This is a genomic window from Desulfotomaculum defluvii (assembly GCF_054657375.1).
In genome coordinates this window covers 576,716-1,499,461 of record NZ_BAAHYV010000007.1, presented here as the reverse complement: position 1 = coordinate 1,499,461, position 922,746 = coordinate 576,716, and the positions used below count along the sequence as shown (strand labels likewise).

At 40.0% G+C, this 922,746-nt stretch carries 876 protein-coding genes, 4 tRNA genes, 19 pseudogenes, 1 CRISPR repeat array, 6 riboswitches and 5 other annotated features (1 of these 911 running past the window's edge); of the genes and pseudogenes, 519 read left to right on the top strand and 380 right to left on the bottom strand.

What is annotated here, in order from left to right; translation table 11 throughout:
• From ACYQ03_RS14400 to ACYQ03_RS14390, 3 genes are all read left to right on the top strand, one after another.
• A protein-coding gene (locus ACYQ03_RS14400; protein ID WP_459910614.1) for a hypothetical protein crosses the window boundary here: on the top strand, positions 1-480 show its 3' portion. It extends 234 nt beyond the left edge of the window; the window shows 480 of its 714 coding nt (coding positions 235-714); its start codon lies off the left edge, out of view; it ends in the stop codon at positions 478-480.
• Positions 481-782: 302 nt separating this feature from the next.
• Positions 783-1,751, top strand: a complete 969-nt coding sequence (gene uvsE / locus ACYQ03_RS14395; protein ID WP_459910613.1) for a UV DNA damage repair endonuclease UvsE — start codon at positions 783-785, stop codon at positions 1,749-1,751.
• A gap of 149 nt (positions 1,752-1,900) precedes the next feature.
• Positions 1,901-3,223 carry a replication-associated recombination protein A gene (locus ACYQ03_RS14390; RefSeq protein WP_459910612.1) on the top strand — a complete coding sequence of 441 codons (1,323 nt, stop codon included), beginning with the start codon at positions 1,901-1,903 and terminating at the stop codon, positions 3,221-3,223.
• A gap of 126 nt (positions 3,224-3,349) precedes the next feature.
• Here ACYQ03_RS14390 and ACYQ03_RS14385 read toward each other — a convergent pair whose 3' ends face one another.
• The 3 genes from ACYQ03_RS14385 to ACYQ03_RS14375 all read right to left on the bottom strand — a co-directional run bounded on the left by ACYQ03_RS14385 (position 3,350) and on the right by ACYQ03_RS14375 (position 6,335).
• Positions 3,350-3,649 carry a hypothetical protein gene (locus ACYQ03_RS14385; protein ID WP_459910611.1) on the bottom strand — a complete coding sequence of 100 codons (300 nt, stop codon included), beginning with the start codon at positions 3,647-3,649 and terminating at the stop codon, positions 3,350-3,352.
• 132 nt (positions 3,650-3,781) lie between these two features.
• Complete coding sequence (locus ACYQ03_RS14380; RefSeq protein ID WP_459910610.1) at positions 3,782-5,695, bottom strand: ABC-F family ATP-binding cassette domain-containing protein; 1,914 nt, start codon at positions 5,693-5,695, stop codon at positions 3,782-3,784.
• A gap of 136 nt (positions 5,696-5,831) precedes the next feature.
• On the bottom strand, positions 5,832-6,335 hold the full coding sequence (locus ACYQ03_RS14375; protein WP_459910609.1) for a hydrogenase maturation protease: 504 nt from the start codon (positions 6,333-6,335) through the stop codon (positions 5,832-5,834).
• An 18-nt stretch (positions 6,336-6,353) separates the two neighbouring features.
• Here ACYQ03_RS14375 and ACYQ03_RS14370 point away from each other — a divergent pair, with 18 nt between their 5' ends.
• The 9 genes from ACYQ03_RS14370 to ACYQ03_RS14330 all read left to right on the top strand — a co-directional run bounded on the left by ACYQ03_RS14370 (position 6,354) and on the right by ACYQ03_RS14330 (position 15,239).
• On the top strand, positions 6,354-7,307 hold the full coding sequence (locus ACYQ03_RS14370; RefSeq protein ID WP_459910821.1) for a hydrogenase small subunit: 954 nt from the start codon (positions 6,354-6,356) through the stop codon (positions 7,305-7,307).
• Positions 7,308-7,338: 31 nt separating this feature from the next.
• Positions 7,339-8,733 (top strand): nickel-dependent hydrogenase large subunit, encoded by a 1,395-nt coding sequence (locus ACYQ03_RS14365; RefSeq protein ID WP_459910608.1) that lies wholly within the window; start codon positions 7,339-7,341, stop codon positions 8,731-8,733.
• 12 nt (positions 8,734-8,745) lie between these two features.
• Positions 8,746-8,991 carry a hydrogenase maturation nickel metallochaperone HypA/HybF gene (locus ACYQ03_RS14360; protein WP_459910607.1) on the top strand — a complete coding sequence of 82 codons (246 nt, stop codon included), beginning with the start codon at positions 8,746-8,748 and terminating at the stop codon, positions 8,989-8,991.
• A gap of 18 nt (positions 8,992-9,009) precedes the next feature.
• Complete coding sequence (gene hypB / locus ACYQ03_RS14355) at positions 9,010-9,648, top strand: hydrogenase nickel incorporation protein HypB (protein WP_459910606.1); 639 nt, start codon at positions 9,010-9,012, stop codon at positions 9,646-9,648.
• Between the two features lie 25 nt (positions 9,649-9,673).
• Positions 9,674-9,892 (top strand): HypC/HybG/HupF family hydrogenase formation chaperone, encoded by a 219-nt coding sequence (locus ACYQ03_RS14350; protein WP_459910605.1) that lies wholly within the window; start codon positions 9,674-9,676, stop codon positions 9,890-9,892.
• Positions 9,889-10,992, top strand: coding sequence for a hydrogenase formation protein HypD (gene hypD / locus ACYQ03_RS14345; RefSeq protein WP_459910604.1), 1,104 nt, complete (start codon positions 9,889-9,891; stop codon positions 10,990-10,992). Before ACYQ03_RS14350 ends, hypD begins: the two co-directional genes overlap by 4 nt.
• A 15-nt stretch (positions 10,993-11,007) precedes the next feature.
• Positions 11,008-12,024 carry a hydrogenase expression/formation protein HypE gene (hypE, locus tag ACYQ03_RS14340; protein WP_459910603.1) on the top strand — a complete coding sequence of 339 codons (1,017 nt, stop codon included), beginning with the start codon at positions 11,008-11,010 and terminating at the stop codon, positions 12,022-12,024.
• An 18-nt stretch (positions 12,025-12,042) separates the two neighbouring features.
• A complete protein-coding gene (gene hypF / locus ACYQ03_RS14335; protein ID WP_459910602.1) occupies positions 12,043-14,328 on the top strand; it encodes a carbamoyltransferase HypF in 2,286 nt (761 codons plus the stop codon).
• A gap of 74 nt (positions 14,329-14,402) precedes the next feature.
• On the top strand, positions 14,403-15,239 hold the full coding sequence (locus tag ACYQ03_RS14330; protein WP_459910601.1) for an MBL fold metallo-hydrolase: 837 nt from the start codon (positions 14,403-14,405) through the stop codon (positions 15,237-15,239).
• Here ACYQ03_RS14330 and ACYQ03_RS14325 read toward each other — a convergent pair.
• On the bottom strand, positions 15,236-15,502 hold the full coding sequence (locus ACYQ03_RS14325) for a GIY-YIG nuclease family protein (protein ID WP_459910600.1): 267 nt from the start codon (positions 15,500-15,502) through the stop codon (positions 15,236-15,238). The two genes, ACYQ03_RS14330 and ACYQ03_RS14325, sit on opposite strands and share 4 nt — an antisense overlap.
• A gap of 114 nt (positions 15,503-15,616) precedes the next feature.
• The gene (locus ACYQ03_RS14320; RefSeq protein WP_459910599.1) at positions 15,617-15,787 is read right to left on the bottom strand and encodes a hypothetical protein; all 171 of its coding nucleotides are present in this window, start codon (positions 15,785-15,787) and stop codon (positions 15,617-15,619) included.
• A gap of 379 nt (positions 15,788-16,166) precedes the next feature.
• Between ACYQ03_RS14320 and ACYQ03_RS14315 the strand changes: the two genes are divergently transcribed.
• On the top strand, positions 16,167-17,780 hold the full coding sequence (locus ACYQ03_RS14315; protein ID WP_459910598.1) for an NAD(P)/FAD-dependent oxidoreductase: 1,614 nt from the start codon (positions 16,167-16,169) through the stop codon (positions 17,778-17,780).
• Positions 17,773-19,014, top strand: coding sequence for a BaiN/RdsA family NAD(P)/FAD-dependent oxidoreductase (locus tag ACYQ03_RS14310; RefSeq protein WP_459910597.1), 1,242 nt, complete (start codon positions 17,773-17,775; stop codon positions 19,012-19,014). Before ACYQ03_RS14315 ends, ACYQ03_RS14310 begins: the two co-directional genes overlap by 8 nt.
• Before the next feature lie 4 nt (positions 19,015-19,018).
• On the opposite strand, the gene ACYQ03_RS14305 is transcribed toward ACYQ03_RS14310, so the two are convergent.
• Entirely contained in the window at positions 19,019-19,477 is a 459-nt protein-coding gene (locus ACYQ03_RS14305; protein WP_459910596.1) for a hypothetical protein, read from the bottom strand.
• Positions 19,478-19,653: 176 nt separating this feature from the next.
• Between ACYQ03_RS14305 and ACYQ03_RS14300 the strand changes: the two genes are divergently transcribed.
• From ACYQ03_RS14300 to ACYQ03_RS14290, 3 genes are all read left to right on the top strand, one after another.
• Positions 19,654-20,799, top strand: a complete 1,146-nt coding sequence (locus tag ACYQ03_RS14300) for an FUSC family protein (RefSeq protein WP_459910595.1) — start codon at positions 19,654-19,656, stop codon at positions 20,797-20,799.
• A 56-nt stretch (positions 20,800-20,855) separates the two neighbouring features.
• A complete protein-coding gene (locus ACYQ03_RS14295) occupies positions 20,856-21,251 on the top strand; it encodes a hypothetical protein (RefSeq protein WP_459910594.1) in 396 nt (131 codons plus the stop codon).
• A gap of 211 nt (positions 21,252-21,462) precedes the next feature.
• Positions 21,463-22,743, top strand: a complete 1,281-nt coding sequence (locus ACYQ03_RS14290) for a [Fe-Fe] hydrogenase large subunit C-terminal domain-containing protein (RefSeq protein ID WP_459910593.1) — start codon at positions 21,463-21,465, stop codon at positions 22,741-22,743.
• A gap of 256 nt (positions 22,744-22,999) precedes the next feature.
• Here the strand turns inward: ACYQ03_RS14290 and ACYQ03_RS14285 are convergent, their stop codons facing one another.
• A complete protein-coding gene (locus ACYQ03_RS14285; protein WP_459910592.1) occupies positions 23,000-23,242 on the bottom strand; it encodes a hypothetical protein in 243 nt (80 codons plus the stop codon).
• Between the two features lie 186 nt (positions 23,243-23,428).
• On the opposite strand from ACYQ03_RS14285, the gene ACYQ03_RS14280 reads away from it, so the two are divergent.
• On the top strand, positions 23,429-24,235 hold the full coding sequence (locus ACYQ03_RS14280) for a YkgJ family cysteine cluster protein (RefSeq protein ID WP_459910591.1): 807 nt from the start codon (positions 23,429-23,431) through the stop codon (positions 24,233-24,235).
• Positions 24,236-24,289: 54 nt separating this feature from the next.
• Here ACYQ03_RS14280 and ACYQ03_RS14275 read toward each other — a convergent pair whose 3' ends face one another.
• The gene (locus ACYQ03_RS14275; RefSeq protein ID WP_459910590.1) at positions 24,290-25,204 is read right to left on the bottom strand and encodes a LysR substrate-binding domain-containing protein; all 915 of its coding nucleotides are present in this window, start codon (positions 25,202-25,204) and stop codon (positions 24,290-24,292) included.
• Positions 25,205-25,408: 204 nt separating this feature from the next.
• Between ACYQ03_RS14275 and ACYQ03_RS14270 the strand changes: the two genes are divergently transcribed.
• The 3 genes from ACYQ03_RS14270 to ACYQ03_RS14260 all read left to right on the top strand — a co-directional run bounded on the left by ACYQ03_RS14270 (position 25,409) and on the right by ACYQ03_RS14260 (position 28,923).
• Positions 25,409-26,056 (top strand): O-methyltransferase, encoded by a 648-nt coding sequence (locus tag ACYQ03_RS14270; protein WP_459910589.1) that lies wholly within the window; start codon positions 25,409-25,411, stop codon positions 26,054-26,056.
• Between the two features lie 296 nt (positions 26,057-26,352).
• Positions 26,353-27,261, top strand: a complete 909-nt coding sequence (locus tag ACYQ03_RS14265; RefSeq protein WP_459910588.1) for a respiratory nitrate reductase subunit gamma — start codon at positions 26,353-26,355, stop codon at positions 27,259-27,261.
• A gap of 33 nt (positions 27,262-27,294) precedes the next feature.
• Positions 27,295-28,923, top strand: coding sequence for a (Fe-S)-binding protein (locus tag ACYQ03_RS14260; protein WP_459910587.1), 1,629 nt, complete (start codon positions 27,295-27,297; stop codon positions 28,921-28,923).
• Between the two features lie 42 nt (positions 28,924-28,965).
• On the opposite strand, the gene ACYQ03_RS14255 is transcribed toward ACYQ03_RS14260, so the two are convergent.
• Both ACYQ03_RS14255 and uppS (ACYQ03_RS14250) read right to left on the bottom strand, forming a co-directional pair.
• Positions 28,966-30,156 carry a DUF4365 domain-containing protein gene (locus tag ACYQ03_RS14255; RefSeq protein ID WP_459910586.1) on the bottom strand — a complete coding sequence of 397 codons (1,191 nt, stop codon included), beginning with the start codon at positions 30,154-30,156 and terminating at the stop codon, positions 28,966-28,968.
• A 149-nt stretch (positions 30,157-30,305) separates the two neighbouring features.
• On the bottom strand, positions 30,306-30,965 hold the full coding sequence (gene uppS, locus ACYQ03_RS14250; RefSeq protein WP_459910585.1) for a polyprenyl diphosphate synthase: 660 nt from the start codon (positions 30,963-30,965) through the stop codon (positions 30,306-30,308).
• Positions 30,966-31,256: 291 nt separating this feature from the next.
• Here uppS (ACYQ03_RS14250) and ACYQ03_RS14245 point away from each other — a divergent pair, with 291 nt between their 5' ends.
• The 8 genes from ACYQ03_RS14245 (at position 31,257) to malQ (ending at position 42,810) form a co-directional block, all read left to right on the top strand.
• Complete coding sequence (locus tag ACYQ03_RS14245; RefSeq protein WP_459910584.1) at positions 31,257-32,753, top strand: putative sulfate exporter family transporter; 1,497 nt, start codon at positions 31,257-31,259, stop codon at positions 32,751-32,753.
• Between the two features lie 30 nt (positions 32,754-32,783).
• Positions 32,784-32,960, top strand: coding sequence for a hypothetical protein (locus tag ACYQ03_RS14240; RefSeq protein ID WP_459910583.1), 177 nt, complete (start codon positions 32,784-32,786; stop codon positions 32,958-32,960).
• Positions 32,961-33,204: 244 nt separating this feature from the next.
• The gene (gene glgB / locus ACYQ03_RS14235; protein ID WP_459910582.1) at positions 33,205-35,091 is read left to right on the top strand and encodes a 1,4-alpha-glucan branching protein GlgB; all 1,887 of its coding nucleotides are present in this window, start codon (positions 33,205-33,207) and stop codon (positions 35,089-35,091) included.
• 31 nt (positions 35,092-35,122) lie between these two features.
• The gene (locus ACYQ03_RS14230) at positions 35,123-36,331 is read left to right on the top strand and encodes a glucose-1-phosphate adenylyltransferase (protein WP_459910581.1); all 1,209 of its coding nucleotides are present in this window, start codon (positions 35,123-35,125) and stop codon (positions 36,329-36,331) included.
• Positions 36,332-36,518: 187 nt separating this feature from the next.
• Positions 36,519-37,634, top strand: a complete 1,116-nt coding sequence (gene glgD, locus ACYQ03_RS14225) for a glucose-1-phosphate adenylyltransferase subunit GlgD (protein ID WP_459910580.1) — start codon at positions 36,519-36,521, stop codon at positions 37,632-37,634.
• Between the two features lie 88 nt (positions 37,635-37,722).
• Positions 37,723-39,156, top strand: coding sequence for a glycogen synthase GlgA (glgA, locus tag ACYQ03_RS14220; protein ID WP_459910579.1), 1,434 nt, complete (start codon positions 37,723-37,725; stop codon positions 39,154-39,156).
• Positions 39,157-39,176: 20 nt separating this feature from the next.
• Positions 39,177-41,129: a glycoside hydrolase family 13 protein gene (locus ACYQ03_RS14215; protein ID WP_459910578.1), complete on the top strand. Its 1,953-nt coding sequence runs from the start codon at positions 39,177-39,179 to the stop codon at positions 41,127-41,129.
• Positions 41,130-41,325: 196 nt separating this feature from the next.
• Positions 41,326-42,810, top strand: coding sequence for a 4-alpha-glucanotransferase (gene malQ / locus ACYQ03_RS14210; protein ID WP_459910577.1), 1,485 nt, complete (start codon positions 41,326-41,328; stop codon positions 42,808-42,810).
• A 47-nt stretch (positions 42,811-42,857) separates the two neighbouring features.
• Here malQ and ACYQ03_RS14205 read toward each other — a convergent pair whose 3' ends face one another.
• From ACYQ03_RS14205 to ACYQ03_RS14160, 10 genes are all read right to left on the bottom strand, one after another.
• The gene (locus ACYQ03_RS14205) at positions 42,858-43,118 is read right to left on the bottom strand and encodes a hypothetical protein (protein ID WP_459910576.1); all 261 of its coding nucleotides are present in this window, start codon (positions 43,116-43,118) and stop codon (positions 42,858-42,860) included.
• A 103-nt stretch (positions 43,119-43,221) separates the two neighbouring features.
• Positions 43,222-45,129, bottom strand: a complete 1,908-nt coding sequence (nadE, locus tag ACYQ03_RS14200) for an NAD(+) synthase (RefSeq protein WP_459910575.1) — start codon at positions 45,127-45,129, stop codon at positions 43,222-43,224.
• A gap of 108 nt (positions 45,130-45,237) precedes the next feature.
• Complete coding sequence (locus tag ACYQ03_RS14195; RefSeq protein WP_459910574.1) at positions 45,238-45,762, bottom strand: BglII/BstYI family type II restriction endonuclease; 525 nt, start codon at positions 45,760-45,762, stop codon at positions 45,238-45,240.
• A gap of 265 nt (positions 45,763-46,027) precedes the next feature.
• Complete coding sequence (locus ACYQ03_RS14190) at positions 46,028-46,471, bottom strand: YhcN/YlaJ family sporulation lipoprotein (RefSeq protein WP_459910573.1); 444 nt, start codon at positions 46,469-46,471, stop codon at positions 46,028-46,030.
• A gap of 18 nt (positions 46,472-46,489) precedes the next feature.
• Positions 46,490-46,843, bottom strand: coding sequence for a stage V sporulation protein AE (gene spoVAE / locus ACYQ03_RS14185; RefSeq protein WP_459910572.1), 354 nt, complete (start codon positions 46,841-46,843; stop codon positions 46,490-46,492).
• 12 nt (positions 46,844-46,855) lie between these two features.
• Positions 46,856-47,863 carry a stage V sporulation protein AD gene (gene spoVAD / locus ACYQ03_RS14180; RefSeq protein ID WP_459910571.1) on the bottom strand — a complete coding sequence of 336 codons (1,008 nt, stop codon included), beginning with the start codon at positions 47,861-47,863 and terminating at the stop codon, positions 46,856-46,858.
• Complete coding sequence (spoVAC, locus tag ACYQ03_RS14175; protein ID WP_459910570.1) at positions 47,863-48,342, bottom strand: stage V sporulation protein AC; 480 nt, start codon at positions 48,340-48,342, stop codon at positions 47,863-47,865. Before spoVAC ends, spoVAD begins: the two co-directional genes overlap by 1 nt.
• A gap of 11 nt (positions 48,343-48,353) precedes the next feature.
• Positions 48,354-49,214 carry a DUF421 domain-containing protein gene (locus ACYQ03_RS14170; protein WP_459910569.1) on the bottom strand — a complete coding sequence of 287 codons (861 nt, stop codon included), beginning with the start codon at positions 49,212-49,214 and terminating at the stop codon, positions 48,354-48,356.
• Positions 49,215-49,238: 24 nt separating this feature from the next.
• Positions 49,239-49,445 carry a DUF1657 domain-containing protein gene (locus ACYQ03_RS14165; RefSeq protein WP_459910568.1) on the bottom strand — a complete coding sequence of 69 codons (207 nt, stop codon included), beginning with the start codon at positions 49,443-49,445 and terminating at the stop codon, positions 49,239-49,241.
• 80 nt (positions 49,446-49,525) lie between these two features.
• Positions 49,526-49,732, bottom strand: coding sequence for a DUF1657 domain-containing protein (locus ACYQ03_RS14160; RefSeq protein WP_459910567.1), 207 nt, complete (start codon positions 49,730-49,732; stop codon positions 49,526-49,528).
• A 182-nt stretch (positions 49,733-49,914) separates the two neighbouring features.
• Between ACYQ03_RS14160 and ACYQ03_RS14155 the strand changes: the two genes are divergently transcribed.
• The 3 genes from ACYQ03_RS14155 (at position 49,915) to htpG (ending at position 53,141) form a co-directional block, all read left to right on the top strand.
• Positions 49,915-50,595, top strand: a complete 681-nt coding sequence (locus ACYQ03_RS14155; protein ID WP_459910566.1) for a DUF421 domain-containing protein — start codon at positions 49,915-49,917, stop codon at positions 50,593-50,595.
• 23 nt (positions 50,596-50,618) lie between these two features.
• Positions 50,619-50,999, top strand: coding sequence for a DUF4363 family protein (locus ACYQ03_RS14150; protein WP_459910565.1), 381 nt, complete (start codon positions 50,619-50,621; stop codon positions 50,997-50,999).
• A 294-nt stretch (positions 51,000-51,293) separates the two neighbouring features.
• The gene (gene htpG / locus ACYQ03_RS14145) at positions 51,294-53,141 is read left to right on the top strand and encodes a molecular chaperone HtpG (RefSeq protein ID WP_459910564.1); all 1,848 of its coding nucleotides are present in this window, start codon (positions 51,294-51,296) and stop codon (positions 53,139-53,141) included.
• A gap of 176 nt (positions 53,142-53,317) precedes the next feature.
• On the opposite strand, the gene ACYQ03_RS14140 is transcribed toward htpG, so the two are convergent.
• Positions 53,318-54,643 (bottom strand): sugar ABC transporter substrate-binding protein, encoded by a 1,326-nt coding sequence (locus ACYQ03_RS14140; RefSeq protein WP_459910563.1) that lies wholly within the window; start codon positions 54,641-54,643, stop codon positions 53,318-53,320.
• A gap of 459 nt (positions 54,644-55,102) precedes the next feature.
• On the opposite strand from ACYQ03_RS14140, the gene ACYQ03_RS14135 reads away from it, so the two are divergent.
• The 14 genes from ACYQ03_RS14135 to speD all read left to right on the top strand — a co-directional run bounded on the left by ACYQ03_RS14135 (position 55,103) and on the right by speD (position 72,298).
• A complete protein-coding gene (locus ACYQ03_RS14135) occupies positions 55,103-56,812 on the top strand; it encodes a sensor histidine kinase (RefSeq protein ID WP_459910562.1) in 1,710 nt (569 codons plus the stop codon).
• Positions 56,813-57,080: 268 nt separating this feature from the next.
• Entirely contained in the window at positions 57,081-57,512 is a 432-nt protein-coding gene (locus ACYQ03_RS14130) for a response regulator (protein WP_459910561.1), read from the top strand.
• 17 nt (positions 57,513-57,529) lie between these two features.
• Positions 57,530-60,262 (top strand): PAS domain S-box protein, encoded by a 2,733-nt coding sequence (locus tag ACYQ03_RS14125; protein WP_459910560.1) that lies wholly within the window; start codon positions 57,530-57,532, stop codon positions 60,260-60,262.
• 27 nt (positions 60,263-60,289) lie between these two features.
• The gene (locus ACYQ03_RS14120; protein WP_459910559.1) at positions 60,290-61,738 is read left to right on the top strand and encodes a sigma-54-dependent transcriptional regulator; all 1,449 of its coding nucleotides are present in this window, start codon (positions 60,290-60,292) and stop codon (positions 61,736-61,738) included.
• 182 nt (positions 61,739-61,920) lie between these two features.
• Positions 61,921-63,507: an HD-GYP domain-containing protein gene (locus tag ACYQ03_RS14115; protein WP_459910558.1), complete on the top strand. Its 1,587-nt coding sequence runs from the start codon at positions 61,921-61,923 to the stop codon at positions 63,505-63,507.
• A 17-nt stretch (positions 63,508-63,524) separates the two neighbouring features.
• Positions 63,525-65,666 (top strand): chemotaxis protein CheA, encoded by a 2,142-nt coding sequence (locus tag ACYQ03_RS14110; RefSeq protein ID WP_459910557.1) that lies wholly within the window; start codon positions 63,525-63,527, stop codon positions 65,664-65,666.
• A 16-nt stretch (positions 65,667-65,682) separates the two neighbouring features.
• Positions 65,683-66,171: a chemotaxis protein CheW gene (locus ACYQ03_RS14105; RefSeq protein WP_459910556.1), complete on the top strand. Its 489-nt coding sequence runs from the start codon at positions 65,683-65,685 to the stop codon at positions 66,169-66,171.
• An 18-nt stretch (positions 66,172-66,189) separates the two neighbouring features.
• A complete protein-coding gene (locus ACYQ03_RS14100; RefSeq protein ID WP_459910555.1) occupies positions 66,190-68,307 on the top strand; it encodes a HAMP domain-containing methyl-accepting chemotaxis protein in 2,118 nt (705 codons plus the stop codon).
• 54 nt (positions 68,308-68,361) lie between these two features.
• Positions 68,362-69,186, top strand: coding sequence for a CheR family methyltransferase (locus tag ACYQ03_RS14095; protein ID WP_459910554.1), 825 nt, complete (start codon positions 68,362-68,364; stop codon positions 69,184-69,186).
• A 5-nt stretch (positions 69,187-69,191) separates the two neighbouring features.
• The gene (locus ACYQ03_RS14090; RefSeq protein WP_459910553.1) at positions 69,192-70,256 is read left to right on the top strand and encodes a protein-glutamate methylesterase/protein-glutamine glutaminase; all 1,065 of its coding nucleotides are present in this window, start codon (positions 69,192-69,194) and stop codon (positions 70,254-70,256) included.
• A 76-nt stretch (positions 70,257-70,332) separates the two neighbouring features.
• Positions 70,333-70,698 (top strand): response regulator, encoded by a 366-nt coding sequence (locus tag ACYQ03_RS14085; protein ID WP_459910552.1) that lies wholly within the window; start codon positions 70,333-70,335, stop codon positions 70,696-70,698.
• 11 nt (positions 70,699-70,709) lie between these two features.
• Positions 70,710-71,180 carry a chemotaxis protein CheX gene (locus ACYQ03_RS14080; RefSeq protein WP_459910551.1) on the top strand — a complete coding sequence of 157 codons (471 nt, stop codon included), beginning with the start codon at positions 70,710-70,712 and terminating at the stop codon, positions 71,178-71,180.
• Position 71,181: 1 nt separating this feature from the next.
• The gene (locus ACYQ03_RS14075; RefSeq protein ID WP_459910550.1) at positions 71,182-71,643 is read left to right on the top strand and encodes a chemotaxis protein CheX; all 462 of its coding nucleotides are present in this window, start codon (positions 71,182-71,184) and stop codon (positions 71,641-71,643) included.
• A gap of 265 nt (positions 71,644-71,908) precedes the next feature.
• A complete protein-coding gene (gene speD, locus ACYQ03_RS14070; RefSeq protein ID WP_459910549.1) occupies positions 71,909-72,298 on the top strand; it encodes an adenosylmethionine decarboxylase in 390 nt (129 codons plus the stop codon).
• A 188-nt stretch (positions 72,299-72,486) separates the two neighbouring features.
• Here speD and ACYQ03_RS14065 read toward each other — a convergent pair whose 3' ends face one another.
• Entirely contained in the window at positions 72,487-72,816 is a 330-nt protein-coding gene (locus ACYQ03_RS14065) for a DUF1904 domain-containing protein (RefSeq protein ID WP_459910548.1), read from the bottom strand.
• A 45-nt stretch (positions 72,817-72,861) separates the two neighbouring features.
• Positions 72,862-73,149 (bottom strand): hypothetical protein, encoded by a 288-nt coding sequence (locus ACYQ03_RS14060; protein WP_459910547.1) that lies wholly within the window; start codon positions 73,147-73,149, stop codon positions 72,862-72,864.
• Positions 73,150-73,298: 149 nt separating this feature from the next.
• On the opposite strand from ACYQ03_RS14060, the gene ACYQ03_RS14055 reads away from it, so the two are divergent.
• A complete protein-coding gene (locus tag ACYQ03_RS14055) occupies positions 73,299-73,481 on the top strand; it encodes a hypothetical protein (protein WP_459910546.1) in 183 nt (60 codons plus the stop codon).
• A 14-nt stretch (positions 73,482-73,495) separates the two neighbouring features.
• Here ACYQ03_RS14055 and ACYQ03_RS14050 read toward each other — a convergent pair whose 3' ends face one another.
• Both ACYQ03_RS14050 and panB (ACYQ03_RS14045) read right to left on the bottom strand, forming a co-directional pair.
• A complete protein-coding gene (locus ACYQ03_RS14050; protein ID WP_459910545.1) occupies positions 73,496-73,978 on the bottom strand; it encodes a hypothetical protein in 483 nt (160 codons plus the stop codon).
• Between the two features lie 590 nt (positions 73,979-74,568).
• Positions 74,569-75,435 carry a 3-methyl-2-oxobutanoate hydroxymethyltransferase gene (gene panB, locus ACYQ03_RS14045; RefSeq protein WP_459910544.1) on the bottom strand — a complete coding sequence of 289 codons (867 nt, stop codon included), beginning with the start codon at positions 75,433-75,435 and terminating at the stop codon, positions 74,569-74,571.
• A gap of 130 nt (positions 75,436-75,565) precedes the next feature.
• Here panB (ACYQ03_RS14045) and ACYQ03_RS14040 point away from each other — a divergent pair, with 130 nt between their 5' ends.
• Positions 75,566-77,011 carry an aminotransferase-like domain-containing protein gene (locus ACYQ03_RS14040; protein ID WP_459910543.1) on the top strand — a complete coding sequence of 482 codons (1,446 nt, stop codon included), beginning with the start codon at positions 75,566-75,568 and terminating at the stop codon, positions 77,009-77,011.
• Positions 77,012-77,118: 107 nt separating this feature from the next.
• Positions 77,119-78,399 (top strand): alkyl sulfatase dimerization domain-containing protein, encoded by a 1,281-nt coding sequence (locus tag ACYQ03_RS14035; protein WP_459910542.1) that lies wholly within the window; start codon positions 77,119-77,121, stop codon positions 78,397-78,399.
• 149 nt (positions 78,400-78,548) lie between these two features.
• Here ACYQ03_RS14035 and ACYQ03_RS14030 read toward each other — a convergent pair whose 3' ends face one another.
• Entirely contained in the window at positions 78,549-78,887 is a 339-nt protein-coding gene (locus ACYQ03_RS14030) for a winged helix-turn-helix transcriptional regulator (protein ID WP_459910541.1), read from the bottom strand.
• A 137-nt stretch (positions 78,888-79,024) separates the two neighbouring features.
• Between ACYQ03_RS14030 and ACYQ03_RS14025 the strand changes: the two genes are divergently transcribed.
• The 9 genes from ACYQ03_RS14025 to ACYQ03_RS13985 all read left to right on the top strand — a co-directional run bounded on the left by ACYQ03_RS14025 (position 79,025) and on the right by ACYQ03_RS13985 (position 86,362).
• Positions 79,025-79,219 carry a hypothetical protein gene (locus ACYQ03_RS14025; protein ID WP_459910540.1) on the top strand — a complete coding sequence of 65 codons (195 nt, stop codon included), beginning with the start codon at positions 79,025-79,027 and terminating at the stop codon, positions 79,217-79,219.
• Between the two features lie 128 nt (positions 79,220-79,347).
• The gene (gene acgM, locus ACYQ03_RS14020) at positions 79,348-80,382 is read left to right on the top strand and encodes a radical SAM/SPASM domain protein, ACGX system (RefSeq protein ID WP_459910539.1); all 1,035 of its coding nucleotides are present in this window, start codon (positions 79,348-79,350) and stop codon (positions 80,380-80,382) included.
• Complete coding sequence (locus ACYQ03_RS14015) at positions 80,379-81,353, top strand: zinc-binding alcohol dehydrogenase family protein (protein ID WP_459910538.1); 975 nt, start codon at positions 80,379-80,381, stop codon at positions 81,351-81,353. Before acgM ends, ACYQ03_RS14015 begins: the two co-directional genes overlap by 4 nt.
• 31 nt (positions 81,354-81,384) lie before the next feature.
• Positions 81,385-81,948, top strand: coding sequence for an SIR2 family NAD-dependent protein deacylase (locus tag ACYQ03_RS14010; RefSeq protein ID WP_459910537.1), 564 nt, complete (start codon positions 81,385-81,387; stop codon positions 81,946-81,948).
• The gene (locus ACYQ03_RS14005) at positions 81,945-82,874 is read left to right on the top strand and encodes a DUF1848 domain-containing protein (protein WP_459910536.1); all 930 of its coding nucleotides are present in this window, start codon (positions 81,945-81,947) and stop codon (positions 82,872-82,874) included. The genes ACYQ03_RS14010 and ACYQ03_RS14005 overlap by 4 nt, the downstream gene beginning before the upstream one ends.
• Positions 82,875-82,892: 18 nt before the next feature.
• Positions 82,893-83,462 carry a macro domain-containing protein gene (locus ACYQ03_RS14000; protein WP_459910535.1) on the top strand — a complete coding sequence of 190 codons (570 nt, stop codon included), beginning with the start codon at positions 82,893-82,895 and terminating at the stop codon, positions 83,460-83,462.
• 278 nt (positions 83,463-83,740) lie between these two features.
• Positions 83,741-83,971: a transposase gene (locus tag ACYQ03_RS13995; RefSeq protein ID WP_459910534.1), complete on the top strand. Its 231-nt coding sequence runs from the start codon at positions 83,741-83,743 to the stop codon at positions 83,969-83,971.
• A 638-nt stretch (positions 83,972-84,609) separates the two neighbouring features.
• Positions 84,610-85,722 carry a YeiH family protein gene (locus ACYQ03_RS13990; protein ID WP_459910533.1) on the top strand — a complete coding sequence of 371 codons (1,113 nt, stop codon included), beginning with the start codon at positions 84,610-84,612 and terminating at the stop codon, positions 85,720-85,722.
• Between the two features lie 178 nt (positions 85,723-85,900).
• On the top strand, positions 85,901-86,362 hold the full coding sequence (locus ACYQ03_RS13985) for a universal stress protein (RefSeq protein WP_459910532.1): 462 nt from the start codon (positions 85,901-85,903) through the stop codon (positions 86,360-86,362).
• Between the two features lie 162 nt (positions 86,363-86,524).
• On the opposite strand, the gene ACYQ03_RS13980 is transcribed toward ACYQ03_RS13985, so the two are convergent.
• Positions 86,525-87,241 carry a GGDEF domain-containing protein gene (locus ACYQ03_RS13980; protein WP_459910531.1) on the bottom strand — a complete coding sequence of 239 codons (717 nt, stop codon included), beginning with the start codon at positions 87,239-87,241 and terminating at the stop codon, positions 86,525-86,527.
• A 717-nt stretch (positions 87,242-87,958) separates the two neighbouring features.
• Here ACYQ03_RS13980 and ACYQ03_RS13975 point away from each other — a divergent pair.
• The 6 genes from ACYQ03_RS13975 to ACYQ03_RS13950 all read left to right on the top strand — a co-directional run bounded on the left by ACYQ03_RS13975 (position 87,959) and on the right by ACYQ03_RS13950 (position 96,565).
• Positions 87,959-88,636, top strand: a complete 678-nt coding sequence (locus tag ACYQ03_RS13975) for a TerC family protein (RefSeq protein WP_459910530.1) — start codon at positions 87,959-87,961, stop codon at positions 88,634-88,636.
• 227 nt (positions 88,637-88,863) lie between these two features.
• On the top strand, positions 88,864-90,483 hold the full coding sequence (locus tag ACYQ03_RS13970) for an ABC-F family ATP-binding cassette domain-containing protein (RefSeq protein ID WP_459910529.1): 1,620 nt from the start codon (positions 88,864-88,866) through the stop codon (positions 90,481-90,483).
• A gap of 133 nt (positions 90,484-90,616) precedes the next feature.
• Positions 90,617-91,222, top strand: coding sequence for a hypothetical protein (locus ACYQ03_RS13965; protein WP_459910528.1), 606 nt, complete (start codon positions 90,617-90,619; stop codon positions 91,220-91,222).
• Between the two features lie 208 nt (positions 91,223-91,430).
• Positions 91,431-94,172, top strand: coding sequence for a response regulator (locus tag ACYQ03_RS13960; protein ID WP_459910527.1), 2,742 nt, complete (start codon positions 91,431-91,433; stop codon positions 94,170-94,172).
• Positions 94,173-94,239: 67 nt separating this feature from the next.
• Positions 94,240-95,025: a CheR family methyltransferase gene (locus ACYQ03_RS13955; RefSeq protein WP_459910526.1), complete on the top strand. Its 786-nt coding sequence runs from the start codon at positions 94,240-94,242 to the stop codon at positions 95,023-95,025.
• A gap of 16 nt (positions 95,026-95,041) precedes the next feature.
• The gene (locus ACYQ03_RS13950; protein WP_459910525.1) at positions 95,042-96,565 is read left to right on the top strand and encodes a response regulator; all 1,524 of its coding nucleotides are present in this window, start codon (positions 95,042-95,044) and stop codon (positions 96,563-96,565) included.
• 147 nt (positions 96,566-96,712) lie between these two features.
• On the opposite strand, the gene ACYQ03_RS13945 is transcribed toward ACYQ03_RS13950, so the two are convergent.
• From ACYQ03_RS13945 to pdxK, 7 genes are all read right to left on the bottom strand, one after another.
• On the bottom strand, positions 96,713-98,056 hold the full coding sequence (locus ACYQ03_RS13945) for an acetyl-CoA hydrolase/transferase family protein (RefSeq protein ID WP_459910524.1): 1,344 nt from the start codon (positions 98,054-98,056) through the stop codon (positions 96,713-96,715).
• Between the two features lie 30 nt (positions 98,057-98,086).
• A complete protein-coding gene (locus ACYQ03_RS13940) occupies positions 98,087-99,223 on the bottom strand; it encodes an acyl-CoA dehydrogenase family protein (protein ID WP_459910523.1) in 1,137 nt (378 codons plus the stop codon).
• Between the two features lie 21 nt (positions 99,224-99,244).
• Positions 99,245-100,426 (bottom strand): thiolase family protein, encoded by a 1,182-nt coding sequence (locus ACYQ03_RS13935; protein WP_459910522.1) that lies wholly within the window; start codon positions 100,424-100,426, stop codon positions 99,245-99,247.
• A gap of 25 nt (positions 100,427-100,451) precedes the next feature.
• On the bottom strand, positions 100,452-101,231 hold the full coding sequence (locus ACYQ03_RS13930; RefSeq protein WP_459910521.1) for an enoyl-CoA hydratase-related protein: 780 nt from the start codon (positions 101,229-101,231) through the stop codon (positions 100,452-100,454).
• A gap of 13 nt (positions 101,232-101,244) precedes the next feature.
• On the bottom strand, positions 101,245-102,099 hold the full coding sequence (locus ACYQ03_RS13925; RefSeq protein ID WP_459910520.1) for a 3-hydroxyacyl-CoA dehydrogenase family protein: 855 nt from the start codon (positions 102,097-102,099) through the stop codon (positions 101,245-101,247).
• 285 nt (positions 102,100-102,384) lie between these two features.
• A complete protein-coding gene (locus tag ACYQ03_RS13920) occupies positions 102,385-103,797 on the bottom strand; it encodes a sigma-54 interaction domain-containing protein (protein ID WP_459910519.1) in 1,413 nt (470 codons plus the stop codon).
• 191 nt (positions 103,798-103,988) lie between these two features.
• Positions 103,989-104,798: a pyridoxine/pyridoxal/pyridoxamine kinase gene (gene pdxK, locus ACYQ03_RS13915; protein WP_459910518.1), complete on the bottom strand. Its 810-nt coding sequence runs from the start codon at positions 104,796-104,798 to the stop codon at positions 103,989-103,991.
• A gap of 278 nt (positions 104,799-105,076) precedes the next feature.
• Between pdxK and ACYQ03_RS13910 the strand changes: the two genes are divergently transcribed.
• Positions 105,077-105,340 (top strand): TIGR04076 family protein, encoded by a 264-nt coding sequence (locus tag ACYQ03_RS13910; RefSeq protein WP_459910517.1) that lies wholly within the window; start codon positions 105,077-105,079, stop codon positions 105,338-105,340.
• A gap of 41 nt (positions 105,341-105,381) precedes the next feature.
• Here the strand turns inward: ACYQ03_RS13910 and ACYQ03_RS13905 are convergent, their stop codons facing one another.
• The 3 genes from ACYQ03_RS13905 to ACYQ03_RS13895 form a co-directional block, all read right to left on the bottom strand.
• Positions 105,382-105,570 (bottom strand): aspartyl-phosphate phosphatase Spo0E family protein, encoded by a 189-nt coding sequence (locus tag ACYQ03_RS13905; RefSeq protein WP_459910516.1) that lies wholly within the window; start codon positions 105,568-105,570, stop codon positions 105,382-105,384.
• 139 nt (positions 105,571-105,709) lie between these two features.
• Positions 105,710-106,627, bottom strand: a complete 918-nt coding sequence (locus ACYQ03_RS13900; protein WP_459910515.1) for a DMT family transporter — start codon at positions 106,625-106,627, stop codon at positions 105,710-105,712.
• Positions 106,628-107,061: 434 nt separating this feature from the next.
• The gene (locus tag ACYQ03_RS13895; RefSeq protein ID WP_459910514.1) at positions 107,062-107,223 is read right to left on the bottom strand and encodes a hypothetical protein; all 162 of its coding nucleotides are present in this window, start codon (positions 107,221-107,223) and stop codon (positions 107,062-107,064) included.
• 253 nt (positions 107,224-107,476) lie between these two features.
• On the opposite strand from ACYQ03_RS13895, the gene ACYQ03_RS13890 reads away from it, so the two are divergent.
• Both ACYQ03_RS13890 and ACYQ03_RS13885 read left to right on the top strand, forming a co-directional pair.
• A complete protein-coding gene (locus ACYQ03_RS13890; RefSeq protein ID WP_459910513.1) occupies positions 107,477-107,983 on the top strand; it encodes a hypothetical protein in 507 nt (168 codons plus the stop codon).
• Between the two features lie 193 nt (positions 107,984-108,176).
• Complete coding sequence (locus ACYQ03_RS13885) at positions 108,177-110,060, top strand: sensor histidine kinase (protein WP_459910512.1); 1,884 nt, start codon at positions 108,177-108,179, stop codon at positions 110,058-110,060.
• A 74-nt stretch (positions 110,061-110,134) separates the two neighbouring features.
• Here ACYQ03_RS13885 and ACYQ03_RS13880 read toward each other — a convergent pair whose 3' ends face one another.
• A complete protein-coding gene (locus tag ACYQ03_RS13880; RefSeq protein WP_459910511.1) occupies positions 110,135-111,700 on the bottom strand; it encodes a DHA2 family efflux MFS transporter permease subunit in 1,566 nt (521 codons plus the stop codon).
• A gap of 150 nt (positions 111,701-111,850) precedes the next feature.
• Here ACYQ03_RS13880 and ACYQ03_RS13875 point away from each other — a divergent pair, with 150 nt between their 5' ends.
• From ACYQ03_RS13875 to ACYQ03_RS13830, 10 genes are all read left to right on the top strand, one after another.
• A complete protein-coding gene (locus tag ACYQ03_RS13875) occupies positions 111,851-113,161 on the top strand; it encodes a TrkH family potassium uptake protein (protein WP_459910510.1) in 1,311 nt (436 codons plus the stop codon).
• A 15-nt stretch (positions 113,162-113,176) separates the two neighbouring features.
• Entirely contained in the window at positions 113,177-113,836 is a 660-nt protein-coding gene (locus ACYQ03_RS13870) for a potassium channel family protein (protein ID WP_459910509.1), read from the top strand.
• A 216-nt stretch (positions 113,837-114,052) separates the two neighbouring features.
• A complete protein-coding gene (locus ACYQ03_RS13865; protein ID WP_459910508.1) occupies positions 114,053-114,247 on the top strand; it encodes a hypothetical protein in 195 nt (64 codons plus the stop codon).
• A gap of 240 nt (positions 114,248-114,487) precedes the next feature.
• Positions 114,488-115,234 carry a GntR family transcriptional regulator gene (locus ACYQ03_RS13860; protein WP_459910820.1) on the top strand — a complete coding sequence of 249 codons (747 nt, stop codon included), beginning with the start codon at positions 114,488-114,490 and terminating at the stop codon, positions 115,232-115,234.
• A 13-nt stretch (positions 115,235-115,247) separates the two neighbouring features.
• Positions 115,248-116,102 (top strand): class II fructose-bisphosphate aldolase, encoded by an 855-nt coding sequence (locus tag ACYQ03_RS13855; protein WP_459910507.1) that lies wholly within the window; start codon positions 115,248-115,250, stop codon positions 116,100-116,102.
• A gap of 30 nt (positions 116,103-116,132) precedes the next feature.
• Positions 116,133-117,356, top strand: a complete 1,224-nt coding sequence (locus ACYQ03_RS13850; RefSeq protein WP_459910506.1) for a diphosphate--fructose-6-phosphate 1-phosphotransferase — start codon at positions 116,133-116,135, stop codon at positions 117,354-117,356.
• A gap of 57 nt (positions 117,357-117,413) precedes the next feature.
• Positions 117,414-118,472: a TRAP transporter substrate-binding protein gene (locus ACYQ03_RS13845; protein WP_459910505.1), complete on the top strand. Its 1,059-nt coding sequence runs from the start codon at positions 117,414-117,416 to the stop codon at positions 118,470-118,472.
• A 74-nt stretch (positions 118,473-118,546) separates the two neighbouring features.
• Entirely contained in the window at positions 118,547-119,035 is a 489-nt protein-coding gene (locus ACYQ03_RS13840) for a TRAP transporter small permease (protein WP_459910504.1), read from the top strand.
• A gap of 10 nt (positions 119,036-119,045) precedes the next feature.
• Entirely contained in the window at positions 119,046-120,338 is a 1,293-nt protein-coding gene (locus ACYQ03_RS13835) for a TRAP transporter large permease (protein WP_459910503.1), read from the top strand.
• A 21-nt stretch (positions 120,339-120,359) separates the two neighbouring features.
• On the top strand, positions 120,360-121,364 hold the full coding sequence (locus ACYQ03_RS13830) for a zinc-dependent alcohol dehydrogenase (protein WP_459910502.1): 1,005 nt from the start codon (positions 120,360-120,362) through the stop codon (positions 121,362-121,364).
• A 41-nt stretch (positions 121,365-121,405) separates the two neighbouring features.
• Here ACYQ03_RS13830 and ACYQ03_RS13825 read toward each other — a convergent pair whose 3' ends face one another.
• Positions 121,406-122,704 carry a hemolysin family protein gene (locus ACYQ03_RS13825; protein ID WP_459910501.1) on the bottom strand — a complete coding sequence of 433 codons (1,299 nt, stop codon included), beginning with the start codon at positions 122,702-122,704 and terminating at the stop codon, positions 121,406-121,408.
• Positions 122,705-122,916: 212 nt separating this feature from the next.
• On the opposite strand from ACYQ03_RS13825, the gene ACYQ03_RS13820 reads away from it, so the two are divergent.
• The 5 genes from ACYQ03_RS13820 to ACYQ03_RS13800 all read left to right on the top strand — a co-directional run bounded on the left by ACYQ03_RS13820 (position 122,917) and on the right by ACYQ03_RS13800 (position 130,021).
• Entirely contained in the window at positions 122,917-124,644 is a 1,728-nt protein-coding gene (locus ACYQ03_RS13820; protein ID WP_459910500.1) for an ABC transporter ATP-binding protein, read from the top strand.
• Entirely contained in the window at positions 124,641-126,518 is a 1,878-nt protein-coding gene (locus tag ACYQ03_RS13815) for an ABC transporter ATP-binding protein (protein WP_459910499.1), read from the top strand. The genes ACYQ03_RS13820 and ACYQ03_RS13815 overlap by 4 nt, the downstream gene beginning before the upstream one ends.
• Positions 126,519-126,897: 379 nt before the next feature.
• The gene (locus tag ACYQ03_RS13810; RefSeq protein ID WP_459910498.1) at positions 126,898-128,214 is read left to right on the top strand and encodes an MFS transporter; all 1,317 of its coding nucleotides are present in this window, start codon (positions 126,898-126,900) and stop codon (positions 128,212-128,214) included.
• A 232-nt stretch (positions 128,215-128,446) separates the two neighbouring features.
• A complete protein-coding gene (locus ACYQ03_RS13805; protein ID WP_459910497.1) occupies positions 128,447-128,884 on the top strand; it encodes a response regulator in 438 nt (145 codons plus the stop codon).
• Between the two features lie 54 nt (positions 128,885-128,938).
• A complete protein-coding gene (locus ACYQ03_RS13800; RefSeq protein ID WP_459910496.1) occupies positions 128,939-130,021 on the top strand; it encodes an ATP-binding protein in 1,083 nt (360 codons plus the stop codon).
• 26 nt (positions 130,022-130,047) lie between these two features.
• Here the strand turns inward: ACYQ03_RS13800 and ACYQ03_RS13795 are convergent, their stop codons facing one another.
• The 5 genes from ACYQ03_RS13795 to ACYQ03_RS13775 form a co-directional block, all read right to left on the bottom strand.
• Entirely contained in the window at positions 130,048-131,361 is a 1,314-nt protein-coding gene (locus ACYQ03_RS13795; RefSeq protein WP_459910495.1) for a methylhydantoinase, read from the bottom strand.
• A gap of 3 nt (positions 131,362-131,364) precedes the next feature.
• Complete coding sequence (locus ACYQ03_RS13790) at positions 131,365-132,483, bottom strand: DUF917 domain-containing protein (protein WP_459910494.1); 1,119 nt, start codon at positions 132,481-132,483, stop codon at positions 131,365-131,367.
• Positions 132,484-132,489: 6 nt separating this feature from the next.
• Entirely contained in the window at positions 132,490-133,707 is a 1,218-nt protein-coding gene (locus ACYQ03_RS13785) for a sigma-54 interaction domain-containing protein (protein ID WP_459910493.1), read from the bottom strand.
• A 93-nt stretch (positions 133,708-133,800) separates the two neighbouring features.
• Entirely contained in the window at positions 133,801-135,129 is a 1,329-nt protein-coding gene (locus tag ACYQ03_RS13780) for an IS3 family transposase (protein ID WP_459909281.1), read from the bottom strand.
• On the bottom strand, positions 135,126-135,662 hold the full coding sequence (locus tag ACYQ03_RS13775) for a hypothetical protein (protein WP_459910492.1): 537 nt from the start codon (positions 135,660-135,662) through the stop codon (positions 135,126-135,128). The genes ACYQ03_RS13780 and ACYQ03_RS13775 overlap by 4 nt, the downstream gene beginning before the upstream one ends.
• 396 nt (positions 135,663-136,058) lie before the next feature.
• On the opposite strand from ACYQ03_RS13775, the gene ACYQ03_RS13770 reads away from it, so the two are divergent.
• The 16 genes from ACYQ03_RS13770 (at position 136,059) to cas4a (ending at position 154,538) form a co-directional block, all read left to right on the top strand.
• Positions 136,059-137,384, top strand: a complete 1,326-nt coding sequence (locus ACYQ03_RS13770; protein WP_459910491.1) for a purine-cytosine permease family protein — start codon at positions 136,059-136,061, stop codon at positions 137,382-137,384.
• A 26-nt stretch (positions 137,385-137,410) separates the two neighbouring features.
• The gene (locus ACYQ03_RS13765) at positions 137,411-138,520 is read left to right on the top strand and encodes an S-methyl thiohydantoin desulfurase family protein (RefSeq protein WP_459910490.1); all 1,110 of its coding nucleotides are present in this window, start codon (positions 137,411-137,413) and stop codon (positions 138,518-138,520) included.
• Positions 138,510-140,057 carry a hydantoinase/oxoprolinase N-terminal domain-containing protein gene (locus ACYQ03_RS13760; RefSeq protein ID WP_459910489.1) on the top strand — a complete coding sequence of 516 codons (1,548 nt, stop codon included), beginning with the start codon at positions 138,510-138,512 and terminating at the stop codon, positions 140,055-140,057. The genes ACYQ03_RS13765 and ACYQ03_RS13760 overlap by 11 nt, the downstream gene beginning before the upstream one ends.
• 11 nt (positions 140,058-140,068) lie before the next feature.
• Positions 140,069-140,890 carry a nitrilase-related carbon-nitrogen hydrolase gene (locus ACYQ03_RS13755; RefSeq protein WP_459910488.1) on the top strand — a complete coding sequence of 274 codons (822 nt, stop codon included), beginning with the start codon at positions 140,069-140,071 and terminating at the stop codon, positions 140,888-140,890.
• A gap of 13 nt (positions 140,891-140,903) precedes the next feature.
• Positions 140,904-141,839, top strand: coding sequence for a DUF1177 domain-containing protein (locus ACYQ03_RS13750; protein ID WP_459910487.1), 936 nt, complete (start codon positions 140,904-140,906; stop codon positions 141,837-141,839).
• A gap of 275 nt (positions 141,840-142,114) precedes the next feature.
• Positions 142,115-143,248: a hypothetical protein gene (locus ACYQ03_RS13745; RefSeq protein WP_459910486.1), complete on the top strand. Its 1,134-nt coding sequence runs from the start codon at positions 142,115-142,117 to the stop codon at positions 143,246-143,248.
• 124 nt (positions 143,249-143,372) lie between these two features.
• The gene (locus ACYQ03_RS13740) at positions 143,373-144,623 is read left to right on the top strand and encodes a DUF4825 domain-containing protein (RefSeq protein ID WP_459910485.1); all 1,251 of its coding nucleotides are present in this window, start codon (positions 143,373-143,375) and stop codon (positions 144,621-144,623) included.
• A 454-nt stretch (positions 144,624-145,077) separates the two neighbouring features.
• The gene (gene cas6 / locus ACYQ03_RS13735; protein ID WP_459910484.1) at positions 145,078-146,070 is read left to right on the top strand and encodes a CRISPR system precrRNA processing endoribonuclease RAMP protein Cas6; all 993 of its coding nucleotides are present in this window, start codon (positions 145,078-145,080) and stop codon (positions 146,068-146,070) included.
• Positions 146,071-146,104: 34 nt separating this feature from the next.
• Positions 146,105-147,493 carry a hypothetical protein gene (locus tag ACYQ03_RS13730; RefSeq protein ID WP_459910483.1) on the top strand — a complete coding sequence of 463 codons (1,389 nt, stop codon included), beginning with the start codon at positions 146,105-146,107 and terminating at the stop codon, positions 147,491-147,493.
• Positions 147,494-147,507: 14 nt separating this feature from the next.
• On the top strand, positions 147,508-148,605 hold the full coding sequence (locus tag ACYQ03_RS13725; protein ID WP_459910482.1) for a DevR family CRISPR-associated autoregulator: 1,098 nt from the start codon (positions 147,508-147,510) through the stop codon (positions 148,603-148,605).
• A complete protein-coding gene (gene cas5 / locus ACYQ03_RS13720) occupies positions 148,593-149,384 on the top strand; it encodes a CRISPR-associated protein Cas5 (protein ID WP_459910481.1) in 792 nt (263 codons plus the stop codon). The genes ACYQ03_RS13725 and cas5 overlap by 13 nt, the downstream gene beginning before the upstream one ends.
• Entirely contained in the window at positions 149,375-151,711 is a 2,337-nt protein-coding gene (gene cas3 / locus ACYQ03_RS13715; RefSeq protein WP_459910480.1) for a CRISPR-associated helicase Cas3', read from the top strand. The genes cas5 and cas3 overlap by 10 nt, the downstream gene beginning before the upstream one ends.
• 52 nt (positions 151,712-151,763) lie before the next feature.
• The gene (gene cas1, locus ACYQ03_RS13710; RefSeq protein WP_459910479.1) at positions 151,764-152,786 is read left to right on the top strand and encodes a CRISPR-associated endonuclease Cas1; all 1,023 of its coding nucleotides are present in this window, start codon (positions 151,764-151,766) and stop codon (positions 152,784-152,786) included.
• Entirely contained in the window at positions 152,780-153,055 is a 276-nt protein-coding gene (gene cas2, locus ACYQ03_RS13705; RefSeq protein WP_459910478.1) for a CRISPR-associated endonuclease Cas2, read from the top strand. Before cas1 ends, cas2 begins: the two co-directional genes overlap by 7 nt.
• Positions 153,048-153,623 (top strand): CRISPR-associated protein Cas4, encoded by a 576-nt coding sequence (cas4, locus tag ACYQ03_RS13700; RefSeq protein WP_459910477.1) that lies wholly within the window; start codon positions 153,048-153,050, stop codon positions 153,621-153,623. Before cas2 ends, cas4 begins: the two co-directional genes overlap by 8 nt.
• A gap of 3 nt (positions 153,624-153,626) precedes the next feature.
• Positions 153,627-154,538, top strand: a complete 912-nt coding sequence (gene cas4a / locus ACYQ03_RS13695; protein ID WP_459910476.1) for a type I-A CRISPR-associated protein Cas4/Csa1 — start codon at positions 153,627-153,629, stop codon at positions 154,536-154,538.
• Positions 154,539-154,731: 193 nt separating this feature from the next.
• Positions 154,732-156,109: direct repeats of the CRISPR family, unit length 37 nt; unit sequence GTTACAATTACCACCCGATTATCAAGGGGACTGAAAC.
• A 318-nt stretch (positions 156,110-156,427) separates the two neighbouring features.
• Here cas4a and ACYQ03_RS13690 read toward each other — a convergent pair.
• Positions 156,428-156,700, bottom strand: a complete 273-nt coding sequence (locus ACYQ03_RS13690; RefSeq protein WP_459910475.1) for a hypothetical protein — start codon at positions 156,698-156,700, stop codon at positions 156,428-156,430.
• A gap of 503 nt (positions 156,701-157,203) precedes the next feature.
• Between ACYQ03_RS13690 and ACYQ03_RS13685 the strand changes: the two genes are divergently transcribed.
• The 4 genes from ACYQ03_RS13685 to ACYQ03_RS13670 all read left to right on the top strand — a co-directional run bounded on the left by ACYQ03_RS13685 (position 157,204) and on the right by ACYQ03_RS13670 (position 161,976).
• Positions 157,204-158,679 carry a restriction endonuclease subunit S gene (locus ACYQ03_RS13685; protein WP_459910474.1) on the top strand — a complete coding sequence of 492 codons (1,476 nt, stop codon included), beginning with the start codon at positions 157,204-157,206 and terminating at the stop codon, positions 158,677-158,679.
• A gap of 199 nt (positions 158,680-158,878) precedes the next feature.
• The gene (locus tag ACYQ03_RS13680; protein WP_459910473.1) at positions 158,879-159,196 is read left to right on the top strand and encodes a hypothetical protein; all 318 of its coding nucleotides are present in this window, start codon (positions 158,879-158,881) and stop codon (positions 159,194-159,196) included.
• Between the two features lie 292 nt (positions 159,197-159,488).
• The gene (locus ACYQ03_RS13675; protein WP_459910472.1) at positions 159,489-161,057 is read left to right on the top strand and encodes a methyl-accepting chemotaxis protein; all 1,569 of its coding nucleotides are present in this window, start codon (positions 159,489-159,491) and stop codon (positions 161,055-161,057) included.
• A 178-nt stretch (positions 161,058-161,235) separates the two neighbouring features.
• The gene (locus tag ACYQ03_RS13670) at positions 161,236-161,976 is read left to right on the top strand and encodes an SIMPL domain-containing protein (protein ID WP_459910471.1); all 741 of its coding nucleotides are present in this window, start codon (positions 161,236-161,238) and stop codon (positions 161,974-161,976) included.
• A 128-nt stretch (positions 161,977-162,104) separates the two neighbouring features.
• On the opposite strand, the gene ACYQ03_RS13665 is transcribed toward ACYQ03_RS13670, so the two are convergent.
• Positions 162,105-162,968: a hypothetical protein gene (locus tag ACYQ03_RS13665; protein WP_459910470.1), complete on the bottom strand. Its 864-nt coding sequence runs from the start codon at positions 162,966-162,968 to the stop codon at positions 162,105-162,107.
• A gap of 211 nt (positions 162,969-163,179) precedes the next feature.
• Here ACYQ03_RS13665 and ACYQ03_RS13660 point away from each other — a divergent pair, with 211 nt between their 5' ends.
• The 5 genes from ACYQ03_RS13660 (at position 163,180) to ACYQ03_RS13640 (ending at position 168,061) form a co-directional block, all read left to right on the top strand.
• On the top strand, positions 163,180-163,863 hold the full coding sequence (locus tag ACYQ03_RS13660; protein ID WP_459910469.1) for an NUDIX hydrolase: 684 nt from the start codon (positions 163,180-163,182) through the stop codon (positions 163,861-163,863).
• Positions 163,864-164,103: 240 nt separating this feature from the next.
• Positions 164,104-165,090 carry an ABC transporter substrate binding protein gene (locus ACYQ03_RS13655; RefSeq protein ID WP_459910468.1) on the top strand — a complete coding sequence of 329 codons (987 nt, stop codon included), beginning with the start codon at positions 164,104-164,106 and terminating at the stop codon, positions 165,088-165,090.
• Between the two features lie 10 nt (positions 165,091-165,100).
• On the top strand, positions 165,101-166,024 hold the full coding sequence (locus ACYQ03_RS13650; protein WP_459910467.1) for an ABC transporter permease: 924 nt from the start codon (positions 165,101-165,103) through the stop codon (positions 166,022-166,024).
• The gene (locus ACYQ03_RS13645) at positions 166,002-166,799 is read left to right on the top strand and encodes an ABC transporter ATP-binding protein (RefSeq protein WP_459910466.1); all 798 of its coding nucleotides are present in this window, start codon (positions 166,002-166,004) and stop codon (positions 166,797-166,799) included. Before ACYQ03_RS13650 ends, ACYQ03_RS13645 begins: the two co-directional genes overlap by 23 nt.
• Before the next feature lie 266 nt (positions 166,800-167,065).
• Complete coding sequence (locus ACYQ03_RS13640; protein WP_459910465.1) at positions 167,066-168,061, top strand: asparaginase; 996 nt, start codon at positions 167,066-167,068, stop codon at positions 168,059-168,061.
• Between the two features lie 85 nt (positions 168,062-168,146).
• Here ACYQ03_RS13640 and ACYQ03_RS13635 read toward each other — a convergent pair whose 3' ends face one another.
• Positions 168,147-168,977: a methyl-accepting chemotaxis protein gene (locus ACYQ03_RS13635; RefSeq protein WP_459910464.1), complete on the bottom strand. Its 831-nt coding sequence runs from the start codon at positions 168,975-168,977 to the stop codon at positions 168,147-168,149.
• Positions 168,978-169,090: 113 nt separating this feature from the next.
• A complete protein-coding gene (locus ACYQ03_RS13630) occupies positions 169,091-169,570 on the bottom strand; it encodes a hypothetical protein (protein WP_459910463.1) in 480 nt (159 codons plus the stop codon).
• A gap of 250 nt (positions 169,571-169,820) precedes the next feature.
• Here ACYQ03_RS13630 and ACYQ03_RS13625 point away from each other — a divergent pair, with 250 nt between their 5' ends.
• Positions 169,821-172,064, top strand: coding sequence for a HelD family protein (locus tag ACYQ03_RS13625; RefSeq protein ID WP_459910462.1), 2,244 nt, complete (start codon positions 169,821-169,823; stop codon positions 172,062-172,064).
• Between the two features lie 121 nt (positions 172,065-172,185).
• On the opposite strand, the gene ACYQ03_RS13620 is transcribed toward ACYQ03_RS13625, so the two are convergent.
• The 3 genes from ACYQ03_RS13620 to ACYQ03_RS13610 all read right to left on the bottom strand — a co-directional run bounded on the left by ACYQ03_RS13620 (position 172,186) and on the right by ACYQ03_RS13610 (position 174,862).
• A complete protein-coding gene (locus ACYQ03_RS13620) occupies positions 172,186-173,421 on the bottom strand; it encodes a cation:proton antiporter (protein WP_459910461.1) in 1,236 nt (411 codons plus the stop codon).
• Positions 173,422-173,424: 3 nt separating this feature from the next.
• Positions 173,425-173,919, bottom strand: coding sequence for a cation:proton antiporter regulatory subunit (locus ACYQ03_RS13615; protein ID WP_459910460.1), 495 nt, complete (start codon positions 173,917-173,919; stop codon positions 173,425-173,427).
• Between the two features lie 199 nt (positions 173,920-174,118).
• Positions 174,119-174,862, bottom strand: coding sequence for a hypothetical protein (locus ACYQ03_RS13610; RefSeq protein ID WP_459910459.1), 744 nt, complete (start codon positions 174,860-174,862; stop codon positions 174,119-174,121).
• Positions 174,863-175,154: 292 nt separating this feature from the next.
• On the opposite strand from ACYQ03_RS13610, the gene ACYQ03_RS13605 reads away from it, so the two are divergent.
• From ACYQ03_RS13605 to hydA, 11 genes are all read left to right on the top strand, one after another.
• Entirely contained in the window at positions 175,155-175,751 is a 597-nt protein-coding gene (locus ACYQ03_RS13605; RefSeq protein WP_459910458.1) for an FMN-dependent NADH-azoreductase, read from the top strand.
• Positions 175,752-175,835: 84 nt separating this feature from the next.
• Positions 175,836-177,290, top strand: coding sequence for a putative bifunctional diguanylate cyclase/phosphodiesterase (locus tag ACYQ03_RS13600; protein ID WP_459910457.1), 1,455 nt, complete (start codon positions 175,836-175,838; stop codon positions 177,288-177,290).
• Positions 177,291-177,463: 173 nt separating this feature from the next.
• A complete protein-coding gene (gene yqeC, locus ACYQ03_RS13595; RefSeq protein WP_459910456.1) occupies positions 177,464-178,204 on the top strand; it encodes a selenium cofactor biosynthesis protein YqeC in 741 nt (246 codons plus the stop codon).
• Position 178,205: 1 nt separating this feature from the next.
• Positions 178,206-178,826, top strand: a complete 621-nt coding sequence (locus tag ACYQ03_RS13590; RefSeq protein WP_459910455.1) for a nucleotidyltransferase family protein — start codon at positions 178,206-178,208, stop codon at positions 178,824-178,826.
• A 228-nt stretch (positions 178,827-179,054) separates the two neighbouring features.
• A complete protein-coding gene (gene dpaL, locus ACYQ03_RS13585) occupies positions 179,055-180,266 on the top strand; it encodes a diaminopropionate ammonia-lyase (protein WP_459910454.1) in 1,212 nt (403 codons plus the stop codon).
• 27 nt (positions 180,267-180,293) lie between these two features.
• Entirely contained in the window at positions 180,294-181,478 is a 1,185-nt protein-coding gene (locus ACYQ03_RS13580) for a YgeY family selenium metabolism-linked hydrolase (RefSeq protein ID WP_459910453.1), read from the top strand.
• 9 nt (positions 181,479-181,487) lie between these two features.
• A complete protein-coding gene (locus tag ACYQ03_RS13575; protein ID WP_459910452.1) occupies positions 181,488-183,080 on the top strand; it encodes an N-acyl-D-amino-acid deacylase family protein in 1,593 nt (530 codons plus the stop codon).
• Positions 183,081-183,092: 12 nt separating this feature from the next.
• Positions 183,093-184,421, top strand: coding sequence for a putative aminohydrolase SsnA (ssnA, locus tag ACYQ03_RS13570; RefSeq protein ID WP_459910451.1), 1,329 nt, complete (start codon positions 183,093-183,095; stop codon positions 184,419-184,421).
• Between the two features lie 44 nt (positions 184,422-184,465).
• Positions 184,466-185,815: a nucleobase:cation symporter-2 family protein gene (locus ACYQ03_RS13565; RefSeq protein ID WP_459910450.1), complete on the top strand. Its 1,350-nt coding sequence runs from the start codon at positions 184,466-184,468 to the stop codon at positions 185,813-185,815.
• 30 nt (positions 185,816-185,845) lie between these two features.
• Positions 185,846-186,928 (top strand): 4Fe-4S binding protein, encoded by a 1,083-nt coding sequence (locus tag ACYQ03_RS13560; protein WP_459910449.1) that lies wholly within the window; start codon positions 185,846-185,848, stop codon positions 186,926-186,928.
• Positions 186,929-186,953: 25 nt separating this feature from the next.
• Complete coding sequence (hydA, locus tag ACYQ03_RS13555) at positions 186,954-188,348, top strand: dihydropyrimidinase (RefSeq protein ID WP_459910448.1); 1,395 nt, start codon at positions 186,954-186,956, stop codon at positions 188,346-188,348.
• A 127-nt stretch (positions 188,349-188,475) separates the two neighbouring features.
• On the opposite strand, the gene ACYQ03_RS13550 is transcribed toward hydA, so the two are convergent.
• Together ACYQ03_RS13550 and ACYQ03_RS13545 are read right to left on the bottom strand one after the other, a co-directional pair.
• Positions 188,476-189,981 (bottom strand): hypothetical protein, encoded by a 1,506-nt coding sequence (locus ACYQ03_RS13550; protein WP_459910447.1) that lies wholly within the window; start codon positions 189,979-189,981, stop codon positions 188,476-188,478.
• A gap of 251 nt (positions 189,982-190,232) precedes the next feature.
• The gene (locus ACYQ03_RS13545; protein ID WP_459910819.1) at positions 190,233-190,781 is read right to left on the bottom strand and encodes a DsbA family oxidoreductase; all 549 of its coding nucleotides are present in this window, start codon (positions 190,779-190,781) and stop codon (positions 190,233-190,235) included.
• A gap of 332 nt (positions 190,782-191,113) precedes the next feature.
• On the opposite strand from ACYQ03_RS13545, the gene xdh (ACYQ03_RS13540) reads away from it, so the two are divergent.
• The 9 genes from xdh (ACYQ03_RS13540) (at position 191,114) to ACYQ03_RS13500 (ending at position 201,721) form a co-directional block, all read left to right on the top strand.
• Complete coding sequence (gene xdh / locus ACYQ03_RS13540; RefSeq protein ID WP_459910446.1) at positions 191,114-193,678, top strand: selenium-dependent xanthine dehydrogenase; 2,565 nt, start codon at positions 191,114-191,116, stop codon at positions 193,676-193,678.
• Between the two features lie 274 nt (positions 193,679-193,952).
• Positions 193,953-194,501, top strand: coding sequence for a SiaB family protein kinase (locus ACYQ03_RS13535; RefSeq protein WP_459910445.1), 549 nt, complete (start codon positions 193,953-193,955; stop codon positions 194,499-194,501).
• Positions 194,502-194,513: 12 nt separating this feature from the next.
• The gene (locus ACYQ03_RS13530; protein WP_459910444.1) at positions 194,514-194,903 is read left to right on the top strand and encodes a DUF1987 domain-containing protein; all 390 of its coding nucleotides are present in this window, start codon (positions 194,514-194,516) and stop codon (positions 194,901-194,903) included.
• 42 nt (positions 194,904-194,945) lie between these two features.
• Positions 194,946-196,766: a SpoIIE family protein phosphatase gene (locus ACYQ03_RS13525; RefSeq protein ID WP_459910443.1), complete on the top strand. Its 1,821-nt coding sequence runs from the start codon at positions 194,946-194,948 to the stop codon at positions 196,764-196,766.
• A 26-nt stretch (positions 196,767-196,792) separates the two neighbouring features.
• The gene (locus tag ACYQ03_RS13520) at positions 196,793-197,194 is read left to right on the top strand and encodes a hypothetical protein (protein WP_459910442.1); all 402 of its coding nucleotides are present in this window, start codon (positions 196,793-196,795) and stop codon (positions 197,192-197,194) included.
• Entirely contained in the window at positions 197,110-198,414 is a 1,305-nt protein-coding gene (locus ACYQ03_RS13515) for a bifunctional diguanylate cyclase/phosphohydrolase (RefSeq protein WP_459910818.1), read from the top strand. Before ACYQ03_RS13520 ends, ACYQ03_RS13515 begins: the two co-directional genes overlap by 85 nt.
• Before the next feature lie 139 nt (positions 198,415-198,553).
• The gene (locus ACYQ03_RS13510; RefSeq protein ID WP_459910441.1) at positions 198,554-199,441 is read left to right on the top strand and encodes a DMT family transporter; all 888 of its coding nucleotides are present in this window, start codon (positions 198,554-198,556) and stop codon (positions 199,439-199,441) included.
• Positions 199,442-199,768: 327 nt separating this feature from the next.
• Positions 199,769-201,220, top strand: a complete 1,452-nt coding sequence (gene hydG, locus ACYQ03_RS13505) for a [FeFe] hydrogenase H-cluster radical SAM maturase HydG (RefSeq protein WP_459910440.1) — start codon at positions 199,769-199,771, stop codon at positions 201,218-201,220.
• Positions 201,221-201,376: 156 nt separating this feature from the next.
• Positions 201,377-201,721, top strand: coding sequence for a DUF3796 domain-containing protein (locus ACYQ03_RS13500; protein ID WP_459910439.1), 345 nt, complete (start codon positions 201,377-201,379; stop codon positions 201,719-201,721).
• A gap of 15 nt (positions 201,722-201,736) precedes the next feature.
• Here ACYQ03_RS13500 and ACYQ03_RS13495 read toward each other — a convergent pair whose 3' ends face one another.
• On the bottom strand, positions 201,737-202,591 hold the full coding sequence (locus ACYQ03_RS13495; RefSeq protein ID WP_459910438.1) for an amidohydrolase family protein: 855 nt from the start codon (positions 202,589-202,591) through the stop codon (positions 201,737-201,739).
• A 251-nt stretch (positions 202,592-202,842) separates the two neighbouring features.
• Between ACYQ03_RS13495 and ACYQ03_RS13490 the strand changes: the two genes are divergently transcribed.
• Positions 202,843-204,312 (top strand): protein adenylyltransferase SelO, encoded by a 1,470-nt coding sequence (locus tag ACYQ03_RS13490; protein ID WP_459910437.1) that lies wholly within the window; start codon positions 202,843-202,845, stop codon positions 204,310-204,312.
• A gap of 37 nt (positions 204,313-204,349) precedes the next feature.
• Here the strand turns inward: ACYQ03_RS13490 and ACYQ03_RS13485 are convergent, their stop codons facing one another.
• Entirely contained in the window at positions 204,350-204,718 is a 369-nt protein-coding gene (locus tag ACYQ03_RS13485; RefSeq protein ID WP_459910436.1) for a DUF2325 domain-containing protein, read from the bottom strand.
• 314 nt (positions 204,719-205,032) lie between these two features.
• Here ACYQ03_RS13485 and ACYQ03_RS13480 point away from each other — a divergent pair, with 314 nt between their 5' ends.
• The 6 genes from ACYQ03_RS13480 (at position 205,033) to ACYQ03_RS13455 (ending at position 212,805) form a co-directional block, all read left to right on the top strand.
• Positions 205,033-207,126 carry a sigma 54-interacting transcriptional regulator gene (locus tag ACYQ03_RS13480; RefSeq protein ID WP_459910435.1) on the top strand — a complete coding sequence of 698 codons (2,094 nt, stop codon included), beginning with the start codon at positions 205,033-205,035 and terminating at the stop codon, positions 207,124-207,126.
• A gap of 612 nt (positions 207,127-207,738) precedes the next feature.
• On the top strand, positions 207,739-208,917 hold the full coding sequence (locus tag ACYQ03_RS13475; protein ID WP_459910434.1) for an acetyl-CoA C-acetyltransferase: 1,179 nt from the start codon (positions 207,739-207,741) through the stop codon (positions 208,915-208,917).
• Between the two features lie 35 nt (positions 208,918-208,952).
• Entirely contained in the window at positions 208,953-209,735 is a 783-nt protein-coding gene (locus tag ACYQ03_RS13470) for a short-chain-enoyl-CoA hydratase (RefSeq protein ID WP_459910433.1), read from the top strand.
• Positions 209,736-209,825: 90 nt separating this feature from the next.
• Positions 209,826-210,968 carry an acyl-CoA dehydrogenase gene (locus tag ACYQ03_RS13465; protein WP_459910432.1) on the top strand — a complete coding sequence of 381 codons (1,143 nt, stop codon included), beginning with the start codon at positions 209,826-209,828 and terminating at the stop codon, positions 210,966-210,968.
• Between the two features lie 68 nt (positions 210,969-211,036).
• Positions 211,037-211,996, top strand: a complete 960-nt coding sequence (locus tag ACYQ03_RS13460; RefSeq protein ID WP_459910817.1) for a CoA transferase subunit A — start codon at positions 211,037-211,039, stop codon at positions 211,994-211,996.
• The gene (locus ACYQ03_RS13455) at positions 211,996-212,805 is read left to right on the top strand and encodes a CoA-transferase subunit beta (RefSeq protein ID WP_459910431.1); all 810 of its coding nucleotides are present in this window, start codon (positions 211,996-211,998) and stop codon (positions 212,803-212,805) included. Before ACYQ03_RS13460 ends, ACYQ03_RS13455 begins: the two co-directional genes overlap by 1 nt.
• 110 nt (positions 212,806-212,915) lie before the next feature.
• Here ACYQ03_RS13455 and ACYQ03_RS13450 read toward each other — a convergent pair whose 3' ends face one another.
• Positions 212,916-213,848, bottom strand: coding sequence for a LysR family transcriptional regulator (locus ACYQ03_RS13450; protein WP_459910430.1), 933 nt, complete (start codon positions 213,846-213,848; stop codon positions 212,916-212,918).
• A gap of 355 nt (positions 213,849-214,203) precedes the next feature.
• On the opposite strand from ACYQ03_RS13450, the gene ACYQ03_RS13445 reads away from it, so the two are divergent.
• From ACYQ03_RS13445 to ACYQ03_RS13420, 6 genes are all read left to right on the top strand, one after another.
• Positions 214,204-215,658 (top strand): aryl-sulfate sulfotransferase, encoded by a 1,455-nt coding sequence (locus ACYQ03_RS13445; protein WP_459910429.1) that lies wholly within the window; start codon positions 214,204-214,206, stop codon positions 215,656-215,658.
• A gap of 89 nt (positions 215,659-215,747) precedes the next feature.
• On the top strand, positions 215,748-217,160 hold the full coding sequence (locus ACYQ03_RS13440) for an SLC13 family permease (protein WP_459910428.1): 1,413 nt from the start codon (positions 215,748-215,750) through the stop codon (positions 217,158-217,160).
• A 49-nt stretch (positions 217,161-217,209) separates the two neighbouring features.
• Positions 217,210-217,608, top strand: a complete 399-nt coding sequence (gene gcvH, locus ACYQ03_RS13435; protein ID WP_459910427.1) for a glycine cleavage system protein GcvH — start codon at positions 217,210-217,212, stop codon at positions 217,606-217,608.
• A gap of 35 nt (positions 217,609-217,643) precedes the next feature.
• Positions 217,644-218,492, top strand: coding sequence for a hypothetical protein (locus ACYQ03_RS13430; RefSeq protein ID WP_459910426.1), 849 nt, complete (start codon positions 217,644-217,646; stop codon positions 218,490-218,492).
• A gap of 101 nt (positions 218,493-218,593) precedes the next feature.
• Positions 218,594-219,970 (top strand): dihydrolipoyl dehydrogenase, encoded by a 1,377-nt coding sequence (lpdA, locus tag ACYQ03_RS13425; RefSeq protein WP_459910425.1) that lies wholly within the window; start codon positions 218,594-218,596, stop codon positions 219,968-219,970.
• 91 nt (positions 219,971-220,061) lie between these two features.
• On the top strand, positions 220,062-220,946 hold the full coding sequence (locus ACYQ03_RS13420; protein WP_459910424.1) for an EamA family transporter: 885 nt from the start codon (positions 220,062-220,064) through the stop codon (positions 220,944-220,946).
• Positions 220,947-221,054: 108 nt separating this feature from the next.
• Here the strand turns inward: ACYQ03_RS13420 and ACYQ03_RS13415 are convergent.
• Positions 221,055-221,262: pseudogene (locus ACYQ03_RS13415) on the bottom strand (alkaline phosphatase family protein); the annotation flags it as partial.
• 381 nt (positions 221,263-221,643) lie between these two features.
• Here ACYQ03_RS13415 and ACYQ03_RS13410 point away from each other — a divergent pair.
• Together ACYQ03_RS13410 and ACYQ03_RS13405 are read left to right on the top strand one after the other, a co-directional pair.
• Positions 221,644-223,245, top strand: coding sequence for a BCCT family transporter (locus ACYQ03_RS13410; RefSeq protein ID WP_459910423.1), 1,602 nt, complete (start codon positions 221,644-221,646; stop codon positions 223,243-223,245).
• Between the two features lie 112 nt (positions 223,246-223,357).
• The gene (locus ACYQ03_RS13405) at positions 223,358-224,260 is read left to right on the top strand and encodes a DMT family transporter (protein ID WP_459910422.1); all 903 of its coding nucleotides are present in this window, start codon (positions 223,358-223,360) and stop codon (positions 224,258-224,260) included.
• Between the two features lie 99 nt (positions 224,261-224,359).
• On the opposite strand, the gene ACYQ03_RS13400 is transcribed toward ACYQ03_RS13405, so the two are convergent.
• A complete protein-coding gene (locus ACYQ03_RS13400; RefSeq protein ID WP_459910421.1) occupies positions 224,360-225,253 on the bottom strand; it encodes a LysR family transcriptional regulator in 894 nt (297 codons plus the stop codon).
• Positions 225,254-225,566: 313 nt separating this feature from the next.
• Between ACYQ03_RS13400 and ACYQ03_RS13395 the strand changes: the two genes are divergently transcribed.
• From ACYQ03_RS13395 to ACYQ03_RS13370, 6 genes and pseudogenes are all read left to right on the top strand, one after another.
• Positions 225,567-227,615 carry an alkaline phosphatase family protein gene (locus tag ACYQ03_RS13395; RefSeq protein WP_459910420.1) on the top strand — a complete coding sequence of 683 codons (2,049 nt, stop codon included), beginning with the start codon at positions 225,567-225,569 and terminating at the stop codon, positions 227,613-227,615.
• Positions 227,616-227,670: 55 nt separating this feature from the next.
• Positions 227,671-227,865, top strand: a pseudogene (locus ACYQ03_RS13390) (EamA family transporter); the annotation flags it as partial.
• Positions 227,866-227,928: 63 nt separating this feature from the next.
• Positions 227,929-228,255, top strand: a complete 327-nt coding sequence (locus ACYQ03_RS13385; protein WP_459910419.1) for a thioredoxin family protein — start codon at positions 227,929-227,931, stop codon at positions 228,253-228,255.
• A gap of 26 nt (positions 228,256-228,281) precedes the next feature.
• Positions 228,282-229,496, top strand: a complete 1,215-nt coding sequence (trxB, locus tag ACYQ03_RS13380; RefSeq protein ID WP_459910418.1) for a thioredoxin-disulfide reductase — start codon at positions 228,282-228,284, stop codon at positions 229,494-229,496.
• A 15-nt stretch (positions 229,497-229,511) separates the two neighbouring features.
• On the top strand, positions 229,512-229,646 hold the full coding sequence (locus tag ACYQ03_RS13375; RefSeq protein WP_459910417.1) for a hypothetical protein: 135 nt from the start codon (positions 229,512-229,514) through the stop codon (positions 229,644-229,646).
• 58 nt (positions 229,647-229,704) lie between these two features.
• A pseudogene (locus ACYQ03_RS13370) lies at positions 229,705-230,025 on the top strand (DMT family transporter); the annotation flags it as partial.
• Positions 230,026-230,154: 129 nt separating this feature from the next.
• On the opposite strand, the gene ACYQ03_RS13365 reads toward ACYQ03_RS13370, so the two are convergent.
• On the bottom strand, positions 230,155-231,069 hold the full coding sequence (locus ACYQ03_RS13365; RefSeq protein ID WP_459910416.1) for a phosphotransferase: 915 nt from the start codon (positions 231,067-231,069) through the stop codon (positions 230,155-230,157).
• Positions 231,070-231,455: 386 nt separating this feature from the next.
• On the opposite strand from ACYQ03_RS13365, the gene ACYQ03_RS13360 reads away from it, so the two are divergent.
• The 21 genes from ACYQ03_RS13360 to eutM all read left to right on the top strand — a co-directional run bounded on the left by ACYQ03_RS13360 (position 231,456) and on the right by eutM (position 248,733).
• On the top strand, positions 231,456-232,544 hold the full coding sequence (locus ACYQ03_RS13360; RefSeq protein ID WP_459910415.1) for a hypothetical protein: 1,089 nt from the start codon (positions 231,456-231,458) through the stop codon (positions 232,542-232,544).
• 4 nt (positions 232,545-232,548) lie between these two features.
• Entirely contained in the window at positions 232,549-232,815 is a 267-nt protein-coding gene (locus ACYQ03_RS13355) for a hypothetical protein (RefSeq protein ID WP_459910414.1), read from the top strand.
• Between the two features lie 141 nt (positions 232,816-232,956).
• Complete coding sequence (locus ACYQ03_RS13350) at positions 232,957-233,256, top strand: BMC domain-containing protein (protein ID WP_459910413.1); 300 nt, start codon at positions 232,957-232,959, stop codon at positions 233,254-233,256.
• Between the two features lie 30 nt (positions 233,257-233,286).
• The gene (locus ACYQ03_RS13345; RefSeq protein WP_459910412.1) at positions 233,287-233,577 is read left to right on the top strand and encodes a BMC domain-containing protein; all 291 of its coding nucleotides are present in this window, start codon (positions 233,287-233,289) and stop codon (positions 233,575-233,577) included.
• A 53-nt stretch (positions 233,578-233,630) separates the two neighbouring features.
• Positions 233,631-235,124: an acetaldehyde dehydrogenase (acetylating) gene (locus ACYQ03_RS13340; RefSeq protein ID WP_459910411.1), complete on the top strand. Its 1,494-nt coding sequence runs from the start codon at positions 233,631-233,633 to the stop codon at positions 235,122-235,124.
• A gap of 24 nt (positions 235,125-235,148) precedes the next feature.
• The gene (locus ACYQ03_RS13335) at positions 235,149-236,285 is read left to right on the top strand and encodes a 1-propanol dehydrogenase PduQ (protein ID WP_459910410.1); all 1,137 of its coding nucleotides are present in this window, start codon (positions 235,149-235,151) and stop codon (positions 236,283-236,285) included.
• Between the two features lie 51 nt (positions 236,286-236,336).
• Positions 236,337-238,880: a choline trimethylamine-lyase gene (cutC, locus tag ACYQ03_RS13330; protein WP_459910409.1), complete on the top strand. Its 2,544-nt coding sequence runs from the start codon at positions 236,337-236,339 to the stop codon at positions 238,878-238,880.
• A 120-nt stretch (positions 238,881-239,000) separates the two neighbouring features.
• Positions 239,001-239,957, top strand: coding sequence for a choline TMA-lyase-activating enzyme (cutD, locus tag ACYQ03_RS13325; protein WP_459910408.1), 957 nt, complete (start codon positions 239,001-239,003; stop codon positions 239,955-239,957).
• 24 nt (positions 239,958-239,981) lie between these two features.
• A complete protein-coding gene (gene eutS, locus ACYQ03_RS13320) occupies positions 239,982-240,335 on the top strand; it encodes an ethanolamine utilization microcompartment protein EutS (RefSeq protein ID WP_459910407.1) in 354 nt (117 codons plus the stop codon).
• A complete protein-coding gene (locus ACYQ03_RS13315) occupies positions 240,332-240,787 on the top strand; it encodes a EutP/PduV family microcompartment system protein (RefSeq protein WP_459910406.1) in 456 nt (151 codons plus the stop codon). Before eutS ends, ACYQ03_RS13315 begins: the two co-directional genes overlap by 4 nt.
• Before the next feature lie 99 nt (positions 240,788-240,886).
• The gene (locus ACYQ03_RS13310) at positions 240,887-241,552 is read left to right on the top strand and encodes a cobalamin adenosyltransferase (RefSeq protein ID WP_459910405.1); all 666 of its coding nucleotides are present in this window, start codon (positions 240,887-240,889) and stop codon (positions 241,550-241,552) included.
• Entirely contained in the window at positions 241,540-242,382 is an 843-nt protein-coding gene (gene eutJ, locus ACYQ03_RS13305) for an ethanolamine utilization protein EutJ (protein WP_459910404.1), read from the top strand. Before ACYQ03_RS13310 ends, eutJ begins: the two co-directional genes overlap by 13 nt.
• Before the next feature lie 19 nt (positions 242,383-242,401).
• Positions 242,402-242,713: a BMC domain-containing protein gene (locus ACYQ03_RS13300; RefSeq protein ID WP_459910403.1), complete on the top strand. Its 312-nt coding sequence runs from the start codon at positions 242,402-242,404 to the stop codon at positions 242,711-242,713.
• On the top strand, positions 242,710-242,970 hold the full coding sequence (locus ACYQ03_RS13295; protein WP_459910402.1) for a EutN/CcmL family microcompartment protein: 261 nt from the start codon (positions 242,710-242,712) through the stop codon (positions 242,968-242,970). Before ACYQ03_RS13300 ends, ACYQ03_RS13295 begins: the two co-directional genes overlap by 4 nt.
• A gap of 20 nt (positions 242,971-242,990) precedes the next feature.
• Positions 242,991-244,316: a 4Fe-4S dicluster domain-containing protein gene (locus ACYQ03_RS13290; RefSeq protein ID WP_459910401.1), complete on the top strand. Its 1,326-nt coding sequence runs from the start codon at positions 242,991-242,993 to the stop codon at positions 244,314-244,316.
• Position 244,317: 1 nt separating this feature from the next.
• Entirely contained in the window at positions 244,318-244,866 is a 549-nt protein-coding gene (locus ACYQ03_RS13285; protein WP_459910400.1) for a BMC domain-containing protein, read from the top strand.
• Positions 244,867-244,919: 53 nt separating this feature from the next.
• Positions 244,920-245,594, top strand: a complete 675-nt coding sequence (locus ACYQ03_RS13280) for a cupin domain-containing protein (protein WP_459910399.1) — start codon at positions 244,920-244,922, stop codon at positions 245,592-245,594.
• Between the two features lie 14 nt (positions 245,595-245,608).
• A complete protein-coding gene (locus ACYQ03_RS13275) occupies positions 245,609-246,244 on the top strand; it encodes a BMC-T shell protein (RefSeq protein WP_459910398.1) in 636 nt (211 codons plus the stop codon).
• Positions 246,245-246,283: 39 nt separating this feature from the next.
• Entirely contained in the window at positions 246,284-247,768 is a 1,485-nt protein-coding gene (locus ACYQ03_RS13270; RefSeq protein ID WP_459910397.1) for an acetaldehyde dehydrogenase (acetylating), read from the top strand.
• Positions 247,769-248,422, top strand: a complete 654-nt coding sequence (locus tag ACYQ03_RS13265) for a phosphate propanoyltransferase (RefSeq protein ID WP_459910396.1) — start codon at positions 247,769-247,771, stop codon at positions 248,420-248,422.
• Between the two features lie 20 nt (positions 248,423-248,442).
• On the top strand, positions 248,443-248,733 hold the full coding sequence (eutM, locus tag ACYQ03_RS13260) for an ethanolamine utilization microcompartment protein EutM (protein WP_459910395.1): 291 nt from the start codon (positions 248,443-248,445) through the stop codon (positions 248,731-248,733).
• A 254-nt stretch (positions 248,734-248,987) separates the two neighbouring features.
• Here eutM and ACYQ03_RS13255 read toward each other — a convergent pair whose 3' ends face one another.
• From ACYQ03_RS13255 to ACYQ03_RS13245, 3 genes are all read right to left on the bottom strand, one after another.
• Entirely contained in the window at positions 248,988-249,788 is an 801-nt protein-coding gene (locus ACYQ03_RS13255) for an ExeA family protein (protein WP_459907552.1), read from the bottom strand.
• Entirely contained in the window at positions 249,788-251,170 is a 1,383-nt protein-coding gene (locus ACYQ03_RS13250) for a DDE-type integrase/transposase/recombinase (RefSeq protein WP_459907551.1), read from the bottom strand. Before ACYQ03_RS13250 ends, ACYQ03_RS13255 begins: the two co-directional genes overlap by 1 nt.
• 165 nt (positions 251,171-251,335) lie before the next feature.
• Positions 251,336-251,917 carry a DUF6431 domain-containing protein gene (locus ACYQ03_RS13245; protein ID WP_459907550.1) on the bottom strand — a complete coding sequence of 194 codons (582 nt, stop codon included), beginning with the start codon at positions 251,915-251,917 and terminating at the stop codon, positions 251,336-251,338.
• Between the two features lie 328 nt (positions 251,918-252,245).
• Here ACYQ03_RS13245 and ACYQ03_RS13240 point away from each other — a divergent pair, with 328 nt between their 5' ends.
• The 5 genes from ACYQ03_RS13240 (at position 252,246) to nhaB (ending at position 258,269) form a co-directional block, all read left to right on the top strand.
• The gene (locus ACYQ03_RS13240; RefSeq protein WP_459910394.1) at positions 252,246-253,439 is read left to right on the top strand and encodes a histidine kinase; all 1,194 of its coding nucleotides are present in this window, start codon (positions 252,246-252,248) and stop codon (positions 253,437-253,439) included.
• 2 nt (positions 253,440-253,441) lie between these two features.
• On the top strand, positions 253,442-254,206 hold the full coding sequence (locus tag ACYQ03_RS13235; RefSeq protein ID WP_459910816.1) for a response regulator transcription factor: 765 nt from the start codon (positions 253,442-253,444) through the stop codon (positions 254,204-254,206).
• 224 nt (positions 254,207-254,430) lie between these two features.
• Positions 254,431-254,859 (top strand): MarR family winged helix-turn-helix transcriptional regulator, encoded by a 429-nt coding sequence (locus ACYQ03_RS13230; protein ID WP_459910393.1) that lies wholly within the window; start codon positions 254,431-254,433, stop codon positions 254,857-254,859.
• A gap of 260 nt (positions 254,860-255,119) precedes the next feature.
• Entirely contained in the window at positions 255,120-256,268 is a 1,149-nt protein-coding gene (locus tag ACYQ03_RS13225; protein ID WP_459910392.1) for an MFS transporter, read from the top strand.
• Between the two features lie 471 nt (positions 256,269-256,739).
• On the top strand, positions 256,740-258,269 hold the full coding sequence (nhaB, locus tag ACYQ03_RS13220; protein WP_459910391.1) for a sodium/proton antiporter NhaB: 1,530 nt from the start codon (positions 256,740-256,742) through the stop codon (positions 258,267-258,269).
• 123 nt (positions 258,270-258,392) lie between these two features.
• On the opposite strand, the gene ACYQ03_RS13215 is transcribed toward nhaB, so the two are convergent.
• A complete protein-coding gene (locus ACYQ03_RS13215) occupies positions 258,393-258,701 on the bottom strand; it encodes a DUF5316 family protein (RefSeq protein WP_459910390.1) in 309 nt (102 codons plus the stop codon).
• Positions 258,702-258,714: 13 nt separating this feature from the next.
• Positions 258,715-258,879 (bottom strand): hypothetical protein, encoded by a 165-nt coding sequence (locus ACYQ03_RS13210; protein WP_459910389.1) that lies wholly within the window; start codon positions 258,877-258,879, stop codon positions 258,715-258,717.
• Between the two features lie 191 nt (positions 258,880-259,070).
• Positions 259,071-259,166, top strand: a riboswitch (guanidine-I (ykkC/yxkD leader).
• 62 nt (positions 259,167-259,228) lie between these two features.
• On the opposite strand from ACYQ03_RS13210, the gene ACYQ03_RS13205 reads away from it, so the two are divergent.
• A complete protein-coding gene (locus ACYQ03_RS13205) occupies positions 259,229-259,549 on the top strand; it encodes a DMT family transporter (RefSeq protein WP_459910388.1) in 321 nt (106 codons plus the stop codon).
• A 177-nt stretch (positions 259,550-259,726) separates the two neighbouring features.
• Here ACYQ03_RS13205 and ACYQ03_RS13200 read toward each other — a convergent pair whose 3' ends face one another.
• Entirely contained in the window at positions 259,727-259,939 is a 213-nt protein-coding gene (locus ACYQ03_RS13200) for a sulfurtransferase TusA family protein (protein ID WP_459910387.1), read from the bottom strand.
• On the bottom strand, positions 259,899-261,005 hold the full coding sequence (gene yedE / locus ACYQ03_RS13195; protein ID WP_459910386.1) for a YedE family putative selenium transporter: 1,107 nt from the start codon (positions 261,003-261,005) through the stop codon (positions 259,899-259,901). The genes ACYQ03_RS13200 and yedE overlap by 41 nt, the downstream gene beginning before the upstream one ends.
• Before the next feature lie 249 nt (positions 261,006-261,254).
• Here yedE and phnD point away from each other — a divergent pair, with 249 nt between their 5' ends.
• The 5 genes from phnD (at position 261,255) to ACYQ03_RS13170 (ending at position 264,351) form a co-directional block, all read left to right on the top strand.
• Complete coding sequence (phnD, locus tag ACYQ03_RS13190) at positions 261,255-262,166, top strand: phosphate/phosphite/phosphonate ABC transporter substrate-binding protein (protein ID WP_459910385.1); 912 nt, start codon at positions 261,255-261,257, stop codon at positions 262,164-262,166.
• 11 nt (positions 262,167-262,177) lie between these two features.
• Entirely contained in the window at positions 262,178-262,930 is a 753-nt protein-coding gene (locus ACYQ03_RS13185) for a phosphonate ABC transporter ATP-binding protein (protein WP_459910384.1), read from the top strand.
• Positions 262,920-263,816, top strand: coding sequence for a phosphonate ABC transporter, permease protein PhnE (gene phnE, locus ACYQ03_RS13180; RefSeq protein ID WP_459910383.1), 897 nt, complete (start codon positions 262,920-262,922; stop codon positions 263,814-263,816). Before ACYQ03_RS13185 ends, phnE begins: the two co-directional genes overlap by 11 nt.
• 149 nt (positions 263,817-263,965) lie before the next feature.
• Positions 263,966-264,148, top strand: coding sequence for a hypothetical protein (locus ACYQ03_RS13175; protein ID WP_459910382.1), 183 nt, complete (start codon positions 263,966-263,968; stop codon positions 264,146-264,148).
• 20 nt (positions 264,149-264,168) lie between these two features.
• Positions 264,169-264,351: a hypothetical protein gene (locus tag ACYQ03_RS13170; RefSeq protein ID WP_459910381.1), complete on the top strand. Its 183-nt coding sequence runs from the start codon at positions 264,169-264,171 to the stop codon at positions 264,349-264,351.
• 174 nt (positions 264,352-264,525) lie between these two features.
• Here the strand turns inward: ACYQ03_RS13170 and ACYQ03_RS13165 are convergent, their stop codons facing one another.
• The gene (locus ACYQ03_RS13165; RefSeq protein ID WP_459910380.1) at positions 264,526-264,759 is read right to left on the bottom strand and encodes an SHOCT domain-containing protein; all 234 of its coding nucleotides are present in this window, start codon (positions 264,757-264,759) and stop codon (positions 264,526-264,528) included.
• Between the two features lie 447 nt (positions 264,760-265,206).
• A riboswitch (FMN riboswitch) is annotated at positions 265,207-265,353 on the top strand.
• A gap of 111 nt (positions 265,354-265,464) precedes the next feature.
• On the opposite strand from ACYQ03_RS13165, the gene ribB reads away from it, so the two are divergent.
• On the top strand, positions 265,465-266,118 hold the full coding sequence (gene ribB / locus ACYQ03_RS13160; protein ID WP_459910379.1) for a 3,4-dihydroxy-2-butanone-4-phosphate synthase: 654 nt from the start codon (positions 265,465-265,467) through the stop codon (positions 266,116-266,118).
• 88 nt (positions 266,119-266,206) lie between these two features.
• On the opposite strand, the gene ACYQ03_RS13155 is transcribed toward ribB, so the two are convergent.
• Both ACYQ03_RS13155 and ppsA read right to left on the bottom strand, forming a co-directional pair.
• On the bottom strand, positions 266,207-266,497 hold the full coding sequence (locus ACYQ03_RS13155; protein WP_459910378.1) for a peptide-methionine (S)-S-oxide reductase: 291 nt from the start codon (positions 266,495-266,497) through the stop codon (positions 266,207-266,209).
• A complete protein-coding gene (gene ppsA, locus ACYQ03_RS13150; RefSeq protein ID WP_459910377.1) occupies positions 266,467-269,136 on the bottom strand; it encodes a phosphoenolpyruvate synthase in 2,670 nt (889 codons plus the stop codon). Before ppsA ends, ACYQ03_RS13155 begins: the two co-directional genes overlap by 31 nt.
• Positions 269,137-269,432: 296 nt before the next feature.
• On the opposite strand from ppsA, the gene ACYQ03_RS13145 reads away from it, so the two are divergent.
• Positions 269,433-269,609, top strand: coding sequence for a hypothetical protein (locus ACYQ03_RS13145; RefSeq protein ID WP_459910376.1), 177 nt, complete (start codon positions 269,433-269,435; stop codon positions 269,607-269,609).
• Positions 269,610-269,850: 241 nt separating this feature from the next.
• A complete protein-coding gene (locus tag ACYQ03_RS13140; RefSeq protein WP_459910375.1) occupies positions 269,851-270,600 on the top strand; it encodes a YetF domain-containing protein in 750 nt (249 codons plus the stop codon).
• A 103-nt stretch (positions 270,601-270,703) separates the two neighbouring features.
• Here the strand turns inward: ACYQ03_RS13140 and ACYQ03_RS13135 are convergent.
• From ACYQ03_RS13135 to ACYQ03_RS13125, 3 genes and pseudogenes are all read right to left on the bottom strand, one after another.
• Positions 270,704-271,090: pseudogene (locus tag ACYQ03_RS13135) on the bottom strand (PEP-utilizing enzyme); the annotation flags it as partial.
• 59 nt (positions 271,091-271,149) lie between these two features.
• A complete protein-coding gene (locus tag ACYQ03_RS13130; RefSeq protein ID WP_459910374.1) occupies positions 271,150-271,752 on the bottom strand; it encodes a PEP/pyruvate-binding domain-containing protein in 603 nt (200 codons plus the stop codon).
• 50 nt (positions 271,753-271,802) lie between these two features.
• Positions 271,803-272,324, bottom strand: a pseudogene (locus ACYQ03_RS13125) (TetR/AcrR family transcriptional regulator); the annotation flags it as partial.
• Between the two features lie 1,176 nt (positions 272,325-273,500).
• Between ACYQ03_RS13125 and ACYQ03_RS13120 the strand changes: the two are divergent.
• Complete coding sequence (locus ACYQ03_RS13120) at positions 273,501-274,094, top strand: hypothetical protein (protein ID WP_459910373.1); 594 nt, start codon at positions 273,501-273,503, stop codon at positions 274,092-274,094.
• A 105-nt stretch (positions 274,095-274,199) separates the two neighbouring features.
• Here the strand turns inward: ACYQ03_RS13120 and ACYQ03_RS13115 are convergent, their stop codons facing one another.
• The gene (locus tag ACYQ03_RS13115; protein WP_459910372.1) at positions 274,200-274,955 is read right to left on the bottom strand and encodes a class I SAM-dependent DNA methyltransferase; all 756 of its coding nucleotides are present in this window, start codon (positions 274,953-274,955) and stop codon (positions 274,200-274,202) included.
• Positions 274,942-275,454, bottom strand: coding sequence for a GNAT family N-acetyltransferase (locus ACYQ03_RS13110; protein WP_459910371.1), 513 nt, complete (start codon positions 275,452-275,454; stop codon positions 274,942-274,944). Before ACYQ03_RS13110 ends, ACYQ03_RS13115 begins: the two co-directional genes overlap by 14 nt.
• A 78-nt stretch (positions 275,455-275,532) precedes the next feature.
• On the opposite strand from ACYQ03_RS13110, the gene ACYQ03_RS13105 reads away from it, so the two are divergent.
• The 9 genes from ACYQ03_RS13105 (at position 275,533) to ACYQ03_RS13065 (ending at position 283,975) form a co-directional block, all read left to right on the top strand.
• On the top strand, positions 275,533-277,041 hold the full coding sequence (locus ACYQ03_RS13105) for an aminotransferase-like domain-containing protein (RefSeq protein ID WP_459910815.1): 1,509 nt from the start codon (positions 275,533-275,535) through the stop codon (positions 277,039-277,041).
• A gap of 54 nt (positions 277,042-277,095) precedes the next feature.
• Complete coding sequence (locus tag ACYQ03_RS13100; RefSeq protein ID WP_459910370.1) at positions 277,096-277,251, top strand: CNNM domain-containing protein; 156 nt, start codon at positions 277,096-277,098, stop codon at positions 277,249-277,251.
• Between the two features lie 53 nt (positions 277,252-277,304).
• A complete protein-coding gene (locus ACYQ03_RS13095) occupies positions 277,305-277,595 on the top strand; it encodes a hypothetical protein (protein ID WP_459910369.1) in 291 nt (96 codons plus the stop codon).
• A 569-nt stretch (positions 277,596-278,164) separates the two neighbouring features.
• Positions 278,165-278,716 (top strand): DUF2062 domain-containing protein, encoded by a 552-nt coding sequence (locus ACYQ03_RS13090; RefSeq protein ID WP_459910368.1) that lies wholly within the window; start codon positions 278,165-278,167, stop codon positions 278,714-278,716.
• A 568-nt stretch (positions 278,717-279,284) separates the two neighbouring features.
• The gene (locus tag ACYQ03_RS13085; RefSeq protein ID WP_459910367.1) at positions 279,285-280,130 is read left to right on the top strand and encodes a Sir2 family NAD-dependent protein deacetylase; all 846 of its coding nucleotides are present in this window, start codon (positions 279,285-279,287) and stop codon (positions 280,128-280,130) included.
• Between the two features lie 36 nt (positions 280,131-280,166).
• Positions 280,167-280,763: an HD domain-containing protein gene (locus tag ACYQ03_RS13080; RefSeq protein ID WP_459910366.1), complete on the top strand. Its 597-nt coding sequence runs from the start codon at positions 280,167-280,169 to the stop codon at positions 280,761-280,763.
• Positions 280,764-281,017: 254 nt separating this feature from the next.
• Positions 281,018-281,923 carry an SIR2 family NAD-dependent protein deacylase gene (locus ACYQ03_RS13075; RefSeq protein WP_459910365.1) on the top strand — a complete coding sequence of 302 codons (906 nt, stop codon included), beginning with the start codon at positions 281,018-281,020 and terminating at the stop codon, positions 281,921-281,923.
• Positions 281,924-282,000: 77 nt separating this feature from the next.
• Positions 282,001-282,537, top strand: coding sequence for a cysteine hydrolase family protein (locus tag ACYQ03_RS13070; RefSeq protein ID WP_459910364.1), 537 nt, complete (start codon positions 282,001-282,003; stop codon positions 282,535-282,537).
• Positions 282,524-283,975: a nicotinate phosphoribosyltransferase gene (locus tag ACYQ03_RS13065; RefSeq protein WP_459910363.1), complete on the top strand. Its 1,452-nt coding sequence runs from the start codon at positions 282,524-282,526 to the stop codon at positions 283,973-283,975. The genes ACYQ03_RS13070 and ACYQ03_RS13065 overlap by 14 nt, the downstream gene beginning before the upstream one ends.
• Positions 283,976-284,227: 252 nt before the next feature.
• Here the strand turns inward: ACYQ03_RS13065 and ACYQ03_RS13060 are convergent, their stop codons facing one another.
• Positions 284,228-285,247 carry an HYR domain-containing protein gene (locus ACYQ03_RS13060; RefSeq protein WP_459910362.1) on the bottom strand — a complete coding sequence of 340 codons (1,020 nt, stop codon included), beginning with the start codon at positions 285,245-285,247 and terminating at the stop codon, positions 284,228-284,230.
• Between the two features lie 415 nt (positions 285,248-285,662).
• Positions 285,663-286,436, bottom strand: a complete 774-nt coding sequence (locus ACYQ03_RS13055; RefSeq protein WP_459910361.1) for a hypothetical protein — start codon at positions 286,434-286,436, stop codon at positions 285,663-285,665.
• A 536-nt stretch (positions 286,437-286,972) separates the two neighbouring features.
• On the opposite strand from ACYQ03_RS13055, the pseudogene ACYQ03_RS13050 reads away from it, so the two are divergent.
• Positions 286,973-287,229 (top strand): annotated as a pseudogene (locus ACYQ03_RS13050) (P-type ATPase actuator domain-containing protein); the annotation flags it as partial.
• Here the strand turns inward: ACYQ03_RS13050 and ACYQ03_RS13045 are convergent.
• Positions 287,192-287,545, bottom strand: coding sequence for a TetR/AcrR family transcriptional regulator (locus tag ACYQ03_RS13045; RefSeq protein ID WP_459910360.1), 354 nt, complete (start codon positions 287,543-287,545; stop codon positions 287,192-287,194). The pseudogene ACYQ03_RS13050 and the gene ACYQ03_RS13045 sit on opposite strands and share 38 nt — an antisense overlap.
• Positions 287,546-287,806: 261 nt before the next feature.
• On the opposite strand from ACYQ03_RS13045, the gene ACYQ03_RS13040 reads away from it, so the two are divergent.
• The 7 genes and pseudogenes from ACYQ03_RS13040 to ACYQ03_RS13010 all read left to right on the top strand — a co-directional run bounded on the left by ACYQ03_RS13040 (position 287,807) and on the right by ACYQ03_RS13010 (position 292,862).
• The gene (locus tag ACYQ03_RS13040) at positions 287,807-288,178 is read left to right on the top strand and encodes an ArsR/SmtB family transcription factor (RefSeq protein WP_459910359.1); all 372 of its coding nucleotides are present in this window, start codon (positions 287,807-287,809) and stop codon (positions 288,176-288,178) included.
• A 167-nt stretch (positions 288,179-288,345) separates the two neighbouring features.
• Positions 288,346-288,567: a cation transporter gene (locus ACYQ03_RS13035; protein WP_459910358.1), complete on the top strand. Its 222-nt coding sequence runs from the start codon at positions 288,346-288,348 to the stop codon at positions 288,565-288,567.
• Positions 288,568-288,689: 122 nt separating this feature from the next.
• On the top strand, positions 288,690-290,534 hold the full coding sequence (locus tag ACYQ03_RS13030) for a heavy metal translocating P-type ATPase (protein WP_459910357.1): 1,845 nt from the start codon (positions 288,690-288,692) through the stop codon (positions 290,532-290,534).
• Positions 290,535-290,705: 171 nt separating this feature from the next.
• Entirely contained in the window at positions 290,706-291,590 is an 885-nt protein-coding gene (locus ACYQ03_RS13025) for a phosphatidylserine decarboxylase (RefSeq protein WP_459910356.1), read from the top strand.
• Positions 291,577-291,872, top strand: a pseudogene (locus tag ACYQ03_RS13020) (response regulator transcription factor); the annotation flags it as partial. The gene ACYQ03_RS13025 and the pseudogene ACYQ03_RS13020, both read left to right, overlap by 14 nt.
• A 7-nt stretch (positions 291,873-291,879) precedes the next feature.
• Positions 291,880-291,957, top strand: a pseudogene (locus ACYQ03_RS13015) (hypothetical protein); the annotation flags it as partial.
• Entirely contained in the window at positions 291,954-292,862 is a 909-nt protein-coding gene (locus tag ACYQ03_RS13010) for a CsxC family protein (RefSeq protein WP_459910814.1), read from the top strand. The pseudogene ACYQ03_RS13015 and the gene ACYQ03_RS13010, both read left to right, overlap by 4 nt.
• Positions 292,863-293,127: 265 nt before the next feature.
• Here ACYQ03_RS13010 and ACYQ03_RS13005 read toward each other — a convergent pair whose 3' ends face one another.
• Positions 293,128-294,393 (bottom strand): HYR domain-containing protein, encoded by a 1,266-nt coding sequence (locus ACYQ03_RS13005; RefSeq protein ID WP_459910355.1) that lies wholly within the window; start codon positions 294,391-294,393, stop codon positions 293,128-293,130.
• Positions 294,394-294,945: 552 nt separating this feature from the next.
• On the opposite strand from ACYQ03_RS13005, the pseudogene ACYQ03_RS13000 reads away from it, so the two are divergent.
• The 11 genes and pseudogenes from ACYQ03_RS13000 to ACYQ03_RS12950 all read left to right on the top strand — a co-directional run.
• Positions 294,946-295,216 (top strand): annotated as a pseudogene (locus ACYQ03_RS13000) (transposase); the annotation flags it as partial.
• A 214-nt stretch (positions 295,217-295,430) separates the two neighbouring features.
• Positions 295,431-296,450, top strand: a complete 1,020-nt coding sequence (locus ACYQ03_RS12995; protein WP_459910354.1) for a helix-turn-helix transcriptional regulator — start codon at positions 295,431-295,433, stop codon at positions 296,448-296,450.
• Positions 296,451-296,496: 46 nt separating this feature from the next.
• On the top strand, positions 296,497-297,255 hold the full coding sequence (locus ACYQ03_RS12990) for a hypothetical protein (RefSeq protein ID WP_459910353.1): 759 nt from the start codon (positions 296,497-296,499) through the stop codon (positions 297,253-297,255).
• 318 nt (positions 297,256-297,573) lie between these two features.
• The gene (locus tag ACYQ03_RS12985; protein ID WP_459910352.1) at positions 297,574-297,771 is read left to right on the top strand and encodes a hypothetical protein; all 198 of its coding nucleotides are present in this window, start codon (positions 297,574-297,576) and stop codon (positions 297,769-297,771) included.
• A gap of 105 nt (positions 297,772-297,876) precedes the next feature.
• On the top strand, positions 297,877-298,980 hold the full coding sequence (locus tag ACYQ03_RS12980; RefSeq protein WP_459910351.1) for an ankyrin repeat domain-containing protein: 1,104 nt from the start codon (positions 297,877-297,879) through the stop codon (positions 298,978-298,980).
• 63 nt (positions 298,981-299,043) lie between these two features.
• A complete protein-coding gene (locus tag ACYQ03_RS12975; protein ID WP_459910350.1) occupies positions 299,044-299,250 on the top strand; it encodes a 5'-nucleotidase in 207 nt (68 codons plus the stop codon).
• Between the two features lie 3 nt (positions 299,251-299,253).
• Complete coding sequence (locus tag ACYQ03_RS12970; protein ID WP_459910349.1) at positions 299,254-300,573, top strand: NAD-dependent protein deacylase; 1,320 nt, start codon at positions 299,254-299,256, stop codon at positions 300,571-300,573.
• 58 nt (positions 300,574-300,631) lie between these two features.
• On the top strand, positions 300,632-301,042 hold the full coding sequence (locus ACYQ03_RS12965; RefSeq protein ID WP_459910348.1) for a hypothetical protein: 411 nt from the start codon (positions 300,632-300,634) through the stop codon (positions 301,040-301,042).
• A 551-nt stretch (positions 301,043-301,593) separates the two neighbouring features.
• Positions 301,594-302,193: a glycosyltransferase family protein gene (locus tag ACYQ03_RS12960; protein ID WP_459910347.1), complete on the top strand. Its 600-nt coding sequence runs from the start codon at positions 301,594-301,596 to the stop codon at positions 302,191-302,193.
• Positions 302,172-302,792, top strand: a complete 621-nt coding sequence (locus ACYQ03_RS12955; protein ID WP_459910346.1) for a UvrD-helicase domain-containing protein — start codon at positions 302,172-302,174, stop codon at positions 302,790-302,792. The genes ACYQ03_RS12960 and ACYQ03_RS12955 overlap by 22 nt, the downstream gene beginning before the upstream one ends.
• 675 nt (positions 302,793-303,467) lie before the next feature.
• Entirely contained in the window at positions 303,468-304,235 is a 768-nt protein-coding gene (locus tag ACYQ03_RS12950) for a DUF7973 family transport facilitator (RefSeq protein ID WP_459910345.1), read from the top strand.
• A 94-nt stretch (positions 304,236-304,329) separates the two neighbouring features.
• Here the strand turns inward: ACYQ03_RS12950 and ACYQ03_RS12945 are convergent, their stop codons facing one another.
• Positions 304,330-305,337, bottom strand: coding sequence for a permease (locus ACYQ03_RS12945; RefSeq protein WP_459910813.1), 1,008 nt, complete (start codon positions 305,335-305,337; stop codon positions 304,330-304,332).
• A gap of 155 nt (positions 305,338-305,492) precedes the next feature.
• Between ACYQ03_RS12945 and ACYQ03_RS12940 the strand changes: the two are divergent.
• Positions 305,493-305,561 (top strand): annotated as a pseudogene (locus ACYQ03_RS12940) ((2Fe-2S)-binding protein); the annotation flags it as partial.
• 33 nt (positions 305,562-305,594) lie between these two features.
• On the opposite strand, the gene arsB reads toward ACYQ03_RS12940, so the two are convergent.
• The 4 genes from arsB to ACYQ03_RS12920 all read right to left on the bottom strand — a co-directional run bounded on the left by arsB (position 305,595) and on the right by ACYQ03_RS12920 (position 309,572).
• Positions 305,595-306,647, bottom strand: a complete 1,053-nt coding sequence (gene arsB / locus ACYQ03_RS12935) for an ACR3 family arsenite efflux transporter (RefSeq protein WP_459910344.1) — start codon at positions 306,645-306,647, stop codon at positions 305,595-305,597.
• 16 nt (positions 306,648-306,663) lie between these two features.
• Positions 306,664-307,035, bottom strand: a complete 372-nt coding sequence (locus ACYQ03_RS12930) for an ArsR/SmtB family transcription factor (protein WP_459910343.1) — start codon at positions 307,033-307,035, stop codon at positions 306,664-306,666.
• A 528-nt stretch (positions 307,036-307,563) separates the two neighbouring features.
• The gene (locus tag ACYQ03_RS12925; RefSeq protein ID WP_459910342.1) at positions 307,564-308,835 is read right to left on the bottom strand and encodes a sensor histidine kinase; all 1,272 of its coding nucleotides are present in this window, start codon (positions 308,833-308,835) and stop codon (positions 307,564-307,566) included.
• Between the two features lie 5 nt (positions 308,836-308,840).
• Entirely contained in the window at positions 308,841-309,572 is a 732-nt protein-coding gene (locus ACYQ03_RS12920) for a LytR/AlgR family response regulator transcription factor (protein ID WP_459910341.1), read from the bottom strand.
• A gap of 174 nt (positions 309,573-309,746) precedes the next feature.
• Here ACYQ03_RS12920 and ACYQ03_RS12915 point away from each other — a divergent pair, with 174 nt between their 5' ends.
• From ACYQ03_RS12915 to ACYQ03_RS12875, 9 genes are all read left to right on the top strand, one after another.
• The gene (locus ACYQ03_RS12915; protein WP_459910340.1) at positions 309,747-310,970 is read left to right on the top strand and encodes a hypothetical protein; all 1,224 of its coding nucleotides are present in this window, start codon (positions 309,747-309,749) and stop codon (positions 310,968-310,970) included.
• Between the two features lie 33 nt (positions 310,971-311,003).
• The gene (locus tag ACYQ03_RS12910; protein WP_459910339.1) at positions 311,004-311,282 is read left to right on the top strand and encodes a hypothetical protein; all 279 of its coding nucleotides are present in this window, start codon (positions 311,004-311,006) and stop codon (positions 311,280-311,282) included.
• Positions 311,283-311,497: 215 nt separating this feature from the next.
• Positions 311,498-312,052 carry a LemA family protein gene (locus ACYQ03_RS12905; RefSeq protein WP_459910338.1) on the top strand — a complete coding sequence of 185 codons (555 nt, stop codon included), beginning with the start codon at positions 311,498-311,500 and terminating at the stop codon, positions 312,050-312,052.
• Positions 312,053-312,060: 8 nt separating this feature from the next.
• Complete coding sequence (locus tag ACYQ03_RS12900) at positions 312,061-312,675, top strand: SHOCT domain-containing protein (RefSeq protein ID WP_459910337.1); 615 nt, start codon at positions 312,061-312,063, stop codon at positions 312,673-312,675.
• 36 nt (positions 312,676-312,711) lie between these two features.
• Positions 312,712-312,888 carry a hypothetical protein gene (locus tag ACYQ03_RS12895; RefSeq protein WP_459910336.1) on the top strand — a complete coding sequence of 59 codons (177 nt, stop codon included), beginning with the start codon at positions 312,712-312,714 and terminating at the stop codon, positions 312,886-312,888.
• 811 nt (positions 312,889-313,699) lie between these two features.
• Entirely contained in the window at positions 313,700-313,933 is a 234-nt protein-coding gene (locus ACYQ03_RS12890) for a site-specific integrase (RefSeq protein WP_459910812.1), read from the top strand.
• Entirely contained in the window at positions 313,905-314,528 is a 624-nt protein-coding gene (locus ACYQ03_RS12885; RefSeq protein ID WP_459910335.1) for a tyrosine-type recombinase/integrase, read from the top strand. The genes ACYQ03_RS12890 and ACYQ03_RS12885 overlap by 29 nt, the downstream gene beginning before the upstream one ends.
• Before the next feature lie 74 nt (positions 314,529-314,602).
• Complete coding sequence (locus ACYQ03_RS12880; protein WP_459910334.1) at positions 314,603-314,821, top strand: hypothetical protein; 219 nt, start codon at positions 314,603-314,605, stop codon at positions 314,819-314,821.
• A 1-nt stretch (position 314,822) separates the two neighbouring features.
• Positions 314,823-315,131, top strand: a complete 309-nt coding sequence (locus tag ACYQ03_RS12875) for a spore coat protein (protein WP_459910333.1) — start codon at positions 314,823-314,825, stop codon at positions 315,129-315,131.
• Positions 315,132-315,893: 762 nt separating this feature from the next.
• Here the strand turns inward: ACYQ03_RS12875 and ACYQ03_RS12870 are convergent.
• Both ACYQ03_RS12870 and ACYQ03_RS12865 read right to left on the bottom strand, forming a co-directional pair.
• Positions 315,894-316,430 carry a tyrosine-type recombinase/integrase gene (locus tag ACYQ03_RS12870; RefSeq protein WP_459910332.1) on the bottom strand — a complete coding sequence of 179 codons (537 nt, stop codon included), beginning with the start codon at positions 316,428-316,430 and terminating at the stop codon, positions 315,894-315,896.
• Positions 316,431-316,587: 157 nt separating this feature from the next.
• Positions 316,588-316,672: transfer RNA gene (locus ACYQ03_RS12865), tRNA-Leu, on the bottom strand.
• Positions 316,673-316,872: 200 nt separating this feature from the next.
• On the opposite strand from ACYQ03_RS12865, the gene ACYQ03_RS12860 reads away from it, so the two are divergent.
• Together ACYQ03_RS12860 and ACYQ03_RS12855 are read left to right on the top strand one after the other, a co-directional pair.
• Positions 316,873-317,265, top strand: coding sequence for a hypothetical protein (locus ACYQ03_RS12860; RefSeq protein ID WP_459910331.1), 393 nt, complete (start codon positions 316,873-316,875; stop codon positions 317,263-317,265).
• Between the two features lie 140 nt (positions 317,266-317,405).
• Positions 317,406-318,839 carry an NAD(P)/FAD-dependent oxidoreductase gene (locus ACYQ03_RS12855; protein ID WP_459910330.1) on the top strand — a complete coding sequence of 478 codons (1,434 nt, stop codon included), beginning with the start codon at positions 317,406-317,408 and terminating at the stop codon, positions 318,837-318,839.
• A gap of 50 nt (positions 318,840-318,889) precedes the next feature.
• On the opposite strand, the gene ACYQ03_RS12850 is transcribed toward ACYQ03_RS12855, so the two are convergent.
• A complete protein-coding gene (locus ACYQ03_RS12850; RefSeq protein WP_459910329.1) occupies positions 318,890-320,041 on the bottom strand; it encodes a SpoIIE family protein phosphatase in 1,152 nt (383 codons plus the stop codon).
• Between the two features lie 15 nt (positions 320,042-320,056).
• Positions 320,057-321,778, bottom strand: a complete 1,722-nt coding sequence (locus tag ACYQ03_RS12845; protein WP_459910328.1) for a [Fe-Fe] hydrogenase large subunit C-terminal domain-containing protein — start codon at positions 321,776-321,778, stop codon at positions 320,057-320,059.
• 299 nt (positions 321,779-322,077) lie between these two features.
• Between ACYQ03_RS12845 and ACYQ03_RS12840 the strand changes: the two genes are divergently transcribed.
• The 5 genes from ACYQ03_RS12840 to ACYQ03_RS12820 are packed head-to-tail and all read left to right on the top strand — an operon-like array spanning position 322,078 to position 326,589.
• The gene (locus ACYQ03_RS12840; RefSeq protein WP_459910327.1) at positions 322,078-323,052 is read left to right on the top strand and encodes an HlyD family secretion protein; all 975 of its coding nucleotides are present in this window, start codon (positions 322,078-322,080) and stop codon (positions 323,050-323,052) included.
• 12 nt (positions 323,053-323,064) lie between these two features.
• Complete coding sequence (locus tag ACYQ03_RS12835) at positions 323,065-323,961, top strand: ABC transporter ATP-binding protein (protein WP_459910326.1); 897 nt, start codon at positions 323,065-323,067, stop codon at positions 323,959-323,961.
• Positions 323,961-324,884, top strand: coding sequence for an ABC transporter ATP-binding protein (locus ACYQ03_RS12830; protein WP_459910325.1), 924 nt, complete (start codon positions 323,961-323,963; stop codon positions 324,882-324,884). The genes ACYQ03_RS12835 and ACYQ03_RS12830 overlap by 1 nt, the downstream gene beginning before the upstream one ends.
• Entirely contained in the window at positions 324,877-325,986 is a 1,110-nt protein-coding gene (locus tag ACYQ03_RS12825; protein ID WP_459910324.1) for an ABC transporter permease, read from the top strand. Before ACYQ03_RS12830 ends, ACYQ03_RS12825 begins: the two co-directional genes overlap by 8 nt.
• Before the next feature lie 18 nt (positions 325,987-326,004).
• Positions 326,005-326,589 (top strand): TetR/AcrR family transcriptional regulator, encoded by a 585-nt coding sequence (locus ACYQ03_RS12820; RefSeq protein ID WP_459910323.1) that lies wholly within the window; start codon positions 326,005-326,007, stop codon positions 326,587-326,589.
• 167 nt (positions 326,590-326,756) lie between these two features.
• Here ACYQ03_RS12820 and ACYQ03_RS12815 read toward each other — a convergent pair.
• The 6 genes from ACYQ03_RS12815 to polA all read right to left on the bottom strand — a co-directional run bounded on the left by ACYQ03_RS12815 (position 326,757) and on the right by polA (position 332,712).
• A tRNA-Pro gene (locus ACYQ03_RS12815) sits at positions 326,757-326,833 on the bottom strand.
• A 195-nt stretch (positions 326,834-327,028) separates the two neighbouring features.
• Positions 327,029-327,604: a lytic transglycosylase domain-containing protein gene (locus ACYQ03_RS12810; RefSeq protein WP_459910322.1), complete on the bottom strand. Its 576-nt coding sequence runs from the start codon at positions 327,602-327,604 to the stop codon at positions 327,029-327,031.
• Positions 327,605-327,856: 252 nt separating this feature from the next.
• Positions 327,857-328,459 (bottom strand): dephospho-CoA kinase, encoded by a 603-nt coding sequence (gene coaE / locus ACYQ03_RS12805; protein ID WP_459910321.1) that lies wholly within the window; start codon positions 328,457-328,459, stop codon positions 327,857-327,859.
• Between the two features lie 28 nt (positions 328,460-328,487).
• Positions 328,488-329,132 carry a sporulation membrane protein YtaF gene (gene ytaF, locus ACYQ03_RS12800; protein WP_459910320.1) on the bottom strand — a complete coding sequence of 215 codons (645 nt, stop codon included), beginning with the start codon at positions 329,130-329,132 and terminating at the stop codon, positions 328,488-328,490.
• A 67-nt stretch (positions 329,133-329,199) separates the two neighbouring features.
• Positions 329,200-330,033: a bifunctional DNA-formamidopyrimidine glycosylase/DNA-(apurinic or apyrimidinic site) lyase gene (gene mutM / locus ACYQ03_RS12795; protein WP_459910319.1), complete on the bottom strand. Its 834-nt coding sequence runs from the start codon at positions 330,031-330,033 to the stop codon at positions 329,200-329,202.
• 27 nt (positions 330,034-330,060) lie between these two features.
• Positions 330,061-332,712: a DNA polymerase I gene (gene polA / locus ACYQ03_RS12790; protein WP_459910318.1), complete on the bottom strand. Its 2,652-nt coding sequence runs from the start codon at positions 332,710-332,712 to the stop codon at positions 330,061-330,063.
• Positions 332,713-332,872: 160 nt separating this feature from the next.
• Between polA and ACYQ03_RS12785 the strand changes: the two genes are divergently transcribed.
• Complete coding sequence (locus ACYQ03_RS12785; RefSeq protein ID WP_459910317.1) at positions 332,873-334,321, top strand: S41 family peptidase; 1,449 nt, start codon at positions 332,873-332,875, stop codon at positions 334,319-334,321.
• A gap of 95 nt (positions 334,322-334,416) precedes the next feature.
• Complete coding sequence (locus ACYQ03_RS12780; RefSeq protein ID WP_459910316.1) at positions 334,417-335,025, top strand: DedA family protein; 609 nt, start codon at positions 334,417-334,419, stop codon at positions 335,023-335,025.
• Between the two features lie 19 nt (positions 335,026-335,044).
• Here ACYQ03_RS12780 and ACYQ03_RS12775 read toward each other — a convergent pair whose 3' ends face one another.
• From ACYQ03_RS12775 to pdaB, 4 genes are all read right to left on the bottom strand, one after another.
• Positions 335,045-335,770 (bottom strand): TVP38/TMEM64 family protein, encoded by a 726-nt coding sequence (locus ACYQ03_RS12775; RefSeq protein ID WP_459910315.1) that lies wholly within the window; start codon positions 335,768-335,770, stop codon positions 335,045-335,047.
• A 152-nt stretch (positions 335,771-335,922) separates the two neighbouring features.
• A complete protein-coding gene (locus tag ACYQ03_RS12770) occupies positions 335,923-336,267 on the bottom strand; it encodes a cupin domain-containing protein (protein ID WP_459910314.1) in 345 nt (114 codons plus the stop codon).
• A gap of 12 nt (positions 336,268-336,279) precedes the next feature.
• The gene (locus ACYQ03_RS12765; RefSeq protein WP_459910313.1) at positions 336,280-336,507 is read right to left on the bottom strand and encodes a DUF1858 domain-containing protein; all 228 of its coding nucleotides are present in this window, start codon (positions 336,505-336,507) and stop codon (positions 336,280-336,282) included.
• Positions 336,508-336,597: 90 nt separating this feature from the next.
• On the bottom strand, positions 336,598-337,344 hold the full coding sequence (gene pdaB / locus ACYQ03_RS12760; protein ID WP_459910312.1) for a polysaccharide deacetylase family sporulation protein PdaB: 747 nt from the start codon (positions 337,342-337,344) through the stop codon (positions 336,598-336,600).
• Positions 337,345-337,488: 144 nt separating this feature from the next.
• Here pdaB and ACYQ03_RS12755 point away from each other — a divergent pair, with 144 nt between their 5' ends.
• The 4 genes from ACYQ03_RS12755 to ACYQ03_RS12740 all read left to right on the top strand — a co-directional run bounded on the left by ACYQ03_RS12755 (position 337,489) and on the right by ACYQ03_RS12740 (position 341,352).
• Positions 337,489-338,661, top strand: a complete 1,173-nt coding sequence (locus ACYQ03_RS12755; protein WP_459910311.1) for a D-alanyl-D-alanine carboxypeptidase family protein — start codon at positions 337,489-337,491, stop codon at positions 338,659-338,661.
• 166 nt (positions 338,662-338,827) lie between these two features.
• Positions 338,828-338,904, top strand: a tRNA-Val gene (locus tag ACYQ03_RS12750).
• Positions 338,905-339,060: 156 nt separating this feature from the next.
• Complete coding sequence (locus tag ACYQ03_RS12745; protein ID WP_459910310.1) at positions 339,061-339,567, top strand: CBS domain-containing protein; 507 nt, start codon at positions 339,061-339,063, stop codon at positions 339,565-339,567.
• A 204-nt stretch (positions 339,568-339,771) separates the two neighbouring features.
• Positions 339,772-339,868: riboswitch (glycine riboswitch) on the top strand.
• Between the two features lie 113 nt (positions 339,869-339,981).
• Positions 339,982-341,352: an alanine/glycine:cation symporter family protein gene (locus ACYQ03_RS12740; RefSeq protein ID WP_459910309.1), complete on the top strand. Its 1,371-nt coding sequence runs from the start codon at positions 339,982-339,984 to the stop codon at positions 341,350-341,352.
• A gap of 582 nt (positions 341,353-341,934) precedes the next feature.
• Here ACYQ03_RS12740 and ACYQ03_RS12735 read toward each other — a convergent pair.
• On the bottom strand, positions 341,935-342,195 hold the full coding sequence (locus ACYQ03_RS12735) for a hypothetical protein (protein WP_459910308.1): 261 nt from the start codon (positions 342,193-342,195) through the stop codon (positions 341,935-341,937).
• A gap of 168 nt (positions 342,196-342,363) precedes the next feature.
• Between ACYQ03_RS12735 and ACYQ03_RS12730 the strand changes: the two genes are divergently transcribed.
• From ACYQ03_RS12730 to ACYQ03_RS12625, 22 genes are all read left to right on the top strand, one after another.
• On the top strand, positions 342,364-343,221 hold the full coding sequence (locus ACYQ03_RS12730) for a hypothetical protein (RefSeq protein WP_459910307.1): 858 nt from the start codon (positions 342,364-342,366) through the stop codon (positions 343,219-343,221).
• 193 nt (positions 343,222-343,414) lie between these two features.
• A complete protein-coding gene (ytxC, locus tag ACYQ03_RS12725; RefSeq protein WP_459910306.1) occupies positions 343,415-344,308 on the top strand; it encodes a putative sporulation protein YtxC in 894 nt (297 codons plus the stop codon).
• A gap of 209 nt (positions 344,309-344,517) precedes the next feature.
• Positions 344,518-345,120, top strand: a complete 603-nt coding sequence (locus ACYQ03_RS12720; RefSeq protein WP_459910305.1) for a DUF445 domain-containing protein — start codon at positions 344,518-344,520, stop codon at positions 345,118-345,120.
• A 36-nt stretch (positions 345,121-345,156) separates the two neighbouring features.
• Positions 345,157-345,371: a binding site (T-box leader), on the top strand.
• A 144-nt stretch (positions 345,372-345,515) separates the two neighbouring features.
• A complete protein-coding gene (thrS, locus tag ACYQ03_RS12715; RefSeq protein ID WP_459910304.1) occupies positions 345,516-347,426 on the top strand; it encodes a threonine--tRNA ligase in 1,911 nt (636 codons plus the stop codon).
• Between the two features lie 66 nt (positions 347,427-347,492).
• Positions 347,493-347,615 (top strand) — a sequence feature (ribosomal protein L20 leader region).
• A gap of 23 nt (positions 347,616-347,638) precedes the next feature.
• Complete coding sequence (gene infC, locus ACYQ03_RS12710; protein ID WP_459910811.1) at positions 347,639-348,169, top strand: translation initiation factor IF-3; 531 nt, start codon at positions 347,639-347,641, stop codon at positions 348,167-348,169.
• Positions 348,170-348,185: 16 nt separating this feature from the next.
• Complete coding sequence (gene rpmI / locus ACYQ03_RS12705) at positions 348,186-348,380, top strand: 50S ribosomal protein L35 (RefSeq protein WP_459910303.1); 195 nt, start codon at positions 348,186-348,188, stop codon at positions 348,378-348,380.
• A 35-nt stretch (positions 348,381-348,415) separates the two neighbouring features.
• Positions 348,416-348,772, top strand: a complete 357-nt coding sequence (gene rplT / locus ACYQ03_RS12700; RefSeq protein ID WP_459910302.1) for a 50S ribosomal protein L20 — start codon at positions 348,416-348,418, stop codon at positions 348,770-348,772.
• 219 nt (positions 348,773-348,991) lie between these two features.
• Positions 348,992-349,795, top strand: a complete 804-nt coding sequence (locus ACYQ03_RS12695) for a TrmH family RNA methyltransferase (RefSeq protein ID WP_459910301.1) — start codon at positions 348,992-348,994, stop codon at positions 349,793-349,795.
• Between the two features lie 176 nt (positions 349,796-349,971).
• Positions 349,972-350,221 (top strand) — a binding site (T-box leader).
• Between the two features lie 51 nt (positions 350,222-350,272).
• Positions 350,273-351,295: a phenylalanine--tRNA ligase subunit alpha gene (gene pheS / locus ACYQ03_RS12690; protein WP_459910300.1), complete on the top strand. Its 1,023-nt coding sequence runs from the start codon at positions 350,273-350,275 to the stop codon at positions 351,293-351,295.
• A 23-nt stretch (positions 351,296-351,318) separates the two neighbouring features.
• The gene (gene pheT, locus ACYQ03_RS12685) at positions 351,319-353,739 is read left to right on the top strand and encodes a phenylalanine--tRNA ligase subunit beta (RefSeq protein WP_459910299.1); all 2,421 of its coding nucleotides are present in this window, start codon (positions 351,319-351,321) and stop codon (positions 353,737-353,739) included.
• A 314-nt stretch (positions 353,740-354,053) separates the two neighbouring features.
• A complete protein-coding gene (gene zapA / locus ACYQ03_RS12680; RefSeq protein ID WP_459910298.1) occupies positions 354,054-354,326 on the top strand; it encodes a cell division protein ZapA in 273 nt (90 codons plus the stop codon).
• Between the two features lie 119 nt (positions 354,327-354,445).
• Positions 354,446-356,155 carry a DNA polymerase/3'-5' exonuclease PolX gene (polX, locus tag ACYQ03_RS12675; protein ID WP_459910297.1) on the top strand — a complete coding sequence of 570 codons (1,710 nt, stop codon included), beginning with the start codon at positions 354,446-354,448 and terminating at the stop codon, positions 356,153-356,155.
• Positions 356,156-356,728, top strand: coding sequence for a DNA-3-methyladenine glycosylase (locus ACYQ03_RS12670; protein ID WP_459910296.1), 573 nt, complete (start codon positions 356,156-356,158; stop codon positions 356,726-356,728).
• Between the two features lie 287 nt (positions 356,729-357,015).
• Positions 357,016-357,969: an NGG1p interacting factor NIF3 gene (locus ACYQ03_RS12665; RefSeq protein WP_459910295.1), complete on the top strand. Its 954-nt coding sequence runs from the start codon at positions 357,016-357,018 to the stop codon at positions 357,967-357,969.
• A 202-nt stretch (positions 357,970-358,171) separates the two neighbouring features.
• Positions 358,172-360,715 carry a U32 family peptidase gene (locus tag ACYQ03_RS12660; protein ID WP_459910294.1) on the top strand — a complete coding sequence of 848 codons (2,544 nt, stop codon included), beginning with the start codon at positions 358,172-358,174 and terminating at the stop codon, positions 360,713-360,715.
• A gap of 143 nt (positions 360,716-360,858) precedes the next feature.
• A complete protein-coding gene (locus ACYQ03_RS12655; RefSeq protein ID WP_459910293.1) occupies positions 360,859-363,207 on the top strand; it encodes an endonuclease MutS2 in 2,349 nt (782 codons plus the stop codon).
• A 271-nt stretch (positions 363,208-363,478) separates the two neighbouring features.
• Positions 363,479-364,864 (top strand): cytochrome ubiquinol oxidase subunit I, encoded by a 1,386-nt coding sequence (locus ACYQ03_RS12650; protein ID WP_459910292.1) that lies wholly within the window; start codon positions 363,479-363,481, stop codon positions 364,862-364,864.
• Entirely contained in the window at positions 364,855-365,859 is a 1,005-nt protein-coding gene (cydB, locus tag ACYQ03_RS12645; RefSeq protein WP_459910291.1) for a cytochrome d ubiquinol oxidase subunit II, read from the top strand. The genes ACYQ03_RS12650 and cydB overlap by 10 nt, the downstream gene beginning before the upstream one ends.
• A 121-nt stretch (positions 365,860-365,980) precedes the next feature.
• Positions 365,981-367,708, top strand: coding sequence for a thiol reductant ABC exporter subunit CydD (cydD, locus tag ACYQ03_RS12640; protein ID WP_459910290.1), 1,728 nt, complete (start codon positions 365,981-365,983; stop codon positions 367,706-367,708).
• Positions 367,705-369,426, top strand: a complete 1,722-nt coding sequence (gene cydC / locus ACYQ03_RS12635) for a thiol reductant ABC exporter subunit CydC (RefSeq protein WP_459910289.1) — start codon at positions 367,705-367,707, stop codon at positions 369,424-369,426. Before cydD ends, cydC begins: the two co-directional genes overlap by 4 nt.
• A 391-nt stretch (positions 369,427-369,817) precedes the next feature.
• Entirely contained in the window at positions 369,818-371,596 is a 1,779-nt protein-coding gene (locus ACYQ03_RS12630; protein WP_459910288.1) for a SulP family inorganic anion transporter, read from the top strand.
• Between the two features lie 227 nt (positions 371,597-371,823).
• The gene (locus tag ACYQ03_RS12625; RefSeq protein ID WP_459910287.1) at positions 371,824-373,110 is read left to right on the top strand and encodes a stalk domain-containing protein; all 1,287 of its coding nucleotides are present in this window, start codon (positions 371,824-371,826) and stop codon (positions 373,108-373,110) included.
• A gap of 79 nt (positions 373,111-373,189) precedes the next feature.
• Here the strand turns inward: ACYQ03_RS12625 and ACYQ03_RS12620 are convergent, their stop codons facing one another.
• On the bottom strand, positions 373,190-375,655 hold the full coding sequence (locus tag ACYQ03_RS12620; RefSeq protein ID WP_459910286.1) for a transglycosylase domain-containing protein: 2,466 nt from the start codon (positions 375,653-375,655) through the stop codon (positions 373,190-373,192).
• Between the two features lie 283 nt (positions 375,656-375,938).
• On the opposite strand from ACYQ03_RS12620, the pseudogene ACYQ03_RS12615 reads away from it, so the two are divergent.
• The 4 genes and pseudogenes from ACYQ03_RS12615 to ACYQ03_RS12600 all read left to right on the top strand — a co-directional run.
• Positions 375,939-376,079, top strand: a pseudogene (locus ACYQ03_RS12615) (S4 domain-containing protein); the annotation flags it as partial.
• A 73-nt stretch (positions 376,080-376,152) separates the two neighbouring features.
• Positions 376,153-376,797 (top strand): sporulation protein YunB, encoded by a 645-nt coding sequence (gene yunB / locus ACYQ03_RS12610; RefSeq protein ID WP_459910285.1) that lies wholly within the window; start codon positions 376,153-376,155, stop codon positions 376,795-376,797.
• A 123-nt stretch (positions 376,798-376,920) separates the two neighbouring features.
• Positions 376,921-377,811: a DMT family transporter gene (locus tag ACYQ03_RS12605; protein ID WP_459910284.1), complete on the top strand. Its 891-nt coding sequence runs from the start codon at positions 376,921-376,923 to the stop codon at positions 377,809-377,811.
• Between the two features lie 102 nt (positions 377,812-377,913).
• Complete coding sequence (locus ACYQ03_RS12600; RefSeq protein WP_459910283.1) at positions 377,914-378,627, top strand: YkgJ family cysteine cluster protein; 714 nt, start codon at positions 377,914-377,916, stop codon at positions 378,625-378,627.
• A gap of 321 nt (positions 378,628-378,948) precedes the next feature.
• Here ACYQ03_RS12600 and ACYQ03_RS12595 read toward each other — a convergent pair whose 3' ends face one another.
• The 7 genes from ACYQ03_RS12595 to nuoE (ACYQ03_RS12565) form a co-directional block, all read right to left on the bottom strand.
• Positions 378,949-380,730: an NADH-dependent [FeFe] hydrogenase, group A6 gene (locus tag ACYQ03_RS12595; RefSeq protein ID WP_459910282.1), complete on the bottom strand. Its 1,782-nt coding sequence runs from the start codon at positions 380,728-380,730 to the stop codon at positions 378,949-378,951.
• A 19-nt stretch (positions 380,731-380,749) separates the two neighbouring features.
• Positions 380,750-382,459 carry an NADH-ubiquinone oxidoreductase-F iron-sulfur binding region domain-containing protein gene (locus tag ACYQ03_RS12590; protein ID WP_459910281.1) on the bottom strand — a complete coding sequence of 570 codons (1,710 nt, stop codon included), beginning with the start codon at positions 382,457-382,459 and terminating at the stop codon, positions 380,750-380,752.
• 22 nt (positions 382,460-382,481) lie between these two features.
• Positions 382,482-382,961, bottom strand: a complete 480-nt coding sequence (gene nuoE / locus ACYQ03_RS12585) for an NADH-quinone oxidoreductase subunit NuoE (RefSeq protein ID WP_459910280.1) — start codon at positions 382,959-382,961, stop codon at positions 382,482-382,484.
• Positions 382,962-383,257: 296 nt separating this feature from the next.
• The gene (locus tag ACYQ03_RS12580; RefSeq protein WP_459910279.1) at positions 383,258-383,458 is read right to left on the bottom strand and encodes a hypothetical protein; all 201 of its coding nucleotides are present in this window, start codon (positions 383,456-383,458) and stop codon (positions 383,258-383,260) included.
• 334 nt (positions 383,459-383,792) lie between these two features.
• Positions 383,793-385,742: a [FeFe] hydrogenase, group A gene (locus tag ACYQ03_RS12575; protein WP_459910278.1), complete on the bottom strand. Its 1,950-nt coding sequence runs from the start codon at positions 385,740-385,742 to the stop codon at positions 383,793-383,795.
• 29 nt (positions 385,743-385,771) lie between these two features.
• Positions 385,772-387,655 carry an NADH-ubiquinone oxidoreductase-F iron-sulfur binding region domain-containing protein gene (locus ACYQ03_RS12570; RefSeq protein ID WP_459910277.1) on the bottom strand — a complete coding sequence of 628 codons (1,884 nt, stop codon included), beginning with the start codon at positions 387,653-387,655 and terminating at the stop codon, positions 385,772-385,774.
• A gap of 13 nt (positions 387,656-387,668) precedes the next feature.
• Positions 387,669-388,157, bottom strand: coding sequence for an NADH-quinone oxidoreductase subunit NuoE (gene nuoE / locus ACYQ03_RS12565; RefSeq protein ID WP_459910276.1), 489 nt, complete (start codon positions 388,155-388,157; stop codon positions 387,669-387,671).
• Between the two features lie 567 nt (positions 388,158-388,724).
• Between nuoE (ACYQ03_RS12565) and nadE (ACYQ03_RS12560) the strand changes: the two genes are divergently transcribed.
• The 18 genes from nadE (ACYQ03_RS12560) (at position 388,725) to ACYQ03_RS12475 (ending at position 403,470) form a co-directional block, all read left to right on the top strand.
• The gene (gene nadE / locus ACYQ03_RS12560; RefSeq protein WP_459910810.1) at positions 388,725-389,453 is read left to right on the top strand and encodes an NAD(+) synthase; all 729 of its coding nucleotides are present in this window, start codon (positions 388,725-388,727) and stop codon (positions 389,451-389,453) included.
• 89 nt (positions 389,454-389,542) lie between these two features.
• The gene (locus ACYQ03_RS12555) at positions 389,543-390,274 is read left to right on the top strand and encodes a YebC/PmpR family DNA-binding transcriptional regulator (protein ID WP_459910275.1); all 732 of its coding nucleotides are present in this window, start codon (positions 389,543-389,545) and stop codon (positions 390,272-390,274) included.
• A 66-nt stretch (positions 390,275-390,340) separates the two neighbouring features.
• Complete coding sequence (locus ACYQ03_RS12550) at positions 390,341-390,967, top strand: hypothetical protein (protein ID WP_459910274.1); 627 nt, start codon at positions 390,341-390,343, stop codon at positions 390,965-390,967.
• 177 nt (positions 390,968-391,144) lie between these two features.
• Complete coding sequence (gene ruvC, locus ACYQ03_RS12545; protein WP_459910809.1) at positions 391,145-391,636, top strand: crossover junction endodeoxyribonuclease RuvC; 492 nt, start codon at positions 391,145-391,147, stop codon at positions 391,634-391,636.
• Positions 391,633-392,232, top strand: a complete 600-nt coding sequence (gene ruvA / locus ACYQ03_RS12540) for a Holliday junction branch migration protein RuvA (protein ID WP_459910273.1) — start codon at positions 391,633-391,635, stop codon at positions 392,230-392,232. Before ruvC ends, ruvA begins: the two co-directional genes overlap by 4 nt.
• A 14-nt stretch (positions 392,233-392,246) precedes the next feature.
• Positions 392,247-393,281 (top strand): Holliday junction branch migration DNA helicase RuvB, encoded by a 1,035-nt coding sequence (ruvB, locus tag ACYQ03_RS12535; protein WP_459910272.1) that lies wholly within the window; start codon positions 392,247-392,249, stop codon positions 393,279-393,281.
• Between the two features lie 332 nt (positions 393,282-393,613).
• Positions 393,614-394,168: an epoxyqueuosine reductase QueH gene (locus ACYQ03_RS12530; protein WP_459910271.1), complete on the top strand. Its 555-nt coding sequence runs from the start codon at positions 393,614-393,616 to the stop codon at positions 394,166-394,168.
• The gene (locus ACYQ03_RS12525) at positions 394,169-394,393 is read left to right on the top strand and encodes a DUF2905 domain-containing protein (RefSeq protein WP_459910270.1); all 225 of its coding nucleotides are present in this window, start codon (positions 394,169-394,171) and stop codon (positions 394,391-394,393) included.
• Positions 394,394-394,542: 149 nt separating this feature from the next.
• The gene (gene queA, locus ACYQ03_RS12520; RefSeq protein WP_459910269.1) at positions 394,543-395,568 is read left to right on the top strand and encodes a tRNA preQ1(34) S-adenosylmethionine ribosyltransferase-isomerase QueA; all 1,026 of its coding nucleotides are present in this window, start codon (positions 394,543-394,545) and stop codon (positions 395,566-395,568) included.
• A gap of 8 nt (positions 395,569-395,576) precedes the next feature.
• A complete protein-coding gene (gene tgt, locus ACYQ03_RS12515; protein ID WP_459910268.1) occupies positions 395,577-396,689 on the top strand; it encodes a tRNA guanosine(34) transglycosylase Tgt in 1,113 nt (370 codons plus the stop codon).
• A gap of 72 nt (positions 396,690-396,761) precedes the next feature.
• Positions 396,762-397,034, top strand: a complete 273-nt coding sequence (yajC, locus tag ACYQ03_RS12510; protein WP_459910808.1) for a preprotein translocase subunit YajC — start codon at positions 396,762-396,764, stop codon at positions 397,032-397,034.
• Between the two features lie 165 nt (positions 397,035-397,199).
• Complete coding sequence (locus tag ACYQ03_RS12505) at positions 397,200-397,862, top strand: HD domain-containing protein (protein ID WP_459910267.1); 663 nt, start codon at positions 397,200-397,202, stop codon at positions 397,860-397,862.
• Positions 397,863-397,949: 87 nt separating this feature from the next.
• The gene (gene secD / locus ACYQ03_RS12500) at positions 397,950-399,182 is read left to right on the top strand and encodes a protein translocase subunit SecD (protein ID WP_459910266.1); all 1,233 of its coding nucleotides are present in this window, start codon (positions 397,950-397,952) and stop codon (positions 399,180-399,182) included.
• Between the two features lie 13 nt (positions 399,183-399,195).
• Positions 399,196-400,074: a protein translocase subunit SecF gene (gene secF / locus ACYQ03_RS12495; RefSeq protein WP_459910265.1), complete on the top strand. Its 879-nt coding sequence runs from the start codon at positions 399,196-399,198 to the stop codon at positions 400,072-400,074.
• 115 nt (positions 400,075-400,189) lie between these two features.
• Positions 400,190-400,492 carry an ACT domain-containing protein gene (locus ACYQ03_RS12490; protein WP_459910264.1) on the top strand — a complete coding sequence of 101 codons (303 nt, stop codon included), beginning with the start codon at positions 400,190-400,192 and terminating at the stop codon, positions 400,490-400,492.
• Between the two features lie 25 nt (positions 400,493-400,517).
• Complete coding sequence (locus tag ACYQ03_RS12485) at positions 400,518-401,876, top strand: PFL family protein (RefSeq protein WP_459910263.1); 1,359 nt, start codon at positions 400,518-400,520, stop codon at positions 401,874-401,876.
• Positions 401,877-401,991: 115 nt separating this feature from the next.
• Positions 401,992-402,912 carry an RluA family pseudouridine synthase gene (locus ACYQ03_RS12480; RefSeq protein WP_459910262.1) on the top strand — a complete coding sequence of 307 codons (921 nt, stop codon included), beginning with the start codon at positions 401,992-401,994 and terminating at the stop codon, positions 402,910-402,912.
• Positions 402,913-403,176: 264 nt separating this feature from the next.
• Complete coding sequence (locus ACYQ03_RS12475) at positions 403,177-403,470, top strand: DUF5665 domain-containing protein (protein ID WP_459910261.1); 294 nt, start codon at positions 403,177-403,179, stop codon at positions 403,468-403,470.
• 3 nt (positions 403,471-403,473) lie between these two features.
• Here the strand turns inward: ACYQ03_RS12475 and ACYQ03_RS12470 are convergent, their stop codons facing one another.
• The 3 genes from ACYQ03_RS12470 to ACYQ03_RS12460 all read right to left on the bottom strand — a co-directional run bounded on the left by ACYQ03_RS12470 (position 403,474) and on the right by ACYQ03_RS12460 (position 406,376).
• The gene (locus tag ACYQ03_RS12470; RefSeq protein WP_459910260.1) at positions 403,474-403,929 is read right to left on the bottom strand and encodes a DUF441 domain-containing protein; all 456 of its coding nucleotides are present in this window, start codon (positions 403,927-403,929) and stop codon (positions 403,474-403,476) included.
• Between the two features lie 76 nt (positions 403,930-404,005).
• Positions 404,006-404,830 (bottom strand): phosphosulfolactate synthase, encoded by an 825-nt coding sequence (gene comA, locus ACYQ03_RS12465; protein ID WP_459910259.1) that lies wholly within the window; start codon positions 404,828-404,830, stop codon positions 404,006-404,008.
• Between the two features lie 118 nt (positions 404,831-404,948).
• Positions 404,949-406,376, bottom strand: a complete 1,428-nt coding sequence (locus ACYQ03_RS12460; RefSeq protein WP_459910258.1) for an MFS transporter — start codon at positions 406,374-406,376, stop codon at positions 404,949-404,951.
• A 124-nt stretch (positions 406,377-406,500) separates the two neighbouring features.
• Between ACYQ03_RS12460 and ACYQ03_RS12455 the strand changes: the two genes are divergently transcribed.
• The 11 genes from ACYQ03_RS12455 (at position 406,501) to pyrE (ending at position 418,128) form a co-directional block, all read left to right on the top strand.
• Complete coding sequence (locus ACYQ03_RS12455; protein ID WP_459910257.1) at positions 406,501-406,776, top strand: YqhV family protein; 276 nt, start codon at positions 406,501-406,503, stop codon at positions 406,774-406,776.
• Between the two features lie 277 nt (positions 406,777-407,053).
• Positions 407,054-407,608, top strand: coding sequence for a bifunctional pyr operon transcriptional regulator/uracil phosphoribosyltransferase PyrR (gene pyrR, locus ACYQ03_RS12450; RefSeq protein ID WP_459910256.1), 555 nt, complete (start codon positions 407,054-407,056; stop codon positions 407,606-407,608).
• 170 nt (positions 407,609-407,778) lie between these two features.
• Positions 407,779-408,717: an aspartate carbamoyltransferase catalytic subunit gene (locus tag ACYQ03_RS12445; protein WP_459910255.1), complete on the top strand. Its 939-nt coding sequence runs from the start codon at positions 407,779-407,781 to the stop codon at positions 408,715-408,717.
• A complete protein-coding gene (locus ACYQ03_RS12440; protein ID WP_459910254.1) occupies positions 408,701-409,981 on the top strand; it encodes a dihydroorotase in 1,281 nt (426 codons plus the stop codon). Before ACYQ03_RS12445 ends, ACYQ03_RS12440 begins: the two co-directional genes overlap by 17 nt.
• Positions 409,982-410,066: 85 nt before the next feature.
• Positions 410,067-411,143, top strand: a complete 1,077-nt coding sequence (gene carA / locus ACYQ03_RS12435) for a glutamine-hydrolyzing carbamoyl-phosphate synthase small subunit (protein WP_459910253.1) — start codon at positions 410,067-410,069, stop codon at positions 411,141-411,143.
• Positions 411,144-411,158: 15 nt separating this feature from the next.
• Positions 411,159-414,380 carry a carbamoyl-phosphate synthase large subunit gene (gene carB, locus ACYQ03_RS12430; protein WP_459910252.1) on the top strand — a complete coding sequence of 1,074 codons (3,222 nt, stop codon included), beginning with the start codon at positions 411,159-411,161 and terminating at the stop codon, positions 414,378-414,380.
• A 248-nt stretch (positions 414,381-414,628) separates the two neighbouring features.
• Positions 414,629-415,417 carry a dihydroorotate dehydrogenase electron transfer subunit gene (locus ACYQ03_RS12425; RefSeq protein WP_459910251.1) on the top strand — a complete coding sequence of 263 codons (789 nt, stop codon included), beginning with the start codon at positions 414,629-414,631 and terminating at the stop codon, positions 415,415-415,417.
• Positions 415,414-416,328 carry a dihydroorotate dehydrogenase gene (locus ACYQ03_RS12420; RefSeq protein ID WP_459910250.1) on the top strand — a complete coding sequence of 305 codons (915 nt, stop codon included), beginning with the start codon at positions 415,414-415,416 and terminating at the stop codon, positions 416,326-416,328. The genes ACYQ03_RS12425 and ACYQ03_RS12420 overlap by 4 nt, the downstream gene beginning before the upstream one ends.
• A gap of 25 nt (positions 416,329-416,353) precedes the next feature.
• Positions 416,354-417,091 carry an orotidine-5'-phosphate decarboxylase gene (pyrF, locus tag ACYQ03_RS12415; RefSeq protein ID WP_459910249.1) on the top strand — a complete coding sequence of 246 codons (738 nt, stop codon included), beginning with the start codon at positions 416,354-416,356 and terminating at the stop codon, positions 417,089-417,091.
• 2 nt (positions 417,092-417,093) lie between these two features.
• Positions 417,094-417,552: a signal peptidase II gene (gene lspA / locus ACYQ03_RS12410; RefSeq protein ID WP_459910248.1), complete on the top strand. Its 459-nt coding sequence runs from the start codon at positions 417,094-417,096 to the stop codon at positions 417,550-417,552.
• Entirely contained in the window at positions 417,553-418,128 is a 576-nt protein-coding gene (pyrE, locus tag ACYQ03_RS12405) for an orotate phosphoribosyltransferase (protein ID WP_459910247.1), read from the top strand.
• Between the two features lie 194 nt (positions 418,129-418,322).
• Here pyrE and ACYQ03_RS12400 read toward each other — a convergent pair whose 3' ends face one another.
• The gene (locus ACYQ03_RS12400) at positions 418,323-420,101 is read right to left on the bottom strand and encodes an Rqc2 family fibronectin-binding protein (RefSeq protein ID WP_459910246.1); all 1,779 of its coding nucleotides are present in this window, start codon (positions 420,099-420,101) and stop codon (positions 418,323-418,325) included.
• A gap of 177 nt (positions 420,102-420,278) precedes the next feature.
• On the opposite strand from ACYQ03_RS12400, the gene ACYQ03_RS12395 reads away from it, so the two are divergent.
• Entirely contained in the window at positions 420,279-423,029 is a 2,751-nt protein-coding gene (locus ACYQ03_RS12395; protein WP_459910245.1) for a calcium-transporting P-type ATPase, PMR1-type, read from the top strand.
• Between the two features lie 395 nt (positions 423,030-423,424).
• Here ACYQ03_RS12395 and ACYQ03_RS12390 read toward each other — a convergent pair whose 3' ends face one another.
• Complete coding sequence (locus tag ACYQ03_RS12390; RefSeq protein ID WP_459910244.1) at positions 423,425-425,221, bottom strand: methyl-accepting chemotaxis protein; 1,797 nt, start codon at positions 425,219-425,221, stop codon at positions 423,425-423,427.
• A 395-nt stretch (positions 425,222-425,616) separates the two neighbouring features.
• Here ACYQ03_RS12390 and dapF point away from each other — a divergent pair, with 395 nt between their 5' ends.
• The 23 genes from dapF to rpe all read left to right on the top strand — a co-directional run bounded on the left by dapF (position 425,617) and on the right by rpe (position 448,633).
• Positions 425,617-426,471 carry a diaminopimelate epimerase gene (gene dapF, locus ACYQ03_RS12385; protein WP_459910243.1) on the top strand — a complete coding sequence of 285 codons (855 nt, stop codon included), beginning with the start codon at positions 425,617-425,619 and terminating at the stop codon, positions 426,469-426,471.
• A 58-nt stretch (positions 426,472-426,529) separates the two neighbouring features.
• Positions 426,530-427,708 (top strand): LL-diaminopimelate aminotransferase, encoded by a 1,179-nt coding sequence (locus tag ACYQ03_RS12380; RefSeq protein WP_459910242.1) that lies wholly within the window; start codon positions 426,530-426,532, stop codon positions 427,706-427,708.
• Positions 427,709-427,744: 36 nt separating this feature from the next.
• A complete protein-coding gene (locus ACYQ03_RS12375) occupies positions 427,745-428,938 on the top strand; it encodes a pyridoxal phosphate-dependent aminotransferase (protein ID WP_459910241.1) in 1,194 nt (397 codons plus the stop codon).
• A gap of 166 nt (positions 428,939-429,104) precedes the next feature.
• Complete coding sequence (locus ACYQ03_RS12370; protein ID WP_459910240.1) at positions 429,105-429,806, top strand: TraR/DksA C4-type zinc finger protein; 702 nt, start codon at positions 429,105-429,107, stop codon at positions 429,804-429,806.
• A gap of 285 nt (positions 429,807-430,091) precedes the next feature.
• Complete coding sequence (locus ACYQ03_RS12365) at positions 430,092-430,970, top strand: YicC/YloC family endoribonuclease (RefSeq protein ID WP_459910239.1); 879 nt, start codon at positions 430,092-430,094, stop codon at positions 430,968-430,970.
• 22 nt (positions 430,971-430,992) lie between these two features.
• On the top strand, positions 430,993-431,265 hold the full coding sequence (remA, locus tag ACYQ03_RS12360) for an extracellular matrix/biofilm regulator RemA (protein WP_333530872.1): 273 nt from the start codon (positions 430,993-430,995) through the stop codon (positions 431,263-431,265).
• A gap of 8 nt (positions 431,266-431,273) precedes the next feature.
• Positions 431,274-431,876, top strand: coding sequence for a guanylate kinase (gene gmk, locus ACYQ03_RS12355; RefSeq protein ID WP_459910238.1), 603 nt, complete (start codon positions 431,274-431,276; stop codon positions 431,874-431,876).
• 24 nt (positions 431,877-431,900) lie between these two features.
• Positions 431,901-432,110, top strand: coding sequence for a DNA-directed RNA polymerase subunit omega (gene rpoZ, locus ACYQ03_RS12350; RefSeq protein ID WP_459910237.1), 210 nt, complete (start codon positions 431,901-431,903; stop codon positions 432,108-432,110).
• A gap of 14 nt (positions 432,111-432,124) precedes the next feature.
• Entirely contained in the window at positions 432,125-433,336 is a 1,212-nt protein-coding gene (coaBC, locus tag ACYQ03_RS12345; RefSeq protein ID WP_459910236.1) for a bifunctional phosphopantothenoylcysteine decarboxylase/phosphopantothenate--cysteine ligase CoaBC, read from the top strand.
• Positions 433,337-435,538 (top strand): primosomal protein N', encoded by a 2,202-nt coding sequence (priA, locus tag ACYQ03_RS12340; protein WP_459910235.1) that lies wholly within the window; start codon positions 433,337-433,339, stop codon positions 435,536-435,538. It abuts the gene before it with no gap.
• A gap of 109 nt (positions 435,539-435,647) precedes the next feature.
• Complete coding sequence (gene def / locus ACYQ03_RS12335) at positions 435,648-436,106, top strand: peptide deformylase (RefSeq protein WP_459910234.1); 459 nt, start codon at positions 435,648-435,650, stop codon at positions 436,104-436,106.
• A gap of 17 nt (positions 436,107-436,123) precedes the next feature.
• Positions 436,124-437,074, top strand: a complete 951-nt coding sequence (gene fmt, locus ACYQ03_RS12330; protein ID WP_459910233.1) for a methionyl-tRNA formyltransferase — start codon at positions 436,124-436,126, stop codon at positions 437,072-437,074.
• Positions 437,061-437,915, top strand: a complete 855-nt coding sequence (locus ACYQ03_RS12325; RefSeq protein WP_459910232.1) for a DUF116 domain-containing protein — start codon at positions 437,061-437,063, stop codon at positions 437,913-437,915. The genes fmt and ACYQ03_RS12325 overlap by 14 nt, the downstream gene beginning before the upstream one ends.
• Positions 437,875-439,236, top strand: a complete 1,362-nt coding sequence (rsmB, locus tag ACYQ03_RS12320; protein WP_459910231.1) for a 16S rRNA (cytosine(967)-C(5))-methyltransferase RsmB — start codon at positions 437,875-437,877, stop codon at positions 439,234-439,236. The genes ACYQ03_RS12325 and rsmB overlap by 41 nt, the downstream gene beginning before the upstream one ends.
• 2 nt (positions 439,237-439,238) lie before the next feature.
• Positions 439,239-440,306, top strand: a complete 1,068-nt coding sequence (gene rlmN / locus ACYQ03_RS12315; protein ID WP_459910230.1) for a dual-specificity RNA methyltransferase RlmN — start codon at positions 439,239-439,241, stop codon at positions 440,304-440,306.
• Between the two features lie 111 nt (positions 440,307-440,417).
• Entirely contained in the window at positions 440,418-441,203 is a 786-nt protein-coding gene (locus tag ACYQ03_RS12310) for an FHA domain-containing protein (RefSeq protein WP_459910229.1), read from the top strand.
• A gap of 2 nt (positions 441,204-441,205) precedes the next feature.
• Positions 441,206-441,709, top strand: a complete 504-nt coding sequence (locus ACYQ03_RS12305) for an FHA domain-containing protein (RefSeq protein WP_459910228.1) — start codon at positions 441,206-441,208, stop codon at positions 441,707-441,709.
• Positions 441,690-442,406, top strand: a complete 717-nt coding sequence (locus ACYQ03_RS12300; protein WP_459910227.1) for a Stp1/IreP family PP2C-type Ser/Thr phosphatase — start codon at positions 441,690-441,692, stop codon at positions 442,404-442,406. Before ACYQ03_RS12305 ends, ACYQ03_RS12300 begins: the two co-directional genes overlap by 20 nt.
• Before the next feature lie 18 nt (positions 442,407-442,424).
• On the top strand, positions 442,425-443,750 hold the full coding sequence (locus ACYQ03_RS12295) for an FtsW/RodA/SpoVE family cell cycle protein (protein WP_459910226.1): 1,326 nt from the start codon (positions 442,425-442,427) through the stop codon (positions 443,748-443,750).
• Entirely contained in the window at positions 443,734-445,143 is a 1,410-nt protein-coding gene (locus ACYQ03_RS12290; protein WP_459910225.1) for a peptidoglycan D,D-transpeptidase FtsI family protein, read from the top strand. The genes ACYQ03_RS12295 and ACYQ03_RS12290 overlap by 17 nt, the downstream gene beginning before the upstream one ends.
• A 41-nt stretch (positions 445,144-445,184) precedes the next feature.
• Positions 445,185-447,068, top strand: coding sequence for a Stk1 family PASTA domain-containing Ser/Thr kinase (pknB, locus tag ACYQ03_RS12285; RefSeq protein ID WP_459910224.1), 1,884 nt, complete (start codon positions 445,185-445,187; stop codon positions 447,066-447,068).
• A 28-nt stretch (positions 447,069-447,096) separates the two neighbouring features.
• Positions 447,097-447,975 carry a ribosome small subunit-dependent GTPase A gene (rsgA, locus tag ACYQ03_RS12280; RefSeq protein WP_459910223.1) on the top strand — a complete coding sequence of 293 codons (879 nt, stop codon included), beginning with the start codon at positions 447,097-447,099 and terminating at the stop codon, positions 447,973-447,975.
• Between the two features lies 1 nt (position 447,976).
• On the top strand, positions 447,977-448,633 hold the full coding sequence (gene rpe / locus ACYQ03_RS12275) for a ribulose-phosphate 3-epimerase (protein WP_459910222.1): 657 nt from the start codon (positions 447,977-447,979) through the stop codon (positions 448,631-448,633).
• A 166-nt stretch (positions 448,634-448,799) separates the two neighbouring features.
• Here the strand turns inward: rpe and ACYQ03_RS12270 are convergent, their stop codons facing one another.
• Complete coding sequence (locus ACYQ03_RS12270; RefSeq protein ID WP_459910221.1) at positions 448,800-449,033, bottom strand: hypothetical protein; 234 nt, start codon at positions 449,031-449,033, stop codon at positions 448,800-448,802.
• 201 nt (positions 449,034-449,234) lie between these two features.
• On the opposite strand from ACYQ03_RS12270, the gene ACYQ03_RS12265 reads away from it, so the two are divergent.
• The 28 genes from ACYQ03_RS12265 (at position 449,235) to ACYQ03_RS12130 (ending at position 478,885) form a co-directional block, all read left to right on the top strand.
• Positions 449,235-449,876 carry an adenylate kinase gene (locus ACYQ03_RS12265; RefSeq protein ID WP_459910220.1) on the top strand — a complete coding sequence of 214 codons (642 nt, stop codon included), beginning with the start codon at positions 449,235-449,237 and terminating at the stop codon, positions 449,874-449,876.
• Positions 449,877-450,177: 301 nt separating this feature from the next.
• Positions 450,178-451,359, top strand: a complete 1,182-nt coding sequence (locus tag ACYQ03_RS12260) for an ABC transporter substrate-binding protein (RefSeq protein WP_459910219.1) — start codon at positions 450,178-450,180, stop codon at positions 451,357-451,359.
• An 84-nt stretch (positions 451,360-451,443) separates the two neighbouring features.
• A complete protein-coding gene (locus tag ACYQ03_RS12255; RefSeq protein WP_459910218.1) occupies positions 451,444-452,325 on the top strand; it encodes a branched-chain amino acid ABC transporter permease in 882 nt (293 codons plus the stop codon).
• Positions 452,326-452,329: 4 nt separating this feature from the next.
• Positions 452,330-453,310 (top strand): branched-chain amino acid ABC transporter permease, encoded by a 981-nt coding sequence (locus tag ACYQ03_RS12250; protein WP_459910217.1) that lies wholly within the window; start codon positions 452,330-452,332, stop codon positions 453,308-453,310.
• On the top strand, positions 453,288-454,055 hold the full coding sequence (locus ACYQ03_RS12245; RefSeq protein WP_459910216.1) for an ABC transporter ATP-binding protein: 768 nt from the start codon (positions 453,288-453,290) through the stop codon (positions 454,053-454,055). The genes ACYQ03_RS12250 and ACYQ03_RS12245 overlap by 23 nt, the downstream gene beginning before the upstream one ends.
• Entirely contained in the window at positions 454,055-454,759 is a 705-nt protein-coding gene (locus ACYQ03_RS12240; RefSeq protein ID WP_459910215.1) for an ABC transporter ATP-binding protein, read from the top strand. Before ACYQ03_RS12245 ends, ACYQ03_RS12240 begins: the two co-directional genes overlap by 1 nt.
• 172 nt (positions 454,760-454,931) lie before the next feature.
• On the top strand, positions 454,932-456,677 hold the full coding sequence (locus ACYQ03_RS12235; RefSeq protein ID WP_459910214.1) for a sigma-54 interaction domain-containing protein: 1,746 nt from the start codon (positions 454,932-454,934) through the stop codon (positions 456,675-456,677).
• A gap of 216 nt (positions 456,678-456,893) precedes the next feature.
• A complete protein-coding gene (locus tag ACYQ03_RS12230) occupies positions 456,894-458,087 on the top strand; it encodes an ABC transporter substrate-binding protein (RefSeq protein ID WP_459910213.1) in 1,194 nt (397 codons plus the stop codon).
• Between the two features lie 101 nt (positions 458,088-458,188).
• Positions 458,189-459,061, top strand: a complete 873-nt coding sequence (locus tag ACYQ03_RS12225; protein ID WP_459910212.1) for a branched-chain amino acid ABC transporter permease — start codon at positions 458,189-458,191, stop codon at positions 459,059-459,061.
• Positions 459,062-459,071: 10 nt separating this feature from the next.
• Entirely contained in the window at positions 459,072-459,971 is a 900-nt protein-coding gene (locus ACYQ03_RS12220) for a branched-chain amino acid ABC transporter permease (protein WP_459910211.1), read from the top strand.
• A gap of 15 nt (positions 459,972-459,986) precedes the next feature.
• A complete protein-coding gene (locus ACYQ03_RS12215) occupies positions 459,987-460,757 on the top strand; it encodes an ABC transporter ATP-binding protein (protein ID WP_459910210.1) in 771 nt (256 codons plus the stop codon).
• A gap of 3 nt (positions 460,758-460,760) precedes the next feature.
• Positions 460,761-461,468, top strand: a complete 708-nt coding sequence (locus ACYQ03_RS12210) for an ABC transporter ATP-binding protein (RefSeq protein WP_459910209.1) — start codon at positions 460,761-460,763, stop codon at positions 461,466-461,468.
• Between the two features lie 224 nt (positions 461,469-461,692).
• On the top strand, positions 461,693-463,420 hold the full coding sequence (locus ACYQ03_RS12205) for a sigma 54-interacting transcriptional regulator (RefSeq protein ID WP_459910208.1): 1,728 nt from the start codon (positions 461,693-461,695) through the stop codon (positions 463,418-463,420).
• A 260-nt stretch (positions 463,421-463,680) separates the two neighbouring features.
• Entirely contained in the window at positions 463,681-463,986 is a 306-nt protein-coding gene (locus ACYQ03_RS12200; RefSeq protein WP_459910207.1) for a (2Fe-2S)-binding protein, read from the top strand.
• The gene (locus ACYQ03_RS12195; protein WP_459910206.1) at positions 463,983-465,059 is read left to right on the top strand and encodes an NAD(P)/FAD-dependent oxidoreductase; all 1,077 of its coding nucleotides are present in this window, start codon (positions 463,983-463,985) and stop codon (positions 465,057-465,059) included. The genes ACYQ03_RS12200 and ACYQ03_RS12195 overlap by 4 nt, the downstream gene beginning before the upstream one ends.
• 72 nt (positions 465,060-465,131) lie before the next feature.
• Positions 465,132-465,626 (top strand): 4Fe-4S binding protein, encoded by a 495-nt coding sequence (locus tag ACYQ03_RS12190; RefSeq protein WP_459910205.1) that lies wholly within the window; start codon positions 465,132-465,134, stop codon positions 465,624-465,626.
• Positions 465,627-465,917, top strand: a complete 291-nt coding sequence (locus tag ACYQ03_RS12185) for a (2Fe-2S)-binding protein (RefSeq protein ID WP_459910204.1) — start codon at positions 465,627-465,629, stop codon at positions 465,915-465,917.
• A complete protein-coding gene (locus ACYQ03_RS12180) occupies positions 465,910-467,058 on the top strand; it encodes an NAD(P)/FAD-dependent oxidoreductase (RefSeq protein WP_459910203.1) in 1,149 nt (382 codons plus the stop codon). The genes ACYQ03_RS12185 and ACYQ03_RS12180 overlap by 8 nt, the downstream gene beginning before the upstream one ends.
• A 52-nt stretch (positions 467,059-467,110) precedes the next feature.
• Positions 467,111-468,655: an L-glutamate gamma-semialdehyde dehydrogenase gene (gene pruA / locus ACYQ03_RS12175; protein WP_459910202.1), complete on the top strand. Its 1,545-nt coding sequence runs from the start codon at positions 467,111-467,113 to the stop codon at positions 468,653-468,655.
• Positions 468,656-468,800: 145 nt separating this feature from the next.
• Positions 468,801-470,687, top strand: coding sequence for a spore germination protein (locus tag ACYQ03_RS12170; RefSeq protein ID WP_459910201.1), 1,887 nt, complete (start codon positions 468,801-468,803; stop codon positions 470,685-470,687).
• A gap of 195 nt (positions 470,688-470,882) precedes the next feature.
• The gene (locus ACYQ03_RS12165; RefSeq protein WP_459910200.1) at positions 470,883-471,992 is read left to right on the top strand and encodes a GerAB/ArcD/ProY family transporter; all 1,110 of its coding nucleotides are present in this window, start codon (positions 470,883-470,885) and stop codon (positions 471,990-471,992) included.
• Between the two features lie 66 nt (positions 471,993-472,058).
• The gene (locus ACYQ03_RS12160; protein ID WP_459910199.1) at positions 472,059-473,309 is read left to right on the top strand and encodes a Ger(x)C family spore germination protein; all 1,251 of its coding nucleotides are present in this window, start codon (positions 472,059-472,061) and stop codon (positions 473,307-473,309) included.
• Between the two features lie 5 nt (positions 473,310-473,314).
• Positions 473,315-473,485, top strand: a complete 171-nt coding sequence (locus ACYQ03_RS12155) for a hypothetical protein (protein WP_459910198.1) — start codon at positions 473,315-473,317, stop codon at positions 473,483-473,485.
• Positions 473,486-473,654: 169 nt separating this feature from the next.
• On the top strand, positions 473,655-475,115 hold the full coding sequence (locus ACYQ03_RS12150; protein WP_459910197.1) for a HEAT repeat domain-containing protein: 1,461 nt from the start codon (positions 473,655-473,657) through the stop codon (positions 475,113-475,115).
• Between the two features lie 97 nt (positions 475,116-475,212).
• On the top strand, positions 475,213-476,136 hold the full coding sequence (gene trxB, locus ACYQ03_RS12145) for a thioredoxin-disulfide reductase (RefSeq protein ID WP_459910196.1): 924 nt from the start codon (positions 475,213-475,215) through the stop codon (positions 476,134-476,136).
• A 353-nt stretch (positions 476,137-476,489) separates the two neighbouring features.
• Positions 476,490-477,341 (top strand): flavodoxin family protein, encoded by an 852-nt coding sequence (locus tag ACYQ03_RS12140; protein WP_459910195.1) that lies wholly within the window; start codon positions 476,490-476,492, stop codon positions 477,339-477,341.
• A 193-nt stretch (positions 477,342-477,534) separates the two neighbouring features.
• Entirely contained in the window at positions 477,535-478,080 is a 546-nt protein-coding gene (locus ACYQ03_RS12135) for a hypothetical protein (protein WP_459910194.1), read from the top strand.
• A 118-nt stretch (positions 478,081-478,198) separates the two neighbouring features.
• The gene (locus ACYQ03_RS12130; protein ID WP_459910193.1) at positions 478,199-478,885 is read left to right on the top strand and encodes a metal-dependent hydrolase; all 687 of its coding nucleotides are present in this window, start codon (positions 478,199-478,201) and stop codon (positions 478,883-478,885) included.
• A gap of 321 nt (positions 478,886-479,206) precedes the next feature.
• Here ACYQ03_RS12130 and ACYQ03_RS12125 read toward each other — a convergent pair whose 3' ends face one another.
• The 9 genes and pseudogenes from ACYQ03_RS12125 to ACYQ03_RS12085 form a co-directional block, all read right to left on the bottom strand.
• Positions 479,207-480,457 (bottom strand): hypothetical protein, encoded by a 1,251-nt coding sequence (locus ACYQ03_RS12125; RefSeq protein ID WP_459910192.1) that lies wholly within the window; start codon positions 480,455-480,457, stop codon positions 479,207-479,209.
• Positions 480,458-480,497: 40 nt separating this feature from the next.
• On the bottom strand, positions 480,498-481,055 hold the full coding sequence (locus ACYQ03_RS12120) for a CBO0543 family protein (protein WP_459910191.1): 558 nt from the start codon (positions 481,053-481,055) through the stop codon (positions 480,498-480,500).
• 249 nt (positions 481,056-481,304) lie between these two features.
• Positions 481,305-481,478 (bottom strand): peptidylprolyl isomerase, encoded by a 174-nt coding sequence (locus ACYQ03_RS12115; protein WP_459910190.1) that lies wholly within the window; start codon positions 481,476-481,478, stop codon positions 481,305-481,307.
• A 70-nt stretch (positions 481,479-481,548) separates the two neighbouring features.
• Positions 481,549-482,451 carry an anti-sigma-V factor RsiV gene (gene rsiV, locus ACYQ03_RS12110; RefSeq protein ID WP_459910189.1) on the bottom strand — a complete coding sequence of 301 codons (903 nt, stop codon included), beginning with the start codon at positions 482,449-482,451 and terminating at the stop codon, positions 481,549-481,551.
• Complete coding sequence (sigV, locus tag ACYQ03_RS12105) at positions 482,448-482,954, bottom strand: RNA polymerase sigma factor SigV (protein ID WP_459910188.1); 507 nt, start codon at positions 482,952-482,954, stop codon at positions 482,448-482,450. Before sigV ends, rsiV begins: the two co-directional genes overlap by 4 nt.
• Positions 482,955-483,413: 459 nt before the next feature.
• Positions 483,414-484,178, bottom strand: coding sequence for an alpha/beta fold hydrolase (locus ACYQ03_RS12100; RefSeq protein ID WP_459910187.1), 765 nt, complete (start codon positions 484,176-484,178; stop codon positions 483,414-483,416).
• 209 nt (positions 484,179-484,387) lie between these two features.
• Positions 484,388-484,656: pseudogene (locus ACYQ03_RS12095) on the bottom strand (peptidylprolyl isomerase); the annotation flags it as partial.
• Between the two features lie 83 nt (positions 484,657-484,739).
• Positions 484,740-485,582, bottom strand: a complete 843-nt coding sequence (locus ACYQ03_RS12090) for a methyltransferase domain-containing protein (RefSeq protein ID WP_459910186.1) — start codon at positions 485,580-485,582, stop codon at positions 484,740-484,742.
• A gap of 230 nt (positions 485,583-485,812) precedes the next feature.
• A pseudogene (locus ACYQ03_RS12085) lies at positions 485,813-486,084 on the bottom strand (peptidylprolyl isomerase); the annotation flags it as partial.
• A 149-nt stretch (positions 486,085-486,233) separates the two neighbouring features.
• On the opposite strand from ACYQ03_RS12085, the gene ACYQ03_RS12080 reads away from it, so the two are divergent.
• Entirely contained in the window at positions 486,234-486,482 is a 249-nt protein-coding gene (locus ACYQ03_RS12080; protein ID WP_459910185.1) for a hypothetical protein, read from the top strand.
• Positions 486,483-486,546: 64 nt separating this feature from the next.
• Here ACYQ03_RS12080 and ACYQ03_RS12075 read toward each other — a convergent pair whose 3' ends face one another.
• A complete protein-coding gene (locus ACYQ03_RS12075) occupies positions 486,547-486,981 on the bottom strand; it encodes a peptidylprolyl isomerase (protein ID WP_459910184.1) in 435 nt (144 codons plus the stop codon).
• A gap of 219 nt (positions 486,982-487,200) precedes the next feature.
• Positions 487,201-487,557, bottom strand: coding sequence for a hypothetical protein (locus tag ACYQ03_RS12070; RefSeq protein WP_459910183.1), 357 nt, complete (start codon positions 487,555-487,557; stop codon positions 487,201-487,203).
• A gap of 146 nt (positions 487,558-487,703) precedes the next feature.
• On the opposite strand from ACYQ03_RS12070, the gene ACYQ03_RS12065 reads away from it, so the two are divergent.
• The 3 genes from ACYQ03_RS12065 (at position 487,704) to ACYQ03_RS12055 (ending at position 492,726) form a co-directional block, all read left to right on the top strand.
• Positions 487,704-490,493: a helicase C-terminal domain-containing protein gene (locus ACYQ03_RS12065; RefSeq protein WP_459910182.1), complete on the top strand. Its 2,790-nt coding sequence runs from the start codon at positions 487,704-487,706 to the stop codon at positions 490,491-490,493.
• A gap of 90 nt (positions 490,494-490,583) precedes the next feature.
• On the top strand, positions 490,584-491,087 hold the full coding sequence (gene pssA, locus ACYQ03_RS12060; protein ID WP_459910181.1) for a CDP-diacylglycerol--serine O-phosphatidyltransferase: 504 nt from the start codon (positions 490,584-490,586) through the stop codon (positions 491,085-491,087).
• A gap of 535 nt (positions 491,088-491,622) precedes the next feature.
• Positions 491,623-492,726, top strand: coding sequence for a two-component system sensor histidine kinase NtrB (locus ACYQ03_RS12055; protein WP_459910180.1), 1,104 nt, complete (start codon positions 491,623-491,625; stop codon positions 492,724-492,726).
• Positions 492,727-492,770: 44 nt separating this feature from the next.
• Here the strand turns inward: ACYQ03_RS12055 and ACYQ03_RS12050 are convergent, their stop codons facing one another.
• A complete protein-coding gene (locus ACYQ03_RS12050; RefSeq protein WP_459910179.1) occupies positions 492,771-493,172 on the bottom strand; it encodes a TIGR04086 family membrane protein in 402 nt (133 codons plus the stop codon).
• Between the two features lie 81 nt (positions 493,173-493,253).
• On the opposite strand from ACYQ03_RS12050, the gene ACYQ03_RS12045 reads away from it, so the two are divergent.
• Positions 493,254-493,850 carry a TatD family nuclease-associated radical SAM protein gene (locus ACYQ03_RS12045; RefSeq protein WP_459910178.1) on the top strand — a complete coding sequence of 199 codons (597 nt, stop codon included), beginning with the start codon at positions 493,254-493,256 and terminating at the stop codon, positions 493,848-493,850.
• 73 nt (positions 493,851-493,923) lie between these two features.
• Here ACYQ03_RS12045 and ACYQ03_RS12040 read toward each other — a convergent pair whose 3' ends face one another.
• The gene (locus ACYQ03_RS12040; RefSeq protein WP_459910177.1) at positions 493,924-494,118 is read right to left on the bottom strand and encodes an LAS seventeen-binding protein 3; all 195 of its coding nucleotides are present in this window, start codon (positions 494,116-494,118) and stop codon (positions 493,924-493,926) included.
• A gap of 126 nt (positions 494,119-494,244) precedes the next feature.
• On the opposite strand from ACYQ03_RS12040, the gene ACYQ03_RS12035 reads away from it, so the two are divergent.
• Positions 494,245-495,186 carry an NAD(P)/FAD-dependent oxidoreductase gene (locus ACYQ03_RS12035; protein ID WP_459910176.1) on the top strand — a complete coding sequence of 314 codons (942 nt, stop codon included), beginning with the start codon at positions 494,245-494,247 and terminating at the stop codon, positions 495,184-495,186.
• 58 nt (positions 495,187-495,244) lie between these two features.
• On the opposite strand, the gene ACYQ03_RS12030 is transcribed toward ACYQ03_RS12035, so the two are convergent.
• A complete protein-coding gene (locus ACYQ03_RS12030; protein ID WP_459910175.1) occupies positions 495,245-495,697 on the bottom strand; it encodes a GNAT family protein in 453 nt (150 codons plus the stop codon).
• 200 nt (positions 495,698-495,897) lie between these two features.
• On the opposite strand from ACYQ03_RS12030, the gene ACYQ03_RS12025 reads away from it, so the two are divergent.
• The 8 genes from ACYQ03_RS12025 to surE all read left to right on the top strand — a co-directional run bounded on the left by ACYQ03_RS12025 (position 495,898) and on the right by surE (position 501,156).
• Entirely contained in the window at positions 495,898-496,986 is a 1,089-nt protein-coding gene (locus ACYQ03_RS12025; RefSeq protein WP_459910174.1) for a tetratricopeptide repeat protein, read from the top strand.
• 145 nt (positions 496,987-497,131) lie between these two features.
• Positions 497,132-497,518: a 6-carboxytetrahydropterin synthase QueD gene (gene queD / locus ACYQ03_RS12020; RefSeq protein ID WP_459910173.1), complete on the top strand. Its 387-nt coding sequence runs from the start codon at positions 497,132-497,134 to the stop codon at positions 497,516-497,518.
• Positions 497,519-498,217, top strand: coding sequence for a 7-cyano-7-deazaguanine synthase QueC (queC, locus tag ACYQ03_RS12015; RefSeq protein WP_459910172.1), 699 nt, complete (start codon positions 497,519-497,521; stop codon positions 498,215-498,217). It abuts the gene before it with no gap.
• A gap of 1 nt (position 498,218) precedes the next feature.
• The gene (locus tag ACYQ03_RS12010) at positions 498,219-498,782 is read left to right on the top strand and encodes a DUF366 family protein (RefSeq protein ID WP_459910171.1); all 564 of its coding nucleotides are present in this window, start codon (positions 498,219-498,221) and stop codon (positions 498,780-498,782) included.
• Positions 498,783-499,517 carry a 7-carboxy-7-deazaguanine synthase QueE gene (locus tag ACYQ03_RS12005; protein ID WP_459910170.1) on the top strand — a complete coding sequence of 245 codons (735 nt, stop codon included), beginning with the start codon at positions 498,783-498,785 and terminating at the stop codon, positions 499,515-499,517.
• A gap of 12 nt (positions 499,518-499,529) precedes the next feature.
• The gene (gene folE / locus ACYQ03_RS12000) at positions 499,530-500,093 is read left to right on the top strand and encodes a GTP cyclohydrolase I FolE (protein ID WP_459910169.1); all 564 of its coding nucleotides are present in this window, start codon (positions 499,530-499,532) and stop codon (positions 500,091-500,093) included.
• A 110-nt stretch (positions 500,094-500,203) separates the two neighbouring features.
• Entirely contained in the window at positions 500,204-500,386 is a 183-nt protein-coding gene (locus tag ACYQ03_RS11995) for a YpmA family protein (RefSeq protein WP_459910168.1), read from the top strand.
• An 11-nt stretch (positions 500,387-500,397) separates the two neighbouring features.
• Complete coding sequence (gene surE, locus ACYQ03_RS11990; RefSeq protein WP_459910167.1) at positions 500,398-501,156, top strand: 5'/3'-nucleotidase SurE; 759 nt, start codon at positions 500,398-500,400, stop codon at positions 501,154-501,156.
• A gap of 31 nt (positions 501,157-501,187) precedes the next feature.
• On the opposite strand, the gene ACYQ03_RS11985 is transcribed toward surE, so the two are convergent.
• Together ACYQ03_RS11985 and spoVB are read right to left on the bottom strand one after the other, a co-directional pair.
• Positions 501,188-501,355, bottom strand: a complete 168-nt coding sequence (locus ACYQ03_RS11985) for a small, acid-soluble spore protein, alpha/beta type (RefSeq protein ID WP_459910166.1) — start codon at positions 501,353-501,355, stop codon at positions 501,188-501,190.
• Positions 501,356-501,632: 277 nt separating this feature from the next.
• Positions 501,633-503,180 (bottom strand): stage V sporulation protein B, encoded by a 1,548-nt coding sequence (gene spoVB / locus ACYQ03_RS11980; RefSeq protein WP_459910165.1) that lies wholly within the window; start codon positions 503,178-503,180, stop codon positions 501,633-501,635.
• Between the two features lie 274 nt (positions 503,181-503,454).
• On the opposite strand from spoVB, the gene fusA reads away from it, so the two are divergent.
• From fusA to ACYQ03_RS11885, 19 genes are all read left to right on the top strand, one after another.
• The gene (gene fusA, locus ACYQ03_RS11975) at positions 503,455-505,458 is read left to right on the top strand and encodes an elongation factor G (protein WP_459910164.1); all 2,004 of its coding nucleotides are present in this window, start codon (positions 503,455-503,457) and stop codon (positions 505,456-505,458) included.
• 162 nt (positions 505,459-505,620) lie between these two features.
• On the top strand, positions 505,621-507,705 hold the full coding sequence (locus ACYQ03_RS11970; RefSeq protein ID WP_459910163.1) for a sigma 54-interacting transcriptional regulator: 2,085 nt from the start codon (positions 505,621-505,623) through the stop codon (positions 507,703-507,705).
• 428 nt (positions 507,706-508,133) lie between these two features.
• Positions 508,134-510,173 carry a (Fe-S)-binding protein gene (locus tag ACYQ03_RS11965; RefSeq protein WP_459910162.1) on the top strand — a complete coding sequence of 680 codons (2,040 nt, stop codon included), beginning with the start codon at positions 508,134-508,136 and terminating at the stop codon, positions 510,171-510,173.
• 536 nt (positions 510,174-510,709) lie between these two features.
• Complete coding sequence (locus tag ACYQ03_RS11960) at positions 510,710-511,477, top strand: electron transfer flavoprotein subunit beta/FixA family protein (protein WP_459910161.1); 768 nt, start codon at positions 510,710-510,712, stop codon at positions 511,475-511,477.
• A 15-nt stretch (positions 511,478-511,492) separates the two neighbouring features.
• Positions 511,493-512,470: an electron transfer flavoprotein subunit alpha/FixB family protein gene (locus ACYQ03_RS11955; protein ID WP_459910160.1), complete on the top strand. Its 978-nt coding sequence runs from the start codon at positions 511,493-511,495 to the stop codon at positions 512,468-512,470.
• A gap of 85 nt (positions 512,471-512,555) precedes the next feature.
• Positions 512,556-512,729, top strand: a complete 174-nt coding sequence (locus tag ACYQ03_RS11950; protein WP_459910159.1) for a Com family DNA-binding transcriptional regulator — start codon at positions 512,556-512,558, stop codon at positions 512,727-512,729.
• 119 nt (positions 512,730-512,848) lie between these two features.
• Entirely contained in the window at positions 512,849-514,027 is a 1,179-nt protein-coding gene (locus ACYQ03_RS11945) for an acetyl-CoA C-acetyltransferase (protein ID WP_459910158.1), read from the top strand.
• Positions 514,028-514,067: 40 nt separating this feature from the next.
• Entirely contained in the window at positions 514,068-514,922 is an 855-nt protein-coding gene (locus tag ACYQ03_RS11940; protein WP_459910157.1) for a 3-hydroxybutyryl-CoA dehydrogenase, read from the top strand.
• A gap of 17 nt (positions 514,923-514,939) precedes the next feature.
• A complete protein-coding gene (locus ACYQ03_RS11935) occupies positions 514,940-515,722 on the top strand; it encodes a short-chain-enoyl-CoA hydratase (RefSeq protein ID WP_459910156.1) in 783 nt (260 codons plus the stop codon).
• Between the two features lie 151 nt (positions 515,723-515,873).
• On the top strand, positions 515,874-517,013 hold the full coding sequence (locus ACYQ03_RS11930; RefSeq protein WP_459910155.1) for an acyl-CoA dehydrogenase: 1,140 nt from the start codon (positions 515,874-515,876) through the stop codon (positions 517,011-517,013).
• A gap of 404 nt (positions 517,014-517,417) precedes the next feature.
• Positions 517,418-518,575, top strand: coding sequence for a (Fe-S)-binding protein (locus ACYQ03_RS11925; protein WP_459910154.1), 1,158 nt, complete (start codon positions 517,418-517,420; stop codon positions 518,573-518,575).
• Between the two features lie 265 nt (positions 518,576-518,840).
• Complete coding sequence (locus ACYQ03_RS11920) at positions 518,841-520,022, top strand: acetyl-CoA C-acetyltransferase (protein ID WP_459910153.1); 1,182 nt, start codon at positions 518,841-518,843, stop codon at positions 520,020-520,022.
• Positions 520,023-520,192: 170 nt separating this feature from the next.
• The gene (locus tag ACYQ03_RS11915) at positions 520,193-521,533 is read left to right on the top strand and encodes an acetyl-CoA hydrolase/transferase family protein (protein ID WP_459910152.1); all 1,341 of its coding nucleotides are present in this window, start codon (positions 520,193-520,195) and stop codon (positions 521,531-521,533) included.
• Between the two features lie 184 nt (positions 521,534-521,717).
• Complete coding sequence (locus tag ACYQ03_RS11910; RefSeq protein ID WP_459910151.1) at positions 521,718-522,335, top strand: acetate uptake transporter family protein; 618 nt, start codon at positions 521,718-521,720, stop codon at positions 522,333-522,335.
• Between the two features lie 717 nt (positions 522,336-523,052).
• Positions 523,053-524,030 carry a Rossmann-like and DUF2520 domain-containing protein gene (locus tag ACYQ03_RS11905; protein ID WP_459910150.1) on the top strand — a complete coding sequence of 326 codons (978 nt, stop codon included), beginning with the start codon at positions 523,053-523,055 and terminating at the stop codon, positions 524,028-524,030.
• On the top strand, positions 523,936-524,769 hold the full coding sequence (gene panB / locus ACYQ03_RS11900; protein ID WP_459910149.1) for a 3-methyl-2-oxobutanoate hydroxymethyltransferase: 834 nt from the start codon (positions 523,936-523,938) through the stop codon (positions 524,767-524,769). Before ACYQ03_RS11905 ends, panB (ACYQ03_RS11900) begins: the two co-directional genes overlap by 95 nt.
• Before the next feature lie 60 nt (positions 524,770-524,829).
• Positions 524,830-525,675 carry a pantoate--beta-alanine ligase gene (panC, locus tag ACYQ03_RS11895; protein WP_459910148.1) on the top strand — a complete coding sequence of 282 codons (846 nt, stop codon included), beginning with the start codon at positions 524,830-524,832 and terminating at the stop codon, positions 525,673-525,675.
• 3 nt (positions 525,676-525,678) lie between these two features.
• Positions 525,679-526,059, top strand: a complete 381-nt coding sequence (panD, locus tag ACYQ03_RS11890; RefSeq protein WP_459910147.1) for an aspartate 1-decarboxylase — start codon at positions 525,679-525,681, stop codon at positions 526,057-526,059.
• Positions 526,060-526,114: 55 nt separating this feature from the next.
• Positions 526,115-526,972 (top strand): type III pantothenate kinase, encoded by an 858-nt coding sequence (locus tag ACYQ03_RS11885; RefSeq protein WP_459910146.1) that lies wholly within the window; start codon positions 526,115-526,117, stop codon positions 526,970-526,972.
• A 67-nt stretch (positions 526,973-527,039) separates the two neighbouring features.
• Here the strand turns inward: ACYQ03_RS11885 and ACYQ03_RS11880 are convergent, their stop codons facing one another.
• Together ACYQ03_RS11880 and tlp are read right to left on the bottom strand one after the other, a co-directional pair.
• A complete protein-coding gene (locus tag ACYQ03_RS11880; protein ID WP_459910145.1) occupies positions 527,040-527,201 on the bottom strand; it encodes a hypothetical protein in 162 nt (53 codons plus the stop codon).
• A gap of 45 nt (positions 527,202-527,246) precedes the next feature.
• Complete coding sequence (gene tlp / locus ACYQ03_RS11875) at positions 527,247-527,462, bottom strand: small acid-soluble spore protein Tlp (RefSeq protein ID WP_459910144.1); 216 nt, start codon at positions 527,460-527,462, stop codon at positions 527,247-527,249.
• Positions 527,463-527,685: 223 nt separating this feature from the next.
• Between tlp and ACYQ03_RS11870 the strand changes: the two genes are divergently transcribed.
• Positions 527,686-527,761: transfer RNA gene (locus ACYQ03_RS11870), tRNA-Trp, on the top strand.
• A gap of 188 nt (positions 527,762-527,949) precedes the next feature.
• On the opposite strand, the pseudogene ACYQ03_RS11865 reads toward ACYQ03_RS11870, so the two are convergent.
• Positions 527,950-528,831, bottom strand: a pseudogene (locus ACYQ03_RS11865) (IS3 family transposase); the annotation flags it as partial.
• Between the two features lie 152 nt (positions 528,832-528,983).
• Between ACYQ03_RS11865 and ACYQ03_RS11860 the strand changes: the two are divergent.
• From ACYQ03_RS11860 to ACYQ03_RS11850, 3 genes are all read left to right on the top strand, one after another.
• Positions 528,984-529,565 carry a DUF6431 domain-containing protein gene (locus ACYQ03_RS11860; RefSeq protein ID WP_459907550.1) on the top strand — a complete coding sequence of 194 codons (582 nt, stop codon included), beginning with the start codon at positions 528,984-528,986 and terminating at the stop codon, positions 529,563-529,565.
• 165 nt (positions 529,566-529,730) lie between these two features.
• Positions 529,731-531,113: a DDE-type integrase/transposase/recombinase gene (locus tag ACYQ03_RS11855; protein ID WP_459907551.1), complete on the top strand. Its 1,383-nt coding sequence runs from the start codon at positions 529,731-529,733 to the stop codon at positions 531,111-531,113.
• Positions 531,113-531,913, top strand: coding sequence for an ExeA family protein (locus tag ACYQ03_RS11850; RefSeq protein WP_459907552.1), 801 nt, complete (start codon positions 531,113-531,115; stop codon positions 531,911-531,913). The genes ACYQ03_RS11855 and ACYQ03_RS11850 overlap by 1 nt, the downstream gene beginning before the upstream one ends.
• Before the next feature lie 158 nt (positions 531,914-532,071).
• Here the strand turns inward: ACYQ03_RS11850 and ACYQ03_RS11845 are convergent, their stop codons facing one another.
• Complete coding sequence (locus ACYQ03_RS11845) at positions 532,072-532,536, bottom strand: HTH domain-containing protein (RefSeq protein ID WP_459910143.1); 465 nt, start codon at positions 532,534-532,536, stop codon at positions 532,072-532,074.
• A gap of 312 nt (positions 532,537-532,848) precedes the next feature.
• Here ACYQ03_RS11845 and ACYQ03_RS11840 point away from each other — a divergent pair, with 312 nt between their 5' ends.
• From ACYQ03_RS11840 to ACYQ03_RS11805, 8 genes are all read left to right on the top strand, one after another.
• A complete protein-coding gene (locus ACYQ03_RS11840; protein WP_459910142.1) occupies positions 532,849-533,235 on the top strand; it encodes a helix-turn-helix transcriptional regulator in 387 nt (128 codons plus the stop codon).
• Between the two features lie 201 nt (positions 533,236-533,436).
• The gene (locus ACYQ03_RS11835) at positions 533,437-534,459 is read left to right on the top strand and encodes an FtsK/SpoIIIE domain-containing protein (RefSeq protein WP_459910141.1); all 1,023 of its coding nucleotides are present in this window, start codon (positions 533,437-533,439) and stop codon (positions 534,457-534,459) included.
• Positions 534,425-535,075, top strand: coding sequence for a replication-relaxation family protein (locus ACYQ03_RS11830; protein ID WP_459910140.1), 651 nt, complete (start codon positions 534,425-534,427; stop codon positions 535,073-535,075). Before ACYQ03_RS11835 ends, ACYQ03_RS11830 begins: the two co-directional genes overlap by 35 nt.
• A complete protein-coding gene (locus ACYQ03_RS11825; protein WP_459910139.1) occupies positions 535,066-535,455 on the top strand; it encodes a hypothetical protein in 390 nt (129 codons plus the stop codon). Before ACYQ03_RS11830 ends, ACYQ03_RS11825 begins: the two co-directional genes overlap by 10 nt.
• A gap of 426 nt (positions 535,456-535,881) precedes the next feature.
• A complete protein-coding gene (gene nrdD, locus ACYQ03_RS11820; RefSeq protein WP_459910138.1) occupies positions 535,882-536,142 on the top strand; it encodes an anaerobic ribonucleoside-triphosphate reductase in 261 nt (86 codons plus the stop codon).
• Between the two features lie 128 nt (positions 536,143-536,270).
• Positions 536,271-536,561: a DUF3467 domain-containing protein gene (locus ACYQ03_RS11815; protein ID WP_459910137.1), complete on the top strand. Its 291-nt coding sequence runs from the start codon at positions 536,271-536,273 to the stop codon at positions 536,559-536,561.
• Positions 536,562-536,566: 5 nt separating this feature from the next.
• On the top strand, positions 536,567-536,911 hold the full coding sequence (locus ACYQ03_RS11810; RefSeq protein ID WP_459910136.1) for a hypothetical protein: 345 nt from the start codon (positions 536,567-536,569) through the stop codon (positions 536,909-536,911).
• The gene (locus tag ACYQ03_RS11805) at positions 536,898-537,149 is read left to right on the top strand and encodes a hypothetical protein (RefSeq protein ID WP_459910135.1); all 252 of its coding nucleotides are present in this window, start codon (positions 536,898-536,900) and stop codon (positions 537,147-537,149) included. The genes ACYQ03_RS11810 and ACYQ03_RS11805 overlap by 14 nt, the downstream gene beginning before the upstream one ends.
• 639 nt (positions 537,150-537,788) lie before the next feature.
• Here ACYQ03_RS11805 and ACYQ03_RS11800 read toward each other — a convergent pair.
• Positions 537,789-538,298, bottom strand: a complete 510-nt coding sequence (locus ACYQ03_RS11800) for a hypothetical protein (protein ID WP_459910134.1) — start codon at positions 538,296-538,298, stop codon at positions 537,789-537,791.
• Between the two features lie 556 nt (positions 538,299-538,854).
• Here ACYQ03_RS11800 and ACYQ03_RS11795 point away from each other — a divergent pair.
• The 6 genes from ACYQ03_RS11795 (at position 538,855) to ACYQ03_RS11770 (ending at position 545,847) form a co-directional block, all read left to right on the top strand.
• Entirely contained in the window at positions 538,855-539,787 is a 933-nt protein-coding gene (locus tag ACYQ03_RS11795; RefSeq protein WP_459910133.1) for a D-alanine--D-alanine ligase, read from the top strand.
• Between the two features lie 248 nt (positions 539,788-540,035).
• The gene (locus tag ACYQ03_RS11790) at positions 540,036-540,236 is read left to right on the top strand and encodes a hypothetical protein (RefSeq protein WP_459910132.1); all 201 of its coding nucleotides are present in this window, start codon (positions 540,036-540,038) and stop codon (positions 540,234-540,236) included.
• Positions 540,237-540,266: 30 nt separating this feature from the next.
• Positions 540,267-543,068, top strand: coding sequence for a UPF0182 family membrane protein (locus tag ACYQ03_RS11785; protein WP_459910131.1), 2,802 nt, complete (start codon positions 540,267-540,269; stop codon positions 543,066-543,068).
• Between the two features lie 171 nt (positions 543,069-543,239).
• On the top strand, positions 543,240-544,316 hold the full coding sequence (locus tag ACYQ03_RS11780) for a 6-phosphofructokinase (RefSeq protein WP_459910130.1): 1,077 nt from the start codon (positions 543,240-543,242) through the stop codon (positions 544,314-544,316).
• Between the two features lie 18 nt (positions 544,317-544,334).
• Positions 544,335-544,607 (top strand): late competence development ComFB family protein, encoded by a 273-nt coding sequence (locus ACYQ03_RS11775; protein WP_459910129.1) that lies wholly within the window; start codon positions 544,335-544,337, stop codon positions 544,605-544,607.
• Between the two features lie 76 nt (positions 544,608-544,683).
• Positions 544,684-545,847 (top strand): glycosyltransferase family 4 protein, encoded by a 1,164-nt coding sequence (locus ACYQ03_RS11770; RefSeq protein ID WP_459910128.1) that lies wholly within the window; start codon positions 544,684-544,686, stop codon positions 545,845-545,847.
• A gap of 30 nt (positions 545,848-545,877) precedes the next feature.
• Here ACYQ03_RS11770 and ACYQ03_RS11765 read toward each other — a convergent pair whose 3' ends face one another.
• The gene (locus tag ACYQ03_RS11765) at positions 545,878-546,507 is read right to left on the bottom strand and encodes a hypothetical protein (protein ID WP_459910127.1); all 630 of its coding nucleotides are present in this window, start codon (positions 546,505-546,507) and stop codon (positions 545,878-545,880) included.
• A gap of 143 nt (positions 546,508-546,650) precedes the next feature.
• On the opposite strand from ACYQ03_RS11765, the gene ACYQ03_RS11760 reads away from it, so the two are divergent.
• The 3 genes from ACYQ03_RS11760 to ACYQ03_RS11750 all read left to right on the top strand — a co-directional run bounded on the left by ACYQ03_RS11760 (position 546,651) and on the right by ACYQ03_RS11750 (position 549,856).
• The gene (locus ACYQ03_RS11760; protein ID WP_459910126.1) at positions 546,651-546,938 is read left to right on the top strand and encodes a DVU0772 family protein; all 288 of its coding nucleotides are present in this window, start codon (positions 546,651-546,653) and stop codon (positions 546,936-546,938) included.
• Between the two features lie 299 nt (positions 546,939-547,237).
• Entirely contained in the window at positions 547,238-549,349 is a 2,112-nt protein-coding gene (locus ACYQ03_RS11755; protein ID WP_459910125.1) for a transglycosylase domain-containing protein, read from the top strand.
• A 60-nt stretch (positions 549,350-549,409) separates the two neighbouring features.
• Complete coding sequence (locus ACYQ03_RS11750) at positions 549,410-549,856, top strand: GatB/YqeY domain-containing protein (protein ID WP_459910124.1); 447 nt, start codon at positions 549,410-549,412, stop codon at positions 549,854-549,856.
• Positions 549,857-549,986: 130 nt separating this feature from the next.
• On the opposite strand, the gene ACYQ03_RS11745 is transcribed toward ACYQ03_RS11750, so the two are convergent.
• Positions 549,987-550,313: a hypothetical protein gene (locus ACYQ03_RS11745; RefSeq protein ID WP_459910123.1), complete on the bottom strand. Its 327-nt coding sequence runs from the start codon at positions 550,311-550,313 to the stop codon at positions 549,987-549,989.
• A 252-nt stretch (positions 550,314-550,565) separates the two neighbouring features.
• Here ACYQ03_RS11745 and ACYQ03_RS11740 point away from each other — a divergent pair, with 252 nt between their 5' ends.
• Both ACYQ03_RS11740 and ACYQ03_RS11735 read left to right on the top strand, forming a co-directional pair.
• Positions 550,566-550,814, top strand: coding sequence for a YgiT-type zinc finger protein (locus ACYQ03_RS11740; protein ID WP_459910122.1), 249 nt, complete (start codon positions 550,566-550,568; stop codon positions 550,812-550,814).
• A 234-nt stretch (positions 550,815-551,048) separates the two neighbouring features.
• Positions 551,049-551,417 (top strand): hypothetical protein, encoded by a 369-nt coding sequence (locus ACYQ03_RS11735; protein ID WP_459910121.1) that lies wholly within the window; start codon positions 551,049-551,051, stop codon positions 551,415-551,417.
• Between the two features lie 9 nt (positions 551,418-551,426).
• Here ACYQ03_RS11735 and ACYQ03_RS11730 read toward each other — a convergent pair whose 3' ends face one another.
• The gene (locus ACYQ03_RS11730; protein WP_459910120.1) at positions 551,427-552,743 is read right to left on the bottom strand and encodes a hexokinase family protein; all 1,317 of its coding nucleotides are present in this window, start codon (positions 552,741-552,743) and stop codon (positions 551,427-551,429) included.
• Between the two features lie 363 nt (positions 552,744-553,106).
• Here ACYQ03_RS11730 and ACYQ03_RS11725 point away from each other — a divergent pair, with 363 nt between their 5' ends.
• From ACYQ03_RS11725 to ACYQ03_RS11715, 3 genes are all read left to right on the top strand, one after another.
• Positions 553,107-554,663 carry an ABC-F family ATP-binding cassette domain-containing protein gene (locus tag ACYQ03_RS11725; protein WP_459910119.1) on the top strand — a complete coding sequence of 519 codons (1,557 nt, stop codon included), beginning with the start codon at positions 553,107-553,109 and terminating at the stop codon, positions 554,661-554,663.
• Positions 554,664-554,758: 95 nt separating this feature from the next.
• Positions 554,759-555,025 carry a hypothetical protein gene (locus tag ACYQ03_RS11720; RefSeq protein WP_459910118.1) on the top strand — a complete coding sequence of 89 codons (267 nt, stop codon included), beginning with the start codon at positions 554,759-554,761 and terminating at the stop codon, positions 555,023-555,025.
• Between the two features lie 26 nt (positions 555,026-555,051).
• The gene (locus tag ACYQ03_RS11715; RefSeq protein WP_459910117.1) at positions 555,052-555,255 is read left to right on the top strand and encodes a hypothetical protein; all 204 of its coding nucleotides are present in this window, start codon (positions 555,052-555,054) and stop codon (positions 555,253-555,255) included.
• A 49-nt stretch (positions 555,256-555,304) separates the two neighbouring features.
• On the opposite strand, the gene cobI is transcribed toward ACYQ03_RS11715, so the two are convergent.
• From cobI to ACYQ03_RS11685, 6 genes are all read right to left on the bottom strand, one after another.
• Entirely contained in the window at positions 555,305-556,015 is a 711-nt protein-coding gene (gene cobI / locus ACYQ03_RS11710) for a precorrin-2 C(20)-methyltransferase (protein WP_459910116.1), read from the bottom strand.
• Positions 556,016-556,030: 15 nt separating this feature from the next.
• Complete coding sequence (locus ACYQ03_RS11705; protein WP_459910115.1) at positions 556,031-556,885, bottom strand: energy-coupling factor ABC transporter ATP-binding protein; 855 nt, start codon at positions 556,883-556,885, stop codon at positions 556,031-556,033.
• Positions 556,885-557,661: a cobalt ECF transporter T component CbiQ gene (gene cbiQ / locus ACYQ03_RS11700; protein ID WP_459910114.1), complete on the bottom strand. Its 777-nt coding sequence runs from the start codon at positions 557,659-557,661 to the stop codon at positions 556,885-556,887. The genes ACYQ03_RS11705 and cbiQ overlap by 1 nt, the downstream gene beginning before the upstream one ends.
• Position 557,662: 1 nt before the next feature.
• The gene (locus tag ACYQ03_RS11695; RefSeq protein WP_459910113.1) at positions 557,663-557,974 is read right to left on the bottom strand and encodes an energy-coupling factor ABC transporter substrate-binding protein; all 312 of its coding nucleotides are present in this window, start codon (positions 557,972-557,974) and stop codon (positions 557,663-557,665) included.
• The gene (locus ACYQ03_RS11690) at positions 557,958-558,710 is read right to left on the bottom strand and encodes an energy-coupling factor ABC transporter permease (RefSeq protein WP_459910112.1); all 753 of its coding nucleotides are present in this window, start codon (positions 558,708-558,710) and stop codon (positions 557,958-557,960) included. Before ACYQ03_RS11690 ends, ACYQ03_RS11695 begins: the two co-directional genes overlap by 17 nt.
• Positions 558,711-558,786: 76 nt before the next feature.
• Positions 558,787-559,614 (bottom strand): sirohydrochlorin cobaltochelatase, encoded by an 828-nt coding sequence (locus tag ACYQ03_RS11685; protein WP_459910111.1) that lies wholly within the window; start codon positions 559,612-559,614, stop codon positions 558,787-558,789.
• Between the two features lie 100 nt (positions 559,615-559,714).
• Positions 559,715-559,893: riboswitch (cobalamin riboswitch) on the bottom strand.
• A 176-nt stretch (positions 559,894-560,069) separates the two neighbouring features.
• Positions 560,070-560,248: riboswitch (cobalamin riboswitch) on the top strand.
• 88 nt (positions 560,249-560,336) lie between these two features.
• Here ACYQ03_RS11685 and cobT point away from each other — a divergent pair.
• From cobT to ACYQ03_RS11595, 18 genes are all read left to right on the top strand, one after another.
• Positions 560,337-561,392 (top strand): nicotinate-nucleotide--dimethylbenzimidazole phosphoribosyltransferase, encoded by a 1,056-nt coding sequence (gene cobT, locus ACYQ03_RS11680; protein ID WP_459910110.1) that lies wholly within the window; start codon positions 560,337-560,339, stop codon positions 561,390-561,392.
• 117 nt (positions 561,393-561,509) lie between these two features.
• The gene (locus tag ACYQ03_RS11675; RefSeq protein ID WP_459910109.1) at positions 561,510-562,907 is read left to right on the top strand and encodes a cobyrinic acid a,c-diamide synthase CobB; all 1,398 of its coding nucleotides are present in this window, start codon (positions 561,510-561,512) and stop codon (positions 562,905-562,907) included.
• Entirely contained in the window at positions 562,894-564,006 is a 1,113-nt protein-coding gene (gene cbiD, locus ACYQ03_RS11670) for a cobalt-precorrin-5B (C(1))-methyltransferase CbiD (RefSeq protein WP_459910108.1), read from the top strand. Before ACYQ03_RS11675 ends, cbiD begins: the two co-directional genes overlap by 14 nt.
• Positions 563,985-564,611, top strand: coding sequence for a precorrin-6y C5,15-methyltransferase (decarboxylating) subunit CbiE (gene cbiE, locus ACYQ03_RS11665; RefSeq protein WP_459910107.1), 627 nt, complete (start codon positions 563,985-563,987; stop codon positions 564,609-564,611). Before cbiD ends, cbiE begins: the two co-directional genes overlap by 22 nt.
• Positions 564,604-565,215 (top strand): precorrin-6Y C5,15-methyltransferase (decarboxylating) subunit CbiT, encoded by a 612-nt coding sequence (gene cbiT / locus ACYQ03_RS11660; protein WP_459910106.1) that lies wholly within the window; start codon positions 564,604-564,606, stop codon positions 565,213-565,215. Before cbiE ends, cbiT begins: the two co-directional genes overlap by 8 nt.
• Before the next feature lie 205 nt (positions 565,216-565,420).
• Positions 565,421-566,167, top strand: coding sequence for a precorrin-4 C(11)-methyltransferase (gene cobM / locus ACYQ03_RS11655; RefSeq protein ID WP_459910105.1), 747 nt, complete (start codon positions 565,421-565,423; stop codon positions 566,165-566,167).
• Positions 566,145-567,206 (top strand): cobalt-precorrin 5A hydrolase, encoded by a 1,062-nt coding sequence (locus ACYQ03_RS11650; protein WP_459910104.1) that lies wholly within the window; start codon positions 566,145-566,147, stop codon positions 567,204-567,206. The genes cobM and ACYQ03_RS11650 overlap by 23 nt, the downstream gene beginning before the upstream one ends.
• Entirely contained in the window at positions 567,092-567,901 is an 810-nt protein-coding gene (cobJ, locus tag ACYQ03_RS11645) for a precorrin-3B C(17)-methyltransferase (protein WP_459910103.1), read from the top strand. Before ACYQ03_RS11650 ends, cobJ begins: the two co-directional genes overlap by 115 nt.
• Positions 567,898-568,665, top strand: a complete 768-nt coding sequence (gene cobK, locus ACYQ03_RS11640) for a precorrin-6A reductase (RefSeq protein ID WP_459910102.1) — start codon at positions 567,898-567,900, stop codon at positions 568,663-568,665. Before cobJ ends, cobK begins: the two co-directional genes overlap by 4 nt.
• Positions 568,666-568,686: 21 nt before the next feature.
• Positions 568,687-569,310 (top strand): precorrin-8X methylmutase, encoded by a 624-nt coding sequence (locus ACYQ03_RS11635; protein WP_459910101.1) that lies wholly within the window; start codon positions 568,687-568,689, stop codon positions 569,308-569,310.
• A 13-nt stretch (positions 569,311-569,323) separates the two neighbouring features.
• A complete protein-coding gene (locus ACYQ03_RS11630; RefSeq protein ID WP_459910100.1) occupies positions 569,324-570,862 on the top strand; it encodes a cobyric acid synthase in 1,539 nt (512 codons plus the stop codon).
• On the top strand, positions 570,859-571,806 hold the full coding sequence (gene cbiB / locus ACYQ03_RS11625) for an adenosylcobinamide-phosphate synthase CbiB (protein ID WP_459910099.1): 948 nt from the start codon (positions 570,859-570,861) through the stop codon (positions 571,804-571,806). The genes ACYQ03_RS11630 and cbiB overlap by 4 nt, the downstream gene beginning before the upstream one ends.
• Before the next feature lie 18 nt (positions 571,807-571,824).
• Positions 571,825-572,574: an adenosylcobinamide-GDP ribazoletransferase gene (gene cobS, locus ACYQ03_RS11620; protein WP_459910098.1), complete on the top strand. Its 750-nt coding sequence runs from the start codon at positions 571,825-571,827 to the stop codon at positions 572,572-572,574.
• Positions 572,526-573,428 carry a GHMP family kinase ATP-binding protein gene (locus tag ACYQ03_RS11615; protein WP_459910097.1) on the top strand — a complete coding sequence of 301 codons (903 nt, stop codon included), beginning with the start codon at positions 572,526-572,528 and terminating at the stop codon, positions 573,426-573,428. Before cobS ends, ACYQ03_RS11615 begins: the two co-directional genes overlap by 49 nt.
• A gap of 13 nt (positions 573,429-573,441) precedes the next feature.
• On the top strand, positions 573,442-574,521 hold the full coding sequence (gene cobD, locus ACYQ03_RS11610) for a threonine-phosphate decarboxylase CobD (RefSeq protein WP_459910096.1): 1,080 nt from the start codon (positions 573,442-573,444) through the stop codon (positions 574,519-574,521).
• A gap of 4 nt (positions 574,522-574,525) precedes the next feature.
• Positions 574,526-575,107, top strand: coding sequence for a bifunctional adenosylcobinamide kinase/adenosylcobinamide-phosphate guanylyltransferase (gene cobU / locus ACYQ03_RS11605; RefSeq protein WP_459910095.1), 582 nt, complete (start codon positions 574,526-574,528; stop codon positions 575,105-575,107).
• 61 nt (positions 575,108-575,168) lie between these two features.
• Positions 575,169-575,717, top strand: a complete 549-nt coding sequence (gene cobO, locus ACYQ03_RS11600) for a cob(I)yrinic acid a,c-diamide adenosyltransferase (protein ID WP_459910807.1) — start codon at positions 575,169-575,171, stop codon at positions 575,715-575,717.
• 232 nt (positions 575,718-575,949) lie between these two features.
• Positions 575,950-576,759: a class I SAM-dependent methyltransferase gene (locus ACYQ03_RS11595; RefSeq protein ID WP_459910094.1), complete on the top strand. Its 810-nt coding sequence runs from the start codon at positions 575,950-575,952 to the stop codon at positions 576,757-576,759.
• Positions 576,760-577,005: 246 nt separating this feature from the next.
• Here the strand turns inward: ACYQ03_RS11595 and ACYQ03_RS11590 are convergent.
• The 4 genes and pseudogenes from ACYQ03_RS11590 to ACYQ03_RS11575 form a co-directional block, all read right to left on the bottom strand.
• A pseudogene (locus tag ACYQ03_RS11590) lies at positions 577,006-577,574 on the bottom strand (lipid II flippase family protein); the annotation flags it as partial.
• A 77-nt stretch (positions 577,575-577,651) separates the two neighbouring features.
• Positions 577,652-578,041: pseudogene (locus ACYQ03_RS11585) on the bottom strand (DUF3231 family protein); the annotation flags it as partial.
• Positions 578,042-578,234: 193 nt separating this feature from the next.
• Positions 578,235-578,672: a hypothetical protein gene (locus tag ACYQ03_RS11580; RefSeq protein WP_459910093.1), complete on the bottom strand. Its 438-nt coding sequence runs from the start codon at positions 578,670-578,672 to the stop codon at positions 578,235-578,237.
• A gap of 185 nt (positions 578,673-578,857) precedes the next feature.
• Positions 578,858-579,190, bottom strand: coding sequence for a GNAT family N-acetyltransferase (locus ACYQ03_RS11575; protein WP_459910092.1), 333 nt, complete (start codon positions 579,188-579,190; stop codon positions 578,858-578,860).
• 84 nt (positions 579,191-579,274) lie between these two features.
• Between ACYQ03_RS11575 and ACYQ03_RS11570 the strand changes: the two genes are divergently transcribed.
• Both ACYQ03_RS11570 and ACYQ03_RS11565 read left to right on the top strand, forming a co-directional pair.
• Complete coding sequence (locus ACYQ03_RS11570) at positions 579,275-579,979, top strand: formate dehydrogenase subunit gamma (RefSeq protein WP_459910091.1); 705 nt, start codon at positions 579,275-579,277, stop codon at positions 579,977-579,979.
• 256 nt (positions 579,980-580,235) lie between these two features.
• Positions 580,236-580,643, top strand: a complete 408-nt coding sequence (locus tag ACYQ03_RS11565) for a hypothetical protein (RefSeq protein ID WP_459910090.1) — start codon at positions 580,236-580,238, stop codon at positions 580,641-580,643.
• A 32-nt stretch (positions 580,644-580,675) separates the two neighbouring features.
• On the opposite strand, the gene ACYQ03_RS11560 is transcribed toward ACYQ03_RS11565, so the two are convergent.
• On the bottom strand, positions 580,676-581,017 hold the full coding sequence (locus tag ACYQ03_RS11560; protein WP_459910806.1) for a type 1 glutamine amidotransferase family protein: 342 nt from the start codon (positions 581,015-581,017) through the stop codon (positions 580,676-580,678).
• Between the two features lie 310 nt (positions 581,018-581,327).
• Between ACYQ03_RS11560 and ACYQ03_RS11555 the strand changes: the two genes are divergently transcribed.
• From ACYQ03_RS11555 to ACYQ03_RS11505, 11 genes and pseudogenes are all read left to right on the top strand, one after another.
• On the top strand, positions 581,328-581,930 hold the full coding sequence (locus tag ACYQ03_RS11555) for a TetR/AcrR family transcriptional regulator (RefSeq protein WP_459910089.1): 603 nt from the start codon (positions 581,328-581,330) through the stop codon (positions 581,928-581,930).
• 18 nt (positions 581,931-581,948) lie between these two features.
• A complete protein-coding gene (locus tag ACYQ03_RS11550) occupies positions 581,949-584,555 on the top strand; it encodes a PEP/pyruvate-binding domain-containing protein (RefSeq protein ID WP_459910088.1) in 2,607 nt (868 codons plus the stop codon).
• A gap of 75 nt (positions 584,556-584,630) precedes the next feature.
• Positions 584,631-584,945, top strand: a pseudogene (locus tag ACYQ03_RS11545) (YbaK/EbsC family protein); the annotation flags it as partial.
• Positions 584,946-585,056: 111 nt separating this feature from the next.
• On the top strand, positions 585,057-585,470 hold the full coding sequence (locus tag ACYQ03_RS11540; protein ID WP_459910087.1) for a hypothetical protein: 414 nt from the start codon (positions 585,057-585,059) through the stop codon (positions 585,468-585,470).
• Between the two features lie 32 nt (positions 585,471-585,502).
• The gene (locus ACYQ03_RS11535) at positions 585,503-585,817 is read left to right on the top strand and encodes a GNAT family N-acetyltransferase (protein ID WP_459910086.1); all 315 of its coding nucleotides are present in this window, start codon (positions 585,503-585,505) and stop codon (positions 585,815-585,817) included.
• Positions 585,818-585,983: 166 nt separating this feature from the next.
• The gene (locus ACYQ03_RS11530) at positions 585,984-586,556 is read left to right on the top strand and encodes a class I SAM-dependent methyltransferase (protein ID WP_459910085.1); all 573 of its coding nucleotides are present in this window, start codon (positions 585,984-585,986) and stop codon (positions 586,554-586,556) included.
• Positions 586,557-586,625: 69 nt separating this feature from the next.
• The gene (locus ACYQ03_RS11525; RefSeq protein ID WP_459910084.1) at positions 586,626-586,817 is read left to right on the top strand and encodes a hypothetical protein; all 192 of its coding nucleotides are present in this window, start codon (positions 586,626-586,628) and stop codon (positions 586,815-586,817) included.
• A 130-nt stretch (positions 586,818-586,947) separates the two neighbouring features.
• A complete protein-coding gene (locus ACYQ03_RS11520; RefSeq protein ID WP_459910083.1) occupies positions 586,948-587,391 on the top strand; it encodes a GNAT family N-acetyltransferase in 444 nt (147 codons plus the stop codon).
• Positions 587,392-587,671: 280 nt separating this feature from the next.
• Positions 587,672-588,604, top strand: a complete 933-nt coding sequence (locus ACYQ03_RS11515; RefSeq protein ID WP_459910082.1) for a copper amine oxidase N-terminal domain-containing protein — start codon at positions 587,672-587,674, stop codon at positions 588,602-588,604.
• Between the two features lie 50 nt (positions 588,605-588,654).
• On the top strand, positions 588,655-589,281 hold the full coding sequence (locus ACYQ03_RS11510) for a hypothetical protein (RefSeq protein WP_459910081.1): 627 nt from the start codon (positions 588,655-588,657) through the stop codon (positions 589,279-589,281).
• A gap of 664 nt (positions 589,282-589,945) precedes the next feature.
• Positions 589,946-590,575: a CatA-like O-acetyltransferase gene (locus ACYQ03_RS11505; protein ID WP_459910080.1), complete on the top strand. Its 630-nt coding sequence runs from the start codon at positions 589,946-589,948 to the stop codon at positions 590,573-590,575.
• A 324-nt stretch (positions 590,576-590,899) separates the two neighbouring features.
• On the opposite strand, the gene ACYQ03_RS11500 is transcribed toward ACYQ03_RS11505, so the two are convergent.
• The 4 genes from ACYQ03_RS11500 to ACYQ03_RS11485 form a co-directional block, all read right to left on the bottom strand.
• Positions 590,900-592,114, bottom strand: coding sequence for an IS256 family transposase (locus ACYQ03_RS11500; protein WP_459908590.1), 1,215 nt, complete (start codon positions 592,112-592,114; stop codon positions 590,900-590,902).
• A 187-nt stretch (positions 592,115-592,301) separates the two neighbouring features.
• Positions 592,302-593,234, bottom strand: a complete 933-nt coding sequence (locus ACYQ03_RS11495) for a lanthionine synthetase LanC family protein (protein WP_459910805.1) — start codon at positions 593,232-593,234, stop codon at positions 592,302-592,304.
• A 3-nt stretch (positions 593,235-593,237) separates the two neighbouring features.
• On the bottom strand, positions 593,238-595,460 hold the full coding sequence (lanM, locus tag ACYQ03_RS11490) for a type 2 lanthipeptide synthetase LanM (protein WP_459910079.1): 2,223 nt from the start codon (positions 595,458-595,460) through the stop codon (positions 593,238-593,240).
• A gap of 77 nt (positions 595,461-595,537) precedes the next feature.
• On the bottom strand, positions 595,538-595,792 hold the full coding sequence (locus tag ACYQ03_RS11485) for a hypothetical protein (protein ID WP_459910078.1): 255 nt from the start codon (positions 595,790-595,792) through the stop codon (positions 595,538-595,540).
• 646 nt (positions 595,793-596,438) lie between these two features.
• Between ACYQ03_RS11485 and ACYQ03_RS11480 the strand changes: the two genes are divergently transcribed.
• Both ACYQ03_RS11480 and ACYQ03_RS11475 read left to right on the top strand, forming a co-directional pair.
• Positions 596,439-596,900 carry a GNAT family N-acetyltransferase gene (locus ACYQ03_RS11480; protein WP_459910077.1) on the top strand — a complete coding sequence of 154 codons (462 nt, stop codon included), beginning with the start codon at positions 596,439-596,441 and terminating at the stop codon, positions 596,898-596,900.
• Between the two features lie 57 nt (positions 596,901-596,957).
• On the top strand, positions 596,958-597,527 hold the full coding sequence (locus ACYQ03_RS11475) for a flavodoxin family protein (protein WP_459910076.1): 570 nt from the start codon (positions 596,958-596,960) through the stop codon (positions 597,525-597,527).
• Between the two features lie 247 nt (positions 597,528-597,774).
• Here ACYQ03_RS11475 and ACYQ03_RS11470 read toward each other — a convergent pair whose 3' ends face one another.
• The 3 genes from ACYQ03_RS11470 to ACYQ03_RS11460 are packed head-to-tail and all read right to left on the bottom strand — an operon-like array spanning position 597,775 to position 601,197.
• Complete coding sequence (locus ACYQ03_RS11470; RefSeq protein ID WP_459910075.1) at positions 597,775-598,437, bottom strand: ABC transporter ATP-binding protein; 663 nt, start codon at positions 598,435-598,437, stop codon at positions 597,775-597,777.
• The gene (locus ACYQ03_RS11465; RefSeq protein ID WP_459910074.1) at positions 598,437-600,074 is read right to left on the bottom strand and encodes an ABC transporter permease; all 1,638 of its coding nucleotides are present in this window, start codon (positions 600,072-600,074) and stop codon (positions 598,437-598,439) included. The genes ACYQ03_RS11470 and ACYQ03_RS11465 overlap by 1 nt, the downstream gene beginning before the upstream one ends.
• Before the next feature lie 52 nt (positions 600,075-600,126).
• Complete coding sequence (locus ACYQ03_RS11460; RefSeq protein WP_459910073.1) at positions 600,127-601,197, bottom strand: Fe(3+) ABC transporter substrate-binding protein; 1,071 nt, start codon at positions 601,195-601,197, stop codon at positions 600,127-600,129.
• A gap of 651 nt (positions 601,198-601,848) precedes the next feature.
• Between ACYQ03_RS11460 and ACYQ03_RS11455 the strand changes: the two genes are divergently transcribed.
• From ACYQ03_RS11455 to ACYQ03_RS11445, 3 genes are read left to right on the top strand one after another with little or no spacing between them, the layout of a single operon-like run.
• The gene (locus ACYQ03_RS11455) at positions 601,849-609,402 is read left to right on the top strand and encodes an RHS repeat-associated core domain-containing protein (protein WP_459910072.1); all 7,554 of its coding nucleotides are present in this window, start codon (positions 601,849-601,851) and stop codon (positions 609,400-609,402) included.
• Between the two features lie 17 nt (positions 609,403-609,419).
• Positions 609,420-610,133 (top strand): hypothetical protein, encoded by a 714-nt coding sequence (locus ACYQ03_RS11450; protein WP_459910071.1) that lies wholly within the window; start codon positions 609,420-609,422, stop codon positions 610,131-610,133.
• 27 nt (positions 610,134-610,160) lie between these two features.
• Positions 610,161-611,816: a Hint domain-containing protein gene (locus ACYQ03_RS11445; protein ID WP_459910070.1), complete on the top strand. Its 1,656-nt coding sequence runs from the start codon at positions 610,161-610,163 to the stop codon at positions 611,814-611,816.
• 188 nt (positions 611,817-612,004) lie between these two features.
• On the opposite strand, the gene ACYQ03_RS11440 is transcribed toward ACYQ03_RS11445, so the two are convergent.
• Positions 612,005-612,895, bottom strand: coding sequence for a DMT family transporter (locus ACYQ03_RS11440; RefSeq protein WP_459910069.1), 891 nt, complete (start codon positions 612,893-612,895; stop codon positions 612,005-612,007).
• Between the two features lie 382 nt (positions 612,896-613,277).
• Between ACYQ03_RS11440 and ACYQ03_RS11435 the strand changes: the two genes are divergently transcribed.
• Together ACYQ03_RS11435 and ACYQ03_RS11430 are read left to right on the top strand one after the other, a co-directional pair.
• Positions 613,278-613,832, top strand: a complete 555-nt coding sequence (locus tag ACYQ03_RS11435; protein WP_459910068.1) for a GNAT family N-acetyltransferase — start codon at positions 613,278-613,280, stop codon at positions 613,830-613,832.
• A gap of 263 nt (positions 613,833-614,095) precedes the next feature.
• A complete protein-coding gene (locus tag ACYQ03_RS11430) occupies positions 614,096-616,012 on the top strand; it encodes an ABC-F family ATP-binding cassette domain-containing protein (protein WP_459910067.1) in 1,917 nt (638 codons plus the stop codon).
• A gap of 121 nt (positions 616,013-616,133) precedes the next feature.
• On the opposite strand, the gene asnB is transcribed toward ACYQ03_RS11430, so the two are convergent.
• Positions 616,134-617,978: an asparagine synthase (glutamine-hydrolyzing) gene (gene asnB / locus ACYQ03_RS11425; protein WP_459910066.1), complete on the bottom strand. Its 1,845-nt coding sequence runs from the start codon at positions 617,976-617,978 to the stop codon at positions 616,134-616,136.
• Between the two features lie 444 nt (positions 617,979-618,422).
• On the opposite strand from asnB, the gene ACYQ03_RS11420 reads away from it, so the two are divergent.
• The 4 genes from ACYQ03_RS11420 (at position 618,423) to ACYQ03_RS11405 (ending at position 626,829) form a co-directional block, all read left to right on the top strand.
• Positions 618,423-619,007, top strand: coding sequence for an ANTAR domain-containing response regulator (locus tag ACYQ03_RS11420; RefSeq protein ID WP_459910065.1), 585 nt, complete (start codon positions 618,423-618,425; stop codon positions 619,005-619,007).
• Between the two features lie 133 nt (positions 619,008-619,140).
• Positions 619,141-620,475 carry a type I glutamate--ammonia ligase gene (gene glnA, locus ACYQ03_RS11415; RefSeq protein WP_459910064.1) on the top strand — a complete coding sequence of 445 codons (1,335 nt, stop codon included), beginning with the start codon at positions 619,141-619,143 and terminating at the stop codon, positions 620,473-620,475.
• Positions 620,476-620,725: 250 nt separating this feature from the next.
• Positions 620,726-625,246 (top strand): glutamate synthase large subunit, encoded by a 4,521-nt coding sequence (gltB, locus tag ACYQ03_RS11410; RefSeq protein WP_459910063.1) that lies wholly within the window; start codon positions 620,726-620,728, stop codon positions 625,244-625,246.
• A gap of 98 nt (positions 625,247-625,344) precedes the next feature.
• Positions 625,345-626,829 (top strand): glutamate synthase subunit beta, encoded by a 1,485-nt coding sequence (locus ACYQ03_RS11405; protein ID WP_459910062.1) that lies wholly within the window; start codon positions 625,345-625,347, stop codon positions 626,827-626,829.
• A 74-nt stretch (positions 626,830-626,903) separates the two neighbouring features.
• On the opposite strand, the gene ACYQ03_RS11400 is transcribed toward ACYQ03_RS11405, so the two are convergent.
• The gene (locus ACYQ03_RS11400) at positions 626,904-627,689 is read right to left on the bottom strand and encodes a respiratory nitrate reductase subunit gamma (RefSeq protein ID WP_459910061.1); all 786 of its coding nucleotides are present in this window, start codon (positions 627,687-627,689) and stop codon (positions 626,904-626,906) included.
• Positions 627,690-628,022: 333 nt separating this feature from the next.
• Here ACYQ03_RS11400 and ACYQ03_RS11395 point away from each other — a divergent pair, with 333 nt between their 5' ends.
• The 5 genes from ACYQ03_RS11395 (at position 628,023) to ACYQ03_RS11375 (ending at position 634,538) form a co-directional block, all read left to right on the top strand.
• The gene (locus ACYQ03_RS11395) at positions 628,023-629,921 is read left to right on the top strand and encodes an aldehyde ferredoxin oxidoreductase family protein (protein WP_459910060.1); all 1,899 of its coding nucleotides are present in this window, start codon (positions 628,023-628,025) and stop codon (positions 629,919-629,921) included.
• A gap of 19 nt (positions 629,922-629,940) precedes the next feature.
• On the top strand, positions 629,941-630,348 hold the full coding sequence (locus ACYQ03_RS11390) for a 4Fe-4S dicluster domain-containing protein (protein ID WP_459910059.1): 408 nt from the start codon (positions 629,941-629,943) through the stop codon (positions 630,346-630,348).
• A gap of 136 nt (positions 630,349-630,484) precedes the next feature.
• Positions 630,485-631,255, top strand: coding sequence for an NRDE family protein (locus tag ACYQ03_RS11385; RefSeq protein ID WP_459910058.1), 771 nt, complete (start codon positions 630,485-630,487; stop codon positions 631,253-631,255).
• A 130-nt stretch (positions 631,256-631,385) separates the two neighbouring features.
• Positions 631,386-632,342, top strand: coding sequence for an NAD(P)-dependent oxidoreductase (locus tag ACYQ03_RS11380; protein WP_459910804.1), 957 nt, complete (start codon positions 631,386-631,388; stop codon positions 632,340-632,342).
• Positions 632,343-632,450: 108 nt separating this feature from the next.
• Complete coding sequence (locus ACYQ03_RS11375) at positions 632,451-634,538, top strand: DNA topoisomerase III (protein ID WP_459910057.1); 2,088 nt, start codon at positions 632,451-632,453, stop codon at positions 634,536-634,538.
• Positions 634,539-634,608: 70 nt separating this feature from the next.
• Here the strand turns inward: ACYQ03_RS11375 and ACYQ03_RS11370 are convergent, their stop codons facing one another.
• On the bottom strand, positions 634,609-635,199 hold the full coding sequence (locus ACYQ03_RS11370; protein ID WP_459910056.1) for an HD domain-containing protein: 591 nt from the start codon (positions 635,197-635,199) through the stop codon (positions 634,609-634,611).
• 214 nt (positions 635,200-635,413) lie between these two features.
• Between ACYQ03_RS11370 and ACYQ03_RS11365 the strand changes: the two genes are divergently transcribed.
• From ACYQ03_RS11365 to ACYQ03_RS11285, 17 genes are all read left to right on the top strand, one after another.
• Positions 635,414-636,283 carry a phosphate ABC transporter substrate-binding protein gene (locus tag ACYQ03_RS11365; RefSeq protein ID WP_459910055.1) on the top strand — a complete coding sequence of 290 codons (870 nt, stop codon included), beginning with the start codon at positions 635,414-635,416 and terminating at the stop codon, positions 636,281-636,283.
• 185 nt (positions 636,284-636,468) lie between these two features.
• Positions 636,469-637,404 (top strand): phosphate ABC transporter permease subunit PstC, encoded by a 936-nt coding sequence (pstC, locus tag ACYQ03_RS11360; protein ID WP_459910054.1) that lies wholly within the window; start codon positions 636,469-636,471, stop codon positions 637,402-637,404.
• A complete protein-coding gene (gene pstA, locus ACYQ03_RS11355; protein WP_459910053.1) occupies positions 637,401-638,285 on the top strand; it encodes a phosphate ABC transporter permease PstA in 885 nt (294 codons plus the stop codon). Before pstC ends, pstA begins: the two co-directional genes overlap by 4 nt.
• Before the next feature lie 19 nt (positions 638,286-638,304).
• On the top strand, positions 638,305-639,063 hold the full coding sequence (gene pstB / locus ACYQ03_RS11350; protein ID WP_459910052.1) for a phosphate ABC transporter ATP-binding protein PstB: 759 nt from the start codon (positions 638,305-638,307) through the stop codon (positions 639,061-639,063).
• Positions 639,064-639,079: 16 nt separating this feature from the next.
• Positions 639,080-639,736, top strand: coding sequence for a phosphate signaling complex protein PhoU (gene phoU / locus ACYQ03_RS11345; protein ID WP_459910051.1), 657 nt, complete (start codon positions 639,080-639,082; stop codon positions 639,734-639,736).
• Between the two features lie 199 nt (positions 639,737-639,935).
• Positions 639,936-640,589 (top strand): ABC transporter ATP-binding protein, encoded by a 654-nt coding sequence (locus ACYQ03_RS11340; protein WP_459910050.1) that lies wholly within the window; start codon positions 639,936-639,938, stop codon positions 640,587-640,589.
• Position 640,590: 1 nt separating this feature from the next.
• Positions 640,591-641,391 (top strand): ABC transporter permease, encoded by an 801-nt coding sequence (locus ACYQ03_RS11335; protein ID WP_459910049.1) that lies wholly within the window; start codon positions 640,591-640,593, stop codon positions 641,389-641,391.
• Positions 641,392-641,514: 123 nt separating this feature from the next.
• A complete protein-coding gene (locus tag ACYQ03_RS11330; protein WP_459910048.1) occupies positions 641,515-642,195 on the top strand; it encodes a TVP38/TMEM64 family protein in 681 nt (226 codons plus the stop codon).
• Positions 642,196-642,246: 51 nt separating this feature from the next.
• Positions 642,247-642,499: a binding site (T-box leader), on the top strand.
• Positions 642,500-642,629: 130 nt separating this feature from the next.
• Positions 642,630-643,655 carry a 3-deoxy-7-phosphoheptulonate synthase gene (aroF, locus tag ACYQ03_RS11325; RefSeq protein WP_459910047.1) on the top strand — a complete coding sequence of 342 codons (1,026 nt, stop codon included), beginning with the start codon at positions 642,630-642,632 and terminating at the stop codon, positions 643,653-643,655.
• A gap of 22 nt (positions 643,656-643,677) precedes the next feature.
• Positions 643,678-643,925: a binding site (T-box leader), on the top strand.
• Positions 643,926-643,972: 47 nt separating this feature from the next.
• Complete coding sequence (trpE, locus tag ACYQ03_RS11320) at positions 643,973-645,439, top strand: anthranilate synthase component I (protein ID WP_459910046.1); 1,467 nt, start codon at positions 643,973-643,975, stop codon at positions 645,437-645,439.
• Positions 645,439-646,020: an anthranilate synthase component II gene (locus ACYQ03_RS11315; protein ID WP_459910045.1), complete on the top strand. Its 582-nt coding sequence runs from the start codon at positions 645,439-645,441 to the stop codon at positions 646,018-646,020. The genes trpE and ACYQ03_RS11315 overlap by 1 nt, the downstream gene beginning before the upstream one ends.
• Positions 646,017-647,030, top strand: coding sequence for an anthranilate phosphoribosyltransferase (trpD, locus tag ACYQ03_RS11310; protein WP_459910044.1), 1,014 nt, complete (start codon positions 646,017-646,019; stop codon positions 647,028-647,030). The genes ACYQ03_RS11315 and trpD overlap by 4 nt, the downstream gene beginning before the upstream one ends.
• The gene (gene trpC / locus ACYQ03_RS11305) at positions 647,030-647,833 is read left to right on the top strand and encodes an indole-3-glycerol phosphate synthase TrpC (protein ID WP_459910803.1); all 804 of its coding nucleotides are present in this window, start codon (positions 647,030-647,032) and stop codon (positions 647,831-647,833) included. Before trpD ends, trpC begins: the two co-directional genes overlap by 1 nt.
• The gene (locus ACYQ03_RS11300; RefSeq protein ID WP_459910043.1) at positions 647,820-648,443 is read left to right on the top strand and encodes a phosphoribosylanthranilate isomerase; all 624 of its coding nucleotides are present in this window, start codon (positions 647,820-647,822) and stop codon (positions 648,441-648,443) included. Before trpC ends, ACYQ03_RS11300 begins: the two co-directional genes overlap by 14 nt.
• 163 nt (positions 648,444-648,606) lie before the next feature.
• Complete coding sequence (locus ACYQ03_RS11295) at positions 648,607-649,080, top strand: HD domain-containing protein (protein ID WP_459910042.1); 474 nt, start codon at positions 648,607-648,609, stop codon at positions 649,078-649,080.
• A gap of 160 nt (positions 649,081-649,240) precedes the next feature.
• Positions 649,241-649,966, top strand: coding sequence for a D-alanyl-D-alanine dipeptidase (ddpX, locus tag ACYQ03_RS11290; protein WP_459910041.1), 726 nt, complete (start codon positions 649,241-649,243; stop codon positions 649,964-649,966).
• 109 nt (positions 649,967-650,075) lie between these two features.
• Positions 650,076-650,978 carry a radical SAM protein gene (locus ACYQ03_RS11285; protein ID WP_459910040.1) on the top strand — a complete coding sequence of 301 codons (903 nt, stop codon included), beginning with the start codon at positions 650,076-650,078 and terminating at the stop codon, positions 650,976-650,978.
• A 97-nt stretch (positions 650,979-651,075) separates the two neighbouring features.
• Here the strand turns inward: ACYQ03_RS11285 and ACYQ03_RS11280 are convergent, their stop codons facing one another.
• The 5 genes from ACYQ03_RS11280 to ACYQ03_RS11260 form a co-directional block, all read right to left on the bottom strand.
• Positions 651,076-651,795 (bottom strand): diadenylate cyclase, encoded by a 720-nt coding sequence (locus ACYQ03_RS11280; protein ID WP_459910039.1) that lies wholly within the window; start codon positions 651,793-651,795, stop codon positions 651,076-651,078.
• 184 nt (positions 651,796-651,979) lie between these two features.
• Positions 651,980-652,303 (bottom strand): AzlD domain-containing protein, encoded by a 324-nt coding sequence (locus tag ACYQ03_RS11275; RefSeq protein WP_459910038.1) that lies wholly within the window; start codon positions 652,301-652,303, stop codon positions 651,980-651,982.
• Positions 652,290-652,982 (bottom strand): AzlC family ABC transporter permease, encoded by a 693-nt coding sequence (locus tag ACYQ03_RS11270; RefSeq protein WP_459910037.1) that lies wholly within the window; start codon positions 652,980-652,982, stop codon positions 652,290-652,292. Before ACYQ03_RS11270 ends, ACYQ03_RS11275 begins: the two co-directional genes overlap by 14 nt.
• Positions 652,983-653,025: 43 nt before the next feature.
• Positions 653,026-653,445 (bottom strand): EamA family transporter, encoded by a 420-nt coding sequence (locus ACYQ03_RS11265; protein ID WP_459910036.1) that lies wholly within the window; start codon positions 653,443-653,445, stop codon positions 653,026-653,028.
• Positions 653,446-653,607: 162 nt separating this feature from the next.
• Complete coding sequence (locus ACYQ03_RS11260; RefSeq protein WP_459910035.1) at positions 653,608-654,105, bottom strand: DoxX family protein; 498 nt, start codon at positions 654,103-654,105, stop codon at positions 653,608-653,610.
• Positions 654,106-654,310: 205 nt separating this feature from the next.
• Between ACYQ03_RS11260 and ACYQ03_RS11255 the strand changes: the two genes are divergently transcribed.
• The 6 genes from ACYQ03_RS11255 (at position 654,311) to ACYQ03_RS11230 (ending at position 658,646) form a co-directional block, all read left to right on the top strand.
• Positions 654,311-655,078, top strand: coding sequence for a L,D-transpeptidase (locus ACYQ03_RS11255; RefSeq protein ID WP_459910034.1), 768 nt, complete (start codon positions 654,311-654,313; stop codon positions 655,076-655,078).
• A 244-nt stretch (positions 655,079-655,322) separates the two neighbouring features.
• Complete coding sequence (locus ACYQ03_RS11250) at positions 655,323-655,535, top strand: hypothetical protein (RefSeq protein ID WP_459910033.1); 213 nt, start codon at positions 655,323-655,325, stop codon at positions 655,533-655,535.
• 187 nt (positions 655,536-655,722) lie between these two features.
• Positions 655,723-656,079, top strand: a complete 357-nt coding sequence (locus ACYQ03_RS11245; protein ID WP_459910032.1) for a PadR family transcriptional regulator — start codon at positions 655,723-655,725, stop codon at positions 656,077-656,079.
• A 20-nt stretch (positions 656,080-656,099) separates the two neighbouring features.
• The gene (locus ACYQ03_RS11240) at positions 656,100-656,924 is read left to right on the top strand and encodes an extracellular solute-binding protein (protein WP_459910031.1); all 825 of its coding nucleotides are present in this window, start codon (positions 656,100-656,102) and stop codon (positions 656,922-656,924) included.
• A 110-nt stretch (positions 656,925-657,034) separates the two neighbouring features.
• A riboswitch (molybdenum cofactor riboswitch) is annotated at positions 657,035-657,156 on the top strand.
• A 45-nt stretch (positions 657,157-657,201) separates the two neighbouring features.
• Positions 657,202-657,894, top strand: a complete 693-nt coding sequence (locus tag ACYQ03_RS11235) for an ABC transporter permease (protein WP_459910030.1) — start codon at positions 657,202-657,204, stop codon at positions 657,892-657,894.
• Between the two features lie 5 nt (positions 657,895-657,899).
• Entirely contained in the window at positions 657,900-658,646 is a 747-nt protein-coding gene (locus ACYQ03_RS11230) for an ATP-binding cassette domain-containing protein (RefSeq protein WP_459910029.1), read from the top strand.
• A 56-nt stretch (positions 658,647-658,702) separates the two neighbouring features.
• On the opposite strand, the gene ACYQ03_RS11225 is transcribed toward ACYQ03_RS11230, so the two are convergent.
• The 3 genes from ACYQ03_RS11225 to ACYQ03_RS11215 all read right to left on the bottom strand — a co-directional run bounded on the left by ACYQ03_RS11225 (position 658,703) and on the right by ACYQ03_RS11215 (position 661,098).
• Positions 658,703-659,140 carry a DUF2892 domain-containing protein gene (locus tag ACYQ03_RS11225; protein WP_459910028.1) on the bottom strand — a complete coding sequence of 146 codons (438 nt, stop codon included), beginning with the start codon at positions 659,138-659,140 and terminating at the stop codon, positions 658,703-658,705.
• Between the two features lie 176 nt (positions 659,141-659,316).
• Positions 659,317-659,808 (bottom strand): GNAT family N-acetyltransferase, encoded by a 492-nt coding sequence (locus tag ACYQ03_RS11220; protein ID WP_459910027.1) that lies wholly within the window; start codon positions 659,806-659,808, stop codon positions 659,317-659,319.
• A gap of 105 nt (positions 659,809-659,913) precedes the next feature.
• Positions 659,914-661,098: a tungsten cofactor oxidoreductase radical SAM maturase gene (locus tag ACYQ03_RS11215; protein ID WP_459910026.1), complete on the bottom strand. Its 1,185-nt coding sequence runs from the start codon at positions 661,096-661,098 to the stop codon at positions 659,914-659,916.
• Positions 661,099-661,287: 189 nt separating this feature from the next.
• Between ACYQ03_RS11215 and ACYQ03_RS11210 the strand changes: the two genes are divergently transcribed.
• Positions 661,288-661,767 (top strand): 2-thiouracil desulfurase family protein, encoded by a 480-nt coding sequence (locus ACYQ03_RS11210; RefSeq protein ID WP_459910025.1) that lies wholly within the window; start codon positions 661,288-661,290, stop codon positions 661,765-661,767.
• 161 nt (positions 661,768-661,928) lie between these two features.
• On the opposite strand, the gene ACYQ03_RS11205 is transcribed toward ACYQ03_RS11210, so the two are convergent.
• The gene (locus ACYQ03_RS11205; RefSeq protein ID WP_459910024.1) at positions 661,929-662,060 is read right to left on the bottom strand and encodes a hypothetical protein; all 132 of its coding nucleotides are present in this window, start codon (positions 662,058-662,060) and stop codon (positions 661,929-661,931) included.
• A 158-nt stretch (positions 662,061-662,218) separates the two neighbouring features.
• Positions 662,219-662,350: a hypothetical protein gene (locus ACYQ03_RS11200; protein ID WP_459910023.1), complete on the bottom strand. Its 132-nt coding sequence runs from the start codon at positions 662,348-662,350 to the stop codon at positions 662,219-662,221.
• A 631-nt stretch (positions 662,351-662,981) separates the two neighbouring features.
• On the opposite strand from ACYQ03_RS11200, the gene ACYQ03_RS11195 reads away from it, so the two are divergent.
• The 3 genes from ACYQ03_RS11195 (at position 662,982) to ACYQ03_RS11185 (ending at position 665,241) form a co-directional block, all read left to right on the top strand.
• Positions 662,982-664,214 (top strand): (Fe-S)-binding protein, encoded by a 1,233-nt coding sequence (locus ACYQ03_RS11195; RefSeq protein WP_459910022.1) that lies wholly within the window; start codon positions 662,982-662,984, stop codon positions 664,212-664,214.
• Between the two features lie 31 nt (positions 664,215-664,245).
• A complete protein-coding gene (locus ACYQ03_RS11190) occupies positions 664,246-664,641 on the top strand; it encodes an iron-sulfur cluster assembly scaffold protein (protein ID WP_459910021.1) in 396 nt (131 codons plus the stop codon).
• Between the two features lie 114 nt (positions 664,642-664,755).
• On the top strand, positions 664,756-665,241 hold the full coding sequence (locus tag ACYQ03_RS11185; RefSeq protein ID WP_459910020.1) for an iron-sulfur cluster assembly scaffold protein: 486 nt from the start codon (positions 664,756-664,758) through the stop codon (positions 665,239-665,241).
• A gap of 134 nt (positions 665,242-665,375) precedes the next feature.
• Here the strand turns inward: ACYQ03_RS11185 and ACYQ03_RS11180 are convergent, their stop codons facing one another.
• Positions 665,376-665,795, bottom strand: coding sequence for an MOSC domain-containing protein (locus ACYQ03_RS11180; protein WP_459910019.1), 420 nt, complete (start codon positions 665,793-665,795; stop codon positions 665,376-665,378).
• A gap of 234 nt (positions 665,796-666,029) precedes the next feature.
• On the opposite strand from ACYQ03_RS11180, the gene ACYQ03_RS11175 reads away from it, so the two are divergent.
• Positions 666,030-666,200 carry a GmrSD restriction endonuclease domain-containing protein gene (locus ACYQ03_RS11175; RefSeq protein ID WP_459910018.1) on the top strand — a complete coding sequence of 57 codons (171 nt, stop codon included), beginning with the start codon at positions 666,030-666,032 and terminating at the stop codon, positions 666,198-666,200.
• A gap of 511 nt (positions 666,201-666,711) precedes the next feature.
• On the opposite strand, the gene ACYQ03_RS11170 is transcribed toward ACYQ03_RS11175, so the two are convergent.
• Positions 666,712-667,059 (bottom strand): four-helix bundle copper-binding protein, encoded by a 348-nt coding sequence (locus ACYQ03_RS11170; protein ID WP_459910017.1) that lies wholly within the window; start codon positions 667,057-667,059, stop codon positions 666,712-666,714.
• Positions 667,060-667,252: 193 nt separating this feature from the next.
• On the opposite strand from ACYQ03_RS11170, the gene ACYQ03_RS11165 reads away from it, so the two are divergent.
• Positions 667,253-668,170, top strand: a complete 918-nt coding sequence (locus ACYQ03_RS11165; protein WP_459910016.1) for a tyrosine-type recombinase/integrase — start codon at positions 667,253-667,255, stop codon at positions 668,168-668,170.
• A 149-nt stretch (positions 668,171-668,319) separates the two neighbouring features.
• Here the strand turns inward: ACYQ03_RS11165 and ACYQ03_RS11160 are convergent, their stop codons facing one another.
• On the bottom strand, positions 668,320-670,737 hold the full coding sequence (locus ACYQ03_RS11160; protein WP_459910015.1) for a heavy metal translocating P-type ATPase: 2,418 nt from the start codon (positions 670,735-670,737) through the stop codon (positions 668,320-668,322).
• Between the two features lie 360 nt (positions 670,738-671,097).
• On the opposite strand from ACYQ03_RS11160, the gene ACYQ03_RS11155 reads away from it, so the two are divergent.
• The 6 genes from ACYQ03_RS11155 (at position 671,098) to ACYQ03_RS11130 (ending at position 676,969) form a co-directional block, all read left to right on the top strand.
• Positions 671,098-671,787, top strand: coding sequence for a response regulator transcription factor (locus ACYQ03_RS11155; RefSeq protein ID WP_459910014.1), 690 nt, complete (start codon positions 671,098-671,100; stop codon positions 671,785-671,787).
• Positions 671,784-673,247: a sensor histidine kinase gene (locus ACYQ03_RS11150; RefSeq protein WP_459910013.1), complete on the top strand. Its 1,464-nt coding sequence runs from the start codon at positions 671,784-671,786 to the stop codon at positions 673,245-673,247. Before ACYQ03_RS11155 ends, ACYQ03_RS11150 begins: the two co-directional genes overlap by 4 nt.
• A gap of 99 nt (positions 673,248-673,346) precedes the next feature.
• Positions 673,347-673,577 (top strand): SHOCT domain-containing protein, encoded by a 231-nt coding sequence (locus ACYQ03_RS11145; protein WP_459910012.1) that lies wholly within the window; start codon positions 673,347-673,349, stop codon positions 673,575-673,577.
• Between the two features lie 136 nt (positions 673,578-673,713).
• Positions 673,714-674,175: a hypothetical protein gene (locus ACYQ03_RS11140; protein WP_459910011.1), complete on the top strand. Its 462-nt coding sequence runs from the start codon at positions 673,714-673,716 to the stop codon at positions 674,173-674,175.
• A 15-nt stretch (positions 674,176-674,190) separates the two neighbouring features.
• Positions 674,191-675,528 (top strand): 4Fe-4S binding protein, encoded by a 1,338-nt coding sequence (locus ACYQ03_RS11135; protein WP_459910010.1) that lies wholly within the window; start codon positions 674,191-674,193, stop codon positions 675,526-675,528.
• Positions 675,529-675,862: 334 nt separating this feature from the next.
• Positions 675,863-676,969: a DUF362 domain-containing protein gene (locus tag ACYQ03_RS11130; RefSeq protein WP_459910009.1), complete on the top strand. Its 1,107-nt coding sequence runs from the start codon at positions 675,863-675,865 to the stop codon at positions 676,967-676,969.
• Between the two features lie 251 nt (positions 676,970-677,220).
• Here the strand turns inward: ACYQ03_RS11130 and ACYQ03_RS11125 are convergent, their stop codons facing one another.
• Positions 677,221-677,556: a winged helix-turn-helix transcriptional regulator gene (locus ACYQ03_RS11125; protein ID WP_459910008.1), complete on the bottom strand. Its 336-nt coding sequence runs from the start codon at positions 677,554-677,556 to the stop codon at positions 677,221-677,223.
• Positions 677,557-678,033: 477 nt separating this feature from the next.
• Between ACYQ03_RS11125 and nadE (ACYQ03_RS11120) the strand changes: the two genes are divergently transcribed.
• Positions 678,034-678,852 carry an NAD(+) synthase gene (gene nadE / locus ACYQ03_RS11120; RefSeq protein ID WP_459910007.1) on the top strand — a complete coding sequence of 273 codons (819 nt, stop codon included), beginning with the start codon at positions 678,034-678,036 and terminating at the stop codon, positions 678,850-678,852.
• Positions 678,853-679,196: 344 nt separating this feature from the next.
• On the opposite strand, the gene ACYQ03_RS11115 is transcribed toward nadE (ACYQ03_RS11120), so the two are convergent.
• The gene (locus tag ACYQ03_RS11115) at positions 679,197-680,963 is read right to left on the bottom strand and encodes an HYR domain-containing protein (protein ID WP_459910006.1); all 1,767 of its coding nucleotides are present in this window, start codon (positions 680,961-680,963) and stop codon (positions 679,197-679,199) included.
• 1,064 nt (positions 680,964-682,027) lie between these two features.
• On the opposite strand from ACYQ03_RS11115, the pseudogene ACYQ03_RS11110 reads away from it, so the two are divergent.
• A pseudogene (locus ACYQ03_RS11110) lies at positions 682,028-682,123 on the top strand (carboxymuconolactone decarboxylase family protein); the annotation flags it as partial.
• 915 nt (positions 682,124-683,038) lie between these two features.
• On the opposite strand, the gene ACYQ03_RS11105 reads toward ACYQ03_RS11110, so the two are convergent.
• The 4 genes and pseudogenes from ACYQ03_RS11105 to ACYQ03_RS11090 all read right to left on the bottom strand — a co-directional run bounded on the left by ACYQ03_RS11105 (position 683,039) and on the right by ACYQ03_RS11090 (position 685,434).
• A complete protein-coding gene (locus ACYQ03_RS11105) occupies positions 683,039-683,689 on the bottom strand; it encodes a tyrosine-type recombinase/integrase (protein WP_459910005.1) in 651 nt (216 codons plus the stop codon).
• Positions 683,690-683,795: 106 nt separating this feature from the next.
• Positions 683,796-684,078: pseudogene (locus tag ACYQ03_RS11100) on the bottom strand (Tn3 family transposase); the annotation flags it as partial.
• 71 nt (positions 684,079-684,149) lie between these two features.
• Positions 684,150-684,650, bottom strand: coding sequence for a hypothetical protein (locus ACYQ03_RS11095; protein WP_459910004.1), 501 nt, complete (start codon positions 684,648-684,650; stop codon positions 684,150-684,152).
• Between the two features lie 19 nt (positions 684,651-684,669).
• Complete coding sequence (locus ACYQ03_RS11090) at positions 684,670-685,434, bottom strand: hypothetical protein (RefSeq protein WP_459910003.1); 765 nt, start codon at positions 685,432-685,434, stop codon at positions 684,670-684,672.
• Between the two features lie 228 nt (positions 685,435-685,662).
• Between ACYQ03_RS11090 and ACYQ03_RS11085 the strand changes: the two genes are divergently transcribed.
• Together ACYQ03_RS11085 and ACYQ03_RS11080 are read left to right on the top strand one after the other, a co-directional pair.
• Positions 685,663-686,238 carry an RNA polymerase sigma factor gene (locus ACYQ03_RS11085; protein WP_459910002.1) on the top strand — a complete coding sequence of 192 codons (576 nt, stop codon included), beginning with the start codon at positions 685,663-685,665 and terminating at the stop codon, positions 686,236-686,238.
• Positions 686,231-686,962, top strand: coding sequence for a DUF4367 domain-containing protein (locus ACYQ03_RS11080; protein WP_459910001.1), 732 nt, complete (start codon positions 686,231-686,233; stop codon positions 686,960-686,962). Before ACYQ03_RS11085 ends, ACYQ03_RS11080 begins: the two co-directional genes overlap by 8 nt.
• On the opposite strand, the gene ACYQ03_RS11075 is transcribed toward ACYQ03_RS11080, so the two are convergent.
• The 5 genes from ACYQ03_RS11075 to ACYQ03_RS11055 all read right to left on the bottom strand — a co-directional run bounded on the left by ACYQ03_RS11075 (position 686,949) and on the right by ACYQ03_RS11055 (position 689,738).
• Complete coding sequence (locus ACYQ03_RS11075) at positions 686,949-687,383, bottom strand: hypothetical protein (RefSeq protein WP_459910000.1); 435 nt, start codon at positions 687,381-687,383, stop codon at positions 686,949-686,951. The genes ACYQ03_RS11080 and ACYQ03_RS11075 overlap by 14 nt on opposite strands.
• Positions 687,384-687,838: 455 nt before the next feature.
• Positions 687,839-688,510 carry a cytochrome c biogenesis CcdA family protein gene (locus tag ACYQ03_RS11070; RefSeq protein ID WP_459909999.1) on the bottom strand — a complete coding sequence of 224 codons (672 nt, stop codon included), beginning with the start codon at positions 688,508-688,510 and terminating at the stop codon, positions 687,839-687,841.
• Entirely contained in the window at positions 688,511-688,744 is a 234-nt protein-coding gene (locus ACYQ03_RS11065; protein WP_459909998.1) for a YbbN family protein, read from the bottom strand.
• A 36-nt stretch (positions 688,745-688,780) separates the two neighbouring features.
• Entirely contained in the window at positions 688,781-689,110 is a 330-nt protein-coding gene (locus ACYQ03_RS11060; RefSeq protein ID WP_459909997.1) for a hypothetical protein, read from the bottom strand.
• Between the two features lie 241 nt (positions 689,111-689,351).
• Entirely contained in the window at positions 689,352-689,738 is a 387-nt protein-coding gene (locus ACYQ03_RS11055) for a winged helix-turn-helix transcriptional regulator (RefSeq protein ID WP_459909996.1), read from the bottom strand.
• Between the two features lie 179 nt (positions 689,739-689,917).
• Between ACYQ03_RS11055 and ACYQ03_RS11050 the strand changes: the two genes are divergently transcribed.
• Positions 689,918-690,208, top strand: a complete 291-nt coding sequence (locus tag ACYQ03_RS11050) for a hypothetical protein (protein ID WP_459909995.1) — start codon at positions 689,918-689,920, stop codon at positions 690,206-690,208.
• 301 nt (positions 690,209-690,509) lie between these two features.
• Entirely contained in the window at positions 690,510-691,457 is a 948-nt protein-coding gene (locus ACYQ03_RS11045; RefSeq protein ID WP_459909994.1) for an SLAC1 anion channel family protein, read from the top strand.
• 468 nt (positions 691,458-691,925) lie between these two features.
• Here the strand turns inward: ACYQ03_RS11045 and ACYQ03_RS11040 are convergent, their stop codons facing one another.
• The 17 genes from ACYQ03_RS11040 to ACYQ03_RS10960 all read right to left on the bottom strand — a co-directional run bounded on the left by ACYQ03_RS11040 (position 691,926) and on the right by ACYQ03_RS10960 (position 710,331).
• On the bottom strand, positions 691,926-692,186 hold the full coding sequence (locus tag ACYQ03_RS11040; RefSeq protein ID WP_459909993.1) for a carboxymuconolactone decarboxylase family protein: 261 nt from the start codon (positions 692,184-692,186) through the stop codon (positions 691,926-691,928).
• A gap of 23 nt (positions 692,187-692,209) precedes the next feature.
• Positions 692,210-692,449 carry a thioredoxin family protein gene (locus tag ACYQ03_RS11035; protein ID WP_459909992.1) on the bottom strand — a complete coding sequence of 80 codons (240 nt, stop codon included), beginning with the start codon at positions 692,447-692,449 and terminating at the stop codon, positions 692,210-692,212.
• 205 nt (positions 692,450-692,654) lie between these two features.
• On the bottom strand, positions 692,655-693,623 hold the full coding sequence (glpX, locus tag ACYQ03_RS11030) for a class II fructose-bisphosphatase (RefSeq protein ID WP_459909991.1): 969 nt from the start codon (positions 693,621-693,623) through the stop codon (positions 692,655-692,657).
• 156 nt (positions 693,624-693,779) lie between these two features.
• Positions 693,780-694,121, bottom strand: coding sequence for a PadR family transcriptional regulator (locus ACYQ03_RS11025; RefSeq protein WP_459909990.1), 342 nt, complete (start codon positions 694,119-694,121; stop codon positions 693,780-693,782).
• A gap of 620 nt (positions 694,122-694,741) precedes the next feature.
• Positions 694,742-697,297, bottom strand: a complete 2,556-nt coding sequence (gene xdh / locus ACYQ03_RS11020) for a selenium-dependent xanthine dehydrogenase (protein ID WP_459909989.1) — start codon at positions 697,295-697,297, stop codon at positions 694,742-694,744.
• An 84-nt stretch (positions 697,298-697,381) separates the two neighbouring features.
• Positions 697,382-698,461, bottom strand: coding sequence for a 4Fe-4S binding protein (locus ACYQ03_RS11015; RefSeq protein WP_459909988.1), 1,080 nt, complete (start codon positions 698,459-698,461; stop codon positions 697,382-697,384).
• Between the two features lie 78 nt (positions 698,462-698,539).
• Positions 698,540-699,883 (bottom strand): nucleobase:cation symporter-2 family protein, encoded by a 1,344-nt coding sequence (locus ACYQ03_RS11010; protein ID WP_459909987.1) that lies wholly within the window; start codon positions 699,881-699,883, stop codon positions 698,540-698,542.
• Between the two features lie 183 nt (positions 699,884-700,066).
• Entirely contained in the window at positions 700,067-701,659 is a 1,593-nt protein-coding gene (locus ACYQ03_RS11005; RefSeq protein ID WP_459909986.1) for an N-acyl-D-amino-acid deacylase family protein, read from the bottom strand.
• A 10-nt stretch (positions 701,660-701,669) separates the two neighbouring features.
• Positions 701,670-702,854, bottom strand: a complete 1,185-nt coding sequence (locus tag ACYQ03_RS11000) for a YgeY family selenium metabolism-linked hydrolase (RefSeq protein WP_459909985.1) — start codon at positions 702,852-702,854, stop codon at positions 701,670-701,672.
• Positions 702,855-702,951: 97 nt separating this feature from the next.
• Positions 702,952-704,163, bottom strand: a complete 1,212-nt coding sequence (gene dpaL, locus ACYQ03_RS10995) for a diaminopropionate ammonia-lyase (RefSeq protein WP_459909984.1) — start codon at positions 704,161-704,163, stop codon at positions 702,952-702,954.
• Between the two features lie 332 nt (positions 704,164-704,495).
• Complete coding sequence (locus ACYQ03_RS10990) at positions 704,496-706,271, bottom strand: sigma-54-dependent Fis family transcriptional regulator (RefSeq protein ID WP_459909983.1); 1,776 nt, start codon at positions 706,269-706,271, stop codon at positions 704,496-704,498.
• Positions 706,272-706,286: 15 nt separating this feature from the next.
• Positions 706,287-707,312, bottom strand: a complete 1,026-nt coding sequence (locus ACYQ03_RS10985; protein WP_459909982.1) for a molybdopterin-binding protein — start codon at positions 707,310-707,312, stop codon at positions 706,287-706,289.
• Positions 707,302-707,634: an XdhC family protein gene (locus ACYQ03_RS10980; RefSeq protein WP_459909981.1), complete on the bottom strand. Its 333-nt coding sequence runs from the start codon at positions 707,632-707,634 to the stop codon at positions 707,302-707,304. The genes ACYQ03_RS10985 and ACYQ03_RS10980 overlap by 11 nt, the downstream gene beginning before the upstream one ends.
• Positions 707,627-708,403, bottom strand: a complete 777-nt coding sequence (locus tag ACYQ03_RS10975) for an XdhC family protein (RefSeq protein ID WP_459909980.1) — start codon at positions 708,401-708,403, stop codon at positions 707,627-707,629. The genes ACYQ03_RS10980 and ACYQ03_RS10975 overlap by 8 nt, the downstream gene beginning before the upstream one ends.
• A 15-nt stretch (positions 708,404-708,418) precedes the next feature.
• Positions 708,419-709,210, bottom strand: a complete 792-nt coding sequence (yqeB, locus tag ACYQ03_RS10970) for a selenium-dependent molybdenum cofactor biosynthesis protein YqeB (protein WP_459909979.1) — start codon at positions 709,208-709,210, stop codon at positions 708,419-708,421.
• 278 nt (positions 709,211-709,488) lie between these two features.
• Positions 709,489-709,668 (bottom strand): YgaP family membrane protein, encoded by a 180-nt coding sequence (locus ACYQ03_RS10965; RefSeq protein WP_459909978.1) that lies wholly within the window; start codon positions 709,666-709,668, stop codon positions 709,489-709,491.
• A 120-nt stretch (positions 709,669-709,788) separates the two neighbouring features.
• Entirely contained in the window at positions 709,789-710,331 is a 543-nt protein-coding gene (locus tag ACYQ03_RS10960) for a nitroreductase family protein (protein WP_459909977.1), read from the bottom strand.
• 494 nt (positions 710,332-710,825) lie between these two features.
• Between ACYQ03_RS10960 and ACYQ03_RS10955 the strand changes: the two genes are divergently transcribed.
• Positions 710,826-710,972 carry a hypothetical protein gene (locus tag ACYQ03_RS10955; protein ID WP_459909976.1) on the top strand — a complete coding sequence of 49 codons (147 nt, stop codon included), beginning with the start codon at positions 710,826-710,828 and terminating at the stop codon, positions 710,970-710,972.
• Between the two features lie 194 nt (positions 710,973-711,166).
• Here the strand turns inward: ACYQ03_RS10955 and ACYQ03_RS10950 are convergent, their stop codons facing one another.
• The 5 genes from ACYQ03_RS10950 to ACYQ03_RS10930 all read right to left on the bottom strand — a co-directional run bounded on the left by ACYQ03_RS10950 (position 711,167) and on the right by ACYQ03_RS10930 (position 715,703).
• Positions 711,167-712,615: a tryptophanase gene (locus ACYQ03_RS10950; RefSeq protein ID WP_459909975.1), complete on the bottom strand. Its 1,449-nt coding sequence runs from the start codon at positions 712,613-712,615 to the stop codon at positions 711,167-711,169.
• 765 nt (positions 712,616-713,380) lie between these two features.
• Positions 713,381-713,824 carry a universal stress protein gene (locus tag ACYQ03_RS10945; RefSeq protein WP_459909974.1) on the bottom strand — a complete coding sequence of 148 codons (444 nt, stop codon included), beginning with the start codon at positions 713,822-713,824 and terminating at the stop codon, positions 713,381-713,383.
• A gap of 91 nt (positions 713,825-713,915) precedes the next feature.
• Positions 713,916-714,041, bottom strand: coding sequence for a hypothetical protein (locus ACYQ03_RS10940; protein WP_459909973.1), 126 nt, complete (start codon positions 714,039-714,041; stop codon positions 713,916-713,918).
• A 36-nt stretch (positions 714,042-714,077) separates the two neighbouring features.
• Entirely contained in the window at positions 714,078-715,151 is a 1,074-nt protein-coding gene (locus tag ACYQ03_RS10935) for a YeiH family protein (protein ID WP_459909972.1), read from the bottom strand.
• An 87-nt stretch (positions 715,152-715,238) separates the two neighbouring features.
• Positions 715,239-715,703, bottom strand: a complete 465-nt coding sequence (locus ACYQ03_RS10930) for a hypothetical protein (RefSeq protein ID WP_459909971.1) — start codon at positions 715,701-715,703, stop codon at positions 715,239-715,241.
• Between the two features lie 338 nt (positions 715,704-716,041).
• On the opposite strand from ACYQ03_RS10930, the gene ACYQ03_RS10925 reads away from it, so the two are divergent.
• From ACYQ03_RS10925 to ACYQ03_RS10915, 3 genes are read left to right on the top strand one after another with little or no spacing between them, the layout of a single operon-like run.
• Positions 716,042-717,670: a sensor histidine kinase gene (locus ACYQ03_RS10925; RefSeq protein WP_459909970.1), complete on the top strand. Its 1,629-nt coding sequence runs from the start codon at positions 716,042-716,044 to the stop codon at positions 717,668-717,670.
• Entirely contained in the window at positions 717,657-718,271 is a 615-nt protein-coding gene (locus ACYQ03_RS10920) for a response regulator transcription factor (RefSeq protein WP_459909969.1), read from the top strand. The genes ACYQ03_RS10925 and ACYQ03_RS10920 overlap by 14 nt, the downstream gene beginning before the upstream one ends.
• A 20-nt stretch (positions 718,272-718,291) precedes the next feature.
• Positions 718,292-719,767 carry a PAS domain-containing protein gene (locus ACYQ03_RS10915; RefSeq protein ID WP_459909968.1) on the top strand — a complete coding sequence of 492 codons (1,476 nt, stop codon included), beginning with the start codon at positions 718,292-718,294 and terminating at the stop codon, positions 719,765-719,767.
• 42 nt (positions 719,768-719,809) lie between these two features.
• On the opposite strand, the gene ACYQ03_RS10910 is transcribed toward ACYQ03_RS10915, so the two are convergent.
• The 8 genes from ACYQ03_RS10910 to ACYQ03_RS10875 all read right to left on the bottom strand — a co-directional run bounded on the left by ACYQ03_RS10910 (position 719,810) and on the right by ACYQ03_RS10875 (position 727,219).
• Positions 719,810-719,953, bottom strand: coding sequence for a hypothetical protein (locus ACYQ03_RS10910; RefSeq protein WP_459909967.1), 144 nt, complete (start codon positions 719,951-719,953; stop codon positions 719,810-719,812).
• A 13-nt stretch (positions 719,954-719,966) separates the two neighbouring features.
• Positions 719,967-721,082, bottom strand: a complete 1,116-nt coding sequence (locus tag ACYQ03_RS10905) for a YeiH family protein (protein WP_459909966.1) — start codon at positions 721,080-721,082, stop codon at positions 719,967-719,969.
• A gap of 237 nt (positions 721,083-721,319) precedes the next feature.
• A complete protein-coding gene (mdh, locus tag ACYQ03_RS10900; RefSeq protein WP_459909965.1) occupies positions 721,320-722,246 on the bottom strand; it encodes a malate dehydrogenase in 927 nt (308 codons plus the stop codon).
• A gap of 241 nt (positions 722,247-722,487) precedes the next feature.
• Positions 722,488-723,234, bottom strand: a complete 747-nt coding sequence (gene sdhB / locus ACYQ03_RS10895; RefSeq protein WP_459909964.1) for a succinate dehydrogenase iron-sulfur subunit — start codon at positions 723,232-723,234, stop codon at positions 722,488-722,490.
• Positions 723,231-724,988: a succinate dehydrogenase flavoprotein subunit gene (sdhA, locus tag ACYQ03_RS10890; protein ID WP_459909963.1), complete on the bottom strand. Its 1,758-nt coding sequence runs from the start codon at positions 724,986-724,988 to the stop codon at positions 723,231-723,233. Before sdhA ends, sdhB begins: the two co-directional genes overlap by 4 nt.
• Positions 724,989-725,004: 16 nt before the next feature.
• Positions 725,005-725,619: a succinate dehydrogenase cytochrome b558 subunit gene (locus ACYQ03_RS10885; RefSeq protein ID WP_459909962.1), complete on the bottom strand. Its 615-nt coding sequence runs from the start codon at positions 725,617-725,619 to the stop codon at positions 725,005-725,007.
• Between the two features lie 154 nt (positions 725,620-725,773).
• Entirely contained in the window at positions 725,774-726,328 is a 555-nt protein-coding gene (locus tag ACYQ03_RS10880) for a Fe-S-containing hydro-lyase (protein ID WP_459909961.1), read from the bottom strand.
• Positions 726,329-726,340: 12 nt separating this feature from the next.
• Positions 726,341-727,219 carry a fumarate hydratase gene (locus ACYQ03_RS10875; RefSeq protein WP_459910802.1) on the bottom strand — a complete coding sequence of 293 codons (879 nt, stop codon included), beginning with the start codon at positions 727,217-727,219 and terminating at the stop codon, positions 726,341-726,343.
• Between the two features lie 216 nt (positions 727,220-727,435).
• Between ACYQ03_RS10875 and lexA the strand changes: the two genes are divergently transcribed.
• Positions 727,436-728,074 carry a transcriptional repressor LexA gene (gene lexA / locus ACYQ03_RS10870; RefSeq protein WP_459909960.1) on the top strand — a complete coding sequence of 213 codons (639 nt, stop codon included), beginning with the start codon at positions 727,436-727,438 and terminating at the stop codon, positions 728,072-728,074.
• 38 nt (positions 728,075-728,112) lie between these two features.
• Here the strand turns inward: lexA and ACYQ03_RS10865 are convergent, their stop codons facing one another.
• The 14 genes from ACYQ03_RS10865 to miaB all read right to left on the bottom strand — a co-directional run bounded on the left by ACYQ03_RS10865 (position 728,113) and on the right by miaB (position 744,898).
• A complete protein-coding gene (locus ACYQ03_RS10865) occupies positions 728,113-728,517 on the bottom strand; it encodes a MerR family transcriptional regulator (RefSeq protein WP_459909959.1) in 405 nt (134 codons plus the stop codon).
• Positions 728,518-728,696: 179 nt separating this feature from the next.
• Entirely contained in the window at positions 728,697-729,017 is a 321-nt protein-coding gene (locus ACYQ03_RS10860; RefSeq protein WP_459909958.1) for a DUF4387 domain-containing protein, read from the bottom strand.
• Positions 729,017-730,384, bottom strand: a complete 1,368-nt coding sequence (locus ACYQ03_RS10855) for an acyclic terpene utilization AtuA family protein (RefSeq protein ID WP_459909957.1) — start codon at positions 730,382-730,384, stop codon at positions 729,017-729,019. The genes ACYQ03_RS10860 and ACYQ03_RS10855 overlap by 1 nt, the downstream gene beginning before the upstream one ends.
• A gap of 409 nt (positions 730,385-730,793) precedes the next feature.
• A complete protein-coding gene (locus ACYQ03_RS10850) occupies positions 730,794-732,035 on the bottom strand; it encodes a methionine gamma-lyase family protein (RefSeq protein ID WP_459909956.1) in 1,242 nt (413 codons plus the stop codon).
• Between the two features lie 39 nt (positions 732,036-732,074).
• Positions 732,075-733,025, bottom strand: coding sequence for an AAA family ATPase (locus ACYQ03_RS10845; RefSeq protein WP_459909955.1), 951 nt, complete (start codon positions 733,023-733,025; stop codon positions 732,075-732,077).
• Positions 733,026-733,249: 224 nt separating this feature from the next.
• The gene (hfq, locus tag ACYQ03_RS10840) at positions 733,250-733,489 is read right to left on the bottom strand and encodes an RNA chaperone Hfq (protein WP_459909954.1); all 240 of its coding nucleotides are present in this window, start codon (positions 733,487-733,489) and stop codon (positions 733,250-733,252) included.
• A 54-nt stretch (positions 733,490-733,543) separates the two neighbouring features.
• On the bottom strand, positions 733,544-734,491 hold the full coding sequence (miaA, locus tag ACYQ03_RS10835) for a tRNA (adenosine(37)-N6)-dimethylallyltransferase MiaA (RefSeq protein ID WP_459910801.1): 948 nt from the start codon (positions 734,489-734,491) through the stop codon (positions 733,544-733,546).
• A 1-nt stretch (position 734,492) separates the two neighbouring features.
• Entirely contained in the window at positions 734,493-735,287 is a 795-nt protein-coding gene (locus tag ACYQ03_RS10830; protein ID WP_459909953.1) for a class I SAM-dependent methyltransferase, read from the bottom strand.
• Entirely contained in the window at positions 735,284-737,194 is a 1,911-nt protein-coding gene (gene mutL / locus ACYQ03_RS10825; RefSeq protein ID WP_459909952.1) for a DNA mismatch repair endonuclease MutL, read from the bottom strand. The genes ACYQ03_RS10830 and mutL overlap by 4 nt, the downstream gene beginning before the upstream one ends.
• Before the next feature lie 10 nt (positions 737,195-737,204).
• A complete protein-coding gene (locus ACYQ03_RS10820; protein ID WP_459909951.1) occupies positions 737,205-738,560 on the bottom strand; it encodes a histone deacetylase family protein in 1,356 nt (451 codons plus the stop codon).
• Positions 738,553-740,238, bottom strand: a complete 1,686-nt coding sequence (locus ACYQ03_RS10815; RefSeq protein WP_459909950.1) for a hydantoinase/oxoprolinase family protein — start codon at positions 740,236-740,238, stop codon at positions 738,553-738,555. The genes ACYQ03_RS10820 and ACYQ03_RS10815 overlap by 8 nt, the downstream gene beginning before the upstream one ends.
• A gap of 127 nt (positions 740,239-740,365) precedes the next feature.
• Positions 740,366-742,957, bottom strand: coding sequence for a DNA mismatch repair protein MutS (gene mutS / locus ACYQ03_RS10810; protein WP_459910800.1), 2,592 nt, complete (start codon positions 742,955-742,957; stop codon positions 740,366-740,368).
• A 147-nt stretch (positions 742,958-743,104) separates the two neighbouring features.
• Complete coding sequence (locus ACYQ03_RS10805) at positions 743,105-743,482, bottom strand: YlbF/YmcA family competence regulator (protein ID WP_459909949.1); 378 nt, start codon at positions 743,480-743,482, stop codon at positions 743,105-743,107.
• Positions 743,483-743,518: 36 nt separating this feature from the next.
• Complete coding sequence (gene miaB / locus ACYQ03_RS10800) at positions 743,519-744,898, bottom strand: tRNA (N6-isopentenyl adenosine(37)-C2)-methylthiotransferase MiaB (protein ID WP_459909948.1); 1,380 nt, start codon at positions 744,896-744,898, stop codon at positions 743,519-743,521.
• A gap of 283 nt (positions 744,899-745,181) precedes the next feature.
• Here miaB and ACYQ03_RS10795 point away from each other — a divergent pair, with 283 nt between their 5' ends.
• The 4 genes from ACYQ03_RS10795 (at position 745,182) to ACYQ03_RS10780 (ending at position 748,663) form a co-directional block, all read left to right on the top strand.
• Positions 745,182-746,162 (top strand): hypothetical protein, encoded by a 981-nt coding sequence (locus ACYQ03_RS10795; protein WP_459909947.1) that lies wholly within the window; start codon positions 745,182-745,184, stop codon positions 746,160-746,162.
• A gap of 96 nt (positions 746,163-746,258) precedes the next feature.
• Positions 746,259-746,642: a MerR family transcriptional regulator gene (locus ACYQ03_RS10790; RefSeq protein ID WP_459909946.1), complete on the top strand. Its 384-nt coding sequence runs from the start codon at positions 746,259-746,261 to the stop codon at positions 746,640-746,642.
• 198 nt (positions 746,643-746,840) lie between these two features.
• Entirely contained in the window at positions 746,841-747,746 is a 906-nt protein-coding gene (locus ACYQ03_RS10785) for a DUF2156 domain-containing protein (protein WP_459909945.1), read from the top strand.
• A 29-nt stretch (positions 747,747-747,775) separates the two neighbouring features.
• Complete coding sequence (locus tag ACYQ03_RS10780) at positions 747,776-748,663, top strand: GNAT family N-acetyltransferase (protein ID WP_459909944.1); 888 nt, start codon at positions 747,776-747,778, stop codon at positions 748,661-748,663.
• Between the two features lie 50 nt (positions 748,664-748,713).
• Here the strand turns inward: ACYQ03_RS10780 and ACYQ03_RS10775 are convergent, their stop codons facing one another.
• The 6 genes from ACYQ03_RS10775 to ACYQ03_RS10750 form a co-directional block, all read right to left on the bottom strand.
• The gene (locus ACYQ03_RS10775) at positions 748,714-748,839 is read right to left on the bottom strand and encodes a hypothetical protein (protein ID WP_459909942.1); all 126 of its coding nucleotides are present in this window, start codon (positions 748,837-748,839) and stop codon (positions 748,714-748,716) included.
• A gap of 298 nt (positions 748,840-749,137) precedes the next feature.
• The gene (locus ACYQ03_RS10770) at positions 749,138-750,748 is read right to left on the bottom strand and encodes a thiamine pyrophosphate-binding protein (protein ID WP_459909940.1); all 1,611 of its coding nucleotides are present in this window, start codon (positions 750,746-750,748) and stop codon (positions 749,138-749,140) included.
• Between the two features lie 326 nt (positions 750,749-751,074).
• On the bottom strand, positions 751,075-751,989 hold the full coding sequence (locus tag ACYQ03_RS10765) for an NAD-dependent epimerase/dehydratase family protein (RefSeq protein ID WP_459909938.1): 915 nt from the start codon (positions 751,987-751,989) through the stop codon (positions 751,075-751,077).
• A 108-nt stretch (positions 751,990-752,097) separates the two neighbouring features.
• Positions 752,098-753,084 (bottom strand): GDP-mannose 4,6-dehydratase, encoded by a 987-nt coding sequence (locus tag ACYQ03_RS10760; protein WP_459910799.1) that lies wholly within the window; start codon positions 753,082-753,084, stop codon positions 752,098-752,100.
• On the bottom strand, positions 753,065-753,862 hold the full coding sequence (rfbF, locus tag ACYQ03_RS10755) for a glucose-1-phosphate cytidylyltransferase (RefSeq protein WP_459909936.1): 798 nt from the start codon (positions 753,860-753,862) through the stop codon (positions 753,065-753,067). The genes ACYQ03_RS10760 and rfbF overlap by 20 nt, the downstream gene beginning before the upstream one ends.
• Positions 753,819-754,565 (bottom strand): glycosyltransferase family 2 protein, encoded by a 747-nt coding sequence (locus tag ACYQ03_RS10750; RefSeq protein WP_459909934.1) that lies wholly within the window; start codon positions 754,563-754,565, stop codon positions 753,819-753,821. Before ACYQ03_RS10750 ends, rfbF begins: the two co-directional genes overlap by 44 nt.
• A gap of 108 nt (positions 754,566-754,673) precedes the next feature.
• On the opposite strand from ACYQ03_RS10750, the gene ACYQ03_RS10745 reads away from it, so the two are divergent.
• Positions 754,674-756,101 carry an MptA/MptB family glycosyltransferase gene (locus ACYQ03_RS10745; protein ID WP_459909932.1) on the top strand — a complete coding sequence of 476 codons (1,428 nt, stop codon included), beginning with the start codon at positions 754,674-754,676 and terminating at the stop codon, positions 756,099-756,101.
• Between the two features lie 103 nt (positions 756,102-756,204).
• Complete coding sequence (minC, locus tag ACYQ03_RS10740) at positions 756,205-756,879, top strand: septum site-determining protein MinC (protein ID WP_459909930.1); 675 nt, start codon at positions 756,205-756,207, stop codon at positions 756,877-756,879.
• Positions 756,880-756,997: 118 nt separating this feature from the next.
• On the opposite strand, the gene ACYQ03_RS10735 is transcribed toward minC, so the two are convergent.
• The 6 genes from ACYQ03_RS10735 to cobC form a co-directional block, all read right to left on the bottom strand.
• Positions 756,998-757,537: an NUDIX domain-containing protein gene (locus ACYQ03_RS10735; RefSeq protein ID WP_459909928.1), complete on the bottom strand. Its 540-nt coding sequence runs from the start codon at positions 757,535-757,537 to the stop codon at positions 756,998-757,000.
• A gap of 129 nt (positions 757,538-757,666) precedes the next feature.
• Entirely contained in the window at positions 757,667-759,043 is a 1,377-nt protein-coding gene (locus ACYQ03_RS10730) for a phage-shock protein (protein ID WP_459909927.1), read from the bottom strand.
• A 250-nt stretch (positions 759,044-759,293) separates the two neighbouring features.
• Complete coding sequence (gene guaB / locus ACYQ03_RS10725; protein ID WP_459909925.1) at positions 759,294-760,748, bottom strand: IMP dehydrogenase; 1,455 nt, start codon at positions 760,746-760,748, stop codon at positions 759,294-759,296.
• A 90-nt stretch (positions 760,749-760,838) separates the two neighbouring features.
• Positions 760,839-761,228 carry an FxsA family protein gene (locus tag ACYQ03_RS10720; RefSeq protein ID WP_459909923.1) on the bottom strand — a complete coding sequence of 130 codons (390 nt, stop codon included), beginning with the start codon at positions 761,226-761,228 and terminating at the stop codon, positions 760,839-760,841.
• 175 nt (positions 761,229-761,403) lie between these two features.
• Positions 761,404-761,628 carry a helix-turn-helix domain-containing protein gene (locus tag ACYQ03_RS10715; protein WP_459909921.1) on the bottom strand — a complete coding sequence of 75 codons (225 nt, stop codon included), beginning with the start codon at positions 761,626-761,628 and terminating at the stop codon, positions 761,404-761,406.
• 101 nt (positions 761,629-761,729) lie between these two features.
• Positions 761,730-762,344 carry an alpha-ribazole phosphatase gene (cobC, locus tag ACYQ03_RS10710; RefSeq protein ID WP_459909919.1) on the bottom strand — a complete coding sequence of 205 codons (615 nt, stop codon included), beginning with the start codon at positions 762,342-762,344 and terminating at the stop codon, positions 761,730-761,732.
• 172 nt (positions 762,345-762,516) lie between these two features.
• Between cobC and ACYQ03_RS10705 the strand changes: the two genes are divergently transcribed.
• Entirely contained in the window at positions 762,517-763,041 is a 525-nt protein-coding gene (locus ACYQ03_RS10705; protein ID WP_459909917.1) for an HD domain-containing protein, read from the top strand.
• An 86-nt stretch (positions 763,042-763,127) separates the two neighbouring features.
• On the opposite strand, the gene ACYQ03_RS10700 is transcribed toward ACYQ03_RS10705, so the two are convergent.
• The 16 genes from ACYQ03_RS10700 to ACYQ03_RS10625 all read right to left on the bottom strand — a co-directional run bounded on the left by ACYQ03_RS10700 (position 763,128) and on the right by ACYQ03_RS10625 (position 779,372).
• A complete protein-coding gene (locus tag ACYQ03_RS10700; protein ID WP_459909915.1) occupies positions 763,128-763,394 on the bottom strand; it encodes a translation initiation factor 2 in 267 nt (88 codons plus the stop codon).
• Between the two features lie 60 nt (positions 763,395-763,454).
• A complete protein-coding gene (locus ACYQ03_RS10695; RefSeq protein WP_459909913.1) occupies positions 763,455-764,624 on the bottom strand; it encodes an LL-diaminopimelate aminotransferase in 1,170 nt (389 codons plus the stop codon).
• 29 nt (positions 764,625-764,653) lie between these two features.
• Positions 764,654-765,475, bottom strand: a complete 822-nt coding sequence (locus ACYQ03_RS10690) for a PHP domain-containing protein (protein WP_459909911.1) — start codon at positions 765,473-765,475, stop codon at positions 764,654-764,656.
• 61 nt (positions 765,476-765,536) lie between these two features.
• On the bottom strand, positions 765,537-766,478 hold the full coding sequence (locus ACYQ03_RS10685; RefSeq protein WP_459909909.1) for a dipeptidase: 942 nt from the start codon (positions 766,476-766,478) through the stop codon (positions 765,537-765,539).
• 112 nt (positions 766,479-766,590) lie between these two features.
• The gene (locus ACYQ03_RS10680; RefSeq protein ID WP_008413380.1) at positions 766,591-766,851 is read right to left on the bottom strand and encodes a stage V sporulation protein S; all 261 of its coding nucleotides are present in this window, start codon (positions 766,849-766,851) and stop codon (positions 766,591-766,593) included.
• 127 nt (positions 766,852-766,978) lie between these two features.
• Positions 766,979-767,758 carry a TIGR00282 family metallophosphoesterase gene (locus ACYQ03_RS10675; RefSeq protein WP_459909907.1) on the bottom strand — a complete coding sequence of 260 codons (780 nt, stop codon included), beginning with the start codon at positions 767,756-767,758 and terminating at the stop codon, positions 766,979-766,981.
• A 16-nt stretch (positions 767,759-767,774) separates the two neighbouring features.
• Positions 767,775-768,293 (bottom strand): hypothetical protein, encoded by a 519-nt coding sequence (locus ACYQ03_RS10670; protein WP_459909905.1) that lies wholly within the window; start codon positions 768,291-768,293, stop codon positions 767,775-767,777.
• A 150-nt stretch (positions 768,294-768,443) separates the two neighbouring features.
• A complete protein-coding gene (rny, locus tag ACYQ03_RS10665) occupies positions 768,444-769,982 on the bottom strand; it encodes a ribonuclease Y (protein ID WP_459909903.1) in 1,539 nt (512 codons plus the stop codon).
• Positions 769,983-770,488: 506 nt separating this feature from the next.
• Positions 770,489-771,535: a recombinase RecA gene (gene recA, locus ACYQ03_RS10660; protein WP_459909901.1), complete on the bottom strand. Its 1,047-nt coding sequence runs from the start codon at positions 771,533-771,535 to the stop codon at positions 770,489-770,491.
• A gap of 230 nt (positions 771,536-771,765) precedes the next feature.
• Complete coding sequence (locus tag ACYQ03_RS10655; protein ID WP_459909899.1) at positions 771,766-773,364, bottom strand: DEAD/DEAH box helicase; 1,599 nt, start codon at positions 773,362-773,364, stop codon at positions 771,766-771,768.
• Between the two features lie 28 nt (positions 773,365-773,392).
• Positions 773,393-774,637 carry a competence/damage-inducible protein A gene (locus ACYQ03_RS10650; RefSeq protein WP_459909897.1) on the bottom strand — a complete coding sequence of 415 codons (1,245 nt, stop codon included), beginning with the start codon at positions 774,635-774,637 and terminating at the stop codon, positions 773,393-773,395.
• A gap of 128 nt (positions 774,638-774,765) precedes the next feature.
• Positions 774,766-776,250 (bottom strand): AAA family ATPase, encoded by a 1,485-nt coding sequence (locus ACYQ03_RS10645; RefSeq protein WP_459909895.1) that lies wholly within the window; start codon positions 776,248-776,250, stop codon positions 774,766-774,768.
• Positions 776,234-776,803, bottom strand: a complete 570-nt coding sequence (locus ACYQ03_RS10640) for a hypothetical protein (protein WP_459909893.1) — start codon at positions 776,801-776,803, stop codon at positions 776,234-776,236. Before ACYQ03_RS10640 ends, ACYQ03_RS10645 begins: the two co-directional genes overlap by 17 nt.
• 126 nt (positions 776,804-776,929) lie before the next feature.
• Entirely contained in the window at positions 776,930-777,466 is a 537-nt protein-coding gene (gene pgsA / locus ACYQ03_RS10635; RefSeq protein ID WP_459909891.1) for a CDP-diacylglycerol--glycerol-3-phosphate 3-phosphatidyltransferase, read from the bottom strand.
• On the bottom strand, positions 777,463-778,797 hold the full coding sequence (gene rimO / locus ACYQ03_RS10630; RefSeq protein ID WP_459909889.1) for a 30S ribosomal protein S12 methylthiotransferase RimO: 1,335 nt from the start codon (positions 778,795-778,797) through the stop codon (positions 777,463-777,465). Before rimO ends, pgsA begins: the two co-directional genes overlap by 4 nt.
• A 74-nt stretch (positions 778,798-778,871) precedes the next feature.
• Positions 778,872-779,372 carry a YajQ family cyclic di-GMP-binding protein gene (locus tag ACYQ03_RS10625; RefSeq protein ID WP_459909887.1) on the bottom strand — a complete coding sequence of 167 codons (501 nt, stop codon included), beginning with the start codon at positions 779,370-779,372 and terminating at the stop codon, positions 778,872-778,874.
• Between the two features lie 114 nt (positions 779,373-779,486).
• On the opposite strand from ACYQ03_RS10625, the gene ACYQ03_RS10620 reads away from it, so the two are divergent.
• The 4 genes from ACYQ03_RS10620 to ACYQ03_RS10605 all read left to right on the top strand — a co-directional run bounded on the left by ACYQ03_RS10620 (position 779,487) and on the right by ACYQ03_RS10605 (position 781,320).
• Positions 779,487-780,065 carry a DNA-processing protein DprA gene (locus tag ACYQ03_RS10620; protein WP_459909885.1) on the top strand — a complete coding sequence of 193 codons (579 nt, stop codon included), beginning with the start codon at positions 779,487-779,489 and terminating at the stop codon, positions 780,063-780,065.
• 158 nt (positions 780,066-780,223) lie between these two features.
• Positions 780,224-780,484 carry a hypothetical protein gene (locus ACYQ03_RS10615; protein WP_459909883.1) on the top strand — a complete coding sequence of 87 codons (261 nt, stop codon included), beginning with the start codon at positions 780,224-780,226 and terminating at the stop codon, positions 780,482-780,484.
• A gap of 303 nt (positions 780,485-780,787) precedes the next feature.
• Complete coding sequence (locus tag ACYQ03_RS10610; protein ID WP_459909881.1) at positions 780,788-780,961, top strand: hypothetical protein; 174 nt, start codon at positions 780,788-780,790, stop codon at positions 780,959-780,961.
• Positions 780,962-781,131: 170 nt separating this feature from the next.
• Complete coding sequence (locus tag ACYQ03_RS10605; protein ID WP_459909879.1) at positions 781,132-781,320, top strand: hypothetical protein; 189 nt, start codon at positions 781,132-781,134, stop codon at positions 781,318-781,320.
• Positions 781,321-781,717: 397 nt separating this feature from the next.
• Here the strand turns inward: ACYQ03_RS10605 and ACYQ03_RS10600 are convergent, their stop codons facing one another.
• The 3 genes from ACYQ03_RS10600 to ACYQ03_RS10590 all read right to left on the bottom strand — a co-directional run bounded on the left by ACYQ03_RS10600 (position 781,718) and on the right by ACYQ03_RS10590 (position 786,067).
• A complete protein-coding gene (locus ACYQ03_RS10600; RefSeq protein ID WP_459909877.1) occupies positions 781,718-782,479 on the bottom strand; it encodes a helix-turn-helix domain-containing protein in 762 nt (253 codons plus the stop codon).
• Entirely contained in the window at positions 782,448-783,545 is a 1,098-nt protein-coding gene (gene mnmH, locus ACYQ03_RS10595) for a tRNA 2-selenouridine(34) synthase MnmH (protein ID WP_459909875.1), read from the bottom strand. The genes ACYQ03_RS10600 and mnmH overlap by 32 nt, the downstream gene beginning before the upstream one ends.
• A 257-nt stretch (positions 783,546-783,802) precedes the next feature.
• Positions 783,803-786,067 (bottom strand): FtsK/SpoIIIE family DNA translocase, encoded by a 2,265-nt coding sequence (locus ACYQ03_RS10590; RefSeq protein ID WP_459909873.1) that lies wholly within the window; start codon positions 786,065-786,067, stop codon positions 783,803-783,805.
• A 137-nt stretch (positions 786,068-786,204) separates the two neighbouring features.
• Between ACYQ03_RS10590 and ACYQ03_RS10585 the strand changes: the two genes are divergently transcribed.
• Together ACYQ03_RS10585 and ACYQ03_RS10580 are read left to right on the top strand one after the other, a co-directional pair.
• Positions 786,205-786,417 carry a hypothetical protein gene (locus ACYQ03_RS10585; protein ID WP_459909871.1) on the top strand — a complete coding sequence of 71 codons (213 nt, stop codon included), beginning with the start codon at positions 786,205-786,207 and terminating at the stop codon, positions 786,415-786,417.
• A 19-nt stretch (positions 786,418-786,436) separates the two neighbouring features.
• The gene (locus tag ACYQ03_RS10580) at positions 786,437-786,886 is read left to right on the top strand and encodes a spore coat protein (protein ID WP_459909869.1); all 450 of its coding nucleotides are present in this window, start codon (positions 786,437-786,439) and stop codon (positions 786,884-786,886) included.
• A 253-nt stretch (positions 786,887-787,139) separates the two neighbouring features.
• Here ACYQ03_RS10580 and ACYQ03_RS10575 read toward each other — a convergent pair whose 3' ends face one another.
• The 29 genes from ACYQ03_RS10575 to ACYQ03_RS10435 form a co-directional block, all read right to left on the bottom strand.
• Entirely contained in the window at positions 787,140-787,349 is a 210-nt protein-coding gene (locus tag ACYQ03_RS10575) for a YlzJ-like family protein (RefSeq protein WP_459909867.1), read from the bottom strand.
• Positions 787,346-788,185: a ClpP family protease gene (locus tag ACYQ03_RS10570; RefSeq protein WP_459909865.1), complete on the bottom strand. Its 840-nt coding sequence runs from the start codon at positions 788,183-788,185 to the stop codon at positions 787,346-787,348. The genes ACYQ03_RS10575 and ACYQ03_RS10570 overlap by 4 nt, the downstream gene beginning before the upstream one ends.
• Positions 788,186-788,521: 336 nt before the next feature.
• Positions 788,522-790,186: a ribonuclease J gene (locus ACYQ03_RS10565; protein WP_459909863.1), complete on the bottom strand. Its 1,665-nt coding sequence runs from the start codon at positions 790,184-790,186 to the stop codon at positions 788,522-788,524.
• Positions 790,187-790,424: 238 nt separating this feature from the next.
• Complete coding sequence (gene dapA, locus ACYQ03_RS10560) at positions 790,425-791,315, bottom strand: 4-hydroxy-tetrahydrodipicolinate synthase (RefSeq protein ID WP_459909861.1); 891 nt, start codon at positions 791,313-791,315, stop codon at positions 790,425-790,427.
• 20 nt (positions 791,316-791,335) lie between these two features.
• A complete protein-coding gene (gene dapG / locus ACYQ03_RS10555) occupies positions 791,336-792,568 on the bottom strand; it encodes an aspartate kinase (RefSeq protein WP_459909859.1) in 1,233 nt (410 codons plus the stop codon).
• A gap of 2 nt (positions 792,569-792,570) precedes the next feature.
• Positions 792,571-793,593 (bottom strand): aspartate-semialdehyde dehydrogenase, encoded by a 1,023-nt coding sequence (locus ACYQ03_RS10550; protein ID WP_459909857.1) that lies wholly within the window; start codon positions 793,591-793,593, stop codon positions 792,571-792,573.
• A 41-nt stretch (positions 793,594-793,634) separates the two neighbouring features.
• Positions 793,635-794,219: a dipicolinate synthase subunit B gene (locus ACYQ03_RS10545; protein ID WP_459909855.1), complete on the bottom strand. Its 585-nt coding sequence runs from the start codon at positions 794,217-794,219 to the stop codon at positions 793,635-793,637.
• Between the two features lie 24 nt (positions 794,220-794,243).
• Positions 794,244-795,146: a dipicolinate synthase subunit DpsA gene (gene dpsA / locus ACYQ03_RS10540; RefSeq protein WP_459909853.1), complete on the bottom strand. Its 903-nt coding sequence runs from the start codon at positions 795,144-795,146 to the stop codon at positions 794,244-794,246.
• A gap of 109 nt (positions 795,147-795,255) precedes the next feature.
• Positions 795,256-796,053 carry a 4-hydroxy-tetrahydrodipicolinate reductase gene (gene dapB / locus ACYQ03_RS10535; protein WP_459909851.1) on the bottom strand — a complete coding sequence of 266 codons (798 nt, stop codon included), beginning with the start codon at positions 796,051-796,053 and terminating at the stop codon, positions 795,256-795,258.
• A 466-nt stretch (positions 796,054-796,519) separates the two neighbouring features.
• Positions 796,520-796,789, bottom strand: coding sequence for a YlmC/YmxH family sporulation protein (locus tag ACYQ03_RS10530; RefSeq protein WP_459909849.1), 270 nt, complete (start codon positions 796,787-796,789; stop codon positions 796,520-796,522).
• A 13-nt stretch (positions 796,790-796,802) separates the two neighbouring features.
• Complete coding sequence (locus ACYQ03_RS10525) at positions 796,803-797,144, bottom strand: hypothetical protein (RefSeq protein ID WP_459909847.1); 342 nt, start codon at positions 797,142-797,144, stop codon at positions 796,803-796,805.
• 148 nt (positions 797,145-797,292) lie between these two features.
• Positions 797,293-798,561 (bottom strand): M16 family metallopeptidase, encoded by a 1,269-nt coding sequence (locus tag ACYQ03_RS10520; protein ID WP_459909845.1) that lies wholly within the window; start codon positions 798,559-798,561, stop codon positions 797,293-797,295.
• A 129-nt stretch (positions 798,562-798,690) separates the two neighbouring features.
• Positions 798,691-799,443 (bottom strand): polysaccharide deacetylase family protein, encoded by a 753-nt coding sequence (locus ACYQ03_RS10515; RefSeq protein WP_459909843.1) that lies wholly within the window; start codon positions 799,441-799,443, stop codon positions 798,691-798,693.
• Between the two features lie 270 nt (positions 799,444-799,713).
• A complete protein-coding gene (gene sleB, locus ACYQ03_RS10510) occupies positions 799,714-800,430 on the bottom strand; it encodes a spore cortex-lytic enzyme (protein WP_459909841.1) in 717 nt (238 codons plus the stop codon).
• A gap of 205 nt (positions 800,431-800,635) precedes the next feature.
• Complete coding sequence (locus tag ACYQ03_RS10505) at positions 800,636-802,858, bottom strand: polyribonucleotide nucleotidyltransferase (protein WP_459909839.1); 2,223 nt, start codon at positions 802,856-802,858, stop codon at positions 800,636-800,638.
• A gap of 247 nt (positions 802,859-803,105) precedes the next feature.
• Entirely contained in the window at positions 803,106-803,375 is a 270-nt protein-coding gene (rpsO, locus tag ACYQ03_RS10500; protein ID WP_459909837.1) for a 30S ribosomal protein S15, read from the bottom strand.
• An 89-nt stretch (positions 803,376-803,464) separates the two neighbouring features.
• On the bottom strand, positions 803,465-803,686 hold the full coding sequence (locus ACYQ03_RS10495) for a hypothetical protein (protein ID WP_459909835.1): 222 nt from the start codon (positions 803,684-803,686) through the stop codon (positions 803,465-803,467).
• Positions 803,687-803,698: 12 nt separating this feature from the next.
• Complete coding sequence (locus ACYQ03_RS10490) at positions 803,699-803,929, bottom strand: hypothetical protein (RefSeq protein ID WP_459909833.1); 231 nt, start codon at positions 803,927-803,929, stop codon at positions 803,699-803,701.
• Between the two features lie 123 nt (positions 803,930-804,052).
• Entirely contained in the window at positions 804,053-804,985 is a 933-nt protein-coding gene (locus tag ACYQ03_RS10485) for a bifunctional riboflavin kinase/FAD synthetase (protein WP_459909831.1), read from the bottom strand.
• Between the two features lie 87 nt (positions 804,986-805,072).
• Positions 805,073-806,014, bottom strand: a complete 942-nt coding sequence (gene truB, locus ACYQ03_RS10480) for a tRNA pseudouridine(55) synthase TruB (protein WP_459909829.1) — start codon at positions 806,012-806,014, stop codon at positions 805,073-805,075.
• A 1-nt stretch (position 806,015) separates the two neighbouring features.
• Positions 806,016-806,987, bottom strand: a complete 972-nt coding sequence (locus ACYQ03_RS10475) for a DHH family phosphoesterase (RefSeq protein WP_459909827.1) — start codon at positions 806,985-806,987, stop codon at positions 806,016-806,018.
• On the bottom strand, positions 806,980-807,342 hold the full coding sequence (rbfA, locus tag ACYQ03_RS10470; RefSeq protein WP_459909825.1) for a 30S ribosome-binding factor RbfA: 363 nt from the start codon (positions 807,340-807,342) through the stop codon (positions 806,980-806,982). The genes ACYQ03_RS10475 and rbfA overlap by 8 nt, the downstream gene beginning before the upstream one ends.
• 40 nt (positions 807,343-807,382) lie before the next feature.
• Positions 807,383-810,403 carry a translation initiation factor IF-2 gene (infB, locus tag ACYQ03_RS10465; RefSeq protein ID WP_459909823.1) on the bottom strand — a complete coding sequence of 1,007 codons (3,021 nt, stop codon included), beginning with the start codon at positions 810,401-810,403 and terminating at the stop codon, positions 807,383-807,385.
• A gap of 8 nt (positions 810,404-810,411) precedes the next feature.
• Complete coding sequence (locus ACYQ03_RS10460) at positions 810,412-810,723, bottom strand: L7Ae/L30e/S12e/Gadd45 family ribosomal protein (protein ID WP_459909821.1); 312 nt, start codon at positions 810,721-810,723, stop codon at positions 810,412-810,414.
• Entirely contained in the window at positions 810,724-810,990 is a 267-nt protein-coding gene (rnpM, locus tag ACYQ03_RS10455) for an RNase P modulator RnpM (RefSeq protein ID WP_459909819.1), read from the bottom strand.
• Positions 810,991-811,002: 12 nt separating this feature from the next.
• Positions 811,003-812,169 (bottom strand): transcription termination factor NusA, encoded by a 1,167-nt coding sequence (nusA, locus tag ACYQ03_RS10450; RefSeq protein ID WP_459909817.1) that lies wholly within the window; start codon positions 812,167-812,169, stop codon positions 811,003-811,005.
• A 20-nt stretch (positions 812,170-812,189) separates the two neighbouring features.
• On the bottom strand, positions 812,190-812,651 hold the full coding sequence (gene rimP / locus ACYQ03_RS10445; RefSeq protein WP_459909815.1) for a ribosome maturation factor RimP: 462 nt from the start codon (positions 812,649-812,651) through the stop codon (positions 812,190-812,192).
• Positions 812,652-812,982: 331 nt separating this feature from the next.
• The gene (locus ACYQ03_RS10440; protein ID WP_459909813.1) at positions 812,983-814,035 is read right to left on the bottom strand and encodes a CehA/McbA family metallohydrolase domain-containing protein; all 1,053 of its coding nucleotides are present in this window, start codon (positions 814,033-814,035) and stop codon (positions 812,983-812,985) included.
• A 192-nt stretch (positions 814,036-814,227) separates the two neighbouring features.
• Positions 814,228-815,205 (bottom strand): polysaccharide deacetylase family protein, encoded by a 978-nt coding sequence (locus ACYQ03_RS10435; RefSeq protein WP_459909811.1) that lies wholly within the window; start codon positions 815,203-815,205, stop codon positions 814,228-814,230.
• A 248-nt stretch (positions 815,206-815,453) separates the two neighbouring features.
• On the opposite strand from ACYQ03_RS10435, the gene ACYQ03_RS10430 reads away from it, so the two are divergent.
• Entirely contained in the window at positions 815,454-816,743 is a 1,290-nt protein-coding gene (locus ACYQ03_RS10430) for a hypothetical protein (RefSeq protein ID WP_459909809.1), read from the top strand.
• A gap of 195 nt (positions 816,744-816,938) precedes the next feature.
• On the opposite strand, the gene ACYQ03_RS10425 is transcribed toward ACYQ03_RS10430, so the two are convergent.
• The 37 genes from ACYQ03_RS10425 to ACYQ03_RS10245 form a co-directional block, all read right to left on the bottom strand.
• Positions 816,939-821,222 carry a PolC-type DNA polymerase III gene (locus tag ACYQ03_RS10425; protein ID WP_459909807.1) on the bottom strand — a complete coding sequence of 1,428 codons (4,284 nt, stop codon included), beginning with the start codon at positions 821,220-821,222 and terminating at the stop codon, positions 816,939-816,941.
• Positions 821,223-821,326: 104 nt separating this feature from the next.
• Positions 821,327-822,460 (bottom strand): MGDG synthase family glycosyltransferase, encoded by a 1,134-nt coding sequence (locus ACYQ03_RS10420; protein WP_459909805.1) that lies wholly within the window; start codon positions 822,458-822,460, stop codon positions 821,327-821,329.
• 11 nt (positions 822,461-822,471) lie between these two features.
• A complete protein-coding gene (locus tag ACYQ03_RS10415) occupies positions 822,472-824,181 on the bottom strand; it encodes a proline--tRNA ligase (RefSeq protein WP_459909803.1) in 1,710 nt (569 codons plus the stop codon).
• Positions 824,182-824,236: 55 nt separating this feature from the next.
• The gene (gene ispG, locus ACYQ03_RS10410; protein WP_459909801.1) at positions 824,237-825,286 is read right to left on the bottom strand and encodes a flavodoxin-dependent (E)-4-hydroxy-3-methylbut-2-enyl-diphosphate synthase; all 1,050 of its coding nucleotides are present in this window, start codon (positions 825,284-825,286) and stop codon (positions 824,237-824,239) included.
• Positions 825,287-825,298: 12 nt separating this feature from the next.
• Positions 825,299-826,342 (bottom strand): RIP metalloprotease RseP, encoded by a 1,044-nt coding sequence (rseP, locus tag ACYQ03_RS10405; protein ID WP_459909799.1) that lies wholly within the window; start codon positions 826,340-826,342, stop codon positions 825,299-825,301.
• 21 nt (positions 826,343-826,363) lie between these two features.
• A complete protein-coding gene (locus tag ACYQ03_RS10400; RefSeq protein ID WP_459909797.1) occupies positions 826,364-827,515 on the bottom strand; it encodes a 1-deoxy-D-xylulose-5-phosphate reductoisomerase in 1,152 nt (383 codons plus the stop codon).
• Between the two features lie 191 nt (positions 827,516-827,706).
• A complete protein-coding gene (ytvI, locus tag ACYQ03_RS10395; protein WP_459909795.1) occupies positions 827,707-828,798 on the bottom strand; it encodes a sporulation integral membrane protein YtvI in 1,092 nt (363 codons plus the stop codon).
• A 24-nt stretch (positions 828,799-828,822) separates the two neighbouring features.
• Positions 828,823-829,617, bottom strand: a complete 795-nt coding sequence (locus ACYQ03_RS10390; protein ID WP_459909793.1) for a phosphatidate cytidylyltransferase — start codon at positions 829,615-829,617, stop codon at positions 828,823-828,825.
• Between the two features lie 4 nt (positions 829,618-829,621).
• Positions 829,622-830,407: an undecaprenyl pyrophosphate synthase gene (gene uppS, locus ACYQ03_RS10385; protein ID WP_459909791.1), complete on the bottom strand. Its 786-nt coding sequence runs from the start codon at positions 830,405-830,407 to the stop codon at positions 829,622-829,624.
• A gap of 55 nt (positions 830,408-830,462) precedes the next feature.
• A complete protein-coding gene (locus tag ACYQ03_RS10380; protein WP_459909789.1) occupies positions 830,463-830,627 on the bottom strand; it encodes a 4Fe-4S binding protein in 165 nt (54 codons plus the stop codon).
• Positions 830,617-830,826 carry a PASTA domain-containing protein gene (locus tag ACYQ03_RS10375; RefSeq protein WP_459909787.1) on the bottom strand — a complete coding sequence of 70 codons (210 nt, stop codon included), beginning with the start codon at positions 830,824-830,826 and terminating at the stop codon, positions 830,617-830,619. The genes ACYQ03_RS10380 and ACYQ03_RS10375 overlap by 11 nt, the downstream gene beginning before the upstream one ends.
• A gap of 1 nt (position 830,827) precedes the next feature.
• On the bottom strand, positions 830,828-831,382 hold the full coding sequence (gene frr / locus ACYQ03_RS10370) for a ribosome recycling factor (protein WP_459909785.1): 555 nt from the start codon (positions 831,380-831,382) through the stop codon (positions 830,828-830,830).
• A 4-nt stretch (positions 831,383-831,386) separates the two neighbouring features.
• Positions 831,387-832,103, bottom strand: coding sequence for a UMP kinase (gene pyrH / locus ACYQ03_RS10365; RefSeq protein ID WP_459909783.1), 717 nt, complete (start codon positions 832,101-832,103; stop codon positions 831,387-831,389).
• A gap of 81 nt (positions 832,104-832,184) precedes the next feature.
• Positions 832,185-832,838 (bottom strand): translation elongation factor Ts, encoded by a 654-nt coding sequence (tsf, locus tag ACYQ03_RS10360; protein WP_459909781.1) that lies wholly within the window; start codon positions 832,836-832,838, stop codon positions 832,185-832,187.
• A gap of 260 nt (positions 832,839-833,098) precedes the next feature.
• Positions 833,099-833,797, bottom strand: coding sequence for a 30S ribosomal protein S2 (rpsB, locus tag ACYQ03_RS10355; protein ID WP_459909779.1), 699 nt, complete (start codon positions 833,795-833,797; stop codon positions 833,099-833,101).
• A gap of 255 nt (positions 833,798-834,052) precedes the next feature.
• Positions 834,053-834,838, bottom strand: coding sequence for a GTP-sensing pleiotropic transcriptional regulator CodY (codY, locus tag ACYQ03_RS10350; RefSeq protein ID WP_459909777.1), 786 nt, complete (start codon positions 834,836-834,838; stop codon positions 834,053-834,055).
• 20 nt (positions 834,839-834,858) lie between these two features.
• Positions 834,859-836,259 (bottom strand): ATP-dependent protease ATPase subunit HslU, encoded by a 1,401-nt coding sequence (hslU, locus tag ACYQ03_RS10345; protein ID WP_459909775.1) that lies wholly within the window; start codon positions 836,257-836,259, stop codon positions 834,859-834,861.
• Between the two features lie 26 nt (positions 836,260-836,285).
• Positions 836,286-836,816: an ATP-dependent protease subunit HslV gene (gene hslV / locus ACYQ03_RS10340; RefSeq protein WP_459909773.1), complete on the bottom strand. Its 531-nt coding sequence runs from the start codon at positions 836,814-836,816 to the stop codon at positions 836,286-836,288.
• 24 nt (positions 836,817-836,840) lie between these two features.
• Complete coding sequence (gene xerC, locus ACYQ03_RS10335; protein ID WP_459909771.1) at positions 836,841-837,737, bottom strand: tyrosine recombinase XerC; 897 nt, start codon at positions 837,735-837,737, stop codon at positions 836,841-836,843.
• A 125-nt stretch (positions 837,738-837,862) separates the two neighbouring features.
• Complete coding sequence (gene trmFO, locus ACYQ03_RS10330) at positions 837,863-839,188, bottom strand: methylenetetrahydrofolate--tRNA-(uracil(54)-C(5))-methyltransferase (FADH(2)-oxidizing) TrmFO (protein WP_459909769.1); 1,326 nt, start codon at positions 839,186-839,188, stop codon at positions 837,863-837,865.
• 74 nt (positions 839,189-839,262) lie between these two features.
• On the bottom strand, positions 839,263-841,392 hold the full coding sequence (gene topA / locus ACYQ03_RS10325) for a type I DNA topoisomerase (RefSeq protein ID WP_459909767.1): 2,130 nt from the start codon (positions 841,390-841,392) through the stop codon (positions 839,263-839,265).
• Positions 841,393-841,503: 111 nt separating this feature from the next.
• On the bottom strand, positions 841,504-842,607 hold the full coding sequence (dprA, locus tag ACYQ03_RS10320; protein ID WP_459910798.1) for a DNA-processing protein DprA: 1,104 nt from the start codon (positions 842,605-842,607) through the stop codon (positions 841,504-841,506).
• Between the two features lie 207 nt (positions 842,608-842,814).
• Entirely contained in the window at positions 842,815-843,723 is a 909-nt protein-coding gene (gene ligD, locus ACYQ03_RS10315) for a non-homologous end-joining DNA ligase (protein WP_459909765.1), read from the bottom strand.
• 78 nt (positions 843,724-843,801) lie between these two features.
• Positions 843,802-845,085 carry an ArsB/NhaD family transporter gene (locus ACYQ03_RS10310; RefSeq protein ID WP_459909763.1) on the bottom strand — a complete coding sequence of 428 codons (1,284 nt, stop codon included), beginning with the start codon at positions 845,083-845,085 and terminating at the stop codon, positions 843,802-843,804.
• Between the two features lie 152 nt (positions 845,086-845,237).
• Positions 845,238-846,686 carry an SLC13 family permease gene (locus ACYQ03_RS10305; RefSeq protein ID WP_459909761.1) on the bottom strand — a complete coding sequence of 483 codons (1,449 nt, stop codon included), beginning with the start codon at positions 846,684-846,686 and terminating at the stop codon, positions 845,238-845,240.
• 295 nt (positions 846,687-846,981) lie between these two features.
• Positions 846,982-847,341, bottom strand: coding sequence for a Na-translocating system protein MpsC family protein (locus ACYQ03_RS10300; RefSeq protein WP_459909759.1), 360 nt, complete (start codon positions 847,339-847,341; stop codon positions 846,982-846,984).
• Positions 847,342-847,743: 402 nt separating this feature from the next.
• Positions 847,744-848,082 carry a hypothetical protein gene (locus ACYQ03_RS10295; protein ID WP_459909757.1) on the bottom strand — a complete coding sequence of 113 codons (339 nt, stop codon included), beginning with the start codon at positions 848,080-848,082 and terminating at the stop codon, positions 847,744-847,746.
• A gap of 147 nt (positions 848,083-848,229) precedes the next feature.
• A complete protein-coding gene (locus tag ACYQ03_RS10290) occupies positions 848,230-849,513 on the bottom strand; it encodes an ArsB/NhaD family transporter (RefSeq protein WP_459909755.1) in 1,284 nt (427 codons plus the stop codon).
• 121 nt (positions 849,514-849,634) lie between these two features.
• A complete protein-coding gene (locus tag ACYQ03_RS10285; RefSeq protein WP_459909753.1) occupies positions 849,635-851,086 on the bottom strand; it encodes a DASS family sodium-coupled anion symporter in 1,452 nt (483 codons plus the stop codon).
• A gap of 244 nt (positions 851,087-851,330) precedes the next feature.
• Positions 851,331-851,702: a Na-translocating system protein MpsC family protein gene (locus ACYQ03_RS10280; RefSeq protein WP_459909751.1), complete on the bottom strand. Its 372-nt coding sequence runs from the start codon at positions 851,700-851,702 to the stop codon at positions 851,331-851,333.
• 391 nt (positions 851,703-852,093) lie between these two features.
• Positions 852,094-852,369: a hypothetical protein gene (locus ACYQ03_RS10275; protein ID WP_459909749.1), complete on the bottom strand. Its 276-nt coding sequence runs from the start codon at positions 852,367-852,369 to the stop codon at positions 852,094-852,096.
• A gap of 461 nt (positions 852,370-852,830) precedes the next feature.
• On the bottom strand, positions 852,831-854,552 hold the full coding sequence (locus ACYQ03_RS10270; protein WP_459909747.1) for a SulP family inorganic anion transporter: 1,722 nt from the start codon (positions 854,550-854,552) through the stop codon (positions 852,831-852,833).
• 128 nt (positions 854,553-854,680) lie between these two features.
• The gene (locus ACYQ03_RS10265; protein WP_459909745.1) at positions 854,681-855,217 is read right to left on the bottom strand and encodes a CBS domain-containing protein; all 537 of its coding nucleotides are present in this window, start codon (positions 855,215-855,217) and stop codon (positions 854,681-854,683) included.
• Positions 855,218-855,236: 19 nt separating this feature from the next.
• Positions 855,237-856,034 carry a WCX domain-containing protein gene (locus ACYQ03_RS10260; RefSeq protein WP_459910797.1) on the bottom strand — a complete coding sequence of 266 codons (798 nt, stop codon included), beginning with the start codon at positions 856,032-856,034 and terminating at the stop codon, positions 855,237-855,239.
• Positions 856,035-856,047: 13 nt separating this feature from the next.
• Positions 856,048-856,413: a hypothetical protein gene (locus ACYQ03_RS10255; protein WP_459909743.1), complete on the bottom strand. Its 366-nt coding sequence runs from the start codon at positions 856,411-856,413 to the stop codon at positions 856,048-856,050.
• A gap of 56 nt (positions 856,414-856,469) precedes the next feature.
• The gene (locus ACYQ03_RS10250) at positions 856,470-856,964 is read right to left on the bottom strand and encodes a CBS domain-containing protein (protein WP_459909741.1); all 495 of its coding nucleotides are present in this window, start codon (positions 856,962-856,964) and stop codon (positions 856,470-856,472) included.
• 27 nt (positions 856,965-856,991) lie between these two features.
• On the bottom strand, positions 856,992-857,150 hold the full coding sequence (locus ACYQ03_RS10245) for a hypothetical protein (RefSeq protein WP_459909739.1): 159 nt from the start codon (positions 857,148-857,150) through the stop codon (positions 856,992-856,994).
• Between the two features lie 468 nt (positions 857,151-857,618).
• On the opposite strand from ACYQ03_RS10245, the gene ACYQ03_RS10240 reads away from it, so the two are divergent.
• Entirely contained in the window at positions 857,619-859,151 is a 1,533-nt protein-coding gene (locus ACYQ03_RS10240) for an ATP-binding protein (protein ID WP_459910796.1), read from the top strand.
• Positions 859,144-860,499 carry a sigma-54-dependent transcriptional regulator gene (locus ACYQ03_RS10235; RefSeq protein WP_459909737.1) on the top strand — a complete coding sequence of 452 codons (1,356 nt, stop codon included), beginning with the start codon at positions 859,144-859,146 and terminating at the stop codon, positions 860,497-860,499. The genes ACYQ03_RS10240 and ACYQ03_RS10235 overlap by 8 nt, the downstream gene beginning before the upstream one ends.
• A gap of 319 nt (positions 860,500-860,818) precedes the next feature.
• Here the strand turns inward: ACYQ03_RS10235 and ligD (ACYQ03_RS10230) are convergent, their stop codons facing one another.
• The 8 genes from ligD (ACYQ03_RS10230) to ACYQ03_RS10195 form a co-directional block, all read right to left on the bottom strand.
• Positions 860,819-861,775, bottom strand: coding sequence for a non-homologous end-joining DNA ligase (gene ligD / locus ACYQ03_RS10230; RefSeq protein ID WP_459909735.1), 957 nt, complete (start codon positions 861,773-861,775; stop codon positions 860,819-860,821).
• Positions 861,776-861,792: 17 nt separating this feature from the next.
• Positions 861,793-862,635 (bottom strand): non-homologous end joining protein Ku, encoded by an 843-nt coding sequence (ku, locus tag ACYQ03_RS10225; protein ID WP_459909733.1) that lies wholly within the window; start codon positions 862,633-862,635, stop codon positions 861,793-861,795.
• Between the two features lie 222 nt (positions 862,636-862,857).
• Positions 862,858-864,267 carry a SpoVR family protein gene (locus ACYQ03_RS10220; RefSeq protein WP_459909731.1) on the bottom strand — a complete coding sequence of 470 codons (1,410 nt, stop codon included), beginning with the start codon at positions 864,265-864,267 and terminating at the stop codon, positions 862,858-862,860.
• A gap of 4 nt (positions 864,268-864,271) precedes the next feature.
• Complete coding sequence (gene yhbH / locus ACYQ03_RS10215; protein ID WP_459909729.1) at positions 864,272-865,420, bottom strand: sporulation protein YhbH; 1,149 nt, start codon at positions 865,418-865,420, stop codon at positions 864,272-864,274.
• 11 nt (positions 865,421-865,431) lie between these two features.
• A complete protein-coding gene (locus tag ACYQ03_RS10210) occupies positions 865,432-867,327 on the bottom strand; it encodes a PrkA family serine protein kinase (RefSeq protein ID WP_459909727.1) in 1,896 nt (631 codons plus the stop codon).
• 285 nt (positions 867,328-867,612) lie between these two features.
• Positions 867,613-867,771 carry a hypothetical protein gene (locus ACYQ03_RS10205; RefSeq protein ID WP_459909725.1) on the bottom strand — a complete coding sequence of 53 codons (159 nt, stop codon included), beginning with the start codon at positions 867,769-867,771 and terminating at the stop codon, positions 867,613-867,615.
• 98 nt (positions 867,772-867,869) lie between these two features.
• Positions 867,870-868,595: a type 1 glutamine amidotransferase gene (locus tag ACYQ03_RS10200; protein WP_459909723.1), complete on the bottom strand. Its 726-nt coding sequence runs from the start codon at positions 868,593-868,595 to the stop codon at positions 867,870-867,872.
• The gene (locus ACYQ03_RS10195; RefSeq protein ID WP_459909721.1) at positions 868,567-869,967 is read right to left on the bottom strand and encodes a MurT ligase domain-containing protein; all 1,401 of its coding nucleotides are present in this window, start codon (positions 869,965-869,967) and stop codon (positions 868,567-868,569) included. Before ACYQ03_RS10195 ends, ACYQ03_RS10200 begins: the two co-directional genes overlap by 29 nt.
• A gap of 304 nt (positions 869,968-870,271) precedes the next feature.
• Here ACYQ03_RS10195 and ACYQ03_RS10190 point away from each other — a divergent pair, with 304 nt between their 5' ends.
• Positions 870,272-870,751 carry a DUF456 domain-containing protein gene (locus ACYQ03_RS10190; protein ID WP_459909719.1) on the top strand — a complete coding sequence of 160 codons (480 nt, stop codon included), beginning with the start codon at positions 870,272-870,274 and terminating at the stop codon, positions 870,749-870,751.
• 99 nt (positions 870,752-870,850) lie between these two features.
• Here the strand turns inward: ACYQ03_RS10190 and ytpR are convergent, their stop codons facing one another.
• Positions 870,851-871,234 carry a YtpR family tRNA-binding protein gene (ytpR, locus tag ACYQ03_RS10185; RefSeq protein WP_459909717.1) on the bottom strand — a complete coding sequence of 128 codons (384 nt, stop codon included), beginning with the start codon at positions 871,232-871,234 and terminating at the stop codon, positions 870,851-870,853.
• 720 nt (positions 871,235-871,954) lie between these two features.
• Between ytpR and ACYQ03_RS10180 the strand changes: the two genes are divergently transcribed.
• Together ACYQ03_RS10180 and ACYQ03_RS10175 are read left to right on the top strand one after the other, a co-directional pair.
• Positions 871,955-872,137, top strand: coding sequence for a hypothetical protein (locus ACYQ03_RS10180; protein WP_459909715.1), 183 nt, complete (start codon positions 871,955-871,957; stop codon positions 872,135-872,137).
• Positions 872,138-872,229: 92 nt separating this feature from the next.
• Complete coding sequence (locus ACYQ03_RS10175; protein ID WP_459909713.1) at positions 872,230-872,991, top strand: TatD family hydrolase; 762 nt, start codon at positions 872,230-872,232, stop codon at positions 872,989-872,991.
• Between the two features lie 177 nt (positions 872,992-873,168).
• On the opposite strand, the gene ACYQ03_RS10170 is transcribed toward ACYQ03_RS10175, so the two are convergent.
• The 4 genes from ACYQ03_RS10170 to ACYQ03_RS10155 all read right to left on the bottom strand — a co-directional run bounded on the left by ACYQ03_RS10170 (position 873,169) and on the right by ACYQ03_RS10155 (position 877,653).
• Positions 873,169-873,741 carry a hypothetical protein gene (locus ACYQ03_RS10170; RefSeq protein WP_459909711.1) on the bottom strand — a complete coding sequence of 191 codons (573 nt, stop codon included), beginning with the start codon at positions 873,739-873,741 and terminating at the stop codon, positions 873,169-873,171.
• A 492-nt stretch (positions 873,742-874,233) separates the two neighbouring features.
• Entirely contained in the window at positions 874,234-875,544 is a 1,311-nt protein-coding gene (gene brnQ / locus ACYQ03_RS10165; protein WP_459909709.1) for a branched-chain amino acid transport system II carrier protein, read from the bottom strand.
• Positions 875,545-875,759: 215 nt separating this feature from the next.
• Positions 875,760-876,983 (bottom strand): GGDEF domain-containing protein, encoded by a 1,224-nt coding sequence (locus ACYQ03_RS10160; RefSeq protein ID WP_459909707.1) that lies wholly within the window; start codon positions 876,981-876,983, stop codon positions 875,760-875,762.
• Between the two features lie 127 nt (positions 876,984-877,110).
• A complete protein-coding gene (locus ACYQ03_RS10155; protein WP_459909705.1) occupies positions 877,111-877,653 on the bottom strand; it encodes an O-acetyl-ADP-ribose deacetylase in 543 nt (180 codons plus the stop codon).
• A 239-nt stretch (positions 877,654-877,892) separates the two neighbouring features.
• On the opposite strand from ACYQ03_RS10155, the gene ACYQ03_RS10150 reads away from it, so the two are divergent.
• The gene (locus ACYQ03_RS10150; protein ID WP_459909703.1) at positions 877,893-878,264 is read left to right on the top strand and encodes a DnaJ family domain-containing protein; all 372 of its coding nucleotides are present in this window, start codon (positions 877,893-877,895) and stop codon (positions 878,262-878,264) included.
• 70 nt (positions 878,265-878,334) lie between these two features.
• Here the strand turns inward: ACYQ03_RS10150 and ACYQ03_RS10145 are convergent, their stop codons facing one another.
• Positions 878,335-878,784: a CBS domain-containing protein gene (locus ACYQ03_RS10145; protein WP_459909701.1), complete on the bottom strand. Its 450-nt coding sequence runs from the start codon at positions 878,782-878,784 to the stop codon at positions 878,335-878,337.
• Positions 878,785-878,820: 36 nt separating this feature from the next.
• Positions 878,821-880,350 (bottom strand): YifB family Mg chelatase-like AAA ATPase, encoded by a 1,530-nt coding sequence (locus tag ACYQ03_RS10140; RefSeq protein ID WP_459909699.1) that lies wholly within the window; start codon positions 880,348-880,350, stop codon positions 878,821-878,823.
• Between the two features lie 507 nt (positions 880,351-880,857).
• On the opposite strand from ACYQ03_RS10140, the gene ACYQ03_RS10135 reads away from it, so the two are divergent.
• Positions 880,858-881,622: an SIR2 family NAD-dependent protein deacylase gene (locus ACYQ03_RS10135; protein WP_459909697.1), complete on the top strand. Its 765-nt coding sequence runs from the start codon at positions 880,858-880,860 to the stop codon at positions 881,620-881,622.
• Between the two features lie 389 nt (positions 881,623-882,011).
• Positions 882,012-882,266: a hypothetical protein gene (locus ACYQ03_RS10130; RefSeq protein WP_459909695.1), complete on the top strand. Its 255-nt coding sequence runs from the start codon at positions 882,012-882,014 to the stop codon at positions 882,264-882,266.
• An 80-nt stretch (positions 882,267-882,346) separates the two neighbouring features.
• On the opposite strand, the gene ACYQ03_RS10125 is transcribed toward ACYQ03_RS10130, so the two are convergent.
• The 23 genes from ACYQ03_RS10125 to ylxM form a co-directional block, all read right to left on the bottom strand.
• Positions 882,347-882,715 carry a YraN family protein gene (locus tag ACYQ03_RS10125; protein ID WP_459909693.1) on the bottom strand — a complete coding sequence of 123 codons (369 nt, stop codon included), beginning with the start codon at positions 882,713-882,715 and terminating at the stop codon, positions 882,347-882,349.
• 356 nt (positions 882,716-883,071) lie between these two features.
• A complete protein-coding gene (locus tag ACYQ03_RS10120) occupies positions 883,072-884,502 on the bottom strand; it encodes an NADH-quinone oxidoreductase subunit N (protein ID WP_459909691.1) in 1,431 nt (476 codons plus the stop codon).
• A 3-nt stretch (positions 884,503-884,505) separates the two neighbouring features.
• The gene (locus ACYQ03_RS10115) at positions 884,506-886,020 is read right to left on the bottom strand and encodes a complex I subunit 4 family protein (RefSeq protein WP_459909689.1); all 1,515 of its coding nucleotides are present in this window, start codon (positions 886,018-886,020) and stop codon (positions 884,506-884,508) included.
• Entirely contained in the window at positions 886,020-887,954 is a 1,935-nt protein-coding gene (gene nuoL, locus ACYQ03_RS10110; RefSeq protein WP_459909687.1) for an NADH-quinone oxidoreductase subunit L, read from the bottom strand. Before nuoL ends, ACYQ03_RS10115 begins: the two co-directional genes overlap by 1 nt.
• A gap of 30 nt (positions 887,955-887,984) precedes the next feature.
• Complete coding sequence (nuoK, locus tag ACYQ03_RS10105; protein ID WP_459909685.1) at positions 887,985-888,302, bottom strand: NADH-quinone oxidoreductase subunit NuoK; 318 nt, start codon at positions 888,300-888,302, stop codon at positions 887,985-887,987.
• Positions 888,286-888,804 (bottom strand): NADH-quinone oxidoreductase subunit J family protein, encoded by a 519-nt coding sequence (locus tag ACYQ03_RS10100; RefSeq protein ID WP_459909683.1) that lies wholly within the window; start codon positions 888,802-888,804, stop codon positions 888,286-888,288. The genes nuoK and ACYQ03_RS10100 overlap by 17 nt, the downstream gene beginning before the upstream one ends.
• Positions 888,804-889,301, bottom strand: coding sequence for a NuoI/complex I 23 kDa subunit family protein (locus tag ACYQ03_RS10095; RefSeq protein WP_459909681.1), 498 nt, complete (start codon positions 889,299-889,301; stop codon positions 888,804-888,806). The genes ACYQ03_RS10100 and ACYQ03_RS10095 overlap by 1 nt, the downstream gene beginning before the upstream one ends.
• Positions 889,302-889,306: 5 nt before the next feature.
• On the bottom strand, positions 889,307-890,356 hold the full coding sequence (gene nuoH / locus ACYQ03_RS10090) for an NADH-quinone oxidoreductase subunit NuoH (RefSeq protein WP_459909679.1): 1,050 nt from the start codon (positions 890,354-890,356) through the stop codon (positions 889,307-889,309).
• A 20-nt stretch (positions 890,357-890,376) separates the two neighbouring features.
• Positions 890,377-891,477: an NADH-quinone oxidoreductase subunit D gene (locus ACYQ03_RS10085; protein WP_459909677.1), complete on the bottom strand. Its 1,101-nt coding sequence runs from the start codon at positions 891,475-891,477 to the stop codon at positions 890,377-890,379.
• Positions 891,478-891,500: 23 nt separating this feature from the next.
• Positions 891,501-891,944, bottom strand: a complete 444-nt coding sequence (locus ACYQ03_RS10080; protein ID WP_459910795.1) for an NADH-quinone oxidoreductase subunit C — start codon at positions 891,942-891,944, stop codon at positions 891,501-891,503.
• Positions 891,934-892,473 carry an NADH-quinone oxidoreductase subunit B gene (locus ACYQ03_RS10075; RefSeq protein WP_459910794.1) on the bottom strand — a complete coding sequence of 180 codons (540 nt, stop codon included), beginning with the start codon at positions 892,471-892,473 and terminating at the stop codon, positions 891,934-891,936. Before ACYQ03_RS10075 ends, ACYQ03_RS10080 begins: the two co-directional genes overlap by 11 nt.
• Before the next feature lie 41 nt (positions 892,474-892,514).
• Positions 892,515-892,868 (bottom strand): NADH-quinone oxidoreductase subunit A, encoded by a 354-nt coding sequence (locus ACYQ03_RS10070; RefSeq protein ID WP_459909675.1) that lies wholly within the window; start codon positions 892,866-892,868, stop codon positions 892,515-892,517.
• A gap of 360 nt (positions 892,869-893,228) precedes the next feature.
• Positions 893,229-893,879: a ribonuclease HII gene (rnhB, locus tag ACYQ03_RS10065; RefSeq protein ID WP_459909673.1), complete on the bottom strand. Its 651-nt coding sequence runs from the start codon at positions 893,877-893,879 to the stop codon at positions 893,229-893,231.
• A gap of 75 nt (positions 893,880-893,954) precedes the next feature.
• Positions 893,955-894,815, bottom strand: coding sequence for a ribosome biogenesis GTPase YlqF (ylqF, locus tag ACYQ03_RS10060; protein WP_459909671.1), 861 nt, complete (start codon positions 894,813-894,815; stop codon positions 893,955-893,957).
• 80 nt (positions 894,816-894,895) lie between these two features.
• Positions 894,896-895,453: a signal peptidase I gene (gene lepB / locus ACYQ03_RS10055; RefSeq protein WP_459909669.1), complete on the bottom strand. Its 558-nt coding sequence runs from the start codon at positions 895,451-895,453 to the stop codon at positions 894,896-894,898.
• Positions 895,454-895,583: 130 nt separating this feature from the next.
• Positions 895,584-895,931 carry a 50S ribosomal protein L19 gene (rplS, locus tag ACYQ03_RS10050; protein WP_459909667.1) on the bottom strand — a complete coding sequence of 116 codons (348 nt, stop codon included), beginning with the start codon at positions 895,929-895,931 and terminating at the stop codon, positions 895,584-895,586.
• 115 nt (positions 895,932-896,046) lie between these two features.
• Complete coding sequence (gene trmD, locus ACYQ03_RS10045) at positions 896,047-896,811, bottom strand: tRNA (guanosine(37)-N1)-methyltransferase TrmD (protein WP_459909665.1); 765 nt, start codon at positions 896,809-896,811, stop codon at positions 896,047-896,049.
• A gap of 13 nt (positions 896,812-896,824) precedes the next feature.
• Positions 896,825-897,334 carry a ribosome maturation factor RimM gene (gene rimM, locus ACYQ03_RS10040; RefSeq protein WP_459909663.1) on the bottom strand — a complete coding sequence of 170 codons (510 nt, stop codon included), beginning with the start codon at positions 897,332-897,334 and terminating at the stop codon, positions 896,825-896,827.
• A gap of 3 nt (positions 897,335-897,337) precedes the next feature.
• Positions 897,338-897,751, bottom strand: coding sequence for a YlqD family protein (locus tag ACYQ03_RS10035; RefSeq protein WP_459909661.1), 414 nt, complete (start codon positions 897,749-897,751; stop codon positions 897,338-897,340).
• 68 nt (positions 897,752-897,819) lie between these two features.
• Positions 897,820-898,047: a KH domain-containing protein gene (locus tag ACYQ03_RS10030; protein WP_011878377.1), complete on the bottom strand. Its 228-nt coding sequence runs from the start codon at positions 898,045-898,047 to the stop codon at positions 897,820-897,822.
• A 24-nt stretch (positions 898,048-898,071) separates the two neighbouring features.
• The gene (gene rpsP, locus ACYQ03_RS10025) at positions 898,072-898,341 is read right to left on the bottom strand and encodes a 30S ribosomal protein S16 (protein ID WP_459909658.1); all 270 of its coding nucleotides are present in this window, start codon (positions 898,339-898,341) and stop codon (positions 898,072-898,074) included.
• Between the two features lie 35 nt (positions 898,342-898,376).
• Positions 898,377-899,717 (bottom strand): signal recognition particle protein, encoded by a 1,341-nt coding sequence (ffh, locus tag ACYQ03_RS10020; protein WP_459909656.1) that lies wholly within the window; start codon positions 899,715-899,717, stop codon positions 898,377-898,379.
• A gap of 118 nt (positions 899,718-899,835) precedes the next feature.
• Positions 899,836-900,189: a YlxM family DNA-binding protein gene (gene ylxM / locus ACYQ03_RS10015; RefSeq protein ID WP_459909654.1), complete on the bottom strand. Its 354-nt coding sequence runs from the start codon at positions 900,187-900,189 to the stop codon at positions 899,836-899,838.
• A 326-nt stretch (positions 900,190-900,515) separates the two neighbouring features.
• On the opposite strand from ylxM, the gene ACYQ03_RS10010 reads away from it, so the two are divergent.
• Positions 900,516-901,871 carry an aspartate aminotransferase family protein gene (locus tag ACYQ03_RS10010; protein ID WP_459910793.1) on the top strand — a complete coding sequence of 452 codons (1,356 nt, stop codon included), beginning with the start codon at positions 900,516-900,518 and terminating at the stop codon, positions 901,869-901,871.
• A 339-nt stretch (positions 901,872-902,210) separates the two neighbouring features.
• Positions 902,211-903,383, top strand: coding sequence for an AlbA family DNA-binding domain-containing protein (locus ACYQ03_RS10005; protein ID WP_459909652.1), 1,173 nt, complete (start codon positions 902,211-902,213; stop codon positions 903,381-903,383).
• 269 nt (positions 903,384-903,652) lie between these two features.
• On the opposite strand, the gene ACYQ03_RS10000 is transcribed toward ACYQ03_RS10005, so the two are convergent.
• The 19 genes from ACYQ03_RS10000 to ACYQ03_RS09910 all read right to left on the bottom strand — a co-directional run bounded on the left by ACYQ03_RS10000 (position 903,653) and on the right by ACYQ03_RS09910 (position 922,648).
• On the bottom strand, positions 903,653-904,954 hold the full coding sequence (locus ACYQ03_RS10000; protein ID WP_459909650.1) for an amidohydrolase: 1,302 nt from the start codon (positions 904,952-904,954) through the stop codon (positions 903,653-903,655).
• A gap of 40 nt (positions 904,955-904,994) precedes the next feature.
• The gene (locus tag ACYQ03_RS09995) at positions 904,995-905,654 is read right to left on the bottom strand and encodes a class II aldolase/adducin family protein (protein ID WP_459909648.1); all 660 of its coding nucleotides are present in this window, start codon (positions 905,652-905,654) and stop codon (positions 904,995-904,997) included.
• Positions 905,655-905,667: 13 nt separating this feature from the next.
• Positions 905,668-906,924: an adenosylhomocysteinase gene (locus ACYQ03_RS09990; protein ID WP_459909646.1), complete on the bottom strand. Its 1,257-nt coding sequence runs from the start codon at positions 906,922-906,924 to the stop codon at positions 905,668-905,670.
• A gap of 1 nt (position 906,925) precedes the next feature.
• Positions 906,926-907,972 (bottom strand): S-methyl-5-thioribose-1-phosphate isomerase, encoded by a 1,047-nt coding sequence (gene mtnA, locus ACYQ03_RS09985; RefSeq protein WP_459909644.1) that lies wholly within the window; start codon positions 907,970-907,972, stop codon positions 906,926-906,928.
• Between the two features lie 7 nt (positions 907,973-907,979).
• Complete coding sequence (mtnP, locus tag ACYQ03_RS09980; RefSeq protein ID WP_459909642.1) at positions 907,980-908,771, bottom strand: S-methyl-5'-thioadenosine phosphorylase; 792 nt, start codon at positions 908,769-908,771, stop codon at positions 907,980-907,982.
• A gap of 335 nt (positions 908,772-909,106) precedes the next feature.
• Entirely contained in the window at positions 909,107-909,307 is a 201-nt protein-coding gene (locus ACYQ03_RS09975) for a DUF1540 domain-containing protein (protein ID WP_459909640.1), read from the bottom strand.
• 51 nt (positions 909,308-909,358) lie between these two features.
• Positions 909,359-910,288, bottom strand: a complete 930-nt coding sequence (gene ftsY / locus ACYQ03_RS09970) for a signal recognition particle-docking protein FtsY (protein WP_459909638.1) — start codon at positions 910,286-910,288, stop codon at positions 909,359-909,361.
• A gap of 110 nt (positions 910,289-910,398) precedes the next feature.
• Positions 910,399-913,959: a chromosome segregation protein SMC gene (gene smc, locus ACYQ03_RS09965; protein WP_459909636.1), complete on the bottom strand. Its 3,561-nt coding sequence runs from the start codon at positions 913,957-913,959 to the stop codon at positions 910,399-910,401.
• A 28-nt stretch (positions 913,960-913,987) separates the two neighbouring features.
• On the bottom strand, positions 913,988-914,728 hold the full coding sequence (gene rnc, locus ACYQ03_RS09960; RefSeq protein WP_459909634.1) for a ribonuclease III: 741 nt from the start codon (positions 914,726-914,728) through the stop codon (positions 913,988-913,990).
• A gap of 17 nt (positions 914,729-914,745) precedes the next feature.
• A complete protein-coding gene (gene fabF, locus ACYQ03_RS09955) occupies positions 914,746-915,987 on the bottom strand; it encodes a beta-ketoacyl-ACP synthase II (RefSeq protein ID WP_459909632.1) in 1,242 nt (413 codons plus the stop codon).
• A 271-nt stretch (positions 915,988-916,258) separates the two neighbouring features.
• Complete coding sequence (acpP, locus tag ACYQ03_RS09950) at positions 916,259-916,483, bottom strand: acyl carrier protein (RefSeq protein ID WP_459909630.1); 225 nt, start codon at positions 916,481-916,483, stop codon at positions 916,259-916,261.
• 74 nt (positions 916,484-916,557) lie between these two features.
• Complete coding sequence (gene fabG, locus ACYQ03_RS09945) at positions 916,558-917,301, bottom strand: 3-oxoacyl-[acyl-carrier-protein] reductase (RefSeq protein ID WP_459909628.1); 744 nt, start codon at positions 917,299-917,301, stop codon at positions 916,558-916,560.
• 1 nt (position 917,302) lies between these two features.
• A complete protein-coding gene (gene fabD / locus ACYQ03_RS09940; RefSeq protein WP_459909627.1) occupies positions 917,303-918,247 on the bottom strand; it encodes an ACP S-malonyltransferase in 945 nt (314 codons plus the stop codon).
• Positions 918,248-918,249: 2 nt separating this feature from the next.
• Positions 918,250-919,197, bottom strand: a complete 948-nt coding sequence (fabK, locus tag ACYQ03_RS09935) for an enoyl-[acyl-carrier-protein] reductase FabK (RefSeq protein ID WP_459909625.1) — start codon at positions 919,195-919,197, stop codon at positions 918,250-918,252.
• 9 nt (positions 919,198-919,206) lie between these two features.
• Complete coding sequence (locus ACYQ03_RS09930; protein WP_459909623.1) at positions 919,207-920,208, bottom strand: beta-ketoacyl-ACP synthase III; 1,002 nt, start codon at positions 920,206-920,208, stop codon at positions 919,207-919,209.
• Between the two features lies 1 nt (position 920,209).
• A complete protein-coding gene (gene plsX / locus ACYQ03_RS09925) occupies positions 920,210-921,208 on the bottom strand; it encodes a phosphate acyltransferase PlsX (RefSeq protein WP_459910792.1) in 999 nt (332 codons plus the stop codon).
• Positions 921,208-921,780 carry a transcription factor FapR gene (gene fapR / locus ACYQ03_RS09920; RefSeq protein ID WP_459909621.1) on the bottom strand — a complete coding sequence of 191 codons (573 nt, stop codon included), beginning with the start codon at positions 921,778-921,780 and terminating at the stop codon, positions 921,208-921,210. The genes plsX and fapR overlap by 1 nt, the downstream gene beginning before the upstream one ends.
• Before the next feature lie 154 nt (positions 921,781-921,934).
• Positions 921,935-922,117 carry a 50S ribosomal protein L32 gene (gene rpmF / locus ACYQ03_RS09915; protein ID WP_011878401.1) on the bottom strand — a complete coding sequence of 61 codons (183 nt, stop codon included), beginning with the start codon at positions 922,115-922,117 and terminating at the stop codon, positions 921,935-921,937.
• Between the two features lie 33 nt (positions 922,118-922,150).
• Complete coding sequence (locus ACYQ03_RS09910; RefSeq protein ID WP_459909619.1) at positions 922,151-922,648, bottom strand: YceD family protein; 498 nt, start codon at positions 922,646-922,648, stop codon at positions 922,151-922,153.
• Positions 922,649-922,746: the final 98 nt, after the last annotated feature.

Sequence of the window (922,746 nt, the reverse complement as noted above, 5' to 3'; positions counted from 1 at the left end):
GATGAAAATCAGGCCGCAAGATGGTCCGATGCCTTGCAAAAGGTAGATGGCACAGTAGTTACGGTGGATAAAGAAAAACTTTCTTTAAAAACTGATTTGGGGAAACTGTTGGCTAACATTTCTGAAGACTGCTTAGCAATGTATGATAACAAAGGTGATGTTGTGCAGCAGAAATACAATACTGATCCTAGGGATGCAACTAACCGTTGGTACAGTATTAGTAAAGCCATTGCCAAGGAGCTTGAAAAACAGGAGAATTTCAAAGAATCTATTTACCTGCAAACCTACCAGAAGAAAGTTATCGAACCTGCTTATAACTACTATGGGGTAGAAACCAAATTTGTTAAAGATAATAAAGGTGTTATGACCTTCATGTTAATCTTCTATATGATTTATACCATCTGGTATGGTTTTGCAATCTACTACATCTGTGGCGGCTTTGGCATTACAATGACCAAGAGTGCCAAAAAAGAAGCGTAACCATGAAAACACCCTGCCTGCCAGGGTGTTTTTTTTATTTTGCATATTAACCCCCTATGACCCAGTCACAAACCATTGATGAAAATATAGCGATCCATAGGTGATAGTGCATCAGTGGGGGGATAATGATAGCACTTGCTAATTCTTAAGGTTAGTGCCCTAATAAGCCCAAGGCCCATGGCCTTTTCCAAGGTATTAAACTGAAGGCTGACGGCTGTTTCATACTAGCAATAAATCTTAGATGTTTAACTTCCAAGGAGTCTGATAAAGCTAAAACAGATTATTATTTAGGAGTGGTCTTGGTGATCGTTCGCTTTGGTTATGTAGCTATGTCAATGGAACTGGAAAACTGTTCACCTTCGAAAACAGTCACTTTAAAGAATTTTACCCAACTGGCAGCGGTGGATAGGGAAGTAGCCAAAGCCAAGTTAACCAAGGTTTCTCAACAAAACCTCCGAAATACTTTGAGATTACTTAAAAATAACAAAGCAAATAAGGTAATGATTTACCGTTTTTCCAGTAAGTTAATACCGTTGGCTACTCACCCCGATTTAAGTGATTGGGATTATCTTGTGAATTTGGATAGTTATTTTAAAGAAATAGGGGATTATGTAAGGCAAAACCATTTTCGAGTATCCTTCCATCCAGATCATTATACATTAATTAATTCGCCTAAAGCAGAAGTGGTGGAGGCTTCATTGATCGACCTGAATCATCATCATAACATGCTGAGTCAAATGGGATTGGGGAATCAAGCAAAACTTGTTACCCATGTAGGAGGTGCCTATGGAGAGAAGAAACTATCTTTACGCAGGTTTGTGGAGAACTGGACTAAGGTTTCTAAGGCCATACGAGATAGAATAACAGTCGAAAATGATGATAAAACCTACACGGTTTCAGAGGTGTTGGAACTATGCGAGGAACTATCTTTGCCAATGGTACTGGATTTGCACCACTTTATATGCAATCATGAACCAGAGGAAGACATTATTCTGTTATTCCCACGCATTAGTGCAACTTGGCAGGGAACTGGATTAAATCCTAAAATTCATATTTCCAGTCCAAAGAGTGAAAAAGACTTCCGCAGCCATCATGATTATGTCAACCCTGATGACATCAGGCTTTTTTTGTTGGGAATAAAGGATCTAACTTCGCACTTAGATGTTATGGTGGAGGCTAAACAAAAGGATAAAGCTATGCTTAAACTAGTCGAAGATTTGGGCACCTTTGCTGGGATAAGAAAGTTAAATGCTAGCTCCGTTGAGGTGTAGTTGGTAGAGCTGAGTCAAAAGGCTGATGTTTTCTGTTGAATAATGATCTGATAAAATAAATGTGACTAATCGTTAATTATATACTCCGCCGAAATGGTACCTCACAATCATGAATGGTTATTAGTAACGTAAGTTAAGAAGGTGATTATATGGATTTATTTAGTTCATCCAGAAGTAGCTTACAGGCTGCTCCTTTGGCAGAAAGAATGCGTCCACGGAACCTGGATGACTTTATTGGTCAGGAACATATAGTAGGCAAGGGTAAGTTGTTACGTCGTGCCATTGAAGCTGATAAACTGGGTTCCATAATATTATATGGTCCTCCAGGAAGCGGCAAAACAACACTTGCATCTATTGTCTCAGAAATGACAAAAGCCAACTTTGTTAAAATAAATGCCGTATCTGCAGGGGTGGCTGAAATTCGGACAGAAATAAAAAAAGCCAGAGATAATTTAAATTTTTATGGCAAGCGATCTATTTTTTTTATTGACGAGATACATTCGTTAAAAAGAGGGGCACAACAGGATTGCCTACTGGAAGCAGTGGAAAAAGGGGAAGTTATTCTGATCGGAGCAACCACAGAGAATCCTTATTTTGAGATTAATAGTGCTTTGTTAAGTCGTTCAAGGATATTTGAATTTGCGGAGCATACTGAAGATGATTTAAAAAAACTTGTATTTCGGGCCCTTAAGGATGAAGAACATGGCCTGGGTTTATACAAAGTGAAACTTACCGAAGAAGCCATAACACACTTCATTGAGATGTCTGGTGGCGATGCTAGAAATGTATTAAATGCCTTGGAATTAGCAGTATTATCCACAGCACCAGCCAATGATAACTATCGCCATATCACCCTTGAGGCGGCCGAGGATTCCACACAACAGCGTTATATTCGCTATGACAAGTCAGGTGATAACCACTATGATGTGATTTCTGCCTTTATTAAGAGTATTCGAGGCTCAGCACCAGATGCGGCCCTGCACTATTATGCAAGAATGACAGCAGCAGGAGAAGACCAGCGGTTCATTGTTCGTCGCTTAATTGTCCATGCCTCAGAAGATATCGGTATGGCTGATCCCCAGGCGATGTTAATGGCTCACGCAGCATGGAATGCGCTGGAAACCGTGGGCATGCCCGAGGCCCGCATTCCCATTGCCCAATGTATTATTTATTTAGCTACGGCACCCAAAAGCAATAGTGTCATAGCAGCCATTGATGAAGCTATGAAGGATATTAAGAATAAGGCAGTTGGCAGAGTGCCACTTCACTTAAGGGATACCCACTATAGAGGAGCTGAGGAACTGGGGAATAGGGGATATAAATACCCCCATAGCTACCCTGGTCATTATGTGGAACAGCAGTATATGCCAGATGTTTTACAGGGAGCAAGCTATTACAGGCCCACTGAGCAGGGCCGAGAAGTAATAATAAAAAGGCGGCTGTCCCTAAAAAAACAAAATAAAGACATATAATAAAGGGAACGACACGGGGGTCGTTCCCTTACAATCTGATCATTGCGTTATATCTGTTAAATTTGAATGTCAAGAAGTGTCGCAGCTACTAAAAAGTAGTTTTGCGACACCTCCATGGGTTGGTTATTATTTTACAAACTCCACAGAACCACCGGCGCTGCGGATGGCGTCAAACATATCCTTCAAGGAATTGTTTTTATGTTTACCCAGAATGGGTAGACGCACGATTAAGCAAATACCAGAAGGAGAAGCTACCTCAATTAGATTAAGGAGATTAATGACTGCTCCTGCAGGAATATTAATACGGATCAGTGTACCTGGTAATTGGGGGCATCCATCAACTGGTGGAAAAGTCTTTCTGTCTTCAAAGAAATCTTCATGGTCAAAGAAATCGGGCTTTTTAACATCATACTTTCTGTCACTCATAAAAAATCCCTCCATTTACTTTTTATACCACATAATATGATTTGGATGGGATAGTGTGACAATATATCCAATTTTTATATAAAATTTGAAACTTGTGTAAAAAATGAAAAAGAATAACCACCCCTTGGGTGGTTATTCTGCACTTTCAGTTAGTGCCATCCATTCTTCAAGTAGATTATCAATTGTAGTTTTTTTTCGGTTGAGATCTTCGCTTAACTCCAGGCAGGCTGTATAATCCTTGGCGATTCCAGGGTCTGCTAATTTTGCTTCAATTTGTGCAATGTCTGCCTCATTTTGTGCAATTAACTGTTCCAATTCCTCAATTCTTTTTAACCTTTTTCTTTCAACCCGTTGCAATTCCTTGCTTTCTAAATAACTTTGCTTACTAGCCGGGGTTTTAACAGATATAACCTTGTTATCCTGAACTGTAACCCTTTCAGCTTTTTTTTCAAGATAATAATCATAATTACCTAAAAAACTTTCAACTCCAGTGGGGGTTAACTCGACAATTCGGCTGGCCATTTTATTTAGAAAATAGCGGTCGTGGGAAACAAATAAAATGGTTCCAGGATAGTCTATAAGGGCACTTTCCAGGACTTCACGACTTAATATATCAAGGTGGTTAGTGGGTTCATCTAGGATCAATAGGTTTGCTTTTTCCAACATTAATTTGGCCAAAGAAAGCCTAGCCTTTTCACCGCCACTGAGGTCACCTACATTTTTATAAACATCATCCTCCCGAAAGAGAAAATTACCGAGAACGGTTCTTACGTCCTTTTCATCCATGAGCTTATAATCATCCCATAATTCATCAAGCACTGTCTTATCTGGGCGGAGTTTTTCCTGCTGTTGAGCATAATAACCAATACTTACATGGGTACCTATTTGAATAGTTCCTTCCTTAGGGGTGAGTTGACCTATGATGGTTTTCAACAAAGTAGATTTGCCGATGCCGTTAGGCCCTAGAAGGGCAACACTTTCACCGCGTTCTAAAGAAAAATTAATATTCTTAGCCAATTGGCTGTTAGGGTAACCAATGCCTAAATTAGAAACAGACAAGACATTTTTGCCACTGGGACGCTTAATCTCAAAGGAAAAATAAACTTGCTTTTGTTTACTTATGGGAGCTTCAATAAGCTCCATTTTGTCTAGTAACTTTAAGCGGCTCTGGGCCCTTCGGGTGGTGGATGCCCTTACCATATTACGCTGGATGAAGTCCTTTGCTTTGGCGATTACTTCCTGTTGATGTTCAAATTGTTTAAGTTGTGTTTCCTGTTGCTGAGCCTTAAGATCAATAAAACCGGAATAATTTGTATGATATGTGGTGGCATTTCCATACTCCAACTCAATAATCCGGTTTACCACTTTATCTAGAAAATAACGGTCGTGGGAAACAACCAATACAGCCCCGTCATAGGTTTGTAAATGCTGTTCCAACCAGGATAAGGTCTGAATATCAAGATAGTTTGTGGGTTCATCCAGAATTAGTAAATTTGGTTTAGATAAGAGATTTTTCGCCAAAGCTAACCGGGTTTTTTGACCACCACTTAATAACGATATTGGCGCATTATAGTCTATATCAGAAAAATTAAGTCCTTGTAAAACACCACGAATTAATGAGTGATAACTGTAACCCCCTAAATCACGGAAAGCATCCGAGAGGTGGGCATACTCTTCCATAATTTGTTGATAGGTTATAGAGTTATTATTCTGGTCCTGACCCATTTTCTCTTCCAGTTGCCGAAGTTGTTGCTCCATAGCTATAAGATTCTGGAAGGCCAATAGCATTTCATCATAGATAGATCTTTGAGAGTTTAGACCGCTATCCTGGGCTAAGTAGCCAATGGTTAAATTGGATTGTTTGAAAACCTCTCCACTATCGGGAGTTAGTTGAGAGGTTAAAATTTTTAACAGAGTTGATTTTCCAGCACCATTTATACCTACTAGCCCAAGTTTCTCATTGTCCTGAATGGAGACAGTTATGTCTTTGAGGACTTGTTTTACACCAAAGTATTTAGAAACATTATTTGTCTGTAGTAGAATCATTTTATATTCCTCCAGTATAAAAGTTTATCCTAACTGGAGGGGTGTGACAAGAAGAGTATTCACTCTTCTTGTGAAGAGAAAGGTTTTTTTCTGTTATATCATTAAAAGATTCTGGATGAGAATTTACCTTAGTTATCTAGCTTCGAAATGTTGAATCTATGTTTCTTATCAGCCTTTGAACCTCAGTTTTAATCTCGGTAATGATTTTTGGCATTGTGTTTTTAACCACCATTGATAATTCCTTGCCAAAATCTAACTGTTCAGGCTCCACCCCGTAAATAGTTATTCCTTCTGGTAACCCGGTAATACCTCTAGTCCACTTAATAATGGTTGGTAGTGACATGTCGTGAGCATCCTGGTTAGGATAATCCATAACATCTTCCATATCCAGTCGGTAAACACATCCCGGAGGGCCCCCTGCCCCAAGGGCGTCAATGATTATAACTTGCCTGGCTTGACTAATTTCCCAAAGGTAATTGATAATTGACGTTCCCACGTCAATTATCCGTACATCGTGAGGCCACTCCATTTTTTCTAATTCCTCTACCACAAAAATGCCAATTCCGTCATCGCCCATGAAGGGGTTACCCAATCCCAGTATTAGGATTTGATAAGTTAGGTTCTTTTGAATGTTATTCATAATACATATATATAAGGGATTATTAATTTTAGGAGTAGAATTATGCAAAAAGAAGATTTTATAAAGGGCTGTCGGGAATTGACTGCAGGACCAAGCTATCAGCTATCTGAATATGTACTTGCCGCAGTTAAAGATCATAGAACGAGTAAAACCAACAAGAAATTACCTGTGATTTGGCTTGAAACCAACGACAGCGGTGATAATAACATAGCCTTCATGAACACAACTTACCCTTATTTGGGGCAAGTTTTTACAGACCTAATCGATCTTTTATATAGTAATACATTTATGGCAGCTCAGGGAAAGGATGCCCTTAATATTCTGGAGCAAACTGCTGTTAAACTCCAAGGTAAATTTACTCTAGTTGTGGAAGGTGCGGTTCCCCTAAAGGATAATGGTCTTTACACAATTATTGCCTGTACAGATGACCGCAAACTTACAGCACTTGACGTAGTGACTTGGTTAGGCCCACTGGCGGAGCACGTAATTGCTTTAGGAACCTGCGCCAGTTTTGGTGGTGTTTCAGCTGCCAGGCCTAATATCACAGGCAGTGTAGGAGTTCGTAAGGTTTTAAATAGAGAGGTTATTAATGTCAGTGGGTGTCCTATTAACCCCGATTGGTTCGTGGGCACTTTGGCCCATCTGCTGTTATTTGGTAAACCAGAATTAGATGACTTAGGGCGTCCAACACTTTTCTATGGGTTTACGGTACACCGTCATTGCCAGCGACGTTCCTACTTTGACCAAGATCAATTTGCCAAGAAATTGGGGGATATTGAATGTATGTTTTCCCAAGGGTGCGTAGGGCCTAAGACTGGTGCTGATTGTCCTTACCGGCTATGGACAAATCATGTAAATTGGCCTGTTAAGGCTAATACCCCCTGCATTGGTTGTACTAATGAAGATTTTCCAGATGGTTCCACTCCTTTTTTTACCCCTCTACCGAAGAAAAATAAGAATAAAGAAGAGTAAGTAACTCCTCGGGTACCGGAAGGAGATAAAAATGACTAAAAAGAGAATCATGTTTAGTCCTGTAACCAGATTAAGTGGTTTGTTATCTGTTGAGATAGTGATGGATCGGGGCAGGGTGTCGAATGCCAATGCCAGTGGAACAATGTATAGGGGCATTGAGTATGTAATGAAGGACCGGCATGTGACCGATGCAGTATACATGACCCAGAGGGTTTGTGGCATTTGCTCACTGGCCCACGGTGCAGTGGCCAGTTACCTGCTTGATGAGCTTTATGACAATGAGCTTTCAGAGAATGCTCAATATTTAAGAAATATCATGCTGGCAGCAGATTTTTTACAAAACCATATTCGCCACTTTTATTTTTTTAGTTTACCTGATTATGCAAAAATGCCAGACCAGCCGCCTTTTCAGGGTCAGAACTTAAAGGATGGACGCTTATCTGTTCAAGATAATGCCCGCCTGGTGGAACATTACTTTCGCTCTGTGTTAGCTTCCCAGGAATGTCATCAATTACTAACGTTATTTGGTGGCAAGGCACCAAATCAACATAGCTTTGTTCACGGTGGAGTGGCAGTTGCCCCTACTGCCGATAAAATTAATCAAGCAATGGCTTTAATAGGAAATGTGCATCGCTTTGTTAAAGAATGTATCATACCGGATACTGAGTTGATTTCCAGGGTCTATAGCGACTACTTCAAACTAGGGCAGACACCAAAAAGATTGCTATCCTTTGGTATGTTTCGTTTGGGTTCAAAAAACCAGCAAAATCTTTGGCAGGGAGGTGTATTAACAGGCAATCAGATTAGTATACCTAATCTTCAATTAATTAGTGAGGATGTTACTAATTCCTGGTATCTTCCGGTAGATGGAGAAACACTACCTGCTCCCCACAAGCCCGGAGCTTATACCTATATTAAAGCTATGCAGTATGCAGGACAGCCCATTGAAGTGGGTCCTCTGGCCAGAATGTTGATTAACGGCTTCTACCGTGGGGGAACCTCAACTATGGATCGTATTAATGCCCGCTCCCTTGAAACACTCCTTATTACAGAGTTGGTAATTGAGTGGTTAGGGAAATTGGTTTCCGGTCCACCACCTATCCAGCAAAAAGAGAGGCTTGTAAGGGAACAAGCTGTGGCGGCCACAGACGTTATGCGTGGTACCCTGCTACATGGAGTTAACTTGAGGGGTGAAAATGTGGAGAAATACAAAATTATCACACCCAGTAACTGGAACTTTTCTCCCAAGGATAATAAAGGACAACTGGGGCCTGTTGAAGCTGCCTTGATTGGCACAGTAATTCCGAATCCTGATTTAGTTAATACAGTATTGGGAAGAATAATTCGTTCCTTTGATCCCTGCATCAATTGTGGCACCCATGTTATGAATGCAAAGGGTGACGTAACCCATAAGATTATTATTTGAGGTTGTTAAAAAATGCATGAAGTTTCTCTTATCCATGGTTTGATTGAGCTAATTACAACCAGTGCCTCAGAACATGGTATCAAACAAATATCCCTAATTAGGTTGGTTGTAGGAGAGTGTCATGGAGCCTTACCGAAGGCATTGGATTTTGCCTTCCAAGCTTTAACCCGTGATACAATTTGTCAGGGAGCGATCTTGGAACTGGAGATAACTCCAGGTTGGGAGTTATATGTAGATTATTATGAAGGAGAATGTTGAGATAAGGAGTGGACTCCCATGAAAGTTATTTTAGCTAAATCCTTACTAAAAGCTAATAGTGATGTGGCTAAATTAAATAAAGATAGGCTAGATGGATGTAAAGTAAAGGCCATAAACCTTATCAGTTCCCCGGGCACCGGCAAAACCACACTACTCGAAAAGGTTTTAGAATTGTACCCAGGGAAAATGTCGGTAGGGGTTATAGAAGGGGATATTGCCACTATTCGGGATGCCGAAAGAATTGCTACCAAGGGAGTGCCAGTTGTCCAAATTAATACCCAGGGCATCTGCCACTTAGATGCCAGGATGATAGAGAAAGCACTGGGAGAATTACCACTGGATCAATTGGAGCTAGTGATTATAGAAAATGTAGGCAATCTTGTTTGTCCTGCAGCCTTTGACTTAGGTGAACATGAAAAAATAGCACTCTTAAGTGTTACTGAAGGGGATGATAAGGCTGCTAAATACCCCCGTGTTTTTGAAGCAGCAACAGCAGTAATAATAACCAAAGCAGATTTACTTCCCTATATAGATTTTGACCTTAATGCCTGCCTTAAGGAACTGCTTCAAATAAACCCTCGGCTTAAAATATTTGTTACCTCAGCAAAAACAGGCTCGGGTTTAGCTGAATTTGTGAGCTGGCTTTTTGACGAATAAAGAGTTAATAATGGGGGATTAACATATGTGCCTAGCAGTACCGGGAAGGGTGGTTAAAGTTAGAATTGGAGAACCTTGGGCCGTGATCGAGGCCTTCGGGGTAAAACAAAAAGTTGGTACGCAGCTAGTTGGTGAAGTGGCTGAGGGTGATTATTTAATGATTCATGCAGGTTATGCCATTGAAAAACTTGATATGGAGATAGCCCAAGAGCAAATTCGCTTTTTGAAGGAACTATTGAGATGAAAATTGAGTATATAAACAATCTGGATATTGCAAGGCAGTTGGTCCAACGTGTTATTTTTTTGGGACAAGAACTTAGGGAACTACTGGGCAGGCCTCCTATACTGATGGAAGTCTGTGGTACACATACAGAGGCATTTTCACGTTTCGGACTTCGTAGTCTACTAAAGGATGTCCTAGAACTGAGAAGTGGCCCAGGCTGCCCGGTTTGTGTAACTGCTCAGGAAGATATAGATTTTATACTCGCCCTTACTAAAATCCCAGGGGTAACAGTAGCTGTATTCGGAGATATGATGAGAGTACCAGGCAGTTTTTCAAGTTTAGAGCAGGAACGGGCCTGTGGTGCCCAGGTGAAGATTATTTTTTCACCTAGGGAAGCTTTAAAACTAGCTCGGGTAAATCCCGGGAGGCAGGTGATTTTAATAGCAGTTGGCTTTGAGACTACTGCCCCCCTAATATCACTAACCCTTGAGGAAGCTTCTGTTGAAGGGTTCACTAATTTTAGTATTTTATCTCTACATAAGTCAGTGGAACCAGTATTACACATATTATTAAATGATGCTGAACTTGCAATAGACGGATTTCTATTACCTGGCCATGTGGCTGCCATTACAGGTAGCCAAGTTTTTAATTTTTTAGCAGAACAATATGATAAGCCAGCAGTGGTAGCAGGTTTTGAAATACTGGATATCTTGGGGGGTGTCTACAGCCTGCTTAATATGTTGCGGTCAAGCAGTCCGAGAGTCGTCAATGATTATGCTAGGGTGGTACGTGATCAGGGAAATCTTAAGGCTCAGGGTTTCATTAATAAGTACTTCTATTTAGAAACTGCAATTTGGAGGGGCTTTGGCAGTATTCCTGCCAGCGGCCTGCATTTACGTCGCAATTATGAACAGTTCGATGCCAGAAAGAAATTTAAGTTAAACCCAGTACATTCAGTGATCAGGAATACCTGCCGCTGCGGCGAAATATTAAAAGGTAAAATAATGCCTAGTGAATGCTCATTGTTTGCCAAAGACTGTACACCTACTGCTCCAGTAGGGCCATGTATGGTTTCCTCAGAGGGCACCTGTGCTAATTACTATCGTTATGAACGGTTATAAATATGGAGTGATGTTATGAATCAAACAACTTCGGAGGTAATTTTATTATCCCACGGCGATGGTGGTGCCCTTACAGCAAAACTCATAGATCAGCTCTTCCATAAATATTTTACCAGTACAACCTTGAAGAACCAGGGGGATGCAGCGATTGTAGCAGGGAAACAGGGGCGTCTAGCCATAACCACCGATTCCTTTGTAGTGACTCCGGTTTTCTTTCCCGGTGGAGATTTAGGTAAGCTTTCTGTCTATGGAACTATCAATGATTTGGCGGTCAGCGGTGCTAAACCCAAGTACCTAACTGCCGCCTTTGTTTTAGAAGAAGGTTTACCAATGGCTACCCTGGAAAGAATAATATCCTCAATGGCTGAAGCTTGTTGTGAATGTGGTGTGGAGATTATTGCTGGGGATACAAAAGTTGTTGAACGTGGTCAGGTTGATAAAATATTTATTACAACAACAGGTGTTGGCTGGATTAATGAGAGTACCAACTTAGGTTATCACCGTGTTGCTCCGGGTGACTCGATAATTGTTAACGGTACCCTAGGAGACCATGGTATAGCAATCCTTACGCAAAGACTTGATTTAAATCTTGAGAATCAAATATTCAGCGATTGTGCGCCTTTAGAGGGTGTCGTTGGTGAACTATTACAAGCTTTCTCCGGTATCAAAATTATGAGGGATCTAACTAGAGGAGGTTTGGCCACTGGACTTAAGGAAATTGCTTTAGCCTGTGGTGTAGATGTTTGGCTGGAAGAAGGTAAAATACCTATTTCAACCCAAACGCAAGGAATTTCTAACTTCCTAGGTCTCAACCCGCTTTATATAGCTAACGAAGGTAAATTTACCATGTTCGTTGCTTCTGGTCAAGCGAATTCAGCACTCAAGCTATTACAGCAACATCCTTTGGGAAAGGGTGCCAGCATAATAGGTGAGGTAAAGGCTGGTAAAGGTAATGTATATCTAAAAACAATCCTGGGTGGAACCAAAGTTCTTGATTTAATGGCTGGTACCCCTTTGCCAAGAATCTGTTGATAGAGAAAAGGTGATTTTGTGCACCAGTTACAAAGGTACAAAATAAGAGTTAGCGGCATTGTCCAAGGTGTTGGTTTTAGGCCCTTCGTGTATAGACTTGCAACCAAGTACGGTTTGTCAGGAACGGTTAATAACGATAAGATTGGTGTAGTTATAGAGGTAGAGGGGGAACTTAAAGAAATAGATAGATTCTTAAATGATTTAAAAATGAACCCTCCATTTCTAGCCAGGATTGAAAATATAACAAAAGAAACCTTAGCACCTAGGTATGATCATGAATTTATTATAAATAAAAGTCAGACAGGAAAAACTGAAAAATTAATGGTACCACCGGATATGGCAACCTGTAAGGATTGTATGCATGAAATCTTAAACCCCGATGACCGTCATTATCGGTATGCCTTTACTAATTGTACAAACTGTGGTCCTAGGTTTACAATCTTGTTCAAACAACCCTATGATCGTAAAGTAACCTCCATGAAAGTTTTTCCTATGTGTTACCATTGTTCTAAGGAATATGCTAATCCCTTGGATCGTCGTTTTCATGCCCAACCGGTGGCTTGTCCAAACTGCGGGCCGCAAATGAAATTGGTTGATAGCTTTGGTAATGCTGTTGAAGGTGATTGGCTGGAGGTTTCCTGCGAGTTACTTAGACTAGGTAATATCCTAGCTATTAAAGGCTTAGGAGGCTTTCATCTTGCCTGCAATGCTCAAAATGAAAAAGCAATTAGGGAACTGCGCCTGCGTAAAAATAGACCAGCTAAACCCTTTGCTGTTATGTGCAGGGACCTTGAAACTATAAAGAAATATTGTTATGTTAGTGAACAGGAAGCAAAGATATTAACATCGCCATCAGCACCTATCGTACTCCTAAGAAAAAAAGATAAAGTTCTGCCATATTCTTTGGCCCCTGGGCTTACTAACCTTGGATGTATGTTGCCCTATACCCCCTTACATTATCTTTTACTACAAAATGGACCTGCACTACTGGTGATGACCAGTGGCAATAGTTCTAATTTACCTCAAGTTATTGATAACCAGTTTGCTTTTGAAGAACTAATCGATATAGCAGATTTTTTTCTCTTCCATGATCGGGAAATTCTTAACCGCTGCGATGATTCCGTAATCCAAGTAGTGAATAAAAAAATTCAGTTTATACGACGTTCTCGTGGTTATGTACCTAGTCCCATTAATTTGTCTATGAACACAAAACGCACAGTTCTAGCTATGGGTGGAGAAAAGAAGAACACCTTTTGTTTACTTCACCAAGGAAAGGCCTACCTTAGTCCACACATTGGGGATATCAGCACGTTGGAGGGTATGGAAAACCTTAAAATAGCTATTAAAAAATACTGTGATTTATTAGATGTTAAACCGCAAGTTGTTGCGATAGACATTCATCCTAACTATCATTCATCTAGTATAGGTAAAGATATCGTCAGGGATATGGGCCTAGACCAATATATAAAAATCCAACACCACCATGCTCATCTGGCCTCTTGTCTTGCAGAAAACAACATCAATGAAGAAGTGATAGGCATTATACTGGACGGCACTGGTTATGGTGCTGACGGTCATCTCTGGGGATTTGAAGTTTTAAGAGGGAGTTATCTTGATTTTAACAGGGAATATTATCTAGATTATGTACCCTTACCCGGTGGGGAACAAGCTATTAGTAATCCCTGGTTAACAGCCAGTGCTTATTTGATAACCTTTCTAGGTGAGAAAGGGGCTAAAATAGCAATGGGTCTTTTTCCGAACTACCAGGTGGAGATAGAAATGGCAAAGCAGATGCTTGATAAGGGTTTTAATGTTCCCCTATCCTCCAGTTGCGGGCGGATATTTGATGCTGTGGCTGCCCTTACGGGAGTCTGCTACAAGAATACCTACGAGGGGGAAGCAGCGGTAAGGCTTGGTAATATGATGTCTAAGGAGACCTACTATGATTTAGAGTCCTACCCATATTACAATCACGGGAAAGTAATAGATCCTACCCTGGTTTTGGAACAAGTTATTAGAGATGTTACAGCTAAGGTTCCAAGAAGAGTGATTGTGAGAAGATTTCATCATACTATAATAGATATTGTAATAAATTCAGCTCTAAAAGTAAGAGAGCAAGCTGGACTTTCAACAGTCGCCCTCAGCGGAGGCTCTTGGCAAAACCATTATTTATTAACTCTAACCTATCAATTACTTCAAGAAAGAGGCTTTAAGGTGTTAACGCAGAATCAAGTTCCTCCCAATGATGGGGGGATATCCTTGGGGCAGGCCATAATTGCTTCCTTAGGGAAGCAAATACGGTAACTAATTTTTTTTTACTGCTACGAATACAGAATGTATTTCTGCTTTTGTTCTATTCATACAAGCGAGGTGTTATTATGGAAAAAGAGTTAAGAGTTACAGTTGTATCCGAAAATTCCGCAAACAAAAAGAATTTAATGGCAGAACACGGATTATCACTATTGGTAGAGACCTCTGACTATTCATTACTTTTTGATACAGGACAAGGTCTTACCATTGAATCTAATGTACGAGCATTGCAAATGGATCTTAGACAAATAAATGCCATAGCCTTGAGTCATGGTCACTATGATCATACAGGTGGAATTAAAAGGGCATTGGCCTTAAGTGGATCTAAACCCGTGTACGCTCACCCTGGTATCTTTGATGAAAAGTTTTCCAGAAACAAAGAGGGTGAGTATCATGGAGTAGGTATTCCTTTTAACAAAGATGAATTAGAAAAGGCTGGAGCTCAGTTTCATCTAGAAACGGAACCGATCTTTTTAAGCAGCAATATTATCCTATCTGGTCAGATTCCCAGGGTTACTGATTTTGAGGTGGCAAATCCTCACTTTTCAATAAAAAAAGGGGGGGAATATATTCATGACCCCTTACTGGATGATCAAGCACTTTTTGTAAAGACTTCCAAGGGGATTGTTGTCATAGTTGGCTGTAGTCACTCTGGTATCGTTAATATATTACGTTATGCCAGGCAAGTAATCGGCGAGGAGGATATTTATGCTGTGGTGGGTGGCACACATTTAATTGAAGCAAATGAAGAAAGGCTACTACAAACCATTGAGGTATTAAAAGAGATGAAAGTAGAAAAGTTAGCAGTCTCCCATTGTACTGGTTTTCATGCTCAAATGAAACTAAAAGAAGTATGGAAAGATGGTTTTATCTTAAACAATGTCGGTCATAGTATTAATATTTAGATATTATTTTCTTCTGCATGTTTGATTAACAGTATTTTTTGGGGACGGCTTAATTTTTTAATTTCATTCTCCCTTGAAAGAGCCTTACCTTTAGTGTAGACACCTTCTACATAGGCCAATTGCACTGGTAACCGACAACGGGTATATTTACTGGCTTTTCCATGCCCATGTCTTATTAATCTCTTGTATAAATCGTTGGTTATTCCGGTGTATAAAGTATCATCAGAACATTTTAATATATAAACCACATAGCAATCCAACATTTGTACCCTCTTCTTTTCATGTGTTATCTATTTATTATAGTTAAGGAAACAAAGAAAAGGTAGTATTTAGATAGTAAACGGGCTGTAGCGTATTAATAGCTACAGCCCGTAGTGTTATTCTTTATCTTTAATAAGTTCTTCTAATCTGGGACAAGCGCCTTTACATTTGCGGTAGTAATTATAGCAGGTGAAGAATAACCAACCAACTTGTTTCTCTTTGTTCTCATAATCCATTTTAGGTTCAATAGTAACGACTTCATTTACTTTTGTGCAGAATTTTTCCAAGACTATCTCCTCCCTATTAAATAACTAACTATATATGAATTATATTCCAAATTTACCTATAAAACAACCATGAGTCACGAAAGGTTTTGGTTTAGAAAATAAATAGATATTCATGAAGATCAAAGGTAAATATATGCTTTGAGGTTACGATTTAATATCAACCTCGCAGATATAATTTAATTAGCAAACGGAGGTCGATAGCCCTAAAGGGTACTTGAGATGAGCTTTAAAGAATGGCTTTTGCCCAAGCATATCTAAAAATACTGCCTAAAATGCAGGAACAAGGCATTTATTCAAGAAAATATTAACTAGGAGGAATTGGATTTTAGGTTTTCGTGTAAAATTATGGTAGTATGCCACGGGAGGAAGGAAGAGCATCATGATAAGAGTTTCCGGTATAAAGTTGGCCTTGGATCAAGATGAAGCTGATATTAAAAAAGGGTTATTGTCAAAACTCAGAATCAAGGAAAAAGATTTGATTGATTATAGTATTTTTAAACGTTCCGTAGATGCAAGAAAAAAAGATCAGATCTTTTTTATTTATACCGTGGATGCAGTGATTGCCCATGAAGATAAAATCTTAAAGAAATTTGCAGAGGACAAAGATGTAACTTCCTCTCCCAATCTGGAATATGAATATGCCAGTCCTGGCGTAATTCCCTTGAAAAATAGACCAGTTATTATTGGTACTGGCCCTGCGGGTTTGTTTGCTGGATTAATCTTAGCTGTTATGGGTTATAGGCCTTTGTTACTGGAAAGGGGAGCAGATGTTGATACAAGAACCGAGGCAGTAAAATTCTTTTGGAAAACAGGCAAATTGGACACTGAATGCAATGTTCAATTTGGAGAAGGCGGGGCAGGAACTTTTTCCGATGGCAAGCTAACAACCCTAATCCGTGATCTTCGCTGTCGTAAAGTTTTGGAAGAAATGGTTTCAGCTGGAGCTCCAGCTGAGATACTATATTCTCACAAGCCCCATGTGGGAACCGATATTCTAAGGAATGTGGTTAAAAATGTTCGCCATCGAATCATTAGTCTGGGCGGGGAAGTATGTTTTAATGCTAAAATAACAGATATAAAAATAGAACGAGGTATGGTAACTGGAGTAGTGGTGAATGGTGAAGAATCCATCGATACAGAAGTAGTTATGTTAGCCATTGGCCATAGTGCCCGAGATACCTTTAAAATGCTATATGACAAGGGTATTAAGATTACACCAAAATCTTTTTCAATAGGTGTTAGGATTGAGCATCCTCAAGAATTAATTAACCGGGCGCAATATAAGAAGTTTGCCCATCATTCAAAGTTAGGTGCTGCCGAATATAAATTATCCTATCACTCATCCAGTGGACGTTCGGCATACACCTTTTGTATGTGCCCCGGGGGTGTTGTTGTGGCTGCTGCATCCGAAGAGGGTGGCGTTGTGACTAACGGTATGAGTGAACATGCCCGTAGTGCTGATAATGCCAATAGTGCGTTATTAGTGGGAGTTACACCTGCGGATTTCAGTAGTGGCCATCCCTTGGCTGGTGTAGAGTTTCAACGTCAATGGGAAAGAAAGGCCTTTGAGTTAGCTGGAGGAAATTATCATGCACCAGCTCAATTAGTGGGAGATTTTCTAGCAGATAGACCTTCACAAAATATTCGTCGGGTTGAACCTTCATACCCTAGAGGTGTAACCTTGGCGGAGCTTAAGCACTGCCTGCCAACCTATGTGGTGGAAACTTTAAAGGAAGCTATCGTAGAATTTGATAAAAAATTAAGGGGCTTTGCCTTACCTGAAGCAATACTTACCGGTGTAGAAACTCGAAGTTCTTCACCAGTTCGAATCGAGCGTGACGATCAGAGGCAATCTAACATAATTGGGCTTTACCCGGCAGGTGAAGGGGCTGGATATGCGGGGGGAATTGTTTCGGCTGCAGTTGATGGTATCCGTGTGGCTGAGGCTATTATTGAAAAGTATAAGCCCCTAGGAGATGGGACCTATGTCTAAAGTAAAAAATGAAATAATAGTTATTGGTGGGGGAGCCGCCGGCTTATTTGCAGCCATTGTGGCTGGGAGATCTGGTGCTCATGTTACAATTTTGGAAAGAAATCAAAGGGTTGGTAAAAAAATTTTAGCAACTGGCAATGGTAGATGCAATTTAACCAATATGGATATGAATCCTCAGCATTTTCATGGTTCTTCACCCAAATTTGCTTTGGCTGCTTTACATCGTTTTGATAATTACCGAACCATCGAATTTTTTGAGCAATTGGGTATATCCCATAAAGTAGAAGATAGGGGAAAGGTCTTTCCTTTTTCTAATCAAGCCTCCAGTGTACTAGATGTATTAAGGCATGAATTGGAACACTTAGGGGTAGAAATCGTAGTAGATGCAGAGGTTAAGGAAATAAAAAAAGTTAAAAATGGCTTCGACATTACCATAAAAAATGGACAAAGGTATTTTGCCCCTAAAATAATCTTAGCCACAGGAGGAAAAGCTGCTCCTAATTTGGGCTCTACTGGAAGTGGTTATCAGTTAGCGGAAAAATTGGGGCATAGGTTTATTGAAACTTATCCAGCCCTAGTACAACTGAAGCTGGCTGAACCATTTTTAAAACAGATTAAAGGCATTAAATTCGACGGGGTAGCAGAAATTATTGTAGATAAAAAAGTACAAGCTAAGGCCCAGGGAGAAATTCTCTTTACAGAGTATGGCATATCGGGGCCACCTATTTTTGACCTTAGTCGTACTGCAGCCCAAGGCCTACATAAAAATAAGCGGGTGTTGCTTAGGATAAGTCTAATAACCCATCTCTCCAGGGAGGATTTGGCTCAATATATTAAGAAACGTTTTTCGGACAATCCTACCAAAAATCTATCCTTTAGTTTTGTCGGTTTTATTAATAAACAACTTATACCTGTGTTATTAAAACAAGCCGGTATCGGGGATATCAACAAAAAAGTAGCTGAGGTTACGTCGGCTGAACGAGATAAAATCATTGATATTTTACTAGACTGGCAATTTGAAGTTATCGGGACCAATACCTGGACTGCAGCCCAGGTAACGGCCGGAGGTGTTGATGTGCGGGATATTAATCCCCAAACAATGGAATCAAAGATTGTTTCAGGCTTATATTTTGCTGGAGAAATAATGGATATAGATGGTGACTGTGGTGGATATAACTTACAATGGGCCTGGTCCTCTGGTTACGTAGCGGGAAAAAGTGCTGCATTAGCATAGGTTCTCAGTCTTCCTCCTCTACAGTCCATTCTTCGGGCCAGTTCATAATCTTACTAATTTTGTGTGAGTTGCCATTGATGAAGCGAGTGGCGAAACGGTCAGCATCCTGTTCGGATTTTTCATCGTTGTTGGTTAAAAAATCACGCACATATTGAAATCTGTGTCTTAGCTCGTGAACAAGGGCGTGCAGGGAATAGAGTTGTTTACTCTGTAGGTCATCACCATCATCGGTTTGTACAAAGATAAAAATGGTAGCAGTGTCAGAGGCTTGATCATAGGTCCCTTCCAGATCACCCCTGAATTCTTCCATGGAAAAATTCAGGCAGCGGGGAAAAAATTTAATAATGTCTAGTCTGGTTTCATAGACCACCAAGGTTTTAGGTTGGTAGTCTCTACCCAACAATTTCACCAATTGCTCTATTTGTTCATTGGTGATGATATTCTGGTTATTTATTATTTTCATTGGGTCACCTACTTTTTCTTATACTATACCCGAGTCTCATTTTTTGCACCAGCTAATTTAATCTGGCCTGAGCTAAGACCCCTAAAGCAAAACATTAACAAAAAGCCCAAGGCCCATGGCTCATGGAGTGCATGGCCCAAGGCACTCTACTAAGAATGTTAATAGAGAGAGGTTCAATGCCAAAATTAAGTTTATTAAAATTGAGAATGCCCTTTGGGGCTAGAATGATTAAAACTGCCCTTGCAGTGATGATATCATTTTATTTAGCCAGTATATTTGAGTTGAATGCCGTCGTGGCTGCAGTAACAGCAATTATTAATGTGCAGCCTACTTTAAGCAGATCTCTAAAAAATGCCTTAGAACAGATTATTGTTCATATTGTTGGCTTAGTTATAGGTTTGACCATAGGGTTCCTTTGGGCCCCTGGTCCCTTGGCCATGGGTGTTGCTACACCACTGGTTATTTGGTCTGCCTTAAAATTAGGATATGGGGAAGCTGCAATGGCACTTGTGCCAATGGTCATTATATTGAGTTCACCAGAAGAAGCCTTTTTATCCGAGGCCCTTTATAGAAGCCTGGTCATATTTATAGGTTTAGGTGTAGGAATGGCTGTTAATGGATTGATTGCACCACCACATTACCGAGACCGGTTACTGACAAGTTTGCAAAAACTTAATAGGGTAACGGTCGATTTTTTCGGTGATATGACCAAAGATTTTCTCATACCTCAATTACAGCCCATTGAAGATTACGAAGAAAAACGTCAAGAAGTTAAAACACTATTAAAAGAATGCCGCTTGTATCTAGAGTTATGGCGAGAGCAATTGGGCCAGAACAGAACTCCTTTTCCCTGGCAGGATCAGTTACTTGAACGGTATATTGATTTTAATTCTAACCTTTACCACAAAAGTAAAGATATTTATGAAAATACCAGTGAACGTATAGCATGGCGAGAACACATGGGAAACCCAGCCATTTCGCCGGAATTTGAGGCGATCCTAGCTATGCTGCAGCATGGCCTAGGGGATTTTTTGCGTTTAAATGAGCAATTAAGAGGGGCTATTTTTGAAGGTAAGCCTGCTCAAAACTATCCTGTGGATGATCAGTTTTGGCAAGAAATGAGTGATTATGTAGATATGTGGCACGAGAAATTAACGGGGGCCTATTATATGCATGCTTTGCTTTTTTTAGCAGTGGTTGCTAATAACTTGAAGTACGGGAACCGTTCGGCCAAGGAATTTTTAAACATTATCCACCAGAACCAGGGTATTAAAAGTAACGATAAAAGGAAGAAGTTTGTTTCAAGTATGTCCAAAATATAATTGGGTATCAAACCATATGCTATAATGGAAAAATCATGAAGCCTGGGGGTGAAGAAATGAGTACTTTGGTAGAAGACATCCAGAAAAAAAGAAGAATATTTACCCTGCTTTTTGTTACCTTTACAGCAATTTATGGCCTTATTTCATGGCAAGGAGAGACTAGATTAACGGATCAGCAGTTTCAGTATGTTATCTTAGGCTGGAGAATATCCTTAGCAGCTCTCTCCCTATGGTTTGGCTATGCCATAGGGATTAATAAACAAACCACATGGTTTGTCAGTTTATTAGCTATTTTGCCCATTGTATCCTGGATTGGAGTTCTTTACCTACTGTTTAAAAGTGGATCCCTGTTATTGCAAGCTAAGAAGGAAATCCAAAGGGGTGGTAAAGCCCAGGTAGCTGCAAAGGGACAAAAGTCAAAGGAAGGGAAGAGTAGGAAAACAAAAAGGTGATTAATCGCCTTGGGCTTTATCTGTATTTGTTTTGCTTTGGGTCTTAGCTCATGACTCACGGCACAGGGCTCATTGCCGATTAAGCAAAGAATAAAAACTGATGTTAGCACCCCTACTTTGGTAGATAAATTTAACCACTAGAGATTATGTTTTATTCATAGTCTCTTAGTATTATGGGCAAAATAGGTAAAACATTAACTTGGAGGACAACGTGACAAATTTAACCTATGATGATATATTTAAAAATCTTGTCAAGTCAGCCTATGACGGAGATTTAGAGCAAGAAATTGAAAAAATTAAAAATCAAGGAGGTAACCATGCCGAGGCATACATTCAATATGCCACTGGGGGTGGGGATCCTGATAAGGTTGTATTTAAGGTAAAGGACTGTGACATGAATTGTGGTTGTAATGATCAAGGCTGTCAAGTTTCCTGCCTGATGAATGCCATTGATCGTGATGAGAAAGGTAACGTAGTTATTAGGACTGGTGATTGTAATGACTGCGGAGACTGTGTGAATCTCTGTGAGCATGACTGCTTGGTGGATAAAAAAGAATTCATCCCTCTGGTGGAGGTATTAAAGGACCGAAAAGTTCCGGTATATGCCATTATTGCCCCTGCCTTTATCGGCCAATTCGGATCTGAGGTTACACCGGGAAAAATGAGAGCAGCTTTAAAAAGACTAGGTTTTTACGGCATGGTGGAAGTGGCTCTTTTTGCTGATATATTAACCTTCCGGGAGGCTTTAGAATTTGATGCCCACGTACGTAAAGAGGGTGATTTTGTTCTTACCAGTATGTGTTGTCCCATGTGGGTTTCAATGGTGAAAAAAGTATATAAACAATTGGCTCCCCACATAACTCCCTCAGTATCACCTATGGTAGCCTGTGGCAGAGGTGTTAAAAAAATGCACCCCGATGCCAAGGTAGTATTTATTGGCCCCTGTATAGCTAAAAAGGCTGAGGCAAAGGAACCAGACGTAAAGGATGCAGTGGATGTAGTAATCACCTTTAAAGAACTAAAACAGATTTTTGAAGCAGTGGGTATTAACCCTGCTGAGGTAGAAGAGGATGAAAAAGAACACTCTTCCACAGGTGGCAGGATCTATGCACGCACTGGAGGAGTAAGTAAGGCTGTTGCTGATACTCTAAAAAGGATAAGACCGGATAAACCGATTCAGATAAAAGCTGTTCAAGCTCACGGGGTAAAAGAATGCCGTAAAATGCTGCAAGATGCCCTAGAAGGAAAATTAATAGCTAACTTCTATGAGGGAATGGGTTGTATAGGAGGATGTGTTGGAGGACCCCACGTATTAATTGACCCGGCACAGGGAACTAAATTGGTAAATGACTATGGAGAGGAGGCAAATAGCCTCACACCGGCAGATAATAAATATGTTTTGACTTTGTTAAAAAGCTTGGGCTTTGATGAGATAGAGGATTTGTTTGATGAAGAAAAAGCTAAAATTTTTAGCAGAACCTTTAATATATAAGGTTTAATCTTTAGTCATCAGCCTTAAGCTTTAGGGTAGCCCTGGGAGAGGCAGTGTGACATGAGCCTGGGGCTTTATTTACATGTTCTGCCGAGGAGTCTTTAGCTCATGGCCGGTTAATAGGAAAATAAAAAGGAAGTGTCGCAAAACTACTTTTAGTAGCTAACGACACTTCTTTTTTTACACTCAAATTTACAGAATACGTAAGGGCCAGATGTAGGGAAAGATAATTATTAAGTAACTGTCCTCTGATAATTTAGGCCTGCTTTTCTTTTAAGTATGTTAAAATTTTACAAAACTGCATATTAACTAACTCTTCAACTGGTACACCAGTTTCTTCTGAACGTCTTTCTATTACATGGAGTTGATTACGTAAGAATTCATAGATAATATACTCTGCCACATCTTCTGGAGTGGTACCTTTAAGTGTGGCATACTCTTCTAACATCTTTATTGTTTCTTCTGACAGATTAAGTTGTAACTCTTTGTTTTCTTCCATTTGCTGCACCCTCCATTGTTTGGTTTGTTATTAGATAGTTATTCTATGCACAATCCCCAGTCCCTGCTAAGTAATTGAAATAAATAATTTGCCATCACCTGTAATGCAGCAAAATAAAAAATTTCACAAGGATATCTAAGGATTTAGTCGAATTATCTTTATATATAGAAGGAAGGGAGTTAGCTTATGTCTTACAGCTATAAACAGGAACTAATGGAGCAGTTGGAAAAGGGATCACTGCCAGAAATGAAACTAAAGGATTGCTTCACCTTTGAGTGCAAGGACCAGTGTATGGGTAGATGCTGCAATTCTATAACCATCCTTTTAGATCCTTGGGATGTTGAGATTATGGCTCGACACCTAGGTATGTCGGGTCAGAATTTTTTGACAGAATACTGTAAATATGATTTCAGTCATCAGCTAAAGTGGTCCTATGTTAGACTCAAGCATGCCGAAGATGGCCCCTGTATTTTTATGCTGGAAGACGGAAAATGTAAGATATATCCAGTGCGATCAAGGAATTGTAGAACTTATCCCATTGGCAGAGCAGTGCGTTTTGAACAGGATAACACAAAAACAGAACGAATCTTTATAGTTGAAAAAATGGATTTTTGTCTAGGGCATAAATCAGAAAAAAAGTGGACTGTTGAAGAGTGGTTTGCAGATGCCCAGTGCGAAAAATTTTATCAATTATCTGATATGTATTTAGAAGTTATCAATTATGCGGCCAGTCAACTAAACAGTCAGGATTGGATGAATGAAAATATTGCAAGAATGATGTTACCTTTACTATATGGACCGGACGTACTCAGGGTAAAACTAGGTATTTCAGAAGAAACAGTGAGTCATGAAGAATTCTACCGTCGTAGAATGAAAGCAATGAAAGTTGTTTTAACGGATATTGCGGCGGGTTTTGGCTTTGGACCTAAGGCTGGAGAAGTATTTTCAGGTAGTTTAATGGAGCGAATGAAGGGAATTTTGCTGACTGGATAGAAGGGAAAATATTATGGGCGTACCGTGGGGTACGCCCATAATATTTCAAGCCCTTTACGAATTACTAAACATTTTTTTTGTTTCCTCAGTAGTAATAAAGTCTAGGAAGGTCTCTACTATGGATGACAAAGGTTTCTTCTTGTTTACAATAATAGAAAAATTCCGAAAAATGTTTACGTTTGCAATTCGACAAGTCTTTACAGTTTTTAATTGTATTTCTTTGCTAACTGCTAATCCTGACAATATAGTAGCACCTAATCCAGCTTCCACTGCGCCTATAACAGCCTGTGTATTCCCTAGCTCCATAACCATATTTAGGTTGTTAGGATCCAGTCCAGCTTTTTTTAAAGTAACTTCCATTACAACACGTGTGCCCGAGCCTTTTTCCCTTAGTACAAAGGGAAGAGTCGCTACTTCTTTCAAAGTAAGGTTCTTTTTCACTGTAAGAGGGTGATTAGAGGGTAAAACAACCAAAAGTTCGTCTTTCATGAAGGGCTTGGAAATAATGTTTTCATGGGTTACGGGACCTTCTATAAGTCCCAAATCTAATTTGTTTTCCAAAATATGATCAACAATGTGTTGTGTGTTGGTAACCTCTAGGTGTATAGTAACTTCCGGGTAATCATGACTAAACATACCCATGATTTTAGGTAAAACATTTTCAGCAATGGTATGACTAGCACCAAGATTTAAATTTCCATTTAATTCTCCAATTAAGTCATGAATATGTTGTTCAGAGCGCTCAACTAGATCAAGTATTTGATTTACGTATTTAAGTAATACTTCCCCAAATCGAGTTAATTTTAGTTTTTTACTAGACCGATCAAATAATTTTGCACCGTAATGCTGTTCTAAAAGATAAATATTATGATTGATGGTGGGTTGTGATAATTCCAGTAACTTACTGACTTTAGTTATGTTTAATGTCTCGGCAAGGGTTTTAAAAACCTTAAAATGGGACAAGTTCATGGTATCACCTACTGTCTTAGCCTAACTAGGCTTAATATCCCCTAATTATATTATTAATAACAGTAAAGTGTCTGCCGGATTGCTGACAAAAACTATTAGCTTTTGCATTAGTTGTTAAGAGGTCTGACTACTATGTGGAATGACTCAAAAGACTCAAAAGAACCGTCCCCTTGAGTCAGGTAGGTAAATAAGGAGGAGTTTAATATGGATTATCTGATACATGAAGAAGTTCAAAATTATATTCGATCACTATTGCCAGAGAAAGATAAGATATTTCATGAAATGGAAGAAGAAGCTAAGGAGAAAATAGTTCCTATTGTTGAGCCTGAGATGGGTCAACTTTTATACTGGTTGGCATTTACCAAAAAGAGTAAAAGAGTATTAGAGGTAGGGACGGCAATAGGTTACTCGACCCTTTGGTTAGCAAAGGCGGTGCTACCCTTGGGAGGGAAAATAACAACCATGGAGATCAATGGACCAAGGGCAGAATCAGCCAATAAATATTTTAAAAAGGCTGGGGTAGAAGGACAAATTAAACTGGTATTTGGGGATGCCAGAGAGATGCTTTTTACATTAAAGGGGCCCTATGATTTTATTTTTTTAGATGCTGCAAAAGGAAAATATATAGAGTTTTTGGATAAATGTATTGAGCTGTTAGAACCGGGTGGTTTGTTGGTAGCGGAAGATATTTTTATGCGGGGTATGGTTATTTCTGGGGAAATAGATAAAAGGAGGAATAAAACTGCAGTTTCCCGTCTTAGAACATTCCTGGAATTGGTATCGGGTCATCAACAATTGGAAACAATTATCTTACCCGTAGGGGATGGTGTGGCTATCAGTACAAAAAAGTAACAAATCAGAAATTAAGTTCGTATAGGAAATTTCCCTAGGTCCATGGTATAATTATCTCATCATTAGACGTAAATCAACAAAATATGTAAAATAGTCTGCTTATTGATTATTGCTAACAGCAGTAAGTTGTTCTATAATACTATTGATTTGTCGAAAAAAGTAAAAAATCAAGGGTTTTTGTATCTTTCCTCTTTGTATTATATCTGGTTGTCAAACTTGAGCGGTTGTGTAATGTTAACCAGTTAAATAGTTAGGAAAGGTGCTAAAAAATTAAATCATCAAGGAGGTATGTTCACTTGTTGCTAACGGTATTTGCTTATTTTTCAATTTTGGCATTCATCGGTTTATCTTTGTACAAGGCTTACCAGTTTGCCAAGATGCCCATGCATGGTCGCTGGGAACTTTACCCTGTGCCTAAAGAACCAGGTGAAAAAGGTCATTATGGAGGTTCATACTACGAGGATTTAGAGTATTGGAATAAACCCAGGGAAGTTTCTCATAGCGGTGAACTCATAGACATGTTAAAAGAAATGCTGTTTATTAAGAACTTGTTTATTAACCAAAAACGCCAATGGTGGTTATCTTATGCCTTGCATTTAGGTATTTATCTTTTAGGTTTATGGACCGTGTTGCTAGCTATTGGTGCTATTATGAATATGTCTGGTGTACCAATAACTACTTCTGAAGGAGTAAGCACCAATGTACTCGCTTCCCTTATTTACTATGTAACCTTAGTTGCTGGCGCTGTGGGTGCAATTTTATTAGCCTTTGGTTCCTTAAGCTTATTTTTGAAGCGAATTGTCAATAATACCTTTGCTAAGTACACCACACCTCAAGAATATTTCAACTTGTTTTTCTTATTTGCCGTTGTAGCTTCCGGTTTAGTTGTTTGGATTGGTGACCCTGGCTTTAATTATGGTCGGCAAATTTTTGAAGCAATGTTCACATTCAAGCCTATCCAAGCCGATACTGCTTTAACTGTTCATATTTTATTATTGGGTGCTGTAATGATTTACATCCCCCAAACCAAAATGAGTCACTATGTGGGCAAATACTTTGCTTTCCACAAAGTTCTCTGGGATAATGAACCGAACCTCAGAAACTCTCAAATGGAAAACGTTGTTAAAGAGGCCATTAGTTATAAACCCAAAGCCTCCTGGTCCGCACCTCATATCAACCCTGCAGCTAAGCAGGACAAGAAGTAAGTTAAACATACAAAGATAGGAGGTAAATAATAAATGGGCGATATCAGACCCCAGGATATGGGTAAGCAGACTGGTCAGTTAGCTAAACTTGAAAATCTCATGCCCTTACCGGCACCCTATGACAAGCCTGGTATGGAGCCTCAATTTAAGGAAATTAAAGATAATTGGAAAGAAGATTATTGTACCACTTTAGACGGCTTTGTGGGCAATGAGACATTAGTTAGACCAAAGACCAAGGAAGAAGAAGAAGCATTAGTTAAAGGTTTCTTAAATGGCTTAGAAAAGCTATTTTCTAATGAAACCAACAGAAACTATTTACAGCCGTTCTTATTATCCTTTGAGTATTGCGCTAAGTGTAATACCTGTTCAGAGGCCTGTCATGTATTTAAGGCCAGTGGTGAACAAGAAGTTTATAGACCTATTTTCCGTTCTGAAGTTTTTCGCAAGATTGCCAAGAAGCATTTCCAAGGCAGCAGCTTCTGGAGTAAATTTAATGGTGGAGATATTGATATCAATGCCGAAACTATCCTACGACTGGGTGAATTAGCCTACCGATGCAACCTTTGTCGCCGTTGTGCCCAGACCTGTCCTTTAGGATTAGATAACGGTTTGTTGGCAAGGGAAATACGAAAAGTATTCAGTATGGAACTGGGAATCGCACCAAAACCCTTACATGAAAAAGGGTCCATGTTGCAACTGAAAACTGGTTCCAGTACAGGTATTACAAGGGAAGCCTTCCTAGATATGATTGAATTTCTAGAAGATGACCTTTATGAAAGAACTGGCAAAAAATACAAAATCCCTGTTGATAAAAAGGGTGCAGATATTCTTTTAACACATAATGCCGGTGAATATATGGCTTGGCCTGAGAACCCAGCTGCCTTTGTTATTCTTTTTGAAGAAGCTGGTTTGGATTGGACCCTAAGCAGTGATATGATTGGGTATGACAACGTAAACTATGGTCTATTTTATGATGATGCTCAGTCAAGAAAAATTGGTCTGGCTCAGGTAAAGGCAGGTAAGGATTTAGGTGTACGCAGAATTGTTATCGGTGAATGTGGACATGCCCACAAGGCTGCCATGGTATCTATCGACCGTGCCATGGTAGGTGCTGATAACATACCCAGAGAGAGCTTCTTGCCCTTGCTGCAAGATTTAGTAAAAAAAGGTGTATACAAGCTCGATCCTGCCCGGAACGACTTCCCAGTAACTATGCATGATCCTTGTAACGTTGCTCGGATGATGGGGATTATTCAGCCCCAGCGTGATATTATCAATGCTGTATGCCCGCAATTTAGGGAAATGTACCCTCATGGTGCCAAGAACTTCTGCTGTGGTGGTGGAAGTGGCTTTGCTATCATGAAGTCCTTTAACTTCCCTGAATTTAGAAATAAAGTGTCAAGTCGCATGAAGTTTAAGCAGATTCTTGAAGCATTCCAAGGTGTAATGGAAGATGATGCTCCTAAGTATGTTTGTGCACCTTGTTCCAACTGTAAAGGTGCTATCCGTGATATTCTTGAGTATTATCAAGCCACTGCTAAATTCAATGTCCATTACGGCGGCTTAGTCGAGTTGGTTGTTAACGCTATGGTTCAATTCGATAGACCATTCTTAGAGTTCTTGGACGAAGAAGAGTGGATTGCCAAACACGTTAAAAAATAAACCCTTTTTTAAGCAATCTGGCTCTAGGGCTGGGTTGCTTTTTTATTGCAAAATATTTGTTGGAGATTCCATCAAGGAAGCCATCTCGTGGGACATTAATAATAAACTTTGGGCATAGTCCATCAATGGAGCAGTCATATCTTGTCCTAAATATCTCATTAAATAAGGAATAGTAAATAAATATGTATCTGCCAGTCTAATTATTAATAAGCTTGAGGCGATGATCTCACCTTCATTGATAGCAACTTTAATTATATTAGTTAGTTCCAGTAAGGCAGTAAAATACCGTTTGTGATCCTCGGGATGTACCGATAGAAGATTTGTTTTTGAAGTTAATGAGTCATAGGTGTTCATAAAGTGTAATAAGTAATCATAAAAAGCCATTTCGCCCAGGGCTGTATATCGAATTCTAGCAGATGACCTGAGTCCATATATGTCCAGTGCATTACTGATGCAGTAATAGGCTGTACGATTATCTTTTGGATCTAAAACCTTCATACTTTGGGCTTGCTCTAAACTTGATTGTATTATTTGATCAGCTTGTAAAACAAGTTCAGTCAAGGGATCTGTACTTTTACAGGAAGTACAAGATTGATTATTTTTTAAATGTTTATTACAGGATTGTCCCGAGATTAAGTGTGCTGCTTCTATCTCAAAAGCCCGTTTGATTTCATCAGGAGAATCAAGGAATTTTACAATGTGATTGTTAATATCATTATAAAAATAGTAAAACTTCTTTATGTATAACAGCTCAAACCCATAATAAACAGCTTTAATGAATTTGTCTCTTGAGCTGGATAATTCATGATCAACAGGAATATCGATTGTAATGTACTGTTGGGTACGCCAATGGGGATTATTTTCTTCCAATATGCCCTGGATATAATCTTGAAGCAGCAACCAAAATACAACATCCTTTTGTGGGTTAAGAGTTACTAAAAAAACAGGTTTATCAGCTTCATCCATAACCCATTTAAGATCTTTAGTGGCAAAGTTTAACCTAAGGGACGGCGAAGAAACAATCCTCAGTGAAAAATTGAAACCATTTATGCCATCTCCATTTGAGATTTCAATATCATAGTGCAAGTAGTTGTTTTCACTTTTATTAATAACCCAGGAAGCAGGAAAAGTCCTAAGCAGAATTTCATAGAGTCTTTGAGAAGAAGTACTATCTGCATTGGAGGAGGGAATGGGATTAGGGGTTTTTTCTAACCAATTGACTGAATCAAACATGTTTTTACCTCCTTAAATCCTAGGTTAAAAATTAGCATGAATGGGTAAAGACTATGTTTTTATTTCGCTTATATTAATGTTAGCATGTAATGGTATTAATTTCAATATTATTGTGAAAATAAATAAATCTTAATGTATTTTGATAGTTTCTATCCCCCTAGGGTAATATCTTGACTTTGATACCAATCTAGAGCATCAAAAAAATGTTGTGCTTGAAAATCTGGCCACATGTCATCCACTACAAAAAAATCCGCGTAAATTGATTGAACAGGTAGAAAACCACTTAATCTTCTCCTGCCACCCCAACGGATAATTAAATCTATTCTAGATATATCCTTAGAAGCAATTTTTTCCTGGAGCAAGGACGATTCTATGTCATTATTATTCATGGCATGACTTAAATCCCATTTCCAACCGTAATTAACCAGAAAGTTTATTTTGATGAGATCTCTGCCAAAGGTTTTGCGGCTGATATAGGGTAATAATTCTTTAGGGAACTGTGGTGACTTGTGGTTACCAATTACTAACAAGGAGGCATCACGATTGGCCAATATATTAACTGCATCCACACAGGCTTTTTGAAAAGCCTGTTTTTGTTGGGCAGGTCGCTTGGTATTATCAACTGTAAAACCATAAAATGTAATTTCTGGAACTCCTAATTCCATACAAAGTTCGTATAAAGCAAATCCGGGATTAATACCATGGTTGTACCCATCCTCCTTAGATAAACCTTGGTTTACAGCCCATCTTCTGTTGCCATCTGGAATGATACCGATATGTTTAGGGAGACGTTTGAATTTTGGAATCATATTACACCTCTATGTTTTGGCATATTATTTCGAGGTTAATATGGATGGTTTTCAGCTATTCTATACAAAAACTCAGGCAAATGTAGAGAAGACTTTGAAAGTTTTAATTTTAATTGTCATTTGCCTGTTAAAAAATTACAGAATTTTCCCAAATTGTGGTTGACTTTTCATTTAAAAAGGCATATTTATATGTTAGCTGCACCAAAACAGATGTAGTTACTTCAAAAAGAATGGTGGTGATTAGTTCGGTACAGTCTAGTTAATTGTTAAAAAGGGATTAGGAGGGATAGTATGATTCACACCGACACAAATGCTTCTGTCAGCGGGAAGGTGCCAATGTCAAAGAATGAAGACTGGTGGGCAGTCTGGTTGGGTTTGTTTATCTTTGCCCTAGGATTGGGGCCGATCTTTGGAGCTGACTTATTAGGTTGGGGTGTAAAATTTTCCACCTGGACAGATTTGTCAAAATCCTTCGGCCCAATGTCAAAGGCCTACAAAGAAACAATGTCTGGTCCTACTTCACTCTTCCTTACTTATCTGTTTATGCTGGTATTAACTACCATCGGTGCTAAAGTAATGGGTGCCAGTGTTAAAAGGTTTATCATTGGTTTTACCACTATATTTGTTATTACTATGCTTTGTATGGTTATTGGACAAAATGCTTATATTGCTGCGACCCCCGATAAACAAGAAAGTCTGGGAATCGGCTGGTCCTTGGGTCTAGGTGAAATGGGATTTATTATTGCCATGATAGTGGGATTAATCATTGGTAATTTCTTTCCCAGTACGGCCCGGTATTTAGAAGAGGCAGCCAAGCCTGAATGGTTCATTAAGACAGGTATTGTTATTTTAGGTGCAGCTATTGGTGTTAAGACGCTAGGTGCACTTGGCCTAGCCAGTACCGTAATTGTACGGGGTCTCTGTGCTGTGGTAGAAGCTTATTTAATTTATTGGCCTGTGGTATATTTTATATCTAGAAAATACTTTAAATTTACTCCTGAATGGGCGGCACCCCTTGCTTCAGGTATATCCATTTGTGGTGTATCTGCAGCCATTGCCACTGGTGGAGCAATCCGTTCTCGTCCCATTGTGCCTGTAATTCTTTCAGCGGTAATTATCGTTTTTGTAGCTGTAGAAATGTTAATATTACCTTGGTTTGGTCAAACCTTTTTATACGATGAGCCTATGGTTGCCGGGGCTTGGATGGGCTTAGCTGTAAAAAGTGATGGTGGTGCGGTGGCCAGTGGAGCTATTACTGACTCCTTGATACGAGCGAAGGCTTTAAAAGAAACTGGTGTTAATTACGAAGAAGGCTGGATGTTAATGGCAGCCACAACGACTAAGGTGTTTATTGATGTCTTCATCGGTGTTTGGGCCTTTATTTTGGCTATTATCTGGTCTGTGTTTAAACTTAACGAACGGGGTCAGGGGTCTTCTGGTACCAGGGGTAAAGTATCTGCGGCAGAGATTTGGGATCGCTTCCCCAAATTCGTTATAGGGTTTGTCTTTACCTTTGTTCTTCTTTTAATTTGGGGCTACAATGATCCAGCTATTATGGACGGAGCTAAGGCAGGAACAGATCAAGCTAACGGATTTAGAACACTATTCTTTGCTTTATGCTTTTTCTCCATTGGTCTAATTACCAATGTACGCAAACTCTGGGATGCTGGCATGGGACGCATTGTGGCGGTATATACCGTATGCTTGTTTGGTTTTATTCTCTGGGTAGGTTTAATTATCTCCTGGATTTTCTACCACGGTATCATGCCACCAATTGTTGGCGGTTAAACAACCGGGAAGTAAAAGGGAGGTATTTATATGGCAGAAGTTAAAATTAGGGATGTTAACCAACCTAAAATTACTACACAACAACTTGATTATGAGGATGAATGGTTTGAACTGCAACCCATTGAGAAAAAACTAATATCCTATTCCTTAATTCTTGGTTTAGGTCTGTTGGTTATCTTTATTTTTGTTTTCAAACCATTCCATTAGAATTTAGTTTGCCTAAATCTGGTTATTAATTAACTAAATATAACAAAATTATAAAAACCGCTGGTATTAACAGCGGTTTTTATAATTTTGTTATAAAAACATATTGAATTAATTGGTAATTAGTGGTACCTTGTCGCTAAATATAAAGATAATTTTGTTAAAAAAATATATGGTAAAAAAAGGAAATCAATTATTCGTATCGTATAGAATTTAATAATAAAACACTGACAAAAGGTGGGACAAAATGAATAATTTACCTGACGATTTAAATTTATATTTGTTTCATGAAGGGTCTCATATGAGAAGCTATCAGATACTCGGGGCACATATTTTGAAACAGGATGATATTGAAGGAGTAAGATTTGCCCTGTGGGCCCCCCATGCAGTGGAGGTTCGGGTTGTGGGCGATTTTAATAATTGGCAGGGCCATCTGCATAGAATGCATAGGGTAAAGGATAATCAAATTTGGGTTCTTTTTGTTCCTGGTTTACCACTAAATACTATATATAAATACGAAATATACACTGGTTATGGGGAAGTGTTATTAAAATCAGATCCCTATGCTTTTTTTTCTGAAGTAAGATCGGCTACAGCTTCTCAGGTGGTTAACTTAGCTCAGTATCAATGGGGAGACGCGGCATATCTAGAGGAAAAAAGCAAGCATATTTTGTTTGAAAGACCTGTAAACATTTATGAGGTTCATTTAGGTTCTTGGAAAAAATACGAGCAAGGTTTTTTAAATTATCGAGAATTAGCTGATCAATTAGTTGAATACATAGCTGAGACGGGGTATACGCATATTGAGCTTTTACCTATTATGGAATATCCCTTGGACCGTTCCTGGGGATATCAGCTTACGGGATATTTTTCTGTAAATAGTCGTCACGGCACACCCCAGGATTTTATGTATTTTGTAGACCAATGCCATCAAAAAGGAATTGGCGTTATTTTGGATTGGGTACCAGCCCACTTTTGTAAAGATCAACATGGACTAGGACGTTTTGATGGATTACCTCTTTACGAATCGGATAACCCGATACTGGCTGAAAATTGTCAGTGGGACACTTTGAATTTTGATTATGCAAAACCCGAAGTTAAGAGTTTTCTAATTTCCAGTGCAGTATTTTGGTTGGATGTTTATCATATCGATGGCCTTAGGGTGGATGCAGTGGCCTATATGCTTTATTTGGATTATGGCAAGCAACATGGGGATTGGATACCAAATAGATTTGGTGGTAAGGAAAATTTAGATGCCATTTCCTTTATGAAAAAATTAAATAAATTAATCTTTGAATATTATCCCAATACCTTAATGATTGCTGAAGAATCTACAGCTTGGCCGATGGTTACCAGGCCAACATTTTTGGGAGGTTTAGGTTATAACTACAAATGGAACATGGGATGGATGAATGACATACTTCGATACATGCAACTTGATCCGATTCATAGAAAATGGCATCATAATTTATTAACCTTTTCCTTTATGTATACCTTTTCGGAAAACTATATTTTACCCTTATCCCATGATGAGGTTGTACATGGAAAAAAATCTTTAATTAATCGTATGCCCGGTGATTATTGGCAGAAATTTGCTAACTTAAGGCTTCTCTTTGGTTATATGATGGCCCATCCTGGCAAAAAACATCTCTTTATGGGGGGCGAGTTTGCCCAGTTTATTGAATGGGACGACAATAAAAGTCTTGATTGGCACCTATTAAACTTTGATATGCATAAAAAAATGCAAAACTATGTCAAATCCCTTAATCATTTTTATCAAGGGGAAAAGGCTCTCTGGCAGTTAGATCATTGCGAAAGAGGTTTCCAATGGATTGACCCCCATGACTATACCCAAAGTGTAATTACTTTTATGCGATTGGCTAAAAACCCAGAGAATTTTTTGATAATTGTATGTAATTTTACACCAGTGGTTCGGGAAGATTATCGGATTGGTGTACCCTGCCTGGGAGAATACTATGAAGTATTTAACAGTGATTTGGAAATTTTCGGTGGTTCTGGACAAATAAACAGTCAATTAGTTGCAGAGGATACACCCTGGCATAATCAAAAATTTTCTTTACCTATTAAATTACCTCCCTTAGCGGTAGTTTATTTGAAGTATAAACGAGACTGAATATAGATTCTGTATAAGAAGGAGGGGTTATATGCAGAGAAAAGAGTGTGTAGCCATGCTTTTAGCTGGAGGACAAGGTAGCCGTCTGGGGGTGTTAACCAAAAAATTAGCTAAGCCTGCTGTTCCCTTCGGTGGTCGCTATAGAATTATTGATTTTACCCTAAGCAATTGCAATAACTCAGGTTTTGATACCATTGGTGTATTAACACAGTATCAGCCCTTGGCTTTAAATACCTATATCGGTATTGGCAGTCACTGGGATCTGGATCGAAAAAATGGCGGTGTTACTGTACTTCCTCCCTTTGTGAAAGAAATGGGAGGGGAATGGTATAAAGGAACTGCCAATGCCATTTATCAAAATATTGAATTTGTTGATCAATACAACCCAAAATATTTATTAGTTTTATCTGGTGATCACATTTATAAGATGGATTATTCATTGATGTTGGATTTCCATAAAGAAAAGCAAGCAGATGCCACCATTGCGGTTATTGAGGTACCCTGGCAGGAAGCAGGTGGGTTTGGCATTATGAATACGGCCAAGGATGCTAAAATTTTAGAATTTGAGGAGAAACCCAAAGTTCCCAAAAGTAACCTTGCATCCATGGGGGTTTATATTTTTGACTGGCAAGTATTAAAGGGATACCTGGAAGAAGATGAAAAAAACCCTCGTTCCAGTAATGATTTTGGCAAAAATATTATACCAATGATGCTTGAAGCAGGTCAGCGACTTTATGCCTATCCCTTTAAAGGATATTGGCGTGATGTGGGGACCATAGAAAGTCTGTGGCAAGCTAATATGGATTTATTATTAGAAAAACCCTTATTAAACCTAAACGACCAAAAATGGAGGATTTATTCGGTCACTCCCCATCATCCACCACAATATATTGCGCCGGATGCCCAAGTTAGTGGTTCGTTAATCAACGAGGGAAGTATGGTATATGGAAATGTACATCACAGTATTCTGTTTCCGGGTGTTTATATAGGAAAGGGGTCTATTATAAAGGACTCGGTTATAATGAGCAATGTAAAAATTGGTGAAAACGTGAAAGTAGAAAAGGCCATTGTTGGGGTAGATACTGTCATAGAAGACCAATGCCAAATTGGTTGCCTGGCTGAATTCTGCCAAAATTGTAGAGAGGTATGTTCTCGAATTACTGTGGTGGAAGGAAATATCCTAGTATCAGGGGGCCAGAAAATAAAGAAAAGCTGTAAATTTGATACTAAAGTTGTATAAAAAGCCATCAGCCGTCTGCCATCAGCTATAAATACTACAAATAGACGAGTTCCATGAGATAGACCTTTAAGCAAAACATGCACAAAAAGCCCAAGGCTCATGGCCCAAGACCTTAACTATCTATAAGCAAAGCTGATGCCTTATGTTTGATTGCTGACGGCTAATTTGAACATAAAGGGGTGAAAAAATGAAGGATGTTATGGGGATTATCAATTTAATGGAGAATGAAGATTTCTTAAAGGAACTAAGTTATCACCGTCCAGTGGCGGCAGTACCCTTTGGTGGACGTTACAGGATGATAGATTTTGTCCTTTCCAATATGGTCAATTCTGGTATTCGCAATGTAGGAATTCTTGTTCAACATAAATACCGTGCCCTGATGGATCATCTGGGGAGAGGAAAAGAATGGGATTTAGATCGCAAAAGGGATGGATTATTCTTTTTGCCACCTGGCCAGTATATTAACCAAGGAATTTACCAATGGGATTTACGCCACTTTTATAATCATATAGATTATATTAGTTATAGCCGTCATAAGTATGTTCTTGTTTCCGGTGCTAATGTGCTCTGTAATATAAACTACCAAGATGCGTTTAAATTTCACCAAGCCATGAATGCTGACATCACGATAATTTATAAGAATATGGTCAGTGATATAGAGGATTTGAACTACAGCCATTTTGTAGATACAGCAGAGGATGGGAGAATTATTGGCATTGAAATATCTCCAACCAAAGTAACCAGTAGTAAAATGTCCATGGAAATGTTCATTATGAAGAAATCTTTGTTAGTAGATTTAATCACCAGCTGTTATTCCCGGGGAGAGTGTGATTTAGTCAGAGACGGATTTATTAAAAATTTGCATCGGTTAAGAATGTTTGGTTTCCCCTATCAGGGTTATTTAGCCACCATTGACAGTGTGCTAAGTTACTACAAACATAGTATGGATCTATTGAAACCTGACATATGGCGAAAACTCTTTTTTGATCATGGACGTATTTTTACCAAAACAAAGGATGGAGCACCTACTAAATATAATGAAGGAGCCAAGGTCAGCAATGCTCTGGTGGCAAATGACTGTATTATTGATGGGGTCGTTGAAAATAGCGTTGTCTTTAGAGGTGTAAAAATTGGTAAAGGCGCCCAAGTCAAGGGCAGCATTATTATGCAAAAGTGTAAAATAGAGGAAGGTGCTACCATAGAAAACGTTATTGCCGATAAAGAAGTCATTATTACAAAGGGAAAACACCTAAGGGGTCAAGAACATTACCCCCTAGTTATAAAGAAGAAGACAGTAATCTAGAGCTGTTAGCAGTTAGCCATCAGTCATTTGTCGTTAGTCTTTAGTCGAAGACTAAAGCTAAAGCTAAAAGAAGGTGGAAAAGTAGCCTATGAAAGTATTATTTGTCGCCTCCGAGGGAGTACCCTTTATAAAAACTGGTGGTTTGGCTGATGTTATTGGTTCCTTACCTCGAGAATTAATTAAACAAGGAATTGATGCAAGAGTTATTCTACCAAAGTATGGTGATATTCCAAAATACTTTAAGAAACAGATGATACACTTGAATCATTTTATGATTTCTCTGGGTTGGCGGAATGTTTACTGTGGCATTGAAAAATTAGAGTATGCAGGTGTGACTTTTTATTTTGTAGACAATGAATACTATTTTAAAAGACAGGGTTTATATGGCTTTGGAGATGAAGCTGAACGTTTTGCCTTTTTCTCCCGTGCAATATTGGAAGCCCTGCCACGACTGGATTTTCATCCTGATATTATCCACTGCCATGATTGGCATACTGGTATACTAAGTGTATTTCTTAAGTCCCATTATCAAAGAGATTCCTTCTATAAAAACATCAGAACAGTTTTTACCATCCATAATTTACAATACCAGGGGGTTTTTCCAAGTTCTATTCTAGGAAACGTATTAGAATTAGGCAGTGAACATTTCACTCTGGATGGAATTGAGTTCTACGGACAGATCAGTTTTATCAAAGGAGGAATAAACTATTCAGACCTCATAACAACTGTCAGTGAAACCTATGCTGAAGAAATTAAGCGACCTGAATACGGTGAGAGGTTGGATGGACTCTTTAGGTACAAAAAAAAGAATTTATATGGAATTCTAAATGGTATAGATATAGAATTTTATAATCCCGCCAGTGATTCATTTATCTCCAAAAACTATACCCATCAATCCATCGAGGACAAAATATATAACAAGGAAAGCCTGCAAAGAAATTTAGGTTTACCGGTACGATTGGATATTCCTGTGTTAGGTATGGTTTCAAGACTGGTCAGTCAAAAGGGCATCCAGCTTATTGCAGAGATATTGGATGATATTTTAAATCTGGATATTCAACTGATAGTGCTAGGAACTGGTGATAAAAATTATGAAAGTATGTTTCTGGCCGCGGCTCAGAAATGTCCTGCTAAGATTTCTACGAATATAATGTTTGGTACCACACTGGCTCACCAAATTTATGCGGGATCAGATATTTATCTAATGCCCTCTGCCTTTGAACCCTGTGGATTAAGCCAAATAATAGCCCTACGCTATGGTTCTATCCCTGTAGTTAGAGAAACTGGAGGTCTGAAAGATACCATTAAACCTTATAACGAATATACTGGAGAAGGTAATGGATTTAGTTTTACTCAGATGAATGGACAGGATTTTCTTTATACTTTAAAGAGAGCTATTAATCTTTATCAGCAAAAGAATATTTGGACGAAAATAATGGCTTCAGCCATGCAATGTGATTATAGTTGGTATAAATCGGCTCAAAAGTATCAAGACTTGTATAATAAGTTAATGTTTAATTGAGAGATAGGAAGATGATGCCAATGACTGATTGGATTTATCATAATTCCCAAGATGTTTTTTATCGCAGCCCCTTCGGGGCTGTTCCTTGTAATGAGAAGGTAACATTGGCTCTAGTACTATCTACAGTGGATGTGGAAGCTGTTTTCCTACGCCTGTGGAAGTATGGACGGGAAGAAGAAAAACTAACCATGCAGCTAGATGAAAACAAAGATAATAAAAAAGTTTTCCGGGCTGAAATAAAAGTACCCTCTTTACAGGGGTTGTTATGGTATTACTTTATTGTTGTGGTTAACAATAGAGTCTATTACTATGGGAACAATCCTGAGCAATTGGGAGGGGTGGGGAAAATTTATGATCATGAACCACCGTCTTACCAAATTACCGTCCATAGAAGAGATTTGGCGACTCCCCATTGGTTTAAAGATGTTGTCATGTATCAAATATTTGTGGATCGCTTTTATAATGGAGCGGGGGAAATTTTAAACCCGAAAACCCATTGTATGATATATCCATCATGGGATGCCACACCCCAATATGGAAAAGACCCAGCCACCGGGAAAACTGTTTGTTTTGATTTTTTTGGTGGTAATTTACTGGGAGTGATAAAAAAACTACCTTATTTAAGGGACCTGGGTATTGGTGTGATTTATTTAAACCCTATTTTTGAGGCAGCCAGTAGTCACAAATATGATACAGGTGATTACAAAAAAATAGATCCTATGTTTGGTGACAACAAGACATTTCAAGAATTGTGTACTAAAGCAGAGCAAATGGGGATTGCCGTCATTTTGGATGGGGTATTCAGTCATACGGGCAGTGATAGCCTGTATTTTAATAAAGAAGGCCGTTATCCAGAGCTAGGAGCCTACCAGTCTAAGGATTCACCCTATTACTCCTGGTATCGGTTCATCAATTTTCCCGATAAGTACGATTGTTGGTGGGGTATTGATACACTACCCAATGTTAATGAACTGGACACTTCCTATCAAGAGTTTATCATTACCGGGGAAGATAGTGTGGTTAAGCATTGGTTAAGGCTGGGGGCCAAGGGGTGGCGCTTAGATGTGGTGGATGAATTACCCCCAGAGTTTGTTAAGAAAATCCGCACAGCCATGAAAAATATCAAAGCTGATTCGGTATTAATTGGTGAAGTATGGGAAGATGCTTCCAATAAAGTTAGTTACAATGAGATAAGAGAATATCTATTGGGTGAAGAATTGGATTCAGTCATGAATTATCCCTTTCGCAATATTTGGTTAGATTTTTTATTAGGCAAAGAAGATGCTTCCCGCACCCATTTTCGCTTGATGAGTTTGTACGAAAATTACCCCTTAGAACATTTTTTCTCAACTATGAATTTAATTGGTACCCATGATGTTTCCCGGGCGTTAACTATACTTAGTGATGCGCCGCCAGAGGAAACTTTGTCACGGGAAGAACAAGAAAAAGTAAAGCTTACGAAAGAACAATTAATGCTGGGTATAGCTCGACTAAAAATACTAACTCTGCTGCAAATGACCTTTCCTGGTGTTCCTTGTATTTACTATGGAGATGAAGTGGGGATGGTTGGCTACCGGGACCCATTAAACAGAGGAACTTACCCTTGGGGTAAGGAAAACCTAGAACTATTGGCCTGGTATAAGAAGTTAATAAATTTAAGGAATAATTATCAGGCTTTACGAACTGGTCAATGGCTACCTATATACATGCAAGGGCAGGTATATGGTTATCTAAGGGTGACCCAAAATGGGAAGGATGTTTTTAGCAGATCCACTTCAAATGAGACATTTTTAATATTGGTTAACGCCGATACTAATACCTCAATGAATATAGCCATTGATTTGAAAGAGTGGGGCAGCGGTTTTCTGATTGATTTATTACAAGATAATAAAGGGTATCCAATCCTAGATGGATTATTACATCTAACACTACAGCCGCTTCAAGGAGTTTTGTTGGCATATCAGAAAGAATAAAACCTTCCTATGCATAGCGGCAAAATAAGTAAGGTTTGCCATAACCTTAAGGGACGTAAGATATGACGATATGACGTCAACAAAGTTTTTCTAACACTTTCAAAGACTATAAAATCTCTATGGTTGAAAGTATAAGAAAAACTAAGGTTGACACAAAAACATGACCTCAACCAAGTTTTTCTAACAGGAGATTGCTATGACAAAAATAAGAACCAGTGGTATTCTGCTGCACATAACCTCTTTACCCTCTAAATATGGAATTGGAGACTTGGGAAAGGAAGCCTATGAATTTGTAAATTTCTTGTCCAGAAGTAAGCAAAAACTTTGGCAAGTACTTCCTTTCAATCCGGTCGGCTACGGAGAGTCACCTTTTCAAAGTTATTCTGCCTTTGCAGGGAATCCTTTGCTAATCAGCATTGATCTACTGGTGGAAGACCAGTTGTTAGGCTGGGGAGATGTTGAGAATATACCTTCATTTAATCAAGAGCGAGTAGAATTTGCAAGGGTACGCTCATACAAGGAAGTTCTACTGAAAAAAGCCTTTGTAAACTTCCAAAAGAAACTACCAGCTGATTACAGTAAATTCACTACCGGCAACAAATGGTTAGCCGATTATGCTTTGTTTATGGCCTTAAAGAGTTATTTTGATGATCAACCGTGGAACTGCTGGGACAAACCCATTGCCCAAAGGGAAGTTAAGTCCCTAGAAATCTTTCAGAATTTGTTAAAGGAAGAGATCCAGTACCACTATTTCCTGCAATATATCTTTGATCGTCAGTGGACCCGTATAAAAAAATACGCCAACAACTTGGGTATAAAAATTATTGGAGACTTACCTATTTTTGTTTCCTATGATAGCAGTGATGCTTGGTCTATGCCTCATTTATTTGAGTTAGACGATGCTGGAAATCCGGTAAAGGTTTCTGGTGTTCCACCGGATTATTTTAGTACTACGGGTCAACTCTGGGGCAATCCCCATTACCGCTGGTCTGAAATGGAGAAAGATGATTACCAATGGTGGCGGGATCGGTTTTCCAGCCTACTGAAAATGGTAGATATTATTCGCATAGATCATTTTAGGGGCTTTGAATCCTACTGGGAAATCCCTTACGGTGAAAAAACAGCTATCAAGGGTAAATGGATAAAAGGGCCAGGGGAAAAGTTTTTTACAATAATCACCAAATACCTAGGAGAAATACCAGTTATTGCCGAGGATTTAGGTATTATTACACCGGAAGTAGTGGAGTTAAAAGAAAAATTTGACTTACCAGGTATGAAAATATTACACTTTAACCTACATGCTAATGAAAAGGAAGAATTTTTGCCTCACCAATACGAAAAGAATTCAGTAGTTTATACAGGCACCCATGATAATGATACTACCTTGGGGTGGTACACCAAACTATTACCTGGGGATCAGGAATTTCTCAGGAAATATTTGAAGTGGGAGCCGCAACAAGAAAGTATCTGCTGGAGACTTATTGACTTAGCCTTCCAAAGTAAGTCTAATATTACCATTATCCCCTTGCAAGATATTCTTTGTTTGAACAGCGAGGCCAGAATGAATTACCCTGGAACCGTCGGTGGAAGTAACTGGGCTTGGCGTTTTCGTCCCGGCTCACTGACGAAGGATATTGAGGAAAGACTTAGGACTATTACAGAAGCTAGTGGACGGGTTTAGTCCATAAATATGCGACAGCGGGGACGGTTCTCGCTGTCGCATTGTTTTTACTTTTGACATGGTTTGCGACAGCAAGAACCGTCCCCGCTGTCGCATATTTTTTCCTTAATTATATTAATTTCTTCTATAATCATTATTGTGCAAACTATGACAGTAAATATTAGTGAAACTAAAATTGCATGTGTTGCAGCATGATATGAACCTTCAACAGAACTGTATCCAATATTTGAAATTATTGGAGCAATTACCATTAAAGAAAAAAAGAATATAAATACTGTAGCAAATAAAGCCCAACCGATTGTTTTCATATATAAATCCTCCTGCGACAGCGGGGACGGTTCTTGCTGTCGCATGGTTTTTTACTTTTGGCATGGTTTGCGACAGCAAGAACCGTCCCCGCTGTCGCAAAAGCTACTGGTTAATTAACTCTTCCTTTAACCGCCGATACCTCTTCGTAAAATACACCCCATTTTGCGCTTCCCGATGATCAAAGCCGAAGGCCCTGGGACTTATGGCCAGGATAGGAGGGGCCTGAATACGTTTTGCTACACCGATACCGGTAAATTGCTTCCACCAGCGTTCTAAATCGAAAATAAATTCCTTTGCTGTGGGAAATAACTCTTTAATCAGCCCGGTACTGCAGCCTAGTTTTTCCTCCAGGACTCCTGTGGCATAGCAGCCAAGAATATCCTCCGGTGTAGCCTTGTCCCACCACTGAACAAAGGACCGGAAGAGATAATCATGATATGGGTAAATAATGGGATCTCCTTTGCCTTCATCCACTGCCTGATCAAAGCTTAATTCAGCACTGGGTACAATGTCGATAATGCCTTGGGGTATTACTTCGCGCTGATATACCTCCTGATTTAGGTAACGGGCAAGTTCGTATACCTGATACTTCCAGAGATCTGCTATAGCTGCCAGAAAACCAGCCTGATCTCCATAGAGGGTGGAGTAGCCTACAGTAGTTTCAGCCTTGTTGGCATTACAGGTAAAACCACCTCCGAAGGCAGCTGATACTGCTGCCAAAACCCGTGCTGATCGATCTCTGGCCTGAATGTTTTCAGCCATAAAGGAACTTATTTTTAAATAAGTGGTATTCCCTGAATTAGGATTGATGATAGGTGTACTTTCCAGTTGGGAAATAGTATAGTCTACGGATTCTTGGATGGTGATTACTGTGTAATTGCAATTTAAGTTTTTTGCCAATTCAGCAGCAAGGTTTTTAGTCGTTTTAGAGTTGAATTTACTGGGCATATTTACTAGCAACAAATTTTCTGGTCCAATGGCATCTGCATAGAGGGCCGCCGAGACAGCAGAATCGATACCGCCGGAAATTCCGATAACAACTTTTTTCATACCAATGGAAGCTAGGAATTTTTGTATGCCATATCTTAGGGACTGATAAATAGTAATTTCCTCACGATTATCCACAATTTGCTTATTATTTGACAAAATTGCACTGGAGTCTAGGTCTATTTCAAAAATTTCTGTACTTTGGCGAAAGGACTGGGGACAACAGAATATATTACCGTTTTTGTCATAGATGGTGCTGGAACCATCAAAGGTATAGATGGTTTTACCATTGTTTTGGATTCCTACGTTATTGACATAAATAAATGGAACTTCAGTCTGCCGGGCTAGACGGGAAAAAATTTTGTTTCGTTTATTATTTTTTCCTAGGGTAAAGGGAGAACAAGAAATATTAATGAACAGGTCAATAGAGTGTTTTTCCTCCAGAGCAGCAACAGGTTTTATGGCATAAAAATCTTCACTCCACCCATCCTCACAAAGAATACACCCCAAGGCAAGTTTTTGGCCCTTCATGCTGAGGTAGACAGGTTTCAGTAATTCTTCTGGGGTTTTGTTGAATTCCTGAGCTAATTTACGAAGGCTATAAAAATGTCGTTCATCATCAAATTCTCGGTAGTTAGGTTGTAGGGTTTTTATGCGAAAGGGGTAGGGAAAGTTCTCTCCACCAAGAAGTTTGCCGTTTTGAGCAACAAAAAATGCATTATACTTACGAACCCTGCCGTCGTCACCTTTTTTATCCCAGTCCATTGCCACATTGCCAAAAAGCACAGTTATACCCTGGGAAGCGGAGATCACCTCTTGACCATAGTCCTCACAATCCCGTAGAAAGGCTTGTTGTTCCCAGGTATCACCTAGTAAGTAACCGGAAATACACATTTCCGGCAAGATTACCATATCGACCTTGGATTCCCGGGCTTCATCGATAATTTTTAGTATGGTTATTGTATTTAGGTCCGGACGTCCAGGTATAACCTCTATCTGTCCGATCATAATTTTTAGCTTCATACCATCGCCTCTTTTTCTATTTTCCACCTATATAGTTTGTCTTAAAACACAAAGAATGCCCGGTACATGCTGGTACGGGCATCTCTATTCTGCCAAATTTATTACCGTTTAGGCAGCATCAATTCCAATTAATAAAATAGGTATTTGTATAGTGGTTTTAAAGTTTCGTAAATACCGATCTGTTTTTTCAAAGGTCATTGCTCCGGTCCAGTTTTGTCCAAAAGCCCTTTTCATTTGTTTTTGAAAGTTTTGAGTAGTAACTACAAAAATGCCCAAATCAATTTTATCGGAATTATGTAAGGGAGACAACTGAAATTTTAACAGATTATGGCCAGTTAATGAAGCATGGCGAAAGCCAATTTCCAGGCCGATATGATTTTTGCGTAGCTCGATTTTATCAAAGGGGTTGATGGGCTCGTGAAAAAGCGAGGCGTTATTTTGCCAACCATTATTTTTAAATATTTGCCTTAATAGATGGTTATAGTGAGAGCGAGATAAAGAAGCAATATCAATGGTTGGTTCCAACAAGAGATTATCTAGCTCTTCTACAATATCTAACGTAATGATTTCCTGGGCCGACCGGTAAAAATGCTTTTGTAAAGCAATTTTCATCTCCCTCACGACCTTTTCCATAAAGTTTTACCCTATAAGTTCTGTAAATTTTCTCTTTTTCCTGCCAATAGCGTAAAAAAAGTATAGTTAAATAATAAGCCTTCGGCCCTCAGCCCTCAGCCGTCAGCCTTTTTTCATGTTTTCCTTTGGGTTCGGCATGTGAAGACCCCGAAGGATGACATAGAAAAAAGCCCATGGCTCACGGCCACGAAGAATCTGAACAACCTCTAAAAACCAACAACTCGAAAGCTGAGGACTGAAGGCTGATGGCTGACGGCTGGCGCGTCTACCCCTTCATATCCTCATTGATCCCTTCAACCTTTTTATTTAATTTAGTGGTGCTTCGTAGGTTATTTTTTTTGATGCTTTTTTCAATATCTTGCAGTTCCTTAAACAGTTTTTTATCAGAAGTTACATGAACTTCATATTCATCTTGAAGTTTGGATACCTTGTCATGGACTTCTTTTTTAATGGAGTCAAGCCTGAGTCGTTCAAACCCGCTTACTTTTATGCCTGTGGAGATATTTTTATCAATAACCACGGCCGTAGAGGACTCCACACCCTTGACGGTTAAAGCAGTTTCTTTAACTTTTTCCGCAAGTTCTGGTTCAATTTGCACGGGATTTTCTTTTTTTGACTGTTGTGGTTCTGGTTTTTTAGTGGCTTGCATCTGACAGCCTAGGGAGAAGATAAACATCCCCAGTAAAATGAAAGTAAATATCTTTCTCATAAGATCACCTTTTCTATCTTATCCTTTAGGTTTTACTATAAGTGCCGCCATGAAACCAAAAATGATGGCTGCAGATATACCTGCACTGGTCACTTCAAATATGCCTGTAATAATACCAACTATACCAGTGGACTCAGCTTCAGCCATTGCTCCATGTACCAATGAGTTACCAAAACTTGTAATAGGAACTGTAGCACCGGCACCGGCAAAGTCAATTAACGGCTCATAGAGTCCAAAACCATCCAAAATAGCACCTGCCACCACCAAAAGACTCATGGTGTGGGCAGGAGTTAACTTGCCAACATCCATTAATAACTGACCGATGACACAAATCAATCCACCCACAATAAAGGCCCAAAGATATCCTTCCATATAAAATCCTCCCTAAACATTCATCTCCAGTGAAACAGCATGGGCTATACAAGGAATGCTTTCCTTTTGCTGGTATGACAATGGCGAAAGCAAGGCACCAGTGGCAACAATTAATACTTTCCTTAATTCACCCTTTTTCATTCGCTTGAGAATATGACCATAGGTGACAACAGCAGAACAACCACAGCCACTCCCACCAGCTATTACTGGCTGATTTTTATCGTAAATCAGTAAACCACAATCTGTAAAAATTTCTTCTGGCATTTTAATATCATGTTTAGCAAACAAATCCCTAGCAATGGTATGACCGACCCGTCCTAGATCTCCTGTAGCAATCAGGTCGTATTCCTGAGCAGTTATACCTAGATCCCTAAAATGAGCCGTAATAGTATCCACCGCTGCGGGTGCCATTGCTCCCCCCATATTAAAGGGATCACTTAAACCCATATCGACAACTTTTCCGATGGTAGCAGAAGTAACCCTAGGGCCAATACCTTGATGACCCAATACCGCAACTCCAGCCCCTGTAACAGTCCATTGGGCTGTGGGAGGTTTTTGACTTCCATATTCCGTAGGGTAGCGAAATTGTTTTTCCACTGCTGCGTTATGGCTGGCAGTACCACATAGCAAAAAATTGGCTGAATTGCTATCCAAGAGCAAAGAACCCAGGGCTAGTCCCTCCATTGCAGTAGAGCAGGCACCAAATAAACCTATGTAGGGTATTGCCAGACTCCGGGCAGCAAAGCTGCAAGAAATAATTTGGTTAAGCAAATCACCCCCAAGAAAAAACTGAATATCCTGCTTTTGTAGTCCGGATTTTTTTATGGCTATTTCACAGGCCTCTTCCATCATTTTCTTTTCAGCCTTTTCATAGCTGTCCTGTCCTACCCACAAGTCTCCGTGAATAAGATCATAATCGTTAGCCAGTGGACCCTTACCTTCAAAAGGGCCGACCACAGTACCAGTGGCCAGTATTGTCGGTTTACTAGGAAATACCCAAGTTTGATGGCCCTTTAGCATTAGCCCACCCCCAATGCTTTCAATGAGGTTTTTATTAGGGCCACCACAAAGGCTGCAAAAACACCGAAAACAATAACGGAACCAGCTAATTTAAACATGTTTCCCCCCACACCAAGGACATATCCCTCTGTACGATGCTCTATGGCAGCGGAGGCAATGGAATTGGCAAAACCAGTTACTGGAACTGCAGTGCCTGCCCCGGCCCATTGGGCGATATGATCATAGACCCCCAAAGAGGTAAGGACAACCGAGGTAAATATTAAAACAGCAGCGGTAGGGCTTCCGGCAGTCTTCTCCGTAAAATCAAAATTCCAAATAAAGAAATCTTGGATTCCCTGCCCAATTAAACAGATTACTCCCCCTACCAGAAAGGCCCGCAATACGTTACTCAACACCGGACGTTTTGGTTCCCTGGCCTTGGCAAAGGCCTGATATTCCTGTTGGGTGGGGGTTAGCTTTTTCTTTTTTTTGTTTGACATATTTTCACCCCTTACCTTTTAAGCAAAGGCTTTAATTCCATAATAACTTGATCCAGATCTGTGGCACATTGACTGTAAAGTTTTTTGGCAGAGGGTTTTCTGGTACCTAAGGCATAAATTTCACAGTCTGCCTGACACTTTTTAATTGTTGCATAAACTAAGTCCTTGGTTTTCGGTTGTGGGACCTGGGCAGTGTCATCAAAGAGATCCAGGTATAGTTGTCCCAAGGAGTCCACCTGAGCGATAAATACATTTTCCGGTGCAACCCCGGCTTTTTCTAGTTCAGTATGTAGCCAACTTCTATTTAGGCCCATTGCTGAAAGGGGTTCATCCATGACAACTCCGTCTAACATGACAGTTTGAGGTACACTTTCATGATTGACTTGTAGACCAATGGTGGTGGCGGTAACTGGTTGGTTCCCCTTTTTCAAAAGCACACTGACATCTCCACTGGGTTCAAGCATGGCAAACTCTACATCGGCAAATTTGAAGGCATTTTTCCTACGCAGATGACTAAGTAAATCTTCCGGGGTAAAACGAACTTCTTTAAGTTTATCTTCCAATACCTTACCGTGGTTTATCAGGACTGTTTCTTTACCCATAAGAATATCTCGGACTGTTTTATATTTAAGAGCCAACCAAAAAAGAAAAATCGGCAACAGTATCCACACTGTCAGTGCTGCTAGACCATTTAGCAGTCCATCGGTAAGGTTAAGGGAGGTCGTGGCAGCAATTACACCAATGACAATGGCTATTATTAAATCAAAAAATGTAAGATGAGATGTTTGCCGCTTGCCCATTACTCGAACGGCTAGCAGAGTTAAGGCAAAGACTCCCAAAGAGCGAAGTCCTATCGTTAACCAATCTGGCATAATTCAGTTCCCCTTACAGAATTTTTATAAACCTTTGTATTGTGGTTCTTCAAATTCCAGCGTTTTTACTCTGTGTTCTAGGCGGTTAATAACTTCTTGGATACGCTGAGAATTGGTTTGAAGTAATTGTTTATTTACTCCGTCTGATTCAATACTATGAAAAGTCTCTAAGGTTGCCTGAGTTCCCTTCAAACTGGCAATGGTTTGTTTTACTTGAGCAGCTACGGTCACTAAATCACCTCATCAGAATATTTTTCGTTAATAAGGCAGTTTATATACAAAAACCGGATCCAGGACCCGGTTTTTGTATATTAAAAGCCTTTGTATTGGGGTTCTTCTTGCTCAATTTGTTGTACTCTTGGTTCCAGGGTATCAATAATGGACTGGGTTTGCTGGGCAGCTTGGGTGTACATATCTTTGGCCTGTTGATTTTGCGTACTCAGAGCAAAGGCCTCAAAACTGGATTGAGCACTCTTCAGGCTAGATAAGGTTTGTTTTACTTGGGAAGCAACAGTCATGTTAAATTCCTCCTTTCAGTATTATGTCGATAACATTCCCTGTGAAAAATACTTATATGCCAGCAAATTTAAAAATTATAGTTATGGAGTGATATATTTTGATAAAATCTTATAGCTAATTGTATAAATAAATTAATTACAGGGATAATTTAAGAGGATCATGTGTAAAATGGGGTGTTTTTATGATTCTTGTTATGATACGAACAATAATTTTATTTATTTTAGTAGTAATTGCTTTACGCATTATGGGTAAAAGACAAATCGGCAAGCTCCAGCCCTATGAATTGGTTATTATCATAATGTTGGCGGAACTGGCTTCTTTACCGATGGCTGATAACAGATTTCCCTTGGTAATCGGTGTAGTAGCCATTATTACTTTAGCCTTTGTGGAGGTTTTTATTTCCTATACTGCCTTAAAGAGTCAGCATTTACGTGAGTTTATTTGCGGTTCACCCAGCATCTTAATTGAAAATGGCAAAATACTTGAACAGGAACTAACTCGACTGCGTTACAACGTTAATGACTTGTTGGAACAATTAAGAACGAAAAACTTTCCCGATATTGCTGATGTGGAATATGCCATTTTGGAAACCAGTGGTGAAATTAGTGTTATACCAAAATCCCAGAAAAGACCCCTAAGCCCAGCAGATCTTCATATTCCAACGGAGTACGAAGGGTTGCCCATAACGTTAGTCATTGATGGTTTTGTATTTGTAAATAATCTCCAAAAAATAAATCTTTCTGAACAATGGCTAAGCAGTGAACTTAGTAAATTTGGCATTCATGATTTAAAACAGGTTCTGTTGGCTACCTTGGATACCCAGGGCAACTTGTTTTACCAGCTTAAGACTCAAAAGGCTTAGATTTTAGGGGAGTGAGGTAGAAAATGAAACAATTAATCTTGTTATTTATTGCAGTTATTTTAATGATTAGTTTGGGGTTATGGGTTAACCATTCACTGGATGTTGCATCTAAGGATCTAAACCAGAGCATAAAATTAATAACAAAGGAAGTTGAAGAGGGTAATTGGCAGGAGGCCAAGGGAAAAATAGAACAATTGGAGAAACAGTGGCAGGTAATTGGGAGCTGGTGGCCAGTGGTTCTGGACCATCAAGAAATTGACAATATTGAATTCTCTTTAGCTAAGGTAAAGGAATATGTTGCAGCAAAAAATAAGGCCTTATCCATGGGAGGCCTTTCAGAGCTTAAACTAATGATTTTACATTTGCCAGAGAAGGAAACAGTTAATCTAAAAAATATCCTGTAAAGTAAAATAACCGGGAAAAACCCGGTTATTTTACTTAGGTTATCTTAGAGGGCATAGTACCAGAAAATGGTGATGATGACGCAAGACAGGAGTATTATTGTAGAGAAAGCCACGGGGCGTTCGCTCATTCAATGTAATAATTACTGTCCAGTCAGGCACCCGGTGCTGGGGATCACAAAAATAAACCAATAAAGAATGTTAGGTATTTATCCATAATATTGACAAAAGTATTGAGTCTAACTATATTATTTATTGGGAATATTTCCCCCTAAAATCAGTGAAGGAGGTTGTAAAATGACACAATCAAGAAACAATGAAGTACACGAATTTCAGGCCGAGGTAAAGCAGCTTCTCAATATTGTCATTCATTCCCTTTATACTGATAGGGAGATTTTTCTACGAGAACTTATTTCCAATGCTGCGGATGCACTGGAAAAAATTCGTTACCGTAGATTAACAGATAAGGAAGTACGGGACGGGGACCTGCCCCTGGAAATATCCATTAATTTAGATGATCAAGAGCACACTTTATCCATATTAGATAATGGAGTTGGTATGACTCGGCAGGAATTAATTGAAAACCTTGGAACCATCGCCCATTCTGGCTCAAAGGCCTTCATCAAATACCTCTCCGAAGGGGAACAAAGAGATGTAAATTTGATCGGACAGTTTGGGGTAGGTTTCTATGCAGCCTTTATGGTGGCAGATCGGGTTACAGTAGAGACCCTTTCTTATCAACCCGATGCAGAGGGCTGTACTTGGGAATCTGAAGGAATTGGTAATTATACAATTGGCATCAATGATACTATGCAACGAGGTACTAAGATTACCCTGCACCTAAAGGAAGATGCCCAGGAATTTGCCAATGAGTCCACCATCAAAAGGATAATCAAACAATACTCTGGGTTTGTTCCCTTTCCTATTAAAGTAAACGGTGAAAGGGTCAACACTGTTCAGGCCATCTGGACAAAGAATAAAAGTGAAGTTAAAGAAGAGGAGTATACCGAGTTTTACAAATATGTGGCCAATGCCTATGATGAACCTTTGATGAAACTGCATTTTTCAGTGGATGCCCCCCTGACAATTAATAGCCTATTGTTTATACCAAAAGATAATTTTGAACGATTTGGCTTTGGGCGTATAGAACCAGGAGTTCATCTATATTGCAGGAAAGTACTTATTCAACAACAAGCAAAGGATATTTTACCGGAATGGTTACGTTTTGTAAAAGGAGTGGTAGATAGCGAAGAACTTCCCTTAAATATTTCCCGGGAAACCATGCAGGATAGTGCTCTTATGGCAAAATTGCGGAAGGTTATTACTGGTCGCCTAATCAAATTTTTCAATGAGCAGGCTAAAACCGAGCCTGAAAAATACAAAGAGTTTTGGCAAAACTTTGGTATGTTTATCCGGGAAGGAGCAGCCACCGACTTTGTTCATCGCAAAGAATTAGCTAATCTTTTAAGGTTTAGTTCCTCCAAAGCAGAGGAGGGGCAACTGGTTTCATTGAAGGATTATCTGGAGCGCATGAAAGAAGACCAAAAGGTCATCTACTTTCTCAACGGTCCCACTAAGGATGTTATTGAAACTAGCCCATACCTGGAAGCTTTCCGCCACCAAGATATTGAAGTCCTTTATACCCATGAACCGGTGGAGGACTATGTATTAAGTCAGTTGGGTGAATATGAAGGCAAGAAGCTTAGTTCTATCGATCAGGCGGACCTGGATTTACCACAAACTGAGCAGCAGCAGGGGGAAACACTTTCTGGGGAACAAATTGAGGATTTGACCAAGTGGCTGAAGGAAGTATTAGGGGATAAGGTAAGTGAAGTCAAAGAGTCTAAACGTCTCCTAGATAGTCCCGCCCTTGTATTAAATGCCGATCAAATGACCAGCAGCATGCAGAGGATGATGCAGGTGGTCAACAAAGATTTGCATACTATTGGACCTAAGGTTTTGGAGATTAATCCATATCATATGATGATCAGAAGATTAAGCAGTCTAAAACAACAAGACGACGATTTTGCTAAGATGGCTGCAGAACAAATCTTTGATAACGCCTTGATCTCAGCTGGATTAATTGTAGACCCTAGGGGTATCGTACAGAGAATGAATAAAATATTAGAAAGAGCATTAAAGTAATGTTTAAACCCCTGTAGGTGAGTAAATCCTACAGGGGTTTAGTTAAATTATGAGAGTCGGTTGCATTTCACTTAGCCATCAGCCGTCAGCCCTTAGCCTTCAGTTAGCCTACGGCCCCAATAGACCCCTAAGAAGAACATGCACAAAAAGCTGATGACTGAAGGCTGAGGGCAATTCTACTGTCCCCCACCGCCTTGGGAGCCCTGACCTTGTTGGCCCTGGCCTTCCTGGCCTTGTTGACCGCCGGAGTCCTGTTCAATTTTTTGTATTTCTCCATCAACCTCAACTTCCATTACTTTTCCGTCCTGGGTAACAATTTTCAATTTGGATTTCTTGCTTTTTTCACCTTGGCTGCCACCTTGACTGCCGCTACCTTGACCGCCACTTTGACCCGATTCTTCTCCAGATGAGCCCTGTTGCTGCTCCTGTCCTTGTTGTTGACCCGACTGACCCTCTTGGGGTTTCTCCTCTTCTTTTTTAAGATTGCCCCAACGGGCCTCTAAAAGATGGGATTGTTCTTTATCTATTAACCGTACTGGTATAATTTTTGCTGGTATATCGAAATTTCCATTTTGAATGATGGTATCATTGTTCCAATTTCCCTTTTGAGCTAGGTCCAATGCTGCATCCAAAGCAAAGTTGGCTAACTGTTCCGGCATAATATCAATTTCAGCATCATGATCGCCCTTGACCAGAGCCTCAGATGTTTTTTGATCAGCACCCACGCCAATTGTTAGAACCATTTTATCCTTATTCTCAGATTTCAGTGCCTTAAAAGCAGACTCTGCCATGCGATCATCAGTGGCGATGATTGCATCTATAGAACCTTCTTGCAAAGTATTCATTACTGTCATTTGGGCCATTTCAGGATCACCCTCTGGATGTTCCTTGACAGTAATTTGTTCTATTTTTTTGCTTTGTTCCAGAACCTGCCGTGCACCATCTATGATCATTTGGGAAACCGGATCCATTGGATCTCCCTTTAACATTAAAATTTTAAAGCTTTGCTTTGCCTGTTCGGAAGTTTTGTTGATCTCGTTAAGAATAAATTGCCCTTGTAATTCTCCAGCCCGAATATGATCTGCAGCTACGTAGCCATCCAGTGGAGCATTATAGGGGAGGGTCTCCAAACCGATTACTTTGATTTTAGCCTGTACAATCTTATCCACCAACTGTGTGCCTTCCTTAGGGTCAACTGTTTGGAGGATGATTGCTTGAACCTTTTCTTGAATCAATTTATCAATGTCTTTTTCTTGCTGAGAGGAATCCATTTTAGCATCCATCCAGGTTAAAGAAACCTTTTCCTTTTTTGCCCGTTCTTGCATAAATTTTTTTATTGTTTTATTTCCATCAAACTCCATTGAAGCTAAACTTATACCAATCTTTATCTTTTGTTGGGGTTCAGGCTTTGGTTGGGCTTCCTGGCCGGGGCAACCAGAAATAAAAACAAAGGATAGTATGACCAATAATAAGATTAATTGTTTAAATTTCTTATCCTTCATTGCAGCACCTCTGCTTGTACATTCTTACATCTATTATTACTTATAAGGAAAGAAATATTAGTTAGATGTTGTAAATCTAAATAAGAATTTTTTAGCTAAATATTACAGGAATATTCTAATATACCATTATTTGTGAGATATAGATTAAGCTTTGAAATTACTTTCTTTTCAATTGATTTATGACAAACGATATTTTATAGTTTATGGGAATTTACTATTTAGTAAAATCATAAAACCAAACTGCTCAGTCCCCTGCTAAATATAATATAAATTGGCAGGGGATTTTTGTAGTATTAACAGTACGTGAAATAACAAGAACAAATTTAAAATTTTAATATATTTTTAAAGAAAGATGTAATTTTTAGAAGGGAAAGGGATGTGAAATCAAGAACATACATCATTAATATAGGACTTAAGTCATAATGTTATTGTATATAGGTCTGCATTAGGAGGATAATTATGGACTGGATGGCGCCCTCTGCATTGGCCGGATTATTATCTACCTTAGTTTTGGTGGCCTTGTACTGGTATATCTATTCCCAGGAGAAGCAGAAATATCTAGCCATCTGGGCCACTGCCTGGACCATTTATTTGTTTAGCTTAATCTACGATCTTTATGTTACCTATGCTAATATACCCCACTACTTTCTCCAGGGGGATCAACTCCCCTGTCTCTTAAGTGCCCTTTGTTTACTTTGGGGTACCTATTCTCTCGAGAACCAACCAATGAAAAAAGGCTGGGTTTTTGCGTCTGCTATTTTTAGCTTTTGGCTGGTCTTCGGTCTTGTTATTCAAATTCCAGTATATTTGGTGGTTATACCAACTTTCACATTCATAGCTTTTTTATATCTTTGGAATGGCTTTCTTTTCCTAGAGATGCGGTTACCCAGCGGAGCAGGTAATACCATTGTGGGATGGGCGTTAGTTATTTGGGCCCTCCACAAAACGTCTTATCCCTTAGTTCAATCCATAATTCCCTACACCTACTGGAGATATTTCTTGGCTTCAATACTAGAAATCACTGTGGCCATGGGTCTGTTAATGATTTATTACCAAAAAATAAGATATACCTTAAGAGTTAGCGAGGAAAGATTTAGACTTTTAGCAGAAAATGCCCAAGACATTATTTTTCGCTTACATCCAGGTCCTTCTCTGGTATTCGATTATGTTAGCCCATCTAGTAGCCATATCACAGGTTATACTCCCGAGGAGTATTACGCTAAGCCAGATTTAGCCTTTGAGATAATCCTTCCAGAGGATAAGGATTTGTTTAAAGATTTTCTAGAAAATCCTATATTTACAAAACCACTGCTGTTACGTTTCAGGCACAAGAATGGTCATGTTATTTGGTTAGAACAACGCAATGTACCTGTTTATGATTCTAAGGGCAGTTTAATATGCATTGAAGGTATTGGTAGGGATATTACGGAGCTCAAACAAGCAGAAAATCGCCTTAGGGAAAAACGCCAGGAAATACAGAGGTATGCTTGGGGACTGGAAAAAAGCAACCAGGAACTGGAACAGTTTGCCTATGTAGTTTCCCATGATTTGAAGGCGCCCTTACGGGGCATTGCCAATCTATCAGAGTGGCTTGAAGAAGAGCTTGGTTCTGGTCTGCAAGGGGAATCCCGCAGGATGATGGACTTATTACGAAATCGAGTGCAGCGTATGGAGGCCCTAATTGATGGTATTTTGAAGTACTCCAGAGCTGGCCGCATCAAGGGTGAAATAGCAGAGGTGGATTTAAAACATCTCCTGGTTGAAATAATTGACATGTTACATCCCCCGCCAGATTTTATCGTAGCAGTGGCTGACAATTTACCTACCATAAAAACAGACCGTACAAGATTAATACAGGTCCTTGCAAACCTAATCGGTAACGCGATTAAGCACCATGACCGTTCCAAGGGCAAGGTTATTGTTTCGGTAGAAGATACAGGGGAATTTTATCAATTTACAGTGGCTGATGATGGACCTGGCATTGCACCGGAATATCACAGCAAGGTTTTTGAACTTTTTCAAACCCTGCGCCCTAAGGACGAGGTAGAAAATACAGGGGTTGGTCTTTCCATTGTGAAAAAGATTGTTGAGAGCCAAGAGGGGGAATTGCTACTGAAATCCGAGGGAGATCGTGGTACGATATTCCAGTTTACTTGGCCGAAAAAATAATAGCCTTTAGCTTTAGAAGCCTTGTTGGAGGGCCTCGGGTCATGAGCCATAGACATTGGGTTTGATTGCAAGTTTTCTTAGGGTCATGGCAAGGGACCCATGGACGGCTGTATTGGAGCTCATAGCTGGTTAATATGTCATGGCTTTGGATGACAGGGTGTTTATAATGACTTAAGCCTAGGGCTACAAGACCCCAAAGCTAACATGCAAAAAGCTGATGGCTGACGGCTGAAGGCTGATGGCTATCAATATTGAGGTGAAGTAGTTGATGAGAGATAAAAACGTGCATATCTTAGTTGTAGAAGATGATGATGTAGACATCATGGCTATACAACGGGCCTTTGAAAAGCAAAACATTACAAATCCCCTGTACATAGCCCGCAATGGTCTGGAAGCCCTAGCAATACTTAGGGACGGGAATATACCCTTACCCAGCATCATATTGTTGGATATTAACATGCCCAAAATGAACGGTATAGAATTCTTACGTGAGATAAGAAAGGATAGGCAACTGAGGTCTATTCCAGTTGTTGTATTAACTACTTCAGATGAAGAAAGGGATATTAATGATGCCTTTAAATATAATACAGCAGGGTATATCGTAAAACCCCTTTCCTTGCCAAAGTTTGAGGACGCCATCTCTGTCCTTAATTTGTACTGGACCCTAAGTGAATTACCTCCTATGAATAAAGTAATTTAAATATAAGGAAGGATTATATGGGTGAGCAAATAAAAATCCTTGTCATTGACGACGATCAAGTGGACCGTATGGCCATAAAACGTATGTTGAGGTCGTCAGAATTTAATGTGGAGGTTACCGAGGCTGGTGATGGGGAAGCAGCCCTTACTTCTCTCAAGGGGGAAGATTATGATTGTATCTTTATCGACTATCGATTACCCGGAGAAAATGGGTTGCAGGTTTTGCAACAAATCAAGGCTGTCGATTCTAGTATTCCTGTGGTCATGCTGACAGGGTATGGCGATGAAGAAACAGCGGTGGAAATCATGAAGGCTGGTGCCTCAGACTATTTGATAAAGGGCAAGATTTCCCCAGAGTCCCTTCAACAAAGTTTGCGTTATACTCTCCGTGTTCGTAAGGCTGAGGAGCAAGCCAGAATGGCTGAGGAAGCCATGTGTCAAAATGAAGCTCGGATGAGAGCTATTTTTGAAGGTTCCTTTGATGCCATCATTACCTTTGATAAACAGGGGGAAATTAGAACTTTAAACCCTGCTGCGGAAGCAATGTTTGGTTATTCTCGAGAAGAGATACTTTATCAATCCATTTATTTGCTCATAGGATATATATCATTAAGTAAACTTAATAACCTGGAAAAGGGTATTATTACCGAGACAACTGGTCGAAGAAAAGATGGCAGTTATTTTATGGCAGAGTTATCTTTAAATAAAATCTCCACTGAACCTACAAAAGAAAGGTTTGTTTGTGTAGTTCGTGACATTACCATAAGAAAATGGATTGAATTTCAGGATCTTTTGTTGTACCAAATGGCCATGATGGTTTTGGAAGAAAAACCCCTGGATTATATCCTCAATTTTATCTCGGATCAACTGGCCCGTTTACTAGATGTCAAGTTAGTTTGGATTGCCTTAAAGGAACTAGACGGTTCTGTTAGTATCGGTTCTCGAGCTGGTGCCTTGGAATCAGCCTTTGATGAACAATTTTTCACTTGGGAGTATCAATTAGAAAGCGGTGGACCCTGTGTGCCAGCCATTAAATACGGCCTAACTCAGATCTTGATAGCAGAAGAACTCAAGGGTAGATGGCAGGGACAGGTCAATTCCTATGGTATTCGTACGGTGGCTGCCTTTCCACTAATTGTAGGTGGAAAAGTTATAGGTGCCCTTAGTATTTATAGTGATCAAGTTAACTTTTTTAATAAAGAACGTAAGCATTCCTTTGAAAACATTGCAGGGCAGTTGGCCATTGCCATGCAAGATGCCTCATCTCGACAGCAGTTAAAACTTTTAACCAAAGTAATGGAAGCTGCTGCCAATGCCATTGTCATTACCGACCCGGCTGGCGATATCCAGTGGGTCAATCCTGCCTTTTGTGATCTTACGGGTTATTCTCAGTGGGAGGTATTGGGAAAAAACCCACGTCTCTTAAAATCAGGACAGCATGACCTCACTTTTTATCAAGAATTATGGGAACATATAATCAATGGCTATGTATGGCAGGGGCAAATGGTGAATCGGCGCAAGAATGGTACTTTTTACGCTGAGGAAATGACCATTACTCCGGTACGGGATGATCAGGGGAAGATTGCTCATTTTATAGCCATCAAGCAAGATATTTCTGTTCGTAAAAAGGCCGAAGAAGTGTTGCAGCGCTATCATCTCTTGTTTAAGAGTGTGAACGATATCATTTTGATGATGGATACAGACGGGAAAATTCTTGAAGCAAACCTAGCGGCAGAAAAATCCTACGGCTACACCAGAGAAGAACTACTATCCCTAAACATTGTTAATTTACGAGCAGAAGAAGAAGTGAAAAAATTTTATAATCAGTTCTCCAAAGTCCATAGTGGTGAGATTTTATTTGAGACCATACACCTGCGGAGGGATGGTACTAGTTTTCCTGTTGAAGTAAGTTCACTGGGAGTCACCCAGGTTTTGGGTAGCCCCATCATACTAAGTGTTATTCGTGATATCACAGTGAGAAAAAAAGCTGAGGCGGATATGCTGGAGACCCAGGAAAGGTTGGCCAGGGTAGAAAAGCTAGCTTCCCTTGGTACAATGGCAGCGGGTATTGCCCATGAGATCAACCAGCCCCTTAATTCTCTTAAAGTTATAGCAGATGGCATGCTTTATTGGCATGACAGAGGACGCTTTATTGATGTTGAAAGAATCATGGGAAATATTAGAAAGATCTCTGCCCAGGCCAGACGTATTGATGATATTATCAAACACATGCGTTCCTTTGTGCGAAGTGAAAAACTCAAAAGTGTAGCACCATGTAATTTAAATGAAGCGGTGGACGATGCCTTATCTATGATTGGCAAGCAACTATCTGCCCATGGCATTCAAGTGGTAAAGAAGCTGCAACTGGACCTTCCTCCCATACTAGGGCAGAAAACAAGATTAGAAGAAATTGTAATTAATTTACTAATTAACTCCATGCAATCCTTGGATACATTGAAACAAAATAATAAGGAAATCCTCTGTGCCACCTGGGCAGAAGATAAGGTAATCCTAGAGATCAGTGATAACGGGCCTGGCATCAAAGATGAGGATAGAAAAAGGATCTTTGACCCTTTCTTTACCACCAAACCCGTGGGAGTAGGTATGGGATTGGGGTTATCAATTGTTCATACTATAGTGACTTCTTTGGGCGGACAGGTTTATTGTAAGGAACATACGGGGGCGGGTGCCGTCTTTCGAGTGGAGTTTCCTTTTCTTAGTGATGGACCTAAGTGCAGTTGGAGACCCTGAAATTAGACTAAGATGGGGGGTGGTTAAATGAATATTCTCCTTGTTGATGATGACCTGGATAGCCGGGCTGGAGTTGGTGATTTTCTTCGTGAAATGGGCCATCATGTAACGGAATGCAGCAACGGAGAAGAAGCCCTCAGGATATTTACCAATGGTCATTTCCCAATGATTTTATCCGACATAAAAATGCCGAAGATGTCCGGACTAGAGTTTCTAAAAAAAATTTCTCTGCTTCCTGATAAAAAATGTGTAGACGTGGTACTTTTTACCGGACACGGAGATATGGAAACCGCCATCTTAGCTCTCAGGGCAGGAGCTTATGATTATTTACTTAAGCCAATCAATGTAGAGGAATTGGCTGCCATAACTGAACGCATAGCAGAGCACCAAGCCCTCATTAAAGAAAACACTCTGCTAACCAAACATTTTCGCGAAAAACTTCAAGATGAGACAGAGGAAACCCGTAGGGAATTAATGAAATTAAAAAAGACCTTGGCCCAGTCAATAGGTCTGGACAGTGTTGGTTTTTTCTCCCAGGAAATGATCCAGTTGATGGAACAGGCTCATAAATATCATTCGGATCGTACCATTCCCGTGCTCATCCAAGGAGAAACTGGCAGCGGCAAAGAAATCATAGCTAGGATTATACATTATGGCGGTCTTAAGGAAATGCTGCCCTTTGTGGATATCAACTGTGCGGCCCTAACGCCAAGTTTGTTTGAAAGTGAATTGTTTGGCTATGAGGCAGGGGCCTTTACCGGTGGCCTAGCCAAGGGACAAAAGGGGAGACTTGATCTAGCCCAAGGGGGGACAATATTTTTAGATGAAGTAGCCGAAATTCCTCTTGAACTACAGAGTAAATTACTTCGTGTCATGCAGGAAAAGGAGTATTATCGGGTAGGGGGCCTCAAAAAAATCAAGATAGATGTACGAGTAATCTGTGCCACCAATGTTGATCTGAGAAGAAGGGTGGAAGAGGGGAAATTTAGAGAGGACCTATATTATCGTTTGAAAATCGGTCATATCTACATTCCCCCATTAAGGGAAAGGGTAGCCGATATCATACCATTGGCTGAGCTCTTTTTGGATAAATTTTCTCAGGAAAAAGGTAAGAGATTTAGGAATATAGGTACTACAGCGGCTAATCTCTTACAGTGTTATCATTGGCCTGGAAACGTTCGTGAATTACGAAATGCCATTGAGTGGGCAGTTTTTATGCATAATGACGAAACGCTACAATCATCTCATCTGGGTATACTGTCTTCAGTAAGTACAACAACACCGTTAAAAACAAGTATTGAGTATCAACTAAACCCCAACGAATTTACCCTGCCAAGGGAATCTTTCTCTCTGGAGGAGTATATCAATAGAATCATTATTAAAGCATTGGAAATGCATGGAGGTAATAAAACTAAAACAGCCCGCTATCTAGATATATCCCGTCGTATGCTCTATGGCCGAATACAGAAACTATAAGTCGCACTCTTTAGTGCAAATGAACCCTTTGGTGTACCAAAAGGTTCATTTTTTTTTTTGCCATTAGTCCTTAGCTTTAACCTAATAGCAAATAGCTAACAGCTAAAGGCTAAAAGCCAAATATGGCATGGTTTTTGCTTTTGGTTAGATAAACAGCGATAACAGATAAGGGATGTGAGGCAGTGACAAAGGAAATTCACCATATCTTAAAACCCTATCACCTTAGTTTAGATATCAACGATACCTCTCCTTTGGATCTATTTAATCGGCAAGGCCAACTGGTATTGTTGAAAGGGGAAAAAGTTACTTCAGAAATCAAGGATATGTTTCAGAATAAAGAGTTATACGTGCTGCATGGTGAATGGAAGGAATTTCAGAGTAAAGTTTGTCATCTACCCTATATAAAACAGGGAATGGACTATGAAGATACCCCAGAAAACTTGCTGGCAAGTTCTGCTCAGCGGATGAGAGACCTTTACTGGGAAGCAAAATTGGTCAACCGGCAGCACTTAGAGGATGCCAACAATGTGGTTGATGATGTAAGGGGATGCATTAGAAGTCACCCTAAATTACGTATGTATTTCGATATGTTGCATGAACATGACCCTTATACCTATGTGCATTCAATAAATGTGGCCTTACTAAGTGTTCTTGTTGGCTTGGAAATGGGGTATAACAGGCAGGGCCTAGCTGATCTAGCTACCGGTGCTTTGCTGCATGACCTAGGCAAACTACTGATACCCAAGGATATCCTAAATAAACCAGGGAGCCTTACCCCAAGGGAGTTTACCATTATCAAGAATCATCCGTTAATTGGGATGAATATTATTATGCCTTTGGTTGATTCAAGGGAGTTTGTAACTACCGTTCGTCAGCATCATGAAAGATGGGATGGCAAAGGTTACCCTGATGGGATAAAAGGAGATGAGATTCACCCCAATGCCCAAATAATAGCTGTTGCCGATGTTTTTGATGCTTTAACCACCGATCGGCCCTATAGACCCGGCTTTCCACCTTATCATGCAGTGGAGATTATTATGAAAGGTGAAGGTCAAGAGTTTTCACCTCGGGTGGTGCAGGCATTTTTAAAAACAGTAGTCTTATATCCAGAGAATACCAGGGTTACCTTAAACACCGGGGAAGTGGGGATGGTGGTGGGAGTACCCACACGTTCCCCTACCCGACCTCGGATAAAGGTTATTTACTCGCCCTATGAGCAGAATTCAGAATATGAACAAATAATTGATTTACAACAAAATAATGGTTGTATTGTGAGTACAGTTAAGTACGGAGGGGTAAGAATGAAATTTATGTTAATAGATGATGACCGTGACTGTTTGGATGGTTTGGTCAGTGCTCTGGAACCAACAGGTCATGAGTTAAATGTATTTACTGTACCGGAGGAAGCTGTTAAAGCTTACTTGGGAAATTCCTATGATGTTGTGATCACTGATATGAAAATGCCAGGAATGACTGGCATCGAAGTACTAAAAGCTATTCGAAAGTTAGATCAGAATGCTAAAGTCATCTTGATCACGGGTTATGGCGATGTTGAAACAGCTATAGCTGCGGTTAATAACGGTGCCTATGCTTTTTTTGGTAAACCTGTGGTGATTGAGGAACTATTGGAAACTATAGAAAAAATCAGTGATGAAGCGGAAATAAGAAAACAAACCAAAGAAGAACAAGAGCGCATGGCTAAGGAATATAGCAAACTTAAAAGGGCCTATGAGGAATTGCAAGAATTGCTCCGGGAAAAAGATGTGTGAGAAAGGGGTAGGCGGAGATGGGTGAAGACCAGGAACGCATTGAGATGATTGGTGATTTTATAACTGAGAGCAGAGAACTGCTGGAGGAAATAGAACCACAGATCATCGCCATGGAAGAACATGTTTCTAATGCGGGAATGGTAGATGATGAGATTTTAAATAGTATCTTTAGGCTTTTTCATTCGATTAAGGGTATGGCCTCTTTCTTAGACTTACAAACGGTTATTAATGTAACCCATGAAGCAGAAACCCTGCTGGATATTTTCCGCAAGGGGAAAGCAAATTTGGCACCTAAGCATATTGAACTCCTTTATAAAACCGGAGATTTTATAAAGGGTTTATTGGATACCATTGAGCAGCAGCTCTCAGACGGGGGTCTGGAAAATGAAGCCATGGGCATAATTGGAGAGATTCAAAGGACTATCGAAGGTATAGCCAATATAGAAAATAAACAAGAAGAACAATCTCCCTCCAATGACGAGGAGTGGGTTTTCACCATAACGCCAGAGGTTATAAAACGATTTAAAGAGGATGGTTTGGAAATTCTTGAAGAAGCAGAAACGTCATTATTGCAGTTGGAAAGTAACCCCAATCGTTGTTCACTGGTGGAGCAGATCTTCCGATCTTTCCATAGCTTTAAAGGTAATGCCGGCTTCCTAGGCTTTGCTGAGTTAGAGCAAGTTAGCCACCAGGCAGAGAGTATGCTTAACGAAATATTGCAAAGTCAAGCAGAGGTAAATAATGAGACCATCTCAGTACTGTTAAAGACCGTAGACAATCTGAAGGAGAGCTTGGGCAGAGTTGGTGCCTCTAGTGGGGAGCAATTAACCATAGAGGATGATTTGGTAGAGAAACAGGATCAATTAATAACACCAGTGGCTAGTTCGCAGGTACAGGAGGACCCAGAAAACCAGCCAGTCATTAAAAATGATGCTGGTAACAGCGAACAAAGCAAGAATGCTAATAGTGCTGTTCAGCAGGCCATTCGGGTAGATGTAGAAAAACTGGATACATTGCTGGATCTGGTGGGGGAAATGGTTATATCTGTGGCCATGGTTTCCCATCATCCAGATCTCCAAGGACTTCAGCTAGACCGGTTTGAAAAGGCCATTAGCCATCTTAATAAAATCACACGGGATATTCAAGACGTATCCATGAATTTGCGAATGGTGCCCTTAGCAGGTATTTTTCGCAAAATGATCCGAGTAGTAAGAGATGTTTCCTATAAGATCAATAAAAAAGTAACATTAGAAATCATAGGTGAAGAGACAGAGGTTGATAAAACAATTATCGAGCAAATTTCAGACCCTCTGGTGCATATCATGCGCAATGCAGTGGACCACGGCATTGAATCCCCTGAACAACGCCGAGCTGTGGGGAAACCTGAAACTGGGCGAATTATCCTGGAAGCAAGGCATACTGGTGGTGAGGTGTGGATTCTTATCAGGGACGACGGCAAAGGATTAAATCGAGAACAAATTTTATCCAAAGCTAGAGACAGAGGTTTGCTTCAAAATAAAAAAAGAGATTTAAAGGATGAAGAGGTTTGGAAGCTCATTTTTGAACCAGGCTTGAGTACAGCGGGAACGGTATCAGCTATTTCTGGCCGGGGTGTAGGTATGGATGTAGTAAAACAGAACATTGAAAAGCTACGGGGACGCATCGAAATACGTAGTACACCAGACCAGGGAACTCTGTTCATTATTCGCATACCCCTAACCTTAGCAATTATTGAGGGTATGGTGGTACGGGTGGGGAGAGCCAGATATACCCTCCCCATTGCATCTATTAAGGAGTGTTTTCAACCTAAGGAAAGTCAAATTGTAGTCAATCCCGATGGCTTAGAGGTGGTAAATATCCGGGGGGAGCTACTTCCGGTTATTAGACTGCATCAGCTTTATAAAGTTCAGCCAGCCTTTGACCAATTGACCGAGGGGATATTAATTGTCATGGAAAGTGAAGATCAGAAATGTTGCTTATTTGTGGATGAACTAGTAGGTCAACAACAAATTGTCATTAAACCCCTACCACCGGCCTTAGGGAAGATAAGAGGGGTCTCTGGTCTAGCGATACTGGGGGATGGGGAAGTCAGTATGATTTTAGATATCGCCCATTTAATAGTTTCTGCTGAAGATCTCCTAGGGAACAAACTATATTAAGAAAGAAGGTGGCAGGATGAGTACAAGGGATGGATTTGAATTGGAGTTATTACAGGAAGAGGAAGAAGATGATCTGGAAGATACTCAAGAGGGCAAATACCTTACCTTCTTACTGATTAACGAAGAATTTGGTTTAGAAATTCAATATGTAACAGAAATTATTGGCATACAAAGAATAACAGAAGTTCCAGATGTACCTGACTATATCAAAGGGGTCATCAATCTGCGGGGCAAAGTGATTCCCGTGATGGATGTACGCCTGCGCTTCGGTGCAGTGGCCAGGGAATATGATGAACGAACTTGTATTATAGTTATTCAAGTTAAAGGTCAGCCAATGGGGCTAATTGTCGACCGAGTATCAGAAGTACTGGACATACCAAAGAGGGATATAGAACCAGCTCCCAGTGTGCGCAGGAGCAGAGAAAACAGGTATATTCAGGGTATGGGCAAAGTTGGAGATAGGGTCAAATTACTGCTAGATGTAGAGAAACTCCTGGAAGAATAAATATAGGAGGCCTGACAAATGAAGTGGTTTTATAACCTGAAAATTGCAACCAAATTAACCATTGCCTTTATCGTAGTGGCTATTATTTCAGTTATTATCGGTTATGTAGGCATTAGTGACATTAAAGATATTGAAGAAGCTGACACCAATATGTATGAAAAAATGGTAGAACCAACAGGGCATTTAGCAGAAATGGTCAATGCTTTTCAACGGATCCGTGTGAATTCCCGAGATATTATTCTAGCCAATTCCCCGGCTGAAATCCAAGATCGTAATAATAGGATTGAGGAGTATTTTGTTACCATCGACAAAAATGTTTTAGAAATTGAGAAAACAATGTTAACTGAGGAAGGTAAAGAATTATTTAGGAGATTTCATGAGGTAAATCAGGTCTTTCGTACTGAAACCGAAAGGGTAATTCAGTTGGCCAAGTCTGATCAGGACGCAGAAGCACTGGCGATAATTAGCGAAGAAGGAGCCCAGGGGAAAGCGGCCAGAGAAGAATTGGATATTATTAATAGAATTATAGAAATTAAAATTGAAATGGCCAAGAAGACCTCTGATGAAAACAGCAATATTGCCTCCAGTGCCACAACCACTATGATGATTATTATTCTAGTGGGTGTACTTCTATCCATCGGTTTGGGTTTATTCATAGCTCGGATGGTTAGTCGTCCGGTAAATGAATTGGCTGCAGCTGCAGATAAACTGGCCCTGGGGGATGTCAATGTTGATATTGAAGCCACAACCAAAGATGAAATAGGTAAGTTAGCAACTTCCTTTAAGACAATGGCAGAAAATATGAGAGACCATGCCTTGGCTGCAGAAAAAGTGGCTGAGGGGGATTTAGCAGTAAACGTAAAAGTAAACTCCGAACATGATATTTTAGGAAAGAATCTTGAATTGATGGTCAACACCATTAGGGAATTAGTAGATGAAACCAATGAATTGGTGCAAGCTGCCGTGGAGGGAAATTTGCAGTCTAGGGGCCATGCAACTAAATTTAAGGGCGGTTATTATGAAATTGTCAAGGGGATTAATGATACATTGGATGCTATCCTTAGGCCCATCAATGAGGCAGTTGTTTGCCTACAGGAAATGGCCAGGGGTAACCTTGATACCAGTGTGAAAGGGGAATATAGGGGTGACCATGCCCTGATCAAAGAAGCCCTCAACAGCACCATAAGTTCTATTAACGAAATTCTAAGTCAGGTGACAGTGGCAGTGGATCAGGTGGCTGCTGGGTCCCGTCAGATTTCAGAAGCCAGCCAAGCACTGTCCCAGGGTGCCACTGAATCTGCCAGTGCAGTTGAACAAATCTCTTCCTCTATGCAGGAAATGGCATCACAAACTAGCCAAAATGCCGAAAATGCTATTCAGGCTAACCAACTGGCCATTCAGGCCAAGGACAATGCTGAAGATGGTAATCAAAAGATGCAGCAAATGGTTAAAGCCATGGAGAATATAAATGAATCAGCCAATGACATATCCAAAATTATCAAGGTGATAGATGAGATTGCTTTCCAAACAAATTTATTGGCTTTGAATGCTGCAGTTGAAGCTGCCAGAGCTGGTAAACATGGTAAAGGCTTTACGGTGGTGGCAGAGGAAGTACGTAATTTAGCCCAACGTAGTGCCAAGGCTGCCAAGGAAACCACAGAGATGATTGAAGACTCTATCAAGAAATCCGAGGTGGGAACACAAATTGCACAGGATACTTCAAAATCATTAGAGGATATAGTTATTGGTGCCACCAAGGTAACAGATTTGATCAGTGAGATTGCTGCAGCTTCCAAGGAACAGGCCCAGGGTATCGGTCAAATAAATGCTGGTCTTAGCCAGGTAGATCAAGTTACACAACAAAATACCGCCAGTTCAGAACAATCCGCCGCTGCCGGAGAAGAATTATCTGGTCAAGCAACGAACCTGAAGGAAATGTTAGGGCACTTTAAGCTAAGCAGACAGAGTCTTGGTATGACTACTTTCAACGGAACGTCTACTAACTCAATATCAAGAGTTCATAATAACAGGATAACTGGAAGAGATGTCAAGGGCCAAAATGTACAGGGGAAAAATAACCTGGTAAGGCCCCAAGATATTATCTCGTTGGATGATAGCGATTTTGGTAAGTTTTAAAAAAATTGTATCAGTGATGCTTGTGGGTTTCTAAGACCGGAAGGGGCTAAAGGGATGAAAGACCTTCGATTAACAGATGAGGAGTTTCGACTCCTAAGTCAATTGGTATATAAAAAGTTTGGTATCCATATCACTGAGCAAAAAAGGTCATTATTCATGGATCGCCTATTAAGGACAGTTTATGAAGGTGGCTTCGCTAGTTTTAAAGCCTACTATGAATATGTGATTAAGGAGCCCTCGGGTCAAGCCCTTTTGCATCTGGCAGATAAATTATCCACTAATTATACTTACTTTTTTAGGGAGTTTGAACACTTTCAATTTTTACAGGAAGTGGTGCTTCCTAGGCTTATGGAGAAAAACCGCCATAGTAAAAAAATCAGAATTTGGTCAGCTGGTTGTTCTTCCGGGGAAGAACCCTATACCTTGGCTATGATTTTGCGTGAATTTTTAGGGTGGCAATTAAATAACTGGGATATTGGTATTTTGGCAACAGATATTTCTACCAGTGCCTTGGCAAAGGCCACTGCTGGAATTTATAGCGGGGCACAGCTGGAGCATGTGCCCCCCATGTACCGCATCCGTTATTTTAAACCACACTCAGAGGGAAATTGGCTAATCAGTCCGGATCTAAGAGAGTTAATATTGTTCCGTCGTCTTAATCTGACCAATGAGATATATCCCTTTAAAGGGCTCTTTAATGTTATCTTCTGTCGAAATGTAATGATTTATTTTGATAACAGTACCCGAGGGTCTATTATCGAGAGGTTTTATCGTTATACAGAGCCCGAAGGATATTTATTTATCAGTCATTCAGAATCCTTAGGTCAGTCCAATACCCTCTATCGCTTTGTTCAACCAGCCATATATCAAAGGAGATGAACAGAATGGGGATTGCTGTGAAGACCATTAAGGTTCTGGTGGTGGATGATTCAGCTCTCGTTAGGGAGATCCTTGCCCAGGGTCTAGCAATGGATCCAGAAATTGAAGTGGTTGGAGTTGCCTCTAACCCCTATGTGGCCAGGGATAAGATTGTCCGACTTAGGCCTGATGTATTAACTTTAGATGTTGAAATGCCCAAAATGGACGGGGTGGAATTTTTAAAGCGTTTAATGCCTCAGTATCCATTGCCAGTTGTGATGGTCAGTGCACTGGCTAAAAAAGGAGCAAAGATTACCCTGGAAGCACTGGCGGCTGGAGCAGTTGATTTTGTTACCAAGCCCAGTACAGATATCGCTAGGGGTCTTAATGCCATGCTGGGGGAATTGCGTCAGAAAATAAAAATTGCTGCCACAGCCAATGTTCAGGCTTGGAAAGAAAAAAGACCCTCTGCACTTCCCGGAAGATTCCTGAAAGTGGCCCTAGCCGAATCCACAGACAAGGTTATTGCCATCGGGGCATCTACCGGAGGTACCGAAGCAATTCGAAGAATAATCAGAGCCTTTCCTGCCTCCACGCCAGGTATTGTTATTGTTCAGCATATGCCACCAGGGTTTACCAAGCATTTTGCCCAGGGATTAAATGAGATCTGTGAAATGGAAGTGTTGGAGGCTAGGACCAATGACCGGGTTATGCCAGGAAGAGTTCTTATTGCTCCTGGAGGTAAGCATATGACAGTACGACGGTCCGGCGGTATGTATTTGGTAACCTGTGAGGAGGGGGCCAATGTGAATGGGCATTGCCCCTCGGTGGATGTTCTATTTAACTCCGTTGCTAGGCACGTGGGTAGTAATGCAGTTGGGGTTATTTTAACTGGTATGGGTCATGACGGGGCAGCAGGAATGCTGGCCATGCGGCAAGCTGGTGCAAAGACTTTGGCCCAGGATGAGCACAGTTCTGTGGTTTTTGGTATGCCTAAAGTGGCCTTTGAAAAAGGAGGAGCCGAAGCACTATTTCCTCTAAGTGCTATTCCTAATGCTATTGCCTTAGCTCTGCATGGCCGTTGCCGTTAGCTATTAGCCATTAGCTACAAAAGTTAATGGTCAAAGGCTAAAGACTAAAAGCTAAAAAGGAAGGAGAGTGTAGTGGATGGCAAAGTTACGTTTGTTAATTGTAGATGACTCACCCTTTATTCATAAAAATATTAAAAAGGCCTTGCCAGCAGATAAATTTGATATTTGCGGAGTAGCCCAAAATGGTAAAGAAGGATTGGAATTATTTTTCTCCCTTAATCCCGATGTGGTTACTATGGATATTACCATGCCAGTTATGGATGGTCTGGAGGCAGCAGAAGCAATTCTAGCTCGGGATAAAAGAGCCAGGATTATTATGTTAAGTGCCATGGGAGATGAAGAACTTATTGAAAAAGCAAAGGCCATTGGAGTTCGAGCCTTTCTCCAAAAACCCTTTAAAGCAGATGAAATGATGACTGCCATAAAAAGAGTATTTGTGTAAGGAATGATATTATGAGTAATAAAAACTATGTAGATTTCTTTGCTACTTCCCTTATGGATAACCTTTGGCAGATGGCCCAGTTAAAATGTGATATTAGTGAGTCACAGCTACAAGGACAGACTTTTTTCTCCGAAGGTATGGCAGTTATTTTGGGAATTACGGGAAAAAGACCAGGACGGATCATTATTGATACCAGTAAAACTACTGCTATTAAACTAAGTCAATTGATCAATGGCGAAGAGGATTTGAACGAAGAAGAAGTAATGGATACAATGGCTGAGTTTGGCAATATCATTTCCGGCCATACAGTTACCCATGCTAATAATGCCATCCGGGGTATGAATCTTATGCTGACTCCACCAAGTATTTTTTGTGGGGAAGATATTTCTATAACCAGTCCAAATATTCAAGCGGAAGTAGTACGTGCTGTAACCACTGTGGGAAATCTAGTCATCAGTATCGGTTTCGAAGGGGGAATGTAGCATGGATGCTAAGAAATTTGCACCCTTTGTAGACGCTTGTGCTGAAATATTGCCCCAATTAGGATTTCAACAAATAAAAAGAGGAAATCTAGCATTTAAGGAAAAACATATGGCTACCCAGGAGGTTACAGCCATTGTTGGATTAACTAAAAAAATCCGGGGCAACGTTGCCTATGGTATGGCAAAAGATACTGCAAAAAATATCGCATCTGTTATGATGGGTGGTATGCCAGTGGAAAATTTTGATGAAATGGCCCAGAGTGCCATTAGTGAATTGGCCAACATGGTTACGGCAAATGCAGCTATCACCCTTGAGAATATCGGACTGGAAACTAATATTTCACCGCCTACCCTAATAGTTGGAAAGAACATTACTGCTAGAATCAGTCAGGTCAAAAGCCTCATGGTTGAAATGCTGACAGAGGCTGGATCCATTGAGATCAATATTGGTTTAGAAGTGTAGGCTAGCTGTTAATCATTTGTTTTTATTCTCGCAAAAATAGCAACCTAGGTGCCTGGCTCTTGCCGTAGAAAAAATATTTCAAACCAAGCCATCTCTACAAGCGAGCAAGTGCCTGGTACCGTCGAACATAAAACAACCTGCAGTCCTCCATCTGACTGTAGGTTTTAAATTACATACGGGGACAACCACCGGTTATAATTGTACAAATATTTTATAGCTTCTTTGGGAAACTAAAATATATATTGTTGCAAAGGAGATCTTATTAATGAGTATTTTAGGACAGCCCCTAGGTGTACAATTAATGGCCGAAGTATGGGAATGTGATCCTGAGAAATTAAATAATCTTAAGACAGTTGAAGAAATAATGGTGGGTGCAGCCAGAAAAGCAAATGCAGAAATAAGGGAGGTTGTATTTCATCGATTTGAGCCCCAAGGAGTCAGTGGGGTGGTAGTTATATCAGAATCTCATCTCACCATCCATACTTGGCCAGAATTGGCCTATGCTGCGGTTGATATTTTTACTTGTGGTGAGCATGTGGATCCTTGGATTGCCTTAGAGAACATCACCCAAGAATTTAATGCCGAAGAAATTAATGTGATGGAAATAACCAGGGGTATGAAAAACCTTAAGAGGCTACGAAAGAATAAGCAGTAGTAAATATGAAAATAGCCATCAATCGTCAGCCATCAGCTTTAAAACCTTGGAAGGGGCCATGGGCGGTTAGTAAAAATTTGCCGGCAGCTTAAAAACTTTGGAAAAACGCGGCCAATATACCGGGGATGAAGCTCCCCGGTAATTATGTACTTATCGAATTAAGGGATAACAGATTTTTTGGCGATGACTCAACCAAAATGCTGACCATTCTCGTAATACTTGATTTTTTCAAGGGTAGTAAACATAATATCAATATTAGAATAACCTGCCCTTTGTATATGGGCAGTTATTTCTTTTGCCACCTGATCTTGGACTGTTTGGCCTCGGTCAAACCAAGCAACTTCCACAAAGGGATAACCTTTGTCTAGGGCACCATTTTTAACAAAAGTAGAAGTGTTACATTCTAGGGTCAGGTCATCCAGAGGGCAACCGATGATCCTATGTAAGCCCATAAGTAGATCTATACTCATGGTCTTTACTATTTCTAGCTCTATACCTCGGATGATGATTTGGGGCATGCAAGATCACCTCGTAGATTTACGGCTTATTTTAACATCTTAGTATTATTTTAATACTTCAAGATCCACGTATTCGGTATTTGCATACCCTTCCTGATCACACTGAAAGGTATAGCAAATGAAATCTTCTACATTGTCAAATAGTTTTTGATCCTTCTTACGGATAATGGATTTTTGATGACCATTATAATGAAATTCTTCAGGTGTACCGGATATGGGGAAAACTCTAAAGTGAAGTTCTCCGTCTTCTACGTTTTTCAGGTATTGACCCATCTCATCGATATTTGTTAGACGAATAAAGTTGTCGGCCTGTACATTCAGTCTATTACTCATTAAATAGCCTCCTTGTATGATAACTTCTAAAAGAATTTTAGCCAGCCCGACCTTAAAAAATACGAGACTTTTCTAAATTCAGGTTTAGAGTGAAAGACCCATTGGCAGGATAAAATAAAGTTCACAGATCTAAAAAAGGAGGCACAGGGATGGATAAGTTTGTTATTTTAAAAAAAGATAAAGAGGGTCACGTGGTTCAATCTACAGTACCCCTTCCCAAGGATTATATTGAGGAACTGGTTCCGCCTTTTCCTATTGATAATAATATAGTTATTGAACCTTTTAAAGAAAAGGTAAAAGAAGAAAAGGATAATGCTCCGATACTCGGATAAATATCAGCAATAAATTAATAATGGGCTGTCAAAGATTTAATTATGCCATAGGGAATAAAGCTAATAAAGGGCAACAGAAACAAATGAATAAATAAAGAAATGCTTAAGGGCCAGATGCCAAATTGAATTGCAAAACTCTTTACTAAATTTAAATAAGTAGGTGCCTCGGACAATGGTTGAAAAGCTATTAGAACAAGTAATACGATGTATAAATAAGTACCAAAATTAATAAATACCTTATTTGAATCCAGATAAGCTAGGAAGCGACTGGCATGATAAAAGACAAAAATAATTCCGCCTGCTAAGACTGTATAAGTTAACATTTGGCTATGGAAGGTGTTTTCGATAAAGAGCTGATTATTGATTGGCAGACAAGAAATCAAAAGTGTTTGCAGCAGGAAGTTAATCTCCAGGGCACTTTTTATACTTAGTGCTGGTAAACGAATAACATAAACAAGTACTATTAGATTCAGGCAAACAGGAATCCAAGTATGCATTCCCCAAAATTTTGTTATACCCATTTGGTTAAGGGAATTTGATAATGAAAATAAAAAACTTACAAAGAGACCAGATATAATGTAATAATAAGTAAGGTGAGGGGAGTTTATTTTCTTTCCCAAATAGATTGTAGGAATGATAGTACCTAAAGTACTCAGGCAAAGGAATGATTCAAAAAAGGTTAAAAAATTCATAGGTATCAACCCTTTTTATTAATAAATATATAGAATAAGGGAAATATATTCTATTACCTAATTTCCCCAATAATTAAGATTTATAACAAATATGATCTACAAGTTATCTCACGCGGTGTATATTCCGGCGCAAAATGAGCCGCAGTTCCGGATAGTGAGAGACATCTCCAGTCAAATAGAGCCATCGTTCCATTCAGAGAGCCAGGGATAAACGGCACGGTGTCTCTATTTTAACTTCATGTTAGGGTGTTTTAATTTATGTAATACGATTCTTCTTTAATTATTTTACCGTTAGTTGTAAAGTAAAAGAAGAACGCCTAATCAGTAAATGACAGAGCGTTCTTAACAACAAGTTTCTTCTGAATATTATCCCAAGAAGTTCATTTTGTTTTTACTTACAATATACCCTCTTTCTGCAATTCAGCTTGTAGCTGTTCCACTAAATCCTGGGACATATTAAAAGAATGCTCTTTATCGGGGAATACGCCATCACGAACTTCTCTGGCATAGGTGTTTAACGCATTCTGCATATCTTGACCTAGATTGGCATAACGTTTGACAAACTTGGGGGTAAACCTGTCAAATAGTCCTAAAAGGTCGTGGATAACCAGTACCTGGCCATCGCAGTTATTTCCAGCACCAATGCCGATTGTGGGCACCTGGACAGTCTCAGTGATGATTTTTGCCACTGGGCTAGGTATGGCTTCCAGAGTAATCGCAAATGCACCCGCCCTTTCCAAAGCCAGTGCATCTTTGACTATTTGTTTGGCACTCTCTATGCTTTTACCCTGCACTTTAAAACCACCCAACTGTGCGGCACTTTGGGGTGTTAAACCGATATGGCCCATCACAGGTATACCGGACCTGACTAATGCGGCCACTGTACCCGCTATACGTTCCCCACCTTCCAGCTTAAGGGCATCCATGCGACCTTCTCTAATAATACGAGCTGCATTAATCATAGCTTTCTCCGGTCCTATTTCATATGTCATAAAGGGCATGTCCGCTACCATGAAAGTGTGTTTACCGGCGTTAGCAACCGCCTTGCAAAAAACCAGCATTGTCTCCAGGTCGATTTGAACGGTTGTTTCATAGCCCATCATTGTCATAGCACCCGAATCGCCTACCAGTATCATATCTATGTCACTTTTATCTACCTGGGACATCATGGCGAAATCATATGCTGTGACCATAGTAATCTTTTTCCCCTGCCGTTTCATTTCTTTAAACTTTAAAATATCAGCTTTTTGTTTTTGCACCATATTCACTCCTTTGACGCATTATCAGCACATTTCTTGCAGTAGCTTCTTATATGTATTTCATTATATCAAGTGTAGCAAAATGCACACAATGATATAATTGTATGCAAAACAATTTAACGGAGATATAAAAATGCCTGTCAATTCCTTTGATGACTATCCTATGAACTGGAAGCCAGATCCTACCAAACTTAAGACTCCACTTTATACTTCAATTGCTGAAATGTTGGAAAAAGATATTAAGAATGGCGTATTGTCGCCCGGTACCAAATTGCCGCCGCAACGGGAATTGGCCGATTATTTAAATGTAAATCTAAGTACCATTTCAAGAGCATTTAAACTATGTGCACAAAAGGGACTTATTTGTGCGACGATTGGCAACGGCACTTTTGTATCATCAGATGCAGGCTCAAATACTTTTCTTTTACAGGAATACAGTTCTCCCCAAATTATCGAAATGGGTTCTGTATTTCCTCAACCTACGTCATATGTTGAACTAACAGAACAGATCAAAAAGATGCTGGCAGAACCCGGTTTCAGAAATCTATTTAATTATGGGAGACCGGAGGGCACATTTTGGCAGAAAGAGACGGCTGCTAAACTTATAAAAAAAGCTGGTTATGATGCTGAACCACAAAATATTTTATTAGCAAACGGTGGACAAAATACAATTGCAGCTATTCTAGCTAGTTTATTTAAACCTGGTGATCGAATCGGAACAGACCCCGTGACCTATCCTGGTATTAAAACTGCAGCTAATATGCTTGGTATTCAACTAATTCCTATTAAACAGGGGCACTATGAAATCACAAGGGCTGGATTACTGTATGCTTGTAAAAATGAGAATATAAAAGGATTATTTGTGATCCCCGATTATCACAATCCAACTACACATACAATGTCCAACGATACAAGAAAGATGATTGCTAATGTAGCGATGAGTAACAATTTAATTGTCATAGAGGATGCTACCCTTAGTCTTATGGCTGAAAATCTACATGCTCCCATCGTATCGTACGCACCAGAAAATACACTTTACATTTCTAGTCTCTCCAAGGTAATAGCTCCCGGTTTAAGACTTGCCTATGTAGTAACGCCAGATATTTTTAGAAAGAAATTATCTGAAGCCCTTTATAATATCAATATTTCTGTGTCCCCGATGATGGCTGAACTTGCATCAAGGCTAATTACTGCTGGAATTACCGATAAAATTATTGAAAAGCATCGTATTTACACGAGGGAGCAAAATAAAATTGTAAATGACTATCTTAACGGCTACTCTGTTCTCGGAGAACTTGAATGTATTTTCAGATGGTTGATATTACCGGAAAGATTTACAGGGGAAGATTTTGAATCGAAGGCTTATCGTGCCGGAGTACGTGTTTATGCAGCTGAAAGATTCACAGTAGGAAAAACCAAACCGTTGCGAGCAGTTAGATTAGCTGTTACTGCTCCGGGAAGTAATTCGGAATTAAAGAAAGCAATGAAAATTATTAAAAATTTATTGGAAAATGATGAAGAATATGATCGCATTCCTCCAATAGTTATAAAAAGGTGCCTACTTTTCAAAATGATGTAACATAACTATCATAATATCAGAGTTGTAAAAACTGAGCTTGTAATATAAGGCGAACCAACTCAAAATCGAATTACTGCAAAGATACAACAAACAAAGAGGTGTGACCAATGTTACGATCAGATGGAGAACAATCATTAAAAGATTTTTCATTCACAGCATACCCACGTCGAGTGGCAGAAATCATTCCCGGTGTTATCTATCATGTAATGGGTTATGGCCACAGCAATGCCAGCTTTATCATTGGAGAAACTTCGGTTATTCTAATAGATACCCTTGATACTGACTATCGTGCAGAAGCCCTCAAGTCCATTATCGCCGGGCATACCAACAAGCCAGTGAAGACCATCATCTACACCCATAGCCATCCAGATCACCTTGGTGGAGCAGGAGTTTTTATGGATAGTGATCCAGAAATTATTGCCTTTGCTCCTTGCAAGCCAGTCCTCGGTCGAATCAATGCCCTGCAGGACGTGCTCAATAAGCGCGGCATAAGGCAACATGGCTACGAGCTCAGCGACGAGGAAGCCATTTGTCAAGGTATCGGTATTCGTGAAGGTATGGTTAAGGACGAAGGTAAAAGAGCTTTTGTACCACCTACCACTGTTTATAATGAAGAAAAAATCATACGCAGTATTGATGGCGTTACTTTAGAACTTGCTGCTGCTCCAGGCGAAACTGATGATCAGCTCCTGGTCTGGTTTCCAGTTTACAAGGTACTTTGCTGTGGTTATAATTATTACGGTTGCTGGCCCAACCTATATGCTATACGTGGCAGTCAGTATCGGGATATAAGCACCTGGGTGGAGACCTTGGATAAGCTGATTGGTTATCAGGCTAAATACCTCCTCCCTGGACATACACAACCCATAATTGGAGGAACTGCTGTTGCAGAAACCTTAACAAACTTCCGTGATGCTATTGATTATATACTTAAAGAAACCCTTAAAGGCATGAATCAGGCCATGACAATGGACGAGGTGGTAGAAGCAGTTAAGTTACCTGAAAAGTGGGCCAGCCTTCCCTATCTGGGCGAATTTTATGGTACTGTGGCCTGGTCTGTTCGTGGTATATATGCTGGCTATGTAGGTTGGTTTGACGGAAACCCAACCAATCTCAATCCTTTGCCAAATCGGATCCGTGCCCAAAAAACCATCGCTCTCATGGGTGGCGTAGAGTCGGTACTTTCTGCTATCAGTCAAGCCCTGGAGAGCGAAGAAGCCCAATGGGCTATTGAGCTTGCAGATGTCCTTATAGCTGCGGATAGTGCAAATAAGCAGGCGAAAAGATACAAAGCCCAAGGCCTTCTCAACCTCGGGCGTCTGGAAACAAGCGCAAATGGCCGCCACTACTACCTTGCCTGTGCTAAGGAGCTTCTTTCTAATTTGTAATACTATCAAAATACAGCAACGAAACCGCTTGTACCTTGGTTCAGGCGGTTTTCCTTTTATTGACAATTTTTGCAATTACCCCAGAAACCAAAAGTGCCCCAATAATAATACTTGGGTGGGTGTAATTTTCTCTATGGACATATGGATTGCTAATTGGATGAATTTTTCATTACTTTCTGGTAACCCAACCCCCATGATTCCATAGCTGCAATAATGGGACGCATGGTGTCACCCAATTCACTTAACTTATACTCCACACGCGGGGGCACTTCCGCAAAAACTGTTCGAATAATGATCCCGTCTTCTTCCATTGATCTAAGATTGTCAGTTAAAACTTTCTGACTGATGCCAGGAATGGTTTTCCTAAGTTCGCCAAAACGATTTGGTCCAGCCAAAAGATTTCTTAGAATCAATAATCTCCACTTGTTTCCAATCAAACCAACCGTTGTTGCAACGGGGCATGCCGGTAATTCTTTCTTCGTCAACATATCGCATTCCTCCAATAGTTATAATAAGGTTACTATATAATAAAAAGGTGCCTACTTTTCAAAATGATATAACACAACTAACATAATATCAGAGGCAAAAAAAATCAAGCCCAAATACAAACAAGGAGTGTTTTGAGATGAATAAGCTTGGAATGTTTGATACTTGGAAAGAAAATCGTAAATTTTTCGCAAGAAGAAGTGCTCAAAGCTACTTCGGAACAAAACAAGCGGCTATGGCTCACAGCGGTTGTGGTTCTGCTTGTGGAGCCGGTGACGACGGTAAACCCAAATCAACTGCTTTTGGTTCCGCCTGCGGTGCCGGTGACAAGTAATAACGTCTAGGAAAGTCCCCGGTTTTTACTGAACCGGGGTATTTCTTTTTAAAATAAATATTGTTTTTATGCCAATGGCTGACTTCATAAATTTATTAACTAATTCTTAGCAAGGAGAGTGTACTACTATGGATCAATTCTTTGCCTTTCAATGGCATATTACCGATAGTTGCGATCAGCGGTGTCAGCATTGTTATATCTTTTCAGAAAATCAAAACCTCCCCGTGAAGGAGATGTCCTATCAAGATATACAGTCTGTGCTTAATAATTGCGTGGAGATGTGCAGAAAACTGAATCGTATACCCTACTTCTATATAACCGGAGGGGATCCGATTTTACACAAAGACTTTTGGCATGTGTTGGAACTGCTGAAATCGCAGAACATTGCTTTTAGTATCCTGGGAAATCCTTTTCATCTTGATGATGAGGTGTGCAGAAGGTTAAAATACTATGGCTGTGAGAGATATCAGCTCTCAATTGATGGGCTGAGGGATACACATGACTTTATCCGAAAGCCTGGTTCTTTTGACACTACCCTTGAGAAAATTCGCTGCCTTCGTGAAGCGGGAATTCGAGCTGTTATCATGACAACGGTGTCAAATACTAATATTAAGGAAATTCCCGAAATCATTGATCTTGTGGTAGAAAAACAAGCTGATGTTTTCGCTTTTGCTAGGTACTGCCCTACGAGTTTTGACAAAAGCACTCACATAGCACCAGAAGAATACAAAGAGTTCTTGGAAGTCTGCTGGAAAAAGTTCGAATATTATAAGGACTCGGGAACGACTTTTAACCTAAAGGATCACCTATGGACGTTATTCCTATATGAAAAAGGATTGTTTACAATACCCGAAGGCTTGGATGATGCCACTATATATGATGGTTGTAACTGCGGCAATTGTCACATAACCATTTTGCCAAACGGTGACATTTATGCTTGTCGGCGATTTGAGAGCCTGATTGGCAATGCCTTAACTGACCAATTGTATAATATTTTTCTGGGGGAGAAAATGGATCAATACCGGGAATACAGCAATTTTGAGAAGTGTTCCAAATGCGAATTACTGCGGTTCTGCCGTGGCTGTCCTGCTGTGACCTATGGCTATACCCACAACTTTTACGGAACTGACCCCCAATGTTGGAAAGAAGTATATACCATATGAGAGCAATAGTGCTTGAAAGAACTTGTAAAGCTAACGAACTAACCGTAACAAATGTGCCTGTCCCCAAAGTGAAACCGGGCTGGGTACTAGTAAAGGTAAAAGCCTTTGGCATTAACCGCTCCGAGATCATAACCAGAAGCTATGAAGGTGATGCTCCCTATATTCAATTGCCGAGAATCCTTGGTATAGAGTGCGTAGGCGAAATAGCCGATTCTTCTAACAGCAATTTTAAAAAAGGGCAGCGTGTTGTGGCTTTGATGGGGGGAATGGGACGCAGCTTTGACGGTGGTTACGCGGAATATGCACTGCTGCCAATTAGCCAGGTCTTTGCCGCAGATATTGACCTCAGCTGGGAGGAACTGGCCGCAATCCCAGAAACTTATTTTACAGCGTACGGTTCCTTGTTTGATTGCCTACAGCTAAAGTCTAACGATACATTATTGATTAGAGGAGCAACAAGTGCGCTAGGACTGGTGACCCTACAACTGGCAAAAAGTATAGGAAGCACTGTTTTAGCCACGACTCGAAGTTTAAATAAAATGAACTTGCTTAAAAAGCACGGGGCAGACTTTGTATTGCTTGATGATGGAACATTATCAAAACAATTGTATTCTCTTTATACTGATGGCGTGAGCAAAATTTTGGAATTAGTAGGCCCTGCCACATTGGAACAGTCAATGAAATTTCTTTCCCATCACGGCATCATATGTTCAACGGGGATTTTGGGCAATAAAGGAACCCTTGAAAATTTTGACCCCATCAAGGGTATTCCAAACGGAGTTTATTTGTGTTCTTTTTTCAGTAATTACCCGACGCAGGAGCAGATGAACAAGATTTTCAATCATATTCGCCAATATCGCTTAAAGCCACCTATAAGCAAGATTTTTTCAATGGATGAGATAGCCGATGCGCATCTCTTGATGGAAAGCAATATGGCAAATGGAAAGATTGTAGTTACAACTACAGAATAAATGAAAACCTATGGTATAGGAGTGTGCACTTATGGATTTTATTGATATTTCCAAAATGCGTATCACAGTTCGGAAGTATAGCCAAAAGAAAGTGGAGCATCAGTTCTATAAGGCTGGTTTTCCTGCCGAAAAGGTTTTTGCTGTACAGGGTGACTACGGTTTTTTTCAATGTTCCAAAGGCTGTCACAACAAGCTCTACTACAACGAAAGCCTTGTAAAGGATATGCTGGCGCAAACAGTAAACTGCAAAATCCCTGCGGAGCTCGTTCCCCTCTGCCCTATATGCGGAGGCCCGATGGATGTTAATCTCCGCAAAGACAAATATTTTGTAGAGGATGAAGCCTGGGATGTCGCCAATGAACGCTACACTGAATTTGTTGAAGAGGCTTTCGGAAAACGGATTGTTTATCTAGAACTTGGTGTAGGCTTCAATACACCAAGTATCATCCGTTATCCTTTTGAAAGGATGACTTATTTGAACCCCAATGCTACCCTGATCCGTGTGAACACCCATCATCCCCAGGGGGCAAAAGAAAACATATATAAAACCATCTCTTTCACAGAGGATATGACGAAGGTGGTCAAGTCGTTATGATTATTAATACCGGTGCGCGGACGGATATTCCGGCGTTTTTTAGCACTTGGTTTTTAAACCGCATTAAAGAAGGTTTTGTCTATGTGCGCAACCCCTATTACCAAGAACAAGTCACACGATATAAATTGACACCGGATGTTGTGGATTGCCTAATCTTCTGTACGAAGAACCCACGTCCCATCCTGTCACGGATTCATGAGCTTGATTCCTTTGCCAGTTATTGGTTTGTAACGATCACACCTTACGGACGGGACATCGAACCAAATGTGCCTCCTGTGGAGCAGGTCATCCACGATGTCAAATTCTTGTCCAAAGGGCTTGGCAATCATCGGGTATGCTGGCGCTATGACCCTATCTTCATTGATAAACACTATACAGTGGAGTATCACATAGAAGCATTCGGCAAGATGGCCAAAGCACTTTCCGGCTATGTGGATGAGTGTGTGATTAGCTTTATTGATTTGTACGAGAAAACAAAGCGTAACTTCACCGGTATTCGGGGAGTAAACATTGAGGAACAAATCCGGCTTGTCAAGAGCTTTTCCCATCTTGGTAACCTTTACAATATTTCAGTCAAGACCTGCGCCGAGGCCGCCGCTCTGCGTCAATATGGCATTAAACCTTCTGGCTGCATCACACAGGCTGTTATTGAAAAAGTCATTGGCATGAAACTAAAAAAACTTCGCAGGAAACCAAGTCGTTCTAACTGCGGCTGTATTCCCAACAGAGATATCGGTGCCTATAACACCTGTCCGCATGGCTGTAAATACTGCTATGCAAACGACAATCAGGAAACTGTAAAACGCAACCTAAAATTGCATGATCCGAAATCACCGCTATTGATCGGGCGACTCGGCAAAGATGATATTGTCCATGATGCTGTACAGGAAAGCGATGCGGATTGGCAGCAGTCATTACTATTCTAAGGAAAGTGATGTGTTTCCGTGCAACGGAGAGAATTAATTAGACGATTAAATGAGCTGCTCTTAAAAGAGCTTCCTCAATACAAAGAACAAGCTAAAGCCTTTTCACGAGACCTTAATTCAGAGCGGCGATTGCTTCGTAGTCTGATGAACGTAAGACCGCCAATGCCTATTAGTGAGGATTTCCTTGTTTTGCAGGACACGTTGCTCTCACAAGAGCGCGAGGAAAAGGGCGTAGTAGATATAAATGCACTACAAACCACGGAAAACCCTCGCATTGTATTGTGGCAAGGTGACATTACCAGGCTTAAAGTAGATGCTATTGTCAATGCCGCAAATAGTGCGATGCTTGGTTGTTTTGCGCCTTGCCACGGCTGCATCGACAATGCCATCCATTCGGCGGCGGGCTTACAGTTGCGTCAGGAATGTCACGAGCTGATGGAGCAACAAGGATTTGATGAACCAACAGGACAAGCAAAAATCACAAAAGCATACACCCTACCATGCAAATATGTACTTCACACAGTTGGACCTATTATCAATGGACCTTTGACGCAAAAGAACCGTGACAATGTCGCGCCAGAGAGATAACCTATAATCCATGTTCTGTGTGAATTCTGTGTGAATATTGTAAAGTGAATTAAAGACAACTGCGACACTAACAGTTGTCCTTAATTAGGATTAATAATCACTTAAACTTGATACTGTACCACGCTTATAGGCATTGTTAACCTCCTGCTATTGGTGGTAACATTAAGAATTCATCTTCTGATTTCAATATCGTGTCTAAACCATCTAAAGCAAATATTGCAGTTCCCCCGGTTTGATGTACAAAGAGTTAAGAGTGTATAGTAATAATCGGGGGTGTTGTGTTACTGGGGGAAAACAGGCGTGTATATAATGAAGAATTTAAACGAGAAGCTGTTGATTTATTAATAACTAGTGGAAAGAAAGCTGCTGAAATTGCAAGAGACCTGGGCATAAGTGATAACTTGTTAAGACGTTGGCGAAAAGAGCTTGAAGAATCAGGTTCAAACAGTTTTCCTAGTCAGGGCAACCGTAAACTAGGTACCCCAGAAGAGGAAAAAATTCGCCGTTAAATCTAGAATTAGAGCTTGTTAAAGAAGAACGCGAATATTAAAAAAAGCAGTGGCCATCTTCTAAAAAACATCCATAGGGTAGAATTAGACTAACGAAATACAAAAAGCAAAGCTCCACTGCCCAAAAGGGTAGAAGGGCTTTGCCTTACTCGTAAGATATTTGGAGTATTCGATTAGTGGTATTTATTAAAGATGGCTCTCATAACGGAACTGTGGCTCATTTACACCGGAGGTGGCTCACACTTTCCGGAATAGGTGGTTCTGAGATGCCGGAATATACACGCGGAGATATTTAGAATTCTAAGCACTGACACAAATGTGTCAACAAGTGATACATAATGATCAAGTTGTCGGTACAACATCGTCTTAACGGTGGTGAAAAAACTTACAAAAGAAAGTGAAAACATGAACAACCTAAATTAGACTCAGTGTGACAAAAAATAATGTCACACTGAGTCTAATTTTTTTGTCAGTTATACGACAAATATATTGTCTTGCCAATGATATAAATATACTTGAGCTCAGAAAAATTAAAGTTTAATTAGTTGGTATTTAAAATACCTAACAATCCTTCTTGTAAACCCGGGTGCAAGAGAAATTCCAAACCATTCAGTTAAACAAAAAGGGGAGGTATTTTTGTGAGCGAAGGCACAACTAGCAAATGGATTAAAGCATTACCAGGAATTTTATTTATGTTTTTCATTGCTTTGCTAGCAATGGGCACAAAATCCTTCGGTGGAGAGTGGAGCGGTATCGAAGGCTGGATCAAAGCCAACTCCAATTTCCTAGGCAAGGTATTAAAAATCAATCACGTTATCATTGTTATTATCATCGGTATGGTAATTCGAAACACCATCGGGATTCCCTCCTGGGCCCAGATGGGTGTAAAAACATCCCGTGTATTTATCAAAATGGGGGTAATTCTGTTAGGTTCTCTTTACAGCTTAGCTGAATTAGCAAAGTTGGGTTCAACTTCTATCTTTTTAATTGCTACCTTTATGTTTGGTACAATTATTTTCACCATGTGGTTGGGTAAAAAATACAAGATGCATCCCGGTTCCTCCGCTTGTCTTGCTGCTGGTGCCGGTGTATGTGGTGTATCTGCCATCGTTGCAGTTGCTCCGGCTGTTAAAGCTAGAGGTGAAGATATTGCCTACTCCATTGCCACTATTCTATCTTTCGGTATCGTTTGTTTATTTACCTTCCCTATCTTAGGGCATCTATTGGGACTGACTCCTGAGCAATTCGGTATGTGGGCTGGTACAGGTATCCTAAACTCTGGACAAGTATTAGCAGCAGCCCTTGCCTTTGATCCAGGTACCCCTGAAGTTCCTTCTGTTAGCTTAAAAGTAGGTGAAATCTACAACTTAACCCGTGTTGTATTCCTGCCTTTGGTAGTTTTGCTGATCACAATTCTGTATGCTCGTATGTCTGATGACAAAACTGTAGATTCAGCTGCTACTGCTAAGAAAACCTTCTTTAGCAAGTTTCCCTTATTCGTACTTGGTTTTATCGCCACTGTTGCTTTAACTTCCTTTGGTGCCTTTGGTCCCACTGAGCCTGCTTCTCCTGATCTGGTGGCCTTCCGTGAAATATATAGCTGGTTCTTCTCTATTGGTCTTACTGGCTTAGGTTTGCAAATATCCTTTGCGGAAATGAGAAAAGCTGGAGGAACTCCGCTGGTTATAGGTTCTGTTGCTGGTTTCATGAAGGCTGCACTTTCCTTAGTTGTTGTTCTCCTGCTCTTTTAATTACAGTTCCTAACGAAGGGTAATATAAGGGAGGTAAATATATGTCTGAGAAAAAAGACGAACGTCAATTGTCTCTATTTAGTAATGAAAAATCTGAGGACTTAGCTGCTATTATTGGTGCGGCTCTGGTAATGTTAATAGTTATAATACTATAAGATCATAGAAAGAGGGTTTCCAAATGAACGGTCAAATTCTATTTATAACAGATGGTTCACCTTCAGCAGATGCAGCCGGTCAAATGGCAACCGAAATGTCTCTGGCTTTGAAGCTACCTTTAAGGGCAGTATTCATTTTGGATGAAGGGTGGAAAAATTTATTAGGGGATGAATGGATTAACACTTCCTCAACTCGTATGAGATTTTTTCACTGGTTTGAAGATGGCCTTCATAAACACTCCAATGAAGTACTAGCTGAGGTTGCAGAAAAGGTCAAAGAAAAAGGTGGCCAGGTGGAGACCGAGATAAAGATCGGTAAAACAGAAAAGGTCATTACTGAACTGACCGTTGAAAAGGAAACAGCCTTTTTGGTTTTGCCAAATCCCCATGCAACTGCTCCGGCTGCCGCTGCTGGCCTTAGGTTTAATCTTAATTCCTTAGCCAAAAAAGTAAACTGCCCAATTTACATTGGGCCCAGATCATAAAAAGTTTATTGTATGCACAATGAACAAAGTAGTTTAATGAAATGTACCTCGTCAATATAGACATTTCAATAAAGTAAAATATTTAAACAGCCTTAGTTCTGATTTCTATCGAACTGAGGCTGTTTAATTTCTATGATTGTAGCAGGGTGACAATTATTATTTTTATTTTGTTTTGGCAAGTCTCTTATTTTTATACATTCTTTCATCTGCAAGGTTCAGTAATTGTTCAAAGTCTTTACTGTCATTGGGAAATACTGAAATACCTCCACTGATACTAACTTTTATTTTACTTGTGGTATCAACAAGGGATATATTTTGCTTAAGTCTGTCTAATAAAGCCTTTGCTCCCTCATATGTAGTTTGAGGCATTAATATTACGAATTCATCGCCCCCGTATCTGACGGGAATATCTATGGTTCGTACGTTCTTTTTTATGCATTTTGCTACTTTAATTAATATAAGATCGCCGATTTTATGACCCATTGTATCATTTATTTTTTTAAAGTTATCTAAATCAATGAATATTATAGAAAATGTTTGATTAAATCTCTTATAACGTTCAACCTCAAATAAGGTTGCTCTCAACAAATAGCTTTTATTATACAAACCGGTCATAGGATCAAGACATAACTTTTTTTCCATATCATTTATTTTATTGATTTGTAATATAAAATAAAAAGTTGTGGGCATAAAAATTAACAGACTATAAATTAAACAATTTGCTGAAATAACTATATTTACGATCTTCGTATCATAAATCATATTAATTCCATGTACATTTAAATAAATTTGAATTGAAAACAGAGTAATGATAAACAGCTCGAACATGCTAATAATAATTATTGCATTTCTGAAATATCTTTCTCTTTCTTCTTGCATATTAATTGGCCTTTCTTAATAATAGGTATTAAAAATAACAGAAGTATATGTGGTATTCCTGTTAACCACCAATTAATGTAACCGCCTATGCTCTGTAAATATTTTTGAACAAAAGCTCCTGATATCATTTCAACTGAATAAGTTATTAGCATACTCAAAAATGAAAATACAACAATATTTAAATTGAATTTTCTCAAAATAACCCATGTGATTAGAATACCAAATAAAACACTTGATAACGTTATAATAAATATGTTCTCGATGAAGGTTTTTCTTATGATTAATGTTAGAAATAAACGCAAAGTAGTTATTTGAAGTAAAGAATAAATAGGATAGTTAATGTTTGACATTTCCAAAATGAAAAAAGATAAAGCAAAGAATTCAATAAATCCAAATATGATTACAAAATAAAAGGGAATCTCGTTAATAAAAATCATCCTTTCATACTTTACCAATATTTAAAAAATTCTATATATTATTTAATTTCCCTTTAATAATTCTAATACAGTAAAACAAAAAGATAACTTGTGTTTTACAACGTGTCTGAGCAAAGATAACCAAAAAAGTCTTTTCCAATGTAAAATTTTCAGTAATCCACTTAGGGCAGTAAGTATCTACTAAGTTGTTTCCTAATCCATATCAAAAATAAATTCTCCCTCAAGTTTTTTGGATTTAGGGAAACAATAAAAGATTATAAGGAGAGGGAGGGTGCAAAGGATGGAGCTTTTTTCTGCAGAGTTTTTTTCTGCATTATTAGCTATTGTTCTAATTGACTTAGTATTAGCTGGAGATAATGCCATAGTTATTGGACTTGCGGCAAGAAACCTGCCCGTGGATCAACAAAGGAAGGTTATTGTATGGGGAACAGTAGGGGCCATTGGTATTCGTGCCTTGGCCACGCTAGTTGTTGTTTGGCTTCTAAAGATACCTGGATTATTATTGGTTGGTGGTTTACTACTAATCTGGATTGCCTACAAATTATTAGTGGAGGAAAAATCCCATGATGTAGATGCTGGCCAAAGCAGCTGGGAGGCCATTCGAACTATTATTATTGCTGATGCAGTGATGGGGCTTGATAATGTGTTAGCTGTGGCAGGTACCGCCCATGGCAGCTTTTTATTAGTTATATTGGGCCTTCTAATTAGCATTCCCATTGTGGTTTGGGGAAGCACAATTGTTATAAAGTGGATTGAAAGGTTCCCGGTAATTATTTATTTAGGGGCAGGTGTAATTGCAATCACTGCTGGAAAAATGATTATAGATGAGCCTTTAATAAAGGATTACTTTGCAGCAAACACGAACTTACAATATGCCTTAATTGTAATAATAACCATTGGGGTACTAGTAGCTGGCATAACAAAAAATAAACAGAAAAAATTAGCTGATAGAAGCTGATTGAGGATAGAAAGGGTTTGTATTTGATTATTTCAAAGGTGCTGAAAACTTATCTCAGCACCTTTCTGCCTTTTAGCAGTATTACTCTGATATTTATGTCCTTCTAGTTCATAAATGTGATATAATAAAGTCTTGGTATGTTAAAAGCATTAACTTTCCGACATACCAAGTCGCCTAAGCTTTACTAATTGAACTAGATTATATATAGAAAGATGGTATGTGATAAAATGCTTAGTACAAATGGATTAGCACTTCGGTTTGGTAAGCGCGCCTTATTTGAGGATGTTCATATAAAATTCACACCAGGAAACTGTTATGGGCTCATAGGAGCCAATGGAGCGGGAAAATCAACTTTTTTAAAAATATTAGCTGGTGAAATTGAACCAAGTGCTGGAGAAGTTAGCATTACACCTGGTGAACGTTTGGCAGTTTTGAAACAGGATCATTTTGAATATGATAGTTTTGAAGTTTTAAAAATTGTAATGATGGGTCATGACAGACTTTATGCCATCATGGAAGAAAAAGAAGCACTCTATGCAAAGGCTGATTTTTCTGAAGCTGATGGTATTAGGGCTTCTGAGTTGGAATGTGAATTTGCTGAACTCAATGGCTGGGAGGCAGAATCGGAGGCAGCTCGCTTACTTAATGGCCTAGGCATCCATGAAGAGCTTCATAGCAAAAAAATGAAAGAATTAGATGGGGTAGAGAAAGTAAAAGTTTTATTAGCCCGTGCTTTATTTGGCAATCCGGATATCTTATTACTGGACGAGCCCACCAACCACTTGGATGTAGAGGCCATAACCTGGCTGGAAGATTTCTTATACAATTTTAATAACACCGTAATTGTGGTTTCACACGACCGTCATTTTTTAAATAAAGTTTGTACCCATATTGCAGATATAGATTTTAGTAACATTCAATTGTATGTGGGTAATTATGATTTTTGGTTAGAATCCAGTCAACTGGCCTTGCAGTTAGCCAAAGAATCCAATAAGAAAAAAGAAGAAAAAATTAAGGATCTGCAGCGGTTTATTGAAAGATTTAGTTCCAATGCATCTAAGGCTAAGCAGGCAACTTCCCGGAAAAGGCAGTTGGAGAAATTGACACTGGAAGATATTAAACCCTCTTCCCGTAAATATCCTTTTATTGAATTTAAGCCTGATCGAGAAGCTGGAAAACAATTATTAGATGTGGAAAACTTAAGTGTTAATGTTGATGGAGAACAAGTAATCAAAAATATTAGTTTTACCGTTAACAAAGGGGATAAGATTGCCTTTGTGGGTCCTGATAGTCTAGTGAAAACCACTTTGTTTAAGGTATTAATGGGTGAGCTTGCCGCCAATGATGAAAACAGTTATAGGTGGGGAGTGTCCACATCTCGGGCCTATTTTCCAAAGGATAATGCTGAATTCTTTAATGTGGATTTAAATCTGGTAGATTGGCTGCGCCAGTATTCCAGAGACCAAGAGGAATCCTATGTGCGTGGTTTCTTGGGCAGAATGCTTTTTTCAGGGGAAGAAACCCAAAAGAGTGCCCAAGTGCTTTCGGGGGGAGAGAAGGTCCGTTGCATGCTGTCCAGAATGATGCTTAGTGGAGCCAATGTATTGATCCTAGATGAACCAACCAATCACTTAGATTTAGAATCCATCACAGCCCTAAATAATGGACTTATTAAGTTCGATGGAACTATTTTATTTGTTTCCCAAGACCACCAATTTATCCAGACCATTGCCAATCGTATAATAGAAATAACTCCTAAGGGTCTCATAGATCGACAGATGACCTATGATGAATATTTAACAAACGAAGAAATAAAAAATCTGCGTAGTAAGCTTTATCAAAATTAGTTTATGACTTAAAAATGGGTTTCTCCCGCTGGGGAAACCCATTTTTACACATTAATAAGGTCAAATATAAAAAATATAATTGTTAAGGTTGGCATTGTGTGGTAAATGATTTACAATAGGTTTAAGCGAAATAGTGAAAATTAATGATAGTAACAACGTAATAAAGGGAGAGGGTGATTCTATTAAGGCCAAATATTGGATGATGATGTTTTTAAGTATTCTAACTATCTATGGAATAGCCCAAATGTTTGAGGAGACCAATCTTTACAAAAATTTAGTTTTGGTCACAGGTTTCTTCCTACCAGGAATTCTTTTGTTTCATTATTTTTTTATTTGGTTTCCCCGCGCACTGGCAAAAAGCCGGTCACTTTCCTACCTTGTCAAAATAATCTTTGTAGCAGTAAACGAATGTATTTTAGATCAAGAAATAAGATCCGAGATTATTAAAAAAATTAATGATCTTTTAAAAAGCCTAGGTTTTTTATTAGATCAAAGACTAATAATCATAAATAATGTAACCATAAAAAGAGATAAAGAAACATCGTTGGATCGAATTTGGTGCATGTTTTTTTTAGAGGCATTTATTACTATCGAACAGGAAATAAAGGATGAGACTATTCGTAACTGGACCTTTAATAAGATAAAAAACTACCTTAACAAAGATGCCAACGCTCGTTATGCTAAGGGCGTTTTAAGGAAATTTATCCACAACAGTAAATATGAATTTTTAGTATCCTAATATTTAAGGATTTCAGCCTGCATTGAAAGCAGGCTTTTTTGTTTATATCCTAGAGTAATTTAAAAACTTAATAGTCCCAGTTTTGACAAAAGTTTGAATTAAAAGAAGGTTTTGCAGATTTCGCAAAGAATAATGTAGGAAATATTTACAATTATTAGAAACATGCTAAAAAACAATAGAATAATAAAGTAAGAAGGGAAATATGGGTATGGGTCTAAGAACAAAACTTTTTTTAGGGTTGGGTGGTCTTTTTGCAATATTAATTTTGATTTCAGGTACTGCCATATACGAGATGAATAAATTAAACAATACCATTGAAGAAATTGTAAAACTTCGTTTTCAAAAGGTGAAGCTTGTATCGAACATGCAGTTTGAAATTAATAATGCCAGTCGTTATTTAAGGGATTTGATATTAGAAGGAAATAATCAAAATACAGATCAAGATCCGTATCACAGGTTGGAAGCAGCTAACACAGAGATATTGGCCACCATCTCAACCTTAGAAGAATTGGTTCAAACTGATGGATCAAAAAATTTAGTTGCCGATGTTAAAACTATATTCGATGATTACCTCATAATTGAAAAGAGAATTTATGAATCGATCCAATCGGGCAGAGGAGATGAGGCTAAAAGTATCCTTTATCAAGATGCTTCTGTACAGACACGTTTAAGACTAGTTCAACTGTTGGAAGAAATAAACACATTTCAGCAAGAACAGATGGAGCTTGCTATGGCTCAGTCTAATGAAGTTTATCATAACGTTGTTGTATTCTTCGCTTTATTGGTATTAGCAAGTATGATTCTGTGTGGCGGCATTGTTATGTGGTTGGTATGGAACATAATAGGCAATCTTCGTCAAGTCACAACAGCTATGAGGCGTGTTTCTACTCATGAGGATAAAACATCTTTACCCCGTCTTGATATTGTTTCTCGGGATGAAATAGGAGAGATCTCCGAAGTTTTTAATGCTATGGTGGAAGCCCTAGAAAAACACGCTCGCCAAGAAAAAGAAACAAAGCTTGCCATCCAAGAACAGCATTGGCTGAAATCAAAGTCCGGAGAAATAAGTGCTTTATTTCAGGGAGTCCAGGAAATCAAAGATTTTGCACAGTTAGTGATTTCACGAATACCACCAATGGTGGGTGCAAGTTATGGTGTATTTTATGTCTCTGTAGGTGAGGGTAGAGAACAAAGACTTGTAAAAATGGCATCCTATGCCAGTGATGGTCAGGAGATCGGAACATCTAGTTTTGGTGCCGGGGAAGGTCTGGTGGGGCAGTGTTTTCTGGAGAATAAGACAATTTTTCTTAATGATATTCCTGATCAATACATTAAAGTAACCTCTGGACTTGGTACAGCACCTGCCAAGTATATTAACTTAGTGCCAGTGGAATTTGAAAATAAGGTTATTGCCGTTATGGAACTTGCCTCCTTCACAGGATTTAGCACCCTGCAACAGGAATTACTGGAACAGGTTCGCTGGAATATTAGCATTGCATTAAATCGCGTTACCCATTATATGCAAGTTCAACAACTGCTGGCAGAATCTCAGGCCTTAGCAGAAGAAATGCAAACTCAGTCTGAGGAACTGCAAATGCAACAAGAAGAATTGAAAACCTTTAACGAAAAACTTGAAAATCAATATAAAGTCTCAGAGCAAAAAGCCCTTGAATTACAAAAAGCTAAGGCTGCAGTGGAAGAACAAGCCCATCAATTGGCCCTAAGTTCGCAGTATAAATCTGAGTTTTTATCCAATATGTCCCACGAATTAAGAACGCCATTAAATAGCCTTTTAATACTAGCTGGCCTATTGGTGGAGAACAAGGAAGGTAATCTTACTCCAAAACAAATTGAATATGGTGAAACAATCCTGTCAGCAGGAAATGATCTACTAATTTTAATTAATGATATTCTTGATCTAGCAAGGATAGAGGCGGGCAAAATAAACATTAAACCAGAGATGATATCCATTGATGAATTTATTAATAACCTAAGTAGGCAGTTTCAGCCAGTGGCTTTACAGAAAAGCCTGGAGTTTGCAATTCAGATGGAGAATAATCTACCAAAAACCTTTTTTACTGATGGACATAAGTTAATGCAGATCTTAAAAAATCTGTTATCCAATGCCTTTAAATTTACTGAGAAGGGTTTTGTACATCTCCATGTCAAAGGGATAAGCGAATCAGTACTAGTCTTCTCTGTCTTAGATACCGGAATTGGCATTGAAAGGGATAAGCAAGGTCTTATTTTTCAGCCATTTCAACAGGGAGATGGCACAACTAGTCGTAAATTTGGTGGAACAGGTTTGGGTTTGTCCATTTGTCGTGAACTTATCAGTCTATTAGGGGGTAATATTGAACTGCAAAGTGATATAGGAAAAGGAAGTACCTTTACAATTTATTTACCAACATATGGTCATGTAATCCACAATTTTGAACCAGCTAAGAGTGAAGTGGCCGCAGGCTTTGAAGTTATTGTCAAAAATGGTTCTGAACTCAGCAAAAGGATAGAACCGAGTGGCGACAATGCTAGCCAAGGTCAGAGTTACTCCTTAGGAGATAAACCCTTAAAGGGACATAAAGTACTTGTGGTGGATGATGATATGCGGAATGTTTTTGCGATTACGGCTGCCCTGGAAGATCAGGGTATTGATGTTCTTTTTGCGTTAAATGGGCGGGAAGCGCAAGAAGTACTACTGAATAATCAAAACATCGACCTAGTGCTAATGGATATCATGATGCCAGAGATGGATGGTTTTGAGGCAATGCACTCCATCAGGCAAATGCACGAATACGAGGAACTACCTATAATAGCTTTAACAGCTAAGGCCATGAAAGATGATCGGAATAAATGTTTGCAAGCCGGTGCATCCGATTACATCAGTAAGCCACTGGATACTAATCAACTACTTTCTTTAATGCGAGTGTGGCTCTATAGGAAGGTGGAATAACATATTTAAAACAAAGGAAGAGCGGGAAAATGACATCAATCAACTGGAACAAATTGAAATCCAGCTTTTGTTAGAAGGAATAAACAAGCTTTACGGTTATGATTTTAGGGATTATGTTTTTTCTTCTATTCGCCGTCGAATTTGGCATCGGGTTCATGCAGAGAGATTGACAACCATCTCTGCACTGCAGGAAAAAGTTCTTCATCATCCTGATTATCTACAGAGGCTACTTTCAGATTTTTCTATTCAGGTTACAGAAATGTTCAGGAACCCAGACTTTTTTAAGGTTTTTAGAGAAAAAGTGATCCCTTGTCTTAGGGAATACCCCTTTATACGTATCTGGCATGCAGGTTGCTCTACAGGAGAAGAAGTTTATTCATTGGCCATTCTACTGCATGAGGAAGGTTTATATGAAAAAAGTATCCTTTATGCCACAGACATGAACGAAGATGCGTTGAAAAAAGCGACGTTAGGTGCCTTTCCACTGGAAAAAATGAAAACCTATACAGGTAACTACATACTTGCTGGAGGAAGACAAGCCTTTTCCAAATACTATACATCTTATGATGATTGTGTTGTCTTTGCTAATTTTCTCAAAAAGAATCTTGTTTTTGCCCAACATAATCTGGTGACCGATGGTTCCTTTAATGAATTCCATGTAATTATCTGTAGAAATGTCCTTATCTATTTTAATAAAAGATTACAGAACCGGGTGCAACAATTATTTTGTGATAGCCTGAGTTCTTCTGGTTATTTGGTTCTTGGAAAAAAAGAGAGTATCCAGTTCAGCGATTTTGCAGACCAATATCAAGAATTAAATGGTGAACAAAGAATTTACCAAAAGATTCGCTAGGGGGGGATATAAAACAATGGAACGTGTGATAAAAATATTGATGGTGGATGATCGGATGGAAAATCTGCTGGCACTGGAGGGTATCTTGGATTCTCCCATGTACCGATTAGTCACAGCAAGCTCCGGCGAGGAGGCTCTAAGACAAGTTCTCAAGGAAGACTTTGCTGTAATTTTGCTAGATGTGCGGATGCCAGGAATAGATGGTTATGAAACTGCAAGGATTATTCGATCCAGAGGAAAATCCCGTCAAACACCCATTATTTTTATTACTGCCAACCACCAAAATACAGAGGAAATTATTGAGGGCTATGCCTTGGGGGCCATTGATTATATCTTTAAACCTATAGATCCTGAGACCCTAAGATATAAGATTGCAGGCTTTGTAAATCTGTATAAGCATCGGGAACAACTGGAGATTATGGTACAGCAACGAACTAAAGAACTAGTACTTGCTAATCAACGACTGCAAAGGGAGATAGAACAACATCGTAAAACTGAGGAAGAACTACGTAAAAGTGATTGGCGATTCCGCACCTTTTTTGAAAAATCCCTAATTGGTATAGTCTTGTTAGATGCGGAGGGAAAGATTATCGAAAGCAATCCAGCCTTCCAAAAGATGCTTGGCTATACTGACGATGAGTTAAACAAAATGGTATTTACTGAATTTACCGATACAGAGGGATATTTTGATGATTTATTAAATGGAAAAATTAATTATTATGAGATGCAAAAGCGTTATAAACGAAAAAACGGTAAATTTATGTGGGGACACCTAAATCTATTTTCAGCACGGGATAATAATGCAAGTATTGAACTTATTATTGCCTTTGTCCAAGATATAACAGAGAAAAAAATCTTGGAAGAACAGATGGTTCGGTTAGATCGGCTAAATTTGATTGGGGAGATGGCTGCTGGAATCAGTCATGAGGTAAGAAACCCCATGACCACTGTGCGGGGATTCCTACAGATGTTGCAAGGAAAAGAGCATTGTTCTTTATATAAGGACTACTTTGATTTGATGATTCAAGAGCTCGATAGAGCCAATTCCATTATTAACGAGTTTCTTTCTATAGGTAGGAATAAGCCTTCTAATCTAGAAAAACAAAATTTAAATTTAATTGTAAAATCCCTTGAACCGTTAATACAAGCAGACGCAATTGGACAAGGTAAATATTTACAGGTGGAAATCAATGAAATTCCGGATCTACTGCTAAACAGTAAGGAGATACGACAAGTAATTTTAAATCTTTGTCGCAATGGCCTAGAGGCTATGCCCAGTGGTTGTTGCCTTACCATAAGAACCTATATGAAAGATAGTATGGTCGTACTTACGGTACAGGATGAAGGAGAGGGTATCAACCCCGAGATAATGAATAAATTGGGTACTCCTTTTTTTACAACTAAAAACAATGGGACTGGGTTGGGTTTAAGTATTTGCTATAGCATTGCTGCTCGACATAATGCTGTTATCAATATTGATACCAGTGCCAGTGGAACAACTTTTTATGTTATATTTAATTCCCTAAGCCATGAGCCATGACTTGGGGTTTTTAATACCCTTGCGCTAACGTTATATCTATAAATTTGAATTATAAAAAGGGAGAGCCGCTTGCTACTTAAAAGTTTGAGGCTCTCCCTTGGCTGTGTTATATAGAAAATTTATATGCCGACGGCTGGTGGCTAAAAGCTATTTTCTATTGCTTCTCCGCCAGATACCCATATCCTGTGCTGACTTAATCAAATCATCCCTAAAATCTGGATGGGAGATAGAAATAAGGGCTTCGGCACGTTCCCAGGTAGACTTGCCTTTTAAAACAGCCTTTCCGTATTCTGTAATAACATATTCAACAGCAGTTCTAGTGGCAGTTACTACAGTTCCAGGTCCTAAAATAGGTCTGATTCTGGAAAAACTCTTACCACTTTTGTCTTTATAGGTTGATGTCAAACAGATGAAACTTTTGCCACCCCTGGATTCATAAGCTCCAGTAATAAAATCCACTTGGCCGCCTGTTCCACTGATCTGACGCATGCCGGAGGTTTCCGAATTTACCTGACTAAATAAGTCTATTTCCACAGCATTGTTGATGGACATTACTTTGTCATTTTGTTTAATTGTATTAATTGCATTGGTGTAATTTACTGGATATGCGGCACATAGTGGATTGTTATTAATAAAATTATATAACTTTTGCGTTCCCAGTGCAAAGGTATAAACCATTTTATGCTGGTCAATATTTTTCTTTTTCCCAGTTAACACACCAGATTCATACATATCTACATAAGCATCAACAAGCATCTCGGTGTGACAACCTAGATCTTTTAAATCTGATTCAGCTAACAATTTTCCTACTACATTAGGCATTGCGCCAATACCTAACTGAATGCAAGATCCATCTTCAATTTCTTCCAAAACATATTGTGCTATTTTCCGGTCGGCATCAGTGGCAGCGGCTGCAGGAATTTGTGGCAGAGGGGGGTTTTCCCCTTCTACCACATAATCTACTTCTGAAATATGGATGACCTCGTTATAGCCACCTAGAGCTCGGGGCATGTTTTTGTTTACTTCAAGGATAATGATTTTTGCTTTATCAACAATAGCTCGGGCATGGGATACCTGTATTCCAACGTTAAAGAAACCATTTTCATCCATTGGACAGACTTGCAGCATTGCAACATCAACATGTACGTTTTGCTGATAATACTTGATAACTTCTCGGTAAAGTACCGGTGCATACCAACAAACTCCTTGGTCTGCTAACTTACGATCAAGACCACCGAAATGCCAGTTATTGTAAGTGAAGTGTTCTGCTTCAGGATCGACCTTAACAACTTCCGGCAACCCAAAAAGGGTGCATGTTGACCGTATTTTTACATCAACTAATTCATCTTTTCTTTGGGCTAGTGCTCTGTCTAATATAACGGGGCGACCGTTGAACGAATTATAATCCACCCAATCTCCGGATTTTACTACGCTGACTGCTTTTTCAGGTGTTGTTAGTTTACTTTTATACAAATCAGCATAATTTGCCAACAAACTTCCCCCTTTCTTTTTTAGACAGAACTATCTCAACATATTCCCAGCAATAACAACCCGCTGAACCTGGCTGGTCCCTTCGTAAATCTGCATAATTTTGGCATCACGCATATATTTCTCAACTGGGTACTCTTTGATATAACCATAACCACCTAACACTTGCACCGCATCGGTAGTTACCTTCATACACATATCTCCGGCAAAGCCTTTGGATAGAGACGAAAGGACGCTGTAGGGTAATCCAGCATCTTTTTGCCAGCAGGCCTTATGCACTAAGAGGCGGGCTGCTTCGATTTGCATAGCCATCTCGGCCAGCATAAACTGAATACCTTGTAAAACGGCGATGGGTTTGCCAAAGGCAATTCTTTCTTTGGCATATTTGGTTGCGTATTCCATAGCGGCCTGAGCTACTCCTACTGCTAGAGCAGCAACCATAGGACGAGACATATCTAAGGCTTGCATGGCAATTTTAAAGCCGTCACCCTCTTTACCCAGAAGGTTTTCCTTTGGAATACGAACGTTCTCAAAGATTACATCGGTGGTACTGGAGGAGCGGATACCCAGCTTGTTTTCCTTCTTACCCACAGAAACACCGGGGCGATTCTTCTCCACAATAAAGAAGCATAGGCCCTTGTGTCCCTTGCTGCGGTCTACCGAAGCACAGACCGTGAAGATATCGGCTACACCACCGTTGGTAATAAAGCATTTAGAACCGTTGATGACATACTCATCACCCTCGAGGGTAGCGGTAGTTTTTAGTGAGGCAACATCAGAACCAGCACCTGGCTCTGTAAGACAAAAGGCAGCTAGTTTTCCTTCATTAAGGACATCAAAGAAGCGTTGTTTTTGTTCGTGATTTCCGGCAATTACAACTGGGTCAGCGGCTAATAGACAGGATGCAGCGACCGTTGTGGCCACAGCAGCACAGCCTCTGGACAATTCTTCCATCACCACTGCTTGGCCAACTGTGTCAATGCCTGGTCCGCCGTATTCTTCCGGGACTCCAACAGTTAGCAGACCAGCTTCAAATAGCTTGGGAATTAACTCTGCATGAAACTCATTTTTTTCATCATACTCCAGTGCCACGGGCATAATTTCCTGCTCAGCAAACTTTCTAGCCACTTGCCTCATAGTTTCTTGTTCATCAGTTAATAAAAAATTCATAGTTTAGCCTCCTTGTTTTTTCTAATCAATATTTTCAATTACTGTAGCAATACCAGGACCACCGCCGCAGCATAAAGATGCTACTCCTATGCGAGATCCCTGATGCTTCATTCCATAAAGAAGACTTACGATTATTCGTACACCAGTTGCACCCACAGGGTGTCCTAGGGAAATACCAGAACCATTTAGATTGACCTTATCCATAGGGATTTTAAGTTCACGGTTACAAGCCAAAAACTGACCGGCAAAGGCTTCATTTAATTCAAATAAATCAACATCCTCTAATTTTAAATTGATAAAGTTTAATGCCTTAGGTATGGCATAGGCTGGTCCAATGCCCATGATCGATGGATCCACACCGAAGGAAGCGGTGTTTAAAATTTTGGCTAAGGGTTTTATCCCAAGTTCCTTTGCTTTATCCTCTGCCATCAATACCATGGCAGCTGCGCCATCATTGATACCAGAGGCGTTACCAGCAGTAACTGTGCCATCCTTTTTAAAGGCGGGCTTTAGCTTCGAAAGTTTCTCCATGGAGATATCCGCCCGGGGATGTTCATCTGTGTCGACTATTTTGGTGCCCTTTTTGGTGTTAATCTCCACAGGAATTATTTCTTCCTTAAATTTACCTGTTTCAATTGCAGCGATAGCTCGATGGTGACTCAAAACAGCTAATTCATCCTGTTCTTGGCGGGAGATGTTGTACTTGGCCACAAGATTTTCTGTTGTAATTCCCATATGGTAACCGTAAAGTGCATCATTTAAGCCGTCATAGGTCAATGCATCATAGAGCTTACCGTCTCCCATACGAAAGCCTTCTCGCCCCTTAAGCATATAGTAGGGTGCATTAGACATGCTTTCGATGCCACCAGCCACAATTACATCCTCTTTACCAAGCATGATTTGTTGGGATGCGATTTCCAAGGCCCTCATGGCAGAACCACACTGTTGATTAATGGTAGCTGCCGGAGCCTCCACAGGAATTTTTGAATAAATTTGTACTTGGCGGGCGGGATTACCCTTGGCAGCACCCTGCATACACATACCTATTAATACTTCATTTACCTGTTCTGGCTTTAATCCCGCTTTATTTAAAGCACCAGTTACGGCTGTGACACCTAAATCAACCGCTGTGACATCTTTGAGAGAACCTAAATAATCCCCAATGGGTGTCCTGGCTGCACCTACAATAACTACATTTCTCAAATCTGTTACCTCCTTAAAAGTTTGCTTAATTCCCTTTGAATTGGGCTTTGCGTTTTTCTAAGAAGGCATTCATACCTTCTTTTTGATCCTGAGTGGAGAATAGTAAAGCAAAACATTGTCTTTCAAAACAATTTCCAGTATATTTATCAACTTCAATACCGTAGTTGATGGCCTTTTTGGCTGCAGCTAGGGCTACTGGGCCCTTTGAGGCTAAACCTTTCGCTAACTTTTTAGCCTTGGCTAGTAAATCCTCATTAGAAACAATTTCATTAACTAATCCATAGGAAAGTGCGGTTTGTGCATCAATTATTTTTCCGGTATAAATCAGATCCTTTGACCGTGCCACTCCAATCAAACGAGATAGTCGTTGAGTCCCGCCGGCACCGGGAATAACACCTAGGTTGATTTCTGGTTGCCCAAACTTAGCATCCTCAGTAGCCAAACGTAAATCACAGGCCAGGGAAAGTTCGCAGCCACCACCTAGGGCAAAACCTGCTATGGCAGCGATAACAGGTTTATCTAACGACTCAATACGATCAAAGGTGGCGTGAAAAGCAGTTGCTAACTTTTCAGCTTCAGTGGGAGTAAGTCCCAGCATAAAAGGAATATCAGCCCCGGCTGCAAATACCTTTTCTCCTCCGGTAATAATGACAGCCTTTACTTCCTCATCCATAGCCACTTCATCCAGAAGATTATGTAGTTCAGTAATAATCTCCAGATTTAGGGCATTTAGAACCTTTGGTCTGTTCAAGGTGATGAGAGCAATATTCTCTTCCTTGCTATAAAGTAAATTTTTATATTCCATAGTTTCACCCCATCTATTTCTGGTATTTGTAAAAGCCACGTCCGGTTTTAACACCTAAGTGACCAGCTCGAACCATTTGCCTTAATAACAAGGCCGGACGGTATTTACTGTCGGCAAATTCCTTGTGGAAAACCTCTGCCACGGCCAAAACGATATCAATACCAACCATGTCAGCTAAAGCAAGGGGGCCCATAGGCATCCCAGCACCCAACTTCATGGCTGTGTCAATTTCTTCCACCGTACCAATCCCTTCACCTAGGGCTATAACAGCTTCATTAATCATGGGAACTAAAATGCGGTTAACAATAAAACCAGGGGACTCCTTAGCATACACTGGGACTTTATTCATTTTCTTGGCTACCTCTTCGATGGCGGAAACCGTTTCATCCGAAGTATCTAACCCCGGAATGATTTCCACCAGCTTCATTACTGCGGCAGGATTAAAGAAGTGCATACCCACCACTTTGTCTGCCCTTTTGGTGGCTGCAGCCATTTCGGTAATGGATAGAGAGGAGGTGTTGCTGGCTAAAATAGCGTGGCTGGGGCAGTTTTCATCCAACTTTTGATAAACTTGTTTTTTAAGATCCATGTTTTCTAAGATTGCTTCAATGACCAAATCCACGTCTTTACAATCTTCATAGCTTATGCTGCCTTTCATGCGGCCCAAGATTTGCTCCTTGTCTTCAGTTGTCAACTTGCCTTTTTCAACTGACTTTTGTAAAGCTTTGCCAATATTAGCTAGGGCTCGATCGATAAATTTTTGATCCACGTCAATTAAAAGTACTTCATACCCTGATAGGGCGGCCACCTGCGCAATGCCAGAACCCATAGTCCCGCTGCCAAGTACGGCAATTTTACCAATGCTCATAAATTTAACCTCCTAAGGAAAGATTTAACTAATGGAATAGCACAGGTTATGCCATGATAAACAATATATAGGGATAAATTGAGCTAGCCATAGAAAATAGAAGCATTATTAAGTTAATTTAAATTGACAAAAAAATAGAATTAGCTAAATATTATAAATATTTAGCTAATTCACAAAACGAATTATGTCCTAACATATATAGCAACTGACTTTTTGGTTTTTTCTTTTTTGAAATAGTTTTGCAAAATAGCAAATGGGGTCATGCCCGTCCCCATAGCCTACTCTCTAAATGGAATATTTTTTTATTTTTCGATATAAAACTGAGGGATGGATTCCTAAGAGCTCCGCTGCTTTAATTCGATTTCCAGCCACCTGATGCAATATCTTTAAAATAACTTCTTTTTCTGTCTTACCAATAACCTCGGCCAAGGTTTGCTGCTTTGCTAGTTTTGGTGCATCATTAAGAATATTTTCTAAAAAGGGCATATGCTCCACGGAGATTACCCTATCCTCTGTAAAGCAAAACATTCTTTCAAGAGCATTTTCCAACTGTCTAACATTGCCAGGCCAATGGTATTTAGTAAGAAGTTCCATGGCTTTTTCTGTGTAGCCTTCAATCTTGGAATTAAGTTTTTTATTTAGTTTATGAGTTAAGTAATGGACTAAGAGAGGTATATCCTCAGGACGTTCCCGCAGAGAGGGTAGTTTAAAATTGATTACATTTAAGCGATAATAGAGGTCCTCGCGAAAGGTTGCTGCTTTAACCATTTTTTCGAGGTTTTGGTTGGTAGCGGCTATAACACGTACATCTAGGGTAATAGTTTTAACTCCACCGATTCTCTCCAATTCTCGTTCCTGTAAAACAGTTAAAAGCTTTGATTGCATGGATAAGGGCATTTCGCCAATTTCATCGAGGAATATCGTGCCTCCTTGGGCTAACTCAAATTTACCTGGCTTACCGCCCTTTTTGGCTCCGGTGAAGGCACCATCTTCATAGCCAAAAAGCTCTGTTTCAAGAAGGTTTTCTGGTACAGCAGCGCAATTAACCCGAACAAAGGAAAATTGTTTACGGTTACTGGCATTATGAATAGCCTGGGCCAGCACTTCTTTACCCGTTCCACTTTCACCTGTAATAAGAATGGTGGAGGTTGATGGAGCAACTTTTTTAGCTAATCTCTTTATCTCTTTAATTTGTTTACTTTCACCAATTAAATTATCGCAGGAATATTTGGCACTGTGTATTTTTCGAACTTCTTCCTTGTATAATTCTAATTCCTTTTCCATTTGTTGTAACTTCAAGCCCAGAAGCTTTCTTGTGGATGTATCGGCAAAAAGGGATTTACCTATGGCACCAATGACCTCGCCACCACCATTAAAGATAGGAATACGATGTACAATCAGTTTATGATTATTAACTTCCCAAAAATCATATAAAATAGGGTGACGTGTTCTAATCACTTCAGGTAGTTTAGTATGAGGGGTAATTTCAGTAATGTGTTTTCCAATGGCATCTCTTCTTCTTTTTATTCCTACAACATCACGATAAGTACGGTTAACTAATACTACGTAACCTTGTTTGTTGACAACTACCATACCTTCATGGGGATTGTCTACCAAAACATCCCATACACTGGCAAGTACTTGATCTTTCTTTAATTCTTGTTCAATTACATGGTGGTCTTTTGATTTGTCAATCATCTAGTGACCCCCTTTGTATATTATAGAATTTTTAAAATATTTCGCCAAAGCATTTGCAAGTTCCTGCCACAAAGTAATTAATATGGGAATATATAACAATGGTTTTTAGTAGAAATACCTATTTAAACAATAAAAAATCCTGCCTGATGCAGGATTTTTTTATGGTAGAGGCTATTAATTATACACTGCCCTTAGCAATTGCAATATTTGCGGAAAGCAGCATGGTTTGTTGGACCGGCATGTTCATTTAATCGGAATGAGTGACGAATAGCTGCGGTGATAAAAGCCTTAGCAGTTTGAACAGCTTCTTTCATCGGTTTACCCTTAGCCAATTCGGCGGTTATTGCTGCAGAGTAGGTGCAGCCAGCACCATGGGTGAAAGTTGTACTAATGCGGTCTCCTTCTAACAAATCAAAGTTTTCACCATCGTATAACAAATCAATGGCTTTTTCGTGTTCTAATCTTGCACCACCTTTTATTAATACATATGGGCAGCCAAGGTCATGGATTTTTTGGGCAGCTTTCTTCATATCTTCCACTGTTTTAATAGGGGCTTGTTGGCTCAATTGGGCAGCTTCAAATAGATTTGGTGTAACAATAGTTGCCTTGGGAACCAGAACTTTCCTTAAGTAAGTTGCATTCTCAGGGTGTAAAACTTCATCTGCACCTTTACATACTAAAACTGGATCCACTACTACATTCTTTAAATGGTGTTTCTCTATGGTATGAGCTGCCAATTCAATCAGTTCGGTTGTGCCAAGCATTCCAGTTTTTAAGGCATCGACACCAATTGCTAAAATGGTTTCTAGTTGTGATTTTACGGTTTCAATAGGCTGTGGAAATACGTTATGGGACCAATTTTTAGGGTCCATGGAAACGATAACAGTGATTGCAGACATGCCATAAACATCGAGTTCCTGAAAGGTTTTTAAATCAGCCTGCAAACCAGCACCCCCACTGCTATCGGAACCGGCAATGGTTAAAGCCTTAAACAATGACATACAAATTCCCCTTTTCTATCTAGCTTACGAGAAAAATGTTTTCGACAAATTGTTATTTAAATCCTTTAATTATTAAAAAAATTGTATTATATTACTTTAAAAATTGAGTATTTAACAATTATTTTGGGAAAATGAAAGTTTAGTTATCTGTTGACTATTATCATTTGAATAGTATATTGAATATTATTGAGTCGAATTACCACCGAATATAATTAGACTTGATCTATAAAGAAATGAGTAGTTGTTTTCCAAAGAAAAAATAAAAGGAGACGGTTTATATGGTCAGAAGACCCAAAATTAAAATTACTGTAGTTGATAAAATCGGTAAGGGAGCCTGTCATCGGGGGCATAAAATAGGTGATTCCTTTGACTATGATACAGAAAGAGGCAATCTTTGCCCTATGGCTATGCACGTATTATTTCCGATGGTTGATATTCTCAGATATGGTGGTAGTTTTCCATGGGAAGAAGATGCAAATTCTGGGATGTTTTGTTGCCCAGATGTGAAGGTCATAAACGTTTTTAAAGTGGAGAAAGTGTGAATTTACTCTCACTCCTTTGGTTAATGAAAAAGCATGTCTTTTTATAGAGACATACTTTCTAAATGCTGATAACTTAAAAATTTTTGATAAACATAAATTTGTGCATCTAATTTTCGGCTCAATTGAATCACTTTTGAATCAACCAAGGACTTGCTCATTGCACAGTTATGCAGTCTATACCTAAGGTGCTCGATGTTTTCTTTTAATAAGTCTGATATGGTTATCACCATATTGATCCTCCGATTTGAATTTCTTAGTTTTGATAAATTTGACAATATAGACCAAAATCCTTCTTTAAAGCTATATTATTTGCAATATTATTAGAATCTATATCTAGTTGCCTTAGTTACAACCCAAGACAAACTGATCTTAATTAGAAGAGCTTGTCTTAGGTTTACTTATAGTTTGGCCACCTTCTTGCTTCATGTTATAGTAAACTCCAAGGATAATGAATAAGCTGCCTAAAAAGAAAGTGCTGCTTAATTGTTCTTTTAGGAATAACCAGCCAAGTAGTGTTCCCACCACCGGCTGAAAAAAGAAAAATAACCCAGCCTGATGAGATGGTAGCATTGACAAACCTTTGTTCCAACTGAAAAAGGCTAAAGCAGTTGAGATGATTCCAATGTATAATACGCTTAATACTATGGGAAGATCAAATAACTGGCCAAAGGACCATAGATTTCGCTCGAAAAAAATACAGGGAAAGGTAAGTACTGTAGCAATCAATATACCCCAGGTGGTAATTTGCAGGGACGAATAAACAGTGGAAATCTTTCTGGAAATAACTGAATAATACCCCCAGAAAACAGCAGCAGCCAATAAAAACATATTCCCAGTGATGGTCTCAGACTGTCCATGGGAACCCGGGATACCAACAACTACCAGGACACCTATTAGGGCAATGGTGATGGAAAATCCCTGCTTTAGAGTCATCCGTTCCTTTAATAAAGGTATGGCAAAGGCAGATAAAAAGACCGGAGATAACGTTGTTATAACGGCACCCATATGAGCAGATGATAACTTTGTACCAATAAATTGAGCGATAATAGAAAGAAAATATCCCACAAAGCCTATTTGAAAAACGAGGTTTCTCTGTTCCTTCGGAATTAGCTGTTCTTTTTTATAACAAAGAATACCAAGCAAAAGGAAGGAGGCTATAAGATACCTTATGAAAACAAGTGTAAAGGGTGGTATGGTATCTAAAGCATATTTGCTAACAACGTACATACCTCCCCAGATACTGGCTGCCAGGGATAAGTAAAAGGCTCCTCCAAAAAATGATTTCAAAAGACGTTACCTCCTAAAAAATACATAAGCTACCATATTGTCCATAGACCTCAGCTTGGATGACATTTGAGGCTAAGAAGTCCTCTACCAAAAGTTTATATTTTTATATTTTCGATAAGCTATATAAAAAACCTCTTATTGAAAATAAATGTGTAAAAGGACACAACCCCCGAAAACCGGGGGTTGTAAAAATTATTTTTGTGCTCCGTAAGTTCCGAAACCACTTCCTAAGATTAATAGGATAAGAATTAAGAAGATAATGAAGGAACTGTCATTATAGCCGCCACCAAAGCCATAGCCCATAGTTTTTTACCACCTTTCCTTTTTATGGTAATCTCGTTACCTAATATCATAATATGAATTGCTTTTTCAGGTTGTGATTAAATTCGACGATTAATTGAAGAATTTAAAAAGGCCTGAGAAGTTTTATATGACTACTTCTCTACGCTGCAACCACCGTAACCACCATAACTACCTAATAGTAACAAGATCAAAATTAAGAAGATTATAAAAGAATAGTTATTATAGTAGCCACCGCCACAACCAACTCCACCCTGGCCACCGCCATAGGTATCACCGCCAAAACCAAAACCCATTTAAAGACCCCCTAACGATAAATTTAATGTAGTAACTACCGTAACCCTGCCCACCAAATACGCATAGTGTCTGGTATCTTTTGACTTACTGAGCTACCTGATTCATAGTATGGTGTAACTATTATTTTGTTACAAAGAAAATAGCCATAATTAGCAAAGAAATAAACTTTATTTACCAAAAAGTAGTGGAATTTCCCTGTCATGAAAGCTATTATAGAAAGAGAACACCGTGCTTGAGAGGTGAATTTGGAGAATGTATAGAGAAGCCAGTGACCTAAGCCTAAGGGGCGATCAATTAGAGTTCATAAAAGGGAAAAAAGTAAAGAAAAAGTATCGGATGAAAAAAGGACTTAGACGTTTCCTTTACTTGATGCTGGTTCTGTTTATTTGTTCTAGTGGTTACTACTTAATACAAAAGAATATTCACTTGTCCTTAGCTTTGGGAGCTGAACCGAATAAATTAGAGGAGCAAATACAGATAATTGATACCTCAAAAATTTATTTGTATGATCCACAGTTTGAAAAAAATAATCTATTGATCCAGGGAACAATTTTAGATCCCAATCATCAATATAAAAATTCACAGTACAGGGTTGTTGGCAAAGAACTTTTTGTCCGCATTCAAGTCCAATCGAATCCAGATAAAACTTTAAAAGAGTTTGGCTTTAAAGTACCCTATGACCAGAGTAAAATTAAAAAAGTATATATTATAGGTCCCACCGAATCTGACAAGTGTTTGGTATTACAAACCCCCGAATAAAAATGCAGCTCGGCTATTTAAGCTAAGCTGCATTTTTATATGTTATTTGTTAGCAAATTCTATGAAAACTTAAAGGAATTTGTCGGTAATTGATATAAATAAATTATAAAACATATAGGGGGTAGGAAAGATAAATAGTTTCGAAAAAAGAACTTGTTTCATTACAGGACTGGCAATTAGTCTCTTTGTTATTTTGGGAAGTAGTGATCTGAATATAAAAATAAGTCCGGATATTTTTCTTAGTATGCATATTATACTAGAATTTTTTAGCATTGCGGTGTCCTTTTCTATTATGATACAGGGGTGGTTAACCTACCCTCACACCTTAAATAACCAACGCCTTTTTTTGGGGGCTGTTTTTTTAGCGGTAGGTTCGTTGGATTTAGTGCATACCTTGTCCTTCCAGGGCATGCCTCCTTTCATTACGGAAAGTTCTGTAGCTAAAGCTACCTGGTTTTGGGTCATTGCCCGTTTAACTGAGGCCATATCTCTGACCATTATTTTTTTTCATAAGGAGCGGCAGGTTTATTATAAACATTGGAAGTTCTATTATTTCGCTTCTTTTTTATACATGTTAACGGTTTCCTTTATTATTATCCGCTGGACAGGCCAGTTACCGATATTGGTAATTGAAGATCAAGGGGTAACAAACTTTAAAATTGGTTTTGAGTATTTAATTAGCATTTTGCATTTAGTAACGGTAACCATTATTCTCCACCGTTATCGCCATGGGAGACAACAAAGTCAGCTAATATTGGCCACAGCATTGGTTTTCGTGTTATGTGGAGAGCTTATATTCACTTTATATCGTAATGTACATAGTGTTTACAACATGCTGGGCCATGTCTACAAGGTGATTGGATACTTTTATTTACTCCGGTGTATGTATGTTTTTACAGTTGATGAACCCTATGATAAAGTACGTCAAGTGGTAAGGAAAATGAGGGATGTAGAAAAGGAACTGAAACACTTTTTTAACATCGCCCAAGACATGTTTTGTATTATGGATCGCAACGGATGCATTTTGCAAATTAATAAATCTTTCATCACAAACCTTGGCTATACCAAAGAGCAGCTGCTAGATAAGGAAGTTTATTCACTGATACACCCGGATGATAGACTAAGGGCATTGGAGGAAAAAAACAGAAGTTTATCTACAGATGAGTCCATTAAGTCTGAACGCAGATTCAAATGTAAAGATGGTTCTTATAAATGGCTAGAGTGGTTTGCTGTTTTTGATCCCAAAAATGATTTATTTTATGCCGCGGCTAGAGATATAACTGATCAAAAAGAAATGTTATCTAGGTTGAAGGCTTATCAGGAACATTTAGAGGATTTAGTGGAAGAACGTACGGTTAAATTGTCTTTGGCCAATAAGGATTTGGATGCTACAAATAAAGAACTTGAGTCCTTCTGTTATTCGGTTTCTCATGACCTTAGGACACCATTAAGGAGTATGGATGGCTTTAGTTTGGCTCTACTTGAGGAATACGAAGAACAGTTGGATGAGATTGCTAAGGATTATCTCTACCGTATTCGGGCAGCTAGCCAACGAATGGGACAAATGATTGACGATCTGCTGCATTTATCTCGGGTTACAAGGCAGCAAATGTTGTTTAAAGAAATAAATTTAAAACAGCTTGCCCAGGAAGTCTTTGCGGAACTTCAAGCCTCAGAACCAGATAGGCAGGTTGAGTTTAAGGTTTCTTCGGATCTTTTGGTTCTAGGTGATGCCAGATTATTAAAAATTGCCTTAACCAACTTAATTGGTAATGCATGGAAGTTTTCGTCTAAGGTAAGTAATCCCGTCATCGAGGTTGGTATAATACGGCATGGGGAAAAGACTTTCTATTATGTTCGTGATAATGGTGTGGGTTTTGATATGTCCTATGTTGATAAACTATTCAAACCCTTTGAACGATTACATACTATAAGGGAATTTCCTGGCACTGGCATTGGACTTGCTACTGTTAAAAGAGTCATTGACCGTCACGGAGGGAGTGTTTGGGCCGAAGGAAAGCTGGGACAAGGAACAACAATATATTTTACATTGCAGCAATTAGAGAAAAAAATATAAGATATACTGGCTAAAAGCAAAAACTGCCCACGGGTATTGGGCAGCAATGGATCAGGGTTTTAGGCACTTGCTAACTAGATTTTGACAGAGCTTTTTTCAGACGTTAATTTTTTATTTTTCTTACCCTGTAGGAAAAAGATCATGGGTAGGGCTGCAATAAGGAAAAAGGATGAGATTAAAAAAGTATCATTGATAGCAAAGACCATAGCATGTTTTTGTACCATGCCGTAAATGAGACCAATGGCTCCACTGGATGCTGCGTCCGTACTGGCGCCAGAAGCAACCAACATCCCTTGAAATTGTCCAGTGAAGTAGGATGCAACCGGCGAATCATAAGAAACGCTGTCTGAAAGTCGTGCTACATGAAAGGTTTGGCGGTGTTGCATATAGAAGGTCATAAAGGCTAGGCCGAAAGAGGCAAAAATTTGCCGACAAACATTACCTAACGAAGAGGCACGTCCCACCAGGTGTTTTGCCACCACATTCATGCCCACAGTTGTTAAGGGCATCATGGACAATCCCATGCCAATTGAACGGATAACCATAAGCATAGCAATGGTTTGCTTACTGGTATCCATACTTATGTAATTAAGCTGAATGGTGCCAATGGCTGTGATTGCAATCCCCACAAAACCAATCATTTTGGCTCCAAATTTATCAAATAACACCCCGCTGAGGGGCATCATTAAACCAGAGACAAGGGCCGAGGGAAATAATAAAATCCCTGTTTCATAGGCGGTTAAGCCCATAAGATTCTGGGTGAAAAGAGGTGTTAAAAAAACTCCACCAAATAAACCAATATTAATAAGCCCACCGATGATAACACTAAAGGTAAAGGTACGGTTTTTAAACAAACGTAAATCGAGCATAGGATCATTATTATATAGTTCGGTCATTACAAAAAGTAAGAGAGAAAAAAAAGAGATAATAAATAACATTACGATATAATAAGAAGTCCAACCCTCTTTACTACCTTGACTTAAAGCAAGTAACAGAGAAAAACAACCCACTGAGGCATACAAAAAACCCCAGTAGTCAAATTTTGAGTCAGTACGGACGGGGGTTTCCTTTAATAAATGAATGGAGAAAAATATGCCTAAAATACAAACTGGTACATTGATAATAAATAATAAACGCCAGTTAAAATGTTCTAATATATAACCACCTAGGGTAGGCCCGACGGCGGGTCCCATAACAGCAGCCATACCCCAAACTCCTAGAGCCAAACCAATTTTTTGTATCGGTACAATTCTATAAATAATAGCCATACTAACGGGCATAATGATTCCACCCCCGATACCCTGTAGCACCCGAAAGGCAATCAGGGAACTGTTGCTCCAGGATAAGGCGCAAAGTACCGAGCCAAAGGTAAACAAAACGGTGGATAAAATAAAGACTCTTTTATTACCAAACCGATCTCCTAGATAACCGGTAATGGGAATCACCACAGCAGAAGACAACATATAGGCTGTAATAACCCATTGAATCTCATTGGCGGAGACGCCAAAGATAGTCATTAGTTTAGGAATGGCCACGTTAATAGAACTATTATTTAATATGGCCGCAAATGCACCTGTAACAAGGACAAATAAGGGAAGCCAGAAGGAAGGCTCCTTGTTAACTGATTGATTGGCATCCATGCTAAATCTCCTAAAGTTAAAATATCTTAAAAAATATCAAAAGGCTATAAATTAACATATCAGGAAAAGTATGATAAAATTTTAACGGATTTACTAACCCTTGTCTATAATTAAAATGGGATTATGAATGTTGGATTGGTGAAACTTATAATGCATAGAAGATGGAAACCTGGGCAGTTATTGGTTTTTGGTTACATGGCAGTGGGAATGATAGGAACTGTTTTATTAATGCTACCTTGGGCATCTAGAGGTCAGGCCAGTACTTTTTTGGAAGCATGGTTTACAGCCACGTCGGCCTTAACTGTCACAGGATTGACTGTGGTACCCACCAATACCCATTGGACGGTATTTGGTCAGTGTGTGATTATGATTCTCATGCAGGTAGGTGGTCTGGGGCTAATGGTACTTACCACGCTGTTTCTGTTTCTACTTGGTATGAGAATTCAATTGGGTCAAAGGGTGCTGATTGCTCAGGATCGAAATCACTTTAATGTTACTGGGGTTCTGCGGTTGGTCCGAAGTGTGGCTTTATTGACATTGATAATTGAAGGTATTGGAGCACTTTTGATGGCATATTTGATACCTAATGTGTGGCAGAACGGATTTTGGCCTGGTCTTTTTTTTATTGCCTTTCATGCAGTCAGTGCCTTTAATGGAGCAGGGTTCGACCTAACGGGTCAAAGCCTGGAACCTTTTCGAAATTTTCCAGGCATGTATTTAGTTTTTATGCTATTAATCTTTTTAGGAAGTCTTGGTTATGTGGTATTACAAGAATTGTTTCTTCAACGACGTTGGCAAAGAATTAGCTTGCACAGTAGACTGGTATTATGGGTCACTGGATTGATTACACTCTTTGGTAGCACCTATTATTTTATATTAGAATTTAATAGAAATTTGTCAGGGCTGTCATTGGGCCAAAAAATTGTTGAGAGTCTATTTCAAACCGTTACCAGAACTGCAGGTTTTACATCTGTACCCATCTTTACCTGGAGTGAACCCTTTGTCTTTCTTATGATTCTCTTAATGTTTGTGGGAGCTAGCCCTGGCTCTGTTGGCGGAGGTATTAAAACCACCACCATCGGGACCATTTTACTGGCTGTTTGGTCTATAGTTCGGGGTAGAAAGGAAGTTGTCCTTTGGGAACGGGAAATTGCCGCCGAAAGTGTGACCAAGGCCTTTACAGTAACAGTTATTGCTCTAATCATCATCTCCTTGAGTACCTTAACCATTATGACTATCGAGGACCTTCCTTTCATGTCAGTCCTCTTTGAGGTGGTGTCTGCCATGGCCACTGTGGGTCTCTCCCTAGGAATCACCTCAAAGTTGTCACACTTTGGACAAGTCTTAATTACTATACTAATGTTTGTAGGACGAATTGGCGTTTTATCCTTGGTAATCTTTTTGACAAAACAAGAAAACCGTCGTGTACGGTATATGAAGGAAGACATCTTAATCGGATAGGAATGGTGAAGGATAGTGAAAAAATCAATTTTAGTGATTGGCATTGGTAGATTTGGACGTGGTGTAATAGAAGGACTCTACGAAAAAGGCCATGAGGTTTTTGCTATCGATGCCGATGAAGAAGCATTAGAAAATGTTCGTGATATGATTGTGTCTGGAGCCATACTGGATGTGGCCGAGGATGATGAGGAGCTTATTCGAATAGTTGGTGAGAAGAATTTTGATCAAGCGGTGGTGGCTATGGGAGAAGACCTAGAAGGTGCTTTAATTGCCACCCATATTATTAAGGAAGCAGGTATTCCAGTATCAGTTAAGACGTCCACAGAGAGAAGGGGTAGTGTATTAACCAAAATGGGAGCAGATCGGGTAGTTTTCCCAGAGAGGGACATTGGTCGCAGATTGGCCCACCTCATATCAAATAATTCTGTAATTGACCTATTAGAGTTACCCCAGGGGTTTATAGTGGAGCAAATGGGTGTGGGTCCAAAATTTATTGGTCAGACTATGGCCGAGATGGATATTCCCAGACGTTTTGGTGTCAATATTTTATTGGTTTATCGTGGTGAGAACTCTATCCAGCCTTTAGCTTCCACAATTTTATGCGCTGGAGATGAGATTATTGTTTTTGGTCAAAGGCAACGGATGCAGGAATTTGAAAAGGAGAACTTTGATTAGATGTTAGCTTTTAGCGGTTAGCCCTTAGTCCTAGATAAAAATTTCTCAGAGCCATGGTCTATTACTATTACTTTTGGTCAAAATTATTGCTGAAAAAGCTGAAGCCTTACCACTTTTATATTTGTTTCATCTTTAGTAGATATATTTGTTAAAAATGGGGTTTTAAAACGCCACCTCCACTGAATATATATTTCTAAAACAGTGGAGGTGGTTCTCATGTTTCCTAAATATACTCGTGTTATCCTTTGTAATGGTAAAGAATACTATTTAACAGAGGCATGGAGCGGCGAGATTGTTGTAAAGCAGGAGGGCTCGGACACACCATTGGACTGGCAAAGCTTTGAATACATTAAAGTAGTATCTGAGTATAAATTGGGAGGAAACAATTTATCTGAGAGTTATCAATACTGATGCAAAGTCGTAGAGCCCCCGGCAAATGCCGGGGTTTTTTAGATATGATTATTATTATCTTGATGTTGCGCTTCGGCAACATTTTTTTATGTTAAAAATTCAGAAGAAATTTTATTTTTTATAATTGACTAAGTAATATTCTCCGACTTATAATCAAATTAACAATATTACAAATTAACAAACTTTGTAATATTATAAATTACCAAGATTTTATTTCTTGGAGGGATAATAGTGAAAAACATGCCCATTCCTTTGCATTTCCAGATTACAAATGATTTACGAGAAAGATTGGAAAATGGTGAATGGAAAGCCGGTGACCATTTTCCAGGTGATAAGGAACTAATGCAAGTTTACGGAGTCAGCAGTACTACAATTCGTCGGGCCTTGGACGAGCTTGTTCGAGAGGGTTGGTTGAATCGAAGACCCGGTAAAGGCACCTTTGTAAAAAAACAGTATGTTGAAACGTTAGGAAAACTAACAGGTTTTTTTGATCAAGTTCGAGCAAAGGGTTATCATCCCAGTTCTCAGTTATTACGGGTTTCGGAAGTGGATATTGCGGACTTTGAAGAGTATGAACTAGATGTGTTTAATAGCAAGAAGCTGTTTTTAATTGAGAAGGTGCAAATGCTGGATAAAGAGCCCACGGTTTTAGTCAAGAGCTTCTGGCCCATTGAAATTGGCAGACAGTTAGCTAACTATAATTTGATACAAGAAGGAACCTATGAAATAGCTAAAGGGGAATTAGGTATTACTTTGGAAGAAGCCCAACAGTATATTTATGCTTCTTTGGCCACAGCAGAAGAAGCCAAGCACTTGGGTGTCAATGAGGGTGCGGCCGTAATGGTGATGAAAAGGTTGGTCTTTTCTCAAGGGGAGCCGGTGGAATTTTCCATTAACTTCTACCAGGCAGATAAGTATATGTATAGGGTTGATTTAAAAAACGAAATGATTCAGGATGGCAACGGAATTATTGTTGTGGAAAATTAGGAGTGATTGAAAGATGGCGTTAGCAACGTTAAAGGACGTATTAGCAAAGCGGGAGGATGCCCGTGCCGTGGGGGCCTTTAGTACCTACGATTTATTTTCTGCACAAGGAGTAATTCAGGGCGCAGAAAAAGAAAATTTACCGGTTATTGTTATGATGGGTGCACCTGTATTAGCAAAGCCAGGCAATGAGTATATTGCCAAGAATCTTGTCAGTTTGGCCGAGGAAGCAAAGGTGCCAGTGGTGGTATTTCTTGATCATGCCAAAGACTATGCCACCTGTTTGAAAGCCATGAAGCTGGGCTTTAGTGCCGTAATGATTGATGGTTCGCACTTCTCTTTGGAAGAAAATATTCACTTGACTGCCAAGGTCGTTGAGACAGCCCAACATTTGGGGATTTCCGTAGAGGGAGAACTGGGAGCATTGGCCGGTCTGGAAGATGGGGAAGAGGTAAAAAACAGCAAAATGACCGATCCCACCAAAGTCCGTCAATTTGTTGAAAATACAGGCATCGATGCTCTGGCGGTTTCCATTGGTAATGCACATGGTCTTTATAAAGGAGAACCCAACCTAAATTTTGATACTCTCCGTCAATGCGAGCAGGCCAGCCCGATACCCCTTGTTTTACATGGGGGCACAGGCTTGACCCAAGAACAGTTTGCCTTAGCTGTTCAATGTGGTATTAAGAAAATTAACATTGGTACGGAGATAAAAAAATCCTACATAGAAGCATTTGTTGCTACCCAGGGACAAAACCCCGCTGCCTATGACCTGATTGGCATTCCCCAAGCTTGCAAAGAGGCAGTGTCTGGCGTAGCCGCCGAAAAATTAAGGTTTTTTGCAGCGGATTGGGCCAAGTTTATTAATTAACTGGCATTAAAGTAAAAAGGAGGAAGCCAAGTGACCGGTTCACAGAGGTTGGTAGTGGCACAACTCGGGGGTCCCAGTGCTGTTATCAACAGTACATTAGCTGGCATCATAGAAGAAGCCCGGTCCTGGCCGGAAATAGAAGACGTTATTGGCTGTGTTTATGGATATCACGGATTATTGGACCAAGACTACGTAAGTCTTGCGGGTTTTGATGGTGACTCTTTAAAAAGATTAAGAAATACACCCGGTGCCTATTTAGGCTCCAGCCGTTTGCCCCTGACGAAAAACCAATTTACTCAAATTCCCACTTTGCTTGATCAATTAAACGCAAGCTATTACTTACAAATTGGCGGCAATGGAACTATGTATGCGGCCAACCTAATTTCAGAAGAAATTAAGAAAGCCGGCAAAGATATACAGGTTATTGGTGTTCCTAAAACCGTGGATAATGACATTGTTTTAATGGATCACACACCGGGGTTTGCCAGTGCAGCCCGTTACGTGATCCAGGCAACCTTAGATAATGGGGTAGATCTTAGATCAATGCGTCACTTCGAGCAGGTAAGAATTCTTGAGGTGATGGGTAGAAATGTTGGTTGGTTGGCTGCGGCTAGTGGTCTAGCCCAAAGAAGTGAACAGGAAGCTCCCCACCTTATTTATTTACCTGAGGTACCCTTTGACGAAGATGAATTTATTAAGGATGTACAGGCCGTTGTGCACCGCCTGGGCTATGCTGTGGTGGTGGTTGGTGAAGGGATTAAGGATAAGCAAGGAAATTCCATTGGTAATAATCCCTTTGCCAATATAAATAAGGGCAGCCAAGTCTTTGGGGGTGCAGCCCATTATTTGGCTGATAAAGTGTCCCGAGAGTTAAAAATTAGGGCCAGAGCACAGGACTTAGGTATCACCCAAAGGTGCTTTTCGCCGATTCGCTCAGAACTGGATGAACAGGAGGCCTACTGGGTGGGTCGCGCCGCCGTACGGGCCGCTGTGGCCAGACAGGGTGGCAATATGGTTTGTATAGAGAAACTGCCAATACAAGGCTCCTTACAATACCAAACTATACCCTTGGCCCAAGTTGGTGGCAAAGAAAAAGAAATTCCTGAAAGCTATTACAATAAACAAGCCAAGCACGTAACGGAAGAATTTAAAGCCTGGTTAGAACCGTTACTGGGTCAATGGCATATGAAATATTTACATGATTTCCCTAAGCCCCAGGATCTTCATAAGAGGGAGGTGAAGGCGGAAGGGTAGCAGCTTTTTTTACAGTACATCAGAACTCGATAATATGACTGAATGGAGGAGTACAACATGTTAAAAGCAAAAAAATTGGTATTATTAATAACTCTCGTTTTAACATCAGCCCTACTATTAGCTGGTTGTGGTGGGGCTAAAGAGGAGACCAAAGAAACCCAAGCCGCTTCTAATGAAAAAATCGTTATCAAATACAGCCTTCCGGATGCTGCCATAGACGGAGTTCCTGCTTATGAAGCAGCTAAGTCTATGAAAGAGAAGATTGAAAAGTATTCCAACGGTAAAGCAGAAGTAAAATTATTCCCCGGTGGCCAGTTGGGCAGCGAACAGAAAAATGTTCCTGACGTACAAAAGGGTGTTATTGAGATGGCTATGATTACTGCAGGAAATATGACATCCTTTTCACCATCAATTGGTGTTTATGATTTTCCCTACTTATTTAAAAGCAGAGATGAGGCCTATAAAGTAATTGATACATTAAACGATGACCTCAATGAATTACAAATTAAAGAGAGCGGTACCAGAACCGTTGCTTGGTTGGAGCAAGGCTTCCGCCACATTACCAACAGCAAAAGACCTATTAACAGCATGGAAGATTTACAGGGCTTAAAGATTCGTATACCTAACAACAAATATGTAGTGGAAGCTTTCCGGTCTTGGGGAGTTGAACCAGTGCCTATGGCTTGGGACGAAACCTTTAACGCAGTGCAGCAAAAGGTTGTTGACGGACAAGAAAACCCCTATTCCAGCATTTATCAATCTAAGATGTACGAAGTACAAGATTATGTAACGGAACTGCACTACAAGCTATGGTTAGGAACCATCATTGTTAGTGATAAGTGGTTCCAGGGCTTGCCAACTGATGTACAAGAAGCCATTGTGAAGGCTGGTCAAGAGGTTGCCCAAGAGAACCGTCAGTTGATGGCTCAGCAAGAGGAAGATCTGAAGAAACAGTTAACCGAAAAAGGTCTTAAGATTAGTCCTGCTCCAGCCGATGAAGACAAGTGGATGACCAATGCTATGTCTACTTGGCCCAAGTTCTATGATCAACTTCCGGATCCCACTATTTTAGACAAAGCGATGGAAGTATTGGGCAGAGAAAAGCCCCAGGCTTAATTTTAAATTGATATCTGATAGAACCTTCATGGGAGGTTCTATCAGATAACTTGACTGGCAGGTGAGCGGATTATATGAAAACGTTGAAGTGGGTTATCGACAATATTGAAGAAATTATAGCTTCCTTTTTATTTTGTACTGTTATTACCCTTCTCATGGCTCAGGTGATTGCACGATATATTTTTGGACAAGGCTTAGCCTGGTCTGAGGAACTATTACGGTTTGCCTTCTTAACAATGGTTTATTTTGCCGCAGCATTAGGGGCTAAGCGAGGGGCCCATTTCAGAGTGACGGTACTGGTTAATATCCTACCAGCTAAACTCAAAAGATTCTTAGAACTACTCCAGTATATTATATCCTTTACCTTTAATTCCTTTGTAATATATTTAGGAACCAAAGTTGTTCTTGATATGCAAGAGTTCCCACAAATATCTCCGATTCTCAGCTTGGATATGAGATACGTCTATATTATGATTCCCATTGCCTTTACCTTTGTTAATATACGTTTAGTCATAAGAATGTTTAGTGATTTTGGGTTCATTAAGGGCGAACCTTCAGCTTAGGGGGATTGACATGTTTGAAACCTGGGGTATATGGATTATTCTTTTTGCAACATTATTATTAGGCGTACCTATCTATATCTCTTTAGGTATGTCCACCATCGCAGTACTTTTCTTTAGTTACATTCCTTTAGACATTGTACCCTTAGACATGGCCAAAGTGGGGGATATGTTTCCTCTGCTAGCTATTCCCGCTTTTATTTTTGCCGGTGCCATTATGGAGCGGGGAGGTATGGCAGACCAAATTATTGATGTGGCTTCAATATTTGTGGGGCGCATTAAAGGTGGTTTAGCTCTGGTTACCATTTTAGGGTGTATGTTCTTTGCTGCCATGATTGGTTCAGGCCCTGGTACAGTGGCAGCAATGGGTACTTTAATGCTGCCTGCTATGGTACGGGCAGGCTATGATAAAAAGTTTGGTGCAGGCGTTTGTGCCACGGGTGGTACTCTGGGTATCCTTATTCCACCCAGTAACCCCATGATCATTTATGGTGTTATGGCCAACGTTTCCGTAGGTACCATGTTTATGGCAGGTATGTTGCCGGGCTTCATTGTTGGTATGGTCCTTATGCTAACATGCTATTTTATTGCTAGGAAACGTGGTTACCAGGGTATGCAGAAAACCTACACTACCAAAGAAATACTATTAATTTTCAAAAACAACATTTGGTCCCTACTGGCCCCAGTGATTATTCTGGGTGGTATCTATGCCGGTATCTTTACACCAGTGGAAGCTTCCGCCATTGCTTGTTTTTATGCACTTTTTGTAGGTATATTTATTAATAAAAAATTGGGCCTTAACGATATATGGGAAAGCATTAAACTAACCAATATTACCTCCGGTACGTCCATGATTATCGTTGGTGTGTCGGTACTCTTTGGCCGCTTTTTAACTATCTACGAAGTACCTCAAACCGTAGCATCAGCAATGCTGGCCATTAGTTCTAGTCCACAAATTATCTTACTGCTAATATGCTTGCTACTGTTTTTCTTGGGGATGTTCATGGAGACCTTATCAACCATCGTTATTTTGGTACCTATCCTACTGCCTGTTATCACCCAATTGGGCATTGATCCAGTTTACTTTGGTATTCTCTGGGTATTAACTAATGAAGTAGCCTTACTGTCACCACCCCTCGGGGCTAACGTTTTTATTGCCATGACCATAGCCAACTTGTCTTTAGAGGATGCCACCAAAGGTGCTTTACCCTTTATGCTAGTTCTTGTTGCAGTGGTTATTGCTTTCATTTTATTACCAGACGTTGTTCTTTTCCTACCACGGGTACTGGGTGGCTATGCTGGGTAAACATCAAAGGAGGCTCTTACCATGCGTAAAGCAGTAATAGTGGAACCCTATAGATTTGAAATTCATGAGGTAGCATCTCCAGATTTACAAGAAGGATTTGCCATCGTTCAAGTAGCCTATTGCGGTGTCTGTGGCTCTGAACTGCATGTTTATGAAGGAAAACACCCTAAGTGTAAACCCCCCGCCAATCCGGGACATGAGGCTGTGGGAGTAATTCAGCAACTGGCGTCTAAGACAAGTGGCCTTAAAGTGGGTGATAAAGTTGCCATTGTTCCGCTGGTGGGTTGCCAGGAATGTGAGTATTGTAAACTGGGTTATCCAAACCTCTGTAAAGATCGGAAAGTTGTGGGTTTTCAATTGCCAGGCTGTCTTGCGGACGAGGTGGCTATCCCCGTGAATAATTTGATTAAATTGCCAGAGAATTGTCATCTGATCGAAGGTACACTTCTGGAACCAATGGCTGTTGTGGTTCACTGTGTGGAGCTATTGGATCGTGTATCTCATAGTGCGAAAAGTGCAGTGATTACAGGTGCAGGTACCATTGGTATTCTAATTGGACTTTTCCTTAAAGAAACCAAAGGTCTTAAGGTATATTTCTTAGAGATTAATCCCCATCGTAAAAAATTAGCCGAGGGTTTAGGGTTTGGGGTATACGGAAAAATTGAGGAAATCCCTCTGCATGGGGAAAGAACAGTGGCCTTTGAATGTACAGGTAACAAAATGGTGCTGGATTCTCTGGTAACCTATGATCCTGCTCCGGAAGTTTTGATTATTCTGGGAACCTTTGAGAAATCCTTGGGACTTAACATTTTTGAAATGTGTAAGCGCGAGACCTTTATCATTGGTTCTCAAATGTATACCAAACAAGACTTAGAAAAGGCCGCAGAAATCATGGCCAGCCCCCTGAAGGATAAATTTAAATCCATTTTGGTCGAGCGTATTTATTCCTTAGAAGAATCAAAGGAAGCCTTTGAAGAGGCCTTAGGTTCAAAAAATGGCACGAAGGTGTTAATCAAAGTAAATTAGTATGGACGGAAAAAACCTCGGGCAAAACCCGAGGTTTTTTCTTATTTAATATATAGCTCAATACGTCGTATCGTGCTATTTTCCATTTTGCTAATGGTAAATTCCATATCTTTATAACTGATGCTCTGGCCCTGCTCTGGCCTTTTATGAGATTCTTCCAAAAACCAACCCCCTAGGGTAAACACACCTTTAGCCTCCAGGTTTAAATCGAATTCTAGGTTAAAGTCTGCTATGGGTATTCTGGCATCAATAGAATACTTACCGTTACCTATATCCTCTATGATATTTCGTTCCTCATCATGCTCATCTTGAATTTCACCAACAATTTCTTCCAGAATATCTTCAATTGTTAAAAGTCCCGCTGTACCTCCAAATTCATCGGCCACTATGGCCAGTTGAAGATGGTATTTTTGCATTCTCTTTAAAATTTCATCAATGGGTGTGAGTTCTGTTACCACCATGACTTTTCTTAGGGCTTGCTTTAAGAATCCCTCCATACTGAGTAGATTTAGGTCCTTGAGTCCACTAAAGCACAAGTCTTTGGTATTAATAAAACCAATAATCCGGTCTTTATCCCCGTCACACACTGGGTAGCGGGCGTATTTTTCTTCGGTGATGATTTTAAGGTTTTCCTCCCAGCTAAGGTTTGTATAAAGACAAACCATGTCCGTGCGGGGCACCATCACCTCAGCGGCAACCCTGTCAGCAAAATGGAGAGAATTCCTGGCAAGTTGCAGTTCAGTCTGGGTAATTTCTCCCCCTTCGTGACTTTGTATTAGAATCATTCTGATCTCCTCTTCGGAAAGGATTTGGTGATGTTCGGAAACCACATCAAGCCCCACCAGTTTAACCAGGAATCTTGCTGAACCATTTAAAGCCCAGATGGCCGGGTACATCACCTTATAAAACCAGATTAAAGAGGGTGCCAAAGCCAGAGTGACTTGTTCGGACCTCTGTATGGCCAAAGTTTTTGGGGCCAACTCACCCACCACAACATGCAGAAAGGTAATGGTGGTAAAAGCAATTAAAAAGGAAAGACCCTCGGTAATACTGGGAGGTAAGTCTAGATAATGAATGGTTGGTTCAATAACAGCTGCAACAGCAGGTTCACCAATCCAGCCTAAACCCAGTGCCGTAAGGGTGATGCCCAACTGGCAGGCCGAAAGATAGCCATCAAGATTATGAATTACTTTTTTAACTGATTTAGCCCGACTATTTCCTTCTTGAATTAGCTGTTCTATCCGTGATTCTCGTACTTTAACAATGGCAAATTCAGCTACTACAAAAAATGCTGTGGCGGTTATGAGGAAAGCCATAATTATCAGATTAACCAGTACCAATGATCCACAAATCCTTTCTTGGAAGAGACTTTTATTATTATGCCAAATTTTAATACAACTATAGATTGTTTTGCATATAATTACAGCCCCCACAACAAGTAGCATAATTGGCAAGAAAGACAAATTGTAAAAAACTTGATCTAAAAATATAATTAAGTGTTATATAACACCTATTAAGGACTAGATAAGTTCAGATGAATGGAGATGACTGTGTGCTCAAGTTACTCAAATTCTTAAAGCCCTTTAGCCTACCTATTTTAATGGTTTTGGTTCTAATATTTTTGCAGGCCCTTTCTGAGCTATATCTGCCAACCTTAATGTCGGATATTGTTGATATCGGTATTGTTAATGGTGATACCACCTATATTATTAGAGTTGGTGGTTTCATGCTTTTGGTTACTGCGATGGGCACTGTGTGCTCCATAGGGGCAAGCTTTCTAACTGCCAAGGTTGCAATGGGTTTTGGAAGAAATCTGCGTACAAAGGTTTTCAGTCACGCGGAAAATTTTTCACTACAAGAATTCGATAAGATTGGCACAGCTTCCCTGATTGTTAGAACTACCAATGATATTGCTCAAGTACAGCACGTATTAACAATTATGCTGCGCATGATGATAAGCGCACCTCTAATGTGTATCGGTGGTATTATTATGGCAGTATCTAAGGATCCTAAGCTATCTCTGATCTTAGTTGGGATTATTCCCGTTCTTGCCTTGACTATTTTTACCATTACCAGCAAGGGGATGCCTCTTTTCAAAGCCATACAGGTTAAACTAGATAGATTAAACCTAGTTTTACGCGAAGGACTTACTGGCATTCGAGTTATCCGATCCTTTAACCGCATGGATTTCGAGCAAGATCGTTTTCAGAAAGCAAATTACGACCTTACCGGTACTACAATTAAAGTAAACAAAATCATGGCTGCCATGATGCCGATGATGATGTTATTGCTAAATTTTTCAACCATAGCAATTATCTGGTTCGGTAGTATACGAATTGATCAAGGCAATTTGCAGGTTGGAGATCTTATGGCTTTTATCCAATATGCTATGCAAATACTTTTTTCTTTGATGATGCTTTCCATGATGTTTGTTATGATTCCCCGGGCTTCGGTTTCTGCCACAAGGATTAATGAGGTATTAGACATGGAGCACCAAATTAAAGAACCAGAGCATGTGGTACAAGGTAACTCCCAGAGAGGCTTTATTGAGTTTGAAAAAGTTTCTTTTAGTTACCCCGGAGCAGAAATGCCAGCTCTTTCTAATATTTCCTTCTGTGCTAGACCTGGTGAGGTAACGGCCATTATTGGTGGAACAGGATCTGGAAAATCAACACTCATCAGCCTGATCCCTCGGTTTTTTGATGTCGATGGTGGGAGCATCCAAGTAGATGGGGTGGATGTGCGCCAGATGCCACAAGAGACACTGCGTGCCCAAATTGGTTTTGTGCCACAAAGGACGGTCCTCTTTACTGGCACCATTGCAGAAAATATTCGCTATGGTAAGGAAGACGCTTCTGCTGAAGAAGTTCGTCAGGCAGCTAATATTGCTCAAGCCAGTGAGTTTATCTTGGGCCTAAAAGATGGTTTTGATTCCTTAATTGCCCAGGGAGGGTCAAATCTTTCAGGTGGTCAGAAGCAGCGCCTTTCTATTGCCCGGGCTCTGGTGCGAAGACCCAAAATTTATATTTTTGACGATAGCTTCTCAGCCCTTGATTTTAAAACGGAAGCTAAACTCCGGTCTGACCTCAAACAAGTGACTACTAATACTACGATGTTGGTGGTTGCCCAAAGAGTCAGTTCGATAATGGATGCAGACCAAATTATTGTCTTAGACGAGGGACAGATTGCTGGCATTGGAAAACATCGAGAACTGATGCAAAATTGTCAGGTCTACCAAGAAATTGTAGCCTCGCAGCTTTCGGAGGAGGAAGTAGCATGAGTGAAAAGGATCTGAAACAAAAGCCAGGCGGTAGACAGAGGTTTGGTCACGGTGGCCCGTCAATGGCAATGCCCATCCAAAGGGCAAAGGACTTTAGGGGTACGCTGAAAAGGCTAATAGGCTTTTTAAAACCTCATAAGTTACAGCTTTTATATGTATTTATAACTGCTATATTGAGTACTGTTTTTAGTATTGTAAGCCCGAAAATTCTTGGTAAAGCCACCACCAAGCTGTTTGAAGGAATAATGATGAAAATTAAGGGTATGGCAGGTGCTAGAATTGATTTAGATTATATTTTCCAAATTGTACTAATTTTAGGTGCCCTATATATTTTCAGTGCCCTATTTAGCTATGTCCAACAATATATTATGGCTGGCGTAGCACAAAGGGCAGTGTATGATCTGCGTCAAGCAGTATATGAAAAACTTTCCCGCCTGCCTCTTAAATTTTTTGACTCTCATTCCAATGGAGAAATCCTAAGTCGGGCAGTTAATGATATCGATAATATTAGTACTACTTTACAACAGAGTCTTACACAACTGACAACCTCCATCGTTACGCTGGTCGGTGTAACAGTAATGATGCTGACCATCAGTCCATTAATGACCTTAATCCTGGTGCTTACGATACCCCTTAGTTTTGTCGTAACCATGTTGATAGCCCGGCAATCACAATCCTTTTTTATGGGTCAACAAAGGGCCCTAGGGGAGCTGAACGGTCATGTAGAAGAAATGTTTACTGGTCATAAGGTCGTCAAGGCCTTTGGATATGAGGAAAAATCTATCTATAAGTTTAATGAGATTAATGAGAAGTTATATCATTCTGGTTGGAAGGCGCAGTTTGTTTCTGGTATTATTATGCCCATGATGACCTTTATAAACAATATTGGCTATGTGCTGGTTTGTGTCGTGGGTGGTGTAATGGTAACGAAAAGGTCCATCGAAATTGGTGATATCCAAGCATTTATGCAATATTGCAGGCAGTTTTCTCACCCCATAACCCAGGTGGCTAATATTAGTAATATTATTCAATCTACCATTGCTTCCGCTGAGCGGGTGTTTGAACTTTTGGATGAACAGGAAGAAACGCCGGAATTTATTCAGGCCAAGATCCTAGCATCACCTAAAGGGGAAGTGAAATTTGAACATGTTAAGTTTGGTTATAAAGAAGAAGTTACCTTGATTGAGGATATGAATATTGAGGTCAAGCCAGGGCAAACCATTGCCATTGTGGGACCAACCGGTGCTGGTAAAACCACATTAATTAATTTGCTTATGCGTTTCTATGAAATTGGCGGCGGCAAAATTACCATTGATGGTGTAAATATTCACGATCTTAAGCACAGCAACCTGCGTAGTCTGTTTGGTATGGTGCTTCAGGATACATGGCTTTTTAACGGTACTATCAAAGATAATATTTCCTATGGCCGTCAGGGGGCCACTGAGGAAGAGGTTATATGGGCTGCTAAGGCAGCGCATGCCGACCACTTTATCAGAACCCTGCCTGATGGTTATGATACTGTATTAAATGAAGAAGCTTCGAATATCTCCCAAGGACAGAAACAACTTTTGACCATTGCCCGTGCACTTCTGGCCAATCCTCCTATTCTTATTCTAGATGAAGCTACCAGTAATGTAGATACAAGAACCGAGGTATCTATTCAAAGGGCTATGAAAGAACTAATGAAAGGAAGGACAAACTTTGTTATTGCCCACAGACTGTCTACCATTCGAGATGCAGATTTAATCCTAGTCATGAATAATGGTAAAGTCATCGAGAAGGGTAAACATGAGGAATTGCTAGCCCAGGGAGGCTTTTATGCCGAGTTATATAATATTCAGTTTACAGCGAGAAGTATGCTTGAGGTGGTATAGTAAATTTGACAAATTTCAAACCTAGCCTGGACACCACCTGTCATGACATTGACAGATGGTGTCTTCTCGTAAGCTAGTAGGGTCATCGGTAAAAACAGCGGCATTGGAATATAGTCCCATGCTAAAAGGTTCGGCATTGTTCCGAACCTTTTTTATTTATCGCCGGCTTTATATATTAGTTAGATAGTAGTTTTGATAATCTAACAATAGTCGAATAGCTGTTATGATTACTTAATTATTGTTTTTTGGATACAATATAAATTGGTAAATATTATGGAACCCAAAGTCCCTTAGTGCTACAATTAATTTAAATATAGACTAATTTGTCAATAAACAATGTTCGGAATATTTTTATTGTAGAAAGGAAAGGTAAGTAGCTATGGATATTGCAAAAAGGTTGGACAGGTTGCCAGTGGTTCCTATGCACTGGTCAATACTGCTGGCCACAGGTATTGGTTGGTTATTTGATTCAATGGATGTTGGGCTAGTCTCTTTTGTAATGCCGTCTTTGCAAAAGGAATGGGGACTATCGCCCTCTGAATTGGGTTTAATTGGCAGTGTAGGTATGGTGGGTATGGCATTGGGTGCTGCCCTGAGTGGTAGTCTAGCAGACAAATATGGACGCAAAAAAATTATCTTATTTACCTTGGCCTTATTCGGAGTGGCCACAGGTTTTGCCGGAATGGCAGTAGGTCTTACCACTATGTTACTGGCTCGATTCTTTGTTGGCCTTGGATTAGGTGGTGAATTACCTGTGGCATCAACGCTGGTTAGTGAGATTTCCCCTCTGGGGGTTCGGGGGCGCTTTGTTGTATTATTGGAAAGCTTTTGGGCTTGGGGCTGGATTGCTGCTGCTTTGATAGCCTATTTGCTTATTCCTGAATACGGTTGGCGAGTTGCCTTTTACATTGGTGCAGTTCCCGCACTGGCTGCGGTTTTTTTAAGACAAAGCATTCCAGAATCACCGAGGTTTTTAGTACAAAAGGGCCGCTACCAAGAGGCCGATGCAATTGTTTCTCAAATGGAACAGCAAGCTGGTATTAAGCTAGACCATGCCAGTAAGGATTGGAACCTTTCTAAGGAGAAGTGTGTTTCATTTGCTGAACTTTGGTCAAGTCCCCTTTGGCGACGTACTTTAACCCTTTGGATACTTTGGCTGGGTATCAACTTCGGCTATTATGGGTTTGTTATGTGGATTCCAACTTTGTTAGTGGGCAAAGGTTTTATGGTCATTAAAAGTTTGCAATTTGTTCTAATCATGACCCTTGCTCAAGTTCCGGGTTACTTTACAGCTGCCTATTTAATTGAAGTAATTGGCCGTAAGGCTGTGCTGATCATTTATTTGACGGGTACGGCGGTATCAGCATATTTCTTTGGACAAAGTAATACAGTTTCGGAGATCATGATTATGGGAAGTCTACTTTATTTCTTTAGCCTAGGTTCTTGGGGAGCAGTTTATGCATATACGCCGGAAAATTACCCCACACGGTCTAGGGGTACTGGTGTAGGTTGGGCTGCTGCCGTGGGTCGTTTAGGTGCTATAGCAGCTCCCTATTTAGTGGGAGTAGTTTATCAGACCCAAGGAAAAGAAAATGGCTATGCAGTGGTCTTTTTTATGCTAACCGCAGTATTTGCTATTACAGCCCTAGCGGTCTTATTTTTGGGCCAAGAAACCCGGGGTAAGACGTTGGCCTGAAATTAGTCCTTAGCCTTTAGCCTTTAGCTTTTAGCTACCTTGAAAAATAACGTCCATTGGCATGAAGCTGTGGGCCTTGGGCCTGTAGGGGCTGACCTCTGTTCACCCGTTACCTAGATGATTCATACTTTTTCATTCTTTACTGGTGCCGTTTAAGGTTTGAAGTCTTTTAACTTTCTGCTTTGGCGACTTTTACATTGTGCAAATAACTAATTTGAGATGGAGTTTTACTATGAAAAATAAAGTGATTTTGTTGGTAGAAGATAATCCTGATGATGAATTGTTAACTCTCAAGGCATTGAAAAAGCACAATATAGCCAATGATGTGGTAGTAGCTCGAGATGGTGTAGAGGCTTTGGATTACCTGTTTGGTTCAGGTATTTATGAGGGTCGAGATACCAGTATCATGCCGGAGGTAATGCTGCTAGATCTAAAGCTACCTAAAGTGAACGGTTTAGAATTGTTAAAAATAATTAGAAATGATGAACGGACAAAACTTATTCCAGTGGTTGTATTAACATCTTCCATTGAGGAAAGGGATCTCCTTGAAAGTTATCAGTTGGGAGCAAATAGTTATATTCGAAAACCAGTTGATTTTACAGAATTTACTGAGGCTGTAAAACAATTAGGCTTGTATTGGATGGTACTAAATCAATTGCCTAAGCAATAACATACCAAGGGGGTAGGGGATAGCGGAAGCTATATTTCCTAGGGAGGTTTATTAATGGCAAAGGATCTTCGGGTATTAATTGTAGAAGACTCAGAGGATGATACCCTATTACTTTTAAGGGAATTACGCAAGAACGATTATAATCTATTTTATCAACAGGTTGCTACCCGCCAAGAGATGCTTACCGCCTTGGAAGAATCTAAATGGGATATCGTTATTGCAGATTATGTTATGCCTGGTTTTGGAGGCATGGAAGCACTTAAGTTAGTTAAAGAAAAGGATATGGACATTCCTTTTATTGTATTATCGGGGAATATTACAGAAAGTACAGCGGTTGAGGCCATGAAGGCCGGAGCCCATGACTATATTGTTAAGGGTAATCTAGCTCGACTGTTTCCTGCCATCGAAAGGGAGATTCGTGAGGCGGAAGGTCGTCGACACAGAAAAAAGTTAGAAAAAGAAATGGTTCGTTTGGACCAGTTAAATTTGATAGGTCAAATGGCGGCTGGAATAAGTCATGAAATTAGGAACCCTCTGACCATAGTGCGTGGTTTTTTAAAAATGCTGGCAGATAAGGAATGTGCCAAATATCGAGAATATTTTGAGACGATGATTGAAGAAATTGATAGGACTAATGACATTATTTCTGAATTTCTTTCCATTGGCAGGAATCATACCAGTCAATTGAATTGGCATGATTTAAACCCTATTATTGAGAATATAGCGCCCCTCCTTCGGGCGGAAACCATAGGGACAAATAAAAGTATCGAGATTAAGCTGGGACAAATTCCACAAATACTTTTAAATCCTGCACAAATCCGCCAGATCATTCTTAACTTGACCCGCAATGGTTTGGAGGCAATGCCCCATGGTGGCTGTCTTACTATTAGTACCTTTTCTTCTGGGGATGAAGTAATTCTTTCAGTTTTAGACCAAGGCACTGGTATGTCTCCAGAAGTTCTTGATAAACTAGGGACACCCTTCTTCACAACCAAGGAGCGGGGGACTGGTTTGGGTATGGCTGTTTGTTATGGCATAGCGGCTCAGCATCACGCAACCATTGACATTGAAACTAGTCCTAATGGTACTACCTTTTTATTAAAATTTAAAACAAACCTTTTGGAAAAAAGTGGCTAACACCATATCGCGTGTCAGCCATTTTTTTATTTGTAGGGACCGTATAAACCAAGTCGGACTAGGGCTGTTTGTTGGGGTAGGTAACGAATAAAGCGTTCGTCACAAAATTTTGACCACTCCCCTGTAGAAGTCAAATTTTCAGATATAAGTTCTTGATTTAGATTATCCCACAGTGCCGCCTGTATTTTTGGGCGATTTGCATCGGTGTAGTCTGAAAGGCAGTATTCATGTTCGATACAGACAGGTGCTATTAAAACAGCTGCCTTAGTGGGGGTGTTGGTATTGAATATTGGCAAATAAAGACGCTGGCAGATGCGAAACAATATAGAATTGATTTCATTATGGGGTAGATCGATTACAACGGGTATAGATTCATCAGCCATATATAATGAATTTAATATTTCTTTAATGGCTTCGGCCAAGGTATCAGAATCGGAGCGACTGGTCAATAATACCCTTCTGGTAAAGGGATGTGGTATATTGAAGGATATCTGACAGTAATGGATTGGGGCACTGGGTGAGTGGGGTAAACCCTGCTCTGTCAGCCCAAAAATAAGTTGTTGATCTTGTTGGATAACTTTAATGGCATGTCCAGAAAAACGAGAGGCATCCATCAGAAAACATGCTGCCAATGGTGCCTTAACTGTAAAAATAGGGAATTGGTGTGCCTTTGATTCGGTCATCAGCATGCCGTTACTACGTAGGGTAAGGATTTTCGCTTCAATACCCACTCGTTCCATAGTTTGGTGTAACTTGCTATAAAATTGGTGCACACCTGGAACAAGTAGTGTATTTATTAATAATAGATTTTCTCGCTCTGTATAACCAATTTTATTTAAGGCAGAACCTAAAAGTAGGGGGAGTCGCCCAAGATGCCTATCAACCAGGGGAGAGAGAACCTCCTCGGTCAAGTGATGCCAAGAAAAGTAGGAGGGATTAATGGCCAAAGCACTTAGTTTTTGGAGGCCCATAATTTTCAGGGTAGCTTCTAGGCCCTCAAAACTGTCCACAGTTCCCAGTAGGACATGTTCCCGTAAGGGAGAGTTTTCAAAGGGGTGATTATCTCTGGTAATCTTAGGCAGGTAACGGATATAACCAATTTTACCCTGGCTAATATGGCCGGTCTCAAAAAGGTTTAGAAAATCACAGGTAATTAAAATGGTTTTGACTTCTGCCGGATCAACGAAGGTCATTTTTAGCAACTTATTGAAAACACTGTCAAAGGTTTCAGATAAATCCTGGCCATAGTCCAATTGACTGGTTGCTGTAATCATACCCTCAATGGCTAAGAGGCAGGAAATACTTTTTTCTTCTAGATGTATGCTTATGGTATAACTCATCGTTTATACTCCATTATTCCCAAAATAGTAATCTGGATGAAGCTGTTCCAAAGGCTCATAATTAGACTTATAACTAAAGGTAGAGGGACCAACTATGTTCAAGGCTCTACTGGTACGTAATTGATTGGGGCAAGGAATGCCAATCACTGCAATCTGCATGCCATTGTATATTTCATTGTTATTAATGGGCTTACCCGCAGGGTATTCCAGAATAGAAATAATATCTGGCACCATGGCTACCACCTTATCGTTACGATAGGCAAAAACATTTTCATTTTGTACTAATATCTGAAAGCTATCATCCTGATATTGTTTAATTCCTTTCAGAACTATGGATTTTAATTTTAGGGTTGCAATATTACCTAGTTCCACCACTGAGCCAAGAAAAAGCTCGATGGCTCGGCCATAAATGGAGTTTTTTGTCACATGACTTAAAGCCAGAAAAGTATCTTCATAGGTGCCATTTTTTAAAGCGAGACCCATTTCCAGGGCAAAGGAAAGAGTACCAGGTACCAAGGCCTCTTTCATCTCCCTGCCATCCATGGCCAGTCCTGCAAAGTATCCCACTCCCCCATACTCAACCAAAGCTTTCCTAATATTAAGATCAAACAGAAAGTTATCTTTATGGAAGAATAAGTCCTCTTTACCCTCTGAATTGGTAAGGGCAGAGGGGGTTCCCGGTTGGCCATAGATGTGGAAGGTGGTCATATGCAATTCCGGGAAAGCTCTTCCCGTGCCATCACCATCTATTAGTGGAATACCAGTTTTTGCTGCTACCATTAGGGCGTAGAGGATGTTTATGCCAGCACCTTCCAGTGCAAAGAGGGCATCTATCTTACGGTTAATGGCTTTTTCCACAAGGGCTATGGCACGCTCTCCTTCACTGCCATCCGGTAGATTTTCTTCCATCAGTTCTGGTGAACCCAGCAGTACTACCGAAGCAACTGTATAGTTATCCGGTAATTGGTGATAAGGGATGACCTTAACACTTAATGAATGTTTTCTTAAATAGCTCTCCAGTGGGGTTGTCAAAGTGAATGCATTGCCGCCGCCACCGGAACCCAAAACGATACTGCCCAGGGTTAAGGGAAGGATGTCCTGGGCCACAAAATTTTCCAGCATCTTTGCTTACTCCTTAATCTTATATTTTTTGATACGACGGTAAAGGGTCGCTAGACTAACGCCTAGGGCACTGGCGGCTCTTTTTTTTCCTTCAGTATGCCAACCGTAACAATTTAACGAGTCAATAATTTCCTGCCGGGATCTTTGTCCTTTGTTTTTTCCAGGTAAGAGAGCTGGGTCAGGGTTACTGACCTGTTGATTTTTCTCTTGCGTCAGTTGTTGTATATTAGTGGGTAAGTCCTCAGGGGTAATGATATCTTGATTATGAATATTAACTAAATATTCTACCATGTTTTCTAATTCCCTGATATTTCCTGGCCAATTATATCTTAGCAACTGCAGCAGGGCGGCGTAAGATAAGATCTTAAAGGGCTTTCTTAACATCAGGCAATATTTTCTCAGGTAATAGTGGAGCAACAACTCGATGTCTTCCGGACGCTGTCTTAGGGGAGGAATAAAAATGGGTATTACATTTAATCGAAAAAATAGATCCCCCCGAAAGGTACCTATTTCAATCATTTCCTCTAGATTACGGTGAGTGGCAGCCACCAGGCGCACATTTATGGAAATTGGATGGGATCCACCCACGCGTTCAATGCTCTTTTCTTGGATTACCCTAAGGAGTTTTGCCTGAAGGGTTAAGGGCATATCACCAATCTCATCTAGAAAAAGAGTTCCATTATTGGCCAGCTCGATAATACCTGGTTTTCCTCCTTTTTTGGCACCGGTGAAGGACCCCTCTTCATAACCAAACAATTCACTTTCCAGAAGAGCCTCTGGAATAGCCGCACAATTAATGGCTACAAAGGGACCATTAGATTTTAAGCTTAATTCATGAATGGAGTGGGCAAACAATTCTTTACCGGTGCCGCTTTCTCCCCTTAGTAAAACAGTGGATTCGGAACTTGCAACCTGCTTTACCATACTAATTATTTTTTGCAAGGCAGGAGATTTTCCAATAATTTTTGGTAACTCCGGCGGTGGTGGCACTCTTTGGGGCGTAGGGTTAGCCGATATGACATTTTGGCTATGGTACAGTGCTCCAATGAATTTTTTATTGTGATAAAAATTTTTCACTTGAACCTGAACGGGGGATTCAGCTAATTTTATTGTGTTTCCAGGTGTATTAAAGATCTTTAGGTTTTTTTTGTTATGCAGATAATGGGGCAGATTGAATTTTTCTGCCTGCTCGTTCATTGTACTGATTTCCCTTTGCTCATCCACCAATAAAACACCTTCTGGAATCAATGTTAAAAGGTAATTGATCTGTTGTGTTTTAAAGTGGACCCTATGTCAAGGACAGTTTAAAAAAGAGAATTAGGCTGCTAAAAGCTGGTTCCTGTATTGTACAGGGGCCAGCTTTTTTAATCCCCATTGATATCTATGGTTGTTATAGTAATTGATATAGTGGTCAATTAGTTTTTCTACTTCTTGAAACGTATTACAGGTTCGATAATCAATTTCATCCTTCATGTGACCAAAGAAGGATTCTTGTGGAGCGTTGTCCCAACAGTTGCCACGCCTAGACATAGATTGGCCTAAACCATATTTCTTGAGAAGCCTCTGGAACGTTGGACTGGTATAATGGCATCCTTGATCGGAATGAACAAATGCTTCAGAATGCAGTAGTTCACTGTTATGATTTATCAAGTTTTCAATGGTTTTTGTGGCAATATCTAAGGTGATGCGCTCAGATACATGATAAGAAAGAATTTCATTTGTAGAAGCATCTTTAATTGTTGATAAATAGGCCATTTTAGATACACCAAATGGAAGATATGTAATATCAGTTAGAAGTACCTTTCCAGGAATACGCTGTTTGAATTGTCTATTTAAAAGATTGGGAACTACCCTATGTTCTTTTGTGGCTTTTGCCATCCGTCGGTAAGGATTAGCCTTCCTGATTGGACATTTAATATCATATTTACGCATGATTCTTTGTATCCGTTTTCTATTAAACACCAATTCGAATTCCTGTTCTAATACCATTTTTATTGAACGTGAGCCTTTCTTGTATCCATGCTTGTAATAGGCGTTAAGAATCATATCCCTTGCATGGAGGTCTTTTTCTTCCTGTAACTGTCGAGTTTCTTCAGACGACAAGTAATTGTAATACCCAGACCGTGAAACCCCCAACATATCACAGAAATACGATACCATACCCTTCATTTTATATTTTGAAATGGTGTCGTTAATTAACTGAAATATATCACTTGTTGCGAGACTTTTTCCTGTGTTTACCATCCTCCTTTCGATTTTGTCTAACTTTTTTAGCAGTTCTATTTGCTCCTCGAGTAACTTTATCTTTGCCTCCTGGCGGGTAATAATTTCTTCTTGTGAAAGTTCATTAATCCGTGGACGACCGGAATTTTCTGTACGAGTATCTCTTAGTCCTAAGATTCCATCTTCATTATAGGACCTAATCCATCTGTAAGCAGCCTGCTCATATCGTTTTACTCCAATAATATCAATATCGAATCCAGCATCCGTAAATATAGCTCGAGGCAACTTACCCTTCAAGTATTGGTCAATGAACAAACGCTTAAAATCATTGGTGTATGTGATGGAACGTTCAGAAACCTTAGCAACATAGGGGTTTATCTCCAGTTTTTTGATGTCATCGGATGAAAATATAATTTTGCTCACTTTATCCTTCCTCCTGTTGCTATGATTGTACAAAAAAAGAACCCTATGGGTAAAACACTTTTTTTCAAGTGTTCATTCCATAGGGTCCATTTTATTTGCAGTAACTCTTTTTTTATCTGGGCATCCTGCTTAAGCAGAAACTCGATATATGCTGTATAGTATTTTAGGTGGCGTAACCAGGGGCTTAGGCCCATAGTTTGCATGCACTCCAATGCATCGGCAGAAAATTGCAGACATACTCCGTTCCCTGGCTCCTGACTATTTTCCGTAAAGGGGAAAAACAACTCTAAGGCTATAGAACAGGTATTAACCACTGGGCATTTCAGACAGATGTAGTGTTGCCGAGGTGAATTGATCACCACAGCACTGTTTTGTTGCTGGGACTCGCCAATGATAGGCCATTCCTTGTACAGGGTGTAAGGGGTAGTTAAGTTTGTATAGATTATTTTCTGCCTGTACCAAAGGGTAATATGGCAGGGCAGTAGATTTTTCAGACTAGTAACAGCGGCGGTTATTGCCCCACTGAAAAGCATAGGTTTTCCTCCAAATGTTTGATAACTATACTATAAACCCAGTAGGGATTATGTTACAATATGAAAATTAATGATAAATAACGAGAAATATTGAGAAAACAACTGAACAATTAAAAAAATAAACAAATATAGTTGAGAAATATGATTTAAAATGAGAATTGCATTTTGCCATTTGCTTAAGGAATGACAACGCTAAGTCCTCGGTAGTCCCCTGAGCAAAGCATATAAAGCTGAAGGCAGAAGGCGGTAATCAGTACCGGTTACTTGGTAGCTGTTTTTTTATCTGGTTTTGTGATAACCTCCTATGATCCCAAAACTATGGCATCGTATTTGCATAAATATTTGCGTGCGGTGTCTACCCGAGAAATAATTTTATCTTTTTGAGGAGGAGTATTTATGGCAAATGTACACGGCGGCGACGATTATTCTTTATCTAGGGTACCGCTGGAAGCTAGGCGACCAATGTGGGAGGTACTGGTAATCCGCATTGGTTCCTTGGCCTGTGTTTCCCAGCTGATGTTAGGGGCGGCACTGGGCTATGGTATGACCTTTTGGGGTGCTTTTTGGGCAACTATGCTGGGTAGTGTTCTGTTACAGGTAGTTAGTTATGCCCTAGGTGCTGCAGCGGCCAGAGAAGGCTTGTCAACTAGTTTACTATCCCGCTGGGCTGGTTTTGGTAAAATGGGTTCCTCTATTATTGGCGGGGTTATTGCCATTGCCCTGATGGGTTGGTTTGGTGTACAAAACACTGTTTTTGCTGAAGGATTATTAGAAGCTACTGGTCTTTTTAATGTCCAAATTTGGGCTATGATTACTGGGTTGGCTGTAACAATTATTGTTGTTTTCGGTTTCCGGTTGTTAAGTCTTACGGCCAATATTTCAGTGCCCTTATTTATTTTAGCTGTGGGCTTTGCTATGTATCAAGTGTTGTCTGGTCATGATGTGGGACAGTTAATTCAGGCTAAGCCTGCTGGAGAACCCCTAAGTTTTGCTGTGGCCACTACCATGGTGGCAGGGGGCTTTATGATTGGTGCTATTATTACCCCTGACCTGAGCCGTTTTATGAGATCGGAAAAAGACGTATTCTGGATGACTCTTATTGGTACCTTTGTGGGAGAATTGGGCATGAACATGATGTCTGTTTTAATGGCTTTGGCAGTACGCTCCAGTGATATTGTAACGATTATGCTATCCCTAGCAGGCTGGATTGGAGCGGCAATTGTTATTTTCTCAACTATTAAGTTAAATGATATCAACCTATATTCTTCAAGTCTGGGTATCACCAACATGCTCAATGCCCTTTTCCAGTGGAAGGTAAACCGGGTTACCGCTACTTGGGCCATTGGAATTATTGGTACTGTTCTTTCAATGCTTGGGATTATCAATTATTTTGTTAATTTCTTAGTATTCCTGGGGGTAGCTGTACCTCCGGTGGCTGGCATTATGTTTGTAGACTATTACATTTTAAAACGAGACCGGAGGATTCTCGATGAGAGTAGGGAGCGAGGGGCTTTACCCGAGTCCTGTGAAATTTGGAATCCTGTAACGATGGCTGCTTGGTTAGTTGGTTTTCTCGTAGGTTATTTTGTTACCGATACTGGTATTCCCGCCATTAACTCTCTGATAGTTGGTGGGCTGAGCTATTATCTAGGCATGAAAGTTTATGCACTGGTATCAAAACAAAGCCAAGTTGAATTCGCCAAAACCCACGAGACAGTTTAATTTATCACTATAAGGAGAGAAAACAAATGCGCATCTTAGATGTTCAGGCCATTGAAGATATAGCCCTGGGTGCAGCGTTATTGGGTACCGGGGGTGGCGGTGACCCTTATGTGGGTAAACTTATGGCCATCCAGGCTGTAGAAGAATTTGGCCCCATTAAACTTTTAGAACCTGATGAGGTTCCCGACGATGCTTTGATTGTACCAACAGCCATGATGGGTGCACCCACCGTATTGGTGGAAAAGGTGCCCAGCGGCGAAGAGGTCATTAGTGCCTTCAACTCCCTGGAAAGCTATCTAGGTTCTAAGATCTATGCTACCCTTCCCATTGAGGCAGGTGGTGTTAACTCCATGATCCCACTGGCCTTAGCAGCCCGGATGGGCATTCCAGTGGTGGACACAGATGGTATGGGCAGAGCCTTTCCAGAATTACAAATGGTGACTTTTCACTTAAATAATATATCTGCTACTCCGATGGTTCTTTGCGATGAGAAGGGCAATAGTCTAATGTTAAATACCGTTGATAATGTCTGGACCGAACGCTTGGCCAGAAATGCCACAGTGGAAATGGGTGGAGCGGTGATGCTAGCCATTTACCCCATGCAAGGCTCACAACTGAAACTGAGCGGTATTCACGGTATTATTACCTTAACCGAGAAGATTGGTCGGGCTATCCGAGAGGCAAAGGTGAATCGTGTGGATCCCATCAAAACAGTTTTAGGGGTAACCAGTGGTTTTGAGCTATTCCGAGGCAAGGTTGTGGACGTAGCCCGTAGAACAGTGGGTGGTTTTGCCCGGGGTGAAAGCAAATTGGAAGGTATTGATACTTATAAAGGACAAGTACTGACCCTTAATTTCCAAAATGAACACCTGATTGCCAGAACAGAAAATGAAGTATTGGTTACCACACCGGATTTAATTGCCGTCCTTGATGCCGAGACTGGACGTCCCATAACTACTGAAGGCTTGAGATATGGAGCCAGGGCAGTGGTTATCGGTATTCCCTGTCACCCCCACTGGCGCACGGCAAAGGGTATTGCCACTGTAGGACCCCACTATTTTGGCTATGACATCGATTATATCCCTCTAGAGGAAAGGGTTCGCAACAGCAAGGGGGGCAAGATTAATGAGTTATAGAATAGGTATTGACGTTGGCGGCACCAATACAGATGCTGTAATATTGGATGAAAACTTAACTCCTGTGGCCAAAACCAAAACACCCACCACGCCAGATGTTTCCACTGGTATCTATCAGGCCATGTCCATGGTATTGCAGCAAGGAGCGGTGGAGTCCAGTAAGATTAAATATGCTATGCTAGGCACCACCCATTGCACCAATGCTGTGGTGGAACGCAAAAGGTTAAACAAAGTGGCTGTAATCCGTCTTGGTTTACCTGCCACTGGTGCCATCAAGCCGTTAACTGGTTGGGCCAGTGACCTGAGACAGGCCATTGGAAATTTACAATACTTGGTTAAGGGTGGACACGAATTTGACGGCAGAGAGATCGCTGCCTTGGATGAAAAAAGGTTACGGGAAATCGCTAGGGAAATCAAGGGCAAAGCTGATTCAATAGCCATCATTGGCGTTTTTTCTCCGGTCACCAATGCCCACGAACTGAGGGCAGCGGAAATTATGAGAGAAGAATTAGGTGATATACCAGTATCACTCTCCCATGAAATAGGTAGTGTCGGTCTCTTAGAACGGGAAAATGCTACGGTGTTAAATGCTTCTTTAGTTGATGTTGCCCGGACCACAGCGGAAGGTTTCATGGCCGCTCTGCAGCGAGAGGGCATTGATGCTAGAGTTTACTTTGGCCAAAATGATGGAACACTAATGGCTGTGGACTATGCCACACGTTACCCCATCCTAACCATTGCCTGCGGGCCAACCAATAGCATACGAGGTGCCTCCTATTTGGCCAAGGAGAAGAATGCTCTAGTAGTAGATGTGGGCGGAACCACCACAGACGTGGGTGTATTAGTCAATGGATTTCCTCGAGAATCCTCCATCGCAGTGGAAATCGGTGGTGTGCGTACTAATTTCCGCATGCCAGATCTCATATCCATTGGTCTGGGCGGCGGCACTATTGTTCGTAATGAAAGAGGTATCACCGTTGGCCCAGACAGTGTGGGTTATCGCATCACTAAGGAAGCTTTGATCTTTGGCGGTAAAACCTTGACCACCTCCGATGTGGTAACGGCCTTAGGTTTGGCTGCCATGGGGGATACATCTAAGGTTAAAGACCTTCCTAAAGAAACCTTGGACGAAGCTTACCGTCAAATAGTGTCAATGACCGAAGATGTCATCGACCGTATGAAAACCAGTTCGGAGCCAATTCCTGTTATCCTGGTGGGCGGTGGTAGTATTATTCTGCCCGATCAATTGGCTGGCGCTTCGGAAGTAGTGCGTCCGGATCATTATGATGTGGCCAATGCCATAGGTTCCGCCATAGCCCAAGTCAGCGGACAAGTGGAAAGGGTTTTCTCCCTTGATGAACTGGGGCGGGAAGGGGCCATCCAAAGTGCAAAACAAATGGCCATTGAAGAAGCAATTAAGGCTGGAGCTGACCCGGACAGCATAGATATAGTTGAAATTGAAGATGTGCCACTGGCTTATCTGCCTGGCAATGCTACTAAAATCAGAGTGAAGGCTGCGGGAAATCTTGTTGTATAGGGGTTTACGTCATGAGTAGAAATTTAACCATTGGTTTAATTCAGATGGATTGTGTATTAGGGGATGTTCCGGCCAATGTGGCCAGAGCCAGTGAAAGGATAAGGCAAGCTGCGGCTAGGGGAGCACAAATAGTTTGCCTGCCGGAGCTTTGTACCACTGGCTACCGACCAGACCTGCTGCATGATAAATTATGGCAATTAACCGAACCAGTACCAGGACCCACCACTGATATCTTTTGCCAGTTAGCTAAGGAATTGGGCATTTATATTATTTTGCCCATGAACGAAAAGGGTGCCTGCACTGGCCTGATCCATAATGCCGCTGTCTTTATTGATAAAGGTGGCCATGTACAGGGGGTGTTCCGCAAGGTACATGCCTACGCCACGGAGCGTTATTATTTTACCGACGGTAACCATTACCCTGTTTTTGAAACCGAGTTTGGCAAAGTAGGAATTATGATTTGCTATGATATTGGCTTTCCAGAGGTGGCAAGGATACTGACGCTCAAGGGTGCAGAGGTAATTTTTGCCCCTTCGGCCTGGCGGCAAGAGGATGAAGATATATGGGATATTAACATAGCTGCCCGGGCGTTGGAAAACAGGCTCTTTGTAGCTGCGGTGAACAGGGTTGGCCGGGAAGAAGATGTGGTTATGCATGGCAAGAGCAAGATTGTCAACACTAGGGGGAAAACCCTAGCAGAAGCTTCCCGCTTTGAGGAAGATATCCTGGTAGCTACGGTGGACTTGGATCAATTGATCCAAGGTCGCCGAGAAACACCCTATTTAAAGGATCGAAAACCTGCCAGTTATGGATTAATTACGCTAATTTATTAAGGTGGAGACCAATATGTTAAAACAGGTACTAGAAATTTATGAATTACTGGATAGTGCCATAGTGACGGGACAACTAGTGGCAGATTTATTGCAAAGCCGGGGGGCAAAAAGGGTTACTGTAAAGCAAGTACAGGGACAGGCTGGTAGTACTGATTTCATCAGAATTGATGTACCCGGTACCTGTGGCAAGACAGTGGGGGGTACGGCACCGACTCTGGGAATTATCGGCCGTTTAGGGGGCATAGGTGCTAGGCCCGAGCGCATTGGCCTGGTATCAGATGCCGATGGGGCCATTGCGGCCCTGGCCGTGGCCCTAAAGCTTGTAGAAATGGATGTAAAGGGTGATAAACTGCCTGGGGATGTGATCATCGCCACCCATATTTGTCCCCATGCTCCAACTCAGCCCCACGATCCTGTACCCTTTATGGGTTCCCCGGTAGATATGGAAACCATGAATCGCTTTGAAGTGGACCCAGACATGGATGCTATTTTATCCCTTGACACCACCAAGGGTAACCGAGTGATCAATCACCGGGGTATTGCCATCTCTCCCACCATCAAAGACGGGTATATCCTTAGGGTCAGTGAAGATTTACTAACTACCCTACAGATCACCACCGGCCACCTACCGGTAACATTCCCAGTGGCTCTGCAGGATATAACCCCCTATGGCAACGGTTTGCACCACATTAACAGTATTTTTCAGCCTTCGGTAGTGACAAGCTCACCCCTGGTGGCAGTGGCTATCACCAGTGAAGTAACAGTACCAGGCTGCGCCACCGGAGCAAGCCATGAGATAGATATTACCGCTGCAGCTAAATTTTCCCTAGAAGTGGCCAAAGAATACGGTGCTGGACGCTGCCACTTCTATGACGCTGGAGAATTTGAGCTTTTGCAGAAGCTGTATGGATCGTTGGCGCACATGCAGGGTATTGGTGCTGGGTGTTGAAGCCTTAATTAGTTGAATATGTATTACAATACAAGTAAGGGAGTGTCGCAAAACTACTTTTTAGTAGTTAGCGACACTTTTTTTGCATTCATAATTTTACCCGCAACGTAAATTACAGCATCCTATATGATATGAATTCTCGACCGGAAAAATGTCAAAAGAAGCGAGAGGATAATATAAAGCATTATAGAAAAGGAATAAAGAAAAAGAATAAATGGTAACTAAGTTACTTTAGGATATAAATCTCGTCTTTATAACAATGGAGGTTTAAGAAGATGAAAACAATTTTTTTATCTTTATTTTTGGTGTTAACTTTGATTAACAGTGCTTATGCTAGTATTTCGACTCCGTCAAGTTTAATCAATTATAACAATCATAATTTAGGTAACACCATAAACTTTGAGGCTAATCCTGCCGTGTTTTTAAAAACCCTGTCCAACAAATTGGAAGATGAGCAGCCCGAAAGTACTAGAACGTTGTTATTTAGTGACTTTCCAGAATACATCAATAAGCCAGGTATATCATACCAAGATACTATTTATCCCTTCAAAAACAAGGGTAAATTTAGAGTCTTTGATTACCATGTTAATAGCTCGACAAATCCCCTGTATTTTTCTATTTTATTAACCAACAAAAATAATCACTCGGTTTCGGTACATATAGAAAAAACAGCAGTATCTGGACCTTCAATGAATTATATTGCTGCAGGTAAAAATGCAGTAAAAGAGTGGCTTAATTCAAGTGTAGATAAAACTATAGAGATAGAACCTGGGAAAACTGTATTTTTAGCAGAGCCTGTTTGCCTTAACAAAGATCAATTAGTGAACTTTATTATCGATGCAACTGTCAGTGATGCAATTCAGGTATCGACAGTGGCTAGATCAGATCCCAAAGCTTCGTTAAGGGGTCTTGCCCTATTGGGCAAAACAACAAAGGGTGAAAAAAAACCCACAATTTTGCGTGGAACTTTTAATACTGCTGATTACTATCACTCCTATGTAATTGGTCTTGATGAACGGGGTTATAAGGTAGTTGGCGTGGCAGGAAAAACCGAATATTTACAGGGCTATTCGGCAGTGGATCGCAAGAAAGTGATTAACTATGGCAATTACGGCGTTTTATATCATACAACCTTTAAGTTAATTCCATTTTTACAGATTCCTGAAGCAATCGTGATTAATTCCCGTGGTGGCGCATTTGCCACAGCTTCCAGCATTGCGATAAACGGGGAGTTGGTAACACAAGGATTTGTTGCTCCTACTGAGACTACAGCCATCGGCCTTAACACAGTAAAACAAGGAATTCTTGTTTATAAGGAACATATTCTAAATAGCGATGAAGTTGAAATAAATTGGATGCCAGCAGGTGGCACAAATTTACCTGTGAACTTTATAGTGCAACCGTATTAAGTGACTTTTTCCAAGCAATAGATACAACCCAAAATGATCAAAGGCACAAAAGCTAAGAATTAAAACAAACATCGGCAAAGGAAGAGTTCTCAGGCCACACATCCACATTAAGGGGGTAGGGAAAATGAAGTATTTTGGCAAATATAAACCTATATTAATTCTTTTGGTTATTCTTCTTTTGCTAACGGTGCTGGGCATTGAATTACAGCGTATTAAATCTGCTAAGGAAAACCCTTCGCCCAATTTTTCAAGCTATAATGCCCAGACTTTATATAAATATAAAACCGCTTACGTAGGGGATAACAGTAAGGTGATACACCTTATTGACAGCTTACCCTATGCTAATTTGAGAGAAGAGGTTTCCTTGCAAACTCAAGTCGTTCCTTACGGGGTAACGGTCGATTACGATTTCCGGACTACCACTAAGGAACCTCAGCAAATGGAAACAATTTTTCAAAATAATGCTGTAATTCTTTTTGCACTGATTGAAAATGTCGATGAGATAACCTTTATTACTAAGGGAACTGTTCAATCCCCTAAATATCATTACAAAAGGTCGGAGCTGCAGAAGAATTTTGCCCAAGATCTTCGGAATTTCTCAAAAGATGTACCAACACTGGAAACCTTAATCAAAGGCTTAGCTAACCCTGTATCAGCTAACTTAGCCAGAAATATCGATAGTGCCGTAAGTCAGGCCATTATAGGCCAAAACAAGGGTTATAGGGCAGGGGAGGTGGCTACTGAGGGACACATTATTCTGGACACAGAGGAGAATAATGGCCGCGTCAAAGTTTATACTATCGCCAGCTTTGGTTGGTTTGAATTTGAAAACGGAGTATTTACCAAAACCAGTGGCAGTGGGGCTATCCCAACGGTAATTACCTTTGTTAAGAATACAAAGGGTGAGTATTCCTTACTGGAATATCAGGAACCAGAGGATGGGGCATATTACACAGCTTCTATCAAAAAAATGTTCCCCCTAAAACTTAGAACCCAAGTGATTGCAGCCCAAAGTGCATATTCGGACTTGGCTAGACAGCAAGAAGCCCAAGCAGCGGCGTATTTAAAAAGCATCGGTAGGGATGCTGAGGTCAGTGAAGCCCATGTTGAAAAGAAGCTGGCAGATATTAATGTTGAAGCCTCAAATAAAATTTTTGCAGAACTAACCAAGTATGATTCCTTTCTTAACAGTTGTCCCTACTGGCTGGGTACAAGGGAACATATTGAAGATGGTGTGCGCTATATCTATGAAACATCCCAAAGTAAAACAAAAGATGGATACGATTTAATTATTTTTAAAAAGTTAAAGGAAGATAATACAGTGGTTAAAGAACAAAAATACAAAATTGTCGGCATCGAGGTAATTCCTGAATGAATGTCGGGGTGGACAGTATAAGGAGTATACAGATTCCCTTTGGAAAAGGCGATCAATGTTGCCGTAACGGAAGTAAAATAGTTTCTGGATACAGACACATCCATCATTAAGATCTATATTGTTCTATTTAAAAGATCTCCTGTAAGGGTTATGGAGCTATTAAAATAAATAAGGAAGCAAGGGGATCCCCTTGCTTCCTTATTTATTGATGCGATTGTGATAAGATTTCTGACCAACAATAATTTTAGGGTTCATTTCAGAATTTAATCCGCCAAGTTTTTCTAACCGACTCAGGTTTGGATAAACCTACAATAGCAATGGTGCAACCACTAATCTGGTTTTCTATCAAGGAAAGATATTATGGCATTTTATACCTAAATAAAAGGGAATAATAGAAACTGTAAAGAATAATGTAGGAAGTTTCATACACCCGATTACAAGGGGGTTACGTTTTGTGATTGAGAAATTTAAGTTGGCCAAGTATGAGGTCATGTTTAAAGCCGGAAGCGATGGACTTATTTTACCGCCCTACAAGGGAAGTACCCTGAGGGGCGGTTTTGGCAATGCCTTTCAACGAATTGTCTGTGCCCAACGTCGGCGTAGTTGCACAGGATGTTTATTGAAAACCTCCTGTCCCTATGTTTATATCTTTGAAACCACACCTACACCAGAGGCAAAAGTGCTGCGCAACTATGAAGCCATTGCTAGACCTTTCATCATTGAACCACCCCTAGATTCACGAACTCATTACGGGCCTGGAGAACTGTTGGTCTTTAATCTAATTATAATTGGTAAAGCCATTGATTATTTGCCTTATTTCATAGTTAGTTTTAAGGAATTGGAGAAACTTGGTATGGGTAAAGGACGTAAAGGCTTTGAACTACACGAAATAAGAGCGGTAAATGTCCTTACCGGACAAAAAGAAGCGGTTTATGGAAGTCCAGATTATATGATCAAACCTCTAAAACTCCAAATAACTGGAGCGGATATTTTATCCCGACCATCTGCTGGCAGAGATCAGATTAGTCTTATTTTTAAAACCATGACAAGGCTTAAGTTTGCTAATGAATTTGTAGAAAAAATTGAATTTCACGTACTTATTAGAAACTTGCTTCGTCGTATTTCATCCCTTGCTTACTTTCACCATAATTGGGAGATAGAGGCTGATTTCTCTGGACTGATTGAAAGGGCAGCAAAGGTTGAAATCATCAAGGATAACACCCACTGGGTGGATTGGGAACGATACTCCAGCAGGCAGGATAACAGGATTAATTTAGGTGGAGTAGTGGGGGAGGTAACCTACAGTGGTGATTTAGCAGAGTTTATGTCCCTGCTGCAATTGGGCCAGTATACCCATGTGGGGAAAGGAGCAGTGTTTGGAATGGGGGGGTATGAGTTTTTAGTTGAAAAAAGTCACCTATTTTCGAGCAATCAGTCTAGTTCATAAACCTAATCATTCAAAGAAAAGAAGGAGGTGAATTATGAGTATTTCCCCAACAATGCAATACACAGGACATCCTTTTATCGATGCGGGCATCGCTATTATGGAACATTACTTAGGGAAAGAATGTGCAAGTTTTAGTGAAGATGATATTAAAAAGGCAACCCAGTGGCTGACCCGACTATACAAAAGAAAAGATGTAAAAGGTTACCTTACAGTTCACTTTCCCAATTCCGGTTGGTGCAATGCTACAATCTCTACAGAAAAGAAAGATGAATATATAAATAGAATATTAAAATCATACAAGGCTAAAACCATTGGAGAAAGGAAATGTGTTTATTGCCACAGGCCTGCTCAATTCTTAGCCGACAGACAGCATATCCCCCTACTAACTGGGAAGACAACCATCATTACTTCACCGGGAGGTGTGCCAGGACTTCCAGTGTGTGGTTATTGCCTTTTGGCTGTGCAATTTTATCCCCTTGCTACACTAAAGTGCCAAGGAAAGCCATTGTTTTGGTGGACTCCGGAAGCTGAACTTTTAAGTGAACTCACCGGTGAGTACCATAGAGAATTAGTTAAGATGTTGGCTGGTGGGAGCGATAAAATTCCAAATTTAAGCTGGCCTAGGACTAGGCTATTAAATACAGCACATAAGGTTTTAAAGACCTATGGGACTGATCAACCATTAGCAGATTGTATTGGCTTCCATGTGACCAACTATGGGTCTGGTCCCGATTACCATCAGTATCGCATTCCTAAGGAGTTACTTGAATTTTTATCAGAAATTATGCTAAAAGAACAAGAAGTTAGAAATGCGCATAGTTATATCGTTGAAAATGCATGGGAAAAAGAGAAAAAGGTTGGCAAAAAGAAAAATACGTCTGGGGAGAATGCCGTTGAGTCTAGACGCAATCTATACTATGAGGCTTTAGTAAAAACATTTGAGGACGTGGATTGGCATAGAAACGTAAGAAATGTAATAAGGACATTCTTTTTATATGATAAACCTGAGCAATTTCACCATAATAATTTTGAATTGAGCAGATTCTTTCTGGAAAAGGTGGGGGGCATGGAAAAACAAAGATTAGAGGTAATTAAAAGAATTGCAGACCAAATCGCCACATATTTGGTTTTAGAGAACAACGAAAAGAAATGGCTAAATGATCTGTACTATAAAGAGTTTAAACCTTCACGGTTTACTAATTATCTAATCAAAGCTCAAAAAAGTTTGGCAGAAAAGGGACAAGTATTTACATTAGACGATATTTTAATCATGCTCGATTTATATTCTTTTGATGATACGGTAGTCAAAGATTTTTGGTTGGTAAGGGATTTGTTTTTAATTCGATTACTTGAGGTGGTAGGAAAGAATAAACGAGATATGCTAGATGAACTGGACTTTTCAGATGATACAGAAATCAAGTAATAGGAGGAATAAGGATGAGTTATCTTTCTGGATTATTTCTGGTTGATTGCCCTGCTTCTGCCTTAAACAATGCTGGGAAAATTGAAGGTGCAAGAACTGATAATACCATTGCAGTTAAGCAAATAAAAACAAAAGAGGGTATATACCCATATGTCTCTGCCCAGGCAGTTCGTTACTGGTGGAGGGAAGCCCTAAAAGAAATACCGGGCTGGACATCCTCGCCAATTTTTAGAGAAGGTAAAATTGCTTACACCGATGCTAACCCTTTAATGTATGCTGAAGATGATTGTTTTGGTTATATGAGGGCTCCTTCTAATAAAGCTGACGCCAAAAAGAATAGAGAAGAGAATAACTTATTGGCCACGGCAACCCCTGTGGAAGATAAAGTGGTTTTAACTCGACAGTCACCTTTGAAGGTAAGTACCCTTGTGTCCATAGGGGCTTTAAGGGATGTTACTACTGATTTTGGTGTAATGTCCCGGCACCAAGGGGACTCTGTACCCTTTGAACATCAATTTTATAGAAGTACATTGCAAGGATTGTTTTCACTGGATTTTAATGCTGTAGGTCGATTTTACCATGTGGATCGAACTGGATTTCGACATATAGATAAACCTAGAATTGAGCAGGCCAAGGGCATGGGCTTACAGGAGTATGATAATGGCAAGGCGTATCAACTTTCTTTAAATCAAAGATATGAAAGAATAAAACAACTTTTGTTAGGGTTCTCCCAAATAAATGGCGGAGCTAAGCAGTCTATTCATTATACGGATGTTGCTCCAAAATTCATAATTCTAGCAGTGTCTAAGGGTGGGAATCATCTTTTTGCTACTGCCGTTGGTGCCGATGTAAAAGGCCTTCCTGAAATAAAAACAGATGCTTTAAAAGAAGTGGCTAGAGTTTTCAAAGATGAGATAATCAGTGGGATTTATGTAGGACTACCTCAGGGTTACTTGGATTTACAGAGAGAAAAATTGGAACCAACACTTTTTGAGATTTCCAACAACAATGAAATTTACGGTTTCCGCAAAACCTTCTTAGGACACCCTAAAGAGGCTATAGTAGAGTTCGTGAAAGACTTAGAGGAGAATAAGGAAGTATGGCTGGGATAGAAAAGGTACTGAAAGTACAGGTTAGTTCTATTACCTCATCCTTTCGGCATCCATTTGTAATGATAGGTCGTTTGCCTACCTATGAGATGCCACCCCCGTCAACCATTTATGGTCACCTGTGTGGGGTTTTAGGTGAATGGTTTGACCCCTCTGATCTGGAGTTTGCGTATACCTTTACCCACCTAGGGATTGGAGAGGATGTTGAATTAGCTCAGGTATTAGAAACATCATCAGGTAAGAAGGATAAAAATCTAGGAAATTTGCCTAAGAATGTTGAAGGAAGTCTTAATCCCCAAAGACGGCAATTTTTATTAAAGCCAACAATGACGCTGTATTTACGGGGTGAATATAAAATGTTAGAACTGTTAAAAAGCCAATTTATGAGTCCCTATTTTGCTTATCTACTGGGACGTAGCCAGGATTTAGCCATCTGCCATGCTGCAGAATTTATTGAGTTATTTTATACCGATCGGGCCTTTTTCTCCCATACCATTCTTCCTTGGCATTTACGGCAGTATGTTACAGTAGGGGAACCTGTTCATATGCCACAATTTATTGATTACGAACGACTCAGGGAACCAATTTTTGGAAGATATTTACAAATTACCGATAAACCACTCCGTATCTTTGGGGAAGGGTTAGAAGAAGATATAATCTCACGTTCTGAATTTACCAACCTATTGGTTGATAGAAGCGAGGAGAAAACTTTTTTGGGTAGAGACCTGTATCGTGGTGTGTGGTTCCACCCAGTCAAGGGAATGAAAGCAAGGTGCATGTAGATAACTGGGAAAATGCTTTGTCTGATGTTTGGGCAAAAACCAAGGATAGTTCCGGTACAAGGGAAGGGCTATCATTAGTTCAACATACGAAAAATGTAACAATGCAAATGGGACAATTTGTAAGTCTCTATCAGACAGAACTAAAACAGGTTACAGAAATTAACTTAACAAGAATCCTGATGTATGGGGCTTTAATGCATGACTTTGGTAAAATACATTCAGGGTTCCAAGACATGCTGAAAAAGGGAATAAAATTTGGTCACAGGCATGAAGTCCTTAGCCTCACTTTTCTGGAATTATTAAATATTCCTCCAGAGGAAAAACCTTATCTCGCGGTAGCCATTGCTCTTCATCATAAGGATTGGCGTGATCTTACACTGCGTTCTCCCAGTTACTTCTTACCTAATCTCCCTGTAGATGAGATAAAAACTATAACTGAACTAATGGACGGTTTACAACAAGACCATGTTCAAGGATTATACATACTTTTGCAAAATGCAGAGAGATATTTTATTGATTGGGCCGGAATTATCATATCACCATATCAAGTCAAAGATACTGTTCTGAAGCCTGAAAGTATCTATAAGAATCTATGTGCCATTCATGATCTGACTAGTTCCTTTATTGTAGGTAAAGGATTTAATAGAAAAATCAACCGCAAGGTATGTTATTATGCCACCATGATCAGGGGGTTAATATTATCTGCCGATCATTTAGCCAGTGCAAAAGCCATGAAGCTAGATCAGGGGTTTGTTTCTGCAGAAGAAGTTCTTAAAGGTTTAAAAAGAAGTAATGAATTGCTATACGATCATCAAAAAAAATTAAGTCAGTCTACTGGTAGCCAGATATTGATTGCCCCGACTGGTTCCGGTAAAACAGAAGCAGCTTTACTTTGGGCAGGTTCTATCAGGCAAAATAAAAATACCAGAGGACGGTTATTTTTCCTTTTGCCATACAGAGCTAGTATAAATGCTATCGTAAGAAGGTTGCAAAGGGATTTTGGTGAAGATTCAACTGCCGCAATACATGGTAAAACCCTTGTACAATGTTATCAAATATTAATGGAAAGAGGATATAGACCCTATGAGGCACAAAGAGCTGCCCGTCAACAAGAGTCATTAATTAGACTTAATACTACTCCGATTAGAGTGTGTACCCCTTACCAACTTTTAAGAACTTTTTTTAGTCCTAAAGGATTCGAAGCTTTACTCTGCCTGGTTTTAGGTGGACAATTAGTCTTTGATGAAATTCATGCCTACGATCCTGAAGTAGTAGCGATGACACTGGTAGCGGCAAAGTTTATGAAAGACGTTATGGCTGCCGAGTGCTTATTTATGAGTGCTACTATGCCCAGTCATCTAACAGATTTATTAAAGAAAGAATTTGACATAGAAAAACCTGTGTTGCCTCCAATTAAAGGGTATAAGACAAGGCACCGGATGAAACTTCTAAATGACACTATATTAGATGAAGAAACAGTGGAACGGATTGCAGAGGCTGCAAAAAATGGCTCAGTACTAGTGGTTGCTAATCGAATATCAAGGGCAATTTTGTTGGATAAAAAACTACGTACAGTAGGTTTGACCAATATTACCCTTATTCATGGAAGGTTTTGCCCCGAAGATAGAACAAAAAAGGAGGCAACATTGTTATCTGAACCGGGAAAAGTGTTGATAGCCACTCAAGTGGTAGAAGTATCGTTAGATATAGACTATGATACAATTTTTACCGAATTGGCACCCCTTGAATCTTTGATACAAAGATTTGGACGGGTAAATAGAAAAGGATGGAAGCAACCTGTCATTGTAAACGTGTTTACAAAGTTTAACGAAGATTACAGGCCTTATAGCCCATACAGTCAAGAACATTTAGAACATGTTCTTATTGTTTTAAAAGAATTCTTCAAAGGCAAACCTACTGGAGAACTTGACGAGGATACTATTCAAAAAATGTTAGATCAGAGTTACCCTCAATCATTAAAACAAGAACTCTTAATAAAGATAAGTCAAAAAATGGAAGAGTTTGATCGATATTTTATTAATGAATTAATTCCTTTGGGAGTTAATGATATTTGTACGATTAATAGACTAAGAGAATCATGGGATGATCTTTTTGATGGAAAAGAATTACTTCCAGATATTTATCTGGAGAAAGCAATTCAGGCTGAAACACCTTTGGATGTTGCAAATTATCTAGTAACAGTTTCTAATAGTCAATTTAATGGATTAAAACTAGAAAAAAGGGTTTGGTGGAATGAAGACATCAAACAATATATTACTAATTGTGAATACAATCATGAATATGGCTTAATAATTGAAAATGTTTAGAATTAATCAGAATTGGTAACTATATAACCAAAAATTGCCAGTGGTGATAACTATGGAACAACACCCCAGTGAAGTATTTGTATCCAACTACGGTTCCTCACTAGGAAAAAAATCAGAGCGGTTGGTGCTCAAAGAAAAGGGTCAGGTTGTGTTGGAAGTACCATTTTATGGGCTGCAAAATATTATCGTAGAAACTAACGGTGCCAGTATATCAACTGACTGTATTCAAGAGTGTATGCAAAGGGGTATACCCATTAGTTTTTTATCTTCCACCGGCAAACCCTATGCTACAATTGTCTCTCCTCATTTAACTGGTACTGTTTTAACTCGCCGTGCCCAGTATGAATCCTACAAGGACAAGCGTGGAATAAGCCTAGTAAAATTGTTTGTGGAAGGTAAGTTAAAAAACCAGGGCAATACATTAAAGTATTTTGCAAAATACCGGAAAGGTACGGATGAAGACTTATTTAAAAGTATTCAGCACCAGATAGAAAAAATTGAGACAATAGCTTTAGAGTTAAAGAAAATCTCTGGCCTATGCATCAATGATGTAAGGGGACAAATCATGTCTGTGGAAGGAAGGGCGGGAAATGTATACTGGCAGGGTATAAAATTGCTAACTGGTAGTAAAATTAACTTCCCCGGGCGGGAGCATGTCGGAGCAACCGATCCTGTTAACTCACTTTTAAATTATGGTTATGCCATTCTTTGCAGCAAGATCGAAAAATGTCTAATACTGGCCGGTCTCGATCCCTATGCAGGTTTTCTCCATGTGGATCGGTCTGGAAAAGAATCTTTAGTCTATGACTTTGTGGAGGAGTTCCGTCAACCAGTGGTGGATAGAGTTGTTGTGGCCATGATTAATAAAGGTATTTCTATAGAAATAGAAGATGGGCAATTATCGCTTAAAACAAGACGTGATCTTTCCGGGAGGATTATGGAACGATTAGATACTGCTGAAAGATTTCAGGGCAAAAAATACCGATTACAGACCATTATCCAAATGCAGGCCCGGAGAATTGCTACCTATCTCAGAGGTGAGGCCAAGTATAAGTCCTATGTGAGTGGGTGGTAAAGATAAAAACCTTTGTAATTTACGATATTGAAGAAGATAAAATACGCAACAAAGTGTTAGAAGTCTGTCGTGATTATGGACTGGCCCATGTACAATATAGTACCTTTTTTGGTGAGTTAAATCATAACCGCAGGGAAGAAATGAAACTTAGGCTAAAGAGAATCCTTGGCCGAAAGAATGGAAAGATTCTTGTGTTTCCGGTTTGTGATAAAGATTTGAGACTTCTAGAAAATATATGTAATATGCCGGAGTTAGCACCACATGCTTAAATTAAAAGTCACTGATATTAAACAGTATGTATATTGTCCCCGTATCCTTTATTTTACCTATGTTTGCCCAGTAGATAAAAAAAGTACCCGTAAAATGGAATATGGGAAAGAAGCCCATGTGGAGTTAGACAGGCTGGAGAAACGCAGAACCTTTAAGAGATATGACTTTAGTACAGCAGAAAGAAAATATCATACCCAGTTGTATTCACCACGACTTGGTTTAGAAGGCAGGTTGGATATGCATTTGGTAGCGAAGGGTGAAGTGTTTCCTGTAGAGTTTAAATATACACAAAGAGGGCCATCGCTTAACCACAAATATCAATTGATCTCCTATGCAATGCTATTAGAAGATGCCTATCATAAACCGGTTCGTTATGGCTTTTTAAACTTGCACCCGGAGGGTGAAGTTACTGCCATAGAAATAACTTCAAATGCCCGGATGTTTATCAAAGATATAATGGATAAAATTAGAACCCTGGTGCAAAAGGAACGTATGCCTTCGCCAACACCGAAAAAATCTCGGTGTATAGATTGTGAATACAGAAATTTCTGTAATGATGTGAGGTAAGAAATGTATTTCTTAAACGACGAAGAGAAAAAGCATTTACTTAAGGGATTTTTACCACGTTCCAGGCGAGCAGATATTGTAGAAGAGTTGCGTGGCTGGAATTGGCATCAACCACCTTTGATACCACCCTTTGAACTTAAAATTGGAGCCTACGAAGTAGCGAATGCCTACTGTCCAACCCAGCGTGATCTTTATCTAAGAAGGGTGCAAAAGGTAAAAAGCCAAGCCAATTTAGCAATGATTCGCGGATCCATATTACATGATGTTTTAGTAAAAGAAATGGTTAGAACCAAGAGGATTATTTATCAATATGGAGTTAGAAATTATAAAAATATTTTCAAAGATATAGAGCAATCGCAGCAATATAAGGTACCGGATAATTATAACTTGGCAGATAGGGATAAGCAGGGTTTGGAGAAAGAAGCGGCGATTGTAGGGGAATTTGAAAGTCAAAGAATTACTTCAAGAATTTATGATGTGTTGGTAAAACAACCTTATATAGGGGAAGATTCTTTGGTTAACCTAGCTTTACCGGTTGTGGTAGAACAAAAAATTGATGGTTCCTTCCTTGGCATGAGTTCACACTTAAGCGTTGATGCCTATTCATTTTCCGAACCCATGATTATGGATTTGAAGTTTGGAGAAAGGAAAAGATTTCATCGTTTGCAAACAACTGCCTATGCCCTAGTGATGGAAGCTGTTTATGAATTCCCTGTTAATCTAGGATGTATTGTCTATGCTAAAATAAAAGATGATCGACTATTTATTGAGAAAGATATTCATATTATTGATGAAGAGTTACGTCAATGGTTTATCGAGGAGCGAGATGGAAAAATGAGGATGATTGAAGAGGAGATAGATCCCGGTATCGAGAAATGTAGTGAAAATTGCCCCTATCATAGTTTGTGTCATTAACTTTGGAAGACTTTTATAGTAAGATTTAAGTGTTAAAGGGTAACAATATAAGTATGGATAAAGAAGGTGATTTCGCAAAAGAGTCAATTTTTTGTGCAACAACTACATTTTCGAGATTTTAACCTGTTCTTTAAAAACACTAATTCTGTTGAGCCCAGGGTTTAAAAGGGCTCAGATACAATCACCAAAGTCGGTTACAATTACCACCCGATTATCAAGGGGACTGAAACTTGTTATAATCCAACACGTACCTCATAGCACTTTTGGCCGTTACAATTACCACCCGATTATCAAGGGGACTGAAACGCGAAAGTCGTTATGGTGACTTCGAATGGACTGGTGAGTTACAATTACCACCCGATTATCAAGGGGACTGAAACCATAGAACTCCTACGTAGTGCTGTCCTGTAATGCTTGGTTACAATTACCACCCGATTATCAAGGGGACTGAAACTACTATAAGGGTCGAAGCCTTCGGGTAGTGTTATTCGTTACAATTACCACCCGATTATCAAGGGGACTGAAACGTAAACAACCTGGTAACAAACCAAAGCGCTTGTACTGTGTTACAATTACCACCCGATTATCAAGGGGACTGAAACTGCCCTAGTTGCAATATAAGACTCCAATAAAAGTAATGTTACAATTACCACCCGATTATCAAGGGGACTGAAACGAATAGGGTGGTTTTTGTTTTTGCGACAGTATCTCTTAGTTACAATTACCACCCGATTATCAAGGGGACTGAAACACAAGTAGCTGCCGCTTCAATTATTGCCTTTTCTGGGTTACAATTACCACCCGATTATCAAGGGGACTGAAACTTCGGGGCCAGTTACCGGGAGGTGGAGGGATTGGAGGTTACAATTACCACCCGATTATCAAGGGGACTGAAACTCAATACTAATTAAAATGCCTTCTGGTAGATTTGGAAGTTACAATTACCACCCGATTATCAAGGGGACTGAAACTAGTACTGGCAGACCCTTCGCCTTCACCTGCTACTACCGTTACAATTACCACCCGATTATCAAGGGGACTGAAACCAATATCACAAACATTGTTCCAGATCATTTCAAGGCTTGTTACAATTACCACCCGATTATCAAGGGGACTGAAACTACCAATCCAATGCTTCTACAGTGTTCTATAGAAAGTTGTTACAATTACCACCCGATTATCAAGGGGACTGAAACGGATTGACGGTCTGGTTAGTACTTGAGCAGTTTTTCTTTGTTACAATTACCACCCGATTATCAAGGGGACTGAAACAAGCTTCAACCTCTTCCGGATTTTCTTCATAATTCCAATGTTACAATTACCACCCGATTATCAAGGGGACTGAAACATTTGCAATTCTAATTTACAATTAACAATATTAAGCATAGTTACAATTACCACCCGATTATCAAGGGGACTGAAACCACATTGGAAGAGTTGGAGCGGCTTCGTCAGGTCAGTTACAATTACCACCCGATTATCAAGGGGACTGAAACATTCTTGTGAGGGAACCAGGGAAAAACAATGTAAATTTGTTACAATTACCAACCGATTATCAAGGGGACTGAAACAGTTAATTAGAAAAACAAAGATTAAAATAGACAAGATTATGGATAAAATCCAAGCACTAATTGGTCTAAGATTGTTACCTTCAACGAAGAATTGTACAAGACACAATACCAATAGCAAAAAACTATGTAATATGCAGGAAAAAACGACAAATATAAAAGCCGTCTCTACTTAAATAATTCAAGCAAGAGGCGGCTTTTTGTTATCATGGTCGCAGTATGGGAGGGAGTTTTGGTGGATATAAAGTTTTAGTTTGTTGATTTGAAAAATCACTTTTAATTTAGAAAGTGTTTTATAGATAAATAATATTTTGGAGTCTATCAATCAGAAAGCATTTCTAAACAAAGACTTGACAGCAAGGTGAGTCCATTTTTTTTGACCATGAACCTACGACATTCGTTGCCCTCGACGTATCCTGACCATTGTGAGAAGGTGTTGTTCAATTCAGGGGCTTCACCTTTATAGGCCCCTTCTACTAATTCAGAGAATAATCCAGTATCTTTATACTTAGAAGATAAATATTCTAGGAGATTCTCTGTGGCCATTTCTTTTTCGATAGCTTCAATCTTTTCAGAATATCCTAAATCAATCAATCCGTTGACACATAACCCAAATAATTTTAGAACATTTTTTGATCCCATATTCTTTCCCTGGTTTCTTAGATAATCAACCCAGTGAGAAACTAGATGGATTCATCTTACCTGTTCGACAAACAGGTGGCATTATCACTGAGATTAATTGCATCTTAAAAATTTTTCAGTGATATGCTAGAAGCTCAGGTTGTTCACCTCTTTATAATAGATTTTTTACCAGTTATTGCGTTTTTCTCTGATGATATTTTATTAAACTTCTTATGTATTAACATAGAAAAGTTACAATAACAATTTCTAAAGATATTATAACAGACTGTAGTTGACATGGGATACCAAAATCAGTTTAACGTTTTTCATTTTGCTTTTCCACTCTGTTATAATGGTATAAAATGGTCTTATTATTTTCTGAGGTGTTAATAGGCAAACGCATGTTCAAAAGGGGAATTTAATCTAAGGTTTGAACTAATAAAGTTAACATAACATCATACGAAGAGGAGCAGCTTATGAGTAGGACAACTCGGGAATCATTCAGGGGGCAAGGTATAAGTAAGAAAATCAGCAGGCAAAACAAAACCCTTGAGCAACTATTAAATGAAGCCTTGGTGCCAGAAGAGGAACAGCCCTATGAAGTGCCGGCTAATTGGCTTTGGACCAAACTCGGTTATTTTGCTCAATTTGAAAGAGGAATTACTTTTCCGGCCGCGGCAAAGGAAAATAGCAAGGGGGAAGGGCTAATTGGTTGTGCCCGGACTGCCAATATTCAAGAAGAATTCGATTGGGAAGATCTAATTTATATAGACAGTAAATACTTAAAAGACAATAGAGAAAAATTGGTTAAAATAGGAGATATTTTAATGTCTTCTGCAAATTCCTATAATCTTGTTGGCAAGGTAGTATACGTTGAAGATTTATTAGAGGAAATTGCCTTTGGGGGGTTTTTGTTGTGTCTTAGAACAAAAAGCATTGAACCTAGATTTTTATACTATTTACTTAAATATATGTTTTTATCTGGTGAAATACAGAAGTTAGCAACCCAAACAACCAACATTGCTAATATTAACACCACAAGTCTGGAAGAATTATTAATTGCTTTGCCAAATATTGCCGAGCAAATTCGTATTGTTTATAGGGTTGAGTTACTGTTGGCGAAAATTAACGAAGCCAGGGGACTATTAGAAGAAGCCCGAGAGACCTTTACTAATCGCAGGGCAGCTATCCTCGCCAAGGCCTTCCGGGGTGAGTTAACTAGGAAATGGCGTGAAGAGCACCCGGATGTAGAGTCAGCTAAAAAACTCTTACAAAGTATTTCTGTGCAATTATTAAATGATTCCTCTTTGGACAGCATTCCTCCAACTTGGGCCTATTGTCATTTAGGAGAATATGTTGAGAACCATGATGGAAAGAGAGTGCCAGTTGCTTTGCAGACAAGAAACAATAGGAAGGGCAAATTTCCATATTATGGTGCTTCAGGCATCATAGATTATATTGATGGTTATACCCATGAAGGAGAATATCTACTTATAGCAGAGGATGGAGCTAATCTATTAACACGTACAAAACCAATTGCTTTTATTGCAAGGGATAAATTTTGGGTAAATAATCATGCCCATGTTGTAAAATGTAAAGGTGATATCCCCAATGAATATCTAAGTTATTATTTAAATTCTATCGATTTAAGTAATTACGTGACTGGGACTGCACAACCTAAACTTACCCAAAAAAATCTTAAAATAATTCCCATTCCTGTACCACCCCTAGAGGAACAGCTACTAATAGTGGAAATATTAACGAATATTTTTCAATCTGAAGAGGTAATCAAAGAAAGCTATGCACAGGTTGAGAAGGTTTTAGATGCTACACAGCAAGCCATCCTTGCCAAAGCCTTCCGAGGCGAACTAGGCACCAACAACCTGGAAGAGGAAAGCGCACTGAAATTACTAAGGGATGTACTAAAAGAAAAAACAAAAATGGAGATATAAATATCATCAAGCTCAAATATCTAATACGGATCTAAAGTCGATCGGAACCCCAACCGGTCGACTTTTTTGGATAACCAGTATATTTGTATTTTTCCCGGTTATGTAAAACAGCACCAAGCAAGGATATAGGATTTAAGTCTTGCAGTAATTAATAATTTTGTATAGTTTATAAGCAAATGTAAATGAAGGGGGAGATAATTTGTTAGTGCCAGTTTTAATTTCCCTAGGTTTTTTACTTTTGCTTGGTTTAATTATGATTAAAGGGTCCTATGAAAGACTGAATAGCCGAGAAATACCTAAACTTTATCAACTACCCACAGTTAAGCAAATACTAAAGTTGTCAATATTCCTTTTCGTAACCTATGCAGGGTTTTTCATTTTCTATAACTGGAAACTATTTTTGCTTTTACTGATAGTGGGTATTCTCACTGCTAGGTTTACTACGGTTATCTTTTGGGATATTGTTTTCAGTGCTATTTTTGCTAAGACGGCTAGTCAACAATGTAACAAAAGCTAATTTAATGAAAAGTAAAAAATTACCTTTAAAGGGGCCGGGAACAGGTAGAATTTTTTATATTTTATTCCCGGCACCTTTTTTTGCCCTAGTGATAATGTTTAAAAATTGGTATATTTAACTTATTGATTCTTATACGAATTAATTGAGACATTCGTCGGCTCATTATATGTTACGGGAGGCCTGATAGCTATGGGGAGATGAATATTGCATTTAGTGAACCACACCATGTAATAAATTTTGTTAAAAATTCATTACTGGTCCTGAAAACGATTATTTATGTGCGGAGGTAGCGATGGGTAAGTCATCTATTAAATTTCAACTGTTAGGTATTGTAGTTCTAGTCTTAATACTTGCAATTTTTGCCACAGGCTATGAAGCTTACCGCATGGTAAATGAGGCAACTGATACATCCGCTGTGGAGAAGGCTAAGGGGGACCTAGCTTTGGGTGAGGCCCTTATTGATCAAACTTTCCCTGGTCCTTGGAGGGCGGATGGAGATAGTCTATACAAGGGAACCACACTTATTAATGATAATAACTATATTGTTGACACAATTGGCCAGTTAACGAGTGATACATGCACCATCTTCTTAAATGATCAAAGGGTTGCCACAAATGTAAAAAATGATGATGGCAGTAGGGCTGTAGGCACTAAGGCTTCCCAAGAAGTAATCAATACAGTTATCAAGCAAAAACAGGCATATTACGGTGAGGCTAATGTTGTCGGGGTACTTTATCAAACAGGCTATAAACCTATTTATGACCAGGATAAAAATGTCATAGGTATGCTTTATGTTGGTGTTTCCAAACAGTTTGTTGATGGTTTGTTAAATAAGTCTATAAAAAATATTTCTATTATTAGTTTTATTATTTTAGGTTTATCTATAGTTGTTATCCTCTGGCGAATTAATAAAAATGTTATTCAACCCATAGAACAATTAAAAAGTGGTTCAACGGCTCTTTCTGAAGGCGATCTAAACTATGAGATCAAGGTAACGGTACATAATGAATTGGGTGAATTGGCCAACAACTTTAATAAAATGGCCAGTGATTTAAAACAAGTCATCAGTAAGTTGGCGGTAGATTCCTTTGAGCTGACCAGTAAAAGCCAGGAGTTAGTTGCTGTAAGTGAAGAAGTTAATGCCACCATTGAGAATATGACTTCTAACAGCACAGAAGTGGCCGTCATCACCGAACAAAGTGCTGCGGGTTCACGAATGGCGGCGGCAGATATGCAAGGTATTAGTAATAAGGCCCAGCGGGGAAATCAGTCTGCCCAAAATTCTATTGAGCAAATGAATATTTTAAAACAGTCAGTAAATACAACGGCTGAATCGGTGAAAATTTTGCATGACCGTTCCCAAAATATTGGGAAGATTATTGATGTGATCACACAAATTGCTGATCAGACTAACCTTTTAGCATTAAATGCTGCCATTGAGGCTGCCCGGGCTGGGGATAACGGTAGAGGTTTTACTGTGGTTGCCGAAGAGGTTAGAAAATTAGCAGAACAATCGGCTAATGCTGCTAAAGAGATTAAAGATCTCATATTTAGGATACAGCGTCGTGTAGAGGGAGTTTTGCATGTGATGCATAATAATGAAGAAGAGGTGAATAAAGTTACAAGGTTTATTTTGACCACGGGGGATGCCTTTGCAGAAATTTCCCTGGCTGTAGCTAATTCAAATCAGGCAATTTCGCAAATTGCCACTGGTGCAGAGCAAATAAGCAAAAGTACGCAAGATTTGGCTGGGGCTTCAGAGCAAATGAGTGCCATTGTTCAGCAAGTTACCAGCTCGGCCACTGCAATGACTAAAATGGCCGAGGAATTAAACGAAATTGTTAGGACATTTAAAATCTAGTGCATGGTCGATTAGTAAGATATTGTTTCAGTTTGTAATATTCTAACAGGAATAGCTAAATTATGTTTAATGGTTTTGTTTCATGCTCTTGCAGTATCTTCATTATTTTTAAAACAATTGTTACAATTTGCCCGCTCATCCGTCTATAACTTAAAGTTTAAATATGAGGGGGATCTTTATGGAACAAGCCAATAAGGGGAAGTATTATGTTATTTCAGCCGGGTTAATTGCTTTATCTTTGGTTATTTGTGCAATGGTTTTGGCTAATCCTCTGTCGAATTTTGCCGCAAGCAAGACTTCCATTGTGGTTACTGGTGCTGCAAAGAAGGAAATTGTTTCAGATTTAGCCGTTTGGCGCGGTTCCTTTTACCAGGAATCTAGTAATTTACCCGAAGCCTATGGTAGCCTCAAGAAAGCTTTAGATACGGTAAAGTCCTATTTGGTTGGCAAAGGGATCTCGGAAGATCAGATTATTGTTTCCTCCATCACAACCATGCCGCAGTATATCTACAATCAAAACGGCTCCAGCACTGGACAAATCTCCAGTTATCGGCTTTCGCAAAACGTGGAGATTAAATCCAACGATGTCCAGAAGATAGCCAGTATCGCTAGGGAATCCACAGAACTCATTGAACAAGGTGTGATCTTTGAATCCCAGCCGCCCCAGTACTTTTATACTAAACTAAATGACTTAAAAATAAATATTTTGGCCGAAGCCACCAAAAATGCCAAGGAAAGGGCAGAAAAGATGGCTACCAGTACCGGCAGTAATATTGGTGCCATTAGGTCCGCCAAGATGGGTGTATTTCAAATTACTCCTGTGAACTCAAATGAAATCTCAGACTACGGTATTAATGATACTTCTTCCATAGAAAAAGAAATTACAGCGGTGGTAAATGTAGAATTTGGCATAAAATAAAATGGACTTAGGAAACAGCTAATGATTATTCCCATGGAAGTGTCGCAAAACTACTTATAGTAGCAAGTGACACTTCCTTTATTTAAAAAAGGCATAAAAATAAGTTTTGAAACTTGAATCTACGGGAACTAATTGGTCAAATTAGCATCAAAACTCTTACTAATGTTTCTTCGATAATTTTCCACTTCAGTGGTTAATTTATTATTATTCTTGCCGATTATGTTTAAATAATTTTGTAGGATATGTAAGAAGTCACTGGTGTCGCCATTCTTAACAGCATTATTATAAGCTTCTAGGGCCTTAAGATCTACTGTATTAGAATCGTAACTAAACAAAGGTGTGTTGTTGAGACCATAAAGGACAAAAATTATGTATTTGTTATATAGCTGTTTTACATCCTTGAGTTTAACGGAGTCTTTATAGGTATTTATGAACTTTTCTTGGGTTAAGGTTCTCTTAACAACTTCATCCCAGCCTATCACTAACGCTGCATCCTTTGCGGGGACTTCAGCAGATTCTACAGCCATAATCTCAATATAACTTTTCATGTCTGGCGTTACATAATCACTATATTTTTTATAGAATTGGTAATCAAGGATAGGAAAGAAGGTGCCTTCAGCAGTTTCCACTTTATAACCACTATTTTTAGTTTTCTGCAACAGTTCTTTTAATTCGGGGTCTTTGATATCGGCATCTTTCATGGTGGATTCATATTCATTGGCTAGTTTAGTTTGGTTATCAGCTTCAAAAAACATAGTTTCAAGCTGAGGTAATTTTTCTTTCTGAATTTCTTCAAAGCTTATAATCATCTGAGAAGCATTTTCCTTAGTTACAAGGGAAATATTATCATTGATAAATTGGGCCACTTCCTCTAAGCTGGAATCCCTTTGTAATATGGCCTGAAAATCCTTCATTACTAAATCGTCCTTGGTACAGCCACTAACTATTAATAGACCCGAGAAAAGCATTAAAATAATAAATTTTTTTAGCATTTATCAAACACCCTTTCATAATCTTATAATTTAAGACGCTTTTAATTTTAAAATGTTACAAGGTCTAGTCTTATAAAATTTTCCAAAGCATTTTTTAGCGTATATAATATCTGTAAGGCTAGTATGAAACGAGCAATAAATTAATACTGATCGCCCATGACTGTAGTGGCAAACCACCGATGAAATACATGCCAAACAGTTAAAGAAAGGAATGGAAAGTGATGTTAGTAAAGTGAATTTGGAAAAGCTATTAAAACAGGGATTATCCCGGGACCCTGCGATTTTGGGTAGAGAAGAATATTTCAACTCAGTCGTATTGATGCTTATTATCAGAGTTCAGGGGGAATACCACTTTGTATTTCAGAAGAGAGCATCAAACATACGTCAAGGGGGAGAAGTCTCCTTTCCTGGGGGGAAACATGAGGACAGTGATATAAGCTACGAGCATACTGCACTGCGTGAGACTGCTGAGGAAATGGGCATCCCAGAAAGTAAAATAACCATTCTAGGAAATTTGGGCACTTTAGTGATTCCCATGGGTGTCATTGTGGATGCTTTTGTTGGTATTGCTGATATTTCTATCAATGATATCAAGGCCAATCCTAGTGAGGTTGAAAAGATATTTACTGTACCGGTGGAGTATTTTATCAAAAATGAACCTGAGAGGTATTACGCTGCAGTCCAGGTTCACCCATCCCATATAGATAAGAAAACATCTAAGGAAGTAATATCCTTTCCAGCAGACATGTTGGGACTACCCGATAGATATAAGAAGCCCTGGGGTAAGCTTAAATATGGTATTATGGTCTATAAAACTAATGAAGAAATTATCTGGGGGTTAACAGCAAAACTAATTGATAATTTTGTTAAAAAAATTAAGCATGCAGCTAAGTGAAAACAATTTTTAATCTTATCAGAATGTTGTACAAATTGCGATGGCAAATATCTTACAGTTTATTGACAGTTAGTTAGATATCGTTTAACATTAATACAACGGTAGAATGGCTAGTTAAAATGTAAAATGGGCAGGACGGTAGGTACAGAAGGGTTTATAGCCATGCACATTAAAGCCCTGTCCCGGGCTTTTTATTTTTTCTGCCCGCCAACTACCAAACTATTTGGGAGGTAGAAAATATTGAAAAAATTATTGTTATCTATCATGGTTATGCTATTGACTGTAGGACTCGTTGGATGTGGGGGAAGCGGTGAAGCGCCGAAAAATCAAGAGGCTGATCAGGTCAAGCTGGGCATTGTTCAAATTGTCGAACACCCTGCCTTGGATGCAGCGAGAAATGGTTTCTTGGATTTGATGAAAGAAAAGGGTTATGACGACACAAAGATGGTTGTGGACTATCAAAATGCCCAGGGGGATCAGGGTAACTTGCAGACCATAGCCCGTAAATTTGTACAAGATAAATCTAGTCTTGTTCTGGCCATTGCCACTCCTTCTGCAATGACAATGGCTAACGAAACAAAGGATATTCCTATTCTGATTACTGCGGTTACCGATCCTGTTAGTGCTAAGCTAGTCAATAGTTTAGAAAAGCCAGAGACCAATGTTACCGGTACAACTGATATGAACCCGGTAAAAGATCAACTTCAATTGATTAAAGACCTTGTACCATCCGCTAAAAAAATTGGTATTATTTATAACTCCAGTGAAGTGAATTCTCAAGTTCAAGTTGATGTAGCAGATAAAGCTGCACCGGAACTGGGTTTAGAATTAGTTAAGGTTACCGTAACTGTCAGCAGTGAAGTAATGCAAGCAGCACAGTCCTTAGTTGGTAAAGTTGATGCCATTTACTTGCCTACTGATAATATGGTTATTTCCTCAATGGCTGCAGTGTTAAAGGTGGCTGAGGAGAATAAGATACCAGTTATCTCTGGGGAAAGTAACTCTGTTGAAAATGGTGCATTGGCCACAGTAGGTATTGATTACTACCAGTTGGGCCGTACCACAGCTGAAATGGCAATTCGAGTATTAAATGGTGAAAAGCCACAAGAAATGGCTATTCAAGGGCAACCTGGCACGGATATTGTTATTAATCTACAGGCTGCCGAGAGAATGGGTGTTACAGTTCCAGAAGACTTAAAGCAGAAAGCCAAAAAAATTATTGAATAGGTGATCAAAGGTGACAACAAGTATATGGCTAGGTGTTCTTGAACAAGGCTTATTATGGGGTGTAATGGTACTGGGGGTTTACATTACCTTTCGGGTGCTGGATTTTCCGGACCTTACTGTAGATGGTAGTTTTACTCTTGGTGCTGCGGTAGCTGCCAGAATGATTTTTGAGGGGTATGACCCGTGGTTGGCAACTTTAATGGCACTGGTTTGTGGTGCCACAGCAGGAATAATTACGGGAGTTTTAAATACTAAGCTGAAAATTGCTCCTCTTTTATCAGGGATTCTGATGATGATAGCATTATATTCTATCAACCTCAGGGTGATGGGAAATAAAGCTAATCTTTCCTTGCTGCGAATGGATAATATTTATACTGATGTTAGCCAAATTGGCATTCCCGCTGGTCTAGCAGTAGTAACCCTTGGCTTGATTGCTATTACTCTAACGACTTACTTGTTGTACACTTTTTTACAGACAGAAATTGGTATGGCACTGCGAGCTACTGGTGATAACGAACAAATGATTCGTAGTCTGGGTGTTAATACCAACTCTACTAAAATTATGGGTTTATCCATAGGAAATGCTTTAGTCGCTGTGTCCGGTGCTTTAGTGGCACAATACCAAAGTTACTGTGACGTAGGTATGGGTATTGGTATGATTGTGGTGGGCCTAGCCTCTGTAATTGTAGGGGAAGTAGTGTTTGGAAAAAGGACTTTGCTACGGGCCTTAGTGGCAGTGGTCATCGGTTCTATTATTTACAGGGGAGTTATTGCTATAGTAATGCAGTTAGGTCTACCTACCACTGATCTCAAACTATTTACTGCATTGATGGTAGTATTGGCGATGTCATCACCACTTATCAAAGAAAAATTCTCTGCTCAACCAGGGAGAGCGAAGGGGAGTGCAGACCATGCTGTCGATAACAGAAGTTAGAAAAACATTTAACCCAGGCAGTGTTAATGAGCGGTTGGCCCTGGACGGAGTTTCCCTAAATTTAAAAGCAGGTGATGTAGTTACAGTAATTGGCGGAAATGGAGCAGGGAAATCTACTCTTTTGAATATGGTGGCAGGTGTCTATCCGGTTGACGAAGGGAAAATTAAGATTGAAGGTCAGGCAGTAGAACATTTACCTGAGTATGCCAGAGCATCCTTTATTGGTAGAGTTTTTCAAGATCCCATGAAGGGTACAGCCGCTTCTATGACCATTGAAGAGAACTTGGCCATGGCCATGAAACGTGGTTCAAATAGAAAGCTACGGGCTGGTATTCGAAGCAAAGACCGGAGTTGCTTCTGTGAGCAGCTAAGCTTGCTAGGGTTGGGACTGGAAAATCGCTTAACCACAAAGGTTGGTCTACTTTCTGGTGGACAGCGTCAAGCTTTAACTCTACTGATGGCTACGTTGGTACCCCCGAAACTTTTATTACTGGATGAACACACCGCTGCCCTTGATCCAGGTACCGGGGAAAAAGTATTAGAACTTACTCAGAAGATCATTAAAAAATATAATCTTACTACTCTGATGGTGACCCACAACATGGAAGATGCTCTGAGTATTGGTAATCGCACCATTATGATGCATGAGGGAAAAGTTATTTTAAATATAAAGGGTGAGCAAAGAAGAAATACCCGCATACCAGACTTGTTAGAAATGTTTAAGAAGGCAAGCGGGAGATCTATGACTAATGATCGGATGTTGTTAGCTAATTAATAAATAGATTGTAAATCGAAAGGCCAGAGCAAATTAATTGCTCTGGCCTTTATTAACCTATACGATAATCTAATCTAGGTGGTGTGTAAACTTGGAATCATTTCCTTGGCAAAAAGGTTATATTTAGCATGTTCTAGTTGCTATATAATTCACACTTACATTATTGATAGAAAAGGGTAAAATAAATTTGTTAATTTGACATATAGTATTGAGCAAAACATATTATTTGACTTCTTTTATGGTTATTAGATGTTGAGGTGTTATAAATGAAAAAAATTCTCCTGTTAGCAACTGGTGGAACCATTGCCTCAGTGCAGGGCCGGGAAGGATTAACACCGTCCTTGACCTGTGAGGAACTGATCGGGTATTTGCCTCAGGTGCAGCAAAATTATGTTATAGAGAGTAAAGGGTTAATGAGTATCGACAGTACTAATATGCAACCAGAATTTTGGATTTCAATTGCAGAAGCTATTTATGATAATTACAATTTTTATGATGGCTTTGTTGTTACACACGGTACGGATACAATGGCCTTTACATCTGCCGCTCTTTCCTATATGCTGCAAAACCTTCATAAACCTGTTGTGATGACTGGATCACAGGTACCTATAAGTTTTCGGTATACTGATGCCAGCAAAAATTTACTTGATGCTATTTACTTTGCCTGTGAGGGGCTTGCTGGGGTCTATATCATTTTTGGCGGTAAGGTGATCATTGGTACAAGGGCTGTTAAACTAAGGACCAAAAGTTACGACGCCTTTGCCAGTGTTAATCATCCTTACGTCGCCTATATGGACGGTACACAGATAAACTATCTTTGGAAACCTAGCCTGCCTAGGGATGGAAAATTAAAGTTAGATACGAGTTTATGCCCAGATGTCCATTTGTTAAAATTGTACCCGGGCATGAAACCAGAGATATTTGATAGTATTAGGCAACTTTATAAAGGAGTTGTAATTGAAAGCTTTGGTAGTGGCGGTGTACCCTTTCAAGGTCGTGATCTTCTACCTAAGATACAAGAGTGCATCGATACTGGTCTAGCTGTTGTAGTAACTACCCAGTGTTTGGAAGAAGGCGAAAACCTCTATCTCTATGAGGTAGGTCGTAAGGTGGCTCAAAACAGTGTTATTCTTTCAGGTGATATGAATAGTGAAGCCATTGTACCCAAGTTAATGTGGGCTTTGGGCAAGTCGAAAGATATGTATGAAGTAAAAAGAATTATGGAAACCCCCATAGCCAGTGACTTAAACTGTAAAAAATAACTAATAAATTGTCAACCATCAACACCTAAAGGAATTTAACACATTCATAAAGCCAGTTGACACAAAAGGAAATTTTTCTCATTTACTATTCATTAAGTTTTTTTGCTAAATCATTTAGCTTTTTAGACATGGATAGAATCTCATTGACCGAGGCAGAAATTTCTTGTACCGAAGCAGTTTGTTCTTCTGCAACAGCGGCAATTTGGTGTATTTGTTCGTTGAAGTCGGATACAGAAGTCATAATTAAAGTTAAGATATTTTGAATCTCCCTTACCGAACCTACTGTTCTGTCGGAAAGTTTTCTGATCTCATGGGCAACAACATTAAAACCTAACCCGTGTTCACCAGCTCTAGCAGCTTCGATGGCAGCATTTAAGCCAAGTAAATGCGTTTGGGCAGCAACATCTTTGATAAGGTTCAAAACAACGTCAGTTTTTTGTACATTACTATTAATTGTGTCTGCTTGTCCTGTTAAATTACTGGATGTAGCTGCTAATTGTTCAGATGCTGCTGTTAAATTGTTGGTGGTTTGATTAATAATAGCAAGGGACTTTTCTAATTTTTCAGCGTCGTCCAATAGGCTATCCTGGGTTGTGGTTGGTTGAAAAATCCCCAAGGTGCCAATTAATTCACCATTTGAATTATAAAGGGGAGAACAGCTCGCTAAATAAGCTACACCATAAATAGAAGTGTCAGTTATTCTGGTCACAACTTTTTTTTGACTCTGTAAAACTTGATAACTTGTGGTACCAGGTTTTACCGGATCCCCTTGTTTTACCTGATGATTAAGGGAAATACCAGGTTTGTAAAAATGAAATATCTCTTTATCAGTTAAGGAAATAGCACATTCGGATCCTATTGTGTTTTTGACTACTTCAGCCATACTAATTAACTCTGGCCAGTTGGTATTTGACATTATCTATCACCTCTCGTAATCAACGTGTAGAGTCCTATGTAAAGATATTATTCATAAATAGTAAAAATCCTTTTTAATTTATAGATTATTCGCCATTTTCAAACGAGAAGTGGTTAATTAATCACATGATTTAACTGTGCAGATTTTACCATATATTTTTTAACCAGATTGACCATTTTCTCTATATCTTTTCTTTTGTAAAGATCTGTAGATATAATCAATAGACCATCTTCGGCAAAATGGATCGTTAGAAGGTTTCTTTTAGAGATATATTCAATGTTTGTAATATTATGCACTTGAATATTAATGGATAAGATTCTTCTTTGCAGTAGAGCCTTTAACAGGCCAGCACTAGTATCCCAGCCCCGTACGTGCAGAATGTATGGGGTTAAATTTATTTTATGCATCAGAAAATAGTTTGCCAGTAGTCCACCGAAGGCTCCTATCGATATAGAGATAACCACGCTTATTATGTAGAAGGAAATGGGGAAATAGTTAAAAAAGAAAAGATGATTGAGCAAAATACTTGCATTAACTGTTAATATCAGTACGACTAAAGTGATTGTGTCTTTACGAACATTTAAGTTGTACATTTTGCTACCCCCATATAGATCTTAATTACTAATTTCTATAAGGGCATTAGAAAACCTCCTGAGGATTGAAATAAATTTCACAAAGTTATATAAAAAAATTAGCGACTTTGATGCTATTTTACTTTACCCCAAAGAGCAACCAATATATAATCAGGAGATAGACACAAATACAACATTATATATTTATGTTATAAGTATAACATATTTATAATAGATTGTCAAACACTAAAACAATTATGGGGATGATCAAATGGATAATTATCAACTTGTTTTACGGGACGAAAGCTTGTACCTAGAAAAAGTACTGGACTTGATTAGGGCTGAACTGAATAAGGAGAACGATGTACTGGTATATAAGAAAAATGAATTAATTCAGGCCCGGCGGGATATGTGGGAAAATACTGGTCATGCCCCCGGAGACTTTACCAAATTAACAGAAATGAATCAATATCTAGCAGGGGTGAACGACCGGACAGCTAATTACTTGGAGACTTCTAAGCAAATAGAAAGGTATAGAAAAATACTACCATCTCCTTATTTTGGTCGCTTTGATTTTATTGAAGAAGGCTTTTACCAATTTGAAAAGATTTACGTAGGTCTTACAACTTTGCTGGACCCGGAAACCGAAAATGTATATGTATATGATTGGCGGGCACCCATTTCTAGTATTTATTACCGCTATGAGCAAGGCCCAGCTACCTATGAAGCACCAGTTGGTCTGATTACCGGTGAGGTTATATTAAAACGTCAATACAAAATTCAAGATTCCCAGCTTAAATATTTTTTTGATTGTAGCATTCCCATTAATGATGGTGTTTTGCAGGAGATTCTGGGTCACAATGCTTCTCCAAAAATGCGAACTATAGTCGAAACCATTCAGAGGGAACAGGACTTAATAATTCGCGATTTAGAAAACGAACTGTTAATTGTACAAGGAGTGGCAGGGAGCGGAAAGACTTCCATTGCCTTACATCGGATTGCTTTCCTACTTTATAACGGACTCCATTCTGGTCTAGATTCCCATAATATGATAATAATTTCGCCTAATGCCACCTTTAGTAATTATATATCCAGTGTTTTGCCCGAACTGGGGGAGGAGAATGTAAGGCAAACCACCTTTTATGAGATTGTCCAGTCTGCCCTAGGTGATAGATTTAGGTTGGAAAATAGGGAGTCTCAGTTGGAGTCTATAATTCAGTTGCAAGGCTCGGAAAAAGGTAAGGCCCGGGAGAAAAACTTAGCCTTTAAGGGGTCCAGGGTTTTTCATCAAATTCTTGAGCGTTTGCTGTGGCATTTTCAGCACAGGCTAATCCCCTTTGAGGATATTTACTTCAATGGGGTGCTCCTGGAAACTCGACAACAGTTAAAGAACCGTTTGTTAAATGATAAAACCGGTTTACCATTGGCTAAAAAACTCCTAAGGCTAGAAAGTATCGTTTTGGATAAGGTTAGGCCTTTACGTAAATTACGACTTGCTCGTATAGAAGAACTTGTAGCACAGAGTGAAGGTCATGAATTGGAGATTAAGTCCTTTAGTAGGTTATTATCCATCAAGGAGGCAAAGTTATTTCGGGAGCGATTGCAAAGATTTACCAGAGTAGACTATTGGCAACTTTATAATCTACTTTTTCAAGACCATGCACTATTTTATAGGCTCGCCCGAGGTTTGCAATTGCCTGAGGGCATCGAACAAATACTTTCCACCACTGCAGCAAAGCTACAAAAGGGGGAGGTATTATACGAAGATTGTGCACCATTATTGTATCTTAAATTAAAAATTGAGGGTGGCAATTATTTCTCTGATATTAAACAAGTGGTTATTGACGAAGCACAAGATTATTACCCATTACAATATGAAATCTTCAAGCTGTTGTTTGATGTAACTGCAAATTATACTTTCTTAGGGGATGTTAATCAAATTATTGAAAAAAATCAGGCTGGTGCATTTTATGATGAAGTAGCTCTGATAATGCAAAAGCAAAGGACCATCAAATTATCCTTGCATAAGAGTTACAGATCTTCTTATGAAATTAATATGTTTTGCAAGAAACTACTTGGGGAAGAGTTACCTCAGTTTATTTCCTTTGAACGCCACGGGGAAGCGCCTCGGGTAGTAGCTGTGCAAAATGTTGAGGAAATGGACCGGGTAATTCTAGAGGATGCAAAAAACTATCTAACACAGAGATATGAAACCATAGCTCTGGTTTGTAAAGGTCAACAAGAAGCAACTGATGTTTATGAAAGGCTAAAGAGTAAAATAAAACTTACCCTGATTCAGCCAATGGATGGTCAAGTGGAGAAGGGGGTTATGGTTATTCCTTCATATATAGCAAAGGGGCTAGAATTTGATGTGGTATTGGTAATCAACACAAATAGGCAAAATTATCATACATCATTTGACCGACAGCTCCTCTATATTGCCTGCACCAGAGCGCAGCACCGATTAGTTCTTTATTACACAGGGCAAATAAGTCCCTTTTTAGCAAATTTATAAGTTGGTAATCTATGAGGAAATTTGGGTTACAAATAAAATTTTAAATGTAAATTATTCCAATGCAATTAAAGTAGGCACTAATTTACCTTTATCTGGTAATATTAGTGCCTGTTTCTAGGGTTTAACTATAATTATCCAAGGGTTGTTTTTGTTTTTTCTTTTTAATGGCAGGCCAGCCAAATACTTTAGCTAATTTACTGTATATCCACTTGGATTCTTTGGTTAACAGAGGTCCTAAAATGGCCAGTAACAGTACATAAAGTGCTGCAAAGGGTTGTAAGATTGGCAACAAACCACCGGCCTTAGCCAGATTGGCCAGAATGATAGAGAATTCACCCCGTGAGGTTATTGTTAAACCAATATTTGTAGCACCCTGATATGAATAGCCCGCCTTGCGTCCAGATATTAAGCCAGCGACAAAGTTTCCGACAATTGTTACAAGTACTGCCACCACGGCAGGCCAAAAGGCTCCACCTAAAGAAAAGGGGTCAATACTTAATCCAAAGCTAAAGAAAAAGAGGGCACCAAAAAAATCTCGAAAGGGCACAACTAGATGTTCAATACGATCTAAATGGTCTGTCTCTGCCAAAACTAACCCCACCAGTAATGCACCGATGGCTTCGGCCACATGGATGGTTTCGGAGAAACCTGCAACAAGGGTAAGAAACCCAAATACAATCAGCATAAATAACTCATCAGAGGGTACATTCAGTATCCTGTTTATACTGGGGGATAGTTTGCGTCCCAGAAGAATAAAGCCCAGCATAAAACCCAGGGCAATAACAGCCGACTGAATCACACCCGCTGCAGAGGTTGAGCCGGTAAGTACCAATCCGGAGACAATGGACAGGTAAACCGCCACAAATACATCTTGGTATAACATGAGTCCCAAAATCATTTCTGTTTCAGGCCTAACGGTCCTTTTTAAATCAACTAAAACTTTAGCTACAATGGCACTGGAGGAGATGGAGAAAATCCCTGCCACCACTAATATTTCTCGCATAGGCCAGCCCCATAGATAAGGCAATGCCATACCCAGAGAAAAGTTAATTAGCATATAAGTAGTGCCACCCAGAAAGATTGTTTTTCCTGCCTTTAATAGCCGGCCCACGGAAAATTCTAACCCTAGGTAAAAGAGGAGAAAAATAACACCCAACCTACCCATAAACTGGATTAAGGGGGCACTCTCAATAAAACGAAAATCAAATACACCAAAGGATGGGGCATGGGGGCCTACAGCCATGCCAGCTAATATAAGAAAGGGTACGATGGAGAAGCGAAAGCGGGCCGCCAACAAGCCAGCGGCAGCAACAATGCATAGGGCCAGACCAATTTCTAAAAGTACATGATTCCCCATGTTTTATAGGCCCCCATTTAAAATGAGTTCCTTACAAAGTTTTACTTGCCTTCTTTCACCAATAACCACTAAAGTGGCTCCTTCGCTAACAACTTGTTCGGGACCAGGGTTAATAATCTTATGATCCTTTTTAATAACCGCTATAACCATAGCACCAGTTTTTTTCCTGATATGCAATTCTCCGATGGTTTTACCAATGGCTTTAGCACTGGACTCCACCTTATACCACTCAAAAACCATATTATCAAAGGCTACTTCCACTGATTCCAAGGCCTTGGGGACATAGGCTAAGCCACCAATGATGCCACTGATACGGCGTGCTTCGGTATCATCCAGTGTGACCATCGAAATACTTTCCTCTGGGTCGTCATTATCAAAATGATGTATTTCTCGTCGACCATCATCGTGTACTACAATCACCATCTTGTCACCACTACGGGCATTGATTTCAAATTTTTTGCCAATTCCCGGCAAGTCGGTTTCCCTAATCAGAGACATGACAACACTCCTTAATCATGTTTTCTATATTTTACTCTATCCTACCAATAAAACCAAGGACGCAAGACAACTGTTGCCAACCTAGTAAAAGTACCCATTCTTCATTAGGAAGTTGACCTCAATAAGTGTAGGTTGCTGGGCGAAAAAACTAGTAAAGGGAGCAGCCCTGTCGGACCGCTCCCTTTAGAGACTGTACTAGCTAGTAATTCTCATAACTATCATTATTGTCAATTTGACTTCTGAAGTCCTCTAAAGCCTCTTTCTTAAATTTTTCAATGTCCGGTATTAGGGCGGACTCAACATCTCCAGCAGCTTTATCATTCTCTTCACGGTTATATACTTTGTCTTTGATGCGGCAACCACAGCCGCTTTCAACTACTTTTGGTAAACGAACAGCAGGCTCACCGACAATGGCCTGAACAATAAGGTTGCGATCCTGTAGCAGCTTAACTCTAATGTTAAAGCGGATAAAGTTTATGATAAGAGTCAAGCAGGGATCGAATTTGGTTAAGTGGATGAGTTTATTAAAACATCCGAATTTAGGATATACTTCTACCTCTACACAAGCTCCTTGGGCTTCGTTAAAATCTTCCAGTGAGATATGGCGTTTTTTGTATGAGGTATAATGAAACTCTTTAAATTTAACTTCTTTGACAAAACAGCATTGGAAGGTTTGACAGTATGGCATCCCAACTTTAGGAAAGAATTTGAAACAGAGGATATAATCCACACAAAGGGTTAATTGGTCACAGTTAAAGGTGATGGTACGATCAGTAATCTCTACATTTTCACATTCAACTCGGCATATGTTTGAGGGAAATACAAAGATATTAGTGTCCACAAAGGCGTCTTTATGGAGTTGTTCGTGGGTGGCGAAGGCCACTGGTACGCAAATATCCACTTGTTTAGGTCTAATGTAATCATCTGTCCTTCCTTTTTGCATAATGATCCTCCTTTAAAATATTATATTCCAATACCATAAAATGGTAATTGTTGATTATAATGTATGGCAATAAAACCCATTAGGTTACAATATCTGACAAAAGATTATTATCCTAAAATCTTTCTAAGCATTTTGTTATAGATAATGGGGTAAATTACCTATGGGTAAAACAATCAAAAGAAGCAAGAAAAATTATCAGAAAATTTAGAATGTATTGCCAGGGGATCATCTATATGTAAAAATATCTTTAGGTTGCTAGTTTTTGTAAAATTATAAAGGGAGGTATTTTAAAATGAGTACGGTTCTTTATATCAAGGCAAATCCCAAATCAAATGAGGATTCTTTTACTTTTAAAATGTCAGAGGCTTTTATTAAAACATATCAGGAAAAGAATCCCGGTGATCAAATTGTTACTTTAGACTTATATAAAGAAGGCATTAAATTCTTGGATGCCGAGATGTTAGGACAAATGTATTCTGGTCAAGAGACAGTGATGAAGAAATATGCCCAGCAATTCGCCGCTGCAGATAAATATGTGATTGCTGCCCCCATGTGGAACCTTGGTTCTCCTGCTATCCTAAAGGCTTATTTTGACTATGTGGTTCTGGCAGGGGTTACCTTTAAATATACAGAACAGGGACCAGTTGGTTTGCTGGCCCCAGGAAAAAAGGCAGTACATATAGTGGCTCGGGGTGGTAAATACAGTGAGGGGCCAGCTGCTCAATTTGAAATGGGAGACCGTTACGTAAAAACTATTTTAGGATTTATGGGAGTAGAGAACATCAGCACTATTAGTACAGAATTAACCGGTGTACTGCAAGGAGAGGTTCTAGAACAATCTGTCAATGCTTCAATTGCTGCTGCTAAGGAAAAAGCAAAGGAATTTTAGAGCGGTTTTAATAAATTAAGCACCAGACACCTGTCAACATTCCTTTATATTTTACATATTATGTAAAAAAGGAAGGTGTTCCTGGTGTTTTATTTTTTTCAGGTACATGCTGATGCTATTTTTTTTCTATATGGTATAGTAGTTTTGATATTAACCCTACTGACCATTACTCTTTTGGTCATTGCCAAAAAGCGCAAACAGGTTGAAGAGAAAATCACTTACTTAGCCTATTACGATACATTGACAGATTTACCCAACCGTTTGAAGTTCCGTGAGCGACTGATGGAGAAACTTATAAAGCAAGAGGGCAGCAAAAAAACATTGGCAGTGATGTTTTTGGATTTGGATCGATTTAAAAATGTCAATGATAGTCTAGGACATCATATGGGGGACCAACTGTTAAAGGAAGTTGCCCTTCGACTGCAAAATTGTGTTTGTCAGAATGACCTAGTGGCTCGTTTAGGCGGGGACGAGTTTACTATTTTGGCCCAAGTCCAAGATGCAGCTCAAGCAGCCACTTTGGCCAGTCGGGTTCTTCAGCAAATTCAGACCCCCTTTATGTTAGGGGGAACTGAGATCAATATTAGTACCAGTATTGGCATCACCTTAAGCCCTCAGGATGGGGGTGACATAGAAGAACTCTTAAAGAACGCCGATGCCGCTATGTATCGTGCCAAGGAACTTGGCAGAAGTACCTACCAGTTCTTTACTTCGGAGATGAAGGATCATGCCCTGAAGCAAATGCAATTGGAACAAGGTCTGCGGCAGGGGTTAGAACAGAGACAGTTTATGATTTATTACCAGCCCCAGTACGATATTGTCACTGGGCAAATGTATGCTGTGGAAGCTCTATTGCGTTGGCAGCATCCGCAATTTGGTTTCTTACTGCCCAGTGAATTCATTCCTTTGGCGGAGGAAACTGGTTTTATTGTTCCTCTAGGAGAGTGGGTGCTGCAAGAGGCCTGTGCTCAAAATAAAGCCTGGCAGGATGCTGGCCTGCCAGTTATCCGGGTGGCAGTCAACATGTCAGCCCGACAATTATTGCAGGGTGATTTGTCCCACAGGGTTGCTTGTATTTTAGCCGAAACTGGGTTACAACCAGAAAATCTAGAATTGGAGATTACTGAAAGTGTGGCCATTCGGAGTCTGAATTGCACCCTTGAGGTGCTGCAGGAGTTAAGGGCCCTAGGTGTTCATATCTCCATCGATGATTTTGGCAAGGGTTTTTGTGCCTTTAATTATTTAAAACATTTGCAACCAATAGACACTTTGAAAATTGGTCGGGAGTTTATGAAGGATATCAGCGAGACCACAGAAACCTGGGACAGCGCTGTAGTAGCATCTCTGATTAATCTGGCTAAAAAACTTCGATTAAAGGTTATCGTTGAAGGGGTAGAAACTTTTGAACAATATGACTTCTTGAAAATGCAACAATCCGATGGAGTGCAGGGTTTTTTATTTTGCCAGCCAATTCCCGCAGAGGATTTTCCAAGGTTTTTGTTGAGTCAAAAAGACCGTGCATTGACTCACTCCAGTTAAGAAAAAATAAATTAAGGTTTCCCATTGAGTGATTTGTTTTAGGTCCATTGATTTTTTTCTTGGCAGCACTGCTTTGACCTGCTGCCAAGGGTTATAAATCAGAGGAGAGAGGATGACCTTTTCAATAAGCCATGATTAGCAAACCATTCGTATGGCAAGAATTTCTTGATAAATTGTCATCACCTAAGGTGATAACACTTATTGGTGGCGGCGGCAAGACAGGACTTATGTTCTACTTAGTAAATCTTCTAAAATCTAACGGAGTAAGGGCAGTAGCCACTTCCACCACAAAATTGTCTTCAGATAGCAGCTTTAGCAAGATTAATAGTGTCACAGAGGGTTTAGATTTACTTAGAAATGGAGTAGCAGAGCAGGGCCCAGTTGTACTGGTTTTAGGAATGGATGATATGAACCCAGATAAAATGGTAGGTATACCAAAGGACTGGGTAGATTATCTGGCAGCTAAGTTACCCTATATCTTTTTTATAGTTGAGGGAGACGGTTCTGCAGGAAGATCCCTTAAGGGTCATTTAAACCATGAACCAGTGATCCCTGCCAGTAGTAAGTTAGTTATCCCGGTCATTGGCATTGATGTGATTGGAGTACCGTTAAATAGCTACTTTGTTCACCGCCCAGAACGAGTTACGCAAATGATTGATGCCCCAGCAGAAGCTAACATTACCGTTGATATGGTACTTAAGTTGTTCTTTCATCCCCAGGGCTATTTGAAACAATGCCCAGCAAAGAGCCAAGTGATGCCCTTTATAAATAAGGTGGAAGGGCCCATAGGCTTCGGGCAGGCCCAGGAATTGGCTAAAGGTATCTTATCTAAAAAACATAACCAGATTCAAAATATAATTATGGGTAGTTTAGTGCGGCAAAGGTTTGTTACTGCTAATGATTCAGGAGGATAATATGGTAAATAACCTGGTTTCAGCTGTACTGTTGGCAGCAGGGGGGGCTAAGCGGATGGGTCAGCCCAAACAACTGCTACCCTTAGGTGGTAAACCCATGGTTTATCAGGTAGCAGTGGCAGCCTGCGGGGCTGATCTGTTAGAAGTAATAGTCATTACCGGGGCTGCCGGAGAAAAAGTGGTACCAGTACTTACAGGCTTGCCCCTGCGCATACTCCATAACGATAACTGGGAGACAGGACGAGCCAGTGGGGTCCGTTTAGCAGTCCAATCATTGGATGTTCGGGCCAAGGCAGTACTTTTTTTGCTGGCTGACCAGCCTCTGGTGGACAAGTCTCTACTTAATAAAATGATAAATACTTACTGGCAGAGTGGTGCTAACCTGGTAGTTCCTCGTTGGCAAAATCAACGAGGTAACCCAGTTTTATTTGACCTTAGCTGTTGGCGATACGATCTATTGCAGCTTACAGGAGATCAAGGAGCGAGAGGTATCTTACAGGCTCACCCCCAGTGCATTCAATATCTTGATGTGACCAGTCCAGAGATTTTTTATGATGTTGATACACCGGAAGATTACTTGCTAATGCAGCAAATGTGGGACTTAAGGGAACGGTTCTCTTAAGCCGTGCAGGAAAAGACTCAGGAGAACCGTCCCCTTGAGTCAACAGGAAAAGACTCAGGAGAACCGTCCCCTTGAGTCACTTAGGAGAACCGTCCCCTTGAGTCACTTGAGTCAAGAGACGCAGGAAGAAACTATTCTTCAGGCGTTTTTTTTATAACCAATATTTTCACCTGATTATTGGCATGATAGTTGAAAATATTAATGATAAAACGCTAAGAGAGGTGCCTTATGGATAGGATTCTATGGGAAGCTAACAAAATGTTGGGAGAAGAGCAAGCTTCCACGGACTTTTTAAGTGACAAAGAAATACAAAAGGCCAAACAATTTCATCAAAGTTTTCCAGAATACAGTATTACTCCTTTGCGAAGCCTTGATCATTTAGCTAAATATTTGGACGTAGCTGGTATTTATGTCAAGGATGAATCCTATCGCTTTGGCTTAAATGCCTTTAAAGTTTTGGGTGGTTCCTTTGCCATGGCTAAATATTTGGCTCAGATACTCGGGAAGGATATAAGTGAATTGGATTACCACACCTTAACCTCTGAGGAAACACGTAGGCAGTTAGGCGAAATCACCTTTGCTACTACCACCGATGGCAATCATGGGCGTGGTGTTGCTTGGACTGCCAACCGTCTAAAGCAAAAGTCTGTGGTTTATATGCCAAAGGGTTCTTCCATCACCCGTTTGGAAAATATACGCGCCGAGGGAGCCGAGGCCTCTATTGTAGATATGAACTATGATGATGCTGTCCGGCTGACCGCTGAAAATGCCCAAAAGTACGGCTGGATCGTTGTTCAGGATACTGCCTGGGAAGGCTATGAGGAAATTCCTACTTGGATTATGCAGGGCTACGGCACTATGGCGGCTGAAGCGCTGGATCAACTGAGAGAGCTACAGGTAGAAAAACCCACTCATATATTTGTTCAGGCTGGTGTGGGTTCCCTGGCTGGTGCCGTGCAAGGTTATTTTGCCTCGGTATTTGGTCAAGAAAGGCCCAAAACCGTTATCGTTGAAGCAAAGGAGGCTGACTGTCTCTATAAATCGGCTTTGGCCAACGATGGCAAACCTAGAGTGGTGGGTGGAGATATGGATACCATTATGGCTGGTCTAGCCTGTGGAGAACCCAATACCATTGGCTGGAAGGTATTAAGGGACTATAGTGATATGTTCTTTTCCTGTCCCGACTGGTTGGCGGCTAAAGGAATGAGGGTACTGGGCAATCCGCTTTTGGATGATTTACGGGTTATTTCTGGTGAGTCTGGTGCCGTTACCACTGGATTATTGTTTGAATTGATGACCAGCCCTGAACTGGAAGTAGCCAAAACTAAACTGGGTCTCACTAAAGATTCGCGTATTCTCTTGTTTAGCACCGAAGGAGATACCGACCCGGATCATTACCGTAAAGTAGTGTGGGACGGCAAAAACCCTAGCTACAACTAAAACTACAATAGTGGGGTGGTAGAAAGAATGCTTACTGAAAAAAGAAAACAAGAGTTAATTCAGTTATGTCAGGAATTGATACGCCAGCAAAGCTATTCAGGTGAAGAGGGTAAGGTAGTAAAGAGCATTTCCGAAGCCTTTAAGACAATGGGTTTTGATAATTATTTTGTGGACAGCTATGGCAATGTGATAGGTCAAATAAAAGGGAAAAAACCAGGCAAAAGAATTTTATTCGATGGCCATATTGATACTGTACCAGTACCAGACGATGCCAAATGGGTTCACGCACCCTTTGGTGGTGAGCTTGTTGATGGTAAAATCTATGGTCGCGGTGCATCAGATATGAAAGGGGCAGTAAGTGCCATGATTGCTGCTGCTGCCTATTTTGCCGAGGACACCCAGCGGGACTTTGCCGGTGAAATTTATGTGGCCGGAGTGGTACACGAAGAAATCTTTGAAGGCATTGCAGCCAGAAAAATCAGCGAAGCTGTACAGCCGGACTATGTGGTCATTGGAGAAGCTTCGGAGCTTAATTTAAAGCGTGGACAAAGGGGGCGGGCAGAAATAGTGGTCGAAACCTTTGGCAAACCTGCCCATTCTGCAAACCCCGAAAAGGGCATTAATGCAGTTTTAATGATGTCCAAGCTAATTGATCGTATCCAGGGACTTGATACCCAGGAACAGGAGGTGCTGGGGCAAGGGATTCTGGTATTAACTGATATTAAGTCTTCTCCCTATCCCGGAGCCTCTGTGGTTCCTGAATATTGTCGGGCAACCTATGACAGAAGACTCTTGGTAGGTGAAACCCCTGAGTCCGTGTTAGCTCCCATTAAGACACTAATTGCTGAAATGGAAAAGCAAGATCCTGACTTTAAAGCCAAGGTCTCCTTTGCTGTGGGACAAGAAAAATGTCACACCGGTGAGATTATCAAAGGAGAACGTTTCTTTCCTGGTTGGCTTTATGACGAAAAGGATGAATTGGTGCAAGCAGCACTTACAGGCCTTAGGGAAATTGGCTTGAACCCAGAAGTGACCCATTATTCCTTCTGTACCAATGGCAGCCACTATGCGGGGGAGAAGGGTATCAAGACCATTGGGTTTGGTCCTTCCCAAGAAAATCTAGCCCACACAATTGATGAATATATCGAGTTAGAACAGCTATGCAAGGGTGCCAAAGGTTACTACGCCATTATGAAGTCGGTGTTAAAGTAAGGAGAACATATGAGGACAATACTAAAGAACGGCTTAATCGTAGATGGAACAGGTCAAAGGGGGTTCCTCGGCAGTGTGGCCATTGAGGGAGAGCGTATTGTCGCCATTGGAGATGTTCCAGAGCAGGATAACGATGTAGTTATTGATGTAAGTGGTTTGGTAGTGGCACCGGGGTTCATTGATACCCACAGCCACTCGGATCTCAAAGTATTGGTTGACCCCTATATCGAGCCGAAGATCCGTCAGGGGGTAACCACCGAAGTATTAGGACAAGACGGTATCTCTATGGCACCGTTGCCAGAAGAATATATCAGTCCTTGGCGCAAGAATCTGGCAGGTTTAGATGGTGATAGTGATATTATAGATTGGCATTATCGGACTACAGAGGGTTATTTAAAACTCATGGAACGGCAGGGAGTAGGCCTTAACCAGAGTTATCTGGTGCCTCACGGTAATGTTCGGATGGAAGCACTAGGACTAAGTAATCGCCAACCTTCTTCAGGGGAAATATCAAAAATGTGCGACGTAACCCGGCGGGAGATGGAGGCCGGTGCCTACGGATTATCAACAGGTCTCATCTACATGCCCTGTGCCTACTCGGAAACAAGTGAAATTATTGAAATGTGCAAAGTGGTGGCAGAGTTTGACGGTGTTTTTGTGGTGCACCAGCGAAGTGAAGCTGACACCATTCTACCGTCAATGGCAGAAGTCATTGAAATTGGCCGACGTTCCGGTGTCAAGATACACTTTTCACACTTTAAGGTCTGTGGACGAAAAAACTGGCGGTATATTGAACCGGTATTGGAGTTCTTAGATAAGGCAGAAGCAGAGGGTATTCGAATCTCCTATGATCAATATCCCTATGTAGCCGGCAGTACCATGCTGGGTGTGATTTTGCCTCCCTGGGCCCACGATGGAGGCACAGATATGCTGCTTAAGCGTTTACAAGACCCAGAGCAAAGGAAAAAGATGATTTACGACATGGAACATGGTATCCCTGGCTGGGATGATTTTGTGGATTTTGCAGGTTTAGATCAAATCTTTGTCACCAGTGTTAAGACAGAGAAGAACAAAGACTTGGTGGGTAAGAGTTTAATAGAAATCGGTGAGATGCGCGGGAAGGACTCCTATGAGGCCACCTTTGATTTATTGTATGAGGAAGAAAATGCCGTAGGAATGGTGGATTTTTATGGCAAGGAAGAGCACGTCATTACCTTTTTGACCCGCCCAGAGCAAAACGTATGCACCGATGGACTACTGGCTGGCAAGCCGCATCCCCGGGTTTATGGTTCTTTTCCACGGGTTCTCGGTCGTTATGTAAGGGAGCTAAAGGTCTTGACCCTAGAAGATGCCATCCGTAAGATGACTTCCCGCCCGGCGGATGTCTTTGGCTTTGAACGAAGGGGCACAATAAAAACCGGTTATTTTGCCGATATAGTTGTGTTTAATCCTGAAACCGTCATTGACAAGGGAACCTTTGTGGATCCCATTCAATATCCCGAAGGTATAGAGTATGTATTTATTAACGGCCATGGGGTTATCAAAAAGGGTATTTATCAAGCTCTGTTAGCTGGCAGAGTTTTGAGAAAAAGTGTGAAATAAAGGAGTGGCGAGATGCTACTGGTTGGTAATGGACAAGTAATCACACGGGATGCTACTCAGCCTTACCTACCCAAGGGTTGCGTAGCCATACAGGACAATTTAATTGCAGATGTAGGAACTACGGAGAATCTGAAAAAAAAATACCCCGAAGCAGAATTTATCGATGCCGCAGGTAAAATAATAATGCCCGGCATGATTAACACTCATATGCATTTATACAGTACCTTTGCCCGGGGTATGGCCCTTAAGGATGCTCCCCCCGGTAATTTTCTCCAGATACTGGAACGCTTGTGGTGGCGATTAGACAAAGTACTAACTTTGGAGGATGTCTATTATAGTGCTTTACTGCCTCTTATTGACTGTATTAAAAATGGAACTACTACTATCTTTGATCACCATGCCAGCCCCGGGGCAGTAAGGGAAAGTTTGTTTACTATTGCTAAGGCTACTAAGGAAATAGGTGTTCGCAGCTGTCTCTGTTACGAGGTATCCGATCGGGATGGTGTGGAGGTTATGGAACAAGGCATTAAAGAAAATATGGATTTTATCGGCCATGCTAAAGATGCCCATGATGACCTAGTAAAGGGAATGTTTGGGTTACATGCTTCCCTAACCCTCAGCGATACTACCCTGGCAAAATGCTGTGAAGCAAATGCCGGTTCCGGTGTTGGCTATCATGTGCATACTGCCGAAGGGCTGGACGATGTTACAGACGCCAAGGAAAAGTATGGTAAACGGGTAGTAGAGCGATTTGCCAGTTTTGACATGCTAGGCCCTAAAACCATTACTGCCCACTGTGTCCATGTCAATGAGGATGAAATGACTCTCTTAAAACAAAGTAACAGCCGGGTAGTGCACAATCCGGAATCCAATATGGGGAATGCCGTGGGTGCTGCTCCGGTCATGGAAATGATCCAAAGGGGTGTCTTCGTGGGGCTGGGAACCGATGGTTATACCAGTGATATGTTTGAGTCCTTTAAGGTGGCCAATGTTCTGCATAAACACACTCAACAGCATCCCAGTGCTGCCTGGGTGGAAGTACCTACCATGCTGTTTGAGAACAACCCTATAGTATGCCAGGAGTACTTCGAGAAACCCTTGGGTTCTTTGAAACCAGGTGCCTATGCCGATGTAATTATTGTCGATTACAACCCTCCCACACCAATGACCAGTGAAAATATCAATGGCCATATTTTATTCGGCATGTCTGGACGAGCGGTGGAAACCACCATTATTAATGGACGGGTGGTCATGCACAATAGACGGCTGCAGGGCATTGACGAAGAGCAAATCTATGCTAAAGCAAGGGAGTTAGCTCACAAAATGTGGGACAGGTTTTAAAAAAATAATATAAATACTAACACTAAGAAAAAGTAGGTGGTAATATGGCAGATCATGTTGCTCCCGTTGATGAGATGTTACCAAGGGGACAATTGTTTGTTTTTGGATTACAACACGTGATGGCAATGTATGCTGGTGCCGTGGCAGTACCTATCATCATTGCCAACTCCTTGGGGTTATCTAGAGAGGAGTTAATATATCTAATTAACGCTGATTTACTGGTGGGTGGAATTGCCACGATCATTCAGTCTTTGGGTATTTGGAAGCTGGGGATTCGCAGTCCCATTATGCAAGGTGTTTCCTTTGCTGCTGTTACACCAATGGTGATGGTGGGGGCTCAGCATGGACTGAGGGGCATCTTTGGGGCCACCATAGCCGCTGGTTTGATTGGATTTCTAATTAGTCCCTATTTTAGTAGGCTTATTCGCTTTTTCCCACCAGTGGTAACGGGCACCATTATTACCCTGATTGGGATTTCTCTGATGCCTGTTGCAGTACGTTGGGCCGGCGGGGGAAATGCTTCTGCTCCTGATTTCGGTAGTCTGAAATATATAGGTCTAGCCCTTGTGGTACTGTTGTTTGTTATTTTGATGTTTAAGTTCTTTACGGGCTTCTTTCAGAGTATTGCAGTACTTTTAGGATTGATTTTTGGTACAATCATTGCCATCCCCTTAGGAATGACAAACTTTTCACAGGTAGCAACTGCTTCTTGGCTACAAATTATTATTCCTTTTAATTTCGGGTTACCCATCTTTGACTTAGCATCTATTCTGGCTATGACCTTGGCCATGCTTGTGATTATGACAGAGACCACTGGCGACATGGTAGCTGTGGGGGAAATTGTTGGCCAAAAAGTGGACAGGGAAGGTTTAACCAGAGGTTTACGGGCAGACTGCTTTTCCACTATGCTGGGTGGTGTCATGAATACCTTTCCCCATTCAGCCTTTGCACAGAACGTTGGACTATTAGCCCTTACTGGGATTAGAAGCCGTTTTGTGGTTGTGGCTGCGGGTATTATTTTGGCTGCACTGGGGCTGTTTCCTAAAGCAGCAGCTGTGGTAGCGGCAATCCCTCAACCAGTGTTGGGTGGTGCAGGTATTGCCCTGTTTGGAATGGTGGCAGCCAGTGGTATCCGGTCACTGGGTAAAGTAAAATTCGACGGTACCAATAACTCGATGCTTGTGGCAGTGAGCCTTGGTCTAGGTCTGATTCCTTTGGCAGCACCTGCTTTCTATCATCACATGCCCCAATGGGCCCAACTGATTTTGCATAGTGGAATTACTGCTGGTAGTTTAGCCGCCATTGTCTTAAATTACTTTTTTAATGAAATTGGGAAAAAACCTGATAACGCTGAGGATGTCGAAGCAGAAACAGCGGCTTATAGTACCCATTAAATTTAGAAATTCTAAAAAGGAGTAAAAATCATGGCTAATATCAGCGTAAACATATGCGGTTTGGATTTTCCTAACCCAGTGATGCCAGCCGCTGGCCCTGGTTCCAAGGATGGTGCCATGTGCCAGGCGGCTGTCAAGGGCGGTGCGGGAGGCATTGTGACTAAAACTATCTCTGTAAACCCTGCTGAAGTTCCCCGTCCTTGCATGGCCCAGGTTAAGGGTGGCTTTTTAAACACTGAATTGTGGTCCGAGTTGCCTAAGGAACAATGGTTAGAAAAAGAGTACAAAATGGCGAAAGAGACTGGGGTACCTGTGATTATCGGCCTAGGTTACACTGCTGAGCAAATTAGTGAATTGGCCAGATTGGTAAAACCCTATGCCGATGCCCTGGAACTATCTACCCATTATGTGGGCACAGATTCAGCTCCAATGATCAATGCCTTAAAGGCCGCTAAGGCAGAAGTGGATGTACCTGTATTTTTAAAAATGAGCCCCCACACTGATATTAAGGATATAGCAAAAGCTGCAGAAGAAGCAGGTGCAGATGGTCTGGTTATGATTAACTCCTTTGGACCTTGCATGGGTATTGATGTGGATACTGGACTACCGCTGATGGGGAGTAAAACAGGTTATGGTTGGCTTTCCGGTGCTGCCATTCGCCCTCTAGCTGTGCGTTGCATCTATGATGTGGCTCAGGTGGTTAAGATACCTATATTTGGCGTGGGCGGTATCACCAACGGCCGTGATGTAGCAGAGATGTTTATGGCTGGTGCCTCGGCTGTTCAGGTTTGCACAGAAGGGATTCTTAAAGGTCCCAACGTATACGGGAAGATTGCCAAGGAATTAAACGATTTCTTAGACAGCCATGGCTATACCGATGTAGCTCAAATCAAAGGTCTTACCCTTAAAAAAATGTCTGAGCGAGCCTTCCGGGCTGAGTCCATTGCCCCGGAGGTTGACCATGAGGCATGCAGCAAGTGTGGTATTTGCGAGACTAGCTGCGTTTACAGTGCTATCACCCGGGAAGAGCAACTTAAAATTGATCCCCTAAAATGCTTTGGCTGCGGTCTCTGTGTAACCCGTTGTCCCAAGAGTGCACTGTCTCTGCATTAATAAATAAAACCAAGGGGAAATGTTGATGGGAATCGTACTAAGTGGGGGAACTATCGTTACAGCAGTTGATTGTTATCAGGCAGATATCCGGTTGGTAGGGGAAAAAATCGTTGCCATTGGGAGTGATGTAGCCCAACCAGAGGATAAAGTAATTTCAGTGGAAGGATGTAATCTATTACCCGGTGCCATTGACCCCCATACACATTTTGATATGCCAGCAGGTAGCTTTACCACAGCCGATGACTTTGCCAGCGGTACAGCCGCTGCTGTGGTGGGCGGTACTACTACCATTATCGATCATATCACCCAGGAAAAGGGAGAGAGTCTCCTTGTGGCCTTAGCCAAATGGCAGGCTAAGGCTGGCGGAAAAAGTTACACCGACTATGGTTTTCACATGGGTATTACTGATTATCATAGTCAAGTACCTGCAGAAATGGAGGCTTTGGTGCAGCAGGAAGGCATTACTTCCTTTAAGTTATATACTGCTTACAAGCATTTGCGGGTACATGATGGAGAAATTTTTCAGGCACTGCAGCATTGTAAAACCATTGGTGCCCTAGCCTGCTTCCATTGTGAAAATGGGGATGTTATCGATGTACTGATCCAACAGGCCAAGAAACAAGGTTGCTCTGGACCAAAATGTCACCCACTCACACGACCTGCAGTAACTGAAAAGGAAGCTACTTCACGAGTAATCATGTTATCAGAATTAGCTGAGTCACCAGTCTACATTGTACACCTCAGTTGTGCGGGTGCCCTGCAGGAAGTGGTGAAGGCCAAGTCCAGAGGTTTAGAAGTTTATGCCGAGACTTGTCCTCAATATCTATTACTGGATGAATCCTATTATGCTGGGGAAGGCTTTGAGGGTGCTAAATATGTCATGTCACCTCCTTTACGCAAACCAGAGGATCAAGGGGCTTTGTGGTTAGGTTTACAGAGTGGCGCTCTGGACACCACTGGCACAGATCACTGCTCGTTCAATTACCATGGGCAAAAGGAAAGGGGGTTAGAGGATTTCAGTAAGATACCAGGTGGTGCTCCTGGGGTAGAACATCGATTGGGTCTCTTGTATACCTATGGTGTACAAACCGGGAAAATCAGTATGCAGCAATTGGTGGCCATAACAGCCACCAACACGGCTAAATTGTTTGGTTTATATCCCCGTAAGGGTTCCTTAATGGTGGGTAGTGATGCTGACATTGTGGTATGGAATCCCCAACAGTCTCAAATAATTAGTGCCGCCACCCATAGGCAGAGGGTAGATTATACCCCATATGAGGGCTGGCAGCAGCAGGGCAGGTCAGAGTATGTATTTATTCGGGGTCAACAGGTTGTGGCCCAGGGTAAGCTTTGTCCAGAGGGTCCCTGTGGCCACTACCTTTTCAGAAAACCATTTCAGCCTAGAGCAAAAACAATGTAAGGTTGCAGGTGTAAAAAGAGACCCGAGAGTGAAGTGCACCAAAAATAAAAGGTCACACTTCACACACTGGGGTCTCTTTTTTGTAATTTCCCCTAAGAAGGAAATAACATAAAGTTAATTACTTGATTTAACAACAGGGTTGATGGAAGGATTTCCAGGGTTTTACCCAAACCTCCAGCCCGTCAAAGGGGTTAGCAGTGCCTAAATATAAATCGCAGTCCTTTGCCAGGAAGAGCATACGGACTCCGTAGTTATGAGGATTTCCCAGGCCATTTAAGGAAACTGGTTCCCAATTAATACCGTCACGTGACTTCCATAAATCAAAGCCTAGGGTCTTGCGACCGATTTTTAATAGGAAGTCAGCTAGTCGATCTAAAATTTTCTCGATTGGTAGATATTCAAATAACTGGTCTACTTGAGTCAAGTATTTCCAGTAATTAAGCAAAGCATCTTGATAACTTTTTGAGTTAATGGATAACAGCTCCCTTAATATATCTGGCAGCAAAGGTAGAAAGTAAGGAATCAGCACAGACCAACTAAAGGTGCCAAGATAAAGTTCATCACCTTGGGCTTGGATTTGCCAGCAGTAGGCATTGGAGATATTGCCAAAACCAGAAGGAATACCGCTTAGGGGTAAACCTCTGGTGCCCGTGGTAGGTTGTGTAGGTACCACTGGTATGCCACCAACTACCAATTCCCAGTTATCACGGCGATCAATGCGAATTACATCAAAACCTTTGGGTGGAACAATACGTTGATCAGGATTTAAACTTAAGACAGCTGCCTCAATGGCAGTACCTACATAAATATAATCCTTAAAGACTGCCAGCGACCAGGGATGTTCATTCCTAGCGTCTCCGGCACCTTTATCAACCACCAGTTTCCAGTTGTCCGTTATCGGTTCATCCCCCAAAGTACGCCAAATTTCAAAGCCAGTGGGGCGTCCGGTTCCCACATAGAGGTGATTATTGTAACTCAGTAGGAGGTCTATGTTACCACTGGGATTTTTATCCGGTTGACCATTTAGATTTACAATTTGCCAACCATCCCGCTCTGGGTCAAAACTACTATAAAGCTGTGAGTTCCCTAGACCGGTCAGAGGTAAAGCACCCATATATAGTTTTCCTTTGTGTTCTACCATATATCTAGTGGAAAAGCCTTGAATACCGGTGTCCAGTATCTTCCAGTTTACGCCATCTGTTGATTTTACCATGAACAGTTCTGGGCTAAGGGTAAGTGCTCCAGCATAAATGGCAGTTTCCCCGGCAGGGGTGGTGTAAGTAATCATAAAACGAAAACCTAAATTAACCAAATTCTCCGGTGTCCTGTAAACCCTCTCCCAGCCACGGCTTCCATCTTTCTTATAGCGCCAGATTTCACCACGCATCACCACATCATTGGGGGTTAGTTCTTCCGGGATAGGAATATCCCCAAAAATTTGGTTAGCAAATATGGAATAGGGAATGTTACGGGCTGTGCCCACGTAAATATAACCGCACATTTCTGTTATGGACCACGCGTAGTTATTTTGCATCGCATTATCAGGGTCTGAAGCATCCAGACCATTGACTGGACTAATTTTCCTAAAACGACTAAACAGTGAATCAAATGCTAGATTTTTATCTGTACCCATAGAAAGTCACTCCTTTTAGCAACATTCTATGAATTTTTTACCAAAATTGTTACGATACTAGCCGAACCAGTGGCACTTCGATAAATTAAATCACTAAAGTGCCAGGCACTTTAGTGATTTAGCAAGTAAAACAATCTAGGGTTTGTTTCACCAAAACCTGATAAATTGTAGGGAGCGACCCCCGTGTCGTTCCCAATAAAATTATATTGCAATAGAGACCCTAAAAAATTGGGTCTCTATTAATGAATAGCCTATTTCAGATACTGTTCCACTGCCCTTTTGAAAGCTTCATAGGACTGTGCTCCGACAATTCTCTGCTGGTTCTGTAATATGAAAGTGGGTAAACCAGTTACCTGCCACTTTAGTCCTGCTTGTCTATTGTCATCCAGACGTTTTGTGTATTGGGGGTTTACAAGGGCTGCAGCGACCTTTTCCTTGTCCAGTCCCAATGCTGCTGCAATGTCCAGAAGCACTTCTTGGGAGCCAATGTTCTTACCTTCAGTAAAATAGGCCTTGAATACATGAGCATGAAATTGCTCAAAAAGTCCCTGGTCCTTGGCATACTCCGTTGCCACCAGGGCCAATCTAGTATTTGGGAGAAAAGTGACCGGCTGGAAGGTGAGTCCATAGTCTGCACCAACCTTATTGAAACGCCCATAGGCTGCTGCTGGATCAAAGTCGGGGTATAATTTAGCCAAATCTTCGCCCTCTACTGGTCTTTCAGGTCGTAATTCATAACCCAACCAGGTGATCTTCAGCGGGTATTCTAGGGAAAGTTTTTCGACAATACCTTTGCCGATATAGCAAAAGGGTCAGGCATAGTCCGAGAAAATTGTCAGATTAATAGCTTCCAATTAATTCACCTCGATTTTTGATGGCCCTTGCCATTTAACAATATATATTTTTTGCCATGAAGGGATAAGCTATCCTTAGTAATTCTAACACAGTAGGTGCCTAGCTGGAATATTTATCGCTGTTAAAGGTTACTGGATTGACTCCAGTGACCTTTTACTTTTTTCACAGTAGCCCTTAGCCTGCACAAAGTAGAAATATTGCATTTTTTTGACTGCTTTAAAAAATACATAATGACAAATACTGACTAAAAAACAGGTTGCAGAGAGGTTTGATCTATATGTATACATTTAACCTTAATGGTAATAGCGTCAGTGTGGAAAATAACGGCAAATTGTTAGATTACTTGCGAGAAGAAGCACGTTTAACCTCTGTGAAAAATGGTTGTGGTGAAGGTGCCTGTGGAGCCTGTATGGTCCTAGTGGATGGGAAGGCCATGCGAGCTTGTCTTTTAACCATGGAGAAGGTTGTGGGGAAAAGTGTAATAACCGTGGAGGGACTATCGGAACGGGAAAAGGACGTATACAGCTGGGCCTTTGCGGAGGCAGGGGCGGTCCAATGTGGCTTTTGTATTCCAGGTATGGTGATCAGTGCCAAGGGACTTATTGACAAAGAACCTGATCCTACACCGGTCGAAATTAAAAAAGCACTACAGGGCAATATCTGTCGTTGTACTGGTTATGTAAAAATTGAGAAAGCCATTGCTATGGCTGCCAAAGCCCTCAGAGAAGGCTATACCCCAGAACTGAAGCCAGACAATTATCGGGTGGGAGATCGTATGCCCAGGGTAGATGCAGTAGAAAAAACCTTGGGTACCGCTGAATATGTTGATGACATGCAAGTAGAAGGTATGTTGCATGGGGCAGCCTTAAGGAGTAAATATGCCCGGGCGTTGGTAAAAAGTATCGATATTTCTAAAGCCCAGGCTTATCCTGGTGTGGAAACTGTACTAGTGGCTAAGGATGTCCCAGGAGAACGTTTGGAAGGGCATATCGTACACGATTGGCCAACCCTGGTGGCCGAGGGGGAAGAAACCCGTTATGTGGGGGATGCCCTGGCCATAGTAGCAGCTAAAAATCGAAAAATTGCTAAGGAAGCATTGGATTTAATAGAAGTGGAATATGAGGTATTAAAACCTTTGTTAAGTCCCCAGGAAGCCCTGGCAGAAGGAGCACCAACACTTCATCCTAATTTCCAAGGGAATATTTTACGTAAGACCGTTGTAAAAAGAGGTAATGTGGAAGAGGCCATAGCCAAAGCCAAACATGTGGTAACGCAAAAATATACTACTCCCTTTACGGAACATGCCTTCTTGGAACCAGAGAGTGCTCTAGCTGTACCAAATGAAGATGGTACTCTTACTGTATATGTAGGTAGCCAAAATGTCTATGATGACCTTGCAGGTATTATTCAGATCCTAGACGTTCCTGAAAAACAAGTCAGAGTAATTAGTAAAACCGTAGGGGGGGGCTTTGGCGGTAAGGAAGATTTATCTGTACAACATCATGCTGCCCTTCTGGCTTGGCATACTAAAAAGCCTGTTAAGATGACCTGGGATCGTCAAGAAAGTATCAGAGTCCATCCAAAGAGGCACCCGGCCTATATGGAGTATACCGTAGCCTGTGATGAAAACGGTATCATTACTGCTACAAAAGCCGTAATTATTACTGATACTGGTGCCTATGCTTCCCTTGGCGGACCAGTGACTGAACGTGCCTGTACCCATGCCGCAGGTCCCTACCAGATTCCGAACGTAGACCTTACTGGCATTGCAGTTTATACTAATAATCCTCCCTGTGGAGCTTTCCGTGGCTTTGGTGTACCGCAGTCCTGCTTTGCCATGGAATCTACCCTTAACCTGTTGGCAGAGAAGGTGGGGATTTCACCTTGGGAAATTCGCTATCGTAATGCCATTGAGCCGGGTGGGGTACTACCTAACGGTCAAATTGCTGATGCAGGGACAGCCCTTAAGGAAACTCTGTTGGCTGTAAAAGATGCCTTTGAAAGTAGTCCAAATGCTGGTATTGCCTGCGCCCTGAAAAACAGTGGTATTGGAGTAGGTTTATCTGATGTGGGTCGTATGAGGTTGCTGGTCAAAGGTGGTAAAGTAATGATTCTAACTGGTGCTGCCTGCATTGGGCAGGGTATGACCACTGTATTAACTCAAATTGTTGCAGAGACCACTGGTCTTAATTACAAGCAACTGGAGACAGGTAGCCCTGATACCTACACCACTCCCGATGGAGGTACTACCACAGCCTCGCGGCAAACCCTATTTACCGGTGAGGCTGCACGGAGAGCGGCACTGCAGTTAAAGAAAGATTTAGAAAAGCATAGTTTAGAAGAATTGGAGGGGCGGGAGTATTATGATGAGTTTTCTGCTAAAACCGACCCAATAGGTGCAGATAAACCCAACCCAATAAGTCATATTGCCTACGGTTATGCTAGCCATGTAGCTATATTAAATGAAGAGGGCAAAGTGTCTAAGGTAGTGGCAGCCCATGATGTGGGTCGGGCCATTAACCCTAATGGTATAGAGGGGCAAATTGAGGGTGGTGTGGTTATGTGTTTAGGCTATGCCTTGACAGAGGATTTCCCCTTAAAAGACGGCATGCCCACAGCAAAATTTGGTACCCTGGGCCTGTTCCGGTCTACTAACATACCAGAAATTGAAAGTATTATTGTGGAAAAGAATGAGGTACCTTTAGCTTATGGGGCCAAAGGCATCGGAGAAATCGCCGCCATACCAACGGCCCCAGCCGTGGCCTGTGCCTATTACAGAAAGGATGGCAAGTTTAGAACCAGTTTACCACTAATCGATACTCCCTACAGCCGAAAAAAATAAAACTCTGCTTATATAATGAAGGGATCTTGCTACTAGGCAAGATCCCTTCATTATATAAGCAGATAAGGTTATTAGAAGAAAGGTCAGGCCACTTCTAAAATACTGACAAAATTTTCAAAAGTGTAAAGGAAAACAAGGGGAGAAAGTAAAATATACATTAAACACCATAATTCTCAACATAGATTACACCCTTCTCGGGGAGGAAGGTTACAGAAATTTAACGGCTGACAGATTATCTACAATATAGTTAATAATAATCAAGGGGGAATTGCACTTGGTTACTACCGGAATATTGGACTTACAAAACTATTTAAGTCGGCATGGTATTCTTATCAGCTTTTCTGGGAGATTTTCACAAACAATTATTGAAGAATTAGGAGAAGCCGTAAAAAAATATTTAGAGACAGAGGAACACCCCAAAAATGATATTTTCAATGTATTTTCCGTTTTTGTAGAACAAACTCAAAATATTAAAAATTATTGTGAAAGCAAAAGAGCTTCGGATTCTTATGCAAGGATTGCTAATTCTTGCATTGTCACCATTGGTAAATGCGAAGATGGAAATTACATCAGCTCAGGAAACATTATAGAAAAAGTAGATGCTGAAAAGCTTGTGACACTCATTAATGAATTGATTCCCTTGGATAAAATAGCCTTAAAAAAACTCTATAAGGAGAAATTAAAGCAGGAGCTTCCCCCAGACAGCCTAGGTGCTGGGGTAGGCCTGATCGACATGGCTCGTAAGGCCAACAAACCTTTGGAATATACCATCAACGGTATTGATGAACAGTTCTCCTTTTTTACCTTAAATGTTATTGTGTAGGGGGAAAGTAGCATGAATAGATTACACATCGAAGGGACTAAAAGTACACCAACTGTTACTTTAGATAGCGAAAAAAATGTCTTGTCCTTACAGGGGCAGTCATACCCGGAAAACGCCTTTAAATTTTATGAACCTATTTTTCGCTGGGTTGATGACTATCTGGAAAAGTTAAATACAGATGCTTTGGTACAAATTGATTTTAATCTTCCTTATATTAATACAAGCAGCTCAAAATGTATTATGATGTTGCTGGAAAAGCTAGATAAGGCTTACTTGTCTGGAAATAACATAACTCTAAACTGGTATTACAATGAAGACAATGAAAGCGAATTGGAGTGTGCAGAGGAATTCAAAGAAGACTTAGGCTTACCCTTTAATATTATTGTTCGGGAAGATCAATAAATTTAAAGAAATAGATGCAAAAAATAAATTGGAGTTAAAGGTATGGAAAAAAACAAAATCATATTGCAACCCGATTCTGAAGTGAAAAAGGTAACTTTTTTCGCCAGCATCATTATTATTTTGTCTATTCTGTTGATTGGCTCAATTTCTTACATTATCACTGAGAAAGGGGTTGTCAGTAAATTAAAGGAAAAAGATCTGGCAACCATTGCTGAGGCCATCTCCTCTAAGGTGGACAGTCGTATTCTGAGAGCCCAAGAAACCTCATTAATGTTGGCCCAAGATCCTGAAATTATACAATGGGTTGCTAATGGCGAAAAAGACTTAGAGGATCAGAAGAATGTTCTGCAAAGAATTTCTCAGCTAACTAGTGGCATGGGTTATAGTAATTCCTTTGTAGTAAGTAAGCCTACTGGACACTACTGGACCGAAACAGGTCAGATGATTGATACCATGTCACCCACAGATCCAGATGATATATGGTTTTATGAGGTATTATCTTCTAAGCAAAAGGTATCAATGGTTATTGATTATAATCAAGAAAGAAAGAATACTTTTGTTTTTGTCAATGCCCTTGTTGGTGATGTCAACAATCCCCTGGCCGTAACCGGAGTGGGCTTGAGTTTACAAGATGTTTCCCGGCATTTTGAAAGCTTTAAATATGGTGAGAATAGTAACCTTTGGCTAATTGATAATAAAGGCAACATCTATCTTTCTAATGATCTTTCCCATAATGGTAGGCACATAATAGATTTTCTACCGGCTGAAGTTACCAAAGACTTTTTAGCTACCATTAATCAGGAAATGTCTTCAACCTTGGAATATAAAAATAATAATGGACAATTAGTGGATTTAATTAGTTATCCTTTAACATCAAACGATTGGACACTCTTGGTGCAAATTCCTCGGAATGAAACTGTTGCCTTTTTGAATACCATAAAATTGAATACCCTGTTGGCATCTTGTATTGTGTTGATTTCCATTACCTTTTTCTTTATCTTTGTGTCACGGAACCTGACCGATCCCTATAAGAAAACCCTGCAGTTAAACCAGCAATTAGAGGAACAGGTGGCTGCTAGAACCCAGGAACTTTCAGAAAAAAATCAGAAACTAATGGACAGTATTGATTACGCGAAACGTATTCAAGAAGCTATCTTGCCCTCTAAGGATAAACTTGATGCTTTATTTAAAGATTATTTCCTGCTATGGAAGCCTAGGGATTTGGTAGGTGGAGACTTTTATTGGAGTAAGACGTTTGATAAAGAACTACTGGTGGCAGTAGGTGATTGTACTGGACACGGTGTACCAGGTGCCCTAATGACTATGGTTACAATTTCGGTACTAAATCAAATAGTTGATGAAGAAACTAAAAACGATCCTGCCAGGATATTGCAAAAATTGAATGTCTTAATTAAGGAAACCCTCAATCAAGAAACTAAAGAGGCCCATACCGACGATGGTTTGGATATTGGCATGTGTTATTTTAATGGTGAGGATATTTTGATTTTTGCTGGAGCTAATTCTTCACTATATATCAAGTCAAATGAAAAAATCCAAATTATTAAGGGGGATAAGAAAAGTATTGGCTATGTTCGGACGGAAAAGGAATATGTCTATACCAATCATACTATGGAAATTCAAGCGGGAGACCTATTTTATCTAACCACAGATGGTTTTTTAGATCAAAATGGTGGTCCCAAGGACTACTCCTTTGGTAAAAAACGTTTTATAGAAATTATTAACGGTAATTATCAAACCGAACTCTCTGAACAGGGTAAGGTTTTTCTTGGGGAGTTATTAAATTATATGGGGGATGAATCTCAAAGGGATGATATTACGGTCATGGCCTTTAAACTAAGATAGGTCATCCTTAAAGGGGAGGAAGACTTTTGCAGGAAAACAAAGATAATCTAAGGCAAATATTTCAAAAGGAAATAGCCCTAATAGAATCGGGCAAAGAGGATATTAGTAACCCCCAATATATCAATAATGAGTTATTACCTAAATATAAAGAATTACTGAGAGAGTATGAAAAGCTACTTAAGTTGTCCAGAAAGGTTTTTGTTATCAGTGATTCCCAAGGGAGAACCCTTAAGAGAAGGGAATATGAGATAAAAAACTTGTTTGATAACATCAACCAGGGCTTTTTAACCTTTGGTCAAGATCTGTTGGTCGACAGTGAATATAGTGCCGAATGTATTAAAATATTTGGAAAAAAATTGCTAATACTTGCATTATCGATCTACTATGTGTCGATAATCCAAATCAAAAGGATCATTTTACGAAGATAGTTACTACAGTTTTTGATACTAGTGACCCAAACAACCGAATCCAATGCCTATCACAACTTCCTAAACTCTTTTCTATAAATCATAAAAGTATTGAGTTAGCATACAAATTTATTGAAGAGTCGGAGACTGGTGAAAAACAATTACTACTCATTTTAACGGATATTACTGATCAACTAAATTCCAAAGCACAAATCGATTTTCTAAGTAATTACGACAGCCTAACGGGACTTTATAACAGGGCCTACGTAGATAAAACTCTTTCCCAAATTATGTGCTCAGCCAATTTACCCCTTAGTATCATTATCGGAGATATGAATGGGCTTAAGTTAATCAATGACATGTTCGGTCACGAAAAAGGGGACCAATTGATTATTAACGCAGCTAGGGCCTTGCAAAATAGCTGTCGAAAAACAGATATTATTGCTCGCTGGGGTGGTGATGAATTCCTGATTTTACTACCCAACACAAATCAGGAACTCTGTGAAAAAGTAGTGGCTAGAATTAGTAAATCGTGTCAGGAAACACCCTGTGACCCAATTGAGACCAGTATTTCCTTAGGTACTGCTACTTTAGAGGATCCTGCTACAACCTTCTCTGAAGTATTTAACATTGCAGAAAATCAAATGTATAAAAAGAAACTGGTAGAAAGCAAAGCCATTCGCCAAAAGGTTATTTCGGATATTGAAGATCGTTTGCAAAACTGCTGTTTCACCGATGCTGGTCATATTCAACGTATTAAAAATGTGGCTGTTCACTTTGCAATGTGTCTTGGTTTTTCTGGTACTTCAACTGAAATTAAAAATTTGCAATTATTAGCTTCTTTACATGATGTGGGAAACTTGGCTCTGCCCCAAGAAATACTGTGCAAACCAGATAAACTTACTGCCGAAGAGTGGGAAATTATCAAAGGTCATAGTGAAATTGGTTATCGTATGGGGCTTTCTGTGGGAGAATCGACTGTGGCAGAAGCAATTCTAGCCATGCATGAATGGTGGGATGGGTGTGGTTATCCCAGCGGTTTAAAGGGGGAACAAATCCCCTTTATCAGTCGCCTGTTGGCAATTATTGATACCTATGATGTGATGACTCACCCCTGTGTCTTCCGAAGGGCGTTTAGCAAGGAGGAAGCTTTAGCAGAAATAAATCTCCAGAGTGGTAGGCAGTTTGACCCAGTATTGGTAAAAGCGTTTCTAGAGCAGGTGGATAATCTTACTACCTAAGGGTAAATAAAGATGCTATCATATCTTTCCTAAGGATGATAGCATTTTTTATTTAATAAAAGAGAAGGGGAGACGGAAAAATAAAAAGTAATTGGCCTAAGGAATTAGTTTGTTGAATAAAGAAGGAGTCAAAAATTATATGAATGTACTTGCTGGACCAAAAGAACAATATAGAAAATTAAATGGCATTATACTGATTGTTATTGCCACCTTAAGTCTTAGTACCGAGGCCATCGCAGCTAAATTCTCCTACCAAGCTGGGGCAACAGTGTTTACTGTATTAGCTGCCCGTAATATATTAGGGGCGCTGCTTTTTTGGGTAACCCTATTGTTTTCAAAAACTTCTGCAGTATTATCCAGCAATCAGCTATTCAAAGTGATTAGCTTGTCCATTGGTGGGCAGGCTATGATAACCTTAGCCCTGTTTAACTCTTACAAATATATACCGGCCGGCATGGCGATCTTGTTATTTTTTGTTTATCCCACCATAACTTCAATATTAGCTTACTTTCTTCTTAGGGAGCCCTTGCATCGGCGCAAGCTATTGGCTTTAGGTCTTACCTTGGTGGGTTGTATGATTATTCTGGGTAAGCCAACGGAGGACTTTAACCATTTAGGTGTGTCGCTAGCATTAACGGCTGCCTTGATTAATGCAATTTTCTTGGTTTTCTCCAGCAAGGTATTGAACGACGTGGCAGTTCCTGTATTTAATGCCTATATGACTAGTTCCTGTGCCATATTTTTTCTGGTGATCGGTATGTTTCTAGGGGAAATTAATTTTAATCTGCCCGTTAAAGCCTGGGGGTTTATGACATTTTTAGGGGTTATCTGTACCTTTGTTGCGATGTTTACCTTTCTCAAAGGAATTACTATCGTAGGTCCATCCCGTTCGGCGATTATTAGTACTTTGCAACCTGCCTTTACCGGGGGGCTAGGTTTTTTTCTTCTGGGCGAACATCTTAGTACATGGCAAATAATTGGTGGAGTGGTGATCCTCTTGGGGGTACTGGTTCAGAAGGAAGATTGAACTTTTCACATAATTTATCTTAATTTCTTAATTTATTCTTTGACAATCCTACCACAATATTCATATAATTAAGATGGTAGCTAACTAGTTGGGGTATCCTGACTAGGAGGTTATAACAACATGTTTGGTTTCCCTGAGGAGAAGGGCAGATGCCTAGGCCAAGGGGTATACCGTAGGCTGTACCTTTTACAGCTATACTTTTCGGTGTACTTTACCCGTCTATGCCTTTTCCCGGCTGGACGGGTTTTTGGTTTTGACAGAATACTGAGCATTGAGGAAGCCAGATCTAAACCTAAAATTTTATGCATCGAAAGGTAGGTTAGTATAATGGCAGAATCCTGGGTAGAATTAAGGAAACAACAAAATGAAGAGGCTACTTTTATAAACGATGAAAGGATTTTTTCTTTACTAGAGCAAGGAAAAAATTATTCTAGGGTTGAGTTAGAAGCCATTATAGGAAAAGCAAGATTGGCCAAGGGTTTGAGCCCAGAAGAAGTGGCAGCATTAATTCAGCTAGAAGATAAAGAACTGTTAGACAAGATGTTTGCAGCGGCTTTAGAGATAAAACAAAAGATTTATGGCAAGAGATTGGTGCTTTTTGCTCCCCTTTATCTAAGTGACTATTGTGTGAACAATTGTGTATACTGTGGTTATCGTTGTTCCAATAAAATTACTAGAAAAAAATTAACCATGGAAGAGATTCGTGAAGAAGTAATGGCCTTGGAGGAGCTGGGACATAAACGTTTAATGTTGGATATGGGTGAGGACCCCAAAAGGACACCCATCGAGTATGTACTAGAAGCCATGAAAACAATTTATGAAACGACAAAGGATAATGGAGCCATTCGAAGAATAAATGTCCAAATTGCAGCAACCACCATTGAAGAATATCGCCTCTTAAAAGAAGCTGGTATTGGAACTTATATTCTGTTCCAAGAAACCTTCCATCGGGAGACCTATGCTAAAATGCATCCCTCTGGTCCAAAGAGAGACTACGATTGGCATACTACAGCTATGGATCGAGCGATGAAAGGTGGCATTGATGATGTAGGTATGGGGGTGCTCTTTGGTTTATATGATTATCACTATGAAGTAGTGGCACTTATGCTAGGAATTAACCATTTGGAAGAAAGATTTGGAGTAGGTCCCCACACCCTTTCCTTCCCACGGATGAGGGAAGCTGAAGGGGTTGATTTAGAAACCTTCCCATATTTAGTAAATGATGATCAATTTAAGAAAATAGTGGCGGTTCTACGTTTAGCAGTTCCCTATACCGGACTCATTATTTCTACCCGGGAGGAACCTAACTACCGTGATGAAATAATTGACCTTGGTATCTCCCAAATGAGTGCTGGTTCTTGTGTAGGAATTGGTGGCTATAAACAACAATTGGAGGATGTTAAAAAAGGTATCAAAACCAAAGAACAAGGTGATGCCCAATTTGAAGTAGCTGACCATCGTACACCGGATCAAATAATTCGACGTATTTGCGAGTCTGGGTATATTCCAAGCTATTGCACTGCTTGTTATCGTAAGGGAAGAACTGGGGACAGGTTTATGCCCCTGGCTAAATCCGGTGAGATACAGAATGTCTGTCAACCGAATGCTATCCTAACCTTTAAGGAATATCTGATAGATTACGCTAGTCCTGAAACAAAACAAGTAGGCGAAATGACCATTAGAAATCACCTTAATGAGATTAAAAATGAACAAATTAGAAAAATAACCGAAGATCGACTGATCCAAATTGAGAAGGGCGAAAGAGATTTATATTTTTAACAAATTGGGTAAACCTTAAGGCGTTATTAAACCTCTCCATATTTATGGAGAGGTTTAATGTGCTAATAACTATCATATAAAATTTTTTAATTGACACTGCAAATACAATGTTATATTTTTATCACACAAATTATGTTATAGGGAGTGATAAAAGCTATGAAAAACAAATTTGGTTATCTAGGCTTTTTGGGGTTTTTGGGTTTTATAGGACTGCTTGGCTTTTGTGTTGATTTATATTACTTTGTTTTTTTTGGTTTTTTTGGTCTTACCATTTACTTTAGGTATTTCAGGGTAGTACCCGATGAGTTATTTCAAAAAAATGTTAGAATAGCTGCATTACCAACCCTTTTTGTCAGTATTACAGTTTGTACCTTAGTCAGTGGATATATTATTTTGGCTAAAAATCTGTCTGTTCAGGATTTGTCAATAGGCCTAGCCATAATCTTTCTATTGCCTATGTATGTTTTTACCGCAATATTTTTAAAATTGGAAAAACGTTAATAATTTATGCTAGGACTATGAACCTATTAATTTCTTCAATTTAGGATAAACAGCAAGGGCATTTTTATAAAATACAGCATCATGGTACTCCTGTGGTATTATATGCTTGATAAAATCAACATAGGGTCCGATAGGTACTAATGGCCAGTCAGATCCAAATATAACTTTATCATATCTATTAGCAAAAACTAAACCCCGTTGGATGTGTTCAACGTATAGTTTGGTATCTTTAACCTTTTCCACCTGTTCCTTATTACCTGCGATAAGTCCAGATAGATCTGCATATACGTTTGGATTCTTGGCGATTAATTCTGCGGTATCCATTGTCCAAGGAACCCCCAGGTGACAAATAATAAAGGTAACATCCTGATGCTGTACAGCTAACTCATCAATAGTAAGAGGATGTGAATATTTCAACAGACCTCGGTACGATTGTGTATCACCACAATGAATGGCAACAGGAACCTTATATTTTCTAGCAAGTTCATAAATAGGATCATAAATCGGATCATAGACATAATACGGAAAGTATCCGGCATATATCTTGATACCAGTTACCGTACTTTTATTAAGTTCTTGTTCAATATAATGTATTTCTCTTGGATCATCTTTCAATTTTTCAGGATTAACCCCAACGCAGGATAGTAAACAATCCAGCGTTCCATCTTCCAAAATAAACTCCGTAGGATAACCAACTGTCTGATAATCTTCCCGAGTTGGTGTAGACATTATGATCCCGGCAATAACGCCTGCTTGTTCAAACTCTTTCCTAAGTCCCTGTGCACTGTAAGTTACGTGGCCAATTCCCTTAGCAGTCTCCTTAAACCCTGATATATTTGAAAAATGAAAATGGGCATCAATTATCTTCAAAATGGTCCCCCTTTGTTAAATAAACTTGATACGATCAAATGTGAATAAGGTAAAGTAGCTATTAAAAGAGTATGGGTACTCATTTAAATATCGGAATATTATCCACTAGGGTTTAGCCTTTCCATATATTGCGTTAGAAAAACTATCAAAAACTTAGCAAGTATGGAAAACGGAAACCAGGATACAAAACGGCAGAAGAAGAAAAAATATCAATAGATATAAAGTAGTAGATAAGGAGCAATGGATATACTATGACAGAGGTTATAACAGAAACAGGATGGAATTTTGATAATAGCTATGCTCGTTTGCCTAATACCTTTTTTACCAATCTCAACCCAACTCCTGTTAGTTCACCGGAACTTATTATTTTAAATTATCCCCTAGCAAAATCACTGGGCTTAAACGACCAAGCATTACAAAGCAATAACGGTGTCGCGGTATTGGCTGGCAATCAGATTCCCGAAGGAGCTTGTCCCCTTGCCCAAGCTTATGCAGGGCATCAGTTTGGATATTTTACAATGCTAGGAGATGGCCGTGCCCTGCTGATTGGTGAACAGATTACACCTTCCACTGAGCGGTTTGATATTCAGCTCAAGGGTTCTGGCAAAACGCCATATTCCCGCGGGGGTGACGGCCGAGCGGCACTTGGACCGATGCTACGGGAATACATCATCAGTGAAGCAATGCATGGACTAGGTATTGCTACTACTCGCAGTCTAGCGGTGGTAACTACTGGTGAGTCAATAATCCGAAATACCGTGCAACCCGGTGCAATTCTTACCCGCGTGGCTGCCAGTCATCTGCGTGTTGGTACCTTTCAATACGTTTCGAAATGGGGTACTGTTGAGGAACTAAAAATCCTTGCTGAATATACCTTACAAAGACACTTTGCAGACGTTGATCCTGATGAGTCCCGATATCTCTCTCTACTTAAGGAAGTGATCAAACGTCAGGCAGAGCTGATTGCTAAGTGGCAACTGGTTGGTTTTATTCACGGAGTAATGAACACTGACAACATGGCTCTTAGTGGAGAAACCATTGACTATGGTCCTTGCGCCTTTATGGATACCTATGACCCGGCAACTGTATTTAGTTCCATTGATACTCAAGGCCGCTACGCCTATGGCAATCAGCCTGATATTGCCGCATGGAACCTCGCGAGATTTGCTGAAACTCTCTTACCATTACTGCATGAGGATGAAGGGCAGGCTGTTAAACTAGCTCAGGATGCAATTTCAGATTTTACCCAGTCATACAAAAATAATTGGCTTAGGGGAATGAGAGCAAAATTAGGAATATTTAATGAAGAGATACAGGATGAACAACTTATTGAAGAATTGCTTAGTATGATGCAGAAATATCATGCAGACTTTACCAATACCTTTCGTTCACTAACTTTTGATAAGCCAGAGGATACGGTCCTATTTGGCACTAGGGAATTTTCCCGCTGGCATGAGCAGTGGCAGGCGAGACTGGTTAGGCAGCAGGAATCCAAAGAATCCACGCAACGATTGATGAGAAACAGCAATCCTGCGCTAATTCCTCGCAACCATCGGGTAGAGGAAGCCCTGGAAGCTGCAGTGAAACAAGGGGATTACACTGTTCTGAAGCGGCTTCTTGATGTTCTTTCTTGCCCTTATGCGCACTCAACGGAACAGGCTAATTACACCACACTACCTGAGCTATCTGCTGCTTCTTATCGAACCTTTTGCGGTACCTAATAATGTATTAAACTGATTTGCAATTGACCACATTTAGTTATGGAGAAGCTACATTTTCTGAAACTGCTCTAAGAATACCAGTTAAGCTAGATGAGTTTAATATTTTTAATTCTTTACAGTGCTTTTTGCACAGCTTCTTTACACTAAGGCAAGCATTATGACTGTTGCAATCTACAGGGCAAAATACTATATCACAGCTCAGAAGTTTGTTTTTCAATACTTTATCTCCACCCTTCATATAGCCGTCCATATATTCAAATTGATAACCATGCTGTTCGATGACTTTTTTATACAAGGACCTAAATTTTGTAATACCACCAACCATGAGTACTTTCTTAATGCAGTTGTTATATTTACAGCAGGGGACAAGTTTACTTTTATGTATACTTTTTTTAGACTTAATCATCCTGTTCACCTCATTTTGCATAAAAGATTGGTATTTTATGATAGTTATTATTATCTACAATGCCACCAGTTACTGATAATGAAAATCATTATCAGTAACTGGTTAAATTATATGTTACACACCAGTTTCCTGTCAACGAATTATTTGGGATGATGAAGAAAAACTCTAGCTAAAATAAAGATGCTGAGGTGCTGGTTTTTATGTTTTATACTTTCTAGTTATTGTTTTATATATTTAGAAGAAAATATAGATTCTGAATAGTAACACTTTTATTTCAAGCTTTCCTATGGTAAGTTTAAGTTGAGGTGTTGCATGTGAAACTTCGAGAAATCAAGATAATAAGTTCCGTTGTCCTAAGCCCGGAGCAGACTGTTCGCGAAGTAGCGGGAATTTTTTTGAAACATCAGGTGGACGGGGCACCCGTAGTAGATAAAGGAGGGAAGATAATCGGACTTTTTACCAAAGATCAAATCTATCGACTACTACATGAGGAGTTAAATCCGCATACTTTGGTAGTTGATTTGATGATTCCGGAGTATAAGATTGGCCACCTTGATGATGAACTGGAAGATATGTTAAATGATGAATTTGAGTGGTTACCCATAGTAGATGATAATCAAGTTATTGGCATGATCACCAGAAACAATCTTTCTAAGGTATTTTTTGATTTTTATCGAGAAATTTCCTGTGAACTAGAAACTATTATTAATTCAACTTATAACTTAATTGTATCAGTTGATGAAGAAGGGAAAATTAAGGTCTTTAATAAATCAGCAGAAAAATTTCTTGGTATGGAAGCAAAAGAGATGAAAGGTAAGAATGTTGCTGAGGTCTTTCCAGACAGTGGGTTGGCTGAGGTTGTTCGTACCGGTAAGGTAGAACTTTTGCAAAAGGTTAAGTTGAATAATAATTATTATATTTCTAACCGTTCCCCAATCATAAAGGATAAAAAAGTAATTGGGGCTGTGGCAGTAATCCAATGCATTTCTGAAATGGAGAAAATATCCAGAGAATTAGAGACTGTTAAAGATCTGAATGAAGAATTACAGGCAATTATCGAATCTTCCTTTGATGGTCTTTATGTTACAGATGGGAATGGTTTAACCCTTAGATTAAATAAAGCCTATGAACGGATAACTGGCATAAAGGCTGATAAATTTCTGGGTCGATATGTTGATGATATAATAAATGATGGTATAGTGTCTCAATCAGTTACTACCCTTGCCTTGCAGCAAAAGGAAACAGTATCAATTATTCAAGAATACCAGGCAGGTAAAACAACTTTAGCAACCGGCAATCCGGTTTTTGATAAGAAGGGAAATATCTTTAGAGTTGTATGCAACGTCAGAGACATTACTGAACTTAATCAATTAAATAAGGAATTAGAAAAAGCACGAAGTTTAAGCCAACACTATCAAAATCAGTTACGGTCTATGCGCTACTCGGTTTCAGACAAACTGGTGGTAAAATCTGATAAAATGAGAGATTTTTTAGAACTCGTAATTAGATTGGCTCAGGTTGATTCTACTATTCTAATCACCGGGGAATCAGGAACTGGTAAAGAGGTAATTGCGGAAACCTTGTACAGTAATAGTAACCGTAGGGATGGTCCGTTCATTAAAATAAATTGTGGGGCAATCCCTGAAAACTTACTAGAGTCAGAGCTTTTTGGCTATGAACATGGTGCCTTTACAGGAGCAAGTAAAGAGGGAAAAGCCGGGTATTTTGAATTAGCTAATGGCGGGGTTCTTTTCCTTGATGAGATTGGGGAATTACCATTAAATCTTCAAGTTAAGCTCTTAAGGGTATTACAGAGTAAGGAATTTGTTCGGGTTGGTGGGGGAAAACCGCTAAAAATTGATATCCGCATTTTAGCTGCAACTAACCGTAATCTAAGGGAAATGGTGGCCAAAAAAGAGTTTCGCGAAGATTTATTTTATCGATTGAATGTTATACCTGTTAATGTGCCTCCTCTTAGGGAACGAAAAGAAGAAATTACAGCCTTCGTTACTCATTTTATGTTGATGTTTAATAGAAAATATAAGTTAAATAAAAGGATTACACCAGAGGTAGTTGATCTTTTCCTTAGGTATGACTGGCCAGGTAACATTAGGGAACTAGAGAACCTAGTTGAAAGATTGATAGTAATTTCTTCTGGGAAGTTTATAACCATAAATGATTTACCAGCCCATATTAGAGGAGGCAGTCAAAATAATTTAAATGGTGTACATGTTTCTGGTATTATTCCTCTAAAGGATGCGGCAGAAAGCGCCGAAAAACAGGTATTAGAACGAGCCTATGCGGAGTTTCGTACAATACGGCAGGTGGCTAAGACATTAAAAGTATCTGCTGCTACTGTTGTAAGAAAGGCAGCCAAATACGGAATTACTCAAAATTATGAAGCCTGATGCATTGGTTATTAAAAAAGGGAAATTAATCATACTATAAAATTATTTATTTTTAAAAGGGAGTGGACAATACCACTCCCTTTACTTTTTTTACCTTAATATGCATAAAGTATTAATTATGTGTTTCATAGTTGAAACTACTGTTCCTGCTGGGCAACACTCATAAAAAATTGATATTATTCTACAAAAAGAGCTAAAAAATGCCAAATAATATTAGTCATAATATTCAAAATTCATTGAAAAGTAAGCAATAGATGCATTATAGGAGATATTAACTTGTATTTATGGTGATTATAAAAATTGTCTGCTTGTATAGTAATAATGAATTGTTTCAAAAATGGAATGCTCGTTCCTAAAAGGACAAATCTCTGTTGCATACAAAGTACAGGAATCAGTGGGTTTATCCGAAATGCAACAATTGGCATCGGATTTGCAAAACATATAATCATATTTATCAATTAATTGAAAAAGAACAAATATATTAAAGATTCTAAATTTAGTGAAGCAAGGTAATTTTCTGAGAATAAAGCTTTATAACTCTGAATATTTTGATTTATCAGGCTTTTGTTAATTCTCAGATAAGTTGTAATAGTAAAAAGCGAGGTGTCGGAAATGAAAGAAACAGTAATAGTTAGTGCAGCGAGAACTCCCTTTGGCCGGTTTGGTGGCGGATTAAAGTCACTGAAGGCAGTAGATCTGGGTGGCATAGCCATCGCCGAAGCAATTAAACGTGTTGGTATTTCCCCATTAGAAATTGACTACGTCTATATGGGTCAAGTTCTTCAGGGAGGATGTGGCCAAGTTCCATCAAGACAAGCAACCCGCAGTGCAGGGTTACCTTGGGAAGTACCATCAATCACTGTAAATAAAGTCTGCTCATCAGGATTAATATCTGTGGCTTTAGCTGACAAGGCAATCCGCTTGGGCGATATTGATATCGCTGTTGCTGGTGGCATGGAGAGTATGAGCAATGCACCATACTATCTGCCAGGAATGCGTTGGGGTTCTCGTATGATGGATTCCAAAGCAAAGGATTTAATGGTAAATGATGGACTTTGGTGTTCATTCTATGATCGTCACATGGCAATTCATGGATCTGAGGTAGCTGCAGAATTCGGTCTTAGCCGTGAAGCTCAAGATGAGTGGGCATTGCGTAGCCAATTGTATGCTTCGGATGCAATAAAAGCTGGTCGTTTGAAAGAAGAAATTGTTCCTGTTGAAATAAAGGGCAAAAAAGGTTCCATAATTATTGATACAGATGAAGGGCCTCGTCCGGACACTACCATTGAAGCATTAGCCAAATTACCACCAGTCTTTTCTAAAGAGGGTACAGTGACTGCCGGTAATGCACCAGGGGTTAATGATGGCGCAGGTGCTCTAGTTGTTATGTCCCGTGACAAGGCTAATGAACTGGGAATCAAACCCTTGGCAACCATTGTTGGACACGCTGAAGTTTCTCAGGAAGCCCGTTATATTGCAACAGTTCCCGGCCTATCCACAATGAAACTATTAAAACAAAAGGGTATGTCCATAGATGATATTGCTCTGATTGAGGCTAATGAAGCCTTTGCTGCAGTGGCTCTTACCAGCGGCAAGATTGCAAATTGGGATCCCAACAGAGTCAATGTTGATGGTGGAGCAATTGCCTTTGGTCACCCAATCGGTGCCAGTGGAGCCCGGATCCTGATGCACTTAGCCTTTGCCTTGAGAGCCCGTGGTGGCGGTTATGGTATTGCCTGTATCTGCAGTGGAGCAGCTCAAGGTGATGCAATGATGATAAAAGTTGAGTAACCAAAATTCTATAAATTAATTGGGAGGCCAAGACTATGGAATTTAATACTCTTCTCCTTGAAAAAGAAGGAAATATTGCTTTGTTGACCATCAATCGTCCAAAGGCACTCAACGCTTTAAATCCAGAAGTTCTTAAGGAACTTGGTCAGGCTGTAGATGTTATTAGCGCTGACGACGAAATTTTCGTTGTCATCCTTAAAGGTGCTGGAGAAAAAGCCTTCGTGGCTGGTGCTGATATTACTGCTATGCAAAATATGAGCGCACTAGAAGCACGGGCCTTTGGTTATCTGGGACAGGAAGTATTTAAAAAGCTGGAATATATGGAGAAACCAGTTATCGCAGCTATCAATGGCTTTGCTTTGGGCGGCGGCTGTGAAATAGCTATGGCCTGTGATATTAGAGTAGCATCAGAAAAAAGTAAGTTTGGTCAACCCGAAGTGGGTCTTGGCGTAACCCCTGGTTTTGCAGGAACCCAAAGACTCCCCCGTTTAGTAGGAAAAGGTTGGGCAAAAGAACTTTTATATACTGCAGACATCATTGGTGCTGCAGATGCCCATCGGATAGGCTTAGTAAACCATGTGGTTCCAGAAGATCAACTGTTAGACTTCTGTAAAGCAATGGCCAATCGGATTGCTTCCAAGGGCCAAGTAGCTGTACGTCTTTCCAAAGCTGCCGTTAATCAAGGTCTTGAAATGGATGTTGATAAAGGCATGGCTTATGAAGCTGAAATTTTTGGTCTGTGCTTTGCCACTGCTGACCAAAAAGAAGGTATGACTGCATTCGTTGAAAAGAGAAAGCCAAGTTTTACCGGCAAGTAGCCCTTAAGGAAAAAATTGAAATTCATCGTTTAAATTAACGGTGAATTTCACCCCCACCAATATTAAATTCTTGAGAGGATGTGCTATTGTATGGATTTTAGACTTAATGAAGAACAAGAAATGTTTAGGGATACCATTCGTAAGTTTGCTCAGAAAGAAATTGCTCCCATTGCAGCCCAAACTGATCATACTCACCAATTTCCGTTGGAAACATTGAAAAAGTTATCTGATATGGGCCTTATGGGTCTTCCCATCCCTGAAGAATACGGTGGTGCAGGCTCTGATTATGTAACATTCGCCATTCTAGTAGAGGAAATTGCCAAGGTTTGTGCTTCAACTGCGGTTATTCTTTCTGTTCATACCGGGTTGGGATGTATGTCTACCTATATGTTTGGTAACGAAGCACAGAAAGAGAAATATTTGAAACCCCTATGCGAAGGTAAAATGCTGGGAGCCTTTGCCCTTACTGAACCTCAGGCTGGTTCGGATGCTGCTGCATTAAAGTGTACAGCCGTTCGTAAAGGCGACAAATATATTGTCAACGGTAGTAAGATCTTTATTACCAACGGTGGCTATGCCGATATGTATGTAACCTTTGTACGGACCGATCCAACTACTAAAAACTACAATGGAGTTACCTGCTTGATCGTTGATAAGGACACACCAGGCTTAATCATTGGCAAACCAGAAGAAAAAATGGGCTTGAACGGCTCCGCAACTGTAACCTTGACCTTCGAAGATGCCGAAGTACCGGTAGAAAACCGCCTACTGGAAGAAGGCAAAGGCTTTAACGTAGCCATGGGTCTCTTAAACGGTGGCCGGATTACCATTGGTGCACAGGGCTTAGGCATTGCTCAAGGTGCGATGGATATAACAATTCCCTACGTTAAGACCCGTGAACAGTTTGGCAAACCTCTGTCTGCTCAACAGGGTATTCAATTTATGCTGGCCGATATGCAAACAGAAATTGATGCAGCCCGTCTGCTGGTTTACCGTGCTGCCTGGTTAAAGAGCAACGGTTTAGAACACGCAATGGAAGCTTCCATGGCCAAAAAGTTTGCCACTGATACTGCAATGAGAGTTACCACAGACTGTGTACAATTATTTGGTGGTTACGGTTATTGCAAAGAGTATCAAATTGAACGGTACATGAGAGATGCCAAAATTACTCAAATTTATGAAGGTGCTAACCAAGTTCAAAGAATCGTTATTGCTAAGAACCTTCTTAAATAAGTTCTTAGTACTTATAAACCCAAATAAAAAAAAGGGGGTATTAGTTAGTGACAAAGTCTAATAAGAGGATGTCTCTAACAGAAGCCATCAGTATGATCAAAGATGGCGACATGCTTACTTTCAGTGGGTTCACGATTTGGCGGCGTCCAATGGCCGCAATTTATGAAATCATCAGACAAGGAAAGAAAAACCTTCACTTAGTAGAAGTAAACGGCGGGACACACAGTGATGTTTTGATCGGTGCAGGATGTGTAAAAGTATGGGAATCTTGCTGGATCGGACATGAGTTATTTGGTAAATTAGGTGCTAACTTAGCTCGAAAAGCTAAAAATGGCGAACTAATCGTAAATGACTATAGCCATGTTCACATGGTTCTGCGCTTGATGGCCGGCGCCATGGGAGTTCCTTATTTACCAACAGCATCGGCAATGGGCACAGATATTCTTAATCCGGACTATGATACCCTGGCAGTCCATGGCCTGCGGAATGGAGAAAACCCAAAAATTCCTGCAGCCAAGTATGAAGTTGTTAAGGACAATTTTTATGATATGGGAGAACTCATTCACATTCCTGCGGCAAAACCAGATGTTTGTATTATGCTAGTACAGCAGGTTGGTGAAGAGGGTACTGTTCGAGTACAAGGCCAGAAGTACACCGATGAAGAGGCAGCTAAATCAGCTGACAAAGTAATTGTCATTGCTGAAGAAGTTGTACCCGAGGAATATATCCGTCGCGAACCAGATCGCAACCTTTTACCTCCCTATCTAGTTGATGCCATTGTAGAGCTTCCCCTGGCAGGTCACCCAACTGGCTGTTATGGCAAGTATGAAGTTGATGGTGACTTTATGAGAAACTTCTACAATAAAACCAAAACACAAGAAGGTTTTGATGCTTGGGCCCAAGAGTGGATCTTTGGTGTTAAAGACCATTATGAATACTTAGAAAAACTGGGTGTTAAAAGATTAGAATCCCTTAAAGCAAATTCTGCCTTAAATTATTCAAATAAAGTTAAGAGGGGGGCGAGATAATGAGTAGCCATGAGTTTGCCAAACCAGGTGAATACAAAATTAACGATCTACTGGCTGTTGCAGCAGCTAGAGAAGTAAATGATGGCGAAGTCGTATTTGCCGGTACAGGTTTACCAATGCTTGCTATCATGCTTGCCCAAAAAACAACCTCTCCGGGTGCCTATTGTATTTATGAAGCTGGATCAGTAGATGGTAGACCCATTGACTTGCCTGCTTCAGTTGGTGACGCCCGTTGCGCTTATGGTGGAGCTATTGCCTCTGGTTTATTTGATGTATTTAATCAGTTGCATAAAGGTGGCGTAGATCTTGCTTTCCTGGGTGGGGCAGAAATTGATAAATATGGTAATGTTAATACCACTGCAATGGGAGATTATTTGAAGCCTTCTGCTAGACTTACTGGTAGTGGTGGTAATGCTGACATTAACGCGTTAGCTAAGCGAACCGTATTCATGATGGTTCAAGAAAAGCGTCGTTTTGTAGAAAATGTCAGTTATGTTACCTCCCCAGGCTGGAGGATACCTAAATTCCCAGGTCGTCAATTTGTTCCCAAGCAAGAGGTCTATGGTAAGTTCTTTAGAGGAGGACCATGTTCTGTTATAACCAATATGGCTGTCTTCCGTTTTGATGAGGAAACCGGTGAAATGTATCTAGATACTTATCACCCTGGTTTTACTGCACAAGATATTAAGGATAACTGTGGTTTTGAACTAAACATTTCCAGATGTAGTGGAGAAACCAAACCACCTACCTATCATGAACTTGAACTGCTGTATAAGGTAATTGATAAAGAAGGGATCTTCCTGCCATAAACTAGACTAGTTAGTTATAGGATTGACTTAGTTCCTAATATAAGGCTAGTGCTCATCCGAAAGGATTGCACTAGCCTTTTGTATAAACTGCTATGGTAAATTAGGATATTTCAGCAATTACAGCACCGGCTATGGGACACATTAATAACACTTTTTAGTGTTGAAATAAATTTTTTCTGAGCGGTTAGCAAGTAATCTTTTCTGTATAGAATCCCGATATGAAGGGTAGTTTCCATGTCTGTAATACTTAAAGGTACGATCTTGCCTGATGCTACATAGATGTCATTAAAGGAAGTAACTCTAGGTAAAAACCCTACAGCAGTTCCCCGAGCAATTATTTTTTTAATACTTTCCCGGTCAGTAAAGCGTATGATGTTGGGGTGTTTATAATTTATGGCATTTTCAATTTCATAATCTGAAAAATTATTCTTAAAAATAACTAATGGAAAGTCCTGAAAATCTCTCGTTTGTATTTGTTGTTTATTTGCAAGCACATGATCGGTGGAAACAAAAAGACATAATTCATCTGTAAAGAGTTCTTCATACCAAATATTGAAATCCCTGGCTTTAGTAGTATAGGAAATCTTTTCATAACCAAACAGAGCAATGATTCCAAGGTCTATGCCACCATATTTCATTTCACGTATAACACCAAGACTATCATCTTCTTTAATTATTATGTTAACTTGAGGGTAATTTTCTTTAAAAACAGAAAAAGCCTCAAGTAAAATATAGTTACTTATGGCCGGCAGAGTAGATATTGTTACAGTGCCCTTTAAAATTGGGGAAGAATTTAAACAAGCATTATTTATTTCTTCAACCTCCTGAAGTATTCGGGAGGCTTTTTCTATTATATAACGGCCCATTTCAGTTGCCTCAACGCCTTCAGGAGTTCGGTTAAAAATCTTAGTATTAAGTTCTTGTTCTAGATTACTGATGGCAGCACTAAGTGATGGTTGCGCAATGTATAAGTGTTTAGCAGCTTTCGTTATAGACCTATTCTTGTTTACTTCAATGATGTACTGAAATTGTTCTAGGCGCAATTCATCACCCCTCAAAATATCTTTATATTAAATTATATCATATAAGGGGCATAGTTTTTGACTATGCCTCGCATAGTTAGGCGATATTTTACGTGCTTTTAGTCACAAAATATAATGTAATAAAGGTCTTCCGGAAGACAAAATTGGAAAGGAGAAGTAATATCTTTTTGAAAATGGCTTTTCTGAACATATGAAAACCTATGTTCTTAGCTTAGATAATTAAATATAGTTTTTTTAGATTAAAAGTGAAAAAAAGGGTAATCACAATTGCGGTTGTGTTTAGTCCTATACCATACTCGTGACAACAGTTAAAAAAGTTGTTTAGTTAGCTATTTGCAAAATAGGAGGGGAAATTATGACTTATCCAAGTGTTTATCCAACGGGAGTTACAATATACAGTCCTGAAAAATGTTGGAATGGTTATACATTATTTCAGGTTGAAGAACTTGGAGCACTATTAATTAATATGAACGGCGGGGAAGTTAAATTGTGGAGGAATCTTCATGGCTTTCCAAATAAGCTGCTGCCAGGTGGACAAGTTTTTGGTCACACTGGGGAAAGAAATATTGCCTTTGGTGTGCAAGATGGTATTGATTTGATTCAAGTTGATTGGGACGGCAATATTGTATGGAAATTTAATCAATATGAATTTATCGAAGATCCCGGTGAAAAACCCCAGTGGATGGCAAGACAACACCATGACTATCAGAGAACAGGTAATCCTGTAGGTTATTTTGTACCCGGAATGGAACCCCAGGTAGATAGGGGAAACACATTAATTTTGTGTCACAAAAATTTAGTGAATCCTAAAATATCCGATAAACTGCTTGCGGATGACACAATCATTGAGGTTGATTGGGAAGGCAATATTATCTGGGAATGGGTTTGCAGTGATCATTTCGATGAGTATGGTTTTAGAGAGGAAGCTAAAAATATTTTAGCCCGAGACCCAAATTTGCGTGCAGCTGGACCTGGTATGGGTGACTGGATGCATATTAACTCTATGTCTGTTCTAGGTCCCAATAAGTGGTATGATGCCGGTGATGAACGATTCCACCCTGAAAATATTATTTGGGATGCCCGGGAAGCAAATATTATTGCCATTATTAGTAAAGAGACCGGTAAGGTAGTTTGGAAAGTTGGGCCCTATTATGATACCAGCGAGGAGCTAAAAAAACTGGGCTGGATTATAGGCCAGCACCATGCCCATATGATTCCACGGGGACTACCCGGTGAAGGAAATATACTAGTCTTTGATAATGGTGGTTGGGCTGGGTACGGTGCACCAAACCCAAGTTCACCAACAGGAACCAAGAATGCTCTGCGAGACTACTCCAGGGTGTTGGAATTTGACCCCACGACATTGGAAATTATATGGCAATATACCCCGAGCGAGGCTGGTTATCTGCATCCTGTAGATTCTAACCGTTTCTACAGCCCCTTTATCAGCGGTGCCCAAAGGTTACCAAATGGTAACACTTTAATTACAGAGGGATCCGGCGGCAGACTTTTAGAGGTGACACCTCAGCACGAAATAGTCTGGGAATATATCTGTCCTTATTGGGGTAAATCCTTTCCAATGAACATGATTTACAGGGCTTATCGTGTACCCTATGATTGGGTACCACAACTGGAAACTCCACAAGAAATACCAATTAAGCGCCTTGATGTAACCACCTTCCGAGTTCCTGGAGCAGCACCAATTGGTTGTTCCGATGTAACGGAAGTGGAAGGTGTACTGCCCTATCAGGCAGACAATACACTTTGTGTAGCGGCTGGTGAAGAGTTCCAGGAAAAGAAACAGGAGTAATCCACTAGGGTTAAATGTTGAAACGTGGTCAGTTCAATGGATCACTCTCTAGGTAAATCATGTAATAGGTAAAAGAAAGGGGCCATTCCATGAGTAATGCAATGAACTGCAAGAATAAAAATATGGCTATTTTTCAGTGGGCCATAACCATATTAGTACCACTTATTATCTATCTATTTGTCCCCTTAGACTATGCAGGTAGAGCCTTTTTAGCAATCACAGCTACGGCAGTTACCCTATGGATATTTGCCTTAATACCTGAGAATATTACGGGTCTACTGATACCCATTTCCTTTGTATTATTCGGTGTAGCCGAACCCGAGGTAGCCTTTAAACCCTGGGCGCAAATCCTTCCTTGGCTTGTTGTTGCTGGTATGCTTTTGAGTGAAGTTATGTTGGACACTGGACTGGCTAAACGCCTAGCATATAAATCACTCCTTATAACCGGTGGCTCAGGAAAAGGTATTTTACTAGGCTTCATTTTAACAGCCTTTGTACTTCCATTGTTGGTACCATCATCTGTTTGGGCAAAGATGTTTATTATGGCGCCCATCGGGATAGCTATCTGTAAAGCCTTAGATTTTAAGCCCCTGAGCAAAGAGGCTACAGGTATTATGTTAATGGCTTGTTTCGTAGCATTATCTTCGGGATTTGCCTTCCAAACAGGTGATGAAACAATGGTTTGGGTTAGTCAGATTATTTCGGAAGCGACCAAGGGGCAGATTACTGTATCCTGGTTGGTCTGGCTTAAATATATGTTCTTACCGGGTTTTTTCTGGGCTATCTTCTCGATTTTAACGGCTTATTATTTACTAGTTAAAAAAGCCTTTGACAAAAAGGGAAATGTCAAAGCGGTACTGGAAGCTCAATACAAGGAAATGGGTACCTTAAGCGGTAATGAGATTAAAGCATTACTAATCGTGGTGTTGATCTTGCTAAACTTTGTATTTGAAACTAAGCATGGCTTGAATGCGGCATTTGTTATGGTTGCTTTGGTATCCTTGTTCTTTGTTCCTGGTGTAAACCTTATGAAACGTGAAAAGTTACAAAGTATTAACTTGTGGATTCTCTTTTTTGTAACAGGGGCGATGTCAGTGGGCATGGTGGCTGGTGCTGTGGGCGTTTCAAAACAGGTTGCTGACATAGTGTTGCCATTTATCAAAGATTTTGGTCCCTTTGGTGCAACTTTTATGGCATTTACCTTTGGTGTAATAATGAATTTTGTTATGACACCACTGGGAGCTTTAGCAGCATTTATTACAGTAATTGCCGATTTAGCAGTACAAGCAGGCATGCATCCCCTTCCTTTGACTATGGCTTATTCATTGGGCTTAGATATCTATGTCTTCCCCTATGAGGTAGCACCTGTATTATATTTCTTCGGATTAGGGTATATGAGTTTGCAAGAGGCCATAAAAGTATTTGTGGTACGCACGGTGCTTTCCTTTGCAGTTGTGGCTGTTGTATTCTCCGGTTACTGGTATCTTATTGGAATTATGTAGGTTAAAGACAGCAACTAAATTTAGTTAAACTAGAGAGGAATGTCTTAGAATGACCAAACCATTAGATGAGTTGACTTTCCCTAATGATATTCATTATTTTGAAGAGCATACCTGGGTCAGAATAGAAAATGATCTAGTGAAGATAGGAATAAGTGACTTTGCTCAGGATAATTTAGGCAACATTATTTTTATCGAGCTGCCTAACGCAGGAGAGATTTATAGTAAAGGTGATGAATTTGGGCAGGCAGAATCAGCCAAGACAGTTTCTGCACTATATATGCCCATTAGTGGAGTAATAGTTGCAGTAAATACCATTTTAGAAGAAGGACCTCAAACTGTAAATGAGAGTCCTTATGAAGAAGGTTGGATGATTAAAGTTAAACCTAGCAACTTAGCTGATGTTGGTAGTTTATTATCAAAGGACGAATATATTCATTTAATTAAGTAATAATCTAAGTGTTTTCAGATAGGGGAAGGAGAACTATGAGCTATACAATCTACACTGCAACGGGTTGTACTCGTTGTAAAATAGTTAAACAGTTTATGAAAGAAAATAGCCTTGATTATGTGGAGCATGATATGAAGGCAGAAGGCAAGGAAGCCTTTCAAAAATTTTATACCGCCAACCGTAAGGCTATTTTTCGTGGACAGGATGGGGTAGAGTTTCCTATCCTTACTGATGGCTCATCTATTCGCCAGGGCATAGGTGCATCCATAGCTTTTCTTCATTCAGGAAAAAATTTAGACGGCTTTTTTAGTGTTGGAGCCTTACACAAGGATTGGGTGGATGGTATCCAAGTATCAACAGGCAATTCAGAATACGCAGCAGAGTTTCTAGAAGTCTTGCACTATCTCAAAGGTAACAATATGAAACTGCAAATTGAAACCAATGGGTTGAATAGCCAAATTTTACAACAGGTATTAGAAGCAGGATTGGCCGATGTAATGATAATGAATGTATTAGGTCCGAGGGAACTTTATAGTCGAATTTTAGGATTTGATGTTGACATTGCTGACGTTGAAAAGACTTTAGCTATGGTTATTCGCTTCCCGGAATATAGATTCCAGACTACAGTAGTCCCTGTTATTCGCCAGGAGCTTAACCCGCCGAAAATTAGTTACTTGACCACTAAAGAGATTGCTGAAACAGCCAAGTTCATTAAAGAGATAACTAGTAGTATAAAAAATCCCTACTTAATTAAAATATGGAATCCTAAAGAGACCAGTGATAAAAGGTTAAAAACAATAGATCCGATGGCTCCAACTGAATTGCTCTCCTACCGGAATCTGGTCCGAGCCCATCAAGTATTTGCAGAAATTGAAAAGGCATAACCATAAAGAGTCATAAATTAAGAGTCGGGGGCTGCCGTAGCCCCCAATTATATTGCCTAAATTATTTCAATTGCTATCAAAGAGTAGCAAGGAGGTAAAAAATGATATATGATGCTGTAGTTATTGGAGGGGGACCGGGGGGATATGTAGCGGCCATCCGTATTGCTCAGTTGGGTGGTAAAGTGGCTGTAGTAGAAAAGGATCAATTAGGAGGCACCTGTCTAAATAGGGGCTGTATACCAACTAAATCACTGATTGCTGCAGTAGATAAACTTGGAATCATATCAGAAGCTACTGAATTTGGGATTAATGTTTCCAAGCCAGTAATTGACTTTTCTAAGGTTCAAGGAAGAAAAGCAGAGATAGTAGAGAAACTGGTTGGGGGTATTAAGTATTTATTTAATAAGAATAAAATAAACCATTTTAATGGTAACGCAAAAATTAAAACGGCCAATCTAATAGAAGTTAAGGTCGGAGCTGAAGTACAAGAAATAAAGTGCAAGAATATCATCATTGCCACTGGTTCAAGCCCGGCCTTAATCCAATCTTTAGGCTATAATGGTTCCACCATTATTACCAGTGAAGAAGTATTGAACCTTACAGAGGTACCAAAAAGTTTATTGATCATTGGCGCGGGTGTGATAGGCTGTGAATTTGCCCACATTTATGGTAGCTTGGGAACAGAAATTACGATGGTCGAAGCAGCATCAAGTATCCTAGCCCTACAGGATAAGGATATTTCCCGGCGGATGCAGACCATTTTCAAAAAAAAGAAAATCATTATAAAAACCAATGCATCTATTAAAAAGATAAATTCAACTAAAGAGGGAATTGTTGCAGAATTAGAGAGCGGCGAAATGATCAGTACTGAGAAAGCACTTATTTCAATTGGGCGTCGGCTTAATACACAAAACCTAGGCCTTGAAGAGAATGGAGTGGAACTGGGTAATAAAGGGCAGATCTTAGTCAATGATTATATGGAAACCAACATTAAGGGCATTTATGCCGTCGGAGATGTGGTAAGTAAATATCAACTGGCCCACGTGGCGTCTATCCAAGGGATTGTAGCTGCAGAGAACATCATGGGTCAGGAAAGTAAAATGGATTACAGTGCGGTTCCCAGTTGTATTTTTACAAACCCTGAAGTGGCCACAGTTGGTTTAACAGAGCAGCAAGTTAAACAAATGGGCATACCGGTAAAGACAGGTAAATTTAATTTCATGGCAAACGGTAAGGCCCTATGTATGGGGGAAAGTGAAGGGTTTGTAAAGGTAGTTACCCATCAGGAAACCGATGTAATTTTAGGTGTTCATATTATTGGACCCCATGCTTCAGATTTGATTGCCGAAGCAACATTAGCGGTAAAAAAGGGACTTACAGCCAAAGAATTGGTAACTACCATTCATGCCCATCCTACCTTGGCTGAGGCAATCATGGAAGCGGCGGAGAACGTACATGGGTTAAGTATCCACGGCTAGTCTATATTTTTAAAGCCGATGGGTAAATTTGTCTAAGTAAAAAAAGGGGGAGTAATGTCCCTTTACTTAAGTGTTTGAGAGGTAAAAACAAATGTTGCATATGTTGCTGATTCTTTTAGCTGGGTGTAGCTTTGGTCTATTGTCCCCTGTGGTTAAATTAGCTTACAAAAATGGACTACAACCAGGTCAGGTGGTTTTTACTCAATTTTTTATAGCATGGTTGATTCTAACTGCCGTTATGCTAATAACTTCCCGTAAAAAAATTGATATTAAAAAGGTCTCTAAGCTTGCAATGGCTGGAGCGACTAATGGTGCTGCGGGGTTATTTTTCTTCTTATCTTTGCAAACCTTACCTGCTTCTATTGCTATAGTGATTATGTTTCAGTTTACCTGGATGGGTGTGTTAATTGAAGCAATTATAGATAGACAATGGCCTGGTAGAGAAAAGTTATGGTCTGTGCTTGTATTAGTATTAGGTATCATTATAGCTGGTGGAGTCTTGGAAAGTGAAGTTAAGCTGAATATAATCGGAGTCCTGTTGGCAACTCTCTCAGCAGTTGCATATTCCTTTTACATCTTGTTTAGTGGTCGTGTAGTTACAGATGAGCCACCAATTAATAGGAGCTTGTGGATGATAACTGGAGCAGTTATATTTAGTGCCTTTGTATATCCACCTAAGTTTATACTTCAGGGACAGATAACTGAAAGTTTAATTGGGTTTGGCCTTGGTATAGGGTTATTAGGAGGAGTTATTCCTACAATTCTTCTAGCCAAGGGAGTTCCGCGAGTGGGGGCAGGTATGTCTACTATCCTTTGTTCCTCTGAACTTCCAGTGGCGTTGTTAGCTTCGGCCTTCATTTTGGGAGAAAAGTCATCATTTTTACAGTTGCTTGGAGTTATGCTAATTTTATTTGGCATCGCTTTGCCTTATTTATTTATTTCCAGTAAACGTGATCAAAAGCATTTTGGTTTCTAAATAAAAACTTGTTTTCTAAAAAGTTAACAATGTATGGATAGAAATACCAGTTGTTAAAAGCAGTAGCTATCAGAGTGCTACTTTTCTGATAGCTGCGCAATTAATAGATTAAACCTCTTCTGAGAAAATCTGATAAATTGGAACTCCTTTACATTGCGCAGGGTAGCGCAAACCAAACATAAGGTGCAACATCAACTTGTCTGATAATACGATTTGTTGTAAATCCAGGCTTAATACCAGGACCTGCCGCTACAAAAATTGGTGAAACAGATGAATCATGATAGCCTTCTGAAGTCGAAATACTATCGTCATGTAAAGGAAATGAGTCAAGGTTTATTATTGAGAGTCAGGGAATAGTTCTCTGACTCTTTTTGTGCCCAATAATAGTTTCAAACTTTTAATTTACAGAAGTCAGGGAGCATCGACAATTTAGCTTTTTTTTTACTTATACCGGGTATAGATATTGTGTAATGTACATTATTCGACAATATTTTTATAATAACCTTACAAAGGCAAGTGAAGGTACGAACAATCACTACACACTTTTGTAACTGATACCAATATTCGTTGTAAAGAGGAGGAGATATAGACATTATAAGTATAGCAGCTTAAAGTATGTAATTTATGTATATGCAGAAAATAAATGGCAAAGTTACGAACATGGAAAATATGAACTATGCCCAAGAGGAGTGGAAAGATGGAGATTAAATACGCAAAGATAAATAAATCGGTATTTTGGGGTAGTGTAATCATTTGTTTATTATTTTTTGGTCCTATGATTTTTTTACAAGGATCTGCACAAGACTTAGTAGCTAAAGTGATGCATGCAGTTACTCATGGTACTGACTGGATGTGGGAAATTGTTGTTTTTGGTGCTGTGCTTTTTTCATTGTGGTTAGCATTTGGTCCCTACGGCAGAGTAAAGCTTGGTGGACCAGACGAAAAGCCAGAATTCTCTACATTTACTTGGTTTGCTATGATGTTTTGTGGTGGTTCAGGTGCGGGACTTATTTATTGGGGTATTCTTGAACCAATCTATTACTTGAAATGGCCACCTTTTTGGGCTGAGGCAAATTCAGCTCAGGCTGCTCAATGGGCACTTTCCTATGGTATTTTTCATTGGGGTGTTAGTGCTTGGGCTACATTTGTAATCCCTGCTGTCGGATTCGCGTATATGTTTTATGTTAGAAAAAAACCATTCCTTTATCCAAGTTATGCCTGTCGCGGCATTTTAGGCAATAGAGTTGATGGTTGGTTAGGTAGAGCCATTGACCTAATAATGGTTGTTGGTATGGTAGGTGGCGTAGCCACAGCTTTAGGTCTAATTTTACCAATGATATCTAATATTGGTGCAACTTATTTTGGATTGGAAGATACATTAACTGTAAGATTGGTAGTAGCAGCATTGTTTACTTGCCTTTATGGTTATAGCTGCTATAGAGGGTTATATTCTGGTATTGCTAAAATTTCAGATTACAATATGTGGTTAATTTTAATTCTATTATTATTCGTGTTATTTGCAGGTCCAACAGCTTTTATGCTATCTTTATTCTTTGATAATATTGGAGTGCTATTAACTAACTTCTTACGGATGAGCTTATATACTGACCCTATAACTAAATCAGGTTTCCCACAAGATTGGACCGTTTTCTATTGGGCTTGGTGGTTTGCATGGGCAACTTATATGGGCCTATTTGCTACAAGGATTTCTAAAGGCCGCACTATTAAGGAACTTGTTTTAAATATGCTCTTCACAGCAACTGCAGGGTGTGCACTTTTCTATCTGACTTTTGGATCTTACACTGTTGATTTAATTTTAAATCAGGGCAAAGACTTAATTACTATATTACAAGAACAGGGTGGTCCAGCAGTAATAACTTACGTGCTTAACACTCTACCCATGGCTTCTATTGTAATACCTATGTTCCTGATAGTAATGCTTGTATCCCAGGTTACAGCGGTTGACTCTGTTTCTTATACAATTGCGGCTATGTGTTGTTCTGAAATAAGGGATACTCAAGAACCACCAAAATGGTCAAGAATATTCTGGTCCTTCATGTTGTTTTTCTGTACAGCGGCATTATTCTTGGTTGGTGGTGTGAAAGTAGTTCAACTTGCATCTATTTTGACCGCTTTCCCTGTTGCCATTCTTACGGTAATATTAGCTCTCTCTCTAGTAAAATGGCTTAATGAAGATTTTGGAGATAAAGCTAAACCGGCACTCTTGACTTTAGATGATTCAAAATATGGAGAACCAGATGTAACTGAACCAGCTACAACATCTAGTTCTAGCAAATAGTTATTTTATAACTAGAAATTTTAAAAAAGAATTTTAAAGCCTCCTGTAAAACAGGAGGCTTTAAAGTTAGTCAGTTATTAGCATAAAGCGTGTGAGGGGATGAAGTAACATTATGCTAAATGGGTATTTACTAATTATTATAACTGCAATAGGATATGCTGCTTTGCCCATATTTATAAAGCAAGGGTATAACCTAGGCTTAACTATAGATATAATGTTATTTATAAGGTTTTTTATAGCTAGTATCTCGTTGATGTTTATATTATTAGTCAGCAGAAGAAAAAGTTTTACTACATATAAAGCTTATTTACCCCAGTTAGTTATACAAGGTTTGGTGTTTTTTGGGAGCGCATATTGTTACACTCTCTCAATTAAATATATGTCTGCCACAATTACGAATATATTGCTTTATACCTATCCTTTAATGGTTGTACTAATGTCAACTCTAATTTTTAAAGAAAAGTTCTCTCTAATTAAGGGGATAACTTTATTTACTACTTTTTTTGGTTGTCTACTGGTTATAGATGTAATATCTATGTCTGCGTTAAAAATGAATATGTTAGGTGTTTTATATGGCATTGGATCCGCCGTTTTTTATGCAATATATAATATTAACGGGCAGTACCTATCTAAACATATAGAGCCTTTAACTGTTTCGACATATACTTCAGTAGTTTGTTTATTGGTAACTTTAGCTATTTATCCTCCAATTAACGGCTTTGCAGAGCATTCATATTCCGCTATCTTGATGGTTGGTCTTGGAACAGCAATACTATGTACGGTTATACCACTTTTCTGTTATGCCAAAGGTATAGCATTGTTAGGGGCCAGCAAAGCTTCTATTTTAAGTAATATAGAACCTGTTATTGCTATCGTGCTGGCAGGAGTAATTCTAGGAGAAAAACTAACAATCATCCAGTTAGCTGGTGGTTTTTTAATCATATTAGGAGCAATGTTGCTAAAATTAGACGATTTGAAACAACCGCTTACCTTAAATCATAGTGTTAGTCGTTAAGTAGTGAAAGTGCTTTAGAAATATTTCATGTAATTAATGAATAATAAAAAGATCGCAAAAACTGGCCAACTAGCCTATTTGCGATCTTTTTTGCACATTTTATAAGTTAACAATGTTTTCGCGTATTGAGTCTAAGAAATCATTAATAATTTTAGGCATTTTATATTTTGGGTTTATCACGTAGCCAACAGAAATGCTAGTATCAAAGTCAGTAACTGGTATGGCACGGATTAGGTCATCTTGCAAATAGATATCTTTTTGTGACATTTTTTCTGGAAAGAAACAAACATAATCCGAGTATTCGACCATTTTACGAATGGTGCTAATTTCATCTGTCCTAAAAGCAATATTAGGCTTTGGTATATTATTAAAAAGAGAGCTTAAGCCTGTATTATATGTTTGAAACTCCTGCCGGTAAGCAATATATGGTTGTGAAAGCACTTCTTGCAATGTGGTGCTTTTTTTATTGTATAACGGAGAATGTTGCCCTACATACAACACATAACGATCATCAAATAGCCCGTGATATTCAAGAGAATTTAAATTCAATGTTAGGTCATTAAGTATTAGTCCTAAACTTGAAAGACCAGAGGCTACATTGCGGATAATTTCTGTGCTTTCAGCAGTTTGCACGGATAGTTTTAGAAGTTGTTTATTCTCGGTCAGGCTCAGAATGCATTTGGGAATAAGAAAATCGCAGATACACGGAATTGCTGAAATGTTAATCATTTCTGATTGATAGTCTGGAGAGAGAGCACGTATTTCATTAATTAGTGAAAAAATTTCAGCAGCTTTTTCAATTACTTGTTGACCGGTATGTGTTGGTTGTACACCTTTACAATTTCGATCAAGCAAAATAATGTTGAGCTCTTTCTCTAAATTTGTAATGGAAGAGCTTAATGCTGATTGTGAAATATAATTTTTTTCTGCAGCTATAGAAATAGAATTATACTTGGCTGCTTCAACAAGATACTGCAGTTGATTTAGCTTCATAGATAGCCCCTCCCTTCATGAATAACGCCAATCCATATTATAACTTATTTCGGTATAATTTTATAGAATTTATAAGATTTTGTTTATACCAATAAAAGGAGTTTTCGTTCTTTAATTTAGCCTTTTTAAGAGGTCAATTCAAGTATTCAAAACTTTAATTTATCTGATATCCCCTATCTATTTTTGCTGATTCCCAAAGAAAAATAAAAATGCTAAATTAATCACATAGTCAATTGTGATGGTGCTCACATAATTGTTGAGTGAAATAATTAATACAGATATTAGTTGAAGAATCAGAAAGGAGCTAGATTTCATGAAAAGAGAAGCACTTACCAATAAGCTATTGGTATTAGGTGTTGACGGCATGGACCCAAGAATTAGTCGTAAATTCTTAGCGGAAGGGAAAATGCCTAATTTACAAAAACTAATTGACCGCGGTGCTGCCAGAGAAGATTTAAAACTACTTGGGGCAATTCCTACAATCACACCTCCTTGTTGGACTACACTTGCTACAGGCGCTTATCCCGGAACCCACGGCATCACTTGCTATTGGAGACAATCTCCGGAAAGTCTGGATGCAGTTGTTTATAATATGGATTCACGCAATTGCACTGCAGAACAAATCTGGAACATTACCTCTGAAGCTGGCATGAAGACTCTGGTATGGCACTGGCCGGGCAGTTCTTGGCCCCCAACCTCCCAAAGTGAGAACCTGAGTGTTGTGGATGGTACACAACCAGGTTCTGTTAATATGGGTGTTGCTCAGCTAGACTGGGAAAAAGTTATTGTTGCTTCCCCTGACATTAATGAAGTTCGTTTTGCACCCAGGGTTGACAAACCAGCTGGTGTTGGCTGCATTATAACCGATTTGGAAGACACTTTAGACGGTGATGTTGACGACGAAATGATGGAACTTTGGTGGGGCGATAAAGCTCGCGAAGGCGACGAAATTCGTACCTATGTTATGGATGATGAAGATACTGAAGTAGTTATTGGAAGTAAGGTAGCTTATGACATCATTAACTCTCCGCTAAAAGATGCTAAAGGTTGGGCCAATGCTCCAGAAGGGGCGAAGGAATTCACAATCCTAACTTCCGGTGGTGTAATGAGACGCCCTGCTTTAATTCTTAAAAATGAAGCTGGCGAGTATGACCGTGTAGCTATTTATAAGAATAAGAAAGCGGCAGAACCCATTGTTACCTTAGAAAAAGGTAAGATGGTTTCCGGAATCATCGATGATGTTACCAAAAAAGAAGAGACTAAGCCAGCATGTCGTTCTTATAAGATTTTAGAACTTGACCCAGCAGGCAACAAGGTCAGACTTTGGATTAGTAATGCCCTTGATATTGCCAATGATATGTTGTGGCACCCCAAGGATCTATTTAAAGAAGTTGTTGAAAATGTTGGCGTGGTTCCACCTGTTAGCTTAATCGGTGGGGAAGATGATGAATTAGTACGCGAAATCTTCGAACCATCTTGGAGACTTTACAACAAGTGGCAAGCTGATTGCATGAATTATGCCATCAAAGAAAAGGGCTATCAAGTAGTATTCTCCCATCTACACAATATTGACTGTGCAGGACACCAGTTATGGCATCTTGGTAAGACACTGCCCGAGTGGGAGCATACAGATGAAAAAACCTATCAAGGGTTTATTGAAAGCTTTTATGTACAAACAGATGAATATATCGGCGAATTTATGCATCTGTTAGATGAAGGTTGGACTCTGTTACTTGTAAGTGACCATGGTCTGATAGTTGGGGAAAACGTACCACCTATTATTGGTGAATATGGCGGCCTCAATACAAAAGTTATGGAAGAGCTGGGCTATACAGTAATGAAAAAAGATGAAAACGGTAATTCCATAAGAGAAGTGGATTGGGAAAAGACAAGGGCCGTTCAAATTCGCAGTAACTATATTTATATCAACCTTAAAGGTCGTGACAAAACCGGTATTGTGGACCCCAAAGATAAATACGAACTAGAGGAACAAATCATCAATGATTTGTACAATTATAGAGATGGGCGTACAGGTAAACGTGTTATTGGAATTTGTCTCAGAAACAAAGATGCTGTGTTACTAGGCACTCATGGACCAGAGTGTGGTGATATTTTCTTCTCGGTTGAAGAAGGGTACAACAGATTGCATGGCGATAGTATCTCAACTTCAGAAGGGTATTTTGAAACATCAGTATCACCAATCTTTGTAGCAGCGGGACCTGGTATCAAGGCTGGCTTTACCACAGATCGTATTATTAGACAAGTTGATGTTGCACCTTCAGTCTCAGTATTGCTCGGTTTGCGTTATCCTGCGCAATGTGAAGGGGCTCCAATTTATCAGATTTTCTCAGAAGATATTTAAGGAATAGAATTGCACCAGCTATCAGAAAGTAAATTCTGATAGCTGGTTTTTAAATCGAGGAGTTAACGAAATAAGCGCCACCACAGCATCCCTAATTTTAATTGTTGAACCAGCATGTGCAGGTATTTTTGGCTATTTATTATTACATGATCATTTGGGTTTAAAAGAACTGTCAGGTAGCATAATGATAATAGCTGGAATGCTTATTACCCTGCTATTAAAACCAGCCAAACCAACTCCAAACACCTAGTGCTAATTTATAATCAATTTATATAAATAAAACATTAAATTTTATTTCTAAGGAGAGGGTAGTATGTCTTTGCAACAACTAAAATCAGAAAGCTTCGAAGAAATCATCTATGACAATGCTGAACCTTGTTTGGTAGTATTTTCAAGGAAAAATTGCCACGTTTGTAAAGAAGTTGTTCCCATGTTGGAAGAGCTGCAGCCTAAATACGAAGGCAAGTTTGGTTTCTATCGGGTTGATGTGGAAGAAGATAAGAATCTATCTCAAAGGTTTTCCCTAAAGGGTGTTCCTTCGATCATTTTTTTCAATGAGGGCGAACTTCAAGGAAAAATGGCAGGTAATGTCGAGGAAGAACAAGTAGAAGAGAAGATCTCAGAAGTGCTTGGCGAATAAGTCTAATAATAAGGGAAGTGACATACATGGCTAATGCTTACGATTTGATTATTATTGGCGGTGGCCCCGCAGGTCTTACTGCCGCTATCTATGGTGGTCGGGCCAAACTTAAGACCTTAGTTATCAATAAAGGGACCATCGGCGGTTTAGTAGATACTACTCGTGAGATCGTTAATTACCCGGGATATATAAATACCAGCGGGCCGGAATTAATGAAAGATTTCCACAATCATGCCCTGAGTTTTGGTGTTGAATTTCTCAAAGGCGAAGTAGTAAGTGTTGATTTTTCTCAAGAAGAGAAAGTTGTTAAGACTAAAAAAGGACAGGAATACTCTGCTAAAGCCGTCATAATTGCCTGCGGCAGTCAACCTCGATTGCTGAACATTCCTGGTGAAAAAAGACTGCGGGGTAGTGGTGTGGCCTATTGTGCCACTTGTGATGCCGAGTTTTTTGAAGGTGAAGATGTTGTGGTAGTTGGCAGTGGCGATCAGGCCATTGAAGAAGGCATGTTCATTACCAAGTTTGCTCGCAAAGTGACCGTGATCGTTCTACACGATGAAGGAACTCTTGATTGTAATAAGGTAAGTGCTGAAAGAGCCTTCAAAAATGAAAAAATTGAGTTTGTTTGGAACTCTACAGTAGAAGAAGTTCTCGGGGAAGATAATGTAGAAGGAGTAAAAATAAAGAATTTAAAAACTGGTGTTTCTTCAGAGCTTACCTGTCAGGGCGTATTTTTCTTCGTAGGTATGGTTCCAGCCACTGGCTATCTTAAAGATAGTGGTATAGAGATGGATAAAAGAGGATATATCCCTGTTAATGACTTGATGGAAACCAATCTGGAAGGAGTATATGCCGTAGGTGACAACCGTGTCAAATATCTAAGACAAGTTGTCTCCTCTGCAGGTGATGGTGCCACAGCAGCTGTAGCGGCCGAGCGGTATATTGAAGAAGTTAATAGTTTTAACGCTGATGTTCTGCAAAGTGACAAAAAGGTTTTACTGCTATTCTTTAATGCACTAGTTAATGAAAGTTTAGAGTTTAGTACGTTATTAGAAGAATTAAACAGTGAAATTGGGGATAAGTACAAAATAGTTAAAGTGGATTTGGCTACTAAGAAAAATCTAGCAATAAAATATGATGTTAAAGTGGCACCTGCAGTTGTGGTATTAGACCACGGCAAAGAAATCAAGCGTTTAGAGTGCACTTCAGATAAAGAAACAATAAAAGCTCAAATTCTCTAGTGTAGGGGGTAGGCCTTGTATCATATGACCAATGGAATAATTTCCGGTTGGTCATATTTTTTATTTATCAAAGTAATTGCCCTTTGGGTTATCCCTTGGGACAATCACGGTAGAACCGATGACGGGGAATATGACGCGTTATATGTTTAATGATAAAATCAAAAAGCATTAAAAAATCACTTGTGTTAGTACGAGAGGATGATCAAATATGGCTTTTTTATACTTGATGCTGGCAATTGTCAGTGAACTTATTGGAACATCTCTACTTAAGGCCTCTGATGGTTTTTCAAAGCTATATCCTACTATCGGATTGCTCGTCAGTTTTTCCTTAGCTTTCTTCTTTTTATCTTTATCACTTAAGACCATACCACTAAATCTAGCTTATGCCATCTGGTCGGGCTTAGGTACAATAGCAACTGTGATTATATCTATTGTAATTTGGAAGGAACAAGTGAATTTAGCCAGTATTTCTGGGATTACCTTAATTATCATCGGTGTTATTGTATTAAATCTCTATGGACCGGGACATAGCGAGTCAGGAAAATCAGAGCAACCAGTTAACGATAAAAGAAGTGGTTCGTTTCAAACAAATAAATAAACAATACTGAAGAGTTTAAAAGACCTCAACCCTCAAAAAAACAGGGTTGAGGCCTTTCTTTTATATCGTAACCATGCTGGCAATGGAGCAATTGGGAGATTTGGTTAATATTTTGATGTTTTTTCGTAAGCGTTCATATCTGATAGTGCAGTATTCAAGAAAATCGTCACCATTGTAATGTCTGATTAAAGCCCAGGCAGTCCAGAGTAAATCTTGAGCCATCATAAAGCTTTTTATCTTTAATTCTTCCATAGGGGTCAGAGGATGGCCGAAGTAGCTGTGACTTAGATAATTGATAGCCTCTGCAGAGAGTTTGGATTCAAGAATGTAGGCTGCTACATCCCAACAGGGATCGTTCATGCCAGAATACTCCCAGTCAATGAGATATGTTCTGCCTTTAGCATCAAGGATAAAGTTTTCAGGCACTGTGTCATTATGACAGGGCACTAAACTTGTACTTTTAATATTTTCTTGGACAAAATCGACTAACTTATCTTTTAAGGTTGTGTAATCAAAGAAAAATTGGCCTCGTTGTTGTTGGATAATCCGTTCATATTTTGAAAGTTCTGCTTTCCAATCAAAAATGTTTAAAAAAGGCTTTGGGAAAGAGTGAATTTTCTTCATCAAATTAGCAACAGATTCCAGGTTTTTGGGAGAGCAAGGATCCGCTTGGGCCATATTTTGACTGTCTTGTATATAAATGCTTATTTTTATTCCGCTGTGTTCATCAAAGTAAACGCAATCAGAGTTAACGCCAAATTCTGAGGCGATATTATTATTAACCTGTTCTATTTTCCGATCAATTATCTGTTCCGTCATTCCACCTGGTTGCCTGATAACATATTCAATACCTTTGATGTTCATTATGTAGTTGTAATTGGTTAGTCCACCGGCAAAGCGGGATTTATCAAATATAATGCTTTCATCGCGAAAAGCATGACGCAGCTTTTCTTGGACTAATTCTTCCATTCTCATATATAACTCCACCAAGTACTTTGAACTTGGATTTTAGGATTATTGTAAACTTACTTTAGCAAAAAAAACTAACAAAATCAATGCAATTGGACCGGCATATTGGTCTAGCAATGAATTTGCATGGCTCATATCGGGCGGAAAAATTTAATGATCTGACTTTGTCAAATTAGCTCTTTTGTCTCAATTATTCAATAAAGTCACTTTAATACAATGACAAAATTATACTAGACATTAAAGTGCTAATTATAGATCTTGATTATTCAAAAAAATAATTTCTGCATGCGATATTATAAAGATAACAAATTATCAGTTAATTAAAGAACGGTTTCCGGTATTATGGCGAGTAGACTCGGCTTAATCAAAAACAAAAGAAAGGAATTTTTTCTATGAACGACACTTTATCTTCTGCGAATGCAACTGCGGTTGCTGCGAAAAAAAAGCTATCATCTAGTTTTTTCAAAAAGGGAGTTATCGTAGGAATTCTTTCCGGTATGTCCTACGGACTTTATTCCGCATTTATGACCTTGGGTATGGCGAACGGAGTCTGGGCGGACTGGTATGGCGTAAATACTGCCGCTCTGTCAGGGTTTGTGATTACGTACATGCTTGGGGCGTTGGGGAGCGCGCTGAACGACACCATAAGTGCCCTCTGGTGTATCGGGATTGCCGCTTTCAAAGGAAAGCTGGGCGACTTCTTCAGGACACTGAAAACAAAGCCGGGCAGAATGATGATCTTTGCCGCCCTGCTGGGGGGACCGATTGCAAGCACCGCATATGTTGTCGCCCTTCAAATGGCTGGTTCTATCATAATTCCAATCACTGCTCTTTGTCCTGCCATCGGAGCAATCATGGCAAGAATCTTATTCAAGCAAAAGCTAACTCCTCGTATGATGCTTGGTATTGCAATCTGTTTCATCGCTACTCTTATGATCGGCAGCACAAGTATGAGCGCTGATGCACCGGAAGGTCTGCTTCTTGGAATCTGTATCGCTTTCATCTGTGCCTTCGGATGGGGGCTGGAAGGCTGTGTCGCAGGTTACGGAACTTCCATGATTGACTACGAGATTGGGATCACCATCCGTCAGAGTACCTCCGGTCTTTCTAATCTGATTATCCTAGTTCCGATTATGGCGATGTTAGCAGGAAATATCAGTCTAGCTCCTTCGCTTATAGTCCAAGCCGTTACAAGCGGACCTGCGATCATTTGGTTTGTGGTCAGTGGTTTCTTTGCGGTATTCGCATACAGTCTATGGTATAAGGGCAACAGCATGTGCGGTGCGGCGCTCGGTATGGCCTGTAACGGGGCATATTCCTTCTGGGGACCGTTTTTCTGCTGGATGGTGCTCGGCGTATTTGCCGGTCAGGAAGGCTGGGCTATACCGCCTATCGCCTGGATGGCCGCCATCGTGATGGCGCTCGGAATTTGGATCATTGCGATGAATCCGTTAGACTTATTCAGAAGGAAGGAGGCCTAAGCCAATGAAACCACTGAACTACGCTATTTTAAAGCATTTTACAAAGGTGAAGGAAGCTTGTGCCGACGACGTGATCGAAGCGTTAAAGAAGAAATACGGCCATTTCAAAGCTTTAAAAAAACCAGCTGTCATTGAAGCCATCATGACAGGTGAGGCCAATGGACTCCTGGAAGAAACGAGATATGATCTTGATGAAAAGGGAGAACTGAGAGTATATTACCGCGCACACGAAGAAGGAGCGGCAACGATAAACAAATACATCCCCGATTAGCCATAGTTCTTTTTTCAGGCAGGGACGGCATTTGCGACCGGTTCCTGCCTGAAGTTAATAAAATGTGAACTTATTTTCCTGAGAATGCATATGCCTTGGTGGTTTAAATAGAGAAGTAATGTAAAAAAAGGAGTTGTTTCGATGAAATACTCTGGCGAGGAAGCATTGGGTCTAATTGAAACAAGAGGAATGGTTCCGGCGATCCAAGCGGCGGATGTCATGCTTAAAACTGCTGATGTTGTCCTTGTTTCGTACGAAAATATGGGTTCTGGGCTTGTGGTGGTGATGGTCAAAGGCGATGTAGCAGCTGTGAGGTCAGCTGTAGAAGCCGGGGCAGCAGCTGCAGCAGCCATAGGTGAGATGACAGCTTGCAATGTTATGCCACGACCCATCAGTCGGGTAGGCAAGATTGTTTCTCAGCATGACATTGATGCGGAATAGACATGAAATAGTATGGAAAGGGGAATCCGCGTGGACAAAAATGACGCTCTCGGGTTCATAGAAACGTATAGTCTGGTTTCTGTAATAGAAGCCGCGGATGCCATGTGCAAAGCTGCGGATGTGGAATTGGTAGGTTATGAAAATGTGGCGTCCGGTTTAATTTCTGTTGTAGTTCGTGGTGATGTGGGAGCGGTGAAAGCAGCTGTGGAGGCTGGCGTCAAAGAAGCCAACAAGGTGGGCAAGGTCTATAGCTCCAATGTCATTGCCAGACCTCATCCGGATATAGAAAAGATTATCGCTAAACATGCTATCGACTGGTAGATAAGATTTTTAAACCTTTATATTGGCAGCGGAAAGGGGGGAGTGACTAAGCTATGAACAGAATTGATAATGATTTGCTTTCGGTCCAAGAGGCTCGGATCCTTGTGGAAAATGCCCGCGAGGCACAGAAGATCCTGGCAACTTATCCCCAGGAAAAATTAGATAAAATTGTTGGTCGTATGGCCGAAGCCACATATAAATGTGCCAAAGAGCTTGCTATTATGTCCCATGAAGAAACCGGATTCGGTAAATGGCAGGACAAGTTTATTAAAAACATTTTCGCCAGCGATTTTCTCTACAAGAAAATCAAGGACATGAAAGTTGTCGGTATTATCAGTGAAGACAAAGAAAACAGGACAATGGATATTGGCGTACCTGTTGGCGTGATCGTCGCGTTGCCTCCTTCAACCAACCCAGTGTCCACTACAATATATAAAGCACTGATCGCCATTAAATCGGGCAATGCTATCATATTTTCTCCTCATCCTAAGGCGAAAAAAACCATTGGCAAAGTGCTTGATATCCTGATCCAGGCAGCAGAAGAAAGTGGATTACCTAGCGGAGCCATCGGATATTTGCGGACACTGGCAGTCGACGGTACCGCTGCATTGATGAACCATCAAGACACATCGCTTATTATGATTACGGGTGTGCCACAGATGGTTAAAGTAGCAAATATATCTGGTAAACCGACTATCAATGGTGGCCCAGGCAATGGACCTGCCTTTATTGAACGTTCTGCCGACATTAAAAAGGCCGTAGCAGATATTATCGCCAGTAGAACTTTCGATAATGGTGTTGTCTCAGCTTCAGAACAATCCATTGTTGCTGAGGACTGTATTGCCGATGAAGTAAAGGATGAGCTCAGGAGAAATGGAGCCTACTTCTTGACAGTCTTGGAATCGGAACGGCTCGGTAAATTTTTTTACCGACATGATGGCAGTATGAACCCTGAAATTGTCGGAAAATCTGCGGTAGAGGTGGCACGCCGAATCGGCCTGTCTGTTTCGGAAGATACCAAAGTATTAATTTCAGAACAAAAATACGTGTCTCCCACCAATCCATATTCCAGAGAAAAACTTTGCCCAGTTCTGGCATTTTACGTTGAAAAGGATTGGATGAATGCCTGCGAAAAATGCATTGAATTACTTATTAATGAAGGTCGGGGGCATACCCTAGTGATTCATTCAAACAATGAGCATGTCATTCGGGAATTTGCCCTAAAGAAACCTGTATCAAGAGTACTGGTGAATACTCCGGCTACATTAGGTGGTATCGGAGCAACAACCAATCTTTTTCCGGCATTAACCTTGGGTTGCGGCGCATCAGGTGGCGGATTTACTTCTGATAATGTCTCACCAATGAACTTAATTAATATACGAAAAGTTGGCTACGGCGTAAGGCAATTGGAAGATTTAACAACGGGTGTGCAAGTGGTGGAAGCTGCAGAGTCTGTTGGAAATTCTTGCTTTGCCAGTCAACGTTCCATTGATAGTACGCATGATTTAAAAGAGCTTCTTGAAAAATTACTAGAGCAACTTAGGTAGTGCGAGATGAGGTGAATGACTGGATTGAAAAAGTTTGTTATTAAACCCCAGATATATTTTAATGAGGGATCCATGGAATTTCTTAAAGAAGTCAAAGGGTCCTGTGCGTTTATTGTTTCGGATGCAATTATGGAGAAGTTGGGATATCTACAAAAGACAATAGATTACCTAAACGAAACAGGAATAAAGTCTGCTGTTTTTACGGATGTGCGTCCTGACCCGGATGTAAAAGTTATAGCTGCGGGTATGAAGAGATACATGGAAAGCCAAGCAGATACCATCGTTGCTCTTGGTGGTGGTTCAGTTATTGATGCGGCTAAGGGCATTTTATACTCCTTGTGGCAATTTAGAAAAGCCGCTGGGGAGGAATTCAAGAAGCCTCTATTTATCGCTATTCCGTCCACAAGCGGGACAGGCTCTGAAGTGACGAATTTCTCCGTTATTACTGCAGAAGGCGAAAAAGTGTGTATTGTAGATGAATGGATGGCTCCCGATATAGCTATACTTGATTCCACTTGTATCCAGCATGTTCCCCAGCAGGTAGTGGCAGATACGGGTATAGACGCATTGGTACATGCCATAGAGGCCTATGTTTCTACCGAGGCTACCATTTGCACAGATGCACTTGCTGAGAAAGCTGTCCAATTAATCTTTGCAGATCTCAAGACTTTATACAACGATACGAATAATTCCGGTGCAAGGGAACGCATTCAAAAGGCATCTTGTTTAGCGGGTATGGCTTTTACAAATGCAGGACTAGGGATTAACCACAGCCTGGCACATGCTTTTGGAGCGACCTTTCACATTTCTCATGGAAGATCCAATGCGCTTTTAATGAGCGCAGTGATTGAATATAACGCTAATTTAAGTAATAGTGCCGATAGATACGTAGCTGAAAAATATGCCAAATTGGCTGCTGTGTTGCAATTACCTGCTCGGACTTACAGAGAAGGAGCGATCAATTTCATACAGGCAGTCAAGGATTTGAAAAAATCCTTAGGCATACCCAATGGAATTAGAGAACTGGGAATTGATAAAGTCAAATTTGAGAATGAACTGAGTAATATGGTTGATCTGGCCCTCAATGATCGGTGTACCCCCACAAATCCTAGAATACCATCCAGAGAAGACCTAATCAGTATCTATAATAAATCGTTTTAATATCTATTAAGAAATTTATCCAGTTAAATAAAGTGAAAGGGAGGAAAGAAGTTGGATATTAAAGAGTTCTCCAATAAATTTGCGGACGCAACAAAGAATCTGACCCCTGAAGAAACAGCGGCTATTATGAAACTGTTTCAAGGTATTTCCAAGGAATTGTCCGCAAACAGTTTGACAACATCCGGTGAGACCAAATCCCCTGTGTATGAAGGGGAAATCACAGGACTGACCCCTCGTTTGGAACGGCTAAAGGCCGCTTATTTAAAGGTAAAACCTAGTGTCAGTACTTATCGTGCCAGAGCTTTCACCCAAGTAACCAAAGAAAATCCTGGTTTACCTAAGATCCTTCTACGGGCCAAATGCTTCAGAAAAGCTTGCGAAACAGCTCCCCTGGTAATTGAAGCTGACGAACTGATTGTAGGACATCCCTGCGGTAAGGCTAGAGCCGGTGCTGTATCCCCAGATATTGCTTGGAGATGGATTCGGGATGAACTGGATACCATGTCTACCAGACCACAGGACCCCTTTGAAATCAGTGAAGAGGACAAGCGAATTTTGCGGGAAGAGATTTTCCCCTTCTGGGAAGGTAAAAGCCTCGATGAAGTATGTCAACAACAGTATGAAGAAGCCGGTGTATGGTCTTTCTCAGGTGAAGCCTATGTTAGTGACCTTTCTTACCACCAGGTAAATGGTGGTGGAGACACCTGCCCTGGTTATGATGTCATCCTAGTTACAAAGGGCATAAATGGTGTAAGACAAGAAGCCATTGATAAATTAAAAAGTTTGTCCATGGAAAAACCAGAGGACATTGATAAGATTTACTTCTATAAAGCGGAGATTGAGACTTGTGACGGTATTTTAGCCTATGCCAAGCGTCTTTCCGATTATGCAAGAGAACTGGCTGATAGAGAGCAGAACGCATCCCGCAAAAAAGAACTTTATAAAATATCAGAAGTTTTGACTAACGTACCGGCTAATCCGCCCTGTACCTTCCAGGAAGCACTCCAGTCAGTCTGGACTCTGGAATCCCTTTTCGTGGTGGAAGAAAACCAGACTGGTATTTCCCTCGGCCGCTTGGATCAATATATTTATCCCATGTTCAAGGCCGACATGGAAACTGGCCGTATGAATAAGCTAGAAGCCTTTGAACTGCTGTGTTGTTTTATTATTAAATGCTCTGAAGTTATGTGGCTATCCAGTGAGCTGGGAGCAAAATATTTCGCCGGTTATCAACCATTTGTGAATCTGACAATCGGAGGACAGAAGAGAGCTGGTGGCGACGCAACTAATGATCTTACTTATCTGATCATGGATGCCGTTCGTTTTACCAAGATGTATCAACCGTCCTTGGCTTGCCGTATTCACAACAAATCACCACAACAATATTTGAAGAAAATAGTAGATGTTGTAAAAGCAGGACTTGGTTTCCCTGCCTGCCACTTCGATGATACTCATATTAAAATGATGCTTGCTAAAGGCTTCTCCATCGAAGATGCACGGGATTATTGCCTCATGGGTTGCGTTGAACCCCAGAAATCCGGCAGAATTTATCAGTGGACCTCCACCGGTTATACCCAATGGCCCATTGCCATAGAATTTGTTCTGAACCGTGGCGTTATGAAATGGCATAAGACCCAGCAAGGCATTGATACTGGTGAGCTTGATGATTTCAAGACCTATGAAGAATTTGATGCTGCTGTTAAAAAGCAAATAGAACATATTATTCGCTTATCTGCCATTGGAACTATTGTCAGCCAGCGTGTTCACAGAGACCTTGCTCCAAAACCTCTAATGTCCCTGCTGGTAGAAGGTTGTATGGAAAAGGGTACCGATGTTACAAACGGTGGTGCGCTTGTCAATTATGGCCCTGGTCTGATTTTCTCTGGTCTCGGAACCTATGCAGATTCTATGGCTGCTATTAAAAAACTTGTCTTTGACGACAAGAAATATACACTGAAACAAATCCGGGATGCTTTAGCGGTCAATTTTGAAGGCTATGAAACCCTTCGGACTGATTGCCTAAATGCACCAAAATATGGCAATGACGATGACTATGTTGACGAAATAGCTGCAGATCTCGTAACCTGGACAGAACGGGTTCACCAATCCTTTAAAATGCTATATTCGAACTTTACCCATGGGACTCTGTCCATTTCTAACAACACTCCAATCGGAGAGATTACTGGAGCATCTGCCAATGGTCGTCTCGACTGGACACCACTTTCTGATGGAATCAGCCCCACACAGGGTGCGGATAAACTAGGTCCCACAGCCATTATTAAATCAGTTAGTAAGTTGAGTTGCGAGTCCATGAATATTGGCATGGTGCATAACTTCAAACTGTTACGTGGCATTCTGGAAACTCCAGAAGGTGAAAACGGCCTCATTACCTTGCTCAGGACAGCATCCATTCTTGGTAACGGACAAATGCAATTCAGTTATGTTGACAATGAAGTCTTGAAAAAAGCCCAAAAGGAACCTGATAAGTATCGAGACTTAATCATTCGAGTTGCTGGGTATAGCGCTTACTTCGTAGAGCTTTGCAAGGAAGTACAGGATGAAATTATCAGCAGGACCGTGCTGGATCATTTTTAAACATTAATTCATGTGGAATATCTGAGGAACTCAGGTTCTTTAGAAATTCCAAAATACCTTCCCAAACGTAGGAATCAGAACTAACTTTTCAGTAGACACAATTTAAAGGATGGGACACTTATGAGTACAGGAATCAGTAGCATTTTGGAAAGAAAAGCAAGAATCTTCAATGTCCAGAAATATTCCATCTATGATGGACCGGGCGTTAGAACATTAATTTTCTTCAAGGGGTGTCCCCTGAGATGTAAATGGTGTTCTAACCCCGAGGGACTTGTAAAAAAATATCAGGTCATGTTCAAAGAAGATTTGTGCATTCATTGTGGTAACTGTATTCCTGTATGTCCCGTCCAGATCCATCATTTCTCGGATGATGCAAGCCCAAGGCATAAAGTAAACAGGACTATAGACTGTGTTGGATGCCGAAAGTGTGAAAGCGTTTGTCCTAAACAGGCATTGTCAGTTGTGGGATCTGACAAAACCATCTCAGAAGTTCTAGAGATCATTGAACAGGATGCACTTTTTTACCATAGTTCCGGCGGAGGAGTTACCCTTGGCGGCGGAGAGGTCACAGCACAACCAGAATTTGCTGCCAATTTGCTTACGGAATGTAAACGAATGGGAATCCATACTGCCATTGAAACTTCTGGTTATGTAAAATTGGACAACCTCCTGATGATCGCACAGTTTACTGATTTATTTCTCTACGATATAAAGCATATAGATTCGGATCACCACTATGAACTTACGGGAGTGCGCAACGAACGTATTCTGGATAATCTGTCGGAGCTGATACGCCGTGGCTTTAATGTTAAAGTCAGGATGCCTCTAATCCGAGGGTTGAACGATAGTGAAGATACCATTCGTAGAACTTTAGAATTCCTACAACAATTCAAATATCATAAAAACTTTCTGGGTATCGATTTGCTACCCTATCATAAATTGGGCATTAACAAATATAAGCAATTGGATATGCAATATGCCATCACGGAAGATCTGAGCTTCAAAGAACAAGAGCTAGACAGAATTGAAGAGTTTATAAAAGGTTACGAATTAAAAGTCGAAGTCATCAGACATTAATGCAAAAGCGGACGGAGGGATTTTATGAGTGCAGCCGATGAATTTGATAGAAAACGCATTATTCAAGAATATGTACCTGGCAAGCAAGTCACCCTGGCCCACATCATAGCTTCACCCGTTCAAGATCTATATGAACGATTGGGAATTGAAGAGACAGGAGCCATAGGAATTTCTACCCTTACTCCCTGTGAGACCGCAATTATAGCAGCGGATATTGCAACTAAGACTTCTGATGTAGAGATCGGTTTTCTAGATCGTTTTACAGGCTCACTAGTCATATCTGGGGATGTGGCAAGTGTAGAAGCGGCTATGATTGCCATTAATGACACTTTAGAAAAATTGTTAGGCTTTACGCCTGCCAAGATTACACGCACATGAAAAAGCGCATTATGGTAGTGGGACCAACCCAATCCGGTAAATCCACCTTAGCTAATGTCTTAAATGATACAACTAGGCCATTGAAAAAGACCCAGGATGTTATATATGGAAAAAACACCATTGATACTCCTGGCTCATATATAGAAAATCCTGCGATGTACAGATATCTCATTGCAACGGCACAAACCGCGTCCCATGTGCTTATACTGGTTGATCAATCTAGACTCACTGAAGTATATCCGCCTGGTTTTGCAAAGTCCTTTACCTGTCCCGTCATAGGGGTGATTACCAAGGTTGATTTAACCCCGCAAAATAAAGATTTGCCTATTCAGCAATTGAAAAGGATTGGGGTATCAGAACCCTACTTTTGGATCTCTTTAAAGGATAATATCGGCGTCTCAGCCTTAAAAGAGTACTTACTTGGAAAACACGAATCATCTGACAAAAATTGATGTTCTTTATATATATTACTAGCTTTATTTGTTTTGGTTTTTCTTTCCGTAATAAAGGTGGCAATTTGCTAAAGGGATTTAGGAAGGGTAGGTGAGGCCGTGAAGTTCATCACCGAAATGGAATTACGAGATTTATATAAAACAGAGCCCTTTACTACTTATGTTCTGGAACCAGCTACAAAGATTACACCAGGTGCCCGCCAATTTCTGGTGGATAGACGAGTCACACTGGTACAAGCCCAATGTAGTGAGAGTAAGAAACAAAACACTGACGAGTCTGATAAGACCCCAGCTCGCCAACACTGGGGAACCCTCAGATTGCGTAAAAGAATGGATTATATAGATTCTTTATTCCTCTTAATTGCAGCAGAACTCTTAAACGCTGGAGATGCTGTTCTGTCAGAGGAGGTACTGGCACTGGGCAAATGCTTCCGGAACCTGCAACATGCTGAACGGGAGAATACTAGCCCGGACAATATTCAATTTTGGGGATGGTCGGAAGATGAAATAAAAAAACGGTCCGATAACCTAGAGATTGAAATCAGTGAGTTTCACATTGGCTTGGCAAACGGCAAAGAAATCGCTTTGCTAAATCACTTGCGTGCCTCCCTTCGAGAGGTCGAACCAATCCTTTTAGAAATCTTTTGGGACGAGGAAAAGCAAGTTTGCTCACGTCAAGAACTGATTGATACCCTCTATCTGATCATTAACATACTCTGCATAATGATGTGGAAATGTCTGGGAGGACAAAAATGGCAAAGATAAATTCTACTTTCCAATACTGCGATCAACTGGTACGTGATTTTGAGGAAGTGATTAAAAAACCTATACTGAGAAAGTCCTCAGTTTATTACACCGGTGTTGACCTGGGAACTGCTTATATTGTTCTGGCGGTTCTTGATGAGAATTATCAACCTGTTGCTGGTGCCTATCGTTATGCCAGTGTTGTTAAAGATGGTATGGTTGTGGACTATATCGGAGCTATGCGCATAGTCAGGGAATTAAAACAAGAACTGGAACAGAAACTTGGCACAGAATTAGTCTATGCAGCGGCGGCGCTTCCACCCGGTACCTTTACCCTTGACTCGGGAGCTATTAAACATGTGGTAGAGGGAGCAGGCTTTGAAATTACCAGCCTACTGGACGAACCGACGGCTGCCAATGCTGTACTTAAGATTCAAGACGGGGCAATTGTCGATATTGGTGGCGGTACTACAGGGATTGCCATTCTGAAAGACGGCAAAGTGATTTACGTAGCCGATGAACCAACAGGAGGCACTCATTTTTCTCTCGTCATTTCCGGTGCTTATAAAATGAGCTTTGACGATGCGGATCAATATAAGCGTGATTTAAAAAACCATAGAGAATTGATGCCTGTACTAAGACCTGTCATTGAAAAGGTCTCATCCATTATCAGCCGCCATGTAGCTGAGTACCAAGTAAAAGAAATCTATCTAGTTGGTGGAACCTGTTGCTTGGCAGGCATTGAAGATATTATCGCCAAGCAAACCAACATTCCAACTTATAAACCGCAAAACCCCATGTTTGTAACTCCTTTGGGAATTGCACTTAACTGCACACAGGAAATCCTTTGAGAAAAGGGGTGGCTTTTACATGGAGTACCGCATTATAAAATCCCCCACTAAGGGGACATTAGATATTCTTTTTCGAAGAAAAGGCTCTGCTGCTACTACTCCCATTGAGAACTATGATGCTATAGGTTTGGTTCAAGGGCGACTCATAGATATGGTTTTTGCTGCAGACATCGCCGAAAAAGCTGCCGGAGTGGTAGTGGAAGATATCAAAGGTCATTGCCCGCAAAATCTTATTATGATTGCCATATTTGGAGATACAGCATCTGTGGAAGCAGCTATAAGCGAAATACAAATTAAGTTGAAAGCAGCCAAAAAGGGTGAAGTCGTATGATAGCAGCAAAGGTAATAGATAATATTTGGGCAACCAGAAAAGCCGATTCTCTTAGGGGTTTGAAATTCATGTTGGTAGAAGTTCTCGGGGGGATTGACGCTGGTCGTCTCCTGATAGCCGCCGATACCATCGGTGCTGGTTTTGGCGAGCGTGTTCTTGTCTGTACAGGCAGCTCGGCTCGTAAAATGCTGAATCAGGAGGATATACCCATTGATGCAGTCATAGTGGGAATCATTGACGAAGACTGTACGTTTTAAGAAACCGGAGGTGGAAAAAGTTGGATCTACTAAACATAATCAAGGATGCAGGGGTTATCGGAGCTGGAGGAGCTGGATTTCCAACTCACGCTAAAATAACTTCTAAAGCAGAGTATATATTGCTTAACGGTGCTGAATGCGAGCCGTTACTCAGGGTAGACCAGCAATTGATGGAGCTGTTTCCTGATGAAATCATCAAGGGACTGGAAGCAACGGGAAGATATATCGAAGCTCGCAAAGCCATTATTGGTATTAAGGGTAAACACAAAGAAGTTATTACCCTTTTGCGAGAAAGAATTGTTGCTCTGGGACTTACAGATTACATGGAAGTAATGGAACTCCGGGATATGTATCCTGCTGGTGACGAACAGGTTTTGGTTCATGAATTAACTAATAGAATTGTTCCGGAAGCATCCATTCCTCTAAAAGTTGGCTGTGTGGTTATTAATACTGAAACTGCACTTAATATATACCATGCCATTGGCGGGAACCCTGTTACTGAAACATTCATGACCATTGCCGGGGATATTCCCCAACGCATGACTGTTAAGGTACCCGTGGGTGTAGCCATTCGTGATGTATTTAAACAATGTGGTGTAGAAAATCTGGATGATTATGCTGTGATTGAAGGCGGCCCCATGATGGGTTCTGTCATGAAAAATGTAGATGGCTATGTCACCAAAAAAAGCAAAGGTTATGTCTTACTTAAAAAAGATCACTTTCTGATTCGCAAGAAGTCAGTGAATGTGGCTCAAGCAAAAGCAATAAGTAAGGCTGCTTGCGAACAATGTCGGATGTGTACCGATCTGTGTCCTCGCTACCTCCTGGGACACAATATACAACCGCATAAAATTATGCGTGCTCTAAATTACAATTTGGATGTGAAAGACCAACAAATCGCCCAGTTATGTTGTGAATGCAATGCCTGTGAATTATTCTCCTGTCCGGCCAATATTCATCCAAGGTCTACCAATAATTATTTTAAGCAAAAGTTGGCAGAACAAGGGATTAGATATCAGCCGACACAGATGGAATTCAAAGCCAGATCGGCTAGAGAGTATCGCCTGATTCCAAGCAAACGACTAGTTGCCAAGATTGGCTTAACGGCTTTTGATAAACCGGCACCAATGAGCAAAGTTGAATTTAGACCGGAATACATTAGTATCCCATTGCGTCAGCACATTGGAGCTACAGCAGTACCAGTTGTCGAGGTAGGCGAGCAAGTGAAAGCTGGTCAACTAATTGGGAAAATTCCAGATAACAGTCTAGGCGCTACGGTTCATGCCAGCCTAGATGGTACGGTTGTAGAGAATAGGGATAATTTTATTGTGATAAAGGTGGGTTAGTATGTATAGAGCAATAGGTATGATTGAACTTTCCAGCATTGCCAGAGGAATTTATGCAGCAGACCTGATGCTTAAAACAGCCTACGTGGATGTGGTAAGTGCAACCTCGGTCTGTCCAGGGAAATATATCGCAATCGTTCATGGAGACGTTGCTGCCGTAGAAAGCTCTATTAGCGCAGGCATTGAAGCAGCGGGAGAATATCTGATTGATAGCTTTATCCTGCCCAATGTTCATCCGGCTGTGTTCCCAGCCATTACGGCCACCACTATGCCAGATAAAACTGGAGCTCTGGGGATTATGGAATCCTTCTCCATGTCATCCATGATTATTGCAGCTGATGCAGCACTGAAAGCTGCCGATATACAGGCTCTGGAACTACGTCTTGGTAGGGGACTGAGCGGTAAAGCCTATTTCACCTTTACCGGAGATGTTGCTGCTGTGCAAGCCTCTGTGGAAGCTGGCAAGACACTTATCATAGAAAAAGGTTTGTTAGTGGATGTAGAAGTAATTCCTTCACCTTCCGATAAATTATGGCCAACTTTGTTCTAAAGTTAGTAGCTCATAGATTCATATCAAAATAATTAGCGAAAGGGGGTGCTGCCTTGAAAAAACTTGTTTGTGCAGATGAGATACAAGCCGTTGCAGATAAGGGGCAGAAGGTATTCCACGTAGAGGCTAATACCATTATTACACCAGCAGCCAAGGACCTAGCTAAAGAACTGGGAGTGGAATTCACAACTGTATCTGCAACCACAGGAAATTACAACTATAAAGACGGTGATCTTCAGAAGAATGCAAACACAAAATCGATAGATCAAGAGATGATCTATCAAATAGTAAAAGCTGTATTAGCAAACAGTCTTCTGTCAAGTATCCCTGCGACAGCTTCAGAACCACCATTTCAAACAGAATGTGAACCGAAAAGTGGGCTGAAGATTGTACGCGGTAGGACAGTGAAATACGATACCTTTGATACCGGAGATCCTAGCACAAATGTAGCTTATCGTGAAGTGGTCAGCAAAGACGAGTCCCAAATGAGTGCAGGCTTTTTAACAATCGAGAAATCTAGCTTTGATTGGGAGTTGTGTTACGAAGAGGTAGATATAATCCTCGAGGGAAGCCTGTCCATCACTATCAATGGTGAGACTTATGAAGCGTGCCAGGGTGATGTACTCTTTGTACCCAAAGGTTCCAAAGTAACCTGGAGTTCTTCAGGGTATGTCAAACTCTTTTATGTAACTTACCCGGCAAACTGGGCTGATCTTATGGCGCAATAATAGGAGGGTAAGCTATGCAGGCTCTTGGCCTAATTGAGACACGAGGACTCCTTCCTGCTATTGAATGTGCAGATGTAATGCTCAAGACGTCGCAAGTGGAACTTGTGGAGAGAACCTTTGTAGGGGGCGGCCTTGTAACAATTACCGTAACTGGGGATGTGGGAGCTGTTAAAGCTGCTGTGGAAGCAGGAGTAACAGCGGTTACAAGGATTAGCGAGTTATTTTTAGTGGCTCATCATGTAATACCTAGACCGCATTCTGATATAGACACAATGGTCGGTGGTGGCTCAAATCCCGATCCACCAAAGGAGAAAACCGTGTTACCTCAGGAAGCGGATTCAACAGCTGACCTAAATGATCAAAAGCAGAATGTAGTAACAGATTCAGATGAACCGACGACGAATACAGAAAAAGCTACCTCTGCGCCAATGCTCAAACACCTCAACAAAGAAGGCGTTGATGCATATGTACAGAAATTCGGCCTTGAAAAGACTATTAATGCACTAAAATTGCTCTCCGTTGTTAAACTTCGCAAGTTGGCAAGAGATTACAAAGAACTTGACATAGCAGGCAGAGCTATATCCAAAGCAAATAAAGACTTACTTATTGAAAAACTAACGGAATATTACCGAAAGGGAGTAAATAAGTAGCCTTTGTGAAAATAAGACGCTGGAGAGAGGAAGAGTTAATTGCAAACCTTTGATTATGATTTACAGTCAGTACAAGAGACTAGAACTTTAGCGCGTCAGGCGAAACTGGCTCAAGCTGAACTTGCTAAATTCAATTGCGAGCAGATAGACAAAATCATCTGCAATATGGTGAAAGTAGCCGAGGAAAATGCAGTTTCCCTGGCAAAATTGGCAGTGGAAGAAACCGGATTTGGTAAAGTAGAAGATAAAACCTTTAAAAACCAGTTTGCTTCCACAGAGCTATATAAATTCATTAAACCAATGCAAACCATAGGAATTATTAATGATGATCAAGTTAATAAAGTGGTGGAAATTGCAGAACCCGTGGGACTTTTAATGGGGATTATTCCCTCAACTAACCCCACCTCCACGGCTATTTACAAATCCATAATTGCCATTAAAGCACGTAACGGCATTGTCTTCTCACCACATCCATCAGCCCTGAAATGTACTCTGCAAGCAGCCAAACTAATGCATGATGCAGCAGTAGCTGCCGGTGCACCGGCTAATATCATTGGTTGTATTTCCAAACCCTCTATGCCTGCAACCAATGAATTGATGAAATGTGATGAAGTAGACATGATTATTGCCACCGGTGGTACAGCCATGGTCAAGGCTGCCTATAGCGCAGGGAAACCAGCACTGGGCGTAGGCCCTGGCAATGTTCCAGCCTATATTGAAAGAACTGCAAATGTACAAAAGGCAGTTAAAAATATTATCACCAGTAAAACCTTTGACAATGGAACCATATGTGCATCCGAGCAAGCGGTTATTGTTGAAGAAAGCATGCGTGATCAAGTTATAGAAGAGTTCAGACGTCAAGGTGGCTACTTCATGACTCCTGCGGAAACAGACAAAGTTGCCAAGAATTTGTTTGTCCGGGGCCATGCCATGAATGCTAAGTTTGTAGGGCGCTCCGCGCAAGTCATCGCAGACAGTGCTGGCATAGTTATTCCACCTGGAACAAAAGTTCTGTTGGGTGAACAAAAGGGAGTGGGAAAAGAATATCCCCTATCTTTTGAGAAATTAACTACCGTTCTGGCCTTCTATACCGTAAAAGATTGGGAAGAAGCTTGCGATGTGTGCATCAAGTTACTGAAAAATGGCGGTGTGGGTCATAGCCTCTCCATTCATACGGAGAACCCTGAAATAGCTATGAAATTCGCTGCCAAGCCAGTATTTAGAATCTTAGTAAACACACCTTCCACCCATGGCGGTGTGGGTGTAAGTACCGGACTAGCTCCAGCCTTTACCCTGGGTTGCGGTACTTGGGGCGGTAGCGCAACCTCCGATAATGTAACCCCCATGCACCTGATCAACAGAAAACGTGTAGCCTACGGAATCAAAGAATGCAACGAAAATTCAAGTACTATTAATTCAGCCTGCGTGGCACAAAGTAGTAGCACTAGTGCCATCAGTGAAGATCATATTATGAATGTTGTGAATGAAGTTATTGCTCTACTAAAAAAAAGAGGTGATAACTAAGTGGGAAAGTATGACGCTTTAGCAGAGCTTCTGCTGGAGGCAATTAAAGAAGGGGGGCGTTATCAGAAGGACACCAATACCGATGCCAACTCTATACCTGTGGGAATATCTAACCGTCACATTCATCTTTCTCAAACAGATCTGGAAACCTTGTTTGGCGTAGGATATCAATTGGCAAAAGCCAAGGATTTGTCCCAACCTATGCAATATGCCTGCAAGGAAACCTTGACCATATGCGGACCCAAGGGTGCTATTGAAAAGGTTCGCATCCTCGGGCCAGTGAGAAGCGAAACGCAGGTAGAAATACTTCAGGCAGATTGCTTCAAACTTGGCATCAGCGCGCCGGTGAAAATGTCTGGAGACTTGCAAGGAACTCCGGGAATCACTATCATTGGCCCCAAAGGAAGCATCTCGCTGTCCAAAGGAGTTATAGTAGCTCAACGACATATTCATATGACACTGGAAGATGCAAAGCGTTTAGGTGTAACTGATGGAGAACAGGTTAGCATAGAAATGGGCGGACTCCGTGGAGGAACTTTCTCCAATGTCGCCATTAGAGCCAACAACACATCGGCTCTTGAATGTCATATCGATACAGAAGAAGCTAATGCACTTAATATTGGACCCAAATCAAGAATAAAAATTATAAAATAAATTTTAGGAGGAAACAAAAAATGAGTAGATCAGAAGCTTTAGGATTAATTGAAACCAAAGGTTTAGTAGGAGCAATTGAATCGGCCGATGCAATGGTCAAAGCAGCCAACGTTCAACTGATTGGCTACGAAAAAGTTGGCGGTGGTCTGGTTACCGTTATGGTAAGAGGAGATGTTGGTGCTGTAAAGGCAGCAACCGACGCTGGTGCTGCTGCTGCTCAACGAGTTGGTGAACTAATTTCCGTTCATGTAATTCCACGTCCACACAGCGACGTAGAAATCATTCTCCCCGCTAGGAAAGAAGTATTATAATATTAGACAAGCCATAGAAAAGGGTTGCCTCAATAAAATGAGGCAACCCTTTTCTATGTATTTAAAGCTTAAGTGTCAATTCTCAAATTAATCTAGCTAAGATTCTCAAAATAAATTAGTGTATCCTTCCTGAAACTAGCCCGTTATTCGCAAATTAATTTAGACTTCCCTAACTAATTATCAAATTAAATTAGTACGTATCCAAGTCCGGTTTTGGGGTAAAAAGAAAACCGGGTATTTCACCCGGAATCTCACTAAATATTTAATTCATTTTGTGCATGATAAATGGCTTCTTCATCAATACTTCTTTGATTTTGGTTACAGGCGTAAATCATTGCATTAGTCAGTAAACTATTGACCACCCTAGGTATGCCATTTGAATTAGAATAAATAACTTCATAGGCTGCCTCAGTAATAATATCCTCTACCAGTCCGGCCAACCGCAGTCTGCTGTTACAATAATCTTTAATTTCTTCCTGCCTTAAGCCTTGCATAATATGCTTAACAGCAAGTCTTTGCCTAAGGGGTTTGTTAATATTTAAACCTAGCTTGTTACGTATAGGTGGTTGACCGGCTAAGATAAGGATAAATGGATTTTGTGAATCCATTTTAAAGTTAAAGATTAGCCTTAAATCTTCTAGTAGCTTGTTTGAGGCCATGTGTATCTCATCTAAGATAATTACTGGTGTTATCCGATTATCATAATACATAGAACTGATTGCCTGCTGAATCTGGCGGAACATTACCACCCTCCGATTAGCCGGTTGCTCACCAAGTTCTAGAGTTAGGGCTTGGTAAAACTCTGATAATGTAACAGTAGCCAAAGAAAAGTAACAGTGACGATAGAGGGATGGATTTAATTCAGTAACAAATTTACGCAAAGTTGTGGATTTACCTGTTCCCGGTTCTCCCGCCACTAATCCAATGCCTCTGGTTTGCTGTAAATATTTCAATCTATGTTCAAGTTCCAATAAATCTTGGCTGATGAATAGATTCTCAGTGGGTATCTCTTTGGTAAAGGGATTGAATTTAAGACCAAAATGTTGAAGGAACATTAAATATCACCAGCCTCATTAGTTTTTTTAGAAAGACTTGCAAAAGAAATGCTACTGCTGGGAATGAGAGACGATGTATCAGTGTTAGTAGGGCTGATTTCTAAATCCTCTTTTTTGCTTGATGCTGCCGGACGTCCACGTCTTTTTACTTTGGAGTTATCATAGAAATTGATCATTCGGGCTTCCCCTACAAATTTGCCACCTTGGTAGAGGGGTAATGTTCTTTGGGGAACAGACAACCATTCCGGTTCAAACCGCACCTCTACCTTGGAGTTGGCTAAACCTTGGTCAGTTTCATAAAGTACTCTGTTTACTGATAAAGTAGCATCATGGTTTACCTTGCGGCCAATACGCATTAAAAAATGTTCTCTCAATAACTCGGGGTCAGAATAAAGCTGCACCTTATGGGCTTGAGACATAAAAAAATCCAAGGGGCTTACCCCTAGGGTACTGTGAGTTTTACGATGATAATCTTCTTCAAGCCATCGCCAAAAGAGCAAATTTAATTCATCCACGCTCGTAATTTTAGTAGGATCGATGGTGGATAAAAAACGCTGGCGGACAGTAAGAAAGAACCTTTCAACTTTCCCCTTAGCGTTCGGCGTAAATGGGGCAGCATGAATTAATGAACACCCTAACCCAGCACAAAGCATAGCTAACTGATTAGTGCGATAAACCTTACCGTTGTCGGTGTAAATCATTTTGGGAATTCCTCGTCTTAGTATAGCTTCCCGCAATGCTGTACGCATAGCTGTGTAGTTCTGGGTATCAAAAAACTGACCATGAGTAACAATCCTTGAGGCATCATCTAAAAATACAATTAGGTAGGTTTGCTTTTTAGACTTACCTATCCTAATGTATGGCCCATACATAATGTCGGCTTGCCATAGCTCGTTAATCGATTGGTAAGAAAATCTTTTAAGTTCACGTTCTTTCTCCTCCGGGTCTATGCCTGCTGCTAAATCGGGATTAGCGGCCATAAACCGATAAAAGGTGGCCTTAGATAATTTGTTAGGGTCAAAGGCGCCATCTTTAACCAGTTCTTCATACAATAACACTGTGGTTAACCGAGGTTTTTCTGCTCGTTTTTTCCTGATGGCATCAGCGATTTCAAGGCTTACTTTACGACTCTTGCCTCGATCAGAGCGGTGACCAGGTTTTAAAGCCTCAATTCCACCTCGGCGGTACTCAAAGAGCCAAAATAGCAGTGTCTTTGGTGAATAACGCTTTAAGCCGTAATATGGCATATCAATGGGTTCACTGCATAGGGCTTTAAAATATTCTGTTTGATTTGTGATCTGGCCATTTAATACGGGGCTAATCAGAGAAAATCTTTTTAAAGCAATATTTTCTCTATCCTCTGTGGAAAGCACAACAAACACACCTCCGGCAATCTTTAAATTTGCGGGAGATGTTTAACCGGCTAAACTTATCCCATAGTCTGAAGGATACCATTAGTCTCTGCAAGGTACTATGCAAAAGTTCTGTTTTTTACCCATCTCTTCAAATTTTTAGAATGATTGGTTTTCTAAATGGCTAAACTAATTTTAGAGATGGGCCATAAAGGAACTGTTGCATTGTGAGAAAAACCTTGTGGAGAAGGCTTGGATTGTATTGAATCCGGATATCGCAATGTTCAGCACCCTTTTGGCCTTTTCTTTTTCTTCAATTTCATCTGGTAACTTAACCTCCGGCATTAAATGTCGTAACACTACTTGAATGAAGTTCAGGTTGCTTTTAAACCGACGTCGGTAGAACTGTAAGTGTTGCCTTTGCCAATCGACACTAGCCATTAGGGATTTAAGAAAAGATACGATATTAAATACCTGACAAATCAAGTTCGCCCAAATAAGGGCTAGGGTATATTGATAATATGGAAGGCAGAAGGATGGTAAGTAAGAAAAAGTGTGACCACATCTTGGGCATAAGTATCTCCTAATCATAATTCGTTCGTTAAAATTAATTGAAATAACATTTCGTATGTAATATCCGTATGGTCTGGGTGGGATAGGTATCCTGCAATCTGGATGCAAACAGGTTTCTGGTCTTGGAAAAGAATATGTTTTTCCGGCATTAAAGTAGTCCAGTGGAGTATCTTCAGTATAAAAAATGAGTTGCAAGTTTATCACCTCACAACTCATTGTTCCCAAGATTAATGCCATTATATTATGAGAAAAAATATCACAATAGTTTAGCCGTTACCTGATTCGTAAATTATTTAATTAGTTTATTGTTAACCCTTTCTGGCTTATATAAAATGAGGATTTACACTTAAGGTTTATTCTGACGCATGGCTCCTACTGTAGCAAAGGCTGATCCTATTTACATTTTTATAGGGGTATTGTATTATTAAAAAGATATAATTCTGTTTTATTCGACTTTTTTTGACATTAATTGGCTCTAAATCAGCGGTTAATACATTGTTAAATCAGAGAAAAGGACTTAGGGCGAAAAAGCATGAATAAGACTAATAAAACACTACACAATTTAGTAGATGGCAATCTATATTCTCGATATAGCGGACTTCTATCCTTGTCCAATATTTCTCTCCATTTGATCGATACCAATGGAGATATTCTGCTTGAGTTTAATCCTTCTCCCGACTTTTGTAAACTTATTTGTCAGGAAGATGAAAAGCGAATTTGTACAGACTATCTTTCAAGATTAAAACCAGGCAAAGGAGACCGATTTAACTGTAGGCATGGACTTGAAAACATTGTTTTACCAGTGGTTATTAACGACAAAACCATAGGCTATATAGTGGGGGCCCAAGTTTATTTACCAGGTAATGAATACAGGAAATATTTAATTGATATTATGGGCATAGCAAAGGAGAAAAAACTTGAACCTGAGTTTGTTGCAAAAGCGATTGCAGCCATAAAAACCACTGAGGAAAACAAAGTTGAAGTTCATGAGCAACTATGTAACCATATTGCTAAGAATATTTCCTATGACTTTTCTGAAAGTATCAATAGCACAGATAAGGCAATAACAAGATTATCTATTGAAAAAGAAATGTTGGAAAAGAAGATTCTTGACCTGGAAGCAAAAAATATGTCTTTGGTCATTAACCCACATTTCTTATTTAATACCTTAAATTCCATAGCACGTATAGCCTACTTTGAAAAATCTCATACAACGGAAGAACTCATTTACTGTCTTTCGGACTTATTACGCTATAACTTAAAGCAAGATGATGAGTTACACACCATCGGAAATGAGATGGACAATATCGAGAAATACCTCTATATTCAGAAAGTACGCTTTAAAAATCGCTTAGAATACGACATTGATATTGCAGAGGATATTAAACCACACAGAATACCCAATATGATTATTCAACCCATCGTCGAGAATGCCCTTATTCACGGTATCTCCCCGAAAAGGGATGGCGGCAAGATAAAAATTAGCGCGGAAAAATATAAAGATAAGATAGATATTTTTGTTATGGATAATGGGAATGGTTTTCCCAAAGAAGTTTTACAAAGCCTACAACAATCTGAGAGTAAGCTAGGAATTGGTTTTCGCAGTACAGACAAACGTTTAAAACAATATTTCGGAGAGAGTTACGGCTTGAAAATCGTAAAATCTGACTATTCTGGAAGTACTATCACAATCTCGATTCCTACCAAACCCAATGCGAGGCGATAATGATGAGCATAGTTTTAATTGTGGAAGATGAGTTGCTCGAATTGGAGTTTCTAAAATCGATTGTGGCCGAGGAGCTTAAGGATAAGGAAGATAAAATACTCACTTGTCAAAGTGGAATCCAGGCTGTCAAACTGGCCAAGCAGTATCGGCCAGATATAATGATCATGGATATACACATCCCAGAAATGGATGGCTTACAAGCAATCAAGGAGATAAGGAAATTTCTCCCCCAGGCAAGTATAATGATCCTTTCTGCCTATTCAGATTTTTCCTATGCCCAAACAGCAATCCGTCTCCGTGTCCAGGAATACCTGCTAAAACCCATTAAACCGGTGATTTTTAGACAGGTATTTCATGATTTGTTGGCTTCTATAGCTACGTCCCAGGAACATTCTGATGAACAGGTAATGGAACCGAAAGCCAATCAGATGCAAATTATTGAAAAAGCATTAAAATATATTCACGATAACTTTAAACAAAAATTATCTCTGCAAATGGTCTCATCCTATGTATACTTGAATCCCCAGTATTTTAGCCGCATTTTTAAAAAAGAAGTAGGAGTGAGCTATATAGATTATATAAACAAATTAAAGATTGAGTATGCTTGTAAATTATTAGAAACAACTAACTATCCTGCCTATCGTATTTCCAGTGAATGCGGGTTTACTGATCCTTCCTATTTTAATCGTGTCTTTGTACAGCAAATGAATATGACACCAAAAGCATACAGAACAAAACATCTGTGTGATAATACAGATAATAACTAAACCCCTTTATTTATACCCCCAAACTTCTTCAAGTAACTCTTTTAACAGTGTGTGGTTGAAGCTAATAAACCACACACTATTTTTTAGTCATGCCACACTTCCTGGAAAGTAGGTCAGGCAGAAAAAAACTTACTGCATTTTAAAATTTCTAAATTGTTGATTTTTAGTTTTCTTAAAGATATAATTGTCTTGACAAGATTATTTTGTTGTAGAGGGAGATACCAGTGACCTTTAACCTTGATAATAGCCTAGGATATATTTTAAATCGTACAAATACACGTATGAAAAATAACTTGCTGCACCATTTTAAAGATTATAATGTAACTCCCGAACAATGGGCAGTTTTAAATCGTTTATGGCAGAGAGAAGGAATCTCTCCTAAAGAATTGGCAGAATTAACTTCCAAAGATCAACCCACAACAGTAAGAATTCTAGCAAAGCTTGAAAAGAAGGGCTTTATTACAAGAGAAGTTAACCCGGAAGATAATAGAGCGTATCAAATTTTCCTCACCAGTGAGGGGCGTGACTTAAAGGATAAACTATTTCCTTTAGCATTTGAGGCACTTAATGAGTCTATAAAAGGCCTTGATAAAGAACAAATAGAGGTGGTTAAAGAGGTTCTTAATAAAATTTTTGAGAACCTTGATAAATAATTTTTAGCTAAATACTTGTTTAGACAAATAACTGTAAAATTTAATAATGATATTTTGAGCTTGCTTTTTCTTAGGGGGTCAAAAAATGCTGAAAACTGAGCTAGCAATTATATTGTTCTTACTAGTTGGTTGCATTGTTTACCTATTCTCAAAGAGAATTTATAAGCATTAAGGAGGCTATGGAAAACGAGCGCATATTGCTGTTGTTTTGACCCTGAATGCTAATAGTTAGACAACAAATTATAGAAGGAGAAACAATTATGAACGAAAGACATTCTATTTGGACCAAAGACTTCATCTTAATCTGTCTAACCAGCTTATTTATGTTTACAAGTTTTTATTTCTTAATTTCTACCTTACCGATGTATGTTACTGAGGTTCTAAGAGGTAGTGAAAGTAATGTTGGATATATTGTTGGGGTTCTGACCATAACAGCAGTATTAGTTCGTCCAATCTCGGGTTACATGCTTGACACAATGGGTAGAAAAAGTGTTGTGGTGTTTGCATTAGTTGCCTTTGTGGCAGTTACCTTTGCCTATAACTTAGCAACAAGTTTGCTTATGCTTTTTCTGTTAAGGGCTGTTCACGGGTTTTCCTGGGGCTTTACTTCAACAGGTGCGGGAACCATAGCCAGTGACATTGTCCCTGCTGCAAGAAGAGGGGAAGGAATGGGTTACTATGGATTAGCTGGTACCCTTGCAATGGCAGTGGGACCTGTATTAAGTCTATATATTCTTGATAACTATGGCTTTAATACTTTATTTACAACAGGTTCAATCATTGCTGCCCTTGCCCTGTTATGTGTGCTTAGTATAAAGGGCTTGGAGATTAATATGGATAAGCCGAAAACTAAGATTGGCCTTAACAGTTTTTTAGAGCCAAGGGTCTACTCCCTGTCAGTGGTATTGTTCTTTGTTAATTTGACCTATGGAGGAATTGTTTCCTTTATAACTCTTTACGCAAAAGAATTAAACATTGCTAACGCAGGTATCTTTTTCATGGTTTACGGTGTGTCCTTATTGTTTGTTAGACCCTATGCTGGAAAAATCTTCGATAAACGCGGCCCCAATCAGATAATGTTTATCGGTTTTTCTGCTTTGGCCATATCATTTTTACTACTTTTTTTTGCAAAGGGCTATCTGACCTTTGTACTATCGGCAATTATACTGGGCATAGGTTTTGGTATAGTGCAACCAACCCTTCAAGCTATGGCCATCAATAGAGTTGAGCCCTTTCGTAGAGGAGCTGCCAACGGAACAATCTTTACTGCCCTTGATTTAGGAATTGGCATTGGCTCTATCTTATTGGGGTTGGTTTCTAATAGACTCGGACTATCCTATATGTACCTTATCTGTGCCTTTATTGTTTTTATCCCTATGGTAGTTTTCTTTTGGAAGGATGCTAAATAGCCAAGTACACAGATGGGTTAGACATAGACATATTACTAAAACAAATACCCTTCACCTGTAATGACAAAATATTTTGGCATATATACTCTAAATCCGTTTATATTTGGTTTTATCAGAGTACATTCATTTTTCTAGACAAATACGTTTCTATCTGATACAATAAAATTAATTAAAAAGTGCCATGCTACGTGTTGTGCCAAATTGGTACAAGGAATTCGGACTACTGGGGGGGGTAGCCTTTAACAAGGCTATTCCTCTTTTTTGTTGTCCTTTTTTTGTGTGTTCTGACACTATAAATAGGGGGTGAATATTTTCCCAGTTTTGTACGAAGTTCACGGAAAAGTAGGTAACAAGGTCGATACTTGAATACAAAAATGGTAATACGGCAGAATACTACAGTGAGTGACTGACCTGTGAATAATTATAATGTTGTTAGTCTATATAGAATTTCTCATTTTGGAGGTGTGTTATATGAATCAGAAGGGCTTGGGACAAGAGAAACAGATGGGTATCGGCCAAGCATTTAAAGCAAATTTTCTGGGTGATGCTCCGAATTGGTACAAAACAACAATTCTCGCTTTTCTGGTGTTGAACCCTATTTTGTTGTTTACAGCCGGTCCGTACGTTACCGGTTGGGTGTTGATTGCCGAATTTATCTTTACTCTTGCAATGGCGCTAAAATGTTATCCGCTCCCTGCAGGTGGACTTCTTGCAATCGAAGCTGTTGTGATCGGGCTTACTAACCCGCATTCGATCTATCACGAAGTTGAAATGAACCTCCCGGTTATTTTGCTTTTGATGTTCATGGTTGCCGGAATCTATTTTATGAAAGAAGGTCTTGTGTATCTGTTTTCCAAGATCCTTACCAAGGTACACTCTAAAGTTGCCCTTGCATTCCTGTTTTCTATAATGGGTGCAGTTCTTTCCGCTTTTCTGGATGCGCTAACTGTAACGGCGGTGATTATTGCCGTGGCATATGGGTTCTACAACATCTTCCATAAATTTGCTTCCAGTGAAAAAATATTCGAAAAGTATGACATCAATAACGACCATATTATCGATGACAAATATCAGGAGGACCTGAATCAATTCCGTGGTTTTCTGCGCAATCTGATGATGCATGGTGCTGTGGGTACTGCGTTGGGCGGAGCAACAACACTGGTTGGTGAACCGCAGAACCTACTGATCGGTACCATTATGAAATGGGACTTTGTTGATTTCTTTTTACACAGCGCACCTGTGTCTATCCCGGTACTGATCGTTGGTCTTCTGACCTCCATTACCCTTGAAGCCACCAAGTTTTGGGGGTACGGCTATCAGCTTCCTGAGGATGTTCGAAAGGTTATGGAAGATGACGTTAAAGCCAAAGATGCTGCGATGGATACTCGCGGACGTGTACGCCTGATTATTATGGCTGTAGCCGGCGTTTTGTTGATTTTCTCCCTGGCACTTCATTTGGCAGAAGTCGGTATTATTGGTCTGATGATTATCATCCTGCTTACAGCTTTTAACGGAGTTGTTCAAGAAGGGAAGATTGGTCATGCCTTTGAAGAAGCACTGCCGTTCACTGCGCTGTTAGTAGTATTTTTCGGTATCGTTGCGGTTATTCATGACCAGCATCTGTTTACGCCGATCATTCAGTGGGTACTAAACCTGGAAGGACAGAATCAGCTTGTCGCCTTCTTTGCGGCCAACGGTGTCCTTTCTGCAATCAGTGACAATGTCTTTGTTGCTACCGTATATATGTCAGAAACACAGAAAGCCTTTGAAGCTGGAGGCATTGCGCTGGATCATTACCAAAAGATGGCTGTTTCAATCAACATGGGTACAAACATCCCTTCTGTTGCTACACCAAACGGCCAGGCGGCGTTCTTGTTCCTGTTAACCTCTGCACTTGCTCCGCTGATTCGCCTGTCTTACATGGAAATGGTGAAGCTGGCTCTACCATACACCATCGTTATGACTATTACAGGCGTGCTGGCAACAATGTACCTGTTGTAATTTAAAAATATCTAGTTAAAAAGATCAAAAAATTTAACATCACTTATCAAGCAAAAGAGAGTGTCCTATGCGACACTCTCTTTTAACAATTCTTAAGCCCTATAATTTCTATGTGAAACCAGCTCAAAACCAACCATTATATAGATAAACTAATCCCATTATCATCCCCGGTAGCCCTATGTAAAAAAACGTACTTGCCCACCTTGACCTTTCAGTTCTGTCATTTTCTGGGGTGGAGTAATAATGAGCTCTTATCTTATCACCAGAACTTCCCATGGCTCCCTGTATAAGACCTGATATTACCCAGAAGGCTAAGCCAACAAAGAATGAGTATCCAACGGCTTTAGCGTTGTAACCAGTAAAAACTGTTATGACTAGAGGTATTAATATACCGACTATCAACGAAGCTTTAGGCGATAATGACGCTATCATGGAATCCCCCCTATTAGATAAGGATATTAAGTGTATCCTTAAGGATAAATACGAGAATACAGATTAGACCAATAATGGTATATTTCCTATTTCTTCTGGAGTTAGGAAAGACGTTAAACCAATCTGCTAGTACTATAGAAGCACCAAGGATGATAACAAGGAGTATATGCAAATCCATAAAAGACCTCCCTTAGAATATTTATCATAAAGCTTATTCGTTAATTACAAAATATTTCCTGCATAATAATTAATAAATAGAATTTAGACTCAGGCTGATTATATTGAATTTTGGATGAATGTTGCACCAACTCTAAACCAAGATATCTTGACAAACATATATCAATTGTGGGATAATTTTTGATAAGATTATATTTGGTTTTCTAGGGTTCCGCAGTTTATGCTGGTCTGGACCGAGAGAAAGCACACAGATTACTGTGCACACGGAGGGATAAAAACCCGGGAGGATATCAACAAGATATCTTTTCGGGTTTTATTATTTTTCTAATTGTAAGGAGGTTTTATTTGAAATGGTATGGTTTTATATAATTGTAGCAGGCTTATTTGAAGTTGTATGGGCGATAAGTTTAAAATACTCAGAAGGTTTTACTCGTTTGTATCCGTCAGCAATAACAATAGTTGGTATGATGATTAGTTTTTATTTTTTATCCTTATCTTTAAAAGTTCTACCAATTGGTAATGCATATGCGATCTGGACGGGAATAGGAGCGGTAGGTGCGGTGATTGTTGGTATAGTTGCCTTTAATGAACCACATGATATAACACGTCTAATCTTTGTTGGATTCATTTTGGTTGGTATCGTCGGGTTAAAATATTCTTCCAATATTTAATAGCAACATAGTCATGATTTAATTAATATTCATTTTATGCCGTAAAGTTACAAATTACGGGTGTTTCATATATATTTCCCACCAAATGAGATTGAGCCACCGTTTCTGTTTGACTACTTGGCTTTCTAAACGGAAACGGTGGCTCTATGCTATTGGAAGAAATACAAGACATAATCCTTACTTGCTAAGATTTAATATGATATCTGAACCTTGTTGTTGTACAACAACCTTCCAACCCATATTTTCTGCTGCTCGAGTAACATTTTCTTTAGCTGTGTTATTATCTACTAGTACCTGAATGTTACCTGATATTGTTTGATTTAATACTTGACGTGTTAATATTACCGGCTCAGGACACGATAGTCCCCGAGCGTCCACTGTTTTTAACATTGATATTTCCCCCTATTGCTTTACTTCCTTGCAATCCAAGTACTCCAATTGCCGCCACTACTAGAATTCCCAAAATCACAGCTACCTGACCTGCACTAGATACTCCTTTTGTACTAGCAGCCAGACCGTAATTATGAGCAAAGGCTGCGCCAGCTATAAAACCTAACACAGTAATAACCGAGTCGGTGTTACCTTCACTGGCAGAAATGATTTGGCGAAGTGGACAACCACCTAGTAAAATAGATGATAAGCCTGCCAATACCATGCCTAAGAAATTCCACAACCCATCGTTATGAGCTATGGGCTGTTGTTCAAAACCTAGGTTAAAATTACCTATTAATATGTTTCCAATGGTGGCAATTACCAGCATAGCAACAAAACCTGACAGCAGATGAGTGTCCCGGAAGAAAATCAAATCACGGATACCACCAACCATGCATAAACGGGAACGCTGGGCTAAAATCCCCACCAGTAAACCTGACCCTATAGATATTATTATTGGGGCATGCATAGAACCTGGACCCTCTTGACTGAAGAAAATAAATGCGGGTTGAACTAATAAAAATACCAATAAAATGATAGCTATAATCGGGAATATGTAACCAGAACCTTTATTTTGTGGTATAGCCCTACCCAGAGAATAGCCGTACTTTAAAAACATTGTACCAATTGCAACCCCAACTATTAAACCCACTAAACCTACCAAGGCATTTAAATCCCCGCCCGCTAGCCTTAATACCACGCGTACCGGGCATCCTAAAAATACCAACATACCGATTATACCCAAAAAGGCTAGTGTAAAGCGGGCTAGCGTATTTGAGCCACCCACAACTCTAAATTCACGACTGAAAAGAGCCGAAATAAAGGCACCCAGTATCAATCCTATTATCTCAGGACGAAGGTATTGAACTGGTGCTGCTCGATGTAGCCCTAAAGCTCCTGATATATCCCGCAAAAAACAGGCAATACAATAGCCCATGTTAGCGGGGTTTCCCATGGTAACCAAAAATACACCAAAGAGTCCGACAATTCCCCCTGTGGCTACAATAAGTATTTTGTTTCTCATTAGAAACCTCCTTTGTGAATTATTTTATACATATCGTCTATTAAACAAATATATTGAATAACCTGTTATATTACATATGAAATATATTGATATATCAAGCCTGTTATTGGTTGGGATAACTGTAAGTAATATATCTAAAAAATAAAAAGCTTATATAAAATTCTAGCTAACTATAACAAAAAGTTATTGGACGCATAAATGCCATTTATGTTATCTTTGATTGGTATTATATTCGAGGAGGAATTTTGATTGCGTAGCAAAAAGTTTTTACTTGTGTTAGTAGTTTTTTTACTAGGGATTTCCTTGGTGGGCTGTGGCAGCCAGGGAGAAAAAGGATCTCCAAAAGAATCAAAGGCTGCTAGCCAAGAACCTGCTGACAATGCAAAGATTCTAAAAGTAGGACTTGTTCCTAACCAGGCTCCAGATCAAATGAAGGCTAAATATGAACCATTTAAAGCTTATCTTCAAGAAACGCTGGGTATAGAGGTAGAACTCTATGTAGCCAATAATTATGCCGGTGTGGTTGAGGCAATGGCAAGTGGCAAACTGGATATGGCTTACTTTGGCGGATTAACCTACGTACAGGCCAAGCAGAGGGCCAAGATTCACCCCATTGTCACTGAGATTGATAGTGAAACCAAAACAACAAAGTACTATAGTTTGATCATCACCCCTGCCGACAGCAAGATAAAGAGTGTAGCCGAATTAAAAGATAAAACCTTTGCCTTTGGAGATGTCAGTTCCACCTCGGGTTCCCTTTACCCGAGGATTATGTTGGATCAGGCGGGGTTAAAAATACCGGATGATTTTGCCAATGTTATTTATACGGGAAAACATGATGCTACAGCAATGGCAGTTGAGAAAGGTAAAGTTGATGCGGGTGGTCTAGAGGGCAGGATCTTAAACAAACTCATTGCGGACGGTCAAATTGATAAAACTAAAATTCGCATCTTGGCTAAGTCTGATATGATTGAAGGCTACCCCTGGGTTGTCATAGATTCAATGGATAAAGAGTTAGAAAACAAAATTATCGAAGCATTTTTGGCCATGAATGATGAAGAATTGCTTAAACTTTTGAAGGCAGAGGGCTTTGCTAAAGTTACTAAAGAAGATTATAAATACATTGAAGAACAAGCAGCACGGTTAGGACTGCTCAAATAGCTGGAGGAAATATGGATAGACAAGAGATGGTCCGGGCAGAGAAGTTGGTTAAGGTTTATGACAACGGCGTTACGGGACTAAAGGGGATTGATGTGAGTATATATAGTGGTGAGATGGTGGGAGTACTCGGAGCCAGTGGCTCCGGGAAAACCACCTTTTTCCGCCTTATGAATGGGTTCATTGCGCCAAGCGAGGGCAATCTCTATGTTATGGGCCAAGCCATGCGGGGACTTAGCCATCCTGATTTACGAAAGCTAAGGTCTAGTATTGCAATGGTCTCGCAAAATCATAATATCATTCCTGGCTTATCCGTAGCCCGTAATGTGATCATGGGTAAACTAGGTCAGGTGTCAATTTATCAGGCTCTACGCTTACTCTTTTATATGAGTGAAAAAGAAATAATGGAAGTCTGGCAGTTATTGGAACAACTTGAATTAGCAGAGAAGATATTCGTCCGTGCCACTGACCTTTCAGGAGGACAGCAACAACGGGTTGCTATTGCCAGGGCGCTGCTCGGCAACGCCAGTCTTATTCTAGCAGATGAGCCCATCGCCTCGGTAGACTCCAGAACTGCGGCAAATATACTAAATATATTTGCCAGGCTTAACCGCGAGAAAAACATTACCATTGTTACAAATCTCCATCAGCAGGATTTTGCACTTCATTACTGCTCACGAGTACTAGTGTTGGATAAAGGGAGCTTAATCTACAGCGGGCCTCCAGAGGGATGGATTTCTCAAAGGGGGTATGTCCGTGCACAGTAAAAAATCATTACCTCAATATAGAAGTAATAGCCTAGCAAATTTTGCTCTACTCTTTCTTTTCCTCTTTTTCTTTGTATCAAGTGCCAAGGCCACAAATTTTGAGTTAGCAGCCTTTACAGATCCTAAAAATATTAACAGTATCGGCGATTTCGTATCTGGCCTGTGGCCTATGGAGTTGAGACCAGATTTTTTAAGAGATGTAGGCAAAATGATACTTGAAACCCTTACGATCTCCGTGGTAGGAACTGTTTTGGCAATAATCCTTGCTCTACCTTTAACTATCGGTGCCCTAAGACTAAGAGGCGAGGAATATTCTGCACGAAACAGTAGTGTTATATCCTGGTTGGGCAGATGGATTCTTTACTATCTATCACGGTTTATTTTAAACCTTTTCCGTGGCATTCCTGAACTACTTTGGGCATTAATATTTGTTGTGGCTGTGGGTTTGGGGCCTTTTCCCGGGGTGTTAGCCCTAGCAGTCCATAGCACTGGTATTTTAGGAAAACTGTATTCCGAAATTCTAGAATCAGTTGACCAGCAACTGGTGGAAACTGGCCGGGCCACTGGAGCAAGTGAACTGGCTGTTTTACTATTTGTTCGAATTCCAGCGACTCTTCCTGTGCTGGTGTCCTACACATTGTTCAGGTGGGAATGTAACATGCGAGCGGCAACCGTTCTAGGGCTAGTGGGTGCGGGTGGCATTGGAACGCAATTGACCATCAGCATGCAGTTATTTGCATATAACGAAGTAGCTACACTAGTAGCGGCCATTTTAGTTCTCGTGGTACTGGTGGATCTGGTGGGACAGTTTCTAAGGACAAGGATACTTGATCGGTCGATAAATTGCATGGGCGAGAAACAATTACTAAATCCTGAAAATGAATAAATTTATACCTTTAATAACCTTCCCTTTTGATCGGAAGGTTATTTTTTATAGCGACTGTTTGCTTGGATAGGGGAATAAAGGGAACAATATTGCATATTGACCTGCCTAGAGTGAGCATAATACATATGAAAAAAGGGGAGGTGAATAAATTGATCACAAACGTAGATATTCAAAACTGTATCGACAAATGTACACAGTCTGCTCAAATGATTCGTAATATTGCTAACGGTACCGTAGATCACCGCGCACGCATGGCTCTTGCAGAAGCAGACCGTCATATTGAGATGTGCATACACAGTTGTCTTGATGCTAAAGAAATGGCTAAATCTTAATCTGAAAGAAGGTGCAATGAATGAATCAACAACAACAGCAACTCCAGCAATGCATTCAAGATTGTCAAGATACATTGAATAAACTTCAGTCGTTTACTAATAAAACCCAAGATGTTCGTTTAAAGTCCACTCTTACTGAATCCGTCCACCATCTTGATATGTGTGTTCGGGAGTGTCAATTTGCTACCAAGCAAGTTCCTTAGATTTTTTGGGGTCAATATGGTCCTTTAATTTTTATCAAGACACCTTCAACTAATCCATCAATTATCTCTTATTATATATGAAATAAATAGGACTAGGAAAAAATCAAGAAGCCAACCTGAGAGGATTGGCTTCTTGATCTGTTATAAAGAGGAGGGTCATATTAAACTGGTTGATCAACGGGAAATTTCTTCTTTCAGCTGCTTATATTCGTCGGATGTAATTTCATTACGGGCATAGCGAGATTTTAATATATCCAGGGCATTAGAAGAAGAATTTTCCTTGAGGGCATTTTTCATCCCGGCACTTACTGCCCAGTAAATTACAAGCCCGAACAAGGCTAGGGGAATTAACATCATCAATATTCCCCCAAAGCCCATGCCATAACCGCCGTACATCATTGGCATCATGCATTCCTCCTTTATTTTGGTTACTTTATTGTTTACCACATCGGGTTGTTTTAAAAGGATGCCTGCGCGGAGACAAATCTAGCCAAAGATAGTGATGGAGGTCTTACAGTTTTAAGTATATAAAAAGGTTGTTACAACACTGTCACCAAAATATCACATTTTTGTGATATTTAAAATCTCCAGAAAATGAAGGTATATACTACCGATGTCTAAACGACACGTTTGGCACTACCCACAGCTAAAGCAGTGAGATAGCTGCCAATAAAGCGAGCAGCACCTTTTTAGAAACTATTGCTAATGGCTCATAGAATGTAATAAAGATCGAACGGGTTACTCCATTGGTTAGCATGTTTCTGGCTTAATGGTTTGTGTGGATGGCCGAACAAAATTTTCTAATTAATGCTAAAATATATTGACAAGGTCTGGTAAAGTGGTATAGTTTACGTAACTTATTCTCAGGGCGGGGTGAAATTCCCCACCGGCGGTAACCAGTTTAGACTGGAAGCCCGCGAGCGCTCCTTTACATTAAGGGAGGACAGCAGATCTGGTGAGAAACCAGGGCCGACGGTATAGTCCGGATGGAAGAGGATAAGACAGTCAGTAACCTACTACAGCATAATATTTCTCATGCTGCCGTTATTAATAGGCAGCTGTCTGTCTTTACGCCCTGATTCTGGTAAGTTAAAAATCAAAAGGGGGATTACCATGAATCAGAATTTACTTGTTCAATTTGGCAACCCGTATGAACGGGTTGAGAGGGCACTTTGTTCACTACGCAACGGTCACGGAGTATTAGTTACGGATGATGAAGATCGTGAAAATGAAGGAGATTTAATATTTCCTGCGGAAACACTTACTGATGCACAAATGGCAATGCTAATACGTGAATGCAGTGGTATAGTATGTCTATGTCTTACTGATGAAAAGGTAAAGTCTTTAGCACTACCCATGATGGTTGATCATAACTCAAGTCGGTTTCAAACTGCTTTTACCGTGTCTATCGAAGCAGCAAATGGAGTTACAACTGGTGTTTCTGCCTTAGACCGTGTTAGAACAGTAAAGGCCGCAATTGCGGATAATGCCAAGCCTGAAGATTTAAACCGACCAGGACACATTTTTCCTCTAAAAGCACGTCCCGGTGGCGTGTTGGAACGCCAAGGACATACTGAGGCAACGATAGATCTTATGAAATTGGCGGGACTTAAACCTGCAGGGGTACTTTGTGAATTAACAAACCCAAATGGTACTATGGCTCGCCTACCAGAGATTGTTACCTTTGCTAATAAGCACAACTTTTGTGTACTATCAGTCCAAGATTTAGTGAATTTCAGAAAATCAATTGACCGAAAGATAAGTTAGTAAATCTCCGTAATAGCCCCTGAGTAAATAGTAAAGGGGCTATTATTTTTTTGGGTATAATTAAGTATTAGCTTTCAAAAAACTCTTTTTATTTTGGTCGGTACCTCAATTTATGGTCTTGTGCCATTATTACTTCTTCAAATTTTCCTTCTCCTATATGACAATAACCATCTGGGTTCTTTTCTAAATATTTCTGATGATATGCTTCGGCAGGGTAATAGTTTTGTAACTTAGATACTTCGATAGCAAGCGGATTATCATAATTCTTCTGGAGTTCTATTAATGAATTAACTATTATTTCCCTGTCTTGTTCATCTGTATAATAAATCCCTGTATGATACTGAGTCCCTATATCATTTCCCTGTCGGTCTTTTGCCATGAAGTTGAAAGGAAGGGAACGTTTTGGAATGGTTGGATATACCCTTCCGTTCCATGCACGCGAATGCGTTGCCCATCTTTTATTAGCTTGGTAGCATTTTCTACTCCGACAACTGCTGGCAAGCCATATTCACGTGCGATAACTGCTCCATGGGTCATCAGTCCACCTACTTCGGTGACTAGGCCTTTTATGGATACAAACAGTGGTGTCCAGCTAGGGTCAGTAAAGGAGGTGACTAATATATCTCCATCTTCTAGATCAGCATCTTCTATATTTAAGATGACACGTGCCCGTCCCTCTATAACACCGGAAGAAACAGGTAGACCTACAATAGCTTCGGCGGGGAGATTTTCTCGTTTGTACTCACCTGCAATGATTTCACCATCAGATGTGATAACACGTGGGGGAGTTAGTTTTTCATATAATTTGTACTCGTCTTTTCGTTTGCTGATGATCTGGTAATCAATTATATTTGTCCGTACGACTTCGCGAAGTTCTTCAAAAGTGAGATAGTATATATCTTCTTTTTCATGAATAACGCCTACTTGTACCAGTTGTTCGGCTTGTTTCAGTAAAGCATGCTTATAAACGAAGTAGCGATTAACAATGACGTATTTTGGATATTCACGATAACCGATGAAATTACGAATTAGGTCGATCATTTTTTTAGTTTCTTTGGCTTTTTGTTCACCATCCGGTAATTGCTTCAATCGATCTATTAACTCTTGTTCTTTTTTTAAAGCTTCCTGTCGGCCTTGCTCAAATTTTCGATGGCTAGCATTAGGCTCAAAGTTTTTAACATTACTAAGAATCATCGGGATAAGTGTAGTTGGTTTTTCGCTCCAACGAGTTTTAGTAATATCGATTTCTCCGACACATCGCATTCCGTATTTGTTAAGATAAGCATAGATAGCCTCTTGGGTTTCCTGTCCACCCTCAAACTTAACCAGTTCATCCAAAAAGTAATCATCTTTTACACGTTGTAAATAATCAATTACTTCTGGATAAGGACGAATCACATCAGCGACATCCAATAGCGCCAGACCCATTTCAGAAGTAATATTGTTTGGTACAGATTGTGAAAGCGTGTCTGCTGCGTCTTTTTCACCCAACCACTTCTCTATATTTTCATTGATCCATGCTGAAGCATCTTGGGCTGCCATAATCACACCTAAATTTTGTGGGTCAAATAAAATCTTCTTTAATTGCTGGATATCTTCTAGAATGAAATCAAATAAATCTGATCCTGATTTCGTTTGGATGATTTGTTTTAATTCTTCTATCGATGTTTGACTACTCTTTATCAAATCAGAAACGATTGTCGGATCGTTTTCGATTTGCGATTGAAAACCCGCGGACGACATACCCTTATTGTTTTTACTGGGACTCTGTCCTTTCTTATCATTTGGAAATGATTTTATAAAATCTCCTCGCTCTATTATGGTCATGAGTGCGTCTTTTATGAGTGGATCGTGTTGTCCCATTGCATCTAATAAAATTTCTCTGGTGTCAGGTGAAGCCAATTGATGTGTGACATCAACAAACAACCTACCACCAGCTTTAAACCTGGGTCCAAAAGATGTTAATTGGAATATCGACATTCCCAATGGTTTCAAGGGGTCGGTCATCATTTGTTGATGACCCACAGATACATAAACGTGATTTTCTTGATCATTCGCTTCAGGAATGGGGTATAAAGTTGTGATTGGTCGACTCTGGACAATGTAAAATGTATCATCAACCAAACACCATTCAATATCTTGTGGGTAGCCAAAATAAGCTTCGATCTGTTTTCCAATGCGTGCTAGCAGTAAAATTTGTTGTTCAGTAAGTGTTTGAGTCTTTTGTTGAGCAGGATCGATCTGCTGTGTCTCTGTTCTGCCTTCTTTTAGTCCATAGATAGCCAATTTTTTGGTTGCTATCATTTTTTCGACGATTTCCTCTTCCTTTACTTTATAACAATCGGCAGATACCAAGCCAGAGACCAGTGCTTCTCCAAGTCCAAAACTGGCATTGATTGATAGTAGCTTTCGGTTAGAAGTAATCGGATCAGCGGTAAATAAAATCCCTGAAGCCTGTGGGAAAACCATTCTTTGAACGATAACAGATAAATTAACTTGGCTGTGGTCAAATCCATTTTGCATTCGGTAGATTACCGCACGATCTGTAAAAAGGGAAGCCCAACATTTACTGATATGCTGCAAGATTGCTTCTTTCCCGATGATATTTAAATAGGTGTCGTGTTGACCAGCAAAAGAGGCATGTGTTAAATCTTCAGCAGTGGCACTAGAACGCACTGCATAAGCATGTTCATCGCCTAACTGGGAGAGAAAGTAAGAAACTTCTTTAACAACATCAGAAGGAATTTCTACTTCTATAATGATTTGTCGAAGTTTCCTGCTGAGTTCACCAATTTGATCTCGATCTTCTATTTTTAGCATTGTTAGTTGATCCAACAATGCTTGAAACGTTTCGTTTTGTTCGATGGCTTTTTGATATCCCACTGTTGTAACACAAAATCCATCTGGTACTTGTATTCCTTGAATTTTTGATAATTGCCCTAAATTTAACCCTTTTCCGCCAACGAGCAAAAGCTGTGTTTTTTTTATTTCCTGAAAACCGAGAACCAAAGAACTCATTCTACATCTCTCCTTAACCATCACATTTCTTTTGGTTTCCTTTTCAACAAATCTTATTAGAGTTCTATTGCATTTTAGCAGTGGTAAATGAGAATATATAGTCTATATTGACCATTTTTTATATGCTATAATTAATTCAGGAAGAGTTTAATTTGTAAACCATCAGACTTTCACAGGATATCGTTATTCCCCAGCCCACCTATATCTATATGGCGAGCTAGTGTTAGGTAAATAATTTTGGCCTCACCGGATAAGCTAATAAATGATAAAATATTAGCTGATGAGGAGGCCTGTATATGCCACGTAAACCAGGTGCCACAGATAAAAAGAAAGGCAGTCAAAAGAATGAGACCTTTATTCCCGGGGTAACAGAGGGAGCGGATTTCATTCAGCAAAAACTGGGTGATCCCCAGGGAATGAAGCTAGATAAAAGTATTGTCCAGGCAGCTAAAAAGGATGAGTTCAAATTATAAGTGTATTCGGCTGAGTTGGAAGTAAACCGACCCAGCCGATTTTGTTTCCTTGCAAACTTTTTTTGTGAGCTATTATTAAGGGACTTACGTCTTTAGAATACATTAGAGAAGGGCATATTAACCTTCTCTAATTTGCTATTTTATGGTTATTTATCAAGTTGTCTGTTAAAAGATTTGAGGAATATATTAATCTAGTTGGTAGAGAATAAGTAAAAGAATAAAGGTGGGGAGGAAGACTGCTATGCCCTTTTGGGAAGGTCAACAAGACCTTACAACTATCCAATGGTTGTTGAGAGCCTTTTTTGTATATTCGTACTTGCTGATTTTAACCAAACTAATGGGCCAACGTGAAATTGGGCAGTTAACTCTGTTCGATTTTATTGTAAGTATAACTATCGGCAGTGTTGCCGCGGGTGGTCTTAATAACAGCACAGGTGGCCTCCGAGGGGTTATCACCACAATAGGGGCATTAGCTATTCTCCAAATAATGTTAAGTTTTGTTTCATTAAAAATGTCCAAATTAAGAAGGGTATTTGAGGATGAGCCGATCATTCTAATACAGAATGGAAAGTTATTAGAGAAGGCCATGAGGAAAACAAGGTATAATCTTGATGATTTAATGTCCCAATTAAGACAGAAGAACTTTTTCTATCTTCACCAAGTGGAATTTGCTGTTTTAGAACCTTCAGGCAAGATCAGCGTACTTGCAAAATCACAGTACCGTCCTGCCACTCCTGCGGATCTGAACATCAATACCCAATACGAGGGTTACCCCAGCATATTAATTGAAGATGGAAATATCATAAATGAAAATCTTAAATTGATAAACCTTAGTGAGGAATGGCTTATGGGTGAACTAGAGAAAAATTATATACAATCACCAAGGGATGTTCTAGTGGCTATGCTGGATACTAAAGGAAAGTTATACTTTAGCCTAAAAAATAATGCCTCTGAAAGAACAGGATCTCACGGAGAGCCATCAATGGCATAGGACAGGATATTTTTTCCATAAAATATTCTATTAGGACTCTTCCATGCAATCCTTTTCGCTGCGTAACAACTTTAGATGGGGCAGCTTGCTAGTCTTTAGTTCGTTAAGTTGGTAACGTATGTAGGGACTGACCCCTTCTGGGATAAACTGTATATCTCGATTGATCGAGATATACTTTACCTTCATCTCCATCTACAACCACTTTAACACCATTCTTTATAATACTCATGACACCTGGTATATTTACTACTGCGGGAATTCCGTATTCTCTGGCCACAATAGCTCCGTGTGACAAAAAGCCTCCCGTTTCCATAACCACTGCACCAGCTTTTAAAAATAAAGGAGTCCATCCCGGGTCGGCGGAAGGTGCTATCAAAATATCCCCAGGCTGAAGTTTGCTTCCTTCATTGGGGTGGAAGATTAGTCTTGCTACCCCGGAGGCCTTACCGGCAGCAACGGGCACCCCCTTCAGGCAGTTACCAGAGGTTTGGATAATTGGTTCTGTATACCAAAATTGGCATTGACAACTAAAACGTCCTGACGACCTGTTTAGGGATCACAGGTAAAACCAACTCCGGCAGCAGTGGCCTTTACCATTTCCATCACAACTACCGCAGGCAATACGTCATTATCACTTATATTTAGTTTTTTGCGGTAAATAACCGCCTCAGTGGACCATAGAGAGGCACAACCTTTGATAGCATTAAGAATATTGTCCAAACCACAAACATTCAGAAAGGATTGATGTATACCTGCAAAGGATGCTTTAATTGAGTCTTCAGCCGATGCAGATGATCTTACCGCTAAGGGTTTTCCTAGCATACACTCATTATTAAGTAAGAAAGCTTTTAGGATATCCGGTGGTAGAGAGCCATCTTGAATTTTTTGTCTAAGTTGAAGCAATCTGCCCAGTATAATTGGTTTTTCTATATTTTCAAGGGTTAATTCTCCTGAAATGCTTTCAATCATATCCTGCAACTTATTATACTTGATAAACTCTACGTAAACCTGAGTAGTGAATACACCTCCTACAGGAATATTAAACCCATACTTTGCCAAGCGGCCCAAATTCCAACCCTTGCCACCCGCAACCTGAGCACCTGACTGAAAAGCCTCTTGCCATGTTAAAAAGACTTTTTCCTCGGATTTCATATTTACACCACTCTTTCATTATTAGGTGGGCGTTGTACCTTTTAAAATCTTTATTTTGTAGTCTCTTCCCTGTTAATTGACCCGTAGAGAAACAAATCTACTACTTTAGCCATCTCCTTACGAATATCGAACCTTGCTGGGTCCTGTAACCAATCTAAGATAACGGCACCACGGAGAACCTCGATTTGCGTCATTAGTAATTTAGCTGATACATCTCGTCTAATTTCGCCTGCTTCCTGGCCCAACCTGATAATCTCAGCCATGGTGCTTTGCGTCCCTGTTTGGCTACTATAACCACAACCCTGATACATGTTTTTTAAACGGTAGCCTAGACATATTCCTGTAATCTCTGGATTAATTTCAACCCACTCATAAGCCTTATCCAGGGCAACCAATAAGCGCGACCTGGTATCGGGCAAGCTCTGTAAAACTTTATAGGTCTCCTTAGCAAAGCCCATTGAGAGTTCTCTTACATATTGATCCACAATAGCTTCTTTCACTGGGAAATGGTTATATAAGGTTTTCCTGGCAATATCAGCTTTTTCTGCTATCTGCTCCATAGTTGTATTGTTAAAACCCTGACGTTCTTATACTCCTTTGCCTTAAAAATTTCTTTGTTATTTCCATAATAATCTTTACATACCAAAGAACAATTTTGAATATTTTAGCGTGGTGAAATCGCAATGTTCCGTTTATTAGAGCCACCTTATTAAAACCTTTGATCCTAACATTTTACAAAGTAAAAGCAAAGCTTTTCGCCACTTAAGGGCCGTAGAAGCTTTGCTTTATGTATTTCGCTATTGATTTGACCGATAAGTATTATGGCCTATAGTTCATTGGTGAATAGTATTACTAGAATGTATATCAATAAATTTTTATTATCGCTTCTTTTTTTAAAATATGGTTTTGGTTTTCTTTTTTCTCAAATTATACAGACAATAAGTCACCACTAATAAAATCTCAAATAGGAAAATTAAATCCATTAATAACATTTGGTCATTATAATAAATATAATTTCTTAGACAGTTAAAAAAGCCATAAGAATAAAACATAAAAACTGTAATATTGGGAATTAGGATAATAATATTTTTTGTTATATTAGTAGCTTTATTTATACTCCAAATAAATAACACCAACATTAATATAGAACTAACAATAACATGAAGTACCTCTCCATTTGTAAAAGAGGGGGGTATATCCGATGTAATTAACATCCTGACAAAAAATGTATATCCCATTAATACAAGTGAAAACACATATAGCACTATATACATAACTTTTCTCCCCGTTACATAGAATCTATATTCATTATAACTTATCTCTTTTTTGTTTGTTGAACATTAATCAGCTAATGCGTACCAATTGTTCAGATTATCGGTTGGCTGTTGCTTCGGCTGGTATCTTTCTGAGTGGGGAATAGAAGTGGGCAATTATCCCTCAAGCCTTAATAAAATTGAGATAATGGAAAGGAATAGATTGAAGAGTAGAGAAGTAATTGATGATAAGAAATTATTATTTAGGAAGTGTGATAGTTGATTAACTATAAACAAATGATACCTGTTGTGTTGGGTATCCTATTTGGCCTATCTGTCATCATCTCACAGTCTGGTATCCTGAAAAATATTAATATAAGTGCATACACGTTCGCTAGCCACATAAATTTTGTATTACATGTCCTTATAGTAGTTTTAGCATGGCGACACTATAGAAGAATGGGTTCCCCCTTATTTAAATGGATATTTGTCAGTATGGTTATTTCGTTTTTCTTAAAAGTTGAAAATTTACTATATAATTATTTCATGACTTTCCTTCGCAAGGCTTTAGGCTCGGAAGTATTTAGTGTTATTCAGCAAATAAACCTCTCAATAACCCTGGGTTGTAGTCTAATTGTTGCCCTACTGTTGGTCTATGCCCTTTATAACTATCGTACTAAGACACAGTTTCTTTGTTTTATCAAACCTAGCTGGTTGGCAGTTCTAATATTAGTTTGGTTTGGTTCTAGTATAGTTGCCCTAGTGCAAAGTAATACCTTTAATGAATTCATATACCTTCTACCACAGATTACAGTTGGAATTATCTACTTCTATGGCTTTAGAACATCAATTAATATGTACAAACTTCATAATGATAACCTCTTTAGGTGGTTTACCTGGATTTTTATATGCTACCTGACACCAGTTCTTCTAAGCATAATTACTATTGCCTTTACGCCATTCCCTGATATTTTCGAAACACGTTTCTTTGCTTTATATAACTATGTAGCAATGGTATTTGCTTTTGGAAAGCCTACCTTACTGTTACTATTTTTGCTCAAGTATCATAATGAAGAACCAGTTTTATAAAAAACTTCTACAGAATCAGGTCTCACTTCGAGGTTTCATTTGTCTATCCCCTTGCTATCATAAATACTTAATTAAATATAATGAAGTTACCCATAGCATATCGAATCACCATCCTTTTTGTTGGTGAGAAACATTATTATTTATTGTTTTTAATATATAAATTGTCCAGGGTGCAATTGTTGTTTCAGTAAGCCATTTACACGGGTCACTCTCATTAGCCAGTGGTTTATAAATATGTACCACCTCTAAATCTGCTCTTTTGTAAACCTCCTGATAATCCTCCTCTGTCCAGATAAAATCCTCAACTGGTCTATTGTCTTCTATATCAGTAATAATGATTTTAACCTTGTCTCCGCTTTTAGCGTACTTATTTTCAGGGAAGTCTTTGGTGGAAAAGGAAACCCATTCATTTGTATAAATTTCAGGTGAAGATACCAGATTGATTATTCTTCCCTCGCTTTTTAGAAGACGACCCATTTCTCTAAAAAGTTGCACTTTTTTCTCCATTAATGGGATATTATCAAAGGTAAAGGCAGACATAATGAGATCGTAGTTTCTAGATTGAAAAATTCTAAGATTACCATCTTCAACCAACCGATAATCACCCTGAGGATCAATTTCCCTTGCCATTTTTATCATATCCTCGGCTATATCGGCCCCAGCAGCAGTATAGCCTAATCTTTTTAGAAAGCGTGTAGATCGCCCAGTGCCGCAACCAAAATCTAAAGCGTTTTTTCCTACTATATATTTGCCCAGTATGGACGGTAAATCCCGATATGCCAAATAATAAGTGCCTGTGAATCCCAATTTTGCATAGGCTTCTGCACGTTTGTCATCCTGGTAGCAATTAATTATTTTCATAGTTTCCTCCTGGTAATTTCAGTTGCATCCACACCACATCAAAGTTAACACCATTTTTAAACCCTATTTCTTTAAACATACCACATTCCTCAAAACCATGCGTTCGATGGAATTCTATACTACCCTTATTAAAAGATGATATGTTTGCCAATATATTTATAATTCCCTTCCCTTTAGCCTTCTCCAGTAGGAATTTGAGCATGCTAGTTCCTAATCCCTGGCCTAATAAGTCTGGCTTAATAAAGTAAGAAATTTCAGCAGTTTTCTTAAAGGTGGGTATAGGGCTATAGGGACGAAGCATAGCAAAACCAACAACATTACCCTCCTGAAGTTCAACAACAATCCTTGGATAAAATTCATTTTTTAGAAATAACTCCTCAAATATTGCATAGGTTAATTTTTTCTCGGGGTAAGCTGCATACCCATGTTCTATATAATGGTTCAAAATGTCAATTACCGGAACGCGATCACCGATGTTCATCTCTCTAATATTTGCCATAAGTACCACCTTTCTATATGAGGTAAATATCTTGTTATGATGATAAACCTATCTACCCAGTAAAGGTAGACACAGTTTATAGGGAATTTATATATAACAGTTGCAAAGCTAATCTCGCTGTTATATGTTTTAGGAAATGGTGAAGGGGGTTGTACTGCCATCAAAAAGTACAATCAGATTATGAATAGAATTCAGGAACTGGTTCACACAGGAACTATTATAGAAGGTGAGCGATTACCGTCTATCCGCTCAATGGCCAAGCAAACAGGTGTTAGTGTCATGACTGTTCTTGAAGGATATCGTCGTTTGGAAAATATGGGCTTAATCGAAAGCCGACCCCAGAGTGGCTACTTTCTTCTGCCTAAAGTAATTCGTACCCCCGAGCTAAACTCTCGACTACCTGAAGTAAGCCGATCAGATATTGTACTTCGGACAGAAACGGTGAAGATTCCTGAGGTAGTAGAGCAGCTTGTCAAACAATCTGCTCGAAAGGATGTTATTCCGCTTGGAAATGGGGCACCCATAGCAGACTATTTTCCAAACGAAGAACTAAGTATCCATTTGGCCAGAGTAGTCCGTACCAATCCAAAGGTTATTAACTCTTATGCTATGGGGTGGGGTCATCCTTCCTTAAAGGAGATGATTTCAAGATGGATGATTGAGGCTGGATGTATTACTAGGGAAGATGAGGTTGTTGTAACAAATGGTGCAACTCAGGCATTAATGCTAGCCTTGAGGGCAGTAACAAAACCCGGCGATACCGTTGCCGTTGAATCCCCCGGGTACTATGGCTTCTATGCCTTGCTACAGTTTTTTAACTTGAAAGCAGTGGAAATACCCTCTGACCCGCAAAGTGGACTAGCGGTGTATGCACTTAAGAGTATATTAGAGGGGGGGGTGCACCCAGCCTGCGTATTGCTTTCATCTTGTCATTCCAATCCTACCGGAGCTGTGATGCCCAATGAAAATAAAGAGGGTCTAATTAAACTTTGTCTGAAATATAACTTGCCAATCATAGAAGATGATACCTTTGGAGAATTGACTTTCAATAACTATAGGCCCCGTCCTCTTAAGTCACTGGCCCCTGACAATGTACTTTATGTGGGGAGCTTTAGCAAAATTCTTGCCCCCGGCTATAGGATTGCTTGGTTGGCTGGTGGTCGTCATACAAATGATATACATAGATGTTTTGCTATGTCAGTGCTTGGTAACTCGCCGGTGACACAGCTTGCATTGGCTTCATACCTAAAAACTGGAGGATTGAAGAGGCATCTGCGATCTTTGAGAAAAAAGTACAAAGAAAATGTTATGTTGTTTCAAAATAAAATTGCCCAATGCTTTCCAGAAGGAACCAGGGCTTGTAGTCCACAAGGGGGTCATTTTTTGTGGGTAGAGTTACCTGAGGAAAGTGATGCTGTAAAGCTATCTATTGCTGCTATTTCAGATAAAATCTCAATAGCTCCGGGAGTTTTATTTTCTTCTCGTCAGCACTACAGAAAATACTTCCGACTTAACTTTGCAGTTAAATGGAGTTTTGAAGTAGAAACAGCACTGGAGCGATTAGGCGAATTAGCCTATCTTTGTTAATTATTATTAAATTAAAGGTAGAAAACTAAGAGTTAAAATCTATGGGCAACTTTCATGCATGTTGTCTTTGGTGAGTTAGTTCCTAAATCATTAGCGATACAGAGAGCAGAGAGGATCACAGTGTTGTTAGGTGGGCCTATGAGGCTTTTCTATTATGCTTTTTACCCTGGAATAGTGGTATTTAACGCGGTTACTCCAAAATATATTTGAATTTGAGAAAAGAGTAGCCAGGGAGGTTGGTACCTCGTCTGGAGGTTGTTTTCTTGGATAAGAGAAAACTCCTGGAGGAAAATTTGGAAATTGCGCGTAAGACTGAACACACCCGTTTCCCCCTGATAAACGGGGACAGCGACCATGTGATTGGGCTTGTTCATATAAAGGATCTTTTCCGGCTAGATGACAGAGCAAGTATTGAAAAAGTAAAAAGGAACATTATGATGGTTCCAGGAGGGCATTCAACGAGTTCGTTTAAATATATTGGACAAAAACCTTTGCGAAGAAAAACTTGTGGCATCATAAAAACTTCGGGCTTGGCCCGGAGTTTTTTTTATTAGGGTTCTTGTAAATATTTCAGCTCAATGCGCCTGATTGTATTTTTATCTATTTCCAAAATGGTAAATTGAAACTCAATATATCGAACAGATTACCCCTTTTCTGGAGCCATTTGGATTCCTCAATGAACCATCCTGTCAGAGTAAAGACACCTTTTGTCTTAAAAGCTGTATTAAATTCCACCCTTTCTAGAGCTATAAGATTAGTATTTTTCAAATATAGAAAATCTTACTATGAATGTTCCTGAGAGGGGTTTAGTTAAACCATAGCAATAATTCGACTGTAGATGTATTTAATAGCGCAACGTTTAACTGTACAGTTTCATAGTGAAGCTTTATACTAAAAGAAGTGAGGGTTTGTTCATGGGATGACACTTTATTAGGATAGGGGAAGAAAATTAGAGAGGATAGACGACTTGTACAGTGTATCTTACTTGAAGGAACTGACAAACAAATTTAAATCGCCCAACTGAAGCCAATAGTGGTGAAAATATACTCCACCCTTTTCGATTACAGGAATTCAATAGGGTAGTTATGGAGATATGTATTAAAAATAAATGAGGGAGAGATATATGATTTTAAAAGAACTGAAGAGTAGGTTCTTCAAGATTTTAAATATTAAAGACAATCCAGATAAACTAGCAAAAAGTATGTCCCTAGGTTTTGGATTGGCACTACTTCCTTTACCAGGCATAAATATACCGTTAGGTATTTTGCTCGCAAAACTTCTGAAGCTAAATATAATAGCTACCTCTGCTCCAGCCCTTTTATTGACATATGTATCACCTTTTCTTTACTTGCTAAACTACAAAACTGGGGCAGTATTTATTAAAACCTCTGAGAAGCCACCTCAGGATTTTGTATACGATTTGACCTTCTGGGAGAAAATAGTTAATTTTTTCGCTCAAGCTGGTCCTGCTTATCTACTAGGCAGTGTAATTAATGCTTCCTTAGCTGCTATCGTATCATACTTTACATTCTTGGTTATATATAAAAATGCACGAAAATTACTTTCTAGAAGATATGGAATCAAACTAAATAAGCATGCTTTAAACAAGTTCCTAGGTCACATAAAAAACCCTCAAATATTAGAGAGGATTAGAAAAAAGAAAATAAAGCTGTAGGTGTTTCTTAGGTTCGACATGGTATATAGTAATAACCAGATTATTCTTAAAAGTAAGGCCCTGTTAGTGGGTTGTCAGCAACAGTTCCTTTGTATTCTTTCATAGTTGCACTATCCTCCTAGGTGTCATTCAAATGATGGAGGATATGTGTAAGCTTCGCTTCGAGACCGTTGTTTCCACCCGAAAAGTCATGGGTTTTTAGCATCCCTTGTTTTTTGCTGCCTTCTGTCCATGTAACTCATACCGTACAAATACTTTAAAATGTTCAGTAACTTACAGACAGACCATAACCGATTTGAAGTTACCAAGCATTTACTTTTAAAGGGAAGCCGCTCCGTAAAGGGGCGGTTATTTCGTTGTATGCTATGATGCTGTCAACGAGATATACTATCCAATTAGATAGTATACGTCAAAAAAGTGCATACTTGTTCGTGATTCCATACCGACTATATAATACATTTAAATCAAACATCTTTCACCTCTGATTCTAATGTGGGGTGTGCTCCATATGCAAGAAATAAATTCATTTGGTGACTAGATATAATTTATCAGAATGGAGAATCATTACATGGCAGAAAAATATCGTAAGGTTTTAACAAAAATCCAAGAGGCCGACAGCATTGTTATCGGCGCAAGTAACGGCCTCTCCATATCGGAAGGTATTCATATCTTTGCGGATGATACAGCTTTCCAGGAGAATTTTGGCGATTTTCGTAATAAGCATGGTTTCCGCAGTATCATACAAGGATGCTTTTATCCATATCCTTCCCAGGAAGAAAAGTGGGCTTTCTTCAGCCGTATGTACGAATATTTTTTAATCAACAAGTTAACCAGTCCAGTGATGAAGAACCTTTATGAACTGGTGAAAGATAAGAACTATTTTGTGGTTACCTCTAATATAGATGCTCATTTTACACTGGCAGGATTTCCAAAGGAACGCCTCTTCGAAATCGAAGGCAATTGTCGGAATCTACAATGTTCGCATGGTTGTCATAATAGGATTTATCCAGGCGACGATGTTTTAAGCAAAATGGCCCAAAACCAAGAGAATGGAAAAGTTCCTCCGAATCTTATTCCTAAGTGTCCTGAGTGCGGAGGACCAATGCAAGTCCATATCGAAGTCGATGGGAATTTTCTAAAAGAACAGTCTTGGCAAGACAGCTATCATGCTTATCAGGAATTTATCCAGAAAGCTCATGGTAAAAAAATAGTTTTTCTGGAATTGGGCGTAGGTGCCAGAAACCAGCTGATAAAAGCACCATTTATGAGGTTAACGAATGTTGAGGAGCATGCTACCTACATTACTTTTAATAAAGGCGGCGAGCTTTATATTCCAGAGGCAATAGCTGCTAAATCTATTGGTATGGACGGTGATATTGCAGAAGCGTTGCAACAATTGGTGCAGATGAAATAAGAGAATTCTACAAATGTGAGACTAAAGGAGATAAAAATGTTTTTAGAACAGGTTTTGAATGATCCTATCTGTCAGCCAGTTGCAAAGCATTATAAACGATGGTGTATACTTATGGAGCAAAATATCGGGTTTTGGCTGCGAGACAGTGTCAAGCACACCAAAGACCATTGCGCCCGGGTGTTGCTGCTGGCATTGGTTATAGCGCATCAAATTGGGCTGAGTGATGAGGAGATGGAAGGGCTTAGCATGGCGGCTATTTTCCATGACTCTCGCCGCCTGGATGATTGGCTGGATAAGGGGCACGGCAAGCGGGCGGCAGGATATTACCAAGATTATTGCCGTGAGCATGGCATGCCCTTTGATAAACAGACTTATTATATTATGTATTACCATGACCTGGATGACACCATTGGTTTGGCAGAGATTGCAAAAGCGTTTACTGTCGGTGAGCGGTGCACATTACTGTATCAGATTTTTAAGGATGCTGACGCATTGGATCGTTTCCGCTTAGCCCCGGATGCTCTGGATGTAAATATGCTTCGGACGGAAGAAGCACATACACTTGTTGATTTTGCAAAATACCTTTTGCAGAAAAGCAGCGATGGATTAAGCTATGAAATATATATTTTTTAAGTGTAAAACAGACAGAAAATAATATTTCTGTCTGTTTTACTCATTTTAAAGCCGTCATTATTAATAACACAGCATTATAGTAACACTATCCCTAGAGACAGTATGTGTCAAAAAAGTGCATACTTGTTGATAAAACTATACCGACTATATAATACGCTTAAATCAAACATCTTTCACCTCTGATTCTAATGTGGGGTGCTATATAAGTAAATGTTTTCAATAATAATAAACATCGTTAGGAGGACAAATAAATTATGGTATCAAAGCAATATCAAGACAACATAGCAACAATAGTGCAAAAAATCCAAGAAGCTGAGGCGATTGTGGTTGGCGGCGCATCGGGCATGTCTACTGCCAATGGTCATGACTTTTATGGGCATAGCAAGTATTGGATTGATAATTTCAGTGAATTTGAAAGGAATTACGGGATTCGCGGTAATTTCCAAGCCCTTTATTATAAATATCGCACCAGCGAAGAACGTTGGGCTTATTTAGCCAAACACGGTACCCTTATGTTCGATACCCCACCCGGACAGACTTATCTGGATCTGTACAAGCTGATCAAAGACAAGAATTATTTTATTATTAGCACGAACCAGGACATGCAGTTTTCCAAGCTCTTTCCAGAAGAAAAAATCTGTCTGCCTCAGGGTGATGCGCACTGGTTCCAATGTGGAATTCCTTGCCATGATCAAGTTTATCCCGCAGAAGAGATGCTTAGAAATATGGCCGCCAATATTAAAGATACCAGAATTCCCACCGAACTTATTCCAAGATGTCCAAAGTGCAGCGGTGAAATGGAGCCTTGGATCCGTTCCTTTGTTTTTCTGGAGGGCGAATTCTGGGAAGAAGGAATGGAAAGATATGGAAAATTTTTAATTGAGAACTCTGATAAGAAGGTTCTGTTTATTGAACTGGGTGTAGGGTCCATGACACCAAACATAATTAAATATCCATTTTCCCAGATGACGTATAGCCGGCCAGATGCCTTCTTGGTTCGTATTAATAAAGGCGAGGCTCCAACTCCTGAGATGTTAAAAAATAAAGCAATCACGATGAATGCAGATATTGCACAAGTACTGAGTGATTTGGCTTCGCATATGCAAGGAATGAATTCATTGGACGATGGAGAATTATCACAAGGAAGAGAAGTATCGTAAAGTGTTGCAGCAATTGGTGCAAATACGAATGTGAGGCTAAAGATAATAAAATGTTAACAGCAGGGAGGAATTAAAGAATGAAGGTTCTGGTAGTTATTGATATGCAGAATGATTTTATTAATGGAGCTCTTGGTACGGAGGAAGCTATAAAGATCGTTGATTCTGCGAAAGCAAAGATTGACAGTTATCTGGAGGCTGGTGACACGGTCATTTATACACAAGATACCCATACCGAGGCTTACCTCCAGACACAAGAAGGAAAGACGCTGCCTGTTGAGCATTGCATAAAAGGGACGCCTGGCTGGGAAATTTCGCAAAGGGTGTATGTGAGCGGATGTCCGGTGATTGAAAAGCCCTCTTTCGGTTCAATAGAGCTTGCTGAATTGATTGCAGGGATGGGGGAAATGCAGTCTATCGAGCTGATTGGGATTTGTACCGATATCTGTGTGATTTCAAATGCACTGATTTTGAAAGCAAAAATGCCAGAGGTTCCCATTATGGTTGATGCATCCTGCTGTGCAGGTGTGACTTTGGAAAGCCATCAAAACGCACTGGATGCAATGAAGGCCTGTCAGATTGAAGTGATCGGAGGAAAAGACGATGACTCAGTTTGATAAGCGAAATATCAGCATGATGATGGATTTATATGAAATGACGATGGCTAACGGATATTTTGCGGGACAAAATGAAATGAAGTGGGTCGCATTTGACGTATTCTACCGCAAAAATCCGGATAAAGGAGGTTTTGCTATCTTTGCAGGTTTAGAACAGATCATCGAGTATGTAGAAAATCTACGTTTTGACGCAGATGACATAGATTATTTACGCTCGATGTATCTTTTCAGAGAAGACTTCTTAGATTTCTTAAATAATTTTCGGTTCAAAGGCGATATTTACGCCTTCCAGGAGGGAACCATCATGTACCCCAATGAGCCGATCATTACCGTAATAGCTCCACTCATTGACGCACAGTTAGTAGAAACGGCAATTTTGAATCAAATCAACCATCAGTCCTTGATTGCCACAAAAACCAGTCGCATCGTAAGTGCTGCGGACGGACGGGCCGTATCAGATTTCGGAGCAAGGCGCGCTCATAATATGGACGCGGCTGTTTACGGTGCAAGGGCTGCTTATATTGGTGGAGCCAGTAGCACCTCGAACGTCATGGCAGGAAAACAATTTGGAATACCTGTCAGCGGAACGATGGCACACAGTTGGGTCATGTTCTACAAAGATGAGTATGAGGCCTTTCGGCATTACGCAGAAAGTTATCCAGATGCAACCGTGCTGCTAGTAGACACCTATGATGTCATTCACTCTGGCATCCCCAATGCCATCCGGGTAGCAAAGGAAGTTCTGGAGCCAATGAGGAAACGACTGAAAGGCATACGTCTGGATTCCGGAGACCTTGCATATCTCTCAAAAAAGGTACGTTGCATGTTAGATGAAGCTGGGCTTCATGACTGTAAGATTTTTGTATCGAACAGTCTAGACGAATATACGATTACTTCAATCCTCAACCAAGGCGGCAACATCGACGGCTTTGGCGTGGGAGAACGTCTGATTACTGCGAAAAGCGCCCCGGTATTCGGTGCGGTATATAAGCTTGCCGCTGTGGAAGAAGATGGTATATATGCACCGAGGATCAAGATGTCGGAAACCTTTGAGAAAATAACAAATCCGGGGCTTAAAAAGGTTTATCGCGTTTACAGTGAGGAAGGAAATGCGGTAGCCGACCTGATTACGAGGGCGGACGAAAGCGTGGACATGGACAAGCCCTACCGATATGTCGATCCAGAAAAACCCTGGAAAAACCGCTACTTCACCAACTGCACCGTGAAAGAATTGCAGCAGCTTGTGGTGAAAGCTGGGAAACGGGTATATCAGGCGCGTAGCCTAGATGAAATCCGCAGTTATGTAGAGCAACAATTGGAAACCGAAATTTGGGAAGAAGAGCAGCGGTTTGAAAACCCGCATAAGCACTATCTAAATATGAGCCCGTATTACTATGAATTGAAGATGAGCCTGCTGCACGAAGCGCAGACTGCATGACAAGTTAATGAGGTGGATTTATGTTAGGAGCAATCATTGGTGATATCGTCGGCTCGCGCTTCGAGTGGAACAATGTCAAGACAAAAGAATTTGATTTTTTAACCTTCCGATGTTCCATAACAGACGATGACTCCTTGGGGTTGAAGAAGCTTTGCTTTATGTATTTCATAGAGTTATTACCATGTTAATTGCTAATAAACAATTCTATTAGAGACCCTGGTGAATAGTAGCGATATCTTGTGCACTACTTCTCTAAAAAGGCTTAATAAAATTAGTTATCAATGGTTGAGTTTTCACAACTTGTCTAACAACCTTCACATTAAAAGAACAAGAGGCAGTGTTTCCAGAAAGATTTGTAACAGTACAGGTGACAATTGTAGTTCCTATGGGGAAGAATGTTCCAGATGGTGGACTGCAGATGCAGTTAACAATACCGCAGGTGTCGGATACAGAAGGATCTGGATAGTTAACTATAGCTCCGTTCTGCCCTGCCGAATTAAGAACTGTTATGTCAGCAGGACAGATAATCAATGGTGATTCAGTATATTGGTATAGGTAATAGTTTGTTCCATCAAATCGCCACAGCAACTTTGTGCAATTCAGATTACCATGAGGAGCTGTGATTGTTTGCTGTGGATTATTGTTTTGCGGGGGACTGTACTGAAAAATACTTGATGGCCCTCCATATCCCTTAGCTACCCCTACCAGTGGGAAATAACTATAACCAGGAAGAGGAACGTTATTGTTATCTAAATCCCCATAGGAAAAACCAATGCAGCCAGTGTTAGTGAGGACAACCTGGAACGTATTGATTGGAGGGTTAGATTCTTCGGTATTCCAAACAGGTAGATTGTTCCATGTAACAATAAAAATATAAGGTAACTGTTTTATAAATACACCACCGTTAGTACCAGCTAAACTTGGGTCTATGTCAAACCAATATGGTGCAATTCTAGGATATGTGTTGATAAACGTAATAAAAGAGTTGGAGAATGGATCAGTACCTTCGGTACCCCCGAAAGTTAGATTGCCGTTTGAGTTCACATATAGATTTGTATGAGAAACACCGTGAAAAGGAAAAGTAAAACCTAGTGTAAAGTCCACTAAAGCACTGTCATCATCACCTAAGTTTAGCTTTGTGCCAAAATCAGGTCCCGGATCAAACAAGGAACAGGAATCTGCAATTTCTAATATTTCATTATTTTTAACAGTACTCGTACTTGTAGAATCTTTTAAAGGGACTGCTAAGGGCTTCTCTTTAATATCGTGCATTTCTTTTTCCTCCAAGTTATGAACATAGGTTTGAAAATTGTATTATATTATATTTTTGTGATTAAATTTGGTTCCTATAAACCTTTGATGTGATGTAGCATAGGAAATTAACTTTAAAGCCCTCCCGGCTAAAGCATTTCGAAAGGGCTTAGTAAATGGTGTTGAAGTGTGTTTTTGGGAAACAGTAGCTAATACTGGCGATAACCCACCTTTATAGAGGTGGGCTTGCTCATCAAAGGTCTATTAACCATGAACATTACAATAATGGAGCGGAATAACTTTGCAGTAGAAAATCCCTAACAAAAAACAAAATCCGGCATACTTTGTGCCGGACTTTTTTTCTATACGAATCCACGTGAAAGGGTTATGTCTTATTGTGATAACCCTATCGTCATAAGTTTCGTTTTCTATTCAATTAGGGCAGCAATATCACATCGACAATGACAGGCACTACGGCAGCCGGTTCTAGAAGGATATCCACATTATTGGCATGTTTATTCTGCCAAGCAATAATATGATTGGGACTGTTAGAGCCAAAGGTCACTGCATAGTTTGAGGTTCCCAAAGAATGGTTTACGGTCTGGGTCGTTTCTCCGGGGGCAAAAACAACTTGCATCCTGTTTCCAGAGGCCCAGATAATATTAAATTTAGATGTACCACTGGGTTGAACAAAGAAACTTAAATTATTGCCATCATATAGCACTCCACTCAGTGTAACGTTACCGTTTATAGTCAAATTTCCACTAAGGGTGTCATCCGCATCCGAACGAAGAAATTGGCTTGAGCCCAACCCATCTAGCAGATTTGCATTATTAGCATGTGCAGCATTATTGGCTGCTTCAGCGAAGTCCGCATGAGTGGCATTATTGGCTGATTCAGCGGAGTCAGCATGTGCAGCATTGTTGGCTGCTTCAGCAAAGTCCGCATGAGTGGCATTGGTTGCAATCTGTACCCAGGTTGCTCCAGTATCTAGGTAAATATTGCCAGAATCAGTATCCACAAACAACCGCCCGGCAATCCCTGCAGGAGGTCTATTGGCTAAAGGGTTTTCTTGGATAGAAGGTGCGCCCCCTGCATTTCGTACAAACTGGCTTGGATCAATGGTTACGCACATCGAAGAATTAGGTACGAAGGGCAAAACCCGGGAAGTAACAGAAATACAACTCCTGCCGCCCTTATTGTTAGACATAAGAACACCCCTCTTCAAAGTCTACTTAATGGTAGAATATGCTAGGAGTAATGGGTTTGCTAATGAATGTAATAATTCAAATTATTGTCAATAATCCCTGTCATATCGCTGACAATAACTATTATGACGGTAGTTCTTTGGCTGATTGTAGGCATATTTCTCCCCCCCGTTTTTCCAACATTTACCTTTTTTATGATGTGCGCGGGGGATTCTAATAGTTAAACCTTAAATATTAGAACACTTATGGTGTACATTTTCAATAATGCGAATCAGGAAGTCATAATGCGGGTTCAATATTTGTAGTACTGATTGCGGCAATGCTGTATGATAGAAAATTTGATTAAAATAATTTTAGGCAGTATTATGACAGCATCCTTTCGATTTGTTCAAAATTGAAAACGGCAGACTTGCTTGATAACAAACCTCAGCAAGCAGATGAGACGGAACTTGGAGTGGACACAGATAAAGATAAAAAGGAACAAGAAATGAAACTGTTATGGAAATAGTTTATTATAGCTGCCATATTTACAGTTCCGCTACTATATGGTGAAAGTATCCCAGTAGAAAAAATGTGGGGGATAAGATTATTGGGGCAAGTATCAATAAAAACGGTACTATAAGATATAAAGCTACTAAAGTTGGTAAAGATACCGCCCTTGCTCAAATCATAAAATTAGTTGAAGATGCACAAGGTTCTAAAGCACCAATTGCCAAAATGGCAGATGTTATTTCTGGTTACTTTGTGCCAATAGTGATCACTTTGGCAACGGTTTCCGGTTTAGCATGGTACTTCTTTTAATATCCCGTTTGCAATCTTTTAAGTGATATAAAATGTGCGTTATTTTAGCTTCCAGGTCATTATTGGCATAGGTAAAATCATGAGTGCTCTCAGAAATTAGGTCTTCGGAGAAGATGTGGTCAAATATATCACTGCATAATGCCTTCAATAAATCGTCTTTGGTTTCAAAGTGGGAATAAAAGGTACTTCGACCAATATTGGCTTCATCTATGATATCCTGCACCGTAATTTTAGAATATCTCTTATGTGCCAAAAGTGAACTGAAAGCACTAAAGATTAATTCCCTCGTTTTTTGAATTCGTCTATCCATATCCAAACATCCTTTCCGTACAGTAATAATATTTTGTTCGGTATCTTACATTTCAGCTTCTTTTGATTATGGTTGTTTAATATAAAAACAGTATACTAGTTAAGATTTTTAAATAAAGTTCTAAATTTATTTAAATGCGTAAATACTTGAATACTTGTTCATGTAACTATTGACACATATCAAAATAGGAATATAATAGAATCAAAACATATGAGTAACCGCTCAAACGTGTACACAAGTTGTTGTAGGGGAGGTCTGAATGTGGCAAAACAACAGAACCCAATTGAAAGATGCTCTTGCGATGTAATACATGAGGAAGTCGTAAACCAAGTGAAAGATAAAATGCCTCCAGAGGAAACCCTCTATGACTTGGCGGAACTCTTTAAGGTATTTGGAGATTCAACACGAATCAAGATACTATGGGCCTTAGATGAAGCTGAAATGTGTGTTTGTGACATCGCTGTCTTGTTGAATATGACACAATCGGCAATTTCACATCAACTTAGAGTTTTAAAGCAAGCTAGTTTGGTAAAAAACAGAAGGGAAGGTAAAGTGGTATATTATTCTTTGGATGATGAGCACGTAAAACATATTTTTAATCAAGGTTTAGTCCATATCAATGAGGGCGAGTAACGACCAGTGCCTTGTTGGGTCTGACTATTTTGGTTAACTAACTAACGAGTTACTCCGCTATATGCCATCTTATCATGCTAATGGGTCATGTCTTTTTTTGGGCTCAAATATGAACATATAAGTAAATATTCAAATGACGCAAAAAACTAGGAGGCTTTAGAAATATTATGAAAAAGAAATTTTTACTGGAAGGTTTGGATTGTGCAAATTGTGCGGCAAAAATGGAGAAGTCTATTAGTCAATTGGAGGGTGTTAAAGAAGCTACTGTTAATTTTATGACTCGCAAACTTGTTATTGAGGGTGAAGATGAAAAGATGTCTGCCATTGTACAGGCGGCGGAAAAAATCATTAAAGATCTTGAACCAGATACCATCCTGAAAAAGGCTTAACTTCTAAACATCCTATTTTTTTAATACAAAATATGAATACGTGCTCAATCATTCATTCATTTAAATACATACAAGATCTCAAGTCTGATACAGGATAATATGAGCGATAAGGAAGTGTAGTTATGAGAAAACGCCTTTGGCGAATCATTCTTGGTGCAGTATTTTTTATTGCAGCAGCAATAATGAATCCAAATACCGAATGGTTTAAGGTTGCTTTGTATGGGATCAGTTACATCATTGTAGGTTGGGATGTTGTTATAAAAGCCTTTAAAAACATTATTAAAGGTAAGGCCTTTGACGAAAATTTTTTAATGACTGTAGCCACAATTGGTGCAATGCTAATTGCGGAGTATCCAGAAGGTGTTGCAGTTATGCTATTTTATCAAGTAGGAGAGCTATTTCAAAGCTATGCAGTTGATAAATCAAGAAAATCAATCGCAAGCCTGATGGATATTCGACCGGATTACGCCAATGTAAAAAGAGGCGATGAACTGGTTAAAGTTGACCCGGATGAAGTACAAATTGGAGAACTTATTGTTATCAAAGCAGGAGAAAAGGTCCCACTTGACGGTAAAGTGATTGAGGGAAGTTCAATGGTTGATACGTCAGCCCTTACTGGCGAGTCTATTCCCCGTGAAGTAGAAGTGGGAAGTGATATTTTAAGTGGATGCATCAACCTTAATGGAGTTATTACAGCAAGGGTTACAAAGGAATATGAAGAATCTACTGTAAGTAAGATTCTTGATTTAGTTGAAAATGCAAGCAGTAAAAAATCACATTCGGAGCAATTTATTACGAAGTTTGCCAGGTATTATACTCCAGTGGTTGTTATAATAGCAATTTTCCTTTCTATTATCCCGCCACTTGTTCTAGATGGTGCCACCTTTAGTGATTGGATATATAGAGCATTGTCATTTCTGGTAGTTTCTTGTCCTTGCGCCCTGGTTATATCGATTCCTTTAAGTTTCTTTGGAGGAATAGGTGGGGCATCGAAAAAGGGAATATTGGTAAAAGGAAGCAATTACTTAGAAGCATTAGCAGAAACGGAGATTATTGTATTTGACAAAACCGGAACCCTTACAAAGGGTGTATTTAAAGTACAGGAAATTAATCCAGAGGGAGTTTCTCAGGAGGAACTATTAGAGTTAACAGCATACGCAGAAAGCTACTCAAACCACCCCATTTCCAACTCTTTAAAACAAGCCTATGGCAAGGAATTTGACAATAGACGTATTGCAGATTTAGAAGAGATTTCGGGTTATGGTGTTCTTGCAACAGTTGATGGCAAAAAAGTCATGGCCGGAAATGGTAAGCTCATGAAAAGGAAGAATATTTCTTACTATGAAGGTGAGTTTATCGGTACAGTTGTGCACGTGGCCATTGATCAACGATATGCTGGGTATATTGTTATTGCCGATGAAGTAAAGGAAGACTCAGCTCAGGCCATTAAAGAACTTAAGAACGCGAACATTAAACAAACTGTGATGTTAACAGGTGACACTAAAAATGTTGCTGCAAAGGTTGCCAAGGAACTGGGTATTGATACAGTATATTCCGAGCTGTTGCCAGGAGACAAAGTAGAAAAGGTAGAAGAATTATTCTTACAGAAATCGGGAAAGGGTAAACTTGCCTTTGTAGGTGATGGTATTAACGATGCCCCTGTTTTGGCCCGTGCAGACATTGGTATCGCAATGGGTGGTTTGGGTTCCGATGCTGCCATTGAGGCTGCAGATCTTGTAATAATGACCGATGAACCTGCTAGAATTGCTACAGCAATAAGAATTTCTAAAAAGACGCTGGGAATTGCCCGGCAAAATATAGTGATTGCTATTGGTATAAAAGTAATCGTTCTTATTTTGAGTGCTTTAGGAATAACGACTCTGTGGGCAGCAATATTTGCAGATGTAGGTGTTACGATCATTGCTGTACTAAATTCCTTCAGAACACTAAATGTTAAAAACCTATAAGGGTGGACAATTTCAAGGAGTAGCCGACAACCTTTATACAACTTCTGATTTCGCTAATATAGATTGAGCAAAATAGTTTAGAATGATACACTTAAGTTCGGGGACAATTTCAAAGGATTTGTCCCTATTTTGTTTAGTAATTATCCCGCTTCTGTAGAGAGAGGTTACATTATGATTAAATTTTATAATAGAGGAACTAAGAAATATGAAACTGAACAAGTAGTTGGAGATACATATCTTAAGTGGACTTATGCTTCACCTGTTGGGATGAAATTTTTGGAATTAATTATTAAGAAAAAGCTTTTTTCTAAGCTATATGGTTTCTACTGTGATAGAAAAATGAGTAAAAGAAAGATTAAGTCTTTTATTAGGCATTATGGCATAGATATATCTTTATGTGAAAAAAGCCTAGATCAATTCGAATCATTTAATGATTTTTTTACTAGAAAACTGACTAGTGAGGTAAGACCTATAGATAGCGCATTAGGCTCACTAATATCTCCTGGTGACGGCAAGCTGGTAGCCTATGAGAATATTGACTTAAGTAAATTAGTTCAAATTAAAGGTTTTACATATAGTCTTCACAATCTTATCGGTGATCCAAGTAAAGTAACACAGTTTTCAGAAGGTATCTGCTTAATTCTGCGACTCAGTCCAACAGATTGTCATAGGTTTCACTTTATAGATAATGGTATATGCGAAGAAACAAAAAAAATAAAAGGAGTTTATTACTCCGTAAATCCCATTGCACTAAAGGCAGTAACTGAGCTTTTCTGTAAAAATAAAAGAGAATGGAGTATTTTTCATTCAGATAACTTTGGCGATGTATTATGTATAGAAGTAGGTGCAACCTGTGTTGGCTCAATAATACAAAGCTATGCTCCAGGAAAAAGAGTAAAAAAAGGTGATGAAAAAGGGTATTTTAAATTTGGCGGCTCTACTACCATATTGTTTTTTGAAAAAGGGAAAGTAAAAATTGATAAAGATATAATTGATCAGACAAGCAAAGGATATGAAACAAGGGTATTTATGGGCGAAAAAATTGGAAAACGATAAGATTACCGGGCTGACATTAGGTGCGGACGACTATATCACCAAGCCGTTCCGTCCATTGGAACTTATTGCCCGTGTCAAGGCGCAGCTCCGAAGATTTACCAAATATAATTCTTTAGAGTCAAACCCGGAAGAACACTTGATTGCCTTTCCGGCTAGGTATTGGACATGGATACCCATGAATGTACGCTGAATGAAAAAAAGCTATCTCTCACTCCTACAGAGTTTTCCATTCTTTGGGTCCTTTGTTCCAATCGCGGACGGGTGGTAAGTTCGGAAGAATTGCACTTGATCCGAGCAGCGCAAAAATGATTTAGTGGTTTACCTGGCTCATGATATAAAGACACCTTTGACCTCTGTTATAGGATACTCAACCAGAATGTAATAGCTCCACAGTGCCCATTAGGCTTTGTCAGGAAAAACATTGATTTCGCCACGCGTGATTGTTCAAATTCAAATGGAGTTTGTGGGGATATACGACACTGCACGGTGGATGTACCTTTCAACTGCACTACTATGGTATCCTTTAACGGAGCATTACCGGTGCTTCCCCAGGAGAACTCAAGCAATGAGTTTGGCTACCATCGTAAGCAAGAGCTTAAAGGAGCTGGTTTTGCCGAAAAGGATCACTTGTTGTCCTCTGACCTTTCGGAATTTAACCAGGTATCTGAAGAGTTTTTCACTGAACTTCCTTATTGTGAGCTTATTAATGCGAGCATGGTTGAATATAATGAGTACCTCAATCGCCAACGTCCGAAAGGTGTAGTTCCCTTCGAGGAACGTGAATTTCGGCAAATAGAAGAAAAAATGGTGTTAGATATAAACCTCAAAATCCTGCAGGAGCAACAGGTAGCAATACCTGCCCCGGCACCTACACCCTGTGTACCACTTGCTGAGTCCGGTGGCAGTGGGCAATTTACATTCCAACATTTTCTGGGAAACCAAGCTGGTTGTTTTGGTATAGCCTTTGCTTCAGTAGGATCACTTCATTTAAAAATCACCCTAAATGGGAGTACTTTTTTAGAGACTTACCTTTTTGGTGCGACTTCGTTTTCTGCTGGTTCTTTAGAATATGACCCAAATACAGACCCGCAAAACATCACGGTAGATATTGATGCAAGTGAAGGAAGCATCTGGACGCTGGCAATCTCTTGCCCTGGGCCTTGTCCTGATGACAGTGGTTTTGCAGTAAACCCCCTGGTAGCTGAAGAGATTGAAACAAAATTTGGTTCAAAAACTATTCGAATTGCCAAAGTGACGTCTGCTGTTAAGTAAAATTACCTCTCTGCATTTTTACAATTTCTCAAGAAAATTTAAGCTTGTTTTAAGGTTTGGCTTTTAAAATGAATTTATAACTCCTCGCTTCCATTAATATAGAAATGCTTATAGAGAAACGTCGCGTCTTTTGCGGCGTTTCTCTATGTCTAAAGAGATCATAAAGTAACATTTACTGGTGCTTATCTATAATATAAACTATATATCTCCGTGCGGAGGTGCACTATTATGTCAAATAATGATTTAATTTTGGTGAAATAGGATGTTACAACTCGTTTTCGACTGTGATTGCAAAGGTACAGGAGGATATATTGCCAGAATCATCGGTAGCTGTACAGGTGACTATGGTAGTCCCTAATGGGAAAATGGACCCGGGCGGTGGGGTGCAGGAAAAAGAGAAACCACAGTTATCCAATACAAAAGGATTCGGATAATCGACGGTTGTTGGTGTATCACTGAAAACTGTAATGTCTTCAGGACAGCTTATTTGTGGTGGTACGATATCCTGGACTGTGATTGTAAAGGTGCAGGAGGCTATATTGCCTGCTAAGTCGTTAGCAATGCAAGTGACAGTTGTAGTTCCCACATCGAAGAATTCTCCAGAAGGCGGATCGCAAGTAAATGATACAAAACCGCAGTTATCAGATAAAATAGGGATGTATTCAACGATTGCTCCACATGCATTAAAGTCACTGGGAACTGTTATGTCTGGACAGGTTATTTTCGGTGGTTCGGTATCTATGACGGTAATTGCAAAGCTACATGAGGATGTATTGTCAGATGCATCGGTAGCAATGCAGGTGACGGCGTTGGTTCCCACAGGGAAGAAAGAGCCGGAAGGTGGACTACAGGCAAAAGTAACACCAGGACAGTTTTCAAATATCAGAGGATTGGGATACAAAACGTTTGCTCCACATAGACCGGGGTCATTGGGAACTATTATGTCTTGAGGACAGGCTATTACTGGAGGTAAGGTTTCTCTGACCGTAACGGCAAAGGTGCATGAAGCCAAATTGCCAGCTACATCTGTAGCGGTGCAGGTGACAGTGGTTGTGCCTAAAGGAAAGGTAGAACCGGAGGGTGGGCTGCAGGAGAATGTGACACCAGGGCAGTTATCAAATACTATAGGATCAGGATATCCAACAATATCTTCGCATTGAGTAGTAATTAGTATCCGATCTGCAGGACAGGTTATTTGTGGTGGTTCGACATCTTGAACTGTAATGGAAAAGGTGCATGTGGCTATATTACCAGCGGCATCAACGGCAGTGCAGATAACGTTGGTAGTACCCACCGGGAAGAAGGAACCGGATGGCGGAGTGCAGGTAATTGTAACACCAGGGCAGTTGTCGGGTACAGTAGGATTGGGATAGTTAACGGTTGCCCCACATTGCCCCGGATCATTTGGCACTGTAATGTTTTGCGGACAGGTTAAGATTTGACATGGGTTAGTAATAACAGGGATATTCCTACATATTGGAACAACACTAGATTTAACCGTAACACAACTTGAAAGGAACTTGTTCATCATTGGTATTCCTCCCACTTAGAATTTTCTGGCAATTTATATTATGCAAATTGTGGCAAATTGCTACGAGATTCTTAAGGTCACGGTTGAGGTCTGCTAGAGAATGAGTGGGAGAAGGTGTCAGGCACTAAACAAATTAACTTTTGAATTGTGGTGAACTTTTATCGGTTTAATTAGGTAGGAGTTGATTTTTTTGGGCATATCCCAGTCCCAAACGATAGTATCTTTTTGAGCTTCTAAGATATTTTCACCAGAATCCCTATTCTGGCGAAGATTTGTCAAAACCATGGGAGTATGCCCTGGGGTAGGAAGAGTTAAATTCAGTAAATATATAAGTTAGAAACTAAAGTTCTTGTCACCTGTGTCAAATAAAAAAGCCTTTGTGGTTTCCCACAAAGGCTTTTGCTCTGGTGTCGAAGGCGGGACTTGGTCTGAAATGAAAATAGAAATAAAAAACCCGTAAATTAGCGAGGTCACAGAAAAAGTATCATTTTTTTAAAAAAGATAAGGAAGGGATAGAATGATAGATAACAATGATAATATAAATATTTTTCTATCAAAAAGTATGAAAAAACGGCTAATGAATTAGAAGATTTGCCATGTATGCTAAAGGCACGTCCATTCGGAATATTGAAGATCACATGAGAGATATCTATGGCGTGAAAGTCTCTGCAACAATGGTTAGCAAAGTTACTGATAAAATCCTGCCAATGATTGCAGAATGGACATTCTAATAGCCTATAAAGAGGGACTTTCAGGCTTTAGTGATGCTATTAACACTGTTTTTCCAAGAACTAGGATACAGTTATGTGTTATCCACCAATTGATCCTAAAAAGCTCAAAAACCCTCAGGCAATGTAAGAAACTAAAAAGAAGAAGGAATTTAGTAGAATTACGACGCCTGGGCATAGTGGTAAAAAAGAGCATTGGAGATTATATTAGTTATCTTCCTACTAGATCTGCTGGTAATATTGAGGAGGAAAATAGAGGTAATCCCAAATCATTGTCGAAAAATGAGAACATTCAGTAGATAATGGGAGGTGTCTGGAGTAGAAGATTATTCGGACGAAGTTGTGACAAAAAACTTTAGGCTTAACTTCATTGTTGATTATATTAATAAACAGACCCCTTACGGTGGGGTAACAATAAAAGAACTTATGAACAAATTTGGTGTTTCGGATTCACAAATCCATAGGGATTTAAACACTATTGGTGAGAAGATGGGATATTCCCTTCTTATTAAGAAGGTTAAAATCAAAAGACATTGGGTTAGCCATTACTATTTTGATAAAGTTCACTTACCAAGTATAAGTCCTGAAAAGGCTACGGTGATTTTTTTAAGTTTACTCCAGCAAAAGGGGTCAGCCCTTACTGGTTACATTAATGAGATTAAAGATATTCTAGTTACTTCGTTGTTTAAAAATAGATTTACTCTGGAAGAACAGGGTATAGAAACATTACAGAAACGAATTTACATGGTAGAAGAAGCTTTAACTGAGCCAGACAAAGTAGGGGATATCTTCGCTAAAATAATTCCCGCTCTAAAGAAATGTTATCGGTTAAAGATTTCATATTTCGGCGCATACAGACAAGGGGTAACAGAAAGGGAAGTTGAACCCTACGGGTTAGTTTGTAAAAGGCAAAATTGGTACTTAATTGCCTTTTGCTTACTAAGAAATAAGCTACGGGTTTTTAGGGTTGACCAGATACAAAATATTTTTCCTTTATCAATGTGCAAATTCCAGTATCCAAAGGATTTTGATTTAAATGAATATATGGCTAATAGTTGGGGTGTTATTAATGATAATCAAATATATGATGTTAAGTTAAAATTCCACCCTTCTATGTCATTTAGAGTTAAGAATTATATTTATCATTCTTCACAAATTCTAGATGAATTGCCGGATGGGTCAGTTCTAATTTCAATGAGGGTATGTGGGCTTGATGAACTAAAAACTTGGATTATCCAGTGGGGAAAAACCGTTGAGATTCTAGAACCGAAATCCTTAAGAGAAGAGATTTGTAAGTTTTGCAAGGATATTATAAAACTATATGATTAGAAAATTGTAGTATAAAAGTAGAGAGAGGATAAGGGGAGGGTGTAATTTGAAATTATTAAAGTACTTAGAATTATGGAGAAACTATTATTATCAAGCTTTAACCCAAGGAAAATATGTACCAGAAGATTCTTTCTTAAATAGTTATTATCATAGTTATTCTTCTAAAAACGATGAAACGAGACGATTAGATGAATATATGCCAGAACCTTACATAGGAAATTTTTCAACAGCGAAAATTGCTCACATCAACATAAACCCTGGTCCAATTATTGATTTTCAACATTGGACGGAGGGTGAGGTAGCAAAGAGTCTTCATGCTGAGATAATTAAGGGCAATAAGAATGTTTATGATGATTGGGCAAAAAAGTTTATCTATATGGATTTCGAGAACGATAATGCAGGAACAAAATTTATGGAACCAAGAGTAAAATACTTTGAAAGCGTTCTTGATTGTAAGCTTGGAAAAGATGATATCGTTAATATGGAGCTATATGCTTGGCATTCTGATAAGTTTGGAAAATTAAGAAACACGAGTGAAATTTTCAGGGAGTATATCCTTGAGCCTCTACTTGATACACAAGTAAAATATGTTTTTTTGTTAAGGAAACCTATAGTGGAGGCAACCATTAAAAGTGGGATTAATTTAATGAAAATTGAAGAACAGTGGTCTTCTGGGACACTAAGTGTTTACGTTGGTAAGTTTAGGGGGAAAATATTTATAGGTACTGTTAATTTTATGAGAGGGTATCCTGGAAATAAGATAGACCAGGACAAAATAGGTGAAATAATTACGGGTTTAGGTTAATTTAATTCATTAGTTGATACTAATCTATAGTTAATAATAAAAAGCGCTTGATAGGAGGATTTATTCTATTTATATTAGTCTTTCAGAATGATTCTGGAGGGCTTTCTTGTTAGTCAAAAACCCTTTATGCAAACTTTTAGCAAAATAGTAATCATTTAAAACTTTTTTAAAATTAATTTTTCACCACCCACATATTGTTGTCGGTGGTGATTTTTATAATTAAGAAAAATGATCTTTGAAAATTATATAAGGTGTTACAGTTGTGTGCCATGTCCTGTATCCCTTTTAGAGAAATTTAAATTAAGGGAGGAAGTATCAATGGGAACATGGAGTCGAGAAATGCAGGTTTGTGCATCTTGTAGATACTGGTGTGGAAAAAGGAAAATAGATTCCTGGGCCTGCAGTTTTGAAGTAATTGAATCAGAAGGTATTTGTAACGGTCCTGATGGCAGTTTTCGTAGTATGGTAATGTGGGGGAGTTCCTCCTGTGGTGAGTGGAAACCTTTTCGGGACTAGTGTAGACCAGAAATTTTTAAGCTTAGAAAAACGTTAGTTGTCTGCGGGTAAATGATTCTTAATTATCACCTCTAATATAGTATGTTTTTGAAAGGAGGTACCGGTTTGCAGGAAGGCAATTCAACTAATCAAAAAACACCATTTGGAAACCAGAAATTATTGGAAACAATTGCTGAACTGAGGAAGACAACTGTATGTGTTAAAAGACAAGAAACTTTAATTACTGCAGCAGAAAAGAGTCATGCTGAAGTGGTTCAAGCCTTTCTTCCTTCAGGTATAAATGTGTTGGAAAATGAATTAGGAAGGAAGTCACTTTACAAAGCAGTATATAATTGTCACGCCAGTGTAGTTAAAGTATTACTTAACTCGGGGGTAAACCCGAATGATTTATTTATAAGTAATAACGGAATAAAACAATCTTTCATTTATCTAAGTGTTTACAAAGGTGATATAGATACAACGACTCTACTCATCGAGGCTGGCGCAGATGTAAATATACCAAATGTTAATGGCATAACAGCCCTCATGACTGCTGCTTCAAAGGGACGATTAGATATGATGACAATGTTGTTACAGGCAGGTGCAAATATTTATCAAGAGGACTTATTGGGTGGCAATACAGCCCTTTGTTATGCAGCAAAGTCTAGTAATATCGAGGCTATTAGTTTATTACTTGAGGCAGGTGCAGAGATAAATTACCATAGCAAAGCTGGGGTAAGTGCGCTTACTTCTGCAGCAGGTGATGGCCAACTAGAAGCAGTTAAGTTTCTGCTTGAGAATGGGGCAGATATTAACGGTAGTAGTCAACTTTTAATCTTGCCTATTATACATGGCTATCATGAAGTAACTAAACTACTAATAAAATCTGGTGCAGACGTGAATACACGCTTTACCGACGGAAGTTTTCCACTTAATGTTGCCGCGGGTGTTGGTAATTTGGAAATTGTTAATCTTTTATTAAAAGCTGGTGCCGATGTTAATATGCGAGGAACTCATAATATTACAGCGTTATTAACTGCCGCTGAAAACGGTTTCTGTAATATTATGAGAGTTTTAATTGATAACAGGGCTAATGTTAATGCAATGGATATAGATGGTCATACAGCGATGTACTATGCAAAACGAGAGGAGTATCAGGATATTGTTATGCTCTTGAAACAAAGTGGAGGTAAAATTGACAAATCAAAAATTAGGAGGCTATATTTGTAATCTATTTGGGCAAGGTCTTAAAAGTAGTATTAAAAATTGGTGTTCATATGGAGGTGCGAAATAATGAGGCCTTCTCTAGACAATAAACTGGTGGTGGCTATATCCTCTAGGGCACTATTCAATTTCCTAAGCGGGCTCGATAATTCTCCCATACTTGAAAGATTCAAACCACATATCTTTTTTGATGATCAAAGAACTCATTGTGAAAGGGCATGTGGAATTGTTCCAACAGGGCACGTACCATATGGTGTTGACAGGAAGGTGATATAAATTTTGGTTGAATCTCATAAAGGTGGCAAAATAGAAGATTGGGACATTGGAAAAGGTCCGAAAGAATTGAGTGCAGTAGCTGACACAACGACAAAAAACCGGTATGAATTAATAAATACTCTTGCTGTTTGGCATACATCTGAAATGCACGAAATAGTGGGATTAATGCTTAAAGATTTGGCAACTAGCCAAACAATCGGCTACTCTTTTAGAGAAGCCTGGAGATTAATCAAAGAACATGGTAGTACCAACATCATTGCTGACGGAGAACAGAGGGGGATTTTAACAATACGTATGTTGACAACAAAGAATGGTTTGGCTTCACTTGATGACCCTCAATGGGCAATTTCAGTACTAACAGAACAAGACCAACCTCATACTGTTTATTCTAAATGTCTAATACAAAATATACCAAAGAGAATCAAAGCTGCCAGGTTATCCAGGTTTAGTAATGTTATGAGAAAAAGAGAAATAGTAGATACAAAAAAAGTAAAGGTCATGGAAGAAAATAATGAGCAAATAATAAATTACAAGAAATTAAGCGATTATATAAAAAAGGCTAAAAAAATTGTGGTTTTGAGTGGGGCTGGAATGAGTACAGAGTCCTTAATCCCAGATTTCAGATCTAGTAAGGAAAGTATTTGGATGAGGGATAAACTTTTATTAAGTCAAAAGACCAATTATCAATTAACAACTAGTCAAGAAGATTTTTGGAACTCCTTTAAAGAATTATTGTATTTGGTATTGGATGACTTTCTACCAATTAAAAGTAATAATACACTACTTGAATCCATTCGTTATTTTGAGCCCAATGTGGGGCATCAGTTTTTTGCTGAGTTAGAGCAACAAGGGAAAGAAATATTAATTATTACTCAGAATGTTGACGGATTACATACAAAGGCCGGAAATTCCAAAATTATTGAGTTGCACGGAAATATAAATAAGGTAGTTTGTCCCGTTTGCCAAAAACAATATGACTTGGATACAGTAATACAAGAAGATGTACCTAGATGCATAAATAAAGTAGGTAATAAATTTTGCCAAGCTATTCTTCGTCCGGATATGGTATTATTTGGTGATCTTGTAAATAATTTCGAAGAGGCTGTGGAAGAGGTTAAAAAATATACAGATTTATTAATTGTTGCTGGGACATCATTAGAAGTTTCTCCTGCTAACAAATTACCTTGCCTAGCCAAAGAGCATGGTATAAACACAGTAATGATTAATAAAGAAGAAACTCAGTTCGATTCCCTTTTTGATTTAGTTATTAAAGAAGAAATCGGAAAAACAGTTAAACAAGTAAAATCTTTTCTCCGTGATTAAAAGATTCTTTTTCTTTAGTTCTAATTTGATGAAATTGAATTGATAATGAGGTGTAAATATGAACCTACATCAAGAAAAGAACTTGTATAAATATATGGGTAAAACTTGTGAATATCATGTTTTCTTAAATGAAGAGAATCAATGCTATTATGAAATTATATTTAACAGTCAAGTTGAGATTTTTCTTAATAACAACTGGCAGAAAGCAATCTTTAAAAATGCATACCTTAGAACAGATTATAAGTGGGAGGTTTTTCTAAGGGAAAAGAAAGCAACAGTGATTGTACCAATGGGTACGAAAATAAGAATTAAAAAAGATTACTTAGAAAACAATCCCAGGAATGAACCTAAGATACTTGGAAGTAATATCGAATATATTAATTTTGTTAATAGCCATAAGCAAGCGGAATTACAAAAAATTCAACAGGTAATAGGCCAGATTTGGGGTTTAACTTTGGGGTGGGCCTAATAGCTGCCATTCCCCTTTGGTACATCAACCCCAACCCACATCCCCCTGCTCAACGTTTTGGGGCCAGGAGGCTTTCTCTTAAACCGTGTCGCACATCCAAAGGTGATAATAGTCAATTAAATGCAATCTTTTACTCATTTATATAGGAATTTAATTTACTCCTTGGTATGTAATAAATACTCGTCTATCCGCCCAAGAGGCGGTCTTGTTTTTTTAACAATGAACTTTGATTTGTAGGAAATATCACAAGACATATAAAACTTATCCAAAAATAGATACATTATTTTCAAACTCTTACACATTGCTGTCAGCCATATGGTGTAGATTTTAAAGAAAGATAACGTTAAATACGGGGGTGAATTATCCTGAACAAATTACTACTATCAGTTAAAAAGGCCTGTGAGAACTACCTTTTGCAGGAAAAATAACTCATCGTACCATCCTATTCTCATGGACATAGTTTATGTGAAGATTTGGCCAGGTTCGGCGGGGGGGTTAATCTGTATATCGAAACCATTAATGGTTTGGCACAGCGGGTTGCAGGGGTCCATATGGCCGCTAACAATATCACTCTGGTAAACGGCTCCTTGGTCGCCTCCATTATGGAGGATATTTTCAAAGACCTGGGGCAGATGGCCATAACCAGCAGCAGTATTCCTGCCGGAGCCTTTGTTTGCCCGGAGAAGGAAGCAGATATGCTGCTGCTTCTTAGAACTTATGAAAGCTATCTGGGGAAAAATAACTACTTAGATTGCCCCGGTTTACTGCAGCTTGCTGTTAGCCTCCTTGCTGGACATAAAATTCCCGCTGGTGACTCTGTCTACCTATTGCCCACCTTTATTAGACTTAATCCCCTGGAGCAACGGCTTGTAACACTAATGTCCCAGGATAAGCTGCTGTATTTGGAGACGGATATTATATATGGCTTTGACCCTGGGCTTATTAATACTTTAGATATCTCTGATACTAAAACTACTCATGTAAGTGTAACCCCTCTTTCAGATGTAGAGCGTCTACCTTGGCTCTACAGTGTAGATCAGTCACCGCCACCTGTCGGAGATGATGCCCTAAGCTGTTATCATGCCTCCTTAGTAATGATGATATTACTTTTCTCAGGCTGCTTGAGAAGATGGATAAAGAGGATGACGTAACTCAAAATCGTTGGCCAACTAAAGAAAACGCTCTAACAGCCAAGGAAAGGTATAAAGCCTTTAGGGAAAATTGTATCGTACCGACCCTTAAGGCTTGGGGTGAATACAGGCACGAACACCTAATAAACTTTGTGCTACCTGCGGTGGAAATCTATAACCAGCGGAAGCGGGAGTCCTCCTGGCTCAACTTTCAGGATTTGCTAATGCTGGCTGCAGCCTTGCTGAGGGATAATGCCGAGGTGCGGCAATATTTCCAGAAACGCTTTAGTCACCTTCTAGTGGATGAGTTTCAAGATACTGACCCCATTCAGGTGGAAATAATGCTCTATTTGGCAGGTGCTGACACTACCGAGAAGGATTGGCGCAAACTGATGACCAGACAAGGCTCGTTATTTATGGTGGGTGACCCTAAGCAGGCGATTTATCGAACGCCTATGGTATTAAGACAATCACCATACAGAAGCAGCCGGGTATTTTTTATTTGCTTGACCAAGGAAGCAACTTGTAGCCATGGATTTTTCCAGCTACAGTTGCTTCTATTTATTTCCCTGGCTTCCGCAAAGGTAATTTCCCATGCCAATACAACAATTTGGGTCTAAGATTCAATAAAAAGACAAAAATAGACGTCTCCAAACTCCAACTTGAAAAGATAAGTTAATTAATTTTAAAGTACCATGCTATGACGCATAATTTGTTGTGACGTATAAAAGTAGATGAGTGTGGAATGCTAAAATTAGTTTGTGAGGATCCCATCTTTAATTTAGAAAGCACTTTAACCCTACTACTGACTATTAGAAAGGGACATAAGTTACCATGTGGAGATACTGGCTGCGTTCATTGTTGGCTTTGGATTGATGAAAATAACTATGAAACTCTTTTCTAGATAGGCATTATCTCTGAATGATGCCTTAATAACTATATTCTGCTTTTTAATATTAATAGTCTTCCCTCGCTAAATTAGACATTGGGTTAGTAATAAACTTTTACTTTATCCAACACCCCCCTTTGAAAGACATATTTTATATTTTAACCGAGTGTCCATCAAGAGGATTTCACTCTAAGTTACATTTTGCTGTTTACCTTTCAAAATGAACAACTTACATAAACAAAAAATAATGTAGCCGAACTCAACACGAGCTATATAGATAACGTAGTAAACACTACTCATTCCAGTAAGGGGTGTCTCACTCAAAGAGCACACTTGATATAAAAATATAACGGTTTATATTACCGTTCATATTAGGATTCCAAATATATGACGAGGGGAGAATTGTATGTTAACATTAATTAATATTGCGGTAGCTTTTGGTGGAGGTATGTTTGGAACCGCAGTAGGTGCCTTAGCTGCATTCATATTTGCTGGTTTTTTTGTTATTGCGGGACTGAATGATCTGGCATTTGGGCCATTTATAGGTCCCCATGTGGCTTTTTCCGGTGCTGTCTGTGCTTCGGCTTTTGCTGCTAAACGAGGCTTAGAATCAGGTAAAGATATCATAACTCCTTTAATTAAGCTAAACGATGGAGCTGTTTTACTTGTAGGCGGAATATTTGGCGCTCTAGGTTATATAATTGCAAGCTTTTTAAATAATATTAATACACCAACAGATACTGTTGCATTAACCGTTGTTATACAACAAGTTGCTGCAGCTTTGATTTTTGGCAATAAGAAAATAATAAGCAGTTACAAATTACCAGACAGCAAAACGGCTTTTACTTTAATCTTGTTAGGGCTAGGTGCAGGGCTAATATCTGCTTATGCAGCTGTTGTTTTTAAAAATACAGTAATTGGTTTTGGGCTTGCAGCAGTTTCCCTTATTCTTGTGCAATTTATGGGTACGGGTCCTGTAACTCACCATATTGTATTACCAGCTGCGGTTGCTGCAGCAGCTGTTGGTAATATATGGATTGGGGGGCTATTTGGTATACTAGGAGCCTTACTAGGAGATTTTTTTGGTAAAACCTTGAATGAAGGTACTACCCACATTGATCCACCTGCTGCGACTATCGCTCTATTGACAGCTGTTGCGGTTTTATTGCTTTAATAAGAGGAGCAATATGGGTCAATCATCCTAGTAGATTAAAAAGCTCCTTCATTTCTTCGTTATAGGGCAATACGTTGGTGACAATGACAAATTGTTAGCCCCAGAATGTACCAAAAATCATACCTGCTAGAGTGGACATGATGACCACTAGCGTTACATAAACCGCTGTCTTTTTAGTGCCCATAATTTTGTGAATGACAATCATGCTGGGTAGGCTTAAGGCAGGACCAGCCAGGAGTAGGGAGAGGGCGGGGCCTTTGCCCATACCGCTACCTAAAAGCCCTTGTAGGATGGGAACTTCCGTCAGGGTAGCAAAGTACATAAAGGCACCAAAGACCGAAGCCAGTAGATTAGCGCCCAGGGAGTTGCCACCCACCAATTGAGCTACATACTGCCCGGGGATAATTCCGGCATCCAGACCAGGGCGACCCATTAAAAAGCCAGCCACCAGTACACCACCTAGTAGCAAGGGGAAGATTTTCTTAGCAAAGTCCCAGGTGGAATCGAGCCAACCGGTAATTTCACTGCGATCGAACCAAAGTTTTAACAAGATCGCTAGTAGGATGAGGAAAAAGATGGTCAAATACCAGTGTATCTCATAAACAGCATTGAAAAAGCCCACTGGCTCCGGCGGCTTTCCCCAAGCGGCAAAAATTAGAATGAAGACCATTAAAGCAAAGTATATGGCATATTGCCCCAGGGATCGCTTATCTTCCGGCGGGGGTGGTAAGGTGAGAGCTGCGGCCACCTTTTCTCGTTCTTCCTTAAGAAAAATGAGATGCATAAGTAAGCCGATGATGATGGAAAATATCACTGCGCCCACTGCCCGGGCTATGCCGATATCGGCACCTAAAACTCTGGCGCTTAGAATAATTGCTAAGATGTTTATGGCTGGGCCAGAGTAAAGAAAGGCTGTGGCCGGACCAATACCAGCACCACGGGTGTATATGCCTGCAAAGAGCGGTAGCACGGTGCAAGAGCAAACGGCTAACACCGTACCAGAAACCGAGGCTACGCCATAGGACAAAATTTTATTGGCTCCGGCCCCAAAATACTTGAGGACCGATGCCTGTGAGACAAAGACTGAGATAGCCCCTGCAATTATATACTAGGAGGTGTAACAGCATATGGGCTGTTGTGATCCGAAAGCCCAGAGATTGATTCTCATCCTTCAATTATATTCCAGACTCTGCCAACGGGAAGTATGCTGCGTCTCTGTGGGAATATTACAAGGGGCAAGGATAAATATTCAATTGATGCAAGCCTGCGATGCAATCGGTGATTGCTAGGGCGATTGAAATGAAAACCCGGAAGAGAACAAAGTAAAGTTCTTTTCCGGGTTGCTATTTTAAGGAGGTGTTATTTTACCGCGCCACTGGCAGTAAAGTATTTTTTCTTAAAGCCCAAAGCTACATTTACCAGAGCAATCATCACAGGCACTTCAATCAGGGGTCCAATGACTGCTGCAAAGGCCGCACCGGACTCGATGCCGAAGATGGCCACAGCCACCGCAATGGCTAGCTCAAAGTTGTTGCTGGCAGCGGTGAAGGCCAGGGTGGTGCTTTGGCCGTAGTTGACTCCGCTGTGCTTGCTCATGAAGAAGGACAGGAAGAACATGATGCTAAAGTAAATTAAGAGCGGAATCGAAATCCGTACCACATCCATCGGCAGTTCCACAATATATTTACCCTTTAAGGAGAACATAATCACGATGGTGAATAGCAGGGCAATCAGGGCCAGCGGGCTAATACGGGGAATGAATTCTTTCTCATACCACTCTTTTCCCTTGCGGGGAACTAGTAACGCCCTGGTTAACATACCACCGGCAAAGGGAATGCCCAGGTAAATTAGTACACTTTTGGCCACCTCGGCCATCGAAACATGCACTTCAATGGCTTCCATACCCAGCCAGCCAGGCACCAGGGTGATAAAGAAATAAGCGTAGATGGAGTAAAAGACCATTTGGAAAATGGAGTTTACCGCCACCAATGCAGCAGCGTACTCATTATCCCCTTTGGCTAAATCGTTCCAAACAATGACCATTGCAATGCAGCGGGCTAGACCAATTAGAATAAGTCCAATCATATAATCAGGATAATCCCGCAGGAAGGCAATGGCTAGGACAAACATTAGGGTAGGGCCAATAATCCAGTTTTGTACCAGTGAAAGCCCCATAACTTTACCATTTTTAAAGGCTTTACCCATTTCTTCATATTTTACTTTGGCTAGGGGTGGGTACATCATCACAATAAGGCCAACAGCAATAGGAATGGAAGTGGTGCCAATGGACATACTGTTTAACCAGTCGGCAATGCCGGGAAACACATAACCCAGACCCACCCCAATGGCCATCGCCAGAAAAATCCACAGGGTTAAAAATCGGTCTAGGGTAGATAGTCTTTTTTCTGCCATGTTGTCATAATCCTCCTTAGTAATCTTCTTCACAGACAGATTTTTTCTGACCCATCAGGTCACAATAATTAGGGGTCTCTCGTAAGGCCGAAGGTTTGATGTCAGAGGTCGTAGCTTGCAGTAATTCTCCTAAATGCTGATCCACCAGTGGATAAATCTGTTGCAAGCCACAGGTTTTCAGAGTGTACAGCACTAGTTTGCCGTGTTTGGTGTTTTCTATTAAGTCCGCTTGACGTAAAATTTTTAAATGGTGCGACACCGCTGGCTGGGAGAGGCTGAGGCCTTGCATGATTTCGCAAACACTCAATTCCTGTCCCGACAGCATTTGAAGAATGTTCAGCCGATGGGCATCCCCCAAAGCCTTATAAAGATTGACTAACTTTTCCATATCTCACCACCATATATATTTAAATTTATGAATATGATAACTCATTATATTACAAGTTAATGATATAATCAACTTAGAATACATTAACTTTTTTAACCATAACTTTACATAACCTTCATTGCTTTTTGAGACTGGTTTCTATAAATATTGAATAGTAAGTACCACTAAAACCTATATAAGGAGAATGTCGTTAGATTCCCAGGGTAACGTGGAAGTTGTGTTCTACCTGAATTTTCTCCAAGAAAACATAAAGCGTGGGACAATGTCCCACGCTTCATTTCAAGTGGTGTCGAAGGAGGGACTTGAACCCTCTGCATAAACCTGATTTTGCAAAAATATCGGACAACGCCCGGGTATTTTTGAAACCTTCAACCCTACACATCCAATTTGGTCGGTCGTATGCGGACGAAGTAGTGTGCTGCTAATAGTATTAACGGCTATAGATATAAATAATACATAATTTACCATTAATTCAAAAAGCTCTATCAGGGCTATCGCCAGGGCAGAGAAACAATGAAAAAAAGTCTTTTATGTAGTGGCCTGAAATATAAACCAGCCATCCTTGACCGAAAACTGGCATACACCGCCATGCTTTTCCACGATATGAGCCATGCTTTTTGTGCCAAAACCATGCCCCTGTTCTTTTGATACAGGAATGCCCTGATGGAATATCGGTTCTGTCTGATAGCTGTTGCGGATGTCAATGCACAGCTTATTATTCTTGGAATACACACGCAGCTTGATATAGCGTTCATTGCTGTCGGCTATATTTTCACAGGCATGTATGGAGTTTTCCAAAGCATTTGACAATAGTGAACAAAGCTCGGTGTCGCTAAACTGAAGCGAGTCAGGCAGCTTCGCTTCTACCGTCAATAGGATTTCCGATTGTTTTGCTTTGGAGGCGAAAGCGGACAAAATCAGATTGACGGTTTCATTTTCGCAAAAACGCATGGGAGTGATGGCGTCCATGTCGGACTGGGCAGTCCGTAGATACTCTTTGATCTCCTCTATGCGTTCCTCGGATGCCAGACCCTGTAAAAGAGCGAAATGGTGGCGCATATCGTGCCGATAGGCCACGGCATTCTGCTGCATCTGCCGCAGAGAAGCAAATTCTGTTTGTGCCTGCCGGAACTGCGTATCCAGCATATCCCGCTCTCTTTGGATACTTGCCTGTTTTTGCGTTTCGGCATAGTAAAGGAGGACAAACACAAAATAGAATGCCGATGTCACGAAGGGCATGAACTGTACAGCCGCGCGTGTTCCACTATACATAAAATCGGTGTAAACAGTGGCGGTATAGTCGAACAGATAGTAAAAAGCCGGCATGGCGCCAAACAGCAGGCAGGATTTAACGGAGCGTTCCATCAGATGCCGAACAGATTTCACCACATATTTTTGCAGGAAATAGTACATCAGAAACACAGCCGCAATATAGCTGACATGGTTTATGGAAGCACTGTCAAAAGCGGCGCCTGCGACACTGCCGATCCAACGGGGAGGCTGGCAGCACAAGAAGGAGACAAACACGCTGGTTACTGAAATCAGCCACGGGCGCTTTAAGTACACGATGATAAAAATAGCAACCGGCAAATGGGAAAGCAGCGGATATATTTTTATAGTCATGTCCATGCCCCAAATTCGCAAGCAGACTAGTTGCACAATAAATAAAACGACGGTAAAGCATCCGAAAGCCAGATAATTTTTCCGTGTACGCACCATTCCAGCGAAACTGACCGCAACCGCCGCACCGAATAACAGGGCAAACCAATAACGAGAGAATTCAATGAGAGTTTCTATCATTTCACTTATTCTCCCTCCATTTGATAAGCCAGATACTGCTGTTTGATCTCCCGTGCCTTGCCCTGTGCAACAGGAACAGACGAAAGGGTCTGTAAAGTCACCCGATGATTTTCAATGGTATCCACATACTGCATATTCACAATGTAGGAGCGGTGGGTTTTGATGAAACGCCCATAGTTCAGCAGATTATCGCAGACGGAGGAAAAGGGTTCTGTGCATTCGATTACCTTACCGGAGCGCAGGTGATACAACACATTTCTGCCGATGACCTCGGCAAAAACCAAATTGGAGATCAGTATTTTTTGAATTCCTTCATTACTCTTTACGATAATCGCATCCTCATTTCTTTCCACTTTTATCTGCTCCAGCATTTCGTCAAAGGTGAAGAATAATTTCTCCTTCGATATAGGCTTTAATACATAGTTAATTGCTTTCACCGAATAGCTTTCCAAAGCAAACTCAGGTGATGAGGTAAAGAACAAAATCGGCGCGGTTTTGTCAAAAACACGGATTTCCTTTGCGACATCAATGCCCATAAAGCCCGGCATAATGATATCCAGACAGTATATATCAAACCGCTTTCCTTTTTCTAAGGCCGAAACCAAATCAAATCCGTTTGGAAAGACGGCGTATTCGCAGTTTAGATGATTAGAAGTTCGGTACAGGTCTATAAGCTGTACCATATTGGATAGCTCGTCAATATTGTCATCACAGACCGCAATCTGCAGCACAAGCATCCCTCCATTTCTTTATTATTCTATTTCTCCATGATAAATTTACCATAAAAATCGAATATCCAACACCATGTTTCATGTCGAAAAAATCATGTTTCATGCAGCGGACGGTTTTTTCGGGGGAATTTCTGATAGCTTGAGTCTGTGAAACAAAATTTCTAAAGGAGGAACAACATTTTGAAAAAACGATTTATGGGCATACTGCTCACCTTTTGCATGGCTCTGACCATGCTGCCGATGACTGCATATGCATCCCATCCCAACAACCCCACACCGAAAAACGGCTGGTACTATCTTCGGTGCATGGGCAACTATCTCAACCTTGACGCAAACGGCAACGCGGAACTGCGCGACAAAACCAACACCCCGGAAGGAAACACAAAGTGGCTTCTGCGCGGGCGTGGTAACGCATATGCTTTGGAGACGGTGGACGGCAAGCGTTTGGGCATATCCAGCATATCGAACGGTGCTCGGGTAAAGGTGTTGGCAAATGACCCGGATAACCCTTTGCTGAGCTGGCGGCTTTGCGGCGAAAATAAACCCAGCAAGGATATTTGCAGCCTACGCCCAGTTGATAATCAAGATATGTTATTGAACGCCTCCGGTCAAAAAAAGACGGATGGAACCGCGATTATTTTATGGAACCATATAGACAAATGGGTTTGTCCGAGCCACCCTGTCCCTGACGGGCCTGAACATAGCGAGTTCCGGTTTATCCCCGCAGGCAACCCCTCCGCAGGCATCGCAAAAGCACCTGCCACCGGTTGGTACTGTCTGGAAGTGTTCAACGGCAACAACCAGCGCACGCTAAACATAGATGCCTCGGGCAATGCGGAATTGAATCGTTGGAACCCGTCCACAGAGGGAACAAGGGAATTCTACGTGGAAAACAAGGGAAACAATCAAATAACCGCCAGAATGAAGGACGGAAGATATCTGGGCATCGCCGATCCCATAACGGACGGAACACGGGTAAAGGCTGTGAGCAGTCCGTATCTTTGGAACGCCTACAATGAAAACACCGCTGGCTTAAACTCAAGCTACGAACGGTGTAGCCTGCGACCTCCCGCTGCCACTAAGCTGGTAATGAACGCCTCAAATGAAAAAAGCGACATCGGAACCCCCGTTATCCTGTGGACAGAAACGAACATGAACGCCCCCAGTCATGCCGAGTGGACGTTTACCGTTTTAAGAGAAGACCAAATCCCGAACGTGCAATTCTCAACGAAACCTACCCCGGTGCCGGTCACACCAGCCGCGCCCACAGTCACCGCCACGCCAAGCAAGACGAGTTTTGTTATGAACAGCAAGCCCGTATCCGTGACAGCGGCGTACACCATAAATAGCACCAATTACTTGCAGCTTCGCGCAATCGCTGCAATGTTAAACGGCACCGCTTAACAATTCGACGTGGGCTGGGACGGACAGTATGTCGTGATTGAGCCCGGAAAGTCATACAGCGGTGCGGTTACCGAAACCAAGCTCCAAAAGACAACGAATGTTAGGCAGAGCAGCACGAAGTTCAAGCTGAATGGCAAGATCCTTGCATTTTCAGACGCCCGACTGATTGCCGGTGATACCAATTACCTCCAGTTGCGTGAGTTTGCACAAAAACTCTCCGGCACAGCATCACAGTTCAATATGTATTGGGACAACGTGGCAGGTCAGGCAGTCATCCAGCCCGGCGTGGCCTATACGGGATCAGCATCATAGTCATTATCAAAGCGGCGCAAAACCATGACACAGGGGCAAACACCTTCCTTGAGTCTCATCTGACCTATTATTAAGAGCATCTCATTAAAGTAATACCCTTTGTACCAGCGGCGGGGCAAGAGCTCCCTTTACCTGCCGGGTATACATGCTGCAAAATGGACAGACAAAATTGTGATCTGTCTGTCCATTAAAAAATAAACAAGGAGGAAACGAATATGCTGCCAACCTTCATCGCAATTGCCGCAATTGTTGCGGTCATTGTTCTATGGATAATTTCTACGCAGCGCAAACTGGTAGTGCTGGATGAGAATATCAGCAATGCCATGAGTCAGATCGGGGTGCAGCTTTCGAGTCGTTTTGATGCCCTGACGGCTCTTTTGGATTTGACAAAGGGCTATGCCAAGCACGAAAGCGAAACGCTGATTGAAACAATCAAATCAAGAAGAAGTGTAATTACGGCAAAATCCACACCGGATGATGTGCTGCGCCAAGAAGGGATTATTTCCGAAGCCTTGGGCAGGATTGCCATGGTGACGGAGCAATACCCCGAATTAAAGGCAAACCAAACTTATATCAAAGCCATGGACGCGGTGCAAACCTTTGAAAACATGGTGCGCACCAGCCGCCTGATTTACAACGACAGCGTGACGAAGCTCAACCGTGAAATCCGAATGTTCCCGGTCTCCTTTATTGCCGGGATGTTAGGCTTTAGGCAAAGAGACTATCTGGAGGAGCAGGCGGCCAAGGCGGATATGCCAAGCATGAAATGAGGTGCTTTATGCGTAAAAGAGTGAGCGGCCTAATTCTGTGCTTTGTCCTGCTATTTGCCCTCCCTCTCCCCGCTTTTGCAGCGAATCAGGTGCATACCATGGATATTCAGGCTGTCCTTTACGAGGACGGCTCCATGCACATCACCCAGAACTGGGAAGGGCGCTTTGAGGAAGTAACAGAAAGCTATATCCCCATGAATGCGCCCGATTATCTGACCATCAGCGAGCTTACGGTCTCTGACCAAAACGGTATCTACGATACCGTGCCGGATTGGAACATTGACTGGAGCTTTGAGGAAAAGGCAAGAAAATGCGGTATTCATGATACGGACGGCCCCCGATTTGATAATAACCGCCCGGATGTGAACGACTACATCCGCTCGTATCAGCGCAGCATTGAGGAACTTGAAAAGCTGGTGGCTGCATTCAAGACGGTGGCCTTTCTGGAAGCACCGGAGCAGTCCATTGGTCTTGGTGCAGTGGGGGCACAGGCGGTACATACAACCACTGCACCTCCCGCCGATGCCATCGAGGAAATCAAAAAATACAAAACACTTATGGAAGAAGGAATCATTTCTCAGCAGGAGTTTGACGCAAAGAAAAGGCAACTGCTTGGAATTTGAAGAAAAACGCTATATCTGTGGAAAGAAGGGGACTGCATGACTTACGCCTGCGAGGACTGCGGCTTTCTGTTCTACCGGGCAGGAGAGGTAGAGGAATGCCCCTCCTGTGAGAAAAACCATATTCGCTCTGCCACCAAAGAAGAAACCCAAAGGTTACAGACACTTCTGGAACAAGGAAAACCAACTTTATTTAAGGAAGAACAGACTCTATGAACAAACGATTGCTAAATATGTTTCTTGTGCTGTGTATGGTATTGACTATGCTGCCGGTTTCGGTAATGGTGGTAGTCACTGTCACCAGCTATAACGTGTGGTAGGCAGCACGCAGGTGACCAGCGAGAATAAGGACGCTATCACCGGCGCAGTAATTACAGGAACAGGTGTTAGAATATTTATCCACCTTACAAGGTGTCATGTTTGATCAGTTAAATGACCTGAAAAAAAGAAAATCATGGACGCATATGTCCATGATTTTAGGGTTTTTCCTGATAAAATTGATACTTAACTAAAGCTAAACATTTGTGCGGATAATGGTGGTGTCGAAGGCGGGACTTGAACCCGCACGGTGTTACCCACACGCCCCTCAAACGTTGGATATGTTGTCCCAACCTTGCAACGCCCTATAGTAAAACTTAGGTGTCCAATAATTGACACCTAAAGGTCAATCGGACATAAGGGAATTAGTTGTTGTTGACTCGGTGGAAACGTTAACCCTTGGAATATAATGTGTCAAGTATTATGACTTGACAATAAACAAGCGGTAGGGCGTCCGAATCTGTCCACCCCGACGAATTTTCACTTTTGAAAGTTAACATTATGTTAGTATTCTACGGAACGGTTTCCTAACAATAAAACTATTAATAATAAGGGAGATATAGAAGGTTATTGTTTGAGGTACATTTACGTTCCAGTAGGGGACATTTGCGTTCCATAATGACTAGGTTCTAGTTCCTTTAAGGATTGGGCAAAGCCCCGAGAGGTTAAATAATACGTCGCATAAGGATAATAATTAACTAACGATACCATAACATTCCAAGAAGCGATTAACAAGTTCCTTGACGAACTCCTATCCCAAGGCAAGAGCAACCTTACCATTACCAACTACCGCATTGACCTAAACAAGTTCGTCGAATGGCTTGGCAAACATGACCCCCACACCACCCTCGCCACCCTCGGGGAAATAGGTAGAGTAGTAATAAAAGATTACGCACAATTTTTGAAAACTTCGGGTGAGTTCGCGCCTTCTACCGCCAACTGACGTCAAAACTAAGTCAATCCAAGCCCAAAACGAAGTTAAATGGCTTACACGTCCCGAGGTAAGCAAGCTATTCCACGCAATCGAAACCGCGCCCCGGGAAGGTAAGGAAAAGAAAGCCCGCGACAAGGCGATTCTTTCAATCTTGGTGAATTGCGGCTTACGCGTTTCCGAACTGGCAAACCTACGCACCGCCGACGTTGACCTTGGCAACGGTATATTGACTGTATTTAGCGGCAAGGGCGATAAGCTCCGTAAGGTTCCATTAGGTAAGGCAACCGTCAAAGCCGTCAATGAATATTTAGAGCAACGGAAAGACGCCGAAACCGATTACCTTTTTACGTCCAAACGTTCCCCCAAGCTGACCGATCGGGCGGTTCAACACTTGTTTGAACGCATATCCAAGACCGTAGGTTTCGAAGTTACCCCGCATATGTGCCGTCATACCTTTTGTAAACAGATTGCCGACAAGACCGGGAAGTTGGAAGTTGTTGCGGACTTGGCGGGGCATAGCAATATTGAAACTTCTAGGCGGTATGTTACGCCAAGTATGAAGGAATTGAAGAAGGCAGTGGAGGACGTTGAATTTGACGTTTAAAATACTTTATTCCTATAAATAAAAAATATGGATTGTGGAAGAATAAAATAAAGACTCAATTAGGAGGAAAAAACTTGAGACAACTAACACCAAGTGAAGTTATTCAACTTAGAGAAATGCTTCAAATGGAAAGTAACGCTTTGGCTAAAAGTAAGGCTACGCTTCCCTTAATTACTGATGATGATCTACGGAGAGAAGCCGTAAACGGTATGCAAGCAATGGATGCAAGGGTTAGGGGTTTACAGCAGTTTATTGTCGAGAATGAAATAATTAGGACTGAGGGGGTACATTAATATGCCTTCATTGTTTGGTGGACTTATGGGCGGTGACGCTGAACATGGTATTTCCAATGAAATAATTGCAAACGATATGCTAGCTGGAGCTAAAGCAGCAGCACAGGGTTATCTTAATGCAACACTTGAATCGTCAACTCCAGAGTTAAAGAATCTTTTTAGTAGTTATGTAACTCAAGTATTAAATGGACAACAAAGTACAAGTGAATTAGCCCTAAAAAAAGACTGGTATCGTCCATATAAGCCTGAACAGGAACAATTACAGGAAACATTCCAGTTTTCACAGACAATAACCGAAGCACATGCTTAAAAATTTCTATCGATTAATATTTATAACATAAGGCATGAAAACTAAAATATTGAGAGTAGGAAAACCTTATGCTATATAAACCCCTAGATACTATCTGGGGGTTATTAATATAGTAAGATCTTTATAAAAAGCCGTCGTCCGATCTAGCAGGACATTCCAATATTGACGTCACACGGTGAGGCTGCCTATCGCAGTCTTTATCCTTGCTTACTGCAAGTCGTCGCAGACACCACGCTCTAGCTGTGCACATTTCGTGGTTCCCTGTAGCCGGCATACATATCCAACTGACATTTGTGATGTTCATCAGTACGACTAACGGACATCAATCTGCGACTTGCCTGTTAAGCGGTGTAGGCAGGGGTGACATTTCAACCCTCAGATGCGTTAATAGGTTCGTGTTCCTCAACCGCCCCATGCTCAGCCTAGAGACTCATCTTGGCGTAACCGCTTCGCCGCAAGCCCCATTACCCACGGACTTCGTCACCTTGCCAGTGCCGGCAAGTCACCGCCGTTTCGGCTCACCTCTTCTCACAGCAGAAGAAGGGCATGCCTGTAAAAAAAAACTAGACATGCATTCCAAACATGCTCAAGTAACTTGTTCCAAACAGGAACTCAGTTATCTGGGCGTACTATAGGTTATATCCGTAACCCAGACAGCATTAGGTGCCTTCGGGTTGAAATGTCTATTAAGGATGTTTTTGAGCTTGTCATCAAAATCTGGATCTATAGTTGTTTTTGTGTAGGGGCGTACCCATATTGCTTTTATTCAGCAACATCGGAACGAACGTATACTTCCGAAGCCCTTATATTAACGTCTGCAATTTCAAGCGAAAAAGCTTCCTTGGGGCGAATACCAGTGTCAAGTGTTAGTAAGAACAAAGCATAGTCCCTTAACCCTGCATAGGTTTTGCAATCAGGTAAAGTAAGTAATCTCCCAAGCGTTTCGGCATCCAAGTTAACAACCCGTCCTTCGTCCGTGCGCTTTTTTAAATCACTCATCGGGTTATCATCGTATACCCCTTCCCTTACACACCAATCAAAGAATTGTTTTAGATAATTCCGGCGAATATTATAGGTTGCGGTCTTAATATCCTCACCCATGAAGGCATATAAGGATATTTTCACGGTCTTAGTGTTATACGCTTCCGGGTGACGTCTGTAGAAAAGACCAATAACGTCCTTATGCCCCTGCAAGGTAATTTCCCTTAACCCTTCGGCTTTTTTCCACATAAGGTAAAACTGAAGTGCTTCTTCCCATGTTGAGGGAACATTTTTCTTAGACTTTTTTACACATGCCATAAATAAAAAACTCCCTTCGCTATTTTGATTCGACAAATAGCAAAAGGAGCAATCGTGTAAGGCTGGCGAACCCCAAAAAGGTACTCACGTCTGCATAAAAAAACATGGGTTTGAGAATTGCTTGACAACTTCTCAAACCCACGTTTTTAAAGGCTTCTGGTGTCGAAGGAGGGACTTGAACCCTCACGGTGTTACCCACACGCCCCTCAAACGTGCGCGTCTGCCGATTCCGCCACTTCGACAAGTCTTAATCGCAAGTGTTATTATAGCATATCAAAAATAACTGGGCAAGAACTTTGTTAAAAGAAATATTTTTTGTGTCGATAAATTATCTCTTTATCAAAGTGATAAACATCACCTCGGGCCAGTGATTGGCATCATACCTGGAGGTGCCTTTTTTTAGTAATCTTATTACAAGAGATAACTGGAAAGGGTGGTAATAATGATGGAGAATAGAGATAAATGGATGAAAAGACGCAGGGAGTTAATGGATTGGTGTGGTCAGTGTGTAGGTTTTAGGGCTAAGGGTTTAGCCTTGCCGACAATGGAGGAAGGACACGTTTGCCAGCCTAATGAAGCTTGTCCGAAACACTGCCCCGGGTTTCAGATAGATTTCGATGAGATTGCTCAGGAACTGTCTGGGGATGTTGCTGAATTAGCTGTAGAAATGCAAGGGGAAACTGTGGAGAACATTCCCACCGATAAACCAGCCCGTGCAGTACACTGTAAGAACTGCGGTAGATCAGACGAGAAAGGTTATCTGATACCGGTGCAACATGCAGGGGAAAGTACATGGATATGTACCAGGTGTTTACCAAGCTTAATACATGGTTAAATAATAAATGCAGGGTAGAGGCCCTGCATTTATCATTTGGTAGAAATTATATATTGCAATTCTAGGTAAAATGGTTCAAAATGAATATGTTTGCTTATTTACATTTTGTGAATTATAAGAAGTGGGGAGTGATACCCTTTATGAGAAAATACGATGTAATTGTTGTGGGTGCTGGTCCAGCTGGTATATTTACCTGTTATGAACTGATGCTAAAGGCCCCTCAACTAAAGGTTTTATTAATAGAAAAAGGTCGCAATATTTATAAGCGACATTGCCCTATCCTCGAAAAGAAACTGGTTAAATGTCCACCACCAACCGTTAAAAAAGAGCATGCAGGATGTATGCCTGCCTGTGCAGTAACCAATGGTTTTGGTGGGGCCGGTGCCTATTCTGATGGAAAGTTTAATATTACTACGGAGTTTGGCGGTTGGATGACTGATTACCTAGCACCCTCAAACGTTCTTGACCTTATTAAATATGTAGATGAAATTAACCTTAAGCATGGTGCAACTACGGTGATTTCTGATCCCACAACCCCTGCGGTTAAAAATATTGAAAAACTTGGTCTGGGTGCTGGATTAAAATTACTGCGGGCAGAGGTCCGTCACCTAGGTACTGAACAAAACTTGGAAATTTTGAAGAGTATCTTCGAGACTTTAAAACTAAATATCGATATGGAATTTGAGACGGAAGTTGAAGATATTCTAGTTGAAAAAATGGTTGATAGTAAATATATTAAGGGAATTGTAACCAAAACAAAAGAGGAAATTTATGCCAATAACGTTGTTGTTGTACCGGGTCGTGACGGCTCAGAATGGTTAGGCAGTATTTTTAAGAAGCATGATTTGGAAATGACCAACAACCAGGTGGATGTTGGGGTTCGTGTAGAGACTATGGACACCATCATGGAAGAAATTAATGAGAATCTATATGAAGGTAAGTTTATCTACAGATCCTCTACAGGTACCACCGTAAGAACTTTCTGTAGTAACCCATCGGGACATGTGGTTATAGAAAACCATAGTGGAGTTATGTTAGCAAACGGACACGCTTATAATGACAAGAAACTGGGTAGCAGTAATACCAATTTTGCTTTATTGGTATCTCATAAGTTTTCCTATCCCTTTGATAAACCAATTGAGTACGCCAAGTCCATTTCTCGTCTGGCCAATGATTTATCAAATGGAAGTGTGTTGATTCAGCGTTTTGGGGATATTCTAAAGGGGCGTAGATCTACCGAGAAAAGAATTCAGGAAGGGTTTGTGGAACCAACCCTCAAGGAAGCTGTACCTGGCAACCTAAGCTTGGTCCTGCCCTACAATACTATGAAAAGTATTATCGAGATGATTCAAGCTTTAGACAATGTGACTCCTGGTATTGCATCTGAACACACCTTGTTATATGGAGTGGAAGCTAAATTCTACTCTTCTCGCCCTAAACTGAACGATAAGTTTCAAACAGAGATTAGTGGACTTTATGCCGGTGGCGATGGTGCGGGGATTACCCGTGGCTTGGCCCAAGCTGGTGCCTGTGGTGTGCGGATAGCAAGGGATATTGCGGAGAAGTTGATATAAGGTCATAGGTCACTGGTTTTGTTAATAAACCAGTGACCTATTTCATTTTGTTAAAAATAATCCTCTGTTATATCTTTACCCAGTTGCCTTAAGCTATTGATTAAGTCGCGAATGACGTGGTGTTTATAGGCATAAATGGCTGGAACATCATTGCAGTACAGAGCTTCATTTTGTGCTCTACCCACCATAATATGAATTATATCGGCACTTCTTAAGAGAGCTGTGAGCCGACTGGCACCATCCTTGCCGGCCTTTAAATCCTTTAGTTTGGTATTTGCTTTAATATGTTCTAGGGTTCGAACTAGAGTTACGGCACCTTCGGTAATTAGGTCAATACCTGGCAGCATGCCCACAGGGGGGATGCCTTCCTCCACAGAGGAAACATCCACAAAGACCTTTCTACCCAGTACACGTGCCACAATTTCACTAGTTGTTCCACCACAAATCACCTTGGCCCCGGGGGCTTCCATCAGCTTACGAACCACCATAAGGTCGTCTTCACTATTTTTGGGAGGGCCAATTAGCAAGGTTACATGAACCGGGCGTTTTACCTTCACAGCCACCACTGTCGCATCGTCCCCTGGTTCTTCTCCATAAAGGGTGTTGCAAAGATGGGTAATTTCATTGGCCCATTCGCAGGCGGGTTTTTCCACAGCATAGGATTCTTCAATAAACCTACCCATGCGATCCCAACCCCAGCGTACGTTCATATGCCCTCTGATTCCAGCATTGAGAACTCCGTCAGAGGTCAGAACCAGCCAGTCCTGTTCATCTACTTCAAATTCGTATTCTAATATTTTTTTGCCAGCCACAGTCCTTTCCTCATGTCGGGGGTTAAATAATGTGTTCTGGTTGCCGATAAAGACACCAGGGTTATCATATTCAACTAGGTTTAGTTTACCATTGTTTTGCACCTGCAAAATGGAGAAGGTGCTGTAAGCCGCGTTAATTACTTTATCAATGGGTAGAGTTTTAGCCACCGTATCGATGACTTCATCAATATTCCCACCCATACGAAGCATGCTGGCTGCTGTTTTGGTAGTGAGGCGGGAGAGGATGTTGGCCTTAACCCCACTGCCCAGTCCATCAGACAGAACTACAATATTTGCCTGCTCAGTGTGCACAATTTCCACACTATCCCCACAAAGTTCCTCACCATATTTTTTTAGCTGCGATACACCAATATCTAAACTTATTTTCACAGGGGCACACCTCCCCTAAAGGTCTTCTTGTCGCATTAGCTTTATTAATTTACCCAATTGGACTTTTGTCTCTGCCGTGGCTTCCCCTAATAATCCGGCTATCTCCTGGGCCACCATCATTTGTTTTTCAATGACTTCTTGGGCCTGTTGAATAGTTTGACTCTTCATCAATTCATATTGTTCCCTTTGCTTCTTCTCGGAGGTTATGTTGACAAAGATTCCTACCACCACATCCGTTCCCCTAACAGGAAAGAAAATCTCTTTAGTTACGATACCCAGATTGGGGTAGGCGCTGGTGGCATTCATCATTTTACCGCTTTGCATTACTTTCAAGAAATTGGTAGCTGGCATCAGAGTCAAAATCCTTTGTCCCACTACTTCCGAGGCAGTACATTTAAAGAGTGTCTCTGCAGCAGAATTTATCTCCAGAATATCTAAATCTTTGCCCACCACAATAATGGCATTGGGCATGGCAGAAATAACTAAGTTGGACATGGACTCGGCTCTTTTTCTCATATAAGGAATACACATTTCTACTTCGGCCTTACCCTGAAATACAGCCACGGCTTTATCTCGACAAGAATTATAGCCGCAATTGCCACAGTTAAATTCCTGGTCTGGGGAGTGTTTACCCGTTCTAGCTAAGATAATCTTAATTTCTTCTTCACTGGGGTAAATTTGTTCCACTTTACGGTTGGTAAAATCTCGTTTTAAGGATATTTCCGGCAAACGAGAGTTGTCAATTTCAAATACACATTCACCCGATGAGTTGTAATACTGTAAAAGTTTACGTTGTCGCATAAATTGGCTCTCTTCCAGACAGAGAGATAAGGGACCATTAATACAGCCACCTTTACAAGCCCAGAGCTCCATTAACTTAGGTGGGTTTATGATCTGTCCTTGACCCAGATGTTTAATAAATTCAATACAGCTATCTAAGCCAGAAATGGTTAGGAAGTTTTCACCGGCCTGTTGAAGTTCTTCTGCCACTGCCCAAATCACACCACCCTCCACGGGGTAAATGCGGTTGTGACAGGGAGAAAAACTATCAAAATTTGAAGGAGCTAGTTCTTCCACAACCACTTCAGAATCTTGAACCCATTGCCAAAGATCTTGGAAGCCAATGAAATAATCGATGCTATCCTTTAAACCCAAAAGCTGTGCTTCATCTCGTTTGGCAGCGCAGGAACCAATATAAACCACCTTAGCCTGGGGGTTTAGGGACTTAATTACTCTACCCTGGGCAATCATGGGCGAAACGATGGGAGCCAGCAAGGGAATAAGTTCAGGGTAATGTTTTTCAATTAAATTAACAATTACGGGGCAGTAACTAATTAAACGGGGGTGTTCAAAACCCATATCCAGATATTCTTGGGTTACCAAACTTGCCCCAATGGAGGTTTCCTGAACCTCACTAAATCCCAGCTTTCTTAATAGGGAGGGCATGAGATCCGGTTCCTTTAAAGGCAGGGAACCCACAAAGGAAGCAGCTATCACAGCGATGACAGGATTTCCTTCGGCTAATAGTTGTTTAACTTGTCTAAGATCAGAAACAGGCTTTTTGGCCTTCTGGGGGCAGGCCAGTATACACTGTCCACAGTGGACACATAGTTCATCAATAACTTGGGCGTGAAACTTACCTAAATTACCGGTATTCATTTTTACTGCTTTCAGATTACAAATCCGTACACAACGGTAGCAATCACGACAATTCGCTCCGGTATATATTAACCCCATGCTTACACCTCGCTTTTTCAAGATAAAAATAATAGAAGGCCTTGGGCCATGAGCCATGGGCCTTGGGTTTTAAGTAAATGTTTTGGCCCGTAGCAAACGCTATATTTTCATCAGTGGCTTTGTGTTCGAGGTTCCTGGCCAATTAATATTGATTTCAACTTAAAACTAATTTCTCCTTTATACCAAGCTGAATTAAAGCTTGTATTCCCATGGGCAGAGTGGTAACATAATACCATGGAAACGATATTTGTTTTAATAGTTTACCTAAAAACTAGAAATACCGATAAGGGGCGATGATAATGAAGAAAAAGCCAATTGCACTTATTCTAGTAGCTTTATTGGGGTTGGCCGGGTTCTTAGGTTTTCAGCATTTGGAGAACCAGGAGGAAGCCTCGATAACTGCCAGTGGGACCCTTGAAGTAACCAAGGTGGAACTTAGCGCTAAGCTCCCTGGAACCATTGGAACCCTTTCGGTAGATGCTGGAGAAAAAGTTAATAAAGGTCAACTGGTTAGTCAAATTATTAGGAATGATCTGGTTGCTCAGAAGGAGCGGGACGCATTGGGTGTTCTCAAGACCGAAGCTCAATTAAAGGATCTTACCTCTGGAGCCAGAGAGCAGGAGATCAACGAGGCTGACTCCTATGTAAAAATCGCTCAGGCTGCCTATGATAAGGCACTGGTTGATTATCAAAGGGGACAGACCCTATGGCAAGAAACAGCTATCTCCCAAGAGCAAATAGAAAAGCTGCAAACGGATCTGGTGATAAAAGAAAATCAACTGGCGTCTGCCAAGGCGAAGTTAAGTTTGGTGGAAGCAGGTAATCGGCCAGAAACGATAAAAGCTACCCAGATGGAATTGGAACGTTCCCGGGCAGTATTAAAGGCCTCCGAAGCACTTCTGGCAGATACCAAGGTTTTTTCTCCCATTAACGGAACTGTATTATCAAAGAATCGTGAGCCAGGGGAATTTGTCCAGGCTGGAACATCGCTGGTCACAGTGGCTGATTTAGCAGACATGTGGCTAAGAGTTTATCTGCCCACTGATGATCTACCAAAAATAAAACTGGGACAAAGGGTTTATTTTACCGTTAGCGGCAGCAGCGTAAGGTATCAGGGTGTCATTGAAGAAATTGCTTCCCAGGGGGAGTATACCCCGAAAACAATCCAAACCCAAAAAGAGCGGGCAAATATTGTCTATGGTGTGAAAATTCGGGTGAGTAAGTCAGATGGCAGCCTAAAGCCAGGTATGCCCGCCGATGTAGTTTTTGAATAGTGGGGTGGGGCAATGATAATTCTTCGGGAATTAGTCAAAAGTTTCGGTCCCATCCAAGCTGTGACCAAGGTCTCCCTGGAGGTTCAAACCGGTGAAATCTTTGGTCTGGTGGGTCCCGATGGGGCTGGCAAATCTACTCTAATTCGGATGATTTGCGGACTTATTACACCTGATAGTGGTAGTGTGGAATTGTCTTTGCCGGAACCAACGTCAGAGCGAGGTGCCTTTGGCTATATGCCCCAAAAATTCAGTTTATACGGTGACCTTACGGTAGCTGAAAATATTGATTTTTTTGGTGCTATGTATGGGTTGAATCGCCAGACTATTCGGCAGAGATCTGAGGAAATTTTGCAACTGACTAATCTTCTTTCCTTTAAAGGAAGACTGGCTGATAATCTCTCTGGTGGCATGAAACAAAAATTAGCCCTAACCTGTGCACTGATTTCTAGACCTAGCCTATTGGTGCTGGATGAACCAACCTATGGGGTTGACCCGGAGTCTAGAAAGGAGTTCTGGAAAATCCTATACCAACTAAATAAGACTGGCATGACTATTTTAGTTTCCACCCCCTATATGGATGAGGCAGAACTTTGCCAAAGAGTGGGTTTTATGAATAATGGTCAACTGGCAATAGTTGATGCACCTGCAAAGTTAAAGGGCAATTTTCCCTACAAGGTTCTGGAGATAAAGGCCGCTACCAGGGAACCGGAATTATTCAATCAAGTAAGGTACGTATTGGATGCCAATTTCTATGGCTATAAATATCATGTTGTGGTGGAAGATGTGGCAGGTGCTATAAGGGAGATACGTTCCTTGTTAGCAGAACGTAATATTCCTTTGGAGTCCATTGGCCAGGTAGCACCCACCATGGAGAATGTTTTTGTGACCTTGGCGGAAGGGGTGGTTTAATGGATTATGCGGTGGAAACCTTTGAATTGACAAGGACCTTTGGTAACTTTACCGCTGTAAATAAGTTAACCATCCAGATACATCCCGGTGAGATCTATGGTTTTCTGGGGCCAAATGGTTCGGGAAAGTCTACCACCATAAGGATGTTGTGTGGCATATTGGAGCCCACATCAGGCAGCGGTAAGGTACTGGGCTATGATTTAGCTCGGGAGGCTGAGGAAATTAAAAGCCGCATTGGTTACATGTCCCAAAAATTTAGTCTCTATGATGATTTAACGGTTCAGGAAAATCTGCTTTTCTATGCCGGACTGTATAGTGTGCCGTATCGGCAACGGAATATGAGAATTAATGAGATGATAGAAATGGCTAATCTTAGTGGCAGGGAAAGGGAACTGGTAGTCAATTTAAGTTTGGGCTGGAAACAGCGTTTGGCTCTGGGTTGTGCCATTCTTGCCAAACCCGCCATCTTATTTCTGGATGAGCCCACCAGCGGTATCAGTCCCACCAGTCGTAAGATGTTTTTTAATACCATACAACGGCTGGCCAATGAAGGAACCACTGTCATGGTCACAACTCACTTTATGGATGAAGCCGAGCGCTGTAGCAATATCGCCTTTATATCTGAGGGGAATTTGATCGCCAACGACACCCCGGATAACCTGAGAAAGTATATTTTGGCTGGGGTCATGGTGGAGGTAGTTGACGAAAATCCCATGGATAAACTTCAGGATCTGGAGGGTTTACCCTATGTTAAGGAATGTTCCGTGCATGGTTCACTATTGCATGTATTGCTCCAGGGTGAGGAATATATACCACAGCTCCAAGGGCAGACGTCTGGAGTTGTCAGGAGAATTACTCCTTCCTTAGAGGACGTCTTCATCGCGTTGTCCAGTCAAAGAAAAGGGGGGAAGACCAATGAGTAGAATATTAGCCATTTTGTATAAGGAATTTTTACAAATGAAAAGGGACCGGCTAACCATTGGTTTAATTTTTATGCTTCCCCTAGTACAGCTACTGCTTTTTGGTTACGCTATTCAAACCGAAGTCAAACACATACCAACGGTGGTTTTTGACCAATCCCTATCACCCGAGAGTAGAGAACTATTAGAGTCCTTTCAGGCCTCGGGTTATTTTGAAGTTACCCAGGTGGCTGCAAATTATGACGAAGTAACCCAAATGATAGATCAAGGTATCGTAAAGGTTGGGGTGATCTTTCCACCGGATTATGCAAAGAATGTTAGAAAAGGAGAAACCGCACAGGTACAGGTGCTGGTGGATGCCACTGACAGCATGGTTTCCAATTCAGCCATTGCCACTGCCAATGCCATTGGGCTCATCGAATCCCAGAATGTTATTATAGAAAAAGTTGGCCAATTTCAACCAGCCTACGATATTCGAGTAAGACCCTGGTATAACCCCGATGGCATTACCGCCTATTATATGGTGCCAGCTATTTTGGGGATTATTGTTACCATGACGATGGTTATGATGACCTCAATGGGGATAGTCCGGGAGAGGGAGCGGGGGACGTTGGAACAACTGATGGTAACTCCCATTAAATCCTATGAACTGATGATCGGAAAAATTATCCCCTACATCGTATTGGGCTATCTGCAAATTACCGTTGCTTTGTTGGTGGGAGTTCTGGTTTTCGATGTTCCTATCCGGGGCAGCCTATTGCAGCTTTATTTATTAACCTTGTTCTTTATTACTGCTTCACTGGGTATTGGTGTTCTAATATCTAATATTGCCAAGACACAGATGCAGGCCATGCAAATGTCCTTTTTTGTTCTACTGCCTAGTATTTTACTATCTGGTTTTATGTTTCCACGGGAGGCCATGCCTGTTATTATAAAATACCTCAGTAATCTGATACCTCTTACCTATTACCTAACCATCATCAGAGGAATAGTTTTAAAGGGAATCGGCTTTTCCTATTTGATACCACAGGTAGTTTCTTTATTTATTTTTACAATGGTACTGATGACAGTGAGTATCTTAAAATTCAAAAAGAAGATTGTCTAGTAGTATAGGGGGGGTTGGATGGATACGCGGGAAAAGATTATTGCCCTTTTCAGTATGTTAGCAGAGGAAAGAGGCTTTTACGGGGCTACGGTGGATGAGCTGGCAGCCCGTAACAATATGAGCAAGCGAACTATTTATCGCTATTTCAAAAGTAAGGAGGAAATCATTGCAGCAGTGTTGCAGCAGTTTATGATGAAGACCGAGAAAGAGGTGTTCCAGGTACTGCAAAATACGGATAATCCCATAGAAAAAATTACCCTCTTTGTTAAACTAATTTCCGAACGTGTAAGAATTCTATCACCTAGGGTTTTAAGTGAGCTGCAGCGGCATTACCCGGATATTTGGGAACAGGTGGAGCAATTTCGGGCAGAAAAAATTAAGTATCTGATTCAAATCATATTGGAGGGTAGTAAAGAAGGATATTTTAAAGAAATTAACCCCACCATCGTTACAGCATCTCTTTTAGCGACGGTCCGGGCAGTGGTGAACCCAACCTTCGTAGTAGAGAATAACCTGACCATTGAAGAAGCCTTTAAAACAGTTATGCATACCTTTTTATACGGGATTGTGTCAGCAAAGTATATGGGTAATTTACCGCAATAAATAAAAGATCTGTTGGACAATGATTTATCGCTCTTTTGTAGATAGTGGTAACGGCACGGGGGTCGTTCCCCTACAAGCTGGTGTTGTGCTTATTATCTGTAAAATGAAAATAAAAGAAGTGTCGCAAGCTACTGAAAAGCAGTTTTGCGACACTTCTTTTTGTTCTATGGTCGGAGCGACAGGAGTTGAACCTGCGACCTCTACCACCCCAAGGTAGCGCTCTCCCAAACTGAGCTACGCCCCGATTGATAATGTTTTGGCAACGACAAAAATCATTATACCAAACAGTGGTTCATAGGTAAAGAAGTTTTTTTGAAAATTATCTGAGTCATCAGCTTTAAGATAACTCTTGGAAAGGCATCGACATCAGTAAAGGGATCTATTAGCCATTTTAGGTATCTGTAGTAAACTTACGGCTCATGGCACAAGGCCAATAGGCTTACTCCTCTTTAGCATACAAGTAATGATAAACCTTTTGGTTCCAAAGGACTCGTCGGATATACTGCCTAGTTTCCATAAAAGGAATTTGGTCAATTGTCTTTCGTTCGCCAGTCCAATGTTGTTCATTTAACCATTTGGAAACATTACCCCGTCCAGCATTATAGGCTGCAATAACTAAGACTGGGTCGCCTTTAAACTCTGTAAATAAATCTGATAGGTACCAAGTACCTAGGCGAATACTGGTTTCTGGGTTGAATAATTTTTCTGGCTGAAGGGATCCGGTACCCATTTGCTGTGATATCCAGTTAGCTGTGTTTGGCATTATTTGCATAAGTCCCCGGGCACCCTTGGGAGAAGTTGCCTGGGGGTTAAAATTACTTTCGGTTTTAATAATAGCTGCTACCATTAATGGATCCAAATGATTTACTGTGGTGTAATGATAAATTAATTCCTGATGTTCAAAGGGGTACCATAAACGTCCAATCTCTTTGTGACTAAACCACAATAGCATAAGCAACAGCAACAGCAGGAGTCGCCTTTTAAATCCTTTAGCTTTTTTTCTTCGTAAAATCACCATGATCACTCCTGCAATTTAGCTTTTAGCCTTTAGTTTTTGTGCCCTTTACTCTTTCGTCATCTTTGAATAGCTTTGGCTATTCAAAGAGGCACTTGCTCCAAACCATCGATAACTATACAACAGACCGAGGTCATAAGCTAAAGATTCTTAAGTAAAAACATGCTTAAAAAAACCCAAGGCCCAAGGCTCATGGCTCAAGGCCAATTAAGCTGAAGGCTAATTTTATATTAATTATATACCAACAAATGGTTATTCATGATGGGTTATTAGGCTAGACCAAAGATCTTTTAATTTTTCTTTTACTCTTTCTGGCGAACTGGAATTATCAATAATTACGTCAGCAAATTTTATTTTTTCCTGCTGTGGCATTTGGCTGGCAATTCGACTTTTTGCTTGCCCCAGGGAAAGGTTGTCCCTTTGCATTAAACGCTCTATTTGTACCCTTTCGTCAACGGTTACTAGCCAAACCTGATCAACTTTTTTATGCCAGCCTACTTCAATGAGCAGTGGGACTTCTAAAACCAGTACAGAAGAAGGGTCAGCTTTACTAAAAATTTTAATTTGTCGATTTATCTCTTCCTCGATACGGGGATGTGTAATGCTCTCTAATTTTTTTCTGGCCTGGGTGTCATTAAATATAATGGACGCTAATTTATCACGATTTAAAGTTCCGTCCTCATTTAAAACACCCGACCCAAAGGAGAAAACAATCTCCTTTAGAGCCGGGGTATTAGGTAAAACAATTTCCCGAGCTATCCGGTCGGCATCGATAACCTTTGCTCCTAAACTTTGTAAATAAACGCCCACTGTACTCTTACCACTGGCAATGTTTCCGGTTAACCCAATAATCATAAACCACAACTCCTCAAACTGACAATATTTATTTTATTTTAAAAATACCTAATATAATTAGGATGCAGCCAGGGAGCATTGCTAATTGACGCCCCAGGGAACTGCAGGCGCAATATTTTCCCAGTATCAGCCCACAATAGGTTAGTAAAATGTGTCCTAAGCCAACCACTGCAGCTGTTAAGGGGATACTAAAACCAAACATCGATACAGCAAAGCCTGCGCCAAATGCATCCATAGCCAAGGCTATACCCAGTAACATAGCCTCATGGGAGGAAATGACACCGGATTTATCCAGGTCGGCCTTGGCAGGTTCCCGAAGAATTTGAATTACTAAGCCCAGTGATTTAATTCGGATTTGCATGACTGTCCGTTCGATATCCGATAAATCGTCGGGATTTTCTTTTCTGTTGTCCTTTATGGATTGAATAAGAATCCAGATACCTACCAGTAGCAAAAGAATGCCACCCAGCCTGTGGGCAAAGTTTGGTGAAACCAATTGTGAAACCATTTGTCCTGCTGTCATTGAAAATACAATGGTGATAACAGACATACCGCTAATAATCAGCAGCGACAAAAATGGAATACGAATTTTTCGTATCCCATAGGCTACCCCAGTGCCCAGGGCATCCATGTTTAAGGCTAGGGCAAAGGCAACCAAAGCGAGCAATTCCATGACTTCCCCCCCAGTCGATTATCTTACAATACAGTCTATGAGGGGGTATAAAAAGGGGTGCGTGCTACTATTTGGCTTTTTGGCAGGAAGGACAGTAATAAGAACTTCTCCCTGCCACCTTTATTCGTTCAATAGGTTTGCCGCAATTAAAGCAGGGAAGACCTTCACGGTTATAAACCCTCAGATGGTTCTGAAAGCTACCGGTGCGACCTTCGCCGTCAACATAATCACGAAAGCTGGTGCCTCTATGGAGAATACCTTCCGAGATCACCTCAACAATGGATTTGTGCAAGTTTGCAGCTTCCCGGGTGGTTAAATTGGGGGCTAATCGTTCGGGATGAATCTTTGCTCGATGCAAAGCCTCGTCTACATAAATGTTTCCTAAACCAGCAACAAAGCTCTGGTCCAGTAGCAAGGGTTTAATGCGGGTTCTTTTACGACGGAATTCTTTCTTTAAATATTCTCTACTAAATTCTTCGTCCAATGGTTCTGGCCCCATGTCTTTTATGCCGGGGAAATGATCTACCTCAGGGGTAGGAACCAGACTGATGCGACCAAAACGCCTTACATCGGCAAACCTTAAATGTTTTCCATTATCCAAATGAAAAATGACGTGGGTATGTTTTTCCATGGGATATTCTGCAGCACAATAAACCAATCTGCCGGTCATTCTAAGGTGAACAACCAGAGTTAATCCCTCTGTTAAATGAATAAGAAGGTATTTGCCTCGACGACCCAGTTTTTTTTGAAACTTTCGGCCAATAATTTGTTCCATAAAGTTTTCCGTTCTGGGTAAACGGATAACCTCTTCTTTGATTAAATCTACATCAGTAATTGTTAGGCCTGATAAATGTTTTTCTAAGGAGCGAACTACAGTTTCTACCTCCGGTAGTTCAGGCATTTGTCCACCTCCAAGACAGAGGACTACTTAAATTGGTTTCGCTTCGTACCAATTTACCCCAAGCTTAATATCTACAACTAAGGGCACATCCAGGGTTAGAGCATTCTCCATACATCTGCGAACCAGTTTAATCAAGGTTTCAATTTCGTTTTCCGGAGCATCGAAAATTAATTCGTCATGGACTTGTAAAACCATTTGTGAAGAAAGATTATGGGCTTTTAATTCCTGTTGTATTTTGATCATTGCTAGCTTTATGATGTCCGCAGCGGTGCCTTGAATTGGTGTATTCATGGCAGCCCGTTCGCCAAAGTTACGAATATTATAGTTTTTGCTATAAAGTTCAGGTAGGTAACGTCTTCGATTCAAAAGTGTACTGACATAACCAACTTCCTTTGCTTCTCTGACAACTCGGTCAATGTATTGTCGCACACCAGGGCAGCGAGCAAAGTAGTGCTCGATATAGCCCTTGGCCTCGTTGCGGGTAACTTTTAAGTCCCTGGCCAACCCAAAATCACTGATACCATAAACTATCCCAAAGTTTACCGCCTTGGCCTTGCCACGCATCTCTGAGGTGACTTGATCCATAGGTACGCCAAAGACTTCTGAAGCCGTCCGAGTATGAATATCCTGGCCCTGACGGAAAGCATCTAAAAAGCTTATATCCTGAGACATATGGGCAAGGACTCTTAATTCTATTTGAGAATAATCCGCTGTCAAGATTAGGTTACCCTTTTTGCGGGGAATAAACACCTTGCGAATTCTTCTGCCAGTTTCCAACCTTATGGGGATATTTTGTAAATTTGGTTCGGCACTGGATAACCGTCCGGTGGCTGTGACAGTTTGATGAAAGGTCGAGTGTAGCCGTCCGGTTATCGTGTCTATCAATGCTGCCAAGCCATCGGCATAGGTGGACTTTAGTTTAGTCATTTGCCGGTATTCCAGAAGCAGTGCAACAATGGCATGTTCTTCAGCAAGTTTTTCCAGTACCTCTGCATCGGTGGAGTATCCTGTCTTGGTCTTTTTTAAGACCGGCAGCTTTAGTTTTTCAAACAGAATGGGACCTAGCTGTTTGGGTGAATTGATATTGAAAGTTTCTCCAGCCAGATGATGTATCTTGGCAGTCAGATTTTCCGTTACAGCTTGTAGTTCCGCAGACATTTCCTTTAGCCCTTGTTTATCAACGGCTACTCCAGCAATCTCCATTTTTGCCAAGATACGCACCAAAGGTAATTCCACTTCTGTGAGTAACCTGTCTTCTTGACGCTCTGCTAATTTATCATAAAGTTTCTGAGCTAGCTGTCGAATTGCTTCTGCCTTGGCCGCCTTTGCAGTTTCCCCTTCGGCGGGAAGGACCATACCTAGGTGTTCCAAAGCAATATCGCTAATATCGTAGTTGGCTGCGGTCGGGTTTAGCAGATATGCTGACACCATTGTGTCTGCAGCCAAGGCTTTTAGAATAATACCATGGTGATGCAGCAACCAGAGGGCTTGTTTGGCATCATGGAAGTACTTTTTGACGGTAGCGCATTCGCAGATGGCCTTAAGTACCGTCAGGGAGAGATCTGAAGTATCTGAATCAACTTCTATAACCAACCTGTATACGTCCTGGTCTGCCAGGGCCAAGTAAGCTTCTTTGATTCCTTTTTTCCGATCTCCCTCTAAGTAAATAGCCACTTTACCCTGTCTGGTCACCTCAATTAAGATATTATCCAGAGTCTCCTGATCCTTTGCGTTTAAATAACCCACCTGGTAAGTTTTCAACGGAGGTAAATCTACCGAATCTGAATTATTCTCTGCTGTTTTGGTCGATTTCGGGGCGGTGGTAAGTTGTTTGATTAATGTTTTAAACTCTAGTTCTTGGTATATTTCCAAAAGTTTCGCATTGTCCGGGCCGTGCCAAGAACACTCAGATAAATCCAAATCCATTGGGACATCTCGTATAATGGTGGCCAATTTTTTAGAAAGCAGTGCAATCTCTTCATTTCCCCGCAATAACTTTTGATGTCTCGGGGAGAGATTATCCAGGTTATAGATGATATTTTCTATGGATCCGTGTTCTTTAATAAGGGTACTGGCGGTTTTTTCACCAATTCCTGCAACACCGGGAATGTTATCAGAGGTATCACCCTGGAGACCTTTTAAATCAACAATCTGTTCTGGGGTAACGCCGTATTTATCCCATACTTTACCTTCGTTGAAAAGTTCCGTTTCTGTAATACCCTTGCGTGTTAGCATAACCTGTGTCTTTGGTGAAACCAACTGCAAAGCGTCTCTGTCGCCGGTAAGAATTAAGACCTTAAGGCCTGCAGCTTCGGCCTGGGTAACTATGGTACCTATTAAATCATCGGCCTCAAAGCCATCCATTTCATAATAGGGAATTCGCATGGCCTTTAGCACATCACGGGCTAGAATAAATTGAGGACGCAGTTCATCGGGAGTAGCCTTGCGGGTTCCTTTGTATGCGGCATAATCCTGGTTGCGAAATGTGACCTTGCCTTTATCAAAGGCAACAGCAACTAGGCCTGGTTCTTGCTCATGTATCACCTTTGTAATCATGTTGGTAAAACCATAAACTGCGTTGGTAATAACCCCTTTGCTATTGGATAGCAGGGGAATGGCATGAAAAGCCCTGTGTATCAAGCTGTTGCCGTCTATTACAATCAGCGTATCAAGGGACAAAGTTAGCACCTTCCTTATTTAGCATCTTTAGTATTTTCCTCGGAAAAGTTCAAAATACCTTCCCCCAGTGTTAATTTTACTGGATAAGAAAATTAGGAAGGGTTTTGGGGGTACTCTCTAGAAATTACCATATACAGTAAAACTGTTATGAGGTGGTACTTTGTTAAAACGTTTGGTACTTATTTTTTCATTTTGCTCCCTGTTCTGGACTCTTCCGGTCTATGCCCAAGAAGATAAGGCAATAAATGGTGCGGCAACTCTAGGGGAAGTTTTTGGTTATATTAGTCAGTTCCATCTTGACAAGCCTGATATTGATGAGTTAACCAATGCTAGTATTAAGGGGATGCTGGATCAATTAGGAGATCCCTATACTGTTTATTTTACTGATGGGGAACTGAATCAATTTAATGATGAGCTAAACGGTGACTTTGAAGGAATTGGGGCAGAACTGGAGATTCAGGATAGGTACCCCAAGGTGCTACGGGTACTGGATCAATCACCGGCCCAGCAAGCAGGGTTACAAGTCGATGATATCATCCTAAGGGTGGATGGTTATGATCTGGCTGATAAGCCCTTGGTGGATGCTGTAAAGATGTTACGGGGAACCAAAGGGACAAAGGTTACCTTGCTGGTAAGACGGGCTGCCCAAGGTGATTTTCAAGTAAATATTACTCGTAATACAGTAAATATGCCGACAGTCTACGGTGAGTTGATCAATAATAAAATTGGCTATATTGCAATCGATAGTTTTGGCCTTGATACTGGGGAGGAATTTGGTAATCAATTAATAAAGCTAACTGAAAAAAATGCAGATTCATTTATTATTGATCTGCGTAATAACGGTGGAGGTTTTGTTGATTCTGCAGTAGAAATTGCAGCGTATTTATTGGGGAAAGATAAAGTTATTTTTATCACAGAGGATCGAGATAAACTGAGGATTTCCTACTATACTGAATATGAAAGGATAACCCAGCAGGTTCCCATGGTGGTATTGATAAATGGTGAAACAGCTAGTGCTTCAGAAATTTTGGCAGGTGCCTTGCAGGATTATGGTATGGCCACCCTGCTGGGTACCAACAGTTATGGCAAGGGAACAGTACAAGATATTATCCCTTTGGGAAATGGCGGAGCACTTAAAATAACCACTGCAGAATACCTCACGCCAAAGGGGCGCAAAATCAATGGCATAGGTCTAAAGCCAGATCTCAATGTAATGACGCCAGCCCTTCAATTACATGCGGCGGTACAGTTATTGCATCCGGAAAAAGTAACCCTCCGTTATACAAATGCTGGGGCTAGCATCAATGGTAAATTCTTTAACACAATAGGGCTCCAAAAAATGGCAGAAGAGTACTTTGTTCCCCTGCGTCCGACCATGGAGGCTTTGGGTTACCAAGTACATTGGGAAAATAATAGGATATTGGTCACAGGCAAAAATTCAATTTGGAAGTTACCAACTGACGGAGGTAATAGTATTTTAAACGGTCAATCTAAGATAACACGGCCTTTACTTAAGAAAGATAACACCACCTATATTTCATTAAAGGATTTGACTTTGTTAGGCTGTGAAATTCTGGTGCAAGGGAATGAAGTGGTTATTACAGATTAACTCTTATTGACCGGGGTTTTTTTAACCCCGGTCATATTTTAAAAGGACCAAAAGTATAATTGAATGGGATAAATACAGCAAGGGGATGTTAGATCATGCTAGATTTTTTAGAACCTCTGCTGCACCAGGTGACTGTTATAATTTCAGCCCTTGGCTACTGGGGGGTGGGGCTAGGTATGGCCATTGAGAGTGCCAATATTCCTTTACCCAGTGAAGTAATACTTCCCTTTGGCGGATATTTGGTTTACACAGGAAGGCTTGGTTTTTGGGAAACTGTAATGGCAGGCACTGTTGGAGGGACCATAGGATCTATTGCTTCCTACTATCTAGGCTTGCGGGGTGGGCGGCCTTTTTTGCAGAAATACGGTCGCTATATTGGAGTGACACCAAGTAAATTGGCCTTAGCAGATCGGTGGTTTGAAAAATATGGAGAGGCTACGGTGTTTTTTACCCGTTTGATGCCTATTGTCCGTACTTTCATTTCTTTACCCGCTGGGATCTCTGGTATGAATTTTAAAAAGTTTGTTTTTTACACATTTTTTGGCTCCTTGCCCTGGAGTATCCTCTTAGTTTATGCTGGATATGCTCTGGGACAAAATTGGCAGTCATTAAAACCTTGGTTCCATCGGGCGGATTTTTTAATGGCAGGTTTACTGGTGGTTTTGGTGGTTTATTACTTTTATGCGAAGAAAAAACGTAGATAAAAGGAAACCCCTCGGTCAATTAATGTCCGGGGGGTATTTTAGGTGGTTTTTTATTAATGAAGATGTTTTTTGAATGGCAGCCTTGAGGATTTTTCATCTTACGGGAAAACAAAGGCCAGGCCAGCAAGGTTAATAAGATGAGCAGTATGGTTACTTTGGTGGCTAGACCTTCGGCTTGACTAAAACTATGGCCCAAGGCTGTATAAATGATTATTTCAGGTAGTTTACCTATGGCTGTGGCAATAAAAAAAACCCGGAATGTCATTTTACTAAGTCCAGCAACATAGCTGATAATACTGGAAGGAATTATAGGGATTAAGCGGGCCATAAAGACTACCCAGGGACCTTGGCGGTGACTCATTTCATCAACCTTGATCAGATGGGCTTCCTTAAGGTAGCGTGTTACATAGCCTCTGCCGAAACTCCTGGCGATATAAAATGCAAGGGTAGATCCGATAATAGATCCTGTTAAGGTCAATATGATGCCATACTTGACTCCAAAAATAAAGCCATTGGCACCTGCCAAGAGGAAAAGTGGCAGAGGAGTAAATAGTGTTTGCAGGATCATTAAGGCTAGACAGATTAGCACTGTCATGGCCCCATAGGAGCGAAGATATTCGGCTAAGTCTTCAGAATTTGAAAAATTGGGCATATTCCAAGTGGGTAGCGTATAAAGTCCTAAAACATATAATGTTACCACAATAATGGATCCTGTAATGATTGCAACTACACATTTTTTAATCATATATATCCCCTAATGTTATGTATATAGAGCAAATTAACTATACCAAATTCCAGAAATTCTGAAAAGGTAAGAGATTACTAATTATAATATATTATAAAACCTGACAGCGAAATGCTCCCCTGAAGATTCCAGGGGAGCATTTATCGCAATTTTTATAGACTAAAAACAACAATTAAAAGCATCTTAAACCGTTCCTTGGCCATCAAGCCATGGGGTACGTTATTGGGCATGACTATAGTCTCGCCTTTTTTTACAATATGGGTTTCGGTACCAATGGTTATTTCAGATTCTCCATCCAAAATATAGACCATGGCATCACCTGGTGAAGAATGGGAGCTGATCTCTTCTCCCTGATCAAAGGCAAAAAGAGTAACGCTTAGGGGTTTTCCCTGGGCTAAAGTTCTGCTGACAACCCTACCCTCCTGATAATCTACCAAAGAAGCTAATTCGACTGCTTTGGAGAATTCAATATTCTTAATAAAATGTTGAGCTGACAATAGGCTTCCCCCTTATTCAATAATCTCAAAACCCTTTTCTTGAAAGACTTGTTTAATAGTGTTCATATCAATCTTTTTCAGGGCCGCCCCCTTGGTGATAGTCATAACTCTACCTGCTGTGTTTAACATAGCAGGTTTAACAATATCTGTAAAACCAAGTTCCAACATAATATTTGCTATTTCAGGGTGTTCTCGAACCAATTCATAGATATTTTTATCAAGGTTAACTGTTTTATTCATGTCATCACCATTTTATTTTTTGATTACCTTACCCCAAAATCACAAAAAATATAAAGCAAGTGGAACTGCTTTTCAGCCCACTTGCTTCCATTAATCAATGGTTGCTTCACCATATTTCAACAACTCAGATACAGTAACCAATTTGTAGCCCTGTTGCTTTAAACCTTCCAAAACTAGTGGCAATGCTTCGGGTGTTTGCAAGCAAGTATCACTGGCATGCATTAGAATAATTGCTCCAGGCTGTGTCTTTTTCAAAACACGGTCAACGATGGCCTGCACGCCAGGCTTTTTCCAATCTAAAGAATCGGCACTCCATTGAATAACCTTGTAATTTAGTTCCTCCGCGGTTGTCAGCACCATGTCATTCCAATCGCCGTTGGGTGTACGAATTAATGTTGGTGTTACACCAGTAACCTCCTTGATTTTTTTCTGTGCGGTAAGAATGTTTTTCTTTACCTCGTCTTTGCTATAATCACTCAAATTAACATGTTCTTCACCATGACTTGCTATTTCATGCCCCTCAGCCACAATTCTTTTAGGGAATTCAGGATGTTTTAATGCCCAGGGGCCCGAGATAAAAAAAGTAGATTTAACATTATGTTGTTTTAAGGTATCCAGGACTGGGCCGGGAACCTCAGTTCCCCAACTAATATCAAAGGTTAAAGCGGCTACCTTTTGATCTGTTTTCACCTTGTAGATAGCATATTTCTTAGCTGAAGTAGGTGATATCTGCTGTTGATATAGGAGTGCTGTAATAACACATGCACAGATAAAAAAGGTACCAAAAACAAGTAGCTGTTTTTTAAATTTACGGTAATCAAAAATAAATACTTTCATAGACGACACCTCCCCATACCTAAATAATATTGAAAACAAATGGAAGATATGAGGAAAATTTTTAAATTTACCCATTTATAAAAATTGTTTCCTGTTATCACTTATTGGTAACTGGCTAAAAATATGGCTGGAGGAGGATGAGGTGTGAAGCTTAAAAACTTTATCAGTGTTATCCTGTGTATACTAAGTATAAGTTTATTATTTCCTGAAAAGTCTTGGGCTGAAGATGTTTCCGTTAATAAAGTACCCAAAATTAAAGCTTCGGCAGCTTGTTTAATGGAGGTGAAAACTGGCCAAATTCATTTTGAAAAAGAAGGAGATAAAAGAAGAGAGCCCGCAAGTTTAACTAAAGTAATGACTGCCATTGTAGCCATCGAAAATGGCAATCTCAAGGATATTGTTACTGTGCAGCAAAGGGCTGCCAATGTCTCAATGGGACAAGATATCGGCTTGAATACTGGGGATAGGTTATATTTGGAAGATCTGTTAAGGGCTGCTCTAATGTATTCAGCCAATGATTCAACGGTAGCCATTGGGCAGCATATTGGTGGGAATCACGATCAATTTATTGATATGATGAACAAAAAGGCAACTGCTTTAGGTATGAAGAATACCAATTTTGCTAATACCAACGGTTTTCATCATCCAAACCATTACACCACAGCCAATGATTTAGCAAAGTTAACTTGCTATGCCTTAAGGAATAAGACCTTTGCCGAATTTGTTCGAACCAAAGAGGCTACGATTACCTGGCTAGCCAAAGAAAATAATGCAGAAACTAACGAAAACAAGAACATGACACCACCTAAACAACGAAGCCTAAGGTCCACCAACAGATTATTGCACTCGGATTTTGAAGGGATTAACGGGGTTAAGACAGGAACAACTCCAAGGGCAGGTAATTGTTTAATTGCCTCTGCTACCAGAGAAGGACGACAATTGGTGGTTGTTATCTTAAATAGTAACAATCGTTGGAACGATGCTACTCGACTGCTGGAATATGGTTTTAATGAAGTAAAACAGAGAATTTTGATTGAAAAGGATGAGGTGGTATCTGAAGTACAAATTCAAGAGGGGGTAGAGAAAAAGGTCACGCTGGTAACAGCCCATAAAGTTGAAGTTTATGTACCAGAAATAGATCGGGATAAAATAGAAAGGAAAATTACTTTAACCCCCTCAACCATGGCTCCTGTTAAACAGGGAGTTAAACTGGGCAAAATGGTATTTATACTAAAGGGTAAGGAGATTGCCGCAGTGGATTTGGTAGCAAATCAGAATATTGAACGACTTGCCTGGTATAAACGTCTTTTTGATTAAAATTATAAATTAAACAAAGGGGCTGTTGTACAATAAGTGATTATTGGTGCAAGGAGCCCCTTTGGTTCATTTAAGGCAATCTTATTTTAGTCCAAGAAAAATGCTTGACTTTCCGAGAAGCATCGTATATATTAATTATTGCCTTAAGAATATTAGGTTTTTGTTAGGGACGTTAGCTCAGATGGTTAGAGTGCTGCGTTGACATCGCAGAGGTCACTGGTTCGATTCCAGTACGTCCCACCAATCTTTATATTTTAGTTTTTTTACAACAAAGCTGGTGCAAAATAATCAGCTAAAATATTTTTAAGACTCAGGGTGTAAACCCTGGGTTTTTTGGTTTTATGTATTGTGTATAGAAATCACTTTCACTATCTAAATTGGTTTCAGGAGGTATCCATAATGAAACAAATACCAGTAAAAGAGATTATGATCAGTGCGGAGGATTACTTAACCATAAATCAATTTGACACTGTTAAAGAGGCAATTCAAAAATTGCAATCTTCCTTTAAGTTAGATGATAAAGGAATTGCCAGAGGGCATACATCAGTTTTAGTAACCAATGATAAGGGGAAATTAGTTGGCATTCTAACTATTCGAGGGATATTAAAGGCTTTGGTCATGCAAGAACAGAGCAAAGAATTACCAGCAAATTATTTATGGACCATCTTTGTATCTAAATCTTATAAAACCGCATCTGAAATTCCAGTGCGGCGGATTATGAAAGACCGTAACGTATTTTCCATAGGTCCTAATGAAGATATTATGAAGGCAGTGCATATGATTGTTGACAATAAAGTAAATGCTTTACCGGTGGTGGAAAATGGAAGAGCAGTGGGTATTATTCGGGCCAAAGATATATTTGGTATGATTGGTGTATTAATCGATGATTATGAAAATGAAACATAAGATTCGTCTTCTCTAAAAGGACAAAAGTGTTAAATAATTAGAATATATAAACTTCTTTCTAAAAGATTGCACAATTTCCAAAAAGTATTAAAATAATGTTTGTACAACTGAATAATAACTGGATGATATTTGCGGGAGAGTGGCAGGGATGCCCACCGAAGGAGTTAAACTCTCAGGTACTTTGGTAAAAGTAGAACCGTAAATGGACAGAACTCTGGAGAGACCCACTAAGGGCGCCGAAGGTGCAAACAGCTGTTTTTAAAGCTGTAAATCTCTCAGGCAAAAGGACAGAGGGTGAAAGGAAAAGCAATAGTTTATAAATTATGCTTTTGTTTCGCATAGTCTGTCTCTCTGGAGTCAAATCTTTGATTTGACTCTTTATTTTTTTCAGCATAGAAGAGGGAGATGGGGAAATTGGATTTTGTCAAAATTCTTGATCAAGTGGACAGTTTTGTATGGGGACCACCACTTTTAATGTTGCTGGTTGGTACTGGAATTTGGTTAACTTTTAGGCTTCAACTTATTCAGTTAGTTCGTTTACCAATGGCTTTGAAACTAATTTTTAAGGCCAAAAATGATGGCACAGGAGATGTTAGTAGTATTGGTGCTTTATGCACAGCATTGGCAGCAACCGTGGGTACCGGTAATATTGTAGGTGTGGCTACTGCTGTAGGTGCTGGTGGACCTGGAGCGATCTTTTGGATGTGGATGGCTGCATTTTTTGGTATGGCCACTAAGTATGCTGAAGGTCTGCTGGCAGTCAAATACCGCACCATAGATAAAAATGGACAAGTTTCTGGTGGACCCATGTATTACATCGAGAGAGGCTTGGGGCGTAAATATCGTCCACTGGCTATTATGTTTGCGGCCAGTGGAGTTCTGGTGGCCTTTTTCGGCATCGGTACTTTCCCTCAGGTAAATGCCATTGTTGATACTTGTAAACTTTCCTTAGGAATTCCTACCTATATCACTGCAGCAGTTATAACTGTGTTAGTGGCAATGGTTACCATAGGTGGACTGAAAAGTATTGCTCGGGTTTCAACGAAAATAGTACCTTTGATGGCTGTTTTATATTTACTAAGTTGTTTTTATATCTTAGTTATATTTGCTGATCAGATACCAGCCGCTGTAGAATTGATTATTTCCAGTGCTTTTACCGGAACTGCTGCTACTGGCGGATTTTTAGGAGCTACTATAATGTTGGCAATTCGTAATGGTGTGGCCAGGGGTGTCTTCTCTAACGAATCGGGTCTAGGTAGTGCGCCCATTGCGGCTGCTGCAGCAAAAACCAAATGGCCTGCGGAGCAGGGATTGATTTCCATGACTGGTACCTTTATCGACACCATAATCATTTGTACGATGACTGGTCTATCTTTGGTGGTTACTGGAGTCTGGTCAGGCGAAGCAAAGGGTGCTGCCATGACAAATGAAGCTTTTCTGGCTGCCATTCCCGGCTTTGGACCCATTGTTTTAACTGTTGGTTTGGTTCTATTTGCTTTTACTACTATATTGGGATGGAATTATTATGGGGAAAGATGCTGTGAGTATCTTTTTGGAGTCAAAAGTATTAAGGCCTATCGTTTAATTTTTATTGGTCTAGTAGCAGCCGGTGCCTTTCTGAAGTTGGAGGCTATTTGGCTGTTAGCGGATATCGTAAACGGCTTAATGGCTCTACCAAACCTAATTGCCTTGTTGGGTTTAACCGGTGTTATTGTCTCGGAAACCAAACTCTATTTGGATCATGTAAAGTCCCAAGAAACTAAAAATCGTTCGGAAGTAGTTTAGGATTCTTTGCTGTCAGCCCTCAGCCTTCAGCTTGTAGCGCATTTATAGAGGGTGTGGGCCATGAATAATGGTCCGGTAACATACGAATTAAAGGGTCTGATATTAATCAGACCCTTTAGAAATTTTGGAAATAAAATTAATATGTACACACGGTACAGACTATTTACAACCTCAGCCACCTTTACCGATCATTCTAAAGATTATGATTACTATGATGATAAGTGCTAGATAGGATGCAATGGAGCTTATATCCATGGGAAAGCCTCCTTTCTTACTAATTATAAATATTCGTCTAAAACAGGCTAATTCCTTTTCTTATATCTTAATTTACCTTTTCCTTTGTATGTTATATGATATAACAAAGGACATAGGGGGGATAAATATTGGACGTCAGATTCATGATAGGAGTAGGTTTCCTACTGGTGGCCGCCTTTATTTATTTTACACAGGTTGTCTAGTGCGACAGCGGGGACGGTTCTCGCTGTCGCATTCTGATTCTGTACTTAGATGCTGAAAAATGCGACAGCGAGAACCGTCCCCGCTGTCGCATAAAAAAACCGCCGGAAGGGCGGTTTTTTTATGCTATTTTTTATCCTTTGCTGCGTTAAGTTCAAGCCCAAGGATCTCTTTAATGTCCATCACTACCGGGGCTACTTGTTCTGATAAAGTCTCCAGTTTCACCAGCAATTCCTGAATCTTGGCCACTTTAGCTTCTGCTGTTTGAATGGTGGCTTTAGCGTTCCATCGTATAAAAAAGGAGCCTTGCATCATTTTTATCTGTTGCCTAAGTGATATAATTTCAGCTTCACATAGTTTTTTTAGCTCTTCTGTTTCTCGAAACATATAAAGAAACACCTGCCTTTTTTCCCATAATATTGAATACTGCTGTAAAAGGTGATGTTTCTGGTTAAGAAAATTTTAAAAGCAGTAGATATAAAGTTGCTAAAATAAAAATCTTTAGAGGTCTTGCTTAATATACTTTTAAAAAGCCAAAAAAAAGGGGTGGACTTTTTGGCTAAAAAAAGAAAGCATCATAGTAAAAGATATAAAGTAAATGCCAGTGTTACTAAAAAAAAGGAATTTATTTTACTACAAAGCTCTTCGGATAGGGTTGTGATTCCTACCTACATTAGAATAAAAAGAATGAAAATAAGGGGGGGATTTCAAACCTTTGTCAACTCAAGTTGTGTACATCAGCATGTTTCTCTACCCTTTATAGCTGATCAACCTAATTCCCAATCGGTAGAGATCAATATTTCTCCTGATATCATTCTAGACACTGCTAAAGGACGAGGCAGGAGGAAAACCTTGGGCCAGTTTGTTGCTGATGATTGCATCACTAATTCTCTAACTAATGTAGTAACTAATTTTTGTAAGCAGCCGGCCTTCGAAAATCCTTATCCAACCATAAATGGGTTAACGCCTGACGTTATTGGGCAAAAATCCCTAGTTCGCAGAAGGAAAAAGCCCAATATATCCTTTGTGCCTGAGGGTTGTCATACTGATATCATTTCCCTGCCAGCTTATCATAGTGTTAGTATTACCAACGAAATACCAAGGAAAGTATATACCTATATTGATCGGCCAAATTCCCCGGATATTTTAGGGCCAACATATAAAAAGAGAAAGCGTAGAGAATCAGATATAACTTCCTTTGTGCCTAAAAGTTGTACGGTTGATCTAGAACAAATCTCTTCATCAACAAAAGAGGTAGAATATTATGACATTTATAGCAAGGAGAGTGAGAGAAGTAATAGTGATACAGTTGTTAAAGTAACCCAGGAAACTAAGATATTTAAAAAGAGTTGGCTGCTTCTTGTAGTGTTTTTAATGTTGTTACTCTTATCTAGCTTGTTATGTTTAAAATAAATTTTTAGAAAGAAATTATCTTCAATAACTCCAGAGTTAGGATTGATCCATAATTTTTACATAGGATAGCAACATAGATTTTTGCCTATAATGCTAGTAGATAAAGATAAATTTAAAATTTCGCCAAAATTGAACCAGTATACAAAAAAATGCCTCTCATATACTAATAGTAAAGGAAGGGGTGATCGTGGAGATGAATCAATGCCTTTCCATTGGAGCCACCCAGCATATTGATTTGTTGAGAGATAAACTCGGTAAAGAGTTTAAATTAAACGGAGATAATAATCTAATAGTAAAGCTTACGGAAAAACCAGCTGGTAATATCACTTTTTTATCCTGTGATTTCAATGGAACTATATGCTGTGGCGGGCCTCTGGAAGATCAGATATTGTTCAGGCATTTTGTTGCAGATATCATTTCAGACCTAATTTTAAACCACTGGGAAAAGGCAATTATCTTGGATATTATCAGAGAAAGTTATTTTTTCTTTAATGAAGATGAGAAAAAAACAATTTTCCAATATTCTCAAGACTATTCCAATGGATTAAAGGTATTTCCTGGACGGATGGAACGTTTAGATAGAAAGAATTTTATAATTAAAAGGCTGGTAGAATATTTAGAGCAAAATAATAGCCTTGTCATAGATGGTTTTGTAAGATTTCGTTTGAAGGATTATATAAATGAGATAAAAGAAACCGTTGACCAGGCCGTAGATGATTATCTTATGGAAAGAGAATACAGAGAGTTTATCCAACTTCTTAAATATTTTGTGGAAATTCAAGATCCTAAAATTGACCTTGTTAATGTTTTACTTAACAAAAAAGGTACCTACCAACTCCTGGATCAAAAACATGAACCTATTAATAGTGAGTTTTTAGAAGGGTTTATTCTAGATGTTATGGATAATGAAATTAACTACGAAGACCTGTTAATCAGTGCTCTTATTACCATAGCTCCTAATAAAATAGTATTTCATTACGGAAGTCAAATAAAACCGCAAACCACTATTGATACGATCAAGCATGTTTTTGAAGGAAAAGTACAAGAATGTACTGGCTGTATATTATGCCAAAAACAACAGCAATAAACAACCGCCCTTCACAAGGCGGTTGTTTTATTGCCGTTAGCCATTAGCCTTTAGTCATTAACCATTTACTATTAGCCAATCGGCAATTTTGTATACTAAAAGCTAAAAGCTAAAAACTAAAGACTAAAAGCTAACAGCTAATTCTATTGCACCTTTCCTTACATTTTGATATAGTAATGTCGTTAATTGACGAATGGAGGTTATGTAAGGTGCAGTGGTGGACGGTTGTTCTAGTTCCTGTTATTGGCGCCTTTATTGGTTGGGTTACTAACTTAATTGCTGTAAAGGCTATATTTAAACCATATGAACCTATTCATATTATCGGGTCTTTTTCAATTCAGGGAGTTGTACCTAAAAGAAGGCAGGAGTTGGCCAGAAGCATCGGTGAGGTTGTGGAGAAGGAACTCTTTAGGGTAGAAGATCTCCTAAACCAAATGAAGTCTCCGGAAGTTCTAGATAAGATTGTAGAAACCGCCAGTGGGTCTATCCGTAATATGGTTGTGGAAAGGATTCCTGTTTGGGTCCCTACAACAATTAGAACGGTTATTCTTGAAATGATGGGTGACATGCTGAATAAACAGATGCCCCAAGTAATTGAACAAATTCTTGACCAGGCTGGTGGTAAAGTAACAGAAAAGGTTAATATTGCCCAGCTGGTTGAAGAAAGATTGAATGCTTATGAAATAAGACATTTGGAAAACATAATTTTATCAGTAGCTTCCCGGGAATTAAAACACATTGAGATTATTGGTGGAGTACTGGGCTTTCTTATTGGATTAGTACAGGTTGCAGTATTTTACTTGTCTGCTTGACATTTGTTATCAGTAAACCTATAATTAACCCGTAAATAGTGTGCAATGATAAGGAAAAGTAAGGCAGTATGTTCGCGCAGAGAGGAAGACCTAGGCTGAAAGTACTTCCCGATACCGCTGTCTGAAAAACCACCTTGGAGCAGTTTGCTGAACCTAAGTAGGCAAACCGGTAGGAAACCGTTATCATCCTTTGAGGTGGGAGTCTATGACTCCAACCAGGGTGGAACCGCGGAGATAACCCCGTCCCTGAGAAATCAGTGACGGGGTTTTTTATATTGCCATGAGCCATAAGCTAAAGACCCCAAAATAAAAAATGCACAAAAAGCCCAAGACCCATGGCTCATGGCCCAAGGCAAAGTTTATTTTCATAAGAATTACCGAAAGGAGAAAATACAATGATAAAGGTAACACTAAAAGACGGCTCTATCAGAGAATATCCCGCAGGAACTACTGTATTGGATGTTGCTAAAAGTATCAGTCAGGGTTTAGCCAGGGAGGTCTTAGCCGGCAAAATTAACGGTAAAATCGTGGATCTTGAGTATCCCATAAATGAAGATGCCACTTTAGAATTATTCACCTTTAATGACGAAGAGGGAAAAAAGGTCTACAGGCATAGTACAGCCCACGTTTTAGCCCAGGCTGTTAAAAGATTATTTCCAGGTGCCAAACTAGCAATTGGTCCCGCCATTCAAGATGGTTATTATTATGACTTTGATGTAGAACAACCATTTACGCCAGCTCAAATTGAACAAATTGAAAAAGAAATGGATCGCATTATTAAGGAAGATATTCCTTTTAAAAGGGTTGAACTTTCCCGGGAAGAGGCCTTGGAACACTTTAAAAAGCAGGGCGAAATTTACAAGGTAGAACTAATTACAGATCTTCCTGAGGATGCTGTTATCTCTTGCTACCACCAGGGGGATTTTAATGATCTGTGTGCTGGTCCTCACGTACCTTCCACCGGGAAATTAAAAAGCATTAAATTAATGAGCATTGCCGGAGCTTATTGGCGAGGCAGTGAGAAAAACAAAATGCTGCAGCGTATATATGGTACCTCTTTCCCCAAAAAAGCCTTATTGGATGAGCACCTGTTTCGTATTGAGGAAGCTAAGCGTCGTGACCATAGAAAACTAGGTCACGAGCTAGATCTCTTTAGTATTCAGGAAGAGGGACCAGGTTTCCCCTTTTTCCATCCCAAGGGCATGGTATTACGCAATGAATTGGAAAACTTCTGGCGTGGGGAACATAAAAAGCGTGGCTATCAGGAAATACGCACACCTATTATCTTAAATCGTGGCCTATGGGAACAATCCGGACACTGGGATCATTACAAAGAAAATATGTATTTTACTAAGATAGATGAAGGAGATTATGCAGTAAAGCCCATGAACTGCCCAGGCAGTATTCTGGTTTACAGAACTAAAATGCACAGTTACCGTGATCTTCCCCTGCGCTGGGGTGAACTGGGTTTGGTTCACCGCCACGAGTTGTCAGGTGCTTTACATGGCCTGATGCGGGTGCGCTGCTTTACCCAGGATGATGCACATATCTTCATGTTACCCAGCCAGATTAAGGACGAGATTATCGGGGTAATTGACCTGTTTGATTATTTCTATAATACCTTTGGTTTAAGCTATCATGTGGAACTGTCTACCCGTCCGGAAAAATCAATGGGCTCCGATGAGATGTGGGAAACTGCAACAAATTCTCTGCGGGATGCCCTGGAAGCTAAAAAAATGGATTATACAGTGAATGAGGGCGATGGGGCATTTTATGGTCCGAAGATTGACTTTCATTTAACCGATAGTTTAGGAAGAACCTGGCAGTGTGGTACCATTCAGCTTGATTTCCAAATGCCGGAAAAATTTGAACTTACCTATGTTGGTGAAGATGGTCAAAAGCACCGTCCGGTTATGATTCATAGGGTTGTGTTCGGTAGCATTGAACGGTTTATTGGTATTCTCACAGAGCATTTCGCAGGAGCTTTCCCGGTTTGGTTGGCGCCGGTACAGGTTAAAGTGTTACCTATCACAGATAAGCATCATGAATATGCCAAAGAATTAGTAAAACGACTGAATGATCTGGATGTTCGGGTGGAGCTGGATGCCAGAAATGAAAAGATCAATTATAAGATTCGGGAAGCTCAAACCCAAAAAGTCCCCTATATGTTGGTGATAGGTGATCGGGAAATGGAGCAGGGAACTGTTGCTGTACGTCAACGGGGCAAGGGAGATATTGGCGCCATTGCTGTGGAAGAGTTCATTAAAAAGATTGAAGAGGACATTAAAAGTAAGGCAATTTTCTAAGTCTAAAGGGAAAGCCTTGACTCCATAGGTAGTCTATGGTACAATGTCATCTGTTGAACTTAATATAATTGCAAGTAGAAGCATCCCGCTTCTCACCTTACGACTATAGTTAGTAGGGTTATCTAACACAAATTATATTTATAGTTGTGTCTATAAGCGGGTGTTTGTCACCCGCTTTTTATTTTTGTTTTGACTTTAAATTTTGGAGGTGAATATATATTTCAAAACAAGAGCAACGCATTAATGAGGAAATTAGAGCACGTGAAGTACGGGTAGTAGATGCTGAAAACAACCAGCTGGGCATTATGCCTCTTAAAGAAGCTCTGCGTTTAGCAGAGGAAAAACAGCTGGATCTTGTGGAGGTTGCTGCCCAAGCAAAACCGCCGGTTTGCCGTATTATGGATTTTGGTAAATTTAAATATGAGCAAAGCAAGCGAGAGAAGGAAGCCAAGAAAAAACAGCGGATTATTCAGATTAAAGAGGTTAAACTTCGCCCTCGCATTGAGGATCATGACTATTCTGTAAAATCCAAGAATGCTGAACGCTTCCTAAAAGATGGGGATAAGGTCAAGGTTACTATCATGTTCCGTGGCAGAGAAATTGTTCATACAGAGCTGGGAAGATCCCTCCTGGAACGTTTGGCCCAAGACCTGAAAGATATTTGCATTGTGGAAAGACACGCTAAGCTTGAAGGTAAAAACATGATTATGATCTTAGCACCAAAAAATGATAAGCAAGATTAGAAAGGAGTTGCCCTAGATGCCTAAAATTAAAACCCACCGTGGGGCTGCTAAGAGATTTAAGAAAACTGCCACTGGTAAAATTCGTGGCTGGCACGCTTTTCACAGCCACATTCTTGGTAAAAAGTCTCCTAAACGTAAGCGTAACTTACGCCAATCTACCATTGTTCATGAGTCTGATGTAATTCGTCTTAAAAGACTACTGCCCTATTAAAAGTTGATTTTTTTAAGTAAAAGGAGGTAATCATCATGCCACGGGCTAAAAGCAGTGTGGTTTCTCGTAATAGACATAGAAAGGTTTTAAAACTGGCCAAAGGTTATAGAGCTTCCCGTAGCAAGCTGTTTCGGGTAGCCAACCAGGCTGTTATGAAAGCTTTATTTTATGCTTATAGAGACCGTCGTCAGAAAAAACGTGATTTCCGTAAACTATGGATTGCTCGTATCAACGCAGCAACCCGTATGAATGGTCTGTCCTATAGCCGCTTCATTAACGGTCTGAAAAAAGCTGGTGTAGAAGTAAACCGTAAAATGCTGGCTGATCTGGCAGTAAACGATGCCAAGGCATTTGGCCAACTTGTTGAGCTTGCTAAGTCCAAGCTTGCCTAAAAACCCATTAGTGATGAACTAAAGCATGGTCTTGGACCATGCTTTTGCTATATAAAAGCCCTCAGCCCTAGGAGAGAGCATTGGATTTTGTTCATTAGGAAAGATAATCTGACGAATTGGTAGGTGCAATATCCCTTGCACAGCCAATTGCATGGGAAGGATATACTAGTGGTTATAAAGGAAATGTTAAATTTTAAAAAATGAGATGGTGGAGATCCAATGATTACATCAACCCAAAATGCACACGTGAAATATATAAAACGACTAGCACAACGAAATTTTCGCCAAAGGGAAAGAAAGTTTATAGTTGAAGGTATTCGCTTTGTTGAAGAGGCTTTGGCTAGCAATTGGACTGCAGATTACTTACTGTATACAGCGCAGGGAACCCAACTAGAACGGGGTATGATGCTGTTAGAACAGGCCAGAGGTAAAGGGATAGAAACCCTTGAAGTGTCTGAGAGTATCATGAGGGAATTGACCGATACAGAGACTCCCCAGGGAGTGCTGGCGGTGCTTTGGCAACCGGATTATACTCTGGGGGATGTGGTAAAACCTGGACAACACCCTTTGGTAGTTATTGTAGATGGTGTACAGGACCCAGGCAACCTTGGTACCATTATTCGTTCCTCTGACGCTGCGGCAGCCAGTGGTGTTATTTTACTTAAAGGTACAGTAGATCTATACAATCCCAAAACCTTGCGCTCAACAATGGGTTCCTTGTTCCACTTGCCGGTGATGCAGGCTGAGGATGTAGAGGGTGTATTAAATTACCTAATTTCCTTAGGGATTACCCTGCTGATAGGAGATCCCGCGGATGGTATCCCTGTCTTTGGGGCAAATCTTCAAGAACCGGTGGGAATAGTGGTGGGCAATGAAGGGGCTGGGCCTAGAAAGGAAATCTTCTGCCATAAACATCAAAAGATCACCATACTAATGCCCGGCAATGCAGAATCCTTAAATGTTGCTATAGCAACTTCTATTATCCTTTATGAAGCAACTAGGCAGAGGCATAAAATTCAGTAAACTTCCTTGTTTTGCTTAGACCCATATGATATAATCAGTGTCGAAAGGTCCCCAAAAAAGGATGAAAGGTTGTGGTTACGTGTTGATAACCGCCGAATTTTTTTGGAACCTGTTCGAAGCAACCGGGTCGGTTACAGCGTATATAAATTATCGCCGGCTGGTTCTACACTAATAATGCCAGTGCAATGACGGGGAAAAGTATGTAGATTTTTCTTTACAGGGAGAAAGGGTCAAGACTGGAAGCCCTTTTAAAGAAAAACTCCGGAAAGTTCACCCCTGAGCTGCGTTCTGAACGTATTTACATACTAGTAGGTTTCGCCGGTTCTTCTACCGTTATCAGAAGTGGATAAATGTTAATTTATCCTCTAAGTGGTTCTTGATTCTAGAACAATTTGGGTGGTACCACGGAGCTGATCCGTCCCTAATTTTAGGGACGGTTTTTTTATTATTTTATCTTATTTTTACAGGAGGATCGTCATGGAGCAAAAATTAAGAACTTTGTCTCAGGAAGCGCTAACTGCTCTCAGGGATGCCCATACCCCAGAAGCAATCAATGATATTCGAGTTAAATACCTAGGAAAAAAAGGTGAAGTTACACAGGTTTTACGGGGTATGGGTGCTTTATCCGCAGAGGAAAGGCCCAAGGTGGGACAGGTGGCCAATGAAGTAAGGGCAGAAATTGAAAGGGCTCTAGAAGAAAGAAATAACCTGATTAAAGAAGCCCAAAAGGAACAAAAGTTGGCTGCTGAAACCCTTGATGTTACTCTGCCAGGTCACCGTTTCGGCTTGGGTAGATTACACCCGCTGACCCAGGTGATGCAGGAAATAGAAAGTATTTTTATGGGCTTAGGCTTTAAAATTGCCGAAGGGCCAGAGGTGGAGCTGGATTACTACAATTTTGAAGCTTTAAACTTGCCTAAAGACCACCCGGCTAGAGATATGCAAGACACATTCTTTATTAATCCAGAGGTTCTTTTAAGAACCCATACTTCTCCTGTGCAGGCAAGGACAATGGAAAAAATGGTGCCTCAGGTGCCAATAAAAATAATTTGTCCAGGTCGAGTATATCGTAGAGATGATGATGCAACCCACTCTCCTATGTTTCACCAGGTGGAAGGTCTGGCCGTGGATAAGCATATTACCTTTGCAGATTTAAAGGGCATATTAGCTACCTTTGCTAAGCAAATGTTTGGGCCTGAAACCAAGACTAGATTGCGTCCCAGTTATTTTCCATTTACTGAGCCCAGTGCAGAAGTGGATATCTCCTGCTTCAATTGTAAAGGAAGCGGCTGTAGAGTTTGTAAGGGGAGTGGTTGGCTGGAAATTCTTGGTTCGGGTATGGTACATCCCAGAGTCCTAGAGATGTCTGGCTACAACCCCGAGGAAGTAACAGGTTTTGCCTTTGGTATGGGGGTTGAGCGAATTGCTATGCTGAAGTATGGCATAGATGATCTTCGGTTGTTATTTGATAACGATTTGCGTTTTCTGGCACAATTCTAGATTCGGGAGGTTTTTAGATAACCATGCGAGTTTCTTACCAATGGCTTAAAGATTATGTTGATATTCAGATTACACCCCAGGAATTGGCTGATAGGCTAACCCTATCCGGGCTGGCTGTAGATGTTGTGGAAGAACTGGGTGCTGAAATTGAAAATGTTGTTACCGGGCGGATCACAAAAATAGAAAAACACCCTAACGCTGATAAACTGGTGGTTTGTCAGGTGGATGCAGGTAAAGATGAGCCTTTGCAAATTGTTACTGGTGCCACCAATGTGCGGGAGGGTCATATGGTTCCAGTGGCCCTGGAAGGTGCAAAATTGGCCAAGGGATTGCAGATTAAGCGTTCTAAACTTAGAGGCGTGGAGTCCCGGGGGATGCTTTGCTCTGGCCAAGAATTGGGAATGGAAAGTAAACTCCTTTCCGCCGATATGGCTAATGGCATTTTAATTTTACCTGATGATGTAAAAGTGGGCTTGGATGCTAAGGAAGTATTAGGTTTATCCGATTCCGTGCTGGAATTAGACCTTACCCCCAATCGCGGCGATGCCCTTAGCATGATTGGTGTTGCCCGAGATGTGGCGGCCTTATTAAATACTAGATTAAAGGTTCCTGTGCCAAAATTAGAGGAAAACCAGGAAAATATCAATGAAATAGCTAAAATCGAGATAGAAGACCCTGATTTGTGTAGGCGTTACGTGGGGCGAGTAATTAAGGGAATTAAGATAGGGGCTTCACCAATTTGGTTGCAAAATCGACTGCGGGCAGCTGGTGTGAGACCTATTAGTAATGTGGTAGACGTAACGAACTACGTCATGTTGGAAACTGGTCAACCACTACATGCCTTTGATTATGATAAACTTGCTAACCACCATATTATTGTCCGCCGAGCCAAAGAAAATGAAAAAATTGTCTCTCTAGATGGTGTAGAGCGTACCTTAAACCCTGAAATGTTGGCCATTACCGATGAAAAAGGTCCGGTGGCTGTTGCCGGGGTCATGGGAGGACTGGACAGTGAGGTTACTGCCGATACAGTAAATGTTCTTATTGAATCCGCTTACTTTCATCCTATTAATGTACGGCGAACTTCCAAGGCCCTAGGACTACGTTCGGAATCATCCGTACGCTTTGAAAAAGGAATTGACATTAACAATTGCAAGAAGGTTGCAGACAGGGCTTTACAATTAATTCAACAACTGGCAGGGGGAATTGTTGTTTCGGGGGCCATCGATCAATTTCCTAACCCTATAGCTGAAAAAACTATCTTGCTCAGACCCAGTCGGGTAAATTGGATGCTGGGAGTGGAAATCCCCAAATCGGAAATTGTACAAATCATGGAAAACTTGCAATTTAGAGTACAGGAGCAGGGGGAAGAACTATTGGTTACTGTTCCTACCTTCCGACCAGACATCTTTGGTGAGTGGGATCTGGTAGAAGAAGTAGCAAGATTACACGGTTTTAATCAGATTCCTGAGACTTTGCCCTTTGGTGCATCCACCCAGGGTGTGAGAACTCCTGAGCAACAAATGAATTGGGATATCCGCAAGATTATGACTTCATGTGGGTTTTATGAAGTTGTCACCTACAGTTTTGTACATCCAAGGATATTTGATTTAATGAATTTACCTCAGAACAGTAAGTTTAGGAATGTCGTAAAACTTCAAAATCCTCTCAGTGAGGAACAATCTGTTATGAGAACAGTTTTGGTTCCTAGTCTGTTGGAGGTACTGGTTAAAAACCTTAATCGTCGTGCCCAAAGTGGAGCTATTTTTGAAATTTCTCGGGTATTTTATCCCCAGGAAGGGCAACCTCTACCAGAAGAGGTACCAGTACTGGCAGCAGTGGCTTATGGCAATACAGAAAAAACCTGGAATCAGTCTGCCAGACAAATGGATTTCTTCTTCATGAAGGGTGTCGTAGAGCAATTACTACAAGCCCTGGGAGTTCCAGATGTTGTCTTTAAACGTCATCAGGATCCTAGCTTCCATCCCGGTCGCTGTGCGTCCATTGAAACAAACGGACAGGTGTTGGGTGTAGTGGGAGAACTCCATCCCAATGTAGTGGAAAACTTTGAGCTGCCTGGCAGAACTGTTGCCATGAAGTTAGATTTACAGGTTTTAGCACAAACTGACCGCCCTGTAAAACAATATCAAGGTTTGCCTAAGTTTCCGACGGTAGAAAGGGATCTGGCTGTTTTAGTGAAACAGGAAGTTTTGGCTGCGGATATGCTCTCGATTATTCAAAAGGCTGCCGGTAATTTATTGAAAGAAACGGAAATATTTGATCTTTATCAGGGAACTCAGGTTCCTGAGGGTTATAAGAGTGTAGCTTTTTCCATGAAGTTTCAGGCTCTGGATAGGACCCTAACGGATGAAGAAATAAACGATAAAATGCAGCGAATTATTAAATCATTAGCTGCCCAGACCGGAGCAGAATTAAGGAAATAAAGGAACTTAGCATTAATGACCATAACAGGTCTTAGCAAAGGGAGTGTCGCTAAAACTACTTCTATAATAGTGACACTTCCTTTTATATTCATTTTATAGATATAACGCATATGCACCAGCAGGGAACGACCCCCGTGTCGTTCCCACAGTATATCTACATATTCATTGTGGCATCAGTTCTCTTTGTATTTAAGCAGAGGAATCATATCCCGCTGCCCAAAATTTACAATTGTTCAGCAAGGTGCAAAAACATGAAGGAATTTGCATAATAACAGCGAATAAACAATCAGCAAAGGATATTAGGGGGGTTAAAGATGTCTAAGCAACCAAGTAAGGTGGAAGTCGAAATATTTGGTGAGTACTACACCTTAAAAGGGCATGAATCCCCGGAATATATGCAAACTGTAGCAGAATTGGTTAACAAAAAGATGATGGAGATAAGTCGAAGAAACCCCGTACTCTCTCCCAATAAAGTTGCTGTATTGACGGTTGTTAATCTGGTCGATGAGTTAATCAAGCTCCAGGAACAGTATGACAACCTCTTGCAAATGATGGATCCGGAAAAAGCAAACTCCAGTAACTCATGACCAGATCATGAGTTTTATTTTTGGTGTGACATTTGGGGATGATAATCATTAAGTTAAATAAACATAAGCAATTAAAAATATTGTAAAGCATAAAGTAGCACAGAAACGGAGCGGTTTTCATGCAGAACATAGAAATCGCATGGGTTTTCACCGAGTTGGCCGACTTATTGGAACTTCAGGGAGAAGACTTTTATAAAATAAGGGCCTACCGTCGAGCGGCGGAAGTCCTTGCGAAGTTAGAGCAACCTATCCAGGAATTACACCGCCGAAGATTATTATCTAAAATACCTGGGGTAGGCAAGGCTATAGAAGAAAAAATTAAGGAAATACTTGAAACAGGAAGACTAAAGAAGCATCAACAATTATTACAGGAAATTCCCCGGGGTGTTTTAGAGATAAAACAACTGCCAGGAATTGGCCCTAACCGGGCCAGAGTTCTGTATAAGGAATTGGGTATTACCAATTTAGAAGAATTAGCAGAGGCAGTTAATAAACGGCAGGTTCGTACATTGAAGGGCTTTAGCGCAAAGTTGGAATGGGATATCTTAAATGGCATTGAAATGCTCCGCAACCGCCAAGGGAGAACTCGTCTTTCTGTAGCCAGAGAACTTGCAGCAGAATTAATTAAATACCTAAAACTATTACCAGGCACCCTAGAGGTGGAGGTAGCTGGCAGTACCAGACGTTGGAAGGAAACGGTGGAAGATTTAGACTTAGTGGCCGCGGCCGAGGATCCAGAACCTCTATTGACTGCCCTTGCCGCTCATCCCAGGGTGAAAGAGATAATTGAAAGACAAAGCTATCGAATCTGCGTAGCCACCTGGTGGGGACTCTCTGTGGATTTGCAGGTGGCGTCGCCAGAGGAATTTCTCTTTACACTCCATCGCAATACTGGGTCTAAAGACCATTATACAAGTTTGCAACAAATTGCAGCAAAACAAGGTTTGAAACTGAATCACCATGGTATTAAGTCAAAACAGGATGAATTTCTACCTATCAATAATGAAGTAGGTATTTACAAAACCCTTGGCATGGAATATGTTCCACCGGAACTGCGTGAAGGCTCCGGCGAGGTGGAAGCAGCTTTAAGGGGTACTCTGCCATCCCTAATAAATAATTCAGATATTAAGGGTGATCTTCATATCCATACTACATGGAGCGATTCTGCTCTGGGAATAGATGATATTATCAAGAGATGTCGGGAGAAGGGATATTCCTATGCGGCTATTACGGACCATTCGCGATCCTTAAAAATCGCTAATGGATTGGACCTTGATAGACTGGCACAGCAGCATCATCTGATTCGCGAATTAAATAAGAAATTGGATGATTTTACACTGCTTACGGGTGTGGAGATGGATATCCTGCCCAATGGTGAATTAGACTATCCAGACGAAATCCTAGAGCAAATGGATGTGGTAATCGGTTCTATTCACACGGGTTTTAAGCAGAGTAAGAAAGAGATTACCCGTCGAATCACCAAAGCCATGGAGAATGAACGGGTTAATATCATTGCTCACCTGACGGGCCGTCTGATAGGCAGACGAGAACCCTATGAAGTGGATATTGAAGAGTTATTAGAAACAGCAGCTAAGACTAATACGATACTAGAAATCAACTCTTCGCCTGACCGCTTGGATATAAACGAGGTTTATGCACGGCAAGCCAAAGATTTAGGGATTAAGATCAGTATCAATACCGATGCCCATGACCTTATGCGCTTGGATGAAATTGTCTATGGCGTAGCGGTGGCCCGTAGGGCTGGGTTGGAACCGCAGGATGTCATTAATACTTTAAGCCTAGAAGATTTACAAGAGGTGCTGCGATAAATGCAACCGTTACCGGTAGAATTTTATGCCAGGGATACTACCTTGGTGGCCAAGGAATTGTTGGGGACATTATTGGTGCACAGGAGTCCAGAAGGGATTACGGTGGGGCGAATTGTGGAAACTGAAGCATATTTGCAGGGGGACCCAGCCTGTCATGCCTCACGGGGTATGACACCCCGTAACAGTGTTATGTTTGGGCCCCCTGGACATGCCTATGTTTATTTCACTTACGGTATGCACTATTGCTTTAATGTGGTTACGGCTTCCGAAGGGGTAGGGGAAGCTGTTCTTATTAGAGCCCTGGAACCTATAGAAGGACTGGAACTCATGAGAAAACGCCGTGGTAGGGATCGTCTCCATGAATTGTGCGGCGGACCAGCTCGGTTGGTCCAGGCCTTTGGTATCACCAAAGAGCATAATAAAAAGGACTTAACCACAGGCCCATTATTTATTGCTCCATCCCCCGACCCACCACCGGATATCTACATTACCACCCGCATAGGCATAAAGGAAGGGGCTGATCTGCCCTTGCGTTTTTATATTCAAGGCAACAAATTTATTTCCAAAAAGTAGCATATTAGACATTAGCCTTTAGTCGTTAGCGGAAAGTTGAAAAGCTAAAAGATTTTCCTGCCGCCAGAGGCACTTGCAGAAGATAAAATTGAACCACAGCATATCGCCTTTTTTGTAAGCATGTTAGGATAGGTTAACTATAAGAAATGTAGGGAACGATCCCTGTGTCGTTCCGCCCGGAACTGTCAAATCAGTTTGTAACCCAGGTGCCTGGCACCGATGAATTGTAAGCCATTTTTTAGGATAGTTAAAACTAAAAGCTAAATTGAAAGGAGCCAACAATAATTATGAAATTACAAGAAATCTATGATCTTATTATTAAAATGGGTATTGAGCATGATCCCCGGGGTTTGGAAGTTGTGCAAAAACAGTTGGATAGGGAAAAGAAAAAAATTGCTGATTTAAAAGAGGACGAGAGGAAAGAAGTGGATCAAGATCGTATTTTTAACCCTTATTCTGATACCAGAGTCCTTTTTGGAGAGTTGGACAGAGAAGTAAAACGAATTTTAGTTGGGATTGATATGGAAGTAGGTGAAGTGTTACTGGCAGATCGGCTGGCAGATAAAGGTAAAAAGATAGATTTAATTATGGCACACCACCCAGAAGGAAAGGCAACTGCCGGTCTTTATGATGTCATGCACTTGCAAGAAGACCTGTTATACCAATTGGGAGTACCAGTTAACGTAGCAGAAGGAATTATGGCTGGTCGCATTGCCGAAGTTCGCCGGGGTCTCATGCCGGTAAATCACAATCGAGCTGTGGATGTAGCAAGGTTACTGGATATACCCATGATGTGCTGTCATACCCCTGCTGATAATATGGTTACAGAATATGTACAAAAGAAAATTGGCGAAAATTATTGTGAAACCCTAGGCGACATTGTCAAGGTGTTAAAGGATATTCCTGAATATGCAGCAGCTGTCAAAACCGGTGCAGGTCCCACCATTGTGGTAGGTTCCAAAGAGCGTAGTGCCGGTAAAGTATTTGTAGATATGACCGGTGGCACCAGCGGTTCTGAGGATGCCTATGCCAAGCTAGCCATCGCTGGTGTTGGCACCCTGGTAGTTATGCATATCAGCGAGAAGCATCGCAAAGAAGCTGAAAAGAACCATGTAAATGTTATCATTGCAGGTCATATGGCCAGCGATTCCCTAGGCATGAATCTGATTTTGGATCAGCTTGAGCAACAGGGCGTGGAAATATTAACCTGTTCGGGCTTGATTCGTATAAAGCGCTATTAGCTTTTAGCTTTTAGCTGTTAGCCATTAGCAGTTAGCCTTTAGCCTTGAGCTTTTAGTCGTAGAATGCTGTTGCCTTTAGGGTTCTTAAAAACTAATAGCTAACGACTAATGGCTATACAGTAGCTTTGAGATGATAACAACCCTTGCTAAAAATAAATATAATTTTCAGCTATACTCTACATTAGTATTAGGAGGAACCCCCATGACCCAAGGACCTGAGCTGCTGGCCCCGGCAGGAAGCTGGGAAGCTCTGGTAGCTGCAGTACAAAACGGAGCGGATGCAATATATCTAGGCGGCAAATTGTTTAATGCCAGGCATTCTGCCAGTAATTTCGATCATGACGAATTGGCCCGGGCGGTAGAATATGCCCATGTTCGTGGAGTCAAAATTCATGTAACAGTAAACATCCTCTTGGCAAACCACGAGCTGGAGGAAGCCTTGGGCTTTCTTCACTTCCTGCATAATACTGGGGTTGATGCTGTTATCGTACAGGATTTAGGCTTAGCCAGGTTGGCACGGGAGGTTATTCCTGAGCTGCCACTGCATTCCAGTACCCAAATGACCGTACATAATTTGCCAGGTGTCCAACTGATGCAACAGAGCGGCTTTGACCGCATTGTGTTGGCCCGGGAGATGGACCTGCAGGAAATTGCAGCAATTAAAAAACAAACTGGAGCTGATCTGGAGGTCTTTGCCCACGGGGCCCTCTGTGTTTGCTATTCCGGTCAATGCTTGATGTCCAGTATGATCGGCGGGCGCAGCGGCAATCGGGGCAAATGTGCTCAACCCTGTAGACTTCAGTATCAGCTGGTAGATGAGCGGGGCAGAAACCTTGCTGACCCTACTAAGATTGGTGAATATCTGCTGAGTCCCCGTGATATTAATTCCAGTGAATTGATTCCTCGGTTAATTGCCGCAGGCATAAATTCTTTTAAAATAGAGGGCCGAATGAAACGTCCAGAATATGTGGCAACGGTTATTCGTACCTATCGAAACTTAATTGACCGGGCCATGGAAGATGTTGAAAGTTATCAGGTTATGGAAAATGAGGCCCGAGATTTAGCCCAAATCTTTAACCGTGATTTTAGTCCAGGCTATTTTTTAGGTAACCCTGGTAAAAATTTAATGAGTTACAAACGCCCCAATAATCGTGGGGTCCGTCTGGGACGAGTCAAGGGGTTCAATAAAAAATTCAACACAGTAGAAGTGTTATTAGAGGAACCTCTGCGACTAGGGGACGGTGTTGAAGTGTGGGTCACCGAAGGTGGTCGCAGCGGAGTAGAAGTTAATAGTATTATAGTTAACGGCAAGCAGGTTGAGTTTGCTCAAGCAGGCACCGTGGTGGGATTATCTATGCCTGGAAAGATTCATACAGGTGATCGTGTCTTTAAAACCCATGATGCAAGTCTAATGGAACGTGCCCGGGAAACTTTCACCTCAACACGGGAAACCAGGAAAATTCCTTTGCATTTTTTAGTTAGGGCCGTAGTTGGTGAACCCATGTACCTAAGGGTGGTGGATGACCAGGGTTTTTCTGCGGATGGTTACAGTGACGAAGCTTGTCAGGAAGCATTGAAAAGACCTTTGACAAAGGAATTTTTACAGGATCAGTTGGATCGCCTGGGTAATACGCCCTTTGCTTTGGGAGAGCTGGAGGCAGATCTGGCAGGCAGTGTTATCCTTCCCATGCGAGAGATCAACGAGCTGCGCCGCAGGGTGCTAACGGATCTGGAACAAAAAAGGGCAAAGGCGGATCGACGGCCTGGTGTGGCAGAGCACTTGTTTAAAGAGCGCCTTCGGGGAGCCCTTAAATCTATTAGACAAACTGAGTCTCCTGAAATTAGTCCGTTGCTAGCTGTGAATGTTACAGACCTCACGTCACTGGAAGCTGCGGTCAGCTATGGAGCCAATATTGTCTATTTTGGTGGCGAAAGTTACCGTTCGAAAGGGATTGTTACAGAAAGAGATATCAGGGCAGGTTTGGAGTTTTGCCATAAGAACGGGGTGTCTCTGTTACTAAATTCGCCACGAATCCTGCATGACCACGATTTGAAAAGATTCACAGGGTTGTTAGAGCGGCTTGCAGAACTGCCACTGGGTGGAATTTTGGTTGGTAATCTGGGTTTGTTGAAGATAATTAAAGATTACACCAGCAAACCAGTGATTGGCGATTTTACCCTCAACAGTTTTAACTCTGCGGCCATACATTACTTCAAGGAACAGGGTGTTCAGAGGATTGTCCTGTCTCCGGAGTTAACTATGAAACAGGTTCAGGAAATAGCCAAAACAACCCCTGTGCCCTTGGAGGTCTTGGTACAGGGTGCTGTTCCCCTAATGAATACTCGTTATTGTCCTGTGGGAAGTGTCCTGGGTGGTTTAACCTTGGAAAATAAATGTGCAGGACCTTGCCATAGTCAGAGATGTGGTTTGAAGGATCGGATGGGACTGATTTTTCCCATAGAGGTAGATCAGTACTGCCGTATGCATCTGTTTAATGCTAAAGATTTGTGTGTCATTGAGGATGTTTTTACTCTCCTATCAGCAGGTGTGTCTGTGTTGCGTATAGAGGCAAAGAAAGAAGATCATGAGTATGTGGCGAGAACAGTGAATCATTATCACAAAGCCATAGAACGATATAAACATAATTTGCGGGATGAACGTAAAGACAAGGAAGCTAAGGAAGATCTGGAACAACTAAGTACTTCAGGCATTACCAAAGGTCACTATTTCAGGGGAGTTATTTAAGGCATATTAAGAAAGTATAACCTTTCAGATATGCGTAAGGGCGAAGTAAGGCAGATGCCATAACCTAAAGGAGTAAAGAAGCATCTAATTATAAGGCCTTTGGGTATGGTGATTAAGCTAAGTTTTACTAAGGAGTATACTGGATGGAACGAACAATCAAGCGGTTGGAATTTAACAAGGTTTTAGAACGTTTGGCAGCCCATGCACAATCGGAACTTGGTAAACAGAGAGTTGAAGAATTAAGGCCTAGCACAAACATTGAAGATATTAAGCGTTGGCAGGCAGAAACTAGCGAGGGGCGGGAGCTGCTCAGGTTAGATCCCTTAGCAGAACTCACAGGTTGGCATGATGTGCGCCAGGCCTTAATCAGGGCTTCCCGCTTTGCTGTGCTCTCGGCGGAGGAGTTATTTGCTATTGGTGAAACTTTATCAGCTTCCCGACAGATTAAAAAGTTTTTTAGTGAGAAGACAGACATTTACCCACTATTATCAGAGTTAGCAGAATCACTGACCAATCAGGCTCAACTGGAGAAAAATATTCTGCAAGCTATTTTGCCCGGTGGGGAAATTGCCGATGATGCTTCACCAGAGTTGTTACAGATTCGCCGGGGTATTCAGCGTGCTCAAAATAAGATTAGGGAACGGATGGAAAACATTATTCGTTCCAATGAAAATCAAAAATTCCTACAAGATCCCATTATCACCATCCGGGGTGATCGTTATGTGGTGCCAGTAAAGCAAGAATACCGCAATCAAATTCCTGGTATTGTACACGACCAATCCGCCAGTGGAGCTACCCTTTTTGTAGAGCCAATGGCAGTGGTGGAAGCGAACAATCAAGTGAGACAATTGGTGGCTGCAGAAAAGCAAGAGATTCAACGAATCTTAGGCCAGCTATCCCAGGGTGTTAGCACAGTGCACGAGGATATTTCTATTGCCCTGGAGGCATTGGGAGAACTAGATTTTATTATGGCCAAAGCACGTTACAGTCTAAAGTTAAATGCTTGGAGCCCCAGGATTATTAATGGAAATATCATTGATATAATAAAGGGTCGGCATCCATTACTCCTTGGTGATGCGGTACCTGCCACCATATCTTTAGGTAAAACCTTTAAAACATTGGTTATTACCGGACCGAACACCGGAGGTAAAACTGTAACCCTCAAGACCGTGGGTTTGTTTACCCTAATGACTCAGGCGGGTTTGCATATACCAGCGGAGGCTGGGACTGAGATGGGTGTCTTTAAACAGGTCTTTGCTGATATCGGGGATGAACAGAGTATCGAACAGTCCCTCAGTACCTTTTCCTCCCATATGACGAATCTGGTTCGGATTTTGGAGCAAGCAGGAGAAGGATCTCTGGTGCTGATGGATGAACTAGGTGCTGGTACCGATCCCACCGAGGGAGCAGCCTTGGCCAGAGCAATTTTGGAGGAACTACATCGCAGAGGTACCTGTACCCTGGCCACTACTCACTATAGCGAACTTAAGAATTATGCCTATGCAACGCCTGGTGTTGAAAATGCCAGTGTGGAATTTGATGTAGAAACCCTACGACCTACCTATCGTTTATTAATAGGACGCCCTGGTAGGAGTAATGCCTTTGAAATTTCTGCCCGGCTGGGACTGCGGAGGGAAATTATTGAGAGTGCCCGTAATTTCTTGACCACTGAGCAGGTGGAGGTGGCCGAATTAATCTCCAAACTGGAAAAAACTCAACAAGTTGCAGAAAAGGAACGGGAAGTAGCTACCGCGCTGAGGCGGGATAGTGAAAAGCTTAAAGAGCGATATCGTGTATTGGAACAAGAACTGAGGGATAAAAGAGAGATCATCCTGGAAAAGGCCCATGAGGAAGCCAGCCGCCTGGTTCGCCTGGCCCGGTTAGAGGCGGAAGAAACGGTAAAAGAACTTAGGTCTCGTTTGGCTGAGGAAGGTGCCAAAAATCGTGAAGAAGCCATTCACCAGGCCCGTAGTAAGCTGCAGCAGGTAACCAATAAAGTTGCGGCCAAGGCCCCGCAGCGTACCAGTGATGGGGAGATACCTAAGGAGGTTAAACCAGGCGAGGAGGTCTTTTTACCGAAATATAACCAAAAGGCCTATGTTGTGAGCGTATCTGGCAACAATGTACAGGTACAAGTTGGTATTATGAAGTTAGTTGTATCCCTCAAAGACCTGAGAAAGACGAAGGAAGTTGCCACCACCTCCGGTCAAAGTAAAGTGGGAAAGGTATTTATGGATAAGGCCCAGCAGATTGGAACCAGCTTGGATCTCAGGGGTATGACTGCTGACGAAGCTATGTTGGATATTGAAAAGTACTTGGATGATGCCTTTCTGGCTGGACTTAGTTCAGTTATACTGATACATGGCAAGGGGACCGGAGCTTTACGAGCAGCTGTGCACAGGGAACTAAAAAATCACCCCCGGGTTAAGTCTTTTCGGCTAGGAGAAACTGGAGAAGGTGGAACCGGGGCTACGGTGGTTAACTTAAAATAATAGTTAATTTGGGGAGTGTCGCATAACTACTTTTGGTAGGAAAGCGACGCTTCTTTTTTATTCAAATTTACAGATCCATGCACTAATTATGGGTGCAATGACAAAATAATTATGCAACTGCCGCTTATTTAATAAAAAATATCTTTAATGCAGCTTACAAAAGAATGAAATTAACTGAAAGCAACAACAAATACAGTGTTGTTATTACTATAATATGTATAACCATAAGCCCTGATCCAGGCTAATGGCTAATTCAATAGGGGGGATAAACATGACTGAACTACTACTGGCCAGATGGCAATTTGGTATAACCACGATTTACCACTTTCTTTTTGTTCCCTTAACATTGGGACTTTCTGTTTTGTTAGCCATCATGGAAACCATGTATGTTCGCACAGGAAATGAAATCTATAAGAAAATGACTCAATTTTGGGGAAAATTGTTTCTCATCAACTTTGCCATGGGTGTGGTGACTGGTATCGTTCAGGAATTTCATTTCGGTATGAACTGGTCAGAGTATTCGAGGTTTGTGGGTGATATTTTTGGTGCACCACTGGCCATTGAAGCATTGTTAGCCTTTTTTCTGGAATCTACCTTTATTGGTATCTGGGTATTTGGCTGGGATAAGTTACCCAAAAAGTTACATGCCCTAAGCATTTGGCTGGTGGCCATTGGAAGTAATCTATCAGCCCTATGGATTTTAATTGCCAACTCTTTCATGCAAGCTCCGGTGGGATATGCCATTCGTAATGGCAGAGCAGAAATGACAGACTTTTTTGCCTTAATTACCAATCCTCATGTATTTTATCAGTTTCCTCATACCGTTTTAGCAGGGTTTGTAACTGGCGCATTCTTTGTTATGGGGGTAAGTGCCTATTACATATTGAAAAGAAAGAATTTGGAAGTATTTCGCCGTTCTTTCCAAATCAGCTTAATATTTGGTTTAGTTAGTGTATTATTAGTTACCACCGTAGGCCATATGCAAGGACAATATTTAGTCCAAACCCAGCCCATGAAAATGGCTGCAGCAGAGGCTCACTGGGAAACTGCAGATCCGGCACCCTTTGCAGTGCTGGCCGTGGTGGATGAGAAAAATCAAACCAATTCCTTTGAAATTACCATTCCCAAACTGTTAAGTTTTCTTTCTTACAATACCTTCACTGGTGAGGTAAAAGGGTTAAAGGAACTGCAGACAGAGGCTGAGGTAGTGTACGGGCCAGGCAATTATATACCGCCCGTTAGCCCAATGTTTTGGAGCTTTCGCATTATGGTTGGAGCGGGTACCTGGATGGTCTTTATCACTTTGCTAAGTATTTATTTTTGGCGGAAAGGATCTTTGGAGTCCAAACCAATGGTTTTAAAGGCACTGCTTTGGTCTATTCCCATACCCTACCTGGCAAACTCCACTGGTTGGTACATGACGGAGGTAGGGCGACAGCCCTGGATTGTGTATGGTTTACAAAAGGTAGAAAACGGTGTATCACCCTCTGTTTCTTCAGGGGAAATTCTCATCTCTTTAATTGGCTTTACATTAATTTACGGGCTCTTAGCCCTGGCCGATCTGTATCTAATGGTCAAATTTATTAAACAAGGTCCAGAACAATCAGTCCATACTCATTTGGATAGAACTGACAAGGGGGTGTCCCTATGGACTTAAATATTCTCTGGTTTATTCTAGTTACTGTCTTGTTTATTGGTTTCTTTTTTTTAGAAGGCTTTGATTACGGGGTAGGCATACTATTACCCTTCCTGGGCAAGGATGACGACGAGAGAAGAGTAGTTATTAATAGTATTGGCCCAGTTTGGGATGGCAACGAAGTATGGTTGCTAACAGCTGGGGGAGCTTCCTTTGCAGCCTTTCCGAACTGGTATGCAACGCTGTTCAGTGGTTTTTATCTGGCTTTGTTTTTAATCTTAATGGCTCTCATTGTACGTGGTGTAGCCTTTGAATTCCGCAGCAGTGATAGAAATCCCACCTGGAGAAATTTTTGGGATTGGATGATCTTTTTCGGAAGTTTTGTTTCTGCACTGTTGTGGGGCGTAGCAGTTACCAATTTACTGCAGGGTGTTCCTATTGACGCTAAAATGCAGTATGTAGGTGGTTTCTTAGATTTACTCAGCCCCTATAGCCTGGTGGGTGGGTTAACGACTTTGCTAGTATTTACCCTCCATGGTGCACTTTTCTTGTCCCTCAAGACAGAAGGCAGAATTTATGAGAGGGCTCGTAGTGCAGCTATGAAGGTTGGTCTATTAGCTATTCCGGTGATATTGGTGTTAGTTCCCTTGACCTATATTAAGACAGATTTGTTTGGCAAGACTGGTGCTGGTGCTGCATTCCTTTTGTCAGGTATATTCATGGTAGTCGCACTGCTTATGTTACGCAAAGGTAAAGAGGGTTGGGCATTTACATATAACGGCTTAACTATTATCTTTTTTACTGTATCAATTTTCTGGGGTCTATTTCCTCGGGTAATGATATCAAGTCTGGACCCTGCCTGGAGTCTGACCATTTATAATGCTTCTTCCAGTCCCTACACATTGAAAATTATGGCCATTATAGCCCTAACCCTGGTACCCATTGTCTTAATTTATCAGGGTTGGACCTATTGGGTCTTTAAAAATCGTGTAACAAAGAAACATCTGCATTATTAGTCATTCGACGGTGCCAGGCACCTAGGTTCGATTAGCCCCAGCTGTTAGTTAATAGCTATTGCCCAAATGCTAAAAGCTAACAGCTAAAGGCTAATGGTAAAGGCTTGAGGTGAATAGGTCTATGCTTGATCAAAGACTTTTAAAAGAGGCCAGAAAGGCACGTTATTATTTGATACTAACCATTGGGCTGGGGATTATTATGGGTTTTATAGTTGTTTTTCAAGCCAAAACCCTAGCCAGTGTCGTAAGTCTGGTATTTATTGAAAGATATCAACTAGCTCAAGTACGACCATTGCTTATCCTTTTGTTGGGTTTAATATTTGTACGGGCCTTTGTGGCCTGGTATAGTGAAATTTCTGCGCAACGGGTAGCTGCCAGGATTAAGGCTGATCTTCGTAGACGGGTGCTACAACAGCTTTTTGAGCTTGGTCCTATCTATGTCAAGGGTGAACGAACTGGGGAATTAATTAACCTAATGGTGGAAGGTATTGAATCACTGGAAGAGTACTTTGCTAAATATATACCCCAACTGGTCCTAGCTGTTGCAGTGCCCCTAACAGTTCTATTGTTTGTTCTGCCCATTGATGTAACCTCTGGTTTAATACTCCTAATTACTGCCCCGTTAATACCTTTCTTTATGATATTAATTGGCAAATGGGCAGATCATTTAACAAAACGCCAATGGCATATATTGAGTCGCATGAGTGCACATTTTTTAGATGTTTTGCAGGGCCTGACAACCTTGAAACTTTTTAACAGGAGTAAGGATCAAATCAAAGTAATTGGCAGAATCAGTGATGACTTTCGCAAGACCACTATGGGAGTACTAAGAGTGGCCTTTCTTTCTGCCCTGGTATTGGAATTACTTGCCACCATTAGCACTGCTTTGGTGGCGGTTGGTCTGGGAGTAAATCTTGTCTATAATCATATTACTTTTGAAAAAGCCTTTTTTTTATTACTACTGGCACCTGAATTTTATTCGCCCTTACGGTTATTGGGATTGAAATTCCATGCGGGTATGAATGGTATGCAGGCTGCAGAGCGTATCTTTGAAGTACTTGATCAACCTGTTTGTGCAGAAACCACAAAGCTTCCGAAAGAACTGATTAATGCCCAAAGAGTTCAACTGTCCTTTGAGAATGTTCACTTTAGTTATGGAACTGCAGAAGTACTACGAGGAGTAACCTTTGACTTATGTCCTGGGGAAAAGATTGCCTTGATTGGACCAAGTGGAGCAGGAAAATCCACCATAACTAATTTGTTAATGGGTTATATCAAACCCACAAAGGGCTTAATAAAGGTTAACGGAATAACCATGAAGAGTTTGGCTAGTAATGAATGGCGTCAACTGGTGTCTATGGTACCACAAACAACCTATCTTTTTTATGGTACGGTGGCAGAGAACATATTGCTAGCTAGACCAGGAGCAACTGAGTCAGAGCTAAGGGAGGCTGCCCATAGGGCCGGTGCCCATGAGTTTATTGAAAAACTCCCCCAGGGTTATAACACGCCCGTGGGAGAACAAGGTATAAAACTTAGCGGCGGACAGGCACAAAGATTGGCTATAGCAAGGGCATTTTTAAAAAATGCACCTATTTTAATTTTAGATGAAGTTACTACTGGGCTAGACCTAATTAGTGATTTGGCAGTTCAGGAAGCCATAGAGCAACTAATGAAAGGGAGAACAGTTCTCGTAATTGCCCACAGGTTATCAACCATTTATGGTGCCAACAATATTCTGGTTTTAAACGAAGGACAGATTGAGGAGAAAGGTCGGCATCAAGAATTAATGGAGCAGAAAAAGCTATATTACGATTTGGTTAGGGCATACAGGGGGGGTGAGTCATGAGTACCATTAGGCAATTGGTATTACTGGTGCTACCCCATTGGCAGCTCATGCTTATGGCTGTGTTACTAGGTTTTCTTACGGTGGGAAGTAATATTGGTTTACTTACTACATCGGCATATTTAATCTCCAGGGCAGCACTGCACCCCCCAATACTGGATTTAATGGTAGCAATTGTAGGGGTTCGCTTCTTTGGCCTTGCCAGGGCAATTTTTCGCTACTTTGAACGGTATTTTTCCCATGATGTTACCTTCCGGGTGCTTTGTAGTATTCGGGTATGGTTCTATAGAAATATAGAACCCCTGGCTCCTAGCAGTCTAAAGGATTACCATAGCGGTGATTTACTAAGTAGAATTGTAACCGATGTGGAAACACTAAAAAATTTCTATCTGCGTGTTTTAGCACCACCTTTAGTGGCTCTAATGACACTAATAGTCAGCTTTTATTTTTTAAGCTACTATGATATCAGAATGTCTTTTCTGCTAATGTTATTCTTTCTTATTGCTGGGTTGATTGCACCTATTTTAATCGGTAGGTGGAGTTGCCCTTTGGGAGAAGAAATTGTAGAGTCCAAATCTAAATTAAACTCCCTGCTAGTAGGCAGTATTCAGGGCATGGCCGATATTGAGGCCTGTGGTCAACAGAGCAGGCAGTTGGGCAAAGTGGCAAAGGAAACTGAAAAATTATTGAAACTACAAGGGAGTGTAGCTAAGATCAACGGATTAGCCAGTTCCTTAACCGGACTTTGCATGCATCTTACCATGTGGGGCATTTTAGTGTTGGCCATCATGAAGGTGGAGCAAGGGGAGTTGGCCGGGGTTAATATCGCCATGTTGTCCCTTGTTGCCCTTAGTTGTTTTGAAGCAGTGACTCCCCTACCTATGATTTTCCCCTTTCTTCAAGAAAGCATGGCTGCCGCTAGTAGATTGTTTGCTATAACTGCTCAAGGAGCTGCGAAATCCGATAATAAAGATGAAATTATTTTGCCCCAAGGTTATCAAATAGATTTTTCTCAGCTGTGTTTTCGATATGATCTGGATAGCCCCTGGGTTTTGCAGGATATTAGTTTTACAGTTCCCCAAGGTGGAAAAGTAGCTGTTGTTGGACCCAGTGGAGCGGGAAAGAGCACCTTGATTGGTCTATTGCTGGGTTTCTACGACTACCAAGGGGGTAGTATAAAGCTTGGTGGCAGAGAAATTACGGATTATAAACAAAACAAACTTGTGGAGCAAATGGCGGTGGTTAGTCAACGGACTCACTTATTTAATACAACGATAAGGGAAAATTTATTGTTAGCCCGGCCGGATGCTGGCCAGGAGGATATGATCAATGCTGCCCAGAAGGCCAAAATTCACGATTTTATCATGTCTTTACCCTTAGGTTATGATACCTATGTGGGCGAAGGTGGTTTTAAACTTTCTGGGGGACAAAGACAGCGATTAGCCATTGCCAGGGCTATTTTAAAGAATGCGCCAATCTTGATACTGGATGAATTAGCCACTGGCATTGACCCGGTGGCTGAACAGGAGATTATGCAGGATCTTTACCAACTTATGAAGGAAAAAACCACCTTGATTATCACCCATAATCTTGTTGGATTAGAGAGGATGGATCAAATAATTGTGCTCGCAGAGGGTAACGTTGTGGAAAGGGGTAATCATCAACAATTGCTGGCACAAAGGGGACTTTACCAACGGCTATTTATGGCCGTTAGACGTTAGCTATCCAACTGTAGCTTTTACTAATTTGGTTTTATGAAATATGTAGGGAACGATCCCAGTGTCGTTCCGTGTTAGGACAGTGTTATTTTGGATTTACCGCAAGGCAATGGCATGCTATCAAAACTGTCTAAATTATCAAAAGATACAAGCAATTTTATGAAATGTCGGCTAAATTTATACTAAATGGCGAAAAGTGTCGTATTCAGGACCTAAACACCTCAAATGCGGTATGTGGTATTACCACATGGATTGCTGGCATTTTATCTTAGCGTTATGATAAGGTCATGCATTATCATAATTAAGGACGGGGTGTTAATTATGATTACAATGATCGACGGCCCTTGAGGAGCATTTTCTAGTTAACCAAATTTTATAAAAGGCGGTTTAGAGGATGCAGACAGGAGAACAATCATTATCGTTAGCAAAACTTCAGTTTTTCGGTCGTATGGAAGGATATAGTTTAGAAGCTCTCCGAAAGGACATAATTGCAGGTATTATTGTTGGTGTGGTGGCAATTCCCTTGGCGTTAGCCTTTGCCATTGCCTCAGGAGTAAAACCAGAGTATGGAATTTATACTTCAATAATTGCAGGTACACTGGTAGGTATTTTTGGCGGCTCAAGGGTGCAAATTGCAGGTCCCACAGGGGCCTTTGTACCTGTGTTACTATCTATTGTTATGCTGTATGGCTTTGAAAATTTGTTACTGGCCGGTATGTTATCTGGTATTATACTTGTCTTAATGGGTATTACCCGGATGGGCACGTTAATTAAATTTATTCCTAGACCTGTAACAGTTGGCTTTACTGCAGGTATTGCCGTTATTATTTTTACTGGACAGATTGAGACATTTTTGGGCTTACAAGGCGTTGTGAAGCATGAGTATTTTCTTCAAAATACATCTGAACTTATAAAACATATGCATACTATTCAGATGCCAAGTATAATTATTTCCATGGTTTGTCTTTTCTTTCTACTTTTTACTCAAAGGTATTTCCCCAGTATACCAGGTCCATTGGTGGCCCTTCTAGCATCTACCTTGGTAGCAATATTCTTTTTTAATGGTACAGTGGATACAATTGGCTCTAAGTTTGGAGCTATTCCAGCAACTCTACCGGAATTTCATCTACCAAATTTAAATCTAGATGCAGTTTTCAATATGTTGGGTCCGGCCTTTACCATTGCTATGCTCGGTAGCATTGAATCACTACTATCTTGTATGGTTGCAGACGAGATGATCGGCAGTAAACATGACAGCAATAAGGAATTAATTGGTCAAGGAATAGCCAATGTTATTACGCCCCTATTTGGTGGTATTGCTGCTACTGGTGCCATTGCCCGTACTGCCACCAATGTTCGAAGCGGCGGTACCAGCCCGGTATCCGCAGTGGTTCACTCCCTGACAGTTCTAATTCTAATTCTTGCTTTAGCACCGATGGTGTCACAAATTCCTTTGGCCAGCATGGCCCCCATCTTAATGGTGGTGGCATGGAATATGAGTGGCCTTAATGAAATAAAACATTTATTGAGAACAACAAGAAGTGATGCCACTGTTTTATTCACCACTTTTACTTTAACTGTATTTATAAATTTAACTATTGCCGTAGGTTTTGGATTGTTACTGGCTGTGGCCTTATTTATTAATCGGATGAGCGATACTATGTCGGTGCAAAAGGTTCTACCCGATCATAATGATAAAGAGAAGGTAACCTCTAAGATGGTTTCTCCCATCCATGATTGCCCTCAGGTTGGTATATTTACCATCAATGGTGCCCTTTTCTTTGGGGCAGTGGAAACCTTTGAAAAAACTTTGACCAACTGTTTATCAGCCAAACCTAGGGTATTAATTTTAAGGATGGGAAATGTTTTTGTTATGGATGCCACTGCAGAAGTGGTTCTAGAGCATATTGTGGATCATTTTCAGAAACAAAACGGCATTATTCTGGTATCAGGCTTAAAATCACAGCCTGAAAGGGTTCTGAGAAATTCTGGTTCATACGCTAAGATCGGTAAAGAACATTTCTTTGGAGGCACCGGGCAGGCCATTACTTATGCTTTAACCAAAATTCATCCAGAAAAATGTATAGGTTGCAAACATAACGCCTTCTACGAATGTTCTAAGCTTGCCGATGAAAAGAGTTGGCTAAACATTCCACAAGCAGCTGTCCATTAGTGACAGTTGCTTTTTAGTTATTAGCCATTAGCCATTAGCCGTTAGCTAAAGCTAAAAATCTAAAAGCCAAAAGCTAAAAACTAAAGACTAATGGCTCATTTCAAAAAAGAAGAAGGTTATTATCAATTTTTGCCTAATTAGTCAATTAGCATAGAATGAAAGGATGATTAACGATTCGCCGTTTAAACCATGTTCAAAAATCATTAGTGACCCTTTGCTGCGCCAGCATGCTTGTTTTTTCTGTTTTACCGTCAGATGCAGCTGCTGCAAATGAAGTGAAAATTGTTATTGACCAAACCCCCGTTGAGATTCCTTCCGATGATCAACCTGCTATTGTTTTAAATGGTAGAACCTTTGTACCCCTGAGAGTAATTAGCGAAAACCTTGGTACCACTGTTCAGTGGATCCCAGAAACACGGCAGGTGGCAATTCTAACGGACAAAGCAACCTCTTCAATTGTGCCTGAACGATCTACAAAGGAACCAGGAGACATTGAAATCATTGTAGATGGAAAAGTTTTAAAAGTATCGGCAGCAGAAGGCTTACCTTATATTACAAGTAAAAGTCGTACTATGGTGCCCTTTCGGGTTATTAGCGAGGCCCTGGGTTGTGATGTACAATGGAAGCAAGACAGTCAGACCGTAGAGATAAAGAAACCTGTTCAACTGCCCACTCCTGCGGAACCAATCCCTGATATAGGTAATTCTGGACCTTCCCAGGAGGATGTTGCTATGCTTAAGGAATTGGCAGGTTATCAAACAAATATCAAGATGCTGGATGGTAGTGTTATTAATTCCAAAGACCTGTTGAATATGGATGTTTCTGTATTTTCCAGTGAACAGCTAAAAAGGCTGAAAACTTACCTGGATCAGGTGAGTAAATATGGGCCAACAATCAAAATGCCAGATGGAAAGGTAATTAATACTGCAGAACTTTCTATTTTTGGTCCCTCTGTGGCCACAGTTGACCAACTTAGGGCTTGGATTGCGGCAGAAACTCCCCGGATGCAAGCGAAAATGGCGCAACTTAACAGAGAATTTGTCCGCATCCCGGACTTAGCAGAACTCTATATCGAAATAGGCGATGAATACGGAATCCGCGGCGATTTAGCCTTCTGTCAAGCAGCTAAAGAGACCCATTATTGGCAGTTTACCGGGGATGTGCAGCCCTGGCAAAACAACTATTGTGGATTATGGGCCACTGGCAGTCCCTGTACAGGACTTGAATCGTACAATGGTGCTGATCCTGAATTTATTCGGTTCGAAGAAGGCGTTCACGGAGCAATTTTTGCAACTCCAGAGGCTGGGGTAGAAGCACATATTCAACACCTCTATGCCTATGCCACAAATAAACCACTGCCCGAAGGAAAGGTATTGATAGACCCCAGATATAGTTTAGTACAAAAGGGTATTGCCCCCACTTGGCAGGGTCTTAATGCCCGTTGGGCTGTACCAGGTACCACTTATGGTCAAAGTATTATTCATGATTACTGGAAGGCTGCCTTAAACAAATAGCTAAAAAGATGCTAAAGGACTTAAGTCAAACATGCATAAAAAAACCACCGGTATCCTAGGGAATACCGGTGGTTTTGCTTTAGTCCCAATCTCTATACCGTTGGGTATACTCTTTCACTCTGGCTGCTTTTTTAATGTTGTTTTTAATATCTTTCTCTATAGATCCAGTGGTTTCTGGTAACCAGTTTTCATTATTATTTTTTTGTTCGGGTTCCTCATTTGAATCGCCTTGGTTGCCCTGATTATTTTGTTCTTCGGGCTTTTCAGGAAGGAATAGTTTATATTTTTCTGCAGTGGCAGGGTCAATGCCATTTTCTGTATGCAGTTTACAAGTGCTGGTTGGTGCTCTTAAAGCAAAATCTGCTACACTTGATGGTACTGAATAGGGAGTTTTGACAACTACCTTAGTAATACGGTCAGTACAGTAGTCATTTGGTAGTTCACCCGTGATTGCACAAACTTCCATCACTTGATGCAGGTTATCCACTTGTGTGGGTACTGTACCTTGGGCAAATATGTCAGAAACCATATGGTCAGATGGGGTATTGGGACCAGGTAAAAGTCCAGACTTACTGTCAACAGTTGCCGTTTCAATACCCGAAGGCTTCCTAAAGGATCGTACTGGTACATCGGCCAGTGCTTTACTCATAACCTCACGCCATATCATTGCTGGATAAATACCACCGTAGGCCTGGGGCATTCTTTGTGGTAAGTCATGGCCTACCCATACAGCTCCAACTAACTCAGGAGTATAGCCAACAAACCAAATATCCTTTCCTTCATCGGTGGTACCGGTTTTACCTGCCACTGGTCTCGCACCCAGATTAGCCCGAGACCCAGTACCGTATTGTACCGCTGAACGTAGCATATCAGTGATTAAATAGGCAGTGGAAGGCTTCATGGCCTGATTACGTTCTGGTTTAAATTCATCTACTATGGTTCCATCATAACGCTCAATTTTTATAATTGCATGGGGTTTTACGTAAATACCTTGGTTGGCAAAGGCACCATAGGCTCCAGCCATATCCAGGGGTACGACACCGCTACTAACTCCACCCAGAGCCATGGCAAGACCGTCACGGTTAGCATCCAACGTTGTTATTCCTAAACCTTGGGCAAACTTGACAGATTGTTGAATACCAACAGTATTTAACAGTTTTACAGCTACTATATTTACAGAGCTTGTCAGAGCCTGTCGCATGGTAATAAGGCCACGGAAGCCACCACCCGAATTCTTAGGACTGTAGCTGCCAAAGGAAGTGGGAATATCATCAATGACAGAAGCCGGACCCATTCCCTTATACTCAATAGCTGGTCCGTAAGCCACAAGAGGTTTAATGGAAGAACCAGGTTGACGACCGATTTTACTACCATTTTCTAAAACTTGATATTGGGTTGCCCGATTGAGGGCCCGTTGATGTGTATGCTCACGTCCACCAACAATAGCCCTTAAATAACCTGTGCCTGGTTCCATAAAGACAGCAGCACCTTGAGGTTGCGGTGTACCATTTTTATCTGCTGGGTAATTTGGAAAATTATTAGGATTGGCTAATGCCAGTTCAGCTATTTTTTGTACCTCAGGGTCTAAAGTTGTATAGACCTTTAAGCCGCCTTTGTAAACCATGTCTGGTCCATATTTTTTAATTAGTTCATCTGTTACATAGTCAACAAAGTAAGGGTAAGGATATTTAGTTGTCTGCATTTTGTTATCATCGGGCAGGGGTTGAGAGGAAGCTGATTCACGTTGTTCTTCTGTAATTTTGCCTGTTTCTTTCATTCGTTGAAGAACGATATTGCGTCTGTTTAGAGTTAATTGATAATCTTTTTCGTACTGCTCCTTGATTTGTTGTTCATCCTGTTCAGAGGATTTTCCAGAGTCTAGGTAACGTGAGTAAGATGAAGGAGCCTGGGGTAAACCCGCCAAGAAAGCAGCTTCTTCCAATGTTATATTATCTGTCTTTAAATCCTTACCAAAGTATGTTTGGGCTGCGGACTGTATACCATAGGCACCTTGCCCAAAATAAATTTTGTTTAGATACATTTCAAATATTTCGTCTTTAGTAAAATGTCTTTCCATTTGCAGGGTTAAGATAACTTCCTGCATTTTTCTTTTAAGACTTTGCTCCGGAGATAGATAGGATAATTTAACTAACTGCATCGTAATAGTACTAAACCCTTCGCGAATCCCACCAGCAGTTACGTTTCTAAACAAGGCCCGACCAAAACTACGAAAATTAATACCATGATGTTCATAGAAACGATCGTCTTCTATAGCAAGAAAGGCATCCTTTACAGTATCAGGGACTTCATCTAACTTTATCGGTTCACGGTTTTCTGTACCGACTCTGGTTACTAAATTCCCGTCTTTATCGTAGATAGATGTAGGTACCATATTCTCAAGGGCTTGGGGATTAAATGCAGGCATGTCCGACATTGCGTAGGCAAAATAGCCTAACGATGCGATACCGCCAATTGCAAAGCATAAAATTGTTATCATTAAAATTAAGCGTCCGGGTCTAAGTTTCCGGCTTTTGCGCTTTGCCAAGAAATAACCTCCTTTGAACAATATAAAGGCCTATGATAACAGAATTATAACATACTAAGAGAAAGATATTGTATAGTATTTTGATTTCTTGTCACTCACTGTAAGCTTTGGTATAATTATTAAGATTTGTCGAATTTACTATATTGTTTTACGCATTATCTACAGTTTTTAGACAGGTTTCGAAAGGTGTCTTTGGATGCTAGATGTTCAAAAACAACTAAAAATTATAATTGTTGTAGCAGGATTTATATGAAGAGGGAATGGTTCGGCCGGCACCAATAGTGAAGCCAGAAGGCTTATCAAAGAAGGGGCAGTAAAAATAAATAATGAAAAAGTTTTTAATTCTAATCAAAGAATTAAACCAGAGAACGCTATGATTGTTCGGGCTGGTAAACGCAAGTTTGCCAAACTAGTCCTTAAATAAATTCACGAAATTTATACAGGCTATCACCTTTTATTTCACCTCCACATATAGATATGATGTGGAGGTGAATGTCTTGTTTAAGAAGAAAAGACAAGTTTCTGGTAAAATAATTATTTTATTAACTTTACTGACCCTAATAGGGATATTCATTTATGTGGATCGTTTACTTCAACCAACTCTTTTTACTATTGCTAGAGTAAAAGCTATCCATATGGCAACTGAAATTATGAATCAAACTGTTATGGATAATCTAGCTCAACAGCAACTAAGGTATCATGATTTAATACAAATACACAAGGATGAACAGGGAAAGATTGTCCTCGTACAAGCGGATACAATGAAGATTAACAAAGTTTCCAATGAAATCACTTTAAAAATACAAGATTCCTTTAAAAGGATGGATAGTGAAACCATAGGTATACCTATAGGTCAACTGCTTGGAATACACCTACTGGCTGCCCTAGGACCTGATTTTAAGGTGAATATGATTCCCGTGGGGATTGTAAGGGTGGACATTATTGACAAATTTGAAGGTGCAGGCATAAATCAAACCCGGCACTTAATATGGTTAGATCTCAGCTCCGAATTCCAAATTGCTATACCATTATATAAAGAAGTTTTTAAAGTTAATACAAAGGTACCTTTAGCGCAAAATATCATTGTTGGGGATGTACCCCCTGCCCTTGTAACGCTCCAGGGAGGGATCCTGGGGAATTAATTTAGCTATTAGTCATTAGCAGTTAGCTGTTAGTATTGGGCTAAAGGTTAGAACTAAAACCTAAAGGCCAAAAAGCTAATGGCTAAAGGCTAATAATTAAAGACTAAAGCAGGAGTGAAATGAATGCCAGCAATATTTAAAATAATTACCGCCATGATTATTTGGGGGAGTTTAGGTGTATTTGTTAGACACATTCAATTACCATCATTGGAGATAGCCTTTTATAGAGCGTTAATTGCATCTATTATACTGTTATTAGTTTTCTTAACCTTTAAAAATAAAAACCTCCAAAGTATCCGTAGAAATCTCCTTGTATTGGTAATATCTGGTGTGGCCATAGGTTTAAACTGGGTAATGTTGTTCCAAGCCTATCGTTATACCACTATCTCAAATGCAACCTTAACTTACTACTTGGCACCGGTTTTAATTGTGTTAATATCTCCTTTTGTTCTTAGAGAAAAAATATCATTCACTAAAATTATTTCTGTATTAGGTGGGATGGCTGGCTTAGTTCTTATTATCAGCCAACAAAGCAACAATACTACTATGATATATAATCATAGTGTAGGGATTTCTTACGGCTTAATTGCCGCCGTACTCTATGCTGGTATTGTTTTGTTAAACAAACGAATGAAGAAAATCGATGGGTTTCAAATGACCCTTGTTCAATTGGCAACTTCAGCCTTAGTAATGTTGCCCATGGTTGTTGCAAGGACCAATTTTCGCATTGTTCCTGATGACCTAACATATGTTCTAATTTTAGGCCTAGTGCATACGGGTCTGGCTTATTGGCTATACTTTTCAGGCTTAAAGGAGATGAAAGCACAAAATGTAGCTTTATTCAGCTATTTAGACCCAATCTCCGCAGTGTTGTTTGGCACCCTTTTATTAAATGAACCAATGGGACTATGGCAGGCCATAGGTGGATTCTTAATTCTTGGTTCTGCAGTTTTTGGTTCTAGAGAGAATATGACTCAAGGGGACGGTTCTGACTCAAGGGGACGGTTCTGCTGAGTCTAAAGGCTAAAAGCTAATAGCTAATAATAACTAGTTATGATATGATTGTAATAAAAGTTACAAGCTAAATTTAACAAGTTAAATTTAAGGAGTCAGAATATGAGCAAAAACTTAAAGTCTACAGATAAATTTTATTTTTCCTGCCATGATGGATTGGCTTGTTTTAAACAGTGCTGTAGGGATATTAATATTTTTTTGACCCCCTATGATGTATTAAGGTTAAAGCAATACTTAGGAATGGCTTCCGAGAAGTTTATAGAAAAGCACACCCATGTTTTATGGGCACCAGGTTCTGGATTTCCAGTAGTTATTCTAAAAATGAGGGAGGACAACCTAGTTTGCCCATTTATAACTGATTACGGTTGTAAAGTATATCAAGTACGTCCCTGGTCTTGTCGAATGGCACCAGTTGAAGTTAGGGCTCAGGACATATATGGTATTGCCTTTGAAAAATCACGTTGTCATGGTTTAACTGAAAACAAAGAGTGGACTGTGAAGGAATGGATGGAAAATCAGGGGTTATCTGACTATGAGGAACCTGAAGAATCTTTTGCGCAAATACCTATGAAAATAAAGTTAACTGGTGACAAGGATTTAGATCAAAGCATTATGAAAATGATTTTTATCGGTTGTTACAACTTGGACAAGTTTCGTAAGATACTCATGACTAATCCCGAGTTAACTCAGGATGCTGAACCACCCTTTGACCTTAACGATGATCTTTCTTTAATGAAGTTTGCTTTTAAGTGGTTACCAGAACAGCTTAATGATCGAAAACAGTTGGAAAGTATTAAATTAATTATTAATAAATAATCTTAACAATAAAAAGGGCTTGCATTAAGCCCTTTTTATGTTAAATCCCCGTTAGATTCCTCGCCGGGATCTAGGGATTAATTAGGGGATTAGCCGAAAAAGGACGTTCCAATATAGAACAGTGATATTATCTGGAACGACCCAATGCTGAATCTACTGATAAAATAGAACAAAATATATATTTTTTAAGCCCAATATACATACCTTTCCGGGTTTTTAACAAGTTAAATTGGCATATATATTGCATAATATATTATTGTCTTAATTAGTTGGGAAAAAGTATAACCCGACATGGTGTCGGGTTATACCTTAAACATTGTTTTAATGATGACCTCCAGAAGGCACTCTATCTGGCAAACCTTCAGGTTTTCGGTAAACACCACGGGGCACATAGTAAGTGTGGAGAAGTTTATGTGATTTCTCACCCAGTGGCTGACCTAAGAACTCTTCGTATATAGCCTTAATGGCTGGGTTCTCATGGGATTTACGAATAGGTAAATCTTCATCGGCCTTATAGATTCCGGAGATACGCTTGAGACGTACTTCCAAATTTGTTGGGATAGGCTGACCACCACCGCCGATGCAACCGCCAGGGCAGCACATAATTTCAATAAAATGATAATCAGCTTCACCGGCACGGATTTTATCCAGAAGTTTGCGTGCGTTACCCAGTGTATGAGCAACTGCAACTTTAACATCCAGGTCGCCTACTTTAAGAGTAGCTTCTTTTATACCTTCCATCCCGCGCACCGGAGTTAAGTTGATATCGGGCATTGCTTCCTTGGTGAGTACTTCATAAACGGTACGTACTGCAGCTTCCATTACGCCGCCGGTTGCACCGAAGATAACTGCTGCACCAGTGGAAAGGCCCATCGGAGCATCGTAATCTTCCTCGGGTAGGTTCTCCCAGTCAACACCGATCTCGCGCAGCATACGACCTAGTTCCCGGGTGGTAAGAACAACATCCACATCCTGATAACCGCTGTCCTTAAGTTCGTCACGCTGGGCTTCAAACTTTTTAGCAGTACAAGGCATAATTGATACACTATAGATGGTAGCAGGATCAATAGCCTTTTTCTCTGCATAGAAAGATTTAGCCAGAGCTCCAAACATTTGTTGGGGAGACTTACAGGTTGACAAATGTGCTAACAGGTCAGGATAGTACATTTCGATGTATTTAATCCAACCTGGGCTGCAAGAGGTAATCATGGGCAGTGTGCCGCCTTCGGTAACACGTTTAATAAATTCATTACCTTCTTCAATGATGGTAAGGTCAGCAGTAAAGTCAGTATCCATGACACTGTCAAAGCCCAGACGACGCAGAGCTGCCACAAGTTTGCCTGTGCTAACTGTACCAGGCTCCATGCCAAATTCTTCAGCGATGGCCACACGTACAGCTGGGGCAGTTTGCACAACAACATGTTTATTGGGGTCGTCCAGAGCACGCCAAACCTTGCCGGTATCATCCACTTCGGTAATGGCACCAGTGGGGCATACCAATGAACATTGACCGCACATAGCGCAGTTTACATCGTTTAATCCCTGGTTAAAGGGAGGGGCAACGATGGTTTCAAAACCACGGTTTTGTACACTGATGCATTTAACACCCTGTACCTTTTCACAAACTGCTACGCAACGGCGGCACAGAATGCATTTCCGTGGATCGCGAACGATAGCTGGGGAGGAATTATCAATATCATCCTTGCTATGGCTCTGGGCTGGCCTTACAAAACGAACTTCTTTAAGTCCCATAGCTTCGGAAAGTGCTTGTAATTCACAATTATTGTTGCGCAGACAGGTGTTACACTCCTGCGGGTGATTGGACTGAATTAGTTCTAGTGTCATTTTGCGTGAAGCCCTAACAGCTGCGGAGTTTGTTTTTACAATCATACCCTCTGCAACTGGGGTAACACAGGCTGCCTGGAGGGCCCGGGCACCTTGAACTTCTACCACGCAAATACGACAGGCTCCGATGGCATTTATTTCTTTCATATAGCAAAGGGTTGGAATATTAATGCCTATCTTTTTCGCAGCATCAAGAATGGTTGAACCCTGTTCAACTTCAACTTTTACATTATCAATAGTTAGTGTTACGGTTGCCATGCCTTTTCCCTCCTATCCTCTAGGATTTTAGGCCTTTGCGGGGCATTTTGCAAACGCCAGCCGGGCAGGTTTTATCCTTAATGTGTGCCTCAAACTCATGGCGGAAATAACGTAGGGTACTGAGAATGGGGTTGGGAGCAGTTTGACCCAATCCACAAAGGGCAGAAGCTTTAACCGAGTTGGCTAATTCTATTAATAAGTCTAAGTCTTCTTCTTTACCCAGTCCCTTGGTGATACGTTCTAGTATTTCAAGCATTCTTTTGGTACCAATACGGCAAGGGGTGCACTTACCGCAAGACTCATCTTGGGTGAAGCCAAGATAAAATTTTGCTAAATCAACCATGCAGGTATCTTCATCAACAATAATCATACCACCGGAACCTACGATAGAGCCTAAAGCTGCTAAGTTTTCGTAGTCAATGGGGGTATCTAGATAGTCTGCAGGGATACAGCCGCCGGATGGTCCTCCTGTTTGTGCGGCCTTGAAAGCTTTTCCATTGGGAACACCGCCACCAATATCTTCAACCATTTCGCGCAGTGTCAACCCTAAGGGGATTTCCACTAAGCCAGTATTGGTGATTTTGCCTGCCAATGTAAATACTTTTGTACCCTTGCTCTTTTCAGTGCCCATGGCTGCATACCATTCACTACCATTATTTATAATGGGGCAAATACTAGCCCAAGATTCAACATTGTTAATTACGGTAGGTTTATTAAAGAGACCCGAAACAGCTGGGAAGGGAGGACGTGGGCGTGGTTCACCACGGCGACCTTCGATAGAGGCTAGAAGAGCAGTTTCCTCGCCGCATACAAAGGCTCCTGCACCAACACGTATTTCGATGTCAAAACTAAAGTCAGTTTCCAGAATGTTGTTGCCAAGTAAGCCAACTTCTCTTGCCCGTTCTAAGGCTCTATTAAAGTGATCAATGGCTCTGGGATATTCTAAACGAATATAGGCAAAGCCTTTAGTAGCACCAACGGCGAAGCCACCGATCGTCATGGCTTCAATAACGGAAAAAGGATCATCTTCTAATACCGAACGATCCATAAAGGCACCTGGATCACCTTCGTCACCGTTGCAGACAATATATTTTTGATCCGCATTTTGATCTAAAACAAATTGCCATTTGACTCCAGTGGGGAAACCTGCTCCACCGCGACCTCGTAAACCTGATTTTTTAATTTCATCCACAACCTGTTGTTGTGTCATACCTTTAAGAACCTTCGCCAATGCCTTGAATCCATCCATTGCTATGTATTCTTCGATAGATGTTTGATTAATTAAACCACAATTTCTAAGGGCATTGCGTTTTTGTTTCTTAAAGAAAGTCATATCTGATTTGCGTGCATGAACTGAACCATCGGCAGCATGATAGCAGAGTCTTTCAACATATTTACCGTTTTTCAAATGAGAGGTTACAATTTCATCAGTGTCTTCTGGTTGAACACGGCAATAGTAATAACCCTCTGGGAACACTGTAATCACAGGTCCCATTTCGCAGGTACCCATACAACCAGTTACAACAACTTTAACCTCATCCTGTAATCCATGTTTTGCAATAGATTCTTGGAGAGATTCGAGAGTGTTTTTACAACCAACTGAGATACATCCAGTACCACCGCAAACTAGCACATGATATTTGTAATTGTCGGAGGGCTCTTCACCCAAGCGTAATTTTATAGTTTCTTTAGCAGTTGCTCTTAATAATTCGAGCTCTGTAAAATTCATATATTTCACCTCCCTGGAGGTATTATTCGTATTTAGCCAATACTTCAGATACTTTTTCTGCTGTCATCCTAGGGAAAACCTCGCCGTTGACTGTCATCACTGGTGCAATACCACAGGCACCTAGACACCTTACTAAGTCCAAACTAAAGCGACGGTCCTCGGTAGTATTGCCAGCCTTAATACCCATTTCTTTTTCCAACATTTTCTGGACCTCTGGAGCCCCTTTAACGTAGCAGGCTGTTCCAAGACAAAGGTTAACCGAATGTCTTCCCCTTGGACGGAGACTAAAGGCTGCATAAAAGGTTGCAACTCCGTATACATCACTAAGAGGTACACCTAATTGTTCAGCAGTTTTAACTAACATATCTTTAGGTAAGTACCCATGAATTTCTTGAATAGCGGCCATTACAACAATAAGCCCATTTGGATTGCCCTTATATTGAGTAAAAAGTGCATCCAATTTTTTTTCTTGATTACAGTTGCATTTGCACTCTGCACCCATCTATGGTTCCTCCTTTCGTCGGAAGCGCAGGATTTATTACGTTTAGTTTTTCATTCCTGCATTTTTTTTTGAGACTGTACATTAATGTACAGTAAATTAGGCAGCAAAGTATTTAAATATGAGCTACCTACTTTCATTACCACTGTAATGTCTTCGTCTATTATTTTGCTATACCAGGGTATCACCACCCTCCAATAAATAGTTACCAATTAAGATAAGCCATCATAATTTATGCTTAAGTTAAATGAATGTTAAGAAAACTATATTTGGTAAGTAAAATATTTTTTGTGGATTGTTTAAGACATAATTTGTTGGCCATAGTGGTCGAAAAGAGGGGTAAAATCCATTGTCTTTTCCGTGGATAAATAAATATCTTGATTGTATGCATCAACAAATGCTTCGATGTTTGATACATGAATACTGTGTGTCTCGGCGATGGAGTATTTGGCAATGGTTGTAATAAGCATGTGCCCGTTGACTAGTTGTTGTGATTTCAACAGTCCACCTCCATTCCCTAAATATTCTATATCTTTCCTTTAGTTAAAAATGTCCGAAGGGTGACAATGTATTAAAAATAGTGCCAAGTGACACTTATTAAAACATTAAAAATATTCAAACAATTTCTATATAAAATAATTTTACTCCACATTGTTCGAGAGCGCAAGTACTTTTAAATTAACATATAGATAATATTTCGACAAACGATCTTTATTATTTGTATTTGGATGAGAAAAAAAGTATTCCCGGTACAGCAAAAAATGTACTAACATAAGTTAGTACATTTTTTGATCAGATGGTATAAAGCTTAAAACAGTATTCACAACTTAAATTTTAGCTCAATTTAATTGCATCAAGGACGTTCTCGGGGCTGACATTTATAATTTTATCGTTTACTTTAATGGAAACCCCATCACCACAGTTTTCAAGACAAAAGACACCTTTTACTTTAAAGGGTAGTCCTACTAAGTTTTCAACAACGGATAATGCACCCTTCTTTATGCATCCTTCCCCAAGGCAAACTGTTATTTCAGGACCATCAACATCTTGAATAATCATTTCATTGCCAGCCACACGTTTTTTGGGCTGATAATGTGTATGAAGTTCATGGTGTGTATCGTGGTTGCAGCAACCACCCCAGTATTTTTCAAAGATATTGTTTAAATCATCGTTATCCTGAGCTTTGTGAAGTTCTAGTTTAGAATCGATATGGTAAATCTCTTTGGCCCTGGCTTTACGGTGTTCAAGATCATTTTGGAAGGGTTGGCCACCACCGCCTACACAACCACCGGGACAAGCCATAACCTCTACCGCCTGAATGTTTAGTTCACCAGCTTGGATCTTTTGAATCAACTCTTCTGTGGCGGCTAGTCCGTTTACCACAGCTAAATTTAGCTTATTTTCACCTACATTAATGCTGGCAATTTTTGTATCTTGCATACCACGGGTAAATTCTATGTCAATTCTACCATTGGCATTAAGTAGTTTCCCGGCTACATAACGAATTACAGATTCCATTACACCACCGGTAGCTCCAAACAATACTCCAGAGCCAGTGGCTTGTTGCATAGGCTGATCAAATTCAGAGTCTTCTAGGGCAGAAAAGATGATACCTGCTTCCCTAAACATTTTAGCTGCTTCAACTGTTGTTAAAACAGCATCTACATCATAGGTACCTTCTGTGGTAAATTCAGGTCGTTTTGCTTCGTACTTCTTAGCAGTACAAGGCATGATAGATACAACAAACATATCCTGAGGGCTAATTCCTAGTTCTTTAGCATATTTTTTCTTTAGAACAGAACCAAACATCTGCTGCGGGGAGCGACAGCTAGATAAGTTATTTAATAATTCAGGGTGAAACTGCTCAGCATATTTTACCCAACCTGGACAACAGGAGGTAAAGAGGGGCAGGTTTTCTCCTTTTACTAGTCGGCCTAAAAACTCATTGGATTCTTCGATGGTCGTCATGTCAGCTGCAAAAACAGTATCAAATACTTTATCAAAACCAATCTTGCGCAGGGCAGTTATGATTTTACCAGTTACTTCCACAGAACCAAGATTGAATTCTTCTCCTAAAGCAGCTCTCGGGGCTGGAGCAATCTGGCAAACAACAGTCTTCTTAGGATCGTTAATGGCTGCCCAAACTTCCTGAATTGCTGAGGAGTTTGAAGTAAGGGCCCCACAGGGACAAACAGCTATGCACTGGCCGCAGTTAATGCAAGCGGATTCCGCCAGTGACTGATCCATGCCAGCTACAATTTCTGTACGAGAACCACGGTTTTTAAAATCCCAAACGCCTATTCCTTGTTTTTCTTTACAAACACGAACACACAAACCACATAAAATGCACTTATTTGGATCCCTAGTAATAGAGAGGCTAGATATGTCCAGCGGAGCCATAGTGGAGCGATTAGGGTACCTTAACCTTTTGATACCGTAGTCGCTGGCGTATTTTTGCAATTTACATGCTCCACTTGATTCACAGGTAGTACACTCGCGGTCATGATTTGCCAGAAGAAGTTCAAGAACCATCTTGCGTACTTTATTTACCTTTTCTGAATTGGTTGAGACAACCATGCCGTCAGCTGGAGCAGTGGAGCAAGAAGCCTGGATTCCCATTCTCTCAATCTCTACCACACACAAACGACAAGCACCTGCAATTGTTAGTTCTGGGTGGTAGCAGAGGGTAGGAATATCTATCCCTGCTTTTCTGGCAACTGCTAGGATATTTTTTTCATCAGTAAAATCTATAACTTGACCGTTAATGGTAATTTTTCCACTCATCACGTCACACCCTTTCTCAGAGATACCAGCTACCTGATCTCAATAGAACCAAATTTACATTTTTCCATACAGGCGCCGCACTTTAGACATAGTTCTGTATTGATAACGTGGGGTTGTTTCTTATCTCCGGTAATAGCACCGGCGGGACAGACCCTAGAGCAGACAGTACAGCCCTTACATTTATCAGGATCGATGTAGTATTCCTTTAAAGCCTGACAGGCACCGGCAGGACATTTCTTATCCCGTACGTGAGCAATATATTCGTCACGGAAGTAACGGAGAGTGGTAAGAACAGGATTGGGTGCAGTTTTACCCAGACCACAAAGAGAACCGTTCTTAACGTTTTGTGCTAATTCTTCCAATAAATCTAAATCTACTTCAGTTCCTTTTCCTTCTGTAATTTTAGTTAATAGGGCTAATAATTGTTTGGTTCCCTCGCGGCAGGGAACACATTTACCACAGGATTCATTTTGTACAAATCCCATAAAGAACTTGGCTGTTTCTACCATACAGGTGTCATCACCCATAACAACCAGTCCTCCGGAGCCGATCATTGCACCTACCTTTATTAATTCATCGTAATCAAGGGGTAGATCCAATTTATCTTCAGTTAAGCAACCACCAGATGGGCCACCGATTTGAACAGATTTATATTTTTTACCGTCACGCAGACCTCCACCAATGTCAAATACAACTTCACGCAGGGTAACACCCATAGGAACTTCCACCAGACCAGTATTTTGTACCTGACCGGCTAGGGCAAAGGTTTTTGTTCCTGAACTGTGAGTTGTTCCATAACTCTTAAACAAGGCAGCTCCGTTATTAATAATGAAGCGAAGGTTGGCTAAGGTTTCTACGTTATTAATGATGGTAGGACATCCCCATAAACCTTTGACAGCCGGGAAGGGGGGACGGGGACGGGGCATGCCGCGTTCACCTTCTATGGAAGCGATGAGAGCAGTCTCTTCACCACAGACAAAGGCACCAGCACCTTCTTTAATATTTATTTTAAAGTTAAAGCCGCTCCCTAAAATATTCTCACCTAACAAACCATGGGCTTCTGCATCGGCAATGGCTTTGCGCATACGTTTAATGGCTAGGGGATATTCAGCCCGGGCATAGATATAACCTTCATTGGCTCCGATAGCGTATCCCGCAATCATCATGCCTTCCAAAACCGAGTGGGGGTTACCTTCCATAACGGAGCGGTCCATAAAAGCACCAGGGTCACCTTCGTCACCATTGCAGATAATATATTTCTTAGGACCAGGTTGGGAAGCTGCAAAGGACCACTTGCGTCCGGTTGGGAAACCACCGCCGCCCCTGCCCCGGAGTCCTGATTCTAATACTTCATTAATAACTTCCTGAGGACTCATCTCTTGTAAAACTTTACTGATAGCTCGATAACCCCGATGAGCGATATAGTCATAAATATCGTCGGGATCCAGACGACCACAATATCTCAAAGTAACACGCACCTGACGTTTATAAAAGGGGTTTTCATCTTGGGTTTTAACTTTCTCCCCAGTTTTGGGGTCCTCATAAAGTAAACGATCCACAACGCCATTATTTATAATAGAGGTGTTAACAATTTCTTCAACATCCTCTTCCCGAACTTTGCAATACAAAAGCCCAGAGGGTTCAAAGCGTACAAGGGGACCCATTTGACAGAAACCGTGGCAACCGCTGATATTTACTGCGATTCCCTCATGGCTTACTTCCTCAACTAGCTCCACACTTGTTGATAATCCTAGTTCTTTAACCTTTCTTTTTAGTGCTTCATACACTTTTAAGGAACCGTTGGCCACACACCCTGTGCCAGCACAGACTAAGATGCGCATCTTTTCTTGATCTAGAGCAGCCTTTACCTTTTGTCTGAGTTGTTTTAGGTCATCATGAGTTTTAATAAGCATCTATAGTCCCCCCTTAATTGTCACTGGCAGCCGGTGCCAATTTTTTAATAGCCTCAAGAATTCCATCCGGTGTCATTTGACCATGCACTTCATCATCTACAACTACAACCGGGGCTAAGCCGCATGCACCTAAGCAGGAGACTATTTCCAATGTAAACATTAGGTCATCTGTGGTTGGTTTGTCCACCGTAATGTCAAGTTCTTTACGGATAGCCATATTAATGGGTTCTGAACCACGAACATGACAAGCAGTTCCATCACAAACACGAATGACATATTTACCTTTAGGAATTAAAGAGAATTGAGCATAAAAGGTTGCCACACCCAGTACAGTGGCAGGGGAGATTCCCATAGATGTAGCTATGTAGGTCAATACTTCTTTGGGTAAATACCCATACTCTGACTGTGTTTCTTGCAAAATGCTAATTAAATGAGAAGCTTTACCTTGGTGTGCATCAATAATCTTCTGTACATTTAGTAATTTATTATCTCTGTTGTCCATCATAAACCCCCCTTTGGTGTAGAAAACCATAATTACTCACTGAAACTTAATAAGTAAATATTTTCGAATCACCTCTTTTCAAAATAAAAATTACAAATGTGTCATTTTTCTCAAATTATTGTAAATTAAAAAAAGCGAAACTCTTGGTTAACGACCAATTCGCATTAATATCAATAGTTTATATATTTAGTCAATTAACTATATACAGATTGACGATTTGGAACAAATGTCAATTACCTAGAAAAACGCTGTTATAACAAGAAGTTTTGACTAAATTTTTGTTAATTGGCAAAGATTCTGAACATATTATAGGCTTGTAAATATTACCTTGTCAATTAAAGATTAAAATTTATTTATCAACAACAATCCAAACAATTGTACACAAATAAAAAATAGTATAACTATATTAACTAGTATAAATAGTGAAACAAATCTAACAATAATGAAAATTTATTATGGCGAATTAGGCTTAATTTGTGAAGAATTTCATCAATTTGTTTTCATTTGCACCTTATGTTAAGCTATGATATTATGAAGTTATTAATGGCCTAGGGGGGCTTGTTTAAAATTATGAAGGACTTGGCCGATAAACTGACACAATGGATAAAAGAGCAGATAGAAAAGGCAGATGCCCAGGGAGCCGTTGTGGGTCTTAGTGGTGGTATTGATTCTGCCTGTGTGGTTGCACTATGCAAAAGAGCTTTTCCGGACAACGTTCTGGGTGTAATTATGCCATGCTATAGTAACCCACAAGATGCTGAAGATGCAAAGCTAGTTGCCAAAACATTATCTGTACCCTATGAAGAAGTTGACTTAAACGACCCCTTTGATTGGTTTATTCAACGACTGACTGGACAAGATTATGATATCCACAGTTGTGAATTATCAATCGTCAATATCAAACCTAGACTAAGAATGACAACATTGTATTATTTTTCTAACAGTCTCAATTATTTAGTGGTAGGAACCACAAATAAGGCTGAGATGGTGGTAGGACACTATACAAAGTACGGTGATGGTGGAGCTGATATTCTTCCGTTAGCAAACTTGGTTAAATCTGATGTCAAAGCTCTAGCCAAAGAATTGGGAGTTCCTCAAAGGATTATTGATAAAGCTCCTTCTGCCGGATTATGGTTTGGACACTGTGACGAAAAAGAAATGGGTATTCGTTATAAGGATTTAGACCAATATATTTTGTCAGGAAATGTCCCTGATGATGTAAGAAGAACCATCCAAACCCTAGAAGAAAAGAGAGAGCATAAAAAGTATATGCCACCCATTCCACCAGTAGAATAAATATGCTAGAATAAATAACCATAAGAAAGCTAGGTTTGTCCAGGAAACTGGTGCGAATCCAGCTTTTTTCAGGGAAAGAGGGTATTTTTTTGTCTGGACACTCTAAATGGTCAACAATTAAACGTAAGAAAGCTAAAGTGGATGCCCAAAGAGGTAAATTATTTACAAGATTGTCTAAAGAAATAATTATTGCTGCCAGAAATGGTGGCCCGGATCCAAATGGTAATATGCGACTTAAGGCAGCAGTTGAGAAGGCAAAAGCAGCTAACATTCCTAATGACAATATTCAAAGAGCCATTCAAAAGGGTGCAGGCGGTGGAGATGGAGCAAATTTTGAGGAATTTAGCTACGAGGGTTATGGGCCAGGCGGTGCCGCAATCTTATTAAATGTTGCCACGGATAATCGTAACCGAACTGCTGGTGAAGTAAGACATATTTTATCAAAACATGGTGGTAATCTTGGTGAAACTGGCTGTGTGGGCTGGATGTTTAATGAAAAAGGTTTAATCATCATAGATCGCCAAGATACAGACATCAGTGAAGATGATATGATAATGGCTGCCTTGGAAGCTGGTGCTGAGGATGTAAAAATAGAAGAAGATAGTTTTGAAGTAAGTACAGTTCCGGAGGATTTTGAATCTGTCAGAGCAGCACTTGTGGAGCAAGGCCTGCCAGTTGTTGATGCAGAGTTAACCATGATACCTCAAAGTACTGTGAAGCTACAGGGAACTGAGGCGGAAAAAATGAATAAATTGATCGAGTTATTAGAAGATAATGATGATGTTCAACAAGTTTTTACAAACTATGAGGAAGAAGATTAAACCGGGGAAACCCGGTTTTTCTAATTGAAAATATGGGAATACTAACCAACCAAAGGGGTTGGTAGTATGATTAAAAGATTAATATGCTTAGGTCTTGGTAGTGCAATAGCCTTATTTGTATTAGGTCTATGCCTAGGCGGTGGTGGACCTATCGGATTTGGAGAAGGAACTGGCACCTATTTTTCTTCTCTACAGGTATTTGCTCAACCTAATCAACAGGCCATAGGACCTGAAACTACCATTCGAGAAGAAAATATATTTATATGTGGTGACATTGAAGAGGTGGCCAGAAAAAAAGCCCATACGCTGCAAATCACTGATGAAAAAGACCTAAAAAACCACTATGCTGCTCAAGGTTACTCCATAAACCAAAGTGGCAAGCAAATAATAGCTCAACGTAAGGTGGATGACTTTTGCAGTTATCATCGGAAATACAGGCATTTAGGTATTCAGGATGATAAGGTTGCTATTTTTCAGGGGCCCATAGGGTATAATCAAAAGCTTTTAAGAATCGAAGAAAGATTGCCCGTTGCAACCCTAACCGCAGATTTACAGGTTAAACTGCAGCAATCCATGGACTTCTTTCAAATGACTCCAGAAACCCAAGCAGTATTACGTTATGAGTTTGAGTTTCACGATGAAGATGCTTTAAACGCAATTTTAGAAAACCTAGATGAGTTGCAAGAAGAGTAAAAAATGCGACAGCGGGGACGGTTCTCGCTGTCGCATTTTTTAAGTTTTGCGACAGTGAGAACCGTCCCCGCTGTCGCACGTTATTATTATATCGTCAATAACCAACAATAAATTACTGAAACAACAGAACAATAGTTTGTAGTATAATATTGCCAGCTATAATTTTTGGAGGTAATGATGATCATTTTGGGTATAGACCCTGGCACAGCCATAACAGGTTATGGTGTGGTTGAATTTATTGGGAATCGCTTTAAACCAATCACTTACGACTGTCTAAGGACAGGTCCAGAATTATCCCTGGATCTTAGATTAAAAAAGCTTTATTTAGGATTATTAGATATAATAAAAATATACCAACCTCACTGTATGGCTGTTGAAGAATTGTTTTTTAATAAAAATGCTCGTACAGCTTTAGCAGTGGGACATGCCAGAGGAATTGCCCTTTTGGCTGGTTCCTATTCCAATATTCCTGTTGCTGAATATACACCTTTGCAAGTTAAACAGGCTGTTACTGGTTATGGCAAGGCCGAAAAACAACAAGTGCAGTTTATGGTAAAAACATTGCTTTCGTTACCGGAAATTCCAAAACCTGACGATGTGGCGGATGCTTTAGCCATTGCAATCTGCCATGCCCAATGGAGTTCAACATTTGGAGGAAAAATTCGATGATTGCGTATATAAAAGGGGTATTAGCCAGTATTGGTACTGGTTCGGTGGTTGTGGATGTAAATGGGCTTGGTTATCAAATCAAGATACCTTCTAACACTCCATTGCCTGTATTGGGTCAAGAGGTTAAATTTTTTACACATATGTCGGTAAGGGAAGATGGTATTCAGTTTTTTGGGTTCGCTAGTGAAGATGAGAAAGAGTGCTTTTTGACATTGCTGGATGTTGCGGGGGTAGGACCAAAGGTAGCATTGGCGGTTATATCCCATTTACCGCCTATTAATTTGCGCTCAGCCGTTGCTTTACAAGACGTCAATCAACTGGTTAAAGTTCCTGGAGTAGGAAAAAAAACAGCCCAAAGAATAATGCTCGAACTAAAAGATAAACTAAAAGGTCTAACTATTGAAGTGCAAAATATTCAACCCAGTCCCACCCTTACTGTGGTAGGTAGTGATGAAGCAGTTGAGGCTTTGTTAGCTTTAGGGTATTCTCAGACTGAAGCAAAGGATGCTGTGGAGAAAGCTCAAAAGTTTGGTTCTATACCGGATCTATCCCTATTAATTAAAACAGCTCTTAAAGAATTGGCACCGTCCAGATAGTTTGGAGGAATACCATGTCAGAACGACTAATTTCTGCCAATGTGCAGAATGAAGATAATGATTTAGAACTAAGTCTTCGCCCTCGAAGATTAAATGAATATATTGGTCAACATAAGGCTAAAGAAACCATATCCATCTTTGTAGAGGCAGCTCGGCTGAGAGGAGAACCCTTGGACCATGTTTTATTGTTTGGACCACCCGGTTTAGGGAAAACTACCCTTAGCAATATTATCGCCAACGAGATGGGGGTTAATATTCGAACAACTTCTGGTCCGGCTATCGAAAGGCAGGGGGACTTGGCAGCCATTTTAACAAACCTCGCCCCTGGAGATGTACTTTTTATTGATGAAATTCATCGTTTAAGTAAAGCTGTAGAAGAAATATTGTACCCTGCAATGGAAGATTTTGCTCTGGATATTGTATTGGGTAAGGGACCTGGTGCCCGTTCCATTAGGTTGGATCTACCCAAATTCACCTTAATCGGTGCTACCACAAGGGCTGGTATGCTGGCTTCTCCTTTAAGGGATCGCTTTGGTATCATCAGTCGTTTAGAGTTTTATAATACAGAGGATTTGACAAAAATTGTCACTAGAGCCGCAGAAATTTTAAATGTAGTCATAGAAAAATCTGGAGCGGAAGAAATAGCCCGCAGATCTCGTGGTACACCTAGAGTTGCCAATCGATTATTAAAACGTGTTCGAGATTATGCTCAGGTAAAGGCACAGGGAGAAATAACAGAACTAGTTGCTGCAGAAGCGCTGGAGTTTTTTGAGGTAGACCCCCTAGGTTTAGATCATACAGACCGTCGTTTGTTACAAAGTGTAATAGAAAAATTTAACGGTGGACCTGTAGGTTTGGACACCATTGCCGCAGCAATCAGCGAAGAAACAGATACCGTAGAAGATGTTCTGGAACCTTTTTTGATGCAACTGGGACTACTAACCAGAACACCCCGTGGCAGAGTGGTTACACCCCAGGCCTATAAGCATTTAGGTATTCCTATAACTAAGGCAGAGCGAGAAAACGGTGAGCAGGGGGCACTTTTTTAGCGTTAACGGTACTTCTTTTTACAACATAACTTCAAGCGCAACCTCAGATTGTAGGGAACAACCCCTGTGTCGTTACGCATCGCATTAGAATAGTGTTATCTTGAATTTACCTAAACGCAAATTACAGCGATTTAATAATTACATACATCTATGACGATACGCCATAATGGAACGACTCGGGGGTCGTTCCCTACACTAGATCTATCTACACAAGAGCTACATTGTGCAATAGCCCTTTATTCAAAGACCTCCCTCTTAGAGGGGGGGTAGTGAACCGCACGGGGGAGTCTTCCCACCAATGTCACTAACAATTAATAACGAAGGTGGATTCAATGAAAAAAATATTACTTCATGCATGTTGTGGACCCTGTTCAATCTATCCTTTAGATACCCTTCGCAGTAAAGACTTTGAAGTATATGGACTTTTTTATAATCCTAATATTCACCCCTATACAGAATTTAAAAAGCGTAGAGATCAGTTGGCTGAGTATGCACAACAGCAAAATTGGCAAGTCATCTTTGATGATGAATATAGATTGGATGAATATCTGCAAGAGGTAGTTCATCGAGAGTCTAGGCGTTGTCAGATGTGCTACAATATGCGCTTAAGAAGAACTGCCCAGATAGCTAAGAAAGGTAACTTTGATGCTTTTTCTTCCACCCTATTAGTAAGTCCCTTTCAAAAACACGAGCTGATTCGAGAACTGGGGGAGAATATAGCTGAACAATATGATATACCCTTTTATTATGAAGATTTTCGGCCAGGATTTAAGGAAGCTACCATAAAATCGAAGGAATTGGAAATGTATCGACAACAATATTGTGGCTGCATCTACAGCGAAAGGGATAGATATTACAGACCGCAGAAGAAAAAAGGAGGGAAGTAAGTGACTCTCTTTGAATCAATGGCAAAAATGCTTATATTTGCAGGGTTTTTGTTAGTAATTATAGGTGGTTTGCTATATTTGAGTGGGAAGATACCTGGCATCGGAAGATTACCAGGAGATATATTTTTTCAAAGGGGTAATTTTACCTTTTATTTCCCAGTGGTTACTTCGATTCTGTTAAGTATTTTACTTACGGTAATTCTAAATATATTTTTTAGACGATAAGAAAATAAATATTTACCAGATGAAGGAATTGGTAATTATATGTCGAAAAAACTTACTTGTGTGTTTTTCCAACATTTAGTTATAGTGTGTAGAGTATTCAGGAATACTATAGTAATAAATTCTAGACCAAACTAAAGGGAGTCAATAGATTGCAGCTATCGGAATTTGATTTTGTATTACCAGAACAGTTAATAGCCCAGGAACCATTAAAACAAAGAGATCAATCAAGATTAATGGTTGTGCATAGGTATAGCAATAAGAACGAGCATAGGAACTTTAGAGATGTATTAGAATACCTAAGACCTGGTGATGTACTGGTCATGAATGATAGTAAGGTATTACCAGCCCGCATCTATGGAACGAAAATTTCCACCGGTGCCCAAATTGAGGTTTTGCTATTGCGTCAAATTTCCAAGGATCAATGGGAAACATTGGTTAAGCCTGGAAAAAAAGCAAGGGTTGGGGAAACCTTGGATTTTGGTAAAGGTTTAATGCAGGGGAGAATAATTGACCACACAGATGTAGGCGGCAGAGTAATCGAATTTAGTTATCAGGGACCTTTTTTGCAGGTATTGGAGCAGATAGGAACGATGCCTCTGCCTCCTTATATTAAGAAACCACTGGCAGATAAACAACGCTACCAGACGGTTTATGCCCGGCAAGAGGGGTCGGCTGCTGCACCCACCGCCGGGCTTCATTTTACTCATCAATTACTAGAAGAAATTAGAGCTAAAGGAGTAAAAACAGTTCAGGTTCTGTTGCATGTTGGCTTAGGAACCTTTCGTCCAGTACAGGCGGAGGATATCACCCAGCATCACATGCATCAGGAATATTACGAAATAACACCTCAGGCTGCTAAGGTAATTAATGAGGCTAAGGAGCAGGGGGGGCGCATCATCGCGGTGGGAACTACCAGTGTGCGTTGTTTAGAAACGTCTTCCAATAATGAAGGACATGTTCTTTCTGGTTCAGGACTTACCGACATTTTTATTTATCCCGGATACAAATTCAAGGTAATTGAAGGTCTTATTACAAATTTTCATTTACCTAAGTCTACCCTTCTCATGTTAATCAGTGCACTGGCCGGTAAAGATAAAATATTGCAAGCATATCAAGAGGCAGTGGCAGAACGATATCGTTTCTTTAGTTTTGGGGATGCTATGTTAATTATATAGGAGGAACCATGCCAGTTAAAATTAAGATTGAAAAGAAAGAAAAACATACAAAAGCTAGATTAGGCGAATTGACTACCCCCCATGGCGTTGTACAAACCCCAATTTTTATGCCTGTTGGTACACAGGCAACGGTAAAAACCATGACTCCTGAGGAAGTAAAGGAAACTGGTGGTAAATTAATTTTAAGTAATACCTACCATCTTTACTTACGTCCGGGTCATGATTTAGTAAAGGAAGCCGGGGGCCTTCATAAATTCATGAATTGGGACGGCCCAATACTTACCGACAGTGGTGGCTTTCAGGTTTTTAGTTTAGGGCCCCTAAGGACCATTACAGAGGATGGTGTGGAGTTCCGATCTCACATAGATGGCTCCAAACACTTCTTTACTCCAGAAAAAGTAATGGAAATTGAACAGGCTTTGGGTTCAGATATCGCCATGGCCTTTGATGAATGTGCACCTTATCCCTGTGATAAAGAATACGCAGTTGCAGCCTTAGAACGCACCACCCGGTGGGCAGAAAGGTGCAAAAAGGCTCACACAAGAAAAGATCAAGCATTGTTTGGTATTGTTCAAGGAGGAGTTTTCACAGATCTCCGTGAACGCAGTGCCCGTGAATTAATTGCCTTGGATTTTCCGGGATATGGTATAGGGGGTCTCTCGGTTGGGGAACCTAAAGAACTCATGTATGAAGTGCTAGATCATCTGATCCCAATTATGCCAGAGGACAAACCACGTTATTTAATGGGGGTCGGCTCGCCAGATTGTTTAATTGAAGGGGTTATACGGGGTATTGATATGTTTGACTGTGTATTACCTACCCGTATTGCCAGAAATGGTACTGTATTTACCCATAATGGTAAACTGACCGTCAGAAATGCTGAATATGCTAGGGATTTTACACCCTTAGATAAGTATTGCGACTGTTATGCATGCAAAAACTACTCCCGGGCATATATACGTCATCTTATTAAAACCGACGAGATATTAGGAATCCGTTTAACAACAATTCATAATTTACATTTCATCCAGCATTTAATGGAAAATATCCGTCAAGCTATTCGTGAAGACCGCTTATTGGAATATCGGGAAGAGTTTTTAAAAGTATTTAATGCTGGATAAATTTTCTTATATTGGCAGGGAAATAAATAAAAATAAAGAAATTTAATTTGATGGTGCAGAAGGGAGGTTCTTATATTGGATTCAGCAACAGCTTCGATTATTTATGTTGTGGCGTTATTTGCTATTCTTTATTTCTTAATGATTAGACCTCAACAAAAAAGGCAAAAGCAACACACAGCCATGATTAAAGGTCTTAATGTTGGTGACCATATTGTTACCGTGGGAGGACTTATGGGTTCTATTGTTAAGATTAAGGATAACACAATTGTCGTAAGGATAGCTGATAAAGTACATGTGGAGCTATTAAAAAATGCCATAGCACAAGTTACTAAAATCGAGGAATAAATTATTCAATAAAAAGAGTAGAGTAGGCCTGTCCTACTCTATTTTGCGACAAAGAAGGGGGATGCGACAAGGGGGACGGTTCTCCCTGTCGCATTCTTTCTTTAGTGCGACAGGGAGAACCGTCCCCCTTGTCGCAAAAAACTTAGAGGATTAGGAGTGGTTCATTTGGGCATAACTCTTGAAGATGTAAAAGCAAATCCGGTGGTGGATTCTTGCATTCGTAAAGGTAATGAATATCTTGGAGTTATGGGCTTTACTGAACACAGTTATAGACATATAAACTTAGTTTCCAGCATTTCACGCAACATTTTGGAAAAATTAGGTCGCTCCCAAAGAGAATGTGAACTGGCAGCCATAGCTGGTTATATGCATGATGTCGGTAATGTAATTAGCCGAAATGATCATGGTATTTCCGGTGCCAATATAGCCTTTAACTTACTTTTAAATATGGGGATGCCACCGGATGAAGTGTGTACAGTGGCTTCTGCCATAGCCAATCATGAGGAACAATACGGTTATCCTGTCAATGCAGTGGCCGCAGCATTAATTGTGGCTGATAAATCAGATGTTCACCGTTCTCGGGTGAGAAACCAAGATTTTGCTACCTTTGATATTCACGACCGTGTTAATTATGCTGCCTCCCATGCCTTTGTTTATGTTAATGATGATAAAAGAACTATCACGATGGAGTTAAACATAGATATTGAAATTTGTCCCGTAATGGAATATTTTGAGATATTTCTTAGCAGAATGATACTTTGTCGAAGGGCCGCAAATTATCTAGGGTGTAACTTCGAATTGGTTATCAATGGGGCAAAATTATTATAAACAGAAAATTGCCTTAATTGACAGGAAATTTTAGCGGGTATATAATTATTTTTGTTTATCTGTAGTATAAAAGGGGGAAATCTGGAGATGAAATGGGGCAGTGTACTCAGACTAGTTGCAGTTATCATCGCCGTACTCGTCATCGCTGTATTTAGTGTGCAGCCCATCTTTCCGAATGTAAAGTGGCTACCACTGACCAAAGAGATACCTCTGGGTCTTGATTTACAAGGTGGCGTTCATGTAGCGCTGGAGGCCCAGGATACCGAACATGCAAAAGTAAATAAAGAAAATATGAGTCAATTGTTGGAAACCATTGAACGCCGGGTCAATGCCTTTGGTGTTTCAGAGCCAGTTGTTCAGCTAGAGGGTGAAAATCGCATTATCGTTGAATTGGCAGGGATTAAAGATCCAGATCAAGCCGTAAATGATATTGTGAAAACTGCCTTTCTTGAATTTAAGACTCAAGATGGTCAAACCATTCTTACTGGTGCAGATTTAAAGAATGCTGTAGAATCCATGGATCCGACCTCTAATCTTGTTGAAGTAGGTTTAGAGTTTAACAGTGAAGGAACTAAAAAGTTTGCCACTGCCACTAGTGAAAACGTGGGCAAACAGATTGCCATCATTCTGGATGGTGAAGTATTGCAAACTCCTGTGGTTCAGGAACCAATTACCGGCGGTAAAGCTAGAATTACTGGCTATGCCAATCTGGAAGAGGCCCATACCATTGCACTGCTGCTAAATTCAGGTGCTTTGCCCCTAAAAACTGAAGTTATAGAGAAGCGTACGGTGGGCCCCAGTTTAGGTGCTGATTCCTTAAACAAGTCCATTAAGGCTGCTAGCATTGGGGTTATCGCCATTTTAATTTTTATGCTGGGCTATTATCGGGTGCCTGGCTTGGTAGCAAACTTTGCCTTGCTTGTGTATGCTTTAATCGTCTTAGCTATTTTTGCAGCAATGCATGTGGTACTAACCTTACCGGGTATTGCCGCCTTTGTACTATCCATGGGTATGGCCGTAGATGCCAACGTTATTATTTTTGAACGTTTAAAAGAAGAAATAAAGAGTGGAAAAAGTTTGCGTTCATCCATCGAAGCTGGATTTAAACGGGCCTTCGTGGCGATTCTCGATTCAAACGTGACAACCTTAATTGCAGCTGCGGTACTATTCTATTTTGGATCTGGACCAATTAAGAGTTTTGCTGTGGCCTTGTCAGTGGGGATTCTAACTAGTATGTTTACAGCTGTTACTTTTACCCGTTGGGTATTGCATCTAACAGCAAGTACAGGTATTAAAAATAAAAATTTATATGGTGCGTAGGGAGGTAGATCTAATGTTTCATATTATCAAAACAAGAAAAATATATTACATCATCTCCCTGGCCATTATCATTGTTGGTTTAGTATCGCTATTTACCAGGGGACTAAACCTGGGTATTGACTTTACCGGTGGTAACTTAGTGGAGTTACAGTTTGAAAAAGCAGTAGCAGTTGAGCAAGTACGGACTACTTTAGCTGAGCACGATCTAGCAGATAGCAAAGTCCAAACCAGTGGAGAAAATACTTATCTTATTAGAACCCATGCACTATCACAGGAAGAAAGTGATAAGGCTTTTAATGCTATTAGTGAAAAATTAGGTGGTGCGACAATACTTCGAAACGATCTGGTTGGTCCAGTTGTTGGCAAGGAACTTACCCGTCAGGCTATTCTGGCCTTGGTGGTCGCCTCTGTCTTGATGGTTCTATACATTTCTTGGCGTTTCGAATTTCTTCAAGGTATAGCTGCCATTGGGGCATTGCTCCATGACGTTTTGGTGATGGTTGGTTTTGCCTCACTTTTGCAGATCGAGTTAGACAGCACCTTTGTTGCTGCAGTATTAACAATTATTGGTTATTCTATTAACGATACTATTGTCATTTTTGACCGTATCCGTGAAAATACGAGGACAAATCGTAAGGAAGAACTGGCTGATTTAGTTAACAAAGCCCTATGGCAAACCATGGCTCGATCCATAAACACTGTTTTAACTGTAATATTTGTACTGGTTGCATTGCTTCTCTTTGGTGGTGTTACCATTCAAAACTTTATTGCCCTATTGTTAATCGGTGTCATCAGTGGGGCCTACTCTTCTATCTTTAATGCAGGACCAGTATGGTTTGACTTAAGAAGAATGCAAAGAGCTCGAAAGGCTGCTGCCAAGGCATCAGCTTAAAAGAATAATGCGCGAGGTTAAACCTCGCGCTATTTTTTACATTTATCAAAGCTTCAGGCTGAATGCTGACAGCTGATGGCTAAGATTATTTTTACCTTAATGGAGGAGGAAGTATATGTTAGACAAACTTGTTACGCCTCAGCAAGGCAACCGTATTATTATTACCGTAATTGGTCAAGACAAAGTGGGTATTATAGCTAAAGTATCTACTATATTAGCAGATTATAGTATAAATATTTTGGATATTAGCCAAACAATTTTACAGGAATTTTTTGCGATGGTCCTAATTGCAGATATTGAAAAAAGTCAAATTCCCTTTGAGAACCTAAAGGAGAAACTAAATGCTTTGGGATTGGAATTAGGTTTAAAAATTGATGCACAGCATGAGGATGTATATAGGTATATGCACAGGATTTAAGTGATGGCTATACTAGGAGGTATATATGTACAGCGTAAATGAAGTTCTTGAAACCATTCGTATGGTACAGGAAGAAAACCTTGATATACGTACCATTACAATGGGTATTAGTCTGAGGGATTGTGCTGATTCTAACGCGAGTAAAGCTTGTCAAAAGATATATGATAAAATTACAATCCAAGCAGCCAATTTAGTAAAAACAGGGGAAGAAATTGAGCGTGAATATGGTATACCCATTATCAATAAACGCATTTCTGTTACGCCGGTTTCTTTGATAGCTGAAAGCAGCGATATCAATAACTATACCATTTTTGCTGAAGCTATGGATAAAGCTGCTAAAGAAGTGGGTGTTAACTTTATTGGGGGCTTTTCTGCCTTAGTACATAAGGGATTTACCAAGGGTGACAGAATATTAATTAGTTCAATTCCAGAAGCACTTGCCACCACCGAGAGAGTTTGTTCATCTGTCAACGTGGGCTCCACGAAGGATGGTATCAATATGGATGCTGTATATCGTATGGGGCAAGTGGTCAAAGAGTGTGCTGCAAGAACTGCTGATAAGGATGGTTTAGCCTGTGCTAAATTGGTAGTTTTCTGTAATGTTCCCGAAGACAATCCATTTATGGCTGGAGCCTTTCATGGTATTGGTGAGGCAGAATGTGTCATTAATGTAGGAGTTAGTGGACCAGGTGTGGTTAAAAACGCTGTAGAAAAGGTCAAGGGATCTGATTTTGGGACACTGGCTGAGACAGTTAAAAAGACTGCCTTTAAGATAACCCGTATGGGTGAACTGGTAGGGCGAGCAGCAGCTGAAAAACTGGGAGTGCCCTTTGGTATTGTGGACTTATCTTTGGCTCCTACACCAGCAGTGGGTGATAGTGTAGCTGAGGTTCTTGAAGCTATGGGATTGGAATGCTGTGGTACCCATGGCACTACCGCAGCCTTAGCCCTGCTTAATGATGCAGTTAAAAAGGGTGGGGCCATGGCGTCGTCTTATGTCGGTGGTTTATCCGGTGCCTTCATTCCTTTAAGTGAAGATGCAGGTATGATTCGTGCGGCTGAACGGGGTATATTGACCTTGGAAAAACTAGAGGCAATGACCTGTGTATGTTCCGTTGGCCTGGATATGATTGCAATTCCTGGTGATACTTCGGCAGAAACCATTGCAGCCATTATAGCCGATGAAATGGCCATTGGTATGGTGAACTTTAAAACAACTGCAGTTAGAATCATTCCTGCTCCTGGTAAAAAAGTCGGAGATAGGGTTGAATTTGGCGGACTACTAGGGCATGCTCCGATCATACCTGTGAAACAGTCCAGTGCTCTAGAATTTGTATCAAGGGGTGGTCGAATACCTGCTCCTATCCAAAGTTTAAAGAATTAAGCACATGCGACACCGGGGACGGTTCTCGCTGTCGCATTAAGACAATGTAAAATGCGACAGCGAGAACCGTCCCCGGTGTCGCAGTTACTGTTACTTTTTTTCTGAGGTGTTATTTGTGGAATCCTTTACTTATGAAGTAGCTGCAGAGCAAGCAAAAACAAGGCTCGATGTTTTTTTGACAGATCAATGTGAGGACCTAAGCCGGTCCCATGTGCAAAAGTTAATTGAGGATGGCAATGTAAGGGTAAATGAAAAACTCTGCAAAGCCAATCATAAATTAAAGGTAGGAGAAATTGTTGAAATACAGATTCCTCCTGCGACAGAGCTAAAGATTGAAGCTGAAAATATTCCCCTGGATATTTACTACGAAGATAGAGACGTTGTGGTGGTAAATAAGCCAAGGGGGATGGTTGTTCACCCGGCGGAGGGAAATACCAGTGGTACCTTAGTAAATGCGCTGTTATACCATTGCGAAGACTTGTCGGGTATTAATGGAGTCATGCGACCTGGTATCGTGCACCGTTTAGATAAGGACACCTCGGGACTTATTATGGTTGCTAAAAATGATAATTCACATCAAAGTCTTGCCCAACAGTTAAAGGATAGAACAGTAACCAGACGTTATCAGGCGTTAGTACATCATAATATTAAAAAAGATGTCGGCATGATCAATGCACCCATTGGACGAGACCCTCGGGATAGACAGAGAATGGCTGTGATAGAGAGGAATTCTAAGCCAGCCATTACACATTTTACGGTATTGGAACGATTTGGTGATTATACCTTGATTGAATGCCGCTTGGAAACTGGACGGACACACCAAATTAGGGTGCATATGAGTTATATCGGGTTTCCCCTAGTAGGTGATCCCAAATATGGACCAGCCAAAGCCCATTTTAACCTGAATGGCCAACTTCTTCATGCCAAAATTCTAGGTTTTAAACACCCCACCACAGGCCAATACCTTGAATTCCAATCTCCACTGCCAGAGGTGTTCCAGGAAGTACTTCAACGACTTAAGGGATACGACCTTTAAGGGATAGTTTTTGGGGTCTAGCCATTAGCCGTTAGCTAAAAGGCCATGGGCTTATGGGACATTGGTTTTGAACGGTAGTATACCTAAAGACCCCAAAGGAATACATAAAAAAAAGCCCAAGGCCCATGGCTCACGGCCCAAGGCCCTAGGCAAGAGTAGCATTTACCAGCGACTTTCTAAAACTAAAAGCTAAAGGCCAAAAGCTAACAGCTAACAGTATAAAACTCTCCCAATTGCTAACAATAATGCTGGGAGGCGTTTTTTATGGAACAGGTAAATCAAGGAATGCTTTCGTTGCAGAAAAGAATAGATTTATTGGCCAGAAATATGGAGAAAATGAAACTTAGTGAATATGTTGAATTGCTTGGGGATACAAAACGTCTTTTGTGGGTTAATTTTATCTCAGGCATTGCTAGAGGTTTGGGTATTGCCGTAGGTTTTACCATCTTAGGTGCTATGTTATTATTTGTATTACGGAAGTTGGTAATGCTTAATTTACCGGTAATTGGGGGTTTTATTGCACAGGTTGTGCAAATGGTACAAATCAAAATGTATTAAACTTTAATTAAACCAGCTTAATACTTCTAAAAAAAGTGCAGCAACCCCCGCCGCCATCAAAGGTCCCACTGGTTGGCCATTAAAAAAAATAATACCTATAACTGACCCAACTATCAACCCGAAGATAATGCTAGGGTCTATTTGCATAAGTTTTAATCCCTCACTGTTTAAGTGAGTAGCTAGAATTCCTCCAACAATTGCCAGTAGCCCCGGTAAGGAAGACACATTGTAAAGTAAATCACAGGTGGTCACCTTATCTGTAGCGATGGGTACGAGAATTGACAGAAGTAGAAATAATAACCCTAACTCTAAACCATGGGTTTCTAGATAGGGAAAAAGAAAATCTAATTTACTAGATTGCAAGATTAATAAAACACTGGCGCAGATGGCAATAAGATTTGACTTTGCCACTAGGCCAATAAGCAGTAAAATTACCATGGTCGTTTCTCCGGAGTACATAGCCATAACTCCTTTTTTTATGGACAGGTTTTATAAACAATATATGCGACCATGGTAATGGCTAGCACCAATAAAGTTAGGATGATAATTTTGAGTTGCGTAACAATACTGCTTTCAAGGTATCTGCCCTTAGACCAACCCTTAGGGCTTCTAGGGCTAGTACTTCGTGGGGATTAACATTTCCAATGTTAACATTGGGGCCAAAGCGAATAATTAATTCTTGTTGCTGTTCTTTAATAGGTGCTTCCCATATTAAGCGAGAAGCATCACCGATGCTATAGACCAGCTCTTCTAAATCAGATATGATTAAATTACCATCTTTGTCGTAAAGCCCGACAGCTTTTCCAGACTCTCGACCCTCTACAATTACGTGAGTTGCCCCATAGGACAAATCATGTTCAACTAATTGAACAATTTCCTTGATCTCAATTTCATCATTAGGATCCTTTTTACCTACCTCCGTTAATACCTTAAATCCCATTTCTACAGCAGTAGTAATTGCCTCAGCACGTAATTTTAAATCCAGGTCTATAGTACCATCCGAAACTTCAATAGCACTAAAACCAAAGTCTCTGGCAGTTATCAAATACTGCCTTAGTTTATCTTGGAGTATTGCTACTTCTAAAAATGTACCACCAGGGTAGATATCAACACCATGAGAACGTACTAAGTGGATTTTCTCCTCTAATACATCGTTATCGTACAAAGCTGAAGTACCAAAGCCAAGTTTCAAATAATCGATGTAGTTGTCTGACAGATTTAGGAGGTCTCTGGTTTCTCCTAACCCTAAACCCTTGTCAATGATCATAGTCATACCAGTTGATCTCGGTTTACTTAATCGCCTACCTAAGGGAAATTGTAGTATTTCCTGCCAGGAATATTTCCTCCCATCAGTGGTCATAACTAACAGCTCCTCTCACAGTCCGCTATGGCGGACGTCTGACACCCCCTTTAATCCCATGCTAGAGAGAAAGGTTTTACTCTGAGATTAATTTATGTCATAAAGCTCCTAGCGGTCACTACTTTTGGGACTCGCCATTATTTACCTGTACAACCTCTTTTAACCTTTCCTGGTAGTTGTGGGGCATGGGTTTACGAGCTGCAAAATTTGAATTTTGTCGCCAGGATAGCGAATTATAAATTATGAAAGGTTGTTTAATCTGTTTGATAATAATTTGCTTTGGTTGTTTTGGTTTAGAGGGACTTTCTTTTTCCTGTGATTTCTGAATCGCTTTAACCCTGATAAAGATAAACGCTAGGCCGGCAGATACTGCAGCTAAGCCTGCAGAGGACCAAAACATAATATCTGGACCTTTCTCCACTAACCATCCAAATAATGGGGGACCCGCTGCAACACCTAAAAAACGAACACTGCCGTAGAGTGAGGTGACTAAACCTCTTTCGTCTTTATCCGTTGAGCTTGTTATTAAGGTGTTGAGACAAGGTAGTACTAAACCTGTGCCTACTCCAGCAACGGAAATCCCAGCAAAGAAAATATAGACGTTATTAAAAAGAGGTAATGTGACCAGTGATGCAGCTATTAAACTATGGCCGATAACAACTAGCCATTTCATCAATTTTATTTTCTTTTTGATTAAGGCACCTGTAATATAAGAAGTTGTGCTCATAAATAGCACTGGTATAGCCAGGGCGGCACCTTTTATTACACCCTCCAGACCAAATTTCTTTTCCAGGTAATCAGAAAGATAAAATAATACTCCAAAAAGAATCATCAGAGCTGTGGAACCTGCAAAAAAACTAGTGAGTAGCAAGGGGGATTTTTTCTGGAAGATTTTTTTAATGGAGCTAATATATTCATTAACTTTTTTAGGCTGTTTATGTGACTCTGGTTCTTTACAAAAAAACCATACTGCCAGAATAACAATAGCGATAACGATGGGGAAAAAGAAGAAAATGGCCCACCAAGCTATTAGACCAACCAAAGCGCCGAGAATGGGACTGGCAACTTTCCCCATACCATTAGAGGCTTCTATAACCCCCAAGGATTTGGCTCGTTCTTTTCCCTTCCATAGATCGCCACAAAAGGCCATAGCTATGGGGGCTGTTCCCGCTGCACCAATACCTTGGATGATCCGTCCACCTAAAATCCATGTAAAGGCGTTTTCTTTAAAAATAAGTGCAGCAGCACCTGCTAGTAGACCCCCTAGACCATATAAAAAAAGACCAGGAATGATAATTTTTTTTCTACCAAAACGGTCAGATAAAAAACCCGCAAAGGGAATAACAATTCCGGCTGGTACGGAAAACAATGTAATGATCATGCTAATCTGCATTTGTGAAACATTTAAGGACTTAGCCATGTCTGGCAGAACTGGAATAAGCATTGAGTTTCCTAGGACCATGATTAGAGGTACACCGGCCAGAGCTGCTAGGGTAAATTTATTTACTTTTTTTTCTTGATCACCAGCTGATGCTGCTTGTGACATTAAAATCACGTCCTTTTACATTCTGTGCAAAAAATATTGTGTCTCTGAAATTGTATATCTATGCATTTCTCGACTTTACCCAGCATATTTAAAGTAAGGGAAAAAGTAGTAACGGAGGGATAATGTGTTCTTTGTTACAGATAAAATAGTATTTGCCATGGCAATGCTGCGTTGTTTATCTGCCAGTATAGAAATGACAGCTGCCATGTTAATGTTGAAATATGGTAGAGTAGAAACAGCGCTAAAAATAAATGCTGTATTAGCTCTGGTTGGTCCTTCAGTAATGGTAATAGTTACAACCCTTGGTTTAGCAGGTCTGGCAGGAAAAGTGTCCTTAAGTAAATTAGGAATTATTTTTTCTGGTGTAGCCTTGATATTTTATGGAATCAGCAGACCTTAAATACAGGTAAATAATGTATATTAGTATCTACCTCTGATCTGGTGGTTGACAGTGTTGAAAACCAATGATAAACTTAGTTTCGAAATAAATCCTTTAATTTGGTCCCGTGAGGCCGGTAAGGATATAGATTTACTCAAATGGAGTTAAACTATAGCCTACCGGACAGGGTAGGCTTTTTGCATATCTGATATTTAAAATTATTAGTACATAAAATATTTGCTGTTCTTACAATGGCTAATAAAGCTTATAGCTGCTTATGTCTATGGAGGTGACTATCGTGAATGAACGGGATTTAAAAGAAAAAGCTCAAATACTTGACGATAAAGGTATGAAAAGAGCGATGGTTCGAATTGCCCATGAGATCATAGAACGTAACAAAGGAGTCGAAAACTTAGCTTTGATAGGAATTCGACGCCGCGGTGTTCCCTTAGCCCAGCGGTTGGCTAAATTTATAAGTGAGATAGAGGGCACCAGTGTACCGGTGGGAATCCTTGATATTACCCTATATCGGGATGATTTAACTACTCTGGCTAATCAACCTCAGGTTCATCAGACAGAAATCGCCTTTCCCATCACAGGTAAAAAAGTTGTACTGGTAGATGATGTATTATATACTGGACGTACTGTAAGGGCAGCCCTAGACGCAATCATGGATCTGGGGAGACCGGAAGTAGTTCAACTGGCAGTACTGATAGACCGTGGACATAAAGAAATTCCCATCCGGGCAGATTACGTTGGGAAAAATGTCCCTACATCCCGAAAAGAAGTTATCTCAGTTCGATTATCGGAAATTGACCAGGAAGAAAGAGTTGTTATACTGGAAATTGAATAGAGATCCTGATAGATACCTTTAAATTGGTCCCGAGAGGCCGGCAAGGTTTATCCTCCAGTGAGAGGAATCAGGCTTAATAGTTCCGTTTGGAATTAGCCATTTTTCTAATGCCGGCCTCAACCAGATTAATATTTGGTTGAGGTTTTTTATTTATAAGGAGGGCTGAAGATATGTTTTGGCAGAGAAAGGATTTATTAGGATTAAGATATCTAACAGCGGAAGAAATTAATCTAATATTGGATACTGCAAGACCAATGAAGGAGATTATCGGCCGTAAAATTAAGAAGACTCCGACCCTTCGGGGGAGAAGTATGGTAACCCTATTCTATGAGAACAGTACCAGAACCAGATCTTCCTTTGATTTGGCTGGTAAGTTTCTTAGCGCCGATACAGTAGGGCTCACAGCTTCCAGTAGCTCTGTAGCCAAGGGGGAGAGCTTACGGGATACAGGACTAACATTAACGGCCATGGGGGTTGACGTGGTAGTTATGCGACATCCAGCCAGTGGTGCAGCAGAGTATTTAGCCAAATGTATACCAGCGGCGGTAATCAATGCGGGTGACGGTACCCATGAACATCCTACCCAAGCCCTGTTGGATATGTTTACCATAAGGGAAAAGAAAGGTAGTTTATCTGGACTAAAGGTTGCAATAATTGGAGATATCTTGCACAGCCGTGTGGCCAGATCAAATATCTGGGGTTTAACTAAAATGGGAGCAGAGGTAAGGGTAGTAGGACCTATGACATTGATTCCGGCAGAAATTGAGGCAATGGGAGTAAAGGTTTATAACAAAGTAGAAGATGCATTAGCTGAGGTTGATGTGGTAAACGTGTTGCGTATTCAGTTGGAAAGACAGCAGCAAGGCCTATTTCCTTCGATTAGGGAATATAGTCGGTTGTATGGCATCAACCAAAGCAGGCTCGAACTAACTGCGGCCGATGCCATTGTGTTACATCCTGGGCCTATGAACAGGGGCGTGGAAATAGACCCGCAAATAGCCTATGGTAACCGCTCGGTAATTACAGAGCAGGTAACAAACGGAGTAGCAGTACGAATGGCACTTTTATACTTACTAACAGGAGGTGAATACCATGCGATATCTAATTAAGGGCGGCACCATTGTTGACCCTGTATCAGAAACATTATCTCACCTAGATATATTAGTGGAAAATGGAGTTATTAAGGAAATTGGCAAACTGAATGACCCCGAAGCACAAATCATAGATGCAGAAGGTAAACTTGTATGCCCTGGTCTTATTGATATCCATGTTCATCTAAGGGAGCCGGGTTATGAATATAAGGAAGATATCGCCAGTGGTACAAAAGCTGCGGCAATGGGTGGTTTTACAGCTGTGGCCTGCATGCCAAACACCAATCCGGTGGCAGATAATGCAACTGTAATAAGTCATATTCTTGCAAAGGCAGCTAAAGCCTCCACTAGGGTATATCCAATTGGAGCCCTAACAAAGGGTTCCCAGGGTAAGGAACTAACAGAGATGGCTGATTTAAAGGAAGCAGGTGTAGTGGCTCTCTCTGATGATGGCATGCCGGTCATGAATGCAGAGGTTATGCGTAGAGTGATGCAGTATGCATCCATGCTAGATTTAACAGTTATTTCGCATTGCGAAGATAGCGATCTTTCGGCCCAGGGTCAAATGCATGAAGGTTCTGTTGCTACCATGCTGGGTCTCAAGGGTATCCCAGCAGCGGCCGAAGAGGTTATGGTAGCCAGAGATATCTTATTGGCAGAGGCCACCGGCTGCAGGCTGCATCTAGCTCATATAAGTACTGAAGGTAGTGTTCGTTTAGTGCGACAGGCTAAAGCCAGGGGAGTGGCAGTAACTGCCGAAGCAACCCCACATCACTTCTCCTTAACTGAGGATGCTGTTCAGGGATTTAATACCAATGCCAAGGTCAATCCTCCCCTGCGACGAAAAGCAGATGTTGAAGCAGTGAAGGAGGGGTTAAAGGATGGAACCATTGATGTTATTGCCACAGATCATGCTCCCCATGCTTATCATGAAAAGGATGTTGAGTTTCAATATGCTCCAAATGGCATTATTGGTTTAGAAACTGCTGTAGGTCTTATCTTTACTCAACTGGTTCAACCAGGAATTTTGACAATACCTCAGGCAGTGGCAAAACTTACCTGCAATCCCCGTAGGGTGCTCGGTCTTTCAGGTGGTTGCCTTCAACCAGGATTGGTTGCGGATATTACAATAATCGATCCAGAGCTTTGTGAAGTCGTTGACCCCACAAAACTACTTAGCAAGAGTAAAAATACACCCTTTAGTCGGTGGAAACTCACTGGTATACCAGTGTTGACTATGGTAGGTGGCCATATTATTATGCAGGACCGAGAAATTATTTAAAAAATATTAAAAAAGAGATAGATATTTATACGCTTAGGTGTATAATTATACATTATAGATTGTTTTTACGGAGGTGTCCTGACAAATGAAAGCTTACATCGTTTTAGAGGACGGGTCTGTTTTTACCGGAAAAGGTTTTGGAGCCACTGGAGAAAATTTTGGTGAAGTGGTTTTTAATACCAGTATGACTGGTTATCAGGAAATATTAACTGACCCATCTTATTGTGGTCAAATAGTCGTAATGACGTATCCCTTAATTGGTAATTATGGCATCAACAACGATGACTTCGAAGCTAAAAGTTCCTTTGTTAAGGGACTTGTGGTAAAGGAAGAGTGCGAAAGTCCAAGTAATTGGAGAGTTAGCAATAAAATACATGAATATTTGTCTCGAGAAGGTATCAGTGGGATAGCGGGTATCGATACCCGGGCTTTAACACGGCATATTCGCAATCACGGAACCATGCGGGGAATCATTAGTTCCCAGGCGATAACCCCCCAGGAACTGGTGGAAAAGTTAATAAATTCACCTGCAATAACTGGTCAAGATTTTGTACCAACTGTTGCTACCAAGGAAATTTATACTGTACCAGGGTATGGGCACAGAGTTGTTTTGGTCGACTTTGGAGCTAAAACCAATATTATTCGTTGCTTAAGTAAGCGAAACTGTGAAATAGTGGTGGTACCCCCTAATACAAGTAGCCAAGATATTCTTGCCTTAAATCCAGAGGGGATAATGCTGTCAAATGGGCCTGGGGATCCTACAGATGTTCCCTATGCCATTCAAACTGTCCAAGAACTAATCGGTAAATTACCTATCTTTGGTATCTGTTTGGGGCACCAAATACTTGGATTAGCTCTGGGAGCCAAAACCTATAAACTAAAATTTGGTCATCGGGGTGCCAATCACCCTGTAAAGGACTTAATCAGTGGTAGGGTTTATATCACAGCACAAAACCATGGTTATGCAGTGGATAGAGAATCTCTTCCAGCGGATATAAGAATTTCCCACATTAATTTAAACGATAACACCGTGGAGGGAATTAGCCATAAGGATTTACCCATTTTTTCTGTGCAATACCATCCTGAGGCGGCTCCGGGACCTTCTGATTCAGAGTACTTATTCGACAATTTCCTAAATAGCATTGAAAAAATTACAGCATGATGAAGGAGGTAGCCAATGCCGAAGAAGCAGGGTATTAAAAAAGTACTGGTTATAGGTTCTGGCCCCATTGTAATTGGTCAGGCAGCAGAATTTGACTATGCAGGAACTCAGGCCTGCCGGGCCTTAAAAGAGGAAGGTCTGGAAGTAGTATTGGTTAATTCAAATCCTGCCACCATTATGACCGATGACAACATGGCTGACAAAGTATATATTGAGCCATTAACCCCGGAGTTTGTTACCAGAGTTATTCGTCAAGAAAGACCAGACGGACTACTGCCTACCTTGGGTGGGCAAGTCGGCTTAAACATTGCATTACAACTTGCAGAGCAAGGAATTTTAGATGAAGAGAATGTCCTTTTATTAGGTACACCCTTAGACTCTATTCGTAAGGCCGAAGATCGTGAAATGTTCAAATCCATGATGGAACAGATTGGTGAACCTGTACCGGAGAGCGCCATTGTTTGCTCCTTGAGTGAAGCCATGGAGTTTGCAGCTAGCATCGGTTATCCTGTTATTGTACGCCCTGCCTACACTTTGGGTGGCACCGGAGGTGGCATTGCCTATAATAAAGAGGAATTAGAGGCGGTAGCTATCCGAGGGCTCAAACATAGTTTAATTGGTCAAATACTGGTTGAACGCAGTGTAGCTGGTTGGAAAGAAATTGAGTATGAGGTGATCCGCGACAGCGCAGATAACTGTATTACGGTTTGTAATATGGAAAATTTTGATCCTGTTGGTGTTCACACAGGTGATAGTATCGTGGTAGCACCATCTCAAACTTTGAGTGATCGAGAATATCAAATGCTGCGCAGTGCCTCTTTAAAGATTATTCGTGCCTTAGGCATAGAGGGTGGCTGTAATGTGCAGTACGCTTTGGATCCCAAAAGCTATCAATACTATGTCATAGAGGTAAACCCTCGGGTTTCTCGTTCCTCTGCTTTGGCTTCTAAAGCAACGGGTTATCCCATCGCTAAGGTTGCTAGTAAAATAGCCATCGGCCTGACACTGGACGAGATTCGTAACTCTGTGACTGGTAAAACCTATGCTTGCTTTGAGCCTACCCTTGATTATGTTGTGGTCAAATTTCCCCGTTGGCCCTTTGATAAATTTAGTGATGCAGATCGTACCTTAGGAACGCAGATGAAGGCAACTGGGGAAGTTATGTCTATTGATAGGACCTTTGAGTCGGCCTTACTAAAAGCGATTCGATCCTTGGAAATAGGCATCTACGGACTGCAGCTTAAGGAATTTGCCAATTTACCTGAGACAGAATTACTTGGCAAATTGGCAGTGGCTGAAGATTATCGCTTGTTTGCCATAGCTGAGTATTTTCGGCGTGGAGGTAGTATAGAAAGAGTAGTAGAGTTAAGTGGTATTGATGTTTTCTTTCTGGAAAAGATATATAAAGTGGTAACCTTTGAAAAGCAACTTTGCTCCGAAGGAAAAACTAGCCTAAGTAAAGATACATTATTAACGGCTAAAAAATATGGGCTGGCCGATAAGTACATTAGTTGTCTTACGGGGATTCCTGAGGAAAACCTAAGGAACCTTAGAAAAACCTATGCTATTGAGCCCGTCTATAAAATGGTTGATACCTGTGCAGCAGAATTCGAAGCTGTCACGCCTTACTATTATTCCTGTTATGAATTTGAGAATGAAGCAACTCCTAGCCAGCGTCCTAAAATAGTTGTATTAGGCTCTGGTCCCATTAGAATTGGCCAAGGGATTGAATTTGATTATTGTTCGGTACATTCAGTTTGGGCTTTAAGGGAAGCCAATATTGAGGCTATTACTATAAACAATAATCCAGAAACAGTAAGTACAGATTTTGATACATCCGATAGACTATATTTTGAACCTCTGATTACCGAAGATGTTCTTCATATTCTAGAAAAGGAAAACCCCCAGGGGGTTATCGTTCAGTTTGGTGGACAAACAGCAATAAACTTGGCCAAGCCTTTGGAAAAAGCTGGTTACAAGATCGTTGGCACATCCGTAGAGGCCATTGATATTGCAGAAGATCGGGAAAGATTTGATAAACTGCTCCTTGAACTGGAGATACCGAAACCACCTGGTCGTACTGCCTATTCAGTACAGGAAGCAACCGTCATTGCAGAAGAGATTGGTTTTCCAGTACTAGTGCGACCCTCGTATGTACTGGGGGGTAGGGCTATGGAGATTATCTACTCTCAGGAAGATCTTTTATCCTATATGGAAAGAGCAGTTCAAGTTACACCGGAACACCCAGTATTGGTTGATCGGTATATGCTTGGGAGAGAATTTGAAGTGGATGCCATTTGTGATGGCAAAACTGTTTTGATCCCTGGTATTATGGAACATATTGAAAGGGCAGGAGTACATTCAGGAGATAGTATTTCTGTTTACCCAGCTCAGACCTTGACTCCCACTCAGCTAAATCAAGTGGTAAGCTACACAAGGAGTTTGGCCTTGGCCCTCAATATTAAAGGATTAGTCAATATTCAATTTGTCCTACATGATGAGCAGATTTATGTGATTGAGGTAAACCCTCGATCCAGTCGAACGGTACCTTATATTAGTAAAGTAACTGGCATTCCTATGGTTAAGCTGGCTACAAAATGTGCCTTAGGGAAATCTTTGGAGGAAATGGGATATCAAGATGGGCTTGTACCGGATACTGGTCTTGTGGCCGTCAAGGCGCCGGTTTTCTCCTTTGGCAAATTGCTAAATGTTGATGTGTCCTTAGGACCAGAAATGAAGTCCACAGGAGAAGTGTTGGGGGTTGACCGCCAATTTTCAATTGCTTTGTATAAGGCGATGCTGGCTGCGGGAACTGGGTTTTCTAAACAGGGAACTGTTTTGGCTACCATAGCCGACAGGGATAAAGCAGAATCCCTACCAGTTATCCAAGGACTTGTTGAGTTGGGTTATAAAGTGTGTGCTACTAAGGGGACCGCAGACTATTTAAGTAAAAATGGTATTGAGGTTGCAACGGTATGTAAAGTAGGCGAAAGTGGAGAAAACATTATAGATCTGATTAAAGCTGGCAAGATTGACATGGTTATTAATACCATCAGCCGAGGCAAAGAACCACAAAGAGATGGCTTTAAAATACGTCGAACTGCCGTGGAACATGGTATTCCTTGCTTAACTTCTATAGATACTGCCTGGGCCGTATTGGAAGTGCTTTATGGCATTAAGGAAGGTGAAATACCGGATTTAGTACCTCTCCAGAATTATATGAATAAGTCTCAGTAAACCTTGCCAATATTGGTATGAAGAAGGTAAACTTTAATTAGCTTTTAGCTTTTAGCTTTTAGCTTTTAGCTTTTAGCTTTTAGCTTTTAGCTTTTAGCTTTTAGCTTTTAGCTTTTAGCTTTTAGCTTTTAGCTTTTATAGCTTTTAGTCTTTAGTCTTTAGCTATTAGATGGAGTTTCTAGCTAATGGCTAATGGCTAACAGCTAACGACTAACAGCTAACGACTAATAATGGAGAGGTGAAAAAAATTGTCGAAAGTTACTGATGCCAAGGTACTTGCTGTCTACATGGTGGCACCAAATACCTATTATATGGAGTTTGAAGCGCCAGATATTGCCCGGCTTGCAATGCCGGGCCAATTTGTGCATGTAAGGTGTAATGATTCCCTTGATCCACTACTTCGCAGGCCCATATCCATTCACATGGTAAGCCGTCCCAAGGGAGTATTAGCACTACTTTTCAGGGTTGTAGGAAAGGGTACAGAAATGTTATCCCAATACAAACCAGGAGATAGGGTTAATATGATGGGACCCCTAGGAAGGGGATTTACACTGCCACTGCCTGGTTCAAAGGTAGCTGTAGCTGCCGGCGGCATTGGCGCAGCACCCTTGGTGTTTCTAGTGCAGGAACTTGCCAACATGAAATGTCAAGTTACAGTTTACCTTGGTGCTCGTGATAAAAAAAGTGTACTCTGCGATGGGCAATTTGTACAAATGGAGGCAGAAGTAGTTATAGCAACGGACGACGGTTCCATGGGCTTTAAAGGGACAGTACCACAATTAATGCAGCGTCATATGGATTGGCGCAAAACAGCCATGACCTATGTCTGTGGACCCAAGGTTATGATGCAGGAAATAGCTCCAATGCTGCAGGAGGCAGATGTGCCAGGTGAAGTGTCCTTGGAAGAGAGAATGGGTTGTGGCGTGGGAGCTTGTCTTTCCTGTGCAGTAAAAATCTCGCATCATGGGCAAATTAGCACTAAACGTGCCTGTGCTGATGGTCCAGTATTTCCTTCTTGGCAGGTGGTATGGGATTGAAACCAAATTTAACCGTCCAAATTGGTAAACTAAAAATGCTTAATCCAGTTACCACGGCTTCCGGAACCTTTGGTTATGGACAAGAATACACCCCCTATGTGGATATAAATAGACTGGGAGCCATAGTGGTTAAGGGAACCACATTGGAACCCCGCGAAGGAAACCCGACTCCTAGATTAGCAGAAACCCCGGCAGGTATTTTGAATTCCATAGGCTTACAAAACCTAGGGGCAGATTATTTAATTGAAGAATACGCACCCTACTTTAAACAATTAAAAACTTCAGTTATTGTCAATATCTCTGGTAACACAATTGAAGATTATGCTGAGTTGGCAGCAAGGCTAGATACTACAGAAGGTATTGCCGCCTTAGAGGTTAATATATCATGCCCCAATGTTAAAAAGGGTGGCTTAGCCTTTGGTAGTGATGCTAAAACAGCTGCGGAGGTTACTAAAGCAGTTAGATATGCCACAAGCCTACCTGTGATTGTGAAGCTATCCCCTAATGTAACCGATATTGCGGAAATCGCTAAGTCAGTGGAAGCAGTCGGTGCAGATGGATTATCTGCCATCAATACTTTACTTGGTATGGCCATAGACGTGCAAAGGAAAAAGCCTATTTTGGGTAATGTTATGGGAGGTTTATCAGGACCTGCCGTTAAACCTGTGGCAGTTAGGGCAGTCTGGCAGGTGTATAAGGCCGTCAAAATTCCAATCATCGGCATGGGCGGCATTACCAATGCGTCGGATGCGCTGGAATTTATCCTTGCCGGTGCCACAGCAGTGGCCGTAGGCACTGCAAATTTTGTTAATCCTCGGGCTACTATAGAAGTACTTGAGGGAATTGAAAACTACTTAATAGAAAATGGGATTAATGATATTAATAATTTGGTCGGGGCGGCCCATGCCTAGGCAGATAGACTGAATGGAGGGTTTTATGACTCAAAGGGAACAAATAGCCAAAGAAAGATTAATAGTGGCACTGGATGTTGACACAAAGGAAGAAGCACTGCAGCTTACCCAAAAACTCTCTCCCTATGCCGGTTTCTTTAAAGTAGGTATGCAGTTGTTTTACAGCAGTGGGCCTGAAATAATTCGATTGCTCAAAGACCAGGGAGTTAAGGTTTTTTTAGATTTAAAGCTGCATGATATTCCCAATACTGTTGGACAAGCAGCCAGGGTTTTGGCAGGGTTAGGAGCTGACATCATTAATGTACATGCCAGCGGCGGAGTAAGCATGATGCGCCAGGCCGCTGACTCAGTAAGAGAGAGAGCCTATGCCTTAGGACTAGCAGCACCTTTAGTAATTTCAGTAACAGTATTAACCAGTATAGACGAACAAGTTTTTAATAATGAAATTGGCCTACCAGGAACAATTCAAGATAGGGTAAAAAAATGGGCAACTATGACTCAAGAAGCAGGCTTAGATGGTGTAGTGGCCTCACCCAGAGAAATACAAACCATAAGGGAAGCCTGTGGACCAGAGTTTAAGATTATTACGCCTGGTATACGTCCAGCATGGTCTGTGGTTGGTGATCAAAAAAGAATTATGACTCCTGGGATGGCCATTAAACAAGGAACCTCCTACATTGTTGTGGGACGCCCCATTACGGCCAATGAAGAACCAGCTGTGGCGGCGCAAAAAATACTTTCAGAAATAATCGAGGTAGTCTAAATATGGTGCGTTTTTTCCTAGTTCTCCTGGGGACCATAGCAATAGATCAATTTACCAAATATATTGTTATGAAAAACATGTTACTTGGGGAATCCATTCCGCTATTAACAGGTATATTTCATCTTACCTATATTCAAAATCCCGGTGCTGCTTTCGGTCTATTGGCTGGAAGAACGTGGTTCTTCGTGGGCGTTACTCTGCTGGTCCTAGGGGCCATGGCCTTTAGTTACCGTTGGATTCAACAATCAGGAGCACTATATCAATGGGCACTTGGGTTGGTAGCAGGGGGAGCCATAGGAAATCTCATTGACCGTGTCCGCTACACCAAGGTAATAGATTTTCTTGATTTTAGAGTTTGGCCTGTCTTTAATCTGGCAGATACCGCCATCTGTATCGGTGTTGGGCTAATTTTATTAGATGCCCTACGTGAATTTAAAAATGATAAAAATCGAGGTGTGTAGATGGAAAGAGAAGATATAATTGAAATATTTACCAAGACAAGTGCCATGCTATCTGGTCACTTTCTATTGACCTCTGGCAAGCATAGCAACCGCTATTTTCAGTGTGCCCAGGTGCTGCAACACCCTCAATATACCCAAGAACTCTGCAGGGAACTTGCCACAAAATTTAAAAATCAAGGCGTTGAAACGGTAATTGGTCCTGCCATGGGAGGAATTTTGGTATCATATGAGGTGGCAAGGGCTATGGGAGTACGCAGTTTGTTTACTGAGAGAGTAAATGGCAAGATGGCCCTAAGAAGAAACTTTACCATACAGCCAGGGGAAAAAGTATTAGTGGTGGAAGACGTTATCACCACCGGTGGTTCTGTGGCCGAGGTTATCGATGTGGTTAAATCCATGGGCGGAGAAGTTGTGGGAGTTGGTGTCCTTGTAGATCGGAGCAACGGGAAGGCTAAGCTCGGTGTAAGAACTGAGGCTTTATTAACCGTGGAAGTAGAAACCTATGATCCTGAACATTGTCCCCTTTGTGCCAGTGGTATGCCAGCTGTCAAACCCGGAAGCCGTCAAACGGTCTAGTATAAAGATTGCTGTCAGCCATCAGCCTTCAGCTTAAAAAACTTGGAAAAGTCCATGGGCCATGAGCCTTGGGCTTATTTGGGAACCAACCTTAATGAATTAGCAAGTGCTATCGTTATCCCCCTGAGTTGTTAATAACTCAGGGGGATAATGATAGTACACCCCACTGATGTATTGTCCCCCTGTCCCACCGATTATTCCTCCCTTGGTATTAATTGTTCCACCAATTCCTCGCTGGGAGAAACATAAAGGGTCTGTTGATGATCATAAATAACCATCCCTGGCTTAGCGCCTTTTGGTTTGCGTACATATTTGCGAAAGGTAAAATCAACTGGTACTTTCCCTGACTGTCTAGCTTTACTAAACCATGCAGCCAAAGTGGCTGCCTCAAGTAAAGTTTGGTTTGGTATCTCCCCAGAGATATTACGAATAATTACATGGGAGCCTGGAATGTCTTTGGTGTGCAACCAAATGTCATTTTCACCAGCTAAGCGCAAGGTTAAATAATCATTTTGTTTGTTATTTTTACCCACCAGAATTGTCAATCCTTCTGAAGATAGAAATGATAGGGGTTCTGGTCTCAATGTTTCTTTCTTTATTCTATTTCTCTGGTTTTGTACCTTAGGTTTAAGGTAGCTTTGTTCCTCTAATTCATTTTGAATTTCTGTTAAATCTTCCATGTACATTGCCTGGGAAATAGCTGTTTCCACTGCTTCCAGATAATTTAGTTCCATTTCTGCCTGTGTCAGATGTACTCCCACTGCCTCTCTGGTATTCTTGGCCTTTAAATATTTTTTAAAAAATTCTTGGGCATTTTGTGAAGGGGTTAATGAAGGATCCATTACGATAATAGTTTCCTTTCCCTCGGGGTCGTAAAAGTCTTGTACCTTGGCCTCAGTCCCTTGATCAATTTGGTATAGGTTAGCGGTTAATAATTCTCCCAGAATACGGTACTCATCTGCCTTTTCGGCTGAATGAAGAGATTTTTGATAAAGGGAGATTTTCTTTTTTAATCGCCCAGTCTCCTTACGTATGGTTTGTAAAAGAGAATGGCGGAATGATTCTAATTGTCGGAGTCTAATGATCTTTGTATAGTACTGGTCCAAAACAGCATTCATATTGGACGATACCCTTTTAAAAGCCTTCATATGAGATAAATCAATGGCGGAAAATTCTAGGGGCATATCTCGGCGATCTAAAAGAAGGGTAGGTTGATAGTCACCATTTTCTAGTGCCAGATTAAGCCTTTGTATTTGTTGCCAAAGTTGGTTAAGTTCATAGTCACCACAATGCTCTAATTTATAGTCCACAGGAAGACCAGCTCTACAAACTAACTCACGGCAGGTCAACGGACCCACACCTGCAATCTTTTTAAGAAAAATATCTGATACTGTAAAATTAATATCCTCAGACATCATCATTTCCCTAAACAGATCTTCATTTAACTTTCGGACATCCATTTTATCTTGCGCCGGTGGGGGTAAATAGGGGCGATTTGGTAAAACTTCCCGGTAACGGGAAACTGCATGGGAGTAACGATGAATACCATCCACGATAGTTTGATTATCTGGGTCAACCAGCAAGATATTACTATGTTTCCCCATAACTTCACAGAAAAGATATTTTTCCCCAGGACGACCCAATTCGTCTCGGGAGTCTATGGTAAATTGTAAAATACGCTCTAAACCCACTTGTGCCACAGAACGTATGCGACCACCTTCCAAATGTTTGCGTAAAACCATGCAGAAAATTGGTGGTGCTAATGGGTTAATATAGGATGCTGTTGTAAAATGAATTCGGGCATCTCTGGCCTCTGCAGAGATAAGAAGTTTTTGTTTACCTTTTTCTCTAGTATGAATAACTAAAATCACTTCATTGGCATTGGGTTGTTGAATTTTTTCAACTCTACCTCCAACTAATCTATCAGAAAGCTCTTTAGCTACTGCAGCCATGACTAAACCATCAAAAGCCATCTATATCTTCTCCTTCCACTCTTCTTATTTTAACCAAGCCCACAACCTATGTCATCCTAAATTAAGTTAAATACAGAAAAGTAAGTCTGGACTTTCCAAAATGTGGGTCTTTTTTCAGGACAGGCTGAATAAGTTAGAAATAAATAAGGACAAACCTGTTTTTGGAGGGATGACACAATGACCACGCGTTGGTTTGAAATGAAGAGACAGGATGTAATTGATAAATTAGGAACCTGTCCTGAAAAAGGCTTAGCTGAACATCAGGCTAAAGAAAGGTTAGAGCAAATAGGACCTAATAAACTTTTGAGCTCTGAAAGAAAGCCACCATGGAAAATGCTATTGGATCAATTTAAAGATTTTATGGTTTTAGTCCTCATTGCCGCAACATTTATTTCTGGTATGTTAGGGGAATGGGCAGATGCAGTGACCATTATGATCATTGTCATTGTAAATGCTATTCTAGGGTTTGTACAGGAATTTAGAGCGGAAAAATCCATGGAGGCGTTAAAGGCTTTAACTGCACCAGAGGCCCTAGTGGTTCGGGAAGGTGTCGAGAGAAAGATTCCAGCAGCTGACCTGGTACCAGGAGATATAGTCTTACTTGATACTGGTGACAAGGTTCCCGCGGATCTTAGGCTATTGGCAATAGCTAACTTAGAAATTGAAGAATCTGCTCTAACGGGTGAATCGTTCCCTGTAAAAAAACGTGTTGAAAATATGGCTGGAGAAACAGAAGTCAGTTTGGGTGATACTCGCAATATGGCTTATATGGGAACGGTAGTTGTCCGTGGCAGAGGTAAAGGGGTAATTGTTGATACTGGTATGCACACAGAAATGGGGCATATCACCAGGATGATTCAAGAAGCGGAAGAAGATCAGACACCTTTACAAAGAAGATTAGATCAATTGGGCCGGGTGTTGGTAGCCTTTTGTCTACTGGTTTGTGCTTTAGTTGTTGTGCTAGGTATTTTGCGAGGGGAACCAATTTATCATATGTTTTTAGCGGGTGTCAGTTTGGCTGTGGCTGCCATCCCTGAAGGTTTACCGGCTATTGTTACCATCGCCTTAGCTATTGGTGTACAAAGAATGATTAAAAGGAATGCTATTATACGGCGTTTACCTGCTGTAGAAACCTTAGGCTGTGCTACAGTAATCTGTAGTGACAAAACAGGTACCTTAACAGAGAACCAAATGACTGTTCGTGAAATTTTAGTTGGTAATTCCCATGTTAGCGTTACGGGGGAAGGCTATGATCCCAAAGGAGAGTTCCGCTTTGATGGTGTTAAAGGGTCTGAGTTTTCTACGTTCTTAAAATGTGCTGCCCTATGCAACAATGCTAAGCTGACCAAGGGTGAAATAAGCGTCGGAGGGATTTTTAGAAACCTTACCAAAGGAAATTTATCCAATGTATGGGGTATTGCAGGTGATCCCACCGAAGGAGCACTAATGGTGATGGCTGCAAAGGGGAAGGTCTGGCGAAAGGATCTGGAGAATGAAGAACAGCGACTGTTGGAACTACCCTTTGATAGTATTCGGAAGAGAATGTCTGTAGTATATCAAGATGCCAAGGGTCAATTAACCACCTATGTAAAGGGTGCTCCAGACGTGATGTTAGACTTGTGTACCCACATTTACAAAGATGGTAGGGTTATTCAACTTAGTGACCAAGCACGGCGAGAAATCCTTAAGAAAAATTCAGAGATGGCCCAAGGTGCCCTACGGGTGCTAGCTCTGGCATATCGAAATATTGAAGGTGTTGCTTCGGAAGAAGATCTAACAGAAGAAAAGGTAGAACAGAAATTGGTCTTTTTGGGACTGGCAGGCATGATTGATCCTCCTAGACCTTCCGCTGTTCATTCTATACAGGCTTGTCGTCGTGCAGGTATACGAACAGTCATGATTACAGGAGATCATCAACTGACAGCACAAGCAGTGGGAAAAGAATTAGGTCTCTTGCCTAGAGGGGCTAAGGTGTTGACAGGGACCCAGCTGGATCAGCTAGATGATAATGAACTTCAGCATGAGGCGGAACAGACAACGGTTTATGCCAGAGTCACTCCAAAACATAAATTACGTATTGTACGAGCCCTGAAGCGCAATGGACATATTGTGGCCATGACTGGTGATGGAGTAAATGATGCACCTGCGGTGAAAGAAGCGGATATTGGCATTGCCATGGGAAAAGCTGGAACCGATGTAACAAAAGAGGCCTCTGCAATGGTACTGGCAGATGATAACTTCAGTACCATCGCTGCAGCAATAGAAGAGGGCAGGGGTATCTATGATAACATACGAAAGTTTATCAGATACCTGCTATCCTGTAATGTGGGAGAAGTATTAACAATGTTTTTAGCGGTATTAATGGGTATGCCGCTACCGCTATTACCCATTCAGATCCTTTGGATGAATCTGGTTACTGACGGACTTCCTGCCATGGCCTTGGGGGTAGATCCTGTTGAGAAGGATATTATGTACCGTCGACCCCGAGATCCCCAAGAGAGTGTTTTTTCCCATGGTTTAGGAATGAGAATTATGAGTACTGGTGTCATTTTTGCCATAGGTACTTTACTGGCCTTTGCCGTTGGCTTGATGTTAGGTCAAGTAGATTTAGCTAGAACAATGGCCTTTAACACACTGGTTTTTTTTCAATTGTTTTTTGTTTTCTCTTGTCGTTCAGAGCGTCACTCCATTGCTGAAGTCGGGCTATTCGGTAACCCCCATTTAGTATCAGCAGTATTAATTTCTGCTTCACTTCAATTGGCGGTTAATTATATTGGCTTCCTGCAGCCGATCTTTCACACGGTTCCGTTGGAACTTAAACATTGGGTAATCATTTTATCCATAGCCATCTTACCCCAAATACTGGGTATTATAGGCAAGGTCATCAAAGATCGGGCCAAGGAAAGAATTATGTATATTAAGGCATAAAACTAAGAAGCTTCCACCCTGTGTATGGTGGAAGCTTCTTTTTAGCTTTTAGCTGTTAGCTACCTGAGGTTAGTCATGATGAAAACACAAGGGTTGTAGGGGATATTGCATCAGCGGGGGGTGCTATCGTTATCCCCCGTTCGCTCCTGATCTCCACGCCGATAACTCTAAGACTCGTTCTGGGTGAAATCGGGGTCGCCTTAGATTCGACGTCCTGTCTCAACTAAGGCTGCGCGCTCGTCCTTGAGCGCGCCCCCCGATTTCACCCTCCACTCGTCAAGAGTTATTAACGGCGCTCCGCCAAAGTCGCTCAGGGGGATAACGATAGCACTTGCTAATTCGGTGGGTTTTATTTTTCCCAAGCCCAAGGCCAAACGCCTTCGAGAGCCCGAGAGCTATATTTTAAAACGTGCAGCAGTATTTTTAAGTTCCTCTGCCATATTGGAAAGGGCTTCGCTGGAAGCGGTTAGTTCTTCCATGATAGCAGATTGTTCCTGGGCGGTTCCTGCAATATTTTGAACACCCGAGGAGATTTGTTGATTAGCGGCCGCGACATCTTGTATTTGTGTATTTAATTCTTGAATAGATAGAAGAATTTTTTCGAAGGAGCTAGCAACTTGATTGACTATTTGACTACCTTTTTCTACCTCATCCTTTTCTATATCCATAGTATTTACGGCATTTTTGGATTCAGACTGTATAGTAAAAATCAATACCTTGATCTCCTTTGCTGCAGTGGCACTTTTTTCAGCCAGTTTTCTTACTTCTTCAGCCACAACTGCAAAACCACGTCCTTGTTCACCAGCTCTTGCAGCCTCTATGGCAGCGTTCAAAGCTAATAGGTTTGTTTGATCAGCGATTTGAGTAATGATCTCAACAATCTGTGTAATACGCCCAGAGGTGTTATCCAGCTCTTGGATTACTCCTGCTACTTTCTCAGTGGAATTTTTAATTGATTGCATTTGTAACTCAATTTGACTTAGCTCCTGATGACCATTATCGGCAGATTGACTTACAGCTTCAGAGACTGCCTGCACCTGATTTGTGTTTTCGGTTACTTTTTCAACTGTAGCAGCCAGTTCAGTCAAAGTAGATGATTCTTCGTAGGCTGATGCAGAACATTGTTGAGTACTAGATGTTAGTTCTTGGCTAGCTGCAGCCATGGTTTGAGCTTTGTCACTTATCTGATGTACCAGACCCTTAAGTGCTATGGACATTTGATTAAAGGCAGTTCCCAATCTGCCGATTTCATCACGATTATTAATTTTGATTTCATCACCGGTTAAATCTCCTTCGGCTATTCTGGCTACATTCTGTTCCAATAGCATTATGGGTTTGGCAATGATATTTGATACGTAATATGCAACCGCTAGTCCCAATAGCAAGGCAAAGACAATAATAATTGTGATAGTCTCGATTAAATTGAACACGGCTTGTTTAAGAATGTTATGTTCATTTTTTACTAACTCGTTAACATAAGCAATTAAATCTTGGCCAGCCTTTACCGTATTACCCATGGTTCCTTTATCAGCTAAAGTCTGTACCTGAATGCTTTTCAAAAGTTCGTATTCTATTTCGTCTTTATCGATTTTTGTATCTAAGGAAGGGGTTTGACGCAGATTAATTAGATTTCCTGCGTAGGCTTTATAATTTGAAACCTGTCGCTCATATTCACTATAAATTGCTTTGCCCTTTTCGGTCTGGAGTAAAGATCTAAGTGTTGCCAAGGATGAGTTCATTTCAGATATTTTTTCGGTATGTTGTTCCAGATAATCATTATGTCCGGTTATTAGATAGTTTCTTAGATCTAGACCGGATTTTTGCAGAAGAATAAGGGACTCATTAGTTTGGTTTATAACTAGCAGACGTTGCTCTATCATTAGATCATAATTCGACTTAATCTTATGCATATTCTGGTAGGATAAGCCACCCACAATTATTAACAAAATAAGTAGTAAACCAAAGCCAGTAAAAAGTTTTCCTTTGATCGGAAATCTATTTTTGGAAACTTCAGCCTCAAAGTAATTACAAGATCGACAGAAAGGTATTTTTTCGGCCACTGATCCTTGTACTTCACCCCTACATAGTGTATTGGGAACTTTCCAGCAATCTTGGCCTTGATTACTAGTAAAAGCAGGACAAGACCTTTTTCTATCTTCTGGGCATTTTAAATAATCCCAACAGTTGGACATCTCAACCTTTCCTCCCCCAAATAAACATTATTTTCCAACAACTTATCTATTTTTACATTTTACCATATATTAAAAATCAGTCCACATAAATTACAATTAATTTTCCAAAACTGTAGTGACAAACCAGTACTAAAAGTACTAACAATCATTGGCAATTAGCTTAAGAACCTTAAAGAGGATATGTACTAAAAAGTCTAGTACCCAGGGCTCATGGTACAAGGTCTTCACTTTAGAATTTTAGGCTAATGGCAGAAGTAATTTTATAGATATACAATGTACATTCAGCAAATTGGGAGGATATTTGTATAATATAGAAGAAATTTAGTCTGCAAAGGTTATACTACATAAAATTAGTGGTTTTGTAATAACCACAGAGCATTAGGAGGGAAACAAACTTGTACTTTACGAAAGTGCACGGTTTAGGTAATGATTTTATTTTAGTGCTTGCTGGCACAGGTCAAGGATTACCCGATGACTGCAATAGTCTGGCTAAAGAAATGTGTGATCGTCAATTTGGCATTGGCGCAGATGGCTTGGTGTTATTATACGAGTCCGGCGTAGCAGATGTAAGAATGAAAATAATCAATTCCGATGGTAGTGAAGCGGAAATGTGTGGTAATGCTATTCGTTGCGTGGCCAAATATTTATACGAGCATAATATTGTAAAAAAATCTGAAATTAGAGTAGAAACTTTAGCAGGCATCATTGTGCCACAAATTATTCAAGAAGAAGGTATTGTCAAGGCTGTCAGGGTTGATATGGGAGAACCTAGGCTGAACAGAGCTGATATTCCAATGGTTGGTCTCCCCGGGCAGGTCATTGGAGAGCAGTTAGCTGTTGATGGAGAGGTCTATGCTGTAACAGCAGTTTCCATGGGAAACCCCCATTGTGTAATTTTTGTGCCTCATCTTCAAGCAATTCCCCTGTCGGATATAGGGCCTAAAATTGAAGCTCACCCAGCTTTTCCTAGAAAAACTAATGTAGAGTTTGTAGAGGTATTAAATCCTCATGAAGTTCGCATGGTGGTGTGGGAGAGAGGGGCTGGACCAACCATGGCCTGCGGCACAGGGGCTTGTGCAGTAGCAGTTGCCGGATCTCTAAATGGCATAACAGAAAAACAGGTTACTGTACATTTACCTGGAGGAGCCTTAGATATTGAATGGGCAAATAATGGTAGAATTTATATGACTGGACCTGCCACAGAAGTGTTTCAAGGCGAATATACAATATACAACCCATCCCGAGGTTGAAAAAGCCTGGCATAAATTGTTATACTTTGCACGGGTTAAATTAAAGGGGGAATTCTAGTTGCGTTTTACTGAAGCTGAGAGGATAAAAAATTTACCACCCTACTTATTTGCCAGAATAGAACAGGTAATCGCTCAGAAAAAAGAGGAGGGTGTTGATATCATTAGTCTGGGTATTGGTGACCCCGATATGCCGACACCCGAACACATTATTAAAGAAGCTGAAAAACAAATTTATGTACCTGAGAACCACCAATACCCATCCTCAGTGGGAATGCTTTCCTATCGGAAGGCTGTGGCTGACTTTTACACAAAACGTTTTGGCGTAGAGTTAGATCCCAAAAAAGAAGTTGTATCTTTAATTGGTTCCAAAGAAGGGATCGCCCATATATCTTGGTGTTACCTAAACCCAGGTGATGTTGTGTTAGTTCCGGATCCTGGTTACCCAGTATATAGCGGTGGTGCTATTTTGGCCGGTGCTGTACCCTATTATATGCCCCTCACTAAGGAGAACGGCTTCTTGCCGGATCTAAATTCTATTCCGGAGGATATTGCTAAAAAGGCCAAAATGATGTTTATAAATTACCCCAATAATCCTACCGGAGCCATTGCTGACGAGAACTTTTACAAAGAAGTAATTGAGTTTGCTAAAAAATATGAAATCCTAGTTTGTCATGATAATGCTTACTCAGAGGTTTCGTATGACGGATATCTACCACTTTCGTTTTTGCAAATTCCTGGGGCCAAGGAAGTCGGAATTGAATTCAGCTCAGTTTCTAAAGCCTACAATATGACCGGTTGGCGGATTGGCTGGATTGCTGGCAATGAATCTGTTGTAGAGGCCTTAGGACGTTTTAAATCCAACATTGATTCTGGCCAATTTCAAGCTGTGCAATATGCGGCCATGGCAGGATTAAATGGACCTCAGGATATCATTGCAGCTAACAATGAAATTTATCGCGAACGAAGAGATGTTGTAATAGACGGATTAAATGCAATGGGCTGGAACCTTGAAAAGCCTAAAGCGACTTTTTATATTTGGGCACCTGTTCCAAAGGGTTTTACTTCAGCCTCCTTTGCAGAATACGTAATTGAAAAAGCAGGGGTAGTGGTTACAGCAGGAAATGGATATGGTGATCAAGGAGAAGGATACTTCCGTGTGTCCATTACCATTCCTAAAGAACGTATTGTTGAGGCCTTGGAACGCATGAAGAAATATATTGGCAAGGTTGAATTTTAATAGATGTTTATAATATGAAATTAGGGGAGATTACTTATGAAATTAGCACAAAGGGCTGCGGGAATTAGTCCTTCTCCAACCTTAGCTATTGATGGCAAAGCCAAACAAATGAAAGCAGCTGGTATTAAAGTTATTAACTTTGGTGTTGGTGAACCAGATTTTGACACACCAGAAAATATCAAATTAGCAGCCATAGAGGCAATAAACGCAGGTGAAACCCGTTATACCCCTGCTGGTGGCACTGTCAAGCTGAAACAGGCCATTGTTGATAAGTTTCAAAAGGATAATGGTCTAGAGTATCAGCTTAATCAAATTGCAGTTTCTGTTGGTGCAAAACATTCCTTATATAATGCCTTTCAAGTACTTTGTGAGCCAGGTGACGAGGTGATTTTACCTGCTCCATATTGGGTCAGTTATATTGAACAGATTAAACTTGCTGGTGCAGAGGTTGTTATTTTACCCACTAGACAAGAAAATGATTTCAAATTAACTCCTGGAGAATTGGAGCAAGCTATTACACCTAAGACACGGGTGTTTTTGCTTAACAGTCCCAGCAATCCCACTGGTTCAGTTTATTCTCGGGAAGAATTAGCAGCTCTGGGAGAAGTTTTACTTAAACATAACATTACCATCATTTCTGATGAAATTTACGAAAAGCTTTTGTATGATGGCTTAGAGCATATTAGTATAGCTTCCATCAGCCCGGAGTTAAAGGAAAACACCGTTGTTATTAACGGAGTATCCAAGGCCTATGCCATGACTGGTTGGCGTATTGGTTACTGTGCTGCACCAACTCCAATTGCAAAGGCCATCAGCGATCTACAATCACACTCTACCTCGAACCCTACTTCTATCGCCCAAGCAGCCAGTGTTGCTGCCTTAAATGGCCCCCAGGATGCAGTTTATGAGATGGTGGCTGAATTTGATAAACGACGCAATTACATGTTAGAACGGTTAACTTCAATAGCTGGTATCACTTGTCCAAAGCCAAAGGGTGCTTTTTATCTTTTCCCTAATGTAAGTGCATATTTTGGCAAGAGCTATCAAGGTAAGACGATAAACAATGGTACTGATTTGGCCAATCTCCTGCTGGAGGTAGCAGAGGTAGCAATAGTTCCCGGCATTGCCTTTGGTTCGAATGATAATGTTCGCTTATCCTATGCAACTTCTCTGGAAAATATTAAAGAAGGGTTAGATAGAATTGAAAAGTTCCTAGCGGAATTACAATGATTTCTACTGATACCCCCAATAGAGTATTTTAAATTAGACCTGGGCAAAATATTTTTATCTTTTGCCTGGGTTTTTTCTTTCATATCGGAGAATATAAAGACTGAGGTTAAACATCAAGCCAAGTTTTCTAGGCTATAAGGCTTTCTAATGAATTGGGGGTAATATGATGTTAACTCAACAACAATTGGATAAATTTAAACGCGAACTATTAGCTATGAGGGTACATATGTTAAATCGTATTGAGGGAATGAATGAGGGTGGCATGGGGGAGTCCATGTCCAATTCCTTTGGTGAATTATCTACCTATGATAATCATCCTGGAGATGTTGGAAGTGAAATGTTTGAAAGGGGAAAGGACTTTGCGCTGAGGGAAGATGCCATGGCCATTGTAGGTGCCATTGATGACGCTCTAGATAAAATGGAAGCTGGCAAATATGGCCTTTGCGAAGTCTGCAATAAAGAGATTGCCTATGAAAGGTTAGAAGCAGTACCTTATACTACCCAATGTGTCGATTGTAAATCCAGAGATGAACATCTGCCAAAATCCCATGAAAGGACTGCTGAGGAGGATGTCCTGGATACCCCCTTTAGCCGTTCTTGGAAAGATGGGGAAGATTATAATGGCTTTGATGGTGAAGATGCTTGGGAGAGCGTGGCCATCTGGAACGAACATGCCGAACGTGCTCAAGCAGGTTCCTATTATGGTGATGAAGAAATGATCAACGAAGAGCACCTGGAAACCTTTGAAGATCCCGATAGCGTTCCCTATGAAATTGGGGAAGATGGAGTCATCTACGAGTCCTTTAGGGGTGTAGATGATGAAAGTTCACCCTATGAGAGGATAAATGTGGGGTCAAAGGAATCTTAGTTTAACATTATCGGCGCTCCGCCAAAGTCGCTCACAGTAGATAACGATAGCCCTGCAAATTCGGTCCGTTATCTTTCCCAAAGGACCCCTGAGTAAAACATGCAAAAAAGCTGAAGGCTGAAGGCTGATGGCTAAAGATAGGGCCAGTTTGGGTATAACTATGAAAAACAAGGTTATGCCCATGTGCTGGCCCTATTTCTTTACTTATCGTGATTTTTCTACGAGATTTAAAGGATAATCAAATTTTAGGTAGAAATCATATATAAAAAAATAGGTGGTGAAGAATTGATAAAAAGCATGACAGGATACGGCCGAGGTGAAGCATCCATAGAGGGCCGTAGGTTTACAGTGGAACTCAAATCTGTAAACAATCGCTTTTGTGAAGTGTTTCTTCGGCAACCCAGATCCTTGGCTCCTATAGAAGATAAGATTAAACGCAGTATACAAGATAAAGTTACACGGGGTCGTGTGGACGGCTATATTTCTATAGAAGAGACAGGTGAAATCACCCCTGCGGTAAAAGTTGACAAAGAATTAGCAGTGGCGTATCATAAGTCAATGGAGGAACTGGTGGAAACTTTGTCTCTAAAGGACAAAATCACCATTAAGGACCTAATATCACTGCCAAACGTTATTTCTCTTGAGCAACCCGAAGAAAACATTGAATTATGGTACCCTGCAATACAAGAAGCCGCTGAGCAAGCACTTCAAGGACTATTAGCAATGCGTCAGACTGAGGGAGAACGCCTAAAAGCAGATATATTGAACAGGGCTGCAATTATAAAACAGCTTACAGAACAAATTTCTACAAGAGCTCCCTTAGTGGTACAAGAATACAGAGATAAGTTATCTCAAAGATTATCAGAGTGGCTAGATAATGGTATTATCGATGAAACCCGCCTAGCAGCAGAAATGGCAATATTTGCAGATAGAGCAGACATTTCAGAAGAAATTGTACGTTTAAGCAGTCATTTGTTGCAATTGGACCAAATCCTCTCAGAAGGTGGATCTGTAGGGAGAAAACTTGATTTTTTAGTTCAGGAAATGAATCGAGAAATAAATACCATTGGCTCTAAGGCCAATGATTTGTCCATTACAAATGCTGTCGTTAATGCTAAAAGTGAACTTGAAAAAATAAGAGAACAAGTTCAAAATATTGAATAATATGTATTAGGGGGAACTGAACATGGATATAAAGCTTATAAATATTGGCTTTGGCAATATTGTTTCGGCCAACCGTATTATTGCCATAGTTAGCCCCGAATCCGCTCCGATTAAACGCATTATTACCGAAGCTAGGGATAGAGGTATGTTAATTGATGCCACCTATGGGCGACGTACCAGAGCCGTAATAATAACTGATAGTGATCATGTCATTTTGTCTGCTGTACAGCCAGAAACTGTTGCAAACCGTCTGGTAAGCAAAGAAGCAACACAGGTTGATGAACCAACGGATTAGGTGAGACTATGAATAGGCAAGGATTACTCATCGTTATATCAGGACCTTCAGGCGCAGGTAAAGGTACCATATGTCAGGGATTGCTCAATAAAAATAAAGATCTTTGCCTTTCCATTTCTTGTACGACACGGGCACCTAGGCCTGGAGAAGTGGATGGAGTGAACTATTTTTTTGTAAAAAAAGAAACCTTTGAAAAAATGATTGCTGACAACAAATTGTTGGAATATGCAAAGGTTTACGATAATTATTATGGGACACCCAAGCATTTTGTTGACGATAAGTTGTCTAACGGTCAAGATGTAATTTTAGAGATTGATATTCAGGGAGCATTACAAATAAAAGAAAAATACCCCAAGGGGGTATTGATTTTTGTGGTGCCACCTGGTCTATCTTTATTAAAAGAAAGATTAATTAAACGAGGAACAGATCCAGAAGAGAGCATTAACAAACGTTTAAAATGTGTATGCGATGAACTCTCAAATACAAAACGTTACGATTACCTTATTGTAAATGATACAGTCGATGAATCTATTGAACAAGTTGAAAGTATTATCAAAGCTGAAAAATGTAGACCTAGTAATTTTGATATTAGTAGGTTCTTAAAATGCTAAATCTTATTAAGTGGGGTAATTGCCATGATGAATAGACCTTCGCTGGATGAATTAATGACCAGGGTGGACAGCCGGTATACCTTAGTTGTTGCTGCAGCTAAAAGGGCACGTTTTCTTACTGAGGAAGAAATTCAATCCAATACACCTTTGCACATAAAACCAGTAACTTTAGCCTTAGAAGAGATTGCCGATGGTGATGTCTTATATCGACGTACCAAAGAAGGCCAAAAGTAACGGAGGTGTAGTGGTTGCTGGAAGGAAAAAGAATTACTTTGGGAATTACCGGTGGCATTGCAGCTTATAAAACAGCTGAACTGGTTAGCTCCCTGGTAAAAGCCGGAGCCGATGTTCAAGTTGCCATGACCACATCAGCCCAGAAATTTATTACTCCCCTTACTTTTGAAGTGCTTACTGGAAATCCAGTGCACACCGATCTCTTCCAAAATGATTTTAGTGGTGGTGTTTTACACATTGATTTAGCCCAAAAGACTGATTTGCTGCTAATTGTTCCAGCCACGGCGAACATAATTGGCAAAGCAGCCAATGGGATAGCCGATGATCTAGTTTCAACGCTAATTATGGCTGCTACATGTCCAATAATGTTTTGCCCAGCCATGAATGTTGCCATGTATAACAACCCGATATGCCAAATTAACATAAGCAAACTTAAAGACTGTGGTTATCACTTTGTGGAACCTGCCTCAGGTCGATTAGCCTGTGGTGTCACGGGTAAAGGTAGACTGGCTGAGCTTACTACAATATTACAAAGCATTGACCAAATTCTAACCCCCCAAGATTTGGCGGGGTTAAAGGTTCTTGTCACCGCTGGTCCAACCAGAGAACCCCTAGATCCAGTTCGTTATCTTACTAACCGTAGTTCCGGTAAAATGGGTTATGCCATAGCAAATGCTGCGGCCTTGCGCGGTGCCAAGGTTATTTTAGTTAGTGGTCCCACTCATATAACCCCACCGGATCTTGTAGATATCGTACAGGTAGAAACAGCAATTGAAATGCATGATGCTGTATTGAAGCATTCTGATAGCTCAGATCTTATTATTAAGGCCGCTGCAGTTGCTGATTATCGTCCAGTGGAAATAAGTGACCATAAAATAAAAAAACAAGCTGATAGTATGACTGTCCCGTTACAAAAGAACCCTGATATTTTAGGGAATTTAGGAACTCGTAAACAGGAAAAGCAAGTACTGGTAGGGTTTGCTGCAGAAACACACGATCTTGAGCTTTATGCAAAGAGTAAGCTTATTAATAAAAACCTTGACTTGTTAATTGCCAATGATGTCACCCTACCTGGTGCTGGGTTTGACAGTAACACAAATATTGTACGAATTTTTTGGACTGACGGGACCATAGAAGCTTTGCCAAAGATGGAAAAGGGACAGGTTGCTGAGGAGATACTGGATCGAGCTGCAAAAATATTGAGGACCCGCCGGGGGGAAAGCTAGATGCCCTTTGCAGAAGTGGCAGTGCCTGTGCCGGTTCGCTCATTGTATCAAACCTTTCATTATCGGGTACCGGAGACCCTTCGGAGCGAACTTCAAAGGTTCAGCCGGGTCGAGGTACCCTTTTCTGGTAGATTAGTACAAGGTTTTATTATCGGGTTTGGGGACCCCCCTGCCTTAAAGAATATAAAGACTATTAGACGTATTATTGAGAAGGAACCGTTTTTAGATAGCGAGCTTTATAAAACGGCTCAATGGATGGTACAACGGTATTTATGTAGTCTAGGTGATGCTCTCCAATGTATTGCAGGATCACCTGTGGGCAGCATAAAAGTAGAAAAAACAAAAAAAGTATTAATAGCCACAATAAAAAATGACTACATACCTCTGGGCCTAATAAGAGCTCCAAAACAAAAAGATGCCCTTGAGGTAGCTCTTAGAAAACCAGGGTTAAATAAACTCCAGTTGGCTAAAGAAGCAAATACTTCACCAGCAGTAATTAATGCATTAATAAAAAAAGGATTACTAGAAGAGGTTGAATCTTTAGAAGAGAAAGTTTTTCAAACACTAGGTCCTATACCAAATCTAACCAAAGAACAAGCTAATGCAGTTGCTCAGATCAGTCAGGCATTGAAAGAAGAAAAACCATCAGCCTGGCTTTTGCATGGAGTTACCGGCAGTGGTAAAACTGAAGTATATCTGAGAATAATACAAGAAGTTTTAGTTGAAAACCGTCAGGCCATTGTATTGGTGCCTGAAATATCCCTTACTCCCCAAATGGTTCAAAGGTTTAAATCTCGTTTTGGCAGTCAAGTGGCTTTGTTACATAGTGCCTTATCACAGGGGGAAAGATATGCCGAAAAGGACCGTATACGTTCTGGGGAAGCAAAGGTTATCTTAGGAGCACGTTCTGCTATTTTTGCCCCCACAACTAACCCGGGAGTTATTATTATTGACGAGGAGCATGAATCCTCTTATAAACAGGATGAAAGCCCCAAATACCATGCCAGAGAAGTGGCTTTACAGAGGGCTGCTCAGCATAATGCTGTAGTTGTACTGGGTAGTGCAACTCCGGCCATGGAAAGTTATTGTCGAGCTCGTCCTGATGGTCCTTATCAGCTTATGCGTCTGACCCAGCGGGTGGATCAAAGAAAGCTTCCAGCGGTTCAAATTGTCGATCTAAGAAAAGAGATCGCTGCAGGAAATACTGGTATTTTTAGCCATGTTTTAGAAAAAGCTTTAGCAAAACGTATTGAAAAAAATGAAAAAAGTATTATATTTTTAAATCGACGGGGTTATGCCTCCGTTGTTGTGTGCCATTATTGTGGTCAGGTTATTAGGTGTCCCCATTGTGATATATCTTTAACTCTCCATAACAATAGTTTATTAAGATGTCATTATTGCGGCTACGTTAGTAAAACGCCTCAAAAATGTCCCGTATGTGCCAGTAGGGTTATACGTAACTTTGGATTAGGTACCCAAAGGGTCGAGGAAGAAATAAAGAGGTTATTTCCTAAAATTAATGTCCTCAGAATGGATGCAGATACCACTACCCGGAAGGGTTCGCACCAGCATTTACTGGATCAATTCATTAATGGTGATGCTCCAGTACTGGTGGGTACGCAAATGATAGCCAAGGGATTAGATATACCCCAGGTAACATTGGTAGGGGTAGTAAGTGCAGATATTTCTCTTCACATGCCTGACTTTAGAGCAGCTGAAAGGACATTTCAACTGTTAACCCAAGTTGCCGGACGCGCTGGTCGAGGGGATATAGAGGGTCAGGTTATTATTCAAACCTATGACCCGGAGCACTATAGTATCATCAACGCCCAAAAACATGACTTTATTCATTTTTATCAAAGGGAAATGGTTAATCGCAAAATTTTAGGCTACCCGCCTTTTAGTTATATAGTTCGCATTATGTTTTCTGGATTAAATGAGGGAGACGTCATCAATGCTGCACAGGTTTGGCAAGAACGATTGTCAGCAACTAGATTAGAGACTGGATTTCATACAATGGATATTCTAGGACCCGCACCCGCAAGTATACCCAGGGTTAATGATCGTTATAGATGGCAATTAATCCTACGGGGTTCGATAAGCAGAGACCTTAGAAAAATAGTTGCTTTAGTTTTGGAACAATTGGGAGTTCGTTTTAAACAGGTAGGTGTTAGCATTGATGTAGATCCGCTGACAATATAAATATAGCCTTTAGCTATTAGCTGTTAGCCCTTAGCTATTGGCTATTAGATATTAGTCTATGGCAAAAGCTAAAGGCTAACTGCTAAAAGCTAAATAGGAGGAAATTCGTATGGCAGTATATAAAATTGTCGAAATCGGTGATGAAGTTTTAAGAGAAGTTGCCAAACCAGTAAAAGAAGTTACGCCTAATATTATTAAATTAATAGATAATATGGCTGATACAATGTATGCAGCCAAAGGGGTAGGTTTGGCTGCACCACAAATTGGTGTATCTAAAAAAGTTATCGTAGTGGACATCGGAGAGGGTCTGGTGGAACTGGTTAATCCAGTGATTATAGAAGCTTCTGGTCGCTCTGTGGTGGATACAGAGGGATGTCTTTCTGTACCCAATATGGTTGGAGAAGTGGCTAGGGCGGATATACTTGTAGTCAAAGGCCTAAATCGAAAAGGAGAAGAAGTAGTATATAGGGCAAAGGGTTTTCTGGCCCGGGCCTTTCAACATGAGATTGATCACTTAGAAGGAGTTATTTTTGTTGATAAAGCAAATAACCTTCGAAAGGTTGAATAGTTAGGGGTATTGAACAAATGCGTATTGTTTTTATGGGAACTCCAGATTTTGCAGCGGCATCATTAAAATCTTTGATCCACTCAAATCAACAGGTTGTTGCTGTAGTTACTCAACCCGACAAACCAAAGGGTAGGGGAAAACAGGTGCAAGCGCCACCTGTTAAAATCTTGGCTCAGGAATATGACTTGCCGGTTCTACAGCCAGCCAGTATCAAAACTAGGGAATTTTTAGATACAATGAAAGAAATAAATCCCGACTGCATTATTGTAGTGGCTTATGGAAAGATATTACCGCCAGAATTGTTAGAGTTACCTCCTAAGGGATGTATTAATGTTCATGCATCCTTACTTCCCTATTATAGAGGATCTGCACCAATTCACTGGGCTATAATAAATGGAGAACCAGAAACTGGTGTTACTACCATGTACATGGATAAAGGTATGGATACAGGGGATATGATACTGAAAAAACCTGTACCCATAGGTGCAGAAGATACATTAGGATACCTTCATGATAAATTGGCAGTTGAAGGGGCAAAATTATTAATAGAAACCATTAACTTGCTTAAACAGAATCGTGTTCCGAGAACACCTCAGAATAATGCCTTGGCTACCTATGCACCAATGCTAAAGAAAGCAAATGAACGCATTCAATGGAGTGCTTCAGCTCATGATATTCATAATCATGTTAGAGGCATGAATCCCTGGCCTGGCACCTATACTACTTGGGAGGATAAAATATTAAAAATTTGGCAGACTGCAATACCTGCTCAAAATCAAAATAAGGTAGAGGCCGTGCCAGGTTCAGTGTTAGAAGCCAATTCTTCAGGCTTATTGGTGCAAACAGGTCAAGGTCAAATCATAATTAAAGAATTACAGCTTCAAGGTAGTAAAAGAATGGAGGTTGGAGAATTTCTCCGAGGCAAACTGTTACTTCCTGGAACTACTTTAGGAAATGAAGGAGGGTAGGCATCTGATTACACAGAGTCAAGCTCAGGTACCACATGTACGTAAAAGATTGTTTTTAGGTTTGCTTGCGGCAAGCTTAGTGATAGTAGGCTTGACAATTTTCACTATCTGGTATCTGGTCTATCATCCCACCACTTTGTTTCACCAAACATTATTAATTGCCTTGGTTGTGGCAATTATTATAGCTATTATATTAGTAGCATTTGGCATTGGGGGCATTGTTTTAACCATCTGGCTTGCTCAAACAATAAAGCCTCTGCAACCTTTGATGCGGATTGCCATATCAGCCTTATTCCCATTTGCCATTGGTCTAGGTAAGATATTTAAGATAGACACTGATAAAATAAAGAATTCCTATATAGAAGTTAATAATGAACTGGTTAGGACCAATGTACCAAACCTAATGCCTGAGCAGATATTATTATTAGCTCCCCATTGTATACAGGAGTATACCTGTCCCTATAAAGTAACTAATAATATAAATAATTGTAAACGTTGTGGAAAGTGTAAGGTTGCGGAGTTACTTGACCTAAGGGATAAATATGGTATAAATGTGGGGATTGCCACTGGCGGGACACTTGCTCGTAAACTTGTGAAAGAGTACAGACCAAAGGCGATCGTTGCAATAGCTTGTGAAAGAGATTTGGCCAGTGGTATCCAAGACTGCAATCCAATTCCGGTATTAGGGGTACTAAATGATCGTCCCTTTGGACCATGTATAAATACTTCGGTTTCAATACTTGGAGTTTCAAAAGCTATTGAATTCTTTTTGGGTAACCGGAAAGGGAAGGGATATTTAATTGAGAAATGTAAGTGCCAGAGAAATTGCTCTTCTGGTTAGTAAAGCAGTGGAAGATGAAGGTGCTTATGCTAACCTTGCTTTAAATAAATTGCTTGAAAAATATCAGCCCGGCAAATTAGACCGGGCTTTTGCCACAGAGATAGTCTATGGGGTACTAAGAAACCTAAACACGATTGATTGGGTACTTGCTCATTATCTTAAGCAACCACTGGCATCCCAAACAATTTACATTCGCAACATCTTAAGAATAGGTACTTACCAGATTATGTTTATGCCAAGAGTTCCGGATTCTGCTGCTTGTAACGAATCCGTTAACTTGGCTAAAAAATATGGTCATGCTGGTGCAGCCAAGTTTGTCAATGGAGTTTTACGAAACGTAGCTAGGCAACAGCAAAATTTGAAATATCCAGATCATGAGGAATCACCGGTTGACTACATCGCTCTGAAATACTCTCATCCAACCTGGTTGGTGGAGAGATGGCTAAAGGAATTTGGCTATGAGCAAACAGTTGCCCTCTGTGAAGCTAATAATCGTCCAGCACCTAATACAGTTCGAACCAATACTCTGAAAATCTCTCGCGAGGATTTAATCACCAGATTGAAGGAAGAAGGAGTAGGGGCTAGGGAAACTTCATTTGTCCCAGAAGGCTTAAATATCAGTGGTTTTTTATCATATCGTACTCTAAAGCCATTTCAGGAAGGCTTGTTTCAGGTACAGGATGAAAGCTCCATGTTAGTTGCCCATGTTTTAAATCCTTCCACAGGGGCCAAGGTGCTTGATGTAGCATCTGCACCTGGTGGAAAAACCACTCATTTAGCTCAAATAATGGGTGATTCCGGCCGTATAATCGCCTGTGATTTATATAAACATAAACTAGACTTAATTATGGATAATTGCCAACGGTTAGGTATCAAGTCCATTCAAACAGAAGTAGCTGATGCCAGAGAATTATACAAAAAGTATCAGGGCTGGGCAGACTATGTTCTAGTTGATGCTCCCTGTTCAGGTCTAGGTGTTTTAAGAAGAAGGCCTGACGCTAGGTGGCGTAAAGATCCTAGTCAATTACCCGGCATAGTTAGATTACAAAAGGAAATATTACAATCTGCGGCCCAATGCTTAAGACCTGGTGGGGTTCTGGTTTATAGTACCTGCACTATAACCTGGGAAGAGAATATAGGAGTTGTGGAAGACTTTCTTAGGGGACATTCTGAATTTATTATGGGTGATCTAAGACAACTCCTCCCTTCAGAATTGGCTAAGGAAAAAACAGCTGAAAATGGTTATTTGCAACTTATGCCCCATATTCATGGTATGGATGGCTTTTTTATAGCTCGTATGAGGAAAAAAGGATTTGAGTAAAAATGTCGAGAAATATCACAGAGAAAGTAAATCTAAGAAATCTAAATCTTGCGGATATGAAGAAACTTCTCTTGGATCTGGGTGAAAAACCATTTCGGGCAGATCAAATCTGTCGCTGGGTTTTTGCCCAGGGGGTCTCATCCTTTGATGAGATGACAAACCTATCCAAGGAACTTAGAAATAAGTTGGACCAAATTGCTACCCTTAGCCAGACCACAATTTTAACCCGTCAAGTATCTATGAAGGGTGATACGATAAAATATTTATTTGGATTACAAGACGGAAATGCTGTGGAAAGTGTACTGATGAAGCATTCTTATGGGAATTCGGTATGCGTTTCTACTCAGGTTGGTTGCCGCATGGGTTGTTTTATTTGTGCTTCTACAATAAATGGACTGGTCAGGAACCTTAGCCCTGGTGAAATCTATGATCAAGTACTTGGAATTCAGAGGGAGACAGGTGAAAGGGTCAGTCATATTGTGATTATGGGTGCAGGGGAGCCCTTGGACAATTATGAAAACGTAATGAGGTTTTTGGAAATTATTAATGCAGAGTATGCACTAAATATTGGATATCGCCATATTACCCTTTCAACCTGTGGCCTGGTACCCAAAATGATGGAATTGGCTGAGAAAAAACTACCTATCACTTTAGCAGTGTCTTTGCATGCTCCTAATGATGAATTACGTGATAAATTAGTCCCGATGAACAGAAAATATAATATCCAAAAGTTACTGGAAGCATGTTCTGCTTACACTAGTATTACTGGTCGCCGTATAACCTTTGAATATGCTATGTTAGCTGACATAAATGACAGTGACCTGCATGCCCGTCAGCTTGCTACTCTTTTGAAGGGTTTACTTTGCCATATTAATCTTATCCCAGCAAACCCTGTGGAAGAAAAAGGATTTGAGAGAACACCACCCGAAAGAGTTGATCGGTTTCGTAGCTATTTAGAGAAAGTTGGTTTAAATGTTACCGTTCGCAGAGAGTTAGGGACAGATATTAATGCTGCCTGCGGGCAGCTTAGGCGTAGATTTGAAAATAAACTTAACCAACCTAGACCATAAGACCTTTGTTGAAAATACAAGGGGTGTGTAGAGGATATTACATCAAAGCCCAAGGCCCATGGCACCCAGCAAGGCTAACGGCAAGTATAAATGAATGGTGGTGATTTTTTTATGCGTTTATTTTCAGGGTTGGAAAGTAGCTTAGAAAAATACATCGAAGGATTTTTTAAGGAAAAACTCAGCTCTGACAGACTTATTCACCCCACAGATATTGCTAAAAAACTGGGTCGGGCTATGAGAGATAAACGAAGAATCAGTGTTTCCAATGTTTATGTTCCAAATGAATATAATGTTTTGTTGCATCCTTCGGATTATTTGTATATTCAACCAATGATACCACTTATGACAAAGGAATTAGGCGAGTTTCTGGTTCAGAATGCAGAGGACAAAAAATTTACCTTAGTCGCTGCACCACTTATTCTTTTTACTGAAAGCAAAGAACTGGAACAGGGTGATATTATAGTAGAAAGTAAATTTGGTATAAATGAAACTTCAGAAGCAATGTACTTAAACTCGTCACCCCCTGGGAACAACGAAAATCATGAGGAAACAAGGGCTTATGAAGCAATATCTGACACGGCACCTCTAAATAAGTCGGAACCAATTTACTTTGCTAGCTTAGTGGTGGAGGAGGGAGCCGACCAGGGAAAGGAATTTCTTTTGGGTGATAATCTTTCAAGTATAGGCAGACGTGATACCTGTGATATTGTTTTAAATGATAACAGTGTATCCAGGCGTCATGCACAAATAGAGAAAGTAAGTGAAGGCTTCTGTTTAATAGATCTTAACAGCACCAATGGTACATATGTAAATGGCTTACTTATTGATAAATATGAATTAACTTCAGGCGACGTTATCACCTTAGGTAATACAGTTTTGATATTTAAGGAGTTATAAACGTGTTAGCGCTCGTAATTACAGTCTTACGTGGACTTTTTTTAATATTACTTTATCTTTTTATTTTTAGATTAACTATTAGTATGATTGAACAGATAAGGACGGTCGATGGACCCAGTCGTTCTCTACATAATTCAGTTAATTTTAAAAAAGGGCAATCAAGAAATTTAATTATCGGCGGGGATGGCGCTACTTTGAAAGTAGTAGCTTCTGAAGACGAATTAATAAAAATAGGTGAATCCTATCCCTTGGGTGATGAAACAAAGTTGGGACGAGGACGTGGGAATCAAATTATTTTAAGTGGTCACCATGCATCACAGGAGCATACTCGAATATTGTATAAGCAAGGACAGTACTGGCTAGAAGACTTAGATAGTTTAAATCATACATTTTTAAATGATGTTCCCATAGACAAACCAACAGTTTTAGCAAACGGTGATCGAATTAGAATTGGTGATGTTATTTTTCATTTTGTGAGGTGGGCGTATGAAATGGAGTCAGATTAGTGATATTGGCCGGGTCAGGGCCGGTAATGAAGACAGTATGTGCGCTTGCCCAGATATTGGTCTGTTTGCCGTAGCCGATGGTATGGGAGGCCATAAAGCTGGTGAGATAGCCAGTAGTACTGCCCTGAGCTACTTAGAGGAACAATTAAAGGATTCTAGGGTGCAACAAGAGGATATTGCAACTAATTTACTGCGTATCATGGAAGAAGCAAATTTAAGAATACATCGGCTATCCAGCGAAAATGAAGAATATCGTGGTATGGGTACAACAGTTACAGCGGGAATTGTCTCTAACAATGACCTTATTATTGCCCATGTAGGAGATTCTAGAGCTTATTTAATACGAAATAAAGCAATTAATCAAATTACCAATGACCATTCTCTGGTGGGTGAGATGCTTCGTTGCGGGGGACTTACTGAGGAACAAGCAATAAATCATCCCCAAAGAAATGTTTTAACTAGAGCCATGGGAACAGCCCCTACCATAAGAGTAGACTTACATACTGTAAACCTATATGCCGGAGATAAGATTTTATTTTGCACCGATGGGCTTATAAATCATTTAAGGCCTGAGGAAATAAAAGAAATAATAGTTTCCCACGTTGACCTTGGGCAATGCCTGAGGGACCTGTTGAAGATTTCTCTTGATCGGGGTGGTATTGATAATATCACCATGGTATTGGTGGAAATAGACTAATTGCGAGGAGTGCTCCTTGTGTTAGCTGGTCTGCGAAAAGAAGAACGTAGTTTACTGCACTATATTGCAGCTTTCCTTACAGTGGGTATTATTATCCTTTATCTTGGAAAGCCAGAATTAAATAAGGTATATGAATTATCTTTGAGTGGCGGGACCAAACTCCCTTTTTGGTGGTTTGTGGCTTTTCTAAGCATTGGTTCTATGTTAGGTTTTTGGCTTGTAAGCATCTATTGGAGACTGGCAGATTTTTGCTGTGATCCTTTCCTTATGCCAATAACCGCAGCTCTAACTTCTATAGGATTGATTTTTTTATTTAGACTGCGTCCACAATATGCTGAAAGGCAGTTTGCCTGGCTGCTTATAGGATTACTAGTTTTAGTCATGGTCACAACTCTACTGAGACACCTGGATAGACTAGCTGAATATAAATACATATACGTTGCTGTGGGAGTACTATTATTAATTGCACCAATATTTTTTGGTCAGGAACAATATGGAGCACGTAGTTGGTTAAACCTTGGCTTATTTCAGGTACAACCGTCAGAATTTGTAAAGATTCTCTTGGTGTTTTTTCTCGCAAGCTTCTTAGCAGAAAATCAAAGAATTCTTACCACAGGCAATAAACAGTTATTTGGTATAAGCATTCCTGGCATTCGTGAATTTGGACCTTTAGTTGGGATGTGGGGAATCTCCCTACTTATATTAGTTTTCCAAAGGGATCTAGGAACTGCTCTTATTTACTTTTGTACTTTCTTGGCTATGATATATGCTGCAACAGCTAGGACTTTTTATATTATACTAGGTTTAATTATGTTTTTGATGGGAGGAACCATAGCCTACTACATTTTTAGTCATGTGCAAGCCCGTGTTGATATTTGGCTTGATCCCTGGTTATATATGGAAGGAAGCGGTTACCAAATTGTCCAGTCCTTATTTGCTCTAGGTTCAGGTGGTTTATTTGGCAGTGGGTTAGGTAAAGGATTACCTAATTTAATACCAGCTGTTCACACAGATTTTATCTTTTCAGCAATTGTAGAAGAATTAGGGCTCTTTGGTGGATGTGCTGTACTCATCTTGTACATGTGCTTATTATTTAGGGGTTTGATGATAGCCTTAACTTGTCGGGATAAATTTTTATCTTTATTAACTGCGGGACTTACAGTATTAATGGGATTTCAGACCTTTATTATAATAGCAGGTGTCATTAAACTTCTACCAATGACAGGTGTTACATTACCCTTTATTAGTTATGGGGGTAGTTCCTTAATTGCTAATTTTATTATTCTTGGTATAATTTTAAACATCTCCCACGAGGTAAATGGAGGAAATGACACAGAATATTAAAAAATTGGGATACTTTTTACTATTCACCTTTGTTACCTTAATTCTATACTTAACTTACTTGGTTATGGTTCAGGGTGAACAGCTTGCAAGGCATCCACAAAATCAAAGAATAGCAGCCCAAGAAGCTGGCATTATCCGTGGAACTATCTATGATAGAACTGGTACTATAATAGCTGAAACAAATTGGCGAGGTAAACAGGGGGAAAGAGTTTACCTGAAACAGGACCAATTAACTCCCTTTTCTCATATAACCGGCTATGTGTCCCAAAGATACGGAGCATTTGGCCTAGAAGCTTCCTACAGTAAAGAACTTCTTGGATTAACAGAGGCTGACTATCTAGAAAACCTCTTAGATCGAATATTAAACCGTACACCAAGGGGAAATGATTTAGTTTTAACTTTAGATACAGTTCTCCAAAGAACCGCTTTGAATGCTTTAGGTGGAAGACGCGGTGCAGTGGTGGCAATGAATCCTAAGACAGGTGAAATACTAGCCTTAGCCAGTTCCCCAACCTTTGATGCAAATGAAATAGACAGGCCGGAGGTTTGGAAGCAGTTAAATCAGGATAAACTTAATGCTCCTTTACTGAACCGAGCAACCCAAGGAGCTTACCCACCTGGGTCAGTGATGAAAATTGTAACTGGTGCTGCCATTCTTTCACAACAAATTCTAAAACCTCAGGATAAGATACAGTGTCCGGGATATACAGTGATTGACGGTCAAAGAATTAAGGACAATCGGTCACACAACAGTGTAGATTTTAACAAAGCCATAGCCCTGTCTTGTAATACTTATTTTGCCTTAGAAGGTTCTAAACTTAGTTGGGACCAATTTGAAGATAACTTTAAAAAGTTTGGTTTAAGTGCAACACCTGACATTGGTGTGCCTGTAAGGTCAGGTACCCTAGCCAAAGGAGAACGGAGAAATTTAAGTCAGCTTGCTGAATCTTCCTTTGGACAAGGAGACACCTTAATCAGTCCCTTACATATGGCCTTGGCTTGTTCGGCCATTGCAAATAATGGAATAATTATGAAACCTTACATAGTAAAAGAAATAAGAAAACCAAACGGCAAACCTATCAGTGTTACAGAGGACTCACTATGGCTAACTGCAACAGACCCCGAAGTAGCTAAGCAGATTGCCCAGGGTATGGTTGCCGCAGCAAAATGGGGTACAGCAACAGCAGCATCTATCAAGGGCCTTGAAGTAGCAGGAAAAACAGGTACTGCGGAGACTCAGGGTAATAGTTTACCCCATGCCTGGTTTGTGGGTTATGCCCCAGCAGAAAACCCCAAGATTGTCGTAGCGGTGATAGTAGAAAAGTCAGGATCAGGCGGTATAATAGCAGCGCCAATTGCCAGAGAAATATTTTCTATGGCTTTGGCCAGATAATATTTTAAGCTCTCATCTGTTAGTTCAGGTGGATTTAAGGAGTGAGACAGAAGATGATAGGCAAACTTCTGGGTAATCGTTATGAAATTCTAGAACAATTGGGCGGCGGAGGAATGGCACTGGTTTGGAAAGGTAAGGACACCTTTTTAAATCGCTTGGTAACGATTAAAGTACTCAGACCGGAGTATGCCAGTGACCAAGATTTTGTTCGTCGCTTTCGCCGTGAAGCCCAAGCTGTGGCCAGCCTGTCCCACCCTAATATTGTAAGTATATACGATGTAGGGCAAGAAAATGAAAGCTACTACTTGGTTATGGAGTATATAGATGGGGAAAGTCTTAAGGAATTGATTCGCAGGGAGGCTCCTCTGGGAGCTACTAGAGTAATTCAACTTGGACGTCAAATTGCCGATGCACTTGAACATGCCCATGAGAACAGTATCATTCACAGAGATGTTAAGCCCCATAATATACTAATTACCAAAACTGGACGAGCCAAACTGACTGATTTTGGTATTGCACAGGCCAGTGCTTCTACGATAACACATACCGATACCATTATAGGTTCTGTTCATTATATATCACCAGAACAAGCGAAGGGGGAGCCTGCGGGACCAAAATCCGATATTTACGCCCTGGGTGTAGTTCTATATGAAATGTTAACCGGTCAGGTTCCCTATCAGGCAGATGGTGCAATTGGGGTAGCCCTCAAACACATTCAAGAAAAACCTCATACTTTAAGACAAATAAATCCAAACGTACCGGAGGATCTAGAAAAAGTTGTTTTGCGGGCCATGGATAAAAGGCCCGATAAAAGACATAAAAGTGCCAAAGCCCTAGGTGATGATTTGGTTTCTATCAGTGAAGAAACTAAAAATATGTCTGCGTATGCTTCAGAAGATGAAGATTATACTCGGGTCATACCGGGACCTGTTACCATTAAAGATGAAATAAGAGCTACTAGGCCCACAGAAGAAAAATCTCCGAAAAAGAAACAGATGAAACCTGCTGCTTGGGGTATGTTAGCTGTAGTGGTTTTATTATTGGTAGCCGCGTCAATCTTTGCCCTTAACAGTTATTTAAATGTGGGTGAAGTTAAGTTACCTCCAGTAACAGGGATGAAGGTAGACGAAGCAGTAAAGGTATTGGAAGGTTATGATCTCGAGGTAAGTATATCCAGGCAATACCATGAAACAATAGAGAAAGATGAAGTAATATCACAACAACCAGAGGCGGGTAAAATAGTAAAAAAAGGGCGGCCAGTGGTCTTAGTGGTTAGTGATGGCCAGGATTTGGTCGAAGTGCCGGATGTTACTGGGCTAAACTTTGATGAAGCAAGGTTTACCTTATTGAACTTACATTTCCAAGTTGAAACACCTGAGTATGTATATAGCAACAGTGTCGAAAAAGATTTGGTGGCAGAGCAAGAACCTGCAGGAAAAAACAAAGCACCTCGAGGCAGTAGAATTATTATACGAATAAGTCAAGGTCCCAAGCCACAAATACAAAAGGTACCCAATCTTATTGGTTTAACTCAGGAAGCTGCCCGGGCAGAATTATCTGCTCTAAGACTTGAATTGGATGAAAATATAGGACAAACTGAAAGCAATGAATACCTTAGTGGTCAAATTGTTACACATGAACCTGGCCCTGGTAGTGACCTAGAGGAAGGGAAAAAAGTAAAAATAGCAATTAGTACTGGTCCAGGACCAGCACCAAAGGAAGTGAAGGTAAAACTTTTTGTTCCAGATGATGGAAATACTCACGAGGTTAAAATAGAGACAGAGGATGTCAGGGGCAAGTACAACCCATACATTAGTACTCACCAACCTGGTGATAATGTTGCTAAAAGCGTTATATTATTCGGCAAGGGTATTGTAAGAGTATTTATTGATAACGTTCTGGTGGACGAAAAAGAGGTTGAATAAAGGAACCTAGATCAAGGGGAGTGTAATATTGTTCGAAGGAGTTTTAATTAGGGCCTATGGTGGTTTTTACTATGTGAAAAAGGGTGATGAGGTTTGGGAATGCTCATTACGGGGAAAATTTCGTTTAGGTAAAGACTCACCTGCCTTAGTGGGGGATAGGGTTATGGTTACACCTATTAAACAAAATGTTGGTCGTATTGACGAAGTTTTACCAAGAAAGACAGAACTATTTCGACCAGCTGTTGCTAATATTGACCAAGCTGTTATTGTCTTTGCAGTGCAAAACCCAGAACCCAACCTAACTCTCCTTGATCGATTTCTAGTATTAGCAGAAACCTCAGAAATTGCTCCCTTAGTATGTCTAAACAAAGGAGACCTACTTACTGGACGAAGAGATCATGAATGGCTTCGTTTATACAGAAAAATTGGCTACCCCACGGTTATTACCAGTACCAAAAAAGGAGAAGGGATTGACGAACTAAGACAATTATTAATAGGTAAAACATCCGTTTTGGCTGGTCCATCAGGGGTTGGTAAATCTAGCCTATTAAATGCAGTGCAGCCAGGATTAGAACTAAAAACAGGGGATATAAGTCATAAATTAAAAAGAGGTAAACATACCACCCGCCATGTAGAATTATTACCTTTAAAAAGTGGTGGTTACGTGGTTGATAGCCCTGGATTTTCCAGTCTTGATCTGCCACATATGAATAAAGAAGATTTAGGTTACTTTTTCCCAGAGTTTGAGACCTTTATTGTCGAATGTAGATTTAATGGCTGCTTGCACTATCATGAACCTCAGTGTGCCATAAAAGGGGCTGTTGAAAAGGGGCTTATTCAGAAAGAAAGATACCAAAATTACTTAACATTTTTACAAGAAATCCTGCAACAGGAGAGGAGATATTAGCATGATTAAAATAGCACCGTCCATACTGTCTGCTGATTTTGCTAACCTAGCTCAATCTGTTCAAGTAGTAGAGCAGGCAGGAGCGGAATATTTACATATCGATGTAATGGATGGTCACTTTGTCCCCAATATAACTATTGGACCCCTTATTGTTCAAGCTCTAAGGCCCCATAGTAAGATATTATTTGATGTACATTTGATGATTGAGAATCCCGACCGATATGTCCCTGAATTTATTAAGGCGGGAGCTGACCTAGTATGTATTCACGCAGAGACCTGCCAACATTTGCATCGAAACATTAGTCAAGTCAAGGAACTAGGTGCGAAGGTGGGTGTAGCTCTAAATCCACATACCCCGTTGTATGTTCTGGAACATGTATTACCTATGCTGGATTTAGTATTACTAATGACTGTAAACCCCGGATTCGGGGGACAAAGGTTTATTCCTGAAGTTTTACCCAAAATTCAAACCCTTGCCCAAAAAATTAAGGAGCAAGGTTTAGCTACAGAAATTGAGGTTGATGGGGGAGTCAATACAGAAACTGCTAGTTTGGTTGCCCAGGCAGGGGCTCATGTCCTAGTGGCAGGCTCAGCAATATTTGGCGCATCTGATCCAGCCCAGGCCGTGGCTGATATTAGAAAGGCTGCTATAATCTAGGGAACAAAAAACAAGTAAATCATTTCACAATAGGGAGAGCTAACACACCCATACAGTCAAATAATCAAATAACAGTGGGCCATCATTAGCTATTAGCCATTAGCCTTTAGCAAAGTACCTAAACTAAATAGCTAACAGCCAACAGCTAAAAGCTAAAAGCTAAAAACTAAACCGTCTTGCTTTCATTTATCATTTCGGAGACAAGTCGTAGGGTTGCTACTGTGTTGGTTAGGAGAATCTCATAGAGCATAATTGGTAATACATCCTGTATAGTAGCTCCAACTTCTCCGTCTTGGACCTTTTTTGCAATAATATCACCAGCTCTGTTTAGACTGTTATTAACTAAAGTAATAATTTCTTCTTGGTGTTCTTGGACGAATTTGTCAACATTTACTGTCATAAAATTAACCAGCCTTTCAAGTTTTTTGTCGTTAGTCATTAGCTTAAATACTTAAAAGCTAATAGCTAAATTATAACCCTGGCTGAAAGTATTTCCAACATAAACATTTTTTGATTTTATTGTTAAACTATATTGACCAGATTGTGATATAATATACAATATGAATAGGACGAGCCTACTAAAAAATCAGGAGGGATAGTTGTGAATTTGTTAATTATGGGACCCCCCGGTGCCGGTAAAGGTACACAGGCAGAAGTTTTAGTAAAGGAATTAAAAATTACCCATATTTCTACAGGGGATATGTTCCGTGCTGCTATTAAAGAAGGTACAGAAATGGGTAAGAAAGCCAAAGAATATATGGATAAGGGTGCCCTTGTTCCAGATGAAGTTGTTATCGGTATGGTCAAGGATCGTCTTTCTCAGGCTGACTGTAAAGATGGTTTTCTATTAGATGGTTTCCCTCGTACAGTAGAACAAGCCTCTGCCTTAGACGCAACACTGCAAGATCTAGGTATTAAACTTGATGCAGTAATCAATATTGAAGTTCCCTTGGAAAAATTAATGGCACGTTTAACTGGTCGTCGTGTTTGCAAAAACTGCGGTGCTTCTTACCATGTTATTTTTAATCCTCCTCAAGAAGAGGGTAAATGTAATTCCTGTAGCGGTGAACTATATCAACGTTCCGATGATAATGAAGAATCCGTAGGAACCCGCCTAAATGCCTATATCGAAAAGACCAAGCCTCTAATCGATTATTATGAAGCAAAAGGAATTTTGAAAAACATTAATGGTGACCAAGAAATCAGTTCAGTACTTACTGATATTTTAGCGGCTGTAAAATAACTTATTAGAATTCTCAAACCCCTTAGATTAAAAAATCTAGGGGGTTTTGCTTTTAGCCTTTAGCATTAGCTGTTAGCTTTTGTGCAAAAGACTAAAAGCTAAGGGCTAAATCACGAAGATTATTTATTAAGCAATTTTTAAAAAATACATCAAAGGATGCAGGATTTTCGCATATCGTAGTGGAATACTCACAAGCGTCGAAATTATTAGTCAATATGTATAGAAAAATATAAAGGGGGGTGGTTAATAATTTGACGCTTTATCGGGACAAAACATATATTTAATAGCTAGGAGGATTGGAATGAGAAAATTTCGTATTTTAGCCATCTTGACCGTTATGGCATTATTAACTGCCTTAGTAACAGGTTGCGGTGGTGGTAACAAGGAACAGCAAGCGGCCAATTCAAATGAAATTATTATTGGTGGAAACTTAGAGTTAAGTGGTGCTGTGGCTACATATGGCACAAACTTAAAAAATGGAGCAGAGTTGTATTTTGAAGAAGTTAACGCTGGTGAAGGCGTTCTGGGTAAAAAGATTAAGTTCCAAGTATTAGACAACAAATCCGATACCACAGAAGCTACTAACGTTGCTACTCGTTTGATTTCCCAGGACAAAGTAGCAGCCATTATCGGATGTGCCACTTCTGGTAATACCATGGGTATTATGCCAGTGGCTACTGATAATAAAGTACCTATTATTACCCCCTCTGGTACTGCTTTAGAGGTTACTGTAGATCCTAATACTAATCAAGTTCGTGAGTATATTTTCCGTACCTGCTTTATCGATCCTTTCCAAGGTATTGTAATGTCAAACTTTGCTGTGAAAGATCTGAAGGCTAAAACAGCAGTTCTTTATGTTGACAATCAGTCTCCCTATGCTAAAGGTCTAGCTCAATTTTTTGAGGAAGCCTTTACTAAGCAGGGTGGACAAATTCTGGCTAAAGAAGCCTTTGTTCCAGAGGATCAAGACTTTAAAGCTACACTAACTAAAATCAAAAAGTTGAATCCCGATGTAATTTATCTTCCAGCTTACTATGAAGCTGTAGGTAAAATTGTTAAACAAGCTAGAGAAATTGGTATTACCGCTCCCTTCCTTGGTGGCGATGGTTGGGATTCTCCCAAACTGACTGAAATTGCTGGTGCAGCAGCTCTTAATGGAACATACTTTACAAATCACTATTCTTCCCAGCAGGATGATCCTACAATTAAGGCATTTGTAGAGAAATACCAAGCAAAATATGGAGAAGTTCCAGATACCTTTGCAGCCCTTGGATATGATACCGCAGTTTTATTGGTAGATGCAATTAAACGTTCAGGTGACGGATCTTCTGAAAAAATCAAAGAAGCTCTAGCAAGCACTAAGGATTTGCAGACAGTTACTGGTAAAATTTCCGTAGATGAGCAACATAACCCCGTTAAAGGTGCCGTTATTTTAGAAATGAAAGATGGTAAGCAGGTTTATAATACCTATGTGACTCCATAACATCAAAGTTAATATCAACTAAGTAATGAGGGAGTACTCTCTCCCTCATTACTTTTCTAAAACAACTGATAGGGGTGGCCAGTTTTGGAAGTATTTTTACAACAACTAATTAACGGTATATCCCTGGGTAGTATCTATGCACTTATTGCCTTAGGCTATACAATGGTATATGGTATAGTTCAATTAATTAACTTCGCTCATGGTGATTTATACATGGTTGGAGCGTATGTAGGATTTTATACTACAGCCATCCTAGGTTGGTCATTTGTGCCTGCACTACTAATGGCAATGGTAGTTTGTGCTATTGCCGGAATTATCATTGAAAAACTAGCCTATAAACCTTTGCGAAACGCTCCGCGACTTGCTGCTTTAATTACTGCTATCGGCGTTTCTTTATTATTAGAATATGGTATGATGTTGTTTGTTTCTCCTCAGGTTCGTACATTTCCTCAAGTATTACCGGATGTTCAGTACACAATATTTAACAGCTTAGTTATCTCCAATCGTCAGGTTCTTATTTTAGTAGTTACAATTGTTTTAATGCTACTCTTACAGTTTATTGTTCATAAAACGATGATCGGTAAAGCAATGCGTGCAGTGTCCTACGATAAGCAGGCTGCTCAATTAATGGGTATAAATGTTAACCATACGATTTCAGCAACATTTGCCATTGGCTCAGCACTGGCTGCAGCTGCAGGTGTTCTTGTAGGAATTTACTATAATGCGATTAACCCGTTAATGGGTATTATGCCTGGCTTAAAAGCCTTTGTAGCAGCTGTTCTTGGTGGCATTGGCATCATCCCGGGGGCCATGGCAGGCGGTTTCTTATTAGGTATTATTGAGGCTATGGTGAGTGGTTATGGACAATCTCTATTTCGTGACCCTGTTGCCTTTATAATTCTAATCATATTCTTAATTGTTAAACCGACTGGGCTCTTTGGCAAGAACGTCCGGGAGAAAGTGTAGGTGAATGTCGATGTTTCAGAACAACAAGGGCAAAATATTAGTTACTTTTTTAATTCTGGTGGCCTTTTGGTTAGCAGTTCAATTACTACTTAGTTCAGGCATGATCAACCCTTACTATGAATTGAACCTTATATTGATCGGTATAAACATAATCTTAGCAGTAAGCTTAAACCTAATTAATGGTTTTAATGGTCAGTTTTCTATCGGTCATGCTGGCTTTATGGCTATTGGTGCCTATGGAGCCGCAATCATTACACTTAAGGCTCAGCTACCCTTTCCCGTCGCTCTTTTGGTTGGGGCTGTTTTGGCTGGATTATTTGGCATTTTGGTAGGACTTCCTACATTACGTTTACGGGGCGATTATTTAGCCATTGCCACTCTAGGATTTGGTGAAATTATTCGTGGTCTTATAGTTAATATCGATTATATCGGAGGGGCCTACGGACTTTCTGGTATTCCAAAGTTGGCCAACTGGACATGGATTTTTTGGTTAACAGTCTTAACTGTAGTTATAATTAATAACTTTATCAATTCTACACACGGTAGAGCCACTATATCTATTCGTGAAAATGAAATTGCGGCTGAAGCCATGGGTATTAACACAACAAAATATAAGGTTATGGCCTTTACTATTGGGTCATTTTTTGCAGGTCTTGCCGGTGGCTTACAGGCACACTACTTTTATACCATCCAACCCAACACATTTAATTTTCTTAAATCCTTTGACATCCTAGTTATGGTTGTTTTAGGAGGTCAGGGTAGTTTAACAGGTTCCATTATTTCAGCCATAGTATTAACCATAATATCTGCCTCACTCCAGAGTTTTGCAGAGATACGTTTGGTCATATATGCTTTACTGTTAATTATTATCATGATCTTTAGACCACAGGGTTTAATGGGTACAAAGGAATTTTCATTGAACATGTTTTCTAAAAAAACGAAAGATAAGGAGGAAAAACAGCATGGTACTTCTATCGGTCAATAATCTGTCCATATCTTTCGGAGGTTTACGGGCTGTATCAGATCTGAATATCCAAATAAATAAAAATGAATTAACAGGTTTAATCGGCCCTAATGGAGCCGGGAAAACTACTGTTTTTAATATGCTAACTGGGGTATATTTACCAACTTCCGGAGATATTCAATTTGAAAATAAGAGTTTGGTTGGGCTAAAGCCATATCATATTAATCAAAGGGGTATTGCCAGAACTTTTCAGAATATACGTCTATTCAGTGATTTAACTGTTATTGATAATTTAAAAATCGCTTATCACAGTCATGCCAAATATGGATTGTTGTCTGCTGTTTGTCGCTTACCCGGTTTCTACGCTGGTGAAAGGGAAATGCATGAAAAATCCATGGAAATTCTAAAAATATTTAATCTTGATACTAAAAGTAATGAATTAGCAAAAAATCTTCCCTATGGGGAACAAAGACGCTTGGAGATAGCCCGAGCAATGGCTACACAACCACGTTTGCTACTCTTGGATGAGCCAGCTGCAGGTATGAATCCCCAAGAAACCCAAGAACTAATGGAATTAATAAGATGGATTCGTAAAGAATTTAACATGACGATTTTATTAATCGAACATGATATGTCTTTAGTAATGGGAGTATGTGAAAAAATATTTGTCTTAGAGTATGGTCAACTTATCGCCGAAGGTACACCAGATGAGATTCGAAATAACCGTAGAGTTATTGAAGCATACCTGGGAGAGGAGGCCTCCTAATGCTAAAACTTGAAGATATACATGTATTTTATGGAGCAATTAATGCCATCAAAGGAATTTCATTGGAGGTTCCCCAGGGTAAGATTGTTACACTGATAGGAGCTAATGGCGCAGGAAAAACTACTACACTTAACACCATTTGCGGCCTAATAAAGCCACAAAAAGGGAAGATTCTTTTTGAAGGTAGCGATATTACTGGATTAGCAACTCAGGATATAGTTAAAAAAGGGTTAACACAGGTACCAGAGGGAAGAAGAATTTTTGCTAACATGCCTGTTTATGAAAATCTAGAATTAGGTGCCTTTTTAAACAAAAACAAAAAAGAAGTGGCAAAGGATTTAGAAAAGGTTTACGCAAAGTTTCCCAGACTGGCCGAGAGGAAAAATCAGATGGCTGGCAGCCTATCCGGGGGAGAACAACAAATGTTAGCCATGGGTCGTGCTCTAATGTCAAAACCTAAGTTGCTTTTGTTGGATGAACCTTCCATGGGTTTAGCCCCTATTCTAGTAAAAGAAATATTTACTATCATCAGAGAGTTAAACGAGCAGGGAACCACAATTCTTCTTGTGGAGCAAAATGCCAAAATGGCTTTGTCCATTGCTCACTGGGGTTATGTTGTTGAAACCGGCAAGATAGTTATTGAAGGTGACACCAATGAGCTTCTGGAATCTCCAGAAGTAAAAAAGGCTTACCTTGGCGGGTAATAAGACATCATTTTAATCAGCATTTTCGATGCTTATGGTTTAATATGTCAGCATGTTGTACAAATAACGCAATTAATTTTTACAAAGATTCCAAAATTCGCAGGAAATATTACTGACACTGTTGAATATTTAAACTAAAGATAAAATTATTATGACCTGGATGTGATGGGCTATGGTGAAATATCACCAGTTTTACCCAAAAGCCAGTGACTTGCCCAGTTTACCTGTCCAGGAAGTTGATGAGACGATTTCTGTTAGGGAAGGTCATAGGTTGCTGGAATCTGGCCTGTTGGGTGGATTATTGTTAAACAAATCCGAACAATATTTTGTTGTTTTGCCTTCAGATATTTCTAACACCGGCGATGAATCTCTAAGTACTAGGGCATGGCGGACTGCTCTATTTATCCCAGAACACTGTAGTTTGGATGATTTATTTAACCAATGGGTAAAGATTCCCACCTCAGTACCTGTTATTAATAGTATAACTAATAAACCAGTTGGTATTCTAAGTCCCTTATTGGTAGCAAATGAAATTTACTCTGAATTTATCAAGCTAAGAGGATTTCTAGAAACCGTATTATGCCAAGTGAATGAAAGTATCTGTGGCATCGATAAAGGACATAAGGTAATAATTTGGAATCCTAAGGCTGAAGAATTATATAATGTTAAAGCAGAGCAGATACTTAGCAGACGTATTGAAGAGTTTTTTTCTAATCTGCGGATTAGTAGTTGCATGCACGAAAATAAGGAAGTCAAAGGCCATTACCATCAACCCTGTGATGGTGCCCATGTACTAATTAACTCTGCACCAGTTCTTGTTTCAGATAATGTTATCGGGGGTATTTCTGTTGAAAAGGATATTACAGAACTGGTACAACTAAATCAGGAGTTAAATAAAGCCAGTTCACAAGTTAAGATTCTTGAACAAGAAATAAGAAAAATTTCCGGTCAAGACTGTGCCTTTCGCAAGTTAATTGGCCGAAGTGATGCAGTACAAACCCTGACAACCTTTGCCAAAAAAATCAGTGTTACGGATGCTACGGTTTTACTGCGGGGCGAAAGTGGTACAGGTAAAGAATTGTTGGCTAGAGCCATTCATCAAAATAGTCCTAGACATCTAAATCCTTTTATAGTTGTCAATTGTGGGGCTATTCCCAGTAATCTTTTTGAAAGTGAGCTTTTTGGTTATGAAAGTGGTGCCTTTACTGGAGCTGACCGAAAGGGCAAACCTGGAATGTTTGAGTTGGCTAATGGGGGAACACTTTTTTTGGATGAAGTCGGCGAAATGCCCATAGACATGCAAGCAAAACTTTTAAGAGTGCTTCAAGAAAGCACTTACTACAGAGTAGGGGGTTCACAACCAGTACAGGTAAACGTAAGGGTACTGGCCGCGACCCATCGTAATTTAGAGGATATGATTAAACGTCGTCAATTTAGAGAGGATTTATATTATCGTCTAAATGTTGTTGCCTTAGAAATCCCACCCCTTAGAGATCGTAGGGAAGACATACCAGAACTTGTACATTTATTCCTGCAAGAATTTTGTCATAAGTACCAAAAGAACATTAAAAAAATCGAACCAGCTGTTATGACTTCCTTTCTAGATTATACTTGGCCTGGAAATGTTCGTGAGCTAAAGAATGCCGTGGAAAGATTAGTGGTTTTGACAGACGGTGATACCATTGATGAGGCTGCTCTGCCAGAGAATTTAAGAAGAAATACTTATATCTCTTTAGTCACTAGTCCAGTAACCCAAGGTAAATTGATGAACGTAGCAGTTGAAGCTGAAAAGCAACTTATCATGAAGACCTTACAGCAGGTCAAGGGCAATCGCTCAGAGGCAGCTAGGGTTCTTGGAATACCAAGAAGTACCTTATATTACAAGCTTAGACAACTGGGTATTCCAGCTAAGGGTTAAAAATGAAATTCGGAGGTGAGGATTTTCATTTTAGCCATTAGCTATTAGCTATTAGTCATTAGCTAAAAACTAACAGCTATGGGTAAGCAAAAGGCTAAAAGCTAAAAGCTAAAAGCTAAAAGCTAACAGCTAACAGCAAAGGTACCTGTTTTATTTCAGCAAGTCTATAAATTTGACGCAGGCAAAAAGATAATAAGGAACGGGGGAAATAGGGAGATGAAAAAGGGTAAGTTATGGAAGATTATCTCAATGATGTTGGTACTTTCCCTGATACTCGCTGGTTGTGGTGGCGGAGGGGAAGAGAAAAAAGCCGCTGAAGGAGATAATGCATCAAGTGGCGATACAATTAAGATCGGTTTTCTAGGTGCAAAAACTGGTGGACATGCTGCCTTTGGTATACCTACTCTTGAAGGTATGAAGATGGCAGCGGAAGATATCAATAATGCAGGAGGTCTATTGGGCAAGAAAATCGAAATTATTGAAGAAGATCATGGAAGTAAGAATACCGAGGGTGCCAACGTAACTCAAAAATTAATTACCAGAGACAAAGTTGTAGCCATAGTTGGCGATCCTACCACAGCTATTACCAAAATTGCTGCACCAATTGCCCAACAAAAGAAAGTTGTATTACTGTCAGCGGGAGCTGTAGGTACTGGTGTAGTTGAAAATGGTGACTATATATTCCGTGATACATTACTGGATGCAGTGGCTGCTCCAGCAATTACCAAGTATGTTAAAGATCAAATGGGTTGGAAAAAAGTTGCTGTTATTACTTCTATGAATAACGACTATAGCGTGGGCCTATCCAAATTGTTTAAGGCAGCCCTTGCAGAAAATGGTATTGAAATTGTTGTGGAACAAAGTATTCAGGATGGAGATCAAAACTTTAGCGCTCAGGTTACTGCCGTAAAAGAAAAGAATCCCGATGGAATTATTTTCACCGGTTATTATACTGAGGGCGGTCTACTCATGAAAGAAGTTCGTAAACAAGGCATGACTGCATTGATGGTAGGTGGCGATGGTCTACTAGGTGATGTACTTATGAAGATGGGCGGAGAAGCCGTCGAAGGTAGTATGGTTTATTGCGGTTTTGCTGCCGATGAAAATAAAGCTGGTGAGAAAACCAAGAAATTTATTGAAGCTTATAAAGCTGGCAACGATGGGGCACTGCCAGACATGTTTGCAGCTCAGGGTTATGATGCTGTAATGCTCTTAGCAGATGCTATTAAAGCTGCCAATAGTGATGTGCCTGAACAATTCCGTAACGAATTGGCTAAGACCAAGAATTGGGAAGGGGTTTCTGGTGTAATAACATTCCAGGAAAATCGTGAACCAATTAAGAGTCCAGTTTATCTGTTGGAAGTAAAGGAAGGAAAATTTGCCGTTAAAGAAACAGTAGAAATAAAATAAAAAACATTATAGTCAATACTTCGTTTGCCAAACGAATTGCAGCCATTGCTTAATAACAATGGCTGCAACCTTGTTAATACCCCGTAGGAAGGGATGATTTTATGATTGGACAACAATTACTAAATGGCATAACACTGGGTGCAACCTATGCTTTAATTGCTCTGGGTTATACCATGGTATACGGTATTATTCAACTAATTAACTTTGCCCACGGAGAAATTTACATGGTAGGTGCCTTTGTCGGGGTGTTAATGGTTAGTGTTTTTAAACAAGGCTTGTTGGTATCTTTGACTGTTGCAATGCTTACTTGTTTGATTATCGGAGTATCCATAGAGAGAATTGCCTACCGACCTCTCCGTGGATCTAATCGTTTGTCGCCATTGATATCGGCCATTGGTGTTTCTATCTTTTTACAGACATTGATGACTAAAATTGAAGGGCCACAACCAGTAGGATTTCCTCATGTTATTGAAGATGCCATATATAAATTTGGCAGTTTGGAAATTACAAAGGTGCAGATCATTATTTTAATTGTAGCAAGCCTATTGATGGCAGGTTTAACCTTTATTGTAAAATACGTTAAGATTGGTAAAGCAATGCGAGCTGCTTCTGAAGACTATGATGCAGCAGCCCTGATGGGAATTAACGTAAATAAAGTTATATCCTTTACCTTTGCCATTGGATCAGCATTGGCTGCTGCTGGTGGGGTACTTGTGGGCATATACTTCAACTCAGTATCGCCACTAATGGGAGTTTCCGCAGGATTAAAGGCCTTCTGTGCTGCTGTTTTAGGTGGTATTGGCAGTATCCCGGGTGCTATGCTGGGGGGACTGTTTATTGGAATTGCTGAAACCCTAGGCATTGCCGGTGGTTTTGATTTGTATAAAGACGCCATTGCCTTTACCTTATTGATTGTGGTGTTGCTTTTCCGGCCCACTGGTCTACTGGGACGTCCAATCCAAAGGAAAGTGTAGGTAAGTTGCCATGGACAGTATAATTGGCGCATTTTTAAATGATTACTATATCCAGGTATTAACTATGCTGGGTATTTATCTCATTGGTGCCCTAGGGCTTAATTTAATTACCGGGGTAACAGGTCAGTTATCCTTTGGACACGCAGCCTTTCTTAGTATTGGAGCCTATACGTCTGCTATTTTTAGTGTGAAATTAGGAATGTCATTTCCACTAGCAATTATTGCAGGCGGAATTATGGCTAGTATTTGGGGTATCTTATTAGGCTATCCTACTCTTAGATTAACCGGTGATTATTTAGGCATTGCAACCTTGGGATTTGGTGAAATTGTTCGTGTAGTTTTCCTTAATTTAAGTATTACAGGTGGTGCCCTTGGAATGGCGGGAATTCCCCGTAGTTCCAGTCTTACTGTAGTCATTATTCTTGTCTTAATAACAATTTGGTCTATGTATAGATTAGAAAATTCTCGCTTTGGCCGTGCTCTTGTTGCAATTAGAGAGGATGAGATTGCTGCTGAGGCCATGGGCGTTAATATTACTAGTACAAAAATTGCCTCCTTTGCTATAGGTACATTTTTTGCTGGAGTTAGTGGGGCTCTTTATGCCCATTTGTTAACCTATCTAAATCCTTCGGATTTTGGTTTTCTTAAATCCTTTGAATTTCTAACTTTTATTGTATTAGGAGGCTTAGGGAGCATTCCCGGAGTAATTCTTGGTACCAGTATCCTGACATTGGCACCGGAGTTTTTACGATTTATTTCTGATTACCGGATGATGGTATATGGTATATTGATGGTAGTCATGATGATTTTCCGTCCCAGAGGTTTACTGGGTGGTGTTAAGTTGAGTAGGATTTTTAAACGAAAACTTTCCCAACAAGATAAAGGTTCTTCAGCCACCGGAGTTAACTAATGGAGGTAAACACTCATGTCTAAAACCATTCTAGAACTTAACAACGTCTCAATTCGTTTTGGTGGTCTCACTGCAGTAGATAGTGTAAACATTAAAATTGACCAAGGGACAATTAGTGCCCTTATCGGACCAAATGGTGCAGGCAAAAGTACAATATTCAATCTGATAACCGGTATTTATCCACCAACCCAGGGGGAAATAACATTCCTGGGAGCCACTATAAATGGACAGAAACCCCATTTCATTACAGAAATGGGGATTGCCCGTACCTTTCAAAATATCAGGTTATTTGGTGAAATGACTGTTCTTGAAAATGTAAAAATTGGCCAACATTGTCGTACTAAATCCGGTTTTATCAAGGCTATTATAAGAGGTCCAGGAGTAAAAAAAGAGGAAAAATCCATTACTGAGGCATCCATGGAAGCCTTAAGACTAATGGAACTAGATCATAAGGCCGATGAATTGGCTAAAAATTTACCCTATGGAGAGCAGCGTCGCTTGGAAATTGCTAGGGCAATGGCTACAAATCCCAAACTTATCCTTCTTGATGAACCAGCTGCTGGTATGAATCCCCAAGAAAAGATGACATTAATGACTATGATTAGAAAAATTCAAACAAATAATCTTACCATCTTTTTGGTAGAACACGATATGAAATTCGTTATGAATCTATCGGATAGTGTAGCTGTACTAGATTATGGTAGAAAGATTGCCTCGGGTTCCCCATCAGAAATCCAACGAGACCCAGCGGTGATTGCGGCCTATTTGGGGAAGGGAGTGGTATAGCCCATGCTGCTAGAATTAAATGACTTACATGTTTCCTACGGGGCTATTCGAGCACTTAAGGGAGTTTCTTGCCAGGTGGATGAAGGAGAAATTGTAGCCTTAATCGGGGCCAATGGAGCGGGAAAGACAACTACCTTGCGTACAGTTTCTGGTCTAATACGACCTCAAGCAGGGTCCATAAATTATAAAGGAAAATCTATTGCGAAATTGCCTCCCCATCAGATAGTGAGCCTAGGTGTTTGTCAGGTTCCCGAAGGAAGGCGAGTTTTTACTCGAATGACAGTGATAGAAAATTTAGAGATGGGTGCCTATACACGGAATGATAAAAACGGCATTAAGGAAGATTTGAAAAAAATCTTTGATCGCTTCCCCCGCTTAGAAGAACGCAAAAACCAGCTTTCGGGGACACTATCTGGTGGAGAGCAGCAAATGTTAGCCATGGGTAGGGCTTTGATGTCACGACCTAACGTCCTTTTAATGGATGAACCTTCAATGGGATTAGCTCCTATGCTAGTTCAAGAAATTTTTGCTATAATAAAAGAAATCAATAAAACTGGCACAACTATTTTATTAGTGGAGCAGAATGCCCATATGGCTTTATCCATATCCAATCGGGCCTATGTACTGGAAACTGGGGAAGTTGTACTTTCCGGCCCTGCTGAAGATCTAGCAAATAACCCAGAAGTGCAGAAGGCTTACCTAGGAGAATAATAAGATAGACTTTGGGTTCGGCCATGTGCCGTGGGCCTTGGGCCATGTGCCTTGGGCTTTTTTGTGTGTTTTTGCTTAGGGGTATTGTTTGTTTGGATATTATATAAACAGCTAATAGCTCATGACCTATGGCCAGTTTGATGATACCGACTAAGACTTACTAATAGCTAAAAAGCTGAAGGCTAATGGCTAAAGGCTGATGGCTAAAATACTGGGGTGATATAATGCACAAAGGTTTTTTGACTGTTAAAGAAATGCTTTATAAAGATCTTTTACCTGTTACTCCAGATGAGACCATAGGCGAAATAAGGGAAAAAGGTGTGCCTAACCGTCCAATTGTTTTGGTAACAGATGATGCTAGATTGGTTGGAATCATGCTTTGGAAGGATGCTATAAATCTAAATTTAGAGCCAAACATACCAGTAAAACAAGTAATGAAAAGGGATTTTTCTGTCCTTGATGAAGAAGATCTTGATAGAGAGATATTAGCATTCTTACCAGAACTCCGATATCATGCTTTGGTATGTCGTAACCATAAAAAAGAGATTTTAGGAGTTTTATCCTATGATCAGGTATTTAATGACCTTGCCCTGCGAGTTTGTGAGACCGAAGCACGCATAAATGCTGTTGTAGAAACTGTAGATGAAGCTATTTGCATTGTAGATAAAAATGATATTGTTACCACTTGGAATAGCCGGGCTGAAGAACTATATGGAATTAAAGCAAAGGATATTATCGGTAAGCCTGTCCATAAATATTTTACTAACCTAGTGGTAACCAGAGTTAATAAAGAATGGCAGGAAATACGTTCTCTTCATCACCAACCAGTGAAAGGGACCCATGTTTTGATTAATGCAACACCAGTAAGACTAGGGCCTAAGGTAATTGGCGGTGTTACAGCGGAAAGAGATGTTACAGAAATTGTACAACTAAATCAAAAATTAAATCAGGCAAGTTTTCGGGTTCAACGGTTAGAGAAAGAAATTAATAAGTTTTCAGCTGACCGCAATCCCTTTGCTGGCATTAAGGGTCACCATAAAAAATTAGTTGATTTGGTTAATGTTGCTAGAAAAGCAGCTTTTACCAATGCTGTGGTGCTCTTACGGGGGGAGAGTGGTACAGGTAAGGAGTTATTTGCCAAAGCCATTCATGAAGCCAGTTCCCGTGCAGATAAAAATTTTAGCGTCATAAACTGTGCTGCCATTCCACCTAGTTTATTTGAAAGTGAAATGTTTGGGTATGAAGGTGGTGCCTTTACTGGGGCAGATAGAAAGGGAAAAACCGGTGTCTTTGAAACTGCCAATGGTGGTACGCTGTTTATGGATGAAATTGGAGAACTTCCTTTAGACATGCAGGTTAAACTGCTACGAGTGCTCCAGGATGGGGTATTTTTTAGAGTTGGGGGTTCAATACCCATTAAGGTGGATGTAAGAATTATTGCTGCTACCAACCGCTTATTAGAAGATATGATGTCAAAGGGAACCTTTAGGGAAGATCTTTATTATCGCCTTAATGTAGTTTCGTTAGAAATACCACCTCTAAGGGAACGTAGGGAAGATATTCCTGAATTGGTTTATTTATTCCTACAAGAGTTCAGCCAGTTATATAATAAACAGATTTCCAAACTTGACCCTGGGGTTATGGCTACTTTTCTAGCATATTCCTGGCCTGGTAATATTAGGCAACTTAAAAATGTAGTTGAACGTATGGTTATTTTAACTGAAGGTGATACAGTGCCCGAAGATTCTATCCCGGAGGCGTTGAAAACCAATTCTCGACAAGATCAAGCCACTGCTGCCACAGGTTTAGCCTCGGTTACTGAACAAACTGAAAGAGAGCTAATTATACGAACCCTAAAACAGGTAAATGGTAATCGGTCTGAAGCTGCCAGGATGCTGGGAATTCCCAGAAGCACACTTTACTATAAAATGCATCAATTGGGAATTATGTAGGGTGTTCAAACACATCTGTCAAGATCCTGCTATATGTACAAAATATCATACATTAAATTTCCATTATTTGGGAGAACACATAAATATATGTGTTCTCTTTTTTGATATGTAGATGATAAATAATATTCCTAAACTTCTAAAAGTACTGATGTTTCTTGATTTATTAATAGAATTATGATCAAAAATGTACACCTCCGAAGGAATTGTGTCTTCTTGGCATGTTAATTGCAAAATTAATTAACATCAAGGAGGTATTGTCCATGAGAATTGAAAAACATCCAATACTTGACTTTAAGACCGGGGATAAAGTTATGTTTACTTTTGATGGCAAGGTACTGGAAGGCTATGAGGGAGAAACCATTGCCTCAGCCCTGCATGCAGCGGGAATAAGAACTATGCGAGAAAGCGGACATTTACATCGTCCTAGGGGCTTGTTTTGTAACATAGGAAACTGTTCATCATGCCTAATGATCGTAAATGGGGAACCCAATGTCCGTGTTTGTATAGAAAAATTACGTGCAGGGATGATTGTCGAGACCCAGAAGGGGAAGGGTGAATTAAAGTGAAACAAGCCGAAATTGCTATAGTTGGCGGTGGTCCAGCAGGTTTGGCAGCAGCTAATCATGCTGCCAGAGCCGGGGCTCATGTTATATTAATAGATCGTAACGACTATTTAGGTGGTCAACTAATTAAACAAACACACCGTTTCTTCGGTTCAAAACAGCAAAGAGCTTCAGAACGCGGAATTAGTATCGCCAGGGATCTCAATGACCAAGTGATGGAAAACCCCAAAATTCAAGTTATGACAGAGGCCACAGCTTTAGGCTATTACGAAGATGGAGTGTTGTTAGTTGAACAATACAATAAAATAATAGCGATCAAACCCCAAAAACTAATCATTGCCACTGGTGGAGCGGAAAAAACCTTGTTATTTACCAATAATGACCTACCGGGTGTATATGGTGCAGGTGCTGTACAAACCCTAGTCAATGTTTTCGGAGTAAAACCCGGTAATAAAGTTCTCATGGTTGGTGCAGGTAACATCGGCGTGATTGTAAGTTATCAATTGCTGCAGGCAGGCATTGAGGTAGCAGCCATTATTGAAGGGGCACCTAGAATCGGTGCTTACTGGGTTCACGCGGCAAAGGTGGTGCGAGCAGGTATCCCAATATTAACTAGTCATACAATTCTCAAGGCTCACGGAGAAAAAGAAGTTAGTGGTGCAACCATAGCTCAAATTAATGAAAATTGGCAACCTATACCAGGAACAGAAAAGGAAATTGATGCTGATGTTATTTGCTTGTCTGTTGGACTTACCCCTATTACTGAATTGTTATGGCAGGCCAACTGTAGGATGGTCTATGTTCCAGAACTAGGTGGCAATGTACCTATGCGAAATGAACAATTGGAAACATCTGTGCCAGGTATTTATGTAGCTGGTGATGCTGCTGGGATAGAAGAAGCTTCAGCTGCCATGATGGAAGGTTCCTTGGCTGGGTTGAATGCTGCCGAAAGTCTTGGTTACACCAATGAAGCCTTAAGACAAGATAAGAATAATTTCAATAATCAACTGGCAGGGTTACGTTCTGGTCCAGTGGGCGAAAAGATTCGAAATGGTTTGGCCCAAGTATCACTTTAGTTAATAGCCATCAGCAAAGAAGATTTTCACACTTTATTTAAGTTGTACAAGTAAAGGTAGGAGTGATATTCCATGTTGTCCAAAGACGGTATTGCAACACCGGAAAACGTGGCCTTGGTGTTACCACCGGTAGAACGCTTGGCCCGAGGCCCCGTTGCCATAGCTGAGTGCTTTCAAAATATACCTTGCGACCCTTGTTATCATAGCTGTAAACAGGGGGCAATAAAAGAGTTTACTGATATTAATGATCGCCCCCAGATCTTGTTTGACCTATGTAATGGTTGTGGAACATGTATGAGCCGCTGTCCGGGTCTGGCCATATTTATTGTGGATGCTACTTTTTCTGAAAACGAAGCTTTAGTAAAAATACCCTATGAATTTTTACCTATTCCCGAAGTAGACGAGACAGTGACGGCTATAAACAGAGCTGGGCAGCCGGTAGGGAAAGCCCGCGTTGTACGTGTACAGAATACTAAAATTCAAGATAGGACTGCCATTGTGTGGTTAGCTGTACCTAAGGACTTAATGATGGAAGTACGGCATTTTAAAGTTCAGGGGGTGAAATAAATGTGTCAAAATAATGATAAAGATCTTACAATCATATGCCGTTGTGAGGATATCACAATAGATGAAGTACGTGCCTATATCGAAAAGGGAATTACTGACTTAGAACAATTAAAAAGGTTATTACGTGTTGGTATGGGACCCTGTCAAGGTAGAACTTGTACCCCCTTAATTGTTAATGAAATAGCTAAAGCAACTGGACAGCAAGTTAAGGACATCCCTCTAACGGTATCTCGTCAACCAACCACAGCAATAAAATTGGGGGTTTTAGCAGGAGGTACCGATTATGAATAAGACCGCAAATTATGTCATTGTTGGCGGCGGCGTTATAGGCTGCTCCATTGCCTATAATCTGGCTAAAAAAGGTGCTAAAAATATTGTTTTAATTGAGAGGAAGTATCTTACCAGCGGTGCCACTGGTCGCTGTGGTGCCGGTGTGAGGATGCAATTTGGTACTGAAACCAACTGTCTATTGGCCAAGCACAGTGTTGAAATGTTTGAAAACTTGGAAGAAGAGCTTGGTTATGATGGAAGTATCGAGTTTAAACAAGGTGGCTATCTATTACTGGCATATACAGAAAAAATGGTTGAACAATTTCATAAAAACCTGGGTGTTCAACATCAATTGGGTATTCCCTCCCGTTGGGTTACGCCCGAAGAAAGCAAGGAAATTGTACCACACCTAAACACCCAAGGGTTGCTGGGCGCTACCTTCTGTGGTAAAGATGGTCACTGCAATCCCTTCAAAACCACTGATGCCTATGCCAAGGCAGCCCAAAAATTGGGGGTTGAAATTTTAACCTATACGGAAGTCAGTGAATTGTTAGTACATGCAGGGAAGATCAAAGGAGTCAAGACAAATAAAGGAACCATTGAGTCACCGGTGGTTATTTTGTGTGCTGGTGCCCATTCCAGGGAGCTTGCTCAAACCATCGATATTGATGTACCAATTACTCCGGAGCGACACCAAATTCTGGTGACAGAACCAGTGGAACCGCTGCAGGGACCCATGGTGATGAGTTTTTACCACGGACTTTACTGCCAGCAGGTTCCCCACGGCGGCTTTGTAATGGGCATAGGGGACCCCAACGAACCAAAGGAGTACAATTCTAATGGCAGTTGGCAGTTCCTTCATGAAATGGCTGCAAAGGCCACATTCTTATTGCCGCCCTTAGCAAATCTAAGAGTGGTGCGACAATGGGCTGGTCAATACGATTTGACACCGGATCGCCAGCAAATTTTAGGTAGTATGCCAGGCATTGAAGGTTTTCATCTAGCTGCTGGTTTCTCTGGTCATGGTTTTATGATTGCTCCTATGACAGGAAAATTAATGGCTGAGCACATCTTGGGAGAAACAACCAGTTTCCCCATAGGAATGTTTGATTTCTCCCGTTTTGAACGGGGTGAGCTATTTGTTGAACCATCAGTGGTATAGTACCAGCAGTACCAGCGGGATTTAAATAAAAAGCAACTTGAAGGAGGATCTTATGAAAAACTTTGCAAATGAACCCTTTACCAATTTTGCCCTACCTGAAAATTCACAGGCTATTAAGTCTGCCCTTGTTCAAGTACGTCAAGAATTGGGGAAAACATATCCCTTATATATTGGACAAGAAACAATCTATACCGATGATCTAATTATTTCTACAAACCCTGCCAATGAAAATGAAATTATTGGTAAAGTGGCCAAGGCAAGCTTGGCTCAGGCTGAGCAGGCCATAGAAACTGCCCATGAAGTCTTTAAAAGTTGGTCTAAGGTAGCACCGGAAGAGCGAGCAATGTATTTATTTAAAGCTGCAGAACTTATGAGGCAAAGAAAACACTATTTTTCTGCTTGGTTAATTTTAGAGTCGGGGAAAAACTGGGCTGAGGCAGATGCAGACACAGCAGAGGCCATTGATTTCATGAATTTCTATGCCCATGAAATGTTGCGCTATGCTAATCCTCCCGAGTTGGTTCCAGTTAATGGTGAGTATAACAAAATGAAATATGTCCCTCTGGGGGTAGGAATTGTCATTCCACCTTGGAACTTTCCCCTGGCAATTATGGCAGGTATGACAGTGGCATCTGTGGTAACTGGTAATACTGTTGTTCTCAAACCAGCCAGTACCACACCGATTATTGCAGCTAAATTTATGGAACTACTTAAGGAAGTTGGTTTACCCCATGGGGTAGTAAACTACCTGCCTGGTTCTGGCGGTACCATTGGCGATTATCTGGTTTCCCATAAATTAACCCGTTTTATCAACTTTACCGGTTCCAAGGAAGTAGGACTAAGGATAAGCGAACTGGCTGCCAAGGTGGCTCCAGGTCAAAAATGGATCAAGCGAGTTGCTGCTGAAATGGGGGGCAAGGACTCCATTATTGTGGATGAAACCGCAGATTTGGTTAAAGCAGCCCAGGGAATTGTTGCTTCAGCCTTTGGTTTCCAGGGTCAGAAGTGTTCTGCTTGTTCTAGGGCCATAATTGCGGAAAGTGTCTATGAGGAAATCATTGAGAAGGTACTGGCACTAACCGCAAAAATAACTATTGGCTCCCCGGAAGAAAACTTTGCTGCAGGACCTGTCATAGAAAAAAGGGCCATGGAGAAAATTTTAGAGTATATTGAAATCGGAAAAACAGAAGGTACACTAGTATTAGGGGGCGAGAGATTTGGTAATCAGGGTTGGTTTGTAAAACCCACCATTTTTAAAGATGTAGCACCCACAGCTAGAATTTCTCTGGAAGAAATCTTTGGGCCAGTATTGGCATTAATCAAGGTAAAGGATTTTGCTGAAGCATTGGCTGTTGTAAACAACACAGAATATGGCTTAACCGGATCGCTATATAGTAGAAATAGAGAAAACATCGCCAGGGCTAAGGAAGAATTTAATGTTGGAAATCTGTATTTTAATAGAAAATGTACTGGAGCACTGGTGGGGGTTCACCCCTTTGGCGGTTTCAATATGTCCGGCACCTGTTCAAAGGCAGGTGGATATGACTATTTGGGCTTACTAATGCAGATGAAAATAACCTCAGAAACCTTAGGCTAATAGCAATTTTTGGCCAGACAATTGTACTACTGCTTTTTCAGGGAGTGTCGCTACTTTTTGTAGCAAGTGACACTCCCTTTATTATCTTTATTTGGATGATCAGGATAATCTTCATAGAGATGGTGAAACTAACAATGGTGATTATATGAAACTATGGCAAATGATCAAGAAAACCTTTGAATACAAACCCAATACAGACAGGGAGGGTTTTATTCTTAAAGAGACTCCAGAAGAAAAGGATCAGATTAAAGAAGAAAACCAGAGTAATTTTAGTGAGCCTAGGGACAAGACTAGGAAATCAGAAAATAGTATTCGTTTTAAAAAGCCAAATAAGGTTTCCCGTAAAGAAATTAAGACAGATCAAGAAAGCAGAGACGTAGAACCTCCCCATCTAGAAGAGCAGAAGTCGGAAACTAATAAACACTCTACGGCAGCGGAAGAGGATAAAAAGAGTAACGGGCTCCAAAAAGGCAAAAGACCCCTTAAAGTATCTAAGGCACAACAGGATCGGGATCGTAATAAGATTAGTGCCTACCTAGAGGTAAATAAAAAACGTATCGAAGAAATATATGATATTCCCAGCAATAAAGATTTTATCATACGTGAATTTACCATTGCCTTAACCCCCCCTGTTCAAGCCTTTGCTTTGTTTATGGAGGGACTTAGCGACAAAGCAGTAATAAACCAAAACATCCTGCAGCCAATGATGCTTTTTTCCAATTTTCATGAAAAAGTGGACGGGTATTTGCTTGACCATATCCGAAAGAGGATAATCACAAGCAATCAGGTCAATGTCCACAGTTCCTTTGAGCAGGTTGTAGGGGGGGTAAATTATGGCTCCACGGCAGTTTTTATTGATGGGGTTGACCAAGCCTTGCTGGTGGAAACCAAGGGCTGGGAGCACCGGGGTGTCGGTGTCCCATCCAATGAACCAGCAGTTCGTGGACCACAGGAGGCCTTTGGAGAAACTTTTCGTGTCAACACTGGTTTGGTGAGAAAGCACCTAAGATCTGCCAAATTAACTACAGAAATGTTTAAGGTGGGTAAAGTATCCCAGAACGATATAGCCATAATGTACCTGAGGGACAGAGTAAACGAAAAACTGCTGCAGGAGGTTAAAAGGCGTATAAAATCCATTAGGGTCGATGGAATAGTGGACAGTGGTATTTTGGAACAATATATCGAAGAAAGACCCTGGAATATAGCCCCTCAAGTAATGGCCACTGAGAGACCGGACCGGGTAGCCTATATGCTGCTAAGGGGTAAGATAGCCATTTTTTTGGATGGCAATCCCTATGTTCTACTGGTTCCCACCACCATGTTTGATCATTTGCATTCACAAGAGGATTATTACCTGCGCCCATTGTACGGCACCTTTCTTAGGCTAGTCCGAGTTGTTGCCTTTTATATTAGTTTTCTTACCCCTGGTGTTTATCTGTCTATTATATTGTTTCATAAAGAGATGATTCCCACTGAGCTATTATTGGCCATCACCGGAGCCAGGGAAAAGGTACCCTTCCCAAGCATTGTAGAGGTTATCATTATGGAGGTCTCCTTTGAGCTGATCCGGGAGGCAGGACTTCGGGTACCAGGTTTGATGGGAAGTACCATTGGCATTGTGGGTGCCTTAATACTAGGGCAGGCAGCGGTACAGGCCAATATAGTTAGTCCTATACTGGTGATTATTGTAGCTGTTACGGGTTTAGCCTCATTTGCCATTCCCTCCTACTCACTACAGTTTTCCCTCCGTATTATCAGGTTTGCCTATATTTTTTTAGGAACGGTATTAGGCTTTGTGGGGATTGTTTTTGGTTTGTTTATTCAAATGCATATGATGGCCTCTTTAAAGTCCTTTGGAGTACCCTATCTGGCACCCATGTCACCCACCACTGGTTCTTCCGGGGATGTAGTTTTTCGTACTCCAGTCTTCGCCTGGGAAAAGAACCCGGACTTTTTAAATACTAAGAAATCAAGGTTTCAACCTAAAGTTGCCAGGGGCTGGGTTAAGGATAAAAATAAGAGTAAGACTTAAGGGATAGCTGAAAGTTGGAAAGAGGAAAGATAAAAGACTTCCATGCTGTTAACGGTACTATTAATAATCAAAACTTTGTGTCATCCTGGGAGCAAGTGCCTCGCACACTGGCACCATTGAGTGACAGAGCTGTATTCAGGATAACAAACGGCTAATAGCTAACAGCTAAAGGCTAACCGGAAAGGACGAAGGTCAATGCTGAAGGAAGGGAAAATTGGCATATACGAGGGTTTTGCCCTGATCTTCATATCAAACATATCTAGTCTGTTTTTGGCTTTACCTTCTAGATTAATTGAAGATGGTAAATCTATGATATGGCTTACCTTTTCAATAGTTATCTTAGTAACATTGTTTAATTTAATCATCGTAGGGTTGTTAATGAAGAGACATGCCAATACCACCATTATTGAGGCCAGTGAGCAGATACTAGGTCGATATCTGGGAATTTTAATCAGTATTATCCTAGTTATTTATTTTATTTTGCGTGAGGCATTTCTCATTCGCAGCTATTCAGAGGCCTTTTTGCTTTCGGCATTATCAAGAACCCCCATAAGTATAGTTTTAATAATAATGACCACGGCTGCATTGGTCAGTGCCTATTATGGACTGGAGGTCATCGCCCGGGTAGCCCGAATCTCCTTAACCTTTATTCTTCTCGGCCTGCTAACTGTTTTATCTTTAACCATTCCTAACCTTAATTCTAGCTACATCTATCCTTTGTTTGTGGAAGACACCCTAGGGGCTATCAAAAAAGCAGTAATAAACTATTCTGTTACTGGTGAAGTGCTAATGCCGGCCCTTATCCTGCAAACTATGGGGGGGTGGCGTTATGCTTTCAAGATTAGTTTTTGGGGTGTATTTTGCGGTGCCTTAGCGATTCTCATTACTACGATTATTATCTTATTAGCCTTTGGTGTACAGGCTGGATCAGAACTAACTCTGCCCTTTTATGAAACGAGCAAACTAATTACGATAGGACGTTTTTTTCGGAGAATGGAACCAATTTTTTTGCTGACTTGGGCCATGGTAGGGTTTATTAAAACAGCCCTGTTGTTGTATTTGTCAACAGTCATATTGTCCCGTATTTTTAAACTGTCGGACTACCGCCCACTCTTATGGATTACTGCCCTATTATGTTTTGTTATTGCCATTTTGCCACCAGATTACCCTACCACCCTAGAACTGGAAGGACTTATGCTGGGAACCATAGGTTTTATACCCTTACTAATTGTTCCTTTATTCTTACTTATAATTTCAGTTGTGCGCAACCTGGGAGTAAAATCTGAGCCACCCGGTAAAGAATAGCCGTCAGCATGAAGCTATGGGCTAATTGTGCATTTTTATGCTATCTGGGAATGGGGGACTATAGCAATGGGTAAACAGGTGTACAAAATACTAAGTATCATTGTATTATTGCTTTTTATATCTCAGCTTTGCGGTTGTAGCGGCGGTCGGGAAACCGATGAAGTGGCGATGGTGCTGGCCGTTGGTTTGGACAAAGGTAAAGAATCTCCCCTGGAAATGACCGTTACAGTGGCTAACCCCAAGGTTTTTGCTGCTGGAGAAGGAGGGGGAGGGGGCCCGGAGGAGCCCTTTATCACAGCCAGTGTGGAGGGACCCTCTATTTGGGAATGTTATCTTCTTTTCAATACCTTCGGGACCAGGGAAATGAGTTTTCTCCATACAACAGCCTTTATATTTAGTGAAGACCTAGCCAAGGAAGGACTAGATAAATACCTGCATGCACTACTGCGTCAACGGGAAGTACGAAGAAATAGCCAAATACTAATTTGTCGAGGCACAGCAAAGGAGTTCATGAAGAGTAATAAACCAAAACTGGAATCATCCCCAACCAGGCAATATCAGTCCATGGAACGGCTAGCTAAACTAACAGACTTATCTCCGGCTTCTAATCTGCATGAATTTTACTCAACTCTCAAATCCCTGCATAGTAGCCCTGTAGCAACCCTGGTTGGAACAAATCTTGGTGGAATAAAAGCTTCAAAGGATAAGACCCCACTAAAGGTACCCTATGTGTCAGGGGAGGTGCCCCAGAAAGGTGGTACGGCAGCCGCTGAATTTGTTGGCTCTGCAGTTTTTAGGGAGGATAAGTTCGTCGGAGAATTAGATGGTACCGAAACAAGGCTTATGCTTTTGATGCAGGGAGGGTTTGAGATTTCAACCTTTACCCTAAGAGACCCTAAACATCCCAATGATGTTATTGCTTTGCGCCTGAGACAGGCCAAGAAACCAAATATTAAAATAACAAGCACTAAAGAAAAAATTTCTATCCATGAAACCATCTATCTGGAGGGAGAATTTCTCTCTATCCAGAGTGGAGAAAGTTATGAGGATATCAAAACAAAAAAAAAAGTTGAACAGGCCTTTGACAAGCGAATGGAACAGTTATCCTATGCTTTAATTGAAAAGACTAAAGAGCGGGATTGGGGGGATATATTTAATTATGATCTTTCATATAGAAGACAGCTTAGTACCTGGGAAGAATGGGAACAATTAAAATGGAAAGATTTATATGATACTGCCGAAATAACTGTGGACTACAAAACTAATATAAGGCGACCGGGGCTTATGAGAAAAACGAATTACATTATTAAGGAGTAGATAAAATGGATTACCTGTTAGCCCTTATCCCTATAATCATAGGGGTTTATACCTTTAGCTTTGTCCGTTGGCTTTGGCAACAAAAAAATAAGCGAGGGGCAGTGGGTACCTTTTTATTGACGGTGTTTACCCTGACTCTTTCCTTTTATGCCATATTTATCAGGCAGCCCTTTTAGCTGTTAGCCATTAGTCGTTAGTCATTAGCCATAAGCTATTTTTATGGTAGTTTAGCCAATAGCTAAAAGGTAATGACTAAAAATAAAAGCAAGTAGCAAAAGGGAGGATAAATTCTCCTATTAGTGGAATATAATAGTTTGGTATATAATAAGGGGATGTGATTTATCTTTGGAAATAAAGGTTCAGCCTAAACCCTTAGAAGGTACTGGAGATTTATCTTCTGAATTGCATAGGCTTTTTACCGAGGATTGGGGTGGGCCAAAGAGTGCCCTAGCCTTGGCCTATCTCCGGGATATCGTAATCCCTGATATAATATATTGCTTGAAAAAAAACTGGCACCTATTGGCTAATCCAACCTTTAATGAAATTCTTAGTGCTAAGCTAAATACACAGTTTGCATATCCCTTAGTCTTTGCCACAGGATTGACTAAAGATATACTGACCTGTGCTTGTCGAGTATTAGGTGTTAGCCCCTTAGCAAAGGATCATCCCTGGGAACCCTGGGAAATTATTCAAAGAATGTTTACCATTGGCTACAGCATCCCGGATATCATACATAAGACAGGTTACCCAGAAGCTTATCTCAATATATATCAAAAAAGATATCAAGAATTTCAAAACATTGTAGAAATCATGGGAAATCCCTCAGAAGAGCAAGTTTTATCCTACCAGGAGATGGAGGGAGTAGGTATTGATCTAATTCGTTTTATGTATGATTTTCAGGGAAGATTCAAAGTAAATGAGAATTATTACGAAAGACTTTACGCAGAACAGATTATAGTTGATGCAGAACTAAATATCGATCCAGAAAAGCTTATCGATCTTTTTGAGGGGCTATTTGAGGTGGAGAGACTTATGGGTTCCGGACGTTATGCTGATTTACTCAAAGGCTCGAAAACTGCTTGGTTAACGGGTGAGAGTTACTGTACTAAGACCAAGGGTTATGGACTTTTGCATGATTGGTCAAGAAAACAAATTATTAACTTATTGGATCGATTAATAGATGAAAATCTTATTTTAGTGGAACCAGCTCAAGAATCTGTTTTAACCCTTTCTGAACAGGCTGCTAGTTTAATTGTACCTCGGGTAGTACCCGGACTGGCTGATGAAGTACAGAATATATTACGAAGTAAAGCACGGGATAAGATATCTCGTAGTACTGCCGTTTTACAGGGAAAGAATCCCGAGGTGACTATCAATGTTATTCAGGAGTTGGTTAGCCGGGGGGACATTGGTGTTGTTATTTGTTTTAAAGCATTACAGCGCCGCGTACCAAAAAAAATATTTCTACAACTTATCTGGGCCTGTGGCCAATTGGGGGGTAAAGATGCGGTAAGTTTGCTTAGTAAGACAATTTTAGACCGTGATAGTCTGGTTCGGTTAAAAACCTGTCAAGCTATGGGTGAAATTGCTGACCCCTCTTTTTATTTTGCTTTAATTAATTCTATAAATGATACTGTGGCAGAAGTTCGGGAACAAGCAGTCGTAGCCTTAAGCAAACTAAAGATGCCCAGTGCCTTAAAACACTTGGAACGACTAATTAATAACCCCGAAGAAACAGCACAGGTTAAAAGGGCAGCCAGAGAGACAAAGGCGGTTTTGGTTAACGTAAAAGGGAAAAATGAATAATATTATATATTCGTAGTGACTTGACGGACTATTTTGGCAAATGAGATAATAATATAAGCGGCATATTTCACATAAGAACATTTTTGGAGGTGCAGAATTGATAGAAAAAGAATTAGTGATTATTGGAGGAGGTCCCGCGGGTTATGCGGCGGGTCTTTACGCAGCACGTGCTGATATAAATAGCGTTTTAATCGAGAGGGGAATGCCAGGGGGGCAAGCTGCGGCCACTGAGTGGATCGAGAACTATCCCGGTTTTCCTGGAGGTATTGGTGGAATTGATCTAGCACTGAAAATGGATGAACAGGCTAGATCCTTTGGTTTAGAAGTTATGACCGCTGATGTAGAACAAATTGAACAACAGGGCAAGGAATTTGTGGTGTCCACCAGCCAGGAAACTATTAAAACAAAAACCATTATTTTAGCCTGCGGTTCAAAGCCACAATTTTTGGGTGTAGATGGTGAACAAAAATTTCACGGACGAGGTGTTTCTTATTGTGCCACCTGTGACGGTGCCTTCTTTAGGGATAAGACCGTTGCTGTAGTAGGTGGTGGGGACGCAGCTGTGGAGGAAGCCTTATTTCTTACAAAGTTTGCTGCCAAGGTGTATATTATCCACCGTAGAGGAGAATTGCGTGCCACTAAGCTGATTCAAAAACGTGCCATGTCTAATGAAAAAATAACTTTTATTTGGCATTCAGTGGTGGAAGATGTTCTAGGAGAAAATCAGGTAGAAGCTGTTAGAATAAAAGATGTCAGAACCGGTGAACTATCTCAGGTTGCAGTGGATGGTGTATTTATTTACGTTGGTACCGCTGCCAATTCAGATTTGGTTAAAGATAAGGTAGAAATGGATGCACGTGGATATATTTTAGCCAATGAAAAAATGGAAACCTCTATTACTGGGTTATATGTGGCAGGAGATATTAGACAAAAACCTCTTAGACAAGTTGTTACGGCTGTCGCCGATGGTGCCATTGCTGCTATGGAAGTGGAAAAGTATCTGGCTTCACTGGAAGATTAAAAGTAAAAAAAAGCTGTATCTTTTTTTAGATACAGCGAGAAAGGGAGAGGAGATTAGGTTGAGAACTCAACCTACTTAAATTAGTATAACCAAAGAGTAGAATTTTATATGGTTTGATAGTAGAAATTATTTGTTACAGCTAATCATTCAAGCCTTTAGCCATCAGCCATTAGCTTTTAGCTTTGGGTCACTTAAGTTGGGTCACTTTAGTTTAGTTTTTAGCTATAAGCCTTAGGCCATAGGCCTTGGGCTTATTATTTTCATATCCGAACAATATGACTTTCTTGTGAACATATGGATGCTTGCGAAGGTATGGAAAGGGTTATTACTACGCAAGGGAGTGGGTAGTTTTCGTGAAACGTATCTTAGGGATTGTAGCTTCACAGAGAATAGTTGGAAATTCAGAGATTTTAGCCAAGGCAGCCATGGAAGCAACAGGGCCGGACAACCATATGGAACTGATCCGACTGCAAGATCTTAATATCAAGCCATGTAAGGCTTGTTACAGTTGTCTACCACCTGATGTCCCCTGTCATATTCAGGATGACCTTAATTTTCTGCTCAATAAAATCAGAGGTGCAGATGCAGTGGTATTAGCTGCACCGATCTACTTTTTAGGACCCCATAGCAGTATTAAGGTACTTCAGGACAGGTTTCTCTCAGTAAGCAATAAATTTCAGGAATTTGCCGGAAAACCTTGCATTACAATAACTAGTTACGGTGTACCCGGTTGGGAGGGTTATGCTCAGGAAGCTCTAAATCTTACTGCTAGGTTTTTGAATCTCTATCTTGTTGATAGTGCTAAATTTCTTGGGGCCAATCCTGCTGAAGTTTTAGAAGATCCTAGGAACCTAGAAAGAGTTAGACAGTTGGGACGTAGTCTAGTAGATCCCAGTTATCAGCGAAGTGCCAAAGAGTATGAGTGTCCAGTTTGTTGGAGTGATATTTTACGTTTTGATGGAAAGAACGTAACTTGCCCATTCTGTGGCACAAAGGGTGAAATTAGAATAGAGGGGCAAGAAATAAAATATATCTTTAATCCTGAGGCCAATCATCGTTTTAGTGATGAGGGAAGACGCCATCACTTTGACCAGTTTCTTAATAGCAAAAAACAAGAGTTCATTGCTAAGAAGAAACATTACAAAGAATTGCAGGCACCCTATCGTTCTCTCAATTGGTGGGTAAACCGCCCGACCAGTGAATAATACTTATTGATTTAAACGCCTATACCCTTGGCCATGGGCCGTGAGCTAAAGACTCTTAGGTTAAATCATGTGCAAAAAGTTCTAGGTCCAAAAGTTTTTTCTTTTAAAATTGTCACCTAACCAAATAAAATGGCATAATTTAACAATTAACCAATGCGTTTATAGTTTTGCAATAAAAAGGAGTGCAAAACAGATGGTTAGGCAAGCAAATAGGGAGTTTGATCATCCAATTTTATATTTGTGCCCGGAATATTTATCACAGGGTGATGGAACTTTCATCTCTTATATTAACGGAACTCAACACACTGATCCAAGAAATATTCGTAGTATTCGGCGTGCCCTTTGTAAACATTTTACATTGGATTATACAGCGTTACGAAATAAATGGAGAGGACATTGTGACATAGGAATTCCCCCTTTAATGCTGAAACCAGGATATGTTTTAATTCCAGTAAAAACCCGTATAGCACGTTGTAAAGGGGATCCTTGCTATGCCTATGTAAATCTCTATTATATTGATTCCGTAGTTAAAAGAGATAAACCAGACGGGCGATCAACAATTAATTTTACAAACGGTAAAAATCTAGGCTGTTATAACAGGGTGAAAACTATTAAGAATAAGATAATGGTAGCCAAAAGTATGGACGAAAAATCTCAGGCAACTGAGAACAAAGACCAAGCTCTAGAGGAGATTTTAATTTTATTTAACAAAATCCTTCGTCAGGAAAAAAATATGTGAATATCAATTAAAGCTTTAAGTTCATAAGTGACTCTACAACTTATTCTTGTTTATGCATGTAAAATCCGTGGTTAAACTACTATTAGGTTAATTTTTATCGAAGCTGGAGTTGATAAGAGTGAAGCTTACTTTCTTAGGCCATTCAGCATTTTTACTGGAGTCTCAGGATGTTACCATTGCTATTGACCCTTTTTTTAGCGGTAACCCAGCAGCGCCAAAGGATATCAATGTTAAGCCAGATTACATTCTTGTTAGTCATGGACATAGTGACCATGTTGGGGATGCGGTAAATATAGCCAAAAATTTTTCATCTACCATTGTTTCAGTTTTTGAATTGGCAAACTTTTGTGCCAGACAGGGGGTTAGTGTACATCCTATGCACCTTGGTGGCTCCTATAATTTTGGCAGCTTTGAGGTAAAACTGACTTTAGCATTACATGGAAGTTCCTTTGGTGGTGACCAAGGCCCCGCTGAGTATTTAGGAAATCCCTGCGGGTTTTTAATTCAGATTGGAGGTAGGCTGGTTTACCACGCTGGGGATACTGGATTATTTGGGGATATGAGACTTATTGGGGATTTAAATTCCGTTGATGTAGCACTTTTACCCATCGGGGATAATTTTACTATGGGTCCAGTGGACGCCCTGGAAGCTGTTAAGATGTTAAACCCACGCAAAGTTATACCCATGCACTATAATACTTGGCCTTTAATACACCAAGATCCTACTGCATTTAAAAAATCAGTGGAACAATTTACTACTGCAAAGGTTTTGATCATGGAGCCCGGTGATTCCATAGAAATATAAAATAATCCTGGCCGATACAGCCAGGATTATTTACTAGAAAGTTGATGAATTACTTATTTTTTACTGTGTATATATTGATAAGTAACATCTGCTATAAAGAGCAGTTCCTTAATTAGTTTACGCATTGTGTTACACCTCTTTTCGGTAATCGTTAGAGATCCTTGCTATGCTTAAATTTTAACCCCGGAAGAGTTATTAGTAAAATATAGATGTCGTGATGAGGTCTATAAGATAATACTTATATGGGATGAGCCGTTAAAAATCCCATCGCAATTTGATTTTTGTAGGGAACACCACGGGGGCGTTCCCTACAAAATTTATTTATTCCAGACTTAGTTTTCTTACCCCCAGAGCATAGTGTGCCCAAAGTGTCTCTTTCACCATTTCTATTTTATCTTTATTACACTCTATTATAAGTACAACTTCAGGTGTTTTTTGATTTCCTTGTCTATTAGAATATTTTTTGGTCATATACAGTTTAATGATTAGTCCAAGAGCAAAACCTCCAAGCAGACCCACTAGTGCCCAGAATATAGGTCCCTGTTTTAGAATAAAGCCATAGATGGTACCAAGAAGCATCAGTATTGTCCCCAATATTGCAGCAAGGTCAATCAGACTAAGCCCATCAGAAGAATGCATAGTATCAAAGAGCTTTCTTTCCTCAGCTCTCTTATCCATTGATACTGCAAGAATATCTTCTTTTTCTATCCCCTTCATTTGAATTGCTGAAATAGCCTTCTCTAAATAAATCGAATGTTCAAATGTAGCAATAATATGCAATTTATCACCTCTATTTGCCCTTCTCTTAGATGGTAAATTAAAATTTTTATGCTCATAGTTCCTTTTAAAGAATTTTGACTGTTCCCAATCAAACAACTTGTTGTTTTCAACTGTATTCGTATAAGCATCATACATAGCAAACAGATACACTGAGGATATATTTAATAGCCATTGGGGGTCAACAACTTCTTTTGCCTGTTGAAAATCACCGACAAAAGTGTAGTGAATCGCTGGAAGAGTTCTGGAAAAATAGAGAATAGCAATCCACCAGATAAGGGTGAAAGAGGCGGTGGCAATCCTGTGGATATAAATTTGGCCAGCACCGGGCATCAGCAAAGACCATAAAGACGAGATCAAGGGGGATCTTTTATCCAGGTAATTAAACTCCATTGCGCTTAAGTTAAAAGGTCTAATTTCCGCATCTTCTCTTGCTGCTAATATGTAATTATTATTAATATCAACAGTTGTTCTATAGCTATCCCAAATAGAAAAAATATATATGGAACAATAAAGTAGCAGCCATTTTGTATCTAATACTTCTTTTGCCAGTTCATACCTGCCTGTAAAAGTATAAAGAATTGCAAGGTTTACGTGTGCATTTACATTGACTACTACTTCCCACACAAACAACAGAAATCCCCGAATGTATTTAGATAACAGTATGTGTCCCAGCCCTGGAAATGCAGCAGACCACCAGGCAATTACATAAGGATTTCTTAAATGCAGTTGTGTTGTACCAATGATACTTACATATGCTACCTGACGTCTTGAATTTGAATTATTTGAGTTCATTATAAAGTCCTATCATGAAAATTGTAATCCTTTATACTTTTTAATTTTTATACCAAAGCCTCTCACCAATATATTTAACAAATATTCCAATAACAATATAAATAGGGAAAGAATATATATACCTCCAAGAATATAGTCGATACATATCCATGAGTGTTAGTAAAGGTTCCAAAACAAAAGAAAAGATGGCAGAAGAAATCACTACAGATATAATGAAAAGTTTCCATTTTCTAAAATACTGAAAAAGAAATATAAACAGAATTGGAAGAGCAACAATGTCGATCGGTTGAAACCAAGAAAAGATCCAAAATATGGTATAAGGGTAACCCCACCAACTTAATTCTGTCCCAATTAAATCCAGCATAACTGAAATTATTAGTACAAAGGAGCCCAATTGGATTAGCTCTCTGGATCTATTTCTGTCCAAAAATAAATATAATAATAACCAGGAAACAATTACTAAGCCAACTAGTAACCACCATTGATAAGTTAAGAAAACGTGTTCTAGCCAATAACTATATTCCAGGGACATATGTTTATTTCTACTTTCTAAAACTTGAGCGAAATATAGATTCTTGTTGAGTGGTTCAATTGACATTAGAAGCCCTCCGAAGGATTAATTATCACAACTAAAGTAGGACCTATAGAATTAACCACCTTTTTATTACAATAGTGGCTTTCCTAGGAAGTTATGGTATACTTATTCATTAATTTCCAATATTTTATGATTTCCTTAACTTAAATATATTATTAACTTGATCTCTAATCAAAGGTTACTAACCTCTTATATTTGTTATATTAAAAGTGACAAAAACCAGCTCCTTAAGAGCTGGTTTCTCTCTTCTAACTATTCTTCCCAAACCTTAACTTCTTTCATTTTAGAACCTGATTTTATCTGGTCAACAAATTCCGTACCTTCAATTACCTTACTAAAGACAGTATGTATGCCGTTTAAGTGAGGTTGTGGTTCATATACGATGAAAAATTGACTACCACCAGTATCTTTACCAGCATAAGCCATGGAGAGGGAGCCACGTTCATGCTTATGGGGGTTTGTTTAATTATTACACTTCCCAACTGATCCACCAGTACTATTTAACATACTCGTTTCCAACCAGTACGTTTGATATAACCTCTGTTGGTATAACAAATTCTACAACTCCCATATACCCAGGAGCCACCTCATACTTATCAAATGAAATTACCAATTTACCTTCTGGATTGATATAGAAACTTTGTTCTTGAGCGATTTTTTTAAATAGGTTCATAGATAATTCCTTTTCTATCCCTTCGACCCAATAATACTTATAATTATCAACTTTATGTTGCTCGATCATCTGCTTTTTTATATTAGCGCTAATAATATCAATATAACTATCATCTTTAAATAAACTTGGTAAAGTTATTAAAACTTCTTTTTTCTTATCTATTGTATCGTACTTAAATACTGTTGATGAGGAACCTACCGTATTAACAACATAACGACCAATAGAGAGTAGTCTGTCATTATCGGTTTTTACAACGTATCCGCTATCTACACCTAAATGCCCCCCGCCATTTTCCTTCAAGTCTTTCATTTCTACTATAAATTCATCATATAGTTTTTTATTTTCATTTTGGTATTTTTCATTTAAGCTACTTTCTAGGTGTTTATTTACCAAGCCGTCTATGGCAGGGACTTTAATATCTGCATTGTAACTGTCTTCGTTTATTTTGTATTCCCTAAATGTCAACACCTTAACAACACTACCAACAATCGGTATTTCAGATGCTGTTTTAGCAATAGCTGGATTAACATTAATTAATGCTATGAGCAGAACCACAGAGGCTGCTATCGAAGCCATTATCTTACTTGCTTTGCTAAGTTTATTACCCTTAGGAGAACTATTTACGAAGCCATTTGTTAATGCTTTTTTTACTACATAGTCCAGTTCTGTAGGAATTGGAATATCCATGTATTCTTTCTTCAATTGCTCCAGGTTTTTATCTTTCATGCTATAACCTCCCTATCCTCATCCTTCATTTGTATCCGTAACTTTTCCAAAGATTTATACAAGCGAGTTTTTACAGTGTTTACATTTTCGTTGAGAATTTCAGCAACTTCTTCTATTTTTAAATCCTCAAAATATCTTAATATCACCACACTACGGTAATTTGCAGGCAAAGCATCCAGTGCTCTTTGCAAGTCAATATCTTGATAATTGTCTATGACACCATCATCAATACTTGACAGCGTTTTTTCGTCTAAAACACCTATCTTTTTTTGTTTTCGTAGAAAATCTAATGAAGTGTTTACTACAATCCGATAGAACCAAGTTTTTATATGACCTGTATTTTTAAGTGATTCCAATGACGAAAGGGCTTTATAGATAGACTCTTGAACAATATCTAGAGCATCGTCAGTATTTTTCACATAACTAAAAGCCAGTCGATAGTGCTTCTCCTTATGCTTAATAACATAATCTGAAAATTGTTTATTCAAGCTACTCTTATTCATCCTCCTGTAACACTCCTTTAGTGCAGATACGTATCTTATTTTGTATACACTAGTTAGACGCAGTAGGTATGTAAAAAAGTTTTAAGGTTTTGTAAGTGGAAATAGTTTAATTTGTGGTTATAAAAAAAGCTCATTTCTATTTTTATATCCAGTTTTTTGTGCATTTTTAGCTTATGTGACATAAGATAGACAATTAAATATAGAAAACCAGCCTTTGCTAGGGCTGGTTTTCTATAAATTTCTGCTATTATCCATATTTTAACTACATCCGTTGTAATGCAATTGGTGTGCGATAGTGTTTAATTAATTCCAGTAATGGGGGTTTGAAAAATGGACTTTATGTTATTGTTATCCTTTTTGGGCTTGGCTAATTCTTACTTTAATGCCTGGCCCCGCTTTAGTTATATCACTAAGTAAGAATAAAACGAGTTAGTAAATCAACTGCACATTAAACTCATTTCACTTGCTAAGAAAATATTTTGCCAGTTTAACAAATTCATCTTTATTTGATAGCAACGCAGGATGTCCGCCCTCATCAAATATGTGCATTTCTCCACAACCCATTTTCCCAATGAGTTTCAAGTAGGTCTTTATATAAAAATCAGAATCAACTAATTTGATAAACTCATCTTCTTTGCTACCTGTGAGTAAAATTTTCGTATGCAATCTGTTTAATGGCTTGTGAAAGAAATTCCCTATGTTCTTTGCATGTTCGTAAATAGCAATTGTGTCGTTATCAACAACACTTTCCCAATCCTCTCCTTGCATTGCATAATAAAACATTTTACTAACCTTATCTTGTTTTGAGGTTTCTCGTTCTTCTACTATATTTTGAACAAACTCTTGCAAGGGAACTTCGCCCTCAAAACTATCAGCAATTACTTTATGCACTAAATCAGGGCGTTCTAAAGCTACATTGATAGCTACCAATGCACCACCGCTACTGCCAATTAAATTTGCTTTTTTATACTGTACTTGTTCTAAAAATGCTATTACTTGCAATGCTTCATCAAACCATAAATCTGTTGCAAATTTTTCAACTCTATCTGATTTTCCATGCCCAAGAAAATCTATGAGTACAACTTTATAATCCTTTGCAAATGGCTCCACCATATCAGAAAACATTTTTGAAGAAGCAGTATTTCCATGTAAAAAAAGCAAAGGTGTACCTTCTCCATGTTCTTCATAGTAACATGACTTATCGTTATATTTAAAATAAGGCATTTATATCCTCCATTCGACATTTTAATCTTTACAGAATACCGAACATCCTCATTTTTAACCACCTCCAGTTTAAATAACTGGTTCGTTATATCCTACAAATATTAATTATAGCCTATTCTTCATTTGCTGTACAAAATTTAGCAAATGTGTCATGCGTCAAACAAATATAATTAAAAAACCAGCCCTTTAAACAGAGCTGGTTTTCTGGTTTATTCTTCCCAAACCTTAACTTCTTTCATCTTAGTACCGGGTTTAATCTGATCTACAAATTCCATTCCCTCAACTACTTTACCAAAGACAGTATGTACACCGTTTAAGTGTGGTTGTGGTTCATATACAATAAAGAACTGACTACCACCAGTATCTTTACCAGCATGGGCCATAGATAAGGAACCACGTTCATGCTTGTGTGGGTTGCAGCTGTTTCACATTTAATGGTGTAGCCTGGGCCATCTGTACCTGTTCCATGGGGGCAACCATATGGTATTAAATTAACTACTGGAACTAATTAAAATATGTCGCTACATTATTGTTATATTCATCAGAACTATCACTTACCCATTATTCCAATGTGAATAGTTTTCTAGTTTGGTTTTTTGTAATTACTATACTCATTGCATGTTGATGTGGTATTCCTGACGAATTACAATCAAAAATTACTTCAGAGCTACTCTCTATAAACCAGTCGTGGTAATGAGATAACAACTCACCGGACTTCCAAACGTAAGCATTAATTTCTTTTTCAGGAGGTGGGTCTATAAAAGGTTTTTGAACAAATACATTAAAAAAGTGCATTCCATTTTTGTTCGTATGTTTCTTATAATTTTCAAATATTTCTTCTCGATATTCAGGATTTATATAATGCAAAACCCCACTTGAAAACAGAATATCAAAATTTGAAGTTAATCGAAAATCCAAAATATCTGCCTTAAATACCTTTATATTTACCCCAACCATATCAGCAAGTTTTTTGGTTTTCTCAATACCTAAATCGGAAATATCAAATGCTGTAACATCGTAACCATTTCTTGCAAAAAAAACGGAGTCTTTTCCTTCACCACAACCAATATCTAATATCTTTAAATGCTTGGTAGGTGGCATTAACTCAAGTACTTGGTAACATGCTGAATTGGGTTTAACCCCCCAATAATATTCTGGGATTGCATATTCTTCTTCATAAATAGTTACTTGTTTATCATATGATATATATCCTAGTAATTTATCAACGCTTACTTCTAAAACCTTAGATATCTCTGGTAACAATATAATATCAGGCAATGCCTGTGCATTTTCCCACTTGGAAACTGCTTGGTAAGTAACCCCAAGTTGTTGTGCAAGTCCTTCTTGAGTTAGTCCTTTTTCTTTTCGGTATCGGTTAATATTTTTTGCGAATTTATCTTTCAAATATTTCACGCTCCCTTCTAAAACAAATTCTAACGCTTTATATATCTGGCCAACAATAACTTATAAGTTGATTTTTTAGAATTATCAACTGCAAGTTGAATAAGAAAAACAAGTTAAATAGTCTTGTATCGGTTAGCTAATAGATGATGTATATTTTTAGCTTATCTGACATAAGACAAATTAATATCACACAAAAACCAGCCTCTTAAGAGCTGGTTTCTCTTTTCTAACTATTCTTCCCAAACCTTTACTTCTTTCACATTTTAGTACCAGGCTTAATCTGGTCTACGTATTCCATACCTTCGGTTACTTTGCCGAACACTGTATGTACACCATTTAGGTGTGATTGTGGTTCATATACAATGAAGAATTGACTGACGCCGGTATCTTTACCAGTGTGAGCCATTGATAAGGAACCGCCTTCGTGATTATGTGGGTTACCTGCTGTTTAACACTTAATTGTGTATCCCGGACCGCCCATTCCTGAACCATACGGGCAGCCATATGGTATTAGATTAACTACTTAAATAAAGTAAATTATATGGCTAATTAATGAATAGTTTAAATAATATCTTAAAATTAAAAGAAGGAGTATATTTAATAAAACAGTACTTAATATTGATAATCAAATCGAAAGGAGGCTACCGATAATTGTTTTTATTTTGGGTAATAGCAATTTCTGCTATTATTGTTATACTGTCTTTTCTTAATGATTTTAATAGAAAAACAAAATATAAGATACTTGCATTTTTTTTTGTTTTAAATGTTGTTGCTGCCGTGGTTTATATAAGTGTACTTACATATGGTAGAGTGACTTCTGTTATGGATATTATTATTTCTGTTATTATAATTTTACTAGGTGGATATGCCAATAGACTTATTGAAAGAAAGATTAAATAGCAATATGATATGAGCAAAAAAGATTGAAAAAACCAGCCCCTTATATACAGAGCTGGTTTCCTATTTATTCTTCCCAAACCTTTACTTCTTTCATCTTAGTACCGGGTTTAATCTGATCTACAAATTCCATTCCCTCAACTACTTTACCAAAGACAGTATGTACACCGTTTAAGTGTGGTTGTGGTTCGTATACGATGAAGAATTGGCTACCGCCAGTGTCTTTACCAGCATGGGCCATAGATAAGGAACCTCTTTCATGCTTGTGAGGGTTACCAGCAGTTTCACACTTAATGGTGTAACCAGGGCCACCTGTACCTGTTCCATGGGGGCAACCACCTTGGGCTACAAAGCCAGGTATAACACGGTGGAAGTTCAAACCGTTGTAGAAACCTTCATTGGCTAATTTTTCAAAGTTCGCTACGGTACCTGGGGCAGCTTCATCAAAAAACTCAATCAAAACTTTACCGCCATTTTCTAATTCGATACTACCTTTTTTCAAAAAAAGCGCCTCCTTTGTAAATAACTCTCATTATTCTACTACAAAGAATTGGTTCAGGCAAATTATGTCATAAAAAGTTTAATTAATTACAGGAAGAGCCATCAGCCGTTAGCTATTGGGCCTTGTGCCATAAGCCTTGAACTTTTTGTGTATGTTTTCTTAGGGGTCTTGAGCTCACGGCCCATGGCCCGAGTTGTTTTTATCTTAGGTATGTGAGGTTCAAGGTTCAATCTTGGGTGTTAGTTGGGATTTGATAACCTTAATTTGATATATAGCATCTTCCCAATGCTCTGGATCCTTTATTTGACTTTGCAGCCTTGGAAATTCGGGGTCATCTTTAATACCTTGAAACAATTCAGCCAAGGTCAGTAATTCCTTTGACCTTTGGGAGTCTGGTTGGGAACCAGTTAATTCTGTATAGCCTAACTCTTCTCTGGTTTTATACCAAAGTAAAACCAGGGGATGTAAATCAGCACTGGCCTCGGGATTCCAACTGTTAATTTTATGAACTTCTTTTTTTATGAATGCATGTCCCAAAGTATTCTCTAAAAGACCTAGAGCTTCACTTATTTCCATCTATTCAACCTCCTACATTCATTAATCCATATTTATTATACCAAAAGTGCTATACGGAAGTTCTAACCTTCTGTATAATTATTTTGACTTGGGTTAACTACCAGTTGAAAACAGGACTCTTAACCAAATACTGGGGGTAAAGAGGTATGCTGACCTTTGTGGCATTGGATTTGGAAACATCAGGGTTAAACTGCTTGCATGATGAGATAATTGAAATAGGTTTAGTCAAAGTTGTTGACGGTATAGAAACCGAAAGCTATACCTCTCTGGTTAGACCTAGGGGTGCACTGCCAGTTAGAATAAAACGTCTTACTGGCATAAATGATCAAGACTTTGTGAATGCTCCCGAAATTCAGGAGATTATGCCAGATATATTAAAATTTATAGCAGATTTTCCACTGGTGGGCCATAATGTTAAATTTGATTATGACTTTTTAACCGCAGCAGCAAAGCATCACCTATCGAATATTCTATATGACACCCTTGAACTAGCAAAATATATAATGCCAGATGTTTCAAGTCATCGCTTGGGAGAGTTATGTCAGTTTCTTAATATTTTAGTACCAAATCAACACCGGGCCCTTGATGATGCTCGGGGGTCCGCTATGCTGGCGATAAACTTATTAAAACAATGCGAAGAGTTTGAACCTGATTTAATTTGGCAGTTAAGCCAATTACTGAATCAAGCAAATTCTACGTGGCATTCTGTATTGGAAGCATTGAGCAGTAGGATGATCAAATTATTTCCTGACAGGAAAATTACATCCCCCATGCCTGGTGCTATTGATGAAGATAGGCCCAGAGAACGCAAGTCAGAACAAAAGGATAATATAGAAGCAGTACAATGTTTGACAGTTCTTGGCCAGGAGGGGTTATTAGAGAAAACTTTACCAGGGTTTCATTTTCGATCCCAGCAATGTGACATGATGGAATTTGTAATAAAGGGACTAAATGAAGCTAAAATAGTCTTAGTAGAGGCAGGTACTGGTACTGGAAAATCTCTGGCCTACCTTGTTCCTGCTATTACTTGGGCTAGGCAAAATAATGAACGTGTACTTATCTCCACCCATACCATTACTTTGCAGGAGCAATTATGGAATAAAGATATTCCCCTGCTAAAAGAGATACCTGAATACGAATTTAAAGCTGCCATTATGAAAGGTCGTAGCAATTATTTGTGTCTTAGGAGATGGCAGGCTTTAATGAATGAAACTAGCCATAACCAGGAAGAAGCGGTATTTTTAGCTAAGATATTGATATGGTTATATAAAACCAATACTGGAGATAAAGGGGACCTTATTTTAAGTTACCAGGATCTAGAATATTGGTATCGTATTTGCTGTGAAAGCGATGGCTGTCTTGGTAACCGCTGCCGTTACTTTAAAGAAAAATGTTTTTTTATGGCTGCACGACGTAGAGCTGAAAGGTCTGACATTGTAATTGTTAATCACTCGTTGCTTCTAAGCGATGCTAATACAGATAACATGGTATTGCCTTCATATGGGCCTTTAATTATTGATGAAGCCCATCATTTAGAAAGCTGTGCCACAGATCATTTAGGTAGAGCTATAACCCGAATGGAAGTATTAAGATGGTTAGCAGCATCCACAAAACTAATTAAACGGTTAGACCAAATATCTGTTATAAATGAAAATGGATTATGGGAAAAACTCATACTAAAATGCAATGAAACAAAGCACAAGACGCGGGAGACGGCTATCAGCTTTTTTGAACTGGTTTCCGCTTGGATCAACTTTAATGGTAACAACAAAGATGGGCGCTGTAGTATGCGCTTTGTACAGGAAGGTAAACTTGAAGGTAACCATTATATACCCCCTGCTGTAGACTCTGAATTGGATAATCTTCTGGTAAACCTTCGAACCCTTTGTCAGGTATTAATAAAAATTTCCGATCAACTGGAAGAGGGATCTGTTGTTACTGGAGAATTATCTGGCATCGCTCGTGATTTAGCGGCCTGGGCCTCTATAGGTCAAGACTTAAGCAATAATCTAGAATGGATCTGTAGGAACCATGAAGATGAACAAGTATATTGGGTAGAGGGGGGCGGCGGAACTCCTGAAGTAATATTTAGATCTGCTCCCATTGATGTTGGACCATTACTGTACGAGAAATTATTTTCTGAACCAAGACCTGTAATTTTAACATCGGCTACCCTTTCAGTGGGTGGGGATTTTAAACATTACAATAAAAGCATTGGACTTGATTATCTATCGCCAAACAATATACTAGAAAAACATCTGGGTTCACCCTTTAATTATGGTGAGCAATCGCTATTGTGCGTTACAAGGAATATTCCACAACCAGGACAAAGTACTGATAAGGACTATCACGATATTTTAGCACAAGCTGTTTTTCAGATTTCCTTGGCCGCCGAAGGTCGCACACTGGTACTTTTTACTTCTCATCGATCTCTGCGGGAAACCTACCACCGTTTAAAACAGCAATATGAAAATGAGGATATTTGTTTATTAGGACATGAACTGGATGGTAGCCGCAGGCGCTTAGTGGAGCAATTTATGGAAGGAAAAAGAACTGTTTTGTTTGGTGCCGCCAGCTTTTGGGAGGGAGTAGATATACCCGGTGAAGCATTGTCCTGTGTAATTATGGTAAAACTTCCCTTTACACCTCCAAATCATCCGGTCACCGAAGCAAGACTGCAAAAAATTGCCCGGTTGGGTAAAAATGGTTTTATGGAATATCAAATTCCCCAAGCTGTAATAAAATTTAAACAAGGTTTTGGTCGCCTTATTCGTGGACCTGAAGATAGAGGAGTGGTGGTAGTTTTGGATAGTCGTTTAGCTGAAAGAAAATATGGACATAAATTTTTTAATTCTTTACCTATAACTCATCATATCCGGGATAATTGGCTAGAAATTTGTAATAAAGTAAGATGTTGGTTGGGGACTGGAAAATAATTACCCTTTCTCTTTTACTAAACTGTTTACAGTGCTAAAATATAGTAGTGCAGAATATTGTAGCTTAAAACCAGTACGGGGAGGTACCCGATGAAGGGTCAACACATACCCAGTTTATTTACACTGGGCAACTTATTATTTGGTGTCTTTGCCTTAGTTCTGACACTAGATCAGGAGTATATACAGGGTGGCATCATGATACTCCTAGCAGGGGCCATGGATTACTTTGATGGCAAGGTTGCGAGAAAACTAAATGTTTCCTCAGACTTTGGAAAGGAGTTAGATTCCTTGGCAGATCTTGTCTCCTTTGGAGTTGCGCCGGCTATCTTGGCATATTCCTTACAATTATCCCATTGGGGATATTGGGGTTTAGCCATTTCTTTACTTTTTGTCACGTGCGGTGCCTTAAGATTGGCACGATTTAATGTTACCTCATTTTCAGGAAGTTTTATGGGTATTCCTATTACTGCTGCCGGAGGTATTGTTGCACTATTAATTATATCTTTTGGGAAATTACCCATTTTAACACTTCCCATAACCATGTTGCTGTTATCTTGGTTAATGATTAGTAAAATTAAAATACCTAAGTTTTAGCTTAATCTTATGTTACATGGTATTTTTTGCTCTCTGCCGTCATATTGTTACACAGATGCACAATGTTGACCCCAAACTAATACAATAATAAGGAATTCAGATCAAAGAGGGGTGAAAGGAATGCGTGTGTACTTTGTACGGCTTCCCAATTTTATACGTTCTTTGTTATTAAAAATTTGGAGTTAAGAACAAGGCAGGCCAGTTGGCTTGCCTTGTTCTGTTCTATATGTCGTTAGTCTATTTATTTTGATTAAAAGTTGTAAAAACTTTATCCTTTGTGAAGGATAATCTCAAGTTGAGTCGTATTTACATTATATAACAAATTTACCAGCTTTATCACGTCAAACAATATAGTATTGGAATCACTAGGAAGAGGGTGTCCTAACTGACACGGTATTTTATTTCAATATGGATTATAATAATTCTATTCCTAGGTTTATCCCAATGGAGTTATGTTAATTTTGCAGTTGATAGCTTTCATTACTTTCTTCTTAATTTAATTTTTATTACAGGCGTATTAATCTTTTTTTATTGGGTGCTAAAAAAGAAAGCTACTGATAATACCGCTCACATTAAAATGGATCTCGATTCTATATTACATGACAGATATGATTTATTTAAGGACTTACCGATAGGTATAATTGCAGTTGATCAAACTGGTAAAGTTATTATCTTTAATGATTTTGCTAAAAAAATTTCCGGTGTTTCTCCTGAGGAAAAACCAACCAATATATTGGAGGAAACTTTTGCCATTGATACTCCTTTATATTTCCTTGTTCAAACCCTGCAGAGGGATGAAGAATTTCATGAACAATACTATAACTATCAAAGTGCTAATGAAGTTGTTTACATGTATATTAGTACAACAAAAATATGTAACAGTCTGGGTAAGTCAGAAGGAGCACTTTTAATTGTCTGTCAAGTCTCTGAGCAATCCTTCTTAAGCCGACATTTAAGTCAGCGAGGCAAGCTAGCAATGATAGGTGAGTTAGCTGCGGGAACTGCCCATGAAATTCGTAATCCCCTAACATCTGTAAAGGGCCTTATTCAACTAATAGAACAGAGATTCCCGCAGGGTGACATTGCAAGGCAACATATTGCTGTAATATTAAAAGAAATTGAACAAATTAATGGTATCATAAAAGAGTTACTGCTATTGGCTAGAAGAACAACTCCAAATCTGAGCTTTGTATCTTTACCTGCCGTACTAGATCAAGTGCTTTTGTTAGTTGAGGGAGAGGCAAATATTAAAGGAATTAATATAATTAAGGATTATAATGATCAGCTACCGTTAATGATATTAGATGAAGATCAGATAAAACAGGTTTTTTTACATCTGTCTACCAACGCAATTCATGCCATGCCAAATGGTGGAGAAATTATGATTTCCGCTCGGTTTATTGAAAATAATAAGTTTATTGAAGTATCCTTTACTGATAATGGTATAGGAATCAAAAAAGAGCATATATCTAGGTTATTTCAGCCTTTTTTTACAACACGCCCCGAAGGCACAGGTTTGGGGCTACCTGTTAGTTATCAAATTGTTGATAATCATGGCGGTAAATTATCAGTAAAATCGGAATTTGGCCAAGGAAGTACCTTTGCTGTGGCCTTACCTCTGATTAATTATGAGGTCTAAAGGCCATAGGTTGCTAAGAGCTGGTAAAAACCTCTTAGCAATTGCTAAGAGGTAAACCCGACACCTAGCATTCCTCCAAGCCCTCCAGCTATTAGGAGCAGAATTAATTTACCAAGGGCACCAATGAATAGTACGTTTCCAGGTAGAAATAAGCCAACTAAGATCCAAATTGCTATAAAGGTTATTACTCCTACTCCCAAACCATTAAAGAGACCTTTATTGCGAGCCCGTCTTGCAGCATAGCCACCTCCAAGGAAAACACTAATAATAAGTATGAAGATAGCAACCCAGGACATGGATTTTTCAGAAACATTTGTAAAGTAGTAGATTATCCCGGCTAGTAAACTGAAGACTAGGGAAAAGCTTAAGGCAACTAAGGTTCCACGGATAATAGATGAAAAACTTAACATGGGGGTACGAGGGGTGTCTTGTTTAAAAGATGCCATATTTTTTAACCTCCTAACATCATTTAACATATTTTTATGTGGTAACCTAATGTTTATGCCATAAAAGAAGGGGACGACAATATGGATAAGCAATTTATTGTAAGTTATCAAATTGGAGAAACACTCTACCTTAATATTACTAATCGTTGTTTAAACAAATGTGCTTTTTGTATTCGAGAAACACCAACAGGGATTGGCTATAATTTATGGTTAAATAAAGAACCAACAGCTCAGGAGGTCCTAGCAGCAATAAAAGAACCCACAATGTTTAAAGAGATTGTTTTCTGTGGTTACGGAGAACCTTTATCTCGGTTGGATGTTGTTAAAGAAGTAGCTAAGAGTCTTAAAGAAACGGGTGCTAAGTCCATCAGAGTAAATACCAATGGACAGGCCAATCGTTACTATGGCTATAATGTTGTACCTGAATTAGTTGGGCTTGTTGATACTATATCAATATCTTTAAATGCTCAAAATGCCGCTACTTACACAGAAATATGTAAACCAGCAGATGGTGAAAATTCTTATTACGCCATGTTGGAATTTGCACGAAAGTGTGTGGGGACGATTCCCCGTGTCATTTTGTCTGTAGTAGAATGGCCAGGGGTTGACGTAGAGGCCTGCAGTATAATTGCCCAGGATTTAGGAGCGGAGTTTCGCCAAAGAAAACTAACGGTTTAGTTTTTAGTTAGTACTTAAATACCATAATCCATTGGCCGAATAAAACAACGCCCCTGAAGAATGGGGCGTTGTCTTATTCGGCCAATGGATTATCTCCTGTACCGCCTGATCGATCTTTTTTGTTGTTATGATCATAAAAGTCGTGCTCCCACTTGGCATCTACATTAATATGGGTGGCAGACCCAGTTGGTTCATGAACGAACTTCTTGCCCTTATCATAATGCTTTTCTTCTTCTAATTGATAATTATCTCTATTATCCTGTGTCATTTAATAAACCCTCCTTAAACTATATTTATTATTCTTGCCAACCATTTTTTTTATACACCAAATGAAATTGATTAGAAAAAACTCTCATGGAAAGAATAATAAAAAAATTTAGGAAGGTGCCAATTTATGAGTGATATGAACATAGTGGATTATTTTGAAATTGCCATAGTTGGATGTGGACCAGCTGGCTTATCAGCAGCTATTAACGGAGCCATACGCAAAAAGAAAGTCGGAATATTTGGAACTGATTTTTGCAGCCCCAAGCTACACCATGCACCACATATAGATAATTACCTGGGATTTCATCATATCACTGGTGAGGATCTTCGGCAGAGGTTTTTGCATCATGTAGAAGCAATGGAACTAGTAATCAACCAAAGCAAAGTTACAGGAGTATTTCCTGATGAAAAAGGCTTTATCTTACAATCCCGTGACAAATTCTTTTCTGCTAAAACCGTTATCCTTGCCAGTGGTGTTAGCACCATAAAACCAATCGAAAAGGAGCTTGAGTACTTAGGTAGGGGAGTTAGTTATTGTGCCACCTGTGATGGTCCATTATATAAAGGGAAAAAAGTTGCGGTTTTAGCATATAATCGTGAAGGTTTGGATGAAGCTAATTTTTTATCAGAATTGGCTACGGAAGTCATTTTGGTTTCCTTGGTAAAGGAAAAAGATGCTCAAGGAATTCATCTAAACAAAAATATTAAAGTGGTGAGCGGCAAGCCGTTGGGTATTGTTGGCGAATTATGGGCCACAGGGGTAGCTTTAGATAATGGAGAAATTCAGGCAGATGGGATTTTCATTATTCGTGAGTCAGTATTACCAGACCAATTAGTGCCGGGTCTTAATATTACTAAACAAGGGATAACTATTGATCGTTCTGGAGCCACCAATATACCGGGTATTTTTGCTGCGGGAGATTGTACAGGTGCTCCTTATCAGTTAAGTAAAGCAACCGGGGAGGGTCAGGTAGCAGCTTTAAGTGCAGTAAAATTCATAGATGAGTTAAAATCTAATACAAAGCTAACAAATAGCTCTGAGTCCTTAGCCGTCAGCCTTCAGCTTTAAAAGGTTCTTGAAATCTTAGCTCATGGCCAAAAAAAGAAGGCAAAATTAGCCTTCTTTTTTATACAAATCTTTTAATCATGGGGAAGTTTTCATCGTCAAAGGCGTAATGGACACTGGGTAGAAAACCTTGCCTACCCCAAAAGCCAACTGAGTTATCTTTTGGGTCCAAAGTATTTACCTTGGCTTCTAATTCGATGGAAAGGCATCCTAAAGATTGGAGATATCCTTCTAATAACTTGTATACCTTTGAACCTAGTTTTTTGTTTCTGGCTGATTGGGGTATTTGGAAAAAATGAATTTTAGCCTGAATTAATCCGCCGCGATCCTTTTTGATTTCAAAAATTAAATAAAAATTATCTTCTTCAGCTTCATCATTATGTTTTGCCGAAGTTATATAAATACAATTGGGGAATAATACATGCTTTACCAAACAAAGGTTCTGATTTATTAAAGCTTCCAACTGCGCCTGAAAAGAAACCATTTCCCTGTTCGGAGTTATCATAACTTGCATGATATATCTCACCCCTAATGTTTTCTAAGTATAATATACCATTTGAGACCTTGGCTATGGAATGTATAAAAGAAAACTTTATTAAAAGAAAATTGTCTTTTTAAAAAAGTATTTGACGTTTAAAAATGGGAATAAATGGCAGGATAACCTTACCTAGCCCCAGAATTTAATCTTTATTATTATAAAGGAGCGGTGCTAGGATGCGAAGGTTTAAAGAACTGATTGTTAATGCCTTTAATAAGGTTAATTTTTATCAAAGTTTAGCCTGCTTGTATGAAGCAGCGGGGGCTGGTAAGGCAGCCTTACGTTACCTTGAAAAAGCTATCAACTTCAGCAAAGATAGTACCAACTTACATCTACAGGCAAGTCGTATCTATTTAAAGATGGGTCAAATTGATCGAGCGGCACTACATTGCAAAAAAGCTAACTCTGGCCTTGGCACGGGAAGCTTTATTTATTGGTTGGAAAGGTCTAAAAACAGCGGACTAAAACCTAATAAATGGGGACAACAAGATTTAAAAATTTATGTGTTACCTGAGAAATTAAAAACTACTTCTGATACCTCATCAGGGGATATTTCTTCAGAATTTAACAATAGGGGGCTTTATTGCTTGGAGAACGGGAGGTATCATGAAGCCCTTAAATGCTTCCAACGCTCCATGGCCTCAGGGCGTCCTGATCCAGTTATATTATTCAATACCGGTCTTTGTTTAAGTAAGCTTAACATTCATCTAGAAGCTATATCCCATTACAATGAAGCTCAATTTTTAGGATATAACAGTCCAGAACTACTAAACAATAAAGGTTATAGTTTATTTCACTTGGGGCGATACGAAGAAGCATTGGTTTGTTATGAAGTTGCTCGTCAATACTTACCCAAGGATCTGACTTTGTTAAGTAACATGGCTTCTTGTTATAAATATTTGGGATTGGTAGAAAAAGCAATTGAATGCTACAAGAGTGCTATTAAAACTTACCCAGATGATGCTACCCTCCACAACAATTTAGGTATTTGTTATGAAAAAAATAATGATTATATAACAGCATTGCTTAATTATGAAATGGCATTAAAAATATCTCCTGAAAATTGCACCTTTCTCTTAAACTATAGTCTTTGTTTAGAAAGTCGAGGTCGAATAGAGGAGGCCTTCCATAATGTTATGAAAATACTAGACAAAGAACCAAATAATCATCAAGCCTGGGGGTTGCGGGGTGAAATATTGGTAGAACAGGGTAAGATAAAAGAAGCTACCGAATGCTATGAAAAAGCTTTCGGATTGGCAGGCTAAAAAGCAAAGGCGTTAAGCCTTTGCTTTTTAGCTGATAGCTATTTTTAAAATTATTTTGTAGTAATTAGCAGGGAGATTAAAGGTTGAGGAGAAATATAGTAAAGTTTAGGGCCGGGAGAAATACTATTTTTAAGGAGGAAGACGCATGTTTGAATTAACAGTAAAGAGTAAATTCTCCGCCGCCCATGTTCTTTGTGGTTATCCCGGTGATTGTGCAAGACTCCACGGACATACTTGGACTATTGAAGTAAAAGTCTTTGGTAATAAATTAGATGAACTTGGCATGTTAGTTGATTTTAAAGATATTAAAAGACAACTGGCTTCCATTGTAGATCAATTTGATCATAGTTTTTTAAATGATTTACCGGGTTTTGGAGAAGATGGGGTAAACCCTACGGCTGAGAATATATCCTACTATATTTATAAAGCATTAGCTCAAAGGGTGGCCAATATTGAGGCGGATGTAAAACTAAAAGAAGTTTCTGTGTGGGAGTCTCCTGATGCCTATGCTACCTATCGGGAGGATACTTAAATGAATAGTTTGGTTTTACTTTCTGGAGGCTTGGATTCAGCAGTAAACCTAGCCTATGCTCAAACAGAGGGTGATGTAAAACTGGCTCTTACAATCGATTATGGTCAGCGAGCTGCCCAGCGAGAAATTGAAGCTGCAATTAACCTAGCCAAGTTTTATAATATCCCACATAGAGTTATACAACTGCCATGGTTGGCTGATATTACTAAAACAGCTCTGGTGAATGAAGATAAGAAGTTACCAGAACCAGAAACTCAGAATTTGGATAGATTGGATTTAGCTACTCAAACTGCGGCAGCAGTCTGGGTACCAAATCGTAATGGTTTATTTGTCAATATTGCAGCCTGTTTTGCAGAAACACTTAATTGTGATCTTGTCATAGCAGGTTTTAATCGTGAGGAAGCTGCTACTTTTTCTGATAATACGCCGGAATTTTCTCTTGCAGCCACAAAAGCTATGTATTATTCCACTGCTAATAAAGTTAAAGTTTTAAGTTATACAGGGCGGTTAGATAAAAAAGAAATTGTAGCACTTGGGGAAAGGTTGCAGTTACCTTGGAAATTGATTTGGAGTTGCTACCAAGGGACGACTCAAATGTGTGGGAAATGTGAAAGCTGTCTTCGTATGATTAGAGCTTTTCAACATCTTAATATTGACCTCCCACAAAACATATTTGCAACTTATTCTGGAGGGGAATAGATTGATAGCACAGGTTCTAAAATTACCATTAAACTATGATGGTACACAATTATCTTCCTTGTTTGCCTTTCGAAACTACGGCTTACAGGGAGATAGTATTCTTTGTTTCAGAGGCAAATGTCAGGTGGCACTAACAGAAATGGTAGATTTAGCTGATGTCCGAGAAAATGCCCCGATTTTTAGCGAAGACATGCTACATTTTATTATAGAGCATTTTGATCATAGTTTAGAGACTACTGTTGTACGCCAGAGACTCTTTATAGCAATTATAAAAGAGATTATCGAAGAAAAAACTGGAATTACGTTTTCACGTAGGGGTGATGATCTTTTCAGAGGCGATTTTAAATTATCTGTATCCATTGCTACGGCAAGTCCTGTATCAACAATGATCCATACAGGGTTAAATATTTCTTCTCTAAATACACCTGTACCTACAATTGGCTTAGTTGATTTGGGCTTGTCTGAGGAAGAAATACTCCCTTTTGGTGAAATAATAGCTCAAAAATATGCATCTGAAATTAAAAGTATCCGCGCGGCACGGTGTAAGGTTAGGGGGGTAAATTAGTTGTTTTTTCATGAGGTTTTTTCTTCTGTTCAGGGTGAAGGTCCATACGTTGGAAACAGACAGGTCTTTATTCGATTTGTTGGCTGTAATTGGCAATGTGCTTTTTGTGATACCCAGACAGATATTAAACCAAAATATTTTTTATTAGAAAAGACTCCGGGTCTTAGGGACTTCTTGAAACTCGAAAACCCTGTGGAACCTGCAATGATGGGTGAACTAATTAAAGATTATTATAATTTAGAGAGGCATCATTCCATTAGTCTTACAGGTGGTGAACCACTTTTACATACAGAATATATAAAACAATTGGTTCCACATATTCAAGGAACCCGTCGCGGAATTTTTTTAGAAACCAATGGTACACTTCCAGATAAATTAGCTTCAGTAATTAACATAATTGATATAATCAGTATGGATATAAAACTTCACAGTTCTACTCGAGAAAATACCCCTTGGGAAAGGCACAAAGAGTTTCTAAAGGTTGCCTCCCAAAAAGATGTTTATGTTAAGTTAGTAGTTTCTTCTGATACCACTTTTTCTGAGTTAGAACAAGCTATTCAAATAATAAAAAACATAGACCAAAGTATAGAACTGGTATTACAACCAGTAACACCAAAGGGAGGTATTTTACCCCCGAGCAACAATTATATTCTCTCGATACAAGAGTTAGCACTTAAGACACTAAAAAATGTAAGGATAGTTCCACAAACACATTTGATGATGGGGCATTTATAAGGAGTTGAGACAATGTTTGATCTACCGAAAATAGAAAAAGCTGTTAAAATGATTCTTGAAGCAATAGGAGAAGATCCAAAAAGAGAGGGACTTGTTGAAACCCCTGCAAGGGTAGCAAAGATGTATCAAGAAATATTTGCAGGGTTAGAAGAAGATCCACAAGAACACTTAGCTAAAACCTTTTCGGAACAGCATGAGGAAATGGTGTTGGTCAAGGATATAAGGCTTTTTAGTATGTGTGAACATCACTTAATCCCTTTCATAGGCAAAGCACATGTTTGTTATATACCGAGGAACGGAAACGTTACAGGACTATCTAAATTGGCTAGACTAGTCAATGGATATGCCCGCCGACCCCAACTTCAGGAACGGTTAACTACACAAATTGCAGATGCTATCATGTCTAAACTTAATCCATATGGTGTATTAGTTGTTGTGGAGGCGGAACATCTTTGTATGTCTATGAGGGGTGTGAGATCCCCAGGAGCACATACTGTTACCTCTGCAGTTCGTGGTATTTTCAAAAAAAATGAAGCATCACGCTCAGAAGCCCTTAGTCTTATACTAAAGAGATAGTCTTTGGGGTCAAGTCGTTAGCTATTAGCCATTGGCCGTTAGCCATTTTATTACTGGCTAAAAGCTAAAGACTGACGGCTAAAAGCTAACAGCTAAAGTGGGGGGATTTTATGAGTTCTGAGAAAAAAGGTGCGGATAAGCTTGAGTTAATCGCCCAAAAGAGCTTTACCAATTATGCAGAGATGTATAAAGTGGTAGATTTTTTAAATCGGACATTAAAAGAAAAACAAGTAATTTTTGGTCTTACAAAAGATAAGAATGGTAATATGACAATATCAATTTATGAAACTTAGGAGGTCGTAAATTGCGGATTCTAATTTCCAACGACGATGGCATTTATGCAGACGGCATAGGGGAACTGAGAAAAGCTTTGGAGCAAATTGCTTCTGAGGTTTATGTAGTGGCTCCGGACCGTGAAAGAAGTGCCTGTGGTCATGGTATTACGGTAACTCGTCCCCTAAGGGCAAAGACCCATAGGTTTAAGTCAGGTAATGCAAAGGGATGGGTCATAGATGGGACCCCTGCAGATTGTGTCAAGTTAGGTCTAGAGTCTCTACTCGATAAGCCACCAGATCTAGTAGTTTCGGGCATAAATTTAGGTCCTAATTTAGGAACTGATGTATTATATTCTGGAACCGTATCAGCCGCCTACGAAGCTATTATAAATCATGTTCCAGCCATTGCAGTTTCTCTGGCAGATTGGGAAAACCTTAATTATAAACCAGCAGCAGACTTCATGAAAGAGTTTATCCCATTAGTCTTAAAGAACCCCCTTGATGAAGGAATATTACTAAATATTAATATTCCTAATAACTATGATGGAAGGGGCATACGTCTTACCCGTTTGGCCCGTAGACGGTATATAAAATGTTTTGATCAAAGAGTAGATCCCAGGGGTAATACTTATTTTTGGATGGCAGGGGAACCATATAATCTAGATGATGATTCTGAGACCGATGCTACTGCTGTTAATGATGGATATGTTTCAATCACCCCTTTACATCTAGACTTAACGGACTATGCATTCAAAAATAAAATGGCCGGCTGGTTGCCGACCAAGTAGTCCCTTGAAGCTCTCTATTAAGAGGGCTTTTTTATACTAATTCATTAGCTCTTTCTAAAGCTATTCTTACAAAATTTCCGCATTGGCGGGAGGTTAAATTGCCATAGTCACTATGTTCACCTTGAACTAAACCTTCCACTCCTTGCTGACTAGCAGCATAATGCTTCATTTTCCAATTCATAACTTTCTCACGACCCATGACCATTCCCCCTAGTAAAATATTTTGGCATATCAGATAGCATATTACATTCTGATTTTAGGTATGAGGCAAGCCAAGTTTTTCTAACCGAATATTCATTCTATCAGAGTGCCATTCAGTAATGATGAATCTTAACCCTGAGCTGGCATTCGGCAAGAAAAAAAGGTTACGTAATGAGATAGGTTCAGGGACATATTAATCTGTTTTCTGTTGATAGTTTATGATTCTTTGGATAATAATATTTTGCAAAGATTTTGGTGAAAAAACCATAATGATGTTAGATACGCCTGCCAATAATATTTTTAATTAAATTAAAATCTTCTCGGTGAATTCCTCCTAGCAAGAATAAAATGAATAGATAAGCAATACAACCCACTGGTAAAGAGATTAGTAAAGTAACTAAAGGTGAAAAAGACAAAAATATTTTAATTTGCCAAATCACAATACCCATACCAATAGCTGCTAGGGAAGGTTTTACTATATCGTGGGACCAATGAATTTGATAGCCAATTAGTTTGCGTAAATCAATATAGTTTAATAATGCCATAATCATAAACCCTAAACTTGTGGAAATAGCAGCTCCCAGTACACCCAATTGCGGAATAGGAATTAAGTAATACAATCCCATTATTTTAATGGTCGAGGCAACAGCCATATTTTTAAAAGGTTTCATGGCTTCGCCCAGCCCTTGTAATATACCTGTTGTTGTTTGTTGAAAATATAGGAAGGGGCCACCTATGGCCAGAGCAGCTAACATTATTCCGGCATCTGGGTAGCCAAACAGTACACCACACATCTCCCTAGGCAGTAAAACGAAAACTACAATACATGGTAGGCCAACTCCGATGGTTATGCGCAAAGCCTTGGACGTCCGATTTTGCACCAATCCGTGATTATTTAGGGCTAGGGCATCTGATATAGCAGGTATGAGTGCTGTGGCTAAAGCAATGGTGATCATAGATGGTGTATACAGTAATGTTTCAGCAATACCGACTAATTGCCCGTATACTGAAGTTGCTTCGCTTACTGACATGCCTGCTGCCCGCAGTCGTTGGGGTATTAAAACAGCTTCTACTGAGAGTAGTAATGTACTGAAGAACCTAGTTAATGTAACGGGTATACCTAGTCCAAATATTCGTGTTAAGGATGTTCTGACAGGCTCTTTGTAGATAGGTGTTCCTATAGAATAGGGTCTTTGCCGGTTGAAATAGAGATAAACCATAGTTAGACAACCAGTGAACTCACCAATGACAACTCCTAATGCAGCACCCATAGTAGCGTATTCTATGCCTCTTGGTAACAAAAGATAAGCAATTAACAAACCAGAGCCAACTCTCACTATCTGCTCCAATGTTTGAGTTATGGCAGTTGGCGTCATTTGTTGTAAACCTTGAAAATAACCACGGAAGGCTGAACAGATAGAAACGATGATAATTCCAGGGACAAGACATAGAAAGATATAATAAACTTTCGGATTTGGAAACAAATATTTAGTTAATAACGGTGCACATATGATTAATAAGGCTGTAAAAATAATACTGGAAATTATTAATATGGCTAAACATATTTTAAAAATTCTATTTGCCCCACTTATATTGTTTCTAGCAATCTCCTCTGCAACCAATTTAGCAATGGCAACTGGGATACCCATGGTAGCCAGCACCATAACTAGTATATAGATGGGAAAAACCATGTTGAACAAGCCAACCCCTTCGGGTTTTATTAATCGAATTATGATCATTTGGTAAATAAAACCAATCAATCTGTTTATAAAACTTGCAGATAGCAGAATTAATGCACCGGTCACAAAAGATTGTCGAGACATGTCCATTTTCCTTTCGCACTGGCCAAGCCAGATAATCCTTTATTATGTGTATGATTGACTAACCACCTGTATGAAAAGAAGACCTAAAGAATATGACCTTCTAAAAATTTATATCAATTTTCGTTAAATTTAGAGGAATTGGATAACAGATGTAGAAATGTTAACATAATTTAAATTTTCAATTACCTCATACTCATTGCTGAACAAATAATGGGTAAGGGTATATAAATTACCAATTAGGGATACCATTATTTACAAAAAGGAGGCCTGAACTTTGAAAAATTACCAATCCAACCAACTCCGAAATGTTGCAGTGGTGGCCCACGGCGGTTCTGGCAAGACATCTTTGGTAGAAGCTATGTTGTTTAACACCGGTACTCTTTCAAGACTTGGTAGAGTAGATGACGGTACAACTGTTTCTGATTATCATCCAGAAGAGACCGCACGCAAGATGACCATCCATACAAGTCTAGTTCCGGTTGAATGGAATAACACGAAAATAAATTTACTGGATACACCAGGATTTTCTGATTTTATTGGTGAAGTTAAAGGTTCTTTACGTGTTGCGGAAGGCGCTCTCTTTGTGGTATCTGCGGTAGATGGTGTTCAAGTACAACACGAAACTATCTGGGACATGACACCAAACTTACCAAAGATTGTAGTCATTAATAAGATGGATCGTGAAAATGCGAACTTTGACAAGGTTGTCGATGAATTAAAGGATAAATTTCAAGCAAACTTTGTTCCGATTCAATTGCCCATTGGTTCCTTCAATGATTTTAAGGGTGTTGTTAGTGTAATTGGTAAAAATGCCTTTGAAGGAGAAGGAAAGGGGAAAGAAACTAGTCTTTCTAATGATTTGACAGATCAAGTGGAACTTTATTATGAAACCCTTATAGAAGCCGCTGCTGAAGGTGACGATGATCTGACTATGAAATACTTAGAGGGAGAAGAGCTTACCGCTGATGAGATTAGCGATGGTTTCCAGAAGTCACTGGCAATGGGTAAAGTTGTACCTGTTCTAGCTTGCAGTGCTACTAAAAATATCGGTGTGGCTCAAATACTTGATTTTATTGCAGAATACTTCCCAGTACCCAAGGTTGAGGATGGTCCGGTTTCATCCTTAGTATTTAAGACCATTGCTGACCCCTATGTAGGAAAGATGAATTTCTTTAAGGTCTTTAGAGGTCAATTGAAAAATGATACACCAATTGTCAATGTTTCTAAAGATAAGCCTGAAAAGATTAGCCAGATCCTTTACGTTCGCGGCAAAACATCTGTTCCAACGGAAACTGTTCCCTGTGGGGATTTAGCCGTACTAGTTAAACTACAGGATACTTCCACTGGAGATACACTGGCTCATAAAGATAAGACTGAATTGTTAGATGGTATAGATTTCCCTGCACCAACCTTAACCATTGCTGTTTTGCCAAAAAGTAAGAATGATGAAGACAAGCTTGGTGACGCTTTACTTAAGTTAATGGATGAAGATCCTACTGTTAAAATTCAGAAAAATACAGAAACCAAACAAACACTGTTAATTACCATGGGAGAGGCTCAGACCCAGATCATGGTGGATAGACTAAAGAAAAAATATGGTGTTGATGTAACATTAGAGGAAGCCAGAGTTCCTTATCGCGAGACTATACGTAAAAAGGTTGAAGTGGAAGGAAAACACAAGAAACAATCCGGTGGTAGAGGTCAATATGGCCATGCATGGATCCGCTTTGAACCGACAGATGAACACTTTGTTTTTGGTGAAGAAGTCTTTGGCGGAGCTGTACCTAGAAACTTCTTCCCAGCAGTAGAAAAGGGCCTTAGAGAAGCCCTTGAAGAAGGAGTTTTAGCAGGATTTCCTGTAACAGGTCTAAAAGCTACATTATACGATGGATCCTATCACCCAGTAGATTCATCAGAAATGGCTTTCAAAATAGCAGCCCATTTAGCCTTTAAAAAAGGGTGTGAACAAGCTAGCCCTGTTTTATTAGAACCTATACAAAATGTCGAGGTTACTGTTCCAGAGAACTTCATGGGAGATATTATTAGTGACTTTAATACAAAACGGGGTCGTGTACTAGGTACAGAACCAATGGGTAAATATGTTATAGTCAGGGCCCAAGTTCCCTTATCAGAAATGTATAGGTATGCCATTGACTTAAAATCTATGACTCAAGGTCGTGGTTCTTTTACAATGGAGTTTTCTAGTTATGAAGAGTTCTCAGGTCGTGAAGCAGAAATGGTAATTAAAAAGGCTAAAGAAGAAAAAGAAGCAAAATAAATAACAATTAATTGAACCTAGAAGAACTCTTCTGGGTTCAATTTTTAATATTCTAAGTTCGACAATATTAAATTTTTTTGTCGAATATTGTCCTATTATTCAGAATAAATAAACATTTCATTTATCTCCAAATTGTGTTAAGGTTAGGTTGAGGTGGTTGAAGTGAAGCTTCGAGAAATCATGACATCTAATCCAATTACCCTAACACCGCAACAAACGGTGCAGGAAGCTGCAAAAATTTTTTTAAAACACCAGGTAGATGGAGCACCGGTAATCGATAATAATGGTGATATTATAGGTCTTTTTACTAAAAACCAAATCTATCAATTAGTAAGCCAAGGATTTAATATATTAACTCCTGTCGGTCAATTGATGGGTCTTGAAGTCAGTATTGGCCATCCGGATGATGAAGTGGATAGTAACCTAATACAAGATTTAGGTTGGTTGCCTATAGTGGAACACAACCAAGTAATTGGCATGATAACCCGCACTGATTTATTAAGTGTTTTCATGGATTTTTACAGGGGTATTTCATGTGAACTTGATACAATAATCAACGCTATCTATGACCTAATTGTCTCTGTAGATGAAGAGGGAAACATCAAGGTATTCAATCAATCAGCTGAAAGATTTCTTGGACTGACCGCTAAAGATGTCAAGGGTAAAAATATTAATGAGTTATTCCCAAATAGTGGCATGATGGATGTTATTCAAACAGGTAAAGAAGAACATATGCAAAAGATTATGTTAAATAATCACTGCTTTATTTCCAACATCTCACCAATTAAGATGAAAGATAAAATCATTGGGGCTGTGGCAGTGTTTCAACATTTTTCTGAATTGGAGAGGGTATCTAGAGAATTAAAGTATGTTAAGGAGCTAAACCAGGAATTAGATGCAATTATTGAATCTTCTTTCGATGGACTATATATAACAAATGGTGATGGTTTTACTCTTCGAGTTAATAAAGCCTACGAACGTATAACAGGAGTAGACAGTTCGGTCTTTTTAGGACGACATATCAATGACATAATAAAGGAAGGAATTGTATCTGAATCTGTAACTGCCTTGGTTTTAGAACACAAAGAGCCAGTAACAATTATCCAACAAAATAAGAGCGGTAAGACAACTTTAGCTACAGGTAATCCCGTTTTTGATAGAAATGGGGCAATTTTTAGAGTTGTTTGTAACGTCCGTGATATTACTGAACTTAATATGCTAAAACAAGAATTGGAACAAGCGCGGGGATTAAGCTTACATTATGAAAAACAATTACGTACTTTACGTTATGCAGGTTCAGAAAAAATGGTAGTTCACTCAGCTAAAATGAAGGATTTAATGGGTCTTATTATGAGACTGGCAAAAGTAGATTCAACGATCTTAATAACTGGTGAATCTGGAACTGGTAAAGAGCTAATTGCTGAAACGTTACATAAAAACAGTGCACGAAATGATGGCCCATTTATCAAGGTAAATTGTGGAGCTATACCAGAAAATTTATTGGAGTCGGAACTCTTTGGTTATGATTATGGGGCCTTTACAGGAGCTAAAAAACAAGGTAAAGCTGGATATTTTGAATTAGCTATGGGTGGAACATTATTTTTGGATGAAATTGGTGACTTACCACTTAATCTACAGGTAAAACTTCTCAGAGTCTTGCAAAGTCGAGAAATAGTTCGGGTAGGGGGAGAAAAACCCCTTAAAATTGATGCTCGAATACTAGCTGGCACTAATCGAAATTTACTAGAGATGGTGCAGAATAAAGAGTTTAGGGAAGATTTATATTATCGTTTGAATGTTGTGCCGGTTAATGTCCCGCCGCTGCGGGAAAGAAAAGAAGATATTCCTGCATTGATCACACATTTTGTTCTAATGTTTAATCTAAAATATAAACTTAATAAGAGGATCTCCCAAGACATGATTGATGTCCTCATGAGGTATGATTGGCCAGGTAATGTTAGAGAATTAGAGAATTTAATAGAAAGATTAGTCGTAGTAACTTCTAGGGATATACTTACGAAGGATGATTTACCGTCAAATTTAGGAGGGGGTAATTTAGAGAGTTTAAATGTACAAGTTTCAGGTCTAATGCCCCTTAAGGATGCTGTGGAAAGTGTAGAAAGACAGGTATTGGAAAGGGCCTATGCAGAGTGCAGAACAACACGGCAGATGGCTAAAGTATTAAAGGTAGATGCATCGACAATTGTTCGTAAGGCCGCTAAGTATGGAATTTCCAAAGCCTTGTAAATAAATATTTGTTTCTAAAATGCAATATCTTGTTGTAATTTAGAAACAAATATTACAAGGCGATTTATACTGGCAATTAAGGATGAAAAGCGATCTTTGTTTTTGTATAAGACTTAATTTTATGATTTTTGTAAATATTTTAATAATAACGGCTAATCTCTCGTAAATTTGGTGAATATGTTATGCCAAAACTGATAACTTTTGAGACTATTGAATTAAATAAAAATGCGTGTGTCATTGGTCTTGTTGAGAAAATGCTACTATTGTTATGAATGTTGCAAACACTATGATTATTTAATTAGCTAAAATCCTTGGTTTGTCGGATTAAACACTGGGTAGGACAATCTTGGTATGAAGATTGCAATAATTTAGTTTTGTTAAGAACTTATTAGGTTCTTAATAAATAAATATTGAAGGGAGAGGTAGATATGAGTCCAATTAAAATTCTTGTTTTCGCTGCTATAATTGCCTTTGGAATTTTTAATATGGTCAAAGGCATACAAGAACGACTTAATGCAGCTTATTTAGGCAAGAAAGAAGACCGAATGGATAATATTGAAGAAAGGTTAAAGGGTGTTTTAGTAAATGTTTTAGGACAAAAAAGGGTTCTAAACGAAGCAGATGGTGGCATTATGCACATCATGATCTTTGGCGGTGCTTCAATAGCTGGTTTGAGAATTGTAGAATTTATGTTATCATCATTATTTCCCGGTATTGTAATTCCTTTTGTTAGTAATAATTCTGTATTTTATTTATTGACCGATATATTCGGAATTATAGCAATTATAGGAATATTGTATTCGGGTTGGCGTCGTTGGGTATCAAAAGTTGAAAGACTGGAACCCGAGGCCTTTGGTACTCCAGCAGAAAACTTAATCTTGATAATGGTTAGTGGTCTGACAATATTGCTAGCTTCTGTATTCGTAGGGTCTGGCTTTAAAGCAGCACTGGAACAAAATACTGTATATGCCTTAGCTCCATTTACTTCATTTTTTGCAAATTTGTTTAGTGGTATGTCCGAATCTAGCTTGGCAACTGGATATCAAGTTTCATTCTGGGTAAGTACAATATTTGCATCTGGGTTTATGGTATTTTTCCGTTATTCACCCCACGTACACCCTGTTTTTGCACCCTTAAATATCTTTTTCCGTACCTTAAAGCCTAGGGGAGGCATGATTCAGCCCATCAACTTTGAAGATGAGAGTGTTGAACAATATGGTGTGGCTAAATTAGAACATTTTACTTGGAAAGATTTAATGGAAGGTTATGCTTGTGCAGAGTGTGGACGTTGTCAAGCTAACTGCCCAGCTTATCTTAGTGGTAAGCATCTGTCACCAAAACACTTAATTCATAAACTGAGACTACATGTTGATGAGACAGCAAAGGCTATGGGACCCAGATTAGGAACTACAACTATCTCAGATTTAGTTGCTGAGGAAACTGCTGCTACCAGTGAAGTTTTGGAAAAGAACCTGGTGCCGGATGTCTTTAGCCCAGAGGAAATTTGGGATTGCACCAACTGTGCTAGCTGCATGGAGCAATGCCCAGTAATGAACGAGCATGTTCCTAAGATTATTCAAATGAGACAAAACCTTGTACTTATGGAAAGTGATTTTCCAGCAGAGGCTCAGTTGGCCTTTACAAATATGGAACGTAACTACAATCCATGGGGTGTTGGCTGGAACTCCAGGGGTGATTGGGCTAAGGATTTAGATGTTAAATTGTTAAGTGATGATAGTAACGTTGATATAGTTTACTTCACCGGATGTGCTGGTGCCTTTGATGATCGTAGTCAAAAGGTAGCAACCTCTTTAGTTAAAATTATGAAAGCAGCAGGAGTTAATTTTGCAATTCTTGGTCCAGAAGAAAAATGTTGTGGTGACTCCGCAAGGCGTTTAGGAAATGAATATTTAGCTCAAGAATTAATTAACGGTAATATAGAAGCTCTAAACGGTTATGGTGTTAAGAAAATCGTTACTACCTGCCCACACTGTCTAACAGTATTGAAGGACGAGTATCCTCAATTTGGTGGAAATTATGAAGTAATACACCACACTCAGTTAATTAGCCAATTAATTAAACAAGGTAAATTAAAGTTTAAACAAGCTGATGCTCTCAAAAAGATTACTTATCATGATTCCTGTTTCTTGGGTCGTTACCAAAATGAATACGAAGCTCCCCGACAAATTATTAGTACACTGCCAGGAATCAATTTAGTTGAAATGTCCAGAAACAAAACCAAGGGCTTTTGTTGTGGTGCCGGTGGTGGACGGATGTGGTTAGAAGAACATGGAACAAGAATTAATGTTATGCGTACTGAACAGGCTTTAGAAACAAATGCTGAGATCATAGCAACTAACTGTCCATTCTGTCTAACTATGATGGAAGATGGTATTAAAGATAAAGAAGCAACTGAAAAAGTAAGAGCTTTTGATCTTGCTGAACTGGTTGAAAGGAACCTCCAGTAAAATCTTATCGATATAAGGGTGAAACTACACCCTTATATCGATAACTAGTTAGATTCTACAATTTACCTTTGAATAATCTATTTCTTGAGTATGTTGCATAATTACATTTTTTGTTGCATTAGGGAAACAGACGAAAGGGGGTTCAATTGTAGTAGGAATATTTTTTCTATAAGTAATTAGTTATTTCCAGAACCGTTTTAAGACTTTTTTGAATATATGAAATTCATAAACAAAGGTCTTTTTAAGCTGGTTTCATACAACGAAAATGACTAAATCTTTTCTCTATTGCAGCAAATAGAAATAATCAAAAACCGGCAAACTGTTGCGAATAAGAAACGTTTGCTAAATGAGTAACAAGCTAATTTAACGAATATTTCTGCAAAAACATTAGTATGCTTGGGTTGGTAGCAATAGGGACAACCTTGGTATGAAAATTGCAAAGAATAATGTCATAAGAGTACTAAAAATGTTCTAAAATTATGAGCCTAAAACAAAATAACGCTCATAATTTTATATAAGTAAAAAGGAGGGTGCGTATGAAAATCTTAGTGTTACTTAAACAAGTCTTTGATACCGAAGCAGCTATCAAAATTGCTAATGGTAAAATTAACAGTGACGGTATCACCCAAATTATTAACCCCTATGACGAGTTTGCCATTGAAGAGGCCCTGAAAATTGCAGAAGCCAATAAAGGTGAAGTGACAGTCGTTTCTGTAGGTTCAGCTGTTGAGCAAACTGTACGTCAAGCCCTAGCCATGGGCGCCAATAAAGGTTATGTAATTGAAGATGCTGCTCTGGCTGATGCTGATGAGTATGGCGTAGCCGCTGCATTGGCAAAAGCTATTGGCGGTATGGAATATGATCTAGTATTAGCTGGTTGGAGAGCAATTGATGATGGTTCTGCCCAAGTAGCTAGCCGTGTAGCCCAAGGTTTAAATGTTCCTTTAGTCAACTTAGCAATCAAGTTGGAAGTTGCTGGCGGAAAAGCCACTGCTACTACCGAAATAGATGGTGGTACTGCTATCATAGAAGTTCCTCTACCAGCAGTTGTAACTTGTCAGAAAGGCTTAAACGAGCCTCGCTACCCATCCATGAAGGGTATCATGCAGGCTAAGAAAAAGAAAATTGACAAAGTTGATTTAGGTGCCATAGGTCTGGATGCTGCAGCTGTAGCAGCAAAAGTAAAAACCTTAAATATCTACATGCCAGAAGCCAGAGCTGCAGGAAAGGTTATTACAGAAGAACCTGCCGTAGCTGCTAGTCAAGTAGCAAAACTTCTGCGCGAAGAAGCAAAAGTAATATAAAGGAGGGAAAGGCCAATGGCAAAAGGTATTTGGGTATTTGCAGAACAACGTGATGGCAAAATCAAAAAAGTTACTTATGAATTATTAAGTGCAGGTCGTGGATTAGCTGACAGCCTAGGAGAAGAACTATGTGCTGTGTTATTTGGTAAAGATGTTACTGGTCTGGCTGCTGCCCTTGGTGAGTATGGAGCAGACAAAGTTTTCGTAGCTGATAACGATAAATTAACTGAATATACAAATGATGCTTATGTAAGCACACTGGCGGATTTAGCAAAAGCTAATGATCCCACTGCTATCTTCTTTGGATATACAGCCGTAGGTCGTGACCTGGGTGCTTCTTTAGCTCAACGTTTGGAAACTGGTATGGTTTCAGATTGCGTAAGTGTTAAGGTTGACGGTGGTCAGTTAGTATTTGATCGTCCTATCTATGCTGGTAAAGCCTTTGTAACAGCTTCCTGCCCTGAAGCTCGTCCAGTAGTTGCTGCTATGCGTCCAAACGTGTTGGCAATTAATGAGCCCCAAGCTGGAAAACAAGCTGAGGTAGTAAGTGTAGAAGCAACCGGAGATATTCGTCAGGTTGTTAAAGAAGTTGCAATGGCAATTTCCTCTCGTCCAGAACTTACAGAGGCAAGCATTATCGTTTCTGCTGGTCGCGGTGTTAAAGGTCCTGAAAACATGAAGTTGCTTGAAGATTTTGCTGATACCCTTGGTGCTGCTGTGGGTTGTTCACGTGCAGTGGTAGACGCTGGTTGGTATCCCCAAGCTCAACAGGTTGGTCAAACTGGTAAAACAGTATCTCCTAACCTCTATATTGCTTGTGGTATTTCCGGTGCAATCCAACACTTAGCAGGTATGAGCTCCTCCAAATGCATCGTAGCTATCAATAAGGATCCTGAGGCTAACATCTTTAAGGTAGCTGATTATGGTATCGTAGGAGATCTTTTTGAAGTTGTACCCCTACTCAAAGAAGAACTTAAGAAACTTCTAGCTTAATTCAACGTTCCCGCGTGGCATTTATTTAAGTAAGTACGTGTATTAGACTACCTCAATAAATTAGCTAAAAAGGAGTGAGCGGAGGTTGCAGGATTTCCGTTGCGCAAAATGTCAGAAACTATTAGCGAGGTACCGTGATTGTCAGGTACTGGAGATAAAATGCCCGCGGTGTGGACAAACAAACAAGCTTCATAATATGCTAGTCTCTCAGAAGCTAGTAAAGAGTACTCCTGTGAGACGGCAGGTATCAAATAACTAGTTTTAAATTACAAGCCATAAAAAAGATCTGTGATGAGAGCCTAGAGCCCCGCCGGATATTAATCTGCGGGGCTCTTATGTCTATGAATGGGACATTCTTGACTAAGGAAGTGTAGTTTGATGAAGGAAACAGTAATTGTTAGTGCTGCTCGTACACCCTTTGGAAAGTTTGCCGGTGCTTTAAAGACACTTCAGGCCGTAGATTTAGGCGGAATTGCAATGGCTGAGGCAGTCAAACGTGCTGGTGTATCCCCAGAACATATAGATTATGTATATATGGGGCAAGTTCTTCAGGGTGGTTGCGGTCAGATTACTTCCCGTCAAGCAACTCGTAAAGCAGGCTTTCCTTGGGAAGTTCCTTCCATCACAGTAAATAAAGTTTGTTCTTCTGGCTTGACTTCGGTCTCATTAGCTGATAAAGCTATCCGCTTAGGTGAGATTGATATTGCGGTAGCCGGTGGTATGGAAAGTATGAGTAATGCCCCATATTTTCTTCCTGGGATGCGTTGGGGTGCTCGTATGATGGATCAGAAAGTAAAAGACCTCATGATTAATGATGGACTATGGTGTTCCTTCTATGATCGACATATGGCTATTCACGTTTCAGAAGTAGCTAGTGAATTTGGTCTAAGTAGGGAAGCACAGGATGAGTGGGCTTTACGTAGTCAATTGTATGCGTCTGAAGCAATTAAGGCAGGACGATTAAAAGAAGAAATTGTTTCAGTAGAAATCCTTGGCAAATATGGGTTAACCATTATTGATACAGATGAAGGTCCCAGACCAGAAACTACCATGGAAATGTTGGCGAATTTGCCGCCGATATTTGATGAAAAAGGTACAGTTACTGCTGGTAATGCTCCTGGTGTTAACGATGGTGCTGGAGCTCTAGTACTGATGGCCCGAGAAAAGGCTGATGAACTGGGGATCAAACCCTTGGCCACTATTGTAGGTCATGCCGAAGTTTCTCAAGAAGCTAGATACATAGCTACGGTTTCTGGTTTAGCAACGCTCAAACTCCTAAAACAAAATAACATGACTATCGATGATATCGCTTTAATTGAAGCCAACGAAGCCTTTACGGCAGTAGCTCTGACCAGTGGTAAGATTGCAGGCTGGGATCCAAATCGAGTTAATGTTGATGGTGGAGACATTGCCTATGGACATCCAATTGGTGCCACTGGTGCCCGTATATTGATGCACTTAGTCTTTGCCCTAAGAGCACGTGGTGGCGGTTATGGTATTGCTTGCATCTGTAGCGGAGCAGCTCAAGGTGATGCAATGATGATTAAGGTGGAATGAACCACCATTAAATACTAGTTATTAGTAGAGGAGGACAATCATGGAAATTAAAAAGGTAATGGTAATTGGCGCTGGCCAAATGGGTAGTGGTATTGCACAGGTTTTCGCTCAGGCTGGTGTTATTACTGTTCAAAACGATATAGCTCCAGAATTTGTTGAAAGAGGCATTAAAAATATTACAAAGAATTTGACCCGTAACGTTGATAAGGGCAGAATGACTGCTGAAGAGAAGGATGCTATTCTTGCTCGTATTATTCCTTCAACTAGTCTTCAAGATGCTGCTGATTGCGATTTAGTAGTTGAAGCTGCAGTTGAAAATATGTCCATTAAAGCAAAAATTTTCTCTGAATTAGATCAAATTTGTCCCCCCCATGCAATTCTAGCAACTAACACCTCTTCTTTACCAATCACTGAAATCGCTGCAACAACCAAACGTCCAGCTCAAGTAATCGGTATGCACTTCATGAACCCTGTACCAGTAATGAAATTGGTTGAAATTATCCGTGGTCTTGCCACAACCGATGAATGCTACAAGACCATTGAAGAAATGAGCGTTAAGCTAGGCAAAGTTCCCGTTGAGGTTAATGACGTTCCTGGTTTCGTATCAAACCGTGTACTTCAATTGATGATTAACGAAGCTATTTACTGTGTTTACGAAGGTGTAGCTTCTCCCGAAGGTATTGATGAAGTTATGAAACTTGGTATGAACCATCCTATGGGACCCCTTGCATTAGCTGACCTTATTGGTTTGGACACTGTACTTGCCATTATGAACGTTCTGCATGAAGGCTATGGAGACTCCAAGTATCGTCCTTGCCCACTGCTTCGTCAATATGTAAAAGCTGGTTGGTTAGGTCGCAAGTCTGGCAAAGGTTTCTACGAGTACAATAAATAATTCAGGAGGTCAACTTAATGGAATTTAATACTCTTCTCCTTGAAAAAGAAGGCAATATTGCTTTGTTGACCATCAACCGTCCAAAGGCACTCAATGCTTTGAATCCAGATGTTCTTAAGGATCTTGGTCAGGCGATAGATGTAATCAGTGCTGACGACGAGATTTTCGTTGTAATCCTTAAAGGTGCTGGAGATAAAGCCTTTGTGGCTGGTGCTGATATCACTGCTATGCAAAAAATGTCTGCCCTTGAAGCCCGTAATTTTGGCATTCTAGGTCAGGAAGTATTCAAAAAGCTAGAATATATGGAGAAACCAGTTATTGCAGCTATCAATGGTTTTGCACTGGGTGGTGGCTGTGAATTAGCAATGTCCTGTGATATAAGAGTAGCCTCAGAAAAAAGTAAGTTTGGACAACCCGAAGTAGGGCTTGGTATTACTCCCGGTTTTGCTGGAACCCAGAGACTGCCCCGTTTAGTAGGAAAAGGACGGGCAAAAGAATTAATCTTTACAGCTGATGTAATTGGTGCTGCAGATGCTCATCGTATTGGTTTAGTTAACCATGTAGTTCCAGAAGATCAACTCCTTGAATTCTGCAAAAAAATGGCGGGTAAGATAGCTTCCAAGGGCCAAGTAGCTGTACGTCTTTCCAAAGCTGCAGTTAATCAAGGCTTGGAAATGGATGTTGATAAAGGCATGGCTTATGAAGCAGAAGTATTTGGTCTGTGCTTTGCAACTGCTGACCAAAAAGAAGGTATGACTGCCTTTGTGGAAAAGAGAAAGGCAAGTTTTGTTGGTAAATAATCATTAACTTAAAATAGGAATTTCATTGGTTAATTACCAATGAAATTCCTAATTTCAAAATAGTTAAAATGTCTATCGACAGTGTAGTTTTATACACTGTATATATAAACCGCCTGTCGTGGAAAAAAGTTAAATAGAGGAGGAAAAATGTATGAATTTTACACTAACTGAAGAGCAAGAAATGCTTCGTAAAGCGGTTCGTGACTTTGCAGAGGGCGAAATTAAAGCCAAAGCTGCTGAAATGGATGAGAATGAACAGTATGATTGGAGCTTATGGGGTAAAATGGCTGAATTAGGCCTGACTGGTGTTCCTTTCTCTGATGAATACGAAGGCGCTGGCATGGATAACCTTAGCTATGCAATCGTTGTTGAAGAATTAAGCCGCGTTTGTGCTTCCAGTGGCGTTCTTGTTTCCGCTCATACTTCCCTTTGTGCATGGCCCATTTATGCCTTTGGTACTGAAGAACAAAAGAAAAAATATTTAGTTCCTCTAGCCAATGGTCAAAAAATTGGTGCTCTTGGTTTAACTGAACCTGGTGCTGGTTCTGACGCTGTTGGTCAAAAGACCACCGCTGTTTTAGATGGTGATGAGTGGGTAATTAATGGTAACAAAATATTTATTACCAACGGTTACTATGCTGATACCTATATCGTAATTGCAGTTACCGATAAAGAGAAAAAAGCTAAAGGTATTTCCATGTTCATCGTTGAGAAAGGTACCCCTGGCTTTAGCTTTGGTAAAAAAGAACATAAAATGGGTATTCGTGCATCCGCAACCTACGAATTAGTATTTGAAAACTGCAGAATTCCTAAAGAAAACCTGTTAGGAGAACTGGGTGCTGGCTTCAAACAAGTTATGATGACTTTGGACGGCGGCCGTATTGGTATTGCCTCCCAAGCTTTAGGTATTGCTCAGGGCGCTTTAGACGCTGCAGTAGAATATAGTAAAATTCGTGAGCAATTTGGCAAGCCTATTTCCGCAAACCAAGGTATTGCTTGGATGATAGCTGACATGGCTACTCAAATTGAAGCTGCTAGATTGTTAGTATATCAAGCTGCATATCTGAAAGATGCCAAAGTGCCTTATAGTAAGCAATCTGCAATGGCTAAATTACATGCTGCTGAAACTGCTATGGCAGTTACCACCAAAGCCGTTCAAATCTTCGGTGGCTATGGTTATACCAGAGAGTATCCTGTTGAGCGCATGATGCGTGATGCCAAAATTACTGAGATCTATGAAGGTACCAGTGAAGTTCAACGTATCGTTATTGCCGCTAGCCTCTTGAGATAATAAGACCTATGAGGGTAGAGTAACGATTTCGTTACTCTACCCGAATTCTTAGTATTTTATTAATAATTTTTTGTTTTTAATTTTGGATTAGTTTAAACAAGAATAATTATGATTATGAATACACTCCTCTGTTATTTTATTCACATAATAAAAATTCAGAGGTATGATATATATTTTGCCCCTTTTAAAATATAGATTTTAGTCACTGAATCTTGCAAAAGACCACTCTGGCCTTATTATACCAATTATAGTAATACGGGGATGTCAGTTATAGTACGTACCCTATACAGAAATGTATACATATAGGGATTTTTTCAATAGTATCTATTTGGGACGTAGCTACTATTGGATACTAGGAACCACATAGTTTCCTAAACATTTTGACATGTAGGAGGAGAGAAGTTATGAGTGAAGCAGCACCTTATTTTTTAGAAGTCAGAGATGCTATTGTTGAGATGGGTGGCGAAAATATTAATCTTTGCATGCAGTGTGGAACCTGTGCCGGCACCTGTCCTTGGGGTAGGTTAGAGGAAAAAAGTCACTTTAATATTCGCAAAATGATTTATCAGGGCAGGATGGGTATAGATGGTTATGAGACTGACGATATACTATATGCTTGCACAACCTGCGGACACTGTGTTACCCGTTGTCCTCGCGGAGTAAAAATCACTGACGTAGTACGAGCTATGCGTAGTGTAATCGGTGAAACAGGTGGCATTCCCAAGAACTTAAAGGCAGCAGTTGGTAGCATTAATAGTCAAGGTAACCCTTGGTCTCAGCCTAGAGAAAAAAGAGACGCTTGGGCCAAGGATTTAGATGTCCCCAAATTTACTCCTGACACAGAGTATCTTTTGTTTGTCTGCTGCACCTCGGCTTTCGATGGTAGAAGTCAAAAAATAGCCCGTTCTATCGCTGAAATTCTTAAAAAAGCAAACGTCAGCTTTGGTATTATCGGCAACGAAGAACAGTGTTGCGGAGAATCCATTCGTAAGATTGGTGCTGAAAGTGAATTTTCCATGCTGGCAGAAGCCAACATTAAACTATTTAAAGACAATGGTGTGAAAAAGATTATTACAACCTCACCGCACTGTTTATCAGCTTTTAAAAACGATTACCCAGAGTTTGGTGGCGAGTTTGAAGTTTTTCATTACACAGAACTACTTGAAAGCCTTGTAAAAGAAGGTAAACTATCCTTTGGTAACACTGAAGCTAAAAAAGTAATCTATCATGAACCCTGTTACCTAGGACGTCATAGCAAAATATTTGATGCCCCTCGAGATCTATTAGCCCAAGTTTCAGGTCTTGAAACAATAGAATTCGATAAATCCAAAAATGATAGCCTCTGCTGCGGTGGTGGTGGATCACGTATCTGGATGGAAACTGAACCAGGGCAGCGCTTCTCTGATTTTAAAGTTGATGAAGCTGCTCAAAAAGAGGCCAATGTTCTGGTTACTGCCTGCCCCTATTGTGTAGTAATGATGGAAGATAGCGTTAAAAACCTAAATAAGGACGAAGTTTTAGTAGTTAAAGATATTAGTGAAATTCTAAAGGAAGCTCTATAAAAGTAGCATTCTTTAAAATGTAGTTTACTAATTAAAAAATTAATTCTCTTAGAACCTGTTTTTTGCAGGTTTCTAAGAGAATTAATCAAATAATTATTTGCAAAACAATTCAAATAATTCATATTAATACGAATTCGATTAAATGCAACAACTTTTCCTAAAATCATCTCACTTAACAACATGTCTATACTAAAAATTCCTTGAATTTTAAAGTAGCTCCCAATCCAATAATTCAGAATAAATAAAAAATGGAGGTTTGATTATTATGAGTAAGGAAGTTGTTATCGTCAGTGCAGTAAGGACAGCATTGGGAAGTTTTGGAGGTAGCCTAAGTAATATCCCTGCCTCTGATTTAGGTGCCATCGTTGTTAAGGAAGCCCTAGGTCGTGTAGGTTTGGATGCAAAGCAAGTTGATGAGGTAATCTTAGGCAACGTTATCCAGGCAGGACAAGGACAAAACCCAGCCCGTCAAGCTTCTTTAAAAGCAGGTGTTCCTTATGAAATACCAGCCTATTCTGTAAATATAGTTTGTGGATCAGGTCTGAAGACAGTGGCCATGGCTGCCAATGATATTATGGTAGGTGAAGCAGATATCGTTGTGGCCGGTGGTTTTGAAAATATGAGCATAGTACCATATACAATTGAAAAAGCTCGCTATGGTTTACGTATGGGTGATGGAAAAATTGTTGACACCATGGTAAAAGACGGCTTAACTTGTGCTACTAATCATTATCATATGGGTATTACAGCAGAAAACATTGCTGAACGCTATGGCTTAACCCGGGAAGCTCAGGACAAATTTGCCTTAGCCAGCCAAGAAAAAGCTATCGCAGCCATTGATGGTGGAAAATTCAAGGATGAAATCGTTCCTGTTATGATTCCACAAAGGAAAGGTGACCCAAAAGTATTTGATACTGATGAATTCCCAAGACGCGGAACTACTCTGGAAGGATTGGCTAAATTAAAGCCTGCCTTTAAGAAAGATGGTACTGTGACAGCTGGTAATGCTTCTGGTATTAATGATGGGGCAGCTGCTCTGGTTGTTATGTCTAGAGAGAAAGCTGACCAACTAGGCTTAAAGCCCTTAGCTACCATTATAGCTGGAGGTACTGGCGGTGTTGACCCAGCCGTTATGGGTCTAGGTCCCATTCCTGCTACCCGGAAAGCCTTGGCTAAAGCAGGCATGACTGTGGATCAATTGGATATTATTGAAGCCAACGAAGCATTTGCTGCTCAATCTCTGGCTGTTATAAAAGATTTGGAATTACCCACTGATAAGTTAAATCTTAACGGTGGTGCCATTGCTATCGGTCACCCAGTAGGTGCCAGCGGTGCTCGTATTTTAGTAACTTTACTATATGAAATGATGCGCAAAGATTCACGTTACGGTCTAGCTACTCTTTGCATAGGTGGCGGTATGGGTCAAGCTCTTATTGTTGCTAGGTAAATTTTTTGGTTAATTATTGAAACGACTAGATCTTTTGTTCTAGTCGTTTCAATAAAATATAAATCATTAAATATTACAAATATATTAAATAACAGAATATACTTAACTAACTGACTATTCAAAATAGAATAAATTTGGTAGTATTAAATATATATAAAAGGAGAATTACCATGAGTACACTTATGGATGAGTACAAAAGCAAACTGGTTTCAGCTGATGAAGCTGTTAAAGTAATTAAGTCCGGCGATTGGATTGATTATGGTCAATTTGCTGGTGAAGTTATAGCTTTAGATAAAGCTCTTGCTGCTAGAAAAGAAGAATTAAAAGATGTTAAAGTTAGAAGTCTCATGCGGGTTTCAGGAGTTCCTGAAATTGTTAAAGTTGATCCTGAAGCAGAATCATTTAATTTTATGAGTTGGCATTGCAGTGGAATAGATAGGAAACTTTGTGATCAAAACCTTTGCCATTATCTACCTATGACATTTAGAGAACTTCCCGTCATTTACGAACGTGATTGTCAGGTAGATGTAGGTATGACTCAGGCTTCGCCTATGGATGAACATGGTTACTTTTACTTTGGTTTACAAAACTCATCTACTAAAAGAATGTTAGATAAAGCTAAGGTAGTAATTTTAGAAGTAAATAAACATCAGCCTAAGGCCTTGGGTGGAAATGAAGAGTGTATTCATATTTCTGAAGTTGACTACATCGTTGAACATGATTCTCCGATGCCTTTGATTCCATCGGCTCCAATCTCGGAACTTGATAAAAAGATTGCTAGTTACATTGTCCCATTGATTGAAGATGGGGCTACTATCCAACTGGGCGTTGGCGGTATGCCTAATGCCGTGGGTAAAGCAATTGCAGATTCAGATTTAAAGGATTTAGGTTTGCACACAGAAATGCTTGTGGATGGCATGATTGATATGGTAAAAGCAGGTCGTGTTACCGGTAAGAAAAAGAATATTGATAAAGGTAAAATAGTCTTTACCTTTGGTTTAGGCTCCCAGTCATTATATGACTTTGTTCATGCAAATCCAATGATTGCTACCTATCCTGTTGATTATTGCAACTATCCCCATATAATATCACAAAATGATAAAGTTGTTGCTATTAACAACATCATTGAAATGGATCTATTTGGTCAGGCTTGTTCTGAATCAGCCGGCCCAAGACATATCAGTGGTACTGGTGGTCAGCTAGATTTTGGAGAAGGTGCATATTTCTCCAAGGGTGGTAAAGCCTTCCTGTGTTTCTCCTCCACCTTTAAAGCAAAGGACGGCACCTTAAGGTCCCGTATACGTCCAATGCTTACAGAAGGATCTATAGTAACTACCCATCGTGCCATAACTAACTACGTTGTTACAGAGTTTGGTATTGTTAATCTAAAGGGACGCAGCACTTGGGAAAAAGCAGAAGCTTTGGTATCAGTAGCACATCCAGAATTCAGAGATGAATTAATTAAAGAAGCCCAAAAAATGAACATTTGGCGTAAAAGCAATAAAAGATAATTAAGTTAAATATTATAATAATGACTTACTTTAGTAGCCGACCCAATATTAGGGCCGGCTACTAATTAAAATCACTAATATTTAAAGTACCTTAAATTTAATATATGGAAAGGGGGAGGTTATCAAGTCTACGATTTTGTAAAGTCCAAACGAACTAATTTGTAATTTTGAAGGAGGTTTTTACATGTCTCACGGACACGGACCGGCAAACCCAGGTCCCGCTGGTTTGGTTGCCCTTGCAATGGCCTGTTTTACATTCTACGCTATGCACACTGGTAAAGTAGAAGCTGGTGCTGTACCCTTACTCGGTATTTGGCTATTAGGCGGATTTATCGTGCAAGTTATTGTAGGTGTTATGGAATTAAACCATGGTAATATAGTCGGTGGTAATATATTTACTTTCTTCTCTGCTTTCTTTATGTTTGTAACTGGACTTGAGTTGATTTTTAAATTTTTTGCAGCACAAAACGGCTGGACGCTAGATACTCGTATAGATGGTTGGGCATGGTTGGCCCTTTCAATAGCATTAGTAACTTGGACACCTGGATATTTTAAGTCACCATTAAGTTTATTATTAGCAGTATTATGTCTTGATGTAGCCGTTCCAGTAGTAGCATTCATGGATATGGGAGTTCTTAGCGGCACATGGAAAGTAGTATCTGGTAATGGATTGGGTCTAGCTGGTATCTTTGGTTTATATACAGCTTGGGGTGTTGTTCTTAATACTGTTTATGGAAGAACTATCATTCCTCTCGGCAAACCACTAGTTCAAGAAAAAGCTCCAACATCTGCATCAATGTAATATTTAGAGTATTCCGAAAATTCTATACAAAAATCTAATATATAGAATTTATTATGAGAAACAGTGGATATCCACTGTTTCTCTATTAAAGCTAATAAACTATAACACAAAATTATTTAATAAAGTGTAAATATGCAACAAACTGTTGCGAATAAGCAACAGTCTAAATGAGGACTAATAATATAATTTTAACTTTTGTGTAAGATTTGAAAATTCAAAATTATCCTTCAAATGCCTGGTGCATAGCATAATAGCCAAATTTATTATATAGTAAACACTGGTATTTAAATAATATATGGCATGGATATTGATTATGGACGTTGCTGTATTACAACTATTGTTAACTAGGTTTCAAACTGATATGATTTATATGGTAGTTATTTGGGGTTTACCAGAATAGTGACAACTTTGGTACAATAATTGCATTATCAGCTATTTATACGTTGGTAATTTGTTTCCTCACGCAATGTTAATGTTAAAAGAGGAAAGACCAATAAAAGGCAGGTAAAAAATTATGGTACCGACGGGTAGTATCCTAATGGGAACTGCACCTAACCATGAATTAAGAAACATAACTATAAGGTGTTTTTCCGCTTGGAGCCGGATGGACCGAGACGGGGGGTGTGGATATGAGAACCTCTTGAGTCTTCGGGGGGTTTTTGTTGTTTAGTAGACAAGGTTTACCCCAGGAATTGATCTCAAGTTGGGAGGAATTTTATGAAAAGTAAACCTTCCTTTGTAATTATTGGAGCCGGTAAAGTAGGTAGTGCTCTGGGTATCCTTCTAAAGGAACGGGGCTATGTTCCACTTGGAGTTTTTAGTAGAACTGCTTCCTCTGCTGATATCCTTGCAGAGAAACTTCAGACCAGAAGATATAGTCAAGCATCTGAAGCTGCTAGATTAGCAGATCTAGTTTTTATTACTACCACAGACAGGGAGATCGCATCCATTGCCAGTATGATAGCCTTAAAAGGAGGCTGTCGAGCAGGACAAATATTTATCCACACCAGTGGGGCACTTGGTAGTGACATCATGCAGCCTTTACAACAACATGGTGCAAGGATAGTGTCAGTACACCCGTTACAGTCCTTTGCAGATGTGGATAGTGCCAAAAAAAATCTACCTGGATCTTGTTTTGCACTGGAAGGGGATAAGGAAGCCTTAGAAATCTCAAAGCAGTTAGTTGATGATTTACAAGGAAAATATTTTATAATTAATCCTGAAGATAAACCGCTTTATCATGCAGCTGCAGTGGTGGCTTCTAATTATCTGGTTTCCCTCATCAATTTAAGTACTTCAATGTATCAAAAACTTGGCCTGAACGAAGAACAATCTTTAGCTGCCCTTTTTCCATTAGTTCAAGGCACTCTAAATAATATTATGAAGTCAGGTTCTGCGGCCGCTCTAACCGGACCAGTAGCTAGAGGAGACGGAGCGACCGTAATAAAACACATGAAAACACTAAAAAATATGGATTGGCGTGCCCAGGAGGCATACCGTCATTTGGGACTATATACGGTGGGGATGGCCATGGAAAGCGGCCGAATTACACCAAAGGAGGGTACAGCCCTTAACAATATCTTTATGGAGGTAGAGCAACATGAACAAAAGGGTAACCACTGCCGACTTCCGGCGTATGAAACAGGAGGGCAAACCCATAGCAATGTTAACCGCCTACGATTATTCAATGGCTAGTTTGGTTGACGCAGCTGGCATTGATACTATCTTGGTAGGGGACTCCCTTGGAAACGTAGTTCTAGGGTATGATTCCACTGTACCTGTGACTGTAGATGATATGGTTCATCATTCCCGTGCAGTAAGTAGAGGAGTTAAAAGAGCTATGGTAGTATGTGACCTGCCCTTTTTGTCTTACCATGTTTCACGGGAGGAAAGTGTAAGAAATGCTGGACGACTTATGCAGGAAGGTCTAGCCCATGCCGTAAAGTTAGAGGGTGGCAGTGAAGTAGCAGATAAGGTAAAGGCTATAACCGATGCAGGTATTCCGGTTATGGGACATTTGGGCTTGACTCCACAGTCAGTACATCAACTTGGTGGTTATAAGGTACAGGGGAAAGACGGAGATGCAGCTAGAAAACTGTTGGAAGATGCTAAAAGTCTCGAACTAGCTGGTGCCTTTGCCATTGTACTGGAGTGCATTCCTCAACAGTTGGCTAAAACTATATCTGAATCTCTATCAATACCAACCATTGGCATTGGGGCAGGTGTGCATTGCGACGGTCAGGTATTGGTTATCAACGACTTGTTGGGTATGTTCTCTGACTTTACTCCCAAGTTCGTTAAACAATATGCTAATTTAAAGGAACAAATCATAGGGGCTTGCTCTAGCTATGTAGAAGAAGTTAAAGCCAAATCTTTTCCAGGTCCGGAACACGTCTTTAATATGAAAGAGGAAGAATTAAAAAAATTATATTAATTAAATGTAACTAAATTTATCGCAAACTCAAGTATTAAGACTTTTATAGGTAGGTGGCCCATGAGACTTTGTAAAACAATTGAAGAAGTTAGATTATTATTAAAAACTATAAGATCTGAGGGAAAGAGCATTGGATTAGTTCCTACCATGGGCTATTTACATCAAGGGCACCTTTCCCTGGTTCGCCAAGCTAAAGAGCGTTGTGACGTGGTAGTCCTTAGCATATTTGTGAATCCTACCCAATTTGGACCCAATGAAGACTATGAAGCCTATCCTAGAGACTTAGACCGTGATGCAACCTTGGCTGCAGACGCTGGGGTGAACATTATCTTTGCTCCGACGGCACAAGAAATGTACACACGGTTCTTTAGCAGTTATGTAAATGTAACTGGGGTTAGTGAATCTCTGTGCGGCAAGTCACGACCTGGTCATTTTCAAGGTGTTGCCACGGTGGTTACTAAATTATTAAATATTATTCAGCCCGATGCAGCCTTTTTTGGCCAAAAGGATTTTCAACAAGTACTAGTTATAAAACGAATGGTTGAAGACCTAAACATGAACACTGAGATCGTAGATGTTCCTATTATCAGAGAGCCTGATGGATTAGCTTTGAGTTCTCGTAATGTTTACCTATCCCCAGGGGAAAGGAAGGCAGGTTTAGTATTGTTTCGCAGTTTAAATTTAGCCCAAGAATTAGTAGCCAACGGTGAAAAGGATATCAATCGATTAAGAACTGCAGTCTTAAACAATATCCTTGAAGAACCTCTTGCAAATGTTGATTATGTTGAAATATTGGCCCTGCCTAACCTAACTAAGATTGAACATTTGTCAGGTAAGGTATTGTTGGCTTTGGCAGTTCGTTTTGGAAACACAAGACTAATCGATAACGCTGTTTTGGAGGCGTGAAAATTGTTTTTATTTATGTTTAAATCAAAGATTCACCGGGCAACTGTAACCGAAGCAAATTTAAATTACGTTGGTAGCATTACCATTGATAAGGATTTAATGGATGCTGCAGGAATCTTACCTAATGAAAAGGTTCAAGTAGTTAATAATAATAATGGAGCGAGACTCGAAACCTATGTTATCGAGGGAGAACCAGGGTCCGGTATTATTTGCCTAAATGGTGCCGCAGCGCGTCATGTCCAGCCTGGTGATATTGTTATCATTATATCTTATACGGCAATTGATGCTCAGGAAGCAAGGAACTTCAAACCTAGGATCGTCATGGTAGATGATAAGAATCAAATTAGTGAGGTTATTAACCATGAAACCCATGGTGCTAGCTAATTTTTGTAAACATCCCTAATTATCAATTGTCAATTTCAGAAAGGCAGGGAAAGCCTTGATTCTAGCAGTAGATATAGGCAATACCAATATCGTTTTTGGAGTTTTGGAGGATAAGTCCTTAATTGCCAATTGGAGATTGGCCACTGACCGAAATCGAACAGCCGATGAGTATGGTGTATTATTAAAAGAACTATTTACTTTGTCCCATATTAATATGAAGGATATAGAAGGGATTATAATTTCCTCAGTGGTTCCACCTCTTAATCCAATTCTAGAATTAGTATCTAAAAAATATTTCAACCTATCTCCTATTCAGGTAGGACCCGGGATTAAAAATGGTCTACATATTAAGATGGACAACCCTCGAGAGGTTGGTGCAGATAGAATTGTCAATGCGGTGGCAGCTTATACCCTTTACGGCGGACCATTGATAATTGTAGATTTTGGAACTGCTACCACCTTCTGTTGTGTAACAGCCAAGGGAGAGTATTTAGGAGGGGCCATTGCACCAGGTATTGGTATATCTGCAGAGGCATTATACACAAAAGCAGCTAAACTACCAAGAGTAGAACTATCTAAGCCTGCAGCTCTTATTGGGAAAAATACCATTACTGCCATGCAGTCTGGAATTATTTATGGTTTTGCTGGGCAGGTAGAATTTTTGGTAAAACGCATGAAACAGGAAATGGGCACAGATGCTCAGGTGGTTGCAACTGGTGGTTTTGCAGAGATTATGGCTCAAGAAACTTCGACTATAGATATAGTAAATCATTTCCTAACTCTACAGGGTCTAAAATTTATTTATGATCGTAATCAGACTCTGACAGGCTCAGGAGGTCATCTTCATACAGATTCAAATTCTTTGGATGTCCGTGATGTCAACCATAATTATCGACATATCAGGCATAATTAATAGGATTTTAGAGTAACTCATTATTTCTTTAAATAGCAAAGAACCCAGGGAATCCCCGGGTTCTTTGCTATTCAGTGTTGCGTTTAGCAAATTCAATAAGTTCTTTTTCTTTTTCGCAATAGGTCCATTCCTGAGGTGATATTAATTTTATTTTTCGAGTTTCAGGTTGTAATTCTGTGGCTATTTCTACGTCTTTATTAGAAGGTACATAGTTAATAAATCTTCCCATTATTAACACCTGCCTATCCTTTTTGAAGTGAGCAGGAGCGGGTCCTTAATGTTGGTCTCGATATTCATCCTTTATTTCACTTCTAAAAGACTCGATACTTTCTTCGCGTCTTTTATTCTTTGCTATAATAGCTTGTTTTTGCTCTTGGCTTAGTGAATCATTTTGTAGGGTTTCATGGGCTTCTTCTAGATTTTGAATAGTGTTTTGAACCATCTCTTGAAGTTTTTCTACATTATCACTTCTATCGTCAGGTTTAGCCAAAAGACCATTCCTCCTTTTAAATATTTCTCCAAAAGTATTATGAACAAAAAAAAAATAAATATTCAATTGGCTGAGGGCATAAACCTACCTATTTCTGTCATAATAGAAAAATCAAGAATTTAATAAGTATAAAATTCCTATAAATAATAATAATAAATATATGTTGACGGAAGGTGTGACATTTGGTATACTTACAATTGCGTTGAGGGAAGTAACAAAATACGGGGGTATAGCTCAATTGGTAGAGTAGCGGTCTCCAAAACCGTTGGTTCTGGGTTCAAGTCCTAGTGCCCCCGCCAGTTAAACCTAGTAAGCACAAGGCTTGCTGGGTTTCTTTATTTCTATAACTTGCGTAACGGTGGCATAATGGGGACGATTTGGGGACACACGTCACCAAAAGGGACTTCACGGGACAAAAAATACCTAAAGTAAAGGGACAGGTAATTTTAAAGTGGACCCTATGTCAAGGACAGTTTAAAAAAGAGAATTAGGCTGCTAAAAGCTGGTTCCTGTATTGTACAGGGGCCAGCTTTTTTAATCCCCATTGATATCTATGGTTGTTATAGTAATTGATATAGTGGTCAATTAGTTTTTCTACTTCTTGAAACGTATTACAGGTTCGATAATCAATTTCATCCTTCATGTGACCAAAGAAGGATTCTTGTGGAGCGTTGTCCCAACAGTTGCCACGCCTAGACATAGATTGGCCTAAACCATATTTCTTGAGAAGCCTCTGGAACGTTGGACTGGTATAATGGCATCCTTGATCGGAATGAACAAATGCTTCAGAATGCAGTAGTTCACTGTTATGATTTATCAAGTTTTCAATGGTTTTTGTGGCAATATCTAAGGTGATGCGCTCAGATACATGATAAGAAAGAATTTCATTTGTAGAAGCATCTTTAATTGTTGATAAATAGGCCATTTTAGATACACCAAATGGAAGATATGTAATATCAGTTAGAAGTACCTTTCCAGGAATACGCTGTTTGAATTGTCTATTTAAAAGATTGGGAACTACCCTATGTTCTTTTGTGGCTTTTGCCATCCGTCGGTAAGGATTAGCCTTCCTGATTGGACATTTAATATCATATTTACGCATGATTCTTTGTATCCGTTTTCTATTAAACACCAATTCGAATTCCTGTTCTAATACCATTTTTATTGAACGTGAGCCTTTCTTGTATCCATGCTTGTAATAGGCGTTAAGAATCATATCCCTTGCATGGAGGTCTTTTTCTTCCTGTAACTGTCGAGTTTCTTCAGACGACAAGTAATTGTAATACCCAGACCGTGAAACCCCCAACATATCACAGAAATACGATACCATACCCTTCATTTTATATTTTGAAATGGTGTCGTTAATTAACTGAAATATATTGTAAATCCTCATTTTATATAAGCCAGAAAGGGTTAACAATAAACTAATTAAATAATTTACGAATCAGGTAACGGCTAAACTATTGTGATATTTTTTCTCATAATATAATGGCATTAATCTTGGGAACAATGAGTTGTGAGGTGATAAACTTGCAACTCATTTTTTATACTGAAGATACTCCACTGGACTACTTTAATGCCGGAAAAACATATTCTTTTCCAAGACCAGAAACCTGTTTGCATCCAGATTGCAGGATACCTATCCCACCCAGACCATACGGATATTACATACGAAATGTTATTTCAATTAATTTTAACGAACGAATTATGATTAGGAGATACTTATGCCCAAGATGTGGTCACACTTTTTCTTACTTACCATCCTTCTGCCTTCCATATTATCAATATACCCTAGCCCTTATTTGGGCGAACTTGATTTGTCAGGTATTTAATATCGTATCTTTTCTTAAATCCCTAATGGCTAGTGTCGATTGGCAAAGGCAACACTTACAGTTCTACCGACGTCGGTTTAAAAGCAACCTGAACTTCATTCAAGTAGTGTTACGACATTTAATGCCGGAGGTTAAGTTACCAGATGAAATTGAAGAAAAAGAAAAGGCCAAAAGGGTGCTGAACATTGCGATATCCGGATTCAATACAATCCAAGCCTTCTCCACAAGGTTTTTCTCACAATGCAACAGTTCCTTTATGGCCCATCTCTAAAATTAGTTTAGCCATTTAGAAAACCAATCATTCTAAAAATTTGAAGAGATGGGTAAAAAACAGAACTTTTGCATAGTACCTTGCAGAGACTAATGGTATCCTTCAGACTATGGGATAAGTTTAGCCGGTTAAACATCTCCCGCAAATTTAAAGATTGCCGGAGGTGTGTTTGTTGTGCTTTCCACAGAGGATAGAGAAAATATTGCTTTAAAAAGATTTTCTCTGATTAGCCCCGTATTAAATGGCCAGATCACAAATCAAACAGAATATTTTAAAGCCCTATGCAGTGAACCCATTGATATGCCATATTACGGCTTAAAGCGTTATTCACCAAAGACACTGCTATTTTGGCTCTTTGAGTACCGCCGAGGTGGAATTGAGGCTTTAAAACCTGGTCACCGCTCTGATCGAGGCAAGAGTCGTAAAGTAAGCCTTGAAATCGCTGATGCCATCAGGAAAAAACGAGCAGAAAAACCTCGGTTAACCACAGTGTTATTGTATGAAGAACTGGTTAAAGATGGCGCCTTTGACCCTAACAAATTATCTAAGGCCACCTTTTATCGGTTTATGGCCGCTAATCCCGATTTAGCAGCAGGCATAGACCCGGAGGAGAAAGAACGTGAACTTAAAAGATTTTCTTACCAATCGATTAACGAGCTATGGCAAGCCGACATTATGTATGGGCCATACATTAGGATAGGTAAGTCTAAAAAGCAAACCTACCTAATTGTATTTTTAGATGATGCCTCAAGGATTGTTACTCATGGTCAGTTTTTTGATACCCAGAACTACACAGCTATGCGTACAGCATTGCGGGAAGCTATACTAAGACGAGGAATTCCCAAAATGATTTACACCGACAACGGTAAGGTTTATCGCACTAATCAGTTAGCTATGCTTTGTGCTGGGTTAGGGTGTTCATTAATTCATGCTGCCCCATTTACGCCGAACGCTAAGGGGAAAGTTGAAAGGTTCTTTCTTACTGTCCGCCAGCGTTTTTTATCCACCATCGATCCTACTAAAATTACGAGCGTGGATGAATTAAATTTGCTCTTTTGGCGATGGCTTGAAGAAGATTATCATCGTAAAACTCACAGTACCCTAGGGGTAAGCCCCTTGGATTTTTTTATGTCTCAAGCCCATAAGGTGCAGCTTTATTCTGACCCCGAGTTATTGAGAGAACATTTTTTAATGCGTATTGGCCGCAAGGTAAACCATGATGCTACTTTATCAGTAAACAGAGTACTTTATGAAACTGACCAAGGTTTAGCCAACTCCAAGGTAGAGGTGCGGTTTGAACCGGAATGGTTGTCTGTTCCCCAAAGAACATTACCCCTCTACCAAGGTGGCAAATTTGTAGGGGAAGCCCGAATGATCAATTTCTATGATAACTCCAAAGTAAAAAGACGTGGACGTCCGGCAGCATCAAGCAAAAAAGAGGATTTAGAAATCAGCCCTACTAACACTGATACATCGTCTCTCATTCCCAGCAGTAGCATTTCTTTTGCAAGTCTTTCTAAAAAAACTAATGAGGCTGGTGATATTTAATGTTCCTTCAACATTTTGGTCTTAAATTCAATCCCTTTACCAAAGAGATACCCACTGAGAATCTATTCATCAGCCAAGATTTATTGGAACTTGAACATAGATTGAAATATTTACAGCAAACCAGAGGCATTGGATTAGTGGCGGGAGAACCGGGAACAGGTAAATCCACAACTTTGCGTAAATTTGTTACTGAATTAAATCCATCCCTCTATCGTCACTGTTACTTTTCTTTGGCTACTGTTACATTATCAGAGTTTTACCAAGCCCTAACTCTAGAACTTGGTGAGCAACCGGCTAATCGGAGGGTGGTAATGTTCCGCCAGATTCAGCAGGCAATCAGTTCTATGTATTATGATAATCGGATAACACCAGTAATTATCTTAGATGAGATACACATGGCCTCAAACAAGCTACTAGAAGATTTAAGGCTAATCTTTAACTTTAAAATGGATTCACAAAATCCATTTATCCTTATCTTAGCCGGTCAACCACCTATACGTAACAAGCTAGGTTTAAATATTAACAAACCCCTTAGGCAAAGACTTGCTGTTAAGCATATTATGCAAGGCTTAAGGCAGGAAGAAATTAAAGATTATTGTAACAGCAGACTGCGGTTGGCCGGACTGGTAGAGGATATTATTACTGAGGCAGCCTATGAAGTTATTTATTCTAATTCAAATGGCATACCTAGGGTGGTCAATAGTTTACTGACTAATGCAATGATTTACGCCTGTAACCAAAATCAAAGAAGTATTGATGAAGAAGCCATTTATCATGCACAAAATGAATTAAATATTTAGTGAGATTCCGGGTGAAATACCCGGTTTTCTTTTTACCCCAAAACCGGACTTGGATACGTACTAATTTAATTTGATAATTAGTTAGGGAAGTCTAAATTAATTTGCGAATAACGGGCTAGTTTCAGGAAGGATACACTAATTTATTTTGAGAATCTTAGCTAGATTAATTTGAGAATTGACAATATATCACTTGTTGCGAGACTTTTTCCTGTGTTTACCATCCTCCTTTCGATTTTGTCTAACTTTTTTAGCAGTTCTATTTGCTCCTCGAGTAACTTTATCTTTGCCTCCTGGCGGGTAATAATTTCTTCTTGTGAAAGTTCATTAATCCGTGGACGACCGGAATTTTCTGTACGAGTATCTCTTAGTCCTAAGATTCCATCTTCATTATAGGACCTAATCCATCTGTAAGCAGCCTGCTCATATCGTTTTACTCCAATAATATCAATATCGAATCCAGCATCCGTAAATATAGCTCGAGGCAACTTACCCTTCAAGTATTGGTCAATGAACAAACGCTTAAAATCATTGGTGTATGTGATGGAACGTTCAGAAACCTTAGCAACATAGGGGTTTGTCTCCAGTTTTTTGATGTCATCGGATGAAAATATAATTTTGCTCACTTTATCCTTCCTCCTGTTGCTATGATTGTACAAAAAAAGAACCCTATGGGTAAAACACTTTTTTTCAAGTGTTCATTCCATAGGGTCCATTTTATAGTGGTTACTCCCTTTCTTTATCTTTCTTTTCGGATGTTATTTTTGCTATGTGTTCGGCGGCTTTGTTAATGTCATAGCTGTCCTTGCTATAGTCCCCGCTACCAGCATAAATAAGGGAGAGCATTTTTAACACCTCCATAGGATAGTATTTACCATGTCTATTGTGCATATACATTGCATAAGGTTGGTTCGCATTGACATGGAGGGAGGAGTCAAATGGACTTTAGTAAAATTAAACTGCCATCAGATATGGTTGACACCTTAGACCAGGTTTATAGGTGTTTAAAGGTTCTTCATCCAAGGCTTACTGAAAGTGTTTTTTTAGAGAAGATACTGGCAGATTGGCTAAAGCAATTTAAAAAAGAGCAACCTCGGATTTATAAAAAAGACAAGGTATTACTTCATAACGACATAAAAAATGCCCTTGAATTAGCTGGAAAAAGTCAAAATCAGATTGCTGAAGAAATAGGAGTGAATCGTACTTACTTAGGGCAGGTAGTCAGAGGCGAATATGAACCCGGTATAACCATAGCCCTGTTGCTTGCTATTGCTACAAGTCAAAGGGTGGAAGATTTATTCTTTTTAACTCCTGCGGATGAATAAGGCAACGCAGGAGTTATTTATTTCCAGGCATTAAGGACAAGCCGACAAACATACATCAAGGTATATACACAAAAAAATAGGTATCTACACCAACAGGAGGTGTTTCTATTCTCTAAACCAGAGAAAAACGTACTTGCAGAGGTTGTCCAATTAACCCGCTCCCTTTGGAGGCACAGGAAGGGCAATGAGGTTATAGGTGCTGTGCTAGATACCATTGATAACCTACGGCTGGTTACACCTGATGGCCGGAAGCCTGTTATTTCAGCCAAGAGAAAAACAGACTACGGATGGCACTTAGTTTTCACGTTGCCCCCAGGTATAGCCTTTAGTCAGATTAAACGTAGGCAGGACTATTTTGCCGATGCCGTCAAAGGATGGGTGACCATGGATCGGACAAATGGGAACCTACACATGGACATAATGACAGGTGCTTTACCCCGTTTGGTGGCCTATGAATGGGAGCCGGAGCAATATAAAAAGATGGCTTTACCTGTGCCGGTTGGATATTCTCAAAGAGGATTGGAGGTGTTTGATCTTGCTGAAAGCCCTCATTTGCTTGTGGCCGGTTGCCCTGGTTATGGTAAAAGCAACTTCCTTCATGTACTTATTCATAGCCTAATGCCGGTGGGCAAGGTTGCTATTGTGGATTTAAAGCGGCTGGAATTTGCCTACCTTAAAGAGCATTGCCTTGTGACCCGGACGGAGCAGGACGCGCGAAAATTATTAAGAGCCCTTAACAGGGAAATGGAACGGCGAATTGATACCCTTGAGGCTGCCGGGGTAGTTAAGGTGCAGGACTATAGTGGGGACGATATGCCTTTTATTGTGCTGGTTGTGGATGAACTGGCAGAAGTTAAAGATGAGGAAGTTTTATATCTTATAGATCGCATTGTAAGGCTTGCTAGGGCTGTGGGAATATCGGTGGTAGCAGCTACCCAAAGGCCATCTACAAAGGTAGTTAGCGGGGATACCAGGGCAATGTTTACGGCCCGTTTGTGCTATCAGGTGCCGGATGAAATAAGCAGCAGGATGATATTGGGGGAGACTTGCAGCCAAGCGGCACATTTACCTGGGATAAAGGGTAGAGGAATATTCAAGTATGGCCTTACCACTATGGAAGTGCAGACGGCATTTCTCCCGCTAGCCCAGGCTAAAAGAATATTGCCAGGTAAAACAAGGGGGTGGGACATTGAACCAGAGGGCAAAAGGTTATTACCGAGATAATTGCTTGGTTCGGGCAGTGGAAGAATACAGGGCATTGGATACGGAGCAAATCCGGGTTTTGTTCTTTAATAGCATGACATATGGTAGACGGAAAGCACAGGAGCGGCTCTTAAAACTCTACCAAAGGAAACGGTTGCAGAGGGAAAAGGTTGACGGTATTTATACCTACTACCCGGATCGGCCGCCAGGGCTAATTAAACACCTGCTAGCCCTTAACTGGGTTAGGATATGGCTGGCCATGACCTGTAAGTCGTGGGAGCGGTTGGAGAGTTTTACTTATGAACAGGACTATGGCATTTTAAGGACGGACGGTTTTGTTGCTATAAAGAATACCGTCACATGCAAGCACAGGTTTATGTTTATCGAATTAGATCGGTCATGTAATACCTTTGATAAGGTAGAGAAGTATAACCAGCTTTTTGAGAGTGGGTACTATGGCCGCTGGTGGTGGGTGAAATTAACTGATTGCTTTCCAGCTATTCTAGTGGTTACTACTTCGCCGACAAGGGCAGTTCACATTAACCAACTAATTAAGGAACGGAACAATGCGGATCTTAACTTTAAGGTGTTCCTGTTAGACGGGATTAAGAAGGAGGTTATGGACTTATGCAAATAATTGCTTGGTATGCTACTCCTAATAGCAAAGGTATTATGAAGGCTAGAAAGTTAATGCGTCTTGCTGGTGGTGCTTTTATCTCTATTGGTGTTCAGCTTGCGGCATTTAAGGAAGCTATGCCAGTTGCTACGGTTGCAACGTCGTTGACGCAGGTTGTGGGTAGTACATTCTCCCCAGGCGGTCCAGGTGCGGCCATAATACAGCTTATGCTTGTGGCCTTGGTTGGTTGGCTTGCGGGTTACATTGCCCAAGCAGTGGGTAAAGGGCAGGTGGCTAGTATGATACACATTACCACAGTGCTAGGTTGCGTTACGGTGGTTGCTTCGGTTGCTTGGAAGGCCATTGAGTGGGTGGCCAAGGCAGCGGGGATGACATTGTAAAAAGAAGTTAAAGGGTGTTGATTAAAGCAGCATCCTTTATTTTTTAGCATATTTAAATGGTTTACAGTTAGGTGAACTCAGATTTGAATTGGGTTAGCTTCCCCAAATTTGGGGAAACGAATATCTGTAAACCATACGCCAACCTCGCTTAATCCATACGTTAAACTGTACGCTATCTCATACGGTTGGAAAGCACAGATGTATGGATTTACTTGTCCTTTGCTTGGAATTGCTGGGTTTCTACCGGGAGTAGAAGGGGTTAAGGGGAGGGGGATCCGGGGAGGCAAAGAGACTTTTTGATAACTTAATCATCTTGGTAGGGTAAAATCAAGGATAGACCAATCTACTCTGGAAGACTTTTTAATTTTTCCGTAACATTTGTGTAATCTTGTAATGATAGAATACATTTAAAGCGAGGTGTAGATTATGATGATAATTACCAATGGAAATGTCAGTCAGAAGGAAATTGATACCATAATAGCTGAAGATAAGGAACGCCTTGAAGCAAAGGGCAAGGAATTAGCCACTATTGAAATATCAGTGGTAAGCCCTGAAGAGCTAGAAGTAAAGACCTGGGCAAAATCTGATATTCGACGGGTTAGGCGTATCACTGGGTATTTAAGTACGGTGGACAGGTTCAATGATGCCAAGCAAGATGAATTAAGTGATAGGGTAGTACATAGTTAGGTTGAGGCCTCTGCCGAGAGATGGGGGCTTTTGTTATTTTATGTCGAAAGTTTTTGTAAAAAATTAAAGGATTTATTAATAAGATGAAGAAAGGGTATAACATATTTTGGACGGAGGCGATAATATATATGGAAGGTATTAAAGTAACACCAGCTTACTCAAATCAAGTTGCCATGCAAATGAGTGTTTTTGATATAAGATTTGCCTTTGCAAATAGAAATGGCGGAAACCAGGCCGAATCAGTTAATCCTGATGAAGTTGTTGCTGAAATAATAATGAGCCCTCAGCATGCTAAAGCCTTCTTGCTTGCACTTACCCAAAATATACGCGACTATGAAAGTCTTTTTGGAGTAATTAATATAGAACCCAACAAAGAATTTTTAAGTGAATTGCAAAAAGCAAACCGAACTGAGGTGTAGTGCTTGTGTTTTCTACTACAGACCCACTCGGTAGAGAAATTAGATTAGAATCAAGGACATGGAACAAACACATTATAACAAGTCACCCTGAGATGTATAAACAGGAAGCCTTGGTAAAGAAAGTGATAGAAAACCCTAAATATATACTCAAAGATAAGACTAAGCCAGATACTAGAGATAACTATTTTGAACTCTGCAATCACCCAAGCGATGGGTCTCTTTCAATAATGAAGGTGGTAGTTGATTTTTCTACCGGAACAGGTGATGTTACTACATCATATCCTATAAAAAGCACGACAACACAGGCAACCACATTTAATGGTAGGGGTGTAAAATATGAACGCCCGTAAAAAAAAGTTAACGCTAAATTACGACAAAAGCCATGACATTCTTTATGTATCCATTGGACTCCCTAAACCATCATATTGCGCTGATGATATAGAGGGTGTTCTAATTCGTCGTGCAATTCAAACTGACCGGTTGTCGGGTGTTACAATAATGGATTTTTCTCAAAGATCTAAAGAGCAGCTCAAAAAGATTATTCCATTTAAATTAGAAATTGAAGATCTATTCAAGGTTACATTTTAAAACCCACCACCCGGTGGGTTTTTATTCTCATATAAAACAAAGAAACTGCGTAAATGCAGTTTCTATAATGTGTTACTAATATATTATACTTTTAATGTTACTCCTACTTTAGCTTGTTTTTTTAATAGCTATAAGCAGGAGTAACATTTCGGTACAAAGATATTGTTACTTACAAAGCATTTGTAGACCCGAAAGCCATGTTTATCAAAATTAAGTAGATAATCGTTTTCAGTTTCCTTGGTTTTATTTTAAGCTCAATACTTTCTATTAGCATCAGAAACACTAACATAGATTGTATGTCAAAGCCAATAATTATTAATTCTATTTTTCGGTTCCTCCCTTTTTAAACAATAAGGAAAGCACCGAAATATTACTCCTATAATATGAAAATTATTATATCAAACTATAGCACGAACTAAACATGGTAATATTGCCCAAGTATGTCATTGCGAAAATATGACAATATCTTCACCTTGCCCATAGTACGATAAATTATTCACTCAAAAAACCAAAACGAATAACCTCGAGACAGGGGCACTAGGGGTTATTAAAGGAGAGCAAATACCAATGTGTTGGAGAATCACTTGCCTAATGGTATAATATGGTTTGTCATGCCTAAAGAGGGCCCTGGCTAGCTTGTTATGTGAATCTCATTGTTCCCTTAGTATTGTTTTTATGTAGGAGCAATAAACAATAAAAAATATTAAGAATAGTTCCAGTTAACAAAGATAGCCATATCCTGGTATACATTTTTCTTTCTTTCCACAACCAAATTTTTATTTCATCTTCCATGATTGCTATTGCAGTATTTTGGACGTACACATATGAACCGTTTTGGTTTTGAGAATATCTGTTTAAATATTCGTTAACTCTCTCTCCAGGTATATAAGGGAAATCTAATTTATTAACAAGTTTGTTCTTGAAATCACTTTTTTTGGCTAATGATTCCTCTATATTATTAAGTGGAGGCCTTTCATCTACAAAATTATTTTTATATTCTTCTATCCAAACTTGACCAGTCCAACGATCTATTTTCCATTTCGTAACTCCTGTGTTATAATTCTTTGATGCTAGGTAATCCAACCTAGTGCTCCACATTATTATAAGAACAAACATTATGAATAAAGCAATAAGTAATTTTTTACCCACTAGACACCACCCCATAATGTATATATTTATAAAAATATTCTAGTTAATATTTTCAACTCTTTTACCATTATGGGTAATTAAGGATTAAATTACATTTTTTGCATATGCTGTCGTAATTGAGACAATTGCATAAGTTCTCTTGTGTCATTTAATGCCGTGCTTTTTAACTTAATTTATGAGCGGGGACAGTGGGGACAATCTGGGGACACTACTTTCAAAATGTCCCCAAATTAAACTTAACAGGAACCAATGACTAAGCAAACAAAACCTTATAGGACAAGCCTCTAGCAATTTCGCCTAGCTATACCAAAGGCACTGATTCACACTCCAAAACCGTTGGTTCTGGGTTCAAGTCCTAGTGCCCCCGCCATTAACCTAGGTGTATATACTCCTAGGTTTTTTATATTTAAAGCAGGGGTATATTTGGACACTGAAACTACATATATTTATTAAACAGAAAAAAACATCTAAATTATGGCAAGGATTTTATAGAATACCTCAGAATATAATAAAATGCATTGTAAAGTAGCAAAAACTCGGGAGGTGAAAGGAATACATGCGCATAGGTGTTTTATACGGAGGACGTTCAGCAGAAAGAGAGGTTTCCTTAAAGAGTGGAGAAGCAGTATATCAAGCACTTAAGTCGGCTGGCTACAATGATGTAGTAAAAATAGATGTGGGTTATGATTTGGTAGAAGAGCTTAAGAGCCAAAAAGTTGAATTGGCATTTTTAGTCCTGCATGGGAAATATGGAGAAGATGGTACCATTCAAGGTTTGCTAGAGATGTTAAATATTCCTTATACAGGTAGTGGAGTTCTTGCCAGTGCCTTGGCCATAAGTAAAATAGCTACTAAAAAAGTATTCAAAATGGAAGGTATACCGACGCCGGCCTTTACTGTAATAACAAAAAGGGAAGTAGAGACTCACGGCTTGCATACTGTGGCAACTAAAGTTGTAGCAGAGGTGGGTATACCCTCAGTGGTTAAAGCTAATACCCAGGGTTCTACCATTGGTATTACTTTTGTACATGAAGAGAATAAGATGGGTGAAGCAATAGAGTCTGCATTAAATTATGATCAAGATGTGTTAATAGAACAATTTATTTCTGGTACTGAAATTACTGCTTCTGTTCTGGGTAATTATAATCCAGTAGCTTTACCGTTGATTGAAATAACCTCGGCAACTGGTGTATATGATTATCAATCTAAATATACTCCTGGAATGAGTGATCATATAATCCCACCGCGGATATCTATGGATATTCAGGAACAAATCAAAGAACTTGCCATTAAAGGTTTCTCAGCCCTTGGATGTAGGGGTCTAGGTCGTGTGGATTTTATAGTTCATGAGAATGAGCCATATGCCCTTGAGGTTAACACCTTACCAGGCATGACAGCAACCAGCCTATTTCCTGATGCTGCTAAGTCTGCTGGGATAAGTTTTCCGGAGTTAATTGACCGTTTGGTGAAGCTTGCAACTGAGGAGTAGTCCTACCATATCAATGTTTCTCATTAAGGTATTTCGTTCAGAAATACTGAAAGGCGGATTTTTATATCCGTCTCTTTTTTTGACTTCATTAACCATAATATGGTAAAGTAGTGCAGGAAGTTATCATTATTCTCTATATTTGTGATATTTAGATCTTTATCAGATAATTAGGAAGGATTTTTGCCGCCCTTTAAAGAAATATTTTACTAATTTGCCCATTTGGGTGTACTTTACAGGGGGTGTCAGATATGGAGAAGGAGAAACAGGAGAAAGAGTTACGCTGTATTATGTGTGGGAAAATTATTGTTATAGAAAAAAGCTCAGACCCTTGGGATGATGAGGACGATTTTATCCCCAAACCTAAAAAGTCTGTATCTTTTTGCACAATGTGTGAAGCTAAACTCAGAAAAGAATCTGATGACCAGATGAAAGGGACCAAGCCAATTTAATTTTCTAAATTTGACTCTGGAGGTGTTGTCGTGAAAGAAAAGTCTCGGTTATCCCTAGGTCTCATTATCTTAGCTGTAACTTTATTAATCTCAATAGTGGGCTGGGGAGCTGGGCTCTATATTGATTGGATATGGTTTAAGGCTCTTAATTATCAACAAGTTTTTGTAACAATACTTGTTTCTCAAATTGGTCTCCGAACCTTGGTGGGACTTTTTATGTTCGCGCTACTGCTGATTAACTTGATGTTAACTCGCAACTCTGTAGTAAAAGCAATCGAGTCAGCTAAAGCATTCCGACCATTTCAACAAGATGACGATAATGTCATAACTATTAATCAAACACCTTTTCCGGATTGGCGTGAACAGATTACTCCCCAGCGTCTAACCTGGGTTTTTGTAGCTGTTAGTGCAATTTTGGCATTCCTTTATAGCTCGTCTGTTGCCGGGGATTGGATTACTATCCTTAATTATTTTAATCAAACTTCATTCGGTACAACAGATCCAGTTTTTAATAAAGATATAAGTTTTTATTTTTTTAGTTTACCATTTTGGCATATTGTTTTTGGGATTTTGGCATCTGCCATCCTATTAAACGTTGTATTAGTGGCATTGGTATACCTTGTCACAGATACAGCCAGGGGTGGACTAACTAAGATATTTCGCTTCCCCTCAGCTAGGTACCATTTATCTGTCTTAGCAGCTTTATTTTTTGTATTAAAGTCCTGGGGTTATCTCCTAAACCAATATGACCTTCTTTTTTCATCCAGTGGCGTTGTGTATGGGGCAGGCTACACCGATATTCACGCAAGCTTATTAGCATATAAAGTGCTAATGGTACTTAGCATACTGACGGCGTTAATCATTATTGCTAATATCTTTATGAAACGCTTTCGAATTACTGTTTATGCCATAGTTGGTTTGCTTGTCACATCAATAGTCCTAGGTACTGTTTATCCAAGTGTCATTCAAAAGTTTGTTGTTTTACCAAACGAATTTAACCGTGAAGCACCATACATCGCAAATAACATTAAGTTTTCTCAGCAAGCCTATAATCTGGATAAAATTGACCAAAAGGATTTTCCTGCTGGGAGAACTCTCCAGTCTCAAGACATCCAGGAAAATAAAAATACCATAGATAATATACGTCTCTGGGATTGGCAACCTCTGCAGCAGACCTATAGTCAACTGCAGGAAATGCGTCTCTACTATGAATTTAAAAATATTGATATTGACCGCTATCAGATTAATGGGGAATACCGGCAGATTATGCTAGCTACTCGGGAAATGAATCAAGAACAGTTACCTGAACAGGCACAAACCTGGATTAACCAAAGATTAAAATACACCCATGGCTATGGGGTTGCCATGAGTCCGGTTAACGAAGTATCTGGAGAGGGTTTGCCACATTTCTTTCTAAAGGATATTCCACCTGTGGCATCTACAAATATTAAAGTTGCAAGACCAGAGATATATTATGGGGAATCTAATGATGGCTATGTAATTGTTAACACAAAAACCGAAGAGTTTGACTACCCCAAGGGAGATGGCAATGCCTACAGCAAATATGAGGGCAACGGGGGTGTAAAAGTTAACTCTATTTTTAGAAAACTTCTGATAGCCATTACCTTGGCTGATTATAAGTTATTATTAACAAGTGATATCACCAATGATAGTCAGGTACTAATGTATCGGAATATCAAAGATCGTATACCTAAGATTGCCCCATTCCTCAGTTATGACAGTGATCCCTATCCGGTTATTAATAAACAGGGTGAGATCTATTGGATGTGGGATGCTTATACCATCAGTGATATGTATCCCTATGCTGAGCCCTTTGATAACCAAGGTCACAATTACATTAGAAACTCAGTAAAAGTTGCCATGAATGCCTATAATGGTTCTGTTAATTTTTACATCGCCGATGTAGAGGATCCATTAATTAAAACCTATGCTAAAATATTCCCGGGCATGTTTAAGTCACTTTCTGAAATGCCCGAGGATCTAAGGGAACACATTCGTTACCCAGAGGATTTGTTCCTTGTTCAATCCCGTATGTACACCTTGTACCACATGACAGACCCACAAGTGTTTTATAATAGGGAAGATAAATGGACTTTACCAACTGAAAAGGTTGGTAATGAAGAGAAACCTATGGAACCCTATTACGTCATTACGGTGTTACCTGGAGAGAAAACGCCTGAATATATGCTCATAATTCCCTTTAACCCGCAAAATAAAAAGAACATGATCTCCTGGTTAGCTGCCCGCTCCGATGGAGAGAACTATGGTAAGATGCTGGTCTATGAGTTCCCAAAACAGGAACTTGTTTACGGACCAATGCAAATTGAAGCTCGAATTGATCAGGATACAACCATATCCCAACAATTGTCCCTTTGGGATCAGCGTGGGTCTAATGTTATTCGAGGTAATTTAGTAGTTATCCCTATAAAGGACTCACTAATTTATGTAGAACCCTTGTATCTGCAATCTGAGCAAAGCAAAATGCCAGAATTACGTAGGGTAATTGTGGCTGCTGGAGATAAGATTGTTATGGAGCCGACATTAGAATTGGCTATACAAAGGATTTACGGTGAGGATGCCATTCAAAATGTAAGTCCTCCTCAGCAAGGGACAGATCCCGGAATAGACCAACCTGATATTCAACAACAAACATCTCAAAAAACTGTAAAAGAATTAGCTTCAGAAGCAAATCGAATTTATGATGATGCTCAAGCAAAGCTTAAGGTAGGAGACTGGGCAGGTTATGGTCAATCGATAAATCAGCTTAAGGACATTCTATCTCAATTAGAGGAAAGATCAGTTACTCAATAACAGCAATAAGGGGGTGCCGCAAAACTACTTTATTATGTAGCATGCGACACTCCCTTTTTTGGTATCGTAACTTTATTGCAGGTTAGAATTTATACACTTTTTTACTTTTATTACTTTGTACAATATGTTTCAAACCATGGTAAAATAAGTTAAAAAGTAGGAGTGAGGTTTTTGGTTAAACGTGTTGCAGTCCTAACAGGCGGGGGGGATGCCCCTGGTTTAAACGCTGTAATTAGGGCCATTGTGAAAACAGCCGTAAGAGAATATGGAATTGAAGTTATTGGTTTTCGTGATGGCTTTAAAGGGGTTTTAGAAAAACATGTTACGATGCTGTCTGAGGCCGAAGTCTCCGGAATATTACCCCGCGGTGGCACAATTCTAGGGACAACCAACCGTGACAACCCCTTTTCTTACCAAGTGGCTGAAGGTATATCTAGGGATCGCTCTGACGAATGTATTGAAATCATTCACAAATATGCAGATGCACTAATAATCATTGGTGGAGATGGCTCTTTGTCCATTGGCTACGAACTTGCCCAAAAAGGTTTAAAGGTTGTAGGCTGCCCTAAAACAATTGACAATGACCTTGCTGTGGGTCAGGCAAAAACCTTTGGTTTCGATACAGCCTATGCCTTTGCAACTGAAGCCTTAGATAGACTGCACTCTACAGCAGAATCCCACCACCGCATAATTGTATTAGAAGTCATGGGAAGGTATGCAGGACATATTGCATTGCATGCTGGTATTGCAGGTGGGGCTGATGTAATTCTTATCCCTGAAATACCTTTTAGCTTTGATAAAATAATTGAAAAAATTGACGACCGATTAATTCATAATAAACGTTTCAGTCTTGTGGTAGTTGCTGAAGGTGCTAGAGCAATTGATGGGGAAATGGTGATCAACAATTATGTTACTCAGAGTTCCGATCCTATTCGTTTAGGAGGCATTGGGGAAGTTGTGGCGAAGGAACTGGAGAAATTGACAGGCATTGAATGTCGTGTAACTGTATTAGGCCATTTACAGAGGGGAGGTAGCCCTACTCCCTATGATCGTATTCTTGCTACAAGATACGGCGTGGCTGCAATGGATTTAATTGCTCAAAGACAATTTGGCTATGTAGTGGCAATGGATGGAGATAATCTTAAACCGGTGGCCTTAGCCGAGGTTGCTAAAGGAATAAGAAAGGTAGATGTGAAGGGCGATTTATTGTCCTGTGCACGTAAAATTGGTATATCCTTTGGTGATTAAAAGGAACGGAGAGATAGTATGATTAAAAATTATACCGAATTGGCTGTAGAAGACATGTTAGATGATGTACTAAATAAATATGCAGAAAAAAATCCTGGAACATGTACTTGTGCTAGATGTCGGTTGGATATTATGGCTATTACCCTTAATAATCTGCCAACCCGCTATGTAGTAACTGATAAAGGTGGTATTTACACAAAGGTGGACATAGAGCAGATTGGTGGAAAGGCCCAGATAGTTGCTGCCATTATAAATAGTATAAAAGCAGTACAAAAAAATCCAAGACACTAAGGTTAAGCATATATGTTTACAAAAACACTGGTTTTGTTAATACTGTTACTAGTTGTGAACTTTAGGGAGTGTTTTTGTGAGAATTGGGATCTTTACAGACAGCTATACACCTTATGTCAGTGGAGTTGTACGTTCCATTGAGCTTTTTACCTCAGAATTAAAAAATTTAGGCCATGAAGTCATTATTTTTGCCCCAAACTACCCAGGAATTGCCAAGGAAGAAACTGTTTATCGTTTTCCATCTATACCTTCCTTGACAAATCGTGATTTTTATCTAGCCATTCCCTTTGCACGGGGTCTAGATAACTTTATTAAAGAAAACCCCCTTGATATAGTCCACGTCCATTCACCTTTTATCCTAGGTCGATTAGGAGCAAAGATAGCAAAGGATTTTGGTGTACCTTTAGTATTTACCTACCATACCTTGTATGACCAATATAGCCATTACGCCCCAATAGGAAAGAATTTCAGCAAAGAACTAATCCGTAAATTTTGTGTAGAATTTTGCAATCGATGTCAATTAGTCATTACTCCAACTGAAATAATTTCACGCCATATAAAAAATATGGGTGTGAAAGCCCAGGTTAAGTGGTTGCCAACAGGCATAAATCTAGCTGAATTTGCTGATCAAGACAAAATGTGGATTAAAAAAGCCTATGGTATTAATCCCAGCGATACTGTCTTGTTATTCGTGGGAAGAGCAGGCAAAGAAAAAAACATTCCCTTTATTTTACATAGTTTTTCTTTAGTGAATTCTCGTTATCCATCTACAAAATTGGTGATAGTGGGGGATGGCCCTGAATTGGCTAATCTAAAAAATCTTACTATCGACCTCAGGCTTGAGAAAAGCGTAATTTTTACCGGGAGAATTAGTCGTGAGAATTTGATTAAAGCCTATTGTGGTTCAGATTTGTTTGTTTTTGGTTCTTTAACAGAAACTCAGGGAATTGTTATTGCTGAGGCAAAGGCAGCAGGTTTACCCACAATAGCTGTAGATGCCTTTGGAGTATCCAACATGATTCAAAATGATAAGGATGGCTTTCTGGTTCCACATGATATCCAATTGTTTACCGAAAGGATTATAAAATTACTTGATGACATTAATCTAAGGCAACAAATGAGTCATAATGCTCAGACCACTGTTCAGATACTATCTTCTCAACAGTGTGCCGCTAAATTGGCTCAATACTATCGTGAAATAATTGACTCCCATGTCTTATTGCACGAAGGATTAGTATAAATCTTATAACATAAAAAGCAATCAGGAACCCTATTGAGGTTCCTGATTGCTTTTTAATGTAATGTCTTTTTTGATTTTTGACAAAATAGCAATCATATCATCTATTTGTTCACCATACATCTCAAAGCTTATGGTTTTCCTTTCTGAATTATTTATGTTATCTTTAGTTGAAATCTTGACCATGATAGTTTCTATTGAAGGATAAGTCTCGCTGGGAGGCTTAATAATCTTTTGGGCAATAAATTGATCCAAAACATTTCCAATGGTTGTTTGATAAAAGGTATATGCACTTTTAAGTTTATTATTAATAATATGTTTATTTACTACATCAATTCTTTTCTTTGTAATTTCAAAAACTGTTTTTCCATCACTTTTGGCTTGTTTTAATAGAGTTTGCTCTTGCTCCTCTAATAGCTTTAAGGTAAGGTCTATGACCTCATCAGTTATTGACTGAACTTTTTCCACTGAGTATTGAGAAAAAGCCTGATGGACGTCCGTTGTGGGACTAAAGGAAATAGCGCAATCACCATAGTTAAAAGATAAACTGGCTAGACCTTTATTAATTAAATTGCCAATAATTGTAGTAATGTTAACGAACAATTCAGTGTTTTTATTAACAGTCTCCTGTTCTAAATTTATAACATTCGATTGTTCAGTCATCTAAGAATCCTCCCTGCTAAATTTCTGCAGATTTATTATTCCCTTTAATTTAAGATAAATAAGAGTTGTAACAGATTTATAAAAGATTTAAAATTAATTTATAGAAGTATTTGAAGAATAATGGCACAAAAGGAGGAAGTATTATGGCTTTATCAAAACTAAAAGAGTTAATTGATTGGGACTATGATTTCAAGAATGAATTCCAAAACCGTGTGAAAAAAGTTACCTTTGTAATAGATGCATGGGAATCTCCAAAGCTCGCCATATATAAAGTTACCCCATTTGGTATAAATTGTAATCATCTAGGAGAGCAACCTCCCCTGGAAATGTTAGAAGCTGCTATTAAAGAACAAGAAGTAACAAAGGAAAAAATGTATAAGATTAATCAAGAGCTTAAGGTATGGATAGAAAATAATATATTAAATGATTAAAAATTGAAATCTCGGCTGAAATATTCCTAAAGTAAATAATAAAATCATATTTCAAGGAGGTGCATAAACTTTGGTCCGAGCAATTTTTAGTTTATTTAAAATTTTTTCCGTTAGCCCAATAATAGAACTCCTCATTTTTACTGCCTTAGTCGGGATAGTCTTTATAATTCAACTTATTTAAATTTTAATTTTTTACCGGCCTAGGCCGGTTTTTTATTTTAATCAATCAGTCAAATAATAGCCCCAATGGAAATATATATTTAAACAAACTTATTAACAAGATTGGGGGAAGATTGGTTTTGGATCAGGAACCGCTAGATCTTCAAAGAGAGATTAAGGTACTAAACTGGACTATAAGAAAAAAAACATTAATCATTGGGGCCGCTATCTTTGCTTTTCTCATTTTCTCATTATCTCTTTGGACCTACTACCAATATTATCGTATTTCAAAACTATACGGTATGGATACCTTTGATTATGATACAAGCAAAAGGGGGGTGATCTATTCTGCAGACGGGGTGGTACTCACATATCTTTATCATCTAAATAAAGAGTATGTATCAATAGATAAAATTTCTAAACCTATGCAAAATGCTATAGTTGCCATAGAGGATCATCGATTTTATAATCACTTTGGTGTTGACCTTATTGGGACTGTCAGAGCCCTGTGCAAAGATATCCTATCCGGGGAGGCTATCGAAGGCGGAAGTACCATTACACAACAATTAGCAAGAAATTTATTTTTGTCACCGGAAAAAACTTTTTCGAGGAAATTTACCGAAATGCTTCTGGCCATAAATTTAGAAAATAAGTTTACAAAAGAACAAATATTAGAAATGTATTTAAATGAAATATACTTTGGAAATGGTTGTTATGGCATAGAAACCGCTGCCAATAAATATTTTAACAAACCAGCAAGTGAAATTACTCTACTTGAGGCAACGGTAATGGCCGGTATTCCTAAGGCACCCAGCCAACTGGAACCCATCTATCATCGGGCAGAAAACAGAATTCGTCAGTTAGACACGATAAATCGAATGTTAGAGTTGGCATACATTACAAAGGGCGAGGCAGACCTGATCCGAAATAAAAATGTTGAGATTAATAATGTTAAAATAAAAACAACTCAGGAATTATATAAATATCCTTTCTTTACATCAGTAGTTATTCAACAGTTAATTAATATGTATGGTAAAGAAAAAGTATATAACAGTGGACTAAGGGTAATAACAACTCTTGACGCCAGGGCAACGGAAATTGCAGAAGAAATAGTTAAAAAAAGAGTCAGCCAATTTAAAAACTTAGGAATTTCTGCTCAGAACATGTCAATTGTGACAGTCAATAACCAAGATGGAGCCGTCATTTCCTTAGTTGGTGGCAGTGATTTTACAACTGACCAGAACAATTTGGCAATACTCCCCAGACAACCAGGTTCAGCAATCAAACCTTTACATTATGCTGGCGCATTGGATAAAGGAATCATAAATGAGAACTCAATATTGCATGCAGGATCAAGAAGTTTTGGAAACTATTTTGTATCATCCAACACTCAATCTGATGTTTCAATATGTGTTGCACTGAAACACTCCATGAATGTTCCTGCTGTTGAAGTCGTTAATTCCTTTGGTATTGAAAATGTAGTAGAAAATCTGAAAAATTTTGGTATTACGACCATCAGTGAAAAGGACAGCAATCTAGCCATAGCCCTTGGTGGAATGTATTATGGCATTAAGCCGGTTGAACTAGCTGCTGCCTATGCCACATTTGCCCATTCAGGAATCTATAACCAGCCTTATATGATTAAAACAATCAAAGATAAGAATGGAAATGCTATATATAACCATAAATCTCAACATAAACAAATTATTACCCCTAGAACTGCTCAGATTATAACTCAAATACTTGTGGAGGTTGTGAGGGGAGGGACTGGAACAAGAGCTAACATATCTGGCCATGAAGCTGGTAAAACAGGTACTACAAACGATAGCAGAAGTCTATGGTTTGTGGGTATGAATAAAGATATCTCTACCGCTGTATGGATTGGTAATAGCAACAACAAACCTGTTTATGGTTATCATGGTGGCGATTTAGCAGCACCAGTCTGGCGTGAATACATAACTACATTGATTAATAAAAACATCATTAATCAACCCAGTCCAATTTATACCACATATATACCAATGAGCCAGCAATATATTAACAGGGAATCGGAGAAAGAAAACCCTAGTGAAAACCCAACTCAGGTAAATAATAACAATGAGATACCCAGCAGTCCAGTTACGAACCCAATAAATAATCAAGAAGATAAAACCATAAATAAACCTGAAAGTATCGATTCTGCGCCCAGCTATCTTCCCACTGATAACCCCGATAATCAAAAGCCTAGCCAAGCCGAAACAGGTAACCAATAGAAGATTACTTGGTATTTTCTGCCTTCTGATGCTATAATAGATTCAAATCACCTTGAAAGGATGAATTCGTTGAAAGATAAATTAATGAATGATCTAAAAATAGCAATGAAAGCAAAAGATAAATTAAAAGTAGATACAATTCGGATGGCCAATGCAGCAATAAAAAATGCAGAAATTAATGGCAGAAAAGAGCTTACTGAGGATCAAGTATTAGACATCCTAGCAAAGGAAATTAAAATGAGACGGGACTCATTGGTAGAATATAGAAAGGCAAATCGTCCGGAAGCTGTGGAAAAAATTGAGCAAGAAATTAATATTTTAATGGTATATATGCCGGCTCAACTATCAGAACAGGAATTAAGAACTGTGATTCAGGAAACCATTCAACAAACCGGCGCACAGGGTTCTAAAGACATGGGCAAATTAATGGGGGCATTAATGCCTAAGGTCAAAGGAAAAGCAGACGGTAAACTGGTCAGCAGTATGGTTAAAGAGTTGTTGGTTTAGATATAAAAAAGGAGTGTCGCAAAACTACTTTTTAGTAGGTAAGCGACACTTTTTTTACATTTAAATTTAACAAATATAAGCGTATGTGCAACCCCAAACGTAAATACTTTAATGTTTATGCTATTAGGCTTTATGCCAGGGGATAAAATTTACCATTTTCTTTTTTGATTTTTCCTTCTTGCACAAGCTTGTTAATGACATCTGCCAAGGTACCCATTTGTCTAATATCGGCGTATTTCATAATAGCACTCTTCCTTGCTTCAGGGCCCAGTTCCTTTATGGCCAAAAGTACAACCTCTTTTTTGGAGGCTAGAAAATCTTCAATAAATGTATAGGCCTTTGGCGTCAACTGCATCTGCTCATTCAAATAACCGTGTTTTTTTAGACCTAAAGCCTCACAATCCTCCGGCATATGGTCCATCATTAAATCCACGTATAATCTTTCTTTTTCTTCCATGATCTAACACCTCCAAATTAGCCATCAGCCCTCTGCCTTCAGCCGTCTGCTTATAGGCATGGCTTGCATAGGGGCCATGGTCATAAAGAATTTTCCTTAAGCTAATGGCGTTTCAAATGTTTAATTTATATCTCTGGATACTATTCTTTATTGGCTGCAAGTTTCCTTTTATTTAGGCATATTCTTTTAAATAAAAGGGTTAGATAAAAATATGAAGAATTTAATTATATTACATGTTCGGAGGTGGTCATAATGAATTGTTCCTGTAATGGGTCAATGCAAAGTACCAGGGAAACATATTATGCCAAGTGGGGAGAATACCATGTGGATATTAAGGGTGTAAAGGCTTACAAATGTGATTCTTGCGGCAAGATATTCTATGAACCAGAGGAAGTTAATCTTTTACTGAATCTTACTGTACTATTATCTGGCCTTTCCGAAGAAAAACGTCCTAAGGTGATAGACTTTGAAAAATACAAAAGCTCTAAACTAATTGATTAGCAAGTTAACCTTCCAATTATGAACTCTTAGCCGGGTAAAAACCCGGCTATTATTACTAATATAAAAGGATTTTAAAAAAATATAAAGAATTATCCATACAAATACTTTTTCTTACTGTCCATTCACATATTCACTAACCAAACATTTCCCATATAATCTTATCAATTAATCACAGCAGGAAACCTAACCGGATGAGACTACTGTTTTTACATCTAAAAACAGAAGGAGGGGGTTTTGCTGACTAATCAATACCCCATACATAATCATGTGTTAGATTTTATCCAGTTAATAAAAGATACTTCCCCTAAGGATATGACAAAAATATTCACCCAAGGGGGTTGCTACCGCTTTCATTTAATTATGAAAGTTGTTTTTCCTGAAGCAAAGCCTTATAAAGTAGGTTTTTGCCGTAACTCGAATAACTTAGCCAAAAAAGATTTTTTGCCCCTTCACGTTGTTAGCGAGATAGGGAATCGCTATTACGATATTAACGGAGAATTTAAGCTTAATAAACAAAGAACCTATAACCTTTTAGCTGAAATGACAGAAGAAGATATTAGACAAGCTGAGAAATTTAGTTTCGTTATTAAACGTTGCATATAACCTAAGTCCTTATTTTATAGAGTTGGAGTAACTTGCAGCAGCAAGGGCAGCACCAATACTAGAACCTTCATATATATGTACCATCTTAATATGTATGTTTTTATCCTGAAAAGCTTCATTAATTGTCTTCAGAATACGATCTACAAAGTAAGGCATTTTTTGAAACATCGAGCCATCAATGCCAATGACATGGCGTGATTTTAATTCAGGGTCAAGATGTAACAAAATACCAATAAAAGTAGCAGCTATTAAGCGAGCCGCCCGTAGAGTAACCATGCTGGCGATTTGTTTAAGTGCTATTAAGTCTTTCCGAGAAGCCTGAATATCCCATCTTTCCTTGACCCAATTAGCAACATTGGATAGATCTAGGGTTTGATCTTCTATTATAAGTGCAATTTCCGGTGCGGAAATTGATTTTACAGTATCTATAGCTCTGTCATTTCCTATAAAAAGAAGTTTTTCTTCCAGCAAATCTTTTATGATTAAATGGGTTATTTCTCCAATATACCTTCCGGACACTGCTTTTTCTAACAATTGTTGATTTGGTTTTTCGCTGGCTTCATCTAGTTTTTTATCAAAGACTGTAAGGGGAAATTTATTAAAATTACCAGACTCTAAGTTTATGATCATGGGAGCTTTTCCAAGGGGGTTAACAAATTCTAAATAACAAGTATTATGACCAGTGCCACAAATAGAGCCAATATGGGCATAGGGGTTCATATAGGCAGCAGTTAGGAGAGTAGCAGTGGTATCGTTTAAAATCGCCACTGGCTTTAGATGTTTTAGGGGAACCCTTGCGAGGGCAGCTTCTAGAAAAGAGGTTACCTCCATACCTTCAATACCCCCTGTTTTAATTTCCTTTGTCCAGTTTAATAATATGGCCTTAGACATATTTATTTGCTGGGTAGGGAAAGAAAAGGTGTGTCCTAGGAGGTTTGCAGAACAATCTTTGGTTAAATCTGCTATTTGCTGGGCAATAAAATCAAATAGTTCCTCAGCAGAGGTCTTTTCAGAGGTGTAGTCGTATGTACCAGCAGGGTCCTGTAAGGCGAAGGAAGAAGTCTTTTTTACTTTATAATGGCCTGCTCCCATCAGACTAATTAACTGTATCCGAATATTGGTGCCACCAAAATCTATTGCTACATAATCACCCCGTTCTTTACCTGTGGGAGGGGCTATATAAGTGTGTAGCATTTTTAAAGACCCTTGGCCAGATCGACCAGCTAACATCTCCATCTTAAAATCCCTGGCAATCTCACAAACTGTGTGGGTTGTTAAATTAAAAGCTTGTTCCAGTTCCCTCATCCGATCCTTCAAAACCGTCATTATCTTCCTCCTTTCCTGCTCTCAGCCTATTCATATTATTTTCACAGACCTATGGTGAAAATACAAGTGGCTATGGGCCATGTGCCATGAGCCAAAGACACTAAAATAAAAGCATTTCATAGTACACTGTTAGATAATTAATTTGTTGTTCTTTTATATTTTATGTTATAATTTCAGGGTATTTTTAAAGGGATCAGATCTTCCCCAAATAAACTATTGGTTAAACAGTTAATAATATTTAATGAATACAATAGGCCAAGGGCACTGATCTAAAGCCTCGTTTGCATTTTGTAACCCATGGCCCACGGCTCATGGCTCATGGCAGACCTATAAGGAATACCCCTAAGATAAAAGGAGAATTATATGAGTGTACTAACAGTAGAAAATGTAACCCATGGTTTTGGTGGCAGAACCATTTTGGAGGACGCATCCTTTCGCTTACTCAAGGGAGAGCACGTTGGTTTAGTGGGAGCAAACGGTGAGGGAAAGTCTACCTTTCTTGCTATTATTACTGGTGAATTAACTCCTGATCAAGGCAGGGTAGAGTGGTCCAACCGTGTTACAGTGGGTTACTTAGATCAACATACTACATTAACCCGGGGTAAAACCATTCGTGAAGTTTTAAGAGAAGCATTTCAAGGTATGTTTGATCTGGAAACTGAAATGCTACAACTCTATGATAAAATGAGTGAAGCCTCTGAGGCTGAAGTAAATAAAATGATGGAAGATGTTGGAGATATCCAGAATATATTAGAACACAATGGTTTTTATACCATAGATGCAAAGATTGAGGAGATAAGCAACGGTTTAGGCTTAGCTGATATCGGTTTAGATAGGGATGTCACTGATCTTAGCGGCGGCCAAAGAACTAAGGTTCTTTTAACCAAATTACTTCTGCAAAACCCCACCATATTAATATTAGACGAACCAACAAACTATTTGGATTTTGAACATATTGAATGGTTAAAAAGGTATTTAACCAACTATGAAAATGCATTTATTTTGGTGTCCCACGATGTACCCTTTATGAATGATGTCGTTAACGTAATTTATCACGTGGAAAACAGTATTCTGACTAGATATGCAGGAAATTATAATCAATTTCTCCAGGGTCACCAATTAAAAAAACAACAAGAACTTAAGGCCTACGAAAAGCAACAAAAAGAAGTAGAAAAACTTGAGGATTTTATTGCACGTAATAAAGCCCGCATATCCACCACTGGCAGAGCCAAAAGCCGGCAAAAGCAGCTGGACAAAATGGAGATCTTAGAGAAACCAAAGGAAAAAATTAAGCCTACCTTTAGATTTAATATAGCTAAAACTCCCGGTAGAGTTATTTTCGAGGCTAAAGATCTGGTATTAGGCTATAATGAACCCCTAACTCAACCATTGAATCTACTTCTAGAAAGAAATCAAAAGGTAGCAATTAGGGGAGTCAATGGACTCGGTAAGTCTACCTTGTTAAAAACCCTAATGGGTGAAATTAAACCCTTTGGGGGAGAAGTAAAGCTAGGAGAAAGTATATTTTCTGGTTATTTTGAACAGGAAAGCAGCAGGAATAATAGTAATACCGCTATGGAAGAAGTATGGCAAGATTACCCGGGTCTTAGCAATTACGAAGTCCGTCAGGCCCTTGCTAAATGTGGCCTTACCAACGAACACATTACCAGTCAAATGATGGTATTAAGTGGTGGAGAGAATGCTAAGGTTAGGTTATGTAAACTAATGCTAAAGGATGTAAATTGGCTATTATTGGATGAACCAACCAACCACCTGGATGTTGATGCAAAAGAAGAATTAAAGAAAGCACTCAGAGAGTTTAAAGGAACCGTTATTCTAGTTTCTCACGAACCTGATTTTTATGAGGATTGGGTAACTGAAATATGGAATCTAGAGGATTGGACCACAAAAATTGTTTAGCTTCCCATTTAAACACACAACCTGGTAAACCGGGATGTGTGTATTTTTTATTAAATGTCAATAATATGTATTAAACATAGCATGGAGGGTTGCCGTTGTTTTTTGTTCGCAATAATATTTCTGGCGAATTGGTTGATAGTTCCGGTCTTCTTCAATCCCACAGCGATTTTAAAGAACCCATTGCCTTTGAAGACCCCGAAGAGGCGGTAAGGTTTATTGACTTTGTCTTAAATGGAGTCTTTGACTATCAAGAGCAAGAGAAAGAAGTTACAGGAAAAAAATTAACTTGTTACTCTGTGGAACAGATTGAGGTAACCCCAAAGGATTGTGGATGTAGTTGTGAACGTAGTAGTAGAGTGTAACATCAATAAAGATGAAGGGGATGCTTATGGAAACTCAAAACGATATTGTTAAATTTGCCTCAGATATTAAAGGTTTTATCCAAACTGCCTCACAAAATGGTAAGATTTCCTCTGACAAAATTGAAAACATCATTGGTATGTTGGAAAATGCCAAGCAATCTGCCCTAGACCAAGGAAAAGATGTGGAACCAATCCAAGATCTTATCAAAGAGCTAAAACAAGACCAGTAAGGAGATTAACTCTAATAGTACAGCCCCTGACATTCAGGGGCTGAAAAATTTATCTGCTTCCATCAGATTTTTTTTTCGCCAATATGGTAGACAAATAGGTTGGCTTTAGTTCTGGACTTTTTAGATCAAAATGAATAGTTTCATCGGCATGACCACACTTACTGACCATCACCGCATGGTCCAGCAAATGATGAGTAGCCATTTCATTGATTAGTTTAGAGGTGTTTCTAGAAACCTTCATTAAAACAACATTATCAGCTAATGCTAAGGCTTGATTTAACTTCTCTTCTTGACAGGTAGCAGGAACAATGGTTAGTATCTCATCACCTTCGGCTAGGGGAAAACCAACCCGACTGGCAGAAGCTGCAAAGGAAGTAATACCGGGAATCGTTTTTATTTCCACTGGGTGCTTAGACAGTAGCCTTAAAATATAGATATATGTACTATAAAGCATAGGGTCGCCCAGAGTCAAAAAGGCTACATTATTACCAGTTTTCAAAAGATCCAGGATCGTTAACTTATTGCTTTCCCAGGCCTCGTTTAATTTAAACTCATCGTCCACCATAGGGAAGATTAATTCAAGTATTTTTGTATGTTCTTTTAAATGGGGCCGTGCAATATTAAGGGCTGTGCTTTTAGCCCGTGTACTGGTGCGAGGGGCAATAACCACATCAACCTTATGCAAAATATGAACAGCTTTTAATGTAATCAACTCCGGGTCACCCGGTCCTACGCCAATACCATAGAATATTCCTTTCATATTAACCTCCTATAACTAGTGGATCTTTACAGCAGCATTATTCTGGATAAGAGTCAGCAAAGCCTCCTTGGTACGGGGAATAGGTAAATTTTTCGTTAGATAACCCGCCAACTGCAGAGAATTAAAAATTTCTAATATAATAGGCTTGGTAAGGTGATTTTCTGCTAACAATTGATCCTGGGATAATATGTTTTCTGGAGTTCCTTGGCCGGTGATGAGTCCGTTTTTCATTAATATGATTTCATCTGCCCAGCCATAGGCTTCGTCCACATTATGGGTTACCAGAATAACTGTCATACCTTTCTCATTGAGTTTATTTAACAGATGCATGATTTCTATTGAGTTTTGTGGATCTAATGAAGCAGTTGGTTCATCCAGAATCAGTAACTCTGGGTTCATGGCCAAAACACCGGCAATTGATACCAACTTCTTTTGACCAAAGCTCAGTAAGTGCACAGGCTTGTCAGCCAAGTGAGGGATGCCACTTAGTTCAAGGGAACTAAAAACCCGTTCTTTTACTTCTTTTTTTGATAGTCCCAAATTAATAGGGCCAAAGGACACTTCCTGACGAACACTGGGAGCAAATAATTGACTGTCAGGGTCTTGGAAGACAAGACCCACTTGGCTGCGCAAAGTGGCTAAGGAAGTGCGGTCATATTTCAATTCTTTTCCCTTGAAAAAAACATTTCCTGAGGTTGGTTTTAATAAAGCTATTAAGTGAAGGAGCAAGGTTGATTTTCCTGCCCCATTAGTACCTAAAAGGGCAATTTTTTTTCCCTTTTTAATAGCAATAGATATACCCTGTAGAGCTATGGTTCCATTTGCATACTGACAATGGAGGTTGCGAGTTTCTAAAATAATGTCCGACATTATAAAATACTCCTGACTTTGTATGCTACCAATATTAAAAATAGTTCAATAAAGCAAATGATGATAATATTTCTTCTGGAATAAGTAAAATCCTGACCTAATACCTTTAAGAAGCCATTATATCCCCTTGCATCCAGAGCCCAGGACAGCTCCCTGGAGCGACGGAGAGAGATAAGCAGGAGACTGCTAACTAACATGCTCATAGAAAGTAAACCCTTTTTGCCTGAGGCATAGCCTAACCTTGCTGATTGAGCATTGTAGATCCTTTGCCCATTGTCCCAGAGTACAAATAAAAAACGATAGATTAATAGCATCAGTTCTAAAACTAATTCCGGGACCTTAAGCCTTCGTAACAGTTCGATGATATCCAGCATAGAAGTTGTAAGAACTAAAAAGAACAAACAGGAAACTGATCCCAGGGACTTAGATAAAATGATAAGGGATGCCCGCAGGGTTTCTGAGGTTATGCCCATTGGGTAGCCTAGCATATTCCAACTGCAGATAATCGCATCCGTTGGGGATAGGGTTGTTATAGCAACACTTAAGGTTCCTAAGGAAAGGAATGTAAGAGGGAGTAACAGGAGCCTTAAATAAAAATACAAGGGCACTTGACCGAGAAAAACGGTGGCCCCAATCATGATAAACATGACCAAAATGGATAAAGTTATTGAATTGGCTAAGATGCAAATGGCCATTGTGACAATGGCAAAGCAAGATTTTTCCATCGGGTGGATCTGCCCCAAAGGACTAGCATAAGAAATTCGATCAAGAAACACCTTATTTTTTTGCCGCCTTTCTTTTTCCACGCCAGAAGCCTATGATGTAGCCCATAATTCCCGCACCAATTGCTGCTTGAAGAGCAAAAAGAAAGCTTTCTACTTCGGTACTAGGAGGTTCCCAAAGTGGTTCAACCCAGGGTTGATAGTTCTGATCTACCTGTATAATTACCTTTTCAATTTGACCATCTGCACCTTCAAATTCGGCATTGGGTAGAAACAATAGTGGTATTAGGAATATAATGATCACTGTTCCCAAAAGTACACTGTTTAATAATCGATTCGAGGAAAGTTTTTTAGTTGACGAAATCATAGGGACCGCTCCCTTCTTTTTTAGATAATCCATAATGAAGTTCTTCCCTGTAATTGTTCAGGAGGTTAAATACAAATAAAGTCAACAATCCCTCTGTTATGGCCAATGGAATTTGCGTAATGGCAAAAATACCCGTAAATTTATATAGAGAAACTAGGTAACTGCCTGTACTGTCAGGGAAAGCCATTGCCAATTGGAGGGAAGTAACCAAGTAGGTTGTCATATTGCCCAGAGCAGCGGCTAGGAAAACAGCAACCTTTGCATTACGTTTCTTAAGTAGTTGGTATATCCCAAAGGAAACTAGGGGACCCATAACACCCATGGAAAACACATTAGCACCAAGGGTGGTTATGCCGCCGTGGGCCAGTAATAGAGCCTGAAACAACAGAACAATACAGCCCAGAACACTCATCACAGCAGGTCCAAACAAAATAGCACCCAGCCCTACGCCAGTGGGGTGAGAACAGCTACCAGTAACCGAAGGGATTTTTAAAGCGGAAAGAACAAATACAAAGGCACCTGCCAGGCCCAGCAGCATTTTTAGATTTGGATTAATCTGCAGGGTCCTGTGAATGGATCGCATCCCCCAGAGTACAAAGGGAACTGAAAGGGCCAACCAAAATAAGCACCAACCAGCAGGTAAAAATCCTTCGGCTATATGCATGGCATAGGCGGTATTGGGAGTAAAGAATAATATACAGAAAGCTCCCCAAAGGGCAGTACCCCAATATTTCATATAATGATGCCTCCTTTTACAATAATCCCAATGTTTCGACTATTAGTCCGGTACTTGAGTTTATTTCTTTTACTAACTAGTTAAGGAGTTTGTCATAGGCCTGTCGTATATGGTTAATATAGATTTCAGCGATATAATCGTATTCCAACATACCCTTAAGAAGGGTTGTTACCTGATAATTTTCCGCCAGTTCATTTTGCCAGGAATCTTGCTCATCCCCAGCCAAATCATTGAGAGCATGATCCCCGGCAATGTTCATAAAGGGGACCAGGGTTATCTGTTTATAATCCTTCTTAACAAGATCAGCCTTTACATCATCTATTGATGGATAACCCTCAATGGTGCCGAGCATAACATTTTGATAGGTTTGACGCAGCATATCATTTAGACAACCATAGGCACTAAAGCTATGATGATCGCTGCCATGTCCTACCAATACCAGTGCATGCTGTGGATCTGCAGGAACCAGGTCTTTTAAATACTTTACAATCATCTGGTAATCTACTAGATGATAAAGTAGTGGTGCTCCCAGGGATAATTGATGAAAGCCAAATTTGCCTATTTTACTTTGAAACTGCTTTCCGGCAGTACCTTGTAGGTGGGACATATTTTCTACCACATTCACCAGATCATAAAACTCTTGACCTGGTAATATATGGACTGACTGAACCACCACCCGAGTATAGCCCTCATCTTGGAGCTTAGCTAAAGCAGTAATAGGGCTGTCTATCAGGATACCTTTTTGGGCTAAAGCACCACGAATGCTTTTGGCTGTATAGGCCCAGCGTAGTTCTATAGCGGGGAAGACTGCTCTGACTTTATCTTCAAGTTTTTTAAATGCAGCAGTTGCTTGATTTACGCTGGTGCCAAAGGTGACCAAAAGAATAGCTATTTTTTCCATCATAAAAACCACCTTTTTAAAATAAAAAACCTTAACTAACAAAGGTTAAGGCAGAGCAAAATAACCAGGTAACCCCGGTATAACTGCTTGCCTCTCCTCGGGAGGGTCAGTTTTTTGTTTGGCAGGTCTCCTGACTCAGGTTATAATTTGCTTCTACCTTCCCAGCATAACCAGTGGTCTAAACATGAAACAAACTAGCCTGTTACAGTGGCCGGACCGCTCGGGATTTACACCCGATTCCCTTTTAAGCCCCGCAGGGGAACCAAACATTTAAGGTATTAAATTATGGTGCCATCATAACATATATATTCCATTATGTCCATAAAAATCCAATTAATCCAATACAAAATATTGATACTATTCTGAAACTTATGGCTTTTTGGAATTAGTAATAATAATATATAATGCAGCAATAAAAAATATATTGCCTAAAACTTAAAATAACGATAAAATACTAAAAAAGTATAATTTTTCCAGGTGCCCCTAGGGGAGAATAGGGAATCGGGTGTAATTCCCGAACGGTCCCGCCACTGTAAGCGATAGGCTGTTACCCATTTAGCCACTGACCCAAGGTTGGGAAGGCGGGTATCAGGCAATGACCGCAAGTCAGGAGACCTGCCTGTAAAAATATGAATTTTGAGAATGATGGAAAAGTTCTCGGCCTATTAAGGCTGGGAATTTTTTTGTTTTTCTAGTAGTCCACAAAAATGAAGGAGGTAATAATAATGTCTTTATTAACTGAAACATTGTCTAAGATTCAAGTACCGGACCAGTCCTGTGAGGAACAGGCTCGACAAAGGTTAGACAGACTGACCAAACCACCCGGCAGCCTGGGAATATTAGAGGAGATTGCCTGGCGAATTGCAGGTATCCAGCGGTTACCATTGCCGAAACTTCCACAGGAGAAAGTTTCTCTGGTATTAGCAGGAGATCACGGGGTTGCGGCCGAAGGGGTCAGTGCCTTTCCCCAGGAAGTAACTCCTCAAATGATCTTTAACTTCCTACAGGGTGGTGCAGGTATCAATGTATTGGCCCGCCAGGCTGGTGCTAGAGTTGTGGTAGCTGATGTTGGAGTCACTGGACCCCCTTTGGAAAAGGAAGGGCTTATTTCCTGTCGCGTAAAGTCTGGTACAGATAATTTTACCTTAGGCCCTGCCATGAGCAGGGAAGAGGCCATTGAATCCATTGAGGCTGGTATTACCCTTCTGCATCAGCAAGTAAAAGAACGTCCGGCTCTGGTTGGTATTGGTGAGGTGGGTATTGGTAATACCACTCCCAGCGCCGCTATATTAGCTGCCCTTACAGGAGTGGCTCCGGAGGAAATTACAGGTCGAGGTACAGGTATAGATGACAAAGGGCTGCAGCATAAGATAGAAGTGATTAAGCGGGGACTGGCGGTTAATCTTCCCGATGCCAATGATGGCCTAGATGTGCTGTCCAAAGTGGGTGGTTTAGAAATAGGTGCTATGGCGGGAGTTATATTGGGTTGCGCTGCGGCGGGAATTCCGGTAGTACTGGACGGTTTTATCTCCGGTGCAGCAGCTATGCTAGCAATAGCCCTGGCACCCTTAAGCCGAAAGTTCATGTTTGCCTCCCATGTATCAGAAGAACCAGGTCATCGTATCATGATGCAGAAGTTAGAATTAAAACCTATTCTGCATATGGAAATGAGATTGGGTGAAGGCACAGGTGCCGCCTTAGCTTTCCCAATTATCGAATCTGCCTTACGTATCATTAACGAAATGGCTACATTTGCAGAGGCAGGGGTTAGTGAAGGATAGACCAAAAAAGAGAAACCATACCTTGGTTAATTTTCCTTGAATTGCCATAAATTTTATACTATAATTTGTGTTACTAACCCTGATTAAAAAGATAGAATATTCAAACAGGAGTCAACTATGAAAATACCAAGAATTGTTCTGGCCGGAACCCATAGTGGCGTAGGAAAAACAACCCTAACCCTAGGGTTACTGGCAGCTTTCCGACGGCGGGGTATTAGGGTACAACCCTTCAAAGTAGGGCCTGATTATATAGACCCGGGTCTCCACAAAGCAGCTGCTGGTGTCACTTCCCATAACCTTGACAGTTGGATGGGCTCAACGGAGAAAGTACGTGAGTTATTTGTTAGAAGAGCAAGGGGAATGGATATTTCCTTGGTGGAAGGCGTCATGGGTTTATTTGACGGGGCCAAGGGGCAAGGGGAAAGGGGTAGTACAGCCCAGGTGGCCAAAATTATTGAGTCACCTGTGGTTCTGGTTTTTTCAGCCCAGGGGTTGGCCCGCAGTGCTGCGGCCCTAATTAATGGTTATCGTAGTTTTGACCCCAATTTGCAGGTGTGTGGAGTTATTGCCAACGGAGTAGGCAGTGAAGGTCATAGACAATTTATTAAAGAGGTGCTGGAAGGGGAATTGGGTATTCCTTTGCTGGGGGCACTGGTCAAACAAAGGGATATTGTGATGCCCCAGCGACACTTGGGATTGCTGCCCGCAGCAGAAAATAAGGAATTAGACCTAACCCTAGCAGTCTTGGCTCAGTTAGTTGAAGAACAAATCGATTTGACAAAGCTACTGATTTTAGCCCAGCAGGCACCGGAGCTGAGAGATAGTGAAATATTGCCTGCAGCAAAGTCATTTAACGGTGTGAGGTTAGCAGTGGCCAGTGATGAAGCCTTTAATTTTTATTATCAAGACAGCCTTGATTACCTTGTGGAATTAGGGGCCGAACTTGTATTTTTTAGTCCCCTGCGAGATACAAAATTACCACAGGATGTGGATGGAATATATATTGGTGGAGGATTTCCTGAACAATTTTTACCTGTGTTATCAGCTAATCAATTATTAAAGCAAGAGATAGTAAAACGTAAACAGCAAGCAATGCCCGTTTATGCAGAGTGTGGTGGTTTCATGTATCTGTGTGAGAGTATTACCGATCTGGCTGGACAATCCTTTGCTGGGGTGGGATTGGTACCCGCTAGGGTAAAAATGGGACAGCGTTTGGCGGCCCTTGGTTATGTCCAAGCTAGGTTAACAAAAACCTGTTTACTGGGGGACCCTGGTGTGATTCTGAAGGGACATGAGTTTCATTGGTCCACCATGGAGGACCTGCCTGCTGCAACTCATATTTATCAGTTAACCGGAGGACGTGGCAAGGAAGGGCGTGGTGAAGGCTATGCCAGCAAGGAAATATTGGCTTCCTATGTCCACATCCATTTTCGCTATAACCCTGGGGCTGCCCTAAAATTTTTAACGGCCTGCCAAAAATACAGGGCCTGGAGAGTAAATCATGCAAGAATATAAACATGAGTTAAGATCTGGCTTTACCACCGGCACCTGTGCCGCAGCAGCGGCCAAGGCGGCGACTCTAGCCTTGGTGAAGGGTATTATTGTCCAAAAGGTTTCTATTTCCTTACCCGACGGTGGTCAGATAGTAATAGATATAGACAAGGTGGAAAAGGAAGGTCAGTTATGCCGAGGGTCAGTGGTAAAGGATGCCGGCGACGATCCAGATGTGACCCACGGCATGACCGTTGTGGCTGAAGTTTCGTTGCAGCCCGGAGAAATTCAGATATCCGGGGGCAAGGGGGTAGGAACTGTGACCAAGCCTGGCCTGTCGGTGCCAGTGGGGGAATCGGCCATCAACCCAGTACCCAGGCAGATGATTCTACAGGAAGTAGGGGAAATATTGGGGCCAGATCAGGGGGCAAGGGTTGTCATAGCCGTGCCTGAGGGGGAATCAGTGGCAAATCTAACTATGAATCCCAGGCTAGGGATTGTGGGTGGTATTTCCATCTTGGGCACTGGCGGCATTGTCCGGCCCATGTCTGAGGATGCCTACCGACGGTCTTTGGTACCACAGATTGATCAGGCATTGGCCCTAGGACACAGCTTACTGGTACTGACACCTGGTCGGTTGGGGGTTAAAAAGGCGGCGGAATTGGCCCTGCCTTCTGAGGCCGTCATCGAAACCAGTAATTTTATCGGTACCATGCTGGAAGAGTGTGCCAAAAGGTCTGTGGAAGGGGTACTTTTACTGGGTCATTTGGGTAAATTAGTTAAGATAGCTGCAGGTATTTTTCACACCCTAGGCAAGCTTGCCGATGGACGGCGGGAAACCATTGCTGCCCATGCGGCCCTGTTGGGAGCACCCCGTTCCGTAATTGAATTGTTAATGAACATGAATACCGCCGAAGAGGCCGTAGCTATTTTAGAGCGTCATGATTTGTCCCGGGTCTTTGAAAATTTGGCTGCAGCGGCCAGTCAGAGGGCTGCGGGCTATGTAAGGGAAAAGTTCAAAGTGGGAACGGTCATGTATGCCCTCAGCGGTGAAATTGTGGGTTATGATGAAGGAGCCAAAGAAATTGGGGGGGCACTGGGATGGAAAATATCATCAAAGTAATTGGTGTGGGTCCCGGTGGACCTGAGTACCTAACTGACGCTGGGGCTGCCGCTATACTACAGGCAGAAGTGGTGGTGGGGGGCCACAGGCTATTGGAACAGTTTGCCCGCCCAGAGCAAGAAACCTATGCCTTGGCTGCAAATCTGGAGCCTGCAATAGAATTTATACGGCAAAAATATAAACACAACCGTCTGGTGGTGCTGGTATCCGGGGATACAGGAATTTATAGTTTTGCTGCTACGCTGGCGGAAAAGCTGCCGGCCAATTGTTTAGAGTTTATTCCTGGCATTAGCTCTGTGCAGTTAATGTTTGCTAGAATTAAAACCCCCTGGCAGGATGCTGTGATTCTAAGCCGCCACGGCAGAGAGGATCATCGGTTGGCCAGCATCGTTAAGGCAGGAATTACGGCAGCAGTTTTAACAGATGCTAAAAATACTCCCCAGGCTTTAGCCAGGGAACTTTTGGCCAGTGGTTACAGTACCCTGCCGGTTTCAGTGGGTTGTAATCTTTCCTACGCCAATGAAACTATTTTCCGGGGAAACTTGACCTCTTTGGCAGAGTCTAACCATAAATTTGAGAATTGCGTGGTGGTTATCGGTGTCTAAAGTGGAATGGCCCTATACAACAACTGGTATACCGGATCATCTTTTTAAGCAGTCAAACAACGTTCCCCTAACTAAACAGGAAATACGCATGATTGCCATTGGAAAAATGAAATTATTCCCTGGTGCTGTGGTCTATGATGTAGGGGCAGGGAGCGGCAGTGTGACGGTAGAATGTGCCCTCCAGATAAAAAACGGCACTGTTTATGCTTTGGAAAAGGACGGAACTGCCGATGAACTGGTGGAAGCCAATGCCCAGCGATTCGGACTTACTAATGTTCGTCTGGTACCGGGTTTTGCCCCTGAAACAATGGAAAAGCTGCCGCCGGCGGACCGTATTTTTATCGGCGGCAGTGCCGGTGCTCTGACAGAAATTCTGGAGACATCTAACCGTAAGCTCAAGCCTGGTGGTTGGCTGGTGGCAACTGCCATAACCCTGGAAACAGGACCCCAGGTACTAAGATTTCTAGCGGCTAAGGGTTATCAGCAAACTGAGGCTGTCAATATCACTGTGGCCAGAGCCAGGCAGGTGGGCGGATCCCAGATGTGGCAGGGGCTGAATCCAGTGCTCATAGTAAGTGGACAGAAGCCAATCAGTAGCCTTTAGTTTTTAGCCATTAGCTTTTAGGTTTTGGGCTAATAGCTAATAGCTAAAGGCTAACAGTCGACCCTAAAGGAATCCCCCCTAGCCCAAGGCCGATGGCTTAAAGCCCAAGGCCCACGACTCATGGCCAATTTTGGGGTGTCGCATGCCAACTAACAAGTAGTTATGCGACTCTCTCAGCAAATAAACTGGAACGGATGATGAACGGATGATTTATTTTGTCGGAGCAGGTCCAGGGGACCCGGATTTACTAACAGTTAAGGCCTGGCGGTTGTTACAACAGGCTGACTTGGTTGTTTATGCAGGATCTTTAGTACCACTAAAGGTAATGAACTGCTGCCGGTCAGAAGCCCGGTTGGTTGACAGTGCCCCGCTGGTTTTAGAAGAAATAATAGCACTGATGGTGGAATACCATCAACGTAATAAGGTGGTAGTACGGCTGCATACAGGGGATCCCAGCATTTATGGGGCCATTGGGGAGCAAATGACATTACTGGATAAGCAAGGCATTCCTTACCAAATCATACCGGGGGTAAGTTCTTTTCTGGCCGCCGCTGCTGCTGTGAAAAGGGAATATACCGTCCCCGGAGGTTCCCAGACAATTATTATTACCCGCCTAGCGGGACGAACACCGGTACCAGCTGAACAAGAGTTAGCCAGTTTGGCTCAGCACAGGGCATCGCTGGCCGTCTTCCTCTCAGTTGGTATGATAGAAAAAGTACAGCAGGAATTACTGCAGGGTTATGAGCCAAATACACCCGTGGCAGTGGTGGAGCGGGCTTCCTGGCCAGAGGAGAGAGTGTATCGGGGCAGACTCCAGGAATTGGCCCAATTGGTGGAAAGGGCAGGTATCAAACGTACGGCTCTGATTTTAGTTGGTGATTTTCTAACCTCAGGAGGTCGTTCTTTACTTTACGATGCGGGATTTGAGCATGGCTATCGAAATGAAGAATAAAGTTGCAGTACTGGCTCTTACTAACGGGGGAGCCAGCCTTGCACAAAAACTGGCAAGCCTTTTAGCGGGTGCTGAACTTTACCTTCCAGAGCGACTTTTCCATGCTGGCTTTTCTCCTGCCACCTTCTATGATCAATGGCAGGAGACAGTTAAGGTAGTTTTTCAAAAGTATAGCCAATTAATTTTTGTTATGGCCACAGGCATAGTTGTCAGAACACTGGCACCGTTGCTTCAGTCCAAAGGGACTGACCCTGCTGTGGTGGTGCTGGATGAAAGGGGCCAGCATGCCATCAGCCTGCTTTCTGGTCATTTAGGAGGTGCCAATGCACTAGCCCGTAGGGTGGCTGCACTGATCGGCGGGACAGCTGTTATTACCACTGCCACTGATGTGGTGGGTGTAGCTTCCTTGGATATGCTAGCTAAGGAACTGGATTGTCAGGTTTATCCTAGCCAGGGAATAAAGTTATTTAACCGACTTTTGGTGGAGGGAGAACCAGTAAAGATTGTTTCCCCCTGGACCATAAGGCCAGAAGTCATGCAGGGTCTAACCGTATCCCACCCCGATAAATGCTGTTCCCAAGGACCTGTAGTATATATAACCAACCAATTGGTGCAGCATCGCGGGGAACCAAGACTAATGCTGAGGCCAAAGAATCTGATAGCTGGAGTGGGCTGTCGCAAAGGGGTAAGCTGGGTACAAATTGTTGCAGCAATCAAAGCTACCTTTAGGTCTTCGGGATATAGTTTGCTCTCACTAAAATACCTGGCCACAGTGGATCTGAAAATGCAAGAACATGGACTACTTCAAGCAGCCAATTATTTTAGGGTCCCTTTAATTGAAGTTACTAGGGAACAAATCAAAAATCTTTCTGTACAATATACCAAATCAAATTTTGTTAAAGAGCAAATAGGAGTTGGTGGAGTATGCGAACCAGCAGCCCTAATAGCCAGTGGAATGGGGCTAATCAAAGTACCCAAGCAGAAAATTGGACCTGTGACAGTGGCCTTAGCCGAGGCCAAATTGTTGTGGTGGGACTAGGACCCGGCAACCGTGAGACCTTTACGGAGGAAGCTCTAACAGCCATCCAGTCTGCTCAAGTTGTAGTGGGGTACCATACTTATTTAGAATTAATTCCAGATTTAATTGAGAACAAGGAAAGGGTGACCACACCCATGCGTGGTGAGGTAGCCAGAGCACAACAGGCGGTAGAATTGGCCTCTGAGGGAAAAGTGGTGGCTGTTGTCAGCAGCGGTGATCCTGGTATATATGGTATGGCCGGACTAATCCTGGAGGTTGCCGAAGGGAAGGTTCCGGTGAAGATCATTCCAGGTATTACGGCTGTATCAGCAGCAGCCGCCAGCCTAGGAGCACCCCTCATGAATGACTTTGCTGTTATTAGTCTGAGCGACTTATTAACTCCCACTGAAATCATGTTTAAAAGGGTGGAGTCAGCAGCAGCCGGCGATTTTATCATTGCCTTGTACAATCCTCGCAGCCACGGCCGACCGGACAATATTAAAATTGCCCAAGAACTGATGCTAAAACATAAGGCACCTTATACACCGGTAGGCATTGTCCGACTGGCTCGGCGCGGCGATGAACAAAAAACCATTACGACTCTGCAGGAAATGTTAAACCATGATATTGATATGCTAACCACCGTAATTATTGGCAATTCACAGACTCGGGTGATAGATGGACAGATGGTAACACCCAGGGGATATAGATTGTGATCCTAGTACTGGCTGGCACCCTGGAAGGTAGAAAAACGGCTGCATTATTGCAGACCGCAGGGTTTAAAGTGTTGGCTTCCACTGTGACAGATTACGGCAGCCAGCTACTGCTTGAACAAGGAGTGCAGCAGGCCCGGACAGGGGCATTGGATAGAGCTTCTTTGAAGGAACTCCTGGGCCAAGGCGTTGAGCTATTGGTGGATGCCACCCACCCCTTTGCAGCCGAGGTATCAATGACGTCCATTGGTGCTGCCCAAGAAGTGGGAATTCCCTATGTGCGGTTGGAGAGGCCCCAAACAAATCTCCCTGTTCACCCCCTAGTATATGCTTGTGATGACCTGAACAGTAGTATTAAGAAGGCTTTGTCCCTAGGCAGGGTCATATTTTCAACTCTGGGCAGTAAAAACCTACCCATGCTCATAGCTGCAGCCAAGGAAACTGGTGTAAAGGTGGTGGCCAGGATTTTGCCCGAGCCAGCGGTTGTTGCTAACTGTCTAAATTTGGGATTAACACCAAGGGACATGATTGCTTTGCAAGGGCCCTGCAGCCAAGAATTGAATATGGCCTTATATAAACAATACCAGTCAGAGGTCATCATCACCAAGGATAGCGGCAATACAGGTGGCGTTCAGGAGAAGATAGGGGCGGCCTTAGAGCTAGGTATCCCCATTGTTATCTGGCAGCGACCCCGCTTGCATTACCCCTTGGTACTACATTCTCCGGCAGAAGTTTTGCAGTATTGCCAAAGTTTTAAGGCGAGCTAGCACACAAGGAAGTGAAAAATTATGGACTTTAAGGATATCATTTGGCAGCCCCAGGAGATTGAACGTGAAAGTATGCGGCAGGTAGCAGAGTTTCTTAAATCTTTAAACTTGCCACCAGTAGAGAAGGCTGTTGTTAGTCGAATTATACATACCAGCGGTGATCCTGATTTGGGTTCACAGGTTCGTTTCCATCCCCAGGCCGTGGACAAGGGGCTGGAAGCTTTGAAAGCTGGCGTCGATGTTTATACAGATGTGACCATGCTACAGGCTGGGATAAATAACCGTCGTCTGGCGGAATTGGGTGGTCAGATACACTGTGCAGTACACAGTCAAGAAGTGGTGGAAGAAGCCAAGCAACGAGGAATTACTAGGTCGGCTGTGGCCATGGAGAGGTTCGGCAACCGTTTGCATGGTCAAGTGGTGGCCATCGGTAATGCCCCTACCGCTTTATTTACCTTGATGCGCATGATTAAAGAAGGCTTGCAGCCGGCCCTGGTTGTGGGTATGCCAGTGGGCTTCGTGGGGGCGGCCCACTCCAAAGAATTGCTGTCGCAAATGGATGTGCCAAACATTACTATTTTAGGTACCCGTGGTGGTAGTCCCTTGGCAGCTGCAACCATCAATGCACTGCTGTATTACAAATAAGGGAGGTGCTGCTTTGGCCCTTGCAAAAACCATCATGATTCAGGGAACCTCTTCCCATGTGGGGAAAAGTTTGCTTTGTACGGCCCTGTGCCGTATTTTTAAACAGGACGGTTTTCGTGTGGCACCCTTTAAAGCCCAAAATATGGCCCTCAACAGCTACGTAACCTTAGCCGGGGGAGAAATAGGACGGGCCCAGGGGGCCCAGGCAGAGGCAGCGGGTGTAGAGGCCACAGTGACTATGAATCCTGTGTTAATTAAACCAAAACAGGACCTCAATGCGCAAATTGTGGTATTGGGAAAGCCCCTGGCAGATATGAGTGCCAGGGACTACCGAGCAAAGTTTTTACCTGAAGCGGTCAGCCTAGTGAGTCAATGTATCGAGGATCTGCGCCGGCAATTTCAGGTAATGGTCATTGAGGGAGCTGGTAGCCCTGCGGAAGTCAATCTAAAGGATCGAGATATAGTTAATATGCGAACCGCTATGCTGGCAGAAGCCCCAGTGCTATTGGTAGCGGATATTGATCGTGGCGGTGTCTTTGCTTCCTTGGTGGGAACCTTAGAACTATTGGAACCCCATGAGCGTGAAAGGGTAGCAGGCTTTCTTATTAATAAATTTCGAGGTGATATTGAACTACTCAAGCCCGGATTGGAATTTTTGGAGCAGCGAACAGGCAAACCAGTATTGGGTGTAATTCCTTATCTACACGAACATGGTATTGAACAGGAAGATTCCGTTGCTTTAGATGGAAATACGACTTTTTCCACCGGGTCTGAACTGGACATTGTCGTTATCAAATTACCCCGCATCTCCAATTTTACCGATTTTGATTTAATCGGACAGGTACCGGGAATTTCCCTACGTTTTGTGCGTCCTGGAGATCTCCTGGGGGCACCGGATGTCGTGATTCTGCCAGGCACCAAAAATACCATTGAAGATTTGCAGTACCTGAAAGAAAAGGGCACTGATCAAGTAATTATTGAATTAGCCCAAAGTGGTATACCCATTGTGGGCATCTGTGGTGGTTACCAGATGCTAGGGAAAATGCTTTATGACCCATGGGGCAGCGAGGCAAGCTTAGGAAACATAACTGGCTTGGGGCTGCTGGACATAGAAACAACCTTTTTCCAAGAAAAGCAAACCCACCGTTGTAAAGCCAAATTTTCTTGTCAAGAATTTAATGGTTGTGATGTAACTAACCAGGAAATAACTGGCTACGAAATTCACACTGGCCAGGTTACACTGGGTAGCCAAGCAAAACCCCTGCTGCAGATAACCCAACGTTCTGGTCATATTGTAGATTTGCAAGATGGTGCTGTAGACAAACGGGGTAACATTTGGGGGACCCACATGCACGGATTGTTTGATAATAAGGCCCTGCTATTGGCTTGGCTTAATTCTCTACGAGAAGCAAAGGGCCTGCAAAAGCTATCCTTGGCACAACTTCCGGCTAACCGAGAAGAAAAGTATGATAACTTGGCTGAGACTGTGCGACAACATCTAAATATGAAAAAGCTTTATCAGATAATGGGCCTAGGGGAAGGAAAACTATGATCAGCCTTATTCTGCTAGCATTGCTAACGGATATCTTCGTGGGTGATCCCCGATATATTCCCCACCCGGTAGTTTTAATGGGATACCTAATTAATAGGTGCGAAACTTCTGTACGAAAATTCACCTCGGGTCCTAGGGGATTACGGCTGGGCGGCATACTTTTGGTAGTAGTTGTTGTCTCCTTCGTCTTGCTTGGAACCTGGGGGATGATTAAATTGGCAGAAATGATCCATCCCTACCTGGGTTTTGTGGTACACCTGTGGCTACTTGCCACAACACTGGCCGTGAAGAGCCTGGGCCAGCACGCCCTGGCAGTGGCTAAACCCCTGGCTAGAGGTGATTTAAACGAAGCCCGTTCTAAGGTTGCCATGATCGTTGGACGGGATACAGAGAAATTAGATGATCGGGGAATTACCAGGGCCACTGTGGAGACTGTGGCGGAAAACACCGTTGATGGTATTATTTCACCGCTCTTTTATGCTTTTATTGGTGGGGCACCTCTGGCCATGGCTTACAAAGCCATCAACACAATGGATAGCATGATTGGTCATAGGAATGAAAAGTACTTACATCTAGGCTGGGCTGCTGCTCGACTAGATGATCTGGCCAACTTCATACCGGCAAGATTAGCGGGTTTTTGTTATCCATGGTTGGCTGTGTTTTACCCCGGAGGCTTTTTTACCACCGTTAGGGTTATTCTCCGAGATGCCCCTAAACACCCCAGTCCCAATAGTGGTATTCCTGAAGCTGCGGTGGCTGGCGCACTGGGAATTCAACTGGGAGGCACAAACCACTATGGCGGTCAGATATCCCACAGGTCGGTGATGGGAGAAGAAAAATTGCCCCTATCTTACAGCCATATTCCACAAGCACTTAACCTTACCTATGGTGTTACCGCTTTGGTGGTAACAGGTGGGGTGATATTTAGATATATATTATATTAGGATACAGGAGGCATATTCTTGTTTAGCTCTTTTCGGCTAGCAGTTAGTTTTTTAACAGTCTTGCCTTGTTACAATAAAATGGCTGATAATAAGGAATTAGCAAAATCTGTTGCTTATTATCCGCTGGTAGGTTTTCTGCTAGGGTCCCTTGCTGCAGGGGTCTGCTATGCCCTGCACTCCTTAGGCTTAAACTTAGCTGCCGATGTTCTTGGACTTGTATCAATAATCATACTCACCGGAGGATTGCATCAGGATGGGCTGATGGATACAGCGGACGGCATCTTTAGTGGACGTGAAATTCATAGAAAGTTAGAGATTATGAAAGACAGCCGTGTTGGGGCTATGGGAGTCATTGCCTTTGGTACGGTGTTGCTTCTGAAAATATCTTTCCTATTCGAACTCGATATGGCACTAAAGTTGACTGCTTTTATGCTGGCCCCAATGGCAGGTCGTTGGGCGATGGTTTTAGCCATTATCTGCTACCCTTATGCCAGGGCCACAGGTGGTTTAGGAGCCTGTCTTAAGCAGGCAGGCAGTGTTCAGTTAAGCTTAGCCACCTTAACACTGATAGCTGGCTATTTGTGGTTTTTACAAATTCTAGGATTAGCCCTGTTAACAATGATATTTTTCCTTACCTGGCTTAAGGTGAATTTTATTGTAAAAAGATTAGGTGGCATGACAGGTGATACCTATGGAGCTTTAGGGGAGATGATTGAAACGTGGGTGATTTTTCTTATCCTATTGGTTCAACAAACCAAAATACTTTAATTTTCCGCGGGTCAGCCACTGCTCCTGGTACCTGTGGTGAGCTGGTACAAGGTACCATAAAGGGAGAACCCTTTCTTATTACTTGCCCCATTGATCTATGGAGTGAAATAACAGTTGAGCTGAGCCAAGGTGGAGATCAGAGAACTCACCTAGAAAAATCCTGTCGTGCACTTAAATTGACGCTAGATTATTTAGAAAAGCCATACTTTCGGGGCTTTATCAAAAGAAATTCCCTCTTGCCAGAGAGTAAAGGAATGGCTAGTAGTACTGCTGATATTGCAGCTACCTGCCTTGCCACCGCCAGAGCCATTGGTCAAGAACTAACAGCGGAAACCATTGGTAAAATTGCTGCCAAAATTGAACCAAGTGATGGACTAATGTTTCCGGGAATTACCTTCTGCAATCATATAACCGGAGAGCCCAAGAAATATTTAGGACAGGCTCCTCCCCTAAAAGTGGTTATTGCGGATCCCGGAGGGACAGTGGATACCATTCTATTCAATCATCGTAAGGATTTGGCTAGTAAAAACTTACAAAAGGAACCCCTAGTTCGCCAAGCCACTGATTTAGTAACCCGGGGATTATTAACTAAAGATTGGCAAATGCTGGGCTATGGCGCCAGTATCAGTGCCGAGGCCAATCAGGTGGTATTACCCAAACCTCACTTAGCTCAATGGAGAAAGTGGGCTTCGGAAGTGAAAGCCTTGGGTGTAATGGTGGCCCATAGCGGCACAGTTATGGGTATGATAATGCACCCTGACAGAGAGGCAACTGAAGTTGCCACATACATTAGTTGTAAAAAACCTGAATGGCAGGTTTGGCTTACATCAATGGTCAACGGCGGGATAAAGTAGGAAGGCGGAATCTATGCAAAAACATGGTGGAAACATCTGGCTAGCAGCACAAACCTATGGCCTAAAAGAGAGAACGCTACTGGACTTCAGTGCCAATATTAACCCCTTGGGGCCATCACCTCTAGCTTTGGCAGCGATGCGACAAGCATTGCTTCAGATTCAACATTATCCAGAACCCCAGGCGGAAACTTTGCGTAAAGAGTTATCCCAAATAACCAGTCTTCCCGAGGAAATGCTGATTTTGGGGAATGGTGCAGCAGAACTTATCTACGCTCTGGGCAGGTTGTTAAAACCTCGCAGGGTTTTATTGCCAGTGCCTACCTTTAGTGAATATGCTGATGCCTTTAGGAAAATTGAACAAATTCACATTCCCTTAGACAGGCACAACGGGTTTACCTTGGATATTGAAGCAGTAGGCCGACAGTTAAGACAAGGTGATTTAGCAATTATCTGTAATCCCAATAATCCAACTGGACAACTAGTATTAAAAGAACATCTCAAGGTTCTATTGACACAGGCCCAAGCCAGCGGAGCTGATCTTTTAGTGGATGAAGCCTTTATGGATTTTGTTTTCCCGGAGCAATCACTGATGCAAGAGATTCCATCTAATGGCCATTTGTATGTTTTACGTTCGTTAACTAAGTTTTTCGCCATACCTGGGATACGATTGGGCTATTTAGCCACATCGCCTAGTGTCATCGAAACTTTAATGTCTTTTTTACCCCCCTGGCGGGTTAATTTACTGGCTCAGGTGGCTGGAGTTAGCTCATTGCGAGATAAACAGTATAGTGCCAGTACTTTAGAACAAATGGGCCGCTTAAGAACCCTATTAGTAGAAGGTCTGACCTCCATCACTGGTCTCAGGCCTTTGTGTCCCGCAGCAAATTTTATCTTGGTGGACTGCCGGGAAAGTGGCTACTCAGCAGAGGAAATTCAAAATTTCTTAGGACCAAAGGGGATCTTGATCAGACAATGCAAAAATTTCATCGGTTTAGATGGGTATTATTTTAGGGTAGCGGTTCGGTCAGAACGGGACAATGCAAGACTTCTGCAAGCTTTACAGGAATTAGTGCAAAAAAGTAATGGGAGCTGATCCAATGATCGCACTGATAACAGGAGGGACAAGAAGCGGCAAAAGTTCATTTGCGGAGAAATATGCACTTTCTCTAGGCAGCAGCGGCATTTATATTGCGACATCCCAGGCTTTGGACAAAGAAATGAAGCAAAGAATCAAACTGCATCGCAAACGTCGCAAGGATTCTGGGTTTTCCTGGACAACCGTTGAGGAGCCCTATGAACTAGTCACTACCTTACTTACTCTTGGTACAGAGGCAGATATCCAGGCCAGAAACAAAGTAGTTTTGGTGGATTGTCTAACCCTCTGGTTAACCAATTGGTTAATGCTAGCTGAAAAAGAGGACACAGTTACTATAGTTACTTCCAAAATTGATTCATTAATCAATGCGTTGTCTGCTTTTCCTGGTCACCTGTTGTTGGTAACCAATGAAGTAGGTGATGGAATAGTTCCTCCATATCAGCTCGGTAGAGAATTTAGGGATTTTGCCGGATGGATGAACCAACGGGTGGCCCAGGTCTGCGGACAAGTATTTCTCGTTACAGCAGGGATTCCGGTTGAACTAAAAAGCCTGGTATTTAAACTACCTTTCCAGTGTAAGTAGAGAAACAAAAATAGAAGAATATCAAATAAAGTTAATCAAATGTTAGAAGGTGGTGGAACCTATGGATAAACCTGATAACAAGCGGGGGTTATTCCTAATATATACAGGAGATGGCAAGGGTAAAACAACGGCAGCACTGGGCTTGGCGATTCGTGCCTTCGGTCGCGGCATGCGGGTGCTCATGATACAATTCATAAAATCTCCAGAGCACACCTACGGTGAGAAAATAGTTTTCGAACGGCTTGGCATTGAGATATTTCAAATGGGTAGCGGTTTTACCTGGACCAAGACACCGGAAGAACACCGCAAAGCACTGCAACAGGCCTGGACTTTCACTAAAGAAAAAGTTGCCAGCGGAGGTTATGATCTTGTCATTCTCGATGAGTTGAATAATGCTCTGTCCATCGATAGCTTTCCCATTAATGATATCTTGCCCCTGCAGGAGATTCTAGAATGGATCAAAAACCGCCCCCAAGGTATGCACCTTGTTATTACTGGTAGAAATGCCAAACCAGAGATCATCGAGGCAGCGGATCTTGTCAGCGAGATCAATCCGGTGAAGCATTATTACAATCAAGGAGTAAACGCCATCATAGGTATAGAGCTGTAATGGAGTAGGTGGCTACTCAAAACCCCCTACATAAAAAAATGTTCGATTTCCATCACTCGCTCTAAATATATGCTCGTTGTTTAATAGGTTAAAGGAGATAAGTTTAAGAATCCAGAACGTAAATCCAGAAGTAATATGATCTGGATTTGCTGTATTTTGCATCGAACTTACAAATATTCGTATATCATACGAATAAACCAATAGTGTGTCTAATGTATTTGGGGTGATGAAAATGTCAAATACAGAAAAATACCTTAAAAGGCTGGAGTTATCTAATATTTTGCGGGAATCTGTTATAAGAACTATAGTAGATACACTCCCTCTTCCTCCTGAGAGTAAGGGACTGGATGCAGGATGCGGAACTGGTTTCTTTACTTTGATGCTAGTAGAAGCAGCAGGGGTTCATGGTCATGTTACTGGTCTTGATATAGAAGAAAAATTTTTAGTAAAAGGACGCTCCTTGGCATCAAAGTTAGGCCTGACGGAGAGGGTTTCTTTCATAAAGGGTGATATAACAAAACTTCCATTTAAGGAGGATTTATTTGACTGGGCTTTTAGCATGGATCTCGTTGGCTATCTAAAAATAGATCCTGTTTTACTACTGCAAGAGCTTGCCAGGACTGTGAAGCTGGGGGGGTTCATATATATTCTTAGCTGGTCTTCGCAAATGCTACTTCCTGGATACCCGGTTTTAGAGGCCCGGTTGAATGCAACTTCTTTAGGGATAGCTCCTTTTGATGCAAAAACAAAACCTGAGTTACATAGTATGCGTGCGTTGGAATGGTTTAAACAGGCAGGTTTGAGTGAAACAAGGGCACAAACTTTTGTCAGTGATATTAACCCTCCCTTAAGTCAGCAAATGCGGAAAGCCTTGGTAGATCTTTTTGAAATGCGTTGGGGAGAAGATAATCTGGAGTTATTGGAGGAAAATAAATTAGAATATCAGCGTCTTTGCAGGGATGATTCACCGGACTTCATACTAAATGTGCCCGGCTACTATGGATTCTTTACATATACGTTGTTTTGGGGCAGAGTGTTATGACTATATCGGTGTATAAGATGTTAATTTCTTAGAACTTGCTGCTAGGAGTAAGGACTGCCTTATTTCAGAACTTCAGTTGATTAAAAATAACTTTCCTTTAGTGGATGCAATAAATATACTTTGGAGATCGGTATAGCAATAATATTCTAAGATTTGGGCAGTATTCTTTGCTATAACCTAACCATAAAAAAATGCAATAAATTTTGCAGCTGGAAGAAAAAATATTTGACCAACTAATGTGCCTATCAATTTAGAACTAATTAACAATATTACAAGAGCTTTTACATCGTCATAAGGTCTGTCCCCTCTATATGCTTGGTCAGTGATAATGGCTGCTTTAGGGTCTACAAATAGTGTGAGTAGAATACTAGCTACACCATTAATTAATCCTGATGAAGAAGCTGCAGCTAATTTAAAGTTAGGGTGAACTAAAGTTGTCGAATAAAAAGCACTTAGTACGCCTATAGTGTATATGGCTGTTATAAGTATATTTATGAGGAGTAACCTCTTTGGTATGTTTCTAAAGGTATCAAGATTATTCCTATAAGGGTTCCTCCAGTTGCACTTAATAAAACTATCCTAATATCCTCTACTGGATCAATGCTTTTTGCAGCACTTAAGCCAATTAGAATTCCAATTAAAGGTCCTTGTAACATGTTGGCCGTTCTTGATATTAGAACGAACATATTTAAGAGAGAAGTTGTTAATGCAAACTGCCCAGATTTGACTGCATTTAATCTAACGGAGTAAGCAAGTGTATCGATCAAGTGAATAATAAAAGTTAAAACTATCAGTTGTAATAGATATTTATCCATAGAAACACCTTTCCAACATTAGGTTCAAATATATAAATTATATCACTGGTTATAAACGATATGTATTAAATACTTCCTTAGTGTATCCTTCTGAATTTCGTCAAATGAAATAAAAGTAGTAAGAGAAATCTAACGGTGAACATTTTATAAATATTTGCAGAAAAATAATTACCACCCAGGATGGGTGGTTCTTGCGGTGGATCAATATAGGGTGCACGGACGTAAATTCCTTTATTCAATAGAACTTCAGTAGCTCTATTGTCTAATTCAAGTGTGGTTCTAATGCAATTATTATAAAATTCACGAATATCAGCTCTTGCAGCTAAACCTAGAGCCATACTATAAGCAGTCAACCCAATTATTGACCACTGTTTAATATAGCGCAAGGCAAAAACATCAGAGTATAGACGAGGGGCTTTAACATTGACATCGTTTTCGGTAAAGGCAATGGGTACTGGTATGTGATTTTGTCTAAAAACCTTTTACAGATTCCTCCATGGTATCCCCCAAAAAGAAATTAATATATGTAATATAGTATTTGCCATAACCCTTAATTGTGGTATTCTCGAACATTATTAATATAAGAACACTATCGGTGAAATTAGCTAATGATTTGAACAAAGGATGACTCGTTTGGGCTACTAGGTATCTATCCACAAGTTAAACACGAATACGTCTCTCCTGCCAGATTTGATATCCGTATATTAGTATAGAATGTAAAAAATTTATTATGTAGACAATAATACGAGTCCAAGGTCCTACGCCTATTAATTCTCTCCAACCAAACCAAGTGAACAAAACGAAAGCAAATCCCAAATCTAGGATGGCATTTGTAATGGCATAACGCCAAAATTGCCCATAAGTAAAACTTAAAACCCATATTGCGGCTACCGGAAGAAGGCCAAACATAATTAAAGGAAAAGCTACTTCTCGAAAATACCAAAATTCTGCCATAACTCCTAGCTCATATATAATTCCACTGGTAAATGCCGTGAATAAGGCAGCAGGCATAAAACGCTTTAAATCTTCCTTTTTCATTAATAGTAAAGTTAACCAAGGTACCACAAGCAATAACAAAATTATAAATTGGTTACTCACTTATGAACCCCCTTGCGAGTAATAGTTAATTTAGGTTTCCCAATATTTCAACTTTTATTCTATAATAATGAACACTACGAGTTTTAGAATCTTCCAATAATCTATATGATAAGCAAAAAGGGGAGGCAGGGGTTATTGGTTTAGAACATAACAAAGCAATGGTAACTTTCGATTATGTAATTTTTTTATATATCACAAACCATAAAATAAATTCCACCTATATGATTAATTTTTACTCCATTATTAAAGTCTATTTCCTTTATTATTTTAAAGCCGTTGGAATGATATATCTTTTGGGCAGTTACGTTATTTGATAAAACAAATAGGCTAAGTTTATCGAAATCAAGGGATTTAGCTTTTTTTCTAGCCATCGAGATAAATTCTGTGCCGATACCTTTACGGCGGAATCTTTCAACAACGAACATTGTGTTGATTAAGAGGCTATTATCAACCCTGGAATTATAAAACTCTTTGAATTGTTCCATTGACCAATTAACTAAAATTTCTACATTTTCCACTCCTTGATATTAGGTAAATACAGGGCTATAATTGTCATGACAACCATAAAAGGTTTTTATAATTAGAAAATTTAGGGAGGGAAAATGTTGCAATTCTATACTAGTTACAAGACATTAATTTTTGCTAGTTTATTATTAGTATCAATTATTGTTTGTGGGGTTCATTTTATAGTAATTGGGGGAAAAGGAAAACTTAACAAGAAATCTACACGGGATGTAATCAGGTTTAACCGCAAAGAACGCCTTTGCCACCTGTTCAGAAGTTTTTCCTTTGTTCTTGTGGCAATAAGTGGTTTTACTTTTATACTAAACCTAAATAATATAACCACAGCAATTATTCACGGAATAAATGGTTGGATTTTTGTAATATCATCTGTTTTGACAATGATACTTTGGTTTAGAGATTGCATACTCTATGATTATGACAAGCAATGGTTAAGGTATATGGGTAATTATCTCACAAAATCCCATGACACACTTCCCTCCGGTAAATTTAATGCAGGTCAAAAAATCTTATTTTGGATAACATCCATGCTCAGCATAGTTTTGATGATTACTGGTATTCTACTTATTAACGGACAAGGTAAGCATTACGATTGGTTTGAATCAGTATTGGCCATTCATGGTATATCAGCGGCTTTAACCATTTCATTTATTATCGGACACATATACTTATCCATATTTGCAAACCCAGGAACAATACGTGTTCTTGTGGATGGAAAAGTTTCTAAAGAGTGGGCCTCGTATCATCACCCCAATTGGCAAGTAGATCAAGTAGAAAAACATTGACTTTATTGCGTTTGGAAGTTTTCATTTACTTAAACATGGTATAGTGAAAATATTAGGATGTTATATATATTTTTCCCTCCTGGTGGAATGGTAGAACGAATATCAGTGTGTTTACAACATACCGACATTTAGAGAATGTTAAACTACAATTAGCCTTATACGTTATATAATGGTATTGTTATAGCAAGAATATACCAAGTCATAGAGAAGGTTATACTACACATTATCCATATGATAGGGACAGGAGTTATGACTTTTGAATTTAATAAAATATTTATTTATAACTATCATTGCTTCAGCAATTGTACTATCTGGATGTTCTATTGATAACGATAAGGTACTTCCTGTAATAGGTATTAGCCTTAGAGTTACTGAAAAAGGGTCGGACTACTGTAAACTGAAGTGGATAGTGGAAAATAAATCGGATGTAACTGCCACATTTCTTAATGGTAACATAGAGCAATATGAAATAATAAACAGAACAACTAATAAAGAATATACCTATGGTAAAAATGAAACAGATGTTATTCTTAAAAATGGAGATCGGTATAGCAATAATATTCTAATTAACAAATTAGAAAAAGGTCGCTATGTTTGTATCTTTTGTGCTGAATCAGAGGAAGGAACAAAGGGTACAATGAAGCTTTCATTTGAGATTGAGTAGCAAATTATAAAAATGGGATGTTGAAATAATTATTAACTTCCCATAATCCATATTTCCGTTATCAACAGACAGATGAGTTTTTGAAAGGATGAATTCATAGTTTCTAGTGGTATCGTATTATTTGGAAATGTAATAGGTTGGATGGCAGCCTCAGTACCAGCAGTAGGCACACCTTGGATCTGAGAGGCAGTAAGTAAGTCGACTCCTTCATTAGTTGCACCTATTGCTTTAGCATGCTTAAAGGCTTCATTAACAAAATGTATTGCATCTCCCTGTTTCATTAGACTATCAACATTTTGGCGGCCTCCTGTAACATATACCGCATCGTATAAAATTGAGCCTGCTGTTACGTAGTTCTTGTAAAAGAAATTCAGTACCTACAACAATCAATCCAGCAAGTTCAACAAGCTCAGCGTAATAAGGCGCCAAATCAAAATTCAATCACACTGTGTACTAAGGACGACTTTGTAAAAGTTAATGCCATAATAATCGAAGCTGCAGAAGCGTACAGTGGTACATTAGTGAACAAAATATTTTTTAAAAAGAGCTAGGGTGCTTAAAAAGAAACCCCTAGCTTTTATATTATGATAAGTAATTTATTGACAAGACTTACAGAAGGGAACTAAAATGAAGTATAGAATATAAATTCTATACTTCATTTTAGTTCCCTTCAGGAGGATATATATGCCCTACAAAACACCCAAGCATATTCAGGAAATAAAGGATGCCAAATACAAACATATTATTGATGTCGCACTACGATTATTCTCAGAAAAAGGGTATCAAAGCACTTCGATACAAAATATTTGTAGCGAGGCAGGCATTTCAGTTGGCTCTATATATTTCTATTTTCCTAATAAAAAATGCATATTTGATGCAGTCTATAACAGCATTCAGAGTAAGTATTTGAAGCCTCTTAAGGTGGTATTGGGAGAAGAAACTCATATAAAAGAAATAATTAGTGAATATATTAGGGGGCAAGTTCATGCTTTAATATCATCAAATATTCATGAAGTTAACTTTTTTCTTACAAACCGAGCCCAGTTAAGAGAAAATCGAAATGACCATTTAAAAGAGATGATAATCTACTTTAAAGAATATTTTGATGAAGCAGTGAAAACTAGACAGATGAAACCTCAGAATACCGAATTAGCAGCATCAACTTTCATTTACTCAGTCTCCTATACAATCGGCCATATATTTGTTTATAAACTTGATTATCAGGAAGAAGAGTTAATAAACTTTTTAATTAACTATAGTGTTCAGGGATTAGGTTTAAAAGGTTAGGAGAGAGGAGAGGACGACGTGAATGAATTTATAAAAAGCTTTAAGGAAGTGACTGCAAAAGATGTCGCTACAGTAGGGGGTAAAGGTGCAAATCTAGGAGAACTGTTCCTTGCTGGTTTTCCTATACCTTCGGGCTTTTGCATCACTGTGGAAGCTTATCGTAAGTTCATAAGAAATGCTAATCTTTCTGATATCTCTATAGATCGGGATAGTGTGGCCCAGATATCTAGAGAGATAATAGAAAAAATATACTTGGAGAAAATGCCTGAAGAGTTGAGGGCCGCTATTATTAATGCCTATTACTCAATAATTGGACCAAATTCTCCTGTTGCTGTTCGTTCCTCTGCTACCGCAGAAGATTTGCCGGAAGCCTCCTTTGCTGGCCAGCAGGACTCCTACCTTAATGTTAACGATGAAACTCTTTTAGATAGTGTCAAGAAATGTTGGGCTTCCCTATGGACTGAACGGGCAATCCATTACCGAATAAAAAACGGGTTTGACCATAATAAAGTTTTCCTTGCTGTAGTTGTTCAGCGAATGGTGCCATCTGAAGCATCAGGAGTAGCTTTTAGCATTAATCCAATAACTTTTGATAATTCCCAAATAACAATTGAATCAGTTTGGGGCTTTGGAGAGGGAATCGTTTCTGGACACATAAACCCTGACCGTTTCATAGTTGATAAAACAAATAAAAAAATATTGAGTCAAGGAATAACTGAAAAAGAACAATCTATTGTTCTTGCGGAAGATGGTTTAGGAACAAGGTCAACCCTTACATCAGATAATATAAAAAATGCTTCTTCACTAACTACAGAACAAATAATATCTTTATCTAGATATGTTTGTAGTATAGAAGAGCATTTTGGGTTCCCACAAGATATTGAATGGGCCGTGGCAGATAATCGTATTTATATACTCCAGTCACGTCCAATAACTACCTTAAGTATGTGTCACTCCATAAAAAAGGCAGACGAATTACATTACTTTAACTTTGACCCTAATTTAGAATGGACGAACATGCAGTGGGTTAGAGAGCGTTACCATCAACCCTTGTCAATTCTGGGGTGGTCAATTCTCGCCCCTTGTCAAAGCGAGGGGTTGCGCTTTGTTTGTGAGACATTAATAGGAAAAAGGTTACCTGCTGATTATAAATTTTATGCCTGGATACACGGCTATTTCTACCAGAATTTTACGATTATGAAGGAAGTTTACCCGTCACTGGCAATGAAGACAATATTAACCACAGATGAAGAAAAAAGGTTTATGCCAAAACATGGTTTTTTCAAAGACTTAAAACTGATATTAAATATGTTTTTGAAAGTGAAGAAGTTAAATGCTACCATGGATAAAGCTTTTAACGAACTATTACCCGGATATCTGCAGGAAATTAAACGCCTTAGAGAATACAAGCTTAGTACAATTAGTGATGTTGAATTATATCAATACATTATAACTTGTCGAGATCTTGGTAAAAGTTTTTTTCAGTATCAACTAGCCAGCGCACTTCCTGCAGATAATTACTATACTATGCTAACTAAACTCTTGGGTGATGATGTATCTTTAAGTGCCAAATTAGTATCTGGACTTCCCAACAACCTTACTGTAGAGACTAATGATGATGTTTGGTGCTTGGCTCAAACATTGCAAAAATCCCCTCAACTACTCATGGCTTTTCATGCTAATTCAACCGAGTCTTTCCTAAATCATGCAGGTAATTCTGAGGATGGTTGTCATTTCATTTCTGAACTAAATGATTTACTTAATAAGCATGGACACCTCAATACAAACATGGATATTGCTACAGATTTTTGGTGGGAAAAACCTGACATAGTTTTTGCTATGATAAGAGGGTTCCTGAGCACAAATGATAAATATGATCCAATAACCAGGGGATTAGAAAAAAAAGATGTACGTGAGAAGACCGAAAAATATGTTCGCTCTAAATTGTCTTTTGTAAAGAAATATATTTTTAATAGAATCTTAGACCCTACCCAAAGATATATGCTTTTACGGGATAACCGTCATTACTATATTACAATGCCCTTTTCGTTAATTAAAAAGGCAATCAGGGAGATGTCTCAGCGTTTACAAGAAGAAGGTATCCTGAAACACGCCGAGAAGGATATATTTTATTTAACTATTGATGAAATTGAAATGATTATAAAGAGAAATATAGACACTAAAAATGTAGATCATCTTATTTCATTGCGCAAAGCTCAAAAAAGTATTGATATTGATGCATTGCCTGCGATTTTTAATGGTTGGCCTGAGATAAAGTGTGATCAAGAAACACGTCAACATAATGGTGGAATTTTAAAAGGAATAGGCGGAAGCCCTGGAATTGCCAGTGGTCCGGTCAAAGTAATACGTTCCCTGAATGATTTTGCACAATTTAAAGCAGGTGATGTTTTAGTTGCCAATAACACTGACCCGGCATGGACTCCACTTTTTGCCATAGCCAGTGCTGTAGTTACAAATTATGGTGGATTGCTGAGCCATGGGGCTATAGTTGCCAGGGAGTATGGTGTCCCAGCAGTATTAGGTGTAACAGACGTTACAGAAACTTTGAAAGATGGGCAGATTATTGAAGTCAATGGATCTAAGGGTACAGTTTCGTTAATTTGATTATAATTTGCATTGACAGTGCTAGTGTAGAAGGGAATGCCTTAAAGTAGGTATAATACATTTAAACGACATTTCCTTGTAGTTTTACAAAAAGACAAAAAGGCCGATTTAAAAAGTATTCAAAAGCAACTGGGCTGTACAAGATTGAGCTTTGCATCTGAAGGAAGGCTTTTTAAATACTTACATCTTCATAAAGGTGAAGTAACACCACTAGGTATAATTAATGATAACGAGGCTTTTGTAGAAGTAGTATTTGATAATGATTTAGTAGGAAAAAACAAGCTTGGGGTTCATCCCAATGTTAATACTGCTACGGTATGGATTTCTTTTGATGATTTGAAAAAGATCATTGAACAAAATGGAAATAAGATTTACTTTGTAACTATTTAACTCAAAGGTTGTAATCTAAACGATGAGTATTAATAAACTTCCCATAAACCATATTACTTAAGGTTTGACACCCGAGAAAGGATAAAGATTTTCTGTTTAAGGGAGAAATTAATGATCCGATACATTCTTTTTGGATTTTCATCTACTTTTATTTTTGCCATATTTAATGCTCGTCATTTAGTTGATGGCCCTGGACCTAGTTTCCTTGAATTTATCTTATCTATTATTTTTCTTTTAATTTGGGGTTTTTATGGGTCTTGGATGGGTAGAAACAGTGAAGTTACTTTTATTTATTTTACTACCTTTTTCTGGGGTCTGGGTCTCACAATATCACTAGTCGGAATAAATATCTTAGGACCTGTAATTATTTTCTGTTTTTTATATATCGGACCGTTAGCAGGATTTTTATATTTATTAGACATTTATGGTCAGCCTTTAGTTTTTTTAAATACAGCTCTCCCATTAATTATATCTATACTTGGTTATAGGATTGGTCAAGAAGTTTCTCAGAAAAGTGATTCCTAAAACCACAGTTTATAAAAATTGCGAAATAACAAATGCTTGATTATTATTTACCCCTTATCATAGATGGAAATGTTTTCTGCGGGGAATTTTGCGAGGAAATCGTAGGTGTTTTGGTACTAAAGGACTTTGATGGCTATATGTTGCTTGACAATGTGGCCCTACTTTCAGAATCCCAAGGCAAAGGTTTTGGGAAACAGTTGATTGCATTTGCCGAGCACTATTCTTCTGAGTATAATTATAATGAAATTCGGCTTTACACGAATATTAAGATGACCGAAAATATAAAGCTTTATCAAAAACTTGGATACTCTGAATATTCAAGAAAAGAGGAAAATGGCTTTGAATGAGTTTATTTTAAAAAGCGGTTAACATCTGCATAAAATATGCTTATTTACTGTAAGTTTGCCATAATCCATACTATGTGAGAGTAACATCAGGGGCTTACGATTAAAAAGAAATCGTAAATAGAAGCAGGGAGCATTAACGAGTGCAGACAAGGAAAGGAGGAGAAAAATGAATTCGGTTTTTGATCGATTTGCGAAAAAAGGAGTATTTCCATACCAATTTGCTTTTACTCTACTTATTCCTTTGAGGAATTTATTTCTTTCTCCTAAAAAACTAATTCAACGCCTTGAATTAAAAGAAAATTATAATGTCCTTGAAATTGGGCCAGGTCCTGGATATTTTAGTGCTAAAGTTGCTAAGTCTATACCTCATGGCATATTAACATTGACTGATATTCAGAAAGAAATGCTTGATATAGCAAAGAAAAGATTATCTAAGAAGAATATATTTAATGTTGAATATCACTTATGCAATGGTATTGATTTTCCTTTTGAAAGCAATAAATTTGATGTTATATATATGGTTACTGTGTTAGGGGAGATTGAAAACAAACAACAATATGTTAAAGAATTTTATAGAATAATGTGCCCTAATGGTAATCTATCAATCTCAGAACAAGCTGGAGATCCAGACAAAATGTCAATAGATGAAATTAAAAATTTATTACTTGATTCTGGCTTTGAATTCGATAAATTCTATGGAACAGAAAATAACTTTACAATTAATTTTAGAAAAAAATAGCATGCTTAATATTATATTCCAGTTTGGAATATATAGGCATGAATAATAATTTAAGGAGATATTGCAGCTATGTCTAAAAGAAGTGGACTAATTGGTGGTATTTCAGGGGCTATAGGCGGTTCGTTTGGTATGTTTTTAGGTTCTAATCTTGTAGACATAATAGTATTGAATAATTTAGTTCAAGAATACATAGTTATAGCCATTACTGCTGGACTAGTCAGTTATATTGTAAGTACTGTGTTAGATAGACTATGGAAATAATTATTTTTATTTCATTTTGAAGGCCCTCTTTTTCAAGAAACTTTAAGCCTATTTCATATCCAATAACTTCTAATCTATTTTTGATATAATGTCATTTGTACTCAGGAGTTATATAAGAGGTGATTTTATCATGTTTGTTAGAGTAGTTAAAATGGAAGATTATAATGCCTGGCTGGATTTAGCCAAAGAAGTGGAACCCATATTTGGTAAAATGGTTGATAATATAGATTTTAAAAATGGGATTAAGGACTGTATACTTAATTCCTCTGCCTTTTGTGTTGAGAATAATAATAATATTGAAGGCATAATAGCTGTCAATAAAACTATAAATGAGATATTATGGCTGGCGGTAAGAGAGGAAAGTCGTGGTAAAGGTTATGGCTATCAATTAGTGGAAAGGGCACTTAAATTTTTGGATAATAAGAGACCTGTTTTCGTTCAGACCTTTTCTCCAAACATAAAAGTTGGCGAAATGGCAAGAAAGATGTATCTAAAGTTTGGTTTTATGGACTATAAAGATGGAGGGAAAAACCCTGCCGACATTAATACTGTGATTATGAGGTTGGAAAAATAAAAATTGCTTATAAAGAACTTGTCTTAGTAGATGTTGTTCCCCAATCTGATTGTCCATGCAGAGTGGATAACTACAGGTTATTGTTACCAAAGGCTTACCAAGGGTGATACAACCGATATGGGCTATTGCATTCATGCTTTGAATGCTGTCTATCTTAAAACATTAGAACGTTGGATAAGATTAGATTTTATATATGAATATTGTAATAATTAAAATATTCAAAGAAGGTTAAATGTTTTAGGGAAAAAATAACAAATAATTATGTTAAAGGTAGATAATTATGGACATAACGGATTTGATGAGTAATTTTATTATATCTATTGCGGCAGGTGCATGCGGGTATATTCTTTTTAAGTCAACTAGGAGTGCTGCAATAGTATTTATTCTGTGTATAATGATTTTCTTTTCAATTAGTTATTATGAATCAAACAAGCCTACAAAAGAAAGTTCATCGGATAACGTTTCAAAGAATATCTTATTATTTAATGTCGGGTCAACCATCTACTATTCAAACCAATGTGCTAAGGTTATGGAAGTCGCCCCTTACACTAAAGATGGACGCACCTATGTACCTGTTGATTTTATTGCAAAAGAAATGGACATAGATATGTTTTTTGAAAATAGCACTGCAACATTAACCCAGGGGGACAAGGTTTTTAAGTTAACAATCGGAAGCTCGATTTACGAATTAAACGGGAGTGCTTATGTTATGGATGTAGCTCCTGAAGCTAAAAATGGCCACTTCATGCTGCCTACTCGTTACGTAATAGAAGCTTTAGGTGCTGAAATTGGCTATGCTAACGGTCAAACTGTTATAGGATATTATACAACTGCTACGAGAACCAAGGAAAAAAACAACTCTATTTCTTTTTTTGCCAATTCCCCCGTAATAGGTCTAAGGGGTAAGACTAAAGTTATGGATATAGCTACTTACACTAAAGGTGGTTATACATATGTACCTATTGATTACCTTGCAGAAGCAATGGACGCAAGCATGGGATTTGCACAGGGATTTGTAGTCATAGCTCAAGGGGATAAGGTGGTAAAGTTAACAATCGGTGATACAAAAATCGATGTTAATGGTATAGTAACTACTATGGATGTTGCTCCTGAAGTTAAGAATGGCCGTGTAATGCTTCCTCCTCATTTTGTAGCAGAAGCTTTAGGTGCTCAGACTGGCTATGATAACAATATAATTGTAATAGCTAAGTAAATGAGATAATTACCTACTATAGATGATTATTATTAAGGTGTTAATATGCAATGACGAAGGAAAAGCTCTTAAAGGAAAAAGGGTTTGGCTTTATTATGAAAAACTTAGGACAAAATATGGCATGGTTTAATAATATGGAACGAGGTCAAAAAATGAGAACAATTCTAGTTGGTGCTATACTTGTAATAATACTCTTAGGAACAGGATGCCAAAGTATAACTGCACCCAATACTACAATAAGTCAACCCCAAGAACAAATACCCACTGTAAATATAGTGGCCCAAGTAACTCATTTATCCTCAAAAGAGTATGAGAGTGTTGGTACTCATGGAATTAAGAATCCTACAATTGATGATTTTCGTAATTTCTTATTCAGGGTGGAGATAGCAAACGGGAAGGATGTTACTAAGAAGCAAATAAAAGTACCCGGTACTCAAGATTTTAAAAATATTATGACCAGAGATCGGTACTGGTTTGGAACTGTAAAAAGTCAAAATAATGATGGTGAAGATTTGTCTTTTGAAGAACGAAACAGTGTTCTGTATTATAGAGGGCTAACAGATGATAAATTAAAGGAAATGCTCAGTGCTGTTGAATTCCAAGTAAGTTGGGTTAACAAAAATGGAGATGTTTATAACAAAGGATATAAATTAAAAGATTATCTAATATTTAAATAGTAGCTTATTAACTTAAAATTAGTATTAAACCCAGCAAGCTCATTGTTGGTTTACAAATATTAGAGGTATTGACTTAATATAACATTGACTTAATATAACATTGTAAAATTTTATAATCCCGATGTGATCCCGATATAACTGGTACTTAGTGATTGTTCTGATAAACCTAAAAAAGTATTATAACTAAAAGTTTTTCACAAAATAAAAAGGCTATATTAGCCCTTTCTGGTCCTTGCTATACAGATTTAAATGTTGGATTTAAGACTATGTGAGTTCTTATGTCATAAACTAATTCTATATCGCAATGGGAACAGTAATACTTCTGTTCCATAACTCTGTCTTTTTGCATAATGGTTAATGCCTCGTTATGATCATTAAGTAATGGAGAAATTTCTTTTTGCACTGTCTTACATACTGGACAGTATAAAATTACTTCAAAGCTAATTTTGTTGGTTATCCTTATCACCTCACCTTCATAGAGAATGATGGTGGTAAGGAAAACCTTATCAATTTCAAAATTCAATATGAATAAATGTATTTTAACATGTCATTATATTTTAAACAATCTAAATTTTCAACCATTACTTTAAAGGGCTACCTATTAATCTATATTTGTAGGATAATGCAATGTAGGTATTGAACTCATAAAGGAGACGAAGTATTTATGGCTAATAATTATAAGGTAATTAATGAGAAAAATTGGAAGCGTGCATTACATTGTCAAATATTTAGAAATAGCATTGAGCCATCATATTGTGTGACTTTTGAGTTGGATATCAATAATTTCTTAGCAAGGGTTAAAGAGATGAAGTATTCGTTTACAATGGCTCTAATCTTTATTGTTTCCAAATGTGCAAACGAAATTGAGGAGTTTAGATACCGTTTCGTAGATGGTCAAATAGTGCTTTATGATAGAATTGATACAGCTTTTACGTATATTAACAAAGACACCGAGCTTTTTAAGGTTGTTAATGTTGAAATGCAGGGTACAGTAGAAGAATATGTTGCCATAGCTATCGAAAAGGCTGAAAATCAAAAAGAATATTTCACAGGGCCATTAGGTAATGATGTATTTCAATTTTCGCCATTCCCGTGGGTATCATTTACTCACATTTCACATACTAATCCTGGGAAAAAAGATAATGCTACACCTCTCTTTGATTGGGGAAAATATTTTAACAGAGATGGGAAATGGATGCTTCCTTTTTCTGTTCAAGTGCATCATTCTTTTGTAGATGGGATACATATTGGAAAGTTGGCTGATTCTTTGCAAAACTATTTAAATAGGTTCTAATACAATGTTGAGATTATAATCATAACTGACTAATAGATATGTTTAGGTCAGTGATTATTAGGAGGATAAAATAGAAATTGGTCATATATTCATATGCACCGGGAGTGTACAGATTTTTGTGTAATTGGATTGTTTCCTTGTAAATTTGGAAAGGCTTATAATGGCTCTTGCCTGCAGGGAGGATAGGGCAATGCTGAGGAGCAACCCGAGCGCCCTACATGGTTCTGCCGGAGATATCTAAGGATATTATTCCCAGCTATCTCTTTTTTTATGGCTATCTCCGGGAGAATAAAAGCGATAAACCTATCGCCTAGCCCCTTGCATTTAAGCAATTTCTGATTGGAGCCGATCTCCAAAGTAAATAGCAAGTTGAGAAATGCAACTTCTCCATTCTCGAATTGGCATGGTCCATTTCCTGGAGATTGTATCTGTTGCCAGGTAAATTATCTTTCTTAGCGCATCGTCAGTGGGGTAAGCGGTTTTAGTTTTCGTTACCTTCCTTAATTGTCGGTGGTATCCTTCAATAATGTTTGTGGTATAAATCATTTTTCTGACTTCATACGGATAATCAAAATATGTAGTTAGCTCCAGCCAGTTGTTCTCCCAAGACTTAATGATTATAGGGTGCTTTTTACCCCATTTCTCTTTGAATTCCTCAAAGGCATACTCGGCTTCTTCCAGGGTTAAGCCTTGGTAAACTTTTTTAAGATCAGCTAGTACAGCTCTTTGCTCTTTGTAAGAAACATACTTCATAGAATTACGAATCTGGTGGATGACACATAACTGTATCCTCGTCCTGGGGAAAACGGTGTTAATAGCCTCACTAAAGCCTGAAAGTCCGTCTTTACAGGCTATTAGAACGTCCTCAACACCCCTATTTTTGAGGTCATTACAAACACCTAGCCAAAAACTAGCACTCTCATTTTCACCAATCCAAATACCTAATATCTCTTTTTGCCCGTTTATATTAATGGCAAGTACACTGTAAGCAGCCTTATTTATGATACGGTTATCCTTGCGAACTTTGAAATGAATGGCATCAAGAAATACGATAGGATAGACACGATCTAGTGGCCTTGCTTGCCATTCCGCAATCATTGGCAGTATTTTATCAGTTACTTTGCTAACCATAGTTGCAGAAACTTCCACGCCATAGATGTCTCTCATGTGATCTTCTATATCCCGGGTGGACATGCCTTTGGCATACATGGCAATGATCTGATCTTCAAGTTCATTAGCAGTTGTTTCGTATTTCTTGATGATTTGTGGCTCAAATTCACCGTTGCGGTCACGGGGGATCTTGATTTCTGCTTTACCCATTTGAGTTTGAACAGTCTTTTTACTATACCCGTTTCTGCTATTGCCAGAATGGTCACCTGTTGGATCATGTTTATCGTAGCCCAGGTGAGTATCCATTTCAGCCTCAAGAACCTTTTGAATTGTATCCTTAAAGAGGTCCTTCAGCATGTTATGAATATCGTCCATGCTCTTACATTCTTTAGCTATTTCCGCTACTAACCGATTCTTTGTGTCTTGCATAATTGAATCAACTCCTTATTGGTAGTTATATCCAATTACACAAAACTAGAGACATCCTCTATGCACCAAGACCAAAGCACCGGCTGGAGATTTATTTAGAGACTTTGGACTTGTAGAAGGATCAGAAATGTCCACCTGGTCAAGGGACTGCCAAAACAGAAATTAATTGAAACAGTCTCTTAAAACTTTATTCGAGTAACAACACGGATGGTAATTCCTTTGGAGCAGCAAGGCGCAAAAATTCATAGCCAATCCCGGTTAATCCTCTGAAAAGACTATGACCCATTTGATTTTCTGATTCCTTTTGGCTAAGTCTAAATCCGCCTGGCTGTTTTAATCTCTTTAAAACGAAATCTGCTTGTTTTATGGCACTATGATATAATTCTTCAGTTGAAAGCTGATTTGCTGCAGTAATAAGTAAATCAATAACTCCGAAATTACCACAACAGAGATGATCCAATTCTTTCAGTTTAAAAGCTTTTGCATTTTCAACAGCGATGGTAATATCCCGTTTAATCACAGTTGTATTCCAAATGGATTGAATTCCCAAGCGGGAAAGTCCAATCCCAGGCCAACCATAACACCATGTTTCCATGTAATAAGGAGAGTGATGTACTTCCATTATCGAAATCCGATAATCTGCCCAGTTCCGATGCTGTGCGGAATACGTACTGTTTTCATACTGAATAGCTTCTTCAGCAGCATTTTTAAATTCAATTTGCTTAGATACTTCAAATAACTTTGCTAGTGCATAAGCAACTCCTGCAGCGCCGTGAGAAAAACCAGTAGGGAGTTTACCTTCTAATGTTTTCAGCAATCGGTTATTCCAAGCTTTATATCCTGTGTCACTTGTTACTCGCTTATTCAATAAATGCTTTCCGCAAATTACAGCCTTATACAATACTTCTTCTTGCCCTGTTGCTTTATATAACGGAATTAAACCAAGTATGGTCCCGGCCGAGCCGCTCATGATATCAAATATTTGATCGTTGTAGATTAGTTCAGGGGTTATCATTTTAGATATTCTAATTGCCTCATCTATGATAAATTGTTCACCCAGGAAATCGTAAATTCGTACAAGGGTATAAACAATTGAACCAAGTCCCGCTGTTCCACCAATTCCCTATTGGTTTATATAGTTTAACGCTTTAGTACCTTGGAATTCTTTACGAAACACTTGGATTTCTTCAAGAGCTTGCTTTCTAAAACTGTGTTGTTGCGTTTTCATTGCCAGCGCTGCATAAAAAAAGGCGACACCGAGACTTCCGGCATATAAATTAAATCCCACGATACCCGAAATGGATGTTGAGGATAGATATTTCTCCTGAACAATTTCACCAATTAAAATGGCTTGTTCAAGCAGTTCTTTTGGGGTGCTGGGATCTTCATTTCCCTTTAGATCACTAGTAAGTGAATTTACTGTTAGAATTTTATTTAGGCTTGCTATTTGTTGGTTAAGGAAAGAGGGACTTAAGCTCTCAATACAATTACGTATCAGAGCCATAGCATTAGGTTGAAAAACATTTTCAACCTCTTTATGTTTCGAAATGTTTAGGGAAGAATTATTTGTTTGAAATAAAAAATGTGGAATATCCATTTTTTCTAGTGATAGGTGCTCTTCTTTAAGTAGAGGCCATAAAGTATTGTCTGGCTCAGAGATAAATCTTTTACTTAAGTGGTCAAGTTCAATACTTCGGTCTATTCCATCTTTCAATAGGTGGGGAGATAAGGTTTGGTATAAATATAAAGTATAAAGTCTTGTTGGACGAAAAACAAAACGACATCCCTTTCCATTAAATCCTTCAAGTGGTCCTTCTTTAGCAAGTAATTGATGACGATGAGTAATAATAAATTGATACATCTTTTGAAACCCAGAGATTAATTCTACTTTATAATTATAAGTGGTCATCAATTGGGTGTTTAAATAGTTGTGGTTTTTGGCGGGCTTCATTATTTGATGCATCATGGTATAATCCATTTGATCTGTATTAATGTTTTCCCATTTGGGGTTTTTAAATGGTGTCTGCTGGTTGTTCCCCCCTGTTAGGCCACTAAGATCAAGACTTTTTCCTGAACAATCTTCTTGTGGGAGAGGTAGTAACCCTGTACGAGAAATTGTAGCATACTGATTATCAATATTAATTGTCGTTCCTACTGTTTTATATGGTTGAAAGAGCATTTCTAAATCTATAGGAGTGGGATGTTCTCCACTGGCAATAATGTTTTCATAATGCAAATCAGTTCCACCCAAAATGGACATTAAGCAAAGCAGCATGCCACATCTAGTGTAATATCGTTGAACTTGTGTTTTATTCACACACGGAAGCTGCTCCACGTATTCAACCCAACCATATACTTGCTTGTTTAATATTTTTAGGCACTTCCAGGGGAGTTCTTGTCCTTGACGATTGAAATAATCTAATAGTTGATAATATGCTTCTTCCATTCCCAGATCTCTTGGTTTATAAACCAACCTGAGGCCAGAGGAAAATTTAGAAATAACGACCATTCTTCCGTGATGATGAGGGTCTGATAACTCGGATTCTATTTCAATGATCTGACCTATTTCTTTATTATCGTTAAACAATTTTTCTATCTCTTTTTTATCGTTTGCAACCCTTTGAATGAACTCGGAAACCCACTCAACCCAAAACAAGGATGAAAGAGCTAATAGTTTAGCCAGCACTGGGTATGTTTTAAAAAAGGAGAAAAATTCTACTTCCAGCATTAGTTTGATAAATGATTGGTATATTGGGGAGGAGTTCTCAGTGGTTGGCACAGCTTCAAACAAATTCTTATATATTCGGTAGACTTTAAATTCAAATTGAAGCGTTATAGAACCTATCTTAGATAGCTTTTTTAATAGAATTCTTTCCAACTGATGATGTGCATCAGTAGTCAAACAATCATAGCTCTTACCTGCTCTATCTTTTAGTTTTTGCACAGACGTATAAACAAATGGAACAAAAAATTCTTCAAAAGGGAGGGGTTCGTTTTCAGACAAAAATTTCTGGGATTTAAAGTTAAGTTCCGGGGCAATTTGAATCGCTTCTTGTAATGTGTAAATCCACTCAGGACCGCGTTTTCTATCTTTCCATTTCACTGACTGGATAAGACCATAAATTTGTTCTAATTTAAGTCCATCTACAGAAAACCGCTTTAAGAATTGTTCTTCACTACCAGCAGCTATAGTAGCTTTCCACTTCTCTAGTTTTTTTTTCGATTGATTGTCTGGGTTTTTCATTTGTTCACATATAAATTCGCCATCTAAGCGTTCATAAAAACCACTTCCTTTCTCAACAATTTGCAGGAGTTCATCCCAGGCAATATTCATATTTTTAAACACCTCTTTTAACGCTCCTTAGTTGGTTACCAGTAAAGGGGCAGTAACTTCTTAGTTACCGCCCCAATTCTATAAGCTTATTAAAGTGTACATGCAGCTGTCCAAACATATTCTTGACACTCAAGGTCAGCTTTTCTATTATAGTATTCCCTAATGGCATCTAATGCTACTTCTTCGTTTCTCAAAAGCTCTCTAAGAAGCTGTAAAATTTGTACCGGATTTGGATATTCTAAAGTTTCAGGATCGAGGTACCCAAAATTTTTACGAGTTTTCACATAACTTACCTTCTTTCTTGATGATATTACGTTTTCAGGGATGAGAGGCAGTAACTTCAAAGTTACCGCCCCGATTCCTGATCCTTAAAACGTGCATGCAACTGTCCAAACATATTCTTGACACTCTAGATCATCTGCTCTGTTATGGTATTCTCTAATTGCAAATTTTGCAATCTCTTCGCGTTCTAGAAGCAGTCTAAGCAGTTGTAAAATTAGCTCGTGATGGGGACCTTGTTTACCATGTGACATTTTGTTTCCCCCTTTCTAAATTTATATTACAAATATATTCATAAAATGGGAATTTGTGATAGAGTATTTAAGGCATTGTCAATTTTTCAAAAATAATGTCTAAAGCAATCCTGTTTATTAATGCAATATCTATGGGTATTTTTGGAAGTAGCTTAGAATTATTTGTAAATTAGAAGGAATAACCAGGAAATGTGCAGAAGAAAGTTTTTTAAATTAGTTGAGTTATTATAGAAGAAGTGTATCTATTGCATATTTGACCAATTACTATAAAGAAAAGTAGTACAATTAAACGAGGTAAAGAACACCTCATTGAATTAGAGTTTGAAAATGGGCAGTTAAACAGTCCAAGGATTTCAGACCAGACTTACCTTTGATATTTAGATGGTAATTCTAGATTGATATTATACAAAATTCTTTTTAATCGAGTATATATAATTTTTCTAAGTAGGTGGTTTTTGTGGAAATTATAAAACTACAAAGAAAAGATATTAAAACAGCCATTGAATTAGTATGGACAGTCTTTAGAGAATTTGAAGCCCCAGATTACACAAACGAAGGCATTGAGGAATTTAGAAAATTTATTTCATATAATTCTATCATTGACAAACTTGATAAGGGAGAACTGCTTTTTTGGGGATGTATTGATAATGATGATATAACAGGTATAATAGCTACAAGAGGATTTAACCATATATGTATGTTGTTTGTAAAAAAAGAGTACCATAGGCGAGGTATTGCAAGGAGTTTAATTAACACTGTTGAAGAGATTTGTAAAAGCCAGACTAAAATTAGTAAAATTACAGTAAATTCATCTCCATATGCAGTAGAATTTTATCATCGTCTTGGTTTTGTTGATATAGATAAAGAACAGACAGTCAATGGTATTAGGTTCACTCCTATGTTATATTTGTTAAGTTGATTTTGAAATACATTCTTCAAATGGGGGAGTGTTCATGTTGCATCAGGGGGAGTTTATGTGAAGGTTATAGGAATTAACGGTAGTTCTCGTAAAGATGGAAATACGGCTATTCTTATCAAAACCGTTTTTGAAGAATTAGAAAAAGAAGGTATAGAAACTGAATTGGTACAGTTATTCGATAAACCTATATCAGGGTGCAGAGGATGTTTTGGCTGTCTGCAGAAAAAGAAATGTGTTATTGATGGTGATTTTTTCAACGAATGTCTTAATAAGGTTACCAATGCTGATGGTATTATACTTGGGTCGCCAGTTTATTCTGCTGATATATCCTCAAAAATGAAGGCTTTTCTCGAACGAGCAGGAGTTATTGTTGCAACTAATCCTGGGATGTTAAAACATAAAGTTGGAGCTTCTGTTGTAGCTGTTCGACGTGGTGGAGGAATGACTACAGTTGATACACTAAATCATTTTTTATTGAATAAAGAAGTTCTTTTGGTAGGTTCTACTTACTGGAATATGGTTTATGGAAAAGATGTGGGTGATGTTACCAATGATGAAGAAGGAATGAGAAACATGAAAAACTTAGGACAAAATATGGCATGGTTAATGAAAAAATTAACCAACTAAATTATTTGATAAGATAGAAGTTAAAAACATAATGTTGATTACTGCAACCTTAAAGAAGGGTCCGAAGCAAAATCGCTATCAGTAGCAGTTTTTGCTTCGGACTTTTTTATAATAATTTTTCACTAAATGCAATTTGTACTCTAATGAACCCGAGAAGTGAACCTTTTATAATGTTTACTCTTTTGGCTATAAAGCGTTTACTAAACAATTGCCGAAATACCAAGAGTTGCTGCAGTGATATGAACCATTAATCCTGTACAAAGCCCTTTAAAGTCTTATTGATCATCACCAACCGATCGGCTAAGGCCTTGGAGTCTTCGATATCATGGGTAACAAAAATACAGGTAATACCAGCTTTGTTGATGATTCTCTTTAACTCCTCACGGATTTTAGATCGTATATCTGCATCTAAATTGCTAAAGGGTTCGTCCAATAACAATACAGAGGGTTTTGGTGCTAATGCTCTGGCCAATGCCACCCTCTGTTGTTGACCGCCGCTTAATTCATAGGGATAACGGTGACTCAGCTCTTTCAGACCCACAAGCTCTAATACTTCTTTGCAGCGCTGGGTTCTCTCACTTGGCTTTAATCTGTCTAGTCCATAAGTAATGTTCTTTTCTACCGTCATATGTGGAAATAAGGCATAATCTTGAAAAACCATGCCAATGCCGCGTTTTTCGGGTTCAACGTAGGTTGTAGTATCAAATAAAACCTGATCATTGATTGCAATTGTACCACTACAGGGTTTTTCGAGGCCAGCCAACAGGCGCAAGAAAGTACTTTTGCCACTGCCGCTTTGACCTAAAATTGAAATGATTTCTCCTTTATTTACAGTTAAATCAAAGTTATCAATGACGGGCTCAGAAGAATTTTTAAATCTAAAAAATAAGTCCTTAATTTCAATATACATTAGTTTTCCCCCTTCATTGCTATCCTGTTGCTAAAGTAAATGGCGAGCAGACTAAAGGCAATAATGATCAGAGAGGGGATGGCCGCTTCTGGTATCATTTCATCACTGGCATACTGAAAGACTTTACTGGCCAGAGTATCAAAGTTAAAGGGCCTTAAAAGCAGAGTAAGGGGTAACTCCTTAATAACCTCCACAAAAACTAAAACACAGCCGCTTAACAAGGCAGGTTTGATCATGGGAAGGTCTACACGTAAGAATGTACCGGCTTTATTAACCCCTAACATCCGAGATGCCTCAGAAAAGCGATTCCCTATTTTTTCAAAACCTGCTTGCAGGGAATTAAACCCCATTGCTAAAAAACGAATAACATAGGCGAAGAGGAGCATGGCAATACTTGAACTTAGCACTAGTTTTACTGAGCCTGCATTGATTTTTTGATAAAAACCATATAACTGATTATCAAGGAAGATAAACCAAGCTAATACTCCGATAGCAATAATCGCACCAGGAATCGAATAGCCTAACACGGTAACTTTTGCGTATAACTTAGATAGCAGGTGATCGTTCGTTCTGCAATAGTTGGCTATAATCGCAGCAACAACCATCACCAATAGGGTTGTAACTAGGGCCACGCTGAGAGAGTTGAGGATTAATTTCCAAAACGAAGGATCCAGCGTGTTTTGATATGTAAGAGAAGACCAATATATAAGCTGAGCTGTAGGAATTAAAAAACTAAAGGCAAAAATAACCATACAATACCCAAAGGCTAAAAATCCCTTGATTCCCTTTAGGGATATAGGCGCTAGGGGCCGGACTTTGGTAGTAGTGTAACTATATTTTTTCCTGCCACGCATTACTCTTTCTAGAATGAGTATGATCAGTACTATCAGCATTAAGGAAGAAGATAATTTAATAGCTGAATTGACGTCTCCCATGGCAAACCAGGTCTTAAAGATGGCTGTACTGAAGGTTTGAATACCAAAATATTGAACAACCCCATAGTCATTTAACACTTCTAATATCACCAAACTTACAGAACCGATAATGGCGGCTCGCGAGCAGGGTAAAACAATAGAAAAGAAAATGGCAAGGGGTTTTTTACCCAAGAGTCTGGCGGATTCAACGAGGGAAGCAGACTGTCTTTCTAAAAAAGCCCGGGAAATGGTATAGACATAGGGAAATAGAACCAGGGTAAAGATAAAAACTGCCCCTTTGATATTCATAATGTCAAGATATTTAGGGTCTGACTGGATTGCAAATTTATTGCGCAGAGTGATTTGTAAGATACCAGTATAGCTTAACAAACCACTATAGGTATAGGCAGCAATATTGGGCGGGATTGCTAAGGGCAAAATCAAGGCCCATTTAAAGAATTTTTTCATAGGAAAATCGTAGGCGCAAATAAGCCAGGATAAGCTTGTACCCAGCAAAATCGTCAGTAAACTGGTAAAAAGAACCAACTGAAGTGAGTTTCTCACATAGTCTTTTAACAAATAATCCTTAATGTGCTGCCAATTTTCATTGGCGGGCAACATTAAATTTACTAAAATATGCAAACAAGGAATGATTAGTAAAATTACAAACAAGAAACTAAAAACTGCCCAACTATCTAACTTTAACTTGTATCTTGGGAACATCCTTAAAACAACACCTCCTTAAAGAGAAGCAGCCCTTTGCAGGGCTGTTTCTTTACTTCCAACCAACTTCATTAAAGATTTTAACTGCTTGCTCATTGTACTCACCTAATGCAGATAAATTAATATCTTGGGCCTTAAAATCACCCCAGGATTTCAATAATTCAGAAGGCTCAACATTGGGATTTACAGGGTATTCAAAGTTGGCCTCAGCGAACTGCTTTTGGGCAATATCGCTTGATAAAAACTCCATTAATTTAATGGCATTGGCGTTGTTTTTGGCATTTTTCGTTAAGCCGATACCACTAACATTGATATGGGTGCCAGTTGTAGCTTGGTTTGGGAAGAAAACGCCCACTTTTTCTGCTACTTTTACTTCTTCTGGATCGGAGGAGTGGAGCATCTTGCCAATATAGTAGGTATTCATAATGGCCACATCCCCAACCCCTGCCACGATGGCTTTAGCCTGATCTCTATCATTGCCCTTTGGCTCGCGAGCTAAGTTGGCAACAATACCTTTGGCCCATGCCTTAGTTTTTTCTTCACCCTCTAGCGCAATAAAGGAAGCCAGCAGAGATTGATTGTAAACTGCGTTGGAGGACCTTACCAGAACTTTCCCTTTCCATTGAGTCTCTATTAGATTTTCATATGTAGATAACTGGGTAGGGTTCACCCGGTCTTTAGAGTAAACAAGAACTCGAGCCCGCATAGTCAAGCCAAACCATTCACTATCCTTATCTCTTAAATTTTCTGGAACATTTTTAGTTAAGGTTTCACTGGAAACTGATTGCAGCAGTCCTTGTTCTTTGGCTCGATTTAACCGGCCTGCATCTGCTGTTACCAATAAATCAGCCTGTGTATCTTGACCTTCCCGAGCCAGTCTCTCGATTAGCTCATCGGACGCAGCCTTAACTATGTTGACCTTAATGCCAGTTTCCTTGGTAAATAATTCATATAACGCTTGATCGGTATCATAATGACGGTCCGTATAAAGATTGACAACGTTGCTTTCCTTAGCCCCAGCTTCGTTATTAACAGTGTCGCTTTTGGGATCAGAGGAGCAACCCGTAAGAGTTAGAAGGGTCACAATAAGTAGTGAGAGTACAGTTATTTTTAAGTTCTTCATTCTTTCCACCTCTACATTTAATATATTGTTCCACTCTATAGGTGAGAGTGGGAGTTAACGGTAACCAAAAAGAGTGCTTAATGTCTGAGGAAAATCACCTCCAAACTTTCTCGATAATGATAATCATTCTCATGGAATTATTATAGTAATCCCGAGTAAATTAGTCAACTAAAAACTTTTATGACAAATAAAACCAGCTCTATTATGCCCCCAATTATCACTTCAGTTAATTAAGCTGGAGGGTAGTACAATTTTATCTTTTTTCACTAGATTTAAACTTGCCTGCCTAGCAAAAAGACCGGCATTAGCAGCCGGTCTTAAATACATGATCAAAAAGAATGCCAAAAAAAGTTCCATACAGCCCTTCGTCCCAATAATACAACTGCTTCCCAGCTCTTACTTGAGTACCTATACCATAGATTTGAAAACAAAAAAATCAGAATGTATAAATATCCAAATAAAACTGTAAATATTTTGTTGACATTTTAGGACAAAACATAACAAATGAAACCCATTGTTTGGATTGTCAATTGATGGTAATGTTCTATATAATCTAATATTGCAAAATTTGTTAATTTGTGGTGATAAAGGTTCTTGATAACATCTATGTATTTTTTTAGTTATTAACGAGATAAGAAAGGATGAGGTCATTTGAATGCTGACCCGTTTCGTTTAGCACAGCAAGGAAGTTCCCAAGAGAACAACATTATGAAAACCACTAATTTATACAAAGGCGCAGTGGCCTTTCCCCTGTTTTTAGCGTCTATGGATTCCCAGGATGACCTTCAGGTTAGCCTTGTAGCCTCCTACCAGAGCAATGTAAAAAATATGGTGGAAAGCAGCAACAGAGAATATGAAAGCTCTACTTTGGGGCTTGGATGGAGTATGGAGGTTCCCCGCATCGTTGTAAAGAACAGGCTCGTAAAAGAAAGTTTTGACTCCTCCTTTTATTTGGTTGCCGAAGGTGGGATTTATCCCTTGTATCGGTTGGGAATAGATGGCGAAGCCATAAGCTTTTATTCCGTAGAACACCCTTACTGGAAGTTCTACTATTTTAATAACTCAAAGGAAAGCCGGTGGGAAATACACAAGGAAAACGGCACTGTCTGGGTATATGGGGGCGATGACTCCGCCATTGAGACCAGAATCCATTGGGATAACTGGGTGGGTGCCACTTCCTCCAACGGAGGGGAAATTTTTCCTGTAGGCTGGAGTCTAACAAGCGTGAAAAGCTTTGCAGGAAACAGCATTACCTACGCTTATGAGAAGGAAGAAGCCCAAATCGGCGACTGTTCCTATACCCGGGCCATACGTCTTATTAAAGTAGTCAGCACTTTCGGAGAGACAGCAGAAATCGTATATAAGGATAAGGAAACATTTGAGTGTATCTGGCCCCATTACTCCAAAGGCAGCAAAAACCCTTATCAGTTCAATTATGATAACAAATTCATTGACAGCATTCAAGTTAAAAACCGGGAAGGACAACTATTATACGTCCAGCAGTTGGGATATGATTTTTATGATATCTTTCAAAAAGGGCAGTTTTATAAAAAACGTTTTCTCACCTCTGCAACTCAAGTCTGTTATAAAGATGCAAACATGGTCTCTGTGCCTTCCATGAAATTCGACTATGAAACCAACCGTCAGAATCCAAATCCCGGCGCACTTCTTCAGGTCACCTATCCCTACGGTCAAAAATACCAGTATTCATATAGAAATGACACTTTACCGGCCAGCAGTCCAAAACTAGAGTTTACAAAACCCGGCGCCGAATACACAGCTTCGGTTTATCACGCCTTGAATTATACTGTGGTTTTATTCCAGAACCAAAATGCGAATATTGTCCGTGTATACACCTGGAATGTTGCCTGGCAGAGCTATGAGGACAGGGATATTGCCAAAGAGACAATAGAAGATGTGCAGATCCATTTAGGCTCGGACTTTTTCGTTATGTCGTACAAGCTAGTCAACCAAGGAACCTATTGCTACCGGCTGTATAAAAACAATCCTTTAAGACAAGGGGAATGGACCAACGAAAAAGTGATCCAGCTCAATGAGGGGGTCAGGCCAGCCTTTACGTGTTCAGGGACTTTTTTTGCTGTTAAGCCAAAAAGTCAAAATTCACTTATCGTTTACCAATTCAACTACTTGACCAACACATGGAAGCGCCAGGATCTGCCAGTGGAAGGCTTTGACGCACAGGCTATATCTGGGGGTGAAAATTTTATCCTGGGGGCTTTCTACAGAGTTAATGCAAAAAGTATTCGCCTGCAATCCTTCTATATTGATGCCAACCACCAATGGCAAAACGGATATTTAAAGGATATATCACTGGAAGTAAACTGGCAGCTCACCTCATGGAATACCGTATGGTCTGTGGGAGCATGCCAGGCAGCGGCTACCTTTGTAGCCATGAAGAGTCAGGACACGGTAACCAGCAAAATTATTCTGCTGCGCTGGGAGGAGCTGTTCCGCTTAAAGGAAATCGAGGTATTTACTACAGAACAAAAGTTGGGCACCAAAAATCCTATTTTAACTGCTATTACTAGCGACAGTATCGTGGGGCTTGCCGAAAACATCTTCCGCTACTCTCCTGGGCGCTGGAACAAAACCTCATTGCTACAGGTAAAACAAGGGGCGGCCTATGCCTACGCTTATGGAACAGACCTTGCTCTGGCAGTGGAACAGGCTGACAACCAGCAGAGATTTGTTGCCCTGCGATTTGACCCCTACACCAATCAATGGACTTCATCTGGTGTTCCTGTCAGCGGTGTACTGCCTGGGGATGAGCCCATCTATCGTCCCGGTGTACTGGGTGATTATGCAGTCTTAGGACGCGGCCTCTTCACCCGGCAGCCTGACGAAAGCTGGAAGCTGATTTACACATTGCCGGACCGTACAGACGGCAGTAGTATAGCTTTGAGCAGCGGCTTTTTAATGTACCAACTTCAGAACAGCAGGGATGCTTATGCTGTATTTTTCAGAAACAATGAATTTTACAAGCAGGTGAAGGTAGATAACCAGAAATTTTTCTCAAAGGACGATACCCTGCCAAACGTGGGCCTGTATTCTTTCACCACCTATACAGGTGACAAGATGGCCACAGCCCAGAAAATAACCCTGCACAAAATCGTGAGCAGAGATTATTCTCCAAGAATCGATATAAATTACCTTAATCAGGTTACCTTGGATACAGGTTTTGATAAGCAGAGCTTTTATTTGAGCTACAAGCTCAGCAACGCAACGTTTTCAGGGGAAGTCCCCCAATACTCCCGTGTAAAGGTGAACCAGGCTGCCCAAACCGGGGAATACGGCTCAACAGAGTACATCTATTTCAACGGTTTAAATCCCTCTAACCCCGAAGCGGTGTATCCTGCTAATTCGGAATTTTGCAATGCCCGCGATTATTACAGTTTTTTTGCCGGGCAGCTCTATTGCACGACCCTGTTTGATGACCAGGGGAACATAACAAACCGTGATGTCAATTACCTCAAGGCCATAGATACCAACGGCTTTTGTATTTTGCCCCATAAAGTTGTGCAGGAAACATATCTTAAGCCCTATTCTGAGGATGCAAGGGGTGAATGGCTTTGTGTCAGTGAAGAAATCGAAACGGAATATGAGACTGTTTTTGGTCAAAAGAAAAAAGTTACCAAAATCAACATCAACCAAAATGGAGAGCAGATTCGTATTTCCCAGAATTTTAAGTATGCCTGGGAAGTGTATCCGGATTTCAAGAAACGGAATTATGTGTCCGCTGTGGTTGCCACCACAAAGCGAAATGATACCAAAAACCTTGTGCTGGAGGCTACGGCCAAGGAATGGGTCCAGGACGGATTTGGTAATTGGGGTGAGAGCAACACCTACGCATATACAGGAAAAGAGGATGCCAATTTCCAATTTAACGGACCCCAAAAAGGATGGCTGAAAACCAATGAAATTACCCGCCGTCTGAAGAACGGCAGTATTGTTTCCCAAAGAGCCTTGGATGGCACGGTTACTACCATCATGTATGATTGTCTGCAGGGCTATCCCGTGGCCCACTTTGAGAAAGCCGGCCCTGATGAAGTATTCTACTGCGGTTTTGAATCCTATGAGCAAAATGATCAATGGAGTCCAATAGACAAAACCGTAGATAAGAATCTCATGTTTGAGACCGGAGAGTTCTATGGCGGGAACCGTTGTTGCTGGTTGAACAAAGGCCGTGGTATTACCTTTTCAATTAATAGTGGCAGAGGCAAATACATGATTTCCTGTGCGTTGAAAACCTCGGGAAGTGTGGACGGTTCCGGTGTTTATTTCGGGGACAGCTTTGTGCCCCTTGATGATACACAAAACCAATGGAAAATCTTTTACAAAGCCGTTGACCTTGGAAGTGTACCTGGAAAAGTAGATGTCCGAATCGTTCCGGCCAATAGCAGCGGGAAGATCCTGGTGGATGCGCTGTTTGTGACTCCCATGTTGTGTGATGCCGAAGCCTATGTTTACAACAGTTTCATGCTCACCATCGGAAAGCACCGCAACAGGCGGGATGGCAGCTATGTTCTGCATGACGTGATCCAACGCCCGATTATGGAGCTTACGGACGCCCAGAATCCTCTAAAAGCCAGTGTGTTTTATAACGCCAGTAATGAAGTCAAGCAAAACACCGAAAAAGGGCCGGATTTTACGCTGACAGCGGAATTTCCCAACGGGGGTCAGTTTACTGATTTTAATCGCGGCGATGATTATTTGAAATATTGGGCCATTATCGAAAAGGGGCTCCAAATGAGGGATAATACAGGCACAAACTATCTGTTCATGTTTGGAACAAAGCTTAATACCTGCCAGGATATTAGCATATCCACCAGAGGACTTAAGCTTCAGCGTAGCTTGGACAGTTGGCAGCTTAGCATGGGGGGCCAGTTGATAGGGACGGTCAAAATAAGCGAAAAAGCAGATGCAGATTATGCTCTGATCCAGTTTGGAGAGAGATTTACTTTTATGTGCAACGGGGCCGTGCTCTTTAGCAACAAGACCGGGGAAAGTGCTTCACAGCCCATCAAAATAGAAAGCAATAACAAGCTCCTGTTCAACTATCTGATGTATGCTCCGGAACCTACCGTAAAGATAACTTACCAGGATTATGTTGGTAAAACTCTGCAGGATCAGAGTATAACCGAGGATGGCGTACTGACAATGATGCCGGTATATTCTCCTCTTGGGCAAGCCTCGGTCCTAACAAAGGCTGTGTCAGCCAAAAACGAATTGTGGGGCTATCGCAGTGGTTTGATAACCGATTTTGATTGGGAGACAGGGCAGATGAAGGGAGAAGCAGCCGAAGCCTATCCGGAGGATGGGGGTTTCCCCTACAGCAGAACGAAAACCACAATTTCACCCAAGCCCTTGCCCAGAGAGTTAAAGCAACCTGGTCCTGTTTTATCACAGCATCCGGTGACAATGGACTATTTTACCAACTCAAATTCGATCTTTGGCGGGAACATAACTCTGCCAGGAGGCCAGTACTATGTAAATCTGGTGAAAGATGGGGATGGTCTCAGTACTTATACTATTAAGGACAAGCTGGATAACAAACTGGCAGACTGGAAGGTTTCCGAAAAAGACGGTACAGAGAGCCTTACAACCTATGAATATGACGACTTCGGCCAACAGGTTCTGATCAAGTATCCCAACTACTATGACACAAGCCTTAGCCCAAGTGAGCGTGAAAAATTTGTAAGCCAGATCAGTTACGACTTCTTTGGGCGAATTGTTGAACGGACCGATGTGGATACAGGTACGACCAGACTCGTATATAACAGTCAGGGCAATCTGCGTTTCACCCAGGACGCTGCGGGAAGTGAGCACGGATACTATGTGTACCAGATGTTCGATGACAGGGGGAACCTTACGGAAATCGGAAGCTGCAGCGGCCCATGGGATGAGGCTGTGCTGCAGGAAAAGGCCGATGATCCTGCTTTCCGTCCTGAGAACAGCCAGTGGGCACGGAAAAACTATTATGACGGAACTGGTGATAACAGAAACCTGCTGGGCAGGCTTTGGAAAACTCTTACTTACAACGGCAGCGAGGACCATATTGTCGAAGAGGAATTCGACTATGATTCAGATGGCAATATGATTATGCGCAAGCAAAAGGTCCTGGGACAGGAAAATGTTTTGAGGGCGGTGTACGATAGCAAGGGCAACCCGGTGAAACAGCAGGCAGATAACAAAGAGGAAATGAGCTATGTTTATAATACCCAGGGACAACTAAAGGAAGTGTACTCCGGGGGAAAATGCCTAGTAGCATATACCTACAATCCGTCTGGAAAGCTGAGTATAGAAACCTTCATGCCCGGCGAGCCCAATCAACTGGTGCGGAATTATTCCTATAACAGTGCAGATTGGCTTTGTTCTATCAAAGATCCATTCTTTGAGCAGCAGATCAGCTATTATGACACTGCCGATAAAGCGATTTATTCAGGGAAGATAAAAGCTGTTAGCAACAAATTCTTAAATTCCAAGGCCGGCCCTGGCTTCTTAAAAGAATACCGCATGGAATATGACTACGACGGTCTGGGGCGTCTGTTGTCTGCAGTCAATTCAATGGGGAATGAGTTCAGCTTAAGTGCTTCAAATCAACTGCTCTATGACAAGAACAGCAATATGCGCAAAGAAAATGAACAAGAAATTGGTTATCAAAGCGGTAGTAATATGCTGGTTTCCCGAGGTGCTGACAGTTTTCAATATAACGAGTTTGGAAGTGTCACCAAGGCCAAGGGGCTTACTTGGCAATATGATAAAGCTCTGCAGAATGTATCCTCCCTAGTTTCGGAAACCAAGCAAATTAATACACAGTATTTATATGGAGGTGATGGACGAAAGGTAGCAGAGGTGTCACAGGACATGATAAAAATCAATGTCCATAACATAAAGGGGAACTTATTTATCCAGGAGGAGCAAAAAACAGGGAAGCGCTCTTGCTGTTTGGCAGGTGTCGGCGGCGTATTTTCCTTGGTGGAGAACGGTAAATCCTATTTCTTGGTTAAGGATTACCAGTCCTCTGTAAGGGGGATCTACGACGGTCAAGGCTTGTGTGCTTCTTACAATTACCAGGTCTTTGGCGAGTATTTAGGTCAGGTCTACGAAGAACCACAGGCTAAAGGGCTGATCAGTTTCGGATTTACCGGGCAATTGCTGGATAAGGTCACTGGTTTGTATCAAATGCAAGCCAGGTGGTATGACCCAACGGTGGGAAGGTTCTACTCCATTGATCCCGACAGACAGTATGCCAGCCCTTACATTTACGGCGGTTCTGACTGGGTCAACTATATGGACCCTGATGGTGGATGGTCCTGGGGTGTTTTTGCAGCCATTGCAGGGGGGATTTTACTTGTTGTTGCGGGTGCTGTCCTTACGGTTGCCTCCGCAGGTATAGCCTCTCCCCTAGGAGCAGGACTTGTTATGGTAGGCGGTACCTTTTTGTTGGGTGCCGGGATCGGCAGTGTCTTTTATGGTATCAGCTCTGCTATAAAAGGTGAGTTTGACTATAAGGATTGGCTCATCACTGCCGGTTTGGCAGGAGCTTTTGCCAGTCTAACGGCCTTGGCCGGTATGGCAATACCTGCAGGCTTTACAATGTTCGGTATGAGCGCCGCCGCCACCAATATTGTCCTGGAAGTTGGGATAGGTGTTGTAATCGGCGGTGTCGACGGAGTAGTAACAAACGGCTGCTTAAATCTCGCCCACGGCAAGAGTTTTACAGAAAACTGGGTCCAAAGCATGGTCATTGGTGCTGTTATTGGTGGTGTCTCTTCAGCCGTATTTGGGCTGGTAGGTGCCGGACGCAATTTGAAAACTCTTCATACCAATGGGGGAAGACATGACGTGCATATAGGCTTGGCTGGCCCCAAAATACAGAAACTGAGGCATTCCATGATTTCCCAAGACAGAGGTAATTGGCATGATATCTGGCCAGGGCGGGGATTTGGCAATCATCCTCGCGGGGTGCCATTCCGCGGTCACAACGTTGATACGGTCACCATTCCAAGAGTGCCCCGAAATTTGCGTTATAATACCGGCTCTAATAATTTTAATCTTTTGACTAATAACTGTACCACCTATACTACCAGAACCTTGGCCACAGTGGATCTTTATGCCCCCCTGTGGGCCAGGACTCCCAGCACCCTGTATTACTGGGGGAAATTAGTGGCTTGTTTCGCGTAAAAAAACCATCTGAAAGGATGAGGACAATGGAAGAAAAATTAGGAAAAGTTAATATTGTAGTGACGGAGGACGTACCCTTAATAATCAAATCCTCTTCAAGCCGTACACAGTATGATGTTGTAGAGCTGGCTACAGGAGGCTACATTGAGATTCACTTGCCCTGTACTCTTAAGATCGGTCAATTGATCGGAGATGAATCAAATTCTGGAGCCGCATACTCCAACCCCTGGGGACGGGATATTATCATTACCGGGGAAAGGGGCAAAAACGGAGCCAGAGGCAGAGACGGTGAATCTGGCGGTGCCGGCACAGCAGGAGAAAGGGGAGGTGACGGGGGGGACGCCCCAGACGTTACCATTGAAATTGGCGAGCTAAAAAGAAACCTTAACATATTAAATGTAGGCGGCAGCGGCGGTGATGGCGGAAAAGGCGGAGACGGCGGCAACGGCCGTGACGGAAGCGGTTCAGCAGGCGGAAAAGGCGGAGACGGCGGCAACGGCGGGAATTCCGGTAACGGCGGCAATGGCGGCAAGGTCGTCATCAAGTGCCCAAAAATCAATGACCACACGATCACCCCTGAGTGCAAAAAAGCTCCTTGTGGCAACGCTGGAGCCGGTGGCCGTGGCGGGGCCGGCGGCAGCGGAATACCGCCTGGAGATGGCGGAAAGAGTGGCGGCAACGGTGCAATAGGGCTGTCAGGAGAATTAGGGACTATAGATATCAACCCATAAATATCAGCTTTGGGAGGAGAGTGTAAAATGAAAAACTTAGATAGAGACAATATTTTCCCTGAGGGATGCAACAGTGTGGAACTGGACTTTTCCTATCCGCCCCACGCTGAATACTTCCTACAAAAATTCGGCGGTGAGGAGCTTCTGAAGAGCGAATTTCCTTTGGTTTATGAGGCTTTTTTGAATACACAAAAGGAGCATGCAGAAAATAAAATGAAGGCGGAAAATGCCGATTCAGGCACCACCGGATATGGTATGGTTGATAATAAATTTTATATCAATGGTCTGGTATACGACCCCAAAACAGACGTATTTACAGGGCTGAACTCCTATTTGAAAGAACAGCAAGTTTCCATGATCGTTTCAGGAGCCTTGACAGACAAGACCCATAATATTATTTTGGATAGCTGTTATGAAATCTATGATCAACCCTTTAAGGATAGCGCCAACACAGAGTTAAAATATCCTTCCATTAACCTTGTGCGACAAGAAGACAGTGTGATCACCTCTAATGCGGATTACACCTTAGTAAAAAGGCCTTCGGCGGCCAATGGCAAATGCACATTGTCTCATAACGCCCTAAAAGAATACGCTGCAATAAAAATTCTCGGAGGCTCGTCTTTGGTTGAAAGCTTTACCATTGATGATCCCAAAACCTCAAAGCCTGGCAATATCCTCCTTCTCTACAACAGAACCGCTGGTGAAGGGGAAGACACCAAATATTATTATCCGGATGTAAGCAAGGATGATAAAAATATGGTTGAGGTAAATATCCCGATAAAGGGGTCCATCAAATTTGTCAGCAACGTTACCAATGCCCAATACTCCACGACTTCCGAAACTACAAACATCCTGGTGGAGTTTTCCGATAACGGCAGCATCAGTTTCAATTACACCCCAGAACAAATAAAGGAATTCTTTACCTGGGATGCAACCACCCATACTCTGTCATTTAGTTTTCCACGGGACTGGAACACCAAGCTGAATACAAGTGATCTTGGTACATCCACCGTCCTAACTTTAAGATGCAGTTTTTATCTTGATGTTACTTATGGGGAAGATACTAACATTGTGGGCTGCTGCATCAACAGTGTGTCCGCTCTTGGCCCAGGAGAACAATACTACACCAGCGCCAAGCCATCTGTTCGGGTACCTATGATCACAATAAGGTGGGGTTGTTTTGGAAAGGATACAAAAATCACTATGGCTGACGGTACCCAGAAGCAGATATCCGATATCAAAGCAGGGGATCAGGTCTTGTCCGATAAGAAAGAGAGCCTTACGGTAAAGGAGCTCATCTATGGACACGAGGACTCAGTGATATACATGAAAACAGATGCCGGAGAGGAACTTTCGGTATCCGAATCCCACCCGGTCGTTACCCAGAGAGGCATTGTTGTTGCAAGTAACCTGAATGCCGGGGATCTTCTTGTGCGGGCCGACGGGAGTCAAGCTTCTCTGGCTGACCTGTACAAAAAGGATTATCACGATAAGGTCTATAACTTGAAGATAGATTCAGTTCCCCAGATCATTATTGCCAATGGCTTTCTGGCAGGGGACTTTGAGGCACAAAACGACCCCACTTTGACACCAAAGAAAAAAATCGCCCCCGAAACCATTCAAGAAGCTGCCCTGCGCGAGGAATTTAACAAGCTTTACGAAAAGCTCAAGTCCAACCGCTAAGATAACCTGGGTTAAAATGAAAAGCACTCTGCGAACTCTCGATTAGGAATTCACAGGGTGCTCTTTAGATTAATAATTACATCGTATTTAAAAAGAGAACTTTGTGCATTATCTATAAAGAGACATCAGCTAACTATAAAGCATCTTGATTAGTCGAGATGGCTTTGCATATGGTGTTAAAATGTCTTCTACTTAACTTGTTTTTTCTTAACCGTAACAACTAGGACACCTAACAAAATCAATGCCCCACCTAGATAAAAATTTAAATCTAAATGTTCATTAAGTAATAGCCAGCCCAAAAACGAGCCGACAAGTGGTTGGAAGAAGAAAAACACTGACCCAATTCCAGCATCTATTATCTCCATTCCCTTATTCCACAGGAAGAAAGCACCCGCTGTTGATACGGTACCTAAATACAGAACACCCAGGATGATTTCCCTATTAAATAAAATGTTGTTAGTTTGAATCTCCCACACCATAAATGGTGTTGTAAAAATTAGAGCAAATAAAATAGCATAAGTTGTTATGATTAAAGAGGAGTGGTTGTAAGATGCAACTTTAACATAAACAGATAGTAATGCCCATGTTATTGCAGCGGCTACTAAAATGACACTTCCCCAAAGGTGACTGCCAAGGTTTGAATCCCAACCTACAACAATTGAAACCCCAATAGTAGCTAATAAAAGGGAGAAAATCTTGCGCGCAGTAAGTCTTTCTTTTAAAACCAATCTGGCAAATATTACAATGAAGGCTGGTGTTGCCGAGGTAATTAGCGCGCCTGTATGAGCATCTGAAAGTTTTGTTCCGATAAACTGAAAAGAAATTGAAACAAAGTACCCAATAAATCCAATCCACCCTAAGAGTAACCAATCACTCTTTTTTAGCTGTGTATGATTTTTAGTTTTGTTTTGAGAGATTTTTAAGATTATATACAAAACAAAAAATGCAATAACATATCTTAACCAAACAAGAGTAATAGGGGTGATAAAATCTAGTACATATTTACTTACAACATACATACTGCCCCAAATACTAGCTGCTAAAGATAAACATATTGCTCCTAATATCGTATTCTTCATAATCAGTTACCTCCACCTAGTTATAAAGATTTTTATAAAATCTCTAGACGGGGAGGTTTTAAATCAAACTGTTCATCCCCGTCTTAGGAATGAACAGAGGGTTGATCATTTTCAAACAAGCTATTGTAATACAATGTTATTCTCCTTTCTGAAGATTTTTTACCTATTTATATTATAGATACTCTTGTACAGGAACATCAACCTTTTGATACAAAGATTGTCCTCAGACGGCATTTTTCGTTATACTACAAATATAATAACTTTTAGCGGCTACATATTACATCAATTGCAATAACCAATGATAATTCCGCAAGTAGGTGGTTTTTGTGGAAATTATAAAAATTAAAACAGTCATTGGATTAGGATGGACTTGGAGGCTAAAATGAATAAAGCTGATCTTAAATTTAGGGAAGCCACACCGGAAGATATTAATAACATTATGTTTATTGAAGATAATTCCTTTCATCAAGGTGTTAGAGAAGAAAGGGATGTCTTTCTAGAACGAATCATAACATTCCCCACCGGTTTCCTGCTGCTGGAACATGAGGGTAGGGTAATTGGCTATATATGTTCAGAATTATGGAAGTATCAGGAAAATATTGATATAGGAAATCTTAAACTAGGTCATTGGATCAAGACTATCCATGATCCCGCAGGCGAGGAATTATATATTTCATCTATGGGAGTATTGCGAGAATTTAGGGGGGAAGGGATAGGCGAGTTGATGTTTGAGTCACTTTTAAATATATCATTAAAAACTTATCCTCAGATTAAAAGTATTTTATTAATAGTTTCTAGAAATTGGTTGGCAGCACAAAGGATTTATCAAAAGAACGGTTTTAGGGAGATCACAATTATTCCAAACTTTTTTAAACCCCTTAATTTAGAGCATCAAGATGGTATTGTTATGCGTTTTGGAAGACAGGATAGACGATGAAGAATCATTGTATAGGATACATATTGGAAAGTTGGCTGAATCTTTGCGAAACTATTTAAAAAGGTTCTAATTGGCGAAATATAGCAAGCATTAGTTTACATATTATTTTATTATGTAAACTAATGCTTGCTTCTTTAATGTCTTGAGCTAGCTTTACCTTTTACATAATATAAAGATAATGATTAGCCCCTTAAGAATGGACACTCTTTCATATCCTGTGCTACATTATTAAAGAATGAATTTTAAAAGAAGAAGGAATATCTATGAATTTACTAACAGTTGAAAATATCTCTAAAAGTTTTGGTGTTAAGAATATACTGGACGATATATCCTTTGGTATCTCTGAGGGAGAAAAGGTTGGTTTGGTGGGTATTAACGGTACGGGAAAATCAACACTTCTCAAGGTGTTGGCTGGTCAAGAAACCATAGATCAGGGCAAAATTACTATGACGAACAATTTACAAGTGGAATATCTACCACAGGATCCAATTTTTGATGAAAATGCAACAGTAATTCAACAGGTATTTAAAGGACAATCTCCGGTGATGAAATTATTGCTAGAGTACGAAAGGACCATTGATAGGTTGAATTCCGAGCCAAATAGTAAGGAGCTACAAAATATAATTCTCCAGTTGGGTCAGAAAATGGATGAGTTGGCTGCCTGGCATCTTGAGAATGAGGCTAAAACGGTCCTAACAAAACTAGGGATCTCTAATTTTAATGCCCCCATAGCGACTCTGTCTGGGGGGCAAAGAAAAAGAGTTGCTTTAGCCAGTGCCCTAATCAATCCTGCAGATTTTTTAATTCTTGATGAGCCAACAAACCATATTGATAATGAAACAGTATCCTGGTTGGAACAATACTTACACAAACGTAAAGGTGCCCTTCTCATGATTACCCATGACCGTTATTTCCTAGACCGGGTTGTCAACAACATATGGGAATTAGCCAATGGCAACATCTACCGTTATGAAGGAAATTATAGTAAATTTCTTGAACTAAAAGCAGCTCGAGAAGAACAATTGGAAGCCTCCGAAAGAAAAAGACAAAATATTTTCAGAAAGGAACTAGCCTGGATTCGGCGGGGGGCTAAGGCTAGAACCACAAAACAAAAGGCCAGAATTGAACGTTTCGAGAATCTCAAAGAAAAAGTTTACGAAATCAACAGTGATAAAATGGAAATCTCTGTAGAGGCAAAACGATTAGGAAAAAAAGTTGTTGAATTAGAACATATTAACCAGGGATATGGACAGAGAAATCTAATCAAGGATTTTAGTTATATTTTTACTAAGGATGATCGAGTCGGAATAATTGGTCCTAATGGCAGTGGAAAAACAACTTTACTAAACATTATTGCTGGCAGATTAAATCCCGATAGCGGTCAGGTAGATCATGGTCCAACGGTAAAGATTGGTTATTTTTCCCAGGAAAACCCAGAAATAGACAGTGACCTACGGGTAATTGATTACATCAAAGAGGTAGCCGAATATTTACCAACTTCTGAGGGGGATCTAATCAGTGCTTCCCAAATGCTGAATCGTTTTTTATTCCCGCCAAAGGTTCAATGGACCCCCGTGTCTAACCTTTCCGGTGGAGAGAAAAGAAGACTGTATTTATTGAGAGTTTTAATGGAATGTCCCAATGTACTGCTCTTTGATGAACCAACCAATGACCTAGACATTCAAACCTTAACCATTCTGGAAGATTATTTGGATAATTTTCCCGGCACCATGATTGTGGTCTCTCACGATCGATACTTTCTGGACCGGACCATTGAAACCATAATTTCCTTTGAAGCTAATGGCAAGCTAAGAAGCTTTGTAGGGAATTATTCGGATTATCAAGAATTTATGGAAAATCTACCCCAGGAACCAAATGAAACAAATAAAAAAGCGCCTGTCTCCAAAACCATAGAACATCAGGAAAGGGAAAAGGTCCGACCTCTAAAATTTACTTATAAAGAACAGAAGGAATATGAGCAAATAGATGACATCATTGCCGAAGTGGAGATAGAGCTAAAGGTGGTAAATAATAAAATTAGTGGGGCTGGAAGTAATTATGAGTTATTACAAGAGCTCATTGGTATACAAAAGGGATTAGAATGTCGCTTAGAAGAATTAATGGATCGTTGGACCTATTTAAACGAACTGGCTGAACAAATAGAAAAAAGTCGAGGGTAAGACAAGTAAAGTCGTCAGCCATCAGCCATCAGCTTCAAGAAAACTTGAAAGAAGATATGGGCCCTGAGTTTTTGGCATTTTGCCTAGGGTTTTTGCTCATGGCCCTGTTTACATTATTTTTTTATTTAATGGACACCTTATATTCCTCTAACCAGGTATTTACCTGATATAAAAAGGCAAATAACTGCGGTCCTGTCATTAATTGACCATACCAAGGTGTTCTCATAATATCAGATTCGGCTTCCAACATAGAACGAACCCTTTGGACATTAATCAGTTGAAGTAGTGGAGAGGATGGTTCATTTAAGACATCTAAAAGTATTTCTTTCACTGCAGTCAAATAGGCAGGGTTGTGGGTTTTGGGATAAGGACTTTTACGCCGTTCCAAAATCTCTTCTGGCAATACCCCTGCCAAGGCCAACCTTAACAGTCCCTTTTCTCTACCATTGTGATTTTTCATAGCCCAGGGTACATTCCATACATACTCTACCAGACGGTGATCGCAGAAGGGAACCCGTACCTCTAATCCCGTAGCCATACTCATACGATCCTTTCTATCCAAAAGTGTTTGCATAAACCAAACCATATTTAGATAAAACATTTCCCTCCTTCTTGCTTCAACGGGGTTTTCTCCGGGTAACCTTGGTACCTCAGCAAGGGTTTCTTGATAGCGGGTGGCTACATAGGTTAGGGGATTGATGCTTTCATTTAATTCAGGGGAAAGTATTTGCATCCTTTCACTTAGGGCTTGGGACCAAGGGAAGGTATGAGACATTAAATCCTGTTCTCGATGAAACCAGGGATAGCCACCAAAAACCTCATCAGCACACTCACCAGACAAGGCCACCGTTGCCCCTTTTTTGATTTCTTTACAAAATAGGTACAGAGAAGAGTCTACATCGGCCATGCCAGGTAGATCCCTAGCAAGCATAGCTATTTTCAGGGCCTCCACCAATTCAGATGTGTCTATGATAATATTGTGATGTTGAGAGCCTAAAAATTGGCTCATGCACTTAACCCAGGGTGCATCGTCATTTGGTTGAAAGTCATTGGCTTTAAAATATAGAGCGTTATCAACATAATCTACTGAATAAGTATGCAAAGGCTCAGAACCAATCTTTTCAAAGGCCTTGGCTGCAAAGGCAGAAAGGGCACTGGAATCTAATCCACCGGAAAGGAAAGTGCAGACTGGAACATCGGCAATTAACTGTCTTTGGACAGAGTCTTCCAGTAGTGTCCTTACCTTTTCGGTGGTGCTGTCAAGATTATCCTCATGGAGTCTGCTTTCAAGGTGCCAATAACGGTTCAGATAAATTTGATTATCTTTAAATAAGAGAGAATAACCCGGTCGTACCTCATAAACATTTTTAAATATGCCATGACCGGGAGTTCGGGCAGGACCTAGGGCAAAAATTTCTGCCAATCCGTCACTATCTACCTCTGGCTTTACCAATGGATGAGCCAAAAGTGCCTTTAGTTCACTGGCAAAAATGAAAGCACTACCCCTTTGTGCATAAAACAAAGGTTTCACACCCATACGATCGCGGGCCAAAAATAGGGTTTCCTTTGCTTCATCCCAGATAGCAAAGGCAAAAATGCCATTGAATTTTTCAAGACAATTGGCGCCCCATTCGATATAAGAAACCAAAAGAACCTCTGTATCGGAATGACTGAGGAAGTGATGTCCCCGGTATTCTAATTGCTGTCTTAATTCAGCAGTATTATAAAGTTCTCCGTTGTAAACAATGACAAACGCATGGTCCCCCTTCGTCCGAATCATCGGTTGAGCTCCCCCCTCAGGGTCCACTACAGTGAGTCTTCTATGACCTAAAGCCGCTTTGTCAGAATACCAGTAACCCTCTGCATCGGGACCTCGATTGGTTAAGGTTGCAGTCATAGTTTCAAGAATCCTAAGGTCTCCAGACATTTGCCTAGCTTGGTCAATCCAACCAGCTATACCACACATTGTTAGCCATCTCCTTTAAAAATATATTAGAAAAACTTGGCTGACACCATACCCTAAAGGGCCGATGTATTAGTACCTTTTAGGGTATGGTGTCAATCTTAATGCCTTTAGGCACCTTGGGAAATTTATCCTATAATGTATACAAATAAAAACAGCGCCTCTGGTTAAGGTATATACCTTTAAACCATGAGGCGCCTTTGCCTTTATGGTACGTCCATGTACATATTTGGTTTCATGTTAGAATCATATGCTCGTTTCTTCAAAAAAGACACAACAAACATTGGAACTTTAATATTGTATACTTATCAAAAGTATATTGACTGATTACAAAGCACTACCTTATAATGATAAAAAATGAATAACAACGGATACAACGAAGTATCCTATAATGGCAATGTTGCCCAGACAGGTCGTATATCTGTCTGGGTTTTTTGACCTTGTGAGGTGAGTTGTTTGGCCAATACGCGAATCGTCATTGTAGATACAGATTATGCGTGGTTGAAAAACCTTAAAACCGCATTAAGCAAATTAGGATATCTCGTTGTTGGCGAAGCTTCCGATGGTCCCGCTGCATTAAAGCTGGTTCGTTCAAGAGATCCAGATATACTCATTATTCAGGAGAATCTTCCTGGGTTTAGTGGTTTAGAAGTAGCTCGCATTATGCACGAGGATAAAATCGGTCCTGTAATTATCATGTCAGACTATTTGCAGCAGGATTTGCTAGAGAAGGCAAAGGAATCGGGAGTAGCAAGTATTCTCGTAAAACCTTTTGAAGATCATCACTTACTGCCAGCGGTGGAATTGGCCTTAGGTAATCATCAGGAAATTATTAAGCTGGAAAAAGAGATTAAGAAATTGAAAGACACCCTGGAGACAAGAAAAGCAATTGAGAAGGCTAAGGGGATTTTGATGAAGTCTTTGGGTCTAAATGAAGAAGAAGCCTTTCGTCGAATCCAGAAGCAAAGCATGAATAAAAGAATCTCTATGAGAGCTGTAGCAGAAGCTGTTATTCTTGCAAATAATATGTAGATAATAAATAAATAGTTACGGTACAATGAAGTCCGGCAAGGCAATGGCGCCTTTTATTAAAGGAATTAAATTCCTTTAATAAAAGGCGCCAATTTTTCTAACTAACTCATTTCTAAAAGGAAGGTGTATTTACATGGACGCAGCAATTAAAAACGAAGTACTAGAAAAAGCAAGAGAGATGGGAGTAAAATTTGTTCGACTGCAGTTCACCGATATTTTTGGTATTTTAAAAAATGTAGCAATAACAGTTGAACAACTTGAAAAGGCCTTAGATGGAGAATTGATGTTTGATGGTTCTTCCATTCATGGTTTTACCAGGATAGAAGAATCTGATATGTACCTTCGTCCTGACCCCAGCACTTTTGTGTCTTTCCCCTGGAGGCCTAGAGAAGGTGCTGTAGCTAGGCTAATTTGTGATGTTTATAATCCCGATGGCACCCCTTTTGAGGGTGACCCACGATATACCTTGAAAAAGGTACTGGCCGAGGCAAAAGACCTGGGTTACACCATGAATGTTGGTCCTGAGTGTGAATTTTTCCTTTTCCATGTAGATAAAGAGGGCCGTCCGACTACTGAAACCCACGACCAAGCAGGCTATTTTGATATGAGCCCCTTAGACATGGGTGAAAATGCCCGTCGTTTCATGGTACTTACCTTGGAAGAAATGGGTTTTGAAATCGAAGCTTCCCACCATGAAGTTGCGCCAGGGCAGCATGAAATTGATTTTAAGTATTCCGATGCCCTAGATGTGGCTGACAAAATTATGACCTTTAAGTTTGTCGTTCGTACCATGGCTCAAAGACATGGACTCCATGCCACTTTTATGCCTAAACCAGTATTTGGTATTAACGGCTCTGGTATGCATATGAATCAATCCCTTTTTACTCTTGATGGTCAAAATGCTTTTTATGATCCCAGTACTCCTGATCAACTTAGTGAAACTGCAAAATACTATATTGGCGGTTTAATCAAACATGCTCGGTCCCTTGCTGCTTTAACCAACTCCAATGTTAATTCTTACAAGCGCCTGGTACCCGGTTATGAAGCTCCCTGTTATGTGGCCTGGTCCAAGAGTAATCGCAGTTCTTTAATTAGGATTCCTGCCAAACGCGGTATGTCCACCCGGGTAGAATTACGTAACCCTGATCCATCGTGTAACCCTTATCTAGCCATTGCAGCGGCCTTAAAAGCAGGACTGGATGGTATAAAGAATAAAATTACTCCTCCAGCACCCACTGAGCATAATATTTATCATATGAATGCAGCAGAAAGAGCTGCGGAGGGGATCGGCAATTTACCTGCAAGCCTATATGAAGCCATTATAGAAATGCAAAATAACCCAGTTATCTCTTCAGTTTTAGGTGATCACATTTTAAACAACTTTGTTGCAGGAAAATTAGAAGAGTGGGATGATTTCCGTACAAGCGTTCATGATTGGGAACTCAAGAAGTACCTGACCATGTACTAGAATTATATTTAAATAATTGTATTTTAGTAAAATCAAGAAGCCTTACCCTTATTGGGTAAGGCTTCTTGATTTAGTATACATAATTCTTAGCGAAACTGGGTAGATTTTTGTTGATCATGAGGTTATAATAAAAAGCAATTAAATAAGCACAACGGCGTGCTATTATTAGGCAATGAAGCCTACAACAGATAACTTTTTTTGGTTGTCTGTCTGTAGGCTTTTTTTTATTTGACAAAAGGAGGTAATGCCAATGACTACTATGCCTTTTACTAAATATAGATTACCCCCCAAACAAGGTTTATACGATCCAAGATTTGAACATGATGCCTGTGGTATTGGTTTTGTGGCCAATATAAAGGGAGAGAAATCTAACGATATTTTACAAAAGGCTTTAACCATTTTAATTAACCTTGATCATCGTGGAGGACAAGGAGCCGATGAAAATACAGGTGATGGTGCTGGTATTCTCATGCAGCTACCACACATTTTCTTTGAAAAAGAGTGTGCTAAATTAAACATTAAATTACCACCTGCTGAAAATTATGGCGTGGGGATGCTGTTTCTACCTAAGGATCCTGATAAAGTTCAAGGATGTCAGGAGCTACTAGCCAAAATCGTTGAAGAAGAAGGCCAAACCCTATTGGGCTGGCGAGAGGTGCCAGTGGATGAAACTATGGTAGGGGAAACAGCTAAACTAGCCCAGCCTTATTTCTCCCAAGTATTTATTGCCAAAAATCCGCAAATTAGAAGTTTAGATTTTGAACGCAAACTTTATGTCATCAGAAAACGTGCTGAAAAAGAACTGCCGAAGTCTTTGCTTGGAGAGGGAGAAGCCTTTTACTTTGCCAGCTTATCTTCTAGAACCATCGTCTATAAGGGTATGCTCACACCTATGCAACTGGGCCGTTTTTATCTTGACTTACAGGATCCAGAAGTCGAAATTGCCCTGGCACTGGTTCATTCTCGGTTTAGTACCAACACTTTCCCCAGTTGGGAACGTGCCCACCCTTACCGTTATATGATCCATAACGGAGAATTTAATACCTTGCGCGGCAATGTCAACTGGATGCATGCTCGCCAGTCAATCTGTCATTCCGATTTGTTTGGAGAGGACATGAAAAAGATTTTACCTGTTATCGATCAGACTGGCAGTGATTCCTCAATGTTTGATAACTGTCTAGAGTTTCTTCACTTATCTGGTCGCTCACTGCCCCATGCAGTTATGATGATGATTCCAGAACCTTGGCATCATCACGAAAGTATGAGTGATGAGAAGAAAGCTTTTTACGAATATCACAGTTGTTTGATGGAGCCCTGGGATGGACCAGCTGCCATTGCCTATACAGACGGTAAAATCATCGGAGCCTCTCTGGATCGCAATGGACTACGTCCTTCACGTTACTATGTAACTAAAGATGGTTTGATTATTCTAGCATCAGAGGTTGGGGTCCTTGATCTGGAACCAGAGAACATTGCCTATAAAAAACGTTTGCAACCAGGTCGCATGCTGCTGGTTGATACCGAAGAAGGGCGAATTGTTACCGATCAAGAACTCAAAAATAACATGGCTGCACAGCATCCTTATCGTAGTTGGCTAGAAAAATATATGCTGCAATTGAATGACCTGCCGGAATCTCTGGAAGAACAGAAACTAGAATTAGAAAATATATCCCTGCGTCAACAGGCCTTCGGATATACCCATGAAGATTTAATGAAAGTCTTAACCCCCATGGGTCAAGATGGACTTGATCCTGTGGGCGCCATGGGGAATGATGCTGCCTTGGCAGTATTGTCAGAAAAACCACAACTTCTGTATAACTATTTTAAACAGCTTTTTGCCCAAGTTACTAATCCGCCCATCGATGCCATCCGGGAAGAAATAGTAACAGCGATCAACACAACCCTTGGCTCAGAAAAGAATATAATTCAGCCTGAACCTAGCAGTTGTCAAAAAATTAGCATTAAGACGCCTATTTTAACCAATGATGAATTGGCTAAACTTTCTAACATTAAAAGTGAGGGTTTTAAAGCTGTAACCCTGCCTATATTGTATAAAGTTGCAAAGGGACATCAAGGACTGGAAATAGCTTTACAGCAAATTTTTGAAGCAGCAGATGTTGCCATTACTAATGGTGCTAACCTAATTATCCTGTCAGATAGAGAAATGAACCGAGAAAATGCTGCCATTCCAGCATTGCTGGCTGTATCTGGTCTGCATCACCATCTGATCAGAGAAGGGAGTCGCACCAAGGTAAGCATTTTATTGGAATCTGGAGAACCTAGAGAAGTACATCATTTTGCAGTTTTACTAGGTTATGGGGCCAATGCCATTAATCCTTACCTTGCCATAGAAACCCTAAGCAATATGGTTAATCAAGGATATATTACAAAACTAAGCCATAAGGATGCCATCAAGAATTATATTAAGGCATCCACTAAGGGTGTAGTTAAAGTTATGTCTAAGATGGGTATTTCAACCATTCAGAGTTACTGTGGAGCTCAAATTTTTGAAGCCATAGGTATTCACCAATCAGTTATTGACCAGTACTTTACCTGGACACCTTCCCGCATTGGTGGTATTGATATAATTGCCATTGCTCGGGAAGTAGAACTACGCCATTGTCAGGCCTTTAATCAACTAGAGATGGGTGACGGTACTCTCCCTTCAGGATCTACTTACCAATGGAGAAGTAACGGTGAAGACCATCTCTATAATCCGGAAAGCATTTACTATTTACAACAAGCCTGTCAAAACAATGATTTTGACAAATTCAAAAAGTATTCCACCTTGATAAATTATGAAAGTGGGAGAAGCTGTACCTTGAGAGGGCTTTTGGATTTCAAATCAAAAAGGCAACCTGTACCGCTCGATGAGGTAGAGTCTATAGAATCCATCTGTCGTCGATTTAAAACTGGGGCCATGTCCTTTGGTTCCATCAGTAAAGAAGCCCATGAATGTTTGGCCATCGCTATGAACCGCATTGGCGGTAAGAGTAATACCGGAGAGGGTGGGGAGGATCCTGAGCGCTTTACTAAGGATGCAAATGGTGACTGGCGGCGCAGTGCCATTAAGCAAGTAGCCTCGGGTCGATTTGGGGTCTCTAGTCACTATCTGGTAAATGCCGATGAAATACAAATTAAAATGGCCCAAGGTGCTAAACCTGGTGAAGGTGGTCAACTTCCTGGTAAGAAAGTATATCCCTGGGTTGCCCAGGTACGGGGAACCACTGCCGGTGTGGGGCTGATTTCACCACCACCACACCACGATATTTACTCCATCGAAGATCTTGCTGAACTAATTCACGATCTGAAGAACGCCAACCCTAGGGCCAGAATTAACGTAAAATTAGTTTCAGAAGTCGGTGTTGGTACCATTGCAGCAGGGGTTGCCAAAGGCCGTGCTGATGTTGTCTTGATCAGCGGTTATGATGGTGGTACTGGTGCCTCGCCACGAACCAGTATCAAACATGCCGGGTTACCTTGGGAACTAGGCCTAGCAGAAACCCATCAAACACTGTTATTGAATAATTTACGAGACAGAATTGTTGTGGAAACCGATGGTAAGCTAATGACTGGTCGGGATGTTGTAATTGCTACCTTACTTGGTGCTGAAGAATATGGTTTTGCCACAGCACCCCTGGTTGCTTTAGGCTGTGTGATGATGCGGGTTTGCAATCTAGATACCTGCCCGGTAGGTATTGCCACACAAAACCCAGAACTGCGTAAGAACTTTAAAGGTAAGCCTGAGTATGTAGTCAATTTTATGCTGTTTATTGCTCAGGAAATAAGAGAGCTAATGGCTCAGTTAGGCTTCCGTACAGTCAATGAAATGGTTGGCCGGACCGATGTTCTTGAGGTAAGTGATGCTGTTAATCATTGGAAAAGAAAGGGTTTGGATCTTTCAGCACTACTTTATCAACCTGAAGTGCCAGATTATGTGGGTTACTATGGCATCAATGAACAAAACCATAGACTGGAAAACTCCCTTGACATGCAAGTGTTACTGGGTATCTGCCAACCAGCCCTGGAGCAGGGTAAACCAGTGGAGACCAAATTACCCATTCGCAATATCAATCGCGTAGTAGGAACAATTTTAGGAAGTGAAGTTACAAGACGTTATGGGGCTGCTGGATTGCCGGAGGATACAATCAAGTTAACCTTTGAGGGTACTGCCGGGCAAAGTTTTGGTGCCTTTGTTCCCAAAGGTATTACACTAACTCTGTCAGGCGATGCCAATGACTATGTTGGCAAAGGTCTCTCAGGTGGGAAAATTATTGTTTCTCCTCCAAGCACCGCTACTTTTGTACCAGAGGAAAATATCATCATCGGTAACGTGGCTTTTTACGGTGCCACATCCGGGGAGGCATACATCCGTGGGGTAGCAGGTGAAAGATTCTGCGTCAGAAATAGTGGTGTCCGGGCCGTGGTAGAAGGTGTGGGGGATCATGGTTGTGAATATATGACCGGTGGTCGGGTGGTTGTCCTTGGTTCTACTGGCCGAAACTTTGCAGCGGGAATGTCCGGAGGTATTGCATATGTATTAGACGAAGCCGGAGCCTTCTCAAACCTTTGTAACAAAGAAATGGTTTTCTTGGAAAAACTGGAAAACACAGAAGAAATCAAAGAAATTCGCAAACTAATTGAACAGCATTATCAATACACCCAGAGTACCGTTGCCAAAAAAGTATTAGATAATTGGGATATTCTGTTACCCAAGTTTGTTAGGGTTATACCAAAGGATTATAAACGCATCTTAGAGTCCCTTGCTTAGATATGTGAATAGTCATGATGAATCAATATAACTGCTTTCAGGTAAATAAAAAATTCTTGGGTTGATGTTAATTAGCCCAATTGGTTGGGAGGGATATCGTGGGTAAACCTACTGGATTTATAGAATATAGCAGAAAAACCGCCACCAATCGCCCCCCTGAAGAGCGGGTTAAGGATTGGCTAGAGTTTACAAACTATTTACCCGAGGATCAAATTATATCTCAGGCTGCCCGCTGTATGAATTGTGGCACACCCTTTTGTCATAGTGGTCTAATGTTAAATGGAATGGCTTCAGGTTGCCCCAATCATAACACACCACCTGAGTGGAATGATTTAGTCTACCGGGGTTTATGGCAGGAAGCCTTTAAGCGATTGACTAAAACCAATAATTTTCCTGAGTTTACTGGTAGAGTATGTCCTGCTCTGTGCGAAGGTGCCTGCACGGCTGGACTTATTGATAGTCCGGTTACTGTAAAAAATATTGAGTATACAATTATCGAAAGAGCCTTTCAAGAGGGTTGGCTGCAGCCGCAGCCTCCCTCCAGACGCACTGGCAAAAAAGTTGCAATAATTGGCTCAGGTCCTTCTGGACTGGCCTGCGCAGACCAGCTTAACAAAGCTGGCCACTGGGTCACTGTCTTTGAGCGGGCAGATCGGATTGGCGGTCTATTAATGTATGGCATACCCAATATGAAGTTAGATAAGGAATATGTTAATAGGCGGGTTAAACTTATGACAGCAGAGGGAGTTACCTTTGTAACCAGTACTGAAGTTGGGAAGGATTACCCTGCAAATAAACTACTAGAGGAGTTCGATGCTGTGGTTCTTTGTGGCGGGGCCACTAAACCACGGGATCTGACAGTTGAAGGAAGAAACCTTGGTGGCATTCACTACGCTGTGGATTTTCTCAAGGCCAATACCCAAAGCCTGTTAAACTCCAACCATAGGGACGGGCAATTTATTTCCTCTAAAGAGAAGGATGTTATTGTAATTGGTGGCGGTGACACGGGCACGGACTGTGTAGGTACAGCCCTGCGTCATAAGTGCCGCAGTGTTACTCAATTTGAGATCATGCCACAACTTCCCTTAGAAAGAGGCCCCCATAACCCCTGGCCAGAATACCCCAGAATATTTAAAATTGATTATGGCCAGCAAGAGGCGGCAGCTCTACAGGGAACTGATCCTCGTCAATATTGTATTGTAACCAAAAAATTTGTAGGTGACGAACAGGGTCAAGTAAAAGAAGTTCATACAGTTAATGTTGAGTGGGTAAAAAACACTCAGGGACAGTTTATACCCCAAGAAATAGCCGGTTCAGAAAAGGTTTGGCCTGCTCAATTGGTACTCCTGGCAATGGGCTTTACAGGCCCAGAAGATCAGTTGCTTAACCAATTAAATTTGGAACGTGATAATCGATCCAATGTCAAAGCCGAGTATGGTAGCTTTAGCACCAACATAAAGGGCGTCTTTGCTGCAGGAGATATGCGTCGTGGCCAAAGTTTGGTCATATGGGCAATAAATGAGGGACGTGGTGCAGCCCGGGAATGTGACCGCTATTTAATGGGTAGTACGAAGCTTTTATAGACATAGTAGTATTGTAATTTAAAGAATCAAAGGGCCTTGGGCTATAAGCCTTAGGCCCTTGGCCTTTTGTGCGTTTACTTCTCTTCAGCCTCCTCCTTATCCTTAACCCCCGGTAATCCAGGTGCTGGCTCTATATAGGGACGATTTATAATATAGCGGTGGGCAAACATTCCAGCAGAATGAAGCAACTTACTGAAGGGAAATACAATCATAAGAAGTTGTACCAGAAAGACATGAATAATTAGAGCTGGCTTATGCATTACTTCCATATCACTGGTAATCGGCGTAAAGCTTATTAAGCGTACAAAATAATCACGAACCGGTTCATAATGAATTCCCCACTGGGGAACAAAACGCATTAGGTTACCAGCTAAAACTATACCAATTAATAGCAGCAGCAGGATATAGTCACTGGGGGCAGAAATTGCTCTAACCTCATTAATTCTAATTCTGCGGTATAAGAGATATAAAAGGGATAATAATAGCACAATACCAAAGAAGGTCCCCATCAACACTGACAGTATTTCACTGGTTTCCTCAGAGGTAAGTCCTATATAAGCAAACTGTCTACCAAGTAATCCAATACCCAGCACATGTCCGGCCAATATCAAAAACAAGGACATATGCATAATCCAGGCCCCAGCCCAAAGAGCTCTATCACTTCTAAAGATACTACGGAAAAAGGTTGCTTCCTTGGCAATGTCGAGGATCGCACCTGCCTCTGTAGTAGGTGCTGGAGTCAAAGTAATATTATGAACTATACGAGCTCTGGCCCATCTGCCCAGTCTGTACAGTAAGCCAATAACGAAAACTGTTGTGGCAATATAGGGCAGTACCTGCATAATAAAATAAGTGATCATTGCTAGATTGCCTCCTAATTCGAGAACTTCTCTTGGATTAAATAAGACTACGGAAATGTGAAATTTCTCTAAAAAGGGGATTGCAACGGATCCTAATATAATTTTATATTATCTCCTTAACCAGAACAGATATGAAAGACAATTTAACCCTTAAGAAACAGTAAAATAACTAAAAAACTTAATTTTAGTTATTATTTTTATGAAATAAAAGAGAGGTATTCCCAATATAAACGCCGAATTATACCGCAAATTCTGAAATAATAAAATATTTAAAATATTGGCATAAAACAAAACATATATTTTAAAATAAATGTTATAAAGGTGTTGAGGATTATGAAAGGGTATGCAGGCAATATATTGGAAATAAATCTCTCTACTGGTAAACATAAAACAACAAAAATCTCCTTGGATTTTGCTAAGAAATATATCGGAGGTATTGGTTTTAATGCCAAAATCTTGTTTGACGAATTGCCTCCGGCAATTGATCCCCTCAGTGAACAAAATATTTTAGTATTTGGGGTAGGGACCTTAGTTGGATCTCCCTTTCCCACCAGTTCGAGAACTGAAGCTTCGGCTAAATCACCTCTAACTAACCAATTTGGAACATCGAATTCCGGTGCGTTTTTTGGGGTGCAGTTAAAGAATGCTGGTTACGACGCTCTGGTTATTAAGGGTAAAGCCCAGAACCCCGTTTATATCTTAATAGAGGATCAGAAGGTGGAAATATGTGATGCAGGTTTCCTATGGGGCAAAAACACCTGGGATACTATCGATATGCTTAAATCCAGACACTCGGGCGTCGAAATAGCCTCCATTGGACTTGCCGGCGAACACCTAGTAAGATTTGCCAATATTGAAAACAGCTATTTTGATGGCTGGGGTAGAACTGGTCTGGGGGCAGTCATGGGTTCAAAATTTCTTAAGGCCGTAGCCGTAAGAGGTACTAAGGGTATTGCACCGCAGAATCCTACAGCTCTTCTAGAGACAGTCAAAGAAGCCCAAGAGCTAATTAAATCCGCATCTTCATATGGTGCCTTTTGTAAGTATGGTAGTATGCTGGCAGCTATCCCCTATGGTAACTTTAAAGCCCTGTCGGCACATAATTTTACCAAAGGCGTTGTACCAGGCTGGCACGATAATTTTGGCAGGCAGGTGGTAGAGGAATACACTAAAAACCATGTCGGTTGTCAATCCTGTATTATTGCTTGTGCTCATTGGGTAGAAATTAAGGAAGGTAAATATCAGGGGAACCAACTTAAAGACATGGAGATAAGCCCATCTGTTGCCTTCGGCAGCAATGTTGGGCTGAGTACAGACGCAACTATCATAGCCAGTAAACTATGCCGCCAGTATGGTATAGATATGCTTAGTGCCGGTGGAGTTATTGCCTTTGCAATGGAACTCTTTGCTAAAGGAATTATTACCAGGGACGATTTGGGCTACGACCTTCCTTGGGGTGATGATGAAGCCACCTTTAAGTTGTTACAGGATATTGTAGAAAGAAACGGTATCGGTAATATTTTAGCCGAAGGTACTAAAAGGGCCGCTGGCTACTTTAAAGATGCTGAACCAAGTGCCATTCATGTGAAGGGCTTAGAAATCCCTATGATTGACCCCCGCAACAGATGGTCTACCTGGACCCTTGGCCTATTAACCAACATCAGGGGTGGAGACCATCTAAGGTGTAGAAATCCAGTGGAAAATTTGCGTTTTAATGATAATAACCATGATTATTTAAAAGAGCGTTTTGGTTATAAAAAAATTATGTACGACAAATTAGATATGCCCGAAGAGTTAAAAAGAGAAATCATTGACCTAGAAAATGATATTGTGGACATAGCTAAAATGTCCAAATGGGCCGAGGATTTGGTAAATCTATTTAATGCCATAGGCATCTGCATTAGGCCGCCGGTATTAGAGAAGGTTGGACCCACTATCTTGGCTCAAGCCTATACCATTTATACTGGTATAGCTATTACTCCAGAGGAATTAATGATAGGTTCTGAGAGAATCTGGAACCTAATAAAACTATTTAATATAAGGGAAGGAGAACAAATACAGGATTTCAAATTCCCCAGACGTTTTTATGATGAAGAACTCTACGGTAAGACCCTAGATGAAGAAAAAACCCACAGAGTATTAGAACAATATTTTATTGCCCGCGGGTGGGATCCAGCCACCAGCCAACCCACCAGTGAAAAATTAAAATTATTAGAGCTGGATAGTTATTAGGTCAAGGGGGTGCAATTGAATGACTAATAAAATGATTATTGTGGATCATCATAAATGTGTAGGCTGCTGCACTTGTGAAATGATATGTTCACTAGTTCATGAAGGTATTTGCTTACCAGAATTATCTAGAATAAAGGTTAATAGGTATGAGAAAAGTGGTAAGCATGTACCCATAACCTGTGCCAACTGTGAAAATGCACCCTGTATGGAAGCTTGCCCGGTGGAGGCAATCGTAAAAAACGAAGTAACAGGCGGTCTGGAAATCCAGGAGAACCAGTGCATAGGATGCCAACAATGTGTAGAGGCATGCCCCTTTGACCATATTAAATTTAATGACGAAAAAGGTAATGTCTTTAAATGTGATCTATGCCAAGGTGATCCTCAGTGCGTAAAATATTGTTGGACCCAAGCAATCAGCTTTAGTTAATTGAACCACTTCATAAATAATGCATCAACAACCCTCTTGGTTGTTGGTGCTTAATTTTTACAAGTATTTTAAGAATATATAACACAGGAGTTGTGTAGATAATAATTCCTAAGGTATATTAGCAGTGGAGGTAACCATGTGCTTGATACTTTTTGCTTATAAGCATCATCCCCAATACCCTTTGATAATAGCTGCCAATAGGGACGAGTATTATAACCGACCCAGCTTATCTGCGACTTTTTGGGTTGATAGTCCAACAATCCTAGCAGGCAAGGACTTGCAACAAGGGGGAACCTGGATGGGTCTTACCACCAGGGGGCGTTTTTCCTCTTTAACTAATTACCGAGATCCTGCCCGTAACAACCCCCAGGCCCCATCCCGCGGACAGTTGGTTTATAAATACTTGAACAGCGATGTGTCCCCTAAAGATTATTTAAAAGGACTTGAAAATGGCGGAGCAGATTTTAATGGCTTTAACCTACTGCTGGGAACCACTGATTCTATCTACTACTACTCCAATCTTGAAAAGACAATTAGAAAAGTAGATAAGGGTATTCACGGCCTAAGCAATAGCTTCCTTAATGTACCCTGGCCCAAGGTGACCAAAGGTATGAAGGCTTTAAAGGACTGTTTGCAGAATTCCACTGTAAAAAAAGAACAGTTGTTTAAGATTTTGGCAGATAAGGAACAGCCGGAGGATCATGAATTACCCCAAACTGGCGTCAGTTTGAAATGGGAACGAATACTGTCTCCGATCTTTGTTGAAAGCCCTTCCTACGGGACCAGATGCTCTACAGTTTTGCTGGTTGATCACAAGAGTCATGTCCAATTTTGGGAGCGCAGTTTCACTCCGAAGCAACAAGGCCGATGGAGTGAGGTTTGCTATGAATTTGATATTAAGGGGTAAGTAAATAGTATTGCTATAAATAGCATAGGAAATAGGACATTAAAGAATACTTTAATAGTTAAATACAGAAAATAATATTATAATGTAAACAGGTTATATATTTTGAGGCAAAGTAGGAGGCAGAAGCTGTATAGTGAAAACTGTATTTCTTAACACAAATCGATTGGATTTTGATAACAAACTTGATTTTTCACCCATTGCTGGGCTCACTTCTATTACGAAATATGAAGCTAGCACAAATGAAGAAATATTAGATAGGGTAGAGGATCAGAATATTATCATCACCAAGGAATTACCTGTGGGAAGAGATTTGATTACTAAATTTCCGTCCACTGTAAAACTCATATGTGAAGCTGGTACAGGCTATAACAACATTGATATAGCCACTGCTAAAGAAAAAAACATCATGGTTTGTAATGTTCCTGGCTACAGCACCGAAGCAGTGGCGGAACTGGTAGTAACCTTTATCTTGAATTTTAGCAAATCCCTCAGTCTGCAACAGCAAATGATCAAACAGGGCAATTTTATTAATTTTACCAAGGACATCCAGGTACCCAACTTTGAAGTACAAAATAAGACTCTAGGTATTATTTGCGGTGGCTCCATTGGCCAGCAGGTAATGAAAATAGCTTTGGTCCTCGGTATGAATGTTCTTGTTTACAATCGAACTCCGAAACAGTGGGGAGACCCTAGCATACAAGCTGTTTCCCTAGAGGAACTTCTTCAGAAAAGTGACTTTGTCTCTATCCACTGCCCCCTTAACGAGAATACAAAGTACCTCATCAATAAAGAGAAGTTAAAATTAATGAAGCCTACGGCATTTATCATTAACACTTCTAGGGGTCAAATTATAAAGGAAACAGATTTGATTGAAGCTTTGCAAAACAAAATAATTGCCGGTGCTGCGCTGGACGTCCAAGAAAAGGAACCTCCAGAACAAGATAACCCCTTGTTTGCCATGGAAAACGTCTTCCTTACGCCCCATATTGGTTGGAAATGTTTAGAGTCCAGGCAAAGACTTATTAATCTAATGGCTAATAATATAGCGTCTTTTCTACAAGGAAATCCAATTAATGTTGTAAGCTAGAAAACTAGCCTTGACTGATCAAGCTTCCCAATGTAAAGTAAAGGTTGATAACATCAAGCACTCTTCAGGGAGTGCTTTTATATTTTCAATGACTAGGCCGGGAGGACTATGAAACAGTTTATTTTAACGGAAAAGCCGTCTGTTGGAAGAGATATAGTGAATGCCATAGGTGGCCATTTTGATAAACGAGATGGTTATTTTGAAAGTGCTCAATATATTGTGAGTTGGGCCATTGGTCATCTGGTAGAATTATGTGAACCAGAGGATTATAATCCCAACTTAAAAAGATGGCAACTTTCAACCCTGCCAATAATTCCTGATTCCTTTAAACTTAAACCAAATCCCAAAACTTATAAACAATATCAAATAGTTAAACAGCTTCTAAATCGGCCTGATATAGAACTAATTGCAGGAACCGATGCTGGGCGAGAAGGAGAACTAATTGTAAGATATATCATGCGTCTAGCGGGCTACACCAGACCCTTTAAACGTCTTTGGCTATCAGAGACTACACCAGAGGCCATCAGGAAAGCCCTGGCCGATCCCTTACCTGGACAAGCAAAGGATTTATTGGCTGCGGCCGCAGAGTCCAGATCACACTCAGACTGGTTGATAGGAATCAATGCCACTAGGGCCTTTACCAAAAAGCATGGTGATCTATTTTCAATAGGCCGGGTGCAAACTCCAACCCTAGGAATTATTGTAGCCAGAGAAAGGGAAATAAATAACTTCTCGCCTGTACCTTACTGGGAATTATATGCAGATTTCCTTACAACAGGTGATCAAACCTATCGTGGAAAATGGTTTAAGAATAAAAACGTCAACCGATTTGAGCAAGAATCTGTTGGGAAAGAGATAAAGGATAAAATTACCGGACAATCAGGTATAATCACAAAGGCCGAGGAAAAGGATGTTTCAGAACCACCACCTTTGTTATTTAACTTAAACGATTTACAAAAGGAAGCAAATAAAAAGTTTGGCTTTACTGCTAACCAAACTTTAGAAATAGCCCAGGCATTATATGAAAAGCACAAATTATTGACTTATCCGAGGACAGAGTTTAAACACCTGACCAAGGAATTGGCTAAGACTATACCAGCTAGGCTAGCTGCCCTGGAGTCTGTAGCTGGCTATGCTAAGTATGTAGCCTACGCCAAAACAGCCCCTAAGCCAGGGAAAAGGTTTATCGATGACTCTAAAGTCGGAGACCACCACGCCTTAATCCCAACCAGTGTAAAACCAAATAATCATCTATCTGCAAATGAGGCTAAAATCTACAATCTGGTAGCGCGCAGATTTTTGGCTATGTTCTTCCCAGCAGCCCAATACAAACAGACAAAGATTACAACCACTGTATGTAAAGAAGCCTTCCTTACCTCAGGTAAAATTGAACTGAGTCCAGGCTGGAAAGAGGTACTGGCTCCGACAAAGGGAGAGAACAAGTCTAAAGATGATGATGAGTCATTACTTCCACCCTTAACCCAGGGGGAGCAGGTCACTGTAACCAAAGCTGAACTACAGCAAAAGAAAACAGAACCCCCCAAAAGATACACAGAAGGAACACTGTTGGCCGTTATGGAAGGGGCTGGCAAGTTTGTGGACGATAAGGCATTAAAGGATGCCATGAAAGGACACGGACTAGGCACAAGTGCCACCAGGGCCGCCATCATAGAAAGGTTAATTAAAGTAGGCTACATAGAGAGAAAAGGAAAGGTCTTAATACCAACCCGAAAGGGTGAAACTCTAATCGACCTGGTACCAGAAATAGTTTCTAGTCCTCAAATGACTGGTGAATGGGAAAAGTCATTGGCCGACATCGAAGCAGGGCAAGTCAACCCCATTGATTTTATGAAGCAAATCGTTGAATTAACGAAAAAAATAGTTGAGCTGGCCAAGGAGCAAAAGTCACAGAGTAATACACCTCAACAAGCCAGAGAAGTGGTTGGGACATGCCCTCTATGTGGTAAAGATGTTTTAGAGTATCCCAAAAGTTATGGCTGCAGTGGATTCCGTGATGGTTGTAATTTTTCCTGTAGCAAACTAATCCTAAAGAAAAATATATCCGTAACACAGGCTAAAACTTTATTAACTAACGGGAAAATACAGATCAAGGGATTCACTTCTGCCAAGACCGGAAAAAAATTTGATGCAGCCTTAGTGCTTAAAGATGGTAAAATTTCCTTTGATTTTTCTTAAGGTGTTTATGAATTTTCTAGTTTAATACTAGTTAATATGTGGTCAGGCTTATTTCAGCCTGACCCTTTTTCTATCGTACCAAATAGCCCTTTGCTATGGAATCTTCAATTAGCTCTTGGACAAATTCCCACAGAACTGGTGAGTTTTCCTTGATAACTTCCGCACGTTTATAAACCTTTGTGCTGTTGATACCTGGTCTTTGCCAGGTATGTCCCTTAGTATGATAGTTTAGAATAAAGGGTTGAATCCGATCCAGGCAAGCTGCAAAGCAAGCTTCAGGGGTAGTCATTTGCTCGAATTCTTGCCAAAGATCGTAAATCTCCTGGGCTTGATCCGCTGGCAAAAGATTGAAAATACGCTCCGCAGCCCTTTGCTCCCTTTCCTCCTTGTCTAAATAACCCTTCTCATCATAGCAATAGGTGTCACCGGCATCTATCTCCACCAAATCATGGACAAGAACCATTTTAATCACCTTTAAAACTTCTATATCTTTAGCAGCATATTCAGACAAAAACATGGCCATCACCGCCAGATGCCAGGAATGCTCGGCATCGTTTTCATTTCTTAAACTACCAGTGATTACACTCTGTCTTAGGATTTGTTTTAGCTTATCAATCTCTACGATAAACTTAATTTGTTGTGATAATCTCTCATTGACCACAAATAGGACCTCCTATAAATAACATTATAAATGGCATTATACCACGAAATAACACACCCTTGACCCAAGCTTGGTTAAGTTAGTTAACTTAAAATTAACAATCTTTGACCATTGTTTTTACATTAGATTAATTAAACCTTAACAAATAACCAGTATGATTTACTTGTACAAAAAACTTAGGTATGAGAAAAAAATATTAGGGAGGAAGAGAATCTTGTACAAGAAATTTTTAGTATTAGTAATTTGTCTTGCACTTTTTGTAGTTGCCACTGGTTGTACTAATTCATCTAACGAAATCAATGATACCGGAAATAGTGAGGTAAGTGGTTCTGTCATAGCAGTGGGTTCCACAGCATTACAACCACTGGTAGAGCAAGCAGCTAACCAGTTCATGAACAAAAATTCAAAAGCACAAGTAACCGTTCAAGGAGGCGGCAGTGGTACGGGTCTAGCTCAGGTTGCCAGTGGTGCAGCACAAATAGGTAATTCGGACATTTTTGCGGAGCAAAAAGACGGTATTGATGCCAGTATCTTAACCGACCATAAAGTAGCTGTAGTGGGTTATGCTGCAGTAGTGAATCCTTCTATTACCGTGGATAACTTAACAAAACAACAACTTATCGATATATTTACTGGCAAAACCACCAACTGGAAAGAAGTTGGTGGTCAGGATCAAGAAATTGTGGTAATCAACCGTGCTAAGGGTTCCGGTACCCGTACTTCTTTCAAACAATATGCTTTAGATGGTAAGGAAGAAGTTCAAGGTTTAGAGGAAGATTCATCTGGTACCGTTAAGAAGATTGTTAACGAGACTCCCGGTGCAATCAGTTACCTAGCCCTGTCCTATGTTGATAATAAGATGAAAGCCCTAAAACTGGATGGGGTAGAACCAACTAAAGAAAATATTACTTCTGGTAAATATGATGTTTGGTCCTATGAACATATGTATACAAAGGGTGCTCCCGAAGGTGCAGTAAAGGCTTTCCTTGACTACCTGTTATCTGATGAAGTACAAAGCACACTGGTACCAGAACTTGGTTATATTCCTGTTAAAGATATGCAAGTGGAGAAAGCTGCTAAATAGCATATGAATAGCATGCAGAAGAAAATTCCGTATCACATAGGGTGGTGCGGATTTTCTTCTTAACTTATTAATTAAATAAAACTTAACAATCTATACCCATGCTTTTTACAATCAGTTAACAATTTCTTAACATACAACAGCTATGATTAATGTGCAAGCAAGTTTATCTAACTGGAGGTTAAAATATGGGAAGAACGGCAGTAGAGACTGTTGTGCTATTGTCTAATAAAGAAAAAAATCAAAAAAGGAAGGATCAATGGGGACGTAGACTAACATTCTTGTGTGCTTTAACGGTGATTATCTTAACCCTATCTATCGTAATATTTATTAGTTCAAAGGGATTGTCTACTTTTTTAGTAAACGGTGTATCCCTAAAGGATTTTCTCTTTAGTACGGAATGGGCACCAGATAGAACAGTGGCGGATGGAGGACCTAGGGTAGGAGCCTTGACCTTTATATTTGGTTCCGTTGTCATCTCCTTACTGGCTGTTTTAATCAGTGCACCCCTAAGCTTTATTACCGCCATCTTTATGGTGGAAATAGCTCCCGGCTGGGGACAACGGATTTTACAGCCCACCATTGAACTTTTGTCAGGCATTCCTTCGGTTGTCTATGGCTATATCGGCCTGAGTGTGCTGGTGCCTTTTATTCGTGAATATTTTGGAGGGTTGGGCTTTAGCTTAATGGCCGGGGTCATGGTGCTGTCTGTTATGGTCATTCCCACCATTGTCAGTATGAGTGTCGATAGCTTGAGAGCATTATCTCCTCAGTTGAAGGAAGCAGCCTATGCCCTTGGATCCACCCGCTGGCAAACCATCAGACTCGTACTGTTGCCTGCGGCGAAAACTGGATTATTTACCGGAGTAATTCTTGGTTTGGCCAGGGCCTTTGGCGAAGCATTGGCAGTGCAAATGGTAATTGGTAATACTAAACAAATCCCGGAATCGATATTGGATCAAGTAACTACACTAACCAGCGGCATTACCATGGACATGGGGTATACCGTGGTTGGCTCCCTTTGGAACAATACTCTTTGGTCCATGGCCATGATTTTATTACTAATGTCGTTCTTCTTTATTCTTCTAATCAGACGGATTTCGAAAAGGGGTGCTAATTGTTGAGAGCACAGACTGCCGACCGTATAGCCACTGGTTTCTTTTATGCTGGCGCAGGTGTTGTGGTGCTGATCCTTGCTGGCTTAATTGGTTATATTCTGTATCATGGAGCAGGTGCAATTGATTGGTCCTTTATCACCAGCCCCCCTCAAAACATGAAGGAAGGGGGCGGCATTGGGCCGCAAATCTTTAACTCCTTCTACCTACTATTCTTAACCATGTTGATAACTATTCCCATAGGTTTACTGGCTGGTATTTACCTTGCTGAATTTGCCAAACCGGGAAAGATTACTGAAGGTATTCGGTTAAGTATTGAAACCCTAACATCCTTACCATCCATTGTTGTGGGTTTGTTTGGACTTTTAATCTTTGTCAATTATACTGGCTGGGGTTATACATTAATGTCCGGGGCTCTAGCCCTGACGGTGATTAACCTACCAATGATGGTCCGCATTTCAGAAGAAGCTATTCGCAATGTGCCAATGGAGCTCCGGGAAGGGAGTCTTGCCCTGGGTGCCACCCACTGGCAAACTATCTGGAAGGTGGTACTGCCATCAGCCTTTTTGAGTATCTTAACAGGTATCATTATCACATCTGGGCGGGTATTTGGTGAGGCGGCGGCACTGCTTTTCACGGCTGGCATGAGCAGTCCACCCCTTAACTTTAGTCAGTTGGATATCACTAGTCCCGCCTCCCCCTGGAATCCCTTCAGACCGGCGGAAACACTGGCTGTACACATTTGGAAGGTAAATTCAGAAAGCTTAATTCCTGATGTTCGAAGAGTTGCCGATGGGTCTGCAGCAGTATTAATCTTAGTTGTTTTATTCTTCAATATTTCAGCCAGATGGCTAGGCCGTAGTATTCACAAAAAACTTACCGGTCAATAAATAAGAAAGAGGAGATGGCATGGCCCTAGCAAAATTTGATATTCAAAACCTAAATCTATTTTACGGAAATATGCAGGCACTTAAAGATATTAATTTAGAAATCAAGCAAAAACAAATCACCGCTTTGATTGGTCCCTCGGGTTGTGGAAAATCCACCTTCCTGCGCACTTTAAACCGTATGAATGATTTAATTGAAGGGGTCCGGGTAGAAGGAAAAATTTTGCTGGATGGTCAAGATATTTACCGACCTGAGGAAGATGTGGTACATTTGCGCAAAAGAGTCGGTATGGTTTTCCAGCGCCCTAACCCCTTTCCTATGACAATTTATGATAATGTTGCTTATGGACCACGTATTCACGGCTTAAAGGATAAGAAAAAGCTTGACCAAATAGTAGAAAAAAGTCTTAAATCCGCAGCCCTCTGGGATGAGATTAAGGATCGCCTAAACCGCAGTGCAATGGGCCTCTCCGGGGGACAACAACAGCGTTTATGTGTTGCTAGACTATTAGCAGTGGAACCCGAAGTATTACTAATGGATGAACCAACATCTGCTCTGGATCCCATTTCAACGATCAAGGTTGAGGAGTTAATCCGGGAGCTAAAAAATCACTACACAATAGTTATAGTAACCCATAACATGCAACAGGCTGCTCGTGTATCCGATACAACCTCATTTTTTCTTAACGGTGAATTGGTTGAAGCGGGCAATACAGATAGTATTTTTACAATGCCTAGGGATAAACGTACGGAAGATTATATTACCGGTCGTTTCGGTTAATTTTAGGGGGTAGAACATGTCATCAAGACAATCCTATGATCGTCAACTTACAGATTTACAACAGCATATTCTTAGAATGGCTAGTTTTGTAGAAAGAGCTATCTATGATTCAGTGGAGTCCTTGGCCAAACAAAATACTATTTTAGCGCAACAGGTTATCGATAAAGATGATATTATTGACGAATTATATAACGATATAGAATACACCATTATTAAAATCATCGCCACCCAACAGCCCATCGCTAAAGATTTGAGGCTGGCTGTTTCCGGGCTAAAAATAATTATGAGTTTAGAACGAATGGCAGACTTTGCCGTTGATATTGCCAAGGTAACACTAAGACTATCTGGTCAAAAACTCATTAAACCTCTGGTAAAAATACATGAGATGTCAAGAATGGTTCAGCTCATGGTCAAGGACGGCCTAGATGCCTATGTACACACTGATGAAGCTAAGGCCAGAAAGATGTGTAGGTATGACGATGATGTGGACTATTATTTTCGTGAGGTTTTTGAAGAATTAATTGAGTTTATGAAGAAAGATCCTACTAGCATTGAACAGGCAACCAGCCTGTTGCTCGTTTGCCGCTATCTTGAACGTATTGCAGACTATGCAACCAATATAGGAGAAGAGGTAGTCTTTTTGATAACAGGATATTGGGAGGAAATGAACTAGGATTAAACAATATTTACCCCTAATGAACCCCCTGGCTAAACCAGGGGGTTTTTGGCAAATCTTAATAAATACAACTAATATCTAAAGTCCATAGTGAAGCAGAGCAAATAATACGATATGGCAAAGAAGGTATACTGTATTGGTTGAAGAACTGAAAACATATGGAAAGTTGCCTGGGAGACATTGGAGGGGAAACTAATTGCTATTTGAATTTAAAGATATTAGCTACACTCTGGGAAATGAAGGGACACGTCGCATTGTTGTTTCTGGTGCCGTAAAAGCAGGAGAAACTTTAATCGTCAGAGGAGCTTCGGGTGTAGGTAAATCAACACTGCTCAGAATCTTAGCCAGACTCCAGCCAGGAAAAGAAGGGGAGGCTTTCCTCCAAGGAAAAAGTTGGCTTCATATACCACCCCCTGCTTGGCGGGTAAACATACATTATCTGGCCCAACAAGCAACGATCTTTGACGGTACAGTGGCGGATAATCTTGCCATGCCCTTTGCAACAAAAATTGCTGGTCAAAAATTGCTAGACATTAACCGGGCCAAAGAACTAATGGATAAACTCCATTTAGGCCCAGAGTTATGGCATCAAGATGCCCGGACATTATCCGGCGGTGAAGCCTCTAGGCTTGCTTTCATAAGATCCTTGCTTATAGACCCGACGGTTTTACTTTTAGATGAACCCACGGCTGCCCTTGATGATGAGGCCCGGCAAGCCCTTTATAAAGTTCTAGCAGATTGGTTGAAGGGTTCTGATCATGCTGCTCTCTTAATATCACATAATAACGACTACCAACAACTTGATCAAATTACTTTTCTTGATATTAAGCCCTTGGAAAGGGGCGTGTAGTGTGGAAAATTCTACAATCCCGATATCTAACTACCAACTGGCCTTTACGGTTATTTTAATCGTAATAACCGGGGGTATCTCTTCACTTCTTAAATTGGGTCTGTTTAAATCATTAATTTGGGGCACCATAAGAACCTTTGTTCAGTTGACTCTGGTAGGTTATGCTTTAACCTATATTTTTGAGATCAATAACCTGTGGCTGATCATTACTATTATCACAGTGATGTGTTTCATTGCCTCCCGGGCTGCGGTAAAAAGAACTCCCAACGTGCCAAATTACCCTGCATATTTAGCATTTATATCCTTGCTGGCCAGCACATACTTGGTAGGGACCATTGTTACAGCGCTGATTATTTCTCCGAACCCCTGGTACTCTGCAAGAATTGCCATACCCATTTTTGGTATGATTCTTGGTAATTCCATGAATGGCATTGCTCTCTCCCTGGATCGACTTTACAATGAAGCAAGATCCCGTTCTGCTGAAATAGAAGCTATGCTTACCTTTGGCGCAACTCCCTGGGAGGCAATACGTCCCAGTGTCCGTGAAGCCCTGCGGGCCGCCATGACCCCCACCATTAACTCTTTAATGGTGGTTGGTTTAGTAAGTTTACCCGGGATGATGACCGGACAAATATTAGGGGGTGCCGACCCCAGGGAGGCTGTACGTTATCAAGTAGTGGTAATGTTAATGATCGCTGCCGCCGTAGCCATTGGCTGCTTGATCTTGGTGGGCCTTTCCTACAAGAAACTGTTCAACAAGGATGAAGCTTTAGAATCCTTTGTTTTGCAAAGTAGAAGGTAAAGTAAAAAGGCAGGAAGAAGTCTTTCCCCATGTTTGCAAATAGGCATTTCAATTAGAATTACGATTGGTCACATCTGATTAATAGATTAATTATTAGTTGCATATAAGGTGAAGGAGGATTTTTTGAAAAAATATCTGAAAAAATATCTATTGTTAGTAATTTTCCTACTTGCTATTATCCTCTTTGTCCTCTGGTACCAGGAGATTCAAAGTATTATCAAAGCTGCCAGTTCTAGAGATGTACGAGTAGCGGCCCAAATTATTCAAGAGGCTGGTGCCACTGCTATCCTGATCAGTATATTCATAAACGTAGCTATCAGCTTGTCGGGAGTCATACCCTCTGTTTTTTTAACCGCAGCAAACGTCTTGGTCTTTGGCCTCTTTGAGGGTTTTCTGATATCCTGGGCAGGGGAAATTAGCGGAGCGGCTATTTCCTTTTTGTTATATAGGTGGGGTGTAAAATCCATTGCCAAGCTTTCCACTGATCAATGGAAAATATCTAAAACGGTAAATTCGTTATCAGGGATAAAGCAAATATATTTTCTCACCGTCTTACGAATGGCCCCCTTTATTCCCTCTGGTCTTATTAATCTTCTGGGAGCAATAACTACGATTTCATTCACTAACTTTATAATTGCAACTATCTTAGGAAAGTTTCCATCCTTAGTACTAGAAACCTCCTTTAGTTATAACTTTGTTACACTGGACAAAAATTATTTTAACCTTGGCATAAGTATTGTAATAGCATTATTGATATATTTTGGAGTAAAAAAAGAGTTAAATCGGCTGCGTATGGAGGATTAAGTTTAAAAAGCTATTGACAGATTGGCTATAACGAGTTATAGTATCAAAAAAGTAAAACCTTTGAGCAAGAGAAGTACGAAAAGTTGGGTGTATCCAGAGAGCTGCCGGTGGTGAGAGTGCAGCAGCACAGATTTTTCTGAATGGACTTGTGAGGGCAGCTTGAAACTGCAGTTGCAGGAGTAGACGCTGACGGGAACCCCGTCCGTTACCAGTGGGGTGCATATGATGGTATGTAAAATGAGTGGGCGATTTTAAATCGTCAATCAGGGTGGTATCGCAGAAGCCTTAAGCTTTTGTCCCTTTTGGGGCAAAAGCTTTTTTATTTTCCCCAAAAAACTTAAGTGAAAAGGGTTATATCTATAGTGTCTATTGAATAATACTGAAATTTTATTTCAATGAGACCCTGACGAAATAAATGAAAGAGGTGATATCAGATGATCTTTGTATTAAAACAGAATGTGCCACAGGAAAGGATAAATCAGTTTATACAAAAGATTGAATCAGAAGGTTTTTCCACTTTTATCAGTTCAGGAACTGAGCATACTGTGGTCTGTGTAATTGGCAATACAGCAAAACTTGATCTTAATTTTGTCGTTCAAACAAATGAAATAATTGATTACGGTAAACGTGTAACAGAACCATATAAGGCAGTTAATCGCACAGTTCATCCCGATGACACCCTTGTTAAGGTTGGGAATATAACTATTGGTGAAGGGTTTTTTCAGGTAATCTCTGGCCCCTGTTCTGTAGAGAGTGAGGAACAGATAATTAAAATTGCAAAATCGGTCAAAAAAAGTGGTGCCACATTATTGCGCGGAGGGGCCTTTAAGCCACGCACATCACCTTACTCCTTTCAAGGACTGCATGAGTTGGGTATAAAATTTCTTCTATCAGCCAAGAAAGAAACAGGAATGCCAATTGTTACAGAGATTATGAATCAAACACAGTTGCCCCTATTTGAGGAAGTAGACGTAATTCAGATTGGTACACGAAACATGCAAAACTTTGATCTCCTTAAGGAGGTTGGCAGATACAAGAAACCAGTTTTGCTGAAAAGGGGTTTATGTAATACCATTGAAGAATTTTTGATGAGTGCAGAATATCTGATGTCCGAAGGGAGCACACAGGTTATCTTATGTGAAAGAGGTATCCGCACCTTTGAAACAATGACAAGGAATACTCTGGATCTATCAGCAGTTCCGCTGTTAAAGCAAAAATCCCACTTACCTGTGGTTGTAGATCCGAGCCATGCAGCCGGAATTCGTAATTTAGTTCTTCCCCTCTCCAGATCTGCCATTGCCGTTGGAGCAGATGGGCTGATGATCGAGACCCATAATAACCCTGCAGAAGCTCTAAGTGACGGCGCTCAGTCATTAGATTTACAGCAGTTTTCCGCTCTTATGGAGGATTTAAAGCACAGAATTACCTTTGAAAGAAAGCTCATTAGTAAGATATCTTAAATCAAAAAAATTAATACGTATCATAAAACCGTTGAAGCGGAGATAACGTTATAAAGTGCACTTACAGAGAGCAGGGGAAGCTGAGAGCCCTGCAGAACGCAGTATAGCAAATGGACCGCCGAGGGCGCAATGAAACGGAGCTTTTCCGGAGTATCCTGCGACGTAACACAGACGTTATTTGTGAGGAATATGTTAGTATTCTATGAGTGTGTAGGTTTTGAACCTGCAAAGCAAGGTGGTACCGCGAGTGTAACTGCACTCGTCCTTGACAATGTCAATGGACGAGTGTTTTTTGTTTTATGATAGGAGTGAATCAGATGTTAAGACCAACACTGGGTGAAGCCAAAAAGCTTGCCAAGGGTTATACGATAATACCCGTATGCAAAGAAATTTATGCCGATATTAAAACACCCATCGCGTTACTGAAAGTAATTAATAGCATCAGTCAGCGTTATTATCTTCTGGAAAGTGTGGAGCGAGGTGTAGCATGGGGCAGATACTCCTTTATAGGCTTTGATCCCGTAATCCAGGTAACATGTAAGGACAATAGGATTGAAATTAATAATGGAACAATCATCAAACTTGAGGGACAAAATCCCACAGGGGTGATTCGAGAAATTTTATCTCAATATAAAACACCTCATTTTGATTTTCTTCCCCCCTTTACAGGTGGATTCGTGGGTTATTTTGCTTATGAATTTATCAAATATTTCGAAGGGAGACTACAGCCCAAAACCAGAGACGTTGATAACTTTAATGATATGGAGCTGATGCTTTTTGATAAGGTGATCGTATATGACCATTTAAAACAAAAAATCATTATCATTGTCAATGTAAAAACTGAAACTTTGGAAGAAGGGTATAGAAAAGCTCGGTTCGAAATTGATAGCCTTATCCAGCTAATCAAGCAAAACATTCCGGAGGTACAAAACAAAGCTGTTTTAAAATCTGAGATTCGATCAGATATAACGAAAAATGAATTTGAGGCAATGGTCAGAAAGGCCAAGGAGTATATCGTCAATGGCGATATTTTTCAAGTAGTTTTATCGAGGCGCTTTACAGCTAAAATGGAAGGTAGTTTAATGGACATTTATCGGGTATTAAGGATCACAAATCCTTCACCCTATCTGTTTTTCATCAAGACCAAAGATGTGGAGTTGGCAGGGACGTCACCAGAAACTTTGGTAAAGCTGCAAAATGGCAGACTGGCGACTTTTCCTCTCGCTGGGACTAGACCTAGAGGAAAAACAGAAGTAGAAGATAAGTATATCGGGGAAGAATTGCTGCAGGATGAAAAGGAGCTCAGTGAGCACAACATGCTCGTTGATCTGGGGAGAAATGACTTGGGCAGGGTCAGTAAATTCGGCAGTGTAAAAGTAAGTGATTATCTCAAAATCTTACGTTTTTCTCATGTGATGCACCTGGCTTCGGTGGTGAACAGTGACATAAGGGAGGATAAAGATGCGATGGACGCAATCATGTCAGTGTTGCCGGCTGGGACCCTCTCAGGGGCTCCAAAGATTCGTGCCTGCGAAATAATAGATGAGTTGGAGCCAGTACGCCGAGGTATTTATGGCGGAGCTGTTGGATATATTGATTTTTCTGGGAATATGGATACTTGCATAGCCATCAGAATGGCTGTAAAAAAGAACGATAACCTATATGTTCAGTCTGGAGCAGGGATTGTTGCCGACAGTATACCTGAAAAAGAATATATAGAGTGTGAAAATAAAGCAATGGCGATGATTGAAGCTTTGCAGCTTTCACAGGAGGTAACAGACTAATGGTTTTACTAATCGACAACTATGACAGCTTTTCCTATAACCTGTATCAATTAATAGGGGAAATAAACGACGCTATTACAGTGTTGCGCAATGATGAACTGAGCATTGAGGAAATCGAAGCACTGCAGCCGACACATATCGTTATTTCGCCGGGACCAGGGTTCCCAGCCGATGCTGGAGTGTGTGAACAGCTTATTTTAAAGGTCAAAGAAAAAATTCCTATCCTGGGTGTATGTCTTGGCCATCAGGCAATCTGCGAAGCCTTTGGTGCTAAAATAACCCATGCCAAAAAATTAATGCATGGTAAAAAAAGCACTATTCACATTGCCAACAGCACTGAAATTTTTCTAGGACTACCGCCCTTAATAGAAGCTGCAAGATACCACTCACTTATTGTAGAAAAAACAGATATCCCAGATGAACTTCTAGTAATTGCCGAGGATCAAGCTGGCGAAGTCATGGGTGTGAAACACCGGGATTATCAAATCTATGGTCTGCAGTTCCACCCGGAATCTATATTGACCCCTCACGGGAAATCAATTATAGCCAACTTTCTTGGCTTAGGAGGAAAAAGAGTATGATAATGAATGCAATTTATCAAGTAGCCAATGGTCAAAACCTGGATCTAAATACAACTAAGGCTGTCATGGAGCAAATCATGAATGGAGAGGCCACCCATGCACAAATCGGTTCATTTTTAACTGCCATGCGAATGAAGGGTGAAAGTATTGATGAAATAACAGCTTGTGCTATGGTCATGCGCGAAAAATGCGCAAGGCTCAAATCAGGCATGGATTTGCTGGACATTGTAGGGACTGGTGGAGATGAAGCAAATACCTTTAATATTTCTACAATAAGTGCTTTGGTAATATCTGCAGCAGGTGTGCCTGTAGCTAAGCATGGTGGCAGATCTGTCTCAAGCAGTTGTGGTAGTGCTGACCTTTTGGAAGCTCTTGGTGTCAAAATTGATATCAGTGCAGCGCAAAGCGAACAAATATTAAATAAAATCAATTTGTGCTTTATGTTTGCCCCAACCTACCACCAATCAATGAAATATGCCGCCCCGGTCAGGCGTGAACTGGGTATCAGGACGCTCTTTAATATTCTAGGCCCGCTGGCAAACCCAGCTGGAGCCAATACTCAATTGTTGGGTGTTTATGATGAGAATTTAGTTGAGCCACTGGCTAGGGTACTTTTAAACCTTGGTGTTAAGCGGGCTATGGTGGTACATGGACATGATGGCCTGGACGAAGTGACTCTGTGCAGCACCACCACTGTTTGCGAGGTCAATGCAGGCAGGCTTAATAGTTTCTTTCTTGATCCTGAGCAGTTGGGTTTCCAAAGGTGTCAACCAGAGGAGCTGGTTGGGGGCAATCCTGCGGAAAATGCTCAAATTGCTCTAGATATCCTAAATGGACAGAGAGGGCCTAAACGAGATATTGTCTTATTGAATTCTGCATTGTGTCTCTATATGTATCATAGTCATACAACCCTGCGAGAATGTGTCAGATTAGCGGCGGAGATGATCGACAACGGCAAGGCCAAAGCCCAGTTGGAAAAATTTATTACCCTTTCCAATGAGGTGGCATGATGATATTGGATCAAATTGCCCTTTATACAAAAGAAAGAGTACAGACCTTAAAAAATACCAAATCCTTTGCTGAAATTAAAAAAGAAGCCCTGGAAGTTAAATGTGATCAACCATTCGCCTTTGAAAAGGCATTGGCCAATGAAGAAATATCCTTCATCTGTGAGGTCAAAAGGGCTTCCCCTTCCAAGGGTGTTATTGCAGAGTCTTTTCCTTATCTACAAATTGCACAGGAATATGAAAAAGTCGGAGCCAGTGCTATTTCTGTTCTCACCGAACCTAAATTTTTTCTCGGTAAGGACAGCTACCTAAGTGAAATAAAGGCCTGTGTGAATATCCCAATTCTACGTAAGGATTTTATCATTGACAGTTATCAAATTTACGAAGCAAAGATATTGGGTGCCGATGCTGTATTGCTAATTTGTAAATTATTGAACCTGACCACACTAAGGGAGTATATCAGGATAGCTGACAGTCTAGGACTTTCTGCACTGGTGGAGACCCATACAGAAGAAGAAATCGACCTTGCAGTGAAGGCCGGTGCCAGACTTATTGGCATCAACAACCGCAATTTAGAGACCTTTGAAGTGGACTTGAATACTACTATCTCTCTGCGACACCTTGTGCCAGAGAAGTTATTGCTAGTATCTGAGAGCGGTATCCAGAAAACAGAGGATATTAAGAGACTGCGCCAGAGCAATGTGGATGCGGTACTAATTGGCGAGACCTTTATGAAAAATGAAAATAAGGCTGCTGTTATGGAAAGTTTGAGGGGTACGAAGGGTGTGGCCCATGACCAAAATTAAAATTTGTGGTCTGACTAGAGTATGTGATATAGAGGCGGTTAATGAAGCTCTGCCAGACTTCGTCGGTTTTGTATTTGCAGACAGTAAACGCAGGATTAAACCCCAGGATGCAATTGGTCTTAAAAATCTCCTTGATAAAAAAATCCAGGCCGTCGGCGTTTTTGTTAATGAGGATATTGCAAATATAGCCGATATTTGTTTAAGAGGCATTATAGATATCGTTCAACTCCATGGCCAAGAAGACGTAACATATATGGAAAAACTGCAGCAGGAAATCGAAAAACCTGTTATCAAGGCTGTTGGAGTGCGTTCCAGGGAAGACATAAGGGCAGCAGAGACTTTGACTTGTCAATATCTCTTGCTAGATACCTATTCTGCAAAGCAGGCAGGTGGAACGGGGAAAACCTTTGATTGGAACATTGTTGATGAAGTTAAAAAACCCTATTTTTTGGCCGGTGGTCTCAACAGCAACAATATCCTACAGGCAATTAAAACTGTGAGGCCCTTTGGTGTAGATATTAGCAGTGGCGTTGAGGTCAATGGATTTAAGGATAAAGACAAAATACTAGAAATAGTGAAACTGATAAGGAGTACAGAGCAAAAAAGATAATAATTAACAGGTATGATTTTGCGCAGTCTCCCCCCTAATCTGAAATTTATAAATCAACTGTGAAAACCCCTTCAAATATCCCTAAATTCAAACAAATTTGCAGGAGTGCAAATGTTTATATGGAAATCATTCCAATATAAACCTTACAAAGGAGGGGTTTTTCTTGAATAAAGCTTTTAAAATACAGGGCCTGCTGTTGAAGAAAATTGGTGAATTTGAAAATGAGGGTCGAGAGAGGGATTTGCCTCTTAACTGGGAAAGAATACACATGATAAGTTGCGCAAAAATCGGTCAGATTCTTGCATTAAAACGTGGTGTTGATCCAGAACTGGCTAGTATAGCATGCTCAGTGCACGACTATGGTCGAATTATCACTGGAAAGCAAAAAGATCATGCTGGTGTATGTTATGAGCCACTGAAGGCTTTTCTTTCCGAAAGCAAATATTTTACACCTAACGAGATTGAGTTACTGGCACAAGCAGCAAAAAACCACAGTAATAAAAAGGAAGTAGGGTCTCCCCTAGAGGAAATAGTCAAGGATGCAGATGTACTTGACTGTTATCAGTATGGCCTTCCATTAGAAAGAGAAGAGCAAAGACAGCGATTGGAGAAAATTTTAGCCGAATTGTCCCTCTGATGCCTAAAAAAATACCCGTTTTGAACCAAAGCTAACTCGTACAAGAACGTTAATTTGTTCTTATACGAGTTACTTTTTATGAAACTGTTAAATCTTACATGCTTTAGAACTTTAGATGGAACAATAAAGAGCAACTATTGAAATTAATGAGGAGGCCACAATGAAGGCTATATATATTTTTTTAGTTGCTCTTGTATTTTTCCTAGTGGCGGATTTACCTAACAACCACAGTAAATTAGCTAATAACCCATCGTTTAAACTCTTTCTTGGTACCACTCCCCAGAAAAATTCTGTCTCGATGGAAGAATATCAGAACAAGTTAAACAGTGAAGAGTATCATGCTGATTTGGTAAAACTCACTGAGTTGGATGATTCCTTTTTTTATGACTTAAAATATGCCTCTACAGATAATTTCACAGGTAAAAAGATTTATAGTCAAGCCATCTGTTTAATCCATAGGAATACGGCACAAAAACTGATCTCTGCCAACAATGATTTTAAGCAGCTTGGCTACAGAATAAAAATATATGATGCCTATAGACCCTATTCTGCCCAAAGGGTACTCTATAATGCCGCAGAAAACAAAACCTTCCTAGCTGATCCAGAAAAGGGTTCCAACCATAACAGGGGTGCTGCGGTAGATATCACCCTGGTGGATGAAAAAGGTAATGAACTTCCAATGCCATCTAAATTTGATGAGTTTAGTATAAGATCCAGGATTAATTACTACAGTACAGAACAGAAACTCATTAATAACCGTGAACTACTGGGTAGGGTTATGGTTAAACACGGTTTTAAAAGGATAGGTAACGAATGGTGGCATTTTGAAGATACTGAGGCTAAGAAATATCCCCTTTTAGATATACCCTTTGAGTCTTATCTTTGAAATGGACAAAAAATAACAGTGTCCAGATAAATTTGGATACTGTTTTTCTATTTTTAGGGCTTCAGGTATAATTGAAGTAAATTATTAATATAAGGAAAGAATTATAAGAATGAGCACAAAATTATTAGATGATTGCACCTTGTGTCCGAGAAATTGTCATGTAGATCGTACCCATGGACAAAAGGGATATTGTAGAGAAACGGCAGAATTAGTTGTGGCAAGAGCTGCTCTACATATGTGGGAGGAACCTTGCATCTCTGGAGAAAACGGGTCAGGAACTGTATTTTTTTCAGGATGTTCAATGGGCTGCGTTTATTGCCAAAATTATAATATAGCAAAGGGACTGGTTGGCAAGAAAATCACCGTAGAACGGCTAGCCGATATTTTTAAAGAACTTCAGGAGCGAAAAGCAAATAATATTAATTTAGTGACGCCAAGCCATTACGTACCACAAATTATTGATGCTATCAAACTTTCGCGGAAAAAGGGCCTTTCTTTACCAATTGTATATAATTGCAGCGGCTATGAAAAAGCAGAAACATTAAAATTACTGACTGGTTATGTAGATGTTTATCTGCCGGATTTTAAATATATGGCAAAGGATATTTCCAAGAAGTATTCTAATGTTGAGAATTATTTTGAATATGCCTCCGAAGCAATCAGGGAGATGGTGCGTCAAGTAGGTGAACCTTCGTTCAATGAACATGGCATAATGATAAAAGGTGTTATTGTTAGACATTTATTACTTCCTGGTTATCTAGAAGATTCAAAGGAAATCATCAAATATTTATATGAAAGCTTTGGAGACACAATTTTCATAAGCATTATGAATCAATACACTCCATTAGCCCAGGTGAAAAAATATCCTGAGCTTGATCGAAGAGTCACGGCTAAAGAATATAACGAACTGGTAGATTATGCCATCTCTTTAGGTATAGAAAATGGCTTTATTCAAGAAGGAGAGACTGCATCAGATAGCTTTATTCCGGAGTTTTATCAAGAAGGGGTTTAGTAACCCCAGGAGGAAGTCACTAAACCGCTAGTGACCTGATCCGTCATCCAGCTTAATAAGTTTTAGGAGAGTCCTTGTCCAAGGATAGCTACTATCATCAAGGATTTGTAGTAACATAGGCAGACTTCATACTTGCAGATAGTTGGTTGATGGCAGTAGAATGTATGTTTTGCTTAATACCTTCTTCGCACATTGAAACCACAATTGGATGCAAAATACCATGTTGAATTACAGATACATTTCTTGTTTCCTCTGAAACAGCAATAATTATAGCGTCGGTAAGGTTGCTTAGGCCAAGGGCGGCACGGTGACGTGTCCCAATTTTTTTCCTATCCTTAGTGTATTTATCAGTGGATAAAGGAAGTACACAACCTGCAGATACTATTTTCCCATCACTAATGATTACCGCTCCATCGTGCAAAGGATTTCCTGGAAAGAAGATAGTTTCCAAAAGTACTGCCGATATTTCTGCATTAATAGAAGTACCAGTAATGTTGCAAGCAATAATAAATTGTTCCAAGCTATCATTCTGTTCTATAGCAATCAGTGCACCATATCCTTTTTTCGACAGGTTAGAGACTGCCATCAAGATTTCCTCTATTCCAGTGATGGCCGGAAAAAAGGACGTCTGAAAGTGATAAAGAGAGACCAATTCATCTAACTCCAGTACCAGTTTCTTTATAGCAGTGATCTCACATAGTAAACATCCTTCTTTATGGTCTAGCGAAGCAACGATATTATTAGTCTTAATTGTTAGTTCTTCTAGCTTATCTCGCAGATGCTTTTGCTGCTCATCACCTAATTGGCATAATGTCATCGATAAATCCCCCCAAGAGGTACTATGAGTTAATTTAGGCTTATAAGTATGTTGCTCAATAACAGTTTATGTTAATCTAGCCGACTCATTTATATAATATATAAAGTGCAAATAAAATAACCCCCTCTACAAATATCTAATGTAAAGGGGGAGCTATCTGTACTCCTGGGAGACAAAGAAAATTTCACACAAAATTATACAATAGAGCCATGGTTACAATGCCAACTAATAAACTATAGAAAAGGCTTTTGGTTTTCATGGCGATCAGCAGTGTGGGGATGAAGGCCCAGATATATAGGTTATGAATGCTGATATTAATAGCTCCCTCCGGTGCCAAGATACTTAGGGCGGTTAAACCGCCTAATACTGCGGGGGCGACATAAGATAACCACCGTTTTAGTGGTTCGGGAAAATTAAAGCGAGAAAACAAAGCAACCGGCAAAATACGTGGCAAGATAGACACCACTGAAGCGCCAATGATCATGATCCATATACTAGTCTCGCTCACTGATGAACACCCCCAAACTGGCCGCAATAACCGTCGCAATAATAATATTAAACATGTTTCCCATAGTAGCTGGCAGAAGATAGCCAATTAGTAAACATAACAACGCCGAGGCTAAGGCCACAATAACATCGGATTTACGGTTAACTATAAAGACTAATAAACAGATATACATCGCTGGCAGGGTAAAGTTCAGGCCCAAACGATCTGTATCACCAATAAAACTACCCAGTATGGCTCCCAATAATGTACTGGTGATCCAGCCAAGATGTGAGCATATATTAAGAGCGGCCATGTAGGAGGCAGTGGGCGGATGATCTTGATAGCGGTTCATTGCTACTGCATAAGTTTCATCAGTCAGTCCATAAGACAGCAAGGTACCAATGGGAGTAGGAACTTGTCCCTTTAAGTAGGGCACAAGGGATGTAGAAAATAATAAATACCGTAAATTCACTAAAGCATTGGCAACGATTATGGTGAATACTGCACCTCCCACTTGCATCACCCCAAGGGCGATATATTGACCGGCTCCTGTAAAACATAGAACCGACATCATTGTAGCCTGAATAATTGACATGCCAACTTGATTTGCCAATACCCCAAAGGCAACTCCCAAGGGTAAATAGCCCAAAATAATGGGGATTGAATCATGGATTCCTTGTTTCAATTCTTTATTCTGCATATTTATCTCCATTCAAAAATGCTTTTTTGTAGCAATAGTTTTCTTACTTATTAATAAGAATTAACCCAATAATACAAAAGAAGGTACCAATTATTTTATTAAGGCCAAATCCTTCCTTAAAAAGGAATACTCCTATTGGAATAAGCATAATGGCTAGAATAATATTTGCTACCAAGGAGCCTATGCCTATATTCCAACCAGCTCTATAGGCCATTAAATACCCAAGTTCCAAACCGACAATGGCAACACCAAGTGCTATGCTTGTCCAGTTTAACTCCGTAAGTGATTGAAAAAAACCTTGATTAGTTTTAGAAAATTTGAAGGCAAAAAACACCAGGGCTACCGCGGTCACATATGTAATAAGTAAGGCAGTAAAAGGATTGGCTTTCTGGGGTGTCATTTTTTGGCAAATATTATACAAAATATTAGATGCTACGATAAGCACGATAGAAAACACATACATTTTAAGGTTCGCTCCAAACTATCTTATAAATAAATAATACTCCCATTTTGACACATTATTAAGCTAATGTGAAGATGTTACCAAGTATTAATCATACAGAATAGCCAGTAATATAGGTACCTGTTGCAAAACTTACTCGTTTTGCAACAGCCTTATATAATATTAGGTTTCTTGGATAGGTCCCCTATATCTATCACGTCCGTGTCTAATAAAGTAATCTACTCCATACCGATATGCAGCAGGGCCAGCAATAAGAAGTATAATCGCCACTGTATATAGTACAGGGTTTGTACTGGCACTTCCCGCAAGCATGAAGTTAATATTCATAAAGGCTGAGAGAAGTAATGCAACCACAGTGACTGCCCCTAGGATCAAGGCAATTCCTACTAGTATTTCTCCAAAAACTATTAATTTAGCAAACCAGGTGTAAGCTCCAGCGTCCATTAAAGATTGAAGAAAACTTTTATACCAACCATATTTTACACCAGAGGTTGGCCCAATAGCTTTACCCCAGAAGCCTTTCAAAGCTGCTCCACCTTGCATCCAGGCAGGATCAGACACTTTATGAAGACCTGCCTGGAGCCACTGATAACCCAGCCATACCCTTAATACAGTCCATAGTGGGGCTAATTTTTCTTGACGCATAAAGTCTATAACCACATCGTCACCTCCTTTCTTTATATAAAAAATAATTAAGCATTTCTGTACAATTTTAGGGTTTCCATATGCGTTCAAACTGATATGTTGAAATGTTTTCTAAACTTATTGGTATTGTGAATCTAAACCAGATGATTCCTTCATTTCGTTACTATATCTCCTTCCTACGATGTGAACAATAAAATTACTGGCCAAAGGAGGGAAGAAAATGAAAAAGGTCTTACTTCTGGTTTCTCTTGTTATTGTATCAACTCTATATTTTGTTTCTGGATGTCAAAATGCTCCCTTTAAAAAACCTTTGCAAGAAAATCAAGTTATTTATCGTCATGATCAATATCTGGTTACAGCAAATGATAATCAAATAACAGTTACCGCTGGTTTATCTAATAAAGTCTTTACTACAAAAGACAACTCATTTTCAGGGACTTCCAGAATTAAAAACAAACAAAAAGAAGCCCTCCCATTGAAAGGGACCTATATTAAAGACGGTTTGCTGATAAAGGGTCAAAATAACAGTTATTTGTTAAGTCTAACCCCGGAAATAAAATTGTTGGCTTCTTATCCAAATCCCCGTACTAAAGACAAATTAATAATTATTAACAAACAAACAAATTCACTTTATTATTTTGATCAAGGTTCCCTGGTAAAAAAGTATCCTGTTGCCACAGGGAAAAAAGAGTATTATACACCGGAAGGTTCTTTTAAAATAGTAAACAAAATGCACATAAAAGAAGGGAATCATCCTGATGATCTTTATGGTCCCCGTTGGCTGGGACTGGCCGTGTCCGATGTAAAGGACAAGCGGGCAAATGATGATGAAAGGGCTCCTAGTGGTCATAAGTATGGCATACACGGTACCAATGAGCCTGATTCTATCGGTACTCATGCTTCAGGTGGGTGTATCAGATTAAGTAATCATGATATTTTGGAGCTGTACAAATTGGTGCCTGTGGGCACTAAGGTACTGATTGAGTAATAGAAGTAAATGGATGCTTCAAGAATATTACTAAGGAGACAGTCTATTAAAGGCTGTCTTCACGTGTGTTTTGTAAAACCAGGTTTTGATTATTCAACCAAAAGCAAGTATTTGCTAATTTCATATAATCAGAATCAATTTAAGATTAGAACTTACTTCAATAACATTGTTTAAATATAAGATATGTATTATATTTTAAGTGAATTGGTTCACATATTATTGAACAAACTTAGGAGTGAGAATTATGAAATTAACCAAACTAACTAACCAAGAGTTATTAGATTTACATGCAAAAGTAAAAAGAAACGTTGAGGTTCTTAAGTCAGTTTTAATCATAATTGATTTAGAACCTGTTAATAGGGTACAAAAACTTCTCGTTGATATTAATGAAGAAATTAACAAGAGGCACATAAAAACCAATAGAGCCAATTTAGGTCAAGCATTATTTCAGAACTAATATGAAACTATGTAGTGTATCTACTCATATCAGCCGCACAAAGTGCGGTTTTTTGTTTGCGTATCATAAAATATAAACATACTGACTGTAAGAAAAGGGAGCAAAAATAAAATTGAAAACAAAAATTCACTGTGCTATATTAATTTTAATTTTAAGTGCAATATGAATATAGTTGAGGTGTAAAGCTATGAGTCACTTACTAAAAGCCACTCTTTCCAGTGACCGGCTTATAGAAGCTCAGTTACTTTTACTTTTACAGTTGAAATCATCACATGGTTACGAACTTATACAGAGACTGAATGATGCAGATTTTACAATTGGAGAAGTTGATCCAGCCACAATCTATCGCCACTTACGACGTATGGATAAGGAGGAACTTGTAAATTCACGCTGGGAGACTGGTCCTTCAGGACCCGGCAGACGTCTCTATACCATTACAAAGAATGGAGAGGCATTGTTAAGTCAATGGGTAGTAAATATCCAAGAACAAAAGGAAAAACTTAGTAATTTTCTAAAAACATATGAACAACATATAAAATTGTAAGTAAATGGGGGTACCAGTAGATGTCTAATAAGGATTATTTCCTAAAAATACTGAATGCCGGGGCCTTACACAGGGTTATTGGCAATTGCATCAAGGCATTCTCTGTAGAAAATCCCAAAATAACATTAGAAATGAAAGGTATCGGTTCAAGGGAAGGTGCTAAAATGTTACTTGCCGGAGAGAAATGCGACATCATTGCACTTGCTGATCAGGCACTATTTGCAGAGTTGTTGGTACCTGATCTAGTAGAAAATTATTTTGTTTTTGCTACGGATCAAATTGTTATTGGTTATGATCATTTCTCAAAGGGCAGCAAAGAAATAACTTCAGAAAACTGGGCTGATATATTACTTCAACCAGAAGTGAGCTTTGCTCGTTCCGATCATAACCTTGACCCCTGTGGCTATAGAACATTGATGGTTTGGCAACTGGCTGAAAATCTCTACAACAGACCAGGACTTTCTAAAGAATTAGAGAATGCTTGCACCCACTACACTACTTACCCAAAATCACTGGATCTAGCCGGAGCTTTACTTGAAGGAAAGGTTGATTACGCTTTTTTATATTCTTCGGAAGCAAAACAACTGGGTTTTCCCTATATTACCTTACCTGCCAGGATTAATCTTTCTAACCCTGCCTATGCGGATTATTATGATCAAGCAGCGGTGTCTGTTGAAAGCAAAATACCCAGTAAGAATATTATTATCCACGGCAAACCAATAGAATTTGCCGTGGGCATTAGTAAAACCACCCAGCACCTTGACTTAGCAATGAAATTTGTAGACCTTCTAACTGGTCAGGAGGGTCATGCCATATTAGAGGAATGCGGCATGATTCCTTGCTAAATATCTTAGCGGTCTGATTTTATGTCTATTACCACTTGACTTAACCAATTATTCGTAATACTAATTAATTTGATATAAGCAGAAGGTTTTTAACTACATACCTAGAATATTGTCTATAAAGCCTCCGAGTGTGCCAACCTAAAGATATAATGTATCATGGTTAGCAGACCGATAGGGTTTACCTGGAAACGGGTGAGCCTCCCGTGTGGAAAGGAGAAACTCGCTAATTTTTCCGCACTTTTGTGCGGAATTTTTTAGTTTATTGAGGGGGAATTTAATGGACGTATTTGTGGAAGGCTTTCTAACTGCTCTTAAACTTTTGCTCTCTGGTGATAGAGAAGTATTAGAAATAGCATTCTTTACCCTTAGAGTATCAGGTACTGCCACATTAATCGCCGTATTAATCGGGGTGCCAGTAGGCTTTATACTTGCTCTTGCTTCTTTTCCCGGTAGAAACTTCTTTGTTAGTGTAGTAAACTTCGGCATGGGCTTGCCCCCTGTAGTAGTTGGACTTGTAGTATGGTTGATGTTTAGTCGCTATGGTCCTTTGGGCCTATTAGGTCTACTCTATACACCTACAGCAATGATTGTAGCCCAAGGAATTATCGCTTCTCCTATTGTAACAGGATTTACACTGGCAGCATTCCAGCAGCTTCACCCAAAGCTTAAACTACAAATATTATCCCTAGGTGCCTCAAAAATACAACTGTTATGGTTGATGGCAAGGGAAGCTCGTCTAGGACTATTGGCTGCAGTAATGGCTGGTTTCGGGGGTGCAGTATCGGAAATTGGCGCATCTACAATGGTTGGTGGCAACCTGGTTGGTTACACCAGAACCCTAACCACGGCCACAGTCTTAGAGGTTAATAAAGGCAACCAGGAGTTAGCAATGGCTTTAAGTTTGATACTCTTGATGATAGCATTTTTTGTAACTGCTGTTCTAACTGCAGCTCAGCAACGCGGGAGGTGATCATTGTGACAGTTTTAGCAGCAGAGGGTATTAAATTTAATCGAAATGGCAGAATTATTCTGGATGTGGATTATGTTGATCTGCAAGAAGGAGAAATAACAGCCTTAATCGGTTTAAACGGTGCAGGTAAAACCACTTTGATGCAAATTATGGCACTACTTCAAGCGCCAACAAATGGACAAATCTATTTCAAAGGTGAAATGGTTAATAAAAAGAATATCCGTGACTTTAGAAAAAGAATGGCTTACGTATTTCAACAACCGCTACTATTGGATATGTCTGTGAGAAAAAATATTGAAATAGGCTTAAAACTGCGCGGCCGTTTTACTAAACAGGAAATTTTTGATCGGGTCGAACTCTGGTTAAACAAACTTTCTATTGAACATCTAGCTGATGGGAAGGTAAAATTCCTCTCTGGCGGGGAGGCTCAGAGGGTAAGTGTTGCCAGAGCTCTGGCTTCAGAACCGGAGATACTGTTTTTGGATGAACCCTTTAGTGGTTTAGATAGCCCCACCAGGGGACAATTACTATTAGATCTGGCAGCTCTTTTAAAAGAGTTAAAAATCTCCACTTTATTTGTCACCCATGACTACCAAGAGATACCTTACCTTGCCGATAAGATTACTGTCATTCAAAGTGGTAAATTAGTGCAATCAGGTCCATTAGAAGAAATCTTTAATAATCCTAAAAATGAGTCCGTAGAGCAACTACTCCGGTGGTTACCGACGACCACAAAAAGACTACCTGCATAATACCTAAATAAAAGAACTCCGTTCAAACATGAACTGGAGTTCTTTTATTTAGGTGCTTATTCTGAATTAGAGCTTGCAGTATTATTTATTAGAGAACTATAGTCTCCCCTTAAAACTTTTAGAGCATTCTTCTCCCTGTTTATTTCCTTAGAGGACCTAATGCCGATATTTCTAATTACCGGCAGTGGCGGACACCAACCTTGTATAGCATGTTGAAGTAAAAAAGCAGAAGCGATGCCACCTAAAGCAAACCATTTCTTGTTTACTGTGTATCCCAAAAGTGTAGAAAGGAGAACTAAAGCACCGAAGTTTGTTTCTAATGTTCTTTCTGTATCCCATTCTTTATCTAACTCTTTTATCCTGTCACCTATTTCTTCCTGGCTCTTGTTCTTGTATTTATTAATCCTGTCCTTAATCTCTTGATCGTTTTTTTGATTAATGATCGCCTTGGTATTATTTATAACTCTATTCTGGGTAGCAGGAAGCTTCAACATAGCTTCACTTTCACCTCTTTTTACTTCGTATATAAGAATTTATAATATTAATTTCAGTTTGCCTATTTTAGTCGTTCATTATTCTAAGAAAATAATCACCCCATCTAAACTCTTTATAGATGAGGTGATTACCTGATACGAAACATAACATGTCGCACTTATTGTTTTTTAGTTTATTATACAACTCGAAGTCCTAGGATAACCAAATCCCTATCTATACCATCAAGAACAGCCACTTTGGGCAAAAAACCCCATCGTTCAAAATTGTGCTTACGAAACAAATGTAAACTGGGCTCATTGTGCCCAAAGATAAATGCTAATAGAGTAGTAATTCCAAATTGTGGTGATTCATAAATTGCCTTAGTTAGCAATTTATTACCTATGCCCTTGCCTCGGTACTCTTCAGCAATATAAATACTAACCTCAGTGGTAGCATTATAGGCAGGCCTGTTATAAAAAGATGACAAACTTAACCAACCCATGATCGTGCCGCCGTCTTCTGCGACCCAGATAGGACGATTATTAGGATCGTGTTCACGAAACCAGGCTAATCTGCTCTCAACTGTTACCGGTTCAGTGTCCGCTGTAACCATTCTAGAAGGAACAGTGGAATTGTAAATACCTATGATAGCTGGTAAATCGCTTTCTCTAGCAAGTCTTATATTCAAAAATTATTCCTCCATCATTTTTTACATACTAGATCATTTTAGTCGTGGTATACGGCGAGAAGCTTTGCCGTAACTACCTTATTAAGCATAAAGTTTCCTAAAAAACTAAGGGCAAGCAATCAGCCTTCGGGACCAAAGACAGTCAGCGCAGGAGGGAGAGTTGCCCCAGCAGTCCGCTTCGTTGGTGTCGGTGTAGGAGCAACCGTCCACATATTTACAATCTGTACAGGAGGGGATTTTAAAATCCTTAAGTTTGCTACGGAAATTGACATAAGACGGGTCAGTCCAGATATCACCTATGGTACTCTCATTTACGTTACCCAAATAGAAGGGAGACATTTCCTTTTTGCGACCATAAATATAACAATGGTAGGCGTGCATCAGTGCATAACAGGGGGCTACCTCTCCTCGATAGGTGATGGTGGCGGCCTTGTCCTCCACAAACTTGCACTGTCGATCAGTACGGATTTTCATATATGGCATCTTGGCATGCACCTTGACTAAAATGTTATCTCGACCATGATTAAGTTGAGAATCATCTAAATCGTAGAGAATTTCATCCTTCATTTCTTCATTATAAGGCAGTACATTGGTGACAATCACCTGGCGGGCTTTTAATTCCACCGATAAACGAATGAGTTTAGCTAGTTTATGAAAGTTCTTCTTCATAGCCACAAATTCAATGCCTAGCTCTGGTAGTTTGCTTTTTGCTAAATCCTTAGCAGCATTTAAGGCTTTGATATTATCTACTACCGGTGCAAAATCCGTCTGGCGTATTTGATTGTATTCTTCTTCATCAGGGCCGTCCAGGGAGATAAAAATTGCATCAAGGGAAAGACTAATTAGTTTTTTAATATTTTCTGGGGTTAGGAAGGAGCCATTGGTAATCATCTCGGCCCGCAGTCCTAATAGCTTAACAGCCCGTAACATATCGAAAAAGCGAGGATGACTCATTGGTTCTCCAAAACCGCCAAAATGCACGGTCTCTAGCTCTGGTAATTGACGCATTTGTTCTACTAACAGTTCAAATGTGGTCCACTCCATTTGGCCCATGTCATCCTGCCAGGAGTTGCGAATGCAGGTGGTACAGGAAAAGTTACAGAGGGTAGTTACCTCAATATATAGTTTTTTAATGTCTCGCCTTAGGGGAATAATCTGATAGCCTTCCTCGGTTGGGAGTAGCAGAGCTTCGGAAGCGCTTGGGTCTGTTTGGAATAGGTTGAAATCACTAAGTTTAATTTTCTTACCACCGGCCATGTTTTCCTTAGAATGGATGTTAAAATGCTTCATGACAGACCCTCCTTAGTAAGTTAAAGGGATAGAGTAACAAAGTTACGCATTTAAAATTTTAAATATGATTATAAATTATATTACTATGTATTGATACAATCAACTTGTTATCGTTATTAAATAGGAAAACAGAAAAATTATTCTCATTATATTAATGTGATACAATAGAAAAAGAACAGGAGGGAGAAAATGATATTAGTTAGCGCTTGTTTGGCGGGTATTCGATGTAAATATCACGGTGGAGATAATTTGATTCCTGAAATTTTAGCACTGGTGGAACAAGGAAAAGCCCTTACTGTTTGTCCTGAGGAACTAGGTGGCCTGTCAACGCCAAGAGAAGCAGTAGATATTGAAACCGGAGATGGTTTTCAAGTATTAGCCGGCAGTGCCCGCTGCCTATGTGAGGGTGGTCGGGAAGTCACCACAGAGTTTTTACAGGGGGCTTCAAAGGTATTGCAAATTGCACTAGAAAATAACATCAAGCTGGCTATTCTAAAAGAACGCAGCCCGTCCTGCGGTAGTTCCTGTATTTACAACCGAGTTCAAAATAACTCCAACGGGGTAGAGCGTACAATTGTCCAGGGTATGGGTGTTACATCAGCTTTATTATACCAAAATGGTATTAAGGTTATCTCAGAGGAACAATTTTTAAGAAATTATCACACATAGATAAGAACCAATAACTCAAAGTAATACTCTCCAAATTAGGATTCAACGTGTACTATATTTTAAACTCCGGTTTAAACAAGGAATTTACAACTTCATGACTACAAATAATAGCTAACCACAACAATGGTTAGCTATTATCATCTCGGGCTACGCGCCCATGATTATTCGCTTCTAGTACAAGGGCCTTGGGGTGTACCAAGTAGGAGTAGGATTAGGATCAGAAAAATTATGAATGCAGGATCATAATATCCTCCGCCTCCGCATCCCGTACCACCACCGAATAAATATCCCATGCAAAATCCTCCTTCGCCTTAATGTAGTACATAATATTAGAAAAACCTATGAATGTTACAATATGCAACAATAATCTTTGTAAAAAAATGTAGTGAATAACTAACCATTGATAAAATGGTTAGTTATCCATGGAGCGCTTTGGTTATGCTTAGCCCTATTATTTACCTGAGCCATAATAACCATAAGGAGTACCGAGCAGGAGTAGGATTAGGATTAGAAAGACAATGAATGCAGGATCATAATATCCTCCGCCTCCGAATCCTGTACCACCACCGAATGAATATCCCATGTGTAATCCTCCTTTGCTTTAGAATAATACATAATATGGCAAGAAACATTATAGTGTTACAGTATTAGATTCGAATTTAAGTAATTTTAGGAAGAATCGAATCACCCTTAACGATATAGTTATCAATGCGTTAATACGACTATACAGGATCACGCAATTTTCATTAGCTCCTCAATTATGCATCATTACCTCAAATGGCTTACCTAGTATAGTTATAAATATAATTTTAATTATTATTGACTATCACTAATAATAGGGTTAATATGGTTATTGACATATGTTAATAACATTTTGTGAAATTGATTGACTTTAAGATATTCCTACCTGCCGATATTAAGAAAGCAAACGTGCAACAATGAAATGTATTGGTGAAATAAATTAAGGGAGGAGGGGTTATGAAACAAAACTGGGGAATGTTCAATTTGCAAGAACAACCAATTGATTAAAGAATATAGTTCTTCATGATAACAAGAGACAAAAAAGAAATTGGGTGCTATTATTCACCCATCAGTATGGTTATTTTTAATATATTTATTGACGCAGATTTCAATACAATTCTATACTTGGATTATACATTCTTGAATTAACTTAGTTCAAAGAAAATATCGAAGGGAATTTGAGGTATTAAAGAATGGCAGAAATACTTTTGAGTGGAGCAGACTGGCAATTTAAAAATATTATTGTCGAAAAGATGTGTACAGAAAAGCAGAGGCTTGATTTTTATAACTGTCTTACCTGCGGTATGTGTAGCGCTGGTTGTCCGTATAACGGTATTCATGACAACTCAGATCCACGTAAAATCCTCCGTGAAATTGCTCTAGGATTAAAAGATGCTGCACTGAACAATAAGCTAATTTGGACTTGTACGATGTGTGGGCGTTGCACAATGGAGTGTCCAATGGGTGTCGATGTGGCAACGGTGATTCGTACCTTAAGAGGTAATTTCGGCTTGTTAGCACCTGGATTTTTACAAGATGTGGTTAATTCTCAGATTAACACTGGTAACCAAATGGAGGTAACAAAAGAGGAATATTTAGACACTCTAGAATGGATGGAAGAAGAACTACAGGCAGAAGTAGGAGATCCCCATGCAAAAATCCCAGTAGATAAAGAGGGAGCAGACTTTTTATTCCTATGGGATCCCAGGGAAATCAAATATTACCCTCAGGATGTTCAAAGCATCGCCAAAATTTTTTGGTATGTGGGGGCAAATTGGACCTGCAGCAGCCAATGGTGGGATGCTACACACTACGGTTTATTCAATGGTAACGATGAAGAATCCGCTATTTTAACAAAGCGAATAGGTGATGAAGTAAAGCGACTAAAAGTAAAAGAAGTTGTCGTAACAGAGTGCGGCCATGCCACTAGGGCTCAAAAATGGGGTCCAAAGGTATGGACAAAAGACCCATTTTATCCTGTCAAAAGCATTATTGAGAAATATAAAGAGTGGTTTGATGCAGATCTTTTACATGTAGACCCAACCATACATAGCGAGCCCATTACCCTACATGACCCTTGCAATATGGTCCGCAAAGAAAACTTAGGAGATACTTTGCGCTATGTACTCAAGAAAGTTGTTATGGAATTTAGAGAAATGACCCCCAATGGCAACTATAACTACTGTTGTGGTGGGGGTGGTGGACTATTAGCAATGGGTAAAGATTCCCAATCCTATCGCATGTCCAAGGGCAAATTAAAGGCCGACCAAATAGTGGACACTGGTTGTAAGCTCATAGCCTGCCCTTGCCACAACTGTTGGGATCAGCTTAATGATATCATCAAGTATTTTAAACTTGACGCTAGACTTACTCACTTGCACCATCTAATAAGTCAGGCGTTGATTATAGAAATGCGAAGTGCATAGATAAATATATTTAACTCAAGAGGTGACCGTCTTGAAGGAAGAACATGAAATTAACTTCTCGATTGATTATAGCGAAAAAACTATTGATCATATCTCTAATCCCAGGAATGTTGGAGTGGTAAATAATTATAATGGCCGTGGCAAAATAGGCGAAGAAGGCTGCGGAGATATTTGTGAGATTACTATTTTGGTTGAAGATGAATTAATAAAAGACATTAAATTTATAGTGGATGGATGTGCCGAAGCCGTGGCAACCTCCAGTGCACTTACTGAGTTAGTCAAAGGAAAATTATGTGAAGATGCCTTGAAGTTGACTGATGACGATGTTGTGGAATTTTTAGGCGGTCTACCCGAGAATAAAAAGCACTGTTCATTGTTAGGAGTGCGGGCACTAACTCAGGCCATATACGACTACTGGTTGAGTTGATTTGTTGGAGAAATTGACCATTGGAGCTTAATGTTATATTATGAAATAGATCTTACTTCAATTTTAGACTTGAAGTATCATGGGTAATTATATTTAACTTAAGAGGTGACCGACTTGAAGGAAGAACATGAAATTAACTTCTCGATTGATTATAGTCAAAAAGCTATTGATCATTTCTCTAATCCCCGGAATGTTGGAGTGGTAAATAATTATAATGGCCGTGGCAAAATAGGCGAAGAAGGCTGCGGAGATATTTGTGAGATTACTATTTTGGTTGAGGACGAGCTAATAAAAGATATCAAATTTAGAGTATATGGATGTGCCGGAGCCGTGGCAACCTCCAGTGCAGTTACGGAGTTAGCCAAAGGAAAACTATGTGAAGATGCCTTGAAGTTGACTGATGACGATGTTGTAGAATTCTTAGGTGGTCTACCCGAGAGTAAAAAGCACTGTTCATTGTTAGGAGTGCGGGCATTAACTCAGGCCATATACGACTACTGGTTATACAAGCAGTTGTTGGAAAATGAGCAGGTTCGCAATCGTGAAGAACACGAAAGAATAAGAGAAGACTTATTTCAACAGTTTGCTAACGAATTCTAAAAAATATAAAGCATATCTCCTGCCAGGTCGACTCAATCCAACAGTTAATACTAATAATTGCTGGCAGGTGGTAAATGACGGGAGTGTACAAGTTTTTGTGGAATTGGCACAAAAATCCGTACACTCCCGTCATTTTATTTGTTTATGATCACTTTGTCACCTATACTAACGAAACCACCTTTTAGGACCTTGCCAAAACGCCCCTCTCGACTTACTATGTAAGGACGGCCATGCTCTTTAAATTCTTCCTTGCCAATATGTAGGATTTCGATTTCCGCTTCACCAATCATAATTTTGCTACCCACTCTAAGTTCTTCTGGAGCTATGCCTTCTATGGTTAAATTTTCCGTTAATCCCCCACTTAATACTTCTTCCTTTTTATCAAGAGGAACCTTTTCAAGGGCTTCCACAGGAAAAATGCTGATCTGCCTATCCCAGTTGCCACCGTGAGCATCTCCTTCCAAACCCCATCCTTCTATAATCTTCACCTGATTAACTTGTGTCTTATCTGTTCCTCTAATCTGACTAATGTTAATTGAAATAACTCGCCCCATACATTTTCCCCTTTGCATTTGATTGATATAATGTCTAAATTCATATCTATATAATAGGTAAGTTTTAACAATATATCAACAACAATTATTCATAAGAAATTTTATTACCATGTAGTAAGTAAACTCCAGAATAAAGTGGTTGGCGAACAATGTAGTAATGTGGCAAAATAAAGGGAGGAAATTTGTGGTTAACTAATAATCAACTGTCATATTTTATCAATCGGAGGGTTTGGGATGAATACCATTCAATCGGAAGATTTTTCTCTTAATAAATTACTACAATATTACTACATGGTGCCAAGTTACCAACGTGAATATGTTTGGCAACCCAAACAGGTGAATCAGTTATTAGAAGATGTCTTGGAAGCTAAAGGTGATCACTGGAATTCCAACGACATAATATAACACCAGAAGTTGTTAGTCTAATTGACCATACATGCTTGGGGTATGTAAGAATATAAATATTATCTAATATAAGTCTTGGCTAAATATTCCACAAGACAAAACCGTCGTATGTAGGGTCGCAATGGTTATGAATTTAACAAATTAGTTAATGTCCGTGATATACTCCATAAGGGTGATGAAATGAAACAAGGAAAAGAGAATCTGCTTCTTAGCATGAAGGAAGCAATTGACACTTTGCAGATCGAAAGATTGTGGCAGCTTGCCGTGATAAGCCCTGCTGATTTTTTTGCTTTATTATGTAGTAGGTATCTTTACAAGAAGAGGATGGACAAATTATACTTTCATCTTTCTGCCCTCGACCGAAATAGGATGGACAAATTTCAAAAATTAATGTTATCACGAGTTGAAGGAGACATTGGGACTGGGTTGTTCAAAAAGCAATAAACTGTCCCTGATGAGAAAAAATAACATAAAAATGAGATGCGAGCACATCGCATCTCATTTTTATGTTTTACATACCAGCCATTTTTCTGCATTCAGCAGCACATTGGCGGCAAATGGCAGCACAGGCTTGACAATGTTCATCTTTAAATACTTCACATTCTTTGGCGCAGGCATCGCAGATATCGGCACATAATTTGCAATGCTGTGCTGCAAACCGCGCGTTCATTGACATTTCAGCAGCGGATTGTTGGCACATCATAGCGCATTCCACCAGCATACTCATACAGTTTTTCCTTGCTGCGGCATCGGGTTCATTAAAGCATGCGGTTAAACATTCATAGCAAGCCTGAGAACACTTTTGGCAAATGTCTATGCAAGATTGGTACTTGTTGGTTGCAGCAACGACTACTCCCATAGCAAAAACCTCCTTTAGTGAAAGCAAATCATAACAATCTTAATATCTGCAGTTTATCAATTTTTATTCACAGGCTTAAGCGCATTTAAATTTCGATTAGATCAGAAGGAGATGTTGGTTCTGATAATATAGTTTTTCAGAATTAAAAGTGGTATAATATAGAAAAGGCCAATAAATTTCAAGGGGCGATTTTATGGCAAAAACTATTTATCTAGCGGATTTTGGTTCTGATAATTTGGAAGGGCTTTTAAAAGGCTTTGAATATCACCTTAAGAACAAAGATAGAGGACAATCTACACGTGCATATTTGGGCGATGTACGGCGTTTTGCAAAGTGGATCACCGAGAGAACCAGAGTCTTTAACCCCCAAGGAGTTTCACCCCTTGACCTGGTGGAATACCGCAAGCATTTACAAGAACATGGCGGCCGCCAGGGCAAGGGAGCTGCGCCTGCTACGGTTAATCGGGCCCTTACGAGCTTAAGATTATTCTTTGGCTGGCTTGTGACACAGGGGGTATGCAAGGACAACCCTGTCGAGGACATAAAACCAGTGGCCGTTAGCAAGACTCCCGTTCCTAAATGGTTATTGAGGACAGAACAGACTGCATTAATGAGGGCAGTGCGTGAGGGTGGTAGCAGACGGGACGAGGCCATCCTTGGCCTGTTGCTACACGCAGGTCTGCGGGTGGCTGAATTATGTGTCCTGGGTGTTGACGATATAGTCCTAAACGATCGCTCGGGCCACATTAAGGTCACGGGTAAGGGCAATAAGTACCGGGAGGTTCCGTTAAACATAACGATCCGTAAGATATTGACTAGGTGGTTTGAAGAAAACGCAGGCGGAGTTCTTTTCCCAAACAGATACGGCAACCCCATCGGGACCAGGGGGGTCTTTAAACTGGTGGAGGGCTACGCCTATAATGCTAGATTAAGTGATGTTAGCCCGCACACTCTCCGACATACCTTCTGCAAGAATGCTGTAGACTTAGGTATCCCTATTGACCAGGTGGCTATGATGGCAGGTCATAGCAGCCTTGATGTGACTAAACGGTACACAGTTCCTAGCATGGAGGACCTGCAATCTGCAGTAGAAAGAATGGCTTGGAATTAGCTGAATGTAATGTAACAGATGCTCAGTGTCCACTTTTTTTAACATCAACCTCCTTGTGCAGTTCTTTGGGGACGCCACGTTTTATCAAAATCAATACAAAAGAACCAACAACTGGTGTTGGTTCTTTTGTATGACTGTGTGAAAAAGTTCTACTGTGGGGCAAATTTCTTCAGTCGCAAAGCATTGCTTACTACAGAAACTGAACTTAAAGCCATAGCAGCTCCGGCAATAACCGGGTTTAGTAACCCAAGAGCCGCTACTGGAATTCCTACCGTGTTATAGAACAGTGCCCAGAATAAGTTTTGCTTAATGTTTTTAATGGTGGCACGGGATAGTTTAATGCTGGCCACCAGACCTCTCAGATCTCCCCGCATCAGAGTAATGTCAGCAGCCTCAATAGCTACATCTGTGCCAGTGCCGATGGCAAAACCTACGTCAGCAGTGACCAGAGCTGGGGCGTCGTTAATACCATCACCTACCATACCCACAGTTTTACCTTGACTACGCAATTTCTCCACTTCCTTGGCCTTTTCCTCGGGTAGCACTTCCGCCAGCACATAGTCAATTCCTACCTCTTTAGCAATAGCCTGGGCAGTACGAGTGTTATCTCCTGTAATCATCCACACTTCAATGCCCATTTTCTGGAGTTCTGCAATAGCTTCCCGGGAATGTTCCTTGACGGTATCTGCAACCGCTATGAGAGCTGCAGGCTTGCCGGAAATGGCCATGAGCATTACAGTCTTGCCCTTCTCTTCTAAGCCTTCGACCTTACTGATGTATTCCTTCATGTCTATTTTATTTTCCTGCATTAGCTTGCGGGTACCCAGGAGAATCTGCTCCCCATTCAACTTGCCCTTTACCCCGTGACCCGGAATTGCTTCAAAATGGTCCGGTTTGTCTAGGGTCAATCCCTTATCTTCCGCAACTTTTACAATAGCTTGCGCTAGGGGATGTTCTGAAAGTTTTTCTACCGCAGCGGCAATCTTTAAGAGGGTTTCTTCAGAGTAGCGTTTATCCAGTACCACTGTATCGGTAAGAGTAGGCTCACCCCTAGTTATAGTACCAGTTTTATCTAGCACCACAGCATTTAATTGATGGGCTTTTTCCAGATATTCACCGCTTTTTATGAGGATACCGTTTTCAGCTCCCTTGCCAGTACCCACCATAATTGAAGTGGGTGTGGCCAAGCCTAAAGCACAGGGGCAAGCAATGACCAGCACCGCTGTAAAATTAGTAAGTGCCCTAGTAAAGTTGCCAGGGTCAGCTCCGTAGTACCAGGCTCCCATTGTAATAATCGCTACTACAACCACAACTGGCACAAAATAGCCAGAAATGATATCTGCCATCCTCTGTATAGGTGCCTTGGAGCCTTGGGCTTGTTCAACTATTTTAACGATTTGGGCCAGCGCAGTATCTCGACCCACCTTGGTTGCTTGAAAGTTGAAGGTGCCGTGTTTATTGATAGTAGCACCGATCACATCATCCCCAGCCTTTTTATCCACGGGTACACTTTCCCCAGTGAGCATGGACTCATCCACCGTAGAGTAGCCTTCTTTGATGATGCCATCTACTGGAATTTTTTCACCGGGTTTCACTATAACGAGTTCGCCTACCTGTACATCTTCCACTGGAATTTGTACTTCTTTCCCATCCCGTAGGACAGTGGCGGTTTTAGCCTGCAAATCTAATAGTTTTTTTATGGCTTCCGAAGTTCTGCCCTTAGCAATGGTCTCCAAGGTTTTTCCCAGAAGGATTAGGGTAATAATAATTGCCGAAGTTTCATAGTAGACTTCTCTATGCGTTACCCACTGTGGAAAGAAGGTGGCAGCCACACTATAAAAGTAGGCGGCAGAGGTACCGAGGGCAACTAGCACCGACATATTGGCACTGCGTCCCTTTAGGGCTACATAGGCTTCCTTATAAAAATTGGCCCCTGCGATAAATTGAATAGGAGTAGCTATGATGAATTGGAAAGAAGGATTCATTATGATTGCCGGTACCACATCATGGGCATTAAAGAGCATCACAAACATATAGACCAATAGGGGTAAAGATAGAACAGAAGAAAAAATTACTAATCTCTTCTGATGTTTGATTTCTCTTTCCCGTTCAGCTTGCTCCAGTTCCGTGGGACTACGATCACCAAGTTCTTCGACTTTATATCCGGCATTTACCACTGCCCGTTTAATCTCTGCTACAGTAATATCAGCACTATTGAATTTAACACTGGCGGTCTCGGTGGCAAAGTTGACCGTCGCCCTAGACACACCATCTAATTTATTTAGTACCTTTTCAATACGCTGGGCACAGGCTGCACAACTCATACCCGATAGTTTTAAATCCACATGGCTTTGTACTACTCCATAGCCAGTGTCTTTTACCGCCTGTATTATTTCGTCTGGGTTAGTTATAGAGGCATCAAAGGTAATTCTAGCAGTTTCATTGGCAAGGTTGACGGCTGCCTCTTGAATGCCCGGGTGTTTTTTTAAACTACGTTCCACCCTATTGGAGCAGGCAGCACAGGTCATGCCTGTGATCTTGAGGGTGGTTTCTTTTGTTCTACCCATACTTCACTTCCTTTCTCTGTTAGTTTGACCTAAAGGTAAAAGATTATTAGAATTTTACAGTAGGTTACCTATGCCATCCTGGAACCATTGGGAAGATTAATGTCACAAAAAAGGACAGTCGCCTTACCAGTTGTAGAAAGCAAATGAACTTTCAAGAGAAATTTACTGCCCCTTCCAGTATTGTTAATTGATGACGTCCAGATAGCTATCAAAAATTGGAATATAACTAGGACTCAATCTTTATTGTCTCGTAAGTTTAACATTTTCGTGATATTCTTTTGTACTCTTTGACAGGAGCGCAATTATAGCTTTACTATAGACACAGAATCCCTATAGGGATTAATGAAGGAGGTTTTTCATATGAATCCCTTACGTGTACTCGTGGTAGATGATGAAGATAAAATTCGCCAGGTAATTGGTATATATTTAAGCAACGAAGGATATGAGGTAGGGGAAGCGGTAGACGGAGAGGAAGCCTTGCGTAAATTCCTGACCGAAGCTTGGGATCTAATCGTACTAGATGTTATGATGCCCAAGTTGGATGGAGTAACGGTTTGCCAGGAAATTCGCAAAGTTTCCAAGGTGCCTATCATCATGCTAACGGCTAAAAATGATGAGGTAGATCGTATTTTGGGCTTGGAGTTTGGGGCCGATGATTACATGGGCAAGCCCTTTAGCCCACGGGAACTAGTGGCCCGAATTAAGGCGGTTCTGCGCCGCACAGGAACCAGAGAGAAGAAGGAAGAACACCTTTTAAAGTTTCCTGGCATGAGCATAGATTTAATCAGTCGCGAGGTACGAGTCAAGGAAAAATCCATCACCCTAACTCCCAAAGAATTTGAACTTTTAGCCTTATTAGCCAGGTCTACCAGTCGTTCTTACAGTCGGGAGCAACTATTGGAAGAAGTATGGGGCTTTGACTACTACGGTGACGTTAGGACAGTCGATACCCATGTAAACCGTCTGCGGGACAAGCTGCGGGCCGATGGTGCCCCCTCCTATATTAAAACCGTTTGGGGTGTGGGCTATAAATTTGAGGTGGAGTCATGAAACTAAACAATATTGTTACAAAAATGTGGGTGGTCATGACTATTTTGGTACTGTTGGTAATTGGCATCTCAGGTGCTGCTCAGACAAGCTTTATGGAAGGGTTGTACTATGAACAGCAGGCTAAACAATTTAAAGATTTAGGGAATAAGGTGGCGGATATGGCCAGAGCAGAAGAAGATCCAAATTCCCTTGATCAAAAGGTAGCCCTTGTTGCAGAACTGTATGACGCCAACGTGATGATTCTAAACCAAAAGGGTATTGTCATGTACTGCCAGGGGATGGGTATGAGTACCCGGAATATGCCAATGAATATGGGCAATCACCACCATGGTCCTATGACTTTGGAAGATTTAGAAAAACTTTACCAGGGTCAGGTGGTAGTTCATAAGGGCAATAACCCTTATTTTAAAACAGATGTATTATCAGTAGGTATTCCCTTTAAAGACCTGAATAATATCGACCGAGCAATCATTATACATGCCCCCCTAGACCCCCTAGCAGATGAATTGGGACGATTACAAAGGCTAACAATCTACACCGCTGTTGGAGGTATAATTCTGGCTGCCTTATTAAGTCTATTTTTCTCCCGTCTCTTATCTAAACCCTTAGTAAAAATGAACAAGGCTGCTCTGGCGATGGCCAGTGGCGATTATTTGCAAAGGGTAGATATTCAATCAAACGATGAAATTGGTCTACTTTCCAACTCACTCAATACTCTGGCTTCCCGTCTACAAGAGAAGATTAGTCAACTAGAAATGCAGGAGCAAATTCGCAGAGAGTTTGTTACTAATGTAGCTCATGAAATTAAAACCCCCTTGGCGGTTATACAGGGCTTTACTGAAACCATGATTGACGGCTTGGTGAAAACAGAAAAGGACCGGGATAAATATCTTGAAAACATTTTAGAAGAAATCAATCGTCTTAAGCGACTGGTCAATGAAGTATTGGATTTGAAGAGGATGGAAGAGGGGAATTTTGACTTCGATAGAGAACCCTGTGATTTAAGGGATATTATCGACCGAGTACAACGAAAACTCACCCAATTAGCTGTTGAAAAAGATCTTCAATTTGATATTAGCATAGAAAAGAAGATACCTACTGTCAACTGCAACAGCGACCGCATTGAAAGGGTGCTTATAAACCTAATTGCCAATGCCATCAGACACACCCCCAGTGGAGGCAAGATAACCCTCTTTGTAGCTGCAAAGGCCAATCAAGTGCACCTGCGCATCAGTGATACAGGCGAGGGCATTGCCCCAGAGGATCTACCCATGATCTGGGAACGCTTTTATAAAGGGGACAAGTCCCGCACCCGAACCCAGGGTGGTACTGGTCTGGGATTGGCCATTGTCAAGAGAATTGTAGAAGGGCACGGAGGCCAGATCAATGTCGAAAGCAGATTGAACGAAGGGACCACCTTCAATATTGTGCTTCCGATGCAACAAAGCAGTAACGCATAACTTGTTACAAAAATGTGAAATAGTTGTTATAGTTTTGTAAAACTTCTTTGTTATCCTATGGTTAAGAAATCAAAGGGAGAAACGAAGGAGTGAACTAGTATGATGATGACATTTGCAGGTGGGATTACAGGTTTTCTCTGGTCCCTGATGATGATAGTAGGAATGACTTTACCTATCCTCCTAGTGATTTGGGCTCTATCAGCTGTGGGGGAACGTACTATCTCAAGGAAAATCAGTGCTCCTACACCGCTGGAGGTCTTAAAAGCCCGGCTTGCTAAAGGTGAAATTACAATGGATGATTTTCAAAGACTAAAGGAACAACTGACTTAGGCCTGTGGCAAAACCACAGGCTTTTTTATGAAAATGCAACCACTAAAAGGAATTAAAAACATTCTATTACGCATGGTTTTCCAAAGATAAATACGTGAGAAAGTAGAAAAAAATGTATTTGAAAGGGTGGAAAGAAGTGAGGTCAAAATGGTTTGTTTTATTTGGTATTATTCTAGCCTTAACGCTTATGGCAGGCCCCTTAGCAATTGGTGCACTGGCAGCAGGCGATCATGAGGATCCCCAGGCAGGACATGATATGAGTACCATGGACAGTTCTGATCCACATTATGGCCATGACATGAGTAACATAGATAGCTCTAGTGAACATAGTCAACATGATGGGGCTGCCGACGGATATAATTCTGCCGGTAGTGGTACAGGTCATGAAGGGCATGAATCCAGTGGGGGTAGTGTTCACGATACAAGTGGAAGTAGCCACGATTCGGGTGACAACGGTGGACATGATTTCGGTAGCGGCGGTCACGGAGGGGCACCTCAAGATCCGAACACTCCTCCTAACTGGCCAGTGATTTATGGTTTTGGTGCCTTTAACTTATTGGTGATTCTAGCTGCTGCATTACTCAAGAACAAAGTATAAAAGAGGTGAACTAAATTGAGTCAACAAAAGGGTAGTCAACTACTGAAAAATATATTAAAAAGCAAGTGGTATCCCGGAATCTTTCAATGGCCTACTTTAATCGTGTTTGCTGTTATCATGTATGAGTTATTAATCGGCATTCCGGTAGCACACGATAACTTTGGTACTGCCATGACATGGGTTTTGTGGTGGCCCATTATTCCGTTGATTTTCCTATTGGTCGGTCGTTTCTGGTGTGCTATCTGTCCTTTTGCTACCGTAAGTGATCTAGTACAGAAGTTTGTTGGTAATAAGAGACCAGTACCTAAATTTTTGAAAAAGTATGGTATCTGGATTATTGATGCTTTATTTATCCTCATTACCTGGGCGGATCATATCTGGGGTGTTGTGGAATCTCCCAGGGGTTCCGGAGTGCTGCTGCTTATGCTTACTACCGGTGTTATCGTGGCTGGCGCCTTCTTCGAAAGAAGAACCTGGTGCCGGTATCTGTGTTTCATCGGCGGTCTTGCAGGCAACTATTCCCGTGCAGGTGCTTTAGAACTGCGGGGGACACCGGAAATTTGTGCCAAGTGTACTGTATCAGCCTGCTACAAAGGCACCGAAAAAGCTCCTGGCTGTCCTATGTTTGAATTCCCAAAGACAATGGACAACAGTGCTCGCTGCAACTTTTGTGGTGATTGTGTAAAGAACTGTCCCAATGATTCCATTACCGTTTCCACAAGAATTCCTACTAAAGAATTATGGTTTATTCGTAAACCCAAGTTGGAAGAATCTTTCCTGGCCATTGTCATCATGGGTATTGTTTTTGTACAAAACATCACCATGCTGGAAGTGTGGGCTGAGATTCAACAATGGATGGGTGGTATTCTAGGAACTGCTAATAAAGATATAATCTTCACTGTCACCTTTATTATAGCAATGGCGATCCCAGCGCTTATTCTATACCTGACTAGTTGGATTGCATCCTTAAAGAACTCTGATAATGCTTTAATGAATTTAACTAAATTTGGTTATGCGTTGATTCCGCTGGACTTTGCCGGTCACATGGCCCATAACTTGTTCCATTTGCTGGCCGAAGGAAAGTCTGTATTATTCACCGGTTTGGCTCTGTTTGGTATCAAAAACGAAGGAGTATCTGCTGCCCTAGTGGGTATGGAAACAATTGTCTTCATGCAGTATTCTCTACTGGTCCTGGGCACCCTAGCTTCCATCTACGCGGCTTACCGTATTGCTAAGTCTAACTACAAAGGACAAGAAGTTATGGGTACCGTGATTCCATATACATTACTTACCCTAGTTCTTGTAGCCTTCAACGTCTACCTGTTCCTGTTACCGATGGCTCATAGAATGTAAACCTAAAGACAGGTTACCCACCAGGGTAGCCTGTCTTTGATATAAAGTCAATAAGGTTTTGATAAAGGCTATAAACAAGAACTACCAATAATCTTCGATTGTCGCCAGAACGCCTAGATTATAAAATAGCCGTACATGAACATAATGACGAAAAAATGAAAGGTCACTCAAAAGACCGGAGAATTAATTTGATGGGTATGAGACAATCAGCCTTTCAAAAAACCGTAGTTTAGGTTATATGATATTTTATAAAAACCTATTGACTTAGAGTTAGCTCCAAGTTGTAGGATAGATATTGAGATTCTATTTTAATTATAGAGAGGGGAAAGAGAACGTGTCCAGCAAAGTATATTTTGTAAATCTGCGGGCAAGAACAGATAAAGCCAATAAAATAAGCAAAATAAGAAACTTATTTGAACAGGCTGGCTTTAATGAGCTTATTCAAAAGGATGACCTAACCGCAATCAAATTGCACTTCGGAGAACGTGGCAGTGATGGCTTTATTAGTCCGCTATTTGTGCGTCAAGTTGTGGATAAAATCAAGGAAAAGGGTGCCAAGCCTTTTCTAACCGATACTAATACACTCTACGGTGGAAGTCGGCATAATTCGGTTGATCATTTACTTACTGCCCTGGAACATGGCTTTGGTTTTACGGTTACAGGGGCACCCCTTATCATTGCGGACGGATTACGCAGTGATAACATTACCGAAGTAGAGATTGATAAAAAACATTTTAAAAAAGTGAAACTAGCTAAAGACATAGTAAATGCAGATAGCGTAATAGTATTATCCCACTTTAAGGGGCATGAGATGGGTGGTTTCGGTGGAACCATCAAAAACCTAGCCATGGGTGGAGCACCAGCCATTGGTAAAAAAGAGCAGCATGCTGTCAAAATTACAGTAGATCAGGATAAATGCATTGGCTGTGGCGAGTGTAGCGAGGTTTGTCCAGAACACGCCATCACTATGGGCGATGGGAAGGCCAGTGTTGCCCATGAGAAATGTATTGGCTGTGGTGAATGTTTAACTGTCTGCCCAGTGAAGGCCAACGGCATAAACTGGAAGACCGACATAACAGATTTCCTGGAGAGAATGGCTGAATATGCATATGGCTTTACTAAGTGTCATGAAAAACGGATCGGATATATCAACTTTTTAATTAATATCACCCCGGATTGTGACTGTGCGTCGTGGAGCGATGCACCCATTGTTCCTGATATCGGTTTTTTGGCATCCACCGATCCTGTGGCCCTTGATCAGGCAAGTTATGATTTAGTAAATAAACAGATAGGTTTTGCTGAATCTCACCTTTCTTGTAATCACGAGGCTGGGGCAGATAAATTCCAAGGTTTGCGCCCCTATATTGACGGTACCATTCAAATGCGACATGGTGAAGAAATTGGTATGGGTAGTCGAGATTATGAATTAATTATACTGTAGTCACCAGAATTGTTTGTATTCACAAGAACCAACACAGACATATTAGAGTATGTTGTATTCTAATATGTCTGTTACTTTTAATAACACTGGTAATGTTTCTAACAATAATCACAACTAATTGGTCGTAAACATTCCAAAAATGGAGACAAACTACCAAATGATATTGTCTATACTTAATGCCATTTTATATATTTTCCACATCTTCATATCCATAAATCTTTCGATAATTAATAAAGCGTAGCTTTATTTTTTTATTTTTCTTTATTACGCTCCCCCCACTGACACATACCCTGTATAATTGGCCAGAGTGTTTGCCCTTTTTCAGTAAGGCTATATTCGACCTTTGGAGGAATTTGCGGATATTCCTTACGATGAATTAAGCCATCATTCTCCATTTCCTTTAATGTGGTACTAAGGGTTTTGTAGGTTATTTTACCTATCATACGTTGCAGTTCATTATAGCGTACAGCCCCATACTTTGATAAGTAAAATATAATCAGCAGTTTCCACTTTCCGTTGATAAGAGAGAGTGTATAGCCAAAACAGGTATCTTGGCTGTCAGCAACAGTTCCTTTGTATTCCTTCATAGTTACACTATCCCCCTAGATAGTATGCATCAAAAAAGTGCATACTTTTTCGTAATTCCATATCAACTATATAATACATTTAAATCAATGTAAAGGGTTGCTCAGACACTAATAAGAAATATACATCTCTGAATTAATACTTGTTTTATAGTGTGTGCTATATAGTGAATGTTTTTCAACTGTTAAGAATTATCGTTAGAAGGATAGATAAAGTATATTATCACAACAATAACATTACCACCTATCTTGCAATGGTAATAAGTTTATTGTTATGGCGCGAAATGGCATCCACATGTTGGCCGCAATTGCAAAATCACCGTTCTGCAGAACGCAGATGATAGCCAAACCTTTCATCCAATGGATAAAGGTCTGGCTATGGAGATGGGCTCGATCTATATCCGAGATGAGTTACAAAAAAGTTGTTACGATTACATCAGAACCAATCATTTGTACCAATAAAAAGAGGGGGAGTTTCCAATGAGCAAACAAATGGAAATTATCCAAGCTTTGAATGTGAAATCGGAGATCAACACTAAAGAGGAGATTCGTAACCGGATCGACTTTCTCAAAGCATACTGTTTGAAAGTAGGAGCAAAAGGCTTTGTTTTGGGCATCAGCGGCGGTCAAGACTCGACCCTTGCTGGACGGCTGGCACAATTGGCGATTGAAGAACTGCGGGCAGAAGGTTACGAAGCCAATTTTTATGCCGTTCGCCTGCCTTATGGTACGCAAAAAGATGAAGAAGATGCTCAAGCTGCTCTGGCATTTATCAAGCCCGACCAAACCTTTGTCTTTAACATTGAGGATCCCATAGCAGCCTTTGTCAAAGCCTACATGAATGCCACAGGTGAAGTCATGACTGACTACCACAAGGGGAATGTTAAAGCCAGAATGCGTATGGTTGCCCAGTACGCCATTGCTGGGGAGCAGCAATGTTTGGTCATCGGTACGGATCATGCAGCCGAGTCAGTAACAGGGTTCTTCACGAAATTCGGCGACGGTGGAGCCGACATCCTTCCTTTGGCCGCCCTCACAAAAGGGCAAGGGCGTGAACTCTTGAAGGAGCTTAATGCTCCCGAACAACTTTACCTTAAGACTCCAACGGCAGACTTGCTCGATAACAAACCTCAGCAAGCGGATGAGACGGAACTTGGTATTGAATACATTGCTCTTGATCAATATTTATTGGGTAACGAAGTTGATCCTGGTGTTAAGGCGAATATTGAAAACCGCTTCGAAGTAACAAAGCACAAACGAGAGTTGCCTGTAACTCCCTTTGATACTTGGTGGAAGTAGGCGTTCACTTGAAGGGAAGTGGCTCCGTAAAGGGGCGGTTATTTTGTTGTATGCTATGAGCTTCAATAATTTATACTAATTCGGCCTTTAGAATGAAAAGCACTCTGGAAAATTCTCGATTAGACTTCACAGGGTGCTTTGATTCTGTAAGAAGCAATTTGCATTGTCTATTCGTATATAAACCTATGGTATTATTGACAAAGCAGACCGGCCCAAATTAAGCACAAAGAATATTGATAATATGGAAGGCAGAATAATTAACAGATTATTTAATTCCGATAATATGTGACCATTCCGGGATAAAATGACGATCTACAATGTATTTCATAGAGTTATTACCATCTTTAAAAAGGCTTAATGTGATTTGTTATTAATGGTTGACCTATCACCACTTGTCTTATAACTGTGACATTAAAAGAGCAAGAGGCAGTATTTCCAGCCGCATCTATTGCAGTACAGGTAACAACCGTAGTCCCTAAGGGAAAGAAGGAGCCAGATGGTGGATTGTTGACAACATTTACACAAGGGCAGTTATCAGTTGCAACAGTATTGAAGTTTACCCAAGCTCCGTTTAGACCATCGACATAAAATACTGTAATATCTTTAGGGCAGGTTATGGTTGGTGGTTCATCATCTGTAACAGTAACAGCAAAGGAACAAGATGCAGCATCTCCTGTACAGGTATTTGTAGCCGTACAAGAAACAGTCGTGGTACCTACTGGAAAGCTAGAACCAGAACTTGGTTCACAGGTAATGCTCACATTAGGACATGTGCTGGTTGCGCTAACATTGAAGTCAACTTTAGCACTGCATTGTCCGAAGTCATTGGTTGTGCAAATATCTCCAAGGCAGATTATGGTTGGTGGTGCATATTCATAGGCCCCTGCATCACAAGCACTATTTTGTGGCCGAGCAACTCCACGTTGATCAGTGCTAACTGTGCAATCTGCAGACTTAACACTGTCAATGGCTACACTGCCGCTTAGTAATCCATGGGTCATCGTGGTTCCCGGTGGGTTTAAAGCCAAGGGACCTAATTTAAGTTCGTCTGGTTTAACTTGTATAAAATCTTGTAAAGTATCATCAGTAGAAAAATTTACACCAAATGCTGTAAATGTACCTCCACCAAAGAAATTAGGAACAAGATTATTGGCAATAATCGAATTTTTGATGGTTATACTTGTATTGGAATCACAATATATACCAGCACCGTTCGATGCGTGATTTTCAGCGATTGTACTAAAACTAATGTTAATTATACCGTGAAGTGTTTCATAACTTCCATTATAAATAGCACCACCACTATCCTGGGTGCTGTTGTTAGAGAGGGTACTGTTTATAATGGTAACTGTACCATAATTAAAAATAGCCCCACCATAAGATGCTGTGTTGTTGGAGAGAGTACAGTTTGTAACAGTGGCTGTACCATAATTGCAAATAGCCCCACCATCAGATGCTGTGTTGTCAGAAAGAGTACAGTTTGTAACGGTGGCTGTACCATGATTTATAATAGCCCCACCAAGATGAGCACTGTTGTTTGAGAGAGTACAGACTGTTAAGGTGGCTGTACCATCATTTGAAATAGCCCCACCATAAGAAGCGGTGTTGTTAAAGAGACTACAGTTTGTAAAGGTTGCTGTACCAGTATCAAAATTACAAATAGCCCCACCGAGATAATTGCCTGTGTTGTTAAAAAGAGTACAGTTTGTAAAGGTTGCTGTACCAAAATTACAAATAGCCCCACCTCTTACCAGGGCGGTGTTGTCAGAAAGAGTACAGTTCGTAAAGGTGGTTGTACCATGATTTCTAATAGCCCCACCTTCAAAAGAATTACCATTTATAATGGAGATACCCTGAATGGTAACTTCAAAACCGTTAGAAATATCAAACACAAGACTAGTGTTATTACCACTAATTGTAAGTTCTTCTGCGCCAGGGCCATCAATGGTTAAGTTCTTACCAATAACAATAACTCCACTGGTTAATGTAATCGTATTGGAAGAGCCTGAAATATTGAATTTAATGATGTCACCCGACTCTGCCTCAGCAATGACTTGGCGAAGTGAACCTAGACCACTATCTTCGGTGCTAGTAACTCTAATTGTAGGCATATTTCTCCCCCACTTTTCTAGCATTTTCCTTTTTTATGATATGCGCGGGGGATTCTAATGTGAAACCTTAATATTAGAACGGAGACTGATGGTGTACATTAAGGATTGAGTTTGGGCAGGAATGCTATGAACATTTCCCGGATTGAGCACCAGTGCTGGGATGATGGAAGAGTTTATAGTTTGCATTAGCTAAAATGTATGCACTAAGTGTTTAGCCAATATTATGAAGTAAATTAATTAGGATCGCTATACAAGCTAAGATAAGCAATATATCACAGAATATTCTAGCTTGATCATATGGTAAATAATAAACCAAGTAACCCTGCATTATTATTATGCATGAAACAAAAATTCCTACTTTGCTAGACTTTTTCCTATAATTTTCTTCATTGTTAAAGATGGAGAAATTTATAGTACCCTTCCTATAAAGCAAAAAAAATGTCATGAGAACAAATCCGTAAAAACTTGTAAATAATACTAATGCTTGCTTAGGTTCAATTATTTCGTTAAGGAGCCTATAAATAAAAGTAAGTGCAAAATATGAGCCAGCTAATAAAAACAAAAACAAAATCTCTTGTTTAGTAGGTTTCATGGGTTCACACCTTTTGGATTTGTTAAGTTGATTTTAAAATACATTCTTCATAGCATTAATGATACCTTTAAAAAGTTTGTCTATTTCGTAATGCTTAATTCAGTAATAGGATTAAAGTTTAACAATAACCAATTTGACAATAACATGAAATTTGAATTAATCAAAACTTCTTGCTTGCAAATGGATATATTAGAAAGACAAACTCATAGTCCAAAGAGGGCCAACCAAACCCTGGTGGATGGCGACACAAAACTTGCACATAGAAATTTAACAATCGGTACAGCTCTAAGACAAGAAACAAGGCCTATGGGACCAATAAAACAAAAGTCCCATTACAATAGGTTTTGTAAAATGAAAAGCACTCTGGGAAAATTCTCGATTAGAATTCACAGGGTGCTTTGATCCTGTAAGAAGCAATTTGCATTGTCTATTTGTTTATAAACCTATGGCATTTTTGGGGGATATTTTCTAGGAAATGTCAGAGATCATCACACAACTTGCGTTCTACGCTGGGTGGCCCAATGCATGGGCAGCGTTTGCATTAGCCAAAGAAGTGTACGTTGAATAACCAAGGAGATGGAAGATAGAAGGAGTGGCTGTGATCATGCGGAAGGTAAGCTGAGATAATAACACTGGTAATATGTCTAATAACAATCACAACTAATTGGTCGTAAACATTCCAAAAACGGAGAGTAAATAAACTCGCACGTAGTACAAACATTTTAAGTAGTGTCCACCACGGAAGGGCGAGGATTTCACAAGATAAGTCTGAATATTACTGAAATTAACGAATTGTCATATAGTATTTTATATATAAGCCGAATATCACTAGTCTAACGTCGTATGATTTTGTTTTTGTATAAGGTTAACATAAGCGTTTTTGCTCAGCTTTACCAATGGCATTGAGTATACACAATGCCATTTTATATATTTGCATAATAAAAGAAGGGGGAGGGGGACGTGCAACTCAATTAATGGCAAGTTGCAATTGTTACACTTATTTTAATTAACATAAAGAATATCCCCGAATAACATTATTAGTATTAGCGAGAGCAACAAATAGCTATAAAAACACACATAAATACACTCATAATAAAATACATATATAATCATAATTAATTACATAAATAAATACATGAATTAAATAATTTATTCTAATGTGCCGATATGCGGTTAAAGTTTAACAAAAACCAATTGGGTAATAACACGAAACTTGAATTAATTCAAAACATCTTGCCACAAAATTTATTATAATGTGGTTAGCGGATTCGTAGCATTTAACTAATAGGACTGTACTAACTATGGCTAAATAACGATTTAAGAATCTCAAAGTTCCCATTAAAAATATTAGAAGACAAACTCACAAACCAAAGAGGGCCAACCAAGCCCTAGCTAGATAACCAGTTGGATAGACCTTTGTAAGCCCTTCATTTTTCACTAGTTTACATAATATGTATTATCGGAACCAATAAATAAGATTGTATCATAGCCCATTATATAGGGCTTGTTGAGCATCGGTAATAGCTAGTCTTGAATATACCTCCAGCGATTTTCTGCTTTCGTGGCCTGAATACGGTTGAATCAGTGCATCGTCAATCCCTTGCTTTTTCAGCCAGGTCAAAAGAAAATGGCGTAGCTTATGTGGCGACAGGTTTTGTGCAAGTCCTGCCTCTTCTGAATATTTAGCCAGGATTTTTCGGATACCTCGGTCTGTGTACTTCTTCTTCCATGAGGATTCAAATAGATAAACAGCCTGTTTCTTAGCCATTGAATCAGAATGCATAGCTAACATTTCCTTGAAAGAATGAGGGAACGGGACAATGCGATCCTTGTTCCCTTTACCTTTATTTATTCGTATCTGGCAGTAGTTAAAATCAACTTCTAGGAGGTTAATATTTATTAACTCACTTACCCTTGCGCCGGTATACAGAAGCGTTTTAATTATCATCATATCTTGGAAGTTTTTTGACTTCCAAACCACATCATAATAACGCTTCAATTCTTCTTCGGTGGGTACAAAAGGTAATTTTTTAGGCGTTATCGGTATATCAACCTCCAGTTCTGTTCGTAAGTGTTGAAATAGGCTTTTTAGATAAGCATAGTCTGGTCGTTCCCCCCGGAGATATTTTGCCAACTCTTTTGCCTTTTTTTAGCAGAAGTTCTTTTCTCGGTCATGCAATATCACCTACTTCCAGTGGAAGACGTTCACTCATGTTAAGCTTGAACGTTCCATAAGGATTATAATCACAAAGGAAAATCGTTTTTACTGCTTTTCCAAGCTCTCCTAAAGCTTGATAAGTCGGATGCTTAAGGTTATTCCTGGTAAACCGTTTTAATATTGCTTCCGTTTCTCATGCCCGTTTCTGGTCGATAAAGCTTTTGTGAGTGAATACCTTTTAACCGGGGCATTAACTGATACCCAAGTAGATGGCAAAAGGCAAAGGCTACTTCGCTTTGCCCGTGAGAATCGACGTAATTTTTCTCTACTATTGTCTTTTTTGTTTTTCGTATCTCAGAGCAGTTAAACTATGAAATGAGGGCTGTACTGAAACAGAAGTTTCAGTACAGCCCCTAAAATATTTCATTGTATTGGTTTATAAGTTATTCTCAGAAATCTCTTCCGAAGATCCTGGTTTAGTATACAGAACTTCGACCACAAGCTCATTAATATATTTTTCCATAACAAGTCTTGGGATCAACTCTGGTTGAAAAACCTTGCCTTTTTCCCAAGGGGCATTAAGTTCTTTAGCCAAAAGAGCACCTTCCGGACTTTCTACAAAAATGTCCGCCTGTAGTTCATTTTTTATTAGGATATTTTTAGAGGGTTGAGTGTCGGGGAGTTTTACATGGAGTGTAGCCCTGGAGAGTGGGTCACTACCCTTGTATACAGTTGTAGCTTGCACCCAATTATTGGCCTTATCCCATGCAATGCTTACGGTCACTTCCCAGTTTGGCAAGAAAACAGTTCTTTCGATATGATGTAATGGTAATGAGCTTAGTTTCGGTATGTGAACTGTTTTCTGTTCAAGTCTTTCAGTCACACACGCCGGTAAGCTTATTACAAATAACAATAAGATGATGATACACCTTTTCAATACATATTCTCCTATAAATCTAAAAGGGATTAGTCATATCCCCTTGGATAGACTCAACTTCTAAGCCCCAGCTGCTTCCACCTCGACTAATAGTACATAGGCCTTTGCCTGCAATCCAAATGGCAGGGGCACCTGAATATTGCACATGGCCCCATGTACTAGGTGGATATAAGTGTTGAGCCACATTGTCAGCAGGCGCTGTCGAAAAAGTCTTTTGTCTTGTATCATAAGTCCAGCCACCCTCAGATCGTTTCCCATTAGCAGAGGCTAGAATTTTGTGGCCTGTAATTGATACGTCGTTAGCTAATCTGTCCCATGTAACCTTTACATCCGTAATTTGGCCGTAATAACCGGTGCTGGAACTACCAATACGATCCCAGTACAAGGTTAACCATATGTCACAAGAACTACTGTCATCTCTATCGTATTTAGGGTCATACATTGAAGTACCCATAATAGTTACTAAAGATGTGGTTGCAAAACTTTCACTTATTGAACCATCTTCATTTTCAACTTCCTTTAGTTTTTGGGTAGTAACATAGTTTTCAAATTCTACTTCAGAGGCTAAACCAATAGGAGTGAGTTTGGCCTTAACCTTAGTTTCCTCATTGGAATCTAGATCCGAAACACCTTGTAGGGCTCTTTCTTTTATTTTAGCTTTTTCTGTAATCTCCTGTGCTTCATATTTAACCTTCTTAATCTTATTTTCTGCAGCAAAGCCCGGAATTGCAAAACACAACATCAGTATGGTCAAAAGCACAAAAAAACCTAATCGTTTTAACATAATTATTCCCCTCTCTAAATTATATTTGGAATACAAGGATATTAAAATACTTTCAAATACCCACCCCCTTTATCTATTGATAAAATAAAGAGGGAGTTGGTTTTATAAACTAATCGCCTTATTATGACATTATTTGCACCCATATTAACACCCATATTAATAAGAGGAATCGAATCGTGATGTGTAGAAATATTACACAAAATTCCCAAAACCTCTTAGGGGGCTACTATGTCTATTTTTAAAAAACTTTTTACTAGAAAGAAGAAAGTTGATAAGGATTTAAGTAAACTTATTTTCGAACTGCATTATAAGTCGGCCTTACAATGTGCCTATTTTTATTGTGGTGATGCAGCCATTGCTGAAGAAGCTGCCCAGGAAGCAATTTTCAAGGCAATTCAAAACATAGAACAACTAAGGGATCCAGATAAGATTGAGGCTTGGATAAAGAAAATTACTATAAATAACATCAATAGCATTATTAATAAATACAAAAAAGTAGTTAGTATTGATCTTATGGGTCCTATTATCGACTCCATCGAAAACTCACCTGAGTATGTGGTAACTTCAAAAGATACAATATCTGCGGTAAATAAAACGATAGATAGTTTGGATCCTGTAATGAAGCAGATAATACATCTTTATTACTATAAGGAAATGAAGGTAAAAGATATCTCCATATTAATCCAAAAACCGGAAGGTACTGTGAAAACACTATTACATAGGGCGAGAGCTCAAATCAAAATTCGTTTGATTAGAGAAGGTTATGTTATCAATACTTCGGAGGGTGGGCTGCAAGTTGAGTGACGATAAAATTACTTCCGTCGATGAACTAATTAAAGAATCCATTAAGGAACGTGCAAAAAATAACATTGATGTTGATGTGGATTTAGCCTGGGAGGAATATAATAACAAGTATAACTCTAAGCCAAAGTCCCCATCTAAATGGTCTGTTGTGGCCTGTTCATTGATTATCTTTTTGGTATCGGGACTTTGGTTGATGCCAAAGGAAGGAACAGCCTTGAATCTGAAGATTTTTGAGACTATCCGTTCCTTTGTTGTCGGCAAGGTTCAAACTGCACATATCTCATTCGGAACTCAGGAAAAAGAAAAAGACCTTGTGGACTCCCTTAAACCAGAAGTTTTACAGGTCTTAAATGATGTACCTTATCAAGCTTTATTACCTACTGATCTAGTCGGCCAGTATTATATAGAAAGAGTAATAGCCCAAAAGGTTGGAGATTCTACTAAGGTTGTGTTGTTCATTAAAACCGCCAGCTCGGCACCAGTAACTATTAGCCAGATTAATATTATTGGAGACTTTAACCAGGCCACTTCTTACGATACAGAAGATGCAGTAATGAAAAAGGCTAATATTAAAGGTCAAGAGGCAAATTTGTTGCTATATAAGGATGGGAAAAAGCAATTATCCTGGATTGATAGAGATATCTTTGTTACAATAACTTGTCCTTTGGACGAGGAAGATTTGTTTGTTCTGGCCAACTCGTTGAGACGGTTTAATTTACAGTAAAAGAACTAGTGTAAGAAGTATTAGTTTCGGTTAATGTACCGTTATCTGCCCTGTGTAAGCATCTTACCCTGTAGGTTATCCCCAGAATACCTTTGTAGCTACCACTTGTAGTGGAATAAGAGTTATTGGTTACACTACTTGTCCAGCTTGTAACTACGGTCCAGCCACTTGATGTTTTCTTCTCCAGATATACTGTGGTGGTGATTTTACTAACATTGGTGTAAGTTTGGGTGGTACCAGATGCACCTATACTAGTTCCATTCAGTGTGTACAGGCTGGAACAGTCAAATAGGTATTGGTAAGCCATCGGTGTCACTACCCCTATATTACTCTTTTCCTCTTGAGCCATTACGGGTTGGCCTATAGCCAGGAACACCAACCCCATCAGTAAAATTGCAAGCGATTTAATTCTTTTGAACATTAATGATACCCCCTTAATTTATTTTTCAATACCTAGATTAAGGAAGTAGCCATTTGGTTTCAAAAAAAATTTATTATTTCTAAAAAGATCCCCCCCTAATGAGGGGGCACTGAAAGAAATTTTTATTTAGTAAGGCATCACTAACAGAATTTAGTGATGCCTTTGACAATTCAATCAAATGTAGTATTCCTTCGTAAAAATCAGGTCTTTTCGATGACCTTCCAGACGACATAGTATCTTTTAACAATATTTTCCATCTACTTTGCGGGTGGTATCAGCTTCGCTGGTATTACCCCATATAAAATGCAATAAAAAACACCCCACAAATATTTATGGGGTGTTGTCACACCTGCAAATCATACCTTAGCCCCCTACCATCATTGAAAATTTATCCTTGCATCTTATAATATTCCCTCTAGGTACCATTGATACTTCATCATCAATACACCGACTACCTAGCTAACTACACCATACAGCAAATAAAAGCCCAGTCCAATTAAAGCCACTCCGCTAATCCTTTGCACTACTTGACTAAAGCCTTCAAATTTTGAGGCATTTTTTAATACTGAGGTAAAGGTTCCTGCAGCCAAAAGCGGAATGCTGCGGCCCATTGCGTAGGCAAAGAGCAGAGCAAAACCGTACCAAACACTGCCTTTTGTGGCGGCGTAGGCAAGCACCGTGGCGGTGATTGGGACAGTACAAGGGGAGGCGATGATGGCAAACGGGATGCCCAACAAAAAGGCCCCCAGCACTCCGCTACCCTGTTTTACCCCCGTTGGATTTTTTCCAAAAGCGGGTAGTTTAAAGAGTCCCAACAGATTGGCCCCCATCAGAACGGCCACCAGGGCAGCCGCATACCAGACCACTTTGCTCCCCATAAACAGCCCGCCCACAGCGGACACCGCCGCCCCGGCGATGGCAAGGGTGAGAGATAAACCCAGCACAAAGGACAAAGACAGGATAAAGCCCTTTAAACGGGAGCGATTGTCATAGCCCCCCACATAGGCCACCACCATGACGGCAGTGGGCAAAGTGCAGGGGCTAATCCCGCTGAACAGCCCCGCGGCGAGTGCTGCCAGCAGGGAAAATAGTAACGAGCCTGTTAAAAGCGTTTCCAGCGCTGGCATCTATTTCACCACCTGTTCGATGACTTTAGTTACCTCAGCCTGATTCAGTTCTCCCATCCAGGTCTGCACCAACTTTTGCTTACCATCAAAAAGCACCAGGGCTGGAGCGGTTTGTACCTTCATATCTGCAGCAGTTTTGTTTAACTGTTCCCCTTCGGACTCCTGGTAAACTGCAATATCAATCCAAGTAAAGGTTAGCTGATCACCATATTTCTTTTCAATTTGCTGTACCACCGACCGGTGGTTGGAGAAGAATTCCTTTGTGCTGGGTCAGCAATCTGCATTGTAGGTATAGACCACCGCCATGGGTTTACCTTTCGCAAAGCCATCCTCTAAAAGTTTAACCAGCTTGGGGGCATTTGTGTTAACAACACTTGATTGCTGCTGACCTGCCGAGCTCTGGCTAGCTTCTGTCGAACTGGCCTTTGCTTGGCCTGGCTCGCTTTTATTGGTATCTGTTTGATTGGTTTCGGTCTGAGTGGTAACCACCTGGGGTGTTTCCGCTTTCTCTCCTCCCCTGGATAAAAGGGGTTTGGTACCCACCGCCACAAAGGCTAGTAAAATCACACCTAGTAGCACCAGCTTGCCACGCTTGTTCATGAACCTGCCTCCTCTAATTACCTAAACTTTTGCTTATATTATAAATTTATTATATATTAGCATCAATATTCCCAGTAAACGAGCAAATTGTTAAAACTTTACAAACGAAATGACCGCATAAATCAACGGCCTTTCAGGTTATATCAATGATCTCATCAAAATTATATTTCATTGATTCTCTCTCAATTAATATTGTCTTCAATTAATATTGTCTTCCATAATCTAACATTAGCTTCCATAATCACTCAGCCATGAAGTTGTAATCGCATTTTTGGCATTGCAAAAGCATATGCTCGCTATCCTCTCTGTGGTATGCACCCGACCATCTGCAAATGCTTTGCAGGATGGGTACAACGGATTTTCCCTTATTCGAAAGGCAATATTCCACTCTCGGCGGGATTTCATTAAATTGTTGCCTTTGAACGATTCCGTCTGCAAGCAAATCTTTTAAAGTTGCTGCCAAAACAGCGTCTGTGATATTTGTCATTTCCTTGCGCAGAGAGCTATAACGCAGAACCTCTTTCTCTGCCAGAACACAAATAATACGTGACTTCCATTTCCCGCCGAACACTTCCAAGCCATATTCCAGTGGGCAACGAATATCTTTTTCTAACTTGGGTTTATACATTCTGTGCAACCTCCTGTAATCGTAATTATAAAAGGCATGCTGTACTAGCGCAAGCAACTATAAAATTTATGAGTTACTCATGAATTTGCTAATATATTCCGCTTCCGAAGTCCTTTGACTATAATCAAAGCAAGCTCAATGACAGGAGCCTTGCAAAATCCATTTAAGGGGGAATTATAATGAAAGTCAATGCTTATCTAGAAATCACTATGAAAATTGAAGCCGCCAATCGTCCTGCAGCAGCAAAGGTCTACACCGATTACCGCGATCCTTTCCTCAATACCATCGAAGGCGCTCTGACGAAAGACTTGCTGATCCGTGACGAGGATGTTCAGGTTTTACACGGTTTTGACAGCGTAGAACATGCGCAGGCATACATGACCAGCGAGATGTTTCAAAACGACGTGTTTGTCGGCCTCAAGCCGCTCTGGAGTACCGATCCCGATGTGAAAATTTACAGCGTGGCTTAACCTCTGATTTCAAGTCCTTACAAAGTTGTGTTAAATAAAAACCACTTATGAAAATGAGGCTGTCTCAATAAATGACGACAGCCCCTTCTCTTTTAATGCTTTGGGTTGTAAAAACTAGATCTTTTTCAGTGGCCTTGGTCAATGAAATTTCTTTTCTTTAGTTTTGTCGGAGTAGCAAAGGGAAATACTTTCAAGGTTTTCTTGGAAGGTCACTGAGCAAAAAGTTCTAGATGCACTATATAAGCAACTATATAAGCAATAGTTTAATATAAATAAATACTTTTATTAAGGGGTGATTTTTTTGGGCCATGGTGTGCAATTTTTTCCTATTGGGTTGTTTGCCAGCGTGATGGGGCTATGCGGATTGTCTATTGCTTATCAGCGGTTTGAGCAGGTCTTTGGGCTACATTTAGGAATTGGTATGATGCTGCTAGTGATAGCCTATGTAGTGTTCGCAGTGGTCGGCACTGCCTATTTAGCAAAACTGGCTAAACACACTAAGGAAGTAGTGAATGAATTTAATCACCCGGCCAAAGCCAGTTTCTTCCCGGCTATCTCTATCAGCCTGCTGTTATTGAGTATCGGAACGCTGGAGGTATCCCATGAAGTGGCTAGGTATCTATGGATAGCTGGCGCATGCCTGCACTTTGTCTTTACTATTGTCATTATGTCCCGCTGGATTAACCGCAGCTATGAGATTGCTCACTCCAACCCAGCCTGGTTTATTCCCGTGGTCGGTAATATCCTAGTGCCGGTCGCCGGCGTAGAGTTCGCCCATAAAGAATTAATGTGGTTCTTTTTTAGTGTGGGTCTGTTTTTCTGGGTGGTGTTGTTTACTGTAATATTTTACCGTATCATCTTCCATAACCCACTTCCACCCATGCTAATGCCTACGCTGTTTATTTTGGTTGCCCCCCCGGCAGTGGGATTTGCCGCCTATACAAAAATGACCGGGGAGATGGACGGTATTGCCCGCGTTCTCTTATATTTGGCGATCTTCTTTGTCTTTTTGCTATTCTCAATGGCGCGAAATTTCATGGGACTGAATTTCTTTATATCCTGGTGGGCTTACACTTTCCCCATGTGCGCTGCGACCCTTGCCACTACTCTGGCCTTTAAGTTTACCGGACTAGCACCGCTCGGGTGGCTGGCAACTATTTTTATAGTCGTAACCACTCTAATTATAGCTATCGTAGTGGTTCAAACTATAAACGCTTTTCGTCAAAAAGCTGTCTGTGTTCCAGATTAATCGAGGGCTTACGTCCTTCACCTGTACAACCTCCTGTACCCTAATTCTAAAAGGCAGGTGTACTAGACCAAGCAACTATGAAATTTATGAGTCACTCATGAATTTGCTAAAAAGTACCGGTTGGCTAGATACCACCCGGTACTTTGCTAAGAAAACCTTTCTTTTTTCTACTGGGTGGTGTGCTTGTGGCTAAACCTGCCCTAAGTCTACCCAGCATGATTGTTATGCATAAAATTATGGGTATTAAAAAGACTAGCGGTTATGATTTTGACACCTTCTGGGGGTAATTAAGGTATATGGCTTATTGCGCTAGCTACAACAGCTAAAACCAGATTAGCCTACAATAGAACTAAAGAACTAACCCGGTTGCTTTTTAATCTATTAAGATTTACCCAGAATAAATAAAGCCACTCCCTTCATATAGGAAGTGACTTTTATACCAAACGGTCACGCCGTTTGCTATGATTTTCAGCCGCAACCTCCGGCGGAACCTCTGTTCAACAAAGACTGAGCGTTTTGTAAGAGCATATCCGCTAGGGCCTTGATCCCCTGGTTAGGTTGTATTTTCGCTTCTTCCCCCAGTTGCACCGCTTGGGCAATATCCTCCACTGAAGCTCCCGCCTTTAGGGCTTCGGTAACCTTTTGCTCCAGGCAAGGAAAGCAGTTTGCTCCTATACTGGCCCCCACACCGATTAGGGCAAGGGTCTTGGCATCCAGGTTGGCACCCATATTCTCCTCTCCCCTTCTACGATCTATTTCTCCTCTTCGATCAGCTTCTTGATATCGGCCTTGTTGGGCACCCGACCAGATACCTTGACTTTTCCGTTAATCACCAGCCCCGGTGTAAGCATGACACCATATTGCACGATCTGAGCAATATCCTCCACCTTTTCTACATTTGCGGTTACATTGATTTCTGACAATACCTCCCGCACCAACTTATCCACTTCTTTACACTTCTTGCAGCCAGTTCCCAATACTTTAATTTCCATGATTCCAAACCCCTCCTTAGGTTAATATATTTTAACATTAATTGATAATATAATCATTTGCTAATATAATAACATTGTATCGTGAAATTTGGCAATGATTATTCTATTTTTTAATGCTGCCAGGGTCAATATTCGATCACCTTGCTGGTGTTGAATAAATCCCGTACCACCATTTATGTATATGGTAATACGGGATTTATTTTGCTTAACTTATAACTAGATTAATTTTATCCGGTATATGATGAACCGCTCGGATAAACCGAATGGTTCCTGTTTTGGCTCGCATCACCACGGAGTCCGTCTCTACCCGTTCGTCTCTAAGAAAGCGTACACCTCGTAAAAATTCTCCTTCGGTTACCCCGGTGGCTGCAAATATAGCATCGTCACCTCTAACCAGATCCTCCATCAATAGAAGTTTGTGAGGATCCTTGATTCCCATTTGTAGACACCGGTTATATTCCTGATCATTCTGCGGCACTAAGCGGGCTTGCATCTCTCCGCCCAGACACTTCATGGCTGCAGCAGTAATTACACCTTCTGGCGCTCCTCCGATACTAATGAACAGATCTACACCTGTTTCTGCAAGGGCAGGGGCAATGGAGGGTCCTACATCGCCATCACTGAATAACCTTACCCGGGCCCCACTGTTTTGGGCATCTTGAATGATCTGTTGGTGTCTTTCTCTCTCTTGTATCATTACCGTTAAATCTGCTATATTTTTTTCGTTTGCCTCAGCAATAATCTTTAGGGTGTGCTCAATGGGGTCATCCAGATGAACTCTGCCTGCAGCCCGTGGACCTACGGTCATTTTGTGCATATACATATCCGGGGCATGTAGTAAGCAACCCTTATTGGCTATGGCAATAACCGTCATTGCATTGCTATATCCTTTGGCCACTAGGGTAGTGCCCTCCAAAGGATCCACAGCCACATCTACCTCTGGGTAGGCTGCATTGCCCAGCTTCTCTCCAATGTAGAGCATGGGGGCTTCATCCAGTTCCCCTTCTCCGATGACCACCGTACCATTCATACTGATCGTGTCGAACATTGCTCGCATGGCGGTGGTTGCGGCCTGATCTGCTTCGTTTTTTAAGCCACGACCCAGCCAGCGGGCAGAACTAATGGCCGCAGCCTCTGTAACTCGTACAATTTCAATAGCTAATTCTCTTTCCAAAGAAGTACCTCCAAATAAATTATGATAAGAATGCAACCTCCACTACAAGTATATTGAGTAGGAGATTATTTTTCAAGCTAGTTAGAGAGTCTGGTTATCTAGTCATCAACCTTATTCAAACATTATTTAGGTATTCCTGTACCTTATGGTTCTGTTCTATCGACATAAAATAGCCTCCCCTAATACTTTATCAACCGTTGAACGAAACATTACCCATTCCTTACATTTTTCTTTAAGCTGAAGACGCCCTTTGTCTGTTATTCGATAATACTTCCTCTGGCGGTTTCCGTTTGATTCTGACCAGTAGGATTCAACCATTTCATCAGACTCCAAAGTATGCAGAATCGGGTAAAGAGTTCCTTCTTTAAAAGCAAACACACCTCCAGAAGCATTTCCAATTTCTTTAATCATTTCACACCCATACATGGATTTCCGTTCAAGTAATTTTAGGATAAGGATGGTGGTGCTTCCTTTAAGTAATTCCTTATTTACTTTCATTTTAATTTCCGTCCTTTCAAAGTGCAAAGAATTTCGATGCATAGTTAATCTAGGTATAATTACATGCTCCTTTCATTTTTTGTCAATAATAATCTACAAAGGTACAAAACTTTCTCCCTTATTTCCATAACCAAAGTATTGCAGATTATGCTGAATATGTTTGGTGACATATATGTAAGATCTCAGCCTTTAGCAAAAAAGCTATTTCAGCCCACAAGAGGATAGCAATACCAGCTATAGCTGCTTTGATTTTGAGATGTCTTTTTAGGGTGTAATACCGGGTTGGTAAAAATATAAGACACCCACAGTAAAAGCAACTGTAAGTGTCTTTAAAGAGAGGTTCCTTGAGAAGATAAAGTTAGGGGCTAGGATAAATAGCGCAGTAGCTTACCTCCTCTTTCTCTAGACCTCCTAATATAGAAGAAAACATCCCATTAGCCGCATTCTTATGTCCTCCTGTTACCAAACACTACCAACTACAAAAAAGCCTCCGTACTTTTCATAACTATTGCATTTTCCAGCAACCACATAGTGAGAACCTGACCTAATATTAGTATACTCATTCCCCGGTCACTTTTTGGTTTATGCGAGAGCGATCATGCTAGATTCCGAATCTTATTTTATTTTTTCCTGCTATAGGGTGTTTCTTCCAAGGGCAGATTTGTTCTCAATTTACCATCCCTTAGATAGTAGGCACCAGCCACTGCAGAAGCAGTGGGGATAGTAGAGATTTCGCCGATGCCCTTGGCACCATAGGCTAAGTTATCCTGGTTTTTCTCCACAATGATGCTTTCAATACGCGGCGTGCTAGTGGCACGGAACAGGCCCAAGGTGCCGAATTTGGCGGTAGGGACACCGTTTTTCAGAGGGAAGTCTTCAGTTAGAGCGTAGCCCAGACCCATGACCACCCCCCCCTCAATTTGTCCAGAAACTCCCTGAGGATTGATGGCTTTACCAATATCATGAGCTGCTACCACCGTTTGCACCCGGCCCGCTTCATTCAAAATAACCACCTGGGTGGCATAGCTATAGGCCACATGGCTGACAGGGTTTGGTTTGGCCGAGCCCATGGGATCAGTGATACCGGAGTACTCCCCATAGAATTCTTGTCCTTCCAATTCGGTCAGGGACTGTTTTTGTAATGCTTCTTTCAGTTGCAGAGCTGCCACTCTGGCTGCTTCGCCGTTAAAGACCGTTTGCCTAGAGGCCGTTGTAGTACCACCATCGGGAGTTGTGTCGGTATCCGGAGCTCCCACTAAGGTTTGCTTTGGCTCTAGACCTGCAGTTTCGCATACAATTTGTGTGAGCACTGTGGCTAAGCCTTGGCCAATACAAGCTGCACTGGTAAGGATTTGCACTTTGCCGTCTTGGACCTTGAGATTAACTCGGCCAATATCTGAAAGGCCTACACCAATGCCCGCATTTTTCATAGCACAGGCCACACCGGCCTCTGGATAAGCTTCAACTATGTCTTGCACAGCCAACAGAGTTTCTTTAAAAGCAGTACCTGCATCGGCAATTTGTCCATTGGGCAGTACACCACCCGGCTCGATGGCATTACGAAAGCGTATCTCCCAGGGGGAAATGCCCAATTTTTCAGCCAACAGGTTTAGGTTTGATTCCATAGCAAAGCAGGATTGGGTAACCCCAAAGCCACGGAAGGTACCGCCCGGAGGATTATTGGTATAAACACCAAGGCCGATGATATCTACATTGGCAATCTGATAGGGCCCCGCTGCATGGGTACAAGCTCGCTCCAGTACGGGACCACCCAGAGAAGCGTAGGCCCCGGTATCGGTAATAATCTCCGCCTTCACTGCGGTGAGCTTGCCATTTTCGTCACAGGCGGTGGTGAATTCCATCTCTGCGGCGTGACGCTTAGGATGCACCTTGATACTCTCTTGCCGAGTCCAGGTTAGCTTCACAGGCTTCTTGGTATGCCAGGCCAACAGGGCTGCATGGTGTTGAACCGAAAGGTCTTCCTTACCCCCAAAGCCACCACCTACCAATTTACTAATGACTCTTACCCGTTCTGGTGCCACGCCCAACATGGCCACGATACCGTGATGATCATCGTAAACACTCTGGCTACCCACATAAACAGTAAGCCTATCGTCAGCCTCAGGTACTGCCAGGGCACTTTCGGGTTCCAAAAAAGCATGCTCCGTTGGAGGAGTGCTATATTTTTGTGTTACCACATATTTGGCCTTGGCGATTGCTTCCTCAACGTCGCCCCTCTGGAGCACCGTTTTTCTGAGTAGGTTCCCTTTAGGATGAATACTGGGAGCCCCTTCAGCCAGGGCATCCCAGGTTGAAGTCAGGGATGCAAGCTCTTCATAATCTACTTTGACTAACTGAATCGCTTCCCTGGCAATTGCTTTACTGGTGGCTGCCACCAGTACCAAAGCATCCCCGACATAACGGGTTTCCTCACCCTCTGCCACCAAAGTTGGCCAGTCGTGGACGATATGTCCTAGAAAGCGCTCGCCAGGAATATCCCTAGCAGTCAAGACTGCCTCCACCCCAGCTAATTCTTTGGCCTGATTAATATCAATGTGTTTCACCAAGGCACGAGGATATTTACTGCGTAGCACAGCAGCATAGAGCATACCCTCGACTTTGAGATCATCCACATATTCTGCGATCCCCAGAACCTTTTCTTGGGCATCCACCCGGGGCATCCGTTCGCCCACCCGATAGTTGGATTTCACTTCGGGCACATAGCCCTCCCTTAGGGCCCGAGCTGCCATGGCAATAGCCATTTCAATTTTCTGATAACCAGTGCAACGGCAGATGTTGCCATGTAAGGCCTTTTTAATTTCCTCTCCTGTGGGGTTAGGGTTTTTGTCCAGCAGGCCCTTGGCACTTATGACCATACCAGGAATACAAAAACCACACTGCACAGCACCAGCCTCAATAAAAGCCCAGCTGTAAACATCCTTTTCTTGTTCGCTTAGACCCTCCACAGTGAGGACGCTTTTGTCTGCGACCTTGGCTATGGTCAGTACACATGCTCGGAAGGCTCTACCATCCACCAGCACCATGCAAGCACCACAGGCACCTTCGCCGCAGCCATTTTTTACAGAGGTGAGTCTGGCATACTCCCGAAGATATTCCAGAAGGTTCATGTCTTTCTCTAGGGTAACCGGAACACCATTCAGTTTTATATTATACAATGTCTTCAAACCTCTCTATGCTGAAATGGTTTTTCGGAAAAGGAAATGATCCTGGTATCTTGATTTAATTATCCAGAGGGTGCCCTATAAACTCAGTGCATTCTTAGGGCAACGGGTTACACAAAGACCGCAGCCAAAGCATTTGATTGGATCAATTTTCAGTTGTTCTTCCCTGGTGATAGCACTGTACATGCAGCTAACTTCGCAAATACCGCACTTGCTGCAGGCATCATGATTGACCTTTGGGGCAATGGACTCAGCCCGATAAGCCCTCTCAGCCATCTTTTTAATGGTAAGACCTTTGATTTGGGCAACATCGGTATAGCCGTGGTTATCTAAAAAATCATTTAATTCCTTGGCAATTTTACCGTACACGGTAGGGCCTTTGAGAATGCCTTCGGTACAAACCTGAACTGCCGAAGCACCAGCCATAAACATCTCCGCCACATCACGACCATTAGTGACACCACCTACACCAAAGATAGGTATATTTACAACCTGAGCAACATCATAGATACAACGCACGGCCAAGGGGCGAATGGCCGCACCAGAAAGCCAGCCGTAACCAGTTTTACTACCCATAAACGGCAGTCCGGTATCCACATCAATACCCATGCAAGGGCCAAAGGAGTTAATCATCACTAGGCCATCTGCACCAGCTGCTTCAGCTGCTTTGGCTATTTCTTTAATGTCAGTGTGGGGGCTCATTTTTAAAAAAACTGGTACGTCTACTTCTGCTTTAGCTGCTTTAAGGGCATTAATCATGGGTGCAATATCTGTACCCACATAGTGAGTAGATAACTCCAAGGCATCAGCGTAGGGTTTTACTAATCTTGCTAATTCGCTAATTTGTTCTGCAGTATAACCAAGGCCGACAATCACTGGTACGCCGGTTTCCTTAGCCATTTTGTATTCTTTTTCCAGCCATTGCTCCTTGGGCAATTCGGACCACAACTCTGTGTTCAAAAAACCGCCCTTTACTTGTGCCATACAGGGGCGGGGAATTTCAGCAGGTTTTACCGAGATAGTCTTGGTTACGATACCGCCAGCACCGCCTTTAGCTGCTGCCTGACACATAGCACCATCCTTGGAACCAGGACCTGCTGCGGGCATTACAGGGTTAGAAAACTCGATACCACATATGTTTACACTAATGTTAGCCATTTTTATTCTCCTTAGTTATAGTTAATTTTAATCGTTTCTTTTGATAACCAGTAGAACTGGGATAGCAATAGGTAAAACCTAGTGGCTATAAGCCGCTGTCTCAGCCTCTTCTACCTCATCGGACTTCTTTACGCCAGTTTCATTGAAGAAGTAGTTCAGTACAATGGCTGCTAAGCTACCAGCGGTGATACCGCTGTGTAGAATAAGTTGAGCCCATTGGGGCATATGGTGGTAAAAAGTAGGTGCAGCCAAGGGAATCAGACCAAGACCTAGACTGACAGCCACAAGCATAGAGTTATTGGTACCGTCGAATTTCACCTTGCTTAAGGTACGAATGCCGCTGGCCGCCACCATGCCAAAGAGGGCAATACCAGCACCGCCCAGTACAGGGGCAGGAATAGCTGCCACCACTGCGGCAACCTTGGGGAATAAGCCCAGGGAGGCTAGAATAATACCCGCAGCCACCACTACAAAACGGCTTTTGATTCCTGTCAGGGCTAAGAGGCCTACATTCTGGGCAAAGGCCGAGTGAGGGAAGGTATTCATTACGCCACCAAGCATGGTGGAGAAGCAGTCAGCCCGTAACCCCCGGGTCAAACCTTCGCGATCCACTTTTTGACCCACAATTTCACCTACGGCCACCATATCGCCAGTGGTCTCGGTCATGATAACTAACATAGCCAGAGTCATGGCCAAAATGGATGTTAGATCAAAAAGCGGCATCCCAAAGTGAAAAGGAGTAATAATTTGAAACCAGGAGGCAGTTGCCACCTGTGAAAAATTGGTCATACCCAGGGGAATAGCCACAAGGGTACCAAAGATTAAGCCCAATAGGACAGCAATACTTTGGTAAAAACCCTTAAAGAAGCGAAACATCATAATCACAAATAATAGCACCAAGATTGCTAAACTAATATAGTTTAGACTACCAAAATCTGGGGCACTGGCATTGCCGCCACCTGCCCAACGTACTGCCACTGGCATTAGCGACACACCAATCAGGGTGATAATGGTGCCGGTGACCACAGGTGGGAAAAAGCGAATGAGCCTACTAAAATAGGGACTGATGATGAAGCCAATGAGACCAGCAGCGATGGTGGCACCAAAGATACCTCTGAGTCCATGTTGGGTGCCTACCATAACCATCGGTGTAACCGCTGCAAAGGATACGCCTTGCATGATTGGACTCCGTATCCCCAGCTTCCAGATTCCCAGTGCCTGGATAATAGTGGCAATACCACCTACCAGTAAGTCAGCATTGATTAAATAAATCAACTCTTCCCTTGATAAACCCAGTGCATTGGCAATAATAATGGGTACCGCTACTGCCCCGGCGTACATAGCCATAACGTGCTGCAGACCAAAAACAAAGAGTTTCCCTTTTGGTAACATTTCATCAACTGGAGCCATTTGTTCTGCCATTTGTTACCACTCGCTTTCATTCTATTGTTGTAATTCTCTAGAACCTCTCCCATACTTTGTGAGCAAATTCTCTTGCCTTGGCATAAATTTGTGCTCTACCCAAGCGGCGCTAGGATTTTGCTTAGTATGTTTATGCAGCACGTTGGCTACCTTAAGTGACTCGAACATATCACTGGTGTACCTTTATTGCACAGGTTTTCTTAGTACTCTTCCAGCCAGCAAATGCTGATACTCACCCCTTTGAATAACAGCTTCGCCATTTATAAACACATACTCGATTCCTTCGGGGTATTGAACAGGATCCACAAAGGTTCCCTTGTCAATGATGGTATCGGGATTAAATACCACAATATCGGCAAAATACCCAGTTTTCAGAGCACCCCTTCGTTCAAAACCAAAGACACTAGCTGGTTGATAAGTCATTTTGCGAATGGCATCCTCCAAGGATAGGGCCTGTTTTTCCCTGACATAATGTCCAAGGACACGGGGGAAGGAACCATATACCCGGGGATGGGGCTTGCCGGACAGCAAGCCATCGGTGCAAACGTTTTGCTCTGGTCGAGTCATAAAGGTGATTACATGCTCTTCCTTGCCGTAGAAATCAACCATGCCTACAGCATTCTCCTCTTCATAAAGTAAATCGAAGGTAGCCTGATAGGGATCCTTGCCGCGAATTTGACCGATTTCAACTAAACTCTTACCCACTAGGTCCTGGTTTTTAGCCGTCTTAACGCTGGTAACAAAGATTTGATCTAAACCCGCAAAATCAACGAAATCATCCCAGCCGGGAAGGCCATGTTCTATATCATAAATCATCTTTTCCCTTTGCTTTGGATCCTCCAGACGCTTGAGCAGCATATCTGTACCTCCGTCATGTGCCCAGGGAGGTAAGATAACACCTAGCATGGTGCTACCTGCTACGTAGGGATATTGATCAAAGGAGATCCGGATACCCTCTGCTTTGGCCTTTTCTAAAAACTCCAGCACTGGTTCGATCAGCTTCCAGTTTTTGCGTCCACAAACTTTAAAGTGGGAGAAGTGGATCTTCACGCCGGAACGGCGACCAATTTCAATGACCTCAGCCATTGAGGGTAAGATAGTATCTGCTTCACTACGTTGGTGTACCACAAAGACACCATCATATTCTGCCACTACTTTACACAATTCAATGATTTCATTGGTTTCCGAATATGCACAGGGCATATAGATGAGTCCGGTGGATAGGCCATAGGCTCCTGCTTCCATTTCCCTCCGGGTGATTTCGCACATTTTTTGAATCTCTTCCGCTGTGGGCTGGCGATTGCCTAGGCCCAGTACTTCCATACGAATATTACCGTGGGGTACTAAATAACTTTGGTTAAGCCCCACCCCCTGTCTTTCCATCAGCTTTAGATAACCGTCAGTGGTCTTGTAATGCCAATCAATGTCATCGCTATCGCCATCTAGACCAGCCAGATTCTTGCGCCAGGGGCTGATATATTGCTCCGGCAAAGGTGCCATGGAAATGCCATCTTGACCCAGCACCTCAGTGGTAACACCCTGACGAATCTTCGGCTGGATATAGGGGTCGACTAATATTTTTAGATCGGAGTGGCTATGGGTATCAATAAACCCAGGAACCACTACCAGATTACTTACATCTATTACTACATCTTTATCTCGTTCTGTAATATCGCCAATGGCGGTAATATGCTCACCCTCAATGGCCACACTGCCACGAAACCCCTTAGCACCTGTTCCATCTACAATTAAGCCATTTTTTAGTATGATCCTCATACAATTCTCCTTATTTCAAGACCGACTTCATGATGGCATAGTAGCCTGTGGCACCCTTGCAGAGTTGATCCACTTCGATATGCTCATCAATAGTATGGGCCAAGTTCTCTCTGGAGGGGCCAAAGCCAATTGTTTTAATACCCTTCTCACCAGCATAGTGGCTGCCATTGGTGCAGAAAGAGTAATGGGTCACCTCTGGGTTTAAACCGACTTCCCGTAAGCCTTTGAGAGCTGCTTGCACCAGTTCATCATTTTCGTCATAAAGCCAACCCGGGAAAAACCGTTCGCCCTGGATGGTCTCGCCGGTGTGGCATTTTTCACTACCTACCGCAAAGGAGACCATGGCTTTAAATTCGGAATCTTGCCTTCCCATTTCATCAATCAAGGCTTGAATAGGGGCCAATACCGATTCAGGGGTTTCTCCCACCAACAGTCTTCGATCATAGGTAGCCCGGCAATACTCGGGTACTACCGATGCACCGGGATAGGGGGAGGATTTAATATCAGTGAGCACTAGGATCCCTTGGCCCAATACCCCTTGTTCCGGTGTCTCAATACTCTCAATACGATCAATGAGCTTGGACATCTTTAATACCGCATTGATGCCCTTTTCAGGATTGGCAGAGTGGGCAGGTCTGCCAAAGGTTTCCAGCACAATCTCTGCCCGGCCTCTTTGGCCCCGCTTGAGATTTAACTCTGAGGCTTCCCCAATCACCACATAATCGGGCTTCACAGCTTCACTTATCTTTCGGGAAGCTATTCCCTCAAAGATCTCTTCGTGAACCACCCCAGCTACATAAATATCTCCAGCAAAGTCTTTCTGGGTATCCTCTGCAAAAAAGGCTGCGGCTGCGATCATGGCGCTGACTGCGCCTTTCATATCAGAGGCACCCCGCCCAAAGATCTTACCATCTTCCAGTTCTCCACTGAAGGGTGCATGCTGCCATTTAGAATCATCGGGTACTGGTACCGTATCGATATGGCCATCAAATAAAATGGTTTTACCAGGTTTTTTCCCTTTGATATGACCGATTACGTTACCATAGCCGTCTACAAAATAATTATCGTAACCCATAGCCTTGAAGGCTTCGGAGATACTCTTAACTACTTTCCCTTCTTCACCGGAATAACTCTGTTGACGTATTAGTTCTTGGCACAACTCGATGAGTTGCTGCTTCCTTTGTTGATTTAGCATACCTTATCACCCCATATATTGATTCCCAGCTTATTAGCCTAGGCTTCTAAGTATGACTGTTTCAAAATAGACAAATTGACAATAACTAACGAACTATTTATTTCACACTGGGATATTCGCCATCCCATACGATACTACGATACTTTGCAGGATCAGTATCTCCCTCGGTATTAAATAAGAGAATTTGAGAATCCTGGTCAAGTCCTAGCTTGGCTTTGGCATCGGCTAAGTCAGGGCTAGTTAAAAGCTCAAACAATAGCCCAGCGGTCACGGCCCCAGATTCACCAGAGATGACCCGTAGATCCTCTGCCAGAGGGTTACCTAACACTCTCATGCCCTTGGCAGCTAACCAGTCGGGGCAGGAGACAAACATATCGCTGTAATCTCTAAGAACCTTCCAACCAATAATATTGGGTTCACCACAGGCCAGACCCGCCATAATGGTGGCCATGTCGCCGCCTACCACTCTCGGTTGACCATCATTGGCCACAACAGATTTATAGAGACAATCAGCTTTATCTGCTTCGACGATCACCGTTCTAGGACGATCTTGACCAAAGACAGAAGCAAAGTAGCCCTGTACAGCCCCGGCTAAGGAACCTACACCAGCCTGCACAAAAATATGGCTAGGTTTATTAATATTCAATTCCCTTAACTGTTCCAACGCCTCTGCAGCCATAGTGCCATAGCCCTGCATGATCCAAGCAGGGATTTCTTCATAGCCCTCCCAAGCTGTGTCCTGGACAATAATCCAACCGTGTTTTTCTGCCTGTTCTGCTGTCATACGCACTGCATCATCGTAGTTCATATCCACGATTGATGCCTCGGCCCCCTCGGCACGAATATTTGCAAGGCGAGTTTCAGAGGAACCCTTGGGCATATAAACCACAGATTTTTGCTTCAAGCGATTGGCAGTCCAGGCCACACCGCGACCGTGATTACCATCGGTGGTGGTGGCAAAGGTAATCTCGCCCAACTGACGGCGTGTTTCCTCGGAAGTAAGGATGTGGTAGTCCAGTTCACCGATGTCTTTACCTGATTTTTGGGCTAAAAATTTGCCCATGGCGAAGGAACCACCCAGCACCTTAAAGGCATTCAAGCCAAAGCGATAGGATTCATCCTTTACATAAATGCCCGCAACCCCCAGGTGCTTGGCCAGATTATCTAGGCTCCGCAGAGGAGTGATACTATATTCAGGAAAACTCTGGTGAAAATACTTGGCCTTCTGTATTTCAGTTTCACTTAAAAAGTCAGTTGATACTTTCTCTTTTCCCAACATCTTGTTTGCTTCCCATTGAATCTTTTCCATAAGGCACCTCGCTTTTGTTTTATATAAATCTTTTTAGCAATAAACATGCCAAGGGATAGTTGATTACAAATAAAAAAACAAGAAGATATTCCTATCTCCCTGCGTTTTTTCTTAAGTGAAGTCCAAAAACCCACAGCGAGTCATTTACAGGGGGACTAATGTCTAGTCCCGGTGTAGTAAGTTCCCTTTGTACCCTGTTGGGGCAGGTCTTTTTATCAAAATGATAGGTCTTATCATTTTGATAAAAAGACCTGCCCTCTGAAAGTACCCTATAGAATAAACTTGGACACAATTTAAACAAAAGGTAATTTATCATTTTGATAAATTACCTTTTATTTATACGAGTTATGTAATTCTTCTAATTGGTGATATTCTTCCAATTTACGGTAAAGGGTAGCAATACCAATACCCAACTCCTGAGCAGCCCTTTGTTTCCCCTTCGTACTGTACCCATACATCTCCATCGCCTGTAAAATGGCTTCCCGCTCTAGCTCTTTTAAGGGACGAACTTCATTTTGCCTTGTGAGGGATTGCCCTTGGGACTCCCAAAGGTTTCGGGGCAGTGTGTCTCGGGTCAAAATTCCCGTAGTATCAGCCATGTTAATCATGAACTCCACGGTATTTTCTAGCTCCCGTACATTTCCGGGCCAAGGATAGTGGGTTAAGATATTTAAGGTTTCCTCGTCAATACTGTGTACTTTTTTATGAAATAACTGGCTGTATTTATCCATCATGTAGCCGAGAAGTGGGCCGATATCCTCCGACCTTTCCCTAAGGGGAGGTATCTCAATGGGTATAACGTTAAGCCTGTAGTATAAATCCTCTCGAAACTTATTTTCTTTTATTAGGGTTCTAAGATCCTGATTAGTTGCAGCAATCACTCGCACATCCAGTTCAATGAGCTGGTTGGACCCAATGCGAATGAGCTTGCGCTCCTGGAGTACCCTCAGCAGCTTAACCTGCAGATAAAGGGGCATATCCCCCACCTCATCTAAAAAGATGATGCCCCTATTGGCCAATTCAAATTTGCCGATTTTACCCCGGGGGTCCGCCCCGGTAAAGGCCCCTTTCACATAACCAAAGAGTTCACTTTCCAGTAGAGTATCCGGGATAGCGGCACAATTGATAGCAATAAAGGGCTTATCGCTGCGATTACCTTCGGCGTGGATAGCTCGGGCCAGAACTTCTTTACCTGTGCCACTTTCACCGGTAATGAGCACCGTGGAGTTGGAGTCTGCAATTTTTAGAACTTTTCTTTTTAGTTGCTGGATGGCCTCGGACTGACCGATGATGCTTTGCATGGTCACTGTTTGTGATACATTGGTAAGATCATAAATACCCGACTTAACATTTTTGATTTCATTAAATATGAGTATTTTATCATAGCTGGATAACCGAGGAGTGACCTCCAGTAAGTTGCCCATTAACTTGAAGGTTTTTTCCCCAATGGCCACTCGATATTCCTCTGACCCCAGTAGAGAATCCCCTGTGGGCTGTATATTAGCCTGCTGGTACAAACATTTTGGAGAAAGGCCCAGTTGACTCAGGGCACTGCTATTGAAATGAACGATGCAGTTTGCTTCATTGAATATCAAAACACCCTTGTCGACACTATTAATTACGTGGTTCAGTAGTTGCATCATGCCCTGGTTTCTTTCTCTCTCTTGATGTTCATAAGCCTTGGCACTGATAAAGACCGCAATTTGATCAAGAAATCCCCAATAAGCTTCTAGATTTTGCAATAGATGCTGCTTTTGTTCTTCATTAAAACAAATTAAGCCAATAACGCCAATAATGTTCTGATCCAGTTTTATAGGAGTACACAACTCTAGCTTTTCATCACAGTGATTTTGTTTTTCACAAAGCTTACAGAGGGGATGATGGCCGGGATCTTCGATAAATTGTGGTTCCCCGGTTGATAATACTTGCTTAAAAACTAAACCTTCCTTAGATATACCCTCATTGATACTGTTTTCATAAATGCCGGTACCGGCAATACGAAGTAGCTGGTCGTCGACGATTTCAACTTCCACTTGAATGACCTGAGCAATAGCTTTGGCATACTGCATAACTGTTGTTTGAATCTCGCGTAGAATAGACTGCTTCATGCCGGTTGGCCCTCCTTATTTGCCAAAGGGGCAATGGGGGTAGGTACAGGAAGGACAACTGCCACAAAGTCCACCGTACCCCAGTGCAGCAATGTCTTTTCTGCTCAGGCGTTCACCGGCCAACAGCCGTGGAAAAATCAGGTCGAACACCGTGGTTTTGGAATACATACCACAGGCTGGTAGGCCAATAATGGGGATACCCCTTAGGTAGGCCAACATAAACATAGCTCCAGGCAACACCGGTGAACCATAAGTAACCACCTCTGCACCGGTAGCCCTGATTGCTTCGGGTGTTACATCATCCGGGTCCACGGACATGCCCCCAGCGGCAATGACCAGTTCCGCCCCCCCTTCAATATGTTGTAGAATAGCCTGGGTAATGGCTTCTGGATCGTCGGGTTGATAAATATGGTCCATGGGTTTGGCACCATATTGCAAAGCCTTATCTTCTATAATCTTTCCATATTTATCTTGAATTCTGCCGTAGAAAACTTCATTGCCCGTGATTACTGTCCCAACCTTAAGGGGAGCCAGGGGCAATACTCGAATCATTTCACCATACTTTGCTGCCTTTTCTTCCACCCCCAGGATGGAACTTTCCTCAATGACCAGGGGTACTATTTTTGCTGCCGCCACCAAATCACCGGATTGCACCAATAGGTCCGAGTGTTTGGTAGAAAGGGCAACGTGTTCAAATTCATTGACTTCAGCCACGGCATCACGGTTTATCTTTAAAAGCCCTGGGCAGATGGCTTTTAGGTTTACCCGTCCTTCAGAAGGAGGATCACTTGTTACATTAGTACCACACACTGCCTGGGCCATGCGGGCTGCGGCGTCGTTTTCGTGGAGCTGCCCTTCCCCCAGTTCAATGAGATAAATATGTTCTTTTCCTATGTCCTTAAGGTGGGGTATATCCTCTTCTCGGATAATATGACCCTTACGGAAGGCAGGTCCTTTATAACTTCCAGGTACAATTTTAGTTAGTTCGTGTCCTAACACCATACCCACTGCATCTTCTACCTTTACTTTTTTAAACGCCATTTTGTCCTCCTATAAAAACCTGTATAAATACATCCATGACCCCACCACAAACCATACCTTCCTCAGCTGCCACGTCATTGAGCATACTAATCCTGTGGTTACAACAAAGCCCCTCATCCAGGGCCATGAGAGCCCGTTGCTTGGCTTCTGCTTCACCGCAGCCGCCACCGATGGTGCCAAAGGTTTTGCCCGTACGTTCCATTAGCATAGTGGCCCCGGCCTTACGTGGTGTTGAGCCTTTGGTGGAGAGGATGGTGAGTAAGGCAAAATCTTCTCCCCTTTGCTGCAATTCGCAAATTTGTTTCAGAATTAATTTATCCAATTTTGTGCCCCCTCAATTGGCTTAAAGGTAGGAAACGCCCACCCTTAAACTGTGCCACAATTTCTGCGGCAATGCTAAGGGCGATTTCTGCAGGACTTTGACCCCCTAGGTCTAAGCCAATGGGTGTATTAAGTTTCTCTAGCCACTGGACAGCGACTCCTTCCTCCTTTAATAACTGGAGCACTGCCTTAACCCTACGAAAACTGCCGATCATCCCCATATAGCCAGCCCCTTTGCCAGCAATACTCCTAAGACAATCCAAGTCGTAACGGTGACCCCGGGTAACAATGATTATTGCTGTACTTTCATCAAAGGTGACCTGCTCCAGTGCCTTCGTAAAATCTTCACAGATAATTTGATCAGCCTTGGGAAAACGATGTCGGTTGGCAAACTCCGGGCGGTCATCAATGACTGTGACTTCATAGTCCAGTTGATGCATAAATAAGGCCAGCGGCTGACTGATATGTCCACCACCCAAGATTACAGCACGTATTCTATGAGTTAAGGTATTCCAAAAGACCTGAAAATTTTGTTGTTCATACTCGATGGAAACAACCTTAGGCTTTTCAGAGTTAAGCCCTTTAAGCTCAGATAAGAGTCTTTTGTTAAAAGCCTCATCAATAATTTGACCCTTTACGCTACCATCTGACAGAATTACCAACATTTGCCCGAGCTTTGCTTTATGTTCTTGTGGTGCTCCCACAAGAGTGACCAACTGAGCACCTTGGCCACGCTCAACAGCAGTTAATAACTTTTGAAAAAGGTTCATCCTCTCACCTCATATTTATTCTCTGGCGGCTCGGTAAAGAAGCGCTTCCAAAACGCCACCACCTATGGCTCTGGCTTTGTCCGAGATGGTATAGCAATGTTCAGTCTCACAACGAGGATCAACATCCCCAATCTTCATGCCCTCTGGTACCCAGAGTCCCCCATGCAAGAGTCCCCGCAGTACCCCGGGAATATTAGCTACCACCGGTTGATCCTCCACCTGTGCCACCACCTCTCCTAAAGCAATGATGTTGCCAATAGTCCGCAAGGGCTGAAAAGATCCCGCACAGGGTGCCCGCAAAATCCTTTCTTTGGTATATCCACCAACCTCTCCTGGTACCCCTGTATTGGGCATGGCTCGTCCGTCATGCAATACACGACCCAGATAATGTCCTCTCATGGTCTCTACTACCATATGGACATCTACTCCTGCTGTAAAACCAGGCCCAATACCTACCACCACTGATGCATCGCTAAGTTTGGTCCCAGTATTTCGTTTCGCTAAGATGGCATCCACCACCGCCCAAGGTCTAAGCTGCTCAATTATCTTACCGTATGTATCTACCACCACTGCGACTTTCCCTGTCTCTGCCACCGTAAGTGCTTGCTCCGAATCTGTTTTTATTGCGGTGACTCCTTCTACTTCTATGGTTCCTCTATATACTGCCTCGGCAAAGGCTACCGTACGGCGTATTACTGTAGGCTGGGATAATTCAGTTGCCACCACAATAAAACCACTGCGCACTAACCGATGGGCAATACCTGTGGCTATATCCCCTGCTCCCTTTATTACTATCAATCGATTCACCTGAAACCTCCTTGGTGTAGTCACCTATATTTATGTTGCCAATTCTTTAAAAATTAACCGTTAATGAAATTGTATTAATTTTACCCAACTTTTATCAAAACCTTGCTTTAAGTTAGTTACCTATTCCCTGAGCCACAAAATAAAAAATCCCCCATTCAGGAGGGGGATTCTGACAGATATAGGTGTTTTGTAAAACTACTTCTCCGTATCTGGCGGTCCGGTGGTCCATTTTGCAGCATTCTCTTTAACAGCAAGTTGGGGTTTTAGACTAGAAAATCCTAATAACCATAAAGAGGACTGAACCCTATAGCCGCTACCAATAAAACCTCGAGAGCCAATACAAGAAAAATTATTGACCAAAAAGAACCAAAGGTCCTGAGAATGGCTAGGGCAATAAATAAAATACCAAAGGTTGCTCTTAAAATACGATCGGCAGTACCTACATTCTTTACTATCAAAAAGCCCCCCTTTCCAGCACAGATTTGAGCTTATTATCTGCAAATGGAACTCAAATATACTAGAAGAGATGCTCTTCGACTAACCATTTCTCGGATAATCTCATTCATCAATAACAGGTTTTACTTAGAAAAAGTGTACGGCACTTGGTAGCCATTTAAAAAAACTTTTTGGTATTTTAGCTCTTCCTCCCGGTGGTAAGACTTACTTTCGTTAGGATATCCAATAGCTATAATTGCTTCCACTTTAATTTGTTCAGGAATATTCAATACCTCACGAACGTAATCTTCGGAGGTTACACTATCATTATGTTTTCTTTCGCGGATTTGTACCCAACAGGAACCCAAACCCATAGAAACCGCCACCAATTGAATTAGAATACTAGCAATAGAAGCATCCTCTATCCACACATCACTGACCTGTGGGTCCGCTAGCACCACTATAGCTAAGGGTGCATTTTTTAAAAATGCAGAACCCGCTTGCTTAGCTGACGCTAATTGCTGTAAGAGTTGCTTATCAGTAACAATGATAAATTCCCAGGGTGTAAAACTCCTTGAGGAAGGAGATAATAACGCTCCCTGAATTAACTGAGCTATTTTTTCTGGCTCAATTTCTTGAGTTTTGAACTTCCTAATACTTCGTCGTTGTTTTAGTAATTCCAACATTGATAATCCCCACCATTCAGTAGTTATTTAACCAGAATCTCACTCAATCAGAACAAATTAGCTTCACTTTTCTAATTATTTAATCTTTAAAGGTAGCAATAGTGTCTTTCATTCTAATAGTGTTGACCTTTTCCTCTGAATAAATTGAAAGTTTTATAAAAAACTTTACTGCTCCACTGTGGATGCTCCATTTTAACCAATCTATACGTTTCTCAATTATTATCCTAATACTAGGTTTAAACCAACTAATCTCGATAGAACCCGGAATATATAGCGTTAGTGTTATAATAATATCCATGCTCTTTCTCGCTTAATGCTGTTATCTTATTGTCAATATCAATAACAATAATAATCCACGCCAATTCAAAATAACAATAAAAATTTTGAATAATTAACCATATCTTTCTATTTCAACTTATTACTGCCCTATACAATTTTATATTATATTATGATACCATTAGTGAAATGTGTCACATGAAGGAGATGACTAACAAATGAATAGTGCTACTATCTGGATTTGCAAGGCTTTAGCTCTGCCTACCGTATTGATGTTTGGTATGGCTACTCTGTTTATGTATCTAATCAGTACCGTGGCAGGGACAATATCTTCATTGTTTAGATTAAAAAAAGAATTTTCTTAAAAGAAAAACCTGGACTAATCCCCAGGCTTTCTTCCTATTTATATTACTAAGGATTATAACCGAAATTAAAACAGCCTCGGTTCGATGGATACTTCGATCCGAGGCTGTTTTTTAACTATTTTCTTGAGCTATCTATAAATCTGGGTGCAGTTTCACATTGGGCAAACTGCCCTTTAGTATTATTAATATTGCTATTAAAGACTATCTCCAAAGTCTTTCCTAAACTTAGCTACTAATTCCGGTTGCCAGTCTGAAACTGTTGCTAACTTTCCGAAAAAGAAACGCAATATTTTAGGTTCCTCCACAAAGGTAAGCCCTTTAACCAGATTGCGATTTTCAAAAAGCCAGCCAATTCGATCAACCGCATATTTAATTTGGGAAAGGGTAAAGACCCTACGGGGCAAGGCTAATCGTACCAGTTCCATATTGGCCATGGGTTCATTACCATTTTCATCCCTCTGTTCAGAAATAGTTCCTCTTTCCATCCCTCTAACCCCACTGATGAGATAAATGGCAGCAGCCAACGCTCCTGCAGGATATTGACTTTGCGGTACGTGTTCCAGGAATTCCATTGCATTTATATGACAGCCTAAACCTCCTGGTGGTGTAACAACCGGAACACCTTTTTTCTGTAATTCTTCCGTCATGAAGGCAATGAACTGGGGACCTTGATTGATCATATTCTCATCCATCGTCTCTTCTAAACCGACAGCAATGGCTTCCATTTCACGAACCGACATTCCTCCATAGGTAAGAAAACCTTCATAAAGAGGGATTAATTCACGCATCTTCTTATATGCACTTTCATTGTTCGTACAAAGCCCTCCGCCGCGGGCGCAACCCAATTTTCGTGCAGAAAAATAAATAATATCTGATAGATCAGAAATTTCCCTCGTAATTTCTCGGATAGTCATTAACTTACAGTTATCCTCGCGCTCCTTAATAAAGTATAAATTGTCAGCTAACAAACTAGCATCCAAAACAATCATAATTCCAAAGTCGTCACATACCTTACGGACCTGACGCATATTTTCAAGGGAAAAAGGCTGTCCTCCAATTAAGTTGGTTCCAGCTTCCAAGCGAACAAAGGGAATCTTATCAGCACCATGTTTCTGAATGATTTCTTTGAGTTGAGTCGTGTCCAAATTTCCCTTAAATGGATGAGTGCTACTTATATTAAAGGCTTCTGTTATAGGTATTTCTTCAATCGCCCCACCATTTAATACAATATGCGACTTGGTGGTAGTGAAATGATAATTCATCGGAACCAATGTACCTGGCTTAACAAAAACTTGAGAAATAATATTCTCACAGGCTCTTCCTTGATGAGTAGGCAAGAAAAACTTTTTGCCAAAAATCTCCTCAATTTTATCGGTAAGCCTAGTAAAGGTTTCAGATCCGGCATAACTATCATCTGCTATCATCATAGCAGCCAACTGCCTATCACTCATGGCATTGACACCACTATCAGTTAACATATCCATAAATATATCCCGATTTTTAAGTAAAAAGGTATTATTGCCTGCCTCAGTTATTGCTTCCAAACGTCGACCAATAGGAACAAGATCTAATTTCTGCACAATTCGAACCTTGTGCATTTCTAACGGAATATGCTCACCAAAATAAAATTTTATCGTTGACATCATTTTATCCTCCTTGTATTCATCTATAGCCGGTACCCTACTCTTCTTCCGTCCTACTGTACCTCCTTTGCTTAGAATTTTTAATAGGAGGAGAAAACAAAAAAACACCCCCGCTAGGAGTGCATAGCTAACCAAGGTATACCACTCCACTAGAGAGTGAATACTAAACCAAGGTATTTTGCCCTTTCTACCATCCTACCGTCCTAACAATTTACTTTGAGTAAATCTTACCATTCTACAATGCATATTATATAACGATATTGTCTATCCCGTAAAGATATATTTTTTAAAAAACCTAAAAACTGTTATTAATCCAGAATTGGAACTTAAGTAAAGTTATTTGATAGGTCTATGGAAAACCTGCTAGTATTCCCGATCATGAAAGAAATATATAATTGTAAAGCTTTTAACTTTAGGACAGGAAAAACCACCCGAGGGTGGTTTGCTTGCAACAATATTTTTCTTATTTGGGATCACCAAAGAACTGATACAATACAAAAATACCTAAAGTTATAGGGATAAGTACTATTATGCTACTAAAATTCCAACAATGAACAATACTATAAAATAATAGAAATAGCAAAAGACATGGAAGGACACTTTTCATATAGCATAGAAAATCTTGCATTACGGGATTGGTTATTTTAATAATACCCACCCCCTCATTCCAAATCTTGTGATTATTTTAACATATTTATATTTGGATACAAGGGGTTAATTAAGTCTGGTATAAATTTGACTTAAAAATCTGTCATCTATAAAAATTTACTTTAAAATATAGATTGAACTTGATATTTCCTTTAAAACCTTCTCTTTCACTTTACTTGAAGTGTTGCCCGGGGATTTTGGCTTTGTCCCAAGTATTAGTAGATCATAACTCCCTTGTTGAAATTCTTCTACAATTTCTATTTGAGGCTTCCCTTCCCTTACACGCCAGTGAAAACTTAAACCTAAGTCTCCTGCCCTGTCCTTAAAATCTTTAAAAATATTGTTTTTTCGCTCATTAGCCATATTATATATATATCCAATAAACTGATCCTTTGTTATGGCACTGGCCAACTGATCAACATAACCATAATGGCTCAAACTTGTTTCTGTCACGTGTAGTAGAGTTATCTCTGGTTTGGATAGTCTAACCAGTTCCAATACCTTTTCTAAAAACTCACTATTTTCATCGCCATGAACAGCCAGTAATATATTTTTAAACACAGTTGCCCCCCCAATTATGCAAGTAATAATTATGGCAGGGTAGAGAATCATCCTTCCCTAGCCTGCCATAATCATGTATCCTGAAAATATATTATGCTACGACCTTAGCCACTAATATCATTAGCAGTCCTAATCCAATTACCATATAGTCTTGCTTTCTAACCTTGAGGTCAGCAGCTCTTTGTTCATCAATTGCTGAACTTTTTTTTTCAGCCACTACCAACACCTCCACTTATTATTTAACTAATTAGTTTTAGAAGGGTAACAAAAACTTAACAATTAACAGTGCAAACACAGCTTTGACCGCACCAACGACAAACCCTAAAATTATACCATCTTTACCAGCAGCTTTCATATCAGAAAATCTAGTTGTTAGACCAATGCTGGCAAAACCTAAAGCAAAGCACCAGTTCATAATCTCACCAGCCATTTTTACTTCTTCTTTGCTGAAAAGACCTGCAGTATTGGCTAGTACAGCAATTAAGAAAGCTAAAATAAAGACTGGGAATTTGTCCATGATAAATTGAGTCTTATTGATACCTTGGGCCGCACTGCTGTTATTTTTCAGCACAGCCATAACTACATATAATACAACAAAAGGAAGCAATACCACACGACCCATGTTATATATACCAGCCATCAAACCTGCCTCTTCACCATAGGCCATACCTGCAGCCAATACCTGTGCAGAGTTAACAATACCAACACCAACCCAGGCGCCAAATTGATTCTCGGTTAGGCCCATCATTTTTCCTAATGCAGGGAAAGTAAATAATGCTATCAAACCAAAAATTAATATTGTTGCAATGGTATAGGCCATTTCCTGTCCCTTAGCTTTTACTGCAGGACCAGTAGCAACAGTAGCTGAAACACCGCAAATCGAAAAACCAGCAGCTAAACATCCAGCTAAAGGGTCGGTCATTTCAAACCGTTTACGTAACCAGAAGGTTAAAAATACAGTGGCAAACAAAGTGACAGTAATGAAAATCATACTAACGCTGCCTACTTTAACTAAAGAAGCCAAGGTATATTTAGTACCCATAATTACAATACCTGCTTTTGTTAAAATAGTAGAGTATTTAAGGCCAGGTTCCAAAAGTGAGGGAACCCCTACTGTATTACGAATAATCATACCAAAAATAATAGCTAATAAGATATGGTTTAGGAGAGTAGCATCATAAAAAGCCTTATGATTCTCCTTTAGATAACCTTCACCCCACATGGCAGCAACAGCAAGTAATGCAACAAGAATTAATCCTGGTATTGCTTTAGTAAACTGGGCAGCTAGGCTCTGACTTTGTATTTGGCTGACTTGCGTTTGGGCCAAGTTAATACACCTCCATGTAAATATTTAACTATCAATAAACCAGATAAACCTTGTGTTATCTGTTCCCCCTTTCTATTAAAATTTAACTTAATACACTGAAACCTGAGGTTCCGTAGTATATTTATACTTATTTGTTATGTTTTCCAAGCTTCTTATTAAAAAAAGATCATCTTTATAGCTTCCCGTTAGTAATATTTGATCATTATATTTTACACTATAGGTTTGACAATGTTTTGGGCCAACATATTTTATAAACTTACATTTTACTATCGATCCATCTATACTTTCTACTTCAATATTGCCTTCAATACAACCTAGATCACCATCAATATGTTTTTCCCATCCAACATCAATAACCTTACAACTTAGTGCACTATCATTCGGAATGATGGATTCACGAAGAATTTTATTAATTCGTCCGACATTAAACATCAATTTAGGCAATACCACTATAACTAAAGGTGTTATACATATAACAAATATAAACACCCACCCATACCACTTTACAAGCTTTTCCTTCTTTTCAATTATGTTTTGATTTGTATTTAACACAACATAACCTCCTATTTAATTTAGTTTTGAAGATTACATTGTTACAATTATTACTTTTATGTGTAGATATGTGTTTTTTATTGATTAAATACATATTATTTACTTTTTAGTTTATGGTCAATGTATTGGACCAACATTGAAAAATAGCAATCACCCAGATGGCACTTTTGTGTCATATGGGTGATTCTTTTTGCGTCTTATGCATTTCAAAAATAACGTCTTATATCTGACGTTATTAAATTTTGGATAAACAATCTATCTTTTATAGATAATAATAAAAAGGATTTTCACAATCATTTGTCGAATTTTTTAGCTAAAAAATAAGAAGCGGTGTAATTATGACACTTAATAAAAGACTTTTAAGTATTTTTATAGTCTTACTGGCCTTGACTTTTATTTGTTCAGTAGGTTTATTTAAAAAATTTTCAGAAACCTATGCTCAAGTAGATAAAATACATTCTTTCCAGGAACAACTTGCAGATTTCGACCAACTATTAACAAATATAGATAATATGACATCAAGTTTACAAGATTATATTATCTTAGGAGAACAAAGTTACTTGGAAAATTATTATGAGCAAAGTTCTTTGTTCATAAACAAGCAAACAGAAGTATACAATTCCCCAACTCTATCTAGCAACCAAGATGTATTACAATTAATTGATTTAAGTAAATCTTTTATATCCTTTGCCACTTTAGAGGTTATACCAGTTATACAGTCAAAAGAATATTCACAAACAAATATTGAATATCTGTATTCTAAGAATAAGGAATTAACTAGTGAGATTAAAGATAAACTAAACAATATTCACAAAGGTCACAATGCACAAATGAATAATTACTTTGAGACTACCTTATTGAATATTGATAACAAAATAATATTATTACTCTTTATTTTAATTTCTTCTTTTATTATTCTTCCATATGTATTGTATTTACTGTTTAAACCCTTAATGGAAAAATGCTTATATACAAATGAGTTAGCAGAGTACTCAGATGATGCTGTGATATTTATTGATCATAATGGTGATGTAAAATATGTCAACAAATCAGCACAAGATTTTTTTGGATTACTTCCTGAGAAAGTAATCAATAAGAATATACAACAGTTTCCTGAGTTTTTTCCCAGACTACAAAGCACCATTCAACCCTTATTTCATTCCTTAATGTACCAAAAGGAATTATTAAAAAATAAAGTAACTTATAAAGATGATGGTAGACCCCTAGATTTAACCGTAGATTATGTTCCTATTAAATTATTTGATCGATTTATTGGAGCAATGATGGTATCAAGAATTGCTAATCGACAAAAAGACAAACCCCTTTTACTGGATACACTAGAAAAAGAGCGCAAGAGAATATCCATAGAAATTCATGACTGGATAGCCCGTTATATGTCAACGATTATTCATTCTCTAGATTATAATCTTCGCTTACACAAAAACGGAGATCTAAAAGGAGAACAATTACTACAAAATCTTAGTGATCTGCGTAATCATTGCCAAAATGCTGCCATTGAAATGCGAGGCATCATGAATGATATCCACCCTTATTTAATTGACAAGGTTGGGCTAATTTCTGCTTTAGAATCCTATATTACTACATTTGAAAAGTTAAATAACATCAAGGTTTTTATTTTCTACCAAGATAGGTCTCTAAAATTAAAAAGGAAAGATGAGATTATTATTTATCGTATCATTCAAGAAGCACTAAGTAATATAGTTAAGCATGCCAGGGCCACTGAGGTAGATATCAACTTCACTAAAGAACATGATACTTTAATTATTGAAATAATGGACAACGGTGGTAATGAAGGTGACTTTGTAGCTGGCAAAGGAATATGGGGTATGAGAGAACGTGCAAACCTTATTGGTGGGACAATAGTATTTGGGTATTGTGATACCGGTTTTTGTGTTACACTTAATGTTCCTATAATACCAGGAGGCCAGAGCGATGAACAAAATTAAAACCATGTTGATAGAAGATCATAATGTATTCCGAGAAGGATTAAAAAAATTATTGGAACTGGAAGAAAATATTAAGGTAGTGGCAGAAGCTGGCTCATGCCAAGAAGCAATGGCCAAAATTTCAAAGGATGTGGATGTAATTCTGATGGATATAGGCCTTCCAGATGGAGATGGCCTCGACTTAGTTAGTAAAATCAAAACACAATATCCTCAAATAAAACATGTTGCACTAACCACCTATGACGATCCAATCTTTATTAAAAAAGCTATGGAATGTGGTGTTAAGGGCTTTGTACCTAAATACGCCTTCTTTGACGAGATAAAATCAGCAATTGTAATGACATATAGGGGAGGATCCTACCTTTACCCTGGACTTAATGCTGATACCCTTCTAAATTTAGCGGATTCGGGATTGTCTGAAAAAGATATACAACTTCTACAATTGCTTACTAGCGGGAGAAGTCAGAAGGAAATTGCAACAGAATTATTTATTAGTTTATCTACCTTTAGAAGAAGACTAAGAGAGATTTTCTCAAAATTAAATGTCCACTCTGTAGAGGAAGCCTTAACCATAGCTGTCAGAAAAGGAATAATAAAGTAGTAATTAATGGAGAAACTAATATGAAAAATTCTTCGCAAAAATTTAAACCTATCTTTTCTACACTACTTACAGTTTCTTTGGTAAGTATTTTTATCATATTTTCCTTTATGGAATTTCGCCATACTAATAAAGTTCTGACTCAGTACGAAACTGGAATCAAAGAAGTTGCTGCTAATAAAACAAATAATTATCTGAGTAACTTGAAAGTAACAACGGTCAATGCTGCAAATAAATTTGAAAATACAAGTACTGGAGATTATCCACTGGATCTGAAAAATCTAATGTCCATCGATCCGCGCATTACCAATGTATACATTATGCAAAAAGATGGAAAAGTTTTGAGTTCTACAACAAAGGATTATAACCAGAAACATATAGAACAAATTACAAGCCAAACAGCAAAATTGCATCTGTTTGAAATAGCAGTTTCTGGTATTTATAAGGGTTCCCAGGCTGAGGAAGATATTATAAGTCTAGCTATTCCATTAGGAAAAAAGGTTGAATTTAATAATCTTATCCTAGTCCTAGATTTTAGCATTGATCAGTATAAAAATGAGATAATCCAAGAATTCCTAAGTCCAAATTACAAGATAGCTGTGTTTGATCAATTTAACAAAGCTGTTATCTGGCCCTTTGATAATATATCCTCTGAATACTTTGATCTTAGCACAGAAACCTTCTACGAAGAAAAAAACAGATATAATATATATTCAAATAATCTAGAGGAAAACTGGAAAGTTTTTGTATTTTTAAAATCAACTGACTTCGAAGTTTTTCGTGTTTTCACTATTTTATTTTTAGTCTTTGCATTATATATTTGCCTATATGAGTTACTTGTGGAGTTTTGGGGGGTAAACACTGCCAAAACCTATTTTGAGAATATTGATTTCGCTATCCTAAACCAAATTAACGAAGGTATTATCATCGCCAATAATACAGATACTATACTCTTTGCCAATGAAGCTGCCCATAATATCTTTGCCGATCGAAAAAATACCTTAAGAAATGTAATGCTTAAAGAAATCTTAGGAAGTGTGGGGGATTACCGAGAAGAACAAGAGAAATCTTTTATCTTCACAGTAATGTTTAGAGACAAAATATTAAAGGCTATCCACTCACCCATTATTAAAAACAATAAAATTCTAGGATCCTTAACCGTTATTAGAAATACAGAGGATAATAGTAGCATTGATCATAAAGTGTTGAATAGACTAATTGAATTATTACCACAGGGTATTGTCTTTTTCAACAAGCACCATGAGGTTATGCTATCAAACTTAATAGCTAAGTGTTTACTCAATAATTTAACAACCGGTGCAAGTATAGAAGTAATAGATCGGGAATTAGCTACCATTATTTATAATAATATAGACACGGGACTTTCTAAAAGAGTTCAAACATCAAACGGTCATAGCTGTGACATTACACCCATCTATGACGATGATGGAATATATGTAGGTACCTTAGTTATTTTGTTAACTGAATCTATATCATAAAAGCAATAACCCTTACCGAGTAAGGGTTATTGCTTTATATTTTTACCAATTTTGATGAACGATTAAAACTATAATTAATACTAATAGAGCTATAGATAGTGCGGCATAATCCTCCATTCTTTCTGTAGCAAACAAAGAAAATAACCTAGGTTCCCTATCTTCGGACCTATCCCTTCTATTTTGCATAGCCTCACCTCTACTAAGGTTTTTCCGGGATTAATAAAAGAACAACAATAAGTGCTAGCAATGCTTTTATTACCGCAGCTATTGATCCCACAATTAATGGCTTACCCCCTGCTTTCCTGAGTTCTGGGAAAGATATTTGCATGCCTAACCCAGTAATACCAATGGCAAAAAACCAGTTATATAATTTTCGTATAGTTATTAGCTCAGGAGATGGTGGTGAAACCTGTCCTAACAGACCAAAGGAAGTTATAAAAACCATGATCAAAAAACCCAGCACAAAAAGGGGAAATTTACTCCACAATCCTGTGTGAATGGTTATGTGTTCATCAAATAATTTTGCTGAGCGACTGTTCATAACTGCTAAAGCAAGTACTACAAAGGGTAAAAATATAACACGGGCCAAATTGTATATTTCTCCGGTCTTCAAACTGACGGATGCATGGTTAGCAGTTCCTGGATCAAAGATCAAACACACTGCCAAAACCTGTCCAGAACTTAGTATACCTGTACCTGACCATACACCAAATTGATGGGCACTTAAATTGAGTATTTTTCCAATCACAGGGAATAAAATGATTGAAATTACACCAAAACTAAGAATTGTTGCAATTGAAAATACAACATCTGTTGTCTTAGCTCTCACTGCAGGAGCTGTGGCCACAATGGCTGATACGCCGCAAACAGAAGTACCCGCAGCTAATACCGCAGCAGAAGCAGAATCCATATTAGCTTTCTTTCCTAACCACAAAGTAATGGTTAGGGTTAGAATTACAAAGGAAAGAATCAAAAATATTGCAGTTGCGCCTAAATTAACAACATCTTTAAAACTATAGAGAGAACCCAGCAAAATAACCCCAACTTTTATGAACATACGTGATGTTGTTACGCCTGCCAATAACCAATTGGGTAATTTAAATAGATTTGCAATTAGAATACCAAATAAAATACATAAAAAAATATAATTCAGAGGCAAAACTTTAATTATATTATAGTTGATATTTTTTATGTATGCTTCCAAACCTGGCCACGGAATACCTAGGTCCTCCCCACCCATGGTAAACATAGCAATTGCAAACATAAACAGTATACCTGGGATTGTTTTAATAATTTCGGAGGTTTTGTTCGACATAGTGTGACCTCTCCTATGATTCTTTCATATATTGACATATTACGACTCTAAATTCATTATAGCAGTTATCGAGGCCAATATAAAAGAAAAAACTTGGCTTACGCCATATCTTATAGTTCACAAGAGACTTGGCGTAAGCCTTAGTATTTTCTTTTATTCTATTAATATAATTTTTATACTTTCTGAATGAGTAAATAAAAACGTTAGGAGGTTCTAACGTTTTTATTACCATTAATATTATTTTAGTTTATTAATATTCATTCTTACCGAATTAATTGATTTTTTGAGGGCAGCTAGTTCGTCGTTATTTAGATCCAATTCAATGACCTTTTCTACGCCGTTTCCGCCAATGATAGCGGGAACTCCAGAAAAGATATCATTCTCACCATATTCCCCTTGTAAGTAAGCTGAAACTGGTAAGATACGTTTCTTATCTTTCAGAATGCACTCAGCCATTTGCATAACGGAAGCACTGGGTGCATAGTAGGCACTTCCCGTCTTCAAATAGTTAACTATTTCAGCACCGCCCTTTCTGGCACGTTCCACCATAGATTCTAAACGATCCGCTGGAATCAGCTTCTCCACTGGTATACCTCCAGCATAGGTGTAACGAACCATCGGAACCATATCATCTCCATGACCACCTAAAACAAAGGAGGTTACATCTTCAAAGGAAATATTTAACTCCCTAGCTATAAAGGTACGGAAACGAGCGGAATCAAGCACCCCTGATAAACCAAATACTCTATTGGGTGTAAATCCACTGGCTTTATAAGCAATATAGGTACTTACATCCACAGGATTTGTAACCACTATTATGTAGGCATTGGGAGAGTATTTAACTATTTCCTCTGTAACATTACGCACAATTCCTGCGTTGATATTTAATAGATCATCCCTACTCATACCAGGTTTACGGGCCATTCCCGCAGTAATAACCACAACATCAGAATCAGCGGTATCAGCATAATCATTGGTACCAATAATTATACTATCGTATCCTTCTACCGGAGCTGCTTCCATCAGGTCTAAAGCTTTTCCTTGAGGTATTCCTTCGGCCACGTCAATCAAGACAATGTCACCAAGTTCCTTTGCAGCAGCCCAGTGAGCACAGGTTGCTCCTACATTACCAGCACCTACAACAGTAATTTTTTTTCTTCTCATTTTAATCCTCCTGTACTAATCTGTGATTAGTTATTTATAATATGTCTTTAGCTGTTATACATCAGCTATACAGGCCTTGAGCCATGGGCCATGGGCTTTTTGTGCATGTTAATCTTAAAGTTCTTAAGCTCATGGCCCACGGCACATGGCCTTCTTATTTTCATCAGAGGTTTATGACTGATGCCATGGAATAAAGTAATCGGAGATATAAGTAGGTATTCAATAGGTAAATATCCTTATTTTACCTATTTAGCCATCTTTTTATACCGTATACAATGGTATCTCTGTTTAACTGCGCAATATTTTTGGTCAATGGTATTTGTTTGGGACATACTTTTACACAATTTTGGGAATTACCACAATCGGTAACTCCACCCTCTCCCATAACTGCATCCAACCTTTCTTCTCGATTCATAAATCCTGTTGGATGGGAGTTGAATAGTATAGTCTGTGCCAGTGGAGCTGGTCCCATAAATTTTGATTTTTCATTTACATTAGGGCAGGCTTCCATGCAGCAGCCACAGGTCATACATCGTGATATTGGATAAGATTCCTCCTGAATCTTCTGGGCCATGCGTGGCCCCGGCCCAAGGTTGTGTGTTCCATCAATGGGAATCCATGCCTTAACCTTCTTTAGATTTTCAAACATAATAGAACGATCAACCATTAAGTCACGGACAATGGGGAATTTGCTTAAAGGTTCCAGCACAATAGGTTGTTGAAGCTGATCAACCAATGCCGAACAAGCTTGCCGTGCCTTTCCATTGATCACCATGGTACAGGCACCACAAACCTCCTCCAGACAATTACATTCCCAAATTACCGGTGTAGTTGGTTCCCCTTTAGCATTGACAGGTTTTTTTTGAATCTCCATCAAAAGAGAAATAACATTCATTTTTTCCTTATAAGGAATAATAAATTCTTCCCAATAGCATTGGTGGTTTGCATCAAGCTGACGCTTAATCTTTAAAGATACCTGCTTACTCATTTATTCACCGCCGTCTTATCAATATCATATCTGCGTGGTCTAGGTTTAATCAGCGAAGTATCAATTTCTTGATAGCTCAGCTGTGGACCATCGGCAGTGAACTTGGCCATAGTAGTTTTTAACCAATTTTCATCATCACGGTCAGGATATTCCGGTTTATAATGGGCTCCTCTACTTTCATTACGAGCGAGGGCACCAAGGGTAATCACCCGAGACAATTGTAACATGTGCCATAGATGGCGGGTAAAAACCAGTTCTTGATTGGCCCACCTACTCTGATCAGAAAGTCCAATTTTATACCATCTCTGGATTAATTCTTGAATTTTAGCTTCTGTCTCTTGTAGCTTTTTGTTATAGCGTACCACTGTAACGTTTTCTGTCATCCATTTACCTAATTCAGCATGAAGCTTGTAAACATTCTCATTGCCATCTGCTTTATAAATTTTCTCCGTTAAGGAATAGTGATTTTTCACCTGGTTCTCAAATATTTTGGGGGCGATATCCTGAGAAGATTTTTTTTGCGAATGGATATATTGAACAGCATTTGGCCCAGCGATCATCCCCCCATATATGGCGGATAATAGAGAGTTTGCTCCCAGTCGATTGGCACCATGATATTGATATTCACATTCGCCACAAGCAAACAACCCAGCAATATTCGTCATCTGATTATAGTCCACCCATAAGCCACCCATGGAGTAATGAACTGCAGGGAAGATTCTCATGGGGACCTTTCTTGGATCATCCCCCACGAAACGTTCATAAATCTCCAGTATGCCAGCCAACTTTTTATCAAGTATATTACGGTCAATATGGGAAACATCAAGATAGACCATATTTTGGCCTTCAATACCAAGTTTTAACTCGTAGCACACTTTATAAATTGCCCTGGTTGCGATATCCCTGGGAACTAAATTACCATAGGCCGGATACCATTCTTCTAGGAAATACCATGGCTTCCCATCTTTTATAGTCCAAACTCTACCACCTTCACCCCGAGCTGACTCACTCATTAATCTGAGTTTATCATCACCGGGAATAGCCGTGGGGTGTATCTGAATCATTTCACCATTAGCATAATATACCCCCTGTTGATAAACAGCACTGGCTGCAGAACCTGTATTAATGGTGGAGTTTGTACTTTTACCAAAAACCATACCACATCCACCAGTGGCAAAAACCACTGCGTCACTGGGAAAAGAATGAATTTCCATGGTTTTAAGGTCCTGAGCCACAATACCCCGGCAAATATTATCATCATCCAGTACGATAGATAAAAAATCCCAACCTTCATATTTTTCAACAAAACCAGCTACTTCCCAGCGACGAACTTGCTCGTCCAGGGCATATAATAGTTGCTGACCGGTGGTGGCACCGGCGAAGGCTGTTCTGTGATGTTTACTGCCGCCGAAACGCCTGAAATCTAGTAAGCCTTCGGAGGTTCGATTAAACATAACTCCCATACGATCCATTAGGTTAATTATTGACGGTGCAGCCTCACACATATCTTTGACTTGAGTTTGGTTGGCAAGGAAATCGCCACCGTAAATAGTATCGTCAAAGTGTATCCAAGGGGAATCTCCCTCCCCCTTGGTATTAACAGCACCATTAATACCTCCCTGGGCACATACCGAATGGGATCTTTTTACCGGAACTAACGAAAACAATTGAACCTTAACTCCCATTTCAGCGGCCTTTATAGTTGCCATTAAACCGGCCAAGCCACCACCAACGATAATAAGATTATTCTGCATCATTAATCCTCCAGGCTTATTGGCTAAAGGCCCATATTTCCACTAGGCCAACAAAAGAAGTTAATAAAAACAGGAGCATACATAATTTCCAAGTAAAGGTCTGGGCCTGCTCTCCCACAACAATCCCCCAACTGACAGTAAAATTCCATAGACCGTTAGCAAAATGAAAGGTTGTAGCAAACAAGCCAATAATATAAAAGATAAACCAAAGGGGATCAGCCAACTGATTTTGTATAGTATTAAAATTTATCTCCAAACCATACAAAGAGTGAGCCACCCGCAGTTGCCATACATGAATGACAACAAATAATAAAGTTATCACAGCAGTCACCCTTTGCAAATAAAACATCCAATTTCTGAGATAGGAATAACGCAATAGATTATTTTTAGCTATGTATACAATGTAGAGTCCATAAATCCCATGAATTATAAGGGGTAAAGCAATGATTAAGATTTCTATTAGGTTTAAATAAGGAATGTTTTGTAAAAATAGTACTGCGGCATTAAACTTGTCTGGGCTAATGATTGCCAGTGAATTGGTTATCAAGTGTTCCAAAAGAAAAATGCTAATGGGAAACAGCCCTAAAAATGAATGGAGTTTACGAATAAAGAAATGATTTGTGGTACTCATCTAGGACTCAACACCCTCCGTGAAAATTGTTCCAAGGAAAATTATATCATAATAAGCAGAAATGACTAATGAAACAGCTACATTATCATGTATACAAATTGCTTTTAAAACAATTAGCCTCTAAAAATAAAAAATTACGTTAGAGTAAATGAGTTTACTCTAACGTATATAACTTTTTCCCTTCTTGATATAGATCTCCACCCAAAATATCATTTACAACAATGGCAGGAAAATCTTTTACTACCAATCTATGAATAGCTTCTGGTCCCAAATCAGGATATGCTACTACCTTTGCTTCTTGAATACTCCTTGCAATAAGTGCAGCAGCTCCTCCAATGGCCCCAAAATAAACTGCACCGTATTCTTGCATGGCCTTGATTACATTTTCTGACCTAGCTCCTTTTCCTATCATTCCCTTAAGACCTTGTTCAATTAATAATGGTGTATAAGCATCCATCCGACCAGAGGTGGTAGGCCCCGCAGATCCAATCACCTTACCCGGAGGTGCCGGAGAAGGGCCAACATAGTATATAATCTGCCCCTTTAAATCAATGGGCAGCTCTTTTCCTTGATCCAATAATTCTACTAATCTTTTATGGGCTGCATCCCGTCCAGTGTAAATAACACCACTTATAAGAACTTGTTGTCCTATACGAAGGGCCCTTACTGCCTCATCTGAAAGTGGAGTTGTTAAGCAAACTCGTGTCACAGGTAATCCTCCCTATATAATCACAGATTTATGTCTGGCGGCATGGCAGTTAATATTCACTGCAACAGGCAGGCTTGCAATATGACATGCAAAAATTTCTATATGAACTGCCAAAGCAGTGGTTCTACCCCCTAACCCAGAAGGGCCAATACCTAATTTATTAATTTTCTCAAGTAAATCTTTTTCCAGTTCCGCAATATCGGGAAGTGGATGCGGCTTACCAACTGGTCTTAACAAAGCCTCTTTGGCTAACTGGGCACACTTTTCCATTGTACCGCCAATGCCCACCCCAATAATCAATGGCGGACAAGGGTTTGGACCAGCAGTCTGAATGGTATCTAAAATAAATTTCTTTACTCCTTCAACACCTTCTGCTGGTTTCAACATCTTTAATGTACTCATATTTTCACTGCCACCACCCTTAGGTGCAACAGTTAATTTGATTTTATCTCCTGGTACAATGCTTGTATGTATTACAGCAGGTGTATTATCACCGGTATTTACTCTTTCCAGTGGGTGTCCCACCATTGATTTTCTTAAGTACCCTTCTGCGTAACCCTTACGAACTCCTTCATTAATGGCATCATATAAATTGCCTTTGGCAATATGTACCTCTTGACCTAATTCAACAAATACCACTGCAACTCCGGTATCCTGACACATTGGTATTGATTCAGAAGCGGCTATTCCTGCATTTTCCACCAACATATTAAGAATTTCTTTACCACTTTGCGAAACTTCAGCAGCACAGGAACGTTTAAAAGAATTTACAACATCATCTTCCAGTTTAAAGTTGGCCTCCTGACACAAACGGGCAACCTCAGCTATGATTGCGTCACAGTCTATGGTTCTAATGGTCCAAACCTCCCTATTAAATATATTTAAACTCATTGCAATATGAATGCTATATAACCTTGTTTCTTGAGAATATCCTGCCATTAATCTTGCACATATTACATTGCTATTACTCCTATTCGCTTTTTACCAAGAAAAACCTCTTTATTATTTCCTTGGATCGAACAAATGTTTTTATCTTGCTCTGAAATATGATATAATATACCAAATATTGTTTAATGATTTTTTGACTGTGAAAGGTTGTGGACTCTTGTGTTAAATACTAGAGAAGCAGAAGTCTTAAGAGTTATCATAGAAAATGTTAAACAAAAGGGTTATCCACCATCAGTTAGAGAAATTGGGGAAATTGTTGGTCTTTCATCTAGTTCTACCGTTCATTCTTATTTAAAGAGATTAGAGCAAAAAGGTTATTTGAAAAGAGATCCTACCAAACCCAGAGCCATCGAAATAATAAACACTGAGGTAGTTGAAACGAACTCTACTTCATCCTCAAAACAGACAGTTAGCCAATTTGATGAAATGCTAAACATTCCTATGCTGGGTGAAGTAGCCGCTGGTAATCCCCTGCTAGCAGTTGAAAATTATGATGAGAAGGTTACTCTGCCCAGGAGTTTTACCGGTTACGGAGATTTTTTCATGCTCACCGTTCGGGGTGACAGTATGATAGAAGCAGGAATTTTGCCTGGAGACCTGGTCCTAGTAAGAAGACAAGAATCAGTCAATAACGGTGAAATAGTAGTTGCTTTAATAGAAGACGAAGCCACAGTGAAAAGATTTTTTAAAGAGAAAAATTGTATAAGACTCCAACCTGAAAACAGCCTTTTGTCACCAATTTATGTGCGGGAAGTTAAAATACTTGGCAAGGTGGTTGGATTAATGAGAAAAATATAAAGGTCGCTAAGCGACCTTTATATTTTACATCAACTTTGCTAGTTTGCTTGACAATCCTTATTGTAGTGTGGACACATACCGCAGTGGTCTGCCTTATCCTCAATCACATAACAATAAGTACCTTGCTCTTTCCAACAGGGCTTATTAAGATTTACATTTTCGCCCTTTGGTTGACTACCACCCGCGCAATGCTTGGTGTCCCAGCAGGGATACATACTAATAATCTGTAGTACACCTGCAATATTCAAGCCCTTTTCATTAATAAGATAATGAATAAATTGTAACCTCTTTACATCGTTATTACTGTATAATCGTTGTTTATTTCGACGGGCAGGTTCAACTAATTTGTGTTTTTCCCAAATGCGTAGGGTTTCTGGATGCACCTTTAAAAGTTCGGCAATAACGCCTATGTTAAACATAGGCTGATCATCGTTGCAAAACAAGGGCTTATCTCCTCCCAATTTAAATTCTTGTATTTTATATTTATTATATAGTCTATAAACCCAATTTGTAAATTTGCTAAATTACTGTAAAATATAAGTTATTTCTGATTTTCTAATTGTTTTGGGACAAACCTCGAATTTATGTATATTTTGCCGAAATTGGTATGACCAATTATGTTTTAAGTTTCCAGTTCTAAATCTAATAAAGGAGCATGCTGTTGGGCACCGTATACATCGGTTTCTCCTAAGGCTCCAGAGGGGTATGGCCTAACTATGGTAGCTTTTATTGCATAAGCAGGACAAAATTCGACAATCCCTATGACATCAGTCTCAGGAATACCATATAATTTAGCAATGGTGGTATTATTAATTATCTTCGCACGACACGCTGCTTCAAAGGACTTCTGATCCTTAAATATAACATCTAAGGTTAACTCATAGGGGCCAGAATTTTTGCTCCTAATGACCGAGGCCAATTCAGTTAATTTAACCTTTGGCATTACCTTCCCTCCCCTGCATTAATTATTTCTGATGGAAACAATGCAACGGGATCATCAACCTGCAATAAATGATATATATTAAAGTTATAAACAGCCCCAGCCTTAAAGTCCGAAGGGGAATAGGGAAAGGCTAAGTTGCCAGCCGTAGCCACACGACCCGGATAGCCGTAGTGAAGCATGGTGGACCGAGCAAAACTGCAGATGGTATTGGCAATATCTTGGGTTTCTGCCACTGCCTCGATAATAATGCCAAGTTCATGGGTAATTACTGACCTCTGGGGTTCTAGATTACCCATTACTCCATTCTTGCCATATATGTTGAAATGTAAGAAATATTCAAAACCGTTACGTTTAAAATTGTCTTTTACCCGTTCCCTCACTGCCTCTACAATATGATCTATCTGTCCAATCATAATGGGATCACGGCATCCAGCTATGGATACTGTACGAAATCCTACTCGTTTAGCCCCTTCTAGTTTAATTGTATAATTTTCACTGGGGACAAATTTACTTCCGGATACCCTCACAGCCCTTTCATTTTCTTGTGTAAAGGTTGTTTCACTGAGGTCCAATATCCCTCCTGGTCCTGGTAAGATATAGGGATTTGTTTTTTCATAAAGTGTATGGGCAGCTACCGAAGTCGTTGTACAGCAACGGTTAGGATTTAATGGTTCTACAATGAAACAATCTTCCTTTAAGGTTCCTAACAAACAATCGCTACCGCTACCGGGAGAGGCTGCTATTGCGCCACACTCTAAAATTTTACCCATATGTATGGCCAAACCTTTATCAAATCCCTCCATCAAGGCAGAGGCACTAAATACCGCAGGGTCATAGGAACGGCCGGCCAGAACAACCTTAGCTCCCCTTTTTAACACTGCCATTACTGCTTCGGGACCCATCTGACCGACAACTCTTTCAGTGGCAGTTATCTCATCTTCTGTAAGTTCTGGTGCAGGATGTAAGGGGGAAATTCTGTTATCCCTAAAGGCCTTTAAAATATAGTCTTTGTGGAGCTCTGCATGGATAACACCTAACGGAAAGCTCCAGCTTCTTTCCTGGGCTAACTCTAAAATTATATCCATATTCCACTGCAGATGTGCTTCTGCTCCACATCCTCCTGCGGTACCAATTACAACAGGAATATCTCTAGCCAACCCTGCTTCTATCATCAACTCTAAATCTCGTTTTACTGCAGCTCGGTCAGTAAAGGATACACCAGCACCCAAATAGTATGGCCCAGGGTCCGTAGAACCTGCATCAACGGCAATTAAATGCGGGTTACGATCCAATCCGGCTCTAAAAGATTCCTCGGGAAAACCGTATCCAAGAATGGCAGTCGGGGATAATACCCTATACTCTCTCAATTGGAATCCCTCCATATAAAATTAAGGTAAGACCACTCTCTCACCTTTATTATATACCCATCATCCAGTTATTTCATTAATACCCTTGGAACATGCAGGTAAATTTCGACACATAAAATAACCAGTACATTTACCAAGTTTCATATTAACCCTCTATGACCCTTGGTCAAAAACCATTATAAACCATGTGTATAGGATATTGCATCAGCGAGGGGTGCTATCGTTATCCCGCGCTCGTCCTTGAGCGTGCCCCCCGATGATTTCACCCTCCACTCGTCAAGAGTTATTAACGGCGCTCCGCCAAAGTCGCTCAGGGGGATAACGATAGCACTTACTAATTCCTGGAGGATAGTTTCCAAATAAACCCATGCCCATGGCTTTTTCCAAACTGACGGCTGATGGCTGATGGCTATTTCACTTGTAATACATTCTTAGCAGCGTTTATTACACCAATACGGACATACTCCTTTGATAATCCGCCCTGAAGATAAACCGCATAGGGTTTCCTCAAAGGAGCATCTGCGGTCAATTCCAATGATGCCCCCTGGATAAAGGTTCCCGCTGCCATGATTACATCATCTTCGTAACCAGGCATATAATCTGGTTCCGGTAAAGCATGAGCATCCACTGGGGAAGCTGCTTGAATCCCCTTACAAAAAGCCACTAACCTCTCTGGCGTCTCCAGTGCAATGGCTTGAATGATGTCTGATCTTGGTTCATCAAAGGTAGGTGATACTTTAAATCCTAATCTTTCAAATAATCTAGAGGCAAATACTGCTCCCTTTAGGGCTTCGGCAACAATGTGCGGAGCCAGAAAAATGCCTTGAAATAAAAGTCTTTGATGATCAAGGGATGGTCCTACCTCAGCCCCAATTCCCGGTGCTGTCCATCTGTGAGAAGCCGCTTCAACTAAGTCCTTTCTTCCCACAATATAACCACCAGTGGGAGCTAACCCTCCACCTGGATTTTTCATTAGAGAACCTGCACTTAAATCTGCTCCTACAGCTGTTGGCTCCAAGGTTTCTACTAACTCCCCATAACAATTATCTACAAAAACGCAAACATGGGGTGCCAGCTTTTTGATATAGCCAATTAGTTTTTCAAGCTCTTGCATGGTTAAAGAGGGTCGCCAAGCGTAGCCCCTAGACCTTTGCACAAGAACTACCTTCGTATTAGGTTTTAGGGCTTTTTTTATTTCATCCCAAGCTAGCATTCCCTCGGGAGTCAATTCCACTTGTTGATAAGATATACCGAAATCTTTTAAGGAACCAGAGGCATTTCCCCTCTTGCCAATGATTTCCTCTAAAGTATCATAGGGTGCTCCCTGTATGGCTAACAATTCATCCCCCGGCCTAAGTATTCCAAACAAAGCGATGGCTATGGCATGGGTTCCAGAAACAATTTGTCCTCTAACCAATGCTGCTTCAGCTCCAAAAACGTGGGCATATATTTGTTCTAAAGCCTCCCGTCCAGCATCATTATAACCATAGCCAGTGGTGCCCCGCAAATGATAATCAGAAGTTCTGGCCAGGTGAAACCCCTCCAGAATTCTTTGATGATTAATCATAGCCATTGATTCAATATCCCTGTAGACCGATTGTACCTCTAGTTCTACTTCATTTGCTAGTTTGTCTAACATGTTTAGCTGCATTATTCCTCCATTATGTAAAAGATTTAGACCCTGAAGGTATTATATTTCCTCCAGGGCCTGTGTCAAGTCTTCTTTCTGGATAGTCATTAGATCCTGTCGCGAAATATTTTTTTTATTTACTAAGCGAACTGCTTGCATGCGCATAGCGCGTTCAATTAAATTTCGTACCAGACGAGCGTTTCCGCTGTGTTGATGCTTTTTAGTCTGCTGTTCTATGATTTTAGATAATTCATCTTCGGCTAGGGATGCCAGTAAATATTGCCTTTGTTTTAACATGAGGTTAGCAATATTCATTAAATCTTCTATGGAGTAATCTGGAAAAGTAATATGAATAGGAAAACGAGACCGCAGTCCCGGATTGGTTTCCAAAAAGTAATTCATTTCATCTTGATAACCAGCTAGGATAATAATTAAATTGTCCTTATTATTTTCCATACTGGTAACCATGGAGTCAATAGCTTCCTTACCGAAGTCCTTCTCGCCACCCCTGGCTAAAGAATAAGCCTCATCAATAAAAAGAATACCGCCTATGGCTTTTTTTATCTGATCACGGGTTTTAGCTGCTGTATGTCCAATGTACTCTCCAACTAAATCTGCCCGCTCTACCTCAATTAAATGTCCCTTAGGCAAAACTCCCATTTCTTTGAACAGCCTTCCTATAATTCTGGCCACCGTAGTTTTCCCTGTGCCAGGATTCCCTTTAAAGATCATATGTAAAACCATAGGTTCAAATAATAACTTTTCCTTTTGTCTAAGCCTTTGTATTTCAACAAAGGCTTGTATTTCCCTAACCAGTTTTTTTACACTTTTAAGACCTATTAATTGATCTAACTCACCTAAAATCTCTTGGGTGGCTTTACGATTTATTTCCTCAGGACTTTGGTTTTTCCCTTGTTGGACCGGTTGTTTCGGAGACGAAGGTTTTTTTATTACCCCCGGCTTTGGCAGTTCTGGCCTTGGTGGGTTCTGCCACATTCTTATTCTAACCATGGGAGTCACCTCCGGGCAAATATAACACATGTAACATTATACGCTCGGAGGATCTAATAGTGACCTAATTTAAAATAGTCTTTGTCGTCAGCCTTCTGCTTTAGGGGCCAGCTATATTTCGTTCACTTGTGATGGTAGGTCATGGTGTGTTAGTGGAAAAAATAGCTGATTCCTGCCTGAAAACAAAAACCCCTCCATCAGGAGGGGCATAAAAGGGCCTGATTTTAAGCTTTATTTTCCGAAAAGGAAGTATTTACCGGTCGAAGTGGACTAATGGTTGAGATAGCATGTTTGTATACCATTAATTGCTTACCGTCACTTTCTAAAATTACAGTGAAATTATCAAAACCCCTAACCATCCCTTTTAATTGAAATCCGTTAATAAGGAAAATGGTTACAGGTATATTTTCCTTTCTCACTTGATTTAAAAAGGCATCTTGTAAATTTATTTGGGGTTTAGTCATGAGGGTTCCCTCCATATGGTAAATATTTTCTAATTTATGTTTTTTTATTTCTTTCTACGTAGTTAATAAATCTCCTGCCATTTGTTTCACAATTTCCTTTGCAATGGCTTTTTTATTTTCAAAGCATTCTATGTTTACCCAATGAATCCTTTTGTCTGCTCGAAACCATGTGAGTTGACGCTTAGCAAAACGCCTAGTGTTACGCTTAAGAATTTCTGTTGCCTCTTGCAAGGAATATTCTCCCTTTAGATAACCGATAATTTCCTTATAACCTAGTCCTTGAAGTGCAGTACCCCATGTTTCATACTGTTGCATCAGATTTTTCACTTCATCTATTAAACCTTTTTGCAACATTATGTCTACACGTTGTTCAATCCTTTTATATAGTAATTGCCGATCCATGGTTAGTCCAAACATCTTTAAGTTATATTTCGGCTTGTCTACCTTATTAATGTACTGGTATTCGGAAATTGTTTTACCGGTTTGATAGTACACTTCCAAAGCCCTGATAACCCTTCTTAAATCATTGGGATGTAGACGCAAAGCAGATTCTGGATCTACCTCAGAAAGCTTCCGGTGCATAGCCTCTGGCCCTACCCTTTCTGCTTTGAGTTTAAGTTCTTCCCTCAAATGATTTTCCTTTGATGGTGGGGTAAAATCATAATGATCAATTACAGACCGAACATACAAACCAGTTCCACCCACCAGTATAGGTAGATTGCCAACATTAGTAATTTCATTAATAAGTTCCTCTACCTCACTTTGATACATGGCCACACTGAATTCTTCATCTGGGTCTACAATATCAATCATATGGTGAGGTATTCCTTGCATTTCATCTAATGTAGGTTTAGCAGTGCCTATATTCATTTGCCGATAAACTAACATGGAATCAGCAGATATAACTTCACCTTTTATCATTTTAGCTAGCTCTATAGCAACATCTGTTTTACCCGAAGCAGTAGGACCAACAATAGCTATTAAGGACTTTAATGGCTCTATTTTAAACACCATCCTTTTGAATAATGCCATAGGCCACTGGGGAATATTTCCCCCCTTGTACGCTGTGAAAGTTCAATCGTTGGAATTCTTGACTTTCACTGCTTTCTTTCATGACCACCCTCTTTCTGGCCACCCGAATTGCCTCGTCAATAGCTTCACTGGTTAGTGGATCGCTATTGGCGAAAAGTCTCAATGGAGCCATTGAACTAGATTTTATTTTAGGCACTCTGAACATAGGGTCAAAGTATACCACATCAAAGGAGTTACTAGGAAGCTTGTGAAGGTAATTAAGGTGATGATCATTAATCACTTTAATACGACGCATAGCATTTATCATCTCTGACCCTTCCCCAGTGTAGGTACACAGACCTCGGCCGACAATTTCCACCACAGGCCTTGAATCTTCTATCCCTACCACGCCACCTCGGTTACCTACCACATAACTGGCTACCAAAGCATCAGCAGCCAGACCCAAGGTACAATCTAACAATGTATCACCCTCATGGAGATCCATCGCTTTAATCATTTGGTCAGTTTTCCCAGCCTCAATTTCCTTTATGCGTAGTTTGGCGAATCCTGGATGAAAAAAAAGCTCTTTACCATCAACAACTAGGGATAATCGTTGCAGACTCACCAGTAAAATTGCAGTGGCACCGCTCATTTCTAAAAGAGCCGGAATTGAATATCTCTTTCTTGGATAGTAGGCTAAATTTAGCTCTTGACTTAATTGCAAGGCCTTTTCTTCCAGTTGATTACTTTTTCTTACGGCTGTGGTAATAATAATGGAACCATTCATCGCTTGAACCTTTTTTTCAGCTCCTCTTGGCTAATTTGGATTAATGTTGGTCTACCATGGGGGCAGGTATAGGGTTTTTGACATAGGGTTAATGACTCGAGCAGTGCCCTAGTTTCTATAGCATCAAAATGTTTTCCAGCTTTAACTGCATCTCGACAGGCCATAGAGGCTGCCAGTTGATCGGTAAACTTGGTTTTATCAATTTTTTGTGTAAAACTCTCTTGTAATCTTGCTAGTAAATCTAAAAAAATATCCTTTGGTTCGGACATAGCATTAGTAGGTACACCCCTCAATAAAAAAGTATCTCCGCCAAAATGTTCCAAAATAAAACCAATTTCACTTAGCTCAATTATATGCTGAATAATCAACCGAGCTTCATGATGAGGAATTTCTAGGGTAATGGGTTCAAGCAGCAATTGTGCCTCTACATTAGAACTTAACACATTAAGATACTTCTCATAAAGAACACGCTCATGGGCCGCGTGTTGATCAATGATATATAAACCCCCTGTACCATAGGCCAATAGATAGGTGGGTGGTATCTGTCCAACTGGCGTCAAAGAGGGAAAATCTGATCTTACTCTTGTTTGGTAATCATTATTGTTTTCTTCTAGACGTTGTTCAGTCTCTGGTGTAAGGGGCTCTTTTTGGGAATAGTATTTCTGTTCAGTTGGTAATATGCTTGTTTCTACCAAAGGGGTAGAATTTTTACTTACTGTATTTAGCTGAGGTTGCCCTTGGTCATATTTGGGAGCGGCTGTTATTACTAACTGCTCTTGGGTTGTCTTGGTTGGATGAACATCCTCTGCTTTTTCAGGGACTTCTTTATTATCTGATGCTTCCTTAGTCAAGGGATATGCCCCTGCTTGCTGAGAGTCATTTCTGCCGGGCATTATTTCCCACAACCCCGTGATTGCCTCAGAGACATTTAAGGAATCACTAAGAGCTTCCATTAATTCTTCTTCAATTTCCTTTTCTCTAGCCATACGTACTTCCATTTTGGTTGGGTGTACATTTACATCCACCTGGTTAGGGTCAATATCTATATGTAGAATGGCAATGGGAAACCTGCCTGGAGGAATTAAGGTATCAAAGGACCTTTGCAATATAGTCGAGAGAAACCCACTACGGATATAACGGCCGTTTAAGAAGAAATTTTGATAATGCCGTGAAGCTCTAGTTAAAACTGGTTTAGATATTAAACCAGTTAATTTAAGAAGCTTTCCTTGGTAGTTTACCTCCAACATACTCCTAACGTTATCTAACCCATATATGACACCCACAGTATCCTTTAGGAAACCAGTTCCAGGACTAAAGAAGAGCATCTTCCTGCCGCTGAACAGTTCAAAACGAACATCTGGTCGAGCCATGGCAAGTCTTGTTATCAAATCACTGACCTGACTGGTCTCAGCATTCACAGATTTTAGAAATTTTCTTCTGGCCGGCGTATTATAAAAAATCTCCTTGACTTCAATGGTTGTTCCTATGGGGCAACCCACAGGGACCACACTTTGTATATGGCCCCCTTCGATTTGAATAGTTGTACCAGCAAGATCATTTTCTATCCTAGTTGTCAGGGTTACCTTAGCCACGGCAGCTATACTGGGTAATGCTTCTCCTCTGAAGCCCAAGGTCATGATACTATTGAGGTCTTCTGCAGCTTTTATTTTACTAGTAGCATGACGTTGAAAGCAAAGTTTGGCATCTTCACAGGACATACCAACACCATTATCCACTACCTTTATACCGTTCATACCCCCTTGGGACAGTTCCACAATTATTCTGCTGGCACCAGCATCAAGGCCATTTTCAACTAATTCCTTGACAACAGAAACAGGACGTTCTACCACTTCACCTGCGGCAATTTTGTTTGCTATGGATTCATCCAAAAGGATAATCTTTGCCAAGTTGTCACTCCTAACCCTGAGAACGAACTTCTCTATCTTTCTCTCGATGATAAATCATAAAGGTATCAGTGAATTTATCCTGCAGGTAAATATAATTGAAATGCTTTTCCTTCTTCGCCCTTTCATATTCCTCCCAGGCCTCTTTTTGACATATTTTGCATGCCTGGAAGGGTATAGTTATGGCATAAATCCGATAATGCTTGCCATTGGGATGATATGCTTGTGAATCATAACTCATAAAACCAGGGCACTGATCACACAGATGAACACTTTCGATTTGTTTTTCTTCTATATGATGTGTGTCATAATAAATAGGTTTAGTTGTTTGGTAAATTTTTGCGCCCTTGGTGAAGGTATACTTATCGAATTTGTTTCGATTTGACCATATATTTTGTAATTCTCCTACAATCCGATGAACTTCAGATGTTATTTTCGGATTTTCTTTAAATTGATCCAGATTATATTCTGGCTCAATCACAGAAGTATAGTCCTTCCCAGCCAAGGCTAATAATATTGCCAGATTAACATAGGGTAGAGCTGTCTCAATGGCGTAGCCACCTTCCAGTACAGCCAGATTTGGTTTTAATTTTTCTGTTAATCTAGCATAACCCTGGGCAGTAATCTTCATTTGCCCTAGGGGATCAGTAAAGTGATTGTCCTGGCCAGCTGAGTTAACAATAAAATCAGGCTGAAAGTCCTTTAGAATAGGTAGGATAAGATTGTCCACCACATAATGCAAGCTTGAGTCTGTAACACCCGGCGGTAATGGAATATTAATGGTTGAACAATAAGCTCCAGGACCTCCTAGTTCGTAGGTAAAACCAGTTCCAGGATATATGGTTCGTCCATCCTGGTGGAAAGAAATAAACAGTACATCAGGATCATGATAAAAGATATCCTGGGTACCATCTCCATGGTGAACATCTGTATCCACAATGGCAATCTTTTTAACCCCATAGGTTTTCCTAATATACTCTATCAACACAGCTTCGTTATTAATATTACAAAAGCCACGATTCCCATGCACTACCCGCATGGCATGGTGACCTGGGGGACGAACCAAGGCAAAACCATTTTTAATTTCCTTACTCATTATTTTATCACCCAGAAGCAGAGCAGCCCCAGCTGCAATACGATGGGAGTCCAATACTTGATCCTCAACGCCTGGTACACAAAAATGTACCCGGGAAATGTCATGCGGTGAAGCCAAGCGCGGGGAATATTCTTCTATCTCCGGGAGATCCAAAATACCTTCTTCAAACATTTGATCCCTGGTATAAAGGAGTCTCTCCTCCCGCTCAGGGTGAGTTGGAGAAATTGCCCAGTCAAAGGCTGGGAAAAAAATAATGCCTGTTTTTTTACTCATTTTTCAACACCCCCTCAGAATCGATATGGGATAAGATTCCCCTGGGTGTTTGGGCGGAAATATGATATAGCTTGCCTGTGGTATGCCAACCACGCACCATATTGAAAACATCCTGATTAATTATTTCTATTTTGTCCGTGTATTCAAGCAAATTCATTTTCTCAGCCCGTTGGATGATCCAACTCTTTGCCAATTCCACTGCTGAAATTTCATCAAGCTTACCAGTTAATTTACCCTGATAACCCTCTTCTTCTACAACAAAGCTCTGTCTCTCTGTATCCGCAATAAGATTAACGCTAATTGTAGGCTTGGAAACTGCTGCTCCAATGGCATTTGCCACGGGTGCAAAGGGAGGCAGGATCGGCAGACAATCTAATTTGGCAGCAATTTGTGGCACAAATCCAGCCGCTCCACCCCCAACACCTACTACATTGCGGGGTCGAAACCTTTGTTTCTGCAATACTTCCCACACCCGATAGGCTGGTTCCTGTTCCCATTGCAGAAACATGCGTTCTATAGCATTAACTATATTTTGAACAACAATATCTATGATGTTTTGGGCTACTTCTCTGGCACTTAGTCCCAAGGGTAGCCCAAGGTTATGCATGGCCTCATGGGCTCTGGCTTGGTCACCTATTTCAGATATACCCATTACACGTAAAGCATCCGTTGGCGTAGGTAACGGACCACCTAAACAATAGGCCTGACCAACCCTTTCTGAATATATTACAAAATCTTTTCCTACCCTTTCCACCACACTGTCTCCGCCTAGGGGAACCGAGTGTACAGCCAGTGCCCTGACCTGGGTAAATTGATTGCCAATCTTAACTCCCTTTGAAGCTAACAAAGGAGTACCAGACAAAATTAATGCTAAATCTGTGGTGGTTCCTCCAATATCGACAACCAAAGAAGTTTCACCAGGAGGTGTTAGGGCTTGGACCCCAAGGGTACTGGCAGCTGGCCCTGAAAAAATTGTCTCCACTGGAACCTCTTCGGAAGTAGTAAGAGGTAAGGTGCCTCCGTCTGCCTTTAGTATAAAGACCGGTGCCTGTATGTCTCTACGTGCCAGTGCATCCCTCACAGCATTAGCAAAATAACGGTATTTGTCACGGGTAGCACAGGATAAAACAGTATTGGCAACACGGCGGGGAAAATTTAATTTTCCCCCAGCTCTATGACCCATTTCTACTTGCCAGTCTGGATGGTGTTTTGTTATATAGTCAGTTATCTTTTTCTCATGGCTATTATTTCTGGTAGAAAATTTACCCACCACAGCAACTTTGTTATATCCTTTATTCTCCAACCATTGCAGTGCTTGCTCAATTTCAGCATTCTGCAGCGCAGTGATTTCACGTCCCCGGTAATCCACCGCTCCCTTTAAACTGAACACATTATCCTGTTCCCTAAGTTCTGAAAAAGTCCGTCCTGGCCCAGGCATAATAATTACTCCAACTGGGTCATATTTCTTTTCTACAATCAAATTTGTAACAATGGTGGTACTAAAGACGACCCTTTTGATCCTATGACTTGGAATTCCCCTGAGGAGCTTATCTAACGCATCTCCTAAGGATATTAATAAGTCATCCTGTGTTTCTACCTTAGCGGTCGCACGAACAGCACCGCCATCCAGTAGAACGGCATCAGTACATGTGCCACCTACATCTATGCCGATTAACATGACGGGGCCTCCTAACATTTTTTATTCTGATGTTATCCACCCAGTATACAATTGACCTTCTGGAATAGACCATCAATTCAGTTTATCATAATTTATCTAATTCTTGCAAAGAGTAAGGATACTAATATTAATTATTACTCAACTTTTTTTGCAAGCGATCTAAAAAGTTCATACTTTCTATTGGGGTCATGTGATTAAGATTTAAGGACAAAATTTCTTCTACTATTTCTTCTCCAGTGGTAGTAAATAATGATAATTGCTCACTGGCAGCAGCTGCTGTTTGGATCTTGCCAGACACTACTTCCTGAGCTGCCCTTTGATGAAATTCCAATTGTTTTACCAGTTCCCCTGCCCTGTTGATAATCTCTATAGGTACTCCTGCCAATCGGGCACAGTGTACTCCATAACTTTTACTTGCAGCAGAACGAACTACCTTACGCAGAAAAGCAACTTCATCCCCTTGTTCCTTCACGGCAGTGGCATAGTTTTTCAGTCCTGAAAGAATACCTTCTAATTCAGCCAGTTCATGGTAATGGGTGGAAAACAGAGTGCGACAACCAATTTTATTATGTAAATACTCAATAACCGATTGGGCGATGGCCATACCCTCCAAATTGGAAGTTCCTCTGCCCAGTTCATCAATGATGACTAGGCTTTTCGCAGTAGCATGATCAATAATCTGTTTGGTTTCAGACATTTCAACCATAAAGGTACTTTGTCCTGAGGTAAGATCATCCGATGCACCCACCCGCGCGAAAATTCTATCAACAATACCTATATTAGCCTGGGCTGCTGGAACAAAACTACCTACTTGGGCCATTAAGGCGATTAAAGCTACTTGTCTCTGATAGGTACTTTTACCACCCATATTTGGACCAGTAATTAAGCATAAACGTTCATCCTGGTTGTCCAAATAGGTATCATTAGGGACAAACCCTCCAGGACCCAATGTATTTTCTACAACTGGATGACGACCATCTTTAATCTCTAAGATACCGTTATCCGTTACTATTGGTCGAACATAGCCATACTTAGTTGCTACCTCCGCCAGAGATATAAGTACGTCAATCTGGGAAATTAATGCTGCGGTATGTTGTATGCGATTAACTTCGTTGGCAATTCTGGTTCTAATATCAACGAATAAGGTGTATTCCAATTCTACCAGCCTGTCTTCGGCTCCCAGAATCATACTTTCATATTCTTTTAATTCAGGGGTAATGAAACGTTCAGCATTGGCCAGAGTTTGTCTTCTCTGATAATATTCCGGTACCATACCTAGATTGGCCCGGGTAACTTCTAAATAATAACCAAATACTTTGTTAAATCCCACTTTTAGGCTCTTTATTCCGGTTTTTTCCTTTTCTCTTGCCTCTAGACCTGCTAGCCACTTTTTACCATCCCTAGCTGCAGTCCTTAGCTGATCAACTTCTGCATGAAAACCATCTTTGATCAACCCGCCATCCCTTAGGGAAACAGGAGGGTTTTCCGCTAGAGCAGAGCTTAATAACTGCCTCAAATCGCTCATGGTATCAAAATCAGCATATACTTTTTTTAGTAATGGACTACTGCAATCTGCAAGGGCAGTATGTATCAGGGGTAGTTTTTCCATAGATCCCAACAAAGCCATCATATCTCGCCCATTAGCACTACCATAGGATGCACGGGCTGCTAAGCGTTCTAAATCATAGATATGTTTTAATGCCCCTGCCAATTCATCTCGCAGCAGCAGGGAATTTACTAGTTCTTCCACCGCATCTAAACGTTCTTCAATTCTGTTAGTATCAATAAGAGGTTGTTCCAACCAGTTTTTGAGCCTTCTGCCACCCATCGCAGTTTTGGTGGCATCAAGAACCCCTAACAGGCTTCCCTTTTTATCGCCATCCCTTAGGGATTTAGAAATTTCCAGATTGCGCCGAGCTATACCATCCAACATCATATAGGCCTTGGGAGAATAACTTTTAATTTCTGTTAAATGGGTGAGTCTTCGTTTCTGGGTACTGATTAAATACTTAAGTAAAGTACCCGCAGCAATACAAACACCCGGCCTATCAGAATAAGCCGAGCCTATGCTAGCCCCGAATTGTTCTTTGAGTAATTCTTTATAATCAACATTCTGTTCATCTTCTTCTATGGTTGTAAAGGTTGTGAAAGTCAGGGAGTTAAATGTTTTAGAAACTTTGTCAGACTTATTAAATTCCGGTGTAAGGAGCAATTCTCTAGGTGCTAAGCGAGTGATCTCATCCAATACATCTTCTAAGGCCCAAGGACCTTCCATCTCTGTCACTTGAAATAAGCCGGTGGATAGATCAGCCACGGCCAGGCCAAAGGAATTAATACTTGTCCCACACAGGGCCACCAGATAGTTGTTGTCTTTCTCGCTTAAAACACTACCCTCAACCACTGTGCCAGGAGTAACCACCCTTATAACTTCTCTTTTCACAATACCTTTGGTTGCCTTAGGGTCTTCCATTTGTTCACAAATGGCTACTTTATAACCTTTTTCGATAAGTTTACTTAAATAGCTATCTACTGCATGAAAGGGTACACCACACATGGGAACCCGCTCCGGTTCTCCGGCATCCCTACCTGTAAGGGTTATTTCAAGTTCTCGAGAAGCCAATAGGGCATCCTCAAAAAACATCTCATAAAAATCACCAAGTCGAAAAAATAATAAGGCATCGGGATACTGTTTTTTAATATCTAAATACTGTTGCATCATAGGTGTTAGGGCCACAAATATCTCCTCCCGAAACCAATTATATCATAGCTATCCACTGGCCAAAAGAAAAACCCCCTTAGTCCAATGCACCAAGGAGGTCTCTTGTAATCATGTATAAAGTCGTAGACCTACGACAAAGTTTTAGCCTCAGCTAAAGGATCCGGTTCCGCAGTTGCAGCCCTGAGGTTCCTTTGGTCCCTCAATGCCCTCACTAATTTGATCGTTAACTTGGTTAAGGAATTTTTGGAACTGTTCCTGGATTTCTGCAAATTCCCTAATTAAGCTATTACCCATCATCTTATCTTCCATGGCATAGACTTCATTTAACTGCTCATCAGATAATTCTTGTCCCTGCATACGCAGCATATGATGAGATTGTTGAAGCTGTTGGAATCGTTCAATCAAGGCCAGTGCATCTACATCAGACATCATAGATGCCTCTTTGGCCCTCATGTTTTTATATTGTTCAGACTGGGCAATTAGTTTACCTAATTCTAAAGCCTTCTCTAAGATAACATTACTCATATTTTTCACCTCCCCAAAAGGATTATAACAGAGAATCTATACTATGGCACCATTTGGTTCCAGTTCTCCCTCTAATAGATTGGGACGACCTTTGATAATTTTGATTGCCACAAGTTTTCCAATCAAATCTTTGGCTCCTTTAAAGACCACAAGTTTGTTTGTTCTGGTTCGGCCCGCTAGTAAATCTGGATTAGTCTTTGTTTCTCCTTCAACCAAAACCTCCAGTACCCTGCCTTCTTCCATCTGATTATTCTCGAGGGAAATATGTCCCTGTAGCTCAATTAGTTTTTGGATGCGCTTACTCTTCACTTCCTCTGGAACTTGCTCCATTTTTGCCGCAGGGGTGCCAGAGCGGATATTGTAGACAAAGGTAAAGGCACTGTCATAACGTACTTGTTTTACTAAATCAAGGGTATCTTCGAAGTCCTCCTCAGTCTCACCAGGAAAGCCTACCATTAAGTCTGCGGTGATACTGGCATTAGGTACTGCTCTTTTTATCTTGCTGATGAGCTCTAAATAATGTTCCCTGGTATAACCACGATTCATTAATTTCAAGATTCGATTACTACCAGCCTGGGCAGGTAAATGATAATGCTCGCAGACCTTCTTGGCAGAGGCAATGACATCGATAAGTCTCTGGTCAAAATCCCTCGGGTGTGAGGTCATAAACCTGATACGTTCCAGTCCCTCAATTTTTTCTAAGTCCAACAAAAGATCGGCAAAACGATACTTATTGGTAAAGTCCTTGCCATAGGAATTTACATTCTGTCCCAGCAGCGTTACTTCTTTATAACCTTCCTGCACCAGTTCAGTTATTTCATTAACTATCTCTTCAGGCTGACGACTACGTTCTCTACCCCTTACATAGGGAACAATGCAATAGGTGCAGAAGTTATTGCAACCATACATAATGGTAACCCAAGCCTTAAGCTTATCTTTGCGTCTAACCGGAACGTTTTCACTAATCCCTTTCTCGGTGGCCCACACTTCCAAAATTGCCTCATGGTTTTCTTGAACCTGATGGATCATTCGGGGTAATTCGTGAATATTATGGGTGCCAAAAATCAAATCTACAAAGGGAAAACTATGCCTTATTCGTTTAGCAGCATCTTCCTGCTGTGGCATACAACCACAAACAGCCAAAATAAGATCGGGTTTTGCTACCTTAAGTTTTCTCAAGCGGCCCAGTAGACCAAACACCTTACTCTCTGCAGTTTCCCTAACACAACAGGTATTCAAAACAATAATATCAGCTTTCTCCTGGGTATCCGTAGGACTGTACCCTAAATCTTCTAGCATACCAGCCAATGACTCGGAATCCCTCTCATTCATTTGGCAACCGAAGCTTTGGATATACATGAGTTTTCCTTGGCCTAATTTCTTTATAGGATGTTCATATCTTGTTAAGTCTGCCATCTATCTAAAAACCTCCAAGTGGTTGGAAAAATTATCTGTAAGCACTAACATTTTCCCATATTTATTTGTAGAATGCAAACCTATAGTTTTATTTTTAGTTTTTTGTAAGGTAAACATACTTATCATATTGCATCTTATATTTTATAGAGAAACACAAGGAATTTAAGGTGTCTGGCAAGAAATTGTATCTATTAGCACATTATAGATAATATTGGGGAAAAGTATCTGCATAACATAAAGTATTGGAACACCTATTTGGGAGGTATGACTTTTGCTTCAGTTAGTGAAAATTCCTAAAAAACCTTATAAATTTTTACCCAAAAGTAAATTTGTACGCTGGGTTATTTTGATTTTTATAATGTGGCTGCTAGTTACAACCTATTTTTATTTTCAGCATTATCGAATTGATAAAGTAATTTATATAGATGAAGAAGTGCATTCCGGGGATAACTTAATCAAACTTAAAGAGCTTAGACTTAGCAATTACAAAGTAAATTATCCAGCCAATTTTGAAGCTCCTTGGTATTTTCTTTTGGCAAATAATTTTCCCCAACCGGTGAGAGAATTGTTTGTGAAGATTTGTTATTTTTATACCTCTCCCTATGAATTTAGTCATGACGTAGGAACTCTGTCCCTAAGGGGATATGTAATCTCACCAAAGGGAAGTTTTTCTATTGAAGATTTTAGCAATGTAACTGATATTTGGTTAAGTGGACCCCATGAGGTTGGCTATCTAGGCGGGCATCAAATTCATTCAAATTCCCCCAACAACGATTTCCACTTGATCAAGATTTATGGAGAAAACGCTCCTCTTGGTCTAAAGGAAATATCAATAATGATTGATGATAAAAAAGGCCATAAAAAAAATAAAATTACCCTGCAACCTAAATGGGAGAAAGAAACTTACACATTTTTTGATAGAAATAAAAACTACAGTTTCGACCCAGAAGATACCGTAACTAGTTTCCTTAATTTAGTGAGAGATAACCATATTTCTCAAGCAAAAGATTATGTTATGCCTGAAAAACAAGCGTCCATACAATGGGAACTTCTTAAGCATAAATACGTTGCCTACCCTAGAGGCTCATCTACTAGCTATGCTGGTAACCATTTTGGTTATCAAAATGTTATTTCTGAAAACTTTGTCTACGGAGAAATGAAAGCTGATGATTTTAAGGATATCGCAGAACAGCAATTGTTCCTTGTAGACACCAAACATGGTTGGAAAATAATCCAGGTATCGCCCCTAAGATTATTGCAATAAATAGAAATAATTCAATTAAATATCTCAGCTATTTACAATTCCTAAAAATCTTCGCTATAATTAGTATTGCAGTTCTTTTATAGAGGAGATGAAGCGTTGTTTACTGATGACCAACCATTATTTAATATCGGAGTAATAGCTCAAAACTTGCAAGTTCACCCTGAAACCCTGCGAATATGGGAGAAAAATGAGCTGATTGTGCCTAGTAGAAGAAATAAACAAAGACTCTATAGTAACAACGATGTAAAACGACTTAAGTTTATTCACTATCTAATTAATGAAAAGGGATTAAATATAGCTGGTGTGCAACTATTATTGGGTATGTACCCCTGTTGGACTAAGAAATGTTGCCAAGGTAGTAAAAAAGGTGAAGCGGTAAATTTAAACAAACTCTGCTGGATGGATACTACTACCTATTGCTTTGTTTCAGAGGATAACGCTAATTACTGCTCAACTTGTGAAAAAATTCAAGTTTCATAAACAGAAAAGCCAGCCCATAGGGGTTGGCTTAAATCTTAACCCACTTCATTATAATTTACGTTACAAGTACATGCAACTTTACTGTTGGATTAACTCATACAGGTATAACAATACTTAGAATCACCTTCGTTTTAAAGAGAAATAATAAGATGATCCTTAAAATGCAGACATAAATTAATTACTTGGGAGAAAGCATAAATGATTAATTTCAAAAATGTTGAATTAAGTGACAAAATATGGATGGAACCACTGATAACCTCTGCTAATTTGAACGTTAGTCATATAAATTTTACTAATATTTTTGCCTGGTCAGAAATCTACAATTATCGTATAGCACAAATAAATAATTTCCTTGTTGTAAAAGGAAGAATTAACAATGGTTACCATTATTATTTTTATCCTGTTGGCTGGGGTGATCCCAAGTCAGTAATTGAATCTATGAAACAGGATGCTGCTGACTGTGGACACGATTTTATTATTTTAGGTTTAACATCTGAGCATATGACTGAGCTTGAGAGTATGTATCCTGAGAGATTTAAATATAAAGAGATGCGTGACAGCTTTGATTATGTTTATCTCCTTGAAAAGCTCGTTTCTCTATCAGGCAATAAACTCCACTCTAAGCGTAACCATATTAACCGCTTTAAACAAACAAATAATTGGCGCTTTGAAACAATATCAGCAGAGAATCTCTTAGAGTGCTGGAAGATGAATGTAATATGGTGTAAAGAACACGACTGTCATAAGGATAAACAACTCGCCAATGAGGACTGTGCAGTACGCCGCTGCTTTAAGAACTTTAAAGCCCTGGGCTTAGAGGGTGGACTTATCCGTTTAGATGAAAAAGTTATTGCTTACACGATGGGAGAACAACTGAATTCTGACACCTACGTCATTCACATTGAAAAAGCCTTTGGCAATATACGGGGTGCCTATCAAATGATTAACCGTGAATTTGCTGCTTTTATCCAAGAAAAACACCCCCAACTAACCTTCATAAATCGCGAAGAGGATATGGGCTACGAGGGTTTAAGAAAGGCTAAATTGTCCTACTATCCAGATAAAATGGCAGAAAAATATGAGGCTATCTTTCTTCCGGGCTAATATCGCAGAGATATGCAAGGGGGATTTACATGCTTGAAGTAAGGCCAGCAAAAAAAGGTGATCTAAGCCGTCAAAAAGAGATATGGAAGCTTTCCTTTGGCGACCCGCAGGATTATATAGACTTTTACTTTGATCATAGATATAAAGAGGATGAAACTCTCCTATTGCTTGAGGATGGGGAAGTAGCGTCCATGCTGACAATGATTCCTGTTAAAACTATGACGTCACAAAATCATAGTTTTAACACCGCTATGCTTTACGCCATTGCGACACACCCATTAAAGCAAAACAGAGGCTATAGCACCGTGTTAATGGACCAAAGTATGCAATACCTTAAAGCAAACAAGCAAGAAATCTCCATTGTTGTTCCTGCGGCAGAACAGCTCTTTGACTTTTATGGTAAAAGGGGCTATCAAATTGGATTTTATATCCGAGAGGTTTTATTAACCAGGAAAATGATCGATAGTTTATCAATTGACCGGCCCTGTAAGGTCACTATCTCGTCGATTAGTCCTGAAGAATATAATCTGCGAAGAAATCAACAGCTTAGGAACAAGCTTTACATTGCCTATGCCGACAGGGATATTGCCTATCAAAAAAAGTTATCTAGACTGTCCGGGGCAAACATATATGGAGTCGATTGTGAAAATATTCAGGGTTGTTTAGCCATTGAACGAGTAAATTCTCATAGGGTACTGATCAAAGAAATTTTAGTACCAGACGGTGCTATCAATGGTGTTATCAAATTACTCGCTCAACACATGAATGCTGAGGAATTCATCTGCCGCACTCCTGCATTTTTAGGTGATCATTTGGGAGGACACATCCGGCCCTTTGCAATGGTAAAGGTGCTCAATAAAATAAATGTCGAGATAACAGCGAATGAATTTGGATATTTAGGCTTTGCCTTTGATTAGGTTGGGTATGATCAAGAAAACACAGGCCATGGGCCTGTGTTTTCTTTTATTTATAAACCTTTATGCTTTAACATGGTATCTATTAAAGCGTTAGTATCTAATGTTACATTAGGAACGACCCAAAGGGCTAGAGCTACTATAGCCATTGATAATAATGCAATTACTATTTTTCTCAATTATTGACCACCCCTTTCACATATATTTTATCTATCAGTTTAACGTAAGTTCAATTTTATGCCCATTAGTATACTGTATAATTATTTTAATTACTAGTGATCCCGCGACATTTACAAAGTTTTTTTAGATTTGGAAATACTACTTGGGCAAAATAAATCTAGGGAGAAACAAATGCTAAAATTAGGATTTTTCTTTTATTTAATTATTGTAGGCAGTATAGCAGTCTTTCTATTGATGCTCTTAGCAAGCAAATTTAAATTAAGGTAGAGAGCTGCTTGATTAACCACCTCTGGGTTATTAACTAATTTTTGTCCCAGGAATTAATGTATCACTACTAATAACATCAATAATGGTTGGTTTTCCACTGCTTAATGCAGTTGTCAATATTTGATCTATATTATTAGAGTTTTCTATTCTGTATCCTTCTCCCCCACAAGCCTTAGCAAACAGGGCAAAGTCAGGATTATGCAAATAAACTCCCTCTGGTATTAGATTTCCTACAACCATTCGGTTTTTTTCCTCAATTAAACCTCCATTATTTATAACAATAATGACTATGTGCAAATTGTACTTAACAGCCGTTGTAAAATCTGCCAACAGCATACCTATTCCCCCGTCTCCCACCAGTGCCACAATTTGACGGGTCGGTACTGCAATTTTACAGGCTAAAGCAGCGGGTAATCCAAAGCCCATGGTTCGCCATTTTCCCGAAAGAATAATTCGCTGTTCCTTGGGGATAAAGTTCCGACCAAACCAGATTGTATGGTCTCCTGTATCTAGACAAACAATGGCATCCTTGGCAAGGCATCTAGTCATTGCCCCAACAATATTAGCAGGAGGTACCAGCTTGTTTTGCTCTCCAGTTTCTTTATAAGTTTGCATATGCCAAGCCCTATGTGCATTTTTAATTGCATCTAGCCAAGGTGTACGGCTATTATTTTGTAAGCTGTTCGTAATTTGAGGTAAAATCTCCTCAGCTTTTCCCACTAGACCATAAGCTACCTTGGTTCCTGAACCCACATTTGCCGCTATTGCATCCAACTCAATAATTGGTATATTGGGTGGAATATAATCCATAGGCCACCAATTTGCTCCTATACGAAAGCAAATGTCAGCCTCTTTTAATATTTGTTTGGCAAATGCACTACCAGCATGTCCTAAACCACCTATTGCCAAAGGATGATCTCCAGGTATTACACCTATTCCTCCAAGGGTATGTAAAACTCCCGCTCCCCATTTTTCTGCCAATTCCACCACCTGTTGTGCTGATGACCTGGCACCTACCCCAGCTAATATGATAGGTCGTTCAGCTTTGTCAAGCCATCCCATAACACCTTGTATGGTTTCTTCACTGGATCTAGCAGTAGTAAATATATAGGGCTCCAGTGGTTTTATTTCTTCGTTGCAATTTAATGCAAAAACATCCATGGGAACTGTTATCAACGAAGCCATCTTGTTAGTTATGGCAGATTTAAAGGCCTTAGAGATTACCTTTATGGTGCTTTGGGGATCAACCAGTAAACAACTGTAGGCCACCAGAGGCTGAACCAAGGATTGTTGGTCAATATATTGCTTTGTTTCTGTCCCGATATCCTTTCGGGCAACCTGACCTGTAATAGCAACAACTGGTACTCGATCTTTTTGTGCATCGGCCAAACCATTAAGTAAATGTACCATGCCTGGGCCAGTAGTCCCTATGCACACAGCAACCTCTCCAGTTAATTTAGCATAGGCTGAAGCCATTAGGGCCGCTGTTTCTTCATGTCTTACTGCATAGTATTTTATTTTGTTTTGTCTGGCTAGGGCGTCAAGCAAGTAAAAAATGCCATCACCAACAACTCCAAAAACATTTTTTACACCCCAGGCTGCCAATTGATCAACCATTACTTCAGCAACTGTTTTTGGCATCGGCCAACCTCCTATTAATTTGATTAATTTCAACCTTATTCTTGCCATAATTACCTTATTAATTCAAAACTTAACAATTTGGCAACTTCACATTGGTCAAGACTTTTCCATATATTAAAGCATCAATTTAAAGGAGGTCTGGTCATGTCCAATAAAGTAGTTTTTATTGGTGTTGGTTTCTTGGTTTTTATTATTATAATTGTTTTATTTCTGATTCTATTGGGCATTCTCTAGCTTTTTAGGGAAGTCGGGTTAGCTGTGAGTCTTGAACCATAACCGTAGGTTTTTTGGCTTAAATACATATATGCCCCTGAGGGTTTTCTTCCTCAAGGGCATATATGTATTTTTTCAAACCATTGTATTGTATCTTTCAAGCCTTGTATCAATGGTACCTTTGGTTGCCATTGTAATACTTGTCGAGCCAGTTGGGTGTCAACGCAATAAGCAAACTGTTCACCCTGAGCATAGGGTTTTGCACCGAACTGTAATAACTCACAGCGACCCAAAATAGTGCCAACCATCATGGCCACATCTTTAATTGGGTAAGAAAGACCATAACCTATATTAAATATCCCCCCAGTTGCCCGAGGGGTATTAGCAGCTCGCCATAATGCTTCTACTACATCATTTACATGGATGAAATCCCTATATTGCTCCCCTTCGGTCATAGGAAAAGGTTCCTCTAATAACAAGTTTTTTATTAATTGGCTAATAAAAAATTCTTTCCCCTGACCTGGCCCATAAACCAGAGTCAACCTCAAGGTAACTACTGGAAGTTTAAAATACTCATAACAAAGTCTGCCCAATGAGGTTGCCGCCGCTTTAGCGGATCCATAGGCGGAAACAGCCTGCAATCCTTGATGCTCATGGTAAGGAGCAGGCCCCCGACCATACTCGGCAGCACTGCCCACTAAAACCACTGACTGACATTTTAAACCCTGCAATGATTGGAGCAAATTCATGGTGCCTATGAAATTTACATGATAGGCCTGGTGAATAGCCTGCCAGGAATCCCCTTGGGGTCTTACACCGGCTAGATGAAAAACAATATCTGGTTTAAAACTTTGAACTTTTCTTTGTAAATTAGCAAAATCGTTAATATCTGTGTAAATGTTGTCTATATCTTTGTTTTTTATCCTCTTACTTTGTCTATCCCTGATAACCACACCGACCTGTACATCCTCTTGGCAAAGATAATTAACTAGATGAGACCCAATAAAACCACTGGCACCGGTTACCAAAATACGTTTTTTTGCTACCCCACACTATACACATCCTTGTAGATCTTTCCATATTAAGATTCACGAAAGCCCAAAGCTCATGGCTCACGGCCACTTTAAAGAGTGTTCTTAAACTGAAGGCGAATAATCTAAGAACTCACGGTACCACTCAAGGGTACAAGCTAATCCCTGAGTCAAATCCCAGCTTGGTTGCCATTTCAACAATTCCCTTGCCTTAGTACTATCACTATATTGATTGAGTATCTCTCCGCCTAGGTTGTTCTTGCCCTTGACCTCAGGTACTACATCCATTCCTGCAACCCGTATTATCTCTCTCACAATTTCAATGACTTGATAGGGCTGATGAGGTGCAAAATTAAAGGCCTCCCCCATAACCTCGGAACGATGAAGGTTTTCTGCTAGGGAAAGGTATGCTTCGACGGCATCCTCCACATACAGATATTCCCGTAGCGGACTGCCATCACTTCTTATTACAGGGGTGCGCCCCTCCAGCACGGCTTTAATACTGCCGGGAACTATACGATTAAAATTCAAGTCCCCTCCGCCGTAGACATTGGCCAGCCTGGAGATGACCACAGGCAACTTGTAGGTATGGTAATAACTTTGGGCGATCAAATCTGTACATGACTTTGATACATCGTAGGGGTGTTTTCCCTTCATGGGTTGATTTTCACGGTAAGGTAAAGCTTCTGAGTCACCATAGGCTTTATCACTTGATGCCACCACCACCCTTTCGACCGTAGGTGATAGCCGACAGGCCTCTAATACTGTCCAAGTACCTTTAATATTAGATTCAAAGGTTGATAGGGGAGAACGGTTAGCTATGGTCACTATGGTCTGAGCAGCCAAATGAAAAACCGTGTCGATTTCATACTCGGCCAAAACTCTATTAACAAATAGAAAATCACAAATGTCGCCGTGGGCTACGCACATCCGATTTATAATATTCCTTTGAAGAATACTGCTATTTCCCACATGATCCCGCATTATGCCAACCACTTTAGCACCTTGGTTTACCAACCTTTTCGTTAACCAACTGCCAATAATTCCTGAACAGCCTGTTATGAGCACGTTTTTATCGATCCAAGGGTTCAGTTTTCCACACCTCCCAGGGGGCATGCCCTTGCTGCCAAAGTTTATTTAACTGTTCCATATCACGGTAGGTATCCATACATTGCCAAAATCCTCGATGTTTTAATATTCTTAGCTGCCCGTCCCTGGCCAAGTTTTCCAAGGGTTCCCTTTCCAAAATGCACTGATCATCATTAGTTAAATAGTTGAAAAACTCTCGTCGAAAAATAAAATAACCTCCATTTATCCAGCCCCGGGTAACTTGGTTTTTTTCACTAAAATTTCTAACTATATCCTCCTTAACATCTAATTCCCCAAACCGTGATAAAGGACGAACACCAGTTACAGTAGCTAAACAACCATGAGAACGGTGAAAATCATACAATTCTTTTATATTGACATCACATAACCCATCACCATAGGTAACCATAAAATCTGTTTCATTCCCTATATATTTCTCTATTCTTTTTAGCCGACTACCAGTCATTGCCTCTATTCCTGTGTCAGCCAGAGTAACTTGCCAATCTATTCTCTGCCTTGGATGTATTTCTATTTTGGGATAATTGGCAAAATTAATGGTTAGATCACTATTCATAAAGTCATATTGAATAAAATAATTTTTAATCATTTCTCCTAAATAGCCAAGACACAGGATAAAATCCTTGTAACCATAGCAGGAATAATATTTCATGATGTGCCAAAGAATAGGTTTTTCTCCTACATTGACCAAGGGTTTTGGTCTGAAGACTGTTTCTTCTTTAAGCCGGGTCCCTTTCCCCCCACAAAGAATCACTACTTTCATAACAGACACCTCTTTTACGATAAAGGAAAATATTTTTAAAAAACTCCCAAATGGTACTTATCCTTACACTTGAACTGCCACCCATACGACGATGGAACATCACCGGAACTTCTCCTATGGAATAATTTAGATGTTGAGACTTTAAGACAACTTCCGCATCCAAAAACCAGTCCTTGGCACTGAGGTTTAATTGTTCGTAACATTTCCGACTCATAATTTTCGGCGAGCCGTTGATATCTCCAACATTTACCTTAAATGTATATACAAATATAATATTAAATATGTGAGATACATATTTTCTTATCAGGCCATCCGCTCGATGGTACCGCTTAACCTTGCAGAGTTGATAATGCCCTTCTAGCAGGGAGTGATATACCTTTACTACATCGGTTGGGTCAATTTGACCGTCGCCCCCCATAAATCCAAGGTAGTCCCCACAGGCCCATCGCAACCCGTTAATTATCCCCCAGCCATAACCCTGGTTTTGATCAACCTTAACAACCTTAATAGTTGGACTTTTCTTTGCTAGTTGGGTTAGTAATAAACCAGTATTATCGGTGGAACCATTGTCGACCAGAACTAATTCATAATTAATATGTTCCTGTTCCAATGCTTGTTGCAGTTCCGCGACCACCCTTTCAACATTTTCTTGTTCGTTATATAGAGGTATTACTAGGGATAATTTAGGTTCTCTGGTATCCATATCTTTTCTCCTTAGCTAAATAATTCCTAATTAAGTTTGACCAACATTTTTACGTTCTATACTGGTTATACTAAAGGAAATACTGGAAAAAAGACCAAGGTGATTTCTTTGAACCAGCCCATGAAAGCTTTGGGATTTAAAATATTCTTGTTGTGGTGTATCCTTTTACTGCCCGGAATTGTTGGAGTGATCAATGGGTCAGGATTATCTAATTTACAAGACAACTATTGGGGACAGTTAATACCCTGGGGAAAAACTCAAACAATTGAGGCTATTGCCCTAATTATTATCTTAACTGTCGCTTTTTTCTTATACGTAAAAGCAATAAAAGTCAGCAAGCGGGCCAGTTTATTTGAAGTAACAGCATGGACCCTGTTATTTACGGTAATATTTATTTTATTATTTCCCTTTGCCTGCGAAGATGTTTATTACTACATTGCCAGTGGTCAACTGCAATATACCTATCAAGAAAATCCCTATCTTAAAACACCCCACCAGATTATAGGTTGGCAAGAAGACCCCTTTCTCAGTACCACAGGATGGGGGTTTTTGCTTAATCCCTATGGACCTTTGTGGAACATGGTCACAGCATTACTAGTATCTTTAGCAGCAGAGAGGCTTTGGCTAGCATTACTTATATTAAAAGTGTTTGCTGGGATTCTACATATGATCAACCTTTTTCTGATTGGTTATGCTGCCAAGGAACTAAATCTGAAACCTACTCAAGCAATGGTTGTCTATGGCTGGAATCCTCTTTTACTATTTGAATTACCTGGCCATGCCCACAATGATGTTCTCTTGTTAACTTTCTTGATTCTAGCTTTTATCTGCCTTGCTACAACAAGGGCAACCTTTGTATTGCCCTTGTTAACCATTTCTGCCATGGTTAAATATACCAGTGTATTGTTAGGTCCCCCCATCGCTCTTTGGTTAATCCTTAAAAAAAAATATCTAAGTTTAGTTGTTTCTACTACTCTATTAATATTGCTAGTACTGCTGGTATGGGCTCCCTATTGGGAGGGTATTGAAACCTTGGCAGGTTTGTTTCGGCAAATGAATTTCTATTCCATTAAATCTTTACATTATTTGCTATTTATGGGTCTATCTCAATGGTTTGCAAATATACCTAATACCCAGGCCTTTCAAATCAGTTCTAGGATATTCCTGGGTATTTTCGGGGTTTTATATGCCTATATGTTGTATCATCTATGGAGCAAAAGAGAACCTGCTAGCATATCAGGTCTGGTTAAGCTTTGTATCGTAATATTTATCCTATATTTATTTCTTATTAACAAATGGTTTCAACCCTGGTATTTCTGTTGGTTTATACCTCTGTTAGCCCTTTGTAAAGAGACTTCCCCAATATTTCCAACTGCTCTGTTGCTATCTTATACCGCTGAATTATCCCGGGTACCTCAGTTAATTATTCAGAATACTGGACCCCTTGTTCAAGTTCTCTCGGTTACCATTACCTGGTTGCCGTTACTGGGATATATTCTATGTAAAAATATTTTCCCTGACAATTCAGGAAAATAAGACAAAAATGCAAAATGGATAAATTTTCTAAGGGGTTTTAGAAGGAATCGGTCACCCTCAGTCGAATAATTAATTAACATGTAAATATTGGAAGGTGACTTTAATGCATGAAATAGTCAATATCAAAGGAACAAAGCATGGACTATTAATTTTAGTTGATCCCAATAGTGATTTCGAAGAAATAAAACATAATTTATATAAAAAAATGGAGGCAGCTAAAGGCTTTTTTAAGGGCGCTAAGTTTGCTTTTTCTCAAGAGGATAATGATCAAACCAAGGCATTGGAAGAAATATGTCAACAATATGGGTTAATCCACCAACCAGATATAAAATCTAAGATTAATAATGCCCCAGTAAATTTACCAGAAAAAAGTGTCGATTCACCTGAAGGAATTGAAGTGAAGGTTTCTGAAGTAACCAATGGTGATACTCTATTGGTGAAAAGAAGTTTACGTTCGGGGCAACGAATTAACTATCCAGGGAACGTGGTTGTGTTGGGGGATGTTCATGCCGGAGCAGAGATTGTGGCCTATGGAAATGTATTAGTAATAGGTGCTTGTCGAGGTGTTGTACATGCTGGAGCCAATGGTAATAACTTGGCACGGGTTATTGCCCATCGGTTATGTCCTGCCCAACTAAGGATTAGCACTTCCATTGCCTGTGCCCCTTCGGATGCTCAGGACCATGCCGATTATCCGGAAATTGCCTACTTGTCCAAAGATAATCAAATCATTGTTGAATACTATAATAGTAGTCGTCCGGCTGGTAGAACTGCATAAAAAAAGGGAGTTAGTGCCGCTACTTAAGTAGCAAGCAATAACTCCCTTCTTACTTCTACTGCTTCATTTAGGGGTTGTTTGGCCAAGAAACATGCAGTTCCTTGTACAAAACAGCCACTTAATTATTTATTTTACTTTTTACAGACAAGAGCCCTGCAATGGTTTTACCATCCTTTATTTTCCCATTATTTATCATCTCAATGGCTTCAGCATAGGGAACTTCTGTTACCTTTACAAACTCATCCTCATCTGGGTTTTGTTCTCCTTCTAATAGCTCAGTAGCAAAGAATACATGCATCAGTTCAGTGGAAAAACCTGGCGTAGTATAAAACTCCGTGATTTTTTCTAGGTGCTTTGCGGTATATCCGGTTTCCTCTTGTAGTTCACGCATGGCACATTGTTCAGGACTTTCTTCTCCATCCATTTTTCCTGCTGGGATTTCAATAAGCACTTCCCCTACCGGGTAACGATATTGGGTCACCAATAGAACATTTTTATTATCCTTTAAAGCTACCACAGCCACAGCCTGTGAAAATTCTACCACCTCTCTACTGGCTTGCTTGCCATTGGGCAAGCGGATTTGATCCACCCGCAGGTTAAGAATTTTGCCCTGGTAAACTAGCTCAGTCGAAAGGGTCTTTTCCTCTAACTCCTTCATAATGAATCTCCCCTCGTGTTATCATTTATTAGTAATATTCCCTTCGAGGGGCTTTTTACCTCCCTAAATTAGCCATAAGCCTTTAGCCTTTAGCTTTTAGTTTAAATGTTTTGAGCTGGTGGCTAATGGCTACCAGCCAAATAAACTACTTAGTTTTTTAGCCATACGAACTAAGGGACTGTTCAATGATTCTTCTAGTTTTATTTTCTCAGATTTTACTTTACTGAGCTCCTGTTGGGTTAATCTTAAAGATTTTTGCAAATCTTCTCCACCTTCCAAGGCGTCCTTTAGATCATTACTCAAAGTATTAATATCCTGTATTAGTTTACGTTCTTCTATGCTAGATAAATGTTGATATTTTTCTATTTTCTGCTTAAGATCTACAATCTCTGTCTGCAGTTCTGCTACCCTTGTACTATAGCGTTCCTTTAACTCTGCAAGTCGAGCTTTATTTTCTCTATCTCTCTCTTTATATTGTTGTAATTTACTAAATAAGCCCTCTAAGCTTGATTGGTTTTTTTCTGATATTTCTTTAAGTTTTAAATTTTCCTGTTCCTTTTCTTGACATTTACGGACCCATAATCTACATTGGTAAAGAATACTATTGGCTTTATTTTCGGTTCTTTCCAACTCATGCCGATACCTTAGAATTTCTTTCTTACGTATATTTAATAACAAATCCTTCTCCGATAACTGGGTAGATAAATGATTGTATTGTTCTACCATAGATGCCCTTTGCGCCAGTGCTGCAGCTGCTTCTTTTTGGGCAGCACCGATCTCATTTAACTGAAGTTGAGCCTTCTCAGTTTTCTTTAATAACTTTGTCCTATCTTTTTGCCATTGTTCCTTTTGTTTATCAATGATTTTGATATACCTTTTTACCAAATTATCATAGAGGGAATGAATTTGATCATTATAGCTCCATACATCATAACTTCGTTCAAAGTACGGGAATTTTTTTAGCACCTGTTGGACAGCGGACTTGCTTGTGGGACGCCATTCATTTACACACTCAAATAGCTGCTGAGTGGATAGGCCACCTTCATGCATTTTTAATGCTTTAATCACCAAATGTTTTAAAGAATATTGTTCGGCTTCCACATTCCACTCAGTTAAACCCCAACTACCATTTTCAAGCTGAACAAAACGTCCATCGGGCATTAGAGCAGCTTCTTCAGCTAGTTTTCTCATGCGCTTTTTACGGGCCACTGTGTTAGTAACAACTTGACGGAGACCAATAGGCTGTTGTCTCTTGATTAAGAATGCATAAAAATGGTCATTTTCAGAGCAACCCTGAAGAAGCAACCGCCATTTGCCATTTTCATCTTGGTTAAAGCAGGCATGTTGTTTTAAACATAATCTTACTCTCTCAACAACTTTATCAGAGGGGTAATCTTGAAGCATTTTTCTCTGTACGTAAGGTGCAATTTCTTCCACGGATAAACCATCAAAAAAGAATAGCGTCTTTTTTAATACATCCGTTAGAGAATTAAGCTTTGTGGTCACAGGTCTCCTCACCTTCCTGTACTATATTATCATTAGTAGTAAAATTGGTATTATATTCCTTTTATTACTTTATTATTCACTTTTGATCTTAAGTTCCCTGCTAATAATTGTAAAATATTTCCTACATATTCCGGTTGGTAACTACAGGATTTTAGAAAATTTGCCAACACTTGATGAACTGTTTAGAAAAACATGGTTGACAAACGCAAAAAAGATTCCACGGCTAAAGAGCCGTGGAATCTTTTTTATTTTAGAAACTGTAGTTAGGGGCTTCCTTGGTGATGTTAACACCATGGGGATGGCTTTCCTTTAAACCAGCTGCTGTAATACGAATAAATTTTGCATTAGTTTTAAGCTCGTCTATGGTTCGGCAGCCAGTATAACCCATACCAGCCTTTAGGCCACCGACCAATTGGAATACTGTATCAGAAAGAACACCTTTGTAAGGTACGCGTCCCTCAACACCTTCAGGCACCATTTTCTTAGCTTGCTCCTGAAAATATCTGTCACCGCTACCTTCCTTCATCGCACCCAATGAACCCATGCCACGATATACTTTATAGCTACGACCTTGGTAAATCTCTTTTTCGCCTGGGCTTTCTTCGGTTCCAGCTAAGATACTTCCTAGCATAACTACACTGGCTCCAGCAGCAAGGGCTTTAACGATATCACCAGAATACTTAATTCCACCATCTGCGATTACTGGAATCCCATATTTGTTAGCCTCTTGAGCACAATCATAAACTGCTGTTATTTGAGGTACACCAACCCCTGCAACGACCCGTGTAGTGCAAATGGAACCGGGACCAATACCAATTTTGATTGCATTTGCTCCAGCTTGGATTAAATCTCTGGTTGCTTCTGCTGTTGCCACATTACCAGCTATAATATTCAGGTTGGGATAAGCTGACCGTATATTTTGAACGGTTTTTATGACCAAATGGGAGTGACCATGGGCAGTATCCACCACAATAATATCTGCTTTGGCCTTCACTAGGGCTTGCACCCTATCCATGGTATCCGAGGCAACTCCCACTGCAGCTGCTACACGTAGACGACCACGGTGATCCTTAGCGGAGTTTGGGTATTCCTTTGCTTTTTGAATATCTTTAATTGTTATTAAGCCTCTTAGATTATTGTATTCATCTACGATTGGTAATTTTTCTACTTTATGTTTCATTAATATTTGTTTCGCTTCGTCTAGACTTGTCCCTTCGCAGGCAGTAATTAAATTGTCCTTTGTCATAACATCGCCACATTTACGATCGTCATTGTTCTCAAAGCGTAAGTCTCGGTTTGTTAGGATTCCTACAAGTTTGCCATCCACTGTAATGGGAACTCCGGAAATATGATATCTTTCCATTAATTCATGGGCTTCACTAATGGGGCTATCGGGGGATAAAAAGATAGGATCAGTAATAATGCCATGTTCAGAACGTTTTACTCTGTCAACTTCTAAAGCCTGCCGGGCAATGGACATGTTTTTATGTATTACACCAATGCCACCCTCGCGTGCCATGGCAATGGCCATTCTTGATTCTGTAACAGTATCCATACCTGCACTCATAATAGGTACGTTTAGTTTTATATCTTGGGTCAGGTAGGAAGATGTATTTACTTCCCTGGGCAATACTTCTGATGAACCAGGAATTAATAGTACATCATCAAAGGTTAGTCCTACTTTTGCAAACTTATCTGGATACAAGTTATGTCTCTCCCTTCTTTGAATAAACTTCTCAAAAATTGTATTCGTATATTATAACACATCAAAATTAAAGCTTCTAGAAGTGAATCTTTAAATTTTTTGATTCCATCTATAACTAACAATTTTACCAGGTAAAAAATACTTAATTAGATAACCCTTTAAGCTTTGCTTTATTAATGCTCTGAATGGCTTAAAAAGCATACTTAGGCCAATAATATCTGTAAGCAAACCAGGTGTAAGAAGCAATAAGCCACTGGCCAATATAAATAATCCATCCAATAAGGAATCCGTAGGTATTTGTCCTAAGGAAAGCTCCTGCTTTATTTTTCTAATAGTCGAAAACCCTTGGCTTTTTATTAAAAAAAACCCCAGCAAACTTAAGATAAATAATAAAGAAAATGTTACCCAAAAACCTAACCATTTACCCGTTTGAATAATAATCAACAATTCAATTATCGGTACGACCAATAGTAAAGCCAACAGCCTAGGGAACAATGGAAGACCTCCCCATCATATAACTGATTAAGTATCATTATGTAAATAGTATTTGGCAGAAGATTTGATTGCCAATTCTATAGTTTGAGCCATGAGCTATTAGCTGTTAGCTTAAGCATAGTTATAACTAACAGCTAATGACTAATAGCTAACGCTAATGCTAGTCTTGCCCCATAATTGAACCTATTCCATGGGTCCAGAAATGATCCTTTAAATACCCAATACATTTTGGGGTAACTCCAAACTCTTCAGCCATTTGTTCATTGGATCTATTGTTTTTTATACCCTCAATAAGTGAATCAAAATTCACACCAACTTCTCTAGCCTTGGTCTCTAAACTTGGCTCTGTACTCCATGGAACTCTTGATCTGAGATATTCCTCCATTGATAATTCCCTCCCTACCGAATACTAAAAGTAGTCTTTCTCGGTAGGAAAACTATTATCCAGATTTATTTAAACAAAAACTGGACGTGAGAAGTTTTTGTTTATTTTAAATGACAGGTATCATTGTATAATTCCAAAATTGCTTTTTGATCTCTATAAAAAGAAATAGTCGTCAAAGAAACATTATCCAAACGTAATTTCCAGAAATTATTTAAATCACAGCCTAATACATTGGCCACGATTACTCTTATTACGCCACCGTGGGTAGCTACTAACACAGTTTCACCAGCATGGACATTTATTATTTCATCTATAGCTCTTTGGCAGCGAACTGCTACATCTTGCAATTTCTCCCCATTAGGTATCTGGGTACCAACTGGATTGGCTCGCCATCGGGTGCTTAATTGGCCATAGTTTTGTGAAATTTCATCAAATGTAAGACCTTCCCATTTCCCAAAGTTAATTTCTCTTAGGTCTGGTAAGTAACTTACTTGACTATTATGTTCTTTGGCAATTATTGCGGCGGTCTCCATAGCCCTAGATAGGTCACTGCTATAAAAAGCATCTATTTTAGTACTACCCAGACGCAATGCCAGTTTTTTTGCCTGTTGCCTGCCTAAATCTGATAAAGGTACATCAGAATGTCCTTGAAATTTACCTATGGCATTCCATTCAGTCTCCCCATGACGCACCAGGTAAAGTTTAGTCTCCTCCACAGTCCCACCCCTCCATAATCAGAACCATCTAGAGAATCTATATTTACTATTTCTATTACTGTTATTTTTAACATTGCATTATTCTGATTAAAACATTATATTTACTATGATACAATCTAGTTTCTTTTATAAAACTCTAAAATCCTGCAATTAAACATAATGGTGATATAAAATGATTAATCGGGTAAAACAATTTTGGTTTGCAATCTTTAGCCGTATGAGCAAGGATGATATCAGGTTCATTCAGAAATATTTAGATAAAAAAGAACAATCATTGTTCTGGCAAATGGATAGACCCACCCAAACCCATTGTGTTAGGGTAGCAAAAACATGTCTGCTTCTATCGTCTGATAATCATGACTCCATTAATAGAACGCTTCTAATTAAAGCTGCGTTACTTCATGATATTGGCAAACCTGCTAAGGTCATTCGTACAATCGATCGAGTATTTATTGTGCTGCTAGGAGCTTTAGTATCAAAAACACCCCGTGACTTACTTAAACAAATAAATAATACTGGACGCTTTGCCAAGGCTCTCTCAGCGCACCTAGAACATCCCCAAAGAGGTGCAAAGATGGCCCGGGAACATAATCTACACCCCGATATCATTTACCTTATTAAGCACCATCATAGGGAGACAGTATTATCAATACCAGCGGAATTATCAATTCTTAAAAAAGCCGATGAACTAAATTGATATAATTTTCCTTCAAAGGTTTTATGATGCTAGGTCATGGGGGTAAAAAAAATAAGTATAATAAAACAATAAACCGCCTGGGCGGTTTACATATCAATTAGAAAATGTTCTAATCTGTTTTGCAATTCTACAATTCTTCTATTTTGTTGGATCAGGTTTTGAGCATAACGATAATTATTCTTGTGCAGCTTTCGGTTTTCTTTTTCTAGCTTAGATACAAATAAGGACTTATCCTTCTCAATTTTCTCTATCAGGTTCATTAGTACCCTTCTACTTAGTCTTAGCTGCTCTATCTTTTCTTCAAGCTCATTAATACGATTTTGCAGATACTGAATGTCTGTACTACTATTCAAAAACACCACTCCTTAATTCCACTTTAAGTAGTATATGCAAAGGAGTGGGACCATAGACATCTAACTAGTAAAGGTGAATAACCTGCGAGATCTTTCCAGGGCTTCTAATAACACTTCTTCTTTTTGCACCAAAGCAATTCTAACATAACCTTCCCCTTGTTCACCAAACGCATTTCCAGGCACCATTAAAATCCCTGTCTTCTCTAAAAACTCTAGACAAAACTCCATAGAGGATTTATATCTGGGAGGAATAGGTGCCCAAACAAACATAGAAGCTTGTGGTTTTGGCATCTGCCAACCTAGTTTGCCAAACCCATCTACCAATATATCTCTACGTTTTTGGTAAGTTGCAGCGGTCTCTCGTACACAAGACTGATCACCTGTTAAGGCAGCAATACCGGCTTCCTGTACAGCAGAAAACACTCCATAGTCGATATTGGATTTTATCCTTCCCAGTGCGCTTAGTACATCTGCATTCCCTACAGCAAAGCCGATTCGACAACCAGCCATATTGTATGATTTGGATAATGAATAAAATTCAATACCTACATCCTTAGCACCGGTTACTTCCAAAAAGCTCATAGGTCTGAAGCCATCAAATGCCAACTCTGCATAGGCAACATCATGACATACCACAATATCAAATTCCCTAGCAAATTCAACCACCTGTTCAAAGAACTCTTTATTTGCTGAAGCAGCCACTGGATTATTAGGGTAGTTCAGGGTCATCATTTTTGCCCTTTGGGCAATTTCTGAGGGAATATTTTGTAAATCAGGTAGATATTGATTCTCAGCCAAAAGAGGCATAGGATACAATTGCCCTTCCGCCAATAAAATGGCCGCCGAATAAATCGGATATCCTGGGTCAGGTACTAAGGCTATGTCTCCAGGATTGATAAATGCCTGTGCTACATGGGCTAATCCATCTTGGGAGCCCATTAGGGTTAAAATCTCTGTATTTGGTTCAAGGTCAACATTAAATCGCTGTTTATACCAACTTGCTAGGGCTTTATGCAGCTCAAGTTTACCGCCAAGGGGATAGGTATAATTATCAAGTTTCGCCACCGCTTGAGCCAATGACTTAATAATATGGGGAGCCGGGGGTTGGTCAGGACTTCCTATACTTAAATCAATTACATTGGTTCCCTTTTTTTCTTTCTCAGCCTTGGCTCTGGCTAGTTCTGTAAATATTCCAGGAACTAAAGCATCCATTCTTTTAGCTAACTTCATAGATCACAACTCCGTTCAGTAAGTATCCATTACTTAAAACCAGCGGCTTTTTTTAATGCTTGCACTGATTCATAGGGGGCCACTGCACCACCAAGAACATTGCAAGTATCATGTCTTGTACCATGATAGTCCGATCCGCCGGTAGGTATTAAATTATATTTTTTAGCTAGTTTTTCGTAATGATTTACCATTAATGAAGTATGATTTCTATGCCAAACCTCTAATCCCTTTAATCCGGCAGTTATAAATTTTAATATGTAATTGTCAATTTTTGAATGGCCTGGATGAGCTAATACAGGGACTCCTTCAGCCTTAGTTATTAAACCAATGGCTTCTTCAGGAGTTAGTTTCTCTCTAGGTACAAAGGCGGGTTTACCTGCTCCTATATAATTTACAAAAGCCTCCTGCAAAGTAGCTACATAACCGCTCTCTACTAAAGCCTGAGCAATATGAGGCCGACCTATGGAACCCCCGGTGGACAGCTCCAAAACCCTGTCTAAATCTATATATATATCAAGATCTCTTAATTTATCGACCATTTTTCTTATCCTTGTCAAACGATCATCTTGCAGCTCTTTCAATTTGGTAACAAATTCGTCATGCTCAGGATCAATTAAGTATCCTAAAATATGAATTTCACTGCCTTGGAAGAATGTATTTACTTCTACTCCGGAGAGCACTTCAATATTAAAATTTTTGGCTGCTTTCTTTGCTTCATTAATTCCTTCCAGGGTATCATGATCAGAAATGGCAATGGCACTGAGTCCTATCCGCAGTGCTTTCTGGACTACTTCCGTTGGTGTATCTGAACCATCCGAAGCCGTTGTGTGAATATGCAAATCAGCATACATTGTCTATCACCGTCTTTTTTTCTTCAGTATACCCTAACTCTTTTCTCTATAAGCTTGTATATTATTTGCATACCTCCTTAATTACCCTTAACCAATTTTCACCCATTATTTTTTCTATTTCACCTGAAGTGAAACCCCTTCTGATTAAGGATTTTTGTAAATTGGGCACTGCTTCACTGGCATTGTGCATACCCTCTATCGTATTGTCAATACCATCAAAATCCGAGCCCATTCCTATACAATCAATACCTCCCACCTGATAAAGGTGGGCTATGTGGTCAATAACTCTGTCAATGGTTGGGTTATACAAATCAACAAATTGAGGGACATAGGTAACCCCAATAACTCCCCCATTCTCGGCTATAGCTTTAATCTGCCCATCTGTTAAGTTTCTAGGATGATCACAAATAAACTTGGTATTTGAATGGGATGCAGTTACCGGCGTCCTAACTTCTGCGGTGAGATCCCAAAATGCAGCTTCAGATAAATGAGATACATCAATCATCATACCTAATTCCACCATTCTTTCAACCACCTGTCTTCCAAAAGCGGTTAAACCAGAAGCCTCCGGACCTAAGCCCACCCCATCAGCCAGTTCGTTCCTACCATTCCAAGTTAATGTAAGGCCCCTAACACCTTGTCTATAATACTCATCCAGTTGTTCAAGTTTTCCATTTAATGCTTCTCCGCCCTCAATGGTCAGAACAGCAGACATTTTTCCTGCATCACAGGCATTAATGATATCACTATAATTACATGCATGGTTGAGGGAATTTTGATTGTTTTGCAACTCTTGTTTAAACAACCATAATATTTCATTTGTATATTCTGTAGATCTATGATACTGTTCAGGTCCTACAAAAATAGCAAAGAATTGAACATCAACACCACCTTGACGTAATCTAGGTAGATCAAGATGTCCTCTTTGGGAGAATACCCCTAAATTTCTCTCTTGTATGGACAAAACTGTCAAAGTATCACAATGCGCATCTATTACGGGCAATATTGCCCCTCCTTTCCTCTGGCATATAATTTCTATTTTTACCGCTAGTAAGCAAGAAACCTGTTTGCCTACTGCAAACAGGTTGTACCGAACTAACTAATTAATTGTTTTTTTAGCGAGGCTCTACAATAAGCTTAATAGCAGTTCTTTCATCACCATCAATGATAACATCTGTAAAAGCAGGGATACAAATCAAATCGACTCCACTTGGGGCTACAAACCCTCTAGCAATTGCGATAGCTTTCACTGCTTGGTTTAATGCACCTGCACCAATGGCCTGCATTTCGGCACAACCACGTTCCCTGAGTACGCCAGCCAGTGCCCCGGCTACAGAATTTGGATTGGACTTTGCTGAAACTTTTAAAACTTCCATGCTGAAAAACCTCCTTAGTTAGTTTGGATGATTGCTCTAATCCCTGTATTGATTTTATTCTTCAGAATCCTAAAAATTCCTTCTATTTCAAGAAATTTATAAAGTTTTTCGTGACATTTTTAACAAGTTATTCAAGATTAAAGATTCTGTCAATATTTTTAGCAATACCATTCTCGGGATTTAGTTCAATAATCACCGCATTCAATTGATAATCGGTATCCGCCACTTCAAATCGCCTTGGCATTTGGGTAATAAATTTTTCAATGACAGAATTCTTACAAACACCAATTACCGAATCCCTTGGCCCAGTCATGCCAATATCGGTAATATAAGCACTGCCCTTCGGCAGTATCCGTTCATCCGCGGTTTGAACATGTGTATGAGTACCACATATGGCAGTAACTCGACCATCTAAGTACCAACCCATAGCCACCTTCTCCGAGGTTGCCTCAGCATGAAAATCAACAAAGATAATTTTAACTTTATCTTGAAGCTCTATTAGAATTTGATCAATTTTTCTAAATGGACAATCAAGCTCCTGCATGTATATTCTTCCGGAAATATTTATGACTGCAATTTTATAGCCTAATTGAGTATCAAAAATGTTGTAACCAACCCCCGGAGTCCCTGGAGGATAGTTCGCTGGACGAATAATTCTTTTTTCCTTTTCTATATAAGGAATGATTTCTTTTTTGTTCCAAACATGGTTACCCATTGTAAATACATCTACACCTGCTAAAAAAAGTTGTTTAGCAATATCTTTGGTTATACCATGTCCAGCAGCTGCATTTTCTCCATTAGCTATTACAAAATCAATGTTTAACTCTCTGCGAAGTGCCTGAAGGTTATCTAAAAGTGCTTTTCTACCTGGTCGACCAACTATATCTCCTATCATTAATACGCGCAATTTTCAAGGAAGCCTCCTATTTGTTGAAAACAAGAACACGACCTTCATCCCTGAAGGCATATAATCTTTTATTTTCAGATTTTGCTTTAACACTCTCAAGCATATGTTCAATTAGCTCTTCTTGTACAACTAAATCTTCAACCACTAAACTTTCATTATCATCGGTAACAAGACTATTCTTTATATCCTGGCGGAACAATTCTACCAATAAAGAAATTTCCTCTTGTACCAGTGTAGCAACATCCCTTTTGATTTCAATCATAGTTATGCTATCACTTATATAATAATCCAGTTTTACCACCTTTGGTGTTTTGCATTCAAGGGAATTGTACATTTCAATACTACTAAGAATATTATTCTTTAAACCATCGAGTTCTTGCTCTGTCAAGATACCTAAATGAATGAAAGTAAAGTTTAGGACTTGCTTATCCGGGTCATAATTTATCTTTGCTACTTCCGGATATCGAATAAGGATAGAAATTAATAAACTGACACTATTGGTAAGGTCCTCCTTACCTTGATAGCGAAGATCCAATAAAGTCACCACCTGTTTATACAATCCAAATAAATAATAATTCTTTTATTAAATATACTTTCCTGCTGGGAATTATTATTAAGGTTAAATAATTTTCTGCCATATTTGCCAATAAATCCTAAATAACAAAACGACCCAATGGGTCGTTTGTTATTTTGCGTATTCAACATACCTGGTTTCCCGAATTATGATAACCTTAATCTGTCCAGGATAATCCAGTTCATTTTCAATTTTTTTGGCAACGTCCCTTACTAGGCGAATTGCAGCCATATCATCAATTTTTTCTGGCTTTACCATAATACGTATTTCTCTTCCCGCCTGAATAGCAAAGGATTTTTCAACTCCTTCAAAGGTACCTGCAATCTCTTCCAGTTTCTGAAGTCGTTTAATATAGGACTCCAAGGTTTCCCTTCTAGCTCCAGGACGGGCTGCTGATATTGCATCTGCAGCTTGTACCAAAACAGCTTCTATGGTTCTTGGTTCCTCGTCACCATGGTGTGCCGCTATAGCGTGAATGACTTCTGGGCTTTCTTTGTATTTTTGACATAAATTTACACCAATTGCCACATGCGGACCTTCCACTTCATGGTCAACAGCCTTACCAATATCATGCAGTAAACCTGCACGTTTCGCAAGCTTAACATCAATACCCAATTCCGCAGCCATTAGTCCCGCTAAATGACATACCTCGATAGAATGTTTTAAAACATTCTGTCCATAACTTGTACGAAACTTTAGTCTGCCAAGAAGTTTTACCAACTCTGGATGAAGACCATGTACCCCCGTTTCAAAGGTCGCCTGCTCACCTGCTTCACGTATCTGCACTTCTACATCTTTCTGAGCTTTTTCAACCATCTCTTCGATTCTTGCAGGATGGATGCGACCATCAGAAATAAGTCTCTCCAATGCTAAACGCGCTACTTCCCTACGAATTGGATCAAATCCAGATAAAATAACCGCTTCAGGTGTATCGTCAATGATTAAATCGATACCAGTTAAGGTCTCAAAGGCCCGGATATTACGGCCTTCTCTTCCGATTATACGACCTTTCATTTCATCATTGGGCAAAGGTATGACAGCAACCGTTGCTTCTGCCACGTGGTCTGCTGCGCATCTTTGAATAGCTGACGAAATAATGTCCCTTGCCTTTTTGTCTGCCTCTTCCTTAGCACGATGTTCAAAATCTTTAATCATTACAGCCATGTCATGCTGTAGTTCTTTCTCAACATCATTTAATAAGATCTGTCGAGCTTCCTCAGAAGAAAGCCCCGATACCCGCTCAAGTTCAGCCAACTGGCGATTCAAAACATTAGTCAGCTCAGCCTTGGAATTTTCGATTTCAACTTCTTTTCGACTGAGGGATTCCTCTTTCTTTTCCATGGAATCCATCTTTCTGTCTAAAGTTTCCTCTTTTTGTAAAAGTCTTCTTTCTAACCGTTGAAGTTCATTTCTACGGTCACGTATTTCTTTCTCCATTTCATTCCGCAGTTTAAGAACTTCTTCTTTTGCCATTACAATAGCTTCGCGCTTTTTACCCTCAGCATCTTTCTCAGCCTCTTCAACTATTTTCCTAGCTTGAGTTTCGGCCGAAGCGATTTTACCTTCAGCTATATTTTTTCGAATAAAAAAACCTATTACAAGTCCGATCAAGGTGGTAATAACTGCCACCAGAATTACCTGTATTTCCATTGTTTTCACCTCCTGTCTTATTCAAACATATAAATAGAAAATCCTCATAAACAAAAATACCGAGCATTACTCGGTAGAAAATAAACAGATACCTGGTTTGTCCAAATCACAGGCCAACTAAAACAAACACCTAAAGATATGGAGCTCAACTCAACATAAAGCCAAAAATCCCGATAAGGATAAGGAATTACGCCTTAAGGAATCTATTGGGTTTTATATATATTAACTGTTGCCAGATATCAAATTCTATTTTCTCCCAACAGTAATTCTACTAGTTTTTTTAGTCACTGTCAAGATTCCTAGCCTCTGGCAGCCAAAGGGCCTTGGGCCCTTAAACTAGCCGGCGGCCATCAGCTTTTAACAGTTAGCTTTAAGCGAACCTACTCGGGTCTTGAGCCGCGTAGACCGTGTTGCCTTGGGCTTTTTTTGCATGTATTACTTTAACGGTCTTTACCCAGGAGCAATTTTCCAAAGGCTATTCTTCAAGCTGAGGGCTGACGGCTATTTTAAATCATGTCCTCTTCTTCCCCTTGGTCTTCGATTATCCCTTCGGTGGATGGAAGCACACTCCCTAGAGATAACTTTTCCCGAACTTTATTTTGGATTTCTTGACATAAATCAGGTCTTTCTTTAAATAACTCCTTTACGTTCTCACGTCCCTGGCCTAATCTTTCATCACCATAGGAATACCAAGCCCCACTTTTATTAACGATTTTTAGCTCAGTGGCAACATCCAAAATGGTACCTTCTCTAGAAATTCCTGTGCCATACATAATATCAAACTCTGCTTGTTTAAAGGGAGGAGCTACTTTATTTTTAACAATTTTCACCCTCGTACGGCTACCTATTATATCAGTACCTTGTTTAATATTTTCTTGTTTACGTACATCCATCCGAACCGATGCATAGAATTTCAAGGCCCGTCCACCTGTGGTTACTTCTGGAGAACCGTAAATAACCCCAACTTTTTCACGAATTTGGTTGATAAAAATAACAATGGTTTTCGACTTGCTAACAATACCGGTCAATTTCCTTAGGGCCTGGGACATTAACCTTGCTTGTAAGCCGACGTGAGTATCGCCCATTTCCCCTTCTATTTCGGCCCTTGGTACCAAAGCAGCCACAGAGTCCACAACAACCACATCCAAAGCACCACTACGAACTAAGGCCTCACATATCTCCAAAGCCTGTTCACCTGTATCTGGTTGGGATACCAGCAAATTTGCAGTGTCAACACCCAGGTTTCGAGCATAAACCGGGTCCAAAGCATGTTCTGCATCAATAAAGGCTGCCATACCATTTTGTTTTTGGGCCTCAGCAATTACATGCAAGGCCACCGTAGTTTTACCAGAAGACTCTGGACCGTAAACTTCAACAACACGCCCCCTAGGAAGTCCACCAACTCCCAAAGCAATATCCAAGGAAAGTGCTCCTGTAGAAACTGCTTCTATGTTTAATTTAGTTGAGTCCCCTAATTTCATAATCGAACCTTTGCCAAATTGCTTTTCTATGGTAGACAAAGCTAGTTCAAGGGCTTTGAGTTTATCGGACATAAATAATCTTTCCTCCTCCAAAACACATGTTCGTTTTTTCCATTATAGAGCTAATTAGAAAGCCAGTCAACTAGAAAACTTGCAGTGTTTTTAGCACTTATTTACCCTTTATAGTAGATCTTTATGTTATGTGTTGAAAGTCTCCAATACACTCTAGGCGCACAAAAACCGGCACCTGCTTAGAAACCTAGCTAATCTAAGTCTGTACCGGTAGAGTGCCTGTGACTTTACTACTTTCTGGCCCGAGCTGGTTCAACAAACAACCTTCTGCCTTTAAAGTGCTGCCTATGCAAGCAACTGATAACACAGTTGGCCCAATCTTCGGGAACCTCTACAAAACTAAAATTCTCATATATATTAATGCTACCTATTTGGCTGCCTGAAATACCTGATTCATCAGATACTAACTTGATAATCTCAGCGGGAGTTGTCCGATCTTTTCTACCAAGTGTAAGAAATAACCGTACCATTCCAGGTCTTGCCCCAGTGTTTCCGAAATTAACGATGTCCAGATTAACTTCATCACCGTTTGGTTCCATATCCATGGAAAGTTTGAGAGCAGCCGCTGCTATATCCATAGGATCATACTCATCCATTAGTGGATCAACAATTGAACGATAGTAGCCAAGTTTACCTTCTTCTATAATTTGTAGGATTTTTTCTTTAATGCTTTCCTTTTGACGCTCAACTACATCGGCTACGCTGGGGAGTTTCTCCCTTTTTATACGACTCTTAGTTATATTTTCAATTAAGCGAAGTTGACGATATTCCCTTGGGCTAATTAAGGTTATGGCTACACCAGATCTACCTGCTCTACCAGTCCGCCCAATTCTATGCACGTAAAATTCCGGATCCTGAGGAATATCATAATTGATCACATGGGAAACACCTTCAATATCCAACCCTCTGGCAGCTACATCAGTGGCTACTAGAAGTTCTGCTTCTCCTGATCTGAATTGTTTCATGACAGCATTTCTTTGCTGCTGACTGAGGTCGCCATGCAAAGCCGCCGCAGCAAAACCTCTGGCCTGTAAACCTGCAACTAATTCATCGACACCCCGTTTGGTGCGACAAAAAATAATACCTTGAGCAATATCACTAATATCTAGTATGCGGCAAAGTGCCTCTAACTTATTTTTCTCCGGTGCCTCATAATAGACTTGTTCGATCTGTGGCACAGTAAGATTGGTCTTACTTACTGTAACATATTTGGGTTCCTTCATATACTGATGGGCCAACCTAATAATTTCACCAGGCATAGTTGCTGAAAAAAGTAAGGTTTGACGTTCTGTTGGTGTGTGTCGAATAATTTCTTCAATATCTTCAATAAAGCCCATATCCAACATTTCATCAGCTTCATCAAGAATAACCATATCTACTTTATCCACTTTCAAGGTATGACGACGAAGATGATCCAGTAACCGTCCAGGTGTCCCTACTATCACCTGTACGCCCTGACGTAGAGATCTTATTTGACGTTCAATGGACTGTCCGCCATATATTGGTAAAACCTTTATTCTACAGAAACGTCCTATTTTGGAAATTTCCTCTGCCACCTGAATGGCCAATTCACGGGTCGGTGTAATAATTACCGTTTGCACTTCTCTTTTTCTAAAATCCAATCGTTCAATCATTGGGATGCTAAATGCAGCAGTTTTACCTGTGCCAGTCTGTGCCTGACCTATCATATCATGACCAGTCAATACTTGTGGCACAGCCAATTGTTGAATAGGAGTTGGTTCTTCAAAGCCCATTTCTTTTAAGCCATCTACAATTCTGTGATCCAATTCCAGATTACCAAAAACCTTAGTCTCTCTTCTGTAATTCATTCATTTCCTTCTTTCTAGCTTCAATAAATTATTTTCCTTGTAAAAAGTGCTTAGCCATCTTTAAGGCCCCATTCACGGTTCCATTTCGAATGGCCTTTCTTTCCCCTGGGAATCGATATTCTCTGTAGCATACACCGGTTGGCGAGGACAGGGCAATATAAACAAGTCCAACAGGTTTCCCCTCACTGGACTGGGGACCAGCAACCCCTGTCACAGCTAATCCGATACTGCTCCCAAGCTCTCTTCTAACCCCCTCAGCCATGGCAATGGCTGTTTGGCGACTGACAGCCCCAAATTGTTCTAAGACTTCTGAGGGTACCCCAAGAATCCTTTCTTTTACTTGTTTTGAATAGGCTACAATACCACCAACCAAATATCGGGAAGCCCCTGGTACCTCAGATAAACGTGCTTCAATTAGTCCCCCTGTGCATGATTCTGCCACAGCTATGGTAAGCCCTGCATCTATCAGCATTTCGCCTACCACTTCTTCAATTTTTTCATCATCCTCAGCAAAAATATATTGAAATAAACGTTTATTTACTTGTTTAGATAAATTCTGCACAAGACCAGAGGCCTCTTCCAGGGTAGATCCCTGTCCAGTTATGCGAACTTCCACAACACCCGGTTGTACTAAAAAGGAGATCTCTGGATTTGCCATACCGCAAAGATCATCAATTAACTCTTGAACCGTGCTTTCTCCAATACCAGTTAAACGGAATGTTTTAGAAGTGCATAGGGTTCCTCGATGGGGTAAACTATTTAAGTAGGATACCACTGAGTTTTCAAACATAGTCTCCATTTCCCACGGTGGCCCAGGTAAAATAATAACAGCTTTTTTATCCACCTCGACAATGGCCCCAGGGGCAGTGCCTCGGGTATTTGGCAATATTCTAGCACCCTCTGGAAAGAATGCCTGTTTGGTGTTATTGGCAGGCATTTCCATGCCCCTCTTGTTGAAATATACCTTTATTGCTTCCAGTGAGGACTCATCTAATTTCATGTCTAATTCAAGCACTTCTGCTACAGTTTCCTTAGTCAAGTCATCAATGGTAGGTCCTAGACCGCCAGTAATAAAAATAAGCTCTGCCCGCTCCAATGCCTGTAATAAAACCAACCCCATTCGGCCCCAGTAATCTCCTACTGTAGTGTGCTGTATAACCTCGATGCCCATTTCTGTAAGGCGTCGACCTAAATATTGGGCATGTGAATTTAAGACTTCACCAACCAGTAATTCGGTACCGGTAAAAATAATTTCCGCTTGCACATTAATCACCTTTTCCACACAATATCTTATACTTATTCGCCGGTACTACTTATTTCCCTTCACAAAATTTTATAATCAGAAAACAACAAAGAGACCAAGTAGGTTTGGTCTCTTTATTATTTCCAAATATTATCAGTTTATGCAGCATTTTGGGTCTGTAATAACCTTCGAAACTCTTCCCCTGAAATTTTTTCTTTTTCTAATAACACATCCATGGTGGCAGATAAAAACTCCCGATGAGACATTATATAATCCAGTACTCTTTGTTCCTGCTCTCGTAAAATTTCTGAAACCACCGTATGCTTGAGATCTCCCGGTAAATCATCCAAACTAACAACTCCAAGTCTGGACATACCAGCTTTAATCATCGTTTTGGCAGTATGCAAAGCCTTTTCATAGTCGTTTGATGCTCCGGTACTGCGATTTCCATAAACAACTTCCTCAGCCACTGCACCAGCTAACATAACTGCTATTTGATTTTCCAAATATTCCTGGGTATATAGGTAGGTATCATCTTCAGGATTTTGACGCATGTAACCCAAAGCTCCTCCCCTGGAGGTTACAGTCAAGGCTGATACAGATCCGGGCCTGGCCAACTCACTAAGCAAAGCATGACCAGTCTCATGAATAGCTACCCGTTTTAATTCTTCTGGATTGGGGCGACGGTCAAGCTTTTCACCCATAATAACCTTATCAACAGCTTCATGGAAATGTCGATGCTCAATTTCCTTAAGTTCTTCTCTCATAGCTAAAATGGCCGCTTCATTGGCTAAACTCTCCAGGTGAGCTCCGGAAAAACCAAAGGTCTCTTTGGATACCTGAACTAGATCAACGCTCTTTGACAAAGGCTTATTTCTCGTATGAAGTTTTAATATTTCTAATCTTCCTTTCTTATCCGGAAGATCAACTTTTACCTGCCGGTCAAAGCGTCCTGGTCTAAGTAGGGCTGGATCCATCATGTCTACACGGTTGGTTGCGGCCATAATCAGTAGTCGCACATTATCATCAACTTTTATGCCATCCATTTCCACCAACAATGCATTCAAGGTTTGGTCATATTCCATATGACTGGAATTTTGACCTCTTTTGGTGGCCAGCACCTCAATTTCATCGATGAAAATAATGGCCGTCTTTTTCTTTTGTTTAATGGCAGATTCCCTAGCCGTTTGAAATATTTTGCGAACCCTTTGGGCTCCCACGCCAGCATACATTTCGACAAAGTCAGAACCACTGGCTGAAACAAAGACTGCATCTGTATAGCTGGCAGCTGCCCGAGCCATAAGAGTTTTACCTGTCCCAGGAGGCCCTGTCATAATGATTCCCTTTAGGGGGCGGATACCTAATTCTCTGATTTCATTATGGTTTTTAATAAAATCAAGGGCCTCCTTTAGTTCTTTAATAGCCGAATCTTGTCCACCAATTTCTTCAAAGGAAATTTCTTGGCGTTTTGGTATACCAGTACCCTTACCAAAACTAGATTTTACCATACCTTTGGCATTGACTAAATAATATAGTGATCCACCAAAGGCAAGTAATAATATAAATGGGGTAATATCATATCCCACTGCTAATCCAAATACTAATAGGGCAGCACCCAGACCTAAACTAATTTCCTTTAGCAATTTTGCCACCCCCTTCGGTGGTATCAATTATACCATAGTCATGTCTAGGTATTATTCTAAACAAATAATGGCCATCTGGTTTTGCAAGCTGTAAATAGATATTATTTTCATCTACAAAAACCTTACCATCTACTCCCTGTTTCCGAGCTGCTTCCTCGACCTTCTGGGCAACTTGAGGGAAATTACCCATTACCTGAGCCTGGTAGATAACATGGTGGCTTTCATAAAAGACTTGGTCAAGGGAGTCATCGGTTTGGCTAAGAATTTCAATTTGATATAAATTTTCACCCATGACTTCACTAACTGATTGATTAAGTTCTTGATATGCCACCATTAAATTGTTTGCATTTTTAGATAACTCTATGGTTATTAGAGATTTAGTAGGATCCTCTTTAATTGTATATTTCTCTACCAGTTCTTTATTGGCTAACACTTCATTTAATGGTTGTTGAAAATTATACTGCTGATAAAACCATTGTCCACCAAAAACCAGTGCTAGTCCTATTACAAAGGTCAAAAAAATAACCGGAATCTTAAGGCCGTGCCATTGCATAGCCATCATCCTTTCCAGTTTAGTACATATTTTATGCTATATTATTATAGCACGATCGTATATACGATTCTCCTTGAAACAAATGGAAAAAATCAGGAACCCAAGGATTCCTGATTTTTGAATCTACTATTTCTTTAATAAATGCCATCCCTTAGCCATATAATCATAACCGGACCAGAGGGTAAAGAAAACAGCCACTGCCATAGCAATTTTCCCTAAGTCAAAACCAAAATAAGGAAAAGTAAGATTGTGTAAAAACATGGCCACAATTGCAACGATTTGGGTAACTGTTTTCCACTTTCCCAATTTACTAGCAGCTATTACTACACCTTCTGCTACAGCGATTGTTCGAAAACCGGTTACCATAAACTCACGACCAATAATTATTACAGCTACCCAGGCAGCTAATACATCCAACTCCACCAATACAATTAGAGCCGCTGATACAAGAAGTTTGTCTGCCAATGGATCCATAAACTTACCCAGGGTAGTTACTTGTTTATTTTTTCTGGCGATGTAACCGTCAAGTCCATCGGTACTTGCTGCCAGTATAAAAACCCCTGCAGCTATAATATCACCATACTTAATTCTCAACGTTACTACTGCCAAAAATATTGGTATCAAGAAAATCCTAGCCAGAGTTAACCGGTTCGGTAAATTCATTGGGCCAACTCTCCCATCAAATCGTACTCTAAAGCCCTAATTATTCTCACTGTAACGAAATCACCAACACGTAAAGGCACAGGACTAGTAAACTCCACAGAACCATCAATCTCAGGTGCATCATAGGAGGATCGTCCAGCATATACTTGTTTGTTTTCATCAACTAATTCTTCAACCACGACTTCCATTTCTTGGCCAATTCGCCTTTGATTTTGATATAAGGATATTTCCCTTTGCAATTTCATAGCCCTATGATAACGTTCTTGTTTTATTTTGCCGTGAATTTGGTTTGGCATCTCTGCAGCAGGCGTTCCTTCTTCCTGAGAAAAGGGAAAAACTCCAGCCTTGTCAAATTTGACCTCGTCCATAAAATCAAGTAAATCTTTAAAATGTTCTTCGGTTTCACCTGGAAAGCCAACAATAAATGAAGTTCGAATAGCAATGCCAGGTATCTCTGACCTTAATTTATGAATAAGTTCCTTTGCCCGTTGTTTAGTAACCGGACGTTTCATCGCATGCAATATTTCGTCCGCAGCATGTTGCATTGGTAAATCTATATATTTGCATACCTTTGGAGTCTCTGCTATGGCTTTAATTAATTTATCAGTAAAACGATTGGGATAGCAGTACAACAAACGAATCCAATTAAGTTCTGGAATTTTGCCCAGCATTCTGATTAACTGATCCAATCTATACTCCCCATAGATATCTAAACCGTAGCGGGTAGTATCTTGGGCTATTAATATTATTTCCTTGACTCCTCTTGCCGCTAGAGCTTTAACTTCTGTTTCAATTGACTCCATCGGCCTACTTCGGAATTTACCTCTAATATCAGGGATTGCACAGTAAGCACAACGGTTATCACAACCTTCTGCTATTTTTACATAAGCTAAATAAGAGGGTGTGCTCAATAGTCGTGGAGAATATTCATCATAGATATATAAAGGGTCATTTACCCTTGATTGCCTAACCTCATCCTTTAGGGTTTGGTTAACAACGTCAACTATATCATTAATATGTCCCGTACCAATAATTGCGTCAATCTCCGGTATTTCTTCCATTAGTTCCTTTGAATAACGCTGGGCTAAGCAACCAGTAACAATAAGTCCTTTGCAATGACCATTTTCTTTAAGTTGAGATAATTCAAAAATATGCCGTATGGATTCTTCCTTGGCAGATTCAATAAAACCACATGTGTTAACAATTAAGATATCTGCATCTGATTCATTGTTCGTTATTGTAAAATTTGCATTTTGCAGTAGACCTAGCATTACCTCTGAATCCACCAAATTTTTTGGACAACCCAAGCTTAACAATCCGATAGAGGGCATAATTATTCCTTTCGTGCTAATAATATTTTTTCGTAATTAGTATAAATCAGTGTGGCAAGCCTGTCAAAAGAAAACTAAAATGTTCTATAATTTGTAAACTCAACTGGTATATCTAGTTCCATACCTTTTACTACATTTATTACAGCCTGTAAATCGTCTCGATTTTTACCTGCAACCCTTACTTGGTCACCCTGAACAGATGCTTGCACTTTAATTTTACTATCTTTGATGCTTTTAACAATTTTTTTAGCTATATCCTGTTCAATTCCCTGGACTAACTTTACTGTTTGCTTCACAGTATCTCCTGCAGCAGATTCTACTTTACCATAGCGTAATGCTTTTAAGTTGACACCCCGCTTAACTAGTTTACCTTCCAAGATATCTATTACGTTACGTAATTTAAAATCATCGTCACTGATTAGAATAATCTCAGGCTTACCTTCAAAAATAATTTTACTCTTGCTTCCTCTAAAATCAAAGCGAGTTTCAATTTCCTTTAAAGACTGATGTACGGCATTAAGTACTTCTTGCATGTCCACACGACTGACTATATCAAAGCTATTTTCCTTTGCCATTAATACTACCTCCTAGAACATTTTACTTAAACATAAAAATTATATCACATTGGATAATGTTGTCAAAAACTGAATCTATTTTATTGATATAATAATTCTGGAGGATGTATTTAGATGTATCATTACCTTGGAAACTTTCCAGAATACAAAGAAATAATAGCGTTTATCGGTCCTAGAAGACCAGCCAAGGGTAGTTCTCCTATAGAAATACTCCAGCACCAACGTGACTGTGCAATGGCTTACTCACTGGCCCGTCAAGCAACCCGTAAAGGTATTGTGGTCCTCTCAGGTTTAGCCACTGGTATTGATACCGCAGCCCATCTAGGGTGCCTTGACGAGGGCGGTATTACAGTAGCCGTTGTTCCCTTTGGCTTAGCTGCACCAGTTTTTCCATCAGAAAATTATCACCTGTATCAGAGAATCGTAAGTAATGGTGGATGCATTGTGAGTCAATTTAAACTGGAGCAACCAGCTGTTAAGTGGACCTTTATTGCCCGGGACAAAACCCAGTCTCTCCTATCAAGTAAGATAGTGGTAATTGGTACCTTCCCTCCCACTGGTATTATCACCGGTGGAACTAAATATTGCGCCATGTGGGCTAGAAAATTGGGAAAACCATTATTTCATTATCGAGAATTCCAAGACAAATATATGGTTTATAAAGATGATCAAGTACTAATCGAAAAAGTTTAAATTTAAATTTTTGTGAAAAACTATATCTAAATTAAACGCCTGCTGTTAATTAGCAGGTTTTTTGTTTAATTCTTAATAAATTCTTAAATTTTCTAAAACTTGGTTGAAGTAATTGATAAAGTCTAATAATATTATTGAAAATCTGAAGGGGTGATTCTATGTTGAGGGTAAGAAGGCTCGATTTGGAAGAAATTATTGATCTGGAATGGTTAGCAATGCTAATTGATCAAGTTTTAGAATACAATAACTACACAGTACCCCTGGAGGAAAAACATGTAAAAATGATACAAATAGCTGTTAATGGCTCTTTAGACATCGAAACCATCGCCAGTTATATTGTAGACTACCTATCATCTGAGGCAATTAATTTTAACTATGAATATATTAATATTCCTCTAAGTCAGGAAGAAGTGGGGTAATATAATAGCCGTCGCCGTCAGCTATCAGCCATCAGCCTTTCAGCTTTATAAACCTTTAGCCTTAGTCTTTAGCCATTAGCTATGGGCCTAGGGCTTATTAGAAAACTAACCTTAACGAATTAGTAAGTGCTATCGTTATCCCCCACTGATGCAGTATCTTATACACAGGATCCATGAATTACTACCATTGCTAAAGGCTAATGGCTAATGGCCGAAAGCAAAATTATTTCCTACTTAACATCTTGGCCAGTCCGCATCAACATGGTATACTATATGCCAAATGGTACAAGGTGGTATAGCAAATTGGGAAAAAAATTAGACTGGAAAATTATCATAAGTGGCATCGGTTTTCTACTAATTGGGGCTAGTATGTTTTTCCCTGATCAGTCCTGGTTAATTATTATGGGTTCAATTCTATTTATCATCGGCATGGTAAGGAAACCTAATAGAGGTAAAGGCAATACTCGACGTAGGTAGTCGAGTATTTTTTTATGCTTACCGAGACAGTATCATCAGAGAATAAAATGTCATTTTACTTATTTTTGAGAGTAAGCTAATTTTTTATATGATTTAAAACCAAAATAAATAGGAGTAAAAACAAGATGATTTAGGGAAAATATTATAAAATCATCTGGAGGTGATTATTCATGATTCGCGACAATACATGGCGATATCCTAATTTCGGTTTTTGGGCCGTGCATGTAGCATCCCTTGCAGCAATAGGTTATTTAGCTTATAAAGCTATGGATTGTGATTGTGAGGGGAATTATTCAGAAAATCAATCTTTTTCAAACAGGATGCCCCAAAGCCAAGAACCCCAGGTTGATCAGTTTTAATTAATATATGGTATACTGTACTAAAAATAACCCGACTAATAGTCGGGTTATTTTTAGTACAGTTAGAGTGAGTGGGTGGTAATATTGCATTATATCTGGTTGTCTTTAGGACTTTTGGGATCACTATGGGTATTCTGGGATTCAAGAAAACAGGGCTATTCTTCTAAAGCCTCTTTCCGATGGGCTTTGGGTACTTTTTTTGTACCAGCTGTGGTCTTTCCTTTTTACCTCCTCCAGACAAACATCAAAGGAAACAGAAATAAACAACATAAAGGCCCCCGGGATATCACGTCAAACATCTTAATGAAATGCACCTTTTGCGGCAATTATTACCAAGGAAACCCAGATTACTGTCCCCATTGTAAGGCCAAATTAAAAGAAGGATAGAGACTAGCTCTTATCCTTCTTTTAATTTAGGCTCCTCACCGGAAGTAAATGGTATTTTTACAACCTTACCATTTTCCCCCAGACGTCCTAAATCCTTACCATTTACATTAACTTCTACTGCACCAGCATTACCAACATGTAAAAAAATCTTTTCTTCGGCTTTAAAATCCTTCATTTCCCCGGGTCCTACTAAACCACTGAAAACTGTGTTACCATCTGCCTCAACCTGCATCCAACTCTGTTGTTGTTCAGTTACCCTTAGGACCACTCTTACACCTTGATTATTTTGAGGAGCAACACCTTGAGCAGATGGCTTTATATCCTTAGAGGGCTGATCTGTCTGATTATTAGGTTGTTCTTGAACAGTATTAGGTAACTCAGGTTTGTTATCTAGCCCTTGGTCCCTATTATAAATAGAATTAAACGCCACTAAAGAAACAATGGCCAATCCTGCTACCAGATATCTCCATTTTTTATTTTCTTTAGAAGTTGGTTCAATTTCAACTTCTTTGGTTTCCTCTACAGGAGGTTGAGTATTGTTACAAATACGACTATACTCAGCCATTATTTCTTCTGTATCCAGTTCCAAGTACTTTGAATAAGTTCTTAAAAAAGCTTTGGCGTATACAGGTCCGGGTAAAATATCAAAGTTTTCGTTTTCTAAAGCCTCCAAGTACTTTGCTCTAATTTTAGTAGCTTCTTCTAAGTACCTGAAGGAATAACCCTTTTCCTTTCTCGCATTACTTAAAGCTTCCCCTATTTGCACAGTCATCACCTCCGTTTTTTACCTGCCTGCCATATTCAGGTAAGCACCTTATCCAATTAGCAATTTTTATGGTTGCTTGATCAATTTCATCACAGTCTACCGTTAAATCGTAATCATTGCTAGATGTATCTGGATATTTATAGAGAGGATCATAATAATTTTTGAGAAGGTAGGGAATAACTTCTGAAAATTTTCTTTCCTCTATCTTTTGATTGAGTTCTTCAACAACTTTACCACCTAGGGATTTTTTTAATAAGGAAGTACTGTATTGTAACCCTTCTATATTGTTGTTAGGACCACTTGTATATTCCTCAATAATTCTTTTAACCCGAACATCCATAGAAGCATACATTAACACTCTATAACCCTTAGCCATAGCATTTAGAACCGAGGTTGGCACAATTAGTTTACCCACTCTGCGACTTTCACACTCTACTACAATAACTCCTAGGTTTTCAGTTTTCTCTAGGTTCTGCACAATGCCTGCTTCAAAGTCCTTTTGGGAAGGTGATTCTGGCAAACCTATTTTACCGTATGCTGATCCACGATGGCGGGCTAGAGACTCCAAATCTAATACTGGTATACCCATTGTATATAATTTATTTAATACAATGGTTTTACCAACTCCAGTTAGGCCATGTAACACAATGCATTTGTGGGGAATCTCATCTTGGTCTAAATAATTATGAACGTACCGACGATAGGCTTTATATCCACCCTGAACGCGGTAAACATCCATACCCAGACTTGACAAAATAGATGTTAGGTATTTGCTGCGCATCCCCCCGCGCCAGCAATAAAGAAAGACCTTTTTATTTTTACCTAAATTTGCAATATCATTGTACAGTTTGGGTAATTTAGGGCCAGCAATCTCAATACCTAATTTTTTGGCTTCTTCGGTACCAATCTGTTTATAAACAGTTCCAACCTTGGCCCGTTCTTCATTATTAAATAAAGGAACATTTATTGCATTTGGTATGGAACCTTCAGCAAATTCTCCTTCTGAACGAACATCAATTAAACAGGTATCTTTTTGTTTTAAAGCTTCCTCTATAGAAAAATCTTTCGTCATCTTGTCTTACTTCCTCGTCGCTCTATTCAAGCTCCATTTTAGTATTCCCAATATCTATCAGGCTAAATAATACTAATATCTCTGCTTTCCTAGCGTATTTATTCTTTGTTCCGTTCTACTTAGTTTGCCCTGTGCATTCGGATATTTTTACACTTTCTCTCGGCAAAAAACAAAGTCAGTATAGCACGGACAACCAGAAATGGTCAACTTTTGTAAAACACACTAACAACCCAGCTAATGGCAAGATTATTTTCATATTAGCTCTTCTTACTATCAGTAAAGGTTTGTAAGTATTGTTCCATTGTCATTAGAATAGCCCTTGGTTTACTTCCCTCATATCCTCCTACAATACCTTTCTTTTCCATAATATCGATTAATCTAGCTGCCCGAGCATAACCAATATGAAGTCGACGTTGTAACATAGATATCGAAGCATGTCCAGTTTCTATTAAAATCCGAACAGCCTCGGGCAGTAATTCGTCTTCAGCCTCAGACTCTTCTTTTTCCTTTGGCTCATCTTTAATAACAGTATCATCATAGGTAGGCTCAGACTGTTTTTTCAAGAAGTTTACAACATCCTCGACTTCTCTGTCAGAAAGATACGCACCCTGTACACGTATAGGCTTAGATGCACCAACTGGGAAGTATAACATATCACCTTTCCCTAATAGTTTTTCTGCACCTGCCATATCAAGAATCGTCCTAGAGTCCACCTGAGATGAAACGGCAAAGGAAATCCGAGATGGAATGTTTGCTTTAATTAAACCTGTAATAACATCCACAGAGGGCCGTTGGGTGGCTACAACCAAGTGAATACCTGCAGCTCTAGCCATTTGGGCCAAGCGGCAAATAGCATCTTCTACATCTGCCGGAGCAACCATCATTAAATCTGCTAACTCGTCAATAATGACCACCATGAGTGGCAAACGATTTTGACCTGCGCCGGGTTCAGAGTCTTTAAACATGTTATTATACATGGTTATATTGCGAACCCCTGCCTTGGCAAACAACTCATAACGTTTTTCCATCTCACGGACTGCCCATCGAAGTGTAGTTGCTGCTTTTTTAGGGTTTGTTACCACTGGAGAAACCAAATGAGGGATCCCATTATAAGTAGCTAATTCAACCATTTTAGGATCTATCATTAAGAACTTAACTTCATCCGGTGTGGCTTTAAATAAAATGCTGGAAATGAGTGTATTTATACATACACTTTTACCCGCACCAGTGGCACCGGCAATTAAAAGGTGAGGCATCTTTGTTAAGTCAGCCAAAACTGGTGTCCCAGCAATATCTTTGCCTAACGCTACGGTTAAACGTGAATCTGAGGAGTTAAATTCATTGGCTTCTAATAAGTCTCTAATATGAACCATAGAAATTTCTTTATTTGGAACCTCAATTCCCACTGCTGCCTTACCAGGGATGGGTGCTTCGATACGAACATCTGGTGCAGCCATAGCTAAAGCAATATCGTCTGCCAAACCAACGATGCGGCTAACTTTTACTCCAGCAGGCGGTTGAATTTCATAGCGAGTTATGGCAGGGCCACGGGATACTTGAGTAACTTTGGCCTTAATACTAAAGTTTTCTAGAGTTTCTTCTAATTTAGTAATATTGTCTGTAATATCCTTTGCGCTTGAAACTGTTTTACTTCCCTTCATGGGTCTTGATAAAAGGTTTAACGGGGGTAGGTTAAAAGAACCAATATCAGTTAATGATAGCTGATTATAAGTCATATCAACTCTTTCGTTTTCATTTTTAGACAGTACTGCATTTTCGGTATCATTAGATCTAGGTTTATCATTAATCACGAAATTAAGTGGGCCAGTATTTTGATTATCTATATTCCCAAGATTAACTTTAGTGTGTTTAGAACTGGAAAAATCAATTTCATCCTGAGAACTAGTTATGATTATAGGTGTGTGACTAGTTGTTTCATCAACTTCAGTAAACAAAAATGAGTTTAATCTTCTTCCCGTATTGGCTATAAAATTTTTAGCCCTTAGGGTAATTCTCTGAACAATGTCGGCCATAGAAACATTGGTCATTAATAAAAAAGATACTATTAGCCCTGAGGTTAATAATATATATGTACCTGCTTTACCAAAGGACTGGATTAATAAAAATACTAGTATTGAACCAATCAATCCTCCTCCTTTGCCAACTGAAGTCTCATCTGTAATTTGCATTAGAACATCCATAAAAGTAGTTTTAACTGGTAGCATTAAGCTTAATAGGGCAAGAATAATAATAAATAGTAAAACTGCGCCATAAATCTTAATATTTACACTGGATCTCTTACGTTCTATGATTAGTTTTATACCAAATAAACCAAGAAAGAACATTAATACAACTCCGCCGAAGGCCCCAAAGAGTCCTTTCAAAACCCTCCCCACAAAGCCACCTATAGCCCCTAGGGGAGTATCAGCAAAACTAATCAATCCCAATACAGCTAGGGCTATCAACCCTATGCCAAAAATCTCATATTTCAAATCTTCTTTTAGTTTCTTTAAGACATCCAAGGTTAGGCACCTCCAAATTATATATACTACAGATATTTCCAAAACCCTTTTATTGGATAAACAAGACGTAGGCTGAATAAAGTCTGTGTTAAGATACCATATTAACACATGATATGACTTTGAAAGGAGGCAACCTCGTGACATATACTATGGGACAAAAAACAGCTAGAGAATTATTAGATTTAGAAAGTCACTTAATGCTAGAAACAAACCTAGTGGGTCAGTTCAATCATTTTGCCCGAGAGTCTACTAATCCACAACTACAACATCTTTGCCAAAACCTTTCCCGCAGCAGAATGGATTGTTTTCAGAAACTTGTCCAACACACAAACAGCGGCTCCCTTCAATAATAGAAAAGGAGGTGTAATAATGCAAGGAGATCAAGTAACCGATAAAAATCTCTGTTTAGCAATGCTCAATGAATTAAAGTGGAATGCATCTTCCTTAACATCCAATATATTGGAGTGTTCCAATGAGCAACTTCGTCAGGAGTATATTAATATCTTAAATCAGACCTTTGATCAGCAAAAACAAGTTTTTGATTTTGCTCATCAGCAAGGCTGGTATAAGCCCATGATGGCTGAACAAAATATGATTAATCAAGTACAAAATGGTGCTCAAAAAATGATAAATGAACAACAACAAAGCATGCTGACTCAACAACACCAGATGCAATACCAAGCTACCCAAGTCCCTTTTCAACAAAATATGCTAAATCAAAACCAAGGAATGAGCTACCAAAGCTACTCCCAGCCCAATTATAATCAGCAGCAACCCTATCAAAACTACAGCGAAATATCACAATACTTTTCTCGTTAAACCAAAAACCCTCTCCGAAACAGAAACATCGGAGGGGGTTTTTTAGCCGTCAGCAAAGTTGGAAAGCAGAAAGTTGGACAGTTGGAAAGAAAATTTCATGTCATCCTGGGCGTTAGCGAAGGGTCTTAGGCTAGCCTTTCAATGTGTAAAGATCCTTCACTGTCGCTCAGGATGACAGAGGGTTTCTTTCTTCTTTCCAACTTTCCGCCCATTGCTCACGGCCTATGAGCCATCGGGTCAGCTAAGGGCTATACTAGCTTGTTACTAAACCAGGATAAACGTCTGGACTTAAATAGTGGGCCGGGTTAGAGCTATTGATCCTGACTACTCGCCTTTGACCAGTTTCAGTTTTCTCAGTTAGAACTGGTATCCCTGCCACTTCAGTAGCTTCATAATCAACATAGGTATTGTTATCAAAGCCATCTAATACCTGTTCGGCTGGGAGTGGTGTCCATAATATCATTGTAAGAAACACCTCTCTTTTCCCTTTTGCTCCTCGATCAATTGCTTTAGCTTACACATGGCCTGCCCAATGCCACCAACTTCATCAATTAACCCACTCTCCACTGCATCTTTACCTATTACAACAGTCCCTATATCTCTAGCCAGCTCGCCGGTTTTAAACATTAATTCTCTAAATTTCTCTTCAGTTACCTTGGAATGTTCAGTTACAAAACGGATAACCCTGTCTTGCATTTTATCAAGGTAATCATAGGTTTGGGGTACACCAATAACTAAACCGTTTAATCTGATTGGATGTATAGTCATAGATGCAGTTGGTGCAATAAAACTATATCTTCCAGAAACTGCAATGGGTACACCAATACTATGACCGCCCCCCAATACTAAGGTTACTGTAGGTTTAGTCATTGTAGCCACAACTTCTGCAATAGCCAGTCCTGCTTCTACATCTCCACCAACGGTATTAAGGACTAATAACACGCCTTCTACATTATCATCCTGTTCGATTCCTACCAGCTGCGGTATGATATGTTCATACTTTGTTGTTTTGTTCTGGGAAGGAAGCATAATATGGCCTTCAATTTGGCCAACAATGGTTACACAGTGAATATTGCTTTTAATAGTCTCGGGGATAGTTGGCGTTCCCATTTCTTTTATATTCTCCAGAGTACCTTTAGATTGTCCTACTATACGTTTAGTAGTTCCAGGCACTCCTGGTCCTGGGGCTGTCTGCGGCATATTAGGGTCATTGGGAGGTTGCAGAGGGTTAGGTGCATTTGGCGTATAAGGTATCTGTCCAGGGTTTTCATTACCAGTATAACGTGGCTTCATTAGCATAAAAAGAGTCACTCCTCTTGATATTCTTGTTCAATGGTACTAGTATGCTCGTAAATTACTAGAAAATGTATGATTTAGCAACAAAATATTGTTAGCCATCAGCTATCAGCCTTCAGCTTTTTTGCAGAATCTTCTTAGAGGTACCATTAGGCCATGGGCCTTGTGCCTTGTGCCATGAGCTAAAAACCCTTAAGAATTACTTGCAAAAAAGGCCCATGGCTCACGGCACAAGGCCCTTTCTAAGCTAACGACTAATGGCTGAAGGCTGACAGCTAGACCCCAAAGAAATACCCATAAGAAAAAGACTCCTGTCCATACAACGGACAGGAGTCTTTTTCACACTTCCATAATAATGGGTAAGATCATAGGCCTTCTCCTAGTTTTTTCATATAAAAACTTTCCTAAGTCATCTCTTACTTGGGATTTAATGGCCGCCCATTCTGAAATTCCACGGGTACAACACTTATCCAAGGCCACTTTCACCTTATTCTTCGCTTCCTCCATAAGAATTTCCGATTCGCGAACATAGACAAATCCCCTTGAAACAATATCAGGCCCTGCCAAGACCTGATTTTTTTGTTTATCCATGGTTACTACCACGATTAGAATACCGTCTTGTGATAATTGTTTTCTATCTCGTAAAACAATATTACCAACATCCCCAACACCCAATCCGTCCACCAACACTTTACCTGATGTCACCCTGCCTGCCATTCTTCCATATCTCCGGGTAAACTCAAAGACCTGACCGTTTTCGCCAATGAAAATGTTTTCAGCAGGAATGCCAATTTCCCGGGCAAGTTCGGCATGCTTTTTAAGCATTCTGTACTCACCATGGACAGGGATAAAAAATTTAGGCCTAATTAAATTAAGCATTAACTTTAATTCTTCCTGACTGGGGTGACCAGAAACGTGAATCCCAGAAACAGCCTCATAAATAACCTTTGCACCTAATTTAAAAAGTTGGTCAATGATACGAGTAACTAACTTCTCATTGCCTGGTATGGGTGTAGCAGAGATGATAACCGTATCTCCGGGAATAATATCCACTTGCCGATGGTCATTCATAGCGATTCGAGTTAAGGCAGACATAGGTTCACCCTGACTACCTGTTGTAAGAAGAACTATCTTATTTTTGGGTAGTCTAGCAGCTTCATCTAAATCGATTAGAGTGCCTTCTGGTATGTGAAGGTATCCCAATTCGCTTGCAACTTGCACTACATTTGCCATACTTCGTCCTACCACTGCCACGTGACGATCATATTCATAGGCAATGGAAATTGCCTGCTGAAGTCGATGCACATTGGAGGCAAATGTTGCTATAATAATTCTTTCTTGGGCCTGCCTGAAGGTTTCATCAAAGGAGTTACCTACTACCCTCTCAGACATAGTATAGCCCGGCCGCTCAACATTAGTACTGTCCGACATCATAACCAGTACACCCTTTTCTCCCAGAGCTGCAAACCTTGGCAGATCAATAACCTCTCCATCTATAGGAGTCTGATCTATTTTAAAATCTCCTGTGTGCAGCAATGTTCCTACAGGCGTATGGATAGCGATAGCCATTGCATCTGGTATACTGTGAGAAACTCTAATAAACTCAACCTTAAAGGGGCCGATTTGGAAGGTATCTCTAGGTTTTACCGTCTGCAGTTTTACCTGATCTAACAAATTATGTTCCTTTAATTTTCCTTGTACCAATCCTAGGGCCAACTTAGAACCGTACACTGGAACATTTATTTGTCTTAAGACGTAAGGTAACGCACCTATGTGGTCTTCATGGCCATGTGTGAGCAATATACCCAAAACTTCTTCTTTATGCTCCAATAGGTAAGTAATATCCGGGATTACAATGTCAATTCCCAGCATTTCTTCTTCCGGAAACATTAAACCACAATCAATAAGTACGATATTTTCCCCGAATCTCACCGCAGTAATGTTTTTACCGATCTCGCCTAATCCCCCCAGAGGAATTACAGCTAATTTAGGTTCTTTTGCCAAAACCGCACCTCCTATAGTAAAACTAGTGTAATTATTGTTACAACGATAAAGTAATTTGTGCTTGGTGAGAAACTAGGAGAAGGCGGGGAAAATATGTAATTTTATACTGAAGCGGAAAACCGTTCCTTAACCTACGGATAAATTATACTCAAATTAATCCCTAACGGCAATATAATTACCCGTAAGTGCCAAAATAATACAAAAGGATACACTCATAAGTGTATCCTTTTGTATTCTACTATAGTAATTCGAGATTTTTCATCACTATTTTAACACTTTCAATCTCATTGGTAGTGGCTTCTACTAAAGGTAATCTTACGCCTCCCACTGCTAAGCCTTTGAGAATTAAAGCAGCCTTCACTGGAACTGGGTTTGAAGTAATAAATAAACCTTTAAATAATGGATATAGTTCCTTATGCAAATTTGCTGCAAGGGTTGTATTCCCCGAAGTGAAGGCATCAATCATTTCTTGAATTTTCTTGCCTGCAACATGGGCTGCTACACTAATGATCCCTTGACACCCTAGAGCTAGCATCGGCAAAGTCATTGAATCGTCCCCACTATAGATGACAAAATCCTCAGGTAAGATACGACGTAGTTCAGATACCTGATCGATGCTACCAGCAGCTTCTTTAATAGCTACAATATTCGGAACATCTTCTGCAAGCCTTAGTACTGTGGCGGGTAATACATTAATGCCTGTACGCCCAGGAATATTGTAAAGAATTATAGGTAAACTGGTGCTTTCAGCTAAAGTACGAAAGTGTCTATAGAGACCTTCCTGAGATGGCTTGTTGTAATAGGGAGCAACCAACATAACTCCATCACAACCAACTTTTTCTGCCTCTTTAGTCAAGGCAATACTCCCAGTGGTATCATAACTTCCGGTACCTGCAATTACTGCAGCCTTACCACCTACTTCTTCGACTACTGCTTTAAACAACTCAATTTTTTCATCCTTCGTCAAAGTAGGAGATTCTCCTGTTGTACCACTAACAACCAAACCATCCGATCCATTTTCCACAAGATATCTAGCAAGTTTCTTAGCTTGAGTGTAATTCACAGATGAATCGGGGTTAAAGGGTGTTACCATAGCCGTTAAAACCCTACCAAAATCCCCAATTGCCATTAGCTTTCACCATCCCTTTTTTATCCTTTATTGTTTTGACCTAGCTTAAATTTTCGGTGCAAGGCCTTAATCGCCTTCTTCATATTATCATTGTCAACTAAAACCCAAATTGTAGTATGAGAATCAGAAGACTGCAATATTTCAACCCCTTCTTCGGTTAGGCCTTGAACAATACTAGCCATTACGCCGGGAACCCCTGTCATACCAGCACCAACTGTAGACACTTTTGCACAATTCGGTTTGACTAATGGTTGAATACCTAAGTTTTCTAGTACAGCCAATGCCTTTTGGGCAACTTCATCCTTAACAGTAAACATAATTATTTCTGGGCTAACATTAATAAAATCTATACTAATACCAGCCAAAGCTAGTGAACGAAAAATACGTAACCCAGGCTCTTCCACTGTAACGTCTTTTACAATTATTTTCAACTGGGTAACTCCAGAAATATGAGTAACTCCACTTGCTAATCGATCTCTTGTTATATCTATAGTTCCATAAACTCCATGGTGACTGGTTACCAAGGTCCCAGGGGCATCGGAAAAGGTAGAGCGTACACGAAGAGGAATATTCTTTTGCATGGCAATTTCCACTGCCCTTGGGTGAATAACCTTTGCCCCCTCATGGGCGAGTTGACAAATCTCATTATAGGTTACTGTGTCAAGTATACGTGCATCCTCGACAATTCTAGGATCTGCTGTCATGATTCCTTCAACGTCTGTATAGATATCAATACATTCTGCATTAAGGGCTACTCCCAGTGCAGATGCTGTGGTATCACTACCCCCACGCCCCAGGGTTGTTATCTCTCCGTTTTCAGTTACCCCCTGAAAGCCAGCTACTACAACAATTTTCCCTTGTTCAGCAAAATGGGTAATTTTTTTAGGTTCTACCCGTATAATTCTGGCATCGTTATGATTGTCATCAGTTATGATGCCAGCCTGTTCACCGGTGAGTAACACTGCCGGATGTCCCATATGCTGAAGTGTATTTACCATGGCAACCCCAGAGATAATCTCGCCACAAGACATTAACAGATCCATTTCCCTGGAAGGTATGTCTCTATTAATGGATAAAATGAAACTCAACAGAGTATCGGTGGCATAGGGTTCACCCTGTCGCCCGATGGCAGATACTACAACAACTGGAGAAAAACCCTCATTGGCTGCAGAAATAATTTTATTTGCCACTAATTCTCTTAGATCCTGTGAAACAAGAGAAGTTCCCCCAAATTTTTGGATAAGAAAGCGCATATTTACTCCTTTTTTATTAAGCAATCATATTTAAGCAATAACTCGGCGATTTGCACAGCATTTGTAGCCGCACCCTTACGAATTTGATCACCCACTACCCAAAGGTTTAACCCATTTTCTATGGTGTTATCCTCACGAATACGACCTACAAAAACCTCATCGTGGTTTGAGGTAAATACAGGCATTGGATATACCTGGTTAGTAACATCATCTTTAACAATAATGCCCGGTGCATTGGCTAAAATCTCCTTAGTCTGGGCTCCGGTTAGTTTACGTTCTGTTTCAATATTAACGGCTTCCGAATGACTACGGTATACAGGTACTCGAACAGTGGTGGCCGTAATTTTGATGTTATCATCATGTAAAATCTTTTGTGTCTCTTTCACCATTTTCCATTCTTCTTTGGTATAATCCAATTCCTGAAACACATCAATATGCGGAATTAGATTAAAGGCAATCTGGTGAGCAAATTTGTTAGGTGGATATTCTCTTCCCTCAAGTACGGCCTTAACTTGTTCGGTCAGTTCTTCAATTCCTTCTTTACCGGCACCTGATACAGCCTGGTAAGTGGAAACAACTACACGCTTAATTCTGGCAGCATCATGTATGGGTTTTAAGGCAACAACCATAATTATGGTTGAGCAATTGGGGTTTGCGATAATTCCTTTGTGCCACTTAACATCCTCTGGGTTCACTTCCGGCACGATCAAAGGCACCGCAGGATCCATACGATAATTACTGCTATTATCAATTACCACACAACCCTGCTCAACCGCTGCATTTCCATATTCTAAGCTTGCTTTTCCACCTGCAAACAAGGCAATATCCATCCCTTTAAAGGAGTCGGGGGTAGTTTCCTCCACCAGATATTTCTGACCTTGAAACTCTATCTCAGTCCCTGCAGAACGGGAAGTTGCACAAAGCTTTAAATTTGCGATTGGAAAATTACGTTCGTTCAATATATTTAAAAGTTCTTGACCTACTGCTCCGGTGGCACCAACTATAACTAGATTAACTTTTTTCAACGACTTTCCCTCCTTGAACAATTGACCCCCGACCTTAGCTTTTATACTTGAATTAGTACGGGCTGTATTTGTTTTCCTTGCAATGCATGTTCGATGGTATCTATTATTAGATCCATTTTACATTTTAGTGAATTTGGCTTTCCAGTAGGACTATCCTGACCAAAGGGTACCATATATATATTTTTAGTGTTAATCAATAATCCCAGGTTTTTAGCGTTGATACCTAAGCCATCATTGGTTGAAATGCCTATGACCACAGGTCTCAAATTGCGCAAGTGTGCTTTTGCTGCCATGAGAACTGGGGTATCTGTAATTCCATTAGCCAATTTTGCCATGGTATTTCCTGTACATGGGGCAATAACAATAACGTCAACAAGTTTCTGAGGACCCACTGGTTCAGCAGTAACCATGGAATTCATCGGTTCTTTACCAGTAATGTTTTCTAGCATTTCACGCCATTTTTTTGTTGTACCAAAACGTGTGTCTACGGTATCCACTGAAAAACTAATAATAGGATAAATTTCAGCACCTTGATCGACTAACTCTTGTATTTTAGGCATTATTTCATCTAAACAACAATGTGATCCTGTAAGAGCAAAACCAATACGCACGCCTTTTAAACGCATTTGCCGCACCTCCATAAGCCAATTCTACTGTACTTTGTTTTGTTGCAATTCCTGGGCTAATAAATCAGGTATTACTTTTGCCAGGATTTGCCCAGCGGTTTTTGGTGCCACCCTGCCAGGAAGTCCTGGTGCTAAGACGGCTTTAATACCCAGTCTTGCTGCAGCATCAAAATCCGTTCCCCCAGGTGGAGAAGCAACATCGATGATTACTGCATCCTCCTTTGCTTTAGTTAAGATGCAGTTTGTCAATATCATCTTTGGTACAGTATTAAATATAATCTCGGCTTTGGCTATTGCATCTGGTAACTCCTCAAAGGAGATTGCTTCCATACCCATCTCGTAGACCCTAGCCCTATAACTTGCTGATCTTGCCACAACAGTAACCTTTGCCCCCATACCATGAAGAAGTCTTGCAATACTAGCTCCAGTTCGACCAAATCCTAAAACAAAGGATTTACTATTATGAATGGTGATTGCTGTATTTTCCATAGCCAACTGAACTGCTCCTTCTGCCGAAGGGATGGAGTTGAGTATGGCAACTTCGTCTAAGGCAAGTACTTGGATGAGCTTTAAATTGCTTCTTTCAACAATTTCTATTAGCTTAGGTCGGGCAAAACCAGCAAATACCGGAGCTTGAGAAGGCAATTTAACGAGCAAAGCTTCCGTGAGAATCAGTGGCTTTTCTTCGTAGACACAATATATATTGCCTTTTTCAAGTAAACCCGGAACTGGTAAGATTACCGCTTGCACATCTATCAGTGCCTCTTCTAGGGTCCCATAAACCGTGACATGAGGGGGATCGTTGTTAACCGGCAGCCCCACAACCTTCACATAAGCACCCAGACGAGATAAAGTGGAAACCAGTACAATTTCCCTGGCATCACCACCCAGGACAGCCACCTTGATTCCTTTTAAATCTGGCTGCATTGTTGTACCCTCCTCTCAACATCTGTGACACACTACATGATATGAGCTATCGGAGGGGGTGGTGCTTGTACTTAAGGCTTAACAGGCGTGCGTAAAATGCCATATTTAGTTACTCAAACAGTATATTTTCCAATCCATAGACCATATGATCCAAATGTATGACTTTTTGAACAGCCAATATAAGACCAGGCATAAAGGATTCTCTGGAAATAGAATCATGGCGAATAGATAGTGTTTGCCCTGTGCCACCAAATATGACCTCCTGGTGGGCTACAAAGCCAGGTAGACGAACACTATGTATTCTCATTCCCTCAAAGTTACCCCCTCGGGAACCTTCAATTTTCTCAAATTCACTGGGCATTCCCTGGGACATATTTCCCCTTACTGCAGCAATAGCTTCTGCTGTTTTAATGGCAGTTCCCGAAGGAGCATCCATCTTCTGATCGTGATGCAGTTCAATTATTTCCACATGGGGTAAATATTTTGCAGCTTCAGTGGCAAATTTTATCATTAGGAGGGCTCCTATTGCAAAATTGGGAACGATTAAACCCCCTAGGTTTCTTTCTGCAGCCAAATTGATAAATCCTTCAATTTCTGTGGTAGACATCCCGGTTGTGCCGACAACAGGCCTCACACCATGTTTAATAGCCAGTTCAATATCTCCCTGTACAACGCCGGCCCTGGTAAAATCAACTAGAACGTCTGGTTTTAATTCAGTAAGCACCTTATCTAAATTGTTAGAGACGCTAACATTTAAGTCGGGCTTCCCTATGACAGATCCTATGGTATAATCAACTTCCCGACTATCCACAGCCCCAACTAATTGCATCCCTTCAGTATTTGCAATCGCTTTGCAGGATTCCTGGCCCATTTTACCGAGGGCACCTGCAACTACTATTTTAATCATATATAACCACCGCCTTTATTATTGGTTAAAAGCAAAAAGTTTTTCATTTAATTATCCATTACCACATTTAGGGTTGTCAAGTTAGATACATCCAGTGTATTGTATACCTGTAATATTTTTAGAATTTTATGATTATTTTGCTTATTATATCACATATAACCTTAATAAAATAAAAAATGCAACATGGGAGATATTTACCCCTGTCGCAATATTAGCCCTCAGCCTTTTTAGCTTATTGGTATCCCTTTTGGGTCGGCCGTTAGCCGTGAGCCATGGGCCTTGGGCTTTTTGTGCATATGTTTAAGGGTCTTAAGCTCATAGCTCATGGCACACGGCCTAAGAACAGTTATATTATCCAAAAAGACCCCTAAGCAAAGCAGCCAAAAGCTGATGGCTGATGGCTCACGGCTAATTCATTCTGACTATGCACTTATCTACTGTATTTTCACTAACTAGTCATAGATACTTAATATGAATACTTGTGCAAAGCAGGACTACACTGATCCATTTCTACAATGATAACCTCTTCACCAATTTTACGAATGCTGTCCCAAGGAATAATCATTTGTTGTTTATCCATCCACATGGTTACAAAGTTTGTCCTCCTAGGCAAAATTATAGAGAGCACAGTCCCTGATTCAATATCTATGGTAACATCAGATTCCCCCACTACGCCTAACCTTGCACCATTATTTATATTGACAATTTCCTTTCCTACTAACTCACCTAGCCTCACAGTGAACCCCTCCTTATTTATATCTAAGTCTTTTAAGTCCCTGGAACATGCGATTAATATAGGGGCTTAGAATTGCCAAAATAAAAGAAATTGCTGCCATAGGTTCAAGTGATACGCCCGATAGACTTACCCGTGATGGTAAATCTATTTCCAAAAAAGTTGTTAGCATAATTAAAGATAAATAAATACCCCCCGCAGTACCTACAAGACCTGCAAGGGATTCAGAAAGAGCAGAAGATTTACTTTCACCAATTACATCCCATTCTTTGCGCATTCTTTTCATTCTCATTCGTTCCTTAATTGAAAATAAAATTAGTATAGCTGCCAATATACCAGCAATGATACTAATTACCAACTATCCCCACCTCCTGATAAATCTTATGGGTGATGTTGGTTAAATATGACTTCCAAGTAAAAAATCCCCTACTAAGAGGGGATCTGGCTAGCTTTTAGCCCTTAGCTTAACTACTAATAATACTAACAGCTAACGACTAATGGCTCATCTAATCCTTTAATGTTTCCAATACTTTCTTTAGATCACCGCAGTCCTGCCAGGGGCCAATAGCTGCCATGGAAAATTTATCTGGCTGAAATAACGTATTGGCAACGCGCAGGATATCTTCAAGGGTAATACGATTCAATTTTTCTACGATTTCCTCCGGACTATAGACCTTACCCAAATAAAGTTCTGACTTTCCCAACCGACTCATATGTGTATTGACACTTTCCATAGATAGTAGCAGATTTCCCTTTAGCTGGTCCTTGGCCCTTTGTAGTTCTTCCTTTAGTATACCATTCTTTTTAACATCCTTTATTTCCTTGAATATTAGATCCATGGCTTGATTTACATTTTCTTTGCTTAATCCAGCGTATACTCCAAAAATACCTGTATCGTAGTAGGAACTATGGTAGGAGTACACTGTATAAACCAATCCTCTCTGTTCCCTAATTTCTTGGAATAACCTGGATGATAAGCCACCACCTAAAACAGTGTTTATCACCTGAGCTACATATAATTCATCATCATCTAAACGTAAGCCAGGTGCACCAATCACCATATGGACTTGTTCTGTTTCTTTGTTGCGACAATTAACCTCAATACTATGTGTAGGGATCTTAAGATCCCTTGTTACTTGTTCTCCTGTTAAGCTAGAAAACAAGGGTAATAACTTTTCCACCACCTGTTGGTGGGTAATATTGCCTGCCACAGAAACAACAATTCGATTTGGTGTATAGTTTTGTTGCATATAAGCACGTAAATCTTTGTGGGTAAAACTGCTAACTGTTTCTGCCGTACCAATAATAGGCCTACCTAACGGATGTCCAGACCAAATCGTCTTAGCAAACATATCATGAACAAGTTCGTCCGGTGCATCCTCATACATTTTTATTTCTTCTAAAATAACATTCTTTTCTCGCTCTACATCCTTTTCAGAAATGTTGGAGTGGAAGAGCATATCTGATAATACGTCCACGGCTAAATTAAAATGTTCATCTAGTACCTTGGCATAGTAACAGGTATACTCTTTGGTAGTAAAGGCATTTAGCTGCCCTCCCACTGCATCCAGTTCTTCTGCAATTTGCTTTGCTGTCCTATGTTTTGTACCTTTGAACATCATATGTTCAATATAGTGGGAAATGCCAGCTGTTTGATCACTTTCATCCCGGGATCCAACATCGACCCAGATTCCCAGTGCTACAGATCGAACATGGGAAACTTGCTGTGTTAATATTCTTACTCCATTTGGTAGTACTTCTTTTTGGTAAAACATTACAATACCCCCCGGATACTCAATTATTGAAGAATTTCGCTATTATTTTTAAAAAACCTTTAATACTACGATATATTTACCGTTAAAGGAACATTAACCTAAGTATTCCCTTTTTTACTAACCCTATGATTATTTTATTACATCTTCATTATTTTTAGTTTCATTATTTTCCGGAACATTCTTAATTATTTCACTAATTTCAACAAACTCAAACCCCTTATCCTTAAGTTGTTTTATCATTGTTGGCAGTGCCTTAACGGTTGGCTCAGTTGGATGCATCAATACAATTGCTCCGTTATGGGCTTTACTTACCACCCTCTCAATAATAACTTCCGGAGCTGGTCTCTGCCAGTCGATTGTATCTATACTCCAAAGAATAAAGGAGTACCCTTGTTCTTCTGCTGCTTTTAAGACTGCTGGGCCCTTTTCTCCGTAAGGTGGTGCATATAGCTTGGGTCTTTTTTGAATGGTGTCATATATTAATTTCTCGGCCCTTTGCATATCCCTTAAGTTACCACTTTTACTTAATTGATCTGGGTGTGGATGAGAATAACCATGGGAGCCAATTTCATGACCTGCCCCTTCCATTTTCTTGAGTAAATCAGGAAAATCCTCCACCCAGGTCCCCCCTGCAAAGAAAGTTATTTTAATATCTTCATCTTTAAATATTTCTAACATTTGAGGTATGTATTCTTCCCCCCAAAAAACATTACAGGCCAAGGCAATTTTCTTCTCTTTTTCACTACCTTGATAAATCGGTGCAAAAACTCTTTCATTTTTTTCTTTACTAGCCATAATGCCTAGACCAATCAAAAACAAGGCAATAAATAACCAAAGGACCGACTTATATAACCGTCCCCTGCGAATAAACAGTATTCTCATGCATTTCACCCCTTATTTTTTCTTCATGAAAATTTATGCCATTTAAGACAGGATTATTTCTATTAATTGTTAAGACTGGGCATTTCACAGCTGTCATGGCCCAAAAATATTAGAAAAGGGGATTTGCACAATAATTAACCGTTCTTGTGTAGATATAATGTAAGGGAACCACACGGGTCGTTCCCTACCATTTAGGATTATCGGTAATTTGAACAAAAAAAGAAGTGTCGTTCGCTACTGAAAAGTAGTTTACGACACTCCTTTGTAAATTTAAGGGGCAAAAACGTGATTGCCAATTTTTAATGAAATAGGACGGCTCCATATCCACTTACTAGTTGCAGTCTTAGGGTTCCAATAATAGAGAGCACCACTGGTGGGGTCCCAGCCCTTTACAGCCGCATCTACCGCGCGAATGGCTGAATTATCGGGTTGTAAATAAAATTGTCCATCATGTACGGCTGTAAAGGCCCAGGGCTGAAAGATGACATCCCGAATAGTTCTTCCGAATTGTCCTGAAATAACTCTATTCAATACGACAGCAGCAACGGCAACTTGACCTTCAAAGGACTCTCCCCTGGCCTCACCGTACACTACTCTAGCTAAGTCATACAAATCCGATCGTGACAATGGTATGGCACCCCTAGATGTAGTTACTTCTGCCACAGGGGTTGTTCTAGGTCTATAGGTACTACTTCCACTGACCTGCTTTATTAGGAGGTTGGCTGTGGCCTTACCAACTATTCCATCTACTTTTAGTCCATTACTACCTTGAAATTCCTTCACGGCGTTAAGGGTTTGCCAACCGAATTTGCCATCTGTAGTTCCAGATTGATACCCTAGATAGTTAAGGTTCTTTTGCAGTTGTTGTACATCATAACCTTGCATTCCGTACTTTAATGTTCTATCACCTAGGTATGCTTCAGCCTGTCCCATGGGCAAGGTAATAAGCCCAAAAAGTAACGGAACCATAAATAAAAATATCATCATACTTTTCCTAACGATAATACCACCTCTTTTATAATATCTCCTAGTATGGGTAGCATAATAATTTTATAGTTTTTTACTGTCATTTGGCAAAGTTCAAATATTATTCCTATTTGATTTAAAGTTTTAAGAAAGATAGTATAAAACATATAGCCGGTAAACAGAAGTATAATCAATCAATAACTCCCATTTACCGGCTAATGTGATTTTATTCCTTGGCAACCTTTGGACGACTAAAGGGTCTGCGTTCTCTTTTTTCAGGTTGCTCTGTATTACTTTCCTTGGGTGCTAAACCCATATCCCGCATGGCTTCTTTTTTAGAAAGTTTCAGCCTACCTTGCGGGTCATACCCAATGGCTTTAACTGTTATTATTTCCCCTTCTTTAACCACGTCTTCGGTCTTCTCAACTCTTTGGAAATCAAGTTGAGAAATATGCACTAAGCCCTCCTTGCCGGATAACCCTAATACACCTGGAATTACCTCGACAAAGCAACCAAAGTCAGTGACGCGGGTAACCTTACCATTGTATAGCTTGCCCACTTCCACTTCCGCAGTAATAGACTTAATAATTTCCAGTGCTCTTTTACCCTTTTCACGATCAACTGCCGCAATAAATACTCTTCCATCATCCTCTATATCGATATCAGCCCCGGTTTCCTCAACTAATTTCTTGATAATCTTACCACCAGGTCCGATAATATCTCTTATTTTATCCGGGTGAATACTGGTACGGATAATAGAAGGAGCGTGCTCAGAGATTTCTTTTCTTGCTTCAGGCAGAACATCTAACATCTTTTTCAATATATACATGCGACCACGATTGGCCTGTTCAAGGGCTTGCTCAAATACAGCTCTAGTAATACCAGGGATTTTAATATCCATTTGTAGAGCTGTTACACCATTGGCGGAGCCTGCAACTTTGAAGTCCATATCTCCTAGGTGATCTTCTAAACCTTGAATATCTGTGAGAACAGTAAACTGATCTTCTTCCATAATTAAACCCATAGCCACACCGGCAACAGGTGCCTTTAATGGAACACCAGCATCCATTAAAGATAGTGTACTACCGCAAACACTACCCATGGAAGTGGAGCCATTTGATTCTATTGCTTCTGAAACCACCCGGATGGTATAAGGGAATACTTCCTCTGATGGAATCATAGGTTCCAAAGCTCTTTCTGCTAAAGCACCATGGCCTATTTCCCGACGGCCTGGTGATCTCATGGGTTTGGTTTCTCCCGTGCTAAAGGGTGGGAAATTATAATGGTGCATATATCTCTTAGTCTCCTCGGTGCCAAGGCCATCTAAGATTTGCTCCTCACTGATGGATCCCAAGGTAGCAACCGAAAGAATCTGTGTTTGCCCCCTAGTAAACAAACCGGTTCCGTGGGTACGAGGCAAAACTCCTACCTCCACAGAGATTGGCCGAATCTCATCAATGGCTCTGCCATCAATACGAAGTTTATCGTGGGTAATAATCCGGCGTACTACCTTTTTCTCGGCCTTTTCAATTAAGGCCATGACTTCTTTAGGATTATCGGGAAATTGTTCGAGGAAGCCTTGCTGTAAGCCTGACATAACTTCGTCCATAAATGCTTCCCTTTGTTTTTTGGTCAGCTTTTCTGAGGAACAATGCAATACTGCTTCCCGAATTGCCTGCTCGGCCTTCGGCAGTATTTCATCCTCCATAGCACTATCAAATTCTATTCCCGGAATTTCCATTTTTTCAAAGGCTAATCCCTTGGCTAAGGCTTCGGTTCTAAATTCCTCAACAAATTTCACGATTTCCTTTACTTGGTCATGACCAAACATAATGGCTTCAAGCATTTCTTTTTCAGGAACCTCTTTGGCACCTGCTTCTACCATCATCACAGCATCATCGGTACCAGCCACAACAAGGTGCATATCACTATTTTCAGCTTGACGAACCACAGGATTTATAACAAATTGACCATCCACTCTACCTACTATTACTCCACCAATTGGCTTTTTCAAGGGAATCTTTGAAATATGTAGGGCAGCAGAAGCACCAATCATTGCTGCTATTTCAGGTGCATTATCCTGATCCACCGACAATACTGTGGCAACAACCTGAACTTCGTTTCTCATGTGTTTAGGAAAAAGCGGACGTATAGGACGGTCAATTAATCTTCCTGATAAAATCGCTTTTTCACTGGGACGTCCTTCCCTTTTTATAAATCCGCCTGGGATTTTACCAACGGCATAAAGTCTTTCCTCGTAGTCTACGGTTAATGGAAAGAAATCAATATCCCTTGTGTTTTTTGCAACTGTGGCCGTTACTAAAACTACGGTTTCACCGTAAGTGACCAATACAGCTCCACTGGCCTGCTTAGCCATGCGACCTGTTTCCAGGGTGAGGGTTCTACCTCCCAAGGACATTTCCTTGATTAGCACTTGATTTTCAGACACTATTCTTACCTCCAAAGTTTCTGTACTTGACAAATCTTAACAATTCGACATTTTTAATAGTATATCCTTCTTGATATAAGAAAAATACCAAACTCTTTAGAATTAGCTATTAGCCGTTAACTTTTAGCTTTTGACTCAAGGGGACGGTTCTTTTGAGTCCATGAAGTGAGACTCAAAAGAACCGTCCCCTTGAGTCTCTGATGGGTAATGGCTAAAATAAAAAAGCGAGCTTATTAGCTCGCTTTTATTATTTGCGTAGTCCTAACTTTTCTAAGATTGCACGATAACGGTCAAAGTTACGATCACGAAGGTAGTTAAGCAACGCACGGCGTTGTCCTACCATTTTCAAAAGTCCACGACGAGAATGGTGATCCTTTTTGAAAGACTTGAGATGCAAAGTTAATTGGTTAATACGCTCAGTTAATAGAGCAATTTGAACTTCTGGAGAACCAGTATCTCCTTCGTGGGTTTTAAAATTTTCGATAATTTGATTCTTCTTTTCTGCAGATAGTGCCAAGATGTTCACCTCCTTATTTTTAGATCCCTGTTATCCAAGACAACCGCCGGAGTTAGCAAATCCCCTAGATAACAGTTCTTATGGGAAAATTATTTCCCAATTATGGTTATTACCAAACGGCCATTTTCAATATCCTTTGCGACAATATCAAACATTCGACCTGATTTGGCAAAAAAACCTCTAAATCTGGTGGCCGTTGGTATACGACCAGGAATCCCTTTAGCAGCAACAATAATATCGGACGTTGTTATCCTATCTTGACGCAGATCCTTCAACCTTTTACGAGCATGTTCCGTAATAATAATACGCATACATCACTCCACTTAACAACTGCGGTAATGATATATCCGATTATCCTCATCTTCCTGGGCCAGAAAAGCATATAATGCATCTTGAAAGGCAGTTAACCTTACATTATCCATATTAGAACGGACATAAAGGGACTCCAATTCACGCTTTAAGGATTGAAATTCCTCACTTACACATATCAAAGCAATATGATTAAGCCAGCGTTTAACCTCCTCTTCAGGAGTATCAAATTTAGGATACCCCACGGACAACGTCTCCTTTCTTTTGATAGCTGGGACGTTTGCCGCATTTATTGTAGCATAATCACTACTAGATGTAAACGTTAGGTATTAATAATTATATTTTAGGTACCTTCTATTTATTCACTATTACTTAGAAAGGTCATATCTGGCACTTTGCACATCTGCCTGAATTTGGCTAACCAAATCATGAATAGAACTAAACTTTTTTTCATCCCTTAACCTTCGAACATATTGAACCTTAATTTCTTTGCCGTAAATATCTCCGCAAAAATCTAATAAGTGAACTTCAATATTTGTTATTAGGTTGTTTCCATGAAAAGTAGGTTTCGTTCCCACATTGGCTACCCCAAGGTATGTCTCTTTATCCATTTCCACTTTAACACTGTATACCCCTTTTGTTGGAACCATCATGCCTACAGGGCAATTAATATTCGCTGTCGGAAATCCTAAGGTGTTTCCCCTGCGGTCCCCCATCACCACAGTCCCTTCTGTAAAAGGGTAGTAACCAAGATACCTCTTAGCAGAAATAACATCACCCTCTGCCAATTTACTACGTATAAGTGTACTGCTAACAACTTGTTCTCCTACCTTAACGGGCGGGATTACACTCAGTGTATAACCATACTGGTCAGCATAGTGATGAAGGTCTTCAGTGGTTCCACTGCCTTTATTACCAAAGGTAAAATTATATCCTACCACAATTCCCGTGGCACCGATTTCCTCAATAAGAAATTCCTTAACAAACTCTTCGGGGCTTAACTGGGCAAATTCCAGGGTAAAGGGTAATAATATCAGGATATCCACACCTAATTCCGCCATGATGCGACCTTTGGCCTTTTGATCCAGCAGCATAGCTGGTGCCATCTGCGGTTTGAGAACCGTGAGAGGGTGTGGATCAAAGGTTAGTACCGCCGCTACTCCTTTAGAGCGGCGTGCCATGGATACAGCCTCCGAAATAAGCCTTTGGTGCCCAAGATGTATCCCGTCAAAGTTTCCTAAGGCAACTATAATATTAGAATAGTTATCTTTAAGTCCTTCAAGGCTTTTATAAACACGCAATTCGTTTACCCCCCTGCCAACCGCAACTTTCACCTTTGAAATAACATAAAATTTATTATTTTTGAATCATTGATATTTGATATATATCTAATTAATATCAGATGAAAAAACCACTTCAGGCCTGAAAATTATACGTTCCTCAGTATCTTTGATATCTACAACAGCTTTATATATTCCTAATAATCGATTATCCAGTTGAACCTGAACAAGTTCATCAGGCTTTAGGATTTTTGATCCTGACCTAATACCTGAAGGATACAAAGTTGCACCTGAACATACTGATTTTTTTGCAGAAGGATGAATTTCTAATACGGGTAAGTGATCAACAGCCTGTGTCATCGGAATAACTGCATTGGCCAACTTGTTTTCTTTGGTCATAGCCTCAACATCTTCCAGTGTAAAGGCATTATGTAATCCAAAAACTGCTACCCGTGAACGCAACAAAAAGGACATATAGGCGCCACAGCCCAGTGCTTTTCCTATATCCGAACACAGGGTACGCACATATGTCCCCTTTGAACAAGTTACATCAAATAGTATCCTAGGGTTTGCTGTGCCCCAATCCCAGCTTTCGATAATTTTTAATTCATATATTGTAACTGTTCTAGTGGGTACTTCGACAGTTTTACCTTCCCGTTCCAGTTGATAAAGTTTCTTACCATTTACCTTAATGGCCGAAGTCATAGGTGGTGTTTGTATTATTTCTCCGCTAAATTTTTCTACCACCAATTTAAAATTTTCATAACCTATTGCTGAGGCATCTGTTCTCTTTATTACAATGCCAAAGGCATCCTGAGTTGATGTTTGAACTCCTAAAGTAATTTCAGCCCGATAGGTTTTATCTCCCTCAGTAACAAATCTTGCCAGTCGCGTAGCTCGACCAATACAAATTGGTAAGACACCTGCCGCACCTGGATCTAAGGTACCTGTATGTCCACACTTCTTAATGCCTGTCATACGCCGTACAAAATATACCACATCATGGGATGTCATTCCTGGGGGCTTCAATATATTAATAATTCCATCCACCTCAACACCCCCGGATTATTTCTTTAGCTTCCTTTAGAATGGCTTCCCGAACCTCGGAAAGACTTCCCTCAGTTGTACAGCCAGAGGCACGGATATGTCCTCCACCACCAAACTTTTTGGCCAATAAATTAACATCTACTGTATATTTGGAACGGAAACTTACTTTTACTCTATTTTCATCAAGTTCTCGAAAAGAAATTGCCAACTCTACCCCTTTTATTTTTCTTGGATAATTAATAAGACCTTCTATATGTTGATCTTCTGCTCCAATTGCCTCAATTTTATCCCGATCAATACTAATCCAGGCAATTCTACCACAGTCACTTACCTCTAAGTTACTTAAAGCAGCTTCCAGCAAACGAATTGATTTTAGAGGTTGCTCACCAAAAATAAGATTTGAGAGAAGTGAAACCGGAACCCCACATTCTAATAGTTTTGAAATCTTGATGTGGGTTTCCGGTGTAGTATTTTCATAACGAAAGGAACCAGTATCAGTAACTATGGCTGTATATAGATTAATGGCCAGATCAAGATTGATAGCGATCTCAAGCATTTCCAACAAGTCAACAATAATTTCACCAGTGGCAGCTGCACTTGGTCTTACATAATTGTAATTCCCAAAGGGCTGATCATTTACATGGTGATCAATTACAACCACTGGTAGGTCAGAATTTAACAAGGGTGTGATGGTAGAGCCAATTCGCTCTGGCACAGAGCAGTCTACCACCACTAGTAAATCGTAATTTTTCTCTGGAACACTGCCCACAACTACTTCCTTTATACCAGGAAGAAATTCATATAAATCGGGCAATGGGTCAGTGCTAACTATTGTGACTTCCTTACCCTTTGATTGTAAAGCCATCCCCAATGCTAAGACAGAGCCAAGACTATCACCATCTGGCATTACATGCCCGCATAATAAAGGTCTTTTTGAATTTAGTAATACCTCTGCCACAGCTCTCAGGTTATTCATGGGTTTGCTTTTCCTCCTGAGTGTTAATCTCATGAAGAATTTCCATAATTCTGGTGCCATGATCCAAAGATGTATCTAATTTAAAAATTAATTCCGGGGCGTGACGCACTTTAATTCTTCGTCCAATTTCAGAACGCATGTAACCAGCGGCTTTTTGAAGAATACTTACTGTTTCTTGTCGCTGATCAGCGGAACCCATAACACTAATGAAGATTTTAGCAAAGGATAGATCTTTGGTTACTTCAACTCCCGTTATCGTTACAAAACCTAATCTTGGATCCTTTATTTCATTACGAATTAAATCAGCTATTTCTTTTTTAATGGCCTCAGCTACACGTTCTGGTCGGTGCGACATGCTAACACACCTCCTATATTTTTGTGGTTATTACATAGTATTAAAGTTCCCGTTTAATGGTTTCCATAGTATAGGCTTCTACTATATCGCCTTCCTGAATATCATTAAACCGTTCAATGGTCAAACCACACTCGTAGCCCTGAGCTACTTCTTTGGCATCATCTTTAAATCGCTTTAGGGAATCAAGTTTTCCTTCAAAAATAACAATACCATCCCTAATCACACGAACATTTGCATCCCTAACGATTTTCCCTTCAGTTACATAACCGCCAGCAATGGTACCAATCTTAGATGCTTTAAAAGTTTTCCTTACTTCGACGTGGCCTAGAACAACTTCTTTAAATTCCGGATCAAGTAAGCCGCTCATGGCTTTCTTCACGTCATCTATAACCTCATAGATAACTCGGTAGAGATTAATATCAACTTTCTCCGCCTCTGCTAGTTTTCGTGCATTATTATCCGGCCTAACGTTAAAACCGATGACAATTGCATTTGAGGCTGTAGCTAACATAATATCGTTTTCATTAACAGCACCTACGCCAGTATGAATCAGGTTTACGTTGACTTCATCCGTAGTTAGTTTTTCTAATGCTTGGGCTATGGCTTCAATGGAACCTTGTACGTCTGCTTTAACAATGATCGGAAGTTCCTTAATTTGTCCCTCTTGGATGTGTTTAAATAAATCATCAAGGGAAATTTTAGAAGAGGATTTAAGTACTTCCTCCCGTTTCCTTATCTTCCGTTTTTCTGCAACGTCCCTAGCCAGTTTTTCATCTTCCACCGCCACAAGGATATCCCCTGCTTCCGGTACATCCGAGAGACCTAAAATCTCAACAGGTGTGCTGGGAAGAGCTTTTTTAACACGTCTACCCTTGTCATCAATCATCGCCCTGATGCGTCCAGATACATGGCCAACAACAATAGTATCCCCGACATTTAGGGTCCCATTCTGAACAAGTACAGTGGCCACTGGTCCTCTGCCCTTATCCAGTTCTGCTTCCACAACGGTACCTCTGGCCATACGGTTAGGATTTGCTTTTAATTCGTGAACCTCAGCCACTAGTAAAATCATTTCCAGAAGGTTATCTAGTCCGGTGTGCTGTTTAGCAGAAACCGGTACTGCTATAACATCGCCACCCCAGTCCTCAACAACCAACTCGTGCTGGGTAAGCTCTTGTTTAACCTTATCTGGGTTAGCGTCTGGCTTATCAATTTTGTTAATGGCTACGATAATCGGAACATTGGCTGCTTTAGCATGGTTTATGGCCTCAACAGTTTGGGGCATAACTCCATCATCAGCCGCAACAACAAGAATTGCTATATCCGTTATTTGGGCACCGCGGGCCCTCATTGCAGTAAAAGCAGCGTGACCAGGAGTATCTACAAATGTAATCTTTTTACCGTTACGCTCTACCTGGTAGGCTCCTATATGCTGAGTAATCCCACCTGCCTCCCCGGCAGTAACATTGGTTTCACGAATGGCATCTAATAATGAGGTTTTTCCATGATCCACGTGACCCATAATTGTAACAACCGGCGGACGGAGCACTAAGTTTTCTTCATTCTCTTCAGGCTCAGCCATAACTAGTGCTTCTTTATCAACAGCTACTTTTAGTTCTGTCTCAATACCATACTCTCCGGCAATTAGAGTGGCTGTATCAAAGTCCACCTCTTGGTTGATAGTAGCCAAAATACCTAAGCCCATTAATTTTTTTATTACTTCTGCCGCAGTTTTCTTTAGCTTCTCCGCTAACTCCTGGACAGTAATAACTTCCCCAATTTGAACTGGTTTTTTATCTAAAATTGGCGGTGGGGCTGGCTGATGCTGTTGTTTCTTTTTACCTTTATTGTTACGACCTTTATAAAGTTTGTTACTTTCTATGTTACCGTCTGCCCACTTACCATCTTTCTCATAATTCTTCCGACGATCACCCTTTGTTTTATCCGGTGCCTTAGTTGGTTTAGGCTGTGCAATTTGTTCCGGTGGCTTTGGAATGATTGGTCCAGTTCCTCTGTTTTGACCCCCTCTTGGGCCTCCTTGGGGTCTTCCTTGACCACCCTGGGGACGATCCCCTTGGGGTCTTCCTTGACCGCCCTGGGGACGGTCTCCATAGGGCCTTCCTTGACCGCCTTGGGGACGATCTCCATAGGGCCTTCCTTGACCGCCTTGGGGACGATCTCCATAGGGCCTTCCTTGACCGCCTTGGGGACGGTCTCCATAGGGCCTTCCCTGACCGCCTTGGGGACGATCTCCATAGGGCCTTCCTTGACCGCCTTGGGGACGATCTCCATAGGGCCTTCCTTGACCACCTTGGGGACGATCTCCATAGGGCCTTCCCTGCCCGCCTTGGGGACGATCTCCATAGGGCCTTCCCTGCCCGCCTTGGGGACGATCTCCATAGGGCCTTCCCTGCCCGCCTTGGGGACGGTCTCCATAGGGTCTTCCCTGACCGCCTTGGGGTCTTCCACCTCCCTGCGGGCGACCTTGGGGCCTTCCCTGACCGACCTGGGGACGATCCCCTTGAGGTCTTCCCTGATGATTACGATCACCATAGGACTGTTTACCACTTCCCTGATTGTTCTGAGGTCGTCCACCCTGGTTATTCACTCCAAGGGATGTTTCGTTATCACTATCAGTTGCTGGTTTAGTCCCTCTTGCTTCCTGTACTGATCTCTGAGTAGTTTTCGGTTTATCTTCATACCTTCGGTCGGGAGGTCGGTTAGGTACTCTATCAACTAATCCCGGTCCCTTTGTATTATCGGGTCTAAATAACTGATCTTTTTCTTTTCTCTCTTCCATTCCTTGCCCCCTACCACGTTCTAGCTGATTTTGCTTATTTGTAGATTCCGCTGCCTTTTGATGGGTTAAATTCGCTTTTTTTCCGTACAGTTGGTATGCCCTTTGGACATCTTGATCTTCTAGGGCACTCATATGTGATTTAACAGTTATACCTATTCCAGTTAATCTATTTATAAGTTCTTTGTTTTCTATGTTAAGCTCCTTGGCTACTTCATGGACCCGTTTTTTTGTCACAGAACCACCTCCAAAAATTAAAACCATGTATCTTTCTAGGCTTCTCCTCCTTCCAGCAGGCCTTCTATGCCTCGGGCAAAGTTAGGATCCAATATCGCTACGGCAGCACGGGGTGATTTACCCAATGCCAAGCCGAGTTCTTCTTTGGTAAAAAATATCCTTGTAGAAACTTTTTTTGACTGACCAATACGGATATATTCTTCTTTAATTCTTTCTGAAGTATTAGTAGCTATAATTAAAAGTTTAACTTTACCTTTAGCAAGATGCTCCCGAACAGCAAAATCACCTGACACAATCTTTCCTGCTCTTTGACTAAGCCCCAAGAGATGTATTACTGACTCACTCACCTATTTCACCATTCCCTGTTTAAGTGTTTCAATAATTTCTGGTGATATTACTTTTTCTAGGGATCGTTCTAATCTTTTACCTTTAATAGCCCTTTGCAAACAATCCATATTTGGGCAAAGATAAGCACCTCGACCTGATTTCTTACCAGTAGGATCAATTTCTACGGTATCCTGGGGGGTTCGCACTACTCTTGTCAGTTCTCGCTTGGGTTTCATTTCCTGACAACCAATACACATCCTTAGCGGAACCTTTTTGACCTTGGGCACTGCAAAACCTCCTTACTTATCTTCACTTTCTTTAAATGTATCTTCAAATTTATATTCACCATCCAATGATTCTAGATGGATTTCAGTTGGAGAGAGTTCCTCATGTCCCTCCAGATTATCTTCTAAATTGTATTCCGGATAAATATCAGTCATCTGAGATTCACTTTTGATGTCAATTTTCCAGCCAGTAAGTTTCGCCGCCAGACGCGCATTTTGCCCTTCTTTACCAATGGCCAAAGAAAGCTGGTAATCCGGTACAATTACCCTAGCTACCTTCTCATCTTCCCATACTTCAACTGCCACCACTTTAGCCGGACTTAGGGAGGAAGCTACATATTTAGATGGATCTTGATTCCACTTAATAATATCAATCTTTTCGCCATTCAATTCTGTTACTATATTCTGCACACGCATTCCCTTTGGTCCAACACAGGCACCTACCGGATCGATATTTTCATCCTTTGAGTACACTGCTATTTTAGATCGATAGCCCGCCTCCCGGGCAATGGATTTTAATTCTACTACTCCTTCTTGAAGTTCAGGAACTTCTAATTCAAAGAGCCGCTTTAACAGCCCTGGGTGAGTTCTGGAAACAAGAATTTGTGGTCCCTTTGTGGTCTTGCGGACTTCTACTATATATGTTTTTATCCGGCTGCCCGGTCTATAATCCTCATGGGGCATCTGCTCAGATGGTGTAAGAATGGCTTCTGTTTTTCCCAGCTCAATAAAAACATTTTTATTTTCTATACGTTGCACAATACCTGTTAGAATATCCCCTTCACGATTGGCAAACTCCTCAAAGATAATGTTCCTTTCAGCCTCACGTATCCGTTGTACAACTACTTGTTTTGCTGTTTGTGCCGCAATCCGCCCAAAATTTCTAGGGGTTACTTCATCCTCCACCACATCTCCTAAATTGAACCGAGGATCTATATTTCTTGCATCCTCTAAAGATATTTCAACACGATCATCTTCAACTTCTTCAACAATTGTACGTTGGGAATATACCTTGTAATCTCCTGTTTCTCTGTCAATATGAACTCTGGCATTTTGTAGTGATCCAAAGTTGCGTTTATAGGCTGATAATAAAGCCGCCTCTATTGCTTCCAATAGAACATCCACTGCGATGCCTTTTTCTTTTTCTAAGTCTCTTAATGCTTCTAAGAACTCGCTATTCACTTTTGCTCCCCCCAATAATATCAAATTTCAACTGCCAGCCTCACGGTGGCAACCTGTTGATGGGGTAATACAACCTGTTTTCCTTTTATGTCCAGGTGAATTCCCTCTTGGTTATAATCTAATAATGTACCAGTGAAACTTTTTGAACCGTTTACAGGGGCAAAGGTGGTTACATTCACCAAATGTCCATTAAACCTTTCAAAATCCTGGGGTTTCTTCAGTGGTCTTTCAATTCCTGGTGAGGATACCTCTAGAAAATAAGCCTGGGGTATTGGGTCCAGCTCATCAAGAAGGGTATCAATTTTTTCAGAAACAATTTGGCAGTCGTCTAACTCAATACCGCCGGGTTTATCAATGTATACTCTTAGATACCAATTGCCACCTTCTTTGACATATTCCACTTCCACAAGTTCCAGGTTTAAATTCTCCACAATCGGTTTAACAGCTTCTGTTACTTTTTCAACGATTGTATTTTTAGCCAAAGATAATCCTCCCTTAATTACTTACTTTACCACTATTACCCAAACTAATACGAAAGAGTGGGAAATTCCCACTCCTCTCCTAACACTAAAAATTAAAAAGAAGATTAACAAACAAAAAAGCATAATAAGTATACCATGGAAACAATTTCTTTACAAGACTTACAGTTATCTGAGAAAATTTGTAGCAATATCGTCTCTCTCTAACAAGAATTTTATACATGTCATATTAAAATTATAGGAAAATCTCAAAGTATTTAGCTTGAGTTATTGTCAGCTACGACCATGAGCCTTGGAGGGCTTTAAATGCTTGTTTTTCTTTTAGTTCTTTAGCTCATTGCACATGGTCATGGCCTGCTGGCCTAATATAAATATGGTTCGAAAATATCCAGGGTCGTCGCCAGATACTACCCTTATAAACTTCTACTCTATATACTCCCGTTTCAGGGTTAGGCATATGCACAGCTTTAGTCCTGCCTTGCCAGAAAACTCTACCATCCTTTATTAATTTCACATGGGCTTTCTCAGAAAGGATGATATTTAAAGTCATTTCAGGACGATACCTAACTTCCTCTCCCATAAACCATTTGTCATTAAGATGCTGCAAGTAAAACAAAAAACCTTTAACATTCCCAACACAATGATTGACTAAATAACATCGGCCTTTTTTTATAGCAGATAAAATTATCTTACGATCTTTATTTATTATTCCTTGCAGTGGTTCTTCGGAAAGAATATGAGTTCTTAAGGTGTTAAATTGATATTTGTAGCTACTTAAGATATTAGGCACCCAATTAAATTGACGCCCACCATGGGCATCAACCCCGGCAATTACCGGTACTGGACGTTGTTTTCCTAATAGATCCCACTTTCGTAATGTTTCTGGTTGTGGTGCACGCAATGTAGCTTTAGGAAATAGAAAGCTTATTAGTAAACCCTGTATATTTTTAAAACTTGACATCCATTGAGAAAAGAAATTCCAGATTTCTAACCCAAAGGGCATATCCAAATCCCAATTATCCCAGTTCATCCTACCCTGAAAAATTGGATTTTCTTTTTGATCTGGATGAGCTAAAAAACCAAAGCCTCCTTGCTCATAAACCTCCTTGACATATTGGGCCGGCATTTGTTTTTTGCAAGGAACTGAGTTAATGTCATAACATAAAAAATGATTCCTTGGTGGAGAAACCTCCGCTCCTACCAAAATCAAGACATCATGCAAGTATTGCTCTCCCTGTTGATACAATCCCTCTAAAGTATCGTGATCATTTATAAGTATAAACTTAGCTCCTGATTTGCGAGCTGCCTTAGCTATACCATTAAAATCTGCTGAGCCGTCTGAATAGTTTGAATGAACATGAATTACACCGGAATATTGATAAATCATGCCGCACCTCAATTAGTTAGAGTACAGCACTTATTTTAAATCATATCCCGGAATAAGTATAAAGGTAATATCTTGTATATAGCTGTAAGTCTTAAGCTATTAGCTTTTAGCTTTTGTTTATTACCTAACAGCTAATGAGTAATCACTATCGGCTAAATGCTAATGACTAACGGCTAACAGCTAATGGCAAATTTAATTTATCTCATTCAGGCTGCGGAATTGGTAGCCTTCATCCCTGCATTCATTAATTAGACTTCCAAGCATATCGGCATTGGCTTTGTTTACTGCATGGAGTAGAATTACGGCACCATTGTGTAGACGTTCTTTGACTGTGTTCTTATTAGATTCTGGTGTACCAGCATCTGGTTGCCAATCTACCATGGCCACTGTCCAGAAGACATTGCGATAGCCCATTTCGTGGGTGAGTTTTAGTGTTCTTTCACTATACTCTCCCATGGGAGGACGTAAATATTGCATTTTTGCTCCGGTTTGTTGAGAAAAAGCATTGCTGAGAGAGCTTATTTCTTTCTCTAGCTTTGTATTATCTACCGTTGGTAAACTGGGGTGATTATCAGTATGATTACCGACAACATGTCCCTCATTAACCATCCTTTGCACCAACTCAGGATTTCTCCTCAGATAATCGCCTGTTATAAAAAACGCAGCCTTTACATTTGTTTCCTTTAAAGTATCCAATATTTTGGCTGTATATCCGTTTTCATACCCTTCATCAAAGGTCAGGTACAGGTTTTTAGCACTGCTGTCTCCATGATAAATACCTCTATACATTTCTAACAATATTTTACCCTGAGCATTCACTTCAGGTAACTTGTGTTCTTTATTGGGTTTATAATACCAACCCATCTTTTCATTAGAAAGGGTTGATTGAACAGGGTTATTTACAACTTCATTATCTGTACCATTTTTTGATACTGATTCCGTAACATTTTCTTCTGTTTTGATTTCCTGAGCCAGATTTTCCTCAGGTTTTTGCTGCTCCTTTTTATCAGTAATAGTTTCTGTATGGGAAGTGGTTTCACTGATTACAGTGGACTCCTGCACAATTTGATTTTCAACATTTTGACTAGAAGTAATCTTATAGGCCACACCAGAACCAAGGGCCACAAATGTAACCAGAATAAGTGCAACTGTTTTATTGATCTTTGCCATAGCTGACCTCCTACACGAATTATGTTTCTATTATTACCTTTCTTTTGTTATCTAGTCATATCTAACCTTTCTTGGAAATATATAACTTATCATAAAGTTTTTTCTTTAGCGTTTAGCGTTTAGCTTTTAGCCTTTAGCTCTTAGCTTTTATTTAGCTTTTGGTAATTACCAAACCAACCAGATTACGCTAATCTATAAAGGCTAATGACTGACAGCTGATGGCTGATGGCTATAATGGAGGTTCCTAAATGATTATTCAAATTAGTAGATCTCGAATCATACAGGTATCTGCTTTAATATTTTTAACCCTTTCTCTATGGTTAACCATAGGTCTCTGGGTGAGCCACCATGTTAATGAGAGCCCAGAAGGGAAGGTAGTGGTTACTTTTAATTTTCTTGCCCCCATGAAGCCTTCCTCCACCAATGACTTAATAATTACCCAGGCAGATACAGGGAAAAAGGTTCCCTTTGAGCATCAGTGGTTAACTGCCAGCAAGCTACAGATAACGATCACTGAAAAATCCTACCCTCTGGGCAGAAAATATCGCTATCATTTCAGTTCAGCTCCGGCAATGATCTGGCCCTTCCATGTTTGGTCCTCAAGTGAATTTCAAGGAAAAGTTAAATTAAGGTTTATGGGCATCAAGTCAAACAACACTGTTCCTTCAAGAGGTCCCATAATATTACAGTTTAACACCAATGTAGACCCGCAGAAAATAGCGAATTATGTATCTGGCCCTGTTCCTGGAAAATTAATACCCGCTAACACCAAGTCATGTGAAAAAGATTATAGTTGCTGGGAATTTTGGCCTGATAAAAAATTAAATAACCTATACCGTTATACCATGAACATTAAGGCTGGGCTTCCTGATCAATATGGTGGTAAACTGAGCCAAACTATCGAGGCTAAATTCTTAACAACTCCTGAATTCCTTATTGAAAAAGCATTTCCCGAACCAGGCTCAAAGAGCATCTGGTTAACACGAGAAATCATTTTACAAACAAACCAACAATTAAAATCTGCCAAACTAGATATTCAAGATTTGCCTGGCCGATCTATCATTAAGGACAAAACCATTCGCTATCTTCCCGAAAGAGTTATGATGCCTGGAACAACATACAAGGTTAAAGCAAGGCTTACTTCAACCAGCAACGAAACCTTAGATTTTTCTTGTTCCTTCTCCACAACAAATCTCGGTAAAAATCGATGGTTAGAATTAAAACTGGAACCGTCCCCTGAACTATGGCTTATGGAAGGTTGTAAAACCCTAAAAAAATTTAATGTGCGAGTAAGGTCAGATCGAAACATGCCCCAGGGAACTCTCTACGAAGCCAATCGCCAATCAGATTTGTCATCCCGAACTCCTTGGATGCGTCTTAATGCTGATATATTACTTCATCCACTGCCCGAAAATATGCAGGATAATCACGAGCAATTAGGCTTTCCTAAATCTTACAGTTGTGTTTACCTGCAAGATCAGGATGCTAAGGAACTGTTTAATACCTTACCCCAGGGCTTTATGCTGATTTGTCATTAGCTTTTAGCTATTAGACTTTAGATTTGGAAAGGGACGTGGGGTAATAATCCTCTTTGGAAAACTAACCTCACCAAATTACAATATCCCCTATACACACCTTGTATTTTGATCAGTGGTTTGTGACTGACAGATCATGGGCGGCTATAATAAAACAGTACTCTGCAAAGCTATGCCAGGGTACTGTTTTTTGACTACTTAGAATAAAACCATCTGATCCGATTCCTGAAGATTATTTAGGCAACCATGATTTTGTAATACTTCTATAACGGTTTTTGAAACCTTAGCCCTGTTCCTTAAATCATCAATAGAAGTAAAGGGTGCCTGTTCCCTTGCTGCTACAATGTTTTGGGCAGCAGAGACGCCTACACCTTGCAGGCCTCCAAAGGGACATAATAATCCCTCCGGGGTAATAAGAAACTTAGCCGCATCTGAATGATCTAAATTAACAGGTAGTATTTTTATCCCGCGACAGTTTGCCTCCAAGGCAACCTCAAGGATGGTCAACATATTTTTTTCCTTTTGTGAAGCAGCATTACCCTTTTCTTCTATTTCTTCGATTACCATTTTAATCTTGCTAGGACCCTGTACCATTAATTCTGCATCAAAGTCGTCTGCCCGGACTGTAAAATAGGCTGCATAGAAGGCCTCCGGTCGATATACTTTAAACCAGGCAATACGAAAGGCCATCATTACATAGGCTGTGGCATGGGCCTTGGGAAACATATACTTAATTTTACGACAAGATTCAATATACCATTCTGGTACACCTTGGGCCCGCATGGCTTCGGCATCCTCTTCCTTAACACCTTTACCCTTCCGCACACCTTCCATAATCTTAAAAGCTTGTTTTGGGGGCAATCCTTGGTAAATAAGGTATACCATAATATCATCCCGGGCAGAGATGGCTTCGGATAGTTTACAGGTATTAGCTCGAATTAAATCTTGAGCATTATTCAACCAAACATCGGTACCATGGGAAAAACCTGAAATACGTACCAATTCCGAAAAAGTTGTAGGCATTGTATCCACTAACATCTGACGGACAAACTTAGTACCAAACTCGGGTATGGCATAGGTTCCCACTTGAGAACGTATATCCTCCGTTGTAACTCCCAGGGCTTCTGTGGAGGAAAATAAACTCATGGTTTTAGGATCATCCAATGGAATTTCTCTGGCATTTACATCAGTTATATCTTCTAGCATTCGAATCACTGTTGGATCATCGTGTCCCAGAATATCTAATTTTACTAAACTATCATGAATTGAGTGATAATCAAAATGTGTTGTTCTGGTATCTGATTTTACATCATCCGCAGGTCTTTGCACTGGTGTAAACATATGGACATCTAAACTGTTAGGTACAACCATTAATCCACCGGGGTGCTGACCTGTTGTTCTTTTTACACCAGCACACCCCAATACTAGCCTCTTCATTTCAGCATTACGTTTCTTAATATTTCTTTCTTCAAAATAGTTTTTAACAAACCCAAAGGCAGTCTTTTCAGCAATGGTACCAATGGTTCCTGCTCTGTAAACATAATCTTTGCCGAAAAGTTCCTCTGTGTACTTATGGGCTCTCGGTTGATAATCCCCAGAGAAGTTTAAGTCAATATCAGGAACTTTATCTCCGTCAAAGCCTAAAAATACTTCGAAGGGAATATCATGCCCGTCCTTAATGTAATTTGTACCACATTTAGGACATATTTTATCTGGCATATCTGCACCGCAACCGGAGGAACCATCCATGATAAATTCACTATTAAGACATTGAGGGCAGCGGTAATGGGGAGGCAAGGGATTTACCTCAGTAATATTTGTCATGGTTGCCACCAGAGAGGAACCCACGGAACCCCTTGATCCCACTAAGTAACCATCATCTAATGATTTTTTAACTAACTTATGAGCAATTAAATATAAAACTGCAAAGCCATTGCCAATAATAGACTTTAATTCTTTATCAACCCTTTGTTGAACCACTTCAGGTAATGGATCACCATATAATTCCTTAGCCCGCTGCAAAGTCATATCAGTAATCTGTTGTTCCGCTCCTTCAATATAAGGGGGATGTAATGTGTCTGGAATTGGCTTAAAAGATTCTACTAAAGCTGCAATATTCCTAGGGTTGGAAACCACTACTTGAAAGGCTGTCTCCCTGCCTAAATAGGAAAACTCCTCTAGCATCTCTTCGGTAGTCTTAAAGTATAGTGGTGCCTGATTATCTGCATCATCAAAGCCTTTACCTGCCATGAGTATTCTCCGATAAACTTCATCCTCTGGATTTAGGAAGTGTACGTCACCTGTGGCAACCACAGGGATACCTACTCTGCTACCTAAAGCAATAATCTTTTTATTCAGATCTTTCAGGTCTTCTTCGTCATTCACTTGACCATTGCGAATCATGAATTCATTATTGCCCAGGGGTTGAATTTCTAAATAATCATAAAAAGATGCAATTTCTTCGAGTTCTTCCTCAGATGCACCTGACATAAGGGCCTGATATAATTCTCCTGCTTCACATGCAGAACCAACCAGTAAGCCTTCTCTGTGTTTGATCAATTCACGCCTGGGTAGCCGCGGCTGACGGTGAAAATATTGCAGATGAGACAGTGTAATTAGTTGATAAAGATTCTTTAAGCCGACCTCATCTTTAACCAAAATGGTGATGTGCCTTGATTTTAATTTATCCGTACTGGCTCCCTTACCAATTTCACTTAGGGACTTAATATCTATGACTTCTTGTTCATGCAATTTTTTATGGCATATTTGCCACAGTTTAGCAGTGGCAGCAGCGTCATCCACTGCCCGATGGTGATTTGGTAAATCGATCTTAAATTCTTTCACCAGTGTAGCAAGCTTATGGTTTTTAAGATTTGGGTATAAAACCCGGGCAACACCCAAGGTATCAATAACTGTGTTGGCGATCTCCTGCTGTAAATACTTACGCAAACCAACCCGCAAAAAACCAAGGTCAAAGGGTGCATTATGGGCAACCAAAACTGCATCACCAATAAATTCACGCAGCTTAGTAAAAGCTGTTATACTATCCGGAGCATCCTTGATCATCTCATTAGATATCCCAGTAAGCTTTGTTACCTCAAAGGGAATTTCCTTAGTTGATTTTACGAGGGTTCCATAACGACTTACTTCCTCACCATTTAAATATTTAACTGCTCCAATTTCAATAATTTCATCGGTTTGTGGTGAAAAACCGGTGGTTTCAAAGTCAAATATAACGTATTCAGCAGATTGTAATTCATGGTTACTATTTAGACTGATGACAGTGGCTATACCGTCGTCAATTAAGTAACCTTCTACACCATAAATGAGTTTAATGCCAGCTTTTTTTGCTGCAGCATAGGCCTCTGGAAAAGCCTGTACAACACCATGGTCAGTAATGGCAACTGCCTCATGGCCCCATGCCGCTGCCTGTTTCACCGCATCAGCAGCACTCATCACACTATCCATGGAACTCATTTTACTGTGCAGATGAAGTTCTACCCGTTTCTCAGGTGCATTGTCCTGACGAGTAGTATCTTTCCCTTGACCTAAGTTAATGTCAAAGGCCATGACGGTTAGTTCCTGGGAGAATTTATCATACTGCACGGGTCCCCGTACAATAACCCAGTTACCATTTTTCAATTTTTCTCCCGTTTCTGTATCATCTTCTTCTAAAAACTTCTTTACTTCAATTGAGTCGGTATTATCGGTTATATTAAATGTTAATATTTGACGGCCAGATTTTAGTTGTCTAATTTCAACATCAAAGGTTTTTCCTTCCACCACAACGTTTCTTTCTTCTTCAGAAATTTCTCGCAGGGGTTTGGGCTCCCCTTTAATGGGTTTACCAATGATGATATTCTCCCCACGGTTGTTACTCTTGGTAATATTATTTTTCTTTTCCTTAGGAACACTAACTCTTTCTGCTTCAATTTTTTGCCATAGATTTTTTTCAATTTCTTCTTGGCACTGGCTCCATTCTATGTTGTTTGCCGCATTTTGTCTTACTTGAAAACGCACAGTATACTGAAGACCAAAGGTTTTTTTGATGCATTCCTCTAGAAATAAGTCGCAATCCCTACCCCGCAAAAGTTCTAAACTAACTTCATCGGGTAATGTAATCTCTAAGCAATTATCTTTACATTCCCAATTAGTATTCTGCAACCAACCGCGTATCATCGGGCATTGTTTAATCAATTCTTCCCTAAGGTATTGAATATCAATTTCTTTACTAGCTAGTCTGGCTGCTGCAACTTGTAACTCTAGCTCTAATAAAACTGGCCCTGGTGCAAGGGTAGCCAGGGCCGACTTTAATGTCTCTATTTCTTTGTTTGATATTTGCTGCTGTAACTTTAATTGTAACTTCCACTGCTTTCTAGGGACGTTCACAACTACCCTGACAACCTCAGTCTGTTTGATAACTTCTAAGATATCTTTTTCTACCCTTTGGCTGTCCAGTACATCTATCAGTGAAACCGTCAATGGAAACCCTCCACACAACTGTTTGTTAAATCGTGTATTACATCACTAGCCTTTAGTCTTTAGCTTTTAGCTTTTGCTTTTTAGTTATTGCTAACGGCTAATGGCTACTTCACCAACTCTTCCATAACATTCACTGCGGCTGCAGCAGAATTGGGACGACCTATTTCCCTGGCTGCATCTGCCATGGATTTTTGTAACGAGGCTTTACCTAAAAATTCATTTACATTGTATACCAGATCCTTAAGTCCCCTAACCAATCGAGCAGCCCCAATACTCTCCAGAAACTCTGCATTACGTTCCTCTTGACCTGGTATGGGATCTGTAATAAACATTGGCAAACCGCTGGCCATTGCTTCCGAGGAAGTTAGACCTCCTGCTTTACCGATCATTAAATCACTAGCCGCCATTAGATCTTCGATATTGTTGATATAGCCAAGTATCTTTACATCCTTAGATAAGGTAGACTGTAATTTTAAAAGTTTGTTACGCAATTGTTCATTACGACCACAGACCACAATCATTTGACAAGGTAATCCCGAACTGGCCAACTCTTTGACCACCTCGGCCAGGGGGCCCATACCTAATCCCCCACCCATAATTAAAACAACTGGCTGCTTAGGGTCTAAATTCCATTGTTGCCGCAATAAACTTTTATCTTTGGCCAAAGCAAATTTAGGGTCTATGGGAATTCCCGTAGCCTTAATTTTATTAAATTGGATGCCATGTTCAATGAAGGATTTAACCAACTGATCTGTTGCTACTAAATAGCTATCTACATCTTCAAATAACCAGAAAGGATGAACTGTAAAATCAGTTATGGCAGCAACAATTGGCACATGACATTTCCCTCTGCTTTTCAAATGAGCCAATATCCCTAAAGGAAATGGATGCGTACACAGAACCAACTGTGGCTGCATCTGTTCAATAAAGCTTATCAACTTTGGTGCAGCCAAGAGATTCATGATTCGATTAAATTCGTTTTTCGCAAAACCAGAAAAGGGTATTTCCTTTTCTGCCTGTTTATATAGATAGCCGTAAATTATGGGAGTCATTTTTATAATTTCCATATAGGTACCCAGTACTACTTTTTCTAAAAGAGGACTGGCATACCTAAAGGTGTCAAGGATAATAACTTCGGCATGGGGATTTCTGCTCAATAATTCTTCTTTTATAGCAGCAGCTGCCCTCATATGTCCTTCGCCGGCAGATACCGACAATACGAGAACTTTATTTAACATTCACCATGCTCCTACAGTTTTGATAAAATCTCTAAAATTTTAGACCCAGCATCCTTAACAGGTACTATCTCTGTTTCACCAGACCGGCGTAGACGGATCTCTACTACACCTTCCTCAATGGCTTTTTTACCAACTACTATTCTCAAAGGATAGCCTATGAGATCAGCATCCTTAAACTTCACTCCAGGACGTTCGGTACGATCATCGATCACTGTTTCTACATTGGCTTGGTTTAACTGCTGATAGAGTTCTTCTGCTATTTTCATCTGATTTTCATCTTTGGGAGCCACTGGAATAACAATGGCATGATATGGTGCAATATTGGCAGGCCAGATTATGCCATCCTTATCATAGTTTTGCTCAATGGCTGCGGCCATAGTTCTGCTAACCCCAATTCCGTAGCAACCCATAACTATGGGACGTTCTTTGCCGTTCTCATCCAAGAAATTAGCCCCTAAGGTTTTACTATATTTAGTACCCAATTTGAAGATTTGTCCAACTTCAATACCCCGAGCTTCCAATAAATGGGCACCGCATTTGGGGCAAGGTTCCCCAACCTTAACCATGCGAATATCTTCTACCATCTCAGGTTTAAAATCTCTTTGAGGATTTACATTGGCATAGTGTGCATCTTGCTTATTTGCTCCTGCAATGGCATTAGTCATGGCCATGACTTCAGGATCCGCTACAATACGAACCCCGTTAAGATTTACAGGACCCACATATCCCGTAGGTGCACCGCTAACTTGTTGCACAGTTTTTTCGTCAGCAAGTTCCAGAGTTAGGGCTCCAAGGGTATTTATTAATTTTATCTCATTGACATCACGGTCACCGCGAACCAGTGCAGCCACAACTTCTTGATCTGTTTTATAAAACATTGTTTTAATTACTTGGAAAGGCTCAATACCTAAGAAGGCAGCTACCTCTTCAGCAGACTTTTTACCAGGTGTGCTTACTTCCTGCAGTTCTAGCTGTTGTATAGAGGGATCTAGTCCTGCCGCAGGCAGTGTGGTGGCCTTCTCAACATTGGCTGCATAATCACAGGCAGAGCAATACAAAATAGCTGCTTCACCCGATTCTGCTAATACCATGAATTCATGGGTACTACTGCCGCCAATTGCACCGGAATCTGCCTCAACCGGGCGAAACTGAACACCACAACGAGTAAAGATATTTGTGTAAGCCTTGTGCATTTTCTGATAACTAATGTCAAGGCCAGCTTCATCCCTATCAAAGGAATATAGGTCCTTCATGATAAACTCTCTACCACGCATCAAACCAAATCTTGGCCTGCGTTCATCTCTAAACTTGTTTTGAATTTGGTACAACAATAAGGGCATTTGCTTATAGGAACGTACTTCGCCTCGTACTAGGGTAGTAATAACTTCTTCATGGGTAGGTCCTAAGCAGAAATCACGATTATGGCGATCTTTGAGGCGGAACAACTCTGGTCCATATACGTGCCAGCGTCCCGATTCTAGCCATAGTTCCGCAGGTTGAATGATGGGCATTAATAATTCCTGTCCGCCCTGTTTATCCATTTCTTCTCTAATAATATGTTCTATTTTTTTAAGAACCCTTTGGGCTAATGGTAGGTATGTATAGACTCCCGAGGCTGTTTTCCTAATAAACCCAGCCCTAAGTAATAGCTGATGGCTGACAATTTCAGCCTCTGCAGGAACTTCCCTTAAAGTTGGAACTAACATTTGACTAACACGCATATTTTGATCCTCCTGATACTATCTAGATTATATTTTAATAGCAGATGCATGTTTATTAAAGATTTTCTATTTCTAGCAGCAACTCTTCCAAAAGCCTCTCTTCGGGAACCTGCCGAATAATTTCTCCTCTACGAAAAATTAAGCCTACTCCTTTGCCCCCTGCAATTCCTACATCAGCTTCCCTTGCTTCACCAGGTCCGTTGACTGCACAACCCATGACAGCAACTTTTATGGGCTTGTCCACTGTAGCCATTCTTTCTTCCACTTGTTCAGCTAATTTAATCAAATCAATTTGTGTTCTACCACAAGTGGGACAGGAGATTAGTTCAACTCCCCTTCTACGCAGACCTAAAGCTTTTAATATTTCCCAAGCTACATGTACTTCATGTTTGGGGTGACCTGTCAGGGATACCCGAATGGTATCACCAATCCCTTCCGCCAGCAATGCGCCAATACCAACGGCAGATTTGATGGTACCGCTTTTAACCGTACCGGATTCGGTTACTCCAACATGCATCGGATAATCTACAAGGGTAGAAAGTTTGCGGTAGGCCTCCAGCATCAGAGGAATATTGGAAGCTTTCAAGGACAATTTAATCTCTCGATAGTTTAATTCCTCTAACAGCCGAATGTGGTTTAAAGCACTTTCAACCATTGCATCAGCTGTAACTCCACCATATTTACTGAGTAACTCTTTTTCCAAAGAGCCAGCATTTACCCCAATGCGTATAGGCACCCGGCGCTCACTGGCCGCAGCAACAACTTGCTTCACCTTATCCTTGCCACCAATATTGCCAGGGTTAATTCTCAACCCATCAATTCCGGCCTCTAAAGCTTTTAGTGCCAGACGATAATCAAAATGAATATCGGCTATTAGGGGCAGGTCAATACCTTCAATAATCCTTGGTAAAGCCTCTGCGGCTATTTTATCTGGGACAGCTACCCTTACTACTTCACAGCCTGCCTGGGATAATTCTACAATTTGACTAATTGTAGCTATGGCGTCCCTTGTATCTGTATTGGTCATAGACTGTACTACAACCGGGGCTCCGCCCCCTATTTGTACTTTTCCAACCATTACAGGACGTGTTTTTTTAAATTGCATTATAAACCTCCGCTAACGATTGCCAAACATCAGAGAGACAATATCGTTGTATGTAATTACTACCATAAGCAGTAATAATAGACCAAAACCTATAAGATGAATAAAACTCTCCTTGGTTGGTTCCACTGGCCTGCCAGTAACTTTTTCCCAAAGAAGGAATAACACCCTACTACCATCCAAGGCTGGTATAGGTAGAAGATTAAAGAGACCAAGGTTAATACTTAAGAAGGCTGCCAATTGCATAAGTTGGTAAACACCAAATTCTGCTGCCTTACCAATCTCACTTACTACCCGTACTGGCCCGCCTATGTCCACAGGGGCCTGCTGGGTAAACATCTGACCAATAAAGGAAAGTATTAAACCACTTATTTGAATTGTAAAACTTGTGCCCGCAGCCAGCGCAGACAGTGGATTCATTTTTTTGATTATTGGTTCAGTAGGTTTTATACCAATCTTGTATTGGCCTGATTCATCTTTGACTGTTGTTACAGATAATTTAATCTGTTCCGAGCCCCGTTGAATTGTTAAGTCAAGTGGTTCGCCGGGATATCTATTAGTTTCCGCAACCAGTTGGTTCCAATCCTCCACAGAGGTATCATTTACAGCAACAATTCGATCTCCAGCTTTTAAACCCGCTCTCTCTGCAGGAAATCCCTTGATAACTTCTCCTACTTCGGTTGTGGCATAGGGCAATCCCTGAAACATAAAAATGAAGGCAAACAATACTATTGCCAAAACAAAATTCATTAAAGGACCTGCAACAATTACAGAGGCTCTCTGCATTGCGCTTTTATAGTTAAAGGTACGGTTAATGGGAATTCCATGATCTTCCTCTTCGTTGGGATCCATGCCAGCCATTCGAACAAAACCGCCCAATGGCAATAGGCGAAGATTATAGATTGTCTCGCCTCGTTTGATGCCAAATAACTTAGGACCAAAACCTAAGCTAAATTCATGAACCATGATCCCTACTTTTTTTGCAACAAGGAAATGGCCTAGTTCATGAATAAAAATTAACAACCCAAAAACAACAACCGAAGCGATAAATGTTTGCATATCTTCACCTCTAAATAGTATCTAAATAATTTTACTTGTCTCTTGACGGGCCCAACCGTCTATCTCCAGTATTTCTTCTAAGCTGGGAGTGCTGATAGATTTATGTATATTTAAAACTCGTTCAACAATCGCCGGAATTTGCATAAACTTAATTTGTTTTGCTAAGAACGCCTGTACAGCGACTTCATTGGCGGCGTTTAATACCACCGGTGCTGTGCCACCCTGTTTTCCCGCAGCAAAGGCCAGTGCCAGTGCCGGGAACCTAGAGGTATCTGGTTCCTCGAAGGTCAATCCCTGAAGTTCCGTTAACTTTAACTTAGGAAAACTATTAAACCAACGATCGGGATAACTCAGGGCATATTGTATTGGTATTCTCATGTCGGGCACACCAAGATGGGCAATTATAGATCCATCCCCATACTCTACCATGGAGTGAATAATACTCTGGGGATGAACAACTACATTAATATCATTATAGTCTACGTTAAAAAGCCATTTAGCTTCTATAACTTCCAGTCCCTTATTCATTAAAGTGGCTGAATCAATGGTAATTTTTTGCCCCATGGTCCAATTAGGGTGTTGCAAAGCCATCTCTGGTGAAACTTCAGCAAGTTGTTGCCTATTTAAATGGCGAAAGGGACCTCCAGAAGCTGTTAACTGAATTTTCCTTAGGGTTGCTTTTCTTTCTCCATTTAAACATTGCCAAATTGCAGAATGTTCACTGTCTACCGGTAAAATCTCAACTTTATATTCTTCCGCAAGCTTGGTAACATACTGCCCAGCTGCAACCAATGTCTCCTTATTGGCCAAAGCAATTTGTTTTTTTGCCTTAATGGCAGCACAGGTAGGAATTAGCCCAATGGCTCCGCTAAGGGCAGTAACAACCACAGCAGCCTCAGAACATGTGGCAACTTGGACTAAACCTTCTAAACCACAATATATTTCCGGAGTTAATTTTTCCTGAGCCAACTTCTTTTTTAGCCATTTGGCATCTTCTTCTAACTGCAGCGAAACTAGCATTGGTTTATATACTAAACATTGTTCTAAAAATTTTACACGGTTTCTACCAGCAGCCAAAGCTACAACTTTCAAAACCTCAGGGAATTGATCTACAACCTCTAAGGTCTGTCTACCAATAGAGCCTGTACTTCCTAATATAGATATATATTTCATACAAACCTCCAATGATCTACAATTACGAACCGAGAAATATAGCTATTAGTTTTAGTCTTAGCTGCTATCCAGGCTAATGGCTAACGACTAATAGCTAATGACTGCATGCCCTTTAACACAAAATCTCTCCCCAATACTTCTAAAACTGATGAGTTAAAGATGATTTTCCAACTTAGACACCTCAGTTAATCTTATTTCACCTTAGGAGATTGAATTCCTGCTTTTACTACTGCTTGAATAGCAATTAACAATATAGGCCCAATAATCATACCCACAAAACCTAGTATCTTAAAGCCAAAAAACAAGGCCATAAGAGTGGCTAAAGGATGTAAACCTAAATTATTTGCTACCACCTTTGCTTCTAACAGCTGTCTTGCCACAAGGATAATGCCATACAGAACTAATAATTTAATGCCAAAGGCCACCTTGCCGGAAATTATCGACCAACCTATCCAAGGGAGTATTACTGTTCCAGGTCCCAGTACCGGAATAATATCAAAAAATCCAATTATAAGACCCATAGTTAGAGCATAATCTGCTCCAATGATATATAATCCAGTAATACTAATGATAGTACTGATACTGACCAGTATCCCTTGGGCCCTTAAATAGGAAATGAATGCATGAAACACTTCACTAATGATATATAAACTTCGTTCTCCATAGGGTGCAGGTATTAAGTTAACCCATTGGACAGCCAAAGTACGCTTGTCTTTACTTATAAAATACGTTGCCAAAAAACTTACGAGAATAATGGTTATAAGATTTGGAACTGCCGAAAAAGTACTATACAAAGAGTCAAGAGTAACTCCTAAAACATTCTGCAAAGTTTCAGCTATAGAACCAAAGGAAGATTGTATATATTGAGTAATAGTAGGAGGTAAGTCCCCATATAATTGTTGCAATCTTGGCAAAGAATCTTCTACCCAATACTGTATTTCTTGAATTATGAAAGGAATGCTTTTAGATAAATTTATAAGTTCAGTAATTAATCTGATTACCAATAATGAAATGATAGCGCCAAAAAAGACAAACAGCATAAGCATAGAAATTGCTACAGCTGGACCTCTAGACAGACGTATTCTATGCTGCAGAATGCTTATCATTGGTTCAAGTAAAAAACTAATAAAAATTGCAAAAGCAAAGGGAATTATTAATGGAACAAGAAAGGATATTCCTTTGACAAAGTAAACAGATAACTTATCAAGCACAAAGAAAGCTACTAAAAGAAGTAGACCGGCCAATACATAGTTAAGGGCGGTCTTTAAAGGATTTGGAAGCATATTTCACCTCTATGCAGCTTATTATCAGATTATAAACAATTTAACGCTGTAGTATACCAAAGGCGCTGTTAGCAACAAGCTGTCGAAACGATCCATAAATCCCCCGTGACCCGGAATAATCTGCCCAGAATCCTTGATACCTGCCTGCCTTTTTAGGGCAGACTCCACCAGATCTCCCAATAAAGCAGTTATCCCGATAAAAATACCAAGGGTGATTAGAAAAATCACCGAAACTTCTGGAATATAAAGTGCAAATATACAGGTTGTTATAATAGATCCCACTACCCCTCCCATAGCCCCCTCCACTGTCTTTTTAGGGCTTAATATGGGTGCTAATTTGTTTTTTCCGAAAGATTTACCCACAAAATAAGCAAAGGTATCACTGGCCCAGGTGGCCGTTAATAATAAGAGGATCCAAAGAAAACCATTTTCTAATTCCCTTGTTAAGAAGAAGAAAATGAAATTGCTTAAATACAAAATCGCAGTTAAGTTTCCAAACACATCCAGGGGACTGATGCGAGGATATAAAAAGGCCATCATTAGTAAATTAATTATTACTAAAAAGACATAGGTCAGGCCGATATATTCATCTTTATATAGGTATGCACTGGCAAAGATAATTAAACCACCAATTAATATCATCCATTTTTCCGGATTAAGCTTTAAACCCTTTAGCATTATCGACATCTCGAGACCAGCCACAGCATAAACAGCCAAGGAAAGTAACCATAGAGTCCAATGACCATACCATGCTGCCAAGATAATAATTGGTATTCCTATTACTGCGCTCATTACTCGCAGGTGTAACAATTTGTCCACCAACCTACTTTTTAATTAATCCACCGAATCTTCGTTCCCTTTGTTGATAACTAATAATCGCTTGCAATAAATGCAGGCGTTGAAAATCAGGCCACATAACATCTGACAACCAAAATTCGGTATAAGCCAGCTGCCAAAGAAGAAAATTACTAATTCTACAGTCTCCTGATGGACGTATCAAAAGTTCTGGATCGGGCATACCAAAAGTATAAAGACTTTGATTTATTAAATCATCGTTTATTTCTTCACATTTAATTTGACCTTGATCGACCATACTAGCAATTTTTTTGACAGCATCCGTAATCTCTCTCCGTCCGCCGTAATTTAAGGCCAGATTCAAAGTCAATCCAGGGTTATTTTCCGTTTTTCGAAAAGCTTTACTTAGAGCATCCTGAGCTTTCTGAGGAAGTTCTTCCAGACAACCAATAGCATTAACCCTTACATTATTTTTATGTAGTTCTTCAACTTCTTTTTCAAGGTACTCTACCAGTAAATCCATCAGATAGGATACCTCATCTCGGGGTCTCTTCCAATTTTCCGTTGAAAAGGCATAACATGTTAAATATCGAACACCTATTTCAGAGCTAAGCTTAACAATATTTCGTAAAGATTCAACGCCAGCCCTGTGCCCTAGGGACCGCGGCATACCTCTTCGCTTTGCCCAGCGCCCATTGCCATCCATGATAATAGCAATATGATTTGGGATATTATTCCGGTCTATGGTTTGAAGAAGCATATTTTCATCGGCCATTCTCTTTCTGTTAAAGAGGGCGGTTATCTTTCTTAGCATCGTCCAAGCCTCCAATATAACAACCCCCTCCGACTATGAAGGGGGTTTATGAACGTTACTCTTCAATAATGGCTCCGGTAGGGCAAATGTCTAAGCACGTACCACAATCCTCACACGCCATGGTAATTCTAAATATTTCCCCTTCCTCAATGGCATTGTGGGGACAAGATTCCAAGCAGGTTCCACAAGCCATACACTCATCGGTAATCTTATAGGGCATTGTGTATACCTCCTTTCTCCTCACATACCACGGTTAACACCACATTATTAAAGTCATCAATTTCCGCATTGACCACACGTTTACAACCATTGGGCAAACCTTTGGCAGATTTGGTGATAATAACAGTTGTTTTAATATTCGACTTTTCAAGAAGGGGCATTGCATCTTCTAGTTTATAACCCAGTACATCTGGTATCATTTTAAACCTGCATTATCTCCTGCTCTTTGGCTTTAAATGTTTCGTCGATTTCTTTAATATACTTATCTGTTAGTTTTTGTAATTCGTCCTGTCCTCTTTTGACTTCATCCTCGGGAACGCCATTCTTTTGTTTTGCTTTGAGGCTATCATTAGCATCCCGTCTTATATTCCGAACAGCAACGCGCCCTTCTTCGGCTTTTTTCTTGATAACTTTAACCAACTCTCCACGGCGTTCCTGTGTTAGCTGGGGTATTGCCAAGCGAATTACTGTTCCATCACTGGAAGGTGTTATGCCAATATCAGATTTCATAATAGCTTTCTCAATTTCAGGAATAACGCTTTTATCCCAAGGCTGAATGACAAGCATACGTGCTTCCGGAACAGAAATGTTTGCAAGCTGGTTTAAAGGGGTAGGAGTTCCATAATAAGACACAGAAACCTTGTCTAATAGAGAAGGGGTTGCCCGACCTGCACGTAATGAAGCAAACTCTTTACGTACAACATCTACACTCTTCTTCATATTACCTTCCGCAGAAGAGATTATTTCCTTAACCATTTATTTACCCCCCAACAAAAGTACCTATCCGTTCTCCTAAAATCGCCTTTTTAATATTTCCTTCAACATTTAAATCAAAAACTATTAGCGGAATCTTATTATCCATACAAAGTGATACGGCTGTGGAATCCATAACCTGTAGGCCACGATTGAGAACCTCAATATATGATAGTTCATCAAACTTCTTAGCTTCGGGAAATTTCAGAGGATCTGCTTCATAAACTCCATCAACTTGCTTTGCCATTAGAATAATTTCAGCTTCTACCTCTGCGGCACGTAAAGCTGCTGTGGTATCCGTTGAAAAATAAGGATTACCTGTTCCGGCTGCAAATATTACCACTCTACCTTTTTCCATATGTCTAATGGCTCGACGACGGATGTATGTTTCTGCCACTGCCCGCATTTCAAAAGAGGTTTGGACACGAGTGTCTACACCTATGTTTTCCAGTGCATCTTGCAAAGCCAAGGAATTAATAACTGTAGCTAACATACCCATATAATCAGCTGTAGCCCGATCCATACCTTTAGTACTTCCAGATATTCCCCGCCAAATATTCCCTCCACCAACTACGATAGCCAGCTGCACTCTGTGTTCACTTACATCCTTTATTTGCCTGGCTATTGAATAAACAACCTCTGGGTCAATGCCATATCCCTTTTGTCCAGCTAATGCTTCACCACTTAGCTTTAGAATGACCCGCCTAAACTTGGGAGTTACCATTAAGGGTGTCCTCCAGTCTGGTAGTTCTGTTATTCTACAACGTTTAATAAAATCCTTTAAAGCATTTCAATAAATCAAAAATTAACCTTTAACTTGTGCTGCTACTTCAGCTGCAAAATCATCTTTGCGCTTTTCTAAACCTTCTCCCACTTCATAACGGGCAAATCGACGAACATCGATTTTTTCACCAATTTTGGAAACAATCTCATTAATAACATGTTGTACTGTTTTATCGGGATCTTTAATAAAGGGCTGTTCTAACAGACATACTTCTTTAAAGTATTTCTCAATACGACCTTCAACCATTTTTTCAACAATTTTTTCAGGTTTGCCTTCATTTAAAGCCTGAGCCCTTAAGATTTCCTTCTCTTTTTCAATCTTTTCAGTGGAAACTTCTTCCCGACGAACGAACTCAGGTTTAGCAGCAGCAATTTGCATAGCGACATCCTTTGCTAAGGCACGAAAATCTTCGTTTTTAGCAACAAAGTCTGTTTCGCAGTTAATTTCAACTAATACACCAATGCGTCCGCCACCATGTATGTAAGATTCAATAATACCTTCAGCTGCAATTCTACCAGCTTTCTTAGCAGCTGCAGCAAGGCCTTTTTCACGCAGGTATTCAATGGCCTTTTCCATATCTCCAGCCACTTCAGTCAAAGCTTTTTTACAGTCCATCATTCCTGCACCAGTACGTTCTCTTAACTCTTTAACCATGCTTGCAGAAATTTCTGCCATGATCAAAATCCTCCTTTTTTAGCCATCATAGCTAATCTTGTGGTATTATAACCGTATTCTTCCCCTTACAAACATCAGAAAAGCTTGGCTTGCCTGTGCCTGATAGGGTGCTTGCGCCCATAGGGTCGCCATACCTTAAAGGGCAGTTAGCCTACACCAAGCCTTAAATTTTCTTATCTTAATCTATTTTTTTATACCTTTTATAAGTATAAAAAAGGTAGAGGACTCCCGTACATGCAAGACGCCCTCTACCTAACATACTATTCTGCGACTTGTTCGCCCTGCTTGCCTTCTAATATCGCATCTGCAATCTTAGCAGTAAGCAGCTTTACTGCCCGAATAGCGTCATCGTTACCGGGAATTACGTAATCAACTTCATCAGGATCGCAGTTTGTATCAACAATAGCTACAATGGGAATGCCCAATTTACGAGCTTCAGCCACTGCAATGCGCTCCTTCCGGGGATCAATTACGAAAAGTGCCCCAGGTAGACGACGCATGTTTTTAATTCCACCAAGGAATTTATCCAGTTTCTCTTTTTCATGTAGAAGCTGAGAAACTTCCTTTTTAGGTAGAACCTCAAAAGTTCCATCCTCTTCCATGCGCTCAAGTTCATGTAATCTATCAATACGATTACGTATGGTTTGGAAGTTTGTTAACATACCACCTAACCAACGCTGATTTACAAAAAACATCCCGCAACGTTCAGCTTCTTCTTTAACAGCCTCTTGAGCTTGCTTTTTAGTACCTACGAACAATAAGGTACCACCATCAGCAGACAACTGCTTAACAAACTCATAACATTCTTCAACCTTTTTAACGGTTTTCTGCAAGTCGATAATATAAATACCGTTACGATCAGTGAAGATATAAGGTGCCATTTTGGGGTTCCAGCGACGAGTCTGGTGTCCAAAATGAACGCCTGCCTCAAGTAGTTGTTTCATGGAGATAACTGCCATAGCTAGTTACACCTCCTCCCTTGATTGTTTTTAATCCTCCGTCACCCTCATCTCCGGCAAGACCTCAAACAGGCAACCTTGCACGAATCCGACAACGTGTGTAATCAACACCAAGGGATATTTTAGCATAATCGGACAGCCAACGCAAGCGACAAAATAAAAGAAAACCACAGTTTTTTAACTGTGGTTCAAATCTTTGCTGTAATTATGATATGCAGATCGACACGGGGGTCGTTCCCTACAATGGGCTAATGGTTAATTATGTTTTAACCTTTGCAGTTCTTCAATCAAACGATCATTTAAAACCCGAATATAGGTACCCTTCATGCCCAGAGATTTGGACTCTATTACCCCGGCACTTTCAAATTTACGTAGTGCGTTTACGATAACAGATCTGGTAATCCCAACCCTATCAGCAATTTTACTAGCTACTAGAACGCCTTCGTCCCCTTCTAATTGCTCAAAGATATGCTGAACTGCATCTAGTTCTGAATATGAAAGTGTTCCTAAGGCAATTTGTACCGCTGCTTTTTTCCTGGCTTCTTCTTCCATTCTGCCCGCCCTGCCACGAAGAATCTCCATGGCTACAACAGTGGCTCCATATTCAGCCAGAATCAAATCTTCATCTGTGAAATTCTCATCAAACTTAGCTAATACCAAAGTTCCTAAACGGGAACCAGCTCCGACAATGGGTACAACAGTAGTTACTTTATTTTGTCCTTTGCATTTTTCTTCTTGGAAGAATACACAAGCATCATAAGCCTGACAGAAATTTGCATGGGTTTCATTAATAGCCAGTAACCATTCATTGTATTCCTCTGGGAAACGTTTAGAACCCTCAACAATATCCTTCATGATATCACAGGCAAATTGATGCATAAATCTATGACCAAGTGCTCGACCACGCCGGTCAATAATATAACAGTTTGCCTCGATATTCTCAGAAAGTACTTCTGCTATCTCACCAAAATCCACTGGGTAACCTGCAGATTTCTGTAATAACTTGTTAATTGTTCTGGTTCTTTCTAATAAAGTCCTCATTATGTCACTCTCCCTAAATATTAAAGAATATAACGACTAAGATCTCGATTCGTTGCAATGTTTTTTAGCTTCTCTCGAACATATTCACTGTTAATAGTGAGTGACTGCCCTTTTAGTTCTGGAGCTTCGAAGGAAATATCCTCCAGAAGTTTTTCTAAAATAGTGTGCAGCCGCCTTGCGCCGATATTCTCGTTTTCTTCATTAACAGTATAAGCAATATCGGCAATTTCTACAAGAGAATTTTTTGAAAATTCAATTTTAAGTTCCTCGGTTGCTAAGAGTTCTGTATATTGTTTAATTAGAGAGTTTTGCGGTTCAGTTAAAATCTGGACAAAATTGTTTCTACTTAAACTCTCTAACTCAACTCTGATTGGAAAACGGCCTTGCAATTCTGGAATCAAATCTGAAGGCTTACTAATATGAAATGCACCAGCTGCTATAAACAGAATATGATCAGTTTTAACTGGACCATACTTTGTCATAACCGTTGATCCTTCAACAATAGGAAGAATATCCCTTTGTACGCCCCCCCTTGATACATCGGAGCCCCCAGAAATTCCTTCTCTTGTGGCAATTTTATCTATCTCATCTAAAAATATAATTCCATCATCCTCAGCACGTTTGACAGCCTGTGTTGTCAGCTCATCCATATCAATTAATTTTTGAGCTTCTTGTTGGGTTAATATCTTACGGGCTTCCCGTACAGTAACTTTGCGTTTACGTTTTTTCCTTGGAAAAATACTTCCTAGAACATCCTGCATGTTAACGCCCATCTCTTCAACACCACTATTACTAAATACCTCAAGCATTGGTGTATTGTTGTCTTCTACTTCAATATCTAAAAACTCATTTTCTAACTCACCCCGGGACATTTTTTCCCGTAGAGTCTCTCTCTCAAACTTAATTCTACTATTTTGCTGTTCCCAAGACTTATCTTCCTGTTGATTTTCCTGAACTCCTCCAAAAAGCATTTCAAAGGGGTTCTTGGTTTGCGCAGGACGGTTTGGATAGGGAGCCAAGAGCTCAATGATCTTATCATCTGCCATGCCCTTGGCCCGTTCTTCTACCTTTTCCATTTTTTCCTGTTTGATCATACGGATAGACGTTTCAACTAAGTCTCTAACCATGGATTCTACGTCCCGTCCTACGTAACCAACTTCCGTAAACTTAGTGGCCTCAATTTTAACAAAAGGAGCTTTAACTAACTTTGCTAATCTACGGGCAATTTCAGTTTTGCCTACCCCCGTTGGACCTATCATTAAAATGTTTTTGGGTACAACCTCATCTATTAAGTCCTCTGATAATTTACTACGGCGGTATCTATTTCGTAAAGCCACTGCCACTGCTTTTTTGGCCTGCTCTTGGCCTACAATATATTTGTCAAGCTCTGCCACTATCTCCCTCGGTGTCAGGGCTTCCATTGGCTTCACTCCCTTACTGCCTTTTTTTATATTTCCTCAACAATAATATTTTTATTAGTGTAGACACAGATATCTGAAGCTATTTCTAAAGCTTCATAGGCGATATCCTTAGGTGAAAAGTTAGTATGCTTTGTTAGAGCTCTGGCAGCTGCCAATGCATAGGGGCCACCAGATCCAATGGCAGTTACACCTTCATCAGGTTCTATAACCTCTCCATTTCCTGATAATACTAACAGGTTCTCCTTGTTGGCTACAATTAGCATGGCCTCAAGGGATCGTAAATACTTATCTGTTCGCCAGGCTTTGGCCAATTCCACAGCAGCTCTCAGCAAGTTACCATGATACTCTTCTAGCTTACCTTCAAATTTCTCAAATAAGGTAAAAGCATCTGCCACTGATCCTGCGAAACCTGCTAACACTTGACCATTATAAAGTCTCCTTACCTTCCTAGCCGTATGTTTCATGATGGTATTTTGTCCGAAGGTAACTTGACCATCTCCAGCTATGGCAACTTTTGCATCTCTTTTTACTGCCACAATTGTAGTTGCATGGAACATTAAGCATCCCTTCCTCTTCCGCATCTAGGCCCTTGGGTGACTTGTTTTATAAACCATTTTTAATTTCTTTTTGGTTACATGGGTATAAATCTGAGTTGTTGACAATGAAACATGGCCCAACAGTTCCTGAACGGCACGTAAGTCGGCCCCGTTATCCAGCAAATGGGTAGCAAAAGAATGTCGAATTTTATGCGGGCTTACATTCAACTTTACTCCTATTTCTTGGCAATATTTATCAACAATTTTTCGTATGCCCCTGTCACTTAACCTAGAACCTTTGTAGTTAAGAAATACTGCCTTGCAGTCTTGACTAACCATTTGGTTTCGTACAACTCTATAATACTCTTCCAATGCTGCAATAGCTTTTTGATGTATTGGTACAATCCGTTCCTTGGATCCTTTTCCCATTACCCTAATATAGCCTGCTGATAAATCAATATGTTCCAGATTGAGGGCAACCAGCTCGGATACACGTACTCCACTGGCATAGAGCAGTTCTAATAATGCTCTATTCCTTATTCCTAGGGGCGACTGATCAGGTGTCTCAACCAATTGCTCTATTTCGTCCTCATATAAAAATGTTGGTAGTCTCTTTTCTTTTTTGGGATTAGCTACTCGGAGCATAGGATTATTGGTAACTAAATTTTCAATTGATAAAAATTTAAAAAACGCTCGCCAGGAGGCAAGTTTTCTAGCCACTGTTGCTCTGCTTAATTTTCTTTCCTTTAGGTGCGATAAAAAGTCCCTCATCAGTGGACCATCAATTAAGGAAGGACTTAGGTTTTCAATGGGTTCCTTTAATATTAGAGAAAAATAATCTAACCCATCAAACAAATCCTTCTGATATGCACCTATGGTGTGACTGGAAAAATTTTTCTGGAACTTTAGATAATAGATAAAATTATCAATTAAATTATACATTTCACTACCCAAACAATTTCTTTGTCGAAATTTGCAATATAATAAAATATATCACAAGGCTTTTCGAAATTGCAACTACCTTTTGACAATTTGCCATTTTTAAATTGTTATTTACTAAAGATAAATTAAATGCTAAAAATTTTTTCTTTTTCAATCCATTCGGTCAGTTTACTTAGTGCCCTTTGGGCATGGGCTTGTCCTCTTTCCCTTTTTCCTTTAATTCTAACGGGTAGTTCTGGGAAAAGGCCCAATGTAATATTCATTGGTTGGAAATTCACCTCGGTAGCCGTAGTTATGTAGTTGATTAATGCACCGTGGGCAGTTTCTTTTGGAAAAACCAGTAAATCCTTTTGTTGCACCATATGAGCTGCATTTATACCTGCAATTAAGCCAGCTGCTGCAGATTCTACATAACCTTCTACACCTGTAATTTGCCCTGCAAAAAATATTCTTGGATTACTTTTCATTTGTAAAGTAGGTTCTAAGAGAACCGGAGAATTGATATATGTATTCCTGTGCATAACCCCATAACGGACGAATTCAGCATTTTCCAAACCTGGTATTAAGCTAAATACCCTCTTTTGTTCTCCCCATTTTAAATTTGTTTGAAAACCCACCAAGTTAAAGAGTGTACCTTCGGCATTATCTTGTCTTAGCTGAATAACCCCGTAGGGCCTTTTACCAGTTCTAGGGTCCGTTAGTCCCACAGGCTTTAATGGTCCGTAGAGTAGGGTTTCTTTGCCTCTGGAAGCTAGCACTTCCACAGGCATACATCCTTCAAAATGCACCTGTTTCTCAAACTCTTTAAGGGGAGCCCTTTCTGCATGGATCAATGCATCATAAAAAACTTCGTACTCATCCTGATTCATGGGGCAGTTTAGATAGGCCTCTTCCCCTTTGCCATAGCGTGATGCTCGAAATACCTTTGTCATATCAAGAGATTCAAGGGTCACTATAGGAGCCGCAGCATCATAAAAATAGAGATACTGCTGACCAGTCAGCTTAGATATTTCATGGGATAATGCCTCTGAAGTAAGGGGACCAGAGGCCACTATAGTAACTGGCCCTTCGGGTAACTTAGTCACTTCCTCCCTATGAACTTCAATCAAGTGATGTTTTTCCAACAGCGTGGTAATATGTTGCGAAAAGCCTTCCCGGTCAACTGCCAATGCACCACCAGCAGGTACTCTATAAGCATCTGCAGCAGAAATAACCAGTGAGTTAAGTTGTCTCATTTCTTCCTTTAGTAATCCTACTGCATTTTCTAAGGCTGCTGCCCTTAGGGAATTACTACAAACTAGTTCTGAAAAATACGGTGTATGATGAGCCGGGGGATATTTAATAGGTCTCATTTCATAGAGTTCTACAGAAACACCTCTCTGAGCCAATTGCCAGGCCGCCTCCGAACCAGCTAGACCAGCTCCGATGATTGTCACCCTTTTTTCTGTCATTTTTAGTAGCCTCCTAATATGGGTAAGAAAAGTGAGAAGAATGCTGATAAGCCAGTCCTTCTCACTCCAGTATTCTATTTCTTAGTTTTTTTCTTTGATTTTTTCTTGCTGTCTTCGGCCTTGGCACTATTATCTCCTTTACTTGGACACTGTTCATTTATACACTGTAGTACCTTTTCTTTGGCCTTAGATTTCTTTTCTACCATCATTTCCCCACACTGGGGACATTTCTCTTTGGTTGGCAGATCCCAGGTCACGAACTCACACTCAGGATAACTACTACAGCCATAAAATTTTCTTCCCTTCTTGCTTCGCCTTAGTACCATCTCACCCGTACATTTTGGACAACCTACACCCGTTGGTTCAAGTAAAGGTTTTGTATTGCGGCACTCAGGAAATCCGGGGCAAGCTAGGAATTTTCCAAATCGACCCAGTTTAATAACCATGTTTCTACCGCATTGTTCACATACTTCATCGGAAACTTCATCGGCAACTTGTACTTTGCCAATGGCCTCCTCAGCTGTCTCTAGACTTTTAGCAAAAGGCCCATAAAAATCCTTTAATACACCATTCCAGAGTTGCTCTCCCTCTGCTATTTGATCAAGCTTTTCTTCCAGATCAGCGGTGAACTCTATGTTAATAATATCCGGAAAATGTTTTTTCAATAAGTCTACTACTATAGCTCCTAATTCTGTGGGATAGAATTGCTTGCTCTCTCTGACCACATAGCCCCGTTTTTGAATAGTCTCTACAATGGGAGCATAAGTACTGGGACGCCCTATCCCTTTTTCCTCCAACACCTTTATCAGGGTAGCATCAGTATAACGAGGTGGTGGTTGTGTAAAGTGTTGCTTTGGAGACAAGGACTTGGCCTCTACTTTATCATCCTTTAACAGATCGGGAAGTATTTTTTCTTCTTCCTTACTGCCATCATCATTACCCTCTATATAGACTTGCATAAAACCTGGAAATTTAACAATAGATCCGGTGGCCCTAAACACATAATCCCCAGCAGTAATATCCATGGAAGTGGTATCAATTAGAGCCGGAGCCATTTGACTGGCTAAGAAGCGTGCCCATATCAATCTATACAATTTAAATTGGTCATTGGATAGAAATTGTTTTATGCTTTCTGGATCACGATTTACAGAGGTAGGTCTTATGGCCTCATGGGCATCCTGTACCTTACCTTTGGCTGAAGTTTGCCTTGGTTGCTTTGGGATATAGGCTGGCCCAAAACGTTCTATAATAAATTCTTTGGTCTCCTGTACCGCCGTTTCAGACACACGGGTTGAATCGGTACGTATGTAAGTTACCAAACCCACTGGACCTTCTTTTCCTAATTCAATACCTTCATAAAGCTGTTGAGCCACAACCATTGTTTTACGAGAAGTAAAATTAAGTTTTCTAGAAGCTTCCTGCTGCATTGAACTGGTTATAAACGGAGCTGCAGGGTTACGCTGTTTCTCTTTTTTGGAGATATTGGTAACGATGTAATTCTGGCCCTTCAGGTCATTTAGGATGTTATCCATTACTTCTTGGTTGGGAATATTTATCTTTTTACCCTTATATTTATGAAGCTTGGCTTCAAAGGGTGATTTTCCAGATTTTACAAACATGCCTGGGAGGGTCCAATATTCTTCGGGTATAAAGGCGTCTATTTCTTCTTCCCGGTCACAGATTAAACGCATAGCCACAGACTGGACCCTTCCAGCTGACAACCCCTTTTTGACCTTACGCCAAAGAAGGGGGCTTAAATTATACCCAACTAACCTGTCCAAAATTCTTCTAGTCTGTTGTGCATTAACCCTATCAACATCAATTGGACGAGGGTGCTTAACAGCATCCTGTATAGCATGTTTGGTAATTTCATTAAACTCAATACGACAAGGGCTATCTTCATCTATTCCCAATAGTTTTGTTAAATGCCAGGCTATTGCCTCACCTTCACGATCAGGGTCAGAAGCCAGTAATACTCGATCTACTTTTTTTACAGCAGACCGGAGTTCCTTTATAATATCTCCTTTACCTCGAATGGTTATATATTTAGGAGAAAAAGCATTTTCTGCATCAACACCAAACTGACTCTTTGGCAGGTCTCTTACATGACCCATGGATGCTTTTACTGTATAGTTTCTACCTAAATATTTACCAATACTTTTCGCCTTAGCAGGTGATTCAACAATTACTAATGTTTTACTCAAATCGGTACACCCCATTTACTCCTGCTCTCAGATGTAGATATAGAGTCTATTGCAGACCCCCTACTACTTTTACAATGTATCAATATTCCTAATTTTTTAGAACTGTTTTTCCTATAATCTTGCATCAATATACATTTTTCCTGGAAGGCATTTAATTATCCCTTTTATTTCTAAAAGTGTCAAAGCTGCTGCAACCTCTTCAGGAGCTAGCCTGCTTAAAATGATTATCTGCTCCAAGGATAAAGGAACATCATTAAATAATTGGTGAACAATCTTTTCATGGCCGTCTAAATTATCTATTTCAAATTGTTCAGTTGCTTGGCCGATTTCCCTTGTCTCAATTCCTAGCTCGTTAATTATGTCTAAGACATTTATAATCAGGGCTGCTCCCTGCTGAATTAACTTATTAGTACCGGTACTTTTGGGATTGTTGATGTTTCCTGGAACGGCCATAACTTCCCTTCCCTGCTCAAGGGCAAAATCTGCTGTAATTAGGGCACCGCTTTTTTCAGCAGCTTCCACAACTAAAACGGCATTACTTAAACCGCTAATAATTCGATTGCGACTGGGAAAGTGCCAAGGCTGAGGCATCGTACCCGGAGGAAATTCTGTTATTATGGCACCATTTTTAACAATTTCTTTCATTAATTTTTCATTTTCACGAGGATACACAATATCCGGGCCACATCCCAGAACGGCTAAGGTTACCCCATTGCTTTGCAAAGCCCCATGATGGGCAGCGCTATCGATTCCCCTGGCCATGCCACTGATAATTACAATACCTAACCTTGCTAGTTCACTTGAAAAGTTTTCGGTTATCACTAGACCATTGGGAGAGGGTTTTCGGGATCCAACCATTGCTAATCTAATATTACACTCATTGGGCAAGTTACCCCGTACGAAAATTGCTGGCGGAGGATCGTGGATACTCTTCAATAAATAAGGATAGTTCTCATCATCTATGGTAATTACTTTACCATTAATTTTTTCAAGATATTTATCCAGCTTATCAAACTGTATATTATTTCTCCGCTGTACTAATTTCCTAGCACCCTGGTTTCCTATGTATCTTATGTCCTGCAGGTCTCTCTCAGAAGCTTGCCAAGCAGCTTCAGGTGATCCAAAGTGATGAATAATATCCCATACTCGCCGCCCACTGCCTGGCAAAAGAATCTGCCAGCCAACCCAGTAAAGACGTTTATCCAAATTCCCCACCCCAGATATCGGATTTCTACCACTTTCGGGATGCAAATTGGATTTTCCTTCCATCCTGGATGTTTTTATTAAACAATTTTATATTAACCACCTATATTCATAAATTTACGTAGCACTTACTAATTCGTAAGGTTAGTTTCCTAATATGCCCAGGGTCCATGGCCTTTTCTATGTTTTAAAGCTGAAGGCTGATGGTGAAAGCTATTTTTATACTAACTTTAATACATGGGATATATCCTGGGGGTTTTGCAAAAGGTCGTGATGTAAGTCCCCCCAAAATTTTAGACGATTAAATATCGTGTAAAGGTTAAAATCATCTGGTAACAAGCTTAATTGTTCAATTTCTTCCCACATCACCGGCGTAGATATGGGTGCTCCTGGAATTGGTCGTAAACTATAGGTCCAGGCCATACTTTTGCCCCGGGTATTTTGTAAATAATCTACGTAGACTTTGCTTTGATCCCTTTTGGCTACAGTCCTTTCGATGGTGGCCTTATCTGAAAATGTATCAACAACAATCTTTGCTATTAGCCCCATGGCCTTTGTAACTTGCTGAAAGTTAAATACAGGTTTAAGTGGAATAAATATATGAATACCTGTGGCTCCAGAGGTTTTGGGATATCCCCTAAGTTTTAAATAATCTAAAACTTTTTTTATAACTAAGGCGACTTCTAACACATCGCTAAAACTTGCCTTTTCCCCAGGATCCAAGTCAATAATAGCGATATCTGGATACTCAATACTATCTTTTTTTGATAACCAAGCATGGATCTCAACGCAGCCCTGGTTGGCCAACCATGCCAGTGTGGCCGCATCCTCACAGGTTATGTAATTTACCACTTTATCCGAATGACTAATCGGAATAGTTTTTATCCAATCAGGAGCATAATCAGGACATTCTTTTTGATAAAAAAAATCTCTCTCAATACCATTTGGGTAACGTTTCATAACTAGAGGCCTATCTTTTATATAAGGAAGTATATACGGCGCAATGTCCGTATAATACTTTATCAAGTGTGCTTTGGTCAAGCCCTCGGGCCAGATTAACTTGTCTAAATTTGAAAGTTTAACATTTTTATCCTGAATTTTAACATCGGTTACAATTGTAGTGGCCATCCCTTCGCCTCCCTCCTTTTCTTTATCTTTACCCCAACTATCAAAAAATAATAGCTCGGCAATATGCCGAGCTATTATTTAAGTTAAATAGAAGAAATACAAGTAAATAGAAGAAATAATTATTGATACAATCATTAAGGGAAAAGCCACTTTCATGAAGCCAAGAAAAGTAAATTTAACTCCTTGCTTCTCAGCCATACCAATCACGACTACGTTGGCGGAGGCACCAATAATTGTACCATTGCCACCCAGACAGGCACCCAGGGACAGAGACCACCAGAGAGGGTCGAGGTTAGTCATACCGCCTAAACGACCCATATCTTGAATTAACGGAATCATAGTAGCCACAAAGGGAATGTTATCCACAAAGGCTGAGGCAATGGCAGACAGCCAGAGAATTAACATACCCGTAGTAAGCAGTTCTCCGCCAGTTATTTCTAGTGCCTTAGCTGCAATCCATTCAATGATTCCAACCTCTACCAGACCGCCAACTAATATGAACAGACCAGCAAAGAAGAAAATAACCGGCCACTCAACTGCTTCAAGGGCGTGTTCAGGTTCTTGACGGGTAATCAACAGCAATAATGCCGCCCCGGCCAGTGCCACAGTAGCGGATTCCAAGTGCAAGGACTGGTGTAATAGGAAGCCGCCAATGGTTACAGCAAGAACAAACAGTGATTGCTTGAGTAGCTTATGGTCTTTTATTTCATCATTTTCATTCATATCCATAATGTTCTTTTTTAGTTCTTCACGAACGTTAAAGGAATTTTTATAAATCATTTTTAGCAGAAAAATAGTTACTATCATAATTACAACGACTACGGGAAGTAAATTTACAACAAAATCCATAAAGCCCAAGCCTACAGCAGAACCAATCATAATGTTAGGTGGGTCACCGATTAGAGTAGAAGTACCCCCTATATTTGATGCGAGAATTTCAGCTAATAGGATTGGCATAGGGTTAATTTCCAAGGATCTAGCAATGGAGAAAGTAACGGGTACAATCAATAGTACGGTAGTAACATTATCCAATAGGGCTGATAAAACGGCAGTTATTAAGGATAATGCCACCATGATGGCCAGTGGTTCCCCTTTACTATATTTGGCAGACTTTACTGCTAAATACTCAAATACTCCTGATTGCCTAGTAATTCCCACAATAACCATCATACCTACTAGCAAACCAATGGTATTAAAATCGATATGGTGAATTGCCTCTTCTTGATTTAAGATACCAGTAATAATAAAAATCATAGCGCCCACTAGGGCGATTACTGTTCTATGGATCTTTTCTGAGATAATAATGGCGTAGGTTAATAAAAAAACAACACTAGCTAATATGACTTGACTGTTTCCTTCCATCTGCGTCTCCTCTCCTATAGTTATTTGAACATCAGACCCTTACTGCCATCAATAATTATATTCCTGAAATAGAACCTTTACAAGAATTTTGTCGAAAGACTTCTTATTTATATGAGACACACTGGTTTTATAAACCAGTGTGTCTCTGAGGACTAATGTATGACAGCAGGGATACCAATAATCGGCCAAAAAGTTAGAGAGAAGATGGCAACCAGTGCTAGAATCGTTAAGCTAGCAGGAATTCCGGTCATAAAGAACTCACCTGTACTAAATTGCTTAGATTCATAGGCAATGGCATTGGGAGCTGCTCCTATTAGTAGAAGGAAGGGCATACCTGCCATTGCTACCGATGAATATAAAACTACCTCAGGGTTTACACCCAAATATTTGGCAATGACTAGAGCAACGGGCAAGCAGATAGAGATAGCGGCTACGTTCATTATAAAGTTAGTTAAAATTAGTACTAAGAAGGATATGCCCAAAAGGAATACTATCCAAGGAGCATCCTCGATAATGGAAAGCCAGCTAACTGCCATCCATTCTGCGGCACCGGTTTGCCAGAGGGCAAAACCAATACTCATAGCACCGGAGAATAATAACACGATGTTCCAGGAAATTGATTTCTCCAGTTCTTTTACTGTTAGTATTTTGGTTACAAAGAAGATTAACCCTGCTGCCAACAGAGGAATTGAACGATCCATGTTCTTCAAGAAAGGAACGTATTGTTTAAAGATTAGGGTACAAAGAGCTAGAGCCACCACTGACACCACAAAGATTTCCTGTTTAGTAATAGGACCCAGCTTATCAAGCTCTACTTGGGCTCGCTGTCTCAAACCAGGCACCTTTAGTTTTTCTGGTTTATATATAGTAATCATTAATAAAAATACCAGGAAAACGGTTAGCCAGCCAAAGGGGGCTAAGGCAGCAGAAAATTCAAGAAAACCAACATCTTGACCGGTGAATTCTTTATAGAAGCCTACTGCAGCAGGGTTACGGGCCCCGCCCATCATAGTACAGATACTTCCAGCACCCGCTGTAAAGGCCATTCCCATAAATAGTGCTTTACCAAACTTACTGGGTTTGGTTGTGTCTTCACCATATAACGCTAAGATTGACAGCAGAATTGGAAACATCGCTCCAGCTACAGCAGTATGAGCCATCACGTGGGTTAGTAAAGCAGTAAGGACAAATACACCAAGTAATATCTTTCTTGTATCTTCCCCTACTACCACTAACATTTTATAGGCTGCTCTTTTGGTAATACCACATTGGGTAAAGGCAATACCTACTAATAAAGAGCCGAGGATAAACATTACTGTGGGGTCCATAAAATCCCTAAATGCATCGTTTGCACTGCGGATACCAAATACCGGCTGTAATATACCTATGGCAATACTGGTAACACCAATGGGTATTACCTCAAACACCCACCAAATACCTGCCAATAAAAACAAACCTATGCCAGCTTTACCAGATTGGGATAATTCAAAGGATTTCCCCATTGGGTCAATGGCTGGTGCCAATTGAGGCATAAAATTGAATAAAAGCAATACTGCAAAACCTAAAAATACAAAGAAATATCTTTTTACCTCTTTACTCATGCAAATCACCTCTCGTTAATATTAAGGTGCTTAGTTCATTTACTTTTTCAAAGAGTTTTACTAAAGAGACCTTGTATATTAATAATTCTACTAGTGCGCCTTTTACTGTGTTTAAATTACCCTAGCCTCCTTTCCTAAAAAATAAAAACCAACGTTATATTGGGTATTTCTGTGAAATAACCAATATAACGTTGGTTTACTTTATACCTAGCCTTTACAGCTCTGTATCCTGCCTACCAACATTCAAATATTATTAACTCGCCGCATGCCCTAAACAACATTTAGCCAGTTTAGTTTATTTGCATTTTTTCTCAAGGTCTGTATTTAGGATAAAAACCTCTATCTGTTCTCCCGTTCGAATACTAATATCTCCATGACTGCTCATAACCTGACACTTGGTAATATCCGAAATTATTTTTTCTATTCTTTCAAGGTAGGATTCCCTAAGTTCCATTCTTAATTGTTTTACCAAGGCGCGACCCTTATTACTACTACTAACATGTTTTTCCTCTTTAGTTAATACACCCCTAGAACGAAGTACCACCATATCACGGCAAATCATAGCTTTTGTGATTTCAGGCCCTCGCCCTACTAATTCCCTTTGAAATTTAATAAAGGCCTCACAAATTTGTTTTTCTAATAATTGCTGACTCAAATGGCCGTCCCCCTTTGTAGCAATACACTAACTATATTAAAAGGTGCTATTTAAATTGTTATTTTTCACACAAACCATATCATGTGAATGACAAAACTATCTCAATCTAAGGTTTAATTTTGATAAATCACCAATATAACCTATTTCATTTTCAAACATATCTATTTGGCAATTTAACTTTTTACTGACAATTCCCTATGTCTTGTAATGACAACTGTTTGTGTCTTTAAATTACAAATTTAAAATAATTATGTACAGCCTGGATAATCACCTTGTTCCATTATTAATTATACTTATCTCTTAATTACTTTAATTAGTTGCCAAATTCTTAGTTTTAAACTTTTTTAGATAAAAAGACCCTGTCTCATTCTCATTGAGAAGGAGCAGGGTATTGGGTGTGTTTTAATTTTCACAATCCTTTTCCATTAAATAATTAAATGAAATTAGTGGTATTCTGAAACCACACCTGTAAGCTAATTGATAAATAATTATGTTTTTTAAAAATAAGTATTGCTTATATTGTTTGCGCTGGTATTCTTGCACCTGGTTCAAAATCATTAATAATCCTAACTCTACCAACTGAGAGTCAGATTTCAATTTATAAAGTCCGCCCCCAGATCTGCCTGGATAGATAGTTAAAGGTCTTTCTATGGGCAGTCCCATTTCTTCTAACTCCCTAAGATATCGATAAATATGTCTTTTACTAACACCACAAATATTTGCTAAATGTTCCAGGGTCACCCCCTCTGCATTAGAACCTGAGCGGAGTTCCCTTATTACAATAGCAAGGTTTTCTTCGTGATTATGTTTTCCACGCTTATGTCCAGGGACAAGTGGTTTTATGACTTCCAGAGGACATCACTCCTCCAAATACCAGTTTGACTAATATTAACTCAAATAAAAGAAGTATAGATATATGGTTGATATAATAATTGATACCAGCATAAGAGGAAAGGCAACTTTCATAAATCCTATAAAAGTCCACTTGATACCACGTTTTTCTGCCATTCCTGCCACCACTACGTTGGCAGATGCGCCAATAATCGTACCATTGCCGCCAAGGCAGGCACCCAAGGACAAAGACCACCATAGGGGATTAAGGTCGGTGATACCACCTAATCTCCCCATATCTTGGATCAATGGAATCATGGTAGCCACAAAGGGAATATTATCAACAAAGGCAGATGCGATGGCTGATAGCCAAAGTATCAACATGCCCGTGGGTAATAATTCTCCACCGGTAAATCTTAAAGCTTCTTTAGCAATCCATTCTATTACACCCACTTCTTCCAGAGAACCAACAAGAATAAAGAGACCAGCGAAGAAGAAAATAACGGGCCACTCCACCGCAGCCAAGGCATGCTCTGGTTCAGCACCTGTGATAAGTAGTAATAATGCTGCTCCTGCCAAAGCAATGGTAGCAGATTCTAAGTGGACATACTGGTGTAGCAGGAAACCACCAATGGTTAAACTGATGACGAATAAGGATTTCTTTAATAATGTAACATCCCTTATTTCATCCTGGGGATTCATAGCCATAATGTTTTGCTTTAACTCTTCTCTAACCACCAGTTGTTTTCTGTAAATAATCTTTAAAAGAAACACTGTGACAGCCATAATAACTATAATTACTGGGGTAAGGTTTATAACAAAGTCCATAAAACCAAGGCCTGTGGCCGAACCAATCATAATATTTGGTGGGTCACCAATGAGGGTTGAAGTACCCCCAATATTAGATGCTAATACCTCGGAAATCAAAATAGGAGATGGATTTATTTCCAGAGCCTTGGCAATGGAAAAGGTCACTGGAACAATTAGAAGCACAGTTGTTACGTTATCCAATAGGGCAGACAAAATTGCCGTAATGATCGATAAAGATACCAATATGGCTAGGGGCTCACCCTTACTGGTTTTAGCTGCTTTTACAGCCAAATATTCAAAAACACCAGAATTTCTGGCAATACCAACGATAATCATCATACCAACCAAAAGGCCTATGGTATTAAAATCAATTGCCTCTACGGCCTTTTCCTGATGAAGTACACCCCCGACAATGACTATCATTGCACCCAAAAGTGCGATAACTGCTCTATGAATTTTTTCTGAAATGATAATAGCATAAGTCAGTAAAAAAACTGTTGTAGCAAAAATCACCTGGCTGTTTCCTTCCACAATTCTCCCTCTCAATCTGAATTAGTTATAGGGGTTCGTTATGTCGACACACCTGAAATTATACTCCAGGTGTGTCAATAGTCAACGAAATTTTACTTAGAATAAGGGGTTGCTGCCAACTTTAATGTAACAAAGGTGACATCCCAATTAATGGCCAGTAGGTAAAGGTCATTAATACTAAAATACATAGAAGCATAGCACTTGCTGGTATACCTGTTTTAAAAAATTCGCCAGTAGTAAATTGCTTGGATTCATAAGCCATGGCGTTCGGGGCTGCACCAATTAATAACAAGAAGGGCATTCCGGCCATTGCGGTGGCACCATAGAGAATTAATTCGGGGTTTACCCCTAAATATTGGGCAATAACCAGTGCAACCGGCAGGGTGATGGCAATGGCTGCAACGTTCATAATAAAGTTAGTTAAGATCATTACCAGGAAGCATATACCCAAAACGAATATTAACCAATGAGCATCCACCAACATGGCTAACCATTTAACAGCTATCCACTGGGCAGCCCCAGTCTGCCAGAGACAGAAACCAATACTCATAGCACCTGAGAAGAGTAATACAATATTCCAGGGTATTTTCTTTTCTAAATCTTCTACCGTTAAGATGTTTGACAAGAAGAAAAGTAATCCAGCCAACAGTAACGGTACGGAACGATCCATTGTTTTTAAAGCCGGAACTATTGCTTGGAGAACCAGCATTGATAATGCACAGAATACAACAATACCAACAAAGATTTCTTGTTTGGTTACTGGGCCAAGTTTTGCATATTCAGCCCTAGCCTTCTCCCGAAGACCAGGAATCTTTGTTTTTTCAGGTTTATAAATAATCAGTAATAATGCCCAGATCAAAAACACAGTCAACCAGCCGAAGGGTGCCAAATGTGCTGAAAATTCAAGGAAAGATACCTCTGTCCCGGTAAACTCTGTATAAAAACCTACTGCAGCAGGGTTACGGGCACCGCCTAAAAGAGTACAAATACTACCAGCACCTGCTGTATAGGCCATACCAATAAACAGTGCCTTACCAAATTTACTAGGTTTACCATCCGGGTTTTCACCGTATAATGCTAAAATTGCTATTAATATGGGAAACATGGTGGCTGCCACAGCTGTGTGAGCCATAATATGGGTTAATAAAGCAGTTATAACAAAAACCCCAAGCAAAATCTTACGTGTATCCTCTCCCACTATATCCAACATTTTATAAGCAAGGCGTTTGGTAATACCAGCCTTTGTAAAGGCTAAACCGATTAGTAGCGATCCTAAAATAAACAATACTGTGGGATCCATAAAGTCTCTAAAGGCTTCTTTTGCCGGTCGAATTAAAAATAATGCCTGAACTACACCTATGGCAATACTTGTAACACCAATGGGAGTTACTTCAAAAACCCACCAAATCCCAGCCAATAAGAAAAGACCAATGGCAGCTTTGCCTTCCTGAGAAAGTTCAAAAGCTTTACCTGAAGGATCAATTGCCGGGCTAAATTGTGGAGCTAAATAAAAAGCTAAGAAAAGAGCAACCCCAATAAGAATAAACATGACTCTTTTTATATTATTGCTCATATACCCACACTCCTTTACTAACATTTAGATATTAGATGTCTATAATTTTATAACCTAAATAGTGTCATGCATTATCACTTCCTATATATCTCCTCCCTTCGTAAGACAAAAATAACAGACCAGCGTTTAACAAAGCAGAACAATCTGCCATTGATAACGCTGGTCTGTTATCACCAAGTCTCGCTTAGCGAAATACCTACCAACTTTAATTCCGCCTAGTAATCAGGCCCTTTATTCTAAGAGCTTAATCACCAGTAGATTTAATTTTTTTCTCTAAATCCACATCCAAGATAAATACTTCTATGCATTCACCAGTTCGAATACTGATATCTCCATGACTACTCTTAACCTTACATTGGGTGATTTCACTAATTATTTTTTCAATCTGTTCTACATAAGTATCTCTAAGCTCTACTCTTAACTGCTTAACTAAGGCTCTTCCTTTACGACTGCTACTAACATGCTTCTCTTCCTTGGTCAAAACTCCCGTTGACCTAATAATAACCATGTCTCTACAAATAATTGCCCTAGTACACTCTGGGCCTCGACCAACTAATAATCTTTGAAATTTAACGAATTCATCGCAAATCTTTTTTTCTAGACTGGACTGTGACATTTACCAGCCCCCTAACTAATGCCAAATCGCCTAGGTTCAATTTGTCATTACTCTTTGTGGCTTAAATGTAATAAATCACAAATTTTATGTACAGTGTGATTTTGATTTGTTTTTTGTGATTTTTATCACTTCCCTTTGGTTCTTGAACCATTGCTTATTTTCTCGTGGGATTAAATTATTTTGTCACCACTGTTTAGCTGTTAGCTCTTAGCCATTAGCTGTTAGTTAAAGGTTTTTCATGTCATCCCGGAGTGACAGCGAAGGATCTTAATCTTTCCGTTAGGATGACATAGGTTTATGGTAATCATGATAATTTTTCAAGAGAGCTAAAAGGCTAATGGCTAAAAGCTAATGACTAATAGCTAATAAAAAACTCCTGAATAATCAGGAGTTACACTGCACTGGGTGCTATTTCATTGCCAAAAAAGAAAAGTCGTTCTCTTTTACGATTAACTTCCAAATCCCCTTCCCGACATCTAAAATGCTGGCAGCGAGTAGGAATTACGGAAATATCTGTTACAATCATATAATCAATTTCTCCGGGTGCTTGGCGTTTTACCTCAGCTTCAACCATTGTAATGGCTTCCTGCATAAGGTTATTAAGTTTTAGTCTAATTTCACACTGATCTTTATTTATACATAAGCCACATTTAGAGGTTCCTACCATAAATCTTCCCCCCTTACATTATAAGTATGCCCGTAAACTAAAAAGGCCAGCACAATGTTCGGAAAGATTCCGTTTACAATGTGCTGGCCTACCCCATGCCAAGTAATACTTCGCATCTTGTCTGCCACATCATAAAAAAAGAAAAAGAGACGATTTATAATTATGACATAATGCTTTGTCTTAAGATAACTGTTTCGTGAATTTTTGTACAGCTTCAAGAAGCAGAGTATATAAAGATTAGCTTAAAATTGTTTCTGATTTCTTTAATATACTTCAATTTACTAAGTTAAAATAAAAAAAGCGATCAAATATCGCTTTTTTTATTTATTATGGGAAATTTTTTTTCATACAATAAGTCAAGGGAATCTAACCCTGCCATATTGTACTAATTATATAATTATTATAAAATTTAGTTTTATAACTTTTACTTTTAACAGATCCAGATCATAGTACTTTCATTCTTAGGTATGAACATATCCCTCTTGATTACTGTAACTAACCTTGCGTACAAAGGAACTTGCTTCGTCCAAAGCCTTACCAGAGGTAGCAAATACTTCATCATCTTCCATGAAGATGTTTTCCTTGCCAATATGTTCTACAATGTGCATTTTATCTAGCATTTTAAGAATTTTCGGTGTTACGCCAGATAAAATAACCTTTTTGTTATCACCATGGGCACGGTTTATAAATGCTTCAATAACTTCCAAAGCTGTAATATCAATAACAGATATTCCCTTGAATCGAATCATAAAGACCTTAGAATCTGAGTAGCCATCCGATAGCTTTCTTTCCAGATCCGCAGATGAGCCAAAGTACAAATTGCCTTCCAACTGGAAGATAGAAATAGACGGGTTCTGTCCATTTATTGCCTGTTCTACAAACCTACCATCATTGGCCCTGACCGGTGCCAGAGTTTTAACGGAGGCAACACCAGAGTCTTTTAAGTAAAGGATTAAGGATATTGCAACACCAGCGTAGATTGCCTGTTCTAATTCTGGGGCAAAAATAGTGGTAAACATGGTAATCAATAAAACAATGGCATCATTTCTATTAGTTTTAAGAACCTTTACCAATGCCTTTTTATCGATCATGGAGTAAGCCACGATCATAATTACACCTGCTAAGCTGGCATTAGGAATATATCTGGCATAGGGAGCAAAGAAAATCAAAACTAACAAGATAATAAAACCTACTAAAACACCTGCCAGACGAGTTTTACCTCCATTTTGGAAAGTAATAGCTGAACGGGTAAAGGAACCAGATCCAGCAATACTACTAAAGAAGGAACCACCCATATTAGCAATACCCTGACCAATAAACTCCTGGTTTGGATCAATTTTCTGCAACGTTTTTGAAGCAATGGCCTTGGAAATAGAAACGGCTTCCACCAGTCCAATGATGGCTATAACCAAAGCCCCAGCACCTAGATCAGCTACTGCAGTTGGACTAAAGTTCGGCATACTAAGGGGAGGAATAGCTTGGGGTATTTCACCTACCACCTTTATGCCATACTTTTCCAAACCCATGGTCATGACTAAAACCACAGATAAGATAACACCTAATAAAGCCCCGGGGATATTCTTATTTATTTTTTTACTAATTAAAATAACTGCAATTGTAAACAATCCAATGCCAAATGCTACATAATTCATTTGATCCAGGCTTTGGAAACAAGCTACTACCTTATCGATACTAGATAAGTGACCAGAGGGCAGCTTAACACCCAGTAAGTTATTTAGCTGTCCCATGGCAATGATAATACCAGCACCAGCTGTAAAACCTACAATAACTGCATGAGAAACATAGTTTACCAAGGACCCAAGTCTAAATACACCCATGGCAAACTGAATGGCACCAACCAAGAAAGTAAGTAAAAACAAATTTCCAAAGAAGTTATCCTGCCCAACATAGGCTGCCATATAGGCTGCTATTAACAAAGAAATAGCATTGGTTGGACCTGTAGCCAACTGGTGTGAGCTACCAAAGGAGGATGCTAGAATTGTTAAGACAATCCCGGCATAGAGACCGTAAGCAGGGTGAACACCTGCAATCATGGCATAGGCCATAGTTTGGGGTAAAGCAACAACAGCTACTGTTAGTGCTGCGATAAGGTCAAAGCGGAAATCTTTTTTATCATAGTTTTTCAGAGTATCCAAAATCGGTACGTACTTTAAAATATTCATAGTACATGCCTCCAACAAAATTATTTCGTTTATCATAAGGTGCTATAAACAAGATGTAATAGAAGTCATCTTAATTTGTGAAATAAAGAGCTTCGTTAGGATTAAAAAAAAGTACTTATTACCTCATCTCAGCCAGTTAATTCAACGCTTTGGCTAAGTGGTATGTCAATCAAATCACACATCTCGCAAATAAGCGAATCTGACGAAATAAGACCCACTGGATTATCTCCGTGCAAGACAAAAAGTAGGTTTGAACCACTATTGGTAAATTTTTCCGCAGCACTTATTAGTGTTTCGTCATCTTTAACACTAACCTCATTTATTGTTTTCATCCAGTAATGTACAGGAGAATTCATTTCTTCCTTAAGACGTTGTGTAAACAATCCTTCCCACAGAAGGGGCTTTACCAAAAAACCAGATATATTCCACCCACCATAATATTTATCTGCTGGGAGTGTTTTCGGACTGATGGCTTTTATTATCTCCTGAAAAGTCAAAAGTCCCACTGGTTTTTGACAAGTGTCTATTACCACTATACCGGCAACACCCTTTTGTGAAATACTTTGCCCTAGTACAGTAATTGCTGTGACCAAACTATCTTGTACTTGAATGACAAACTTTTGATCAATTAGTGTCATTAAGTCTTGAATTCTTTTTTCCTTCACATCCTCTCCTCCCCCCTTTTTAATAACTAATTAAATACTTACTTTTCGTAGAAATTATTTCATTTTTGTCCAACCTTCTTAGCCTACTGTTGTGGAGAATATCTTTACAGTTGTTAAGAACTTTAAAACGAAGATATCCTGGTTCTAATACATCAACTTCACTACCCCACACAGTTAACAAGCCTGCCATTTCTCTGCTTCTATTGGTCCGGATAAACAACACAAATGAGCCATCTCTAAGTTTTTGTTTTGAAACAACCTCACTTCCTAGAACTTGATAAACACCACTGAGAACTTTTGCAGAAACCCTGATTTTTATCTCCTCCCAGGAGCTTTCAGGTGATTTTGAAATAACCATAGTCTTACGACCAACGTAAACTGCGTCCTCACTATGTAAGGAGAACAGTGAAATATCAAAGGGTATAACAATACCTGCTTGACACATCCAGGTTCGTACTAATAATTCTTTAAGGAAATAACGTGCATACTGTATTTCATTGCGAACAAATTCAAGATCCGATAGCATATTAAGCAATAATAATTCCGCAGTAGAACTTTCATCTTTTTCTCTTATAGTATAGCCCCCAGAAGATTCTGCATTATGCTGAGTTGTTTTAAGAATTTCATACCCTAGATTTTGCAATTCATTTAAATAACGGTAGACCTGTCTTGTACTTACACCACATTTTTCGGCTAAATATTCTAGGGGGGCACCGCCCCGGTCATTATAATTTCTTAGCTCATTTAACATAATTTTTAAATTTTGCTCATGCTTATGTTTAACTTTTCTATTTATTTTTTTATCCAATACAATCACCCCATTACTTTTTTTAATGGCAGAAATATTGGACAACCTTTGCTTCACCGGATGCATAGTCCGTTCTGGCTTCTACCAACACTTTTAATACCTTTAGTTTTTCTTCCATTCCCATGTTTACCATTGTTTCTAAAATACTATTGGCATCGGAACTGACTAAGCCATTGTTTATAAGTTCCATAAGAATCAAACTATGTTTTACAATGTTGGTATTTAAATGCGGATACGCTGCACAAAGCTTTCCGGCTCTTATTATTTTGTCTATATCCAAAATTTCAAATATGTTCTCCGATACTTGAATTGAATTTATTATGTTTAAAAGATTATCTATCTCAGTGTCACTTGTTTCTTGAGTTTTCAGGTAAGATACATTGTTCATTTTATCCCTCACCCTTTTAACACTTAACCTATCAAGCAGAAGTTAATTTTATCATTTTAGAAAGTATTAGCTTCTACTAATTCACTCACTTCTTTAAATATTTCTACTGCCCTGATCATACCAACAATTTCTTCCTTCTCTTCCACAGGGACTAATTCAATTTCATTATTGGTTAGCATGAAAATAGCATCTAATATACTATCCCCAGCCTGAAGCCGTATATCTTGAACCGGCCTCATAATATCCTTAACTTTTTTATCAGCCTGGGTTAAACAAACATGTGTAAATAACCCATCCCAACACTTAGGTCCATCACGATCAATAGGAATAGATCGGATAATATCCCTAAAACTAAGCGTTCCAACTAATTGTTTTTTATTATTAAATACCAGTACAGACCGGTGAGCCTGTGATCCAGCCATATGTCCGGAATAGAAAGTGTTTTTTAGAACAAACATGGCATCTCGCAAAGAATTTTCCAAAAACACAGTTGCATAGTCCTGAATAGGTACCATGATATCTCGTACTTTTTTTTCCGTATTACAGGGCACCAGATACTCACACCCTTTACGAGAAAACTAAACATTTACAACGTCGTTATTTTTCTCCTCATCCTGCCCAAGGGAATAATACTTTTTGATAACTTCCACGATGATTTCACTAGTTTCTATCTCATTGAAAACGTTACAAGAATCAAACTTTTCCTGAACCCATTCTATAAATTGAGAACTGGTCATAGAAAGCCCTCCTCATGTGAATATAATACCTTGTTTCCTAGATTTTTCTGTCGCCCATTAGACCTTTTGTCTGTTTTCAAACATTAATGTAGTTTACTTAAATTAACCTAGAAGTTTTTTGATTAATATCAAACGTTTACATTTTGGGAATTGTTCAAATATGTTATAATGAGTCGCAAGCAAAACTCTTATATAATGCTTTTATTTTTTATTCTATTTTATATGCAATCTTCATGCCAATAGGAAAATTAGCTTTATCAGGCTGTTTTTAATAAAATATTGTTTGTTTTTATACAATAATAAACAATAGAGAAATATACCGTTCCAGATTCCCTTAGTTTTAAATAAAAAACCTTTATTGTGCTTGGTTTTGTGACCTTTGTAACAAAGAAAGTAGTGCTGTCTGTTATTATACAGTCATTCTTTCCCGGTGTGTGTTATCGCACACCTATAAGGGGGGTATAAATTCTGTTGATAACCTTAAAAAATAAATCCTTTGCTACTCAAATTATGGTTTTAGTCTCTGCCATATTGTTAATTCCAATTTTAGTCATGACCTATGATATTTTCTTTTCGAGTGCCAAAGATGAAATGTTATTAAAAACAAAAGAAGAACGTCTAGGTACAATGGTCAATACAACCGTGAGAGATCTTAATAAGCAACTTTTTCAAGCAACTAACCAAGGAATTAATAAAGATCTTTATATTAAGAAATTTTTAGAACAGGCATTTAAAATTACCGCCAAACCATTGGCCGATGCCAACCCCGGTGTGCGTTTGGGTCTTTATCTGCCGGATTCAAAAGATATCTATGTCTATGGTTTCTTGCATGAATATAGACCTATGAACCCAACGGAAGAAAAAGCTCGAGAACAAAGGATATTTAATGAAGCAGCTTCCGGTCTAGCAGCGGTATCTGCCACAAAGGAGCCTTTATCCCGAATTACTGGATCACTGGGGGATCAAACCTTTGAGTATTTAATGCCTGTGACACTTAATGGGGAACTCATAGCAGTTGCTTGGGCAGATGAGCGTGTTCATCCTGTTTTTGCCCAAAGTAGACAGTTTAGTTTTATCGCCAGATACCTTACTTTATTAGGATTAATCTTTGGTCTAGGAGCAGCCTTGTATGTAATTCATAATTTAGCATCCGAGGTTCAGGTAATTAAAAAGGGGCTATTAAGCATGGAGGAAGACCTTGATAAACGGCTACCCTCCATGCCAGGAGAAATCGGGGAAGTAGTCCAAGCTATCAATAATCTAGCACAGTCCCTAAAAGAGAAAAAAAGACTCCAGGATGAATTAATGCGTTCAGAAAGACTTGTGGCCCTAGGACGACTGGTTACTGGTGTAGCCCATGAGTTAAGGAACCCATTGGGTATAGTTAGAGCCACTGTTCAAGTTATGGAGGGGGAATATAAAAATCTCGAAGGGATTAAAGACTATACCAAAGTAATTTGTGAGCAAATTGACAGAGGAAACAAAGTTGTTCAAGAATTATTAGATTTTGGCAAACCAAGCAAACCAATTGTAAGCCCAACTGATTTAAATTGGTTGCTTGAATCTATCCTTACTTTTACTCATCCTATTCTAAGACAAAATAATATTAAGTTAATTAAGGAATTTACTGAACCATTGCCTAAAGCAAATATAGATTCAGATCGTATAAAGCAGGTGTTCGTCAATTTAATTTTAAATGCAATTCAAGCTATGCCTAATGGTGGTAGCCTGAAAATTAAAACCTTTGCTGAAAAGGATTACGCTAAGGTCCAATTTACTGATACTGGTACAGGTATTATAGACAAAGATCTACCTCGTATATTTGACCCCTTCTATACTACCAAGGAGGATGGAGCTGGCCTCGGCTTGTCCATAAGTCATCAAATAGTTCGTATGCATAATGGTATCATAAGGGTTTCCGATACATCACCCACAGGCACCACCTTTGATGTTAGTCTCCCCCAATCCAACCTACAGGAAGGAAGTGTTGTGATTGAATAAAATATTGGTAATAGATGATGAGGAACATATGTGTTGGGCCTTGGAGAGAGGGTTACGTCAAGAGGGTTACCAGGTTTTTACTGCAATTAGAGGGAGTCAAGGTCTTGATATTATTCGTAAAGAAACGCCTTCTCTAGTTATTTTAGATTTAAAAATGCCAGAGATGAATGGGCTTGAGGTTCTTATTAAGGCTAAAGATATATTACCAAAACTCCCAATAATTATGATTACTGCACACGGAACAATTGACACTGCCATTGAGGCAATGAAACTGGGAGCAACTGACTATATAACAAAACCCTTTGATCTGGATGAACTTAAATTAGTAGTCAAACAAGCCTTAATGGTTAATCACTTGCAAGAAGAGGTAACCTTTTACCGTTCAGAATTAAATAAAAAATATGGTCAAATAGTGGGTAACAGTCAGGGTATTCAAGATGTTTGTATGTTAATAGAAAAAGTTGCAGATAGTAATGCCACAGTTCTCGTCACTGGTGAAAGTGGAACGGGTAAAGAAATTACTGCACTCTCCATACATCAACTCAGTTCCCGGCGGGAAAAGCCCTTCGTTCCCATTAACTGCGCAGCACTTCCTGAATCGTTATTGGAAAGTGAGTTATTCGGACATGAAAAAGGGGCTTTTACAGGGGCTGTAGCCCGAAAACTGGGAAGATTTGAATTAGCTAATGAAGGTACTCTCTTCCTTGATGAAATAACTGAGATGCCTTTATCTATGCAGGTAAAGCTTCTTAGGGTATTACAAGAGAAGGTATTTGAAAGAGTCGGTGGAACAGATAGTATAAAAATTAATGTTAGGGTTATTGCTGCAACTAACAGGGATCCCTTAGAATGTATCAAAAATGGTACTTTTAGAGAGGATCTATATTACCGGCTGAACGTATTACCTATTCATTTGCCCCCATTAAGGGATCGGAAAGAAGATATACCACTATTGGTTATGCATTTTATTAAAAAATTTAACCCATCACAGGAGCAAAGAATGTCCCCTGAAGCAATGGGTTTATTAATATCCTACGAATGGCCCGGTAATATTCGGGAGTTACAAAATGTTATTGAAAGGTCAATAATTTTATCCCAAGGCAATGAAATAAAACCACACCATTTACCAAAGGAAATTCAAAAGGTTGATAATACTAAAATTGAAGCAAATCCTAGACTTATTATCAATTTTCCAGAAGGTGGCATTTCCTTTGATGAAGTGGAAAAGGAATTAATTCTGTTAGCCCTGGAAAAGAGTCAGGGTAATCAGACCAAAGCAGCTCAATTATTAGGTATTACTCGCTCTGCACTGCTTTATCGAGCACAAAAATACCAGATAAAATTCTAGTTAGCTAGAATGGCCTAGGCCTTGTAATATTTCATTGGTTAGTGGTAACTGTAATTTATATCCATATATCTTTGCCTTCAGCCGTCAGCCATCAGCTTAATATGATTTTCTAAAATGCCTTAGGCATGAGCCTTAGACCATAGACTTCTTTTTGCATGTATTTGCTTTAAAGCCCTTAACTCATGGGCCCTGTGCCTTGGGCTATGAGCTAAAGAACCCCAAATTAAAACTTACAAAAAGCCTAAGGCCCATGACTCATGGCCCAAGGCCAGTTCCAAAGTTTTAAAGCTGATGGCTGATGGCTGAAGGCTATTTTTCTTTATTTCTCAACCTGTTTTATGGTACACTCCTCTGGTTTCTTATCCTCCCGAAGTCCCTTGTAGCTAGGATGACGCAAACGACCATCCGGGCTAAGCTCTGTATAATTAACCTCACACACCAATACTGGTTTGACCCAGACTGGTGCACGAAATTCTCCCTTGACCGGATTAAAAACCGCTGTATCAGTCTTTACCTGATTCAGTATAGTCAGTAAATTAATTTCCTCGTCTCTGGTAAAGCCTGTGCCCACCTTTCCCATATAAACCCATTGCCCTTGATCATAGGCAACAAGTACCAGAGAACCAAGTTTTCTTTGTCCTTCACCCCTATCCCAACCAGCAATAACAAATTCTGCTGATCGTATGTTACGAATTTTTCTCCAGGCATTTGACCTTTTACCAGAAATATAAGGGCTGTCCAAACGTTTAGCCATAACACCCTCGAGACCTATCCGTCGAACTGCCTCACTAAATTGTATGCCGGAGCCATATACATACTGGGACACAATAATATCTGAACCATGCTCCACAATTCTCTCTAAATCTTTCTTTCTTAGCTCTAAAGGTTGGTTCATAATACTTTCTCCATCTTTGTATAAAACATCAAAGGCGATAAAGGTTGCCGGAATTTGCTTTGACATCCTTTTTACTTTTAGTATATCTGATATTTTACCTCGGGATTGAAGTTTACTAAAGGAAGGTTTCCCTTCATCTAAAACCACAATTTCTCCGTCTAGTATTACGGGTTTGCCACTAACTTTATTATGCAAATGCAGCAACTCTGGAAATCTTTCAGTCAGGTCCAATAGGTTACGAGATAAGATTGTAGTTTGCTCATCCAGATAGGCTAGAGCCCTGTAACCATCCCATTTTATCTCATATAAATAATCATCACTATTAAAGGGGTCCGCCTGTATAGCTAACATGGGTTTTATTTTTGGTAAATTAGTGCTCATTTAATTCCAACTTTCATTTACGATGCCGTAGCCTTTTTAGTTCTAGTAGCTTTCTTCTTCAGAGCATCCTTTTTATTTTTATTATCTCTTTCTTGTTGTGCCAAATCGATGCTTGCTTTTAGAGCAGACATTAAATCCACTACTTTATCTGTTTGAGCGGTAGGTACAGTTTCCACTTCTTCTCCGGCAATTTTTGCTTGAATTACTTCTAGGAGTTGCTGTCGATAATCATCGGTGTATTTTTCCGGTTGAAAGGTTGCTGATAAATTATTTATTAGGCTTACGGCCATTTTTAATTCATTATCATGGATTTCAATCTTATAGTCTAGTTCAGGAATCCCTTGTGGTTTTCTAACTTCATCGGGGTAAAACATTGTACTTATGCTAAGAATTCCATCAGCTACCCTGATGGCAGCTAAAGATTCCTTATTACGAATAACAACCTTGGCAATGGCTACCTTACCTGTTTCTTGCATGGATTTTTTAAGTAGTTCATAGACTTTTTGGCCACCTTCACCAGGTGCTAGGTAATAGGCCTTTTCAAAATATACCGGGTCTATATCACTTAAATCTACAAAATCAACGATATTTATGCTCCTCGTAGACTCAACAGGTAAGCTTTCAAAGTCTTCATCTTTCATCACAACATATTTTCCCTTTTCATATTCATATCCCTTGACAATTTCCTCATTACTAATTTCTGTATCACAATAGGGGCAATATCTACGATATTGCACAGGGGTTTTACATTTTTCATGTAAATAATTAAATTTAATATTTTTCTTCTCCGTGGCTGCATACATTTTAACCGGTACATAAACCAAGCCAAAACTTACGGCACCTTTCCAAAGGGGTCTCATAGTTTACCCTCCCGTAATTTTTTCTTAGTATGTCCACCTCAGTGCTGAAAAGTCTCTTATACTTTCAAGTTTGCATGGGGTTGCACAATGACTAATCATTCTTGTGTAGATATAATAAGGGAACGAACCCTGTGTCGTTCCCTTATTATATCTATTAAATTTAAATGTAAAAAAAGTGTCGCATACCTACTAAAAAGTAGTTTTGCGACACTTCCTTGTACTTTATAGAAATTTCCGATTGCCCTTTTCTCCATCAAAAGAAAATAATGCAGGTTTATTATCTATTTGGGTTTCTAGGTGAACAGGTCTATTCCAAAGATTGTAGACATGTATCAGTGTCTTTTCCAGGTATTTTATGTCCAATTCCCTATCTTCAAAAATATGTTTCAAGTATAACTCTCCGCGCAGGCCAAAATCTCCATCTGCCACCATAATCACTGGAATTCCACAGTTTGTCATACTATAAACTAAATAATCCCTTACTTTCTCCCAATTCTTCTCGACAATTTTCCAGTCATGCCCAACTTTACGGTAAAGATACAAATCCAGTTCTTCTACTAATTCCTTTGTTAAATAGTTTCTTAAAAAGGAAACATCATTGTCAATCTCTCTTATTTCAAATAACTTTTCCCTTCCTGCTCCTTCTCCGTACTCTTTATCCCAACGCTTTTCAATATCTTCTAACATCTTAAGTCCAAGATAATAGGGATTGATGCTATTACGGGAGGGAAGAATTACTCCAGCATTCATTTTGGCAAACTCAATAACTTCCGCTTCGTTTAGCTCCATTTCCCTCATAATTCTGAGATGCCAATAAGTTGCCCAACCCTCATTCATAATTTTAGTTTGCATTTGGGGCCAGAAATATAACATTTCATCTCTTAGGGTTGATAGAATATCCAACTGCCATTCTTCCAAGCCTTTGGCATTATCCATAACAAATAAAAGAAGATCCTTTTCTGGTTGTTGTGGTAGCTTAGTTTGTTTTTTCTTTGAGCAATTCCCTTGACAATCACAATTATGAGCCGGTTTTTCCAAATCCCACAAGTCATCGTAATCACCAATTTTTTTGCTTTTTGAGCAACATCCTTTCTCCTCTTCGTTGTTTCTCTTCTTGACCATCCTATGGGGGTCGATATGTTCCTGAATGGACATAACAGTGTCAATAAAATTTTCCACCCTTTGTTGCCCATAAATCAGTTCATATTGACGAAATCTTTCCGCTGCCACAGCCATTGATTCAATAATATCCTTGGGATTGGTATGACTAAAGTAAACATTATTTTTAAAAAAATCACAGTGGGCTAACACATGGGCAGAGACCATCTTATTTTGAATAATTGTATTTCCCTCTAATAGAAAAGCATAACAAGGATTTGAGTTAATCACCATTTCATAAATTCTACTTAAATTATAATCATATTGTGTTTTCATTCTATGATAATTTTTTCCAAAACTCCAGTGTGTAAAACGCGTTGGCATGCCATAGGCTCCAAAGGTATAAAGGATATCTCCTGGACATATTTCAAAACGCATGGGATAAAAATCTAGTTTAAAGCCTTTGGCAATTTCAATCATTTTTGGAATAGCATCTTCCAGTTGTCTCAATTCTTCTGTAATCTGATCTCTCATCTGGTTACCCTCCCCTTTGGTCGGGTTTCTTGAAGAAAGCTCTCAGTGCAGGATATACCCCAGACTTATCTCGAATACTAACACTTACAAAGCGGGAATGATTTATTTTTTTAAAGAATGAATTCAAAGTACTGGTATAGTAATAAGGTCCCTCTATTTCCCCATAGCCAACTAAACTACATTTAGCCAACAACTTATCGATTAACTGAATACATTTTTCATTATCACTGGTTAGATTATCGCCATCTGAAAAATGAAAAGCATATATATTATAATCATCTTTAGGATACCTGGTATTGATTAGATCTAATGCAAGCTGGTAAACAGAGGAACAACGGGTACCTCCACTTTCCCCTTTGGTAAAAAACTCTTCCTCAGTAACTTCTTTGGCCTCAGTATGGTGTGCCAAAAAAACTATTTCAACATTTTGGTATTTAGTCCTTAAAAAACGTACCATCCAGAAAAAGAAGCTTCTAGCAATATATTTTTCAAAGGGGCCCATGGAACCAGAGGTATCCATCATGGCTAGGACAACAGCACTGGATTCAAACTTAGGTACAACCTCCCAAGTTTTATATCTCAGATCCTCCGGGGTGATACCATGAATACCCGGATTACCCTTTAAGGCATTTCGTTTGAGAACTTCTAGTATAGTTCTTTTCCTGTCAACATTACTTTGGATCCCATATTTACGTACATCTCTAAATTCTACAGATTCAGAGGCCAATTTTTTGTTCTTCTTTTCTTCCAAATTTGGTAAGTCCAAATCTTCAAATACGATTTTCTCAATTTCATCAATGGTTACATCTGCCTCATAGTAGTCATGCCCTGGATCTTCTCCTGCTCCAGGACCTTTTCCAGGACCCGGTTGAGGTTCACTGCCAATTATATCACCAATCTTGCTTTTCCCATCTCCCTGGCCGGTATGTTTCTGCTTTCGAACATCATAGCGAAAACGGTACTGTTCCAAGGAACGGATAGGTACCTTAACAACTCTCCGTCCATCGGATAAAATAATACTTTCTTCACTAACAATATCTGCAAGATTCTTCTTAATTGCTTCACGTACCTTTTCACGGTGACGGTGTTGGTCAACTTCACCTTTGCGGTGAAGTGACCAATCCTCCCTGGATATGATAAAATTGTATGTCACAGCTATCACTCCTAGCGGCTTAACAAACTACCTACATATTTTAATAGTTCATTGGCACAGACCGGACAATACCCATGTTCAGCAATTAATCTAGCACTGACCTCATTAATTCTTTTAAGCTGTTCTCCATCTGGAGTTTTGCTTGAGGTTGTAATCTTGACTATATCTTTTAAATCCGCAAAAAGCTTTTTCTCAATGGCTTCACGCAATCTCTCATGACTGTTGTAATTGAATTTTTTATTTTTTCTTGCATAACTGGATAAACGTATTAAGATTTCTTCCCGGAAAGCTTTCTTTGCATTTTCGGATATACCAATTTGTTCTTCAATGGACCTCATTAATTTTTCATCGGGATCCATTTCCTCGTCGGTAATTGGATCCTTAATTTTAACTCCATTACAAAAGGCTTCTACGTTATCTAGATAGTTATTAAATAATACCTTGGCAGACTCCTCAAAAGAGTAAACAAAGGCCTTTTGCACTTCCTTTTTGGCCATCTCATCGTACTCTTTGCGTGCAATAGAGATAAAGTTTAGAAGTCTTTCCTTTTCCTCTTGGGTTATAGATGGATGCTGGTCCAATCCATCCTTTATTGCCCTTAAAACATCTAACGGATTAATACATTGGGTATTGGTTCTAATTAACGCTGAGGACAAGCGATTAATGACGTAGCGTGGGTCAACCCCACTCATCCCCTCATCAACAGCCTCATTTTGAAGTTCCTTGAGATCTTTTTGTTTAAACCCTTCTACATCTTCTCCATCATATAGTTTCATTTTCTTAACAATATCCATACCTTGTTTTTTCGATTCTTTTAGTCTGGACAGAACTGAAAAAACACTTGCTACTCTTAAGGCGTGGGGCGCAATATGAATAGAACTTAAATCGCTTTGCTTTATTAATTTTTCATATATTTTTACTTCATCTGTAACCTTCAAGTTATAAGGTATTTTCATAACAATAATACGTGATTGCAGTGCTTCATTTTTCTTGTTGCTAATAAAAGTCCGATATTCATTTTCATTAGTATGGGCGATAATCATTTCATCTGCATAAATTAACGCAAACCTGCCAGCCTTAAAATTGCCCTCCTGAGATAGGGATAAAAGATTCCAAAGAAATTTCTCATCGCACTTTAACATTTCCTGAAATTCCATCAGGCCTCGGTTGGATATATTTAATTCACCATCAAAGCGATAGGCCCGAGGATCTGATTCGGAACCATACTCCGCAATGGTTGAAAAGTCTATACTACCCGTTAAATCTGCAATATCTTGGGATTTTGGATCTGAGGGAGTAAAGGTTCCAATCCCCGTACGCTCATCTTCCGAAAGAAATACTCTTTCGACCTGAACGTTTTCTATTCTACCGCCGTATTCTGTTTCTAGCATCATACGGCAAGATGGACAAAGTTCACCCTCAATATAAACTCCATATTCCTTGGCAAACTCTTCCCGTAAATCCTTCGGAATTAGATGCAGTGGCTCCTCATGCATGGGACAACCTTTAATTCCGTAGAGAGCACCCTTTTCTGTTCGACTAAATTGCTCCAGCCCGCTTTTAAGCATTGCTACTAAGGTAGACTTACCACCACTAACTGGACCCATTAATAGTAAAATCCGCTTACGAACATCCAAACGACGTGCTGCCGGATGAAAATACTCTTCAACTAATTTTTCCAGAGGTATATCCAGGCCAAAAATTTCTTTGGAAAAAAACTTATATTCCTTGCTACCTTCTTTTTCATTGACTCCTGCTTCTTTTATCATATTGTATATTCTGGCATGAGCCAGTTGAGTTATATAGGGCTTTTCCTTAACAATTTTTAGGTAGTCCTGAAAAGTACCTTCCCAAGACAAACTATTTTCTAATGATCGGTAATCCACTAAACGTTTAAGAAAATCCACTCTTTTATCACTCCTTTGCAATGGGAATAAGATGTACAAAACTTACTATAAAATTTATATGCCGCCGACCATATAAAAAGAAGGTTTGTACTAAAAGTAACTTTTTTGTAATCATTTTGTATAAGTATGCGGATATACAATTTTAGTTGTAAATTTTGTCTATTGTATTCCCCTAAACGTAAAAAGTTACCTATAACTTATAAGAATATAAATAATCATAAAACAAATAAAAAACACTACCCTATAAGTAGTGTTAGAGAATTAATCATATTTTTTTGACCCGGATTAATGGCGATAAGATTTATTATCTCGATTGGCTTCCTCCTGATCTAGTTTGGTAATAATTAAGTTTTTGTCTTCCATCGAAGATTTATCAACGTTTAAATTCGGTACCAAGCGGTAACAAACTTCTTCTCCCTCGATCCATGTCAGCAAGTATTGCATGAAACCACCTCCGTACTCGTATTCTGTATACAGTATTAATCCTTGTGATTATTGTAGCAAATTGTAGGGCAGCTGACAATACTTTTATGGAATTTATATTATTTTTTTATGTAGCGATCTACCATAACACTTACAGCCTGATCTTCAAAATAATCTTCCAATGGTAATAACTCCTGTTTTATTCCCCTTCGTTCTAATGAAAGTTTAATTAAAATATCCGTCAGTTTACTATTTTTAGGTAAGAGTGGTCCGTGTAAATAAGAACAAAATACATTCTTGTACCTCGCCCCTTCTAAACCATCCTGCCCATTGTTACCATATCCTGCGAGAACCTTACCAAGGGGATCTAAATTTCCGATAAAGGTTTGTCCAGAATGATTTTCAAAACCTACAATCTTTACAGTTTCAGTTTCAATTTTCATTTCTACAATTACATTTCCAATAAGTCTTTCATCCCCAGCCTTTGTATAAAGATCTAAGATACCTAAGCCAGGTATCTTTTGACCTTCAAAGGTAAGATAATATTGGCCCATCATCTGATATCCCCCACATATGGCCAATACTACCAATCCCTGATCGATAGCTTCTTTAAGGGAATTTTTGCGTTCAAGGAGGTCTGCAGCCATTAGGTTCTGCTCTCTATCAGATCCTCCACCTAGGAACAAAAAATCAATGTCATTAAAATCCACCGGTTCGCCAACATTTACTTCTACACATTCTACCGGTATATTCCGCCAACGACAACGTTGCATAAAGGCAATTACATTACCCCTATCTCCATACAAGTTTAATAAATCAGGATACAGATGACAAACCTTTAACATGATCTTCCTCCTTTCCTGCCAACCCTAATAATATTTTCTGGGCAGACCAGAGGGCAGTATATGTAGAAAAAAGATATGCACTTTCACCCGAATCTTCTAAGGTCTTTTGAATAGCTCTTGCCATATCCCTAACAACAGTAATTTTTTCCATGGGTACCCCTGCATATTTTAGGCGTAGGGCCATTTCTTCCCCTCGCAGTCCTGAACATGTAAAGTTTGTAATACTATCCTGACCATTAGCCAAGTGTTCAAAATCAACATCCCAAAGCCATGATATATCCCTGCCATCTGCATCATTATCGTTAATAGCAATAAACACACTTTTGGAGCCAGGTATACTAAGAAGGGTAGAGATTCCCTCGTTAAATCCGGTTGGGTTTTTAACTAAATTTAAAATTGCCCTTTTGCCATGATATTCAAAGGTTTCCATCCTTCCGATGGCTGGTTTATATTTAAGCAGCCCTTGTTGAATCTGTTGGATATCAATACCTATTAGATAACCAACACAAAAGGCAGCCAGCGCATTATATAGGTTGTAGAAACCCTGAGTATTAATGGTTAAGGTAGTTTGTCCCTGGGGATACCGAACATGACATTTTAATGAAGTACCTTGGTTATCAATAGCCAGCGCCTCAACCTCAGGTTCTTGACGTTTAAAGCCGCATTCAAAGCAGGAATAGGATCCCAACTGACTATACTGATAAGAATCATAATGTAGTTGATTACCACAATGGGGACAAAACCTAGATTCTCTAGTTTGCTTTGTCTCATTTTCTATCCGTAGATTGGATGAAAGGCCAAAATAGCTTGTATCATGACCAGTGGCACTTTGCATCTGAGCCACCAGTGGATCATCGGTATTTAATATTAAATGTACCTGTGGTAAAGTCTTTAGGGCTTCCCTAACCAATTTAACGGTGGTGTCTAATTCACCATAGCGATCTAATTGATCCCTAAAAAAATTGTTCACCACAACAAATTGTGGTTTAACTTCCTGAACTACCTTGGGAAAGGATGCTTCATCAACCTCGAGTAGTGCAAAATCACAATCTAATTTTCCCAAGTAATTTGCGTATTTTACAAAGGCTGCGGTTACCCCAGTAATTAAGTTGGCACCTTCTTGATTTATAACAACTCGGTATCCCCCGGTTTGTATGATATTGGCAATCATATTATTGGTTGTTGTCTTACCATTGGTGCCAGTAACCATAATAACACCTTGACGGGCCTGTCCCGCTAAATCCTTTAAGGTATTTTTATATAATTTTCTAGCAACTACACCAGGCAAGGAAGATCCTTTCCAACCAAATTTTCGGCTGACAAAGGCGGCAAACTTGGCAACCATAACTGCCAGTGAAAGTCTTATGTTCATGTACAACCCACCGTTTTTGTATATTCTTTAAGTAACAACGATTATTATATCCTTCTTCCTTTAAATTGGCAATTATTCCTACCACGGGATTCAACAAATTATCTTCTTTACGGTATAATTAGGTATAATAAGACAATATGATAAAAAAATCTAAACTCAAAACAAACACTTATGTAAAATACAGCGGGGGTGCTATCGTTATCCCCCGTTCGCTCCTGAGCTCCACGCCGATAACTCTAAGACTCGTTCCTAAGTGGAGACTGATGGCAGATGGCTGACGGCTATATTTAAACGAGGTGATACAATGTCAACTCCTGGATTAATTATTGCATGCCTGTTTTTTATTGCAGGAATGGCAGGTATTATTCTACCTATTTTACCTAGCGCTCCATTACTGATAGTTGGCATGCTAATATATGGTTTTTTTGAAGATTTTACCCATTTAACCTGGTCATTCTTTGCTGGCCAGCTAATTCTAGTAGCATTTATTTTTGCCGTTGATTATCTGGCAAATATCTGGGGTGTTAAGAAATATGGTGGTTCCAAAACAGCCATCGGCGGTTCCCTAATCGGTATGTTTGCAGGACTTTTCCTATTAGGACCTTTGGGCATCATCCTAGGTCCATTGGCAGGTGCTATAATTGGTGAATTATTAGCTCATCGTAGTTTCGATCAGGCTTTAAAATCGGGTTTTGGTACACTACTAGGTTTTTTAGGTGGGGCCATGCTAAAGTTGATTTTGCAAATTTTAATGATTGTATGGTTCTTTAGTGTTATCCTTTAAATTTAACACCCCTGGGTGATTGTACATTGCACCAAGGGTTAGTAAAACAGGGAGAAGCAATAAGGGAGCTGTTGCTATTAAAGCAACAACTCCCTTTTGTTAACCTTCAGTTTCTTTCTGAACTATTTCTTTAAAGGGTACTGGGGTTCCTATTTCTGTTTCATTATCTAAGACCCAGATACCATCTATATTCCTCTCAAATCCCAGCTCATCCTGAGCACATATCATACCATTACTTAAAACTCCTCTAAGTTTACCTTTCTTGATTTTTCTACCTCCGGGAAGTTTAGCCCCATGTAATGCCACAGGTACCTTTATGCCAGGCTCAACATTCTTTGCCCCACAAACTATTTGTAGTGGTTCCTCTTGACCCACATTTACTGTACATACTGTTAATTTTTCGGCATCAGGATGCTTTTCCGCAGCAATAATCTCTCCAACTACAACTTTATCACTGGTTAATAATTTATCTTCTTCAGACATTATTAGTTTCCCCCTATTAGTATATACTAGAATTTTATTATATCTTGTCCTAAGGCATATTGAAAAGTTTTATAGTTGAACAAAACTAAATCAGATGAAAAAAGTCCACATAAGTGGACTTTTTAAAGGTTGTGTGTAGGCAAGAGTTAAACCGCAACTGATGCAGTTAATAACCCCCACCGTTATTGTATACAATTATACTCCAAAGACTTTAAAGGTCAATAGATTTGTATTATTTTCTAATAGTTCTTTTTTTCACAGGTACTTTCTATTTTTCGTTAGTTTCCTCATTAACAACTTGACCAGTATTAAGTATAGATAGTAAATATTTCTGTTTTAGGTTTTCAAACCTCTGAGATAAGTCTATAATGAAACATAGTACTAGGATAAGGAGTAGAAAATGCTTGCATCTTGGGTTTGGAGTATCGTCACATTGTTTTTCTTGCTTGGTATTAAGAAATATCATCCAACAAAAAGTGCCCTACCATCTTTATTGATGTCATGGTCAACGGTGATCTTTCTAGTTTCTTTGGTACTTTTTATTGATGGCATAATTAACAAGTCCAATAGCTTTACCTGGGAACCGATGGTTCTATCTTTTAGTATATATCTTTTTTGTTTACCGATGTATCTGAAATATCTTGAGCTTAAGAAAAAACGAGAGAAATCAACTGATAAGAAATCAAAAGCTAGTGCATGCTAAATAATGGAGGTGTCTCCTTGTCAGAACTAAATATTCAATTTGTATGTCCGGATTGTGACCATTCCTTTTCCCTCTGTTCCCAGGAAATCTTGGAAAACGATGAACTTTCCTGCCCTTCTTGTGGGTGTCCATTATCCGAAGATGAATTAAAGTATTTAAAAATAGCAATTAATTATACTCAAGAAAAAAATACACATTAATATAGACTCAGACTAATAACTTCGTCCAGATAGCCCATGGGCTATCATTAAACCTTTACAAAATAATTTATTTTTAAAGGAGGTTTTGGTTTATGTCTTATTTGGTAGACACTCATCTTCACGTTACTATGATGCCCTACGAAGGTTTACAAGCCATGTCCGAAGGTGGTATTCAAAAGGCGATTACCTGTGCCATTGTTATAGGGGCTCAGCATTCAGAAAGCTATTTTGATCATTTTCGCCTTATTACCGGATTTTATAAAAAGAATGCCGAAGGGTTGGGTATTAAATTATATAGTGCTATTGGCGTACACCCCGCAGGTATACCCCATGATTGGACTAGGGTTATAGATGCCTTGCCTGAGTACTTAAAGTTAGAAAATGTTGTAGGGCTTGGTGAAGTGGGTATGAACCAAGGATCTCAATTAGAAAAGGATGTGCTAAAAGCACAATTTGAAGTTGCCCGGGACCAAAATGTCCCTGTAATTGTTCATATCCCCTTTCAAAACAGACTACAAATTACCGAACTAACTCTAAATATTGCAGCTCAAGTTAGTATTCCGGCCAACCTATTAATAATTGACCATATTAATCTAGATATTCTGAATCAGGTTAATCAATTTGGCGCTGTACCAGCCATTACCATTCGCTCCAGAAACGTAACCGTCGAAGCTTTGTATGAAAATATTGAACAGTTTCAACACGGCATGTTAAACTGTGATTTTAGTAACCTATTCCCTAATGATCCTACAGCTGTAATAAAAGCATATCAGTACTTAAAGTCTAAAGGAGTAAGTGATACTATAATCGACAACCTAACCCGGAATAAAGCTGAAAAGGTATTTAATATATAATAAAGTAGCTGGCCAAAATGAAGTGCACCCCCATTGTTAGATATAATCTAATATTTGAAGGTGCACTTTTTATAATTAAAATAAAAACCATCTCACTCAAATAGCACTTGTCAATGCCAATGGATTATATAACTTTACAATGGCGATACATACTGCAGAAGTAAGTAATATAATATACTATTCACAAAAATAATTAAGGGCTGAAATAATCGTTACACTAATGGCCACAATTAGGCTCACATAACTGACCCTCTTATTCTCAATAGTCGATAATCTAAGATTTATAAAATCATAGGCCCGGTTTTCCTTATGTTTGATAATTCGTAGCATCTGATTAGAAGATACCATGGAATTGGTTTGATCTGAAAAAATAGTTACATTTTGATATTCTAATACTTCCTGTTCAAATTGTCTTAAATCCTCGGATATCTTTGTTAGTTCCTTTAGTTTATCTTCCCAGCGCTTTTTCCATAGAAAAACTCCCGTTCGATAGTGTTTAATACTATCGAGAATCTGTTCCAAACTATTTTCAAATTTTCTTCCTTCATGGAACAACTCACATATCCAGACATTGTCTATATCTATAAACTTATCTTTATTTTGTAATAAAGTATCTTTCAAATCCGTATATTCTGCTATAAATTTATCCGCATCAAATCTCTCCCAATTGATGCTCTGATTAGCACAAACACCAGCAATTTTCTTAGCCCTCTCTATACCTTTTTTTAATGCTTGTCCTTTTTGATACAATAATTCACCTCCGCAAATAATTAATTCTCAGCGGTGGTTGGATCAATGATTGGCTTAATCTAGGATATCTAATTGGCAGGTAACCCCTCTTTGCTTGCACGTTCCTGAACCATTTCTTAATTAGGAGCAATATAAATTCAACATATCTTGTTATCTGTTATATACCTATTAATCCATTGAATTTGTGCACCCATCTAATTTAAAAAGCCACATAATTCTTGAGATATCGCTTGAAGCTCTGCCACTGATAATTTTCCCGCATCAAGAATCTCTCTTCATTGTGTATTTAGGTATTAAGCCTCCTCCTATGATATGGATTTACTACTATAATGGTAATAATTGTTCCACATTGTTAATATTTTTATTTATTATTACTTTAATATAATAATTTTCCATAACCTCTGAATAATGCATAAAAAAACCCCCTACAGGATTGGACTGTAGGGGTAAAGCTATAATGTCTACGGGTTATGACGTATAATAAAATCTCAGCTAAATCTGTTGCTTTGTTTTTGGGGAAATAAGTAACCCAAATATCGCAGTCAATAGGGCGGGTATAACCCAACCTAAACCTTGATCGTGCCAGGGTATCATTGCCAATAAACTGTTAGTCATCTGGAAATCAATACCTATTTTAGCTGCTATCATTTCTACTAGACCAGTTAAAACTACTGCTGATGTGCCGATGATTGTTGTAATATAAACCATTCTTTTACCTTTAAATAGATTATGGCAAAGTGCAAGAATAACTAACACTATAATAATAGGATAAACAGTTACCAACAAAGGAACGGATATCTCCAATATTCTTGCAAGACCCATATTTGCTAAAAGCAAACTTACTAACACAGTAATAATACAAACCCTATTATAACTAATTCTATAATTACTCAAGCGACTAAAAAAGTTTCCACAACAAGCCACTAAGCCAATGGCTGTGGTTAGACAAGCTAGGGACATAGCTATAGCAATTACTATTTTACCTAATGGACCCAATAAAGTTGTGGTGATATATGATAACATTTGCCCAGGGTTATCTCCAGTAAAATTACTACCTGTTGTTGCACCAATATAGGCTAATCCCATATAAATAGATGATAATCCGATGGCAGCAATTATGCCGGACCAGATAGTAGCTTTTTCAATGACTTTTTTATCGGTTATTCCCTTAGCCCGTAATGCATTTACTATAACCATCCCAAATATTACTGATGCAAGTGCATCCATTGTATTATATCCTTCTAAAAAACCCTTGGAAAAAGGTAATTCAAATTGTGCTGTACCTATGGTACCTTGAGGATATAATATCCCCTTAATAATAACTATAGCTAAAAATATTATTAAAAAAGGCGTAAGCACCTTACCCACATCATCTACTATTTTAGAACCACGTAAAACAAAGAGTAACACAATTGTAAAATACACAAAAGACATAATGGCTAGACTTAAATCAGATGCATTACCGAGGAATGGAACTATAGCTACTTCATAGGTAGTAGCTGCAGTGCGCGGAATAGCTAAAAGAGGACCAATGGATAAAACAACAACCGTAGTAATTACTTTACTAAAAATTGGATGAACTCTATTAGCTAAATACTCTAAGTCCCCCCCAACTTTAGCTACTGCCGTAATACCCATTAAAGGTAATCCTACACCAGTGATAATAAAGCCCAAAATTGCAGGCCATAAATGTTCACCAGCCTGTTGACCTAGGTTTGGAGGAAAAATCAAGTTTCCGGCACCAAAAAACATAGCTAAAAGAGCTAATCCGGTAAAAAATATTTCTTTCTTCGTCAACTGCATAAAATAATTCCCCTTTGTTTAATGATCTAAAAAGGTTGTCTAATTATTAGACACTTGCACAATCAAAATTTTTCGTACATGTATTATTTAACTCTATTTTATGCAGGGTGTCAACCCTGTGCGAAGCAATTTTAAGACAATTTTATAGGATAAAAAGTGCCATTTGTTGAATTATGACTAAGTATTTAACCATACAATTCAACAAATGGCACTTTTTATTCATCCAATACACAATATTGATTTCCACCATTATTTTTGGCCCGGTAAAGAGCCCTATCAGCTAAGTCTATTATGATATCCGGCAATTCACCTACCTTAGGCTGCATCGAAGCTATTCCAATGCTTATGGTTACTTTCCCAGTTCGAGAATGTATATGGGTTATATCTAGTTGCTCCACTACTTCTTTCATTTTAGTGGCAATCTTTCGTGCTCCTACTATATTTGTATCTGGTAGGAGCACAACAAACTCTTCTCCACCATAGCGGGCAATCATATCACCTGGACGTTTAAGAATTCCTTTTAAAGTTGTTGCAATTTGATTCAAAACACAATCTCCAGCTTGATGACCATATGTATCATTATATTTTTTAAAACTATCAACATCTATCATCATTAAGGAAAGTTCTTGCTTTTGTCGAATAGCCCTTCTCCACTCTCCACTTAAATTACTATTAAAATTTCGTCTATTTGGTATATTGGTTAAACCGTCCAGAAAGCTTAGATGCTGAAGCAATTCATTGGATTTAACCAACTCCTCCTTTTGGAGTTCTATCATCTTAAGATTTAAATATTCCCGTACCCGACTGGTATAAATAACCCGTGAAATGATTAGTGCCAAAACAGTCATTACACTACAATTAAGAATAGCTGACATAGCTATTAACCAATCAGATTGGAAACTCCATATCATAATTCCCATTACACACCAAGCAAAACTAAAAATAAAAATTGACTTTAGCCAGTCTAGGTAACAAAAAGACGCTACTACTAAAATTGCCATAGTATAGGATGTTGCAATACCAGGTCCAGTGGATTTAATCACCCCTGTTAATATAGAAAATCCAATTAGGTTAAATAATATAAATACTAACCCGCAATACTCATGAAATTTACCAATTCCTTCTACAAGTGCAGGTGGTCTACATATAATAAGAAAAAATACAGAAAAGCAAATGATGACAACTCTAATTTTAAAAACATATGGGGCAATTTCAAGAACCCGCGAAAGATCAATATATTCGATGTTTTTTAAACCAATCTGATCAATATATATTTGCTGAATAAAGATAAAAATAACATTAATAATGATTAGTAACCAAGCTAGTATATTAAGCCTATAGATATTGGTGAATATTAGGGTTTTTTCCAAATGTCTCCTGTGAGAATCAGGTATCATGGTGTCACATTTTATAAGTTTACTATTAATTTTATTAATCATAACAAATCCCTTTACAAGGTCAGAGGCTTTTGCCTTTGACTATTTTATATAAAATATGAACACTATGAACGATAGGCTACTCAATACTCTTACTTAAACTGTATCCTTCATAGAGAACTAAGCTATCTCAGGTCGGACTATTATTTAGTAGTTTAATTATAGCGGCAGGGGATTTTTTATATAAAACTATATAAACTTTATCAAGAATTGTATCAGTCTTCAGAAATTGCACCACCTCTTTTACGGCAATGTTGATGGCCCCTTCCAAGGGAAATCGATATACTCCAGCACTAATTAGTGGGAAAGCAATGGTTTTGATCCCCTTCGTTACGGCAAGTTTTAAGGAGTTCCTATAGCAATTTGCTAAAACGCTCTCTTCTTGGAACTGTCCTCCACGCCAGACTGGACCCACCGTATGGATTACATGTTTTGCAGGTAACTGATACCCCGCCGTAATCTTTGCTTCACCTGTGGGACAACCCTTTAGTTTACGGCACTCTTCTAGAAGAGCTGGTCCAGCTGCAGAGTGGATAGCACCATCAACCCCTCCACCTCCCAGTAAGGAGTTATTTGCTGCATTAACTATGGCATCAACCTCAAGTTCAGTAATATCTGCCTCGATTAAAATAACCCTATCCGTGAGCCTTATTTCTTGATCATGCTTAAGCATTTTCTATCCTCTCTTCCTCTTATTAATAAGTCCCCCAAGTCTTTTCTTTGTTCTGATGTAATAATATCATAAGTGATATGTCCAATAATGATAATTAACTAAAAATTTGTAATACTTAGTGCATAAATAAATTCATAACTTTTAAATGCAAGAATTATTAATAAAAAGGAATATAACAAAACATGTCTAAATATAAAACATGTAAATAATATACTTTCAAAATTGCAGGGTGATTAAGAATGGATCTTTTTGCTCTTCTTGCAGAAAATAAAATAAAAGAAGCTATGAGTAAGGGAGATTTTGATAATCTACCTGGTAGTGGAAAACCACTAGTACTAGATGATCTGTCCCATGTACCCGAAGACCTTCGGGCAGGTTACCGTCTGCTGAAAAATGCTGGTGTCGTACCTGAGGAAATGGAAATAAAAAAAGAGATTATCTCTTTACAAAAACTCATTAATTATTGTTATGAAGAAAATGAAAAAAATCGGTTAACCAAAAAGTTAAATGAAAAAATACTAAGATTTAATATTTTAATGGAAAAAAGAAATGTAGTTTCCCCAGCATTAAGTTTATATAAGGATAAGATTTTGGAGAAATTTCAAGGATAAAATAAAGTACACCATGGGTGTACTTTATCAATATATTAAGGAAAACAAAGGTCTATGCACTGGCTAAATATTATTTGACCGCAAAGGTTTTGATAATATCTGCCCTACTAACTATACCAATAACTTTATCTTTTTCTACTATGGGTATTCTCTTTATATTATGTTCAACCATTAAATTGGCAAGACCGCTAATTTCTGTATCCTTATCAGCAGTTATCACCTTTGTTGTCATAATTTCAGAGGCTTTAAGGGCTGCAAGTTTTTTAAAATCTTCTTTATACTGTTCATTGCCACCAAAATATATTGTTGCTCCTAAAATACCAAAATATTTGGGAATTCGAGGACTTGCTTCTTTGTGTAAAAGATCTCCTTCCGTTACTATACCAACTAGATTTTCTGCATCATCAACCACTGGAACTCCTGATATTTTCTCTTCTATTAATATTTGAGCAATTTCCTTGATAGTGGTATCACATTTTACAGTTATAACTTTAGTACTCATAATATCCTTTGCGTGCATATCAATACCTCCTCTACCATATTATTTTATCCCTAATTAACCCCGGAGTATTCGATCAAGACTCCGGTATTGTATTGCCTCTGCCAAATGATTGGCTGAAAGGTTCTCACTACCTGCTAGGTCTGCAATAGTTCTAGCAACCTTTAAGATTCGGTCATGGGATCTTGCACTCAAAGCCATTCTCTTAAAGGCTCCATGCAATAACTTTGCTCCAGCAGTATCAGTCCTACAAAACTTACGAACTTCCCTTGCCCCCATAGCAGCATTACTGGCTATAGAAAGGTTTTTAAACCGTTCCCTTTGAATAGCCCTAGCTTTTTCTACCCTGGATTTAATGGTAGCAGAGTTTTCTCCAGGCGGAGCATTATTTAATTCTTCATAAGATATTTTGGGAACTTCCAAATGAATGTCAATGCGATCCAATAAAGGTCCTGATATCCTGTTTATATATTTTTGAGCTTGATGTGGGGTACAAGTGCACTCTTTCTCTTTGTCTAACTGGTATCCACAGGGACAGGGGTTTGCCGCCCCCACCAGCATAATATTGGCAGGAAAAACAAAGCTGGCGGCTACTCTGGAAACACTTACGCACCCATCTTCCAGAGGTTGTCTAAGTGCCTCCAAACTATCTTTATGAAACTCAGGAAATTCATCCATAAAGAGTATGCCATGATGTGCAAGACTTATTTCTCCAGGTTTTGGAATCCTCCCACCTCCCACCAGACTTGCGGTTGAACTTGTGTGGTGAGGAGATCTAAAGGGTCGTTTTCTGATTAAAGGATTTTGGGCAGGCAGTTGACCAGCTAAGCTATAAATTTTGGTAACCTCTAAAGACTCTTCAAAGCTCAACTCTGGCAGAATGGAAGGTAGCCTTCTAGCTAACATGGTTTTACCACATCCTGGACTACCTAACATAAGAATGTTATGCCCTCCAGTTGCAGCAATTTCCATTGCCCGCTTAGCAGCTACTTGGCCGCGCACATCTGCAAAATCTAATTCCTCTTCATGGTAAACATTTGTTGACAATTCTCCAATTTGGTATGGTATTAGTTTGGCTTCGCCCCTAAGTGCCACCGAAAGATCTGCTAAATCTTTTAACCCAAATACTTCAACAGCCTTTACCAATGCTGCCTCTGCTGCATTATCCATAGGTACGATAACCTTTTTAAGACCGATATCCCTTGCAGCCATAACCAGAGGCAGGACCCCGTGTACACCCCGTAAAGATCCATCTAAAGATAATTCACCAATAAATAATATCTCATTGGTTAGTTCAGACTGAATCTGACCGGTGGCAGCTAAAACACCCACAGCAATGGGTAAATCAAATACCGGACCTTCCTTTCTTAGATCTGCAGGCGCTAAGTTTACAGTTATTCTCTGCATCGGAAAGTCCAGACCTGAGTTTTTTATGGCAGAACGAACCCTGTCTTTAGCCTCTCGAACCGCAGCATCGGGCAGTCCCACAAGATCAAGGGAAGGTAGGCCATTAGAAACATCCACTTCAACCCGTACCCTTTGACCGTCTAAACCAAGTAATGCAACACTATCAATAATTGCCAGCACAAAATTTCCTCCGTTACTCTTTTTACATCTAGTTCACCAATCTAAATCAGTTTCCTTTAACAAATTCTGATAAAATTTTAAAATTCTGGTCAAATTAACATATCAAACAAGATTATAAATAAAATACTTTCTAAAAACAAAATGGGTCTTATGCCATGATATTCTACGAGTTTCTCATTTAAAAATGATAAAGAATAATGATAAGGGGGGTGTTATTCTATGTTTCATGACCACCATAGATCCCATGGATCTGGCCTAATGGTAATGACCTTAGCTTCTTTAGCTATGACAATTCCATTTTTGTGTTACATGAGAAGAATGGCAAACTCCTTAGATAAGATAGCCCATAAGAAGAGTTTCTAATAATTTACCGCCTATTGGCGGTATTTTTTTGTCTTATCTAGTTTTTTGAATTTCGACATTTTTTGTTCCAATTTGTCAAGGAAAAGTCAAGTTAAGGGTGGAAATACTTTTATTACTTTTAAACAAGAAGAGGAAAAAGACTTTATGAAAGGGTGTCTTAAACTGAAATATCTGGACCGTATTCAAAGGTTATCAGAATTAATTAAAACCACGGGTAAAGTCTTAGCTTTATCTGGAGCCGGTATCAGCACAGAAAGTGGCATCCCAGACTTTCGCAGTAAAGATACTGGGCTATGGAATCAATATGAACCTCAAAAAGTGGCTAGCATCCAAGCCCTAAAAAAAGATCCCAAGTCCTTTTATGATCTTAATTTTAAATGGTGGAATGTCTGCCTAAGGGCCAAACCCAATCAAGCTCATGTTGCCTTAGCACAACTAGAAGAAATGGGTTGGCTATTGGGTACGATTACCCAGAATATTGACGGTTTGCACCAGCAGGCAGGTTCACAAAGAGTATGGGAAGTGCATGGCCATTTAAGAGGGTGTTCTTGCTTAAACTGTAAAGATGACTACGATCTAGAGCAGCTTTTCCAGAATTATTATTGCCCACACTGCGGTGGTCTTTTGCGTCCCCATGTAGTGTTATTTGGCGATACAATGTCCGTAGATTATTTTATGGCAGAAAAGGTAATGTCCGGTTGCCAGTTACTGCTGGTAATTGGTAGTAGCCTGCAGGTACAGCCAGTGGCCTCTTTACCCTATTTGTCTCGGCAAATTGTTATAATTAATAAAGAGCCAACTGCCTGGGATAATCATGCTACACTAGTCTTCCATGAATCAGCCAGTAAAGTGCTTTGGGACCTTGTCAGTATTATGAAAAAGCAAACTGGCCCTTATTATACGGAGTAATTTAGCCTTCAGCCGTCAGCTATTTGGGTTTGGGGTATTTTTTATGATAGGTCGTCCTTAAACCATGGGCCTTGGGCAATTTGTGCATGTTTTGCTTGGGTGTCAGTGCAATAGGTCTTGCAAAGACTAATTCTAAATATTAGGTTGTTATGTTATTAGAAAATATGTTAACATAGGCAAAACAACAACAGAGGTGAAAATTTTGGATAATGATAGACGTCCTAGTATTAGTAAATCACTTCGAACCACCGGCATACTATTTATTATAATCAGTTTTTTTGTGGAACAAAAAGTGGAGTTCGGCTTACTGGGGATTGGTTTTTTTGTTCTTGGTACGATGCAGTTTAAATGGCCGAAGAAATAAAAATAAAATAAAGGAGGAATATATAATGGGTGGTGGACCTAATTTAACCTATCATCGTTCTGATACTCCCCGTGCTTGTTATGTTGAGTACCGTTTCGGAACCCGTGGAACTGCCTGTTTGCGTTTAGGGTGCACACCTGCCTGTGTGGCTTGTTCTTATTCCCGTCCTAAAAACACACCGGCTTGTTATGAGAGCTTACCAGGTTTCCCGGAAGATTGTATCTCACCATACTTTATACCCGAATGCAAAAATTTTTGTAAATTCGCACAGTCTACTTAGTAATAGTTAGTTAGTTAGAAAGTTGGTTAGTTGGAAAGTAGTTAGTGGTTAGATAGCAGTTGTTAGTGGGAAGTTATTAATTAGAAGGCATTTTTTATATGGTTAATTTTTTTAACTTCACCATCTCTGTTAAAATGAACTGCAACTATATCAAAGCGGCATGATACGCTTGTAAACTCAGATCTGGCCATCAAAAAATACCGGGCTAACACTCTGAGTTTGTTTTTCTTTGTGCTATTAATACTTTCCTCAGGTATACCAAAACTATTTCCTGAACGAGATCGCACCTCTAAGAAAACCAGCATACCTATAGGGTCCCATGCAATAATATCCAATTCTCCTAATTTACAACGATAATTCCTTTCCAGCAATCGATAACCTAGTTTATGAATAAATTTACAAGCTTCTTCCTCACCTTTTTTTCCCAAGGCCTTTCGCTGTAAAGTCATACTAATCCCTCCCAATAACTGATAACTGATAGTAAATTTCGTTACGTTAGCAAATTTCCCCTCTTTTAGCCGTTAGTTATTAGTTATTAGCTTTTAGCTTTTTCAAAAAACCCCTTCCTGGAGGTTTGGCTGCGAAGCTAACGGGGAGTTGTCCCTTTTCATTCTTAGATGGTGCCATTAAAAACGAGTAAGACTAACCGCTATTAGCTAATAGCTAACGACTAATGGCTAATAGCTAGTCCCCAAAGACCATCCCTTTACGCAATAAAAAAAATACTCTCTATGCGACATTGGTAAATTACCGTGCCTACTTAGAGAGTATCATTTATAAATATGGCGTTTTTAGAAATATAGGTTTATTTTAACAAGAAAGATTGTGCTGCCATATTAGCCATTTCAGACAAAGGTCCAGGATAAATACCTAAAAAGATTGTGGCTACCAACGTAATTACTAAAGTTATCGCGGTAGCTCCTCCCATCTGTATAGGGGAGGGGTCCTTTGGTTCATCCCTAAAAATAACCAGAACAACTTTCAAATAATAATACACCGAGACCATACTCATGATTAAACCTAAATATACTAGCCACATGTGTTCTTGAACTACAGTTTGGAAAATGTAGAATTTTCCTACAAAACCTGCCAAAGGTGGAATTCCTGCCATCGATAACAGTGACACTAGCATTACACTGGCTGCCAATGGAGCCCTTTGGATTAGGCCAGCATAATCTTCTATCTCGTCGCTACCAGTTTGGTTACTAACTGCGGCCACCACAGTAAATGCACCTATAGTTGCAAAAACATAAAGAAAAGCATAGAACATAACACCCTTAATTCCAGCCTCAGAAACAGCCACTAAACCAACCAAGATATAGCCTGCTTGAGCAATACTGGAATAAGCTAGCATTCTTTTTATATTTGTCTGTGGAATGGCTACCAGGTTCCCAATAACCATGCTTAAAGCAGCTAATACAGCGATAAGCCCGACCCAGTGTTCCTGTATAGCCCCAAAACTTCCTAAGAACAATCTTAGTAAAACTGCAAAGGAAGCTGCTTTGGAACCTACCGCCAGGAAAGCTGTTACAGGTGTGGGAGCCCCTTCGTATACATCTGGTGACCACATGTGAAAGGGTACTGCTGAAATTTTAAATCCTAAACCAGCCACTAGCATAACTATCCCGACGATTAACAAAGGCGAGTTTACTCCACCAGCAATACTCTGGGCAACTTCACCTATCATTATAGTTCCTGTGGTGCCGTATACTAGACTCAAGCCATAAAGTAACACTGCAGTTGACGTTCCAGCCAAAAGAAGGTACTTCATGCCAGATTCTAAAGACTTGGCATCAGAGGAACGAAAAGCTACTAGAATGATAAATGAAATGGTCATCAATTCTAGTCCCATATACAGGGTAATAAAATCCCCAGCAGAAGCCATAACCATCATACCCAAGGTTGTAAACATCACTGTTGAATAATATTCAAAGTGATTTTTTACCTGCTGGTCAACATACTTAAATGACCCTAAAACAACCAAGATAGCTGATGTTAAACACAAAATTTTAAAAAACATGGCGTAACGATCTACAATATACATACCATTTAACATGACTCCCTGATTGGACCAGTTAGCCACGGTAACACCCAATACGATGATCAGTCCCAGTAGAGCAATGCTCCCCAATCCCCTTCTAGAATGGTTGGGAACAAGCAACCCCAAAGTAAAGGCTAGTAATCCTAAAATAAACAAAGCTAGTTCAGGTGTGATTAATGCAAAATTTAGTTCCATCTTTTATCTCCCCCCTAACTGCAGGGCTTCGTTGATATGCGCTAGAATGGGCGCTACCCCGCTATTAACCATGTCAAACAGCAGTGAGGGAAGTATACCACCAATAACTAGAACACCGCCCAATACAACCAATGGTACCATTTCTGGCCCTCGAATATCTTTAATGTGGTTGTATTCTTCTCTGGCAGGACCAAAAAGGGTGTTGGCACCAGCCCGCAATACATAAAGTGCGGTTATAATGATACCGGCTATGGCCAGAACTGCCAGTAGACCAAAGACTTTAAAGGAGTCAACAAAAATAGTAAACTCCGGTATAAAACTTACTAAACCAGGCAGACCCAATGATGCCAAAGCTGCCATCATAAAGCCAACAGACAGTCGAGGTGCCTGATGGGATATCCCCCCTAGATCCGGAATCCAACGGGTATGGGTCTTTTCATAGATAAATCCAATCATAGAGAAGAACAAGGCTGCCATTACACCGTGCGCGAACATATTCGCCACAGCACCATTTACCCCAACTACTCCTAGTGTAGCTACACCCAGAAGAACATAACCCATATGGGAAACTGAGGAATAACCAACAACATACTTAAGGTCTTTTTGGGCCAGAGCTCCCATAGCAGCATAGGCAACACCGATAACGCCTAATACCGCAATATAGGGTGACCAAAATTTAGCACCAAGGGGTAGTACAAAAACCGCAAAGCGAATTAGGCCGTAGCCCCCAATTTTCTTTAATACCCCTGCGTGAATCATGGATACCGCAGTAGGTGCTCCAGCGTAACCATCCGGTGACCAAGAGTGAAAGGGCCACATAGAAAGCAACGATCCAAAACCTATCAGTAATAACGCAAACATATAGATTTGGAATTGTTCTGGGAATGCCACCTGAGACAAGGCTTCAAAACTCATATTTGGTGTTCCAGTTATGGACAAAGCTTGCACAAAGATAGCAATAACACCAACCAGCAAGAAGGCTGATCCGATTAACAAATAAATGGTAAGTTTCATACCAGCATATTCCTTGGTAACCCGTTTTGAGCTACCCCAGATAATGACCATAATGTAAATGGGAATAACTACTACTTCGTAGAACAAGAGGAAGATAAACAAGTCTTGAGCTATGAAGGTTCCCATAACACCGGCAATTAATACGAGCAAGTAGATCATCAATTCCTTGGCCCGTAGAGTTATGTTCCAAGAAGCAAACACTGCAGTAAAGCCAATTAAATTGGTCAGCAGCAGCATTGGCAGACTTAAACCATCCACTGCCATGTACCAGGAAACTCCGAGGTCGCGAATCCAGGGAACCGGCCCACCAAAATCTACCCACTGCAAGCCTCCTAGGGACTGGTCATAGCCAAAATATACATAGAGGCTTAGGAGTAGAGCTGTTCCTGTACCCGCAGCTGCTACCCATTTACACAGCTTATCTTCTTCTTTAGGGATAAACATTATAACAAAGGCAGCCAGTATAGGAGAAAGTAAGGTTAAAGTTAGTACAGGAATGTTCATTATTTAACACCTCCCATGATACTAGCGGAAGTTGGATCACCAAAGGCCAGTACCACAGTTATGACCAGCAGTCCAAGGAAGAACACTAAGGCATAGGTCTGTAGTTTACCGGTTTGAAAATAACGAAAACCCTTTCCGGATAATCCAGTGAACTCAGCCAATCCATTAATGATAGCATCCACCACATGGATATCGAACCAATACAGTATCTTCGCTCCACCATCCACAACCTTATGATTAAACCATAAATAGAGCTCATCAATGTAATATTTGTTATAAGAGATGTTGTAGAGTGTTGGGAATTTCTCTGCCAATTGTTGGGCTTTTTGTTTTTCAGTATCCTTATAGTAAAGGGTGTACGCTAATCCGATACCAGCCACAGCTAAAACGACAGACATTAACATAAGGCCATAGGCGGGTGCTGCGTGATGGGGATGTCCAAAATGAATCCATTCACCCCATACATTGGCCCAAGGAGTACCTAATAAACCACCCACTGTAGCAAACAATGCCAGAACCATTAATGGGAAAGTCATACTTAAAGGTGACTCGTGAGGATGATTTTCTGGTTTTTCTGCACCGAAAAAGGCTAAGAATATCATCCGCCACATGTAAAAGGCTGTCAGAAATGCCGTAAAAGCTGCCATAGCAAATAAAACATAGCCTAGACCGTGACCATGTTGTGCATATTCCATGGTAACTACAAGAATTTCATCCTTGGACCAAAAGCCAGCAAAGGGTGGAATACCCGCTATGGCTAAACCTCCTATAACAAAGGTCCAACCAGTGATGGGCATTTTTTTGATCAAACCACCCATTTTCCAAACATCTGCCTTGTCATGCAAGGCATGAAGTACAGATCCTGCTGCTAAAAACATCAATGCTTTAAAGAAGGCATGGGTCCATAAATGGAACATACTGGCGGAAAGACTGCCAACCCCTAAAGCCAACATCATATAACCCAACTGAGAAACCGTGGAGTAGGCTAAAATACGTTTTATTTCTCTTTGGGTAATGGCGATGGTGGCAGCAAACAGAGCTGTAAAGGCACCAACAAAGGCCACTACTTCCATTGCTCCAGGGACTTGAGTAAAGAGGAATAGAGTTCTACCGACCAAATAAACACCTGCAACTACCATGGTCGCAGCGTGAATTAATGCAGAAACTGGTGTAGGGCCTTCCATGGCATCTGGTAACCACACGTGCAGAGGAAACTGACCAGATTTACCAATAGGACCGATAAATACAAGTATAGCAATAAAGGTAAGTAAGCCAAGGGAAATCCCATACTGTTCGAAGTTAGGAACCCTTTGGGTCAGTTCCACTATATCCAAGGTGCCGAATATAATTTGTAAAAATAGCAAGCCTAACATCATGCCAAAGTCGCCGATTCTAGTGGTCATAAAGGCTTTTTTAGCTGCCTCTCGAGCAGAAATCTTAAAGGTGTAGAAACCAATTAGCAGATATGAACAAAGGCCAACCAATTCCCACATAATAAACATCTGAAGTAAATTACTGGAGATGACTAATCCTAACATAGAGGCCGCGAAGAGTGACAAATAAGAGAAAAATACAGAATACTGTGGGTCCCCCTTCATATAGCCTGTTGAATAGATTTGAATAAGAGTAGCCACCAAGGAAACCATAAATAACATCATGGTGGAGGTGGGATCTAACATAACCCCAACATTTACCGTAAACCCTTCCATTCCAAACCATCTTAGGGAATAGACCAATGGCTCTTCAATAAAATGCGGATTGGTAAAAACCCCGTAGGCAATGGAAGCAGCCAAAACAAAGGATGATGCCATTGCAGCGATAGCAATTGACGAGCTAAGTTTCGGCCAGGGTCTAGTAAGAAAAACTATCAAGACAAAGGCCAACGCTGGTAGTAAGGGAACTAACCAGGCATGACCTACAGCAAATTCAACCATTTCTTTAACACCTTCCTTCCAACCCGTGGTCTACCATTTCATTAGATCAAAATCATCTAGATTTACCGTATGCCTTCTTCTATGGATAGCAATAACAATGGCTAAACCAAGTCCAACCTCAGCAGCGGCAACAGTAATTACAAAGATCGCAAAGATTTGTCCAACGAAGGCATCCGGAGTAAGAAATTTATTCATGGCCACTAAATTTATATTTACTGCCGAAAGCATTAATTCAATGGAAATCAGTACAGCAATGGCATTTTTTCTAGAAATAACACCAAAAGTACCAATCAGGAAAAGGGCTGCACTTAACCCGATAAAATAAGAAGGATTAAGACCGGTCCCCATTTGCCTTCACCTCCTTAACCAGTAACAAGGCACCTGTTAGGGCTACAGTCAAAAGGATAGCCGCCACTTCAAAGGGAATAGTATAGTCATGCAGTAGGATAGGTGATAAGGCTTGAACAGTTTTTTCCGGTACGGCTTGTTCGCTGATAATCCACTGGCTTCTAGCCATTAGTAAACCAATACAAACAAACAGCCCACCCACCACGGGAAATGCAATTTTATAACGGCCGTTAATTGGGTTGGAATTTTCCATGTCCGGTCTCTGTACAAACATGACACCAAAGACAATCATAATACAGACGGCACCTGCATACACCAGCACTTGAACTGCTGCCACAAAATCTGCACTTAATAGAACAAAGGTACCTGCTATACCTATAAAAGTAACAATCAACCAAAGAACACTGTGAACTAAGTTTCTTAAAGTTACCACCAACAAGGCAGAACCTAGGACCAACCCGCTCAGCAGGACAAAGGCGATTAATTCATAAGTATTCGCCATTAAATTCCCTCCTTGCCTGATTCTTCGGGATTTCCCTTTGCTTCGTCCCTGGCTTTAGCTGCTTCAGCCGCAGCCTTTTCCGCCGCTGCTTTCCTAATTTCTTCTTTCCGCCTCTCAATCTGTTCCGGTTTAACAAATTTGATCTTAATATCATCTCTGTTATACTGAGTTAACTCAAAATCATTTGAAAAAGTAATAGCAGACTTAGGACAAGACTCCTCACACATACCGCAAAACATACAATACTGCTGGTCAAAATCATACTTGGTTACTACTTTCTTTTTTTCCACCGTTTCTGTTTCCAGTTTAATTACCTTATTAGGACAGGCATTAACACACTGGTTACAAGCAATGCATTTATCATAATCAAATACCGGTCTACCATAGAACCTATCAGGGATAGGTAATCGTTTCTCAGGATATTGTACGGTTACCTTTGGTTTAAAAAATTCTTTAATTGTAACTCCTAAACCCTTTATTAAACCCTTACCATACACTCCAATCACCCCCCTATTGTTTGATAAAGATATTTACCAATACCGGTTATAAAGATATTTGCAATGGAAAGAGGAATTAATACCTTCCAGCCAAATTCCATTAGCTGATCCACCCTGATCCTTGGATAAGTCCAACGGAACCACATAATCAAAAAGATCATGACGTAGACTTTAGCTAGGAACCAAAGCCAAGACGGAATTAAGGTAAGGCCAAAGGGTGCTTGCCATCCTCCTAAAAACAGTGTAGTGGCCATAACTGAAACCAAAACTACGTTTGCATATTCTGCTAGGAAGAACATCGCAAAGCCCATACCACTATATTCTGTAAAGGGACCACTAATAATCTCAGATTCACCTTCTACTAAATCAAAGGGCGCCCTGTTTGTTTCTGCAACTGCGGCAATTACATAAATTAAAAAACCAAGGGGTTGCAACAGGATAAACCAAACGCCTTCCTGTGCTTCGATGATTTCACTCATATTTAAGGTCCCAGTTATAATGATGACTCCTACAATGGATAATATTAAAGGCATTTCATAGCTAACCATCTGTGCTACAACCCTCATACCACCAAGTAGGGAGTATTTATTATTAGAAGCCCAACCGGACATCCAAACTATCACCGTTGAAAGAGATGCTAGTGCTAAAAAATAGTAAACTCCAATGTTCATATCGATGGCCACCAGATCTTTACCAAAGGGAGCCACTGCAAAAACTGCCAAAGGAGGCATGAAAATTAAAACAGGCCCAAGTAAAAATATTTTTTTATCAACACCATTAGGAATAATAATTTCTTTGCTTATTAATTTACCAATATCCGCTGTAGTCTGTAACAACCCCCAAGGTCCAACCCTGTTAGGTCCTATCCGGCATTGCATATAAGCTGATACTTTCCTCTCCATATACACCAGCCACAGGGCACTGATCAGGATATAAAGAAGAATACCCACTAATTTTAAAACCATCAGTAAAAAATCAGATGCCACCCCGGATAGGCCAGCGGACCCCAGCAGGTCTCGGGTCCCGCTGGCTAAATTAACGAATATATTTTCCACTTTGCCTCACTCCCCACAATCTAAGCATCAACGTCACCTAGAACGATGTCTATACTACCTAAAATAGCGATTACATCCGCTATTTTCCAACCCCGCACCATCTCGTCTAAATAGCCAAGATTAATAAAGGACGGGCGGCGGAAATGAACCCGGTAAGGGTTGGTACTGCCATCACTAACAACGTAAGTACCCATTATCCCTTTGGAGCTTTCAATTTCTGCATAGGCTTCCCCAGCAGCCGGTCTTATCACTTTGGATACCTTGCCCTTAATAGGTCCTTCTGGAAGCTGATTCAGGGCCTGTTGGATAATTTTAGCTGACTGCTCTATCTCCAGTAACCGAACATAATAGCGTTCAAAGCAGTCTCCTTTAGTTCCCAGGGGAACATCAAAGTCAAAACGTTCGTAAATACTATAGGGTCTAACCTTCCTAAGGTCATAATTAACCCCAGAAGCCCTCAGCACTGGTCCAGATAAAGACATTTCAATGGCCTTCTCAGGTGTCAAAATTGCAACATTTTTTGTTCTTGCCTGAAAAATTTCATTGCCGGTAATTAATGTATGATATTGATCTAGGGACGCGGGTAATTTATCTAGAAACTTTTGACATAATTCAATGAAACCATCAGGAATATCAGCGGACACACCACCGATTCTCATATAACTAGGGGTAAGCCGTGCACCACAGATCATCTCAAATAGATCCATAATATCTTCCCGATCACGGAAGGTGTAAATAAAACCTGTCAATGCTCCCATGTCGCCTGAATAGGCGCCAGTGGCCATAAGGTGACTGGCTATTCTTGCCAGTTCCCCTACAATAACCCTTATATATTCAGCCCTTTCTGGCACTTCAAGATCCATTAACTTTTCTACTGCGTGAACATAGCCCCAGTTTTGTAACATGCCAGCCAAATAATCTAAGCGATCGGTATAGGGTATTACCTGTGTATAGGTTCTAGATTCCGCTAACTTTTCAATACCCCTGTGCAAATATCCCGGAACGGGTACAGCCTTCACCACAGTTTCACCGTCTAGGGTTAATACGATTCGAAAAACACCGTGGGTACTGGGGTGCTGGGGCCCTAAATTTAATAGAAATTCTTCGGTTCTTATGGACAAAGTGTATCACCTCTCATTCCGGTCTAATCGCGCCCGCCTACCCATTGATAATCCTTGCGGAGGGGGTGTCCTTCCCATTCATCAGTCAATAATATTCTTCTTAAATCCGGATGATCCGTAAATGTAATTCCTAACAGGTCGTAAACTTCTCTTTCTTGCCAAATGGCTCCCCCCCAGATGGGAACCATGGAAGGCACCTTTGGGTCATTCCTGTCAATTTTGGTTTTTATATGAAGCATCTCTGGCTGACCTATGATACAAAGGTTGTACACCACCTCAAAATACTCCATATAGTCAGCAGCAGTTAAATTGGTAAGGTAATTAAAGCCGTAGTTATTTTTTAGATCTTTCATAAATGGCACCAGTGCATCCGGTGGTACCATAATATAGCCTTTTTCTGACACCTCTAAGGAAGGATATTTTTTATTAAGCTCTTCAATTAATTCAGACAGTGGTTTACCGTTCATCAACACGTTTCACCACCTCGGGATTATTAATTTTCTCTTTTAACTTCATAAAGGCATGGATAAGTGCATCCGGTCGAGGTGCACATCCTGGCAGATATACATCAACAGGGATTAGTTGATCTACTCCGGGAACCACACTGTAGGAATCCACAAAGGGACCGCCAGAAATGGCACAACTGCCCATTGCGATTACATATTTAGGCTCAGCCATTTGTTCGTATAACCGCACCACAAAGGGTGCCGCTTTTTTAGTTACAGTACCACAAACAATCATAACATCTGCTTGACGCGGCGTATTCCTCATAACCTCATAACCAAATCTAGATAAATCAAATCTGGCCATATTTGCAGCCATCAAACCTTCAATGGCACAACAGGCCAAACCAAAACCCAGGGGCCAGAGTGAATTTGACCGAGCTAAATTTAAGATCTTCTCCAAGGGACCAACAGATACTAGACGAGAAACCTCTCCGATAACAGCTGGTTCCGCCCCTAATCTTTCCAACCGTTTAACAGTTTCCTCACGCATTTCATCCTTAACTACGGGATTGGTAACATTGTCTTGATCCTTTATTTCCACTCAAGTGCACCTTCCTTCCAGCCATACCAAAGTCCCAAAACTAGGATAAAGATGAAAAGAAACATTTTAATAAGTCCTGCTAAGCCCAGTTCTTCGAAACCAACTGCCCAAGGATAAAGATAAATAACTTCCACATCAAAAATAACAAACATTAGGGCATAGGTAAAATACTGGGTCTTAAACCTTACCCATGTGGGACCCTCAGTGGGTAAGCCGCACTCGTAGGTCTCCAGCTTGTATTTGTTTTTACTGCGTGGGTGAATAAGGAAACTTGTTAACATCCCACCGGCTCCAAAAACAATACCTACGACAATAAACAAAGCTACTCCTACCCAATCTGACATATTATATCCACTCCTTTCTTTTAGATACTGGGTTGATTTGATAGTAAGTACCAATAAATAAAGAAATTTGGCCCATTTATAAATCAGATGCAATATCGTAGCCAACTTTTATTATTGTGTTATCTCATTCCTGTGCGAAATAAACTCACTTTTTAGCATATCCTAAACATTAACAAAAAAATCTTTATGTTCTCTTGTAGCATTTTGTAACAACATCCGAATTCCATATGTCTCTTTTTGGAACACGTAACCTGTTCTTTTTAGAATAGAATAACCCTAATAATAACCAAATTATTTCTATGTAATCTAAAAAGTACCACCCCTTAGGATGGTACTTTATCTTTTAGTACAAACCGTTTATTATGCCCTAAATAATTCCTGTTGTTCTATTGTGGCACTAGCTATAATTTTCTTTATAAATGTCCTGCGATGTATAGGTGTAGGCCCTATGGTTAATAATGCTTCCACATGTGCTTTGGTACAGTAACCTTTGTGTCTGGCGATACCATAACCAGGATAAAGTTGATCCCAAACTAAACATTTTCGATCCCTATACACCTTAGCTATTATTGAAGCCGCAGCTATACCATGGGACAGGGCATCGCCATGTATAATTTTTTCTTGTGGAATCTGCAGATCAATGGTTTCTCCATCTATCATCAGATACTCTGGTTGAACCTTTATACCTCTATGATCCCGTAGATTTTCAACTGCCCTTTTCATAGCCAGCCTACTGGCCTGACGTATATTTATTTGGTCAATCAAATAATTATCTACCTCTCCTATACCTATGGCAATGGCCTGATTACAGATTATATCATATAAGTTTTCTCTTTTCTTACTAGTAAGTTTTTTTGAATCATTAACTCCTTCTATCAGTAAACCAACTGGTAAAATAACTGCTGCTGCCACTACATCACCCAACAGAGGACCGCGACCTGCCTCATCGCAAAAACCAACTAAGGTTACTCCCTGCTGCCATATCTTTTGTTCCAATGCCAAAGAAACCATTTTAATCTACCTCTCAAAGTAAAAAAAATTCCCACTGGATTATTTCTATTCCAGGGGAAGTATTCCTGCTTAATATTACTTTTGCAGTGGTGGTAAATCAAGGGTATGACGTCCCAGAAGCCCTTCTCGGAATTCCTTTAATATGAGTTGAGCAACCTTTAATTCATCCACCACACCACCAGAAACCAACAAACCTCTTTTGGCTCCAATAGCTGCTAATAGTGTGCCTAATTCCTGGTTGAGTTCAGTTAATTTATATCTTTCTTTTAATTTTTCAGGATTATGTACCATTAACCATTGCAATAGCTTAAGGGACACTTCATAGATATCAAATACCTGTTCCTTTATTGCTCCGGTCACTGCCAATTTAAAGCCAACTTGGGGATCCTCAAACTTCGGCCACAATATGCCTGGAGTATCCAATAATTCAAGCGTACTCTCTGTCCTAATCCACTGTTGTCCTTTGGTAACACCGGGTAAGTCACCAGTCTTGGTGGCTCTCCTACCTACCAAACGGTTAATGAAGGTGGATTTACCTACATTAGGAATCCCTAGTACCATACAACGAATTGCTCTAGGTCTCCGTCCTTTGGCAGCTAGCCTCTCCATCTGCTCTGACACTAACAAAGCAGCTGCCCGCGGCACTTCTTTTAGCCCCTCTCCTTTGAGGGTATCTAAGCTAATGGCTTTAATATTGGGTTTTTCTAAGACCCTCAACCACTGCTTGGTAGTACTAGGATCTGCTAAATCGCTTTTATTTAAAATAATTAACCTTGGTTTTTCACCCAATATTTGATCAATGACAGGATTACTGCTACTAACAGGAATACGAGCATCTAGAAGCTCAAAGGCTACATCCACCAGCTTTAATGCATCTTGGACCTGCCGCCTGGCCTTAGCCATATGTCCAGGAAACCATTGTATTTGAATTTCCACTTTACACCCTCCATAAAAATAAAAGCTTCCGTAAGAGTTTACCCAGAAATAGTCTCTACGAAAGCTTATATTCTTAAATATTATTTAGCTAAACTAATTCGATTTAAGGGCCAGTAAATGACTTCAGCCTTACCTACAATTAGCTCCTTATCTAAGAAGCCCCAAACCCTACTGTCGTCACTGTTATTCCGGTTATCACCCAACATAAAGTAGTGTCCTTCCGGAATAGTTTTGGGTCCATAATCCTGAAATCCAAGTCCCTGGGGTAAGTAATTCTCCGCCACAGGCTGATTGTTTATATATAATACACTATTTTTAATTTCGACTGTTTCGCCTTCCTTAGCTATTAATCTCTTTACAAAGTTCCTGCTAGGGTCCAAGGGAAATTTAAAGACAATGATATCTCCCCGCTGGGGCTCTTTAAAATGGTAGGTGACTTTGCTAACTATAATTCTATCACCGATCATTAAATTTGGCTCCATGGAGCCAGAAGGAATGTAAAAAGGTTCTAATATAAAAAGACGTATAATAGCCGCTAACAAAATCGCTATAACTATAGATTCCAGCATTTCGCGGATTGCTGATTTTTGGGGTTTGGTATCTATTTGTTCTTCCTTCTGAGGATCCAACTGCTTCATGGTCATAACCTCCCCAAAAGCTAAAGAAAATTAGCTCACTTATCTGTGACCTTTAGGGTATTCTTAAAAATTTTAGCCCTTGATGTATAAATAATATGTAAAAAGGGACTGTTTGTCAGTCCCCTTTAGTTTAGCGAGTGTTAAGCTCCTTAATACGAGCTTTCTTACCACGCAGAGCGCGTAAGTAATAAAGTCTGGCTCTCCGCACTTTACCGCGACGAACCACTTGAATGCTGTCGATTTTGGGGGCGTGCAAAGGGATTGTTCTCTCTACACCGACACCGTAGGACACACGACGAACAGTAAAGGTTTCGCTTAAGCCACCACCACGGCGACGAATAACAACACCTTCAAAGGCCTGAATACGTTCACGGTTACCTTCAATAACTTTGTAGTTAACCTTAACGGTATCACCAGGTCTGAAAGACGGGATGTCTTTCTTAATTTGTTCTTGCTCTAAAGACTGAATGAGGTTCACTTGCTTGACCCCCTTCCTCGCCTAGACGTTCTTACCTTTCCCAAAGGTAGCGGACCGCCCGTAATTAACCAACATCAAAAATTATATCATGTTCTGCTCCAGTGAGCAAGATTTTCTATTTATTGTTTTCAAACTTTAAGGATTGTAACTGTTGCTGCAGCTCAAGTAAGACTTTCTTGTCTTCCTTTGTTAATTCTACTTCCTTAAGGAGTTCCGGTCGGCGTTCCAAGGTCCTTAAAAGGGATTGGCGTCTTCTCCATTTGCGTATATTCTCATGATGACCGGACAGTAGAATTTCCGGCACTTCATAGCCCCGATAAACCCTGGGCTTGGTATAATGGGGGTATTCTAATAATCCGTTGTAGAAGGAGTCTTCCTCTGCACTGGCTGTTTCACCCAAAACCCCAGGAATCATTCTGGCTATGGCATCCACAACCACCATAGCGGGTAACTCACCACCAGTAAGGACATAGTCACCAATGGATATTTCGTCAGTTACTAATACTTCCCTTACTCTTTCATCAATACCCTCATAGTGACCACAGACAATAACTAAATTTTCTTCCTTGGCCAGTTCTTTGGCATACTCCTGGGTAAAGGGCTCTCCCTGGGGACACATCATTATAACCCGACCAACTTGTCCACCATTTTGTTCTTGCAAATAATCAAAGCATTCAAACAACGGTTCCGGTCCCATCACCATGCCAGCACCACCACCACAGGGTGTGTCATCTACAGTATGATGTTTGTTTTTTGAAAAATCCCTTATGTTAATGGTATTGATTTGCAACAGCATATTTTCCTGGGCCCGTTTAAGAATACTGTGGTTAAAAGGCCCCTCAAACATACCGGGAAAAAGCGTAAGAATATCAATTCTCATGGAATTCACCTTTTTATATTAGTCCATCCGGCAGCGTAACATCTATTTTTCCACCAATAATATCAATGTTTGTAACAACAGATTTGATGGCCGGGATTAATATTTCTTGGCCATCCTCCTTTTTTACCACATATACATCGTTGGCTCCGGTTTGTAGTACCTGAGTAACGGTACCCAGTTCCTGCTGGCCCTCATCAAAGACCTTTAAGCCGATAATTTGAAAGATATAATATTGGCCTTCTGGTAAGGGAACCAATTCCTCAGGGGTTACTTGCAGCAAGCCACCCCTCAGTTTTTCGGCGGCAGTCATATCCGGAACTTCCGCAAATTTAATAATAATAAATTGTTTGTGCTCCCAAACTCTTTCTATGGTGTAATCCTTTCGTTGTCCCCGCAACAATACGGACACCTTAGAATTTTTCACGAAGCGTTCAGGAAAATCCGTAGCGGGAATAACCCTTACTTCTCCCTTGGTCCCCTGAGTATTAACAATTTCTCCAACCTTTATATAATCTTCAGACATTAATTATTCCTCCGGATTTAAAGCACGTATTTCAGCAACTTTTCCATCTTGAAGTATAATTTCTGCATTCATTAATTGGTTCCAGTCATCTCCAACTTGAACCTGGACAAAACTTTCAACCTTCCCCTGCAAAACCTCAGTACCGTTTTCCAATTTGCCAACTTCTTTTATTTTATCCAAAAGCTTCAACCTTGTATCCATTCTTTTTTGCTTTTCCTGCTCAAGCTGAGCCAAAGGGACCTCCGCAACACTGGGGTTTTTCTTAGCAATTTCATTTAATTTGCGGGTTTGAAACTCCAATTGCTGTATTTCTAACTCTAGTTTAGATACTGTTTGCTGGAGTTCCATAGCCAAGGCCCTTTTATATTGATCTGTAATTCGAACCTTTACCATAACAGGGCGAGTAATGGTTAACACAAACTTACCCCCTAGATACTAGTAAAGGAGGCCTTTGCAAGCCCCCTTTGCTGACCGGTTTCTACCGGTTAAACAATTTCAACTACTACTTTTTTACGCTGTTTTGTAGCCGCAGCCTTTACCACCGAACGAATGGCCCGGGCAATACGTCCTTGCTTACCAATGACTTTCCCCATATCCTCAGGGGCTACCCGCAGCTCAATAACCACAGATCTTTCCTTTTCCACCATGGTTACTTCAACTTTGTCCGGTTGGTCTACCAATGCTTTGGCAAGAATTTCTACAAGTTCCTTCACAGTTCTGGACCTCCCCTGGAAACCTTAGGCCTCATTGGACTTGGCCCGACCTGGGATAATACCGGCTTTAACGAACAGTGACTTAGCAGTATCAGAAAGCTGAGCACCTTTCTTTAGCCAATCCTGAGCTTTTGCTTCATCGATTTTTACATCAGCGGGTTTCTTAACGGGATCATAGTACCCAATCTCCTCGATGAAACGGCCATCGCGTGGGGAACGGGAGTCAGCAACAACTATACGGTAAAAGGGGTTTTTCTTAGCCCCCATACGTCTTAGACGAATTTTAACAGCCATTCTATATTTCACCTCCTTAAACAGGTTTCAATTATTTATTGTAAGAAAGGTAATTTCATTTTTCCCTTCTTGCCACCTTTAGTCATGTTTGATAATTGCTTCATCATCTTTCTGGTTTGTTCAAATTGCTTTAATAATTGATTTATATCCTGCACCCTTGTGCCACTACCACGGGCAATACGCTTCTTACGGCTGCCATCTATCTTTTCTGGGTGCTGACGCTCCCAAGGTGTCATAGAATAAATAATGGCCTCCACCTGTGCAAGTTCCTTGCCATCCAACTGCTGATCCTTAAGCTGCTTGGTTAACTTGCCCATGCCTGGAATCATGCCTAATACTTGTTCCAAGGGTCCCAGCTTTTTAACTTGCTGCATCTGCTCTAAAAAGTCTTCCAGATTGAAATCTGCCTGGCGAATTTTTTGGTTTAATTTTGCTGCCTGATCAGCATCAAAGTTTGCCTGGGCCTTTTCGATCAGAGTTAAGACATCACCCATCCCCAGAATACGATCAGCCATACGATCTGGGTGGAAAGGCTCTAAGGCATCTAACTTTTCACCCATACCAGCGTATTTAATGGGAGTACCTGTTACTTTACGAACCGAAAGTGCTGCTCCACCCCGGGCATCACCATCTAACTTGGTCATGATAATTCCATCTAAACCCAGCTTTTCGTTAAAGCTATCAGCTACATTGACTGCTTCTTGGCCAGTCATAGCATCTACAACCAGCATAATTTCATGGGGTTTCACAGCCGACTTAATATTGGCCAGCTCATCCATTAATTCTTCGTTAATGTGTAGACGTCCAGCCGTATCAATAATGACTAAATCTCTACCCGTGCTGTTAGCTTGTTCTACGGCGGACTTAGCAATTTTAACAGGGTTTTCTTGTCCCATGGAAAAGACAGGGATGTTTAGCTGATCACCCAATACCTGAAGCTGTTTAATGGCAGCTGGTCGATAAATATCTCCTGCCACCAGCAGCGGACGACGTCCCTGCTTACTTAAAAGTTTGGCCAGCTTACCCGCCGTAGTGGTTTTACCAGCACCCTGTAAACCTACCAACATAATAATAGTAGGTGGCTTAGGAGATATATTAATTTTGGCCTGAGTGCCACCGAGGAGTTCGGTTAACTCATCTTTAACTATTTTTATAACCTGTTGGGCCGGGCTAAGACTCTCTAAGACATCCTGCCCGATAGATCTTTCTTTGACATGGGCAACAAATTCTTTAACAACCTTAAAGTTTACATCTGCTTCCAGCAGAGCCATCTTAACTTCCCGCATAGCCTGGTTTACATCATCTTCAGTAAGGCGCCCTTTACCCTTTAACGATTTGAAGATATCATCCAGGCGTTCGCCCAAACCTTTAAACATTCAGACGCCTCCTTTACTTTAGCCATTAGTCGTTAGCCTTTAGCCTTTTGCTTTTATACATTAGTATTTATCTATCTATTAAGATCTAATGGCTAATGACTAATGGCTAACAGCTTACTCACATTTCTTGACGGTTATCTAATATTTCCTGTAATATTTTTTCGGCCTTATGTAAGCCTTCGGTCTCTTGACCGGTATTAAATTGATGAATCAAATATATTGCTTCTTCCAAGTACTTATATTCTTGACTGAATTTCTTGACTAAACCCAATTTTTCTTCATAGTTTGTCAAGGTTTGCTCAGCTCGTTTTAAGGTATCGTGCACAGCCTGTCTTGTTACATCAAATTGTTCTGCGATTTCCCCCAGTGATAGATCATCACCATAATACAACTCAATGAAATTTTGCTGTCTTTCTGTTAATAAACTACCATAAAAATCGTAAAGAAGATTAACTTTATGAAACTCCTTCAAAGTTTAGTCCCCCTTTCACCTAGTGAGTATAAAGGACTTTTACTTTACAGATATATTTTACTGAAGAGGCCCCTCCCTGTCAAGGCTAATGATTTTACTCCTAATACTTAAATAAAAAGTTGGTATTAGTTGAGCCAGTCCACATAATTTTATAATAAGCCCGTTTGCTTTTAGCCTTTAGTTTTCTACTTTCTACTTTTTACTTTCAACTTTCTAACTGCTGTTAAAAATAAGGAGGAGGTGAGTAACACTTGTCCCAACATCATTGTGATTGTGGTTGTGGTTGTGGCTGTTCTGGCTTAATTAGCCTTGAGGAAGCTTTGACCATGCAGCAGGCCAAGGTCAAGGAATTGCACACTGATTATTTAAATGCCAGCTTAGTGACTCTCTTAAGCTTGATTAACTTTGATACCCCCTTTGTATCAGCCCAGGGTGTATCAGTATATGATGAATGCGGTAATGAGTATTTGGATTTTTTAGGCGCCTATGGTGCCTTAAATCTAGGGCATAATCATCCTCACATCATGGAGGCCTTGGATAAAGTTCAATCCCTGCCAAATTTACTTCAATGCTCTATAAATGGCCTCGCGGCTGCCTTGGCGAAAAATTTATCCCATCTGACTCCTGGCAATCTGAAGCGTAGTTTTTTTTGTAACAGTGGAGCAGAAGCAGTAGAAGGTGCTTTAAAATTAGCCAGAATTGTCACAGGCAAGCCAAAGTTTGTCTATTGTAATAATTCTTTTCACGGTAAGACCTTTGGTGCATTATCCGTAACTGGCAGAGAAAAGTACCAAGCCCCCTTCCGTCCGTTATTGAATCCCTCAGTAGGAGTTCCCTTTGGTGACCTAGATTCTCTCCAGGAGCAGCTTAGGGAGAATGATGTGGCGGCCTTTATAGTAGAACCAATCCAAGGTGAAGGAGGCATCATAGAACCCCCTAAGGGTTATTTAACCCAAGCTAAAAAGCTTTGCGCCCATTATGATGCTCTTCTCATTGCTGATGAAGTCCAAACTGGCTTTGGTCGCACCGGAACATTCTTCGCCTGTGAAACAGAAAATTTGCAACCGGATATTCTGTGTCTGGCCAAATCCCTGGGTGGTGGCATAATGCCCATGGGTGCCTATATAACCACCGATGAAATTTGGCGTAGTGCCTATGGAACAATGGAAAAAGCCCTACTTCACACTTCAACCTTTGGCGGCAATACTACGGCTTGTGCAGTGGCACTGAAAACAATTGAATTAATTCAAAGCCAAAACCTCTGCCAAGAAACCCAGGAAAAGGGGTCTTATCTCATTACCCACCTAAACAATCTCAAGAAAAAATACCCCTTGCTGAAGGATGTGCGGGGGCGTGGCTTAATGGTGGGTTTGGAATTTCAACAACCAGAAAAAAGTTCGGGTAAGTTTTCCCTCAGGTTTACCAGGAATGTTGTGAATAAATTAGCCCAAGAATATATGGGTAGTCTAGTGGCAGGAGAATTATTCAATAAACACAGAATCATTACTGCCTATACCTTGAATAATCCTAATGTTATCCGCATTGAACCACCCCTAATTGTAACCTATGAGCAACTTGATCGTTTTCTCAATGCTTTAGAAAGTGTTTTATCCAGCCACACAGGCTTTCTAAGCATGGTCGGTTCAGGTACCAAAAGTATCTTGGCTAAAATGAGAAATTAACCCTAATTAGATTGACAATCCCCTTTGCAAACGCAGCAGTCAGCCCTAGTTGCCCTCAGCCTTAAGCCGTCAGTCCTCAGCTTTTTTGCATGCTTGACTAGGGAGCTTTGGTGCTAGGTGGTCAGAGTTTTGTCCCAGTGCCATTGGGGGTAAGTGGGGATACTATCTAGTAAATTCAATGACTTTTATCGTTCTCCCAAAAGTCAAAGGCCTTTGGCTAATTCCAAAGTCATAAAGCTAACTCAACAAGCTGATGGCTGATGGCTAATTTTCTACTAACTTCTGCGAATAATATGTCAAATATGGTAAGATAAAGAGAAAACATGTGGAGGAGCACTTATGATTAATCCCTTTGGTAAACCTATTGAACAATTAGAAGAAGTAGATCTGGCTAAGTTAATCGAGGCAGAAACTTCCGAAGGACTTTATGTTGAGTATAAAGAAGATTTTCCCACACATTTAGCCAAGATTGTGGCCAGCTTTGCCAATACCTTTGGTGGTTGGATTATCATTGGTGCAGATGCGCGCAATCCACGCAACGTACCCACATCTTTTCCTGGCATTGAAATAAACAATGACCCTAAGGATCGTTTTAGAAATATTTGCCGTGATACCATAACGCCAGTACCTTTGTTCGAATCAAAACTAATATTAAAATCCTCTAATCCCTCTCGGGGAATTTTAGTGGTTCGTATTCCAGAGAGTTCCTATCCGCCCCATATTATCCGGGACGGGCGAATCTATCGGAGAAATATGGAAGGCTCCGACCCAGTTGGAGAAACAGACCGCCATATCCTTGATCGTCTATTCGAAAAAAGCCGCCACAATAAAATCGAAGTAAAGGCCTTTATCAACCGCAAACTCCAAAAGAGCCCGGGGCAAGATGTATTGTTTAAAGTTATGTGCTGTCCCGTTCCCCTTAATTTAAAACTTATAGATCCTTTTTTTGTACCAGAACGGTTATCTCGCTTTAAGAAAATGGCTCGCAATATTTGGAGGGGAACTCTGCCAAAAAATATTCGTTTTGAACCTGAGGGTTTTGCCTTTGAGGGAGATAAGCAACGTTTAGAAATTCTGCGTTCCGGTGTAGTTTGTTATTTCACACCAATACCAACCTACACAAAAACCATTGACCGGGAATTGGAACCAAGACAATTGGAGTTTTTGAAGTATCAGTCACTCCAGATTGCCCTGCTACGCACTATAAAATTAGCTAGAGAGGTTTACCGTTTTACTGGCTACATGGGTTTATTTGTTCTCAAAGTAGCCTTAGAGAATGTTAATGGGAAAGGATTGGATGACCCAAAATTTTTTAACTTCTATAAAATCTTTCCTGACCCGCAGTGTAGCTATTCAGATGTCATTTTGCCCTACGGCTTTAATCCAAAGGAAGCTAAATCCATGGAAAATCCCCGCCACGTAGCTGATCCCCTTTTGGGCTATATATACCGTTGCTTCGGTTTTGAGGCACTAGACACCCACTCTATAACTCGGTCCGAATTAGCTAGATAGCTTTTAGCTTTTCGACTCAAGGGGACGGTTCTTCTGAGTCTCCAGTCCCTTGAGTCTAGGTTATATAGCTAAAGACTCAGAAGAACCGTCCCCTTGAGTCTGTTATAGCTAAAGACTCAGAAGAACCGTCCCCTTGAGTCTGTTACTCGGTCCGAATTGGCTAGATAGCTTTTAGCTTTTAGCTTTACTATTGCTAACAGCTAATGGCTAATAGCAAAAAATGGAAGTGAGATCAAAGTCTCCCACTCCCCTCCCTTGGGCTAACAATTCTATTCTCCGGCCAAACGTGCTGCCCGTTCCCTAACTTCATACATAACTCTATCTTCATCAATTGTTAAAACAACTCTATCTTGCATAACAATTTTACCGTCAATGATTACTGTTCTTACGTCTGATGAGTTCGCAGCATAGGCAATATTTGCCACCAGATTATGCTGCGGGCACATGTGGGGTTCCTGAGTGTCTAGCAAGATTAGGTCACCCCTCATACCTTCCTTGATTAAACCGACCCTGTCGCCTAACCCCATACAAAGGGCTCCATCTATTGTAGCCATCTGCAAGCTACGATAGGCTGGTAGTACTTCAGAATTCATAGTGCTGACCTTCTGCAGGTATGAGCCAGCCCTTAATTCCTCCAGCATATCCAGGTTGTTATTGCTGGCGGTACCGTCTGTACCAATCCCAACAGTTGCACCTAATTCAATTAATCTTGCCACCGGAGCTATGCCACTGGCAAGTTTCATATTGCTCTGAGGATTATAGGCAATACCCATAGCCTTTTGGGCTAAGATACCCATTTCCTCCTCATCCAAATGAACACAATGGGCCGCTAGCACTGGAAACTTAAATAATCCCAGATGATCCAGATGTTTTACAGGTGTCTTGCCATATTGCTTTTTAATGTCTGCTACCTCTGACAAAGTTTCTGCCACATGGATGTTAATGCCCAGTTTATGCTTAGCAGCTAAATTCATTACTTTGTCTAGATATTCGGGTGGACAAGTATAAGGTGCATGGGGGCCCAGCATGACAGTGATCCTGCCATCTGCTTTGCCATTCCAATTCTTGGCAAGCTCTTCAGCATCAAGTAAGGCTTTATCAGCATTAGGTGTAATACCAATCATGCCACGGGATAACATGGCCCTCATGCCTGTTTGCTCCACTGCTCTGGCAACATCATGCATACTATCATACATATCACCAAAACAGGTGGTACCGGACTTAATCATTTCCAAACAAGCTAACATGGCACCCCAATAAATATCTTCACCAGTCATTTTTGCCTCAAAGGGCCATATTTTTTCCGCTAGCCAAGTCATCAAGGGAAGATCATCAGCATATCCTCTAAGTAAAGTCATGGAAGCATGGGTATGACAGTTAATAAAACCAGGCATCACCACTTGACCATCAGCTTCTATAATCTCATCCATATCAAAGGAACCAGATGCCGAGCCTGGTAGACCCACATGGGTGATCCAGCCGTCCTCAATTAATATCTCTCCGGTGTCAATAATGGCGTCTGGACCCTCCATTGTTAGAATTGTCGCACCACGGACAAGTAGTCTATTCAAAATTCATCTCTCCTAAAACTGCTCCCCTTAGGGGTGCTCTCTATTTTTTAGGCTGGCCATAGGAACCACGATAAAGCTGGCTTAGCACAAATACATCTTGATCTGGTAAAATAACTGGTTTTCCTAAGGTCTTAGCCCAGGCATAGATCCTCGCACACTTTTCTACCACTTGGCAGACCGTAAAGGCTTCTTCAACCCTCCGGCCAACACCAACCAGGCCGTGATTGGCCATTAATACCGCATAGCGGTTCCCTAAGGCTGCAACTACATTTTGAGCCAGTTTTTCTGTTCCAGGTAATGCATAACCGGCCACTTCAACTGACCCTCCTACTAACATTGCTGCGTCCTCCACCACTGGTTCAATTGGTTCCCTTACAACACTAAAGGCTGTGGCCACTTCGCTGTGAGTGTGGACGATCCCAGATATATCATCTCTGTTACGATAAATTGCCAGGTGTAGTGGTGCCTCACTGGATGGCTTGCGAGTTCCTTCGACAACGCCACCGTCAAGATCCAACAGGACCATATCTGAGGGCTGAATGTTATTATAATCCATGCCACTGGGTGTTATCACCACTAAATTCTCCCCGTTGATGCGACAAGAGATATTACCCCAGGTTCCAGCAACCAACCCAGACTCCAGCATTTTTTTACCTAGCTGTGCTACTGTCTGTTTTACTTGCTCAATTTTCTTCTTCATTTATCACTCCTACCTAGGTGGCATGATTCCACTCATTAATATAGGCCACTTGCTCAGGTGATAGTGTATCAATAGTTACACCCAAAGATTTTAGTTTTAGATTTGCCACCCGATCATCAATTTCTTTAGGTACCACATAGACGTCTTTGGATAAGTTTTTAGCATTTTCCAATATATAGCGAGCACTTAAAGCTTGAAGTGCAAAGGACATATCCATAATCTCAGCAGGATGTCCATCTCCCGCAGCTAGGTTAACCAATCGCCCTTCTGCTAACAGATATATTTTACGACCATCCTTCATGGAAAACTCCTCAATATCCTTCCTAACAACTCTGCGTGAGGTGGATAAAGCTACCAAGTCGGGTTTATTAACTTCAACATCAAAGTGACCAGCATTGCAGAGGATAGCTCCATCTTTCATAAGTTCATAATGCTTACCTGTAAATACATCCTTGCACCCTGTGACAGTAACAAATACATCGCCTAATTTGGCAGCTTCCATACTATTCATAGGATGGAACCCATCCATATATGCTTCAATGGCTTTAACAGGGTCTACCTCGGTAACGATAACCTTTGCCCCCATGCCCTTTGCCCGCATAGCGATACCCTTGCCGCACCAACCGTAGCCTGCTACCACTACAGTTTTACCTGCAATAATAAGGTTTGTGGTTCGCATAATACCTGACCAGACAGATTCTCCTGTACCGTAACGGTTATCAAAAAGATACTTACAATAAGCATCATTTACCGCAATCATTGGGAATTTTAATTCACCTTGTTTGGCCAGTGAACGCAGCCTTAATACTCCAGTGGTAGTTTCCTCACACCCACCAATAACCCGGGAAGCTGCTTCTGCTTTCTTTGTATGAAGTAATTGAACAACATCACCGCCATCATCTATAACAATATCTGGTTGGTCATCGATTAGATGCAATAGATGATCTTCATATTCTTCATCTGTAGCATTATACCAAGAATAAACGTTTATACCTCCCACTGCCAAGGCTGCAGCAACATCATCCTGGGTGGATAAGGGATTGGAACCAGCAATGGATACCTTTGCACCACCAGCCTTTAATACCTCTGCCAAATAGGCAGTCTTGGCTTCAAGATGAATACATACTGCTACCCGATAACCTTTAAATGGTTGCTCTTTTTCAAACTGAGATCTAATTTCATTTAGTACTGGCATATGCTGGCTAACCCAGTCAATCTTTAGCCTTCCCGAAGGAGCCAGGTTAATATCTCTCACAATGTACTCTGGCATGCTAGTCCTCCTGCTTTTTATTACATATTTTAGCTAAGTTCTCTGTATAAGGGGGTAAAACAACACCCTTCTCAGTAATAATTGCTTGAACCAGTGAATTTGGTGTAACATCAAAGGCAGGATTCCAGACCTGTACTCCATCTGGAGCCATGGGCTGCCCACCATGATGGGTAACTTCTTTGGGATCCCTTTCCTCAATAGGAATTTTCTCTCCAGTAGAGAGAGTCATATCTATGGTGGATAAGGGTGCCGCCACGTAAAAAGGTATGTTATGGTGATTTGCCAGTACAGCCACACCGTAGGTACCAATCTTGTTTGCCACATCCCCGTTGGCGGTAATCCGATCTGCTCCCACAACAACACAGTCAATCATTTTTTTTGACATTAAGTAACCAGCCATATTGTCAGTAATAAGTGTAACCGGGATGCCTTCCTGTACCATTTCCCATGAAGTAAGTCTTGCACCCTGTAAGAGAGGCCTTGTCTCATCAGCATAAACACTGACCTTTTTCCCCTTTTCATGGGCAGCACGTATTACCCCCAAGGCCGTACCGTAACCAGCCGTTGCTAAAGCACCAGCATTACAGTGGGTAAGTACTCTGGCTCCTTCAGGCAATAGCTCTTGACCGTATTCTCCCATACTCCGGTTGCTTTCCACATCCTCATTATAGATGGCATGGGCTTCTTCCAGCATAATTTTTTTCAATTCTACTATGTTTTGCTCCGTTGCAGTGGTTAACCGCATCATCATTCTATCCAAGGCCCAACGAAGATTTACCGCTGTGGGTCTAGTGGCACCTAGTTCTCCGGCAATGGCTTCTAGTTTTTCTAAAAAATTCTTTCGGTCACTGGCTTCTATCTGTTGAGCTCCTACCACCAAACCGTAGGCCGCAGCTGCTCCAATGGCTGGTGCTCCACGAACTGATAATCGCTTAATAGCTTCTCCAACCGTACGATAATCATTACAATCTATATACTCGATGGTACCGGGTAGTTTAGTCTGATCCAGCAACCTTAGCTTGTTATTCTCCCAGACAATTGCATTCAATGTGTGATCACTCCTTGTTCAGCTTTTCCAATGCCTCCTGACACAAACAGCTCCTTTCAGCATCGATTAAGCTGATTGCCTTCATAGCAAGTTTTTTGAGATTCTCGGCATTCTCAGCCATTACTTCCAGTACTTCCCGATGGGTTAATTTGGTTGGAGAAATACCTGCTGCATAGTTTGTTACCATAGAAATATTGGCATAGCACATCTCCTTCTCCCTGGCCAATACAACCTCTGGTACACTGGTCATACCCACCAGATCTCCTCCCAGCAGCTTATACATTTTAATTTCTGCTGGGGTTTCAAAACGTGGTCCTTCACAGGTAACATAGGTTCCGTACTGATGATAAGTTAACCCTAACTCCTCACCTGCCGCTGCTAATACTTTACGTAATTCAGGACAGTAGGGATCAGTCATATCAATATGCACAACACCTTGCTTCCCACCTTCAAAAAAGGTGTTTTTGCGCACTTTAGTGAAGTCCAAAAACTGATCTGAAAAAACAAAATGTCCTGGTGCCATATTTTTATTCAAGGAACCCACTGCCGCAGTAGCAAAAATACTTTTAACACCCAGTTCCTTAAGGGCTGCAATATTAGCTCGATAGTTTACCAGGTGAGGTGGCACAGAATGTCCTGCCCCATGTCGGTTTAAAAAAGCAACAGATTTGCCTTGGTAGTCCCCTATTTTCAAATCAACTTCCCCATAGGGAGTAGCTACTTTTTCGTCCCTAATATTATCTAAAATCTTAGGGTCATAAACGCCTGTTCCACCAATAATAGCTATTCGAACGCTCATTTATAGAATCTCCCTTTCTAAAATGTTCTTAGGTTAGAATGGTATATACAAACGTGAAATATTCTCCTTACTGGGTATGTTTTCCTCCAATTTTAATTGATTTTTCCAGTCTGGTCAATAAACGAGCCGTCGGCCGTTAGCTTTTAGCCATTAGCCTTTAGCTTACTAATAGTTTCCCTAAAGTGACTGGTTTGAATTTAATATCCGCCTAGGCAAAAACCTCATTATTTCAAGAGATGACACAGATGTACAACACAAGACCCCTAAGCAAAGCATTCCTAAAAGCTAATGGCTAAAAATTCAAAAAGCACCCCAGAGGGATGCTTTTTGAATTTTTAGCCATTAACGTTTTTAAAGGTTTGACAACAGGTATCATCGACACTGTTGGCAGGTGTTTGTGAAAGATTGTGCATGTTAGCGTCAGGTTTAATACCACCGCCTTGACCATCATTTTGTACAATGATCTGTTGTGCAGTGCAAAGGTTTCCTTCTGTGTAATATTTGCAGTTGGAAACTGTGCATGTTACATCTGGCATAAAAATCCCTCCTCTTTTATTTCAAGGATAGGATTTGCAATTATTGAGAAACTATTCGTCGTCCTTTGATTTGCCGTAAAGAGCATCGATAAAATCCTTTGGATCAAAGGGACGCAAATCATCCATTCGTTCACCAATACCAATGAGCTTAACTGGAATAGCCATTTCAGTTACAATGGAGGTTACCACACCGCCCTTAGCTGTGCCATCTAATTTGGTTAAAGCAATCCCAGTGACATTAACTGCCTCACTAAATATTTTAGCCTGATTCAAAGCATTTTGTCCGGTAGTGGCATCCAATATTAACAATACCTCATGGGGTGCTCCGGGCAGTTCCCGGGTAATTATCTTATGTACTTTTCTTAATTCATCCATAAGATTACTCTTATTATGCAGACGACCGGCAGTGTCCACCAATAGAATGTCTACTTTACGAGAGCGAGCAGCATGCACAGCATCATAGGCTACGGCACCGGGATCGGAACCTTCCTGATGTTTGATAATGTCCACCCCTACTCGTTCGGCCCAAATCTCAAGCTGGTCAATGGCAGCAGCTCGGAAAGTATCCCCGGCAGCCAGCATAACTTTCTTGCCCTGTTCTTTAAAATTATGTGCCATTTTACCAATGGTAGTGGTTTTGCCTACACCATTCACCCCTACCACCATGATAACAGTAGGACCCTCAGGATTTAGCTGAATAGGTGTTATTTTTTCACCCATTAAGTAAGCCAATTCCTCTTGGAAAATATCCTTTAAACGGGATGCCTCCTGTACATTTCTGGCTTTTACACCTTTCCGGACCCGTTCTACCAGCTTCATAGTTGTATTAACGCCAACATCTGCTTGAATTAAAATCTCTTCTAATTCTTCATACAGCTCCTCATCAATACCCTTTCGACCCGTAACAACCTGATCAATTTTTTCAATAAAGCCTTGACGGGTTTTGCTTAAGCTCTCTTTTAATCTGTTAAAAAAACCCACTCTGTAAAACCTCCAGTTCAAACCTCAATATTTTGCCAAAGGCCTGTCCCTAATATAATGCCTATTAATTGACAATGTCAACCTCACCCTGAACCGGACTTAGAGATCACCTAGGCCAACCTCTTCTTGCCATTTACCTCTTCCAAGGACATAGAAAGTAATCTAGTTACGCCATTTTCGTCCATTGTTACTCCATAAAGAGACTGTGCCTTTTCCATGGTCCCCTTGCGGTGACTAATAACAATAAATTGAACTTCATCCGATGTACGGGAAAGGTACTCTGCAAACCGATGTACATTGGCTTCATCCAGCGATGCTTCAATCTCATCCAGTACACAAAAAGGACTAGGTTTATATTTTAATATAGCAAAAAGTAAAGCAATGGCTGTTAATGCCCTCTCTCCGCCGGAAAGTAAGGATAGACTTTGGTTTTTCTTCCCAGGCGGACGTGCAGTAATTTCTATACCACAGGTCAAGGTATCCCCCTCGGTGAGAGACATTAAAGCCTCACCGCCGCCAAATAATTGTTCAAAAACCCTTGAAAAATTTAGATTTATTATCTTAAAGGCTGCTGTAAATTGACTTGACATTAGCCTATTAAGTTCCTCAATTAATTGATCCAGTGAATTTTTACTTTCTTCTAAATCATTCCTTTGCTCCTCAAGAAAACGATACCTTTTCATAACCTCGTGGTATTCTGTTTCTGCCCCGGTGTTAACTGGACCCATCTCAGCCATCCGGGCCTTAAGCTCTTGTAATTCGCAACGGGCTTGTTTTTTAACTGCAGCAGGTTCAACATTAATTTGAGCTAGATCACTTATATCATGTTCCATTAGCCTTGACTTTAATAGTTCTATTTCTGTTTGAATCCGAGCCTGCTGAAGTTCTAAGGAGTGGGCCTTCTGACTAAGCTGCAGCCATAATTCTTGTTTCTCCCGCAAGTTTATTGTCAATTCCTGCACAAGGGTACTTGCTGTATCTTGCAGAGACTGTTTAGCCTTAAGCTTTTCCGTCATTTTCAAGTGTTCATTTTGTGAATACTCTATATCAATAAGCACCTGTGCTAACTGCTGTTCCAACTGCTCATTTTTAACCGTTAAGCTTTGCCGAAGTTCTTTAGATCTGACAATTGACATCGTTCTTTCTTCAATCTCTTTTTCTAAACGGTAAATAATCTTTTCTACCCCAAGCATTTCCTGACGCAATTCAGCCAGTCGTACTTTTTCCTGATTTACCATAGTTTCCAACTCAGTCTTTTGGTTTCTGGCCTTGGCAAGTTCTTCTTGAGTCAAATTAATCTTCTCTTGAAGCTGTTCCAGTTCCGTTTCTAGACCGGACAGTTTTCTTGTGGCTTCCTTTTCCGACTGCAACCATTGTTTCATTTCTTGTTCTATGTTGTGTATTTGATATTGGCTTTCCTGGCGGCGTTCCTTAGTTCTAGACATTTCTTCCTTGGTTTTGCTTAAATCCATTTCAGCTGCTTGTATATCCAGACCCAAAATTATAAGTTTCTGTTGGAAACTTTTATTTCTTTCTAAACATTGCTGTTGAAGTTGTTGTTGTTCCGAAAGCTTCTTAGTTAAATCCTGTACCAGTAGATGTAGTTCCTGAACAACCTTGGCAAGTTCGTCTCTCTCGCGGCGTGTATGTAACATACCTCCTGCATTACGTACTGTCCCACCTCCAGATAATGACCCACCGGGATTGAATAGCTCACCTGTAAGGGTTACAATACGGAGTCTTTGCTGCATTTGTCTGGCAACTTCAATGGCATTACTTAGCGTATCTACCACAATCAGTCTTCCCAATAGTAGATCAACCACTTGCCGATACTTAGCATCTACTTTAATTAGGTTGGCTGCCAATCCAATAACACCTGGTAACCCCAGTGCCTTTTTCTCCCAATCACCGGGAGGGGTAGGACGTAACGAATCCAGTGGTAAAAAGGTTACCCTACCCAGATTTTGTCTCTTTAAATATTCGATAGCTTCCTTAGCTTGGCGTGAGGTTTCTGTTACTAGGTTTTGCAATGCCCCTCCCAGTGCAGCTTCCATAGCAGTCTCAAACCCCTTAGGTACCTTAATCAAGTCTGCTACTGCTCCGCAAATACCAAGCAAACTACTATTATTCTGTTTGGTTACCTTTAATAATTCACGAACTGGTTTCATAAAACCGCTGTGGGAGTTAAGATTTTCTTCCAGCACTTTGAGACGTGAGTGCTTTGCAACCATTTCTTCCTTAGATGAAGATAATTTAGCTTGTTCCTGGGATAATAACTGGTTCAGGTTTAACAGTTCCCCTTCTGAGTCCTGTATTTTTTTCTCCACCTGCTGACGCTCGAAACATAGATTTTCAACCCTCTTGCTAGCGGCTTGAATTAAAGACCCCAGAGATTGTTCTTTTTCACTTACCTCTCGGGACACTTTATTCAAGTGTTCCAAGCGATGACCTAATTGACCTCTCCGATCCATCGCCTGGTTTTGGAGATTTCGTTGGTTGGCAACCTTATTTAACTGTTCAATTAAGTCTGTGTTTAAATTTTGGAACAATTCCTGGTTAACCAACACCTGTTGATTCAGCTTTTCTAACAAATGATCATATTCAGTGTTTTTTTGAACATCAATATTCTCTTTAATCTGTTTAACCTTTGCCTTTTCAGCAACCAGTTCCTGTTTTAGCCTTTGCAATAAATCAGTTGATTCCTTGAGTTCCTTTTCCACCCTTTGTTGTTCAGCGGTATTATGATTTATTTGTTGATTTATTAATTCATATTTATTATTTAATCGATCATTGTTACTGGCTAACTGGATTAGTTGTTCTTTTAAAGAATTTATATCTATTTCTATTTTATGGAGCTCAGACTTAGCCATTTCAAGATCCCTTTCAATGGCCGGTCTTTCATCCTTATATTCATGCTTAAGTTTTTCCAGTTGGCTTGCTAAATCCTTCTCTTTAGCTGTTAAATCTTCCCAATCCCTCTTATACAAAGATAATTCCAAATCCCAAGCTTGCTTGTATAAAGCTTTATATTCCCTGGCCATTTCTGCTTGCTCTGCCAGGGGATCGATACGTCCTGCCAATTCATTAATAATATCTGAAACCCGATTAAGATCTTGCTGGGCTGCAGATAATTTTCGTAAGGCTTCTTCTTTGCGTCGACGGTGCTTCACAATGCCCGCAGCTTCTTCAATAATTGAGCGCCTTTCCTCGGGTCTACTGCTCAAAATTTCATCTACTTTACCTTGCCCAATAAGAGAGTAGGCCCCGCGACCTAAACCAGTATCCATAAACAATGCATGGATATCTTTAAGTCTGCAGGGCACCTTATTAATCAAATACTCACTTTCACCAGAACGATATAAGCGTCGGGTAACAGATACTTCCTCATAGGGCAAGGAGAACATTTTGGCGGTGTTGTCTAAAGTTAGAGTTACTTCTGCCAAACCAATGGGTTTTCTCTTGTGACTGCCGGCAAAAATAACATCCTCCATCCGGCCTCCCCTTAGTGAAGATGCTCGTTGTTCACCAAGACACCAGCTAATGGCATCTGAAATATTACTTTTGCCACTGCCATTAGGACCAACAACAACTGATAGACCCGGGTGAAACTCTAACTTTACACGATCACCGAAGGACTTAAAACCCTGAATATCCAATCTTTTTAAAACCAATACGCCTGCCCCCCTGTTGCCTGTTTCTTTATCGGGCGGGTCCAGTTATTGAAGAACTGGATTTTTTTATCTCATCAAGATGCTGAAAAGCATCTCTAGCTGCATGCTGTTCTGCCTCTTTTTTGGAATGACCACTACCCTTGCCGATTATTCTACCTCGATAAATAACACCAGCTGTAAAGGTTTTATCGTGGTCTGGGCCGCTTTCATCCATAATCGTATAGGTCAAGGGCTCAGGGGATGTTTGTTGTAGAATTTCTTGCAATTCCGTCTTGTAATCCCTATCCAACCTTCCGGCTACAACATCCTCTATGATAGAACTGAGGTAATTCAAAACAAAATCCTTTGAGACATCCAACCCCTGGTCTAGATAAATTGCACCCAACAATGCTTCAAAGGCATCTGCTAAGATGGATGGCCGCTCCCTGCCACCGGAACGTTCTTCACCGCGCCCCATGCGCAGGCAACGCCCCAAATCCAATCCTCGGGCAACTTTAGCCAATGATGGCTCGCAAACTGAGGCAGCCCTCATTTTAGTTAATTCGCCCTCAGTTCTATCGGGGAACAGTTTATATAAATGCTCGCTAATAATTAGTTCTAACACTGCATCCCCTAAAAATTCTAGTCTTTGATTATGGCACAAACCATGTCCTCTACTTTCATGAACACAAGAACTATGAGTCAGTGCCTGTATCAATAAAGTGGGACTATGCCATTTAAACCCCAGTCTTGTTTTAAGTCGATTGGTATGCTCGTCCTGTCTAGACAAAATGGATCACCAACGATCTAAAGATTAAACTTTTTAAAGGCTAATGTAACGTTATGACCACCAAACCCAAAGGAGTTCGAAAGTGCGACATCTACATTCATTTCCCGGGCTTTGTTAGGAACAAAATCCAGGTCACAGGCTGGGTCAGGGTTCTCTAAGTTAATAGTAGGGGGTACTAGATTATTATTTATAGTAAGTACTGATGCAATTCCTTCAATGGCTCCAGCTGCGCCAAGCATATGACCAGTCATGGATTTGGTTGAGCTAACCACCAGCTTATAGGCATGTTCACCAAATACCTTTTTAATAGCTCCCACTTCTGCTACATCCCCCACAGGTGTGGATGTACCATGGGCATTAATATACTGTACGGACTCAGGTTTTAGCCCTGCATCCTCCAAGGCCATCTGCATAGCCATAGTAGCACCGGAACCTTCCGGATCTGGGGCTGTAATATGATATGCATCACAGGTACTACCATAACCGACAATCTCAGCATAGATCTGGGCTCCCCGTTTTTGGGCATGCTCTAGGGTTTCCAGTACCATCATGGCAGCACCTTCCCCCATAACAAAGCCATCCCTGTTTACATCAAAGGGTCTGCTAGCCTGTTCTGGTTGTTCATTATTGGTAGACATAGCCTTAGCAGAACAAAAACCTGCCACAGCCAATGGCGTAATGGGTGCTTCAGTTCCCCCGGTAATAACAACCTCTGCATTGCCCCTCTGAATGAGTTTAAAGGCATCACCAATAGCATTACCACTGGAAGCACAGGCAGTAATGGTTGTAATGTTTGGTCCCTTAAAACCAAATTTAATGGCAATCTGACCTGCGGCCATGTTTGCAATCATCATAGGTATTAAGAAAGGGCTAATCCTACTTGGCCCCCGATTAATCAGCACCTTGCATTGTTCCTCAAAGGTTTCCATGCCACCAATACCAGACCCAATGATAACACCCGTACGATCCTTATCTAAAGTATCAAGATCAAGGCCTGCATCCTTTATGGCCATTGCTGCAGATACAACTGCATATTGGGAAAACTTGTCCATACGACGGGCCTCTTTTTTCTCTAAATACTGGGAGTAATCAAAATCCTTTACCTCACCCGCAATTTGGGTGGAATAGTCGGTCGGGTCGAACCTGGTGATTTTGGCAATTCCAGAAACCCCTGAAGTTAGAGCAGTCCAGAAATTGTCTAGTCCGGTGCCTACAGGAGAGATTACTCCCATCCCGGTTACAACAACCCGCTTTAACAAAATAACTTCCTCCTTACATTGTTAGAAAAATTTAATTTCTTTATACAATTTTTTGAATCGCCCACTCTTTACAATAACAGTAAAATATTACAGTCACAAACCAGTGACATAGATATGCGTTGGGCCATGGGCCGTGTGCCATGGGCCATGAGCTAAATACCTTTAATAATAACATGTACAAATAGCCCAAGGCCCATGGCTCATGGCTCAAGGCAATACTTTACGATAGTGGAAAAAAGCCCCGGCTTTTCTACCGGGACTTTTACCAAAACTACTGGCGGTCCTGGATAAATTTTACAGCATCACCTACAGTGCGAATCTTTTCTGCCTCTTCATCAGGAATCTCAATACCAAACTCTTCTTCTAAGGCCATGACTAACTCAACAATATCAAGAGAATCAGCACCCAGATCATCCACAAAAGAAGCTTCCATTTTCACATCATCTTCCTCAACACCCAGTTGATCTACAATAATTGCCTTAATCTTATCAAACATAAATTCACCCCCCTCCGGGAAATTAAATCTTTATTACATAATAATGAATATCGAGGCAAAAAATGCCACGACAGTTATATTGCAATTCCTCCGTCAACGCCAATTACCTGCCCAGTAATATAGCTGCAGAAATCACTGGCTAAGAAGGCAACCATGCTTGCCACATCCTCTGATTTTCCCAAACGGTTTAAAGCAACGGCTGATGTCAATTTTTCTCTGGCCTCTGAAGTTAAATGTTCGGTCATTTCGGTCATAATAAAACCCGGTGCCACAGCATTTACAGTAATATTACGAGGCCCAAGTTCTTTAGCCATTGATTTGGTAAGGCCAATTAAGCCAGCCTTAGCTGCAGAATAGTTTGCCTGGCCAGCGTTGCCATAAAGACCAACCACCGAAGAAATGTTAATAATTCGACCATAGCGAGCCTTTACCATAGGTTTGGCCACTGCTTTAATGGTATTAAAGGCAGATTTAAGATTCACTGATAAAACGCTATCCCAATCTTCTTCCTTCATGCGAAGGATTAAGTTATCCCTGGTTATGCCAGCATTATTAACTAATATATCTACTTTACCAAACTCGTTAAGAGCTGCATTAACCATTTCCTGCACCTGTTGAGTGTTTGCTACGTCTGCCTGATATACCAAGGCCCGTCGTCCCAACTGGCGAATGGCAGCAGCAGTTTCTTCAGCTGCATCAGCCCTTCCCGCATAGTTTACAACAATATCAGCCTGGGCACCAGCCAATGCCAGGGCAATAGCTTTGCCAATTCCACGGGACGCTCCGGTGACAATGGCAACTTTACCATTCAGAAACATTTTAGCCAACCTCCTTGAACAGTGCAAGGACTTTTTCCAAGCTTGCCAAATCTTCTATGTTACTGGTACGCATACCTTTATTTATTTTCTTAACTAAACCGCACAATACTTTACCCGGTCCTAATTCAACCAAGGTACTAATACCCTCTGCAGTCATCCTTTGCACACTGTCTTCCCAAAGGACTGCTCCAGATATCTGTTTTATTAAAGAATCTTTAATCTCATTTGCGTTTCTTACATAATCAGCATTGAAATTGGCTATGACAGGGATTTTGGGATCAAGGACATCAATTTGTGCTAATACCTCGGATAATCTTTCACCAGCCGGACGCATTAGGCTGGAATGAAAAGGGCCACTTACTGCCAATTCAATGGCTCTCTTTGCTCCAGCTACACGGCACAGTTCCATAGCTCGCTGTAAAGCAACCTTATCTCCAGCGATGACTATTTGACCTGGACAATTAAAGTTTACCGGTTCCACCACTCCGTTGGCTGAAGCCTCCTGACAACAAGTAATCACCTTTTGTCTATCCAACCCCAGGATTGCTGCCATACCGCCGGACCCCACAGGGGCAGCCTCTTGCATGAACTTTCCTCTTTGTCGCACAACCTTGATGGCATCTGAAAACTGCAGGGAACCTGCTGCCACCAATGCAGAGTATTCGCCAAGACTATGACCTGCCACCACAGTAGGAACTAAGCCACATTCCTGATTCAAAACCCGTAACGATGCAACACTATTAGCCAATAGGGCAGGTTGCGTATTTACCGTACTGTTTAGCTCTTCCGCTGGCCCCTCAAAACACAATTTGGTTAAATCATATCCCAGTGCATCGTTTGCTTCTTCCAAGGTTTCGCGAAACACCGAAAAATCATCATACAACTCCCTACCCATACCCACATATTGGGAACCCTGGCCAGGGAATACAAATGCCGTATTAGACATTTCTAAAACTCCCCTCTGGCTATTCGCCCTATTACTTGCTCGGCACCACCAACAATGTCCTGAATGATATCTGCAGCCGGCTCAATTTTCTTTACCATAGCAGAAATTTGTCCAGCCATTACTGACCCTTGCTGAATATCCCCATCTACCATCGCCATTCTTAGCCTGCCAACACCCAGTTTCTCCAACTCCTCCAGGGAAGCACCTTGGCGTTCCCTTTCTTCAAAGTGTCTGGTTAGCTTATTACGGACAACCCGAACAGGATGGCCTGTGGTACGGCCAGTCACAACTGTTTCACGGTCTTTAGCTTTTATAATAATTTCTTTAACATTATTGTGGATGGTACATTCGGAAGCACACATGAAGCGGGTCCCCATCTGGATTCCCTGTGCACCCAGAGCCAAGGCAGCTACTAAGCCTCTACCATCAAAAAAGCCCCCTGCTGCAATAACCGGAATATCTACGGCATCCACCACCTGAGGTACCAAGGGCATGGTATGTAATTCTCCAATATGTCCCCCAGACTCTCCACCCTCAGCAATTAGAGCATCCACACCAGCCCTAGCCATACGTTGGGCAAGGGCCACAGAGGCAACAACAGGTATGACTTTGGTACCAATTTCTTTTAAGGCAGGTACATATTTGCCAGGGTTTCCCGCACCGGTAGTAACTACTGGAACTCTTTCTTTAATAATTAACTGCATGTTTTGATCCGTAAAAGGAGACATGAGCATGATATTAACCCCAAAGGGTTTATTTGTTAGACTTTTGGCCTTTTGTATCTGTTCCTCAAGCCATTCAGTTGGCGCATGTCCCGACCCAATGATTCCCAGACCCCCAGCTTCGGAAACAGCTGCAGCCAGTTCTGCGGTGGAGACCCAAGCCATACCGCCTTGTAAAATAGGGTACTTGATTCCCAGTAAGTTACATAATCTAGTGCTTATCTTCATGTACTATCCCTACCTTTCTCTCCACTTCAATACAACTCCACCGGAAGTTAAGCCAGCCCCAAAGGCCACCATTACTATGTTATCCCCAGCTTTTACCCGGCCAGATTCCACAGCCTCTGCCAAAGCAATGGGAATAGAAGCAGAAGAGGTATTACCGTAGCGATCTAAATTTACTACAACTTTATCCATGGACAGACCTAATTTTTTAGCGGCATGTTCGATAATCCTGTTATTTGCTTGATGTGGAATTAATAGATCTATATCACTTAATTCTAAATTAGCCGCCTTGACAAGCTTTAGTGACTCTTCTTCCATAACCCTAACTGCATAGCGAAAAACTTCTTTTCCATTCATATGTACATAATGAAGCTTTTTCTCAACAGTTACGGGATCAGCAGGCATCTTAGAACCACCTGCTGGTATATACAGGTGTTGCCAACCTGACCCTTCGGCACTTAAATTTGTGGCCAGTACCCCTTCGTTAGCATTTACCTGGCCTACCACAACAGCACCAGCTCCATCACCAAATAGGACGCAAGTGTTGCGATCTTCCCAATTGACTACCTTAGACAAATTTTCTGCACCAATAACAAGAATATGCTTCATGGCTCCAGTGGCAATGAATTGAGTGGCGATGGTTAAACCGTAAATAAAACCAGTGCATCCTGCTTCCAAATCAAAGGCACCTGCCTTAGATGCACCCAGTCCCTGTTGAACCAGACAGGCCCCTGCGGGTATAATCATATCCTTAGAGCACGTAGTCAAGATAATAAGATCTAATTCCTCAGGCCCTATACCGGCATTTTCCAGTGCTTTGCGAGAGGCCAGTAGGGCTAAATCTGAGGTTGACATTTCTGGTTCAGCAATTCTTCGTTCCCTTATGCCAGTGCGTGACTTTATCCATTGGTCGGTGGTATCTACTGTCTCTTCTAATTCTTTATTAGTAAGTATCCGTTCAGGTAGAAAACTACCTACTCCTAGGATGCCAGCCTGAATCAGGTGGTTGGGCATATTACTCTTCTACCCCCTTATCATTTTCCAAACTCTTTTTGATGGCCGGAATCAGTCCCTGTTCTACTGTCTCCTTAGCCACACACAAAGCATTCTTAATGGCTCGGGCCTTAGAACTACCGTGACAAATTACCGAAACACCATTAACACCTAGAAGTGGTGCACCGCCATATTCAGCATAATCCATGCGACGTTTAAAACCGCCCATCATATGCATAATACGTTCAATTCCAATAACATCTTCAAGTCTGCCCAATTCTTGTTGAAACATCCCTAAAAGACTCATGGCCAATCCCTCAGCAGACTTTAAAATAACATTTCCTACAAACCCGTCACAAACAGCGACATCACTATTGCCTAGAAATAAATCTCGGCCTTCCACATTACCAACAAAGTTAATATTAGTTTCCTTTAATTGCTGATACGCAGCTAAAGTCAATTCATTACCTTTTGTTTCTTCGGACCCAATATTTACCAAGCCGACCTTAGGTTCATGAAGCCCCAAAACCTTTTCTGCGTAAAGAGAACCCATAATTGCAAACTGTTTTAGATGCTGAGGACGACAATCTACATTGGCTCCTGCATCCAACAGTACCAATACTCCTTTGGCAGTTGGCAGTAGTGTACTGATGGCCGGGCGATCGACACCGGTGATACGGCCTAGGATTAGTAAAGAAGAAGCCATTTGCGCACCAGTGCTGCCTGCAGATACAAGGGCATCGGCGGCACCTTCCTTGACCATTTTTGTTGCCAATACAATGGAAGAATTTTTCTTTTTACGTAGGGCACTGACGGGATGTTCACTCATACCTATCACTTCAGGTGCATGAACAACGGAAATAAGACCTTCTACAAAATTTCCAGACAGTTCCCTTTCAATTTTCTCCTGATCTCCAACTAATATTATCTGAACACCTAATTCCTGGGCTGCATCTCTAGCGCCCCGAACAATTTCCATCGGCGCATGATCGCCACCCATTGCATCTAATGCAATTCTTATCACTGGTTCCCCTCCTCTTCCAGGGCAAAAACTGTAAATATACCTTCTAAGACCACCGTATCTCCCACACGGGATACAACCCTGACTGTAGCTTTATTTCCCTTTTGACTGCTGACTTCCGCCTGGCAGATCACTAAATCACCTGATTTAACTTGATGCTTAAATCGTACCCTTACTGCACCAGTTAATACGATCTCAGCATCAATAATGGCAACAGCCAAAGAATTTGCTTGGGCAAATAAGTGATGGCCCCTTGCTACCAAATTTTTCCTCAAGGTCATTTCTGACGTAATCTTTAATAGAGATACGCCAAAACTACCAACTTTGATATCCAGTAGATCACCGACTAGTTCATCACTTCCTAGGGAACGGACCGGATTATTGGCCTGTAAAGCCGTTTTCATCCGTTCTCTTAGCTCAGGAATATTTAATTCAGATCTGTCCAACCGTATGGTTTGAATACTTACACCAAACATACCTGCCAATTCTTCATCTTTGAGCAAGGGGTTGTTTTGAAGATACTCGGTCAATCTTTTTTGCCTAAAATTTTTACTGCTACCTTTTCTAGACATAATACCACCACAATATAATTAGTACCTGGTACTAATTATAACCAGATCCTGTATCAATTGCAAACCATTTCTCTCAATTTTTCCTTAAAATGTAAGTTTTAAATCCTAGAATGAAAAAACCCCTTCTCCTATGGAGAAAGGGTGCATTTTCGCATTATTTATTGGCTGCAATAACTTCGCGATTCTTGTAGTAACCACATTCAGGGCAGAGATGATGCGGTTGAATTAATGCATGGCACTGCGGGCATGCTACTAGGCTGGGGGCTTCTAACTTCATGTTCATAGCCCGGCGCTGTCTTCCCCGGTGCTTAGCAAGTTTCCTTTTTGGAACACCCATTTTCTTACACCCCCTTCAAATAATTAAACCTTATTATTGTAATTTCTTAAGCACAGCCAACCTTGGGTCTATGGCTTTATTTTCGCAGTCACACTGCTTTATATTTAGGTTGCACCCACACCCTTGGCATAAACCACGGCATTCAGGTGAACAAACCAATCGCATGGGTATTTCCATTAACAGAGACTTAACCACTTCTGGTTCAATATTTAAAACGTTCCCATCAAACTCGATCAATTCATCATCAGGATTCTGTAAATCTTTTGTTTTGCCGTAGATTTCATTTAAAATACTATGTAACTCTATTTGAAAAGGTTCTAGACATCTTACACAGCAAGTAGAAACTACCGCCTTGGCCTCTCCCTTTAACAAAAAGGTGTCGTTCCTGTTGACGATTTCTCCAAACGCCTCCACAGGTCCTACAAAGGTAAATTCTTGACCACTTAAGGTAACCTTATCAATTTCCTTTTTGACATCAAAGCTAATTCTATCGCCTGATGCATTCCGAATTTTTAAAATATTAATATTCACTTGTTCGCAAGTCACCTCAATTAACAAAACTCATTATATAAAGTGGCTAATTATTTGTCAAGGAAAATTACTGTATAATGGCAAACTGCTTTAAGCAT

Excerpts from the sequence above, each read along its gene's own strand:
- ACYQ03_RS14390 (WP_459910612.1), top strand. The coding sequence starts at position 1,901 with ATGGATTTATTTAGTTCATCCAGAAGTAGCTTACAGGCTGCTCCTTTG.
- ACYQ03_RS14385 (WP_459910611.1), bottom strand. The coding sequence starts at position 3,649 with ATGAGTGACAGAAAGTATGATGTTAAAAAGCCCGATTTCTTTGACCAT.
- ACYQ03_RS14380 (WP_459910610.1), bottom strand. The coding sequence starts at position 5,695 with ATGATTCTACTACAGACAAATAATGTTTCTAAATACTTTGGTGTAAAA.
- ACYQ03_RS14375 (WP_459910609.1), bottom strand. The coding sequence starts at position 6,335 with ATGAATAACATTCAAAAGAACCTAACTTATCAAATCCTAATACTGGGA.
- ACYQ03_RS14365 (WP_459910608.1), top strand. The coding sequence starts at position 7,339 with ATGACTAAAAAGAGAATCATGTTTAGTCCTGTAACCAGATTAAGTGGT.
- ACYQ03_RS14360 (WP_459910607.1), top strand. The coding sequence starts at position 8,746 with ATGCATGAAGTTTCTCTTATCCATGGTTTGATTGAGCTAATTACAACC.
- hypB (WP_459910606.1), top strand. The coding sequence starts at position 9,010 with ATGAAAGTTATTTTAGCTAAATCCTTACTAAAAGCTAATAGTGATGTG.
- ACYQ03_RS14350 (WP_459910605.1), top strand. The coding sequence starts at position 9,674 with ATGTGCCTAGCAGTACCGGGAAGGGTGGTTAAAGTTAGAATTGGAGAA.
- hypD (WP_459910604.1), top strand. The coding sequence starts at position 9,889 with ATGAAAATTGAGTATATAAACAATCTGGATATTGCAAGGCAGTTGGTC.
- hypE (WP_459910603.1), top strand. The coding sequence starts at position 11,008 with ATGAATCAAACAACTTCGGAGGTAATTTTATTATCCCACGGCGATGGT.
- ACYQ03_RS14330 (WP_459910601.1), top strand. The coding sequence starts at position 14,403 with ATGGAAAAAGAGTTAAGAGTTACAGTTGTATCCGAAAATTCCGCAAAC.
- ACYQ03_RS14325 (WP_459910600.1), bottom strand. The coding sequence starts at position 15,502 with ATGTTGGATTGCTATGTGGTTTATATATTAAAATGTTCTGATGATACT.
- ACYQ03_RS14315 (WP_459910598.1), top strand. The coding sequence starts at position 16,167 with ATGATAAGAGTTTCCGGTATAAAGTTGGCCTTGGATCAAGATGAAGCT.
- ACYQ03_RS14310 (WP_459910597.1), top strand. The coding sequence starts at position 17,773 with ATGTCTAAAGTAAAAAATGAAATAATAGTTATTGGTGGGGGAGCCGCC.
- ACYQ03_RS14305 (WP_459910596.1), bottom strand. The coding sequence starts at position 19,477 with ATGAAAATAATAAATAACCAGAATATCATCACCAATGAACAAATAGAG.
- ACYQ03_RS14300 (WP_459910595.1), top strand. The coding sequence starts at position 19,654 with ATGCCAAAATTAAGTTTATTAAAATTGAGAATGCCCTTTGGGGCTAGA.
- ACYQ03_RS14295 (WP_459910594.1), top strand. The coding sequence starts at position 20,856 with ATGAGTACTTTGGTAGAAGACATCCAGAAAAAAAGAAGAATATTTACC.
- ACYQ03_RS14285 (WP_459910592.1), bottom strand. The coding sequence starts at position 23,242 with ATGGAAGAAAACAAAGAGTTACAACTTAATCTGTCAGAAGAAACAATA.
- ACYQ03_RS14280 (WP_459910591.1), top strand. The coding sequence starts at position 23,429 with ATGTCTTACAGCTATAAACAGGAACTAATGGAGCAGTTGGAAAAGGGA.
- ACYQ03_RS14275 (WP_459910590.1), bottom strand. The coding sequence starts at position 25,204 with ATGAACTTGTCCCATTTTAAGGTTTTTAAAACCCTTGCCGAGACATTA.
- ACYQ03_RS14270 (WP_459910589.1), top strand. The coding sequence starts at position 25,409 with ATGGATTATCTGATACATGAAGAAGTTCAAAATTATATTCGATCACTA.
- ACYQ03_RS14260 (WP_459910587.1), top strand. The coding sequence starts at position 27,295 with ATGGGCGATATCAGACCCCAGGATATGGGTAAGCAGACTGGTCAGTTA.
- ACYQ03_RS14255 (WP_459910586.1), bottom strand. The coding sequence starts at position 30,156 with ATGTTTGATTCAGTCAATTGGTTAGAAAAAACCCCTAATCCCATTCCC.
- uppS (WP_459910585.1), bottom strand. The coding sequence starts at position 30,965 with ATGATTCCAAAATTCAAACGTCTCCCTAAACATATCGGTATCATTCCA.
- ACYQ03_RS14245 (WP_459910584.1), top strand. The coding sequence starts at position 31,257 with ATGATTCACACCGACACAAATGCTTCTGTCAGCGGGAAGGTGCCAATG.
- ACYQ03_RS14240 (WP_459910583.1), top strand. The coding sequence starts at position 32,784 with ATGGCAGAAGTTAAAATTAGGGATGTTAACCAACCTAAAATTACTACA.
- glgB (WP_459910582.1), top strand. The coding sequence starts at position 33,205 with ATGAATAATTTACCTGACGATTTAAATTTATATTTGTTTCATGAAGGG.
- ACYQ03_RS14230 (WP_459910581.1), top strand. The coding sequence starts at position 35,123 with ATGCAGAGAAAAGAGTGTGTAGCCATGCTTTTAGCTGGAGGACAAGGT.
- glgD (WP_459910580.1), top strand. The coding sequence starts at position 36,519 with ATGAAGGATGTTATGGGGATTATCAATTTAATGGAGAATGAAGATTTC.
- glgA (WP_459910579.1), top strand. The coding sequence starts at position 37,723 with ATGAAAGTATTATTTGTCGCCTCCGAGGGAGTACCCTTTATAAAAACT.
- ACYQ03_RS14215 (WP_459910578.1), top strand. The coding sequence starts at position 39,177 with ATGACTGATTGGATTTATCATAATTCCCAAGATGTTTTTTATCGCAGC.
- malQ (WP_459910577.1), top strand. The coding sequence starts at position 41,326 with ATGACAAAAATAAGAACCAGTGGTATTCTGCTGCACATAACCTCTTTA.
- ACYQ03_RS14205 (WP_459910576.1), bottom strand. The coding sequence starts at position 43,118 with ATGAAAACAATCGGTTGGGCTTTATTTGCTACAGTATTTATATTCTTT.
- nadE (WP_459910575.1), bottom strand. The coding sequence starts at position 45,129 with ATGAAGCTAAAAATTATGATCGGACAGATAGAGGTTATACCTGGACGT.
- ACYQ03_RS14195 (WP_459910574.1), bottom strand. The coding sequence starts at position 45,762 with ATGGAAAAGGTCGTGAGGGAGATGAAAATTGCTTTACAAAAGCATTTT.
- ACYQ03_RS14190 (WP_459910573.1), bottom strand. The coding sequence starts at position 46,471 with ATGAGAAAGATATTTACTTTCATTTTACTGGGGATGTTTATCTTCTCC.
- spoVAE (WP_459910572.1), bottom strand. The coding sequence starts at position 46,843 with ATGGAAGGATATCTTTGGGCCTTTATTGTGGGTGGATTGATTTGTGTC.
- spoVAD (WP_459910571.1), bottom strand. The coding sequence starts at position 47,863 with ATGCTAAAGGGCCATCAAACTTGGGTATTTCCTAGTAAACCGACAATA.
- spoVAC (WP_459910570.1), bottom strand. The coding sequence starts at position 48,342 with ATGTCAAACAAAAAAAAGAAAAAGCTAACCCCCACCCAACAGGAATAT.
- ACYQ03_RS14170 (WP_459910569.1), bottom strand. The coding sequence starts at position 49,214 with ATGCCAGATTGGTTAACGATAGGACTTCGCTCTTTGGGAGTCTTTGCC.
- ACYQ03_RS14160 (WP_459910567.1), bottom strand. The coding sequence starts at position 49,732 with ATGACTGTTGCTTCCCAAGTAAAACAAACCTTATCTAGCCTGAAGAGT.
- ACYQ03_RS14155 (WP_459910566.1), top strand. The coding sequence starts at position 49,915 with ATGATTCTTGTTATGATACGAACAATAATTTTATTTATTTTAGTAGTA.
- ACYQ03_RS14150 (WP_459910565.1), top strand. The coding sequence starts at position 50,619 with ATGAAACAATTAATCTTGTTATTTATTGCAGTTATTTTAATGATTAGT.
- htpG (WP_459910564.1), top strand. The coding sequence starts at position 51,294 with ATGACACAATCAAGAAACAATGAAGTACACGAATTTCAGGCCGAGGTA.
- ACYQ03_RS14140 (WP_459910563.1), bottom strand. The coding sequence starts at position 54,643 with ATGAAGGATAAGAAATTTAAACAATTAATCTTATTATTGGTCATACTA.
- ACYQ03_RS14135 (WP_459910562.1), top strand. The coding sequence starts at position 55,103 with ATGGACTGGATGGCGCCCTCTGCATTGGCCGGATTATTATCTACCTTA.
- ACYQ03_RS14130 (WP_459910561.1), top strand. The coding sequence starts at position 57,081 with ATGAGAGATAAAAACGTGCATATCTTAGTTGTAGAAGATGATGATGTA.
- ACYQ03_RS14125 (WP_459910560.1), top strand. The coding sequence starts at position 57,530 with ATGGGTGAGCAAATAAAAATCCTTGTCATTGACGACGATCAAGTGGAC.
- ACYQ03_RS14120 (WP_459910559.1), top strand. The coding sequence starts at position 60,290 with ATGAATATTCTCCTTGTTGATGATGACCTGGATAGCCGGGCTGGAGTT.
- ACYQ03_RS14110 (WP_459910557.1), top strand. The coding sequence starts at position 63,525 with ATGGGTGAAGACCAGGAACGCATTGAGATGATTGGTGATTTTATAACT.
- ACYQ03_RS14105 (WP_459910556.1), top strand. The coding sequence starts at position 65,683 with ATGAGTACAAGGGATGGATTTGAATTGGAGTTATTACAGGAAGAGGAA.
- ACYQ03_RS14100 (WP_459910555.1), top strand. The coding sequence starts at position 66,190 with ATGAAGTGGTTTTATAACCTGAAAATTGCAACCAAATTAACCATTGCC.
- ACYQ03_RS14095 (WP_459910554.1), top strand. The coding sequence starts at position 68,362 with ATGAAAGACCTTCGATTAACAGATGAGGAGTTTCGACTCCTAAGTCAA.
- ACYQ03_RS14090 (WP_459910553.1), top strand. The coding sequence starts at position 69,192 with ATGGGGATTGCTGTGAAGACCATTAAGGTTCTGGTGGTGGATGATTCA.
- ACYQ03_RS14085 (WP_459910552.1), top strand. The coding sequence starts at position 70,333 with ATGGCAAAGTTACGTTTGTTAATTGTAGATGACTCACCCTTTATTCAT.
- ACYQ03_RS14080 (WP_459910551.1), top strand. The coding sequence starts at position 70,710 with ATGAGTAATAAAAACTATGTAGATTTCTTTGCTACTTCCCTTATGGAT.
- ACYQ03_RS14075 (WP_459910550.1), top strand. The coding sequence starts at position 71,182 with ATGGATGCTAAGAAATTTGCACCCTTTGTAGACGCTTGTGCTGAAATA.
- speD (WP_459910549.1), top strand. The coding sequence starts at position 71,909 with ATGAGTATTTTAGGACAGCCCCTAGGTGTACAATTAATGGCCGAAGTA.
- ACYQ03_RS14065 (WP_459910548.1), bottom strand. The coding sequence starts at position 72,816 with ATGCCCCAAATCATCATCCGAGGTATAGAGCTAGAAATAGTAAAGACC.
- ACYQ03_RS14060 (WP_459910547.1), bottom strand. The coding sequence starts at position 73,149 with ATGAGTAATAGACTGAATGTACAGGCCGACAACTTTATTCGTCTAACA.
- ACYQ03_RS14055 (WP_459910546.1), top strand. The coding sequence starts at position 73,299 with ATGGATAAGTTTGTTATTTTAAAAAAAGATAAAGAGGGTCACGTGGTT.
- ACYQ03_RS14050 (WP_459910545.1), bottom strand. The coding sequence starts at position 73,978 with ATGCATACTTGGATTCCTGTTTGCCTGAATCTAATAGTACTTGTTTAT.
- panB (WP_459910544.1), bottom strand. The coding sequence starts at position 75,435 with ATGGTGCAAAAACAAAAAGCTGATATTTTAAAGTTTAAAGAAATGAAA.
- ACYQ03_RS14040 (WP_459910543.1), top strand. The coding sequence starts at position 75,566 with ATGCCTGTCAATTCCTTTGATGACTATCCTATGAACTGGAAGCCAGAT.
- ACYQ03_RS14035 (WP_459910542.1), top strand. The coding sequence starts at position 77,119 with ATGTTACGATCAGATGGAGAACAATCATTAAAAGATTTTTCATTCACA.
- ACYQ03_RS14030 (WP_459910541.1), bottom strand. The coding sequence starts at position 78,887 with ATGTTGACGAAGAAAGAATTACCGGCATGCCCCGTTGCAACAACGGTT.
- ACYQ03_RS14025 (WP_459910540.1), top strand. The coding sequence starts at position 79,025 with ATGAATAAGCTTGGAATGTTTGATACTTGGAAAGAAAATCGTAAATTT.
- acgM (WP_459910539.1), top strand. The coding sequence starts at position 79,348 with ATGGATCAATTCTTTGCCTTTCAATGGCATATTACCGATAGTTGCGAT.
- ACYQ03_RS14015 (WP_459910538.1), top strand. The coding sequence starts at position 80,379 with ATGAGAGCAATAGTGCTTGAAAGAACTTGTAAAGCTAACGAACTAACC.
- ACYQ03_RS14010 (WP_459910537.1), top strand. The coding sequence starts at position 81,385 with ATGGATTTTATTGATATTTCCAAAATGCGTATCACAGTTCGGAAGTAT.
- ACYQ03_RS14005 (WP_459910536.1), top strand. The coding sequence starts at position 81,945 with ATGATTATTAATACCGGTGCGCGGACGGATATTCCGGCGTTTTTTAGC.
- ACYQ03_RS13985 (WP_459910532.1), top strand. The coding sequence starts at position 85,901 with ATGAACGGTCAAATTCTATTTATAACAGATGGTTCACCTTCAGCAGAT.
- ACYQ03_RS13980 (WP_459910531.1), bottom strand. The coding sequence starts at position 87,241 with ATGCAAGAAGAAAGAGAAAGATATTTCAGAAATGCAATAATTATTATT.
- ACYQ03_RS13975 (WP_459910530.1), top strand. The coding sequence starts at position 87,959 with ATGGAGCTTTTTTCTGCAGAGTTTTTTTCTGCATTATTAGCTATTGTT.
- ACYQ03_RS13970 (WP_459910529.1), top strand. The coding sequence starts at position 88,864 with ATGCTTAGTACAAATGGATTAGCACTTCGGTTTGGTAAGCGCGCCTTA.
- ACYQ03_RS13960 (WP_459910527.1), top strand. The coding sequence starts at position 91,431 with ATGGGTCTAAGAACAAAACTTTTTTTAGGGTTGGGTGGTCTTTTTGCA.
- ACYQ03_RS13950 (WP_459910525.1), top strand. The coding sequence starts at position 95,042 with ATGGAACGTGTGATAAAAATATTGATGGTGGATGATCGGATGGAAAAT.
- ACYQ03_RS13940 (WP_459910523.1), bottom strand. The coding sequence starts at position 99,223 with ATGAATTTTTTATTAACTGATGAACAAGAAACTATGAGGCAAGTGGCT.
- ACYQ03_RS13930 (WP_459910521.1), bottom strand. The coding sequence starts at position 101,231 with ATGGAATATAAAAATTTACTTTATAGCAAGGAAGAGAATATTGCTCTC.
- ACYQ03_RS13925 (WP_459910520.1), bottom strand. The coding sequence starts at position 102,099 with ATGAGCATTGGTAAAATTGCCGTACTTGGCAGCGGGACTATGGGTTCT.
- ACYQ03_RS13920 (WP_459910519.1), bottom strand. The coding sequence starts at position 103,797 with ATGATTGACAAATCAAAAGACCACCATGTAATTGAACAAGAATTAAAG.
- pdxK (WP_459910518.1), bottom strand. The coding sequence starts at position 104,798 with ATGTCATTGTTTAAGGCTTTAACCATTGCCGGTTCCGATAGCAGTGGG.
- ACYQ03_RS13910 (WP_459910517.1), top strand. The coding sequence starts at position 105,077 with ATGGTCAGAAGACCCAAAATTAAAATTACTGTAGTTGATAAAATCGGT.
- ACYQ03_RS13905 (WP_459910516.1), bottom strand. The coding sequence starts at position 105,570 with ATGGTGATAACCATATCAGACTTATTAAAAGAAAACATCGAGCACCTT.
- ACYQ03_RS13895 (WP_459910514.1), bottom strand. The coding sequence starts at position 107,223 with ATGGGTTTTGGTTTTGGCGGTGATACCTATGGCGGTGGCCAGGGTGGA.
- ACYQ03_RS13890 (WP_459910513.1), top strand. The coding sequence starts at position 107,477 with ATGTATAGAGAAGCCAGTGACCTAAGCCTAAGGGGCGATCAATTAGAG.
- ACYQ03_RS13880 (WP_459910511.1), bottom strand. The coding sequence starts at position 111,700 with ATGGATGCCAATCAATCAGTTAACAAGGAGCCTTCCTTCTGGCTTCCC.
- ACYQ03_RS13875 (WP_459910510.1), top strand. The coding sequence starts at position 111,851 with ATGCATAGAAGATGGAAACCTGGGCAGTTATTGGTTTTTGGTTACATG.
- ACYQ03_RS13865 (WP_459910508.1), top strand. The coding sequence starts at position 114,053 with ATGTTTCCTAAATATACTCGTGTTATCCTTTGTAATGGTAAAGAATAC.
- ACYQ03_RS13860 (WP_459910820.1), top strand. The coding sequence starts at position 114,488 with ATGCCCATTCCTTTGCATTTCCAGATTACAAATGATTTACGAGAAAGA.
- ACYQ03_RS13855 (WP_459910507.1), top strand. The coding sequence starts at position 115,248 with ATGGCGTTAGCAACGTTAAAGGACGTATTAGCAAAGCGGGAGGATGCC.
- ACYQ03_RS13845 (WP_459910505.1), top strand. The coding sequence starts at position 117,414 with ATGTTAAAAGCAAAAAAATTGGTATTATTAATAACTCTCGTTTTAACA.
- ACYQ03_RS13840 (WP_459910504.1), top strand. The coding sequence starts at position 118,547 with ATGAAAACGTTGAAGTGGGTTATCGACAATATTGAAGAAATTATAGCT.
- ACYQ03_RS13835 (WP_459910503.1), top strand. The coding sequence starts at position 119,046 with ATGTTTGAAACCTGGGGTATATGGATTATTCTTTTTGCAACATTATTA.
- ACYQ03_RS13830 (WP_459910502.1), top strand. The coding sequence starts at position 120,360 with ATGCGTAAAGCAGTAATAGTGGAACCCTATAGATTTGAAATTCATGAG.
- ACYQ03_RS13815 (WP_459910499.1), top strand. The coding sequence starts at position 124,641 with ATGAGTGAAAAGGATCTGAAACAAAAGCCAGGCGGTAGACAGAGGTTT.
- ACYQ03_RS13810 (WP_459910498.1), top strand. The coding sequence starts at position 126,898 with ATGGATATTGCAAAAAGGTTGGACAGGTTGCCAGTGGTTCCTATGCAC.
- ACYQ03_RS13805 (WP_459910497.1), top strand. The coding sequence starts at position 128,447 with ATGAAAAATAAAGTGATTTTGTTGGTAGAAGATAATCCTGATGATGAA.
- ACYQ03_RS13800 (WP_459910496.1), top strand. The coding sequence starts at position 128,939 with ATGGCAAAGGATCTTCGGGTATTAATTGTAGAAGACTCAGAGGATGAT.
- ACYQ03_RS13795 (WP_459910495.1), bottom strand. The coding sequence starts at position 131,361 with ATGAGTTATACCATAAGCATACATCTAGAAGAAAAAAGTATTTCCTGC.
- ACYQ03_RS13790 (WP_459910494.1), bottom strand. The coding sequence starts at position 132,483 with ATGCTGGAAAATTTTGTGGCCCAGGACATCCTTCCCTTAACCCTGGGC.
- ACYQ03_RS13775 (WP_459910492.1), bottom strand. The coding sequence starts at position 135,662 with ATGCTTTTCAGTGGGGCAATAACCGCCGCTGTTACTAGTCTGAAAAAT.
- ACYQ03_RS13770 (WP_459910491.1), top strand. The coding sequence starts at position 136,059 with ATGGCAAATGTACACGGCGGCGACGATTATTCTTTATCTAGGGTACCG.
- ACYQ03_RS13765 (WP_459910490.1), top strand. The coding sequence starts at position 137,411 with ATGCGCATCTTAGATGTTCAGGCCATTGAAGATATAGCCCTGGGTGCA.
- ACYQ03_RS13760 (WP_459910489.1), top strand. The coding sequence starts at position 138,510 with ATGAGTTATAGAATAGGTATTGACGTTGGCGGCACCAATACAGATGCT.
- ACYQ03_RS13755 (WP_459910488.1), top strand. The coding sequence starts at position 140,069 with ATGAGTAGAAATTTAACCATTGGTTTAATTCAGATGGATTGTGTATTA.
- ACYQ03_RS13750 (WP_459910487.1), top strand. The coding sequence starts at position 140,904 with ATGTTAAAACAGGTACTAGAAATTTATGAATTACTGGATAGTGCCATA.
- ACYQ03_RS13745 (WP_459910486.1), top strand. The coding sequence starts at position 142,115 with ATGAAAACAATTTTTTTATCTTTATTTTTGGTGTTAACTTTGATTAAC.
- ACYQ03_RS13740 (WP_459910485.1), top strand. The coding sequence starts at position 143,373 with ATGAAGTATTTTGGCAAATATAAACCTATATTAATTCTTTTGGTTATT.
- ACYQ03_RS13730 (WP_459910483.1), top strand. The coding sequence starts at position 146,105 with ATGAGTATTTCCCCAACAATGCAATACACAGGACATCCTTTTATCGAT.
- ACYQ03_RS13725 (WP_459910482.1), top strand. The coding sequence starts at position 147,508 with ATGAGTTATCTTTCTGGATTATTTCTGGTTGATTGCCCTGCTTCTGCC.
- cas5 (WP_459910481.1), top strand. The coding sequence starts at position 148,593 with ATGGCTGGGATAGAAAAGGTACTGAAAGTACAGGTTAGTTCTATTACC.
- cas1 (WP_459910479.1), top strand. The coding sequence starts at position 151,764 with ATGGAACAACACCCCAGTGAAGTATTTGTATCCAACTACGGTTCCTCA.
- cas4 (WP_459910477.1), top strand. The coding sequence starts at position 153,048 with ATGCTTAAATTAAAAGTCACTGATATTAAACAGTATGTATATTGTCCC.
- cas4a (WP_459910476.1), top strand. The coding sequence starts at position 153,627 with ATGTATTTCTTAAACGACGAAGAGAAAAAGCATTTACTTAAGGGATTT.
- ACYQ03_RS13685 (WP_459910474.1), top strand. The coding sequence starts at position 157,204 with ATGAGTAGGACAACTCGGGAATCATTCAGGGGGCAAGGTATAAGTAAG.
- ACYQ03_RS13675 (WP_459910472.1), top strand. The coding sequence starts at position 159,489 with ATGGGTAAGTCATCTATTAAATTTCAACTGTTAGGTATTGTAGTTCTA.
- ACYQ03_RS13670 (WP_459910471.1), top strand. The coding sequence starts at position 161,236 with ATGGAACAAGCCAATAAGGGGAAGTATTATGTTATTTCAGCCGGGTTA.
- ACYQ03_RS13665 (WP_459910470.1), bottom strand. The coding sequence starts at position 162,968 with ATGCTAAAAAAATTTATTATTTTAATGCTTTTCTCGGGTCTATTAATA.
- ACYQ03_RS13660 (WP_459910469.1), top strand. The coding sequence starts at position 163,180 with ATGGAAAGTGATGTTAGTAAAGTGAATTTGGAAAAGCTATTAAAACAG.
- ACYQ03_RS13645 (WP_459910466.1), top strand. The coding sequence starts at position 166,002 with ATGCTGTCGATAACAGAAGTTAGAAAAACATTTAACCCAGGCAGTGTT.
- ACYQ03_RS13640 (WP_459910465.1), top strand. The coding sequence starts at position 167,066 with ATGAAAAAAATTCTCCTGTTAGCAACTGGTGGAACCATTGCCTCAGTG.
- ACYQ03_RS13635 (WP_459910464.1), bottom strand. The coding sequence starts at position 168,977 with ATGTCAAATACCAACTGGCCAGAGTTAATTAGTATGGCTGAAGTAGTC.
- ACYQ03_RS13630 (WP_459910463.1), bottom strand. The coding sequence starts at position 169,570 with ATGTACAACTTAAATGTTCGTAAAGACACAATCACTTTAGTCGTACTG.
- ACYQ03_RS13625 (WP_459910462.1), top strand. The coding sequence starts at position 169,821 with ATGGATAATTATCAACTTGTTTTACGGGACGAAAGCTTGTACCTAGAA.
- ACYQ03_RS13620 (WP_459910461.1), bottom strand. The coding sequence starts at position 173,421 with ATGGGGAATCATGTACTTTTAGAAATTGGTCTGGCCCTATGCATTGTT.
- ACYQ03_RS13615 (WP_459910460.1), bottom strand. The coding sequence starts at position 173,919 with ATGTCTCTGATTAGGGAAACCGACTTGCCGGGAATTGGCAAAAAATTT.
- ACYQ03_RS13610 (WP_459910459.1), bottom strand. The coding sequence starts at position 174,862 with ATGCAAAAAGGAAGGACAGATGATTACATTAGACCTAAACAAGTGGAT.
- ACYQ03_RS13605 (WP_459910458.1), top strand. The coding sequence starts at position 175,155 with ATGAGTACGGTTCTTTATATCAAGGCAAATCCCAAATCAAATGAGGAT.
- ACYQ03_RS13590 (WP_459910455.1), top strand. The coding sequence starts at position 178,206 with ATGGTAAATAACCTGGTTTCAGCTGTACTGTTGGCAGCAGGGGGGGCT.
- dpaL (WP_459910454.1), top strand. The coding sequence starts at position 179,055 with ATGGATAGGATTCTATGGGAAGCTAACAAAATGTTGGGAGAAGAGCAA.
- ACYQ03_RS13580 (WP_459910453.1), top strand. The coding sequence starts at position 180,294 with ATGCTTACTGAAAAAAGAAAACAAGAGTTAATTCAGTTATGTCAGGAA.
- ACYQ03_RS13575 (WP_459910452.1), top strand. The coding sequence starts at position 181,488 with ATGAGGACAATACTAAAGAACGGCTTAATCGTAGATGGAACAGGTCAA.
- ssnA (WP_459910451.1), top strand. The coding sequence starts at position 183,093 with ATGCTACTGGTTGGTAATGGACAAGTAATCACACGGGATGCTACTCAG.
- ACYQ03_RS13565 (WP_459910450.1), top strand. The coding sequence starts at position 184,466 with ATGGCAGATCATGTTGCTCCCGTTGATGAGATGTTACCAAGGGGACAA.
- ACYQ03_RS13560 (WP_459910449.1), top strand. The coding sequence starts at position 185,846 with ATGGCTAATATCAGCGTAAACATATGCGGTTTGGATTTTCCTAACCCA.
- hydA (WP_459910448.1), top strand. The coding sequence starts at position 186,954 with ATGGGAATCGTACTAAGTGGGGGAACTATCGTTACAGCAGTTGATTGT.
- ACYQ03_RS13550 (WP_459910447.1), bottom strand. The coding sequence starts at position 189,981 with ATGGGTACAGATAAAAATCTAGCATTTGATTCACTGTTTAGTCGTTTT.
- xdh (WP_459910446.1), top strand. The coding sequence starts at position 191,114 with ATGTATACATTTAACCTTAATGGTAATAGCGTCAGTGTGGAAAATAAC.
- ACYQ03_RS13530 (WP_459910444.1), top strand. The coding sequence starts at position 194,514 with ATGAATAGATTACACATCGAAGGGACTAAAAGTACACCAACTGTTACT.
- ACYQ03_RS13525 (WP_459910443.1), top strand. The coding sequence starts at position 194,946 with ATGGAAAAAAACAAAATCATATTGCAACCCGATTCTGAAGTGAAAAAG.
- ACYQ03_RS13510 (WP_459910441.1), top strand. The coding sequence starts at position 198,554 with ATGAATGTACTTGCTGGACCAAAAGAACAATATAGAAAATTAAATGGC.
- hydG (WP_459910440.1), top strand. The coding sequence starts at position 199,769 with ATGGCAGAATCCTGGGTAGAATTAAGGAAACAACAAAATGAAGAGGCT.
- ACYQ03_RS13500 (WP_459910439.1), top strand. The coding sequence starts at position 201,377 with ATGAAAAACAAATTTGGTTATCTAGGCTTTTTGGGGTTTTTGGGTTTT.
- ACYQ03_RS13490 (WP_459910437.1), top strand. The coding sequence starts at position 202,843 with ATGACAGAGGTTATAACAGAAACAGGATGGAATTTTGATAATAGCTAT.
- ACYQ03_RS13485 (WP_459910436.1), bottom strand. The coding sequence starts at position 204,718 with ATGATTAAGTCTAAAAAAAGTATACATAAAAGTAAACTTGTCCCCTGC.
- ACYQ03_RS13475 (WP_459910434.1), top strand. The coding sequence starts at position 207,739 with ATGAAAGAAACAGTAATAGTTAGTGCAGCGAGAACTCCCTTTGGCCGG.
- ACYQ03_RS13470 (WP_459910433.1), top strand. The coding sequence starts at position 208,953 with ATGGAATTTAATACTCTTCTCCTTGAAAAAGAAGGAAATATTGCTTTG.
- ACYQ03_RS13465 (WP_459910432.1), top strand. The coding sequence starts at position 209,826 with ATGGATTTTAGACTTAATGAAGAACAAGAAATGTTTAGGGATACCATT.
- ACYQ03_RS13460 (WP_459910817.1), top strand. The coding sequence starts at position 211,037 with ATGTCTCTAACAGAAGCCATCAGTATGATCAAAGATGGCGACATGCTT.
- ACYQ03_RS13455 (WP_459910431.1), top strand. The coding sequence starts at position 211,996 with ATGAGTAGCCATGAGTTTGCCAAACCAGGTGAATACAAAATTAACGAT.
- ACYQ03_RS13445 (WP_459910429.1), top strand. The coding sequence starts at position 214,204 with ATGACTTATCCAAGTGTTTATCCAACGGGAGTTACAATATACAGTCCT.
- ACYQ03_RS13440 (WP_459910428.1), top strand. The coding sequence starts at position 215,748 with ATGAGTAATGCAATGAACTGCAAGAATAAAAATATGGCTATTTTTCAG.
- gcvH (WP_459910427.1), top strand. The coding sequence starts at position 217,210 with ATGACCAAACCATTAGATGAGTTGACTTTCCCTAATGATATTCATTAT.
- ACYQ03_RS13430 (WP_459910426.1), top strand. The coding sequence starts at position 217,644 with ATGAGCTATACAATCTACACTGCAACGGGTTGTACTCGTTGTAAAATA.
- lpdA (WP_459910425.1), top strand. The coding sequence starts at position 218,594 with ATGATATATGATGCTGTAGTTATTGGAGGGGGACCGGGGGGATATGTA.
- ACYQ03_RS13420 (WP_459910424.1), top strand. The coding sequence starts at position 220,062 with ATGTTGCATATGTTGCTGATTCTTTTAGCTGGGTGTAGCTTTGGTCTA.
- ACYQ03_RS13410 (WP_459910423.1), top strand. The coding sequence starts at position 221,644 with ATGGAGATTAAATACGCAAAGATAAATAAATCGGTATTTTGGGGTAGT.
- ACYQ03_RS13405 (WP_459910422.1), top strand. The coding sequence starts at position 223,358 with ATGCTAAATGGGTATTTACTAATTATTATAACTGCAATAGGATATGCT.
- ACYQ03_RS13400 (WP_459910421.1), bottom strand. The coding sequence starts at position 225,253 with ATGAAGCTAAATCAACTGCAGTATCTTGTTGAAGCAGCCAAGTATAAT.
- ACYQ03_RS13395 (WP_459910420.1), top strand. The coding sequence starts at position 225,567 with ATGAAAAGAGAAGCACTTACCAATAAGCTATTGGTATTAGGTGTTGAC.
- ACYQ03_RS13385 (WP_459910419.1), top strand. The coding sequence starts at position 227,929 with ATGTCTTTGCAACAACTAAAATCAGAAAGCTTCGAAGAAATCATCTAT.
- trxB (WP_459910418.1), top strand. The coding sequence starts at position 228,282 with ATGGCTAATGCTTACGATTTGATTATTATTGGCGGTGGCCCCGCAGGT.
- ACYQ03_RS13365 (WP_459910416.1), bottom strand. The coding sequence starts at position 231,069 with ATGAGAATGGAAGAATTAGTCCAAGAAAAGCTGCGTCATGCTTTTCGC.
- ACYQ03_RS13360 (WP_459910415.1), top strand. The coding sequence starts at position 231,456 with ATGAACGACACTTTATCTTCTGCGAATGCAACTGCGGTTGCTGCGAAA.
- ACYQ03_RS13355 (WP_459910414.1), top strand. The coding sequence starts at position 232,549 with ATGAAACCACTGAACTACGCTATTTTAAAGCATTTTACAAAGGTGAAG.
- ACYQ03_RS13350 (WP_459910413.1), top strand. The coding sequence starts at position 232,957 with ATGAAATACTCTGGCGAGGAAGCATTGGGTCTAATTGAAACAAGAGGA.
- ACYQ03_RS13340 (WP_459910411.1), top strand. The coding sequence starts at position 233,631 with ATGAACAGAATTGATAATGATTTGCTTTCGGTCCAAGAGGCTCGGATC.
- cutD (WP_459910408.1), top strand. The coding sequence starts at position 239,001 with ATGAGTACAGGAATCAGTAGCATTTTGGAAAGAAAAGCAAGAATCTTC.
- eutS (WP_459910407.1), top strand. The coding sequence starts at position 239,982 with ATGAGTGCAGCCGATGAATTTGATAGAAAACGCATTATTCAAGAATAT.
- ACYQ03_RS13315 (WP_459910406.1), top strand. The coding sequence starts at position 240,332 with ATGAAAAAGCGCATTATGGTAGTGGGACCAACCCAATCCGGTAAATCC.
- eutJ (WP_459910404.1), top strand. The coding sequence starts at position 241,540 with ATGGCAAAGATAAATTCTACTTTCCAATACTGCGATCAACTGGTACGT.
- ACYQ03_RS13300 (WP_459910403.1), top strand. The coding sequence starts at position 242,402 with ATGGAGTACCGCATTATAAAATCCCCCACTAAGGGGACATTAGATATT.
- ACYQ03_RS13295 (WP_459910402.1), top strand. The coding sequence starts at position 242,710 with ATGATAGCAGCAAAGGTAATAGATAATATTTGGGCAACCAGAAAAGCC.
- ACYQ03_RS13285 (WP_459910400.1), top strand. The coding sequence starts at position 244,318 with ATGTATAGAGCAATAGGTATGATTGAACTTTCCAGCATTGCCAGAGGA.
- ACYQ03_RS13275 (WP_459910398.1), top strand. The coding sequence starts at position 245,609 with ATGCAGGCTCTTGGCCTAATTGAGACACGAGGACTCCTTCCTGCTATT.
- eutM (WP_459910395.1), top strand. The coding sequence starts at position 248,443 with ATGAGTAGATCAGAAGCTTTAGGATTAATTGAAACCAAAGGTTTAGTA.
- ACYQ03_RS13255 (WP_459907552.1), bottom strand. The coding sequence starts at position 249,788 with ATGTTCCTTCAACATTTTGGTCTTAAATTCAATCCCTTTACCAAAGAG.
- ACYQ03_RS13240 (WP_459910394.1), top strand. The coding sequence starts at position 252,246 with ATGAATAAGACTAATAAAACACTACACAATTTAGTAGATGGCAATCTA.
- ACYQ03_RS13235 (WP_459910816.1), top strand. The coding sequence starts at position 253,442 with ATGAGCATAGTTTTAATTGTGGAAGATGAGTTGCTCGAATTGGAGTTT.
- ACYQ03_RS13225 (WP_459910392.1), top strand. The coding sequence starts at position 255,120 with ATGAACGAAAGACATTCTATTTGGACCAAAGACTTCATCTTAATCTGT.
- nhaB (WP_459910391.1), top strand. The coding sequence starts at position 256,740 with ATGAATCAGAAGGGCTTGGGACAAGAGAAACAGATGGGTATCGGCCAA.
- ACYQ03_RS13215 (WP_459910390.1), bottom strand. The coding sequence starts at position 258,701 with ATGATAGCGTCATTATCGCCTAAAGCTTCGTTGATAGTCGGTATATTA.
- ACYQ03_RS13210 (WP_459910389.1), bottom strand. The coding sequence starts at position 258,879 with ATGGATTTGCATATACTCCTTGTTATCATCCTTGGTGCTTCTATAGTA.
- ACYQ03_RS13205 (WP_459910388.1), top strand. The coding sequence starts at position 259,229 with ATGGTATGGTTTTATATAATTGTAGCAGGCTTATTTGAAGTTGTATGG.
- ACYQ03_RS13200 (WP_459910387.1), bottom strand. The coding sequence starts at position 259,939 with ATGTTAAAAACAGTGGACGCTCGGGGACTATCGTGTCCTGAGCCGGTA.
- yedE (WP_459910386.1), bottom strand. The coding sequence starts at position 261,005 with ATGAGAAACAAAATACTTATTGTAGCCACAGGGGGAATTGTCGGACTC.
- ACYQ03_RS13185 (WP_459910384.1), top strand. The coding sequence starts at position 262,178 with ATGGATAGACAAGAGATGGTCCGGGCAGAGAAGTTGGTTAAGGTTTAT.
- ACYQ03_RS13170 (WP_459910381.1), top strand. The coding sequence starts at position 264,169 with ATGAATCAACAACAACAGCAACTCCAGCAATGCATTCAAGATTGTCAA.
- ACYQ03_RS13165 (WP_459910380.1), bottom strand. The coding sequence starts at position 264,759 with ATGATGCCAATGATGTACGGCGGTTATGGCATGGGCTTTGGGGGAATA.
- ribB (WP_459910379.1), top strand. The coding sequence starts at position 265,465 with ATGAATCAGAATTTACTTGTTCAATTTGGCAACCCGTATGAACGGGTT.
- ACYQ03_RS13155 (WP_459910378.1), bottom strand. The coding sequence starts at position 266,497 with ATGGCAAAAGACCGACAGGGAAATGATATAGGGACTCAGTATCATACA.
- ppsA (WP_459910377.1), bottom strand. The coding sequence starts at position 269,136 with ATGAGTTCTTTGGTTCTCGGTTTTCAGGAAATAAAAAAAACACAGCTT.
- ACYQ03_RS13145 (WP_459910376.1), top strand. The coding sequence starts at position 269,433 with ATGCCACGTAAACCAGGTGCCACAGATAAAAAGAAAGGCAGTCAAAAG.
- ACYQ03_RS13140 (WP_459910375.1), top strand. The coding sequence starts at position 269,851 with ATGCCCTTTTGGGAAGGTCAACAAGACCTTACAACTATCCAATGGTTG.
- ACYQ03_RS13130 (WP_459910374.1), bottom strand. The coding sequence starts at position 271,752 with ATGAAATCCGAGGAAAAAGTCTTTTTAACATGGCAAGAGGCTTTTCAG.
- ACYQ03_RS13120 (WP_459910373.1), top strand. The coding sequence starts at position 273,501 with ATGGTTATTTCGTTTTTCTTAAAAGTTGAAAATTTACTATATAATTAT.
- ACYQ03_RS13115 (WP_459910372.1), bottom strand. The coding sequence starts at position 274,955 with ATGAAAATAATTAATTGCTACCAGGATGACAAACGTGCAGAAGCCTAT.
- ACYQ03_RS13110 (WP_459910371.1), bottom strand. The coding sequence starts at position 275,454 with ATGGCAAATATTAGAGAGATGAACATCGGTGATCGCGTTCCGGTAATT.
- ACYQ03_RS13100 (WP_459910370.1), top strand. The coding sequence starts at position 277,096 with ATGCATGTTGTCTTTGGTGAGTTAGTTCCTAAATCATTAGCGATACAG.
- ACYQ03_RS13090 (WP_459910368.1), top strand. The coding sequence starts at position 278,165 with ATGATTTTAAAAGAACTGAAGAGTAGGTTCTTCAAGATTTTAAATATT.
- ACYQ03_RS13085 (WP_459910367.1), top strand. The coding sequence starts at position 279,285 with ATGGCAGAAAAATATCGTAAGGTTTTAACAAAAATCCAAGAGGCCGAC.
- ACYQ03_RS13080 (WP_459910366.1), top strand. The coding sequence starts at position 280,167 with ATGTTTTTAGAACAGGTTTTGAATGATCCTATCTGTCAGCCAGTTGCA.
- ACYQ03_RS13075 (WP_459910365.1), top strand. The coding sequence starts at position 281,018 with ATGGTATCAAAGCAATATCAAGACAACATAGCAACAATAGTGCAAAAA.
- ACYQ03_RS13070 (WP_459910364.1), top strand. The coding sequence starts at position 282,001 with ATGAAGGTTCTGGTAGTTATTGATATGCAGAATGATTTTATTAATGGA.
- ACYQ03_RS13065 (WP_459910363.1), top strand. The coding sequence starts at position 282,524 with ATGACTCAGTTTGATAAGCGAAATATCAGCATGATGATGGATTTATAT.
- ACYQ03_RS13060 (WP_459910362.1), bottom strand. The coding sequence starts at position 285,247 with ATGCACGATATTAAAGAGAAGCCCTTAGCAGTCCCTTTAAAAGATTCT.
- ACYQ03_RS13055 (WP_459910361.1), bottom strand. The coding sequence starts at position 286,436 with ATGTCTAACAATAAGGGCGGCAGGAGTTGTATTTCTGTTACTTCCCGG.
- ACYQ03_RS13045 (WP_459910360.1), bottom strand. The coding sequence starts at position 287,545 with ATGGATAGACGAATTCAAAAAACGAGGGAATTAATCTTTAGTGCTTTC.
- ACYQ03_RS13035 (WP_459910358.1), top strand. The coding sequence starts at position 288,346 with ATGAAAAAGAAATTTTTACTGGAAGGTTTGGATTGTGCAAATTGTGCG.
- ACYQ03_RS13030 (WP_459910357.1), top strand. The coding sequence starts at position 288,690 with ATGAGAAAACGCCTTTGGCGAATCATTCTTGGTGCAGTATTTTTTATT.
- ACYQ03_RS13025 (WP_459910356.1), top strand. The coding sequence starts at position 290,706 with ATGATTAAATTTTATAATAGAGGAACTAAGAAATATGAAACTGAACAA.
- ACYQ03_RS13005 (WP_459910355.1), bottom strand. The coding sequence starts at position 294,393 with ATGATGAACAAGTTCCTTTCAAGTTGTGTTACGGTTAAATCTAGTGTT.
- ACYQ03_RS12985 (WP_459910352.1), top strand. The coding sequence starts at position 297,574 with ATGGGAACATGGAGTCGAGAAATGCAGGTTTGTGCATCTTGTAGATAC.
- ACYQ03_RS12975 (WP_459910350.1), top strand. The coding sequence starts at position 299,044 with ATGAGGCCTTCTCTAGACAATAAACTGGTGGTGGCTATATCCTCTAGG.
- ACYQ03_RS12965 (WP_459910348.1), top strand. The coding sequence starts at position 300,632 with ATGAACCTACATCAAGAAAAGAACTTGTATAAATATATGGGTAAAACT.
- ACYQ03_RS12960 (WP_459910347.1), top strand. The coding sequence starts at position 301,594 with ATGGCCGCTAACAATATCACTCTGGTAAACGGCTCCTTGGTCGCCTCC.
- ACYQ03_RS12955 (WP_459910346.1), top strand. The coding sequence starts at position 302,172 with ATGGATAAAGAGGATGACGTAACTCAAAATCGTTGGCCAACTAAAGAA.
- ACYQ03_RS12950 (WP_459910345.1), top strand. The coding sequence starts at position 303,468 with ATGTTAACATTAATTAATATTGCGGTAGCTTTTGGTGGAGGTATGTTT.
- arsB (WP_459910344.1), bottom strand. The coding sequence starts at position 306,647 with ATGGCAGAAAAAAGACTATCTACCCTAGACCGATTTTTAACCCTGTGG.
- ACYQ03_RS12930 (WP_459910343.1), bottom strand. The coding sequence starts at position 307,035 with ATGGAAAAGTTAGTCAATCTTTATAAGGCTTTGGGGGATGCCCATCGG.
- ACYQ03_RS12925 (WP_459910342.1), bottom strand. The coding sequence starts at position 308,835 with ATGATAGAAACTCTCATTGAATTCTCTCGTTATTGGTTTGCCCTGTTA.
- ACYQ03_RS12920 (WP_459910341.1), bottom strand. The coding sequence starts at position 309,572 with ATGCTTGTGCTGCAGATTGCGGTCTGTGATGACAATATTGACGAGCTA.
- ACYQ03_RS12905 (WP_459910338.1), top strand. The coding sequence starts at position 311,498 with ATGCTGCCAACCTTCATCGCAATTGCCGCAATTGTTGCGGTCATTGTT.
- ACYQ03_RS12900 (WP_459910337.1), top strand. The coding sequence starts at position 312,061 with ATGCGTAAAAGAGTGAGCGGCCTAATTCTGTGCTTTGTCCTGCTATTT.
- ACYQ03_RS12895 (WP_459910336.1), top strand. The coding sequence starts at position 312,712 with ATGACTTACGCCTGCGAGGACTGCGGCTTTCTGTTCTACCGGGCAGGA.
- ACYQ03_RS12875 (WP_459910333.1), top strand. The coding sequence starts at position 314,823 with ATGCCTTCATTGTTTGGTGGACTTATGGGCGGTGACGCTGAACATGGT.
- ACYQ03_RS12870 (WP_459910332.1), bottom strand. The coding sequence starts at position 316,430 with ATGGCATGTGTAAAAAAGTCTAAGAAAAATGTTCCCTCAACATGGGAA.
- ACYQ03_RS12860 (WP_459910331.1), top strand. The coding sequence starts at position 316,873 with ATGATGGAGAATAGAGATAAATGGATGAAAAGACGCAGGGAGTTAATG.
- ACYQ03_RS12855 (WP_459910330.1), top strand. The coding sequence starts at position 317,406 with ATGAGAAAATACGATGTAATTGTTGTGGGTGCTGGTCCAGCTGGTATA.
- ACYQ03_RS12845 (WP_459910328.1), bottom strand. The coding sequence starts at position 321,778 with ATGGGGTTAATATATACCGGAGCGAATTGTCGTGATTGCTACCGTTGT.
- ACYQ03_RS12840 (WP_459910327.1), top strand. The coding sequence starts at position 322,078 with ATGAAGAAAAAGCCAATTGCACTTATTCTAGTAGCTTTATTGGGGTTG.
- ACYQ03_RS12835 (WP_459910326.1), top strand. The coding sequence starts at position 323,065 with ATGATAATTCTTCGGGAATTAGTCAAAAGTTTCGGTCCCATCCAAGCT.
- ACYQ03_RS12830 (WP_459910325.1), top strand. The coding sequence starts at position 323,961 with ATGGATTATGCGGTGGAAACCTTTGAATTGACAAGGACCTTTGGTAAC.
- ACYQ03_RS12825 (WP_459910324.1), top strand. The coding sequence starts at position 324,877 with ATGAGTAGAATATTAGCCATTTTGTATAAGGAATTTTTACAAATGAAA.
- ACYQ03_RS12820 (WP_459910323.1), top strand. The coding sequence starts at position 326,005 with ATGGATACGCGGGAAAAGATTATTGCCCTTTTCAGTATGTTAGCAGAG.
- coaE (WP_459910321.1), bottom strand. The coding sequence starts at position 328,459 with ATGATTATTGGGTTAACCGGAAACATTGCCAGTGGTAAGAGTACAGTG.
- ytaF (WP_459910320.1), bottom strand. The coding sequence starts at position 329,132 with ATGGAATTGCTCGCTTTGGTTGCCTTTGCCCTAGCCTTAAACATGGAT.
- mutM (WP_459910319.1), bottom strand. The coding sequence starts at position 330,033 with ATGCCTGAACTACCGGAGGTAGAAACTGTAGTTCGCTCCTTAGAAAAA.
- ACYQ03_RS12780 (WP_459910316.1), top strand. The coding sequence starts at position 334,417 with ATGCTAGATTTTTTAGAACCTCTGCTGCACCAGGTGACTGTTATAATT.
- ACYQ03_RS12775 (WP_459910315.1), bottom strand. The coding sequence starts at position 335,770 with ATGATTAAAAAATGTGTAGTTGCAATCATTACAGGATCCATTATTGTG.
- ACYQ03_RS12765 (WP_459910313.1), bottom strand. The coding sequence starts at position 336,507 with ATGAATAAAACAGTTAACCTTGATAAAAATATCTATGAATTGGTTCGA.
- pdaB (WP_459910312.1), bottom strand. The coding sequence starts at position 337,344 with ATGAAAGTATTTATTTTTGATTACCGTAAATTTAAAAAACAGCTACTT.
- ACYQ03_RS12745 (WP_459910310.1), top strand. The coding sequence starts at position 339,061 with ATGAAACAAATACCAGTAAAAGAGATTATGATCAGTGCGGAGGATTAC.
- ACYQ03_RS12735 (WP_459910308.1), bottom strand. The coding sequence starts at position 342,195 with ATGTTTCGAGAAACAGAAGAGCTAAAAAAACTATGTGAAGCTGAAATT.
- ytxC (WP_459910306.1), top strand. The coding sequence starts at position 343,415 with ATGAATCAATGCCTTTCCATTGGAGCCACCCAGCATATTGATTTGTTG.
- thrS (WP_459910304.1), top strand. The coding sequence starts at position 345,516 with ATGATAAAGGTAACACTAAAAGACGGCTCTATCAGAGAATATCCCGCA.
- rpmI (WP_459910303.1), top strand. The coding sequence starts at position 348,186 with ATGCCTAAAATTAAAACCCACCGTGGGGCTGCTAAGAGATTTAAGAAA.
- rplT (WP_459910302.1), top strand. The coding sequence starts at position 348,416 with ATGCCACGGGCTAAAAGCAGTGTGGTTTCTCGTAATAGACATAGAAAG.
- ACYQ03_RS12695 (WP_459910301.1), top strand. The coding sequence starts at position 348,992 with ATGATTACATCAACCCAAAATGCACACGTGAAATATATAAAACGACTA.
- pheS (WP_459910300.1), top strand. The coding sequence starts at position 350,273 with ATGGAGCAAAAATTAAGAACTTTGTCTCAGGAAGCGCTAACTGCTCTC.
- pheT (WP_459910299.1), top strand. The coding sequence starts at position 351,319 with ATGCGAGTTTCTTACCAATGGCTTAAAGATTATGTTGATATTCAGATT.
- zapA (WP_459910298.1), top strand. The coding sequence starts at position 354,054 with ATGTCTAAGCAACCAAGTAAGGTGGAAGTCGAAATATTTGGTGAGTAC.
- polX (WP_459910297.1), top strand. The coding sequence starts at position 354,446 with ATGCAGAACATAGAAATCGCATGGGTTTTCACCGAGTTGGCCGACTTA.
- ACYQ03_RS12670 (WP_459910296.1), top strand. The coding sequence starts at position 356,156 with ATGCAACCGTTACCGGTAGAATTTTATGCCAGGGATACTACCTTGGTG.
- ACYQ03_RS12665 (WP_459910295.1), top strand. The coding sequence starts at position 357,016 with ATGAAATTACAAGAAATCTATGATCTTATTATTAAAATGGGTATTGAG.
- ACYQ03_RS12660 (WP_459910294.1), top strand. The coding sequence starts at position 358,172 with ATGACCCAAGGACCTGAGCTGCTGGCCCCGGCAGGAAGCTGGGAAGCT.
- ACYQ03_RS12655 (WP_459910293.1), top strand. The coding sequence starts at position 360,859 with ATGGAACGAACAATCAAGCGGTTGGAATTTAACAAGGTTTTAGAACGT.
- ACYQ03_RS12650 (WP_459910292.1), top strand. The coding sequence starts at position 363,479 with ATGACTGAACTACTACTGGCCAGATGGCAATTTGGTATAACCACGATT.
- cydB (WP_459910291.1), top strand. The coding sequence starts at position 364,855 with ATGGACTTAAATATTCTCTGGTTTATTCTAGTTACTGTCTTGTTTATT.
- cydD (WP_459910290.1), top strand. The coding sequence starts at position 365,981 with ATGCTTGATCAAAGACTTTTAAAAGAGGCCAGAAAGGCACGTTATTAT.
- cydC (WP_459910289.1), top strand. The coding sequence starts at position 367,705 with ATGAGTACCATTAGGCAATTGGTATTACTGGTGCTACCCCATTGGCAG.
- ACYQ03_RS12630 (WP_459910288.1), top strand. The coding sequence starts at position 369,818 with ATGCAGACAGGAGAACAATCATTATCGTTAGCAAAACTTCAGTTTTTC.
- ACYQ03_RS12625 (WP_459910287.1), top strand. The coding sequence starts at position 371,824 with ATGCTTGTTTTTTCTGTTTTACCGTCAGATGCAGCTGCTGCAAATGAA.
- ACYQ03_RS12605 (WP_459910284.1), top strand. The coding sequence starts at position 376,921 with ATGCCAGCAATATTTAAAATAATTACCGCCATGATTATTTGGGGGAGT.
- ACYQ03_RS12600 (WP_459910283.1), top strand. The coding sequence starts at position 377,914 with ATGAGCAAAAACTTAAAGTCTACAGATAAATTTTATTTTTCCTGCCAT.
- ACYQ03_RS12595 (WP_459910282.1), bottom strand. The coding sequence starts at position 380,730 with ATGGCAACCGTAACACTAACTATTGATAATGTAAAAGTTGAAGTTGAA.
- ACYQ03_RS12590 (WP_459910281.1), bottom strand. The coding sequence starts at position 382,459 with ATGAATTTTACAGAGCTCGAATTATTAAGAGCAACTGCTAAAGAAACT.
- nuoE (WP_459910280.1), bottom strand. The coding sequence starts at position 382,961 with ATGGGTGCAGAGTGCAAATGCAACTGTAATCAAGAAAAAAAATTGGAT.
- ACYQ03_RS12575 (WP_459910278.1), bottom strand. The coding sequence starts at position 385,742 with ATGAGTGGAAAAATTACCATTAACGGTCAAGTTATAGATTTTACTGAT.
- ACYQ03_RS12570 (WP_459910277.1), bottom strand. The coding sequence starts at position 387,655 with ATGCTTATTAAAACTCATGATGACCTAAAACAACTCAGACAAAAGGTA.
- nuoE (WP_459910276.1), bottom strand. The coding sequence starts at position 388,157 with ATGGACAACAGAGATAATAAATTACTAAATGTACAGAAGATTATTGAT.
- ACYQ03_RS12550 (WP_459910274.1), top strand. The coding sequence starts at position 390,341 with ATGATTAAAAGATTAATATGCTTAGGTCTTGGTAGTGCAATAGCCTTA.
- ruvC (WP_459910809.1), top strand. The coding sequence starts at position 391,145 with ATGATCATTTTGGGTATAGACCCTGGCACAGCCATAACAGGTTATGGT.
- ruvA (WP_459910273.1), top strand. The coding sequence starts at position 391,633 with ATGATTGCGTATATAAAAGGGGTATTAGCCAGTATTGGTACTGGTTCG.
- ruvB (WP_459910272.1), top strand. The coding sequence starts at position 392,247 with ATGTCAGAACGACTAATTTCTGCCAATGTGCAGAATGAAGATAATGAT.
- ACYQ03_RS12530 (WP_459910271.1), top strand. The coding sequence starts at position 393,614 with ATGAAAAAAATATTACTTCATGCATGTTGTGGACCCTGTTCAATCTAT.
- tgt (WP_459910268.1), top strand. The coding sequence starts at position 395,577 with ATGCCAGTTAAAATTAAGATTGAAAAGAAAGAAAAACATACAAAAGCT.
- secD (WP_459910266.1), top strand. The coding sequence starts at position 397,950 with ATGAAATGGGGCAGTGTACTCAGACTAGTTGCAGTTATCATCGCCGTA.
- secF (WP_459910265.1), top strand. The coding sequence starts at position 399,196 with ATGTTTCATATTATCAAAACAAGAAAAATATATTACATCATCTCCCTG.
- ACYQ03_RS12490 (WP_459910264.1), top strand. The coding sequence starts at position 400,190 with ATGTTAGACAAACTTGTTACGCCTCAGCAAGGCAACCGTATTATTATT.
- ACYQ03_RS12485 (WP_459910263.1), top strand. The coding sequence starts at position 400,518 with ATGTACAGCGTAAATGAAGTTCTTGAAACCATTCGTATGGTACAGGAA.
- ACYQ03_RS12475 (WP_459910261.1), top strand. The coding sequence starts at position 403,177 with ATGGAACAGGTAAATCAAGGAATGCTTTCGTTGCAGAAAAGAATAGAT.
- ACYQ03_RS12470 (WP_459910260.1), bottom strand. The coding sequence starts at position 403,929 with ATGTACTCCGGAGAAACGACCATGGTAATTTTACTGCTTATTGGCCTA.
- comA (WP_459910259.1), bottom strand. The coding sequence starts at position 404,830 with ATGACCACTGATGGGAGGAAATATTCCTGGCAGGAAATACTACAATTT.
- ACYQ03_RS12460 (WP_459910258.1), bottom strand. The coding sequence starts at position 406,376 with ATGTCACAAGCAGCATCAGCTGGTGATCAAGAAAAAAAAGTAAATAAA.
- ACYQ03_RS12445 (WP_459910255.1), top strand. The coding sequence starts at position 407,779 with ATGTTTTGGCAGAGAAAGGATTTATTAGGATTAAGATATCTAACAGCG.
- ACYQ03_RS12440 (WP_459910254.1), top strand. The coding sequence starts at position 408,701 with ATGCGATATCTAATTAAGGGCGGCACCATTGTTGACCCTGTATCAGAA.
- carA (WP_459910253.1), top strand. The coding sequence starts at position 410,067 with ATGAAAGCTTACATCGTTTTAGAGGACGGGTCTGTTTTTACCGGAAAA.
- carB (WP_459910252.1), top strand. The coding sequence starts at position 411,159 with ATGCCGAAGAAGCAGGGTATTAAAAAAGTACTGGTTATAGGTTCTGGC.
- pyrF (WP_459910249.1), top strand. The coding sequence starts at position 416,354 with ATGACTCAAAGGGAACAAATAGCCAAAGAAAGATTAATAGTGGCACTG.
- lspA (WP_459910248.1), top strand. The coding sequence starts at position 417,094 with ATGGTGCGTTTTTTCCTAGTTCTCCTGGGGACCATAGCAATAGATCAA.
- pyrE (WP_459910247.1), top strand. The coding sequence starts at position 417,553 with ATGGAAAGAGAAGATATAATTGAAATATTTACCAAGACAAGTGCCATG.
- ACYQ03_RS12400 (WP_459910246.1), bottom strand. The coding sequence starts at position 420,101 with ATGGCTTTTGATGGTTTAGTCATGGCTGCAGTAGCTAAAGAGCTTTCT.
- ACYQ03_RS12395 (WP_459910245.1), top strand. The coding sequence starts at position 420,279 with ATGACCACGCGTTGGTTTGAAATGAAGAGACAGGATGTAATTGATAAA.
- ACYQ03_RS12390 (WP_459910244.1), bottom strand. The coding sequence starts at position 425,221 with ATGTCCAACTGTTGGGATTATTTAAAATGCCCAGAAGATAGAAAAAGG.
- ACYQ03_RS12375 (WP_459910241.1), top strand. The coding sequence starts at position 427,745 with ATGAAATTAGCACAAAGGGCTGCGGGAATTAGTCCTTCTCCAACCTTA.
- ACYQ03_RS12370 (WP_459910240.1), top strand. The coding sequence starts at position 429,105 with ATGTTAACTCAACAACAATTGGATAAATTTAAACGCGAACTATTAGCT.
- remA (WP_333530872.1), top strand. The coding sequence starts at position 430,993 with ATGGATATAAAGCTTATAAATATTGGCTTTGGCAATATTGTTTCGGCC.
- gmk (WP_459910238.1), top strand. The coding sequence starts at position 431,274 with ATGAATAGGCAAGGATTACTCATCGTTATATCAGGACCTTCAGGCGCA.
- rpoZ (WP_459910237.1), top strand. The coding sequence starts at position 431,901 with ATGATGAATAGACCTTCGCTGGATGAATTAATGACCAGGGTGGACAGC.
- priA (WP_459910235.1), top strand. The coding sequence starts at position 433,337 with ATGCCCTTTGCAGAAGTGGCAGTGCCTGTGCCGGTTCGCTCATTGTAT.
- def (WP_459910234.1), top strand. The coding sequence starts at position 435,648 with ATGGCAGTATATAAAATTGTCGAAATCGGTGATGAAGTTTTAAGAGAA.
- fmt (WP_459910233.1), top strand. The coding sequence starts at position 436,124 with ATGCGTATTGTTTTTATGGGAACTCCAGATTTTGCAGCGGCATCATTA.
- ACYQ03_RS12325 (WP_459910232.1), top strand. The coding sequence starts at position 437,061 with ATGAAGGAGGGTAGGCATCTGATTACACAGAGTCAAGCTCAGGTACCA.
- rlmN (WP_459910230.1), top strand. The coding sequence starts at position 439,239 with ATGTCGAGAAATATCACAGAGAAAGTAAATCTAAGAAATCTAAATCTT.
- ACYQ03_RS12310 (WP_459910229.1), top strand. The coding sequence starts at position 440,418 with ATGCGTTTATTTTCAGGGTTGGAAAGTAGCTTAGAAAAATACATCGAA.
- ACYQ03_RS12300 (WP_459910227.1), top strand. The coding sequence starts at position 441,690 with ATGAAATGGAGTCAGATTAGTGATATTGGCCGGGTCAGGGCCGGTAAT.
- ACYQ03_RS12290 (WP_459910225.1), top strand. The coding sequence starts at position 443,734 with ATGACACAGAATATTAAAAAATTGGGATACTTTTTACTATTCACCTTT.
- rpe (WP_459910222.1), top strand. The coding sequence starts at position 447,977 with ATGATTAAAATAGCACCGTCCATACTGTCTGCTGATTTTGCTAACCTA.
- ACYQ03_RS12270 (WP_459910221.1), bottom strand. The coding sequence starts at position 449,033 with ATGACAGTAAATGTTGACAAATTCGTCCAAGAACACCAAGAAGAAATT.
- ACYQ03_RS12260 (WP_459910219.1), top strand. The coding sequence starts at position 450,178 with ATGAGAAAATTTCGTATTTTAGCCATCTTGACCGTTATGGCATTATTA.
- ACYQ03_RS12250 (WP_459910217.1), top strand. The coding sequence starts at position 452,330 with ATGTCGATGTTTCAGAACAACAAGGGCAAAATATTAGTTACTTTTTTA.
- ACYQ03_RS12245 (WP_459910216.1), top strand. The coding sequence starts at position 453,288 with ATGGTACTTCTATCGGTCAATAATCTGTCCATATCTTTCGGAGGTTTA.
- ACYQ03_RS12240 (WP_459910215.1), top strand. The coding sequence starts at position 454,055 with ATGCTAAAACTTGAAGATATACATGTATTTTATGGAGCAATTAATGCC.
- ACYQ03_RS12235 (WP_459910214.1), top strand. The coding sequence starts at position 454,932 with ATGGTGAAATATCACCAGTTTTACCCAAAAGCCAGTGACTTGCCCAGT.
- ACYQ03_RS12230 (WP_459910213.1), top strand. The coding sequence starts at position 456,894 with ATGAAAAAGGGTAAGTTATGGAAGATTATCTCAATGATGTTGGTACTT.
- ACYQ03_RS12225 (WP_459910212.1), top strand. The coding sequence starts at position 458,189 with ATGATTGGACAACAATTACTAAATGGCATAACACTGGGTGCAACCTAT.
- ACYQ03_RS12220 (WP_459910211.1), top strand. The coding sequence starts at position 459,072 with ATGGACAGTATAATTGGCGCATTTTTAAATGATTACTATATCCAGGTA.
- ACYQ03_RS12215 (WP_459910210.1), top strand. The coding sequence starts at position 459,987 with ATGTCTAAAACCATTCTAGAACTTAACAACGTCTCAATTCGTTTTGGT.
- ACYQ03_RS12210 (WP_459910209.1), top strand. The coding sequence starts at position 460,761 with ATGCTGCTAGAATTAAATGACTTACATGTTTCCTACGGGGCTATTCGA.
- ACYQ03_RS12205 (WP_459910208.1), top strand. The coding sequence starts at position 461,693 with ATGCACAAAGGTTTTTTGACTGTTAAAGAAATGCTTTATAAAGATCTT.
- ACYQ03_RS12200 (WP_459910207.1), top strand. The coding sequence starts at position 463,681 with ATGAGAATTGAAAAACATCCAATACTTGACTTTAAGACCGGGGATAAA.
- ACYQ03_RS12190 (WP_459910205.1), top strand. The coding sequence starts at position 465,132 with ATGTTGTCCAAAGACGGTATTGCAACACCGGAAAACGTGGCCTTGGTG.
- ACYQ03_RS12185 (WP_459910204.1), top strand. The coding sequence starts at position 465,627 with ATGTGTCAAAATAATGATAAAGATCTTACAATCATATGCCGTTGTGAG.
- ACYQ03_RS12180 (WP_459910203.1), top strand. The coding sequence starts at position 465,910 with ATGAATAAGACCGCAAATTATGTCATTGTTGGCGGCGGCGTTATAGGC.
- pruA (WP_459910202.1), top strand. The coding sequence starts at position 467,111 with ATGAAAAACTTTGCAAATGAACCCTTTACCAATTTTGCCCTACCTGAA.
- ACYQ03_RS12170 (WP_459910201.1), top strand. The coding sequence starts at position 468,801 with ATGAAACTATGGCAAATGATCAAGAAAACCTTTGAATACAAACCCAAT.
- ACYQ03_RS12165 (WP_459910200.1), top strand. The coding sequence starts at position 470,883 with ATGCTGAAGGAAGGGAAAATTGGCATATACGAGGGTTTTGCCCTGATC.
- ACYQ03_RS12160 (WP_459910199.1), top strand. The coding sequence starts at position 472,059 with ATGGGTAAACAGGTGTACAAAATACTAAGTATCATTGTATTATTGCTT.
- ACYQ03_RS12155 (WP_459910198.1), top strand. The coding sequence starts at position 473,315 with ATGGATTACCTGTTAGCCCTTATCCCTATAATCATAGGGGTTTATACC.
- ACYQ03_RS12135 (WP_459910194.1), top strand. The coding sequence starts at position 477,535 with ATGGTTAGGCAAGCAAATAGGGAGTTTGATCATCCAATTTTATATTTG.
- ACYQ03_RS12125 (WP_459910192.1), bottom strand. The coding sequence starts at position 480,457 with ATGAACTCAAATAATTCAAATTCAAGACGTCAGGTAGCATATGTAAGT.
- ACYQ03_RS12120 (WP_459910191.1), bottom strand. The coding sequence starts at position 481,055 with ATGTCAATTGAACCACTCAACAAGAATCTATATTTCGCTCAAGTTTTA.
- ACYQ03_RS12115 (WP_459910190.1), bottom strand. The coding sequence starts at position 481,478 with ATGGCTTATGCTGGTAAAGATACTGGTGGTAGTCAATTTTTCATCGTA.
- rsiV (WP_459910189.1), bottom strand. The coding sequence starts at position 482,451 with ATGAAAGATAAAAACCTGGAGCAATTGAAGAAAGAATACATGGATATT.
- sigV (WP_459910188.1), bottom strand. The coding sequence starts at position 482,954 with ATGAATAAGAGTAGCTTGAATAAACAATTTTCAGATTATGTTATTAAG.
- ACYQ03_RS12100 (WP_459910187.1), bottom strand. The coding sequence starts at position 484,178 with ATGCCTTATTTTAAATATAACGATAAGTCATGTTACTATGAAGAACAT.
- ACYQ03_RS12070 (WP_459910183.1), bottom strand. The coding sequence starts at position 487,557 with ATGGAAATAAGTGAAGCTCTAGGTCTTTTAGAGAATACTTTGGGACAT.
- ACYQ03_RS12065 (WP_459910182.1), top strand. The coding sequence starts at position 487,704 with ATGCTGACCTTTGTGGCATTGGATTTGGAAACATCAGGGTTAAACTGC.
- pssA (WP_459910181.1), top strand. The coding sequence starts at position 490,584 with ATGAAGGGTCAACACATACCCAGTTTATTTACACTGGGCAACTTATTA.
- ACYQ03_RS12050 (WP_459910179.1), bottom strand. The coding sequence starts at position 493,172 with ATGGCATCTTTTAAACAAGACACCCCTCGTACCCCCATGTTAAGTTTT.
- ACYQ03_RS12045 (WP_459910178.1), top strand. The coding sequence starts at position 493,254 with ATGGATAAGCAATTTATTGTAAGTTATCAAATTGGAGAAACACTCTAC.
- ACYQ03_RS12040 (WP_459910177.1), bottom strand. The coding sequence starts at position 494,118 with ATGACACAGGATAATAGAGATAATTATCAATTAGAAGAAGAAAAGCAT.
- ACYQ03_RS12035 (WP_459910176.1), top strand. The coding sequence starts at position 494,245 with ATGAGTGATATGAACATAGTGGATTATTTTGAAATTGCCATAGTTGGA.
- ACYQ03_RS12030 (WP_459910175.1), bottom strand. The coding sequence starts at position 495,697 with ATGCAAGTTATGATAACTCCGAACAGGGAAATGGTTTCTTTTCAGGCG.
- ACYQ03_RS12025 (WP_459910174.1), top strand. The coding sequence starts at position 495,898 with ATGCGAAGGTTTAAAGAACTGATTGTTAATGCCTTTAATAAGGTTAAT.
- queD (WP_459910173.1), top strand. The coding sequence starts at position 497,132 with ATGTTTGAATTAACAGTAAAGAGTAAATTCTCCGCCGCCCATGTTCTT.
- queC (WP_459910172.1), top strand. The coding sequence starts at position 497,519 with ATGAATAGTTTGGTTTTACTTTCTGGAGGCTTGGATTCAGCAGTAAAC.
- folE (WP_459910169.1), top strand. The coding sequence starts at position 499,530 with ATGTTTGATCTACCGAAAATAGAAAAAGCTGTTAAAATGATTCTTGAA.
- ACYQ03_RS11995 (WP_459910168.1), top strand. The coding sequence starts at position 500,204 with ATGAGTTCTGAGAAAAAAGGTGCGGATAAGCTTGAGTTAATCGCCCAA.
- ACYQ03_RS11985 (WP_459910166.1), bottom strand. The coding sequence starts at position 501,355 with ATGGGTCGTGAGAAAGTTATGAATTGGAAAATGAAGCATTATGCTGCT.
- spoVB (WP_459910165.1), bottom strand. The coding sequence starts at position 503,180 with ATGTCTCGACAATCTTTTGTGACCGGTGCATTAATTCTGCTATCTGCA.
- ACYQ03_RS11965 (WP_459910162.1), top strand. The coding sequence starts at position 508,134 with ATGAGTCCAATTAAAATTCTTGTTTTCGCTGCTATAATTGCCTTTGGA.
- ACYQ03_RS11960 (WP_459910161.1), top strand. The coding sequence starts at position 510,710 with ATGAAAATCTTAGTGTTACTTAAACAAGTCTTTGATACCGAAGCAGCT.
- ACYQ03_RS11955 (WP_459910160.1), top strand. The coding sequence starts at position 511,493 with ATGGCAAAAGGTATTTGGGTATTTGCAGAACAACGTGATGGCAAAATC.
- ACYQ03_RS11945 (WP_459910158.1), top strand. The coding sequence starts at position 512,849 with ATGAAGGAAACAGTAATTGTTAGTGCTGCTCGTACACCCTTTGGAAAG.
- ACYQ03_RS11940 (WP_459910157.1), top strand. The coding sequence starts at position 514,068 with ATGGAAATTAAAAAGGTAATGGTAATTGGCGCTGGCCAAATGGGTAGT.
- ACYQ03_RS11935 (WP_459910156.1), top strand. The coding sequence starts at position 514,940 with ATGGAATTTAATACTCTTCTCCTTGAAAAAGAAGGCAATATTGCTTTG.
- ACYQ03_RS11930 (WP_459910155.1), top strand. The coding sequence starts at position 515,874 with ATGAATTTTACACTAACTGAAGAGCAAGAAATGCTTCGTAAAGCGGTT.
- ACYQ03_RS11925 (WP_459910154.1), top strand. The coding sequence starts at position 517,418 with ATGAGTGAAGCAGCACCTTATTTTTTAGAAGTCAGAGATGCTATTGTT.
- ACYQ03_RS11920 (WP_459910153.1), top strand. The coding sequence starts at position 518,841 with ATGAGTAAGGAAGTTGTTATCGTCAGTGCAGTAAGGACAGCATTGGGA.
- ACYQ03_RS11915 (WP_459910152.1), top strand. The coding sequence starts at position 520,193 with ATGAGTACACTTATGGATGAGTACAAAAGCAAACTGGTTTCAGCTGAT.
- ACYQ03_RS11910 (WP_459910151.1), top strand. The coding sequence starts at position 521,718 with ATGTCTCACGGACACGGACCGGCAAACCCAGGTCCCGCTGGTTTGGTT.
- ACYQ03_RS11905 (WP_459910150.1), top strand. The coding sequence starts at position 523,053 with ATGAAAAGTAAACCTTCCTTTGTAATTATTGGAGCCGGTAAAGTAGGT.
- panB (WP_459910149.1), top strand. The coding sequence starts at position 523,936 with ATGAACAAAAGGGTAACCACTGCCGACTTCCGGCGTATGAAACAGGAG.
- panC (WP_459910148.1), top strand. The coding sequence starts at position 524,830 with ATGAGACTTTGTAAAACAATTGAAGAAGTTAGATTATTATTAAAAACT.
- ACYQ03_RS11880 (WP_459910145.1), bottom strand. The coding sequence starts at position 527,201 with ATGGGAAGATTTATTAACTATGTACCTTCTAATAAAGACGTAGAAATA.
- ACYQ03_RS11850 (WP_459907552.1), top strand. The coding sequence starts at position 531,113 with ATGTTCCTTCAACATTTTGGTCTTAAATTCAATCCCTTTACCAAAGAG.
- ACYQ03_RS11840 (WP_459910142.1), top strand. The coding sequence starts at position 532,849 with ATGGACTTTAGTAAAATTAAACTGCCATCAGATATGGTTGACACCTTA.
- ACYQ03_RS11825 (WP_459910139.1), top strand. The coding sequence starts at position 535,066 with ATGCAAATAATTGCTTGGTATGCTACTCCTAATAGCAAAGGTATTATG.
- nrdD (WP_459910138.1), top strand. The coding sequence starts at position 535,882 with ATGATGATAATTACCAATGGAAATGTCAGTCAGAAGGAAATTGATACC.
- ACYQ03_RS11815 (WP_459910137.1), top strand. The coding sequence starts at position 536,271 with ATGGAAGGTATTAAAGTAACACCAGCTTACTCAAATCAAGTTGCCATG.
- ACYQ03_RS11805 (WP_459910135.1), top strand. The coding sequence starts at position 536,898 with ATGAACGCCCGTAAAAAAAAGTTAACGCTAAATTACGACAAAAGCCAT.
- ACYQ03_RS11795 (WP_459910133.1), top strand. The coding sequence starts at position 538,855 with ATGCGCATAGGTGTTTTATACGGAGGACGTTCAGCAGAAAGAGAGGTT.
- ACYQ03_RS11790 (WP_459910132.1), top strand. The coding sequence starts at position 540,036 with ATGGAGAAGGAGAAACAGGAGAAAGAGTTACGCTGTATTATGTGTGGG.
- ACYQ03_RS11775 (WP_459910129.1), top strand. The coding sequence starts at position 544,335 with ATGATTAAAAATTATACCGAATTGGCTGTAGAAGACATGTTAGATGAT.
- ACYQ03_RS11765 (WP_459910127.1), bottom strand. The coding sequence starts at position 546,507 with ATGACTGAACAATCGAATGTTATAAATTTAGAACAGGAGACTGTTAAT.
- ACYQ03_RS11760 (WP_459910126.1), top strand. The coding sequence starts at position 546,651 with ATGGCTTTATCAAAACTAAAAGAGTTAATTGATTGGGACTATGATTTC.
- ACYQ03_RS11750 (WP_459910124.1), top strand. The coding sequence starts at position 549,410 with ATGAATTCGTTGAAAGATAAATTAATGAATGATCTAAAAATAGCAATG.
- ACYQ03_RS11745 (WP_459910123.1), bottom strand. The coding sequence starts at position 550,313 with ATGGAAGAAAAAGAAAGATTATACGTGGATTTAATGATGGACCATATG.
- ACYQ03_RS11740 (WP_459910122.1), top strand. The coding sequence starts at position 550,566 with ATGAATTGTTCCTGTAATGGGTCAATGCAAAGTACCAGGGAAACATAT.
- ACYQ03_RS11730 (WP_459910120.1), bottom strand. The coding sequence starts at position 552,743 with ATGACGGTTTTGAAGGATCGGATGAGGGAACTGGAACAAGCTTTTAAT.
- ACYQ03_RS11725 (WP_459910119.1), top strand. The coding sequence starts at position 553,107 with ATGAGTGTACTAACAGTAGAAAATGTAACCCATGGTTTTGGTGGCAGA.
- ACYQ03_RS11715 (WP_459910117.1), top strand. The coding sequence starts at position 555,052 with ATGGAAACTCAAAACGATATTGTTAAATTTGCCTCAGATATTAAAGGT.
- cobI (WP_459910116.1), bottom strand. The coding sequence starts at position 556,015 with ATGAAAGGAATATTCTATGGTATTGGCGTAGGACCGGGTGACCCGGAG.
- ACYQ03_RS11705 (WP_459910115.1), bottom strand. The coding sequence starts at position 556,885 with ATGTCGGACATTATTTTAGAAACTCGCAACCTCCATTGTCAGTATGCA.
- ACYQ03_RS11695 (WP_459910113.1), bottom strand. The coding sequence starts at position 557,974 with ATGATTTCGTCAACTAAAAAACTTTCCTCGAATCGATTATTAAACAGT.
- ACYQ03_RS11690 (WP_459910112.1), bottom strand. The coding sequence starts at position 558,710 with ATGAAATATTGGGGTACTGCCCTTTGGGGAGCTTTCTGTATATTATTC.
- ACYQ03_RS11685 (WP_459910111.1), bottom strand. The coding sequence starts at position 559,614 with ATGATGGAAAAAATAGCTATTCTTTTGGTCACCTTTGGCACCAGCGTA.
- cobT (WP_459910110.1), top strand. The coding sequence starts at position 560,337 with ATGTCTTTATTAACTGAAACATTGTCTAAGATTCAAGTACCGGACCAG.
- ACYQ03_RS11675 (WP_459910109.1), top strand. The coding sequence starts at position 561,510 with ATGAAAATACCAAGAATTGTTCTGGCCGGAACCCATAGTGGCGTAGGA.
- cbiD (WP_459910108.1), top strand. The coding sequence starts at position 562,894 with ATGCAAGAATATAAACATGAGTTAAGATCTGGCTTTACCACCGGCACC.
- cbiE (WP_459910107.1), top strand. The coding sequence starts at position 563,985 with ATGGAAAATATCATCAAAGTAATTGGTGTGGGTCCCGGTGGACCTGAG.
- cobM (WP_459910105.1), top strand. The coding sequence starts at position 565,421 with ATGATTTATTTTGTCGGAGCAGGTCCAGGGGACCCGGATTTACTAACA.
- ACYQ03_RS11650 (WP_459910104.1), top strand. The coding sequence starts at position 566,145 with ATGGCTATCGAAATGAAGAATAAAGTTGCAGTACTGGCTCTTACTAAC.
- cobJ (WP_459910103.1), top strand. The coding sequence starts at position 567,092 with ATGCGAACCAGCAGCCCTAATAGCCAGTGGAATGGGGCTAATCAAAGT.
- ACYQ03_RS11635 (WP_459910101.1), top strand. The coding sequence starts at position 568,687 with ATGGACTTTAAGGATATCATTTGGCAGCCCCAGGAGATTGAACGTGAA.
- cbiB (WP_459910099.1), top strand. The coding sequence starts at position 570,859 with ATGATCAGCCTTATTCTGCTAGCATTGCTAACGGATATCTTCGTGGGT.
- cobD (WP_459910096.1), top strand. The coding sequence starts at position 573,442 with ATGCAAAAACATGGTGGAAACATCTGGCTAGCAGCACAAACCTATGGC.
- cobU (WP_459910095.1), top strand. The coding sequence starts at position 574,526 with ATGATCGCACTGATAACAGGAGGGACAAGAAGCGGCAAAAGTTCATTT.
- cobO (WP_459910807.1), top strand. The coding sequence starts at position 575,169 with ATGGATAAACCTGATAACAAGCGGGGGTTATTCCTAATATATACAGGA.
- ACYQ03_RS11595 (WP_459910094.1), top strand. The coding sequence starts at position 575,950 with ATGTCAAATACAGAAAAATACCTTAAAAGGCTGGAGTTATCTAATATT.
- ACYQ03_RS11570 (WP_459910091.1), top strand. The coding sequence starts at position 579,275 with ATGTTGCAATTCTATACTAGTTACAAGACATTAATTTTTGCTAGTTTA.
- ACYQ03_RS11555 (WP_459910089.1), top strand. The coding sequence starts at position 581,328 with ATGCCCTACAAAACACCCAAGCATATTCAGGAAATAAAGGATGCCAAA.
- ACYQ03_RS11540 (WP_459910087.1), top strand. The coding sequence starts at position 585,057 with ATGATCCGATACATTCTTTTTGGATTTTCATCTACTTTTATTTTTGCC.
- ACYQ03_RS11535 (WP_459910086.1), top strand. The coding sequence starts at position 585,503 with ATGCTTGATTATTATTTACCCCTTATCATAGATGGAAATGTTTTCTGC.
- ACYQ03_RS11530 (WP_459910085.1), top strand. The coding sequence starts at position 585,984 with ATGAATTCGGTTTTTGATCGATTTGCGAAAAAAGGAGTATTTCCATAC.
- ACYQ03_RS11525 (WP_459910084.1), top strand. The coding sequence starts at position 586,626 with ATGTCTAAAAGAAGTGGACTAATTGGTGGTATTTCAGGGGCTATAGGC.
- ACYQ03_RS11520 (WP_459910083.1), top strand. The coding sequence starts at position 586,948 with ATGTTTGTTAGAGTAGTTAAAATGGAAGATTATAATGCCTGGCTGGAT.
- ACYQ03_RS11515 (WP_459910082.1), top strand. The coding sequence starts at position 587,672 with ATGGACATAACGGATTTGATGAGTAATTTTATTATATCTATTGCGGCA.
- ACYQ03_RS11510 (WP_459910081.1), top strand. The coding sequence starts at position 588,655 with ATGACGAAGGAAAAGCTCTTAAAGGAAAAAGGGTTTGGCTTTATTATG.
- ACYQ03_RS11505 (WP_459910080.1), top strand. The coding sequence starts at position 589,946 with ATGGCTAATAATTATAAGGTAATTAATGAGAAAAATTGGAAGCGTGCA.
- ACYQ03_RS11500 (WP_459908590.1), bottom strand. The coding sequence starts at position 592,114 with ATGCAAGACACAAAGAATCGGTTAGTAGCGGAAATAGCTAAAGAATGT.
- ACYQ03_RS11470 (WP_459910075.1), bottom strand. The coding sequence starts at position 598,437 with ATGTATATTGAAATTAAGGACTTATTTTTTAGATTTAAAAATTCTTCT.
- ACYQ03_RS11465 (WP_459910074.1), bottom strand. The coding sequence starts at position 600,074 with ATGTTCCCAAGATACAAGTTAAAGTTAGATAGTTGGGCAGTTTTTAGT.
- ACYQ03_RS11460 (WP_459910073.1), bottom strand. The coding sequence starts at position 601,197 with ATGAAGAACTTAAAAATAACTGTACTCTCACTACTTATTGTGACCCTT.
- ACYQ03_RS11450 (WP_459910071.1), top strand. The coding sequence starts at position 609,420 with ATGAGGACAATGGAAGAAAAATTAGGAAAAGTTAATATTGTAGTGACG.
- ACYQ03_RS11445 (WP_459910070.1), top strand. The coding sequence starts at position 610,161 with ATGAAAAACTTAGATAGAGACAATATTTTCCCTGAGGGATGCAACAGT.
- ACYQ03_RS11440 (WP_459910069.1), bottom strand. The coding sequence starts at position 612,895 with ATGAAGAATACGATATTAGGAGCAATATGTTTATCTTTAGCAGCTAGT.
- ACYQ03_RS11435 (WP_459910068.1), top strand. The coding sequence starts at position 613,278 with ATGAATAAAGCTGATCTTAAATTTAGGGAAGCCACACCGGAAGATATT.
- ACYQ03_RS11430 (WP_459910067.1), top strand. The coding sequence starts at position 614,096 with ATGAATTTACTAACAGTTGAAAATATCTCTAAAAGTTTTGGTGTTAAG.
- asnB (WP_459910066.1), bottom strand. The coding sequence starts at position 617,978 with ATGTGTGGTATAGCTGGTTGGATTGACCAAGCTAGGCAAATGTCTGGA.
- glnA (WP_459910064.1), top strand. The coding sequence starts at position 619,141 with ATGGACGCAGCAATTAAAAACGAAGTACTAGAAAAAGCAAGAGAGATG.
- gltB (WP_459910063.1), top strand. The coding sequence starts at position 620,726 with ATGACTACTATGCCTTTTACTAAATATAGATTACCCCCCAAACAAGGT.
- ACYQ03_RS11400 (WP_459910061.1), bottom strand. The coding sequence starts at position 627,689 with ATGATCACTTATTTTATTATGCAGGTACTGCCCTATATTGCCACAACA.
- ACYQ03_RS11395 (WP_459910060.1), top strand. The coding sequence starts at position 628,023 with ATGAAAGGGTATGCAGGCAATATATTGGAAATAAATCTCTCTACTGGT.
- ACYQ03_RS11390 (WP_459910059.1), top strand. The coding sequence starts at position 629,941 with ATGACTAATAAAATGATTATTGTGGATCATCATAAATGTGTAGGCTGC.
- ACYQ03_RS11385 (WP_459910058.1), top strand. The coding sequence starts at position 630,485 with ATGTGCTTGATACTTTTTGCTTATAAGCATCATCCCCAATACCCTTTG.
- ACYQ03_RS11375 (WP_459910057.1), top strand. The coding sequence starts at position 632,451 with ATGAAACAGTTTATTTTAACGGAAAAGCCGTCTGTTGGAAGAGATATA.
- pstC (WP_459910054.1), top strand. The coding sequence starts at position 636,469 with ATGGGAAGAACGGCAGTAGAGACTGTTGTGCTATTGTCTAATAAAGAA.
- pstB (WP_459910052.1), top strand. The coding sequence starts at position 638,305 with ATGGCCCTAGCAAAATTTGATATTCAAAACCTAAATCTATTTTACGGA.
- phoU (WP_459910051.1), top strand. The coding sequence starts at position 639,080 with ATGTCATCAAGACAATCCTATGATCGTCAACTTACAGATTTACAACAG.
- aroF (WP_459910047.1), top strand. The coding sequence starts at position 642,630 with ATGATCTTTGTATTAAAACAGAATGTGCCACAGGAAAGGATAAATCAG.
- trpE (WP_459910046.1), top strand. The coding sequence starts at position 643,973 with ATGTTAAGACCAACACTGGGTGAAGCCAAAAAGCTTGCCAAGGGTTAT.
- ACYQ03_RS11315 (WP_459910045.1), top strand. The coding sequence starts at position 645,439 with ATGGTTTTACTAATCGACAACTATGACAGCTTTTCCTATAACCTGTAT.
- trpD (WP_459910044.1), top strand. The coding sequence starts at position 646,017 with ATGATAATGAATGCAATTTATCAAGTAGCCAATGGTCAAAACCTGGAT.
- trpC (WP_459910803.1), top strand. The coding sequence starts at position 647,030 with ATGATATTGGATCAAATTGCCCTTTATACAAAAGAAAGAGTACAGACC.
- ACYQ03_RS11300 (WP_459910043.1), top strand. The coding sequence starts at position 647,820 with ATGACCAAAATTAAAATTTGTGGTCTGACTAGAGTATGTGATATAGAG.
- ddpX (WP_459910041.1), top strand. The coding sequence starts at position 649,241 with ATGAAGGCTATATATATTTTTTTAGTTGCTCTTGTATTTTTCCTAGTG.
- ACYQ03_RS11285 (WP_459910040.1), top strand. The coding sequence starts at position 650,076 with ATGAGCACAAAATTATTAGATGATTGCACCTTGTGTCCGAGAAATTGT.
- ACYQ03_RS11280 (WP_459910039.1), bottom strand. The coding sequence starts at position 651,795 with ATGACATTATGCCAATTAGGTGATGAGCAGCAAAAGCATCTGCGAGAT.
- ACYQ03_RS11270 (WP_459910037.1), bottom strand. The coding sequence starts at position 652,982 with ATGCAGAATAAAGAATTGAAACAAGGAATCCATGATTCAATCCCCATT.
- ACYQ03_RS11265 (WP_459910036.1), bottom strand. The coding sequence starts at position 653,445 with ATGTATGTGTTTTCTATCGTGCTTATCGTAGCATCTAATATTTTGTAT.
- ACYQ03_RS11255 (WP_459910034.1), top strand. The coding sequence starts at position 654,311 with ATGAAAAAGGTCTTACTTCTGGTTTCTCTTGTTATTGTATCAACTCTA.
- ACYQ03_RS11250 (WP_459910033.1), top strand. The coding sequence starts at position 655,323 with ATGAAATTAACCAAACTAACTAACCAAGAGTTATTAGATTTACATGCA.
- ACYQ03_RS11245 (WP_459910032.1), top strand. The coding sequence starts at position 655,723 with ATGAGTCACTTACTAAAAGCCACTCTTTCCAGTGACCGGCTTATAGAA.
- ACYQ03_RS11240 (WP_459910031.1), top strand. The coding sequence starts at position 656,100 with ATGTCTAATAAGGATTATTTCCTAAAAATACTGAATGCCGGGGCCTTA.
- ACYQ03_RS11235 (WP_459910030.1), top strand. The coding sequence starts at position 657,202 with ATGGACGTATTTGTGGAAGGCTTTCTAACTGCTCTTAAACTTTTGCTC.
- ACYQ03_RS11225 (WP_459910028.1), bottom strand. The coding sequence starts at position 659,140 with ATGTTGAAGCTTCCTGCTACCCAGAATAGAGTTATAAATAATACCAAG.
- ACYQ03_RS11215 (WP_459910026.1), bottom strand. The coding sequence starts at position 661,098 with ATGAAGCATTTTAACATCCATTCTAAGGAAAACATGGCCGGTGGTAAG.
- ACYQ03_RS11210 (WP_459910025.1), top strand. The coding sequence starts at position 661,288 with ATGATATTAGTTAGCGCTTGTTTGGCGGGTATTCGATGTAAATATCAC.
- ACYQ03_RS11205 (WP_459910024.1), bottom strand. The coding sequence starts at position 662,060 with ATGGGATATTTATTCGGTGGTGGTACGGGATGCGGAGGCGGAGGATAT.
- ACYQ03_RS11200 (WP_459910023.1), bottom strand. The coding sequence starts at position 662,350 with ATGGGATATTCATTCGGTGGTGGTACAGGATTCGGAGGCGGAGGATAT.
- ACYQ03_RS11195 (WP_459910022.1), top strand. The coding sequence starts at position 662,982 with ATGGCAGAAATACTTTTGAGTGGAGCAGACTGGCAATTTAAAAATATT.
- ACYQ03_RS11180 (WP_459910019.1), bottom strand. The coding sequence starts at position 665,795 with ATGGGGCGAGTTATTTCAATTAACATTAGTCAGATTAGAGGAACAGAT.
- ACYQ03_RS11175 (WP_459910018.1), top strand. The coding sequence starts at position 666,030 with ATGAATACCATTCAATCGGAAGATTTTTCTCTTAATAAATTACTACAA.
- ACYQ03_RS11170 (WP_459910017.1), bottom strand. The coding sequence starts at position 667,059 with ATGGGAGTAGTCGTTGCTGCAACCAACAAGTACCAATCTTGCATAGAC.
- ACYQ03_RS11165 (WP_459910016.1), top strand. The coding sequence starts at position 667,253 with ATGGCAAAAACTATTTATCTAGCGGATTTTGGTTCTGATAATTTGGAA.
- ACYQ03_RS11160 (WP_459910015.1), bottom strand. The coding sequence starts at position 670,737 with ATGGGTAGAACAAAAGAAACCACCCTCAAGATCACAGGCATGACCTGT.
- ACYQ03_RS11155 (WP_459910014.1), top strand. The coding sequence starts at position 671,098 with ATGAATCCCTTACGTGTACTCGTGGTAGATGATGAAGATAAAATTCGC.
- ACYQ03_RS11150 (WP_459910013.1), top strand. The coding sequence starts at position 671,784 with ATGAAACTAAACAATATTGTTACAAAAATGTGGGTGGTCATGACTATT.
- ACYQ03_RS11145 (WP_459910012.1), top strand. The coding sequence starts at position 673,347 with ATGATGATGACATTTGCAGGTGGGATTACAGGTTTTCTCTGGTCCCTG.
- ACYQ03_RS11125 (WP_459910008.1), bottom strand. The coding sequence starts at position 677,556 with ATGAAGGAATACAAAGGAACTGTTGCTGACAGCCAAGATACCTGTTTT.
- nadE (WP_459910007.1), top strand. The coding sequence starts at position 678,034 with ATGAGCAAACAAATGGAAATTATCCAAGCTTTGAATGTGAAATCGGAG.
- ACYQ03_RS11115 (WP_459910006.1), bottom strand. The coding sequence starts at position 680,963 with ATGCCTACAATTAGAGTTACTAGCACCGAAGATAGTGGTCTAGGTTCA.
- ACYQ03_RS11090 (WP_459910003.1), bottom strand. The coding sequence starts at position 685,434 with ATGTTAAAACGATTAGGTTTTTTTGTGCTTTTGACCATACTGATGTTG.
- ACYQ03_RS11085 (WP_459910002.1), top strand. The coding sequence starts at position 685,663 with ATGTCTATTTTTAAAAAACTTTTTACTAGAAAGAAGAAAGTTGATAAG.
- ACYQ03_RS11075 (WP_459910000.1), bottom strand. The coding sequence starts at position 687,383 with ATGTTCAAAAGAATTAAATCGCTTGCAATTTTACTGATGGGGTTGGTG.
- ACYQ03_RS11070 (WP_459909999.1), bottom strand. The coding sequence starts at position 688,510 with ATGCCAGCGCTGGAAACGCTTTTAACAGGCTCGTTACTATTTTCCCTG.
- ACYQ03_RS11060 (WP_459909997.1), bottom strand. The coding sequence starts at position 689,110 with ATGAACAAGCGTGGCAAGCTGGTGCTACTAGGTGTGATTTTACTAGCC.
- ACYQ03_RS11055 (WP_459909996.1), bottom strand. The coding sequence starts at position 689,738 with ATGTATAAACCCAAGTTAGAAAAAGATATTCGTTGCCCACTGGAATAT.
- ACYQ03_RS11050 (WP_459909995.1), top strand. The coding sequence starts at position 689,918 with ATGAAAGTCAATGCTTATCTAGAAATCACTATGAAAATTGAAGCCGCC.
- ACYQ03_RS11040 (WP_459909993.1), bottom strand. The coding sequence starts at position 692,186 with ATGGGTGCCAACCTGGATGCCAAGACCCTTGCCCTAATCGGTGTGGGG.
- ACYQ03_RS11035 (WP_459909992.1), bottom strand. The coding sequence starts at position 692,449 with ATGGAAATTAAAGTATTGGGAACTGGCTGCAAGAAGTGTAAAGAAGTG.
- ACYQ03_RS11025 (WP_459909990.1), bottom strand. The coding sequence starts at position 694,121 with ATGAAAGTAAATAAGGAATTACTTAAAGGAAGCACCACCATCCTTATC.
- ACYQ03_RS11015 (WP_459909988.1), bottom strand. The coding sequence starts at position 698,461 with ATGGCTAACATTAGTGTAAACATATGTGGTATCGAGTTTTCTAACCCT.
- ACYQ03_RS11010 (WP_459909987.1), bottom strand. The coding sequence starts at position 699,883 with ATGGCAGAACAAATGGCTCCAGTTGATGAAATGTTACCAAAAGGGAAA.
- ACYQ03_RS11005 (WP_459909986.1), bottom strand. The coding sequence starts at position 701,659 with ATGAGGATCATACTAAAAAATGGCTTAATTGTAGATGGAACAGGTGCT.
- ACYQ03_RS11000 (WP_459909985.1), bottom strand. The coding sequence starts at position 702,854 with ATGCTAAATCAACAAAGGAAGCAGCAACTCATCGAGTTGTGCCAAGAA.
- dpaL (WP_459909984.1), bottom strand. The coding sequence starts at position 704,163 with ATGGAAAAGATTCAATGGGAAGCAAACAAGATGTTGGGAAAAGAGAAA.
- ACYQ03_RS10990 (WP_459909983.1), bottom strand. The coding sequence starts at position 706,271 with ATGAAGCAGTCTATTCTACGCGAGATTCAAACAACAGTTATGCAGTAT.
- ACYQ03_RS10985 (WP_459909982.1), bottom strand. The coding sequence starts at position 707,312 with ATGGCGTTTAAAAAAGTAAAGGTAGAAGATGCAGTGGGTATGGTGTTA.
- ACYQ03_RS10975 (WP_459909980.1), bottom strand. The coding sequence starts at position 708,403 with ATGAACCTTTTTCAAAAGTTATTAACTGCTGTTGAGCGTGGCCAAGGT.
- ACYQ03_RS10960 (WP_459909977.1), bottom strand. The coding sequence starts at position 710,331 with ATGTTGGAATTACTAAAACAACGACGAAGTATTAGGAAGTTCAAAACT.
- ACYQ03_RS10955 (WP_459909976.1), top strand. The coding sequence starts at position 710,826 with ATGAATAGTGCTACTATCTGGATTTGCAAGGCTTTAGCTCTGCCTACC.
- ACYQ03_RS10950 (WP_459909975.1), bottom strand. The coding sequence starts at position 712,615 with ATGTCAACGATAAAATTTTATTTTGGTGAGCATATTCCGTTAGAAATG.
- ACYQ03_RS10925 (WP_459909970.1), top strand. The coding sequence starts at position 716,042 with ATGACACTTAATAAAAGACTTTTAAGTATTTTTATAGTCTTACTGGCC.
- ACYQ03_RS10920 (WP_459909969.1), top strand. The coding sequence starts at position 717,657 with ATGAACAAAATTAAAACCATGTTGATAGAAGATCATAATGTATTCCGA.
- ACYQ03_RS10915 (WP_459909968.1), top strand. The coding sequence starts at position 718,292 with ATGAAAAATTCTTCGCAAAAATTTAAACCTATCTTTTCTACACTACTT.
- ACYQ03_RS10910 (WP_459909967.1), bottom strand. The coding sequence starts at position 719,953 with ATGCAAAATAGAAGGGATAGGTCCGAAGATAGGGAACCTAGGTTATTT.
- ACYQ03_RS10905 (WP_459909966.1), bottom strand. The coding sequence starts at position 721,082 with ATGTCGAACAAAACCTCCGAAATTATTAAAACAATCCCAGGTATACTG.
- mdh (WP_459909965.1), bottom strand. The coding sequence starts at position 722,246 with ATGAGAAGAAAAAAAATTACTGTTGTAGGTGCTGGTAATGTAGGAGCA.
- sdhB (WP_459909964.1), bottom strand. The coding sequence starts at position 723,234 with ATGAGTAAGCAGGTATCTTTAAAGATTAAGCGTCAGCTTGATGCAAAC.
- sdhA (WP_459909963.1), bottom strand. The coding sequence starts at position 724,988 with ATGCAGAATAATCTTATTATCGTTGGTGGTGGCTTGGCCGGTTTAATG.
- ACYQ03_RS10885 (WP_459909962.1), bottom strand. The coding sequence starts at position 725,619 with ATGAGTACCACAAATCATTTCTTTATTCGTAAACTCCATTCATTTTTA.
- ACYQ03_RS10875 (WP_459910802.1), bottom strand. The coding sequence starts at position 727,219 with ATGAGTTTAAATATATTTAATAGGGAGGTTTGGACCATTAGAACCATA.
- ACYQ03_RS10860 (WP_459909958.1), bottom strand. The coding sequence starts at position 729,017 with ATGCCAAAGGTTAAATTAACTGAATTGGCCTCGGTCATTAGGAGCAAA.
- ACYQ03_RS10850 (WP_459909956.1), bottom strand. The coding sequence starts at position 732,035 with ATGCAGCTAAACATGTTAGACAAACTAGCAAATGAAGTAGAACTAGAG.
- ACYQ03_RS10845 (WP_459909955.1), bottom strand. The coding sequence starts at position 733,025 with ATGGTTAGAATAAGAATGTGGCAGAACCCACCAAGGCCAGAACTGCCA.
- hfq (WP_459909954.1), bottom strand. The coding sequence starts at position 733,489 with ATGACTAAACCCCAAATAAATTTACAAGATGCCTTTTTAAATCAAGTG.
- ACYQ03_RS10830 (WP_459909953.1), bottom strand. The coding sequence starts at position 735,287 with ATGAATGGTTCCATTATTATTACCACAGCCGTAAGAAAAAGTAATCAA.
- ACYQ03_RS10820 (WP_459909951.1), bottom strand. The coding sequence starts at position 738,560 with ATGAGTAAAAAAACAGGCATTATTTTTTTCCCAGCCTTTGACTGGGCA.
- ACYQ03_RS10815 (WP_459909950.1), bottom strand. The coding sequence starts at position 740,238 with ATGTTAATCGGCATAGATGTAGGTGGCACATGTACTGATGCCGTTCTA.
- mutS (WP_459910800.1), bottom strand. The coding sequence starts at position 742,957 with ATGATGCAACAGTATTTAGATATTAAAAAACAGTATCCCGATGCCTTA.
- ACYQ03_RS10805 (WP_459909949.1), bottom strand. The coding sequence starts at position 743,482 with ATGAGTAATGTTATCTTAGAGAAGGCTTTAGAATTAGGTAAACTAATT.
- miaB (WP_459909948.1), bottom strand. The coding sequence starts at position 744,898 with ATGGCAGACTTAACAAGATATGAACATCCTATAAAGAAATTAGGCCAA.
- ACYQ03_RS10785 (WP_459909945.1), top strand. The coding sequence starts at position 746,841 with ATGATTAATTTCAAAAATGTTGAATTAAGTGACAAAATATGGATGGAA.
- ACYQ03_RS10780 (WP_459909944.1), top strand. The coding sequence starts at position 747,776 with ATGCTTGAAGTAAGGCCAGCAAAAAAAGGTGATCTAAGCCGTCAAAAA.
- ACYQ03_RS10770 (WP_459909940.1), bottom strand. The coding sequence starts at position 750,748 with ATGCCAAAAACAGTTGCTGAAGTAATGGTTGATCAATTGGCAGCCTGG.
- rfbF (WP_459909936.1), bottom strand. The coding sequence starts at position 753,862 with ATGAAAGTAGTGATTCTTTGTGGGGGGAAAGGGACCCGGCTTAAAGAA.
- ACYQ03_RS10750 (WP_459909934.1), bottom strand. The coding sequence starts at position 754,565 with ATGGATACCAGAGAACCTAAATTATCCCTAGTAATACCTCTATATAAC.
- minC (WP_459909930.1), top strand. The coding sequence starts at position 756,205 with ATGCATGAAATAGTCAATATCAAAGGAACAAAGCATGGACTATTAATT.
- ACYQ03_RS10735 (WP_459909928.1), bottom strand. The coding sequence starts at position 757,537 with ATGAAGGAGTTAGAGGAAAAGACCCTTTCGACTGAGCTAGTTTACCAG.
- ACYQ03_RS10715 (WP_459909921.1), bottom strand. The coding sequence starts at position 761,628 with ATGGAGGAATATCTCAGATCAAGAGTTCCATGGAGTACAGAGCCAAGT.
- ACYQ03_RS10705 (WP_459909917.1), top strand. The coding sequence starts at position 762,517 with ATGATTAATCGGGTAAAACAATTTTGGTTTGCAATCTTTAGCCGTATG.
- ACYQ03_RS10695 (WP_459909913.1), bottom strand. The coding sequence starts at position 764,624 with ATGAAGTTAGCTAAAAGAATGGATGCTTTAGTTCCTGGAATATTTACA.
- ACYQ03_RS10690 (WP_459909911.1), bottom strand. The coding sequence starts at position 765,475 with ATGTATGCTGATTTGCATATTCACACAACGGCTTCGGATGGTTCAGAT.
- ACYQ03_RS10680 (WP_008413380.1), bottom strand. The coding sequence starts at position 766,851 with ATGGAAGTTTTAAAAGTTTCAGCAAAGTCCAATCCAAATTCTGTAGCC.
- rny (WP_459909903.1), bottom strand. The coding sequence starts at position 769,982 with ATGGAAATACAGGTAATTCTGGTGGCAGTTATTACCACCTTGATCGGA.
- recA (WP_459909901.1), bottom strand. The coding sequence starts at position 771,535 with ATGTCCGATAAACTCAAAGCCCTTGAACTAGCTTTGTCTACCATAGAA.
- ACYQ03_RS10655 (WP_459909899.1), bottom strand. The coding sequence starts at position 773,364 with ATGAATTACAGAAGAGAGACTAAGGTTTTTGGTAATCTGGAATTGGAT.
- ACYQ03_RS10640 (WP_459909893.1), bottom strand. The coding sequence starts at position 776,803 with ATGCAATGGCACGGCCTTAAGATTCCGGTTATTTTTTTGACCTTTGTA.
- pgsA (WP_459909891.1), bottom strand. The coding sequence starts at position 777,466 with ATGAATTTACCGAACCGGTTAACTCTGGCTAGGATTTTCTTGATACCA.
- rimO (WP_459909889.1), bottom strand. The coding sequence starts at position 778,797 with ATGCCCTCTATCGGATTGTTAAGCTTGGGTTGTCCAAAAAATTTGGTG.
- ACYQ03_RS10625 (WP_459909887.1), bottom strand. The coding sequence starts at position 779,372 with ATGGCAAAGGAAAATAGCTTTGATATAGTCAGTCGTGTGGACATGCAA.
- ACYQ03_RS10620 (WP_459909885.1), top strand. The coding sequence starts at position 779,487 with ATGTATCATTACCTTGGAAACTTTCCAGAATACAAAGAAATAATAGCG.
- ACYQ03_RS10615 (WP_459909883.1), top strand. The coding sequence starts at position 780,224 with ATGTTGAGGGTAAGAAGGCTCGATTTGGAAGAAATTATTGATCTGGAA.
- ACYQ03_RS10605 (WP_459909879.1), top strand. The coding sequence starts at position 781,132 with ATGATTCGCGACAATACATGGCGATATCCTAATTTCGGTTTTTGGGCC.
- ACYQ03_RS10600 (WP_459909877.1), bottom strand. The coding sequence starts at position 782,479 with ATGACTGTGCAAATAGGGGAAGCTTTAAGTAATGCGAGAAAGGAAAAG.
- mnmH (WP_459909875.1), bottom strand. The coding sequence starts at position 783,545 with ATGACGAAAGATTTTTCTATAGAGGAAGCTTTAAAACAAAAAGATACC.
- ACYQ03_RS10580 (WP_459909869.1), top strand. The coding sequence starts at position 786,437 with ATGCAAGGAGATCAAGTAACCGATAAAAATCTCTGTTTAGCAATGCTC.
- ACYQ03_RS10575 (WP_459909867.1), bottom strand. The coding sequence starts at position 787,349 with ATGATATTATGGACACCACTCCCAGCCGAACAGGTATTAGATGGCTTT.
- ACYQ03_RS10570 (WP_459909865.1), bottom strand. The coding sequence starts at position 788,185 with ATGCTAATGAAGCCACGTTATACTGGTAATGAAAACCCTGGACAGATA.
- dapA (WP_459909861.1), bottom strand. The coding sequence starts at position 791,315 with ATGGCAATTGGGGATTTTGGTAGGGTTTTAACGGCTATGGTAACACCC.
- dapG (WP_459909859.1), bottom strand. The coding sequence starts at position 792,568 with ATGCGCTTTCTTATCCAAAAATTTGGGGGAACTTCTCTTGTTTCACAG.
- ACYQ03_RS10545 (WP_459909855.1), bottom strand. The coding sequence starts at position 794,219 with ATGCGTTTAAAAGGCGTGCGTATTGGTTTTGCTCTTACAGGATCACAT.
- dpsA (WP_459909853.1), bottom strand. The coding sequence starts at position 795,146 with ATGCAGCCAGATTTAAAAGGAATCAAGGTGGCTGTCCTGGGTGGTGAT.
- dapB (WP_459909851.1), bottom strand. The coding sequence starts at position 796,053 with ATGATTAAAATAGTAGTTGCAGGTGCCCTCGGTAAAATGGGCCAGGAA.
- ACYQ03_RS10520 (WP_459909845.1), bottom strand. The coding sequence starts at position 798,561 with ATGTTTTACCAAAAAGAAGTACTACCAAATGGAGTAAGAATATTAACA.
- ACYQ03_RS10515 (WP_459909843.1), bottom strand. The coding sequence starts at position 799,443 with ATGAGAATACTGTTTATTCGCAGGGGACGGTTATATAAGTCGGTCCTT.
- sleB (WP_459909841.1), bottom strand. The coding sequence starts at position 800,430 with ATGATGATATTTTTATTTATGGTTCCGTTACTTTTTGGGCTTATTACC.
- ACYQ03_RS10495 (WP_459909835.1), bottom strand. The coding sequence starts at position 803,686 with ATGCGTATTATTATTACGGAACATGCTCGTAAAAGGTTGAAGGATCTG.
- ACYQ03_RS10475 (WP_459909827.1), bottom strand. The coding sequence starts at position 806,987 with ATGAATAACCTGAGAGCTGTGGCAGAGGTATTACTAAATTCAAAAAGA.
- rbfA (WP_459909825.1), bottom strand. The coding sequence starts at position 807,342 with ATGTCGCACCGACCAGAACGTGTAGCTGAGGCCATTAAAAAAGAAATA.
- infB (WP_459909823.1), bottom strand. The coding sequence starts at position 810,403 with ATGGTTTTAATTTTTGGAGGTGGTTCTGTGACAAAAAAACGGGTCCAT.
- ACYQ03_RS10440 (WP_459909813.1), bottom strand. The coding sequence starts at position 814,035 with ATGATTTATCAATATTCCGGTGTAATTCATGTTCATTCAAACTATTCA.
- ACYQ03_RS10435 (WP_459909811.1), bottom strand. The coding sequence starts at position 815,205 with ATGGCAAAGATCAATAAAACAGTTGCACTTATTCTGGTTACATTTGTG.
- ACYQ03_RS10430 (WP_459909809.1), top strand. The coding sequence starts at position 815,454 with ATGATTATTCAAATTAGTAGATCTCGAATCATACAGGTATCTGCTTTA.
- ACYQ03_RS10420 (WP_459909805.1), bottom strand. The coding sequence starts at position 822,460 with ATGTTAAATAAAGTTCTCGTATTGTCGGTATCTGCCGGCGAAGGACAT.
- ACYQ03_RS10415 (WP_459909803.1), bottom strand. The coding sequence starts at position 824,181 with ATGCGTGTTAGTCAAATGTTAGTTCCAACTTTAAGGGAAGTTCCTGCA.
- ispG (WP_459909801.1), bottom strand. The coding sequence starts at position 825,286 with ATGCAATTTAAAAAAACACGTCCTGTAATGGTTGGAAAAGTACAAATA.
- rseP (WP_459909799.1), bottom strand. The coding sequence starts at position 826,342 with ATGCAAACATTTATCGCTTCGGTTGTTGTTTTTGGGTTGTTAATTTTT.
- ACYQ03_RS10400 (WP_459909797.1), bottom strand. The coding sequence starts at position 827,515 with ATGAAATATATATCTATATTAGGAAGTACAGGCTCTATTGGTAGACAG.
- ytvI (WP_459909795.1), bottom strand. The coding sequence starts at position 828,798 with ATGCTTCCAAATCCTTTAAAGACCGCCCTTAACTATGTATTGGCCGGT.
- uppS (WP_459909791.1), bottom strand. The coding sequence starts at position 830,407 with ATGCTAAGAAAGATAACCGCCCTCTTTAACAGAAAGAGAATGGCCGAT.
- ACYQ03_RS10380 (WP_459909789.1), bottom strand. The coding sequence starts at position 830,627 with ATGCCCTATAAGATTACCGATGAGTGTATGGCTTGTGGAACCTGCTTG.
- ACYQ03_RS10375 (WP_459909787.1), bottom strand. The coding sequence starts at position 830,826 with ATGATACCAGATGTACTGGGTTATAAACTAGAAGATGCAATGCCCCTT.
- frr (WP_459909785.1), bottom strand. The coding sequence starts at position 831,382 with ATGGTTAAGGAAATAATCTCTTCTGCGGAAGGTAATATGAAGAAGAGT.
- pyrH (WP_459909783.1), bottom strand. The coding sequence starts at position 832,103 with ATGGTAACTCCCAAGTTTAGGCGGGTCATTCTAAAGCTAAGTGGTGAA.
- tsf (WP_459909781.1), bottom strand. The coding sequence starts at position 832,838 with ATGGCAGAAATTTCTGCAAGCATGGTTAAAGAGTTAAGAGAACGTACT.
- rpsB (WP_459909779.1), bottom strand. The coding sequence starts at position 833,797 with ATGGCAGTTATCTCCATGAAACAACTACTTGAGGCAGGCGTTCATTTT.
- codY (WP_459909777.1), bottom strand. The coding sequence starts at position 834,838 with ATGAGGACTTTATTAGAAAGAACCAGAACAATTAACAAGTTATTACAG.
- hslU (WP_459909775.1), bottom strand. The coding sequence starts at position 836,259 with ATGGAAGCCCTGACACCGAGGGAGATAGTGGCAGAGCTTGACAAATAT.
- hslV (WP_459909773.1), bottom strand. The coding sequence starts at position 836,816 with ATGTTCCATGCAACTACAATTGTGGCAGTAAAAAGAGATGCAAAAGTT.
- xerC (WP_459909771.1), bottom strand. The coding sequence starts at position 837,737 with ATGTATAATTTAATTGATAATTTTATCTATTATCTAAAGTTCCAGAAA.
- trmFO (WP_459909769.1), bottom strand. The coding sequence starts at position 839,188 with ATGACAGAAAAAAGGGTGACAATCATCGGAGCTGGTCTAGCTGGTTCG.
- ligD (WP_459909765.1), bottom strand. The coding sequence starts at position 843,723 with ATGGCCACTACAATTGTAACCGATGTTAAAATTCAGGATAAAAATGTT.
- ACYQ03_RS10310 (WP_459909763.1), bottom strand. The coding sequence starts at position 845,085 with ATGGAAGGAAACAGTCAAGTCATATTAGCTAGTGTTGTTTTTTTATTA.
- ACYQ03_RS10305 (WP_459909761.1), bottom strand. The coding sequence starts at position 846,686 with ATGAGTAAAGAGGTAAAAAGATATTTCTTTGTATTTTTAGGTTTTGCA.
- ACYQ03_RS10285 (WP_459909753.1), bottom strand. The coding sequence starts at position 851,086 with ATGAGCAATAATATAAAAAGAGTCATGTTTATTCTTATTGGGGTTGCT.
- ACYQ03_RS10280 (WP_459909751.1), bottom strand. The coding sequence starts at position 851,702 with ATGTCACAGTCCAGTCTAGAAAAAAAGATTTGCGATGAATTCGTTAAA.
- ACYQ03_RS10275 (WP_459909749.1), bottom strand. The coding sequence starts at position 852,369 with ATGGTAGGAACCTCTAAATGTGGCTTATGTATAAATAAAGATCAGTGT.
- ACYQ03_RS10270 (WP_459909747.1), bottom strand. The coding sequence starts at position 854,552 with ATGAATATTTTAAAGTACGTACCGATTTTGGATACTCTGAAAAACTAT.
- ACYQ03_RS10255 (WP_459909743.1), bottom strand. The coding sequence starts at position 856,413 with ATGAACAATGTATCTTACCTGAAAACTCAAGAAACAAGTGACACTGAG.
- ACYQ03_RS10245 (WP_459909739.1), bottom strand. The coding sequence starts at position 857,150 with ATGACCAGTTCTCAATTTATAGAATGGGTTCAGGAAAAGTTTGATTCT.
- ligD (WP_459909735.1), bottom strand. The coding sequence starts at position 861,775 with ATGAGCACTAATTTACCAAAAATAAAACCCATGTTAGCTATACAGGCG.
- ku (WP_459909733.1), bottom strand. The coding sequence starts at position 862,635 with ATGAGACCCCTTTGGAAAGGTGCCGTAAGTTTTGGCTTGGTTTATGTA.
- ACYQ03_RS10220 (WP_459909731.1), bottom strand. The coding sequence starts at position 864,267 with ATGAGAGATCAGATTACAGAAGAATTGAGACAACTGGAAGATGCTATT.
- ACYQ03_RS10205 (WP_459909725.1), bottom strand. The coding sequence starts at position 867,771 with ATGCAATACTTGCTGACATGGATCGAGGGAGAAGAAGTTTGTTACCGC.
- ACYQ03_RS10200 (WP_459909723.1), bottom strand. The coding sequence starts at position 868,595 with ATGTTAAAGGTTTGTCATCTGTATCCTGATTTATTAAACTTGTATGGA.
- ACYQ03_RS10195 (WP_459909721.1), bottom strand. The coding sequence starts at position 869,967 with ATGAACATAAGACTTTCACTGGCAGTTATGGTTGCCAAGTTTGCCGCC.
- ACYQ03_RS10190 (WP_459909719.1), top strand. The coding sequence starts at position 870,272 with ATGTCAACTCCTGGATTAATTATTGCATGCCTGTTTTTTATTGCAGGA.
- ytpR (WP_459909717.1), bottom strand. The coding sequence starts at position 871,234 with ATGTCTGAAGAAGATAAATTATTAACCAGTGATAAAGTTGTAGTTGGA.
- ACYQ03_RS10175 (WP_459909713.1), top strand. The coding sequence starts at position 872,230 with ATGTCTTATTTGGTAGACACTCATCTTCACGTTACTATGATGCCCTAC.
- brnQ (WP_459909709.1), bottom strand. The coding sequence starts at position 875,544 with ATGCAGTTGACGAAGAAAGAAATATTTTTTACCGGATTAGCTCTTTTA.
- ACYQ03_RS10160 (WP_459909707.1), bottom strand. The coding sequence starts at position 876,983 with ATGATTAATAAAATTAATAGTAAACTTATAAAATGTGACACCATGATA.
- ACYQ03_RS10155 (WP_459909705.1), bottom strand. The coding sequence starts at position 877,653 with ATGCTTAAGCATGATCAAGAAATAAGGCTCACGGATAGGGTTATTTTA.
- ACYQ03_RS10150 (WP_459909703.1), top strand. The coding sequence starts at position 877,893 with ATGGATCTTTTTGCTCTTCTTGCAGAAAATAAAATAAAAGAAGCTATG.
- ACYQ03_RS10145 (WP_459909701.1), bottom strand. The coding sequence starts at position 878,784 with ATGCACGCAAAGGATATTATGAGTACTAAAGTTATAACTGTAAAATGT.
- ACYQ03_RS10135 (WP_459909697.1), top strand. The coding sequence starts at position 880,858 with ATGAAAGGGTGTCTTAAACTGAAATATCTGGACCGTATTCAAAGGTTA.
- ACYQ03_RS10130 (WP_459909695.1), top strand. The coding sequence starts at position 882,012 with ATGGGTGGTGGACCTAATTTAACCTATCATCGTTCTGATACTCCCCGT.
- ACYQ03_RS10125 (WP_459909693.1), bottom strand. The coding sequence starts at position 882,715 with ATGACTTTACAGCGAAAGGCCTTGGGAAAAAAAGGTGAGGAAGAAGCT.
- ACYQ03_RS10120 (WP_459909691.1), bottom strand. The coding sequence starts at position 884,502 with ATGGAACTAAATTTTGCATTAATCACACCTGAACTAGCTTTGTTTATT.
- ACYQ03_RS10115 (WP_459909689.1), bottom strand. The coding sequence starts at position 886,020 with ATGAACATTCCTGTACTAACTTTAACCTTACTTTCTCCTATACTGGCT.
- nuoL (WP_459909687.1), bottom strand. The coding sequence starts at position 887,954 with ATGGTTGAATTTGCTGTAGGTCATGCCTGGTTAGTTCCCTTACTACCA.
- nuoK (WP_459909685.1), bottom strand. The coding sequence starts at position 888,302 with ATGGGGACCGGTCTTAATCCTTCTTATTTTATCGGGTTAAGTGCAGCC.
- ACYQ03_RS10100 (WP_459909683.1), bottom strand. The coding sequence starts at position 888,804 with ATGGCGAATACTTATGAATTAATCGCCTTTGTCCTGCTGAGCGGGTTG.
- ACYQ03_RS10080 (WP_459910795.1), bottom strand. The coding sequence starts at position 891,944 with ATGAACGGTAAACCACTGTCTGAATTAATTGAAGAGCTTAATAAAAAA.
- ACYQ03_RS10075 (WP_459910794.1), bottom strand. The coding sequence starts at position 892,473 with ATGCGTGAGGAAACTGTTAAACGGTTGGAAAGATTAGGGGCGGAACCA.
- ACYQ03_RS10070 (WP_459909675.1), bottom strand. The coding sequence starts at position 892,868 with ATGTCAGATTGGGTAGGAGTAGCTTTGTTTATTGTCGTAGGTATTGTT.
- rnhB (WP_459909673.1), bottom strand. The coding sequence starts at position 893,879 with ATGGTTTCTTTGGCATTGGAACAAAAGATATGGCAGCAGGGAGTAACC.
- lepB (WP_459909669.1), bottom strand. The coding sequence starts at position 895,453 with ATGAAGCAGTTGGATCCTCAGAAGGAAGAACAAATAGATACCAAACCC.
- trmD (WP_459909665.1), bottom strand. The coding sequence starts at position 896,811 with ATGAGAATTGATATTCTTACGCTTTTTCCCGGTATGTTTGAGGGGCCT.
- rimM (WP_459909663.1), bottom strand. The coding sequence starts at position 897,334 with ATGTCTGAAGATTATATAAAGGTTGGAGAAATTGTTAATACTCAGGGG.
- rpsP (WP_459909658.1), bottom strand. The coding sequence starts at position 898,341 with ATGGCTGTTAAAATTCGTCTAAGACGTATGGGGGCTAAGAAAAACCCC.
- ffh (WP_459909656.1), bottom strand. The coding sequence starts at position 899,717 with ATGTTTAAAGGTTTGGGCGAACGCCTGGATGATATCTTCAAATCGTTA.
- ACYQ03_RS10010 (WP_459910793.1), top strand. The coding sequence starts at position 900,516 with ATGCAGCAGGCCAAGGTCAAGGAATTGCACACTGATTATTTAAATGCC.
- ACYQ03_RS10005 (WP_459909652.1), top strand. The coding sequence starts at position 902,211 with ATGATTAATCCCTTTGGTAAACCTATTGAACAATTAGAAGAAGTAGAT.
- ACYQ03_RS09995 (WP_459909648.1), bottom strand. The coding sequence starts at position 905,654 with ATGAAGAAGAAAATTGAGCAAGTAAAACAGACAGTAGCACAGCTAGGT.
- ACYQ03_RS09990 (WP_459909646.1), bottom strand. The coding sequence starts at position 906,924 with ATGCCAGAGTACATTGTGAGAGATATTAACCTGGCTCCTTCGGGAAGG.
- mtnP (WP_459909642.1), bottom strand. The coding sequence starts at position 908,771 with ATGAGCGTTCGAATAGCTATTATTGGTGGAACAGGCGTTTATGACCCT.
- ACYQ03_RS09975 (WP_459909640.1), bottom strand. The coding sequence starts at position 909,307 with ATGCCAGATGTAACATGCACAGTTTCCAACTGCAAATATTACACAGAA.
- acpP (WP_459909630.1), bottom strand. The coding sequence starts at position 916,483 with ATGTTTGATAAGATTAAGGCAATTATTGTAGATCAACTGGGTGTTGAG.
- fabG (WP_459909628.1), bottom strand. The coding sequence starts at position 917,301 with ATGTTTCTGAATGGTAAAGTTGCCATTGTCACCGGAGCGTCCCGTGGA.
- fabD (WP_459909627.1), bottom strand. The coding sequence starts at position 918,247 with ATGTCTAATACGGCATTTGTATTCCCTGGCCAGGGTTCCCAATATGTG.
- fabK (WP_459909625.1), bottom strand. The coding sequence starts at position 919,197 with ATGAAGATAAGCACTAGATTATGTAACTTACTGGGAATCAAGTACCCT.
- ACYQ03_RS09930 (WP_459909623.1), bottom strand. The coding sequence starts at position 920,208 with ATGCCCAACCACCTGATTCAGGCTGGCATCCTAGGAGTAGGTAGTTTT.
- fapR (WP_459909621.1), bottom strand. The coding sequence starts at position 921,780 with ATGTCTAGAAAAGGTAGCAGTAAAAATTTTAGGCAAAAAAGATTGACC.
- rpmF (WP_011878401.1), bottom strand. The coding sequence starts at position 922,117 with ATGGGTGTTCCAAAAAGGAAACTTGCTAAGCACCGGGGAAGACAGCGC.